Here is an 820,752-nt window from a genome sequence, read left to right on the forward strand (position 1 = left end):
GGCCTGCTACTTATCTCTAAGCTCTCAATCATCTCCATCACGCTCTCTTGCGTTTTGGGAATGAAAGTATATTATATTTTCTCCCCCCTGTCAAGTACTCTTTCCTGTTTTTTTTGAAAAAATTTGAAATTAATGATGGGTTAATGTTATTATTTACTTTTTAAAAGTAAAATTTCAAATTCTAATATATTAATAGGAAAATTTTTTATGAATTTTTTTAATTTTCCTATATCTGCTCTTACATTTCCGGAAACTCCTGAATATTTTATATATTCTAAAAGTTTCACAGGATTATCAAAATTTAATACATAGTTTAATATTTTGATTTCAGGATTTAAAATTTGAGAACTTTTTAAAATTTTTTCTTTTGAATAAATCGGAGATTGAATTCCGAGATAATTATGTAATAATTTAAAAGTATTAGAACTAAAAACAGCTAACAAATAATTTTTATTTAAATTTTTAATTTCTTTAAAAACAAAATCTAAATCTTTTGCCCACTGAAGAGCTGAAAAAGAGATAATCTGTTCAAAATCATATTTTTTAATCTCATTAAAACATTCTTTTGTATTAAAATCTAATTTTAATGTTTTACAGGGGTGAAGTTGAAGCATTTTTTCACTTATATCGATTCCTAAATAAAAATCAAATTTTTTATATTTACAAATAATCCCATTTCCGCATCCCAAATCAATCACTTTTTCTTTAACAAAAGGCAAACAATTTTCAATTATTTTTTTTTGTATTAAATTATACTCAGAATAAGTATGTGCAAATTTATCAAAATTCATTTTCTCTTTTTTGTTATAATTCTATCAAAAAAGGTAAAAAATGACATCAGTTTTATTTATAGTGCAAATTGTTTTAGTTATTGCAATCGTAATTTTAGTATTACTTCAAAAATCTCAGTCTATGGGACTTGGGGCTTATTCAAGTTCTAATGAAAGCGTATTTGGTGCAAAAGGGCCTATGAATTTTTTAGCAAAACTAACCATTACTTTAGGGTTTTTATTTGTATTAAATACCTTAACTCTGACATACTTATATAATAAACAGGCAAACACTTCTGTGGTGAATGAAGTTAAAATTCCTAAATCAGCCCCACTACCTCCCGCACCTGTAAAATGAGATTTTTTCTTTTTTTTCTGCCCATTTTACTTTTTGCAGAAGCCCATATTTTTGTACTTCACAGAATCAACGACCCCAGGCACTCTTATACAAACACTTCAACTGCAGAACTTGAAAAATATTTTAAATATATAAAAAGCCATAATTATAAAGCAATAAAACTATCAACTCTTATAAAAAAGATAAAAAATAAAGAAAACATTGACAATTACGTTGTTTTTACAATAGATGACAATTATAAAAGTTTTTATATAAACGGACTTCCTTTATTTAAAAAAAACAATATCCCTTTTACACTTTTTGTATATACCCAGGCAACTGAAGGAAAATGGGGGGATTTTATGACCTGGGACATGGTAAGAGAATGTGCCAAATATGGAGAACTTGGAGTACACAGCTATGCCCATCCACATCTTCCAAAACTCAGCAATCAAGAAATAAAAGAAGATACATTTAAAGCTATAAATTTATTTAAAAAAAGAATAGGCTATGTGCCTGATATGTATGCATATCCGTATGGAGAATATGATGATAGAGTAAAAAATATAATTTCAAAATATTTTAAAATTATTGCCAATCAAAATCCGGGAGCAATTGACCTAACTACACCTATTAATGATTTAGACAGAATCGCTTTAACCGGAAAAGTAAATATTGCTAAAAAATTAAAATTTAAAAGACTTCATATAAAAAATTTGGTTATACAAAGAAATAAAAATCTAATTCAAAAAATTTCAGGGAAAATTCAGGAAAATCTTTCTTATGTAAATATTTATCTCACAGATTTCGGTTGGAAATACCATATAAAAGTTAAAAATCACAAATTCAGTTTTTATCCTGATTTTAAACTCAAAAGATTTAGAAACAGGGTTATCATAAGGTATAATTATAAAATCTTTTCAAGAATGATAATAAAATATTAAGGAGGAATTATGGAAAAAGTTTATGAATTTGCAAAAGACCATATGCAAAAAAGTATCGATGTATTAAAAAAAGATTTAAACACACTAAGGACTGGTAAGGTGTCTATACATGTGCTTGACGGAGTCAAAGTTGAATATTACGGAACACCGACCCCACTTAATCAGGTAGCAAACATAAATGCTGTTGATGCTACAACAATTGTGGTTCAGCCTTGGGATAAATCAATAATTAAAGATATTGAAAAAGCAATCCAAGAGGCAAATGTCGGTGCTAATCCGAATAACGACGGAGATACAATTAAAATGTATTTTCCCCCAATGACAGAGGAAGAAAGAAAAAAACAGGCTAAAAAAGCTAAAGAATTTGCTGAAAAAGCAAAAATTGCAATCAGAAACGTAAGACGCGAAGCAAATGATAAAATTAAAAAAATGTTTAAAGACAAAGAAATCACTGAAGATGATGAAAGAAGAGGACTTGAAAAAGTTCAAGAAATTACTGATAACTTTATAGCGAAAGTAGATGAAACAGTAAATAAAAAAATTGATGAAGTTATGAAAGTATAAAAAATGAATGTAAAAGATATTTATGAAAAACATGGAGCCTTACTTAAAGGTCATTTTCTTTTAAGCAGTGGAAAACACAGCCCTTATTATCTACAAAGTGCAAGAGTTTTAGAATATCCAGAAGTTGCAGAAGAGTTGGCAAAAGCTCTTGCAAAAGAGATTATAGAAGCAGGAATCAAAGTAGATACAGTATGTTCTCCTGCTATAGGGGGTCTTTTAGCAGGATATGAACTGGCACGTGCTCTTGGAGTTAGATTTATTTTTACTGAAAGAGTTCAGGGTGAAATGACTTTAAGAAGAGGATTTGAAGTAAAAGAAGGAGAAAAAGTATTAATCTGTGAAGATATTATCACTACCGGCGGTTCGGCAATGGAAGCCGCAAGGGAAATTGAAAAAAGGGGAGGAGAGGTTGTGGCATTTGCCGCAATTGCCAACAGAGGCGTATGTAAAAGAGTAAACGGAAAAACCACAAGAAAACCTGAATGTAAGTTACCGAAAAACAAACCTCTTTTTGCACTTGAAGATTTTGAATTTGATGTATACGAACCAGATGAATGTCCAATGTGTAAAGAAGGAAGCAAACCGATTAAACCCGGTAGCAGGGGAAATTAATGTCCTGTCCCCTTTGTAATTCTGAAAATGAAAATATTATTTACAAAGATGCTTTTTTTAGAATTATTTTAGTAGATGAAATTCCGGGTTACATAAGAATCATTACCCAAAAACATATTAAAGAATTTAGCGAACTAAGCGATGAAGAAGCTGTAAAACTTACATTAATTATAAAAAATCTGGAAAAAGAAATTTTAAAGACACTAAAACCTGATAAAATTAACATTGCAGTACTTGGAAATATGGTACCGCATTTGCACATCCATGTAATTCCGAGATACGTTAACGACCCGTGGTGGCCGGATGCCACTTTTTGTGCTAAAAAGAGAGAATTCATTTATCCTCCTTTTAATGCGGAAAAATATAAAGATACCCTCCTTCAATGTCTAAAGAATTTATCACTTTAAGTCTTTTTTATTTCCTCTTTTTTGCCCTTATAGGCGATTATGTAATTTTTATGCCAAAAATGTATTCAAACTTTTTTACTCCTGCACAAATTGGAATTATTTTTTCAATGCTTCCAATTGCCAGATTTTTAACACCGTTTTTATTTTTTAAACTAACTATCAATAAAACAACTTTTTTAATTTCTTTAATAATTTCTACTTTAGCCGCTTTTTTATTACTTAGCCACAATTTTTCCATTATCTTAACGGCATTTTTTTTCATCGGAGCAAGTTTTAGTGTTATTTTCCCGTATATTGAATCAATTGCCATTGAAAAACTAAAGGAAAAATACGGCCAGGCAAGGGTTTTTGGAAGTTTCGGCTTTATGCTTTTTGGAATTATTTTTTCATATTTTAAAATTAATTTCATTTATGTGTTTATCATTTTAATAATATTAACAAATATAACATCCTTATATTTTTTGGAAGACAAATCTGTAAAAAAAGAAAAAGAATCTATAAATTTTTTAATCGCATGGAAATTTTGGTTGGCTTTAATTTTAATGCAAATCAGTTTTGGAGGATTTTATAATTTTTTTACTATTTATAATTTAAATCATCACATTCCAAAAGAAATAAACGGCTGGCTCTGGGCAATTGGGGTAATTGCGGAAATCGGAATTTTCTTGATTCAACATAAATTTATTAAAAAATTTCACCCTCTTTTTTGGATTAAACTGTCTATTTTATTAACATCAATCAGATGGTTCATGCTTTATATTTTCGCAGGAAAAGTAATTTTTATAGCTCTGTCCCAATTAATTCATGCCTTTTCATTTGCGATTTTTCATACTTCAGCCCTTCTTTATTTATCAAAGATTTATAAAAACAAAACGCTGGCCCAACAGTTTTACGCAGGAATCGGTTACGGCTTGGCGGCATTTTTGGGAAGCATAATTTCAGGATGGCTTTACGGGGAACATTTATTTTTGTATGAAAGCGTAATTGCAATACTAGGATTTTTGATTATGCTATAATTAAGCAAAAAGGTTTTTATGTTACCTAAAAAGATTTATGACAGAAAAATTAAACTTAATTTTGAAAACACTTTAATTACTGGACCAAAAGGGGTAGGTAAAACATTTTTAATTTTTAATTTTTTAAAAACTTTTAAAGGTACTTATGAATATTATGATTTTTCAGATTACAGGGAAAAACAGTTTAAATTTGATGCGGATTTAATCATTTTTGACAATTTTGACTTTTCAATTGAAATCCCTGATAAAATAACTTTTATTACTTCAAATGAAAATATAAATTTAGAAAATTTTAAAAAAATAGAATTAAGACCTCTTGATTTTGAAGAATTTTATGCATTTGAAAAACTTTCATCCCCTACCCATGCATTTGACAAATTTTTAAAATTTGGAAATTTTGCAAAAAATGCTTTTGTAGAAGATTATTTTAAAGAGGAATATTTAAAAGAAACCTTTGAATTATTGCCGTACAATAAAGAAATCTTAAAATTTTTCTTTTCACATATTGGAGAAAAATTAACCTTGTATCAAATATTCCAAATATTAAAAAAAAGAATAAAAATAAGTAAAGACAGTTTTTATAAAACAACAAATGAATTAATAAAAAATAAAATAATTTATGAAGTTGAAAAATTTAACGCCCCAAAATCTCCTAAAAAATTTTTTGCTTATAATTTTGCATTTAAAGATATCCTTACAAATAAAAAAAATCTTTTACATAAATTTGAAAATATGATCTTTTTGGAACTTAATGAAAAAAAAATCTATTATAAAGATACTCTTAATTTTTATCTGCCCCAAAAAGAGATGGGAATTCTTGTTATGCCTTTTGCAAACGAAGATGCTATAATAGAAAAATTAGATAAAGTCACTGATGTAAAAAAAATTGAAGTTATTACAATTTCTAATGAAATTGAAATAAAACATAAAAATTTTGAAGTGGAGGTAATACCGTTTTGGCAATGGAGATTTGCGGAATAGATGAGGCGGGTAGAGGACCGATAGCCGGGCCATTGGTGGTAGCAGGATGCATGTTTAAATGGAAAATGGATAATGGGAAATTAAAAATAAAAAATGAAAAAATAGATATTGAAAATATTTTAGAAGAAATTAAGGATTCTAAAAGATTAAATGCCATCAAAAGAGAAAAGCTGTTTGAAATAATAAAAGAAATTTGTATTTACCATATAGTTTGGGTTGATAATAAAACTATTGATAAAAAAGGGCTTTCATTTGCCATAAACTATTCCCTTAAGGAGATAAAAAATAATATTAAAGCTAAAAAATATTTGTTTGATGGAAACAGCAGTTTTGGAGTAGATGGAATAGAAACAATAATTAAAGGTGATAGTAAAATAAAAGAAATTGCCGCTGCAAGTATTTTGGCAAAAGTCAGCCGAGACCAGTATATGATAGAAATTTCCGATAAATATCCTGAATATAACTTTAAAAAACATAAAGGTTATATTACAAAAGAACACATTGAAGAAATTAAAAAATACGGATTCAGTGACATTCACAGAATTAGTTATAAATTAAAAGCTCTTGAACCTACACTATTTTAGGAGAATTATGAAAAAAATTTTTATTAATATTTTATTTTTTGCTTATTTAAATGCAGCATTTCCCAACTGGTATTATAAAATCAAAAACATTCAACAACAAAAAAAAGCATTTGTGGAAATTATGTTACCCCTAATTCAAACAGAAAATCAAAAAATATCAGCTTTAAGAAAAAAAATTATAAAAATATTTAACGATCCTAATTTAATGTTGAATCCCAAAGAAATCGGCTTTTTAGCCAAAATTGCAAAAAAATACAAAATAAAAAACATTTTAGATAAGACTGAATATCTAAAAAAAATAGATACTATCCCCCCTTCCCTTGCATTAGCACAAGCAGCAATTGAAAGCGGCTGGGGAAAAAGCAGATTTGTCAGACTCGCAAATAATATTTTTGGTCATTGGGAATATTCAAATAAAGGTATCCAGCCAAAAAGCAAATATGAAAATATCGATATTAATTATTCTTTAAAAGTATTTCCAAGTCTTGAAGATTCAATCAGGGCCTATATGCTTAATCTTAACAGAAACCCCGCCTATAAGGAATTTAGAAATGTCAGATTTTACTATAAACTTAACAATAAAAAATTTACCGGAACAATTGCTGCTAACACTATGAAACTTTACTCCCAAAAAAGAGATGAATATGTTAAGCTCTTAAAAACAATGATAACTTTAAATCACTGGGAAAAATTTGATAAATAAATTTTTGTCATTTAAATATCATTTAAAATGATTAAAATATTATTAATAAAAAAAAGGAGATCCAATGGATAAATACATTAATTTGGCAACACAGTGGGGAATAAAAATACTCGGAGCCATTGTTATTTACATAATAGGTAAATGGCTTGCTAAAATTGTTACAAATATCATTAAAAAACTCTTAGAAAAAACTAATACAGATGTGACCTTAATTAAATTTTTAGGTAATTTAACTTATGTAGGTTTATTAATTTTAGTGATACTCGCAGCCCTCGGGACATTAGGTGTTGACACATCTTCATTTGCTGCAATTATTGCAGGTGCGGGTTTGGCCGTAGGTATGGCGCTTAAAGACAATATTTCTAATTTTGGAGCAGGTGTGTTAATTTTGATGTTAAGGCCCTTTAAAGTGGGGGATTTTGTAGAAATTGCAGGAACATCTGGTACAGTGGATGAAATAGGGATTTTTAATACTACTTTAAAAACAGGGGATAACAGAGTGATTATTATCCCAAACAATAATATAATAGGAAATAATATAATTAATTATTCAAAAGAAAAAATAAGAAGAATTGATTTAGTAATAGGTGTGGGATATGAAGACGATTTAAAACTTGTAAAATCAACTTTGGAAGAAATTTTAAATAACCATCCGAAAATATTAAAAGAACCGGCTCCAACTGTGGCGCTCGCAGAACTTGCTGATAGCAGCATAAATTTCAATGTAAGACCGTGGGTTAAAAGTGAAGATTACTGGAATGTCAGAAGTGAACTACTTGAAAAAATTAAAGAAACTTTTGATAAAAAAAACATTAATATCCCTTATCCTCAAATGGATGTACATGTAGACCAAAAAGCGGCTTAACTCCCGCTTTTTATAAAATTTTTTATATTTTCATAAATTCCCTGCATCAATTCATTTCTTGCCTCTATACTTGTCCAGGCAACATGAGGAGTTAATAAAACTTTATTACTTTTTAAAAGTGGATTATCTGAATTAATCGGTTCTTTTTCAAAAACATCAAGCCCTACAAAAATATCATTTTTTTCTAAAATTTTTGCCAAATCTCTCTCATTTATTATTCCACCTCTTCCAACATTTATTAAAATAGTGCCATCTTGAATTAATGATAATTTTTCAAGATTGAGTAAATTTTTGGTATTTTCATTTAAAGGTGCATGAATTGTGATAATTTTTGAAGTTTTAAGTAAAGTGTCCAAATCAACTTTTTTAAATTCGTCTGAATTGTTTTTTCCGCTTGTTGAATAATAAACAACCTCAGCCCCAAAAGCTTTAGCTAATCTTGCCACATTTTTTCCAATTTCACCAAGCCCTATTATTCCCCATCTTTTACCTTTTATCTCGAACCAGTTTTGAATATGGGTAAATATTTTTGAATTAGGATATTCACTTCTTGTGTATTTGTCAAAATAACAAATTTTATTTATTAACCCCAAAACCAAAGCAAAAGTATGCTGAACCACAGCATTAGTAGAATATCCGGCCACATTCCTTACAACTATCCCTTTCTTTTTAGCATACTCCAGATCAACATTATTCATCCCCGTTGCCGCAATTTGAATAAATTTAAGTTTAGATGCATTATCCATAACATTTTTATCAATTACAAACTTGTTAGTTACTACAATATCCGCATCTTTAATTCTTTCAATTACCTCATCCCTCTCTGTTATCTGATAAATCACAACCTCTCCAAACTCTTTAAATCTTTCAAAATCAACATTTCCAAGAGTCAAAGCATCTAAAAAAACTATTTTCATCTTCTTCCTTTGGTATAATTTCTAAAAAAGGGGCTCTATGAGATATATTTTACTATTTTTTTTAATAATTTCAGTTAATGCAAAAACCCTAATCGCAATATATGAGGCAAAATACGGAATTTTTGGAACAATTGCCACTGCAAAAGGAATTTTTGAGCGAAATGCAACAAATTATAAAATAGATACCACAGTAAAAACAAAAGGTTTAGCGGCTGCATTAACTAAACATATGGTTCAAAAATATACTAGTATTGGAATAATTAAAAACAATATGCTTATTCCGTTAAAATATATAACTTATAGAAAAAAAGGAAATAAAGAATATAAAAGAATCTATTATTTTGACCACAAAAATAAAATTATCATAAGAAAAAAATATTTTAACAATAAATTTGACGGAAAAGAAAAATTTGACTATTACGCTCCGCAGGATGTTTTAAGCCTTTACTTTAACCTGCCACATCTATTAAAAAATAAAAAAACTTATACATTTTTTGCACTCGGTGCTAGAAAAAGTGACGGAAGAGTTGACGTTAACTTTTGTAAAAAAAATATATTTAATGAAAAAGGAATCTGTATAAAAGGAAATTTATACAACAAAGTTTTTGCCGGAGACAGAGGGATAGTGTATTTACTAATTAATCCCAATAACTGGGTAACATTAAAAGGTATAGTAAAAAATGTATTAAAAATCGGGGACTTAAAAGGAAAAATTATATACTTTAAACAAGTCCCTTAGTTTCTAAATATTTAGTATCATAATTATTGTTTAAAAAGTCTTCATTTTCAAGCATTTTTAAATGAAACGGTATTGATGTTTTAATTCCGCTTATTTGAAATTCTTTTAGAGCTTCTTTCATAACTTCAATAGCTTCGTTTCTGTCTTTTCCGTAAGTTATAACTTTTGCAATTAAACTGTCATAATACGGAGGAATAATATATCCAGAATAAATATGGGTATCAACCCTCACATCTTTTCCGCCCGGAATATAAAGTTTTTGAATTTTTCCAGGGGAAGGGATAAATTTTTCAGGATCTTCCGCCAATATTCTGCACTCAATCGCATGGCCTTTTAAGTTTATTTCATCTTGAGACGGAATTTTATCCCCTTCTTCGACTCTTATCATCCACTCAACCAAATCAAGTCCGCTTACCATTTCACTTACGGGATGTTCAACCTGAAGTCTTGTATTCATTTCCATAAAATAGAAATTTAAATTTTTATCTACCAAAAATTCAATAGTTCCCGCTGAATAATAACCAATTGCTTTTGCTGCCCTAACGGCAGTTTCATGAAGCTTTTTTCTTGTATTTTCATCTAAGATAACGGCAGGTGACTCTTCAATTAATTTTTGATGCCTTCTTTGAAGCGAACAGTCCCTTTCCCCCAAATGAATTACATTTCCGTGTTTATCCCCTAAGATTTGAACCTCAATGTGACGAGGTTTTTCAATATATTTTTCCATATAAATGGTTGGATCTCCAAAAGCGCTCTGGGCTTCTGAACTTGCAGCCAAAAATGCATTTTCAAGATAACTTTCATCCTCTACCACCCTCATTCCTCTTCCACCGCCGCCGCTTGCGGCTTTAAGTATTACAGGATAACCAATTTCACGTGCAACTTTTTTAGCCTCCTCCACATCTTTTATAGCACCCTCACTTCCGGGAATTACAGGTACCCCCGCTTTTTTCATAACTTCTTTAGCTTTTGACTTATCCGCCATAAGTTCCATTACTTCTAAACTTGGACCTATAAAACCTATATTATGCGCTTTACATATCTCCACGAATGTCTGATTTTCACTTAAAAATCCGTACCCAGGAAAAATTGCATCACATTCTGTCATTTCAGCTGCAGTCAAAATTGCCGGAATATTAAGATAACTTTCACTACTTTTTGCAGGTCCAACACAAACACCACCGTCTGCAAATTTCAAATAAATAGCATCTCTGTCGGCAGTAGAATATATACAAACCGCTTCTTTTTTTAATTTATGAATGGCTCTGATTGCCCTAAGTGTAATTTCTCCCCTGTTAGCAATTAAAATTCTTTTCATAATTTTTTAACCTTAAAAAGTGGAGTGTCAAATTCAACAGGCTGTCCGTCTTCTACTAAAATATCCAGTATCTCACAGTCAAATTCCGCTTCAAGTTCATTCATTATTTTCATTGCTTCAATAATACATAGGGTCTGCCCTTTTTTTACTTTATCCCCAACTTTTACATAAGGTGGTGAATCGGGACTAGGAGCCTGATAAAAAGTACCTACCATTGGAGAGGTGATAAGTTCCCCTTCCACTTCACATTCAGGTTTAGCTTCAACTTTTTGGACAGCTTTCGGTGCTTCAACAGGAACAGGAGTTTGAACTGCTGTAGCAGGTGCAGCTTTTGCAGATTTATCTAAAAAAATTCTAAATTCTTCATTTTCAAATTCTAACACATTTGCCTTTGAATTATCAAAAATTTCAATTATCTTTTTTAAAGTTTTTACATCCATAATATATACTCCTTAATGCTTTTTAAAATGATAACATAAATTTGATATAATTTTAAATATTCAATAAAGGATAATAATGGGTGTAAAATCAGATAAATGGATAAGAACAATGGCCAAAGAATTTGGTATGATAACCCCATTTGAAGAAAAACAGGTCAGACAAAACACTATAAGTTACGGGGTAAGTTCCTACGGATACGATATAAGGGTAAGTGATGAATTTATGGTATTTACCAATATAAATTCAACTATAGTAGACCCTAAAAATTTCGATGAAAAAAATGTTGTCAAAATTAAAGGAGACTGTATAATTCCTCCAAATTCATTTGCCTTGTGCAGAAGTGTGGAATATTTTAAAATGCCAAGGGATGTGCTTGCTATTTGTGTAGGAAAATCCACATACGCCAGATGCGGAATTATTGTAAATGTAACACCGATTGAACCTGAATGGGAGGGGCATATTACTATTGAAATAAGCAATACCACCCCTCTTCCCGCAAAAATATATGCAAACGAAGGGATTGCCCAGCTTATATTTTTAAGTGCTGATGATGAAATGTGTGAAATTAGCTATGCGGACAAAAAAGGCAAATATCACGGACAGATAGGAATCACACTTCCTAAAGTGGACAGATAAAATGGGAAATAAAAAAGAAATGAAATTATGTATAGCCCTTGACTTGCCAAACAAAAAAGAAAATTTAAAATTAGCTGAAAAAATCAGTGAAAATGCAAATGATATATGGTTAAAGGTCGGATTTAGAAGTTATATAAGGGACGGAAACGAATTTTTAAAAGAATTAAAAAACCTCGGATTTAATATATTTTTAGACTTAAAATTGTATGATATCCCAAACACCATGGCTGATGCGGCAGAGGAGATTGCAAAACATGAAATTGATATGTTTAATGTACATGCAAGTGCTGGTGAAAGAGCAATGAAAGAAGTAATGAAAAGAATTTCAAAATTTAAAAAAAGACCGTTAGTTTTAGCAGTAACAGCCTTAACCAGTTTTTCAAATGATGAATTTAAAAAAATTTATAATGACGATATTGAAAACAAAGCGAAAGAATTTGCTGAAATGGCTTTTAATGCCGGCCTTGACGGAGTGGTCTGTTCAGCATATGAAAGTAAAATGATAAAAGAAATCACAGATAAAAACTTTTTAACCCTGACTCCTGGCATAAGACCTTTTGGAGAAAATGCGGGAGACCAAAAAAGGGTGGCAGACATAGATTTTGCTAAAGAAAATTTAGTTGATTTCATAGTTGTTGGAAGACCGGTTTATAAAGATAAAAATCCAAAAGAAAAAGTAGAAAAAATTTTAGAAAAACTCAAGGAGATTTAATGAAAAAACTGTTTTTAAGTTTAGGTATAGTTATCAGTCTATTTGCAAGTGATAAATTACTATCGCAAAATGAATTAAACAATGTATTAAAATCAAGTATTCTTTATCCAAGATTATCACAAGATATTAAAAAAGGCATTATAAAGGTCAGAGGTGTTAAAAAAAACGGATTTTACATAATTAATATTCAGACTAAAAGAGGGGCCGGAAATATATATATAACAGCGGACAAAAAATATACAATAATCGGAAGAATAATAAATAATAAAAACGGCAACACATTACAAGGTAATTTTCCGGTAAATAAAAAAATAGTTACCGAAGGTGTATCATTTACTTTTGGAAAAGGAAAAAAAGATTTATACGTTGTAACAGACCCAGAGTGTCCGTTCTGCAGAATGATGGAGAAAAAAACAAAAGATAACCTGTCAAAAAATTACAGAGTTCATGTGATTTTATTTCCACTTCCTTTTCATAAAGATGCAAAAAATATGAGCTGCTATATTTTAGCCGGTAAAACAGATAAAGAAAAAGCTAAAAGATTTAAAGAAACTCTACTTGGCGGAAATGAGTGGAAAAATTACAAACCAAGCAAAATTGAACTTCAAAAATGTATGCAAGCACTTGAAAAATCAAAAAAAGCGGCAAATGAACTTCAGGCAAGAGGAACTCCAAGTGTATATGATAAAAATTTCAATTCAGTTGAATGGCCAAGTTTAATTAAGGATAAAAAATGAGTTTTATTGACGCCACTCTTTGTGCAAGCTTAAAAATAATCAGGGCACTTCATGAAGAAGAGAATATTTTCGAAGAAAAAGGTATAGGATTCGGGGGAGACAGAAGTTTAAAAATAGATTTATTGGCAGAAGAGTTTTTTATAAAGGCATTAAGCCATTATGGCAATATTTTTTCAGAAGAGAGAGGTTTTATAGATAACGGCAAAAATAAAAAAATAATAATTGATCCAATTGATGGAAGTTATAACGTATCAAACCATATTCCTTATTTTGGATGCAGCGTTTATCTGGAAAATGAAGCGGCGGTGGTGGTAAATTTAAGCAACGGGGATTATTTTGTAAAAGATAAAAACGGCAAAAGATTTGAAAATCTTTTTAGAAAACCGTTTCAATCAAATTATCGTCACGATGTTATTCTTTTTGAAAAAGCATATAAAAATCCTGATATTGTTGCAAAACTTAACAAACATAACTTAAAATTCAGAGCACCTGGGGCACTTAGTTTATCTTTATGTTATGGAGAATTTTCAAAAGCAGTGATTTACAAAGGTGAAATAAGAGAATTTGATATAGCGGCGGCAAGATTTTATAATAGTGAGTGTTTCTGGTATTTTGAAAATGATTTAATCTTAATGGCTCCAAAGAAAAAAGATTTAGAAGAAGTTCTTTCAATTATAAAGGAATAAAAATGGGATTTAGTAATTTTTTGAAAAAATTTAAAAAACCTCATCCAAAAAAAGATGAAAGCAGCAACTGGATAAAATGCCCTGCATGCGGAGCTATCAGTTTTTATAAAGAAGTTCAAAAGCAGAACAATACCTGTCCAAAATGCGGATATCACTTTAGAATGAGCGCAATTGATAGAATCAATCTGCTCGCAGATGAGGGCACTTTTGTTGAATATGACAAAAATTTAAAACCAAACGACCCGCTTAATTTTGTAGATAAAAAAAGTTATAAAAAAAGAATAGAAGAAAACAGTAAAAAAACAGGCAATTATTCTTCCGTTATAAGCGGAGAATGCACGATAAATTCCATATTAGCACAGCTTGTTGTTTTTGATTTTAATTTTATGGGAGGAAGTCTTGGAAGCGTTGAGGGAGAAAAGATAGTAAGAGCAGTAAAAAGAGCAATTGAAAAAAAATGCGGCCTTGTAATCGTATCAACCAGCGGCGGGGCAAGAATGCAGGAGAGCACTTTTTCACTTATGCAGATGGCAAAAACTTCAGCAGCATTAGCCAGCTTAGCGGAGCACAAATTACCTTATATTTCAGTTTTAACAGACCCGACTTTTGGAGGGGTCAGCGCTTCATTTGCATTTTTAGGGGATTTTATTATTGCAGAACCGGGAGCAATGATTGGATTTGCCGGACCTAGGGTCATTAAACAAACTATTGGGGAAGATTTACCTGAAGGCTTTCAAAGAGCTGAATTCTTATTAGAACACGGTCTTATTGATATGGTAATTAAAAGAAACGAACTTAAAAAAACTATCGGAGATTTATTAAAATATACCCTAAAGAGCGCTTCTTGATTTATGCGCTTCTCGATTGGGACTGCTTACAAAAATACAATATCTCCATTAAGGATTTCTGTAAAAGTGCCAAAGGATTAAAAGCAAAATATCTCCAATACAGGGATAAAAATTCTTCACTTGAAAAAAAGCTGCAAAGAATTAAAGAAATAAGAAAATACTGGAAAAAAACGTTAATAGTAAATGACACAATTGAGCTTTTAGCTTTTGCAGACGGTATTCATATAGGACAGGAAGACCTTGAAAATTTATGTAAAAAATTTCAACTATCTAAAAAAGAAGTTATTGAAAATCTTAAAAACGGAAAACTATTACAATGGAAAATGGATAATGTAAAATGTAAAATTGATAGTAAAAAATTAAAAATGAAAAATGATTCTCCATTCTCCATTCTCCATTCTCCATTTATAGTAGGTCTTTCCACCCATAACAGAGAAGAGATACTTGAAGCTAATAAACTTCCGCTTGATTATATAGGGCTTGGGGCTTACAGACCAACTCAGACAAAAGATACCTCAAATATTTTAGGAAAAAAAATTATTAATCTTATAAAATATTCTTATCATCATGTAGCTGTTATAGGAGGAGTTAAAATTTATGATAAAATTCCGGCTATAAAAGTTATAGGAAGTGATATATGCAGATTAACGTCTATTCAATCGAAAAAAAAGAAGATTTTAAAAAAGAAATTGAAGAATTTATAAAAAAATCTCGTCCATTTGCAGATGTTAAAAATATAACTCTTTATTCTAAAAATCTTTCTAAAACAAATAGTCCACAAAAAGAGTATTCAAATATTTTTGAAAAATATACAAAAGACGGTTTTAATATTATATTAACTCCCGATGGAAAACTTATGGATTCCACAGAATTTTCAAAACTATTTGAATACCCAAAAATTAATTTTTTCATAGGAGGTGCATGGGGGTTTGATGAAGACTTCAAAAAAAAAGGGATTAATATTTCATTAACACCTTTAACACTCAGCCATAAAATAGCAAAAATAGTTTTATTCGAGCAAATTTACAGAGCTCTTACTATAAAAAATAACCATCCATATCATAAATAAGGAGAAAGAATGACTATGAACAACTATCATATTTTTAAAGAAAAACTTCTTGAGAGAAAAAATGAAATCATTAAAATATTAAATGATTTGACAAATGAAATAAAAGAACTGACATGCAGCGAAGTATGTGATGAAGGTGATGAAGCTATGAGTGCAATGGACAGTGGAAGAAAACAGCAAATTTATATTACCTTAAAAAATGAGCTTGAAGAAATCGATATAGCTCTTAAAAAAATAGACGAAGGAACTTATGGAATTTGCGAAATGTGTGAAGAACCTATTAATAAAGATAGACTTTTAGTAAAACCATATGCAAAATATTGTATAATTTGTAGGGAAATCATAGAAAAAGAAGGAAAAAACAAAAAATGAAGAAATATTCTATTTTCAGTATTATTTTTATAGCTTTAATAGCGCTTTTTGTTTATATGGAAGATAATTCAACCACAACATTCAGCATTTTTGGAATTAATCTATCAATTCCAAATGCTGTATGGGTAGCGATATTTTTAGGATTATTTTACATTTTATCCATTCTATTTTTTGTTTTTATCCATTTACAAAACTTTTTTTATAAAAAGAATATCCAAAAAGATATAGAAATTATGATTAATAATATTAAAAATGCAGTCCTTTATAAAAACAATATAAAAGATGTAAAAATCCTCAAATATTGCAACAATTTTGTAAAAAACATAAAAGGTTTGGAAATTGAACCAAATCCCACTGAAAAATTTGAATTCTTTGAAGACATTAAAAAACTTAAAAATGGAGAAACTATAGAAATCAGCAAATATAAACTTGATGAAAACAATCCATGGTTTATTTTAAATGTAAAAAACAGAATCAAAAATGATGAAAAATACGCTAAAGAAGTATTAAAAAGATTTAAAAATGAAGAACTAAAAAGAGAGGCTTTTTGTATTTTTGCTAAAACAGCCCCGATTTCAGAAATTTTAAAATATGACTATCCAATCACAAAAGATATCATTTTAGCCCATATCAAAGATGAAGACTTAAAAAAATTAATAGAAAAAGTAAAACTTGATAAATTTGAAGAAATAGAAATTGCAAAAGCGATTTACGCCACCAGAACGCCTGATGAAGAATTAGATTTAACTGCTCCTCTTCCTTATGCAAATGCATATCTCGCTTTAAAATACGAACACATAGAAAAAGCAAAAAAAATTATAGAAGAACATTCTCTTAAACTTTTTGAATACTTGATAAAACTCAAAGAATGCGGTCTTAAAGTTGAGGTAGATGAATATCTTAACGCAATCACCTAAATTTTTTTTAGCCCCTCTTGCCGGTTACACAGACTTACCTTTCAGAAGCGTTGTGAAAAAATTCGGATGCGATTTAACCTTTTCAGAAATGATAAATGTAAATGCCATTGCATATAATAATCAAAAAACAAAAAAAATGATGCAAAAATCACCGCTTGAAAAACCGTATTTTATCCAGTTAGCGGCAAACAACACTGAAAATGCAATAAAAGCGGTTGAAATGATAAATGAAAATGATGAAATTGACGGAATTGACATTAATCTTGGATGTCCTGTAAACAAAGCCAGGAGAAGCGGATTTGGAGGAGTTTTACTTAAAGATGAAAACAAAGAATTATTAAAAGACATAGTTTCAGCCATTGTAAAAACATCAAAAAAACCTGTAAGTGCAAAAATACGTCTGGGATTTGATGAAATAGTGGCCATTGAGAGAGCCAAAATGTTGGAAGATTTAGGAATTGAATTTTTAACAGTTCACGGCAGAACAGTTAAACAGATGTATAAAGGCGAAGCAAACTATGAGGAAATAAAAAAAGTAGTGGAGGCTGTAAATGTTCCGGTAATTGCAAACGGGGATATTACAGATTATCAAAAAGCAAAATACGTGTTAGATTATACAGGTGCCGCAGGAGTCGCAATAGGAAGGGGTGCGGTAGGAAAACCCTGGATTTTTCTTGAAATGAAACAAAAAGGTGAAATTACAAAAGGACAAAAAAAAGAAGTTATACTTGAACATCTAAAACAGATGCACAATTTTTATGGAGATTACGGAGTAATTTTATTTAGAAAACATGCTCATGCCTATTCAAAAGGAATAGAAAAAGCCAGCGAATTTAGAAGTAAAATGAACAGTGTTACGGATTTTAATGAAGCAATTAAGCTTATTGAGGAGTATTTTTAATGTTTAACGGACTGATACGAGAAATTGGAAAAATAAAAAGCAACAGTCACAATAAATTAAGAATCATTTCAAAACTTACACCTCAAATTGGAGATTCAATAGCTGTAAACGGTGCGTGCCTGACTGTCACTAAAATTTTTCCCGACGGATTTGAAGTGGAGCTCTCACCTGAAACCCAAAAAAAAGTTGCAATTGAAAATTATCAAAGCGGTAAAAAAGTACATTTGGAAGAAGCCCTTCGTTTCGGAGACAAAATAGACGGACATTTAATTCAGGGACATATTGATGCCATTGGGGAAATACTTGAAATTAAAAAAAACAGAAATTCGTATGACATTGTTATAAAAACAGATCCCAAAATTATGAAATATATTGCCGAAAAAGGATCTATTGCAATAGACGGAGTAAGTTTAACAGTAAATGATGTTTTTTCTGACAGATTCAGACTTACCATTATCCCCCACACCTTCGAAAACACCCTCTTTAAAGAATATAAAATCCACCAAAAAGTGAATATAGAAACAGATTTGTTTGCCAGATATATATACAATATGTTAAAAAAAGATAAAAACAGTTTTGATGAAATTTTAGCCTGGTGGTAATATATTATTATATTAAGGAAAATTTAAGAAATTTAATTTTTTAACCCCATTTTAATAAAAAAGATTTATACTTATAAAGAACAAAAACTTTTAAGGAGAGGTTATGAAAAAATTAATGTTAAGTTTGAGTTTGGCTGCCGCACTGTTTGCAGGTCATATAAATATAAAGAGTGATAATTCTGTATTAAACAGGGTTGCACCAAATCAAAACCAGGTAATATCATTTGCACCTATTGTAAAAAAAGTGATACCAAGTGTTGTAAATATTTCTACTACCAAAATAGTAAAAATTAAAATACCTGAACAGTTCAGAAGATTTTTTGAAGACCCGTTTTTTAAAAGATTTTTCGGACCGTTTGGAAACATTCCAAATACACCAAAAGAACAAAAAGAATATGCATTGGGCAGTGGTGTAATTATTTCAAAAGACGGATATATAGTTACAAACAACCATGTAGTATCAGGTGCCACAAAAATTATTGTAAAAACATCTGACGGTAAAAAATATAAAGCAAAACTAATAGGCACAGACCCTGGTACTGATATAGCAGTAATCAAAATAGAAGCCAAAAATTTAAAACCTATAACTTTTACAGATTCAGACAAAGCAAAAGTGGGGGATATAGTTTTGGCAATAGGTGAGCCTTTTGGTTTGGGTGAAAGTGTAACACACGGAATTATAAGTGCAAAAAACAGAACTTCAATAGGGCTTAATTCTTATGAAAACTTCATTCAAACAGATGCGGCGATTAACCCCGGAAACAGCGGAGGAGCACTTGTAGATTTAAAAGGCAGACTAATCGGAATAAATTCCGCAATTATTTCAAAAAGCGGCGGAAACAACGGGATAGGATTTGCAATTCCAAGCAACATGGTTAAATTTGTGGCAACTTCGCTCATAGAAAAAGGAAAAGTTGCAAGAGGATATCTCGGAGTTTTAATTAGTGATATTGATTCAAGCAAAGCAAAACTTTATGGAATCGACCATGGAGTACTTGTAAATAAAGTTCAAAAAGGAAGCGCGGCTGAGAAGGCCGGAATTAAACCCGGAGATATTATTGTAGCTGTTGACGGGGAAGAAGTTAAAAACGGAGGAGAACTTAGGAATAAAATTGCTTTTAAAGGTGCAGGCAGTACTGTTACATTAAAAGTTTACAGAAATGGAGAATATATTACCCTTAAAGCCAAATTAAAAGCCCTAAAAGCTAAAAAAGAAAAAATAGAAAATATAAAACTTCTTGAAGGATTGACTCTAACTGAAAAGAAAAATGAAGTAAAAGTGGCTGAAGTAACTCCAAATTCTTACCCGGCAATGGTCGGTATTGAAAAAGGAGACATAATTTTGGCCGTAAAAACAGTAAAAACAGGAAAATGGATTAAAGTCCATTCAATAGATGAAATTAAAAAATTGCTAAAAGATTTAGACAGAGGAGATGCGTTAATAAAACTAAAAAGAGAAAATTCAATATTTATAATTCAACTATGAAAATATTATTAGCACCGAGTGAGAGAAAAACAAAAGGGGGAGAATCTCCCCCTATTAATAAAAATTCCTTTAAATTTTTCGAAATTTATGAAAAAAGAGTTGAAATAATTAAAAAATATGATAAATTTTTGCAAAAAACAGAGGATATTAAAAATTTCGGAGATGATAAAACTTCTGTTTTTTCCCGTCCTACCAAAAAAGCGATTTTGAGATATTCAGGCGTTGCATTTGAATATTTGGATTATCCTACACTTGATATAGACTCACAAACATATATAGATGAAAATGTTTTAATTTTTTCCAATCTTTTCGGAGTTATAAGCGCAAAAGACCTTATCCCTTTTTATACCCTAAAACAGGGAGCAAAACCCGGATTTGATATATATAAAGCTCACAAAGAGATATTTACCCCTATTTTAGATGAAATAAATGAAAAAGAAATTTTTATAGACTTAAGGGCCAAATTTTATGAAAAAATTTATAAACCCAAAAATGCCATTACTTTTAAATTTATAAAAAACTCTAAAGTAGTAAGCCATTTTGCAAAAGCATACAGGGGAAAACTTACAAGAATAATTGCGATTAATAAACCTAACTCTGTTGAAGAACTTTTAAAAATAAATTTTCCAGATATCAAAGTTATTGAAATAATAGAAAAAAAAGGAATTAAAGAAATAGTTTCGGAAGTGGATTAAACATCATCAAATCCGTCAAAATCATCAAATCCGCTTTCAAAATCTGTATCTCCTGCTTCTTCTTCATAACTTTCAAAATAATCATTATCCATAACATCATCATTAGCTAAATTATCATTAAGTTTTTCATCTATTTCATCAAGTTTTGTATCTATTTCATTTAATTTTTCATCTATTTCATCTAAATCCACATTATCTATTTCATTTTCATTCATACCAAGACTCTCTCCCAAACTTTCAGGTGTAACTGAATGATCAAACAATAAATGATAAAGCCCCATGCCAGCCATTACACCGGTTAAACTACCTAAAAAACTACTTCCAAAGCCACCTAATGAACTGTTTGAAGAAACTTTCTGATTCTGTTGCATTTGAGGCTGCGGATTTGCTTTCAAATCCTGACTTGAGAACTTTTTTCCACCTTCTCCTAATTTTTCTTCTATTCTGGAAACTCTTTTATCTAATTCATCCATTTTTTCAGCCAATTTTTCAAGAACTATTCCCATTTTTTTAAGTGTGTTTTCAATTTCCATTTTTACCTCCTTCAATTACATAAAAAAACTCCGGATGCATATTATTATAATAAAGATTTACCTTAGCCTCTTTATAAAGTTTCTTCTCTGTAACTTCAGTTATTATACCAACTTTTGCACCCTTATAAAATATTCCGTCAAGCCCGCTTGTAATAACTTCATCACCCACTTTTACATCTTTAAATTTTGGTATATATTTAACTCTATCTATTTTACCGTAAAAAATACCTGGAATTTCGGATTTTCCAATATAAACGGCGTATCTTGTTTTTTTATTCGAATTAAGAATAGCCAGTGAAAAATTACCAATATTTTTAATTACCTCCCCTGCTACTAAATTATTATAAACAAGCCCTTTGGGTTTGTCAATTTTTTTATTATAACTTATGTAAATCTGACTGAAATCTGGAATAGAAGCATAAGAGATAGTATATGTGAAAACGAGGTTTGGTTTATTTATAATTTTAAAATATTTTAAATCTCTGCATGCTAAAATTTTAGCATTTAAATCATTAATTTTGTTTTCTAAATTTTTATTTTCTTTTATCAAAATTTCAATTTTTTTGGCTTGGTTAAAATGCGAATTTATTTTATTTGATATGTTATTTTTAATTTCAACTAAAAATTTATTTACATATAAAGAGGCTTCAATAATTTCATTTTTAAAAACATAAGCAAATAAAAAAGCAAAAAGAAAAGTTAAAATTATTATAAATTTTTTATTCATCTATGGTTGAGAGAAGTTCAATTTCATCTAAAACTTTTCCAGTCCCTTTTGCAACTGCAAGTAACGGCTCTTCTGCTACAAATACCGGAAGATTAACAAGATCGCTTATATATGTATCAAGTCCTCTAAGAAGTGCACCTCCACCTGTCATTACTATTCCGTTTTCTACAATATCGCCTGCTAAGTCTGCCGGAGTATCTTCCAAAACTTCTTTTACCGCTTCCCCTATATCTTTTACAGGCTCTTTTAATGCTTCTCTGATATCTTCACTTGTTACGTTAATTGTTTCAAGAAGCCCAGAAATTCTGTTCTTACCCTGAATCTGCAAAGTCAATTCTTCTTCAAGTTTGACAGCACTTCCTATTTCTTTTTTAATCTCTTCCGCTGTTCTTTCACCTATTATCAAATTATATTTTTTGTTTATGTAATCTACTATTGCTTTATCAAATTTATCTCCGGCAACCCTTATTGATTTACTGACAACAAGACCTCCTAAAGAAATAACACCGATTTCTGTGGTACCTCCCCCGATATCTATAACCATACTACCCTGCGGCTCTTTTACCGGAAGTCCGGCACCAATTGCCGCAGCCATAGGCTCTTCTATCAAATAAACTTCCCTGGCCCCCGCACTCATAGCCGATTCTTTTACAGCTTTTCTTTCAACCTGAGTAAGTCCAAAAGGAACACATATTACAATTCTGGGACGTATTAATGTTTTTCTGTTATGTACTTTTTGAATAAAATGTCTAATCATCTCCTCCGTTACAGTAAAATCTGCTATTACTCCGTCTTTCATAGGACGGATTGCAATAATATTTTTAGGAGTTTTTCCAACCATTTCTTTTGCTTTATGACCAACTGCTAAAACTTTTCTTTTATATTTATCATCCTGAATAGCCACAACACTTGGTTCGTTTATTACAATACCCTTGCCTTTTACGCTGACTAATGTATTTGCAGTACCTAAATCTATCGCTAAATCACTGCTGAAAAGTCCGAGTAATTTATTTAACATCTGTGTTCCTTTTTATAAGAATTGGTTCAGTTTTGTTTTCTATTACATCCTTGGTTATTATTATTTCATAACCTCTGTATTCAGGTAAATTAAACATAATATCAACCATTGCTTCTTCTAAAATAGCCCTAAGCCCCCTGGCACCAGTACCTCTTTCAATTGCTTTTTTAGCAATAGCTTTTAGGGCATCTTCTTCAAAAGTAAGTTTTACACCGTCCATTTCAAAAAGAGCCTGATATTGCTTAATCAATGCATCTTTTGGCTCAGTGAGTACTCTTACTAAATCATCTTCATCAAGCTCTTTTAAAGTTGCAATTACAGGAAGTCTTCCTATAAGTTCTGGAATAAGCCCATATTTAACCAGATCTTCTGGTTCTGCAAGAGCATAAATATCATCTTTTTTCATTTTGGCTTTTGTATTTCCCAAAAATCCGACAGTTGAACCTTCTAGTCTTCTTTGAATTATTTCGGCAAGTCCGTCAAAAGCACCACCGCATATAAATAAAATATTGGTTGTATCTACCTGTATAAATTCCTGATGAGGATGTTTTCTGCCTCCCTGAGGAGGAACATTTACAATATTTCCTTCAATAATCTTCAAAAGCGCCTGCTGAACACCCTCACCGCTTACATCTCTTGTAATTGATGGATTTTCACTTTTTCTGGCGATTTTATCAATCTCGTCTATAAATACAATCCCTTTTTCAGCCCTTTTAATGTCCCCGTCAGCAGCCTGAATAAGTTTTAATAAAACATTTTCAACATCTTCACCGACATATCCGGCCTCTGTAAGTGAAGTTGCATCGGCGATTGCAAGAGGAACATCAAGAAGTTTTGCAAGAGTTCTTGCAATTAATGTTTTACCGCTACCTGTCGGTCCTATCATTAGGATGTTTGATTTTTGAATTTCTACGTCTTTACTATCACCGTAAAGTATTCTTTTATAATGGTTATAAACAGCAACCGATACAATTTTTTTCGCTCTTTCCTGTCCTATTACATATTCATCCAAATGAGCTTTTATCTCTTTTGGTGTTAACAGTTTTATTTCATAAGATTTTTCTTTAGATGTTTTTTTAACCTCAGCCCCCATTAATATTTCATAAGCTGTAAGTACACAGTTTTTACAAATAAACGCCTTATTGTCCGGTGCAGCTAACAACGGATTGTCTTCGCTTTCTACACTACCACAAAAACTACACTTTTCTAACATACGGTATTCCCCTTTTTGAATTTAATACAAACTCACATAGATGTTTTACATATCTGTTTTGAGTATTTGAGAGTAATTTTTTTGCTGTTTCCTGAAGCGGTTTTCCGCTTTCAAACAACTCTTTATAAGCCTTTTTAATTTCATCTATATCATTTCTGTTTTCTAAATTTCTTCTAAGTCCCGTAAGGTTAAGGCCTCTTAATTTCGCTCTGTTACCCTCAGCCAGACAATATGGAGGAATATCCTGACTTACGGCACTAGCTCCAGCCACCATTGCAAATTCTCCTATTTTTACAAACTGATGAATGGGAGTCATTCCCCCGATTACCACATTGTTTTCCAAAACCACATGTCCGGCTAAAGTAGCGGCATTGGCCAAAATACAGTTATCCCCTATTATTACATCGTGGGCAACATGAACATAACCCATTAAAAGATTGTTGTTTCCTATTTTAGTAACTCCTCCACCGCCTTCAGTTCCTGGATTTATTAAAGTAAATTCACGGATTTTATTGTTATCACCGATTTCCAAATAAGTTTTTTCCCCGTGATATTTCAAATCCTGAGGGATTGAGCCAACAACTGCATGGGAAAAAATATGATTGTTATCTCCTATTTTTGTATAACCTGTAATTACGGCATACGGTTCAACTATGCAGTTATCTCCGATTTCAACAAATTCATCAATAATCGCACCCTCGCCAATTTTACAGTTTCTGCCAACTTTTCCTTTAACAATTGCTTTCATTATTTATCCATTATCATAGCTTTTAATTCAGCCTCACTTACCAGTTCATTATCCACATAAGCTTCACCTTTTAAATGCCAGATTTTCCCCCTGTGTTTTATAGTTGAAACCCTGTATTCAAGCCTATCACCAGGACGAACCGGTTTTCTAAATTTGGCATTATCAATACTCATAAAATATACAACCTTATCGTTTAATTCATTTTTATCCATTACGGTAAACGGTAAAATTGCCCCGGTCTGGGCCATTCCTTCAATTATTAAAACCCCCGGATAAATAGGATGTCCCGGAAAATGACCCTGAAACACTGCATTTGTAATGGATATATTTAAATATCCTTTTACATATTCGCCTTTTTTTACTTCGGTAATTCTATCCACCAATAAAAACGGATATCTGTGAGGAAGCATATCTTGAATCTGCATAACATCATAAACCATTTATTGTATCCTTTTTTTAAAAATTATATCAAAATTTCGCGTGTGTCAGGATATATTTTGGCATTGATTTCAATATCGATAGAGGTTGGAACAAACTCATCTAAAATTATTACAGGAGAAAGATTAAAAGGCGTTTTTGTAAGAAATTCCCTGAGCTTTAATTCCTCCTCAATTGTTAACGGGTTATAATAAATTTCTTTTATATTTTTATAATTTTTGTCTAAAATTTCATTCAATTTATTTACTGGAATAAAAATAACATTTGCCCTGTTTGCATAAGCTACTTCATCTTTTACATATTCAATTCTGACTCTCTGTTTTCTTTCAAGATAAGAATAAAAAAGCGTATAATGAATTAAATTTTCCCATTTTCCATTTTCCATTTTCCATTTCATATTAGATCGAAGCAATCTGTAATTTAAAAAACTCTCTTTAACAATTTTATAATCTATTCCTTTTTCTTCTAGTTTTATCCTGTTTTCATAAAATACAAGTCTCTCCTCAATACTTGCAGGCAGTATTTGAAAAGGATAAGGAGAAATTAATTCGTCAATAACTTCCTGATTTTTTTTCTGCTGCCAGATTCCATAAATACATCCGCAGTAATCCTGACGGTAAAGCTGATTTTCTTTTGCAAATTCCTGCTGCTTTTGAGTCCCGCCTTTTTTTCTGTAATCCACTACCAAAAAATCAACCCCGTATTTTCTTTTTACCACCCTGCCGATAGATGCAAGTTGCTCCTGAGATTTCATCGGGGACATAAGAAGTGAGGTTGTGATTTTATTATCACCTATTTTTTTGGCAAATTTTGCCGTAGCTTCAAGGGAATGGTCAAAACATATAAAACACCGGCTCCCTTTTTCAGGTTCAAACTCTTTTCCCCTAACCGCTTTTAACCAGCTTTCATAATCATACTCACCTTCAATATACTCAACTCCGAGTTTTTCACAAATTCTTTTTGTATCAAGGCTTCTTAATTTAAATTCGCTGTATGGATGAATATTTGGATCGTAAAAATAGCCTATTATTTTTTCATTCGGAAAATCTTCTTGAAGTCTTTTTATAAAATATCCTGCATCAACACTGCAGCATAAATGAGCAACCATTTTTAACCTTAAAAGTATTTTTATTTAATATAGCCAATTTTTTTTGAAATTTCAATTTTTTTTGCTATATTTAGCCAAAAAAGGATTACAATGAGTCAGATAAAAAAAGAAATGATGGCATTAGTTGGGGCCTGCGTAAGTGAGGGAACAAAAGTATTAACCCCAAGCGAATTTAATAACGAATTTAAAAAAATAATTACTGCTGAATTTGAAATTTATAATGAAGATACTGAAGAGAAATATGATTTAATCATTGAAGAGAGACCTACTGATTATATCAGAATGTATCAAAAATTAAACGACAAAGGTGTATATATCACCACTGCTGAGAGTTTAACAGACAAGGCGCTGTTTGAAAATTTAAGCAAAGTTTTTTATATTGTCCTACCTTATTATTACATTGAAGACGATAAAATTCACGCACTTGTATTTGCAAGCAAAAAACCTCACCCCACAGCCGATATTATAAGACACAGAAGCGATTTTGTTGAAAATGCATATTACTACCATACAGACATACATTTAGCTTCTTTTGTACTTCCAAAATATATTTTTGAAGAAATAAAAGATGTTATAAAAATGTAAAATGGATAATGGATAATGGAAAATAAAAAATTTAAAAACGCAGTTGTTCTAACAGGAGGAGTGGGTACCGGCAAAAGCACGGTTGCCTCATTTCTTAAACTTTATGGATACAAAATAATAGATGCCGATGAAATAAGCAAAAAAATTTTTGAAAATAAAAAAGAAAAAATTAAAGAAATTTTCGGCACAACTGACAGAAAAGAGCTTAGAAAGATTGTATTTAACGATAAAGAAAAACTAAAAATTTTAGAAGATTTAATTTTACCTGAAGTTAAAAAAAAAGTATTAAATTTAGCCAAAAAGTATGAAAAAGACGGTGTTATTTATTTTGTGGATTTGCCTCTTTTTTTTGAAAAGCAAAATTATGACGAATTTGATAAAGTATTAGTAGTTTACGCGCCAAAAGACCTTCAGATTAAAAGGGTAATGAACAGGGACATGGTTGATGAAAAAGGGGCATTATCCATTATAAACAATCAAATGGACATTGAAGAAAAGAAAAAAAGAGCTGATTTTATAATAGACAATTCAAAAGATTTAAAACATCTGCAAAGAGAAATTGAAAATTTTTTAGATATGATATAATAAATAAAAAAGGAGGGGAAATGAAAAAAGTTATTCCCATTGCAGAATTTCCTTTAGCACATACAAAAGAAGGGGTTATCAGTATAACCCATATTGAAGAACCATACGGAGAAGGAAGCAAACCGGTTGTAAGCATCGGTATTTCAATAAACGGAGAAAAACCGGACTGGAAAGCCCATATTCCATATGAAAATATAGATGATGTAATAAGTGCACTGAAAGTGGCAAAAGAGAAATTTAAAGACTAATTTTTCCTGATTTTACAAAAGAAAAATCCGCTGTATGCACCTTTTGGGAGTATTCTTACACTTTTTTTAACTTCCACTGAATATTCTTTATCTTCCCACTTGGTAATGCCTTCCTGAATATTATCAATTGGTAAATCTACCTTTAAAATTTCGGCATTTGGATATTTTTTAAGTAAAAAGTCTATATTTTCTTCGTTTTCTTCCGGAGAAAAAGTACAGGTTGCATATATCATCTTTCCGCCGCTTTTTAGTGACTCGTAAGCAGAAATAATCAGCTCTTTTTGAAGTTTTGAAAATCTTTTAACCCTTTTTAAATTCCACCAGGTAACCTCCCCGTCAATATGGGCTTCGCTGCTGCAGGGAGCATCTAAAAAGACTTTATCAAACATCTCCCCGGTTGCCTTATATACAAAACGCCCGTCTTTATTATATGTCTGAATATTTTTAGCCCCGTGTTCTTTAAAATTTCTTTTCATTCTAAAAAATCTTTTTTTATCAGGCTCAACGCTACTTACTTTTCTTGCTGTTTCGCTGAAAATTAGGCTTTTTCCGCCCGGTGCCGCCGCTAAATCAAGTACCCAGTCATTTTCATTCACATTAAGACTAAGTGCCGCAATAATTGATGAGAGATTTTGAATATAAATTTTATTTTGGGTATAAGCAGAGGATTTTGTTATTTTTTTTCTCTCAACAATAGGTAAAGTATAAACATATTTGCTCCATTTAACCTGTTTTGGAAAAAATCCTTCTTTTTTTAGCTCATCTATTGCTTCAAGGTCGGCTTTATGTCTGTTTATTCTAAACGAAAACTCTGTTTTTTCTTTTAAACCTTTTAATATTTCTGGATTAATTTTATTAACTCTTTCTTCAAACACTTTTTGCACACTAAACCTTTGGCAGTTTTTTTAAAATACTCATATCAGCAGGGCTCAGTTCCCTGTTTTTTTCAATATCCTCATACCATTTATGGATCTGTGCCGTAGCTTCAAAAAGCCAGTCAATCACATCCTCTGGAATTTTATCTTTTCCTCTTACTTTATCTAAAATATCTTCTATTAAATGTGCATAATTAGAAATTCTTTTTAATTTTAAATATGCTGTTGCCGATTTTAAATTATGAAACATTCTGAATAAATCATTCACCGCTTCAGGATTGGAATAAAGCTCTTCCAACAAAAGGTCTAAATTATCTTCTATAACATCCATAAGCATTAAAAATTCATCAACAATACTGCTATCGAATTCAGAATATAAATAATCTTTTACTCCCACTAAATAATCCTGTTGTAATCCTCAAAATTAAGCTTCCAAACTTTAATTCCACAAAATCTCTCACCCTCAGGACAAATCGGTCTTAAACCTTGCTTATATCTTACGGCACATGGAGGCAAAAACTTACTAGCAGCACTAACGCCTGCGTTTTTCAACTGTTTAACCTGATTATAAACGATATCAAAAATCTCTTCCTGGGCATTGTAACACAGCCTCATCTGGGCTTTATGGGCAAATTCGTTAAAATCATCATGCTCCATTATTTCAATATTATGTGCATTCAAAAGTGCATATGCAGCTTCCCCAAAACCTAAACCAATGCTCTCTTTTTCAAAAAATTCATAACTTCTGTCAATTGCTTTTAAATAAATATCCTTAACTTCCTTATTTTCCTCAATAACAGGTGGAATATAAAAATCTTTTTTATAAATATCTTTTAACTTTGGTCTGATTGCAGGGGAGCGTCTGTGACGCTGATTTTGTGCATCGGCTGAAAGTGAGAGTTTTATATATGAATTAAAACTCCCAAGAATTGATTCATCAAGATACATACTGCTAAGCCTCATAACCCCTGCATAATTTGCATTAAGTTCAAAATCATAATCTACAATATCAAAAACTTTTACTTGTTCATTTTTAATATTATGTTTTTCTTTTATCTTTTTAATATCAATTTCAGGGAAAATCACATTTTCATTTTCCGCAAATTCAATTAACGGTCTTAACTCTTCATCAATTTCAAGCATTTGCTCTTTTAACTGTTTTATAAATTCTTTTGCTTCATTTTTGGCTTCAGGAATAACTTTTGCAGCTGTAATATATCTAAGGGCCGTAATTACGTTAACAGTATGGTAAAGATGGGCGTTCATACCCATCGGAAGCAGATACCTTGCGAATTCCTGAGCCTTTTTTTTAGCTGATTTTTTTTGAAATTTAGGCAATATTTTTTCAATAATAGGAATTAGTTTTTCTATTAAATCTTCATAATAACTAAACATTTCTTCATAAAAACTCTGCCATTTTTCTTTATCGGCATTTTTCGGATAAGTAAAATTGTCTATTTTCATTTTTGCATAACGTTGGGAGATTTGTTCAGAATTGTAAAAAGGATGGGAATGCAAAAGTCTCCAAATTAAAAGCCTGCTCATTCCCTCTATCAAAAAAGTAAAATGATAATGCATAAGCGTTGTATGATGTCCCGCTTTAAAAATAGAACTTAATAGTTCATTTTTTTTATCCCAGTTGGCTGCATCTTCAGGAGTTACAATATGTTTTCCAAAATAGCAGCTTCTTGCACTCCCTACTGCGATGTCTGTCGGTTTGTAATTATTCTTTAGTGCCGTTATTTTCATATTTTTCAATTCTTTCACTGTCTATTTCTATAACTGTATGGACATTTCCCCTTGGATTGAAATCCATTGTAATTTTCATATATTTCGGTTTTAGTTTATTATAAAGCGTATCAAAAATTTCATTTGCACTGTCTTCGTGGGAAATGTATCTGTTCATAAAAGAATTTATATAAAGTTTAAGGGCTTTTAGTTCCACTACCCATTCATCCGGAATATATTCAAGATAAACAGTCGCAAAATCAGGATACCCGCTTCTTGGACATTTACACATAAATTCAGGCAGGGTAATTTTAATTAAATAATTTTTTTTGTTTTTATTCGGCCATATTTCCAAATTTTGCGGATTAAATTCAATTATCTCTTTTTCACCGTATTTTAATTCATTCATTTTATTCCTTATACGTCTAGGTTTTCTACCTCTTTTGCGTTTGCCTGGATATATTCCCTTCTTGGAGCCACCTCACTTCCCATAAAAAGTTCAAATTTTTTGGCAGCCTCCTCGGCATCATCCATTGTAACCTGCACCAGTACCCTGTTTTCAGGATTCATTGTAGTTTCCCACAGCTGCTCCGGATTCATTTCCCCTAGACCTTTGTATCTTTGGATATTTGCTCCTTTTCTGGCTTTCTCCATTACCTCATCAAGCAGTTTAAGATAATCACCTTCAATTAAATCTTTATATTCTTTAAGTTTAGCATATACTTTTTTAGCTTCAATAAATAAAGGATGATTTAGTAATTTTTCATCAATTGTAATTTCTTCAAGCCCTCTTGCTGTTTGAATATAATAATGGTTATTGTGTTTTGAAATAATATTAAATCCGATTGATTTTAAATATTCTTCAAGTCCATCCGTTGAATCGTGTTCAACCAAGTATCTTATAACTTCCGGGATATTAAACCTGAGGGAGAGTTTATTTAAAAGAAGTTTATAAAACGCTGCATTTTTAAGCAGTTCTTTAAGTTCCGGTTTTCCCACACCTTCGATATTAATTGCATTAATTCCCTGTTCGATTAAAAATTCGTTTAATTCTTTGTCATCTTTTAGGTATTTTTCTATTTTTCCTTTTTTATATCTGTAAAGCGGCGGCTGGGCAATATATAAATACCCTTTTTCAATAACTTCTCTTAAATGATTAAAGAAAAATGTCATAATAAGCGTTTGAATATGGCTTCCGTCAACATCCGCATCTGTCATAATAATGATTTTGTTGTATCTTATTTTATCAATATCGAAATCAGGCCCTATTCCGGTACCAAGTGCGGTAATTATGTTTTTAATCTCTTCACTACTTAAAGCTTTGGAATCACTAGATTTTTGAGTATTAAGTATTTTTCCTCTAAGAGGTAAAATTGCCTGAAACACTCTATCTCTACCCTGTTTCGCACTACCTCCGGCACTGTCCCCCTCAACCAGATAAAGTTCTGATTCGGCAGGATCTTTACTCTGACAGTCAGCAAGTTTGCCAGGTAGTGTTCCAACCCCCACTTTTGCCTGTTTTCTTGTTAAATCCCTGGCTCTTTTTGCGGCAACCCTACTTCTGGCAGCCGCTACTGCTTTATCAGCAATAATTTTTGCATCATTTGGATTTTCTTCGAAGAATCTTGTTAAAAATTCGTAAGTTACCTTTTGAACAATAGGTTTTACATAGCTGCTTCCGAGTTTTCCTTTTGTCTGTCCTTCAAACTGAGGTTCACTCATCTTAACACTGACTATTGCATTAAGCCCTTCTTTTACATCGTCACCTGTAATTTTTATATTTTCTTTTAATTTAACATTTTTATTTATGTAATTTATTACAGCTTTGGAAAGCCCAGCTTTAAATCCGCTTTCGTGTGTTCCACCTTCAGGTGTACGGATGTTGTTTACAAAACTTAAAACCTTTTCATCATAACCGGTGTCATAACAAAGTGCAATTTCCAAATCCAGCGCTTTTTCTTCATCTTCATAGTGATCGTTTGTATAAATTACATTTGTTACACATTCTTTGTTTGTAAGGGTTTTAACAAAATCCTTTATACCGCCTTCAAAATGATAACTCTCTTTAATCCCGTCATTTTCATTTTCAAATTCAATAGTAATATTCGGGTTAAGATATGCCAGTTCTTTTAATCTCTTTCTTAAAATATCGCTTTTAAATTCTGTAGTTTCAAATATTTCATCATCCGGCCAAAATCTGATTGATGTTCCTGTCCTGTTTGTAGTACCGATTATTTCAAGGTCAGTTACAGGTTTTCCTCTCTCAAACTCTTGCCTGTAAATTTTTCCGTCTCTTTTAATAGTCATTACAAGTTTTTTACTTAGGGCATTTACTACAGATACCCCTACTCCGTGGAGCCCCCCTGAAACTTTATATGTTTTATTGTCAAATTTACCACCTGCGTGAAGCACTGTTAAAACAACGGTAGCTGCCGGGATTTTTTCTTCTGGGTGGATATCTACAGGAATTCCACGCCCGTTATCTTCAATTTCGGCACTTCCGTCTTTATAAATTCTTACTTTTATTTTATCGGCATAACCTGCCATTGCTTCATCAATGGAGTTATCAACAACTTCATAAATTAAATGATGGAGACCTTTTACCCCGGTATCTCCAATATACATTCCAGGTCTTTTTCTAACAGCCTCAAGACCTTTTAAAACTTTAATATTGGTAGCTTTATATTCTCCCATTAATTACCTTTAAAATCTATTTTATTAATATTATATCAAATATTGAGTGGCATTACTATTGTTAGAAAATTTTCACTTTTCAACACAAAAGGAATATTCGGTTCATTTATTCCCAAAGTAAATGTATCTGTATCTATTACAGCTAAGAAATCTATAATATATTTGCTGTTTACAGCAAAAGTGAATTGTTCGATATCGCTGTTAATTTCAAAACTTGTTTTGGCCTGCATACTCTCTTCTGAAATACTTTCAAATTCTATTAAATTATTTTTAATACTGATCTTTACTTCATTTGAAATGATACTTATTTGTTTTAGATGCGATAGAAATTCATTTTTATCAATTTCCAATTCATATTTTAGTTGCTGAGGTATTATTTTTTCATATGCTGGAAATTTTCCATTGATTAATTTTGTGAAAAAGAAAGTTGAATCATTTTCCAGAATTAAATACACATCATCATAAAATATTTTCATATCATCTCTTATTATTCTTTTAATTTCAGCCAAAGATCGTTTTGGTACTATTATTTTGTTTTCTTTAGCTTTGGCATTTGAATAGTATATTGCAAGTCTTCTGGTATCAGTTGATACAAAATTGCTTTTTTCCTTTAGATCAAAAAGTGCTCCGTTTAATTCATATTTTGGATTGTTGTTATCAATTACAGGATAGATTTTTTTGATTGCATCCTGAAATTCTTCAATGTTTACGTTTATTTCTTCTAAATCATTTGTATCAGGAAATTCAGGAAACTGGTTTGGATCGAATGAAATTAATTGATATATTGAAGTATCCTGTTTTATTACGATTTTATTGTTTTGGGAATATATTTCTATTTCTTTATTTTTTAAAGCTTTGATAATGTCGTTGAATTTTTTTGCATTGATTGTAATTTTGCCTTTTTTAATAATTTCACAGTCGGTTGTTATTTTTATTCCTATCTCTTTATCTGTCGCTTTAATTGTAAGTTTGTCGTCTGCATTTATTAAAATATGTGATGTTATTTGAGTGTTGTCTTTTTTTTCTGTAAATCCCTGAACGTTTGAGAGTATACTTTCTATTAGAGGCTTTTCAATTTTTATATGCATTTGTTTCTCCTTAAATTATATTTTTATAGTAGTAATAATAAGCATCGTTAATTTGTGAAAAACTTTATTTTTTACCATTATAGCGAAAAAATATCCGTGAATGTGAAAAACTTTTTTATTCACATTATTCACTTTTTTTAAGTTGTATTTTACTTTTAAGCTCTTCTATTTTCATTCTGAAATTAGAATCTTCTTTTAATTTTTTGTTAAAGCTTTTTATGGCATGGCTTACAGCACTGTGATCTTTTAATCCAAAATAAGTTGCAATTTTTGGAGTTGATTCTTGTGTAAATTCTCTTGCAAGATAAATTGCGCAACGTCTGGCCTGTACTATGTTTCTGTTTCTGCTTTTTGATGTTATTTCGCTAGGTTTTATATTAAATTCTTTTGCAATAAGCTCTATTATATCTTCAAGGGTAATATTTTCTTTTTTGTCTTTGATGTGTTCTTTTAATGCCTGTTTTGCAAAATCAAGTGTTATTTCATTTACACCTAAAATTTTTGACATAGCGTTTATTTTGGTAATCATACCTTCAATTTCCCTTATGTTTGAATCAAGTTTGGTTGCAATGTATTCTATTATTTCATCTGGCAGATAAATTCCGTTTAGTTCGCATTTTTTTCTGATAATTTCTATTTTGGTTTCAAGTTCAGGAGGCTGGATATCCACGATAAGTCCTGCTTCAAAACGGCTTCTTAGTCTGTCTACCAAATCATAAAGTTTTTTAGGTGGCCTGTCGGCTGTGAGGCATATCTGTTTTTTTTGATTATAGAGTTCATTGAACGTATGAAAAAATTCTTCCTGAGTCTGCTCTTTTCCCGCGAAAAACTGCACGTCATCTATTAATAAAACGTCGCAGTTTCTGTATTTTTCATGAAATCTCTCCGGTGTTTTCATTCTTATGTTTTCAATAAATTCATTCATAAACTGTTCACTTGTCACATACAGTACATTAAGTCTGTTTTTTAGATAATTTCCGATTGCCTGAAGTAAGTGTGTTTTTCCAAGTCCGACGCCTCCGTAAATAAACAGTGGATTATAATTTTTTCCCGGGTTTTCCGCCACACTTTTTGCTGCAGTATATGCAAACTGGTTTGACGGTCCTACTATAAAACTTTCAAATGTATATTCTGGGATTAAAACTGAAATTTGGGTTGTTGTCTGGATTGGTTCTATATTGGTGATTTTGGGTTTTATTTTTCCTGTAATTATTTCTATGTTCGGTTTTATTCCTGTTTCTTTTTCATATAATACAGATATTTTTGGTAAATATTTTCTTTTGATGTATGTGGCTATAAATATATTCGGAGCTTTTATTATTAAATGTGAAGATGTTGAATTATCTTCATCGAGTATCAAATTTTTTAAAAATTTATTATAATTCACAGGATTTTCACTTTTTAGCTGATTTTTTATTTTTTCAAAAATATTCAATGTAATCCTTTAAATTTTATGTGAAAAGTTTTTTATTCACATATTGAAGATTATGTGAAAATTTATGTGAATTTAATTTTACCATAAGCAAAAATAAATGTCTATAAGAGTTATTCACATAGTGAAAAAAGTGTGAATAAAAGTTGAAAAATATGTGAAAGGAAATAATGAAAATTTTGGGAATCGACCCTGGCACTATAAGATGCGGATATGCAATTATTGAGACAAATCCAAAAATTCATTTAATAGATGCCGGTATAATAAAAATCAAAGAAAAGATGCTTCAGTATCAACTGGCAGAGCTTATAGAGGGAATTGATAATATTTACAGCGACGATATTGAAGAAGTGGCGATTGAAGATATATTTTATGCATTTAATCCGAAAACCGTATTAAAATTGGCTCAGTTTCGTGGGGCTTTGAGTCTTAGAATTTTGCAAATTCACGGAAATTTCAGTGAATATACGCCTCTTCAGGTAAAAAGGGCGGTAACGGGAAATGGAAAGGCAAAAAAAGAGCAGGTTGCGTTTATGGTGAAAAAGATTTTGGGAATAAGAGGGGAGATAAAACCTCTGGACATTACAGATGCAATTGCTGTGGCAATTACCCACGCACAGAGGATAAAATGTTAGAAATTGCCGATATTATAGGGATTATAGCATTTTCTATAAGCGGATTTATAATAGGGGTTAAAAATAAATTGGATTTGCTTGGAATAATACTCAGTGCTTTTTTTACAGCTCTAGGAGGGGGAATTATCAGGGATTTGTTAACTCGCAGGGAGATATTTGCTTTTAATAACTCACTTGCCGGAAGTATTGTTTTAGGAGTGGTTATAACAGGAATATATTTAAAAATTCATCAAAAAAATATTGAAAATAAAACCATTTTTGTTTTAAGTGATGCAATAGGTCTTTCCTCTTTTTCCATATCAGGTGCATTGGCTGCGCTAGAAGCAGGGTTTAATATTTTTGGAGTGGTGTTTCTCTCTTTGATTACGGCGGTAGGTGGGGGTATGATTAGAGATATATTAATAAATGAAGTGCCTTTTATATTAAAAGAAAAATTTTACGGTACTGTAAGTATTTTAATCGGTTTTATTTTGTATTTTTTCCATTTTGGTTTTATTATCCCTTTTATTTTCATTTTCGGGATTGTTTTAAGGGTGTTTGCCTATATAAATAATTGGCATTTGCCTAAAATTTAAGTATAATTAAATAAAAAAGGATTAAGAATGAAAGTTGGTGATTTAGTAATAGTTGCAGGACTTGGAGAAATAAAAGCATACATTGCAAATCCTAGGACCCCGGAAGCGGAAGCGGGGCTAAAACCAGATGAAATAAAACTTGATTTAATAAGAGCAATTGATGTGGTTGAAGCTCACAAAAAACTTCAGGATTTAATTACAGATACAACAGGTACTACTTATAAACCTGGATTTTTAGACAGGGCAACAAGCGGTGAAAAACATACTTTAAAACAGGAAATTATCAATGAAGCTGTTAAAGACGTGGCTGAAGATATTGATATGTTGATAGAAGAACACGCTCAGAAAAAAGTATTTCTATCACTTCCAAAAATTTATGCCAAAGATATTTTGGAAAAAATTAAAAATAAAGACAAAATTTTTAGAATAGTGGAAAAAGATCTGTTAAAAACAGATAAAAATAAACTCCCTGAAGAGTTTAAACCAGAGATTTTAAAATAGTCTCTTTTTCTTTTGCTACTTTGTCAAGAATTCCGTTAATAAAGCTTTTTGATTTATCTTCTGAAAAATTTTTAGCAATTTTTACAGCTTCATCTATTACAATCTGATAAGGAGTGTCGGTAAATAGTATTTCATAAACTCCAAGCCTTAATATCTGTTTGTCAACTTTATCCAATCTGTCAAAATCCCAGTCTATCAGATGGTCTTTTATAACCCTGTCGATTTTATCTAAATTTTCAGTAACACCTTTTAAAAGTTTTCTAGCAAAATTAGCTTTTTCGCCTTTTACTTTTTTGTCTTTAAGTATTTCTTCAAACTGATTAAATGCATCATCATTTCCCATCTCATTTGCATAAAGTGTTTGAACCACCGCTTCTCTTGCGTGAGTTATTGTTGCCATGTTTTCCTCCAGATTTTTATAAATAATAGTAATATAAAAATTATAAATTCAATTCCCAATAAATAAGATAATTCTTTGGTTGTGGCAGGGGGCATCAGATATTTGAAAAATCTCAAAAACGCTCCGCTTACTAATAAAACAGTCCCTGCAATTATTATAGTTAAATCATATTTGTTTTTTAAACCAAATTTAAATTTCATATTTTTTTGTATAAATTAATCATCTCAATTAGTCCCAGCATTGCCTCAAAACCTTTGTTTCCGGCTTTTGTTCCGGCCCTTTCGATTGCCTGTTCGATTGTATCTGTTGTTAAGAGTCCAAAAGTTACAGGTGTATCCGATTGAAGTGTTGTGTTTGCGATTCCTTTTGTTGCTTCCGCCGCCACATAATCAAAATGTGGTGTGGCACCCCTGATTACAGCCCCGACACATACAATACCGTCAAATTTATTTGTTTTTATTGCACGTTTTAGTGCAAAAGGAATTTCAAATGCACCTGGGACTAAAATTAAACTTAAATTCTCTTCCACTCCGCCGTTTCTTAAAAAGGCATCTTTTGCACCCTCTACCAGTCTGTCTGTTATCAGGTGGTTAAATCTGCTTGCAATTATCGCTATTTTTTCATTTCCGTTTAGTTGTAAATTTCCTTCAATTATATTCATCAATTCTCCTTACATTTATTTATGCAGTCAATATCTTTTAAAATATTCTGAAGTTCCTGTGGTGTGATCATATTAGGCCCGTCACTCAAAGCCTCATCCGGGTTATAATGTGTTTCAAAGAAAAATCCGTCAACCCCAACTGCAGCGGCAGCTTTTGCTAAAGGTGCAACATATTCTCTTTTTCCGCTGCTTTTACCACCGGCGCCCCCTGGCATTTGAACACTGTGGGTTGCATCAAAAACAACCGGTGCAAAATTTTTCATAATGACCAAACTTCTCATATCAACCACCAAGTTTCCATATCCGAATGTTGTTCCTCTTTCAGTCAGCCATACACCGTATTTTTTTGAATTTTCATAATTAGCTTCTCTGCAACCTCTGGTTTCTAAAACTTTTAAAACAGAATATTTCATATCTTCCGGGTTCATAAACTGCCCCTTTTTAATATTAACAATTTTATCTGTTTTTGCAGCTTCAACGAGTAAATCTGTCTGACGGCAAAGAAATGCGGGGATTTGTAAAACATCTACAACCTCGGCGGCTTTTTTTACCTGCCATGTTTCATGCACGTCTGTTAACAGTTTGTATCCGAATTTTTCTTTTACCTCGTTTAATATTTCTAGTCCTTTGTCAATTCCCGGGCCCCTAAAAGAAGCAAGTGAAGTCCTGTTTGCTTTGTCAAAACTTGCTTTGAAATAAAAATTGTACTTTTCACTGTAAGGTTTTAAATACTTTGCAATTTTAAATATTTGTTCTTTGCTTTCAATTACGCAAGGCCCCGCTATAAGTATCATTTATTACCTTTTTTTGATATGATTATATCATAATAAAGGAGAAGTAATGACAAAAAGGGTGAAGAGAATTTCTTTATATATATTTTTATTACCTATATTAATGACTTTATTTACCGTCTTTATATCTTATACTTCAATTTATATATCTTTAAAAAATTGTTTTTACAAACAACAAATGCAGATTCAAAGGGAATTTTTTAAAGAATTAAAAAAGAAAACAAAAAAAAGGGTGGAAATAGCTTATTCTGTTTTAGAAACGCTTTATAATAGAAAAATGAATGAATGTAAAAAATACAATGTTCCGGCTGATAAATGCAAAAAAGAATTTTTAAACGATATTGTGGATATTTTCGATAACTTCAGATGGCCAAATAAGGGGTATATTTTTATTTTAGATTTTTACGGAAATACTCTTTACCATCCTGATCACTCTCTTATGAAAATAAACAGATGGAATTTGACCAGAAACGGAATAAAGATTTTTCAACTTTTAGTAAATGAAGCTAAAAAACACCCAAACGGGACTTATGTAAGATATTTGGGATATAATTTTCATAATAAAGCTGTATGGAAAGTTTCTTATGTGAAAGTTTTTAAACCTTTAAACGCCTTGATTGGAAGCGGAGTGTATTTAAATTATTTGGATAAAAGATTATTGGAATTAAAAAAGAATCAACAAAAAATTTTTAAAACATTAAATAAAAAGTTATATACTGCAGCATTAATAGTTTTAATTTTAACGTTAATTATTTCTTTTATTTTGTCAAAAATAGTTCAAAAACTGTTTTTGAAATATGAAAAACAAATAGAAAATGAACAATTGGAACTTAAAAGAAAAAGTATAACCGATAATTTAACAGGTCTGTTTAACAGAAATTATTTAAAATATATATTTAGTTTATTTAGAGCAAAAGCAAAAAGAGAAAATAAAAAAATAGCTATTATATTTATTGATTTGGATTATTTTAAAGAAATAAATGATACATTGGGTCATAAATACGGGGATATTTTATTAAAGATAATTGCGAGGAGATTTAAAGAGGTATTAAGAGAGGATGATATTATAATCAGATTCGGCGGTGACGAATTTATTGTATTGTTGCTGTTTAATAAAGAAGAAGAGATTTTAAGTGTTATTGACAGACTGTATAAAAAAATAAGAGAAAAAATTTTATTAAAACATAAGGAATTTAATATCAATTTAAGTATAGGTATTTCTATTTATCCGGATGACAGCAAGGATTTGGACATATTAATTAAAAATGCGGATATGGCAATGTATGAGGCCAAGAAGAAAGGAAAAGGAAGATTTGAATTTTTTAAACACGAACTTAGCAAAAAACTGGAGGAAAAAACTGAGTTGAAGAATGATTTAATTGAATCAATTAAAAATGAAAATTTTGATATTTATTTTCAGCCGAAAATCGGTAAAAATGAAGATTTATATGGTGCTGAAGTTTTAGTAAGATGGAATCATCCTCAAAGAGGGTTATTGTTTCCTAATATATTTTTACCGATTGCATATGAAAAAAAATTAATTACAGACATTGATTTTATTGTATTGAAAAAAGCCATTAAACAGTATAAAAAATGGGAAAATAACGGTTTAAATCCCGGAAAAATCAGCTGTAACATTACCACGATAGATTTGGAAGATGAAAATTTTATTGATAAAATAAAAAAATTGTTAGAAGAGAATGAATTTGATGCTGAAAATTTAATTTTAGAAATTACAGAAGAAAATGTTATGAAAGATCCTGAAAAAAATATTAAATTTTTAGAAGAACTCAGAAAATTGGGGTTGGGTATATCGATAGATGATTTTGGGACAGGTTATTCATCTTTGAGTTATTTAAAAAAACTTCCGATTACAGAACTTAAAATTGACAGGAGTTTTGTAAAAGACATTGGAAAAGATAAGGATGATGAAGAAATTGTAAGAGTCATAATTTTGCTTGGAAGGGTGCTCAATTTAACAATTGTTGCTGAAGGGGTTGAAACCGAAAAACAAAAAGAATTTTTGCTGCTAGAGGGTGTGGATGCTCTTCAAGGGTATTTATATTCTCCTCCAATTAAAGCGGATGAATTTGAAGAAAAATTTTTAAGGAAACAAAATGGTTGTCAGTAAATATTCAGCAAGTGGAAATGATTTTGTAATTTTTCATACTTTTAGAAAAATAGACAGGAGTGGTGTGGCAAAAGTTTTGTGTAACAGATTCAGCGGGATAGGGGCCGATGGGCTTATTGTACTTTTACCACATGAAAAATATGATTTTGAATGGCAGTTTTATAATGCTGATGGAAGCGAGGCAAGTATGTGTGGAAATGGAAGCAGGGCGGCTGCCCATTATGCGTTTGTAAATAATCTGGCAGATAAAAAAATGAAATTTTTAACCGGTGCTGGTGTAATAGAAGCCGAAGTTGAAGATAATACAGTAGAGAGTCAACTTACCCCTTATAAATTTTTGGGAAAATATGAAGATTTCGGAAAAAAATTTAAAATTTATGACACAGGTGTCCCACATATTGTAATTTTAGAAAATATTAATAATTTTGATAAAAATTTAGCAAGAAATCTCAGGGAGAAGTATAATGCCAATGTAAACTGGGCTGAAGTTAGGGATAACAAACTTTATGTTAGGACGTATGAAAGAGGTGTTGAAGATGAAACTTTGGCGTGTGGAACAGGTATGTGTGCGAGTTTTTTGGTTGCGAAAGATAACAATTTAATAGGAGAGAGTGTAAAAGTTTATCCAAAAAGCGGTGAAGAGCTTACAGTAAGTTTAAAAAATGGAACACTTTATTTTAAAGGAAAAGTAAAACACTGCTTTAGCGCAGTAATGGACGGGAAAAATGAAAGGGATTTTGTGTGATATAGGAGGGGTTTTATATGAAGGCGATAAATTAATTTCAGGTGCAGTAGAAGCTATAGATTATTTAAAAGGCAAATATAAAATCAGGTTTTTATCTAATTCGTCAAGAAACACTCCTGAAAATATTTATAAAAAATTAAAAAATTTTGGGTTCAATATTGAAGAAAATGAGATTTTTACTGCTCTTTTAGCAATAAAAAAATATTTGATTGATAATAATAAAAAAGCATATATAATTGCTACAGATGAAGCAAAAGAATATTTAAAAAATATAAAAGGAGAGGGGGCTGTGGTTGTTGCAGATGCATATACAAATTTTTCTTATGAAGCATTAAATACAGCTTTTAGGAAAATAATAAAAGGAGCGGAATTTTTAGCCACAAATAAAAACAGGTATTTTAAAGAAAATGACGAATTATCCCTTGATGCTGGGGCTTTTGTTGCAGCTCTGGAATATTCAACTGAAAAAAAAGCCGAAATATTCGGAAAACCGAGTTGTAAATTTTTCACAGAAGCAATAAATGATATGAATCTTAATAAAAAAGAGGTAATTATGATAGGTGATGATATGGAAAGTGATATAATAGGTGCTAAAAAATGCGGAATTAAAACTGTCCTTGTAAAAATTGGAAAATTTAAAGAAAGTGATTTAAAAAAAGCAAATCCTGATTTTGTGGTTGATTCAATAGCCAAAATTATGAAAATTTTATAAATTAAACTATTTTGATACAATTTTATAAATTAAAAAAGGATATTAATGAATTTAGATATAGAAAGTTTTATTTCATTAAAGTTATCCAATACATTAAATACAATGAGAAAAGTTTTTAACAAAGCCATTTTGGAATATGATATATCAAGTGAGCAGTATATAGTTTTAAAGTTAATTAATGAAAAAAAATTAACTCCGACTAAAATAGCAGATATTTTAAATAAAGACAAAGCCGCTATTACAAGATTTATAAATGCTTTGGAACATAAAAAATTAATAAAAAAAGAAAATTTTATAGATAAACGTTCATATAAGATTGTAATTACGGAAAAAGGAAAAACTGTTTTAAAAGATATTGATAATATTGTTTTAAAATTTAGAAAAAAAATTGAAAAAAATATTTCTAAAGAAAAAATAGAGTGTTTATTTGAAGTTTTGGCTAAAATAGAAAAAATAATGAAGGATTAGAATGAAAAAATATATTTTAATAGGATTGTTAACTTTCAGTTTAAACGCAAAAGTGGTGGATAAAGTTATTGCAAATGTGGAAGGTGAGCCTATTACATCTTATGAACTGCAAAATTTTTCAAAACAAAACAATCTTCCAAAAGATAAAGCATTAAGTATATTGATTCAGGAAAAATTAATTGACAGTGAAATTAAGAAAAGAGGTATAAGTGTAGATGAGTTTGAAATTGAAAATGAATTGGAAAATGTAGCTAAGCAAAACGGAATGGACCTGTTTCAGTTTAAAAATATTTTAGCGGGAAGGGGTGAACTAGAAAAAGTAAAAAAACAGATAAAAAACAATTTGTTAAAAAGAAAGCTTTTTAATCAGATAGTTCAGGCAAAATTAAAAATAAATCCCGATAGTTTAAAAGATTATTATAAAAAGCATATTGATGAATTCAATGTTTTTGATTCAATACAGGTTATAAAATATACTTCGAACAACCCTGAAATTTTAAAGAAAATAAAAAACAACCCTTTAATGAATTCAGCGGTAATTACATCAAAAACATTGGTTTTAAATTCTGATAATATGCCTCTTGGAATGATATTTTTATTTAAAAATCTAAAAGAAGGGGAATATTCCCCTATATTTAATGAAGGTATGAATTATTCTATGTATTATGTTGTAAAAAAAGAAGGTAAAAAAATACTGCCTTTTGAAAAGGTTCAAAATATTATTTATTCCAAAATTGCTCAGCAAAAACAGGATATAATATTAAAAACATATTTTGACAGATTAAAGAATAGGGCTGATATAGAAATATTTAACTGATTTTACAGCTTTTAACTTCTATATTTCCCTCTATTTTTTTAGGTTTATTTTCTTCGTATCTGTATATTTCATAATTAATATTATGTTTTTTTAAAATATTTTTTATTTTATCTTTTTCTTTGGTTAAAATAGCGACTCCACAATCTTTAAAAATATTATCAGGGACAGGAATAGATTTTATATTTTCTTTTTTTAAAATTTTTTCTGCTTTTAACCCTGTTTCTATTGAATCAAAATGAAAATAAAAATATTCATAAAGATTTTCATTAGTCAATTTATAATAAATTTCTTTTAAATGAAGTCTTATCCCATCAGGTAAATATTTAAGCTCAGCCATTTTCTTCCTTTAATTTTTTTTCCCTAAGCTGTCCGCAGGCAGCTGAAATATCCATTCCTTTACTTTTTCTTATAGTGCATAAAATACCTTTTTTTATTAAATAATCCTGAAATCTTTTCATTGTTTCATCATCTGGTCTTTGAAATTTAGTTCCTGGATATGGGTTAAAATAAATTAAATTTACTTTACTAGGAATTCCATTTAATAATTTTACCAGTTTTTTGGCTGCATTAATGTCATCATTCACATCTTTAATTACCAAATATTCAAACATTACTTTTTTTCTTTTATCAATAGGGAATTCTCTGATTGCATCAATTACACTTTCAATATTATATGCTTTGTTCATAGGAATTAATTTCTCTCTTGTTTCATTATCAACTGCGTGGAGGGAGATGGCTAAATTTACCCCTAAATTTTCATTTCCAAGTTTTTTTATTTTTGGCGCGATACCGGAAGTCGATACCGTCTGTCTTCTTGTAGAAATATTCATTCCGTCCGGATGGGATAATATTTTAATTGCTTTTACTAAATTTTCATAGTTATCAAGCGGTTCACCCATTCCCATATAAACAACATTTAATGCTTTATTTTCATCAAAGTTTTTAAATTTTTTCATCCACCAAACCTGTGCCACTATTTCGCCGGCACTTAAATTTCTTACAAATCCCCCTTTTGCAGTAAGACAAAAAGCGCATCCCACTTTACATCCAACCTGGGTGGAAACACAAACGGTATATTTATTTTCTTTCATTTTAATAAGAACTGTTTCAACTGTTCTTCCGTCTTTTAATTTGAATAAAAATTTTTCTGTTTCATCCATTGAAATTTCATGGTTTACAAGTTCAAAAGGGTTTATGATAAATTCTTTTTTTAATTTTTCTCTTAAAAGTTTTGGAATATTTTTCATTTCTTCAAAATTATCAACATATTTTCTATAAACCCAGTTATATAACTGTTTTACCCTGAATTTCGGCTCTATTCCCATTTCAATTAATTCTTCCGGTAAATAATCCATAAAAAATTTTTTATCCATTTTTTTCCTTTATGATTTTTTCTTGTATTAAATAATCTATTAAAATTTTTTTTGCTTTTTTTAAATTTTGCAAGTATTCTTTATGTGCATTTTTATAGCAATAATTTGTTATTACAAAAATGCCGATTGCAGGGATATTAAATTCCTTTGCCACTCTCAAGACTGAATAAAATTCCATATTTTCAGCATCAATTCCAAGTGTTAGGTATTTTTTAGACATTTTTTTACTAGTTGTAATGTAATTTGATGAATTTACAATTGTTTCACGTGAAACAGATAGTGATATGATATTATCAATCGGGGTATAGCATTTTTCTTTTAAAAAGCAGTGTTCAATATTTGATGCGGTTTTGGTTTTTATTATATCAAACGGTTTGAATTTTCCATAACTTCCAGCACTGCCTATAAAAATTAAAAAATCAGGTTTATCAAATAATACGAGTCTTGTTAAATTTATTGCACTTTCTATTAAACCTATACCTATAGGGTGAGCAAATGAAAATATTTCCTGATTTCCACTGCTTATTATTTGTATGTGTTTCACGTGAAACCTTTAATTACAATCTAAAATTATTTTGTATTTTAGTTCAATTTCCGCCGGTTTAAAAATTATTTTTTCTTCATCAGGATTTAAAAAAATCAAATGTTTAACAGGACAGTTATATTTGTTTTTTATTTTCTGAATGATTTCATATTGATATTTGTCATAATCTATTATAGCAATTTTTATATTTTTAAATTTTGCATCTTTTGGTGCATAGAATCGGTTATTTAAATAATTTTCAATTTCCCTGGAGTCTTTTAAAACATAACCGTTTTTAATTTTATAAAATTGAAATGGAAAAGTTAGGTTTTCTTTTGTTTGTATTAAAATCGCATCAATGTTTGGGACAATAAATTTTTTTTCTATTTTTGTAAATTCCACATCAAAACTAAATAAAACGGTACTAATTAAAAAAATTATAATTAATTTTACATTTTTCATTTTTCATTTTCCATTCAAATTATTAAATTCTTACGCTTATATTGTTTTTTTGTAAATATTTTTTAAGTTCCATTATATCAATTTCCCTGAAATGAAAAATACTGGCAGCCAAAGCGGCATCGGCAGAATGTTCAAAAACTTCTTTGAAATGCTCCATTTTTCCTGCCCCTCCGCTTGCAATTACCGGTACATGTACCATTTTAGAAATAATTTCAGTTATTTCTATATCAAATCCCGCTTTTGTCCCGTCTGTATCCATTGATGTTAACAGTATTTCACCAGCTCCCCTCTCAACAACTTCTTTTGCCCACTTGATTGCATCAAGACCTGTATCAACTCTGCCGCCTTTTATAAATACATTCCATTTTTTAGGCGCTATTTTTTTCACGTCAATTGCAACCACAATACATTGACTTCCAAATCTTTTTGCACCTTCATTTATAAAATCAGGATTTTTAACGGCGGCTGAATTAATTGAAACTTTATCACATCCTACATTGAGTAAATCGTATATATCATTTAATTCACTAATACCCCCTCCCACAGTTAAAGGAATAAAAACTTCTTTTGCAACTTTTTTTACGATATCAACAATTGGTTTTCTGCCTTCATGACTAGCAGTAATATCAAGGAAGGTTAATTCGTCAGCCTCTTCTTGGTTATATCTGATTGCAGCTTCGACAGGATCTCCCGCATCACGCAGTCCCACAAAATTTACCCCTTTAACGACTCTTCCGTCTTTAACATCAAGGCAGGGTATAATTCTTTTTGCAAAATATTCCATATATTACCTTTTTTGTTATAATTTTAACATCTTTACATTAAAAAAAGGATATGCTATAATCAAGGCGAAAAAAAAATTTGGTCAAAATTTTTTAAAAGACAGACATTATTTAAATAAAATCGTCGAAGCGATGCCCAATACTCAGAATTTAACAGTAGAGATTGGGCCTGGCTTAGGCGATTTAACGGAAAAGTTGCTGGAAAAAAGAAGAGTAACAGCAATAGAAATAGATAAAGATTTATGTGAAGTTTTAAAACAAAAATTTCCTGATTTAAATCTTTTGTGTGGTGATGTACTTGAATTTTGGAAAAAGGGGTCTTTAGCAGAAGAAAATTATGATTTGATTGCAAATTTACCTTATTATATTGCAACAAATATAATTTTAAAAGCTTTAAAAGACAAAAATGCAAAAAATATTTTAGTTTTAATTCAAAAAGAAGTTGCAGATAAATTTAGTGCAAAAGTAGGTGAAAGAAATTATTCGGCACTGGCTATTTTAGCTCAGAGTGTGGCTGAAGTTAAAAAATTGTTTGATATACCTCCTGGAGCATTTGTTCCTGCTCCGAAGGTCACAAGCAGTGTAATTTTATTTGAAAAATTTAATGAAACTTATGATGAAGAATTTGCTAAATTTTTAAAAATTGCTTTTGCAAATCCAAGAAAAACGCTTAATAAAAATTTATCTGCAACTGGATTAAAACTACAAGATTTTGGACTTGATCCAAAATTGAGGCCTCATCAGGTAGACGGCTCTACTTTTTTCCAGCTCTTTTCCGCGCTAAAGGAAAGGAGTAAGAATGGAAATAACAAAAAATAATGAAATAAATCAAATTTTAAATAATCAAAATCAAACTGACAAACAAAACAGTAAAAACAGTTTGACAGAAAAAACAAATACAAATAATTCAAATAATCAAGATAAAAAAATAAGAAATTCAAAACCTCAAAAAAAATTAGACCCTAAAAATTTTGTTTGGTTTAAAGATTTAAACAAAGCATTTAATGAAAATGAAAAAATTCACCAAGCAAGACTTACTACATATAATAAAATTAATGAAAATACAAAAGGATGGGTTAGATTTACACCTCTTGGGGGGCTTGATGAAATAGGCGGAAACTGTGCAGTGCTTGAGACTGAAAACAGTGCAATAATTATTGACTGTGGAATGAGTTTTCCAAGTGAAGATATGCATGGAGTTGATATTTTGATTCCGGATTTCAGTTACTTAAAGGAAATCCGTCATAAAATCAAAGGTTTGATTATAACCCACGGTCATGAGGATCATATAGGGGCGGTGCCATATTTGTTTAAAGAAATGCAAGTTCCGATTTATGGTACAAGTTTGCCTCTTGCAATGATAGAAAATAAATTTAAAGAACACAAAATACTTCAGTATAAAAGTTATTTCAGAAGTGTTAAAAAACGACATCCTATTCAAATAGGAGATTTTAAGGTTGAGTGGATTCATATGACCCATTCTATTATTGATTCATCATCTCTTGCAATTCAAACGCCAATAGGGACAATAATTCATACAGGCGATTTTAAAATAGATCATACTCCGATAGACGGATATGCGCCAGATTTACACAGACTTGCATATTATGGGGAAAAAGGTGTTTTAGCGCTTTTCAGTGATTCTACAAACTCATATAAACCCGGAGTTACTCCAAGTGAGAGTGTAGTTGGAAAAACATTTGATGATTTGTTTTTAAAAAGTAAGGGCAGGGTTATTATGTCAACCTTTTCATCAAATATCCACAGGGTTTATCAGGCAATTGAAAGAGGTATTAAACACGGTAGAAAAGTATGTATAATCGGTAGAAGTATGGAACAAAATCTGAATGTGGCGATGGATTTAGGATATATTAAATTGCCAAGAGATATTTTTATAGACCCGTATGAAATCGGTAAATATCAGGATCATGAAATTTTAATTATTACAACCGGTTCCCAGGGTGAAAGTATGAGTGCACTTTACAGAATGGCCATTGATGAACATAGACATGTAAAAATAAAAGAGGGTGATCAGATTGTAATTTCAGCTAAAGCTATTCCTGGAAATGAACCGACAGTTTCCCAACTTATAAACTTTTTAATGAAAAAAGGTGCAAAAGTGGCTTATCAGCAGTTCAGCGAAATACATGTGAGCGGACATGCAAGCCAGGAAGAACAGAAACTGATGCTAAGACTTGTAAAACCTAAATATTTTTTCCCGGTTCACGGAGAATATAACCATTTAATGAAACACAGGGAAACCGCATTATCAACCGGTATGGATGAAAATAATATTTTTGTAATGGAAGACGGGGAACAATGGGAAATTACTCCAAAAAGAGTCAGGAAAGTGAAATCAGTAAAAACAGGTAAAATTTATATAGATAATCAAATTAATGAACAGATTGAAGATGATATAGTACTTGATAGGCAAAAACTTGCAAGTGACGGAATTATTATGATTGTGGCCCAAGTTGATAAACAAAATAAAAAATTAATAAACCGTCCAAGGGTTACAACATATGGAATCATCGCAGATAAAGAAGACAAAGCATTTGCAAAAGAAATGGAGGAGATTTTAATTAATTATATAAACCATGCAAAAGATTATGTTTATGAAAAAAACAGAATTTTTGAAAATGAACTTAGAAATGTCATAAGAAAACATGTATTTAGAAAAACAAAAAAATACCCTACAATTGTTCCGGTGGTTTATTTTATGTAAATTATTCTGTTTCTTCCTTTTTCCTTTGCTAAATACAAAGCGACATCCGCTCTTTGCATTAAAGAAATATAATCATCTTCTTCATTATATTCGGTTACGCCAAAAGAAGCAGTTACTTTCAAACCATTGAAATCATGATTTTCAATGGCCTGTCTTAATTTTTCAGCCAATTTTTTGGCATCACTTCCTTTTGTAAAAGGTAAAATAATAAGAAACTCTTCTCCTCCCCATCTTCCGAAAATGTCTGTTTTTCTGATATTTTGTTGTATTAAATCAGATATTTCCTTTAATACAAAATCACCTTTTGCATGTCCGTAAGTGTCATTAATTTGTTTAAAATGGTCAATATCAAAATATATAATCGAAAGCGGGGTATTGTATCTCTTTGCTTTTTCAATTTCTTCATTCAATCTTTTGTCTATTGCTAATCTGTTTAAAATATTGGTTAACAATTTATCATGAGTTGCAACCATTTCCAATTCTTTTTTTATTTTTTTTATTTTTAAATATAAAATAATCAGTAAAATTAACATTAACAATAAAGTTGCTATAACAGTGATTCCTATTATAATTTTTGTTTTAACCTGTTTATAAGGTATACCGTTATTAATTACAACTGTAAAGTATTTGTTTAATATTTCTATTTTTTCCTGCGGAGTTAAATCATCAATTGCTCTGTTGAGTATTTGCTGGAGTGTTTTGTAATCATCTCTTATCATAAATTTTAGAGGGAAGGAAAAAGGAGTGACACCTTTTATGTTTATATCTAAAAATTTATCTTTGGTAATAAAATATCCTAAAACAGGAAAAATATCTATTACTGCAAAAACATCCCCTTTTTCTAACAGTTTTAATCCTTCTTCCGTATTGTTTACCTGAACAATTTTGATTTTAGGATAATGTTTTTTTATTAATTCGTAAGCAGTGTAATTTTTTCCTATTGCTACTTTTTTTCCATATAAATTTTCCATATCTAAAATAGGGCTTACATTATTTTTAGTTGCTATTACGATAGGATAAGTTGCATAGGGTTTTGTAAAAATTGCGTATTTTTCCCTTTTTTCTGTATTGGTGGTGTTGGGCAGGATATCTGCTTCTTTATTTTCTATTTTTTTTAAAGCAGTTGTAAAATTAGGTGCAATTTCACATGTTTTTTTAAGATATGTTCTGTTGCTGATTAAATTCCAAAAATCTATAGAAATTCCGGTTAATTTATCATGTTTCATATAATTAAATGGAGGCCAGTTGGAAGCAGATATACAGTGAATAATATTATTTTCTATAAATTCTTTTTCTTTTTTTGACATAATATAAGGAGAATATACAAAATCTAAAAAGTGAAAATTGTTTTTAATATTAAAAATTAATTGATATAATAGTTTGATTGCATTGATTTTATCTCTTTTAAATAAAAAATCTTTTGAAAGAAAGGGAATTGTTTTATAAGCTTCGTCTTTTAATTTATCATAAGTAAAATGTTGTGTATTGTATTTTTTTAAAATAACTGTGATTGTTTCATCAATATGATTTTTTGCATATTCCCAGCCTTTTTGAGTGGCTTTTACAAAATTTTTGACAGTTTTTGGATTGTTTTTTAAAAATTTTTCAGAAGTAAAAAGTATGTCTCCGTAAGTATCGATTCCTTCACTTAATGGGGAAAAAAGTTTATACTGAACATTGTTTTTTTGTAAATAATACAATTGGTCTGTAGAAAAAATAATATAAATTCCTTTTTTGTGTATTAAATCATTTATGGAATAGGGCTTGTTGGTACATTTTATATCTTTTATATCTATACCTTCTTTTTTTAGCATTGCAACGATTGCAATATTATAAACCCCCATATTTGAGGAATGTATTGTTTTTCCTTTTAAGTCTTTAATAGATTTTATGGACGGATCCGTAGAAACAAGAGCTAATGGGGTGTTTTCAAAAATAGGCATGAGAGCAATAACAGGTTTTTCCTTTAATTTGTAATATATCAGTGAGGAATTTCCTATACCAAAATCGGCTTTGTTTGTTAAAACATCATTGACGATATTGTTACCGTGGAATTCATTAAAATTTACATTCAAACCGAATTTTTTATAAAAGCCTTTTTCTTTAGCCATATAAAAACCGGCAAATTGAAAGGCATTTTTCCATTTTAAATCTAGAGTTATATTTGTAGCAGCGTAAACAGAAGATATTAATAAAATAATTATAAAAATTGGCATAATAAAAAAACCCCCCAAAATTTGATATAATATAATTATATAAAAAAATATTATATCAACAAAACTTTTTAAATTAAAGGAGAAAAATGAAGAAAAAAATAGAATATCCAAGAATGTGGGGATATACTATTATAGGGGAAGATAAAGAAAAAATGAAAAATGCCGTAAAAGAGTGTATTGACAATCAGGAATGTGAGGTAAAAGATTCAAAATCTCACGGAAAATATCATTCCCAAAAATTTGAGGCTTATGTAACAAGTGAAGAAGAAAGAAATGAATTTTTTAAAAGATTACAGCAGCATAAAGATATAAAATTTGTTTTATAAAGGTTTAAAATGATAATAAATACTCCGATAGATATGCATTTACATTTAAGAGAGGGAGATATCTTAAAAGATGTATTGCCTTATACAGAAAATCAGTTTGCAGCGGCTGTGGTGATGCCGAATTTAGTTCCTCCTGTAGACAATAAGGAAAGGCTGCTTTCTTATAAAGAAGAAATTTTAAAAACTGCTAAAAATTTCATTCCTCTTATGAATGTTTTTATGAGGGATTATAATGAAGATGAATTATTGGAATTAAAAGAGCTGATTTTTGCAATTAAACTTTATCCTGCAGGAATTACTACAAACAGCGAGGGTGGGGTTAAGGGTATAGAATCTGTTTATCCAGTGCTTGAAATGATGCAGGAATTCGAAATTCCTCTTAGTGTTCATGGGGAGACTCACGGATTTGTAATGGAGAGGGAAAGGGAATTTATTCCTGTTTATGAAAAACTGGCCCGTGATTTTCCAAAACTTAAAATTATAATGGAACATGTCGGGACTGCTGAAATGCTTGATTTGCTTGATAAATATGATAATCTGTATGCCACAGTTACCCTTCATCATCTGCTTTTAACATTAGATGATGTGGCAGGAGGTATGCTAAATCCCCACTATTTTTGTAAACCTATTATTAAAACTCCAAAAGACAGGGATGCAATACAACGATTCGTAAAATCGGGCCATAAAAAAGTTATGTTTGGAAGCGATTCTGCCCCTCATCCATTGAAAAATAAACTAAAAGGTGCTGCAGGAGTGTTTTCTGCACCTGTAATACTGCCTGCACTTGCTGAATTTTTTGAAGGTGATATTGAAACATTTCAAAAATTTATAAGCGATAACGCAAGAAATAATTTTAATATCAATGTACCTGAAAAAAAAGTGGAAATTGTAAAAGAAGAATGGAGAGCTCCTTATATAGTGGGTGAAATCAAACCTATGTTTGCAGGAAAAATTTTTAAATTTAAAGTTATAAGTTAACGCCAAATTTAGGCATTGAACAGGTATTTAGGATAAAAAGAGTCCCGAAATCTCGGGATTTTTTAAGTTTTGATTAAGCTTGTAGTAGTATAATTTTCAAAAACCTCAGGGGCTACATATGAAAAAAGTAATAAAAAGAGACGGAAGCTATCAGAATTATTTCCCTTATAAAATTGAAGAAGCAATTATTAAAGCTTTTGATGCCACAAATGTAAAATACGACCCTCATGTGTTTGAAGAAGTGATTGAGAGAATAAAAGAGATAGAAACCCCGGAAGTAGAGTTTATTCAGGATTTAATAGAGAAATCTTTGTATAAACATGGATATTTTGATGTAATGAAAAATTTTATGCTTTATAGACACCTGCATAAACTTCAAAGAGAAAATCTGTTAGACAAAGAAGCCACATATATAAACTGCAATACCACAATAGAAGAATATATCAGCAAACAGGACTGGAGAATTCAGGCAAACTCAAATACGGGATATTCACATGCCGGACTTATAAACAATACCGCCGGTAAGGTAATAGCAAATTACTGGCTTGATAAGGTTTATTCCCCTGAAGAAGGCAGGGCTCACAGAGATGGGGATTATCATATCCACGATTTGGACTGTCTTGCACCATATTGTGCCGGTTGGAGTTTGAGAAATTTATTGAATGAAGGGTTTAACGGAGTTAGGGGAAGAGTTGAAAGCACTCCCCCAAATCATTTTAGAAGTGCTTTGGGGCAGATGGCAAATTTTTTGGGAATACTGCAGAGTGAATGGGCGGGAGCTCAGGCATTTAGCAGTTTTGACACATATCTTGCCCCTTATGTTTTTAAAGATAAACTAAATTACAATGAAATAAAAAACGCAATTGAGAGTTTTGTGTACAATTTAAATGTTCCGGCCCGCTGGGGACAGAGTCCTTTTACAAACATTACACTTGATTTTAAAGTGCCGGATGATTTAAGAGATCAGATTCCTACAAAAAACAATAAGCATCTGTTTGAAGGAATAGAAGATAAAGAATTACTAGCCAAACTTCAAAAAAGAAATCCTAAAATCAAAAAACTAACCGATGCGACTTATAAAGATTTTGAACCGGAAATGCAGGAAATTATAAAAGCGTATTATGAAGTAATGACAAAAGGCGATGCAATAGGTCAGCCTTTTACATTCCCTATTCCTACGGTAAATATTACAGAAGATTTTGACTGGGATTCACCTGCTGCTCAGGCACTTTGGGAAAACACAGCAAAAATAGGAAGCAGTTATTTTCAAAATTTTATAGGAAGCCAGTATATTATAGATGAAAACGGAAACAGAGTAAGAAACCCGAATGCTTACGAACCCGGGGCGGTCAGGAGTATGTGCTGCAGATTGCAGCTTGATTTAAGAGAGCTTTTAAAAAGAGGTGGCGGACTTTTTGGAAGTGCCGAAATGACAGGAAGTATCGGGGTTGTAACAATTAATATGGCAAGACTGGGATATCTTTTTAAAAGAGATAAAGAAGCACTTCTTGAGAGACTTGAATATCTAATGGAACTTGCTAAATCAACGTTAGAGAAAAAAAGAAAATTTGTACAGGAAATGTATGACAGGGGGCTTTATCCTTATACAAGAAGATATCTCCCTGGATTTAACAATCATTTTTCAACAATCGGTGTAAACGGTATGAATGAAATGATAAGAAACTTTACCAACGACAAGGAAAATATAGCAACCAAATGGGGAATTGAATTTGCAAAGGAGATACTCGAATTTATGAGGGAAAAACTAAAAAAATTCCAGGAAGAGACAGGAAATCTTTATAACCTTGAAGCTACTCCTGCAGAAGGAACAACATACAGGTTTGCAAAAGAAGATAAAAAAAGGTTTCCAAATATTATTCAGGCGGGATTTGAAGATGCACCTTATTATACAAATTCATCACAACTGCCTGTAAATTATACCGATGACCCGTTCGAAGCACTTTCACTTCAGGATGAACTGCAGACTTTATATACAGGGGGAACGGTTTTGCATCTTTATATGAGTGAAAAATTAAGTTCGCCGGAGGCTGCTAAAAATCTGGTAAGAAAAGCAATTACAAATTTCAGACTGCCTTATATTTCTATTACACCGGTATTCAGTGTATGCCCGAAACACGGATATATTCCGGGTGAACATGAATACTGTCCATACTGCGATGAGGAACTTTTACAGAAAATTGAAGAAGGTAAATTCAAACTTGATGATTAAATCAAAAAAGGAGATAATATGGAAGAAAAAGTTTTGTCAAAAGAAGAAATTTTAGAAAAATTAAGAGAAAAAAGACAAAAATGTATGGTTTATACAAGGGTAATGGGATATCACAGACCTGTTGAGAGTTTCAATATAGGTAAAAAAGCTGAACATAAAGAGAGAAAATATTATAAAGAAAATTAGTGAACGGTATTTATTCTATTCAAAAATTTTCCTCTCTTGATTTTCCAGGAAGACTATGTGCGATTCTTTGGTTTAGCGGCTGCAATATGAGATGCCCTTACTGCTACAATAAAGATGTTGTGTTTGGAAAAAAACAGATTGAAGAAGATGAGGTAATAGATTTTTTAAAAACAAGAACGGGGCTGCTTGACGGTGTGACATTTACAGGAGGATGTCCTACTCTTTATCCCAATCTTATAAATTTTTCTAAAAAAATCAAAGATATGGGATTTGAAATAAAACTGGATACAAACGGTATAAACTTTGAAATTTTAAAAGAAATGAAGGATAAAAATCTTGTTGATTATATAGCCCTTGATTTTAAAGCCCCACCTGAGAAATTTGAGCAAATTACCAAAAACAGACATTATGAAAAATTTGAGAGTACTCTTGAAATGTTGATTAACTCTAATATTGAATTTGAGGTAAGGACTACTGTCCATACGGATTTACTGGATGAAAATGATATAAATAAGATTATCACTATTTTAAAAAATAAAGGTTATAAAGGAACTTATTATCTTCAAAATTTCTTTGAAACCGATAAAGAAACAATTGGAAATATTGGCCCTCAGAAAAGAAAACTTGATTTATCCCTTCTTGATAATTCAATACCTCTTGAATTTAGAAATTTTTAGTATAATAATCCTTAAGTTATTTAAGGAAAAACATGAGTCAGAAAAAACTCTCCCAAATGCTGCCACAAGAAAAAGGTATCATTAAAAAAATAGGGAATATAGAAAAACTTAAAGAGAGACTTTTGGAACTGGGCGCTTTAAAAAACACTCCCATAGAAGTTATACGTACAGCCCCTTTCGGTGATCCTATAGAGTTAAAAATAGGCAATACCTATGTAGCAATCAGGAAAAATGAAGCAGATAAAATAGATGTTGAACTTTTTAAGGAAAAAAATTGATAACCATTGCTTTTGTGGGAAATCCGAATACAGGAAAAACAGCCTTAATCAATGCAATAGCCGGAACTGATTTGGAGGTTGGAAACTGGCCGGGTGTTACGGTTGAAAAAAAAGAAGTGACATTTAATTATGGAAATGAAACACTTCATCTTATTGACCTGCCCGGCACTTACACCTTGTCTCCTTATACCATGGAAGAAAAAATTACAAGGGATGTAATATGCTCTTCTGACATAGACGGAATAATAAATGTTGTGGATACCACTGATATCAGACGTAATTTGTATCTCACACTGGAACTTATAGATTTGCAAAAACCTATTGTAATTTCCCTTAATATGTTTGACGAATTTACAAAAAGGGGATACAGCCTTGATATAGCAAAACTTCAAAATATTCTTGGAATTGTTTGTGTACCTACCATTGCAACAATAAAACTTGGGGTAAAAGAAGTAATTAACAAAAGTGTTGAAGCTGTAAAAAACAATCATATTCCAAAAATAATGCCTTACCAGGAACATATAGAAAAAGAGATTGATTTTTTAATAAAAAAGATGGAAAATATTGATTGCAGATTAAAAAGATTTTTGGCTATCAAACTTTTGGAAAATGATGAATTTGCCATTAAAAGAATTGAAGAAAAAGCCCCCTTTATACTTGAAGATGTAAAAAATGCAAGAGAAAGACTAAAGAAGCATTTTGGAATGAGTGTAAAAGAATTTATTATTCGGGACAGATATCAAAGGATTGATAAAATATTAAATAAAGTTATGCAAAAACCGTTAATAGACAAAGTTCTTTTAAGTGATAAAATTGACGGTATTGTTTTGCATAAATGGCTTGGTCTGCCTGTGTTTTTTACAATAATGTTTTTAATGTTTAAAATAACATTTGACGGCAGTTCTCCATTTGTTGAGTGGATGGGGGGATTTTTTGAAAATTTTGTATCTCCTCATTTAAGGGCGGCAATGACAAATCTGCCAGAGTGGCTTAGTTCTTTTATAGTTGACGGAATGGTAAGCGGTGTGGGATTGGTTCTTTCATTTTTGCCACTTTTATTTTTTTTGTATTTTTTTATGGCTGTTTTGGAAGAGAGCGGATATATGGCAAGGGTCAGTTTTTTGCTTGATAAACTGGCTTCAAAACTTGGAATAAAAGGAAATGCTTTTATATCCTTGATTATCGGGTTTGGCTGTAATGTGCCGGCTGTTTATTCCACAAGGACTATGAGTTCATTTAGGGAGAGAATTATTACAACATTGATGATTCCGTTTATGAGCTGCAGTGCAAGGCTTCCTGTTTATGCCCTTTTTGCGGGGCTGTTTTTTTTTTCTTATCAATCAGTAATTATATTTTCTTTTTATATTATTGGAATTGCAGTCGCTTTTATAACCGCTTTTTTGGCAAATAAAATAATTCCAAAAACATATACGAAACCTTTTTTTCTTGAACTTCCAACTTATCATATACCCACACTCAGGGGTATTTGGATTTTAATGTGGCCAAAACTCAAAGATTTTATAGTAAAAGCCGGAACCGTAATAGTGGCGGCATCCGTGATTCTTTGGGTTGTTATAAATCTTCCGCCAAATTCAACCCCTAAGAGTTCATATCTTGCTGAAATGTCAAAAAAAATTACGCCTGTTTTTAAGCCTTTGGGATTTGGAGGACACTGGGAGCCGGTAGCCGCTTTAATTCCAGGAACATTGGCAAAAGAGGTAATTATAGGGTCTCTAGGTACAATTTACGGTGTTGAGTCGGATAAAAAACCTGTTGCAAAAAACGGAATTTTAAAAGATTTTATAATTCAAATGAAAAGTTTATACAATGCTTTTGCCGAGTCTGTCAGAAATCTTTTTACTGTAAAAATTAAAACACTGGAAATTGAAAAGCAGCCTTCAGAGCTTCAACAAAAAATAAAAAGCCAGTTTACATCTTTGGGGGCTTTCAGTTATCTTGTTTTTGTGCTTTTATATATCCCCTGTGTTTCAACCATGGCGGCGATAAAAAACGAGTTTGGATGGAAGCTGATGATATTTGAAACAGTTTTTTTACCGATAGTGGCATATTTTGTTTCATTTGTAATTTATAATTTTTTAAGGTTTATATAATGATTCAGTATTACATACTTTTGGGAATTATAACGGGTATTTTTGCAGGGGCTTTAGGTGTAGGAGGAGGGCTTGTTATAGTTCCGGGGCTTTTTTTGATTTTTAAGCATTTTCATCTGTTTAATTCTGAATATATGCATTATGTGGCCGGGACATCTTTGATGATAGTCTCTTTTACCGTTATAGGAAATATTATTTCTTATGAGAAGCAAAAAAGAATAGACTGGAATCTTTTTAAAAAACTTGTTTTTTATATTGTTCCGTTTAATATAACAGGTGCCTTGATAGCAAGTTTTCTTCCTTCAAAGATTCTTGAAAAGTTTTTTGGACTTGTTATTTTGATTTTATGTATTAATATGATAATAAATACATTTAAAAAATATAAATTAAAAGTAAATTATGAAAAAAAAGAAATTCCTTTTGTTATGAAAATGGTTATAGGAATTGTAATGGGGCTTAAATCCGGAATGTTTGGAATAGGAGGAGGCGCTTTTATAACTCCTATTTTACTAAATTACGGAGTTGATATTAAAAAAGCCACAGCCACCACTTCGGCGCTTATTCTGCCTCTTGGAATTATCGGAACTTTGATGTATATTTTATTAGGGCTTAAAAGTAATTATCCGTATACCATTGGTTATGTATATCTGCCGGCGGTTTTACTTGTGGCGCCTTTTTCTGTGGCTTCCACTTTTATAGGGGCATGGATGTCACATAAAATGTCAAAACTCTGGCTTAGGGTTTTATTTATTCTGTTTTTGTTTTTTATAAGTTTACATTCACTTTTGGGTTAAAGGAATAAAATGCTTTTTGATAATTTGGTTAATGATTATGAAGCCTGGTTTGAAAAACATCCTGAAATTTATGAAGAGGAGATAAAAACTATTAAAACTCTGCTTCCTGAAGGAAAAGGTATTGAAATAGGGGTCGGTACCGGCAGATTTGCAGCACCTCTTGGTATAAAATTCGGCATTGAGCCAAGCAAAGAGATGGGTGAGGTTGCCAAAAAAAGGGGTATTGAAGTTGTAAATATGACCGCAGAAGAGATGGATTTTAAGGGGGAATTTGATTTTGCTCTGATTGTCACTACTATTTGCTTTGTAAAAGACCCTCTAAAAACGCTTCAAAATACATATAAAGTATTAAAAAAAGGAGGGTTTATACTGGTTGCTTTTGTGGATTTGAATTCTCCTCTTGGAAGATTTTATGAAAAACATAAACAAAAATCCAAGTTTTATAAAGAGGCTACCTTTTTTACGAAAGATGATATAATAGATTTATTAAGTAAAGCAGGATTTGATGATTTTGAATGTGTTGAAAATTTATATGGCAAGAATTTGGATAATTTGAGTTTTGGAATAAATAAATGCAACGGCGGGGCGTTTAAAGTAATAAGGGGTAGAAAATGAGATTCAGTATAGTTTTTGACAACTACAGGGCAAATGAAAAACTGGAGAGTTTTTGGGGATTTGGATGTATGATAAATGATGATTTTTTGTTTGATACAGGAAGTAACGGAAGAGCGCTTGTTAGGAATATGGCAAAGATGAATTTTGATTTGGAAAAATTAAAATATCTTTTTATTTCCCATCCACACTGGGACCATATTGGTGGGATTGATTCTGTTGTTGATGTAAACAGAAATTTAACTCTTTTTTTACCTGATTCTCTTTCGGCTTTATATATAAGGGATTTAAAGAAACTCAGCGAAAAAGTAAAAGTAATAAACGAATATCCTACAAGGCTTTTTGATAATTTTTATTCAACCGGAGTTATGCATCCGGTAGGTGAACAAAGCCTTGTAATTGATGAGGGTGAATTTTCTATTGTAGTTACGGGATGTGCACATCCGGGAATTGTAAATATTGTAAAAAGAGCGATTGAAATGCTAAATAAACCCGTTCTTTATGCACTTGGCGGATTTCATTTAATGAGAAGCTCTGAAGAAGAAATAGCAGAGGTTATAAAAGAGCTTAAAAATTTAGGGGTAGAATATGTAACGCCTACTCACTGCAGCGGGGATTTAGCAATTGAAATGTTTAAAGAGGCTTATGGTGAAAATTATATTCCGGGGGGAGTCGGAAGGATTATTGAGTTTTAATTTTTTTTATGTCTTACTCTTCTTAATTCTTTTTCAATTATATCTTTATAAGCCCATTTTTTAAGGGTTTTTTGAATAATTTCCTCTGTAAGCTGAGGCTTATCATACATACCTTTTAAGCTTCTTTGCCTCTGGGCTTCGTATAAAATAACTGCGTTTGCTACTGACACATTAAGGCTTTGGCTCATTCCATACATAGGAATAATCACTTTTTTGTCCGCATATTTTATGCTTGTTTCACTTGCCCCGTCAACTTCGTTTCCAAGAACAATTAAAGTTGGTTTTGTATAATCAACTTCCCTGAAATCAACTGTATCTTCATCAAGCAGGGTAACTACCACCTGATAGCCTTCTTTTTTGATATCCTGATAAAATTTTTCAATGTCATCAATGTATTCATGAAAAATCCATTTGTGAGCACCCATCGTGATTTCGTTGTTTAATTTTACTTTTTTTTGATGGCGGTAATATAATTTTCCCACATTTACAGCATCACAGGTCCTGACAATTGCCGCAAGGTTGTGGGGCGAATATACATAATCCATAAAAACCCTCAGGGTATCCTGGCGGGTGTAAAGGATTTTTTTCATTTTTTCTAGTCTTTCCTCATTAACTAAATACACTTTACTCCTTTAGTTTTTTTTCAACAGACTCAAAAAAAGTGCAGCAGTTGCAATTATAACAATTGCCGGGGTTGGGGCTATATCATATTTTGCACTGATACAAATTCCGGCTGTTGTAAAAACTGCAGCTAAAACAGAGCTTAAAATAATCATTTTATAAAATTTATTTGTAAATCTCTCAGCAATAAGCGGAGGAATGGTAAAAAGGGCCAAAACCAGAATAATTCCAATAGCCCTTACACTCATTACAATACTTAATGTTGTAAGGATTAAAAACAGGGTATAAATTAGATTTGCATTTATTCCCCTTAAATATAAAAATTCTCTGTCATAACTCATTGCAAGAAAATAGTTGTAAAGTAAAATAATTGAAATTATTAAAACAATATCAACGCTTATCATATATTTTAAATCATTTGAATCAACAAGTAAAATATTTCCGAAAAGATAGCTTAACACATCCGAATGATATCCGGGTGCCATGGATAAAAAGAGAATTCCCAAACTCATTCCCACAGCCCATATAACTCCTAAGAAACTATCAAGTCTGTTTGGATATTTAACTGAAATAAAAGCTAAAATAAGGGTTAAAAACAAAGCAAAAACGGTGGTTGTAAGTAAAACACTGCTTCCAAGAAAAATGGCAAGCCCGATTCCTCCAAAACTTCCGTGTGCAATACTTCCCGTAATTGCGCTTGCTTTATTTATTACTATCAAAGAGCCTATTATTCCAATGGCAATGCTAAGCAGCACTCCTGCGTATATTGAATTACTTATTAAATCCCACATCTGTATCCTTTAAAAATTCCATTAATTCCACTTCACAGAAATGCTGGTCTGTTGGAATATTAAGTTTAGGCCCTTCGTGAATAATGGCAATTTTATTTATATATGCTATTTTATCTACTTCTTTAAATAATATTTTAATATCATGGCTTACTACTATTCTTGTTATATCAAGACTTTCTATTAAATCCAAAATTTCTTTTTGGCCTTTTATATCAATTGCGCTGGTCGGTTCGTCCATTATCAAAATTTTTGGTTCAGTTGCAAGAGCACGTGCAATTAATACTTTTTGCCTCTGGCCTCCTGAGAGGTCGCGTATTTTTTTATCTTTTAAATGGGCAATATTTAATCTCTCAAGCATTAAAAGAGCTTTATGTTTGTCTTCTTTTGAATAAAAAAACTTGCCTTTTTTAAGTCTTCCCTGCAGTACTATATCAACAACGGTTATAGGAATATCAAGTGAGAAAGTTGTATATTGAGGAACATATCCTATTAAATGGCGTGCTTGAAGTGGGGATTTGCCATAAATTTTAATCTCTCCCCTGTTTGGCTTTAAAAATCCTAAAATCAGTTTTAAAAGAGTGCTTTTTCCCCCTCCGTTTGGACCTATGATGGCCAAAAATTCTTTATCCATGAGGGTTAAATTTATATTTTCTAAAATCCAGTCTTTATCGTATTTAAAATATAAATTTTTTATTGTAATGGCTTTCATTTAAGTGCTTTTATAAGTTTTTTGATTGTAATTCTCGGATCTTCATTTAGCGGGCTTATTACATATGTTTTAGCACCTATTTTTTGTGCAATAATTTCAGCATATTTTTTAGGAAATTCCGGTGAAATGATTACAGTTTTTATGCTGTTTTCCTTTGCAATTTTTAAAATTTTATTCAAGTAAGAAAAGCTCGGTTCTTTTCCCTCTTTTTCGAGAGCTATTTCTTTTATGTGAAAATCCTCTGCAAAATGATAAAATGCGGGATGGAATGTAATAAAGGATTTTTGTTTTATGTTTAAAAATCCCTCTTTTTCAAGACTGGCCAGTGAATCAATAAATTTTACATAATTATTTAGATAAAATTTTTTATTTTCAGGGTCTGCTTTAATGAGTTCATCCAATACCACTTTTGCTTGAAGTTGCAATTTAGCGGGACTTAGCCAGATATGAGGGTTAGAATTTTTGTTTAAGTATTTTCCAAAATATACCACTTTAATGTCGGGATTAACTTCTTTTATTTTTGAGAGGTATTTTTTATCAAATGGTACGCCTATTGTAAAATAAATATCGCTTTTTTTAATGTTTTTAAGTTCTTTGAATCCTATTGAATAGGTTGCAGGAGAACTTCCCGGAGGTACCATTATATAAACATTAGCCTTTTTACCCGCTATTGCTTTTACAACCCCTTTTTGGGGTAACACGGTTACTGAAATATTCAGTGCAAAACTTAAAACAGGCAATAACAAAAATAACAAAAATTTTTCACTTTTAATTTTTAACTTTCCACTTTTTTTTACACTCATTGCATATTCCTTCAAATTTAATTTTTATCGAATCTATCGCAAAATCGGTATAATTGGACAAACTTATCACATCTTCCGGTTTTAAAGCATTCAGGCAATAAATTTTTTTGCATATTTTGCATTCAAAATGCGGATGAATCGGGTTGTGAATTTTACAGTTTATTTCGTAAAAACTGATTCCGTCACTGTTTTTTATTTCTCTAATTATTTCTTTTTTTAAAAGAGAGTGCAGATTTCTATAAATTGTAGTTTTGTCTACATTTAAAATGTTTTGCAACTCTTTTGCGGGTAAAATATGTTTTTGTAACAGTTTGGCTATTTTTAATTCTGTTTTTTTCAAATTTTTTAATTTTTCACACATATTGAAATTATAGCAAAATGCAACTTAGTTGCAAATAATTTTTATATTATAATTATAAAAACAATAAGGAGAAAGAAATGTTTTTTGGCAAAAATGACTGTAAGGATTATGAAAAAAAAATAAAACAATTGGAAGAAGAATTGAGTGAAAAGGACAGAATTATAGAGGATTTAAAGAGTCAGTTGAACGAAAAAAAAGTATTGGAAAATAAACTTAATAAATTTACTTCAAAAGCAAGCAGCTGTTTTAACACATTGGAAGAAAACATTGGGTTAATAGAAAAAATTGCCAATAAAGCGGATATTCATATAAATGATGTAAAAACATTAATAGAAGTTGTAAAGGGGAATAAAAAAGAAATAGATGAATTAAAAAGAATTTTTGAAAATTTTGTTAAGGAAGTAGAAAAATTAATCCAGTTTTCCGATGTTGCAAGACAAAATATAGTAGAATTGAATGAGAGTGTAGGAAATATTAATAATATTATACAGCTTATTAAAGAAATTGCAGATCAGACCAATTTATTGGCACTTAATGCCGCAATTGAGGCAGCAAGGGCGGGAGAGCACGGAAGAGGTTTCGCTGTGGTTGCCGATGAGGTGAGAAAACTGGCTGAAAGGACTCAAAAAGCAACAAGTGAAGTTGAAGTGACTATTAATGTTTTAAAACAAAATACTTCCAATTTTACCCAGGAAGGTGCTAATTTAGATCATATCATATTTCAGATGCAAGAACTTTTAAACAGTTTTAAAGAAGGGTTTGAACATTTATTAAGTATTGATGAAAAAGTTTTTGATGAAATTGAAGATATGACTTCTTCTTTAGATGAGTTGGAATCAAAAATTAAAAATTTTGAAAATTTATTGCAAAATCAATACAGAGAAATAGTTAAAGTATAATGCCTTTCTTTAAAGGAACAAATTCACACTTTTCAATCTCTTCTTTTTTGCCGTTTTTATAAAATCTGGTAATTATTTGTTTATTCTCCTTATTAATTGGTGCCAAAATAAAACCATTTTCGTCCAATTGGGCGAATAATTCTTTTGGTATTTCATCAGTTGCGGCAGAAAAAAGGATTCTCTCGTATGGTGCAAATTCCCTCCAGCCGTTTCTTCCGTCGTCGCATTTAATATTAATATTAAAGAGTCTCAGCTTTTCAAATTTCTGTTTTGCCTCTTTTACTAAAGGGCAAATTCTCTCAACAGTAAAAACTCTTCTTACAATTTTGCTTAAAATTGCAGCCTGATATCCGCTGCCGCTTCCTATTTCTAAAACTTTATCTACATTTTCGGGTTCAAGTAAAATGGTCATTTTAGCGATTGTAAGAGGTGAGGAAATTGTGGAATTATCAGCAAGCGGAAGAGGTGTAATGTTATATGCGTGTTTTTCAAGGCCTATCGGAACAAAAAATTTCCTGTCTATTTCAGAAAACGCTTTGTATATAATTGGTGAAAAATTTACATAATCAGCAAGTTTATCGGCTAAAGGATTCATTTTATTCCTATATTTAATTTTTTTCTTATTTTTTTGTTTTTTTCTAAATCGACAAAAGTTATAATTTTTTCATTATCAAATCCAACTCCCTCACCCCATCCATCAAAACTGCATCCGTACGCTTTTTCATTTGCGCTGTTTACTGCAAGAATTTGTGATTGAGTTGAAAGGCTTAGGGCTTTATTTAAAGTTTTAAAATGATTTATTCTCTCTTTTCCCCACCTTGAAGGTACTAAAATCAAATCAACGCCTTTAAATTTTTCCCAATATTCTAAGAATCTTAGCTCAAAACAGATTAAATTTCCTAGCTTAAGTCCTCTCCATTCAAAAATATCCGGTTTGTCCCCAATTTCAAAATATTTTGTTTCATATCCGAAAAGATTAAATTTAGCCCTTTTATAAATAAGCCCGTTATCAAAAAAACAGAAATAATTTTTATTTTCCAAAATTAAAGTCAAAGCAAATGCTTTATTTAATTTTGATAGCTCATCAATCGCAAATTCACCAAATTTATTTGCTTTTTGCCAGTTTTTATAATCAAATCCAGTTAGGGCAACTTCCGGAAAAAGAAGTAAATCGGAAGTAGAGTTTTTAATTATTTGAATAATTTTCTTTAAATTTTTTTCATAATCATTGGTTGAATAAAAATTAACTAATTCAATCTGTAATTTTCCATTATACATTGATTACGCATTGTCTCCATAAACTCTTTTATAAATTTTATCCACATTTCTTGTATAATAGTTGTAATCAAAAAGATTTCTTATTTCATCCTCTTTCATAACTTTTTTTAAATCTTCGTCTTTAAGGAGATTTTCTAAAAACAGGCTCTCACCTTTTTCATTTATAGGTTTTTCGCCTTTTTGAAGCGCTTCCCAAACTTTCATAGCGTTTCTTTGAACAATTTTATAAGCGTCTTCCCTGCTTATACCCCTTTTTGGAAGTTCAAGTAGTACTCTTTGAGAAAATACAAGTCCGCCCGTAAGATTCAGGTTTTTCATCATGTTTTTTGGATATACCAAAAGATTTGAAATAATGTTATTTAATCTATGCAGCATAAAGTCTGTTGTAACAAACGCATCCGGAAGCCAGAATCTCTCAACCGAACTGTGGCTTATGTCTCTTTCATGCCACAAAGCCACATTTTCCATTGCAGGTACAGTATAACTTCTGATAACCCTGGCTAAACCTGTGATGTTTTCACTGAGCACAGGATTTCTTTTATGAGGCATTGCAGAAGAGCCTTTTTGTCCTTTTGAGAAATATTCTTCGGCTTCATAAACCTCTGTTCTTTGAAAATGTCTGATGTTTACTGCTATTTTTTCAACAGTTGATGCAAGTAAACCAAGGGCTGATGCAAGGCGTGCGTATCTGTCTCTTTGAATTACCTGATTTGAAATAGGGGCAGGTTTTAATCCTAAAAATTCACATGTAAGCTCTTCTAGTTCAACCGGTGCGTGCGCAAAATTACCCATAGCCCCGCTAATTTTCCCGACACTTATAACTTCAAGGGTTTCTTCAAGGTTTTTAAGATGTCTTTTCATTTCATCATACCAGATTGATAAAACAAGTCCGAAAGTTATAGGTTCTCCGTGAATTCCGTGGCTTCTTCCCACCATTAAAGTGTATTTATGCTCCATCGCCCTTTTTTTAATACTCTCCATTACCATCTTAACATCATTAATAATAATTTTTAAACTGTCTCTCATCTGAAGAGCAACTGCAGTATCGATTGTGTCAGAACTTGTCATTCCGTAATGAACCCATCTGCTCTCACTCCCTAAACTCTCAGCCACACTTGTTAAAAATGCAATTACATCGTGTTTTGTCTCTTTTTCTATTTCGTCTATTCTTTTAATGTCAAATTTTGCGTTTTCTACAATTTTTTTAGCATCTTCATCAGGAATAAGCCCCAGTTTGTTCCAAGCTTTTACAGCCGCTTTTTCAACTTCAAGCCATGCATTGTATTTGGCTTCCTGACTCCAGAGTTTTTTCATTTCTTCTCTTGCATATCTTTCAACCATTAAAATCCTTTTTTTTGATACAATTATACAATATTTACTAAAAGGACTAATATGCCGGATATGGGCTTTAGTGAAATTTTATTTGTAGCGGTTATTGCCATTATTGTTTTAGGACCTGAAAAACTTCCCGATGCCATGAGGGATTTGGGAAGGCTTTTTATAAAAATAAAAAAGATGTGGAGAGATGCAACCGCCGATATCAGAAGAGAACTGGAACTTGAAGAAATGAAAGCAGAAATGGAACAGTATAAAAAGCAGCTTCAGGAACTTCAAAACAAGGTAACTGGTGAGGCGAATGAAATTAAAAGTTCACTGACTTCCCTTGACGAATTGACAGCTGTCGGTAATACAAGGGATTTTTCAAATATGTTAAATAATAATGAGAAAGTAGATAATGTAAAAAGTAAAATGGAAAATGAAAATAAAAATAATGAAAAGTTAGAAAAAAGTGAAAATAAAGAAAAGTAATTATCCATTTTTCATTATCCATTTTCCATTAGGGATATTATGGGATTTGTAGTTAAAGAATTTGAAATCAAAAATCAGAAGATTCTGGATTTTTTAATAGATCTTGGTTTTTCTATGCGCGAAGCCAAAAGGGCAATCGACAGGGGAAGGGTCAGCCTGAACGGAAAAAGGGTAACTGAAAAGTCCGCAAGAGGCAGCGGAATATTAAAAGCCATAGTGTTTGAACCAAACGGATACGGATTAAAACCAGTTTTTGAAACAGCACATTTTGCCATTTTTGATAAACCAAGCGGAGTTGCTATTCATCCCAAAAAGCTTGCAAATACCAAAAGTCTGCTTGATGATGTAAGGGCGCTGTGGGGAAATAATGCAAATTTAGTCCACAGACTTGACAGGGAGACAAGCGGGCTTGTGATTGCAAGTAAAAACAAGTTTGCCGAAAGTGTTTTAAAGCAGGCGTTTCAAAATAAAAATGTTAAAAAAAGTTATTTAGCCTTGGTTAAAGGTCATTTAGAAAAAACTCTTACCATTAAAAAGCCGATTTTAGCCAATAAAAATGAAAACATTAAAGTAAAGGTAATCATACATCCCGATGGAAAAGAATCCGTTACAATAGTAAAACCCATTAAAAAAATAGGGGACAATACTTTAGTTGAATGTGATTTACTTACAGGCCGCCAGCATCAGATAAGGGTGCATCTGTTCAGCATTGGCCATCCTGTTGTGGGAGATCCATTATATGGTGTAAGTAATGAATTTGCAGACAGATATTTAAATAAACAAGTAACTGAGGAAGAAAGAATTAAAACTACAGGAGCTAAAAGACTTATGCTTCATTCATATAAACTTGAATTTAATTTTATGAATAATAAATACGTAATAAAAAGTGATAAATTTGAAGAATATTTAAGCCAACTTTAAGCCAAACTTAAGCGAACATTAAGTTTTTTCTGTTATAATTTTAACTCAATTTCCCCTCCTTAAAAGTTTTTAAGAATTACCTCCTCTTTTGCCCTTTTGGGCATATTGTTAAATAAAATGTAAATTCATATTATTTCTTTTAGCAAGTTTAAAATTTCTTCATATTTGTATAATTCATCAGGATTCTGTTTTAAAAAATTTTCCATGGCTTCTTTTTTTTCAATTGCTTCGTCTAAATCCCTGTCAACCCCTTTTTGATATGCACCGATTCTTATTAACACTTCATTTTCTTTAAGAAGAGAGTATAAATATTTAAATTTCTGAACCAATGTTAAATGCTCTTTATTTACGACATTGTTCATAACTCTGCTGGCAGATGAAAGGATATCAATTGGAGGATACATACCTCTGTCTGTCAGTTCCCTGTTTAAAATAATATGTCCATCCAGAATACTTCTTGCCTGGTCTGCAATCGGATCGGCTGAGGTATCGTCTCCTTCTACCAAAACGGTAAAAAATGCGGTAATTGAACCTTTGCCTTTTTCTTTTCCGGCTCTTTCCATTAATTGGGGGAGTAAAATAATTGAGCTTGGAGGGTAACCTTTAGAAGTAGGAGGTTCCCCCTGTGCCAGACCTATTTCTCTTTGTGCCATTGCAAAACGTGTTATACTGTCCATTAAAAACAATACATCTTTCCCTTTGTCTTTAAAATATTCAGCCACAGCCATTGCAGAAAACGCCCCGTATTTTCTCATTAAAGCCGAATCATCGCTTGTGGCGGCGATAATTACAGTATTGGCTAAATCCCCCTTTAAATTATGTTCTATAAATTCGGGAATTTCACGGCCCCTCTCACCAATCAGGGCTATTACTTTAATTTCAGCAGAACTTCCTTTTACAATCATACTCATTAAAGTCGATTTTCCAACCCCGCTTCCGGCAAAAATACCCAGTTTCTGACCTTTACCGCAGGTTAAAAGTCCGTCTATCGCTTTAATTCCGGTGGAGAAAACTTCATTTATCACGCCTCTTTTAAGAGGGGATATGGGTTTTTTCATAATCGGATATTTTTTTTCAAATGTTATAGGGCCTTTTGAATCAATCGGATTCATAAAAGGATCCACCACTCTTCCAAGCAGTCCTTCTCCAACCGGGATATTCATTCCGTTTTCGTCTATATAAATTTTATCCCCTATTTTAAAGCCCTCTAAAAAACTAAAAGGGGTGACAATAAAAGAGTTTTCATCGAGGCTTGTCACCATTCCGGGCATTTCTTTTTCATTTGAGCAGATTTTTACTATATCCCCGATTGAAGGATTTAGGCCCGTTGCAATCAAATTGGTTGAATTTATTTTTTTAATAATTCCAAAAGGGCGTGAAAGTTTTTTGGAATTGATTTTATTCTTTATATTCTTTAGAGGCATCGTTTCCTTTCAAATTGTTATAAAATTATGGTATTATACACTTTAAAAAAGGATAATGTATGGTTGAAGCTAAAAAAATAGATTCTGCTAATAGTATAATAAAAGCTGAAATTGAAAATCAAGATTTGGAAGCAAAAAAAGACAAAATTGCTAAGCAACTTGCAAAAAAAGTAAAAATTCAGGGATTCAGACCCGGAAAAGTTCCAGTAAAAATAGTTAAAAAAATGTATGCTGCAGATATAGAACAAGACGCAATAAGCGAAGCCGTAAGAGATGTTTTAAATGAAGGTTTAAAAGCCCTTGAAATTGCTGAAATGATTGCGGAACCGGAAGTTGTTAAATTTGATAAAGGCGAAGAAAAAATTGAAGTGGAAATCAAAGTATTTACCAGACCTGAGGTAAATATTGAGGGTTATGAAGAATGTGTGCCTGAAATTGAAAAAATTGAAGTAAGTGATGAAGAAATCAATGAAGAATTACAAAATATTGCAAAAAGCTTAGCTGAAATTAAAGATTCTGAGAAAGAAGTTGCCCAAAAAGGTGATATTGCCGTTATTGATTTTAAAGGATATATTGACGGGAAAGAAATGGAAAACGGAAGCGCTGAGGATTATCCGCTAGAGCTTGGAAGCAATTCTTTTATTCCTGGATTTGAAGACCAGATTGTAGGTATGAAAGTAGGTGAGAGTAAAAAAATTAAAGTAACTTTCCCTGAAAATTACGGAGCAAAAGAAATTGCAGGAAAAGAGGCTGAATTTGAAGTAACCCTTAAAAAAATCCAGGAAAAAATACCGGCTGAAATTAATGATGATCTGGCTAAAAAATATTTAAATGATGAAAATGCGACATTAGATACTCTTAAAGAACATGTTAAAGAATTGATTTTAAGCAGAAAAAAAGCGGAAGTATTTGCACCTAAAAAAGAAGAAATACTTGAATGTCTGGTTAAAAAATATGAAATTGACCTTCCTGAATCAGTAGTTGAGAGAGAAGTTGAAATAATGATTAATCAGGAAGCTTCTAAAATGAGTCCTGCAGAAATTAAAGAACTTCAGGAAAATCCTGAAAAAGTAAAAGAACTAAGAGAAAAATTACTGCCAGATGCAAAAGACAGGGTAAAATTAACTTTCTTAATTGATGCTATTGCCAAAAAAGAAAATGTAGATGTAAGCGACCAGGAGCTTTCACAGGTGATTTATTATGAAGCTTTGATGCAGGGGCAAAATCCTCAGGATGTGATAAAATATTATCAGGAAAACAATTTACTTCCTGTAATTAAAATGAATATGATTGAGGAAAAACTTTTAAATAAACTTCTTGATGACAAATTATCAAGTGAAGGATAAGAATTGAGTATTTTAATACCTACTGTTATTGAAAAAACAGGAAGAGGCGAGAGGGCATATGATATTTACTCCCGTCTGCTTAAAGACAGAATTATTATGCTTCAGGGTGAAATAAACGACCATGTAGCAAGTATAATAGTGGCGCAGCTTCTGTTTTTGGAAGCTGAAAATCCGGAAAAAGATATATATCTTTATATAAATTCCCCGGGAGGTGTGGTTACAAGCGGAATGGCTATTTATGATACAATGAATTATATAAAACCCGATGTTGTAACAATCTGTATGGGGCAGGCCGCAAGTATGGGCGCTTTTTTACTCAGCAGCGGTGCAAAGGGTAAAAGGTTTGCCCTGCCTCATGCCAGAATTATGATTCACCAGCCTCTAGGAGGAGCGCAGGGTCAGGCTACCGATATTGAAATTCATGCAAAAGAGATTTTAAGAATGAAAAAAGAGCTTAATAAAATTTTAGCTGAAAACACAGGACAAAGTATAAGAAAAATAGAAAAAGACACAGAAAGAGATTTCTTTATGAGTGCTGAAGAGGCTATGAAATATGGTCTTGTAGATAAAGTGCTTAAAAAGAGAGATTAATGATTAATAAAAGTGACGAAAAATATGTCAGTGCTTCAACTAAATCTGTCTCAAAGAATAATTTAGAAATATTTGCCAAAAAAGTATTTGACAAATTAATATCAGACGGGGTTCCCCCAATCCCCTACAATTATAAAGTTTATTTTTTAAACGAACTTGATAATGAAGACCCAGAATTTAAAAAACATGTCTATGAAATGATTGCTTTAGAAGAGAGCAATGATTTGGAAAAAGATATAGAATTCGAAATTAAATTAAAAAATTCTTTTAAATTTTCAAAAGATTTGTTAAGTCATGTATCAATAGTTTATAAATTAAGTAAAAAATTAAAAGAACTGCTTGAAATACAGTTAAAAGAAGCAGCGCATATTACGAATAACAAGGCTTTGATTAAGCTTATAAATGCTTTTGAAAACAATTTAAAAATTATTGATACAAGACTTAGTAGAGAAATGGATGAGATTAAAAATATTTATTCAAAAAATGTTGAAGTATTAAAAGATATTGAAAAAAATTCTATTTATGATGCAAGATACGGTGTTTATAACAAAAATTATTTTTTAAATGAAATAAAAAAAGAAATTACACTTATAAATAAATTTCATCATACAAGTTCGATAATTGCTGTTAAAATTAAAAATGAAGTATTTAATAAACTTTCATCTGAAAAATCCAGGATTTTAATAAACAGAAGTCTAGCTAAAATAATGCTTAAAACTTCAAGAAGAACAGATGTTGTTGCAAGATTTGAAGAAAATATTTTTGCAATGCTGCTAAAACATACTGATATAATAGGAGCTCAGCGTACAGTTGAGAGGCTTTCTGATGCAATATCCAATGCTTCTGTTTTTTTAGAAGGCGAAGAATTAGATTTAAAAATTGCAGCAGGTATTGTGGAATTAAAAGAAGGTAAAGATGCTGAAACATTTATTTTCAAAGCATTAAAAGCGTTGGAAGAAGCGGAAAAAAACGATGAATTATATGTTATTGAAAAGGCAGAATAATGGCAGTACTTGATATAGTTACCTATCCAAATAAAATACTGAAACAGATTTCAAAACCGGTAGAGAGATTTGACAGTGAACTTCATAAACTTCTTGATAACATGTATGAAACAATGATCGCTAAAAACGGAGTCGGGCTTGCCGCTATTCAGGTAGCGGTTCCTATTAGGGCTTTAATTATAGATATAGGAGATGAAGAGGGAAAACAGGGGGAAAAAACTAAAATAGAAGTCATAAATCCCGAGTTTTTAGTTTGGGAAGGAAGTCAAAAAGATACAGAAGGATGTTTAAGCGTACCCGATTATTTTGATGAAGTGGAAAGGTATGCCAAGGTTAAGGTTAAATATTTTGACAGATTCGGAAAAGAGCATATAACTGATGCAGAAGGCTTACTTAGTGTTGCGTTTCAACATGAAACCGACCATTTAGACGGACATTTGTTTGTAGAAAGGCTTGATTATATAAAAAGAAAGAAATTTGAAAAAGAATGGAAAAAACTTCTAAAACAAAAACGAAAAAAATAAATTCAGCCACCCTTGAGGGATTTAATGCAAAAAAAGTAGAAGTTGAAAGTTCTTTTACAAAAGCACTTCCCGGTTTTTCAATTGTAGGACTTACAAGCCAGTCTATTCAAGAAAGTAAAGAGAGGGTAAAATCGGCTCTACTTAATAATGATTTTGAATTTCCCCCGCTTAAAATAACTATTTCGCTCTCACCTGCGGATTTGAAAAAAGAGGGGAGTCATTTTGATCTGCCAATAGCCCTCAGTATCTTATATCACAAAAAAGATATCAATTTAGATGATTTTTTGGTTTTGGGAGAGCTTGGGCTTGACGGTACACTTAAAGATACAAATGCAATTTTTCCAATAATTTTATCTCTTAAACCGAAAAAAGTGATAATCCCGCTTGAGAGCGCCGCTAAGGTATCTAAAATTCCCGGAATTGAAATCTATGCTTTTTCACATCTAAAAGAGTTTGAAGAGTTTAAACCGAAAGAGTTCAAAAAGAGTGAACTACATTATGACTCAATAAAAATTGATGGTAAAAAATATTATTATGTAAATGAATTTAAAGAAGATTTTATAGATGTAATAGGACAAAATGAGGCAAAAGAAGCCGCTTTGATTTCAGCCGCCGGATTTCACAATATTTTATTAGAGGGAAGTCCGGGTGTTGGAAAATCTATGATTATAAGCAGGATGAGATATATTCTTCCACCGATGAGTTTAGAAGAGATTTTGGAAGTTGAAAAATATAATTCACTTGAAGGTAAAGTTGTAACGTTTAAACCTCTCAGACCTTTCAGGGCGCCTCATTATTCATCAACTAAAGCGGCCATATTTGGAGGAGGCAGCAGAGGGGCTAAAATTGGAGAAATTGCTTTTGCTAATAAAGGAATTTTATTTTTTGATGAACTGCCTTATTTTCAAAAGGATGTTTTGGAAAATCTGCGTCTTCCTCTGCAGGATAAAAAAGTATTAATCAGCAGGGTTAATTCAAAAATAGAATATGAAACGGATATACTTTTTGCAGCGGCTATGAATCCTTGTCCATGTGGTAATTTATTGAGCCCTGTTAAAGAGTGCAGATGCACAGACCTTGAAATAAGACGATATAAAAACAGAATTAGCGAGCCTTTATATGACAGAATTGAAATTTATCATCAGATGACAGAAGATGATGCAAAGGACACGATATCAAGTGAAGAATTGTTTGAAAAGGTTTTAATTGCATTTGAAATGCAAAAAGGTAAATTTAATGCAAATTTAGAGGAAAATTATAAATTTAATTTGGAAAATGAGGCGGTAGAAATTTTAAACAAAGCTAAAAGGAGTTTTGCTTTAAGTAGAAGAAGTGAATTTAATCTGTTGAAAGTTTCCAAAACCATTGCAAATTTAGATAAAAGAAACAAAATAAAAAAAGCAGATATTTTAAAAGCGTTAAGGTTTAGAAAAAGATGAAAGAAATATTTAAGATTTTAAGTGAAGAGCACAATGCGATTAATTTGTTTTGGAATAATTTTCATAAAATAGATACAGGGGTTTACAGAAGTGCACAGATTCTTCCCTGGAGACTTAAAAAACTTATTAGAAAACATAACATTAAAACAATTATTAATTTAAGAGGGAGTAATAATTATCTTTATAAAAAAGAAAAAGAGATATGCGAAAAACTTGGGGTTGAATATATTGAACTTCCCATTTCTTCAAGGACATTGCCTAAAATAGAAGAAATGCAAAAATTAAAAAATATTTTATTTGATAAAAATAAAAGACCAATTCTTTTTCATTGTAAAGCAGGGGCGGACAGAAGTGGATTTGTGGCCACGTTTTACAGGATTATTAAAGGTGAAAATCCAAAAGAAGCCATAAAAAAAGAATTGAAACTTAAATACGGATTCATTGCTTTAAGCAAAGCCGGAAGAATAAAAGAATTTTTTTCAAAGTATGATGGAAAAAAAGATTTTTTAGAGTGGGCAAAAGAAAACAGGGATAAAATCCAGGAAAATTTCAGTGAAAATCCTTTTATTGATTTTGTGTATGAAAAGATTTTAAGGAGGGAATAGTGAGAAGAGTTTTTAGGGATGTTTATGCTTTGGATAAAAAATGTTATGAAAAATATAATTTAACGGAAGATATTTTGATGGAACATGCCGCTTATGAAATGGCGCTTGAAATATATAAAAGAATTGAAAAAGGCAGTAGGGTGACAATTGTGGCCGGTCCCGGAAATAACGGGGCTGACGGGATTACACTTGCAAGAATTCTTTTAGGGGATTATAAAGTAAATCTGTTTTTACCGCTTAATGCAAAATCGCAGATGGCAAAGCTGCAGCTTGAAAGGTTTTTAAGGATTGGAGGAAAAGTTAGCAAAAAATTAAAAGAAGCGGATGCAGTGGTAGATGCCATATTTGGAAGCGGGCTTAAAAGGGATTTGAGTGATGAAATAGTGAAAACAATTGAAAAAATGAATGAAATGAACGGTTTTAAACTTGCCTGTGATATTCCAACAGGAATTGATGAAAAAGGGAATATAAGACCTGTGGCATTTAAAGCCGATTTAACCGTTACAATGGGTGCTGAAAAACTAAGTCTCTATTCAGATTCGGCAAAAGATTATGTGGGGGAGATTAAGCTGGCAAATTTAGGTATATCTTTTTCAAATTATGTTGAAAAAAGCGATTTTTTTATTTTGGAAAAAGGGGATTTAAAACTGCCTGTAAGAGCTAAACAAAATTCACATAAACGCTCTTACGGACATTTGGGGATTTTATGCGGAGAAAAAAAAGGTGCCGCAGTTTTGGCAAGTCAGGCGGCTTTTAATTTTGGATGCGGGCTTGTGAGTTTGGTTGAGAGTGAAAAATGTAAAGTGGAAAATTATCCGTATGAGATTATGAAAAGCGGTAGTGTTGAAGGATTCAGTGCGCTTGCGTTTGGAATGGGAATGGGAGAGTGTTTTGATGATAAATTAGCTGAAATTGCAAAACTTGATATTCCGATGGTAATTGATGCCGATATGTTTTATAAAAAAGAGATTTTAAAATTTTTAGAAAAAAAAGTGGTTTTAACTCCTCATCCAAAAGAATTTTCATCTTTACTTAAAATTAGCGGGGTAGGTGAATATTCCACAAAAGAAATTCAGGAAAACAGGTTTGATTTGGCTTTGGAATTTTCTAAAAAATATCCACAAGTAGTTTTGCTTCTTAAAGGTGCAAATAAAATAATAGCCCATAATAAAAAATTTTATATTGACCCATACGGCAGTGTGGCACTTGCAAAAGGCGGAAGCGGGGATGTGCTTGCCGGTATGATAGGTTCTTTGCTGGCGCAGGGAGAAGATTTATTATCTGCTACAATTAATGCAAGTCTGGCCCATTCAATTGCTGGAAATTATGAACCGAATTATGCCTTAACCCCTACTAAACTTATAAAAAGAGTTGAAAAGATTAGGATTTAGAATAGAGTTTTTTGAACTCCTCACAGTTTTTAAGCAGTTCTTCTTTTTTGCCTTTGCAGACGATTTCCCCGTTTTTGAATACTAAAATTTCATCAGTATTTTCTATAGTGTTGAGCCTGTGTGCCACGATAAAAACAAGTTTATTTTTAAGATTTAAAATAGAATCCATTATAACTTTTTCGCTTTTATTATCAAGTGCGCTTGTGGCTTCATCCAAAATTAAAACGTCAGGTTCTTTATATAATGCCCTGGCAATTGCAATTCTCTGTCTCTGACCTCCGCTTAGGTTGCTTCCCCCTTCATTTAAAACGCTGTAAATTCCATTTTCCAAATTTTTTACAAAATTCCATAAATTGGCTTTTTTAAGTGCTTCAATTATTTTTTCCTCGTTAATTTCCCTTCCGTAAGCAATATTTGCTGCAATTGTATCGTTGAATATATGTACATTTTGTGGAATATAAGCAATTTTATCCCTCAAAGAAAAAATATCATAATTTTTAATATTTTTATCATTTATTAATATTTCTCCCTCACTTGCATCATAAAATCTTTCAATCATTGAAACAAATGAACTTTTTCCGCCTCCGCTGTCTCCTACAAGTCCTATGATTTTAGGTTTAACGGCGGTATAATTTATATTTTTTAGCGCTTTTTTGTCTCCATATTTTAAAGACACATTTTTAAATTCTATTTTTTCAATTGAATTTAATTTTTCATTTCCAGAATTAATTTCCGGTTTTAGATTAAAAATTTCTTTTAATCTTTCATTTGCGGCTATGGCATCCTGAAATCTTGAATAGGTATTGGCTATCCTTCTTATAGGGTCAGTCATCATAAACAAAGCCGTCATAAAGGAAAAAAATGCCCCTACACTCATTTCCCCATCAATTACCTCTTTACCTCCTACAATTATTACAACCGCTGCGATTGAAGCTGTGAGAGTTTCAAGAACAGGAATCAAAATGGCCTGTGTTCTTATGGTTTTTAGGTTAATTTTTAGATATTTAAGATTCAGTTCTTCAAATTTTTTAATTTCGTATTTTTTTGCATTAAAAGCTTTGATTGTTTCAATGTTTTTGAATATTTCACTTAAATGTTTATTGAGTTTGGCAGTCTGTTTTTGGGCCTCTTTTGATAATTTTTTAAGTTTTTTTGAAATTATACTTACCGGGTAAATGATAAAGGGCAGAATGACTAAGGCAAAGAAAGCAAGTTTTGGATTTTGATAAACAACCACCCCAAGCAGAAAAACCGCCATTAAAACATCTCTTAACAGATTTGCCAAAGAGTGGCTTACTGCCCCCTGAATTCTATTTATATCGTTAATAATTCTGCTGACAAGTTCGCCTGAATGTGTTGTTTTAAAATAATTTAAATCAAAACTTAAAATGTGTTTTAGAAATTTATCCCTAATTTGCCTTACAATATCTTCTCCTATATAACTTACATAATATTGCTGTAATATGGAACCGATTCCTTTAAAAAAATAAGCCAGAATTATTGCTAGTGGAAGAAGGTAAAGCAGGTGAATGTTTTTTTCTATAAAGATTTTATCAAGAACAGGTTTTACCAGATATGCAGTTGCGGCAGTTGAGATGGAAACTAAAAACATTCCTATAATTGCAAAAAAAATCTCTTTTTTGTAATTTTTATAAAAAGGCATATATTCTTTTAAAAATTTAAGCACGTAATTCCTTTTTGTTATAATTTTACATATTTTAACAAAAGGAAGTAATGGAAGCAATAATAAAACTGAGTTCCCTTGGAGATATTATTCATTCTTTAATTGTTTTGCCAAAACTTAATAAAAAAATAGATTTTTTTGTGGATAATATTTTTAAAGAAATACTTGAATACAATCCTTTTATCGGAAATATTATTCCAGTAAAATTAAGAGAAGCAAAAAAAAATAAAAGTTTATATTTTAAAGAATTTATCAGACTGAAATCAATGAATACTTATGATGAAGTATATGATCTGCAAGGTCTACTAAAAAGTGCACTTTTGGCAAGACTTGCAGGGGATAAGGTGGTCGGTTTTAAAAATCCAAGAGAAAGTCTGGCCAAATTTTTTTATGATGAGAAAAAAGAAATTTTCGGGGATACAGCAATCAGAAGATATTTAAATCTTTTTGATATGGATGATATAGAATATCTTACAAATCATCCAAAACTTTTATTTTATCAGGATAGGGAATTTGAATTTTTAAGTAAAAATAAAAAAAATATTGTATTCATAATCGGGGCAAGCTGGGAGTGCAAAAAAGTCCCGCTTAAAATTTGGAGCGAGCTTGCTGAATATTTCAAAAATGAAAACATAATTGTTCCTTTTTACGGAGAAAGTGAAAAAAAAGATGCTTTAAATTTAGCTGAAAATAATGCAAATATAACGCCTGTCAGTTTAAATTTAAATGATTTAAAAGCATTGATTGACAAATCGGATTTACTTATAGGAAATGATACGGGACCCAGTTTTATAGCTTGGGCAAACAATATTAATAATATAATACTTTACGGTTGTACTTATAACAATAAAATATATGAAAACCGCTTTTCCAAAAGCGTGGAAATTCAGAAAAGTATAAAAAAAGGTTTGATGGTAATGGATAAAATGGATATTAAAGAAATTGTAAAGAAGATTGATGAATTTTAAAGATTTCAGTTATTATGGGTATAAATTTATAGAAAAAATTATAACTTTTTTTCCAAAAGAATTTATGATAAATTTTTTAGGAAATTTAGGTTATATACTCGATAATAAAAGAAAAAATGTGATTTGTGTGAATTTAAATTTAGCTTTTCCTGAGAAAAGTAAAGAAGAAAAAAGAAAAATAATAAAAAAAATTTATAAAAATTTTGCCAGAAATTTAATAGAATTTATTGAAAATAAAAAAATAAGCAAAGAAAAACTTTTGGAAAAAATTGAATTTGTGGGATTTGAAAATATCCCAAAACAGGCTATTTATGTTACCGCCCATTTTGGAAACTGGGAAATTACATCTTTGAGTTTTGGTGCAAAGTTTGGAAAAATTGATATTGTATACAGAAAACTGGATAATCCTAAATTAAATGAAGAAGTTGTTAAAAGCAGAAGCAGATTTAATGTGGGGGTGATTGAAAAAAAAGGCGCCATGAAAGAACTTGTTAAATCTATTAAAAAAGGTCATAATATTGGTCTTTTGGTAGATCAAAACACGGCTGAAAACGAGGGGATTGAAACTGTTTTTTTTAATAGAAAAGTTTTGCAGTCCCCAAGTGCCGCAATTTTATCCAAAAAATTTAATCTGCCAATAGTTATGAGTTTTGCTATTCCTAAGGGAAATAAATGGCAGGTAATTGTAAAAGATATTTTTTATACGGATGATATTCAAAAATCAGTTGATAGACAGTCAAAAGTTTTTGAAGAGATGATAAAAGAATATCCTGATGAATATTATTGGTTTCATAAAAAATTTAAACATTTTTATGAAGAAGAATATGATAAAAAGTGTAAAGTTTAAAATGAAAAGTGAAAAATTAAGTATAGTAATACTTACAAAAAATTCTCAGAAGTATTTGGAAAAAGTTTTAAAAAGCGTTGAATTTGCCGATGAGGTTATTATTTATGACAGCGGAAGTAGTGATAAAACTTTGGATATTGCTAAAAATTTCAAAAATGTAAAAATTTTTGTGGATAAAAACTGGGAAGGGTTTGGAAAGCAAAAACAAAAGGCTGTTGATAGGGCATCTAATAAATGGGTATTTGTATTGGACAGTGATGAAGTTTTTACTGATAACCTTAAAAAAGAGGTATTGGAAATTTTAAAAAACCCAATCTATGATGCATACAGAGTCGCGAGACTTAATAACTTTTTTGGAAAATGGATTAGACACTGCGGGTTGTTTCCGGATTATTCAATAAGACTTTTTAACAGGGAAAAATGTAAGTTTAATGAAAGAGAGGTTCATGAAAGCGTGGAATGCAAAAGAGTAGGTGTTCTTAACAACTATTTTCTGCATTATGCATATGAAAATATTGAAGAATTTATTGATAAGCAAAACAGATATTCAAGCTTGGGGGCCAAACCAAATAAATTAAAGGCAATATTTTCCCCCTATTGGACTTTTTTAAAAATTTATTTTATAAAGCTAGGTTTTCTTGATGGATGGGCTGGGTTTGTAATAGCGAAACTTTACAGTGAATATACCTTTTGGAAATATGTTAAGGACAAATATGAGAATATTGGTAATTAAATTCAGAAATATCGGGGATGTTTTACTGACGACGCCTTTAATTAAAAATTTAAAATTAAATTATCCTGATGCAGAAATTGACTGTTTGGTAAACAAAGGTACAGAGGAGATGCTTACATTAAATCCTAATATTGATAAAATTTACACTTATGACCGAAATTATTTTAAAAATCTGCCTAAAATGAAAAAAATTGTTGAAGAATTTAAATTTTTAAAAAGTTTCAAAAATTATGATATCGTGATTAATACAACAGAAGGTGATAGGGGGGCGTTTATCGCCAAATTCAGCAGAGCTAAAATAAAAATTGGTTTTACTCCTAAAAAGAATCTTTTTTTAAAAAATACATTTACCCATAAATTAAAAAATCCACCGCTTTTAAGACATATTATTGAAAACAATTTGGATGCAATTAGGATTTTGAATAAAAAAATTTATGAAAAAAAAGTTGAAATTTTTTGGGATGAAAAAGATAACGAATTTATTGATTCATTTAATTTGCCTCAAAAATTTGTGCATTTTCATCCTGTTAGCAGATGGCTTTTTAAATGTATAAATGATAAAATTTCAGCTAAGATTATTGATTTTATAGAAAAAGAATTGAAATTAAAAGTAGTATTAACCTCAGCACCGGTTAAAGAAGAGATGGGAAAAATTAATAAAATATTATCTTTAACTAAATCTAATCCAATGAATTTAAGCGGAAGATTGACATTAAAACAAACAGCTGCTTTAAATAAGAGGGCTAAATTTTTTGTGGGTGTTGATACTGCCATTATGCATATAAGTGCTGCAAATGATGTGCCTGTTTTAGCGTTTTTTGGACCAAGTGGTGCATTTAACTGGGGACCTTGGGATAATGATTTGTTTGAAAGTGGATATACAAAGAAAAACGGATTTCAAACAATGGGAAAACACAGGGTAATTCAGGTTGACTGGGAGTGTGCTCCATGCGGACAGGATGGATGCAATGGAAGTAAAATTAGCGAATGTTTAATAAGTGGACTTGATTTTGAATTTATTAAAAAAAATATAGAGGAAATGAATGAAAACACGAATACTTGAACTTGAATCCTCAAAAGGTTGGGGAGGACAGGAAAAAAGAACCGTTAGACTTAATAATAATTTGTCAGATAAATTTGAAATCTTTTGGGGAGTGGAGAAAGAAAGCGAGCTTTTTAAAAGACAAAAAGATATAAGAGGAAATTTCTTTAATTTTGAACTTGATAAAATTTATAATTTAAAAACCATTTATAATCTGGTTAAATTTGTAAAGAAAAATAAAATAGATATTATTTCCACTCACTCCGGAAAAGATGCATGGATTGGAAATATTGTTGCTAAATTAGCGGGAGTAAAAATAATCCGAACGAGGCATCTTTTAACCAAAATAAAAGGTCCTTTGAGTTATAATTTATCTGATAAAGTGGTATGTGTAAGCAAACAGGTAAAAGAATACTTAGCTAGTGAGGGTGTAAAAAAAGAGAAGTTAGAAGTTATTTATACAGGAATTGATACAAAAAAGTTCAAATCTTATAGTGACTATAATTTAAGAGAAGATTTTAATATTAATGAAAATACAGTAATTATAGGAATTGTTGCAGTTTTAAGGGCTGCAAAAAGACATATTGATTTGCTTAAAGCTGTAAAAGAAATAGATAATGTAAAAGTAGTAATTGTGGGAAGCGGTCCACAGGAAAAAAATATTAAAAATTTTATACAAAAAAATAATTTAGAAGATAAAGTTTTAATGTTAGGACACAGGGAAGATATAGATAAAATTTTGCCTAATTTTGATATTTTTGTATTACCTTCGAATCTTGAAGCTCTCGGTACTGCTCTGCTTGAAGCCCAGTCTTGCGGAGTGCCAGTAGTTGCAAGCAGGGTGGGGGGGATTCCTGAATGTGTAAATGAGGGAAAAACCGGGTTTTTGTTTGAAAAAGAAAATGTTTCTGATTTGAAAGATAAACTTTTGAAATTAATAGAAAATAGAAATTTAAGAGAAGAATTTTCTAAAAATGCAAGGAAATGGATAGAAGAAAAGTTTTCTACTGAAAAAATGGTAAAAGATACAGAAAAATTGTATGAAAGAATTTTAAGTGAATAGTGTACCAGTACTTATGTATCATCATATTTTGCCAAAAAGCGGATTTATTGCAAGCAGTGTTGATGAGTTTGAAAAGCAGATGAAGTTTTTGGCTGAAAATAATTATAAAACTTTAAAAAGTGAAGAATTTTTAGAATTTAAAAAAGGTAAGAGTTTTAAAAAAGCTGTGTTTATAACTTTTGATGACGGATGGAGGGATAATTATTATTATGCATATCCGATTTTGAAAAAATATAATTTAAAAGCAACTATTTTTTTAGTAACTGAATGGATAGAAAAAGCAAGTGAAAAAAAAGAGGAATTTAAACCATTAGGACATAATGAAGCAAAAAAAGAAGTTCAAGTTAATCCTTCAAATGTGATTTTAAACTGGGATGAAATTGAAAAAATGAAAGATGTATTTGATTTTCATTCACATACTCATTCGCACAGGGATTTTTATTTTGATAAAGAATATTCGTGGGAAGAGGAGTTTATTTATTCCAAAGATATTTTAAAAAAAAGACTTGGAATTGATTCTAAGCATTTATGCTGGCCAAGAGGAAAATATGATAATGATTTGATAGAATTAGCAAAAAATTATTTTAATGTTCTTTATACAACAAAAAGAGGAATTAATTTACCGGATAATAATTTGGATGAAATAAAAAGAATAGCAGTTAAAAAAGATGAAAAATGGCTAAAAAAGCAGATAAAAATTTTTTCAAATCCTATTTTAGGATATTTATATTCGAAGGTAAAGCCTGAATGAAAATTTTACTTGTAAGAAATGATAACATTGGCGATTTAATCTGTACCACCCCTGCAATAGAGGCGCTTAGAAAAAAATACCCTGATGCCGAGATTGATATTGTGGTAAATAGTTATAATTTTGTGGCAATCAACAATAATCCATTTATTGATAATATTTATGTTTATACTAAACCAAAACATAAAAATAATTTTTTAGATAAATTAAAAGCCCTTAGCGGAAAAATTAAAATAATGAAAAATATTTTTTTTGAAAAATATGATGTAGCAGTTGTGTTTAGAAGCGGTTATTCGAGTTCAGCCGAGCAGTTTAGTAATATAAGTGGAGCAAAAATTAGAATTGGTGTAAAAGATAAAAAAAACAGGGATAATTTTACTCATCATATTGAAACCAATCCCAATGAACATGAAGTTGAGTTTTGTTATAGATGTTTAGCACCTCTTGGTGTAGAAAAAGATAATGAAAAAATATTTTTTTATGTTCCTGAAAATTTAAAAAAGAAATACAAAAATTATAAAAATTATATTTTATTTCATATCTCTTCAAGGGTAAAAGAGAATAGGTATTCAAAAGAAAAATTTAAAGATATTATTGATAGTTTAGATGAAAATGTTTTAATCACAGCAGAACCAAATGATTTTGAAAGTGCAAAATGGCTTGAAGAAAACACTAAAGCTAAATGGATAAAAACCGAAAGTTTATTAGATTTAGCAGGATTAATTGCTAATGTAAAATTATTTGTAAGTTTAGATGGCGGGGCTATGCATTTAGGACCTGCTCTTAACGTTAAAACTATTGCAATCAGTGGAAAAACAAATATGAATAAATGGTATCCATGGGGATACAAAGATTTGGTTATTCAAGATAAAAGTAAAATTGCTGAAAATATTAATCCTCAAATTATTATTAATAAAATTAAGGAGAACATTTGAAATTTTTAGAAAAATTTTTAAATTTATTTTTAGGTCCTGCTAAACCTATCGATTCTTTAAAAATTAATGAAAATCATACGTTTATTGTGATTTCAAATACCGGTTTGGGTGATACGATATTATCTACACCTGCAATAAAATCATTAAAAAAATCTTTTCCACAAAACAAAATAATTGCAGTGTTAAAAAAATCCCATTCTCCTTTATTTAAAAATTTTAAATATATTGATAAAATTATTGAATATGACGGCAAATATAAAGGTTTTTTTAAAACACTTTTTAAATTGAAAAAATATAAAAATAAAATTACTCTTATATTTCATTCAAACGGACCGCAAGATATTCAACTAGCAATTTTAAGTGGCAGTGAATATATTTTAAAACATCCGACCAATAGTTATTTAAAAAAATATTTATCTTATGATTTTACTAAAAAAACCCAACATAATATTGAAGATAAATTAGATTTGGTTAGAAAAATTGGAGGTAAAAATATTGATAAAACTATGGAAATCGGAGATGTTATTGATAGTGATTTTAAAGAATTTAAAAACTATATTGGATTTCAAGTAGGATCTGTAGATTTTTGTAGAATGTGGCCTATTGAAAGGTTTAGCAAGTTAGCTGAAATATTGATAAAAAATAATGAAAAAATTGTTATTTTGGGTGCAGAAAATGAAAAATATTTGGGAGATAAAATAATAAAAACCATAAATAATAAAAACATAATTAATATGTGTGGTAAAACTGATCTAGTTACTCTTGCAAATATTGTAAATAATTTAAAAATGTTAATAACAAATGATACAGGTACTATGCATCTTGCAATTGCTCTAAAAATACCTACTATTTCCCTTTTTTCCGCAAGCGATTCAAATGCAATGGGGCCTTATCAGAATTTAGAAATTCATAGAGTTATTCAAAAAGACGGCAGTTTTATTCAAAAACTTCCAAAGAAAAAAAGGGATGATTCTGCTATGAAATTGATAGAAGTAGATGAAGTTTATGAAAAATACAAAGAATTAAATGAATATTTAAAAGGTAAAAATTGAAATTTTGTATGTATAATGTAACTACTGCAATAAAAACAGGCGGAATTGAAACTTTTTATTGGGAAGTTAGTAAAGAGTTGATTAAAAAAGGATTTGAAACTGAAATAATTAGTGGAAAAGGAAATTATATAAAATATCAGGAAATTCCATTAAAAATGTTTGATTTTACTAAAAGGAATAAAGTTATTAATTTGGGTAATAGATTTAGAAAGTGGGGAGAGAGGATTAGTTTTTTTAAAAATGCTTATTCTTATTTAAAAAATCAAAAATATGATGTTTTTTTAATTCATAAACCATTGGATTTTTTTAGTTGTTATTTTATGAAAAAAATTAATCCCAATATAAAAACAATATTTATATCCGGAGGAGAAGATTTTTATGGCTTTGATAAATTTTTTTCTAAATATGTAGATTATATGTTTGCTGTAAGTAAGGCAAATAAGGAAATAATTGAAAACAGATATAAAAGAAAAGTAAAGCTTTTATATAACGGAGTTGATATTGATGTATTTAGAAAAGATGAAGTTGTTAGAAATGAAATGAAAAAAAAATATAATTTAGAGGATAAAAAGGTTTTATTAAGTGTGGGAAGAATTGAAGGTTGGAAAGGATTTAATTTAGTCATAGAAATACTGCCTGAATTACCAGAAGAGTTTGTATATATTTTAATAGGTAAAGGAAAAGAGTTAGAAAATTTAAAAAAACTTGCAAAAAAATTAAATGTGGAAAATAGAGTTTTGTTTTTAGGAGAAATAGAAAATAAAGAACTTTTTAAATATATAAATATGGCTGATTTATTTATTCAACCAAGTATAGGGCATGAAGCATTTGGTATTACATTAATTGAAGCAATGGCTTGCGGTGTTCCTGTTATTGCAAGTAGAAATGGAGGAATGAAAGAGATTGTGAAAGATAATGAAAATGGATTTTTATTTGAAATAAATAATAAACAAGAACTAAAAGAAAAAATTTTAAAAGCAATAGATATGAAATTTAATACACGTGAATATGTAAAAAATAATTTTACCTGGGAAATTACAGTAAATAATTTATTGAAGGGAATTAATGTTGAAATTTAATGAAAAAACAATAAATTATATAAAGATGTTTTTTTTATCTCTTTTTTTATTTGGGTTTTTAATTAACGGACTAAGTTTTATAAAATACTTTGGTTTATATGGGGCAATTTTATTTTATTTAATAGATTTATTTTTTAATTTTGAAAAGATTAGAAATCTTTATTTAAATTTTTACAAACAAGAAAAAATTCTTTTTATTATACTTTTTTTAATTCTATTTTCCATTATTGTTTCTATTATTTTTTCATTTTCAAATTCTCTGCCTTCTTGGAGAGAATTTAGAATAGAATTTTTAAATATATTTTTATTTATGTTAATAAGCTTAAGTATAGAAAAAAAAGAAATAAAAAAGTTTTTTTTTATTTCTATAATTTTAGCTTTTGTTTTTGATGCGTTTAAATTTGGATATGAATATATAAAAATTAATCCTAATTTAAATTTTTCTATTAGATTAGAAAGACTTTCTGCAGTTTATTTTGAGATATTAATTCCTTTTGTGTTTATTTCTTTTTTTCTATTAAAGAATAAAATTATTAAAATATTTTTAGTTGTTATTTTTTTATTGGCTTTATTTGAGCTGTTTTTAACAGGAGCAAGAGGTGCATGGGGAAGTGTATTATTTGAATTACTCTTAATTTCTTTATTAATAGGTTTGAAATTTAATTATAAAAAAATATTTGTATATTTGGGATGGTTATTTATTGTATTAATAGTTTCTGGAATTTTTGTTTACAAAAATTCTAATTTAATACAAACTAAAATACATCAAGGATTTAATCCAAATGGAAGAGATAAAATAATTAAAACAAGATTTCCTATATTTTTAAAACATGGTAATTTTTTAACAGGAATAGGAGGTCCCGGTAATTATCAGTATAACGAATTTTTAAATTATTATAAAGCACCAAAGATTTTGGGGGTAAAAGAAAAAAATAAATTTCATTATTGGTCTGATGAGCCGTTTTTACTTCAGATTTTTTATAAAGAAGGTATTTTAGTGTTATTTGTATTTTTATTATTTAGTGGTATATTTATTTATAAGTTATATAAAAATCTAAATTTTTATACTTTAGCAATTTTAGCTTCATTTATTGGATATTATTTTGTAAGAGGGTTAGCTGAAGGTAGGAATTTTAAATATTTAGTTTTATATTTTACGCTTTATTTAATATGTAAGGATAAAAATGAAAATAGCTTATGTGTATCCTGAAAAATTACCTTCAAAAAAGGCAAGGGCTATTTCTGTAGTAAATACAGCATGTGAGCTTTCTAAAATTGTTGATACAACTTTAATTTATGAAAAAAACGGTGATAATGTTTTGGATTTTTATGGAATAAATTGTAATTTAAATTTAAAACCTGTTTCAAGAAAATTTATAATAAGAAGTAATAAAATTTTTAATTTTAATCTTAAAAAAGAAATTAAAAAATATGATTATTTTTATGTAAGGCATTTGAAAACAGCTGAATTTTTAATCAAAAACGGAGCTAATGTAATTTTTGAATCACATGAAATTTTTCAAATAAAAAATAAAAAAATTAAAGAAATAGAAAATTTTGTGTATAAAAATGCTAAAGGATTAGTGTTTATTAATGAAAATTTGCAAAAAAAAGCCAAAAAATTTTTTAATTTTACTATTCCAAGTAAAATTATTCGTAATGGTTGCGGATTTAAAGTAGATTTTATTAAAAAAGATTTTTCAAAATTAAATGAAATTTATTATATAGGAAATTTTTATAAATGGAAAGGAGTCGATTTTTTAATTGAAGCCGTAAAAGGTTTGAATATAACATTAAAAATTGTTGGTGATGGGGAGAGAAAAAATGAATTATTAAATAAAGCATCTAAAAATGTTAAATTTTTAGGATATAAATCTCAAAATGAGATTGTAAATATTCTTAAAAACTCCAAAATCACAGTTATTCCTAATATTCCCACTATTGATTCTGAATTTTCAACACCTATTAAACTTTACGAATATTTAATGACTTCAAATGTTGTATTGGCCAGTGATTTTCCTACAATTCAAGAAATAATAAAAGATGGAGAAAATGGATTTTTATTTAAAGCAGGAGATAAAAAAGATTTCTTAAAAAAATTAAATTATATTTTATCCCTGCCGCAAAAAGAATTAGAAACAATTTCAAGAAATGCTTATAAAACAGGGAAGCGGTTTACTTGGAAAAACAGGGCTAAACAGATAGTTAAATTTATTAAGGAAATTGATGAAAATAACATTTCTTCGTCTTAAAAAAAACCCTTTCGGGGGAGCTGAGAGATATTTGGAAAGACTATCAAATGAATTGAAAAAAGAAAATATTGATTTTGAAATAATTAATTGTAGTTGTCCTAAATTTATACCCGGTTTCCTAAAAGCTATTTGGTTTAATGTGCAGGTATGTTTGAATAAAAAAGATAAATTTTATTTTTCTCTTGAAAGAATCACGTGTCCGGATATCTACAGGGCGGGTGACGGGGTACACAGGGCTTTTTTGGAGATTAAAAAATCTTTTAATCCTTTGCATTTTGTATATCTTTTTATAGAAAAAAGAATGTTTAAGAATGCCAAAAAAATAATTGCAAATTCTAAAATGGTTAAAAATCAGATAATTAAATATTATGGGATAGATGAAAATAAAATCAAAGTTATTTATAATGGAATTCCTCTAAAGGAAAAAGTTGATTTTAGTGATATAAAAAAAGAATTTAATTTAAACAATGAAAAAATTATTCTTTTTGTTGGGAGCGGGTTTGAGAGAAAAGGTGTGAAAAAGGCAATTGATATTGTTTCGAATATTAAAGGAAATTTTAAATTCATTGTTGTAGGAAAAGAAAAAAACATTTCATTTTATAAAAATTATGCAAAAGAAAAAGGAGTTAATGCAATTTTTACAGGTCCAAGAGGTGATGTTGATAAATTTTTTGGAGTGGCCGATATATTTTTATTTCCTACAAAATATGAGCCGTTCAGTAATGTGGTATTAGAAGCTATGAATTTTGAATGTGTGATTTTTACAACAAAACAAAACGGGGCTAGTGAAATTTTGCCGGAATTTAATGTAATGGAAAATCCCAATGATTTAAGTGTTGTAGAAAAAATAAATATCCTTTTTAAAAATGATAAAATTTTAGAAGAAAAAAAACGGGAAATGAAAGAAATATCAAAACAATTCAGTATAGAAAAAAATGTAAGAGAGACTATTAAGGTAATAAATGAAATTTTTAAAAAAAGATATTGAAGTAAATTTTGGAAAAATTTCTTTGAAAGAAATGTTGTTTGATGATAAATTTAAACTGCTTCTTTTTTACAGATTAGCAAATTATTATATTTATAAACCACAAAAAAATCCTATTGAAAGATTCTTGCAAAGTATATTTAATAAATTTTTTAAATATTATTCAAAAAAATTTTGTATGGATTTTAAGGCAAAAGTAAAAATAGGATATGGATTATATATTCCTCACCCAATAGGAATAGTCATTAACGGTAAATCTGTTATTGGTAATAACTGTACAATAATGCAGCAAGTTACTTTGGGTAATGATTTGATAGAAATTAATAAAGCGCCTATTGTCGGGGATAATGTAAAAATTGGTGCTAATGCGGTAGTAACTAAAGATATACCTGATAATTGTGTGGTAGCGGGAGTGCCTGCTAAAATTATTAGGAGATTAGATGAAGTTATTAATTGAACCTCCAACCTGGCTTGGCGATGCGGTTATGGCAAGCGGGGCGATAAACAGACTTCTTGAATATTTTAAACCGGATAAATCTGTTCTTTTTGGTAGTTTTGTATCAACTGAGCTTTTTAAAAGTAAATTTGATGAAGTTATAGTAGATGACAGAAATCACAGATTCAGTCAGTTTTTTAAAATCCCAAGGGTTGATTTGTTTATAAGTTTCAGGGGAAGTTTATATTCCAAACTAATAGGTTTAAAATCAAGAAGGTATTTTACATTTGATAACAAATTTTCAGGACATATGGTAGAAAAATATTCAAAATATGTTAACAATATTATAAAAGAAAACAGAATTTATCCTCCAAAACTTGATTTTAAACCTTTTGAATTTGTAAAGCCAACAATCGGTATTAATCCGGGGGCAACTTACGGCAGTGCAAAGAGGTGGTATCCTGAAAAGTTTGCCGAAGTTGGAAATTATTTTAAAGATTACAGACTAATTATTTTTGGAGGGCCAGGGGAAGAGGAAATAGCAAAAGATATTGAAAAAAATCTTTCTCATTCTGATGTTTTGAATTTATGTGGGAGATTAAGTATCAAGCAGCTTTGCGAATATATAGGTGGACTTAAATTATTTATTACAAACGATTCTGGTCCTATGCATATAGCGGCAGCTTACAATGTACCGATTGTGGCAATATTTGGGCCGACTGATTACAAAGAGACAAGCCCCTGGAGTAAAAATTATAAAATAGTCACCAAAAATTTGGAATGTGCTCCGTGTAAAAAAAGGGAATGTCCTTTAAAAACGCATGAATGTATGAAAAGCATTGAAGCTGATGAGGTTATAAAAGCGGCGGAGGAACTGTTAAATGGATAATGGAAAATGGATAATGGAAAATGAAAAGATAAAAGCTGCATTTTTGGACAGGGACGGAGTAATAAACATAGATAAAAATTATGTTCATAAAATAGAGGATTTTGAATTTAAAGACGGGATATTCGATTTATTGAAACTACTTCAAGATAAAGGATTTGTTTTATTTGTAGTAACAAATCAGTCGGGAATAGGCAGGGGATATTACACTCTTGAAGATTTTAAAAAATTAACGGATTATATGTTAAATGAATTAAAAAAAAGAGGAATTAAAATAAAAGAGGTTGCTTTTTGTCCCCATCATCCGGGTGTTAATTGTGAATGCAGAAAACCAAAACCGGGGATGATACTTAATCTGGCTAAAAAATATAATATTGATTTAAAACATTCCATTTTAATAGGAGATAAGCAAAGCGATATAGAAGCCGGAAAGAATGCAGGAGTTGGTAAAACATATTTAGTGGAAGATTCTTTATTTGATATAATTGAAAAAATCAAAAAGGAATGAAATGAAATATGCGGATATTGATTTTAATAATAAAACTATCCTCGTTACCGGTGGGGCAGGATTTATAGGAAGTAATCTTGCTTTTTATTTTCAGGAAAATTATCCGGACGCAAAAGTTATAATCTTTGATAAATTCAGAAATGAAGAGACTTTTTCAAACGGAAATTTAAAATCATTTGGCCATTTTAAAAATTTAATAGGATTTAATGGGATAGTAATCAGCGGGGATATTACAAATAAGGAAGATTTGGAAAGACTTGAAGAGTATGATATCGATTATATTTTCCATGAAGCTGCAATTTCAGACACAACCGTTTTAGACCAGAAAATAATGATAGATACAAATGTAAATGCTTTTAAAGATTTGCTTGATTTGGCGATTAAAAAAGATGCGAGTATGATTTATGCAAGTTCTGCTGCTACATATGGAAATTCTAAAATATTTAAAGTGGGATATGAACATCCTAACAATGTATACGGGTTTAGTAAACTAATGATGGATAATCTGGCAAAAGAGTATTATGATAAATTAAAAGTTGTAGGGCTCAGGTATTTTAACGTATACGGTCCAAGGGAGTATTTTAAAAATAAAACGGCTTCAATGGTACTTCAGTTTGGACTTCAACTATTAAAGGGCGAGAGTGCAAAACTGTTTGAGGGAAGCGATAAAATAAAAAGGGATTTCATTTATGTTGAAGATGTGATTCAGGCAAATATAAAAGCCTGTGAGGCTAAAAAAAACGGCGTTTATAATGTAGGAACCGGAATTGCCAGAAGTTTTCAGGATATTGTGTATATATTAAAAAAAGAGCTTAACATAGAGAGAGTTGATGTTTATATTCCAAATCCTTATGCAAAACAGTATCAGTATTTTACCCAGGCCGATATTGAAGATACAAAAAAATATTTGGGGTATAATCCAAGATTCAGTTTAGAAGAAGGGATAAAAGCATATATTCCTGAAATAATCAGAATTTATGAAGAAGTAAAATGATAGCAGTTATCGGTGATTTTATGATAGACCATTATTTATGGGGGAAAAGCAGCAGAATTTCCCCTGAAGCACCGGTGCCTGTGGTTGAAGTGGAAAAAGAAGAAGACAGGCTCGGAGGTGCCGGTAATGTTGTAAATAATTTAATAACTCTCGGAGCGGATGTACTGGTTTCAAGTGTTATTGGCAGAAATTCAAGAAGAATGTTAAAACTGGTAGAAGAAAAAAACATTGATACAAACGGGGTTTTTATAGACAAATCCCGTGAAACAATTATAAAAAGCAGAGTTATAGCTTCTCACCAGCAGGTAATCAGGTATGACAGGGAAACCATTAATCCAATCAGTGAAGAATATGAAAATAAAATAATTGAGTATTTAAATAAGTATATACAAAATATAGAAATAATTCTGCTTAGCGACTACGAAAAAGGTGTTTTGACAAAAAGTTTAACACAAAAAATAATTAAACTTGCAAACAGGTTTAATAAAAAGCTTATAATTGACCCTAAAAAAGATTTTTCAAAATATGTAAATGCATGGATGTTAAAACCAAATAAAAAAGAACTTGAAACCGCTTCCGGCATGCAAATAAAGAATAAAGACGATTTGATAAAAGCCGGATGGAAAGTCAAAAAAGACCTTAATTTAGATTATCTTTTAGTGACTCTCAGTGAAGATGGAATGGCCCTTTTTGCTGATGAATATATAGAAGTTCCGACCCTTGCAAGAGAAGTATATGATGTAACAGGGGCCGGAGATACAGTTTTGGCATCTCTTGGGTTTTATTTGAGTAAAAGTGATGATTTGGTAAATGCAATGCATTTCGCAAATGCCGCGGCGGCTGTAGTAGTTGGAAAACTTGGAAGTGCAACCGTTACACTTGAAGAAATTAAGGAAACTCAGAGAAGGATTGATAACAGCGTAGATTATAAAATAGTGGATTTTAATACAATTGAAAAAATAGCAAATGAATTAAGAAGCGAAAATAAAAAGATAGTTTTTACAAACGGTTGTTTCGATATTTTGCATATAGGGCATGTGAAGTATCTGCAAAAAGCCAAAACACTTGGTGATAAACTAATAGTCGGTGTTAATTCCAATGAATCTGTAAAAAGATTAAAAGGGCCAAGTAGGCCTGTAAATGATGAATATGACAGAGCTTATCTTTTGGCAAGTTTGGAAGTTGTGGATTATGTTGTAATTTTTGATGAAGATACTCCTTACGAATTAATAAAAAGAATTAAACCAGATATTTTGGTAAAAGGCGCCGATTATAAAAACAAAGAGGTTGTAGGAAGTGATATTGCTAAAGAAGTAAAATTAATTGATTTTGTCGAGGGAAAGAGTACCACTAATATTATTAAAAAAGTGAAAAATGAAAAGTGAAAAATTAATAGAAAATGTATAATGAAAAATTGAAAGGATTAAAAATGTTGACTAAATGCTTATACGGGCATATTGAAACGGCTAAAAAAATGGAAAAACTGCTGCCGGATATTATAAATGCGGCCGAGCTTTGCCTTAGTTCTCTTAAAGACGGTGGCAAGATAATGCTTTGTGGAAACGGCGGGAGTGCTGCGGATTCACAGCATATAGCGGCAGAGCTTAGCGGCAGGTTTAAAAAAGAAAGAATGGCCCTTGCCGGTATTGCCCTGACTACCGATACTTCTGCCATAACAGCCATAGGAAATGATTATGGATTTGAACAAATCTTTTCAAGGCAAGTTGAGGCTTTGGCAAAAGAGGAAGATACACTTATTGCAATTTCAACAAGCGGAAATTCTGAAAATGTGATAAATGCTATCAATTCAGCAAAAAAAATAGGGTGTAAAATAATAACTCTCACTGGGAAAAACGGTGGAAAAATGAAAGATTTGGGAGATGTGAATATTGTAATTCCAAGCAATGATACACCCAGAATTCAGGAAATGCATATAATGGTGGGACATATGATATGTGCTTTTATTGATGAAGAGTTTTAATTATTTCGTCTACTATAAATTCTGCTCCGTTTTTTTGAACTGTTTTAGATAAATTTTTTGAAATTTCTTCTAAATTGGAATGAAAAAGAATTTCTAAAATTTTTTCTTTTTTTATTTTCTCTTCTCTTATCACAAATCCTGCATTTTTTTCTTCCAAAAATCTGGCGTTATAATACTGGTGGTCTCCCGCGGCATAAGGATATGGGATAAAAATAGCAGGGATATTGTTTGCAACCAGTTCAAACATAGTTGATGCCCCGGCTCTGCTGATAGCAAAATCTGCTTTCGTTATTTTATCTGCCAAATTTTTTGAAAAATCAAAAATATCTGCATTTATTGCATTTTTTTCATAAAACTCTTTAATTCTTTCATAATCTTTTTTTCCTGTCTGATGAATGATATTTATATTTTTTTCTTTTAAAATCGGTGCAAGTGAAATGGCTAAATTATTTATTGCTACAGCCCCCTGGCTTCCGCCTAAGAAAATAACGGTTTTTAATTCTTTTCTGATTCTTTTCTTTTCAAAAAAAATTTCTTCAACCGGATACGGGTCGTTATAAAGAAAAGTTGAAAAAAATCTTTTAGAAAATGGTTTTAATAATTTGTTAAGCGAACCTATATATGCGTTTTGTTCGTGAATAAAGAGAGGTCTGTTTAATAAAAGAGCGGCAAAAGAGGCAGGGGCAGCCGAATATCCTCCTACACTGAACACAGCGTTGATTTTGTTTTGCTGTAGAATTTTTTTAGCTTTTAAAGAAAGTTTGAATATATTTATTAAAGAAATGATTTTATTTAAACCTTTTTTATTAACAACCCCTTTTGAACTTAAAAAATATTTTTTACTAAAACCCATGTCTTTTTCAAACCACTTTTTATCTGCACCGTTGGTTGAGCCGATATAAATTGGTTTTAACCCTCTTTTATTTAATTCCTCTTTAATAACTTTCGCAATTTTAAGGTGTCCTCCGGTTCCCCCTCCCGTTATGGCTATTTTTAATTTTTTATTTTCCATTATTTGTCCATTATTAAAGTTTCGCTTTTTTACTAATCATTAAAACCATACCTATTGCAATTAAATTTGCCAGGAGGGAACTTCCTCCGTAACTTAAAAACGGGACAGTAAGACCTTTTATAGGTATAAGTGATGTAACTCCCAGTCCGTTGAAAATAAACTGAAGTGAAATCAGTGTTCCCACTCCGAACGCAAAAAGCTGATACTCTTTTTTTTCACTTCTGTTTGCTATTTTGAATATTCTGTAAACTAACACCATAAATAATATAACAACAAGGCTTATTCCGATAATACCGCTTTCTTCTGCAATCCCTGCCAACACAAAGTCTGTATGAACATCGCTTAAAAAGCCGAGTTTAAAAACGCCGTTTCCTATACCCTGACCCAAAATACCTCCGTTATGAATGGCGTTTAATGATTCTTTTACCTGTCCGTAACTGGCACTTGAAGCGTCTATAATTGGATGAGGAAAAAAATTTGAAGACATTAAAGCAAGCCAGGCTTTAAATCTCGCAAGTCTGTAATGTGAAGAGGAAACGGCTAAGATAAAAATAAAAATACCACCGGATATAATAAGTGTAAAAGTTTTAAATTTTCCTCCCGCGATTAAAAGCATAAAAGCAAAAACCAAAGCCATTACCATAACCTGTCCAAGGTCTGACTGGTAAGCCAAAATTAAATACCAAAATCCTCCTAAAATAACAACATAAGGTAAAATAAGCTTTATTTCCTCTTTTAAAGATTTAATATTTTTAACTTTTCTTGTGAAAGACCAGGAAAGAAAAAAAATTACCCCAATTTTAAAAAATTCTACCGGTGAGAATTTAAAGGGTCCTATTTTTATCCATCTTCTAGCCCCATTAATTACAGGTGCTATTGTTTCAGGTAAAAAAGGCATTGAAATAACAAGAATTGACGATGTAATAAGTATTCCCCATCCGATAACATTAAACCATTTATCCGGATTTAAATATGATAAACCCACCATCAGGCCAAAACCGACAGTGGCAAACAATAAATATCTTGCTACAAAATGGTATTCTCCCAAATTTTTTACGGTTTCCAAGTATATTGGCAGAGAATATGAAAAAAGTGCCCCTAGTAATAAAAAAATAGCAACTATTATGAAAATGATTATATCAATTTTTTGCAAAATCTACCTTTATAGTGTATAATTTATATAGAATTTTATCATATATAAATTATGAATAGTGGGTAAATAGCAAGAGGAATAAAAATTGCTTGTATTAAAAAAAAGGAGTTAGGGCTTGTTTAAAACAATAAATTTTTTAGAAAAATCCCTTGGATATAGAAAAATAAGACAGGATTTAATAGCAAGTAATATTGCTAATGCAGATACTCCTAATTATAGACCAAGGGATATAAGATTTGAAGAGGCACTAAAAAGTGAATTGGAAAATAAACCTATTCATAAATTAGAACTTGCAAAAACAAGTCCAATGCACATGGAACCAAAAAATATAAATGATGATATTAAACCTGTAGTTTTTTTTAGAGACGGGCATTTGGCAAGAAATGACGGAAACAGCGTGGATATTGATGTGGAAACTACAGAAATGGCTAAAAACACCATAATGTATAATGCAGAAATCGCAGCTGTAAAAAAAAGAGTGGAACTTTTTAAACTTGTAATCGATTCAAGCAAAAGTATTTAATTAAAGGTAAAAAATGGGATTTTTAAACAGTTTTGATATTTCAGGTTACGGGCTTTCAGCTCAGCGTTTTAGAATAAACATCATTTCAGAAAATATTGCAAACGCAAATACTACAAGAACCGATGAAGGCGGACCTTATAGGAGAAAAGAGGTTATTTTTAAAGCGGTGCCTTTTGAAAATATAATTAATAAAGAATTGGAAAACAATGCCGATTTTCACAAATATGAAAATCCTTTGGATGAACCAAGTGAAAATAACGCCCAGGCAAAACCTCCTATAGAGACAGTTATAGTTGATAAAGTAGTAAGAGACGATTCTAAACCGATTTTAAAATACGATCCGACAAATCCGGATGCGAATAAAGACGGATATGTGGCATATCCTAATATTAATCCTGTTATTGAAATGGCCGATTTATTAGAAGCCACAAGGGCTTATCAGGCAAATGTAGCGGCATTTCAAAGTGCTAAAACCATGGCAAACAGTGCTATAAATATACTTCAAGGCTAAGGAATAAATAATGGCTTTTATAAATAAAATAAATTCTGATATAAACATTGGCAATATACAAAATAAAAATAATAAAAATGACAGCGGAAATTTTGAAGAATTATTAAAAAAAGAATTAAATGAAACAAACGGTATGCTAGAGGATGCAAAAAAAGCGGAAACAGATATAGCTACAGGTGATGTTAAGGATTTGGCAAAGGCAAGTATTACCATTCAAAAAGCCGAACTTAAAATGAAAATGATGCTTGAAGTCAGAAATAAAGCTATAAGTGCATATAAAGAGCTTCTTAAAACACAAATTTAATGAAAAACAATAAAATCCCTATAGTTTATATTGTATTTTTTCTTGCTTTTTTAACTATTTTTGGCGCTTTTCTGTTTTTATCCGTTTATAAACCAAAAGAATATTTTAATCCTTATATTAAAAAATTGGAAAGTGCATTAAGGGGAGATATTGTTACTAAAAATTTCACTTTAGTAAAAAGTGACAGAATTTATGCCGTTTATTTAGACCCGGATTATATCGCACATACTAAAAGAAATTTATTTATAGATTTATTCAGTATTTATACTGGGATAAACAGAAAAACTATTGCCCAAAAATTACATACGCATCAGAGAACTTTATTGGCCATTGTAGATAAAAAAACAAAACAGCAATTGATATATCTAAGAAGGATTTTAGACAAATACAGGGTTTTTTTATCAGTAAATGGTATTAGAAGAGGATATGATATTGAAAGTGTAATTTTAAAAAATATTAACGGTAATTTAGTGTTTTCACCTCTTTTTAGGAGATTTTATCCTTATAAAGACATTTTTGAACCGTATCTCGGGAGTTATTCTAAAGAAAAAGAACGAGGCAATAACGGAATTGAAGAATATTACGACAATATATTAAGACCCGGTAGAAACGGTGTTATTAAGGGTTTTAGAGATGTAGGGGGACATATTATATATGATAAAAATGCATATGTTAAATATCCTCAAAACGGTAAAACTTTAAAACTTAATATAAATTTGGTTTTGCAAAAAAGAATAGAAAAATTACTGGATAAAGCAAAAAGTAAATTTCAGGCAGATGAAGTGATTGCTGCGGTAATGGATTCTAAAAGCGGGAAAATATTGGCTTTGGCTTCATCAAACAGGTTTGATCCAAACCATATAACCCAAAAAGATATTCCTAATATGAAAATATCGGCTGTAAGGGAACTTTTTGAGCCGGGTTCGGTTATGAAGCCGATAACTTTTGCTATTTTATTGGAAAATAACAAGGTAAATCCTTATGAAGTATTGAATGCATATAATGGAAAATGGAAACCGGAATGGAGGAAAACACCTATAAGAGATGATGAAGCGAGACAGTGGATTAGTGCGGAAGATGGGATTGTATATTCCAGTAATATTGTTTTGTCTCAATTAGCCCTGAGACTTTCTGCAAAAGAACAGTTTTACGGATATAGAAAGTTTGGTCTTGATAAAATAAGCGGAATAGACCTGCCGTATGAATTAAAAGGAAGATTACAGCCCTTAAAACTTTATAATTATCCTGTGTATAAATCAACGTCTGCATATGGTTACGGAATTGTTGTAAATTTTGTTGAACTACTTAAAGCTTACAATGTGTTTAATAACAACGGTATTATGGTTACACCGAAAATTGCCGATATAAAAACGGATAGTAAGCAGATTATAAAACCCGTTACTGCTAACGAAATGCTGAGAATCTTAAGAAAAGTAGTTTTAAAAGGTACTGCAAAGGGTGCTTTTATAGATGATATTTTTACAGCGGGGAAAACGGGGACCGCCCATGTAAGTATAAAAGGGAGTTATCAAAAAATTTATAATTCGTCTTTCTTTGGATTTGCCAATGCAAATGGTAAAAAATTTACAATAGGCGTTACTTTTTTTCATATAAAAGCACCGTTTCCAAACTACTTTGCATCTCAGAGTGCTGTACCTTTATTTAAAAATATTGTTATAATTATGAAAGATGAAAAAATGTTTGGGGGAAAGGATGAAGGAAATAATTGATATTTTAAACACCACTATACTTGATACCCCTTTATATAAAATAATTTTAGCCTTTTTAATATTTTTTACATTTTTGTTTTTTAGGAAAATATTTACTCTTTTTATTTTGTCTTTTTTTCAGAAATTAACAGTTAAGACAAAAACCGAAATAGATGATAAATTTTTTAATTCGATTAAAAATCCTTTAAGGTTTTTATTTATAATCGCAGGAATTTGGGGGTTTTTTTATATTTTAGGTATAAAAGGGGATTTTTTAAAACATATTATCAGAGGACTTTTGATATTTGATATTTTTTGGCCTTTTTATAATATAGTATGTGAATTTGAAGATTTTGTATATCACATTTTAGGAAAATATGGAAAAGCTTCAAGGGAACTCGCTTCTTTTTTGATAAAACTTACAAAAGTTTTTGTAATAATAATCGGTGTTGTTGCAATGCTGCAAGAGTTCGGAATAAATGTAACCGGATTTATTGCTTCGCTGGGACTTGGCGGTTTGGCTTTTGCCCTTGCTGCAAAAGACACTGCGGCAAATCTTTTTGGCGGAATAGCAATTTTAACAGATAATATGTTTAAAGTGGGAGAATGGGTAAAAATAGGTAATGCCGAAGGTATTGTTGAGGATATTGGAATGAGAACCACTAAAATAAGAGCTTTTGATAAAAGATTAATTGTTGTGCCAAATTCTGTTATAGCCACTTCAAATGTAGAAAATTTTTCAAGACGGGATAGAAGAAGAATTTCTATGAGGATAGGGGTAACTTATTCAACCAGTATAAAAAATTTAAATAATTTATTGAATGAGATTAGGAATTATCTTAAAAACCATCCCATGATTCATAAAGAGCCCTTATTAATTTATTTTGATGAATATCAGGACAGCAGTTTAAGTATATTCTGTTATTATTTTACAAAAACGGCTGATTGGGAAGAGTATTTAAAAATAAAAGAAGAAACAAATATTGAAATTAAAAGAATTGTGGAAAAATATTCTTCTTTTGCTTTTCCTTCCCAAAGCCTATATTTTGAAACCCCGATAAGAGTAAAAAATGAAAATTAAAAAATTATCAATTATTTTATTAATAGTAATATGTTTATTTGTTTTAGCGGTTTGGGCGCTTTTTAACACTTCTGCAGGAAATAATTTAATAAAACTCTATTTTCAGAATAAAATCACCTATTATTTCCCCAATATGAAAATAGATAAATTTAGCATTAATTATAATAATTTTTTTATGAGTTTACATGAAGGTGACAATCATTATAAACTTTATGGTCAATTACACCCTTTTGATGCAATTTTGGAAGGGAAAATTAAAAAACTTGCAATTTCAAAAAATAAATTTAAAGATAATGTAATTTTAAAAGGTCACGTGGATAAAAAATATTTTATTCATTCTATTGTGTATTTTGATAAAAGTGTCGGTTTTTTGGATATAAAATTAGGAAAAGGAAAAATAATCAATTTTAAAACCAATAATGTTGATCTACAGTATATTATGGATAATTTTTCCATTAAAAATATCAAAGGTCTAAAAGCAAAAGTTAATCTTAATTTATTGATTAAAAATAATAATTATTTTATTAAAACGTTAATAAAAGGATTATATAAAAATATTCCTTTTAATTCTAACATTAATTTTTATTTTAATTCATCAAATTTTATTACCTTTGAAGGTTTTACAAGAAGTGAAATTTTAGACGGAACATTTAAAGGCGTATATAATAATAAAAAACTGGTTTATGATGCTGATTTTAAAAAGTTTGATTTAAGATTGTTAAACTTAATATATCCTTTTAGGGGGAAAATTTATTTAAAAATAAGGCATGACAAATCTGGAATAATTAAATTTTTTTCCAAAGATTTCAGGGGATTTAAAGATGATAATATAAATATTGAATTTAATATGCCCGTGCAAGATTTTTTCAATTATGCAGGAATATATAATATTTTTGATAAAGGAAATGTTATAGGAAGAATTATAATATCAAAAAAAGGCTCCTTTAATTTTATTATTCAAAATGCATTTTTAAAAGAAAAATTAGCAAACAAATTGAAATTAAAAAACAATCTTTTAAGAAAAATTTTTGTAAAAGGATATTTTGACAGTCAACATGTGGTTTTTGATTTATTATCAGATAATAAAAAATTTGCCCTTAATATAAAAAATGGGAAAATTTTCATAAAACCGAATATAGTTGCTTCATTTATTCTCATAGTTAACAATAACAAAGAAGAGGATTATTATAAATTTAATAAAAATAAACTATTTTTATTAAAAAAGAGATTTTTAGTGGATGACGATAATCAAATATTAGTCTTTTAATATAAACTTTCTTGACAATTTCGATAAATTATTGTATAATTTCAGTGTAAAAATTAAGGAGAAGGAGGGGAACATGTGGCCAACAGTATTTGATCCATTCAAAGAATTACAAGACATTGAAAGAAGACTGGGTGCAGTTTTAGGAGCAAACAAACCTGTACAAAAAGTAGAGGCTTTCACACCGGCAGTTAATGAAAAGGTTGATGATAAAGGTTATTACCTTGAAATTGATTTACCTGGAGTTAAAAAAGAAAACATTGAAATTAATGTAAATGACGGTGTTTTAACAGTTTCAGGTGAGAGAAAACTTGAGAAAAAAGAAGAAAAAGAAAACTATACAAGAATTGAAAGTTTCTTTGGAAGATTTGAGAGAGCATTTAAATTGCCAGCTGATGCAGATGCTGACAATATTGAGGCTAAATTTGAAGACGGGGTGTTAAAAGTATTTATTCCAAGAAAAGCAAAAGCAGAAGGTAAAAAAATAGAAATTAAATAATCTCCTTTTTTTCTCTTTTAACCATTTTTTTATTTTATATTTTTTTGCCAATCTCCTTTATTATTCATTTTACATTTTCTTTTCTACATTGTATAATTACTTAAAAAAAGGTCTTCTATGTTTGAGAGACTCTTCAAATTATCCGAAAAAAACACTACAGTTTCCACTGAGGTTAGAGCCGGGTTTACCACATTTTTAGCAATGATGTATATTGTACCTGTAAATGCTTCTATTATGAGTTTGACAGGTATGCCGTTTGATGAACTAATTACCGCCACAGCTGTTGTTACTATTATCGCCACCATTTTAAACGGTATATGGGCAAACACTCCTGTTGCCATGAGTGTCGGAATGGGGCTTAATGCTTATTTTACATTCGGACTTGTAAAAGGAATGCATATTCCTTGGCAGACCGCCCTTGGAATTGTAATGATATCGGGTCTTATATTTTTGGCGCTATCGTTTACAAAATTCAGGGTTTGGGTGCTTGAATCGGTCCCTGTTGATATAAGGAGGGCGATAAGTGCCGGTATCGGCATGTTTATAGCATTTATCGGACTTAAGGGAATGGGTGTTATTGTGGATAATCCCGCTACATTGGTTACTCTTGGTGATTTTCATGATCCAAAAGTTCTTTTAGGTGTATTTGGATTTATTGTTGCAGCAACCCTTTTTGCTTACAGAATAAAGGGGGCTTTTATTTTGGCAATTATTATAACTTCAATTGTGGCATGGATCTTGGGACTTGGAGAACTTCCAGAAGGTATTATTTCTATGCCGGCGGGTATCGGAGATATTGCTTTTCATTTTGATATCAAAAGTGCTTTAACCCTTTCACTTTTACCTGTTATAATGACATTTTTGATTACAGATATGTTTGATACAATTGGGACTCTTGCAGGTATTGGAATGAGGGCCGGTTTATTTAAAAAAGGAAGCCGTGAAATTCAAAAAACCCTAGAAGCTGATGCGGCGGCAACCGTAATAGGTGCAAGTCTTGGAACATCTACCACAACTTCATTTATCGAAAGTGCTGCTGGTGTTGAAGAGGGCGGAAGAACGGGTCTTACTGCTGTGATAACCGGACTTTTATTTATTACAACATTATTCTTTTTACCACTTTATAAAGCGATTCCTGATAATGCTATTTATCCAATTTTGGTAATGGTTGGCGTACTTATGTTCAGCGAGCTTAAAAACATTGATTTTTCAGACGGGACTGTTGCGGTTGCAAGTTTTATCACCGCCGTTTTAATGCCTCTTACGTATTCAATTACAATAGGGATCAGTGCCGGATTTGTGGTATATTTGATTTTAGCTGTTTTAAAAAGGGAATTTGATAAAATCAACATAGGAACTATAACACTTGCGTTGATTGGATTACTTGCATTTATCTTTCATTAATTCCTTTGAAAAAGGAAATATTATAAAACTTTTTCTTCTTTTTTTTCGTCTTTAAGTATAAAAATTATACATTATCCATTGTCCATTTTCCATTAATTTGATATAATTTCGTCCCCCTGAACGGAAAGAGGCTTTGCATCTGTTCATAAACAGTTGCAAGGGCTGGTCATCTGACCTAAGGGGATTTAAGTACTATGTAAAGGAAACGAGATGAAAGTAAGAGCTTCAGTTAAAAAAATTTGCCCAAAATGCAAAATCGTTAAAAGAAAAGGCGTTGTAAGGGTAATTTGCGAAAATCCAAGACATAAACAAAGACAAGGATAAAACATGGCAAGAATTGCAGGTGTAGACTTACCAAAAAACAAAAAAGTAGAATATGCGCTTCCATATATTTATGGAATCGGATTAACATTAAGTAGAAAAATTTTAAAAGATACTGGAATTGATCCAAATAAAAGAGTATATGAACTTACAGAAGATGAAGTTTCAACTTTAAATAAAGAAATTCAAAACAATTACATTGTTGAGGGTGAACTTAGAAAAATAGTTCAGCTTAACATTAAAGAACTTATGGATTTAGGATGCTACAGAGGTCTTAGACACAGACGCGGTCTTCCGGTTAGAGGTCAAAGAACTAAAACTAATGCTAGAACCAGAAAAGGTAAGAAAAAAACTGTTGGTGCAAAAGCAAAATAAAAGGGTGAATGATGGCAAAAAGAAAAGTAACTAAAAAGAAAAAAATTAAAAAACAAGTTGGACGCGGAATAGTTTATATTTCAGCAACATTCAACAATACTATGATTACTGTGACTGATGAAATGGGTAATGCGTTATGCTGGAGTTCTGCAGGACACCTTGGATTTAAAGGTAGTAAAAAATCAACTCCATTTGCAGCTCAACAAGCGGTAGAAGATGCTATGGCTAAAGCTAAAGAATACGGAATTAAAGAAGTAGGTATTAAAGTACAAGGACCTGGTGGAGGTAGGGAAACTGCAGTAAAAACTGTCGGTGCTATTGAAGGAATTAAAGTACTTTGGATGAAAGATATTACTCCATTACCTCACAATGGTTGTAGACCAAGAAAAAGAAGAAGGGTGTAACGATGGCAAGATATACAGGACCAGTTGAAAGAATAGAAAGAAGACTAGGAGTTAGTCTAGAACTTAAAGGTGAGAGAAGATTAGCTGGAAAATCAGCACTTGATAAAAGACCTTATGCACCAGGACAACACGGGCAAAGAAGAAGTAAAATCAGTGAATACGGATTACAGCTTAGAGAAAAACAAAAAATTAAATATTATTACGGTGTTCTTGAAAAACAATTTAGAAAATTTTTCCATGAAGCCAACAGACAGGAAGGCTCAACAGGGGAAAACTTAATTAAACTTCTTGAGAGAAGACTTGACAATGTGGTTTACAGAATGGGATTTGCATCAACTAGAAGATTTGCAAGACAACTTGTAACTCACGGACACGTTTTAGTAAACGGAAAAAAAGTAAACATACCTTCATATCTTGTAAAAGAAGGTGACAGAATAGAAATTAAGGAAAAAACAAAAAATAACCCACAAGTTCAAAGAGCGTTAGAACTATCTAAACAAACTGGAATTGCTCCATGGGTAGATGTAGACAGAGATAAAGTTGCAGGTATTTTCCAAAGAGTTCCTGAAAGAAGTGAAGTAAATATTCCAGTAGAAGAAAGATTAGTAGTTGAGTTGTACTCTAAATAATAGGGGTTAAAAAATGAATAAAATTAAAACAGAACTTATTGTTCCAAGTGAAGTTTCTTATGAAGAAAATGAAAACAAAGCAAAAATTGAAATTTATCCTTTTGAATCAGGTTTTGGAGTAAGTGTAGCCCATCCGATAAGAAGGACATTAATTGCTTCAACTCCTGGTTTTGCTCCTGTTGCTATGAAAATAGAGGGAGTAAAGCATGAATTTGATTCATTAAAAGGTATGCTTGAAGATGTTGCAAGTTTTATAATTAATCTCAAAAACGTTAGATTTAAAATTAAAGAGGGTGATGAAGCAGAAGTAACCTATCATTTTGTAGGCCCTAAAGAAATTAAGGGGGCTGATTTAGAAAATGAAGTAGTTGAAATTGTTACACCTGAAACATATATTGCAACTCTTAATGAAGAAGGTGAGCTTAAATTAACTTTGATTATTAAAAAAGGTATGGGATTTGTAGCCGTTGAAAACTTCAGAGACGAACTTCCTGAAGGCTTTATAGGACTTGATGCATATTTCAGCCCTATTAAAAAAGTGGTTTATAATATTGAAAATATATTGGTTGAAGATGACCCTAATTTTGAAAAAGTAATATTCGAAATTGAAACAGACGGTCAAATCAGTCCGATTGATGCTTTTAAAACGGCAATCGATACATATTTAAAACAGTTTACTATTTTTACAAAAGAATTTAATATTGAAACAAAAACAGCACAGAGTATAGAACTTGACGAAAGTTACAATATTTTATTCGAGCCTATTGAAAATTTAAATCTTAGAAGCAGAAGCTTTAATGCACTTGACAGAGCGGGTATAAGATTTATAGGTGAACTTGTTTTAATGGGTAAAGAAAAATTATCCAACATTAAAAATTTAGGTGCAAAATCACTTGAGGAAATTTTTGAAAAATTAGAAGAAATCGGATTTTCTGTAAATAAAACTTTGCCGCTTGAAATTAAAAAAGTTATTGAAGAGAAACTATCAAAACTTAAGGAGAATGAATGAGACACAAACACGGATACAGAAAACTGGGTAGAGACTCTGAACACAGAGCGGCTTTACTTAGAAATTTAGCATGTGATTTAATAGAACATGAAAAAATTGAAACAACAGTTCCAAAAGCAAAAGAACTTAGAAGATATATTGAAAAATTAATTACTCGTGCAAAAAATGCAGATTTTAACACACATAGATATGTATATTCTAAACTTGGAAGTAATCAAAGGGCAAAAGCGGCAACTCAAAAACTAATTGATATTATCGCACCTAAATTTGAAAATAGAAATGGTGGATATACAAGAATTGTTAAAACAAGATTTAGAAGAGGTGATGCAGCTGAAATGTGTATCATCGAATTTGTTCAAGACTAATCCCCCCCTTTTTCTTTTTTCCTATTGATTAAAATTCTATAATTTGTTATATTTAGTAAAAAAGGATAATTATGGCTGAAATTCCATTTTCTGATGAAGAACTAAAAGAAGCTGTAAGCGGTGTGATTGAAGAACTTCGTCCCATGCTTCAGATGGATGGCGGAGATGTTACATTGATTGATGTTAAAAAGCCAGTCGTATTTGTTCAGCTTCAAGGCGGATGTGTCGGATGTGCAAGTGCCGGGGCTACTTTAAAATACGGTATTGAAAAAGCGCTTAAAGAAAAAATTCATCCGGATTTAGTTGTTATGAATGTGCCACACGGATATGAGGACAGGCTTGATGAGTTACTCAAATATTCATTCTGAAATAAAAGCTTTGCTTAAAGAAGCAATGGAAAAAAAAGATTATAAAAAAATAATTAAAATATTGAATTCTTTGGTTAAAGAAGATAAATTTAATCCAGATACATTAAAAGGTATTTTATTTAAAGATGTAAAAGATATTATCAAAACAAAAGAAGATTTAGAAAATATCCTGCTTTCCACTAAAGTTATTTTTGAGACAAAAGAAGAAGTTCTTGAATTTTTTGAACTTTTATTGAAATACGGATTTAGGGAAAATGCAATTGATTATTTTGAAGAACTGATGTTTAATATAAATGATTTGGAACTTATTGAAGGGTTTAACTCATTACTAAAACAATGAATTATGAAGAGTTGATTAACAAAAATGCAATTACAGATAATACAAAAGAACTAATTAATAATAAAATTTTTTTAAAAACTGCACAAAATGAAAAATATTCTCAAAATATTTCTTCTTTTTTGACTCCGAAAGATTTATTAAACAATATTAAAACAAAATTTATAGGAATTACCGGTACAAACGGTAAAACTACAACAGCTTTTGTTTTGGGCTTTTTGTTAAATCAGGCAGGTTTCAATGTAGCTGTTCAGGGGACTGAGGGGTTTTTTGTAAACGGAGAAAAAAGAGAAGACAAAACTCTTACAACTCCTTCTATTTTTACTACAATAAAAAGAGTATATAAATATAAACCCGATTTTTTTATTATGGAAGTGAGCTCTCACGCAATTGCACAAAACAGGATTGAAGGGATTGATTTTACTGCTAAAATTTTAACTTCATTTTCCCAGGACCACCTTGATTATCATAAATCAATGAAAGAGTATAAAAAAATTAAAGAGGGTTTTTTTCAGGATGAAACACTTAAGATTGTAAATGGACAATGGAAAATGGATAATGGAAGATTTAGTATTATAACTGTGAGCGGTTATGATTTTAAAATTAATTCAAAAAATTTATATGTCTTAGAAAAATCGATAGTTAATGATATCCCGATGGCCGGTGAATTTAATAAAATGAATTTTTCTTTGGCCCTTAAAACAGCAGAAAATTTAACTTCATTATCCCTTAATAATTTTTTATTTGATAATTTTAAGGGTGTCCCAGGTAGAATGGAAATAGTATCTATTAATCCTTTGATAATTATAGATTTTGCCCATACTCCGGATGGAATGCAAAAAGTTATAAGTTCCCTTAAAGGAAAAAAACTGGTTGTATTTGGTGCCGGGGGAGACAGAGACAAGGGAAAAAGAGTAAAAATGGGAGAAGTTGCCGATAAACTGGCAGATTACATAATTTTAACAAATGACAATCCCCGTTGTGAAAAGCCTGAAGATATAGTAAGTGATATTAAAAGTGGTATAAAAAAAACTCCTTTTGAAATCATACTTGATAGAAAAGAAGCTATAAAAAGGGCGGTAGAACTTTCCAAAAATTTTGATGCGACACTGATTTTGGGAAAAGGGGATGAAAAATATATAGAACAATGCAGAGAAAAAATTCCTTTTTCTGACAGGGAAACAGTTAAAAACTTTTTAATTTAATGTATAATAAAATTAAATATGATATAAACGGGCTAAAAAAAAGGAGTGCATATGCAAATGCCAAAACCGCAAAATATAATGTTTATGTGTCAGGTAAAACGACCTCCAAATTTTCCAAAACCAAGCTGTGTAAGAGAGGGAAAAGAAGATTTGTTTCCTTACACTCAGCAAAAAATGATGGAAATGGGAATTGACCCTGAAAGAAACTGGCTGGTACCTACAGGGTGTCTTAACCGATGTAAATTCGGACCCGTAATGCTGGTTGAACCTGGAAGTTATATGTATGTGGATTTAGATAAGGATAAAATTGACAGAATTTTGGAAGAACATATCAAAAACGGGAATCCTGTAAAAGAATATTTAATTGCGGAGGAATTCTGGGCATGAAAATAGAAATGCTTTATAGCAAAATCCACAGAGCCACAGTTACAGATGCAAACCTTAATTATGTCGGTTCTATTACAATAGATGAGGAATTAATAGAAAAAGCAAATCTGCTTGTCGGTCAAAAAGTAGATATTGTAAATATAAATAACGGGGAGAGATTTTCCACTTATGTGATTAAAGGAAAAAGAGGCAGTGGTGAAATATGTTTAAACGGAGCAGCCGCAAGAAAAGTTCATGTGGGGGATAAAATTATTATTATTGCATATGCTTCTATGGAGCTTGAAGAAGCAAAAAATTTTAAACCATCTGTTATAATTGTGGATGAGAATAATAAAATTCAAGAGATAACAGATAATTTAAAGGCGGAGTGATGTTTGGGAATATGGATTTAAATGAAATGATGAAAAAACTACAGGAGAGTATGGCGGAAGCTGACAATAAAACGTATACAGCAACAGCGGGCGGTGGAATGGTCGAAGCTACAGTAAACGGCAGATTCGAAATAATTGATTTAAAAATAGATGATTCACTTCTTGAAGATAAAGAGTCGCTTCAAATTTTAATAATGAGCGCTGTAAATGATGCCATTAAAATGGCGATAGAAGACAAAAAATCTCAGGCTCTTAATATGTTTGGAGGGATGAATTTAGGACAATGAAAAAATTAATTTTTCTTTTTCCTCTTTTTTTATTTGCCTTTGTAGATTTTTCTCCATGTCTTAAAAAATACTCTTTTATAAAAAATTATATTCCTGTAACGAAAAATTTAAGTATTGTTTTTGATAATAAAAATTGTATAAAATATGATCCTTTTACCAAAATGTGTTTAATTAAATCAAAAAATAAAAAAGTTGTTAAATTTTATGAAAATCCAAAACTTGCCTGGTGGATGGCAAGTATAAAGAAAAATAAAATATATGTTGGCAATTTTGCTGAGGATATGAATTTTTTAACCCCTGCAAAATTAAGTGTTAAATCTCTTAAAAATTCTGTAATTTCAGATATGTTTTGCAGGGCTTACGGAATAGGCAGAGGTGAAGGGTTTATAAAAAGTGAATTTGTTAAACATTTTATAAATTACGGATACTGGGGAGATATTGGAATCGATGTCGATGAAAATATGAAAATTGCCTCATTTGACCCTTTTTATGTGAAAAATTTAAGTATTGGTGAAAAAATTATTTCAATAAATAATAAAAAAGCGACCCCTGAGAATTTTTCAAAATATATTTTGCTTGGAAAAGTTGGAGATATTGTTAAAATTAAAACTGATAAACATTCTTATAAAATTAAAATCAGAAAAAAAATATATAAATTTACCCCTTTAATGCATTTTGGGATATATGTGGATAAAAATTTAATAATTACAAGACTTCCTGAAAAATTAAAAGAAAAATATTATATAAAAGAGGGGGCTAAAATTATAAAAGTAAACAATCAAAAAGTTTCTACATTAAAAGAGCTAAAAAAAGCACTTTCTACTTATAAAAATGTTACAATTACACTAAATTTTCAAGGTATTAATTTAAATATTCCACTAAGGTAATAAATGGAAAAGTTTATAAGAGAAAATTTGATTAAAGCTGAAAGTTTTCATCCTTTTTTTGAAAAAGCTTTAAATGAAATGTTGTTAGCAGGGGGTAAAAGATTTAGGCCGAAACTTCTTTTGGCAGTGGTAAGGGCTTATAATCCACTTCTACTAGAAAATGCAAAATATGCCGCTTTTGCAATAGAATTAATTCATACATATTCACTTATTCATGATGATTTGCCTGCTATGGATAATGCTTCTCTCAGAAGAAATCATCCCACATTACATACAACTTATGATGAAGAAACAGCTATATTAGTGGGCGATGCGTTAAATACTTACGCTTTTGAAGTTTTAGCAAAAGCCCCAATGCATTGTGATGTTAAAATAGAACTTATTAAAACATTATCTGAAGCTGCTGGACCAAACGGAATGGTGCTTGGTCAGGCGATAGACTGTTATTTTGAAAATAAAAAACTAAATCTTGATGAACTTAAATTTTTACATATTAATAAAACGGGTAAAATGATAGCCGCATCTCTTAAAATGGGTGCAATTATTGTAAATAAACCTGATTTGGCTGAAAAATTATATGATTTTGGATTAAAACTAGGTCTTCTTTTTCAAGTGCAGGATGATTTATTGGATTTGTTAGACAGCTCTGAAACAGGCAAAACTACAGGGGTTGATGAAAATAAAAATACTTTTGTAACATTTCTTGGAAAAGAAGGTGCGATGGAAAAAGCTGACAGATTAGCTGGTGAAATTAAAAAAGAATTAAATGGTTTCAATGAAAATTTAAAAAAAGAACTTGGCACTTTGCTTGAGAAGTATTTGTATAGACATAAAAATTAAGGAGACAGATAAATGCAAATGAAGAAAAAAATGGCGGATACAATAAGATTTTTAGCGGCAGATATGGTGCAAAAGGCAAATTCTGGACATCCCGGGGCTGCTCTTGGACTTGCGGATATTATGGTAGAACTCAGTGAAGTTATTAATTTAACCCCTAATAACCCTCATTTTATAAACAGGGACAGACTTGTATTTTCAGGAGGACATGCAACACCTCTTATTTATTCACTTCTTTATCTTTGGGGATATGATATTACTATGGATGATTTGAAAAACTTTAGACAGCTTGGCAGCGTTACTCCAGGACATCCAGAATTCGGACATACACCAGGAATTGAAGTAACAACAGGTCCTTTAGGACAAGGCGTTGCAAACGCAGTCGGTTTTGCAATGGCTAAAAAATTTTTGAATAAAAAATTTCCAGAAATTACTCATAAAGTTTGGTGTTTATGTGGGGATGGTGATTTGGAAGAAGGTATTTCTTATGAAGCATGTTCAATTGCCGGAAGCCTGGGGCTTGAAGATTTGATATTAATTTATGACAGCAATAACATCTCAATTGAAGGTGAGGTTGAAAAAGTATTTAAAGATGATGTTAAAAAAAGATTTGAATCCCAAAATTTCAGAGTGCTTGAAATGAACGGGCATGATTATGAAGATATTGCCAATACGCTCAAAAAGGCTCTAAAATCTGATGGAAGACCGACTTTAATTATTGCACATACAATTATTGCAAGAGGTGCAGTGGGGCTTGAGGGAAGTGAAAAAACCCACGGAGCGCCTCTTGGGGAAGATGTAATAAAAGAGAGTAAAAAGGCTGCCGGATTTGACCCTGAAAAAACTTTTTATGTGCCTGAGGATGTACTTGTAAGATTTAGATGTGTAAGAGAAAGAGGAGAGTTGCTTGAAGTTGAATGGAATAAAAAAGCCAGAGTGGAAGAGATAGAAGAATTTTTCCACAGAGATTTTAATAAAATTGTATGGCCTGAATTTGAAGAGGGGACAAGTATTGCCACAAGAAAAAGCAACGGGGAAATTTTAAATGCTATTGCAAAAGCTATCCCTTCATTTTTAGGCGGAAGTGCTGATTTGGCTCCATCAAATAACACTCTTTTAAAAGATGAAGATGATTTCCCTCACGGAAGAAACTTACATTTTGGAATTAGAGAACATGCAATGGGAGCAATTAACAATGCCCTTAGTGCTTACGGGTTTTTACCATATGCAGCAACATTTTTGGTATTCAGTGATTATTTAAGGGGTGCTTTGAGAATTGCAGCGCTCAGCAAGCATAAAAATTACTGGATATTTACACATGATTCTATTGCCCTTGGGGAAGACGGGCCTACCCATCAGCCGGTTGAGCATTTAACCGCACTTAGGGCTATTCCTAATCTTTATGTGTTTAGACCTGCAGATGCGAATGAAAATGTGAATTGCTGGAAAATGGCATTAAATATTGATGCACCCGTTGCATTTGCTCTTAGCCGTCAGGGATTAAAAAACATAACCCCGAAAAACATTGATTTAAGCAAAGGCGCTTATGTATTAAGAGAAGGTGAAGATATTACATTGGTTGCGAGCGGTAGTGAAGTAAATTTGGCTATGGAAGTGGCTGAGAAAATCAATGCAAGGGTTGTAAGTGTGCCTTGTTTTGATCTGTTTGACGAACAGCCAGATGAATTTAAAAATGAACTATTAAAAGGAAAAGTTGTGGCAATTGAGGCTGCAAGAGGGCTTGAATGGTATAAATATGCTGATATGGTAATTGGAATGAACACCTTTGGTGCCAGCGGAAAAGGAAGTGAAGTTTATAAATATTTTGGATTTGACGTGGATAAAATTATAGAAAAATTAAAGGATATTAAATGATTTTAGCGACACCGGGACCTGTTGAAATCCCTTATTTTGTAAGGGAAACTTTTTTAAAAGAGACAATTCATCACAGAACCCCAGAATTTAAAGCAATTTTGCTTGATACACTTGAAAAATTTAAAAATGTTACCCATTTGCCTGAGGCTGTATTTTTAACAAGCTCCGGAAGCGGGGCTATGGAAGCTGCAGTAATCAATATAGTTAAGAAAAAGGCATTAACTGTAAATGCAGGTAAATTTGGTGAAAGATGGGGTAAAATCTGTGCGGCTTTTGATATTCCTTTTAGGGAAATTAAATATGACTGGGATACGCCTGCAAGTGCAGATGATATTGTAGCTGCCATTGAAGAAGATGGTGAAATTGATTCTATTTTTATTCAAATAAGTGAAAGTGCCGGTGGACTTAGACATCCGGTTGAAGAAATAGCGGCTGAAGTAAAACTTATAAATCCTGATATTATCATTGTAGCAGATGCAATTACCGCTATGGGGGTTGAAGATATAGACACTTCAAACATTGATGTATTGGTAGGCGGTAGTCAAAAAGCATTTATGCTGCCTCCAGGACTTGCAATGCTAGGCCTTAGCGTTAAAGCAGTGGAGAGGATAGGAAAAGGAAAAGGGTTTTATTTTAACCTTGCAAATGAAATTAAAAAACAAAGAGAGGGTTCTACTTCATTTACACCGGCTACAAGTTTAATCATTGCATTAAATGAAGTACTTAAAAAACTTGAAGAAATAGGATTTGAGAAACATTATGAAAATACAGCTAAAAGACACGCTGCCCTACTTGCAAGTATTGAGGCAATTGGACTTAACATTTTCCCACAAGTACCAGCACTTTCAATGGCTGCAGTTTATAGTGAAAAAGCAGAAGAGATTAGAAAAATTTTAAAAGAAAAATATGAAATAAATGTAGCGGGTGGTCAGGATTTTATGAAAGGAAAACTGTTTAGAATTAACAATATGGGAATTATTGAAGAAAATAAAATGCAATATATTGTAAATTCACTTGAACTTGCTCTAGATGAGCTTGGAATTAGAAAATATGATGGAACTGCTGTTAGAGTTTATACAAATGAAAGAGAAAAATGATTTTTGAACACGAAATACCAAGTGGAAGCAGGTTTTATTTTGGCAAAAGTGCCAAAATAAAAAGGGAAATAGAACAAATTGCAAGTGAAGTTTTTGATACGTATGAATTTGAGGAGATTATTACCCCTTATTTTTCCTATCATCAGCAAGAAGCGGTAAATGAGAAAGATATTATAAAATTAACCGACCCGCAAAATAGAAATTTAGCCTTAAGAGCTGATTCTTCCATAGATGTAATCAGGCTTGTAATAAAAAGGCTTAAAAGCGAAGCTAAAAAATGGTTTTATATTCAGCCGGTATTCAGATATCCTACAAGCGAAATTTATCAGATAGGGGCCGAGTGGTTTGAGGGTGATTTACAAAAAACTCTTGAAATTAATAAGCAAATCTTAAGTAGACTTAATAAAAATTATACTCTGCAAATTTCTCATATTAAAATTCCTGAGATTGTATGCGAATTAACTGGACTAAATCTTGAAGATATTAAAAAAATGAGAATTTATAAATTTAATGAAGAATGGCTCAAAAAATTAATTGAGGTTCATTCAAAAGAGGATTTGAAAAATTTAAGTATTTATCCGGAAAAAATCAGACCGTATTTAGAAGAAATAAAAGAATTAGCGGATGAAAATACAGTTGTGGCACCTCTTTATGTTACAAATCTCAGATATTATACAGGTGTGTTTTACAGATTTATAAAAAATAATAATGTTTATGCAAAAGGCGGGGAATATCAGGTAGAGGGAATTAGAAGTGTAGGATTTTCCATATATACTGACAATTTGATAAAGGATATAATGAATGGTTGATTTAATAGTTGGACTTCAATGGGGAGATGAGGGAAAAGGCAAAATAGTTGATTTGGTAGCCAAAAATTATGATATTGTAATCAGAAGCCAGGGCGGACATAACGCAGGGCATACTGTAGTGGTTGACGGTAAAAAATATGCTCTTCATCTGCTTCCAAGCGGAGTACTTAATCCAAATGCCATGAATGTAATAGGAAACGGGGTTGTTGTATATCCGCCACAACTTATTAAAGAAATAAAAGAATTTGATAAAAATATTAAAAATAAACTTTTAATTTCAGATAAAGCCCATATGATACTTGACCATCATATAGCAATAGACCAGGCCAGGGAGAGACTAAGAGGCAAAAATGCAATAGGAACTACAGGCAGGGGAATAGGTCCGGCTTATGCGGATAAGATAGCAAGAGTCGGTGTCAGGATGGGTGAACTTAAAGATATAGACAAACTTCTTGAAAAATTAAAATATTATTATGAAATGAACAAAGGTTACTTTGAATATCTGGGAATTTCCATTCCAAAAGAAAAGGATTTAAGAAAAAATCTTGAATATTGGCAAGAGGAACTTCTTGATATGATTACAGATACTACAAAATATCTTTGGGATAACATTTATAAAAATATGCTTCTTGAAGGAGCTCAGGCTACACTTCTTGATATAGACCATGGAACATATCCTTATGTTACAAGTTCAAATACAATTGCGAGTGGAGCACTGACCGGTAGCGGGATACCTCCTAAAAAATTAAATAAAGTTATAGGAATTGCAAAAGCATATGCCACAAGAGTTGGAAACGGTCCTTTTCCTACAGAAGATTTAGGAACTGCCGGAGATAAAATAAGAGAGCAGGGAGCTGAATTTGGAACTACTACAGGAAGGCCAAGAAGATGCGGATGGTTTGATGTGGTTGCCGCTAAATATGCTATAACTCTAAACAGCTGTGATGAAGTGGCTTTAATGAAACTTGATGTGTTGGATGGCTTTGATGAGGTTAAAATAGGCGTCGGATACGAAAGAAACGGTGAAAAACTTGATTATTTTCCAAGTGATTTGAGCGATGTTGAGCCGATTTATGAAACATTGCCCGGATGGGATAAAAGCAGCGGTATTAGAAAATGGGATGATTTGCCACAAAATGCAAAAAAATATGTGGAATTTATAGAAGAAAAAATTGGCTGTAAAATAAAATATATTTCAACCGGGGCTGAGAGGGAAGACACAATTATTAGATAATTGATAATGGAAAATGTATAATGGATAATTAAAAGTGAAGACAAAATTTTCAACTGTTGTAAAAGTCAAGAAGCAGGAAGTTGATAAAATTGAAAAAGATATTCAAAAGATAAATTTTTCTATTTTAGAACTTAATAAAAAAATAGAGGAACTTCAAAATATTCTTTTTTCTTTAACTCTTCCTCAAAATGGAAATTTTTCCCTTTTTTCACAAGTTAAAACACAGCAGAATATGTTAAGGAATGAAATTGAAAAATTTAAAAATCAGATTCTTTTTTTGGAAAACAGAAAAAATGAGCTTATGAATGAGCTTAAAAAAGCAAATATTGAATATGAAAAAATGAAATATCTTGAAACTCAGGAAATTAAAAAAATGCTTAAAAAAGCAAAACTTAAAGAATCAAGAGATATGGATGAAATAGCAATACTCCTTAGGAAAAACAGTGAATCCGAATAAGATTTATTTAACCCAGACTGATACTACTGTCGGATTTTTATCCCAAAGCAAGGAGAAATTAAATAAAATAAAAAATCGCTCCTTAAATCAGCCTGTTTTAATTGAAATAGACAGTTTAAATACTCTTAAAAGATTTACAAGAGTTCCAAATAAATTTAAAAACAAAGTTCGCAGAAGTAGAAAAACTACCTTTATATATCCCAATAAAAAAAGTTTTAGGGTTATAAAAGATGAAATGCATTTGGAGTTTTTAAGAAAATTTAACTGGATGTATTCAACTTCTGCTAATATGTCTGGTCAAAAATTTGATGAAAAATGGGCTAAAGAAAAAGCCGATATTATTGTTGAAGATAAAAGAGGATTATTTGAAGGAAGAGCTTCAAAGATTTATAGATTAGGTAAAAATAAAATAAAAAAAATCAGATAGAAGATTCTTCTTTAAAGTTTTTTACAAATTCAATAAAAAATACGAGAAAAATTGAAAGTATAAATCCAGTAATAAATGCCACTGTAATAATTAATTTCTTTTTTGGTTTTACAGGATGGTTGTGTTGAATGATTTTTCCAATAATATGTGTTTTTGTAATATTGACAGGTGAGATTTGATTTTCTAAATCTGCAATTTTTAATTTGGTTGTCACTGTTTCTTTTTGATATTTGGCTATGTTGTCAAGAATAGATTTATAAATATCAGGGTCTTTTGTTGTTTTAAGTTGTTGTTTCAAATTTTTTATTTGATTTTGCAATGTTTTAGAATAATCTTTTAAGATGTTTATTTTGGATTTAATATTTTTAATATATACATTTAATTTTTTGTCTTCTTTTTTATGTATGAAAGATAATATTTTATTTAAATAATTCAAACCTTCTTTATTTGAGAATGTTTCGATTTTTAAATTTAAAATATTTTTTGTATTCTTTATAAAATTAGCATTAACATTTGGAAAATTATTTTGTATATAAACTTTTAAAGCTTGAGGATCAATAATGTAAGTTTTATCAATATATGTTTTATTAATACTTATTCTATTAACATTATTAAAATACCCTATTTGAAAATAAGCTTTAGTTTCATAAACAGGTGTTTTTAAAAAAGCATATAAAGCCGCTAAAAAAGTAATAAGCAGCGTAAAAATAACAATAAATTTTTTGTATTTTAAAATAGTTTTTATTAATTCTTTTAAATCAATTTCATCTTCTTCACACTGGGTTACTGGTATATATTGAATGGGTATTATTTGCTGTTGTTTTTTATCCATTTTTTTCTCTTTTGTATTTTTTATGGAATTATATTAAAAATAGCAGTTATATTTAAATTATGTTAATATTTTAAATAAAAAGGGCATTGATGAAAGCAATATCAATAATAGGCCTGGGTTATGTAGGGCTTCCGCTTGCAGTGGCATTTAGCAAAAAATATAAAGTAACAGGATTTGATATTAATAATAACAGGATAAAAGAACTTAAAAAAGGAATTGACAAGACACTTGAAGTTAGTGAAGAAGAATTAAAAAAAGCAATAAAAAGAGGACTTGAATTTACAAGTAATTTAGAAAAAATAAAAAAAGCAAATATTCATATTGTAACTGTTCCAACTCCAATAGATGAACACAAAAATCCTGATTTAACTCCTTTAATAATGGCAAGCAGAAGTATAGGAAGAATTTTAAAAAAAGGCGGTATTGTAATTTATGAATCAACAGTATATCCGGGATGTACGGAGGAAGTGTGTGTGCCGGAATTAGAAAAAGAGAGTGGATTAAAGTTTAATAAAGACTTTTTTGTAGGATATTCACCGGAAAGAATTAATCCTGGAGATAAAGAACATACAGTAACAAAAATAAAAAAAGTTACTTCAGGAAGCACACCTGAGATTGCAAAAGAGATAGATAAACTTTATTCAAGTATAATTGAAGCAGGAACACATTTGGCGCCGAGTATAAAAGTGGCGGAAGCTGCAAAAGTAATTGAAAATTCACAAAGAGATATAAATATAGCATTTGTAAACGAACTTGCATTAATTTTTGATAAACTGGGAATTGATACTTTGGATGTTTTGGAAGCCGCAGGAACAAAATGGAATTTTTTAAAATTTAAGCCTGGACTTGTAGGAGGACACTGTATCGGCGTAGACCCGTATTATCTTGCATATAAGGCAAAAGAAATTGGATATCATCCACAGATTATTTTGGCAGGTAGAAGAACAAATGACAATATGGGAATATTTGTAGCAAATAAAGTAGTGAAACTGATGATAAAAAAAGGCCATACAATAAGGGGAAGCAGGGTATTGGTTTTGGGAATAACATTTAAAGAAAACTGTCCTGATATCAGAAACTCAAGGGTGATAGATGTAGTCAGAGAACTTCAAGATTTTGGAATAAATGTGGATGTATATGATTCCTGGGCAGACAGAGAAGAAGTAAAGAGAGAATATGGTATTGAGTTAATGGATAAAAAAGATCTGGAAATAAAAAATTATGATGCAGTTGTTTTAGCTGTATCCCATAATGAATTTAATGAGCTGGAAGATAAAATAAGAAAAGTAAAAGAAAAAAACAAAAATTTAGTTGTTTATGATATTAAAGGATTTTTTGATAAAAATTTAGTGGATGGGAGACTTTAATTATTGAAAATTTTAACGGTATTTGGAACACGGCCAGAAGCTATAAAAATGGCACCCCTCGTAAAAACTTTAGAAAAAGAGAAATCAATTGATTTAAAAATATGTGTAACAGCCCAACATAGAGAAATGCTAGACCAAGTTTTAAATTTTTTTGAAATAAAACCTGATTATGATTTAAATATTATGAAAATAGGGCAGGATTTATATGATATAACATCAAATGTTTTATTAAAAATGAGAGAAGTATTGGAAGATTTTAAACCAGATATTGTGTTGGTTCATGGAGATACAACTACAACTTTTGCAGCATCTCTTGCAGCTTTTTATCAGAAAATAAAGATAGGTCATGTAGAAGCAGGGCTTAGGACTTATAATTTGTATTCTCCTTGGCCGGAAGAAGCAAATAGAGAACTTACAGGAATACTTGCAAATTATCATTTTGCACCAACACATAACGTAAAAGAGAATTTATTAAGAGAAGGAAAAAATCCTAAAAATATAATAGTTACAGGAAATACTGTAATTGATGCATTATTCTTAGCAGTTGAAAAGATAGAAAAGAATGAAAGATTAAAAGATGAGATTATAAGAAATATAAAAAAACAATATCCATTAAATGAAATGAAAAAAATAATTTTAGTAACAGGACACAGAAGAGAAAATTTTGGAGAAGGATTTTTAAATATATGTGAGGCTTTAAAAGAAATAGCAATAAATAATCCTGAAATTGATATAGTATATCCGGTTCATTTAAACCCAAACGTTCAAAAACCAGTAAAAGAAATTTTATCTAATATAAAAAATGTTTATTTGATAAAACCTTTAAATTATCCTGAATTTGTATATTTAATGAAAAAGTCATATTTTATAATAACAGATAGCGGGGGAATACAAGAAGAAGCACCATCACTTGGAAAACCGGTATTAGTAATGAGAGATACAACAGAAAGACCGGAGGCTGTAAAAGCCGGAACAGTTAAACTTGTAGAAACTGATAAAGAAAAAATAGTAAGAGAAGCTCAAAAATTAATAGATGATAAAAAAGAATATGAAAAAATGAGTAAAGCACATAATCCATATGGCGATGGAAAAGCTAGTGAAAGAATAAAGGAGTTTTTGCTTGAAACAAAAATTGTATAAAATTTATGGATTTTTGCATAGTTTAAAATACCCTAAAATTTTAAGATCTTCGATAAATTCTATTTTTGATGAAAATGTTTTTAATAATGAATTACATTTAAAAATGGCAGGTAATTGGCTTTTATTTATGCAAAATGAAGATGGTGGATATAGTAGGAAATTCTCTTTTATTAATGGAAAAGATAAAAGTTATATTGAAACTACCGGTTATATTATTCCTTCTATGTGGAATTTAGGAGAAAAATTAAATGAAAAAAAATATATTAATTCAGCTAAAAAAGCAGGAGAGTGGCTTTTAAAGATTCAAAATAGTGATGGAAGTTTTAGTGAAATAGATAAAAATTTACCTTTTGTATTTGATACAGGACAATGTTTAATAGGTTTAAATTTTTTATATGAGAAAACAAAAGAGGAAAAGTATTTAAAAGCAGCTAAAAAAGCTAGTTATTGGTTAGAAAGTGTTCAAGAAAATGATGGAAGTTGGGTTAAATTTGCTTATAATAAAGAGCCTCATACTTACTATTCAAGAGTTTCTGCTGCAATGTTTAAATATGGAGTTTTAACAAATGATGAATATATAAAAAATGTTGCAATGAAAAATATAAATTGGGTTTTAAATAATCAAATGGATAATGGATTTTTTAAATATTCTTCATTTTTAAAAAATGTGCCACCATTTTTGCATACTTTAATTTATGTTTTAGAGGGACTTTTAGATGTATATGAATTAATGAGAGATGAAAAAATTTTGGAGGCTGTTTTAAAAAATGCAAATAAATTCAAGAATATAAATTTAAACCATGATTTAATATTATGTTCGCAATATGATGAAAATTTTAATTGCGTAAATAAAGAAAGATGTATTACAGGTCTTGCACAATGGGCAGGTGTTGCTTTAAAACTTTATAAAATTACAAAAGATGAAAATTTTAAAACTTGTGCAATTAATACTATTTTTTATTTAAAGGCTAAACAACTAAAAAATTCTATTATGAAAGGCGGATTTAGTGCATCTATTCCGTTTTGGGGGAGATATGGTAGTTTTGATTTTGTAAATTGGACTAATAAATTTTTTATAGATACTTTATTGGATTATGAAAATTTAAATAAAGAGACTGAACAGGAAAGTTTTGTAAAAACTGCTTTTAATATCTCTTCGGATGTGGTGACTGATAATTTGTCTTATATGGATAAAGAGTATATAAAAAGGTTAAAGGAAATTTTACCAAAAGATAAAAAATTAAAAGTTTTAGATGTAGGATGCGGAAAAGGAGTTATTATAAATGAATTGAAAAAAGAATTTCCTAACATTAAATTTTTTGGCATAGACCCAGTCTTTGAAAAAGAAAATATTTTAAAAGGCAGTGTTTATAATATCCCATTTAATGATAACTATTTTGATATTGTAATGACTTTTGAAGTATTGCAACATACTTATATTGATAGTGCTTTAAAAGAAATTAAAAGAGTATTAAAAAACAATGGTGAAATAATTATAGGGGAGAGAAATCCTTTTTCAATTTTAGGATTGTTAAAACCTGTTTTAGAATTAAAAGGTAAGTGGATGTATCCTTTTGATTCACCATTTAGAGAAAAATGGTATAGTAAAAAAGAGTGGAAAAAAATTTTGAAAGAAAACGGATTTACATTAGAAAATGTTGAAGTTATTGAAGGGAATGGAAAAAAATTTGTAAATAGATATTATTTGATAGAAGGAATAAAATGTCAAAAACAATAGCTGTTATTCTTGCTGGAGGAAGTGGAGAAAGATTTGGTAGTGAATTACCAAAACAATTTATTAAATTAGCCGGTAAACCTATAATAGAATATACTTTAAAAACATTTCAAGAGCATCCTTTGATTGAGGAAATAATTGTAGTAATTAAACAAGAATATGAAGAAAAATTATGGAATATTGTAAAAGAAAATAATTTCTATAAAGTAAATAAAATTATTAATGGAGGAAAAGATAGATTTGGTTCAACTTATGCTGCATTAAATGCGTTAGAATATGAGGATAGCAATATTAAAGTCCTTTTTCATGATGCAGTAAGACCATTAGTTGATAAAAAAACTATAGATGATGTTATTAAAGCTTTAGATAAATATGATGCAGTAGATACTGCAATAGATGCTACAGATACGATTATAAAAATAAATGATGATTGGATTATTGAAGATATTCCTAATCGTAAATATATGAAAAGAGGTCAAACCCCTCAAGGTTTTAAATTAAATACCATAAAAAAGGCTTATCAAAAAGCAATTAATGAAAATAAGCGTAGTTTTACCTGTGATTGTGGTGTAGTTAATGAAATGTTAAAAATCCCTATTAAAGTTGTAAAATCAACAATTAAAAATATAAAAATCACTTATCCTATTGATTTATATATTGCCGAAAAATATATTCAAATGGGAATAGAATATGATTTAAAAGAGATTAATTTAGAAAAATTAAAAGGTAAAAATATAGTTATTTTTGGGAATAGTAGTGGAATAGGAAAAGAAATTGAAAAAATTGCTTTAAAGTATGGGGCTAATGTATATGGTGGAAGTAGAAAAAATGGTTTAGATATAAGAGATAAAAAACATATTGAATCATTTTTATCAGAGATATCAAATATTGATGTGATAATAAATACTGCTGCAATTTTATTTAAAAAACCATTAGATTATATGTCTGAAAAAGAAATAAATGAGATTATTGATATTAATTATAAAGGGACTGTAAATGTGGCATTGGTTGCAAAAAAATTTTTAGAAAAAACAAATGGAATGTTAATAAATTTTGCGTCAAGTTCTTATACGAGAGGTAGAGCTAATTACTCATTATATTCTTCTTCAAAAGCAGCAATTGTAAATTTAACACAAGCTTTAAGTGAAGAGTGGGATAATGTGAAGGTTAATTGCATTGTTCCACAAAGAACTAAAACTCCTATGAGAGAAAGAAATTTTGGATATGAAGACCCATCTACTCTTTTAAATCCTTCTGATGTTGCATTAAAAACTTTAAAATTAGCTTTAAGTGATAAAACAGGAATTATATTGGAGATAAAAAAGTGAATAAAATAAACAAGAAAAAAGTGATAAAATATAGCGATTTTATTTCCAATTATTTTTATCAACAGATAGCTTTTTTAATTACTTCTTTTTTAGTAAAAACAAAAATAACACCTAATATTATTACTTTAATCTCATTATTTTTAGGGATAATTAGTGCAATATTAGTATATTTACGTTCTCCAATATTAGCAATTATTTTTTTGAATTTTAGTTTTATTTTAGATTGTGTAGATGGGCAATTGGCAAGAGTCAAAAAATTGGAAAGTGATTTTGGAATGTGGTTAGATAATGTTTCTGATAGAATAGTAGAAAATATTATTATTTTATCAATAGGTTTTTTGTACATTAATAACACATTTTTAATAAAAGGAGTATTGTTACTTATTTTTTTAAATATGTTATATGCTTATATGAATGATATGGTAATATATCAGGGTAAAATATATAGGACTTTAACAGTAAAGGAAAAAATAATTTTTTCTCCTATTTATTTTATAAGTAGAAGTATGATTATTCCATTATTGTCATTATTAATAATTTTTCCATCAAAATTTGTTTGGATATTAAATGCTTTTTATTTTTATGGGATAATATTTAAAATATATAGGGAGATTAGTGGAAAAATATAATTTAGAAAAAATTGAAAATACTTTTAAAGAAAAAAGTTGGTGGGCTATTATTTTTAATTTATTACCAGCGAAGTACATTACTTATTTTGTTGCAAATAAAACAAATATTACTCCTAATCAAATTACTTTTATAAGCTTTATAGTGGCTATTTTAGCAGGAGAGGCTTTTTTTAAAGGTTATTTTATTTTAGGTGCTATTTTATATCAATTAAGTTTTATTTTTGATATTGTAGATGGTGCCTTAGCAAGGGTTACAAATCAAAGTTCAAAATTTGGGGCTTTTTTTGATGTGTTTACAGATTGGATAAAAGCTCCATTATTATTTGTGATTATTTTTTTAAAAACTAATCATTATTATTCTTTAATTTTTTTATTATTGCTTTTATTTTGGCTTTGTTTGGCTAATAAATATAATGATATGCTTTTTTATAAAGGTACAAAAAGTATTTCTAAAAATATAGCAGAAAAATCTTTTTCTGAAATGAATTTTATTGAAAAATATTTTTTTTATATGAAAAAAAATCATATTCAGCCTTTTCCATCCACTGTTGAAGTAGAAGGATTTTTGTTATTTTTATATCCTATTTTTCAAAAAGATGTTTTTATATATTTAGGCTTTATTATATTAATATTTCAATTAGCGATTAAACTTTATATTATTATAAAAAAGATAAAATGAAAAAACTTTTATTTTCTGCTTCTTTTATTACTATTTTGGTAATGGGAATTAACTTTTTATTTAAAATATATCTTTCTTACAAAATAGATAAAAATGAATTAGGACTTTTTTACACTTTTATGGATGTTATTAGTGTAGGAATTATGTTATTTAGTGGATTTAAGGATAGTCTTGTGGTTGCGTATGACAATGAAGATTTTGAAAAAATCTTTTTTTGGTATAAAAGAATATTTTGGGGATTGGTTTTAATATTAATGGGGGGAGAATTATTTTATTATTCAAAACTTTCTTTTAATTATCCTGTTTATTTTTTAATTTTATTGTTTTTAGCAAATAGCTATATGATTTATCTTTCTTATTTAAACGCTGCTTTTAAAAATTACAAAGTTATGCTTTTTGAAAATTTAGTTATGTCTATAGGACTTATTTTGGGATATTTTATATTTTCATTTAGTAAATATGTATTATTTTTTGCATTTTTAACATCTTATATGGGTAGAATTTTGTATCTTAAAATTTTTGGAAATTTAAGGTTAAAAGAGAAAAAAGCTTCTTTTTTAGAGGTGAAAAATTTTTTTAAGAATAGTTTATTAAGTTCGTTAATGTATTTTTTTAGTGGTTTATTTGTTAGTTTAAGTGCAATAACTTTTCTTTATTTTTATGATAATAAAGATATTTTATCTGAATATCATGTAGTAGTTAGGAGTATATTTTTTTCATTGGTTGCAATTTTTGTATTTCCTTTAAATACCTTTACTTTTCCTCATATTTCAAAATTTATTGCTGAAGGTAAATTTTATGAAATTTTGAGAATAGAAAAAAAACTTTTTAGATATCTGTTTATTTTTTTTATTTTACTGATATTTTCTACATTTTTTACTAAATTTGGAATTGAATTGGTTTTTCCAATTTCTTACAAAGAAAGTTATAAAATGCTAAATTTAATGTTGCCTTTTTTACCTTTTATTGCGTATACAACTTTTGCATTGAATATTTTAAAAGGTTTTAACAGATTTGATTTAGCTTTAATTGTCAGAATAGCAGGAAGTTTGACATTTTTTATGGTTTTTTATTTTTTATTCAAAATAAATGTTACACCTAATAAAACATTGATATTTAGTTTAGATAGTGCATTTTTTGTTATGTTTTTAATTTCTTTTATTTTTAGAATAAAGGTTTTAAAATGAATATGCTTTTTATTCCGCATGTTCCAAACATTTCAGTTGTTAATAGAGTATATGAATTTGCAAAAAATAGTAATAGTTTCTATCTTTATTGGAATATTGATAATTCTTCATTTAAAGCAAAAATAAAATCTCAAATTTCTTCTTTAAAATATAGAATTGATGGTAAAAAAATTGAAATTCCTCTTTTATTTAAGCCGGACAAAATTGCCATTTATTTTAACACTTTTATATTAAATAGGATTATTGAAAAGTTAAAAATAGATGTAGTAATTAATGCAAATGCTTTGTTGTTTGATGTTAGCAAAATAAAAGTTCCGGTAGTTTATGATTTAGTGGACGACCATTTAAGTGAAAATAAAGATATCGGTTTAAATAAAGACAGGGTAGAAAAAATTAAAAGGGATATTAAAGCGAGTAAAGGTGTGATTTGTGTAACGGAAATTTTAGAAGAAAAGGTTAGAATGTTAAATAAGAATACAATTACCATTGAAAATGGAATTTATTTTAAAAAATTTAAAAAAGCTAAATCGTTAAAAAAAGAACTTAATTTAGAAAATAAAAAAGTTTTTGGATTTATTGGAGGAATTGAAAAATGGACTGGAATTGAAAAAGCAATTAAAGAATATTTGAAAATTAAAAATGATTCTACCGCTTTTTTGGTTATAGGTGGAAATAGTGGAGAATTTTATAAAAATTTAGTTAAAAAATATGCAAATGATGTTTTATTTATTGGCAGAGTAGCACCTAAGAAAGTGGCAGATTATTTTAAAACTATTGATGTTGGATTAATTCCGTTTGAATTAAATGATTTTACCAATAATTCATTACCTATAAAAGCATTGGAATATGGATTAGGTGGGGCTCATGTGATTTCGACTCCTTTAAATGCCCTTAAAAGAAAGAATTTTCCTTTTATTCATTTTTGTGAGATAGAAAATTTTCATAAATGTATGTTGAAAGATTTTGAAAAAGTGAATTTTGATTTTAGCAAATATGATTGGAAAAATCAGGCTAACAAATTGATTAAATTTATAAAAGAGGTTGTATGAAAAAAATCTTAGTAATTCATACCTGGGGAATGGGAGATTTAATTTTAGCAACACCAATGCTTAAAAGTTTAGCTAAAAGCGGATATATAGTTGATTTAGCTGTTTTTGGAAGTTTTGCAAAAATAATTTTAAAAAATAATGATTTTATTAAACAGATTTATGAATTAAATTCTTTATTTAATTTATTAAAATTTTTTGGGAAATATGATTATTTAGTATCAACTGCGGGCACAAATCCTATTAAAATAAAGTTATTGGGTAAAATGTTAGGAGTTAAAAGAATATTTACACTAAAGCAAGAAAGAAACATTCATCGAATAGATATGAATTTAAAAATTGTTAAATCGCTTTTAAAAATAGTAGATAAGGAGCCCTATATTTACATAAATGATTGTAAAAAATATATAAAAAAAGGAGAAAAAAATATTGGATTTGCTGTTGGGAGTGGTGCTAAACAGAAGTTTAAAAGATGGGATAGAGAAAAATATAAAGAATTGATAGGAAGAATAGAAGGAAATAAATTGGTTTTTTTGGGAAAAGATGAAAGTGATTTGGAAGAATTTTTTAAAAATTTAGATGTTACAATTGTAAAAGAAAATTTAGAAGATGTAATAGGAATTATTTCTAATTTGAATTTATTAGTAGGTAATGATAATGGCCTTATGCATATAGGATATGCTACAAAAATAAATACTGTTACCATTTTTGGAATGACAAATGAAAAAGAAACAGGAGGTTATAGAAAAAATAATGAAAATGTATTTTTAAATTTAGAATGTCGCCCTTGTTTTGATCCATCGACTGATAAACTTAAATGTAATACTTATGAATGTTTAAAAAATTTGGAAAGTGAGAATGTATGGAAAGTTTGCCAAAAATATCTATAATAATTCCAATTTATAATGAGGAAAAATATATTGCTAAATGTTTAGATTCGATAATAGATAGTGATTTTGATAAAGAAAAATTTGAAGTTTTATTAGTTGATGGGGGAAGTAGTGATAAAACTGTTGAAATTATAAAAGAATATCAAAAAAAGTATCCTTTTTTTAAACTTTTACATAATCCCAAAAAAATTGTGCCTATTGCTATGAATATTGGCATAAAAAATGCAAAAGGTGAATATATAATAAGACTTGATGCTCATTCTATATATCCGAAAGATTATTTTAAGAAGCTAATTTATTATCATAAAAAATTAAATGCTGATAATGTAGGGGGTGTTGTTATTACAGAAGTGAAAAATAAAAATAATACTTCAAATGCTATAAAAAATGTTTTAAGTGATAAGCTTGGAGTTGGAAGTGCATTTAGAAGCGGAGTTAATGAAATAAAAGAAGTTGATACAGTGCCTTTTGGATGTTATAAAAGAGAAATTTTTAATAAAGTAGGGCTTTATGATGAGAGACTTGTCAGAAATCAGGATATTGAACTTAATAAAAGAATAAAAAAAGCCGGAGGGAAAATATATCTTATTCCAGATATTAAATGCACATATTTTGCAAGAGAAAATTACAAAGATTTGGCTAAAAATAATTTTAATAATGGACTTTGGAATATTTTGACAGCTTATTATACCAATTCGTTAAATTCACTTTCCTTTAGACATTTTGTTCCTTTAATTTTTATTTTGAGTTTGATATTTACTTTTTTATTGGGAATTTTTAATAAGTTCTTTTTTTATCTCTTTTTATTTATTTTGTTTAGTTATTTAATTATAATTTCAATCAGAAGTTTTCAAATAAAAAAAAATACGACTTTTTTCCATCAGCTTTTAGCTTTTTTGGTTTTGCATTTTAGTTATGGAATAGGTAGTTTAGCAGGTGTTTTTAAAATTTTAAAGGATAAATATGTCAAAAGAAAATAGATTAGTTTTAGGTTTGATTATTATTGCTTATATATTTAGTTATTTTTTTCATACTCATTTTTGGATAGACTGGGCTAGTAAAATATCTCAGTTTATCTGGCACGGGCAGGTTATGATAAATAATCCTGACGGATATTTTTATGGGAGCGGAGTTCAAAAAATTGTGTATCATGAGCATTTATACAATCCCAGACTTTTAGGGGTTTGGCATTATGGAACTTCTGTAATAACGGCTTTTTTAGCTAAATTTTTTCATATAAATATCGATACATTAATGCTTTATTTACCGGCTGTTATTTCTTCATTAGTGGTAATTCCCATTATTTTAATAGGAAAGCTTTATAAAAACTTAACATGGGGATTTCTGGCGGCTTTAATTGGAAGTATAGGATGGAGTTATTATAACAGAACTCTTGCAGGATATTATGATACAGATATGTTTAGTGCAAGTTTGCCTATGTTTATTTTATATTTTTTACTAGCAAGTATTAAAAACCGTTCTTTAAATTATCTGCTTGCAGCTGCTTTTACTATTATTTTATATCCTTTTCTTTATGACCAGGGGCTATCAATTGTTTATGCAATGGGTATAATGGCTTTTATTTATCTTATTTTTACTAAAGATAACAAATTATCAATAAACTTAAATGATGAATTTGTATTTAAATTTATAATTATTCTTTCAATTGCTTTAATGGATATAAATTGGATAATTAGAATTGTTTTATTAATAGGTGTTTATTATTTGTTTAAAATAAAAGAATTTAAATTAAGAGGACTTCAAATCAGTGCTTTGGTATTTTTTATCTTGTTTTTATTTACAGGGAATGTTTTTGGCATTATTTTAAATAAAATTTTTTCTTATTCAACCTCTACAGAAGCAGAAAAAGGTCTTCAATTTTTAAATGTAAATAAAACAGTAAGAGAAGCGGGGCATATTCCTTGGTATATAGTATTTGACAGGATTATTGGAAGTACATTGGGAATTATTATTGCACTTGTTGGATATATTTTGCTTATTAAAAGATATAAAGAATTTATTATAGCTCTTCCTTTATGGGGGATAGGATTTTTTGCTTTTATAGGAGGTCTTAGATTTACTGTTTATGCAGTGCCGATTGCCGCAATCAGCGGGGTTTATTTTTTTGTGTGGCTGGCGGAAAAATGGAAAATGGAAAATGAAAAATGGAAAATCACAATATCTGTTATTGGCAGTGTTTTTTTAATAGCGCCGAACATTTCACATATTGCTGGATGTTGTGAAAAAAATAAATTTTTGGCTTCCATCAGCAAAATTTATCCGTTAAGCAGTTATCCTTATTTAACTCCTACGGTATTTAATAAAAATGAAGTTGAGGTTTTAGATAAATTAAAAAAACTTTCAAACCCAAAAGATTATGTAATTACCTGGTGGGATTACGGATATCCTATCTGGTATTATGCCGATGTTAATACATTGGTGGACGGTGGAAAACATAATGAAGATAATTTTTTGGTGTCAAAAATTTTAACCACTTCAAATCAGTTTCTTGCAGCAAATCTGTCAAAACTTGCTATTAAAAAATATGTAGAAACAAATAAAACAGTGGCAACCCAGCTTTTTATAAAAAACGGAAAACCAATTGATGTAAATGGATTTTTAGATGAAGTCGGAAGTAAAGAGTATAAAGCTCCAAAACTTGACAGAAATGTTTATTTAATGTTTCCATACAGGATGTTTAATATTTACCCGACAGTTGCAGTGTTTAGCAATAGAAATTTAAATACCGGAGAAATTTATCCAAATCACTTTTTTTATAAAAACAGAATTAGAAAACAGGGAAATTATCTGTTAGTAGGGAATATTCCTGTTGATCTAAGAACTGCTGAAATAATACTTAGAAACAGAATCCCTGTTAAAGAACTTGATATATCTTTTTATGATAAAGATGGAAAATTAAAGGTTAAAAAACAGCATTTAAGAAATGAAGGGCTTAATTTGATTATTTTACAAAATTATAGAGAAGCCCTGATTGTAGATGATTATTATTATAATTCAACATTTATTCAGATGTTTGTATTTGAAAATTATGATAAAAATCTTTTTGAACCGGTAATATTGAATCCTATGATAAAAATTTATAAGATAAAATGAGTAAAAAAGATAAAATAATCAAGCGTGCTTTTGACTTTTTTTTAGCCTTTTTTGGGCTTTTAATTACCTGGCCGACAATTTTAATTGCCTGGATTATCGCAAGCATTGAAACTAAATCAAACGGTTTTTTTTTGCAAAAAAGAGTTGGGGAAAATGGAAAACTGTTTACTATTATAAAAATAAAAACGATGTATCCAAATAAAGGTTCAACCGTTACAACTGCAAATAATTCAAGGATTACAAAAAGCGGCAGGTTTTTTAGAAAATATAAAATTGACGAGCTGCCTCAGCTAATTAATGTTTTAAAGGGTGATATGTCTTTTGTAGGACCTCGGCCGGATGTGCCTGGATATGCAGATAAATTAGAAGGTGATGACAGAATAATTTTAAGCATAAAACCCGGAATTACAGGGCCTGCAAGTTTAAAGTATAAAAATGAAGAGGAAATTTTAGCAAGTGTTGATAATCCAAAAGAGTATAATGATAAAGTAATTTGGCCCGATAAGGTAAAAATAAATAAAGAATATATTAAAAACTGGTCACTTAAAAAAGATATTGAATATATTATTAAAACTATTAAAGGTTAGAAGATGATTTATCTTTCACCCCCACATATGAGCGGAAAAGAAATTGAGTATGTAAAAAAAGCGTTTGAGAGTAATTATATAGCCCCTCTTGGTGAGTTTGTAGATAAGTTTGAGGACTTGATAAAAAATTATACCGGCGCTAAAGCGGCTCTTGCCGTTTGCAATGCTACAAGCGGACTTCATCTGGCTCTTAGGGTCTTGGGAATAAAAGACAGTAAGGTTGCAGTTTCGACTTTTACTTTTATAGGTTCTGTTAATCCTATTCTTTATGAAAGAAATAAACCTGTTTTTATAGATGTGGATGAATATTGGCATATGGATGCAGAACTGCTTGAAAAGGCTGTAAAGGAAAATGATATAAAGGCAGTAATTTTGCCCCATATTTACGGGCAGGTTGCAGATATCGAGCCTATTTTGGAAATATGCAAAAAAAATGATATTTATTTAATTGAAGATGCGGCTGAGAGTCTTGGGGCGTATTATAAATTAAAAATGGATAACGGAGAATGGAAAATTAAATACAGCGGAACTTTTGGAATTTTTGGGGTTTACAGTTTTAATGGAAATAAGCTTTTAACCACAAGCAGCGGGGGAGTGTTGGTTGGTAATGATGAAAATTTGATAAAAAAAGCAAGATTTTTATCTACTCAGGCAAAAGAAGCTGATTTTATGGAATATGTGCATAAAGAAGTCGGATATAATTACAGAATGAGTAATATTTTGGCGGCTGTCGGTGTAGGGCAAATGGAGGTTGTGGAAGAGAGAATAGCTAAAAAAAGAGAGATTTTTAACTGGTACAGGGAGTTTTTGGATGAAGAATTTATGCCAGAACTTTCCAATACCAGAGGAACAAGATGGCTTACAACTGTTGTTTTTAAAGATAAAGATCCTTGGGAAGTTATGAAAAAATTAAGAGTTAACGAAATTGAAAGCAGACCTCTTTGGAATCCTATGCATCTGCAGCCCTTGTTTAATGGGGCAAAAGCTTATCTCAATGGCAGAAGTGAAGAATTATTTAAAAAAGGACTTTGCCTTCCAAGCGGAACAACTTTAACACAAAAACAGGTAAAGGATATTTGTGAAATTGTCAAATCTTCTTAGGCCTACAAATTTTAAGAGGGCGCTGTTTTTTATAACAGGAGATATAATAATTTCATTTTTTACACTTTTTTTATCTTATCTTCTCAGGTTTAATTTTTCAATTCCAAAAGAATATTTAGCTAATTTTTGGCAGATAGCTTTTGTTTTTATTTTTTTTAAACTGGTTTTTTATTATGTTTTTAAACTTTATTTTGTAAGCTGGAGATTTTTTTCGCTAAAAGAGCTTAAATCTTTAATTCTTGCTACGACACTAGCTTATATTTTGGGCGGGGGAGTGCTATTAATTTTTAGAGAGTTTTTTATACCTTTTCCAAGAAGTGTTATTATTATCGATTATTTTTTATCAATTCTTTTTATAGGTTTTTTTAGAATTTCAAAAAGGCTTATAATTGAAAAAATTTCTACAAATAAAACCCCTGCAATTATAATAGGAGCTAATAAAAAAGCAATTTCTCTTTTGAAACAGGATATTCCTTATTCAGTTCTTGAAGTTTATGATAATAAAAAAAATTTAATCGGAAGTTATATTTACGGAATTAAGGTAGAAGATGTTTCAAAAATAGACGGAAAAATAAAAACAGCAATTATCACCAAAGAATTATCTCAAAAAGAGCTTGATAAACTGGTTGAATTTTTACAGAGTAAGGGAATAGAAGATATTAAAATATATAATCCTTTTGAGAAGAAAATAAAAGATATTTCTATTGAAGATTTGTTGGCTAGAAAACCAAAGGATTTGGATAAAAATGCAATTGAAAATTTTGTAAAAAATAAAAAAATTTTAATAACAGGTGCCGGCGGAAGTATTGGAAGTGAAATAGCAAGGCAGTGTGAAAAATATAAAGCCAAAGAACTTATTTTAGTGGATAACTCTGAATTCAACCTTTATTCCATAAATGAGGAACTTAATATTAAAAGATATCCTTGTTTGGTTGATGTTACAAAAAAAGAGGATTTAGAAGAAGTTTTTAAAAAATACACTCCTGAAATTGTAATTCATGCAGCGGCTTACAAACATGTGCCTATGTGTGAATATAATCCTAAAAGTGCTGTAGTAAATAATATACTCGGGACTAAAAACGTAATAGACTTAGCAATAAAATATAATATAAAAGATTTTATTTTAATTTCCACAGATAAAGCAGTTAGGCCTACAAATATAATGGGTGCTACAAAAAGGGTGTGTGAACTTTACGCTCAGAATATTGACAGCAAAAACACAAAAATATGTGCTGTAAGATTTGGGAATGTGCTTGGCAGCAGCGGCAGTGTGGTGCCTAAATTTAAAAAACTGATTGAAGAAAATAAACCTTTAACAGTGACCCATCCGGAAATTACAAGATTTTTTATGCTGATTCCTGAAGCATGCCAGCTGGTATTGCAGGCTGGAAGTTTGGCCGAGGATAAAGAGATTTTTATTCTGGATATGGGGGAACCTGTAAAGATAGTGGATTTAGCCAAAAAAATGCTAAAACTTTATGGAAAAAATGAAGATAATATTGAATTTATTGGACTCAGACCTGGAGAAAAGCTCTACGAAGAGCTTTTAATTGATGAGGCTGACAAAAAAACTAAATATAAAGACATATTTGTTGCTAAAGCAACTTTTTATGATATTAAAAAATTAAACGACCAAATTGAAAACTTACTTCAAAAGAATATAAAACAAGATATTATAAAATTGTTAAGAGAAATGGTGAAAGAATATAATCCAAACGATTAAAGGTATAATTGTTGTATAAAAAATTGTCCATTTTACATTTTATATTTTACATTTTTTTATTTATCGGTTGTGCTACCAAAACAATCCCCGTTTATAGCATAATAAATACCCCTTATATAAAAGTGAGTGATCAGGGTTTTTTAAAAAAAGGTTTTAATTATAAAAAATTAGTGATTTATAAAGATGCAAACATACCTGTTGAAATTAGTATATATAAAAATTCAATATGTTTAAATAAACGATGTTATCCAAAAGATAAATTTGTAAAAAAACTTTCTCCTGATTATCCAAAAAATTTGTTAGATAATATAATAGAAAAAAAGCCTATTGAAAATTTAGGTAAAATTACAAAAATAAAAAAAGGATTTTTACAAAAGAATAAAAGATTTTTTTATCAGATAGACGATAAAAAAGTTTTGTTTAAAGATAAACTTAAAAAAATTATTATTATGATAAAGGAATTAAATTGAAAATAGCAATAGCGGGGACAGGATATGTGGGACTAAGCAATGCAGTACTTTTATCTCAAAATAATGAAGTGGTTGCACTTGATATTATTCCAGAAAAAGTAGAAATGATAAATAAAAGGATAAGTCCCATAGAAGATAAGGAAATAACAGAATTTTTCCAGACTAAAAAACTTAATCTAAAAGCCACAACGGATAAAAAAGAGGCATATGTAAATGCCGAATATGTAGTAATAGCCACTCCTACTGATTATGACCCTGTTACTAACTATTTCAATACCAAATCGGTTGAAAGTGTTATAAAAGACGTGATGGAAATTAATCCATCAGCCACCATTGTGATCCGCTCAACCATTCCGATAGGTTATACGGAAAGGATTAAAAAAGAATTTAATTTTAAAAATATATTTTTTGTGCCTGAATTTTTAAGAGAGGGGAAAGCTTTATATGACAGTTTGTACCCAAGCAGGATTATTGTAGGAGAAAAATCCGCAAAGGCTGAAATTTTTGCCAATTTGCTAAGAGACGGGGCATATAAAGAGACAATTCCGATTCTTTTTACAAACAATACTGAAGCGGAAGCGGTTAAACTTTTTGCAAATACGTATCTTGCAATGAGGGTTGCTTTTTTTAACGAACTTGACTCTTTTGCTGAAATGAAAGGTCTTAATGCAAAAGAAATAATCGAGGGTGTTTGTCTAGATCCACGAATCGGAATGTATTATAACAATCCGTCATTCGGATACGGAGGGTATTGCCTGCCAAAAGATACAAAGCAACTTCTGGCAAATTACAGGATAGATAATATTCCACAGAGGCTTATTGAGGCAATAATTGATTCAAATACAGTAAGAAAAGAATTTATCGCAAAAAGGATACTTGATAAGAAACCGAAAAAAGTTGGGGTTTACAGACTTATAATGAAAGCCGGAAGCGATAACTTCAGAAGCAGTGCCATATTTGATGTAATAGAAATGTTAAAACCTTTTGTAAATATTTTAATATATGAACCAAAAGCAAAAGGAGATGAAATCGAAGGAGTTGAATTTACGGATTCTTTGGATAAGCTTAAAGAATGCGATGTAATTCTGGCTAACAGAATTGATGAAAATTTGGAAAGTGTAAAAGAAAAAGTTTATACAAGGGATATTTATTCTAAAGATTAGATATTAAATGGAAAATAAGGAATAATATGAAAATTTTGATTACGGGGACAGCAGGATTTATAGGCTTTCATTTAGCCAATGCTTTAATTAAAAGAGGTGATGAGGTAATCGGGCTTGATAATATAAATGATTATTATGACGTAAATTTAAAATATGCTAGATTAAATGAGGCCGGAATTGATAAAGAAAAAATAGAATATAATGAGATAGTGAAGTCAAACAAGTATCCAAATTATAAATTTATAAAATTGAATCTTGAAGACAAGTTTAACCTTTTTAAACTTTTTGAAAAAGAAAAATTTGATAAAGTATGTCACCTTGCGGCTCAGGCAGGGGTGAGATATTCTCTTAAAAATCCCGATGCATATATAAACTCAAACATAATTGGACATATGAATATATTAGAAGCTGTAAGACATAACGGAGTGAACGCTCTTGCATATGCCAGCAGTTCGAGTGTATACGGACTGAATAAAAAACAGCCGTTTTCAACAGACGACAATGTAGACCATCCGGTAAGTTTATATGCAGCTACAAAAAAGGCGGACGAACTTATGAGTCATACATATTCGTATCTTTATAATATCCCCACAACCGGTCTTAGATTTTTTACTGTATATGGTCCATGGGGAAGACCTGATATGGCGCTTTTTAAATTTGTAAAAAATATTTTAGAAGATAAACCGATTGATGTTTATAATTACGGTGAAATGAAAAGAGATTTTACATATATTGATGATATTATTGAAGGGGTTGTCAGAGTAATTGACAATCCCCCAAAACCAAAACCTGATTGGGATGGCAGGGCGAGTGAGAGTGTGGCGCCGTATAAAGTTTATAATATAGGAAACGGGGCACCTGTTAAACTTATGGATTTTATAGAGGCTATTGAAGAAGTGCTTGGTAAAAAGGCTAAAAAAAATCTGCTTCCTATGCAGCCGGGAGACGTGGCAAGCACATGGGCTAATACTAGTGATTTGGAAAAAGATTTGGGTTATAAACCTTATACTGATGTAAGAGAGGGAATTAAAAATTTTGTAGATTGGTATAGAAAGTTTTATGATATTTAAGGAGAGGGATGAATATTTTAGTAACAGGGGGAGCCGGATATATTGGAAGTCATGTTGTTAAGCTTTTGCTTGAAAACAGTGATTATGATGTAACAGTTATAGATAATTTGGTAACAGGATTTAAAGATACGGTTGATACTTTAAGACAGATAAGAGAGTTTCAGTTTATTAAAGCTGATTTAAGTAATTGGAATGAAATTAAAGGAATATTTAAAACTAAAAAATTTGATGCGATTATTCATTTTGCAGCAAGTTTGATTGTACCTGAAAGTGTAGAAAAACCTTTGAAATATTATCTTAATAATACCGCCAATACCGCAAATTTAGTAAATTTGGCTGTTGAATATGGAGTTGAGAAATTTATATTCTCTTCTACGGCTGCAGTTTACGGGGAAACGGATATTCAATTAAAAATGGAAAATGTAAAATGTAAAATGGAAGGAATTAGGGGAGAATTTCCTACAAATCCGATAAATCCATACGGGCAGAGTAAACTTTTTAGTGAAAAAATTATTCAGGATGCGGCTAAAGCTTACGGTTTAAAATATGTAATTTTCAGATATTTTAATGTGGCGGGTGCCAGTCCTGATTTAATGATAGGGCAAAAAACAAAAAATGCGACCCATTTAATAAAAGTGGCAAGCGAATGTGCAGTGGGTAAAAGAGATAAAATGTATATATTCGGGACAGATTATCCAACACCTGACGGTACCTGTATAAGGGATTATATTCATGTGATGGATTTGGCTGATGCACATATAAAAGCTCTTGATTATTTAGATAACAATAAAAGTGATATTTTTAATGTCGGATATGGAAGAGGTGCCAGTGTAAAAGAGGTGATTGATACTGTAAAAAAAGTAAGCGGAGTTGATTTTAAAGTTGAAAATGCCCCAAGAAGAGTGGCAGACCCAGCCGTTCTTATTTCAGATAACAGTAAAATTCAGCAAAAAATGGGTTGGATTCCAAAATATGACGATTTGGAATTTATCTGTAAAACTGCATATGAGTGGGAGAAAAAACTAATGGAAAATGAAAAGTGAAAAGTTAAAAATGAAAAAGAAAGGAAAAAAATGATTAAAAAAGCATTGTTTCCGGCAGCCGGATATGGTACGAGATTTTTGCCGGCTACTAAATCAGTTCCAAAAGAGATGCTGCCAGTTGTTAATAAACCGCTTATTCATTATGGTATTCAGGAATGTATGAATGCGGGTATTTTTGAAATAGGGTTTGTAACAGGTAGAAACAAAAGGGCGATTGAGGATTATCTTGATTTTTCACCTGAACTTGAAGATAAAATAAAAGATTCTTCCAAAGCAGAACTACTTAGAGAAACAAATGAAATGATAGAAAAGTGTACTTTTACTTATGTAAGGCAAAAAGAAATGTTAGGTCTTGGGCATGCTGTTTTAACGGGAGAGCCGTTAATAGGGAATAATCCTTTTGCTGTAGTTTTGGCGGATGATTTATGTGTAGGGGATGTTTTAACCCAAATGGTAAATCTTTATAAAAAATACAAATGCACCATAGTTGGGGTTGAAGAAGTAGATAAAAATGAAGTAAACAAATACGGAATAGTGGCCGGCAGAAAAATAGAAGATAGTGTCATTATGGTTGATGATATGGTTGAAAAACCTGATGTTGACAAAGCACCAAGCAATCTTGCAATTATAGGAAGATATATTTTAACTCCGGATATATTTAATTTATTAAAAAAGGTAAAACCCGGAAAAGGCGGTGAGATTCAACTAACCGATGCAATCAGAATGCAGGCACATGAGGGTATGGTAATAGCATATAAATTTAAAGGTAAAAGATTTGACTGCGGAAGTATACCAGGATTTATAGAAGCTACTAATTATATTTATGAAAATATGAAATAAAGGCAATTATATATGTGTGGGATAGTAGGAGTTAAGGGAATTGAAAATCCTCAAAATTTTTTAATAGAAGGACTTAGGGAACTGGAATACAGAGGATACGACAGTGCCGGAATTGCTGTAATTGATAATGACGGGCTTAAAGTAATAAAAGCGGTTGGAAAACTTAAAAATTTAGAAGTCAAGTTAAAAAATGTAACTTTTAAAAATCCAAAACTGGGAATCGGCCATACCAGATGGGCAACCCATGGGAAACCTACAGAAATCAATGCCCACCCACACACTGGGAAATTCAGTGCGGTAGTACATAACGGGATAATAGAAAATTATCAGAAGATAAAAAAAGAACTTGAAAAAGAAAATATTGAATTTATCTCCCAAACAGATACAGAGGTAATAGTAAAACTTTTTGAACATTTTTGTAACGGGGACGTGTTTGAAGCATTTAAAAAAACAATTAAAAAAATAGACGGTGCTTATGCTGTGTTATTAATTACGGAAAAAGCACCTGATAAAATATTTTTTGCAAAAAAAGGTTCCCCTCTAATCGTGGCAAAAAATGGGAATAAATTTTTCTTTGCTTCATCCGATGCCCCTTTGATAGGCTATGCAGATAGTGCTCATTATTTAGAAGATTCTGAATTTGGATATATTGACGATGATATATACTTGTTTAAAGACGGTAAAAAGATTACACCAAATTTTAAACCTCTTCCTGATAACAGGGAATCAGCCAAAAAAGGCGGATACCGTTTTTATATGGAAAAAGAGATTTATGAACAATACGATGTGCTAAAAGAAAACACTCTTGGCAGAAATACAAAAGAAGGAATTAAATTTGATGAGGTTGATAAAAATTTTTTTGAAGGAATAAACAATATTATAATTTCAGCATGCGGGACCAGTTATCACGCAGGACTGGTTGGAAAATATCTGATAGAAAGAAGCGCAAAAATAAGGGTAAATGTAGAAGTTGCAAGCGAGCTTAGATACAGAAATCCTCTTTTAACAAAAGACACCCTTTTTATTGTAATTTCCCAAAGCGGGGAAACCGCAGATACGCTTGAGACTCTTAAAATGGCAAAAAAAGCCGGGCTTAAAACATTGGCTTTATGTAATGTGGACAATTCTTCAATTGTCCGTGAAGCTGACAAAACTATACTTCTTAGGGCTGGTATAGAAAAAGGAGTTGCATCCACAAAAGCCTTTGCCACTCAGGTAATGACTCTTTGGATGCTTAGTAATTATTTGGCAGATAAAAACGAATATGAAATTATAAATAAAGCGATTGAATCCACAAAAGTAAATCCTAAAATTCATGAAAAAATAAAAAGACTTTCAAAAAGATACCTTCACGGACACGGATTTTTTTATATAGGAAGAGATATATTCTATCCTCTTGCACTTGAAGGGGCACTTAAACTAAAAGAAATAAGCTATATTCATGCAGAAGGATATCCGGCAGGAGAAATGAAACACGGACCTATCGCTTTAGCGGACCCTGAGCTTTTTGTAGTGGCATTGCTTAGCAAAAATATACTTTTTGAAAAAACAAAATCAAATATAGAAGAGCTTGTGGCAAGGGATGCCACGGTTCTTACAATTTCAAGTGAATTAATTGAACTTACAGATGACTTTATACAAATAAGTGATTCAAATCATCCGATGATAGAATTTTTTGAAATGATGGTAATAACTCAGCTTTTAGCCCTTGAAGTGGCAATCAGAAGAGGAAATGATGTGGATATGCCAAGAAATTTGGCAAAATCTGTGACAGTTGAATGAAATATATGTATTAATTAATTTGTTAATTAAAAAAGGAGTGTAAAAATTAAATTAAATTTTAAATATATTTTATTTTCATTTGTATTGTTATCATCTATTTTTCAATTTTATTTTATTAGAATAGGATATTCATATATATCTTTAACTACAATTAGTATAATAGTACTATTACCTTTATTTATTAAAAATATGAAACTATTATTATGGAAACCTTTATTTTTTTTATTATTAATTATTATTTTTCAAATAATTAGTTTTTTATGGTCAACAGATTTAAAATTAGGTTTACATAATATATTAATTTTTTTAATATTTTTAATTATTATGACCTCAACGTATGAAATTGCTAAAAGTTATCCTAAAAGAATTTTGTATGTTTTAATAATTTATTTTATTTTTTTATTAATTGAAGTGATTTTAGTAATAATTTTTCGTATATATCCATTAATTGAATTAGATTTTCTACATTCAAATATAGCAAAAATATTTATTAATCCTAATACTATACATGGTTTATTTAATGGTATAAGGAATAATGTATTTGATCCAAATAAAGCAGGAGGTTTTTTCGTAAATGCAAATGTAGCTGCTGCATTTTTAGGTATAAATGCGTTAATTTGTTATTCTTTTTTTAAAATTTATAATAATAATTTATTAAAAATAATAACTTTTTTTTTAATAATTGGAGTTTTTTTTACTGGTTCTAAAGCTGGAATAATTTTGATATTATCGTTACTTTTTTTATCTTTTATAATATTTTATTTTTTAAATAAAATATTAACTTTACAAAAAATAATTTATATTTTATTTTTTATTAATATCATTTATTTATTAATTATTTTTTGGGGATATAATTTTTTACAAAGTGATTTTGTAAAAAAAACAATGAGTACCACAGAAATTCGATTATTAATTTGGAAATATGGCATAGAACAATTTTTACAACATCCAATAATTGGATTAGGATTTGGGGGTTGGCAAGAAAATTTTAAAATTTATGCATTGAAAATGGGTATAGGAACAGGTTTCCCACCTCATAATACATTACTTTATTTATGGGCACAAAGTGGAATTTTTGTAGTAATTTTTGCCTTATTGTTTATATTTTATATAATAAAATTTGGACTTATTTTAATTAAATCTTCAATTAAAGAACTACAAGGATTAGGAATAGCTATATTAGGTGCGTTTGGATGGACATTTATTCATGGAATGGGTACTAATTTTGGATTAATAGGTGAAATTCATATGGAGATTATTTTAGCTACATTGCTTGGTTATTCTTTAGCAAGATTAAAATTCTATCAAAAAAAGGTTATTTATGAAAATGAATATAATAATTTATAGAAACCAGCTTTTTAAGATATCAGAATCATTTATTACTAGTCAAGCTGAAATGTTAAAAAAATTTAATCCTATATATGTAGGAAGAAAATCTTTTGGCCCAGCACCTAAAAATTCAGTTGTTGTTACAATGGATGATTTATCTATAATAAAAAATATTAACTATGTTTTATTTAGAAATATTTCTTTTTTTGAGAAAAATTTATTAAGTTTTAATCCAAAATTAATACATGCACATTTTGGAGTAGATGGTATTTATGCTATAAAATTAGCACAAGAAATGAAAATTCCATTAATTACTACTTTTCATGGATTTGATGTTTCTATAAGTAATAAAAATTTATTATTTTCAGGAAAGCCTGCATGGATAAATTATTTATTATATAGAAAAAAATTGGCAAAAAATGGAGATTTATTTATATGTGTTTCAGATTTTATTAGGAAAAAAATAATTGAACTTGGGTTTCCAGAAAATAAAACTATTACACATTATATAGGTATAGATACAAATTTGAAAAAAAATAAAATTAAAAAGTTTCCTTATAAAGTTATTCTTCATGTAGCAAGATTAACAGAAAAAAAAGGAACCAAATATCTTATAGATGCATTTAAAATTATTAATAAAGAGGATAAAAATACAAAATTAATAATAATTGGTAGTGGTATTTTAGAAAAAAAATTAAAGAAGCAAGTAAAAGAGTTACAATTGGAAAATTATGTAAAATTTTTGGGTGCTATGTCTCATAATGAGGTTATGGAGTGGATGCAAAAAGCTGATATTTTTTGTTTACCAAGTATTACTGCTAAAACGGGAGATGCTGAAGGATTAGGTATGGTATTTCTTGAAGCAGGTATTTATGAAGTGCCAGTAGTAGCTACTCTTCATGGAGGAATTCCTGAGGTTATATTAAATAATAAAACAGGTTTCTTGGTAGAAGAAAGAAATATAAAACAGTTAGCAGATAAGTTATTAATCTTATTAAAAAATGAAAATTTAAGAAAAAGTATGGGAAAAGAAGCCAGAAATTTTATAAAAGAAAAATTTGACATTCAAAAACAAACTAAAAAATTAGAGGAAATTTATAAAGGGTTAATATGAAAAATATTTCAGTTATTATACCGGCTTATAATGAAGGAAGAAATTTATCTAAAAGCGTTTTATCTTTTATTAATCAAACTGTTAAACCATTAGAAATTATTATTGTTGATGATTGTTCGAGTGATAATACTTTAAATATTGCTTATGAATTGAAATATAAATATTCTAAATTCAATATTAAAATATTAAAACATAATAAAAATAAAGGAGCTGGAGGAGCAAGAAATACTGGGCTTTTAGAAGCAAGAGGTGATATTATTGTTTTTGCAGAAGCTGATGGTGAATATTCAAAATTATATTTACAAAAAGTTTTAAATATTTTAGAGAGAAATAGGAATTGTTTTACTGGAGGAGGATTAAGAGTTTGTTCAAATAGAAATAAAACTATATGGATTGAGTATTGGAATTCTTTATTTGAAGCAAGATGGATTCTTAGTAAAAAATTAAATATACATAAGGGGGGATGGGTTTTTTATAAACAAGATATAAAAAATATTGGAGGATATAATGAATCATTAAAAGAAGGTGAAGATATAGAATTAACTAATCGTTTATTGAAAAAGGGATTTAAAAGTATTTGGATAGGTAATGTTTTTTTTAAACACCGAGAACCTGAAACTATAATAGAAGTTTTTAAAAGATTTTTTAAAGCCGGGAAAAATACTTATAAATTTAGAAAACTGCAAAAAAGATATTATAAGGATGTTATATTATCCATTTTATTTGTAGTTTTTTCCCCTATATTGATGATTTTTCCTCATTTTTTTATTATTTTTAAGTCTGAAACAAGGATTGCTCAAATTAGGTTAATAAAAAAATATAAAAAGAAACAAAATAATATTTTAAGTGTTATTTTATTTCCTTATCAATTTTATTTTCAAAAAATGTCAACTGCATTAGGAATTATTGTTAGTTTTTTTTATGAAGTAACTAAAAAAAATAAGGGTTTATAAAATGAAAGAAAAATATAAATTGCTTATCGTAGCTAGGGATATTGTAAATACAGGAGGAGGTCATGTAATAGAACAGCTTTGTAAAAATTTAATTAATTATTGCGATGAAATTGTGGTTTTTACTGATTATAAAAATTCTATATTAAACGAATTAGAAATTAAACAAATAACTTCTTTTTATGGAGAAAAATTATATAACTATAATCCAAAAAGAAAAGTTTTTAAAATAATAAGACACTTTTTAAGAGTTAGTTTTTTTGCTTTTTCTACTTTAAAATTAAAAAATAAGAAATTTTCAGAATATATTATATTAGATAATAATAATGAAGGTTTTATTTGTGATATTTCATTAACTCATGATGTTTTTACATGTACTTTATTAAAAGATGTTAAGAAAAATAAAAGAAAAATAAAAAGGATATTTAATCCTGTATTACTATTTAAAATAGTTAAAGAGTGGATTGTTTTAAATAAAAATAGTACTAAATTTATAATAGCTATTTCTAATGAAACTTTAAAAGAAATTAATTTTGTTTGTAAAAAAAAGAAAAAACCTAAAAAAGTTATAGGACATGGGGTGGATTTAGAAAAATTTTATCCAAATGAAAAGATAAAAAAGAATTTAAGAAAAAAATATAATATTCCTAATGAAAAATTTGTTTTATTACTTTCTGGGCATGATTATGAAAGAAAAGGACTAGAGTATGTTATTAAAGCGCTTAAATTGCTACCGGATGATATAATTTTAGTTGTAACAGGAAAAGGAGATATAGAACCTTATTTAGCACTTGCAAAAAAACTTTCAGTTTATGATAGAGTTTATTATTTAGGACTTTTAAATGATGTAAGGGAAGGATATTGGTTGAGTGATGTTTTTGTTTTACCTACTTCGTATGAAGGATGGGGATTAGTTGCTACTGAAGCAATGGGATGTGGTTTACCTGTTTTAATATCAAAAGTAGGAGGTGTAAAAGATTATTTGATAGATGGATATAATGGTTTAGCTATTGAACGTGATGAGTATAATATAGCAAAAAAAGTTTTATATATTAAAAATAATCAATCTATTTATAATAACATAAGGAAAAATGGAATAGAAACTGCTAAGAAATATAATTGGGAAAATGTTGCTAAGAAGTATTTAGAAGTTATAAAATTTGTAGGTAAACAAAAAAATGTTTAAATCTTTTTTTAAAATATTTACAGGTAATATCATAGGGAAAATAATAGGATTTTTAAGAGAAATTATAATAGCTTATTTATATGGTACTAGTGTACCTGTTGGAGCATTTCGTATCGCACAAACTGCTGTATTAATTCCTGTAAATTTTTTTACATCCGATACTTTAAATGCAGGATTTATTCCTCTTTATAATCACTATAAAAAAATTAGTATTTATAAAGCCCAATCGTTTTTTTGGATTTTAAATATAGCTCTTACGTTAATATCTTTCATAATTGTTATTATTTTATTTAAATCAGCTTTTTGGTGGGTAAATTTGATTGCTCCTGGTTTTTCTGTGGCAGAGCACAATTTGGCAGTACTTTTTGTTAAAATTATGTCTTTAAGTATTCCTTTCTATGTATTAAGTTTGCTTTATTCATATCTTGCATTAGCTCATAATTATAGTTTTCTTGTTTCTATTAGGCCTTCTATACAAAGTTTTGGAATGATTTGTGGAGCAATTTTGGCATATTATTTTAACAACATTGCATTATTTGCATGGGGTTTTACTGGGGCTTATATATTTTTTTTCTTTTTAGCTATAAAAGAATTATTAAAAAAAAATTTATTTTATTTTTCTTTTCAAAATATAGGAGAAATATTAAAGGATTTTTTTAATATTATTAAACCTTTATTGTTATTACCTATTATGTTACAAGGAAATATATTTATAGAGCGAATGGTGTCTTCTTATATGGGTATTGATGTTGTGGCTTCAGTGGAATATGCTAAATTTATTACAGAATCTGGAATATCTCTTTTGGCAGCTCCTTTAGGTCTTATAGGATTAGCTACATTAAGTAATTTTAATATGAAAAAAACAAGAGATAAGTTATTGCAAATAATTTCTCTTATTTTAATAATTACGATTCCGATATCTATGTTTTTAATTTCAAATTCTGAATTAATTGTTTCTTTTATATTTAAAAGAGGAGCTTTTGATAAAGAATCTGTATTAATTACTAAAAATATATTAATTGGTTTATCTATAGGCTTTTGGGCACAAATAGTATCTTATATTATGATAAAAGCTTTAAATGCTCAACATGAAAATAAAAAAGTAGTTATTTTTATGGCTATTGCTTTAAGCTCGAATACTTTATTTGATATTTTTTTTTATAAAATATTAGGACCTATTACTATAGGTATAGGATCAAGTATTTACGGATTTATTCTTTTTATTTTAACGATTAATTTTTTTAATATTTCAAGATATTTATTAAATATAATATTTTGGTTATTAATTGGAAGTGTGATTTATTTTTTTATTAATAATTTTTTATATTTTAAAAATGAATTTATTGATATTTTTATTACATTTTTTTTATTTTTATTATATTGGGCAATTTATATTTTTATAATTCCAATTTTAAGAAATAATATTATATCAATTTTAAAAGGAAAAAAATGAAAAAGGATATAGTATTACTTTCTACGGCCGAATGGGATCATCCATTTTGGACTAATAAACAACATGTAGCTGTGGAATTGGCAAAAAGAGGTCATAAAGTTTTTTATATTGATTCTTTAGGTCTTCGTCGTCCTAGTGCGAGTAGTCAGGATTTTAAAAGAATTTTAAAAAGAATTCAAAAATCATTAAAAAAACCTAAACAAGTTAGAGAAAATTTATGGGTATGGTCTCCTATTTTATTGCCTTTTCAAAATAAAAAAATTGTTAGAAAGTTTAATTTTGTTTTATTAAATAACTGGTTAAATTTTTGGTTAAAAAATTTAAATTTTAAGCACGAAATTTTTTGGACATACAATCCTTTAACAAGTAAATTATTTGATGTTAAAAAATATGAACTGCTTGTATATCATTGTGTTGATGAGATAAAAGCTCAACCCGGAATGCCTATTAAAATTTTAGAAGTAGCAGAAAAAGAATTAGTTGAATTATCTGATTATGTTTTTACTACTTCATTAAAACTTTATGACACGCGTAAAATTTTAAATGAACATACTTATTATTTTTCCAATGTGGCTGATTTTAATCATTTTTCAAAAGCAATGGAAGAAACTACAATTGTCCCTCAAGATTTAACAGCTATTTCTTCTCCTCGAATAGGTTTTATTGGGGCTATAAGTAGTTATAAAATAGATTTTAATTTATTAGAATATTTAGCTAAAAAATTTCCTCATTATTCTTTTATTCTTATAGGAAAGATTGGTGAAGGAGATCCATGGACAAAAATTGATTTTCTTAAAAAATATAAAAATATTTATTTTTTAGGTCCTAAATCATATTCTGAATTACCTAATTATTTAAAAGGAATAGATGTTGCTATATTGCCTAATAATATAAATGAATATACAGAATCTATGTTTCCAATGAAATTTTTTGAATATTTAGCGGCAGGTAAACCTATAGTTAGTGTTAATTTACCGTCTTTAAAAGAATATAAAAATATATGTTTTTTATCAAATACATATGAAGAATTTGCAAATAATATTAATAAAGCATTAAAAAATCCTAATTTTAATTTAGAAAAACGGATATCTTTAGCTAAAGAATTTACTTATGAAAAAAGAACTGAAAAAATGATGAAAATAATTGAAGGAAATTTATGAAAAAAGCATTAGTTCATGATTGGTTTTCTGTATATGCCGGGGCTGAAAAGTGTGTTGAAAGTTTTACGAATATATGGAATGATTTTGATGTGTACAGTCTTATTGATTTTTTGAACGAAAAAGATAGAGAAATTATATTAAAAGGTAAAAAAGCAAATACCAGTTTTATTCAAAAGCTTCCAAAAGCAAAAGATAAATATAGAAATTATTTCCCTTTGTTTCCTTTTGCTATAGAACAGTTTGATTTAAGTGATTATGATTTAATTTTATCTTCTTCTCATGCAGTTGCAAAAGGTGTATTGACTCATTCTAATCAACTTCATATAAGTTATGTTCATACTCCTATAAGATATGCTTGGGATTTATATCATCAATATTTAAAAGAAAGTAAATTAGATAAAGGTTTAAAAGGTATTCTTGCAAAATATTTTCTTCATAAAATTCGTATATGGGATATGAGCACAATAAATCGTGTGGATTATTATATAGCAAATAGTCATTATATAGCACGAAGAATTAAAAAAGTGTATGGAAAAGATAGTACGGTTATATATCCACCTGTTGATGTAGATAAATTTAAACTTAAATCTTATAAAGAAGATTTTTATTTAACCGCTTCTAGGATGGTTTCATATAAAAAAATAGATCTAATAGTAGAGGCTTTTAGCAAAACTGATAAAAAACTTGTAGTAGTAGGGACTGGTCCGGATATGGAAAAAATAAAATCTAAAGCTGCTAAAAATATTGAAATTTTAGGATATCAGCCAGATAGTGTGCTTATTGATTTAATGCAGAAGGCAAAAGCATTTGTTTTTGCAGCAGAGGAAGATTTTGGTATTATTCCTGTAGAGGCTCAAGCATGTGGAACGCCGGTTATTTGTTTAGGAAAAGGCGGAACGAAAGAGACTGTTATTGATAATGTTACAGGGGTTCATTTTGATAATCAGTGTGTTGAAAATATTTTAAAGGCAGTTGATAAATTTGAAAAAAATATAGATAAATTTGAGCCTGAAAAAATTAGAGAAAACGCTTTAAGATTTTCAAGGGATAGATTTGAAAAAGAGATAAAAGACTTTGTAGAAGAAAAATATAAAATATTTAAAAATCATAAATGAGGTGTAAAGTATGAAAGCAGTCATTTTAGCAGGGGGGAGTGGAACAAGATTATTTCCATTATCAAGAAAAAAATTTCCTAAACAGTTTTTAAATTTAGGAGATAGTGAAAGTTTGTTTCAAAAAACAGTAAAAAGAAATTTAAAAGCTTTAAAAGATATAAATGATGTAATAATAATTACAAACAATGATTATCAGTTTCATGTAAAAAATCAATTAAAAGATATTTTTAATAATAAATTAAATTTGATTTTAGAACCTGTAGGGAGAAATACAGCACCGGCAATTGCATTGGCTATAAAATACGCATTTGAAAAATTAGGGGTGGGTGAAAACGAAATTTTGTTTGTTTCACCGTCTGATCATTTAATTTCTCCTGATGATAAATTTGCAGAATATATTAAAGAAGCTGAAAAACTTGCTAAAAAAGGATATATTGTTACATTTGGAGTAAATCCTACTAAACCTGAGACTGGATATGGATATATTGAAGCGGGAGATTTAGCTGAAAATGCTTATAAAGTTAAACAGTTTCATGAAAAGCCGAATTTAAAAACAGCTCAAAAATATTTAATGGCGGGTAACTATTATTGGAACAGTGGGATGTTTGCTTTTAGTATAGAAACAATTTTAGAAGAATTTAAAAAATTTGTTCCTGAAATTTATGAAAAAATTGAAAATTCTTCATTTGAAGAGGTAATTAAAGATTTTGAAAATATGCCTGATATTTCAATAGATTATGCCGTAATGGAAAAAACTGATAAAGCTGTTGTTTTACCTCTTAATATTATATGGTCTGATGTTGGTTCTTGGGACAGTGTTTATGATGTTTTAGATAAAGATGAAAATCAGAATGTAAAAATAGGTAATATTATTGATATTGATACGAAAAATTCCCTTATTATGGGTGAAGACAGGCTTATTGCCACAATCGGGGTAGATAGTTTAATGGTTATAGAAACGTCTGATGCTATTGTAGTAGCTAAAAAAGGACAAGGGCAACAAATAAAAAATTTGGTATCTTTATTAAAAAATAATTCACAGACAAAAGAGTTGACTGAATTTCATAAAACGGTTTACAGACCGTGGGGAAGTTATACAGAACTTGAAAAAGGAGAAAGATATAGAATAAAAAAAATAGTGGTAAATCCGGGAGAACAGCTTAGTTTGCAGTTGCATTATCACAGAAGTGAACATTGGATAGTTGTAAAAGGAACGGCAAAAGTTGTGTTAGGTGATGAAAAAGGAAATTTAAAAGAATTTTTTATACATGAAAATGAAAGCACATATGTACCTAAATCTACAAAACACAGACTAATTAATCCGGGTAAAATTCCACTTGAACTTATAGAAGTTCAGGTAGGAGAATATGTTGAAGAAGATGATATTATAAGATTTAACGATAAATACAAAAGAGTTTAATTTAACTCTTTTTCATATTTTTTTCTTAAAATATTATAAATCCATAAATAAATAAGACTTGCTATTATAAATATTGAAATTAAGGCAAACGGATTGTATCTGAAATAAAAGACAATAATATTTAAAATAATATGTGGGATTAATATATAAAGTGCCGCTATGGAATTTTTGATTGCATTATCTTTTATATTTGGATATTTTTGTTTTATATATTTAAACATAAAATAATGCAAATCTTCACTGTCTGATTCACTAAAAGGTATTCCGTATAATTTTTTTCTTTTTATTCTTCTTGGAAATTTTTGTAAAGTATTTATAATAGGAATTGTAAATGCTGCTAAAGGATACCATACTGTTAATTTTGGGTCATGATTTGTCATAGCAATTGATAAAAACCCTACAATAAATCCTATAAGATGGGCTCCCATATCTCCTAAAAAAATTTTTCCATATGGAAAATTAAAAATCAAAAATCCTAAAATAGCACCGTTTAAAATAAGTACTACTTTTAAATATTCATACATCCCTGTAATATAAAAATGATAACCAAAAAATGATAATGTAATAAATATTACTCCCGTAGCATAACCGTTTAGTCCATCAATAAAATTTATAGCACTTGCAAATCCTACAATTCCTATTATTGCAATAATATAACCTATTGCGGCTTCAAAAGGATTGTTTTTATTTAAGATTATAAATCCTCCGTTAAATACACCTTCTTTTGTCATATAAACTAAAACTAATGCTGAAAGGAATATAAAGGCTATTTTTTTTGAATAAGGTAGATCTAAATGAAATCTGTCTTCTAAAAAACCAAAGGTAAATATTGCTGTTCCCGCTATGAGTATATTTGTTAGTAGAGGAGAAAAAAATACTGAAGTAATGGTTATACTTGCAATAATTCCTAAACCTCCGAGTCTTGACACTTTATGGGTATGCATAGCATGACTTTTTTCATCAGCAGTCTTGTCTAATCCATAATTTTTTTTGTAAATTAGATAAACAAAAATTGCAGATAATATAAATGAGATTAAAAATTCTAACATTTAAAACCTTTTATTGAAAAAATATAATTGGTTGAATATAATTAAATTCGAGTGAATTATATCAAAATAAAAAAAGTGTTTTTTTTATTTCAATTGACACATCAATTTTACTTTGTTACAATCTCCATAAAAATTTTGGAGATTTTTATATGAAAAAGAAAATTGCTTTGATTGTTTTTGCTGTTTTGATAGGAATTTCTTTATTTGTATTAGTTAAATATATAATTTTTTCAAAAAATTACGCTACTTCAAATGCCGTATTTGTAAAAACGGATTCTTTAACAAATCTATCTTTTAAAATTCCCGGGAAAATAGAAAAAATTTATGTAAATGAGGGTGAGAGTGTAAAAAAAGGTGAATTGCTTGCAAAACTTAATACAAAAGATTTGGAAATTCAAAGAAAAGAACTGATTAATCAAATAGAGGCTTTGAATAAAAAAATTGAGGCAAGTGTAATTCAAAAAGATAAATTGAGCAAAGATATAGATGAAAATATAGATTTGATAAATGTGCAGATTAAAAAACTTTCTAAGCTAATCGAAGCAAAAAAATATGCAATTAAAGCCAAAGAAAATAAGCTTCAGAAACTTCAAAACGATTATAAAAGATTCAGCAGACTTTATAAAAATAAAAAAATTTCTATTGAAAAGTTTGAAAATGTAAAAACTGCTTTTCTTGCCTTACAAAATGAAATAAATGCGGATAAAAAAATACTAGAAAGTATGTATGAAGATAAAAATGCTTTGTTTATAAAATTAAAACTTGCGGAAAATAATAAAAAAGAAATAAGTAGACTTGCTAAACTTATTCAATCAATGAAATCGCAGTTAGAAGCTTTAAATGATAAATTAGCTTTAATTAATCAGCATATAAAAGACAGTTTCATTTATGCTCCTTTTAACGGCAAAATAGCTAAAAAATTTACAAATGCTAATGAGGTTGTGAATGCTGGAACTAAGATTTTGAGTATTGTAAATCCGAAGGATTTGTATGTTTTGGTTTTGCTTGAAGAGACTAAATTGAAAGGTATAAAAACAGGAAATTATGTAAAAATTCATATCGATACGACCGATAAGGATTATGAGGGGTATGTAAATAAAATTTTGCCTGCAAGTGCTGCGACTTTTGCGCTTGTTCCAAGGGATATAAGCAGCGGGGAATTTACTAAACTCTCTCAAAGATTTTATATAAGGATTAAGTTTAAAAAAATTCCTGATGATGTGCTGGTTGGGATGAGCGGAGAAGTTGAAATTGCGAGAAATTGATAAATTTACTAATTGTATTTAGTAAATTTATGATATTATTCTAATTATAATTAGAAAATAAGGAAAAAAATATTGAAACAAGCAATTATATCTCACAATAAACACTGGAAACAAAAATATGAAAATCTTTTTTATAGAGATGTAGTGGAAAAATTAGTAAAAAAAATTAATTTAAAGCATATACAGGTTTTGACAGGAATAAGAAGAAGCGGTAAAAGCAGTATATTTAAAATTTTGATAAATTATTTAATTGACAATAATATTAATCCTTTAACTATTTTATATATTAATTTAGATGATCCGTTTTTTAGTGAAATTTGGCAGGATTCTAAAAAATTATATGATTTAATAACTAGCAGTGAAAGTATTACAGGTAAAAAAATAAAATATCTTTTTTTAGATGAAATTCAAAATGTAAATAACTGGGAAAAATTTATCAAAGTAAGTTATGATAATGAAACTTTTAAAAAAATCTTCATTACAGGAAGTAATGCAAAACTGTTAGAAGGTGAATTTGCCAGTTTAATCAGCGGAAGATATTTAAAAGAAATTATTTATCCTTTAAGTTTTAAAGAAGTTTTGAGATTAAATAATATCAATTCATATTTAGATTTGTTGGATAACAAAGCCAAAGTTTTGTCAATTATAGAAGAAATGATGGAATATGGAAGTTTTTTTGAAGTTTTAAAAGAAAAAGAGTTTAAAAGAGATATTCTTTTAAATTATTTAGAAAGCATAATTTATAAAGACTGTATTATGAATAATAATATAAGAGATGCAAAATTTTTTAAGAATTTTGTCCAATTAGTATTGTCTAATATATCAAATTTGTATTCATATAATTCTCTTGCCAAAGCTCTTAATTCAAACGAAAATACTGTTAAAGCCTATTTATCTTACTTACAGGAAGCTTTTTTAATTTATGAAATAAACAACTTTAGTTTTTCTTTAAAAAATCAGATTAAATCTAAAAAGAAAAGTTATACGATTGATAACGGGTTAGCAGCCCAGACTTCTTTTAGATTTAGCAGTGATAAGGGAAAGTTGTTTGAAAATCTGGTGTTTAGCGAACTTAAAAAAAGAAATTATGAAATATATTTTTACAATGAAAAATATGAATGTGATTTTTTAGTAAAAGATGACAAATTAAAAGCAATTCAGGTGGCATATGAATTAAATGATTTTAATTTTGAAAGAGAAATTAGGAGTTTAATTAATTTACCGTTTGAGGCTGAAAAATATTTAATTACTTTTAACCAGGAAAAAATATATGAAGATATTAAAATTGTTCCTTTTTATGAGTTTTTTAAATGATTTTAATTTTGATGAGAGCAGTTAAAAATGCAAACTAAACTTTTCACTTTTAACTTTGCACTTTACATTATTTTAATCATTACCGGCGCTTTTATGGCTGTTTTGGATACGACGGTGGTTGATATTATTGTTCCAAGGCTTAAGGGACCGCTTTCAACGGATATGTATGGGGTGCAGTGGGTAATTACTGCATATATGACTGCGGCGGCTGCCGGGCTTTTGGTGGTTGAGTGGCTTATAAAAAGATATGGAAACAAATGGGTTTATATTGTGGGGGTGGGGCTTTTCAGTTTGGCTTCTTTTCTTTGCGGAATTTCAAATTCTCTTGGCTTTATTATAAGTGCGAGGGTAGTTCAGGGATTTGCCGAGGCTTTGATAATGGTTACAGCCCATATGATGATTTTTTCTCTGTTTCCTCCAGATAAAAAAGGTATTGCCATGGGGATTTTTGCCCTCGGGGTTGCCTTTGCCCCGGCAATAGGACCTACGCTCGGGGGGTATCTGAGTGAGTGGTTTGGCTGGAGGAGTGTATTTTTTGTAAATGTACCGATAGGAATAATCATAGTGATTTTTGGAAGTCTGCTTTTGCCAGATATCGGTAAAAGAGAAAAGTATCCTTTAAATGTAATATCTTTTATTTTTCTCTCTATCTCAACTGTTGCTCTTTTGATACTGCTCAGTAAAGGTCAGCAGTATGGATGGTTTAATTCTTCTTTTATAGTTTATCTTGGGTTTATTACCTGGTTTGGATTTTTATTTTTTGTAATGAGTGAATATTTTTCTAAAGTGAGATTATTTGAATATTCTTTATTTAAACATCCTTTTTATACTTTGGGTATTTTGATTTATTTTATTTTGCTAGGGTTTTCAATGTATCAGTATTTTTATCTGATACCTGTTTTTTATGAACACATAAAAGGGCTTAGTTCCATTCAATCGGGTCTTGGAGTGCTTGGATTTGGTATATGGATAGGAATTGTTAGTATTATTGCCGGAAATGTCAGTGATAAAATAGGACCTGTGCCTGTTCTTGTTGCGGCCGGAGTGATTTATCTGATAACTTCATTTTATTTTTTCCCTCCGATTAATTATTATATGAGCTTTATTGAAGCGGTTTTTAGAACTATGCCTTTTGGAATTGCAATGGGTATGTTTTTTGCCCCTGTAACAGTTCTTGTAATGAATGCTGCAAAAGACAAAGGCGAGCAAGCTATTGTGGTAATGGATTATGTGAGGTTTGTAGGAGGAAGTTTCGGGACAGCAATTGCCACTAATTCAATGTTTTTTTATAAAGATAAAGAATATGAGGGGATTGTAAGTTTGCAAAATTATTCATTAGTCAGTGATTTACTTGAAAAATTAAAATTTGTTTTTGGTGAAGCTGGTGAGGTGATATTAAGAAATCTGCAGGAATTTATGGCTATGAATTACGGGTTTAAATATGTTTGGTTAAATGCCGCTTTTTGGGGATTAGTGGGCAGTTTGTTTGTATTTTTACTGCCGGTGGCCAAAAAATGGGTAACGGAAAACGGAGAGTGTAAAATGAAAAGTGAAAAACGAAAAATTTAATTGACACATCAAAAATGCTTTGTTAAAATATTTTAGATTAAAAAGGATGAAAATGAAAAAGTTTGTTTTAATATTCCCTCTGTTGCTTAGTGCCGAGAATTTTAACGATATAGCAAAATCTATAACAAATTCTTTAAATTATAAACTTGCACAAAAAGATGTTGAAATTTATGAAAAAAAATTAAAAGCTGCCCGGGCTAAAAATTACGGAACCTTTGATTTCAGTTATACTTATGTGAGGCTGCATGATAATCCTATCATGAAAATGAATATGCCGGCGGCAATAGGTGCGCAAAATGCCGGAAGTGCTCCTGTTTACCCGTTAATTTATAAAGATATGAGTGCTGAATTTCAGGCAGGAGAAAAAAATAATTTCAGCGGGGTTTTAAAATATTCTTATCCTCTTTTTACCGGTTTTGCAATAACAAATTTAATCAAAAAGAGTAAAATTGAACTAATGCAAAAAAAACTTATGCTAAAAAATGTTAAAAGAGTTTTGCTTTTAAATTCTGCAAACCTTTATGCAAATATTTATGCTTTAAATGCTAAAATTGATGCATTAAATAAAGCAAAAAAGGCTGTTATACAGGCAAAGGAAAAGGCTGAGGCTTTTTACAATGAAGGTCTTTTAAATAAATCCGAAGTCGATGAAATAGATGCAAAATATTATGAAATTGAAGCTCAGATTCAAAACACCGTCTCTCAAAAAAAAGCTCTTTTAAACAGTTTATCAACCCTGCTTAATAAAAAAATAGAAAAAATTGACGGAATTGATATTCCTAATCTTAAAAAAGAAAGCATTGAAAACAGACCTGATATTTTGGCAATAAAAGAAAATTTAAATTTAAGCGATACTTTTATAAAAATGGCAAAATCAAAAAATTATCCCGAGATCGGTATTGAAGTGGCATTAAAAAAAGAAGCTAACAATATCTCTCTTAGCAGAAACAATTATCAAAATAGAGATAAATCATATGCAGCTTTGGCTATGCAGTATAATATATTTGACGGGGGAGAAAAAGAGGCAAATATTGAAGAGGCGAAACTTTTTAAGATGAAAAGTATGATTTATTATCAAAATTATTTAAACTCTGCTTTAACAGATTATAAAAATGATTTGTTAACCCTTAAAGCGTTGAAAGAGATGTATAAATCGGCAAAATCTGAAGTTAGAGCAAGGCTTAGTTATTATGAATATATTGATGCCAAATTTAACGAAGGGCTTGCAGATTCGGCCGATTTGACAGATGCTATTGCTAAACTGGCAGAGGCTAGGGCTAAAAAAGAGGCTGTGAAATCACAGATTTTCTTTTATACAATAAAGACTAATCTGGACGGGGGAAACAGTTTTTAATGGATAATGAAAAGGATAAGCAATGAAAAAGAATATACTCGGAATTATTTTGATAGTTTTGGTGGCAATTGGTGGGGTTTTAATATATAAAGCGTTAAATTCAAAAAAAGTTCCTCCGGAACTTGTGGCGGGGGTTGGCAATTTTGACGGGGATTTGATAAATATTAATACAAAATATCCCGGAAGGGTTGTAAAAATCAATGTTGATGACGGGAGCGATATAAAAAAAGGTGAAATTATTGCTGTTTTGGACAGTGATGAATACAGGGATAAATTAAAAGCAGTTGAATCTCAAATAAAAGCAAAAGAGAATGAATTAAATTTTACAACAGCTAAAATTAATAATTCAATAAAAGAGGCAGAGCTTGCCTGTAAAGCCAAAAAAAATGAATTAAAAGCGTTAGAGAAAAATATTGAATCCCTAAAAGCTGTAATAGCCCAGGATAAAAAAGATGAGAAAAGAATTGCCGAACTTGTTAAAAGAAAAGTAAATAAAATTCACGATTTAGAACTTGCGAAACTAAAAACTGTAACAGATACCAAAAAGTTAGATGCTTTAAAAGCTAAAAAAGAGGCTTTAATTAAAGCAGTTAATATCGCCAGGAAAAATTTAGATACGGCAATTGCCGCAAAAGAGAATATAAAAGCTCTTAAAAATGCCGTTTTAGCGTTAAAGTCACAAAGAGATGAAATTCAAGTAATAATTGACAAACTTACTATAAAATCCCCAGTAAACGGATACATTGTAGATAAAGTGGCAAACATCGGGGAAGTTTTGGGTGCAGGTATGAGTGTTGTCACTGCGATAGATCCCGAAAATTTATATTTAAAAATGTATGTGGATGAAATTAATAATGGAAAAATAAAAATAGGTGACAGGGCGGTTATATTTTTAGATGCATATCCAAATAAGCCGATACCGGCACGTGTTATAAAAATTGCCCAAAAAGCGGAATTTACTCCAAAAGAGGTTGAAGTTAGGGAAGACAGGATTGAAAGAGTTTATGAGGTTGATATAAAACCGGTTACCCCGAATCCATTGATTAAATTCGGACTTCCCGGAATCGGGGTTATTAGTATAGGGGGTAAATTACCGGACAGTTTGGATGAATTGCCAAAACTTTAAATTAAAAGTTAAAAATGAAAAGTGAAAAGTTAATATTTGAAACAAAAAATGTAACCGTTAAATATAAAAACAAAATTGCCATTAAAGATGCCTCAATTAAGGGGTATGAAAAAGAGATTATAGGATTTATCGGGGCTGACGGGGCCGGGAAAAGCTCTTTTATGTATGCCATAAGCGGGGTTAAGGATTTTGAGGGGGAAATTAGTTATTATGGTTTTATTTACAAAAATATAAAAGAAGCAGAAAAATTAAAAAAAGACACAGGGTTTATGCCACAGGGCCTCGGGCTAGTACTATATAAAAATTTAAGCGTAAAAGAACATCTAGATTTTTTCAGTGACATAAGAAATTTAAAAAGAGATGATGAATACTGGGAATATAGGGAGAGACTTCTTAAAATGGCTGGGCTTTATGAATTTCAGGAGAGACTTGCTAAAAATTTAAGCGGGGGTATGAAACAAAAGCTCTCCCTTATCTGTACACTTATACATAAACCAAAACTTCTTATACTTGATGAGCCGACTACCGGGGTTGACCCTTTAAGCAGACGGGAGCTTTGGAAAATTCTGGATGAAACAAGAAGCGGTCTTACGATTGTAAGCACCGCATATATGCAGGAAGCCGCTTTGATGGACAGGGTATATCTCTTTGATGAGGGAAAAATTATTGCGGGAGGTAAGCCAAAAGAACTTATGGATTCAATTAAAAATTATGTTTATGAAGAAACAAAATGTGATGAATGTATTACATTTAATAAAACCACTTATTCACTGAAACCTTTAAAAGCACATCATAAAGAGCCGACATTAGAGGGGCTTTTTTTTGTAAATGCACTGAAAGACAATAAAATTCCTCCAAAAATGATTATTAAAGAAAGCAAAAAATCTCTTCCGGCCATTGTTCTTCAGGCAAAAGCCCTTACAAAAAGATTTGGAGATTTCACAGCCGATGACCATGTAAATTTGGAACTAAAAAAAGGGGAAATCTTAGGACTTCTTGGGGCAAACGGGGCTGGAAAAACAACATTAATTAAAATGCTTCTGGGACTTTATCCTATTGATGAGGGTGAGCTTATACTGCTTGGCAGAAAAATCAAATCGTATGAGGACAGAATTGAGCTAAAAAGTAAAATAGGCTATATGTCGCAACTGTTTGCGCTTTATAAAGATATGACGATAAGGGAAAATTTAATTTATTTTGCAAATATGCATAAAATACCTTTAGTTAAAGCCCATAATTTAATAAAAGAATATGCCAAATCCCTTGGATTTTATGAGTATTTAGACGAATTTCCAAAAGATGTACCGCTTGGAATAAATCAGAGGTTTTCTCTTACAGCCGCCATTATGCACGAACCGGTTGTGTTGTTTTTGGATGAGCCAACAAGCGGGGTTGATACAATAGCAAGGGCTCAGTTTTGGGATATTTTGCATCAGTTAAAAGAGAAATGGGGAATTTCAATTATAGTTACCACGCACTATATGAGTGAGGCTGAATACTGTGACAGGGTTGTTGTGTTAAAAAGAGGTAAAAAGATAGTGGATGATAGTGTTGAAAATCTACATAAAAAATTTCCTGAAGCAAGAAGTTTTGAAGAGATATTTATTAAATTTTATGAGGAAAGCAATTGAAAGTGAAAAGTGTAAAATGAAAAGTGAAAAATTTAGGGGATATGAATGAATATAGGTGTAATAAAAGCATATATACTAAATGAGTTTAAGTATTTAATAAGAAGCAAAATGATTTATTTGGTTTATATTGTACCTTTTATGATTCTTATTTTATTCGGATATGGAATTAAAATGAATGTGAAGCATGCAAGATGTGTTGTAATCGATTATGATAAAAGTAAAATTTCCCTAGCTTTAATTTCAAAAATGAGGGATTCACAGTATTTTAAATTACTCTCTCCCATGAGTGAAAAAGATGCGCTTAATAAAATGAAAATCGGAAAAGTTGATATGATTTTTATTATTCCACCCTCTTTTGAAAAATGGATTTTGAAAAATCAAAAAACAGCCATCGGAATTTTTATAGACGGGGCTTATCCTATGAGAGCGCTTACAATGCAGAGTTATGCCGAGGGTCTTATTTTAGATACTGCTAAAAGTTTAAAACCCAATTTTAAAAGTCTGATTAGCATAAATCAAAGAATGCTTTTTAATGAGTCCCTCAGGGATGAAAATGCAATAGTGCCGGGTCTTATAGGACTTATCCTTTTAGTGGCACCCGCACTTTTAGCTGCCCTTTTAATTGTAAAAGAAAAAGAAGAAGGGACTATTTTTAATTTTTACTCTTCACCTGTTAAAAAAATAGAATTTTTAATTGCAAAACTGACCCCTGTATTTATCTTACATTCATTTAATATTTTTATACTTTTCCTGGCAGCTATATATCTTTTTAAAGTTCCTTTCAAAGGGAGTTTTTTAATTTATTTAACAGCAAGTGAAATTTATATTTTAATATCTTTGGGGATTGGTTTGCTTGTCAGTATAATTACGTCAAGGCAAATTGTTGCGATAGTTTTAACGGTTATTATTACAATAATACCGGGATTTTTATATTCAGGTATGCTTATGCCAATTTCCTCAATGGAAGGTGAATCATACATTGAAGCCCATATCTTTCCTGTAATGTATTATAATCATTTAGTATATGATTCTTTTTTAATAGGTGAGGGTTTAAATTCTTCTAAAAATATACTCTATTTTGGGATTTTAATTGTTTATGCGATTTTACTTTTAGTAATCGGTAAACTGCTTTTGAAAAAAGGTTTGAAATGAAAGCGTTTATGTCCATTTTTAGTAAAGAAATTTTAAGTTTTTTAAGAAGTCTAGGCCTTGTGGCAGTTGTTTTATATTCTTTTACATTTGATATTTATATTGCGGGAAACGGAATTCAGGTTAAGCCCAGAAATGTAACTATAGGATATGTGGATTATTCAGGGGGAGTTGTTTCAAAAAAAATTTTAATCCATTTTCATAAACCCGAATTTAAAACTCCGATTCCTTTTAAATCGCAAAAAGAATTAAGCGATGCAATATTCAATAAAGAAATAATGGTTGGGATTGTATTCGACGGTGATTTTGAAAAAAATATTTATAAAAAAAGACCTGCTAAAATAAATGTTTTAATGGATTCAACCGCCGCTGCTCAGGCTTATGTGACGCTTAGTTATCTTCAAAATATTATTTTAAATATGGGTAATATCAAATTTCCAATAGACCTTGCCATTCATAAACTTTTTAATCAAAACAGCAATTCAAAATGGTTTATGAGTTTTACCGAGCTTTTGTCTGTAATTACGCTTCTTGGTGTAATTTTGACAGCCATGGTGTTTGTAAAAGAAAAAGAGGACGGGACCTGGGATATAATGCTTTTGATGCCGGTTGACTCAAAACTTATTATTTTTGCAAAAATTATTTCTCAGGTTGTAATTTTGCTTGGCGGGGTAATACTCTCTTTTGGATTTGTAATTTTTGGTGTGTTTAATGCCCCGATGAATGGAAGTATTTTTGATTTTTTAATTTTAACGCTTCTTTATTCCATAACAGCTGCAGGAATTGGGCTTTTTATTGCTGCAATAAGTGAGAGTGCCCTGGAAGTTGGTCAATATTCTATGCTTATTATGATGCCTTTGATTTTCCTAAGCGGGGCATGGACGCCTATTTATGCAATGCACCCAGTTTTACAGTTTTTATCTTTGTTTTCTCCTCTCAGGTATTATATTGAGGGGAGTGAAAGTATAATGTTTAGGGGTGCTGATATGTTTCATTTATGGAATTATTATGCGGCACTTTTATTTTTAGGTATTATTTTATTTATATATGGATACAGGAAAATGGGAAGGTTATTTTAATGTAAAATTGATATTGGAAAATGGAAAATGTAAAATTAAAAATGTGAAAGGATAAAAATGAAAGATGTACAAAAAGAATTTTTGGATAACAGAAATCCTACAAAAGATTTATGGAGAATGTTTAGGGTTATAAGTGATTTTACAGATGCGTTTGAAGAACTTGATGATTTGCCTCCGGGAATTTCAATATTTGGTTCTGCAAGAAGTAAACCCGGGGATTATTATTATGAAAAAGCGACTGAAATTAGTGAAAAACTTAGTGATAAAGGATATGCAATTATTACAGGCGGCGGACCTGGAATAATGGAGGCTGCAAATAAAGGTGCAAAAGTAAGTGTCGGGCTTAATATTTTATTACCACGCGAACAGGTTACTAATCCTTATGTAAAGATACCTCTTAAATTTAAATATTTTTTTACAAGAAAAGTGACTTTTCTTAAATATTCGGTTGGAACCGTTATGATGCCGGGAGGTTTTGGAACGTTGGATGAATTAAGTGAAGTTTTGGTATTGATTCAGACAAACAGAATGAGCAGGATTCCCGTTGTGTTTTTTGGAACTGAATTTTATAGGCCGTTAATTGAATTTTTTGAAACTATGCTTGAAAATAATTTTATTGATGAAAAGGATATTAATCTTTTTATGGTAACGGATGATGTGGATGAAGCGGTGGAATATATTTATAATAATGCTATAAAACCAAACGTAATTAAAATGGAAAATGGATAATGTATAATGGAGAATGGGGGAAGGAGTTATTTTTCATGATGAGGTTTATCGTTAAAAATAAAAAAAATACTTAAAATTGCTATTGTAGCCATTATCATTAAATTAATTAAATAAATCATCACATATCCTCCAATTTGTCGATTTCTTTTTTCAGTTTTTTGCCTGTAGCAATAATTCCTATTAGTAGAATTAATCCTGCAATATTTGTTAAAATTAATTGAATTTCAGATAATTTCATATACTTTGTAAAAACAAAAGCAACCAATCCAAATAGTGCAGTTAATAAAAAGAAAAACATTGTTCTTAAAAAAGCTATTTTTTCTTTTTGTTTGTCTATTTCAGCCAATGTTTTCCTTTTTTTATAATTATAACATAAAAATTATTCAATAATTTCTTTTCCTTTATTTAAGGAAAAAATCTATTGATTAAATCTTGTAAAATCCCTAAAAATCGTTTATAATTTCACTCCAAAATGCGTGGAAAACCACGAGATCTTTAAAAAGGAAGAGAATGGAAAAAATCAGAATTAAACTGCAGGCATATGATCACAGAGTGCTTGATAAAGCAGTAGGAATAATTACTGAAGCTATCAAAAGAACTGGAGCTGAAGTAAAGGGACCAATTCCACTACCTACAAAAATAAGAAGATATACAGTATTACGTTCACCTCACATCAATAAAGATTCTAGAGAGCAATTTGAAATTAGAATTCATAGACGTCTAATTGATGTTGTGAATGCATCGCCTGAAACTGTAGACCAACTAATGAAATTAGAGTTGGCACCAGAGGTAGATGTAGAAGTTAGGGCATTAAGTTAAGGAGAATTGAATGGAATTTATAGTTGAAAAAATAGGAATGAGTAGGACAGTTGGAATCCCAAGCATTCCAGTTACATTATTAAAAATTGTTCCAGCTAAGGTTTGTGAAATAAAAGAAGATAAAGCATTAGTTGCGTATGCTAATGGTAAAAAAATCAATAAGCCAATTGAAGGTATGCAAAAAAAATACGGTCTAAGCAAAGAATTCAACAGATTTGTAGAACTTAAAGTTGCAAATGCAGAACCTGGAGATTTAAGTTTAGAACCGTTAAAAGAAGCTAAAAAAGTAAAACTTACTTTCAAAAGTAAAGGTAGAGGTTTTGCCGGTGTAATGAAAAGACACGGATTTGCCGGAGGTCCGGGAGGACACGGTTCAAGATTTCACAGAGCACCGGGATCAATTGGTAACTGTGAATGGCCAGGTAGAGTTCAACCGGGACAAAAAATGCCAGGACATTACGGAAATAAAAATGTTACAGTTAACGCAGAAGTGGTTGAATTTGATCCAGATATGGGTGTTCTTGTAATCAAAGGAAGCGTTCCAGGAGCTAACGGAAGTTTAGGAAAAGTAAGGATTGTGAAATGAGTGAAATTACAAAAATAACAAATTTACCGGAAGATTTTCAAAATATCAATCCGCATAATCTTTACCTATATGTAAAAGCTTATCTTGCTAATCAAAGAGCAGGAACAGCTCATACAAAAACAAGAGGTGAAGTTAGCGGTGGTGGTAAAAAACCATTCAGACAAAAAGGTCTAGGAAGAGCTAGACAGGGAAGTATCAGAGCACCTCAATTTAGGGGTGGTGGTGTTGCACACGGGCCAAGAAACGAAAGAGACTGGTCACAAAAACTTAATAAAAAACAAAAAAGAGTTGCATTAAAATATGCTTTAAATGAAAAAGCAAACCAAGAAAAACTTTATGTTGTAGATACAATCAAAATTGAATCTGGAAAAACAAAAGATGCTGTAAAATGGTTAAATAATCTAAATGAAAGAGATTACTTAATAGTAGTTGATGAAATGGATGAAAAAACATTTTTAGCATTCAGAAACATTCCAAACGTATACATTATTACACCAGAAGAATTAAATGCATATTACGCAAGCGTTTTCAAATCAATTATATTTGATAAAGCGGCTTACGAAAAAGTTATAAAGGGCTAAAGATGGCTGATATTACAGATATTAAATCAATAGTTTATACAGAAAAAGCACTAAACTTACAAGAAGAAGGTGTGCTTGTAGTTCAAACTACGCCAAAAATCACTAAAAACCAGTTAAAACAAATTTTTAAAGAATATTTTGGTGTTACACCACTTAAAGTGAATTCATTTAGACAAAAAGGTAAAGTTAAAAGATTTAGAGGAATAGAGGGTAAAAGAAGCGATTTCAAAAAATTCTATGTGAAATTACCTGAAGATGCAAAACTTGAAAGCCTAAGTGTATAAAGGAATAAAAGATGGGAATTAAAACATATAAACCGTATACACCGTCAAGAAGATTTATGAGTTCGCTAGATAACAGCGATATCACTTCTAAACCAACGGTAAAAAAATTATTAATTAAACTTCCGCAAAAAGCGGGAAGAAACAATCAGGGAAGAATTACATCAAGACACAGAGAAGCCGGGGCTAAAAAGCTTTACAGAATTATTGATTTCAAAAGAAACAAATTCGGAGTGCCTGGAAAAGTTACAACAATTGAATACGATCCATACAGAAACTGCAGAATCTGTTTAGTAACTTATGTTGATGGTGATAAAAGATATATCATTCAACCTGAAGGTCTAAAAGTTGGTGATACTGTAATGGCAGCGGAAGCAGGGCTTGATATTTTACCTGGGAATGCTATGAAACTTAAAAATATTCCTGTTGGTACTGTAGTTCACAATGTTGAGCTTAAACCTGGAAAAGGTGGTCAAATAGCTAGAGCTGCAGGAAACAGCTGCCAAATTATGGGTAGAGAAGATAAATATGTAATTCTTAGACTTCCAAGTGGAGAAATGAGAAAAGTTTTAGGCGAATGTATGGCAACTATCGGTGTTGTGGGTAACGCCGATTACCAAAACATCACTATCGGAAAAGCAGGTAGAAACAGACACAGAGGTATCAGACCTCAAACAAGAGGTATTGCTATGAACCCGGTTGATCACCCACACGGTGGTGGTGAAGGTAGAAGTAAAGGTAACCATCCAGTTACACCTTGGGGAATGCCAACTAAAGGTTACAAAACTAGAAAGAAAAAACCATCTGATAAATATATCATTTCAAGAAGAAAGAAATAAGGATAGCGCATGGCTAGAAGTTTAAAAAAAGGTCCTTTTGTAGACGACCATTTAATGAAAAAAGTTTTAAAAGCTAAAGAAGAAAAAAACCCAAAACCAATTAAAACTTGGTCAAGAAGAAGTACAATCGTTCCTGAAATGATTGGGCTTACAATTAATGTGCATAACGGAAGAGATTTTGTACCGGTTTATATCACTGAAAGACACATCGGTTTCAAACTTGGTGAATTTGCACCGACTAGAACTTTTAGAGGCCATAAAGGTTCTGTTCAAAAGAAAATAGGTAAGTAAGGATAGGTGATGAGTAAAGCAGTATTAAAATTTATAAGACTTTCACCAACTAAAGCAAGACTTATTGCAAGAGAAATTCAGGGAATGAATGCTGAAGAAGCTCTTGCAAAGCTTGAATTTATGCCAAATAAAGCAGCAAGAGTAATTGCAAAAGTTGTTGCAAGTGCGGTTGCAAACGGTGGATTTGATGCAAACGAAGTTGTAGTTAAATCTTGCAGAGTTGACAGAGGTCCTTATCTTAAAAGATTCAGACCAAGAGCGAGAGGTATGGCAAGCAGAATTCAAAAACCAACAGCTCACATTTACGTAGAAGTTGAAAAGGAAAGCTAATGGGTCAAAAGACAAATCCAATCGGACTAAGACTAGGAATTAACAGAAACTGGAGAAGTAGATGGTTTATTAACTACAATACTATGCCAGAAAATGTATTAGGTGATTATGAACTTAGAAAATTCTTAAAGAAAAAACTTTATTATGCTGGAATTAGTGATATTATTATTGAAAGAACAGCTAAAAAAATAAGAATTACAATTTTTGCCGCTAAACCTGGAATTATTATCGGTAAAGGTGGAAGCGAAATAGAAAATCTTAAAAAAGAACTTCAAAAGAAAATTGGAAACAAAGAATTAATTCTTAATATTAAAGAAGAAAGAAAACCTCATTTAAGCGCTCAGCTTGCGGCTGAAAACATTGCTACTCAGATAGAAAGAAGGGTGGCATTCAGAAGAGCTATGAAAAAAGCTATTCAAAATGCTTTAAAAGCCGGAGCTAAAGGAATTAAAGTTCAGGTAGCCGGAAGATTAAACGGTGCCGAAATGGCGAGAACTGAATGGTATCTTGAAGGAAGGGTTCCGCTTCACACACTAAGAGCTAAAATTGATTACGGTTTTGCCGAAGCTTTAACAACATACGGAATTATCGGAGTTAAAGTTTGGATATTCAAAGGTGAGGTTTTACAAAGAAGAAATAATGAAGTAGCTTCTACTACTGAGGAAAAAAGACCTCAAAGAAGAAGAAAAGGACGCAGAAATGTTAATGCCAAAAAGAACTAAATACAGAAAACAACAAAAAGGTAGAAACAGAGGTAAGGCGTACAGAGGAAACAGCCTTGCATTTGGAACATACGGACTTAAAGCAATTGAACTTGGAAGAATTAACTCTAGACAAATTGAAGCCGGTAGGGTTGCACTAACGAGAACTATGAAAAGAACTGGTAAAGTTTGGATTAGAGTATTTCCTGATAAACCTTTAACTTCAAAACCGGTTGGTGTGAGAATGGGTAAAGGTAAAGGTAGCGTTGAAGAGTGGGTTATGAATATTAAACCTGGAAGAATTATTTTTGAACTTACCGGTGTTGATAATGATACAGCAATTCGTGCATTAACTCTTGCAGCTGCAAAATTACCTTTTAAAACAAAAATTGTAACAATGGAGAGTGAAAATGAGCTATACTAAATTAAATGTAGCGGATTTGGTTCAAAAAAGTGAAGCTGAATTACAAGAGCTTCTTAAAAATAAAAAAATGGAACTTTTTGAGACAAGAATGAAACTAAAAACTATGCAGCTACAAGACACATCTTTAGTTTCTAAAATCAGAAAAGATATCGCAAGAATTAAAACAGCGATGAGACAAAAAAGGGGTAACTAATGCCTAAAAGAATAATTATTGGAAAAGTTATTAAAAAAACTGGTGATAAAACAATTAACGTATTAGTTGAAAGAAAAGTTTTACACCCTAAATATCATAAAATTGTTAAAAAATTTAAAAAATATTTAGTTCATGATGAAAAAAATGAAGCAAATGTTGGAGATGTTGTGAGTGCTATTGAGCACAGACCAATTTCTAAAAGAAAATCTTTTGTTTTAAAAGAGATTCTTGAAAGAGGAGAATAAGAATGATTCAACCATTTACAAGACTAAAAGTTGCTGATAACAGCGGTGCTAAAGAAATTATGTGTATTAAAGTTTTGGGAGGGTCAAAAAGAAGATATGCTACAGTTGGCGACATTATTGTTGCATCTGTTAAAAAAGCCCTTCCAAACGGAAAAGTAAAAAAAGGACAAGTTGTTAAAGCTGTAATAGTTAGAACAAAAAAAGAAGTTCAAAGAGAAAACGGTTCTTTAATCAGATTTGATGATAACGCTGCAGTTATTATTGATGCTAAAAAAGAACCTGTTGGGACAAGAATTTTCGGTCCAATTGCCAGAGAAGTTAGATATGAAGGTTTCCAAAAAATTACATCACTTGCTCCGGAGGTGCTATAATGGCTGCTAGAAAAAATCTACCTCCTAAATTCAAAATTAAAAAAGGCGACACTGTAAAAGTGATTGCCGGGGATGACAGAGGTAAAACAGGTGAAGTTTTAAAAGTGCTTCCAAAAGAAGCGAAAGTAATTGTTAAAGGTGTGAATATTGTTAAAAAGGCTGTTAAGCCAACTGAAGCCAACCCAAAAGGTGGTTTTGAATACATTGAAAAACCTATTCACATTTCAAACGTAAAAAAAGTAGAAGGCTAAGAGATGTTTGAAGTAAAAGAAAGATATTTAAAAGAAGTAAGACCAAAATTGGTCGAAGAATTTGATATTAAAAATCCTATGCTTATACCTAATCTTGAAAAAATTGTTGTAAGTGCTGGTGTAGGTGAAGGTAGCAGAGATAAAAAATTCCTTGAAAGCGTAGCTGATACTCTTACAATAATTACAGGGCAAAAAGCTGTAATTACTCCTGCAAAAAAATCTGTTGCAGGATTTAAAGTAAGAGAAGGTATGCCTGTAGGTGTAAAAGTTACACTTAGAGGCGACAGAATGTGGAGCTTTTTACAAAAATTAATTTCAGTTGCTCTTCCAAGAGTGAGAGACTTTAAAGGTGTAAAAAGAGACGGATTTGATGGAAGAGGTAATTTTAACTTCGGTCTTACAGAACAATTGGTGTTTACTGAAGTAGATTACGATTCAATTATCAGAGTTCACGGTATGAATATTAATATTTCAACAACAACAGAAGATGATAAAATGGCTGAGAGAATGCTAGAACTTATCGGATTCCCATTTACAAAAGGAAAAGCAAATGGCTAAAAAAAGTATGATAGCTAAAGCTAAAAGAAAACCTAAATATAAAGTTAGAGCATACACAAGATGCTCTATTTGCGGTAGAGTTCACTCTGTTTACAGAGATTTTGGTATTTGCAGGATTTGTTTAAGAAAAATGGCAAATGAGGGATTACTCCCTGGTGTTAAAAAAGCTAGTTGGTAAAAGGATGCCGAGATGATGAGCGATATTATTGCAGACGGATTAACAAGAATCAGAAACGCTGCACTGAGAAAACTTGAAGTTACGAAACTTAACTATTCGCGCCTTATGGAAGATGTATTAAAAGTTTTCCAAGAAAAAGGTTATATTGAAGGTTATAAAGTAATTGAAGACGGAAACAAAAAATTTATAAATGTTACACTTAAATATGATGAAAACGGTGAGAGCGTAATTAACGAAGTTAAAAGAATTTCTAAACCTGGAAGAAGAGTTTACAAAGGTTACGAAGATATTAAAAACTTCAAAAACGGATTTGGAACTATTGTAGTTTCTACAAATAAAGGTGTATTAGCAAACGATGAAGCCTACAGACAAAAAGTAGGCGGAGAAGTAATTTGTAGTATCTGGTAAGGAGAAAATTAATGAGTAGAATAGGTAAATTGCCCGTAAAGTTAGCTTCTGGCCTTGAAGCTAAGCTTGAAGGGAATAAATTAATTATAAAAAAAGGCCAAGATGAAAAAGTTATTGATACAAAAGGTGTAGTAAAAGTTAATATTGACGGTGATACTATAACTTTTGCACCTGTTAACGAAAATGATAAATTTGCTAAAGCTATGTGGGGGACTGTTAGAGCGCTTGCTAACAATGCTGTTATAGGTTTAACAAAAGGTTTTGAGAAAAAACTTGAAATTAACGGTGTTGGTTACAGAGCAGCGGTTAAAGGTAATGTTTTAGAATTACAACTCGGGTTTTCACACCCTATTAATTATGAAATTCCTGCTGGAATTACTATTACAGTTGAAAAAAACATTATTACCGTAAAAGGTAGTGACAAACAACAAGTAGGGCAAGTAGCAGCTGAAATAAGAAGCTTCAGAAAACCTGAACCATACAAAGGTAAGGGTGTTAAATATGTTGATGAAGTTATCATTAGAAAAGCTGGTAAAACAGCTAAAAAATAAGGGTGAGAGATGAGAAGAAGTAAAGAATTAGCAAGAAGAGATTTAAGAAGACTTAAAAGAAAAAGAAGAGTAAGAGGCAGAATCAGCGGGACTGCTGAAATGCCAAGAGTTACTATTTATAAGTCAAATAAATATATTATTGTTCAAGCTATTGATGATACAGCTGGAAAAACTTTGGTATTTTTAAATACAGGGCATATTGAAAACAAACTTCCGGCTAATATAAACGGTGCTAAAGAAGCTGCTAAAATTTTTGCTGAAAAATTAAAAGAAGCAGGAATTGAAAAAGTTGCTTTTGATAGAAATGGATATAAATATCATGGTGTAGTTGCAGCATTTGCAGATACTCTAAGAGAAAATGGTATAAAACTGTAAAGGAAAAGGCAAATGGCTAAAAGAGAAGTTATTAAAGATTATAACAGAGAAGAATTTGAAGAAGTAGTTGTTAATGTTGGAAGAATTACTAAAGTTGTTAAAGGTGGTAGAAGATTCAGATTTAACGCTTTAGTAGTTGTTGGAAATAAAAAAGGAATAGTTGGAGTTGGAACTGGTAAAGCAAAAGAAGTTCCTGATGCTATTAAAAAAGCTATTGATGATGCATTTAAAAATTTAGTTAAAATTGAAGGTATTCATGGTAATACAATTAACCATGATGTTGAAGTTAAATTCAATGCATCAAAAATTTTATTAAAACCGGCCAGTGAAGGTACAGGGTTAATTGCAGGTGGTGCGGTAAGACCGGTACTGGAACTTGTGGGAATTAAAGATATTCTTTCTAAATCACTTGGATCAAACAATCCACACAATCTTGTAAGAGCGACTGTTGAAGCTCTTAAAAAGATTAAAAGTAAAAAGGCGTAAAGATGGCATTAGAAAACTTAAAACCGGCTTGCGGGTCAACTCATAAAACAAAAAGAGTGGGACGCGGACCTGCCAGCGGATACGGAAAAACATCAACAAGAGGTCAAAAAGGTCAAAAATCCAGAACTGGTTACAAACAAAAAAGAGGTTTTGAAGGTGGTCAACAGCCAATTCAAAGAAGATTACCTAAAATCGGTTTTAAATCAAGAGTGGTAAAACCTCAGGCTATTAATGTTGATAAATTTAGCGCAATTTTAGAACTTGATGAAATTACAATGGAAAATTTAGCTAAAGTTGTAAAATTAAGAGCTGAAAAAGTAAAACTTATTGGTACTAAAGCAAAAGAATTAAAAGATAAAATAAAAGATAGTAATATTACTACTTCTGGAAAGTAAGGGTATGAATCCGATAGCTAAAAAAATTCTTATAACCCTTGGCTTTCTTCTTGTTTACAGAATTCTTGCCTATGTTCCTGTTCCGGGGGTTAATATAGATGTAATCAAAGATTTTTTTGCAGGGCACCAGCATGATGCTTTGGGTCTATTAAATATGTTCAGCGGTAATGCTGTTAGCAGAATGAGTATTATTGCTCTTGGTGTTATGCCTTACATTACAGCTTCAATTATTATGGAACTTCTTGCTGCGACATTTCCGGGGCTTGGTGAACTTAAAAAAGACAGCAGTGGATTTCAAAAATATATGCAGATAATTAAATATTCAACTGTTGCTATTGCTTTTATTCAGGCAATCGGAATTGCAATCGGGCTTTCTCATTTAACAGGTCGTGGCGGTGAAAGTGCGGTAATGATTGACAATACTACATTTATATTTTTAACTGCATTTTCAATGCTCGGCGGTACTATGTTTTTGGTCTGGATTGGTGAACAGATTACCGAAAAAGGTATTGGAAACGGTATCAGTTTAATCATTTTTGCAGGTATTGTAAGTAGAATTCCGGCGGCGATTGTAGGAACACTTAATTTGGTAGATGTGGGTGAGCTAAGCGTAATAGGACTTATTTTTGTTTTAATTATTGTGGTTGCAACTGTTTCATTTATTATTTATGTGGAGCTAGCCGAAAGAAGGATTCCAGTTTCTTATCAGAAAAAAGTTTTAATGCAAAACAGATTTAAAAGAATTATGAATTATATTCCGATTAAAGTGAATTTGAGTGGGGTAATACCTCCCATTTTTGCAAGTGCAATTTTAATGTTCCCTTTAACTGTACTTAGCGGGGTTAGTAATCCGATATTAATTTCTATCAGGGACGCTTTAAATCCAAATGGTTATTTATTTCATATTATAGAATTTTTACTTGTTATATTTTTTGCATATTTTTATGCATCAATTGTATTTAATGCAAAAGATATTGCAGAAAATCTTAAAAAACAAGGTGGTTTTATTCCTGGAATCAGACCGGGTGAGAGTACGGCTAAATTTTTAAACGAAGTTGCAAGCAGATTGACTTTCTGGGGATCTATGTATTTGGGAATAATTACAATACTTCCATGGCTTTTAGTAAAACTTATGGGTATTAATTTTTATTTTGGTGGAACCGCTGTATTGATCGTTGTGCAAGTAGCAATTGATACAATGAGAAAAATTCAGGCACAACTTACTATGCAAAAATATGACACTCTCTCAGTTACAGGGCTTTAAGCCCCCTTTTTTAATTTATAATAAAAAATGGACAATTGAGAATTAAAAATGAAAAGTTTGAAAATAGGAGAAAAAAATTGGCTATAGCTATTAGAAAACCTAGTGAAATAGAAGAAATTAAAAAAGCCGGTAAAATTGTTGGTAAGACTCTTAAACTTCTTAGGGAAAATGCAAAACCCGGTGTTACACCACTTGAACTTGATAAAATGGCCGAGGACTTTATCAGAAGTCAGAATGCAAGACCTGCTTTTAAAGGTTTATATGATTTTCCAAATGCCGTTTGTATTTCAAAAAACGGTGTTGTAATACACGGAATTCCCGATAATGAACCTTTAAAAGAAGGTGATGTGGTCGGATTTGACGTTGGAGCTGAACTTAACGGATGGTATGGGGATGCCGCAATTACTGTCGGAATCGGAAATATTAAAGAAGAACACCAGAAAATGATAGATGTTGCAAAAGGCGCATTATATCACGCAATTGAAAATATAAAACCGGGTATGAGATATAAACAGATTAGTAAGCTTATTGAAGATTATATTACATCTCACGGATATGTACCTTTAAGGGGATACAGCGGACATGGAATTGGAAGAAAACCTCATGAAGAACCTCAAATCCTTAATTATGTAGAAGGTAAACCGAATCAGGGTGAGAAAGTAAAAAACGGACATGTTTTCTGTCTTGAACCAATGCTGTGCCATAAAAACGGTGAACCAGTTTTAGGTGAGGACGGATGGTCTGTATATTGTGAAGATTTGGATGTGGGGGTTCATTATGAACATCAGATTGCAGTAGTTGAAAATAGAGCAATAATTTTAACGGAGGAGAATTAATGGCAAAAGACGTTTTAGAAGTAGATGGAATAGTAAAAGAGGCACTTCCCAATGCAATGTTTAAAGTAGAACTTGAAGGTCTTAAAAAAGAAGTGTTATGTCATATAAGTGGCAAAATTAGAATGAATTATATTAAAATAGTACCGGGTGATAAGGTAAAAGTGGAAATTAATCCGTACAGTCTTGATAAGGGAAGAATTACTTACAGATATAAATAAATGGAAAATGTATAATGGAGAATGGAAAATAATAAAATTTTAATTATCCATTTTCAATTATCCATTATTCAGTCAGTTTCATCGCAAGGTCTGTAAGTTTGTTTCTGTATATGTTTTTAAGTTCCACATGGGCTATTGCCTCATGTGGCAAAAGTTGTTGAAGTCTGTAAAGTCCGCTGTCTTTTTTTGAAATAGTAGAATATGTCTGATATAAATCACCAAGTAAAAAGAGTTTGCTCCCTTCACTCATTCTGCTTAAAATCATACTCATATATTCTCTTGTAATAAGCTGAACTTCATCTACTATTAAAATTTCTCCTTCAAGTATGGAAACACCCTGAATCATATTAAGAGGGATTATTTCAAATTTTTCAAAAAAGAGCTGGTTTTTTATATTTTCGTAATTCATACCCTTGGAATCTTTGTACATATAATTCAGGGCACTTAAAAAACCGCCCGCCCATTCCAGCATTTTTTCATCTTTGCTTCCGGGTAAAAATCCTATATCATAAGCTGAACTGATTCCGATAGGGGGACGTGTTATAAAAATTTTTCTTTTGGTTTGGCTTAGTGCCATTGCAGTTGCAATGAGTGTTTTTCCGCTTCCAAACCTTCCTGTAATTAATGCGGCTTCACTTTCTTTCATAGCATATACAGCACATTTTTGATAAATGTCTTTTGGCTCTATAATTGATGCTCCTTTTACCCTGATTTTGCTGGTTTCTGGAATATTGTCTATTCTTTCAATTCCTTTGTGTGGATTATAGCAGTATGCAAGGTCTCTTACTTCATCTTTTGTAATTACAAAATCCCAGGGTTTAAGTTCGTAGTTAAATTTTTCTTTTATATATTTTTTAAATTCATTTACTTCTTTTACGCCAAGAAAATGGCCAAACTCAAAATTTTTATCTTTTATTAAAATATTATCTCCTTATTGTATTTTCATTGAAAAATCTTTAAATACTGCGTGATGAATGATAGCCCCGCTGCTGATTGCATCTACACCTGTATCAATGTATTTTTTTATATTTTCCAAAGTCACGTTTCCACTGGCCTCCAATAAAACTTTTGGAAAATTGTCATTTCTAAATTCAGCAACTTTTTTTATTTCATCAAATTCCATGTTATCGCACATTACTATATCAGCCCCGGCTTCCATAGCCTCTTTTGCCATTTCAAAATTTTCGCACTCAACTTCTATTTTTGTGGTAAAAGGAATAAGTTTTCTTGCTTTATTAATAGCTTCTTTTATTGATGTAAAAAGCGCTAAATGGGTATCTTTTAGCATCAAACAGTCATCAAGGCCGAGCCTGTGGTTTGTAATTCCTCCGCAAAATGCCGCATATTTTTCAAAAATCCTTAATTTTGGTCTTGTTTTTCGTGTATCAAGAATTTTTATTTTATTATCTGCAATTTTAGAAAATTTATATGCATTGCTTGCAATTCCACTTGCATGTTGCAAAATATTCAGCATTGTTCTTTCAATTGAAAGGATGTCTTTGGCATTACCGTAAACTTCAAAAATAATATCCCCGTTTTTATATTCGCTTCCGTCTTTATAAAAAAAATCAAATTTCACATCAGCAATTTCGCTGAAATATTTAATATATTCAAGCCCTGCAACTATACCCTCACTTTTTGATTTTACAAAAGCTGTTGTTTCCCCTTTTATTAAACTTCTTGCCAAATCCCCTCTGCCTATATCTTCATTTAAGGCTTCTTTTAAGAAATCAACTATTTGATGCTTCATTAAATTCATGAGAGCTCCATCATTCTCTCAAGTGCTTTTTTTGCGTTTTTTGCAATATCTTTTTCAACTTCTATTTTATTATATCCTTTTCCCTCATCTATTGATTTTAAAAGATTATATAAGTCTTTCAAGGTTGTTTCATTCATACTAGGACATTCTGGTTTGGTTGAACTTAAGATATATATGTTAGGATTTATGTTTTCTTTAATCCAGTTTACAAAATTTATTTCGGTTCCGATTGCAATTTTTTCATTTTTATGGGATTTTACGTATTCTAAAATCTGCGAAGTGCTTCCCGCAAAGTCTGCTTTTGCCACAACTTCAGGAGAACATTCCGGATGAACGGCTATTTTAATATCGGGATATCTTTCTCTGTAAAAATCAATGTGTTCCGGCATAAAAAGCTGATGTACGGAGCAGTGCCCGTCAAAACAGATGATATCAGCTTCCTGCCATCCAACTTCACCTATTATTTTTGATTTCACACCGAGTTTTATAGCCGTGTTGGTACCCAGATTTTTATCTGGCAGGAAAAATACTTTTTTGTTTTGAGAAAGTGCCCATTCTATAATTTTTTTCGAATTTGAGCTTGTACAGGTAAGTCCGCCTTCTTTTGCCACAATAGCCTTTGTTTTAGCGGTAGAATTTATATATGTAATCGGAATAAAATCAATATTGTTTTCTTTTAATAATTGTATGTTATTTTCTACTAAATTTTCTTTGGCCATTCTTGCCATTGAACAATCGGCAAGTTTTGGCATATAAACATCAATGTTTGGATTTAATATTTTTGCACTCTCTCCCATAAATTTTACACCGCAGAAAATTAGGGGATTATTTATATTTGCTGTTTTTTTGGCAAGGGCAAGACTGTCACCGGTTAAGTCAGCCAGTTCAAAAACTTCTTTTTTTTCATAATAATGGGCGGCGATTGTAATATTCAGTTTTTCTTTCAATTTTTTGATTTCTTCAACCATTAAATCCCTTTTTGTATTATTTTATCAAAAATTAGTATAATTGCATAAAAATGTAAAATAAGACACTAACTAAATACACTCAACAAAAGTGTAAATTTTTAAACGCTAAATAAAAGCTAAAAAGCATTAACTCACTCCGTTCAAACAAAATGCTTTTTTTAATGCTTTTATTTAGCTAAAATTTGCAATTGTTTCGTTTTATTTAGTCAGTGTTTAAATTAGGTTTACTAAAAGGATAAAAATGCATAATTTATTATGGTATCTTGCAGCATATTTGATTGGGGGAATTCCGTTTGGATATCTAATAGCAAAATATTTTGCCGGAATTAATATTAAAGAACACGGAAGCGGCAATATCGGTGCTACAAATGTTTTGAGGGTTTTAAAGGAAATAGACCCGGCTCGCGCCAAAAAACTTGCGGCAGTTACACTTTTTTTAGATGCCTTTAAAGGGGCGTTTGTAGTGCTTTTGGCAAAATTTTTTGGGGTTTGTGATGCAACGCTTTGGGCTATTGCTGTAATTGCGGTTATAGGTCACTGTTTTTCTCCTTATTTAAAATTTGAGGGAGGAAAAGGAGTTGCTACAACTGCCGGGGTTTTGCTTGTTTTAATTCCAAAAGCAGTGCTCGTTGGTTTGGTTGTATGGTTTATTATGGCTAAGACTATCAGAATTTCGTCACTCAGTTCACTTACAGGGATACTTGTGGGAATGGCAAGTAGTTATATTTTATATCCTGATTTGTCAATTCGTTCACATGCTCCGTTGTGGATAATTGCTTTTGTGGTGATTTATAAACACAAAGAAAATATTTACAGAATTCTTACAGGACAAGAAAAGAGAGTGGTTTAAAAAGTGAAAAATTAAAAATGAAAAGTGAAAAGATAATGGAAAATGGAGAATTTAGGATTGTAATAGAAGAACTGACTTTTAAAGCTATTATAGGAATTTTGGAGGAAGAGAGGGTTAATGAACAGTTGGTTGTGGTTAACTGTAAAATAGATTATGAAGGTAAGGAAAACTTTATAAATTATGCTGAAGTCTGTGATTTGATTCAAAATTCAATTATTGAAAATAAGTTTAAATTAATTGAAGAGGCGGTTGAATTTATAGAAAAAAAATTATTGGAGAAATATTCCAATATGAAAACACTTTATCTTCAGATAAAAAAGCCTGAAATTTTAAAGAATGCTTTAGTGGGAGTGGAAATTTTAAGAAAATATTAATTTTTGCTATAATTTTTATAGCTTTTTTGTTAAAGGAGATTTATGAGAATTTTAGTTGTCGAAAAAGATGAAACATTAAACCATTTAATAGTAAAAGCCCTCAATGAATCCGGATATAAAAGTGATTCTGCCTATACTGTCAAGGATGCTAAATATTTTTTAGATGTCAGGCATTATAATCTTGTAATAATAGATACGGATTTTGGACTTAGCGAAGTTTTTAAATTTATTAATTTTGCCAAAGACACCTATCCTTTAATAAAAATTATTTTAATCTCAAACGATATGTCGATTGAAACTGAAATTAAATGTTTAAAAATGGGGGCTGATGATTATATAAGAAAACCAATAAACTTTGATTTGTTAATAGCGAGGGTAAATGTAGCCCTTAGAGCTGGCAGGGAATCTCAGATAAAAATAAAAGATTTGGTTATTTTAAAAGATGAAGAAAAAATAATTTATAAAGATAAAGAGACATATCTCAAAGGAAAATCTTTTGAGGTTTTTATGCATTTGGCAAGGTATCCCAATCAGGTAATTTCAAAAGAACAGCTTCTTGATGCAATTTGGGAAGAACCGGAACTTGTAACCCCGAATGTAATTGAAGTTGCTATAAATCAAATACGTCAAAAGGTTGACAAAGTTTTTAAAATTGATACAATAAAGACCATTCGCCGAAGAGGCTATAAATTTTGTTATCCAAAGGAGTGATATGTCATTAAAAATAACAGAAGAATGCATTGCTTGTGATGCATGCGTTGATGAATGTCCAAACGGTGCAATAGAGGCTGGTGAGCCTATTTATGAAATAGACCCGGACCTTTGTACAGAATGTATAGAATATGGGGGAGAACCCCAGTGTGTACAGGTTTGCCCTGTAGATGCGATTGTGCCGGATCCTGATAATGTTGAAAGTGCGAAAGAACTAAAATTGAAAGCGGAACTTATCCATAAGGGTGAAGAAGAGTAATGGCAAAAATTACCGCTGTTATTGATATAGGTTCTAATTCCGCCAGAATGGCCGTTTTTAAAAAAACGAGCCGTTTTGGCTTTTATCTTTTAAGGGAAGAAAAAAGCCGTGTCAGAATCAGTGAAGGTGCTTATGAAAACGGAGGTAATTTACAGGATTTTGCTATTAAAAGAGCTTTGTATGCCCTAAAAGAATTTCTTTTAATAGCAAAATCCTTAAAAGTCCGTAAAATTTTAGCAGTTGCAACGTCTGCGGTTAGAGATGCCCCGAATAAAGCCGAATTTTTAAAAGAGGTAAGAAAAATTGGTATAAATCTTAAAGTTATTGATGGAGAAAAAGAGGCTTTTTTCGGAGGAGTTGCCGTTGCCAATCTCCTTTATAAAGAAAACGGGGTCAGTGTGGATATAGGAGGTGGAAGCTGTGAACTTTCACTTATCAGAAATAGAAAAGTGGAAAAAACCGCTACCCTTCAGTTAGGGACAGTGAGATTAAAAGAGCTTTTTTTTGACAAAAAAAATATTGCAGGTGCAAAAAAATATATAAAGTCAGAATTAATTAAATTAGATAAAAATTTTAAAGATAATACTGTATTCGGTATAGGTGGGACCGCCAGGGCTTTGGCACAGGTTATAATGAAAAAAAATGAATATCCCCTTGACATTTTGCACGGATTTACATATTCAAATAAAGAGCTTGAATTTTTGGAAAATCTTATTTATAAAAATGATGAAGAATTATTAAAAGTGGGAATCAAACCCGAAAGACTTGACGTTATTAGACCCGGGATTTTAACATTTGTGGAAGTTATTAAATATTTAAAAGCCAAAGAAATTGTAACAAGCGGTGTGGGCGTTAGAGAAGGGGTTTTTTTAAGTGATTTATTAAGAAACGATAATTTAATGTTTCCCAAAAATTTCAATCCTTCAGTCAGAACTATTATAGATGTTTATAATATAAATAGAAAAACAGCTTCATATGAGACAAAAATAGTTTTAAATTTATTTGATTTGTTAAAAAACGATTTTAAACTGGATGAAAAATACAAAAAACATCTCACATATGCGATTAAACTTTCACGTGCAGGGGAGCTTATAGATTTTTATGAAGCCCATAAGCATACGGATTATATTTTACTTAATGCCTTGCATTATGGATTTTCCCATAAAGACAGACTTTTAATTTCAAAAATAATCAGGTTTCATAAAAGAAAAAAAATTAAAAAAAGGGAAGTTGAAAAATTTAAAAATTTACTTCCTAAAAAAGAAATTTTAGAAAAACTGTGCAATATTTTTTTGGTTGCAAAAATTGTTAACCAAAATTTATCTATGCCTGAAATTAAAATAAAAAAAGAAGGTAAAAAAATTATAATAGAAGGTAAAAATTTATATCTTGCAAGTGAAAAAATAAAAACAAAGAAACTTTTTTTTGAAATTAACATCATAAATAAAGGCTGAAAAATGAAAAAAATTCTTTTAATTTTACCTTTGGTTTTTGTGGGATGCAGTCTTACCAATGCTCCTGCCAAAGTAAAAGAATTTACCAAATGTTATGTTCATAAAATTCCTGCACCTTTTTGGGTATGTTATGAAACAAATTTTATGAGTGTTGGAAAAGTGCATACCAAAAAAAATACAAGACTTGCCGAACAGGAGGCATATGCCGTGGGTATGAAAAATTTAAGTGAAAAAATTTTGATTAAAACCAAAGAATTTTTAAGAAAGTTAAACTGTAAAGACAAAAGTGTTTTGGCAAAAGTAAAATCTTTTGTTATTACAAATGCCGTTAGTGACGGTACATGGTATGATAAAAAAACTCAGATTTTATATGTAAAAGTTGTTGTAGATAAAAATGAATTTAAAAATTTTCTATTTAATTCCCTTAAAGGATATGATAAAAAAGTTTTAGAAGCGGCTTTTAATGAAAGTTTTTGATTTTGTGGTAATAGGGGCTGGAATAGCAGGATTTTTGAGTGCTTATAGACTTAAAGAATTTAATACACTTCTTATAGATAAAAAAGGTATACTTGAAGGTGCAAGCGGGGCTGCAGGGGCATTTTTGTTTCCAAAAATAGGGTTTGACAGTTCTTATACTAGATATATTAACAATTCTATAATCGAAGCTTTAAAATTTTATAAAAATTTAGATATTGATACCCATACAAAGGGGGTTCTTCTTTTGCCCCGCGATGATAGGGATATAGAAAAATTCAAACAATATGAAAAAGAAATAAGACTTCCTTTTAAAAAGTTAAACGGAGGATTTTTTTTTGATATAGGTTCGATAGTTGAAGTTGATGAGGTCAGAAAAAAAATAAAAGTGAATTTTAAACAAATTGAAGTTAAAAAAATAGAATTTAAAGATGATATCTGGATTATTAATGATGAAATAAAAACAAAAAATGTAATTTTGGCAACCGGTTATGAAAAAATTGTCGATATTCCATATATTAACATCAGACCTGTGTGGGGAGAGAGAATTGAGTTAAATGGAAAATCTAAAACGGATAATGAAAAATTGGATATTTATTATCATAAAAACTGTTCATTGGCTTTTGTAAACAATAAATTTCGAATCGGGGCAACCCATAAGAGAAACTGTTTGGAATGCAGGGAAAATTTAGAAGAAGCTGAATATTTAATTAAAAAAGCAAATGAAATTATGGAAATAAGCGGTGAAATAGTATCCATTAAAGGGGGTCAGAGGGCTGCAAGTGTTGATTATTTTCCTATAGTTGGTAAAATTATAGATGTAGATAGGACTCTTTTGGAAAATAAACATATTGTAAAAGGTGAAATGCCTAAAAAAATTTTTTATAAAAAGGGTCTTTATATTATTAACGGAATGGGGGGAAGAGGATTTTCTAATGCGGTAAGTGCTTCGCAAATGTTAAAAGAAGTGATTTTAGAAAGTAAAGAAAGTATTTTGGACTCAAAAAGACTTTTTGTTAAATGGGCGAGACGTGAAGGGGAGAGATATTTAAATGAAAAGTTAAAAGTGTAAGTGAAAAATGGAGAATTTAGAATGAAAATATAAAGGAAAAAAATGTTAAAAATAGATAAAGTTACGAAACAGTTTGGTGGTGTTGTTGCTATAAAAGATGTAACTTTTCATGTGAAACCAATGGAAATTTTTGCCCTTGTAGGTCCAAACGGTGCAGGTAAAACGACTCTTTTTAACATTATAACAGGGGCATTTCCTCCTACAAGCGGACATGTTTATTTTAAAGATGAGGAAATTACAGGGCTTAAACCTAATGAAATTGTAAAAAGAGGTATTGCAAGAACTTTTCAAAATATCAGACTTTTTAATTCTATGAGTGTGCTTGAAAATGTTTTAATAGGATTTCATAACCATATAGAATATAATTTTTTTGAAGCCCTTTTCAGGGTGCCTAAATTTTTTAAAGAAGAAAAAATTCATAAAGAAATGGCAATGGAGATTTTAAAATTTCTCGGAATTGATGAGTATGCAGATATTAATGCTAAGGCGCTCAGTTATGGAAATCAGAGAAAAGTGGAAATAGCAAGGGCTTTGGCGACCGAACCTGATTTGCTTTTGCTTGATGAACCGGCTGCCGGGATGAATCCAAAAGAAACGGAAGAACTTGCAAACACTGTTTTTAAGTTAAGGGAAATTAAAGAAAAAACAATTCTTTTTATCGAACACGATATGAAATTTGTCCAAAAAATAGCAGACAGAGTAATGGTACTTGATTACGGTAAAACAATTTTTGAAGGAAAACCAGCCGATATGATGAAAGACGAACAGGTTATCAAAGCATATCTCGGGGATATTGAAGTTTAATTTAATGGATAATGTAAAATAAAAAAGGATTGAGATGCTGAAGGTTAAAAATTTAAAAGTAAAATACGGCGTAATTGAGGCGGTTAGAGGAATTAATTTTGAAGTAAGGGCGGGTGAAATTGTTACAATTATCGGAGCCAACGGCGCCGGTAAAACTTCAACCCTTAATGCTATTTTTAATTTGGTAAAAAAAGAGGGGAGTGTAGAATTTGTAGAAGCAGATATTTCCCGTCTTGCAACTCATCAGATAGTAAAAAGAGGGCTTGCTTTAGTACCTGAGGGCAGAAAAATTTTTATCAATTTAACAGTTGAGGAGAATTTAAAAATCGGTGCATATTTAAATGATGAAAATTTTGAAAGACTAAGAGACAGAATATATGATATATTCCCTAGGCTTAAAGAAAAAAGAAATAATTACGGGGGAAGTCTAAGCGGAGGTGAGCAGCAAATGCTTGCAATTGCAAGGGCGCTTATGAGTGAGCCTAAAATGCTAATTCTTGATGAGCCAAGCCTTGGGCTTGCTCCTATTATTGTAAAAGATGTTTTTGAAATTTTACTTAAACTGAATAAAGAAGAGGATGTGACAATTTTACTTGTGGAACAAAATGCAGGGGCTGCCCTTAGAATTGCAAACCGAGGATATGTAATGGAAAACGGACTTCTTGTAATGGAAGATCAAGCAAAAAATCTTCTTGAGAGTGATGAAATTAAGAAAAAATACCTTGGAGGGTAAATTTAATGGATAATTGAAAATTGAGAATGGATAATTGATTTTTTTAATTTTCCATTATACATTGTGCATTTTACATTTTATTAAGTATTTCCCCAATTCTTTTTCTCATTCCTTTGCTCATTTTCATATTGTGATAAGCCCAAGAAAGATAACTAATATCAATTTCCGCCACATCTTCAACGAGCATTCCTTTATATTTTCCAAAAGCAAACCTGTATTCAGGCTGTTCTTCCATATTTGCCAAATGGTGTTCAATGGAATATTTCAAATCCGGTTCCAAATCGGCACTTTCAAGTATAAATTCTATATAATCCGGGTCTTTTATAATGACTTCTTTAATATCTTTAAATTTATGTTTGCCCGTGTAAAATTTATCATATAAAATAGGCTCTTGTGTAAGTTGAACAAGTTCTTCAACACTTTTGTTAAATTCTTTTACAAGATATTCAAAAAGAAGTGTTAAAACAACAACATCCCCCAGAGCATCGTGGGCGTTAATTGTAATATTATATTTTTCGCATATTTCTTTTTCTTTTTTATAAAGCCCCAATGCGTATCGGTTATATTGAAGTGAATATTTACTATCTTTTATTAAATGTTTTAAAATCCTGAAAGTATCAATTATTTTAAAAAATGGGTTAAAATTTTCTTTTTTCAACATATTTAAATCAAATTCGGCATTGTGAATTACCACAATATTTTCGGGAGAGTTTAGCTCTTTTAGTCTTTTAAAGGCTTTTGTATGTTTTAATCTTGGTTTGTCCTCCACCATTTCGTTTGTTATGTGGTGGACCGCCATAGCTTCAAAAGAAATTGGCATTCCTGGATTTGCCAGGTCATTATGTATTTCTTCAATTTCAAGATTTTCATTCATTACAATATAGCTTAGTTGAATTATTTTATCCTCTTCTTTATTTCCCGTAGTTTCTGTATCAAGCAGTATTATTTTCATTTATTTCCTTAATAAGTGGTATTTTTATACTGTATCCGTTTTGTGAATTTTCAATTTCAAAAAAATCTGATTTAATTTTTTTAAACGGCTTTGTAATTATATCAATTTGGGCAAGGGGGTATTTTTTGTTATCTATTTTTATGTATTCTCCCACTATAATTTTAGAAGATATTTTTGCACTTTTAGAATTTTCTAGCATTTCAAAAATAATATTTAATAATTCTTTTTTGTTTAAATAGATTTCAGGAATGGAAGGGTCGTAAAAAGTGTCAATATTAATGCCTTTAAGATTTAAATATTCTTTTACAAATTCAAGCAGCATTGAAAATTTGACTTTTTCCAGATTATGCAGGGTTAAATTCTGCTTTTCGGTATTTATAAAAAACCTAACTCCAAGTTTTTCCTCATAAAAACCTATTGAATATCCCATAAATTCAAATTTATCAAATTTTATTTCTTTAAATTCCGTTTTTATGCCATTATTTGGGGCGTTTTTAATAGCAAATTCAAAAACTTCTTTTTTATTAATATAAGAGAGAAATATTTCAGCTTCCTGGTTGCAGTAAATAATATTTGATTTGTAATCAAATACAATAAAAGGGTTTATGTCATATTCAATCCAGAATTTAAACACCTAAAGCCTTCATTTTTTTTGTAAGAGTAACCCTGTTAATTTTTAGTTTTTCGGAAATTTTAAGTTTTGAGCGGTATTTCTCTTTCATTGCCGTAAATAGGTTTTTTTCAAAAAGGTTTATCTCCTCTTCATATGTTGAATGTTCATTTTTTAAAATCTCTTTTAAAATTTCATATATTTCATTTTTGTTTGGTTTTAACATTTCTTTGTAAATCTGTCTTTTTAATGAGTTTAAATTTTCAGAGATATCCGGATTTTTTATAATAATATTTTTATTTATTTTAAGCTCTTCTTTTGCTTTTTTGGTAAAATACTCTATAAAAAATTCTATATCCTCCGGATGTTCTTTGAGGGGTTTTAATTCAATTTCAATTTCAAAATATTTTCTAAAAACAGATCTATTTAAGGGTTTTGAACCTGTTGCAACCATAATTGGAAAATTTGTATTCGGAATTAGATTTTCATCAAAATTTTCTATTATGCATGGATGATTGGGATTAATTTTATTAATTATCGCGTTTGGGGCAATGTATCTGGCAAGGGTTGTTTTACCGACACCCCTTTCACCCCATATATATACGTTTAAATTAAGCTCCCTTGCCATTGATGCCAAATTTTTAATTTTTTTAAGATAATCTGAATTTGTTAAAAACATTTACACCTTTTTGATTAAAATTATAGCAAAATTTAAAAAGATAAAATTTATCTTTTTTTGATTTTTTTTACAAATTTGATAAAATAAATAAAAAAAGGAGAAGCTATGCTTCAACCAAAAAGAACTGATGTGGATATGAACAGTGAAGAATTTAAAAAAGAAGAAGAAAAAACAAAAAAATTTGTTGAAAAAGTAGTTAAACAGTTTGGATGGTGTATAACTCCAAATAAAGAAGTATACGATGCCATCGTAATGGGTTTAACCAGAAATAAACTTATGTTTGGTAAAAGATACTGTCCTTGTTTTATTCCAATGGGTGATAAAGAAGATAGAATCTGTCCTTGCAAACCTGCAATTGGTCATGAAGTGAATGAGGGGTGTTGTCACTGCGGAATTTTCTGTAATCCTGAGAAATGTGAAGAAATGAAAAAGGAGCTTAATGAAAACAGTTGATTTAAATTCTGAAGAGTTTCAGGAAGAATTTTTAAAAACGGAAAAGTTTGCCCATAAAACTGTAAAACATTTCGGATGGAGATTTAATCCCGAGGAAGATGTAGTTGAGAGGGTTTTAAAAGGGCTTACAAACAATAAAATACTTTATGGAAAAAGATTTTGCCCCTGTTTTCCGGTTGTTGAAGAAAATGGTAAATATAAAAGCGTAGAGGATAGAATTTGCCCTTGTCCTCAGGCTATTAATGAAGAAATTCCAAATGAGGGAAAATGTCACTGCGGGATATTTTGCAGCGAAGAATATATAAAAAATTATAAAAAAGAAAAAAAAGAAATAGAAATAGAAGGTTTAAGTGTTACTGAAGTAGAAAATATTTTAAAGAAAGATCAAATCTTGGGAGAAGAACTTGTAATTCTGCTAAAAGCCAGAGATGAAGGGCTTGCTAATTTTAAACTTATTGATATAAGAGAACCGTTTGAAAATCAGATGATGAGAATAAAAGGGACTGATAAACTGCTTCCAATCAGCAAGGTTCAGTGGGAGCTTGATGAGTGGATGAAATTAAAGAATGAGAGAATTATAATTTACTGTCATGTAGGAAGCAGAAGCGGATATTTACAAAGGGCACTTCAAAGCCAGCTTGGATTTGAAAAAGTGGGTAACTTAACATACGGTATAGCGGATTATCCCGGTGAAATAGAAAGAGGGTAAAATGTATGTTTTAGGAATTCCGATTAAAAATGAAATATGTGTGCCAAGTAAAGAGGCAGAAAAATTTGCAAAAGTGTTTGTAAAAAACGGCGCTGTAGAAAAAATAGAGTATGTGGAAAATAGAGATGGTTTAGTAGGGGCGGTTCATTTTTTTATAACTCCAAAAGAAGAATTTGTTTTTGATTTTATAGAAGCCGGGGCAGAACCGCTTATGACTCCTAGAGTTGAAATGAGTATTAATGATATAGTTGATGCATTTTTATTTAAAGAACTTTATTCATATGGAAGTATTTAATTATTAATGGATAATGGAAGATGGATAATAGAAAATTAAAAGTTATTGAAACCGTTATTAAAAGTCTCTCAGGTAATGATGAGGTTAGAGTTGGGACTACAAATCAAGAATTTTTTGGAGAATTGCTTGAAGGCGATTTTAATTATAAAAGATATTTTCATTATATTATCATTGATAAAAAAATAGATATAAAACCTTTTTTCAGGGCTCTTAGAAACGGGGGATATATTCTGTCCCTTGTAAAATATGATGAAAATTATCTTCATGATATAGGATTTTCTGCAATTAGTGAGATTGAGGATATTCAGATAATTAAAAAAGTTCATTCCTGGAATGATTTTTAAGGAGAAAGATGTTTAATAAAGAAAATATCAGTTCAGATGAATTAATTGAGCTTTTAGAAAATAGAAAAAATGGAAAAATTGATTTTAAACTTATAGATATAAGAGAACCACATGAAAATGAAGTGGCAAGAATTAAAGGTACTGATGAACTTTTGCCAATTACCAAGTTTCACAGAGATAAAGAAAAATGGCAAAAATTATTAAATGAAAATATAATAATTTATTGTCGAACCGGTAACAGAACTTCTCATCTTCAGGAATATATACAAATAATGTTTAATAAAACTATACCGCATTTAAGTGAGGGTATTACAGGATTTAATGGTGAAATAGAACAAAATTAAAGGAAGTAAATGTTTTTGGAAAAAGCGTATGAAATTGTTAGAAAAAGAGATGAGAAAATAAATGGTTATTTTAAAAAATGTCCGGATGATATGAGGGCTTTGTTTGAAGAAATTTTAAAAACCCTGAATTTGGAAATAAATGAAGACAATCTGCTGGCCCTAAAAAAAAGGTTTTTTCATTTAAGGGAAGATGCAATTATAAATCTTCTCAAAAAAGTAAATCTTAGCAAAGAGGATATAAAAGAAATTCAGCTGGATTTGTATGAACTTACCAAAAATTTCTGGATAAAAGAGCATGAAAAACTGATAAATGAGCTTGCACCTTTTATAGGCCCTTTTTATACTGAAATTTTAAGAGGTGTGCATAAAATCGGTATTTCTTTTTCTGCATGGCAGCCTCACTGGACAAAACATGTAATTCACACAATAAATGAAGAACTCTCACTTGAATTTGGCGGGGATGAAGCAAAAGTAATGACTTTTTTGCTTGAAAATGACCTATTAAAGGAAGAGGAAGACAGAACTTACAGTGTTTTGGTAAAAACCCAAAACGGATATATTGTAAAAACATATGCAGAAGTTTTTGAAGAAGAAGTAAATGAAGCGGTCAGGGCTGTAGACGAGCTTATTGTAAATCTTGAAAAGCTTGAAAATGAAAAAAAGGTTGAGTGGATTTTATATTTTAACGCCTTAAAAACTGCGCTTCTTGAGAGAAACAGAAGTGAGCTTATAAAAAGATGGGCAAATGTTGACAGAATTTGGATGGATATAGATTCTCCGATTCAGGTTGGACATCCTCTTGAATATTATGAGGATAAATTCCGTAAAGCCGTGGCGCTTGAGCTTGATGTAAGAATTAAAAATCCCGAAATTAAAAGTACTGTAAAAGAAAATATCGTAAAAATGTATAAAAAATACTGCTCCGATACTAAACTTTTGGAAAACGCCCTAAAAAATATTGAAAGAACCAAGCTTTTCATTTCAACTCCTGCTACATTTTACGGGGCTGAATTTAACGGACTTTTTTCAGCTCAGGTTGTGCCAAATGATGAGAGTGTAAGTCGTGAGAAAGGAAAAAAAATATTTGCTTTTGTAGATAAAGTTTATGAGGATATAAAAGCCAGACCTAAAATGGCTCTTAGTTATGAAATATTCGGCAGAGATTTTATGGATAAATTTTATAAAAACTTGGAAAACAAAGAAAAATTTGTAAAAGTTTATGACATTACAACAATAGGTCACGAATTCGGACATATTTTATGGGTGGATGAAGGAACTGAGGCTAAAATGAATAAAAGCGGAATGTTTAAAAATGTAGAGGAATTTAAAGCCACCACCGGCGGACTTATGGCGTTTTTTGAAAATGAAGAAAATGATTTAATTGAGGCTGTTTTGGAAGATGTCATAAAAAGGGCTGTCGGATTGATTTCATGGATGGAGGTTGATGAAGTGCTGCCTTATTATATTGAGGGGCTTATTCATTTAACAGGACTTTTTGAAAATGAAATAATTTCTTTTAACGGTAAAAGTTTGGAATATAATTATTCAAATTATGAAAAGTTAAAAAACTGGTATAAAAATACATATTTAGATTTGGCAAGGCATTATGTAGAAAAAAAAGATGCAAAAGAATTCTTGGATAAACTGGTATATAAAGATAAAAACTTTTATCCCCTTAATAAAAAAGCCGATGAATTTGTAAGATATTATTACAAAAGATATGGTGAAATCGGGGAGAAAATTTATAAAGGTTAAATATGAAACTTGATCTAAGCGAAGAGAATATAAAAAAATTGAATGAAAAATGTCAAAATCAGGATAAACATTTATATGAATTTTTAAAAGATGAATTTCCTAAATTAAGCACTGAAGAGAGATTAAAATATCTTGCAACGATTTTAAATGATTTTTTTGAAGATTATGAGTTTGATGAAAAAGCACCTCGCCATAAGGAAGACGGATATTCAATAGTTAAATTTTGGCCTAAGAAAAAGGCCTGAATTTTAGCTGTTCTGTGTATTTGTCTGAGCGTTGTCAGAGCCGTTGTCATAAGCCCCTTTTTTAGCCATCCATCCAAGATACATAAGAACTATACCGTCCATAAGGAAACTTACACCCACAACGATCCCTACTGTTACAAATGAACTAAACGGCCATCCGATTACCATAATAACACCTAAAATAAAGCTAAGCATACCGTTTAATAAAGATAACCACCAACCTTTTAGCGGTTTTAAATCCATAGCTACACCAAAACTTGCAAATGCGTCAACAAAAAAGTATGCTGCAAAAAGTATTGCTACAGCCGCAACACCACTTCCAGGCCATATTAAAAGTAAAATACCTGTAATTAAAAGCATTAATGCTTTAAACCATGCACTTAAACTTTTTGTATGTGCTTTAAATGTGGTGTAAAGCTGAACAAGACCGGCTGCTGTAAATAAAGCGCCTAAAAAAATGACAAACGCCAGACTCCCCGCTACTGGTTTAATTATTGCAAGTATTCCTGCTATTGCCATTAAAACACCTGCAATAATGGAAAGTGTGCTAAACTCTTTTAATTTCTCTTTTTCTATTCTGTTAATAAACATTCACCCCTCCTTAAATTTTTTATAATTATACATCTTAATTAATCAAAAGTCAATATAATTTAGTAAAATCAACTCAATATCCTTTAAATCTCTTCATAAAGAAGACTTTATATGTCCTGTTAAAATCCGGATATAAAGGAACATTTATCACTGTAATCAGTTTTGAATTTTCAAAATATTTTTTAGCCTGATTCTCTTTGGTAACATAAATATAACTTTTACCAATTTTTAATTTTGTATCCATATCATATTGGTTTTTTATTTTTCCGTTTGGATTAAACATTACCGCATTAAATGCATCAGGTCTTAAATAATAAATCATTTCGGCCATTAAAACTCTATCATCAAACATTAGGGGATAATTATATTTTTGGACTATTGGCTTTAATTTTTTAGCAACCTCATTCCATCCCAAAACTCTTTTAAAAGGGTCTTTTTTTGAAGTTAAGGTAATATTTAGCATTTTTGTAATATCGTGATAATGATAAAATAAAACCGCTGCAATTAAATTTATCGCAATTCCTATTTTAATTAAGTTGATTTTATGTTTTTCAATTAAATAAGCGATTACCAAAACTGTACCTGCAATATACGCGGCACTTGCCCAGTTTGCAAAAGCCCTGCTTAAAAATGCCTGAATGGAAATAAATCCCAAAAATACAAATGCAAATGAATATAATAATTTATATCTGCACTCTTTAAAACAAGGTTTTACCGCCAGATATAATAAAACTCCGAAAAACACAGGGCCGAATACCCCGAACTGGGCCAAGATAAAGTTTAATAGCTTGTCGGGGTGAAAGAGCTTTCTGTTTATTTCGCTTATCTCTTTGGTGTGTTGAAAAGTTATAAAATTGTGATGATAGTTCCAAATTAAATTGGGCAAATATACAGCCGCCGCAATTACCATTGCAATATAGAGATTTCTTTTTTTGAATTCCTCTTTTTTACATAAATACAGATAAATTATCACACTTATTGCAAAAAATATCATATTGTACTTACTAAGTAAACCAAGCCCCCCTGTAATTCCCGCTATTATCCAATAAAGAAGTTTATCCTCTTTTATAGCTTTTATAAAAAAAAGCAAGGTTAAAGAATAAAAAAATAAAAGCACACTGTCCGTTGTGATTGCCATTGAATAAAATGAGACAAGAGGCAGGGTTATAAAAGTAATGCCTGAAAAAAATGCTACTTTTTCATTAAATAGTTCTTTTGCAATTAAAAAAACATTTATTGAAGTTAGGAGATATAAAACAAGAGAGGGTAATTTTATGCATATTTCGCTGTCTCCGCAAATCATGGAAGCCAAATGAATTACCCATGCAATCATAGGGGGTTTTGAATAATAGCCAAAATCAAGGTGTTTTGACCATCCCCAGTAATATGCTTCATCAACATGTAAATCTATATTTACATGATATAAAACAAAAAGACGATAAAGTGTAATTAAAAGGGCAAAAAGAAAAAAATTTTTAAAATTATATTTCGTCAATTGGCAATCCTTCGGTTGGGAGTTCTTCAATAAACCAAGGAAGGCCGTTTTTATTTAGTTCATACATAAATGGCCTTGCTTGAAATTCCTCCATATTTTTAACTCCAGCACTAAACCATGTTTTAGTGGCTATCATTTTAGCTCCAATCATTGCAGGAACCCCTGTTGTATAGCTAACGCACTGGGCCCCGACTTCTCTGAATGCACATTGATGGTCGCAGATATTGTAAATGTAGTATCTTTTCTTTTTGCCGTCTTTATATCCTGTTACCACCACTCCTATATGGGTTTGTCCTTTTGTTCTAGGCCCCAGGCTTGCAGGATCCGGCAACACTTTTTTTAGAAATTCCATTGGGGAAATTTTACATCCTTTACATACTTCAATTGGCTCAATGTTTGTCATCCCGACATTTTGCAAAGCTCTTAAATGCCATAGGTATTTGTCTGAAAAAGTCATAAAAAATCTAGCTCTTTTGATTGACGGAAAATTTTTGGTAAGACTTTCAAGCTCTTCGTGGTAAAGCAAATAGCTTGGATATTCCCCGACTTTTGGATAGTTCCATTTAAAACTAACACTCATTGGTTCAATTTCTTTCCATTCCCCGTTTTCGTAATATTTTCCTTTTTGAGTAATTTCACGGATATTGATTTCCGGGTTAAAATTTGTGGCAAAAGGATATCCGTGGTCTCCTGCGTTACAGTCAAGGATATCAAGAGTTTCAATTTCATCAAGCAGTTCCTGTGCTGCAAATGCTGTAAATACATTTGTAACTCCCGGGTCAAATCCGCTGCCAAGAAGTGCCATTAAATTTTTTTCCCTAAATTCGCTATCTTTTGCCCATTGAAGTTTGTATTCGAATTTGGCCTCATCCGGGTGTTCGTAATTTGCAGTGTCTACATAATGAGCCCCGGCTTTCAGACATGCATCCATTATTGCCAAATCCTGATAAGGAAGCGCAACATTTAAAACAATATCACTGTTTGTATCTTTAATTAATTTTGCTGTTGCATCAACATCCATTGCATCAATTTCAGCCGTTTTTACATTTACTCCCAGTTTTTCTTTAATATCTTTTGCAATAGCGTCGCATTTGCTTTTTGTTCTGCTTGCCAATACGATGTTTTTAAACACATAATCATTCATTGCCGCTTTAAAAGTTGCAACCCTTCCGACTCCTCCGGCTCCGATTATTAACAAATTGCTCATTTTATCTCCTTGATTTTGATAGGTAATCCCTGTTTTTCCATCTCTTCAAAGAAAGGTTTGGCATCAAATTCTTCCACATTTTTGACACCTTCAGCCCACCAGATTTTTTTAGCCATTAATTTGCATCCGATAATGGCAGGAACCCCTGTTGTATAGCTTACGCAGTGGGCTCCAGTTTCAGCAATTGCTTTTTCATGGTCACAGATATTGTAAATGTAGTATTCTTTGTCAATTCCATCTTTTTTACCTCTTACAACTACTCCGATATTTGTTTTGCCTTTATAGTTTTTAACAAGCTCCTGTGGGTCCGGTAAAACTTTTGCAAGAAATTGGAGTGGGGAAATACTGCAGCCTTCGCATATCTCAATAGGTTCTATACTGAACATTCCCACATTTTTAAGCGCATTGAAATGGTAAAGGTACTGGTCGCTAAAGCACATATAAAATTTTGCTTTTTTTAGATTTGGAAAATGTTTTACAATGCTTTCAAGCTCTTCGTGCCAGATCAAAATACTGGTGGCTTCCCCGCATTCAGGGTAAGTGTGTTTAGTCTGGATTTCAAAAGGCTTAGTTGTTTTCCACTCCCCGTTTTCCCAGTATTTTCCTGGAAGATTAAGTTCCCTCAAATTGATTTCCGGGTCAAAATTTGTGGCAAACGCTCTTCCGTGAGAGCCGAAATTACAGTCATAAATTTCAACTTCTTCTATTTCATCAAACAGATAATCAGCCGCATATTTTACCATCACAGAAGTTACACCCGGGTCAAATCCGCATCCAAGAAGCGCCATGGTGTGAGCTTTTTTAAAGTCCCCGTCAAGTGCCCACTGCAAATCGTAATAAGTATCTGGATTGTCTTCTGTTTCCGCAAGAGCTGTATCAAGATAAGCAGCTCCTGTTTCAATACAGGCGTGCATAATTGGCAAATTTTGATAAGGAAGTGCCACATGGCAGACTATATCAATATTTTCTTTTTTAATTAAATTTATAACATTTTCTTTTTTGTTTGCATCAAGAGCATAAGTTTTAATATCAATGTTCAATTTTTCTTTAATGTCTTTTGCAATTGCGTCACATTTACTTTTTGTGCGGCTGGCTATTACAATATTTTCAAAAGTATCTTTATTTTTAGCCGCTTTAAATGCCGCAACCCTTCCGACTCCACCAGCTCCTATAATTAAAAGATTTGCCATAGACATCCTTTTTTCAAATTATAACAAATTGTGTTATAATTAATTCATCAAATAATTTAAGGGATTTTTATGAAAATTTCTTTAATTCAGCAGTCATATAAGGGAAATAAAAAAGATACTGTTGCCAATAGTGTTGAAATGATTAAAAAATCAAATGGGGAACTTGTAATACTGCCTGAATTACATCAAAGCGAATATTTTTGCAAGGGTGAGGATACAAAATATTTTGATCTGGCTGAAAGTTTTAATGAAGATGTGAAATTCTGGGCTGAAATCAGTAAAAAAGAAAACAGGGTGTTAGTTACAAGTCTGTTTGAGAAAGTAATGGACGGAATTTATTATAACACTGCAGTTGTATTTGACAGGGGAAAAATTGCAGGAATTTACAGAAAAACACATATTCCCGATGACCCCGGTTTTTATGAAAAATTTTATTTTACGCCGGGCGATTCAATAGAACCTATTGATACAAGTATCGGAAAACTCGGGGTTTTGGTTTGCTGGGATCAGTGGTATCCTGAACCTGCCAGAATTATGGCACTAAAAGGTGCGGAAATTTTAATTTATCCGACTGCGATTGGATATCTGATGTGTCCGGAAAACAGGGTTGATGAACTTTGTGAAAAAGAAAATACACAAGAGGAAAAAGAAAAAATGAAAAATGCATGGATAAGCGTGCAAAGAGGGCATTCTGTTGCAAACGGGGTTTATGTGGCGGCGGTTAACAGAGTAGGAAAAGAAAAAGACCCATCCGGAGTGCTTGGAGGGATTGAATTTTGGGGGAATAGTTTTGTATTCGGGCCTCAGGGAGAGGAAATTGTAAAAGGTGGTATTAATGAAGAAATCATTGAAGCCGATATTGATTTAAAGGCGGCAAAAGAAATCAGAAAAATATGGCCGTTTTTCAGGGACAGAAGAATAGAACTTTATGGATGTTTAAATAAAAGGTATTGTTAGTGCGGTATTTGATAATATTCTTATTTGGTTTTTTATTTGCAATAGATGTGTATATTCCCGAAAACGCCGTATATTATGCAAATTTTTTTAAAGATAGTGAATTTAAGGTTAAATTTTATAAAAATATAGATAAAATTGATTTGAATAATTCTTTAGCTGTTGTGCCTTTCGGTTTTATTCCGGAAATTTTGAAAAATAACTACAGAATATTGGCTCCTCTTGAGAGGGAAGATGAATATATTGTTTCAAATGTTAAATTAGACAGAATAAAAACAGTGGCTAATCCTACTTTTGCAACTAAAATATTTTTTTCTTCATTAGACAATAATATTATTTTTAAAAAAGCTTCCATTAGGGATTTTTTTAGAAAAAAAATTGATGCAATTGTTTTAAATAAGCCAATTAAAAATTATTATGAATATGATTTAAAATCTTTCGGGCTGGAATTTAATAGATTTTATTTAATTGCTTCTAACGGTTTTATAAATAAAAAATCCGATATGATTGAAGAAACTGTGGAAAATATTGAAGAAAGCCCGTTATTTAAGCCTAATTTAGTCTATAAAAGTTTTATTGTTTCGTCTGTATATTTGAATAAAAAGATAAATTTTGACGAACTGCTTTATGAAAATTATATCGACAATCATATTTCAAGAAAAGTGTTAAAAGTCATTGTAACTCCGAACTGGCCTCCGTTTGATTTTATAGAAGAGAGGGAATTAAAGGGGATAGGAGTCGATTTTTGGAGACTTTTGGCAAAAAAAGCCAATTTGGATTATGAATTTATCCTGGAATCGTATTGGCCTAATGTTTTAAAACAGATCAAAGAAGGAAAAGCTGATATAACCATAAATACGAGTGAAACAAAAGACAGAAAAGAGTATGCGGTTTTCACAAAACCTTATATGAAATTTCCTCTTGCCCTTGTATGTAGGAAAAATGTACAAGAAAATGATATTTATAAATTAAAAATAGGTGTTGGTAAAGATTTTACAGCTGAAAAATTAATGAAAAAACATTATCCTAAAATAAATTTAACTGAGAAAAAAAATACAATTGAGGCTTTAAAAAATGTAGAAAACGGAAAAATAGACTGTGTTGTTGACAGTTTGCCTGTTTTGATTTATTTGGTTAATAAAAACAATATTTTAAATGTCAAATTATATAAAAAATTGCCAATTGATTTTAAATTACAGATTATGATAAGAAAGGATTTAGTTTATTTAAGAGACAAATTAAATGATGCTATTGATAAAATTAGTGATGAAGAAAAAAATACTATTGTCAGTAAATATATCGGTTTAATCGATGAAGAAATAGTTAAGCATAAAAAAGAAAAAATTTTAAATTTATTAATTTTAATTATTCTGATTATTGTAATAGTGATTTTAATTTATAAATATTTCAGGATTCATAAAATAGCAAATTATGATAAATTAACGAAAATTTATAATAGGAATATTTTAAGCAAGGAATTAAAAAAACTGTTAAACCACAGGGGCAGTGTTATTTATTTTGATATCGACCATTTTAAAAATATTAACGATACATACGGACATGAAAAAGGGGATTTTGTTTTAAAAGAATTGGCAAAAATCATTAAAAACAATATAAGAGAAGATGATTTTTTTGGTAGATGGGGAGGAGAAGAGTTTTTAATTATACTTCCTTATACAAGTTATTTTGAAGCTATAATAGTTGCGGAAAAATTAAGAAAAATTATTGAAAGTCATGATTTTGACGGAATAAAGGTAACAAGCAGTTTCGGTGTTACTTATGTAAAAAAAGACGATAATGAAGAAACTCTTTTAGAAAGGGTTGACAGGGCGTTATATGAAGCAAAAAACAGCGGAAGAAATCAGGTAAAAGGAATATTATGAAAGTAGCTCCAAGTATTTTAAGTGCAGATTTTGGAAAACTCTCTGATGAGGTAAAAGCTGTTTGTATTGCAGGGGCGGATTATATCCACTGTGATATAATGGATGGTCATTTCGTTCCGAATATGACAATGGGGCCTATGGTAATCGAGGCGGTAAAGAAAGCTTCAGGTGTGCCTCTTGACATTCATTTTATGGTGGAAAATATACCTTTTTTTATTGATATGTATAAACATTTAAAACCCGAATTTATAAGTTTTCATATAGAAGCTGAAAAACATATCAATAGGGTTATTCAGAAAATAAGAAATGAGGGAATCAGGCCTTCGGTTGTTTTAAATCCGGCAACCCCTCCTAGTTTGCTTGAATACATAATAGAAGATGTGGATATGGTTTTGGTTATGAGCGTAAATCCAGGATTTGGTGGTCAAAAATTTATACCTTCTGCCCTTAGAAAAATATCAGAAATAAGGGAAATGGCCGAGAAGAGAAACCCGTCTCTTTTAATAGAGGTTGACGGCGGGGTAAATGACAAAAATGCACAAGCCCTGCTTGAAGCAGGGGCTGATATTTTAGTTGCAGGAAGTTATGTGTTTAAAAGCGGTGATTATAAAAAAGCAATTGAGAGTTTAAGGGTTTAAATGAGGGTAAAAATCTGCGGTATAACAAATTATGAAGATGCAAAAATTTCCTGTGATGCAGGGGTCGATGCCCTCGGGTTTGTAACTTATGATAAATCTCCAAGGTTTATAAAAGCGGAGGAAATTAAAAAAATTATAAAAAAGCTTCCCCCATTTGTTGTTAAAGCGGTTTTATTTGTAAATACCGCGCCTGAATATGTAAATGAAGTGATGGCATATACGAAAGCGGATATTGCACAGATTCATTTTGATGCCAATAAGGAATTTTTTAAAAAATTAAACTGTAAATATTTAAAAGTAATTCGTGCAAAAGAAAAAAAAGATATTGAAAAATTTAGCGATGAATATAGAATTGTAGATGCTTATGTCCCGGAATACGGGGGCAGCGGTAAGAGAGTGGCGCTTGAATGGTTTGAAGGAAGGGACAATTCCAAAATAATCCTAGCAGGCGGTCTTACTCCCGAAAATGTATTTGAAGCGGGACATTACGGGTTTTACGGTGTAGATGTAAGCAGCGGGGTTGAAAGTGTGCCAGGAAAAAAAGATAAGAAAAAAGTCAGAAGATTTGTAGAGATGGCTAAATATGGAATTAGATGCGGGTAAATTAATGAATAATGTAAAATTGAAAATGGATAATGAAAAATGAAAGCGTTTGTTTTAAAAAAAATAGCTGAGAGGTTAAAAAATTATAAAATTATAAAAAAAGCCCTCAGAGTTGATGAAAATCTTATTTTAATGCAGTTTGACAATGACAGATATTATTTTGATTTGACAAAGGGAAACAGTGATATTTATATAAATATTGATTATCCTTTGATTAAAAAATTTAAAGCCCCTTTTGACATAGTGCTTGAGAAAAAATTTACAAAAGCAAGATTGATTGATGCAGCGGCGAAAGAAAGAATTTTAACTATAACAGCTGAAAATAACAATAATTTTAAAAAAGAGACAGTAAAAATAAGGTTTGAATTTACAGGCAGATATACAAATGCAATTATTTTGGATGAAGAAGACAAAATAATTGAATCCCTAAGACATATAAGTGAAAACCTATCAAGCAGGGTTGTGAAACCTGGGATTAAACTTGAGGAATTACCGCCAAAAGAAATTAAAGAAAAAGAATTTGAAATAGAAGATTTGGAAAAATATACCCAAACCATTTTTAAAGAAAAATATGAAAAAAAATTAAATGAAGCAAAAAAAGTAATAATCAATAGACTTAATAAAAAAATAAAAGAGCTTCAAAACAGATTAAAGAAAATGCCAAGCGAAGAAGAGCTGAACGAAAAAAGTGAAATTTATAAAAAATATGCGGACATTGCAATGGCAAACCTTTATCAGATAAAGCCTTTTATGAAAGAGATTAAAACATATGATTTTGAAGGAAATGAGATAACCATTCCACTGCCTAAACTTAAAAATATAAATGAAATAGGAAATTATTATTACAATCTTTCAAAAAAAGCCAAAAGAAAGGCCAAAAATTTGCATATTGAAAAAAAGTTTTTGACTTCCCAGATTGAATTTTTAAAAAATTATAAAAAACTTGTTGAAAAAAGCACGGATTTATCAACTCTAAAAAGTTACAGACCTCCTAAAAAAGAAAAAAAAGATGATGAAAATATTGCAAAATTCTTTTTTGACGATTATCAGATTTTAGTCGGTAAAAATGAAAATGGAAATATAAAACTTCTTAAAACTTCAAATGCAAATGATATATGGATGCATATTAAAAATTATCCGGGTGCACATGTGATTATTAAAAACAATAAATTAAACGTGCCTGAAAAGATTTTAAAAGAAGCGGCAAAACTAGCCGTTGCTTTTTCTAATAAAGATGAGGGAGTGGTCGATTATACTAAAAGAAAGTTTGTAAAAGTTCAGCAAAAAGCAAATGTAGAATATGGAAAGTATTCATCAATAAAGGTAAAAATATGAGACTGATTAGCGAAATTACTTTAATTAATCAAAATCAGCATGTCCCTTCAGTAATTGCTTCTGATATAATGGCAAGAGAAGTTGTAAGTAAAGAAATTCAAAAACTGAACGCAGAGGAAAAAGAGAGAAAAGTGGAAGAGGTAAGACCTGTTGAGGAAATCGAAAAGATTTTACCGGACGAAGGTGAAAAGGAAGAGGTTAAAAAAGAAGCCACAAGACATATAGATATAAAAGCTTAAAATTGGGATCTGTAATGGAAAATGGAAAATTTATAAAAGGTATGGTGTGAAAGAGAGAATTATAACAGCAATGGGAATTTTAGCAGTTTTATTGATAGTCGCGGTTATAGATAATTATTATCTTACGGGGTTTTTGTTTGCAATAATTTGTATAATTGGTTTTTATGAAGCTGCAAGATTATTTAATGTTAATTTGGATGAAAAAATTTACGGAATACTTGGTATATCTTTACTTTTTTCTTTTGTAAATCCGTTTTTTGCCGGTGTTTTCGGCGTTATTTTAATTGCTTCATATGTTGCATATTTTCAAAAAGAGATTAATTTAATAACTCCTTTTATTTATCCTTTTGTTCCTTTAATGCTATTTTACGGACTTTATTTCAAATACGGAATGAATACAGCTATTTGGCTTATAGTAACTGTTGCTCTGACAGATTCTTTTGCCTATTTTACAGGAAAAAATTTTGCAAGAAAATTTTTTAAAAACGGTTTTTGTCTGACTTCTCCAAATAAATCCTGGGAAGGGGTTATCGGCGGAATTATTGGAGGAAGTATTGTGGGTGGAATAGTGGGCAGCTTTTATTATCCTTTTTTTATAGCTTTTGGGATTTCCGTAGTTGTAAGTATAGTAAGTATTTTCGGTGATTTATTTGAAAGTTTTCTAAAAAGAAGGGCGGGGGTAAAAGACAGCGGAAATATACTTCCCGGTCATGGCGGAATATTGGATAGAATTGATGGTTATCTTTTTTCTGCACCGGTGATGCTTGTAATGTTAGGAATTTAAATGATACTACTCGGTTCCACAGGAAGTATAGGTGTAAATACATTAAAAATTGCTAAAAAATTTAATTTAAATATTGAAGTTTTGGTTGCCGGTAATAATTATAAGCTTTTAAATCAGCAGATTAAAGATTTTAATCCTAAATATGTGGTTGTAAAAGACAGGGAAACAGTAAAAAATGTGGATTTTAAAAATGTGTTATGGGGAGAGAGTTCTATTTTAGAAGTTTTGGAAAAAAGTGAAAGTAATTTAGTGGTTAATGCACTTGTGGGAGAGGCTGGACTCAGACCTACCCTTAAAGCTCAGGAACTAAATAAAAAAATAGCCCTAGCAAATAAAGAATCCCTTGTAATTGCCGGAAAATTTATAGATATTTCCAAAATTACCCCAATAGACAGTGAACATTTCGGGCTTTGGTATCTGCTTAATGGACAATGTAAAATGGGAAATGGAAAATTAAATAATGAAAAATTTAAAAAATTATATATTACTGCAAGCGGTGGGGCTCTCAGGGACTGGGAAATAGATAAAATAAAAGAAGCCACTCTTAAAGACGTTTTAAATCATCCCAACTGGTCAATGGGTAAAAAAATAACAATTGATTCAGCCACTATGGTTAATAAATTATTTGAACTGCTTGAGGCTAAATGGCTTTTTAATACAAATAATATTGATGCATTTATAGAAACAAAATCGGTTATTCACGCTCTTGTTGAATGGATTGACGGAAGTACAACTGCTCATATATCCGCTACAGATATGAAACTTCCCATTGCTTTTGCCCTGCTTAAGAAAGTAGATGTAGAAATTTTAAAACCCATAAATTTGGTGGAAGTCGGAAGTTTGAAATTTAGAAAAATAGAAATCAAACGTTATCCGGTATGGGAAATAAAAGAAACCTTGTTAAATAATTCTGATTTGGGGGTAGTGATAAACACTGCAAATGAGTTTGCAATAGAGCAGTTTTTAAAAGGAAAAATTGGTTTTTTAAATATAAGCAAAATTATTTTAGAAGCTGTTAAAAAGTTTGAAAATGTAAAATTAAACAGTGTAGAAGATATTTTTGAAATAAAAAATGAAGTAAGGAAATGGTGTGAAAGTAATTTTATTTGATTTGGACGGAACGCTTATTGATTCAACTGAGGCCATTTTAGAAGGATTCAGAGTAACATTTGAAAAATTTAATAAACCCTATCCAGGGGATAGGGAAATTAAAAAACTTATTGGACTTCCGCTTGAGATTATGTTTTTTAAACTTGGAATTGATGAAAATGTAGATCAATATGTAAACACCTATAAAATGCATTACAGAAAAATATCCACTCAGAAAACAAAACTTTTGCCAACTTCCAAAGAAGCGGTTATTGAGGCTAAAAAATTTGCAAGGCTTGGAATTGTAACGACTAAGACTGCCAGATATTCAAAAGAACTGCTTGAACATTTTGGATTAATGGATTATTTTGAAGTGTTAATCGGAAGAGAAGACGTAGAAAACCCAAAACCACACCCAGAACCTGTTTTAAAAGCCATTTATTTAATGAAAGCAAATAAACAAAATGCTTTTATGGTAGGAGATACCTGTCTTGATGTTTTAAGTGCAAAAGAAGCCGGTGTTAGGGCAATTGGAGTAAGATGGGAATATGATGAAAATTTAAAAAAATGTACCGAGATTATTAAAGAAAATGTTTTAGAAGCTGTGGAATTTATAAAAAATTTTTAAAATTTTTTCCAAAATTCCCGGCTAAGTAAAATTAAAACCGTAAAAAATTCAAGTCTTCCTATAATCATGCCAATAGCCAATATAAATTTTTGAGTATCCGTAAAAAATGCAAAATTATCTGCGGGTCCTACCTGACCAAACCCCGGCCCTATGTTTCCGACACAGGCTATTGTCGCACTAAGAGAAGTCATTGCATCATAACCGTTTGCAAATAAATATAATGAAATAATGGCATTTGTCAAAATATATAAAAATATAAAAGCGCTTACATTAATCACCGTATCGCATGAAAGTTTATTGTTATCAATTTTGATTGAGCAAACTATATTAGGATGGAGTATTTTTTTTATCTGATGGGTTAGGTTTTTAAACATAACAACAAATCTTATAGTTTTAATACCACCAGCGGTTGAACCTGTGTTTCCGCCTATTAGCATGGCCAGGAAAATTATTGCAATTGCCGCTTGTCCCCAGAGGGAATAATCCAATGTTGCAAATCCAGTAGTTGTCAGGATTGAGGAAATGGTAAAAAATGAATGTGTTAATGAATAGAAAAATGAATCTTGTGAAGTGAAAAAATGGATTATTGATAATGCAGTTGCCAATCCAAAGAAAATTATTGTATACCACATGACTTCTTCTGATTTGTATCCTGAAAAATCCTTATTAAACAGTTTAATATGGGCTAAAAAGTTCATACCACTGAGGAACATAAATATTGTAGTTGTCCATATGATTAAATAATTATTGTCCCAGTACCCAAGAGAAGCACTTTTTGTGGAAAATCCACCCGTTGAAATAGTAGCAAATGCATGATTAATTGCATCAAAAAAGCTCATACCTTCCAATTTCAGCAGTATCATGTCAATCAGTGTTAAAAAAATATAAAATTCCCATAATTTTAATGCCGTATGTTTTAGTTTGGGTGTTATTTTTTCCACATTAATTCCGGTTGATTCTGCTTGGAAAAGGGTAAGTGAACCGGTTGGATTAATAAATGAAAGGAGACCTACCCCTAAAACAATAATTCCCATACCGCCAATCCAGTGCATTGTGCTTCTTAACATTAAAATATATTTTGGCAAATGGTCAATGTCACTGTAAATTGTGGCTCCGGTTGTAGTGAATCCGCTTATTGCTTCAAAAAAACCATTAATAAAATTAATATGAGTTCCTATCATTAAAGGAATAGCCCCAAGTGAACCAATCATAAACCATACCAAATTCACACTTAAAATTGCCTCTTTTATTTTCATTTTCATTCGATAATTTTTTAGATATATTAGAATCGAAATAAAAATTAAAAAGGATATAAATAGATATAGAGCAAAGTAAGTTATATCTTCTTTATAAATTATTCCTGTAATAAGCGGTAAGGTAAAAAATGCAATTACAATAATTCCAACCAGGGATAAAAATTTTAAAATATTTTTTATAGAGTTTCTATCCATTTTTTATTCCCTGAAAAATTAAATTCCATTACAATATCCCCCTCTTTAATATCAAAGCTGTCTTTTAATATATATATTTTGTCTTCTCTTATGATTAAAATTTTGGCCTTTTCTTTAGGGGAAGTTATTGTTTTTTTGTTAAAAATCTGTTTTATAAATATTTTGCCTTTAGCACCTAAGAAAAATCTTTCATAAACTAAAAGTCTTGAATCAATTTCTTCTAAAATTTCATAAAAAGCGGCAATTTTAGGACCTCTTATTGTGGAAAGTTTGAGAGAGTGCATTAAGGAATAATAATTTAGATTATTATTGATGGTTATGATTTTTTTAATGCCGAGTTTTCTAGCCTGCAGGGATTTTATAATATTTGATTCGTCTTTTAATGAAGCTGTCACTGCTATATCGCTATATTGGACACCCTCATTTACAAGCATTTCCTCATCTTCGTATGAAGAATTTATGATACTAACATTTTCTCCTAATATCTCGGCTGCCCTCATTGCCAAATCTTCTTCTTTTTCCAGTATTTTTATATTCATATCAAAGTTTGTAAGTATTTTTGCTATTTCAATACCAAGCTCGTTTGCTCCGTATATTAAAATATTTTTAATTTCTTCCGGAGAAACTGTATCAAGTAAATTTAGACATTTTTTTATTTTTTCCCTGTTTCCAAAAATATACAATAAATCGTTTTCCTGAATTTCATCATTTTCATTTAAGAAAATAAATTCTTCCTCCCTCTCAGCACCGATTACTTTAACGTCATCTTCTTCAATTTCATTTACTATGTTTATTTTAGGGTTTTTAACGGTTATTGAAATTAAAATATAATCACTAAAAGGAAATTCTTTAATATTGTTGGCTTTTGGAAATTCTAATAGTTTTGCTACTGCACTTGCTGACAATTTATAAGGGAAAACCACTCTGTTTATATCTAATGTTTTTTGAAAATTAGTGGCCATATAAGCCGTGTTAGATAATCTTACAATTATATTTTCAATATCCAATATGTCTTTTACTACAATAGTGGATATTAAATTGATTTCATCATTGTTGGTAACAGCTATATAAAAATCAATTTTTTCTTCTATATTTAGAAATGTATGTGCTTCACGCATATCGCCTATAATTGTCATAACATCCAAAGATTCTTTTATAGTGTTTAGGGCTTTTTCATTTTTGTCAATTATAATTACATTATGATTTCCTGAGAGCGCCTTTGCCACATTGTATCCTACTTTTCCAGCCCCTGCAATTAGAATATTCATAAATTTCCCTTATGGATTATATTTTTATTAAGAAATTATACATCATTTCTTGATTATTACAAAAAGTAACAAAATAAAAAGAGTGCAAATTAAAAAATTGACAAATATCAAAAAAAGACGGATTTTATGCTATATTAAGAATACTTTAAGTAATTTAGTATAAAATACAAATAAAAAAGGATAAATATGCTACAAATAAGATGGCACTCTCGTGCAGGACAAGGTGCGGTAACGGGCGCTAAGGCTTTAGCTGATGTTATGGCAAGAACCGGAAAATATGTTCAGGCTTATTCTGTCTACGGTGCGGAAAAAAGAGGGGCACCTATGAGCGCTTATGACAAAATTGATGATAAACCAATTCTAGACCATTCAAAATGGATGACACCTGATTATGTTTTGGTAATTGACCCATCACTTGTATTTCAGGAAGAAATAGTTGATAATACAAAAGACGATACAATTTTTATAGTTACTTCCCATATGAATAAAGATGATTTATTAAATATTGCAAAACATCTTCAAGGGAAAAAACTTTATGTAGTGGATGCTATTAAAATTTCACAAGAAGAAATTGGAAGAGCTATTCCAAATACTCCAATGCTTGGGGCATTTATGAAAATAAGTCAACTTATTCCGTTTGAAGATTTTTTAGTATCAATTAAAGACATTCTTTCAAAATTCCCTCAAAAAATAATTGATGGTAACATAAGAGCTATCAAAAGAGCTTATGAAGAAGTAAAATAAGGAGAAATTATGGCTACACCAAAAGATATGATGACAACTTGGGATAAAATTCAACCTGGAGCAGTTCTTCCTAGTTTTGAAGACCCGGAACACAAAGTAAGGAGTAAATTTAACTCTTTCAATTATAAAGTTGCAGACTGGAGGGTTGAAAAACCTGTATTTAACAGAGATCTTTGTATTGACTGTGATTTTTGCTGGGTAAGCTGTCCAGACAGTTGTTTTATAGTGGAAGAAGTGGAAAATAAAAGAGGGAAAAAACAGGCTAAAATTGTTGGAATTAACTATAATTTATGTAAAGGGTGTGGTGTTTGTGTAGATGTTTGTCCTACACCTATTAAATCACTTTTAATGTTTCCGGAATTTATGGATAATGAAGAAGCATTAAAACAATGGCCAACAAAAGATGATAAAAAATAAAAGGAATAGATATGGCAGAGAGATATGAATTAAAATCTAAAGAAGTTTGGGATGGAAATACGGCTGCAAGTCATGCCCTTAGACAAGCTCAAGTTGATGTAGTTGCGGCATATCCTATTACACCATCAACTCCGATTGTTCAAAATTATGCTCAGTTTCTAGCAGACGGATATGTAGACGGTGAATTTGTAATGGTAGAAAGTGAGCATTCCGCAATGAGTGCATGTGTCGGTGCAGCTGCGGCCGGTGGCAGGGTTGCAACAGCAACATCAAGTCAGGGTTACGCATTAATGGTAGAAGTTTTATACCAGGCAAGCGGTATGAGACTTCCAATTGTTATGACAGTGGTAAACAGAGCTCTTGCATCTCCTCTTAATATTCACGGTGACCATGGAGATTTATATCTAGGACGTGATGCCGGATGGATTCATTTAATTGCAAACAATCCTCAAGAAGCTTATGATATGACATTATGTGCATTTAAAATTGCAGAGGATGAAAGAGTAAGACTTCCTGTAACTACTAACCAAGACGGATTTTTGGTATCACATACGGCTCAGGTTGTAGAACCGCTTCAAGATGAAGTCGCATATAAATTTATAGGTGATTATAAACCAATGAATCCGATGTTAGATACAAAAAATCCTCAAACATACGGTGCTCAGACAGAAGAAGAATGGCACTTTGAGTTTAAAGCAAGCCAACATAAAGCTTTAATGGAATCAAGTAAAGTAATTGATGAAGTGTTTGCAGAATTTGAAAAAGTAAGCGGCAGAAAATATAACAGAGTTGAAAGCTACAAAATTGAAGATGCTGATGTTGCAATTGTTGTAATGGGAAGTGCTTATGAGACTGCAATGGTAGCGGTTGAGAGGGCAAGAGAAGAAGGTATTAAAGCGGGACTTGTAATGCCAAGAAGTTTTAGACCGTTCCCTTACAATGAAATAGCAGAAAAACTAAGAAATGTAAAAGCTATTGCAGCACTTGATAGAAGTTGTCCAATGGGTGCAATGGGTGCATTATATAATGAAGTATCAGGTGCACTTAGTGCAAACGGACAAAGTGCAATAATGACTAATTATATTTTCGGACTTGGCGGAAGAGATACTACAGTAGAGCATATTTTAGAAGTGATTAAAGAAACAGATAAAAACGCAAAAGCTGGAAAAAGAGTTACAGACTTACAAGGTTTCATTAACCTTAGAGGTCCAAAACTTTCATTTAATTAAGGAGTTTTTATGAAAAAAATTACGAATTTAAAAGAATTTGCCTGTACTCCTGATAGATTTCAAGGTGGGCATAGATTATGTCCTGGATGTGCGCATGGTATGATAGTAAGGGAAGTAGTAAATGCTACTGATGATGATTTGGTAATTTCTACTGCTACAGGATGCCTTGAAGTATGTAGTGCAATTTATCCATATACATCTTGGGATGTGTCTTGGCTTCATATCGGATTTGAAAATGCAGCTGCTGGAATTAGCGGTGCTGAGGCTATGTATAAAGCTCTTAGCAGAAAAAACAGATCTTATAATCCAGATAAAAATGTTAAATTTGTAGCATTTGGTGGAGATGGTGGAACTTATGATATCGGTTTTCAATCATTAAGTGGTGCAACTGAGAGAGGTCATGACTTTTTATATGTTTGTTTGGATAATGAAGGATATATGAATACAGGAGGTCAGAGAAGTTCGTCTACTCCTGTTGGAGCCCATACAACTACATCTCCAAGAGGTAGAGTGAGTTACGGTGAAAAGAATAGAAAAAAAGATTTAACTATGATTATGGCGGCACACGGGTGCCCTTATGTTGCGACTGCAGTTCCTGGAACAAAACATTGGAAAGATTTGGCTACAAAAGCTGCAAAAGCTATTAGTACAGTGGGCCCAACTTTTATTAATGCCCTAAGTCCTTGTACAACAGAATGGAAGTTTAAACCTGAAGATACTACTGAAATAGCTGACTTGGCAGTTGAAACATGTATGTTTCCTCTTTATGAAATAGAAGATGGTCATAAACTTACAATCACTTACAGACCAAAACAAAAAATTCCTGTTGAAGAATATTTGGGAAGACAGGGAAGATTTGCTCATCTATTTAAACCAGAAAATAAGTGGGTAATTGAAGAAATTCAAAAACAGATTGACGAATACTGGGAATATCTACAAAGAAGAGAAGAAGCAGGAGTTTAAGCTTCTTTTTTTAATTTTTTCTTTTCTTAAATCAAAAAGTGATAATTTTAAATATCTATTTGTTTAGTAATTATATTAATTTTATATTAATTTTATTAAAAATTTGTTATAATTTTTATAAAAAAGAGTAAAAATGAAAAAGTTTATATTTTTTTTGATTTTGTCTGTTTTTGTATTTGCAAAAATTTTGGTTGTAAATTCTTATTCTACAAATGATCAGTGCGGTATCCCACAGCTTCAGGGATTTTTATCTGTTATGTATCAAAATGGATATCAACCTAATGATTTTGAATTGGTATTTTTAAATGCAAGACAAACACCTAAAAAAGAATTGTTAAAAAAAGCCCAAAATATATTGAAAAATATCAGTAAATATAAATACATTGTTACATTTGATGATGCCGCTTTTAAATTAGTCGGTATCCCTGCCAGTAAAAAAAACAAATGGGTTTATTTTAGCGGTATGAATTATCCTTATGATTTATATGAAAAAAACTTTAATTTGCCTAAAAACATTGCAGGAATTTATGAAAAATTATATATTAAAAAAAATTTGGAAATTTTTAATAAAATTGAACCTATAAGCAAGATAGCTTTTTTTTATTCTGAAGGAGTAGGGAAGATTTTAAAATTGCAGACTCAAATGGAATTAAAAAATTCTGTTTTTGAAAAAAAAGTTGATTATATAAAAGTTAATACTTTAAATGAATTAAAAGAAAAAACAAAAAAGATAAATGATAATTTGAAATATACTTTGTTTATACCTTTTGCAATGAGTTTAAAAAAAGGTGATAAAAAAATTTCTTTTGTAAAATTTAAAGATATATATTTACAAAATATTAAAAAGCCGGATATCAGTATAAATATGTTTTTTGTAAAATTAGGATTTTTAGGCTTTGGGGGGGTGGATTTTTATAAAATGGGAATGCAACTTGGAAAATTAATCATAAAACATTCCAGAACTCACATTATAGAAATTGCAAAGGATAGTTATTTTTTTATAAATGCAAAAAGGGCAAAAGAAATACATTTTATATTGCCTGAATGGTTTATAAAAAATTATGTAAAAGTAATTGTAAATGATTAAAAAGTGGTTATATTATTTTTATATTTTATCTGTAATTGTATTGATTTTATATTTGGCTTTAATTTTTATTTTTTTAAAAAAAGATAGAGAATACATTGCCAATATTAGTTCAATTTATTTAGAAAAACAGTTAATTGCTTCAAAATATGAACAAATAAACTTAATTAAAAAAGTTTTAAGTAATGAGTATGATATTTTAAAAAAAAGTTATAAATATGTACAAATAAAAGAGATAAAAAAAGAAATAAAGTCATTAAAAAAATTATTAGAAATAATTTTGCTTGTAGATAAAAAAAATTTTTATATATACATAAACAATTATTTTTCAAAATATAAATTTGATTTTAATATTGAAATACTGAATGAAAAAAAAACGGTAATAGCAAGTAATGTTTTTTTTGATAATGGAAAAAAAAGAAAATTAAAGTGTAATCCTTTAAAAAATTATGGATACTGTGAAGTTAAAAATAATGATTATTTTTATAGTGTTACTTTTTTACCATATATTAAAGTTTATATTGTTGCACAAAAACAATTTGCCCATCCACCTAAAACATATTTTCATCCTCTATTTTTAACGCTTAAATCGTTTCCAGATATAATTGTTCCTAATGTCAAAGGAAAAATGGATAGTGATCATTTTTATATTTTTGATATGTTTAAACCTTTAAATTTATTTTTTGGAGTAGGAATAAATTATAAAAAATTAGAAAATTTTCCAAAAAAATTTACAAAAGAAACTTCAACTATTTTGTTTCACCGTTATTTGAAACTGATTTTTATTATGTCTTTGATAATGTTTGTTTATCTTGTGGTTAGTACTTACTTTTTATTTAAATTAAAAAATTTGGGCGTAAAAATAGAAAAAGAAACTTTGTATGATAAATTAACCGGTTTGTATACAAGAAAAGGTTTAAATGAATTTTATGATAAAAATAAAATTTTATTATTGCTGGATTTAGATAATTTTAAATATATTAATGATGCGTTCGGACATGAAAAAGGGGATGAAATATTGGTTAAATTTTCCGAATTATTAAAAGAATTTTTTGATGGAGATATAATTTGTAGATGGGGAGGGGATGAATTTATTGTTTTAACAAATAAGTCTAAAGAAAAAATAAAAAGAATCATTGAAAAAATAAATGAAAAAATTGAAAAACTGCAAAAACAGTTTGATACAAAGTTGGAAAAGAATTTATCTGTGAGCTGCGGGGGAAGTATTTCTATAAAATCTGTAGAAGAAAAATTTAAAGAGGCTGATTTGGCTTTATACAAGGTTAAAAAGACTACAAAAAGAGGTTGCAGGTTTTTTGATGAATTGGATTATGTAAAAATAGAAAATAGTTAAATCCATTTTTTTCTTTTAAGCCATACATAAATAAATACTGCTATTGAAATATTAAGAACCCATACTGCAAAATATCCATATTTCCAGTTCAATTCCGGCATATATTTAAAATTCATTCCGTAATTTCCAACAATAAATGTTAATGGAAGAAAAATTAATGAGATTGCCGCAAGGCGCTGCATGGCTTTGTTCATCCTGGTAGAAAGAATACCCATATGCAGGTTAAGTAAATAACCTGTTCTGTCAAGCAATGTTTTGGATTCATTTATCAAATACTTTAGATGTTCATTTAAATCTATAAATTCATATTTTAAATTATGTTTACTGACTTCATCTAATTTGTTGTAAATTTTATTTATTATATCCCTTTCATGAATTGATACCTTTGTAATTCTGTTTAAAGTTCTTCTAGCATAATAAATATCTTTTTGAAGTTCATCCTCCTCCACTTCTTCATGAAAAATAGAATCTTCCAAATCTTCTAAAGCTTCGTCAATTACGTCAACTACCAAAATGGTATTATCTATTAATATATCTATTATGATATATGTTAAATAATCAAAGGAATTGTTTTTTTTATATTTTTTTTCAAATTTTTTAGCAAGTTCTGTTACAATCTCTTTTTCTTCGGCCAAAATAAAAAGTTTATTTTTGGTACGGATTATTACTACATTTGAATCATCGTATAATAAATTTTCTTCTTCATCAAATTTTATATATTTTAAAATAATCACCTTAAATTTTTCAGTTTCTTCATAAGTGATTGACTGGTCTTCATTTTGTATGTCTTCAATAAAGCTGTTTGGAAATTCATTTTGCAATAGCCATTCAATAATATTTTCATTATCAATAGTGGAAAATATAATCTGAACATCTTCACTAATAACAATATCATCCATTCTAAGGAGTTTTTCAGTGTAGATATACATGGCCTCTCCTTTTGAGGCTGCAGATGGAATATAAATTAAATTTTTTAATTATATTTCATCTATAGCCTGGAATTTAATTACAGTATTATACCAAATTAAATTCGATTGTAATTTTTACACCTTTATTTATTTCGGATTCTATATTTATTTTTGCTTTATGAAGGTTTAGAATTGATTTTACAATAGCAAGACCCAGTCCAAAACCTTTAACTTTTTTATTTCTGCTTTCATCAACTCTATAGAATTCGTCAAAAATAAAAGGCAGTTTTTCTTTCGGTATTCCTATACCGTCGTCTTTAATAATAAGTTTTATTTTGTTTTTTGTTTTTTTAAGTGTTATATCTATATGTTTTGCCCCGTATTTTATAGAATTTTCTATTAAGTTCGAAATAGCCATTTTAAGAAGGGTTTTATCTCCATATATAACATATTCGTCATCATTTATATTTAGATTGATGGATATTCTTTTTGAATATTTTTCAAATAAGTCAAGTATTATATTTTCTAAATCTATTTCTTTAAAATCTTTTTTTGTGAAGTCTTTTTTAGTTAAAAACAGCAACTTTTCGGTAATGTCGTTTATATAATTTAATTCGTTTAGCAAAGATTTCAATAGGGTCTCATCACATTTTCCATTTTTTAAAGCCAGAGAAATTTCACTCTTCATAATTGTCAGCGGTGTTTTTAATTCGTGGGAAACATTGGAATTGAAAAATTTCAACCTTTTTATAGTATTTTCAATATTTTTTGCAATGGCATCTATAAATTTATATCCTACGAGTAAAACAATTAAATATATAAAAAACGATATTGCAAGAGATATGGTTTTGACTATTTCTATTTTATCACTGTTACCGGAAATAATTGTTTTAACGCTTATTATTTTATTGTTTTTTACGTAATTATATATTAATACTTTTTCTTTTCCGCTAGAAGTTTTTATTGTTTTTACTTCAAAACCTTCAAATTTTTTTAAATCTTTAATTGGATTTGAGAGGGTTGTTACTTTTACAAAGAGCGGATAAATTTTATATTTATGCTGAAGGGCTATTAAATTACTTATATTTTTTTTAGAGTTTGCTATTTCAGTTGCAATTATTACAAGTCTGTCTTTTAGATGCATATTGAATGATTTTGTAAGGGCGAAGATCAAAGCCCCTTCAAAAAGGGCTATAATTATAAAAACAACTGCCGCAAATTTTATAAACAGATCATTTCTTAGGTTATTCATCACTTATTTTAAAACCCATTCCCCTGAATGTTTTAATTAATTTTTTGTCAAAATCTTTATCTATTTTTTTTCTTAGATGTGAAATATAAACATTAATTACATTTGAATTAATTTCTTCGTCCATTTCCCATAAATTTTGTGCAATCATATCTTCTGAAACAATTTTACCTTTGTTTATCATTAAATATTTAAGCAGTTCAAATTGTTTTGCGGTTAGTTCTATGTTTTTACCCGCGCGTCTTACTTCTTTTGTGTCAGGATTTAGTTCCAAATCTCCTACTTTTAACACATTTTCTTTTATATTTTTGCTTCTTCTAAAAAGTGCTTTAATTCTGGCAACCAATTCTTCGAAATCAAACGGTTTTGTCAGATAGTCATCCGCTACATTAAGCCCTTCCACTTTATCTTCAATATCGCTTTTTGCAGTAAGAATAAGCGCCGGTGTAAAAATATCTTTTTCCCTTAGTTTTTTAATTACATCAATTCCGCTCATTTTAGGCAGCATCCAGTCTACCACTAAAACGTCATAATTATTGTTTTGGGCCAAATAAAACCCTTCTTCACCGTCTTTTGCCAAATCTACCCTGAAACCTTCTTTTTTCAGATATTCTTTTATGTTTTTTGCAATTTTTTCATCATCTTCTATTAATAAAACTTTCATTTTTGCCTCCTTGATTAGATATAATACAATTATACATCATTTTTTTTAAAAAAACTTTAAGTTTTTTAATATTTAATATAAATTTAAAGGAAAATAATGATTTTGGCGATTGAGAGCAGTTGTGACGATTCTTCTATTGCAGTAGTTGAAATTGAAAGCAAAAAACTTATGTTTCATAAAAAAATCTCCCAAGAACTCGCCCATTCTGTTTACGGGGGAGTTGTTCCCGAACTTGCAAGCCGTCTCCATGCCGAGGCTCTTCCCAAAATTTTAGAAGAGGCTAAAGTTTATTTTAAAAATTTAAAGGCGGTAGCGGTAACGAATGCCCCCGGACTCAGTGTAACGCTGCAGGAGGGTGTAATGATGGCAAAAGGGCTTTCAATTGCCTTGAATTTGCCTGTAATTCCCGTAAATCATCTTATAGGGCATATTTATTCGCTTTTTGTTGAAAAAGAAGAAATAAAACCTATGATGGTACTTTTAGTCAGCGGAGGACATACAAAGATACTTCAGTTTAACGGAATTAATAATATTTGCGAAATAGGCTCAACTTTGGATGACAGTTTTGGAGAGAGTTTTGACAAATGTGCCAAAATGTTGGGGCTAAATTATCCGGGAGGGCCTGAGATAGAAAAATTGGCTGTGAGCGGTGAAAGGTGTGTAAATTTACCTTTGCCTCTTAGAAATTCAAGTAAAATTGAATTTAGTTATTCCGGACTTAAAAATGCAGTCAGATTGGCTATTGAGTCAAATCAGTATAAAAAAAAGGATATTGCCGCCTCTTTTCAGGCAAAAGCCATTGAGCATCTTGTTTTTATGTCCAAAAGGGCGATTAAAAAATATAAGCCTAAGAATTTTGCAATAGTCGGAGGGGCAAGTGCAAATAAGGTTTTAAGAAATGAGTTTGAAAAATTATCAAAAAAATTTAATTTCAATCTATTTTATCCGGATATGAAATACACTTCGGATAATGCCGCGATGATAGCAAGAGCTGCAATTGAATTTTATAAAAACGGTGAATTTGTTGATTTTAGAGATATTAAGATAATTCCGAGAATAAATTTTAAGAAATGTTAATTTAAAAAATATTTTAATATTTCTTTAGGGATTTCATCAATTTGTTCAGGCTTTAATTCTTTTTTAGCAAAATCCAGATAAATTTTGTTTTTAATAATAATTTTTATTATTTCTTTATCGATTTCATTATTTTTTGCCATATTGTAAAGTATTTTAAAAATTTCTGAAAGTTTGTTTGATTCTTTGTATGGTCTGTCAGCTGCACTAAGTGCTTCAAAAATATCTGCTATTGCCAATATCCTTTCTTCTAATGATAAATCTTTTGCACTAAGTCCCCTTGGATAACCTTTTCCATTTAATTTTTCATGATGATTGGCTGCAATGTCAGGTAATTTTTTATATTTTTTCGGAAAATGAAGATTTTGTAACATATTCAAACCTATTTCAGCGTGGCTTTGAATTATTTTTCTTTCTTCATCTGTTAATGTGCCTTTTCTTATGGACAAATTTTTTAATTCGTCTTTATTCAATAAATTTTCATTATCTATTTTTATTTTAGCAATTTCTTTTAATCTGTTTAATTTTTCATCGTCCATCCATTCACATCCTTTATTGATTTCTTTTAAAAATTCAAAATCATTGTCAGCTTTTTTTATTAATTTTTCATATTCTTTCTTTGATAATTTTTTTTCTAAAAGTTGAATATAGTATTCCTTTTTTAATAATTCAAATTTATATTTTATTATTTCGATCCTGTCTATGGTTTTTTCAAGTTTGGCAGCTTTATCCATTATCTGTTCGGGTATGGCAATTTTACCTATATCATGAAGCCATCCTGCTATTTCTATCATTTTTAATTCATCTTTTGGATATGTTTTAATTTTTTCTTTTTCAATTGCATTTGCAATCATTATTGAAAGTTTTGCCACTCTTTGTACATGTTTGCTGGTATATTTTGATTTTTTATCAATTGCAATACCAATAGTTTTAATAAATGAAGTAAATAGTTTTTCAAAATCTTTAATTAATTTATCTTTTGTTAAAGAAATAGCTGCGATAGATGCAAGAAGTTCGACTATTTTTTCATCGTTTTGGTCAAAAGCTATGATTTTATCATCATATTTTTTATTTATTAACTGCAATACTCCTATTATATCTTTATTATGCCCCCTAAGCGGTATTACAAGCATCGATTTTGACAGGTAATTATTTTTTTTATCAAACTTTTTTGTACCTTCGAAATCGAATTCTCTGTCATTATATACATCTTCAATATGGATTATTCTGCCTGTTAATGCGCAAAGAGAGGCAACCATTTTTTTGTTTTCTTTTCCATTTACATATAAAGGAATTTTAGGCCAGATTGTATTTTCTTTTTCTTTTATGTTTAATGTATCATTTTGTATGATTTTAAATTTTAAATATTGGTCATCTTCGGTTTTAAGATATATTGTGCCTCCGTCGGCATTTGTTATTTTTCTTGCATATGTTATTATTTTTTCCAGAATATTAATAGGATTGTTTTCTGAATATAAATCTTTTATCATTTCAAAAAGAATTTCTTTAATGTTTTTTCTTTTTATTATTCTATCTTCATTAATTATCATATTGTCATCAAGGATTGTTACATTTAAATTTTTAAGTTCTTTTTCTATTTCATTTTTAAATAATGGTTTAATGTGATAGATATATATTTTTGGCTTATAATTTAATTTATTGATTAATTTGAATATATCTTGAGGAGTCATATGTTTTGATATTTCTGCAAGATTTTTCATTCTATTTGGAAAAGAACATTCCAATATAAGATGTTGAGGTTTAAAATTATTTATGGTTTTAATGAGATTTTCGCATAATGCAGTGTCACCGCTGATTAAATATTTTTGGTTTATTAAATATCCGAAAGTTGTTACAGTATGGTCTACGGTAAAAGGAAGTATTTCATTATTATGGACGATAATTGGTTTATTTGCTTCAATTTCTACAAATTTTATAGTTTTTTTATATGAATTTATTAAATTTATGTTTTGAAATTCCGGCCATGTTTTATCATTAAAAATAAAATTTTTTAAACTTTCAATTGTTTCTTTGTTTCCGTATATATTTATAGGATTTCTTATTTTAGAATAAATTAGATCAATTAAAAAGGGAATGTCTACGATATGGTCAAAATGCGGATGAGTTAAAAAAATATGTTTTATTTTCTCTAAATTTTTTACTTCATTGATTATATTACCGGCATCTATTATTATGGAATCATCAATTTTAAAACATGTGGAATATTTTTCTTTATCTTTGTTTCCGTAACTCCCTAATACCTCTATTTGCATTTCAATCCTTTATTTTGTTGTAAATTTATATATTCCGTTAAATGTTTTTGGAGGATTTTTTATATATTCTTCACATCTTTTAATATAAAGCATATAAATATAATCTTTGTTGTGTTTATATAATTTTTCAAAAATTTTTTTTGCTTCTTTAAATTTGGCATTTTTATATAAATATAAAGCTTTGTTATATTCATTAAAATCTTTTTTACCAAAATCTATTACTTCATAAATTGTAATAGGTTCGTTTTTCCCTTTTACATAAACTGTATCTAGTTCTCTTATTGTATAATCTTTCTTTAGCTTTTTTTTTGTAAATTCAGAAATGATTATATGTGAATGATAAAATTTATTTAATCCTTCAAGTCTGCTTGCTAAATTAACACTGTCTCCTATAATTGTATAATCAGCCCTACCTTTTGAACCCATTTCACCTATTGTTGCAATTCCAGTATTAATACCTATTCCTATATCAATGTTTACTTTAAATGTTTCATAAATTTTTTTATTTATTTTTTTGAGAAATTTAATCTGTTTTATTGCACAGCTTACAGCTTTATCTTCATGGTTTAAAACATTTTTTGGAGCATTCCAGTATGCCATTATGGCATCGCCTATAAATTTATCAATAGTACCTTCGTGTTTTATTATTAAATTTGCCATGGGAGTGAAATATTCATTTAACATTTCAATAACTTTTTTAGGATCTTTCAAGGTTTCAGAAATTGTTGTGAAACTTCTTATGTCACTAAAATATATGGTTATTTCTTTTTCTTTTGGGGCTAAGATATCTGTTGGGTTTTGTAAAAGTTCTTCCATTACATTAGGGGATACTTTTTTTGCAAAAGCATTTTTAATAAGCAGTGAATTTTTATATTCGAAAAAATAATTTATTGTTGTTAAGACAAACGAAGTTATAACTATAGAAAACAGAGGATAAAATGTATTTAAAACAATCAAATGTTTTCTAAACAGATAATATTCCCCATAATATATTAGGGCAATTAATATTATTATTGCGGTAATTGCTTTTATAGCCGAAAATCTGTAAATAATGAAAGCACTTAAAATAGTAACTATTAAAATTATAGCAATATTTATTATTTCTTTATTTTCAGGTTTGGATAAAATATCGTTTTTTAATAAGTTATCAAGTAATGTCGCCTGAATTTCAACTCCCGGAAATACACTTTCATACGGAGTTGCCCTTAAATCAAACAGACCAGCCGAGGTGGTTCCTATGATTACGAATTTATTTTTAACTAAATTTTTGTTAAAAGTATTGTTATAAACATCCAATGCCGAAATATAATTAAATTTCCCTCTTTTCCCCCTGTAATTTATAAAAACTCTTCCGAATCTGTCTGTCTTTATCGTTTGGTTGTTGTCTAAGTGGATATTGTCAATTCCTACAGGGGTATAATTGATTGTGATTTTAGAAATACCTTGAGAGAGTCTATACATTTCAAAAGCTAGTGAGGGATAAAAATTATCATTATATTTTATTATAAGAGGCACATATCTTACTATTCCGTCATTATCTGGGACCATGTTTACAAATCCACTGCTGTATACACTTTTCTGAAGTCCAGGGATGTTTGCTAAATATCCCTGGGCTTCAGGTAGGAATTCTTTTTCAAAATTTCTTTGTATAAAAATAGCAGGAATATTAGGAAGAGTGTTTTTAGTAATGTTTTTATCAAAATAAAACATTAATCCTAAAATAGAGGGGGAGTTCTGCAGGGATTTTGCAAAAATATAGTCATTTTTTTTATTTCTGTCATGTTCGGGAAAGAAAATATCATAACCTATAATACCTACGCTTGCTTTTGTAAGATTTTTAACAATTTTAGCAATTATTTTTCTCTCCCATGGCCATTGGCCGAATTTTGATAAAGATTTTTCGTCTATATCCACTATTGTGACAAGATTTGAAGTAGGTTCATTCCCTTTTAAATAAAAAAAAGTATCTGTTATTTTTTTATTGAGGCTATCTAAAATAATAGGGTTTAGTAAGTATAGAAAAACAATAAGTACAGATATCATTATACTGATAATAAAAAAATATAATTTTTTCATTTACCTTCTTTTTGAGAGTATGATATAATATTCATATAATTTTAACATAAAAGGGGAAAGGGTGAAAATTTTTTATTTTCTCATATTTTTAATTATGTTAAATTTATATGCTTTTAACGGAATTGATTTTTATAAAAATGGTGAATACCAAAAAGCTGAAGATATTTTTATGGAATATCTTCAAGAGACAAATTCATCTGTAGCTAAAGCTTATCTGGCAAAAATATATTATAAGGAAGGTAAATATAAAAAATCAAAAAAATTTATAAATGAACTTTTAAAAAACAAATCTGTACCAATAAATATTAAAAAAGAACTTAAGGGTTTTCTTTTACTCATGCAGGGTAAAAAAAATATAATCCCTTTCGTGTCTCTTTCCGAAGAAATAATTTATGATACGAATGTAAATTGGGATATGGATAAAAAAGAAGATTTTGCGCATATTGAAGAATTTAGAGGCGGCGGAACGTATTCGAATGATAATTTAAAAATTTTTTCTTATTTTACACTTCAAAACAAGAGGTATTTTAAATACAGTAATCAGAATTATAAATTATTTAATCTATATACATATTTATATTATTATTCTTATATAAATACTAAATTAAAATTGGGATTTGAAAGAGAAATGGGAGATTCAAATTTTTATACAAGTGAACTTTATTTTTATAAAAGATTTAAAAATTATGAGATAGGACCTTTTACAATAGGGGAATATTATAATAACAATAATTTGAATTATAAAAATTTGGGAGGAGGTATAAGAATAGGATTTTCTAAAAAAAATTTTTTTACTAAGGTTTCTTTAATGTCATATTACAGCAATTACAATAAGAGAGATTTAGATAATCATAATTTTAAAATTGATATAAAGAATGTATTAAATTTTTCTAAATTTTATCTGTATATAAATTATTATTTTAATTATTCAAAATATAATGATTATATTAATAATTTCCATTATTTGGATTTTTCAGTTAACGGCAAAATCAATAAATATATTAATTATTCAATTGGAATTACCAAATATTATTCGATAATTAATAAATTCTGTTATAATGTTATGAAAAATGAAATATATACAAAAATAATCTGCAATTTTTAAGGAGAAGGGATGAGATTTTTATTAATTTTAGTGGCAATTTTTTTATACGCAAATATAGGGAATATCAAAGAAATTAAAGGCGGGGTAAAGGTTGTAAGAAATCATAAAACACTAAAAGCTTATGTCAATATGCCTATTGAAAAAAAGGATACTATTTATACATATAATAATTCTAAAGCAAAGATTATTTTTAAAGATAAAACCATAATTACATTAGGTAAAAATTCGGTTTTTAAAGTTGAAGATTATGTATATGGTAAAAAACCAAGGGCAAAATTCAGTTTTTTAAAAGGTGCTTTTGTAAGTGTAGACGGTAAAATAGCCAAAATCGCCCCTAAAAGATTTAAATTGAAAACTAAAAATGCTTCAATCGGAATCAGAGGAACGACTGTTTTTGGTGAAATATCTGATAAAAAAGATATTATAGGATGTACTCAGGGGTTGATTAGTGTATCAAAAAATGGGCAGGAAGTTTTAGTAAAACCGGGAGAAATGGTAAAAGTTTTTACCAATAAAATAACTTCTCCGGTGAAAATTCCTCAGAGTTATTTAAATAAATTGGTTAAAAAATTATCATTGAATAAAAAGGAAATAAAAAGTTTTTTTAAACAGATAAATATAAACAGACAAAATAAAGTAACATGGGGAGATTATATAATAGAAACTCCTGTTAAAAATAAAAATATCAATAATGATATCGATACACATGTTAACACCAGTCATTTTGTAGTGGAAAAGCAAAAAATTGAAATTAATAATAAAATTAATAATTCGGAAACTACAGATACAACAAATATTCCTATAAATAATTCAGCCGGTAATTTAGAATCTCCAACCATAATAAACACATATAATTCAAACAACGGCAATCACAACGGACAAGACGGTACAAACAACGGAAACCATAACGGACAGAGTGGATCAATGATGGATAATTTAATAAATAATGGAAGTTCTATGATGAATAATATGATGAATAATGGTCATTAATAGTTAAAATTTTTTAGTTATATAAGGAATTTATAAAGAAAGAAAGCAGATTATAATCTGCTTTCGTAACGTCTAAGCATCCAAAGTTTTCTAAGGATTTTTTTACGAGTCGCAATTTTTTCTTTTTTGCGTCTTTCACTCGGAGGTTCGTAAAATCTTCTTTTTCTAACTTCAACTACAATTAGGTTTCTGTCAACCTGTCTTTTGAACTTTCTGTAAGCAGATTCGAAATCTTCTCCCGGATGTACTACGATTCCTGGCACTGCTCTCACCACCTTTCATTTATTTTTGAGGTGTTATTATATCAAAATAATAAATATTTATAAAGAGGTAAAATAATAAAAGCAAATAAAATACCAAGACCAACTGCAGAAATTGCCAAATCTTCCCTTAGTTTCGCCTCCATTGCCAGTACGGATGCCATTACCATGGGCGGCATTGCACTTTCTGTAAACGTCACCTGAAATGCAGGGTTCTTGATATCAAAAAATAGATAAATAATAAAATAAATACCAAGTGGTACTAAAAACATTTTAATAAAAAGTACAACTGAAGCCAGTTTTATATTTTTTTTTACATCCAAAAAACTGAATCTCATTCCTATGGCGAGTGTTACCAGAAATATTAGGGAATCTCCTATAGGTTTTAAAAATTCCAGGTTCAAATGGAAATTTCTCAAAAAAATTGCAAATAAAAGGGCTAAAAAAGGGGGAAATTTAAATATATCTTTTATCATGTTTTTTATATTTATACTTTTTTCACTCCCATACGCCACAAATATGCTTCCAAATACTATTAAACCAAAAAACATCATCTGGTCAAAAAATATTGCCCATATCAAATTTTTTTCTCCGAACAGACTTACAACCATTGGAAAACCCAAAAATGATGTGTTTCCGAGGCTTGATGTTAAAAGTGCAGCGGCAGTGGTTTTTCTGTCAAACTTTAATAATTTTGAAATTATAAATCCGAATGTCGTTCCGATTAATATAGACATAAATGAAAGAAAAAATATTTTAAAAATTTCATTTGAGGAATTTAAATAATATATTTTGTAAATAATTAAAGCCGGAAAAGAGATAAAAATGACAATATCAATTAAAGGTTTTGAATAATCGTTTTTGAATGTTTTAAAAATATATCCAGCAATAAAAATAATAAGTACAGATATCAGCAACTTTATCCTTTTTTTTGGAATTATAATTAATAAAATTAAGAAAATTTACATTTTACATTTTGCATTTTACATTTTTCCTTGTGATAGTTGGTATAATTTCATTAAAAAGGTGCTTTATGGCTAAATACATTTTTGTAACAGGAGGAGTGCTCAGTTCTCTTGGAAAAGGTATAACTTCGGCTTCTATCGCAACACTTCTTCAACACAGCGGTTTTAAGGTTTCCATGGTAAAAATCGACCCTTATTTGAATGTGGATCCAGGAACTATGAGTCCTTTTGAGCACGGTGAAGTGTTTGTAACCGAAGACGGGGCTGAAACTGACCTTGATATAGGTAATTATGAGAGGTTTTTAAATAAAAATTTAAGTAAAAAAAACAATTTCACAACAGGACAGGTTTATTTAAGTGTTATTGAAAAAGAAAGAAGAGGGGATTATTTGGGAAAAACTGTTCAGATTATTCCTCATATTACAGATGAAATTAAAAAAAGAATAAAAGATGTTGCAAAAGAAACTGATATTGTAGTGGTTGAGCTTGGCGGGACTGTCGGGGATATAGAAGGACTCCCGTTTTTAGAAGCTGTAAGACAGCTTAAACAGGAAGTCGGTAAAAATAACGCAATGTTTGTACATGTAACACTCATTCCTTATATTAAAGCGGCGGGTGAGCTTAAGACAAAACCGACTCAGCATAGCGTTCAGGAGCTTAGACGTATAGGTATTACCCCACATATACTTGTATGCAGAAGCGAAAAGCCACTTCCGAAATCTCTCAAAGAAAAACTTTCAAACGCTACAGATGTGGACAGGGATGCCGTTATTGAAGCTGTGGACGCCCCTACAATTTATCAAGTGCCTTTAAATTTTTTAAATCAGGATATTTTAAAACCTATTGCCGAGCAGCTTGATTTAGGAGAACTGCATCCTGATATGAGTGAATGGAACTATCTTGTTAAAAAAATAATTTCCCCTCAGAAAAGTGTAAAAATAGCATTTGTAGGAAAATATTTAAAATTAAAAGAGAGTTACAAATCTTTAATAGAAGCCCTTATTCACAGCGGAGCCCATCTTGATATGAGAGTGGATATTGAATGGATTGATTCTGAAGAACTTGAAAAATTAAGCGAAGAGGAAATGGAAGAGAGATTTAATGAAGTTAGCGGTATATTGGTACCGGGGGGATTTGGTGAAAGGGGAGTTGAAGGAAAACTAAGAGCCATCAAATATGCAAGGGAGAATAAAATTCCTTATCTTGGAATCTGTCTTGGAATGCAGCTGGCTGTTATAGAATTTGCAAGAAACGTGCTTAATCTTAAATATGCAAATTCTCAGGAATTTGACCCTGATACAACGGAACCTGTTGTATATTTAATTGATGAGTTTATTGATGCAAACGGACAAAAACAGATAAGAACCCACAAAACCCCGCTTGGCGGGACTATGAGACTCGGGGGGTATGAGTGTCTGATTAAAAAAGGTACAAAATTATACGACGCATATAAAAGTGATAAAGTAATAGAAAGACACCGTCACAGATATGAGGTTAATAACGCTTATGAAAAACAATTGGAAGATAACGGAATGATAATAAGCGGAAAAAGTAAAGAAGGATTGATTGAAGCAGTTGAGCTTAAAGATCATCCTTGGTTTGTCGGTGTTCAGTTTCACCCTGAATTTACAAATAAATTAAAATCTCCAAATAAAGTAATAATGAGCTTTGTTGAAAATGCATACAAATGTCAAAAAAGCTGTTAAATAAGCAACTTATAAAAGAAATTCTCTCTTTACGAATTGAAGAAATAGATTCAATTAATATTCCCCATTTTTCCCTTCTTAATGATATAGATAAAGCTACAAAAAGAATAGTTGAAGCTGTTGAAAATAAGGAAAAAATTGTAATAGTTGGGGATTATGATGTTGACGGTGTCAGCAGTTCTGCAATTATGAAACTTTTTTTTGAAAAAATGGGAATTGATATAGAAATTGTAATTCCAAACAGATTCATCCACGGATATGGACTCACCCCCGCAATTTTAGAAGAAATTGAAGCTGATTTAATAATTACTGTCGATAACGGAATTACCTCTTTTGAAGCGGCTGAAATTTGTAAAATAAGAGGAATTGATTTAATAATTACGGACCACCACACACCTAAAATAAGTACAAAGTGTAAAATGAAAAGTGAAGAGTTAATGGAGGATGGAAAATGGGGAATGGAAAATGAAGGACTGGAATTTATATTGCCTGATGCGTATGCCATAATTAATCCAAAAACTTCACCAGATTTTCCTTTTAAAGAAATTTGCGGGGCCGAGGTTGCTTGGTATTTGTGTGCGGCAATTAAAAAAGAGATGAATTTAAAAATTGATTTAAGAGAGTTTTTAGATATTTTGGCAATTGCCATTATTGCAGATGTTATGCCCCTTACTCATATGAACAGAACCCTTGTAAATATGGGACTAAAAAGATTAAACAGAGCCCTTAGACCTTTTAGTGGGATTTTAGCTAGGGAATTTAAAGAGATAAATTCAGAGACAATTGCTTTTCAGATAGCCCCGAGGATTAATGCGGCGGGCAGAATGGAGAGTGCATACGTGGCATATAATTTTTTGGTAAGTAAAAACGAAGAAGAGGCTTTCAGGTATTATTTGGAGCTTGATAGGCTGAATAATTTAAGAAAAGAAACAGAAAAAGAAATATTTGAGTCAATTGAAATTAAAGACGATGATTTCATCCTCTCTTTTGGGGATTACCATGAAGGGGTTGTGGGGATTATTGCAAGCAGACTTGTGCATAAATATAAAAAACCGGCAATTGTGTTTTCCAAAAAAGATAATATTCTTAAAGGCAGCGGCAGGAGCCTTGGAAATATTGATATATTTTCTCTTATTAGTGAATGTGAAGAGCTGCTTGAAGGTTTTGGCGGTCATAAAATGGCCTGCGGGTTAACAATAAAAAAGGAAAATTTTGAAAAATTAAAAACGGCTTTGAATGAGAAAATTAAAAAATACGGTAAAGATGATTTTTTTATAGAAGATTTTGTATTGGGTGAACTTCCTTTTAGTGAAATAGATTTGGAATTACTTGATATTATAAAATCTTTTGAGCCTTTCGGGGAGGCAAATCCAAAACCCAAATTTATTTCCTCGGCCAAAATAGAACATGTCCAGAATCTGAAAGACAATCATTATAAACTTATTTTAAATCAAAACGGTTATTTTCTGCCGGCAGTAATTTTCAGATATGACGGGGATTTTGACGAGAAAATAACTTTTAAATTTAGTTTGAGTGAGAACAACTATTATTCAAGGGAAATTCAATTAATAATAGAGGAGATATTATGAAAAGTCACCCTATTTTTAAAACACTAAGCGAAGAGGAGTTTGAAACTATAAAAGATTTTTTTAGGGAAAAAACTTTTAAAGCGGGAGAAATTATTGTAAAAGAGGGTGAATATTCCGAAAGGGCTTTTATTTTAAAAGAAGGTGAGGTCAGTGTAATAAAAGAAACAATTTATAAAAACGATTATATTATTACTGATATAAAAGCAGGTGGAGAGGAATTCTTCGGAGAGGTTAATCTGATTGACAGAGGTCTTGTTACTTCTACTATTAAAGCGAAAACAGATATAAAAATTTATGAAATAACCCATAATGATTTTATATCAATTCTTGATATGTATCCTGTAATAGGTTCTAAAATGCTTTGGATAATCTCTTATAACCTTACAAAACATTTAAGAAAAGCGGACAGGGATATAATAACTTTATATAATGCTTTTGTTGAGGTTGTGGAGAATGACTAAAGCTTTGGGATTTAAAGAACTGCTTGCAATCGGTATAGGCGGAATGATAGGGGGTGGTATATTTACCATTCTTGGTATTTCTGTTTCAGTTGCCGGATTTTTAGCTCCTTTTGCAATAGCCCTTGGAGGAATTATTGCTTTATTTGCAGGATATGCATATGTTAAACTAGGAGTTTATTATAAGGATGAGGGGGCTACATACGCATTTTTTAAAAGAACCTTTTCTAATTCACATTTGGCTGCGGCTATAATAGGATGGTATACAGTATTCGGATATATCTCCACTATTGCTTTGTATGCCTATACATTTTCATCTTACTCCATAAGTCTTTTCAGTTTTGGTGAAAATGAATTAATCAGAAAAATAATAGCAATTTTGATAGTCTGGGTATTTGCCGCAATAAATCTATGGAGTGTCAGGGGAATGGGTGAAGTTGAAGATTTTATTGTTTATTTGAAACTTTTTATTTTAATTATTATTTCCCTTATTTTATTTTGTTTTTCAAAATATGATTTTCATTCTTTTATAACTGTTTTAAGCAGCGATTTCAAAAATACTCCTTTTTTGAACATACTGATGGTTTCATCTGTTACATTTGTGGCATACGAAGGCTTTCAGTTAATAATTAACGGTGTTAAAGATATGGAAGAACCGGATAAAAATATTCCAAAAGCTATATATTCAGCTATTTTTATTGTTTGTTTAATTTATTTTGTTATCGCATTAGCTAGTGTAATTGCTATTGAGAAATACGACTTAATAAGAAATAAAGAAGCTGCTCTTGCAGTAGGTATGAAATCGATTGTCGGGGAATGGGGTGGAGTTTTGGTGATTTTCAGTGCAGTTTTGGCAACTTCTAGTGCCATTAATTCTACACTTTTTGGTTCATCACGTCAGCTTGCAAGAATAGCGGACGACGGGTATATGCCAAAAATTTTAAGTTTTAGAAAAGGGACAATTCCGACATACGCCATTATTACAATGGCTTTTGTTGCAAGTTTGCTTATAATTATAGGCAGTTTAAGGCTTATTTTGGAATTTGGAAGTATTACATTTTTACTTGTTTCTTTTTTAATGTCTTTAGCCAATTTTAAAATAAGGGACAAAACCAATTCTTCATTAAAAGTAACAATAATTTCAATGGTCGGACTGTTGATAGGCGGGGTTTTTATATTTTATTATGAATATAAAATAAATCGGATCGAGCTTGTTTTTGTGTTTTCATTATATATAATTATCGGGATTTTAGCGTTTTTTTATGCAAGGAGAAAGATTGCAGAAAATTCAAACAAATGACGGAAGTTTTACATTAAAAAGTGAAAAATATAATGAATGTTACCATTCAAGCGAAGGGGCTGTAAGAGAGAGTTTATACAAGCATATTTATCCCTCTTTTAGTGTAATTAAAAAAAAAGAAATTAATATACTGGATATCTGTTTCGGGCTTGGGTATAACACATTTTTGAGCGTTTTAAACAGGCCAAAGGGGGTAAAACTCAATCTGTTTTCACCTGAAATGGATGAAAGTTTGGTTAGAAATTTAAAAAAATTCCCTTATCCCGAAGAGTTTGAAAAAATCAGGCATATTATAAAAAAAGTGAGTAAAAATTTTTATTATGAGGACGAATGGATAAAAATTGAACTGTTTATAGGTGATGCAAGGGAGTATATAAAAAAACTTAAAAATATTGATATTGTTTATCAGGATGCATTTTCACCAAAAGTTAATAAAGAATTATGGACAATGGAATATTTTACACAGATAAAAAAAATATTAAATAAAAATGGTATAATAACTACATACAGTGTGGCCACACCTGTAAGGTGTGCTTTGTATAAACTCGGGTTTAAATTATATACCCATAATACAGATAAAATAAGAAAAGGCACCATTGCATCTTTTGCCGATTTGCCTTTTAAAAAAGTGGATTTTGAGGAAAAACTAAGAAGGGTTGATTGTTATTATTACAAAGATGAAAGGGTTTAATGAAAAAGTTTTTAATAATTTTTTTAACTGTTTTTATCAACGCCCAGCTTTTAAAACCGATTCCTGAAAATGTTGCATATAGTAAACAAAAAGCGCTTCTTGGCAAAAAACTTTTTTTTGACACCAGACTTTCCATCGACAATAAAATTTCTTGTGCAAGCTGTCATAATGTTTATAAAGGCGGGGATGACAATAGACAATTCAGCGTAGGGGTAAACGGATGTGTGGATAAACCCATGAATTCCCCTACGGTATTTAATTCTGTATTCAATATTTCTTTTTTTTGGAATGGGAGAGCGCCGAGTCTTAAAATTCAGGCAGAAGAAGCCAATCAGGACTCTTGTGAAATGGGAATGAAACCGGATATTTTGGAAAAAAGACTTAATGAAATAGATGAATATAAAAACCTCTTTAAAAAAATTTACGGGGTTGATTATATTAAATATGATTTGGTTTTTGATGCAATTGCAGAGTTTGAAAAGACTTTAATTACACCTAACTCTAAATTTGATTTATATTTAAAAGGAAAGGCCAAACTTTCAAAAAAAGAAAAAGAAGGGTTTTTGCTTTTTAAAAGATACGGTTGTATAACTTGTCATAATGGAATAAATTTTGGAGGAAATTCATATCAGAAAATAGGGGCGGTTATTGAGGCTTATAAAATGCCAAGAGGACGTGACAGATATGAAATTACCAAAAATTGCGATGATAAATATGTGTATAAAGTCCCGACTTTAAGAAATATTGCCCTAACTTATCCTTATTTCCATGATGGCAGTGTAAAAACCCTTGACAAGGCAGTAAAACTTATGGGATATTATAATTTGGGACTTTATTTAAGTGATGATGATATAGATAAAATAGTTGCCTTTTTAAAAACGCTTACGGGTAAAAAACCAAAAATACTGGATGAGAGATGAAAAAATTTGTAAGATTTAAATTTACTTCAAAACAGATAATTGTAGCAACAATTGGTTTAATTATATTAGTAGTTATATATTTTTTTAATAATTATGCAAAAAATTATTTGATAAAGACAAATGAAATTAATTCTCTAATATTGGAAATTGAAAAAGAAGAATATAATTTGAATTATCATGTACTGAGAAATTCTTTTTTCCTTTATTCAAGTTTTGATGAAACGGCCCAGTCAATCAGAGACATACAGAAAAAATTAAAAATATTAAAAGAAAAATTGGCAAAATTTGAACCCGGTATGTTAAAGTATTTTCGGGATTATAAAAAAGAAATAGATAAAAAAATTGAATATGTCTATGAATTTCAAAAAATAAATGCTCCTGTTAAAAATTCCACTATATTTTTAATAAATTTATTATCTACCCTGCCTGAATTGCATTTTCCTTTAAAATATAAAAAGAAAGCGGTTAATGCAATTTCTTCTGTATATTTGGCAAAATTTACCAATGATATTAGTTTAATAAAAAATATAGATTTAAATTATTTTAAAAATTTAAAATTTAAAAACAAAGATTTAAATATTTTTAATCGGTCTTTGATATTAAATTTGGAAGTTGTTAAAAACAATTTAAAAAAATATAATTTCTATTTAAATGAAATTTTGAGTAATTCAAGTTTAATTAAGCTGAAAACTTTAAAACAAACATTTTTAAATATCACAAACAATGTAATAAAATCATTTGTAATTATAGGTTATATCGGTATAGGGTTTTTAATTTTAACAGTTGCAGGTCTTATTATTTTGATAGGTATGGTAGAAAAAGACAAAGATATTTTTAAAGAACTGGCGTATATTGACAATGTTACCGGTTTATACAATATAAATAAATTTTTGGAAGATGAAAATTATTTTAATGTAATTTTACTTTTAAATATAGAAAAATTTAGAAATATAAATGAATTATACGGTAGGGAAGCCGGGGATAAAGTTTTAAAAGAGGTTGCTGATTACTTAAAAAATTTGAATATAAACAGTTACAGGATAGTTGCGGATAATTTTGCTATTTTGCTTAACTCTAAAGAAGATGCAAAGAATATTTTAAATAAAATTTTTAAGGAATTTGATGAAATTTATTATTATATAGATAAAAATTTAAAATTTCAGATTTCTTTTAACGCAGCTATCAGTGATATGAAACCTCTTTTAAAAACAGCTGAAATTGCAATGCATCATATAAAGAAAAATAAAAGAGTAAGAGTTATCAAATATATTCCGAAACTGGATAATTCAAAAGAAATAGAGGAAAATATTAAAAAATCAACCATTCTTTCAGAAGCTATAAGTGAAGATAAAATAATCCCTTATTTTCAGCCTATTGTGGATGTAAAAACGGGTGAAATTGTTAAATATGAAGTATTGGCAAGAATTGACAATAAAGGTAAAATTGAATCAATTTTTCCGTATCTGGAAATTGCAAAAGAAAACAGGGTTTATAAAGAGATTACAAAAACTGTTATTACTAAATCTTTCAATATATTTTACGGTAAAAATATCCCTTTTTCCATCAATTTGTCAATAGAAGATATTTTGGATGTGGACATTATATGTTTTTTAAAAAATAAATTAAAAGAATATAAGGGGATTGAAAAATATTTAACATTTGAAATTCTTGAGAGTGAAGCTATAAAAGATTACAAACAGATTGAAAAATTTGTAAAATTGATGAAAATGAAAGATATAGAATTTGCAATAGATGATTTTGGAAGCGGATATTCAAATTTTACACATATTGTTAATCTGGATATTGATTATATTAAAATAGACGGAAGTTTGATAAAAAATATAAACAAAGACAGGGTTTCAAAAGAAATTGTAGAATTGATTTCTTTATTTGCAAAAAGGGAAAATATAAAAACTATTGCAGAATTTGTCCATAATAAAGAGGTTTTTGATATTCTCAAAAAACTGGGAATAGATTGTGCACAGGGATTTTATTTGTATGAGCCGCTTCCTGGGCCGATTTTTAATAAAAATTAATTTAACATAAATTTGACAAATTTGACATTTATTTTATAAATTTAACAAAAAATTAATATTTTTTAATTATAATTCTAATCCCCCCTTTTTCATCCTTTCTCCTTTTTTAATTAAAAGGTTGCCCCTTTTGGGGCTTAAAATGTTATATTTTCAATAAATTCAATATCATCTTTTACAATAACAGCATCCACACAAAAAGCTGAGTTTATATTATTCTTTTTTAAATAAACATAGGCCGATTTAATTATTCTGTTTAATTTAGATGATGTAATATTATAAATCGGTTCAAAGTTTTTACCGCTTTTAACTTCTATAAAATGAAACACCCCGTTTTTAAAAGCTATAATATCAATTTCTCCAAATTTTGTGTAAAAATTTCTTTTTATTATTTTAAATTTTTTGCTTTTTAAATATTGAACAGCTTCATTTTCGGCGATGTTTCCTTTATTCCTTGTATTCATATAGAAGCTTTAAATGATTTTCAGGTATTTTAGATGGTTTTCCATTTTTAAGATATGCAAGTGTCACTTTCATTTCAAATATTTTTTTATCGTTTTTATAAATGGATTGTATAGCTTCTACTTTTACTTTACCTATTTCTGAAATTTTAGTTTCGATTTCTATAATATCGCCGAGTTTTGCACTGGAGATGAATTTGGCAACAATATCTTTTACTACGTATCCTTCATCTTTTTCAAAAAAAATATTTTTACTAAAAAATATTTCGCTCCTTGCTTCTTCACAAAAAGATATATAGTTTGTATGATAAACGATTCCCCCGGCATCTGTGTGTGAATAATAAATTCTTTTTTTATATTGCAACTTTTTATTTTCCATTTTTCATTTTCCATTTTTCATTAATTTTATAGTGTTCTATTTTAAAACTAAGTGCAATGCTTTCTTCTTTTTTTTCAAAATTTACAGGAAAATATGCTCTTATTACATACTTATAATTTTTTAAAGCGTCTATAAAATCATAAAAATCTTTAGGAGATTTTATAATGGCATCCAGCATATACGAAGTTTTAATAAAATCGTCTTTATAAATACTTGAATTTATTTCTCTAATGTTTGTTATATTCATAAATTTAGATGCAAAATTTTTAAAATTATTTTTATTAAAATCTCTGTTTAAAGCAGATATAATTTTGCTGTTCATTTTTTGAAGTTTTTTAAGTTCTTCATTTTTTTGTAGATAATGGTTTTTTAAAACATTAAATTCTGATTGGGTTTTGTAAAATTCATTTTGATATTTTTTAAATATCCTTATAGTTGGGGCTATAATTACCCCTATACTAAGAAGTGTTAAAAAAATGAAAAAAGTGAAAAACAGAAAATTTTTAACAATATCGATTCCATAAATTTTAATTGTCGGAAGTTTAAATGAAAAGTTTAATTTAGGCAGTTTCATTGAGGACTCTTTAAGTAATTTTCGGATTTAAACCTATACCATCCGTTTGGCATTAAATAGAAATAGGTATGGGTTTCATTAAAAATTGACTCAAGTGGAGGTAACATTAAAAAATTGTAAATATCTTTACTTGGTGTAATTCCATAGATAATTAATTTGTTTTTATCAAACTTGCAAGCATTAAGAGTAATAGGATCAGGTATTAGATCAAGTAAGTTATTAATACTTTGTTTAAGAACAGTGTTTTTTACCATAATATCTTCATATAAAGTTTTTTCTTTCAAAATAAAGTTTTTTTGATTTTCAATATTCTTTAACTGTTTATTTAAAGTTGATATTTGATTTTGATAATTTTTAATATCTTTTTTAAATAAATAAGCTTTTATGCCTAAAAAAAGAGCAAATAATAGATATAAGCTAAAAGAAATTGAAATAAATACAAGCCATAATTTTGTGTCTTCTTTAAACAAAGGTTTTGGTTTAGGTTTTGTAAAACTATACATTTTTCCTACTTATTTCATTTATGGTTTTTAATATATCTAAATTCTCTTTTTTTGATTCAATTAAAAGAGTGTCGTAAATTATTTTTGTAATATCCTCATTTAAAAAATCATTATCAAATATTATAATGTTTTCTATAAAATCGTCCGCAAAATTTTCATAATATTCTTCCAGAGAAGATTTTATAAAATTTATTACATCCATTTCAATACCCGTAGTGATTTTATTATCTTCAAAGTCTATTTCACTCTCATCTATGTTGTCTATATCATCAATTATATCATCTTCAATATTTTCTATAATGTTTTCGTTGTCTAGATTTTCTAATTCATTTTCGTCATTTTCTAACAATTCTTCTGCTTTTTCATAAATATCAGAAAAAATAGGTATGTTTTTATGATAAATTAAAATATAAAATTTTTCTTTTGTAATCAATATATACAATGTATTTATTTTTTTTGTTGCTTTGTAATCCATTAAGGCAAATATTGAATATATAAAATCTATATTTATTTTTTTTGCTTCCATCAAATCATACAAAGATGTATAAAAAGCATATTTGTTGTTAACACATATATATTTGATGTTTTCTGTTTCTATCCCATATTTTGCAAAATCTGTTTTTTGGCATGACGGGACGACCCCCTGATTTATTGTTTGAATAATGGTTGAGGTATATGTTTGGGGAATTTCTTCTGAGAGTTCTTTTATCTTTTTTATTAATCCTTTTTTTTCTTCAAATTCAAAACGGTTTTCTTCTAATAAATTATTATTTTTATATATTTCATATAATAATTTATAATTTTCATCATAATAACAGGAAATAAACTGTTGTTTAATAAATTTTTTTATGAACATAGCGGATGCGCTTTTAAATAGTTTTTTAATTTTAAACTGGAATTCAGTTTGGTATATATCTGAGTAGTTGATATGAATTCATGTCCTAAAAGCTCACTTACATCGTTTATTCTGGCACCCCTATCAAGCATATATGTGGCGAAGGAATGTCTTAGCTGATGCGGGGTTACATGAATACCGGCTTTTTTAAAGGCTTTTTGGATTATATATCTGAGTTTACTGCTTCCGATAGGAATACCGTCTTTTTCAAAAAGATAAGTTTTTTTGGAATTTATTTCAAGATATTTTTTTATAAATTCTTTAAGTTTCGGATGAAGAGGCAGGATTCTTGTTTTGTTTCCCTTACCTCTGATTTCTATCCAGTCGCCTTTAATGTCATTTAATTTTATATTTGCGGCTTCACTTATTCTAAGACCGAGTGAAAAAATGACCATAATTGCTAGATATTCATCCATTGTCGCCAGTTTCAGTGCTTCTTTGATTTTTTCGAAATTGACAGGTTTTGGCAGGGTTTTCGGGACTTTTATATGTTCATCGCCTATAATTTTATACTTAAACCCTTCCATTTGCAAAAATTCAAAAAAACTTCTAAGGGCTGAAATTTTTTTTGCTATTGTTTTTTTGTTAAGTTTTGCAATATGAAGTCTGTAAGGGGTAATGTCTATTTCATTATTGATAATTTCTATAAAATCTATAGCTTCTCTTAAAGTACTTTCGTATGTTCTTAATGTTTCTTCTGATTTGGTTTTTTCAATATATTTTAAAAATTTAGCCGCTTCTTTTTCCAAAAACTTCAACATATAGTTTTTTCCCTTTCTCATACATTTCTTTTGCCTTTATTTTAAGATTTTCCGGCAAAAGATGTGAAGGTGGTAATGTCTTATATTCTTCCATGATAATTTCAAGCATTATTTTTACTTTCTGTTTATCCTTTTTAGTAATCTTGTTTTTATTAGCTATTTGTTCTATTTCTTTAAAATATTTAATAGAATCGTTTATATAATTCTGCCACTGTTTTGCAATTTTTGACTGTGTATAAACGGTAAAAGCCATCCTGTTGTATGGGTCTAAAATATATGCTTTTTTTGCCAATTTTTCTGCTTTTTTATAATCGCCTGTTTCAAAAAAATATTTAGCTTCCATTGATAATCTGTATGAATCATTTAGCATATAATAAATAAAAACCGATATAATAATTATACCAAGAAATAAGAAAACTTTTTTTATATTATTTCTCCTATTAAATTATGATTAATAACTTCTTTTATTTTTACATTAACTATTTTACCTAAAAATTTTTTACTTGGGGCAATTTTAATTGTAAAATTGTTATTGCTTCTGGCAATTGTTTCTTCTTCAATAAGTGCTTTGTAAATTTTATTTTTTTTATTTTGATAAATTTCATCCTGAATTTTTTTATGCATGGATTGAAGTTTGTAAAGCCTTTTTTTTGCAACTTCTTTATCAACCTGATTTGGCATTTTTGCAGCTTCCGTTAAAGGTCTTGGTGAATATACAAAAGAAAACATCTGCTCAAATCTGACTTTCCTAACCACATCCAGAGTTTCGTTAAAGTCTTCTTCACTCTCACCCGGGAATCCAACGATAATATCGGTTGTAATTGAAACTTCCGGAATTTGGCGCAAAATTTCACATCTGTTTAGAAACCATTCTTTGGAATATCCCCTTTTCATGGCTTTAAGTATTCTGGTGCTTCCGCTCTGAAGTGGGAAATGTATATGTTTTGCAATTTTGGGATTGTTTGCAAATTCGTCCAAAAATTTGTCATCCGCATGAAGTGGATGAGGGGAAGTGAATCTTATAATTTCAATTCCGTCAATTCGACTGACTTCTTTTAATAAATCTGTAAAATCAACTTTTGGATGGGGAACGCTGAATCTTTTGCCGTAATTATTTACATTTTGTCCTAAAAGGGTTATTTCTTTAACGCCTTCATTTGCAAGTTGTTCAATTTGTTTTAAGATTAAATCCATAGGGATTGATATTTCTTTTCCCCTTGTTTTCGGAACTATACAAAAGCTGCATTTTTTGTCGCATCCCACCATTATGTTTACAAAATCCTTATAAGGGTTTTTTCTTGTGTTTTTGAACATATAAGTTGTATCGTCGTAATTTATATCTGTAAAAATATATTTTTCTTTGTTTACAGCCTCTTTTATTTTACTTACATTTCTCGCGCCTAAAACAAAACTTACATATGGTGCCCTTTTTAAAATATCTTCACCCATATGACTTGCAGTACAACCACAGACACCAAATTTTGCATTGGGGTTTATTTTTCTAAGGGCTCCAAGCTCGGAGAAGAGTTTGTTTACCGGTTTTTCCCTGACTGAGCAGGTGTTTAATATAATTAAATCAGCATTTTTTGGATTAGAGGTAATTTCATATTCGTCCGCCAGTTCGGCGATGATATGTTCGCTGTCTTTCACATTCATTTGACAGCCGAAAGTTTCTATAAATAATTTTTTCACTTATCGCCTTATAAAATATGCATTTCATACATGTAGCTGCCCTCGTCAAGAGCGTATTTTACTTCCCTGAAATATACGGAATATCCCATTTCAGTAAGTTTGTCTATTAAATCTTTTAAATTTTTGTAACTTGTGTCTTTATGAAAATAGTAAAATGAATTAGATTTTACATTTTTTAAAAACTCTTCCATTGAAATTTCTTTTGCATTGTGGTCGTTTTCTATTAATTTTAATGTCATTTCTATCCTTTTTACTATTATTTTATCAAAAAATTTTGTAAAATTATACCCAAGAAAACCTCATTTATTTTCTTCTCAAAAATAAAAAATCAATAAAAAAGGGTTATAAGTGGAAAAAGTAGAAGATTTATTATCGTTAGTTGCACACGAAAAAGGGCTTGATTTTGATGAAGTAAAAGATGCTTTTAAAAGAGCCGTAATTAAAACCGCTAAAAAATATATAGGTGATATTGATGTGGAGATTGAATTTAACAAAGGAAAACTTGGAATTTATCAGGTTTTTGAAGTTGTAAATGATGACAGAGCTTTGGAAAATCCCGAAAAATACCTGTATTTAGATGAAGCAAGGGATTTTGATGAAAATGTTCAGCTCGGGGATAAATTAAAAGTGGAACTTGATCTCTCCAAACTTGGAAGAAGCGGTGCGGCTATGCTTCAAAGAGAATTTGAAAGGGAAATTACAAGATTGCTTGAAAATGAAATTTACAGAAAACTTATCTCAAAACTTAATACAATTGTAACAGGTGAAGTTATAAAAGTTGACAGCGAAGAAAACACCTGGGTTGATTTAAACGGGGTTAAGGGTGTTCTTCCTATGAGAAACAGGATAAAAGGTGAAAGATTTGAAGTGGGGGATGTTATAAAAGCTCTTCTTAAATTTGTCCATTTTGACGATAAAAAAGGAATAATTATAGAGCTTAGCCGTACAAGTCCAAAGTTTTTGGAAAAACTTATAGAAAAGGCAGTACCGGAAGTGAGGGACGGTATTATTAAAATACACGGTAGTGCGAGAATTCCAGGAGTCAGAAGTAAAGTGGCGGTAAGTTCGCTTAATCCAAAAGTTGAACCAATCGGTACAATTATAGGTAAAAACGGGGTCAGAATCAATGCCGTAAGTAACGAATTAAACGGAGAAAACATTGATGTAATAGAATATTCCCCTAAACCTGAAATTTATATAGCAAGGGCGCTCTCTCCCGCAATAGTGAAAAATGTAAAAGTGGATGAAAAAAAAGGTGAGGCAACTGTTGAGGTTGATCCGGACCAAAAAGCAAAAGCCATAGGTAAAAATGGGGTTAATATAACTCTTGCTAGTATGCTTACAAAATATAAAATCAATCTTGAAGACGCAAAGGAAAAAACAAAAGACACATCAAAATTGGAAAGTTTGTTTAAAATTTAAGGGTTTTTATGAAATATTTTTATTTTTCTTTTTTAATTGCATTTATAGGGCTTGGGATTTCCTTTTTTATAGGCAGGTTTGAAGCAGTTTATTTAACGGCTATTTTGGCAATTTTAGAAATTTCCCTCTCTTTTGACAATGCCGTGGTAAATGCAAAAATTTTAAAAAAAATGGATAAAATATGGCAGCAGAGGTTTTTAACATGGGGACTTATTATTGCCGTTTTTGGAATGAGGCTTATTTTTCCTATTTTGATAGTTGCCTTGGCTGCAAATATAGGAATTATGCAAACTGTAAATATAGCGCTTTTTGAGCCTCAAAAATATCATGAAATTTTACTTACCGCAGAAAAACTTATTTATGCGTTCGGCGGTGGGTTTTTATGGATGGTGTTTAGTGATTTTATGTTTGAACAAAAAAAGGTTAAATGGATAAAACCTATAGAAAATACGGCGGAAAAATTTGGAAAAATAAACAATATTTCTTTGATGATAGCCACTTTAATAGGTGTTGTCATAATTTATGATGCAAAAAGTTATGAAGTGGCGATTGCATATTTTCTTGGAATTTTATCTTATTCGCTTTTAAAAGCCCTTGATGAATATTTTTCTACCGAAAATGTAAAAAACGGTCTTATGGGGCTTGTTTATCTTGAAGTTTTGGATGCATCTTTTTCATTTGACGGCGTAATAGGGGCGTTTGCAATTACTTCAAATATTATTTTAATAATGCTGGGTCTAGGAATTGGCGCTATGTTTGTCAGAAGCCTTACAATCTGGATGGTGGAAAAAGGTGTAATTGACGAATACAAATACCTTGAACACGGGGCTCATTATGCCATTGGTATTTTGGCTTTTATTATGTTTTTAAAAATTTTTATGGAAATACCGGAAGCTATTACGGGGACATTGGGACTTATTTTATTAATTGCGGCTTTTATTCATTCTAAAATGGAACTTAAAAAATGATTTTTATCTCTTCTTCAAGTTTTATTCTAAATTTTTCATATACTCTTTTTTTGGTCAGTTCAATTAAATAAATCATATCCTCAAATGTACCTTTTCCCAAATTTACAAAAAAATTGCCGTGAATCGGTGAAATTTGGATATCTCCTTTTTTCTCTCCTTTGAGTCCTGCAGCTTCAATCAGTCTTCCGGCAAAATCGTCTTTTGGATTTTTAAATACACTTCCTAGGCTTGGGGCTTTTGGCTGGTTTGAACGAAGATTTTTTAAATATTCATCAAGTTCAGGGTCGTAATCTCTTTTTATTTCAAAAACAGCTTCAAAAACGGGTGTCTCTATATTAGAATATCTGTAAGAAAAATTAATATCTTTTTTTTTAATCCAGCCGTTTATTGTTTTAATAGACACTAAATTGTTTGAAATTTCTTCATTTTTTACGCCTGCGTTCATTTTAATACTTCCGCCGATTGTGCCGGGTAGGTGGGAGAGGAACTCAAATCCCCCGATATTGTTTCTTTTGCAGAAGTTATAAAGCATTCTGTTTTTAACTTTTGCACCGACTTTCAATAATCCGTTTTTATACTCAATAAATTTGTATTTATCCGAAAGAATTCCTAAGTTTTTGGCATTTTGGGAAATTAGTGTGTTTGTGGCGCGTCCTATTAAAAATTCCCCATTATAATTATTTTCATCAATTATTTTTACTTTAATTTTTGGACCTATTTTTATAGAAGAAAATTTAGAAAAGTCTATTATCTTCCATTTTTCATTTTTCATTTTTCACTTTTCATTTATCTGAGGAATGTAGGTATTAATTTAAAAATATAAGTTGTAAAATCTATCATTTCATTTAACATCCAGGGCATTGTAAGGATTAAAACAACTGCAATTGCAATAATTTTTGGCACAAAACTGAGTGTCATTTCGTTTATTTGTGTGGTTGCCTGAAAAATGGAAATAATAAGCCCCACTATCATACCAACTAAAAGTGCCGGAAGGGAGAGCATAAGGGCAAGTTTTAATGTTTGAACGGCTAATGCTATAATTTCAGATTGATTCATTTTTCCATCCCTGTAACTTTCATAACTGCATTATCAACTTTTTTCATCTCTTCATCAGTCAGTTTTGTGACAATTCCTTTTGAAAATATTATTTTTCCTACTGAAATTATACCAATTGCAGTAGCCACTATTTCACTGTCTTTGGTCATTAAATCCCTTTTTTTTATTAAAATTCTATAATCTCCTCCTAAAATTTGTCCCGAAAGCGGTAAAACTACTACTGTATGGTAAAGTCCCCTGAAACAGGCTTCATTTAAATAATTATTTTGATAAATTAAAAACGGTCTTGTTTTTGCGGAGTCGGTAAGTTTTGCAAAATATATTTCTCCCCTTTTAAAATTGACGGGTGGTTCGCCTTTAAATTCCCCTTCAAAAAATTCCACAAAACTTGCCCTTTGTGTGCGTGGTTTGCATTTGAGGGCTAATTGGTTTTTTTCATACCATTTCTCAAATTTTCCATTCTCCATTTATTCTTAACTCTCCATTCTTAATGTTTTATATTCTTTTGGTATTAAATATTTTCTTACATCTTCCATATGGGGGGTCAGATTGTGTTTATAACCGATTTCAAACAGTTTATTTAGGGCGTTTAACTGCTCTTCATCCATTTCAACGGATTTATTGTTTGCATACATATCCAGGTATTTATCAAGTGTTTTGTCATCAACCCTTACCAATTTTCTTTCAAGCAGCATTTTGGCTAAAATGTTTTTGTGTCTGTTTGCAATGTCCACTGCTTTTGTAAGGATATTTTCTATATTGATTGCATCAAGCAGCGGAATTGAACGGCGAATTGCCATTCCTCCAAGAGGAAGAGGCAAACCTTCTGCAAATTCCTGCCATATATCCCAAATTTCTTTTTCAACTTCAAGTTTTTCACTAAAATGTAAAATACTCTCATGAATTAATACCCCGGCATCCACTTCACCGCTTAATACGGCATCTTCAATTTCAAGGAAATTTTTATAAACAATTCTTGCTTTTGGATAATAAATTTTAAAAAGCAGGGCATTTGTGGTGTATTTGCCGCTGAGGGCCACTTTGAAATTCGGTTTTAATTTTTTTCCTTTTAATTTAACTAATTTCGGTCCGTATCCGTATCCAAAACTTACGGCACATCTAAGCAGGGCGTATTCGTCTTTTAAAAACGGATATGCCCCAAAACTGATTGCGCTTATATCGTAAATGTTTTTTAGTGTTTTTTGATTTAAGGTTTCTATATCTTCCGCCGTGTTTTCAAATTCATATTTTTTTTGAATTTTCCATTTTCCATTATCCATTATCCATTCGTGGGTATTTATCCAGCCAAATTTGATGGCATAATACATAAAAATATCGTCTGCATCGGGAGAATGGGCTAATTTATATTTTTTCAAAATATTTCCTTTTTTGATATAATTGTAACAAAAAAGGTCTTTAATGGATGATAAAAAACAAAAAGCGTTAGAACTTGCCCTTAAACAGATTGACAAGCAATTTGGAAAAGGTGCATTAGTTAAACTCAGCGATAAAGACATAGAACCTATTGAAGCAATTCCGACAGGAAGCTTTGGTCTTGATTTGGCCCTTGGAATAGGGGGTATCCCAAAAGGGAGAATTACAGAAATTTACGGACCCGAGAGTTCTGGAAAAACCACTCTTGCATTATCTATAATAGCCCAGGCTCAAAAGCAGGGGGGAGTTGCCGCATTTATCGATGCAGAACACGCCCTTGATGTAATTTATGCAAAGCATATCGGGGTTGATGTGGACAATCTGCTTGTATCCCAGCCGGACTATGGAGAACAGGCTCTTGAGATTGTTGAAACTTTAGCCAGAAGCGGGGCGGTTGATATCATTGTGATAGATTCAGTCGCAGCCCTTACGCCAAAAGCTGAAATTGAAGGAAATATGGGTGATGCGCAGGTAGGTGTCCAGGCGAGACTAATGAGTCAGGCTTTAAGAAAGCTGACTGCCGCCATCCATAAAATGAATACAACGGTGGTATTTATCAACCAAATCAGAATGAAAATAGGAATGATGGGATATGGAAATCCTGAAACCACTACAGGCGGAAACGCGCTTAAATTCTACTCTTCTGTAAGGCTTGATGTAAGAAGGATTGCAACGCTTAAACAGGCTGATAAAGAAGTGGGAAACAGGGTAAAAGTAAAAGTTGTCAAAAATAAAGTGGCGCCTCCATTTAGAATAGCCGAATTTGACATTATGTTCGGAAAAGGTATAAGCAGGGAAGGTGAACTTCTTGATTACGGTGTAAAACTTGACATTATCGATAAAAGCGGGGCTTGGTTTAGTTACGGTGCCACAAAGCTTGGTCAGGGTAAAGAGAATGCAAAAGAATATCTAAGAACCCATCCGGAATTGGCCCAGGAAATTGAACAGAAAATAAAAGAAGCGATGGGGGTAGAACTTTCAAGTATGATAGAAGCACTTGAAAAAGAAGAAGACGAACTAAACTTAAAAGGAGAATAGTATGGTGTTTATTGAAGATGTATTTGCTGATGAAGTACTGGACAGCAGAGGAAATCCGACAGTTAGAGCCACAGTTGTTTTAAGCGATGGAAGTGAAGGTGAGGCTATTGTTCCAAGCGGGGCAAGTACAGGGGCGCTTGAAGCATTAGAACTAAGAGACGGCGATGAAAGATTTGGCGGAAAAGGTGTGTTAAAAGCATGTGAGAATGTAAATTCTATCATCGCAAATGAATTAATCGGTATGAACCCTTACGATCAGGCTGAAATCGATTATACAATGATAGAACTTGATGGAACTGAAAATAAAAGCCGCCTTGGTGCTAATGCTATTCTTGGTGTTAGTATGGCGGTTGCGAGAGCTGCTGCGGCATCACTTAATTTACCGCTATTTAGATATTTAGGTGGAAGCAACGGGGTTATTTTGCCAACTCCTATGCTAAATATTATTAATGGTGGGGCACATGCGGATAATGATGTGGATCTGCAGGAATATATGATTATGCCAACAGGGTTTGAAAGTTTTGAAGATGCGCTTAGAGCCAGCAGTGAGGTTTATCATACTCTAAAAAAATTATTAAAAGAAGACGGACATCCTACAGCCCTTGGTGATGAAGGAGGATTTGCGCCTAACTTTAAAAACAATGAAGAACCGATTCAGTATATTTTAAAAGCTATAGAAAAAGCTGGATATAAACCGGGTGAACAGATTAATATAGCACTTGATGCAGCAAGCAGCGAATTTTATAAAAACGGAAAATATGTTTTAGCGGGTGAGGGTAAAGAACTCAGTGCTGAGGAAATGGTGTCTTATTATGAAAATTTAATAAATAAATATCCAATTGTTTCACTTGAAGACGGGCTTGCAGAAGATGACTGGGAAGGTTGGAAAATTTTAACCCAGAGACTTGGAAATAAAATTCAACTCGTTGGTGATGATATTTTTGTAACTAATAAGAAAATTTTGGAAAAAGGTATTGAAGAAAATGTTGCTAATGCTATTTTAATTAAATTAAATCAAATAGGAACAGTTAGTGAAACAATGGAAACAGTAAGACTTGCACAAAGAAATGGATATAACTGTGTAATATCTCACAGAAGCGGTGAGAGTGAAGATGCATTTATTGCCGATTTCGCAGTGGCTGTAAATTCAGCTCAAATTAAAACAGGGGCACCTGCAAGAGGTGAAAGAACAGCTAAATATAATAGACTGCTTAGAATTGAGAGAAGTTTATTTAAACCTGAATATATAGGAAAAGAATTATTTTAATGATAGATTTCGACGATATAAGGCCAAAAAGAAAGATTGATTTAAAAATAGTGTTAGTAGTTTTACTTTCTTTTCTTTTTGGCATTTATATTTTTAATCTTTTGTTTGGTGAGAAGTCTTTTAGCAGAATGATAGATTTACAAAAGGAATATCAGGTTCTTGATAAAAAAGTAAAAAATTTAAAAAAAGAAAATACTATTTTGCAAAAAGAATATTTTGAGCTTAAAGAACTTGAAGGAAAATAAATTAATGTAAAATGGAGAATGGATAATTAATAATGAAAATATTGGCTTTTTTAATAATAGGTATTTTTGCATTTGCAAGAATCAATCCTTTTGAACCGGTAATAAGTCCTGACAAAAGCATTAAAATTGTAAAACAGGAATATTTTAAAAAAACTAAAGTGTATTTGCCAAATGATGCGAGAATTTTGAAAAAAATAATTTTTGTTTATCAAAGCTTAGATGGAGATGTTAAGAATAAAGAAGTTTTGATAAACAAAAATATTGATTTTCACTCTCCAATAATTATTACTCATAACCTTCAGAATTTTGAAATGAAAGAAATAAAGTTCGATTCTCTTTTTTCTTTATATATTAAAGATAAAAAAATTTTTATAAAAACCAAAGATAAATTAATTAGAAAAATGTTTTTGATTAAGCCTTTTAGACTTGTTTTAGATTTTAAAAGAAATGCTGATTTTTTAACTATTAAAAGAACAATTAAAAAGAGTGTTGTAAAAAAAGTGGTAGTTGGAAACCATAATGGTTATTACCGAGTTGTTTTGTATTTTGATGCTAATTATAAATATAAAATTCAAGAGATGGATGAAGGTATAAAAATTGAAATCTACTAATTTAATTCTTACCGGATTTATGGGAAGCGGAAAATCTACTGTTGGAAGAATTTTAGCCAAAGAGCTTAATACTTTTTTTCTTGATACTGATTTACTTATTGAAAATTTTGAAAATAAGAGTATAAATGAAATTTTTGAAGATGATGGGGAAAAAATATTTAGGGAAAAGGAGCGTTACTGTTTTGAATGGATAAAAAAGAATGTAACAAACACTGTGATTTCTGTAGGCGGAGGTTTTCCTGTTTATATACCTGAGATCAAGGAAGCCGGGGTTGTTGTATATTTGAAGGTAGGTTTTGAAGATATAGTAAAAAGAATGAATAAAAGAGAAATTAAAAAAAGACCTCTTTTTCAGGATATAAAAAAAGCAAAAGAACTGTTTGAAAAAAGAGCTAAGATATATGAAGAATTAGCCGATTTTATTGTTGAAAACAAAGATTTAAAAAAGAGTGTTGAAACAATAAAGGAATATTATGAAAATTTCAAATTACAATATCAGTCAAATTTTGCAGATTGATGCTCAGAAAAAAGCCCAGGATGTTGTAAAAAATGTTATTGGAAATTTGCTTGAAAAAACATTTGAAAACACAAAAGCCGTGGAAGAGGCTGCAAAAACCACAGGAAGAGGGAATAATTTTAATTTAAAAGTTTAAAGTGAAAAATGGATAATGATAAACGGAGAATGGAAAAAAGAGTTAATTGATTTTTATAAAAAAAGAAAAGAATATATTAAAAAATATTTTAATGAAAATGTGGATTTTACAGAAATAATAGATCCTTGCATCGATAAAAAAAGAGACAATCCTATTATGATAATAGGAGAAGCTCCGGGTAAAAGAGAAGTTGAACTCAAATCTCCTTTTGTAGGAAAAGCAGGAGAAAATTTAAATTATCTTATAAATTTAAGCGGATTTGATAGATGCAGAGATTTTTTGATAACAAATGCTTTTCCGTTTAGAACATATGAAAATAATAAAAACAGAACTCCAAAATCTGATGAATTAAAAATAGGGGCGGAACTTTTAAAAAAAGAGATAGATATTGTAAAACCCTCTTTAATTTTACTTCTTGGAAATTCTGCAATTAAAGCTTTTTCTTATATAGATAAATTTAAAGATGTTAAAAATCTTAAAAAATGCGGTGTTTATGAAATAAACGGCTATAAAGTAGGGGTGTGTTTTCATCCATCTCCTCTTGCATTTAATAGAAAAGATATTAAAGAAAATTTAGAGAAATTTTTTAAGAATTTAAAAAGTTTATAAAAGCTTTCAATATTATACTTTACTTCTTTTTCATATCTTCGGTGTAACAAATTTTCCTTTTGAAAGTCAATTTCTTAATTTTTTGTTAATATTTGTATATTTTATTGACAAAAGTGTTACAATTATTTATAATGTATTAAATAAATATGAAAGGAGAAAGGATGAAAAAAACATTTTTATCAATTGTAGTAGTAACGTCTTTAGTTAGTTTTGCTAATGCGGATATGGCTGTTGATCATTTAACAATTGAAGCGCAGCCTGATTCTCCGGCCACATTCGGATGGGGATATGACACTAAACAAAAACAAACAAAAAGTATGTGTGTTGAGTTTACATCTATGGATACTTATTATGCAGGAGAACCTAAAAAAGAAACTATTTTTACACTCGCTGAAAATAACTCAGAAATAGTAAAAAATTCCGGCTTGTCAGCTAGCGCATCTTTAAAAGCTTTGGTATACGGTGGTACAGTGAGTGCAAATAATAAAACAACTATTGTGGGCAAAACCGAAGCAAGTCAATATAATCTGACCCTTTTTGCTTCAGTTCTTGATTATGATCCTCCCAAATTTATACATATAGAAAATGTAAGATTAAAGCCGGAAATGATAGAGATGCTTAATGACCCTAAAAGAAAAGCTGAATTTAGACAGAGGTGTGGTGATGGATTTATAATCGGTATTCAGGAAGGAAGGGATTTTTTAGGTACAGCCACTGTAAAAAAACAAACTTTAAAACAATCTACAGAGCTTGCAACTGAAACAGGGCTGGGAGTTAAATATCCAGGATATGAAGGTAAAGCTGATGTGAATTATACAGAAGCAGTAAAAAATATTTTCGGTTCCTCAAATTTTGAAATCAGAACATACAGTACAGGTGCAGACATGCCTAATCCTTCAAATGTAGATGAACTGAAAAAATATTATGAAAATTTTTCAAAAAACAGTAACAATTATAAAAGAACTGTAAAATATATTGTTGTGCCTTATTCTATTTTGCCAAATTTTCCTTCACAAAATATTTTTTATGGTGATACAAAAGAGGCATATATCGGGTATATGGCAGATGTTTTATGGGATTTGAAAGCGGCAATCAAAGATGCCGAATTTGTTTTGTCTCCTTATACCCAGTCTTTTTTTGCTTTGGGAAGTAATAATATAATTAAAAAAAGAAGAATAAATGCTATTTATAGATACAAAGATAAATGGCAAAAAGAATTTAAAGATTTATTAAAAGCTGCCAAACAATGTGATAAAAAATTCACTAAAAAATGTGAAAGCTTAGCCTCTTTTTATAATGAAAAAAGAAGATTACAGCTTGAAAATATATTTTCAAAAGTATTGCCTGATAGATATATCAGCGATTGTTATTCTCCTGTAGAAATTAATTTAAATGATGGTGTACGCGTAGGTAATAATATAGTTAACTTATCTACAGCATTTAATGGGAAATTTGATGTTATCGAAGGTGATACAGAAACAGGCGGAAATAAAGTAAGGGTTGTGGCACAATTGAAATTAAGACCTGAAAACAGAAGATTAAGAGCAGATTTAAGTGTTGCAAAAATAGAATGGAAGAAAAGTAGATATAAAGGGATGCCGCTTGTAACTAAAAATAAAAAAATAAATCCAGGTGACAGTGGTTTTGCCAGACAAATATCTGAATATATTTTTGATTTGGATGATGACAGAGGTCATAGAAGCTTAAAAACATGTACCTGGAGTAGACCATTGACTAAAAATTTAAGAAGACTTATTCCTGGATTAAAAGGATATGGTAATTTTAGAAGATATGGCTTTGACGGAGGATATGTATATGGCTTAATTGATTCTATTTCTAAAAAAGATGCGAGATATCAATCAGATTACGGACCTGGCAGAGGTTTACTAAAAAAAATCCGCTGTGAAGTGGATGCTAAAGGCAGACATGATAATGAGTTGGGCTGCGAAAAAGTTGAATTTAAAACATTTTATTTGAATCTTGTTTCCCTACAGGATCAATTTGCTAATAGATGGAGAGATCCGAATGCATATGCAGAACCTGCAATTTTAGTTAATTTTTTAAGAAACAAAGCCATCAATTATAAAATAAAAACAAGTCCAAAAATTCCAATGTATAAACTATTTAAAACATCTTCCAATAAAACCTCCAATGAAACACCTAAATCAAAACCAAATATTCCAATACATATTTTTCATTAATAAGAGGAGATTTTAATCTCTTCTTTTATTTTAAACGTAATTATTAATAAGATAGATTCTATAATGAAATATATATTTTAAAAAATTAAATTATTGTATATAATTTTATACAAAAGGAGAAAGTTTTTGAGTAGAAATATAGTGACAGACACCTATAGTTATAATAAACAAAAAAGAAAAAAGAGGAATTACATCATTCCTCCCATTCCTCCCATATCAGGCATTGCTGGAGCTGCTTTTTCATCTTTTGGTTCTTCTGTTACCGCTGCTTCAGTTGTTAATAATAATCCACCAACACTAGCAGCATTTTGTAGTGCAATTCTTTCAACTTTAGCCGGGTCGATAATTCCAGCTTCAAACATATTTACATATTCTCCTGTAGCTGCGTTAAATCCAGTTTCATTGTCTGCTTCTTCAACTGTTAGAGCAACTACTCCCGGTTCGAATCCTGCATTTTCAGCAATTTGTTTAATTGGAGCTTTTACAGCTTTTTTAATAATATCAATTCCTATTTGTTCATCAGGGTCCACTGATTCAACTTCTGCATTTTTAGCAGCTTTTAGAATTGCTGCACCACCACCGATTACAATTCCTTCTTCAACAGCCGCTTTTGTTGCACTTAGAGCGTCATCAACTCTGTCTTTTTTCTCTTTCATTTCAGTTTCAGTTGCAGCACCGACTTTAATTACAGCAACACCACCGCTAAGTTTTGCAAGTCTTTCTTGTAATTTTTCTCTGTCATAATCACTAGTTGTTTCTTCAATTTCTTTTTTAATTTGGTTAATTCTAGCTTCAATAGCTGCTTTATCACCTTTTCCGTCTACAATTGTAGTGTTTTCTTTATCCACTACAATTCTTCCTGCTTGTCCAAGGTCTTGGATGCTAGCGCTTTCAAGTGTTCTACCTAGCTCTTCGCTGATTACCTGTCCACCTGTTAATATTGCAATATCTTGTAGCATTGCTTTTCTTCTGTCACCAAATCCAGGAGCTTTTACAGCTACTACGTTTAATACTCCTCTTAATTTGTTTACTACAAGTGTTGCAAGTGCCTCACCTTCTACATCTTCAGCGATGATTAATAACGGTTTATTTCCAGCTTGAACTATTTGTTCAAGTAATGGTAATAAATCTTTCATATTAGAGATTTTTTTATCATATAATAAAATATATGCATCTTCATATTCAGCAACCATTTTGTCAGCATTTGTTACAAAATATGGGCTGAGATATCCCCTATCAAACTGCATACCTTCTACTACTTCAAGTTCATCTTGAAGTGATTTACCTTCTTCAACAGTAATTACACCGTCTTTACCAACTTTATCCATAGCTTCTGCAATAAGCTCACCGATTTTTCTGTCGTTGTTTGCTGAAATTGTTGCAACCTGAGCAATTTGTTCTTTATTTTCCACAGGTTTGCTCATTTTTTTAAGTTGTTCGATAATAGCTTCAACAGCTTTATCCATTCCTCTTTTAACTGCGATTGGATTTGCCCCTGCAGTAATATATTTTAGACCTTCTTTAAAGATTGCATGAGCAAGTACTGTTGCTGTAGTTGTACCGTCACCTGCTTCATCCGCAGTTTTGCTTGCCACTTCTTTTACAAGCTGAGCACCCATGTTTTCAACAGGGTCTTTTAGTTCAATTTCTTTAGCAACACTTACACCGTCTTTTGTAATATGTGGTGCTCCGAAACTTCTTTGAAGTAATACATTTCTACCTTTTGGACCCATTGTAACTCTAACTGCATCAGCTAGTTTAGTTACTCCTGCTAAAAGTTCATTTCTTGCCGCATCTGAATATACTATATTTTTTGCCATTCTCCCCTCCTTATTCTATTTTTCCGAGAATATCGTCAGTATTTAATACTAAATATTCTTTTCCGTCTATTGTAATTTCAGTTCCTGCATATTTTGCAAATACTACTGTGTCTCCTACATTAATTGGTAAATTTTCATCTTCTTCAACTTCTTTTGAAATAGCAATTACTTTACCTTCTAATGGTTTTTCTTTTGCATTGTCCGGAATAATGATTCCACTTGCAGTTTTAGCTTCTTCTTCAACTCTTTCAATTAAAACTCTTAAGCCGATTGGTTTAAACATTTCCGCCTCCTTTTAGCAGTTATTTATTTTAACTGACGAAATTATATAAAAAAAAGAGAAAAAAGTCAAGAAAATTATTTGTCTTTTTGAAGAAAGTTTAGTGTAACTAACTAAATTATTTTATGAGGAAATCATTAAATTTGGTAAAAATAGTGAAATTTGCGGAATATATGTAATTAACAAAAGTCCTATTAAAATAACAAAAAACCAAGGTAATACCGCTTTCACTACATCTTTTATTGAAAGACCTGTTATACCACTTGCGACAAATAGATTTAAACCGACAGGAGGGGTTAGCATTCCAAGTTCCATATTGATTGTTATTATAACTCCAAAATGAATGGGATTGATTCCAAGCATTTTTGCCACCGGTAATAGTAAAGGAACCATAATCATAATAATTGAGCTTGGCTCCATAAAATTACCTGCAATAAGCAATAAAATATTTACTGCAATTAAAAATCCTATTTTACCAAGGTGCATATTCACAACCCAATCGCTAAGCATTTGAGGAATATTCTCGAGTGTTAAAAAATAAGCAAACATAGAGGCATTTGCAATAATAAATAAAATCATAGCGGATGTTTTTGCACTGTCTAAAAACACTATATATAATTCTTTAATATTTATATCTTTATAAATAAAAATTGCAATAAATAAAGCCCAAACCGCTGAAACAGCGGCGGCTTCTGTAGGGGTAAAAATTCCACCGTAAATTCCCCCGATAATTATAACTATTGTCATAAGCGCCCAAAAGGCTTCTTTAAATTTTTGCCATTTCTCAGACCAGCTTGCAGGTTTTTGTTTTTTAAAGCCCAGTCTTTTTGCTCCAATATAGGTAACAGCCATCAGCATAAAACCAATTATTAGTCCCGGAATTATTCCTGCAATAAACAGTTTTCCAATGCTCTGTTCTGCCGTTACTCCGTAAATAATCATTACTATACTTGGCGGAATTAAAATTCCAAGAGAGCCGCTTGCTGTAATGGTGCCCACTGCATAAGATTTAGGATATCCGGCAGCTGTAATTGCCCCAAACATAATGCTTCCAATTGCAGCAACGGTAGCAGGGGATGAACCTGAAACTGCCGCAAAAATAATACTTGCAAAAATGGCTGCTATTGGAAGTCCACCTGGCAAATGTCCAACAAAAGCTTTTGCAAATTCAACTATTCTTTTTGCACTTCCGCCCTTACTTAAAATATTTCCGGCAAGTATAAACATGGGAATAGCCATAAGAGCATATTTATCAAGTTTAGAAAACAAGGCACTTGCCAGATCAATTAATGATTCTTTACCTTCAAAGATATAAGAAGTTATAAAAGTACTAGCACCAAGCGCCACGGCTACAGGGGTGCTTAGCAGCAGTAAAATGAAAAAAATGCCAAAAAGAACTAACGCCACACTCATACATCTTCTCCAAGATTTAGTTTTGTCTCTTCTATAATCATTTCATGTTCACTGACCTGTTTTATTTGTTCAGGAGGGGTTTTAATAAGTTCTATTATTTTTTGAGACACCCTAAAAGCTGCACTTAAAAATGCAAGAGGAAGTGCCAAATATGGTATCCACATTGGTACATTTAAATCAATACTAATTTCTCCGCTGGCTTTAAGTCCAAAGTCCGGATCAAAAATAAACAGATATCCGAAATAACTGACTGCAAGCAGATAAATAAGTGTAATTAGTTTGGCAAGTATTGTTATATATTTAGCTAAGAGCGGCGGCAGTAAATCCACTAAAAGTGTAACTTTTATGTGGCATTCTTTCCTAAAGCAATATGCCGCCCCAAAAAAGGCGGACCATATAAATAGGTAATTTGTAAGTTCAAATGCCCAGTCAATCCCTTTATGAAAAACAAATCTGGCTATTACATTTATAAAAGCCAGAAATACGCCGGCACTTATTCCAAAAGCGGCTATAAATTCATTAATTAGACCAATTAATATATCAATGAATTTTAATATTTTCATTCACCCGCTTTTATTGCTTTTTCAATTAAATCTTTTCCTATTGTGTCGTAAAATTTAGGATAAATACTTCTTAATTTAGTTTCCCAGGCTTTTCTTTGTTCAGGAGTTAAAGTATCAATTTCAAGTTTTCCTGTTCTTTTTGCATATTCTTTAATTTTTGCAAGTTGATCATTATTAAGCTCTTTTGCCCAAATTCTTTCTTTAGCGGTAGCTTCTTTAAATGCTTCTTTTACAACTTTTTTTAGATTGTCAGGCAATTTTTTCCAAAATGCTTTGCTAACTACTACCATGTATCCTAAATATCCGTGATTTGAAAGAGTCATATATCTTTGAACCTCATAGAATTTTTTAGTATAGATGTTTGAAATTGTATTTTCCTGACCGTCAACCACACCTTGTTGAAGTGCTGAATATACTTCACTAAATGGTAATACCACAGGGATTGCTCCAAGGGCTCTGAATTGTTCAATCAATACTTTTGAACTCATTACCCTAAATTTAAGTCCTTTGCAGTCTTCAGGTTTAATTAAAGGTCTTTTTGAATCACTTATTTGTTTAAATCCATTATCCCAGTAACCAAGAGCAACGTAACCTTTTTTTGTAACCATATCCAAAAGTTTTTTTCCAACTTCTCCATCTAATACTTTATGTAAATGATTTTCATCTTTAAATAAGAATGGTAAATCAAATAATGCAAGTTGAGGGACAAGTCCTGTAAATTTTGAAAAACTTGGAGCTGCCATTTGCACAGCATTGAATTTCATTTTTCTAAGTACCACTTTATCTCCACAGAGTTGAGCATTTGGGTAGACTTCAACTTTTATTTTTCCGTGGGATAATTCTTCTACTCTTTTTGCAAAATAATCAGCTGCTTTTCCTTTTGGTGTATTTGGTGATACTACATGAGAAAATTTAATTACATAATCAGCCGCGGTTGCCAAACTTGCAATTAAAGCTGCGCTTAATAATCCTTTTAGTAATTTCATACTTACTCCTTTTTTTTATTTATTATATCACTATTAATTTTTATGTAATGTTTTATGAAGATAAATTCAATATTTTGTTACTTTGTGTAACAAAGTTTGTATAAATATTGACAAAAAGAATTTATTTTTTTATAATTTCACTCCTGCAAATGGTGAGGTAGCTCAGCTGGCTAGAGCGCCGGTCTCATAAGCCGGAGGTCGAGAGTTCAAGTCTCTCCCTCACTACCACTGAAATCCCCATAAATTCAGTGTTCTGATAAGCTGAAAACCTTGAAGGTGTCCCCTTGGGTGTCCCTTTGTAAGCCGTTTTTAAATAAAATTAAATTTAATTGCTGTGTAGGTGTCCCTCTGATTCATATATTATTTTGTTTGATTATTGTTCAGTTCTGTTTGTTTTTGATTTATAAATATGGAGCCGATGAGGTGCTTTTAATAGTTATATCTATTTTTCCATTTTTCAAAATATTTTCTAAAGTTTGGATTTTCAAGCAGCAGTTCTTCAATTATTGCACCTAAACTTTTATTTTTTTCCGCTTTTATAAATTCTAAGGTTGAAATTATGCTTAATCTGAGCAGCGGTCTGATTTGGGCTTTTGTTTCTTTCACTATGCACCTTTTTAATTGAAGTAATTTAATTATACTATAAATACCTTGTAAGGGCAGGGAATAAGCAGGTAAGTATAAGCAGGAATTCAAGCAAGAAGGCAGGTTTTAAAATTAAAAATTATTCCGTTGACTTGTTTAGTTTGCTTGTAAGTGAAGTTTAGTTTGTTTAATTTTATTTAGTTTTGTAAACTTTAAAACTTTGGAAACTTTTGGAAACTTTTTACTGTTTGGTTTTTGTCTGGTTTAGTTTTGTTTCTGTTCGGTTTCGGCTTCTAATCTCTTAATATATTTTCTTATACTGTGTTCTGATTTATTAAATTCTCTTGCAAGCAGTTTTATTATCTCTTTACCGGGTAAATGACTTTTAAGCTGCAGGTATCTTTTATTTATCCTGTAGTGTTGTATCGTCTGCTTATTGACATATATCCTAAATCCTTCAAGTCTTTCAAGCAGTAGGTATATATCACTTTCTTTTATTCCCAGTTCCTCTAAATTACCGATTAAATAATCAAGGGTAACATCTATTACCACTAAAAGCCTTTTTTTTCTTAATTGTAGAAAGTGAAAAGGTTGTTTTTTGACAAAAAAGGGTTATTGATAATAAAAAGCGGGGTTTTTAGTAATGTTTCCTTTTTGTTGCCTTTTATGAATCTTGTTTCCTTTTGTTTCCTTTGTTGCTTTTTGTTTCCTTTTACTCCGGAACTGTTGCCTTTTAATGGGTAATAACTTTCGGGGTTGCTTTTCTTTTAAGCAGCAGGCTTTAAAGCACGGTATAAGCGGGGATTTAAGCAGGTTGGAAGTGTTTTATTTGTTTTTATTTTGTTCTTTTATTGCAAGTTCCAATTTGTCAAGTTGTTTTTCAATTTTCTTTTCTAACTTTTTAAGTTCTTTATCCAATATTCCCAAACTTCTTTTTATATCTGTAACAATCATTTCTTGAATGTCATCTTTTGGATTAACATTCTTTAGTATTTTCTCTAACTGCTTATTAAGACTAAAAAATTTCTTTTTTTGTTCTTTATTCATTTCATTTAAATGCCCGTTTAAAAAATCAATTTCACTCGGCATAAATATAATTTCATCTTCAAAAGAGTCTAAATCAAAAAATTCTATGTCTATTTCATAATTTTTTAAAACTTTATCAATATCTCTCATTTTTGTTTTTCCTTTTTAAAATTATAAACTTTTAAGCCTGTAAAGAAAAGCTATTATAAAAATAAAAAAGGCAGTTTTGTTTTCATACCCCCACCCCTTCAAAATTGGTTTTTGTTTTTTCGTGACTTGACCGCCGACTGACTGCCTTTGCCTGCATAATTTCAAACCCGCCCTTATACCTGTAAGTAGGATTATTTGAAAAGCTGAGAGTGAGTTCCAATTCTGATAAGTATTAAGTCTTTATCTGTTTTGATATAAATAACCAATAAATCACCACCTACATGAAACTCTCTTGTATCACTCCATTCACCAGTTAAAAAATGGTCTCTTGCTTCTGCCGGTAGTTCCTTATTATTTAGCAGCAGGGATATATAATTTATAAATTTTTGAAATTGAGTATCTGTTATTTTGATTTTATTAAAATCTTTTATAAACTGCTTGTGTCTCTTAAGAGTTAGCATTATTCATTCTCTTAAGCTCATCTAAGCTGATATTTTCTACATTTTTACCTGCTCTTGCTTCTTTAATGGCTTTTTGTGTAGTTTCGTTTGGAATTTTAACTTCAAAAGGCAGTCCTTTATGTTTTACAATCATTGCAGTGAAAATATTGACAGCTTCTGAATAACTTAAGCCAAGATTTTTAAGTATTTCTTTTGCTTGTTGAAAATACTCTTTTTCAATTCTGATACTTGTTTGAGTTTTCATATTAAGCCTTTTTTTTATTATTATACACCATTTGGGATACAAAAGCAAGATTAAAGATTTAATGGAATTAAGCAGGTAAAATATGCTTCTAATTCGCTCTTAAACGGCTTGTAATTGCTTTTTAAAGCAGGACAGGTATATTTATATCTTTTGAATATTTTTTGCTTTATAGGGCTTATTTTTTAAGCTGATACAAAAACTTTTTGCAGCAGGTTAATAGCCTGTAAAGAAAAGCAAAAGTTAAGTAAAATTAACTAAATCGGTTAATTTGGTTAATTCTTGCAAATTACGATAATATCGGGCTTTTAAGCAGGTTTTAAATGAAAAAGTTAAGTAAATTAACTAACCTTTAGAAGTTTGTATCTAACTCGATTTTGGGCGCTCGATTCCCTGTAGTCCGCACCTTTTGGAAGGACCCGAAGACTTAAAACAGATACGAAAACTTTTTGCAGCAGCTTAATAGTTTAATGCCTTTTTATCTGTCTGCTTTTAGATGTGTGAGATGTGTTTCAAAATATGTTCTAATTTGCTCTTTAGAGGCTCTACAATTAACGATAATCATTTTTGAATACAAAACATGCTTGAAATAATAAAAAAGCTTTTATATCGCTTCTAAATGAAGTATCAAACCTCAACTTGTATTTTTTCCTCTAATTGAGAGATTATTTCATCTAAGCTGTCAGTTATTTTTAATTTGTTGAGATAGTTGTTGTGTAAATTTACGATACCTTTTATACTGCTATATGTTTCTAAGTCAATATTCTTATCTTCTTCACTTATAAGCAAACCATATAATAGTTTTTTTATAAAAAGTGAATAAGGAAGGGTATCTAACGAGTTGCTTATTAGGATATGTCTAATACCTTTATTTGATGTAGTTATTCCTTCTGTAGTAAGTTCATAGCCTTTAGATTGGAGATATTTTTTCATCAATAATAAATGGTATTCTATCTCAACTAAATGATGTAGCTGTCCATTAAAATCTTTAAAAAATCCTAAGTAATTGATTTTTTTGTTTGCTATATAATAAGCATAATCATAAAAATAGCATTGTTTTAAAAATTCAGTATATAAAATATAATTTACAGCCTTCATTTCTTCTTCATCATAAATAAGTTCTAATTGTTCTATAATTGCTTCGCTTTCAACTATAAGCTGGTCTATGCTTTTAATGGTGTATTTTGGATTAGCAAGAGTTTCTAAAAATTTTAGAGTATCTACACCATCATTAGTTGCTTTATACACTCTTGTATATATTGCCCTTAAGAGTTGTTTCTCTGTATAGCCTTTCTTTAATATTCCCTTATAGGTGTTGTAATAGTCTTTTACAGGAAACTTTGGTAGTCTGTAACGGGTAAATAAGTCCTGCAAGTTTGAAATAACCCTTAGAAGTGTTTTTTCAAAATCAGAGAGGGAGCCTATATATATAGAATTCCTCCTATTTTTACTATCTATATTTTTATTATCTATATTTAACATACTATTACTCATTTTAGAATGATACCCCTTATCATTTTTAAGTGATACCCCCTTATCATTTTGAAATGATACCCCTTGTATGTTTTGAGTGATAAGGTTATCATTTTCAAGTGATACCCTAAAATAAACTTTATTACCATTTTCTTTTAAAAATATCTTATCTAATAAGCCAAGTTTAACTAATTTATTTATATGACTTCCGATAACCTGTGATATATTTTTAGCTTTTATATTCAAAAAAGGATTATCCTCCAGTATTTTTTTATAAGATATATATGTAAACTCTTTATCATCTATTACGATACGATTATTTTTTATCTTTACATTATCAGAGAGGCAAAACTGAGCTATATATTCAAAAATAACCAAGTCTTTTAAATCAAGCCATATTTGTTGCTCTTTTGGCTTATCTTTGTTATAATGTTGCAGGAACTCATAAAAGGCTTTTTGCCTTATTGTGACATACTCTCTCATCAATTTTCCCTTTTTATGCTATATTTAATTAATTGCTGAGGTGTAGGGCATTTTTACTGCAGTTAATACCCAAATACCTGCAGGCAAGTTTTAAAGCCTCAGAGGGGCTTTTAGCTCTGATTACTATGGCTCTTTTACCTGCTTCTATTTGATAGACATTTTCGTTTATTTCTATTACTTTTAAGTCATTAGCAGTAAGTTTTTTCATAGCTATCCTTTATCCTGCCTGTGTTGAGTTTGTAAGCTGGTTATTGTTTGCTGGTAAGGCTAAATTTTTGGTAGAATTATCTTTAGAGAACAGTTCCAATAAAAATTCTCTGCCTTTTTGCGTCCAGTGTCTATCATATATTACCGCTCCATTAGGCAGTATTTTTTGTTTAAGGCTGGTATAGCCTAAGTCTGCATATTTCGCACTTAATACCCAGCTTTTATTAACTTTATATTGAATGCCTTTTTCCTGTAGCTTTTTATTTAATTCAATTGCACTTTTAAAGCCAAGCTCTTTTGCTATTTCTGTAGCTGTGTAGGTTTTTCCTGTATGGGTTAATATATTTACTTTTTGCTCTAATGCTTTTCTTTTTTCCTGCTCCTGTGCGTATGCTTCTAAAATCTTAATAGCGTTTCTCGGGTCTGCTAACATTTGCTGCAGAGTTTCTGCTGTTGCATACATACCAGTTTTTCTTATAGCTGGTAATACTTCCTCAGTAACCCAGTCTTGAAACTTAATTGCTTCTTTTTTTCTGCTTTGAAGAATTAGTCTATAAAGATTTGGCTCATTAATAAAAGTTATTTTTTGAATACCGCCATTTGTAAGGGTGTCAGTAGTAATGACGCCCTTTTCTTTAAGCCTTGTTTTAGCTTGCCTTGGATTTTTTATATCTAAAGCCCTGCATACATCAACTAAAGCAAACCATATTTCGCCTCTTTCATCTTTTGTTACTCTAACTGCTCCAAATTCCCCGTTAAAAGTTTGCAAGTTCATTTTATTACCTCCTCTTTAGTTTTATTTGCTTTTTCAAAATCAATTTTCACATTGTTGTGAATAAGATTATCCACAGCTTCTTTAAAATAGTTCCTGCTGCTGAATATCCATAAATGCTTAAGCTCTAATAAACTGACACCCAGCTTTGCCCTTATTTCTGTATCTGAATAAATTGGAGCTTGTAAGAATTTAGCTCCTAAATAGCGATTAATTTCATTCTTGAGGCTCATTTTTAAGCCTTATAACGGTAATACCAGCTGAATTTTTCCGCTTGAGATTAATATCATTGCTTCTGATACATCTTTTTTTGATGCGTCTTTTTGCAAAGTAACCCAACCTTTAGAGGTAAGCTCTTTAATAGACACCTCAGCAAGACTTAAATTATTCTCTTTTAGATATTCCTGCAGTCTTTTGTTCTGCATTGCTCTTTTTCTAATAGTGTTTAAGCTCATTTTTGTCCTCCTTTTAATAATGCGTTGCTTGATGTAGCCATATATCTTTGAATGGTGTCTAATTTGTCAGCTGTAAGGTCTAAAAGTGCAAATACCTTTCTTAAATCCTCCTGAGCTTCCTCGTCTTCCTCTAAGTGTCCGTTTAGGAATTTATTGGATAAAAAACTGTCTATTGCTTCAATTAAAGCTCTTGCATTATCTAACTCCTCATCTGCTTCACTCATAAAATGAATTACATCGCTTACTGAATAGCCTTTATATACACCTCCATTAAAGAAGTTTGCCTTTTTATATTCAAGGCTTACCAGCTGCTCCTCACCTCTACCTGTTACTGCTATTGCTTCACCTGCTTTTAGTGGAATAAGTTTTGCTAAATTCATTTAATTACTCCTTATGTTATAATTTCATTGCTAAGTTCATTTGATTACTCGGAGGCTTTTTTAGCCTCTATCTTTGCTTTAATCTCATCTTTTAACTGTAATAACCTGTTTTTCACCTCATCGCCTTGTGCTAATATGTAACCCTGATTATTGCCTACACCGATATAAACATTCTCAACCGCATTAAATCCGGTAACCTTTCTAATTTCGTTGATAATATTCCCAACCCTGCTTAAAGAGCAGTTATTTTTAATCTGACTGATAACTTCACCTTTTAAGAGTTTATCTATACAGTTTAAAACTCTCTCATTGCTTAATAAATCCCATCTAACGGGTGTTTTATAACCTTTTGGGGCAATATATGCTTTTTTCATTTATAGCCCTGCTGCTGTCTCTATTTTATGCTCTTCTAACCATCTCTCTATATCTGTCCTTTTGTATCTCACATATTTGCCTATCTTGCTGTAAGGTATGCGTCTTTCCATTCTCATACGATTTTGTGCATTTATGCTGATGCCGTATTCTTTTTCCAGTTCGTCAGGTGTTAGCCATTCTTTTTTAACCATATCCCTTAATGCTGCAGCCATAAGACTTTGTAACTCTGCTTCACTTAATTGGCTGAGTAGCTCTGTTTTGTTCATTTCGTCCCCTTTCGTTGTTGGAATGTTTTTTGCTATCATTAGAAAAAACAATAATATGATGTATCATATACATCATTTGATGTAATTATAACATCAATTAATGTAAAAAATCAATTAAAAAGGTTCTATAAATGAAAAAAAATGAATTTTTAAAAAATATTAGAAAAAAATATAATATGAGCCAAAAAAAGTTTGCTGAATATTTAGATATAAGCAAATCGTTAATAGAAAAAGTTGAAATGGGTAAAATACCAGCTACTTCAGAAAATAAATATGTAAAAGCTGTATGTGCTTTAGAAGGCTTAGATAATGAAATTTTTAAATATGATGAAATAACTAAAGATATATTAGAAGAGTATGAATTAATAGAATTTTCAAAAAAATTTAGAAAATTTCTATATTTTTATTATGGAGATTTTTGGAATGAAAAAATTAATAAAGATATATATGAAAAATTAAAAAATACAATAAAAGAATTATTTACTATAAAAAATAAAGAAACAGACCAAATTCCTAATTGTAGTTATGAAACTGAATCTTTTATTGAAGAAATATTGCAATTAATAAAAAAAAGAAAGAAATTTGAAGTTATAGATAAAAAATTAATAGGGGTTTTAATAGATGATTGTGAGTACTATTTTCCTATTATAGGTAAAATTCTTTTGTTAATAATGTTGAAAAAATCTTATAGCATTTATTTTGTTATTTCCGACTTTTTAATAAAAGAAGAATTACAAAGTTTTTTTAATTGTAATAATTGTATAAATTTTGCTGTTTTTACACAAAATAAAGAATTAAATATTAATAGTTTAGATTTTACGAGTTTAAGAAAAGAAATTCAAGAATTAGAGAAAAAAGGAATTGCATTTACGATCGAAAATATAAAAAAGTTTAAACAAATTGTATCTTTGAAAACAATTAAACCTTTAACAATGGAGATGAATAAAGTAAGTATAAAACAAATAGTGAATAATGTAATAAATGATTTATCTATTGACCCAAAAGACCAAAAAATCCTTGAATTACTCCACTATGCCCCGCCTGCATTTAAGGATAAGATTATAGAGAAGTTAGAGAAATTCAGAGATGAGGTGGAAGGGTTTTAACATATGATATATGTTATAATTTTAATACAAAATTAAAAGAAGGAAAAAATGGAAACATTTTATGTTGACCCAAAAGAAATAGCAAAAAACTATGGAATTGATGTTGAGCCTATTAAACCTAAAGTTAATATGAATGGTGGAATATTAGCAGATATTGAATTTATTCCTGATGATTTATGTGGCTATATTGAAAAGGATAAAAATAATAAAATTACTATTTATTATAACCCAGACCATCACGAAAATAGACAGAGATTTACCATAGCTCACGAATTAGCTCATTTCTTATTGGGTCATTTAGATGAAAGTCAAAAAGAATATAGGGATTATAAAGACAACTTTAAAACTGATACTTATAATCCAAAAGAGGTAGCGGCTAATAGATTGGCTGCTAAAATACTAATGCCTGAGGATAAACTTCATTTTCTAATTTATAAAAAAGGTATTACTTCAATTAAAGAATTAGCAAGAATTATGAAAGTTTCCGAAGTTGCTATGAAATATAGACTTCAAAATTTAGGGTGGATAAGTAAATGAGTGAAGATTTAGCTGGAGGAAATATTACTCTCACTGAAGACGAAAAATTTACCTTAGAACTTGAAAACGAAAAAGATAAAAAACATTATAGAAAACTAATTTTTTATATTTTAGGCGGTATGGTAATATTAATGTTTTTAGTTTCTTTTACGGCTACATATTGGTATATTTATAATCTCCACGATTTAATTATTCATAATGCTAAACAAACTACTTATACAGGTATTGTAATATTGCTTTCACTCACTCTAATGATACCTACAGTGTTATCTCTTGCAATCTTAAGATTTTTATTTGGTAATAATGACCAAAAAGATGAAAAGAATGTTCCATCTATTATTTTTAATATTGGAAAAGAATTAAAAGAAACATTAATAGCAATTATGGATAAAAAAAATTAATATTTCTTTTTTTAGAATAAGCAATAATAAGGTTTATAGTTTTTTTGATTTCAGGAGAGACATTTTCTATTAATAATTTATCTTTAATGTAATTAGTTCCAAATGCCCTTACAAAAATACCAAATATTTCATCTAAAAAAGCTTGAGTAGCTAATTCAATGTCTTCAAAATCTAAAATAACTTTTTCTTTTTTATCTAAGATGGGTTTAATTTTTTCTCTTATTAATCTGCCTTTATGTCTGCTTCCTAATTCATTGCAGCCTAAAAAGTCTTTTAATACTATTCTCTCCATTTTTTATCCTTAAATAAAATATGCTATTATTGATTTTAATTACTTGCTAAGGTATAATTCAATTATATCGTTTACCCTTTATAAGGGTTTTCTCACTCGTTTACCCCTGCTGGGGTTTCAGTATTAATCTTTTTGCCTGCTGAGGTATTACCTCATCTCCTAATAATTAAAATATGCTTTTAAAACGCTTTTTAACAATCCTCACAGCTCGATAAAACATTTTCAAGTATATTTATACCCTGAAAAGAAAAGCAGGGCTTATATCGGTTTCTTTTGCATTTAGTCGGATATTATGTTAACTAACTCTTTATTTGCTGCAGCGGTTGATGAATGATAATTAATACTCACATACTTGTTTATCGTTGTAGCATTCTTATGACCCAATACACCGCTCACTATTGATGTCGGAATGCCTTTTTCTATTAAGGCAGAGGCTAATATATGGCGGCAGTAATGCAGACTAAATTCAGGCATATTCAAGTGCTTTTTAAGCCTGTCAACCTGTCTGTCTGGTTTTTTTAGATGTTCTTCAGGGTTTGTAAAGCTGAAGAATACCCAGCCTTTCCTTTTTACTCCAAGCTCAAGCAGGGCATCTTTTATAAGCGGGGGCAGGTCATAGCGTTGGTTCTCATTCGGTTTTGCGTCAGCTATCCAGTAATAGCTGTTTCCCAAGTCAATATTTTCCCATCTGAGTTTCAATATTTCGCTTTTTCTTCTTCCACTAAGTGCAAATAGAAAAAAAGCTCTGTAATAAGGGTCGTCTGCGTATAGTCCCATAATAGCGTTAAATATTCTTTTTAGTTTCTCCTGTGCGTTTGTAACTATCTTTTTGGTATCTTTCTGCTTAATGTGAATTTCTGCAGCAGGGTTATCTTTTAGCAGTCTGTTTTTTATTGCAAAATCAAACATAGGGCGTAAGATTACCAAGACTTTGTTTTGGGTATTAGCAGATAAGCCCCTGTCTTTCATTTTTGATATAATTCTTCCGATGTGTAGAGGCTTGATGTCTTTTAATCTTTTAGAGCCAATCTCGTTTTTTACATATCGGTTATAAATTTCCTTTCTTTTTTTATCCCAAGCTGGTGAAGTCTGATTATTTTCCATAAATAGTTCAAATAAATCGTTAACCTTCATTTTTTCATTTTGTAAGTATCCTGCTTCTACATCGTTTTTTAGTTCTGATAGTATCTGCATTAATTCTTTTTTGTATTCCCTAAGCGTCCAGTTAGGGCGTTCCTGCAGCGTGATTACTTTTCTTATCTTTTTACCTTCCTGCTTAAACTGAATCAAAAACTTTAATTTGTCTTTTTTGTGTCTTTTTATATTTGGTAGTCCAATGTCTTCAAAATCGCTTGCTTTTATAGCCATAATATCTCCTTTAATAGGGCGGGGGAGTTTTAGTCTCCGTTTAGTCTCTCCCACGCTTGGTTAAAAATGGGTGTCCCCTTGGGTGTCCCCTTTAAAAGGGTGTAAAACGACATTAAAAGTATATCATCTCAAAAATTGAAAATCAAAAAGTCCGAAATTTAGGGCTATCTGAAAACGAATGAAAATCAATAAAAATATAGAGTGAGTGAGTTCAAGTCTCTCCCTCACTACCATCAAAATCCCCATAAAATCGGTGTTATGATAACCTGAAAAATCCCAAGGTTACTACTTCTTAAGCGTTTTCTCAATTAATCAAAATAAAATTTTGGATATATATACGTAACCTATATAAATATTTTGTTTTGTCTGATTTTTGTTTTGTTCCTTTTGGTTTTTATCTAGTTAGATAGAAATTTGTTGAGGTGCTTTTAGTTGCAGCTGATTTTACTTTTCCATTTAGCTAAATATTTTTTAAAAGTAGGGTTTTCTAAAAGCAATTCTTCATTTAATGCACTTAAACTATTATTTTTCTCTTTTTAAGTTCCTCTAAAGCAGCAATTATACTCATTTTGACTAATGTGATTTACACTTTACTTTCTTTCCCTATGTGTTTTTTTAATTAAATGAAGTAATTATATTATTTTAATTATTGTATTGTAAAAGCAGGGCATAAGCAGATGATTCAAATAGGTTATACCTCATCCTTAAATTTAGTTTTTGTTTTTCTAGGGTCGAGTGTTTGATGTATCTTTACAGCACTTGGAATTTTCAACCTGCCCCTATACTTGTAAGCAGGATTATTTAAAAAAGTTGTGAGTGAGTTTTAATTTTAATAAGAATTAATCATATATAAATAGCTACTAAATCACTGACTAAATGAAATTACCTTGTATCATTTTATTTAGTATAGGAAATAGAGATATTTATTTTTTATAATAACTTAATTTCAAATTTGACATTTATTAAATTAAGTTATATAATTTTTTAAAAAAGCGAGGTATTGTGTTTAATCTTAAAAAAATGCCTTTTACTAATAAATTAAAGAATAAAGAATTAAATTATTCTTTAAAACTGTTAGATAGATATGAATATCCTCCAGAAATTGAGAAGCTTGTTCATGAATTTATAAATACCACATCACATTCCGAACTTCAAAAATTTGTTGATTCTCAAAATATTTTCTCATTTTCCACTAATATTGACTTAACTGAAAATTTTGATGTTTTAAAAGAAAAAATGGCTTATGAATTAAATGAACAACTATTAAAACTTGCCTTTTTGATATAATTTTAAAAAAGGCAGTTTGTGGTTTTAGCTTTAAAATTTAGACCTAAAAGATTTGAGGAAGTTATTGGGCAGGATGCTATTATTAAAACTCTTACAAATTCTCTTGACAATAACAGATTAGCACATGCTTATCTTTTTTCAGGTCTGAGGGGCAGCGGAAAAACATCAACTGCCAGGATTTTTGCAAAAGCGCTCCAATGTGATCACGGTCCTACTTCAAATCCTTGTGAAGCTTGTGAAAACTGTATAATGGCTAATGAAAATAGACATATTGACATTATTGAGATGGATGCTGCAAGCAATAGGAAAATTGAAGACATTAGAGAATTAATAGAGCATACAAAATATAAGCCTACATACGGTAGATATAAAATTTTTATAATTGATGAAGTACATATGTTAACAAATGAAGCATTTAACGCTTTGCTTAAGACTCTTGAAGAACCGCCTGAATATGTAAAATTTATAATGGCTACAACAGACCCTCTTAAACTTCCGGCTACAATTTTAAGCAGGGTTCAGCATTTCAGGTTTAATAAAATTAATGAAAAACTTATAGAAAATTATTTGATAAAAATTTTAACTATTGAAAATGTGGAATTTGAAAATGAAGCTTTAAGACTTTTAATTAAATCTGCAAAAGGTTCAATTAGGGATTCGTTGACTCTACTTGATCAGGCAATAGCATATTCAAGGGGCCATATAGATACCGAAAGCGTAGTTGAAATGCTTGGTATTATAAATCCTGAGATTATTTCAAAAATATTTGAAGCTGTTTTAAAAGAGGATAAAAAAGAGGTTAAAAATTTAGTAAATCAGATTAAAGATTATGATATTGAAGCTATTTTAGATGAAGTTATCTTGTATGTAAAAGATGCTGTTTTTAATTCATCCCTGCCGCTTGTAACAGCTGGCAGGTTTTTGAATATTATTTCAGATGCAAGGGAACTTATAAAATACAATACCGATAATGAGTTTGTTTTGCTTTTAATGTTTTTCAGGATGATTGAAGCCATAAAACCTCATAAGATAGATGATTTGATAGCGCAGATTGAGCAAAAAATTGATGTAAAAGCATATAAGCCAAAAGTTGAGGTTAAAGAAGATTTATTTAAAAAACTTATTAAAAAAATAAAAGAAAGAGATATTGATTTAGGTGTCTGTTTTGAAACAAGTGTGAAATTTATCTCTTTTGAAAACGGGGTAATAACTTGGGAGAGTTGTCCGGACGAAAACTGTAACAATATGTTTAAAAGATTTTATTCACCTGTAATTAGACCTTTAATAAATGAAATTTTTGGTATAGGTACTAAAGTAGATGTAATCAGGTGTCAAAAAAAAAATGAATTAAAAAATGAAGTAAAACCTCTGCAAAAAAAAGAGGTTAAAAATATTTTTTCCAAATCAGATGATGTTATAAATAAAGTAAGGGAAATTTTTGGAAGTGATGTTAAAATTACTAAAATTAATCATCAATAAGTTTTACGCTTCCCCCTTTTAATTCAAATTCATCAAAATCATTTGCCACAAATGCATTGCCGTTATAATATTGTTTTATTTCATTTAAAATCGGTTCGTTTGTAGTAAATCTCGGTGATACATGGGTTGCAATTAAATTTTTTATATTATATTTTTGAGAGATTACTGCTAAATTTTTGGCGGTAGTGTGCATATATTTTGTTTCCATATTGTCAAAAATATCCTGAATATAAGTGCTTTCGTGAATCAGTAAATCCAAATTTTCAAGATAAGGGCATAAAATTTCAGGCTCGGCATTATCTCCTGAAATTATTACTTTTTGCCCTAAAATAGGCTCAAGTAAATAATCTTTTGCCTTGTATTTTTTACCGTTAAATTCTACATCTTTTCCTTTTTTAATATCGCCGTATAATGCACACGGATTTAGTCCATCTTTTATTAGCTTTTCCTGATTGATTTTATTTGATTTGTCATTTTCTTTTATGTAATATGCAAAACATTCAACTGAATGCATAAGAGGTAAAACAGTTACTCTAAATTTATCAAAAATTATTTCACTCCCTGCATAAATTTCGTTAATTATTAGTTTATAACCTAAATGTTCAAATCTAATATCTACAACTGATGAAATTAAATCTTTGAGCCCTTTTGGTCCGTAAATTGTAAGGGGTTTTGTTATTTTATCAAGCATTCTTGAAGTTATAAGTCCGAAAAGGCCGTAAACATGATCTCCGTGTAAGTGGGTTATAAAAATTGTATCAAGTTTTGCACTGCTTAGGCGTGATTTTAGTATCTGATGCTGAGTAGCTTCCCCACAGTCAAACAAATACCATTTATTGTCATTTTCAAATTCCATAGCAAGAGCTGAGACATTTCTTTGTTTTGTAGGTCTTCCTGCACTTGTACCAAAAAATATAAATTTCATTTTGTTCCTTTGCGGCGGAGAGTTCCTTCGTAATATGTCTTGTAAATCCCTATAATATAATGTTTTTATTAAATTTTAATTTTATTTTACCGCTAAAATTACCGCAATAATTATATTTGTTAATGGTTTTATTTTTTTTAACTATACCGTATTTTTATTTTAATATTAAATATATTTTATTGATTTTTCTTTTTCTTTAATTTTTTAATTGTATCAATTATTTTATTTACACATTCTTCAGTGTTTTTTCTTATATCTTTTTCCCAAAATCTTAATACCGTCCATCCATTAGATTTTAAAAATAAGTTTACTTCTTTGTCTCTTTTAATATTGTTTTGAAGTTTTTCAATCCAAAATTTTCGATTAGTTTTAGGTATTTTACCTGCCAAAAAGTCTTTTCCGTGCCAAAATTCACTGTCACAAAATATTGCTAATTTATATTTTTTAATACATATATCAGGTTTTCCAAAAATATCTTTACAGTTTTTTCTATATCTTATACCCTTTTCCCATAGAGCTTTACGTAAAATCAACTCTATTGAAGTGTCTTTCGATTTAATTCTTCTCATATTTTCCGAACGTGTCATTTTTGATTGTTTTATAGCATTTCCTTTATTTTTTTTGCTATAGTTTTAGCCATTAAAGGAGGTACCGCATTTCCAATTTGTCTAAATATAGCGGTTCTGGGCCCTTCAAAAAAGAAATCATCAGGAAAAGACTGTATTCTTGCAGCTTCTCTTATAGAGATTGAACGGTTTTGATTTATATCGGGGTGTATATAATAGTGTCCATCCATGGCAATATGTGCAACTATGGTATGAGAGTATTCTTTATCCGGTTTTACAACATTAAATCGATTTACAAAAACTTTTGTGTTTTTATGTTTTATCAGATGTTTATGAGTTTCAGCAAGTTCATTGTATTTTAACAGTTTTCTTTTTTCAAACCATTCCTTTACGGCAATTTTATATATTTCTTTATCATTGTCATTTGTGGGTCTGGTTTCATGCTGCGTTAAAATATTAAATCCTTTTTGTCTTATTCCGCTCCATATTAAATAATCATTCGGTTCTTTTGTATACATGTTTTTACCTTCTATTTTAGAATTGTCTTTTATAAAAGGTAAATCTTCCAATAATAATCCCACCTTAGCGTTTCCGGGAAATTTATTATAAAAATCTGGATAAATGTATTCTTTGTAGATATTTTTATTCCATCCTATTATAATAACCCTTTTTCTGTTTTGTAATACACCAAAATCTGTTGCGGTTAATATTTTCATTTCCATATGATAACCCGAATTTTCTATACCCTGAATCAATTCTTTTAAATATTCTCCGTTACCAGCTGAGAGTAAACCCGGTACATTTTCAAACACAAACATCTTAGGCTGAAACTCTTTAAGAAACTCTATATAATATCTGAAAAGATAATTCCTTTCATCTTTTTTAACTTTTTCCCCCATTCTGGCCCTTCCTATTACAGAATAGGCCTGACATGGCGGACCCCCTATTATCACATCTATTTTTTTCTTATTAATTTCTTTTAAATTGTTATGGACTTGTTTTTTTAATTTTTCAATGCTGGAATTGTCTATAAATTCATTGATAACCAGATTACGGTTTAATTCTGCTTTATCCCACAATGTTTCCCTGTCTATTTTTTTGAGTAAATAATCTTCATATATTTTTTCAGTTCCTTTTGCTTTCAAATTCCAATAAGACTGTCGGGTTTTTAAGGTGTTACAAGCATGTTTGTCAGCTTCAATATGGGCTGCAAATACGGCACCCGCTTCAAAAAATCCTTCTGAAAGTCCGCCTGCACCTGAAAACAGATCCAATACTACCATACTTGTATCCCTTCATCTTCCAATTTTTTTAAAATTGCCACTAACATTTTCTGTTGTTTTTTACTTGGTATTTTACCATTAGGAATAAGGTTTAGTAAAATTTTTTCCTCTTTGCATAATAAATTGTTTTTTACACCTTCTTCTATCAGTTGTTTCCATTTATCTGTGTCAAATTTAAACAATTTTTTAAGCAGTTCGATTTCATTGTCAATTGATTGTATTTTTTTAGCCTCTTTTTCTTCATATTTGAACTCTTCCTTTGATATCAGCCATTTATCGACAAATTCTTCCGAAAACATTAATTTATCGTTATCTGTTTTTTCTTTTAATTTTGTCCAACATAATTCTTTTTTAGCCCATTCCGAAATATTTTTAAAATTTTCAGGTGTATCAAAAAGATGATTGTTTACATATTTCGAAATTTTAATAATTTCTTTTGCAAATAAGGTGTCAATATCCTGATTTTGCCATATTTTATTGTAATCAATACTTTTATCAAGTTTTTTAGCCAAATAAGTTAATAAACTTAAAGTATATGCAACAATATTTGCCTTATAACCGGCATACCATTTTTGTTTATATACAAGTTTGTCCGTTTCTTTAAACAATATGGCTTTTGCTATTGCATGTTTGTAATACAAATCATTAAATACTTTGTCATTTGTGTTCCATTGTTTTACAACAAGTTCCCCGAATTTTAAAAAATTTTTCTGTGCCCCCTGACTGACAATGTGCGGATAACCCTCCGTACTCATTATATATTTTGCCAGATCCGTTTTCGTAAACATTTGTTTTTTAGGGTATATAAGTTTAAATTCTCTTTTTTGTGAATCTGTCAATTTTGACTGTTCCTCAAGATATTGTCCTCTGGCCCTTTCATAAAACCATTTTGTTGCCTTTAAACTATCCTTTTTTTTAGGGGCCCATATTTTTCTTGATTTTTCCTCAATTCTTATATGAAAAATATCGTTTGAAAAAAAATCAGCATCATTGACTTTATTTTGAGTATTGGCATATCTTGAAATGTTTGGTATTATAAATTGGGATTCATCGCCTTTTATAATGGTAAGTTTCATTTGTACAAATACTTTTTCCAGGGAAATCCTATCTTTTTTTCGGGTATTATATAATGAAGCGGTTGTCTGTCCCCCGTTTACTATCTGAAAATTTTTCAAATAAACAATTTTACCGTTTTTAACCTCAATATCTTCCGCAGTTGCTGTAATACCGTTATTATAGGCAAAAAACATTTCCGGTTCGGTTTTTATGGTTTTTCTTATTCCTTTGTTTATTTTACCTCTGAACTGAAGAAAGCTTCTTACATTTGATTCCAACAGTCTTGCACCGTATTTTTCATATAAATCTGCAAGTATGTCTCCGGGAACAACTGATAAGTAAGATTTATACGAAGATGAACCGCTGTAGGCTTCCAAGGCAAGAAGACCTTCACCAAATTCTTCATTAAAGTTTATCTCAAAATCCTCTTTGTGCTTTTTAGATGTTTCAATTTGATAAAATCTTTCAATATCCCATATGTCAACACTTATATTATATTTATCCAATTTTATTTTAGGTATTTCTTTAAGCATTTTACTTATTTGTTTATTTGTCAGAAGTATAATTTCTATGTTTTTAAATTTTTCTTTATATGTATGTATGAAATAAGAGATATCGTATGCTTCAGAAGTTTCCTCCAATTCTTTAAATAAAGGTTTTTCCGTGTTTTTTATAAGAAATTTTACCACCCTGGCCAATATTGAATCCAAATCGGTTTTTGTAAGGGTAACTATATCGGCATCATTTGTGTATTCAGTTACAAACAAATATAGAATTTCCCTGTCATCCACATATTCGTAACCGTCAACCCTCATACCTATCTTTTTAAAAGGGGTGTATTTGTAATCCGTGACCACCCCTTCATTTTCAAGAAACTCGAGAGCCTTTTCAAAAAAAACGCTTTCCTTGAAATTTTCATCAACATTTGATTTAACGTTTATTGATTCCATAAAATCATTATAATATTCATTAAGCGTCAAAACATATCCTTTTCTTCAATTTTAAATTCTTCAATTTTATCTATTTTAATTGAATATTTTAAATTAATTACGGCATCTGATTTTTTTTCAATTTTCGGGAAACCTTCCCCAACTTTAAAAGCCTCTTCTTTTATATGGCTGAAATAAACTTCATTATATTCTTTTAATGAAACAAATCCGTAGTCTACCAACAGTCTTTCAAAATAAAAAATGAGGTATTCATCTGAAAGCAGCTTTTTTATTTCCCCTATTATGTCATAAATATTAAAACCTTTGTTTCTGTCGCATTCTGAAAGTGTATATACATAAAGATACAGTTTTGGAAGTTCTGTAAACATCTGTTCATAAGAAGATATGTTAATTATGTTTTTTGAAGTTTTTGTTTTAATCTCTATTGCCGTGTCGTTAACGATAAAATCGTGAACACTTTCTTCAGTGGGGGATTTCCAGAAATCCAACACTTCTCTTCTGTCAAAATGTCCGAGCAGTTTTTTTATAAACAGCAATTCACCCACAAGGCCTTTTAAAAAATTTTTATCCAGATACCTGTTGAGGGAACTGAGAAGTTTCTGCCATTTTTTTATTCTCAAAAGAAGGGAATTTATTGCTTTCTGTTCAGAATTTATACCTTTTGTACTGCGTATCAAATCTTTGCACAGATTTTCAAATATTTCAGTATGTTCCTCATTTTTAAGTATTATCTGTATACCTTCTTTAAACGGAATTAAATCAATGTATTTAAAATTAAAGTCTGAATTGTTAAAATGTTTTTGCAGTTTTCCCTCCACAAGAAGTATTTTTTCCCCGTAATGGTTTTTTGCCCATGAATATTTTAATGCGTTTCCCTTATCAGCTAAAATGGCACTCAGTCTACCTTCCGGGGGAATAAGAAGAATATCCCATTTGCTGTAATTATTCATAATTTTCCTTTTCTTTCTCTAATAATTCTTTTAAAAACACTTTATTTACTTTATATTTGACAATACGGTTTTCAGGACAGATAATACTATCTGTTTCAGGAAAGCTTACAGCGTATGCGATAACATTTTTTTCTATTCTTTCTCCTTTTTTTACTGCGCCTTTGTATAAATTGAGAATATAAAAGATTAACAAAGGTTTGCTTCTGTATTTTCTTATAAATTTTCCGGGAGGTGTATTTCTTATTGATTTGCTAATCCTGTCATCTTCAATATTGTTTTTTTTCAATTCTTTAATCTGCTCGGTTTTATAATCTGCTTTTATTTTTTCCATATCCAATCCTATGGCTTCATCATAAGGATCACCCAGTCTGTATTTTTTCCCGCTTAAGAGATAAAATCCGTCATCTTCCAAAACACTTCTTTTTGTAACTCCCAATTCAATATCTTTAATATGTATCTTATTGTTTGAATTTATTGACTTTAACGCAATGTCCCATTCGGAAAGTTCATAATCGCTTCCCTTTAAAATATAATTAATTAAACTGTTTTTAAAACTTTCAGGTTCCATAAACCTTTTTATGGTCATATTATCCTCAAATCCGTTTAAAATATCTGTAACAATATTATAAGGTATGTTTTCAAATAAATAATTATTTTTATTTTTTGTATAAGAAAAATTACCGGATAGATTTTCTATGAATTCATTGAAAATATTAAAATTAATCTCCATTTTTCTTTTATCTGTTGAAATAAGCCTTGTTTCAATAAGCTGTCCTGAATAACATACATCTTGGTAATCAACAAATTCACCGGTATTTTGCATTTTATTTCTTGCGGTAATTAAAAGACTGTCAGGGTGTGTTCTTATTTTGAGTCCGTAATCTTTAGGGGGTCTTTTGGAAAGTTGGAGCTCTTTTAAATCATATTTCAACTCTTCGACAACTTCCGCAATGTGCTGGTACCAAAGTTCCGTTTCTTCCGGCATATAGATTCTGCACAGATCTTCATATTTGTTTCTGTATCCGAACCATCTTCCCATCTGGAGAAGTGTGTCATACATTTTTGTCGTTCTTATAAAATAACTTATGGTAAGCCCTTCCAATGTAAATCCCCTTGAAAGTGAATATCCGCCTATCGCTATTGCAAACAGCCCTTTCGGATATTCATTATAATTTAAACCCTCTTTGTTGTCACTGTTAACCGTAAACACTTTAAATTTATCAATATTTTCTGCAATTTTTCCGATATAATTGTCAAACATTTCAGGGGAAATCTGAAATTCGTTTTTGTAAGTGTTTGAAACATATTCGTTTATATATAATTCTTTCAGCTCCTTTAGAATTTGTTTATCCCTTGCGAAAACACCGTCTAAAATTTTACTCAATTCTTCGTTAACTAAATGCTTTAGTCTGTCATGTAGGTCTTTTTTAAATGTAACATTTATCAGCATTGTTGTATATTTCGGTTTTTTGTCCCTTTCGGTTTTAATAACGGAGGCCAGTACAAAAAGCCTTATGGCTTCCTTTAGTGAATCCGGTAGACAGTTCAGTTCAAAATTTTTTGGGGGTTTGGCGGGTATACATATTTCATTGTCCGTAATGTGTCTGATTATGTCGTATTTTTTTCCCTGAAATTTTTTATCTAAAAATATGGTTTTTGCCCCTATGTAATTTTCAGGTGCATTTAAGGTAATGATAAAATCATCCGGAAACAGATCAGTCCCTTTTTGTTCATGTGTTGCTTCATGGTCAATAAAAATATTTGCAAAAGGTGTGGCGGTATAACCTATATAAACACGTCGGTTAAACATATTCAATATTTCCCTTATAAGGCCGTTGATAGTTGTGGGATTTTCCTCGGTTTTTGTGTTTATTGACGCATTGTCGGCCTCGTCGTCTATCAACAATAGGGGATAATCCGCATCCGAGCGTTTCAGTTTTGCCGTTTTCAGCCATTGTATGAGATTTTTTAAAGTATTGCTGTTTTTTTTGATTACAAGAATAACTGGTTCTTTAAAATCATTGGGTGAAAAACCGAAATGAGCAACAAGATTTTTTTTGAAGTCTTCATTTACGGTTGTAATTGTATAAGGCCTCCTTCTCGGGTCTATTTTTCCCACACCTACTGTTTGTTTTTTTAAACTGTCAAATCCCACAAACCCTTCGTTTATTCTTTGCTGGGTCTGACTGCGCAGATTGTTGTGAACACCCGCAATGAGAATAATAAATTTGTATCCGACATCCGCGGCGCGGTTTATAAGGGAAATGTAATTTGCCGTTTTCCCTGACTGTACATAACCCATGACGAGGCCTTTTGTTAACCATTTTCCAAGTTTTTCGGGATTTGGAAGATAATTTAAAATTTTTTTGTTTATTTCGGAGATGTTTTTTACTATTATGGGAGGAAATCTCTTTTCTTCTAACAGATATCTTTCATATCTGTCTGAATAATAGAAATAATCTTTTACACCTTTTATTTTTTGCTGTTTCTCCCATTCGGAAAGCCATTCACGGTATTCGTTTTTGCTTATTTCAGAATCTATTGTTATATAATATTGGTTTTCATAAAGAATATCTTCCATTAATTCTTTTTTTTCTTTTTCGGTTAATTTATACTCACATACAATTTCAAACATAGAAATTTTTTTTAATAATTCTTCTTTCGAAGGTATTCCATTGTCTTTTAAAAAAGTTTTTAAGAGATTTTTAATCTGTTTAATTTTATCATTACACATTTCATATCCCTTTTAAAAATTCTTCCCATGATTTTGTATATTTGTTAAACGGTTCGGTTTCCGAAAGCGTTTTATAATCATTTTTTCCTATTATTCCGGCTTTTAAAAGTTCTATAACTTTTTTTTCTAAAAAAGCATCATCCATTTCTCCGTTTTTTATGTTTTTTGGTGTGTCTGTCATATCATTATAAATAATTTCTTTTGGGATGTTTTCTTCTATAAGGGATAATATGTCAATAAATTCGTTTATTTGTTCATTGTTTAACGTTTTAATAAATTTTTGCAAAAGTATATGCTCCCTGTTTATACGGTAAAATATTTCACCGTTTTTCGCCTCTCTGAACCACACGGGCTGTGCAAGGGAAAAACTTTTGTGACCTCTCGCCGTATAAACTTTTTTTGAAGCACCTGAAATTTTTTCAATTATCTTTTTAAGTCTTTCTCTTACCGACGGCGGAGGGGAAGAAGTTGATTTTTTAATATCTATGTTCCATAAATGATCTAAACTATTGGGTAAATCTATCTGAATCCTTGCAAGCTTGTAAAAATCTTTTTGAGGAATTATTCTGAACCAAGTACCGGAGATGAGCAATCTTTTGTTTCTATAAACATAAAATCCCTGATTTCTGCTATATCCCCCGGCTCCGGCATAATATTCGTAATCTTCTTTTGAGAGTTTACTGTAATGGGGAATAATAAAAGGTTTGATTATAATTTTTTCCCCGTTCAGAATAATTTCTTCCGTAGGAAGTTCCTGTGTTGCCATATATTTTCTCATAAAAGGGTCGAAAGACTTTAACTTATTTGACTGCAGAGTTATTTTAAGAGGGGGTTTGGTCTCCCGTCCGTCAAGAAAACGGTGATAAACAAGTTCAAGATGTTTTCCCAGATTTTTAATTTGTTCATTAAAATAATAATTGAATTTGTAATTTGAGTTTTCCGTAATTCTGTCTATTTTATCCCAGATAACCAATGTTCCGGAATAATGATTTTTTAATTTTTCTATTCCGAACGTATTATCTATTTCCGTTTTGTCAAGTATTTTTATTTCCCATCTGTTTGTTGCTAAAACATAGTCAAGATCCCATTCCGCTGCGAAAATATTATTTCCCTGTTTACTTATAACGGTCAGTTTTTTACATTGTGAAAATGAAGCTGTTTTTAATCCAAGTCCGAATCTGCCCAGATCTTTTTCATTTCTAAAATCCAGAGGATTAAAACTGCCAGGTTTCATGGCGTTAATCAATTCTTTCTCATTCATCCCCTTACCGTCATCTAATATTCCAAATTTAATATTTTGATTGTCATTTTGAAAAAAAATATCAATATTTTCAGCATTTGCTGTAATGGAATTGTCAATAATATCGGAAACTGCCGTTTCAAAAGAATATCCTATATTTCTTAAAGATTGGATAAGTGATGAAGCGTCGGGAAGTATTTCTTTAAAATGCCCCACTTTTCCCCTTTCTCCTTTTCAAGTAATGTTAGATTAATTATAGCATAATAATTATTAAAAAATTTTCAAAATTCCCACGAAAAATCCCCATTTTTAGTGTTATATATAAATGAACAAAAAAAAAACACAAAGGAGCTACTATGTTTAGAAAAATTTACAGGTTTGTAAAGGTTACCAAAGATGTGATTGACACTGCTTCAGCTGTTGTTGAACACATTATCACCACTACAAAGGATAAAAAATGAAAATGCCACTAAGCAATGAAATATTAAAAGAAAAAGCGGGAAGCATATTTGCCACATCCCCTTCATTTGAAGTAAGCGACAAGTATGCTTTTATACCCACCATTGAAGTAGTTGATATGTTTAGGGCTAACAGCTGGTATCCAGTTGAAGCAAAGGAATCTTTTGTGAGATTATCTAAAAACAAAGGCTATCAAAAGCACCTAATCAGATTCAGGCATATCAGTGATTTTCTCTCAAATGATGAAGAAGCTGTTGAAATTGTATTAACCAACTCACATAACAGAACTTCATCTTTTATCATTCAGGCTGGAGTATTCAGGTTTATTTGTGCCAACGGATTGGTTGTAGCTAACAATTTGTTTGAAAAAATAAGCATAAGGCATATTGGATTTAAAGAGATTGAAGTTAAAAGGGCAATTGAAAGAATAGTTGCATCTATTGAGAAAATCAATGAAAGGATTAGTTTATATAAACAGATTGAACTTTCAAACGATGAACAATTATCACTTGCGAGAGCTTCTAAAATAATCAGATTTAAGCCTTATCAACAAATTGAACTTGATTATCTATTAAGACCACATAGAAAGGAGGATGAGAATAATGATTTATGGAGGGTATTCAACAGAATTCAGGAAAATGTTATCAGAGGGGGAGTTAAAGGTAAAAACATATTTACGGGTAGAAACTTTACCTCAAAACCTGTTAAATCAATTGACAGCTTAATTTCAATCAATGAAAAGTTATTTGACTTAACGGATAAATTTGCTTCTATTAAGTTGTCTGCTTAATACAATTTTACGCAATCTAAAACTGCACCACTACGCAAAATAAATTACACTACTAAATATTTATTTTTAACAAGAAAAAACTCAATATTAGAAAAATTAAAGGAGCATATTATGAAACTAATAACTAAACCAACTCAATTATTATATTCTCTACATACAGACAATGAACAAACTAAAATGTTATTTAAAGAGGAAATAAAAAGCTTGTTAGAAGATAGCAATAAAAAAGAATTTGAAAAAGCAGATTTAATTGCAGAGATGTTTTTGGATTTAGATGAAAAGATAGATTATTTGAAGTATCAGATTAAATTCCTAAACACTCTTAAAAAACAGCTTGAAACATCTAAACAACAAGCAAAAGAGATAATTGCCAAAGTATTTGAGGAATACGGCATAGACAGACTTAACGGGGTAATGGTATCATCACTTACCGTTACCCCTCAAAAGAGAGATATAAAAGAGCATATCATAATAAAAGACGAAGAATCTTTAATCAAACTTGGTTATGCCAAAGTTGATGAGAAAAAACTTCAAAAAGCTTTATATACTGACAAATACAATGAAATTGAACCTTACATTGATATTGAAGTTGAAAATGTATCTAAACCTGCTGCAGTAAAAATAAACAAAAGAAAAATTCAAATCCCTGAAATTGCTTCTTAAAGGTAATAAGGTGATTATAGAAAAAAGAGGGCTTATTTCCATAGGAAAAAATTACTGTAGCTTAATTTCTTTTTTAGACAAAGAAAGAATTCTTTATTATGAGAGTGAATCTTTCAATGAAATTGTTGTTGATTTGGATGAGTTTATAAATGACACAGATAAAAATTTACTTCTTTCAAATTTATATCTTGAAGGATTTATCTCTTATATGGATAAAGAAACAGCTTTAAAACATTCACTAAACAAATTGGTATTCTGGAGGTGATATTATGAGTAATAATCTAATAAAAGCAATGGAGGAATTAAAAAATATTGAAAAAGTAAATATCAAAGGAAAAGAGTATGCAACAGTTGCAAGCAGGGTTGGAATATTTAGAAAATTCTTTCCTGCTTATTCCATAATAACTGAAATAATTAATGATGATGAACAGAGAGTGGTTATCAAAGCTTCCATACTTGATGAAAACAATAGACTTATTTCTACAGGTTATGCAGAGGAAATAAGAGGTCAGGGACTTATCAATACCACTTCAGCAATAGAAAATGCAGAAACAAGTGCAATAGGCAGAGCTTTGGCGGCATTCGGACTTATCGGAGGCGAGTATGCTTCATCATTTGAAGTTGAAAATGCTATTGCCAAACAAAACAATATTCAAAGTTCAAACACTTCAAAACCCGCTTCTACTGATATAAAAGCTATTATACAACAAGAAAACGATAAACTAAAAGAAGCTAATTTAAGTGTATTGCTTCAGGATAATATACTTATTGTTCAGGGTAAATCGTTTGGTCATCAGAATTTAATTAAGAAACTCGGTTATAAATGGAATCCATCTAAAAAAGTATGGTATAAGCCGTTTCTTAAACAAGCCTCTTAAGGAGGCTTTTAATTATGCTTTTATTTTTTTAGGTGGGATTTTTGTAAAATTGTGTAATTACTTTAAGGGGTTAAAATGAAAGAGAAACAGATTGATTCCATTGCCTTTGTCATTATAAAAAAAATGTTAAGCTATTATGTTGATAATTATATAGCTGTAGGTAAAGAATTCATGAAAAATAATTTTTCTAAAGACACATATAACGAGACTAATTTGATATTTAATGAAATTAAACATATAACTGAAGAAATTTTAACTTATATAGAGCATCCTGATAATAAATTCATTAATACAAGAAGTGTATATTATTTTTTTACTGTTTTAAGACCTGCTATTCCAAAAGAAATTGAAAAGTCAAATAATCAAAATACATTTTACGCTTATAATAACCCTTATTATCTTAGAAACACTCCTTGTATTAAATTAGACGAGCAAATGTTTCAAGAACTATTCGGGGAAATGAGCTTAAAAAAATTAGAGGACAAATTAGAAAAGAATTTCTCAGAAGATATAAGTCTTTATTGCAATTATATAGGAATCATTCATTTGATGGAAATATTTATCAGAAGTGTTTTTTTCTTTGCTTTTAATAAACATTTGAAAGACAAGGAAAAAGAAACATTGCTTAATATATTTGTATGGATGATATCCAATAGTTATCAAAATTTTTTTTCGCTTAAAAAAGGCAGCTATTATAAAAATGAGATAGCTTACTATTATAGGGAGTTTATAAATTTTCAATTCTTTTCAGGTAAAAAATTTATAAAAAGTTATAAAGATTATTCCAACATGATTAGGCCAAATCTTCATAAATATTATAAAAACAGTGTAAAAATAACCACTAAATTATCAGATAATGAAAAAGAGTGTAAAACAATTGGTATTCTTCCAAGCAATATTCCTTCTAACAGACAAATTGATGAACAAAACATAGAATATTTATTAGCTCCACCTTTTTATTTAAGCACAGGAAAAGGTAAAGATTCACTTGTTAATAGAGATTTTGTATATGTTTCTATTGGAACTTACACAAAGGAAAATAAACACAGCCCTTTTACAGATAAAATTATTCTTACTTATTCCTACATATAATTATATTCTTTTCTTAAGCATTCCTATCTTACTACGTTTTTTTATAAGGCTAAAAATCACTGCTTTAATATAATTTTATGTGTAAATTAATAGAAAGTAAAGGATTGTTATGAAAAAGCTTTTAACCATAAAAGAAGTAACAAAAATGGTAGGATTTAAAACATCTACCATTTACAAATTCATCAAAACTAAAAATTTTCCCAAACCTGTAAAGATTGGGAAATCAAGCCGCTGGCTTTTATCAGATATAAACCAGTAGATAATTAATTATAAGGAACAAACAATGACCTAACAAGTCTAAAAGAATGGCTTGAAGGATGAGATTGTGTTCTGCAATACAATTAATGAAATTATACAGGATACTTTCTCATCATGTCAAGTAGCATTCTTGTTGAATAAAGTAGAGGGTATTGGATTGTTTACAAGACAATCCCAGCAGTGTAGGGCGACCACCCTTGCTCTCCAAATTGAAGATGAGAATGCGAAAGACACTTCAAGTCATTCTTAATAAATTAACGAAAAATTAAAAGCAAAAAAATTCAAATTAGGTGGAGTCTATCTATATAGGAAGATTTTCCTAAAAAATGCAAACAGGTGCCTTATTGCCTAATTTTAGGCAATAAACAGGGGATATGGTCAATTTCCCCTGAAACTTTTTATTAAGAAATATATTAAGAAAGGGGCAGACTATGCCCTGAGAAATAAAAAAAATAAAAAAAGGATCAACAAATGGCAAAAATATTTTCATATAAACAACAAGAAATAATAATTTCAAAACTGCAAAAAATTATAGGACCTGAAAAAAACAAAATGTTTCCTGAAAAAGACATTGAAATAGAAAATGCAAGAATAAAAAACACCCTTCAGGGAATAGCTGCTTATGGAGCTCAGCTTCAAAATTTTATCGGTATGTTAACGGTTACAATTGCAGGAGATGAAAACAGAATTTCACCTATGGATGATTTAGAGGTAATTATCAATAAAACAGTAATAGCTTATGACAGTATTAATTATTATGTAGATAAATTTAGGCGATTTCTAAATAAAAAAGGATTTAAATTCATATATGTCACAAGTTTTGAACTTCAAAAGGATGGAAATTTACACGCACATATTTATTTTTCAGTTCCTTTAAAAGCTTTTTCTGATTTTTTTGTTTTTTATCACGAATATAAAAAAACTTTTACAGAACCTAAGAAAATAAACAAAGGTAAAAAAACTATTATTCCCATTGGAAGAAGCCAGCTTGGAATATCAAAAGAGTTTTTACATAAATTAACTGAAGCAGGATATGAATTTAAATGCTATTCTAATCCTCAAAAGCCTGAAAGATTTGACTGGAGATGTGTTAATTTTGTAAGTGAGCAAGAATTCAAATCAGGTAACTGGCCTACACTGTTTTTTTATGATGCTGAAGCATTTGCAAAGCTGTATTCGGAAAAGATATTGGAATATCTACAAAAAAATAACAACACTGACAATGAAAGAAAAAATAAATCAACAGCTCAAAAAGTTGTAGGGAGCAATTTTGTAAAACACAATTCAAAAGCTTTTTTTGAAAGTGATGAGTGGAAAGAAATGCAAAAACAGTTTATAAGAAAAATATGCGGGAGGGTTTATACCTCTTCGCGCCTTCCTATTCCTGTTTCAGCGTATCAGAAAAAAAGAAAAGAAATAATGGAAATTTATCCGCAATACAGAAATTTCAATACTTTAATAACTGATTATTTAAACGGTAAAGCCACTTATGAAAACGGTATTTTAACCTGTCCTAACGGAAAATCTATAAAATTAAAATAGGAGGTAATTATGTATCTGACAATCACTGAATTAATTGAAATTTTAAAATTAAGCAAAGCTACAATATACAGAAAAATAAAAGCTAATGAATTTCCAAAACCTGTAAAACAGGGAAAATTCAGTTATTGGGCTGAATCTGATATAAACAGATGGATAGAAAAATTAAAAGGTTGATAAGTATTTTTGTTTAGGAGAGGTCGGTTTGTCAGGAATGGTCATTTGTAAGAGGTTTTTATCAATTAACCTGTCTAAAATCTCTTTTAAATGCTTCCTGTCTTTTAATCCCAAATATTCGGCAATCTCTTTTCTGCTTCTCGGTGTTTTACAAAATTCAACAATTTTCTTTTCCCTCTCATCTTGTGGGGTAGCTTGTGGGGTAACTTGTGGGGTGTTTAGTGTTTTTAAAATAATATCCAACATAAATTCAATAAACGGGGTTGAATTTCCAACTGAAGTTGATTCTTCTATTGCTTTATAATATTCATCCTGATTTTCATATATTAATGATTCAACAGGCAAATATTCAAAAACCTGTTTCCATTTGTAGAGTATTAATGTCTGCCAAAATCTCCCTATTCTTCCGTTCCCGTCAATGAAAGGATGTATAAATTCAAATTCATAATGAAACACACTGCTTACAATCAAAGGATGTAAATCGGTGGTATTTAACCAGGTAAACAAGTCTTTCATTAATTCAGACACATTTGAGGCGGGAGGTGCTATATGGGTTATTTCTTTCTGATTACCTACACCCACATTTGTTTTTCTGTATTCCCCCGCATTTGTTAAAATATCCTTCATTAATATTTTATGGGCTTTTAACAAATCTTTTTCACTTTTGTAGTCAAATTTATCAATGTTTTCATATAACTTTACAGCACCTTTAATTTCAGCTATTTCTCTTTGAGTAGCTAAAACCCGTTTACCTTCTAAAATAGCGGTAACTTTTTTTTCATCTGCTTCAATTCCTTCAATTTTAAGAGTGCCTGTTAAGGTTTTTATTTTTGATACTTTTCTTAGTCTTAAATCCTTTTTTATGCTGATTTCTCCAATTCTCTCGGATATTTCACTGATTAAATTGATTATTTTAGGTGTTATTTCAAACGGAGGGGTATACATTGATTTCCTTTATTTTATTGAAATTATTATAACAAATTAACTTTTCAAACTGTCAATAAAATCACTCCACCACTCCATCAGTTTTTTCCTTTCGTCCATATAAATGGCTTTGTTATAAACCCTATTCATTGTATCTTTAAAATCGGTATGGGATAACTGAGCGGCAATGGCATTTTGTGAAATTCCAATTTTTTTGGCATTTTCATTTAAAACAGTGGCGGCAAAGTGTCTAAATCCGTGGGTTGTCATTTTGTCTTTATATCCAAGTCTTTTTAATGCACGGTTTAGGGTATCTGTGGTAATATGTTTATCTTTGCTTCTTGGGGAATAAAAAACAAATTCTCTATTTCCTGTAAAAGGTTCAATCTCTTTTAAAATGTTTATGATACTGTCTGTCAAGGGAACGATATGTTCTCTTTTTTTCTTCATTTTATGAGCTGGTATATGCCATTCTTTCTTTTCAAAATCAATTTCACTCCATTCCATAGCAACAAGCGGGAAAGGTCTTACAAAAAGATAAGGGGCAAGTTTTAAGGCAGTTTTAACAGTTATATCACATTTACAGTTTTCTATATCTTTTAAAAGTTTTTTCATCTCTTCTATGTCGGTAATATGAGGAAAATTTTTTGATTCTTTTTTAGGAACTAAAACACTGAAATCTACATCGGCAATAATGTTTCTTTCAACAATTTCAAGTGTTGATGCGTATTTGAAAGTATTGTCCAAAATATTAAACAGTCTCCTTGCAGTTTCAGGGATATGGGTTAAATTTCTGAAAATGTTGACTATGTCAATTTTTTTAATATCCCTTATGTTCATATCGCCAATGTATTTAAAAATATGATTGTTTAGTCTGTTTAAGGTGCCTTTTTTATGTTTATCCGAAATATTTTTCCTATCTAAATATTCTATTACAAGATTTTTTAATGTATTTTGTTGTTTAGAGGATTTATTAAGCATTGACGGGGGAATGTTTTCCAGTTCCATTTTTCTGTATTTTTCTCTTAGTTCCCTTGCTTTTTTTAAAGTTATTTCAGGATAGTTACCAAGCGATTTTGGTGTTCTTTTACCGTTATACATATATTCATACATCCACCATTTCCTGCCGTTTGGTTCAACTACAATATATAATCTTTTCCCGTCATTTCTTTTATATTTCTTTTCTTTCGGTTTTAAATTTTTTATTTTTGTATCAGTTAAGCTTTTAACTACCCTTGCCATAACATGCTCCAATGTTTTTAAATATTTTACCGCAAAAATTACCGCAATACAAGATGGATTTTTATAAAACATAATGAATTAAATGAGACATAAAATTTTATCAAAGCTTGTATTTTAGGGGATTTTATAGACTTTAATGAAAGGTGCGAAACTGAATTCTGGCGGAGAGTGTGGGATTCGAACCCACGGTGGGTGTTACCCCACACACGCGTTCCAGGCGTGCGCCTTCAACCACTCGGCCAACTCTCCAAGGAGTGAAATTATATCAAATTTCTTTAAGTTTTTTTAATATAGTCTCAAGTATAATTTCATCGTCTTTTGCTGGGGTTTTTATCATTTCTTTTTTACCGTCGTTATAGATTATTGAAATATTTTCATTATAATTTGAGATTGATTTTATGTTTTTTTCACTTGCAAGTATTTTGATTTTAATTTTTTCAATAAAATTTTGAGTTGGTTTATCAATTTTCCCAAATCTGTCAATTATTTCTTTTTCTATATCATAAACTTCTTCTAAGCTTTTAGCCTGAGAGAGCCTTCTGTAAAGTTCAAGTCTTAACCTGTCTTCTTTAATTATTTCGGAATTTAGATAAGCGTTAATGTTTAATTTTATTTCAATTTCTTTTTCTTTAATTTTTCCGCTGAGTTCCTTTAGCGTGTCTTCAAGCATTTTTATATACATAGAATAACCAACACCTTTAATCTGTCCTGACTGCTCAGCCCCGAGTATGTTCCCTCCGCCCCTTATTTCAAGGTCTCTGAGTGCCAAAATGCTTCCGCTTCCAAGAAATGAATTTTCTTCAAGGGCAATAAGTCTTTTTTTAGCATCTTCGCTGAGTTCTTCTTTACTTTTTACAAGAAAATATGCATAACCTTCATATTTACCTCTTCCTACTCTTCCTCTAATCTGATGCAAATCTGCAATTCCAAATCTATCTGCATTTTCAACAATCACCGTATTTACATTTGGAATATGAATTCCACTTTCTACTATTGTAGTAGTTAAAGCTAAATCATATTTTTTATTGATAAAATCAATCAGTCCTTTTTCTATTTGATTAGAAGTTAGTTTTGCGTGAAGTGTTAGAATTCTTAGATTTGGCAGAATTTTTAAAAGTTCTTCTTTTTTATGTTCAATATATGCAATGTTATTGTAAATATAAAAAATCTGACCGCCTCTTCGTATTTCTCTTAAAATAGCTTCTTTTATTACATTTTCATCCCACTCTTTTACAAATGTTTTTGTGCTTTGTTTTCCTTTTGGGGCAGTTTCCAGGGTGCTTAGGTCTTTTACTTTGCTAAGTGCCATATTAAGGCTTCTTGGAATCGGGGTTGCGGACATATAAAGAGTATGGACTTTTTCTGAAAGTTGTTTTAATTTTTCTTTTTGTTTTACTCCAAATTTGTGTTCTTCATCAATTATTACAAGTCCAAGATTTTTGTATTCCACATTGAGTCCGGCATGTGTTGAAATTAAAATATCAATTTCGCCTTTTTTAACTTTTTCTAAAATCTCTTTTTTTTCTTTAGCTGATGTGAATCTGTCAAGTTTAGCGATTTTTATTTCAGGATAATTTGCAAATCTTTCTTTAAAACTTTGATAATGTTGGTTTGTAAGAATGGTGGTGGGGGAAATTACTGCCACTTGATAGTCGCTTTTTGCAACAATAAAACTTGCGACCATTGCAACTTCCGTTTTACCAAATCCGACATCTCCGCTAAGAAGCCTGTCCATTATTTTTGTTTTGAAATCATTTATTATTTCATCAATTGCTTTTTTCTGGTCGGGAGTGTGAATAAAGGGTGCTTCTTTTATAAACTCATCAACCCCTTCAAAATCAAGCTCAAACGGTTTAGAAATTGCCCTTTTGGCTGAGAGTTTAATAATATCGGCAGCCATTGCATAAATTTTTTCTTTGATTTTTTCTCTTTTTTTAGAAAAGCTGCTTTTTCCAAGCCTGTCAAGCTGAGGTATTACGCCTCCAGGGGCTATATATTTTTCTATCAAGTCAAGGTTTTCAACAGGCAAAAGCAGTTTATCATCATTTGCATATAAAATTTGGGCAAATTCACTGACTTTCCCTAAAACTTCAATTTTTTTAAGTCCTAAAAATTTACCGATTCCGTGTTTTTCATGAACTACAAAATCGCCTTTTTTAAGTTCATCAAGTGCTAAACGGAAATTCTTTTTCTTTTCAAATTCAGGAGGATTTAGTGAAATTATTATTTTATCAGGACAGCTGATATTAATTACTGCATCGCTTTTTATCCATTTAACAATAGGGACTTTTAGTTTTACAAATTCATAAAGATTGTATTCTTTTAAATAGACTTCATTTTTTGCAACTATTTCTAAAGGAGTTTTTTCATTGTAAGTGAAATTATCTATTTTTATTTTATTATCTTCAATATTCCAGTTTATATCTTTGCAGTTACCGTTTGGAATAATCTCAGCTTCAAATATTGCCGGGTTAATTTCTGTGTGGAATTCTTTATATTCTTCCAAATCCTCAGTTAAATCTTTTACTAAAACAAAATCGTTCAGATAATTTCTGTCTAAATACCAAAAACCAAGTGAATAAAAATCTTTATAAAATGTTGAAAATTCACTTTTTTGACATTGCTCTAAAATCTCATTATATTCTTTTTCATTAAGTGCTGCAATGGCCGGAATTATTGAAAACTCTTCAATTTCTTCAATACTTTTTTGAGTTGTTTCATCAAAAGTCCTAATGCTTTCAATTTCTGTATCAAACAGGGCAATTCTTATTGGTTTTTCACTATTAATAGGCCAAATATCAAAAATATCACCCCTGAAACTTACTTCCCCTTTTTCACTTACAATATCAACCCTTTCATATCCCCAGTATATCAGCTCTTTTTTCAAATTTTCCAAATCAATTACATCTGCAAATTCAAGGGTAATTGATTTGTAATATTTTTTGCTTGGCAGTTTTTTTAAAATTGTAGAATAGGGTGAAATGAAGTAAGCATTTTCATTATAATATTTATATAAAGCATTATTTAGTTCAAATATTTCATTTCTAAAACTTCTCAAATCATCTCCAAAACTTGCCCTAAAATCCGGAAAAACAGAATAAGGGATTTTTAGATATTTAAAAACTTCTCCTATTAACAAAGCTTCTTTATAGTTCGTTGTAACAATATTTTTTTTATTTTTTTGTAAAAATTCATAAACTTTTGCCTGCAAATTCTCTCCTTAAAAACTCTTCCACAACCGAAAAACTTCCAAATACAAGCATTGGCTTTTCTATACCTTTATAATCTTCAACTTCAATTCCAAGATTTTTAGCAACTTCTTTTATTTTTTCTTTATCTTCAATTCTTTCGTTTTTTACATTAATTAAGTATAGTTTTTTTATTTTTGGTTTTAAAATTTTTAAAATTTCTGTGTAATTTTTGTCTTTATATGTGTTATAAACTAAATTTACTTTTTTATTGAGTGTTTTTACAATTGCATTTGCAGCAAGCGGATTGTGGCCCACATCAATAAATAAATCTTTTTCAATCTCCTGCATTCTGCCTGGAAGTATTAAATCCTCTATATCTTTTATGCTAAAAGGAATTTTTTCTTTTTTCAAAAAGCTCATTGCTAAAAGATAATTGTCAAAAAGAAAATCTGCAAATTTAAATTCTTTTTTAAGCTCATTTATTTCATTCTTTTCAAAAAAATCCAGATAATCATAAATCTTTGCATTTGGTTTTAATTTTTTAGCGTATTCTAAAATTGTCCATTCTTTATTTTTCATTTTCAATTTATTTACTTGTTTTCCAATAATCGCTTCTTTATCAATTGCATGTAGTTTTGTAGTGGCTATTTCTTTTATTGAATTTCCCAAAAAATTTTGGTGATCAAAATCAATTGGGGTAATTAGGGTTATCTTTTTATCAAAAACATTTGTAGCATCAAACTCCCCTCCAAGACCAGCTTCCAAGATTACAAAATCCAAATTTTCAAATGCAATGGCCGCAAGCAGGGTGGTATATTCAAAATAACTCAAAGCCTCGCTTATTTTTTTGGGCAAAAGTTTTTGAAGGTGTGAGTGTGCTTCTTCAAGCGCTTCATCACTTATATTCTTACCATTTATCCATATTCTTTCGTTAAATTTGAGTATATGAGGGGATGTATAATGCCCTACGCTGTAGTCTCTTTTTAAAAGTGTATGAGCTAAAAAGCGTCCGGTTGAGCCTTTCCCGTTTGTGCCTATAATATGTATTAACGGTTTTAGGTTAATTTTATCCTTTATCAAATTATATGCTTTTGGCATTCTTGTTATATCTATTTCTTTATAAAAGAGAGGTTTTTTTTCTAAAAACTCTTTAACATTTTCCATTATACATTATCCATTATGCACATATTAATTGCATTTGTCTTCTGCACAAACTTTGTTTCTTCCATTTTTTTTGGCTAAATATAATCTTTCATCTGCTTTTTTAAGTAGTTCTTCTTTTGAAGAAACTTCACCCCTTTCCGCTACCCCTCCAGAAATTGTTATAGGAATTCTAGTGTTTTTATACATAAATTTTGTTTTTTCTACAATACTTCTTATTTTTTCAGCAAATTTATAAGCCCCATTTTTATCGGTATTTGGTAAAATTGCTACAAATTCTTCACCTCCGAATCTTCCTATCATGTCAATATCTCTTGCATATCTTTTAAATAGAAGTCCGAGTGATTTTAAAATTACATCTCCCGCATCATGTCCGTATGTATCATTTACATTTTTGAAATGGTCTATATCAAAAAACACTACAGAATAATTTGTTTTATATCTTTTATAGGCAGATTCCTGTTTTTTTAATTCATCTTCAATTGCTTTTTTATTTGCGATTTCAGTTAAATAATCTGTTTTAACTTCATTTGATAATTTTTTTACTTTTCCTTCAAGATATTTTATTTTTTCTTTGAGTTTTTTGATTTCTTCATCCTCTTTTTTAATTTCACAGCTGAAATGATTAAGTTCTCCGTCAATTGATTTTGCAATGTTTAAAAGTTTTTCTTTAATGGTTTCAAAATTTTCTTCATCATGTCTCCAGTTTTGAATTTCAATGGTAATATTTTTTATTTCATTAGATGAATCATCTGTTTTTTGAAGGATTTTTAATATTTTAATAGAAAGTCTCTCAGCAATTTTGTCCAAATCCCTTATTTTTCTTTTTAACTCTTCTTTATCAAGTTTTATTCTTTTATCAGTCAATATTTTAAGATCCTCGGCAAATGCTTTTGTGAAAATAAATGAAGAATCTTCTTTTAACTGTTTTTTGAGCATTGCCACTTCATCATTCATAAATGGTGCATAACTTGGGGTTAGGGTATAGATGATTGAATCGACTAAAAAATCATATTTAGGGTTTTCTTCAAGTTTTTCAAGCAGTTTATTTATTATTTCAATTGCATCTTCATATTCTGCACCCGATATTTTTTTTGCTTTTTTAATTATAGTGTCGTCAAAATTATCTATAAAATCAATCCATTCGCTTCTAAGTTTGGAGAATTCTTCATTTGTCAAATTCGGTTTTATGAAATCAAGATGTTTTAATGCCATTTGTTTACTTTTTAAAATAGGTAAAATTGCTATAACATCAAGGGCTCTTTTAGTGTATAAGAATAATTCTTCTAAGTTTTCTTTTTGTTTATCCGGATTGACCCTGTTTAAATAATTTATTAAAAATAAAACAAGTTCATCTAAATTTTGTATATTATAATTTTTGGCAATTGCTTGATATTTTTTATCAAGTTTAGCAATATATTTTGAAACTTTATTACAATCATCTATAATGACGTTATATTTTTTTGCAGTTTTACAAAATTCTTCTTCATATTCTTTTGGAGTAAAAACATAACCTTTGTTTTTAAATTTAATAAGAGCCTCTTTAGCTATTTTATTTAGATTCATTTATACCGTCCTTTGTAATTAGGGCAATTAACTTATTTAATGCGTTGATTGAAGATCTCTTGAATGCATTTAATTTTATTTGGTCATTTATAACGCTGTTTGCGGAAATTGGGAAATCATAAAAGCCGTTTACGATATAGGTTCTTTTTTTGTGTTTTTTATCGATTATTTCTGCTTTCAAATTAACAGAACTTCTATATAAAATAGGATATCCGTTTTTATCATAATCCAGTGGGTCAAGGGAAGAGGAAATAATTGACAAATTTATAGTTGTATTAATATTACTATCTGAAATGTCAGCGTTAAAAAGGGTATAAACAGCTTCGTTTAATGCATCTTTTAAAAAAACATTTTCCTGAGGAGATTTTACATCTATATTTACAATAGCATTTATTTTATTTCCGATAATGTTTTTTTGATAAGTGCTGCTTGGTTTATATCCACAGGCAGTAAAAAAAATTAAAAAGAAAAAGAAAAGATATTTTTTAATTTTTTATCCTTTTACAACAAAATTGATCATTCTTTTTGGAACAAATATTTCTTTTACTATCTCTTTTCCATCAAGATATTTTTTAACTGCTTCTTTTGCTTTTTCTATAATTTCTTCTTTTGAAGCTGATGTACTTACACTGATTTCCGCTCTTTTTTTACCGTTTACACTTACAGGATAATTAATTTCATCTTTAACTAGTGCGCTTTCATCTATTTTTATTTCTTTGAAGTTGTTTCTGTTAAAGAGTTTTTCACTGATTTCACTTGTAATATGAGGGATTATAGGCTCTAATACATTCATTAAAATCCAGTAACCTTCGGTATAAACATCTTTGTTGTCAATTTTATTTAATGCATTTAAAGATTCCATTGCACTTGCGATTAATGTATTGAATGCAAAAGTTTTTTCATAAGTCTCTTTTGCCCTTTTTAATGTTTCATAAACTTTTCTTCTGGCTTCTTTTTCCTCTTTGGTCAGTTTGCTTGTGTCAATCTGAGGGATTGTGTTGGTGTTATAGCATTTCTCAGAGTTTATATAAAGTCTATTTAAAAATCTGTATGCTCCCTCAACCCCGCTGTCGCTCCATTCAAGTTCTTGCTCAGGCGGTGCTGCAAAAAGAATAAACAGTCTTGCTGTATCGGCTCCGTATTTTTTGATGATATCGTCTGGATCGACCACGTTTCCTTTAGATTTACTCATTTTAGCGCCGTCTTTAAGTACCATTCCTTGAGTTAGTAATCTTGCAAAAGGTTCATCCACACTTACATATCCAAGGTCTCTTAGGGCTTTTGTGAAAAATCTAGCATAAAGCAAGTGTAAAATGGCATGTTCTATTCCGCCGATATACTGGTCAACCGGCATCCAATATTTTTCGTCCTCTTTTCTAAATGGCACATCTTTGTATTTATGAAAATCGCTTACATATCTAAACTGATACCAGCTGCTTTCCACAAAAGTATCCATTGTATCAGTTTCTCTAATTGCATCTCCCCCGCATTTTGGACATTTTGTATATTTCCAGGTCGGGTGTGTTTCAAGCGGATTTCCGCTTCCTGTAATTTCCACATCTTCCGGCAAGGTAATTGGCAGATTTTCAATTTTTTCAGGAACAATACCGCATTTTGGACATTTTACAAAAGGAAGCGGTGCTCCCCAGTATCTCTGACGGCTTATCCCCCAGTCTCTTAGTCTATAATTTGTAACTTTTTTGCCAAGTCCTAATTCTTCAAATTTTTTAATAATAGCTTCTTTTGCTTCAGTGTTTTTCATACCGCTAAATTCACCGCTGTTTATTAAAATCCCCTCTCCTGTATAGGCTTTAGTTTTATCAAGTTCTCCTTTTTCAGGTTTTATAACCCATTTGATTGGAAGGTTAAATTTAATTGCAAATTCAAAATCCCTTTCATCGTGGGCAGGAACCGCCATTACAGCTCCGCTTCCGTATTCTACAAGAACAAAATTCGCCATCCATACCGGTACTTTTTCGCCGGTTAGAGGATGAATTACATCAATTCCAAGATAACATCCGTCTTTTTCCATTGCCTGTCTATCTTTTGGCAGTATGCTTCTAATATGTCTTACTTTTTTTTCTGTCTCTTCGTCAAAAAGTTTATTTTCAAGCATATAGTCAATTATCGGATGTTCTGGTGCAAGTGCTGAGTAAGTTACTCCATAGATAGTGTCTGGTCTTGTTGTAAATACTTCATATCCGTCAAATTTATTATTAAGTTTATTTTTACTTTCATCTGTTAGATTGAATTTAAACTGAAGACCTGTGGATTTTCCAATCCAGTTTTTCTGCATTGTAAGAACTCTCTCAGGCCATCCGTCTTTTATTTTTTCCATATCATTTAAAAGTTCTTCTGCATATTTTGTAATTTTAATATACCAGCCCGGAAGTTCTTTGATTTCAATCGGATTGTCACATCTCCAGCAGCAGCCGTCAATTACCTGTTCGTTTGCCAAAACTGTATGACAAGTTTCACACCAGTTTACTTTTTGAGTGCGTCTCTCAAGAAGCCCATTTTCATAAAATTTAATAATAAATTCCTGCTCCCACCTTGTATAATCAGGGTCACTTGTTGCAAATTCCCTTGTTTTTGAAAAAGAAAGCCCAAGAGAAGCAAGTTCTTTTCTCATATAATCAATATTTTCATAAGTCCATTTTTTAGGATGAATCCCATGTTTAATTGCCGCATTTTCAGCCGGCATACCAAAACTGTCCCATCCGATTGGGTGAAGAACGTTATATCCTGTTTTTCTATAATATCTTGCAAGTGCATCACCTATTGTATAGTTTCTGACATGTCCCATGTGAATTCTGCCGCTTGGGTATGGGAACATACTTAAAATATATTTTTTAGGTAAAGTTTTATCTTCTTTTGGCTCAAATGCTTTTTCAGCGTCCCATTTTGCTTGCCATTTTTTTTCTATTTCATTTGGATTATATTGCATTTATTCTCCTTTAGTCCCAATCAATATTTTTTGTTTTTGCAATTTCAATAAAGCTTAAAATAATTGTTACTATATTTGCAATAAGTGCACCTATTGCCATTGCATAGGCTGCTTCTAAATCGTTTTTAATTTCAAGATAAATAAAAGCCGGGATTAAATGTAAATCAGCCACCAGACTTGCTGCAAAAAGCTCAGCAGCAACTATATTTTTTACACCAATTTTTAAAATTGTTGAAATAAGATTCAAACTTAATGCAATAAAAAGGGCCACTTTATTATGGTCATATAAAAAACCAGCCACGCTTGTTAAACTCATTAATTGAAAAAATACATATATCACTTTTCCCCAGTCCATATTTACTCCCTCACTTATTTAATCATTATACATTTTTTATCAATTATACCACTCCGCCCTGATACATTTCGCGCAATTTTTCTTTTTCTCTTTTTCTTTTTTCAATTTCTGCCAGTCTTTTTCTATAATCATCAATTTTAAATCCTAGCCAGATGAGCAGAGGTGAGGCTATAAAAATAGAACTATATGTACCGACAATAATTCCAACAAGCAAGGTAAAACTAAAAGGTCTTATTATTTCTCCCCCGAATAAAAAAAGTGTCAGTACAACAAAAAATGTTGTAAGTGAAGTTAAAACGGTTCTGCTGAGTGTTTTTGAAATAGCCTCATTAATAAGGGTTGCCAAGTCATTTACTTTTGAATCTCTTACCTGTTCCCTGATTCTGTCAAATACAACTATTGTATCATTTAAAGAATATCCCATAAGGGTTAAAATAGCAGCTAAAACGTCTAAATTTGTTTCAATCCCAAAAAAACTTACAGCTCCAAGTGAAATAATTGTATCGTGAAAAAGAGCTAAAACACTGGCTAAGGCAAAACGCCATTCGAATCTAAATGCAACATAAATTAAAATACCTATAATTGAGAAAATAAAGGCGTTTAATCCTTTTTCTTTTAATTCGTTTCCAACTTTTGCCCCTACAATGTCTACCCTTCTTATTTCTGCATTTCCGAGAGGTTTAAGTAAATTTTTTATTTCATTTTCAAGTGATTTTTGCACGTCGTTTGATACCGCATTTACGTTAAGTCTTATTAATATTTCATTATTGTTTCCAAAAGTCGTCACATTTGGACTTGAGAATTTTTTAGAAACTATTTTTCTAATTTCTCCCAAATCTATCTGTTTATCAAATTTTACCTGAATTTCAATTCCGCCTTTAAAGTCGATACCCCAATTAAACCCTTTTGTAAAAATTGAAAAAAGACTTAAGGCTATTAAAATTAATGATATAGAAATAAATATGTTTCTTTTACTCATAAAATCATATATTTTTTCACTTTTAAAAAGTTCCATTTTAAGCCTTCATACCAAAATGTTTCGGTGTAATTTTTTTACCGCCTGCTAGCAAATATTCCCAAATTCCGTGAGTTCCAAGAATTGCTGTCAGCATACTGGCGAGTATTCCTATTGCCATGGTAATTGCAAATCCTTTAATGGTTCCAGTTCCGTATGCAAAAAGGGCAATTGCCGCAATAAGAGTTGTAATGTTTGCATCCACAATAGCGCTCATTGCGTTTTTATATCCGCCTTCAATGGCTGTTTTTATATTTTTACCTTCTCTGATAAGCTCTCTTATTCTTTCATTTATAATAACATTTGCATCAACTGCCATACCGACAGTCAAAACTATACCCGCCATTCCAGGCAGTGTCAAAGTTGCACCAAACAGAGCCATTATTGCAATAATTAAAAACAGGTTTACTATAAGAGCGATGTCTGCAATAATTCCGGCTAGATTGTAATACCACGCCATAAAAATTACAACTATTACAAATCCGCTTATTAGTGCAATAAGAGATTTTTTAATACTATCAGCCCCAAGGCTTGCACCGACACTTCTTTGTTCAAGCAGTATTACAGGTGCTGGAAGTGAACCGCTTCTTAGGGCAATTGCAAGTACGTGGGCTTCTTCCGGGCTTCCTACGGTAATCTGACCGCTTCCTCCCCCGATTCTTTCCTGAATTACAGGTGCTGAATAAACTTTGTTATCCACTACAATTGCAAGTCTTTTTCCTACATTTTTTCCTGTAAAGTCACCAAAAATTGCAGCTCCCTGAGAATTCAGCGTAAAGAAGATTGCAGGTTGGTTTGTTTTTTGTGTAAATCCAACCGTTGCATCTGTTATCATACTTCCATCAAGTACAGGTGGAGTTTTAAGTAAATACTTTCTGTTAGGGTTATCTTTGCTAGGAAGCAAGATATCTCCGTACTTTGCAGCATCTTTTGGTGTTACGGCTTTATGTTCATCATCTACTGCATATAGTTCAAGGTGTGCTGAAGTTGAGATAAGTTTTTTAATGGAATTTTTTTCTTTTTGGGTTTTTATTCCAGGAAGCTCTACTACAATTTTATCTTTTCCCTGTTTAGTTACACTAGGTTCTGCCAGACCGAATGCGTCAAGTCTGCTTCTGATTGTTTGAATTGCTTGATTTAGCGCATCTTCTCTTGTTTTTTCAATTTCTTTAGGAGTTAGTTTTACTATATATAAAATTCCTTCTTTTGTATGTTTTTTGATGACCTGGGTGCCTTTTAATTTTTTTAAAATTTCGTCCATTTTGGGTGCATCATCTTTATCAATGAGTTCAAAACTCAAAGTTTTGTTATTTACTTTTAAGTTGTCTATAAATATCTCTTTTTTATTAGTTATATATTTAATTGTAGATGCAAAAGTTTTAATTTTGCTTTTGACAGCTTCATCCCCTTTTACACCTAAAACCAGATATATTCCGCCCTGCAAATCAAGACCAAGATTTACTTTGGGTTCTTTTCCGATAAAAGATGGAATAGTGAAAGCTATTCCAAAAAGGGCTGCAAAAATAAAAATAACTAATCTATAGTTTAGTTTTTTCATTTTTCTTCTTCAAATTTTCTTGCCACTGCTGCTTTATCAATTTTTACTTCTACGTTATCTGCGATTTTTGCTTTAATAAAATCAGGTTCGTTTTTTACAACTTCTGCAATAATTCCGCCTGTTGTTATGATTTTATCGCCTTTTTTCAAATTTTCCACCATTTCTTTATGTTTTTTTGCCTGTCTTTGTTGTGGTAAAATTACAAGCAGATAAAAGATTGCAAATAAAATAATAAGAGGTAATAATGATGCTATCAAACTCGGTTGACCTGCCGCCGGTGCTGCTGCGTATAAAAAATTCATGTGTATCCTTTTTTAGACGATATTTTAACACAAATTCTTTAATTGTAGCAACTTTTGTTTCGTTACCTATTTATTTAAACTTTTTTTTATTAAAATTTGGAAGTACTGATAATTTTTTAACTGAATTTATTTTTACATTTTTGTTGCTTTTAGCTTTATTCGTTTTTTTTTACAAAAAACATTCATTTTTCCAGACAGGATTTTTTATAGGAATTTTTTGGTTTTACTGGATTGGGCTTAGTTTCAGATTTTATAACCTGACTTTTTTAATTCCTTTTGTGATTTTGATTATAGGACTTTTTTACGGAAGTGTTTTTTGGTTAATTAAAAAAATTGAAAGTTTTATTAAAAATGTTTATCTAAAAAAAATTTATTATATTTTGATTTTTACTTTTGCTTTTGATTATCTAACTCCATTTACATTTGACTGGTTAAAACCCGAAATATTGTTTGTAAACAGTTTTTACGGTGTGGACAAAATAACTTTGTTTATTGTATTTTTTAGTATTTTGTTTTATGAAATAGATAAAAAATTTTTGTTATTACTTTTTATTCCTCTTTTTTTTATTTCAAAACCCCCTGATTTACCGGATTTAAGAATATATTTAGCATCCACAGATATACCGCAGAAATTAAAATGGCAAAAAAGATATATTTCTTTTGAAATTGAAAATAATTTTAAGCTTATAAATAAAGCAATGAAAAGAAATTTTGATGTTGTTGTTTTGCCTGAGAGTGCTTTTCCCCTGTTTTTGAATTTACATAAAGATTTAATGGACAAATTAAAAAATTTATCTTTTAAAATTATAATTGTCACGGGAGCACTTCATTATAAAAATAAAAAATATTTTAATTCCACTTATGTTTTTGATAAAGGTAAGGTTAAAATTTTGGATAAACACTTGCTTGTGCCTTTTGGAGAATATATACCTGTTCCTTTTTTTGAAAAAGAAATTAATCATATATTTTTTGGAGACAGCAGCGATTATTCCACAAGTAAGAATTTTGGAGAATTTGAAATAAAAAATTATAAATTTATAAATGCAATATGTTACGAACTTACAAGTGAAGACTTATATAAGTTAAAACCGAATTATGTTATTGGAATGAGTAATTTGGCATGGTTTAAACCTTCCGTTATACCAAGTTTACAGGAAATGCTTATAAAAATTTATGCAAGAAAATATAAAAAAATCGTTTTTCATTCAATTAACGGCTTTAAAAGTGAAATAATTCGATAAATTTTTTAGCTTTTTTCTTCATAGTCTTCTAATTTTATTTTTACACCAATTGTATCGGTTGAATCTTGGTTTTGATTTATATAAGCATATTTCAAAAAAATTTCAATACACTAATTGTATCGGTTGAATATGTATTATCCATGTTCTTTTATTTCAATTCTTCAAAAATTTCAATACACTAATTGTATCGGTTGAATAATAAAGCCTTATTAAATTCTTTCGCCTTTAAACATATTTCAATACACTAATTGTATCGGTTGAATATTTATAATCCTGCTGATAGTGCAGGAGCGAAAGAACTATTTCAATACACTAATTGTATCGGTTGAATGTTTAAGTATCCGCAGAGTGTAAAGGGGTAAGGGAATTTCAATACACTAATTGTATCGGTTGAATCTCTCTTTCAGCATACTACAAAAAGCAGCAGAGGCTATTTCAATACACTAATTGTATCGGTTGAATGGTTTAGTAAATTAGTAAATAAATTATTTTAAAAAAATATTTCAATACACTAATTGTATCGGTTGAATCTGTTGTTAAAGATTTAGTTCCTGTATTTATTACTAATTTCAATACACTAATTGTATCGGTTGAATATATGTGCCGAGTAATTACGGAGATACTTTTAACAAAATTTCAATACACTAATTGTATCGGTTGAATAAAGGCGATTTATGGGGATAACTTTCCTGAAATTGCATTTCAATACACTAATTGTATCGGTTGAATGATGATGTTCCTAAAAATTTTAGTGTTTTTATGCCATTTCAATACACTAATTGTATCGGTTGAATGCATTGAATTTCAGGTTTTTTGAAACATCTAGCACCGAAATTTGGGCTTTTTCCAATTAAAAATAAAAAAAACACTAAATTTTTAAAAATCTTTTTATAACTACGATTATATCGGGATTTTTAAAGAGTGCCAAGAAATTGAGGTTGGAAACGAAGATGATAAAAAGTGACTGTCACTTATAGAATTAAATTCAAATGGCGGAGCCGACGGGACTCGAACCCGCGACCTCCGGCGTGACAGGCCGGCATTCTAACCAGCTAAACTACGGCTCCATTTTTAAATGGTGGTCGCTGCAGGGCTCGAACCTGCGACCCCCAGCTTGTAAGGCTGGTGCTCTCCCAACTGAGCTAAGCGACCATAAGTTTTATATCAGGGATTGTGGCGTCCCCAACGGGATTCGAACCCGTGTCGCCGCCGTGAAAGGGCGGTATCCTAGACCTCTAGACGATGGGGACTAGAGTGGTGACCCGTGCTGGATTCGAACCAGCGGCCCTCTGCTTAAAAGGCAGATGCTCTACCGACTGAGCTAACGGGTCATTTATTTGTGGACTGAAATTATAAGAAAAAAAAATTAGCTTGTCAAGAAAAAAAAGAAAAAATTAGGAAGATTTTAAAATTTTTATAATTCCTTTTTTATCAATTTTATGTTTTGCTCCTTTATATATATTTTCTTCAAGCTGTTTTAAAATTACTTCTATTTCTTTATTTTCTGAATAAGGGAGTAACAGTTTAAACAATTCTTTTTCATCGGCTTTTTTAATTTTTTCAATAATATCTTTTTCTTTTTTATTCTTTTTTTGAATTAGTTTGTATAAAATCAGTCCTGTTAGTAAACCTATAATAAAAGAAATTAAAATTAATAAATAATTGGTTTTATATACAGTTTTGGTTGTAATGTTAGAAGTTGTAAAATTTTCTATTTTATCTGTTTTGTTTGGGTTAAGCATTGAATTTTCCACTTTAATAAAAATCGGATTGCTTTTTACTTCCTGCAAAGTACCGTTAAATTCTAACAGTTTTATACTTGAAATGTTAATGTCATGAGGACTGATCACGGTAAATTCTTTTTTATAAATTCCGCATAATTTATTATTTTTGATAAATGTTTTAAATACAGGTTTTTTTTCATAAACTGTGGCGTTTGGTATATTTAGTTTAAAATCTTTCATATCATAAAAATCTCCGCAACCCTTAAGTTCCAAGGTGATTTTTACCGGAGTGTTGGCTAAAACCTCTGTTTTATCGGTTTTTAAAGTAATTTTAAATTTTCCCCATATACTATTTTGGGGGATTGGTTTTACATTCAATATAATATTGTTTGAAACAATTCTTTTATATCTTACAAACGCTGCTGAAAAAAACGGGTCATCAAACGGATTTTCTTTTTGAAGTATTCCGATATTTGCAATAATCGGTCCTATAGTAAATTTGCCGCTTTTTTGCGGAATAATTAAAAATTTATAAACTGTTATTTTTTTATTATTTTGAACATAGGTTTTTGTAGAAATTTGATTAACCAAAAAATCATTTAAATTTGGCCTCTGTATCTGAATACTTTGGGGATTTGCATCAATACTCTGTGAAAATCTGATAGTTAAAATTCGTCCTTCTCCAAGATATGTTTCGTTTTTGTCTAAAAAAAGGCTTAAGTCGTAATCTTTGTCTTTTGTTTTTTTCAGTTTGCTGACTTTTATTGTAATCGGTTTTGTATAATAAGTTTTTCCGTCAACTGTTACTTTAAATGACGGTATTGTTATGTTTTTTAAAGGATAAAATATATAACTGCGTGATACTTTCGAGTGCATTTCTCCGTTTATGATGGTAATATTTTCAGTGTTTGCGCTTCCTTCTACTTTGTATGGTCCGATTTTGTCAATATCGGGCAGTTTTACATTTTTGCCCTCAGCCGTAATGGTAAAAATTACCTCATCTCCCTGGGTAATGTTGGTTTTGTTTATTTTAACGGTAACGTTTGCTAATAGAATCATTGCGGCAATTAATAAAATTATTTTTTTCATTTCAATCCTTTAATGGTATTAGTAAAGAGTTAAATTCCAGATTTTTAATTGTTTTTTCATAGAATTTCATTCTTAAATCTGTTGTGTTTTTATCATTGTTTTGTGATTTTTTTATTGATTGTAAATATTTTTTTTCTTTATTTTCTTTTTTCAGTTTATTTTGTATTTTATTTTTTAAGTTAGTTTGATTTTTTTGTTTTTGACTAAATTTGTTATTTTTTTTATTTTCTTTCTGTTGGTTATTTTTTTGTTTAGTTTGAGCGCTGTTTTTGTTAGAATTATTTTTTTGTGAATTTTGATTGTTATTTTGTTTTGAATTATTCTGGCTTTTTGTCTGTTTTTGTGAAGAGTTGTTTTGTGTATTTTTACGTTTTTGAGATGATTTATTTTTTTTGTTTTGATTATTTTGTTTATTTTTATTATTTGATTGTTTTTTATGTTTTTTTAATAAATTTTCAATCAGTTTTAAATTATATTCGGCATCTTTATCTTTTTTTATTTTAAGCGCTTTTTTATACATATCAACGGCTTTTTGAAATTTATTTAATTTTACATAAGTATTACCCATATTATAATATTTGTCAAAAAGTAAATTTTTATTTTTTATTTTAGAATACAGTTTTAATGCTTTTTGATACTCTTTTGCCCTGTAATAACTGTTTGCGGCATTTAACAGGCCTTTGTCATTTTTTATTTTTTCATATTCGTTTGCTGCTTTTAGGTACTCTTTTTTTTCAAAAAAATTATTTGCTTTTATTATATGAAAAAAATCAAATGCAAACAAAAACTTACAAAAGAGTAAAATTAAAATTATCCTCATTTTACATTCTCCATTTTCCATTTTACATTAACTTTAAAAAGTCCGAGAAACAAAAATAAAATTCCTAAAAACAGAGGATAATAGAAAAGTTCTTTTTTATCTTTTATTTTTATAACTTTTTCTTTATTGATTGAATTTATAAGTTTGGCTAAATTTTTAATATCAGTGTCTGAATAACCTGCTAATATAAATGCCCCATTTGTGGTTTTGGTTAAATTTTTAAAAGTGTTATCATTTTTTAAGGCATATACAAATACCCTTATTTTAGGATTTACTTCATCTAAAACGGGACTTGCGGTGAAAATTATCAATATTTTAGGCCCTTTAAATTCTTCAGTTTTTTTAAATAATGTTTTATAGTCGGCTTCTTCCACAGCATTTATTTTTGGCAGATGTTTCAAAAGATATTTTATTGAATTATAATCACGGCTGTACGGGCTTAAAAGATAGACATTTTGATTAAATAAAACAACTGCCACTTCTTCATCGTTTAAATAATCTAAAAATTTAGAGAATTTATTTTTTACAAATTCAAAATTATTTGGATAAAAATCTTTTTTTAACATATTCTTGCTTATGTCAATTGCTGCAATTACATTTGTTTTTGGAAGTTTTACGGTAATGGTCCCGTTATTTATAACAGGGCGTGATAGAGCGATTATTAACAACAAAAAAGCAATCAGTAAATAATAATTTTTGGATGAATAAAGAATAATTTTACTGACTTTAAGTCTTTTTTTCCTAAAAAAAAGCGGTATAAAAATTAAAAGCAAAAAAGCTTTAGCGTTTAGAATTTCCATTTAAGCTGCCTTTTGTAAACCATAATTAAAAAAAAGAAAATTGCTAAAATCAAAGGATACTCAAAATAATATTTTTTCTTTATAATTATGTTCGATTTTATTTCAGTTTTTTCAAGTTTGTTTATTGTTTTGTAGATTTCTTTTAATTCACCGGTTGAGAATACATTAAAAAATCTGCCGCCGGTTTTATTGGCAATTATTCTTAAGGTTTCCCGGTCTATTTCATCTCCTATTCCAATGGTATAAACTTTTATTTTTTCTTTTTTAAGTTTTTTAATAACTATATCAATGGGAGTGACTGAACTGTTATCCATTCCGTCGGTAAGGAGAATAATAACTTTATCTTTTGCATTTGAATTTTTAAAAAGATTGGTTGATAGAAACAAAGCGTCATAAATTGCCGTTTTTTCCCCAGCAATTCCAGGATATACCCTTTTTAATATTTCGCTAAGTGCTTTTTTATCCGGTGTCAGCGGTGATGCAATATAGGCAATGTTTCCGAAAATTACAAGACCGAGTCTGTCGTTTTTTCTTTTTTGTATAAAATCGTTTATTATCTCTTTTGAAACGGTTAGTTTATCAAACTGGGCCATCGAACCGCTTGTATCCAAATCAATCACAATATCATAACCTTTTTTTTGGGTATAAATAATTTTGGTTTTAACAGGGCTTGCAAGTGCAATGCTTAAAAAAAGAACGGTTAAAAATTCCCAGATGTTTATAAATTTTTTGTATTTTAAAATAAAAGCGTTTGGAAAAATTATTTTATCGCTTCTTAAGGGACATTTCAGTCTGCAAATTATATAAATTACGGGAATTAATAAAAATATAGGATATTCAAACACGAATTTCCTTTATAAAATTTTTTATTTTTTCTCTGTCTTCTTCGCTCAGCGGCGGTACTTCTTTTTTATATTTGTATCTCTTAAGCGATTTTACAATTTCTTCGTATTTAACTCTATTTTCTTCATTGACAAAATTTCTGGCAAGCTCGGTAAATTCATAAGCCGTTTTTTTGGAATTGTTAAAATCAAGATTTTTCAGTTTTTCTAATAGTTTTTTCTTTGGATGTTTCTTTTGGAGTTTTTTTATTGCGAAAATGATGGCTGCTATAACTAAAATAATTGTTATAGCAACAAGAGCAATAAAATAAAAATCAATAATCTCGACATTTGGCTTTATATCTCGAATAGGTATCATTTAAAAAGCCTTATAAGTTTTGGTATCGGATTTTCATTTGTATAAATTTTTGTAAAAGGAATTTTCAGTTTTTTAAAATGGATATAATTTTTTTTGTCAATCTCTTCAATGTGTTTTTTTATTCTTTTAGCATCAAATTCACTGAAATTTATATTTACATCCTGCTTTGAATTTGGGTCAAGCAGAGTTATATCTCCTCTAAACGGGGGATTTTCTTCGTAAATATCTCTTATGATGATTACAAAAGTTTCGTGTTTTAAATAGCTTAAATCAATTTCTTCAAAAAAATCCCCTATTAAAACAAGAAGCGATTTTTTAAATCTGTTTAAAATTTTTAAATCCCCCTTTTGAACATTAAAAAAATCAATTTCACCGAGTTTTCGTGTAAAAGCGATATGTGTTTTTATATTTTTTGTGGGTTTAAAAATCATCGGCTCTTGTTTTAAAATAACAGTTTGTATTTTATTGTCTTCTTTTACGGCTTCTATTCCTAAAATCTCTATTAAATTTTGAATATATTCGCTTTTTAATAAATCTATTCCAAAATAAAGGCTAGGTGTTGCGTATATGCATAAAATTATTCTGAGCTCCCTTTCCTCATCATATTCTTTTACAAGGGGTTTATTAATCTTTGCTGATATTTTCCAGTCAATCTTTTTGGCATCTTCATTAAAACTGTATTCCCTGAATTCCCTAAAATCAAGTCCTTCACCTTTAAAACGGCTTAGGTTTCTTCCCTGAAGCAGTGAAAATATTCTTTTTTTTGTTTTAAATTTAATCATGGCAGAGGTATGGTTTCAAGAATTTTATTTATTATTTTGTCTTCATCTATTTCATCAATTTCCGCTTTGTAGCTAAGAATCATTCTGTGTCTTAAGATATCAGGTGCCAATTTTGCAATATCAAGAGGTGTTACATAATCTTTGTTTTGCATCAGAGCGTATGCTCTAGCGGCATTGTATAATGAAATTGTGGCTCTCGGAGAAGCTCCGTATTCTATGTATTCATCAATATCAAGATTGTATTTTTCAGGGCTTCTTGTGGCATCAACAATTTTTGCAATGTATTTTATAAGCTCTTCATCAATATGCACTTCTTTTATTTTTTCTCTGAGATTTAATATATCTTTTTTGCCTGCAACTTTATTTATCTCTTTTTTTAAATCAAGCCTTTTGATGATTTCAATTTCCTCTTCAAAATTATTATAATTTATTATGATTTTCATTAAAAACCTGTCAAGTGCTGCGGCCGGGAGGGGATATGTCCCTTCTTCTTCAATTGGGTTTTGAGTTGCAATTACCAAAAAAGGCTCTTGTAGTTTATAAGTATTGTTTCCAATTGTAACCTGGCGTTCCTGCATAACTTCAAGCAAAGCACTCTGGACTTTTGCAGGAGCCCTGTTGATTTCATCTGCTAAAAGTAAATTTGTAAAAACAGGACCTTTTTTTGTTTCAAATTCATCTGTTTTAGGATTGAAAATTTCTATTCCGGTAATATCGCTTGGAAGCAAATCAGGTGTAAATTGAACCCTTTTAAAATCAAGGTCGATGGTTTTGGCTAATGTGTTTACACTCGTTGTTTTTGCAATACCGGGCACACCTTCAATTAAAAGATGGGAATTTGTAATTAGTGCCAATATAAGTGAATCAATAAGTTTTTCCTGGCCTACAATTACTTTTTGAATTTCTCTTTTGATTTGTTGTATAATATCCATCACAGGCCTTTTTTATTATAATTTTAAATCAATTTAATTAAAATCAAATTAAGGGGAATTTATGAAGAAAATTATTTTTGCGATATTGGCGTTATTTTTATTTAGCGGCTGTACTCAAATGTATAATTCAAATGAAGTTGATTTATATCAAACAAATGGGATTTATACATATGAAAAAGGTAAAATAACCGATGTAAGATATGTAAGAATAAGAGATGACGGAAGCGGGACTATGATTGGAGCTTTGGTTGGTACTGTACTTGGAAGCATGTTTGGTAACGGAAAAGGAAATGTTCTTACAACCCTTGCAGGAGGGCTCACAGGGGCTTATGTAGGTAATCAGGTTGATAAAGCAAACGGTGAAGAACTTTATATTCATTTGGATGATGGAAGGGATATTGTGACAATTGTAAAAGGAGTGAATTTTGGGATAGGAGAGATGGTAAGAGTTGTGTTTAATGGGAATAAAATATTAAGAGTAGAGCATTATTAAACTACTCTATACTTTAAACTTTAAAAGCTCTTTAATTAATTTTTGAAATGCATCTTTTAATGATGATGATACATTAGAAATTGTGTTTGAAATATTTAAATTCATTTTAGAAATTTGAGTTAAAGATTTTGTATTATTAAGAAGCTGTTTTGAGTAATGGGACATTATGGTAACGTTTTTTGTAGCCTCCTTTGCATAGGCTATATTTTCTTTATTCAGATCTACAATATTTGTCAGTTCATTTTTAATTTTTGTGGCTTCTGTTGCAATATTGTTCATTTTTAGAGTATTATCATTAATTTCAACCGATGTTTTTTGTATAGTTGATGTAATTGTCTTTACAATAGTTTCAATGTTTTGTAAACTTTCATTGCTCTGTTCTGCAAGTTTTCTTATTTCATCGGATACAACCGCAAACCCTCTACCGTGTTCCCCGGCTCTTGCTGCTTCAATAGCTGCATTTAAAGCAAGTAGCTCAGTTTGTTCGGTTATATCATTAATTATTTTTAATACATTTTTTATTTCATCCGTTTGAGAATTTAAATTTATTAAAAGGTTGTTTAATTCTTTTTCTTTTTCGTTTACATTTAATATTTCAATAATTTCTTTTTCTAATGTTGTTGCAAATTCTTCAAGAAAATCCGCAGTCTTTATTAATGTTTCTGTTGTAAAAGAGACTGATTCTTCCGTTTTGTCTAAATGTTCGCCAAGTTTATTTGAAATTACAGATATTTCTTTTGCTTCTTTATCTGTCTGATTTATTGTTTCTTTGAGTTCAAGGGTTACTTTTTCCAATTGATTTGTATTATTTCTAATAATATCGGTTATGTTTTTAACATCTACGATTACATTTCTTACGTTACTTATAAATTTATTTATGTATTCAGCAGCTATTTTGATTTCATTGTTTTGTTTAATGATTATATGTTTTGTTAAATCCCCATCTCCTTCACTTAATTCTTTAGAGACACTTATATATTCTTTTATCGGTTTTACAACATAAATTTCAAGTAAAAAATAAGCCGCAATTTGTATGACAATGGCAATTATCAGATGTTCCAGAGCTGTTTCAAAAAAATGGTTATAATCTGTTAAATAGGTGTAAATTAATAATAGAGCACTTGTTAATAGGTTGATTATCAATAATTTTATATTAAAATCTTTAATAATGGACTGCATTTTATATCCTTTTTACACTAAAAGTTTTCGTCAAATTCAAATCATCTATAAGCTCATATAAAACAGGGTCTCTAACTTCAAGTACAATTTTTTTACCCATATCGTGTAATTTCAATAATTCTCCTATTATACTCGATGGCAATGCAAAACTCTCAAGTATTTTTATAATAATAATATCTTTGTCGTTTATAGAATGTAAAATATTTATAATCTGTTCTGCATCTGCTATTGTTGTAATATTACCTTTTATAGTTATTGTGTTGTTATGTACTTTGACTTCCATTATCGTTCCTTATAAAGATTTTTATTTTATTGCCTGTTTTGTTAATAAATACCGCATCGCTTAAATTTTTTATTATTTTATAACCTTTACCGTGATATTTTAAATGCAGGGCATTTGAAATATCATGTTTGTTAAAACCCTTTGTATCATCTTCATAAAGTAATTTTAACATAAATGTATTTTTTAAAATAGTAATTTTTATTTTATGGTTATAACTGTTTTTTATTTTAGGAAACTGAATCAGTTTTTTATCTTCTTTATCTTTTTTGGTATCTATTTTTAAAATTGAATGTTCTAATATATTCATAAATATTTCATGAAATATAAATATAATTTTTCCCTTTTGAGGGATATTACTGTTTTCAATTGTTTTTAATAATTCATTAAAATTATTTTTGGATATTATAAATTCTTTTTCAAAAATTTTTTTCATTTTAAAATTGTCTTTTCTAAATAAAAATATACTGACATCATCGCTTTGAATAGCTTTTTGTTTAAAATTTTTTACCAGATCTTTTAAAAAAACAATATTTGGAAAAATTTTAATAAACTGTTTATAAAAAACACCTTTATTGTTTTTTAAAGGGGATTCTATTAAACCGTCACTCGTTAATAACATTTTTTCAGGTAAATTAAACTGATCGATATTAACAGATGTTGTTTTTTGCCTGATAGGCAGATTATTTGCTTTTATTTTGCCTTTTTCTGTAAAAATCGGAGGAAGAGAAAAATTTGCATAATTTACTTTTTTATCTTTTATATAAATAAAATTGGCACATAATGCTTCACTGTCTATTAAAATTGATTTGACATATTCAACAAAATCGTTTAAAAGTTTTGAAAAATTAAAATCATTATATTCCAATGCTTTTTTTAAGGAATGTCTTACAAAACCGACAGAATTCATGGCGGTCATTGCGGCGGGAAGACCTTTGCCCATTGCATCAACGATTACACATAGATATTCGTTTTTTGTTAAACGTTTGGAATAAATCATATCACCGTTTAGTGTATCTTTAGGTTGATAATATACATCAAAAAGATAATTATTATCAAAGAACATTTCCAATTCATTTTCTGTAAGCTTCATCTGTTTTTTTAAAGCTTTTTCTTCCTGCGTTTTATGATAATCCAATTTTTCCCTTTATTTATCATGGCCGTATTAGAATAATAACATAAATTAATCTAAAATTTTGTTATACTTTCATTAGTGACAGACACAATATAATTTAAAATGTGTCAGGAAAAATTGAAAATTAAAAAATATAAAATTAAAAATAAAATGAATAAAAAATAAGAAAGGATAAAAATGGCCAGAAAACCGAGAGTAAATGACCCCGGTTTTTATCATATAGTAAATAGAGGTGTAAACGGGGCTGAAATTTTTATTGAAAAAGAAGATTATTATAAATTTTTATCATTGATGCTTAAAACCAAATATGATTACAATATTACTTTTCACGCATTTACAATTTTACCGAATCATTATCATCTGTTGATTCAAACTCATGAAGCCAATTTGAGTGAGGCTATGAGACTGTTAAACAGTGCATATGCGGCCTGGTATAACTATAAAAGCGGAAGAATAGGGCATTTGTGGAAAGGCAGGTTTGACAGTTTTATGCTTTTTGATGAAGACCATTTCTGGAAGGTGGTTAAATATATAGAAAGAAACGCATTAGTTTTGGGACTAGTTGATGATATAACTCAGTGGCCTTATCAGTCGCTGTATTTAAGACTTCATAAAACAAAATTTAATGAAATAATAGAAGGCAGTAAAATACTTTCAAAACCGGTTGACGAATATATCGAGTGGTTAAATAAACCACTTGAGAAATTTGAAATAGAAGAAATTTACAAAGAACCTAAAATTGTAAAAATGGAAGACGGAAGTTTGAAAGTTGTAAGAAAAAAAATAGCAGATTTTTTTAATGAATTTCCTGATAATAAAGCAAAAGCTATTAAAGAAGCTAAAAAAGCGGGATACAAATATACCGAAATTGCGAGATACCTTGGTGTCAGTAATTCTTATATACAAAAAATTTTAAAAACAAGTAAAGAGGATTAATCCTCTTAAAGTTTCGAAGCGATTAATTGAGTTAATTCTAACACTCTTTTTGCATATCCGAATTCATTATCATACCAAGCCAAGATTTTAACTTTGTTTCCATCGGCCACTGCGGTTGAAAGTCCGTCAATTATACTTGAGTGAGGATTATTAATCATATCAGTTGATACAACTTCATCATAAGTGATATCCAAAATTCCATTTAAATAAGTTTTTGCTGCTTCTTCAAAAGCTTTGTTTACTTCATCTGCCGTTACTTCTTTTTTAAGAGTTGCTGAAATGTCTGTTACAGCTACATCTGCCACCGGAACCCTCAGAGCCATTGCATGCATTTTTCCTTTCAGTGACGGGATAACCTCGATTGTAGCTTTTGCGGCACCGGTAGTTGTAGGGATAATGTTAACTGCAGCGGCTCTTCCGCGTCTGTGTTTTCCAGGTTTTTTCTTATCAATTGTAACCTGGCTTGAAGTATATGCATGAACAGTTGTAACCAGTGCGCTTTCAACTCCGAATATGTCTTCAAGCACTTTCATTGCAGGGGCTAGTGAGTTTGTGGTACAGCTAGCATTGGATACAACGTGATGGTTTGCGGGGTCGTATTCATCATGATTTACACCTAATACGAAAGTGTGGTCAACTTCTTTCCCCGGTGCTGTAATTACCACTTTTTTAGCTCCGGCTTTTAAATGTTTAGCAGCATCATCTCTTTTTGTAAATTTTCCTGTAGCTTCTATTACAATATCAATTCCCATTTCTGCCCAAGGTAGTTTTTCTGGGTCCCTTTCGCTTACTACTTTAATTTCTTTTCCATCAATAATTAAAGAATTATCAGTATATTCAACATTTGCGGGAAATTTTCCGTGAACGGAGTCAAATTTCAGCATATATGCTAAATCTTCTGGAGTTCCACTTCCTCCGTTTGCCACTACTATATCCACATTTTCAGGTTTGTTTTCAACATAATGCCAAAGAACCATTTTACCGATTCTTCCAAGACCGTTTATTGCTACTTTTGCCATTTCGTCACCCTTTTTTATAAAATTATATCATACTTATAAAGTCTTTAAGTATTGTTGAGTGGTCAAAAACTAATTCTTTGAAAGGAATATCTTCAAGTTTAAAAACAAAAGTTTCTTTTGCATCGTCTCCGGCTTTTGGCAGAGCGTTTGCAGAACATACAAATACGGCACTTGCTGTGTGCATTCTCGGGTCTCTATTTGGATTGGAATAAACTCCTAGCAGTTTTTCTATTTTTACATCTAAATTTATCTCTTCTTTCATTTCCCTTTTTAGTGCATTTTCAACATTTTCTCCATAATCTACAAAACCGCCGGGCAAGGCAAATCCAAGAGGAGGATTTTTTCTTTTTATTAATACAATTCCCTTAAATTCAGGTGCAAAAATTTTAACTATTCCGTCAACCGTTAAAAAAGGAGTCGGTTTTATCCAGTGGGGTATATTTAATTTTTCAAACTCCTCACAAATTCTTAATTTTCCATTTTCCATTTTCAATTATCCATTAATTAAAGTCCCGCTTCTTTTAGCGCCTCAGCCTGGTAATGGGCGATAAGAGGGTCTATTATTTCATCAAAAAGCCCCTCATTCATAATTTGTTCAAGCCTGTAAAGCGTCAGTCCGATTCTGTGGTCTGTTATTCTGTTTTGAGGATAGTTGTATGTTCTGATTCTTTCGCTCCTGTCCCCGCTTCCAACCTGACTTTTTCTGGTCTCTCCGATTTGGGCAAGTCTTTGCTGTTCATAATATTCAAAAAGTCTGGCTTTTAGTATCTGCATAGCTTTTTCTTTATTTCTCTGCTGAGACCTTTCATCCTGCATTGATACTGTAATTCCGGTTGGAGTATGTGTGATTCTTACTGCACTTTCAGTTTTATTTACGTGCTGGCCTCCGGCTCCTCCCGCTCTCATAACTTCAATTTTAAGGTCTTTTGGATCTATTTCAATATCCACGTCGTCAACTTCAGGCATAACAGCAACTGTTACTGCCGAGGTGTGGATTCTACCTTGTGATTCAGTTTCCGGAATTCTTTGTACCCTGTGGGTACCGCCTTCATATTTTAGCCTTGAATAAGCCCCTTCGCCTTTTATTAAAACAATTACTTCTTTGTATCCCCCGATATCGTTTTTGCTCTCACTTACAATTTCCGCCTTCCAGCCCCTATTGTCGGCATATTTTAAATAAGCTTTTAATAAATCTCCGACAAATAAGGCAGCTTCATCTCCTCCCGTTCCGGCTCTGATTTCTAAGAAAATATTTTTATCATCATTTGGATCTTTTGGAAGCAGAAGAATTTTTATCTCTTCTTCAAGTTTAGGGAGTTTGTTTTCGGCCTCTTTTAGTTCTTCTTTTGCAAGTTCTGCCATTTCAGGGTCGTCAAGCATTGATTTTGCTTCTTCAATTGTATTTAATGTATTTTCATATTCTTTTGCTTTGTTTACAATTTCTTCGAGATGTTTTGCTTCGCGGGATAGTTTTGTCATCTGTTTTATATCTTTTGTTATTTCGGGAGATGATAATTTTTGATTTATTTCATTATATTTTTCGATAAAGGGTTGTAGTTTTTCAAGTAGCATATTTGTCCTTTGGAATTAAAAGTTAAAAATGCAAAATGAAAAATATAAAATTCACTTTACATTTTTAACTTAGTTGTAAAAAAGTTTTAAAAGAAAGAAAAGGGGAAAAATTAAGCGCTAGGTTCGATTGATTTTACTAAATGGTGAAGTCTAGAAATTTTTCTTCTTGCTGTATTTTTCTTTAAAATGCCTTTATTAATGTATCCTTGGAATTTTTTATTAGCTACTTTCCATGCTTCCAAAGCCGCTTCATAATTTCCTTCAGCCACTGCATTTTCAACTTTTTTAGTGATTGTTTTGATTCTTGTTCTATAGTATCTGTTTCTTTCTGTTCTTTTTTTGGTTTGTCTTATTCTCTTAAGAGCTGATTTGTTATTTGCCATTTATATCCTTTTTTGAAGCGTATTTTATAAAAATTTGGTAAAATTTGCAAATTAATATTTCACTAACAAAAGGAAAAGAATGAATTTATTTGGAACCGATGGAGTCAGAGGCAAAGCAGGAGAGTTTATTACCCCGTTTTTGGCTACAAAAATTGCCATGGCGTTTGCTGAAACTATTGATAAGAAAACAGGAAAAATTTTGGTTGGAAAAGATACAAGAAGAAGCGGATACATGATTGAAAATGCAATAGTTTCAGGGCTTACCGCTATAGGATATAATGTTATACAAATCGGCCCTATGCCCACACCTGCGGTTGCTTTTTTGACAGAAGATATGAGATGTGACGGTGGGATAATGATAAGTGCCAGTCATAATCCATATTATGATAACGGGATTAAATTTTTTGACTCTACCGGTAATAAACTTGACAGCAAAATTGAGGAAAAAATAGAAAAAAGATATTTTGAAAACAATTTTTCCTTAAAAACAGGAAAAGAAATAGGAAAAAGTAAAAGAATAGATGATGTTATAGGCAGATATATAGTTCATATTAAATCATCTTTTCCAAAACATCTCAATTTAAGCGGAGTCAGAATAGTGTTGGATACGGCAAACGGTGCAGCATATAAAGTTGCTCCAACAATTTTCGAAGAATTAGGTGCAGATGTGATTACAATTAACAATGAACCGAACGGATTTAATATAAACTCGAATGCAGGGGCTATGCATCCTGAATTTTTAGCTGAAAAAGTAAAAGAATACAGGGCTGATATAGGGTTTGCTCTTGATGGTGATGCTGACAGGTTGGTGGTTGTTGATGAAAACGGGGAAGTTGTGGATGGAGATAAACTTTTAGGGGCACTGGCTTTTTATCTTTATAAAAATAAAAAACTCTCAACCAATAAAATTGTGGTAACCGTTATGAGTAATTCCGCTCTTGATAAATTTTTGAATCAATTTGGAATAGAGGTTCTAAGAAGCAATGTTGGTGATAAAAATGTATTGGAACTTATGAAAAAAGAGGGTGTTAATTTTGGAGGTGAGCAGTCCGGGCATATAATTTTCAGTGATTATGCAAAAACAGGTGACGGATTAGTAAGCGCTCTTCAGGTATGTGCATATCTGCTTGAATCTGGTAAAAGTGCAAGTGAAGCTTTTAATCTTTTTGAGCTGTATCCGCAAATTCAAGCAAATATTAATGTGATAGAAAAAATTCCTCTTGAAAAAATAGAAGGAGCAAAAGAAATTTTGAAAGAAGTGGAAAATAACGGATTTAGACATTTGGTAAGATATTCCGGTACTGAAAATAAATTAAGATTATTGATAGAAGGTGAGAATGAAAAAAAAGCAAAAGAACTTTTAAATAAACTCATTGAATTTTTTAAAAAGAAACTCTCTTAAATGGATAATGGATAATGCATAATGGAAAATTGATAAAATTTTTATTAGTTTTTCTTTTTATTTTTGTCATTGACCAAATAATTAAACTTGCTTTTTTAAACGGATTTGAGTGGCAAAGTAAATGCATTTCTTTAACTCTTGCAATAAACAAAGGTGTTGCTTTTTCAATGTTCAGTTTTCTGGGCAGTTATTTAAAATATATTCAGTCGGTTTTAATAATTTTTTTAGGTTTTTATTTTATAAAGGAAAAAGTTATTTATAAACATCCGGTTATCAGTGGAATTTTATTTGGTGCTGCGTTATCCAATCTGTTTGATAGGTTTATAAGAGGAGGGGTGGTTGATTATGTATACTGGCACTGCGGATTTGATTTTGCAATTTTTAATTTTGCCGATACAATGATTGATTTGAGTATAATTCTCTTTGCATACTTGGCACTGACTAAATATAGATAAAAAAACTACAAAGATAAAAATATTCAGCTCAGTGCTTCATTTTGCTTTGCAACACTCAAATTTTACTAAAAATTGCAAACGTAAGCGCCCTAAGGGTTGAGTGCAATTTTTTAAACGCAAAATTTTCGTTAAATTTCGCAACGCTGTAATATTTTTATCTTTTAGTTATTTAGTTAGTACCTGTATACTTTTATTTTATAAAAAAAAATGATAAAATTTCAAACCAGGTCGCATAGCTCAGTTGGTAGAGCACTACCTTGACATGGTAGGGGTCACAGGTTCGAGTCCTGTTGCGACCACCAGCTATTCAATATAAAATTGAAAATGTAAAATTTAAAATAAATTAAATTGTGTCAGTCACTAAAAGGTTAAAAATGAAACTTGAAATTCAAAATGTAGGGACCATAGAAATAAAAAACATAGTATTGGATTTTAACGGAACAATTGCAAAAGACGGAAGAGTTTATGAAGAAATTAAAGATAAAATTATAAAACTTGCTAAAAATTTTGACATATATGTTTTAACTTCAGACACACACGGAAATGCTAAAAAAGAATTATCTGAACTTCCTGTAAAACTTCAAATTTTAAAAACTTCCAATCACACTGAAGAAAAAAAAGAATTTGTAGAAAATTTAAAAAACACGTTTGCCGTGGGGAATGGAAGTAATGATTCATTAATGTTAAAAGTGGCTGATATAGGAGTTTGTGTAATAAATGACGAAGGGGTAAGCTCTAAATCAATTATAAATTGTGATATTTTATGCAAATCTATAATTGATGCTTTAAATCTTTTAGAATATCCAAAAAGGATTGTCGCTACTTTAAGAGGATAAGTTTTTTTATGATTTTTAAAGCTTCGTCTTTACTTAAATTATTAAAATTCATTACTAAAATTTCAGGATTTTCAGGATTGTTTTTTAATAAAACTGTTATATTCCCCCCTTCTTTATCATAACTGATAATAGCTTTATGTTTGTTTATTGAAGTGGTTTGTGTAACTTCCCCGTTTGTTTCTATTTTTAAATTTTGCATAAATACTGGAAAAATCTGCATGGCAAAAGTTCCTGTAACTATGCTGAGTGAAAAAGTTTTATTATTATATTGATAATCCCTTTCTGCCTGTGAACTTTGAATATCATTCATCTCTATATTCATACCGTTACATTTGTCAGTTGCTACATATACATCAATTTTATCAGGCAAATTTTTGCACAAATCTTTATAATCAGCTGCGAATAAAAGAATGAAAGAGAAAAGAAGAAAAATAAATTTTTTCATAATAAGTCTTTATTTTAGAGTATAAATTTTAATATCATCTATTAATGCGTCGCCGCTTTGATAAAAACAGATATAACCTGCAGAATTTAACATTTTGTCATTATCGTTTATTTCAATAATAAGTGAATTGTCTTCATAAACTTTTATATTATTATCTTTTACGTAAATATCTACTTTATCCCACTTTCTTTTAGGAATTTTTATACTATTGTCCGCAATTGTTGTTGTAGAATCGCTTGTTTTTTTCTTGATTACTGCATGACCTCTGGTGTTAAGCCATATTCTATATGCATAATAAGGATTTTCATGTTTTCTTATATCTAGGTTAACTTCACATTCATAAATTCTATCCCTTGTGTTTAGTATATAAAAACTTAAATGAAAATTTCTTAATTTATATTTTTTTAAACATATATGTGCATCAGAGTAGCCTCTAAACTTTAATACTTTACCAAGTTGACCATTTGGCTGTGTGGCAATTTTTATATTAGCTGTTTTTCCGCTCCAAGGTCCAAAAGGTGCAGTCTGTCCGATTCCGTATTTTTCAAAATCTTCTGAGAATATTAATTTTTCTTTTGGTTTAGGTTTTTCTTGATAAACCCCTGTTGAGCCTGAATTATAACTTTGATTTTGACTTACAGGGTGTCCTGTAGCATCATATCTGTAATAATTATCTGGAACTAATTTGGAAATAGCTTTTACCGCATTATCAATCATAACCCTTATGGCTTTTTCCATTGGAGTATTTTTATAAACGCTAAGACCACCACCTAATATGGCACCTCTTGTATATGCTCCTCCTAATCCTCCTATATTCCATTTACTAGCCTGTCCTTCAACTCTTGTAGCATTTATAATTCTACCTGTTCTTGTATCTATAAGTCTTATGTCTGCTGCAATGTAAGCTTCGTTTTTCCCAAATTTAATTCCACCAATAAAAGGCACTCCACTTGGAATCACAATACCTCCGGCCCCAATTCCGCCTGCTTTTGGTTCAAATGCTGTAATAGCCCCTACTACTAAAATATCAGCACCTTCAAGATTTTTTGTAGGTCTGTTTCTTACAGTGCCCAAATTATATTCTTTTTCAATTGCCTCGAGCCCCTCTCCTCTTTCAAGAACAATAAATCTTCCTGAATTAAATAGCGCAGTTGTAAGCATATCTGCAATACCTGTACCGATTTCTCCGTTACATTTTGCAGCTTTACATTTAAATGAAGCCACTGCAATTCTTGCTTTTGGTCCATGATATTTTGCAATTTCATTTATATTTTGACCTGACGTTGAAACATTTGTGGTAATTTCACCGCATCCTAAAAAAAACAGAATCGGCAGAAATAATAAATACCATTTTTTCATCTTTTCTCCTTTTTGATAGATACTAATATATTAAATTATATAATAAAAGTAATATTAAAGTCAAATTAAATTTTTATAAAAGTATCCTCTTATTTTTGGAGGGATTTTTCCTTTTCTCATTTTTTCTTTAAATTTTTTTGGTATCGGAAGTTTAATGTAAGGGGAAATATAGATATGTTTTTCATTTGAGTCAATTGCAATTTTTCCCTGAATTACACAGCTGAAATTTGTTTTTTTAATTTCCTCTCTTTGTTTTGAAGTTAACAAAACTCCTAATTTTTTTATAATTTTATCTGCGATTCTTATGTCGATTTGGGGATTTGATTTTTCAAAAAAATACATTTTTTTTTGTCTGTTTATTCTTTTGTCAAACAGCAGTTTTTTATCTTTTTGCAGATATTCAAAACTCTTTTTGACGCCATTGGCAAACAATGAAATAAACTCGTTTGAAAACTTATGTCTTATTAAATTTCTTTTAAATTTGACATTACTATTACTTTCATCATAGAAATATTTAACACCTAATTCATTAAGATATGTTAATATTTCATCACGAGATATGTTATAAAACGGTCTATATATTTTATAAAAATCTCTCTCCTCCTTTTCGTCCATTGCTACTAATTCATTGAGCCCCGCCCCTTTGCTAAACTGCATTAAAAACCATTCAAATCTGTCGTTTAACTGATGCGCTAAAAACAGATTTTCATAACCGTGTTTTTTAATAATTTCCTCAAAAAATTTATATCTGCAATCCCTAGCCTCTTTTTCACTGAATTTTTCTAAAAAGCAGTCTTTTACATATATTTTTTTATTATATTTTTTTGCAAGTTCTTTGGCATAAGCCACTTCTTCATTACTTTGGACTCTTGTGTGATAATTGACAATGGCAATGTCAAAAGGGATGTTTCTTTCAAGCAGATAAAAAAACAAAGCCGTCGAATCAACTCCGGCAGAAAAGGCTAAAAGATTATTTTGATTTTGTAATTTTTCCAATTAACTCTTCTCCTGCAAGTTCTTTAATTTCTACATTATATAAATTTCCAACTTCAAGATTTTCAACTTCACTTTCGTTTATTAAAATATCCCCGTCAACCTCAGGTGCCCATAGTTTTGGTCTTACAGTATAAAAAAGTCCATCTTCAGTTAGTCCGTCAAAATAGCATTTACAAATTTTACCTATATATTTTTTAAAAGAATTTATAGTTGTTTTTTTTACAATCTTTTCAATCTCTTTAAGTCTTTTTTCTATAATTTCAGGAGGTATTTTATCTTTTCTTTTGTAAGCTGCAGTATCTTCTTCGTCTGAATATGCAAAAACATTCACCCTGTCAAATTTATACTCTTTTAGAAATTTTTTAAGCTCCTCAAAATCTTCCTCACTCTCACCCGGATGGCCCACAATTACAGAAGTTCTTACAAATGAAAATTCTTTTCTCATTTCTTTAAGCAGGGATTTTAATTTATCAACACTTCCCGGTCTTTTCATAATTTTTAGCATTTTAGGGCTTATATGCTGAATCGGCAGGTCAAAATAATTTTCCACTACAGGTGAGGCAAAAATTCTGTTTATCAGTTTTTTTGTTGTGGTTGCAGGGTAAAGATAAAGAATTCTAACAGTAATTCCCTCTATTTTATCAATTTCATCAATAAGTTTAATCAGTCCGTCTTTTATTCCAAAATCTTTTAAGTACGAGCTGCTGTCCTGACTTGCAAGTGAAAAATCCTTATAGCCTTTATTTTTTAGTCTTTTTATTTCATCAATTATTTCTTCAACAGGTCGTGACTGAAGCCTACCTTTAAAATTTGGAATGGCACAGAATGCACATTTTTGATTGCAGCCTTCGCTTAGTTTGATATACGCATGATAACTGCTGCCTGTAATTATTCTCTCTTCATTATGGATTAAATATACATTAGGGCTGAACTTGGATTTTCTTTCTTTAACCAACTCGTCAATTCTATTAAAATCTCCGACACCGCTCCATATATCTACTTCAGGCATTTCTTTTGGCAAAATATCTTTATATCTTTCACTGAGGCAACCTGTAACCGCCAGAAGTGCATTTTCTTTTTTAAATTGTGCTAGGCTTAAAATTGTTTCAATGCTTTCTTCTTTTGCCGCTTCTATAAATCCACAGGTATTTACTATTATTACGTCTGCTTCATTAGGATTATTGGTAAGTTCATAATCTTTAAGACGTCCTAACATTACTTCCGAATCTATTAAATTTTTAACGCATCCAAGAGATGCCAAATAAAGTTTTTTCAATCTTTTCCTTTTTTGATTTATTTTATCAAAGTGATATAATTAAATCAATAAAAATTTACAAAAGGCGCGATGTGGATAAGGCAGGTTTGATAATAGGTTTGATTTTAGCAGTTGCAGGACTTTATTATATTGATGAAAACATTTTACTTTCATTTGAATTAAATCAAAGCAAATGGTTTGGCAGATATGTTTTTTTTGCGACGTTTAATGTTTTGATTTTATGGGTTTTATGGGTGTTTTATAAAAAATTTGGAGGATTGCTTAAAATTACGATGCCTGTTCTTTTTGGAATTATAGTTTTATTTATAGGTATAAAACTTGCGTAAAATTGTTTTTCTTATATTCATTTTAAATATTCTTTTTGCAGATACTTTAGTAGTGGATAAAGATACCAATAATCCTTGTGTCAGTGGGGATAATTATTATTCAAGCATACAAGATGCTATGAATCACGCCTCAAATGGAGATATAATAAAAATATGTCCCGGGGAATATGATGAAAGTATAGAATGGAAACATCAAAATATTACACTTGAGGGTGCAAGTGGGAATAGAGATGATGTAAAAGTGGTTGCAAATTCTGGAAAAAATGCAATATATTCTAATATCAATCCTGCAAATGTTACAATAAAATATATTACTTTTAAATCAGACAATAAAAAAGGTATTTATTTCGATAAAAAAGTAAATGGTAAATTAATTATTTCAGATATTAATATTACTTCAAAAGAAGAGGCACTTTTGGTTGATTTAGATATTGATGATAATGTTAATATTAGTAATTCTGTTTTCAATTCAAAAGAAGAGTCAGGAATTCATTTTAAAGGAAATTTAAAAGGAAATTTATTAATATCTGATATAAATATCACATCTGAAAAAGAATCGTTTTTGGTTGATAATGAAGTTGGTAAAGACGTAGAAATAAAAGATTCTTTTTTTCATTCTAATAATGAAATAGGTATTTATTTTGATGAGAATATAAAAGGAAATTTAAAAGTTTTTGATGTTAATATTACTTCTGAAAAAGAAGGTTTTAGAGTTGATAATAAAATTGATGGAAATGTTAATATAAATAATACAGATTTTAAATCAAATAAAGAAACAAGTCTTCTTTTTAAAGGACGCGTTGGGGGAGATGTAAATTTAAGTAATTCAATTTTTAAATCAAATGAAAAAAAAGGTATTTATTTTGATTTAGATATTAAGGGAAGTTTAACAATTTATGATGTTAATGTTTCTTCAAAAGAAGAAGGTTTTTTGATCGATAACGGTGTAAATGATGTAAAAATTAAATTTAGTGAATTTAATTCAACTGAGAAAGATGGTGCAAAATTAAAACTTGATGATGATACGTCAGTTGAAATTAAAAACAATCATTTCAAAACAGATGATGATGGTTCATATGGTCTAACGATTGATATGAGAAATTCAGACGATGTACATATAAATAATAACTGTTTTTATGGTAAAGATGTAAATCATTTAGCATGTACAAATGGAAAAAATTATGATTGGAACAATAATTATTGGGATGGTTTTAGTGGCGATACTTACAAAAATGATGATTGTAATATAGAAGATGATAATCCACTTTTAAGCTGTCAAAATTTAGAATGTAAAATATCTTCAGATATAACTATTACTCCATTAGAATTTGAAGGAGGAACTTTAATTATTGAAAATACTTATGAAACTCCTCAATGGACACATGTGGATTTTAATAAGTCTTTTAGTGAACCACCTGTTGTTTTTGTAATCGCTGATGTAAACGGTTCTCAGCCAGCTGCACCTAGAATTCGAAATATTACTTCTACAGGTTTCGACGTGATTATGGCGGAACCTCAAGGAGAAGACGGACCGCATTATACTCAATCTGTAAGTTATCTTGCAGTAAATAAAGGTATACATAAAATAGGAAATACATATATTCAAGTAGGAACTTTAAATACTAAAAAATATCAGCAACATTCAACTGGTAAAAAAACTTTAGATGTAGATGAATGGGAAAAAATAGATACAATTTTTTCAGAATGTAAACCTGTAGTGGTGGCAGGTATTCAAACATTAAATAATGAAGTAGGATTAGATAGGCATGAAGATGGAAAAATCATACGCTCAATTCCGTTTTTGACAACAGCAATTGATGTTAATGACAGTGGAGTTTATTTGTCACTTGAGAGGAGTGAAACGCATGAGAGTACTTTTAAGCATGATGGTGTTATCAATAATAAAGAAACAATTGGTTATATGATTGCTCCTGCTAATATTCAAGATAGTGTAGTAGATGATTATGGACATAAAATATTATTTGAAACAATCAGAAAAGAAAATTATTTTGTAGGTTGGGATAATGAGTGTAAATCAGTTAATTTTAGAAATAAATATAATTCTGTTCCGTTAATTGCTGCAAATAAAAATTCTAAAAATGGGATAGATGGCGGATGGTTTAGAAGATGTGTGTTAGATAAAACAAAAGTCGGATTTAAAATTGATGAAGATGGATCTAGTAGTTCAAAAGAAGAATATGATTATAATTCAAGTTATCAGGACAAAGAAAGAAAACATATTGAAGAGACAGGAGGAATATTTGTTTTTTCAGGTAATATTGTGATAAGAGAAACACCATCAAAAACATATAAATTTGATGCTTGGGATATAAATAGAAATATAAATGATAGAAATATTTCTACAAAAATTGTAAATAAAGAATTTGATGTGACTATCGCTTCTTTGAATGAAAATGGGGATGCTTTACAGGAATTCAATGGGACAGTGTGCAGTAAAATTACAAGTGATAATTATAATAGTAATTGGAATAAAGCATTATGGAATAATGAAAAAGAAAAAAATATAAGTTTTAAAATTCCAAATGCAATAAAAAAAGCTAAAGTTACTATTCAATGGAAAGAGCATGCAGATGTAAATTGTCCAGTAAATGATGGAAATGAGTCTAACTCAAGTGATGATTTTGCCGTGCGTCCAAATAAATTTGTTATTACTAATATTCCTTCAAAAATTATTGCAGGAAAAGAATTTAATATTACATTAAAAGCTCTTGATTATGAAAATATTCCCGCAAAAGATTATAATGAAACCGTTAATATTAATGGGAACAGTCCCGATTTGGAATATAATATTTCAAAAATCAATTGTGATAACGGTGATTTGGAAATCGTAAACGGGGGTGATTTTAAAAACGGAGAAGCAAATATTACTTTAAAATACAGTGAAGTTGGAAATGTTGATTTAACTCTTAAAGAAGTCAACGGTAGTGAATTTGCAAAAGTTGATAGTGATGATACATCTTTAAATAACAGATTGATTTTAGCTTATAAGACAAAAATTTCTGTAAATCCTGATCATTTTAAAATAAGTGCGAATCTTAGTAACTATGATGATAATTTTACATATTTAGATAATGGTTTGAATCTATATTCAATTTTAGACATTAATATAACAGCTGAAAATAAAGATAATGAAATTACAAAAAATTATAATAAAGACTGCTATGCAAAAGATATAGATATAAATATTTCAAAAATATTTACACCTGAGCCTAATTTGAATAATTTAATTTATTATTATAAAGATGCTGGAAATAACACTTCTGAGAAAAGTGTTCAGGATATCAATAAAACTATCCAAATACATTATAAAGATACCAATTTTACTACAGAGGACAACGGTTCAACCAGAATAACCCTGTTTATTAATTTTGACAGAAACAGCTCAAAAACTGTGAATCCTTTTGATATGAATATTAGTGAAATAAACGTAAGTGACGGCAGTACAAATGGAAAAATGCAAAAAATAGGAAAGGCGCTTTATTATTATGGAAATTTAGTGCTTTTTGATGAAATTGCAAATAGGGATGAATTTGATACAAGGGATGATTATTTTATAGTTTATGACAATAACGGAAGTGATGATAAACTGCCGTCAAATAATGCGGTACTTCCTGAATGGTATTTAAACGGTTTTCATAAAAGCAAAGACGGAAATATAAGCGGTATGGTTGTTTCAAGTGATTATAATGCGTCTAATCAGATAAATGGAGTTGAAGTTAGTGTAAATTCAATAAACAATGGTAAAGTAACTTTTCATATCAAACGAACTGATACTTCAATAAATTTTGCGGTAATTCATTTATTGGAACCTAGTTTAAAATGGCTGTGGTATTCAAAATACGGGGATGAATATAATATTTCAAATGATTCTTCATGTGTCAATCATTTTTGTTTTACAATAACCTGGGAAAACAGTAATGAAAACGGAATTATAAAAAGTGGAGTTATAACTGGCACTGAATCAAATACGACTGAAAACAATGTGACAAAAAGAGGAGTTAAGATTTTTAGATAAAAATATTATCAATTAGTCTTGTTTCTCCTACTTTTGCTGCAATTAAAATAATAGTATTTCCCGGAATTATTTCTTTTATATAATTAAAATCCCTGTCAACAAAGGCTATATACTGCATTTCATCAACATCTAAAATTTTTAGCATTTCTTCTTTTATTTTTTCCGTGTCTTTAATTGATGCTGAGAGTTTTGCAGCTCTTTTTAGTGCTTTTGAAATACTCAGAGCCCTATTTCTTTCAATTTCGCTTAAATATATGTTTCTGCTTGAGAGAGCCAGTCCGTCTTTTTCCCTTACTGTGTCACATTCTATTATTTCAATGTCAAAAAAGAAGTTTTTTACCATCTGTTTAATTAAATATAGCTGCTGTGCATCTTTTTTCCCAAAATATGCCCTTGTTGGGCGGATAATATTAAAAAGTTTATTTACAACCTGCAAAACACCGTCAAAATGTCCCGGTCTGAAAAAACCTTCAAGAATATAGCCTTTTACTTTCGGGGCTTTTATTAAAATTTCATCTTCACTGTACATATTCTCGGGTGTCGGAGTAAAAACGGCATCTACCCCCGCACGTTTACATATTTCAAAGTCCGCTTCAAGCCTTCTTGGGTATTTGTTAAAATCCTCCCCGGGTAAAAACTGGGTAGGGTTTACAAATATTGAAACTATTACAAAATCATTTTCGCTTTTAGCTTTTTTGATTAAACTCAAATGCCCTTCGTGTAATGCGCCCATTGTAGGTACAAATCCGACAGAACCTTTTAGAGATTTTCTGTATTCTGAGGCTTTGGCAGGTGAATTCAAAATTTTCATAGCAGGCCTTTTTTGGTAGAATTATATAAAAAAAACAAGGAATGTGATGGACGCATTTGAATATTCAGAACTTATTAAAGAACTTGAAAATAAATTAAACAATATAAAGGCTATTTTAAAACCTGAGATAATAAAAAAAAGACTCTCTGAAATAGAGAAAATGGAAAATGATCCTGAATTTTGGAATGATCCTAAAAAAAGTGCAAAAATCCAAAAAGAAAAAAATATTTTAACTAAAAAATTAAATCAGTTTCTTGAAGTTGAAAAAGAACTTATGGACAATAAGGATATGTATGAATTAGCCAGCATGGAAGAAGATGAAGATACTTTAAATGAAGTTTTTGAAGAAGCCGAGAAGCTTAAAAATAAAATTAGAGAACTTGAAATCGAAGTAATGCTAAGTGATGAAAACGATGCTAAAAATGCGATTATCACCATTCACCCGGGTGCCGGCGGGACAGAAAGCCACGACTGGGCCAGCATGCTTTACAGGATGTATTTAAGGTTTGCTGAGAGAAAAGGCTGGAAGGTAAAAGTGCTTGATTATCAGGCTGGTGATGAAGCCGGAATAAAAGATGCCACTATTTTGGTAGAGGGCGATAATGCATATGGTTATTTAAAGGCGGAAAACGGAATTCACAGGCTTGTGAGGGTTTCACCGTTTGACAGCGGTGGAAGGCGTCACACATCATTCGCTTCAGTTCAGGTTTCCCCTGAAATTGATGATGATATAGAAATCGAAATAGACCCAAAAGATATAAGACTCGATGTGTTCAGGGCGAGCGGGGCCGGAGGTCAGCACGTAAACAAAACTGAAAGTGCTGTAAGGATTACCCATATTCCAACGGGAATAGTGGTTTCCTGTCAGCAGGACAGAAGTCAGCATAAAAATAAAGAGATGGCATTTAAAATGTTAAAGTCAAAACTTTATGAACTGGAACTTGAAAAAAGAAAAGCTGAGGAAGACGGAAAACCCAAAGATGAAATGGGTTGGGGGCATCAGATTAGAAGTTATGTACTTTTCCCTTATCAGCAAATAAAAGATAATAGAAGTAACAAGGCATATTCAAAAGTCGACGATATATTAGACGGAGACTTGCAGGAAGTTATAGAAGATGTGCTAATTTCTCAGAAGGAGAAAAGCTGAAAAAAGCATTAACTTTAATAGAACTTATTTTTACCATGGTTATAATAGCCTTTACTTTTAGTGTAATTCCAAAGATTATAGAAGTTTCAAATAAATCTTTGGAATTTTCTAAAAAAGAAGATGCGATTTTTAATATGATGAGTAAGGCAATGGATATTTCTTTAAAAGAATATGATGAAGAAAATACAAAATATGATGATATCCTGCTTACGGGAAACAGTAATGTTTTAGAATGCAATATTTCAACTAACTATAGAACAGGTGGGTTTAAAGGGGGGAGAAACTGTATAAATCATATAATGGAGAGTGATATAGGCTCCGATTCAAACGAGCCGCCTTTTGATGATGTGGATGACTATAATGGTTACAATGAAAAGGTAAAAAACGGACATACAACTTATGATATACATGTAACGGCAGGTTATACTGATGAATGGAATAGCTATAATAATGATAATTTAAATTTTATTTTTACAAACAGAAGTAATAATACCAAAACGAATATAAAAAGAATTGAAATAAAAGTTTCCCAAAAAAATCATATAATTTCTTCTGTAAAATATTATTCTGCAAATATAGGTCACATTAAAATCGGAAGTGTCTTATGGTAATGGAAAATTGAAAATGGATAATGGAAAATTTAAAAAAAGTTTTACTTTAATTGAAATGATTTTTGTTATTGTTATTTTGACTTTCATTGCTATTGGAAGTTTTAATCTGATTTCAAAATTATATAAAAGAAATTATATAGCAAAAACTACATCAGATTTTGAATATTTTTCCCAGCAGTTGACTGATCAGCTCTCAATTTTGCTTTATAACAGAATTCCTTTAAGCGTAATAGGATATGACGGTCATAATTTTAAATATATTGGTAATATAGATGAAAAAGACAATTTTCCAATAATTGAATGGATTGGAGAATTGGATGAAGCAAAAACAGGACTTAATTTAAGCGGATTTGCAGATTTATATGCAAGTAATAAACCGAAACTTAAAGCACTTGATTTTAATTCAGTTTTTATTAATGATATTTTGCATAACAAATATAATACAGCAGACAATTTGGATAAATTAACGGCAATTATTTTTGCAGGTAGTTTTGATAAAGGGGAGGAAGAAGCGGAAAGTGATGAACAAAATGCATTTGGATGGCATGGAAATGAACATAAATATGTTTTTACTATTTCGAATTATTCGCAGAATGGAAGTAACTGCGATTTGAGTTTGGATAATACAGATAACAAAAGAATCTATGAAAAATTTTATTTAGCTGATTCCGCTTATACTTTAGCCCTTGGAAAAGATATTGATATAAATACTAAATGTATTCAAAATTTGCATTTAAAAAAGAGTAATATAAATAATACACTCTTTTTATTTTATAATTTTAGACCGTGGAGAGGTGAAACGTTTTGTGCGGATAATAACGGAAATCCCGAAGGCAATGTTACAGTTATGGCTCAAAATGTAAAAGGGTTTAAATTTAAAAAAGTAAATTCTCATCTTGAAATGTTTTTTACATTTTTCAAAAACAGGGGTGACATAAATATAAGTGTATCTAAACAAAAGGTAGTGTTTTGAGAAAAGGTATAGGGCTCGTCTGGGCGATTATAATTTTGCTTTTAATAGCTTCATTAATGGCTGCGGTTACAAAAATAGCTTTTTTCAGTGTAAAACATACAAGTGACAGTTATATGATACAAAGGGCTCAGCTTTTTATGCATAGTGCCATAGAAAATGCCATTTTAGCAATAGAAGGGTATGACAGAAGCAGCGGAAAATGTCTTAAAAAAATACATTTTACAGATGAAGATAAAAGATTTGAAGCCAATATTACCATACTCAGATATTATATTTATAAAAAATGTCCTGCAAATTGTGATGTTTGCATTCCTGTAAAAACCGATTTTTCAAACGGGTATGTTTTAATGGATGTAAAAGTGGCTAGTTTAAATAATGCAAAAAATGACAAGAAAAAAATTTTACTTGAAAAAGTAACCCTCCAAAGGCCTTAAATGAGAGCTTTTAGTTTAATAGAACTTATATTTGTATTGGTAATTATGGGAATACTTGCATTTGTGGGGATGCAGTTTATTCCAAACGAAACTCCATTAAGTGATGCAGAAATTCTAAAAAAACTTATTTTAAATAAAAAGACAAATGCTTTGGGTTATAAAATTTATGGTGAAAACAACGATACATGTATAAGACTCAGTAAAGGAGATATCAATAATGAAGAAAAACTCTCAAGAGTAAAGTATAAATTCAAATCAAGTATAAAAATTAATGGTTTAAGCAGTGATTTGTTGTGTTTTGATTATAAAGGCAGACCTTATGACGGAGAAGTTGATGAGAAAATGAAGAATCTGCTTAGAAATTTTGTTACAATAACATTAAATTATAAAAATAAAGAAAAAAATTTAACAATTTATCCAATGAGCGGAGATATAAGGTAATAAATGCAAAATATTTATTTTTTAACAAAAGAGTATATGTATGAATATGTAGACGGAAGAATTGTTAAAAAAGATTTAAAAAAAGAAAAAGGTATTTATACTTCAATTATATATTTTAAGGATATTTTTAACCATACTTTTAAACTACCCGCTGATTTGGACGAAGAAGAATTAATAATTAAAGCCGAAGAGACAGTGTTTAACGAAGCAACTCTTGATTTGACTAAAGAATATAAAATCAATTACAAATTTCAAAAATATGATGACTATTATTTAGTTGATGCTTTTATTGTTGAAGTTGATAAATTAAAAAATGAATTTTCTGAAATTTTAAAAACATTCAAATATATTGATTTTATAAGTGCTGCTCCTTTTGTTTTTGAAGAATATTATAATATAACAAATTTACCTCCTAAAAATGATGTTTTTGTCTATTTTACACCTAAAGATGCTTTTATAGTAGGATTTAAAAATAAAGAATTTGTATTTGTCAAAAGTCTTGATAAATTTTCTCTTCTTTCTATCCAAACTCAGTTGTCTGAAAAAGAGTTAATAAAAATTTTAGAAGAAAAAGGGTTAAATAAATCTCTTTATGAGAATGAAGAATTATATAATCAGATAAATAACTTTTTTTCACAATTTTTTATGAAGGTAAATAATTTATTAAATTATTCAAAAAATTTTTATCATTTTGATGAAATTAATCGAATATTTTTTTATTCAGATATAAATATTAATAATTTAACAGAGACTTATGAAAATTTTTGGAAATTAAGCGGAATTGAATTTAAAAAATTCGAAATTGACAGTGAATATGACCCGTTTGAGTATTGTGCAACTGTTTATAATGCCAAAAATTATTTAAACGATGAAGTGAATTTTAGTGTCTTTTTAAGACCTCCTAAATTTTATAAGACTGAGAGTGGAAAATTTATAATTTTTTCTGTTTTTATTTTGTTTTTAATTTTAGGTGATGCGGTGTATAAATATTATATAATTAATAATCAAGATGAAAAAATTTCTAAACTTCAATATTTTTATAATAAGAAAATAAAAGAAATTAAACTTACTAAACTCTATATCAAAAAATATGCGTCAAAAATAAAAAATGAAAAAGAAACGGTTTTAAATATTGAAAAGCAGATTGACGATATAGCCGACAAAATCAATTATTTATATTATATAAAAACAAAAGAACCTGTTTATAACAGATTTGCAGATATAATTAATTTTATAAATAAACGAAGGCTAAAAATTATAAAATTTGAAAAAGATGAAAATAGTTATAATATTCTTTTGAAGAGTTATAATGACAATTCACAATTAATTGCCGAGTTTATGAAATATTTAATAACTCTTGGTTATAAAGATGTTTCTTCAAAAAAAATAATTAATAATAATAATAATTATATAACTCAAATAAGGTTTTATAGTGAATAGATTAGAAGAATTTTTGCAAGATTTAGATAATAAAAATAAAATAATGCTTTATTTGTCTGTTGTTATAATTGGAATTATTATTTATTATAATTTTAATTACTCTTTTTTAAGTTCAAAAATAGATTCAAATCAGGAAAAAATTAAAAAATTGGAAAAAAGTTTAAATTTTTCAATTAAAAATTACAATATTAAATTAGCAAAATTAAAAAAAGAATATAAAAATTTATTAACAATAGAAAATGAAAAACTTCAGGATTTAGAATATTTAAATAAAAGAATTAATTTAAGTACTTTAAATGTAAATGATAAGAGTTTTTATTCTTTATTGGAAAAAATATTATCTAAAAGCTATGATGAGGGACTTACCCCTGATTTTTATATTCATAAAAATATTGATAGATTTAAAAAATATACTATTGATATTAATGGTTCAGTAGAGGTTTGTGATGAAAAGAATTTATTAAATTTTATAAAATATTTAGAATCAAGAAAATATATTAATAATCTTAGTAAATTTAAATTAGATATTAATAGTACCAATTATTTTATTAAATATAATATCTGGGGCTTGAAATGAGATATATTTTTTTATTCTTGGGTGTTGTTTTGTTTGCTGATATTTCAAATGTTTTACTTAAATTGGATAAAATAGAGAATTATAAGCCAGTGTTTAAAAAGATTTATTTTATAAAATGCAATAAAATAAAAAATGTATCTGAAAAATCAATTGTAAATAAACAATCCGAATTGAAATTAAAAGCAATTTTTAACAATAAAGCGCTAATTAATAATATGTGGGTAAAAAAGGGCGATTTAATAAACGGATTTAGGGTGATAAAAATTTATTCAAAAGAAGTTGTTTTAAAAAAAGAAAATAAAATTATTATATTAACGTTTAATAATAATTTATTAAAGGTAGAAAAATGAAAAAAATAATATTAATAATTTTAATATTTGCCTCTGTTTTTGCAAATAGCTGCAATAGAAAACTTTTTACAATTCATATAAAAAATCCTGTAAAATTCAGTGACGTTTTATCTGATGTTTCAAATGAATGTAATTTAAATATTATTATAAAAGATAATAAGGCATTAAATATTTTAAATTCTGATATTAATTTTGTAAATGTTGAAAATGTTACATTAAAAGATTTATTAGATACTTTATTTGATGTAAAAAATTTATTTTATAAAATAGACGGCAATAAATTATATATTTCTTATTATAAAACTAAAACATTCAAACTTGATTTTGTACCAAATTCCATAACAGGTGTGTCTAATGTAGATACTACAGATAATTCTGTAAAAACGGATTATAACTTTAATTTTTGGCAAAATTTACAAAATAATCTTGTAAATATTTTATCAAATATCGATAAAGATTATAAAAAGCCTGTAATTGATAAAAATGCCGGTCTTATTACTATAACTGCAAACAAAATTCAAATGGATAAAATAAAAAAATATCTAAATAAATTAAGTAATAGACTGCATAAAGAAGTTTTAATAGATGTAAAAATTTACAGTGTCGAGCTTTCTAAATCTCATCAGACTGGAATAGACTGGTCAAAATTAAATATTTCATTAACTGATTCTTCAGTCCCTATGAATCATTTTGCAAAAGAAACATTCGGTAAAGAATCTATTTTTAATACTGCTACATTTAATTTATCAGGGTTTTTAAATTTTTTGGCGCAAAATGGAAATGTTAATTCTATTTCAAATCCTAAAATTGTAACACTGAATAATCAAAAAGCTTTAATTAGAATAGGAGATACAATTTATTATAAATATGCTGATGAAATTACCACCGATTCTAATGGAAATCCTACTGCTTCGTATGAAATAAATTCTACTTTTGTAGGAGTTGTATTGGATATTACCCCGCAAATCAGTGATGATGAAGTTATTATACTCAGTATAAGTCCTAGAATCAGTTCTTTTAAAGATCCGAACCAATTAACAGATTCTAAAAGAGATATGCCTCCGGATACAAAAGATAATTCTTTAATTAGTGTTGTAAGAATGAAAGATAATCAGACATTAGTTCTTGGAGGGCTTATTACTGATGATTCAAATATTAAAGTAAACGGAGTGCCTGTTTTAAAAGAAATTCCGTTAATTAAATATCTTTTTTCTTCAAAAGAAGAAATAAGTTCAAAAAAAGAACTTGTTTTTGTAATTACACCTCATATAATAGATTTAAATACTGAAAAAACTTTAAAAGATTATGGATATAAAAAATTACCTACATTAGAGGATTTAAATGTTAAATGATTTAATACATGAATTTAGCGACAAAATAGATTTAAATGACTATTTCAGTTATGTTAGCTTTGAAATTATTAAAGAATCCATTATTTCTTCTAAATCAAACATAATATTTTTATTAGGTATACCCGGAAGTGGAAAAAGTTTTTTGTTAAATTATTTATATAACAATTTTAAGAATTATATTTTAATTGATGAAACATTCGAAAGTAAAGAAGAGTTTTTTAAAATTACCGGAGATATAGACAATAAAAAAATATTGATAGATGAAGCCCAGTTGCTTGATATCAAAATGTTGGAATTTTTAAGGACTCTCAGTGACAGAGGAAATCAGATCGTTTTTGCCATGCATAGGAATGAGGGGGAGAAAATAGCTTCTTTGCCTCAGTTTTTTTCAAGATATAATGAAAAAATATATTTAAAACCTTTAACATATGAAGAATTTGAGAAATATGTAAAATCAAAATTTATAAAACATAATCAGATTAACTTGATTGATAATAGAAAACTTAAAAAAATATATAAATTGTGCAAAGGTAATTTTAGATTATGTAAAAAAATAGTTTTTACAGCTTTGGATTTACTTAATTTTTCTTTGAAAAATTCACTTAAATATAATAAAATCGATAATTGTATTTTAGATATGAGCAGTATTAAATTGGGACTTAAATGACGTTTTTTGAATTAGAAAGAGAGTGTAAGAAAAGAAAAAGAAAAAAAATTTTTTTGTTAATTTTTTTAATAATAATTTTATTAATTAGTGCAGTAATATTTAATAAATATAAAATAATCGATAAAATTAAAGTTGTAACAAATAATAAAAAGGAAAATAATCTAACAGTTGTAAATAAAAAAGAAAAAGATAAAAATGAAACTAAAATTAAAAAAAATATATCTAAAATATATAAAATTATAAAAACAGATGTTATTAAGCCAATAATATATTTGAATATGAAAGATATTAATGTTAGTAAAATTGAAAAAAAACATCACAAAAATAAGTTAAATAAAAAAAATGATTTTAATAAAACACATAAATTTTTATTAAATACTTCCACTTTACCTTCTTTTGAAACATGTATTATGTTGGCTGAAAAATATTATAAAAACAGAGATTATGAAAATGCGTTAAAATGGGCAAAAAACGCGAATATTCAAAATAAAGAAGATCCTAAAAGCTGGGTAATAGTTGCAAAAAGTTTATATAAATTAAATAAAAAAGATAAAGCTGTTGAGATTTTGCAGCTTTATTACAAATATACAAAAAACAAAGATATATTAAATCTAATAGAAAGGATGAAAAATGGGGAAAATTTTTAGTGTTTTTATTGTTTTGATAATTTTTTTAAATGCTACTATAATTGATGAATATAAAAATAAAAATTATGAAAAAATTTGCAATTATCAAAATATAATAAAATATAAAAAAGATGAAAATATTCTTTCAATAATCGGTGATTCCTGTATAAAAATAAATAGTTTATATTTACTGCCTTATATTATCAATTATTTAAAACATACGACAATTGGTAGAAAAAATGCTATTTATTTTCTGGTGATTTATAACGAAAAAAAACTTTTATATTCTTTTCTATTTGATAATTTTGATATCGGAAGCTTTGATTTTCCAAGAACAAAGCACATTTTATCAACAGTGTTTGATGCTGTTAAAAATAAAAAATATAAAAAAATAGGTCAAATTTATTTAATTAAAGAAAATAATTGTACTGTTAAGATGTATAAAGAAAATGATAAAATGATAATAGAGAAATTTGATGGAATAAAAACTAAAAGGTATTGGTTTAGATGATCAGACAAAATATAAGACTCGGGGATTTATTAATTGAAAAAGGGATTATAAGTGAAGAAGAGTTAAATAAGGCCCTTGAGAAACAAAAAGAATTAAGAGAAAGAGACGAATATAAGAAACTCGGTGAAATATTAATTGAACTTGGTTTTGCAACTGAAAAAGAGATACTTGAGGCTCTTTCAAGGCAGCTGGGGTATCCGTTTGTAGATCTGTACGGAGAAAAAATAGATTATGATTTAATGAGCTCATTTCCTTTAAATCTGCTTGAAAAACATAAAATTTTGCCATATAAAAAAGATAATGAATATATTTATGTTGCAACAGCCGATCCGCTTGATTATGAAGCAATTGAAACAATAGAAAAATTTTCACCAAAACCATTAAAAATTTACATAGCATTAAGTAAGGATATTAATACAATAATCGAGAGATTAAAAATAACGCTTTCCACTAATGAGCTGATTCAAAAAGTTAAAAATGAAATAAGCCAGGGTGGTGGTGAAAATATAGCTGCAATTGATGAACTTTTGGATATTATTATAAAAAATGCAATAAAAGAACGTTCTACAGATATACATATAGAACCCGGCAGGTATAATTTTTCTGTAAGGGGGAGGATTGACGGAGTATTGAGGGAAATTTTTTCATTTGATAAAGATATTTATTTCCCTCTCGTATCTAAAATAAAACTTCTTTCCAATATGGATATCAGTGAAAAAAGAAGACCTCAAGACGGCAGATTTACAAAGAATTATGATGGCCATATTTATGATTTCAGGGTTTCCACAACTCCTACACTTCACGGGGAAAGTGTGGTTTTAAGAGTGCTTGACCAGCAAAAAATTTTGCTTAGACTAACAGAACTTGGAATGAGTGAATATAATTTGAAAAGATTTGAAAAGCTTATTCATACCCCTTATGGTATTGTATTTGTAACAGGTCCTACAGGAAGCGGTAAAACAACAACTTTATATGCTGCTTTAAATGAATTAAAAGGGGTTGATAAAAAAATCATTACTGTGGAAGATCCTGTGGAATATGAAATACCTTTGATTCAGCAGATTCCTGTAAACTATAAGATAGGTGTAACTTTTGCAGTGGCTCTTAGAAGCATTTTAAGACAGGACCCGGATATCATTATGATTGGTGAAGTAAGAGATACGGATACACTTACAGCTTCTATTCAGGCTGCGCTTACAGGACATTTGGTTTTGGCAACTTTACATACAAACGATGCTCCTAGTGCTATTACAAGGATGGTGCAAATGGGTGCCGAGCCTTATTTGGTGGCAGATGCCCTAATAGGAGTAGTTGCCCAAAGGCTTGTAAGGAAAATATGTCCGTATTGTAAAGACGTATATTACCCGAGTAAACAGGAACTTGAACTAATTAAACCTTATTTAAAAGAGAACATCACATTTTATAAAGGTAAAGGATGTAAAGAATGTGAATTTACAGGATATCTAGGTCGTGAGATGATTAGTGAGGTATTGGTTATAAATGATAAGCTTGCACATTTGATTGCAAATAATAAAGATAAAGTGGAAATATTAGAAGTTGCAAAAGAACTTGGATTTGTAAGTATGATAGAAGATGGTATTCATAAAATCAAAGCAGGTATAACTACCATTGAAGAAATCTTAAGGGTTGTAAAAGTAGATGTGGTTTAAAATTACTTATTTATCAAGAGGAAAATTAAATAGCAAGATTATTAAGGCAAAAAGTCCTAATGAAGCAGTTTTACTGTTAAAAAAAAGAGATCGAAGAGCGATTGTCAGAAAAATTGAAGAAATAAAAAAAGAATCTGTAATTGATAATTTGTTAACAAAACTTGATTTAGCAAAGATTGATTTGGAAGAATATATCAGTGTAATAGACCAAATGTATGTAATGCTAGATGCGGGGCTAGGTATAGATACTGTTTTAGACAGTATAAAGGAAAATATAAAAAACAAAAAATTAAAAAAAATTTTTTACGCTATTGCCAATGATATAAGGGCAGGACTGTCTCTTAGCGATAGTGTTAAAAAATTTGAAAAAGACATTGGTACGTTGAGTGTAGCCATGATACAACTCGGAGAAGAAACCGGTGATATTGCAAGGGCTATGCAAGATCTTTCTCAAATATTAACGGAAATTTTGGAAAACAGAAAAAGATTAAAAAAGGCAACACGCTATCCTGTTTTTATTATTTTTGCAATGATGATAGCTTTTGTAGTTGTTATACTGTTTGTAATTCCTCCTTTTAAATCACTGTTTACTCAATTGAATACTGAACTTCCTTTACCGACAAGATTTTTATTGTGGATCGAATATGCTTTTGAAAATTATGGGCTTTTTGTATTAATCGGGGCTTTAATAATTTTTGGAGTTTTGACATATCTTTATAATAGCAGTGAGAATGCAAGACTTAAAATGGATAAATTGATGTTAAAGATTTATATTGTCGGACCTGTAATAAAACTTGCAATGATCGGCAGATTTATTTTTGTTATGCAGAGACTTATTGAAGCCGGAATCCCAATTATAAATGCTGTAGATATTGCATTAAATATTGTGGATAACAGGTTTATTTATAAAAAACTTTTGCTTATAAAGAATTCCATTCAAATGGGAGGAACTATAAAACAGGGGTTTAAAGAGAGCGGACTGTTTGAAAATATGATAGTGCAAATGATAGCAGCCGGAGAAGAATCCGGAGCCCTTGTTCTTATGCTGCAAAAAGCCAGTAATTATTATCTTGGTAAATATAGATACATTGTGGACAATATTGCGGCATTGATTGAACCAATTTTAATAGCTGCAATAGCAGGATTTGTGTTTACATTAGCGCTTGGTATATTTTTACCGATGTGGAATCTTACTGAAGCAGTGCAATAGGAGAAATTATGGGAATTGAGACGGGGAGTATAATAACGGCAGTTATAAGTACAATTATTTTGGCTTTTGCTTTATGGATTATATATAAAGTTTCCAATATTTAAATTTTTATAAAATTTTACAAATTTTTAATAAATATTATTGTATAATTAAATCAAAAAAAAGGATTTGCTATGAGAAGAGGTTTTACATTAATTGAATTGATTTTTGTAATTGTGATTATCGGACTTCTTGCTGCAGTTGCAGTACCTAAATTTGTAAATTTAAAACAAAATGCTGAAGCTGCGCCTTTTTATGCGGCTATAGCCGATTTAAATGGAAGTGGTGGAGCTAGTGCTTATTTGAATGCAACAGAATTGAACGGTTTGGCTGATAATGAAATAAATATTACCAATTTATACAAATTTCAGGGTTCAAGTTGGGCATTAAGCAATAATCATAAAGTTGCATATTATAGGTATAAATATAATGATAATAATTCCCTAGTTGCTGATCCTAATTTTAGAGGATATTTATATTATCTAAGTAACGGGACAGTAAGAGCATATATTTATTGTAATCCTAATACAAATGAGGGTAAAGCTGTTGAAAATTATTTTAAAAAACACGGTTTGGAATGTGCCGGTGGGAAAACTTATATTATTGATTTAGCAACACAAAAATAATAATGAAAAAAGCTTTTACATTAATTGAACTTATTTTTGTAATAGTTATAATAGGTCTTCTGGCCTCTGTGGCCGTGCCTAAATTTACACATCTTACTACAAATGCAAAAAGTTCCTCTATAAAATCTATAATTACATCAGTTCAGTCTGCAATTGACAATATCCACTCACAGTGGATTGTAAACGATGACTTTAAATGGATTGGTGCTGACGGAATTGATCATTCAAGCGACTTTGATGATAATACAGGATATCCCAAAAAACTGGATGATGGAAAAGGTACGGATAAACTTTTTGCTTATGTATTGAAAGTTCCGGTTTTATCTTGCGGTAATAAATCAAAAGGATGTTTTGAAGAATATGATAATAATAAATATCAATATAAATACAATTCTTCAAAAATTTTGAAATTTGAATATAATTCTTCAAATGGGCTTATAGTTTGTGATGAGGGAAACGGTGTAAGTAAAGAGGAATGTGAAAATCTACTTTTTAAATAGGTAAATATATCCTGAATCCTTTTTTTTCTTTTGAGAGTTCTATTTTACCATTATGAGCTTCTATAATTTCTTTGCTAAGGGCCAAACCTAATCCATTGCCTTTTGTTTTTGTGGATTTAAAAGGTGTGAATAGTATATTTTTATCTTCTATTTCTTTACCTGAATCATAAATATTAATGATATGGTAATTTTTATTTTTGTCATATAAAATTTCAACAATTCCTTCTTCCTTTTCATCTTCTTCAATGGCATCAATTGCATTTATTACCATATTTTGTAAAACAAGTAAAATTAAATCATAATCGGCTGTTATTTCAATATCAGGCAAAAAGAAAATAAATTCGATTTCTTTAGAAAATGAATAATATTTTATAATTTCATCCAAATCTTTTTTAAGTTCGCTTAAATAAAAATTCTTTTTATTAAGTTTTAAACCTTTTGAAAAAAGAAGAGTGGATTTAATAATTCTCTCGATCCTAAATATTGCACTTTTGGCTTCTTCAATTAATTCATTGTTTGGGCATTCTTTTTTAAGCAAAGAGAGTAAGATGGAAATAGAAGCTGCCGGATTTCTTATTTCATGTGCCAGATGCGCTGCCATTTGTCCCATTGAAATTAATCTTTCATTTCTTTTTTGTTCAGTTATGTCAGTGGCACTTATAATTTTTTTATTTTCAATTTTTGAAGTTCTGATTAGGTAGACTTTGTCATTTATTTCAATTTCACCTTCGTTTGGGATAAAATCAAATTCTTTTGTTTTTGAATTTGAAGCTACTATTTCACCATTTTCATCTATTACCCAAAGAGCGTGGGGAAGGAATTCTATAACACCGTTTAAAATATTTTTGAGTTCGATAAACTCTTTTTCTACTTCGTATGTTCTCTCAATTAACGTTTCAAGATTTTTTAAAAGTTCTTCATTTTCTTTTGAGAGATTCATTTAATATAATCCTCTAAATTTTCTCTGAGTTTCCTTTTTAAGACTTTTCCAGTCGCATTTTTAGGTAATTCATTTACTACATAAATACTTTTTGGTATTTTATAATTTGCCAGGTGTTGTTTTAAAAATTTTTTAAGTTCAAGTTCATTTATTTTTATATTTTCTTCCGGTTCTATAAATGCCACCGGTATTTCATCTCCGTTTTCTTTTTTACCTACTACCGCACATTCTTTCACTCCTGGATATTTTAAACAAACTTCTTCAATTTCCCTTGGATAAATATTTACACCTTTACTGATGATTAAATCTTTTTTTCTATCCAGGATATAAATATATCCGTCTTCATCCATTTTTCCAATATCACCGGTTAACAGCCAGCCGTTTATTATTGTTTCATCTGTGGCTTCTTCTCTTTTATAATATCCTTTCATAACATTATCGCCTTTAACTATTATTTCACCTGGTTTTCCCAAAGGCACTTCAACTAATTCATCATTTACTATTTTTACCTCTACTCCAGGTATTGCGGGACCGACTGAGAGGGGTTTTTGTAGTTCAGGTCTGTTAACCGCCACAACAGGGGAACATTCACTAAGCCCGTATCCTTCAAGAAGTTTGGCTTTTTTGAATTTCTTGGAAAATCTATCAAGTACTTCCGCTGGAAGCGGGGCGGCGCCTGAAATGAAAAATCTTACTTTATTAAACCAGTGAAAATAAAAAGGAAGTTTTGCTCTGGATAAAGCAGAATAAACATCAGGTACTCCTGTAAAAATAGTAACTCTTTTTAAAAGAGTTTGTTTAATAATATTGCTAAACGGCATAATAGAGCGTATTATTACAACAGGTGAGCCATAAAACATGGGAAGCAGTATATTTACAGTAAGTGTGAAAGAGTGAAACATAGGAAGGTATGCAATAAATCTGTCTTTATTGGTCAGTTTGATAAGTTCATTTACACCGTAAATATTTGCAAAAAAGTTCTTGTATGTAAGCATTGCGCCTTTTGGTTTTCCGGTCGTTCCGGAGGTGTAAATAATAACTGCTAAATCGTCTATTTTTGGAAGTTCTTTTACTTCATGAGATTCAAAATTTGAGAGTATTTCAGAAAAAGAAATATTATTTTCATCTATATTATCGGTTTCACCTTCCCAGATTATTTTTTTAACTTTAGTGTTTTTTCTTATATTTTTCAGATTATTTTTGAATTTGCTTGAAGCTATTAAAATTTCAGCCTCTGTATCGTTTAAAATAAAAGTGATTTCTTCTTCTTTTAAAAAAGTATTAATAGGAACTGCCACAGCTCCTAATTTTTGAATACCTAAAAGCGCAACGATATATTCAATGGAATTAGCAACTAATATAGGAACTAAATCAGTTTTTTTAACTCCTATTAATTCTAAAGCTCTGGCAAAAGTATCGACTTTCTTTTTGAGTCTGTCCCATGTAATTTTTCTATTATCTATAAAATAGGCAGGTTTGTTTTTTAATCTTTTTGCATTTTTTTCAAGGATTTCATAGAAGTTGTTATATTGATATTTCATCAAATACCTTTTTGTGAAAATTATATCAAAATAATAAAAAATGATAATATAAGGTATTGGCTAAATAAAGTAAAAAATTTACTCTTTTGTTATGTATGTTTAATCAGTGCAGGACAATTGAATATCAATATTTACATTAATTTTACATTTTAATTTTCAATTATCCATTATTCAAAAGTGAATTATATATCTCTTTTTGAGATTTGTCGGAAATTTTTGCAAGAAGTTTTGATTTTTCTTTTAGTGGTAAATTGAGTTTTATTATTTCATCATAAGTTAAATTCAAAGTTTTTGTTTTATCTGTTTTATCTATTATTACTACCCATTCACCTTTGGTATTGTCTAATTTAATATCTTTTGCTTTTGCTTTTATATATGTTTCATGTATTTTGGAAATTTCTTTTGCTAAAAATATTTCTCTTTCACTATCTATATCTTGTATTTCTTTAATCAGTTTTGCAATTCTGTGAGGAGATTCATAAAGCACGGCAATTTTACCTGACTTCATAATTTCTTTTAATTTATCAGTTCTTTCTTTTCCTTTGTGCGGTAAAAACATATAAAAACAAAATTCTCCCTCAAATCCGCTTGCTACATATGCCGTTACAAAAGCACTTGGTCCCGGCAGTACAGTGTAAGGGATTTCATTTTCCTGGCAAAACTGTATCAGTTTGCTTCCAGGGTCGCTGATTCCGGGCATTCCGGCGTCTGAAACATAAGCGCATTCTTTTGTTTTAAGCATATTAATATCTAAGTTTGAAAGGATTTTTAATTCGTTGTGAGAATGCATTGAAATAAAATGTTTATTTAAGGGAATATTTAATAAATTTAAAAGTTTTTTGGTGACTCTTGTGTCTTCACAGAAAATAATTTCAACATTTTCAAGGGCTAAAAAAGCCCTTTTTGTAATGTCATCTAAATTTCCAATTGGAGTTGGAATAAAGTAGACCAATTATTTTAAACCGTATTTTTTCTTAAATTTATCTACTTTACCGCCTGTATCTAAGTTTCTTTCCTGACCAGTATAGAATGGATGGCATTTATCGCATACTTCGATTCTTAAAGTAGGTTTGTTTGAAAGAATTTCAAATGTATGTCCGCATGTGCATGTAACCGTACAAGTCATATATTCTGGATGGATACCTTTTTTCATTTAATTCTCCTTATAGTGCTTCTTTAGCTTTTTGAACGATTGCGGCGAATGCTTCTGGTTCGTTCATAGCTAAATCGGCAAGTATTTTTCTGTCAAGTTCTATGCCAGCTTTTTTAAGTCCGTTTATGAATCTTGAATAACTTATATCATTTAATCTACATGCGGCATTGATTCTTACAATCCATAATTTTCTAAAATCTCTTTTTTTCTGTTTTCTGTCTCCAAAAGCATATACTAAACTTCTCTCAACCTGTTCTTTTGCTTTTCTGAAATGTTTTCTTCTACCTGAGTAGAAGCCTTTTGCCATTTTTAATATTTTTTTATGTCTTTTTCTTCTGACAGTTCCTGTTTTTACTCTCATTATCTCTCCTTATTTTTTGGCGTGCAACATATGCAACTTAGCACTTTGGCGGGGTCTTCGCCCACTTGGCCACTTCTACACTAGATTCCTAGAAGTTCTCTAACTTCCTTGATATTTGCTTTTGCTACATATTTTGGGGCTCTAAGATTTCTTTTTCTTTTTTTTGATTTTTTAGTTAAAATGTGGCTTCTAAAAGCACTTCCTCTTTTAATTTTTCCACTTTTTTTAACTTTAAATCTTTTAGCCGCCCCTCTGTTGGTTTTCATTTTAGGCATAGCTTCTCCTTTTTGGAATTGAAATGAAATTATACCATAAAGTAAAATTTTATGCTACAATAATGCATATTAAATTCTTCAAGGAATAAAATGATTATTGAAAAGTATATCGAACCTGTCTTGTTTAAAGAATATGATTTCCTTACAACAGTTTCGATAAAAGAGCTTATAAGTTATCTTCTAAAATATAAAAGTGATTCATTATATATTACAAAAAACAAATATCCTGTGTATTTTTTTGACAGTATAGATTTATTAGATATTTTTTTAACTGATGAATTAAACATTAAAGTAATAGATTATATAAAAAATAATCCGAAAAAAATATATGTTCTTGAATTTAATACCAATGTTATTGATGCCTATTATTATATGCGTTCAAATAATGTAAAAAAAGCAGCTGTAATAAAAAACAACCAATTAATAGGTGAAATTTCTTTTAAAACAATCAGTTCCAAAATTGCCGATATTATTATTAAAGATTCTTTAACAGGGGTTTATAATGAAAAATATTTTCAGGTATTAATAGAAGAATATAAAGATTTTGACAAACCTTTGGGAATAATTTTTATTGATATTAAAAATATTGGAATTATAGAAGGTTTATATGGTGAAGAAAAAGTAAAATATATATTGAAAGCAATGGCAACAAAACTAATGAATTTAGTTAGGGATATAGATTTTGTGTTTAGGAATGATTACAGATTTAAAATTATAACATTTACTGAATTGGAAATTACAAAAAAAATTGTTGAAAGAATTAAAAAAGCATTGGATGAATTTGAAGTGGACGGTATAAAAATAGGATATTCCTTAGCTTATTCACATGTGCCTGAAGTTCAAGAAAATATATTATTGGCTTTGGATGAAATTGAAAGTAAACTTATAGATTAAAAGGGACTATTGCACTTCCCCATGTAAAGCCGCCTCCAAATGCATCTAAAAGCATTATGTCGCCTTTTTTGATTCTACCTTCCTGATATAAGTCGTTTATAGCCATAGGAATGGATGCGCTTGATGTGTTTCCGTATTTATGAACCGTTAAAACTGATTTTTCGCTTGGCATTTTAATAGCCCTTGCTACAGCATCTATTATTCTATAATTTGCCTGATGTGGGATAAACCAGTCTAAATCATCACTTGTCATATTGTTTCTTTTTAAAATGTCCGTTACAGATTGAGAAAGTGTTTTTACTGCAACTTTAAAAGTTTCATTTCCTTTCATTTCCAACCAGATTCGCTCAGTTTCACATCCGTATTTTACACCTCGGCCCGGTGTAATCAAATAATCTTGATATTTTCCGTCGGCATTTATATCAATATCCATAATTGCCTCTTCTTTGTTTTCAGTAGCACTGATTATTGCAGCACCGGCTCCGTCTCCGAATAAAACACAGGTGGTTCTGTCTTTCCAGTTAACTATTTTGCTTAGTGTCTCAGCTCCAATAATTAAAATATTTTTGTACATTCCGCTTTCTATAAAAGCTTTTGCATGAGCCATAGCATAAATAAAACCTGTACATGCTGCACTTATATCGACAGCAGCGGCTGTAATACCCAATTTTTCAGCTACAACACATGCAGTTGATGGCATTGTAAAATAATCCGGTGTAATTGTAGCTACAATAATCATATCAATTTCATCTGCATTCATGTTAACTTTTTTTAATGCGTTAACAGCAGCTTTGTAAGCCAAATCGCTGGTTACTTCGTTTTGGGCAATATGACGGGTTTTTATACCTGTTCTTTTTGTTATCCATTCATCTGTCGTGTCTACTATTTTTTCTAAATCTTTATTTGTTAAAATTTTTGGAGGCACATATGCACCAACACTTTTAAAACTTGCATACATTAATGAACCTTTAAAGAATTTTCAATTTTTTTTGTCACATCGTTTTCTACATATTTTATTGCCTGGAATATTGCGTTTTTAATGGCTTTACTATTGCTTTTTCCATGACTTATTATAACACATCCGTTTACACCAAGAAGAGGTGCACCTCCGTATTCGGCATAGTCGGTGGCTTTTTTTAAGCCTTTAAACACCGGTTTTAACAACAATGCTCCGATTTTTTGAAAAATTCCTGAAGAATAAATTTCCTGTTTTATAAGAGTAGATATTGTCTCAGCCACACCTTCGCTTGTTTTTAAAACAATATTTCCTACAAATCCGTCGCAAACAACAACATCCACTTCACCTTTGAAAATATCTCCGCCTTCGACGTTTCCAATAAATGAATCACAGTGAGCTTTGCATAATTTAAATGTTTCTTTTGTTACAGAATTCCCTTTAGAGTCTTCTTCTCCATTGCTTAAAAGTCCAATTTTAGGAGCTTCTTTATTGAGTACTACTTTTGCGTATACTTCTCCCATCAAAGCAAATTGATAAAGGTTATTTGCATCGCAGTCTACATTGGCACCTACGTCTAAAACAAGTGTATATGATCTTTTTATATTAGGCATAAATGTAACAATAGCAGGTCTTTTAATACCTTTGATTCTTCCAAGTCTAAGAGTGGCAAGGCTCATTGTAGCACCGCTGTGCCCGGCGGAGACAACCGCGTCTACTTGCTTTTCTTTAAGAAGTTCAATAGATTTATAAATAGTGGATTCTTTTCTCTTTACCGCATCAGTGGCATTTTCATGCATTCCAATAACATCTTCACTATTTATAAATCTAACTTTTTTAAGTAAATTTTGAGGCACTAAAGGTTTTATTTTGTTTTCATCGCCTACAAGATATGCAATAAAATCTTTTTGTTTTAGAGCTTCAACAACACCTTCTATTATAGGCTGGGGACCGAAATCCCCTCCCATTGCGTCAATAGCTATTCTCATTAATACTCACCACAGCTAGGGCATGCTCTGTGAGGTCTTTTATATGCCCCACAATGTTTGCATTTAACTACACTTGATAATCTGATTTTATAATGCGTTCTTCTTTTTGCCGCTCTTGTTTTAGAGTTTCTTCTCTTTGGAACTGCCATTTTTTCTCCTTAAAATTCTTTGTTAAATTCTTCTTTTTGACATTTTTCACAAATGTTATAATCAAGTTTTAGGCTTTCTATTTCACTTTTTATTATTTCATCTAAATCAAATTTTTCCTGTTCGATAATGTCATAATCTTCATCAAAACCGCTGTAAGGCGGTTTTACAACCTTGAATTTTACATCTTCATTTATCTCTTTTTTAAATGTATTTAAACATTTAATACACTCAACTTCAACAAAGCCGGTTATTTTACCTTCCACTAAATAAATATCACCTTCTTTTTTGCTCTCGCCTGTAAACTGAATATTGTCAATTTTTTTTTGAATATTCAATTATAAAATCTCCCTGCCAGCAAAGAAAAATGTAATTTCTTTTTTAGCGTTTTCAAGTGAATCACTACCGTGAACGGCGTTGGCTTCAATACTTTCAGCAAAGTCTGCCCTGATTGTACCTGGTGCTGCCTCTTTAGGGTTGGTCGCACCCATAAGCTCTCTGTTTTTCTTAACAGCGTTTTCACCTTCAAGCACCATAACCACTACCGGTCCGCTGCTCATATATTCGCATAAATCGTTAAAAAACGGTCTTTCTTTATGCACTTCATAAAATTTAGCAGCATCTTCTTTGGTTAATTTTATTTTTTTCATAGCTGCAATTCTAAGACCGTTACTTTCAAATCTGTCAATAATTTTTCCAATAACATTTTTAGCCACAGCATCAGGTTTAATGATTGAAAGTGTTTGTTCCATAATTTCTCCTTAGCTTTTTAGAGAGGAATTATACAAAAAAATGAAGAAAAAAAGAAGAGGTATAAATTATTCGATTACAGGAGTTCCTGGTTCTCCTCTGTCTTCTCTGCAAGTTTGTCCTGGTTTGCATTCATCCCAAACGATACATCCCTCAGTTGGACATGCTTCAGCACATGCCGGAGTATCATAATATCCAACGCATTCTACGCATTTATCAGGATATACATAATAAATTTCTTCTCCTGTTGGGTTTTCGCTATCATCTACGATTGCTTCTACAGGACATTCATCGATACATGCCCCACAGTTAATACAGATATCAGTAATTTTTACTGCCATTTTAACTCCTTTGTTGTTTTTGTAATAGAAATATAACACACAAAGCTTAAGTTTTGCTTAAAGAAATTGATATAAATCAATTTTGTTACTTTTTGTAATAAATTGTTATAATTCCATCAAAAAGGCTAATATATGGATTTATACAAAGAAATTTGGGAAAAAATAGTAAATTCAGATAATATTTTATTAATAGCCCATGTTAATCCTGACGGTGATGCGTTGGGAAGTTCTCTCAGTTTATATCCGGTTCTAAAAAAAATGAATAAAAAAGTAACAGTTTTTAATGCTTCAAAACCTCTGCCCCAGTATTTGGATTTTTTACCTAATTTTAACAAAATAACCGACAGGCTGCCTAAAAAAATAGATCTGACAGTATCATTTGACTGCGGAAGTTTTGACAGATTGGGACTTCCTGAAAAACCCTCTTTTCTTATAAATATAGACCATCATATTTCAAATACAAATTACGGAGATTTAAATTTAATAGAACCAAATGCCGCATCAACTTCTCAGGTTATATATAATATGTTAAAAGCCAATAATATAGAAATTAATAAAAACAGCGCTGTTTGTATGTATACAGCATTGGTTACAGATACAGGAAGTTTTCAGTATGAAAGTGTAAATGAGAAGGTTTTTGAAATGGCTGCTGAGCTTGTAAAATGCGGAGTCAGTCCCGATTATGTTGCCAAAATGCTTTTTCAAAGAGACAGACTCTCAAGACTCAGACTTCTTGCTAAAGCGTATGATACTATTGAGCTTTGTTGTGATGGTAAAGCCGCATTTGTTGAAGTTACAAAAGAGATGATGGAAATAACAGGTGCTATTAAAGAGGATACAGATACAATAGTAAACAGTGTTAGGGCAATAGCTACAGTGGAAGTTGCGTGTCTGCTCAGAGAAGAAGACGAAGGGATTAAAATATCTCTTAGAAGTAAAAATTATGCGGATGTAAGCAAAATTGCCGTAAAATACGGAGGGGGCGGTCATATTAGGGCTGCCGGGGCCACCGTTAGGGAATTTGATTTTCAAAAAGTTAAAGAAATTCTTAAAAATGACATAAAGGAAATTTTATGAAAAAATTGTGGGTTTTAATTTTAATAATTATTGCAACAGCAGTAGGATTTGTTTATTTTTCTCCGATGTTTGAAAAAGAACCTCCAAAAATTGAAATTGATTCAAACGGATTTACCAATTTAAAATTCCCTCTCAAACTTAATATAAGTGATAACAGCGGAATTAAGGATTACACTGTAACGTTAGTGGCTGATGGAAATGCCAGAGTTTTAATTAAAAACAGCGGTGATTTAGGTAAAAATATAAGTATAGATATTAAACTGCCTAAAGTTGCGGCTAAAGAAGTTAAATTAATTGTTGATGCCGTGGATACTTCAAAATGGCATTTTTTTGCCGGAAATGAAGCTAAAAAAGAAGTTGTTTTAAAAGTAGATACCACTGCCCCTGATGCCCAGATTGTGAATAATTCTTATGCAATAGGCAACGGCGGAAGTGCAGCAGTAGTGGTAAAAGTAGCAGACGATAATTTGAAAGATGCTTATATTTTAGTAAATAATAAATACAGATTTAAATTAACTCCATTTTATAAAAAAAATTATTATGCTGCACTTATTGCATGGCCGGTTGAGGAAAAAACATTTGATGCCAATTTGGTTGCAGTTGATTTTGCCGGAAATAAGTCTATAGCCCATATTCCACTTTATTGGAAAAAATACCGTTATCCTACTAAGAAAATTTATATAACAGACAATTACATAAAAAATAAGGCGATGACTGTTTTAAAAAGAATGAATATAGATGTTCCAAATGATCCTGTGGAAATTTTTAAAAAAGAAAATGAATATGTAAGAAAATTAAATGAAGAGGAAATTTTTAATCTTACACATAAAGTATATGAAGATAAAATAAATTCTTTTTCGATTGCAAGATTCAACCCGCTTCCAGGAAGTGCTAAAGAAGCAGGATTTGGGGAAAAAAGACATTATATATATAAAGGAAAAGATATTTCTTTTGCAATTCACAAAGGAATAGATCTTGCTAAAATAAAAAGGGCTAAAATTTATTCGAGTAATTTTGGAAAAGTCGTGGCAGCCAAATGGATAGGTATTTACGGTAATACGTTAATTGTCTATCATAAACTCGGACTTTATTCATTATATGCCCATACTTCGGAATTTAAAGTAAAAGTGGGGGATAATGTAAGAAGAGGTCAGGTAATAGCCAGAACAGGTGCTACCGGAGGAGTTTTGGGGGACCATTTACATTTTGGAATTTATATTCAGGGAATTGCAGTAAATCCGCTTGAGTGGTTGGACAGAAACTGGATAAGAACCAATATTATTAATGTAATCAATTCATCAAAAAGGCTTATTGGTAAATGAAGCAAAAAACAATTAGGGCGTTTATAGTTGAGGATTTTAATAATCTAAAAAATGTTGTTAATTCAAAATATGAACTGGTTAAAAACTATTATTTTTTATTAAAAGAAAAAAATGAAGAAATTGAAAAGTTTTTGAAAGAAAAAAATTTAAATTATTTTATTGAAAATAATATGTTTACTTTCAGTAAGGAAAAAACAAAAGAAATAAAAATAATTGAAAAAGAAAAACTGATAGAAAAAAGAGTTAATACAAAAATTTATGATAAAATTATAAGAGCCGGTGTTGAGATAGAAACTGATGAAAATCTTATTTTTTTAAACAGAATAAATGCCGGGGCTAAAATCAAAAGTTCCGGAAATGTCGAAATTTTTGGTGAATGTGAAGGCAGTGTGATTTGTGAAGGGGATTATTTGATAGTCAAAAAAAACAGAGGAAATATAATTTTTAGAGGTGAAAATATTGGAAAAATTGATAAGTTGACGATTTTTACTAAAAGTGGCAAAAAGGAATTAGAGTGAAACAAAGAACAATAAAAAAACCGGTTGAAGCTGTAGGAATCGGACTTCATAAAGGGGTCCCTGTAAAATTGAGACTGGAACCATTAGCAGAAAACAGCGGGATAGTTTTTTACAGAAGTGATAAAGGTATTACAATTCCTTTGAAACCTGAAAGTGTTGTGGATACAAAAATGGCTACTGTAATAGGAAATGATGGAGTTGTTGTATCCACAATAGAGCATTTAATGAGTGCCGTTTATTCTTTTGGAATAGATAATTTAAGAATAATTGTTGATAATGATGAAGTGCCTATTATGGATGGGAGTGCAATAAGTTTTGTCATGATGTTGCAAGAAGCAGGTATTGAAGAATTAAATACACCTAAAAAATTTATGAGAATTACAAAAGAAGTGGAAATAACAGATGGGGAAAAATTTGCCAGACTTAAACCCAGTGAAAAAATAATTTTTGATTTTGAAATAAATTTTGACCATCCGGTAATTGGAAGGGAAAAAAGAGAATTTGTTTTTTCCACAAAAAATTATATAGAAGAAATTGCAAGGGCCAGGACATTTGGGTTTTTAAGGGAAGTTCAGTATTTAAGAAGTATCGGATTGGCGCTTGGGGGGAGTTTGGACAATGCGATTGTTTTGGATGATAAAGGTATATTAAACGACAATTTAAGATTTGATGATGAATTTGTAAGACATAAAATTTTAGATGCAATCGGAGATATGAGTCTGCTTGGAGCTAATTTTATCGGTAAATACGAAGCGTTTGCAAGCGGTCATCATCTAAATCATTTATTAACATTAAAACTTTTCAAAGAGCATGCTTATGAAATAGTTGAATTTTCCAAAGAGGAGATGGTTTTTGCAAAAGCCTTTAGTTGATGTTGTTGCAATAGTTGTTTCAAAACCTCTTAAAATTGGTATTTATAAAAATAATAAATTGATTGAAAGTATTGAAGAAGAGGGGTTAACGAGTGACATTCTGCCAGTAATTTTTGATAAAATTTTAAAAAAATATGAAATAAATTCTATTATTTATTCAAAAGGTCCCGGCAGTTTTATGTCTATAAAACTTTCTTTCGTTTTTTTTAAAACACTCCAGATTGCAAAAGGTATAAAATTTTTAGCGGCAGACGGGTTTTATTTTAATAAAAATCAGCCAATAAAAGCTGTCGGAAAAAGTTATTTTATAAAAAAAGAAGGTATAATAACGCTTAAAAAAAATTTAAAAGAAGGGGAGTTTTTTTTGCCTGAAATCTTAAATAAAACTGATTTTTCAGAAGATGTAACCCCTCTTTATGTATTAAATGCGGTATGAAAGGTTTAAATGGTTATAACAGTTCCTGCTACAAGTGCAAATTTGGGTCCTGGTTTTGATACATTAGGACTTGCATTAAATTTAAGAAATGAAATAGAAATAATCCCTAGTGAAAAACAAGAAATAGAAATTTACGGTGAAAATGCAGATTTTTTAAAAAAACTTCCAAGAAATTATTTTGTTGAAATATTTACCGAGCATTATAAATATTTAACAGACAAGGAACCGAAATTTAAATTTAAATTTAATAATAAAATCCCTCTTTCACGTGGGCTTGGAAGCAGTTCAGCCGTAATAATCGCTGCAATTACGGCCGCTTATGAGGCTGCTCAGGTTCCGTATAAAAAAGATAAAATTATAAATTTGGCTTTAAATTACGAACCGCATCCTGATAATATAACCCCGGCAACGCTTGGCGGTTTTTGTGTTGCAAAACTCAGAAAAAACAGGGTTTATTTTTTAAAGAAATTTATTCCGACTTATCTCAGGGCTGTAATTGTTATACCTAACAGGCCAATTTCAACCCAAAGAAGCAGGGAAGCATTAAAAAAAACATATCCCTTAAAAGATGTAGTTGCCAATATTTCGTCTTCATCTATGATTACAGCAGCGTTTTTTTCCGAAAAATTTGATATTTTAAAATATATAGTTGAAGATAAAATCCATCAGGAAAACAGAATGAAACTGGTACCGGATCTTTTCAAGGTAAGGGAAATTGCCTTAAGAGAAGGTGCTTTAATGTCCACTTTAAGCGGCAGTGGTTCCACATTTTTTAATCTGGCTTATAAAGACGATGCATACAGCATTTATGCAGCGCTTAAAGATAATTTTAAAGATTTTAATGTTAAAATCCTGAATTTTGACAATTTGGGAGTTAAAGTATATAATTAAATAAATAAAAGTATAAAATGGAAAATGGAAAACATATAAAAATACGTATGTGTGTTGCCTGCAGAAAAAGAGACAGGCAGGATAATTTATACAGATTGCAGTGTAAAAACGGCGAGTTAGTCAGTTTTTCAGGCAGAGGAAGAAGTTTTTATGTATGCAGAGAATGTATAAATTCAAAAAAATTTATTAATTACATTTCTAAATTATGTAATTTAACCAAAAATGAAGCAAAAGAAAAACTTTTCCATTTTCCATTTTATATTAAAGAAAAGGAGTTTATTTGAAAATTAAAGTATCAATGGTTGCTAGAGAAATGGGACTTAAAGCAAAAGAAGTGGTTGAACTTGCAAAAGAATTGGGAATCGAAGCAAAAGTAAGAGGAGAGATAACTCCGCTTGAAGCAGCTAAAATTCAGGAATATTTTTTAAATAAAGATAAAAAGAGTGAAACAAAAGAAGAAAAAACAGAAATTAAAAAAGAAAAAATTGAAACTAAAGAAATAAAAGAATCAAAAGAAGAAAAACCAAGACGCAGAAGAAAAACATTTAATGATTTGGTTAAAAAAACAAAACAGGGTATTACGCTTGTAAAAAGAAAAGAGGAAAAACCTGAAGTAAAAGAAAAACCTGAAATTCAGGAAGTAAAAGAAGAAAAAGCGCCACAACCAACAGGAGCAAAAGAAACTAAAAAGAAAAAAGAAGCCAAAAAAGTAACAAAACCTAAAAAAGAGGAAAAAGAATTAACCATTAATGTTGATTTGGCTGATATGGATGTTATTGAAGAAAATCAGGTTGAACTCTTGGATTTATATTTTAATGACATTTCAATGAAAGACGATGAAATTCAAGATAAAGTTAAAACCAAAAAAACAATTACTGAAAATAAAAAAGAAGAGAAAAAAGCCGTTAAATCTGTTATCAATAGAAGAAAAAAAGCAAGTGAAGGCGGCTTGACAAAAGAAGGTATCAAGAAAAAGAAAAAGAAGAAAAAAGAAGTGAAACAAGAAATTATTAAAGTGCCTAAAGAAGTCAGGGTGCATGAATTTGCGGATTTGATTAAGAAATCCCTTGAAGAGGTAATTACAGCGTTAAGGGAACTTGGAGAAGAAAGAGACAAAAATGATTTCCTAGGTGAAGAATATATTGAAACTTTAGCGGAAGAATTTGGAGTACCAGTTGAGGTATACGATCCTCTTGCCGAATTTGATTATGTTAAAAAATATGATGAAAAATGTGCTAATTCAGAGAATCTTAAAGAAAGACCGCCGATTGTTACAATTATGGGGCATGTCGATCATGGTAAAACAAGTCTGCTTGATAAAATAAGAAATTCAAGAATAACAGCGAAAGAAGCGGGAGGTATTACTCAGCATATTGGTGCATATATGGTAGAAAAAGATGGTAAAAAAATTACATTTATTGATACACCAGGACACGAAGCATTTACAGAAATGAGAGCAAGAGGTGCTCAGGTTACCGATATTGCAATTATCGTAGTAGCTGCTGATGATGGTGTTATGCCGCAAACCAGAGAGGCTATTGCACACGCTCAGGCTGCAGAAGTGCCGTTTATTATTGCTGTAAATAAAATTGATAAACCAGATGCAAATCCAGATTTAGTTAAATCTCAATTAGCTGAGATGGGAATTACTCCAGTTGAGTGGGGTGGTGAGTATGAATTTGTTCATGTATCTGCAAAAACAGGTGAGGGAATTGATGATTTGCTTGAGACTATTTTGATGCAGGCTGAAATTATGGAACTAAAAGCCGACCCGACATGTCCTGCGAAAGCAGTAGTGATTGAGAGCAGAATTGAAAAAGGAAAAGGTCCGGTTGGAACTGTAATTGTTAAAAACGGAACACTTAAAAAACAGGACAGTTTTGTATGTGGAATTACATACGGTAGGGTTAGACTTATAATTGACGACCTTGGAAAACAGAAAAAAGAGGTAAAACCAGGAGAACCTGCAGAAATTACAGGATTTGACGAAGCACCTATTGCAGGGGATACGCTTGTAGTGGTTGAAAGTGATAAACTAGCAAAAGAGACAGCGGATAAATGGAAAACATTCCTTGAAGAGAGAGAAAAATCTAAATCAACCAAAGCTACTTTGGAAGACTTGCAAAAAATGATACTTGAAGGTGAACTTAAAAAACTGCCTGTAATAGTAAAAGCTGATACCCAGGGAAGTGTTGAAGCTATTAAAGGAAGTCTCTCTAAACTTAAAAATGAAGAAGTTAAAGTTGATGTAATTCACAGTGATGTCGGGGCTATTACTGAAAATGACGTAATTTTGGCAAAAGCGAGTGAACCTAAAGCCATTATTTTAGGATTTAACGTAAGACCTACAAGCGGAGCTAAAACTAAAGCAAAACAAGAGGGAATTGAAATTAGAACTTATTCAATTATTTATGATTTGCTTGATGATGTGAAAGAACTCTTAAGCGGTCTTATGACTCCTAAAGTAAAAGAAGAAGTTACAGCAACTGTGGAAGTTAGAGAAACATTTAACGTACCAAAAGTAGGAACAGTTGCAGGATGTTATGTACAAGACGGTGTTGTTCACAGGGGAGATTTTGTAAGGGTTATCAGAGACGGTGTTGTAATTTATGATTCAAAACTGGCCTCTCTTAAAAGATTTAAAGATGACGTTAAAGAAGTCGGTAAAGGTTTTGAGTGCGGTATTATGATTGAAGGTTTTAATGATATTAAAGTTGGTGATATACTTGAGACTTATCAAAAAATTGAAGAGAAAGCCTCTTTTGAAGGATAAAAATGGGTAAAAGTATTAAAGTCCAAAGAAAAGAATCTTTACTTAAAGAGGTAATTCCGGAGGCTCTTTCCCAAATGAATGATGGAAGAATCAGAGGCTTAAGCGTTGTGGATGTTGTATGCAGTAGGGACGGAAGCGACGCAAAAGTTTATCTTGAAAAAAGTTATCTAAATGAAAACGAACAGCGCCAAGCCCTTAAACAGCTAAAACAGGCAAGGGGTTATATTCAAAATTACTGCTTAAAATCGACAGGGTGGTTTAAAGTGCCAAATCTCTCTTTTACTTTTGATGATTTATTAGAACAGGAAAACAAAATGGAAGAATTGTTTGAAAAAATAAAAAAGGAAAAAGGTGAGTAATTTAAAAGATATTATTGAAAAAACTGTTAAAAATTACGGATGTGAGCTTTATGATATTGATATAACAGAAGAGGGCGGACATAAATATTTTAGAATTTATATTACAAAACCGGGTGGTGTTAATTTAAATGACTGTGAAGCTATAAACAATATGCTCTCACCTATTTTTGACGTGGAAGAGCCAATTCATGACAGATATTTTCTTGAAGTAAGCTCGCCTGGACTTGAGAGAAAACTTACCAAAAAAGAGCATTTCTCAAAAAGCATAGGTGAGAGGGTTAAAGTTACCACCAATGAGGGTGAAAAAATAAAAGGTGTTTTAAAAAGTTTTAATGACGATATAGCAGAAATAGGAAATAAAAAAGTTCATTTTAACGATATTAAAAAGGCAAAAACATATATTGATTGGAATAATTACAAAGGCCTAAAATAAAAGCCTTAAGCCTTGCAATTGATGAAGCCTGGAAATACCAGCTTTTAACCTATCCAAACCCTGCTGTCGGATGCAGTGTAATAGTTAACAATAAAATTTTTGTAGATGCTCATAAAAAAGCAGGTGAGCCTCACGCTGAGGTAAATGCCCTTTTTAAAGCCTTTTCTTTTTTTCATAAGACCCCGGAACTGAAAACTGCAAAAGAAATTCACGAATTTTTAATTAAAAATCATAATAATTTTTTTAAAGATGCTGAAATTTATGTAACTCTTGAGCCCTGCTCTCATATTGGAAAAACCCCATCATGTGCGAATTTACTCTCTATTTTAAAACTAAAAAAAATAACTATTGGATGGCTTGACCCTATTAAGGAGCATAGTGGCGGAGTAGAGATACTTAAAAATGCAGGAATTGAAGTAGATGTTGTAAATGACAAGAGGTGCTATGATTTGATTGAGCCTTTTATCAAATGGAGTAAAGATAAATTTATATTTTTTAAACTGGCTCAAAGTCTAAACGGAGTAATTATCGGGGGATATATAAGCTCTGAATCTTCACTAAACTGGGTGCATCAGATAAGGGATAAAATTGATTTATTAGTAATTGGCGGAAATACCGTAAGGATTGATAGACCCACACTTGATAGCAGACGGATAAATGGAAAAGCCCCGGATGTTTTGATTTATTCAAAAAATAAAAATTTTGATAAAAGTATTCCTCTTTTTAATGTAAATGGAAGAAACATTTTTATTGAGGATAATTTAGATAGACTTAATGATTACAATTTTATAATGGTAGAGGGCGGTGAAAATCTTTATAATGAACTTAAAAATTTAGTGGATTGGAAAGTTTTTGTAATTTCTCCTAAGATGTTTATGCGAAATAACTTTAAAAGTGATGATGAAATTGAAATAATGCATATAGAAAAAAGAGATGATTTTATTGTGTGGAGTAAATGATGGATGTAAAAATATACGATAAACTTGCCCGCCGTTATGATTTGGCTACAAAAATAGTCAGTTTTGGGATAGAAGAGCTTTGGAGATGGATGTTTATAAGAAAAATAAAAAAGTTTATAAAAAACGGTGTTATGATAGATGTGGCAAGTGCTACAGGTGAGATGTCAAAAACGGGATTTAACAAAATTTACTTTATTGAACCAAGCTCTGAAATGGTAAAAATAATGGTTGAGAAATTTAAAAAAGATGGATTTATTGAAGAAAAATTTGAAGTTCAGTTTCAGGAAAGACCATATATAAAACTAAAAAAAGGTAAAAAAGAATATATAATTATTCAGAATACGGCTGAGAATTTTAGCATTGATGAAAAAGCGGATTTAATTACTTCCTTTATGGGACTTAGAAATTTTGATAATCTGCAAAAAGGAATGGAAAATTTAACCAGGCATTTAAAAGAAGGTGGGTATTTTGCCATTGTTGAAATGGTAAAAAATGATTCGCTAATAGCAAAATTGATTATGTGGTATATGAATAAAATAGTGCCTTTAATTGCGGGAATAATGCTTGGAATGAAAGAGGAATATAAGTTGCTTGGGAAAAGTATAGTTTCACTTAATGAAGAGAATATTTTAAAAAATTTAAAAGGTTATAAAATTTTGGAAAAACAAAAACTTATTTTTCCTGTCGCAACTTTAATAATAGCAAGAAAAAATGGATGACAGAGTATTTGAAATAAAGATAGGGGAAAATATTGAAGTTGTTATAGACTCAAGATTTAAAATAAAAGGTTTTATAGAATTTATAAGACTTTCGTTTAATAAACTTGAAATAAACGATAACGAGTATAAAATATATTATGACAGGGAAAATGTAGAAAAACATAAAATACTCGTTAATGCAATTGCCAATATGTATAAAAAAAGAAGAAATTTTGATGAAGCTACTTATAAAAAACTTATATTAAATTTTAAAAAAAACTGTATTGTAAAAATAAAAAAATATCAGCTTACTTTTGATGAAAACGCTATTTATATAACAATTAGAAAAATTTCTTCAAAAGAGTTTGAAATTCTTTTTGCAAATCCCAATAAAAAGGTTTTTGATTATATAAAAGGGATTTTTTTATTTGATATTTTAGATATTTTTGAAGATAAAATAATAATTTCCCTTAATGAAGAGAGTAAAAGATTGGTATCAGCTCTTATTTCTAAACGCTCTGTTATGGGATACAAAGTTGTATTTAGGGTAAATAAGGAAGAATTTGAAAGTATTAAAGGTTTTAGTATTGAAGGTTCTGTAAAAGATTATTTGACAAAAATTAAAAATGCACTTGAGCTTTTTGGAGTAAGTAATATATATGAATGGGATAAAATAAAAAAAGAATACAGGCGTCTTGCAAAAAAATATCATCCGGATTTGCACAGAACAAAACCTGAGCTTATCAGGAAAATATATGATAAGAAATTTAGAAGGGTAAAAGAGAGTTATGAACTTTTGGAGGAATATTATAATAATAAAGCAAGAGGTTGAATTTTAGATATAATTAAGGATAATAAAGAAGGTATTTTTATGAATATTGAAAATATTTTAAAATTAGACCAAAAAGCTTTGAAAATAATTGCCGATGCAAACAATGAGATTTCTGTTATGTATGAACAATGGGAAAAAGAAAAAAAGGAAATTTTTAGATCTTTTCAGGAAAATATTAAGAGATATGAAAAATTTTTACAAAAACAAATGAAAAAAGAAATAGAAAATTATAAAAACAAAATAAGTAAAAAGTATGAAAAAAAATTAAATTTTTTGAATTTTGATGAAAAGAAACAGAGTAATAAAATTTTTGAAAATATAAAAGAAGAATTATGTCTGCATTAAAATATGCATATGTGAATGCTTTAGTAAGGAGTCTTAAAACAAAAGAAATTTCAAAAGAAAAACTTTTTGAGTGTAATAATCTCTCTGATTTGTATTCATTGCTTCAAACAACTGTTTATAAAAATTTTTTAATTTCTCCAAAAAGCGATGATTTATTGAGCTCATTAGAAAAATATTATCTAAATTTATTTTTTAAAATAACAAAAAATCTAAATAAAAATGAAAAACATTTATTTACCCTCTTTTTTTTTGAAAAAAATCCGAATATTGATGATCTAAAAAAAGCCATTTTAAAAATTTCAAAAAATGACAAAAGAGATATAGAAAAAATAATAAAAAATTATATTGATGTTCTTAATTTAATCACTATTCTGAAATATAAAATAATTTATTCTCTTAAAATAGAAAAATTTTTCGCATATCTTATTCCATACGGAAACAAATCATTACAAGAACTTCAAGAAATAGCATCATCAGAAAATTTATACGATTTTTCAAGTAAGCTGGGATTGAATGTTAATGATTATTCTCTGGTTAAAAAAGCGATTTTTAATAATTATTATGATTCTTTAAAACAAGTGTGGTATGGATATCCTTTTAAGCTTTCAGTGCCTTTTGTGTTTTTGCAGATTAAACAAAAAGAGATTAAAAACATTTCTTCGTTTATCATAGGATTAAAATATTCCTTAGATAAACAAGAAATTGAAAAAATGGTTGTGTAATGCTTTTCCCTGAAACAATGTATAAAGTAACCTTTAAAATTCCCGAAGATAAGATAGATGAATTTTTGGATTTTTTAATTAAAAAAAAGATTTTACATATAAAAAAAGAAGAAAACAGACTTTTCAAAGAAGAATTTTATAAAATAAAAAATTTACTTATGATTGCAAAAAAATATATTTCAATTTCCCAGGCTCCTCCTGTTAATGCAAAAAAAGAAAATTTTACGATTGATGAAATTGAAAAATATTTAATGGGTGTTTCTGAAAAATTTGAAAAATATATAAATTTAAAAAAAGAAATTTTAAGAAAAGAGGAAAACTTAGACAAATTAAACACTTTTTTAGATATTGTAAAAGTAGATAAAGAATTTTTGAATTCTTTGAAATTTTTAACTTTTGAATGTGCAAACCTACCTGTTGAACATTTTGAAAAAATAAAATTTTTAATGTTGAATTACAATATTCTTTCTGTTTATGAAATAAAAAACAACAATGTTTACACTGTATTTATTTCACCGCCTAAAAAACATGATAAAATTTTTGAAGTTTTAAAAGAATTTTCAATTCTTACAATAAATAAAGATTTGTTTTTATTAAAAAAAGAAGACATCGAAAAAGAAAAAAACATATTAACAGTCCTTGAAGAAGATATCAAAAAAGAGAAAGAAAAACTAATAAAAGTTTATTCCCATTTAAAATATTTATATCAGATTTATGATGTAAAAAGTTTTTTACAGCAAAAGGACGGATTTTATATTTTAGAAGGATGGATTCCAAAAAGCAAATTTGAAAAACTTCCTTTTTTAATTTCAAAAAAAGTAGATTATACTGATGCGCCCATTCTTTTAAATACTCCTAAAATTTTTAAACCGTTTGAACTTTTAGTAAAGAATTATTCACTTCCAAAACCTTATGAAATAAATCCGACAGTTGCATTTGCCATTGTTTTTTTGTTTTTGTTCGGTTTAATGTTTGGGGATATAGGGCAGGGGTTTGTTTTGGCAGTTTTGGGTTATTTTTTGTCTAAAAAATCATTATTTGGCAATATTCTTTTTTTAAGCGGAATTTCATCAATGATTTTCGGTGTTATATATGGCCATTGTTTCGGATTTGAAATTTTTCATACATTTTCCCCGTTGGAAAATATAAATTCTCTTATTGTTATCAGTATCGCAGCCGGTGTTTTTATTATTAGTTTGGGTTTTTTTATTTTTATGTTTACCAATTATAAAAAGAATAATTTAAAGAAATTAATTTGGGGTGAAAATGGAATTGTGAGTTTTATAATTTATATGTTGTTAATCTGGATTGCTATAAAAATGTTTGTTTTTAATGTTTCCATAAAAATAGATTTGGCTATACTTTTTGTTTTGGCAGCTGTGTTTTTGGGGCATTTGATTTATGAGAGTAAAAAAACCTCTGAATCATTTTTTGAAGTATTGATTGCTTTTTTGGAAAATATTACAAATACTATTTCTTTTGTAAGGGCCGGTGCTTTTGCCCTTGCTCACGCTGCTTTATTTATGGCTATTTTCAGTATTGCCAGAATGTTAAATGAGAGCGGATATTGGATTGTTATTGTTTTGGGTAATATTTTTATTATAATATTGGAAGGGGTTGTTGTTTTTATTCAAACATTAAGACTTGAGTATTATGAGTTTTTTAAAAGATTTTATGAAGGAGGAGGATATGAATACAAACCGTTTGGGAGTTAAAATTATTTTGTTTTTGTTGCCTGTTTTAATGTTCGCAGATGATAATGCATATGCATATATCGCCGCTGCACTTTCAGTTGGACTTTCAAGTATTGCCGCAGGTATTGCGGTAGGGCTTGTAGGTGCGGCCGCTATGGGAACAATAGGTGAAAAACCTGAAATTTCAACTAAAGCTTTGATATTTTTAGGTTTGGCTGAAGGTATAGCAATATACGGTCTTATTGTTTCAATTATGATTTTAGGGAAAATATGAAAATAATTTTTTTAGGAATAAAAGAAGAGTGTATCGGTTTTTCTCTTTGCGGAATAGACACACTGGAAGTTAGCGATTTTAAAAAAGATTTCAAAGAAATAATTAAAGATAAAGATGTCGGTTTAATTATTATTGCAGACAGGTATTATGAAATTTTTAAAGAAAATTTTTCCCACTTTAGCAAGAAAAAAGCCGTGCCCTCTATTGTGTTTGTCCCTTCTTTTGAAAAAACATATTTAAATGAAAATATAAAAAGGTATCTTTCAAATGTTCTTGGAATCAGACTTTAAGTTTTTAGAAGAAGAAACTCTAAAAGAAGCTGTGGAAGAGAGAGACAAAAAGATAAATGAGGCTAAAATAAAAATCAAAAAAGAAAAAGAAGAATTTTTAAAGCAGCTTGATATTGCTACAGAAAAAAAACTGTTAAAAGAAAAATATGAAAAACTGATAAAAACAGAAAAACTTCAAATTACTAAACATTATATTGATTTGTATAATAGTTATTTTAAGAAAAAATATGATGTTATGAAAAATTTGATTATGGAAAAAATTGAAAAAGAAAAGAATTATTTAATAAACTGTTTTGTTAAAAAACTTGAAAAAGAATATTCAGAGGGTGAACTGTTTATTCCTGAGGATTTAAATATTACTTCAAAGTTTGTAATTAAAAAGCATAAATTAGAAACGGTTATTTTTAAATATAAAAGAAAAAACATTGTTTTGGATTTTAATGAAATTATAGAAAATAAATTAAAGAGTTTAAAATGGTAGAAATTACTTCAATAAACGGACCTATTGTAAATGCAAGGTATGAAAATGAATATCCTTTAATGAATGAATATGTTTATGTAGGAAAAAAGGAATTAATTGGTGAAATTATAAGGGTTACAAAAGATGAAATTACAATCCAGGTATATGAAGACACCACATCTCTTAAACTTAAAGAAAATGTAAAATTGACTTCTTCCCTTTTAAGTGCGTATTTAGCCCCAGGAATATTGGGAAGTGTTTATGACGGAATTCAAAGGAACTTGTTTAATTTAGAAGAAAGAGTTGTAAGAGGAGCAAAATCTTTTCCTTTAAATATGGAAAAAAAATATTATTTCAAACCTTCTGTAAAAAACGGTGAATATATAAAAAGAGGGCAGATTATAGGGTTGGTGGAGGATAATAATTTTATATATAAAATTTTAAGTGAATTTGAAGGTAAAATAGAGGATTTAAAAGAAGGGGATTTTAATATAAAAGAAATTATTGCGAGAGTTGGAGAAAACAGTGTTCGAATGCTTACAAAAAGACCTTTAAGAATTACAAATAAAATAAAAAGGATACCTTTAGACGAGCCATTAATTACAGGGCAGAGAATTATAGATTTTATGTTTCCTATAAGTAAAGGCGGAAGTGCTTCAATTCCCGGGGGGTTTGGAACAGGAAAAACCGTTTTGCAGCAAACACTGGCAAAATATTGTAATGCGGATGTTATAATTTATATAGGATGCGGGGAGAGAGGGAATGAAATGACTGAAATTTTGGAAGAATTTCCGAAATTAGTTGATCCTAGAAATAAACAGCCTTTAATGAACAGAACTGTTTTAATAGCTAATACTTCAGATATGCCCGTTTCCGCCAGAGAATCATCAATTTATCTTGGCATTACCATAGGTGAATATTTTAGGGATATGGGATATAGTGTGGCTTTAATGGCGGATTCCACCTCAAGATGGGCGGAAGCTATGAGAGAACTTTCCAGCAGAATGGGTGAACTTCCTATGGAAGAAGGTTATCCAGCTGATGTTTCGTCAAAAATCGCTTCTATTTATGAAAGGGCAGGAAAAATTGAAACAGTAAATAAGGAGATTGGTTCTTTAAGTATAATAGGTGCAGTTTCCCCCGCGGGAGGTGATTTTTCAGAACCGATTACAATGCATACCAAAAGATTTACAAGCGTTTTCTGGGCTCTTGATAAGACACTTGCAAATGCAAGATTTTATCCTGCAATCAATTACTTGAACAGTTATTCCAATTATATTGAAAATTTAAAACAGTGGTGGGAAAAAATAGGAAATTGGAGTGAAATCAGACAGGAGTTTAACAACATTCTTTCAAAAGACGAGCAGCTTCAAAAAATTGTTAAACTTTTAGGAATTCAATCTTTGCCCGAAGAAGAAAAGTTAACCGTTTATATTGCAGAAATTATAAAAGAGGCTTTTTTACAGCAAAATGCCTTTGATGAGGTGGATGCATTCTGTTCGACTGAAAAACAGATGGAAATTGCAAAAACCATTTTGTTAATTTTTAATATCTTCAAACAGGGAATGCTTCAGAAAATTCCTGTAGAAACTTTAAAAAATCAAAAAATAATAAACGAATTTATACAGAGTAAATATTTCATAAAAAATGATGAATATGAAAAGTATGAGGATTTAAGAGAAAAAATAAAGCAATATTATGAAAATTTTATAAAAAATTACGGAGAATAATATGAGAATTGAATATGAGGGTGCGCTTGAAATAAAAGGAAATTTACTTTTCTTTGAAACAATAGAAAATGTCGGCTTAAACGAAGAGGTTACCATCCGTTCAAATGAAAAGACTTTAAAAGGAATAGTCTCTTCTATAAATGAAAAAATTACCGTTATAGAAATATTGGGAGAGGTTTATGAACTTGATTTACAAAATATAAAAGTTGAATTTAAATATAAACCTGTTCAAATACCTCTTAGTGAAGAAATGAGTGGAAAAGTGTTAAATTCTTTTGGAGAAAGTTTAGATAACAGTATAATAAACATAGAAAAATACCAAAATATTAATGTAGGTGCATATAATCCTACAAGAAGACTTTATCCTAAGGATATTGTAAAAACAGGATTTAGCTCAATTGATGCATTAAATACATTGATAAAAGGACAAAAGCTTCCCATTTTTGCATTAAGCGGTCTTCCCAATGATGAATTTGTTTCTAAACTAGCCACTCAGATAGAAATTGAAGATTCTGTTGTAATCCTTGGGGCTATTGGACTTAGGCATGAAAGAGCTGAATTTTTGATTAATAATATTGTAAAAAATAATCAAAATGTAACAGTGTTTTTAAATCTTGCTAATGAACCTGCCGTAAATTCCATTGTTTTGCCAAGAAGTGCTTTGACATTTGCAGAATATATGGCTTTTGAAAAAGGTAAAAATGTAATAGTGATTCTTTATGATATGACTAATTATGCAAATGCTTTAAGGGAAATTTCCGCTAAAAAAGAAGAAATACCGGGTAAAAAAGGATATCCTGGTTATATGTATAGCGATTTGGCAAGTATTTATGAAAGAGCAGGTATTCTTAAAGGAAAAAATGGTTCTATTACTCAAATCCCGATACTGACACTGCCCGATGATGATATTACTCATCCAATCCCTGATTTGACAGGTTATATTACGGAAGGTCAGATAACAATGGATAGAAATTTATACAAAAAAGGTATCTTTCCGCCTGTAAATGTATTAACCTCTCTTTCAAGACTTATGAATTCAGCAATAGATAAAACACATAAACGATTTGCTTCACAGCTATATTCTTCATATGCAAAAGCCAAAAAAATAGAAATGTTTGCCTCAATCATAGGAGAAGAGGAATTGAGTGAAACGGAAAAAAAATATCTTCTTTTTTCAAAAAAATTTGAAAAAGAATTTGTAAATCAGGATATTGGCAGAACTTTTGAAGAAACATTTGACAAAGGCTGGGAATTGTTAAAATTACTTCCTGAGAGTGAACTTATACGTCTTACTGACGAAGAAATAAAAAAGTATATAAATGGTTAGGAACAAAACCACATTATTGGAATTAAAAACAGAACTTGAAATAATAAAAGAAGGAGAAAATGTCCTTGAACAAAAAAGGGACGCACTTATTAAAGAAATAATGAAAATGGTTGATATTGTTGATACAAGAAGAAAAAAACTTAATGAACATATGAGGAGCTGTTATAATGTTTTAATAAAAGCTTTTATGGAAAATGGTGGAAAAATTGAAAAAGAAGATTTTGTTAAAACTGAATTAAAAGTGGTTGAAAAAACATTTTTAGGTCTTGTTGTACCGAAAATTGATTTTAAAATATCATCAAAGCCGAATATAAAAATAGATTCAAACATTTTTACAGATTTAGCAAGGGAAAGTTTCTTTGAAGCTTTAAAAATGATTTTGGAACTAAGTGAAATAGAGATTAAAATATGGAAACTCTCAGAAGAGCTTAAAAAAACGATGATTAGAGTAAATGCCCTTAAATTTTATTATACACCTAAATATGAAAAAGAAATAAAAGAAATTAAAAATCATTTAGAAGAAAATGAAAGAGAGTTTATTAGTATTATCAAAAAATTAAAAAAATATTAAATATGTAATAATTTATATTTGTTAAAATTTTGAGCTTGTAAAAAATTTGTTTATAAAGTGAGTTGGATGGAAAAAATAGAAAAATTTGAAATATATCAACGACGGTTTTTGGGAAATAAATTAAAAGTTATGCCTTTAATTGAAAAGATTATTGAAAGTGAAATTAAAAATTTTAATAGTTTTTGTGATATTTTTGCCGGTACCGGAACAGTGGGTTGGTATTTCAATAAAGAAAATTTGCAAATTATTACAAATGATTTGCTTTACAGTAACTATATACCTCTAAGGGCTTTTTTATCAGACGAGGAGTTTGATGAAAAAAAAATTGAAGAATTATTAAAAGAATTTAATTCAATAAAAGATTGTGAGGATAATTATGTATCAATTAATTTTGGAAATAAATATTTTTGTAATAATAACGCCCGAATTATAGGGGAAGTTAGAGAAAGAATTCATAAATATTTTTTAAATGATATTATTAATCCGAAAGAAAAGGCGATACTTCTCACATCTTTACTTTATGCAATGGATAAGATTGCGAATACCGTTGGACATTATGATGCCTATAGGAACATTAAGGATATTCCCTATAAACCGCTGAAATTTTTAATGCCTGATATTGATAAAAGAAAAAATCAAAATAATTTAATATTTAATATGGATGCAAATATTTTAATAAGAGAAATAGAATGCGATGTTTTATATATAGACCCTCCTTATAATTCAAGACAGTATTCAGATACTTATCATCTGCCTGAGAACATTATAAGATGGGAAAAACCAGAGTTACACGGAAAAGCGATGAAATTTGACAGAAGCACATTAAAAAGTAAATATTCTTCAAAAGAAGCTGCTAAAGCATTTGCAGATTTAATAGAAAATGCAAAATGTAAATATATACTTTTTTCATATAATAATATGGCTAATAAAGGGCATTCCCGCAGTAATGCAAGGATTTCAGATGAAGAAATTATGGAAATTTTAAGTAAAAAGGGCAGAGTTAAAATTTATGAGAAAGAACATAAGGAGTTTACAACAGGTAAAAGTAAAAGAGGGGACAATAAAGAGAGGATATTTTTTGTAAAGGTAAAAAAATAAATGTATTGTGAAAAGGCTAAATTTCAAAGTTATTCTTGGACATATGGGACGACCAGTTTTCGTGTTTCGGAATTAAAATATCTAATTGAAAGACAATTAATAAGATTAAAAGAATTGTGGAGTGAATATCCAAATGCCTCTTGGCAAGAGATTCAAAATATATATTTTGATAAATTAGTAGAAGAGGGATTAGCACAACCAACGGCAAAAAGAAAAGACAAGGATGCTAGACAAAAAACTTCATCTTTAAAAGATTTAGGATTAATTACTGAAGATAGAAAATTAACAGAAGTTGGAGAAAAAATTTATCAAATAACAAAAAATAATAATTTTAATTTTGATAATATTTTTCAAATCAGAAATGACAGTTTTATCTATTTTAAACAATTTTTAAAAATAGAGTTTTCAAAAACTTCAAATTCAAAAAATTATTATGATTTTAGAATGAATCCTTTTTTGGCAATAATTTATTCAATTTTGAAACTTGGATATTTAACAAGAGAAGAATTTACATATTTAATTCCTACTTGTAAAAATTTTGATGAAATTAAAAAGTTATTGGAAAGAATTAAAAAATTACAAAATAGAAAAGATGAAAAAAGATTTATAAATAAATATATTTTAAATAAGATTAAAAATTCTCCTAATTATAAATCTGCTTTAAAATGTTTGTTAGAAAATCCGTTAAATGAAGAAAATTTTGAAATTGCTTATTTAGATAGAAAAAGTAAAAAAAATGCCAAGTTTCATTTTAAGCTATATAAAAAAATTATTGAATATTATAAAAATAAGTATTATTGGAATGAAAAGAAAAAATTAGAAAAATTAAAAAATATTTTAATTGCATTAAATTCAATTAAACATAAATCTAAAATCTATTTAAAACTATATTTTTTTGAAAATAAAAATTTTAAAAAAATTAAAAAAGAGCATATAGAAATTTTTGAAAGAAAAATTTCATTAAAAAATGAAATTAATTTATATAAATTTCTTTTTTATCTTTTTCACTTTTATAAATGGATTGTGAATTTAGAAGAATATTATGATTTAAACAGGAGATTTTTGAATTTAACCGATGCTTTAATTTTTGAAGATAATAAAATTTATTTAGATGAAATGGTATATACTTATTTTGAGGGTATAAATGATGATTTACTTTCTGAATCTTTACTTTCATCATCAAAAAATGACTATACTTTAAAATTACAAAAAAATTTGTCTATAAAGGAAATTTCAGAACAATTATATATTTCGGATGAAGAATATTTTAATAATTTAAAAAAGAAATATCCGCAAATAGAAAAAGTTCACGATATAAAAAAAGCAATTTTTGATATTAAAAAAGAAAAGAAAAAAGAAAAATTTATACATTTAATTAAAAATTATTTTGACAATAAAACATTAAAAAATCTTTTAGAAAAAATTAAAGGAAGAAAAGATAAAGAGGTTAAAAATTATATGGATTGGGAAGCGGATATCCCTACTATTTTTGAATATTTAATAGGTATAGTATGGTATAAATTAAATGATTACGAAGGTGATTTAAGTGAATTTTTTAATCTTTACTTAGATGCAAATTTATTGCCAAGAAGGTTTGCAAGTGGAAACAAATCTGATATTGTTTTTAAATTATCGGATGAAGATGTTTTGTTAGAAGTTACTTTAGCTTCAAAAGATAATCAAAGAAGAATGGAATTAGAGCCAGTTAGTCGTCATTTAGGTAAATATATTTTAAAAAATAATAAAAAAGCTTATGCAGTTTTTATTGCCCCTTATTTAGACCCAAATGTGTTAGTTGTGTTTAGGGCTTATAAAAATTTAAATTATTATGATTCAAATAATCCTGATAGATATATAAAGGGTTTAAAAGTTATCCCATTCTCAATAGATGATTTATTGATTATTTTAAATAAAAAAATTGATTATAAAACACTTAAAAATAAAATTGATATCGCATTTAATAATGAAGAAAAAGACGGGTATATATGGTATAAAAAAATTTTAAAGGAAAATTTAAAATGAATTTGAATTTAATATATCAGGGAGACTGTTTAGAAATATTAAAAGATAAAAATAAAATAGAAAATGAAAGTATTAATTTAATTTATGCTGACCCTCCTTATAATCTTTCTGGAAATGCTCTTAAATGGGAAGGTAATAAAACAGGTGGTAACTGGTATATGATAAATGAAGAGTGGGATAAAATGGAAGAGAGTGAATATGAAAAATTTACTTTTGATTGGATAAAAGAATGTAAAAGGGTTTTAAAACCGAACGGTTCTATTTATATTTCATGCAGTTACCACAATATAGGTGAATGTGTGATGGGACTTAAAAAAAACGGTTTTAAAATAAACAATATTATAACCTGGTATAAAACAAATGCAATGCCAAATATGACTAAAAGGGTATTTACACATTCTACTGAGTTTATAATCTGGGCGGTAAAAGGAAAAAAGTGGATATTTAATTATGAAATTTTAAAAGGGATAAATCCCGAAAAAACAAAAGACGGCAAACCAAAACAGATGAGGGATATGTGGAAAATGCCTTTAGTACAGGGAAAAGAAAGAATTAAAGGAGAAGACGGGAGGGCGGCTCATCCTACCCAAAAACCAAAAGAGATGTTAAAAAGAATAATTTTAGCTTCCTCTAACGAAGGAGACACAGTCTTGGATCCTTTTGCGGGAAGCGGGACTACTTTGGTGGTTGCAGATGAATTAAACAGAAACTGGATAGGAATAGAAAAAAATGAAAAATATATTGAATTAATAAAAAAAAGGTTTGAAAAAGAAAGAAAAAAAGAGATAAAAATCAAATAATCACATCCACTCAATCAATTTTTCAACTTCTTTAACTTCGTAGCATTTTAGAGGTTGTTCAATCGGAAGAGAAGGGATGATTGCTTTTTTAAAGCCCAGATTTGCCGCTTCTTTAACTCTTACATCAAGTCCAGGAACTTCCCTTATATCTCCAACCAGACTGACTTCACCGATAAATACGCTCTCTTTGCTTATAGGTCTGTTTCTGAATGAACTTACAATTGCTGCAATAATGGCGAGATCTGCTGCAGTTTCATTTATTTTAATTCCACCCGTAACATTTACAAAAACATCATATTGGTTAAATGGAAGATTCAGTTTTTTTTCAAGCAGGGCTAAAATCATATTAAGTCTAGCTAAATCAAATCCGGTTGCACTTCTTTTGGGTATCCCGTAACTTTCACTAACTAACGCCTGAACTTCAAGAACAATTGGACGTGTTCCCTCAAGTATTACGGTAATGGCACTTCCAGGCAGGGCTTTTTTAGAAAAAAAACTTCTGTTTTTTGCACTGACCAACCCCTGCTTGGTCATTTCAAAAATACCAATTTCACTGGTTGAGCCGAATCTGTTTTTAAAGGCCCTAAGGATTCTAAGTTCCCGGCTGGCATCCCCTTCAAAATATAAGACTGTATCCACCATATGCTCAAGTACCCTAGGTCCTGCAATTGAGCCTTCTTTTGTGATATGACCTATTATAAAAATCGGGATTTTACTCTCTTTTGCTACTCTCATCAGCTCAAACGTGGCCTCCCTGACCTGTGAAACGCTTCCAGGAGCTGAGGTTAAATTTTCAGAATATATTGTCTGAATTGAATCTATGATTACTAAATCATACCCTTTTTTAATTTCTTCTATAATGTTTTCTACAATAATCTCAGGCATTAAAAAAAGATTTTTATTTTTTATTCCAAGTCTCTCAGCCCTTAGTTTAATCTGTCCCGGACTCTCTTCTCCGGCTACATATAATACTTTTTTATCCAAATTTCCTGCAAGCTTTAGCATAAGAGTTGATTTTCCAACCCCCGGGCTTCCGCCTATTAACACAAGGCTTCCCGGGACTATTCCGCCGCCTAAAACCAAATCGAGTTCAGAATCTTTGGAAGAGAATCTGTAAATTTCCTCTTTTTCTATTTCATTAAATTTAATTATTTTTGATGGTTTTGAAGTTGATTTTTTTTCTTTTTTTTCACTAACTTCCACAAAAGTGTCCCAACTTCCGCATGCCGGACATTTACCCATCCATTTTGCACTTTTATATCCGCATTCCGTGCATTCATAAACTGTTTTATTTTTTGCCATTGCTGAATTCTTCTATTGTTTTATTGTAATTTGTAATCTGTGTAATTTTTAATTCAACCATTAAATCCAAAACCCTCCATGCAATTATCGCCATTATTAATAAAATTATATAAATAATTATAATCCATTTATGCTTTTTTAAATCTATTTCATCATCTTCTTTAAATCTTTTAACCGCAAGTCCTATAAAAAAAACAATTATAATAACCGCACCAAAATAAAATATTACATTATTCACTGTATAGGCCCTCTAAAATCCCTTCAATAAATTCATTTTTATCAAATTCAACCAAATCTTCTTTTTTTTCACCCACCCCCACATAATAAATCGGAATTTTAAGTTCATTTACTATGCTAAAGAGACTTCCTCCTTTTGCAGTTCCGTCAAGCTTTGTTACAATTATCCCGTCAATCCCCACAACTTCGTTAAAAACCTTTGCCTGATTTATAGCACTGCTTCCCTGGGTACCGTCAATTACAAGCAAAATTTTATGAGGCGCATTAACGTAAGCTTTTTTAGCGACATTCACTATTTTTTTAAGCTCGTTTTGTAAATTGACTTTATTATGTAATCTTCCTGCCGTATCAATCAACGCTACATCAATTCCCTTAGCTTTTGCTGAAGCGATTGTATCATAAGTTACGGCTGCCGGGTCATGGCCCTGGCGTGTTTTGATAATAGGGACATCAAGTATTTCCGCCCATTTTGAGAGCTGTTCAATTGCAGCGGCCCTGAATGTATCAGCAGCTCCTAAGATTACACTTTTGCCTTCTTGTTGAAATTTATATGCAAGTTTTGCTATTGTAGTTGTTTTTCCGGCTCCGTTTACTCCTATAATTAAAATTACATAAGGCTTGTCGTTTATTTCGAATTTATTCTCCGGTACATCAAAAATTTTTTCAAGCTCTTTTTTAAGTCTGTCTTTGCTTACTTCATTTGGTAATTTGTCTATTATTTTTTCTACCAGGTCATAATCAATATCCGCTTCAATTAAAGCTTCTTCTAGCAAATCTCTTGGCAACTTTTCTTTTTTTTCAATTCCTACTACCTCTTTAATTGCATCTTTTGTTTTTTGCAGACTTTTTTTAATAAATCCAAACATTTAAAATCCTTTTAATATTTCTATCGGGGTAAAATTTTCAAATTTAATAGTTTTGTTTTTATCTAAAATCACGGTTGTCGGGTATATAGTGATTTTAAAATATTTTTTTAAAAATTCACTGTCTGTTTTGTAATATTTAATTTTGAGATACTTCAATGCATCTTCTTGCATCTTTGAATATCTGGACTCATCATAAAAGAGGATATAAATTTTATTTTTTGGATAAATCAGTTGATTATTTTTGAATGTTAGATTATAATCATTTAATGTAATAATAGTTGTATTAGTATCAATTGTTTTTTTGTTTATTTTATTTTTGGCTTGTATAAGTTTTTTATTTATTTGGTTATTTACTTCTTTTTTAGTATTATTATTACACCCTATGAAAAAAATCAATATTATAAAGAAAATATATCTCAATTTAGTCCTTTTTATGCAATTTTATCAAAAAGGCTTACAAAATGGAAAAAAGTGAATTTAGGAAAATATGTCTTGGTAGAAAAGTTTATAACAGATATTTGCTTTCAAAAAAAATTTCAAATGAAATTTACAATCTTGCAAAAAATTATAAAAATATACTTTTATTTATCCCTTTAAAGAACGAAACGGATATAAGGGGGGTTATAAATAGACTCAGGAGAGAAAAAAAGAATATTTTTGTCCCGTTTATGCAAGATTTAAGCTTTAAAATGGTAAAATATCAATTGCCTTTAAAGAAAAAAAAATTCTCAATTTTCGAACCTGTAAATAAACAGCAGACTTTACAAAAAATTGACTTAGCAATTGTTCCGATTGTCGGAATTACCCTGGATTTTAGAAGAATAGGTTTTGGCAAAGGAATGTATGACAGGTTTTTTGCCAAATTAAAATATAAACCTAAAGTTATCTTTTTGCAGCTCAGTCCTTGCATAAGCAAGGAAAATGTTGCAGATAAGTTTGATATAAAAGCAGATGAATATATAAGTTTTAATATAAGGAGAAAAAATGAACGTTTTAATAATTTTAGCCGTTTCGATATTATCCGCTCTCGCGGGTTACTTTATAGCGAAAAAAATGGATGAGGCTAAGTATGAAATTTTTGTAGAACAGGCTAAAGCAAAAGCAAAAGCTATTGAGCACGAAGCTGAAATATTACTTGAAAATACTAAAACAAAAGTAAAAGAGATGGAGCTTCAGGCTCAAAATGAATTTGAAAAACAAAAATTAGACCTTGAAAAAGAATATGAAAACAAGTTAAATGAAATTTTGAAAAAAGAGGAAGAAATTGAAAAATTGGTAGAAAAACAGCTTGAAGAATCTCAAAAATTGGAAAATGAAAGAAAAGATTTTGAAAAAGAAAAAACTGTTATTCAAAAACTAAAAGATACTTATAATCAAAAAATAAAAATTCTTCAGGAAAAACTTGAAAATGTTGCGGGCCTTACAAAAAATGAAGCAAAAGAGATACTTTTAAACAGTGTAAAAGAGGATTTGAAAGAAGATGTAGCACATCTTACAAGGAAAATAATAAAAGAAGCTGAAAATGATGCCAAGAAAAAAGCCAATTTTATTATAGCTCAGGCTACTACAAGATATGCCGGTGATTTTGCAGGTGAAAGACTTATAAATGTTGTGGCTATCGGAGATGATGAAATGAAAGGCAGAATTATTGGAAAAGAGGGTAAAAATATTAAAACCCTTGAAATGGTTACAGGCTGTGATATTATAATTGACGATACACCTGGGGCTATAACAGTGAGCAGTTTTAATATTTACAGACGCCAGATTGCAGTTGAAACCATTAAAAGATTAGTAGAAGACGGAAGAATTCAGCCTGCAAGAATAGAAGAGGTTTATCAAAAAGTTACAGAAGAATTTGAAGAAAAAGTTTTAAGAGAAGGTGAAGATATTATTGTAGATTTAGGTCTTGCAGGAGCCAAAATACATCCTGAAATAGTTAAATTAATAGGTAGGCTCAAATACCGTGCAAGTTACGGACAAAACGCACTTGCCCATTCTCTTGAAGTGGCGCATTTAGCAGGAATTATGGCTGCAGAAATGGGAGGAGATGAACTGCTTGCAAAAAGAGCGGGGTTACTTCATGATATAGGAAAAGCCCTGACTCATGATTTTGGGGGAGACCACGTAACTCTTGGATATGATTTATGCAAAAGATACAAAGAACCTGAAGTTGTGTTAAATGCAATAAAAGCACACCACGGGCATGAAGAAGCTAAAAGTGTTGAAGCAGCTGCTGTTTGTGCTGCAGATGCTCTCTCCGCTGCAAGACCCGGAGCCAGAAGAGAAGTCCTTGAGGCTTTCTTAAAAAGGGTAGAATCAATTGAAAATATTGCTACAAGTTATCCTGAAGTTATAAATGCATATGCGCTTAATGCCGGCAGGGAGGTCAGGGTGATAGTTGAAGCCGATTTGGTTAATGATGACGAAGCGGTGCTCTTAAGCCGGGAAATTGCTAAAAGAATAGAACAAGAAGTTAGTTTTCCAGGTGAGATTAAAGTAACAGTTATAAGGGAAAAAAGGGCTGTTTCCATTGCAGCGGCATAATTTAATAATGGATAATGGAAGATGTATAATTAATGAAGGTAAGTTATGGAAGTGTTAGCCAGGCCTTTTGGGGAATTTCAGACAAACTGTTATATAGTGGATAAAAAAATTATTATAGACCCTGGTATCGGTGCGTTTAAGTGGGTTAAGGAAAATGTTAAAGACCCAATTGCAATAATTAATACCCACGGTCATTTTGACCATGTGTGGGATGATAAAAAAGTAAACGAATATTTTAATATTCCTCTTTATATTCATAAAGACGATGCTTTTTTTTTGCAAAACGACCCTTTTGGATTTAATCCTCCAAAAGTTGAGCCTGATGTTTTACTTGAAGAGGGCAATTATAAAATAGGGGATTACGAAATTTTAATTCGTCATTTTGCAGGGCATACACCGGGCAGTATTACTATAGAAATAGGTGATAATATGTTTAGCGGGGATTTTGTATTTGACGGAAGTATTGGAAGAGTTGATTTTCCATATTCCAATCCTGAAGCAATGAAAGAATCGATTAAAAAATTTTTAAAAATTCCTTATGATAAAATTGTTCATCCGGGGCACGGTTTTTCAACTACAATAAAAAAGGCTCAAAAATTTTTGCCAACTTGGCTTGAATATCTTTAAAATGTAATTCCTTCTTTAAGTAATGCTTTATGAATATGACTCATTTGAGTAGCTTTATTTTTACACCACTCAGGTGCAAGCAGATTTTCTGTTCCCGCAGTCATTCTCTGGATTGACACATTGTTTGGCAACATTTTAATGGCTTTAATCAAAGTATCGATATAAAGCTCTTCTGTTATAGGTTCAAAATTTCCTTTTTTGTATTCAAGTGCTAAGAGGGTATTTTCTGTTACATAAAGAGGATGTATTTTTATTGAATCAATTTCAAGTTTTATTACATCTTCAACCGATTTTAGCATATCCTCCTGTGTTTCCCCAGGAAGTCCGAAAATTAAATGGGCACATACATTAATTCCCAGCTCTTTTGTTTTTTTAATAGTCTGGGCAATATCTTCAAAAAATTCAGCCCTGTTTATTTTGGCAAGTGTTTTATTGTTAGAACTTTGGACTCCATATTCGACCCAAATTTCATAATCTTGGCTTTTTTCTTTCAGGTAATTTAGAGTTTTATCATCTATACTGTCAGCTCTTGTGCCTATACTCAGGCCTATAGCATCAGATAATTTTAAAGCCTCTTCATATAAAGTTTTTAAAGTATCAAAAGGTGCATAAGTATTTGTAAAACTTTGAAAATAGACAATAAATTTTTCACTTTTATATAAATTTTTATAAATCTTTGTAGTTTCATTGTATTGAATGCGGAGTTCATTTAATTGTTTTTTTAGAATGGGATTTTTTTCGGTATAAGGGTTTAGGGTAAATCTCTCTTTTTTAAAATTAGGTGAAAAGCTTTCATTTTCGCAGAAAATACATCCTCCCCTGGCTTTTGTACCGTCAATGTTTGGGCATGTGAAACCCGGGACTGAAATTGGAACTTTTTTTATTTTTTTATTGTATTTTTGTTTTAAATATTTACCAAATGTGTATAATTTATCCATTAACCCTCTTTTTTGCCTTTTTATAACAAAAAAGAGCAAAAAAGTCTAGATATGAAATTTTTAAAAATGATAATAATTATCATAGTATTAACTGTTATTTGAAATAACGATAAAAAAGCCCTTTTACTGATTTTAATATGTTAGAGAGAAACAGATTTTGAAATGTTAGAGTTAATTTAAAATATTTTTCTTGTGCTATAATATAATTATCATTATCAAAGAAAGTAGATAAATGAACTCTGAATATAATAAACTCCTGGATGAATTTAAGAGAATTCTTAAAAAAGCAGGGCTTAAATTTTACAAAACAAAGAGAAATTATATTTTCTACACTTTATAATAATCCAAATCATTTAACAGCGGAAGATTTGTATCTTGTAATAAAAAAACAGCATCCTGAATTAAATATTGGAATAGCTACAGTATATAGAACGCTTGCAATGCTTGAAGAAAACGGCCTTATCAGTTTTATTCAATGTAGTAACGGGAAAAAATTTGAAATATCAAAATCACATCATGACCATTTAATTTGTACAGCATGTGGTAAAATAGTTGAATTCCATAATAATGAAATTGAAAAGCTTCAAGAAAAAATAGCAAAAGAAAACAGTTTTAAATTAACAAACCATATTATGCAGTTATACGGCCTTTGTGAAGAATGTCAAAAAAAAGAAAAAGAAAAATTATAAAATAGGATAATTTCCGTCAAAACATGCAAAGCAGTAATTTTCTTTTTTATCTTTAATGGCTCTTATGATTCCGTCAATTGATAAGTAAGCTAATGAATCTGCTTCAATATATTTAGCTATTTCCTCTACACTCATTTTACTGGCAATCAATTCCTCTTTTGTAGGAGTGTCCACTCCGTAATAACAAGGACCCGTGGTAGCAGGAGAAGCTATCCTCATATGTACTTCTTTAGCCCCGGCTTCTTTTAACATTCTGACAATTCTTTTTGAAGTTGTGCCTCTTACAATGGAATCATCGATAACTACCAATCTTTTACCCTTTATTTTATCAACAATAGGGGAGAGTTTCATTTTTACTTTTAAATCCCTTACCTCCTGGGTCGGTTCGATAAAAGTTCTGCCTACATAATGGTTTCTCATAATTCCCATTTCAAAAGGAATGCCGCTCTCTTCTGCATATCCTAAAGCTGCTGCCACTCCGCTGTCCGGAACCGGCACCACCATATCAGCATCAACAGGTAGTTCTTTTGCAAGTTCTCTTCCCATCTGTTTTCTTACCACATAAACGTTTTTTCCAAAAACATTGCTATCAGGTCTTGCAAAATAGATATATTCGAAAATACACTGTTTAGGAGCTGGTTCAAAAATCATTTCACTTTTAATTTCACCATCTTCAAAAGTTATCATTTCTCCTGGCTTTATATCTCTTATAAATTCTGCTCCGACTAATTCAAATGCACATGTCTCGCTTGCTACTATATATCCGCCACTTTTAATTTTTCCAAGCGAAAGCGGCCTAAATCCAAATGGATCTCTTATAGCAAACATTTTATGACGAGAAAGTATTATTAATGAAAAAGCTCCTTTGATTTGTTTAACTGCGTCGATAATTCTCTCTTTTAATGTATTTTTTTGATAATTTTTAGCAATTAAATGAATTATATTTTCAGTATCCATATTTGTTTGAAAAATTGCACCTTTTTTGGTAAGTTCTTCCCTTATTTCTTTGGCATTTACCAAATTTCCGTTATGAACAATTGATATTTCACCAAGTCCGTATCTTGCGAATACCGGCTGTGCATCAAGAATAGAATCGTCTCCCGCTGTTGAATATCTTGTATGTCCTATTGCCATATCGCCTTTTAATACTTTAAAATCATCTTCACTGAATATCTGGGTAACTAAACCCCTGTTTTTAACGGTTTTTATTTTTGCCTCATAACTGCTGCTAATACCTGCCGCTTCCTGACCGCGGTGTTGCATTGAAAAAAGAGAGTAAAAGCAAAGTTTGCTTGCATTTTCGTTACCATAAACTCCTACTACTGAACACATTTTTTAATCCTTTAAATTTAAAGCGTCTTCTATTGAATAAAGTCCCGGTCCCTGATTAATAAGCCATTTAGAAACTTTAATTGCACCTCTTGCAAATGTTTCCCTGCTTGTTGCCGTATGGTTGAGTTCTAAAAATTCACCGTCATTATAAAATCCAACCGTATGTCTTCCTACAACATCTCCGCCCCTGACGGCAAATACTCCTATTTCATTTTTGGTTCTGGCACCTACATGTCCGCTTCTGCCCGTAACCATTACTTCTTTTAGATCAAGTCCCCTGGCTTTTGCACAAGATTCAGCCAAAGTCAAAGCAGTTCCGCTTGGAGCGTCAACTTTATATCTGTGATGCTGTTCTACAATTTCTATATCAAAATCCCTTAGTTTTTCACTTACCATTGAAACAAGTTTGTTTAAAATGGCAACTCCCAGACTCATATTTGTTGCATACAATATAGGTGTCTTTTTGCTAACTTCAATCATGAGATTTTTTTGATGATCATTTAGTCCTGTAGTTGCTATTACAAGAGGTTTTGGGTTTTCCAGTGCCGCTTCAAGTAATTTTTGTGTTGCAACCGGTGCTGAAAAATCTATAACGACATCTGAATTTTCAAGCAAAGTTTTGGCATCGTTTGTAATTACTGTATCACTTGGAAATTCAACAGTTTGCTCTCCTGTAAACATTACAGCTCCAAGTGTGTCTTCTGAATTTTTAATAATATTTACAAGTAGAGTTCCTACTCTTCCTGTAGCTCCAACAATACCATATTTCATTTATTTTCTCCTTCAATATATTTTATTGCATTAATTGCGGCCGTTGCACCGTCACCTGCGGCTGCAATAACCTGTTTTACACTATCACTTCTTACATCTCCTGCGGCATAAAGTCCTTTTTTAGAAGTTTCCATTTTTAAATTTACTTTTACTTCTCCGTATTCATTAAGTTCTGCCAAATCTTTTACCAATTCATTATTAACTTTCATTCCAACAAATACAAAAACTCCATCTAACTTAATTTCTTTATTTGAAGATAGAATTATACCTTCTACAAAATCTTTTCCAATAACTTTTTTAACAGTTTCATTAAAAATTATTTCAATATTAGGAGTATTTAATACTTTTTTTTGAGTATGAGGAGCTGCCCTGAATTTATCACGTCTATGGATTAAATATACTTTTTTTGCAATTTTGCTGAGATACAAAGCTTCTTCAAGTGCAGTATCTCCGCCTCCAATTACCGCTACAACTCTGTCTTTATAAAAAAATCCGTCACACACGGCACAGTAACTCACACCTCTTCCTGTAAATTCCTCTTCTCCCTCAAATCCTGCTTTTTTTGGATTAGAACCTGTGGCAAGAATTACTGCTTTTGCTTTGTATTTATTTTTGTGAGTTTCAATTATCCATTTTTCATTTTCCATTGAAAGCTTTGTTACTTCCTCACTTTTAATCTCGCATCCAAATTTTTTGGCTTGTTCTGGCCAACAGCCCATAAATTCGAGTCCGCTTTTTACTTCACAGATTCCGGGATAGTTTTCTATTTCGCTGCTGAGTGTTATCTGACCGCCCGGATTTAATTTTTCTAAGAGTAATGTTTTAGCCCCAAGCCTAGAGGCATATATTCCAGCACTAAGCCCTGCCGGTCCTCCTCCGATAATAACAATGTCGTATCCCATTTTTTTCCTTTTTATTTTTTACTTATAATTCTTTTAATTATCCATTTTACATTTTTCATTTTACATTAATCACTTTTAAAGGGCTGTCCTGTTTATATAATAATTTATGATATCTCTTAATATTAACCACAACCGGGACTTCATAAATATTCAGGTATTGTATAAGTTTAATTATAGTATTTATTCCGGCAGTTGTATAGATTATATTGGGATAAATTTTTCTTTTTTGAAAAATATCTACAGCTAAAATAGGATAGGCTGTTTTGACATGTTTTATTAGGTTTTCTAAATTGTTCATTCGTGAGCTGAAAATAATTAAAGTATATTCATTTTTTTTAGGGATAAAAATATCATTTTTTGTATAAAGTACTATTTTATTAAAATCAATAAATCTATATTCGGAAAATTTATATTTGAAGTAGAAAAAAAATGCAGCTACAAGCAGTGCTCCAAAAAAGGAGCTGAAAGTATAAAAAAATTTATTTCTCAATTATGCTAAAAGTGTATTTATTTTTTCTTCATACATTGCTTTAGGAGCAGCACCTATCATAGCATCTACAACTTCACCGTCTTTAATAAACAATACAGTTGGAATACTTCTGATTCCAAATTGGATAGCAAGTTCTTGCTGTTCATCAGTGTTGATTTTACCTACAGCTACACCTTTGTCTTTATATTCTTCTGCTAATTCTTCAATAATTGGAGCAACCATTCTACAAGGTCCACACCAAGGTGCCCAGAAATCCACTACAACTAACTTGTTGTTTTTTACTATGTCTTCAAAATTCTCTTTTGTAATTTCTAATGCCATTTGATTTCCTTTTTTTATTGAATTATACCTAAAATTTTCTAAATTATTCATTAATTGATGCTGTTTTATGGAATTTTAAAGATAAAATAACAAATCTTATAAATTGCCAAATGATACATTTTCTTTTCCATCTCTCAAAAGGAGTTGGATACATTCCAAATTTTGTTTCATCATATGCTCTTTTTTCCCATTCTTTTATTTTTAATCCAATCTGTGGACTTTTAATTGCCATTTTTTCTCCTTTATTTTAATCTGGTATCAACCACCAAAATGGTTTTACTTTTGCTTTGTATAAAAACAGATAATGCATCAGCCATTTAAACCAATGTCCTGCACTACCGACTTCACCGATAGTGTATTTAATATCCCTTCCAAAATCCGGATATTTTTTGAAATCCGGAATTGTAGGATATACAGACATACTTCCGGCAATTCCCCTAAAGCCGTAATTAATTGAAACAACACATATGCTTGCAATTTCAGCCATACTTGCTTTGTGTTTGAAACTTGGTTTTCCCTCAAGTATCCATTCAGCAATATTAAGTGCTGTGGCGTGAGCCATAACTGCACTTGGCATTCCAGTTCTAGGCGGTGCAGGTGTTAAAGGTCTGCCTGATTTTGTTTTATTTGGCATTGATATCGGGTGAGGTGGAGCAAATGCAATACCTACTGCAAAAATATTTTCATATGTTGGATTTTGTAATTTTTTGGGCCAATCTTCACCGCTCCATTCATGGTAAGGTTTGCTTGCACTTGAATAATTGGCATCCACTATCATTAATCCGTTTGGTTTAAATAGTTTATCTGTATAATCTTCTCCGTTTGGGCCCACCGCTGTAATCCCAACGCCGCTAAAGGGGGGAATAAGCATTGCAAAATCATATTCAACTATTTTTTCTTCACCCTCATATGTTTCATAATAAACTTTTCCACTCTCTACTTTATAAACACTTGCTCTTTTAATCCAATCAACCCCATATTCACTAAACATTGAACGAATAATATTATTTGTATGGGTTATATATCCATTGTTTTTAACATAAGCTCCACCAAGACCCAAATCACCCAAATCCATTTCATTAGTAATATAAGTTACGTCTATATAATCCATTAAATCCAAATCATATACTAAAGAGGCTACATTCATTGCATATTCAACTGCAGCGCCTTGACAAGTACAACCTCCGTGACCAAGGCCGATTAATACTTTTTGTTTTTTGCCTTTTTTAGCCTTCTCTATAACTTTTTGAAGTTCACTCCAAGCATGTGCAGCATGGTCATAGCTGCAGACTGAAACAGTGTACCCGGTGTCCGGTCCAAGTCCTGGTGTTGCTGAAAAGTTAAGTTTTGGTCCAGTTGCATTAATTAAAAAATCATAATAGACTTTTTCCCTCTCGCCAGCTCTGCTTCCACTTGCATATTCAATAGTTACATAAGGTTTGTTTTCCCCTGCATCTCCTTCAGGGTGAATACTCAAAGCTTTTGCCTGTTTGAATTCAACACCGAATCTGTCATATACAGGTTTTAATTCAAAATAAACCTGTTCCGGTTTCATATAACCGGTTCCAACCCAAATATTAGAAGGAACCCATTGATATTTAGAATTTGGAGAAACTACAATAATTTCGGCTTTGTTTTTCAGTTTTCTTTTTAAATTCAGTACTGCTGTGTGTCCAGAAATTCCAGCACCCAAAACTACTACTTTCGGTTTCATTTTTAACCTTTTATTTTTATTTCAATTAATTATATCTTAAGTTTTTATAAATAAGAGAAAAATTATCTTTTTTAATAAAAAGTTATTATTCATTATAAATTAAACTAATAAATAATTAATGTAGAATTGAAATGGAGAAAGCGGAAAAATATAAAATAAAATATATATTTATTTAATTAATAAAATCTCAGACACTATAATTGAGAAATAATTTTATTTTGATTTTAATGTTATATATGCCCAAAGAGGGCAGGAAAATTAATGATGTTCGTAAGAATCTGTTACGTTTCTTATATCTAATATTTTGTCAAGAAGTGCAAATACAGCAATACCTATTCCCAAACATCCAATAATAATTAACCATTCCATTGTGTGTGGTGCAATATATGCATAAGGAGTTAGGGCATCTAATTGATATACGCTGTTTGCCTGATAACCAAGTCCGGGAACTCTTTCTGTCATAGGTACAATGTTTCCACCAAAAATAAATGCCTGTCTCATTAAAAATGCACCAATTACAGCTAAAACGGCACCAATTAATACTCCGCCTTTATTTTTTGAAAGGAACAATATAAAAGGTATAACAATTCCTAAAATTAGCCATCCCCAATACATCCAGCTTATAGGGCTTCCTTTAAGCATTAAATTTATCCATTTAGGATCTACTACCATAAAATCGATTATTTCATAAACAGCTGCTAAAACAGTTAATATTACTCCAACTTTTGCGGCAAATTTAATATAGTCTTCAAAATATGGTTTATTTTTAAGTCCTAAGAATGCAAAAATAATAGAACCACTAATTCCAGTAATTCCACCTGTAATTAAGAAATAAATCCAAAGTTGTGGAATATCAGTCCATAAATGTCTTGGTACGTTTTGGTTGAATAATAGTCCTTGGATAAAAAATTCACCTAAGTCAATTAAAATACCGCAAATTACCAAAATACCTGCAATTTTTCTAGCCATTTCTCTTTTGTTTGTAATAAGGAAATAAATTTCAACAAATGTAAATGGAATATAAATTGAATAAAGAGGTAACATCAACCACATACCGGCTTGAGGTTGTGGATTTAAAAACATCCAATAAATATGTAATAAGTTACCAAGGTCGCTTGCGATTGATACAAGTCCACCAAAAACCATTGAAATACCAAAAGTAATCATTGCAGCTGCCACTTTTGGAGCTACTTTTACTTTGAAAAGCTCAGCTAAAGAAGTGATAAAAATTAATGCGCTTCCACCATAAAGTAAATAAACATATTGGGTAACAAATACGCCCCAAGGTTCCGCTTTGTTTACTTCTTCAATTTCCGGTAAATTAAAAATTTGCTCTTTAAGTGCAATTGCAGCATGTTTAAGTGCTTCTTCATTATCTCCTGCTGCTACAATCCCTGCTTGAGATATAAAATCATGAAAATATCTTAAATGAAACAGTTCATACCAACCAACCAAACCGATAGCAATTAAAACATATGCAATTAGCATAGTTTTATTAAAAAATAATTCTAATAAACTGACTCTGTTTATATTTAATCCGCAACAATTAATATAATCTTTCATAGCGGCTCCTTACGCTTTTTTCCACTCAGGTTTTTTTGCCTGAGTTGCAGCTTCATATAAAGGTTTTATTTCATCCCAAGTATGTGTTTTAACATCACCTAATGTTCTTTTTGCATATTCTTCATCTTGAGGTACAAGATAGAATAGTTTAGGCAATGTTCCTTCTTCTTCTTTTAGGAAGAAGAACTTTCTTTGTTTTAATAATTTTACCAAATCAGAATTTTCATCATCCAAATCACCGAATGTTCTAACTTTAGTAGGACATGTCGCCGCACATGCTGTTGTTCCGTATTCCTGAACCCTTCCGTCACAGAATGTACATTTATCAACTGCATGTTTTGTTTCATCTACAAATCTGGCCCCGTACGGACATGCCTCCATACAACCTTTACACAAAATACACATTGAAGGGTCAACTTTTACAAGTCCTCCTTCTGCGTAATGGCTTGCCCCTGTAGGACAGACAGTTACACATGGTGCGTCAATACAGTGGTTGCATTGAGACGGATAAAAATTTAAAAATATATCGGCAAGTGTAGTTCCGCCTTCAACAATACCAACCCAGATTCTCTGTTTGTCAGCACCGAGCATTACCCCGTTTTCATCTTTACATGCCACTTCACACGCTCTACAGTCTATACAGTTTTGATATTCAAGTGCAATTGCATAATTAGCCATGACTTACACCTTTCTTATTTTTACAAGAGTTTCATTCATACTTGCTGAACCGATAATCGGATCGATTGTGTTTTCACAAATCATAGCCTGTGAAATACCGTTTTTGTATCCAAGTGTCATCATTGGTGACTGGGCACCAAATCCTGTTGCAATAAACGCTGTGTCTTTTCTGATTCTTTTAGTCGGATAAACTTTTGCTATTACTTTTTTACCCTGTTCACTGGTAAGTTCTACTTCGTCTTTAAATCTAAGTCCTAATTTTTTAGCAAGTTCATCATTTATCCATAGATAATTGTAATTCATTAAATCTAATAATAAATAGTTGTTTGGATGGAAACTTTGGGTAAAGTATGCATGTCTTCCTACTACTACCCTGACTTCCCCTTCCTCTGTGTTTGGAGCTTTATATAAACTGTCTCTCCATAGAGGGAATCTGTGCATTGTTTCAAGTTTGCCTGTTATAGGGTTTGTAAATTTTTTACCTTCAAATGTTTTTTGAGCGAGTTTTATATATTTTCCTTTTTTAGGAACAATATAATAATCTTTTGGAAGTGTAGTAAATTTTTGATAAATAGTTTCAGCCAATTCGTTTTTATCAGGAGTTTCTTTTTTAAATGCTTTTAAATGTTCATCTAACAGATCTGATTTAACCGCATTTTCAATACCTGGCCAGTATACTCCCCATTCTTTTGCTATTTTAGCAGCTTCTTCTCCGTATAGTTCTTTCATTGTTTCTTCGTTGTATTCTTCAACTGTTTTTTCAAAAGCTGCTGTTATTTTGTAAGTGCCTATGTCCAAGTCATCTTCGCTTGCGTGTTGAAGAATCGCTTTTACTAATTTTTCATCTTTAATATCAGCTTTAAGTTTTTCTTCATCCACTTCAAAATCATCTGTGAGATATTTTGCTAAATCAAAATCTTTTGGGAGTTCTGCGCCAAGGTCATCTGCATCCCAAGTGTACTTAAATGTAATTGCTGCAAAAGGTTTTTCTATTCTTTTTGCAAGTTCTTTACACATAAAATATACATCTTGTGCATATCCTCTTGGTTCAACCGCTTTACTTCTCCATGTAATATATGGCTCGATAGTGTTAAACATTTTTATAGGTGACTCTCTTTCCACATAAACAGTATCAGGCAGGATTACATCTGCATAAAGTGCTGTATCTGTGGCCTGAATGTCTATTACAACTACCAAATCCATTGTTTCATACATTTTGGCTGTTTTTTCATAATCCGGTACTGATTGAAGCGGATTTTGTTTGTAATGGAATGCCGCTCTTACAGGATATTCATTGTCAGCTAATTTTTCACCTTTTCTCCATTTAGTATTAACTTCCAAAATTGTATCTCTGATAATAGGCCAGCTACCTTTTTGAGGGTTGGCCAACGGATAAGTGTTTGGTTTTAAACATGCAATGTCTATTCTTGGTTTTGGATTATCATATACAGGGAAATCTTCATATTCATAACTTTCAAATTTAAGACCTCTTCCTAGAATTATTCCTCCCGGTCTGTTTACACATCCGTGAATTGCATTAAATATAGCCTGGGCACGTCTGAATTCAAAATCCTGATAATACCAGGTGGATTTTCTGCTTCTGTAGCAGTTTGCAGCACCTTTATATTTTTCAGCTGCATCTGAGAATTCTTTTGTAAGTCTTCTGATGGTAGAAGCCGGAATTTCAGTAATTTTCTCAGCCCATTCAGGTGTGTATTTTGCGCCTTCGCCCTTAGTGAAGAATTCTTCAAGTTCTTCAATTCCGTCAACATATTTAGCAATATAATCTGCTTTGTATGGAGTTTTGTGATAACCTTTATTGATTGTCTCATGAATCATTGCAAGCATTAAAGCACCGTCAGTTCCAGGTTTGATTGGGATAAATTCATCAGCCTGGGCTGCTGTGTTTGTATATCTTACATCAATATATACGATTTTTTCTATTCCTCTTTTGTGTGTTCTTTTGAACATATCCATAGTATCAGGAGTTACAATTCCTTCAGCCCTGTTTGCACCAAGATTTAGTAAATATTTTGTATTTCTAAAATCAGCCTGTCCCCAGCTGCCAAAAGTCAAAGCATTTGCCATAAATGATGGTGCAAAACATGTTGAAAAGTGGTCGATGAAGTTAGCAGTACCGATTCCGTTTACCAAATTCATAACAACAGGTTCGTCTACTGTTCCAGATGTGGCACCTACACCGAAAAGAAATGTACTTCTGTTGTCTTTTTCTTCATCAAGGATTTTAACCATTTTTTTGGCTATATAATCAAACGCTTCATCCCAGCTAGCTTTTCTGAATTTTCCTTCTCCTCTTTTACCGACTCTGATTAATGGAGTTGTAATTCTATCTGGGTCGTATTCTTCTGCAATACCCGCATTACCTCTTGCACACATAAAATTTCTGCTTTTTGGGTAAAGAGGGTTTGGATCTATTTTTTTAACTTTACCGTCAACGCTTCTTACAATTACCCCGCACATATTTACGCACATACCGCAAACATTCGGGGTAAATTTAGCATTTTTTATTTCTTTTTCTTTTTTTTCTTTTTCATTTGCAGCTTCTTCATAAGGCCCAAATGCAAAAGCTGAAGTGCTTACCACTGCCGCACCGGCTGCCGCAGCTGCTGAACCTTTTAGGAAGCTTCTCCTTTTTAAATCAACAATTTCAGACATTGATTCTCCTTTTAGAAATTTACGTAGTAATTGTAGCATAGTATAAGAAAAAAGTTATATCCCGAAGAGGGATATAAGAGAAAATTATCTTAATTTAATTAAAAGTTATATCTGATATATGCTCTTATGTCTTGAGCTTTTTTAACATAACTGAATGCTGTTAAATCTGGATCACCCATATCTCCAAAGAATGCATCACTTCCTGGATGTGCATAATCAATATATGTATATCTTAATTGAGCTGTTAAATGAGGAATGATTTCATGATTATAATATACATCATAAGCATGACCTCTAACTGCCGCAATGCTTCCAGCTAGTGTATCTTCTCCGTAAGTGAAACTTCTCCAGTATTTGCTTCCATAAACATAAGATACTCCAAATCTGTCGTTATCTCCAAATCCTGGCATATCAGCACCTATCCAGAAACTGTGACCTGTTTTTTTCTGAGTAGAACCGAGCATTCTTTTTCCAGATTTAGGTCTTGTTTGAGATAATGCCCATGAAGCAAATGCTGTAGTATTATCAAGAAAATCACTTATTCCATCACCGATTCCCTGAGCTGCAAATACAACATTTTCACCAAAATAATTTCCTAATGTATCCATTTTTGCTGGTACGGAAGTTCCAGTTAAATCCATATTATATGCAAGAGCTTGATTAAATTGGTTTTTAGCCATTTCATAATTTGGAACTTGCATTTCAAAACCTTGTAGGTTAAATGCCCAGACAGTTTCTGTTTTTAATGAATATTGTCCGTCATCATAAGGAATTAATAAAAATCCTCCAAAATCTGCATGTCTTGTACCTGTTTTAGTATAATCAGGATTTTCGTTACTCATTGACCATTTTCCAGTAGTATCAGTATATCCTCTACCTAAGCAGAATTTCATCCAAGTTCCCCAGTCAGCGAATTTGTCTGAAAGTTTTGCAAATAAAGGATTTCCAATTTCAAAACTGAATCCGTCAAATTCCATGTTGATTAAGTGTCCAAGAGGGCTGTTTGCAGAGTCTTCATCAACCAAATTAGCTGGGAATCCCTGAGTTGCCGGTCTTCTACCTGCACTGAACATTAATCCGTTGTCCGGTCCGAAATAATAGTTAAAGAAAGCTTCTTTAATTCTTATATATGCATCATCTGGAGTTTCATTTGCTATCCAGTCATAATTTTGAAATGGTTGATTCATTCCATTAATACTATTTCCACCAAATACTTTATTGGCTTCAACCCTTACAGTTGCTTTTAAATTGTCTGCAGGTTTATATACACCTGTTAGTATAACTCTGTTTTGTAAAACCTGACCAATATGATGTTTTTCATCTGCTGGTTTACCAGTTACATTAACTTTCATTGTCATAGGATCAACACCGTATATATAACCTTTTGTAGTTTCTTTGTTAATGTAATCGAAAGCAGTTCTTAAATCAAATCCCCAGAATAAATGAGAGTTTGCAACAACTGGAGATACTTTTTTATAATATCTGCTGTTTTGCTCTTCAACTTTTTTTTCAACTTTTTGTTGACTTGCTTTAAGTTGATTTAATTGTTGTTGTAAAAGTTCGATTTGTTTTTGTAACTGTTCAACAGTTGGTTGTGCAAATAATCCTGCTACAACTGAAGCTGAAAGTAAAATTTTTTTCATTTTAATCTCCTTTTTTTTAATTTAATTTTGTTTTAAATTTTAGCCAGTGCAAATTATAGCAAATTTAATAAAATTGTATACCTCCTCCGGAGGTTTTTTTATCAAAGTCATCCAGGAGGTATTTTTCCTTCTAATATTTTTGTAAAAAATACTTTTAAATAAGGAAGTTCACCTTTTTCAATTATCTTTTGCAAACCTTTAGCAGCTTTTGGGTTCAGTTTGTTTAGCTTTTCTAACAAAGGTTTTGCATTATCGGTAAATAATGCATTTAATTGATCAGGTGTGTTGACATCTAGTTTTTTCAATAGTTGCGGAGCTTTTAAGGTATGCCCTCCAGCGTGTTTAATGTATCTTATATATGCTCTGTAACCTTTTGTATAAGGATTTATGGCATACGAAAAAGATACCAGTATAACTGCACTGACTAAAATTTTAAAAATGTTCATAACTTGCCTTTATGAATAAATGTTCATTTGCAAATAGAATGATACACCATTTTTCCTTAAAGTTTGCTTAAAATAATTTGAATTTATAATAAAATTAATAAATTTTTGATATTTCTCCAAATTTCATAAATAATTCTTATTTGGTATAATTTTAATAAAAAAGGATTTAATTGAAAGAAAAAGCATATATTCTGCTTGCAAAACAGGAGAACATTTCTAATAGAAAAGCAAAAGAATTAATAGATAGAGGTTTGGTTTACGCAAGAGATAAAAAGGTAAAAATAGCAAGAGGTTTAATGCCTGTTAATACAAGATTTAAAATTATAAAACTTCCGGATATAAGAAAAATTTATGAGGATGAAAATATTTTAGTGGTGGATAAACCTCCCTTTATTGTAAGTGAAGAAATTGCCCAAAAATTTAAACTGCCTCTGCTTCACAGACTTGATAAGGAAACAAGCGGTATTTTACTGCTTGTCAAAAACGATGAATTCAAAAGAAGGGCAATTAAAGAATTTAAAAACAAAAATGTATATAAGGAATATATTGCCTGGGTTGAAGGAATTGTAGCTGAACCTGAAATTATTGATTTGCCAATTGAAATTAAAAAAACAAAAAGTGGCGCTTTTGCTAAAATTTCACCAAAAGGTGAAGAAGCTGTAACTGAGATTGAGCCGATTTTGGCTTTTAGGACAAAGTCAAAAATAAAAGCTGTTATCCATACAGGCAGGACCCATCAGATAAGAGCTCATTTAAAAGCGATAGACCATCCGATTATCGGTGATATTAAATACGGCGGAAGAGAATATAACAGGGTGATGCTGCACCATCATAAATTTAAAATATTTGATTATGAGTTTATTTCGCCTGAACCAAAAGACTTTAAAATGCAAGAAGAGAAAGGGAGATAATGTTTGGAAAAATAAGTGAAGGTTTTAGAAATGCCATTAATAAAATTAAATTAAAAGATGACGAAAAATCGCTTAAAAAAGCATTGGATGAACTTAAAAAAAATCTTTTAAAAGCGGATGTTCATTTTAAAACAGTAAAGGAACTTATTAAAAAAGTTGAAGTTGAGACTAAAAGAAAAGGTATAGGAAAAGCCAATTTTTTAATGGCACTTGAAGATGCCCTGAGCGAAATCCTAAAAGCTCCGGGTAATTTTGGATTTATATTTTCAACCAAACCTCCAACCGTTGTAATGATGACAGGGCTTCAGGGTAGCGGGAAAACAACAACCACTGCAAAACTTGCATATTATCTTAAAACTTTTAAAAAGAAAAAAGTTTTAATGGTGGCGGCAGACTTACAAAGACTTGCGGCGGTAGAACAGTTAAAACAGCTGGCCGAAGCTAACGGGCTTGATATATATTATGATGAAAATGCAAAAGACGCTGTTGAGATTGCCAAAAAAGGTGTAGAATTTGCAAAAGAAAAATTTTATGATGTGGTGCTTATAGATACAGCAGGGCGTCTTGCTATTGATGAAGAGCTTATGAATGAACTTGTCAGAATGAAAGAGGCTGTAAAACCAGATGAAATATTTTATGTAGCGGATTCTCTTACAGGTAAAGATGCAATCAATACTGCCAAAACATTTAATGAAAAACTTGATATTACAGGGGTTATTTTAACCAAATATGACGGTGATTCAAAAGGCGGGGTGGCATTAAGCATTGCCCATCAGGTAGGTAAACCTTTGAGATTCCTTGGAACAGGTGAAAAAATTGCAGATCTTGAAGTGTTTATTCCCGATAGAATTGTAAGCAGGCTTCTTGGAGCGGGGGATATTGAAAGTCTTGTAGAGAAGACAAATGCAATTATTGATGAAAAAGAGGCTAAAAAAATATCAAAAAAAATCAGAAAAGGTGAATTTAATTACGAGGATTTTATAAAACAGCTTGAACAGATTAAAAAACTAGGAAGCATGAAAAATCTTCTTTCAATGATTCCCGGAATGGGAGGAATGCTAAAACAGCTTGGAGATATTGACCTTGAAAATTCTGATGAAATTAAAAAAATAAAAGCAATGGTTGCTTCCATGACACCAAAAGAGAGAACTAATCCAAAACTTTTAAAAGAGAGTGCAAGCAGGAGAAGAAGAATAGCACAGGGTGCAGGGCTTAGTGTCCAGGAAGTTAACAGAATTAATAAACAGTTCCAAAATGCGGCAAAAATGGCCAAAAAATTTGCAGGTAAAAAAATTCCAAATATGAATGAAATTATGAATATGGCAAAAGGCTTGAATTTTCCAAAATAATGTATTAAAATTTCACATTATTTTTTAATGGGTAGGCTTGGGCGGGATAGAAAAATAAATAAAAAAATTTAAGGAGATACGCGTGGTAAAAATCAGACTTGCAAGATTTGGTAGAAAAAAAAGACCTTTTTATAGAATAGTTGTAACAGATTCAAGAAAAAGAAGAGATTCTGGATTTAAAGAAATAGTTGGATATTATAATCCTTTAACAGAACCATCAACAATTAAAATGGATCTAGACAGAGTAAATTACTGGTTAAGTGTTGGTGCAAAAATGAGTGAAAGAGTTGCTAAACTTAAAAAAATAGCTGAAGAACAAGCTTAATGGTAGAATCTTTCGTAAGAGAATATGCGAAACTTTTAGCATTTGAACCTGATGTAATTAAAAGTGAAATTGTACCGCATAGTGATTTTGATGAGATTATAATTTATGCAAAAAAAGCTGATGTTGGAAGAATTATAGGAAAAGACGGGGCAATGGTTAGGGCCATTAAAACCGTCATCAGCGGTTGCAGGGCAAAAGAAGATAAAAATTATAAAATTACAGTAAAAGCTTATGAAAATACCAATAGCTAAAATTGGTAAAACTTACGGAGTTAAGGGGTGGCAAAAACTTCACCTCTTAACCGATTTTCCAGAACAATTTAAAGCAGGTGTCACTTTTGAATCTGATAAAATCACTCTCACAATTGAAAAAATTGATTTAAAAAGAAATTTAGTTAAATTTAAAGGTTACGATACCCCAGAAGATGCTAAAAAACTTACAAACAGAATGCTTTATTCCACAACTGAAAAAACAAAACAAGAAATAAAACTTAAAGATGATGAATATTTTTGGTTTGATATAATCGGTTGTGATGTTTTTGAAAATGAAAAATTGAAAATGGAAAATGGAAAATTTGTCGAAAGTGAAGAAGAAAATCAAATTTTTTTAGGAAAAGTAATTGATATTGAAAGAGTGGATGTTGATTATTTAGTGATTAAAACCAATGACGAACTAGTAAAACAAGGATTTCCTAAAAGATTTTTGATTGATTTTAAAAGAAATGTGGATAAAGTAGATATTGAAAGTAAAAAAATTTATGCAAAAGGTGCAATAGAGCTTCTTGAAAGTCTCAAATGAAACTAATTTTCGTTACTCTATTTCCGAACCTTATAAAACCTTATTTTGAAGATTCTATTTTAAAAAGGGCAATGGATAAAAATCTTTTTGAAATAGAATTTGTAAATTTTAGAAATTTTGCTGAAAATAAACATCTTCATGTTGATACTACTCCGGCTGGCGGAGGTGCCGGAATGGTTATTGATAATGTAGCACTTCGGAATGCCCTAAATTCTTTAAGAGAGAAATATCCGAGTTCTCGTACTATTTTTTTAACTCCTGTTGGAAAAGTTTATAATCAAAAAGATGCCATGCGTCTGGCAAAAGAAGAAGTTTTAATTTTAGTTTCAGGCAGATATGAAGGATTTGATGAAAGACTGATTGAAGATTTTGCAGATGAAGTAATAAGCATAGGTGATTTTATATTAACGGGGGGAGAGCTTGGAAGTTTAATTATCGCTGACAGTATTTTAAGAAATATTGAAGGAATTTTGGGTAATAGTGAAAGTTTAAAAGAAGAGAGTTTTAATAATAATCTGCTTGAAGCTCCTCAATTTTCAAAAACAGGGGAAATTCCATCAATTCTCAAAAGTGGAAATCATAAAAAAATAGAGCAGTGGAAAAAAGAAACCTCAATTTTAAAAACTAAGTTTCATAGACCTGATTTATTAATAATAGAAAATTTAAAGTTAAAAAATAAAAGTTAATCAGTTTACGTACTGGTTAAATATATATACTTTATGCTATGTTTTATTTAAATTTTGCTAAAATTTGTAAAAGCAATGCCTTGAAATGCTAAATACAATTTTTTGATGTAAAATTTTAGTTAAATTTTAAAGTGTTGTTATATTTTACTTCTTTGATAATTTGTTTTTTTAAGATAATTTGATATAATTACGCTTCAAAATAAAGTGTGAATGCCCAAAGTGGCCAATGGCACAAAGGAGAAATAATGAGAAACAGATACATCGAAGCATTTGAAGCTAAACAAATTGAAGGAAAAAATTATCCTGAATTCAGACCGGGAGATACTGTAAGAGTAGCGGTTGAAATTAAAGAAGGGGATAAAAAAAGAATCCAAAATTTTGAAGGTGTAGTTATTGCAATTAAAGGTACTGGTGCTGGTAAAACATTTACTGTAAGAAAAATCGGTGCAAATAATATTGGAGTGGAAAGAATTTTCCCATTTTACAGTGAAAGTATTGCTGGAATTGAAGTAGTTAGAAAAGGTAAAGTAAGAAGAGCCAAACTTTACTATTTAAGAGGAAAAACTGGTAAAAAAGCTAGAATTAAAGAAAGAAGAGATTAATCTCTTCTTATTTTTGTATTTAATTATAAGTGACAGACACAAATTAGTTTATTGAAAATTATAATTGCCTAATATGATTATGATATGGGCACTTTATAAACACTTTTATTTTATAAAATATCTTAAATTTAAAAACTTTGATATAATATTTTAAAAAAGGTTGAGGATGAGAGATTATAATGAGCAGATTTTAAGTTTTGGTGAAATACAAGAACCGCATGAATGCATTACCATTGCATATGGGAGTGTAAGAGTGGAACAAGGTAGAATGTATGAAGATGTTTTGCCTACTGATGCATTGAAACAGGTAATTATTATGCTTCAGGAACAGGCTAAAGATATGGGTGCCGATGGAGTTAAGAATATAACAGTAAATATTACCCCTTCAAAAAATAAAGACGGAATAGATGTGTTGGATTATTACGCAATGGGGACTTTAATAAAACTTAAAGATTAATTCTTTCAACCACATCGGGTAAAAAAGTCCATTCGGCTTTTTTTAATTCTTTATAATATTCTTCAAAATTTTTAAATTTATTCGGATTTATATGATATTGTAAAATAATATCACCGTTGTCAAGTGCTTCTGTGGCATAATGTATAGTGATTCCACATGCTTTTTTTGCTTCAAAAGATTTTTCTGCGGCATGTAACCCTTTAAAATCAGGCAATATGCTTGGGTGTAAATTTATAATTTTGCCTTTAAATTCGTTTATTATAAATGGAGGCACTATTTTCATAAATCCGGCTAAAACTATTAAATCAGGCTTTAATTTTTTTAAATGGTCTAATATTTCATTAAAATCACTGCTTATTAAAATAGGAGGCAGATTTTTTTCTTTAAAAACTTCAGAATCAGCCCTGTTTGTAACTCCTGCAATCACTTTATAATTATTTTCTTTTTTTATCAGATTTAAAAAATTACTTCCGCCTTTTCCAAAAAACACTACTACTTTTTTCATTCTTTTCCTTTGTTTTTAGGAATTTGAAGCCAAATTGGTTTTGGTGAATTAATAGATGCTTCTTTGAATTTTTTATTATATTGTTTAATCATGGTTTTTAGTACTTTTAAAAATTCATTTTTATTTCTTGCCCCAGTTAAAATGTAAAATGCTTTTCCATTGGGTTTAAAGAAAATTATTGTAGGAGTTACTCCATTAAAATGTTTTTTTATATTCTTGGGAATAGAATTTTGTTGAATAAAATAAAAAACAGGTATAAAATTTTTGTTTATAAACTCAGAAATTTTTTTGTCCGAATATACGTATTTAGACAAATATTTTGAAGGGGGACATTTAATACCCGCTATTTCTATTAACATTAATTTATGATTTTTTTTGGCTAACTTTTGTGCGATATTATATGATTTAATCCAGTGAATATTTCCATACCAATTAAATGCAAATAGATTAATCAGTAGAATAAATAGAAGTAAAAATTTTTTCATATATATCCTTAAATTAAGTGTCAAACACTTATTGTATATGAAATTTATTTAGATATTATAAATATTATCTAATATCCATTTTTAATTTTACGTTAATTAAATGGTGCCCAGGGACGGAATCGAACCGCCGACACAGGGATTTTCAGTCCCTTGCTCTACCGACTGAGCTACCTGGGCTTTTTAATGAAAAATTTAAAGGAAAAATGTATATTAATTTGGAATGTAATTTTATTAAAATTTTCTTAAAGTAAGCTTAAATTAATGGATAATGTAAAATGGATAATTGATAATTAAAAAATAAATAAATGTTTTCCATTCTTCATTCTCCATTTTCAATTAAATTTTTAAAAATTTCTCCTCTGTCTTTATAATTTTTAAACTGGTCAAAACTCGCACATGCGGGTGAGAGCAGGGCAATTGAATTTAAGTTATGTTTTTTATTTATTAAATTTACTGCATTTTTTAAAGTTTTAACATCATCAAAAGGTATTTTATATTTTTTTGCTAAATTGATAAACAAATCTCTTTTCTCTCCGATTATGAAAAGTTCAATGTCGAGTTTTTGCATAAATTCAAACAATTCTTCAAAATTTTGTCCTTTATCATCCCCACCTATAATTAAATGAATTTTTTTATTTTTATATCTTTTGAGTGCATTTCTTGTTGCATCAATATTTGTAGCTTTTGAATCATCTACCCAAATTCTGTTTTTAGAGTCTTTAAATTCTTCTAATTTATGAGGGTCTATTTTAAAGTTTTTGAGACCTGCTTCTTTAAAATATAGAATATAATAAACAGCTTTTGCCATTATTTCATCAAGCAAAAAAGGAGTTTGAAATTCAAATTCTTTAAATCCAAAATAACTTATTAAATCTTCTTCATTTTCATAAAGTATTTTAAAGGCTTTTGTTTGAGTGTCAAATTCTTTTGGCATTATTACAATATCCCTCTCACTCATTCTTTTGAGAGGAGATAGTTTTGCATTTACATAATTTTCAAAGTTTCCATGCCATGATATGTGGTCTTCTTTAATAGGTAAAACTATAAAAATATTCGGTTTTGCATATCTTGTATAATGAAGTTGAAAACTGCTGGCTTCTATTACCCAGAATTTTTTGTTTTTGTCCATATTTGCAAGAGGTATTCCAATATTTCCTCCGATATCAGAATTTTCCAGAAGAAAATGAGTCATTTCAGTTGTGGTTGTTTTTCCGTTGGTACCTGTAACCCATATTTGAAAAGGGGCAGTTTCATAAAAATAGTCAAATTCGCTGATTAAGTTTTTTGCTTTTTTTATCAGCGGATGATAAGGTGGAATTCCTGGAGATGTTATTTCAAGCGTGCTTTTATTTTCATCAAAGCAGCGGCTTGGGAGCAGGATATTTCCGTATTTATCAAAAGCGGTTTCTTTGAAATTATCATCATATATTTCCCAGTCTCCGCTTTTTGCAATTGCTTTTGTGGTTAAGCCGTATCCAAAAAGTGATTTCATTGATTTAAATATCCTTTTAGTAAATCATCTAAATCTGTATCAATTTTCACATTTAAAAACGGAAGTTTTTTCTTAGTTAAATTTATTTTTACAAATTCGGTAGCGTTTGTCTCTTTTTTTATCTGTTCTTTGAATTTGGTTAAACTTGAAATTTTATCTACTAAAATACCTTTTACACTGTTTGCAATATAAATTTTTCCATCAGCATATTGTTTTAGTTTATCAACTGAAATATTTCTCTCTTTTGCCACTGTTTGTAAGAAATTATTATACGTCGGTAACAATAAATGGTTTAAAAGATATTTTTTTTGTTCAGGCGAGGCTTTTTTAAACCAGCTGATGGGCTCTTTGTATTTTCCAACTGTTATTGTATCTTCTTCAACCCCCAGTTTTTTTGCAAGTTTTTCTATAACAAAATGAGGCATAATAACCCCGATACTTCCTACAACCGCATTTTTGTTCGCCACCACAGGTTTAACTGCACTGATTATGTAATATCCTCCGCTTGCAGCCATACTTTCAATATAGGCATAAACTTTTTTTTCTTTTTGCAGATGTTTAAGGTATGCGTTAAATTCATCACTCCCGCTTGGACTTCCGCCCGGGGTATTGAAAACAAGTAAAAACGCTTTTAAATTTTTATCCTTTTTGAGTCTGTCCATTTTATCCATAAGTGAATTAATGTATTTTACGGTAATTGTTTTATTTATATTAATCTCGGCAACATAAGGTTTTGTAATAGGTTTATTGAATGAAAAATTTTTTTTCAAAAACATAAACAGCACTAGCACTTCAGCAAGTAAGATTAAAACAACCCCGATTAATACAATCTTTTCTTTTAGTGCTTTTAATTTGTAAATTTTAAGTTCAGCCTTTAATTTTTCTTCCATTTTTTTCCTTATCTGATTTTTATTGAAAGTATAGCAATAATGTTGGCAATTAAAGCAATTATCCAAAAACGAATAGTGATTTTTGTCTCCTTCCATCCTTTTTGTTCAAAATGATGATGTATAGGTGCCATTTTAAAAATTCTTTTTTTTCTTGTTTTATAACTCCCAACCTGGAGGATTACAGAGAGGGTTTCCATTATAAATACAAATCCTATGAATATTAACAATATTTCATTTTTTGTGAGAATGCTTAAAATTCCAATAATTGCCCCTATACTTAAACTACCACTATCTCCCATGAACACTTCAGCCGGATTTGCGTTGTACCATAAAAATCCAAGAAGCGAACCAATTAAGCTAAAAGCGATAACAGCAAGTTCGCCAACCCCTTTTTCAAAAGGATAAAACAGATAATGTGAATAAATTGCATTTCCTAAAATATATGAAAAAATGGCGAGTGTTAAAAATGCAAAAACGCTTGGTACTGTAGCTAATCCGTCAAGTCCGTCTGTAAGGTTTACCGCATTGCTCATCCCCACAATTACAAAAGCCCAAAAAAATATTGAAAAAATACCCATGTTTAAAATCGGATGTTTGTAAAAAGGAATATATAAATTTGTATCAAAGTGGCAAAAATAAAGAAGTCCCCCTATTATAAAACCTCCGATCCATTGAAGTATAAATTTTTGCTTAGGGGTTAGTCCCGCATGATTCGAAGCCGCCTTTATTTTCCCCCAGTCATCAATTATACCAATAATCATAAAAAATATTAATGTAAATAGTGTTATTAATACATAATTGTTGAATTTTACAGTTAATATTATGGCAATCAGGGCTGAGAGGATAAAAACTACACCTCCCATCGTGGGTGTTTCTGATTTTGCTTTGTGATTTTGTGGAGCCAGCTCGTAAATAGGCTGGGTGGCTCTGTTTTTAGCCCATTTTATAAATTTCGGATATGCAAAAAGTGAAATAAAAAATGATATAAAAAAAGCCACAATACTTCTGAAAGAAAGATAATGGAAAAGATGAATATGAAAATGCTCATATAAAAAATATAGCATAAAATCCCTTTTTTGGGTAAAATTGTATCAAAAAAAGGGTTAAAATGACTTTTAGCGGTAAAAATGTTTTAATTACTGGCGCGAGCAGGGGAATCGGTGCAGAGATTGCAAGGGTGTTGGCTGAAAAAGGTTTAAAAGTTTGGATAAATTACAGAAGCTCTGCAGAACTTGCAGATAAATTGAAAGAAGAAATTGAAAACGCCGGGGGAAGCGCAGCTGTAATTAAATTTGATGTAAGTGATGAAAAAGAATTTGTTGAAGGTATTAAAACAATTATTGATGCTGACGGAGAACTAAGTTACTTGGTAAACAATGCCGGAATTACAAATGACAAACTTGCTATGAGAATGAGTGTTGAAGATTTTAAAAAAGTAATTGATGCAAATTTAACTTCCACTTTTATAGGATGCAGGGAGGCACTTAAAGTAATGGGCAAAAAAAGATTCGGATCTGTTGTAAATATTGCAAGTGTAGTGGCTGAAAGCGGAAATATAGGTCAGGCCAATTATGTGGCAAGCAAAGGTGGAATCATTTCTATGACAAAAACATTTGCGCTTGAAGGGGCTGCTAGAAATATAAGATTTAATACTGTAACTCCTGGGTTTATAAAAACAGATATGACTGAAAAATTAAATGAAAAAGTAAAAGAAGAAATACTTAATAAAATCCCATTAAAAAGAATGGCAGAGCCAGTTGAAGTGGCAAATGCGGTTGCATTTCTTTTAAGTAATGAGGCTAGTTATATAACAGGTGAAACTCTTAAAGTAAACGGCGGAATGTATATGTAATTTGATAATTGAAAATGAATAATGGAGAATTAAAAATTATGTTAAAAGGATTGATATGAAATTTATAGGAACTAGAGGTACTCATAAAGAAAAAACATTCAGCGAAGTTATATTAGACCCGGCTGCTCCAAACGGCGGGCTTTATGTACCCAAAAAATTTCCAAAAATTAATGAAAAATGGCTTTTAAAATATTATGATGTTATGGGTGAAAGACCTTATACCCACATTGCCAGAGGTATTTTAAAGCTGTTTAAAATAGATATTGATGAAAAACTTATAGAAAAAGCGCTTTTTACTTATTTAAAAAATTTTGACACTCAGGAGGTTGTACCGGTTGTAAGAATTAAAGAAGGGCTTTTTGCAGGTGAGCTTTGGCATGGACCGACACGTGCATTTAAAGATATGGCACTTCAGCCTTTTGGGGTGATTTTATCTAAACTGGCACAGGAGAGAGATGAAAATTATTTAATTTTAGCCGCTACCAGCGGAGATACAGGGCCGGCGACTCTTAAAACTTTTGAAAACAGAGAAAATATAAAAGTTGTATGTATTTACCCTCATGAAGGAACCAGTGAAGTTCAAAAACTTCAAATGGTAACCACTGATGCCAAAAACGAAAAAGTGCTTGGTATAAGGGGAAATTTTGACGATGCTCAGAGTGCTCTTAAAAATTTGTTAAAAGATGAAGATTTCAGGAAAATTTTAAAAGAAAATGAAATTAAACTATCAGCCGCAAACAGTGTCAATTTTGGAAGAATTATTTTTCAAACTGTTTATCATTTCTGGGCGTATTTGAAACTGCTTGAGAGACTTGAAATAGAAATGGGAGAAAAAATAGATGTAATAATTCCAAGCGGAAATTTCGGAAACGCCCTTGGGGCTTATTATGCGAAAAAAATGGGGCTTCCGATTGATAAAATCGTAATTGCAAGTAATAAAAACAATGTTTTATATGAATTTGTAACTTATGGAAAATATGATTTAAGGGATAAAAATTTAATTAAAACAATCTCTCCCGCAATGGATATTTTAAAATCTTCAAATGTTGAAAGACTGCTATTTGATAAATTTGGGGAAAACAGATGCCGTGAGCTTATGGAAAATCTTGAAAATCATGGATATTTTGAATTGAAACCTGAAGAACACGAAAAAATAAAAGAAGATTTTATTGCAGATTTTGCAACCGACGGTGAATGTGAGGAAATTATTAAAAGATATGTGAATGAATACAATTATTTAATGGATCCCCACACTGCAACTGCTATTAAAGCCTATGAATATTTAAGCGAAAAGGGCCAACTTGATAAAAAAGTAGTGGCTTATTCTACTGCCGAGTGGACAAAATTTGCACCAAGTATCTATTATGCTCTTACAAATGAAGATTTGGATAGGGAAATTGCTGAGGTTGAAGAAAAAACTATTAGCGATAAAGATGCCATTGCATATATTGAGGCCACTTTGGATGAAAAAGCGCCTGAAATGATAAGAGAACTTTTTGAAAAAGAGATTAATGAAACAGTAATAAATAAAGACGAAATCAAAGATGAAATTATTAAATTTATTGCTAAATGAAAACTGTTTTAGGAATTTATCTGTTTATTTTAATTGGATTTGTTGCAAAAAAGGGTTTTGAAGAAATTGAAGCTAAAACACTTGTAATTTTATCAACCTATTTTCTTCAGCCCTTTCTTACCCTCTGGGGTATTATGCTAATTCCTCTGAATAAAGAACTTATTTTAGCCCCGATTGTTTATTTAGTAACTGTTTTTGTTGCTTTAATTTTTACATACCTCTTTTCTGCTAAACTTGAGAAAAAAGAAAAAATTATAGCTTCACTCACCCCTCTTATAGGAAATACGGGAAATCTTGGGATTCCTTTAAGTTATGCCATTTTTGGGGAAGTAGGGGCAAGTGTGGCAACTTTAATTAATTTAGCTAATATATTTTTTATTTATTCTTTTGGTATTTTTTTCTTTGCTAGCGGAAAATACAATTTTAAGAATGCATTTAAAAAAATAATTAAGATTCCGGTTATCTGGGTTGGAATTTTGGCATTAACGCTTAATCATTATCATATAACTTTTGATAAAGAGACAATGAAAATTTTACAGATGGGAGCGTTTGCATCTATTGTAACCCAGCTTCTTATTTTCGGGATTTATATAGCAGAGATTAAAATAAGGGAAGTTTCTTTTAAACTGGCTTTCCTTACCACTTTTAATAAATTTGTAATTTTTCCTTTAACCGCTTTTATTGTTTTAAAATTTTTTAATTTTAATGAAAGTGTTTATAAAACAATTTTGCTTGAAGTGTTGACTCCCCTTGCAATTACAAATGTAAATTTAGCGGCCCTATTTGATTTATATCCACGAAAAGTTGCTTTTTTAATTTTGCTTACCACATTTTTATTTTTAATTGTTTCTTTTTTATTTATTTGATTCCTCTTAGTTTTAAACTTAAAAGTCCTAAATATTCATGAATTGCCCTGTAGCTTTTATGAAAATTGTTCTCATTTGGAAATATATCCCAATACGTATAATAAGGCTTATAAAAAAATCCTACAGGTTTTGGGATGATTTTAAAGTCAAAGTGTTTAAAAAGTTTTATAGCCCTTTTCATATGATACGCACTTGTGACTAAAAAAATTTCTTTTTTTAATTTTAATTTTTTAAATAGTTTAGCAGTAAATTTTGCGTTTTGATATGTATCGAGTGAATTTTTTTCATAAAAATCTTTGATTTTACAATTGCATATTTCTTTTATTAACATGACATCTTTTTTTACGTAGTCGGCTTCTTTTATTTTCATCCCTCCACCTGTATAAACAAAAGGTAAATTATATTTTTTTGCAAGCAAAACTCCGTAAATTTCTCTCTTAAATGTTTCTGGATAAGATCTTAATACATCTTTTGGGTTTACTGCCCCTCCTAAAACAACGACAGCTTTTGGAGTAATCTTGTCTTTATAATAATTGTGTTCCAGCGGATATAAAAGTATATTTGCAAAAAATTTGTTTGAGAGCAGATACAGGGTTAGAGCTGAAATATAAAAAAGCCATTTTAATTTTTTGGCATAAATTCCGGCAATTATTAGTATAATTATAAAAATTCCAGGCGGCAGTAAAAGATATGTAAAAAGTTTTGAAATTACAAAAACCATAAGGAGCCTTTTTGAACGTAATTATAACAGGTGCAAGCAGGGGAATAGGCGGGGAACTTGCCAAACATTATGCAAAAAAAGGAAAAGTTTACGCAGTTGCAAGAGATGAAAAAAGATTAAAAGAATTGCAAAAAGAAAATAAAAATATAATTCCAATAGTTTGCAATTTAAGCAATATTGATGAAGTTAGAAAATTAAAATTTAGTGATATTGATTTGGTTATATGCAATGCCGGTATTTCTCTGCCGCACGCACCGGATTTTACTCCCTATGTTGAATTTGAAAAACTTTTTAAAATAAATTTTTTAAGTATTCACGCACTTTTAGAGAGAATTGTTCCTGATATGCAAAAAAGAAAAAAAGGTAAAATTGTGTTTATTTCATCTCTTGCGGGAGTTGTAGCATCTCCAACTTCTCTTCCATATTCTGCTTCAAAAAGAGCTCTTAATTCATACGCCCAGAGCCTTAGAAATATGTTAGCAAAATACAATATAAAAGTTATAAATATATTACCCGGGTTTATAAAAACAGATTTGACAGCAAAAAATGATTTTTATATGCCATTTTTAATGGAACTTGACGAAGGGGTAAAAAGAATAATAACAGCAATAGAAAAAGAAAAAAAAAAAGAATATGCTTTTCCTAAAAGATTTTATTATATTTTAAAAATTTTTAATATGCTGCCTATTTCGATTCAGGATAAAATTTTGCAAAAATTTGCTTGAAATATTAATTTCAATGCTTTATTTTCATTAATATTTTATTTTTATTATTAGCTCAGTATATTTTCTTGACATTATAAATTTTTTTTCTTATAATTTCAATCCGCAAACATTCCGGCGTAGCTCAGTCGGTAGAGCAGACGGCTGTTAACCGTCGGGTCAGAGGTTCGAGTCCTCTCGCCGGAGCCACTTATCAGTGAAAAGTTTAAAATGTAAAATTAAAATTTGTTTTATATAGTGCCTGGCACTGATTGAAATAGTTTTTATTAATTTTTTTATTTTTCACTTTTCATTTTATATTTTTAATTTAATATATCCTTTTCTTGCAAAAATCCTTAAAATAAGATATATTAAATCCAAAAAAGGCTTTTAATGAAATCTGTTTGCACATATTGCGGTGTGGGGTGTGAAATAGATGCCAAAATTCAAGATGATAAAATAGTAAAAATAAAACCTGTTAAAGACGGTATTTCAAGTGGTGGTGAACTTTGTATAAAAGGAAGATATGGGTTTGAATTTTTAAACAATAGGCTTAAAAAACATTTAATTAACTATAAATTTATTAAAAAAAATGCTCCTAATATGCCGCTTGAGCTTCAGGTAAGACTTGCCAACTTAACTCCTTACAATGAAAATTTTTATGAAGCGCCTTTGAGTTTAGCTGTTGATATAACTGCTTGGAAACTCAAAGAAATTATAAAAAATTTTTCTTCTCATTCAATTGCCTGCATTGGAGGTGCTAGGACAAGTATTGAAAGTGCCTGGTTTTTTCAGCATTTTGCTAGAAAAGTTTTAAAAACACCACATATAGACAACTGTGCGAGGGTTTGTCACGGTCCGAGTCTGAGCGGTCTTAAAATGAGTATAGGTGAGGGGGCAAGCAGTGTGGATTTTGATGCCATTTTTGATACGGAGGTTATTTTTATAATTGGTTCTAACACCACAGAAGCACACCCGATGGTTGCAAGCAGAATTATAAAAGCAAAAAAAAGAGGTGCTAAAATAATAATTGCTGATGTTAGAGAAATTCCTGTTATGAAATTTGCCGATATTAAGGTTATTTTACCATTTGAATCAAATCTTTTATTTTTAAATGCAATTGCAAAAGAGTTAATTGAAAATAATCTAATAGATGAAGAATTTATAAAAAATAGATGTGTTAAGTTTGAAGATTATAAAAACTTATTACTTCACGATAAATATGATAAGCATTTTTTTGAAAAATTAAACGGGTTTAAACAGATAAAAACCAAGATTGAAGAAATAGCGAAAATTATTACTAAAAAAACAATTTTTGTCTGGGGGCTTGGGGTTACAGAACATATTGACGGAACAGAGGCAGTTAACGCCATAAGTAATCTGGCAATGCTTACAGGTAATATAGGTAAAAATGGGGCTGGAGTTTTACCTCTTAGGGGGCAAAATAATGTCCAAGGTGCGTGTGATGTGGGATGTCTTCCATATTATGGGCCGGATTATCAAATACCTGAAGAAATAGGATTAATGACACCTGATGTAATTGAAGAGATGTTAAAAGGTAAAATAAAAGCACTTGTGAATATGGGGGAAGATATTTTACACATTCATCCGAATCAAAATAAAATTAAAAAAGCTTTTGAAAATTTAGAATTTTTAGCAGTTTTGGAAGTAATGGAAAATGAAATTACAAAAAAAGCTGATATTGTATTTGGCGTAAAAAGTGCATATGAAAAGAGCGGAGTTTATATAAATGCCGAGCGAAGACTTCATCTCTCAAACCCTTTAATTGAATCCGATTTGCCGGATGATTGGGAAATATTGCAAAAAATAGCAAATAGATTTGATAATATATTTAATTTTAGTTCCAGTGAAGAAGTATTTGAAGTAGTTAGAAAAGAAGTAAAGAGATTTGAGGGTGCCACATATGAGAGATTAAAAGAAAAATCTCTTCAATGGCCAATAGACAAAAATGGAAATGATTCTCCAATTTTACATACCCAAAATTTTTCAACACCTGATGGAAAAGGGCATTTTCATTATCATAAATATCATTTAAGAGGAGAAGTTAAAGATTTGGTAGAAAATAAAAAAAGATGGTGGTTAAATACAGGCAGGGCATTGCCACAGTATAACAATGCAGCCCAGACAAAACATTCAGATAAACTTTCAAAAAGATACGGTGATGATATATTACTTGTTAATCCAATTCACAAAAATGAAATAGGAGAATTTGTCAAATTAAAATCAGTTTATGGAGAAAGTGCTCCAGTTAAAGTAAAATTTAGTGAATCTGTCAGACCTTATACTCTTTTTACAACTTTTCATTTTGCAAAAAATAAAATAAATTATCTTTTTGGAGACGCTCACGACCATAAAGTAAAAACAGCTAGATTTAAAGCAGTGGAGGTGGAAATAATAAATGTTGATTGATATGGAGGATTATTTAAAAACTGATTTTGATGTTATTATTGATGTCAGAAGCCCGAAAGAATTTGAAGAGTCACATATTCCTGGAAGTATAAATCTTTATGTGTTAAATGATGAGGAACATCACGAAGTAGGGTATTTATACAAGCAGGTTTCAAAAAAAGCCGCTAATAAAAAAGGGGTTATTTATATCTTAAAAAATATTTCCCATCATCTTGCAAACAATGATTTTGAAAATAAAAAAATTCTTATTTACTGTGCAAGGGGAGGAAAGAGGTCCGAATCTTTTTATACTATTTTAAGACAGCTTGGATATGATGTTTACAGATTGAACAAAGGTTACAAGGGATATAGAAAATATGTTACTAATTATTTACAAAATATAGAGCATAATTTTTTGGTACTTAGGGGTCCTAGCGGCTGTGGTAAAAGTGAATTACTGCAAAATTTAACCCCTAGCCTTGATCTGGAAGGTTTTGCCAATCATTACGGCAGTTCTTTTGGTGCAAGGGGAGAGCAGCCCTCTCAAAAAATGTTTGAAAATATGATTTTTGAAAAATTAAGGAAAATAGACAAAAACGATTATGTTTTTATAGAGGCTGAGAGTTCAAGGATTGGAAATTTACTGCTCCCCGGAAATTTGACAAAAAAAATAAAATCATCACCCCAGATAGAAATAAATGCGCCTCTGGATGACAGAATTGAAAGGATTTTGAAATATTACGGAGATATTGATAAAAATGAATTTGTTAATAATTTAAATAAAATAAAAAAATATATATCAAATGAAAGCTATGATGAAATACTTTATAATTTTGAAAAAGGCAACTTAAAAACTGTTGCCAAAATTTTGCTTGTGGATTATTATGACAAAGTATATAAGAAAAAAGATGCTGATTATTTTATATTAAATAATAATTTAGAAGAAACTTTAAAAAAAATAAAAGAAATAAAAGAAAAATTTGTTAAAATTTTTTAAAAAGGAGATTTATGAAAATAGAAAATTTAGGACTTTTAAAACAACTTGGATACAGTGAAGATAATTTAAAAGAACTTAATGCAGTAAAACAGAACACTCCAAATTTTGAAAAAATTAAAAATCATTTGGTTTCTTTAAATGATAAATTAAAACATTTAAACGGATTTATTGCTTTTTCAAATTCAGTGCCGCATTTAAAAATAAAAGTTGAAAACAGCGGGGAATTATTGGAAGAAGCAAAAGAAATTATTGAAAAATGGGCTAAAAAATATAACGTAATTTTGGAAAAAGTAAAAGAAAATGTTTTTTATATAAAAAAGGTTAATTAAACATATTGTTTTTATTGCTGAACTGATTTACAAAAGGTATGATTTTTAAAATTGTATCTTTTGTAATTATTTCATTTCCTTTTTGAATAATAGCCACAGAATTTGATTTAATGAGGGGTTTTAACATACCGGAGCCGTATTTGTAGTTATTATATACTTCCCATTGCCCGTTTTCATAAAATCCAAGTGCGGTATGGTCTTTTTTAGAATTTACTTTAAAATCGTTTATGTTTTTTGCTAAATAAGTTTGGTGATAATAATTTTTGGCTCCGCTTATTTTTCTTAAAACAGGTATTCCTATACAGAACATATTTAAAAAGCTGCTTAGTGGATTTCCTGGCATTGCAAAAACAAATTTTTTGCCTATTTTCCCTATCATTGTAGGGCGTCCCGGTTTTACTAAAATACCGTGAAAAAATTCTTTTAATCCTAAATTTTTAAAAATTTCAAACATATAATCTTTTTCACCAAAACTTATTCCGCCGCTTGTGATAATTACGTCATAAGAATTTAATATATTTTTTATTTTATTTAATGTATCTTCATACGAATCTTCTGCAATACCTATAATATCTGTATCAAAATTGTATTGTTTTAAAAGTGAATAAATAGAATAAGAGTTTATATTATATATTTCGTCTTCATCTGCTTTTTCGTAAGGTTCTTTTAATTCATTACCGCTTGAGAGGATTGCAATTGATGGTTTCTTATAAACAGTTACATTAGTAATTCCCTGACTTGCAAGAAGAGCTATGATTTCAGGTGTTATTTCTTCGCCTTTTTTTACTAAAATTTCTCCTTTTTTTATATCTTCGCCCTGTTTTCTTACATTTGCACCTTTTTTTATTTCGGGAATTTCAATATATTCATCTGTTACTTTTAAACACTTTTCAATAGGAATTACAGTATCTACATTTTTTGGTATTTTTGCCCCGGTCATAATTTTGACGCAATTCTCTTCTTTTATGTCAAAGTCTTCAAATTTGTCACCGGCATAAATTGCTTTTATTATTTTTAATTTTTTACTACCTGAGTGTTTAAATCCGAATCCGTCCATTGCGGAATTGTCAAAAGATGGGTTGTTTTTGGTAGCTTTAATATCCTGGGCTAAAAAATATCCCAAAGCTTCATTTATAAATATATTTTTAGAAGATAAAAAAGAAGCTTCTTTTAATGAAATTTCCAAAGCTTCTTTATAAGAAATGTTATTTAGAATCATTTTTTCTTTTTTTTCTTAATAGGGGTTACTAATAAATTTATATAATTTCCTTCTAATTTTGGTTCTCCCTGTTTTTCTGCAACATCTTTTACCATATCCCAAACCCTGTTTATTACCTCAAAACCTTTCTCAGGTGTTGCAAGTTCCCTGCCTCTTAAAAATACTCTTAATTTTACATGTTTACCTTTTTCAAGGAAATCTTTAACATGTTTTACTTTATAGTTTATATCGTTATCCTGGATTTTACTTGTAAATTTAACTTCTTTTACTTCGATTTTAACCTGTTTTTTCTTGGCTTCTTTTTTCTTTCTTTCCTGTTCATATTTGTATTTTCCATAATCCATTGCTTTGGCAACAGGCGGATTTGCATTTGGGGCAACACATACTAAATCAAGCCCTTTGTTATAAGCGATTTCAAGTGCTTTAGCTGAATCAATTATTTTTGGCTCTCCTTCAGTATCTACAAATCTTACTCTGTCTGTAAAATCTATAATTTCTTCATTTAATAACACTTTATCTTTACTCATAGTTTAACCTCGCATAATTTTTTAATCATTTCCACAAATTCTCCTTTTGTCATTTTGTATTGTTCTCTTTTTTTTCTGTCTCTAATAGCAACTAAATTATTTTCTACCTCTTCATCACCTACGATTACTACATATCCTACTCTTTGTTTTTCAGCATTTCTGATTCTTTTGTTTAGCGAATCGTTACTGTCATAAATTTCAGTTACTATATCGTCTTCTAATAATTCTTTTTGAATTTCTTTAGCATAATTTACGTGTTTTTCATTAATCGGAACAAATATAGCTTTAATTGGAGCTATAAATGTTGGAAATTCTGCTGCGTAATGTTCTGTGAGAATGGCAATAAACCTTTCAAAACTTCCGATTATGGCTCTGTGAATCATTACTGGACGGGCTTTTTCATTATTTTCATTAATATATGTAATATCAAATCTTTCAGGCAGGTTAAAATCAACCTGAATAGTTCCGCACTGCCATTTTCTGCCTATTGCATCAGTAATTTTTATATCAATTTTTGGCCCGTAAAAGGCTCCACCGCCTTCGTCAATACCATATTCTCTATTAAGTCTGTTTAGCGCCCCTTTTAGAGCCTCGGTTGCTTTTTCCCAGATTTCATCGCTTCCGATTGATTTTTCAGGTCTTGTTGAAATTTCCATTTCATAAGTAAATCCAAATCTTTGCATTATAGAATCAACAAATTCCAAAACTTTTATAACTTCATCTTCAATCTGGTCTGGTCTGCAGAAAATATGGGCATCATCCTGGGTAAATTCTCTAACTCTAAGTAGTCCATGTAATACACCTGATTTTTCATGTCTGTGAACCGTTCCAAATTCAAAAAATCTAAGTGGAAGTTCTTTATAACTTCTTACTTTATGTCCGAATATTTTAACATGGGCTAAACAGTTCATAGGTTTAATGCCGTATTCTTCCGCAGGTTTGTTTGGATCGTCGTTTTCAATTTCTGTAAAATACATATTTTCTTTGTAGTTATAATAATGCCCAGAAATTTTCCACATATGGCTTCTTAAAAGTTCGGGTCCACGTACCGGCAGATAATTCCTTCTTATGTGAGCAGAATAAAGCAGTTTTTCAAGGTTACCTCTTAAAAGCGCACCTTTTGGGAGCCATATAGGCATACCTGCACCGATTTCCTCATCAAACATCCAAAGTTCAAGTTCAGTTCCAAGTTTTCTGTGGTCTCTTTTTTTTGCTTCTTCAAGCATTTTAAGATATTCCTGCAATGCTTCTTTTGTGGCAAATGCAGTACCGTAAATCCTTGTCAACATTTCATTTTGACTGTCACCTCCAAGATAGGCGCCGGCAACTTTTTGAAGTTTTACATTTTGAAGATATTTTGTATTAGGCACGTGAGGTCCACGGCAAAGGTCTTCAAAATCGCCCTGTTTATAAATTGAAACTTTATCTTCGTCAATCATATCAAGAACTGCCTGTTTTAGTTCGTCATCTTTAAATTTTTCCCTTGCCTCTTGTTTTGAAATATAGTATTTTTCAATAGGAATTTTTTTCTTTGCAAGGGCTTTCATTTTTTTTTCAATGTTTTTCAAATCTTTGTCTGTAATAGTTTCTTTTGTTTTTAAATCATAATAAAATCCGTTTTCTATTGTAGGTCCTACATAAAATTTTGCATCGGGATAGAGTTCTTTTATAGCCTGGGCCATAAGGTGAGCGGCAGAGTGTCTTATTATTTCAAGAGCTTCAGGGGAATTGTCAAAAAAAACAGGTTCGGCATTTTCAATACCTAATTCTTCGGCTGTTTGTGTATCAATAATTTTATCATTATATTTATAGGCGATTATATCATTATGCATAAAAATCCTTTTGAAATTTTTTGAAGAGAGTGTAGCAAAATAGAAGTCAAATGTAAATTCCTAATTTTGTAATTTTATATTGTCTATTAATTTTCAAGTAATTTAATCCTTTTTTAGGTGAATTTTAACTTAATTAAGTTTTAATGTCAACAAAAAAATAATTAAAAATGTGCAAAGGAGAACGGAAAAATTAAAAATGCAAAGAGAAAAATTGTGAATGAAAAATTTTAATTAAATGTTTTGAAATTCATTCACTATTCTAAAGTACATATTTTAATTAAATAAAAGTGTCAGAGAGTTTGATTGTTTAAAAAGGAAAAAATCCCAAAAAAAGGGATTATCCTAAGAAAGGATTTGCATAAAGTGCGATTAATGCAAGAACTAGCGCATAAATAACTTGTGCTTCGATCATCGCTAATGCGATGAACATTGTACCCATTAATTTACCACCAAGTTGAGGGTTTCTTGCAGTACCAGCAATAGTTGCAGCCGCAGTGTGTCCCATCCCGATTGCACCACCAAGAGCTGCAAGTCCTAGACCTACAACAGCAGCTACTACGCTGTAAGCTTGAATCATAGTAGAATCACCTGCAAATGCGAATGCTAAAAATCCTGCCATTAAAAGAGCGATTTTTTTCATATTTTTCTCCTAATATTTTATTACGCTATGCCCGTTCGGCTTGCGTATCCCTACTTATCACATAGCGCAATGAAATTATAAATAAAAATTAATTTTTTTGCAAGTTATTGATTGTTGGATATTGGTTGAATATCTTAATAAAGGATTAAATTTTTTAATATTTCAAAAAAACTATGAACAATTTTTTAATGTTTTTTATTTGTGAAAACTGCAGTTATTTTTTCATTAATGCCGATTATAAAAGGTGTGCAAAAATGTTAACAAAAAATTATAATGTAATGATGGAAATAAAAAAGATTGTTTTTATATTATATTTGTGATATAATTATTAAAGATAAGTTTAACTTATCTTAAGCTTTGTTTAAGCTTTGAGCTGTATAATTACAACTTGAATGTGTATTCATTAGGTTAATGAATGCACACATAAAAAATAAAGGAGCAATCATGAGACGCTTAGCAAAAATGTTAGTAGCTGGAGCGCTACTTGCAAGTGTCACAGCAACAATGGCATTTGCTGATTACAATAAAGGGTACAAATATTATGAAAAATATGTGAAAAGAGCTTCACATGTTAAAGGTACCGATTTTCTTAAAATAATTGGTGCTAAAACACCTGATGACATTAATGCATTATTCAAAGATAATGCAAAACCGTTAATTAGCCTATTAGAAAAAAAAGGTCAAAAAAAAGCTGCAAAAGCTATTGAAAAAATCGCTAAAAAACACAAACTTAACGATTTAAAAGACTTTTTAGTAGGAATGGTTAACGGTAAAATTCCAGCTGGCTGATAACGCTTAACAGGGCTTCGGTGAAGCCTTACTATTTTTTTAATTATTTTGATATAATTTTATCCTCATATGGAGGGGATGTGATCCTGGTGGACACCTCGGGCTTCAAACCCGATGGGGCGGTAGGTGACTACTTGCCCGGAAGGTTCGATTCCTTCCCCCTTCCGCCAAAACTTCTTATTTATCCAATTTATAATTTAAATTTATTTGTTTAATAAATTTTTCTAACTAATAATTTATTGTATTAAATGAAATATTAATGTTTTTAAAAAAATTGAGAAGTATGCTATTCTTTTATTAATAGTATAAAACATTAATAAAAATAATCTAACAATAATATTGGCGGATTATGATAAAAGATATAAGTATTTTATTATATATAAGGATGCTAAATAAATCTTTTTGGTTTTATATTGGTGACTGGCACTATATTAAACATCAATGTTAAACAGGTAAAAAAAGAAAAGGGAAGTTTATTGTTGATGAATAGTTTTGATAGCTTTTTCTTTGAATTCTTTAATTTTTTTGAGTAAGTCTTCAAAAATACTTCCTGTTTTATGACCTTTTTTAATTTCACTTTCAAGTTTAGTAATTTCATCTTTTAACATTTTGTATGTTGTGTCACTTTTACTTGTATATCCGAGAGTTTCGGCAAGTACTAACTGATGTTTTGCTTCATCTAAATATTTTAAAGCCTGTTTTTTGTCTTTTTTAACACTTTCCTGTGCTTTAGCAACAAGAGCCTGAGCTTTAATTAATGGGATTGGAATAATTGTTTTAGTTTCAACCAAAGTAGATAAAGCCATGGCTAAAACATCTTCCGCTTCTTTTACTTTGTTTTCATTTATATATTTTAACGCCAGATTAAGTGCAGCCGGATATGTGGCTATTGGCAGATTAATTGTATTTATAATAATTTCGCTTCTTAATGAATTTAGGATTTCTCTAGCTTCTGGTAATTTATTCTCAGCAACTAAAAATTTAGCTTCATTTACTAATTTTGCCACATCTTTTACATCACCTTCAAATTGATAAGCATTAATTTGTACATCTACCGGTAACAAATACGGTGTATTTGGTTTATTTAACAAATCGCTTAATTCTCCTATTGCTTTTTTGATAGATTCTTTTGCTTTTTTTATATTTTTACCGTTTAAATAAACTAATGCATCCTGAGTATATTGAATTGCTTTTACCGCTTCACTGATAAGTTCTGTGTTTTGAGCCTTTTTTTCAGCTTTAATTACAGCATTTTTACTTACCTGATTTGTTTTTGCATCAGCTGCCAATGATGTTGTAATTATTAGTGATGCCAAAGCTACTGATGTTAGAATTTTTTTCATTTGTCCCTCCTAAAAAGTTTTTAAAATTTTTAATTCGTTTAAAATTATATATTATTAGTCTATCGTTGTCAATGTTTTTTATTACTATATATTTAAACTTTCTAAAAATTCTATTAGAACTTCTTCAATGGTTGCCTCTTTTTTTTGAGGTATATATATTTTGAAATATTTGTCATCTATATCTTTGCCGGTTATTATATTTTTCATAAAAATTGCTTTTAAGAAACTTATTAATTTGTTTTTATCTTTTGTCTGGTATGCAGGTGATTTCATGGAAGAGTATTCTTTTGTTTTAGTATCATAAAGAATTATATATTTGCATTCTTCAAAATGCGGGCAGAATTTTGAATTCATCCATTCTCCGTCACTTGTTATTATTATTTTCATAATAATCCTTTTTTTGTTAAAATATTAACAAAAATACCGGCGGTATTTAACAAAGGGAAAAAATGAATCTGTTTAGACAAATTCCAAAAGTAGATAAACTTTTAAAAAATAAAAATCTTCAGGATATTCCGGAAAATGTTTTGATTTATTCAATACATTCAGTTTTGGATGAATTAAGGGAAAAAATAAAAAACAGTCAAATTGATAAAATTGATGAAGAAAAAATAATTAATAATATTGTAAAAAAGGCAGATGATATACTTTCTCCTTCTTTAATCAATGTAATTAATGCCACAGGTGTGACAATTCATACAAATCTTGGCAGAAGTTTGATTGACGAAGAAATTTTTAACGCGGCCAAAAAAGTCAGTACACATTATTGCAATTTGGAATATGATTTAAATAAAGGCAAAAGGGGGGACAGGTATCATCACAGTGCAAAACATTTAAGTTTTTTATTTAATTGTGAAGATGCTCTGATAGTAAACAATAACGCAGCAGCCGTGTTTTTGATATTAAATACTTTTGCAAAAGAGAGGGAAGTTGTGGTATCAAGGGGAGAGCTTGTTGAAATAGGCGGAAGTTTCAGGGTGCCTGAGGTTATGAAAGCAAGCGGTGCAAAACTTGTGGAAATCGGTACTACCAATAAAACTAAACTCAAAGATTATGAAGAGTCTATTAATGAAAATACAGCAATGCTTATGAAAGTTCATAAATCAAACTATACTATAGAAGGATTTACCGAAGAAGTTTATATTGATGAAATTATCAAGCTTTCCCGTAAATATAATCTTCTTGATTATTATGATTTGGGAAGTGCTTACATTCCAAAGCTTCCTTACGGACTTTCAAATACTGAACCATCTATCAATGATATTATGAAACTATCCCCCTCACTTGTGAGTTTCAGCGGAGATAAACTTTTCGGAGGTGTTCAGGCGGGAATAATTATTGGTAAAAAAGAATTAATCAATAAACTCAAAAAAAATCAGATATTAAGAATGTTCAGGGTGGATAAAATTACACTTTCTTTGATCCAAGCCACGACACTTGCATATATTAAAAAAGAATATGAAAAAATTCCAACCCTAAAGCAGATTTTTACTTCAATAGATACTCTTAAACAAAAGGCAAAAAAAATACTTTCTCTAACTCCGAGCTTAAGGGCTAATATAAAAGAATCAAAGACTTATGTAGGCGGAGGAACGATGCCAAATAAGGAAATACCTACAGTGGTGATTGAAATTGAGGGAAATGCCCTTAGTTGGGAGAGAAAATTTAGGGAAAAACTGGTTATCGGCAGAATAGAAAATGACCGTTTTGTTTTGGATATGAGAACAATTCAGGATGATGAAATAGAAAAACTAGCTAGTATTATAAACGAATTAATAAGCTGTGAGGTGAAAAAATGAGGAATATAATTATCGGAACCGCAGGACATGTAGACCACGGAAAAACATCTTTGATTGAAGCAATGACAGGATATAACGGGGATGAGCTAAAAGAAGAAAAAGAAAGAGGAATTACGATTGATCTGAGTTTTACAAATATGAAAAGAGGGGATGTAAATGTTGCGTTTATTGACGTACCGGGTCATGAAAAGCTTGTAAAAAATATGATTAGCGGTGCGTTCGGATTTGATGCAACTCTTTTTGCAATTGATGCAAATGAGGGTATTATGCCTCAAACCATAGAGCATTTGGAAGTTTTGGATATTTTAAAAGTAAAAAACATTATTGTGGCTTTGACAAAAATAGATTTAGCAAGCGAAGAGATTATTGAAAAAAGAAAAAAAGAGATAAAAGATTTAATAGCTAAATTTAAAAATTTAAAACTGCTTGATATTATTCCAACTTCAACCAAAATGCCGGAAACCATAGAAAATCTTAAAAATTATCTTTTTAATCTGCCTCCAAGAAACATAACCCATTCTAAGTTTTTCAGATATTATATAGACAGGGTGTTTTCCCTAAAAGGTATAGGTACTGTTGTAACGGGAACGGTTTTGAGCGGTAAAATAAGGCTTAAAGATAAAGTTTATGTTAATGAAACGGGAACTATCACAACAGTTAAAAATTTGCAGGTACACGGTGAAAATGTAGCCGAAGCCCATACACACCAAAGACTTGCAATTAATCTTAATATTTCCCACAATGAACTTAAAAAAGGATATTTACTAAGTACGAAAGGTTACCTCAGGGGATTTAAATTAATAGATGTGTATATTGCTCCGGTAGAAGGTAAAGAAATTAAGCACAATATGGAAGTTTTATTTATTAGCGGGGCAAAAAGAATACCTGCAAAAATTTTGATGTTTGATCAAAATGCAAAAGAAGGATTTGCAACAATTAAACTTGAAGAAAAAGCATTTTTAGTTTATGGCGATCCTTTTGTAGTTCTTTACAAAGGTAGGGTAGTAGGGGGAGGAGAAGTGCTAAATCCTATAAGCGACCCTATTAAGAAAAATAAAAAATTGGAACTTTTAAAAGCATTACATAAAAAAGATTTTCAAACTGCGTTTTCTATTTTGGTGGAAAATCACAAACGAGGATTTGGCCTAATTCAAAGTTATCAAAGATTTAATTTTTCGCCTGATGAAGCTTTAGGAATTGCAAAAACATTAAAAAATGTATTTATTGATGAGGAAAATTACAATGTTTTTTCTCTTGATGTAAAAAAAGAAATAGAAAATGTAATTAAAGAAACATATGAAAAAAACAAATTTGCATTTTTATCTCCTGCATCGCTTAAGCTGAGGTTAAAATGGGCGAGTGAAAAACTGATAGAAACTGTTTTAAATGAATTTGTAGAAGATGGATTTTTAATAAAAGAGGGAAATATTTACAAAAGAAAAGATTTAGGAAACGTTAATATTGAAAAATCGGTAGAACACAGATTATACACCCTTTTGGATAATTCAGGGTTGACCCCGGAAGCACCTTATAATATATACGAAAAGTTAAATATTGACAGAAAAGTGGGCGACCAGGCTATGAAGAACCTTACAAAAGCCAAAAAAGTGGTAAGACTTGCCCATAATCTGTTTGTTACTGATAAAAATATAAATTTAGCCATTAAAAAAATGAAAGAAATAATAAAAAAAATTGGATATATTGATATTAAAACATTTAAAGAAGAGATGCCGATGAGCAGAAAATATATCGTGGCTTATCTTGATTATCTCGATAATATGGGCGACATAATAAAAATAGAAAATAAAAGGTATTTAAAAAAATAGAAATAAAAATTATTGATAATGACTAAATGCACTCAACAAAAATGCAAATTATTTTTCGCGACGAAAAAGCTAAAAAGTATAAACAGCTTCGCAGCCCTACGGGTTAAGTGTACTTTTTTTAACGCTTTTTCTCTGCTTAAATTTGCAATTGTTTCGCTTTATTTAGTCATTAGCTTTTTATTTATTTAACGACTAAAGGAACTTCTTTAAATTCTTTAACGATTGCTATTGCCTTTGCGTTTATTCCTTTATCTTCCATTCTTTTTAAAAGTTTTTCCGCTTTTTCCTGAGATATACTGATTAAAAGTCCCCCGCTTGTCTGTGCGTCAAATAAAATCATCTGTTCTTCAAAACTTAAGTTTTTTTCAAATTTTACTTTTCCTTCTAAAAACATTTGATTATTATAACTTCCGGCAGGTATAATTCCCATAGCGGCCTGATTTATTGCTTCTTTTAAGAAAGGTACATTTTCAAATTCTATCTCTATTGTAAAATTATTTGCACTCATTTCATATAAATGTCCCAAAAGTCCAAAACCTGTAACGTCAGTCATTGCATTTACGCCAATTTCCCTGGCAATAAGGCTTGGTTTATAATTTAGCGTTCTTAAAATATCAGCGACTTCGGCGGCTGTGTTTTCATCCACTAAATCGGCTTTTATTGCCGTTGTTAAAATTCCCATTCCAAGAGGTTTTGTAAGAATAATTACATTATCTTTTTTTAAAGTGTTGTTTCTTATTATTTTTTGCGGATGAATTGTGCCTGTAACACTTAGACCGTAAATCATCTCCGGTGTTTCTATTGTATGACCTCCTGCCAGTACCCCGCCGCACTCTTTTATTTTACTTTCCCCGCCTTTTAATATTTCATTTAAAACTTCTTTTCCGTGATGGCAGTTGTCAAATCCGACAAGATTAAGGGCAGTTTTTACATCCCCTCCCATTGCAAACACATCGCTTAGGGAATTGGCAGCCGCAATCTGTCCGTAAACAAAAGGGTCGTCAACCACAGGCGTTATAAAATCGGCTGTTTGCACAAGTGCTAAATCATCTGTTAATTTATATACACTTGCATCTTCATTTCCCTCAAATCCGACTATTAAATTTTCATTTTTGCCATCAAGAACTTTTGTCGCTTTGTTTAGCTCCTCCGGAGCCAGTTTTCCTGCTCAGCCAGCTGCTCTTACATATTTTGTGAGTTTTGCACTGTTGTTTAGTTTAAGCATATATTTCCTTTAAAATGTTATTACTTTGTCTGCTTCTTCTACCCAGGCTGCTAAATCTTTCATAGTGGCTTTTATTTCCGGTGCAAAATATGGTTCGTTTTTAAATAATCCGCATCTTGCCTGACAAGTTCCGCATACTTTTAGTTTTATTCCGTTTTGATACATTTCTTTAAGCATTGCAACCAAATCGTTATCGTAATTTTCAGGTTTTTTATTACAGTCCCTTGCCATATCCACTGCGTCATTCATTAGAAAAATTCTTACATCATTTCCTTTTTCAAATAAAACTTTTGCAAGTCTAAGTCCGTTCCATGCTACATCGCTTCCATCATATGGCTCATGATTAAAAATAATTAGAATTTTCATTTTACCTCCTTTATTTGTTGTATTTTTCCTTTATAACCCACAACTTCTATTGCATGTAAAAGTTTTTTTGGAGTTGTTTTTGTATTATCAAAAATCACTGCTGCAGTTTTTGTATGCAGCAATACTTTTGCTTTTATAACTCCAGGTGTCATTTTTAAACTTCTTTTTATTGCCGTTGTGCACAGAGGACAAGTCATTCCGCTTACTTGAATAATAGCCACTTTTTCAGCACTAAAAAGTGAGTTTAATAATATTAAACTTAAAAATATTTTTTTCATTTACTCTCCCATAAACAGATATTGTGCCCAAAAAGGGTAGGTTAGCATAATTAATACAAAGACTGTGCCGATGCTTAAATATTTTACATAATTTTTGCAAATGCTGCCGCTGCAAACAGGCCTTTTTCTTAATTTTAAAAAATAATTCAGCCACAAATAAATAATAATAGTAGCGGCCGCAATTGTAAAATAAATTCTATAAGGTGCAAAAATATGTAAAAACGAAAGACTTCCGACACTCACTCCAAAAATTAAAAATAATAATGGTCCTAAACAGCAGGTGCTTGCCAAAATTGCAGTTATTGCGGCACCAGCTATAAGAGCCCAGAAAGATTTTGATTCTTTACTTTCCGGAATTTCGCAAGAATAACCTTTTATGGCGTTAATTATTGTATTTTTCCCTTCTTTTTTTTCATTAAAATAAATTCCCTGGTTTTGTAAAAATCTTTTTACATTTTGGATTGAAGAGAAGGAATTAAGTTTTATTTCCAAAATTCCTTCCTCCATTTCTTCTAATGCCTCTTTTGTTTTAAGTACAGGTTCCGGACAAGCTAAATTTCTTAAATCCAGTTTTTTTACCATTAAAACAGTTCCTGAGAAGTAATTTTATATTCAAAACTTTTTGGTACGTAATAATTTAATACATCGTCATTTACCTCAGCATATGGATAACCGAACATATTAAGAGGATATTGCACCGGTTTTGGATAAAGCACAAAATCTCTTGCATGGTTAAATCCAACCCAGTTCATTTCCCATGAGTGAAGATATTTTTTAACCAATTTTTGCACTTTTGGATTGTCGTAAGAATATTTTTCCACTAATTCAAGTTTTGTAACATCCGCCGGATCTGTTGGTATCCAACCGGCACCCGGAATGTAATATTCAGCCCTGCAGTGCTGCCATGTTGTAATATTTGCAAAACCTTTGCTATCGCTTTTTCCAAGTGCTTTGTCAAAATGGCTTTTTCCAAGTCTGATACCAAAAACTTCTCTTGCTGGAATCCCCGCCGCTCTTGTCAGGGCTGTAAAAAGTGAGCTTAAATCTGTACATTTTCCTCCAAACCATCCGTTTTTATAAATATATTCGGCAGTCGGTTGTTTTTGTTCCTGCATCATTTTCCCAACTTCACCTTTTCCACATCCTACTACTTTAGGATTTCTGAAAGTGTGAGCCGTACACCACAAATAAATAGCTTTTACTTTTTGGAATCTATCTTTTTTACCTTTGGTAATAAGTTCCGCCACTTCTTTAACAAGCCCGTTTGTTGGAATATGAGCAGTCGGTTTTAGATATTTAAGCACCTCTTTTGGATACGGCAGATTTTTTTTGCTGGCTTCTTTAATCAGTTCTAAAGGAACGCTTCTGTCTTTTGTTTCAATTTCCATTTCCATTGTCAAAATTTTTGGCATTGCTGATTTTTCCCACTCGGCATAAAAAGTATTTGCATTATATTCATTTTTATTATTTATATCGTAATCGTTGTAATTTCCACCAAATCTTAAAAATTTTATTTTTTGATAAGGTGCGTTGTATGGAAGAGGGTTCCAAAGTCTGGCCGGATAAACCGGTTCGTCGTATTTTATATTGAAATAATATTCAACTCTGAATCTTCTAACCTTTTCATCATTAGCACTTGCAATACTCGGCAGTGATGCCGTCAGTCCTAAAGCTGCACCTGTTTTTAAAAATTCTCTTCTTTTCATTTTGCTTCCCTATAAACTTATTGTATTTTTGTGAAGTAAAAAGTCCATTGTATCGTATGCGTTTCCAATTTCTCCGACTTTAAGTTCTTCAGGCGGAATTTTGTAATAATTCATACATACGCCGCAGGAATAGATTTTTACACCCCTTTTTTCAAATTCTTTTAGAATTTCTATTGTTTTTTCATTTTTTGAAGTTAAAAACACACCTCTGTTTACACATACTATAATTTCCGGAAGTTTATTAAATTCAAGTGTGGTTTTTAAAAATCCCTCCATCAATATATGACCAAGCTCACCTTCTCCTACTTTATCATCTTTTATGAACAGAACTTTATCTAAGAATTTGTCGCTATCATCTTCTTGTGGGGCGATGCTGCACTCATATCCTTTTACAATTCTGATTATGGTTTCACCGTTGTCAAGTTTTTCTTCTTCTGCCACAAGCCCCTGATTTGCTGCAAATCTTTTAACATTTTGAACAGATGATACAGCATTTACCAAAACTTCTAAAATTCCTTCATCCATACTTTCCAATGCTTTTTTTGTTTCAAGTACCGGTTGTGGACATGCCATATTTCTGCAATCTATTTTTTTATTCATTTATTCCTCCTTTTAACATTTCATATCCGCTTAAAGCCGCTCCGAATGCCCCCATCATCTGAGGATATTCGGGAGTGTATATTTCTTTTTTTAGTTTTTTTGAAAGCAATTCTTTTAAAAGTGAATTTTTAGCGCCTCCTCCTGTGAATACCACTTTATCTTCCGGTCTTATGCTTTTAGCCATTCCCGCAAGTCTATTGGCAATTGAATCAATAATTCCGTATCCTATATTTTCAGGCTTTTCTTTTTTTGCTATAAGAGAAATTACCTCAGATTCGGCAAATACCGCACACATTGAAGATATTTGTATAACTTTGTTGGCTTTTTTACAAAAATCTCCAAATTCATCAAGCGGAATCTGTAGTTTTGCAGCTGCCATTTCTATAAATTTTCCTGTCCCGGCTGCGCATTTATCGTTCATTTTAAAGTTGTCAAAATTTCCGCCTTCAGTTACTTTTATTACCTTGCTGTCTTGTCCTCCTAAATCAATAACTGTCCTAACATCTGGAAAGAAAAAATAAGCCCCTTTCGCATGGGCTTTGATTTCACTTATAACCGGCACGTCAAATGCTTCTTGTATCATGTATCTTCCATACCCAGTGGCGACAAGAGTTTCAATTGGTTTATCTTTTAAATACTCTTTTACCTGTTCGTCAGGATTTATAACTGTATCTAATACTTTAATGTCTATAATATTTTTGTTTTCATCAATTCCCACAATTTTTGTATAGGTTGAGCCTATGTCAACTCCGTAATACATTAAAATCCTTTAAATTTCACATTCTTTTTAAATGAAATGCTTTCTAAAAATGCTTCAACCCTTGTTTTAATCTGGCCCATATCTTCCATTGAATAATCTGATTCAATTCTTAAAATCGGTATATTTTCAGCCTGGAGTCTGTCTATTACTTTTTTTGATTCAACATTATATGTATGACAGAAAGAGAGTGAATAATAAATGATTCCGTCTGCTTCTCTTTCTTTGTACATTTTGATAATTTTGTCTATTCTCCCCTCATTCGGTGTAAAACATGCACAGTCTATTTTCATGTATCTCTCAAGCATTCTTTCCATTAAATCATCAACATTTTCAGCCCATTGTGTATCTATATTGTCTTTATAGTATCTGTGACCGATACATGCTTCTTCGTTTATAATAACGCCTCCTGTTGTTTCGACTATATGGTGAAGTTTCCAGTTTGGAGGCGCCATAGGCGTACCTATTACCATAATTCTTGGAGTGTCTTTTGGTACTACAGAGACTTTATTTTTTATTCTCTCTTCAAGTTCATCACATAGTTCGTTAACTTTTTGCGTAAATCTTTCTGGGTCGTCATAAAAAGAGATTTGATTAATTAAAAGTCCGTCTTTTCCGCTGATTGGCACTACATCAGGATACATTCCTCTGAGTTTGTCAAGACGCTGCATTGCCTCTCTTTTTTTATTGATAATTTCAATTCCTTTTTTAAGTTCTTCAAATGTCAGTTCTCTTCCTATTATTGATTCTATGTGTTTTTTAAAATCATATATTTCGCTTTTCCATAGTTCTTTTTCTTTTTCCCTTTTCATTTGAGGAATATGCATTACATGGGTTGGATGGATTTCATTTAAAATTTCCCACGTTTTTTTCTTTGCCTCGCAGCTTGTTTCACCGTAGATAAAATCTGAAGCCTGTGTATAAGGGCATGTTCTTTGGACTTTAAACCCGTAAGCGGATTTGATTAAAGGACATATGTTTCTTGGTAAATCCCTTTCGGCATCTGCAATTGAAAATTCAGCCCCGCCGCATAAACCATAACAAGCACCGTCAGCCCCGACAATTATCTCTTCTGGTACAAAAATACAAAAAGTTCCAACTAAAGGTTTTCCTTCTTTTTTCTTTTCCATAAGCTCTTCTATTCTTTTACCGTGTATTTCACTCATTACATAATCAAAATATTCCATTGCTTTTGGTCTGTTTTCCTGTTTTAAATAAAATTCGGGATATATTTCACCAAGTGCAGCCAATAATTCATTATGTTTTTCTATATCCATACCTAATTCTTGATATAAAGGTGTGTAATCTTTAGACATACTTATCCTTTTTTAATTTTTTTATTTTTTTTCTTAGGATAAGCCTTATCCTTTTAAACAATAAATTTTGTAGAGGTTTTAAAGAAGTACATCATGAAGTTTTTTGCGGACTTCATGTGTTTCCCACCCTGGGAACTTGCTGTAGAAATTATAACTATATTTTCCTTAAAGTTAGCTTAATTACTAATATTTTTTTTTACTTTTTTGGATTTAATTTTTGTATAATACATTTAAAGGAGATTAAATGGATGCTACATATAATTTTGAAATTACAAAAATTAAGGGTGATAAAAAATTTAGATTCAATGATACCTTAATTAGGGAAATAAGACTCGATATTTATGTAAATAATGAAAAAATTGTCTCAATGATGGCAACCCCTGTTGACCAGGAAGCCTTGGCAATAGGATATCTGATAAGCGAAGGGATTATAAAAAATGTTAATGATATAGATGATTTGAAATTAAAAGAAGATGGACTTATAGTTGATATAAAAGCAAAAATAAATGAAGATAAGGCTAAAAAACTAAATGAAGAGGGTATAATTGTCAGCGGATGCGGAAAAAGCATCAGCGCAAACCTGGATATAGACCCGGAAAAAATAGATGCTGCAAAAATAGAGAGTGATTTTAAGATTAAAGCCAGTGAAATTTCAAAACAGATGGATGAGTTTTATAAATCATGTCCTTTGTATGAAAAAACAGGATGTGTGCATACCGCAAGGATCTATTTTGATGAAAAGAATTATTTTGATGCGGAAGATATAGCCCAGCATTCCACCATTGATAAAGCGGTTGGAAAAGCTCTGATAAACGGATTTAATCCTCAAAATGGTATAATGATGGTTAGTGGGAGGCTTAGTAGTGAAATGGTTGTAAAAGCCGTTATGCATAAAATTCCGATTTTAATTTCAAGGACTGCTACTACGTGTCTCGGGCTTAAAATTGCTGATAAATTTAATTTGACACTTGTGGGTTTTGCTAGGGGTGATAAAATGAATGTTTATACCCATGATGAGAGAGTGATTGTTTAAGGAGTAAAAATGGTAAAAGAATTAATAGAAAAGTATAAAAATGATGAAAATAAATTAACCTGTGCTAAAGCTTATGTGGTGGCTAAAAAAGCCGGTGTTGAGCCTATTGTCGTGGGTAAAACGGCTGATGAAATGGGGGTTAGAATAACCGACTGCGGACTTGGTCAGTTTGGAAAACTTGATTTTACAGACAATTATGAAAAAGAGATTGTTGATGAACTTGAAAAATTAAGTGATGATAAAAAAAGGGTTTTTTGCAAAGATGCAAGAAAATTAGCCGAAAAATACAATCTTAAAAAAGTAAGAAGTGCGATAAAAGATAATGGTTTTGAGGTGATTTACTGCGAGCTTGGTGTGTTTAAAGAAAAAAAACGTCCTCGTGCTTATATTAAAACTAAAATTTGGATAGAAAATCAAAAGGGTGATTTATTATTTGGAAAAGGTAAAACGGAAATATTGGAACTGATTGAAAAAGAAGGTTCCATTGCAAAAGCTGCTGAAAAAATGGGACTTAATTATAAAAAAGCATGGTCACATATAAAAACGCTTCAAAAAAATCTCGATGACGAATTAGTAATTGTGGAAAAAGGTGTAAAAGGCGGCACCTACTTAACTCCTAAAGCAAAAGAATATATTGCAATTTTTAAAGAATTGGAAAATGAAATTCAGGAGTTTGCAAACAAAAGATTTAAAGAGTTGTTTTTAAAAAAATTAAAAGGTCCTAAGAAGCATCAAAAAAATAGTTAATTACATGCATATTAATAATGTTTCCTCTTTTTTTTATATATCTGAGATGTTTAGATGTTTTATTTTAAAAGTGAGAAATATTATATGTATAATGTATATTATTACTATTTTTATGGTTTTTCATGATTATATTTAATCATAAAGGAAATATTAATGAATAAAAATTTATTGGAAATTAAAGATTTATGGGTAAATATAAATGATAAACCAATCCTTAAAGGAATAAATTTATCTATAGCCAAAGGAGAATCACATGTAATATTTGGTAGGAACGGTTCTGGTAAGTCCACACTTTTAGGAAGTATAATAGGGCTTCCTCATCTTAAAATAGTAAAAGGAGATATCCTTTTTAAAGGAAAATCTATATTAAATCTGCCTATGTATGAAAGAATAAAAATGGGCATAGGAATAATTTTTCAGCGTCCTCCTACAATAAAAGGGGTAAAATTAGAAAAACTTCTGCAAATTATAAATAGATCTAAAGAAAATATACAAAATATCGCTAAAGAACTTAAATTACATGAACTCTTAAAAAGAGATGTAAATGACGGATTTTCCGGAGGGGAAATAAAAGCTTCCGAAATTATGCAGTTATTTTTGCAAAATCCTGATTTGCTGCTGTTGGATGAGCCAGATGCGGGAGTTGATGCAGATAATATAAAAATTATTTCAAATTATATAAATAAATTATTACAAGCAGATTTGCCAAAAGAGAGAAGAGAAAAATCGGCAATAATAATAGTTCACAGTGGAATTATTTTGGAGTATGTAAATATAGATATCGGACATGTAATGGTTGATGGAAAACTTACCCCACCTGCCAATCCTTATGAGATTTTAGACATGATAAAAAAATTTGGCTATAAAAAATGCTATGAATATTTCAGTAAAGGTAAAAAAAATGGAGAATGAAAAAATTCTCTCTTCAGTAGGATTTGAGTGTTCTGACAATAAACGTTCAGGTTCTTTTCTTGTTGTTGATGAGGATATTGCCAAAATGAAAAATTTGAATAAAAAACTAGAAATTATGCCTTTAAGCGAGGCTGTTGAAAAATATCCGTGGTTAAAAAATCATTTAAAATCTGTTTCTAAAAATTTATTGGGATATTTTATAAGAGTATTGCCTGATAGCGAGATAGATTATCCTATTCAAACGGGATTTTATATGGAAAAAAATAAACAGCAGATTATTCATAATGTTTTGGTAGCAGAACCAAACAGTAAGGTTCATTTAATATCTGGCTGTGTATCTTCTGTAAACGGAGAAAAACATGTTGGAATTAATCATTATTTTATTAAAAAAAACGCATCGCTTACCCTTACTAAAATTCATAATTGGCCGGATGTTATTACTTCGTTTTCAAAAGATAATGTAGTGGTAGGAGAAAATGCAACTTTTATTTCAAATTATGTAGGCTTGACTTTAGGTAAAAAGAATAAATCTAATTTAGTTATTAATATTGGAAAAAACGGTGTAGCTGTAATAAATTCGATTGTTTATGCAAAAGAGAATAATACTTTATATATAAATGATAAAATATTCTTAAATGAAGAAGGTGCAAGGGCTGATATTTTAAGCAGAACTATTTCTAACGGCGGAAAATGTTTTGTTAAAGAATGTATTTCAGGGCGCGGTAAAAATACAAAAGGGCATATTGAATGTGACGGTCTTTTGCTTAATAACAACGGAATAATATATTCAATGCCGGCTTTAGAGGCTATGCATTCACAGACAGATTTGTCCCATGAAGCGGCTGTGGGAAAAATATCTGAAGAAGAATTGATTTATTTAATGTCTAAGGGAATAGATGAAGAAAGTGCAAAAACTCTTATAATTCAAGGCTTTTTGGAAAATAAAATCCAGGATTTACCAATGGATTTACAAAAATCTGTTGAAAATTTAATACAAAGAATTTCTACTGAAGGCGCTATATAAAAAATTTTAAAAAGACTAAAAAAGATGGTTAATTGCGTGCATATTTAATTTATATCTTCTTTTTGGCAATTTGGTGATGATGTTTTTATCCTGAAGTTCTTTAAAAATTTTTATAAGGGTAGGTTTGCTTATATCTATTCTTTTCATTATTTCGGGGTAAGAGAGTGAAAAAGTATAATCTTCGTCCAATGCATTTACTATCACTTTAATAACTTCTAACTGTTTGCTCTCACACATCAGTGAAGCTATTTTAAATAATATAGTTGAGTTTTCAAGTTCTTTTTTTTGATATTTTGGCAAAAGTACTTCATACATGCTGTCTAATAATTCTTTTATTTTTACAGGTTTTACAAGATAGTTTGATGCTTTTTGTTTTATAGCTTCAAGCAGATAATCAGTTTCTGTATAGGCAGTTGTTAATATAAAAGGAATATTGTAGCCCTGTTTTTTTAAAAATGAAATAAACTCTATTCCGTTTTTGTCTTCTATTAGAATATCACTAATAATTAAATCGATGTGATTTTCTTTTAGTATTTTATAAGCTTCTTGTGTATTGCTGGCTAAAAATATTTTTTTTACAAAATCCTGGAGGATTTCTCCTAAATTTTCAAGTAAATTTTTATCATCTTCTATATATAAAATGTTAAAATTTTTTAAAATATCATAATTCTTCATTATTGTCCTTTGGAAGTATTATTTCAAACATAGCGCATTTGTAAAATTTATCTGTACCCATTTTATGAATAATGTTTTTAGCTTTTATTTTACCTCTCATATGTGAAATAATCTGATTTGCCATATACAATCCAATTCCAGTGCCCTGCTGTTTTGTTTTTGTTGTGAAATAGGGGTCGAATATTTTATCTATTATGGATTCATCTATACCACCTGCATTATCTATTACACTGATAATTATATCTTTTTTTGTTTCTTTTATTGTTATTAATATTTTTTTTTCTTTTGTTTTTGAATTCAAAAGTGCATCAATGGCATTTGTTATTATGTTAATACATACGTGAGATAGTTCATTGGGATAACCTAAAATTTGAATATCTTTTTTAATATCTATTTTTAAATCAATATTGTTTTTTTGTAAAATAAAAGAAAGCAGTTTTTTTGTTTTTTCTAAGCATTGTTTGATAGAAAATCTTTTTTTTATTTTGTCAGGTTTAAAAAAGTTTCTGAAATCCTCTATAGTTTTTGACATATTTTCCGCAATCATTAAAGCTTCTTTTGTTTTTGTTTCAATATATTTACTATCAAGTTTTCCAAGTTCGTTTTTTATCTGAAAAGATTCGATAATCATAGATAAATTTGCAAGAGGCTGTCTCCACTGGTGTGCGATGTTTTGGAGCATTTCACCCATTGCTGCAAGTTTGCTTTGTTGAAACATAATTTTGTCTTTTTTTCTGATTTCTTTAAGTTTTTTTTCTATTCTTTTCTCAAGTGTTTTATTGATTTCCTGCAGTTCTTTAGTTTTCTCTTCTACTTTTCTTTCAAGCAGTAAATTTATATTTTTAAATTTTTCAATTATCAAAATTAAAAGGGTAATGGTTATAATAAATACAATTATGATGCTTATAATTGATGCTTTTATTGCAAAAGAAAATTTTCTGTCGGTATTGTTTTTTTGTATGATGGCTTTTTTAAGATTTATATTAATTAAATCAGATAAATAGATATTTATTAAATTTATTTCATTATAAAGTTTGTTTATGTCAATACGTTTTGTTGTTAAAAATTTATTTAATTCGTTGTCTATTTCTTTTTTTAATTGTTCTATGTTTTTGAATATCAGATACTCAAACGTTTCTTTTTTTATAGATTCAATATTTAAATATTCGTTCCATTTTTTCTGGATTAAAATATTTGCAAGTTTTATAACATTTTTAGCTTCATCATAATTAATTTCTTTTCTTTTGTATTGTAATACAGTTTCATAGATATTTGTTTTATATAAATCTTTTATGTGGGAGAGTAAGATTGAAGTAACAAGTCTTTTTTGAAAAAGTGTATCGATATCATGTTTAAATGAAAATATAGTATATTGGGAAGCAAAAATAATGCTTAAAAGAAGTGTCGCTGTTATAAAGATAATTAATTTTGTTTTTTTTATAAAATTTGTTTTTATAAATCTGTTAATCATTTTATCTCTTTGAAAGTATTGTTTTCAAATTTATATAAGTATGTTTTATTTAATAATTGGTTATTTTTAAAATTTATTGTTAACCCTTTTAAAAAATTTTCAGGTGTATTTATAATTATTTTTTTTAAATGGTTTGTCGTATATGGAAAATTTAATTTATTTAATGCATTAATTAAAATTTTTGTTGCAAGATACGATTCAAATCCGTAAAATGTGGGTTTGATATTAATATTTAATTTTTTTAAATCTTTTAAATAATTTTTAGCTTCGGGTATACTGCTGTTATAATAAGGTACAACTTCTGAGAAAAGAATATTTTTTTTATTTTGAATCAGCGTAATGAGTTTATCCGGATTAGCAAATGATATTGTAACGAAAAATGTGTTTTTGTCTATTTTTCTGTATTTTGTAATAAATTTAGCAGCAATTTCCGCGGTAGAGCCAAGTATTATAACCTGAGGTTTTGATGCAGATATAGAATTTAGGGCAGAATCTATTAAATAGGTGTTTCTTTCGTATGTGCCTATACTGGAGAGGGTTAAATTTTTTTCTTTTAATTTATTATATAAATGCAGGTATATTTCATTTCCATAATCATCATTTTGATATAAAAGTGAAATGTTTTTAATGTGTTTTTTTAACAGATAATTTACAATTGTTGAAATTTCATCTTTATATGAAGCCCTGAAATTAATAATGTTTTTATTTTTTCTTAGAAATTCAGCTCCGGTAAAAGGTGCAAAGATAAAAATTGAATGCTCATTCACAAAAGGTAAAATTTCTTTTACCGTTGGTGTTCCTGTCAAACCGTAAAATAAAAATGATTTATTATAAAGTTTTATAATATTTGCTTTCATTAAATCAGGCTCGTATTTGTCATCTTTAAAAATAAATTTTATTTTTTCTTTACTATGGTGGTTTTTTAAATATGCTAGAGTTCCATATTTTATGTTTTCTCCCATATTTTCCATGATACCGCTAAGAGGCAGTGAAGATGATATTACATACTCTTTTGGATGTTTATTAATAATATAAATTAATGAAATTATCAAAAATAAAAAAAGAATTAATAATTTTTTCAAAATACCCCTTTAAATTTTACTTTTTAAGCTAACTTTAAGTTTTAAAGTGTTATAATAGCATTAATCAAAAATTAAAAGGTTTTTAAATGATTGAATATGCTTTTTATACAACCAAGCCTTTGGAATTTCCACTAAGCGATAATATAACAGTAATAAACGATTCAAACACTCCTACAATTATATCAAATTCAAAAAAAACCAACCCAATAGTTTATGCTCCAGAAATTAATTTTTATATCAATTCTTCAAATGCTGAAGTTTTGGAAAAAATCGATGTAATAAACAGGCTTTATGAAATAAGGGGTATTAAATTAGATTATGCAAAATTTAATGAATATAAAAAAGAAATTAAAAACAGGCTTTTAATAATTGGAAATAAAGAAGAGGCCGAGCAATTTGATGATTTAAAAGAATTCGAAAAATATTATGCCTTGCCTGAGTGGATAAAAGATATTGAAGGTACTATTGGAAATTTAAAGTTTATAATCCAAAAAGGAAATGAATTAATTAATCTTGAAGTAGACCAGGCAATATGGTTTAATGCCCCGGAAGTTGCCTTTAAACAAAGGGGAATTGTAGACCCTAGTGATGTAGGAATTGAAAAAGCAAAAGAAATAATAAGAAAAAGAGTTGGAATTTATGAATACAGAAATTATATAACATATAATAAAGATGTTTGTCAGTATCATCACAGGGTATTAAAAGAAACATGCGGAAACTGCGCAAATGTATGTCCTACAAACGCAATTATCAAAGATGATGAAACTAAAGAGCTTGTTTTTTCCCATATAGACTGTGACGGATGCGGCGGATGTGTAAGTGTGTGTCCAAGCGGGGCGCTCGATTTCAGTGCAATTCCAAGGGATGGTTTTTATGAAATTTCAAAACTTTTTGAGGGATTTATTCCTTTTATTATCCCGGAAGATATGGTTGAAAATTTGGAAATTGAATTGCCTAAAAATATAATGCCTTTTGTAATAGAGGGGAGAAAATTTTTGGATGAGGTTCATTTACTCACTCTATTTCAGGACAGCGGCGCTCAGATTGTGTTTTTAAATGATAATTTTTCAAAAGGTGAAAAAGAGGCTATTAAATTGATAAACGAAATAACAAACAGAAAATTTGGCAAAAGTGCTGTTTTATTTACAGATAATCCAAAAGAAGCAGAGGAACTTTTAAACAGGGCGGAAAAAATTTCTGAAGCAAAATATGTCATTAATGAAAATAATTTAAGTAAAAGGGAAATTTTTTCAATCAGACTTTCACATTTGATTGAAAACGATGATTTGGGGGTTATTGATTTAGGGAAAAATAACTATATCCATTATGGAAAAATTGAAATTGATGAGAGTAAATGTACCTTATGTATGGGGTGTGTGAGTGTATGTAATGTCGGAGCATTAACCGCCCATGATGAAGACGGGACTTTGAAATTTGATGCCTCAATGTGTACAGCATGCGGATACTGTGAAGTTGCATGTGCTGAAAAATGTTTGAAAGTAATTCCTGATAAGCTTGAATTAAACAAAGACTTTTTCGGACAAAAAGTTATGGCAAAAGATGAACCGTTCTGTTGTATAATGTGTGGAAAGCCGTTTGCTCCGAAAAAAGCGATTGAAAAAATTGCAGCTCAGCTTCTTCCGATTTTTACTGATGAACTTAAGAAAAAATCAATTTACTGCTGTCCTGAGTGTAAATCAAAACTTTTATTTAATGAGTATATAGAAAGGAAAACAAATGCTAAATAAAGACTTAGAAAAAGCAAGGGCTTTTTATTACGGATTTTTTTCAAAACTGTTTACTTTTATTGATGATGTTAACAGATTTGAAGGTGTAAAAGAGGCTGCAAAAATATTATATCAAAACGCAATAGAACCGAATTCAAAAGAGGCTCTAAAACATTTTATTGAAAATTTTGATGAAAAAAAACTTGTGCAGGAATTTGATGATATTTTTTATGATTTGGCAAACGATCCGGTGCCCACTACTGCTTCTTTTTATGATGAAGAGATAGAAAATGGAAAAATGAGGGTTAAAATGGTTGATATTGTTTTGGCTTCTAAATTTAGGAAAAATGAAAAATTCAGTGACACTGAGGATGATATAGGATTTATTTTGCCGTTTATGCATTATTTAATTTTGGAAAAAATAAACGGTGATGAAAAAGCTGCATGGCTTGAAGAAAAAACATTTGATGTTTTAAATACTTTTATCGATGATTTTATTGAAAATGTTTATATGCATACAGCCGCCAACCTTTATAAAGATGCAGCAGTTGTTTTAAAAGCTTTTATAGAAACTGAGAGAATGTATCTTGAAAAACCAAAACCGAATATTGAAAAAGTTTCTAAGAAAATTGATATTAAAACTGTTCAGGATGAAGAGGCAAGAATTAGAAAAGCTAAAAAGAAAAAAAGTGAAGAAAACCTTGTATGTAACTTGGAAGAAGGCGGTGATGTCGAAGATGAAGTTTAGGGATATCCGCAGGGCTTTATGAGCCTTGCTGTTATCTCTAAATGAGATAAATCCAAAAAAGGAGTTTAAATGAAAAGAAGAAGTTTTTTAAAAGGTGCACTGGGGATTGGTGCCTTGAGTGTTGCTTCTTCTACATTGGCTTTTGCAAAGCCTGAAGAAGGAGATTATGGAAACGGAGTGGTCAGAGGCCATTCTCCAAAAAAAGAAATCCTTTACAAAAAAACCAAAAATTGGGAAATTTATTACAAAAATGCAATATAAGGAGAGAAAATGAGCTCACAAGAAAAATTAAACGTTAAAGTGGGCAGAAGGGCATTTTTAAAAATGGCTGCACTCTCAGGAGTTGCAGGTGCAACAATGCTAAATGCTGCACCGGCTGTTAGAAGTGCAAGCGATGAAGAATTAAAAAGCCCTTACCCAGGTAGTAAAAAAGTTAAAACTGTATGTACTACATGTTCAGTTGGGTGTGGAATTATTGCAGAAGTTTACAATGGTGTGTGGGTAAGACAGGAGGTTGCTCAAGACCATCCAATCAGTCACGGAAGCCACTGTTGTAAAGGTATCGATTCAATCGATAATGTAAGAACAGAAAAAAGAGTTAAACATCCTTTAAAAAAAGTTAACGGAAAATGGCAAAGAATCAGTTGGGATCAGGCCATTAACGAAATTTCAGAAAAAATGCTTAAAATCAGAAAAGAGAGTGGTCCTGATGCAGCAATGTTTTTAGGGTCTGCAAAAATGAGTACAGAGCAGGCTTATTATTTTAGAAAATTTGCTGCAATGTGGGGGACAAACAATATAGATCACCAAGCACGTATTTGACACAGCGCAACAGTCGCGGGGGTCGCGAACACATGGGGTTATGGCGCTATGACAAACCATTTGGGAGATATTCAAAATTCTAAAGCAATTATAATTTTTGGTGCTAACCCAGCAGTTAACCATCCGGTAGGATTTAAACACATTTTAAAAGCAAAAGAAAGAAATAATGCTACTTTAATTGTAATAGATCCAAGATATACAAAAACTGCTGCAAAAGCAGACCTTTATGCAAGAATTAGACCGGGTACTGACATTCCATTTATGTACGGTATGCTTCATTTAATATTCAAACACGGCTGGCATGATGAGTCATTCATTAAAGACAGAGTGTTTGGTATGGAACATGTAATAAAAGAAGCAAAAAAATGGACTCCGGAAAAAGTTGCAGATGTAACAGGTGTTGATGTTGATACATTAATTGAAATTACAAGAGCTTATGCTACAAGTAAACCTGGAACATTAATTTGGGCAATGGGTCTAACTCAGCATTCAATTGGTTCATCTAATACAAGAATGGCTCCTATATTACAGCTTTCTTTAGGCAATATGGGTAAATTCGGTGGTGGATGTAACATTTTAAGAGGACATGATAATGTTCAGGGTGCAACAGATATGTGTTGTTTATCACATTCACTTCCTGGATATTACGGATTAAGTGAAGGAAGTTGGAAATATTTTGCACATAACTGGGGAGTTGATTTTAAATGGCTACAAAGAAGATTTGATACTCCAAAAATGATGCATACAAAAGGATTTACACTTGCTAAATGGTGGCAAGGAGTACTTAGAGAAGAAAAAATTTATCAAAGAACACCAATAAGAGCTCTATGGGTACAAGGAAACGGTATCACTTCAATTGCCCAGACAGCAAAAGTACAACAGGCTCTTGATAAATTGGATTTATTGGTTGTTGCAGAACCGTTTGCAAACGAAGCTGCGGTAATTACAAATAAAAAAGACAATGTTTATATTTTACCAACTGCAACTCAGTTTGAAAGTGAGGGAAGTGTTACTGCTACAAACAGAACTGCTCAGTGGAGAAGTAAAGTAGTAGATCCACTTTATGAATCTAAAACTGACGAAGAAATTATGTTTGCATTTGCTAAAAAATTCGGTTTTTATGATGAATTTGTACGTGGTATGATGATGGGTGTAAGAAACGGAAAAGCCGTAAAAGTTAAAAATACATTCAAATGGCCAGAAGATGCTACAAGAGAAATTGCAAGAATTATTAAAACTATCGGTTTAACAGGTTGGACACCTGAGAGACTAAAAAGACATCAGCAAAACTGGCATATGTTTGATGAAGTAACCCTTAAGGGTATAGGTCCTATGAAAGGCGAATATTACGGATTGCCATGGCCATGCTGGACTGAAGATCACCCTGGAAGCCCAGTATTGTATAACATAGATATTCCAGTAATGGAAGGTGGAATGGGATTCAGGGCAAGATTCGGTACTGAATATAAAGGTCAGGATTTATTGGCAGGACCTCATGCAACTATTAAAGGTGCAAAAGTAAAAGGCGGATATCCTGAACTCACAAAAGACAATATTGAAAAAGTTCTTGGTATTAAACTTTCACCAAGAGAAAAAGCTATTATGGGTAAAAACTGGAAAGTCGACTTAAGCGGTCTTATTGCAAAATATGCTCTTAAAGCAGGAGTTGCACCATACGGTAATGCAAGAGCAAGGGCTTATGTATGGACATTCCCAGATAAAATCCCAATGCACAGAGAACCGCTTCATACACCAAGATATGATTTGGCTAAAAAATATCCGACATATCCTGATAAAAAGAACCATTACAGGGTTGATACAAAATATATGTCAATTCAAAAAACAGATTGGGCAAAAGAATTCCCAATTATTCTTACAACAGGAAGACTTGTTATGTACAGCGGTGCCGGAATTATTGAAAGAAGTAGTAAATACCTTGCTGCATTGGTTCCTGAAATGTTTGCAAGTATTAACCCAGAACTTGCTTACAAATATGGAATTAAAGACGGTGATATGATTTGGATCCATTCACCAGAAGGTACAAAGATTAAAGTAAAAGCAAGATTTACTTATGCAGTGGCACCTGATAGGATTTTCTTGCCATATCATTTTGCCGGAATTATGCAAGGCGTTGATATGAGCGATAATTATCCAGAAGGAACTAAACCGTATGCGATTGGTGAGAGTGCAAATACAGTAACTAACTATGGATACGATATTGTTACCCAAATTCCTGAGACAAAAGCCGGATTAGTCCGCATTGAAAAAGCGTAAGGAGTAAGATATGTATGAATATGCAAGAATGAAATTTTACTGCGATGAAGACAGATGTATAGAATGTAATGCCTGTACAATAGCTTGTGCGGAAGCACACGAATTACCTGTGGGCATTCATAGAAGAAAAGTAGTTACATTAAACGAAGGAATTGAGGGTAAAGAATTTTCCGTATCCATAGCTTGTATGCACTGTACTGATGCACCTTGTTCACAAGTTTGTCCGGTTGATTGTTTTTATATAAGAGCGGACGGAATAGTTTTGCATGACAAAGATAAATGTATAGGTTGCGGTTATTGCTTATACGCCTGTCCTTTTGGAGCTCCTCAGTTTCCAAGAGACGGAGCGTTTGGAATTAGGGGAGTTATGGATAAATGTACAATGTGTGCAGGTGGTCCTGCTCCTACTTTTTCTGAAAAAGAGTATCAATTATATGGTCAAAACAGAATTGCTGAAGGAAAAGTACCTATGTGTGCTGCGGTATGTTCAACTAATGCGTTAATAGTCGGAGATGCTGAAAGCGTTTCTAAAATAAAAAGAGAAAGAGACGCAGCTAAAGGTAAAGGGCCTATGACTCCATACGGATGGGATCAGGCGTATAAATAAGGAGTTGTTATGAAAAAATTACCGCTTTTTAGCGTAATAAGTCTTGGTTTTTTATATGCCGGAGTTGTTCCATTAGTGGAGCCAAATATGGCTCCACAGCATCCTGGAAGTAGACTAATCTCTCCAGAATTAATCGAAGCAATCCCTTCTTGGCATAAATATGGAGAATTGTTTTTGTATTTGCAGACCCATTGGGTTAAACTTTTATTTTTAATTGTTTTATTGGCAGTTCCTACAGTTTTTTTGCTTCATTATTTAATTGTAGGTCCTAAAATTTTTTCCCATGAAGGTAGAAAATTTTTAATTTTTCCTACATGGCAGAGAATTATTCACTGGATAGCTGCTTTAGGATTTATTTTATTAGTCCCTTCAGGATTTTTTATTATTTATGGAAAATATTTTGGAGGCGGTACTCCTATTAGATTTATGAGATATATGCACGATATAGGGGCATTTTTATTTGCACTGGTTGTAATTCCTATGACCGTAATGTGGTTTAAAGAAATGCTCCCTCGTCTTTGGGATATTAAATGGATGATGATACTTGGAGGATATTTAAGTAAGGAAAAAAGAGAAATTCCTGCAAGTAAATTTAATGCTGGACAGAAAATGTGGTATTGGGTTGCAATGTTTGGCGGAATGGTTATGATTATAACAGGTGTTATGATGTATTTTCAGGATTTTGACATAGCCCTCCTTAAAAAACTGAATTTATATCAAATTGATCTGTTAAGATTAGCCATTATGATTCACTTAGGATTGGCGTTGTTGATTGTTGCGTTCTTTTTTACCCATTTATATATGTCTCTTTTTGCCATTAAAGGTTCAATAGAATCTATGATAGATGGTTGTAAAAGTGAAGATGAGCTTAAACATTTACATTCTATTTATTATAAAAAGATTATTAAAGAAGGCAAAGATAAAGAACTTGCCGAAAAATGTAAAGATTAAAACAGACTAATTTTTTAGTCTGTTTATTTTTATTGCTTTTTTGGATTTGTCTCATTAAAAATATGCAAAAAATGCATAAAAAAATATGCTTTTTTGTCATATAAAAAACAATTTTGTTTTTTTTTATGCAGTAAAATATGCAAAATTTCCATAAAAGGGAAAGAGTGAAAAAAATGTTAATTGCACTAGCAGCTTTGGTTTTGTTTGCAAAAGAGCAGATAGTTGTATTTCATGCGGGAAGTCTGAGTGTTCCGTTTTCGCAGATTGAACAAAAGTTTGAAAAAAAATATCCCCAGTATGATGTTGTAAGGGAAGCGGCCGGGAGCAGGGCGTGTGCCAGAAAAATTACAGATCTGCACCGCAGGGCTGATGTAATGGCGAGTGCTGATTATAAGGTAATTGATAATTTATTAAGACCAAATTATGCTAAATTTAATGCATTATTTGCAACAAATGAAATGATTATAGCATATACTCCGCATTCAAAATATGCCGATAAAATTAATTCAAATAACTGGATGGATATTTTGCTAAAACCTGGTGTAAAAGTGGGACATTCAAATCCTAATTTGGACCCGTGCGGTTACAGGGCAATGATTGTAGCTAAACTTGCTGGGATTTATTACAACAGACCAAAATTTTTTGATGAATTGTTTGGTTATGGGGATAGTTATGAAAACGGAGAGGAAAATAGAAATAAAGTTGTAGTCAGACCAAAAGAGACAGATTTATTAGGTTTACTTGAAGCCGGAGCATTTGATTATCTCTTTATTTATAAATCTGTTGCAATGCAGCATCATTTAAAATATATTACATTGCCTCCTCAAATTAATTTAGGGGATAAAAAATATGCCTCCTTTTATAAAAAAGCAAGTTTCAAAATTACAGGCAAAAAACCCGGAACTTATATTGTAAAAAGAGGTGCTCCTATGGTTTATGGGATTACAGTTGTTGAAAATAAAAAAGAAGGACTCCCTCCTCATGAAAAAGGTGCTGTTTTATTTGTAAAATATCTACTTTCTCCAGAAGGTCAGGCAATAATGAAAAAAAACGGCCAGGGTGTGATTAATCCGCCTATAATTGAGGGAGATGATAATATATTAAAAAAATATTAAAGGAGACAAAATGTTTATAGAATTAAATGACAGGGTTTACATCAATTTAAATAAAATTACAAGAATTAAAATAGATGAAGTACAGGATGGTATAAGGGTTAGATTTTATGAAGGAAACGACCAGGTTGCAAAATCTCAAAGATTTGAGAGTGTAAAAGAAGCAAAAGAATGGATTAAAAATAAACTTTTAGGATAAATATGCTAAAACTTGAAAATATTTTTTTAAAAAAAGGCGATTTTATTTTAAATCAGATTTCGTTTGATGTAAAAGATAATGAATATGTTGTAATACTTGGAAAAACAGGAAGCGGGAAGACTCTGCTTCTTGAATCCATAGCCGGTTTTCATAAAATTGAAGGGAAAATTTATTTTAATGATAAAGATGTTACAAACTTTGCTCCTGAAAAAAGAAATTTTGGATTTTTGTATCAGGATTTTCAACTTTTTAGAAATTTAAATGTTGAAAAAAATATCCGTTTTTCAGAAAAATTTAAAGGAAAAGATAAAAAATTATTTGATGATTTAGTAGATTTCTTAAATTTAAAACATCTTTTGAAAAGGGATGTTTTAAGTTTAAGCGGAGGGGAAAAACAGAGGATTGCACTTGCAAGGGCGATATATTCAAGACCTAAAATACTGCTTTTGGATGAGCCTTTAAGTGCGATTGACCCGACTCTGAGAAATGAGATTATGAAAAATTTAAAACAGCTGCCTGAAAGATATAACATTTCTGTAATTCATGTAACGCATAATTTCAGGGAAGCTTCTTACTTAGCTGACAAAATAGGAATAATTTTAAAAGGGAAGCTTTTACAGTTTGATGATGCCGCTCAGGTTTTAAATTCTCCTGCTTCTTTGGAAGTTGCCAAATTTTTAGGGTTTAAAAATATTTTTGAGCTCTCAATGTTAGGATTTGAAAATTCACATAAATATTTTTCAATAGATCCTAATTTAATTTATCTCTCAAAAGAAAAAAAAGATTATGATTACTGTTTTAGTGGCATAGTTGATGAAATAATGGGAATTACCGATCATTACAAAATTTATGTAAATGTTGATGGAAAAATATTTTTTATAAAGGTTTCAAAAAATTATTTTAAAGAACTTGATATAAAAAAAGGTGATGAAGTTTTTGTATGTTTTAATAAAAAAGATATTGTATTTGTTTAGGAGGATGGATGAAAAAAGTTTTTATAGTGCTCGGACTTATTATATTACTCTTTTTGACACTTCCGTTATGCAAACTGATTTTTGGTATTTCTTTGAATCAATACATTAATACCGTCAACGATAAAGAAGTTATAAATTCCATTTTTTTGACTATGAAAGTTTCATTTTTATCTACTCTTTTTGTTTTTTTTACAGGGGTGCCTTTAGCGTATCTGATCGCAAGAAACACTTTTTTTGGAAAAAGCGTGCTAGAGAGTATTATAGATATTCCCACAATGGTGCCGCATACTGCGGCTGGTATTGCACTGCTTATGACATTTGGGAGTGATGGAATTGAAAATTTTTTAGATAAAATAGGTTTAGGGTTTGTTGATTCAACTACCGGTATAATGGCTGCAATGATGTTTTTATCGTCCCCGTATCTTATTAATTCCGCAAAAGAGGGATTTAAAAATATTGACCCAAAAATAGAAAATGTGTCTCGTTCGCTTGGGGCTTCTTTTTTTTATACCTTTGTAAGGGTTGTTTTGCCTCTTGCTAAAAAGGATTTGATAAACGGAATGCTCTTAATGTGGGCTAGGGGACTTGGAGAATTCGGAGCAGTTGTAATTATTGCTTATCATCCTATGGTTGCGCCTGTTTTGATATATGACAGATTTATAAATTTCGGACTCAATTATTCTGCTCCGGTTGCTGCTTTAATGATTGTTCTTTCCATAATTATTTTTTCTGTTATTAGATATCTGAATAATAAATTTTTTTAATGATATAATTTCAATAAAAAAGGTATTTAATGCAAGAAATTATTAGAAACTTTTCCATTATAGCCCATATTGACCATGGAAAAAGTACACTTGCCGACAGACTTATAGAATTTACCGGAGGAATTAGCGAGAGGGAAAAAGAAGACCAGCTTCTTGATACAATGGATATAGAAAAAGAGAGGGGAATTACCATAAAAGCCCAAAGTGTAAGGCTTAAATATAAAGGTTACATTTTAAATTTAATAGATACTCCGGGGCATGTGGATTTTTCACATGAAGTTAGTAAATCACTAAAAAGCAGCGAGGGTGCACTTCTTGTAGTAGATGCAACTCAGGGGGTTGAAGCCCAGACTCTTGCAAATGTTTATATGGCGGTTGATAATGATTTGGAAATTATACCTGTTATTAATAAAATAGATTTGCCAAGTGCCGAGCCTGAAAGGGTAGCGGAAGAGATTGAACAGACTATTGGGATTGATGCAAGCGAAGCAATTTTAGTTAGTGCAAAAACAGGAATTGGAATTGAAGAGCTGCTTGATGCAATAATTGAAAGAATTCCAGCCCCTAAAGGTGATGAAAACGCTCCTACAAAAGCACTTATTTATGACAGTTGGTTTGATAATTATCTTGGTGCTATATGTTTAGTGAGGGTGTTTGACGGGTCTATAAAAAAAGGGGATGAAGTTTTGGTAATGGGTACAGGTAAAAAACATAAAGTATTGGACCTTTTCTATCCACATCCTCTTAAAAAACTGAAAACTGATGAAATTAAAACGGGAGAAGTCGGCGTAGTTGTAATGGGACTTAAAAATGTATCCGATATCAGGGTGGGGGATACCATTACAAATGCTAAAAATCCTGCAAGTGAGCCTGCAGCTCCTTTTGAAGAGCCAAAAAGCTTTGTATTTGCAGGGATTTATCCGATTGATACGGATAAATATGACGACCTAAGAGATGCGCTTGAGAAACTCAAACTAAATGATTCATCAATTACATTTGAGCCTGAAACATCTCACGCACTTGGATTTGGATTTAGGGTTGGATTTTTAGGCTTACTTCATATGGAAGTGGTAAAAGAGAGGCTTGAGAGGGAATTTGGAATAGAGCTTATTGCCACCGCCCCAAGCGTTACATATAAAGTAAAACTCACAGACGGAAGTGAAATTGAAATTTCAAATCCATCAGACCTGCCGCCTCCTAACAAAATAGATAAAATTTACGAGCCTTATGTAAAAGCTACAATCTTGACTCCTAGTGAATATGTGGGGAATTTAATCCAGTTTTTGAATGAAAAAAGGGGAATTCAGCTAAAAATGGATTATCTCTCCCCTGAGAGGGTTTTGCTTGAGTATGAACTGCCTCTTAATGAAATTGTGACTGATTTTTATGATAAATTAAAAACCTTGACGCGTGGATATGCTAGTTTTGATTATGAGCCTATTGGATATAAAGAGGGTGATTTGGTTAAAATGGATATCAGGGTTGCTGGGGAAATTGTGGACGCTTTGAGTGTAATAGTGCCGAAAAACAAGGCTGAGAGAAAGGGAAGAGAATTAATAAAAGTTATGAAAGAACTAATCCCAAGACAATTATTTGAAGTTGCAATTCAGGCGAGCATCGGAAATAAAATTATTGCACGTGAAACTGTAAAAGCTCTTAGAAAAGATGTAACGGCGAAATGTTACGGTGGGGATATAAGCAGGAAAAGAAAGCTGCTTGAGAAACAAAAAGAGGGTAAAAAAAGAATGAAAGCAATAGGAAAAGTGAATATTCCTCAAGAAGCGTTTTTAAGTATTCTAAAAATTGATTAAAAGTGGATATTGACTAAATGATAAAAATATAAAAATAATTTCAAAGATAAAAATATTACAGCTCAATGGCCCATTTTGCTAACGCAACGCTAAAATTTAACTAATAATTGCAAACAGGAGAGCCGTTAATAAAACGACAACTGCTTGTCGTTTTTAGGCTCGCACGGCGATGAATTTGTGCAAATTTGCACTTTATACGCCTGTAGCCCTAAGGGCTTGATACAATTTTTTGAACGCAAAATTTTTGCTAAATTTCGTACGATGTAATATTTTTACTTTTTCGTTATTTAGCCAGTGTCAAAAGTTATCCTTTTATTTTAAAAGCAAATATAATGCTGATAATTAAGAAAATAAAACTCACAACTCCCACTTTTTCAAGTCCTATCATATCACTTAATACACCTATTGAAAATGTGACAAATGCGGGAATTAGGAAAGCTAACATCATATAAACGCCGTTTAGGGCTGTTGAATTTTCATGATGGTGGATAATTGATAACATTACGGGACCTGTGGAGAATAGGCTAAGACCGAGTAAAATGAGAGGCAAATAAATCAAATGAAAATAGATAAATAGAGGCATTGAAACAATTGCGATTAAAGTAGAAAATATTAAAGTTTTTTTATAACCGAATTTATCTCCTATATTACCGGCTAAAAAAGTACCTAAAATTGCAAAAAACTGAAAAAATGAAAGTGAAATATTGGCTTTTGTTAAACTCTCTCCAATATGGGTTAAAAAAAGCGGCAAATAAAAAGCAAAAAATATTTTTGCAAAACTTTGAAAAAACATAAATGCTGAAATGGTCAGGAAAAAATTTTTATATTCCATAAAAATTTTAAAATCGGCTTTTTGTTTTGTTTTTGGTTTAAAATCCCCTTTTATGTCTTTTAGTTTCCACCATAAAAAAGCTGAAGCAAAAAAAGCAAAAAACACTGTTTTTAACAGTCCTTCAAGTCCCCAAATACTGACAGCGGCCGTTGCTATCAAAGGTGCTATAGTCCTTGCAAGTTCCCCTCCCACCATAAACATACTCATACCAAAGCCCATTTTAGGTGTAACTTCCTTTACGATACCGGGAGTTGCTATATGGAAAATCTGGGCTGAAATTCCGGCAAGAAATATCAAAATAAGTAATATTATGTAATTTGGCGCAATTCCTATAAGAGACATAAAAATTGCTGTAATACTTGGTGAGAGTATTGTGAAAATTCTTAAATCTTTTCTTGAAATTAAAAGTCCCAAATATGGATTAAAAAGTGCGGGTATTCTTCTTATTACATCAAGAATTGAAGCTTCTGTAACATTAAGGCCTAATTTTTGTATTAAAAGCGGTAATACCGGTGCAAGGAAAGAAGTGTAAATGTCATGTGTTAAATGTGCAAAGGAAAGGAGAAAAACATTAAATTTATTTTTCATAAATTGCCTTTTTTTAAGGCGAATTGTAGCAGAAAAATTATAATTTGATGTTTCTTATTCCGTAATTTTCCACTACAAAATCTATATCTTTATCCCCTCTGCCTGAAAGATTTACTAAAATAGTATCGTTTGGTTTTTCTTTTGCCAGTTTCATAGCAAAAGCAACTGCGTGGGCGCTTTCAAGAGCCGGAATAATACCTTCATACTGACTCAAGGCATAAAAAGCATCAACGGTTTCTTCGTCTGTGATTGCCGCTATATTTAATCTTCCGCTTTCTTTTAAAAATGCCTGTTCAGGCCCGACTCCCGGATAATCAAGTCCGCTTGCTATTGAATATACTGGGGCAGGGTTTCCGTTTTCGTCTTTTAGCATAATTGTATTAAATCCATGAATCACCCCTTCATCCCCAAACATAAGTGTTGCCGCATGTTCTCCTAGTTTTGTGCCTTTTCCCAAAGGTTCAACTGCATATAATTCCACTTCGTCATCAATAAATCCGCTGAATATTCCCATGGCGTTGCTGCCACCTCCTACACAGGCCACAACATTATCCGGTAAAAATCCTGTCATTTCCAAAAACTGCTCTTTTGCCTCAAATCCGACAACACTTTGAAAATCTCTTACCATCATTGGAAAAGGATGAGGGCCTACAACACTGCCTATTGCATATAAAGCTGTGTCAAGCTGTTTTACATAACTCTCAAATGCACTGTCGACCGCTTCTTTTAGTGTTTTGAGTCCATGTGTTGCGGGTACAACTTCAGCCCCTAAAATTTTCATTCTGACAACATTCGGATGCTCTTTTTCTATATCAACTTCACCCATATGAATTTCACATTCCAACCCGAAATATGCAGCTGCCGTTGCCAGGGCGACTCCGTGCTGGCCTGCCCCTGTTTCGGCTATAAGCTTTTTTTTGCCCAAATATTTGGCAAGAAGGGCTTCTCCCATGCAGTGGTTTAATTTATGTGCCCCCATATGGTTTAAATCTTCCCTTTTTAAATATATCTGGGCTCCTCCTATTGCGTCGGATAATCTTTTCGCATGATATACAGGTGTCGGTCTTCCCTGAAAATGTTTTTGAATTCTTCTGAGTTCGCTTATAAAATCGTGGGAGTGTTTAAGTTTAAGGTAAGCTTTTGTAATTTTTTCAAATTCCTCTTTTAAAATATCAGGAATATACGCACCACCAAATCTTCCAAAAAAACCTTCACTGTCAGGATATTTTTGTAAATGTGATTTTTTCATGGTAAGCCTTTTTTGCTAATTGTAGCAAAAAGAAGGAAAAAAGTTAATTTAAATTTAAAAATTCTTTAATTTCTTCCACTTTGTCTGTTTTTTCCCATGTAAACTCTTCTCTTCCAAAATGCCCGTAAGCTGCTGTTTTTCTGTAAATCGGTTTTAGTAAATCAAGGGTTTCAATAATTCCTTTTGGAGTTAAATTAAATATTTTTCTAACTGCATCTTCTATTTTTTTCTCATCCACTTTTGCGGTGCCGTGAGTATCCACATAAATACTGACCGGCTCAACCACACCGATTGCATAAGCAATTTGAACTGTAATTTTTTCAGCTGCCCCAGCTGCAACCAGGTTTTTTGCCACATATCTTGCTGCATACGCACCGCTTCTGTCAACTTTTGTCGGGTCTTTTCCACTAAATGCTCCTCCACCATGAGGAGCAGCTCCCCCATAAGTATCTACGATAATTTTTCTTCCAGTTAGTCCCGCGTCCCCCTGAGGGCCACCTATTACAAATTTTCCTGTAGGATTTATAAAATATTCTACATTTTTGCTTAGCATACTTGCAGGGATTACTTTTTTTATAACTTCTTCAATTACTGCTTCTTTTATTTCAGAATAGTTAATATCAGGTTCGTGCTGGGTGGAAACCACCACTTTTTCAACGCTCACAGGTTTTCCGTTTTGATATTTTACGCTCACTTGTGCCTTACCATCTGGTCTCAGCCACGGAATAATTGCTTCTTTTCTTGCAACTGCAAGTCTTTTAGTAAGTTTATGTGCAAGCATTATAGGAAGCGGCATAAGTTCAGGTGTTTCAGTACACGCATATCCAAACATCATTCCCTGATCGCCAGCTCCTATTTCTTCACCTCTTTCAACTCCTTGGCGTATATCAGGGCTTTGTTCCCCGACTCCGTTTAACACTCCGGCGGTTCTGTAATCAAATCCGAACCTTGCATCAGTGTAACCGATTTCTCTTATAACTTCTCTTGCAATTTCCTGCATTGGGGCATATGTTACGGTTTTAAGTTCACCTGCAATAATACAAAAACCGTTGCTTAAAAGTGTTTCACAGGCAACTTTTGCGTTTTTATCTCTTTCAATAATGTAATCAAGTATGGCATCACTTATTTGGTCTGCCATTTTATCCGGGTGGCCCTCGGTTACACTTTCACTGCTAAATAAATATTCCCTCATAAATTCTCCTTGTTTAATTTTACATTTTCAATTATTCATTAAATTGCATACTCCTATTTTGAAAGTGCTAAGACTAGCATTTTCAAAAGACAAGAATATGCAAATGTAATTATACAATTGAAAAATAAAAATGTAAAATTAAAAGGTACTGATTAAATATGTATAATTTTAAAATTTTAAAGATAAAAATATTACAGCAGAGTGTGATTTTCCTAAAGTATTACTCAAATTTTGCTAAAGATTGCAAGCAGGAGAAAGGTTGATAAAATGACAGCCACTTGTTGTTTTAAGGTTTGTACGGCGACGAATTTGTGCAAATTTGTACTTTATACGCCTATACAACCCAACCTATTAATTACAATTTTTTAAATGTAAAATTTTTGTTAAATATCAGAGCTTACATTTTTTCCGTTATTTAGTCAGGGTCAATTTAATTTTTGTTAATTTATGATAAAATTAAAAAAAAATTAAAGGGATAAAAATGTTCTTTTCAAAAAAAGATGAATCATGTGATTATTTAAAACGTTTTATTGAAGAAGAATATAAAAAAATATTTTCCGATGACAATTTAAATATAGAAGAAAAATTAAAAAAAATTTTAGAAACTAAAGATAATGAAATAGAAGAATGGAGATATTTTAAAACTCATTTTCCTGTTGCTTTTTTTGTTATTTCTCCTGAGAGAAAAATTATTGAATTTAATAAAGAATTTGAAAAACTGACTGGATTTAACGCTTATGAAATCAGTGGGAAAGGGGGTGCTGAAATTTTGTGGCCTCCAAATCCAAGTGAATGCAAAGTCTGTAAATTGGCAATGAAATATTTAAATGAAAGAAAAACCGGAATTGGGACTGCTGAAATTATTACAAAAGATGGCAAGAAACTTCCTGTATTCGTTTATGTGGAACCTCTGGTAATTAATGGCAGAGTTACAAAAGTTTTTATAATGCTTAGAGCAAGACTGATGGATATTAAAGAGAGAAAAGAATATATGCAAAAACAGATTGCTCCTATTAAAGAAATTTTATTGAAAATAGCAAACGGGGATGTAAAAGAGACTCTCACACTTGATAAAGACAATGAACTTAAAGAACTGGAAGAACCAATTAATAAAATTATTTTAACATTGAATGATATTGTTTCAAAAATTTTAAAATCGGCTAATAATGTAGTTAACATTGCAACTGATACCAAAAAAATTATAAGTGATACCAAAAACTGGAATGAAAACGTTTTTCAGGTTAGACAATCAGAACTTACCAATCAGGCAGAGAGCTTAGAAACTTCCGTAAAAGAAATTGAAAATATGGTAAATTTAATAAAAGAAATATCAGACCAGACTAATTTATTGGCGCTTAATGCGGCAATAGAAGCGGCAAGGGCAGGTGAACACGGAAGGGGATTTGCGGTAGTTGCGGATGAAGTCAGGAAATTGGCTGAGAGAAGTCAAAAATCTACAGATGAAATAACAGCAACGATTTCAACTATTAAAAACAATACTGCAAATATGGTTTCAAATATTGAAGAAACAACCAAAGAGGCTTCAACATTGACAGAAAGTTTGGATAAAATTGAAGAAAACTTTGACAAAATAGAAGAAGATTCAATGGAATTAAAAAAAGAAGTTGATATATTTAAAATTAATAACTAACTTCTTTTTTATTTAAACATTCTTTTGAAACCTTAGCAATAAAATTTAATACATCTTTATCTTTTTGATGCCAAATAAAAAAATTATAAGGATATCTTGCCTTAATTTTTTCAAAAACACATTTGCAATAATTATATTTATCTGGTAAAGAAGAACTTTGTTCACAGGCATGTATAAATTTAAACTGATAATCAAAAGGATAATAATAAGAAAAAAGAAAAAGAGGAAAAATTAATATAAGTTTTTTCATAAACTCTTTCTAACTTCTATTGTGGCATCAACCATATTTTTTAAAGACGGTCTAACTTCTTCCCATTTTCTTGTTTTAAGTCCGCAGTCAGGGTTAATCCATACTTTTTCTTTTGGCAATACTTCTAAAATAGCCTTAATTTGTTCAACTATTTCTTCTTTGCTTGGAATTCTTGGGCTGTGAATATCATACACTCCTGGTCCGATTTCACCTTTATACCCTCTTTCTTTAAAGATTTTAAGCAGTGAATTGTCACTTCTTGCATTTTCAATTGAGATAACGTCTGCATCCATATCTTCAATTGCATCCATAATATCACTGAATTCAGAATAACACATATGAGTATGGATTTGAGTTTCTGGTTTTACAGAACTTGTTGTAATTCTAAAAGATGTAATAGCCCAGTCTTCATAATCTTTTCTTTTTTCATTTCTAAGCGGATATCCTTCCCTTAGTGCCGCTTCATCAACCTGGATTACTTTAATTCCTGCAGCTTCAAGCGCTTCAACTTCATCTCTTATTGCAATAGCCATCTGATAAGCTGTAACTCTTTTATCCTGGTCGTCCCTTACAAAAGACCAGTTTAGCATTGTAACAGGACCTGTTAGCATTCCTTTCATAGGTTTTTCTGTTAGGCTTTGAGCGTATGTAATCCATTCAACTGTCATATCTTTAGGTCTAGAAACATCTCCGTAAATTAGAGGCGGTTTTACACATCTGCTTCCGTAACTTTGAACCCATCCGTTTTGTGAAAATGCAACACCGCTTAGCTGTTCACCGAAATATTCAACCATGTCATTTCTTTCAAATTCACCGTGAACCAATACATCAAGTCCGATTTGTTCCTGGAATTCAACACAGTCTTTAATCATTTCTTTAATTTTTGTTTTATATTCTTCTTCACTGATTACACCGTTTTTATAATCGCGTCTAAGTTTTCTAAGTTCCGGTGTTTGAGGGAAGCTTCCTATTGTTGTTGTAGGTAGTATTGGATATTTTAGGTTTTCATGCTGAAGTTTGATTCTCTCTTCAAAAGGCACGCTTCTGTGTTTATCTTTTTCAGTTAAGTTTGATACTCTGTCTTGGACTACAGGGTCATGAATTTTGCTTGAAGTTTTTCTTGTAGCAATTGCTTCTTTGTTTCCTTCAAATACTTCTTTTTCGTATTCACTTAAAGCTTCATCTCTAAACAATTTATCAATAACTCTTATTTCATCAAGTTTTTCAAGTGCGTAGCTTATCCATGATTTGATATCTTCATCCATTTTTGTTTCATATTTTAATGTATATGGCACATGTAACAATGAACAGCTGCTTCCTACTAAGATATTGTTTTTATCATATCCTTCTGCAAGACCTTTAAGGAATGCCACTGATTTTTCAATATCATTTACCCACACATTTCTTCCGTTAACAATTCCGATTCCTACTTTTTTACCAGATTCAATTAAAGTTTTAATAGAATTTTCACTTCCGTGTACGAAATCTAAAAACATTCCTTCAATTGGAGTTGTTGCCAAAACTTCATTTGCTTCGTTTGAATGTTCAAAATAAGTTGCTACAAAATTGCCTTTACCGATTCTCTCATATACTTTTTTTAATATTTCCAAATCTTTTTTTGTAGGATTTGTTACAAAATATGGCTCGTCAAATTGAATTACCAAATTGCTATCTAGTGCTTTAATTTCTTTAATTAATTCTTCATATACAGGGATTAATTTTTCAATTACTTCATATTCATCACCATCAACTTTACTAAGTTTTACGAAAGTAACAGGTCCTATTAAATTTACTTTTGGGGTAATTCCAAGAGTTTTAATTTCATTGTATTCTTCTTTAATTTTTGTAATATCAACTTTAAAATCCATATTAGCATTAATTTCTGGAACAATATAATGATAGTTTGTATTAAACCATTTTGTCATTTCAAGTGCTTTATGAGTTTTATCCCCTCTTGCCATTGCAAAATATCTGTCCATACAGTTTTCAATGTCTTTATAATTTTCCGGAATTGCATTTAAAATTACGCTCATGTCAAGCATATTGTCATAAAAAGAAAAATCATTAATTGATATTAAATCAATACCGGCATTTTTTTGATAAACCCAGTGTCTAATTCTTAGCTCACTTGCAGTTTTTTGAAGGTCTTCTTTGCTTGATTTACCAGCCCAGTAACTCTCAAGCGCTTTTTTGAGCTCTCTTTGTTCCCCGATTCTTGGGAAGCCAATTACATATGTTGCCATTTGTATCCTTTTTTAAGCGCAATTATAACAAAATTATTTTACTTCTTTAAAAGATGTATCCACTTTATAAAGTTTTGTTTTGTAATTTATCTGGTTTTCAAATATATATATATGAAAATCATTCATATAAAACATATCTTCAGCGTTTTGCATATTATATATTTTATTGACAAGTATATCGGTTGCATAATTTAACCAGTTGTATTTTATATCGCTGTTTAAAAGAGTTGCATAGTCGTTGATTTCTAAAGGAGGATTTATAATGGAATTTGCAATTATCAGTTTTTCCCTGTCTTTTTTTTGTGTTAAAAATATAATCGCAGGTGAATAGCAAAGCTGCGGTGAAAAAACTAAAAACGGTTCAATTTCTTTTGATGTTATGGTGGACAAAACCTGTGCGCTTTTTGATATGTCGGTATTTAATATTGTAAATGAATTGTTTAAATCATTATAGTTTATATCAGGAAAATAGAAATTTCTTACAAAAAAAGGATTTTTTGTTTCATAATATAAAAGTTTTTTTGAAATCTGATTGTTTTGCGATATGGTAAAAAGTCTGTCATTTATAAAATTATTAAATAAATTAATCTGGTCTTTAAAATTTAAACCACCGAAATAAACATTTTCAAATGTCTGGTTAAAATCGTTTTTGTTAAAAGTCGGTATAAAAAAAGTTTTGTTATAATCACCAAAAGTTAAGATTTTTGATTTGTTTGTTTCGATATCAATAATATAATTTTGTGGAATGGCTGAGATATTAATATCATTATTATATAAGGAAATATTAAAATCCACTCCTTTTTGAATCAGATAGACATTTATTGAATTAACAATTGAAGGCAGATATTTAAAAAATTTTTGTTTATCAACAATTAATGCAAAAGATACCTTTGAATTTTGTGAATAAAAATTTTCATTAAATATTTCTATGTTTTCAGTAATATTTTTTTCTTTTTTTTCCATATCAGCTGAAATGTTTTTTTCAGTGTTATTAATATCCACTAAAATAGGTGATTCAAAATCAAGTGTTTGTGCCAAAAGAAGGGTGCCTACAATTAAAAAAAATATTTTTTTCATAACAGACTCTTTATTAAAAGAAAATCTTTATAAGCTTCTTTCTTTGCAGAGGGGTTTCTTAGCAGGTAACTTGGGTGAAAAGTAGGAATCACTTTTTTCTCCTTGTATTCAAATATCTGTCCTCTGACCTTGGAAATCGGCATATCTATATCCATCAGATACATAAATGCCGTTTTACCAAGACAGACTAAAATCTCGGGATTTATTATATCAATTTGTTTAAGCAGGTACGGTTTGCAAGTCTGGGCTTCTTCTATAGTAGGGACCCTGTTGTTCGGGGGTCTGCATTTTACTATATTTCCAATGTAAACATCTTCACGGGTTAGTTCTAAAACATTTAAAATAATTTTAGTCAAAAGTTTTCCCGCCCTTCCGACAAAAGGGCGGCCTGTTTTGTCTTCCTCAGCCCCGGGTCCTTCACCTATAAACATAAGATGTGCATTTGGATTTCCTTCTCCAAACACTACATGGGTTCTTGTTTTGCTTAAGTCGCAAAGAGTGCAGTTTAGGCATATTTTTTTGAGTTCTTCCAATTCATTTGGCATTGTGTTATTATTTTCATTTGATTGAAAACCTTCAAAATATTCCACACCGGCTTCTTTTAATTTGTAAAGATGTTTTAATTTAATAAGGTTTTTCACTTATTTCCTTTTGAATATTAATTTCACCGTTAATTTTATATGTAGGATAAGTGATTTTAATATCTTTTTCTTTTAGCAGGGCATCTAATATTTCTCCTGAAATCTGGCTTCTGTAAGCCATAGGAGAAGAGGATATTACCAGATACCATGCACTTATTCTGATACCGTTTTCTTCTATCAATGTAAATACTCTGGGATCCAGATTGTATGATTTAAAATTATATTCAATTTTTAATCTTTGCATTCTGGATTTTGTTGCTGCAACCTGTCTTTTTGTCTGGTTTATTAAAATGTTTTTAATTATATCGGCTGCTTTCTTATAATTTGAATCAAATGTGAGTGTAATATCTATACCGTCCCATACGGTTGCAAGACGTTTATGTGTATAGTTGAAAATAGGATTGTTAAATATCACATTGTTTGGTACAAAAACTATTCTTCCCGCACGTCTGTTTTTATGATAAGTGGTATATGTTACATCTTCATATATTACAATTCTTGTAAGTGTAATATCAATAACATCACCCACAATTTGGACATTTCCGTTTTGCAGATATATTTTAACCCTGTCCCCGACTTTAATATTGCCGTTTACCATAATTACAAACCAGCCGAACATATTCATAAACCAGTCTTTCATAGCAATTGCGATACCGGCTGAGATGAATCCTAAAATAGTGATTATATATGTGGCGTTGTTTATGTAAAAAAGGAGTGAGGTTAAAGCGATAATAAATATTGTGAGAATATTGATAATTTTATTTGATAAATACAGATTTTCTTCTTTGATATATTTTTTCATTATTAGTTTTAAAATAAATGAAAAAATTATTAAAAATATAATTATTCCTATTAAAATAACTAGTTTGTTAATTTGATTTTTAATTTCTTTTTTGATTTTCTCTTTTTGAGATAAAATAAATGTTTTTAGGGTTTCAAGCTTTTTTTTGTAAATGGTGTCTATTAACTCAAAATCTTTTATCATATTTTCGAGCTGAGTGTCTTTTATTTTTAATTTTTTTTCCAGAGTGTATAATTCTTTTAATTTATTCAAAGTGTCTTTAAATTCTTCATATGTTTGAATGTTTTGATTTAAAATATTTTTTATCTGTTTTTCATAATTTATCGCTGAAAATATTTCAAAAGGATTTTCTATTTTAGGGGCTTTTGGTATGTTTTTTAGTTTTATTAAGGTATTAAAGATATTTTCGTTTTCTTTTAGCAAATCAAGTTGGGTTTGAACTGTTAGAAGTTTTTGTTTGTATCTATGTGGATTTCTTCTTGCAAGATATTTTAATTTGTTATATTTATCTTGCAATTTTTGATAATCAATATAATTTTTATAAGATAAATAAAATGAATTATTTGAAAGTTCCTTTTGGATTTTTGAAATCTGCTGTTTTGTTAAATTAATTTCAGTAGTGTTTGTTTCATTTGCAAATAAAAAAATAAAAGAAAAAATTAAAAAAAATATTTTCATTTAAATTTCCTTAAAACTTCTAAAAGAATCTCTTTATTCAAATTTTGCACAATTTTATATTTTCCGATATGTTCTGGTATTATAAATTTGATTTTATTGTTCATTGTTTTTTTGTCTGCAAAAAAGTGTTCGTAAAACTCTTCTTCATCTTTTATTTTGAAACTTGTAGGTAAATCGTATTTTTTAAGAAGTTTTTTAATTCTTTCATTTTCCTCCCGGGTTAAATATCCAAGGGCGATTGATAACTCATTTGCCATAATCATCCCGATGGCAACCGCTTCTCCGTGAAGATATGTTTTGTAATTAGTAAGATTTTCTATTACGTGTCCAAAGGTGTGTCCGTAATTTAACACGCTTCTTATACCTCTTTCTTTTTCATCCTGATTTACCACATTAGCTTTAATTTCCACGCTTCTTTTTATAATTTCTTCAATACTTAAAGCCTCTTTTTCTAATTTTTCAAAAAATTCCTTGTCAAACATAACTGCCATTTTAATAACCTCAGCCATTCCGGCTGCAAATTCCCTTTTTGGAAGGGTTGAAAGGAAATGGGTGTCAATATATACGGCTTCCGGTTGATAAAAGCTTCCTATTAAATTTTTTCCGTATTTATTATTAATTCCTGTTTTACCTCCAACTGAAGAGTCAACCATTGCAAGAAGAGTGGTCGGAATTTGAATAAATTTGATTCCCCTTAAAAAAATTGATGCGCAAAATCCGCTCATATCTCCTATCACTCCTCCCCCAAATGCAATAATTACAGAATTTCTGTCATATTTTGCGTCAAAAAGCCTATCAAGCGCGTATTCTATGCTCTCATAATTTTTATACTCCTCACCGTCTGGCAGTGTTATAATTATTAGTTCTTTTGTTTTTAAATGATTTAGCAGGTAATTTAAATGATATCCCGCCACTGTGGGATTTGTGATAATTGCAACTTTTGTATCCAAATCAATATCAGGCAATTTATCTATTAAAATATCATAAGTTTTATTTGGTGTGTCTATTGTGACTTTCATATTTCTCCTTATTTAATTGGTATTAAAAACTGGTTGAATTTATCAAGCATTATATATGCATTTTCTATTTTTGGATGGATTATTTCTGTAATTTTTGGAACCGGCGGTTTGATAAACGGTTCTATTAAACATATATTTTGTCTTTTTAACAATTTTAAAACAGGGTTTTTTTGAGTTTTTGTAAATGAAATGTTTTTAAAATTATATACTTTTGCAAATTTTTTAAGATATTCTTTTAATTCGTTTAAGTCTTTTGTTTCATTGGTCGGTTCCAAAAAATTTATCCCGAGATTTAACTGAAAAGAGAGGTCAAATAAAGCGGGGGCGATTCTGTCAAGCATTTTGTGTTGAAGCAAGACGACAAATTCTATGCATTTTTTAACTGATTCACTTCCCTGTTTAAAAATAGGTGTTTTTATTTCAAAAAAGGTTTTTTTGTATTTGTAAAAATATTCGTTGTTTGTAACAATTAAACCTATGCTGTATTTTTCAATATCATTTTTTAAAGTTGAAATATAATCATTTGAAAAATAATCTGTGTAAATATCTATGTTTTTAAATTTAAAGAGTTTATAAAGTTTAAAGTTTAAGGTAGGGTTTATTATCTTGATTATTAATTTTTTGTTTTTTAATTTTCTGTGTAAAAAAAGAGCGGATTTTAATAGATTTGAAATCATTTTTTGATTAAGCTGCATATCCAGTAACAGATAAATGTTTTGTCCGTATGGTGCCGGAAATGCTCCAAGATTTTTCTTGCTTTCTATAAAAAAGGATTTTAATCTTTCAGGTTCTCCTATAAGAAGCAGTTTGTCGTTTGGAAGTATAAGGGTGTGTCTGTTTGGTATTATGAATTTATTTTCCCTATAAATTACGGCAATTTTTATATTTTTCCATCTTTCTATAAAAGAGGGCGTTTTGTATGTAAATATTGAATGTGGGGGAATTTCCACTTCTAAAATTTCACCGATTCCAAGACCGATGTCCCTTGCAAAAAGTGGAACATCGGGAAGATGGTCTAATATTTTATTTGTGATTAATTCGATATTGTCAATTATTTCAATGTTGTTTTGAAATGGAATATTGATGTTTTTCCAGAATTTAACAAAAACGATGGATGAAAAATTTTTAATTTTATTGATTACAAATTCAGCTTCAATTTTATTTTTAATAAATATTATTATTTTATTTATATCTTTGTAAAAAATTGATTTGTATATGTCAAATGCAAAAAAAGAAATTTTATAGTAAAAAAAATTGTCCTTTTCAATTTTTACAATATCTTCTTCTTTTTCATATATAATATAATATTCGGCTTCTTTTATATAAGAAGAGGCTATTTTTTCTATTAAAATTTTGGATTCTTTACATCCGGCAAAAATTACTATTTTATTCAAGCATAACCTTTGATAAAATTTCGAGAATTATAACATATAATAAAAATGTAAAAATGGATAATGGAAAATGGAAAATTTATGTATAATAAATCTTAATCGGTTAAGAAATTAAAGGAAAATCATGGAATTTAAAATAGATGCAACTGACGGAAGGGCCAGGGCTGCCACCATTAAAACAGTACACAGTGAAATAAAAACCCCGATTTTTATGCCGGTCGGTACTGCCGCTGCGGTTAAAAGCCTGGATGCAATTGATTTAATGGATGTATTGGATGCAAAAATAATTTTGGCAAACACTTATCATTTATATCTTCGCCCAGGTGATGAAGTTGTTAAAAGTTTTGGGGGACTTCACGGATTTAGCGGCTATAAAAGGAGTTTTTTGACTGATAGTGGCGGTTTTCAGGCATTTTCATTGGGGGATAATGTAAAAATAAATGATAATGGAATTTGGTTTAAAAGCCATATTGACGGCAGCAGCCATTTTTTCTCACCTGAGAAGGTAATAGATATAGAATATAATTTAAACAGTGATATTATGATGGTTTTAGATGACTTGATTGCCCTTCCCAACACAAAAGAGAGGATTAAAAAATCAATAGAAAGAACTACGCAGTGGGCTAAAAGGAGCCTGGTTCATCATATTGAAAAAGGCGCTAAAAACAATCTGTTTGCAATAGTCCAGGGCGGGACTGACTTTGAATTTAGGAAAATAAGTGCCGAAAGTCTTGTTGGTATTGAAGTTGAAGGAAAAACATTTGACGGATTTGCAATAGGGGGGTTAAGTGTCGGTGAAGAAAATCAGCTGATGTATGATACCATTGAATTCACCACTCCTTTTTTACCGGAAAATAAACCCAGATATTTAATGGGAGTTGGAACACCCGAAGATATAATAGAGGCAATTGAGAGGGGTGTTGATATGTTTGACTGTGTTATGCCGACAAGAAATGCCAGAAACGGATATCTTTTTACAACATTCGGAACTCTTAGAATAAAAAATGCAAAATATAAACTGGATGATAAACCTATTGATGAAAACTGTAGTTGTTATACATGCAGACATTTTTCAAGAGGTTATTTGAATCATCTCTTCAAGGCAAAAGAGCTTACATATTTTAGGCTGGCAACTATTCATAATCTTCATTATTATTTGAATTTAGTAAAAGAAGCAAGAGAAGCTATAATTGATAAAAGATTTAATGAATTTAAAAAGGAATTTTATTCTAAACGGATAAACTGATTTTCTATAAGTTCATTAAGTTCATTAATAATTTCTTTTTCTCTTTTTACAATATATTTTTCTAAAATTTTTTCATCTTTTGGATTTGCCTTAAAATAAATGTGATATTTGTATAAATTTTGATTTATTTTTGTAATAGACCGGATTTCTCCAATAATGTCAAATAAATATTTTTTATCAATCTTAAGGGTAAAAATGGTTTCTACCTTTTCGGAAATTTCAAAATAGTTGTTATTTAACATTAAAGCCATTCCCTGAAATGAAATATCATATAATTTTGCTCGTATATTGTTTGTTTCACTTATAATTGTCACATCTATTTCTTCTTTTGGCTGAACCCTTATATGTTTTCTTTTAGGGAGGTTTCTTTGGATTTTTTTAATATTTGTAAGAGTTATTGTTTTTTTATGTAAATTGAAATCTTTAACTTCTGCAATAAAATAGTAATTTTTATTTTCTTGATTAAAATAAATTTCTGAATTAAATTTTGAAGCAAAAATAAAATTAATGGTTGAATTAAGAATAATTTCATTGTTTTTAATAATTAAAATATGTGTATTATGCGAAATCGGAATGCCTTTGTATACATTGTAAATGGTTATTTTTTCATTGTTTTTATATATTTCATATATTTCATTTGGAAGTTGAATTTCATTTAATTTACGTTTTTTTAGATATTCAATATAAAAATTGCAAATTATTGTAAAATCTTTCAGTTCGGAATAATGTATTTGATTTATAAGTAAATATTTAATAAAAGCATTGGTCATAAAAAAGAAAATTCTTTCTAAAATTGAAAATAAAGAAACATTATAATCATATAATTTTTCTTCTATTTTTAGAATTTCCGGAATTTGTTTGTTTTCTAATAAAAAAGGGCTGATAAAAAGAAAATTATAAATTTGTTTTATTTCTTTTTGGGAAATAATATCTTTATTTATATTTTTTAAAAACAGTTCAGTAAATTTATTTTCATATTCTTTGAAAAATTTTTTATTTTTTTCAATTATTCTAATTTTATTATCTGTCATTATGTTCTAAATTTTATTGGTAATTCTTTAAATTCTAAATTTTTTTTACTTTTTAATACATTTAAGTTTTTGTCTATTGTAAGAATGTAATCTGTTTCCGCACCCATATTGTCGGTGGAAACAGCATATATTATGATATTATCGTTTTTAATACTAACTTTATTTACATAATCATCCATTCCCAGATCTATCCTTCTGGCTTTTGTGATTTTTCCATTTTTATTAATTAAAATAATTAAAATATCATCATTTGTAAATGAAATATTGCCTACCACCAAAATTTTATTATCATATGGAGTAATAAATTTTGCCAATTCTTTTTTTGTAGAAGCAATTTTGCTAAAAACGGATGTGTTTTTATAAATATATATATCGGATTTTGTTTTTTTATTAAATACGTTAATTGCCGAATAAATATTATTTTTATCTACAAAAAAATCTGCAGGCATGGAATATTTTTTACCTAAATAAACTGTTTTTAGCAGGGAAAAGCTGTTTAATGAAAAATCTAAAATAACGGGTTTTTGTTTTATATTATCATATCCGAGTAAATAAAAATGGTCATTGTTAATTAAATATTTTTTTGGTTCAATTAGAGTTTTTATAATTTTTTTTGAAATCAGGTTATAGTTTTTATCCAGTTTATTTATACTTATTCCGTTTGATTCTGTTTTTGAAAAATAATAATATTTTTTGTAAAAAATTAGGTTGTCACCGGTAATTCCATAATTTTTCAGCAGTTTTATATCATTGTTCGGATTTATTTTTACCTGCGGTTGATTTTGAACGCATCCAATAAAAAAAGAAATTACTGCAATTAATATTAATTTTACATTTTTCATTTTATTCTTCCTTATTCATAATAAGTTACGCTGCTTTTACCGAATTTTTTTGTTTTGATTTTTTGGTATTTTCCAAGGTTTTCGGGAAAATCGTAATTGGTTTGATGTTCGATTATTACTTTTTCCACGTTAATTTTTGGAAGCTGTTTTATAAGAGTTTGTACTTTATCATAAATATCTTCAAAACCTTCCCTTATTGCAAAAGGAGGGTCAAAATAAAAAAACGCTTTTTCTTTGTTTCTTTTAAGTTCTTCAATTACATCCCAGATAGTTTCAAAACTGTCACCCAAAATAATCTGACATTTTTTTATATCTTCTTCTTTTAATGAGTCTATATTTTTTTTCAAAACTTTTGCGGCTTCCGGGTCTTTTTCTAAAAAGTATGCCCTGTTTGCACCTCTGCTTACAGCCTCAAGACCGATGCTTCCGACTCCGCTGAATACCTCAACCCAGTTTGAATCAGGTACTTCCCACTGCAGGGTGTTAAATACACTTTCTTTAAGTATGTTTTTTGTGCTTCTTGTAGTCTCTTTGTTTCCCATGAACAGTTTTTTACCTCTGTATTTTCCCCCTATTATTTTAATATTACTCTTTTCCATAATGCTCCTTGATTAATTTTATTAACTTATTTTTAAAATCTTCTAAAAGAAAATCCAGTTTTTCATCAAAAGATTCTGTTTTTACGTTTTTGATATTTAAAATTTTTTCCAATTGTAATAAAAGCGATGTTTTTGTAAAAGGCTTTTTAATGTCTTTTCCAATAATAATACCGTTTTTTTCCGGATTGTCTGTTATAATTATTCCGTTTTCATTTAAATAATCTTTTAAAAAATATTCCAATGTGTATTGCAAAAGAGGGGAATCACAATCTACTTTTAGTTTCAATTAAAACCTTTTTTATAATTTTAGCATAAATTTTTTATTAAAATAGTCGATATAATTATAGATAATTTTAAGGGGTTGAAAAATGGATATTTTTTCTTCTATAAAAAACAATGCGCAAAAAATTTACAATTATGACAGCTTAAATCAACATTCAAATAGGGTTGCGCTTCAAAAAATTGATGAATTGGCAAAAAATGACGATGAAAAAACTTTAACCCAAAAAGTTCAGGCTCAAGATAAAAAAATTGAAAAAAAAGAGCTTAAAAAAGAATTACAAAAAGTAGTGGAAGAACTTAACAAGGCTTTAAATCCTTTAAACACTTCTTTAAAGTTTAAATTTAATGATAAAATAGATTTTTTGACTGTACAAGTTGTAGATACTAAAACAAATGAAACTATAAGGGAATTTCCTCCAAAGGAGGCGTTAAGACTAATGGAAAAAATGAGAGAGATAGTAGGGATGCTATTTGATAAAAAAGGATAAAAATGGGCGATTTTGGAAGTTTAAGCTCACTGGGAATCGGTAGTGGGGTTTTAACAGCAGATGTAATTGATAAATTAAAAAATGCTGATAAAGAAATAATGGTAAAACCGATTGAAACTAAACTAAATTTAATTAAAAAAAAAGAAAAAGCTTTAAGTGAATTTCAGTCAATCGGTGCTATTGTAAAAGGCGATATTTTAGATTTGGCAAGCGGGGCTGTTTTTGCAAAAGTAAACACAAATATTAGCGGTAGCAGTGTAAGTGTAACGGCAAATGACGGGGTAAAACCTCAAAATTTTAATATAAATGTAAATCAGCTCGCCCAAAACGATGTTTATGAGTCAAAAGGTTTTGCAAACAGCGATACAATAATAAATACAAGCGGAGGTGATAAAACTTTAGCAATAGGGGTAGGTGATGTAACTTCTACTATTACTCTAAAATCAGGTGCTACTCTTGATGATTTAAAAAATGCAATAAATAATGCTGATATAGGAATCACTGCTTCTATCATTGATACAGGTATTGGGGATAATCCTTATAAACTTATTTTAAAAGCCGATGATACCGGGGCAGATAATATAATTAAATTTAATTATTCAGGGATTGATGATTTGGGGCTTAATGCCATTAATTATACATCAGCCGCTTTTGATTCAGATACTGAGAGTGTAAATAATTCAGGTGCCACTCAAAAATTTAAAGTTACGGTAAATGGAACTGAATATTCTATGGATGTAACAGACGGAGAAACTGTCAGTGATTTCATTAATGCTTTGAATAATGGGGATTTAAAAGACAGTGAGGGTAATTCTTTAGGTATAAAAACTTCTTTTGATAACGGACATATTAAATTTAATATAGAAGCTATTGGCGATATTTCAATAGATGATACAAATCTTCTTACAGATTTTAATAATAATACCGATTTTACAAATACAAACAGAATTCAAAAAGCCGACGATGCCGATTTTACTTATAACGGTGTTGAAATTCACAGAGGTTCCAATAAAATAGAAGATTTAATTCCCGGGGTTACAATAAATCTTAATTCTACAGGCAAGTCAACCGTTGAAATCAAATCAAATATTGATGAAATTACAAAATCAATTCAGAAATTTGTCGCTGATTATAATAAAATGATTTCAAATCTCCAAAATCTTACAGCTTATGACAAAGACAGCGGCAATGTCGGACTGTTTCAGGGAGAGAGTGAATTTACAACCCTAAGCAGTGATTTTTATTCCGATATTTTTGGAGTTGTGTTGAGCGATAAGGGGGAAAGGGCTGACAGAAATGGTAACAAATATACCACAGATATAACTTTTACGGCAACTGATATAGGGTTTGATTACAACAGAACAGGTATGATAAGTTTTAACACAGATAAATTCAAAGAGGCTTATAATAAAAATCCTGATTTGGTTGAGCGATTTACAACTACAGCTTTTACAAGATTAAAAACAGATTTTGAATCTAAAATAACAAATGATCACAGTTCTTTAAATCTATTAAATCAAGAACTAAAAGATGATGAAAAAAGATATAAAGATAGAATTAAAGCTATGAATAAATTTCTTGAAACAAAATATGAAATAATGGCGAAACAGTTTTCAGCATATGACAAAATGATTAATGAATTTAATGCAAAAAGTCAAAGTTTAACAATGATGATTCAGCAGGCATTAAATTCTAAAAATAAATAAAGGATAAATAATGACTTATAATAAAGCCCTTGACAGTTATAATCAAATGAATGTGCAGATTGACAAACCTGAAAAATTAATACTTATGCTTTATGAAGGGGCTCTTAGATTCGCTAATTTTGCAAAAAAAGCTATAAAAGAGGGAAATATAGAAAAAAAGGTTCATTATATAATTAAAGTTTCAAATATTTTTATAGAACTTATCAATTCCCTTGATTTTGAAAAAGGCGGTAATGTTGCATATTATTTAAACGGGTTATATGCATATCAGCTTGAACTTCTAGCAAAAGCCAATTTAGAAAATAATGAAAAATATTTAGATGATGTGATTAGAGTATTAAAAGGGCTTATTGAAGCCTGGAAAGAAGAAACAGGTATAAACTAATAATGAAAAATTGAAAATGAAAAATGAAATATTTAAATAAATTAAAAGCAGCTGTGATTAATGAAGATATTGAAAAACTTAAAGAATTAATTAAAGAAGAAATTTCTTTTTCTTCTATTGATGAGGCTAAAGAAATTAATTTTTATATAAAAATGGCTGTGAATATCTTAGAAAAAGAAAAGGAAAAACTCTCATCTGAAATGCAAAAAATTAAAAAACTTCAAAAATTTAATTTTGAAAATAAAAAAGATTTGTTTAATTTTAAAATTTAAAGTTTTTTAAACCTTCTATATCTTTTATAATAAATGTTTTGTGATCTTTTTCCAGAAGATTCTTTTTTATAAGCATATTAATAAAAGTAGAAAGAGTCTGTCTGGTGGTCCCCAAAAAGTTTGCAAATTCGTCTATTGAGCAGTTTAATTTTACTTCAATCCCTTTTGCTGTTTTTTTTCCTATTTTTTCCGCAGTGGTTGTTAGAAAATTGATAGCTCTTTGGGAACAGGTTGTAAAAGCCAGATCATGAATCAAATCTCTTTCGATTTTGATTTTATCGGTTATCTCTTTTAATATTAAATTATATAAATTAATATTGTCTATATAATTGATGCATTCTTTGATTGGTATGAAGTATAATTCACTTTCTTCTTTTGCTTTTATAATATTTTCTTCGCTGCAAAATGCAATATTGTTTTTATTAAGATAATATAATGTTATTTCTTTATCATTTTTGTATGTCACAATTTTTATTTTACCTTTTATAACAATTAAAATTCTGTCATTACAAGGGAAACATATTTCATTTTTTTTAAGATATCTTTTGGGAAATTTTTCAAAATAATTAAGTTTTATATATTTTTCTATTTCCGGATTGGGTAACAATATTCTGCAGTTTTGCATAATTTTACCTTTTTTGTCAGGGTCCTGACATTTTTTGTTTTTATTATGAATTATAATTCATTATGTACAAAAAATCAAATAAAGGAGAAAAAAATGAAAATCGGAAGAATTTTAGGGTTGTCGCTAATAGCTGCTTCTTTTGTATTTGCACATACTTTTAAATTGGCAGATACTATAAAAGGTGCAGGCCCTATGGTTAAAGAATTTAATGCTGAGTGTCATTATTATGAACAGTTTGTAAATTACATTACTCCAGATGAGCTAAAAAAATGGATGGATGAAGATAAAGATTTTACTATTGTTGATGTAAGAAGTGTTGATGAAATGAAAGGCGGGGAAATAGACTGGCCTGATTATGACGAATATCCAAGAGGTGATGTGGCAATTTATGCTGCAATGGGTGGATTGAAAAAAGATAAGGTTTATGTTTTTGTATGTGCGACTGGGCACAGGGCGGTACTTGCCGGCGGTGAACTTGTTAAATGGTTTCATTTCCCTAAAAAAAACATATATGTATTAAGAGGCGGAATAAACGGATGGCTAAACTGTGGATATCCTGTTGTTAACAAAGTTACAGAATTCGGTGGATTTAAAGGTTTGAAAAAAGTTGGAAAAGTAAAAGAACCTGTTATTTTAGACCAATTCTAATAATTCCCTTTTTAGGGAATTCTAAAAAAACTGCTCCCGCTTCCGCTGAAAAATCCAAAATCTTTATATCTGTTGAGCTCCGGATAAGCTGTTAGAGCTGGCATTAATAAATCATTAAGTTCAGTCGGCTTTTTGGTTTTTAATAACTCTTCTGTTGAAATTTTGTCAAAATTAGTATCGGCGGGGTTAAAAAACTGTTCCTTATAAGTTTTATAAACAAGAGGGGTTGAGCATTCAATCGGAGGGGTAAAAACTTCCAAATTCAAGGCTTTTTCATTAACAGGTTCCACTATATCACCTCTTCCGTAAACATTTGCAACATCTGTGTCTGCTAAGAAGAAAGGAACATCGCTTCCTATTTTTTTGCCGATGTCCATTAATTCTTTGGTTGAAAGGTTTAAATTTGCCTCTTTATTAACAAGAAGTAAAAATGCCGCCGCATCACTGCTGCCTCCACCGAGTCCCGCCATTTCAGGTATGTTTTTATGAATTCTGATCTCTTTGCCTATAAACCATTTTTTACTTTCCGGATAAGCCCTGGTAAGTTCTACATAGGCTTTAAATACGGTATTGTCTCTTAAAACACAGTTAATATCCCCTACAATGTTAAATTTTTCGGCTTCTTTTATTTCTATTTCGTCGTACAGGTTTTTTACCCTCATAAAGCGAGATTTCAAAAGGTGATAATATCCATCATGTCCTACTATTTTTAAAAATATATTTACTTTTGCAAATGCTTTAATTTTCATTGAATACCTTTGAAATTTCTTTTATATCGATATTCTGTTTTGCTGCTTTTATATTTTCCTCTTTAATGTTTTCAAGAAGTTCGCTTCTTAAAATAGTTAAATTTTTTGGGGCTTCTATTCCAATTTTAACTTGGTTTTTATCTATTGAGACTATAACAATTTCTATATTGTCTCCGATTTTTATCTTTTCATTTATTTTTCTTGATATTACTAACATAATTCAATCCTGTTTAAAATATATTTAATTTCGTCATCAATAATTTCAATAATAGCAAAAAATTTATCATATCTTACAAAATATCTGCCTGTTTTTGTGATTTTAAAATCATTAATGTTTAATTTTTTACCGAGCATTAGATTATTTATGTTATTTGAATAAAAATTTTCTTTTAAATCCAGATATTCAAGCGGATTTAATTTTTTTTCACATTCATAAAAAAATTTTCCTTCATTTACTCTTTCAAGATATGTCAAAGATCCGGCAGTTCCTAATTTTTTAGCAATATCAAATCCAAGGGTTCTTATATAAGTCCCTTCACTTACACTTGCTTTAAATGTAACAAAAGGATGAGAATAATTGATAAGTTCTATATCAAAAATTTCTATTTCAATTTTTTTATCCAAAAACTCATTTTCTTTTTTTTTATTTTCCATTAGTTGATATGCCCTGACGCCGTTTATTTTTTTAGCGGAATATTTGGGCGGCAGTTGGTATTGTTTCCCTTTAAAAGATTCTAAAACTTCTTTTATTTTTTGGATTTCCAATTTTTGAATAGTTTCAATTTTTTCAATTTTTTCTATATCAAGGGTAGGGGAGTAAGCTCCGAGCATCAAAGTTGCAATATAAGTTTTGGGAGTTTTTTTTAAAAATCTGAATAGTTTGGTGTATTGACCGGTTGCAATTATCAGTACACCGCAGGCAAACGGGTCAAGTGTGCCTGAAAATCCCATTTTTTTGATACCATATTTTCTTTTTAACTGATTTAAAAATTTATTTGAACTGATAAACATTGGTTTTTTAGCTACAAAAAGCATATTATTACAATTATTTTCCATTTTCAATTTTCCATTATCCATTGGATTATGCTTTTTCTACAAAATCACTTAATATTTCCCTGACGCTTCCTCCAAAATCAATTTTAAGTTTGGTTTTATTGCCAGCTTTATTTATTCCAATAATTCTGCCTGTCCCAAATATCTTATGTTTAACAAGAGTCCCGTTTTTCATAGATGAACTTTCTTTTAAATTGACCCTCTCACCTCTGATAAGTCCTGCTTCTGTAAGGAATCTGCTTTTTTGAACGTGTGAGCGTGTCCCCCTTACGTATCTGCTTTGGGTAAATGAAAGAGTGAGTTTTTTTCTGGCTCTTGTAAATGCCACATATGCGAGGCGTCTTTCTTCTTCTATATCCGCATCATTTAAAGGAAAAAATCCCTCTTCCATTCCGATTACAAAAATATAATCAAATTCAAGTCCTTTGCTTGCGTGAATTGTCATAACATTAATCATTTCATCTGTAATTTTATCCTGGTCGCTTTCAAGGGAGAGTTCATTTAAAAATTCCCTGACGTTTAAATCTTTTTTTTCTCTCATAGTTCCATAAAATTCTTCAACGTTTCTTTTTTTATCTTCATCTTTATATGAATTGCTAAAATCTATAACTTCTTCTAAAATTTCAGGAATTTCATCAATATTCTGTTTTGAAAGAAGTTCTATAAAAGATGCGAATTCTTTTAGGGTTTTAGCCGCTTTTTTGCTCAAAAAATCTAAATTGTCTTCTTTAATAAATTCAATATAGCTTTTGTCGCCTTTAGCAGTTTCTAGTTTTAAAATGGTGGCTTTTCCTATACCTCTTTTTGGTTTGTTTACTATTCTTTTGAAAGAATATTCGTCATTCGGATTTACTATGAGTCTCAGATAACTTATCAAATCTTTTATTTCTTCCCTTTCGTAAAATTTCATGCCTCCTACGAGTTTATAAGTTATTCCGTAACTTCTTAGGGCGTCTTCAATTGAGCGTGAGAGTGCGTTAATTCTATAAAGTACCGCTATTTCTTTAGGCGATACACCGTTTTCTATTAATTTTTTAATTCTTTTGGTAATTTCTTCGCCTTCGGCTATTTCATTATAGCTTGAAATAATTTCAACAGCTTCACCATCACCCCGGGCTGAAACCAGTTTTTTCCCGTATCTTTGCTTATTATAGCTGATAAGATTGTTTGCAGCTTCTAGAATTTGATTTGTTGAGCGGTAATTAATCTGAAGTTTTATAACTTTGGCATTAAATTCTTTTTCAAAATTTAAAATATTTTTATGATTTGCCCCCCTGAATCCGTAAATTGACTGGTCATCATCACCCACTACGCAGATATTATTATGGTTTTTACATAATTTTTTTAATAAAAGAAGCTGAATTTCATTGGTGTCCTGATATTCATCTACCATTATATATTGGTATTTATCTGATGTTTCAGAACATAAATCTTCATTATTATGCAGTATTTCATAAGGTAAAAGCAGTAAATCGTCAAAATCAACCAAATTGTTATCGAGCAGATACTGTTGGTATTTATCATATATGTGGGCAAGTTTTTTATAAGTGGTGTCATTTGCAAGGGTGTAAACTTCATCTGGATTTAGGAAAGAATTTTTATATCTGCTGATTTCCTTGCTTATAAAATTTGCGGGAAGGTCGGTTGAAATTGATTTTATTATTTTTTTCTGGTCGTCAGTGTCAATTATTACAAAATTATTATTTCTATTTAATAAATGAATATATAATCTTAAAAACATAAGTCCAAATTTATGAAAAGTAACAAGCAAAGGGGGATGAATAACGTCTCCCACCATTCTCAGTGCTCTTTCTCTCATTTCGGCGGCAGCTTTGTTTGTAAAGGTAAGGGTTAATGTATTTGCAGGGTCAATCCCAAGAGATAGGAGATAAGCAAGTCTGCTGGTTAAAGTTTTGGTTTTTCCGCTTCCGGCTCCCGCAAGTATTAACAATGCTCCGTCAATATGGGTTGCTGCTTCTTTTTGGGCGTCATTGAGTTCATCTAAAAAATGCAAATTTAACCTTTTTTTATTTATTATAACAAATTTTGAATAATTTAAAAAAATTATTACAATAATAAGTATAAATTATTTTTGTTATATGATATAATTTTTTATTATATTTAAAGGAGAAAAATGAGTATAAAATATCTTGATAAAATATATACTTTTTTAATTATTTATAAAGAATCGTCTTTTTCAAAAGCAAGTAAGGTTTTAGGAATTTCCCAGCCGGCTGTTACACAGCAGATTAGAATTTTGGAAGATTATCTGGGGGTGAGTCTTTTTGAGAGAAAAAAATCAGGGGTTATTCTGACAAAAGAAGGTCAGGAGTTTTTAAAATATGCAAAAGAATTTGAAAAGTTTTTAACTAATTTTGAAAAAAAAATAAAAGAATTTAAAAATGTGGATACCCCTTTTTTGATCGGGGCTTCTCCTACAGTCGGAAATTACAATCTGCCGGAATGTATCAAATATTTTCAATCTTTAATAAATAAAGATATTAATTTAATTATTAAAAGCAATTATGAATTACTGGAAGATGTAGAAAAAAAAGTCCTTGATATGGCTTTTGTAACTAAAAAAAAGAAAAATTCACTACATTATGAAGAATGGATTGAGGATGAACTGGTTGTATTTTCAAACAGACCGTTACCTGAAAAAATAAATCTGGAAGAACTTAAAAATTATAAAATGATATGTCGGGAACCCAATTCTTCTACAAGGGAATTTATTAAAAAAATATTTGAAGCCCAGGAGTTTGAATGTGACACATTAAATATTATCAGTGTTGTCCATAATTCAACAGCCCTTAAATATACCGTTTTAAATTCACATGACCAGGTAGTGTCTATAATTTCCAAATCTGTAATAAAAGAAGAACTTAGAAACAAAAAACTTTTTGCAGCTAAAATCAGAGGTATGAATTTAAAAAGAAAAACGTATATTGCATATAAAGAAAAATCAAAAGAAATAGATGCAATACTTAATTTTATTCGTCAATAAACTTTTTATTTCGAGGATTCATTGCAAATGGATTTGCCGGTTTTTTGGGTTTAGGAAGAGTGGCTGATAGGTTTATAAAAAGAGGTGTTTCTTCCTCTGAAATTTGAATAATATTTTCAATGGGTACACTTACCGCACTTCCAAAATTTTCCTCTCCAAAACCTGCTTCAAAAATTAAGATATTGTCTTTTATATAAGCACTTTCAAGTGTATAATTTGCTAAAGCAAAAATTATTACATCTTTAAATGCGCTTGATATATGTTTTGGCAAAACAGGATTAAATTCTATACCGTCAAGATTACACAAGATGCTAAACGGTTCGTTAATTTCAAGCAAAAGAGATAAAAGTTCTTTTGCGTGTTTTGTTTTTAATCCCCTAAATTCTGAATTTTCAATTATCATCTGTTAGCCTTTGAAAATCATTTAGCATTTCTTTTACAAAATCCATACCCATTTGCCAGAAATTTTCGTCTTCAATGTTTAAATTGAATATTTCAAGCTGTTTTTTAGGAGGAGTGCTTCCACCCTGAGAGAGAAATTTAATATATTTTTCTTCAAAATTTTCAAATCCTTCTTTGTATAATTTAAACAGTGTCAAAACTAACAGCTGTGCATAGGAATATGCATAGCAATAAAACGGAGAATGGATAAAATGAGGAATATAACTCCACCAGATTTCATAATTTTTTGTAAGTATCACACTGCTACCGAACATTTTCTGATTTTCTTCCATCCAGATTTGATTATATTTCTCAGGAGTTAATTCTTCTTCAGAGTGTACTTTTCTTTCAAAATTTGTAAATACAACCTGTCTAAACAGTGTTGCAAAAATATCTTCTAATTTACTTGCATAAACTCCTATTAATTCATCTTTAGGAAGTGAATTTTTTATTTTTTCAAACAGGAGCATTTCTGCAAAAATACTTGCAGTTTCAGCTGTCGTAAGGGGAGTGTCCTGATTTAAATATCCTACTTCTCTTGCCAGATATTGATGAATGGCATGTCCAAGTTCGTGGGCAAGTGTAAAAACATCTCTCCTTTGGTTTGTGAAATTAAGCAAGACATAAGGATGTGCTTTTGGTGTGGCTGAGTGTGAAAACGCTCCGCCTCTTTTGCCTTCTTTCGGATATACATCAATCCATTTTTCATCAAACGCTTTTTTTGCTATTTCATAAAAAGTAGGTGAAAAATCTTTAAACGAACTTAATACCAGTTCTTTTGCCTCTTCAAAGGTTATCTCTTTTTCTTCTATATTAAGTGGGGCATATCTGTCATAATCATACAATTTTTCAAGCCCTAATAGTTCTTTTTTAATATTGTAATATTTTTCTACTATCCATGTATTTTCGTTTACTGTATTAATTAGGGCATCAACACTTTTTTTTGAAACATGGTTACTTAAATGTCTCGGGGCTTCAACATTTTCATATCCTCTAATATCCACATATTCTATTTTCCAGTCTTTTTTAATCTGATTATAAATATAGGTTAAAATATGCTGATGAGGTTTTAATCCCAGGGTCAGGCTGATTTGTGCTTTTTTTCTTTCATTCCTATCGGATGAATATAATTTGCTTAAAATCTCCTCTTCGCTTAAATAAACTCCATCAAAAAAGAATTTAAGTTGGCTTAAGTGTTCGTCAAAAAGTCTGGAAAACGCAGAAGAACTTGTCAGATCTTTTTTCATTAATATTTTCTCTTCTTTTTCACTGAGTTTATAATAACTCTCTTCCTGGAGGTGAATTAGATAATATTTATAAACCCCAGCATTGTCAATAAATTTTTGCTGTTTATCTATTGGCAGGTGAATAAATTCAAGTTCGAAAAATACTAAATGCTCTTCCGCTTCTGTTGCAATTTGCTGAAATTTTGCTAAAAAACTACCTTTACTTGTATCAGTTGCAAAAATTAAATATATATAAGTTAAACTTCTTCCTATATTTTCTAAAATATCTTCATATTCTTTTACCGCTTCAATAAATTCCCCGGCTGATAATGTGTATAGTCTGTTTTTATATTTTTTTTCAAATTCCACTGCTTTAAATTTTGCATTTTTTAAAAATTCTTCAGCTTCATTGATTGAACTAAAAAGTGCGCTTAAGTCCCAGTTCATTTATTTCCTTTTTTATCTAATTATATCAAATTCGCTTATCTCTTGAAATCCGATTATTGCATTAATCATTGCCATTTTTTTAAAATAGGGCAGATCATAAACATGAATATTTTCTTCTTTTAAAAATCTCTTATCAAGCAATTCCTGGCGTTTAGTACCTTTTAGTAGTGGATATTTTGGAGTTATCCATTCTTTGCCAGTAAAAAATGCAAGATTTGAAATAGTGGTATCTGTAATTAAATTGTTTTTTACTAAAATAAATTCATCAAAATTAATGGAGAATGTAGAATGGAGAATGGAAAATTTTTTCCTGTTTTTATATTTAAATGAATAATCAAAACCAATTTTTACAATTTTAAATTTCTTAAATTTTCTTTCTTTGAGGGGAAAAACTTCAATATTTCTGATACCGTCATAAGAATATGTAATTCGAACCCTTGCATTATCAGTATTATCAAAATTTAACTTTTCAGTTTTAACTTTTAACTTTTCATTCTTAAAAAAATGTTTAAGTGTTTTTTTCATTCTTTTTAAATGATATTCTAAGTTTTGAATTTTTCCGTTTTTTACTAAAACTGTTTCTATAAATTCCATTTTTGCTCCATTGATTAAAATTTATACAATTTTTTTTGAATATTAAATTTAATTTGCAGTATAATACAAAAAAACAAGTAAGGAGAGCAAATGAAAATAGCTGAATTTTTAAAAGAGTGTAGAGAAAGTGAAATAGAATTTATTGATTTCAGATTTACAGATATTAAAGGTACATGGCATCACGTAACTTATGATATTGATTCAATAGACGAAGATACATTTAAAAACGGGTTACCGTTTGACGGTAGTTCAATTCCGGCATGGCAGCCTATTAACGAATCAGATATGATATTAATGCCTGACCTGGAGGTAGGAACTCATTTTATTGACCCATTTACAGCAGACCCAACAATGGTAGTATTTTGCGATGTTTTAAATACAGATTATACTCCATATGAAAAATGTCCTAGAAGTATTGCAAAGCAGGCTCAAAAACATCTTGAAGAAAGCGGTATTGCGGATACTGCATTTTTTGGAGCTGAAAATGAATTTTTTGTATTTGAGAATGTAAAAATAAGAGACCAAATCAATTCTCAATGCTATTGGGTAGATACACCTGAGGGTGAATGGAATGCTGATAATATTGAAGATTATGAATACAATACAGGACATAGACCTGGAACAAAAGGTGGATATTTTCCAGTACCTCCGGTTGATTCTATGATGGATTTAAGAGCTGAAATGGTTAAAGTTTTAAAAGAAGTGGGACTTGAAACATTTGTGGTTCACCATGAAGTTGCACAAGGTCAAGGTGAAATTGGTGTTAAATTTGGAACTCTTGTGGAAGCGGCTGATAATGTTCAAAAATTAAAATATGTTGTAAAAATGGTAGCCCATTTAAACGGAAAAACTGCAACATTTATGCCAAAACCGCTTTACGGAGATAATGGAAACGGAATGCATACTCACCAGTCTTTATGGAAAGACGGTAAAAATTTATTCTATAAAAAGGGAGAATACGGCAATTTAAGCGATATTGCAAGATGGTATATAGGAGGAATTTTCCATCATGCACATGCAGTAGCAGCACTTACAAACGCATCAACAAACTCATATAAAAGATTAATCCCAGGATTTGAAGCACCGTCAATTTTAACTTTTTCTTCAAGAAACAGAAGTGCAAGCTGTAGAATTCCTTTTGGATCTGGTGAAAAATCAACAAGAATTGAAATGAGATTTCCTGACAGTTCTGCAAATCCTTATTTGGCATTTGCAGCAATGCTTATGGCGGGGCTTGACGGAATTAAAAATAAATATGAACCTGTTGGACCAATGGATATAGACTTATTTGAATTAACACTTGATGAAATCAGAGAAAAAGGAATCAAACAATTGCCTCATACTTTAAGAGAAGCACTTGAAGCATTAATTGCGGACCATGAATTCTTAAAACCGGTATTTACTGAAGATTTCATTCAAACTTATCAGCATTATAAATTTGAAACTCAAGTTTGGCCTGATGAAGCAAGACCTACTGCATACGAGTTTAAATCAACTTATTCTTGCTAATTTCTCCTCTTTTTTCTTTTTTTTATAAAAATTTTGTTATAATGAGATAAAAAAGGTATTATTTATTGAAAATATTAATTTTAGATGATGATGTTGTTTATGGAAAATTAGTTAAAAATTATTTGCAAAAATTTCTTTTATTTGCAGATATTGAACTTGTTACTTCATTTAAAGAAGCTAAAAAATATAATGAATATGATTTGTTTATTATTGATTATATGATTCCAGATTGTAAACATATAGAACATATTGAATATTTTTTAAATTTAAACAAAAAAGTTATTTTAATCACCGCATATGAAAAAGAATTAATTGCGGATGATATTTTAAATAAAGTATTAGATTATGTTTTTAAAGATAATGCTTCTTTGGTTTATTTAAGAAAATTGATAAACAGAATTTATAAAAATCAGTTTTTTAATGTAATGGTTGTTGATGATTCAGCTGTTGGCAGAAAATCTATTATTAACAATTTGGGTTTATTGGGATTTAAAAATATAATTGAAGCAAGAAATGGAATTGAAGCCTTATCTTTATTAAAAAAAGAAAATTTTAATATTATTATTACGGATTTGCATATGCCAAAAATGAATGGCTTTGAATTGGTAAAAGAAATCAGAAAAGAAATTCCAATAGAAGAAATACCAATACTTGTTTTATCTTCTGACAGTAATAATATGACGTTAATAAAAACACTAAAAATCGGTGCGAATGATTTTATTTTAAAATCTTTTAAAAAAGAGGAATTTTTTATTCGTTTAAATAATCTTTTAGATATATACGACACATTTAATTTATATAAAACAAAAATGTATATCGACCCGTTAACCGGGGCATATAACAGACTTTATCTAGAAATAATAAAATCTGAAATTACCAAGTGGTCTAAATATACTGTTATAATGCTGGATATCGACCATTTTAAAAAAGTCAATGATACATACGGCCATTTAAAAGGTGATGCGGTATTAAAACATTTTGTTGGGCTGGTTAAATCCAATATAAGAAAAAATGATTATCTGATAAGATACGGAGGGGAGGAATTTTTAATTATTTTACCTGAAGCTGATAAAAAAGTTGCCATAAAAATTTTACAAAAAATAAAAGTAAAATCGCTAACATCTGATTTTAATATAAAGTATACTTTTTCTGCCGGTGTAGCTGATGAAAAAATGGATTTGATTGAAAAAATTAAATTAGCAGATGAGAGATTATACAAGGCAAAAGAAAGTGGAAGAGATAAATTTGTATTGGATTAAACAGGAATATAAACTTTGTTTACGAGTTCTTCGTATTCTTTTTTAATATTACTGTCAATTGTAATTCCTCCCCCGCTTTTGTAAATGAATGTTTTTAATTCTTTATTTTCCATTTTACATTTTTTATTTTCAATATATCTTATAATAACGGCACTGTCCAAAAATGTTTTTTCATCCGTAATTCCAAAAATTCCGGTATAAAATCCTCTTTTATATCCTTCTACCCTTTTTATGATTTCAACCGTTTTTTTCTTAGGTGTTCCTGAAATAGATCCGGCCGGTAACATTTTTAAAATCATTTCAAGCCAGTTTTTCTGCCAGTTTTCAAGTGTTGCTTCTATTTCGCTGCTGACCTGCAGCAGTTCTTTATCTCCGGCTTTTATTTTATCTATAAAACGGAATTTATTGACTTTTACATTTTTGCCAATTATTCCCAGGTCATTTCTCAGTAAATCCACAACCATCGTATGTTCGGCCATTTCTTTTTGGTTATTTAAAATCAGTTCTTTTGCCTGTGGAATATGGGCATCTATTGTCCCTTTCATAGGATATGTATAAATTTTATTTCCTTCAATTCTTACGAACCTTTCAGGAGAAAAACAGACAAATTTATCTTTAAAATATAATTTAAAAGGTGCCTTTGCAAAATAAAATATTTCAAGCAGATTCCAGCTTGTCTGAATTTCTGTAGGAAATGTGAGATTAAGTAAATATGTATTTCCCTTTTTTATCTCTTCAATTACTTCGCTAAAAGCTTTTTGATATCTTTCAAAACTTATTGGATTTTTTTTAAAAAGAAGAGTTTTTTTTTGAGGTTTTTTAGGTAAAAGCTTAAATGCAGGAAAAGAAAAATAGATGTTTTTTAAATTTTTAACATCGTCAATAAAAATATTTCCGTCAAAATCTATTAAAAAAAATTTCATTTTTAATTTAATAAAAATTTAAGTATTCCCATTCTGACAGCGACTCCGTTTTTAACCTGTTCTAATACCAGACATCTTTCATCTGCCAAGACTTCATCGTCTATGTCTATGTTTCTGTGAACCGGTCCCGGATGCATTACAAAAATTTTTTTATCTTTGATTAAATCTTTTGTAATTTTAAAATTCTGGGCATAGTCTTCAAGAGAAGCAAAAGTGGCATTCTGGTGTCTTTCCGTTTGAGTTCTAAGGGAAATTACGGCATCGCTGATTTCAATTGCTTCTTTTATATTGTAAGTTGTTTTTAAATTTGTTTTTGGCAAAAACTGTGGAGGTCCCACCAAAATCACGTTTGCGCCAAAACGGGTAAATAATTCAATATCAGAATTTGCAACACGACTGTTTCTTATATCTCCTACAATTGAGATCGTTTTTCCTTCCAGTGAACCCCATTTTTGCATTAGTGTAAAAAGATCAAGAAGTCCCTGGGTTGGATGTTGATGAGCTCCGTCACCAGCATTTATAATTGAACATTTTACATAATTTGAGAGTATTTTTGGAACACCTGAGCGGTTATGTCTTACAACAATTGCATCAGGCCCCATTGCATCTAGGTTTGCTGCTGTATCATAAAGTGTTTCACCTTTGGATGTAGAGCTTCTGGCAATATCTAGATTCACTACGTCAGCCCCGAGTCTTTTGGCCGCTATTTCAAATGAACTTCTTGTTCTTGTAGAATTTTCAAAGAAAATATTAATAATTAATTTTCCTTTTAAATCATCTCTTTTCTTTTCGTCAAAAAAGTTTTTTGCATATGTGAATATTTGTAATATTTCATCTTTGTTTAATTCTTTTGTGTGGGTTAAATGTTTTGACATTTAATTCCTTTTTTGTATAATTTTACTATATCTTAAAAAAAAGGAGAAATTATGGATTACGGAGTAGTTTTATCAAGCAGTTTTCTTACAACTATTATATTTATTGTATTAGTTTATTATTTTATGTTTAAAGCAACACCGGAAAATTAATTTTTAAGTTTTAAATAAACTCTCAGAGGAGGTGGATACCCCTCTATTGTTCTAGTTTGCTCTGCATTTAAAAAGTGGTTTAAACTTTCCCCTTCGATCCAGTTGGTTTTTCGCTGTTCTTCAATAGTTGTATATTTTTTACCTAAAAATTTTACATCTTTGAATTTGGCTTTTTCTATCCAGTTGTATAAAGTTTTTAAAGTAGGGATAAAATACACATTTTTCATTTTTGCATATCTAATAGGACTTAGGGCAATTTCTTCATCCCCCTCAATAATCAGTGTGTCTAAAATAACTTCACCGTTTTCCTTAAGAGCGATTTTAAGCTCTTTTAGCATGGTTATGGGATCAGGTCTGTGATATAAAACTCCCATGCAGAAAATTACGTCAAATTTTTTATCATATATTGGAATATGTTCAACTCCAAGAAGTTTGTAGGAAATATTACTTTTTATAAATTTGTTTATAAATTTAAACTGCAGATTAAACAATGCGCTTGGGTCAAATATTTCTATACTTTTAGGATTAAATTCCAACATTCTAAAAGCATAGTATCCGTTGTTTCCCCCAACATCCAATATTTCTTTATTTTCCAAATTTAAAAAAGGTTTTATAATATTCCATTTAATATAACTTCTCCATTCAGTATCTATAAAAATATCGTTTATTTTAAAAGGTCCTTTTCTCCATGGTTTTAGCATTTTGGCAATTTCTAAAATTTCTTTATCATATTTTTTATCCCCTCTTATTTCTATAACATCACCAAAATTAATTTTCCATTTTTCATTTTCAATTTTACATTGATTTATTTTTTCATAAATTGGTTTTATATTTTTCCAATTAAACCATTTTTGCCTTTCATTTAAGATAGCTTCAATTTTTAATTTTTCACTTTTCACTTTTCATTTCCTTAGTTGCAGTCTAAACATATTTTTCTTTTTTTCTTTTTGAAATTATATATATTGTTATCACATTTTTTATAATAAACACCGTATAAATCATAATTTTCGTGACATTCGGGATAATAATTCAGAGAAACTCCCTCTTTATTAACGCAACTGATAAAAAAAAGTGCTATTATAATAGTAAGAATAAATTTCATAAATAACCTTTTTTATTTAATTATAACAAAAGGACGGACATGGAAGTGCTTAAAATATTTAAAAAAATAACAAAAATACCTCATTGCAGTGGAAATACCGGGAAACTTAAAGATTTTATTATTGAATATGCAAAAAATGAGGGTTTTAATGTAGAAACTGACAAAGCGGGAAATGTTTTGGCTTATTTGGAAAAACCAGTTATTTGCTTACAGTCTCATATAGACATGGTTTGTGTTGGAAATGCACCTGAAATTGAAATTGAGAGTGACGGTGAGTGGTTGTGGGCTAAGAATTCCTCACTTGGGGCTGATAACGGAATCGGTGTTGCGATAATGCTAAATCTAATGAAAAAATACAAAAATGTTGAATATCTTTTTACCAATGATGAGGAAATAGGTCTTATCGGGGCTTTTAATTTAGAGCTGAAAATTAATTCCCCTTATCTTCTTAATCTTGACAGTGAGGATGAAAATATCTATATCGGATGTGCAGGTGGAGTTGATGCAATAATTAATTATCCACTTAAAAAAATAAAAAAAAGAGGATATTTGGCTGATGTTAAAATAGATAACCTGCCGGGTGGTCACAGCGGTGTTGATATTCATAAAAATATACCAAATGCAATTAGCGAATTAGCTTTTGATGTTGAAGAAGTTGTAGAATTTAGAGGAGGCGAGAGAAGGAATTCAATTCCAAGAAGTGCAAAGGCCAAAGAGTTTTTTGAAAGTGGATTTGGAGAAGAAGTTGATGTTTTTGATGATGGATATATTAGATTTTTAAGAAATTTGCCTCATGGGGTATTGGAGTATGATTTTAAATTTAATGTGGTAAGTAAATCTATAAATTTGGCAATTGTGGAAAATGAAAAAATTATTCTTTCACTCAGGGCGAATTCTAATGAATTGTTAGAAGAAGTCAAAGAATATTTAAAGGCAAAAGCTAAAATAGAGGTTGAGTTTGAAGGAGAATATCCTGCGTGGAGGCCGGAGATAACTAATTTGGCAAAAATTTTGCAAGAAATAACGCATTATGATTTTAAAGTTATTCATGCGGGACTTGAATGTGCAGTGCTTAAAAACAAATTCCCTAAAGTTTCTATGGCATCAATCGGTCCTGTTATTGAAAATCCTCATTCTATATATGAAAAGGTAAATGTAAAATCTATTGAAAAAACACTAAATTCAGTAGAGACGCTGTTACAGAAAGTTACAAAGCGTTAATTAAAAATTAATAAAAAACGACCTTTTTTATCCGAAGTAGTATGATAATAATATAAAAGTTAAAAAAAAAAAGGTAAAAAAATGAATATTAACAAAGTTATTTCCGGGTTTTTTTTTATTCTTGCCATGACACTCAATTTTGGATTTTTTTATGGAGACCCGACCGCGATAGACCAACACAGTGCGTGGGAGCTGTTTTTTGCAATTATTGTTAATTTGATTGCAACTACTATGAAGCTTGGAGATAAAACCCAACTTGGTGCGGTTTTGCTTGCAACAAGTCTGGTGGCAGATTTGCAGCTTATACTTTCATCTGTGGTCTGGGCTGTTGCGCTGTACGGTTTGAAAGATTTCAATGTTACTACCTCTGTGACAATTGTGTCACTTTCAGGTGGAGCACTTCTTGCAAATATTGTTTCTGTTATTTTGTTTATGGCAGATACTATTAAATCTAAAAGATAACAATGGATAATCAGGTAGTCTGGATTGTTCTTAAAAAATTAAGAACCCCTTTTTTAGTTTTGCTTATTACCTTTTCTATTTCTATAATCGGTCTTATGTTAATTCCTGCTATTGATGATAAGGGGCATATTTATCATCTAAATTTTTTTGATGCATTTTATTTTGTAAGTTATATGGCAACTACTATCGGATTTGGTGAAGGGCCTTATGCTTTTACATATCCCCAAAAACTTTGGGTTACTTTTTCAATTTATTTGACTGTAATAGGCTGGTTTTATGCAATAGGAACGATTGTTGCGTTAATTCAGGATGAGGCGCTTAAAAAAGCCATTAATCTAAGAAAATTTATAAAACAGGTAAAAACTCTTAGAGAAGATTTTTTTATAATTATCGGTTATAACAGGGTTACAAAAGATATAATTAATAATTCTGATTTCAGGTTTGTGGTAATTGATAAAAAAGAAGAAAAAATAGATGAACTTAACTTGGAAGATTTTAATCCTGTCGTCCCGGCAATTACAGGTGATGGAACCAACGAAATTATTTTAAAATATGCGGGAATTGAGTCAAAATACTGCAGAGGAGTAATTTCCTTATTTGAAGACGATGCAAAAAATATGCAAATAGCTACTGTTTGTAAACTTTTGAATCCCAAAATTGATTTAATTGTAAAAGCGACTTCTAAGAATCAGGAGGATTATTATAAATCTTTGGGCATAAAATATATTATCAATCCATTTAAAATTATTTCTGATAGAATTTATTTAAATATTACAAAACCTTTCATTTGGCTTTTGGAATTGTGGGCTTTTGGACATAAATTAATTCTTGAGCAAAAAGATCTTTTGCCAAAAGGTAAATATTTAATATGCGGATACGGCAGAATGGGGCATGCATTGGAAGAGGGGCTTAAAATGGCCGGAATTAATTATAACATTTTAAAAATTGAAACCGAGGATTATGTGAGGAAAAAAGGAAGTGTTATTTTTGGAGATGATGAAGACAGAAGAGTGCTTGAGAGTTATGATGTTAAAAATTCAAATGCAATATTCGCTGCCACAAACAACGACTTGTTAAATTTGACTATTATCAATAAAGCTAAAAAATTAAATCCAAAAATTTATACGATTGCCAGGGAAAATTCACTTGATGATATTACTATTTTTCAGGCTGCTGAAATTGACAGAATTTATGTTTTGGAAAAAATTACCGCTGAATATGCGATTACAAGTATTTCAAGACCGTTAGTTGATGCATTTATAAGGAAAGTCAGGGAAATGGACAACAGCTGGGGTGAGGTAATGGTTAATATGCTGAAAAATATTGCTGGAGAAAGACCTATTTATTATGAAATAACTATAAATGCAGAAAACGCATATGCCCTTATGCTAAAACTGAAAAAGAGAAAAATAACTTTAGGAGATATAAGAAAATCCAGGGCAAACAGAAATGAACTTTTGCATATTGTATATTTGCTGTTAAAAAGGGGAGATAAAATAATTCTTATGCCGGGTTCTGATATGGAAATAAAAGAAAATGATAAATTATTAATAGCTTCAAATAAAGAAAATATAGAAGATTTTGAATATATTGTGAATAATATTTATGAACTTGATTATGTATTGGGAGAGTGATTAAATTAAAAAAGGAGAAAAAATGGCAACAAAATTATTTGAAGGATTAAAGGAATTTAAAAAAGGTGATTTTGAAAAACACAAAGAGCTTTTTTCAGAACTCAAAAAAGGTCAAAATCCCCATACTTTTTTTATCGGTTGCAGTGACAGCAGGGTTGTTCCAAATGTTATTACCAAGGCTCTTCCGGGAGAACTTTTTGTAGTCAGAAATATTGCAAATGTGGTCCCACCTTATAAGGCAAGCTCAGAGTCGAGTTATAAATGCACAGCAAGTGCTCTTGAATATGCGGTTGAATATTTGGAAGTCAGAAACATAGTGGTTTGCGGGCATAGTAACTGTGGGGGATTAAAGGCTCTGTTTTATGATGAAAAAAAATTAAACAAACTCCCAATTGTAAAAAGGTGGCTTAGCCTTCTTGACGATGTCAAAAAGAGTGTAGAACACATTGAAGACGGGGCATTTAGGGAATGGGAAATAGAACATCTGAATATATTAAAACAGATAGATAATCTTACAACTTATCCCTTTGTGGAAAAACGATTTAAAGAAGGAAAATTAAATATTTTCGGATGGTATTATATAATTGAAACAGGGGAGGTTTATAACTATAATTTTGATACTCAGGAATTTGAACTTATAAATTAGGGATTTTTTTTAAAATAGTTATAAATTCCCGCTGCTATACCTTTAGCAAGTAATTTTTGATAAGCCGGGTTGAATAATCTTTTAGCTTCCACAGGATTGGTCAAATAACCGGTTTCTATAAGAATTGCCGGCATTTGAGTACCCACCAGTACCCAAAACGGAGCAGGTCTTACTCCGCCGTCAATTACTTGTTTATATTTTTTTTTGAGAGAATAAAGCATTCCGGCTTGTATGTCAATTGCAAGTTTTTGTGAATCAATAATTCTGTCTCTATTTAAAAATCCTAAAATAACTCTTTGATCCACATAATTAAGTCCTTTTACTTCTTTGTTTTCTATTTTTGCAACTCTTATTGCCCTGTCATTTCTTGTAGGAGAAAGAAAATAAGTTTCAATTCCTCTTACTTTTGTATAATGATGAGGAGCAATATTGCAATGAATGGAAATAAACAGATCTGCTTTTTTCTGGTTTGCAAAATGCGTTCTTTCTCTTAACGGTATAAAATAATCACCGTGTCTTGTCAGATAAACCTTGTAACCCATTTCTTTTAGCTCGCTGTAAAGGTATTTTGCTATTTTTAAAACGGCAATTTTTTCCATTCTATGTCCGATACCGATACCTCCGCTGTCTTTTCCCCCGTGCCCCGGGTCAATTACTATTACTCTTTGTTTATATGTTTTTGGAATTATTAAAGTCTGTTTTTGGGTGATTTTTTTATTTAAATAAATGATAAGTTTTTTATTTTCTATTTTATAATTTATTTTTGGGGAATAAATTGCCACTCTTACAATTTTTTTGTTGAATTGGGCAACTTTTATTTGAATGTTATTAATTTTTTTTGAATACATCTTTGGAATTATTGTATAAGGGATATCAAAAACATGTATTTTTTTTCTTAATATAAAATGCTTTAGATTATTGGAGGGTAAAGTAATTATAAAAGGATTTGAAGAAATTATTTTTATATATTTTTTCTGAGGTTTATTATTGGGTGTAACATGTTCTTTTTCTGTTTTTGTTAGAACTTTTGATTTCTGGGTTAGTCTTTTTAATTTATTTTCATATTCTTTTACATTGAAATTTAAATATTTTCCGCATTTTATTAAATTTTTAAGGGCGCTAATTTCTTTATTTTTGTTATTGTCTAAGATTGCTGAAATATAAATTCTCTGATATTCATAATAATCCTTATATGCACTGTTTATGGAAGTTGTGTCACATGCGAAAAGAACAGAAAAAAGAAAAACCAGTAAAAATCTCATTCGCCAATCAATTCTTTTATTAAATCTTTTACATGCATTAGTTTATCTGCTTTGTATGCGTAAGCCCCGCTGAAGTAAAGACCGAGTTCCTCATCTCCAAGATATGCGTCTGCAAGTCTGTCTGCAATGCAGTATCCGACTTTCTTTGCCTCTTCACCTCTGTGACAAGGAAAAACACAGTTTGAAATACATTTTATTTTTGGCCCCTCTTTTTTTTCAACTTTTTTTATAAGTTTTGTTCTAATTCCGCGTGCCGGATATCCCACCGGAGATTTCATTAAAATAATATCTTCTTTTTTTGCATTTAATAAAATTTGTTTAAACACATCGCTTGCATCACATTCGTATGTTAATGCAAATCTTGTCCCCATCTGAACTCCGTCTGCCCCGAGGGATAGAAATTTTTCAATATCTTTTTTATCCCAAATTCCGCCTGCAGCAATTACAGGAATGTTTTTGTCCCATTTATCAACTTCTTCCCTTACATCAGGCACTAAATTTTCCAGCTGGTTTTCTTCTTTAAAACAATCTTCATATTTAAAGCCCTGGTGTCCTCCGCTTAAAGGTCCTTCTACTATTACCGCATCAGGTATTCTTTTGTATCGTTTTTCCCATCTTCTTGCAATCAGTCTAAAAGCCCTTCCTGTGGATACTATAGGCACTAACGCAACATCGGGAAAATCTTTTGTGTATTCCGGCATATCGGTTGGAAGTCCGGCTCCTGTGATAATTATATTGGCTCCCGCAATGCAGGCATCTGTTACCACTCTTCCATAATCATTAATGGCATATAGCACATTTGCACCAAGAGGTGCATCTCCGCATATTTTTCTTGCATTTTCAAAAATTTTAATTAAAGCCTCTTTTGAATAAAAGTTTTTTTCACTTACAGGTCTACCCTCAACCAGTTCTTTTGCATATTTTTTATTTTCATAATATCCGGTTCCGACAGCACTGACTACCCCGAGTCCGCCTTCTTTACTTACATTCCCGGCCAGTTTGTCCCAGCTTATGCCAAGTCCCATACCACCTTGAATAATCGGGTATTTAATTTCCCATTTTCCTATTTTTAAAGGTTTTAGTTTCATTTAATTCTCACTTTTGCAAATTTTCTTTTTCCGATTTGTAAAATATATTCTTTCCCGCTTTCCAAGTTTATATCAGCGGAATTTATTTTTTCCTGGTTGATTCTGACAGCCCCGCCTTTTATGTGGCGTCTCGCTTCACTTTTGGAAGAGGCAAGTTTTGCAGCAACCAGTGCATCAACTATGTTCATTGGCTCCATTTCAAATTCAGGAATATCTTCGGGAATTTTGTTTTGTTTATGAACCCTGTCAAAATGTTCTTTTGCCTTCTCTCCTGCGCCTTTGCCATGGAATCTGTCCACTATTTCAATAGCGAGCATTTCTTTTATCTCTTTTGGATTTCTTCCGTTTTTAACATCACTCTTTAATTTTTCAATTTCTTGTAAACTTTTATCGCTGAGTAAATCATACCACTCCCACATCAACTCGTCTGAAATTGATAAAACTTTTGCAAATATTGTATTGGCATCTTCAGTGATACCGATATAATTTCCAAGAGATTTACTCATTTTGTTAATTCCGTCAAGCCCGATAAGTAAAGGCATCATAATTACACTTTGCTCTTTCCCCACATTATAAACCCTTTGAAGGTACCTTCCCATAAGAAGGTTGAATTTTTGGTCGGTTCCTCCGATTTCTATATCGCTTTTAAGCGCAACACTGTCATATCCCTGAAGTAGAGGATAAATAAATTCGCTGATGGCAATTGGAGTGTTTGATTTAAATCTTTTTTCAAAATCATCCCTCTCTAGCATTCTTGCAACCGTATAAGTAGTGGTCAGTTCCACTATTCCTTTTGCCCCCAATGCATTTAGCCATTTTGAATTGAATACAACTTCTGTTTTGTCTTTGTCTAGAATTTTGAAAACCTGTTCTTTATATGTTTTGGCATTCTCTTCAACTTCTTTTGGTGTTAACATTTTTCTTGTTTTGTTTTTACCTGTTGGGTCTCCTATTTGCGCTGTAAAATCACCTATCAAAAACTGGACTATAGCTCCGTATTTTTGAAATATTTTTAATTTTTGAAGTAAAACAGTGTGGCCTAAATGCAAATCAGGTGCAGTTGGGTCAAATCCTGCTTTTATTGTGAAATTTTCACCTTTTTCAAAATAGTTTTTAACAAGCTCTTTTATTCTCTCTTCCCCGATAATTTCACTTGAGCCTCTTTTTATCTCTTTTAGTGCATTCTCAACTTTTTGATTAATATCCATCTTTTAAACTCTCCTTTTTGCTTTACACTATTTATTATAAGCGTCATTTTTTGATACAAATTCTATTATCGGATAAATTTTTCCTATTTTTTCTTTTATTGTATCAAAAATTTTTTTATCAAATTCTATTTCCACCCTGCAGTGATTGGATTCTTCTCCCAAATTGATTGAATGGATAAATACATTGAATTTATTTAATAAATTGATAAACTTGGCAAGTTCGCCTTTTTTGTTCGGCATGCTTACAACTAATATATATCTGTTTTGCCCTTTTTTTACCCATTCAACAAATACTGCCTTATCAATTTTATTTTCCGCATTATTACAAAATCTGTGATGGATTTCAACTTCTTTTTTATGTAAAAGTCCTAAAATTTTATCTCCGTATTTCGGATGGCAGCAGTAATTAAATGAAATATCGTTTATGTGTTTGTTTGAAAGAATTCTTATATTTCCGAAAATATATTCTTTTAATTTAATATTTTTGAAATATAAAACATTTCTTTTTTTGAGAGTTTTATATATTCTTTTAACAACTTCTTTCAAAAAGTTTTCATCGTCAACTATTTTTCCAATATTTTCACATAAATTGTTGGCTTTAATTAATGCCCTTATTTTAATGGCATCTAAATCAAAAATACCCTTTAAAATAGCAATGGCAAGTTTTCTGTTTATCTCTTTTTCTTTTTGGTTACATAGTCTTTTTTGTTCATATTTTGCCTTGCTGGTTTTTAATGAATTTATCCAGCTGCATCTAGGAATTACTTTGTCTCCGGTAATTATATTTACAATATCACCGGTTTTTAGTTCTGTTAAAAGTGATACTTTTTCTTTATTTACATAGGCTTCTTTTGCCCTGTTTCCTATATCGGTATGAACCGCATATGCAAAATCAAGGGCTGTTGCACCGCGCGGCAGGGTAAATGTTTCAAATTTAGGTGAATATACCACAATATCCTCACTGAATAAATCATTTTTGGCAAGTTCGTAAAAATCTTCCACATTTTCATTAAATTTTAAATTCTCAAGCCATTTTACATTCGGAAGGTCGGTATTCAGTTTATATTTCCAGTGGGCCGCTATTCCAAATTCGGCTTTTTTATCCATTTCCTGGGTTCTTATCTGTGTTTCAATAATAGAGTTTCCGTCATATACCGTAGTGTGCAGGGTCTGATATCCGTTTTCTTTTGGAATGGCTATGTAATCTTTAAATCTGCTGATAAGTGGTCTGAAATTTAGATGTATAATTCCTAGTGTTTCATAACATTCAAGGGGTTCTTTTACTATAATTCTCACAGCCAGTAAATCAAGCACTTCTTCAATAGAAATACCTTTCCTCTGCATTTTCAAAAAAATGGAATAGTAATGTTTTATCCTGCTTTTTATTTCAAATTCGCTTTTTAAAAAACCGTTTTTCAGCATCAATTCTTCTATTTTGGATATAAAATTATTAAGTTTTTCATAAAAGATTTCTTTATTTGCCTTTATATATTCATCAATTTTTTTATATTCTTCTGGCAGCAGATATTTAAAAGATAAATCTTCAAGCAGGTTTTTAAGTGTTGCAATTCCGAGCCTGTGGGCGATTGGTGCGTAAACGACAAGTGTTTCTTCTGCTATTCTTTTCTGTTTATGTGGCGGCAGGGCTGATAGAGTCAGCATATTATGAAGTCTGTCACATAGTTTTATAATCAAAACCCTTATGTCATTAACGGAGGTTAATATCATTTTTCTAAAAGTCAAGGCAGATTTTGCAAGTTTTTCATTTGAAGTGGAAGGAACGAGGGAATTTCCTCTGATTTCCACTATTTTAGTAAGACCTTCCACCAATTCCGCCACTTCGCTTCCAAATTCGTCTTTTATATAATAAATAGTATAAGGTGTGTCTTCTACGACATCATGCAGTATTGCCGCGACAATCGGCACTTCTTCATTTAAAAAATAGGCAGTAATTGCGGCAACCAAAATAGGGTGTATTACATAATCTTCACCGCTTTTTCTTTTTTGGCCTGCATGGGCTTTTACGGCAAATTCGATTGCCTTTTTAATTAACGGGGTATCTTTTTTTGATAATAAAAGTTTTTTTGCACTTTCAGTGTCTTTAATATTTTTTATGTTTTCAACGAGTTTTAGAAAATCTTCTCTCAAACTTCTTTAACCTTTACTTTACCTTTTGCTATTTCAAGCACAGCAATTTCTGTATATTGCATGTTTTTTTTAGGAAGTTCCACAAGAGGTTTTGCTCCGTTCATAAGTTCTTTTACTCTTTTTGCTACTGCCTGTGAAAGCAGGAATCTGTCATAATTTACTTTTTCTAGTGCTTCAGCATTGATTTGTTCTATTCTCATTTTTACTCCTTAACTATAGAATATTTTGCATCTTTTTCATTTTTCAAAATTTTAAGTAAATTTCCTTGTTTAAACATATTGCAAACAATTATAGGGAGTTTGTTTTCCCTTGCAAGAGCAATTGCCGTATCATCCATCACTTTTATATTGTCTTTTAAAGCCTCTTCATAAGTAATTTCTTTAAGAAGTTTTGCATCTGGGTATTTCTTTGGGTCTTTATCATAAATACCGTCAACCTTTGTGGCTTTAATGATTGCACTTGCTCCAATTTCACTGGCCCTTAGAACCCCGGCCGTGTCTGTTGTAAAAAACGGATTTCCGGTTCCTGCCGCAAAAATGACAACCCTTCCTTTTTCTAGGTGTCTGATTGCACGTCTGACTATAAAATTTTCTGCTATTTCCTCCATTTTAATGGCACTTTGCACCCTGACTTCAAGTGAATCATTCTCCAGGGCTTCCTGCATGGCAACAGCATTTATAACAGTTGCCAACATTCCCATATAATCACCTGAAGTTCTTTTAATAATACCGTCTTTTGCCGCACTTACACCTCTGATGAAATTTCCTCCTCCTATAACTATTGCAACTTCGAATCCTTCATTTATTACACTTTTGATTTCATCTGCCAGAAATTTAAGCACTTTTGTATTGATTCCAAAACCGTCTTCACCCGCTAATGCTTCACCTGAAAATTTTATTAAAATTCTTTTTTCAACTCTTTTCATAGGAGGCCTTTTTAAAATGGTATTTTATCATATTTAATATTTTTGCACAAAATCAAAATTATTTTAAATTAATAACCTGAAGCGGGTTGATTGCTCTGTCTTTATATGTGACTTCAAATTCCAGAGAATTGTTCACCCTTGCGATAATCTGACCTTTTTTTACGAAACTACCTTTTTTGATAAGAGGAGAAATTTTAGATAAGTTTGCATAAACACTGAATAAATTATTTTTATGTTTAATAAAAATAATTTTTTTATCTCCAACTTTTCCGATATAAATAACTTTTCCCGGGAAAATTGCTCTGATGAGTGCATTTGGCCGGGTTTTAATGGTAATGGAATCATTATAAATTCTGATTTTATAAATTGGGTCTATGTATGAGCCGAATTTTTTAATTACCGTTCCTTTTACAGGGGGTATTGTTTTTGGACCTCTGTATCTGGTAACTTTTGGTTTTATATAGGCACTTCCTACTTTTTTAACAGTTATAGGTTTTGCAGGAATATTTACAGTTATTTCTTTTTTATGTTTTATTATTTTGAATTCTGCCAGTTTTTGTTGCAGTTTTTTTTGTTTTTTTAACATATTTTCAAGTTTTGTTTTATATATTCGTTTTTGTTTTTTTAAATTTTTTAATATTTTAAGCTGTTTTTGTTTAAGGGTTAATAATTCTTTTTTCTTTTTTTCAAGTTCTTTTTTTTGGTTGTTGATAGTGTTTATTTTTTGGTTTACTTCTTTGATGCTTTGCTGTGTTATTTTATTTTCTTCTATTAAAGATTTGATTTTTTTAGCATATTTTTTTAAAATTTTTTCAGTTAATGCCGTATAAATTAAATCATTTAACGTATTTATCTGTTTGCTGTTTATATAATAATTTTGTGCTATAAAAGAAATTATTTCTTTATTAATTGATTTTTGTTTATTTAAAAGTCCTTTTTTTAAATCATTTAATTCATTTAATATTTTATTGGAACTTTTTAAAGAAGTCTGAAGAATTCCAATCTGTTTGTTTAAAATATTTATTTGGGTATTGATGTTATTTAATTTTTTTTGTGTATTTATTATATTTTTTGCTAATAAATCTAATTTTAAATTCATTTTTTTAATTGTATATTTTGTGGTGGTTAATTCTTTTTTTGTTTTTGAGAGTGTATTGGCATTTAGTAAAACTATTAAAAAAATAATTAGAAAAAATCTCATTTTTTCCTTCCAATAATTACTATCATAGAGGAAAAAATTGATATTATTAAGGAAACTGAAAATAGTTTCAATAATGTATCTGCATAATCAATATTAAAATCTATGGAGAGATCTTTTATTATTTCATTAAAAATTGATGAATTAATGAAATAATAAATAAATATAGCCGTTATTAAAAATGAAACAAATGAATCAATAAAAGCTATTTTGAACAGTGCGGCACCTTTAAACCAAAAAGGAGCCCCGAAGAGTTCCATTATGTACATTCTTTCGCTGTGCTCGAATTTCCATACTTCAAGCTGTTTGATAATAAGTAAAAATCCAAGGATTCCGACTATTATCATAAATGCGTTTGAAATTATTTTCAGTAAAAACAATAAATTGTATATTTTTGTCTGAGTGCTTCTGTATGTCAAAACCCTTTTTATAAAAGGAAGGTTTGAGAGATGGTTTTCTATCTGTTTTAGTCTGGATGGGCTTGGGAGGGTTTTTAATTTTACAGAATAAAAATATGGAAATTTTATATTGCTAAAATCTATATTTTGAAAGTTACGTTTTAATTTTTGAATATAACCGTCTATATTGATAGACTCTATTTTTTCCACTTCTTTTATGTTTAATTTATCAATGGGTTTGTCGCTTACAACAGCTATTGAATAATTATTTACGATATTTTTCTGGTATTTTTGCAAAATTTCTGAAAATGTAATATACAAAAATACACTAAAAAGTATTGAAACCAGGGCTAAAATTAAACTTATATGACTTTTAAGAGAGTTCATAAACGCTGCCTTTTTCTAAATGAATATGTTTGTATTCTATATTAAAAGTCTGGGGTAGTGAGTGAGAAGCAATTACAATTGTAATTCCAAGTTTGTTTGCCATTATAAAAAGCTCCATTACCAGGTTTGCTGAATATTCATCAAGTCCTGAAATTGGCTCGTCTGCCAAAATCATTACCGGTTCGTGTATTATAGCCCTTGCAATTGCCGCCCTTTGCTGCTCACCTCCACTTAGCTCCAGCGGAAATTTGTCAGCTTTATGTGAAAGTTTTACTTTTGAGAGCATATGCATGGCTTTTTCTTCAGCTTCATTTTTTGAAAATCCCGCAATTAATAATGGAAGTGAAACATTTTTCAATATATTCCATTCAGGGATTAATTTAAAATCCTGAAAAACTACTCCTAAATATCTCCTAAGTTCCGAAAGTTTAGATTTTCTAATTTTATGTAATTCATATCCCCCGATATTTAAAAAACCTCCTGCTGGTTTGATTTCTCCATACATTGATTTGATTAAAGTGCTTTTCCCACTCCCGCTTACACCTGTTAAAAATACGAATTCTCCGCTGTTTATGGAAAAGTTGGCGTTTTTTATAACGATTTCATTTTTGTATCCGAGAGTCAAATTTTTTGCCAAAACCAGTTTACCCATTAAAAAGCCTTTTTAATTCCTTGTGTGCTAGATAATTATCTTTAATTGGAGCCGGCATTTTAAAATATACTGGATTTTCTTTGTTTAAAATATAAACATGTTCTGGTCTGTTGAAATTTCCTAAAGTCAGCCGTATTAATTCTTCATTTTCATTTATTTTAAAAACTTTTTCTATATGAATTACAAAATTATCATAAATTTTAGGTTTAAAATCAAGATTACGCAGTTTAGTATCAAAACTGAAATCGAATTCTTCTTTTAGATCAGGCGATTTTTCATGATTAATCATATAAATATCATAAATATTTTTGTTCATTCTTTTCCATCTGTCTTCATATTTGCTGGAAACTGCATAGGGTATGTTTTTTTTCACATTAAGTTCTATTTTTTTAAAATTTAAAAATTCGTTTAATGAATAGTTAAAATAATTTTCACTGTCTGTTCTTAAATGTAAAAATCCGTTTTCTTTTAGTGTTCTGATGGATTCAGAGATAAAGTCTTTATTTATTACCCGTCTGTGGGGTTTTTTATCCCAAGGGACAGGAAAATGAACATAAATGGCTTCAAGCTGGTTTGAAGGAATTTTACTGAGGATAATTCTCGCATCATGGTTTAAAATTCTTACGTTTTCTATACCTTCTAAACTGAGTCTTTTTAAAACCTGTTCAATTGAAGGTTTGTGAATTTCAATTCCCAAAATTGTTTTATTTGGGTTTTCTTTTGCAAGATATAAAAGGTGTCTTCCGCTTCCAAATCCGACCTCTATAATGTCAATATTGCTTAAATCATCAGTAATGTTTATTAAATTCTTATTAGGCAGTTTTTCTTTAATTCCGTTTATATTTTCAAAAATAATATTGGCATTATGTAATTTTGTAAAAGCCAAATAGACTTTCTTTATTTCACTGATTATCGGTCTTGTTATTTTGTCATATTTTATTAAAAAGCCTTGGTCTTTTTTTATGATTTTAATTAAAAATTTTGCAGATTCTGTTTTTACCCCTATTAAGTTTTCCGCCTGAAAGAGAAACTCTACATCGTTTAATTTTTGCGGATAATGTATGTCTTTTAAATTGTCGATTACAATATGCGGCATTAAAAAGAAACCTCCACTTCGGTAGGTTTCGAAATAAGGCCGTACTTGTCTATTGCATAAATTTTATAAGTTACGGAATGTTTTTTATCTATTTCTTTATCCAAAAATCTGTTTCCGTTTACAAGATATTTTTGTTCTTTTTTATTCAAAATATTTCCCAACTCTTTTACTACCAGATATTTAACAGCCCTGTTGTCGGGAGAATTCATAATAAATTCCACGCCGTTGTCTGTAACATTTGTAGATACAATCGGTTTTGCAGGTATATCAAGCGTTTTTCCCATAACCTCAGGTGTTTTGTCAAGCAGCGATTCTGTCTGATGAATACTCACAGCCGTTACTTTATAATATTCGGTATCCCCGTCTTTATCAATTTTATCAATATAGAAAGTGTTTTTAGTTTTTGCAATCGGAACAAAAATTAAAAATTTTTTCTTATATATTTTATAATAAGCGGCATCTTTAACCGGAGTCCAAGAAATTTGAATTTTTTTAGGCAGATCAACAGTTGCTTTTACATTCATTACAACAGGAGGCTTTGGATAAGTGGAAATGGTGAGCTCTTGAGATGGTGCAGAATATAAATCATCAAAAGTTACAGCAATGATTCTGTATTTGTAAATTTTACCGTCAACCAGACCTTTGTCAATGTATTCCACATTGTATCTCGGTTTTAGTGTCGCTATATTTTCCCATTTTGCTTTTTCATCGTTGAATCTTTGAATAATATATGAATTTACCCTTTCATTTGGATGGGGTCTGAATATTATTTTAACTTCACCTTTTGTTAAACGTTTTATTTCAAGAGGTATTACCGGAGCTACTGTCGGAAGGGTTTTTTGTTCGGTTTCTACCGCAAGGGATGGAATTTTGTTTTTATCAAATGTTGCAATTCTGTATCTGTATAAAGTATTAGGTTTTAAGTCTGTATCAACATATAATGTTTGATAAGGGTCTTTTAATGTGATAATTTTGCCCCATTTTTTTGTTTTAAAATCAAATTTTTGTATAAAATACCCTTTTATTCCTTTTACAGCATTCCATTTAAGTGCCATTGCGTTTCTGTCAGGATACGCCTTGAAATTTGTAACTTTCGGGAGGTTTGGGTTTGATTTAGGTGCAGGTTTATTTATCGCACATCCGGTTATAATCATTAAAGATATCAGCAATAGAACCCATTTTTTCATAATTAAATCCTTTTGGTAAATTCTTTTTAAAATCATCAAATATTGGTGCAATTATACTAAGTTTTTGACCGTTTGGGTGAGTAAAATATAATTCATATGCGTGAAGCATAACTCTTGGTGTCTGATTTTTGGCCCCGTATGTGCTGTCTCCTATAATATATCTTCCAAGGCGTGTTAAATGAACCCTTATCTGATGGGTTCTTCCTGTAAAAAGTTTTGCAGCGGTTAAATTTTCAAAAACAGGTACAAAAAGAGTTTTAGCTTCTTTGCCGTTATTTACAACTGCCATTTTAATTCTGTTTTTTGGATTTCTCCCTATGGGGGCTTCAACGCATTTTGCTTCTTTAATGGGTGCATTTAAAAGCATTAAATAATATCTCCCCATGGATTTGTCTTTAAGCTGGCTGCTTAAAAACTCATGGGTTTTATTATTTTTTGCAATAACAAGCGCTCCGCTTGTTTCTTTGTCTATTCTGTGAACTATCCCGAATCTTTCTTCCCCCGCAATTGTTGAGAGTGAATAATTATTTTGTTTCAGCCAGTCAACAAGGGTCGGCTCTTTCACGCTTGGTGCGGGATGGACGACAATTCCGGGAGGTTTGTTAATAATAAGCAAATCTTCATCTTCGTATAAAACAGGTATGTCAAAATCGGCTTTTTGTGTCTTTTTTTCTGTAACTTCCGGCAAAATTACTTCAATTTTGTCATTTCTTTTGAGTTTAATTCCCCCTTTTTTTGCTATGTTTTCATTTATTTTAACAAATCCTTTTTTTATCAATGCTTCAATCTGGTTTCTTGAAACATTTAATTTCTCAGTTAAAAATTTATCAAGTCTAATTTCTTTATCAGCAATGAAATTCAATAATTTTCCATTATCCATTCTACATATTCCATTTTTTTAATTATTTTATCAAAACTTGACAAAAAAATTAATTTTAATTAAAATCTCGAAAACTGCAAATAAACTACTACGCTACAAGGATATTAATGGAAAATCAAAACAGTGTTACCACTAATACTGGTAATAACAATAATCATACAAACACTAAACAAAGAACCCACATACCTGTTGAAGGCTATACTATAGAAGAACTTAGAAGTATGCCAACAGACGAGCTTATTAAAATAGCGAATGAATTGGGAGTTGAAAATCCTCAGGAGTATAAAAGACAGGATTTAATGTTTGAAATTTTAAAAACCCAGGTTGCAAAAGGCGGATATCTGCTTTTTACCGGTATTTTGGAAGTAATGCCTGACGGATATGGATTTTTAAGAAGCATTGGCGGAAATTTTGAAAATTCTGTAAATGATGTTTATGTATCACAGACTCAAATTAGAAGATTTGCTCTCAGAACCGGTGATATAGTAACAGGACAGGTTAGACCTCCGAAAGATCAGGAAAAATATTATGCCTTACTTAAAATAGAGGCCATTAACTATATGCCGCCTGATGATGCCAAAAAAAGACCTCTTTTTGACAACCTTACACCTTTATATCCAAACGAAAAAATAAAACTTGAATATGAACCGACTAAACTAACAGGAAGAGTTCTTGATTTGTTTGCACCTATCGGAAAAGGGCAGAGGGGATTAATAGTTGCGCCTCCAAGAAGTGGTAAAACGGAACTTTTAAAAGAAATAGCACACGGAGTTACAAAAAACCACCCTGAAATTGAACTTATGGTATTACTTATTGATGAAAGACCGGAAGAAGTTACAGATATGCAAAGAAGCGTAAAAGGTGAGGTTTTCAGTTCAACTTTTGACAAACCAGCCCAAAATCATGTAAGAGTTGCCGAGCTTGTAATAGAAAAAGCCAAAAGAATGGTTGAAATGGGAAAAGATGTTGTAATTTTGCTTGATTCCATTACAAGACTTGCAAGGGCTTACAATACCGTAACTCCAGCAAGCGGCAAGGTACTTAGCGGTGGGGTTGATGCAAATGCGCTTCATAAACCGAAAAGATTTTTCGGTGCAGCAAGAAATATAGAAGAGGGCGGAAGTCTTACTATTATAGCAACAGCACTTATCGATACAGGTTCAAAAATGGATGAGGTAATTTTTGAAGAATTTAAAGGTACAGGTAATATGGAGGCTGTGCTTAGCCGCAGAATTGCGGACAGAAGAATTTATCCGGCAATTGATCTGCTTAAATCAGGAACAAGAAAAGAAGAATTACTACTTACTCCGGAAGAACTTGCAAAAGTATGGGCTATCAGAAATATAATAAGTGAAATGGATGAAATAGAAGCTTTGAAACTTATGTATTCAAAAATGCTTAAAACCAAAAATAATCAGGAATTTTTAAGCGTTATCAACGAATAATGAAATGCGGGGTATTTGACAGCGGAATAGGGGGGCTGAGTGTTGCTTCTTCTATTTTAAAAGCAAAACTTTTTGATGAAATAATTTATTACGGAGATACAGCAAGGGTTCCTTATGGAAACAAAAACGAATCCACAATAATACGATATTCCCTTGAAGCTATGGAATTTTTGAAAAATTTTAATATCGATTTTTTGGTTGTTGCCTGCAATACCGCAAGCGCCACTGCAATAGACGAGCTTAAAAAAGAAGCCCCTTTTCCTGTGGTTGGGGTGATAGAAGCCGGAGTCAAGGCGGTTGAAAATGAAGATAAAAATTCAAGTATATTATTAATCGGGACAAAGAGGACTATTAAGTCAAAAAAATATGAAAAATTTTTAAGAGAAAAAGGCTTTAAAAATATTATTTCCATTGCAACGCCTCTTTTTGTCCCTTTGGTGGAAGAGGGGATAACAGAGGGTAAAATAGTAAATGAAATATTTGATCTTTATTTTAAAAATATTGATAGAAAAAAAATAGATATTGTAATTCTCGGCTGTACACATTATCCTTTTTTATCAAATTCACTTCAAAAATATTTTCCCAATGCAAAACTTATCCACTCAGGTCAGGCTATAGTGGAACTTTTAAAAAACGAATATAATTTAACTCCTAAAAAATCCACTTCAATCAACTTCCTTGCAAGCGACGATCCTCAACATTTAAGACAAAAAGCAAAAGAATGGCTGAATATTGACTGAAAATTTGTGATATAATGATATAAGAATTAATTTTTCTGTAATAAAAGGGAAAAATATGAGGAAATTTTTTATATTGTTTTTTTTATTTATGAATATTTATGCAGGTATTAATTTTCATTTTGATAAAGAAAAAGATTTTACAATCGTAAATAAAAATCCAAAATTTCAATATTTACCAGGTGATATTACTATAATAGGTAACACTGTTTTATGTCCTAAAGATTCAAACGGTAATTGTAAAAGTGATGTAAATAACAATAATTCAAATGCTGAATTAAATTTAAAATATATAGATATAGATAACAATCCAGATACTAATGATTCTTCCCAAGCAACTCTTTCCATTCCTAACGGTACACATATTGTATGGGCAGGTCTATTTATACAGGGATATTTGCATGATTATAATGATGCTGATGATGAGAATGCAATTCAAACTTATATAAAAAATAAATTTAATAATAATCATTTAAAAATAAAAACCCCGTTTTTTAATCATTATCATAATTTGAGTTTAAATAAAGTAAATGTTTACTTAATGCCTAATTATGATTGGAGCGGAAATCTTGTTGGCTATACTTACGGATTTTTAAAAAAAATCACTAGTCTTTTTAAAGATCATAATTCTGCTGCAGAAGTAAATGGTGTATACAGGTTGGCTAATATATTGGCTCAGGAAGGCAGAACATTTAATAATTCAGACGGATTAGGAAATTTCGGTGCTTGGACTTTGGTAGTGATTTATGAAGAAGACGATCTAGAAAATGGAAATTTACCTTATAAGGCTATCCAAGTTTTTAATGGATATAAAAAAGTTTCGACAGAAGATATAGATGTAACAGTTTCTGGTTTTTATACTCCTAAATCTGGTCAAATAAGTTCAAAATTGATAATGTTTGCCGGAGAAGGAGATAAATATATCAGTGGGGATTATTTTGCTATTGAAGGACAAAAATTAACTGATGGAAATTTAAACAGTGAGAATAACTTTTTTAATTCAAGTATATCAAATAATATTCAAAGAAATCCTTCATTAATTAATAATCAGGGAATTGATATTCATCAGTTGGATATAAGTAATTATTTAACAAATTCTCAAACATCAGCTACTTTTACTTTTGGAACAAATGGTGATTATTATTTCCCTTCTTTGCTTGCATTTTCTACAAATATTTATGTTCCAAAATTTTGCTATGACTATGCATATTCCCAAAACGGAATTTTTTTTACTGAGCCTTATGTCCCAGGTGTTTCACCAAGACTTGTGGGTATTGTAAATCATGATCCGAATCAGCCTGTTAAACTTTCTGTTTATATAAAATCACAAGAGAACAGTGACATTATTGCAAAAGACACTAATTTTTCATTGTTTGATATTAACACTTCTCAAGTTGATGTTGATCCGGATGAAATTTATGTATATAAAAGTGAAGATGCTAATCTTTCAAAAGTAGAAGCCAATATAACTACTGATGGAAATGAAACAAATGTTACTGATATTCCTTTAGGCGATATTGATTCTGTCGTTAGCAGATATATTTATATGAATTTTATTCCTGAAACCACTGATTTAAATATGTCAATAAACGGTGTATTAAATTATATTATGCATATTACCACACCTAGTGGTAAAACTGTTGTATTTCCGGGGAAACCGTTATATTTAAAAAATTTGCCGATATGTTCCAATGAATATTCATATAACCCAACTTGGTCCGTTTTCAATGTGTCAGATAAAAAAGTGTATGAAAGTGATAAACATAAATACAATCTTTTAACTCAGATATCGGGCAGAGCTAATGATTATATGGTGGTCTCTTATGATAAAGACAATTTAAATCAAGAAAAAGATTATAATTTCAGTGTTGTATTAGAAGTTATAAATGCCGGAGGTTTTCACGATTTTAATGCTTCATGTTATAATCCCAACGCACCTATTTTTTATATAAAAAATGGGGATGGTAATTCAACTGTAAAACTTAATGTAAATTTTGACGGTGCAAAACATGTTGATGAAAATTTAACAATAAACGGAGCCATAAGAAATGCGGCTTTCAGGATTAAATATATTGATTGGGATCAATTATTTACTGAAAAAAGTTTTAATTGTGATGATTATTCCACAGACGGAACATTAAAAGGTATTCCTAAATGTTTAAATAATAATAATAATTTAAAAACTGTTTTTGGAAATAATACGCCTTGTTTAAATTCAGAAATTACTGGTGCTCCATGTGATATGAATGGAAATCATCAAGGTAATTATCCTTATAATGTTGGAGACGGATATGACTGTTTAAGATGTCTTGCTGATTATTATGGTTCAATAATATGTTCAAGGGATAATTTTTCCGTAAGGCCGGACAGTTATTACATTTCTATAAAAGATCCTGTCAATGGTAACGAAATAATTAATGATTTAAACTCATCTCCTATAACAAAGCTTGCCGCAGGTGTTAATTATAAATATGATATAAATGCAACAGTATATAATTCTCTTCAAGCCGCTTCAGGTTATACCAGGTTTTTTAATGGTGAAAACAGTGATTATAATATTTCATTTATTTGGTCAAGTGATAAAAATTCAAGTGTTTGCAATGACATAAGCGATAAACCTCAAAAATTTTATATGCTTAATGGAGAAGTTTCCGCTCAGGAAGCGAATAATACTGAAATAGGTGAATATAATTTAACTGTTATAGACAAAGACTGGACGTATGTTGATCAGGCAGGGAATAATCATAGTCTACATTCAAGTTATTTTTACAGCGGCTATGACTGTGATATCAATTCATCAAGAACAAACCCACCTAATACTGCGATTAATGTAAACGGTAATGAATTAGATCCTTCAACATTGGACGGATGTATTATTACAAATTCAAATCATACTTCCCCTGGGGTTAATCAGACTTTTAAAGATATAAATATTACTTATGTGCCGTATAAGTTTGATCTCTCTTCTGTAATTCCAAGTTATGGTATTAATAATGAAACCAATTTTTCAAATGCCTGGGTTTATATAAATGATATTATTAAATATCAAAATGATGAAAATGAATCTCTTCATTTTTACGGAGTTATAAAAGCTATTGCCAAAGGCGGAAAAGTTACAAGAAATTTTGTAAACGGCTGTTTTGCAAAAGATTTAAATTTTTCAGTTAATTATAATTCATCTGATAATTCTTTGCCTTTTAAATATGTTTTATATGAACAAAACGGCTCAAGGACAAGCGGGGATGCAAACAATTCTAAAATTTTTATAACCAAAGAGAATTTTATTAAATCAAATGCAGGAAAAACCAATTTAAATATTAAATTAAATTACAAAAAAGAATTTAATAAAACAATTAGTCCAATAGATGTAAATTTATCAGATTTAAATATTACTCCTAATAACAGCAATGAGTTAATATATGAATATAACGGAACAAAATATACCAGTGGGGAGCTTAATTTAAGTGGGAAAAATATTGAATTCAGATACGGAAGAATAAAAGTAAATAGTGCAGCAGGTGTAGGAACAGAAGTTAATACAACATTTAAATATGAATATTGGACAGATGACGAAGGCTGGAAAGTAAATAATGACCATAACAGTACAATATTTGGAGATTATAATAAAACAAATTCATATTATCCAAATGATATAAATTTTGTTTCAATATCTCAGAACGGAACCAATATTTTAGAAGGTATAGAAAAAGTAAAATTTACCACCACTCATTCAATACCTTACAGTGCAAAAATTCATTTATCAATTCCAAGCTGGCTTTGGTATCATCCATTAGCAAAAGAATACAAAAATCCAAATGCAGCGAATACTGATTGTAGAACGCATCCTTGTATGAATATTAATTTTTTAAACAGTTCAAGTGCTTGGGGAGGAATTGATGTTAATATTTCCAAAAATGGTGAATTTAATGTGTCAAACAGAGCTGTAGAAATCAATGCAACTAATGAAAAAAATATTTCTAAAAAAGGGGTAAAAAAAATAAATTGGTGATTTTTCATTTTTTATTAACTGTTTTTTGTTAAAAGAAGAAAAAAGGTTTATTGTGAATATATCATTGGTTGAATATAAAAAATTAATTATTAATGGCAATTACTTTGAAGCCCATGAAGTATTGGAAGATGAATGGCATAAAATCAGGAAAACAAATAATGATTTAAAATGGGCTTTAAAAGGTTTGATAAATGCCGCAGTTGCAATGGAGCTTAAGAGAAGAAAAAGAGATGGATACAGTCTTGTATGGAAAAATTTTGAAAAATACGAAAAATACTATAATTTAGATGAAAATATAAAAGAAACGGCTGAATTTGTGAAAAAATACAAACCTTAATATTTTTCCCAGAAGAATTCTATCCATTCTTTTGTTTCATGAAAATAATAATCGGGTTTATATTTTGAAGTGGGCTTATAAAATATTGAAATTGATTTAAAGATTTTTTCAGGATATTTTTCTTTTAATTTTTTCATAACTTCAATAAATGTATCACCGCTGTCACTTATATCGTCTACTACTAAAATGTTTTGATAATTATTTAAATTAGGAATGTTCCAAACTTTTGGAGTAGATAATTTAGTTGTTTTGTCATATGAACTTGCATTGATTGTAAAAACATCTTTTATATTGAAAATTTCAGCTAAGTGATGGGCTAAAGTCATTCCTCCCCTGATTATGGCGACTATTGCATCTGGTTTTGGGATCTGATTTTTTTCTAAATCAATTTTCATTTCCTCATATGAATAAAATTTCATTTTTTTCCTTTTTATGAAATTATACTACTTTTTCTCTTGCAATAAAAAAATTTTTTAGATATAATTTCACTCCACCGGGGCTCGTAGCTCAGTTGGTTAGAGCAACCGGCTCATAACCGGTTGGTCGCAGGTTCGAGTCCTGCCGAGCCCACCATTTGCCCAGGTAGCTCAGTCGGTAGAGCAAGGGACTGAAAATCCCTGTGTCGGCGGTTCGATTCCGTCCCTGGGCACCATTTCAATTAATTATAATTTAAAATGAATAATGGAAAATTAAAATTATTTATACATAATAAGTGTTTGACACTATTTGTTTAAAATTAATGATTAAAGCCTTAAAATAAAGATACTGGCTTAAGTATTTAATATTAAAACAGTTGCAAATTTTTACTAAAATTTATATTCATTTCAGTTTTTTTAATTTTTCATTACCCATCATACTTTTGCATTAATTTATTTTACTCCGTATGTATGTATAAAATCTTTTCTAGACGTTAAATTTTCAAGGATTGCAAAAAGTATCATAAAATTAATAAAACTGGTTCCGCCGTGGCTTATCAGCGGTAAAGGCACACCTACCACCGGGGCTAAATTCATTGTCATTGCTATATTTATAAATGCATAAATAAACAGCATCAGTCCAACACCGCTATACATGACTTTTGCAAAATAATCGTCTTTTAACTTTTCTGCTTTGTTTATAAGATATGTTATTAATAAAAAATATAGAAAAATTATAAACAGCGCACCGATAAATCCGAATCTTTCCACCAAATAAGCAAAAATAAAATCACTGCTGACAATTGGTAAAAATTTTAAATTTGCCTGAGTAGCGTTTTTTCTGTTTTTCCCTTTTAATCCTCCGCTCCCGATTGCAATAATTGACTGTTTTACGTGATAACTTGGTTTATTTAAAAAATGTTCTATTCTTTTTTTCTGATAATCTTTCATAAAATATTTATAATAAACAGGAATAAAGATAATACTGAATATTCCTAAACTTATCCATATTTTTTTGTCTACTCCTATTATAAACAAGACTCCAAATCCTATAATTAATGTAATCAATGCGGTTCCTAAATCCGGTTCTTTAACAATTAATACAAACGGAATTATTATATAAACCGATAATTTAATAAATTCTTTAAAAGTATAGACAGGACGGGGAGGATATCTGTAAATTAAGTACCCGAGCATTAAAAGCAGGGTCGTTTTCATAAATTCCGCAGGCTGTATGGTTGCATTAATTATAGGAATTTTTAGCCATCTTTTGGCACCTAGTATTTTGATTCCGAATAAATCTACTGCAATTAATAAGATAATATTAAACCAATAAATGATTGGGATAACCCATAAAAGTTTTCTTATAGGTATTAAGTATATGATGAAAAAAAGAAAAAAACCTATTCCTATGTAAATTAATTCTTTATAAAAAAGTTTTTGAGAAATTTCATATATTAAAAAAAGGCTTACAAAAATAAAAGGTAGAATTAAAAAAAAAAGAAAAAAATCAAATTTTTTTAAGAATTGCATGGTTTTTGAATATATTTTTCAAATATGTCATCTAGTTTGCTGGCTAACAATCCAGATGTTTTTTCAATTTCTTTAAATATATTAACGATTTCATCACTTTTTGTTACACAGGTGTGTACCGGAATGCATTCCAAAGCTTTATTTGTTAAAGCGTGAATCTGTTTATGTAATCTTTCTTTTACTTCTTTGTATTCAGGATAACATCCTATTTTTTCTATAGCTTCTTTTGATAATAGCCATTTTCCAAATTCACATTCTGTATCTGTTGTTTTTTGAATTTCTTTTTCTTCAATTATGGCATCATGAGAGTTTAATTTATAAATTAAATGAGATAATTTTGCTAAATCCATATAAAGTCTTAATGTTGCTAAATCAACATATTTTTTGTTTTCCAATGATTTGTCCCTAAATCCTTCAATCATATTAGTTACCTGGTCTACATCATCTTTAGATTCAGTGGCCATAGATGTTATTTTTTCAGAATTCGCCTGAATGTCACTTGTTTCTTGCTGAAGGGTTTTAATTGTTATTGATATTTCGCTTGTTGCTTTTTGTGTTCTTTCAGCCAGTTTTCTTACTTCATCAGCAACAACGGCAAATCCCCTTCCGTGCTCCCCGGCTCTTGCCGCTTCAATTGCAGCATTTAGGGCTAATAAGTTAGTCTGGTCTGCAATATCGGTAATTAATTCAACAATTTTACCGATTTCTTCGGTTCTGTTATAAAGCATATTAATAGCTTCGTTTGTATGGGCAATAAAATCAATTAGTTCATTTAACACATTGGACAGATTTAACATTCTTTGTGTTGAATCATTGGCACCTTCGTAAATTTCGGTAGATAAATTATCAATTTTTTGCATAAATTCTTTAAGTTTATTGTCTAAAGAATATTTAATTTGATTTAATTGTTGATTTGTGCCTCCGCCCAATTCACTAAGTTTGATTGCCAGCTGATTTCTTTGTGTTTCTTTTATTGCAGTAGAAATAGATTGAATTGCTTTATTAACTTTTTCTACTGTTGTGCGGAATTTACCTTTATATCCTTCAAGGGGAATATCCCTATAATCAATTCCGTTTTCTGCAGCTTCAATGGAATAAGAAATATCTTTTTCAAATGCCTCAAGCTGGTCCAGTAGATTGTTTAAAGCCCAGGCTGCATCAAAAAATTCGGAATTTTTATCTATATTAGTAATTCTTGGTTCAAAATTGCCTTTTTCAGCTTCTTCCAATGTTTTAATTATTTTTTCTTTTATTATGTCTTTTTTTTCTTTGTTTAAAGTTGCAGTATATATTGCTAAGATTATTCCTAAAACTGCAATTCCCACACTTATATAATCATGATAAGCTATACCGACAATGCCTATTATTAAAAAAATCAATGCAATTATATAATTCAATGTTTTAGAGTTCATTGATGATTCCTTTTTGTATTTTAATCATTAATTCGTTAAAAGTCATATTTTTTGCATTTAAAAGCTCGTTTACTGTTTCAACACCTGCTTCCATGCCTGAATTTGCTTCAATTGAAAGCAAATTTTGATAAAGAGGTTCAATAATATGTTTAAATCCCTCCCTTGGTTTTCTTCTGACAGAATAGTATCCTATATGTTTCCCCTGTGCATCAAAAGTTGGTGAAATATTTGCATAAACCCAGTAATAACCCCCGTCTTTTCTTAAGTTTTTAACATATCCAAACCATTCTTTACCGTTTTGGATATGGTCATATAAAATTTTAAAAGCACACCTTGGCATGTCGGGATGTCTTAATATATTATGAGGTTTTCCGAGAATTTCTTCTTCAGAATATCCTGAAATTGAAATAAAAATTTCGTTTCCGTATAAGATTCTGCTTTTCAGATCTGTTTTTGAAACTATAAAATCCTCTTCTTTTAAAAAAACTTCTTTTTCAATTGGTGTGATATTCGGTTTTTTCATCCTTTGTCCTTTAGCTTTATTCCGTCTATCTGGTATTTTACCAAAATTTCAATTTCATCAAGTGAATCTGCTAAAAAAATTATTTTTGTATCCAATAAATAATTTTCAGCAATTTTTTGAAAAATTTTTGCTTTTTCTAGATTATCAGTAAACGCATATTTTGCATTTAAATTGGCAATAAAAATTAGTTCTTTTATGTCATTAATTATTACTCCGTAAGGGATGTTGTTCTCTTTACAAAATATGAAACTTTCTAGATTTTCATTAAATTCAAAAATTAAAGTTGAATTTGAGGGGCTGGCTTTTATTTTTTCAATGGAATTTATTTTTACAAAAATTTCATTGCTGAAAGGTTTTTCAAGAATCAGCATTGCATTCCTTGCAATAATATTTTCCGTTTTTTTCTATTGCCTCTTTTTTTAATACAAATGTTTTGCAATTTTCACACTGTACAAATTCATTTTCTTCAGAATCTTTTTGAATTTCTTTTTTATTTGTTTTTACAAATAAAAAATAGATAGTAGCTATTATTATTAGAAAAATTATTATTTTTCCCATTGTTGTGCCTTTATAAATACATAATTTCTGTTTTTGTTGTTAATGATTTTTGCGTTAATTCCATTTAATTCGTCTAATACATTTGAACCTTTATATAAAAGTATTGTACCATTATTTTTTATATATGGTTTTATTAAATCTAAAAAATCTCTGGTTTTCATTACAGCCCTGCTTGTTATTAAATCTGCCTGCTCCAGATTTGAATTTTCAATCCTTTCAGGAATTATCTCCACGTTTTTGAGTTCAAGAAGCATTTTAATATAATTTAAAAAACTGTATCGTTTTTTAAGCGGTTCTACTAAATACCATTTGGTGTTGGGCATTGCTGCGGCTAAAATAAGTCCGGGAAATCCGGCCCCGGTTCCCACATCTATGGCAGATTTTGCATCTTTTATATATTCAAGAGGATATAAACTGTCATTTATTTGATTTAAAATATCTTCTTTATTATAATTTGTAAGTTTGTGTGTTTTATTCCATTTTAATAATTCATCTGCAAATATTTTGTATTTATCTTTTGTTTCTTTCCTTTCATTTTCCATTATTATTTCTCCATTTTTCATTAAATTCTATTTTATGTCCCAATTTTTCTTTTTTTGTTTTTAAATAATTTATATTATATGGATTGGGCTTTATTATAATGGGGATTCTTTTTATTACTTTTATATCTTTAAAAGAAAACTCTTTTTTTGGATTGTTTGTTAAAAGTTTTATTTTTTTTATTCCAAAATGTTTTAAAATTTTTTCGACTATGCTAAAATCTCTCATATCGGCTTCAAATCCAAGCTGATGGTTGGCTTCTACTGTATCAAGTCCCCTGTCCTGCAGGGCATATGCGTTTACTTTATTAAACAGACCTATGCCTCTGCCCTCCTGTCTTAGGTATATTACCATTCCCCCTTGTTTATTTACCTCTTTTAATGCATATTCAAGCTGTTCGCCGCAGTCACATTTAAGACTTCCTAATGCATCTCCCGTTAAACATTCGCTGTGAATTCTGACAAGCGGTATTTCAGGTAAATTTTCTGTAAATATTACTAAATGTTCTTTATCATTTTCCATAAAAGATTGAATTTTAAATTTACCGTATTTTGTAGGGAGATTTGCAATTTCAGAAATTTTCAAAAAAACTCCTTTTTTGATAAAATTATACCTTAATTACGAATAAAGGAAGATAATGAGACATTTTTTGTGGCTTATAGATTATAGCAAAGAAGAGATAAAAGAAATAATAGATTTGGCATTTCAAATAAAAAAAGAGACAAAAGCTAAAATTTTTAAACCATACCTTAAAAACAATCAGCTTGCAATGATTTTTGAAAAAAGTTCAACCAGAACCAGGGTTTCTTTTGAGGTGGGAATTAATCAACTTGGCGGGAACGGGCTGTTTTTAAGCAGCCGTGATATCCAGTTAGGCCGTGGTGAGCCGATTAAAGATACTGCCAGGGTAATTTCAAGAATGGTTGATTTAATAATGATTAGAACTTTTGGACAGGACAGGCTTGAAGAGTTTGCAAAATATTCACGTGTACCTGTAATAAACGGTCTTACCGACCTTTGCCATCCGGTTCAATTGCTTGCAGATTTAATGACAATGATAGAATTTAAAAAATTTGATTTTGAAAATCCTCACAATACTTTGGCGGTATATGTCGGTGATGGTAACAATATGGCTCATTCCTGGGCTATTTTGGCAGGAAAACTTGGATTTAATTTAAATATTGCCACTCCTAAAGGTTATGAAATAGATGAATTTATTAAAAACAAGGCGCTTGAATTTGCAAAAAAAAGCGGAGCAAAAATCAATTTTTATTCTGATCCGAAAGAGGCTGTTAAAAATGCTGATGTTGTAACCACAGACACATGGGTCAGTATGGGACAGGAAGATGAAAAAGAAAAAAGAATAAAAGATTTCAGAGGTTTTGAAGTGGATAAAAAACTTATAAGTCTGGCTAAAAATGACGCAATTTTCTTGCATTGTCTTCCTGCATACAGGGGTTATGAGGTGAGTGAAGAAATTTTTGAAAAATATGAAGATGTAATATTCACCGAAGCTGAAAACAGACTTCATGGACAAAAAGGTTTAATGGTATGGTTGAAAAAATAAAAAGTCTAACTCCAAATCCTGCAATTATTGAATGTAAAGAATATGAACTAAAAGAAGGCGATAAAAACAGTTCATTATGGCTTATAGAAATAGACGGTAAACCAAAGGTTGCGTTAGATTTTGAAGAATATATTTCATTAATGGAAAGTATGAAAAAATTAATGAAAGAAGTGTTTGAACTTAAACTTGAAAAAGCAATCCTCAGTGAATTTCCGATTGATTATGATGATGTTAAAGCCGTTGTTTTGGAAGAAATGAAAAAAAATCCCGATATGAATTTAAATGATATTGTTAAAAAGATAAAAACCGAACATCCCAATCTGTTTTATGATATTAATATGGATAATATCTTCTAAAGGAAAATTTTTTTCTTTTTTTTAATTTTTTCCTTGACAAATAAATATTTTTTAATTATAATTCCAATGTAACAAAATGTATAAAGGAGTGCCAAATGGCATGCGAAAAAGATACAAAAACATTGGCTAGCGAAGCTGAAAATAAAACACAAAATGAGGAGGTAAACATGGAAAATGTTCAAACACAAAACGGGGTGTTGGTATTAAAAGAAATGCCTGAATTTAAAGCGGAAGCTTACAACGCTGAAACAGGTCACTACACAGAAGTTAGCAGCGAAGATTACAAGGGAAAATGGACTGTAATTTGTTTCTATCCGGCGGACTTTACATTTGTATGTCCAACTGAAATAGCTGCCGTGAATGCAGCACTACCGTTCTTAAAAGAACTTGGAGTAGAAGTATTGGCAGTTTCAACAGATACAAAATTTTCACACAAAAGATTCGTGGAAACTGAACCGCTTTTAAAAGATCTTAAACTTACAATTGCACAAGATCCAACTGGTGAAATCAGCAGAAAATTTGGTGTATTAATTGAAGGTGCGGGACTTGCTCTAAGAGGTAGATTCTTAATCAATCCTGACGGACAAATAGTGGCTGAGGAAGTTCAGGCTCCACCTGTGGGAAGAAGTGTAAAAGAATTTATAAGACAAATTATTGCTCATCAGCATGCATATAAAACCGGTGAAGTTTGTCCTGCAAACTGGAAACCTGGTAAAAAAACATTGCCTGTTAACACCGATGTAGAACCAATGACTGGAAATGTAGGAGCTTATGTAACAATTGAAGATTTAGTTGATGAAAACGATATGAAAGAAATGGAAGAAATGGTAAAAGCGTTTAAAAACGCTTAATTTTCTTTCTTTTTTTATTCTTAAAAATGCATTACTACAGTAATGTATTTTTAAGAATAATTTTCATTTTCTTTATTTTGTTCAGATTTAAAAAAGAAAGGTTTGCTTTTATGAAAAATATAAAAAATATTTTGGACAGTTCAAATTTAAAAACAACTCCACAAAGACTTGCCATTTTAAGAGAACTGGAAAAACAGGGACATGCAAGTATTGAAGATATTTATGAAAAGATAAAAGAGTCTTTCCCAAGTATATCTCTTGCAACAATTTATAAAAATATTACTGCTATGAAAGAAGAGGGAATTATTTCTGAAGTTTGTCTTCATCAAAAACCGAAATATGAGTTGACAAAAAATGAACATGCCCATTTTATTTGCAAAAACTGTGGAAAAGTAATTGATGTTCCTTTAAATGAACAATTAATTAAAGAAATTGAATCAAAATTTCCTGATACCCAAAAAGAATTGTATATTTACGGTATTTGTGAGGAATGTAAAAAAAGTAAATAAAAAGTTTAAAAATGGTAATTGTAAATATGATTGCCGATTTTGAACTCCCTTTTGTATTTTCTCTTAAAGAGAGAAGAAAAATTTTAAATTCCATCAAAGATAAATTAAAAAAATTTAATGTATCTGTTCTCGATATCTCGGGAGAATATCCAAAAGAGGCAAGTTTAGCAATCGTATATGCTGCTCATAATGAAAAACAGGCTGGGGAAATTAGAAAAAAAATAGAAGATTTTTTATATAGAAATTTTCCAGAAATTGAATTTTATTTTGATGTAGAAATTATTTAAATTTCGATAATTCTAATCATATTAGTAGTGCCTTCTTTACCTACAATACTTCCCATTGTGACAATTACCTTGTCTTTTTCTTTAAGAATTTTTTCCCTAAGCGCAATTTCACGGAATTTATCAATTAATTTTTCCGGATTTTTAATTTTAGGTATTTCAATTATATTTTCAACTCCCCAGACGACTTTTAATTTTCTGCTTGTTTCCCTGCTATGTGTTACAGCGATAATAGGGGATTTAGGTCTGTATTTTGCTATGCTTTTTACAGTTGTTCCAGAACTTGTAAAACAGACTATGGCTTTTGGGTTAATCCCTTTGTCCAAATCAGAAACACTTGCTGCAATTGCATCGATATCTTCAATTTCGTATCTTTTGTTATATGGGTATATTTGTTGTGTTTCAATTATAACTTTTTTTAGTGTTTCTACAGCTTTTATCGGATATTTTCCAACAGTGGTTTCATCACTCAGCATTACAGCATCACTTCCGTCCATTACGGCATTTGCTACATCACTAACTTCTGCCCTTGTAGGGAAAGGGGAGTTTACCATTGATAAAAGCATTTGGGTTGCAGTGATTACAGGTTTTTTTAATTTATTGGCTCTTCTAATTATTTTCTTTTGAATAACAGGTACCTTTTCTATTCCTACTTCAATTCCCAAATCCCCTCTTGCAACCATAACACCATCTGCAGCTTCTAATATTTCATCAATGTTTTCAACGCCTTTTTTAGTTTCAATTTTTGCAAATACCCAAGGAGATGCATTATGTTTTTTTAAAATTTCTTTGGCTTTTAATATATCATCTTTTGAATTGACAAATGAAATTGCCACTATATCCACATGATTTCTTGCACCGAAAATTAAATCTTTTTTGTCTTTTTCAGTAATTGCTGAAATTTTAAGATCTGAATGTGGAAAATTAACCCCTTTTCTGCTTGATAAAACTCCTTCATTTTTAACTTCAAGTGTTATGGAATTTTTATCTTTATCGATAACTTTTGTTCTTATGCTGCCATCTGCAAAAAATACGTATTCTCCTATTTTTACATCGTCAATAATTTCCGGATAGCTGATTGTTAAATCATACACAGTTTTTGGATTTTTTTTAACAAGTCGAATTTTATCGCCTCTTTTAAGTTCAAGTATACCGTTAATTTCCCCGATTCTGATTTTTGGTCCGCTGATATCCTGTAAAATTGCGGTTTTTGAGTTTAGTTTTTTAGCTATGTCCCTTATTTTAATGATTGACTGTTTATGTGTTTTATGGTCTGCATGGGAAAAATTGAGTCTGAAAACGTCCACCCCGGCTTTAACCATATCTTCTATTTTATCAATGGAAGAAGGGCCCAGGGTGGCTACGATTTTTGCTTTTTTCATTAAAGCCCTTTCATTTGGAGATATTCTTTAATTTCTTTTAAAAGCAGGGCTGGGTTTTTAATGGGATAATGTAAATTTGGCAAAATTTCTTTTGCTTCTATCCCTTTAATTTCAAGATGTTCTATTTGTTTAAGATCCTCAGCATTTTGAATTGGATATTTCACACCTTTTATATTTTTTAACACCAAATATGCCCAAGGTGTATCACACTGAGCAACTGCCTCTTGTGACAATTTTCTGCAGTATTCCATAAGAGTTTCGGAATCTTGTCCTTCTTTTACCAGTTTATATGCAAGTTTTGCAATACCTCCAGCGGTATGAACTTTTAAATTTTGTTTTTCTTCTGTAGTTAATTCATCAAAATGTTCTAGTTTATACATTGCTAAATTTGGATCTGCCCTTAAAATTGCCCTGACAGTATTTCTTGTAAGACCGATAAATTCTGCAATTTCATCTTCAGTTTTTAGAAACTCTTCTTTTAAAACAATTGCAAAAGCAGCCCTCGCTATGCTTGGCAGCCATGTGAGGGTTCTATACTCAGACAATTTATCAAGTCCTCCTAATAAATCAATAGATTTAAAAAACACCCTCTCAGCCAAATATTTAATATTTTCTTCAGTGTTTATATGTACATTTAAAATCATTTTTCACCTCCTATAGGATTTAATATTTTTACTATTCCTGTTTCGGTAATTTCAAGAAATCTCACTTTTGTATCATGCCCAGCCATTCTGCATCCATCTATTCTGAATAGCCTCACAATTTCCCCGAGCGGTTTTTTATACATTTTCGCTTTATAGCTTGAATCAATTATTTCTTTGCTTAGAACTATCGTTCCATCAACAATATGACCTACCGCATATCCGCCGGCGGCTTCGCTGCTGAGAAGTTCATGTCCACTTCTTTTTTGAGATACTAAAATAGAAGTCTGATACCATTTTTTCAGAAAATTGTAAATCATTCTCACAATGCTTCTTGCCATCATTTCTTTGTTTTCAAAAAATCCGGTAATAGAATCAATTACAACGTTTTGAATTTTATATTCTTTAATTGCATATGCTAATGTGTCCAAAAATGAATAAACATCATCTCTTAATTTATAGTGTGCTGTCGCATCTATAAAAATTATATTTTCATCTATTACATTTTCATCGATTCCCATTGCCGCAGCTCTTTCTTTCAGTGAAGCAACCACAAAATTTGCAGGCGTCTCTGTTGTAATAAAGCATACTTTTTCGTTTTTAGAACTTCTATGTACAGCGAATTGTTCCGCCATCAAGCTTTTTCCTGTATCATTAACACCTGTTAGATTGCAAACACTGTATTTGGGAATACCGCCAAGAGGTTTTTTTACAGGTTTATTGTCTTTGATTTCAGCTATAAAAAAAAGTTCATCCAATCCTTCTATGCCTGTGGTTATACCTTCTAATTTCGGAGCATTTTTAAGTGCTTCTTTTGCAGTTATAATTGAATCAAGTAATATTTCCTTTTCCATTGCAGACTCCTTTGCCTGCATATATTATAGCAAAAAATATTAGCAAATTAATATCAAATTAAATAAAATAAAAAGAAGAAAAAGAGGAATTATTTAACTTTTATGCAGTCTGTTTCTTTTTGTTTGTCAAATTCCCACCACTCTTTTTGATTCCAAGGTTTTAATTCTTTTAATTTTTTCATTAAGTATTCAAAATCTCTTGGAAGCAATGCCTGGTCTCCATCACTCAAAGCTTCTTTAGGACAATTGTGCATTTCAACTATTAATCCGTCAGCGCCAACAGCCATACCCGCATAAGCAAGGGCACTTACAAATTCTCTTTTTCCTGCTGCGTGGCTTGGATCTATGATAATAGGCAAATGAGTCATTTTTTGCATAATAGGAACCAATGTTACATCAAGAGTGTTTCTTACACTCGGTTCATATGTTCTTGTTCCCCTAAGGCATAAAATAACCTGTTCATTACCTTCGCTCATAATATATTCAGCACTCATTAAATGCTCTTTTACAGTTGATGCGATTCCGTTTTTGAGGATCACCGGTTTGTCAAGTTTTCCTATTGCTTTAAGCAGAGGAAAATTTTGCATATTTCTGGCCCCGATTTGAATAACGTCTGCATATTTGTAAACTACATCAATATCCTCAATGCTCATAAGCTCAGTTACAATAGGAAGTCCTGTTTCTTTTTTGGCTTCAAGAAGCATTTTAAGACCTTCTTCCCCGTGTCCCTGGAAAGAGTATGGTGAAGTCCTTGGTTTATATGCCCCGCCTCTTAGCATATGCGCGCCGTTTTCTTTTGCCACTTTTGCAAGATATACCACATTTTCTACTGTATCAACGCTGCAAGGGCCTGCAATAATTACTTTATTTCCTCCTCCGACTTTTACGCCTTCTATATCAAAAACACTATCTTCTGGATGGAATTCTCTGCTGGCTCTTTTAAAAGGAGCTGAAACTTCTAATACTTTAGCAACTCCCGGAAGAGTATTTAAAGGTTTTCCTGCCAAATCTGTTTTATCTCCGATAATTCCTATTACTACTTGTTTTTCACCAGGAGCAACACTTACTTCGTGTCCCCATGCTTTAATCTGTTCGATGGTTTTGTTAATTTCTTCTTCACTCGCTCCCACCTTCATCACTAATACCATAAATATTCCTTTAATATATTTTTTTGCAATTATAATGAAGTTTTTACTTTATGTCAATAAAAAAATATATCAATTAATAATTTTTTTCCATTATTTGTTATATTTTTTTGTTTTTATTGTTATAATTTCGTTAAAAAGTGAAAAATGGACAAAATTAATTTATTAAAAGAGGGTGTGACAAAAGAAAAGTTCTTAAAGATTTTTTCAAAAGATTATCCTGGATTTGATTTTCAAAGTTTATATAATATATTGAAATTTCAGGGATTCCCATTAACAATTATTGATAAAAAAGTTTTTTTAAAAACAGCATTAATTCCTTATCAAAAAGCCGAATATACTGTTGTCGATATTGAAGTTAACAATTCTAAACCAAATATTGGTCAGGTTATTGAAATAGGGGCTGTAAAAATAAAAAATTTAGAAATAGCTGATAGTTTTGATTTTTTAATTTATGCAGATGAAGTGCCTATTTTTGTAGAAAGAGTTACTGGAATTAATCAAAAAATGCTTGAAAATAAACTTTCTCAAAAAGAGATACTTAAAAAATTCAGGCTTTTTTTGGGAGATTCTGTATTTGTAGCGCATCCGGCCGATTTTGATTTTAATTTTTTAGCATATCAGTTCGAAAAAGAAAATTTGGGAAAACTTTTAAACAGACATTTATGTACCCTGACTCTTTCTCAAAAAACAATTGAAGCTAACCGTTACGGATTAAAATATTTAATGGAAGAGTTGAATTTGCCTGAGGAAACCCATCATAGAGCCCTTGGAGATGCCAAGACAGCTGCAAGAGTGTTTTTGAAATGTTTAAAAAATTTACCAGCAGAAATAGTCAGTGCGGAAGATTTGATTGAGTTTGGCAAACCCAGAAAAAATAAAAATAAACCAAAAAAATCTAAGTATTAATATAATTTTTATATTCTGCAAGATTTTTATTAAATAAAACTACTTTGTTTCTTCCGCTGTTTTTTGCTTCATAAAGTGCCATATCTGCAAATTTTATACACTCCCAGCCTTTTTTACACTGATCCGGATAAATGCTGACACCGACACTTATGGTCTTTTTAATCGTTTTTCCGTTATCCAGTTCTATTTCAGTGTTTTCAATGTTTTTTCTTATTTTCTCGGCAACATTTATTGCATCGTTTATATCTTTTATGTTTTGCAATATAACTAAAAATTCTTCTCCCCCATAACGCACGGCAATATCGCTTTTTCTGATACTGTTTTTTATAATATCAGATAATTTTTGTAAAACCAAATCACCGTTTTTGTGTCCGTATGTATCATTTACCCGTTTGAAATGGTCAATGTCAATCATCAAAAATCCAATTTTTCTCTCTTCCCTGTTTGCACTTCCCATAACAATAGGGAGAGTTTTTTCTAAAAATCTTCTGTTAAAAAGACCTGTAAGAGGATCTTTTATGCTTTGTTCATGAAGCAGTTCCAATGTATATTTTGATTCTATAATTGATGAAATTTCATTTAAATATGCTTTTATATAAGGCAAGTCGTGTTTTATTTTTTCTGTTTCATTTTTATTTATCATTATTTTTAATATGCCGGTAAAATTACCGCTGTTGGAAAAAGGTATGCAGATATAATCGTTTTCACAAAAATGCCTTTGGCAGATTTTTGGATACTGTATTGAATTGATTATATTTTTTGTTCTGTATGCTCTGCATAAATTAAAATTATCTGTTATATCACAGCATTCATCGCCTTCTGTTTTCGAATAAATAATCTCTTTTTTATTATTGTCTATTCCTATTAAAACAAAATGGTTTATACCGTAATTTTTAATTACATCTATTAACCGTTTTAAAATACTTTCCACGTCTATATCTTCTTCTATAAGTCTTTTAAATTTAAAAATTTCGCTTAACTGTTCAATGGTTTCTTTTGCATCGTTAAGTGGATCGTTACTTTTTTCTTTTTCAATTAACGTTGTATATTTTTCCTCAATTACTCCAAAACTCTCTTTGAGTTTTTTTAGAAAGTAATTGTAAGAATTTACAAAATTTTTTGCTTCTCCGTTTAATTTAGTGGAAATTTGTTGATTAAATTTTCCTTTTAAAATTTCTTTTGTACTTTTGCTTATGCTTTCGAAAATTTCCAAATATGGATTTAAGTAATAATTGACAATTAAAATTATAATTATTAAAGAAAATAAACCTATCGCTATTAATTTAGCCAAGGCTATATATAATTTGTTATAAAATTCTTCCGCATTATAAATAATTTTTAATATTTTTCCCTTTCCCAAATTTATGTAAGAGACAATCACTTTGTTTTTTCTGTCATAAACAGTTTTAGGTATATTTGTTTCTTCCAAAATGACAGCATTTTTAATATGTTTTGAATGTTTAATAATATTTAATAATTTGTAATAATCTTTTTCATTGTTCTCTAAAAACAGGTCTTTTATAAAACAGTTTTCATTTTCAATAACTGTATCTGAAAAATTTAAAAAAGAATATGAAATTGCGACAGTTCTGATTACTGTGGTAATTATCATTATCAATGCAATGATAATTAATATTCTTTTTTTCATGTCAATGCCCTAATGATTTTATCTTTTTTTTCACAGAAATGATTTTCTTTAGAAATAATAAACAAATCCCTTGCAAGATTTTTTTGTGTTGAAATTTTGACATCTTCAACTCTGATTTCGAATTTATCTAATACTTGAAGTATGGTTGAAACAATTCCTTTTTTATCAGGTGTTTGAATTTTCATTGCCGCATAGTTTGGTGAATGCATACAGTCAATTTTAATTTCCCTTTTGTTAAATCTGATTTCAGTTTTTATCTCTTTATTGTTTTCAAATGCTTTTTTTATATAGTTTTCAATAAGAGGAATGTCAAACTGTTCTAGTTTTTCATTGAATTCCATTTTGAAATATTTTATATTTCCTATTTTATAAATACTTAAATGATTAAGATTTAAGTTTAATTTTTCCAAGAACCATCCGATGTAAAAATTTAAATTATCTTCTTTTGCCAGATGTATAATTAAATGTGGTTTGTTTTCTATTTTATATATATAATTTCTGGTATCTTTTATCCATAAAATTAAATCTAATATTTCATTTATACTGTTTTGTAAAAAAAGCTGATTTGAAGGAGAGGATAAAACCTGCTTTTGAAGTGATTTTGGTAAATTTTTAAATTCTTCTTTATTTTTTAGAATCGTTTCTTTTCTTTTTCTTATGGTTATTTCATTGATTAATTCTTTATGTTTTAAAGCGATTAATGTATTTTCGTAAAGTGTTTTTAACAGACTTGCTTTAAAAGGTGTAAATATATCTTTCCCTACCGCTTTTATGTCAGCTATTGTTAGAATATATAAAAGATTTAAAAATCTTTCATTTTCTATAATTTCTGCAAAAGAGAGTATTACCTTGTCATTATAAATATCTTCTCTTTGGGCAACATTTGACATTAATGTATGGTATTTTATAAGTTTTGAAATAATTTCATCTTCAAATCCGATACTTTTGGCAAAATTTTTTGCAATTCTTGCCCCGATTATGCTGTGATCTCCACTTCTTCCTTTTCCCAAATCATGGAAAAAAGCGCTGAATCTTAAAATACTTCTGTCTTTTTGTGATAATTTCTTAAATTCTTCAAGTGCTTCCAATTCTTTTAATGTATATAAAGAATGAATATCTACCGGGTATTGGTGATATCCGTCAAATTGGGCTAAAAATTTAACTTTTTCAAACGGCGGTATTATTTTTTCCAGTTTTTCAGCCCTGTACAATGCAAAACAAAGCGGGTATAAATTTTCTTTATAAAATAATTTTTTTATATTTATTTTTTGATATTTGCTGTCTTTTAGTATAGAAATTAGAGAGATGTCGGTTTTATTAAAATTTATGTTTAAAAGCAGACTAATAATTTCTGAAAATTTTGTTTTTAAATTAAATCTTGTATATAAGGTGTTTTCGCACAAGTAACAATTTTTTTCTATTCTCATTTCTTTTATTTTGGAAAACGAATATTTATATAAAAACGGTTTTATAAGTTTTTTTATAGTGATGTTTGTTATTAAATTGATCTTCCATAACGCTTTTAATAAATCTTTTATAAATTTTCTCTCAGCTTTAATTCTGGGTGAATCGCTATATCCGAGGAGCAGGGCGACTTCCCTTTGGTATTGGATTAAAACTTTATCCAGTTTTTTTTTGGCTGCCAAATGCAGATAAACCCTCGTTTTAAATAAAAATTCAAGCGAAGTTCTGTAATCCCTAAAATCTTTTTCATTTATGTATTTAGGCACTAAATAAGAAGTGTTTGGGTAATTAAAAAGTACTTTACTGATCCAAAGAAGCGTGTTTGAATCCCTTATACCTCCAAAACCTTCTTTAATATTTGGTTCCATTGAAACAGGGTATTTTTGATGACGAAGTAACATTTCTTCATATTTTGCAAGTATGAATTCTTTTTTATTGTAATTTCTAATTTTATTAAGTTCATTTTGGGTTTCAGTCCATAAAAATTTGCTGCCTGTAATAAATCTTGATTCAAGGAATGCCGTTTTTATAGTAATATCTTCGTTGCTTGCCGGGAACAGGTCTTTTATTTCGTGAACCCTGTGGCCTATTTTTAAACCTAAGTCCCAAAGCATAGTTATAAAGTTTTCTATTAATGAATGAATATTGAAACCTTTAATGTCTTTATAAACAATCATTATATCGATATCCGAATAAATGGATAACTGTTCCCTTCCATAACTACCTAAAGCTATGATTGATATAGGAATTGAATTCATCAAAGGGGCATAATTATCAAAATTCTTTTTTATTAAATATTTATAAATGAGGGTTATAAAATAATCCATTTTTTTGGTATGTTTGACAAAAAAATCTTTACCGCCTTCTATTACGACATTTTGAAGATAGTTTTTTATTTCCTCTTTAAACTTTTTTGTAATTTCTAAATCATTATTGCTTGTGTAAATTAATTCTTCCAGTTGCATTTTTGCCTTTTTTGTGCTATTTTATCATAAAAAATAAAGGATAGCTATTGGAAAAAGAATTACAACTTTATGATTTGGATTTATTTAGTTTGGGGGAGAGAGCAAATGAAATAAGAACTCAAAAATACGGTAAAAAAACATATTTTAATATAAACAGACATATAAATCCGAGTAATATCTGCAAAGATGTATGTAAGTTCTGTGCTTTTTCAGCTCACAGAAAAAATCCAAATCCTTATACATTGAGTATCGAAGAATGTGTAAATATTGCAAAAAACGCATACAGCAAAGGTGCAAAAGAAGTTCATATAGTCTCAGCCCATAATCCTCATGTAGGGTATGATTATTATATGAATATTGTAAAGGAAATAAAAAAAGAACTTCCTGATATTCATATAAAAGCTTTTACGGCGGCTGAGGTTAATTTTTTAAGCTCTCTTAGCGGTAAAAGTTATGAGGAAGTTCTTGATGATATGATTGAAGCAGGTGTTGATTCTATGCCAGGGGGAGGGGCTGAAATATTTGATGAAGGAGTAAGAGCTAAAATATGCAAAGGAAAAGTAAGTAGTGAAAACTGGCTTAAAATTCACGAACTTTGGCATAAACGCGGCAAAAAATCAAATGCCACTATGCTTTTTGGACATATAGAAAATAGAGCCCATAGAATAGACCATATGTTAAGAATAAAAAGACTTCAGGATAAAACGGGCGGATTTAATGCATTTATCCCCTTAGTTTATCAGAGAAAAAACAATTATCTGAATGTAGATAAATTTTTAACGGGAGTTGAAATTTTAAAAACTATTGCAATAAGCAGAATTTTGCTTGAAAATGTTCCCCACATAAAAGCATATTGGGTAACAACCACTTTAAATCTTTCTCTTGTAGCTCAAAATTACGGTGCTGATGATATTGACGGAACTATAGAAAAAGAATCAATAAACTCAGCTGCGGGAGCTGCTTCTGCCAATGGTTTAAAATTAGATGAACTTATACATTTAATAAAAGATAGCGGATTCATCCCGGTAGAGAGGGATAGTCTGTATAATGAAATAAAAGTTTATAAATAAGATGAAATTTTATCTAATAAAAGTGTAGGGTTAATCGGCTTAATTATTACTTCTTTCGCTCCTTTATGTAAAGCTTCCGTTTTTTTGGAATCATCAGTAGTTAATACTAAAACAGGAATATTCATACATTCCGGCTTTTTTGAAGGAAAAATTTCTAAAAATTCCAATCCCCCCATTAAAGGCATTATCAAATCTAAAAGAATTATTTTGATATCCGGTGTAAGTTTATTAAGAGCTTCTAAACCGTTTTCGGCTTCAATAGGTTCATATCCGCCTTTTTTTAATATTGTTGCTAATAATTTTCTATTTGTAGCGTCATCATCTACTATCAATATTTTTTTACTCATTTGTTAACCTTTTTATTGATTCTAAAATATTATCCGGTAATAAATTTTTTAGAATTATATCAGCTTCTACATCTTTATTGGTTATAGCAATAATTTTAATATTGTTATTTTTTAAAGTTTTAACTAATTGGGATATATCAGAATTATTAAAACCTTCTTCAAGTAAGACAATATTGTTTGAATTATATTCTACTAATTTTGATAATTCATTTAAATTTTTAGCAACTTTTCCATCTGGAATTATGCTTTGTAAATAATCTGCCAATAAATCTGCTTCAGTTGCAATGATAATATTTGGCGTATTTGATGATACTTTCGGTTCTTTAAGTTGTTCTTCTTTTTCTGAAGCGGTTTCTTCAGTTTTTATAACAGTTTCAATATTGTCTGTATTTTCTTCATTTGCAGTATGTTTTGAATATTTGTTTTTGGAAATGTTTTCAATAATTCTTAATAATTCTTCTTTTTTTATTGGTTTTGAAATATAATCATCCATACCTGCACCTAAAAATCTTTCCCTATCTCCTTTTAAAACGTTAGCAGTAACAGCTATTATCGGAGTATGTGGAATTTCTTCTTCTTTTTCAAATTCCAGAATTTCTTGAGTGGCTTCAATTCCATCCATTACAGGCATTTGTGCGTCCATAAATATAACATCATATTTTTCAGGGTTCATGGAGTACTTATTAAATGCTTCTAGCCCATTATGAGCTGTATCAGCTTTAATGCCCAAATTTTTTAATGTGGTTTCAAGAAGTTTCATGTTAATAGGATTGTCTTCTGCTATTAATGCATTCAATTCATAAATTTGTTTTTCTTTTTGGGCTTGTTTTATTTCTCTTTTTATTTCTTCTTTTGAATAAAGAATCGCATTATATGTTTTAGACGGAACATTTGGATCAAAAATATTAAAACTATCTAAATTTAATTCATCTATTTTTTGCTTATTGGCTAATGATGAAACAAATATAATAGGGAGATCTGAATTTAATAATTCATATATTTTGTCTTTTTCGCTTTCTTCATAAAATACGACTATACCGTTAATTTTTTCTTTTTTAATTATTTTATTTAATTCATCTAAACTGTTAAATCCTATTTTATTAATACCAAAGTAATTTAAATATTCAAAAGAAATTTCTTTTCTTCTGCTGTCTTTAAAAGTATTTAGAAAAGCAACAGTTACATCGGATAATGATTTTGATCTGTATTTAGGTGCCGGATCCACTATATCAAACCATAAGTCAAAATAAAATTTACTACCTTTATTAATTTCGCTGTCAACTTTAATTTCCCCACCCATCATTTCAATATATGATTTAACAATTGTGAGTCCTAATCCAGTACCTCCGTATTTCCTTGTAACACTTTCATCTGCCTGTGCAAACGCTTCAAATATTTTATTTTTCTGTTCTTCGCTCATACCTATACCAGTGTCTTTTACTTCAAAATAAATATTAGCCTTATTGTTTTCTATTTTGTTTAATTTTGCAGTTACTTCGATAAGCCCGTTTTTGTGTGTAAATTTGATTGCGTTATTAATTAAGTTCGTTAATATTTCTTTTATTTTTAAAACGTCACCTTTTACAATGCTTGGTAAATCCGGAGAAATATAAGCCACATATTCAATTTCTTTTTGAGCACACGGTGTTGCAAAAACCTCTAAAGTGTTTTCAATTTCATCTTCAATTTTGAAATCGATTATTTCAAGTGTTAATTTGTTGCTTTCAATTTTTGAAACATCCAAAATATTATTTACAATTTGAAGTAGATTTTCTGCACTTTGGGCAATTGTGTTAATATAATCATGCTGTTCTGGGGTAAGTTCAGTTGTTTTAAGAAGTTCCAAGAATCCTAAAATTCCATTTAAAGGAGTTCTGATTTCATGGGACATATTTGCTAAAAATAAAGATTTGGCTTTTGAAGCCTCTTCTGATTTTTTAACCGCTTCTTGTGTAATTGCAATAGCTTCCTCGGTTATTTTTAGTGCTTCATTCATTCCTTTTGGAGAGTTTATATCAATTTTAACATTTTCTCCTGTAATTGGAGCTAATTTTGTTAACATATTTGATAAAGCTTTAATATGGCTTCTTATTGTTTTATTAATAAAATAACCCAATAATAAAACAATAACTGCAATTATAAAGATAACAATTGCTATATTTCTTTTTTTAATAATTTCAGAAATTAAAGTATTAATCTGCTTATTGATATCGTTATTTATTGCATTTGTAGAATTTTTAAAAAATGAAATTCTTTTTGTAAAAATATTAAAATAGTCTATAGCATCAATAGGATAACCTTCAAAATTATTGTTTAAATAATACCCCATATTGGCTTGTTGAATATAAAAAATTGTGTCTTTAATAGCTTTTTCTATTTTTTTAAATTGAGGATCATTAAAAAATCCTTTTGCCCTTGGATTATTACTTAAATTGGTTATTAAAATATTTGAATCATGAAAATATTTCATTAAAATATTTTCATAATCTTTATCACTCATTGGTATGTCAGCAGTAATGAAATATGAACCGAAACCTCTAGTAATACCTGAATATGCAATCATTTTATCTAATTCAAGTTTTAATGCAAAATTTGGTTTTACAACTTGAGGGAAATGTTTAAAAATTCTGGATTCTGCATTTAATATTGAATTTTCCAGATCTGTGTAATAGGTAAAAAAATATGAATGAATATAATCTTTGGAAAAAGAATCAATTTTATGTCTGACATTTTGTAAATTATTTAATTTATTCAGTACATTTTTAATTTCTGAATAAAATTCCGGATTTTTATGTATAAAATCTCTTAAGTCTTTAATTGCTTTATCAAAAAGAATTCTTTTTTGTAAAACAAGTTCTTTTGATTTTGGATAATTTCCTTTTGAAATTGAATAAATAGAACTCACCCCCCTCTCTTGACCTAAATATACTAATAAATTTTCAAGTCTATTACCCAGTTCGAGATATTTGATGTTTAATTTATATTCATTGTATTTTTTAAATTGGGTATATAAATTGTAACCGCTCCAACTGATTAAAATTAAAGAAGGGAGCCAAATAGCAATTGCCAATAATTTTGATAGTGATAATTTCATTGTTTTATCTCCTTAATATTAATTGTTTTAGGACAGATTAGTTTATTAGTTTTAATTAGTTTTTTAGCTTTATAATTACCTAAACTTTTCGCTGCACATAATAACAAAGTTGCTTTTTTTAAATTTTTTTCGACACCCCATCCGTTTAAATATAATTCGCCAAGTAATGCCAATGCCTGCGCCGAAGGTTCTTTTTTATTTATAGAAGTATTTACTATTTCTTTTAAATAACTGCTAGCTTCAATAAAAAGCCTTTGTGCTTTTTCAGGATTTGTGTTAATAAATCTTTTAGCTTTTTGTATGTCTTTAAATGCGGAAAAATATAAATTTTGTGCAAACACCAAAGCCCCAATAAAAATAATTGTTTTTTTCATTAGTTTCCTTTTAAAATTCCCTCTAAGTCATTAATGTTATCAATACGTGTGTTTAATAATTTTTCAATGTATTTTTTATCTTGTTGGAATTTTTTTTCATCCTGTGTTTCTAAATAGTATCTGATTGTGTTTATAACAAGATGTTTGATTTTAGGATCTATTTCTATATTTTTTGTATTTTTCGTTTCTTCTTTATTAAAAAGTGGGTTAATATAATCATATAATTTATCTGTAAGTTCTTTGATTTTGTTAATTTCAGTTTTATTTTTTGATTCTTCATCAATTGTTTTAAATATAAATGCCAAGTTAGATAATCTTAAATTAAGACAAGCTCCTTTTAAATAATGCGCTATTTTATGTATTTCTTCATAATTTTGTGCATTTATAGCTTTATATAGTTCATTTTTTTTGTTTTTAATTTGATTGAGCAAGTCTTCAAATAACTCATTTGCCATTTTTTCATCAATTCCCAAATCTTCTGTTGCTAGTTGTAATTCTTTTTTTATTGTTTCATTAATTTTGTCCTTTTTCTCAAAAATTTTTTCGCATTCGGTAATATTATCGTTGAAATTTAATTCAATTGGTTTATTTTCTTCTTCTTCAATTATTTCAGGAACAGATAATGTCTGCGGAGTTTCTTCAATAGGAATATTTAATACTTCATTATCATTTATTAATGGTTTTTCAAGTTCAAATTGATCAGGATTTTGAATGTTTGGTTGGTTGATTGAAGTATTTAATAAAGGCTCTTCTGTATTAAAACTTTTTTCTTCTATTTTTTCCAAAATATATATATCTAAATTTTTTAAAGTCAAAAGTTCTTCTTTTTTTATTTTAAATACGATATTAAACAGTTCTATTGAATGTTGATTAAGGATTGCCATTTCTAATTCAATTTTTGTAATTATTTCAGACACCTTTTCCAAAGAAGCATTAAATAAATTTAACAAATTTTTACTTACTGCTATTATTTTACCATTTTCATAGATTATCATTTTTCTTCCCTTTCTTTCATTTCTTTATAAATTTTTTCATATTTTTCTTTGTCTTCTTTTGATACCGGTCTTCTGGCGGCTATATAACCTATTTTTATGCCGTTGTCATCAAAAATAGGTTCTATAAATGCTTCTACCCAATAATATTTTCCATCTTTTCTTAAATTTTTTATAAATCCTCTGAATTTTTCGTTTCTTTCAATTGTCTCCCACATTTGTTTAAAAACTGCTTTTGGCATATCGGGATGTCTTATAATATTGTGAGGTTTGCCAATTAACTCTTTTTTAGAATATCCGGAAAGTTTGCAAAAAGGGGTATTTGCATATGTTATTATGCCTTTAAGGTCAGTTTTACTTATAATTGGTCTGCCTATAACACCAACATCTTCAAAAGTAACTTCTTCATCAATCGGTTTAGGTCTCATTGTTGTACCTTAAAATGATTTTAATGGAAACTTAATTTTTGCTATTTTATCTAAAATTTAGTAAAATGCAAATAAAAAAAGGGATTTTTATGAAAGTTTTACTTATAAAAGATGTAAAGGGGCTTGGAAAAGCAGGTGAAATTAAAAATGCAAAAGATGGATATGCAAGAAATTATCTTATCCCAAAAGGTTTTGCAAAACTTGCCACTCCTGAAGTTATAAAAGAGTGGGAAGAAGAACAAAAGAAAAAACAAGAAGAGTTGAAAAAAGAAATTGCTAGATTAAATGAAATAAAAGAAAAAATAGAAAATACATCTATCGTTATTAAACACAAGCTAGGGGCTAACGGACAACTTTATGGAGCTATTACAAATAAAGAGGTTGCCGAAAAATTAAGAGAAAACGGAATCGATATTGACAAGAAACATATTGAAATGCAGCAGATTAAAACTGTAGGAGAATATAATATTGATATAAAATTGGGACATGGAATTCATGCCAACCTTAAACTTGTAGTTGAAGGTGAATAATGAAAATTAATTTAGAAGCAACTACAATACTTGGGGTTAGAAAAAACGGTATTGCAGTAATTGGAGGTGACGGCCAGGTTACTTTTGGCCATACAGTTTTAAAAGGAAACGCCACAAAAATAAGGACTCTTTATAACGGAAAAGTACTGGCGGGTTTTGCAGGAAGCACCGCTGATGCGTTTATTTTATTCGACATGTTTGAAAACAATCTTCAGCAAAGAAAAGGGGATTTGGTAAAATCAGTTATTGATTTTGGAAAAGCATGGAGGAAAGACAAATATTTAAGACGTCTTGAAGCAATGATGATAGTGTTAAATCCTGAGCATATTTTTATTTTGAGCGGAAACGGGGATGTAGTAGAACCAGAAGATGGAGAACTTGCAGCTATTGGGAGCGGCGGTAATTATGCAATTTCAGCTGCAAGGGCACTTGTAAAACATTCAAATCTTGCTCCTGAAGAAATTGTAAAAGAGTCTTTGCATATAGCGGCCGATTTATGTATATATACCAATCATAATATTAAAATTTTAAAAATTGAAGGGAAAAGATGAATTTAACACCAAAAGAAATTGTACAGTATCTTGATGAATATATTATCGGTCAAAAAGAAGCTAAAAAAACAATAGCAATAGCTCTCAGAAACAGATATAGAAGAATGCAGCTTCCAAAAGAATGGCAAGATGATATTATGCCAAAAAACATTATGATGATAGGGCCAACAGGAGTAGGTAAAACGGAGATAGCAAGAAGAATGGCTAAAATGATGAAACTTCCGTTTGTAAAAGTTGAAGCAAGTAAATATACGGAAGTTGGATTTGTTGGACGTGATGTTGAAAGCATGATTAGGGATTTGGTTAATAATTCTTTTAATTTGGTAAGAGAAGAAATGCAAGAAGCCGCAAAAGAAAAAATTGAGGAAAATGTAATCGAGGAAATTACAAAAAAACTGATTCCTCCTCTTCCAAAAAACGCTCCAGAATCTAAACAGATTGAATACAGCCATACATTTGAAAAAATGAAACAGAAAGTTAAAAACGGAGAAGTTGACCATTTAAAGATTACAATTGAAGTGGAAGAAGGAATGGAAGGGGATGACAATCTTCCTCCTGAAATGATAAAAGCCCAGGAAAGTATTGTAAAAATTATAGGAATTTTCAATAAAAATAAAGAAAAAAAAGAAGTAACTGTAAAAGAAGCAAAAGAGCTTCTTAAAAAAGAAGCAGCTGAAAAGGTTATAAGTAAAGAGGAACTTAAAAAAGAAGCTTTAAGAAGAGCTGAAAATGGAATTATTTTTATTGATGAAATTGATAAAATTGCAGCAACCGGAAATCAAAGACAAGACCCTAGCAAAGAAGGAGTTCAGAGGGATTTGCTCCCAATTGTGGAAGGTTCTACAGTTAATACAAAATTCGGCTATGTAAAAACTGATCATATTTTATTTATTGCAGCGGGTGCTTTTCATGTAAGTAAACCAAGTGACCTTATTCCAGAACTTCAGGGTAGATTCCCTTTAAGAGTTGAATTGCAAAGTCTTGATGAGGAAGCTTTATATCAAATATTAACTAAACCTAAACATTCATTAATTAAACAATATGAAAAACTACTTGAAGTGGAAGATGTTACCTTAAAATTTACTGAAAGTGCATTAAGAGAAATTGCAAAATATGCATTTTTGGCAAACGAAAAAACGGAAGACATAGGAGCTAGACGTCTTCATACAGTAGTAGAAAAAGTTTTGGAAGATATTAATTTCAGTGCCGATGAATATAAAGGTAAAGAATTTATAATAGATGAGGCTTATGTAAAAAGCAAACTTGACGATATAGTAGAAAATGAAGAAATAACCAAATATATTTTATAAGGATTAAAATGCCAAAAAGCGGTTTTGTTGGAATAATTGGCAAACCAAATGCTGGAAAATCAACACTTCTAAATTGGCTTTTAGGAGAAAAAATAGCTCTTGTTTCTCCTAAAGCCAACGCTTCAAGAAAAAGAGTAAATGCAATTGTTATGCATAAAGATAACCAAATAATACTTCTTGACACTCCTGGACTTCACGAAAAAGAAAAACTTCTTAATAAATTTATGTTAAATGAAGCACTGAAGGCTTTGAGTGACAGTGATTTAATTCTTTTTTTAGCTGATGTCAGGGATAATGTAGAAAAAAGTGGATATCAGTGGTTTTTAGAATTAAATAAAAAAAATATACCTCATATTCTTGTTCTTACTAAGACAGATTTGGTAACAAAAGAAGAATTGGAAGGTAAAATAAAAGAATATGAAAAAATTTCTAAAGCCCTTAAGATTATTCCAATTAGTGCGGTTGAAGGAAAGGGCAGGGAAGAATTATTAGATACTATAGTTGAATATTTACCTGATCATCCTTATTATTATGATCCTGATATAATATCAACTGAACATATCAGAGATATATATAAAGAATTAATACGGGAAGCTTTGTTTGAAAAATTAGGGGATGAAATACCTTATGAAACTGATATTTTAATAGAAAAATTAAAAGAATTTGAAAATTTAGATAAAGTTTATGCTACAATTATAGTTGAAAGAGATTCCCAAAAGGGAATGGTCATAGGTAAAAAGGGGAAAAAAATAAAAGAAATCGGCTCATATGCCAGAAAATTGTTAGAAAATTTCAGTGGTAAAAAAATATATTTAGAGCTTTTTGTAAAAGTTGTCAAAGGCTGGAGTAAAAATAAAAAAATGTTAGAAGAATTAGGATATGAGGTAGAATTATGAAACTTAAAGAAAAATGGAACAATGTAGCGTCAAAAATTAAGTTTTTAAGAAAATATAATTATGATATAAATAAAGTTGTAGGTGTAAAAGGAAAAGAAAGGTATATTTTATATGCCAATAAAAAATTGTTGAGGATATATCGTGATGATTTAAGAAGCACTCCTTTAATAAATACTTACATTCCAATCGAAAATGCGATTTTTTATAATTTTGAGCTTGAAAAAAATTTAATAGAAAAAATAGAATTAGATAAATTTATTGAAACAAAAGTTTATGAAGAAACTGGTATTAATGAAACAGAAAGTTATATTATCAAATATAAAATAGTTGATTTATTAAAAAATGATAAAAAAGTAATAGTGGAAACAGTAATAGTATCAGAAAGTATAATCAAAAATGATTTTAAATATATTTTAGACGAAACGGGATATATTGATTATATATCATTTCCGGCTTTTTCTTACAGATCTTTGTATCAGGAGAATATTCTTACCTATGCAAATGATATGTTTGTTGTAATACTGGAGGATAAAATATTCATTACATTTTATTCTAAAGGTAAATTGGTAAAAATTGTTACAATTTCCGGGGGACTGGATAAAATTTATGATAGGGTTTCAAAATTAAATATTGCAAATTTTGATTTAGAAACTTTTAAAAAACTGTTAAACAAAAAAGGTTTGGATCAGGAAAATTATTCTTCAAATGAATTTATTGTTTATAATGAATTATTAAAAGAATTTAATACATTTGGAGGTATAATAGAAGATCAGATTAAAAAATTAATTGAAGTTTACAATATTGATAATATTGATAGAATATTTATCACCACTAAATTCGGAAACATTGAAGGACTGGATAATTATTATTCTAAATACCTGAATATTGACACATTTGATTTTGAATTTTATGAAAATTATAATCTTGACAGACTTCCTATTGATCCATTATTGTTTTTAGGAATGCTTGAAACGCATTATGCTTATAAATACAGTGATTTTAAATATAATTTTTCTCTTTTTTTAAGAGAACCTACATTTTTTTATAGACCGAGCGGTCAATTTGTTTTGAGTGTGACAGCAGCCACTATTATTTTTTCTGTTGTACCTTTGTATCAATATATTAATGGGTTGGTTTATCAATATAAAAATAATCATTTAAATTCTAAGATTCAAAAATATAATAAGGATATCTCAGCTTTGGTTTCTAAAAAAAGTAAACTGGAAAATCAAAAAAATAAAATTGAAACAGTTATAACAAAATTGTTAAACAAAATAAAAAAAGATAAGCTTTTAATAAATGAGCTTTATAAATTTAAATATTCTTATCTTCCAAAATCACAGGAATTGACTGATATAACATTAATAATTAATAAAAATAAAGTTTATATAAAAAATCTTAATTATAAAAATAGTGAATTTATAATTGATGTGTTTTCCAGTAAAGATTCAAATATCGCAAATTTGATTGACGATTTGACTCACAATGGATATAATGCTTATACCGATAGTATAAAATTAGATAATAAAAAATATATTTCAAAAATTAGGATAAAAGAATGAAACAGAAAAATTTTTTAGACAAATTTTTTGAAAATAAGACTAAAAAAGACATTTTATATATTCATATAATGACAATATTTTTAATAGGGTTTATTATATATTATTTTATTTATCCAGTTAGTTCTTCCTATCAAATCAGACAAAAAAACAATTATAGTCACAATATGGAAAAATTAAATAAATTAAAAATACAAAAAAATACGTTTACAGTACAAATTATTAATTTGACTAAAACTATAAAAAAACTTTCTTTGAAAAAAATTTCTCTGCATAAACAAAAACTTTTTTTTGATGATTTAGTTTCATTATTGGATTTTGCAGAATTTAATAAATATAAATGGGCAAATTATGTAAAAAATATTGTACATGATGCTAAAAATGAAGGTTTAAAATTAATTGATTTTAAAAATGAACTTTTTAATGACAATAATAATACTTTTATAAATAAAAAAATGGATATAACTGTAAATATTAAAGGGGAATATAAGAATTTAATTTATTATATTTATAAATACGAAAACACCAAAGAATTATTAAGAGTAAATGAGTTAAATATAAACGAGAAAGGTGATTATATGATTAAATTTTCATTATATGGGTATAAAAAATGAGAAAAATATTATTTTTAATAATAGGGGTTTTTTTGATAGCTTCAACTAATGAAAAATATTTAGAATATACAAATAAATTAGTAACCTATAATTTTGAACTTAAAAATATTGATAAAATAAAATCCCCATTTTACAAAATTAAGAAGCCAATATTTTTAAATAATAAAAAAATTAATAAAAATATAAAGAAAATTATTCATATTTCCCTTCTTTCTGTTTTTAATGATACCGCTTATATAAAAATAGACGAATATATGGGTGATGAATTAATAAATACTTATAAAAAATGGGTGAAAAAAAATGATAAAATAAAAAATTGCAGAGTGGAAAATATATATTCAGATAAAATTGTTATAAAATGTGGTAAAAAACAATTAATAAAAAAATTAAATGTAAAATCATTAAGAATAAGGATTGGACAATGAAAAAAATATTTTTAATATTATTTATGATTTTAAATATATACGCTAACGACTGTTATAATAAGTTTTTTACTTATTCAAACAGTATTAATTCTCAAGAAAGAATGAAAATAAAAGATTTTTTAGATTTATTAGTTACTCAAAAATGTGGGATAAATATTGTTTATGATGATGACGAATCTAAAAAAATTGTTGATAATAAAATGCCTTTTGTAAAAATTAAACATTTTACATTAAGAGAAATTTTAGATTTATTGTTGGCAAAAAGAAATTTGTTTTATTCTTTGAGTTCCAATACGTTAGAAATTAGTTATTTTAAAACTAAAACTTATAAATTAGATTTTCTTACATCATCAAGAACCGGAGAATCCAATTTGGATGCAACAGACAGTAAGGTTAAAAATACATATGATTTTGATTTTTGGGATAAAATAGAAGACAATATAAAAACAATTTTACAGAATACATCTAAAGATTATAAACCTCCAGTAATTGACAAAGCTGCAGGTTTGATAACTGTTACTGGTACTAAAAAACAAGTTCAAGAGATAGACGAATATATTAATAATTTAATAAAAAGGTTAACAAAAGAAGTATTAATAGATGTTAAAATATATACCGTTGAGCTTTCTGAATCTCATAAAACAGGTATAGATTGGTCAAAATTAAATTTAGCATTGGATAGTCAGTCTATACCAGTAAACAATTTTGCACATAAAGTATTTGGCAGAGAATCAGTTTTTAATTCTGCAACCTTTAATTTACAAGGATTTTTAAATTTCTTAGCAGAGAATGGAAATGTTAATTCATTGTCAAATCCTAAAATAGTAACATTAAACAATCAAAAAGCTATCATTAGTGTTGGTGATACCATTTATTATAAGTATGCTTCCAGTGTAGTGAATAATCCAAATGCAGCACCATCAGTTGAATATACAATTGATTCTAAATTTGTGGGTGTTGTGCTTGATATAACACCGCAAATTAATGATAACGGAGATATTATTTTAAGTATAGCTCCAAGGATCAGTTCATTTAAAAATCAAAATCAGTTAAAAGATACAACAAGAGATATGCCTCCTGACACAAGAGACAATACAATGCTAAGTATTGTTAAATTAAAAGATAATGATACTTTAGTATTAGGCGGTCTTATAACAAATGAAGATTCTTTGAATGTAAACGGTGTACCGGTTTTAAAAGAAATACCGTTGGTTAAATATCTCTTTTCCTCAAAAGAAAAAGTTACAAACAAAAAAGAACTTGTTTTTGTAATAACACCACATATAATTGATTTTAGTAAGAAAAAAACTCTGAGGGATTTAGGGTTTGGAAAATTTTAGTCTGGTAAAAGATCTGTTCAGGGATGTGGTTGATGTAAAAAATTATATTCCGCTTGCCAGTATTGAAAAATTAAAAATTGACCTGACAAACGCAATCGAACAAAATGAAAAAATGATTTTTCTCTCAGGTGCCGCTGGAAGTGGAAAAAGTATGATTTTAAATTCTATTTATAATAATTTAAAAGAAAAAAAAAATATATTTTATATTTCTAATCCTTTTTTAGAAATAAATGCTGTATTGAATATAATTAAAACTTTGAATATTGATGAACATTATTATCTTTTTATTGATGAAGCCCAGCTTTTAGATGATTCTGTTTTAGAGAATTTAAGAATATATGCTGATAAAGGTAATTTAACAATAGTTTTTGCAACACATGATGTAGATTTAAACAGATTGTTGCAAAAAAGACATTTTGAAACCAGAATTAATTATATTTTCAGGACATTACCGATTAGATTAGAGGAAGTTGAATATTTTATAAATACCAAATTAATAAAGGCTGATTATGTTTCATTAGCCGAAAAATTTAAACCTAAACATTTTAAATTAATATATAAGTATACTGATGGTTCATTAAGAAAAATAAATCAATTTATGTTTAAATTATTTGATGTGCTTGAATTTTTTTATCAAAGAGATAAAGAAAAAGTTTTTAAAAATTTGGCTAAATATATGGAAATAACATATATGGATATAAAAGGGTTTTAGTGCATAAATATGAAAAACTGGAAAAAATATATTATAGAAAAAAATTTTTGAAATTTTTGATTGTTTTTATAATATCTGTAATATTTATTTTAGTTGGATCAAAAATATTTATGCTTTATAATTATCAGCAGAGTAATTCTTATAAAAAGAATAATGATAATAATTCTTCTAAGAAAAAAGAAAAAAATATTCCTACAGTAACTGTTAAAACTGCTAAAGTTACTAAAATTTCTAAGAATAACAACTTTAAAAAAGAAAAAAATATGACAAAAAACGATAATAATATAACAAATAAGATACCGATGATATCTTTTGTATTTCCAAAAATTGATATTAATAATACAAAAGAAATAAACAATGAGATAAATAAAGAAGTAAAAAAATATATAAAGAAAAAAATTAATAATCAAAAGAAAATGTTACCTAAAATAAAAGAAAAAAATAAACAAAAACCTTTAATAATTGAAGAAAATGTAAAAATAGATGATTTGATTAATACTTATAATCAAAAACCATCTTTTGATTTAGCTATTCAAATATCACAATATTATTTAAATAAAAATAAATTAGATTTAGCAAAATTATGGGCACTTAAGGCAAACAGTATTAATCCTTCCAGATATGAAAGCTGGAAGATATTTGCTATTATTTTATTGAGAAAAAATAAGAAAGAAAAAGCAAAAGAAGTTTTACAAACATATTTGAATGATTATGGCCAAAATGATGATATTCAAAAATTATTAAGGAGTATAAATGAATGAACATATTTTAAAAGAGATAAAAGCGCTTCCACCTTTGCCAAAAAGTATAATGGAGATACAAAGGATTACTAATAACCCCAATTCTTCAATATCGGATTTAGTAAAAGTAGTTAAAGAAGATCCGATGCTTACAGCCAATTTGCTTAAAGCAGCCAATTCTCCTTTATATGGATTTACCAGACAGATAAAAAATGTAGATCAGGCCGTTTCTCTGTTTGGAATGGCTACAGTAAAAGGATTTGCCATTTCTTTTGCAATTAAAAACACTCTTAAATTTGATTTAAGCGCATACGGTATAAGCGAAGATCAATTCCATGATGTATCTGCTAAAAGAAATGCCGTAACACTTTTATGGTACAAAAAAAACAGAAAATATTTAGATATTTTAGCAACAGATTCTTTTTTAATTGATATAGGCGCTGTTATAATTTCTGTTGTATTAAGTAATCTCGATAAAGTAGATGAATTTAGAACTAATTTAACTCCTGAAAACAGAGAAGAACTTGAGAAAAAATTTATTGGAATGACAACCGCTGAAGTTAATGCTAAAATATTTTCACATTGGGGATTTAGTGAAGATTTAATAGAATCTATGAGAAATTTAGATAACCCTAATGGTAAATATGAAAAAGAAAGCGCTTCACTTCTTACGTTAAAAAATTTAATCAATCTTTTAAACGGATATAACGAAGAAAATGAAAAAAAAGCTTTGGAAATTGCAAAAAAATATGAATTAGATATAGAATCTTTAAAATTGGCAATTGAACTGATAATAAAAGGGAATAATTGAAGGAATTTATATATAAACTTATAAAAGGAATTGATAGAAAGGATATTCCAAGAGATAAAAGGGATCTGATAAATGATTTAATTGCATTTAAAATTGTTACAAATGGAAAAATCATAAAAATAAAATCTAAATATATACCTGGTAAAATTGATATTACAAAAAAAGGTTTTGGATTTTTAATTCCCATGACAAAAGGGAAAGATCTATTAATTGAAGAGCATCACTTAAATTCTGCAAGTAAAGGTGATTTGGTAATTGCAGAAAAATTATTTAATAAAAAAGGAAGGCCTAAGGCAAAAGTAATTTATATTATAGAAAAAGCTTTCGCATATACTGTCGGATATTTAACATTTGAAATTAAGAATGGAAAAAAAATACCATTAATCAGAAATATAAAAACAAATCTTCCAACTTACGTAAAAGTTACAAAAAAAGCCTTAAAAAATCTCCCTGAAAATGCGGTGTTTAAAATAAATAATTATACTTCAACTATAGAAGAGGTTTTAGGGGTATTAGACGATCCGTGGGTGGATGAAAAAATTTCACTTGCCCTTTATAACAAAAAAGAAGAGTTTTCAAAAGCTGCATTGCTTGAGTCACAGTCTTATGGAGATTATGTAGATAAAAGCATGTATCCCGATAGAATTGATTTAACAGATAAATTTTTTTGTACAATTGACCCAGTAACAGCAAAAGACCATGACGATGCAATATATTTTGATAAAGATGAAAATGCCCTTTATGTGGCAATCGCAGATGTTAGTGAATACGTATATTTAAACGGAAATATAGATAAAGAAGCAAAAGAGAGAGGGTTTAGTATCTATTTTCCACACAAATCTATTCCTATGCTGCCTCGTGCCTTGAGTGAAAATATTTGTTCGCTTAAAGAAAATGAAGACAGACTCAGTTTTATTTTTAAAATTACTTTGGATAAAAACAATAATGTAATAAAAGAAGAACTTTTTGAAGGAATTATTAATTCAAAAAGAAAATATTCTTATGAAAAGGTTGATGAATTTTTGGCGGGAAAATTTGAAAACAGTGATGAAACAGATAAAAAAATTCTTTCTTGGCTTCTGCCTCTGTGGGAAAAAATTAAACATATAAGGGCAGAAAGATTAAAAACAGGTCTTGATTTTGAAAGCGACGAAATTAAAATGATTCTGGATGAAAACGGCCTTATTAAAGAAGTAAGTATTGAAGAGGAAACCCCTTCTCATTCACTTATAGAAGACTGTATGCTTTTGGCAAATAAAGCAGCTGCCAAAATAATAGACTATGGAATTTTCAGAGTTCACGAAAAACCTTCTTCTACCACTATTGACGAACTTTACAATAATTTGTTGTCTCTTGGAATTGAAGTAAACGAAGATGAAGATTTTGTAAAAAATGTAAAAAATATTCAAGCACAGGCAAAAGAGATTGGAATAAAAAAAGAAGTGGACAAATTAATTATCAAGGCACAACAGCAGGCAAGATATGATGCTGAGAATCTTGGTCATTATGCTTTAGGGTTTGAAAAATATACACATTTTACATCACCTATTCGTAGATATTCGGATTTGACTCTTCACAGACTTTTAAAATCAATCATTAGAAATGATGAAAAAATGAAAAATTTTATTTTAAGAAATATTGAAGCTTTGGTTGTTAAAATAAGTGAACTGGAAAGAGAAGCAATGAAAGTGGAGTGGGATTTTTATGACAGAAAATATGCCAGAGTTGCAAAAATTAATATTGGTAAAATATATAAGGGTATAATTGAAGATACTGAAATTCCGCCTATCGCAAAAATTTTAGAAGATAAATTGCTTGGAAGCAGGGTGTTTTTAAAAGATAAAAAACAGTTTAATTTGTTTGAAAAAGTAGATATTGAAATAGTTGATTCGAATATTGCAACTGCAAAAATAAGAGGGAAAGTAATAGATTAAAAACTGTAATCTATTCCAAAAGCCATTAATAAAGCCCCTCCGTCTTTAAATGTTCCTTGTATAGGAGTCCCATCTGATTGTTTCATAATAACACTTCTTTCTTTCTGTTTTGCATAAAGCACAGAAAATCCTAATTTCATTCTATCATCCATTTTGTATTTAAATCCACCTGAGAATATTTGTTTATCACTATCAGGTAATGAAAAATCTATTGTATCATCCGGCACAGGTGTTTCATCATATGTGAATCCCAGCATAGCTGTAAGTTTTTTATTGCATTGATGTGTCAAACCGATTCTATACGAGTTTGCGTCTTTCCAATGTTTTGGTATAGGTGTACCAAAAATTCCTTCTACATAAGGATCGTTGAGATTAAAATCAAGTTCTTTATAATCAGACCAGAAAGTTCTCTCAAGTACAAATTCAAGTGTTGTTTTGTTAAAAGTTTTGGCAAATGCCAGATTCAGTGCCGCAGGCAGAGGAATTTTTACTTTTCCGTTTGTTTTAAATGATATTAATGTAGAAATATCATCAGGATTACCGGTTAATAAAAATTTACTGTAATATCCACTTGCGTCACCGTTTAGTGTCATGTTTATTTTTGAACGGTAAGTTAAAGCTATTTTAGTATCTCTTTTATCATTTTGATATGAAGCAGCAGCATTCCATCCAAAATCGATTGAATCTCCATTTAAATATTGGGAATATAAACCTGCTCTAAATGCGTTTGCTATCCCCTCACTTCTGAGAGCTCTTATACCAAAAGCTATACCAAAATTATTATTAACTTTATATGCAATATTAGGATTAAGTTCAACCGTTTTTAATGTAAATTCTTTCGCTCCAAGCTCCGGTACGGGGTCGTCCCATTTTTTTGAAAGTCCGGCAGGGGTTGTAATAGAAAGTCCCCATCTGAAATTATTGTAATCTTTTGAGCTAAAATGGAAGAGGGGGATTAAATAATCTTCATCTCTGGATTCATAAATTTCCCCATTTTGATTGTCGAATTCTATTTTGTTTAAATGGATGTAACTCATTAAAAATTCGTAACTGTTTTTATCTTTATTGAAAACCATATTTGCAGGGTTGTAATAGTTTGCATCAGCCCCGTGTGCATTTGCTACATTTGCTGCACTTAAAGCCATACCGTTTATAGATTGTTCAGGGATTTTATATCCGTTTGCCAAAAGAAGTGATGAAGTAATGATAGATAATGCAATAATTTTTTTCATAAAATCTCCTTTTAAGTTATTGTATAATTCTAACAAAAAGGTTAAAATGAATAAAAGAGAATTTGATGGTTTAAAAGAATTACCTCATTTTTGTGTGTTTTATGGAAACAGTTTTTTTCTGAATCTGTATCAAAAAAAAATTGAAGAAAAATTTGAAAAAGAAAATATGTTAAAACTTTATTATGATGAATTTGATAAAAAATTGGCTAAATCTCATTTAATAGAGAGTTCTTTATTTGGTGGGCAAAATATATTAATTGTAAAGACAAATAAATTTAATAAAGAACTGGAAGAACTCAAACAGTATGTTAAAGGCAATTATTGTTTTGTGTTTTATACGGGAAATAAAAAATTAGATTTGAAAAAAGATGAATTTGTAAGGTTTTATAATCCTTCTTTTAAAGATATCATAGAATATACAAATAGACTGTGTGAAAAAGAACATTTGCATTTATCAAATGATGCAAAAAATTTTTTGGCAAAAAGCATAGATCCGCTTTTTTTAGAAAATGAAATAAAAAAACTAGCGAATTATAAAAAAGAAATTTCTTTAAAAGATATAGAAGATATTGTTTTTTTATATAAAGAGGAATCATTTGAAGATTTATTTGTAAAGATTTTAAACGGAAGAGATTTTTTTGATGATTTAAAAATAATTTTAGAAACAGTAGATTATAAAAGAATAATACCGGCTTTAATAAACTATATTACCACACTTTACCAGTATCATATTTTTATAAAAATAACGGGAAAATCAAACTTAAAGGAATTTTTGGGATATCAGCTTCCTTTTGATATAGAAAAGCAAAGAATTGAACTTGTTATTAAATTAAAAGAGAAAGATTATAAAACTCTACTCGATTTTTTATTAAATAAAGAACTTTTAATGAGAAATTCAGAAAAAGAAAAAGAGGCGATTTTTTGGGAGGCTATGATATACCTTAGGAATTATCACTCTTTTTAAAAATATTTTTTAATCTTTTTGCTGCTTTTGTAAGTCCCAGTTTCATACCGGAATATCTCATCATTTTTGCCATCTGTTTAAATTTGTCTTTTTCATAGCAGGGATTCGGACATTTTCTACATCTTGGTTTTGGGTTATTTGGACATTCAGTCAGTCTATCTATGGCATAAGATAAAAGATTGTGACATTCCTCACATAAACAGACATCAAAGTCCAATTTTAAATTTTTATAGTTTAAATGATAATTTTTTAAAAACTGGCCTGTATGTTTATCATTGCAATAAATTGGAAAAAATTTTTTAAGTGTTTCAATCTCACTTTTAAATTTTTCTTCTGTCATAAAAAAGCCTTTTTATTAATTATACATTTATGATTATATATTTGCATTGATACCAATCAATTTTCCATTTTCCATTTTCAAATTTCCATTAACAGAGTTTTGTCTTATGGCTTCGTATAATATTATTCCTGTACTTACAGCTAAATTTAAACTTCTTCCGTTTTTAGTCATAGGGATTGTTATACATTTTTCCTTGAATTTATTTAAAATATTTTCATCAATTCCTTTTGTTTCGCTTCCGAAAATAATATAATCACCAATGTCAAAATTTGCTTCAAAATATGGTTTTGTGGTTTTTGTGGTTGCAAAATGGCATTTATTTATATCAATATTTTTTAAGAACTGATCTATATTTTCCCAGACTGTTAAATCAAGTTTGTCCCAATAATCAAGACCCGCTCTTTTTACCGCTTTTTCGCTTATATCAAATCCAAGAGGTTTAACTAAATGAAGCTTAGCCCCGGCATTTACACAGAGTCTTCCGATATTTCCCGTATTTGGGGGGATTTGGGGATTAAAAAGGACTATATTAAACATTTTTTTGCCTTTTAATCAGATGTGTTAATATTTTTGCAATGGCTTTTGGATTCTTACTAAAAATTTTTTTTAGCCTGTCTTTTATAATTCGAGTTTTTATCTCTTCAAATTTTTCATTTTTCATTTTTCACTTTTCATTTAATTAAAGTATAATTGTTTTATTTGCGAATACAAAAATTCTGTCTTCAATTGCTTTTTTTATAGCTCTGCTTAAAACTATTTTCTCTATATCACGCCCTTGAATTCTCATCTCTTCCCAGCTCATTTCATGATTTACTCTGATTACATCCTGTTCGATAATAGGTCCGTCATCCAAATTGTTATTTACAAAATGAGCGGTAGCGCCTATTATTTTTACACCCCTGTCGTATGCCTGTTTATAAGGATTGGCTCCGATAAATGCGGGGAGGAATGAATGGTGAATGTTTATTATTTTATTTGGAAATTTTTCTACGAAATTTGGAGTCAATATCCTCATATATTTGGCAAGTATAATAAAATCAGGATTTGTTGGTTTTATAATTTCAAGCATTTTGTTTTCATGCTCGGCCCTGCTTAAACCTTCAGCCGGGATGTAATAAAAAGGAATATTAAATTTTTCAACCAAGTCTTTGAGATTTTCTCTGTTTGCAATAACTCCGAGAATTTCAACATCCAAATCCCCTGAATATTGTTTGATTAAAATATCCCCTAAAGCGTGGGCTTCTTTTGTGGCCATCAAAAACAGTCTTTTTTTTCTTTTTTTATAAATGTTTACATTGGCGCACGGCACTTCTTTTTTTATCTGTTTTTTTAATTTTTCTTTGTCTACATTTCCTATTATTACCGCCCTGAAAAAGAATTTATTATTTTCTTTATCGACAAATTCCTGCTGAGACTCTATATTAAAATCGTTTTCATACAGAATTTTTGAAATTTTATAAACAAGTCCTTTTTTATCGTCACAGTCAATTAACAGGGTATATTGCATATTTGTCCTTTTTTATGATTATTTTATCATAACTTCTAATTTCGTCTAATATTGATTTTCTTGGATTATTTGGGTCAATTTTAATGGGTTTATATTTTTTATCCCATAAGTTATGTTCTTTTATCCATTTTTTGCAGCAGTTGAAATTTAATATGCTAAAAGTTTTAAGTGGATATTTCAAAGCAAGTCCGTAAAGAAATCTGTTTGTTACGATTTTTGGGCATTTTTTTATTTTTATTTCCCTTTTCAGTCTGTTTGGAAGGTTTAATTTTTCAATAAAAAAAGAGTGTTTTAAATGTTTATAATAAATCAGATGATAAAGAAAAAAACTCTCAAGCGGATTTGTTTTATATATTTTAGAAAGATGGAAAAATTCTTTTTTGTTAAATTCTAAATTGAGTAATTTTTTGGCTATTCCGAGAATAATAAAATAATAAAATCCGTAATATAAAAATCTGCTTTTAAACATTTTTTCAAATTCGCCGTAAATTCTGTCTTTACTTAAATCATTTAAATCAATTTCACAGCATAGTTTTACAGTTTCTGGGGCCACTTTAAATTTAAATCTGGCGGCAAACTGCATTGCCCTAAGGACCCTTAGTGAATCTTCTTTAAATTTTTCATTATTAATATGTCTTATTATTCTGTTTTTAATGTCTTTTACCCCTCCCCAAAAATCAAGTATAACTCCAGTGAATATGTTTTTCATCAAAGCATTCATTGTAAAATCCCTGCGTGATGAGGCGGTTTTTTCATCTTGGATAAGACTTACTTCAAATCCCCTGTGTCCCGAGCCTGTTTTCATTTCTGTGCGGGGGAGGGCAATATCAAAATTTTTCCATTTATATACAAAAAAACTTTTTCCAACCCCTTTTGCCCCCAGTTTTTGCATTAATTCATCAAATTTATCAGGGGCTATGTCATAAACTTCCAAATCAATTTCTTTTGGTTTTATGCCCATTATTTCATCTCTTACAGCTCCGCCTACAATATAGACTCTTTTGCTGTAAGGAGCAAAAAAATTTTTTAAAAACTCTAAATCTTCTTGTAATTTTTCATTTTTCACTTTTAATTTTTAACTTTCATTTAATTTTTCATCTATTTTAACAAGCAGATACTCAAGGAAATTTAGAGTTACATCAAGCTTGACATCAAGATTTTCGGTATTTGGGGATTGAAGCCCTTCAAAGAGAATTAAAAGTCTTTCTTTTAAGTGTTTTAAAAATTCCCTGTCACAATTTTCTTCTTTTTCTTCCTGTTCAACTATAATATTTTCTTCTTCCAATTCCTGCAGGGTTTCTAAAATTGTTTCTTTAATATTCATTTTAATCCTTAAATATTAACCATTTTTCAAAATTAAATCTGTTTTTTTGGTTGATATTGTCAAATTCTTTTAATTTTAAAACATTAATACCATTAAATTTTTTTCTCTGTTTAAGTCTTTTAATTGCTTCAATAACTTCTGCATCTTTTTCAAGAGATTCATAAATTTCCAGGGCTTCTTGTTTAAAACCCTGGGATTCCAGAATTTTTGCGTAAGTTTTTGTTTTAATCTTTAACGTATTTTGCAATTAAATCTCCCATTTTTGAAGTGTTTACCACTTCTTTTGCGTCAAACTCTGCCAAGTCTGGTGTTCTGTAACCAAGGGCTAATACTTTTTTAATTGCATCTTTTATTCTTTTTGCCGCATTTAATTCATTAAGGTATTCTAACATCATAGCGGCACTTAAAATTGTGGCAATCGGATTTGCTTTTTGCTCACCTGCAATATCAGGAGCACTTCCGTGAATCGGTTCAAATAATCCAACCCTTCCGCCTATACTTGCACTAGGAAGTAGTCCAATGCTTCCTACTATCATACTTGCTTCATCACTTAAAATATCCCCGAAAATATTACCTGTTAAAATTACATCAAACTGTTTTGGATTTCTGATAAGCTGCATTGCCGCATTATCTACATACATATGATTTAGCTCAACTTCAGGATATTCTTTTGCAATTTCTTCTACAATCTCCCTCCAAAATTCACTGACTTCAAGTACATTCGCTTTGTCAATTGAAGTTACTTTTTTATTTCTTTTCATTGCTTCTTTAAAGGCAACATGTGCTATTCTTTCAACTTCCTCCCTTGTATAAATCATGGTATTATAAGCTTTTTCTTTGTCTTTGTATCTCGGCTCTCCAAAATAAATTCCACCTGTTAGTTCTCTTACAACCACTAAATCAACACCTTTAATAATTTCAGGTTTTAAGGTAGAAGCATTTACTAATTCATCAAAAATAATTGCAGGACGGATATTTGCAAAAAGGCCTAATTCTTTTCTGAGCTTTAAAAGTCCGCTTTCTGGTCTTTTTTCTTTTGGCAGACTCTCCCATTTATACCCTCCAATTGAACCAAATAAAACTGCATCGCTTTCTAAGCATCCTTTTATTGTTTCATCAGGGCAAGGATCCCCTACTGCATCATATGCCGCCCCGCCTAGAAGATATTCTTTATAATTAAATTTAATATTTTCAACAACTCCTACGCTATTTAATACTTTTATAGCCTCATTTACAATTTCTGGCCCGATTCCGTCACCTTTAATTACGGCAATATTATACGTTTTCATTATTTTCCTTTAAAATCTCTTTTGCATAATTTATGAGCCCCCCTGCTGCAATCAGATTTTGCATAAAATCAGGAATAGGTGCAAATTTATACTCTTTTCCTGTGTCAATGTCGTGAATAATTCCTTTGTCCAAATCGATTTTTATTAAATCCCCTTCATTTATCTCATCACTCTCAAGCAGTTCAAAAATAGGAAGTCCCATGTTAAAACTGTTTCTGTAAAAAATTCTTGCAAAACTTTTTGCAATTACAGCGGCAATTCCTGCAGCTTTCAGGGCAATCGGTGCGTGTTCACGGCTACTTCCGCTTCCAAAATTCCATCCGGCAACTATTATATCCCCGGGTCTTACTTTAGATGGGAATTCCGGGTCTGCATCTTCCATTACGTGTTTTGCCAGTTCGTGCGGGTCTGAAGTGTTTAAATATCTTGCAGGAATAATTAAATCTGTATCAATATTGTCACCAAACTTCCAAACTCTACCTGTAATTACATTCATAAATATTCCTTTTTTTCAAAATTTTATCAAAACTTCCTTTAAATTGCTATTAAATAGCCAATTCCAAGCCCTGTAAAACATAATAAAAAAAATAAAAATAATTCTTTGCTTAAATCTTTTGCGACAATGGCGGCAATTAAAAATTTGACAATGGAATTTGTTACACTTGCTATTATAATTCCGTTTATTGCGCTGATTTGTGGAATTTTTGAAGTAGCTAAACTGCTAAGAGATAACGTAATGGCATCCACATCCGTAATTCCTGAAAAGAATGAAAGCAGATAAATACCTAAATTTCCGTATTTATTGCTGACAAGTTCGGCTGCTGCATAAATTATTGCAAAAATTATTGCAAATTTAACAGCCTCGTCTATTTCAAGCGGATTTTTTGATTTAAGATCAATATTTATTTTCTGAACAGTGGATTTTTTATAAATATAATATGCGTAAATCATTCCAAAAAGTGTGGCTAGTAAAAAAGGCAGTAAAATTATGCTTGATAATTCCTTATTGACAATAAGAGTTTCCACATAAATTCTTGCAAACATTATGGCATTGGCGATTGAGATTCCCGCAATATATAAATATTTATTGTTTTTGTTTTCTTTATACATTTTACTGAGTGTAAAAGTAACTGCCGTTGAACTGAATAATCCACCGGCCATTGCCGTTATTAAAATCCCTTTATTACCCATGAGTTTTAATGAAATATATCCGATAAAAGAAAGGGCAGAAATTAAAACAGCCATAAGCCAGGTTTTATAAGGGTTAAAAAGATGGTAAGGATCTATTGTTTTATTCGGCAGAATCGGTAAAATTAAAAAGGTCATAACGAGTAATAAAACACCGGCATTTATGTCATTAACGGAAATTTTGGATTCAAATTCCTCAAGTTTTGGTTTTAGGGATAAAATAACTATTGTTATAACGCCGATATAAATTGCATATTCAACTTTTCCTATATAAGTCAATATTCCCAAAAAAAATGTAACAATTGCTGCAAAATGGGTGGTAGACCCTTGTTTTTTATAATGTATAACTTTTAAGAAATATGCGCTTATTATTAAAATTCCTATAATTAAAATGCTTAAATATAAAAAATAAGGATATTTTTCATTTAAATATGCACTTAAAAATCCGGCAAGGGAAATTAGGGCAAAGGTGCGGCTGCCCGCGAATGAATTTATGTTTTTGGAATTGAATCTTATGCTACGTTCAAGCCCTATACTGAATCCGATTAAAATGGAAATTATCAAAAGTTTTAAAAATTCTAAATCCAATTTAGACCTTTTTTTATTATTATATTAAATTTTGATAAAATTATGAAAAAAAAGGTTACTTTTGAGAAAAGCAGTTGCATTTACAGGACCTAGTAATTCGGGAAAAACCACTTTGATTGAAAAAATAGCCAAAAGGTTAATTAGCAGTTATAAACTGGCCATAATTAAAAATGATCCGGGGGATAAGGCTAAATTTGATAAAGAGGGAAAAGACAGTTATAGATTTTTTCAAACCGGTGCTGAGGTTGTAGTAACATCTCCTACGCGTACTACTTATTTTTCACACAGGCAAAAATCTCTTGATGAAATAATCAATATGATAAATGATTTTGATATTTTGCTTGTTGAAGGGTTGAAATATCTGCCACTTCCAAGAATCGGAGTTTTTAGAGGTGAAATTGATGAAAGTTATTTCAGATATATTAAGGCTGTTGCAATTGATGACAGTGTTGATAAAAGTTTGATTCCAAAAAATATTGAAATACTTGATTTAAACGATGTGGATGAAATTATAGAATGGGTCTTGGAAAACGCAAAAGAAGTTTAAGGAGAAAATATGACCGAAATAATAGAAAAAATCAAAGATATTGCAGTAGAAATAAGTGATGCAATAAAAACAAAAGATACCGGATATGCGGATACTTGCAATATAAGCGGGGATATTCAGGTCAAACTTGATGTAATAAGTGATGATATAGTTGAAAAACATTTAAGCTGTGTAAATTCTGTAAATGAAATAATTAGTGAAGAAAAAGAAGAACCTGTTAAATTTAATGAAAACGGAAAATATTTAGTTGCTTACGATCCACTTGACGGTAGCAGTCTGATTGATGTTAATTTGAGTGTAGGGAGTATTTTTGGAATTTATAAAGGGGATTATTCAGGAGAAAACATAGTGGCAGCCGTTTATGTGGTTTACGGTCCAAGACTTGAACTTGTAGTAGCAAGAGACAATGTCGAACTTTTCAGGTTTAACGAAAAAACCCAAAATTTTGATTATATAAGAGAAATAAAATTAAATGAAAAAGGAAAAATTCTCGGACCTGGCGGGACTCAGAAATGCTGGTATCCTTATCATAAAGAGATGATTGATAATTTATTTAAAGAAGGCTACAGGCTTAGATATTCAGGCGGAATGGTTCCTGATTTGCATCAGATTTTATTGAAGGGCGGGGGACTTTTTGCATATCCCGGAACAACTGACAAACCGAAAGGCAAACTAAGAAAACTTTTTGAGGTATTTCCTTTTGCTTATGTATTCAATAAAGCCGGGGGGCTTGCAATTGACGGGGAAAATGATTTGTTAAAATTAAGTTATCAGGGATTCCATGACACTACGCCTTGTTTTTTTGGAAGCAATTATGAAATAGAAGTGGTATTAAATACATATAAAGGAAGAAAATGAGCAAATGTGATACATATTATTTAACAACTCCGATTTATTATGTAAATGATGTGCCGCATATCGGGCATGCCTATACAACTATTATTGCCGATACCATTGCCAGATATGCCAGACTTAAAGGAATTGATACTTTCTTTTTAACAGGAACTGACGAGCATGGTCAAAAAATAGAAGAAGCTGCAAAAAAAAGAGGTAAAACTCCAAAAGAATATGCCGATGAAATAAGTGCTAAATTTAAAGCTTTATGGGATGAATTTGAGATTTGTTATGATAAATTTATAAGAACTACCGACCCAGAACATATTAAAGGTGTTCAAAAAGCTTTTCTTACAATGTATGAAAACGGGGATATTTATAAAGATTATTATGAAGGGCATTACTGTGTCGGGTGTGAGAGTTTTGTAGCGCCAAGCCAGCTCGTAAATGATGAATTATGCCCTGATTGTGGAAGACCTACAAGAATTATTAAGGAAGAAAGCTATTTTTTTAGACTTTCAAAATATCAGGATAAAATCTTAGAATGGCTAAAAACTAAAAAACCTATTTTACCGGAAGCAAAAGCAAATGAAATCATCAGATTTGTTGAAGACGGACTTAAGGACCTTTCAATTACAAGAACATCATTTGAATGGGGTATTAAACTTCCAAAAGAGATAAACGATCCAAAACATGTGGTTTATGTATGGCTTGATGCTTTGTTTAATTATCTTACTGCCCTTGGATACGGAAGTGAAGATGAAACACTTCTCAAAAAATACTGGCCTGCAAAACTGCATATTGTAGGAAAAGATATTTTAAAATTTCACGCAGTTTACTGGCCGGCATTTTTAATGAGTATAGGTTTTGAACTTCCAAAAGTAATTGCGGCTCACGGATGGTGGACAAGAGACGGTGAAAAAATGAGTAAATCCAAAGGAAATGTAATCAATCCAAAAGAGGTGGCCGATGCGTACGGGATTGAAAATTTCAGATATTTTATGCTAAGGGAAGTTCCGTTTGGGGCTGACGGAGATTTTAGTGAAAAAGCTTTAATTGACAGAATAAATAATGATTTGGGAAATGATTTAGGGAATCTTTTAAACAGAATTATCGGAATGGCATATAAATATTTTGATGGAAAAATAACTTCAAAAAATGTTGAAAAGTATTACCCAAATGAATTAAACGAAGCCAGGGATATTGTTAAAGATTTGGAAAAAACATACCTTTGGAAAATGCAGATTCATAAATTTCTTGAAGAGCTTTGGAAAGTGTTAAGTATCGGAAATAAGGCAATTGATACATATAAACCTTGGGAACTTATGAAAAACTCTGAAGAGGAAAAAGCAGCCGCACTTTTAGGACTTATTGCAAATCTGTTGGCATTGGTTGCGGTAAATTTACATGCTGTGATGCCAAAAACCACAGGGAAAATTGCCAAGGCTCTTGGATTTGAAATTAATAAAGACACTTTTGCCGCTATAATGGATGGAAAACTGCTTAATGATTTTGTAATAGAAAAAATACCACCGCTTTTTCCTAAAATAGAAAAGCCTTTGATGAAAAAAGTTGAAGTTAAAGAAAACAAACCTGTAAATTTAATTACAATTGACGAATTTTTCAAAACTGAGCTTAAAATCGGAAAAATATTAGTTGCTGAGGAAATTAAAAAATCCAAAAAACTTTTAAGACTTGAAGTTGACTTGGGAGAAGAAAAACCCCGCCAGATAATTGCTGGAATTAAAGAATATTATAAACCTGAGGAATTGATTGACACATATGTGTGTGTTGTAAGCAATCTTAAACCTGCAAAACTTATGGGAATGATGAGTGAAGGTATGCTTCTTGGAGCAAAAGATGAAAACGGATTTAGTCTGATAAGACCTGAAAAACCTAAAAAAACAGGTACACCAATAAAATAATGAAAATAGAAACTCTTGTAAATTTAATAAAAGGGGAGTTATTAAACCGCCCTTTTATCAGTGAGGTTACCTCTTTTATAAAAAATGCGGATGAGGTTAGAAGGGGGAGCTGTTTTTTTTCAAATGATTTCAATGAAATAAAACAGGCCATTAAAAACGGTGCTTACGGAATAGTCAGTGAAAAAGAGTTTGAAATTATAGATAAAGAAATAGCCTGGATTAAGACAGATTCAATTAAAAAGGCAATTTTTGATATTTTTAAATATGAAAATATTAAAACGAAAATCTATTACACAGATAAAATTACAGCCCATATTTTAAAAAAAATGAATTTGGATAAAAAAGTTATTGTTTTGGAAGATGAAGAAACAATGCTTAGGGCCTTAAATAGCACTGAAAAATATTTGATTAGTTTTGATCCTAAATTTAAAGAAATTTTTAAAAATATAGAGGAAATAGAAAAAATAGAAATAAAACTAGAACAATTGACTTTATTTAAATCAAGATATGAAAACATTGAATTAAATCTACCGTTTGTTTATAAAGATAATTTTGCTGCTGCCGTAAATTTTTTTAAAAAAAATAATTTAAAATATACTCTCGAATTTGAACTTGAGAGATTTAAACCTGTTTTTGTAAACGGGAAGTTTGAAAAAGTGGAGTATGGTGAAAGTGAAATGGTTTTAATACTCGGTATTGAAAATGATGAATATTTTTTTAAAGAACTGAATTTTCTGATAGATAATACAAAATATGCCAAAACTGTTGTAGTAGGGCCGTATAATAAAGAGGATTTAAATAAGTTTTTTCATTTTGCAATGATTGTAGATATGGAAATTGAATTAAATCAAAGAGAGGAAAGGAATCTTTTTGATTAAAATTGAAAAAATAAAAAAGTTATGTAGTGGTCAATTTTTAAGTCTGCAGAAAATTTTTTTTGATTATAAAGGTAAAAAGAAAAGCTGGGAAGTATGTAAAAGCGGTGATAGTGTAGCTGTTCTTTTATACCACAGGGAATTTGATTCTTTTTTGTTTGTAAAACAGTTCAGAATGCCTGTTTTTTTAAAAAACGGTGACGGTTTTACTTACGAGCTTTGTGCAGGTCTTATCGATAAGGACAAATCTCTTATAGAAATTGCAAAAGAAGAAATATTGGAAGAATGCGGATATGATGTGCCTTTATCAAATATTCAAAAAGTTACAGAATTTTACAGTAGTGTAGGAAGCAGCGGAGCTAAACAGATACTTTATTATGCCGAGCTTGATGAAAATATGAAAATAAGTGAAGGTGGAGGTATTGACGATGAAGACATTGAGCCTATATTTATAAAAATTGATAACGCAAAAAATATAATATTAGATGACACTTTTACTACTACACCTGGGCTTAAATTTGCACTTTTATGGTGGTTCTTTTTAAAATAAAGTTAATGCTATATCTTTTATAAAAAAATTATTATCCCCTCTGATTAAATAAATTGATTGACATTGACTCAATTTTATTGTATAATACGATTAGATGGTATGGTTTTATACTTTTATGATTTTTATTAATTTGAAGGAGGGGAGATGGCAAAAAGTTTATATGAAGTTTTAGGTGTCAGTGAAAATGCTACACAGGATGAAATTAAGAAAGCTTATAGAAAATTAGCAAGAAAATATCATCCGGATATTTGCAAAAAACCGGAATGTGAGGAAAAATTTAAAGAAATAAATACAGCTTATGAAATTTTGGGTGACCCTGAAAAAAGAAAACAGTATGATGCGATGGGTGATAATATGTTTAATGGTCAGAATTTCCAAGATTTTTACAGACAGCATAAAGATATTGATTTAGAAGAAATTTTGAATTCTATTTTTGGAGGAGGTTTTGGTGGTAGAAGAGGCGGTTTTGGAGGCTTCGGTTTTGAAGGATTCGGAGGTTTTGGCGGATATGAACCTGATTTAGATGTTCATGCAAGAATTCAAATTCCGTTTGATTTAGCCATAAAAGGTGGAGTTTATACAATTAATTATAATGGGGAATCTATAAAAGTAAAAATTCCAGCGGGAATCAAAACCGGTCAAAAACTAAGAATTAGAGGTAAAGGTAAAAGTTTTCAGGGTAAAAGGGGAGATTTAATTTTGGAAGTTGAAGTTACTCCGTCTCCTAATTGGGAAAGAAAAGGAGATGATTTATATACAAAAGTTGAGGTTCCTTTAAAAACAATGATATTTGGTGGAAAAGTCGGAATTGATACTTTTAAAGGACATATAAATGTAAAAGTGCCTGAAAATTCTAAATGTTGTCAAAAATTAAGAGTAAAGGGTTATGGTGTAAATAATGGTAATTTATACATAGAACTTATTCCAAAATTGCCAAAAGTTGAAGAATTAGACCCAGAACTTGCTAAACTGATGCAAGAAAAATTACCAAATTAAAGGAGGTGAGCCATGCATAGTTACGATGAACCGGTATATTTAATAAGTGTTGTTAGTAAAATGTTAAATATCCATCCTCAAACACTTAGACAGTATGAAAGAGAAGGTCTTATAAAACCTAGCAGGACTGAAGGTAAAATGAGGCTATATTCTCAAAGAGATATTGACAGGTTAAAATTAATACTATCACTGGTAAGAGATTTAGGAGTTAATTTAGCAGGTGTTGAAATTATTTTACAGTTAAAAGAAGAAATTGAAAAATTACAAGAAGAAATTGATCTGTTAAAAAAAGCTCAGGGTCATATTCCTAGAAATAGAAGTGTGGTAATTAAAAAAGACACATATCAGCTTATTTTAGTACCTAATAAGGATTAAAAAAGATTAAAAGGAAGAGTTATAGCCCTTTTAAATAATTCAAAAGGATTAGGTATTATGGCTTTTCCAATGTCTTTTTGAATTTTTGGATTGTCCAAATTACCTTTAATGATGATGTTAACATTTATATTTCCGTCTTTTCCCAGAAAAAGATAACTTAACCCTTTTCCTATAATGGGTATCTTTTTAATTTTTAACTTTAAAACAGCAGTTGTTTTTAAATTAATATAATTTTTGTTAAAGTCAATATATCCTTTTGAAAAAAAGTCGATATTTTGTCCGATGATTTGTGATTTTTTTATATATAATATTTTTTTATACAATAAATACTGAATGTTCCCTTTTTTTATTTTATATCCTTTTGCTGAAAAACCCGGACTTGATAATGATAAAAAAGAAGGTATTGTATTTAAAAAAGCGATAGTGTTATTTAATGCCTTTAATTCGCTCACTGTGGCACTGTTTATATATACATTTCCAATATAATAATCTTCAGGAGATTTAACTAATGTAAAATCTAAATTTATTTCTTTGAAAAAATTAAATTTGGGTAAAAAAGCGTCAAATTCTTCTTTTGAAAAATGTTTTCCTTCCAATAGAAAATAATTTTGTTTTGTATATCCTTTTATTTTAGAGTTTTTATAAATTGACTCTAGCGAAACGGAATTGTTAGTATCTCTAATTTCTGCCTTTTGAGAAAGAAATTTATGTGTTTTATACAGAATATTTGAATTTTGCAGATTTATGATTATATTTTGATTTTTTGTAGTTTTTTGATTTAAATTTTTATAATAAAATTTTTCTAACGGAAATAAATCTATATCAATATTTTTTAAACTCAAAAACGAATGATTGTTATCCATAAAAAACTGTATATAATTATTATACAAAATTATTTTATTTTTATTTAATTCAATATTAAGCATAATTTTGTTTATATTTAAATTTGAAAGTTTTTTTATAGGTTTGTTGTTGTGTTTGTAAAATATAGGTAAAACAGGTTTTATATAACTCAATGCTTTTATGTTTTTTGCAAAAGATATATATAAAATTCCGTTTTTTACAATATCTTTTAACGGGCTATATGGCAGGATCGGTTTTAAATTATTTATAATTATATTTTGTTTATCTAAATTAATATAAGTGTGTGAATTTTTTAAATACAGTTCAAGTGTATTTAAATCCATTTTGACCGATTCTTTGAAATTTTTAACATCTAAAATGGGATATACTACAAAATTTTCAATAATTCCATTTAAAGTTAAAATTAAAGGTTTATAATTCACTTTACCCTTTCCTGTGAAAAGTAAATTTATTCCTTTTGCTATTTCCAGATATGATTTAAAGATGTTAAAAGAGGTAAAGGTTGGAGTTACAGTAATATTTGCCTCTTTTGCCTGAAGGGGTAGTGTATCTAATTTTAACACAGGATTTTTTGAATATATCTTTATGTTAAATGATATATTTTTGTCAAAATTTATAATTCCTGTAACATTGTTTTCTCCGCTTATCTGTGTAAGCGGAATAGATATATTTAATTCTTTTTGTAAGATATTATTTATTTTTTCATTGAAATATTCTTTTGAATTAAAGGTTGCCTGTTTTTTTATAAAATCTATTTTTAAATTATTGATTGCTGCGTTATTAAAATTTATTTTTTCTGATGTATAAATTTTGTGGGAAATATCAAATTTGTTATTTACGATTTTAAAATTAAATCCATCAAATATTCCTGAAATTATTTTATTTAAAATTTCATTTTTATCACCTTCAATTTTTGAAGAATTCGCTTTTATTCTTTGTGATAACAATTTAGTGGAGTTTATAGAGTAAGAAATATTATTTGTTTTTTTAATTATATAAGTTTTATCAAGTAAAAAACTGAAATCTTTATTTTTTATAACGGTATTTTTTATATTTATTAAAGCCTCTTCTTTGTTTGGAACAAAAATGTTTATATTATTTAACATTATTGAATATTTTTTATAATGAGAATTTACATTGTCAATGTTAATGGATGTATAAAAATTTTTTAAATTTGAATTTATTTTTATATTTCGGGCCAGAATATTTTTGAGTTTTTTAAATTCTTTTATTTTTGTATTATTTATTAATATATTTACCTTGCTGTTGTTTTGGGCAATTACAATGTTTTGAGCATTTATCGGAATATTATTATATACCAGATTTAAATTTTTTATATTTGTTGTTGATTGAATATTGTTTGTGTTTATATTAATTTTTATTTTTGAATATAAATCATATAATTTAACCGGATAGGAATTGAAATTAATTGACAATTTAGGGGAACTGATATTTAAAATCAATTTATTGGATAAAGGATATAACTTTCCGCTAAAAGTTATTGAAAAATTTTGATAATAAAAATTTCCATTTATTTTTGAATAAATTATTTTATTTTTTAAATTAAGATTTATGTTGTTTAATTTAATGTTTTTGTATTTGAAAGTAGAAATAACCAAACTAATATCTGGAAAAAATTTTTTTATATACGCTTTTAAATTGATATCATTATCATTTATAGTTAAAAAGGGATTGTTATACTTAATGTACAGATTAGGCGCAATTATGGTAAATTTTTTTATATAATTCAAAAGTTTTAAATATGTAAATATTTTATTTATTTTAATTTTTTCACTGTTTTGTTTAAAAGAGGAAATATAAACATTCCCGCTTATTTTATTTTGTTCAATTTTTATAAATATTTTTTTAACATGTATATTTTTGATATTAATATTATATAATGTTATACCCTTAAATAAGGAAAAAAAGATTATGGATAAAAAAAATAAAATTGTTCCTATAATAGCTGCAATAGAAGTTTTAATTGTATTCATTATATTTATCCTTTTTTATTTAACGCTTCCTGTAATTTCAAATAGAGTAATTTTTGTTCCAAAAGGAAGTGTTAATCATACCATTAATTATTTAGAAAAAAATAATTTTAATGTTGGAATTATTGATAAAATTATACTTTACTTTACAGGAAAACCCCAAGCCGGTTGGATAGATTTAAAAAAAACTAAAATGAGTAAATTTGATTTTTTGTATAAATTAACAACTTCAAAAGCTGCTATCTCCAAAGTTATTATAATTCCGGGAGAAACAAATTATTTTATATTTAAACAGATAGAAAAAAAACTTTATTTAAAAAATTTTTATTGTAATGTTGATGAAGGTTTTTTAAAACCGGATACATATTTTTTACCTATAGGAATGAAAAGAGAAAGAGTCTGTAAATATCTGTATACCAAATCGTTAAATTATCATAAGCAGATTGTAGATAAGATTTTCGGTAAATTTGATTATCAAAAATATAAAAAATATATAATAATAGCTTCAATTCTTCAAAAAGAAGCGGCAAATGTAAATGAAATGAAATATATTTCTGCAGTTATTTATAATAGATTAAAAAAACATATGAAACTACAGATGGACGGTGCACTAAATTATGGGAAATATTCACACACTAAAATTACTCCCGAAATGATTAAAAATGACAAATCTCCATTTAATACTTATAAATATTACGGACTTCCAAAAGAAGCAGTCTGTATTCCTTCGACAGAGGCAATAATTGCTGCTATTTTTCCGGCAAAAGTAGATTATTTATATTTTGTAAAATGCGGTAATCATCATCTTTTTGCTAAAAATTATAAGGCACATTTAAGGAATATGAGAAAATGCAGAAATAAATGAAAAATGGATAATGTAAAATGGAAAATTTAATAAAAAATAAAAAAATCCATTCTCCATTTTCAATTTTACATAGTTTCTTTGTTACTTAATGTTACAATATTTTATTTCATTGAAGTGAAAGTTGTTACTTTTCGTATAATCTTGGTTAAAATTTAAATAAAAAAAGGAGACACTATGTCACAAAAGCCTACAATTGTGTGGACAAAAATAGATGAAGCGCCTTATTTGGCTACATTTAGTTTATTACCGATAATGCAAGCATTTACAAAAGATACAGGAATCAACTGGGAACTAAGAGATATTTCACTTGCCGGAAGAGTAATCGCTGAATTTTCGGATATGTTACCAGAAGAGCTAAGACAATTTGATGAATTATCATATCTTGGTGAACTTGTAAACAAACCTGAAGCAAATGTAATTAAACTTCCTAATATTTCGGCTTCAGTTCCTCAACTTGTTGCAACTATTAAAGAACTTCAATCTCAAGGATATCCACTGCCAGATTTTCCAGAGGAGCCTCAAAACGCAGAAGAGGAAAAAATTAAATTAAAATATCTAAAATGTGTGGGAAGTAATGTAAACCCAGTTTTAAGACAGGGAAATTCAGACAGGAGACTAGCAGAACCTGTTAAAAACTATGCAAAAATGCATCCGCATCCAATGAAACCGGTAAGTCCTGATTGTAAAAGTTATGTAGCTCATATGAATAAAAAAGATTTTTATCAAAACGAACAAAGTTTTACATCAGATAAAGATCAAAATATTTTAATAGCATTTGAAGATGAAAACGGAAACAGAAAAGAGTTAAAAGAAGTACCTGTAGAAAAAGGTGAAGTATTTTCGGCATCAAGTTTAAATGTAAATGAACTTTATAAATTTTTTGAAAAAACTATTGAAGAAGCTAAACAACAAAATATTTTGTTCTCTTTACACGTTAAGGGAACAATGATGAAAGTAAGTGATCCTACATTTTTTGATTATGCAATTAGGGCATACTATAAAAAATTATTTGATAAATTTGGAAAAGAACTTGAAGAAATCGGATTTAATCCAAGAAACGGATTAGCTGATTTATACAGTAAATTAAATAAACTTCCAGAAGATAAACAAAAAGCAATTCTTGATTCAATTGATGAAATTTATAAAGAGCAGCCTAGACTTTATATGGTGGACAGTGATAAAGGAATTACAAACTTACACAGACCAAATGATGTAATTATTGACGCTTCAATTCCGTCTGTAATTAAAAACGGTCTTAAAGGTTGGGGACCAAGCGGAGAGACTGAAGATTTAGTAATGTCAATTCCTGATAGAACTTATGCAACTATGTATAAAGAAGTTGTTGAAGATGTTAAAAAACATGGTCAGTTTGACCCTACAAAAGTAGGAACTGTCCAAAATGTAGGTCTTATGGCTAAAAAAGCGGAAGAATATGGAAGCCATGATAAAACATTTTTTGCACCAAGCAATGGTAAATTCTTAATTTTGGATGAAGAAGGAAATACTCTTTTAACTTTTGATGTTGAAAAAGGAGATGTGTTTAGAGGATATTCTGCAAAAGATGATGTTATTAAAGATTGGATTAAACTTGCAGTAAACAGAGCAAAAGATAGCGGATATCCGATAGTATTCTGGCTTGATAGCAATAGAGCTCATGATGTTCAAATTATTAAAAAAGTTTTAGAAGAACTTCCAAAATATGACTTAAGCAATGTTGAATATTACATTATGGCTCCTGAAAAAGCTATGAGATATACTTTAAGAAGATTTAGAGCAGGACTTGGAACAATCAGTGTTACAGGAAATATTTTAAGAGACTATCTAACAGACTTATTCCCAATTATTGAAGTTGGAACAAGTGCTAGAACACTTTCAATTGTTCCTTTACTTGCAGGTGGGGGACTTTTTGAAACAGGTGCCGGTGGAAGTGCTCCAAAACATGTGGAACAATTTATTAAAGAAGGTCATTTAAGATGGGATAGTTTAGGGGAATTCCTGGCAACTGTTGAATCACTTAAACTTGCCAGAAAACAGGGTGCAAATGAAAAAACAGAAATTATTGCAGAATCTCTAAATAGGGCTGTTAGTAAATATCTTGAAAATGACAAAACTCCAAAAAGAAAAGTAGGTCAGCTTGATAACAGGGGAAGTCATTATTATTTAGCAAGATATTGGGCGGAAGAACTTGCAAATTGCGGAGATGCTGAACTTGAAGCTAAATTTAAACCGGTTGCAGAAGAACTTGCTAAAAACGAAGAAAAAATCTTAAATGAAATTGCTGAGGTTGAAGGAAAACCGGCTGATATTAAAGGATATTATCATCCAGATGAAAGTTTAGTTGAAAAATATATGAGACCAAGCGCTACATTTAATAAAATTATAGATGCCCTAAGAGGGTAATCCCTCTTATTTTTTTTAAAGGAATGTGATGACTAATAAAGTCTCAATTATTGGTGCCGGAAATGTTGGTAGTATTGTAGGCTATTCTCTTGCAATGCAAGGGCTTGCTCACGAAATAATCTTAGTAGATAGAGATACAGACAGAGCCAAAGGAAAAGCGCTTGATATGAGTCATGCCGCAAGTGCTGTGAGAAGCCATTCCATTGTAAGAGCGGCTGAAAGTTATGAGGATGTAAGAGGCAGTAAAGTAATAATAATTACTGCCGGATTTCCAAGAAAACCTGGAATGACCAGAGAAGATTTACTTTTAAAAAATGCAGAAATAATGAAAGATGTGGTTGATAATTTAAAAAGTGTTGCTCCTGATGCCGTTATAATAGTTGTTTCTAATCCACTCGATGCTATGACTTATGCAGCCCTTAAAATAGGAGGGTTTCCAAGAAATCAGGTTTTAGGAATGGCAGGAATACTTGACAGTGCAAGAATGGCTTATTTTATTTATGAAAAACTTGGTTACGGTGCAGGGCAGATTAGGGCGAGTGTTATTGGAGGGCATGGGGATTTTATGGTTCCTCTTCCAAAATATTCAACTGTTGCGGGAGTACCTCTAAGTGATTTGTTGTCACAAAAAGAAATAGAAGAAGTAGTTGAAAGAACTAAACATGCCGGCGCTGAAATTGTAGGTTATCTTAAAACCGGAAGTGCCTATTTTGCCCCTGGAAAATCTACTGCTATAATGGTAGAAGCAATTTTAAAAGATTCAAAACAAATTTTCCCTTGTGCAGTTTTACTTGATGGTGAATATGGTGTAAAAAATGTTGTAAATGGCGTTCCTGTTATGCTTGGAAGTAATGGAGCGGAAAAAGTAATAGAAGTTACACTTGATCCGTGCGAAAGAGAGTTGTTCAGACGCTCAACCGATGCAGTAAAAGAAATGATTGATGTTTTAGAAAAAGACTTTTTTAAGGAGAAATAATGAGAGTCGTAAAATTTGATGATATTGTAAAATCAGTGAGGGATACAATTATTTATTCAACTACACATTTAGCACCTGATATGCTTGAGGCACTTAAAAAAGCATATGAAGAGGAAAAAAGTGAAGTAAGCAGAGCGGTTCTTGCGCAGATTCTTGAAAATGCAGTAATTGCAGAGAAAGAATGGAAACCTCTTTGCCAGGATACCGGGCTTGCAATTTATTTTGTAAAGGTTGGTGAAGACGTAAAAGTTGAAGGTGGAACATTAAGAGAAGCCATTTATGAAGGAACAAGAAGAGGGTATGAAGAAGGGTATTTAAGAGCCAGTACGTGTGATTGTTTTACAAGAGCTAATTTAAAAGATAAAGTAGGATATAATCTGCCTCCAATTATTTATTTTGATATAGTACCGGGAGACAAAATTGACATAGAATTTGCAGCAAAAGGCGGTGGTAGTGAAAATGTAAGCCGTGCAACAGTTCTTGCACCGGCTGCCGGAAAAGAAGGTATTAAAGAATTTGTAAAAAAAGTGGTAAGTGATGCCGGTCCTAACCCTTGTCCTCCGTTAGTTGTTGGTGTAGGAATTGGAGGAAGTTTTGATATGTCCGCTGTTATGAGCAAACATGCACTATTTAGAAACATCGGAACTCCAAATCCGGATCCTGAACTTGATGCAATGGAAAAAGAATTAAAAGAAGAACTTAATAAGCTTGGAATTGGTGCGATGGGTATGGGTGGAACTGAAACAGTATTAGCTGTTCATATTGAAACATATGAAAACAGAATGTGTCATATTGCATCACTTCCTGTGGCGGTAAATATTCAATGCCACAGCTCAAGACATGCTCATATAACTATTTAAGGAGAAATTATGGCTGAATATAAATTAACAACCCCATTAACAGATGAAGATGTAGAAAAACTTAAAGCAGGCGATATTGTATATTTAAGCGGTGTAATGTATACAGCAAGAGATGCTGCTCATAAAAGAATAGTTGATTTAATTTTAAATGGTGAAGAACCTCCATTTGATTTGAAAGGTGCCGTAATTTATTATGTAGGGCCTACTCCTCCAAAACCCGGTGAGCCTATCGGTAGTGCCGGACCGACTACCAGTTACAGAATGGATCCTTATGCACCGATTTTAATCGAACACGGACTAAAGGGAATGATTGGTAAAGGAAAAAGAAATCAGGCCGTAAAAGAGTCTTGTAAAAAACATAAAGCTGTATATTTTGGTGCAACCGGAGGAGCTGCTGCACTTATTGCAAAAGCAATTAAAAAAGCAGAAATAATTGCTTATCCAGAGCTTGGACCTGAGGCTGTTAGAAGAATAGAAGTGGAAGATTTTCCGGTAGTTGTTATAAATGATGTTTATGGTAACGATTTATATGAAGAAGGTAGAAAACTTTGGGAACAAAAATAAATTTATTGAAAGGAGAATAAATGAATATTCACGAATATCAAGCAAAAGAGATATTTAGAAAATACGGCGTACCGACTCCAAGAGGGGGAGTCGCTTTTAGCGGGCCTGAAGCTAAAAAAGTGGCAGAAGAACTCGGTGGAAATTTATGGGTTGTAAAAGCTCAAATTCATGCAGGCGGTAGAGGAAAAGCTGGCGGTGTTAAACTTGCCAAAAGTCTTGATGAAGTTGAAAAACTTGCAGAAGAAATGATAGGGATGACTCTTGTAACTCACCAAACAGGGCCAGAAGGAAAAGTGGTAAAAAAAGTATATATTGAAGAGGGTGCCGATATCAAAGCAGAATATTACCTTGGAATGGTACTTGATAGGGCTCTTGAAATGCCTGTAATGATGGCTTCAACTGAAGGTGGAATGGAGATTGAAGAAGTAGCAGCTAAAACTCCTGAGAAGATTGTAAAAGTTGCAATAGATCCGACTATTGGATTTCAAGGATTTCATGCAAGAAAATTAGCTTTTGGTCTTGGACTTAGTAAAGATGAACAAAAAGAATTTATAAAATTTGCAAAAGCGCTTTATAATGTTTATATGGATAATGATGCGGAAATGATTGAAATTAACCCGCTTATTAAAACAGGGGAAGGTAAATTTTTAGCACTTGATGCAAAAATGGGATTTGATGATAACGCACTTTATAGACATCCTGATATTGCCCAAATGAGAGATTTGGACGAAGAAGAACCGACTGAAATCGAAGCTAAAAAATACGGTCTAAGTTATATTAAACTTGACGGAAACGTTGGATGTATGGTAAACGGTGCGGGTCTTGCAATGGCAACAATGGATATTATTAAGCATGAAGGCGGTGAGCCTGCAAACTTCTTGGATGTTGGTGGTGGAGCAAATCCTGACACTGTTGCAAAAGGGTTTGAAATTATTTTAAGCGATCCTAATGTAAAAAGTATATTTGTAAATATTTTCGGTGGAATAGTTAGATGTGACAGAATTGCAAACGGTATCCTTCAGGCTACTGAAAAAGTGGAAGTAAATGTACCGGTGATTGTAAGACTTGACGGAACCAATGCTACTGAAGCTGCCCAAATTCTTAAAAACGCAAATATAAAAAACATTATTCCTGCGACTGATTTAAAAGACGGTGCACAAAAAGCTGTTAAAGCTGCGAAAGGAGAGTTATAATGAGTATTTTAGTAAACAAAGATACAAAAGTAATAGTTCAAGGTTTTACTGGAAAAGAGGGGACATTCCATTCAGAACAATGTATGGCATATGGAACTCAGATAGTAGGTGGTGTGACTCCTAATAAAGGTGGAATGACTCATCTTGGAAAACCTGTTTTTAATACAGTTGAAGATGCCATAAAAGCAACAGGGGCAACTGTTAGTATGATTTTTGTACCTCCTGCATTTGTTGCAGACGCAGTTATGGAAGCTGCTGATGCAGGGATTGAACTTGCTGTAATCATTACAGAGGGTGCTCCTGTTAAAGATATGATGATGGCAAAACATTATGCAGTAAAAAAAGGCATGAAAACAATTGGACCAAACTGTCCTGGAATTATTACAGCTGAAGAGTGTAAAATAGGAATAATGCCGGGCAATATTTTCAAAAAAGGAAATGTTGGCCTTATTTCAAAATCAGGAACTCTAACTTACGAAGCAAGTAACCAGGTAGTAAAAGCCGGATATGGAATTACTACTGCTATTGGTATCGGTGGAGACCCGATTATCGGGCTAAGTTACAAAGAACTTTTACCAATGTTTGAAGCAGACCCGGAAACTGAAGCAATCGTTATGATTGGTGAAATCGGGGGAGATTTGGAAATTCAGGCAGCAAAACTTATTAAAGAAAAAATTACAAAACCTGTAATCGCATTTATTGCTGGACAAACTGCTCCTAAGGGTAAAAGAATGGGGCATGCCGGTGCAATTATCAGTGGAAGTAAAGGTACAGCGGCTGAAAAAATGGCGGCTTTAAGAGAAGCCGGAGCTTATGTAGTTGAATCTCCTGCAGATATCGGTGCTACTGTAGCTAAGGCTTTAAAAGAGAAAAAATAATTTTTCCCTTTTTTGGGATTTTTTTATTTTTTAATGAATAAGTATCTGACACTATTAAAATAAAAAAGAAAAAAATAAAAAATAAATTGGGATATGAATTTTATTTTTCTTTATTAATTTCTATTTTTTTTAAAAATTCAATTAATCCCTGCATTATATCCTTTGGAGTCGGAGGACATCCCGGGATATGGTAATCTACCGGTAAATCAACACCTTTTATGGCATATGTTTTTTCAAAAACTCCTAAATCTTTGGCACAATCGCCTAAAGTTATAACCCATTTTGGAGATGGCACCTGATTATATGCATCCCATACATGATGGTACATATTTGCTGTCATTACGCCGCTTACAAGTAAAATATCAGCATGTCTCGGGCTTGCTACAAAATGGATTCCTAGTCTCTCTAAGTCATAATATGGGTTGCTTAGTGCATTACATTCTGCTTCACACGCATTGCAGCTTCCACTGTCAACCATTCTAATTGCAAGGCTGCCGGCAAAAAGTTTTTTTACTTTATCTTTTAAGTTTTTTTTAATTTCTTCTAACTCTTTATCAATTTCAGGATTTTCTGTAACAATTCCGGTTTTAAATCTCTCTTTCCAAAATCTAAGCATTTCTTCTCCTTAAAGGTCATTTCCTGCATAACTTAAATCAAAACTTTTATTAATGAGTGGAAAATCTGCAATAATATCTTTATAAATTGCTGTGTGAAACGCTTGCCAGTTTATATGGCTCGGATCTCTTACATAAAATCTGTCAATTACACCGTCTTTTAATTTAATATACATAAATAGTTCACCTATACTGCTTTCAACAAATGAATGAAATTCACCGTCATTAAATTCTTTAAATTCGATTTTTTCATTTGAATCCGTTTTACAGTTTCTGATTATTTGAATAGAATTTTTAATTTCCGCAATTCTTAAAAGAAATCTATCGCTCACTTCACCTTTTTGTCTTACTTGAATTTCGAAACCTCTATTTTTATACCACTGATTATTTCTTGTATCTATCGCTACGCCGCTGCTTCTTGCAGCAACTCCAACAACCCCATATCTTTGGGCTTTTTCATGGCTTAATCCTCCTGTGGTATCAAATCTGTCCCAAAGTGAAGGAATGTCAATTATCCAGTTTTCAAAAAAGTTGATTTTTTCCTCTAAATAATTTATAAATTTAAAAATTTCACTGAAATCATATTTCATCTCTTCATTTATAGCCCCAAATCCAAATCTGTGTCCTGTGACTTTTGCTAAAGTTCTTCTTGCATCTTCACTGAGTCTGCTCATAAAAGCGAGAGCCGGAGCAAAACCGGCGTCATTTGGGATAAAACCGAGATCTGTTAAATGGTGAATAATTCTTTCCATTTCAAGTAAAATTGCACTTTTGTTTTTAAATGATTCATTTAATTCTATCCCAGCTGATTTGGCTAAAATATTGAAAAACGCTATCTGGTATGCAATAGACTCATTACCGCTGATTCTCTCAATTATTTTTTTAATTTCCAATGGTTTTTTGTTTTCACACATTTTTTCTATGCTTCTATATTTGTAAAAATGTCTGACTTCCAAATGCAGCATATCTTCGCCGGCCTGTGAAAACTGAAAATGGCCGGGTTCTATAATTCCAGCGTGAATTGGACCGACAGGTACATAAAAAACACCTTCCCCTTTTACCTCTTCATATTCGTAAGGTTCAAATTCGCCGAACTCAATATCTATTTTTTGAAAATTTTTTCTCATAGGGTAAATGTTTTTTGGAAATCTTTCGTGTTTAACCAAAGGTCTTGTATCCACACACCCTTCGAAATTTATCCCAAATTCATCCCTTATTTTTCTCTCCATCCATATTGCAGCAGGATATTTGTTTGTAAGTGTCGAGGTGACAGGATTGTTTTTATCAATTTTTGTTTTTTTGATTTCTATGTCAAATACATCAATTATCTCAAAATTATTTTCATTTTCTTGTGCGAATCTTGCTATAAGTCTCATTTTACAATCCCTCCGATATAATTAAATGATGCAGGAGTTAATAATATAATTAATGCCAAAGTAAACCAGAAAAGCATTATATATTCGCTTTTTTCAACACTCCCTTTTTTATCTTCCAAATATAAACCTTCCTGATAGATATTTACAAATTTATAAAAAATAACACTTAAAAATACCAGCATTAAAAGAATTGTAATTCCCATCAATTCAAAATATGCAGAATTTGTAGCTAAATCAATCATAGATTTAAAACCGAATATTTCACTGAAAAACATTGGACTTGGAGGAAGTGATATTACGCCTAAAAGAAGTGCTGAAATTAAAACTTTTCCCATTGTAGGTAAATTTAAAGAACCTTTAAATTTAAATTTGCTGTTTTGTTCAAGTATTGCACCGCTTAAAAACAGAGCCGGTTTGAATAATGCGTGAGCCGCAAAATGCAAAAGAGCTGCAAAATAACCGCCGCTTATCCAGAAAATTGCAATTAAGCTCATATGTTCAATTCCTGAAAGAGAAAAAAGTCTGATATAATCTTTGCTTCTATAGATTAGAAAACTTACAATAAAAAGCGTAAAAAAAGCATAAATATACACAAATCCTATTAAATGGGAATAATTTACAGCCATTGCTATTTTTGAAAACCTGAAAAATCCGAGAATTATTGCACTCTCTAAAATACCGCTAAAAAGAGCCCCCACAGGATAAATAGAATATCTTTCAATATCCGCTAGCCATAAATTCATGGGGAAAAATCCCATTTTAATAAACATTCCAACCGCTACTATCGCAAATCCCAATTCAAAAAGAAACGGTTTTAGTTTATTGGCATTTGCGTTTAAATAATAAAAGTTCATTGCCTCTTCACCCAAAACAGGTTTACCAGAAGCGTATATTAAAATAATTCCAAATAGAATCAAAGCAATTGCAATAGCTCCGACAATAAGATATTTCCATGCCTGTGTATGTGCTTCTTTTGTAGGAAGAATTTTAATCATATAAACAGTAGAAAGGGTTGCAAATTCAAGTCCTATCCAAAAAACACCCATGTTGTTTGCCAAAGTTGAAATAATTACCCCTAGCCAGAAAATTCCATAAAATCTGTAAAATTTTTTATAATGTTCCTCTTTTAAATTCATTCTTTTTTTAAGGCTTATTGCACCTATACTGATACCGATTGAAACAATTGATGATATTAATAAAACAAATGCGTTTAAATTGTCTACATAAAAAAGTGAATTAGTAAAATGATGTGTAAAAATATAAATTGCCGGAATAATAATTGTAAGAGCCACTAAACTCATTAAAATTCTGTTTATTTTAAAAAAGCTTAAAATAAAAATTGCTATTGGAGGTATAAAAATAAGTTCCATTTATTCTCCTTGATATCTGAAAAGTAGGTTTATGATAATAATTAACATTAATAAATCAACAAAAATACCAAGTTCTACAAGCATTGGCATTCCCTCGGTTGCTGAAATTCCAAGTAAAAACAGTGAATTTTCTATATTTAAAAAACCGATTATCTGAGCAGCTATGTTTTTATGTTCTATTGTTATAAGCATTGAAATAAATAAAGCCGCAATTGAAATAGCTATATAATTTTTGTGAATTTCAAAATTATTTATTATCGGTGTGATTAAATAATATGTAAAAACTAATATTATTGGAATAATAATGACTTGATAATAAATGGGAATTTTGGGAATTATTTTTCTGGGAATATCGAATTTTTGTGTTAAATATTTCATTATAACCGGTATTAACAAAGCTTTTATAATAATTGTCAAACTTCCTGAAATAAGCAGAGCTTTATCATTTATTTCAAGTCCAATAAGTAGTGCAATTAATCCCAAAAAAAGAGAATTTATCCCATACCAAAAATATAAGGCGTATAATCTTGTGGTAATTGCTTCAATTATCAAAAAGGCAATAAAGAATCCTATTAAAATATTTACCATTTTATGCTCCTAAAATATAATAAGTTGTAAGTGAAAGAAATCCGAATACAAATGATACAGCAAGTAAGTTTGGAACTTTAAAAAGTCTAAGCTTTGCTGTGTTTAGTTCCACTAAAGCAACTGCCAAACATATAAAAAGAAGTTTTATTATAAAAACTATAAATGCCAAACACCAGCATAAATTTTCTCCAAAAGGTAAAAATAAAGTTGCAAACAAAGTTGCAAAAATCGCAAATTTTAAACTTGAGGCAAGTTCAATTAAAGCAAGATTGGCGCCGCTCACATCCAAAACCATTGCTTCGTGAACCATTGTAAGTTCCAGGTGGGTTTCGGGGTTATCAACAGGAATACGACCGTTTTCCGCTATTAAAAGTATAAAAAAGCTTATAGCCGCTAAAATAAAACTTGCACTGTAAATTACTGGAAAATGTGTTGATAAAGATACTGCTGCTTTTGAAATGGAAATATTTCCGGCCATAAGTGAAATTGCAAAAATGGTTAATACCATTGCAGGTTCAACAAGTGCTGAAATAAATGCCTCCCTGCTTGAACCTATACCTCCAAAACTACTGGCACTGTCAAGTCCTAAAAGCATTAAAAAAAATGTTGATAAACTCATAAGCCCTGTAATTGTAAATGCGTCCATAAAAGAAACATAAAAACTTTTAGAGTAAATTGGTGGTAATAGGAACAATACTATTACAAGAGGTGAAATTACCAAAAAAGGTGATATTCTCGAGATAATGCTTGTTTCTTTTGAATAAATTACCTCTTTTTTGAATAATTTTGCAATATCAATATACGGTTGGAAAGGTGAAAGAGGTTTTTTAAATAATAAATACATTTTTATTGATTTAATAAGACCTGTTAAAAAAGGTGAAATTAAAGCTATAAAAATTATGGTTAAAAAATAATTGATAATCATTTTTTGTCTCCTAAAAGAAGGATTTTAGTGAAAATTGCTATTATAGTTATTTCAAGTACTATATTCCCCCAGCTTATTTCGTGATAAAACACCCTGTAAGAGAATAATACTAAAATAATGAGATTGAAAATAAGTGCCACATATTTTGTTTTTTCAAAGTGTGAAATTTTATATACATAATAACTTATAATATTTGCTAGTTTTACAGTGCCACTATATAAACTTTCTTCAAATAACGGTTTTACATGAACTTCGTAAAAAGAATAACTGAATTTGGTTTTATGCCCTGAAAGTGTTTCTGTGATTTTATGTTCTTTAGGTCTGTAAAGCCAAGTAAAGAATTTTCTAATAGGTCCTGCGAAACCTGTTGCAGAGTATTGGTTTGTAGCTCCGACTTCATATCCGCAGGCCCATGTGTGATAAACTCTTTCTTTTATATTCAGTGATTTATAAATAAAGTAAATAACCGATGTTACAACAATCAAGGCAATTACTAAAATAAGAGGAGAAATGCTTCCTCCATTTCCGTTTACACTTTTCATAATCCAGATATTAGGAAAAATTTTATCATAAATGTTTAAAATAGGTGTTGAAAGATTTATAAATTTAATAATAAACGGTACAAACAACATTAAAGAAATTATAACTACCGCCATTAAAATCTGTCCGATTTGCATTAATGTGTTTACCTCTTTTGCATGTTTTGCATTTTCACTTCTGTGAAGTCCTAAAAATGAAATACCGAATGCTTTTACAAAACATGCGATTGCAAGTCCGCCAGTTAAGGCGAGTGCAAAAATTGAAAACGGAAAAGCAAGTTTTAGGGCAATATTGTTTATTCCGCCTGAGCTTAACATACTTTGAAATATCATCCATTCACTTAAAAATCCGTTTGTAGGTGGCAGGGCTGAAATTGAAATGGCCGCAATTAAAAAACTGAATGCGGTTATTGGCATATTTTTGATGAGTCCTCCGTATTTTTCAATATTTTTTGTATGGGTTTCGTAAAGTACGCTTCCTGCACTCATAAATAAAAGGGATTTAAAACTCATATGGTTAAATGTGTGATAAATTGCCGCAATAAATGCAAAAGCACTGATAATCGGTAAATTCAGGGTGTTAAATATCATCCCAACACCTATACCTATTAATATAATACCTATATTTTCAACCGAATGGTTTGCAAGAAGCGCTTTTATATCGTGTTCACTGAGGGCATATAATACACCGATAAGAGCACTTAAAGCGCCTATTATTAAAATTATTATTCCCCATTCAATCGGCCAGTAGTTAAACATAAAAAGAAATTTTAAAAATGCAAAAATAGCAACTTTTAGCATTACTCCGCTCATTAATGCAGATACCGGAGACGGGGCTGCCGGGTGAGCATATGGAAGCCAGACGTGTAATGGAACGGCTCCCGCTTTACTTAAAAATCCAAGTGACATTAATAAAAATAATAATGTAGGATATTTAAAATTTTGGATATTTAATTTCAAATAATCAAAAGACATTGTTAAATTGTCCGGTGACACCAACAAGAAAAAGAAGAGAATAAATACAAAACCAAAATGTGTCATAAAAAAGTAAAATCTTGCCGCTTTTAAATTTTTAGGAGTCGGTTCGGTTAAAATAAGCTGCCATGAACTGAGGCTCATGAGTTCCCAAAAAAATAAAAATACAAGAATATTGTTACTGAGTACCACACCAAACATTGAAATAATGAAAGTAAAATAGTGTAATAAAAAATGAAATTTTCTTTCTATATGGTTTAGATATCCTGCCATATAAAATAGATTTGGAATTACACCTAGTAATATTAAAAAACCAAACAACATTGAAAAAGGGTTAAAATCAAACATTTACTTCCTTTAGAGTAAATTGAAATAGGAAAGTTTACGCGAAATTATAGCACTTATTCTTAAAAAAGATATTTAAAATATCATTAAATTTTAAAAATTTGATTAGTTTCAAAAAGTAACATATAAAAAATAAATTTTTAACTTTAAAAAACAGATTAAAACAAATTATCCTTAATTTGGTATTATATATACACAAATAGATAAAAGGAGAATAAATGGCTTTAAATGTTGATTTTAAATTAAAAGCTCCAGCGAATACACCTGTATGGGTAGATGAAGCAAAATGTAAAAGTTGTGAATTATGTGTTGATTTTTGTCCAACCGGTGTTTTGGAAATGGTACCGGATCCTCATAATATTTTAGGTCAGATGGTTAAAGTATCTCATCCTGAATATTGTATCGGATGCAGGGAATGTGAACTTGAATGTCCTGATTTCTGTATTTTTGTAGCTGAAAGAGATGAATATAAATTTAAAAAGCTTAATGAAGTTAAGAAGTTAAAAGGAGAAAAATAATGAGAGAAGTAGTTAGTACTGGAAATAAACTTGCAGCCTTGGCGGCAATAGATGCAGGGTGCAGATTTTTTGGCGGATATCCTATTACCCCTTCAAGTGAAATTGCACATGAAATGAGTAGATTACTTCCAAAAGTAGGAGGAGTGTTTATTCAGATGGAAGATGAAATCGCAGGTATTTCAGTGGCACTTGGTGCCAGTATGAGTGGTACTAAAGCGATGACAAACACATCAGGTCCAGGTATTTCACTTAAAGCAGAACAAATAGGGCTTGCATTTATGGCTGAGGTGCCTCTTGTAATTACAAACGTTATGAGAGGAGGTCCATCAACAGGACTTCCAACAAGACCTGCCCAGCAGGATATTCTTCAGGCACTTGCTCCGACTCATGGTGATTATCAGTCAATTGCGTTATGTCCTGGAAGTTTAGATGAGTGTTATACCGAAACAGTCAGAGCATTTAATCTGGCTGAGAGATTTATGACACCAGTGTTTGTGTTACTTGATGAAACACTTGGACATATGGTAGGAAAAGCTGTTTTACCTCCAAAAGATGAAGTTGAAAAAAATATAGTAAACAGAAGGGTATATGAAGGAGATCCTGCTGAATATGAACCTTACAATGTACCTGCGGATGAGCCTGCAATTTTAAATCCGTTCTTTAAAGGATACAGATATCACATTACCGGACTTCATCACGGACCTACGGGATTCCCGACTGAAGATGCTAAACTTTCACAAGAACTAATTGACAGATTGTTTAATAAAATCTTGGCTCATAAAGACGAAATAGAAAGTTATGAAGAATATATGATGGATGATGCAGATATTTTAGTAATTGCTTATGGAAGTGTATCTCTTGCAGCAAAAGAAGCTATTAGACAATTAAGAGAAGAAGGTATTAAAGTAGGACTCTTTAGACCAATTACATTATGGCCAAGCCCTGAAGAAAAAATAGATGAAGTATGTAATAAATTTGATAAAGTATTGGTGGCTGAAATGAATAAAGGTCAGTATTTTAAAGAAATTCAAAGAGCAAGCGGAAGAAAAGCGGAAACTTTTGAAACATTATTTAAAGCAAACGGAAGACCTATAAGTCCTGCAGAATTTAAAGCAAAAATAAAAGAAATGGTATAAGGAGAAAAAATGGCATTTAATTACGATTATTATTTAAGAACAGATAAAATGCCGACACTTTGGTGTTGGGGATGTGGTGATGGTATTATTATGAAAGCCGTTATCAGAGCTATGGCAAAACTTGGTTGGGATAAAAATGATGTATGCGTAGTTAGCGGAATCGGATGTAGTGGAAGATTTTCTAGTTATATTGATGCAAACACTGTGCATACTACTCACGGTAGAACACTTGCATACGCAACAGGTGTAAAACTTGCAAATCCTGATAAACATGTAATCGTAGTTGCAGGTGATGGTGACGGGCTTGCAATCGGTGGTAATCATACTATTCATGCATGTAGAAGAAATATTGATTTAAATTTTATTTTGGTGGATAATTTTATTTACGGACTTACAAATTCACAGGTTTCACCTACAACTCCAAAAGGTGCATGGTCTGTAACAACTCAGTACGGGAATATAGATCCTACTTTTGATGCCTGTGAATTGGCCAAAGGTGCTGGAGCTACTTTTGTAGCAAGAGAGAGCGTGGCTGAAGCTCAAAAATTGGAAAGAATATTTGTTAAAGCATTTGAGCATAAAGGGTTCAGTTTTGTAGATGTTCATTCAAACTGCCATGTAAACTTCGGTAGAAAAAATAAATTAGGACAGGCTAAGAAAAATATGGATTGGATTGAAAGTAATTTAATTCCAAAAGCGAAATGGGATAAATTGAGTGATGAAGAAAAATATGAATTAAAACAACAGGGTAAAAAACCAAGGGGAATTTTATATCAAAAACAAGAACCTGAATATTGCGAAGAATATTATAAATTAATTGAAAGAGTAAGGGGCAAATAATGAGAAAACAATTAAGATTTACAGGAGTTGGAGGACAGGGTGTCCTTCTTGCCGGTGAAATTTTGGCAAGATCATACGTGAGAGCTGGAAAATACGGAGTGCAGGTCGGTACTTATACTTCTCAGGTTAGGGGTGGTCCTACTAAAGTTGATATTATTTTAGATGACGAGCCTATTCTTTATCCTTATGCGGTTGACGGTGAAATTGATTTTATGTTAAGTGTTGCTGATAAATCTTATCAATTATTTAAAGACGGTGTAAAAGAGGGCGGAATTATTGTATATGAACCAAACTTGGTTTATCCAAGTGATGATGACAAAGCAAGATGGAAAATGTTTCCTATTGAAGTAATTACTATTGCAAAAGAGCAGGTAGGAAACGTTATTACCCAATCAGTTGTAGCGCTTGCAATTGCAACAAGAATGAATAATCTTGATAAAGAAATGGTATATGAAACAATGATTCAAACCGTACCTCCAAAAGCAGTGGAAATTAATAAAAAAGCATTCGAACTTGGTTATCAAGAAGCTGAAGAAGTTTTAGCTAAATATTCTTCTTAATCTCTCCTTTTTTTCTTTTTAATATATAATTGTATAAATTTTTTGTTGTTTTAAGGATTTATTATGAAAGAAAACAGATTCAAAAAAATGGAAATGAAAGAAGAAAAATATCAATTAAAAAGTCAGATCAAAGACCAATTGAAAAATAAACATAAAAGGGGAATTGCCGCTTTAGTAGCTGCTCTTGGAGTTGTTGCGTTTTGGAGGGGAAGCTGGATGTTAATGGATATTTTTTTATTTCCAGATAATCAAATTTTAAGTGCCATTGCAAGTTTAATGGGAGGAATTATTATTATTCTTATACTTAATTATAATTTTGAGGATTTGTTTTAAAAAAGAGCTTAAGAGATAGAATCTAAAGCTTTTTTTAGTAATTCTGCATGATATAATTCCTGGCGTGAAATAAATAATAAAAAGTTTTTAAGTTCTTCATTTCCTATTTTTTCAGCTAAGATTAAACATTGTTTTTCAGCGTCCATTTCTTCTTCAATGTTTTCTTTTAAAAATTCTATGATACCGATATTTTCATATTTATCGTGAGGTATCGGTCTTGGAAGAGTTAGTACTCCCATTTGAGAAGCAAGTTCTGCAAATCTTCTTAAATGGTATATTGAATCATATGCCAAATCTGTGAAAGCGGAATTTGCTGTTTCGTTGGTTGAGTGAACTTTTAAATATGAATAGATTGTAATAAGTTCATATTCTTTGAATGTTTCTTCCATTAAGAAAAATACAAGAGCCGCTTTTGCGTTTTCATCAAGAGTAACTCCCGGTAGTTCTTTGTTTTCATTAAATGAGGTTATTTTACAATCCAGGTCAAGTTTTTTAATCTGATTTAAAAAGTATTCATCGTCATTTTTAAGTCTTTCGATTGTAGGAGTCTTATATTCCCTGTAAAATCTTAAATTTTCTTCTAGATCATTAATAAGCTCTTCCAGTAAATCTACCGCATTTTCTTTTTTTATTTTTCTTATTTCATCTGTGCTGAAATCCATATTGAATTTTGCATTCTCATTTTTTGCATCGCTCATAGCCCATACCATATGTCTGTATTTAAACATTGCAATATCTTCAAATAGCTTTCTAGCCCCCATTTCTTTTACCATAACGCTTGCGTAAATAAATTTTATAAAACTTTCATGTGTAAATCTTATCAGTTTTTGGTAATCAATCATTAATTACTCCTTTTTTTATAAATTATATCAGAAGAGAAAATTTTTTTATTGATATAAATCAATTTTTATGATTGTATTGACTAAATGTATATAATTTTAAAAATTTTAAAGATAAAAATATTACAGCTAAGTAGCTCATTTTGCTACGCATTACTCAAATTTTTCTAAAAATCGCAAACAGCTACGTAGCCCTAACGGGTTAAATGCAATTTTTTTTAACGCAAAATTTTTTTTAAATTCCAGAGCGTGTAATATTTTTATTTTTGGGTTATTTATTTAATATCTTTATGTTTAATAATGTATTTAATAGCGTTTTCATAACTTTTTGTATCAGCTATTCTTTTATAGGCAATATCAAATGCCGTTCCGTGGTCTACTGATGTTCTTAAAATCGGAAGATTTAGTGAAACATTTATGCTTTCGTCAAAATATAGCGCTTTAAGAGGCGCAAGTCCCTGATCGTGATACATTGCTATAAATCTGCCTTTTTTTTCTTTAAATGCAATATCGGGTACCAGAGGGCCGTAAAAAATATTTTGATTTAATATTTCATTGGTTTCAATAATTGCGGGCATTATCTCTTTTATCTCTTCATCTCCTAAAACACCTCCGTCTCCCGCATGAGGATTAAGTCCAAGAACTCCCACTTTTTCAAAATGCGTCGATTTATAAAAATCTATAAAAAACTGAATCAGTTTTTCTTTTTTAATTTTTTTTGGCACTTCTTTTAGTGGAATATGCTCTGTAAAAAGTGCAACATAAAGTTTTTCACATCCAAGCATCATAATTGCGTCTTTTTTGAAAATATCCCTTAAAACTTCCGTATGACCTTTGTATTTAATTCCGGCTTTAGCCCAGGCTTCTTTGTTAATAGGAAGTGTACATATTGCATCGGCTTTTTTCTTTTGTGCCAAATCTATTGCTTTTAAAAAACTGTTATATGAATAAAGACCGCTTTTTTCATCAATCTTACCCGGATTTATCTCAAATTCCCCTTCAATTTCTACTATTTCAAAATCATCCGGGATTTTATAATTTAATAATTTTGCGCCTTTTTCAAGCATTTTTTTATTTATGCAGTAAACCGGCTCAACCCATTCTTTTATTTTGTTGTGGCTTTTTAATGCAATTTCAAGCCCAATGCCATTTAAATCCCCGATACTTACCGCCACTTTCATACCATCTGCCTCGCTCTTTCTAAATCTTCTTTTGTATCTATTCCAAAGCTTTTACTTTTAACTTCAATCATTGCTATTTTTTCACCGTTTTCCAAAACCCTTAACTGTTCAAGTTTTTCAATGTGTTCAAGTTTCCCTTTCATTTTGGTGAATATGTCAAGACTTTTTTTATCAAATCCGTAAATTCCGAGATGTCCTTTATACTGATGAGGATTATTATCCCTGTTGTAAGGGATTTTTGAGCGTGAAAAATAAAGGGCGTCTGAATTTTTATCTATTACAACTTTTACCAAATTTGGGTCTTCCGCTTCAAGTTCACTAATGATTTTGTAACAGCTTACCATTTTAAAATCTCTCTCAAGGCCGTTTAATTTATTTTTTACTTTTTCTAAAATTTCAGGCTCTAAAAAAGGCTCGTCTCCTTGCATATTTATAACAATTTCGTCATCTTTTAAGCCCAATTTGTCTGCCGCCTCTTTTATTCTGTCACTTCCGCTTTTGTGGTTTTTATTAGTCATTACTGCATCAAATCCGTATTTTTTACAAATATCAATAACTTCTTTTGAGTCTGTTGCAATTACCACATCGTCAACCTGTTTTGCGGCTTCGGCACACCAGATTATGATTGGTTTGTTTTTAATTTCCAATATTACTTTATTCGGAAGACGGCTTGAGGAAAGTCTTGCGGGAATTATAATCATTGATTTCCTTTTTAGGTATAATTTTACAAAAAAAAGGTCGGTTATGGTTGAAAAAATTAAAGAAAAAGTAAAAAATGCAAAACATATTGATGAAAAGAAAAAAAGTGTAATTTTGGAAAAAATAGAAGAATGGAAACACGACAAGGAAGCTATGAGCTTGATTCCCAGTTTACTAATGAAATATTACGAAGAAGATATAAAACCTATTTTAGACGAATTAGGGCTTACAGATTGATATTATATCAGCCCCAAAACGGATATTGTTATAATTCTGACACTATGTTTTTGTATGATTTCGCAACAAAATTCAATATTAAAGGCGATGTTTTAGAAGTTGGCGGAGGGTGTGGAGTTTTAGGGCTTTTAATTAAAAGGGATTTTCCTAAAATAAATTTAACCATTGTTGAAAAACAAAAAATAATGAGCGAATTTATTTTAAAAAATTTAAAAGAAAACAATTTGGAAGCTGAGGTTATAAATGCGGATTTTTTAGAATATAAATTTAATAAAAAATATGACTATATAATCTCAAATCCCCCTTTTTATAAAGGAACGTTAAAAAGTGAAAATGAGATTATAAAAACGGCAAGATATGAGGAATTTTTACCAATGAATAAATTTTTTAAAAAAGTGAATAATCTGCTTAAAGAGAGAGGAGAATTTATTTTCTGCTATGATGCAAAAAGGATTGATGAAATTGTTTTAAATTTGCCCAAGCCTTTAAAAATAACGGATATAAGATTTATGCATCCGAGAATTAATAAAAATGCCACACTGGTATTGATAAGGGCTAAAAGGCATGCCAGGTCAATGGTTAGCGTTTGTTCTCCGTTAATTGGCTTTGAAGGCGAGAATTATTCAGCTGAAGCTTCTGAAATTTATAAAAAAGCAGATACAAAAAGCATGAAAATATAAATGGAAAATTGAAAATGGATAATGGAAAATTGATAAATAAAGACGGATTTGATTTTAAATTTAATCCTGATGCATGTAAAGAATGTGAGGGTAACTGCTGTATTGGCGAGAGTGGTTATATATGGGTAAATCCGAAAGAGATTGAAGAAATTGCTAAATTTTTGGGAATTGATAAAAATATTTTTATCGACAGATTTTTAATAAAAATAGATTATAAATTTTCAATTAAAGAAAAACCTTACAAAAACGGGTTTGCATGCATATTTTTTAACGAAGAAAAAAAAGGGTGCGATATTTATCCTGTAAGACCGAAACAGTGCAGAACATATCCTTTTTGGGACAGATACAGAGATAAAAAATATTTGAATGAATTAAAAAAAGAATGTCCGGGAGTTGTTTTTAATGAAAAATGAAAAATGGAAAATGGATAATTAAAGATGAAATATATAAAATTTATATTGGTAATATTACTGATTTTTGTCGGATGTAGTGTTAAATCTCCTCAAATTGGTAAAAAAGTTTTTGAAGATGAAGATAAATATATTATAAAAGCGTTGGTTTTGGAAAATGATAATAATTTAACCGCAGCAGCAGATATTTATGATTTTTTATATAAAAAAACAGATAAACCGTGGTATTATGATAAAAAAATTGAAGATCTGTTTTTTGCCAAAAAATATAAAAAGGTTTTGGAATTAACAAAAGATATTAAAAATCTGGATGAGGATTCTTTTAAATACAGAATTTTTACATTACTTGAACTTAAACAAAATGAAGAAGCTAAAAAAGAGCTTTTAAGGTATTTAAATAAGAAAGAGCCACTGTTTTATGAATTGATGTCTTATATTTTGGTAAAAGAAAATAAGTTAAATGAAGCGGTTAATTATTTAAAATCGCTTTATGCTTTAAATCATAATAAAAATACCCTTTTAGCTTTAAGTGATTTATTAATTAAATTAAAAAAATATAATGAAGCACTGGCTTATCTCAGGACTCATTTGAAAATATACGGATGCGAAATAGATATCTGCAAGAGACTTGTTGAAATATATAAAGAAACTCAGGATTTTGAAAATTTAGCTTACATATATTCTTTAATGGGAGAAAAAGACAGAAAGTATATTTTATTTGCTTTGAAGCTTTATATTGATATGGGGGAGGAGAAAAAGGCTGTTAAATTAATTAATAAATATAATCTGGGTGATGAATATAAACTGATAGTTTATGAAACATTTAAAGAATATAAAAAAGCGGCAAATCTGTTATTGAAATTATATGAAAGAAGCAATAATCCGAATTATCTTTTAAAATACTGTATTTATGAGTTTGAAGCATACAAAAATAAAGAGGCTGCACGTGAGGTTATTCCAAAGCTTAGATTTTTAGCAAAGCTCTATCCTGATAATGATTTTATAAATAATTTTTTGGGATTCCTTTTAATTGATTTTGATATAAATCCGAAAAAAGGTATAGAGTATGTAAAAAAAGCACTTATTGTAAAACCTGATGACCCTGCTTATATAGATTCACTGGCATGGGGGTATTATAAACTCCATAAATGTAAGATTGCATGGGATATAATAAAAAATATAGAAACTGATGATGAGGAAATAAACAGACACAAAAAACTTATCAAAAGGTGTTTAAATGATACTTCAAAAAATCATAAACAAAACTCAACAAAATTTAAAAAAAGAAAAAAGCATTGATCAACTGCTGAATATTAAAAGGGAATTTAAAGATGTAAAAAAGGCTTTAAAATCCACACCGGATAATCCATATAGAATTATTGCCGAAGTTAAAAAAGCCTCTCCCAGTAAAGGAATTATAAGAGAGGATTTTAATCCGATAGAAATAGCAAAAATTTATAATGAAACAGCCGATGCCATGAGTATTCTGACTGAGCCTTTCTTTTTTCAGGGGAGTCTGGATTATCTTAGGGAAATAAGCAAATTTGCAAAAATTCCACTTCTTAGAAAAGATTTTATAATCGATGTTTATCAGATTGCCGAGGCTTACAATGCGGGGGCAGATTTTATTTTATTAATAGCAAAAGCGCTTGATACTCAAAAATTAAAAGAACTATTTGATTTTGCGAAAAGTATTAATTTAGAAGTTTTGTTTGAAATTCATGATGAGGCGGATTTAAAAAAGGCTCTTGAAGTGGGGGCGGATATAATCGGATTTAATCACAGGGATTTAAAAACGTTTGAAATGCATATGGATTTGAGTGAAAAATTAATTCCAATGTTGCCAAAAGATGCGATAGTAGTGGCTGAAAGCGGGATTAACAGTTTTGAAACGGTAAAAAAACTTCACAACAACGGTATTGATGCATTTTTGGTAGGTGAACATTTTATGAGGCAAAAAGATATTAAAAAAGAAGTACTGAAATTAAAAGGAGTGGAATAATTTTTGCTTTTTATTAAAAAAGGCAATAATTACATGAATGTAAAATGGATAATGAATAATGGAAAATTAATTATAACTTTAATAGTATTAAGTTTTTTTGTAGGGTGTGCAACCCATCCGATGGACCCTACTATTAATATGAAACCCCCAAAATATGTAGAAGAAATGCCTAGCAAAGATGTTAATTATCCTAAAAATCCGGGTTCATTATTTACCAATGGTGACAATCTTTTTTCTGATACAAAAGCTATGAAAGTCAATGATATTGTAACTGTGTTGATTACAGAAACAGTAAAACAATCATCTCAGGCCAGCAAAAAACTTTCAGAATCCAACAGCGATAGCGGCGGACTTTTTGATGCCGGAATCAGCGGAGATGTTAATGTTAATGGTCATTCTACCCATATTGGGAAAACTGGGATTTCATTGAGTCTACCGGGTATGAATTCTTCCAGAACTTTTAACGGAAGCGGAACTCAACAGAGAAACGAACTTTTTCAGACAACAATCAGTGCAAGAATTATTAAAGTATTAAAAAACGGAAATTATTATATTTACGGAACCAGGGAAGTTTATTTAGACGGGCAAAAGCAGGTAATTGCTTTATGCGGTGTAATCAGGCCGCAGGATATCAGTGCCGATAATACCATAGATTCAAAATATATTGCCGATGCGAAAATTAAATATTTCACAGAAGGCGATATAAAAAGAAATATAGAAAAAAATTGGTTTGCTAAAATTTGGGAAGCTATTGCTCCTTGGTAATATTTAATGGATAATGGAAAATGTAAAATTAAGAAATAATAAATTTAGTTAGGGCATCTGCAAGTAAAAAATCATTAGAATAAATTTTATTTTCTTTTTTATAAAGCTTTTTTTCATTAATTAAGGTTTCGGTTCTTTCTTTTTCTTTAATATTTAATATTTTTTCGTCAAATCCTACAATGGAGCGAAGTCCCAAAAATATTTTTTCTTTTTTTATATCCTCATCACTTAAATATTCATAATTATATTTTGTTGGGTTTTTTAAATATTCATAGACACTGTTTTGAGTGTAATATCTGAAAATTTTCCATTTTCCATTTTTAATTTTTAATTTTTTAAATCCCACCGCTCCGGCACCGAGTCCCGTATATTCTTTGCCTTCCCAGTATCCTAAATTATGAAGACAAATTTTTCCAAAGTTTGATATTTCATAGTGGAAAAATCTTTCTTTTATTTTGTCAATAAACCAAATTTCAAGTATTTCATCCTCTTTTCTTTTTGAATAATCCCCCTCCCATTTTGTTCCTTCTTCAATAGTTAGGGAATAAGCACTTATATGAGTAATTGGCAGATTAAAAGCTATTTTTAAATCATTTTCAAGCAGTTTTTTATTATCGAGGGCCGTTGCATAGATTAAATCCAGATTTATATTTTCAAACCCCGTTTTTTTGGCGTTTTCTATTGATTTTATAGCTTGAGTAGGGGAGTGGTTTCTGTTTAAGAATTTTAGTTTTTTTTCATTAAAGCTTTGGACTCCAAAACTGATTCTGTTAATTCCTAAATTTTTGATTTCTTTTAACCATTCATAAGTCACATTCGGATTTGCTTCTATTGTGATTTCTTTTGCATTTTTTATATTTTCCTCTATTAATGTAAATAAATTTTCATAAAAATTTACAGGCATGGTAGACGGAGTGCCGCCACCTATAAACACTGTTTCAAATTGTATATTTGAATCTGTATCATGTAAATATTGTTTTTTTATGGCATTAAAATACTCTTTTTTTAAATGATTAATATTTGTATAAGAATTAAATGCACAGTAATTGCATTTGCTATCACAAAAAGGTATGTGAATATAGAGTAATTTATTTGTATTTTTACTTTTCATTTTTCACTTTTCACTTTTAATTTTAGATATAATTTTACTAAAAAAGGCTGTGAATTGAAAAAGTATCGTCCTAATGTAGCTGCTGTTGTGCTTTCTCCAAATTATCCGGAAAAAGTGGAAATATTGGTTGCTAAAAGAAATGATGTGGATGCATGGCAGTTTCCACAAGGCGGAATAGATGAGGGAGAAAGTGAAGAAGAAGCATTGCTTAGGGAATTAAAAGAGGAAATAGGTACAGATGAAGTTGAAATAATTGCAAAAATGCCTGAATGGCAAAAATATGATTTTCCAAAAATTATTGCGAAAAAAATGTATCCGTATGACGGGCAAAAACAGAAATATTTTTTAGTCAAATTAAAAAAAGGTGCAAAAATTAACTTAAACACCGAAAATCCTGAATTTGAAGATTATAAATTTGTACCTGTTGACAAAATATTTGATTATGTGAAATCATTTAAAAGACCTGTTTATAAAACAGTGTTGGAATATTTTAAAAAAAACGGATATTTATAAGTGTAATATAAAGGAGTTTAATGTTAGTTGTTCAAAAATTTGGCGGTACAAGTGTAGGTGATTTAGACAGAATTAAAAATGTTGCAAATATAGTAAAAAAAACAAAAGAGAGAGGAAACGATGTTGTTGTTGTCGTTTCTGCTATGGCCGGTGAGACTAATAAACTTATTGATTTTGCTAATTATTTTTCCAAAACTCCGCCCCAAAGAGAAATGGATTTATTAGTCAGTTCAGGTGAGAGGGTAACGAGTGCACTTTTATCAATTGCTCTTCAGTCAATGGGTATAGAAGCAATTGCGCTAACCGGAAGACAGGCGGGAATAAAAACTACTAAAGACCATACAAAAGCCAGAATTATGGATATTAATCCTGCGAAAATGCAAAAACATTTAAATGAAGGAAAAGTAGTAATTGTTGCAGGGTTTCAAGGTATAAGTGAAGAAGGTGATGTGACAACTCTTGGAAGAGGCGGAAGTGATTTGACCGCCGTTGCAATTGCCGGAGCACTCGGCGCTGATAAATGTGAAATTTATACAGATGTTGACGGAATTTATACGACAGACCCGAGAATTGAGCCAAAAGCTAGAAAAATAAATGTAATAAGTTATGATGAAATGCTTGAACTAGCGAGTCTTGGGGCAAAAGTAATGCAGTCTCGTTCAGTGGAACTTGCTAAAAAACTCGGAGTTGATATTGAGGTAAAATCAAGTTTTAAACCGGAAATAAAAGGTACATTAATCACAAAGGAGACACCTGATATGGAAAAAGTTTTAGTTAGTGGAATAGCTTTGGATAAAAACCAGGCAAGAGTCAGTATTTTTGGAGTGGAAGACAGGCCTGGAATCAGTGCGGAAATTTTTAGCAAACTTGCTGATAAAAATATAAATGTTGATATGATAGTTCAAAATGTGGGAAAAGACAATAAAGCAAATCTTACTTTTACAGTACCTGAAACCGAACTAGAACTTACAAAAGAAGTTTTAAAAGAATATGAAAACAAGGCAGAAGCAATAGAATACGACAGAGACATAGCAAAGGTGAGTGTCGTAGGTGTTGGTATGAAATCTCACAGTGGAGTGGCGGCAACAGCATTTAATACTCTGGCCAAAGAAAATATAAATATCTTAATGATTTCTACAAGTGAAATTAAAATATCAATGGTTATTGATGAAAAATACGGGGAACTTGCCGTTAGAGCGTTGCATAAAGCATATAATCTGGATAAATGATGGATTTAAACGAATTTACATTAAAATATATTCGTGAGAAAAATTTAAAATGGATGGAGGAAAAAAGGCTTGAGTGGGTGCCTTTACTCAGTGAATTTTTATCTCAGGTAATTGAGGGGAGAAGTGTTTTTATTATTACAGATTACAAAAGAAAGTGGTTGAGTCAATATATTTTAAATAAAATAAACAATTTTCAGGATTTCAAACCTTCTTTTGTTCCTTTTTTTGATTTAATTTCTTTAGTTCCTCAAATAGAAAATGCCAAAACTACCGAACATTTTGATTTAATTGAAGATATGTTAAACATTACTTTTAATGAAAATTATATTTTCTGGTATATCGGTGTTGAAACACCAATGCTTAAGTTTGCAAGAAGAAAAGAGAATTCATTTTTCTGGATTATGGATATGGATTTGCATAAAAACTTCTTTTTAAAATCAATTGATGAAAATTTGGATTTAAAACTTATACATTTAGTTAATTTATTGAATGAAACATTAAAAGGTGTGATTTTTGGTGAGGTAGAAATTTGAGTAAAATTATAGTCACCAATGATTTTGAAAAGTTGATTGAAGAAACAAAAGCAGATGAAAAAATAGTTGTTGATGAATTTAAGGTAGAGCATGTAGGTATGTTAAAAGATGTTTCATATTTAACAAGTAAAAATAAAAAAACAATCTTAATTGCTGCCAAAAAGTATAATTTAATTTCCCAAAACGCACTTTTAAAAATTTTAGAGGAACCTCCTGCCAATACAGATTTTATTTTGGTCACTACTTCAAAATATGCATTAATTGATACTATTAAATCAAGATTGTCTATAGAATATAAAAAATATGAAAACAAACAAGAACTAGATATTAATTTGGACAAAATTAATAACGAATTGATATTGGATTTATTAAAAAAAGATTTGGACAAAGAAGAAATAAAGCTTATAATATACAACTTGATAAATAAAAAAAATTTGAAAAATGAAGAATTAAAAGTTTTAAGTAATGCTGTTAAAATGCTGGAATTAAATATAGAAAAAAAAGCTGTTTTAGCTTATATAATGCTTTATTTTAAAGGAAAAGAATGAAAATATATAAGTTAAATCCTAATATTGATCTAAAAAGATTAATGCAGAAAATGGGTGTTGATAAAGCCGGAATAGAAATAATGAAACAAAAACATTCATTATTTATTTTTTATATTAAAAATATAACTTGCGGAGCTGCTAATATTTTAAAGCAGGATGCTTTAAGTATAGGGGCTGAACTTGCAGTGCCTATCGGAGTGCCTAATTGTAAAAACAAAATTTTTGATGCCCTGCTTTTTTGTAATGAAAAGCAATTGAGAATTCTTGTAAAAAAAGAACTATCTCAGCCTTTTGGGCTTAAAGATTTGGCAAAAAAATTAAAAGAATTTATAAATATGCCCAGTTTTCCTTTAAAAATTATGGGGGTTATTAACGCAAATGACGATTCTTTTTTTGAAGGCAGCAGATTCAAAGGGGTTGAAGCGGTTAGCGTGATTGAAAAAATGATAGAAGAGGGGGCAGATATTATTGACATTGGAGGAGTTTCAAGCAGACCCGGAAGCGTTTATCCGGGAGTTGAAGAAGAATTAAATAGGGTAAAACCGATAATTGATGAAATTTATAAAAACAGACTGTATGAAAAAGCAGTTTTTAGCATAGATACCTTTAAAGCAAAAGTTTTAGAGTATGCACTTGATAGAGGATTTAAAATTGCAAATGATATTACGGGGCTTGAAAGTGATGAGTATGCAAAAGTCGCAGCAAAATTTAATGCAAGTGTTGTAATTATGCATAAAAAAGGAACTCCAAAAGATATGCAAAAAAATCCTTTTTATGAAAATGTAATTTTGGAAGTGGATGAATTTTTTGAAGAAAGAATTGAAAAAGCAAATTCTTTTGGAATAAAAGATATTATTTTGGATGTTGGAATCGGTTTTGGAAAAAGGCTTGAGGATAATCTAGCTTTAATCAAACATATGGAACATTTCTTACATTTTGGTTATGAATTATTAATAGGTGCTAGCAGAAAATCAATGATAGATATGATTATGAAAAAATATAACCGCTCGACAACCCCAGCCGAGCGGCTTCCTGGAACTCTTGCCATTCATCAAGAAGCCGTAAGAAACGGGGCAAGTATTGTAAGATGCCATGATGTAGCCGAGCATTTTCAGGCTTTAAAAGTATTTGAAGAAATTGGGAAATTTGATGTTTAGAAGACAAATTGAACTTCTTGGAGATAAGCAGAAACTTCTTGAAGATAAAAAAGTTTTAATAGTTGGGGCGGGAGGACTTGGAAATTCCCTGGCAACTTTTATAAGTTGCATTGGACTTAAAAAAATAACAATTATTGATTTTGATAAAATCGAAATACATAATATTCACAGACAAATACAATTTTATAAAAAAGATATAGGAGAGAGTAAGGTTAAAATTTTAGGCGATAGAATTAAAAGATGTAACACTCAAATTGAAATAGTTGAAGGTAAATTTAATTCAAATATGGATTTTGATGTGGATTTGATTTTTGATGCCACCGATAATTTTGAAACAAGGAAAGAAATAGATAAATTTGCTAAAAATAGCAGATTACCCTGGGTTTATGCAAGTGTGGATGAATATTACGGACAGGTGGGATTTTTTGAAGATGCCGATTTTTCTATTTTTGCTACTAAAAATTTATCTCCAAAAGGGCAAATTCCCCCAATGGTAAGTCTTATTGCAAGTATTGAGGCAATGCTCGGTATAAAATATTTAATAGGGGAATTAAAAGAAGAAATTTTATATTATGTTGATTTTAAAGATGATTTAAAAATAAAAAAATTTAAAATTTAATCCCTGTTGCTCTTGATTTTTAAAAAGTTTTTATATATAATTTCATCACCCAAAAATGATGGGCTGTCGCCAAGCGGTAAGGCACTGGACTTTGACTCCAGCATTCGGAGGTTCGAATCCTCCCAGCCCAGCCAATTGACGCGGGGTAGAGCAGCCTGGTAGCTCGTCGGGCTCATAACCCGAAGGTCGGAGGTTCAAATCCTCCCCCCGCAACCAAAAATTCGGGACTTCTTGATAATTATAATCCTCATCAACATATTTATTAAATATTACATATTTATCTACTAATATATCTAAATCTTCTTCATCTAAAAATGGATTATCAAATTCATTTAATAAATCATTTTCATATTGTACCAATTCTAACCTGGTCATTTTTGATAAAGGTTTAATATTAAAATCTGAATTAATTTCTTTATATTCACAACCATTTGTATAACCAATAATTTTATTATTTTCATCATAAACAGGTATAGATTTTTCCCTTAATTTAGGCATCTGAAAAGGTGGATTATAATCAAAATAATCTTTTTTTGTCCATAAATTTATAGATCCAATTATTTCATCATTTAAAAAAATATCAGTAATTTGATTTTTTAAATTTCTAAAATATTCTATAACACCATTTTTTACTAAATTAGTTAATTCATTTAAAGTATATTTACCATTAAATCTACGATATAAATCAATTCTTACAAAATTACGACTCATTGAAAATCTGCGAATACCCCAACGAATATACCACAATGCAAGTGGAGAATACTGAAATAATTTAGTATTTTCAAAACGATAATCATCAATAGTTTTTAAAATATATTTAATCATATAATTTACTGGATTTAAAATATTAATTTGAATATCATACTGTATTTTTAATTTTTCTTTACATAAATAAATAAAATTTGACCAAAATTTACAAACATTATCTTTTGGAATATATAACATAGCATGTAAATGTGGATCACCAGTTTTATGAGGCTCTATAACTTTAAAATATAATCTTTTATTTTTATCAATATCTCTAAAAGCCCTTAAATTCATCATTTTCTTAAAATTATTATTAAGAATTTGAACTAAATCTCTAGGAGTTAAATCAGAAAATTCAGAATTAAAATTATTATTTTTTACTTTTACTTCTTTACCATTTTTTAATGTAATAAATTTATAACGATGATATTCAGTTGGTAAAGTCATGGTAATAAATACAGGAACTAAATCTTTAGCAACAGCATAATTATGAAGACTATAAATTCTATGCTTAATTTCAGAAACATATCTATGAGGATTAACATACCAATTTGAAACAACTTGAGATAAAGTTGCAGGACGACCATCGGGCAAATTGATTATTTGATTATCTAAAAAAAATTTAGCCCTTTCAACTTTTTCAATAGCGAATTGTATATCATCTTTAGTTAAACCATAATCATATTTATATTTTCCAAATGAATCTAAAACTTCCATTATATTCATTTTAACCCCCCTAAAAATTTAAAAAAATATATTGACGAAAATACTTTATAAATGGTCAAGAGGCTCATTTGCTTCCTCCTGCGGGCGGGCGCAAGCGTCCGTCCTCGGTTGTCGCAAATTCGCTTCTTATATTTTCAAAAAAATTTGTACTGATATAAAATGAAAAACTTAAATCTTCAATATTTTTATTTTTAGTTTTAAATAACCAACCAAAAACCGGAATTTTTGATAAACCAGGAACATTAGATTTATTATCAATTGTAGTAACAGACCTTAAACCTGCTATTAAATAATGTGACTTATTTTTAGTTAACTGAATATGAGTATTAAAATGTTTCGTATCAATAAGAGGAATATTATTTGTCATTGATAATAAATTATCAATAAATATATCAAGATCAAAATCAATAGATCTTTTTGTAATAGAAACATTTTTTACATAAACTTTCAAACCTACATCTTTATACTGCAAATTTGTCCTAGTAACAGGATTCCCATCTTTATCAACACTTACAGTTTTTGTAACATAAGGAATATTATGAACACTCTCAAGAGTATAATTAAAACTGTCAATTAAATTTATAGTCGGTTTACTTATTGTCTGAGCAATATTTTTTTTATTTAAAAATCTTATAAATGATTTAAAATCAATACCACTTGGTAAAGAAGTAGTTACAGAAGCAGTATCAGTAATAAGATCAAATAAAATTCTTTTATGAAAAGGAGATTTTATATTAAGATTAGCACCTAACTGTTTAGCTTTTTTATTATTAATAACAACAATTAGAAAATTAACTTTTGATTGTTTATAAGAAGATTGAAGAGAAGTAATAAAATGTTTTATATAAACATAATTATCATAAGTAGTATGAATGAATAAACGGTTTTGAAAAACCTGAAATTTTAAGCCTGGATAAAACTTATTAATATAATTAATTATTACACTTTTTGGTATAAAATTAAACCTTATTAAAAAATCTGATTGAACAGGGGGATTTGGAATATAAATATAATATGTATTTCCATAAGTTTTTAATTTTAAATGATTAGCCCTTAATATATAAATAAGGGATTTTTTAATTTCAGTTTTACTCATAATATTTTCAGGCATAAAAACACTAAAATTTTTAGGAACATCATCAGCAACAACTATATTTTTATTTAAATGATAAGATACATAATTTAAAAAAGTAGTAAAATCAACTTTTTTTAAATCATAAGCAAAAACAATATTAGAATACAGAATTACTAAAAGTAGTAGAATTTTCTTCATTATTACCCCCTTGAAAAAATTGTGCAATATCAACATTGGATTTAAAATAAATAGAATCATTTGTTATATAATGAATTTTTGAAAAAACATAAGATTTTGAAAGAATAAAATCTAAAACTGGACGAGGTAAAATATATTGATTATTAATAATACATTTAACCTTAAAACAATTAGCATTATAAGAATATTTATAATCAGTAAGATCATTAATTACATCATTATTTTTATAATTATTTTTTTTATTTTTATTATTTAAAGAATAATTTTTTTTAATTTTTTTATGACCAGGTTTTGTAACCTGGTTAGATTTATTTTCTATCGGACAACTAAAAAAATGTTTGCATTTAACATAATTTTGAAATAAATGAAATACAAAAAAAACAACTAAAATGCCAATAAGAGCAGGAATAATTAATTTAGATGATAAAGATTTATATTTTCTTGTAGAACCTGAATTATAACAATCAGCAACCTTTTTTGAAAATGTTATTTTTTCTTTTCCAGCATAATTATTTTTAGTAGTTTGATAAGAACTGTAAATTTTATAAACAAAAACATTTCCTATTAATCTTTTAGATGAAGCCTGGGCAAAATAAGTAAGTTCAACAAATGCCAAATATTTACGATTAATTAAAGATTTATTTTGAGTAATAATAAACATATCAATATCATAATGTCCATGATAAGAAAGAAAACGAAGTAAATGTGGTTCAGTTTTATCGGTAAAATACAAATGTGCTTCATCAATTATAATTAAAGAATTTTTATATTTTTTAAAAATACCTAATTTCTTCATATAAGAATCAAAATCTTTTATAAGTTCGCCGGTTTCTTCATCATACAATTTATTATCTTTATATAAATGAGAATATTCATACTCTTTATGAACTTCCATTAAAAATTCATCTAAAATAAGAGGTTTAACAAAATCTTTTTTATATTTTTCACATTTCTCATAATTTAAATTAAGATTTGTATAAATATATTTATATTTAGATTTCTCTTTTTTAATTTCCTCATAAATAAAATTTACAGCAAAATAAGATTTACCAGAGCGAGGAACTCCAAGAATTAAAGTTATCATAATTTAACCTTAATCAAACATTTGTAAAGAATTATTTATCATATCAACAACATTTCGATAAACATGCGCAACAGTCTTAGCAATAATAACAGCATAATATGAAAAATATAAAACTAAAAAAAGATTAAAAGCATTAGTAAATGCAGGACCAACTCCAGAAGCATTCAAAAAACCTAAAAAAGCATTCCATATACTAGACAAAGTAATACCATAAACATTTCCAGAACCAACACTTAAATTATTAATAGAATCAAGCAAATCATAAAACTTTGTAATAATATTAAAAATAAAATCAGCAAAAAGAATATAAGAACCGATATAAAGAGTAATAGCAACTGCAGTAAAAGTGACAGCAGCAAATTTTACAGGTAACATAGCAAATTTTTGGATACCAAATTTAACAATAAATCCAACAATAAAACCAACCGCAGTAATTACATATTGCATTAGTCATCCCCTTTATTTATAAAAGTTTTCAAAAAAAACATAAAAACAGACAAACTAAAAAAGGCAGTAAAAAATAATAAAAGAATAGGTCTATAAGGAGAAACAAATTTACAAATATCAATAGTAATAACCTTATTATAAATATTAGCAACTAAAGGACAAGAATAAGAATCAGAAGTAAAAAGAGTAATTTTTTTAGGAGATGAAATTAAATCTTTTACTTTATTAAAGCTATTAACTAAATCTTTAATAGAATTTTTAGCTTTATCTAAAAATGAAGACATATCATCAGAATAATCAGTTTTCATATCTTTTAAATTACCAGGATCAAAAGAATCATCAGGTTTCATATTTTCAATATTATTTAAAATATTATTAATATTATTCAATTTACTATTAACAGTATCTAACCTGGAAGTAACAGGAGTCAAATCAATATTATTAGAACCAGAATTTGAATTAGAAGAACCAGAAACAGAACATTGACCATCGTTTATACAAACTTTATTAGGACAACCAGAAGGAGCATTAGTCCAAATCCAACAATTACCAGATTGTGACCAATTATCACCAACTTGTTGATGATTATATCTATAACATAAATCAGTAGGACAATTAGAATTATTATCAGAACTTCCACTAGTATTACTTGATCCTGAAGAACTAGAAGTGCCTCCAGTATCTCCAGATCCACCAGAACTTGAACTTCCTCCAGTATTACTTGAACCGGAAGAATCTGAACTACCTCCAGTATCTCCAAAACCTGAATTACTTCCAGTATTACCAGAATCACCAGTATTATTAGTATCATCTGAATTATTATCAGTTCCTGCAGTATTATTATCAGCAGGTTTACAATTAGAAGTAGAAATATTTTCAAAAGCAGGACTTAAAGTTAAAGCTCCATCTGTTTCAGAACAAGACAAATTTTCAACAACCTCTAAATTATTTTGAGCGCACAAATCATACTGTGCTTGCATAATTTCAGCACAACTCATACATTGTATATTCACTTCACCAGTATCAATATTACAAGATATATTTTTTGCAAAACTTAAAGAGCCACATTTTTGAAGAGCTTCTTTTTCCAACTGAGGTTTAGAAGGACAATCAGGCATACATTTTTCCTGGACACTATTAAAATGAGTACCATCTGGACAAACACATTGACCAGAACTTTCATCAAAAGTCATGCCAGATGGACAATCAGGTTTATCAATACATTTTGATTGATTACTATCATAATATTGATTAGAGGGACATATTGGGTTATCACCATCTTTCGAATACCAAGCATTTGCACCACTATCATAATAATAACTATCTTTATTTTGACAAAAACCAATATAATCAGTTGGAAGATAATAAGCTCCTGTGGAATATCCACCATGATTGGAACCACTTTCTGAATAAATATAAACATAAGTATGCTTTGAATTTTTTTTAACACAATAAAAATTATAATCTGAAGCGTCCTTTGCAATATAAAGAGTATCACTATCTTCAAATTTATATATAGGAGTATGATAAACAGAATATACAGAATGAAAATCAGTCCCCTGTACAGATTGCAAATAATGCATACGGTCATCTTCTAAAAGTATTACATCACTTGCAAAAATAAAATTAAAAAAAATTAAAAATAAAAATATAATTTTTTTCATTTAAATTACCTAAAAAGTGATATTAATGCTAAAGAAATTACAATTACAGCACTTGGTATTAAAAAAATATAAAAAAAATAATTAAATGCTTCAACTGAATACATTTTAAACCCCTTTATTCGGTTATCGTTTCTCTTTCGTGCCTTACTCAGGCGGAGGGCATAAAGTTTCCTTGCCTCGATTTTAAGGCGTTTTTTCGTGCGAACATTTCGGGCTTACCTTAACTACTTGACCTCGCACTGCAAAACGCACTAAAATCGGGCAAGTTTGCCTTTATGCATTAACTCAAAATTGCCAAAATAAAACCTATTAATACAGAAAAACCTATCAATAAACCTGAAAGCCCCCACAAAAAATAATAATCAAAATATCTAATATGAAGTTCTTTTAAAGTTTGATTATATTCACAAGTATTGTTATCATCATCATAATAATAACCATATTCAAGATTATTATTTCTTGTAGAGGTTGAATACCACCTATTATTTTTAGATCTTAAATAATAAAATCTTCCATTTTTATAATAAAAATCTTCTATACAATAATTCTTATTTTTGTATAGAATAGAAGCATTTGAAAAAACTAAAAAAAAGAAAAGAGGGAAAATCTTTTTCATTTAAACCCTCTTATCTGAAGAAATGCTTAATTCTTTTAGCAAGCATAACAACTAAAGAAACACCGAGAACAACACCAACACCTGCATAAAAATCAGTGTAATCAGGAGTTGGCATTGTAATATTTGGATCAGCAAATGCAGAAGTACCTAAAACAGCTAAACCAAGTGGTAAAAGTTTTGCTAATTTTTTCATGACCTCTCCTTAAAAGTTTTTTTGAGCTTAAAGCTCAAATAAAAAAACAAAATTTTCTTATTTGAACTTTACTCGCCCAAAAATTTAAAAGTCGGTAAAATATAATTATTAAAAACAAAATCTCTTTCATCTTTAGTATCATAAAACCAAAAAAAATTTTTATTAGCTTCAGTATAAAAAAGAATATAATATCTTCCTTCTTTAGAAGGAATATCGGGAGCTAAAATCCCGATAACTTTTTCTAAATTTACAGGATTATTAAAATTTAACTTATCAAAAACAAACATCATTTTTTAATTTCTCCAGAAAAAGGATGTTTATCAAAAAATTTAAGTTGCATATTACTATCAGGAAATATATAAGTTCCATTTTTAGTATTTAAAGTTAGATATGGAATAGCAACAAACTTATTCAAATTCATTTGTAAACTTGGTAACATTTCAATTGGAAATTGAACATTTTCAGAAACAATTACCAAATGACCATCTTTATCTTGCAATTCATCATATACTAAAGCAGTACAAAATATTTGAACTGAACCATCACCTTTTTTTCTTTGAACTTGTCTTACATCTCTAATTTTTCCTACTAAATTAGTAATCATTTTAAACCCCTTTCAATATTATTTTTACCCCCGATTTACAGAAGGCAAGGAATCGGGGGCAACTCCTTGCCTTTAAATTCCCACCCCACCACCCATAAAAAAATTAACTCATAATAGAGTCAATAATTGTATTAATTACCCGTGCCGATATTTCAGCTCTTGGATTAATATATCTTTGAGTTATTTCAATACTAGTATGACCAAGTGTATAAGAAACTTCTTCTACACTTAAACCTAAAGTATTAATGCTATAACTTGCAACCAGATGCCTAATATCATGTATTCTCATTTTTTTTGTAATTCCCGCATATTTAAGAAGTTTTTTAAATTGTTTTCGAATATCTTGTAATTTTTTACAAGTTCTTGGAGATGGAAATACATATTTTGAAGTAAAACAATATAAAGTTTTCATTCTAAATTGATTTTCTAAAGTTTCTTTTAAAATATCAGTCATTTGATAAGCCATCAATCTACGAGCTTTATTGATCTTTGGAGGAATATAATAAACCTTATTTTCAAAATCTACATTATTCCAAGTAAGTGATAATACTTCATTTAATCTTCTTCCATGAAGAAGAAAAATAAAAATATGTCTATAAAGTGATTCAGGATAATTCAAAACAGCACTTATAAATCTTTTTATTTCTTCATCAGTAAAATTAAAATAGATTCTACTATCAAATTGAGGAAGCAAAACATATTGAAAAGGATTTTTTTCACAATATTCATTCATAATTGCATATTTATAAAGAACCTTAAATATATCAACAATATTTTTTACTGATTTAGGCTTAAGACCTTTATCAAGAAGTTCATTAACAAATTTTTGAGCGTCTTTAAATTTAAAATCTGTTATAATATTATTGCCGTATTGTAATCTAAAATGTTTATTGTAGTAACTTATTTTTGTAAGGAGTGTATGATGTGTCATTGTATTTTTCATAATTTCACAATATTCATCAAAAAGTTCGTTAATAGTCATAATTGCCCCCTGCAATTGATTATATATCAATAATTATAATTGATTATTAATCAAATGTCAAGAAAAAAAATAATAAATAGTCAAAAAAATGAAAATTAGTCAAAAAAAATTAGCAGAATATATAAATATAGCACCAGAAACATTATCAAGATGGAAAAAAGATCCTAAAAAAAAGCACCATCTTGAATTATTAGAATTAGGATATTTAAGAAAATTTGGGGGCATTACTATTAATGGAAATAACAATATAATTGGTCATCACAATAAAATATTAATCAATAACAAAGATATATGTGTAGAAATATGTAAAACTTTAGAAAAATTACCAGAAAATAAACAAAGAAAATTTTATTTCAAAATAATGGCAGAATTATTAGAAGAATTAGAAAAAGAGGAATAAAATGATTAAAAAAATTACATTTATTTCTTTAACATCATCATTTATCTTTGCACATAAATGTTTAGTTACGTATATAATCAAACAAGCAAAACCATATATTCCGCAAATTTTTTATCAAGAATGGATACCTTGTAAATCATTACAAAAAGCAAGAAAATTTGAATTTAATTTAGGTTGTAAAACTCAACATATTACTATTAGACATAAAAAATATTTAGCAAGAATTTGCCCTTTTTCAATAAATAGTATTAAATATACAAAATAAAAAACAATATTTTGAAACCTCTCCTAAAAAAGCTTCAAAAAAAAGTTATTCTTTAATGAATGCGTCTAAATCTAAACTACCTCTTGCTTCTTCTAAATTGTCAAAATACATTAAAGGCGCATTATCCATATCTACTTCATACCAGCCAAATTCGGGAATGTAATTAATTTTCACAATCGCGAATTGGCTGTCATCATATTTTTCTAAAAGATGTTTTTTAGGTGTTTGAACTTCTTTTATTTCTATAATATTTTCATCACTTGTTAAATTGTTACAATCTATATCTTCAACATTAAATTCAACATAAACTTCATCATCTGTATTTTCTTTTTCATTATAAATTTCATATTTAACACTTCCTATCATTAGGTCAGTATCAATAATATTATTACAAACATCTTCTTCAAAAAAATCTCTTCCGAATGCTTTTCTTATTTCTTCGCTTAGTTTTAAAAGTATTATTTTCATTTTCAACTCCTTTTTGTTTTTTCTTAATGTAATTATACGAAATATTTTCGTGTTTGTCAAGGAATTTTATATAAAAATAAGAAATATTTTCTAAATTTTTAAAATAATGCTATAATTATAAGAAAAATATTCGTAAGGAGGTTAAAATGCAATTAAAAGAAATAACAGATACTAAAATAGCTAATTTTGTAGACGTAACAACAAGAACTCTACAAAATTGGAAAAAACCGCAAGAAGTAAGCAGGGTAAAATTTTATCCTCCTACAGGCAAGCATAATTTATATATAGGAGCAAAACTTACTACCTATTTATTAGCGTATAAAGAAAACGAAGAAACAGAAGAACTAAACAATAATTTAGAAGATATGCTACTGTCTATAGAAAAAGCAGAAAAACTTGTGGAAATTATTAAGGCAGAGTGTAAAAGTAAATATTTAGATGATTTAACAAATGAAATTAAATTTTTAAAAGAAAAAGTCGAAGATTTAGACAAAATCTCAAAATTAAATTAATTTCTAAAAAAATAAATAATTAATAATATTCCTCATAACCCGAAGGTCGGAGGTTCAAATCCTCCCCCCGCAACCAAAAAATTTTATTTATAAGGTGTCTGGCACATTATTTGACGATATGTTTATATTGTATTTATACAGATGATATATGAAATTTTACATTTTAAAAAAATTTTTAATTTTATTTATTTTACGTTTTTAATTAATATCAGTACCAAATTCTTTCTAAATATAATCCGTTAGGCGCTGCCAAATGTTTTGATATTAGTTTTTCTTTGTTTAATTGTTTTTTTAAATCATTAATTGTTAATTTGTTTTCATTAATTTGTAATAGAAAATTAATAATTATTCTTATCTGTCCTCTCAAAAAACCGTTTCCTTCAATTTTAATTACATAAACATTTTTATATTCAAATGCATATGCTTTATATATTTCTCTGATGTAATTGTTTACATCACTTCCTGTTTTTGCAAAATATTCAAAATCATGTTTTCCTATTAAATTTCCCAAGGCATTGTTAATTTTTTTAATGTCTATTTTTTTTGAATAATAATGGGTGTATTTTGCGTTAAACGGAGTAAAATATTTTGAAATAAGATATCTGTAACTTCTTTTTTTTGCTGAAAATCTTGGATGGAAGTCGAAGGGGGCTATTGTGATTTTTTTAAAATAAATTGAAGGATACAAAATTTTATTTAATATATTTTTTAATTTTTCTAAATTCCAAAAATTTGGTATTTCAAACGAAATAACCTGATTAAGGGCATGAACCCCTCTGTCAGTTCTACCTGAATGGGTTATTTTAGTTTTTATGTTTAATTTTTTTAAAGCATTTGATATTGTACCTTCAACCGTTATTTTGTCTGGCTGTATCTGCATGCCGTAAAATTCGCTTCCGTCATAAGAAATAACAGCTTTTACTAAAATTTTTTATCCTTTAAATACAGTATTAAACCGAAAATAAAAAATGTTATCATAATAATGAATTCTGCACAGAATGATTTTGCAAGTTTTGTAAAAATCAAATAGATTGTTAACAATGAAACGGAATAAATCAAAGAATGATTTTTATGTAATCTCGGATGAAAAAAACTGAATAACGGTATATAAAAAAATAATATTACCGATATTAAGGCAAAAGGTAAATAAAATAAAAATAATTTTTTATTTTCTTTTAAATATTTAGTATATTCCAAAATAGAAAATGATTTATATGAAATATATTGATTAATATTCATTACATTGAATTTAACCGTTAAATTTTTATCAAGTTGATATATATATCCATTGTTTAATTGAAAAATCAGATAATTGTTGTATTTAATAGTTTTGGCATTTTGAGCTGTTATAAATTTTTTTTCATATGGATTATACAGATATACTTTTTTATAGATATTTTTATCTTTTTTTTCGATAAAAGCATTCCATTTTCCGAATTGCTGGGAAATTTGTGAAGTTTCTATATTAAATTGAGATTCCTGTTTTTTTTCTATTTTAAAATTATGGTAAACAAGATCTGAATAAGGAATAGATACAAATAAAATAAAAAAATTAATAAATGTTAAGATAATTGCAATAACAAACATGGGAAACAGTATTTTTTTAGGTTTGATACCTGTTGAAAATATTGCTATTAATTCCTGGGTGTCACTTAAATTAGAATATGTCTGAACTGCAGATATAAAAAAGGAAATTGATAAAGTAACTATTAAAATTTTTGTTAAAGAGAGAAAATACATTTTAAGCAATTCTAAAAAAGTAATATGAATCGATGATGTAACATTAGAAATTGAAATTATTATAATTATAGAGGTTATTAAAAAAAGTATCAAAAAAATATTAATAAAGATATTTAAAAAATTTTTTAATATATATTTTTGAAGTTTATCCATAGAGTTTGCTCCATAAATTTAAAAAATAATCATTAAAATACCATACAATAAATGTGCCTAATGTTAAGAAAGGAATGAAAGGAAGTTCAAAATCTTTTTTAAATATTCTATTGTATAATGAAGGAAAAATTGCAATTAAAGAGGCTATAAAAATGGCAAATAAAGATAATTTAATTCCGAGCAGTGCTCCAATACTTCCGGCAAGAATTATGTCTCCTTCGCCCATAGCCTCCCTTTTGATAAAATATGATACATAATATCTAATTAAACTCATACCGCCCATTAAGATTAAAGCGTTTTTAAAATTTTCTAAAATTTCAGGAGTTGTAAAAAATGAAAGTGTAAGAGCGAGTAGATTTAAACTATCAGGCACCGCTTTATAATCAAAATCTATCATACTTAAAGCTAAAAACAGTGCAAAAACTATAAAAGTAATGGTTGAATATATATCTACTCCGCATTTTTTATAAATCAATACCGCAAGTATACCTGTTGACAATTCAATTACAGGATATCGGATAGGAATTTTCTCCCTGCAGAATGCACATTTCCCTTTTAATAAAACATAACTAATTATTGGAATATTATGCCAAGGTTTTAATTTTTTGCCACATTTAGGACAGTGACTCGGAGGATATGCAATATTTTCGCTTTTTGGTACTCTGTAAATTACAACGTTTAAAAAACTTCCTATACATATTCCTATTATAAAAATTATTAATTCAATTATCCATTCATTTTCCATTTTTCATTCTCCATTTGATTAGATTCCACCAAATCTTCTCTCTCTTTTTTTAAATTCATTTAAAATCTGTTCCAACTCTTTACTGGTAAAATCAGGCCAAAGAGTTTTTGTAAAAAACATTTCCGCATAGGCTATTTGCCACAAAAGGAAATTACTTACCCTTATTTCCCCGCTTGTTCTTATCAATAAGTCAACATCCCTGCTGATATCAAGATTTTTTTGAATATTTTCAGGTGTTATTTCTTCATTTTTTTCTGTTAATTTTTTTACAGCTCTAGTTATTTCATCCCTGCTTCCATAATTTAAGGCTAAAATTTGAGTTAATTTTTTATTATTTTTTGTGACCTTTTTTGTATATTCTATTCTCTCTCTAAGTTTAGTAGAAAATTTTGAAATATCTCCAATGACATCAAATTTTATATCATTTTCTATATAAGTGGTAAGTTCTTTTTTTAACCAGTTATCAAGAAGTTTCATTAGAAAATCTATTTCCATTTTCGGTCTTTTCCAATTTTCTGTTGAAAAGGCGTATAATGTCAATATCTCAATATCAGGATTGTTTGCACAGTATGCGGTAATATCCCTTACAACCTCAGCCCCTTTTTTATGACCTTCGACTCTTTTTAAACCTCTTTTTTTCGCCCATCTCCCGTTCCCATCCATAATTATTGCTAAATGCATATATTAAACCTTTAAATTTATCAGATTTTCACTAAATTGGTAAATTTCTGTTATTTCTTTTTTGTTTACTTCTACAATAAAGGGCAGTTCATTTTTATAAAAATTAATCAAATTAATTGTAGAAGCAAATTCACAAAAAAGTTTTAAATTTTTATGAAACAGTATTCCTTCAATTTCTCCCAAATGTTCAAAAACTGCATAAAATTTTATCGAGTTTTTTTTATATTTAAGCTGCATTAAAGCTTTTTTTTTCTCATTTATTATTAAATGATAAATATTTTGGTTAAAGGCCATTAACACATTCATCCAAAAAATAAATTCAGTTTTACTGTTTGCATTTGTCAGATGTGTCATTATTTCTTTTTTATCGGGGGTTAGTATTTCTTTTGTAAAATCGATTTTTTTTAAAATTTCAAGAATTTTCGGGTACTCTTTAAGATTTGATATTTTAATGGAATATTTTCCTTCTTTAATTTGTGCAAAATATTTTTTTCCCACTTTTAATGGAATATAACTTTTTGTTTCAATTTCTCTGTTTCCGAGATTAATTAAAAATTTTATGGGATTGATTTCTTTTTTTACCTCTATTTTAACAGGCAGACTTGCATTAAATTCTTTAATTCCTTCAAATCTGTTTAAAGTTTTTAAAACTTTTCCGATTTTAGAGAGATTTAATGGCATCTACTAACTTTAAGGCAATATTTTCTTTTGTATTTTGGGATAAGAGAATTTTTTTATCTTTTGTAATAAAAATTATTTCATTTTCATCACTTCCAAAATTGTTTTTTGAAAGTAAATTAAGACAAATTGCATCAAGTCCCTTTTTATTCAAAGCGTTTTTAGCAAAATTCACGGCATTTTTTTCGTCGAATTCGGCTTTAAAGCCGATTTTTTTAAATTTTTTATCTTTTATTGATTCTAATATATCAATATTTTTAGCAAGTTTTAATATGAATTCATCTCCGATATTTTCTTTTTTTAATTTTCCAATCTTATATTCAGGGATATAATCCACAATTGCTGCTGCCATTATTAAATAATCGGGATTTTCATTTAAGATTTCTTCCAAATAGTTTTTTGCATTTTCTACTTTAATCTGTTTAATCTCTTTTGTTAAATTATGGATTTTACTTGAGATTAATGTAACTTCGGCACCCTTTATATAAAAAGCTTTCGCAACGGCTTCCCCCATTTTTCCGCTTGAAAAATTGCTGATAAAGCGAACATCGTCAATTTTTTCAATACTTCCTCCCGCAGTTACTACTATTTTTTTATTTTTCCAAAACTCCTCTTTATTAATTTCCCTTAAGGCCCTTAAAAATATCTCTTCAGGCTCGGCCATTTTTCCAATTCCCTCATCTCCGCAGGCAAGAAGTCCGGAATTTGCCTCAATACAATTTAAGTTTTTGATAGCTTTTTGGGTTGTTGGATGCTTATACATATTTGTATTTGCACTCGGAGCGAAAAGAGTAGGGGCTTTTGTCGCAAGATAAGTCTGTAAAAGAAGGTTGTCGGCTATTCCCATGTATGCTTTATTTAGTGTATTCGCAGTTGCCGGGGCAATAATATAAATATCAGCCCATTTTGCAAAATCAATATGGTTCATATCGCTTGACCAGTTTTCGCTCTCTTCTGTTAAAACTCTATTTCTTGTAAGTGTTTCAAAGGTAAGAGGAGTTATAAATTTTGTGGCAGCCTTTGTCATAACAACTTTTACATTGTCTCCTCTTTTGATAAATAGCCGGATAAGTTCACAAGTTTTATAAATTGCTATACTTCCAGTGACACCGATTAATATGTTCATATATTTTTCCCAAAAAATTTATAGTAAAAATTTTCAACAATTTTTAATGGTGCCCTGCTTATTGCAAGAGAACCTTTTTTTATGTTTTTATTTACAGTACTGCCAGCTGCAATTATTACATCATCTTCAATAACAACCGGTGCAATGAGTTGAGAATCACTTCCTATAAAAACATTTTTGCCGATTTTTGTTTTGTATTTATTTTTTCCGTCATAATTGCACGTAATAGTCCCTGCTCCTACATTTGTTCCTTCATCAATTTCACTGTCCCCGAGATAACTTAAATGTCCGGCTTTTATTTTATTAAGTTTTGAGGCTTTAACCTCAACAAAATTTCCGATATGTGTATCAGTTAATACACTTTTTGGTCTTATTCTCGCCATAGGGCCGATGCCGGAATTTTTGATTATTGATTCTTCAATTACACTGCCGGAACGAATTTCACTTTCAATTATCACACTTTCTTTTATTACACAATTAGGCCAAATTTCACATTCACCTTCGAATGAAGTGTATGCATCAATATAAATGGTTTCAGGCAGATGCATAACAACGCCTTCTTTCATCCAAAAATCTTTTATTTTATTACAAATTATCCTTTCAGCTTCAGCTAAATCTTTTTTATTGTTAATGCCTTTAAAATTTTCTTCGTTTACTTCGACGGCTTTTACTGTTAATTTATCATTTACTGCCATTTCAACAATATCAGTTAGATAATATTCTTTTTGAGCGTTATTGTTATTTAGTTTAGGCAAATATTTTTCTAATACTTCTGTTTTTATAAGATAAACGCCTGCATTTACATAAGAAATTTTAAGTTCTTCTTCACTAGCATCTTTTTCTTCTATAATTTTTTTGACATTTCCGTTTTCAATCAATACTCTTCCGTATCCGCTCGGGTTGTCAAGTTTCATTACACTCATTACAATGTCGGCATCAATACTAGTGAATTTTTTAAGTTCATCCGCTTGAACCAAAGGCATATCCCCGTTAAGTATCAGTAATTTATCATTGTTAATTTTCAATTTCCCATCTTCTATCAAAGATAATAATGCCCCTCCAGTACCGGGATAATTTAAATGGTCTTGTTTTATAATTTTAACAGGATAGTTTTTTATTATTTTTTTTATATTTTCAAACTGATGATAAAGTATCACATTTATATCATTTGAAATTTTGAGAGATTCTTCTATAATATATTCTATCATCGGCTTGTTACATAATTTGTGGAGAACTTTCGGTGTGGAACTTTTCATGCGGGTACCTTTTCCCGCAGCCAAAATTATAATACTTGACATCCGATTGCCTTTTTTTTGTTATAATTATAGCAAAAAAGGCTATTTTAATGGATTTAGCTACTGTCATTGGGTTAGTTGGTGCACTAGGTCTTCTTATTGCTGCTATGGCTCTTGGTGTGGGTGTTGGAGCTTATATTGATCCCCAGTCTATATTGATTGTTATTTTAGGTTCAATTATGGCGCTTTTAATCAGTTATAAAATGGAAATGATGACAAAATTTGTCAAAGTTTTTATGATTGCTATCAAACCGAGTTATCAGCCAAATTATGAAGAATTAATTAAAAAATTGGTTGATTATGCCACTCAGGCCAGACGTGACGGTATTTTGTCACTTGAAAGCGTGGCAGCCAACGAAGAAGATGAGTTTTTAAAAAAAGGTTTATCAATGGCAGTAGACGGAAATGAACCCGATACTATCAGGGAACTTCTTGAAATTGAAATGGAACAGATGGAAGACAGGCATAAAAAAATGGCTTCAATTTTTTCCACATGGGCCGGGCTTGCCGGTGGTTTCGGTATGCTTGGAACATTGGTGGGTCTTGTTGCGATGCTTTTAAACATGTCAGATCCTTCTTCAATCGGTCCTGCTATGGCGGTTGCATTGCTTACAACACTTTACGGTGCTATGATTGGTAATATTTTAGGAAATCCGATAGCGAGTAAATTATCATTGAGAAATGATGATGAGGTACTTGCAAAGACAATGATACTTGAGGGTATTATGTCAATTCAGGCAGGAGACAACCCAAGAACGTTGGAGGCCAAACTTTTGAGTTTTCTGCCACCATCTCAGAGAAAGTCACAGTTTGAATAGGATAATAAATGGCTAAAAAAAAATGTAAATGCGAATGTCCAGAAGGATTACCAGAATGGCTTGCAACATTCGGGGATTTAATGAGCCTTCTTTTATGTTTTTTCGTTTTATTACTTTCTATGTCCACAATGAATGCTAAAAAAGTACAAGAGGCAATAGGTTCGCTTGCCGGGGCTTTAAGTGTCCTTGAAGGCGGTGCCCAGACAGAGATTAGCAAGAATAGAAATCAAATAGCCACTCCAATTGAAAAAACACAGGAAACTGCACAAACTGTGAATAAATTGTCCAAAGCAATACAGGAATTCAGACAGTTTACTGCAGGGGGAAAAGGTCCTGCGATTACCTTGGAAGAAGGAGAAGAGGGATTTTTTATAAGGCTTCCTGCAGATATTACCTTTAAACCGGGCAGTGCCGAAATTAATAATGAAGACAGCCTTTTGTTTTTAAAAAGAATTTCGCTAATAATAAAGGAATATTTACCAAAAAATATTGAAATTCAAATCAAAGGTTTTACCGACAACACACTTCCACCTCAAACATCACCTTATAGCGATAATTGGGAATTAAGCGCTGCCAGGGCTTTAAGTGTATTAAAAATTTTATTAAAAAACGGAGTCAATCCGAAACAGCTCAGTGCCGCAGCGTATGGGGAATATCATCCAATTGCAAGTAATGACACACCTGAAGGGAGGGCTAAAAACAGAAGGGTTGAAATATGGTTTTTTGCAAAGAAAAAAGAGTTACAACAAAATGTAAAAAAATCAGTATTAGACAAAGTTAAATGAAAAAAATTCTGATATTTATTTTACCTATAATTGTTTTTGCGGCACCTCAAATTCCTACAGTCAATCTCTCTTTATCCGCGCCTCATAATCCAAAACAGTTAGTGGATACTTTAAATATTGTGATTTTAATGACAATTTTGGTGCTGGCACCAAGTATTGTATTAGTTACAACATCTTTTGTCAGAATTCTTGTGGTTCTTGGATTTTTGCGACAGGCTTTGGGTACTCCACAGTCTCCTCCGACTACATTACTGGTTTCTTTTGCGCTTATTCTTACTTTTTTTATAATGGAGCCTTATGCTAAAAATGCCTATAGTAACGGAATTAAACCTTACATGGAGAAAAAAATAGGATATGAAGAAGCTTTTGAGAAATCGGTAAAACCATTTAAACTTTTTATGATTAAAAACACACGTGAAAAAGATTTGGCCCTTTTTTATAGAATAAGGCATTTGCCTAATCCTAAAACAATAGATGATGTACCTTTGAGTATATTAGTTCCTGCATTCATGTTAAGCGAACTTAAAACGGCATTTGAAATCGGATTTTTGATATTTTTGCCTTTTTTAATAATTGATATGGTGGTCAGCAGTGTTTTAATGAGTTTAGGTATGATGATGCTGCCTCCTGTCATGATAAGTTTGCCTTTTAAAATTTTAGTTTTTATTCTGGTAGATGGTTGGGATTTGGTGGTAATGGGACTGGTGCAGAGTTTTAAATGATATTAATTGAGAATTATTGTGCAAAATTAATAATTTAAAATGAATGTAAATAAAAAGGAAGTAAATGACTTGCAGTAGTTTTGGAAAATGTGGAAGCTGTGTTTTGTATGAAATTCCATATATTAAGCAGCTTGAGATGAAAAAAGAAAAACTTAAAGAGATGTTTAAAGATTTTAATATACCAGAAATTGAAGTGATTTATGATAAAGATGAACATTTCAGGGCAAGAGCCGAATTTAGAATATGGAGAGAAGGAGATAAGCTTTTTTATGCAATGAGAAAAAGAAAAGAAGAGGGCAGGGGAGTTATACCTATTCAAGAGTGTAAAATTGTAGATAAGGCTATTTATAATTTAATGCCTGATTTGCTAAGTGAAATAGAAAAAAATGAAAATCTAAAAAACAGACTTTATGAAATTGATTTTTTAAGCTCTTCATTAGGTGAACTTATTGTAACTTTAATTTATCACAGAAAAGTGGATGAGAGTATTGCAGAAGATATTAAAAAATTAAAAGAAAAATTTACTAAAGTTGATTTTATTGTAAGAAAAAAAGGTAGAAAATATATTTTTGATAAAAATTATCTGATTGAAGAACTTGAAATTAACGGAAAAATTTACAAATACAAAATTATTGAAAACACTTTTTCCCAGCCAAACAGAAATATAAACAAAAAAATGATTGAATGGGTTTTAAAAAACGCCGATTTAAAAGGCGATTTGGTTGAGCTTTACTGTGGAAACGGAAATTTTACAATCCCAATGAGTGAAAAATTTAATAAAGTAATAGCAACAGAAATTAATCCTGAATCAATCCAGGCCGCCACTTTTAATGCCGAGCTTAATAATCGAAAAAATATAACGTTTTTAGCAATGAGTGCGGCTGAATTCAGCTCTTTAAAAAAAGAAAATTCACCGCTTCTTGCCGGATATGATTTAAAAAATGTTTTTATCGACCCCCCAAGGGCCGGGCTTGATGATAAAAGCCGCAGATTTGTAAACAGTTTTGAAAATATAATATATATTTCATGCAATCCCGAAACCTTAAAAAGAGATTTAGAAACTTTGGCTAAAAAAAGGAAAATAAAAGCTTTTGCATTTTTTGACCAGTTCCCTTATACAAACCATATGGAATGTGGGGTAATACTTGAGAGTGAAAAATGAAAAGTAAAAAATGAATTTAAGTGATTTAACAGGTGAAATTTTTTTAATATTGTTATTTTTAGGAATGGCAATTGGGGCAATAATTGTGGATAAAATAAGGAGAAAAAAATGAAAATTTTAGTAATAGGTCCAGGAGGGGTAGGGGGATATTTTGCTTATAAACTTAAAAAGTGTGGGCATTATGTTAGTGTAATTGGCAGTAAGGGAACAGTTAAAAAATTAAAAATTAAAGATGTAGATAAAGAAGAAGAAATTGAATTTGATGATTTAATAGATAAATATGATGTGGTGTTTATAACAACAAAAAGTTATCATTTAGATAATGTGATAAAAAAATATAAAGATTTTTTGGAAAATTCTATAGTCGTACCTATTCTAAACGGAATAGGACATTTTAAAAAATTTAAAGATTTCAATTATAAAAAAGCCTGTATTTATATACTTTCTAACAAGGAAAACGGAATAATTCATAAAAAAACACCTCTTTTTTATTTATGTCTTGAAGATGATGAAACTTTAAGAGAAGTTTTTAAAAAGTGTGATGATTTGAAAATAAAATTTTCGGAAAATATTGATAAAGATATATGGAAAAAGTATCTTTTTATTTCCACATTTGCAACACTTCAGAGTTTTTATCAGAAACCGACAGGCTGGATAATGGAAAATAAAAAAGATGAGGTTGAAAAATTTTTAGGTGAAGTTATAAGAATAGCAAAAAATGAGGGGATTGATTTAAGCGATGAAAAGATAAAGGTAATAAAACAGGCTTTAAATATTCCTTATAATTCTAAAATGAGTATGCAGATTGACTTTGAAAAGGGAAATAAAACGGAAGTTGATAATTTAACGGGATTTCTTGCTGAAAAAAGTGATTTTATAAATAAATTTTATAAAGAACTTAAATAACTCTCAAGTATTTTTTTAGCAGCTAAGCTGTCAATGCGGCCATCTCTTTTATATTTAATTTTTCCTTTTATTTCTTCTTCTACCAAATTACTTGTAAAACTTTCATCCACAAACTCTATTTTCCCTTCAAATTCAATTAAAGATACAAAATGTTTGATTCTTCTTTGCATTTCTTCATTTGTTTTTGGAAGTCCCACTACTAAAATATCAGATTTGTACTCTTTTAGCAAATTGCTAATGTCCTTTGCCGCCTGGTTTCTGTTTTTCCTGAGTATAGCATTTAATGGTACCACTACAGATTTATTTGGAGTGAAAGCAACTCCTATTCTTTTAAGTCCTACGTCTATTGCAATAATTTTTTCCATATTTTTGCCTTTTCATTTAATTTGAGTCTTGCATTAAGAGGACTTGGACTTGGCAGGTATATTGGAGAATGCAGAATGGAATAGGGGGAATTTTTAAAATGTTTTTTTATTATTTTTTCAGCAACTCTTGAAGTAACGGCTACTTTTTTTATATTTGGATAAATTTTGAGCAAACTTTCTATATCGCAAGGTTTTAAAATTTCTAAATTATCGTCTCTGCTATTTCCATTTTTTCTTTTACATTCACATATTGAATCCCACAGGGCAATTTTGTGTTTTTTTAAAAATTCTATTTTTTCTTCAATTGTGGCTGGTTTTTTATCATTAAAAACAATGCCTAAAATATCCCAAAAATGGTTTTTTGGATGAGAATAATAAAAATTGTTTTCAAACGATTTAATGGAAGGGAATGTTCCAAGAATTAAAATTTCGCTTGTTTTAAAAATTATAGGTTTAAAAGGGTGTTTTAATTTTCCGTTTTTCATTTTCATTATCCGTTAAAATAAACTTTTCCGTTTTTTATTTCAATTTCTCCGTTTAGTTCCATTTCATAAAGTCTGTTTCCATACAGTTTTAATGCTTCATTTAACGTTAAAATTTTTTCTTTGGAAGTGATTCCCAAATTTAGGCAAAATTCATCAATGTCCCATATTACTTCCGCCTGATTAGTATAGGCTAAATAATTGGTCCCGCTGCTTTCATTAATTCTGTGTGGAATTACGAATATTTTTTTATTGTATTCTTTTGCCCATTCAAAACTTCTCATACTGCCGCTTTTAAGAGAGGCTTCTGTAATTATTACAAATTTTGCAAGTTTAATGATAATTCTGTTTCTTTGTAAAAAAGTAAATTTAAAAGGGCGATAGTTTTTTTCATATTCACTTATTGCTAATCCCTCCTTATAAATTGATTGTATTAAATTCTCATTTTGTTTTGGATAGATTATATCAAGAGAAGATGGGGATACAAATATAGTGTTTGGAAAAGAGCCTTTGTGTGCTTCTGTGTCTACTCCCAAAGCACCACCGCTTATAATTACATATTTTTTAGAAAGTTTTTTAGCCAAAAGATAAGTTATATCTTTTGTATATTTGCTGGCTTTTCTGCTTCCGACAATTGCAATTTTCTCTTTTTGTAAAAGTTCAATATTCCCTTTATAATAGAGTTGAAATTCGTCAAATGAAATTTTTTTTTCATTTTTCATTTTTCATTTTTAACTGGTAAAGTTGATTTATAGATATTACATCTATATTTTTTAGAATGTTTTTTGAATTTTTCAAAGCTTCGATTGTAGCGGGATGTGGATGGCCTATAGCTATAGCATAACCTCTTTTTTGAGCAAGTTTTACAGCTTTTTTCAGCTGATTTTGAATATATGTTACGTTTTGTTTATTGTCTAAAAATATATTTCTTTCAAAATAAGGTATGTTATAAATTTTTTCAACAATTCTAGCTTTGCTATAAGGAGTGGTTCTTGAATCCACAAATCCTAAATTATCTTCTTTTAAAACTTTAAATAAATATTTCATTGATTGTAAATTTGCGGTAAATGTACTTCCTGTGTGATTATTTATAAATTTTGCATTTGGAAACCATTTTTTGATTCCGTCAATTCTGGTTTTAATTTGATTATATGACCAGTCAATATTCATTGTATCCGGTTCTGGATGTGGAAAATGAATGGCCTGCATAGGAACATGTACCATATAATCTTTAAATTCTTTTGCATAAATAGGTGTGTTCGGATGTATTTTCGTAGGAGGAAAAAATGACGGAGTTGCTTTAAAGGGTAGAGTTTTAATGGCTTTTACCTGATATCTGAATGAAACATCATCTAAAATGATAACAAGTTTAGGTTTGTTTGTTTTGATTATAGGTGGATTAGAAGCAACAGTTTTTTTAGGATGATTTTTGTTGGCTATATTATAATCTTCAATTTCGGATGGCAAGTTATAAGAATAATTTGCTGTTTCTTTTTTATTTAACTCGTTTGATAATTTATTTATTTTTTTTTCTAAAGTAGAAATAATATTTTCTTTTTTTTCAATAGTTTGTTTTACGCTGTTTTTGCCTATTAATACACCAGCTATAAAAAATGAAAGAGAAAAAATGATTAGAATAAGTATAAATATTAAATATTTTAATTTACTGTTTTTTTTTGTTTTGGAAGAAGTTTTTTTTCTTTTTTTCATTTGTCTAAAATAATTTCAACTTCTAATGTTTCAATATTTTGATTTGAATTTGTTTTAATTGCAATATCTTTAATATTTACATATTTTTTAACTACGGCAATCAATTCTTTTTTCATTTCTTCAAGATTTTCGAGTTTTGTATTAGCCCTCTCGTATGCGAGCATCATCATTAACCTGTCTTTTGCCACATCTTTAGATTTTTTCTTTTTAAATAAATTAAAAAAACTCATTTGAATAATCCTTTAAGTTTTGAAAAAATACCCTTTTTGCTTTTTAAATCTAAAAATTCTATATCTTCACCTTCGATTCTTCTAGCAATTCTTCTAAAAGCTTCTCCGACCAATGATTTGTCACTAAGTACAATTGGCTCTCCAATGTTTGTTGAACGCACAATCTCTTCATCGTCAGGCACTATTCCTATAAGCTCAAGGGCTAAAATATGAAGGACATCTTCGGTTGAGAGCATTTCACCTTTTTCAACAAGTTCAGGTTTAATTCTGTTAATAATTATTTTTTTTTCTACCTCTTCTCCGTTTTGGGCTTTTTTACTTTTGGCATCAATTATTCCTATCACCCTGTCCGCATCCCTAACAGCACTGATTTCCGGAGTTGTGACAACCAGTGCCATATCTGCCAGGTATATTGAATGTTCAAAACCGCTTTCAATTCCGGCTGGGGAATCTATAATAATATAATCAAAATCTTTTTTTAATTCATTTATAAGTTTTTCTACTTTTTCTTTGTCTAAAACCGTTTTATCTTTTGTCTGACTTGCCGGTATAAAATGCAGGTTGTTTGTTCTTTTGTCTTTTATAATGGCCTGGGCCAAATTACATCTACCCTCCATTACATCAACAACATCATAAACAATTCTGTTTTCAAGTCCAAGTATCATATCAAGGTTTCTTAGACCTATGTCAAAATCGACCGCAATTACTTTTTTGCCTCTAAGTGCTAGGGCAGTTGATACATTTGCCGTTGTAGTGGATTTACCAACGCCGCCTTTTCCACTTGTTACAGTTATTACTTTTGCCATCATCACTCCTACATTAATATAATCATTAAATATCTAAATACCTAATGATTATATTAATCCCGAAAAAGTGGGATTAATTTTTATTAGGATCTACGATTTTGTTTTGAGTAATCCAAGGCATCATTGCTCTTAGTTTTTTACCGGTTTTTTCAATTAAACTCTCTTTCATATTGTTTCTCTCAGCTGTCATTCTTGGATATCCAGCCATTCCTTCAAGAATAAAATCTTTAGCAAATTTACCGTTTTGAATTTCTTTTAAAATCTCTTTCATGGCTTTTCTTGATTCTTCATTAATAACTCTTGGCCCGCTTACATAATCACCGTATTCAGCTGTGTTTGAAATAGAATATCTCATATTTGCAATTCCGCCTTCATACATCAGATCAACTATTAATTTTAATTCGTGTAAACATTCAAAATAAGCCATTTCAGGAGCATATCCGGCTTCTACCAATGTATTAAACCCTGCTTGTACAAGAGAAGTTACTCCACCACAAAGTACCGCCTGTTCACCAAAAAGGTCTGTTTCAGTTTCATCTTTGAAGGTTGTTTCGATTATTGCAGTTCTGCCGCCTCCGATTGCGCTTGCATAACTTAATGCAATCTGTTTTGCTTCTTCTCCGCCTTGATATACAGCAATTAAATCAGGAATTCCCCCGCCTTTTACAAATTCACTTCTTACTGTGTGTCCCGGAGCTTTAGGGGCAACCATAATAACTTTTAAATCAGCCCTTGGAATAATTCTTCCGTAATGAATATTGAATCCATGTCCAAATGCAATAGTTGCACCTTCTTTTAGGTTCGGTTCAATTTCTTTATAGTAAACTGCTCTTTGAATTTCATCAGGAAGTAAAATCATTACTACATCAGCATTTTTTACAGCATCTGCTACTTCTTTTACTTCAAATCCATAATTTTTTGCTTTTTCCCAAGATTTGCTACCTTTTCTAAGACCTACAACAACATCTACTCCTGAATCTCTAAGATTTAGGGCATGGGCATGTCCTTGAGAACCGAATCCTATCATTGCTACTTTTTTGCTTTGAATAACACTTAAATCACAGTCTTTATCATAATAAATATTAAGTGCCATAAAATTCTCCTTTTTTTTGAAATTATATCAAATAATTTGTTATAATTTAGCAATTTAACGCAAGGAGCTTTTTTTTGAAAAAAATAATTATATTTTTATTTGTGTTTATTGTATTTGTCTTTTCTAAAGAAGTGCCGCCATTAAGTTCAGCTTTTCAAAAAGGCTTTTATTCCAGAATTTGTATGAACAGATGGTTTTATATCAATAAATATGTTAATAAAAGAGAAGATTTGCTTTCAATAGTGGCGTATGCCTGTTTAAAAAAAAGATATTTAACTCCGGCGCTTGATTTGGCTAAAGTGTTAAAAAAAACTGCACTGGGTAGAAAAAACGCCACATATATAACTACACTGTTTTTAATGAAAAAATTAATATTACAATATATTTTTGACGATATACATATCAGAAATATAAAATTACCTATTATAAAAGATGATTTGTTAGGTAAAATTTTTAGTAATATTCAAGAAGGTAATTTCTTGAAAGAAAAAAATTCAATAGTTATAAAAGAAAATAATAAAAAATTTATAGTATATCCTAATAAAAATTACAATATTGTTATAAAGGTTTTTGTAAATAATAAATTAACTAAAAAGGTGATTTATTGGTAACAGATAAAAATATACTGAATGAATTGTTAAAAAACAATAAGATAACAGAGGAGCAATATAAAAAAATTGTGACAACAATTCAAAACAATCCAAAAGAGGATGTTTTAAGCATACTTTTTAAAAACGGTTACATAACAAAAGAAGAATATTTAAAATATTTATCTTTAAAATTTTCAATAAACTATGTTACAGATTTAAGTTCTATCCGCTTTAAAAATATAAATATTCCAGTAAATATTTTAAAACAGACTTTAGCTGTTCCTATTGAAGAAAAATACAATAAAGTTAAAATAGCAATTGCAGATCCTCTTGATTGGAACGCTCAAGCTATATTAAAACGATTTTATCCTCAAAAAGAGATAGAATTTGTCTTGGGTTTGAAAGAGGATATTTTAAAAGTTTTAAAATTACTTGAAAGTAAAGAAAAAATTAAAGAAATTATCAATGATATAAAAAAAGAACTAAAAGGTGCTGAAGTTACGGGTGATGAAACTGCCGTAATGAGATTAATCAAATATTTAATCAGTGCTTCTATTGAAAAAAAAGCAAGTGATATACATATTGAAGCAGATGAAGATGGCGGAGTGGTCAGAATCAGGGTCCTTGGTGATTTATATGAAATGTTAGATTTTGATCATGATGTTTTTAATGCACTTGATTCTAGAATAAAAATTTTAGCTAACATGGACGTAAGTGAAAAGAGAATTCCACAGGACGGTTCTTTTTCTATGGTGCTTAATGGGAATCAGTTTGATTTTAGGGTTTCGACATTGCCTACAATATGGGGTGAGAGTATTGTTATAAGAATACTTGATAAGAGAAGTATTTTGAAAAAAATTGATGAAATAGGTATTACTCCTAAAAATTTAGAGCTTTTAAAAAAAGCGCTTTCTATGCCGAACGGTATTTTTCTTGTTACAGGTCCTACCGGAAGCGGTAAATCTACAACTCTTTATGCGGCTTTACATGAAATTGCAAAAGTAAATAAAAAAGTAATTACTGTTGAAGATCCGGTTGAATACAAATTGCATGGCATTCAGCAGGTGCAGGTAAATCCAAAAATTGATATGACTTTTGCAAATGCTTTAAGAAGTATACTAAGACAAGACCCGGATATAATTATGATAGGTGAGATTAGGGATTTAGAAACACTTGAAATTGCAATAAAAGCTGCTCTTACAGGACATTTGGTGCTTTCAACTTTACATACCAATGATGCGGTAAGTTCGATTCAGAGAATGATTGATATGGGTGCAGATGCCTTTATGGTTGCTACAGCTTTAATCGGGGCTGAGGCTCAAAGACTTGTTAAAACAATTTGTCCTTACTGTAAAACAAAACACAAACCCGAAGATATATACTTAGATCCGATAAAAAATCTGATTCCAAAAGATGCGGTTTTTTATAAGGGCAGGGGTTGTGAACATTGCAATTTTACCGGTTACGGGGGCAGAACATTAATCAGTGAAATATTTTTAAATGATGAAAAATTAGAAAGTATGATTAGTAAAGAAAAAGAAAAAATTGAAATTTTACATTATTTAAGAAATAAAGGTTATCAAACTATGTTTTATGACGGTCTTATTAAAGCACTAAAAGGTATTACTACATTAGAAGATATTTATAAGGTGGCAAAATTATGAAATATTATAAAGCAACATTTATATATAAAGGTAAAAAAGAAGATTTGATATTAAAGGCACAGAATAGATCTGAGGCAATTATTAAAGCAAAAAAGCTGAAAAAAGGATTGTTGGTTGAAATTAATGAAATACCAATACCTTTTGAAGAAAAATTAAAAATATTTAAAGATATTGTTTCAAATAAAATTTTAAGAAAAAGATTAAATTATCCCGCTTATATATCGTCATTAAAACAGCTTGCTGTACTCTTAAAAGCCGGAATTTCTCTTAAAGATGCTTTAGAAGATATTGCGAATCATACTAAGGATTCTTTGATTTCAGAACTTTTCGCTAAAGCTGCAGAAGCTATAGACAGTGGTAAAGCTCTTTCGGATGTATTTGAAGAGTATGAAAATTATATAGGCGGAATTTCTGTTGCAATGGTAAAACTTGGTGAACAGACAGGTGATTTGGTCGCAGCTTTGGAAGGATTGGCACAAATATTTGAAAATATGTATGAAAACAGAAGGAAAATGATAAAAGCTCTTCGTTATCCTGTTATTACACTTTTTGCAATAGCGGGTGCGTTTGTATTTTTAGTATTGGTTGTTGTACCTAAATTTAAAGCTGTTTTTGCTTCTTTGCATGCAAAATTGCCTCTGCCTACAAGAATGTTGTTATGGACAGAACATGCTTTAAGTAATTACGGTGGATATATTTTATTTGCTTTAATAATAATTACCATTTTGCTTATTTTCTTTTATAAAACATCATATAAATTTAAGTATTTTATAGATAAAAATTTATTAAAAATGTATTTGATAGGTAGTATTATCGAATATTCAACATTGTCAAGAGTTTTGAATACTCTTGGCACTTTAATTAAAAGTGGTATTCCTTTGCTGGATGCTTTGCAAAATGTGGAAGGTATAGTTGAAAATGAAATATTAAGAGAAAAACTGAAAGAGATAATAAAAGGAATTAATCAGGGTAGAAGTTTTGCCGAAATGGTAAATGAGACAAATTTCGTAAATTATGTAGCCATCAGAATGATAAATGCTGGTGAACAATCAGGTGAACTTGATTCTATGCTTGAAAGTGCTGCTAATTATTATAATGATAAATTCCAGGATATTATTGATAATATGCAGGCTGCAATAGAACCAATTATGCTTAGTGTAATAGGTGTTTTAGTTTTATGGCTGGCTCTTGGAATTTTCTTACCAATGTGGGATTTGGCAAGTGCCGCAAAAAATGCAATGTAATTATTTTTCGAATTCTTCTAAATCATCATCCTCTTCTTTTGTTTTTTTATTCATTTGATAGTTTTTAAATTCCGGATTGTCTTTTAAAGAATCTAAATCTTTTTTCAATTTGTCATATTCTTTTTTTATATTAAGCAAAGCTGCCGCAACGCCCCAAAACACTCCAAGCCAAAGCAGCCAGTTTTGATGAAAAATGTTTTTAAGCCAAATGCCGATTCCTATTCCCATTAAGACCGCTACAACAATTGAAATACCTAAAGAGAGCTTTTCAGCCCCCTCTACGGTTTTTCTCATTTTTCCTTTTTTTTGCATTATATTTCTTTTGCTATCTGTTTATAGGTATTGATTGTAGCTTCAATATCGTTTTCATTCATAGGAGTGCATATAAATCCTGTTTCATAAGCACTTGGAGCAAAATAAAATCCGTTATTTAACATTTTATTATGGAAAGCGGCATATCTTTTTGTATCAGATTTATTTACATCATCAAAATTTTTAGGAAGTTTTGAATTAAAGAAAAATCCAAACATACTTCCTACTACATTGTAATTAAAATCAATTCCGTTCTCTTTTGAAATATGTTCGAATCCCTGCATAAGTTTTTTGGCTTTATTTTCCAAATCTTTATAAATTTCAGGATTTGCTTTTAATTTTTTGATTTGGGCAAGTCCTGCACTCATGGCAACCGGATTACCTGAGAGGGTTCCTGCCTGATATACAGGTCCGACAGGGGATAATTTTTCCATAATTTCTTTTTTACCCGCAAATGCACCAACAGGCATTCCGCCTCCGATAACTTTACCGAAAGTTACAATATCAGCCTCAATTCCATAAATATCATAACTTCCTCTAAGGCTTGCCCTAAATCCGCTCATAACTTCATCAAATATTAAAATTGCACCATAATGGTTGCAGATTTCTCTAAGTTCTCCTAAAAATTCAGCATTTCCCGGAACCAAACTCATATTTCCGGCAATCGGTTCAATTATTACGCAACCGACATCACCTTTTTCAAAACATTTTTTTACACTTTCTATATCATTATATTTTGCAAGTAAAGTGTGTTTGGTAAAATCTTTAGGAACTCCGGGACTGCTTGGTACTCCAAATGTGGCGGCGCCGCTTCCCGCACTGACTAAAAGTGAATCACTGTGTCCGTGGTAACAGCCTTCAAATTTTATAATATCATCTTTATTTGTTACACCTCTTGCAAGTCTGATTGCACTCATTGTGGCTTCGGTTCCGCTGCTTACAAATCTGATTAATTCCAAATGGGGAAAGAGTTCAAGTACTTCTTTTGCCAAATCTATTTCCACTTTTGTAGGGGCTCCGAAACTAGTGCCTTTTTTTACGGCTTCAATAATAGCCTCTTCTATTTCACTGTCACAATGTCCAAAAATAAGTGGTCCCCAGCTTTGAATAAAATCTAAATATTTGTTTCCTTCAGTATCATAAATATAGGCACCTTTGCCTCTTTCAATAAACGGTGGTTCCCCTCCAACACTTTTAAATGCCCTGACAGGTGAATTGACGCCTCCGACTATATATTTTTGTGCTTCTTGAAATAAACTCATTTTTTTCCTTTTTTTTGATACAATTATACTAAAAAAGGTGGTACATGAAAATTGATGCGAAACTTGTTGAGAAATTAGAAAATCTTTCAATGCTGGAAATTGATAATAAAGAAAAAATGGCTGAAGATTTGGCAGAAATAGTTGAATTTGTTGAAATGCTAAATGTTATTGATACAAGTAATGTTGAAGCAACATTTTCAACTTTAAACAATCCAACTCCTTTAAGAGAAGATGAGGTTAAAAAAACGGAAATAATTAATGATGTTTTAGCACATGCTCCTAATGCAAAAGACGGTTATTTTATTGTGCCTAAAATAATAGAATAGGACAAATCATGGCTCTTAGTTTTACTTTAGAACAGTTATTAAAAAGTATAAAAGATTATAATGCAAGTGATCTGCATTTAAATGTAAATGCTGAACCTATGCTTAGAATTGATGGAAAACTTACACCTTTAAATCTTCCCAAACTTACAAAAGAGGATGTAATAGAGCTTTGTTATTCTGTTTTGTCTGAAAAGCAAAAAGCAAAACTTGAAGATGAACTTGAACTTGATTTTTCTTTTGAAATTCCAAAAGTTGCAAGATTTAGGGCAAATTATTATTTTGAAAGAGAAAATTTAGCAGCCGCTTTTAGGATTATTCCTGAAAGACCTTTTAGTCTTGATGAATTAAATGCACCTGCGGTATTTAAAAAACTTGTAAGACATGAAAAAGGTCTGATTTTAGTAACAGGTCCTACCGGAAGCGGTAAATCTACAACTCTTGCCGCTATGATTAAAGAAATTAACGATAATTTCAGGAAGCATGTTATTACAATAGAGGATCCGATTGAATTTGTTCATCAGCATAATAAATGTTTAATTTCCCAAAGAGAGGTAGAAAGGGATACAAAATCTTTTTTAAGTGCTCTTAGGGCATCACTCAGGGAAGATCCTGATGTTATTTTAATTGGTGAGATGAGAGACAGGGAAACAATAGGTGCTGCTATTACAGCTGCTGAAACGGGACACTTGGTGTTTGCCACTTTGCATACTAATTCTGCGATTCAGACGATAAACAGAATTGTAAACGTATTTCCTGCAGAAGAACAGGATCAAATCAGAACACAGCTTTCGATGGCTATTTTAGCAGTTATTTCCCAGGCATTGCTTCCAAAAGTTGGCGGTGGTAGAATTGCTGCGCATGAAATATTAATCAATAATCCCGCCGTTGCAAACTTGATCAGGGAAAATAAAATTGCACAAATTTATTCACAAATGCAGCTTAACCAAGGTGCAACAGGAATGCAGACATTAAATCAGGTATTGACAGAATATGTATTAAAAGGAATTATTACCAAAGATACTGCTATGGCGTATACTACCAAACCTGAAGAATTGAGAAAATTAATAGGTGTTTGATGAATGATTTTTTAGTGTCAGCATATGATTATAATTTGCCTGAGGGGTTGATAGCTAAATATCCAGCAAAACCCCGAGATTTGGCTAAGCTTTTAGTTTATGACAGAAAAAGTGATAAAATAATCCATACAGTTTTTAAAAATATTTTGGATTTTGTTCCTCACAGTGCATTTATTTTTAATAATACAAAAGTAATTAAAGCCAGAATTTTCGGAGTGAAAGAAACCGGTGGAAAAGTTGAGCTTTTATTAAACAGACCGTATAAAAACGCTTATTTAGTTTATATCAGGGGAAAAGTAAAAGTTGGCAGCAAACTTTTTTTTGATAAAGGGTTGGTTGCTGAAGTAAAAGAACTTTTAGAAGACGGAAGCAGGGTGGTTGATTTTAAATTGAAAATGGATAATGGGGAATGGAAAATTTTGGATTTTTTAGATCTTGTTAATATTCTAGAAAAAATAGGACATGTGCCATTGCCTCCTTATATTAAAAGAAATGATGAAAAGATTGATGAAACAGAATATCAAACGGTATTTGCAAAAAAAGAGGGTGCGGTTGCCGCACCAACAGCGAGTCTTCATTTTACAGATGAACTTTTAAATAAAATAAAAGAGAAATATTTTTTGACCTTGCATGTAGGAGCCGGAACTTTTAAACCTGTGGAAGTTGAGGATATTAGGGAACATAAAATGCACAGTGAATTTTATGAGATACCAGAAAATACTGCAAAAATACTTGATAGTAAAAAGGAAATAGTAGCAGTTGGAACAACTGTAACAAGAACAATTGAATATTATGCGAGGACTAAAAAACTCAGTGGGGAGTGTGATTTGTTTTTACACCCCAAAAATCCGCCAATTAGAGTAAATCATCTTTTAACAAATTTTCATTTGCCAAAATCTACTCTTATTATGCTGGTAGCTGCTTTTATAGGAAGAAAAAAAACTCTTGAGATTTATAAAGAGGCAATAGAGAAAAAATACAGATTTTACAGCTACGGGGATGCGATGCTCATAATATAATGGATAATGTAAAATAGAGAATGGATAATTTTTTTTTAAATTTTTATATTTTTAATTTACCATTTTCCATTATTAATTTTCAATTATTTTATCCGCCCACATAGCAAAGCTTGGCTCTGGCAATGCTCCCATTACTCTGTCTATTTCCTTACCGTCTTTTAATGCTACTATTGTAGGAATACTTCTTATACCAAACTGCATTGCAGCCTGCTGGTTTTTGTCTGTATCCACTTTTACAAACTGGGCTTTAAGCGGATAATTTTTTGCAGTGTTTGCAAAAATTGGCGCAAACATTTGACAAGGCCCGCACCACTCGGCCCAAAAATCTATAATTACCGGCACTGTTACAGATGATGTAATTTTTTGAAACTCATCATAATTATCAAGAGAAATTGGTTTGTTTTCAAGCAAATTACCTCCGCATTTTCCACAAACTGCTTTTTTATAACTATCTTTTTTAGGCAATTTATTTAATGCCCTGCAGTGAGGACAAGCATATACAATATAATCCATAACCCCTCCTTTTTTAATTAATTATATCAATTAATGATAATAAAATCAAGTAAATTGAGTCAAATAGACTCATAATTTTACAATTTTAGCCCCGTATCCTCCCATATGAGGAGGCGCATCAGAAAAACTTTTTACAAGAGGATGATTTTTAAGCAGTTCCGTAATCCCTTTTGCAAGTATTCCTTTTCCCATTCCGTGATATATCCAAACTTCCTCAAGCCCGGCAAGTGCTGCGGCGTTTAGAAATTCTTCTGTTTTTTCAAGTGCCTCTTCAAGCCTTAATCCGTGTAAATCAAGTTTGATATCTGCCTTTTTAACTGACGGTTTTGATATCTTGATTTTTTCTTTTTTAACAGGTGCCCTGTAGTGTTCAAGTTCACTTTTTGGAATTAACAGTTTTTTACCGTCAATATTTACAAGAGCGTTTTTACCTTTAATATCTTCAATTTCCCCGACTGAGCTTTTAAATTTAACAATATCACCAACATTAAACTCTTTTTTAATCTCTTCTTTTTTAACTTTTATGTTTTTATAAATTCTGTTTGCCGCATTTAGTTTTCTGTGAGCATCAGCGGTTGTTTTTGCTTTTATAGCTTCTTTTGCCGCTTTTATTGCAGCGTTGAATTCTTTAAGCAGTTTTTCTTTTTCTTTTTGTATTTTTTCGTTAAACTGCTCTTTTTGTGTAAGAAGTGAATTTTTAAGCAGCTTTACATTTTCAAGTTCTTCATTTAGCTCTTTGAGTTTTTTATTGTATTCATATTCGGCATTTGCAGCTTTTTCTATTAAAATATCCAGTTTTTCCAAATCTTCTGAATATTCGTTTTTGGCTTTTTGAATAATATTTAATGGAATCCCGTATCTTTTTGCGGTTTCAAATGCATAACTTTTTCCGATAGTCCCTTTTATAAATTCAAAAGTTGGTTTTTGCTGCTTTTCATCATAAACGGCTGCAAGAAGCTCAACTTCGTCGTGTTTTGCAAGAAGGGAAGCCAGTCTTTTATGGTGAGTTGTAATTACAATTCTGTTTTTTTTCATAATTTCTTCAATAATTATCTTAAATAGACTTGCGGCTTCGTTTGCATCGGTTCCAAGTTCTATTTCATCAACTCCTATTAAATAGTTTTCCCTGTTAAATACGTCTTTAAACTCTTTTATTCTTCCTGCAAATGTTGAAATGTCATTTTTTATATTTTGCGGGTCTTCAATGATTGCTTTTATATCTTTAAATGCCGGAATAATCGAATTTTCCCTTACTTTCATAGGAAGCAGGTGTTTTGCCATAAAAGCCGAGCTTAGAATAGATTTAAGCAGCATTGTTTTTCCGCCGGCATTTACACCTGTAATTATTAAAACCTGTTTGTCCCATTCAATATTAATAGGTTTACAGTTATGAAGGGCCGGATGACAAAAATCTCTTAAATAAAATTTTTTTGATTTACTAGGCAGTATAAATTCTAAATTTTCATTTTTTGCCAGAAAAATTCTTGCCTGAATTAAATCAAATTTGTCAAATTCAGCATTTATGTAATCTAAAAATTTAAGCCATTTTCTTAAAACATTGCTGAATTCCTGAGCTTTTTTTTCTAAAAATTCTTCTTTGAGTGAAATTAAATCATCAATTCTTTTTTTGAGTTTTCCTATGCTTCTAGGAAAAATATAAAAATATCCGCTCTGACTTCTTCCAAGAATTTCCGCATCGACTACTTTGTTAAATCCGCCCCTTACAAGCAGTGTTTCTTCATCGCTTTGAAGGTGTATTTGTTTATCAACCAGGAAAGGCTCTAATTTTTTGGAATTTATGTATTTGTAAAGCTCCTGCCTGATTAATGTTTTAATTTCTTTTATTTTTTCATTTATTTCATCAAGTTCTATAAATCCGACAACTTCGCCTTTTTGATTGTAATGATTTAAAATTTTTTTTATATCGTCCGGAATTTTAATTTTATCAAACCAATCACTCAAATCTTCCCAGTTTCGAGATTTAAGGTAAATAAAATAATTTATTATTTTTACAAATTCAAAAATTTGATTATGGCTTAAAGTACCAAATTTTTTTAAATGCATTAATTCTTTATCAAGATTTTTAACCTCGGGGGGAGCTTTGAAATCTTTATTTTCAAGTTTTTTTAAATATTTATAAAATACATTTATATCACCCTGGAGTTTAAAATCTTTTTCTCTTGCAAAAAGTGAATTTAAACGGTTTATATAATCTGTCAAATCTAATTTTGTAATCATTAAATTCTTATCCTTTATATTTTCCATTATCAATTATCCATTTTTATTTAATAAAATTGATATATTCGTTTTTATAATTTACATAATTTTTTGCATTTTGATAAATTTTTTCAACTTCTTCATCTGTTAAACTTCTTACAACTTTTGCAGGAGAGCCTAAAATCAAGCTTCTCGGCGGAAATTTTTTTCCGCCTGTAACGAGTGCCCCGGCTCCAACAATTGACTCATCTCCAATTTCAGCCCCGTCAAGTATTGTAGCGCTCATTCCAATTAAACATGCTTTTCCGATTTTGCAGCCGTGAAGCATTACACGGTGGGCTATTGTTACATCATCACCTATAATGGTAGGAAATCCGTCTCCTATTTTTTTTTCTTTTTTGAAATGTGTCACATGTATCATTGAGAGATCTTGAATGGAAACCCTTTTTCCAATTTTTATAAAATGAACATCCCCTCTAATTACACATCCAAACCAAACGCTTGAATCTTCTCCGATTTCCACATCCCCGATAATATCTGCACTTGGAGCTATCCATGCAGAATCAGCAATTTTTGGAAAATCATCTTTATATCTTAAAATCATAATTTCTCCTTTTCTTAATTTTCAATTCTCCATTAATTTCAGCTTTTTTTAATCTCTTCAATTTTATCCCTGATCATAGCCGCTTTTTCAAATTCCAGATTTTTGGCAGCTTCTAGCATCTCTTTTTTTAATTTGTTAATAATTGCTTTTTTCTCTTTTGGCGGAATTTTGTTTTTGTTTTTAAGCTCTTTTGCAATGGCTTCATAACCTTCTTCTTTTAAACTCACATCAAGTTTTCTGACTGTGCTTTTTGGTGTAATTCCGTGGATTTTATTATATTCTTTCTGTTTAATTCTTCTTATGAGTGTAGTTTTTATAGCGTTATACATTGATTTTGTAATTTTGTCTTTTATTTTTTCTAAGATTTCCAAATTATCATCAAGAATTACAGGTTCAGTTATTTTGCTTGCAAACATTATAACCCTTCCGTTTACATTTCTTGCAGCCCTTCCCATTGTCTGAATTAAGCTTGTTTCACTTCTTAAAAACCCTTCTTTATCTGCATCAAGTATTGCAACAAGACTGACTTCCGGTAAATCAAGACCTTCTCTTAGAAGGTTGATTCCGATTAACACGTCAAATTCTCCGCTTCTAAGTCCCCTTATTATTTCATTTCTCTCAACCACATCAATATCACTGTGCATATATTTGACTTTAAGTCCGAGTTCAAGATAATATTTTTGAAGTTCTTCTGCCATTTTTTTTGTAAGAGTTGTAACTAAAACCCTTTCGTTTTTGGCTGTAACTTCTTTTATTTTATCGTATAGGGTTGCAACCTGATTTTCACTTGGATATAGTTCAATAATCGGATCAAGTAGACCTGTAGGCCTTATAATCTGTTCAGCAACGCAAGATGAAATATTCAGCTCATATTCCCCTGGAGTTGCCGATACAAAAAGATAATGCGGCGCTTTATTTATAAATTCGTCAAATTTATAAGGTCTGTTATCAAGAGCGCTTGGAAGTCTGAATCCATGCTCTACCAATACTTCTTTTCTGGCTCTATCTCCATTATACATTCCTCTAAACTGAGGCAAACTAACATGACTTTCATCCACAATTACAAGATAAGGCTTTCCTTTTATTTCAAAATAATCAAGCAAAGAATATGGAGTTTCTCCCGGTTTTTTACCTGTTAAATGTCTTGCATAGTTTTCTATTCCTTTACATGTACCGGTGGTTTCAAGCATTTCCAAATCAAATTCTGTTCTTTGTTTAAGGCGTTGGTATTCTATGATTCTATCATTTTCTTCATAAAATTTAAGTCTTTCTTGAAGTTCTTTCTCAATTGAATTAATAGCCTGAGCAAGTCTGTCAGTCCCTACGATAAACTGATTTGCAGCATAAATTGTAATTTCTTTTAAATCCTCAAGTTTCTCATTTGTCAGATAATCAATTGTATAAATTCTGTCAATCTCATCGCCAAAAAATTCAATTCTTATAACATCATCTTCAAAATAAGTTGGAAAAATATCAATAACTTCCCCGTTTACCCTGAAATTTCCCCTTTCAAAATATTTGTCATTTCTTGTGTATCCCATTGAAAGAAGACGCAGCATAAATTCTCTTTGATTAATCTCATCCCCAACAGCAACCTTTGCCACCATCTTTTTATATTCAATCGGGTTACCCAAACCATAAAGGGCTGAAACGGAAGCCACCACGATTACATCGTCGTATTCAAGCAGACTGGCGGTGGCTGAGACTCTTAGTCTTTCCAGCTCTGCATTAATAGAGCTGTCTTTTTCTATATATAAATCCTGTCTTGGCAGATAGGCTTCTGGTTGATAATAGTCATAATAACTTATAAAATATTCTACATGATTTTTAGGGAAAAAATCTTTAAATTCACTGTATAATTGAGCAGCTAAAGTCTTATTATGTGTTAAAATAAGTGTCGGAATTTGAAGTTTTGCAATTATATTTGCCATAGAAAACGTTTTACCGCTTCCGGTAACGCCTATCAGTGTATTGTACCTGCTGCCGTTTTTTATGCAGTTAGTCAATTTTTCAATAGCCTGGGGCTGATCTCCTGTTGGAGTGAATTTGGAATTTAATTTGAACAAATCTCTCCTTTTTATTATAATTATATCAAAACAGTATTAAAGGATTATTATGGATATTCTCTCAAAATTAAATGAAAAAATAGACGGACTTTTACAAAAATATGAAGAACTTACAAAAGAGAATGAAAATTTGAAGCTTGAACTTGATAATACTAAAGAAAAACTCTCAGAAACTGAAAATGAGCTTGCAGAATGTAAAGAAAATATAGCGTTAAAAGAGCTTGAACTTGAAGAAGTGTTAGGAAAAATTGAGGCGATCCTTGGTAAATGAAAAAAATATCTTTAAAAGTAATGGGTGAAAAATTTGAAATAAACTTGGAAGATGAATTTTTTGAATACGTAAAAGAAGATTTACTCAGACTTCAAAATCCAACCCCCAAAGAGCTTTTGTTTTTGATACTTGAAAAAGACAAAAAAGAGTATGAATTACTGAAAAAAATTGAAAATTTTGGGAGAGGGGGTGAATAAAACAGCTTTTACTATGCTGGAAATGATTTTTGTAATTATAATTATAAGTATTATGTCAGTAATAATTATTTTTAAATATTTTACTTTCAGCCAGCAGGCACACGAAGCTGTTTTAATAGCGTTTGTCAGAATGCTTAACAGAACAGCGGGTATAAGCTTATGGAATAAAAGCCTTAATGAAAATCATCACGGAGACATAAGCTATATACATTCAATAAAAAATAGAATCATTCTGCCACCAGAAATTAACGGTGCGGATATTGATTTAAAAGACTGTAATTCAACCACCATGTATCATAAAATTGCTGAATCTAATACTAAAGTTACCAAAAAAATGTATATAATAGATTGTAAAAACGGAACGCCCAAAAGAGTTCCGTTTTTCAGGTTAATCAGGGTTGAAGATAATAAAATTTTGGTAAATAGAGAGTAAATTATATAGAAATTATCGAAAAATTAAATAAATGTCATGCATCTGTCATTAATTTTTGTTAAAATTATGTTATAATTAACCAAAAGAAAAAAGGAGATATAATGAAAAAAGCATTTACAATGATAGAATTGGTTTTCGTTATTGTTATTTTAGGTATTTTAGCGGCAGTTGCGCTTCCAAAATTCTTAGGAGTTGCTTCTCAAGCACATGAAGCCAATTTAAAAGCGTTTGTTGGAACTTTAAACAGAAGTGTTGGACCTACTTTATGGAGTACATCTATTTCAGAAGGTCATTATGGAGATATTAATTATTCTGCTTTAATATATAATAAGGATAATTCTGCTGAACAGAATTTAACAAAATATACTGATATTCCAAAAGAAGTTGCAATTTTAGATTTAAAAAAATGTAATAATGAAGTTAATTATACAATTGTAGGTAAAGCTGATAAAGCTGTAGCAGGTGCAACTTATTATATTGCATGTTTGGACGGTAATGCAAATCAGTCACCAAATTTTGTTTTATTGAAACCTACAACTTCTAGTGCCGTAGTTGATTTAGATGATATGAATTCAACTGAACTTAACGCATCAGTAAAAACTGTAAACTTTAAACATAATGGTAATGATGAAAATTTAACTATTTTAAGATAGTAAGTTGAAAAAATCCTTTACACTGCTTGAACTTGTTTTCGTAATTGTTGTTATAGGTATTTTGGCGGGGGTTGCCCTGCCTCGCCTGTTTACAGGTGTGGACGATGCCGTAAAAGCTAAAGTAAAAACTGAGGTTTCCACAATAAATGCCGCTATAGCGTCAAAATATACTAAAAATATTCTTTCAAATAACAATTCCTGTCCTAAATTAGAAGGTAATCCTGATAAGCCAAATTATTTTTTTGAAGGTGTTTTAAGCCAGCCAATTCCAAAAAATGACAATATGCTTAAATGGGATGGAAACGGAACAGATTACAATGTAACTTATCAAGGAAAAATAATTTATTTTAATTATATTCAAGATCAGGACGATAAAGGATGTATATTTGAATGTAACACTACAAAATCTACTTCAAAAGATTTTAACTGTTCAATTTTTAAATAATGTATTATGAAATAGCAATTCTCAGTACTCCAAATATATTTACTTATAAATCCGATAAAGTTTATAAAAAAGGTGATGTTGTTGAAATTCCTTTAAAAAATAAAATAACTTATGGGTATGTTTTAAAGGAAGTGGATAAACCTAAATATGAATGTAAAGAAATAATAGGTAAAAAATTCAATTTTAATGAAAATTATCAAAAAATTATTGATTTTATAAGTAAGTATTATTTCTGTTCAATCGGTGAAGCGGCAGGGCTGTTTTATTGGAAAATGGATAATGGAAAATGTAAAATTGATAATGAAACGTTAAAAATTAAAAATAAAAAATGTAAGGTTGATATAAATTTAACTGATAAACAAAGAGAGGCTTTGGAATTTTTGAACAGCAAAGACGCATCAATTCTTTTCGGGGATACCGGAAGCGGCAAGACTGAAATTTATATAAAACTTATTGAAGAAACTATAAATCAGGGCAAAAAAGCAATTTTTTTACTGCCGGAGATTGCAATAACCTCCCAGATAGAAAAAAGGCTTAAAAAATATTTCAAAGAAACTCTGGCTATTTGGCACAGTAAAATCACTAAAAAGAAAAAAGAGGAAATTTTAAATAATTTAGATAAAATTAATGTAATAGTGGGAGCCAGGAGTGCGCTTTTTTTACCAATTGAGAATTTAGGGCTAATTATTGTTGATGAAGCACACGATGATTCTTATAAATCAGAACAGACTCCAAAATATAACGCAAAGGATTTGGCTGTATATTTTGGTAAAGAATTTAAAGCAAAAGTTGTTCTTGGAAGCGCAACTCCGCTTGTAAGTGATTTATACAAATTCCCGCATTTCAGGCTTAAAGGAACATTTTACAATACTAAAAAGATAAAACATTTTAGAGAAACTTTTGATGAATTCACAATAAGAAAAATTTCAGAAAAATTAAAACAAAACAAGCAGATTATTGTATTTGTACCAACCAGGGCACATTTTAAATTTATGATTTGTAAAAACTGCGCTGAATCAGTTAAATGTAAAAACTGCGACGTTTCCATGAGTCTGCATAAAGATAAAAGAGCATTGGTGTGTCATTACTGCGGATATACGCAGCCTATTCCCAAAATTTGCCCAAACTGCGGATGGAATGAATTCTTGAATGAAAGAAAAGGTACAAGTGAAATAGCAGAAGAATTGAAAGAAATTTTCCCAAATGCAAAAATAGAAAAGTTTGACAGGGATATAATCACTTCAAAAAGCAGGATTGATAAAGTGCTTAAACGATTTGAGAAGAGAGAAATTGATATTTTGGTCGGTACCCAAATGCTTGCCAAAGGGCATGATTATCCGGATGTGGCTTTAAGTGTTATCGTGGATATTGATTTTGTATTAAATGCACCTGATTACAGGGCAAGGGAAAGGGCGTTTGCATTAGCTAAACAGGTTGAAGGCAGGGCGGGCAGAAAAGAAGATGGGGAAGTTATAATAATTACTCAAAATCAGGAATTTTTTAACAGGAGCTATGAGGAATTTTTTAATGAAGAAATGGAATTTAGAAAAAGTCTTGAATATCCACCGTTTTCAAGGCTTGCAAAAATAGAATTTTCAGATAAGAAAAAAGAAACTGCCAAAAATAATTTGGATGAATTGATTAAGTGTGTAGGAGATAGACCTGAACTTATTGGGTACGGGGAAGCTCCGATTTTTAAACTTAAAAACAGATACCGCTATTATGCTTTGTTTAAAGGTAAAAATTTGCATAAAATTATCTATACCTGCATTGATTTAACAAAAGCAAAAGTGGATATGGACCCGGTTAATTTTCTTTAATTTTTTCCGGGTCAATTGCCACTTTGTATTTAGGATCGTCTTCTTCATATGTGCAGTAAGGACCAGCTGTATCAAGCAGTTTTTTACATTCGTTGCTTAAATGTCTGATTGTTAGTTTTTTTCCGGCTTCAAGATATCTTTTTGTAATTTTATCTATTGCTTCAACTCCGCTGCTATCCATTACCCTTACATTTTTAAAATCCATTATTACCTCATTTGGATCATTTTTTACATCAAAACTTTCAAGAAAACTTCTAGCACTTCCAAAAAACAGAGGTCCTTCAAATTCATATATTTTTTTATCACCTTCCATTTTTGTTTTTGCATAAACTTTTGCGTGCTTCCAGGCAAATACAAGGGCTGATATGATAACACCGCTAATTACTGCAATTGCCAAGTCTGTAAAAATAGTGACTATTGTTGTAAAAATTAAAACAAATGCATCCTCTTTTGGCATTCTTTTAATTTTATCAATGCTTGCCCACTCAAACGTAGCGATACTTACCATAAACATAATCCCGATTAACACAGCAAGAGGGACAATTGAAATTAATTTGCTTAAAAACACAACATATAAAATTATCATAACAGCGGCAGTAATTCCGCTAAGTCTTCCCCTGCCTCCTGAAGTGTGGTTTACAATAGTCTGACCTATCATAGCACATCCGGCGGTTGCCCCAAAAAATCCGCAGGCCGTATTTCCAATTCCCTGGGCTATAGCCTCTTTGTTTCCGTTTCCCCTCTCTCCATCCATCTCTTCCAAAACTTCCATAGTAAGAAGAGTTTCAATCAATCCCACCAGTGCAATAATTACCGAATAAGGTAAAATTATTTTAATAGTTTCAAAATTAAGTGGAGCCATTGGAATATGAAAATGTGGAAAATTTCCTTTAATATCTGCCAAGTCTCCAACTGTTTTTATATGAATATGAAAAAAACAGGTAATTGCCGTAATTAAAACAATTGCAATAAGACCTGCCGGGACTCCTTTAATATATTTTGGTCCAAAATACATTATAGCCATTGTTAGAGTTACAAAAATATAAACCCAGATATTATTTTCAAAAAATTCAAACTGGCTTGTGGCTATTACAATTGCAAGTCCGTTTACAAATCCGTAAACTACAGGCATAGGCACAAGGCGTATAAATTTAGCAAGCTTAAAAACTCCAATTAAAATCTGAATAATTCCGGCAAGCATTACCGCCCAAAACAGATATTCAACCCCATAATTTTTAACAAGACTCACAACTACCACCGCAATGCTTCCGGCAGCAGCGCTTATAAGCCCCGGTTTTCCACCAATTGTCGCAGCAATAAATCCTAAAATAAAAGCTGTATAAAGTCCAATAACAGGTGATATTCCTGCTATTAGGGCAAATCCCACAACTTCAGGGACCAGGGCGACTGAAGTTACCATTCCTGCTAATATATCATTTTTGGCACTTTTTGCGTTATAATTTTGCAAAATTTTAGAAAACAAGTATAATCCTTTAGTTTTTTTGAAGCGGAATTATAACAAAAGGTTAGAAATGGATATAAAAAATTATTATACAAACAGAGATGCAGAATTTTTAAAAAAGAGCGATTTAGTAATTTTTTGGGGAGAAAAGCCGACAAAATTTCCAAAAAATTATGCAGTAATAGGCGGTAATGATGAATTCTCAAGAGTTGATATCCCAAAAAGAAGTGAAAAACTGCCTTTACTTCTTGCAAGGCTTGCATATGTTTTTGAGATTTATGATGAATCTCTTAAAGATAATGAAGAATTTGAGGATTTTGTAGAAATTGTTTTAAAATCCGTTCGTGTAAAACAGACTATTCAAAAACATACCACAACCCTTGAAGAGGTGGCGGGGTTACTTTATTTAATTGATAATGCAAAAAAAATATCTTTGATTATTGGTGAAATTGGCGAAGAAGAGATGGAAAATTTAATGAGTTTTGTTAAAATGTTTGAAAAAAAGGCAGGAATTTTTTCTAAAATGCCTTTAGTAGATATAGAATTTTATGGAATATAAGATTTCCTGAAAAATTTAGCAATTTTTCAGAATTTAAAATATAAAATTGATAATGTAAAATGGAAAATTTAAGAAAGGAAGAATGATGAATTATCTATTAAATACTTACAATAGATTCAATGTTGAATTTGTAAAAGGCAAAAATGCAACTTTATGGGATAAAAATGAAAACGATTATATAGATTTTACAAGTGGTATAGGAGTTGTGAGTGTAGGTCATGGAAATGAGAGACTAAGCAGTGCTATATGTGAACAGGCTAAAAATATTATTCATATTTCAAATCTTTACAGAATTCCACCCCAAGAAAAATTAGCTGAAAAGCTAGTTAAAAAAAGTGGTTTAGGTAATGCCGGGGTGTTTTTTTGCAACAGCGGGGCTGAAGCGAATGAAACAGCTTTGAAGATTGCCAGAAAATATGGCGAAGTTAACGGGGAAATTAAAAAATATAAAGTAATTACACTTGAAAATTCTTTTCACGGAAGAACCATTTCAACCCTGAAGGCTACAGGGCAGCCTAAATTTCATCAATATTTCGGGCCATTCCCTGATGGGTTTACTTATGCAAAAAATATAGCAGACATTGAAAATAAAATAGATGATAAAACAGTGGCAGTGATGCTTGAACTGATTCAGGGGGAAGGCGGAGTTAATCCATTTGACAGGGATGAAGTAAGAGACTTAGCTAAAATGTTAAAGGAAAAGGATATTTTGCTTATTGTTGATGAGGTTCAAACCGGAATTTACAGAACAGGTGAATTTTTGGCAAGTAATTTATACGGAATAAAACCTGACATTATTACTCTTGCAAAAGGCCTTGGCGGAGGAGTACCAATCGGTGCGGTAATTACTACTTTAACAGATGTTTTAAAACCCGGAGACCACGGCTCTACTTTTGGAGGAAACTATTTAGCAACTAGGGCGGCAATTGAGGTTATAGAAATTTTAGATGAATATAAAAAAAGCAAAAAACTTGACAAAGTGATTAATTATTTTGACGATAAACTGGTTGAGATTGCAAAAGAATATCCTGATAAATTTGATTGTGTCAGCGGATATGGGCTTATGAAGGCATTGAAATGCCACAGCAGTGAAATAAGGGATGAAATAGTAAAAAAAACTTTTGAAAAAAAAGTTTTGGTATTAAAAGCTGGAAGTATATCAGTTAGATTTTTGCCGCCGCTTACAATCACTAAAGAGGAAATTGATGAAGGATTTGATAGATTAAAGGCTGCTTTATGTTAAAAAAACTTCTTTTTTTGCCTGTTTTTCTTTTTTCATATCAAAATATTTTAAACAATTATAAAAATAATGAACTGAATTTGGAAAAAAATTATTCTATTGAAAATTCAAAAGAACTGGGGAAATCCTGGCTTAATCCCATAAATTTTAATTATTCAATAAATAAAACCAATTTAAATCCCAAACATTATACTAAAAGTTTTACAATAAGTATAAATCAGCCGGTTTTTAAAAGCGGGGCTATTTATTATTCTATAAAGTATGCTAAAAATCTTAGAAGTTATAATCTTAAAAATATTGAGCTTAAAAAAAGAGAATTAATCAAAAATGCAATTGATTTGGCAATTGATTATAAAATTAACTTAATAAATAAAAAAATTATAAAACTCAATATTGAAAATACAAAAATTGATATTCAAAAGAAAAAAGAAGCTTTTTTAAACGGAGTCGGGGATTCGACTCTTTTAAATGACGCCGTTTTAAAATTGAATTCACTTAAATTAAATCTTGCAGACATGGATTTGACGCTTTTTAAACTTAAAAAAAATTTTGAAAAAATATCTTCGCTTGATATAGAAAAAGTTGATCTGCCTTATTTTAAATTGATAGAGAAAAAAGATTATGTTAATAAGAATTTGGAATATTTATCTGCCAGGGATAATATAAAAATTAAAAAAGATTTGTATAAAATGAATATCGGGGATAATTTATTCAGTATAAATATAAACGGTAATTACAATGTTGTTAAAAATAATTATAAAGAGAATCTGCCTAATTTGGACGAGTCTACATATAATTATTATAATATCGGAATCAGCCTTAATTATCCTTTAAGGTTTAATGCCTTAAATTCCATCGAAAAAACAAAAATAGATTATTTAAAATCAAGAATAGAACTGAATGATAAAAAAAATGAACTTTCTAAAGAGTACGAAAGTTATATAAGAGAACTTCAAAACATTGATAAAAAAATTAAAATATATACAGAAAATATAAAAATTTACAATTCTTTGATTACTTCTACAAAAGATGCGATAAAAGGTGGAGACGCCACGCCACTAGATTTGGAAATTATGCGAAATTCAAAACAGACATCCGAGCTTAATATAAAAATTTTAAGACTTCAAAAACAGAAAATTTTACTTAATTTATATTATAAGCTTTCCGTTTTTTAATTCTGTTTCTTTTTGTAACTAACAGCAATTAAAGATAATAAAACTCTTTTAGTTAAATATAGCTATTCGTTATAATATAATTAACAATATATAAAGGAGTGATATGAAAGTTGATGTTTTAATTGTCGGAGCGGGAGGAGCCGGACTTTATGCGGCTTTGAGTGCTGCAAAAGAAGCAAAAGGGCTTAATATTGCGGTAATGAGCAAAGTTTATCCTACACGTTCACATACAGGGGCCGCTCAGGGCGGAATAAATGCTGCCCTTGCTAATGTTGACCCGAGTGATAATGAAGAACTTCATACATTTGACACCATTAAAGGAAGCGATTATTTGGCAGACCAGAATGCGGTTAAATATATGTGTTATGAAGCTCCGAGAATTATCAGGGAAATGGAGCATATGGGTGTGCCTTTTAGTAGGCTGAATAACGGGAAAATCGCCCAAAGACCTTTTGGAGGAGCAAGCAAAGACAGAACTTGTTACAGTGCCGATAAAATGGGACATGTAATGCTTCATACTTTATATGAACAGTGTATAAAAAATGATATTAAATTTTTAAATGAATGGTTTTTATTGAATATTGCCCATAATGGTAAAAGAATTCAGGGAGTTAGTGCAATTAACATTGCAACGGGTGAAATTCAGTTTGTTAAAACAAAAGCGGTAATTTTAGCTACCGGAGGACACAGCAGGATTTACTGGGGATATACATCAAATGCCCTTGGTTGTACAGGAGACGGAACGGCAGCAGTACTTAGAGCCGGGCTTCCTCTAAAAGATATGGAATTTTTACAGTTTCACCCGACAGGTCTTAGAAAATCAGCTATTCTTGTAACTGAGGCTGCAAGGGGTGAGGGTGGTCATCTTGTAAATAATGTGGGTGAGAGATTTATGAAAAAATATGCACCTGAAAAAATGGAACTAGGTCCCAGGGATTTAGTTAGTAGAAGTATTATGCAGGAAATCAGAGAAGGCAGGGGCTTCAGAGATGAAGAGGGAAGGGAGTATGTTCATCTTGATTTAACTCATTTAGGAGAGAAAAAAATAAAAGAGAGACTTCCTCAAATTAGGGAACTTGCAATTGATTTTGAAGGGATTGACCCAATTAAAGAGCCAATTCCAATTAAACCTACGGCCCATTATGCAATGGGTGGAATTGATACTAATGTTAAGTGTGAAACTCCGCTTGAGGGACTTTATGCAGCTGGGGAAGCTCAGTGTGTAAGTGTTCACGGTTCAAACAGACTCGGAGGAAATTCACTTCTTGATATTGTTGTGTTCGGTCACGTGGCAGGGCTTGAAGCCGTAAGATATGCAGAAGGTGCCGATTTTGCAAAAGGTGGGACTGAGATAATAGAAAATGAAAAAAGAAGAATAGAGGAACTTATGAATAAAGAAAGTAAAGAAACTTTGGGTGATTTGAGAGCTGAACTTGGTGAAATTATGTTTAAACATTTCGGGGTATTCAAAAATGAATCTGAAATGCAGGAAGGTTACAATAAACTTAAAAATTTAATTGAAAGAGCGCATAATAATTTAGGGGTTGAAGATAAATCAAAAGTGTTTAATCTGGATTTGCAGGCAACTCTTGAATTTTTCAATTTACTTGATATTGCGGATGTTTTAGCTTATGCATCTCTTCAGAGAAAAGAAAGCAGGGGTAGTTTTTACAGAGACGATTATCCAAAAAGAGATGATGAAAATTATCTGTATCATTCAGTTATTACAAGAAACGCTGATGGAAGTTATGATTATAAAAAAGGTGAAGTCGATATCAGCTTGTACGCTCCGGCTGAGAGAAAATACTAATAAATTAAAGATGGTCTCCCGGGCGGGATTCGAACCCACGACCTTCGGATTAGGAATCCGACGCTCTATCCTGCTGAGCTACCGGGAGAAGAGGAATATAATTATATCAAAAAAGGATTAAGAATGGAAAAAATAAGTTATATTGCTAGAATAAAAAGATATAATCCTGAAAAAAATGAGAGTTACTGGCAAGATTTTGAAGTAGAGGTAGAAGATACTTTAACTGTACTTGAACTTCTGATGCATATAAAAGATAAAATTGATAGTAGCTTAACATTCAGAGCATTTTGTAGAAGTGCAATTTGTGGAAGCTGTGCTATGATAATTAATGGTAGAAGCGGGCTAGCTTGTAAAATTCAGGCAAAAGACAGAATAAGAAATGGTGTAATAAAAATTGAACCGCTTCAGCATTTACCTGTAATTAAAGACCTTGTAGTAGACCAGGAGCCGGCATTTGATAAACTCAAAAAAGTTAAACCTTACCTTATACCGGATCCTAAAAAAGTGCCTGATAATCTAAAAAGCGAATCTCTTGTAAGTCCAGAAGAGTTTGCACTATATGATAAACAGACTGATTGTATTTTATGTATGGCATGTTACGGTCAATGTAATGCACTTGAAGGTGATGAAAAATATCTTGGACCTTTCCAACTAACAAAAGCTTTTAGATTTATAATGGATAGCCGTGATGGAATGGACGTGGAAGAGAGAATAAAATTTGTAGAAGAAAATGGAATTTATGAATGCGTACAGTGTCAAATGTGTCTGGCTGCATGTCCCAAAGGAATTAAACCGGCAGAAGATATCTTACAGCTTAGACGTATAGCTAAAGATGTAGGGGAGGATAATCCCGCAACTAGAAGAGCAAAATTCTGGTTTCAGACTGTATTTGAGACAGGACAGATTGATAAATATAATTTACCTGAAATTGCATTAGAAGATGAAGGTGAAAAAATAAAAGAAAATATGGAAGAAGAGTTTAGAGAAAGAGGTTTAAAAGAAGATGAGTTTGGACCTAAGCCGTTTGAAGGAATAAAAGATTTTCAAAACTTTATTAAAAAACTGCAAAAGGAACTTAAATGAAAAAAATAGGAATTTATCCGGGATGCTGTTTTCAGGGGGCTGATGTTCATAATTATGATATAACAGTTAGATTTTTAGAAAATATGGGAGTTGAAGGAATCCTTTTAGACAGAGCCGCCTGTTGCGGAGGGGGTGTTATTGATGAAACCAATAAATTGGTGGTTTATGGGCTTAATGCGAGAAATATTGCACTTGCAGAAGAAAAGGGCGTTGATTTGTATACGCCTTGTAACACCTGTTATATGATTATTGCAAAAACAAAATTAGCTCTTGATGCAGATCCAGAATTAAAAGAAAAAATCAATAAAATTTTAGCTGATGAGGGGCTTGAATACAAGGGTGAGGCTAAAATTTATCATACCCTAAATTTAATCAGGGATTTTGTAGGACTTGATGAATATAAAAAAAGAATTAAAAGACAAATCAGCGGAGTTAAAGTGGCCCCTTATTACGGATGCCATGTTTTAGCTCCAAATGAAGTGGCTCTTGATGATGTGGATAACCCTACAATTTTGAAAGAAATACTTGAACCTCTCGGAGTTGAAGTAATAGAAGGTTATAAAAACGAAAATACATGCTGCGGGTATCATGCCACATATACAGATAAAGATCAAAAAGAAAGGCTTTCAATCAAACCGCTTGAGGGTGCAAAAGAAGCCGGAGCCGATATAGTGGCAACCCCGTGTCCTCTTTGCCATAAAGCAATGGATGGAATGGAAGAGCCGATTCTTCAGGTAACACAACTTATAAACGTGGCCTGTGGAATGAGTCCTGAAGAGACTGCGATCAATCTAAACAAAACAGAAGTTAAACTATCAATTTAACTTCTGCTTATGAATTATGAGATTATAGAAAAAATTGGAGAGGGTAATAAGGGAGAAGTTTTTAAAGTAAAACTTGATAATGGTAAAATTGCAGCTCTCAAATGGTTAAAAACAGATTTGGCAAAAAAAGAATATGAATTTTTAAAAATTTTAAATGGATTTTATGCTCCAAAACCTTTTTTTATTGGAAAACACTATTTTATAATGGAATTAATTGAAGGAAGGCCATTAAAAGAGCTTATTGGTACAAAAGAGTATTATGAAACTTTAAAAGAAGCATTAATTGGAGCATATGAACTGGATTTAAAAAAAATTTACCATACCCAGCTTGGTAGATTTTATCATGTTATAAGTACAAAAAAAGGTATTAAATTTTTAGATTTTGAAAGGGCAAAACTTACTGAAAATCCAAGAAATTTTTTACAAATAATCGGATATTACTTGCAAAGGGATAAAAAATTTGATAAAAAACTTCTTAATGAGATAGTTGGGGTTTATAAAAAAGATAAAGTTAGAGGATTAGATTTGGCAATTAAAGTGTTAGATGAATGTATTGATGAAACGTTTTAATAAAAACATACATTTTGATGAATTTGAAGTTGAATATAAAGAAGATGAAACTGTTTTGGAATTGCTTGATAGAGTGAAAATTATTAAAGATTTGGTGGTAGATCATTCAAACTTGGAAGAAAAAATAAAAAAAACAAAAGCCTGGTTTATTGATGCAGGTAAGGAAATTCAATATCCAGAAGAACTCAAAAGTATGAAAAGCAAACTGATTGTATTTTATGTAATTTATGTTTGCTGAATGTGAGGCACTTGATTATGACAAACATTTTGCAGAATCATGGGTATTTACTAAAATTTTTAAATATGTAAATGATAGCGGGAACAGGTGAAGATAAACAAAAAAGAATTGAAATAGCAAAAGACAACAGATTTTATAATTGCATAAACTCTCAAAAATGTGTTATGATTTGTCCTAAAGGAATGGCAAGTGCTTATGATATAAAAGCACTTCAAAACATGCATTTAAATACACCATTTAATAATGAAATGAATTTTTTTAAAGGAGAATGAATGGCGGTAAAACCTTATACAACGCCTTCATGGAGAGAAATTACATTTAAAGATGAAGGTCTTGATGCCAGAGCTTTAGTTACAAGAACTGATAAAAAAGGTATTATTACTTTCGCATCTCGCGCATACAGGCAAATGACAAAATTTGACAGAACTGATTTAATAGGCTCCCCCCATTCAATAGTAAGGCATCCTTTTATGCCAGAAGCCGCTTTTAAGGATATGTGGGACACCATTCAAAGAGGGGAACATTGGAGCGGGATGGTTATGAATTTAAGGAAAGATTCAAATCATTACTGGGTTGAAGTAAATGTAGACCCGATAGATGAAGAAGGAAATATTGTGAATGATCCTGATAAAATAGCTGGATATATTGCTATTAGGAGAGAACCCAGCAGAGATGAAATAGAACAGGCATATGCTTTATATAAAAAAGTTAGAAAAGAAGAACTTTTAAAGAAAAAAGCTTTAAAAGAATGGGAAAAGGAACTTTTGCAAATTTTAGATAAATTGCCAAACAAAGCAGAAGATTTATTGGCGAATAAATGAAAGAAGAATTTTTTATAAAACAGTTTAAAAACAGATTTATCGGAGATGACGGAGCGGTAATAAACCTACGGAAAATAGAAAATGGAAAATGGAAAATAAATAATAAGCAATTGGTGGTAGCGAGCGATTCGTTTTTCGAGGATATTCATTTTAAAAGAGAGTGGTTTGGTCTGGATGAGATAAGCTATAAAGCAAGTTTAGTTAACATCAGTGATATAATCGTTATGAATGCGAAGCCAAAGTATGCTTTAATAAATATAGGATTTCCTAAAAATCTGAGTTTAAAGGATATTGAATTACTTGCAGATGGATTTAAAAAAGCTGCAGAAGAATATAATTATGAAATTATCGGCGGAGATACTATTAAGAATGAGAAAATAGCAATTTCCATGACTTTTATAGGGGAGAGTAAAAAACCGATTTTCAGAAAAGCGAAATTAAATGAATTTGTAGCATATACGGGAAATTTGGGAAATGTAAAAAGGGATTTATATACTCTGCTTAGAGGAGGAAAAATATCTAAAAATTCTAAATTTGTAAAACCAAAACTAAGAGATGATTTTTTTTATAGAGCAAGCAGATATATTACCGCAGCCTGTGATATCAGTGACGGACTTTTTAAAGAACTGGAGAGAATCAGTAATATTTCAAAAATAGGATTCGAATTTTTTAAGAAATTTGATAGAACTGTGGGTTGCAGCGGGGAAGAATATGAAATACTTTTTACTTTTCCAAAAAAAAATTTAAAAGCAATTGAAAATATTTCAAAGATTACACGCACACCCATAACCGTTTTTGCTAAAACCAAACGGGGAAAATATAAAAATATTTGCCCGGAAAATCATTTTTAAGGATTTTAAATGAATATAATAAAAGATTTTTTTGACAGACAGATAATAAAATATACATTTTTGCCTTTTTTAATTTCTATAATTTTCTGGGCGGTTATATTTTTAGTTTTTAAGGATTTTATTTATGGGTTTATTTTTTCATACATTTCCCATCTTCCTTTTTCAAATGCAATAAATCAGATACTCTCAGGCATAGGAAGCGGAATTGTAATTTTTATTTTGTATTATTTCAGTGTTATTTCTACATTGGGAGTTTTTTCTTCTTTTTTTATAGACAAAATAGTTTTAAGAATAAATGAAAAACATTATAACTGTCCGGTTAGAGAGACAAAATTAAAAGACAGTTTAAAAGGCGTATGGATTAGTTTGAAAGCGTTTTTAATTTATTTTATAGTGTTTGTTTTTACTTTTTTTCTACTTTTTATTCCTGTGGTAAATATTATTTATGAAATGTTTCTGCTTACAATCCTTAATAAAAAGCCTCTTGTGTTTGACAGCAGTTATCTTTTCTTTGAGCCTGAGGAAATTGAAAAACAAAATAAATGGAAAATAAAATTACAGGTATTTTTCAGCAGTCTGATTTATTTTATTCCTTTTGTTTCTTTATTTGGTTATACTTTTCAATTAATATTGATGACCCATTTTGTACTTAAAAAATGTAAAGGAAAAAGATGATATATTCACATGCTCCGATAAATTTTGTTTTTAATAAAAACAGTGATAATTTTTTTGTGGAGGAAATTCCGCTTTACAGATTTGAGCATACCGGGAACTGGCTGATGCTAAAAATCAGGAAAAAAGATTTAACTACACCACAGATGATTGATATTTTAAGTAAAAAAACAGGTATAAAAAGAAATGAAATAGGATATGCCGGACTTAAAGACAAAGACGGTCTTACAATTCAGTGGATAAGTGTGCCTAGAATTTACAGGGATGAGATAAACAGTTTTGAAGATAAAAAAATAAAAATATTAGAACAGGACCTTCACAGAAATAAACTTAAAATCGGTCATTTAAAGGGAAATAAGTTTTTTGTAAGGCTTAAAAAAGTATTGCCAAGCGATGCCAAAAGAATTGAGAGGGTTTTGATTGATATAAAAAAACTTGGAATTCCTAATTTTTTCGGTTATCAGAGATTTGGAAAAGAAGATAATATACAGCAGGCAAAAGAAATAATAGAAGGAAAGAGATTTGTTAAAAACAGAAGACTTGAGAAATTTTTAATAAGCGCATATCAGTCAAAACTGTTTAATGAATGGCTGATGGAGAGGATAAAGTTAAGTAACCTTTTTGAACTGAGTGATAAAGAACTTTTGAGTTTGGGATATGAAAAAGAACTGATTAAATTTATAAAAAAACAAAAACATCCGTTTAAATTATTACCAGGGGATGTAATGAGCCATTATCCAATGGGAAGACTTTTTTATCTTGAGAATTTTGAAGATACCGAAAGGTTTTATAAAAAAGATATTTCACCTACAGGGCTAATGCCGGGTAAAAAAGCAATGAGGGCGAGAGACAGGGCAAGGGAAATTGAAGAAAAATATGATGAACTTTTGCCGGCAAACGGAGACAGAAGAATTACCTGGATTTTCCCGGAAATTATAGATAAAAAATATATTAAAGATAAGGCGTGGTATGAATTTAGCTTTATTTTACCAAAAGGGAGTTATGCCACTGTTTTAATAGAAATTTTAAAAGGAAATATAAATGCACTTGCCTAAACTAGCTACCACAGTTGCGACTTTAACCGCTTTTACTCTTGCGGTTGCAAAAATTATAGTTGGGTTTATGAGCGGCAGCGTGGCTGTAATTGCAAGTGCCTTAGATAGTGTTTTGGATATGGTGGTCAGTATTTTTAATAATATTGCAGTCAGAGTCAGTGAAAGCAAGCCAGATGAAAAATTTAATTACGGAAAAGGAAAAGTTGAAGCTTTAGCTGCTTTGTTTGAAGGAACAATAATTATTTTAAGCGGACTTTTTATTATATATGAGGCGGTTAGAAAAGCAATAGAAAAAGAGACAATAACACATCTTGACGATTCAATATATGTAATGATTTTTTCTATTGTTTTAACCGGATTATTGGTAGGGTTTTTATATTACGTGGTTAAAAAGACAAACCATTTAGTTATTAAATCAGACCTTTTGCATTACAAAACAGACTTAATTACTAATATTTCAGTTTTAATTTCCCTTTTGATTGTAAAATTTACCGGGTTTGTTTATATAGATTATATTTTATCAATTTTGATAGGCGTTTATATTATCCGTGAAGCCAGTGAGATTGTAAATGAGGGGTTTGAAATACTTTTAGATGTAGCGCTTGATTTTAAAACTGTTGAAGCTATTAAAGACATTATCAAAAAAGAACCTCTTGTACTTGATTACCACTGTTTAAGGACAAGAAGGGCGGGGAACAGAAATTTTGTGGATGTACATTTGGTTTTAACACCCGATATGAAATTGAAACTGGCACATACCATTATAGAAAATGTGGAAGAAAAAATCAGAAAATTAGATCCGAATAAAGTCTGGGTTATAAATATACATGCAGACCCTTATGACGATTCTTTTATAAACAAACTTCAGGAAGAATGTGAATAGATATAATTTTTTATTATAATTATTGTATTTTTGATTAATATTTCTTATAATTCAGCTTGATTTATTATGAGGAGGTAAGAATGAGAAGTTTACAATATTTTCCTGTACAACTTTTTGCCGTTATAATGGGACTTTCAGGTCTTGCTATCGCATATGCAAAAGCATATCATTTTTTGAATTTTCCGTATTGGCCTTATTTTACATTATTAATTCTGGACACGATAGCATTTTTTGGTATTTTTATTACTTATGTAATTAAATGGGTAAAATATCCTGATGCAATTAATGCCGAAGTTAATCATCCTGTAAAAAGTTCTTTTATTGCAGCAATTTCAATCAGTTTTTTACTGATTTCAATTGCATATATGGATTTTGCACCGCCTATTAGTGTTACTTTTTGGTGGATTGGAGCATGGTTACATCTCTTTTTTACATTTAATGTAATTAAATTCTGGATAAGACACCAGTTTGATGTAAAAATGATAAATCCTGCATGGTTTATTCCGATAGTGGGTAATGTGTTGGTTCCAATTGCAGGAGTTGATATTGTAAATGAGTATGTGAATTTATTCTTTTTCAGTATAGGTATTTTTTACTGGATTGTTTTATTTACAATAGTTACATACAGAATGATTTTCCACCATCCATTACCTAAAAAACTAATTCCTACATTTTTTATTCTTATAGCACCGCCTGCTGTGGGATTTATTAGTTACTTTAGAATAAGTTTTGGAAGCATTGATACATTCAGTATGATTTTGTATTTAATTGCACTGTTTACATTCTTTTTATTGCTTTTGAAAAAAAGTCTTTATACAGAATTGCCGTTTTTTATATCTTGGTGGGCATATACTTTCCCACTTGCAGCAATTACAATTTCTACAATTTTAATATATAGCAGTTTCAGAAATTATTCAATGTATTGGTTTTCAGTAATATTGCTTGCATTAGTTACAGTTGTAGTATTTTATGTGGCTTATAAAACATATTTGGCTGTAAAAGCACAAAAAATTTGTATACCAGAGGAGGAATAAAATGAATAAAAAAAGTTTATTGGGTGGATTTATAATAGGATTTGTTGTAGCGGTATTTTTAATACCTTTGTTTTTTAAAATTTCAGCTGAGAATTTATTTTTTAAACAGATAAAAAGTCCTTACAGTTTTGAAAAAACTGTTAATTTATTGGCAAATAGAATAGCCCATCAACCGGGATGGCATATAGTAACTGTAATCAATCAGGAAGAAGAAGTTAAAAAATACGGCGGTCCTGATGTAGGTAAAGTTGCAATTATTAAATTCTGTAATGCAAAGCTTTCAGGTAAAATGTTAAGTGATGATGATACAAAATTTATGGCTGTAAAAATGCCTCTTTCAATTGCAGTTTATGAAGATTCAAAAGGTCAGGTTTTTATTTCTTTAATGAACGGATATCTTTTAACAAGAATGCTTTCTCACACAAAAGAGGGTAAAATTATGGAAAAAGTTGTTAAAGACATAGAAAGTATTTTGTCATTCGTTCATTTCAGATATTCAATCTTCTAATTTTTTTATCGTGCTGCTTTTTAAGCAGTCACGATAAACTTCATTTTCTTTATTGATTAATTTTCATTTTTCATTTTCAATTTTACATTATCAATTTTGGTTTACCCTCCGCCTACGAAATTAAGAGCTTCTACTTTATCACCGTTTTGCAGTTTATAATTATCCCATTCGTCTTTTTTTACTATTTTCATGTTAACAGCTACCGCCATCGTTTTATCAAGCACGTTAAGGGAGCTTAGAAGCTCGGAAATGGAACTGTTTTGTGGAATTTCTTTTTCCATTCCGTTTATTTTTATTTTTATTAATTTTCCATTATGCATTCTTCATTCTCCATTAAATAGTTATTTCCTTAATGTCTGCAATATCCAGAAATTCTTTGTAAATTGAAGCAATCAGGCTTTTTCTGTTGTTTTTAATTTTTTCATCTTCTACATTTACCATTACATTATCAAAGAATTTATCAATAAGGGGCTTAAGAGAAATTAAAAAATCAAGTTTTTTTTCTAAATCTGTATAATTTTTTACTTTATTAAATTCATTCCATAACTCTTTTTCTTCATCTTTTTCAAAAAGAGATTCATCTACATTGATTTTATTTAAATCAAAATCTTTTACAATGTTTGCAACCCTTTTAAAAGTAACTGAAAGGTCTTTAAAATCTTTTGAATTTACTACTTCATTTAGTAATTTTGTTTTTTTATCAATTTCAAGGATATTACTCTCACCTGTGGCTAAGACTGCCCTGATAACAGATGGATTAACATTGTAAAATTTATAAAGTCTCTCATAAATAAATTCAAGCAGCTGATCTGTATTTAAATTTTTATAAAGAGGTTTTATTTTTTCTAAAATCTCTTTAAAATCAAGAGGTATTTTATTTTCGAGAGAAACTTTGATTATGTGATTTGCCGCACGTCTGAGACCGAACGGGTCTTTATTTCCTTTTGGAATTTTACCGATGCTAAAAAGTCCTGCAAGAGTGTCAAGGTTTCTTGCTATATTAAGCAGGGCTGAGGTTTTATTACTTGCAGTGTCAGTGTACTGTTCTTTTATGGCAGTTGCAATTTCTTCATCAACTCCCGCAGCTTTTGCATAATAATAACCCATAATTCCCTGAAGTTCTGTAAATTCATAAACCATTTCAGTGAGGAGGTCAGCTTTTGCCAAATTTATGGCTTTAATCAATTTTTCTTTATCTGTATTAAATTTATTAGCCAAGATTTCCGCTATTTTTTCTTCTCTTTTAACTTTATCATAAAGACTTCCTAAATTATCCATATACACTATATCTTTTAATCCCTCAATAGAAAGGCCGTTTTTTAAATCGTTTTGATAGAAAAATAAGGCATCTGATAGTCTGGCCCTTAGTACTCTTTCATTTCCGTTGATAATTTTTGAAAAATTATCTGTATATGCATTGCTGACAACTACAAATGCATTTGTTAATTTCCCGTCTTTAAATACAGGAAAATATCTTTGATGTTCCTTCATTGAGGTTATAATAACTTCAGGAGGCAATACTAAAAATTCTTCGTCAAACTTACCAAAAAGTGCTGTTGGGTATTCTGTAATTGCGACAATTTCTTCAAGTAAATCTTTATCTATTTCAACTTTAACACCATTTTCTTTTTCTATTTTGTCAATGTCTTTTAGGATTTTTTTTCTTCTCTCATCCTGATATAAAACAACCCCTTTTTTATCAAGTTCACAAAAATATTTTCCCGCAAAATCAATAAAAATTTTATCTTTAAAAAGCCTGTGTCCGTAAGTGAAATTGCTTGAAGTAGCGCAGTATTTATTAAAAATAACTGCTTCATCTTCAATCATTGCTAAAATCCATCTGATTGGGCGGATAAATTCCGCCTCACAGTTTCCCCATTTCATTGTTTTGCCGAAATTTAAACTTTTAAGCCATTTTTCAATCATCTCTGGGATTAGTTCTTTTGATTCTTTTCCTTTAATTTCTTTTTTAAAATATAAAAATTCTTGGTTTCCTTTTGATTTATATTTTACTTCATTTGGGGATATCCCGCATTTTTTTGCAAATCCCTCAATCGCCTTTGGATTTTTTTCAGCTATTGTTTTTGGCGCCCCCCAGATTTCTTCTGTTTTGTCTTCCTGTTTTGTAGGGAATTCCCTATGCCAAAGAGTTAGTCTTCTTGGCGTATAGAAAAAATCAAAATCTGTTGCTAAATCATATTCTTCTAAAATATTCAGCCATTTTTTTTCTATATTTGGAAGTTCTTTAAGCAGTGGAATTGCAGGCAGTTCCTCAACTCCAATTTCAATAAGTAAAGGTTTAAGCATTAGTTTCCTTTTTTAGTGTAATTTTATCAAAATGTGCTATAATATATAAACAAAAAAGACACTGACTAAATGCACTCAACAAGAGTGTAAATTTTTTAACGCTAAATAAAAGCTAAGAAGTATTAACTCACTTTGTTCAAACAAAATTTTTTTTAAGCTTTTATTTAGTTAAAATTTGCAATTGTTTTACTTTATTTAATCAGTGTCATAAAAAAGAGGTTATATGAAACCGGATATTTTTGAAAAAAGAATTACAGTTTCAAAAGAAGATATAGATTTTAACGGGCATGTTAATAATCTGAAATATCTTGAATGGATGATAAATGCAGCTATGGAGCATTCTGCAAAACTGGGATTTACCCCTGAAATTTATAAAAAAATAGGTGCGACATGGTTTGCCAAATCGCATCATATAGAGTATAAATTACCGGCATTCGAAGACGATAAATTAATAATAAAAACCTGGATTGATGAGGTTAAGAAAGTAACGTCAAAAAGAAAGTATGAAATTTATAAAAATGATAAATTAATATGTTTTGGAGAAACTGAATGGGTGTATGTGGATTATGAAACCCACAGACCTAAAAAAATATCTGATGGTGTAATAAAAAAATATTTCAAGGGTGAATGAAAATAATGAAGGTGTGTTATGGATAAACTTCATGAACTTCCAAAAGAAAAATTGATAGAAATAATCAAATTATTATACAGCAATATTATTAAAGACCCTTTTTATGATATTTATTCCAAATCTTTTTTTATTGAATATTTAAAAAATATTTTAGAGTTGTATAAAAGATATCAGAATTTAAAAATAAATATTATTGTCTGCAGATTTGATGCAAATAAAATTAGTGAAATAAAAAGTAATTTAAGAAAAAGCGATTTATTTGCTAAATTTGATGATGCTTTTGTAATTTTAGTTTTTCAGACAATGGAATCGGGACTTTTTAAAATTAAATCGAAATTGGAAAATATTTTAACGCAAAACTGTTATATTATTGATGTAAACATTAAAGATACAATAAAAAACGTTATTAATAAAATTGAAGAAATTTCAAAATAAAAGGAGGTTATTTAAAAAAAGTATGAAAAAATTGTTATTATTAATAGGAGGTGTGATTATGTATGCTTTAACTCTCTATTCACCGGATTTTCATGAAAAAATTTCAATTGAACAGGTTTATCCCGCATGTGGAGGTGAAAATATTTCACCTGAGCTTATATGGGAAAATGCTCCAAAAAATACAAAATCTTTTGCTATTACAATGTTTGATCCGGATGCCCCCACAGACCACGGCTGGTGGCACTGGATGGTTGTAAACATTCCTGTAAGTGTAAATAAGTTTCCAAAAGATGCCGGAAATCCTGAGAGTGAATATTTTAATTTGGGTTTTCAGACTGTAAATGATTATGGCGAAATAGGATACGGAGGACCGTGTCCCCCTCCTGGCAAACCTCACAGATATATAATTACCGTTTATGCATTGGATGTTCCTGGTTTTGAAATTGACAGAAATATCAACCCTCAGGTTTTGGCCGAAGCCATAGAATCCCACACGATTGATAAAGCTTCTATTATGGGATATTATGCAAGGGGATGGAGATAGTTTTTAAAAGTTATTAAAACTTCCTCATTTTTTTTCCTTTCTTTTTTTATTTTTAACTAAATATTAATTAATGTTAATTTTATGTTATAATTTATTAATAATATTTCACAGAGGTTAAAATGAAAAGTTTAAAAAAAGAAATTTTTAAAAAAGCAATTATTGTAATTTTACTGATGATAATGTTTTTTGGGTTATCAATTTCTTTATTTTTTTATCAGTATCAAATAAAAAATGTATTTAATTTATTAAAAATAGAAAACAGTGATATTAGCAATTATGTAACTGCCTATTTTAAAAAATTTTATATTGAAGTTGAATATTTAAGCAGATTAAAGGAAGTAAGGTTTGCTCCTTTTTTAAATGAAAAAGCTCGTAAAAAAGCTTTAGAAACTTTTAAAGTTTTTCAGGAAATTGATAAAGATATCAATTATGTATATGCTGGTTATAAAAATAAAATGCTTCTTATCAATAATTATATACCCCCAGCAGGGTTTGATCCTACAATAAGACCGTGGTATCAAGCTGCAATTAAATCTTTTCCTAATATTTCTCAGGGGCTTCCCTACAGGGAAATAAAAACAAAAGAATGGTTGGTTTCTGTTTCAAAAGCTTTAGTTGATAATAACGGCAAAATAATCGGTGTTGTTTCCATAGATACATCAATGGATAAAATTATTAAAAAGTTAAATGAAAAAAAGTTTTTAAATATATTTAATTTTATTCTCAGTAAAAACGGATTAATTATTATTTCCCATAATAAATTTAATTTGAATAAAAATTTTTTTAGAGAAAATAAAATTGATAAAAAAATATTTAATAAACCAAACGGTTTTTTTGAATACTATACCCAGGGAGAAAAATTAGCTTATTTTAATAAATTACAAAATTTGGGATGGATAATTGTATCAGAAATAGATAAAAAAAATATTTTTTCTCCTATTATAAAAAAAATATTTTTGTTGTTTTTAATAGTTTCATTTCTTTCAGTTACTTTAGGCTTTTTTATGACAATGTTTATTACAAAAGAAATTATTAATTCTTTATATAATCTGCATAATAATATACAGTCAATCATTAACAATGAACAGTTTAAAAAAACAAAATCCCCTTTTGTGGAAATTAATGAAATATATGAAAATATTGAAAATTTGACTCAAAACGCTTTGTATAAAAAAAATAAAGAGTTAGAAAAATTAAATAAAAAATTGGAAGAAATGGCTATAAAAGATAAATTAACAAATCTTTACAACAGGTATAAATTCAATGAAGAATTAGTTAATGAAATTAATAAATACCGAAGATATAAAACACCTTTTTGTCTAATTATGTTTGATGTTGATTATTTTAAAAAAATAAATGATAATTTTGGTCACGATGTGGGAGATAAGGTTTTAAAAGAAATTGCAAGAATTACAAAACAAACAGTTAGAAGCACTGATGTCCCAGCAAGATGGGGCGGTGAAGAATTTATGATTCTTTGTCCGAATACCAAACTTGAAAAAGGAATAAAAATAGCTGAAAGATTAAGAAAAGCCATAGAAAACCATGATTTTGGTATTGATAAAAAAGTTACAATAAGTGTGGGTGTGGCAGAATATAATAACGAAAAAATGGAGATGAAAGATTTATTAAAAGCCGTGGATGAAAAATTATATCAAGCAAAAAAAAGTGGTAGAAATAAAACTATTTATTAAGTAATGCTAAATAATTCTTATAAATTGGCTCATCTACATAAAGCCCGTCTATTGTAAAAGAACCAGTACTTTCAAATCTTTCCACTATTATTTTTGCAAATTCTAAATCATCGTTAAAAATTTTATTTGCAATTTCTGCCTGTTTTGGAGTAATACATCCGACCCCCTGAAGTCCCAAATTTTTTTGTAAAGCGCACCATTTTGTAAATCCGTCTAAATCTTTGTATTGCTGATACACAAATCCAATAGGAGTTTTTTCTATATATCTTGATTTAAGAGAAAAAATACTTAAAATATAGTGAATTAGGGGGTTATTATGGTCAATAATGGAATGAGACAGATTTAATGAATTAAGTAAATCATAAATTCCTATATAAAAAGCTGTAAGTCTTGGATGTGTAAATTCGGTTAAATTAAAAAACGCCTCTTTTGTTTCAATTGAAGCATGAATTTCTTTATCTGTTATAATTGAAACATCGTCAATATCTTCGGTATCTTTTATTTTCGGTATTCTGAATCCGTCAAAAGAGAATCTGTCCAGAAATTTAATTTCTTCTTTTCCTCCTTCATCTAACGGGTTGATTCTGATTATTACTTCTTTGTTTAAATATTCAGTATTGCTTAAAAAAACGGCAATCATTATTTTGGCTATTTCTTTTTTTTCTCTGGGTACCCCGTCTTCCAAATTAAGTATAACAATATCTGCTTTAATTTCATCTATTTTATTTAAATGTTTAACGTTATGTCCGCTGACCATTAAAGCGCTTCTTTTTTTAGTTTTGGTTGTTTTTAATTTTTTATTTCCTATTAGGTTTGAAGCTTTTTTTATATCGTTGTTTTTTACTATTTCTTCTAATTCTTCAATATTTTCAAAAATCATTTTTTACTCCTTAAATATAATAAAATCGCCTCAATTTCTTCATCGGTTAAATAGTTGTAAACAGGCATTATAGGGTTTTTGGGTTTGTATTTGTGAAACAGGGCTTTTTTTAGTCTATTAAGGTCAATATCTTGTATATTCGGTGCTTTTATATAAATTTTTTTACCATTTTTTATGTAATGGGTTACTGTTTTTCCTTTACCTTTTATTCCATGACATTTTGCGCAGCTTATTCCCCTTGGATTGTTATAAAGCATTTTTCCATATTCAAGATTAGTAATAAACCAGCTGTTTTTAGCTAAAAGGAAAGAAGCTATTAACAATAATAACAGCTTATTTAACATTTAAGGACCTTTATGATAAAATTTTACATCCATTTTATCATAAAAAAGGAATGATATGAAAATATTAGACGGTAAAAAATTATCTGAAAAAATAAAAGAAGAAGTAAAAAAAGAAGTAGAAGAGTTAAAAAAAGAGGGAATTGTTCCGGGGCTTGCGGTTATTTTGGTAGGTAAAGACCCGGCAAGTCAGACATATGTAAGAATGAAAAAAAATGCATGTGAAAAAGTAGGTATGTATTCGGTTGTTCATGAATTTCCAGAAAGTATAACCGAAACAGAACTTTTGTCTACTATTGAAATGATTAATAAAAATCCCAATATTCACGGTCTTCTTATTCAACTGCCTCTTCCAAAGCATATTGATACAACAAAAGTGCTTGAAGCCGTGGCACCACAAAAAGATGTTGACGGATTTCATCCGTACAATATGGGAAGGTTGGTGGAAGGACTTGACAGTTTTGCCCCATGTACTCCTCTTGGGGTGATGGAACTATTTAAGGAATACAATATTGATTTAAAAGGAAAAGATGTCTGTGTTGTGGGGGCCAGCAACATAGTCGGTAAACCTATGTGGGCGTTATTGGTAAATGCTTGGGCTACTGTGGATATCTGTCATATAGAAACCAGAGATTTGGCTGCCCATACGAAAAGAGCCGATGTTGTAATAGTTGGGGTTGGAAAACCTGATTTAATTACGGCTGATATGGTAAAAGACGGGGCAATTGTAGTAGATATCGGAATAAATAAAGTTGACGGAAAAATAGTTGGTGATGTTGATTTTGAAAATGTAAGCAAAAAAGCTTCGTATATTACTCCGGTTCCGGGAGGAGTGGGACCTATGACTATTGCAATGCTTTTAAAAAATACAATAAAAGCTGCAAAGCTTCAAAAAGAGAATAAATGAAAGAAAAACTAAAAAAACTGTATAATTGGTCAAATACATGGACAGGTACTATTGTAATAGTTTTAATTATTATTTTCTTTTTGGCACAGGCTTTTGTGATTCCAAGCGGAAGTATGAAAAGGACTTTGCTTCCAGGTGATGCGCTTTTTGCCAAAAAATTTGCGTATGGAGTGCCAATTCCTCATATTCCCTGGCTTGAAATTCCTCTTTTGCCTGATTTCAGGGGAGATGGCCATTTAATTGACGGGCCTAAACCTAAAAGGGGGGATATTGTAATTTTCCGTTATCCTGTAAATCCTAAAATGCATTTTGTTAAAAGATGTGTGGCTGTTGGTGGTGATAAATTAATGGTCAGAAATAAAGATTTATATATTAGAATTCAAAACAATGATGAAAAAACAAAAGAATTTGCAAAAAAAATGAAAGCTGATATTGCGACAATAAATGGGGAAATCTGGGTAAAAAATCCATATATGAAACAACATCTGGGAATTCACCACGATCCAAAAGTTGACTTTCCAGAAGAAGTTATAAATTACGGGCCTATAATTGTGCCTAAGGGGCAGTTTTTTATGATGGGAGATAACAGAGACCATAGTGACGACAGCAGGTTTTGGGGTCCTGTGCCTTATAAACTTATAGTTGGAAAACCTTGGTTTATATATATGAGCTGGGATGAAAATTATACAATAAGATGGCATAGAGTCGGAATGACTGTTGATGAAATAGAAAAAGAACTGAGAGTTGGTAAAAAGCCTTATTTAACTTACGGATGCAAAACAAATGAAAAATGAAAAGTTAAAAGTGAAAAATTATGGAATATGTTATTAAATATACTGCTTTAATTTTGGCTTTTTTAATTGCAGTTATCGGACATGAAATAATGCACGGGCTTGTGGCCAGATATTATGGAGACGAGACTGCAAGGAGGGAAGGAAGGCTCTCACTTAATCCTGTAAAACATATTGACCCTTTTGGAAGTATAGTTTTTCCAATCCTGCTTTTTTTATCTCAAAAACTTGCAGGTGTAAATGATCCGATAATTTTTGGATGGGCAAAACCTGTGCCTGTCAATATATTTAAAGTTGTGGAAAACGGTGGATATATAGGGGCTTTTAATGTTTCAATTGCAGGTGTTACATATAATTTTGTTTTGGCTTTTATAGCTTCTGCGTTAATTGGTTTTTTTGATTTTCATACAGTGTTTGGTGCTTTTATGTTTTTATTTTTATATTATTTAATTGTGGTAAATGTTGTTTTGGGAGTATTTAATTTAATTCCGGTGCCTCCACTTGACGGGGCTAATGCACTTAAATATCTTTCACTACAGTTTAAAATATACGGAGTTGCAAAATTTTATAATAAAATTGAACCTTACGGGATGATAATTTTGTTAATTATTCTTTTTACACCTCTTGCCAATTATTTTTTTTATCCAGCAGAGGTTATTATAAGCTGGCTTTTGCATTAATGGAAAATTGAAAATGTAGAATGGATAATTGAGTTAAAATCTTTAATTTTCTATTTTCCATTATACATTATCCATTATTTTTTAAACCAGCTTTTAACTTTTTCTATTGCTTCTTCTAAAATGTTTTTGTGTTCTTTTACCTCTTTTCCAAAGCTTTTATGAAGTTTTTCAAGAAGTTCTTTTTGTTCATCGGTTAGCCTGTTTGGATAGACTATGTTAATAATCGCTATTAAATCGCCTTTATATCCTGTATTCGGATCCGGTATCCCTTCACCTCTAAATATAATTTTTGTTTTATCTTTTGTACCGGGTTTTATTTCTATCTCTTTTTCACCCGATAAAGTTGGAATCTTAACTGAATCTCCTAAAATTGCACTTGTGAAAAATACAGGGACTTCAACAATTAAATTATTTCCTTTTCTTTTAAATATTTTAGATTCTTTTACTTTAAAAATTAAATATAAATCACCCCTGTAGCCGCCTCTTGTTTCATTCCCCCTGCCTGCAATTCTCATTCTCATTCCATTGTCTACGCCGGCAGGAATATCTATTTTAACACTCTCTTCTTTTACAATATATCCCCTGCCTTTACACTCACTACATTTTTTCTTAATAATATAACCTTTTCCCTGACACTCTGGGCAGGTTTGTGAAATTCTCATAAAACCGTTTCCCATTATCACCTGACCGCGTCCGTGACAAACAGGGCATGTTTCTTTTTCTTCAGCCCCGCTTCCTTTACATTTAGGACAAATAGAAAAATATGTGGTTTTAATTTCTTTGCTTACTCCGTAAACCGCTTCTTCAAAATCAAGTGTAACTTCAATGGCTTTGTCTATGTCATAAGGGAGGGGTTCTTCCCCCCTTCCTCCAAATCCTCCGCCGAAAATATCATTAAACATATCGAATATATCACTGAAATCAAAATCTGTCTTATATCCCCTGCCTTCTAGCCCCTCTTTTCCGTATCTGTCATAAACGGCTCTTTTTTCTTCATCGCTTAAAACCTGATAGGCTTCGTTTATTAATTTAAATTTTTCTTCCGCCTCTTTGTCTCCCGGGTTTCTGTCAGGGTGGTATTTCATCGCAAGTTTTCTGTAGGCTTTTTTAATTTCAACGGCACTGGCTGTTCTGCTGACACCTAAAATTTCATAATAATCCAATATGCTCCTCCTCTTTTTTTGTGTAATTATACCTTTATTTATGTTAAAATTCATTTAAAAAAGGCCAACAATGTATGAGATAAATAAAAGCGAACTTGATGAATTATTAAAAAGGCATAAATTAACCAAAGAAGACTATGAGCATATTGTAACAATTCTTGGAAGAGAACCGAATTTAGTTGAGCTTGGGATATTCAGTGCAATGTGGAGTGAACACTGTTCTTATAAGTCAAGTAAATGTTATTTAAAAGGTTTTCCTACAAAAGCTCCTTGGGTAATTCAAGGACCTGGAGAAAATGCGGGTGTTATTGATATCGGCGGAAACATGGCGGCTGTATTTAAAATGGAATCACACAATCATCCAAGCTTTATAGAACCATATCAGGGAGCTGCAACAGGAGTTGGCGGAATACTTAGAGACATATTCACAATGGGTGCAAGACCGGTTGCAAATTTAAATGCCATCAGATTTGCACATATTAAAGGAAATGATGATACTGCCAAGCTTCATAGACACCTATTAAGCGGTGTGGTTGCAGGAATCGCCGGATATGGAAACTGTATAGGTGTGCCTACAATTGGAGGAGAAACTTCATTTGAAGAATGCTACAGGGGAAATATTTTGGTAAATGCCTTTGCCCTTGGTATCTGTTCCCAGGATGAAATTTTTTATGCCAAAGCCGAGGGAATCGGTAATCCTGTCATCTATGTTGGAAGCAAAACCGGGCGTGACGGACTTGGAGGGGCTGTAATGAGCAGCGACAGTTTTAAAGAAGGAGATGAAGACCAGCGCCCAACTGTTCAGGTAGGTGACCCGTTTACTGAAAAACTTTTAATGGAAGCGTGTTTGGAACTTTTTAAAACCGATTATATTGTGGGAATTCAGGATATGGGTGCTGCGGGACTTACAAGTAGCAGTTTTGAAATGGCAGGAAAAAGCGGAAGCGGGCTTAAAATGTATCTTGATAAGGTGCCGATGAGGGAAGAGGGGATGAATCCGTATGAGCTTATGCTAAGTGAATCTCAGGAGAGAATGCTTATTTGTGCTAAAAAAGGTTATGAGGATAAAATTATTGAAATATTTAAAAAATACGATCTTGATGCTGAGGTGATTGGAGAAGTTACAAACACAGGAAAAGTAGAACTTTTCTGGTATGGAGAAAAAGTTGCCGATATTCCGGTGGCTCCAATTACAGAAGAAGCTCCTGAACTTTGCCGTCCGGTAAAAGAGCCTGAATACCTTAAAACTATAAAAGATATTGAAATTCCTGAAGTTGAAGTGCAAAAAGCATTTGAAAAATTGATGGCTGAGAGTGAAGTGGTAGATAAAGCATGGATTTATGAACAGTATGATTCAATGGTACAGACAAATACAGTGGACACTAAAAGGGCTGATGGAAGTGTGATAAGGGTTAAAGAAAACGGAAAATATATAGGAATGAGTGCAGATTGTAACGCCAGATTTTGTTATATCGATCCAAAACTAGGCGCTGCGGCAGCGGTAATGGAGGCCGGAAGGAACATTGCCGTTAAAAAAATCACTCCTCTTGCCATTACAGACTGTTTAAATTACGGAAATCCTGAAAATCCTGAAATTATGTGGCAGTTTAAAGAAGGGTGTGAGGGTATTAAAGAAGCCTGTTCTGCTTTAAATACACCAGTTGTCAGTGGAAATGTTTCGCTTTATAATGAAAATGAAGGAGAGGGTATATACCCGACACCTGAAATTGCAATGGTAGGGGTAGGGGATAGTTTTAGAAGCAGTGAACTTAAAGATGAAGGGAATATTATTTATTTGCTGGGTGAGACTAAAAGTGAATTTGGGGGAAGCCTGTATTTGAAAGTATTTGCCGGTAAAGTTGCAGGGGCTCATCCGGAAGTGGATTTTGTAAAAGAGCTTAAACTCTGGCGTGTGCTTCAAAGTGATTTAATTGAAAGTGCAAAGGATATAAGCACAGGAGGACTTGCAATTGCTGCTTATAAATGGGCATGTGTAAGCAATAAAGGTCTTGAAATTAATGTAAATGTTGATAAAGACATTGATATATTCAGTGAGAGTTTAAGCAGGGCTTTTGTGGAGATTCAACCTCAGAATGCTGAAAATTTTGAAAAGCTATGTGATACTATAGGGCTTAAATATGAAAAAGTCGGCACTGTCGGAGGGGATAAAATTAGAATTAACAATGTAGAAATTAATTTAAATAAAGCTAAAGATATTTATTTTAATACCTTTCCTAAAATTATGAGAAATGAGATAGACTTTGCCGATGAAATTTAAGGCAATTTATGGAATTTAGATATATAGGAAGAAGCGGTCTTAGGGTTAGTGTTCTGTGTCTTGGGACAATGACGTTTGGCTCAACTACGGATAAAAAAGAAGCTTTTAAAATTTTAGACAAAGCATATGATAGCGGTATAAATTTTATTGATACGGCTGAATTATACCCGGTGCCTCCGGAAGAAAAATATGCTGGAGTTACTGAGAAAATAATAGGTGAATGGTTAAAAACCAAACCACGTGATAGTATAATATTGGCTTCTAAAGTTGCCGGTGCTGCAAGCGGATGGTATATTCCGCCAATCCGCCATGGTCTTACCGCAATGGACAGGTTTCATATAAAAAAAGCTGTTGAAGGCAGTTTAAAAAGACTAGGTACTGATTATATCGATCTTTACCAGCAGCACTGGCCGGATAGGGTAGTTCCTGTTGAAGAGACAATGAGGGCTTTTGATGAGCTGGTTAGAGAAGGAAAAGTCAGATATATCGGGACTTCAAATGACAGTGCTTACGGACTTACAAAAGCAAACACTGTTGCAAAATATGAAAACCTCTCAAGATTTGAGAGTATCCAGAATAATTTCAGTGTGCTAAATCCCAGGTTTTTTGACGAACTTGAATATGCATGCAGAAAAGAACAAGTCTCACTTCTTCCTTATTCCCCGATTGCTGGGGGAATTTTAAGCGGGAAATACAATACATCAAATCCGCCAAAAGATGCCAGGTTTATGTTTTATTTAAATTATCCAAATAGTAGGGTCAGAAATCATGCAAAAAGATTTTATAATAAAAAAACATTAAAAGCCACTGAAAAGTTTTTAGAAATTGCAAAAAAATATGATATCCATCCTGTTACTTTGGCAGTTGCGTATTCAAAACATTTTGATTTTGTTGCATCTACAATTATAGGCGCTAGAAAATCAGAGCAGCTTGAACCCTCACTTAAAGCCGCTGAAATTAAATTAAACAGGGAAATTTTAAAGGATATAAAAAAAATCCAAGAAGAAATTATTTATCCTATGGGATGAATTTTAATTGTTTTTGAGTTTATCTAAACATTTGCTTACTGCAAAACCGATTAATTTTTTTGCTTTTTCTTTGTCTTGAGAAGCTGTAATAAATTCATTTAATGTATATCTGTTTTCAATTGCATTCAATGTGCATATGCAATAATTTTCAATATTTTTATTTTGAATACATCCTTTCAAATAATTGTATTCTACTATAATTGGATATCTTGCCGCAAAAAGTAATCCTGTCATACTTAATAAAGCTAATATTTTTTTCATTTTTTTCCTTTTTATCTAATATTAACATAAATTATATTAAAAATTTTCTTTTTCAAAAAATTTTCTTATTTTAGGCAGCAGTTTCTTTTCTATTTCTTTATATGTTTTTTGAAACTCGCGGTAATCTTTTCCGTCCGGGTCCTCAAAACCCGTATGAATTTTAGGCACGTGTTTTGGAAAAACAGGGCATGTTTCTTTTGCCTTGTCGCAGACTGTAACAACCAAATCAAAGTCTTCATTTATTATATCATCTAAATGTTTCGAATAATATTTATTATTCCATATTCCATATTCTTTTAAAACTTTTTTTGCATTTGGATTTACTTTTCCTGCAGGTTTTGTGCCTGCACTTTTGGCTTCAATCCCTTCAAGTTTTGCATTTACAAGAGCTTCTGCAATTATACTTCTGCAGCTGTTTCCTGTGCACATAATTAAAACTTTTTTCATTATTATCCTTTAAATTAAAGTCAAAAGTACTATTAAAAGTACTATAGGTGTAATTATAATTGCGAATTTTATATATTCTTTAAAAGTTATATTAATTCCTTTTTGTTTAGCTATGTGGAGTAATAGTAAAGTTGACAGACTTCCAAAAGGTGTCATTTTAGGACCAATATTTGCACCGATTATATTTGCATAAATCATAGCTTCGTTTCCTATACTTTTAAGTGAAATATCCATAATTATAACTGTCGGTAAATTGTTCATTACTGCACTTAAAATTCCTGAAATAAATCCGGTTGCAATGATTGCTAAATTTTTGTTTATTTGTAAAATTTCTTTTAATATTACGGTTAGGTAATCGGTAAGACCTTCATTTTTAAGACCATAAACTATAATAAAAAGCCCGATACTAAACCATATAATCTGCCATGGTGCTGTTTTAATTATTTCTTTTGTATTTACAATTTTTTGAGAAATTAAAAGAAATATCATTGCTCCGCCAAATGCAAAAAAAGATATAGGTATGTGATAAATATCACTTATAAAATAGCTAATTAATAATAAACCTAAAAAAAACCAGGAAATTTTAAATAATTTTTTATCTTTTATTACACTGTTTTCATTCGGTAAAAGATTGATATTTATTTTTTTTGGGATATTTTTTTTAAAGAAAATCCAAAGAATAAAAGTGGAGGAAATTGTACTTAGAATATACGGAAAAACCATATTTGAAAAATATTTAATAAATCCTATATGAAAATAATCAGCAGTAATTATATTTGTCAGATTTGAAAATTCAAATGGTAATGAGGCAGCATCGCTTATAAATCCTCCTGCAAGTAAAAATGAAATAATTGTTTTTATATTGAGTTTAAGCATTTTAAGTTTTGAAAGAAGTATTGGAGTTAGAATCAGTGCAGCACCGTCATTTGCAAAAAAAGCTGCAACAATGCTTCCTAAAATTATAGAATTAACAAACAGTAAATTTCCGCTTCCGCGTGATAGTTTTGCTATTTTTATTGCAGTATATTCAAAAAATCCGTTTTTTTCCAAAACGGTTGAGAGAATTATTATTCCAATAAAAGCAAGTGTAGCATCCCAGACTATTTTTATGATTTCAATTACATCATTAAAATTAACTAATCCTAAAATAAGAGTTGCAGTTGCTCCAATTATTGCGCTGGTGCCAATTTGTAAGCCTTTTGGCTGCCAAAGGATTAAAATGAGTGTAATTAAAAAAATAGAAAGTGCTAAAATCATTAAATCTTCTTATATATATTATGAATTTGTTTTGTAATTTTTCTGTGAGTAATTTTTCTTAAAACAAATTCAATTGCAAAAGCAAAAATAAAGCTAGCTGTTAAATACCAAACTATACTGATGTCCTTTTTCGTATTATAATAAATTGTCAGTATTACAACTAAAAACATTAAGAAAAATGCTAAAAATATCAAATATTTATTTGCATCAGTTCTATGATAAAGTTTTAAATGCCCTAAATGGACAATTCCTTGAATAATTAATACACTTAAAGCCGCAACTGTTGTAATTTCAGTTAAATTTAAAAACAGAATTAAAGGAATAATTAGAATAACACTAATTAAAAGTCCTTCGGTTGAATGAAAGACATTATATTCATATTCTTTTGGCAATTCTCCGTTTTTTGCCAAATCATAACTTATCTGGGTTGCTGCATATAGAGAAGCGTTTATTGCACTTGCAGTGGAAATAAGGGCAGTTATTGCCATAATTTTGAATCCAAGTTCACCTAAAAGAGGTTTGGCAGCAAGGGCTAGGGCATAATCTTTTGCTTTTATAACTTTGTCTAATGATAAATTTCCTAATACTGCAATACTTATTGCCACATATAAAACCATTACTATTAATACAGCTAAGAGCATTGCTTTTAGCATATTTTTTTTCGGGTTTTCCATATCTTCAACGGTATTTGTAATTACACTAAATCCCTGATATGCAAAAAAAGTAAGACCTACTGCAAAAAATATATTAATAAGAGGAGGAGTATTTTTCAAGGAGAGATATTCTGGCTTTATGGTAAAAAAAGCTAAAATAGTAAAAATCACGAGGACTGAAAGTTTAATAATTACTATTATATTTTCACTTTTGGCAACTACACTTGCGCCTATCAGATTTATTATTGTAAAAAATGCAATAATTCCGAGGGCAAATGAATTAATAGAGAAAGTTGATGAATAACCAAAAAGCCTTGCCCCGTATTCCCCAAAACTTTTAGCAACAGCTGCAATAGCAATAAGCTGGGCAAAATAAAACATAACACTCATAGCGCCTGAAAATATGTTTACATCATATTCTTGGACTAAATATTCAACTATTCCACCGCGGGATGGATAACGCAGAGCCAGTTTTGCGAGGGAATAACCGCTAAGAAGTGCAATTATTCCGCCTATTACAAATGAAAGCCATACAATATTTCCTGCAATGCTTCCTGCTTCTCCTATAACTATAAAAATACCAGCTCCAACCATCGAACCTATACCTAAAAATACCGCACTCCAAAGCCCAAAAGCTTTATTTTTCATAGATATATTTTTTCCCCTTCTTCTACAATATGGGCTTTTTTATTCATTTCGTTTAATATTACAGATTTAAAAATTACCTGCTTGTCATATTCTCCGTGAATTAAAAACACTCTGTCAAGTTTTTTATATTTTTCCATCCATTCTAACAATTCCCTTTGGTCTGCATGTGCTGAAAATCCGTTAATTGTATAAATTTTACTTTTTACAATTATATCTTCGTGAAATATTCTTATATATTTTGCCCCGTCAATTATTTCTCTTCCAAGTGTGCCAACAGCCTGATATCCGACAAAAATAACCGCATTTCTAGGATTCCAGATTCTGTGTTTAAAATGATGAAGAATTCTTCCGCCGTTGCACATTCCGCTTCCGGCAATAATAACTGCACCTCTTTCAATATCATTTATTTTTTTTGATTCTTCAACATCTTTTACCAGTCGTAATTGCTTAAATTCAAATGGATGGTTTTTATATTTTTGACATTCTTTTTTTAGTAATTTGTCCCACTTTCTGTAAACAGCTGTGACTTTACTTGCCATTGGGGAATCTAAAAATACTTTTGCATGTTTTGGAAGTGATTTTTCCAAACTCATTTCTTTTAAAATACATAAAAGCTGCTGGGCTCTTTCAATTGCAAATGTCGGAATCATTACATTTCCACCGTTCATCAGGGTTTCGATTATTGCTTTTTTGAATTCGATTTTACTTTCTTCAAAACTTTTGTGAAGTCTGTCACCATAAGTTGATTCTATAAATAAAGCATCTGCAAAGCTCGGATTTTGAAGAGGAGGTAAAATATTATTATTTTTATTTCCGACATCTCCACTGAAAACCACTCTTTTTTTAATTCCGAATTCTTCAAAATCAAATTCAATAAAAGCACTTCCTAATATATGTCCGGCATCTTTATAAGTAACTCTTAGATTTTTAAATTTAAAAGGTTTGTTGTAATCAACTTTTACTTTTTTCATTTTTTTAAATATTTTTTTTACATCATCAACTGTGTAAAGAGGTTTTCTGATTAGATTCTCTTTTCCTTTTCTCTGGGCTTTTTTAAATTTTGTCTGATAATCTTCTTCCTGGAGTTTCGCAGCATCAAGTAAAACTATCTTTGCAATATCAAATGTTGCAGGATGGGCAAAAACTTTTCCTTCAAATCCATATTTGTAAAGTAGAGGGATTCTTCCTACATGGTCTAAATGTCCATGAGTAAGAAATAGGGCATCAACTTCTTTTGGATTAAATCCGAGTGGCTCGAAATTTTTATATTCATCTTTTCCTTGAAACATTCCTGCATCTATTAAAACTCTGCTTTTTATTGTATCAAGAAGGTGCATAGAACCGGTTACAACTTTTGCAGCTCCGTGTGATTCTTCATAAGGTTGTTTTTGTACTATCATTTGTTTTCCATTTCAGCTATATCTTTTATGATTTTTAATACACTGTCAGGATTTAGGCTCATACTTTCAATTCCAATTTTAACCAAAAATTCGGCAAAATCAGGATGATCACTTGGGGCTTGACCGCAAAGTCCGTTATATTTATTAGCTCTTTTAGCACCTTCAACAGCCATTTTTACCATGGTTTTTACACCTTCATCTCTTTCATCATAATCAAATGCTACTATTTCACTGTCTCTATCTACTCCAAGAGTAAGTTGTGTTAAGTCATTTGTACCAATACTGATTCCATCATAAATTTCAAGGAATTTATCTATTAAAATTACATTGTTTGGAATTTCACACATCATATAAACCTCAACATCTCCTAGACCGTTTTCTATTAAAGTCTCTTTTACTCTTTTCGCTTCATCTATTCTTCTGCAAAATGGAATCATTAAGACAATATTATCAAATCCCATTTTCTCAATAGCTCTTTTCATGGCTTTACATTCAAGCTCAAATCCTTCTTTATAGTTTGGATGTGTGTATCTTGCAGCTCCACGGAAACCTAGCATCGGGTTATCTTCAACTGGCTCAAAATGTCTTCCACCAAGTAAATTTGCATATTCATTTGATTTAAAATCACTCATTCTTACAATACATTTTTTCGGATATACGCTGGCTGCAAGAGTAGCTGCACCTTCGCTTAGTGTTTTTACAAAAAAGTCTTCCGCATCTCCGTCAAACGGAAAAGCAAGCTCATCAATCAATGCCTTTTCAGTTTCACTTAGCATTTCAGGATGTTTTATAGCCATAGGGTGGGCTTTGATGTAATTTGTAATAATAAATTCCATTCTGGCAAGTCCTATACCATCAACAGGGAGTTTTGCAAGTGAAAAGGCAAGTTCTGGATTTCCGAGGTTCATCATAATTTTTGTTTTAGGACGTGGAAGTTTTGAAATATCTATTTTTTCAATTTCATATTTTAATATTCCATCATAAACCTTTCCAACTTCCCCCTCGGCACAGCTGACAGTGACAGGCTGTCCATCTTTTAATATTCTTGTGGCATTTTTTGCCCCAACAACTGCCGGTTTCCCAAGTTCCCTACTTACAATTGCCGCATGACAGGTCCTACCTCCTGTTTCTGTTACAATTGCGCTTGCTTTTTTCATTACAGGTTCCCAGTCTGGAGAAGTGGTAGGGGCTACAAGTACATCACCTTCATTGAATTTTTCAGCTTCGGCCATAGAATGCATAATACAAACTTTTCCAGCCCCGATTTTTTCACCTACTGCATTTCCTGTAAGAAGAACTTTTCCTTTTTCAAGAAGTTTATAAATTTCAAATTCAGTAACTTTTTCTTGTGAATGGACTGTCTCAGGTCTTGCCTGAACCATATATAATCTATTATCAATCCCGTCTTTTGCCCATTCCATATCCATAGGAGTATAATGACCGTTTACTTCGGAATAGTGCTCTTCTATTTTTATAGCCCAGTCTGCTAATGTTAAAACATCTTCATCAGATATTGCAAATCTCATTCTTTTTTCAATAGGGGTTTTAAGGTTTTTTGTAAACTGTTCTGCAAGATTGGCCTGATTTAGGGTGTCACTGAAGACCATCATTTTTTCTTTATCGCCAAGTTTTCTTTTTAAAACGGCTCTATATCCTTTTTTAAAAGTTGGTTTATGTACAAAAAAGCTATCAGGATTAATAGTTCCCTGAACTACGTTTTCCCCAAGTCCCCAGGCTGCATTTATAAATACAACATCTCTAAACCCTGTTTCTGTATCAAGTGAAAACATAACACCACTGCTTCCAAGGTCGCTTCTTACCATTTTCATAATTGTAACTGAGAGATAAACTTTAAGCGGGTTAAAGTTATGGGTATATTTATAACTGATACTTCTGTCTGTAAAATTAGAAGCGATACACATTTTATAAGCCCATAAAACATTTTCATCACCTTTAATATTTAAGTATGTTTCATTTTGTCCTGCAAATGAAGCTGTCGGGCTATCCTCAGCAGTAGCCGAACTTCTAACTGCCAAACTCACATCTTTACCGTATTCAACTTGGAGTTTATGATAATTATCTAAAATTTCGTTTTTTAAATCCTCAGGAATTTCAGCTTTCATTATAAGTTCTCTTGCAGTTTTTCCAACTCTTTTAAGTTCATCTATATCATCAGGATTAAAATTTTCAAATAAATGTTTTAGTGATTCCCATAAATTATTTTTATCCAAATAATGTTTATAAGCTGTAGCGGTTACTGCAAATCCGTTTGGAACATTTACTCCAAGAGGAGTTAAGTGATTATACATTTCACCTAAACTTGCATTTTTACCCCCGACTTCATCCACATCTTTTATCCCGATTTCTTTAAACCATTTTATAAATTTACTCATTTTTGGCTCCTTAAAATTTTTAGCGCATCTTCAAGCGTTTTATTTTCACATGTAATTGCATAAATGGCATTTGCCATTTTTATAGCTTCGTTTAATTCTCTTTGATGAATGTTTCTGCCTGTACCGTTTCCTCTGGCTCCGCCTATATGGATCTGTTCGTATAATTCTTTTAAGAAAGCCTCTTCATCTATTTTTTTACCGCCTTCACACAATATTCCCGTATTTCCTGCAGCCTGCACGGCTTCTTTTAACAGTTCAGGTTTAAATTCTCCGTTTTTTAAAGGCACTTTTACTTTTGCAAAATCAGCCCCAAGACACGTTGCAACTCCTGCAGCTCCTGCTATTAAATGAGGGTCGTGTTCATCTTTTATGAATTTTCCTTTCGGATACATCCAAAGAACCGCTATCATTGCATTTTTATGGGCCGCGTTAACTATTTTTGCAGCTTCACTTAACATTTCTCTTTCATATTCGCTGCCTAAATATACAGTATACCCCACACCTTTTATATTAATGCCCATATCATTTTTAAATTCAATCACATCTTTCATATCAACCATCTGTTTCGAGTAAGGATCTTTTGCCGAGTAAGGAATTATGTTTGTTTTTGAATTTAATTTTATTAAGTATGGAACATCAGGATAAAGATTTGCATACCGGGTAATAAGTCCAAACTGAGTGGCAAATACGCTTATTTTTGCATTTGCAGCTATTTTAAAAAGATGTTCAGGACTGTTGTCATCTTCCGCTATGCCATCTCCGTAAAAATCATTGTTTAAATGTTCAATTTTCTGGTCGCCCGCAAAAAGCATAAGTCTTCCGGTATTATTGGTGATTTCTAAAAAATTTTTTAAAAATTCCTCTCTTTTACCTATCGGCACATCTGCCGGGATATATTTTTTCATTTCCATTTCCTTAAAAGTTTTATTTATTGTAACGCTTTTTTTCTTAACTTTTGCTTAAACTATATTATTAATCCATAAATTATATTGATAAATCCTAAAAAAATTAAAAATAAACTGGCTTTTAAAGTAATTTTTTTACTGAAAATATAAGAATAAATAGCTTTTAAAATATTGTTACTTCCTGCAGCAATTATGATTGCACTTGCGATTTCGTTTATTGTAACTGAAAATTTTCCTGTAAGAAGTGATAAAATAAACGGGTCTATATCCGTAAATCCAACTGTAAATGAAAGAATTTTAAGTCCGATGTTTCCATAATTCAATGTTACAAATTTGGTAATTAAAATCATTAAAATAAAAAGAAGTGCAAAAACAAAAGCTGTGCCAAGTTCAAGAGGGTTTCTGTCATCAATTGGGGCCTGTATTGTGGATTCGGATTTATACAGTAAAAGTGAAATTATTATACCAATCAATGAAAATATTAAAAAAGGAACAAATAAGTTATAAAAAACAGTTTGATTAAATATAAACGCAATTACCAAAATTCTTATATACATCATTGAGGTTGCAAGAATAATAGATGAATTTATAATATTCAAAATATTTTCGTTTGCATTAATGCTGAAAGCTTTTTTTGCCAAAACAACGGTTGTGGCGGTAGATGAATAAAGCCCTCCGAAAATTCCTGTAATTAAGAATGATTTATTTTTAAAAAGAAATTTCTGGGCAATGTAACTAAAATAAGATATAGATGAAATAATTACAACTATTAGCCAGATTTTAAAAGGGGATATCTCCAAGAATTTAATTGGGGTTTTAGGTAAAACAGGTAAAATTACTGCACTTAAAAGAATAAATTTTCCAAAGGTTTCTATTTCTGTTTGATTAATTTGAGAAAAAATATTTTTTGCATGTGATTTATAATTTAAAATAAACACAATTGATACAAAAATAATTGCAACAATCCATATATTATTTGTTTTAAATAAAATACCAGAATATGAATAAACAAGGGAAATTATTAAAAAAGAAAGAATTGAAGTTCTTAAATTTTGATTTTTAAAATAATAATGGATTGCGTAAAGCAATGTTATGGAAAAAAAACCTAAAATATAGAGATTTATATTAATTTTATAAAACACAAATCCCAAAATTCCTATAAATGTTGAAGTTCGGGTGGAACCGAAATGAGGCTTTTGGATTCCCTTTGAAATTCTGTATGTTTTAAGTTCTAGTCCGGTTAAAAAGGAAAAAACCAGAACTATTAGAAAATATAACAAATCAAGTGGGATCATAATACCTCTTCATGTCTTGTTTTTCTGTAATATGCCAAAACCAATAATTTTACATTGTCATTTATCATAAACCAAGTTAACGCATATATCCATGAAAAAATCCCCCATGCCCATCCAATTGGCGTCATTAGTCCAAAACCGTATACGGCTATAATTGTACCAATTACCCTTGTTGAAAATGTTGCACCAAAAAGAATTAAACTTGGATATGGTTTTTCATAAAAATGACCTGCTATACGGGTATTGTAAATTGTTCCGTGACCTTTAATAGTGAGTTTTGCGAAAATGACGGATTGAACCCAGCTTATATAACTTTGTGGATCATTTACATTTACCCACTCAGGTATCATTGGCATAAAAAGCGGTGAATTTGGGTGATTTTTTAAATAAACCATTAAAAGATAAAAAATCAAAAAGCTGCTTATCACACCCGCAATTCCAAGATATGTGGAAAGAACCAACATTTCGTGCATTAACCATCTTACTGGTTTTTTTCTTATTTTTGTATTGTCATAAGCTATTGCGAGAATCGGGATATCATTAAGCAAGGCTAAAATAATAATCATTAAAGCCGTAAGGGGATAAAAATTAAACACAACAATAGCCAAAGTCATAAATGCAATAATTCTTATAGTCTCAGCGATTCTAAAAACGGTATAGCTTTTCATTCTCTCAAATGTAATTCTGGCTTCCTTAATTGCATCAACTATTACTTTAAGTCCGGGTGCCATAAGGATAATATCAGCAGCAGCCCTTGCCGCATCTGTTGCACCGCTTACGGCAATTCCCGTATCTGCTTTTCTAAGTGCCGGGGCGTCATTTACACCGTCTCCTGTCATACCTACGATATGGTCTGCTTTTTGAAGCTCATCCACTATAAAATATTTATCTTCTGGAAATACTTCTGCAAATCCGTTTGCTTCTTCTATTATTTTTATAATTTCACTTTCATGTCTTTTAACTGAACCTTTTACCAGTTTTTTAGATTTTTCTATTTCTTCTTTAACTAGTTTTACTACTTCTTTTACTTTTTGATTGATTTCTTCTTCACTTAGATTAAGAGTTTTCAAAAGCGCTTTTGAAATAACTTCAGCTAATATTACATATTCATCATTTTTTTCGTTTTTAAGTTCCCTGATTGAATAAATGTTTTCGCCAATACCCAGAATTTTGGCTATGTATTTTGCAACGGCCACATTGTCGCCTGTGACCATTTTAACTTCCACGCCTTTTGATTTTGCTTCTTCGATTGCCTCTTTGCTGTCAACCCGAGGCGGGTCAAACAGAGGAATAAGACCTATAAAATTAAATGCATTTTCTTCTTTTAATTTATATGCGACTCCCAGTGTTCTAAATCCGTCCTGGGCAAATTCTTCCACTTTATTGTATGCTTTTTGCTTTTCTGAATTAGTTAAATTGCACATTTCTATAATCACCTGAGGGGCACCCTTTGTGACTATCATTTCTTTATTTTCTATTTTTATATACGCCTCGGTTCTTTTCCTGACAGGATCAAACGGGATAAATTTGATAAGTTCAAATTTCGGAATTTGAAGATTATGTTTTTCGGCCCATTCAAAAATAGGTTTTTCTATAGGGTCGTTATTTTCTTTTTTACTGGCCAAAACTGCATAAAGAATAACTTCTTCTTGTTTTTTCCCATCTTCAGCATAAATATCACCGACTGTCATTTTATTTTGTGTAAGAGTTCCAGTTTTGTCCGAACACAATACATCCATTCCGGCCATTTCCTCAATAGCCGCAAGTCTTGAAACAATTGCCTGTTTTTTGGCAAGATTAAGAGCTCCTACCGCCATTACTACTGTTAAAACTGTTGGAAGTGCCACAGGAATTGCGGCAACTGTTAGAACGAGTGAGAATTCGAGTAAATCAAAAATAGGGTCTCCTCTTTTGATACCTGCAAAAATAATAATTGCTACTAAAAACACAGTAATAATAATTAAAAAGTTTCCGACTTTTATTACCATTTGTTGGAAATGGCTTCTTTGTTTTTCCTGGGCTTTTGCAACAAGTTTTACTGTTTTTCCAAAATATGTGTTAAGTCCTGTTCCGACAACAATTGCAATCATTTCACCTTGTTTTACGATTGAGTTTGAATACGCTGCGTCTCCGGGTTTTTTATTTACAGGCAGACTCTCACCCGTTAGGGCGGATTGGTCAACTGAAATATAATCGCCCCCGCCGGCTAATTTTACATCAGCTGGGATAATATCTCCTATTTTTATTTTTATAATATCCCCTGGAACCAGTTCTTTTGCCAGAATCTCCTGCCATTTTCCATCTCTTAAAACAAGAGCTTTTCTGGCGAGTTTTTTCTTTAATACCTCAATAGCATTTAAGGCTTTATGTTCCTGGTAAAAGTCAAGTCCGGCATTTACAAAAAGCATTATCATAATAATGGTAAAATCTTCCCATTTATGAACAAGTGCACTTAAAATTGCCGCAATTTCAATCATCCATGGAATCGGTCCCCAAAATCTCCTAAATATTCTGTGCCACAGCGGCTCTTTATACTCAGGTATTTCATTAAGACCGTATTTTTGAAGTCTTTTTTTAGCTTCTTCGCTATTTAAACCTTTTTGTAAATCGGTTTCAAATTTTTTGAGAGTTTCTTCAATACTTAAATTTTTTACTTCATCAACCGGTATAGCCATTTTATTTTACCCTCCTTAACACTCTGTCAATTGCTTCTGAGAAAGTCGGATGAGGAAATACTGCTTTTTGCAATATGTCTTTATCCATTTCACCTGCTAAGGCAGCACTTATTATTCCGATAATTTCCTCAGCATTTGGAGCAAAAATTTCAGCTCCGTTTATAAAGTTTTCTTCATCTGTATATAAAATTACCATTCCGTTATCGCTGTTTAATACAGCCCCGCTGATTCCAAGACGGTTTAGTGTAAATATTGTTTTTTTACCTTCCATTTTACCTGCAGCTGCATAACTTAGAGGCATTGTATAGATAAATTTTGGAATATTATCAAGGTTTAGTTTTTCTTTTTTGCCTAAAATCTGATTTGCTACGTTAAGAGCCTGGGCTCTTGCGGCGTGGGCTAGCATTAATTTTGCATTTACATCACCTATTGCAAAAACGTTTTGCATAGAAGTTTCAAAATAATCATTCGTATCAATTCCTTTTGAAATTTTGATTTTATTAGTCTTTATTGCCCATGTATTTGGAATTCTTCCAGTTGCTACTAAAAGCATATCTGCAGTTAGTTTTCCGTTATTGGTTTCCATTTCCACTTTTTTGTTTACGGTTGCTTTTGTTATGGAAGTGTTGGCAACTAAATTGACCCCGATTGATTTTAACTGCTCTTCCATTTTTTCTACAATTTCAGAAGCTATTTTTTTTGAAATATGTTCATGTCTATAAATTAAATCAACTTTGCTTCCAAGTGCGGTAAAATATCCCGCAAATTCTAGCCCAATCGGACCGCTTCCGTAAATTGCAATGTGTTTTGGTAAGTTAGTTAAAGAAAAAACATCTTTTGAAGTTATTATTTTTTTGTTGTCAACTTCTATTCCTTCAGGAATTCTCGGATGAGAACCTGTCCCGATTATTATATATTTGGCCTGCAGTGTTTCCCCGTTTACTTCAACTCCGTCATCCGTAACATATCCTGTGCCTTCAATTATCTCAACTCCTGCCGCTTTTAACTGCATTAAAACGCCGTTTGTATTTTTTTTAATTTTCTCAAATGTTTTATTCAAAAGTTTATCTACATTAATTTTTGCTTTTTGTGTAAATACATCTTCACTTGATTCTAAAACTGTTTTGGCACGATGGAGCAGGTTTTTAGAAGGAATACATCCCAAATGAAGGCAGTTTCCCCCTAAAAAATTTAAATCTTTTTCTATTAAAGTGACTTTTTTCCCAGCTTTTGCCAAAACAACAGCGGCAGCATAATTCAACCCTCCACCAAGGCATATAACATCTCTCATTGTATCTCCTTAATTTCAACTTTCAAATCATTGACAAATTTTGCCGCTTGAGTCCCATTTATAATTCTGTGGTCAAATGTAAAAGTAACTTTCATTTTTCCGTCAATTAAACTTCCAACTGCCATAATTCCGGCATCTTTATCATTAATAAGTGCAGTAAATCTTTTGACTTTAAACATTCCAAGATTGCTTAAGCCAAAAGTTGAACCAGTCAAATCTTCAATTGTTAATCTTTTAGTTTTTATTTCTTTTAGCCAATCATTTATTTCGGCTAAGCTTTTATCTTCTGCATTTTTAATAACGCACATAAAAAGTCCGTCATCTCTTGCTACGGCCACTGAAATATTAGAAGAAGGGTAGGTTAAAAGTTTATTTTCTTTTAATATACTTCGTGTTAATGGATTTTTTTGCATTGTATTTGCTAATGCTTTTATTAAATATGCAGTTAGTTTATATTCTCCTTTTTGTAAAGATATTTCATCAAACATAAAAAAAGTTGGTTTAGTTATGGAATTTTCGACATTTTTAACAACGGCTAACTGATTGGGGCTAAGTTTTGTAATTTTAGCAATGTTATTTTCTTTTATATAATTTAAAACTTCGTTTTCTCTTATTTTATGGTTTAGTTTAAAGTTTTCTATATCAATATTATATTCTTTAATAAGTTTTGCCGCTTTTTTTGTAAAATATCGGTTTATTAAATATTCGTCAATATCTTTTTCGTGTGCCGGTTTAGCAAGAGCATTTTCGTTTTGTAGTTTTTCTATGTCGATATTGAATTTTTTAGCTTTTTGTTTAGCTGCAGGAGAAGCATTTCCTGAAATTGATTTTTCGGTTGAAGAAGTCAATTCAGAGATTAATTTGTCAATATCTATTTCTTCTTTTTTTTCCGGTGCTTTTTTTAATTTTTCATTTTTTAATTTTCCATTCTCCATTTTCAATTTTACATTGTCTTTTTCACTTTTCACTTTCAATTTTTCATTATTTTTTGCTTCAGTTTCAATTACGGCAATAACGCTTTTTACCGGAACTTCCTCACCAACACCAGCTAAAATTTTTTTAACTTTTCCGTTTACAAAACTTTCAATATCCATTGTTGCTTTATCGCTTTCCACTTCAACTAGTTTATTGCCTTTTTTTACAAAATCCCCCTCTTTTACATACCATTTGATAATTTTACCTTTATCCATTGTATCGGAGAGTATTGGCATTGTTACTTTATATTCCATTTTCGGCCTTCCATTTAAGGATTTTTGTTACAATCTTATCCGGAGTAGGGATAGAAGCAAGTTCTAGTTTTCTATTGTATGGAATCGGTACATCCTCTCCTGCAATTCTAAGAATTGGAGCGTCTAAATCGTAAAAACAATTTTCCATAATTTGAGCAGCTATTTCAGCTCCCATTCCACCTGTTTTATGGTCTTCTTCCACAATTACGCATTTTTTGGTTTTTTTAATGGACTTGGCAATTGTTTCAATATCAATTGGACGAAGTGAATTTAAATCAATAATCTCCGCATCAATTCCGGCTTTTGCAAGTTCCTTTTCAGCCTCTATTACATCGTATCTCATTTTAAAATAAGTTACAATTGTCAAATCTTTTCCTTCTTTTACGATTTCCGCCTTAAAAGGATTAAAATCTTTAACTTCCCTAAATTCCATATCTACAGGATATAGCAGTTCATGTTCAAGAAAAATTACCGGGTCGTTGCTGAAAATTGCCCACTTCAAAGCATGATAAGCATAAGTCGCGTTGCTTGCGCATAAAACATAAAGTCCGGGAACAGAGCTAAGCATTGTTTCATAATTTTCGCTGTGCTGTGCGGCAAGCTGGCGTGAAACACCTCCTGCCATTCTGATGGTAAGAGGCAGAGTTATTTTCCCTCCGCTCATATATCTGAGTTTACTTGCATGATTTATTATCTGGTCAAAAGCTAAAAGTGAAAAATTTTCTGTCATAATTTCTGCAATAGGTCTTAATCCTCCTATTGCCATACCTATTGCGTTTCCCACAATGCTAAGTTCTGCAATAGGAGTATCTATTACTCTTTTTTCCCCGTATTTGCTTATAAGTCCTTCACTTACCCTATAGCTTCCCCCGTATCTTCCTACATCTTCGCCTAAAATTACAACACTTTCGTCTTTTTCCATTGCTTCATCAATAGCCCTGTTTAACGCCTCACGATACAACATTTTCACACTCCTTGCAATATACATCCGTATGTAATTCTTCAATTTCCGGTTCAGGGGAATTTGCCGCAAATTCCACAGCTTCAGCTATTTCTTTTTCTATTTTTTTATCTGTTTCATCAAAAAACTCTTTTTCCACAATACCAAGTTTTAATGCTTTGTTTTTAAGATTTTCAATTGGGTCCCTTCTTTTGAAAATTTCCATCTCTTCTTCGCTTCTGTATTTTCCATTGTCACTCATAGAGTGTCCCTCAAATCTGTATGTTTCAGCCTCTATAAAATACGGACCAAGCCCGTTTTCAATATATTCTTTTGCTTTCATAACTTCATTATAAACCTCAAATACATCCATTCCGTTAATTCTTACACTTGGCATATAATTTTTTGCCTTGTTGTAAAGTTCTTCAAAAGGAGAGACCCATCCGATTCTTGTTCCTATGGCATAATAATTATTTTCTATAAAAAATATAATAGGAAGTTTCCAGGCGGCTGCTAAATTTATGCTTTCAAAAAAAGCGCCCCCGTTTGTGGCTCCGTCTCCTCCTATTGCAAAAACTCCCGCATTTTCGCCTTCTAGTTTTCTGGCATATGCGCATCCCACAGCCATAGGAAACTGACCTCCTACTATTGCATCACCACCGTAAAAACTTAAGTTTGGCTCAAAAAGGTGCATACTACCGCCTTTTCCTTTACTTATACCTGTTTTTTTGCCAAAAAGCTCAGCCATAATAACTTTAGGGTCCATTCCCCTTGCAATTGCTAAAACATGCTCTCTGTAATGGGTAAAAACGTCCCCTTTGTCAAAAGCCTGCATTGTCCCAACACTTACAGCTTCCTGACCGATGTCAAGATGTAAAAATCCAGCAATATTTCCTTTCATATACTCTTCTTTTGCCGCTTCTTCAAATCTGCGGCCAAGTTTCATAAGATAATAAAATGTTTTAACTTCACTAGCCTTCATTGCTAAACTCCTTTATTGCATCAAGCAGAGGTATCATATACATAAGCGCAGGGCCCCCGTGCATTAATACAGCCTGAAATCCTGCATCCAAAATTTCATCTTTGCTGGCTCCGAGTTGTATTGCATTTTTTGTATGAAAGGCTATACACCATTCACACTGCGCTGCAACTGCAAGGGCAACATTTATAAGCTCTTTATTTTTAGCGCTTATTGCAGAATCCTTTTCTGCCCTTTGCAGAAAATTTAAAAAAGCTTGAATTTCTTCAGGTTTATTATTTTTAAGTTCTTCCAATAATTCTCCAATTTGCTGAAGTTTTTCTTTCATTTTCCACCCCTTAAAAGTTTTATATATTGTAACTCTTTAAACTTAATATATTCTTAATTTTGATAAAATAATAAAAAGGATTGAATTGAAAAAAATTATTATTTTAATTTCGTTAATTTTTAATATAATCTTTGCTTACACTTTTAATCAAGAAAAAAATTTTTCCACTAAATCACCTTATTGTTTAGATAAATTCAAATTTATTTTAAACATTTCTAAACTTCAGGCACCTAAAAGTAAATTTGATTCTGAATATTCTACTTATTATGGAAAATTTGAAGGAATTTATAATAAATATTTTTACTTGGAAAATAATAACTATATGACTTTTTATATATGTGAAAAGAATGAAAATGAACACAGAAGAAGCGAGCTTAGATTTAGGAATGATTTTAAAGTCAGTGAAAATCACTATTTAAAGGTAAGGGTGAAAATTTTGCCTTTAAATGAAAAAAAGGAATTTACTTTTTTACAGATTCATGCAGATGCTCATTACGACAATACTCCTAATAAGCCACTTTTAAGAGTGATATGGAGGAAAGAATACAATGGTTTGAAAGATCATTTATGGGTAATTATAAGAGATAGTAATGAAAATAATGTAGAATATTTAAAAATCGATTTAGGAAAAAGACCTGAGAATTTTTTTAATATCGTTGTTAAAGTTAAAGAATCAAAACTTTATGTTTTTTTAAATGGTAAGAAAAAAGTTGGTATTGATGTAAGTTTTTGGAAAAAATATAATAACTATTTTAAAGCAGGGGTTTATTTGCAGGGAAGGGGATGTGCAAAAGTGTTGTTTGATAAGTTATGGATTAAATAATTATAAAATTTTCACCGCTTCTTCAAGAGAAGTAAAAAATAATTTATTTTCTTTTTGAAGATATTCAATCGCTTCGGTAAAACTTTCATTTCCGAGTAAAATCGGGATATATTTATCACTGTCTAATATTTTTACAACAGAAAGGGCATCCGTCATAAATTGGGGAGTAATAATTATAAAAATTAAATCAGCCAAATCTTTTACAATTTCAAGGGTGTCTTTGTATCTTTTGCTTGTTGCATCACCTATTATATCAATCGGATTATTATGAGACCAGGTGGGAGGTAAAACTTTGTTTAATTTTTCAAAGGTTTTACTGTCAAGCTTTTTAATTTTTGCTTTTTGAGATACTAAATCTGTAAGAATTGTACCGGGCCCTCCCGCATTTGTAACAATTATTATTTCTTTTGCACTAAATTTTGGTGAAAAAATCAGGCTTTCAACTGAATCTTTAAAAATCGCCCCTGCATTTTCACTTAATATTTTAAACATTTCAAAATTACCCGCCAGATTACCGGTGTGTGAAAATGCCGCTTTTTTTGCAGCTTCGCTTTTTCCAGCTTTAAAGACAAAAATTTCTTTTTTTGAATTTCTGATAGCCTTTAAAAATTCTTTTCCGTATTGTATGCCTTCGGCATAAATGGATATTGTTTTACAGCTTTTTTGATTGTTAAGTTCATTTATGGCATTTGCAAAGTTAAAATCCGCCATGTTTCCCATGGAAATAATATGTGAAAAACCTATTTTATAAGCTGCCGCTTTATCCATTATTGCGGTTAAAACCGCCCCTGATTGTGAAATAATACCTATATCTCCTTTAAACACAGAGCTTTTTGCAAAAGTTAGATTTAAATTTTTATCCCCGTTATATATTCCGAGACAGTTTGGCCCTACAATGTTTAACTCATATTTAAGGGCTAATTCTTTTAATTTTTTTTCTCCTTCTATATTTCCCGCTTCTTTAAATCCGGCAGAAATAATTACAAAATTTTTACAGCCTTTTTTTGCCATTTTTTCAACTGTCTCTAAGACAAACTGGGTAGGAATTGCAATTACGGATGTGTCTATATGAGGCAGTTCATCAATAGAATGATGAACTTTTTTGTTAAACAGTGTATTTAAATGTGGGTTTACAAAATAAATATTTGCACTAGAATTTAAGGAATTTTTGGCAATTGCGTACCCCACTTTTTCTTTTTTATCTGTTGCTCCAAATATTGCTATATTTTCATTTTGAAATATTGAATGTGTTTTGGGATAAAAGATTTTTTTATTTTTTTTGCCTTCTTTAATTCTTATGTCAACTGCATATGCCCCTTTTTCATTTACAATCAAAGGATTAATATCGAATTCTGTAATCTCTTCGTTGTTAAACATAAGCTGGAGATTTTTAATTACATCGATTACTGCTTTTAAATTATATTTTTTGCCCCTGAATTCCGGGAAAATTTTTGATATTTTTGTTTTTTTAATGGCTTTTATTATTTCTTCTTCATTTGCGTTTGTATCAATGTATGTTATATCCTTTTCAATTTCAACTAAAATTCCACCTTTTCCAAAAATTAAAACTTCTTCAAAAATTTCATTAAATTTACCCCCTATAATTAATTCAATTCCTTTAACTTCTTCTTGAATAAGAAAATTAGTGTTTTCATTAACTTCAATATTATGTTTTTTAAGATTGTCTAAAATAATATCTTTTGCCTTGTTTAATTCATCATTATTTAAAATATTTGTAATTACACCTCCAACTTCACTTTTATGAATAGGCAAATCTATTTTTAAAACGCAGGGAAATATGTCAAATCCAAGGGTTTCATTGATTTTTATTCTTTTTTCTTTCGGAGTTGGAATTTTATATTTTTGTATTAAGTTCATGTTATTCCTTTCCCATTAGAGGATATGCCAGTTTTAAAAGTTTTTCATCAAGTCTGTAAGTAGAATTTTCAATTTCTTCCAAATCCCTTAAAACAAATTTATCATCATAGTATGTAACAATTTTATTTGGAGTTTTTTCTATATTATCAAGTGCGTTTACTATAAATTCACTGGCTCTGAGTCTCTCTATTACTGTTGGTGCTCCTCCTCTTTGTATATGTCCCAATACGGTAAGTCTTGATTCAAATCCGATTTCACTATCAAACCATTCTTTTATTTTAGCACTTATCTTAAGTCCCTCAGCAACAATTGCTATAAAATAATCCCTTCCTTCTTTAATTTCTTTCAAATATCTTTTTTTAAGATTTTTAAGATTAAATTCAACCTCCGGGATTAAGCACATTTCAGCCCCATTTGCAATGGCACTAACAAGTGCTAAATATCCGCATTCCCTGCCCATTGTTTCTATTACAAAAGCTCTGCTAAAAGAACTTGCTGTATCCCTTATATCATCAACTGCTTCTCTAATTATATTCAGTGCTGTATCAACTCCAATGGAATATTCATTTAATGCTATATCATTATCAATTGTTGCCGGGATTCCCATAAAAGGAATTTTAAATTCATTATAAAATACTTTCAAAGCCCTGAAACTTCCATCACCTCCTAAAATGATAAGTGCATCAATATTGTGTTTTTTTAAATTTTCATAAGCGGTTTTTCTGTAATTTTTATCATACCATCTTTTTGAACGGCTAGATTTAATAATAGTCCCACCTCTGTAAATAATTCCGCTTACATCTTTATATGTAGCTTTTTTAATCTTTCCATCAATCAACCCTTCAAGTCCCCTGTAGATAAAATACGGTGTATATCCTTTTTCATATGAATATTCGACAAATTTTTTTATTGCGTTATTCATTCCGCTTGAATCGCCTCCACTTGTTAATATTGCTATATTCATTATTTCTCCTTGTATAATTTTTATTATCAATTTTACATTATTCATTCTACATTTTACATTTTTTATAGCTTATCCGCATAATAACTGCTTCTAACGAGTTCTCCGCTTACAACAGCACTAAATCCCAAACTTAATGCCAAATTTTCTAATTCTTTAAATTCTTCTTTTGAATAATATTTTTTAACCGGATAATGACGGGGCGAGGGCTGTAAATATTGACCGATTGTAATTTGACTCACACCTGCGCTTTTTAGATCAATAAGAGTTTTTTCAATATCTTTAAAGCTTTCCCCAAATCCTACAATAAGAGATGATTTTGTAATTTTAAATTTTGAATAATATTCTAAAACTTTTAGAGATAATTCATAGGATGATTTTGGTTTCAATCTTTTATGAAGCTTCTTAACTGTTTCAATGTTATGAGCTAATTTATATGCGGGAGATGAAACTAATAAATTAAGAGCATTTATATCCCCCTGAAAATCGGGAGTCAGTGCTTCTATTTTTGTATCTGGATTAATTTCATTTACTTTTTCAATTACCCTGCGCCAGTGATTGCTTCCGAAATCTTTCAAATCGTCTCTGTCAACCGAGGTTATTACCACATATTTTAGTTTCATATCCTTTACTGCATTTGCTATTTTTATTGGTTCTTTTTCATCAATTTTTAACGGTTTTCCTTTGTTAACTCCGCAAAATCTGCAGTTTCTTGTGCATACATTTCCTAAAATCATAAATGTTGCGGTGCCTCTTGCAAAGCATTCGCTGATGTTTGGGCATTTTGAAGAATAACAAACCGTATTAATTCCATATTTATCAATTATATTTTTTGTAACTGAAATTACTTCTTTACTCGGTGCTAATACTTTAGGTTTCATAAAATACTTCTTTTATTGTTTTTTTTAGTTCTTTTTTGGCTTCTTCCATTGAAATATTAATTCCTTCATTTTCAAATGAAGTGGCAGTAATTCCTTTTAAATTACACGGGTTTATTTTATTGAAATTTTTAAGGTTTGGAGAAATATGAATGGAAACTCCATGGTTTGAACGATTTTTTTCATAATGAAAGCCAAGAGAGGCAATTTTTCTGTTTTCAATATAATACCCCGGTTTTTCTTTATCATAAAAAATTTCAGAATTTAAATTTTTAAAAAAATTATCAAAAATTCTTCTAACTTTTCTAAAAAAGAGAGGAGGGCTTTTTACATTAAAAATAAAATAAACCATTAAAGTACCCTCATCAAAATAAGTAATACTTCCCCCTCTTTTAACAGGAATGGCAAAAGGAAAATTTTTTGCAGCGTTTGTTCCGACTGTATAGACTGGATAATGGGTTGCAAAGAACAAGAAATTTTGATTTAGTGGAGTTAATTTTTCCTGAATTAATAAAAATTTATTATATTCTATAAGTCCCAAATCTTTAAAATTTATTTCTGAGAATTGTTTTTCCAATTTCAACCCCCGGCTGATTATATGTATTTATTTCTAAAAGCCCCCCGATTGCACTTGTCAGAATTTCATAGTACATTATCAATTCTCCAATGTTTTCAAGTGTCAGTTTATCCATTATGATTTCATCAATAGGATATTCTTTTGCCAGGAGGGCTTCTTTTGTAGATTCACATTCTTTATTTATCAGCTCTTCAAAAGTTCTTCCGTTTACAAAATCGGTAACTTCAAGATGAGGCAAATTGATATTTGGTATTTTTAAATTAATTTCAAAATTGTCTATTTTTAAAAAAGTAATTGTTTTATGTCCCATCCCTTCCATTAAAAGCTGTAAGAAAGAGTGCTGGTCTATTGAACCTATATGACCTACCGGCATTATTTCTTTTCCGTTTTTTCCAAGAGATTCTCCAAAAAGCTGAACATACCATTCTTTAAAAGCATTAAGTATAGTAGCATAAGCAAATAAAACATTTATCGGATAAATTTTGTAATTTCTTGCATAAAAAGCTGCTTTTTTTAATAAATGTTCTTCTTTTTTTTCAAAAAATCTGTCTCTGAAATTTTTTGCCCCTTCTAGAATTTGTAATATATCTATACCCGCAGCTTTTAATGGTATCATTCCAACAGCACTTAAAACTGAAAATCTTCCACCTACGTTTTTTGGAATATTAAAAATTTCTAAGTTCCATTCTGTTGCAAATTTTTCAAGCGGGGAATTTGAATCAGTTATTACTTTTAAATTTTTTGACCCTTTTGTCAGGTTAAAATGTTTTATTACTTTCTTGAAAATGGAAATTGTTTCAATGGTTTTTCCGGATTTTGAAATTACAAAAAAGAGAGGCTTGGTTATTTGTTTAAATTTTGCATATAAATCAATAGGATCCGGATTTTCAAGAAAAATAATTTTTTTGGTTTTATATTTGTTTTTTGTCATTTCAAATATTGCTTTAGAACCAAGCGAACTTCCTCCGATTCCTATAATTACAATTTCATTATAGTCTGTGTTAAATTCAATATTTTTAAATTTTTTAGAAGTTTCAGGCAGGTGATAATAACCAATCTCACCGCTTTCATATTCGTTGGAAACTTTATCATAAGCTTCCTTCTCAGCTTTTTTATTTTCATATTCAAAATATAATTCATATTTCATTGAATAATCCTTCAATTGAGTAATTTTAAATAATTATATCAATTATTGTTAACTTTTAGATAATTTTAAGTAGATATTAAGATATTATGAGTTATAATATTTGAAAAGGAAAAGAAATGAAAACAAAAAATATTTTGCTTGAAAATTTCCCAAAAGAGTTAGAAAATTTAAAAAAAATAGCACTTAATCTCTGGTGGAGCTGGAATCCGAGAGCAAGAGAGCTTTTTAAGATAATTGACCCTTTTTTATGGGAATATGTTAATCATAATCCTATTGCTCTTTTAAATAGTTTAAATGATGATGATTATAAAAATTTGATTAATAATCATGAATTTATGAAAGAATATCATTTGGTTTCAGCCCTTTTTAAAGATTATTTAAATTCTTCTAAAATTTATACCGATGAAAATACATATAAAATAGCCTATTTTTGTGCAGAATTTGGGCTTCACCATTCTCTTCCGATTTACAGCGGAGGGCTTGGATTCTTAGCAGGGGATGTTTTAAAAGAGTCAAGCGATATGAATATACCGATGGTTGGTATCGGATTTATGTATTCAAACGGTTATGTCAAGCAGGTTATCGGAAGTGACGGGTGGCAACATGGTGAAAATCAACCTATTAATAAAGATGAAGCTCCTATTGAGAGGGTGTTAGATAAAAATGGGAATCATTTAATAATTCAGGTACCATTTATTGATCCGCCTATTTACACTGCTGTTTGGAAAGTAAATGTAGGAAAGATAGAGCTTTATCTGCTCGATACCGATATTGAACAAAATTCTCCTTGGGATAGGGGTATCAGTTCCCATCTTTATACTCCGGATATGCAACAAAGACTTCGCCAGCAAATTGTACTTGGCATTGGTGGATATGCGGTACTTGAAACACTTGGAATAAAATATTCCATTTTGCATCTAAATGAGGGGCATCCCGCATTTGCACTGTTTGAAAGGATTAGATATTTTATTAATCAGGGATTAAGTAAAGAAGAAGCAATAAAAAAAGTAAAATCAACTTCTATTTTTACAACCCATACACCTCTAGCAGCGGCAACGGATGTGTATTCTTTTGAAAATGTGGGTAATTATTTTAAAGATTATGTAAAAAATATTAAAATGGATTTAAATGAATTTTTCTCTTTTGGAATAAATCCTGATGATCCACATGGATTTAATATGACAATTCTCGCTATGAATTTATCTGACAATATTAATGCGGTATCTAAAAAGCATAAAATTGTTACAGAAAATATATGGAAAAATTTTTTAATTAAAACGGATAAAAAAATTGATTATGTAACCAACGGGGTTCATATACCTACATGGATAAATGAAGATTTATATAAAATGTATGATGAATTGATAGGAAACTGGCTTGAAATTCAAGATGATGCAAACGCTTTTGATATTATAGATGATATTGATGATAAAAAACTTTGGAAAATGCATAAGAAATATAAAAAACTTATGGTTGATTTTATAAATAAAAAAGCTCAGAAAAAGTGGGAAAGCGGGGCTGATCCTCTGGTTGTAATAGCCGAAGGGGCATTGCTTGATAATGATATTTTAACGGTTACATTTGCCAGAAGAATGACAGGTTATAAAAGACCTGATTTAATATTAAAAGATTTGGACAGACTCTATTCCATAATTCACAATCCCAGACGTCCTATTCAGATTATTTTTTCCGGAAAAGCACATCCTGCAGATACTCCTGGAAAACAGATAATTCAGAGAATTTTTAAAGTCTGTGAGGATCCAAAAAGCAGAGGAAGAATAGCCTTTGTTGAAGATTATAACGAAGAAGTTGCAAAATATCTGATAAGAGGCAGTGATATTTGGCTTAATAATCCGAGGCTTCCACTCGAGGCAAGCGGGACAAGCGGTATGAAAGCAGAAATTAATGGCAATGTTCATCTCTCAAGCCTTGATGGATGGTGGCCTGAAGGTTTTAACGGAAAAAACGGGTTTACAATAGGCGGTGAAATCAGTGATGATGAAAAAGATGCCCAGAGTATTTATGAAAATTTGGAACGAATTGCCAATCTTTATTATGACAGGGATGATTTAAATTATCCAAAAAAATGGATTCAGATAAAAAAGGAAGCTATAAAATCAGTTACTCCAAATTTCAGTGCAAGAAGAATGATGAAAGATTATTTAAATAAATTCTATCTTAAAATTTCATCAAATTTAAGGAGAGGAAAATGATTCAAATAAAAAAACAAAAAAATAAAGCATGGGTTAGTTTTTATTTTAATGGTGATGCCAATGAGGTTTATATTAAAGGAAGTTGGAATAACTGGGAAAAAGAACCTATGAAAAAGAAAAAAGACGGAAGTTTTTATATAAGAAAATCTCTTCCTCTTAATCAAACTTTTGAATTTGGGTATTTGGCAGATGGAAAATGGTATGCAGATGATAGTTGTGAGGTAGTTCCTACGCCTTTTAATTCAAAAAATTCTATTTTAAAGTTATAAGGGAGAAAGAATGAGAGAATATACAGCGGTTATTATGGCAGGGGGATTTGGGACTAGAATCCAACCACTTACCCATTCAACTCCAAAACCTATGCTTCCTATTACAAATATTCCGATGATGGAGCATATTTTAGAAAAACTTGTTGATGTCGGGATGCGGGAAGTTGTTATTTTGCTTTATTACAAACCTGGGGTTATTAAGAATCATTTTGGTGATGGGAGCAAATGGGGTGTGAAAATTAATTATGTCTTGCCTGATAGTGATTATGGGACAGCCGGGGCTGTAAAAAAGGCCGAGGAATTTCTAAAAAAACCTTTTTTAATAATAAGTGGGGATTTGGTAACAGATTTTGATTTAAAAAAAATTTTTGCTTTTCATGAAGAAAAACAATCAAAACTGACTATTACGCTAACTACTGTAAACAATCCGCTCCAGTTTGGAATAGTTATTGTAAATGAAGAAGGAGTTATAGAGCAGTTTTTAGAGAAACCTAGCTGGGGAGAAGTTTTTAGTGATACAATCAATACGGGTATTTATGTGATTGAGCCTGAAATACTTGATTTTATCCCTAAAAATTCTCCTTTCGATTTTTCAAAAGATCTGTTTCCTAAACTTATGGAAAAAGGAATTAAACTTTATGGATATACAGCAAAAGGATATTGGAGAGATGTGGGAAATCCCGATGCATACAGAGATGTGCATATTGATATCTTCAATGGAAAAGTTAAATACAATTATCCTGGAAAAAGAATCAGATATATAGATGGTGTTTTGCATTTGATGGGTGAAGCAAAAATTGATAAAAGTGTGGAAATTATAGGAGAAGTGGTGCTTGATGACGGGGTTGTTTTGGAAAAAGGGGTAAAACTTCAAAACTGCTCAATCGGAAAAAATACAAAAATAGGAATGAACTCTAAAATAAGGGATTCTGTAATTTGGGAAAATGTAAATATCGGTGAAAACTGTGTGTTTGATTACAGTGTCATTTGTAAAAATACTATTATTGAAAATGATGTTGTGGCTAAGAATGGGTGCGTAATAGCTGAGAATGTAAAGGTTGGAAAACTCACAAAAATTGAAAAAGATGTAACTATATGGCCTGATAAAGAAATAGAACCGGCTTCTATTGTTACAAGTAATGTAGTATTTGGTACAAAATATAAAAATGCCATTTTTCAAAACGGAATTGCAAGAGGAAAGGTAAATACGGAAATAAGCTGTGATATGGCCTGTAAGCTTGGTGAGGCTTTTGGCTCTTTACTTCCAAAAGGTGCAAAAGTAATGGTTGGAAGAGATGAAACAAGAAATGCGAGAATGTTAAAAAGAGCGTTTGTAGGAGGTTTGCTTTCCACAGGAATAGATGTTGTAGATTTAAAAGCGATTCCCCCTAGTATTTTAAGATTTAATATTAATGAAAATGAAGATATAAAAGCTGGGGTGTATTTTAGACTTGCGTTAAATAATCCTGGAAATATAGAGATCATAATTTTTAATGAATACGGACTTAGAATAAATTCTTCTATTTCAAAAGCGCTTGAGAAGAATTATTTTAATGAAAAATTTAGAAGAGTGGAATTTAATGAAGTTGGTGAAATTCATGATTTTGACGTAAATATTTTTGAATATATAAAAAAATATGAAAACAGAATAAAGGAGGTAATTGACCATCATATTATTAAAAATAATGAATTTAAAATAGTAGTTGATTTAATGTTTGGAATTACAAAAGAGATTTTTCCAAAAATTTTAAATGATATGAAAATAGAAAATATTATTTTAAATGCATATTCCGATGAAAATAGACTGCTTAATATTTATTCTTACAAAGAAAAAGCAAAAGAGGAAATCTCAAAAATTGTAACTTCTCTTAAATTTGATATGGGAGCTATGGTTTTCCCTCATGGTCAGAGGCTTAATTTAGTAACAGAAAAAGGGGAAGTGCTTGATAAAATAAAAGGGCTTGTAGCAATTTTGAATTTGATGAACATAGATGCAAAAGAAAATAATAAAAAATATAAAGTGTTTTTACCAATGTGGGCACCAGATTTTATGGACGAATATTTCAAATATTTAGAAATAAAAAGAGGAAGATATTCCAATTTTGATTATAAACAAATAAATGAATATGATTTAATTGCCACAATTGACGGAAATTTTGCGTTTACTGAATTTGCCCCTCATAGGGATGCTCTTTTTAGTTTACTTAAAATTATGGAACTTTTAACAAGACATAATTTAAAACTGAGTGAAATAGCAAAAATAAAAACTACTTTTTATTACAAAAAAGAAAAAATTGAGTGCCCTCAGTTTAAAAAAGGTAAAGTGATGAAAGAATTTTTAAATTTAGCAAAGACTAAAAAATACAAGAAAAACGGAGGTGTAAAATTATATGAAGAAGATAATAACTGGATTTTACTGCTTCCGGATGAAACAACTGAACATATAAATATTTATATTCAGGCTGAAAATGAAAAAATTGGTAAAACAATGTTAAAAAAATACACTGATTTAATAAAACAATGGATAGCTTGAATTTACTTTGGCATATGCATCAGCCTTTTTATTATTATAAAAGTAAAATTTATCTTCCGTGGGTTTTTTTGCATGCGATTAAAGATTATTATGATATGGCAAACATTGCAAGTAAATATAATGTAAAAGTCAGTTTTAATTTAACTCCTTCTCTTTTACTTCAGTTGGATGAAATTGATGAAAATAAAGATTATTTTTTATCTTTGCTTTTAAAAAAAAATTTGGAAAACAACGAAAAAGAATATGTTTTAAATATTATTAAAAGCGTTTATGTTGAAACAATGGTAAAGCCTTATAAGAAATTTTATTTTCTTTTTAACAAAAATAATTTAACCCAAAAAGACTTTAATGATTTAGAGGTTTTTTATCTTCTCTCCTGGTGCGGAGAGGAGCTTAAAAAAAGAAGATTTATACAAAATTATCTAAATAAAGAGAGTTTTACTTATGAAGAAAAAGAAGAACTTATTTTTTATCTTTTAGAATTTGTAAAAGGGATTATCCCTTTTTATAAAATATTGCAGGATATTGGAAAAATACAAATTACGACAAGCCCTTTTTCCCATCCGATACTGCCGCTTTTGTTTAATATGGAAAATGCAAAAAAGGCGAATCCTAAGGTAGTTTTGCCAAAAATTTATTTTCCCCTAAAAGATGATGCTTTTATGCATATAAAAAAAGCAAAAGAAATTTATAAAAAATTTTTTGGATTTTATCCTAAAGCTTTCTGGCCGGCAGAGGGTGGAATAAGTGAAGAAGTGATAGATGCTTTTAGGGATGAAGGTATCAATATTACATTCAGCGGGGATGATGTTTTAAAAAAAGTAGAAAGTGATATTTATTCCCCTTATGAATATAACGGGGTTAAACTGTTTTTCAGGGACAGGTATTTGAGCGATTTAATCGGATTTAATTATAAATATTTTGAAGTAGATGATGCTGTGAATCATTTCAAAAGGGAAATTGACAACAGACCGGGTAATATAACGGTTATTTTAGACGGGGAAAATGCGTGGGAATATTATAAGAATCCGTATCAGTTTTTGCATAAATTTTATGAAATGCTTGAGAGTAAAAATACAAAATTTTTTGATGAGGTTGAGAGTGTAAAAAAACTGAATAAAATAATTCCCGGAAGCTGGATAAACGGGGATTTTAACACCTGGGTGGGAGACGAGGAGAAAAACAGGGCTTGGGAGATGTTATTTTTATCAAAAAAAGAAATAACTGATGATGAAAATTATCTGTATGTTGAAGGTAGTGACTGGTTTTGGTGGTATGGAAGAGGACATGAAAGTGTTCAAAATGAAATATATGACGAAATTTTCAGAAATTATTTAATGGATGTTTTTAAAAAACATAAAAAGAAGATTCCAGCATTTTTAGTTATTAAAAATTTTCATAAAAAAACTTACTTTGTTCCGCAAAAATTTATTTTAACCCCAAGAATTGATGGAAAAACCAACTTTTTTGAATGGGTAGGAGCAGGGGAGATAAAAGAAAATTTCGGAGCGCTTGCAGGGAATATTCCAAAAATATATTATGCAATAGATGAAAAAAATTTATATCTTAGAATCGATGATTCAAAATATGAATTTAGGGAATTTAAAAATGTAAAAGGAGAAATAGTGGAGGCTGTGGGTGAAAGAAGAGAATTTTTAAGATTTACATTAAAAGGGGAAAATTTTGAGATGATACTTCCAAGCGAAATAATAAAACTTGAACTTAATGAAATTTATAAAAACTGGTTTGTATGATGCTTTTTGGAGTTCATTTACACCAGCCTGTGGATAATTTTGACTGGGTTATAGAAAAGGCGGTTAATGAGTGTTACGGTCCTTTTTTTGAAACTTTAAGTAAATATCCCGAATTTAAATTTGCTTTTCATTCAAGCGGTTGGATAATGGAAAAAATAAAAAATGATTACAGAGATGTTTTTGAAAGTATAAAAAAGTGTAATATTGAATTTTTTACAGGCGGCTATTATGAACCTGTTTTGGTTTCCATTCCAAGTGAGGACAGAATTTATCAGATACAAAAATTAAATAATTTTTTAAAAGAAAATTTTAATGCCGCCCCTTCTGGGCTTTGGCTGACTGAAAGAGTATGGGATGATGAAATTGTAAGTGATTTAAAAAGAGTTGGTGTTGAATACGTAATTGTGGATGATTATCATTTTTATGCAAGCGGATATAAAAAAATAAACGGATATTATTTAACGGGTATGTTTAAAAAAATTGCACTTTTTCCTATTTCTAAAGAGCTCCGTTATGCCATCCCTTTTAAAAAAGTTGGTGTTGCAATTAATCTTTTGAAAAATAATCTTGTAATGTTTGATGATATAGAGAAATTTGGGCTTTGGCCTGAGACAAAAAAAAGAGTTTATAAAGAAAAATGGCTTGAAGAGTTTGTTGAAAAAACGATTGACAAATCTATGCATTTTAGAGATTTTTATAAAAACAATAAACCTATTGCCTATGCTTTTATAGAAAATCTCTCATACGAAGAAATGACAGAATGGGTACTGGATGCCGAAGATATAATAAAACTGAAAAAAGAAAAACAAAACTGTCACTTTGCAAAAGGAAGTATCTGGAAGAGATTTTTTTATAAATATAAAGAAAGTAATTATCTTCATAAAAGAATGCTTGAGAGTATAAAGAATGAAAGTTATTATAAACTTCAGACAAATGATGTATACTGGCATGGAATTTTTGGCGGGCTTTATCTTCCAAATCTAAGAGATAACGCTTATAAATATCTGATTGAGTGTGATAATGGGATGGATGAATGTAAAGACATTGATTTTGACGGAAGTAAAGAAATAAAAAAAGTTTTTGAAAATTCCATTTTTGTTTTTAATTCTAGGGGTGAGCTTATTGAATTTGACAATAAAATTGAAAAAATCAATTATTTAAATACGATTAAAAGATATAAAGAATTTTACCATCTTCAAGATATTGAAAATAAAGAAAAAAAAGAAGTTAAAACAATTCATGAAATGGATATAAAAATAGATAAAAAAATTTATTTTGACGATTATTACAGATATTCTTTTGTTTTAAGAAAAAAAGATGAGGTGAATTTGGATAAACTTATAAAAAATGAAACTTCTTATTTAGAGTTAGAATATTATGTTAATTTTGAGAATGATAAAATTATTTTTAAAAATGAAAAAATTACAAAAATTTTTAAATTGAGTGATAAAAAAATTGAATACGAAATAAAAGGTGAAGCATTGCTTGAATTTAATTTTCATTTTTATGATTATGATGAAATAAAAGAGGGTGAATTTGAAGGAGATGGGTTTAAATTTCATGATTTAAGGCTGAAATTTGATAATACGAGATATTTTGTTTATTTAATAAAAACGTATAATCTTACGGAAAAGGGACTGCAGGAGACAATTCAGGGGGTAAGCATTGTAATAGAAAATCCTGGAAAAGGGGAAATTTGTTTTGAATAGTTTAAGATATGATTTATTAAGAGATGAATATGTAATAATAGCTCCAAACAGACTCCATAGGCCCGATATGGTTTATGAAATAAAAACAAAATATCCCAAAATTTGTCCTTTTTGTCCGGGAAATGAGAATATGAGCGAAAAAGAAATTTTAAGATTTAATGAATACGGAAAATGGGTTTTAAGGGTGGTACCAAATAAATTTAGAAGCCTTGCAATTGAAAATCCTTATTATTTTAAAGAATATGAGGCTGGAGCGTATGGAGCCCATGAAGTTATCATTGATACAAACAGGCATATTAAGTTTTTTGAATTTGAAAAAAAGGAATTTATAAATTTATTTAAGGCTATAAAACTTAGATATAATGATTTAAAAAATGATGTTAAATTAAAACATTTTATCTGTTTTAAAAATGAAGGTATAAAAGCGGGTGCCACCCAATCTCATCCCCATACCCAGATTTTGGCGCTTCCAATTATACCTATATTTAAAATAAAAGAATTTGATAGATACAGGGCATTTTTTGAAGAAAATGGAAAAACAATATTTAAAAAGTATTTGGAAATTGAAGATTTAGTGATTTTTGAAAATGATGAATTTACGGCTCTTTTGCCAAAGGCATCAAAGTTTGCTTTTGAAATTAGGATAATTAATAAAAAAGGTATTGATTTTAGTGAGGAAAAACTTGCCGAAGTGTTTGAATTTTTAAAAATTATGCCAAAAATTATTGGCGAATTTGATTTTAATATTATTTTTAATTTTCCACCTTTAGGGGAAAATGGTGAATGGTTTAATTTTAATATTGAATTTATACCAAGACTTTTTGGTATAGCGGGCGGCGAATTTGGAGGTATTTATACAAACGTAGTGGCACCGGAGATGGCAAAAAAGGCTTTTGATGATTTTGGCAATTGATATCGGCGGGACATTTTTCAGATATAAATTCGGTGATGTTTTTGAAATTAAAAAGACAAAAAATATTGATATAATAGATGAAATTTTAAAATTAATAAAAACTTTTAAACCTGAGAGGCTTGGAATTTCATTTGCAGGGCAGGTATTTGATGGAAAAATTTTATCTTCTCCAAATATTAAGGTTAAAGAAATAGATTTAAAAAAATTAATAAAAATCCCGTTTATTTTGGAAAATGATTTAAACTGTGCAGCAGTGGCTGAGAGCAGATATTATAACTGTGATTTTTTGGTGGCTTTATATTCAGGTACAGGGCTTGGTGCGGGGATTGTTGAAAATGGAAAACTACTTAGGGGATATATGAATTTAGCGGGAGAAATTGGACATATTCCTTATAAAGAAACTCCGTTTGTCTGCGGGTGCGGGAAAAATGACTGTCTTGAGTTTTTTGCAAGTTCCAAGGTTGAAAAGGTTGGGACATTTGAAGATTATAAAGAGGCTTTAAGTAAAGCTGTCGGAACTGTGGCTGCTTTGTTTAACCCTCAAATTATAGTATTAGGCGGGGGATATTATCTGCATCACAGGTTTGAAATAGACCAAAAATATATCCCAAATTTTGATAAATTAAAAATAAAAGTTACAAAATTAAAAGATGCTTCGCTTAGTGGGGCTGAAATTTTAGTAAAGGAAGAGTTATGAATATAATGTTTGCAAGCAGTGAGGTTGCACCATTTGCAAAAACAGGGGGACTTGCAGATGTAAGCGCGGCTTTGCCTAAGGCTTTAAGTAAATTAGGGCATAATGTAAAAATTATAATGCCAAGATACTATAACATAAACCCTGCAAATTTAGAAAAACTTCCATTTAGTATAGGAGTGCCCATAGGAGGGCTTGGAACTTTGTGGGCGGGGGTTTATAAAAGTTATCTGCCGGGAAGCAGGGTTGAAGTTTATTTTATAGATTATGAGGAGTTTTTTGGAAGAAGCGGAATTTATGCCGATGAAAACGGTTATTCTTATGTGGATAATGATAAAAGATTTATATTTTTTACAATTGCCGTTTTTGAACTTGCTTTAGCACTGAAATTTGATGTGGATATTTTTCATTTTAACGACTGGCAAACAGCTGCAGGTACAGCCTTACTTAAATACAGATACAACTGGCTTTTTCCTAAATCAAAAAGTGTTTTGACAATCCATAATCTTGAACATCAGGGGGTATTTAGCAAAGATGCGTTTAATTATTTGATGATTGACTGGAGTCATTTTAATTTATATGAATTTGAGGCAATGGGACTTACAAATCTGTTAAAAGGAGGAATTGCGGCTGCAGATAAAATTACAACCGTATCACCCACATATGCAAAAGAGATTCAAACGCCTGAATTTGGATTTGGACTGCAGGAGCATATAAAAGCCCATTCATATAAACTTGTTGGAATTTTAAACGGGGTTGATTATGATGAATGGAATCCGAAAACGGATAAGTTAATTCCTTTTAATTATGATGTTGAAAATATTGAAATAAAGAGAAAAAATAAACTAATCCTGCAGGAGAGAATGGGACTGGAAAAAAACGAAAGAAAATGTTTAATAGGACTTGTGAGCCGCTTTGCAAAACAAAAGGGGATAGAACTGATTGCCGCATCAATGGTGGGGTTACTTCATTTGAATGCCGATTTTGTTTTCCTTGGAAGTGGCGAAAAGTGGGCGGAGGGATTTTTTAGCGATATATCTTCAAGATATGCGAATTTCAGGGTTTATGTAGGATACAACAATGAACTTGCCCATTTAATAGAAGCCGGAAGCGATATCTTTTTAATGCCAAGTATGTTTGAACCGTGCGGACTTAATCAGATGTATTCCCTGCGTTACGGAACACCTCCAATTGTTAGGGCAGTAGGTGGATTAAATGATACAGTTGAAAATTATAATCCTTTCACAAAAGATGGAACAGGGTTTAAATTTTACGACCCGACCCGTGAGGCGTTAATCAATACGACAAAATGGGCGGTTGATAGTTATTATAAAGATGAGGGATATAAGATAATTCAAAAAAGAGGAATGCAAAAAAGATTTTCCTGGGAGAGGAGTGCAAAAGAGTATGAAAAAATTTATAAAGAGCTGGTATGAAAGGGTTTGATTTATATCTTTTTAAAGAGGGGACTCACAGATATCTTTATAAACATCTTGGAAGTTTTATAAAGAAAAACGGGGTGTTTTTCAGGGTTTGGGCTCCTCATGCAAAAAGTGTAAGTGTAATTGGGGATTTTAACAATTGGAACAGAAATGCCAATCCTTTAATTAAAAACGGTGAATTTTGGGAAGGATTTGTTGAGGGGGCTAGAAAAGGTGATAAATACAAATATTTTATAATCGGCGCTTACAATCAGGAGATGGAAAAAATAGACCCTTTTGCCAGATATTTTGAAAAGCCTCCAAAATCTGCAAGTATAATTTGGGAAGATGATTATAGATTTTCTGATGAATTGTGGCTTAAAAAAAGAAATCAAAATTTTGATAAGCCTTTTAGCATTTATGAAGTTCATCTTGGAAGCTGGAATAAAAAATATGAAAATTATGTTGATTTGGCAGAGGCTCTGAGTAGATACATTAAAAAAATGGGTTTTACTCATATAGAAATAATGCCAATTACCGAATATCCGTTTGACGGGTCGTGGGGATATCAGGCTGTTGGTTATTTTGCACCGACTGCTAGATATGGAAGACCGGAGGAATTTAAAAAATTTGTTGATATTATGCATCAAAATAATATTGGGGTTATACTTGACTGGGTACCAAGCCATTTTGCGGTTGACGGGCACGGGCTTATTACTTACGACGGTACTGCCCTGTATGAACATCCTTCACCTCTTAAGGGATATCATCCTGAATGGAAAAGCCATATTTTTGATTATGAAAAAGGTGAGGTGAGGTCATTTTTAATAAGCTCGGCAATTTACTGGCTGAAAGAATTTCATATAGACGCAATCAGGGTTGATGCCGTGGCTTCTATGATTTATCTTGATTATGCAAGGGATGAATGGATACCAAACAAATATGGAGGCAGGGAAAATCTTGAAGCCATTAAATTTTTAAAAGATTTAAACAAAGCGTGCTTCAAAGAAGTAAGCGGCATTACAATGATAGCTGAAGAATCAACCGCATATCCGGCTGTTACAAAACCGGAAGGGCTTGGTTTTGGATATAAATGGAATATGGGTTGGATGAACGATACGCTTAAATATTTTGAGTATGACCCGGTTTTCAGGCAGTATCATCACCACGAGCTTGCTTTTTCTTTTAAATATATGTACAGCGAAAATTATATCCTGCCGCTTTCTCACGATGAAGTGGTTCACGGTAAAAAATCGTTAATTGGTAAAATGCCAGGAAACTATGAAGAAAAATTTGCAAATTTAAGGACACTTTTTGCTTACATGTATGCACATCCCGGTAAAAAGCTTCTATTTATGGGGGGAGAAATTGCCCAGTTTAAAGAGTGGGCTTATAAAGAAAGTATTGAATGGTTTTTATTAGATTATGAAAAACACAAAGGTGTTCAGAATTTAGTAAAAAAGCTCAATAATATTTATAAAAAAGAAAAAGCGCTTTGGCTTGACTGTAACTCGGAAGGATTTGAATGGATAAACGAACTTGATTATCAAAGAAATGTGATTTCATTCATAAGAAAAAATGAAAATGAAAAAATTATAATCATCTGTAATTTTTCAGGTGCTAAATATGAAAATTATTTAATAGGCGCTCCTGAAGGGGAATACAAGGAAATTTTAAATTCTCAAAATAAAAAATTCGGAGGCTTTTTGTCTGATAGGGGAAAAATTTATAAAACACAAAAGAAAGAATGCTGCGGCAGGGATTATTCAATAACACTAGATTTATATCCATTCAGTGTGATTTATCTTAAAAAATTTTAATATAATTTAAAAAAAGGAGAAACAGTGGATATCAGGCATATTTTCAGGGAATATGACATAAGAGGAATTTTTGAGAAGGATTTAAACGAAAAAGTTGTTAAATTAATCGGATATTTTTTAGGGGAAAAAATAAAAGGTGAATATGTATTGGTAAGTTTTGATGCAAGGACTCACTCTCCAATTCTTAAAGACTGGCTGGTTAGCGGACTTAACAAAGCTGGTAAAAAAGTAATAAATGCTGGAATGCTTCCGACCGGAGTTAATTATTTTGGAAATTTTGTGCCTTTATGTCTTGAAGGCAAAGGAAAAGTAAATGTAGGTGGAAGTGTTCAAATAACCGGTTCGCACAATCCTCCTGAATACAACGGATTTAAAATAACTATTGATAAAAAACCTTTTTTTGGAAAAGATATTTATTCTCTTGGAGATGAAATTATTAAAAATATTGATTTGGAAATTGAAAATAATACTGAAGCAATTGAATATAATTTAAAAGAAGATTATGTAAATTATATTGTAAATCAGTTTTCTCATCTTAAAAATATGGAATTAAATGCAGTGTTTGATTGTGGAAACGGGGTTGCCGGGGTAGTTCTTAAGGATATTTTAGAAAAACTTAAAATTCAAAATTACGAAATTTTATTTGAAGAGCCGGACGGAACATTTCCAAACCATCATCCAGACCCTACTATTGAAAAGAATTTAAAATGGGTGAGTGTTGCTATTAAAAACGGAAGGGATTACGGTTTCGCTTATGACGGGGATGCTGACAGAATTGCATTTTTGGATAAAAAATATAACTATAAAGGTGATATTTTACTTTACTTTTTTGCAAAAAATATGAAAAATCCTTGTGTTATAAGCGAAGTAAAAGCTTCTCAGATTGTTTATGATGCAATAGATAAATTTGGAAAAGCCATAATGTATAAAACAGGACACAGCAACCTAAAAACTCTTCTTTATGAGAAAAACTGTGATATGGCGGCGGAAGTCAGCGGGCATATTTTCTTTAACGACAGATACTTCGGGGTGGATGATGCAATTTATGTAACGTTTAGAATAATGGAACTTATTGATAAAGGCTTTGATTTTGCGGGAGAATATGAAAAATTGCCAAAAGTTTATAATACAGATGAAATAAAAATAAAAACAACAGAAGATAAAAAATTTAGAATCATTGAAAATATTAAAAAATATTTAGAAGAAAATAAAGGTAAACTAAATATAAAAAAAATAATTGATATTGACGGCGTGAGAGTTGTTTTTGAAAACGGATGGGGGCTAGTGAGAGCCAGTAACACTACTCCTGTGCTTGTTACAAGATTTGAAGCAAATTCTAAAGAAGCATTGGAAAAAATAGAAAAGACAATGAAAGAAATAATTAATAAATTTCTATAATGATATAATTTCAAAAAAAAAGGAAGTTAATGAGAGCATTACTCAGCGTATCTGATAAAACTGGAATTGTGGATTTTGCAAAAAACCTTGAAAATCTTGGATTTGAAATAATTTCAACCGGCGGGACAAGAAGAGTTTTGGAAGAAAATGGAATTAAAGTTATTGATATAAGTGAAATTACAAAATTTCCTGAATGTTTTGGTGGAAGGGTTAAAACTTTAAATCCTTATGTGCATGGAGGAATACTATATAGAAGCGGGATAGATGATGAAGAGGCTAAAAAACTTGGGATTGAAAGAATTGATTTAGTATGCGTTAATCTTTATCCATTTAAAGAGACAATTGAAAGAACTGACGATTTTGATGAGATAATTGAAAATATTGATATCGGCGGTCCTACAATGGTTAGAAGTGCGGCTAAAAACTTTAAAGATGTAATTATTGTAACCGACCCAAATGATTATGACAAAGTAATTGACGCACTTAAAAACAATAAAAACACTCTTGAATTCAGACGTGAACTTATGATTAAGGCTTTTGAACATACTGCAGCATATGACAGTATGATTGCAAATTATATGAATGAAAGATTTAACGGCGGATTTGGAGATAAAAGATTTATAGTAGGGAAAAAAGTATTTAATACCCGTTATGGGGAAAATCCTCATCAAAGAGGTGCGTTATATGAATTTGAAGATTTTTACAATAATTTAAATATTTTAAAGGGTGAGCCGAGTTTTAACAACTTAACTGATATAAACGGGGCTGTAAAAATCGCCGTTTCTCTTGGAGAAGGTGCAATAAGTATTATTAAACACGCAAATCCTTGCGGTGCTGCAAAAAAAGATGATTTAGTTACAACCTGGCAAAAAGCGCTTGAATGTGACCCGATTAGTGCATACGGGGGAGTGGTAGCAGTTAACGGAATTGTTGATAAAGAGTTGGCAGAGGAGATTAATAAAATTTTTGTTGAGGTTTTAATTGCTGGAAAAATTACTGATGAAGCGGTGAAAGTATTTGAGAAGAAAAAAAGAATTAAATTATTTGATTTAGGAAAACCTCATTTGGAAATTCCAGGTGATGTTTGGGATTTTAAACATATTGAGGGCGGATTTGTATTCCAAGATGCCGACAGGGTGGAAGATGATGAAGTTGCAAATGCTAAATGTGTAACTGAAAAATGTATTGATGATAAAAGAGATTTGGAAATGGCCTGGAAAATAGCGGCTTTAACTAAATCAAACTGTGTTGTATTTGTAAAAGATTCTCAAATGGTGGCAATCGGTATGGGAATGACAAGCAGGGTTGATGCAACCCGTTGTGCGGTTGAAAAAGCTAAATCATTGGGACTAAATATTGAAGGGGCATCACTTGCAAGCGAAGCATTTTTTCCGTTTAGAGACAGCGTGGATTATGCCGCAAGTGTCGGAGTTAAAGCAATAATTCAACCTGGCGGAAGTATCAGGGATGATGAAGTAATAGAAGCGGCAAATGAACACGGCATCGCAATGTATTTTACAGGAAAAAGACACTTTTTACATTAATAAATTAAAAGCAACTTTTTTGTTGCTTTTATAAGTTTATACTGATTTTTGTTATAAAATATCCGCCAATTAAAAGCCAGATAAATAAAATTCCCGCTAAATAGATTGGTTTTAATCCCACACCTTTAAATTTATTTATATTTGTCTCCATTCCCAAAGCCGTCATTGCCATAGTCAGGGCAAATGTATCAAGTGTATTTATTGTATTTACAATTTTTAATGGAAGTAAATTTAGTGAATTGAATCCGGCTACTACAATAAACCATATGGCAAACCAGGGAATTGCAATTTTTGTTTTTTTATTAGAAATTTTGTTTTTTGCTGTTTTTGCGAGAAAAATTCCTAAAATGATTAAAAAAGGCGAAATCAGCATAACCCTTATCATTTTAACAATAACAGCCTCTTTTGCAACTTCAGCTGAAATGGCACTTCCGGCACCTACCACATGGGCCACTTCGTGGATTGTTGAACCTATATATATTCCCATCTCTTTTGGAGTAAAATCTAAAATTCCGCTTTTGTAAAGAATCGGGTATAAAAACATAGCTGTTGTTCCAAAAATTACTACAGTAGCCACTGCTATTGCACTTTTATAAGCTTCCGCCTTTACAACCGGTTCAGTTGCCAAAACTGCTGCGGCACCGCATATTGAACTTCCGGCACTTGTTAAAATTGTTGTGTCCCTGTCAAGCTTTAATATTTTAGTACCTATAATATATCCTATAATAAATGTAAAAGTTACAATCATTGTTGAAGCAAAAATTCCGGGAATTCCTACTGCTGCTATATTTTGAAAAGTAATTCTGAATCCGTAAAATATGATAGCACCCCTAAGAAGGGTTTTAGTGGAAAATATAATTCCGGGGTTCCATTCTTCCGGCAGGTGACCTCTCAGGGTGTTTGCATAAAAAGCTCCTATTATAATACCGATAATCAGAGGAGATAACCCTAATTTTTTAAAAAAACTAAAACTTGCAATATACCAAGCTGCAGTTGCAAACAAAGCAACAAATAAAATCCCGTTTAATGTATGTGGAAGCTGTTCTTTTTTAAACATATTCTCTCCTTTTTTTGTGGCATTATATTTATAAATTTTTAATTTAAAAAATTAAAAAAATTTGTTAAAATAATTAAAAAAATTAATGGATTTAAATGACTCTTAAAGAACTTCAGATATTTTATAAATTAAGTAAATTAAATTCTCCAAGCATTGTGGCAAAAAAGTTGAATCTCTCTCAGGGAGCGGTTTCGCTTGCTCTTAAATCTTTGGAAAAGGATTTGGGGGTAAAACTGTTTGATAGGATAGGAAAAAAACTTGTTTTAAATGAATACGGAAGAATTTTTAAAGCAAAAACATATAACAATTATTTAGAACTGATGGATGCCAGGAATTTGTTTAAAGAAAACAGATTAATGGGGGAGCTGCAAATATTAGCGAGTAAAACGATAGGAAGTTTTATATTGCCGAATATAATTTTTGAATTTAAACAAAAATATCCTGATATAAAAGTAGTTAAACAGAATGAAAATTCAGAATATATTGTAAATTCAATAATGAATGGGAAAATTGATTTTGGTTTCATTGAAAGTGAGATTGAGAAAAATGAAATTGTCAAAGAAAAAATAGGGGAAGATAAATTAATTATTGTAAGCAGTGATAATAATTTGAAGAAAAAGTATTTTATAGATGAACTTTTTAATAAAAAATGGATTTTAAGAGAAACTGGTTCCGGGACGAGAGAGATGTTTTTAAATGCAATAAAAGGGATAGATTTGCCTATTTCTTATGAGACAAATTCTATAAGTGAAATAAAGATTCTTTTGAAAAATCCTGACACTATTACATGTATTTCCGAATATGCTGTAAAAGATGAGCTTAAAAAAAAGGAATTATTTGAAATTGAAGTTAAAAATTTATATTTAAAAAGGAATCTTTATCTTGTTTATCACAAAAATAAAATAAAAACTAAAATTTTTGAAAAATTCACTGAATTTGTAAAAAAGAAATTAGATAATTAAATTTTTATTATCAAAATATTTGTGAAGCTCTAAAAAGTAAATATAAAAATTTTCTGCTTTTATTAAATTTTTTTTATTAAAATCTAATATGTTTACAGGCTTAGGAGAGATATTTGCAAATGAGAGTATACATAAATTATTTTGAATGAACATTTTAAACGGACCTATATCATTATAAATTTTTATTAAATTATCCATAAAATTATGATTAAAAATCATCCTGCCTTCAATCTGATCTGGTCCGTAAACATCAAAAATCTGTTCAAATTCGGGATAGTCCAGTTTAATTCTTTCATCATCATAAAAAATAGGCAAAATATCGCTTAAATGAAAAGTATTTGGAGTTAATAAATAGCGGTTTTTTGCATTGTAAAAAAATTTACATACATAAATTGTTCCTGAAAATACTGTTTTTTCTGTTTTTTTAATATTTCCGTCATCATCTTTTTCTTCTATTTCTTTCGTAGTCTCAACATAAGAAAATTCGTAATTTTCTCCTTTTGTATAATCCCATCCGTCATATTTATCATAATCCGTATTTTCAATTAATGAATAATAGGCTTTGTCAATAACTTTTTTTGGAAAATAAACTGCCTTATGTTTTTTTGCAATATTTTTAAAAATGTAATCTAAAAATTCATCAAAATTTTTTCTGATTATTATTATATTTATTATTAAAAATAAATCTATAATACCTATAACCATAAAGAAAAATATATTATTTAAGTTGTATTTTTCAAATATCAAAAACATAGCAAAATTAAAAATTATAAAAAAAGAAAAAAATAAAAAAAATCTGAATTTTAAAAGTTTTAATTCTTCTATCAAAATTCAACTTTTATATTTTCTTTTTGATTTTCAGGAATTTCAAATACCTCTTTTTTTGTTAAATGCATTATTGATGCAATTATATTTGTCGGAAACATTTCTATTGCATTATTATAATCGGTTACAGCCTGGTTATATGCCCTTCTTGCAGCTGCAATTTCACTTTCAATCATTGTTAATGTGTCCTGAAGCTGTAAAAAATTTTGATTTGCTTTAAGTTCCGGATAATTTTCCACATTTACTAAAATCTTATCAAGAAGTGAGCTTATTTTATTTTCCATTTCAGCTTTTTGCTCTAAATTTTGAGTTTTCATTGCTTCGCTTCTAAGACGCGTAATTTCTTCTAAAACCTCTTTTTCGTGTTTCATGTAACCTTTTACACTCTCAACTAAATTTGGAATTAGGTTATATCTTTTTTTAAGAAGTGCGTTTATACTTCCTTCAACGTTCTCTATTTGATTTTTTCTTGCAATTAGTGAATTATACATCAGAATTATTAGTATAATTACAAAAACTACAATTCCAATTATCATATAAGCTTGATTCATCTTTTCCCTTTTTTTAAAAATTATAGCAAATTTAACAATATTGTTTTTTTTAGAAAATTATTTTGGAATTTTTGAATTTTAACGATACAGAAATAAAATTTTCAAGAATTAGATTTTTTTAAAATTCTTGAAAAATAGTAATGCTTATTATAAAAAGTTTTTTTTATTAGTTGTTTTTTTATAAGGTTTTCAACATCTTTCCATGAAGCATTGGATTTTTGTAAAAATTTTTCAAGAGCGTCTTCTCTTATAGGATGGACTGAAGTAATAGCAAGCAAATCTTTTTCAAAATCATTTGTATAAGTAAAATTATTGCCTTCGTATTGAACCAAAAGTTCGGTATTTAACCCGTAACTATTAAAAATCAAGTAAGCTCTGTTTATATCTTCATCATCTGGAATTTGGATATTATTCTCAGCAGGCGGTCGGATGGGAATTGAAATATAAGCTTTATTAGGATTTAGAGTTTTTATAAATTCGGCTGTTTTTTTAAGTGATTCTTCATCGTCATTTATGTTTTTTACAAGCATTGTTTCGGTATTTAATAACCCTTTGTATTTTTTTGAAAAATCAATGTATCCTTTTTTAATATCTTCAAAATTTAGTTTTCCATGAGGTCTATCTATCTTTTTCCAGACAGATTTAACAGCTGAGTCTACTTTTAAACTGATCCACTCAAATTGCATTAAATCGTTTTGCACATCTTCCCTGTACATTAAAGAGCCGTTGGTTATTATTGCAAGTTTAATGTTAAATTCTTTTAAAAGATTTGCTTCTTTTGCCAAATTTATATCCAAAGTTGATTCTCCATCCGGAACAAACGCAACATAATCGATTTTTTCGTTTTTTTCTTTTAAAGAAGAAATTCTTTTTTTTGCGCTTAAATAAATATCTTCCGGATTATAAAAAGATTTTCTTTCAATACTCATTTTTAAAGTGTTTCCGAGTTGGCAGTAAATACAGGCGTATGAACATACTTTTGCCGGAATATTGTTTATTCCGAGGCTTCTTCCGAGTCTTCTTGAAGGAACTGGTCCGTAAGTTAGTTTATCTATATCCATTTTTTTGCCTTATAATTTTTGATGGTTAATTATATCACACAGTAATTAACATAGTATAATTCTGAAACTCAAATTTAAAGGGAATTTATGTTACAGCCGATAATAGACCATCAAAAAGAGGTTAAAGAAATTTATAAAAAAATGAAATTTTTAAGGGATAATTTTAATATGCAAAACCCGGATGCTTTTTATGAAGAACTTTTGGATCTCATTAAAGAAATAAGAAAAGAATTGGATTATCATTTTAATCTGCAGTTTTATTCAGTAACAAATGAAAAAGCTAAAAAATTTGTTATGGAAAATAAACTGGTCAGGGATATGCTTTTTAGAATGCTTGATTTCATTAAAGCAAAATGCGTTGAAAAATCTATGGATGCATTTTTGAAATTTGATGATTTTGAAGAGATTTTAAGGGCTTATTTTAAAAAAGAAAAAGGGCTTTTTATTCAGGAATTGAAATCTGTTTTGAATGAAGAGGAATTAAAAGAGATTGAAGAAAATTTGCAAAAATTGATTTAATATGATAAATTAAGCCAAAAAGGAGTTAGAATGGATTTTTTTGATGAGAATAAATCACCAAAAGACAAATTTTTTGAAATTGTTTTTAATGCAAACAGAAATTTGGTAATAGAAGAACTTGAAGAATTAATTAAAAGAATGGCGGCACTTGAAATACTGGCTGAAGAGTGTTTTGGTGATGAGGTAGATCAAAAAATAAATGAAATTATTTTTAATAAATTAGACGAACTTGAAGAAACGGAAACTGATTTATATATAGATACAATGGCTAAAATTCTTACAAAAAATGAATAAATTTTTTTTGTTTTTCCTGCCTTTTTTGCTTCTTGCAGTACCGATTAGATTTCCTTATACCGTTAAACTAAAAAAAGATGAGCTTTTTAAAATGGATGTTTATTATTTAAACAGGGTTTATCCGTTTGAAATGAGAAGGACTCTTTTTATTAATGATGTAATTACCGTGCTTTATAAGTATGATAATTTTCCAAGGCAGGTGGAACTTCAAAAAAAGTTTTCACAGGACGCATTTAAAGTGCCTGTTGCTTTAATTCCTGAAAATTATCCTTATTTTTATATTAAATTTGATGATTTTAATGGTAAAATTGCAACATTCACAATATATTTGTTTAACGGTAAAAAAGTAAGAGCCAATTTAAAGGAATAAAATGTATTTTGATATTTTAGATGATATGTTTAAAGATTTTGAGGAATACAAAGATATTCAAAAAGGAAAAGGTGTTAGGGGAAAATTAATAACTATTATAAATCCTGATGCCCAGAAACTTGCAGCTGTAGTTGAGGCTATACATTTAGCAAGCCTTTTGCATGATGATGTAATTGACGAAGCAGATATGAGACGCGGGGTAAAATCCATAAATGCAAAATACGGGGAATTTACCGCTGTTATGCTAGGTGATATTATTTATTCAAGAGCTTTTTATGAACTGACGGATTTTGGGGAGAAGATAGCAAAAACTGTTTCAAATGCCGTTTATCTTCTCTCTCAGGGAGAGCTTGAAGATGTAAAACTATCAAGTAATATAAATCTTGATAAAAACAAATATATGCAGATGATTTATAAAAAAACCGCTTCTTTAATAGAAGCGGCGTGCAGAGCAGCCGCACTCTCAAAAGGATATGATGAAAATGATTTTGGACTTTATGGCAAAAATATAGGCTTGGCTTTTCAGATAGTTGATGATGTTTTGGATATTACCCAGGATGAAAAAACACTCGGTAAACCCAATATGCATGATTTTAAAGAAGGCAAAACAACCCTTCCTTATATTTATCTGTTTGAAAAACTGGATAATAAAGACAGAGAAAAATTAAAATCACTTTTTAAAAAAGATTTGAGTGTAGATGAAAAAAACTGGATAAAAGAAAAAATGCAAGAAGAGATGGTTATAGAAAAATGTTTATTGGAAGCTAAAAATTTGGTTGACGGGGCTAAAAAAGCCATCGAAAAATATAATATAAAAGATTTGGAATTAATAGCGGATAAAATTGTAAACAGGTCTAAATAATTTCTTTTAGTAATTTTTCATAAGCCCTGCTTACAGGACTTTTGGGATATTTTTCCACTACACTCATTCTCTCAAACGGCATTGCTTCTATTTTTTCATCTTTTGGAATGTAAGTTTTTAGGTATTGTGATTTTGGTAGTTTTAAAACGCATTTGATTATTTCTTTATGTGTAGGTTTATTTTCATATCCGTTTACAAATAATTTTATATTTTTATTTAAATTTTCTTTTAAAAGTTGATTATAAGTTCTAAGCGATAATATATTTGGTAACACTGGTACTATTACAATATCGGAATATTTTACAATATCTTTTGTAAGGGGGCTTAATACCGCCGGTGCGTCAATTATTATTATGTCATATAAACTTTTTAAATCCTGTAAAATTGTTTTAATTGAATTTTTATATCTCTCAAGTGAAGTATCAGCCGGAATTATGTCAATATTTGGATATTTTGTATTTTTGATTATTTTTTCAATAGATTTTTTAAAAATTTTTCTTTTTTTAGGATTCTTATTGAAAAAATAACTGCTAGCACCCTGAATATCCAAATCCCAAAGTAAGACTTTATTATTCTTTGCGGCAGTAAATGTGAGATTGATAGATGTGGTTGTTTTTCCTACGCCCCCTTTTATATTGTAAATGGCAATTATCAAAAAATCTCCTTTTTAACTTCAGCTTTACTTGGTATAATATCAAAAATTGCTGGGGGTTGTAAATGCAAGAAATCAATATAAATGAAATAAGAAATCCTGAGTATGTGTTAGTTGGTAATAAAAAGATGAGATTGGATGATCTTATTAATGATTATGTTGAATTAAAAAGATCTAATAAAAAGGCGTTAAAAAAATATCTTCAAGAACAGGAACTTAAACCTTATCAGGCTGAACTCATTAAACTGCAGACATATTTAGAGAAAAAAAATTTAAGAATGATAGTTTTATTTGAAGGCCGTGATGCTGCGGGAAAAGGCGGGACAATCAGAAGAATTGTCAGATATATGAATGAAAAGCATTACAGGGTTGTGGCACTCGGGAAACCCAGTGATGTGCAAAAGACACAGTGGTATTTTCAAAGATATGTAGAACAGTTTCCAAGAGGTGGGGAAATGGTTTTGTTTGATAGGAGCTGGTATAACAGGGCTATGGTAGAGCCTGTTTTTGGATTTTGTACAAAAGAGGAGTATGAAATTTTTATGCAGGAATGTCCTATGTTTGAAAAATCTCTTGTAATGGAGGGGACTATTTTAGTAAAAATATATCTTTCAATCTCAAAAGAAGAGCAGGCCAAAAGGTTCGAAAAAAGAAGAAGAGACCCTCTTAGACAATGGAAACTTAGCGAAATTGATTTGCAGGCTCAGGATAAATGGGATGAATTTACTGAAATGAAATATAAAATGTTAAAAGCTACCCATACCCATTATGCACCGTGGACTGTTATCAGAAGTGATAATAAACATCTTGCAAGACTTAACGCTATGAAAGTGATTTTAAATGCTGTTGATTATGATGATAGAAATAAAGAACTTAATTATGTTCCTGATGAAGGAATAGTGGTAAGCGGGGCTAGGGAAATTGAAATAATGGAAGCGGACAGAATTAGAAGTGGAAAATTCGTTAGTTAATGGATAATTGATAATGGAAAATGGATAATGAAGGAGTGAAAATGGATTATAACGTGGCAAAAGAGAAATTTGAGAGACTTTTTAAAAATGAAATGAGCGAGGATGAGGCTAAAAATTTCTTGGTTGAACTGTACAAAAAAGGTGAAGAAGCCAGTGAAATAGCAGCTGCAGCCGATGTGATGCGGGCTCATTCCATTAAACTTCCTGTAAGTGAAGATTTGAGGGAAAAATTAATTGACATAGTAGGAACCGGAGGGGATAAATCAAACAGTTTCAATATCTCTTCAACCACAGCTCTTTTAATATCATCTATTGGCAGTTTCGTGGCGAAACACGGAAACAGAAGCATTACAAGTAAATCCGGAAGTGCGGATATGTTGGAAGCGCTTGGTATAAATCTTAATTTAAGCCCCCAAAATCAGGTAAAAATGTTAGAAGAGGTTGGTTTTACCTTTATTTTTGCAATCAATCACCACCCTGCAATGAAACATATCATGCCTATCAGAAAAAGTCTGCCTCACAGGACAATTTTTAATATTTTGGGTCCTCTTACAAATCCTGCCGGGGCAAAAAAATATCTTTTGGGGGTGTTTTCTCCCGATTTTGTAGAAAAAATAGCTGCGGCTCTTACTTTAATGGATATAAATTCAGCAATGGTGGTAAGTTCTCTTGACGGGATGGATGAAATATCAATTGCTGCACCGACTAAAGCCGTTTATTATAACGGGGTAAGGCTTGAAGATTTAACTATCAGGCCTGAGAGCTTTGGGATTAGGGGAAATAAAGAGGATTTAATCGGGGGAGATGCAAAGCAAAACGCTAAAATCACAAGAGGAATTTTAGAGGGAGTTATTAAAGGGCCTAAAAGAGATGCGGTTTTATTAAATGCAGCTGCTGCACTTTTTGTTGATGGAAAAGTTAATTCAGTTGAAGAAGGTATAAAAGTTGCCGCTGAAGCGATAGACAGTGGCAAAGCTATAAAACATCTTGAAAAAATTATAAAGCTCAGTAATAAACTTAGTGAAAAGTGAAAAATGAAAAGTGAAAAATTTGAGGTAAAAAGTATTGAAGATTTAAAAAAAATTATAGATTGTATAAAAAATTCCGGCAAAAATATTATTATTTTAAGCGGGACACTTGGAAGTGGTAAAACAACGCTGGTTAAGGAATTTGTAAAAAGTTTGGGAATTAAACAAGATGCTACATCCCCAACCTTTGCCATTCAAAATATTTATGATAATAAAGTATTTCACTATGATTTGTATAATAAGGGAATTAGTGAATTTTTGGCTTTGGGACTTTTGGAAGAGTTTGAAAAAGAAGGATATCATTTTATAGAATGGGGAGAAGATTTAATTCCCGTTTTGGAAAATTACGGATTTGATTATCTTATAATAAAAATAAAAATAGACGGAAATAAAAGGTTTTATGAATGTCAAAACTTATAGCAAAGGATTTAAAAAAATCATTTAAAAAAACTTTGATAATAAAAGGTGTAAGTCTTGAAGCAAAAAGAGGGGAAATTGTAGGACTGCTCGGTCCAAACGGGGCTGGGAAAACTACTACTTTTTATTTAATTTGCGGACTTTTAAAGCCTGATAGTGGTAAAGTTATTTTTGAAAATAATGATATTACAAAACTCCCGCTTTACAAAAAAGCAAGACTGGGAATTGGTTATCTGCCGCAGGAAAGTTCTATTTTTAGGGATTTAAGTGTAGAGGATAATTTATATATTGTTGCAGAAGAATATTATAAAAACGATAAAAAAAATAAAATTGTAGAAGATTTGCTTGAAAAATTTAATATAGAACCAATTAGGAAAAGAAAAGGTATTAATCTAAGCGGGGGAGAAAGACGTAGGGTTGAAATAGCCAGGGCGCTTGTTGTAAAACCCAAATTTTTGTTTTTAGATGAGCCTTTTGCTGGGGTTGATCCTGTAAATGTAAACGATATTAAGCATTTAATTTCTTTTTTGGCAAAAGAAAATATAGGTATAATTATTACAGACCATAATGTAAGGGAAACATTATCTATATGTAACAGGGCTTATGTATTAAAAGACGGGGAAATTTTAACAGAGGGAAGGCCTGAAGATATTATTTCCCATAAAGAAGTTAGAAAAAGTTATTTGGGAGAGGATTTTAGTCTATGAAACTAAAAACAAAAGTTTCAAACAAACTTTCAACCAAACTTATTAATTTTTTACCTTTTTTAAAAGCAAGTGTTGATGATTTATTTGAAGAAATATATGAAATATCAAAAACCAATCCTTTTTTGGAAGTTAAAAATAAAAGATTTGTGACAGTCAGTAATCTAAAAAATGCAAATACAAATGAAATAGAAGCCCTTACTATGTCCAGGGAGACGCTTTATGAATCTCTTACAAAACAGATAGAAAACTCTCATTTTTTTCCGACTCAAAAATCAAAGGCAATAGCTTATGAAATAATTCAGGATTTAAATAATGAAGGTTATTTTGAAGGGGATATAAAAAAAATTGCTGAGAAACTTGGGGTAAGTAAAGAGAAAGTAGAAAGTGTAAGACAAAGATTTGTTTATTTGCAGCCTTCTGGAGTTGGGGCAAAAGATATGAAAGAAGCTATGCTTTTTCAGCTTGAAACCATTGAAATGGATGAAAAAATATATAAATTATCAAAAGCTATTGTTAAAGATTTAGAACATATTGACAGATATGTAAGTGAAGATGGATATGAAAAGGCTTTAAAAATTATAAAACAACTTAATATTATCCCTGCAGGAGAATTTTTTAAAGACGAGGAGATAATTCCTGAAATAATTGTTTTAAATAATGACGGAAATTTGGAAATCAGACTTAATGATGAACATTATCCGGAAGTTAATATAAACAAAGAAAATTTAAATGACGAATATGTAAAAGATAAATTTAAAGAGGCCAGGAGTATAGTGGAAGCTCTTGAAATGAGAAAAGAGACTCTTAAAAAAATTGCTTTGATGATTGTTGAATTGCAATATGATTTTTTTACCGGAGGGATTATTAAACCTATGAAGATAAAAGATTTGGCAGACGAATTGGGGTATGCTCCTTCAACCATAAGCAGGGCAATCGCTAATAAATATCTTTTGTGTGACAAAGGAATTATACCTCTTAAAAATTTCTTTTCTTTTGGTTTGGACGAAGAAATATCTGCAAGACAGATAAAAGAAGAGATAAAACAACTGATTAAAAATGAAGATAAAAACAAACCGCTCAGTGATGATAAAATTACTGAAATTATAAATAATAAATATAATTTACATCTTGTAAGGCGTACAATTTCAAAATACAGGGACCAGCTTGAAATTCCAAGCAGCCGTGAGAGGAAAAAACTTTATAAAATTTCTCTAGCTTCTAATAATTAGACTTTCTGGCAGATTAAATTTTTTAATAATTTCTGCTTCTTTCTCCCTCATTTCTCCATTGTCGATTTCATGGTCGTATCCGAGGAGATGCAATAAACCGTGTATAAATAAAAGTATTATTTCCTCATCAATTGAATGTCCGAAATTCTCAGCTCCCTCTTTTGCCCTGTCTATTGAAATTACAATACTTCCAAGCGGCATTCCCGGAATATCTTCAAGTGGGAAACTTAAAACATCAGTAGGTCTATCTATTTGTCTGTATTCTTTGTTTAGAATTTGAATTTCGTTATTATCTGTTAGGATAAGTTCTATATCTTTATCTGTAAGAGATTTATAAATTGGAATCAGTTTATTTAAATCAAAGTTGTAATCGGTTCTATTGTCAAAATCTATCATTAAAGCCCTTTTTTTAGTAAAATTATACAAAAAGGTTAGGTGTGAAAGCTATAGTTATTTTAAGCGGCGGAATGGATTCTACTACAACTCTTTTTATTGCTTTGCATCAGGGTTATGAAGTAATACCTGTTCATTTCAATTATGGACAAAGAACTGAAAAAAGAGAATTAAAATCGTTCAATGATATCTGCGAGTATGCCGGAATTAAAAACAGATATATAATTGATATACCGTTTTTTAAACAAATCGGTGCAAGCGCTCTGGTTGATGAAAATTTAGAAGTTCCAACTGGTGGGCTAAAGCCCGGAATTCCAATTACATATGTGCCTTTTAGAAACGGGATTTTTCTATCAATTGCAGCTGCAATTGCTGAAAAAGAGGGGGCAAATGCTATTTTTATAGGGGTCGTTGAAGAAGACAGCAGCGGATATCCGGACTGCAGGGAAGATTTTATTAAAAAAATGCAAGATGCAATAAATGAAGGTACAAAGCCTGAAACACAAATTGAAATAAAAACGCCTTTGATTCATTTAAAAAAAGAGGATATTGTAAAAGAAGCAATAAAATACAACGTGCCGCTTGAACTTACCTGGAGCTGTTATCAAAATGAAGATGAGGCTTGCGGGGTATGTGACAGCTGCAGACTGAGACTCAAGGGATTTGAAAAAGCGGGGGTTAAAGACAAAATACCTTATAAGAAAATGAAGGAGAAATAATGCAAAAAAAAATAAAAATAGTTGAAACACTTTTAGATGCACTGCCTTTTATAAGAGAATTTTACGGTAAAACAATTGTAATTAAATACGGTGGGGCGGCTCAGATTGATGAAAGATTGAAAGAAAGTTTTGCAATTGACATTACAATGCTTTATATGGTGGGAATTAAACCTGTTATAGTTCATGGAGGAGGAAAAAGAATTACTGAAATTTTAAATGCTCTTAATGTAAAAACAGAATTTAGAGACGGAGTAAGGGTAACTACTAAAGAATCTATCAAAATTGCAGAAATGGTTCTAAGTGGGGAGATTAATAAAGAAATTGTAAATATGCTAAATCAGCATGGGGCAAAAGCTATTGGGATAAACGGGAAAGATATGTCTTTTATGAAAGCCAAATCTTTAATAGGATATACCGGGGAAATTACTTCGGTAAACGGAGTGTTTTTAAATAAACTGCTTTTGGAAAATTTAATCCCTGTAATTGCACCGATTGCAGCAGGTGAATCTCCAACTCATCCGGGATATAATATAAACGCAGACACAGCGGCCAGTGAAATAGCCAGTAGCATAGGGGCTAAAAGGGTTATATTTTTAACAGATACCCCGGGAGTTTTGGATAAAAATAAAAAATTATTGTCATCCCTTACAAAAAAAGAGATTGACAATTTAAAAGCTGATGGTACAATTGCCGGCGGTATGATTCCAAAAGTTGATGCAGCGCTTAGAGCAGTTGAAAAAGGTGTGGAAAAAGCACATATTATTGACGGACGAGTGGAGCATTCAATTTTGCTGGAACTCCTTACAAGTGAGGGGATTGGAACTGAAATTAAAAATTAAAAATGTAAAGTGAAAATGAAAAATGGATAATGGAGAATTGAAAATTGGTAAAGAATTAAAAAATAAGGAGTGAAGTTGGTTAATGTTTTAATAGGTCTTTACGGGCTTTATATTTTTATAAAAATTGTTTTGGAAATCAGGGAAGTTTTTTATATTAAAAAAGTTTTTCCCGAAATTGTTTCATTTATGGATGTTGAGGATTATAAAAATGCCGCTTTTTATGCAATATACAAACACACTTTAAATATTTTTAATGCATTAATCAGTATGTTTTTGGTTGTATTATGGATGAGTGGAGGTCTTTTTATTATTAATTTTCTGTTGTATAAGGGAACAATGCTCAGCGAACTGGAAATATTATTGATGTTTTTTGCAATTAATTATGTTTTGACTCTTCCAATTAATATCTGGGAAAAACAGATAGATAAAAAATTTGGATTTAATGTAGCGCCCTGGAAACTGTTTTTTGTAGACGAAATTAAAAAAATTATATTATTTTTGGTTTTAGGAGGAGCATTTTTTGCAGGACTTATCTATTTTATAGAACATTTCAAAAACTGGTGGATTATAGGGTTTATTTTTACTTTTACAATGGTAATTTTAATAAATATTCTATATCCGATATTCGCAAGTATGTTTAATAAATTTGAGCCTCTCAAAGATGAAGAGCTTAAAAATGATATCGAAAAGTTGATGGGAAAAGTTGGGTTTAAATCAAATGGTATTTTTGTAATGGATGCAAGTAAAAGAGATACAAGGCTCAATGCTTATTTTGCGGGACTTGGGAAAAGTAAAAGGGTTGTATTATTTGATACATTACTTAAAAAACTTAATAAGAATGAAATTTTGGCAGTACTCGGGCATGAACTCGGACATTTTAAACATAAAGATATTTTAAAAAATATCGCTGTTGTAGGTGTTATGCTTTTTATTGTTTTTGCAATTTTTGGAAATTTGCCAGATAGCCTTTTTAAAGAACTTCATATCCCAAAAACCGGAGTGAATATCATTATATTGGCACTGCTTTTTATGGATATGATTATGTTTATATTTCAACCATTTGTGAATTTAATAAGCCGTCACAATGAATTTGAGGCAGATGAAATGGGAAGTGAGCTTGTAAGTAGCAAAGCTTTAGCAAGCGCTCTTAAAAAACTTGTAAATGAAAATAAACATTTTCCACATGTAAGCAGACTTTATTCGTTTATTTATTATTCACATCCACCAATTCTAGAGAGACTTGAAAAATTAGAAAAGGTTAAAAATGAAAGTACTGATAACAGGAATAAGTAGGGGAATTGGGGCAGGGCTTGTGGAAGAATATTTAAATAGGGGTGATGAAGTTTATGGGATAGGAAGAAGCTGCCCTTTTGATATTCCTTTTTATAAGATTGATTTAACAAATATTGAAAATTTATATAAAGCAATTGATTCATTTGATATAAATTTTGATTTGGCAGTCCTAAATGCCGGAATTTTAGGGGAGATTAAGTTACTTAAAGAATGGAGCGTAAAAGAATTACAGGATATTTTTATGGTAAATGTCTGGAGTAATAAAGTTTTAGTTGATTTATTAGATGGCAAAGTAAAGAAAATTGTAATAATGAGCAGCGGAGCAGCTGTAAACGGAAATCCGGGCTGGGGAGGATATGCCCTTAGTAAATGTGCGGTTAATATGATGGTAAGTATTTATTCAAAGGAGATTAATACTCCAATTTTTGCAGTGGCTCCCGGAGTAATTGATACTGATATGGTAAGAAAAGTAATTTCGGCTGACAGGGGAAAATTCAGCTCAGTTGTAAGAGTTGATAAAAGCAGGGTTGAATTAGAAATAGGAGTTGAAAGGCTTGTTAAACTTTTTGATAATCTTGATAAATTTGAAAGCGGTTCTTTTATAGATATAAGAAATGTCGAATTTATTTAATACAATTATTTTAGGGGGAGGTGCCAGCGGGCTTTTTTTAGGGAGTCTGCTAAGAAAAAATTATTTAATAATTGAACATAATAAGGAAATCGGGGCTAAAATAAAAGTTAGTGGCGGCGGAAAGTGTAATATCACAAATAAAATTGTAAGCGAAAATAATTACAGAGGCGATAAAGAGTTAGTAAAAAAAACATTAAACAGATTTTCAAATAAAAATTTGTTAAATTGGCTTAAAAATAATAATTTAGAAGTAATTGAAGCTAAAAAGAATCAATATTTTTTTAAAAGTTCTGAAGTTTTAGTGAGTTTTTTTAAAAGAAATGTAAAGAATATATATAAAGCTAAAATTGTTGAAGTCAAGTTTGAAAATGATAAATTTAAAGTTGTAACCGATAAAAAAATTTTTTATGCAAAAAACGTGGTCGTGGCTACCGGCGGAATTAGTTTTAGAAAACTGGGAGCCAGTGATATTGGGTATAGGATAGCTGAGAGTTTTTCTCATTCAATTATACCTCCTCGCCCGTCACTTGTAAGGTTTACTGTTCAAAGGAGTGAAAGCTGGTTTAAAAATTTAAGCGGGGTTGGTTTTGGGGCTGAGGTTAGTGTAGGTGATAAAAAATTTAAGCAAAATATTCTTTTTTCCCACAAAGGTATAACAGGACCGGCAATACTTAATGCGTCTTTATGGTGGGATAAAGGAAAGATTATAATTAATTTTTTAAAAAAAGATGTTTTTTCTTATTTTAAAAATCCAAATAAACAAATCTCAACCCAGCTTCCTCTTCCAAAAAGATTTGTTAAAGAGTTTTTAATTTCACAAAATCTCAAAGATAAAAAAATAAAAGAGCTAAAACCCTCAGAAAAAGAAAAATTAAGGTTATTGAATAGTTATGAATTTGCACCGGCAGGAACTTTTGGATTAGAGAGGGCCGAGGTTACAAAAGGCGGGGTTAATACAAATGAGCTAAGTGTTTTTTTAGAAAGTAAATTTCAAAAAGGACTTTATTTTGCAGGTGAAGTTGTTGATATAACGGGTGAGCTTGGAGGGTATAATTTTCAGTGGGCATTTAGCTCTGCTTATAGTGTATATTTAGGTATAATTTCGCTCAAAAAAGGCGAAAATGAAACATATTGAACTGCTTAATTTAATATGTAAACACAGAAAAATAATTGATTTAGCCTATAAACAGAAAAAACTCCTCTCAGTTCCAGAGCCTCTTGTAGAAATTGGCCTTTTTAATAAAATCGGGGGATTTTATTATATTAATGAAATTTATTTAAATTTTGTAGACACCCTGCTTAGCCGTGCGGATTTAAGCTATATTGCAGAAGATTTTGAAAAAGAGTTTAGGAAACTCCTTGAATATAAAAATGAATATCAGTTTAAAAAAACTTCGGTGCTTTATGATTTGATAATTTCACTTGTCACAAAAATTTATCAGGGAATGAAAAACAGGGATAAAAGGGTTTTGGCTTTAATTGAAAATTTTGAAAAAGATGAAGAGTCCAATCTTGATTTTTTAATAAATGAAGCTAAAAAAATTTTACTTGATATTGAAGAAATTATGCAAAAAAATGAAACTATTTATAATCTGTTTGAAGAGTTTTTGAAATTTCAAGAGTTTGAAAATTTAATAAAAGATATTTTGGTTGATATTACCGCTTTGAATCAAAATATTGATTCATACCTTAAAAGACTCAGAGAATTTATAACCCAGACTGAGAAAAAAAGAAGATTTAATCAAAAACTTTTTAAAATTGCCAATATGATATTAAATGAAGATGTTAAAATTGATAATTTCCTTACAACCAAAAAATTTGTAAATAAACAAAAAATAGAGGTCTTTCCTGACAGTGCATATATGGATTATGAAAAGGCAGTTAAAGTTATAGGAAAATTTACAAAAGAAAAAAAAGTAAAAAAATCAAAAGTCAAAAAAGATATAAAAGAGGTAATAGAACTTATCAATTTAAAGCAGCTGCTTGAATATATAAAAGGCAGCGATGATATATTCAAAAGTATTATTGAATATCTGCCAAGGATTGACAGGGAGCTTATTAATGAAAGTGTAAGGGTTTTTGTTTATATACTTAACCATTATGACAGGGAAATTGAATATAAAAAAGGGTATAATGAATATAATGTAAGGATTGTTAAATGGAAAGCATAGTGTTTGATGTTTTAAGCAAAGGAATAATTGTTTCTACCAATTCGTCTAAATATAAAGAAGTAGCTGCATATCTGCTAGATGAAGAAAATTTTCATAATTTTAATTCATTGGTATCAAAACTTGGATTTTATCTGGTGGGGGAAAACGGATATTTTTATTTATCAAAAGAGTTAAATTCTACTGAAGAAGAAAAATTTTTTAATTCTCATAAGCAGATAATTTTGGCAATTGCCCAGTTAAAAAAAGTATTCATTCATTTAGATAAAGGGCATAAAATTAAAAAAAGTGAATTTATAAAAAGATTTGATTCTAAAAAGGATGAAAAAATTATAAAAGCGCTTTTTGATAAAAATGATTTAATGGAAATCACAGATAAACTTTTTAATATGTTGGAGAAAAATTTTGTGCTTGAATCAAAAAGTACTGATGAATATGTGGTTTTAAATTCAATTAATTATTATCTTGATATTGTAAATTCTATAAGCGAGGTAGGTGATGAATAAAATATATTTTTTTAATGCGGCTAATTTTAATTTTGCCGAGATTGATTTAAAAAAGAAAAATGTATTTTTTGTAGGAGATAACGGAAGCGGTAAAACCACGGCAATCAGGGCAATTCATTATTATTACAATTCAGATATGAAAGCTTTGGGAATTGACCCAAATAAAGAGAGTTTTAAAGATTTTTATTTCAAATATGACAATTCTTTTATTGTGTATGAATTTGATGATTATTTTGTATTGATGTATAAAAGAAGAGGTGAGATTAAAAAAAGGTTCAGCCATCAAAAATTTGATATAAACCGTGTTTTAAAAGGTGATGAAATAGTCCCTCTTGAAGAAGTGATAAATTATGCAAAAGAGGCTGGAAGTTATATGCCTCAAACTAACGATGAATTTAAAAAAATTATTTATGGACTTGATAGAAGGCATCTTGATTTTAAACTGACTTCAATTAAAAATTATAATACGTTTATAAACCTTTATAATAAAATATTTAATGTAAATAAAGCCGTATTTGATGCTAAAAGTATAAAAGAGACTATTTTTACTACACTTGATAGAATAGAAGCCGGTGAGATTGAATATGAGGATTTTTTAGAAAGAGTTAATAATTTCAGGCAATATTTTATTTTTTATAAATCTTTTAAATTGCAAGAAAGTAATATTGAAAAATTGTACTTGCTAAAAAATGATTTAATAAAGCTCCAGGAAGAAATAAATGATTTAATTAAAAAAATTTCATATAAAAAAGAGATTGAAGAAAAAGAAGTAGATAAAATAATTGAAAAAATAGGTTTACTAGAAAAAAGAAAAAGAAATCTAAATAAAATAATCGGACTTTTGGATAAAAAAATAAAAAATTATATAAACTGTTTTGATAAAGAGATATTAAAATTAAACTCTCAACTAGAGGAGATTAATAAATTAAAAGAAAAATTTTCTTTAGAAAAACTTCAAAAAGTTGAAAATAAAGTAAATAAAAAAGAGGAGATTAATTCAAAGCTGATTATATTTAAAACCTCTTTAAATGAGTTAATGAAAGGTATAAAATCCCAGGTAGATGAAATAGAAGAAGCTATTAATAGACTTAAAAGAGAAATAAGAATTTTAAAAGAAGAGATAAAAGCAGAGGAAATAAGACTCAAAAGAAATTTGGAAGAAATGTATCAGCAAAAAATAGAAGAAAAAAATGAAGAATTTATAAAAAGAGAAAAAGAATTAATAGAAAATATAGAAAAATTGGAAAAAGAAACTGAAAATTTTGTAGAAAAAAGAAATGTTTATCAAAAAGAGCTAAACGATGTTTCATTTAAGTACAGGGAAATTGAAAATGATTTAAAAAAAGAATTTGAAAACAGATTTAATGAGTTAAATAACGAAATTAAAAATTTAAAAAGAGAAAAAGAAAATTTAGAAGATGAAAATTATAAATTAAAAAGAATTCTTAAAAAATTAAAAGATGAATTAAATGAAAATATTGAAAAGACAGAAATTTATTATAAAAAAGAATTAAGTGAAATTGATAAAAAAATAACCTTTTATCAAAATATTTTAAAAACAAAACCAAATTCGTTTAAAGAATTTTTAGCTCAAAATGTGGAAAACTGGGAAGAAGAACTTTACCCTGTAATTGATGAGAATCTGCTTAATATGGATATAAACGAGCTAAAACCAAAAGTTGTAAGTGAAAGAATTTTTGGAATTGAATTAAATAAAGCTGTTTTGAAATCTATTCCCACAATGAAAGAAGCCGAAGAAGAAATAGAAAAGCTTAATGATCTAAAGACTGCTTTAAATGAAGAAAAAATTCAAAAAATAAATATCTTAAAAAAAGATTATGAATCAAAAGAAATTGAAATTACTTCGCAAATTGAGGTTAATAATGAAAAAATAAAAGAGATTGAAGAAAAAATAGAACTTCTTGAAAATGAAAAAAATGAATTAAATAAAAAATTACAAAAAGATTTAGAAAAATTAAAAAATAAAAAAAATGAAGAAGAAAAACTTATAAAAATAAATATTTCAAAAACTGAAGCTGTTATTAAAGATTTGAGAGATAAAATTGAAAATATCCGAAGAGAGATAAAAAGAAATAAAAAAGAGTTAGAAAATATTAAAAAAGAACTTTTAAAACAAAAAGAAAAAGAATTTATTGAAAAAAAAGAGATATTAAAAAAAGAATACAAAGAAAAAGAGAAGTTGAAAAATGAAAAAATTAATGAGCTTACTCAAAAAAAAGAAAAAATTTCAAAAGATGAAAGAATAATTGAACTCCAAAAAGAGATAGAAAATTTAAAAAATAAACTAAAAGAAATAGAAAAAGCTGAATATTTCTTAAGAGAATATAATGAAAAAAAAGAATTTATTGAAAAATTGCCTGTTATTAAAGAAAATATAGGAAAATTTGAGACTTACAAACAGAGAATTAATCAAACTTATGAAAAACTATATAAAAAATTAAATAATAAAATAAACAAAACTGAAATAAATATAAATGAATTGAATAAAAAACTTGAAATAATAAAAGAGGGATTAAAAAAAGTATCCGGCTTAAATTTAAGTGATGAAAAAATAGAAACTAATGAATATTTAAGCAATTTGGTTGATGAATATAAATTAAAAGATGGCGAATTTAGGGATAAGAAACTCAGTTTTAAAGAAGTTGCAAGTAAAATTAAAACTGCGCTTAATAGATTTGCAATAACCGGACTAGAAGTCAATTTTAATATAGAAAAACTCTCAGACTTAATCAAAGACGAGCTTGAAAAAGTGGACGAGCTTTATTTATTTAAAAATAAAAAATTTGAAGTATTGAATAAAACGAGATTAAAAGAACTTAAAAACCTTTTAGGAGGACTTCTTGAAAAAAGACTTGATAATTTTGAAAGAAGTAAGGAAGATTTTATAAATCAGGTAAGAAGAATCAATCAGAATCTCTCAAAAGTAAATTTTGGAATAATCAGAAATATAAAAATTGAATTGGAAGAAAATAAAAAAAGTGTTTTAAAAATTTTTGAGAATATAAAAAAAGATATTGATGAATTATTAGAATTTTTAGCGGAAGAATCGTTGTTTTTTGATAATATTATGAGTGAAAGAAAACTCAAAAAAATTGAAGAAGCATTTAATACAATTAAAAAAGAGATAAATAAAGAGAGTTTTTCATTAATAGATGTTGTTGATATTAATGTCAAATTTATTGAAAATGAAAAAGAAAACACCCTGAAAGTCATTAAAAATGAAAGTTCTACCGGTGGTAGTATTCTCCTAAAAATTGCAATTGCCGTAAGTTTGCTTGAACTGTTTATAAAAGAAAAAGCGGATTTATTTTTGATCTTAGACGAGGTCAGTGTACTTTCTACCAAAAATCAAAAACTGCTTAAAGAATATGTAAACGAAAGAGGACTAGGGGTGATTTATGTAACGCCTGATTTGCCTCTTGTGGATGTAGAGGGAATTGATATTTATAAATTCAGAAATATTGGCGGTGAATTTGAGGTAGTAAAACTTATAGCAGATGATGGGATAAAAATTGAAAATTAAAGATGCTTTGAAATTAAAAAATGGAGATTATATTTTAGAAAAAATACTAAATAAAGATAAAGTCTGGCTTTTTTTAAATGATGATAAAAAGATCCCAAAAGAGTTTTTTGAAATATATGAGAAAGTAGAAAGCGGATATCCTATTGAATATATTTTTAATGAAGTTTATTTTTACGGAGATAAATTTTTCATAAAAGAGGGCGTTTTAATTCCAAGAGATGATACTGAGGTTGTGGTTGAAAGGGCGATAAAATTAATTAATAAATTGAAAATTGAAAATGGAAAATTAAAGGTAATAGACTGTTGCACAGGAAGCGGGGTAATTGCAATTGAAATTGCAAAACACACAAATGCTACAGTAATAGCTACTGATATAAATGAAATTGCCCTTGAAGTTGCCAAAAAGAATGCAAAGCTGCATAATGTAGAGGCTGAATTTAAAAAATGCGATTTATTTAATGAATGTGCCGATGTTTTGATTGCAAATCCCCCTTATGTAGAAATTACTCATAAAAAGCCAAATGACTACGAGCCGGACGAAGCGTTTTACGGGGGAGTTGACGGGCTTGATATAGTTAAAAAAATTATTTTAAAAGCAAAAAAAATGAATTTTAAAGCTTTGGTTTTGGAAATTGGCTATAATCAACAATTATTATTAACAAAATTTTTAAAAGAACAAAATATTAATAATTTTGAATTTTTTAAAGATCTGGCAGGAAATATAAGGGGAGTAGAAATTATTTTAGATGAAAATAGTTAGTTATTCCATCAAGAAACATTTGAACTGAAAGAGCAATTAATAACATTCCCATTAATTTTTCTGCAGCGTTAAAAAATTTATACGGTATAAATTCAGCTAAATAAGTGAAAAAAAGTATTATAAGTGAGGTTAAAGTCCAGGCAATAATTGATGCAATGAATAAAATATTAAAATCATAATTATTTGATAATAATAAAAGCACTGCAAGCAGTGACGGCCCCGCTATCATTGGAATGGCAATCGGAACTATCAGTAAATCGTTTTTATCCGTAAATTCCGTTTCATTTGAGGAAAAAATCATTTTTATTGCTATTAAAAATAAAATTATTCCTCCTGCAATTGATACTGATGCTTCGCTGAGTCCAAAAAACTCTAAAATTTTTTTGCCAAAAAGAATAAAAATGAAAATTAAGAATAGAGATATTAATAATTCTCTTATAAGAATTTTAAGTTTTGTTTTTTTATCATACTGTTTTAATAAGGATATTAATACCGGTAAATTCCCGAATGGATCCATTATTAAAAAAAGTGTAAGTGTTATTTTTAAAATCATTTTTCTAATTTTTCATTCATTTTTATATATTCGGGTCTTGTTTCGACACACTGCATAGCCGGCGATGTATTTGTATTGTCTCTAAAAATTACAACACAGTGCATTCTCGGGTAACCCTGAGTGTCAAATTCATATACCCTCGGATTAACCCCTGAAGCTTCAATTGTATACGAAAGAGTGTTAACAGTTTTTTTGAAAATTCCAACTATTGTGTTCCAGTTAAAAGCAAAACTGAAATTAATAAAAATTGCAATAAATATTATCTTTTTCATATTGTGCCTTTTTGATATAATTATATATAAAAAAAGGCAATAATGGATATTAATAAACTCCTTAATTCCAAAGGGAGACTTTTAACTGAAATTTATTTTGAACTCCAAAAATATTATGATGAAATTTATCCAAACGCTGTTGTTTTAATGGAGGTAGGGACGTTTTTTGAAACATATGAGGCTGAAGGTATAGGGAAAGCTAGAGAAATTGCAAATGTTTTAAATATTCAGCTTACCAAAAAAAACAAATCCATTCCCGAAATTGATAAAAAAAATCCTTTAATGGCCGGATTTCCCAATCATGCACTTGATAGGTATCTTGAAAAACTGATTGATGAAAATAAATACACGCTAATTCTCATAAAACAAAAAGGTACTCCTCCAAATGTAAAAAGATATCTATCAGAAATAATATCCCCGGGGGTTAATCTTGAATATTCTAAAACATACGAAAATTATGTAACTTCAATAATTATAGAAAAATATTCAGCTTATCATGTGGGGTTTGCAAATATTGATGTAAATACGGGAAAAAGTTATATTTATGAAAATTACTCCACAAAAGATGACCCAAGTTTTGCCTTGGATGAATTATTTAGACTTTTGCAGACCTATAGATCAAATGAAATTATTTTAACTCTTAAAAATGTTGACTGCGATGAAATAGTAAATTATCTGGAACTTAGCGGAAAAAATATAATTATCAACAGAGCAAGAATGAATATAAATTACCAAAATGAAATTTTTAAAAATGTTTACAATATTAATTCTCTTCTAAGCCCCATTGAAATCATGAATTTGGAAAAATACCCTCTAATTACAGAAGCTCTTGGAATTTTACTTGAATTTGTAATAGCCCATAATAATGAACTTATTAAACATATTCAACTGCCGGTTTTAATAGAAGATGAAAATTTTGTATATCTAGGTAACAATCCTATAAAACAGCTTGAAATTGATAAAGTTTTAAAACTTATAGATAAAACAAAAACTCCAATGGGGAAAAGGTTAATAAAAGAAAGACTTTATAATCCTATAAAAGACGAAGAAGAGCTTAATAAAAGATATAAAGCTGTAAGTTTTATGCTAAACAGATATCACGAATTTGAAGAACTGCTCAAAAATATTTATGATTTGGAAAAAATCGACAGAAAAATAAAATTAAAACGTCTTCATCCTTTTGAACTTAATTTTTTGGTAAGTTCTTTGAAATCTTGCAGTGATATATATTTAAAACTTAAAAAAAGAACAACTAAGATTGATAATTATTTAAATTATATAGAGCGTCAATTTGATTTGGAAAAGGTAAATGTAAAACTTGAAGATATTAAAGAAAGTTTTTTTAAAGACGGGGTTGATAAAGAATTAGATGAGCTTAATAATGAAAAAAAATATTATGTTAATCAACTTTTAAAATTAAAAGAAAATATAGAAAGCTTAGGGGATGTAAAGGTAGAAATCAATAAATTGGAAAAAGAGGGGTTTTATTTATCTCTTACAAAAAACAGATTTAATTTAATTAAAGATAAATTTTTAAACAGTTTTTTAGAAATTGATAATAAAACACTGTTTTTTAAAGATTTGAAAATAAAAAATTTAACAAACAGTGTAAAGATTACAGGAGAAATTATAGATGAAATCAGTGATAAAATTTTGGCACTTGAAAATAAAATTATTAAAAAAACTTTTAAGCTGTATTTAAAAACTTTAAATGAAATGAATCGGGAATTTGATATTTTAAATAATCTATCAAATGAAATTGCCAAAATTGATGTGGCTGTGAGCAGTGCAAAAATTGCTAAAAAATTTAATTATTTTAAACCTAAAATTTCCAATAAAAGAGCAGTCTTTAAAGATTTACGTCATCCGTTAATAGAAATTAACCAGGAAAACGGGATATATGTACCAAATAATATTGATTTTAATGAATATGACGGAATGCTTTTATATGGAATAAACAGTTCTGGTAAAAGCTCACTTATGAAAAGTGTCGGAATTGCTCTCTTTTTGGCTCAGAGTGGATTTTTTGTTCCGGCTGAAATGGAGTATAAACCGGTTGACGGCATTTTTACAAGGATTGAAGCAAAAGATAATCTTTCAAAAGGGCTCTCAACATTTGCCGTTGAAATGCTTGAACTTAAAAATATTTTTAACAGAGCTACAAGTAATTCTGTTGTTTTAGGGGATGAAATAGCTCATGGAACTGAAACCCTCTCAGCCCTTAGTATTGTAGCAAGTGCAGTAGTGAAACTTGCTAAAAGGAAAATAAATTTTCTTTTTGCCACACATCTTCATCAATTAATGGATTTAGATGAAATTAAATTTCTGCCGAATGTAGTTGCTAAACATCTTGAAGTTCATTTTGACGGAGAAAAACTTATTTATGATAGGAAATTAAAAGATGGAAGTGGAAGTAGTGTATATGGTTTAGAATTTGCAAAATCTATTTATATGGATAAGGAGTTTTTGGAAACTGCTGAAAGTATAAGAAAAAAATTAAATAAAGAATATACTGAATTTGAACTGTTAATTAAAAAGAAAAAAAGCAGATATAATAAAAATTTAATAGTTACAACCTGTGCAATATGTGGAAAGCCTGTTGATGATGTCCATCATATTATCCCTCAGGAAAACGCAAAAGACGGGTTTGTAGGGCATATTCCAATTCATCATAAATATAATCTTATACCACTTTGTAAAAAGCATCATAAAATGGTACATGAAGGTAAAATCAGAATTACCGGATTTGTGACTACTTCAAAAGGAATTGAATTACATTGGGAAGAAGAGACTTAAGAGTTTAGAATTTCTACAGCTTTAAGCATAAGAAGTCCTGCCTCATTTACGCTGTTTCTTCCCAAATATTTAGCTTCTCTGGCTGCAATATAAGCTTTATCGAAACTTTCTTTGCTGAGGCCAGATTTTTTAACAGCTTCTTTTATATTTTCAGGGAGGATTCTAACTTTTTTCTCTTTTACATACATACTACCAGTTTCTGCGATAGCTTTTACAACTCTATAAATTGTTGGATTGATTGGTGCCCCAAAACCTTCTGGAACTCCACTCATAGCCTCATCCATCATTTTTCCGTATTCTGTTTCAACAATGTGCCCATCAGGCAATACTTCTAAAAACCCTTTTGATTCAAGTTTGTCAACTGCTTCAAATATTCTTGTTCTTTCTTCTTCATCTTTTCCTGCCAAAATATCCTCACATGAAATTCCAGTATCCGGAATCATTTTAAAAATATCCATTTCATATCTTGTCATAAATGGTAATTTTTTATGAGTTGCAATTTCTTCATACATAAGCCCTGATTTAGTTGGCTCATATGTTCCTAAAATTCTCTCTTTTCTAGCTTCTTCTACCCATTCTCTGTTTGGTGCTGAGAAAACTTTATTTGAAATAGCAAGTGTTTTTACAGACCAGCTGTGAATTGCTCTTTCGTCTTTTTGGTCTTCAATTACTTTTTTGCCGTCTTCTGTTACAAAATATACTGCTTTTCCTTTTTCATCCACACCTTCGGTAATTAATCCAAAAGCTTCAAGTGAATACAGATATTCTCTTAAATTAAAATTATCATCAAACCATTTTTTCTTATCTTCTAAATCAGAGAATTTTTTAGCAATTTCTTGTTTTTTCTTAGGCATTTCATCAAGTCTTCTGCCATATTTTTCAATAAGTTTTTTATATTCTTTAATTTTTCTTTCTATTAATTCTGCTCTAATTTCTTCAAATGTAGGTGTTTCTTCCGGATTGTTAGGTACTTTCTCATCCCAGATTTTTTGAATGGTTTTTAGAGTTTCAATTTCTTCTTGTTCAATAGCAAATGTTTTTAGAGGTTTGTCTGTTTTATCTCTATAGATTCTATAAACATCAAGAGCTTTTTCCCCAGCTTTTGTTAGTTCATCTACATTTGTTACATATCCAAGAGTTTCGAGGTTGGCCAAAGAGTCTAATTCAATTTCTTCTCCGTCAGCCACCTTTGCAATATCTTCTAAAATTGACAAATCAAGAACACTTCCTTCATTTGCCCAACCTCCGTAAGTTAATGTTTCTTTTACAGCCTGACCTAGTTCTGTAAAAGTAAAATATTCTCCCACAGGAATTGAATATGCAATTAATCTCATTGCTTCTAGTAAATCTTTGTTATTTCCTTCAATTGCTAAATAATGTGCATCGGTTGGTCCCATTGGAGATTTTCTGATGTAATCTGCCAATTTAGCATCTATTACTAATTCTGGACTTATTATTTTATACGCTTCATATAAATCAAGTGCTTCCTGAGTAAGTTCGCCGTTTTTAGCAAATCCTCTTTTTTCAAGTTCCGTATTTGTAATTTTAGTAGTTTTATTTTTATTTTTTGCAGCTGCATCAATCATTGCAATAACTTCGCTGCTGACCCATTTAAATTCATCTTTCCATTCATCTATTGATTGGATTTTGTCTTTTACCCTGTTTAAAACGTTGGCAATAATTTCCCCTCCATAAGTAAATTCCGCAACAGCCGGCATTGGAAATCTTATAATTCCGCTTAAAGTCAATTCTTCGACTGCTTCATTGTTAAGTGCTTCTGTTTTAATTGTTTTTGTGTCTGAATTTAATAACTCTAATATTATCTTTGCTGCTTCTTTTTTAATTACCATTTCTGCGCCTCCTCTTTTTTATTTTTTATAATTATAACAAATCATTTTATTTTAGTCAATATCACTAAAGGTTTAAATTAAAAGGTTTTTAGAAGAAAAAAAAGAGTTAGTTTTCTTCTTTATATGGATTTATAACCTTTGCAATCCATATAGAAAGACCGTATAAAACAAGAAGTGGAGTTGCCATAGCAAGCTGTGAAAATAAATCAGGAGGAGTTAAAACTGCTGCAACAATAAAGATAATAACTACAGCGTATCGGAAGAAATCTTTAAGGGTTTTGTCTGTAATAAGTCCCAGTTTTGCTAAAAAATACGAAAGTACCGGTAATTCAAATGCGATACCAAAACCTATCATTATTTTTAATGATACACTCACATATTCGCTGATTTTAAGCATTGCCACGAAATTTTGACCGCCAAAATTGATTAAAACCTTAAATCCTATCGGAAATACAACAAAATATGCAAATGCCGCACCTATATAAAACATCAAAGTTCCAAATACTACAAAAGGCAGTACTAATTTTTTTTCATTTTCATATAGACCTGGAGCAATAAATTTCCATAACTGATATAAAATCACAGGCAGGGATGCAAAAAGTGCCGTATAAAGTGACACTTTTACAGCAGTCATAAATGGTTCTACAAGATTTGTAAAAATCATTTCCGAATTTTGAGAAGTATGCAAAACATCTGTTGCGGGTTTTGCCAAAAAGGCAAAAATTTGTTTCCAAAACAAAAACGCAATTATGAATAGAATAAAAAATATAACTACAATTTTTATCAGTCTACTTCTAAGTTCCGCAATATGCGGTCTTAATTCATCAAGCATTTACATCTTTTTTTTCAGTTTTTTCAACTGTCGCATCTGTAACGTTTTTATTTTCTTCTATTTTTTCAACTTTTTCAACATTTTTACTGGTTTCTTCTTCTCCTTCTTTTACGGCATCTTTAAAGTTTTTAATACCCTTTCCAAGACCCTGGGCAAGTTCAGGTATTTTTTTGCCCCCGAAAAGTAGTAATACGATTACCAAGATTACAATTATTTGCCAAGTACCAATTCCCATAATAAATCCTTTTTGCAAAATTTTAGCATAATTTTAAAAAAAATATAGATATTTTGATAAAATTTTATAAATTAAAAAAAGGGAATGTATGAAATTAGCTGTTTTTGATTTTGATTCAACGCTTATGGATGGTGAAACAATAGATTTTTTAGCCGAACCTCTTGGACTTAAAAATAAAGTGTCTGCAATTACAGAAATGGCAATGAGAGGTGAACTTGATTTTTTTGAATCTCTTATAATGAGGGTAAAACTGCTTGAAGGGCTGGAAGTTAAAAAAGTTAATGAAATTTGTCATAATCTGCCTTATATGCCGGGAGCTGAGGAAACTATTAAAGCTTTAAAAAAAGACGGAGTCAAAGTAGTCGTTTTTAGCGGCGGATTTAGAAATGCTACAAGTTATGCAAAAAAAATTTTGGGATTTGACGCCGATTTTAGTAACACGTTGCATTCAAAAAATGGTATTTTGACGGGTCTTGTCGGCGGGGAGATGATGTTTTCCCATTCTAAGGGTGATATGTTGAAAAGAATTCAGGAAATTTTAGGAATTACATCAGAAGAAACAATGGCGGTAGGTGATGGCGCTAATGATTTGAGTATGTTTAAATATGCTAAAACAAAAGTTGCTTTTTGTGCAAAGGAAGTTTTAAAAAAAGAGGCTAATATTATAATAGAAGAAAAAGATTTGACAAAAATTCTGGAATTTATTTAAGGAGCAAGCATGACAAGTATTTGGGTTGATTATTTAGACAGGGAATTTTTAGATAATGAATTTAAAGATATGGTTGAGAGTGGAATGGTAAACGGTCTTACAAGTAATCCCGCAATTTTTGCAAACGCCCTTAAAAAAGATGTCTATAAAGAAGATGTTGCAAGATTAAAAGATAAAACGCCTAAAGAAATTTATGAAGAAAATGCTGTAAAAGATATACAAAAAGCTTGTGATGTTTTAAAAGAAAATTATGAAAAAGGAAATGACGGGTTTGCAAGTATTGAAGTGGACCCACGTCTTATTAACGACACAAAAGGGACTATTGACGAGGCACTAAGGCTTTATGATAAAATCGAGAGGGAAAATGTAATGATAAAAATTCCGGCAAATGAGGCTGGATATAAAGCAATGGAGGAACTTGCCAAAAAAGGGATAAATATAAATGCAACTTTGGTTTTTTCTCCTAATCAGGCGTTGAGGGCTTTTGAGGCAATAGATAAAGGCAATGTAAAGGGGGTAATTTCAATTTTTGTAAGCAGGTTTGACAGAAAATTAAATCCTCAACTTGGCATGCAGAATTTGGCAAAAGACAGAGTCGGGTTTTTTAATGCCATAAAAATATACAATTTGATAGAAGATGAAAAAAGTGAAAACATAAAAGCCCTTTTTGCCTCAACGGGTGTAAAACAGGATTATCTACCAAAAGATTATTATGTTCAGAATTTATATTTGCCAAATAGTGTATTGACCTTGCCTCTTGACGTAATTGAAGCAATTAAAGATAAGGAACTGGAAGAGAGTTTTCACTTTCAGACAAAACACATAGACGCATTTTTCAGTTTTTTAACTCCTGCTAGAATAAATATGCAAAAAGTTTATCAGGAATTGTTTGAAGAAGGGGTAAAAGCATTTGAGAAAGCATTTAATGATATGCTTTTATCAATAAAGGAATAAAATGACTAGAGAACAACTTGTAAAATATTTAAATTTTTTAGTACAAAAAGAAGGAAGCGATTTACATATAAAGGCTGGGGACGGTATTAGAGTAAGAATACAGGGAAAACTTGTACCGATTGAAAGTCCGAAATTAACTAGAGAAAGTGTAATAGAATTGCTTAAAGAAATTTTAAGAAGTAGATTTGATGAGATGGTTAAGAAAAAAGAAATAGATTTTAATTATAAGCTGGATGAGAATTACCGTTTTAGGGGGAATGCTTTTTTTCAAATTGACGGTCCAAGCATAGTATTTAGAACAATTCCCGTTAATATACCGACAATAGAAGATTTAAAATTGCCTCCCGTTATAAAAAAATTTACAGAAATAGAAAGAGGGCTGGTTTTGGTAACCGGTGTAACAGGTAGCGGTAAATCAACAACACTTGCAGCTATGATAGATGAAATAAATAATAAAAAAGCAAAACATATTATTACAATTGAGGACCCGGTTGAGTTTGTTCATAAAGATAAAAAATGTTTAATAAACCAAAGAAGTTTGGGGGAAGACACTTTAAGTTTTTCAAACGCGCTTAGGGCAGCTTTAAGAGAAGACCCTGATATTATTTTAGTCGGGGAGATGAGGGATTTGGAAACAATTGAAATTGCCTTGCATGCAGCCGAGACAGGTCATCTTGTTTATTCAACATTACATACATTGGATGCAAAAGAAACAATAAACAGAATTATAGGTGTATTTCCGCCGAGTGAACAGCATAGAATTAGAATGACTCTTGGAAGTGTGCTGGAAGGAGTTATTTCTCAAAGGTTAGTGCCTACAGTGGACGGAAAAAGAACAGCTGCAATGGAAATATTAATTAAAACACCAAGAATCAGAGAACTCATTTTTCAGGATAGGGATGAAGAGATCAGAGATACTATTGAAGAAGGTAAAAAAATATATGGTACTCAAAGTTTTGATCAGCATTTAGTTGATTTGGTACTTGAGGGAAGAGTGGATGAAAAAACTGCTCTTGAATACGCTACAAGCAGGGATGATTTTATTCTTAAACTTAAAAAAGCTAAACTTGACAAAGGTATTGAGGTAATAAGTGATGAAAAAATCGGTTTAAAAATTGATAATTAAAAAATTTTTGATATAATTTCACCTCAATAAATTTAAGGAGTAAACATGTTACAAGGAATTATCAGAGAGAGTACCTCAAAAAAAGACACTAAAAAACTCAGGAGGGATGGTTATCTGATTGCAAACGTTTATGGAAAAGGTCTTGAAAACATAAACGCTGCATTCAAAATGGGTGATTTTATTAAATATATGAAAAATAAAGAACATTTAATTTTTCCTGTAAAACTTGGGGATAAAGAATTAAAAGTTGTTGTTCAGGAATATCAAAAACACCCGGTAACAGGAGAACTTTTACATGTGGATTTATTAGTTGCACAAGACGGTGTAAAATCATATTATCATGTTCCTATTAAAGTAAAAGGAACTCCTATTGGTCTTAAAAACAAAGGTGTATTGATTTATCACAGAAGAAGAATTAAAGTGAAAGCTGCACCGGAAAATCTACCAGATTATTTTGAACTTGATGTAAGCAATCTAGATGTTGGTGACAATATTCTAATTAGAGATATAAAGATGCCAGAAGGTGTTGAATGCTACTTAAATCCTTCAATTCCAGTAGTAGGGGTAATTAAAGCTAAATAATTTCCCCTTTTTTATTTTAAAGTGAAAAGTAAACGGTGAAAAAACTAATTGTAGGGCTTGGAAATCCGGGTAAAAAATATGCGTTAAACCGTCATAATGTAGGTTTTATGGCAGTTGATTATTTAGTAGATGAATTTAATGCGAGTAAATCAGGTAATTATAAAGGCGAACTTTTCAGTTTTAAAGATTTCTTATTTTTAAAACCTTCAACATATATGAATTTAAGCGGAGAAAGTGTAATACTTGTTAAAAATTTTTATAAAATAGACAATGAAAATATAATAGTGATCCATGACGATTTGGATCTAAAACTAGGCGCCCTTAAATTTAAAAGAGGAGGCAGCAGCGGCGGTCATAACGGACTTAAGTCTATTGACAAATATATCGGAAATGATTATTATAGAATAAGAATCGGAATTGGCAGACCTGAGAGAAAAGAAGAAGTGGTAAATTATGTATTAAGTGATTTTTCTAAGGATGAATTAGAATGTGTAAAAACCACTTTTCCGATAATAAAAAAAGCAGTTTTTGAAATAGATAAAGCCGCTTCAAAATATTCAAGGAAATCTTGTTAATGTATTTTGTATATTTATTAAAAAAATATATTAAAAATTTTTTTATTTTTTTGTTTAGTTTGTCTTTTTTATATTTATTAATAGACATAATAGCTAACTTTTCAAAACTTCCGAATTCTTCTAATTTACAAATCTTATATTCTGTGTATGTTTTAGGGTATTCTTTTGAAAATTTTTATCCTTTAGCATTAATTTTTTCTTTTTTATACAGTATTTATTATTTGATTAAATATAACTATATGGTTTCTTTTTATTCTCTCGGATTTTCAAAAAGAAAAATATTATTTCCATTTTTATTTTTAGCATTTATTGTTTATTTATTATTTTTAGTATTGGACAATACAAATTATGTATATTTAAATCAAAAAGCAAAAAATATAATTTCTAGTAAAAAAATAAAAAAGGAAAATCTCTTTTTAAAACATAAAAATAACATTGTATATATTAAAGAATTAAAACCTCTTTTAAAAAAAGCTATAGGTTTAAAAATTTTTGTTTTAAATAATATGGAGTTAAAAAAAATTATCAATATTAAAGAAGCCATTTATCAGAATAATGTCTGGAATGGTACAGATGTAACTATAATAACTATAAATAATGATAAAATGAATGTAAAGAAATTACATAATTTATCGGTTTTAAAAAATTTTGAGCCACTGGTTTTATCTAACCTTAAAAGATTAGATTCATTATCCATTAAAGATGCCTTGCTTGCAATTAAAATTTTTAAGGATATTAAATTAAATAAAATAATTGCGGTTTTACTTTATAAAATACTTACACCGTTGAGTATTATTTTGTTGTTAATTTATTTTATGTACATTTCCCCTATACATCAGAGAATTTCAAATATTTCAGTATTTATGATAAAATCAATTTTTTTTGTAATTTTTATATGGGGAATTAATTTATTGATTTATAAATTTGTCAAACAGGGAGTATTGTCTCCTTTTGTTTTATTTCTTCCATTACTTTTTATTGTTATATTAGATTTTTATGTAATAAAAAAGGAGAATTTATGAATTTTAAAGAATTGGCGGCTAAGTATGATACACCATTATATGTATATGATTTTAATCATTTTACAGAGCAATTTAATAAATTAAAAAAATCTTTTAAAGCCAGAAAAAGTATTATTGCATATGCGGTTAAAGCTAATTCAAATTTGAGTGTGATAAATCATTTTGCAAAACTTGGAAGCGGTGCTGATTGTGTAAGTATAGGAGAGGTAAAAAGGGCGTTATTAGCAGGAGTCGATAAATATAAGATAATTTTTAGCGGAGTTGGAAAAAGAGATGATGAAATTAAAGAAGCTCTAAAAAGTGATATTTTAATGCTGAATATTGAAAGTGAAGCGGAGCTTAAAAGAATTGAGGAAATTGCAAAACAATTAGGTAAAGTTGCAAGAATCAGCATCAGGGTAAATCCGAATATAGACCCTAAAACACATCCATATATTTCAACAGGGCTTCATGAAAACAAATTCGGAGTTGATATAGAAACAGCAAAAAAATTATATCTTTATGCCAAAAAGAGTGAGTTTTTAAATCCTATAGGTATTCATTTTCATATAGGAAGTCAGCTGACCGAATTAGAACCCATAAAAGAAGCAAGCCAGATAGTTGCAGATCTGGTTAGAAGTTTAAAAGCTGTAAATATTGATATTAAATTTTTCGATGTAGGCGGGGGGCTTGGAATCAGATATAAAGATGAAAAATTAATTGAACCTTATGATTACGCTCAGGCTATTTTGTCAACTCTAAGCGGTCTTGATGTGACAATAATTTGCGAACCGGGCAGATTTTTGGTCGGAAACGGCGGATGGTTTTTGACAAAGGTATTATACGAAAAAGAAAACGGAGACAAGAGATTTGTAATTGTAGATGGGGCTATGAATGATTTGATAAGACCAAGCCTTTATAATGCGTATCACAAAGTAGAAGTTTTAACCGACAATAAAGAAATGAGCAAAGCCAATTTAGTTGGACCGGTATGTGAAAGCGGTGATTTTTTTGCTAAAAATGTAGATCTGCCAAAAACAAATCCAGGAGATTTGGTTGTAATCCATTCAGCAGGTGCTTACGGATTTACAATGAGCAGTAATTATAATACGCGTCCAAGGGCTGCAGAGATTGCAGTGATGGATGAAAAAGACAGACTTATAAGAAGAAGAGAAACATTTGAAGATTTAATAGCCTGTGAAATAGATTATTTGAAAGAATAAAATGAAGGCTTTTTTTATTGATGTCCAGGGGACATTAATAGACGATAAAAAATTTTTTCCTCTTCCAGGGGCGATTGAATTTATAAATTACTTAAACAAAAACGATTATCCTTTTGTTTTAATAACCAACAATACAAAAAAAGAAGATTTTAAAAATTATCTTGCAGGTTTAGGTTTTAATTTTAAATATTATTTAGATCCGTTAATGGTTGCTGACAGATATATAAAAGGAAGTATTGCCCCTTTTGGAAATGAAAAATTTGTAGAAATTATGTCAAAAAAATATAAAGTTGATTTTAAAAATCCAGACAACGTAGTGTTGGGAATTAAAATATTTCCTCCTGATGAAATTGCTGATATTATTGAATATTTGCTTAACGGGGCTAATTTAATAGGTATGCATAAAACTTCACTCTATCATAAAAATAATAAGCGTTATCCCGGGCTTGGTGCTATTTTAGAAATGCTACATTATGCTACAAACAGGGAATATAAAGTTGTAGGAAAGCCTTCTTTTGAATTTTTTGAAGCGGCTAGAAAAAAAATTAATTTAAATTATGATAAAATTACCATAATTAGTGATGATTTAATCGGTGATTTGATTCCGGCTGCTAAACTTGGTATGAAAACGGCTTTGGTTTTAAGCGGAAAAATAAAAAGTATTCGCGAAGTAAATAAAAATGTAGATTTTGTAGCTGAAAATATAGGAGAATATTTAAAAAGGAAAGAGTTTTGGATTTAAATAAACTAAGAAAAGAGATTGATGCCATTGACAATGAAATTTTGAAATTACTAAATAAAAGAATGAAAATTGTAAAAAAAGTGGGGGAGATTAAAAATTCTTCTAACACTCCAATTTACAGACCTGAGAGGGAAAAGGCAATAATTGAGCGATTATGCGGACTTAGTAAAAGGGAAAACGGGATTTTACAAAAAGAACATATCGAAGCTATATTTTTAGAAATTTTTGCAATAAGCAGAACACTTGAGAGACAGGAAAGAGTGGCTTTTTTGGGACCGGTGGGTACTTATACGCATCAGGCGGCTGAGCATAAATTCGGAGCGAATGCCAGATATCTTCCGCTTCTTAATATTGAGGCGGTGTTTAAAGCGGTACATAATAAAGAAGCAAAATACGGGGTGATACCTATTGAAAACAATACAGAAGGCGTAGTGGGTATTACGCTTGACAGTTTAAAAAAATATGATGTTAAAATTGTATCAGAAATATGTCTTGATATACATCATTCTTTTGCTTCGCTTCAGGACGACCTCTCAAAAATCAAAAGAATTTATTCACACCCTCAGGGTTATAATCAATGTCTTAATTTTCTTGAAACCCATGGGTTACTTGATATAGAATTTATTCCAACCGAATCTACGGCAAAGGCTGCAAAACTTGCAAGCAAAGATGAATTGTCTGGGGCAATATGTTCAAAGATAGCGGCAAAGCTTTATAATGTGCCTTTACTTTTTGAAAAAATAGAAGACAATTTGGCAAACAGGACAAGATTTATAATAATTAGTGATTTTAAAACCCAAAAAAGCGGAAATGATAAAACAAGTGTAATAGCTAAAACCCCACATAAAACCGGTGCTCTTTTTGATTTGCTTAAAAAATTTAAAGACAGAAATATAAATCTTTTGAAAATTGAAAGCAGACCAAACAAAGATGATACGTTTAATACCTGGTTTTATATTGATTTTGAAGGACATATAGACGATAAAAAAGTTTCCGAAGTGATTAAAGAAGAAAACATGATTTGGCTTGGAAGTTATATTAAAGAATGCTAAATTGGCTGAGACTGTATAATGGATAATGGAAAATTAAGGAGAATATAATGTTTGAAAATTTAGCAGATTTAAAAATATACGAAGCTGGAAAACCTATTGAGCTAGTTGTTAGAGAATATGGAATAGAACCAAAAGATATAATAAAACTTGCAAGTAATGAAAATCCATACGGTCCTCCTCCAAAAGCAATTCAGGCTGTCAAACAAACAGCAAATCTTATGCACAGGTATCCTGATGACAGTTTTTATGAATTAAAAGAGGGGCTTGCTAAAAAATTTGATATTAAAGACTCAAATATAATAATTGGGGCTGGAAGTGACCAAGTTTTGGAATTTGCAATTCATGCAGTAATGCCAAAAAAAGTTTTAATGGCGAGAATTACATTTGCAATGTATGAAATTTATTCGAAACAGTTTGGTGCTAAGATTTTAAAAACCCCATCAAGTATGCATAATTTAGATGAATTTTATGAAATTTATAAACAAGAAAAGCCTGAAATTATATTTTTATGCATACCCAATAATCCTTTAGGTGAATGTTTAGATGCAAAAGATGTATATGAATTTATTGAAAAAATAGATGAAGAAACTTTAATTATAATAGACGGGGCATATCAGGAGTTCGCAAGTTTTAAAGATAAAAATAAAGAGATTAAACCAAAAGACGTTTTAAAGTACCAAAACGTTTTATATACCGGGACATTTTCTAAAGCGTACGGACTCGGGGGAATGAGGGTCGGTTATGGGATTGCTAATGAGTTTATTATAAAAAATCTTCACAAGTTGAGACCTCCTTTTAATATTACCACTCTTTCACTAAAAGCGGCAATTGAAGCATTAAAAGATGAAGAATTTGTAAAAATAGGAATTGAAAAAAATTTTGAAGAAATGAAAAAATATGAAAAATTTGCAAAAGAACATAATTTAAAATATATAGAAAGTTATACCAATTTTATTGTTTTATATATAAAAAATTCCACTTTAATTGCACAAAATTTGTTAAAAAAAGGTATAATTGTAAGAGATATGGCGAGTTACGGATTTGATGCATTAAGAATTACAATAGGTAAAAAAGAGGAAAATGAAAAATTATTTACAATATTAAAAGGTTTGATTAATTGAGTTTTGAAGAATTGTTTAAACAGATAATTGCTTTTAGTAATAATTTAAACAAAAAACAAAAAATCGTTATAGGCGTAAGTATTGCAATTGTAATACTGTTAATCTCTTTTTTAATAGTTTATAATTCTGCGTCTGCTAAAAAATATAATAATTATGCTGTTTTGTTTGAAAATTTAAAACCTAAAGATGCAGCTCTTATAGCCCAGTATTTAGACAAAAAACAAATTTCTTATATTATTCCCCAGGACGGAGTTATTGAGGTTCCAAAAAATAAAGTTCAAAAATTAAGAATCGATATCGCAGCCCAGGGTCTTCCAAAATCAGGAAATATTGGATTTGAACTATTTGATAAAAACAGTTTTGGAGCCACAGCGTTTGAAGAGAAAATTAAATATTTAAGGGCGTTGGAAGGTGAACTGGCAAATACAATTGAATCTATTGATGCTGTGGAAGAGGCAAAAGTAAATATTGCTTTGCCAAAAGAAAGTGTCTTTGTTTCGAAGCAAATTCCTCCGACAGCTTCAGTAATGATTAAATTAAAACCAAATATGATTTTGACCCCGAAGCAGATCAAAGGAATAAAATATCTTGTTGCTGCAGCTGTACCAAAACTTAAACCAGAAAATGTAAAAATAATTGACCAATATGGAAATTTGCTTGGTGAAAATGATGAATTAACCGCCAATAATGAACTTTTAAAAACAGAAATGATTTATAAAAAAAGACTGGAAAAAGAGCTTGAGAATAAAATTGTATCAATATTGGCTCCGGTTGTTGGCGGAAGCGATAAAGTTGTTGCAAAGGTTAATTTAGACATTGATTTTTCTAAAGTGAAATCACATGCCACAATTTATTCTCCTGATAATGTTGTGAGAAGCGAACAGACTTTGGAAGAGGAAAAAACAGGATATGGGGATAAAAAAGTAGGCGGGGTGCCAGGGGCAGTAAGTAATATTGGACCGGTTCAGGGGTTAAAATCTAATCAGATAAAAAATAAATATTCAAAAAGTGAAACTACTACAAATTATGAAATTTCAACAACGATAAAAGATACAATCGCTCCTCTTGCAAAAATCAAAAGGGTTACAGCGGCGGTTGTTGTAGACGGACATTATAAAAAAGATAAAAATGGTAAAATTGTTTTTGTGCCGTTAGATAAAATTGAAATAGCAAATATTACCAATTTAGTAAAAAATGTAATAGGATTTGACTCTAAAAGAGGAGACAGTGTAAGTGTAAGCAGTTTTCAATTTAATAATGTAAATAATAGCAATAAATCTACAGTGGAAACAGTTATGGGAAATATTGAATTATATTTAGGAGCGTTTGGCAATATTATAAAATATTTAATTTTAGCTATAGTACTGTTTATTTTTTATAAAAAAGTAATTGTTCCTTTTTCCAGAAAAATGCTTGAAGTGAAACCTGAAGAAAAAGTTGAAAAGCCAAAAAAAGTATTGGAAATAGAAGAAGAGGAAGAAGACACATATGATAAAATAAAAGAATTAAAAGAAAAAGTTGAAACCCAGTTAGGAATTAGTTCGAGTGTAAATGAAGAGGAATTAAAATATGAAGTACTGCTTGAGAGAATTACTAAAATGGTGGAGGAAAAACCTCAGGAGGTTGCAAAAGTATTAGAAAATTTATTAAAAGAAGAAATTGAAAAAGGACTTTAGATGGCTTTATCACCTCAGCAGCAGGCTGTACTGGATGAATTATCAATGCCTGAAAAAATTGCAATTTTATTAATTCAGTTAGGTGAAGATTTAACAGCTCAGATTTTTTCATATATGGACGTTGACGCAATTACAGAAATCAGTAAATATATTGCAACTGCAAAAACTATAGATAAGGCTATAGCAGCTGCCGTATTGGAAGAATTTTATGTTATCTTCCAGTCTAACCAATATATTGCAAGCGGCGGATTGGAATATGCAAAAGAAATACTTTATAAAGCATTAGGTCCAGAAGAAGCTAAAAAAGTTTTAGATAAGCTAGCCAAATCACTTCAAAGTGAACAGAATTTTGGATTTTTACAGAAAGTTAAACCCCAACAACTTGCAGATTTTATTATTAACGAACATCCTCAGACAATTGCACTTATTTTGGCCCATATGGATCCAACCAGTGCAGCTGAGACGCTTAGTTATTTTCCAGATGAATTGAGGGCTGAGGTGTTAATTAGGATGAGTAATTTAGGTGATATTTCACCACAGATTATTAAAAAAGTCAGCGCAATACTTGAAACTAAATTAGAATCATTAACAGGATATAAAGTAGAAATCGGAGGTGTAAGGTTTGTAGCCGAAATATTCAACAGACTCGGCCAAAAGGCTGCAAAAGAAACACTAAAATATATTGAACAGATAAATGCAGACCTTGCTGAAAAAATAAAAGAAAAAATGTTCACATTTGAAGACATTATTAAACTTGATAATACTGCCATAAGAGAAATATTGAAAGAAGTGGATAAACAGACATTGATGATAGCCCTAAAAGGTGCGCCTGAAGAACTTAAGCAAAAATTTTTATCAAATATGTCCCAAAGAGCGGCTGCGGCATTTGAAGAAGAAATGCAGTTTTTAGGGCCTGTAAAGGTTAAAGACGTTGAAGCTGCTCAGAGACAAGTAGTTGAGGTTGTCCAAAAACTTGCTGAAGAAGGAAAAATAGCTGTTGGCGCTGAGGAGGAGGTAATTGAGTAAAATTATTTCAAAAGACAATTCCGATACGCATGTTGTCAAATCTTATAAGTTTAAAGAATTAGATGATACCGATTTTCAAAAAGTTTCTTTTCAAGAATCCCAAAAAAATGAAACAGTAAACGAATCGCAGGATAAAGTGTCTCAAAGCAGTGTTTCAAATCAAAATGATGAATTAATTGAAAGACTTTTAAATAAAATAGAAGAATTAAGCAATAATATTATTAATATCGAAAATAATTTTAATAATCAACTGAATGAATGTAAAAAGCAGATTGAAACTGAAAAACAGAAAGCTTATGAAGAAGGTTATAAAAAAGGCTTGGAAGAGGGTAAGAAAGAAATTGAATCATTGTTGGGAGAAAAGATTAAATTGTTGGAAGATTCAATAGAAAAAATTGATAAAATAAATGAAACATTCGAAGAGAAAATAATTTCTATAGAAAAAGAATTAATTTCTGTGGCTTTGGATATTGCAAAAGAGGTAATTCAAAAAGAAGTTAGTGAAAATTCTAAAGAAATAGCATATAATCTTGCAAAATCTTTAATGGATGAAATCAAAGAGGCTACAAAAATAAAAATAAAAGTAAATCCTAAAGATGCACAGTTTCTCAAAAGTAAAGATTTAAAAAATGTGGAAATTTTAGAAGATCCTGCCGTAAAAGAAGGTGGGGTTGTTATAATAAGCGATGTTGGAAATATTGATGCAGAAATTATAAGTAGGTTTAAAGCAATAAAAGAAGCAATTTTAGAGGAGAGAAATAGTGAAAATTGATGTTAAAAAAATGAATATTGAAGAGTTGAATAATTTAGCAAATAAAATTAGAAAAAGAATCCTTGATGTTGTATCAAAAAAAGGAGGACATTTAAGCTCAACTCTTGGAGCCGTCGATTTAATTATAGGGATGCATTATGTGTTTGATGTAGAAAAAGATCCTTTTATTTTTGATGTGTCGCATCAGGCATATGCGCATAAACTTTTAACCGGCAGATGGGAAGAATTTGAAACGCTAAGACAGTTTGGCGGTATCAGCGGATATACAAAACCAAAAGAGAGTAAATATGATTATTTTTCTGCGGGCCATTCTTCTACTTCAATATCGGTTGCGGTTGGTGCGGCAAAAGCGATTAAGTTGAAAAAAGAAGACAGAATACCTGTTGTTTTAATAGGTGATGGCGCTATGGGTGCCGGTATGGTATATGAAGCAATGAATGAACTAGGGGACCTTAAACTTCCCGTTGTAATTATTTTGAATGACAATGAAATGAGTATCGGAAGACCGATTGGTGCTGTAAGTAAATATTTAACAAAGTTAAAAGCAAAAAAACCTTATCAGAATTTTAAGGATAAATTTAAAAAACTGCTTGATTTTATGCCGGAAGATGTAAAATTTACAGCAAAAAAAATGGAAGAATTTTTCAGTGTAAACGGTATATTTTTTGAAGAAATGGGACTGGAGTATATTGGACCGATTGACGGGCATAATATTGAAGAAATTATAGAAACTTTAAAAATAGCAAAAGAACTTAAAAAACCGGTTGTAGTTCATGCAAAAACTATAAAAGGTAAAGGTTATAAACAGGCTGAAGGGTATTACGAGCACTGGCATGGAGTTGGACCATTTGATGTAAAGACAGGCAAATCTCTTAAAAAAAGTTCTCTTTCGGCGACTAAAGTATTTGCCGAGAGCTTGCTTGAAATAGCCAAAAAAGATGAAAAAGTTGTCGGGGTTACTGCAGCAATGCCAAGCGGAACCGGAATGAAAGATTTGATGAATGCATTTCCTGAAAGGTTTTGGGATGTCGGGATTGCCGAACAGCATGCGGTAACATCCATGGCGCCTCTGGCAAAAGAGGGATTTATCCCTTTTGTGGCAATTTATTCCACATTTTTACAAAGAGGATATGATCAGATCATTCACGATATATGTCTTGACAATTATCCTGTGAGGTTTGCAATTGACAGGGCCGGGATAGTAGGGGCTGACGGTGAAACACATCAGGGTGTTTTTGATGTGGGATATTTAAGAATACTTCCCAATATGACCCTTTTTGCCCCAAGGGATTTTGAAACATTAAAAAAGGCTGTTGAATTTGCGTATAAGTTTGACAAAGGGCCTTGTGCATTCAGATATCCAAGGGGTTCGTTTGAGCTTGACAGCGGAACTTTTGAAGCTAATGCTTTTGAGCTTGGAAAAGGCGAAATTTTAATAGAAAGTAAAAATATTATGTTGATTGGATATGGAAACGGCGTTGGGAAAGCTTATAAAGTATATAATTTATTAAAAGAAAAAGGGATTGAGAGTGGTATTGTTGATTTAAGATTTGTAAAACCTTTTGATGAAAATTTATTAAGAAATCTTAAAGCGAAAAAATGGTATGTAATAAGTGATAATGCTAAAGAAGGCGGAATAGCTGAAATGCTTAGTGATTTTGCAAATAAAGAGAATTTGGAAGTTGAAATTAAGAGCTTTGAATATCCAGATATTTTTATTCCTCACGGTGATGTAAAAGAAGTTGAAAAATATTTGGGTGTTGACGAAGAAAGTATTGCAGAAAAAATTATAAAAGATATAAATGGCTAAAGCTGTATTTGGAGGCGGGTGTTTTTGATGTTTGGATGCAGTTTTTGGAAAAGTTGAGGGTATAAAAAATGTAATTTGCAGATATTCAGAAGGAAGAGAAGCTAATCCAACTTATGAACAGGTCTGCAGCGGTGTTATAGGAGATGCAGAGGTTGTAATGATTGATTATGATGAAAATAATATAAGTTATGAAGATTTATTTGATGTATTTTTTGAAATATACTATTCAACTCAGCTTAATAAACGGGGTAACGATATAGGCACCTAGTACCGTTCAATTATTCTTTGTATGGATAAAAATCAAAAGAGATTGCAAAAAGAAAAATATATGAGCTTAAAAATAAAGGTATTAATGTAGTAACAGAACTTGAAAAATTTGAAAAATTTTACCCGGCAGAAGAATATCATCAAAATTTTTTTGCAAAAAATCCAGATAATCCTTATTGTCAGTATGTAATTTTACCCAAAGTGGAAAAATTTTTATATAATAATAAAAAAAGGAGTGGGAAATGAAATTAGAAGATTTGGTAAAAATAGGTGTTGGTAGTATTTTTTTGGCAAAAGAAAAAATGCAGGAATTAATTGAAGAGGCTAAAAAGAGAGGAGAACTTACAGAAAAAGAAGCAGAAGAACTGATAAATGAGATGAAAAAAGAATCTGAAGAAAAGCTAGAAGAAATCAGAAAAATGATAAAAGACGAAGTTAAAAAACAGCTTGATGAATTAGGTGTTGCTACAAAAGAGGATATAAAAAGAATAGAAGAAAAAATTGAAAAATTAAATGTTCAAAAATAGTATTTATGAACTTAAACGCACAAAAGATATTATATTTATATTGGCAAAAAACGGATTCGGGGATTTAGTTGAAAGTTTGGGAATTCCGGTTCCTTTTAAAAAAAACAAACCTAAATTATCAAGAAATGAAAGAATAAGAAAAGTAATAGAAGAACTTGGTCCAACGTTTATAAAATTGGCCCAGATTCTTTCTCTCCGCCCTGATTTGATTCCTATTGAACTGGCAAAAGAATTTGAAAAACTTCAGGATAATGTAACTCCTGTCCCTTTTGATGAAATAAAGAGTGTTATTGAAGAAGAATTGGAAAAAAATTTTGATGAATATTTTGAAGGTGATTTTACACTTTTGGCCAGTGCATCCATAGGGCAGGTATATAAAGCCAAATTGAAAACCGGAGAAATCGTAGCTGTTAAAGTATTAAAGCCTGAAATAGAGGAAAAAATTTATGCTGATATAAACATACTTCTAAGACTTGCGAAAATAGTAAGGGAAAAATTACTAGTTTACGGAATAGACAGTATAAAAATTGTAGAAGAATTTGCAAAATCAATTAAAAAAGAACTTGATTTTAATATAGAAGCCCTTAATTTGAAAAGATTTTCCGCAAATTTTAAGAACAATCCTAGTATTAAAATACCAAAACTTTATTTTGTTTCTAAAAAACTGCTGGTTTTGGAATATATTGACGGTATAAAAATTTCTGATATTGATAAATTGAAAAAAAACGGATATGACCCAAAAGAAATCGCAAAAAAAGGTTTTGATTTAATATGTGAGCAGATTTTCATCCATAGATTTTTTCATGCGGATCCGCATCCGGGTAATTTAATGGTTTATGATGGAAAGATAGTTTTTTTAGATTTTGGAATAATGGGGCGGCTTAGTGAGGAAGACAGAAGATATATTATTGAACTTGTTTTTTATGTTATAAAAAATGAGGAGGAAAAGGCTGCCGAATATATTCTTAAACTATCTAAAGTTTCTAAAAATACAGATGTTTCTTCTTTTAAAAAAGAGGTTGCGGATATAATCTCTACATATTTTTATTCATCTTTGAAAAATATAGAAATAAAAAAATTAATAGAAGATCTGCTTGTCAGTATGAGTAGAAACAATGTTTATTTAAAAGAAGATAATTATCTGTTTGTTAAGTCTATAGTTACAATGGAAGGGGTCGGAAAAAAACTTTATCCAGATTTTAATGCAGTGGAGGAGATTAAACCTTTTATTCTTAAAGTATACAAAAAAGAATTTTCCATTTTAAGTTTTATTAAAAAATCCCATGAATTAAATTTATCAATCATTGAATTTTTTAATAAAACACCTTCTAATATCAATGAAATAATAGATAAACTCAAAAATGGTGAGTTAAAAATTGAATTTGAACATGTGGGATTGGAGGAAATGGAAAAAACTACTAAAAATTCTTTCAATGAACTGTCTTTAGCCATTATAATCGCCTCAATTTTAATAGGTTCTTCAATGTTGCTTTCTTTTTATGTGCCTCCTTTAATCGGGCACATATCTGTCCTGGGACTTGGAGGGTTTATTTTTGCTTTTGTTTTGGGGGTATTGTTAATATTAGCCATTATAAGACAAAAATAAATATATAAATTTTGAACTAATTTTTAGTATAATTATTAAAAGGGAAAAATTGTTTAAAGAAATAAAAACTATAAAAAAATTAGTAATATATCTTATTATATTTTGGACTTTTGTTATTACATTTTTTATTTTTTTTGATATATACAAGAGTTATATTTACGCTAGAAATGAAGCATTGTCACAAGCTAAAGTAAAAACACAGGATGATATAAATTTTAGGCACTGGGTTGCTTCACATGGTGGAGTTTATGTGCCTATCGATAAAAACACTCCTCCAAATCCTTATTTAGCCCATTTAAAAAACAGGGATGTGGAAACGTTTGATGGTCAACATTTAACACTTATGAATCCTGCTTACGCATTAAGACAATTATTATCAACATCATCTTCAAAATATAAAGACAAAATTACTAGCAATATTTTATTAAATCCTAATAACAAACCGGATGAATGGGAAAAAAAGGCTTTAAAGATTGTTATTAAAAATGAAAAGCCCTATTATGAATTTAAAAATCACGATTATTTAAGATATATGGTTCCATTTAAAGTAGAAAAAAGTTGTTTAAAGTGTCATGCTTTTCAGGGATATAGAGTTGGGGATATAAGAGGAGCAATTTCTGTTACAATTGATGCAAAACCTATATTTAGAAAATATGTTTTATTAGATAAAAGTTATATTTTAGAATTAATTTTATTATGGTTAGTGGGGAACATATTTATTTTTATATGGTATAAAAAACTTAGAAAATCTATTTTAGATAAAATGGAAATATATGAAGAAGTTATTTATGGACTTGTTGATTTAGTGGAACAGCGCGATACATATACCGCAGGTCATTCTAAAAGAGTTGCTGAATATTCTGTAATGATTGCTAAAGAAATGGGATATGATAAAAATACCTTAGATCTTTTATACAGGGCAGGTATGCTGCATGATATTGGAAAAATTGTAACACCGGATTCTATTCTTTTAAAACCTGGAAAATTAGATAAAATTGAATTTGAATTGATTAAAGAACATGTTACAATAGGTTATGAATTTTTGAAAAAAATAGAAATATATAAAGATATAGCTGAAATTATTAAATATCATCATGAAAGATATGACGGTAAAGGTTATACAGAGGGCTTAAAAGGAGATGAAATTCCTATTTTATCAGCAATTTTAGCAGTTGCGGATGCATTTGATGCAATGACAACTAACAGGATTTATAAGGGAAGAAAAGATATTAATACAGCTCTGAAAGAAATTAAGGAATTAGCCGGAGAGCAATTTCATCCTAAAGTTGCGGAAGCAGCACAGAAAGCATTGAAAAATGTAAAAATTAAAAATGTTTCTCAGGTTCCTAAAACAAAACTTGAATTAGAAAGATTTGTATATTTTTTTAAAGATTCACTTACGGGCTGTTATAATCAAAAATATTTGGAATTTGTATTATCTAAAAATAATGATGAATTTTTTAATTATAAATATATAGTTTTTATATATTTGCACAATTTCGGAGAGTACAATAAAAAATATGGATGGAAAAATGGGGATAAAGAACTAGCAAGAATTGCTAGAGAATTACGTAAAGTTTTTTCATCAGGCGTTGTTTTTAGAAAAGAGGGTGACGATTTTGTTGTGTTATGTAAAAATAAAATTTCAATAGATGAAAAAAAATTAAAAAATATTGTAAATGATACTATAATAACTATTTCATATGAACAAAAAGAATTAGATGAAAATTTAAGAGAAAAATTGATTGAAGAACTTATTTAATTGGTAAATAACCGTTAGATGTTAAAATTTTTTGACCCTCTTTTGAAAGTAGAAAATGTGCAAAATCTCTGACTGACTTCTTTTTTAAACCTTTTTTTGAAATAACGAAATACTGATTAATTGGAGAATATAATTTTGGATTAATTTCTATCCAATTTATTCCTTTTTTATTATATTTAGATGGTAACAAATTAATTGCAGATTTTGGAATAAATGCTACTTTGTTTTTTGACCAGATTACATCATCAACGACTTCTGCAATGTTTTTTTTGTATTCTATTTTGTTTTTTATTTTTTCATATAAATGTAAATTTTTTAAAACTTCAATAGTTCTATTACCATAAACTGTTTGCTGTTTGTTTCCAATTAAAATTTTTTTAATTTTTTTATTTTTTAAGAAATTATAATTTTTATCATTTAAATTTTTAAAAAATATGATTAGCGAACCTTTTGTATAAAGTTTAGGTTTTGTAACAGCTTTGTGTGCATTATATACTTTTAATGCTCCTTTTTTATCTGCTGAAAGAAACATATCATAAGGGTATCCATTTAAGATGTCTTTAACTGCTTTGCCAGTTGATTCATATTGAACTAAAATATGATCGTTTGGATATTTTTGATAAAATTTTTTAAAAATTTTTTTCATTACAAATTCCATATTTGTTGAAGAAAGAACAATACCATATTTATTTAAATCCATTGAAAATAATGTAATCAATAAGCTAAAAGAAATAATTAATTTTTTCATTTTTTTCCTTTGAAAGGTTTTATTTAAGTAAAATAATTATAATATTTATCAAGCATTAAAATCGTATTGACGTTATTCAAAATATTATGTTGTTGAGTTAATGTGTTATTTATAAATAATATTATAAATCCTTTTGAATTACATATACAATAACTCTGTTTTTTTTGTTTGAAAAAATCAGATTATCAGATATTTTTAAAGCAAAATATTTTCTTTACAACAAGACTTTCAAATTTCTCATTATATTATTATACATTATGAATATTATAGCATATAAAAATAAGCTATTTTTGTGGAATAACAAAAGACATTATTTATAAAAAATTCAAATTTAAGCAGTTTTGAAGATTTCTAATTGGTACCGGCGGTGGGACTCGAACCCACATGAGCAGAGCTCATCGGATTTTGAGTCCGACGCGTCTACCAGTTCCGCCACGCCGGCTTGTTGTGGAATGAAATTATAGCAAAAAAAAAGAAAAAAAAGAATTATTTGTTAAGTAATTCTTTTAATTTTTTACCTACTTTGAATTTTACTGATTTAGTTTCAGGGATTTGTACTTCTTTACCTGTTCCCGGAACTCTTGCAACTCTCGGTGCTCTTGTTACAACTTCAAAACTACCAAATCCTATAAAACTAACTTTTTTACCTGCTTTCAATGCTTCTTCAATAGCTTCAATTGTTGCATCAATTGCTGCTTGAGAATCTTTTTTGCTAAGACCTGTTTTCTCTGCTACCGCTGCGATAAGTTCTGATTTTTTCATTTTTTCCTCCTTAATTTAATGTACAAAAAATTTTACTCTTTTTTTTTACTAAAAATCAAGTATTTATGGTAATTTTTGATATAATTTTGTCAAAAAAGGTAAAAAATGTCATCTTGCGAGTTACCTTCAGCAAAAAAAGCCGATAAAAATATATGTAAATTACTTAAAAATACTAAAACAATAGTCGTTGTGGGTCTTTCTCCAAAACCTCACAGGGCTTCAAATCAGGTAGCAAAGTATATGCAGGATAAAGGATATAAAATTATTCCTGTTTATCCGAGGGAAGATGAAATTTTGGGAGAAAAAGTATATAGAAGTTTAGACGAAATAGATTTTGAAGTGGATATTGTTGATATTTTCAGAAAAAGTGAGGATACTCCACCTATTGTAGAAAAAGCTGTAAAATTACCTGGAATTAAATGTGTGTTTTTACAGGAAAGCATAAAGAACAATAAATCAAAAGAGATAGCAGAAAATGCAGGAATTTTTTATGTAGAAGATAAATGCATAATGGTAGAACATATCAGATGTGAGAAAGAAGGTTTGTTATGATAAATTTAGAAAAAATAAAAGAAGCTAAAACAAGGGTAAATAAGGTAATTTACAAAACACCGTTTGCTTATGCCCCCACTCTTTCTCAAAAAGTGGGGAATGAAATATATTTAAAAAAAGAAAATTTACAAATTACAGGTGCTTTTAAGTTAAGAGGTGCTTTTAATAAAATTGCTTCCCTTCCGGAAGAAAAAAGAAAAAAAGGAGTTATTGCGGCAAGTGCCGGTAATCATGCCCAAGGTGTTGCATTCAGCGCAAATTATTTTAATATTCCATCAATCATAGTTATGCCAGAAGCTACCCCTTTAACAAAAGTAAGTGGTGTTAAAGAATATGGCGGAGAAGTTGTACTTGCAGGAAACAATTATGATGAAGCGTATGAATATGCTGTAAAATTGGCCAAAGAAAAAGGGTATGAATTTATTCATCCTTTTGCTGATTTTGATGTAATGGCCGGGCAGGGGACTATTGCACTTGAGATGCTTGAGAGAGTTCCTGATTTGGATTATATAATTGTGCCGATTGGGGGAGGCGGATTAATCAGTGGTATTGCCTCAGCCGCAAAACAGATTAATCCCAAAATAAAGGTTATTGGAGTTACGGCTGCCGGAGCTCCTGCTATGAGACTTAGTTTTCTCAGCGGTTCTGTACAAGACAGCGCATTTGTAAAAACAATCGCAGACGGTATAGCTGTAAGAGACACTTCGCCTATAACTTATGAAATCATAAAAGAAACAGTTGATGATATAGTTGAGGTTGATGATGAAGAGATAGCAAATGCTATATTATTTTTAATGGAAAGACAAAAAGTTGTTGTTGAAGGGGCGGGGGCAGTAGGTGTTGCAGCTCTTTTGCATCACAAAATAAAATTTTCTGCCCCTAAAAAAGTGGGTGTTGTTTTAAGCGGTGGAAATATTGATGTTACAATGATTAATTTAATTATTGAAAAAGGTCTATTAAAATCTCACAGAAAAATGAAATTAATTGTAACTCTTGTTGATAAACCGGGTTCACTTATGAGACTTACAGAAATATTAACGGAACAAAAAGCGAACATAGTTCAAATCGGTTATGACAGGACTGATTTGAATTTGGCAATAGGTGATGCAAATGTGACAATCGCACTTGAAACAAGAGGGCTTGAACATCAAGAGGCAATAAAAAGAGCACTTCATAAAAATAAATATAAATTTGTAGTAGAATAAGGAGAATAAATGAAATATGAAGTAGTAATAGGGCTTGAAGTACACGTACAACTTAATACAAAAACAAAAATATTCTGTAGCTGTGCTACAAGTTTTGGAGACACTCCAAATACTAATACATGTCCTGTGTGTTTAGGATTACCAGGGGCTTTACCTGTTCTTAACAAAGAAGCAGTAAGAAAAGCGGTCATGTTTGGTAAAGCTGTAAATGCTACAATAAATAAAAGAAGTATTTTTGCGAGAAAAAATTACTTTTATCCGGATTTGCCAAAAGGTTATCAAATAAGCCAGTTCGAAATCCCAATTGTTGAACACGGTGAATTATTCATAGAAGTTGACGGAAAAACAAAAAGAATAGGAATTACGAGAGCCCATTTGGAAGAAGATGCAGGAAAAAATATGCATGAGGGAGAATATTCAAAAGTTGATCTCAATAGAGCCGGAACCCCTTTGCTTGAGATTGTAAGTGAACCTGATATGAGAAGCAGCGATGAAGCGATTGCATATCTTAAAAAACTTCATGCAATTGTAAAATATCTCGGAATCAGTGATGCAAATATGCAGGAGGGAAGTTTCAGGTGTGATGCAAATGTTTCAGTAAGACCTATGGGACAAAAAGAATTCGGTACAAGGGTTGAAATTAAAAACATAAATTCATTCAGATTTATTAAGCAGGCAATCGAATATGAGATTCAGAGGCATATTGAAGCATACGAATATGATGAATATGATAAAGAAGTGGTGCAGGAAACAAGACTTTTTGACAGTAAAACTGGTGAAACCAGAAGTATGAGGGGAAAAGAAGAGAGTGCTGATTACAGATATTTTCCGGATCCGGATTTACTTCCGCTTGATGTTCCTGAAGAATTTTTTGATATTGAAATTCCTGAACTTCCTGATGAAAAAAAAGAAAGATACATAAAAGAATATAAACTCAAAGAATATGATGCTGGAGTTTTAACAAGCGAGCCTGCATTGGCTGAATTTTTTGAAAAAATGGTTTCTCTTGGCGTTGAACCAAATGCGGCAAACAGATGGCTTGCAATTGAACTTTTAGGAAGACTAAACAAACAAAATATTTCAATTGAAAATTCTCCTGTATCAGCTGAAAAACTTGCACTTATTGCAATAAGGGAAAAAGAGGCTGTAATTAGCGGAGCCGGAGGTAAAAAAGTATTAGACCTTTTAATGGAAGAAGACATTGAAGTTGATGCGGCTATTGAGAAATTAGGACTAAAACAAATAAGCGATGAGGGGGCGATTGAAAAAATCGTGGATGAGGTTTTAGCTGCGAATGAAGATAAAGTAGCTGAATATAAAGCCGGAAAAGAAAAACTTTTTGGATTTTTTGTGGGACAGGTTATGAAAGCAAGCCGTGGAAAAGCAAATCCACAGGTTGTAAATAAACTCCTTAAAAGTAAGCTTTCTTGAAAAGAGAATCAAAACTTGTAAAAGCCCTTGTGGCTTTTGCTTTTTATTTGGATGGAAACGAAAAATATATAAAATTTAAAAGAAAAACAGACAGACTTCTTAACGACCCTACTTATATGCCTAATAAAATATTTGACATATTTATGCTTATTTTAGTAAGTATCAGTGTTGCAATATTACTATATGATGTTAAGCATAATATAAATCCTTTTTTGGAAAAATTTGATTTTTATGTAGTTACTACAATTTTTGTAATTGAATATATTCTAAGGGTGTGGGTATATAACGATATACATAAAATTATTTTAGAGGAATATGAAATATCGAGTTTTTTGGAAAGAGGATTTGATTTAAAAGGGGTGATTTTTAAAATAGTAAAAACAAAACTTGAATATATGACCACCCCTTTTGCAATAATTGATTTTTTAGCTATTTTACCTGCATTTAGAAGTTTAAGAATTTTTAGAATTTTTATAATTTTCAGACTTTTTAAAATTTTAAGATATACCAATAATCTAAATATTTTTCTAAGTGTTTTAAAAGAGAAAAAATTTGAATTATTCATAGTATTAATTGCCGTTGTTTTTATTGTGTTTATAGGAGGTTCGATTATATATGTTTTTGAAGCTCATATCAACCCAAATATAAAAAACCTTTTTGATGCTTATTATTGGGCTTTAATTACAATTTCCACCGTCGGTTATGGGGATATTTCTCCTGTTACCCAGGAAGGAAGAACATTAACAATGTTTTTAATTATTGTTGGTGTGGGAATTATCTCATTTACAACGTCAATTATAGCAAGTGCATTTACAGAAAAATTATATGAGGTTAAAACAGAAAAAGTATTTAGGGAAGTTGACCATTATAATGAATTTTATTTAATTTGCGGATTTTCGGACGAGGCTGAAATATTGGCCGAAAAATTAAAAAAAGAAAAAAGAGATTTTTTAATTGTGGATACAGATGAAAACAGGGTAAATGATGCAACGATAAGAGGATACGAAGCTGTTAAGGGGGATATTACACAAAAAGTTTTTTTGAAAAAAATCAATTTTAATAAAATAACAAAAATTTTTGTATTAACTAATTCTGACATTACGAATACCTTTATAACCCTTACTTTAAGAAGTTTTTCAAAAAATGCTGAAATTATTGCATTGGCTCATGAGGAAAAAAATATTTCAAAATTGGAAAAAGTAGGAGCCAATTATGTTATTGTCCCCACCAAGGCGACGGCTCTTCTTGCAGGTGTTTATATTGGAAGTCCAATTACATTTGCAGTAATTGATGCTATTTTAAGTGAAAAGAAAAATGCAATTATTGATGAGATAAAAGTAATTGAAAATTCTATTTTAGACGGTAAATTAATTGGTGAAATCGATTTTGACAAATATAAAATATTACTTTTTGGGGTATTAAAATCAAAAGAATCTGAAATGCTTCAAAAAACCTTTTCTTTATCTAAAGGGCATTTTTATTTCAATCCTCCATTTGATCTGAAACTGGAAGCTGGGGATATTATTGTTATTATGGGATACAGTGTAAGTATAAACTATTTTAAATATCAAATTGAAAAGAGTAGTATATGAAAATAGCTATTTTTGGATTTAACAAATTTGGGGAAAAAATTGCTTCAACTTTAAAAAAACAAAATGTAATAATAATTGTTTTTGATGAAAATGAGGAAAAAAAAGCTAAAGAAAAATTTTTTGATGTTCTTTTGCTAAAAGAAATTACAGATGAGGAGTTAAATAAAATTGAAGAGATAAGTTATGCAATCTGTGCTTTGAAAGATGAGGAAAAAAATCTGTTTTTGGTTTTGTCTTTAAGAGAAATTTTTCCTAAACTAAATATTGTAGCAAAAGTTTCAAGTAAAGAAAATGAATACAAATATAAATTAGCAGGAGCGGATAAAATATTGAATCCTTATGAAATCATTGCGAACAGAATTATGACAATACTTAAGAAACCTTTAACTCTTAAAGTTATCGAAGAAATTATTTTTTCCGACAATAAACTTTCTTTTTCTGAAATTGTAATACCTGAAAATTCTTTTTTAGAAGGTAAAGCTATTAAAGATGTTTATAAGGAAATACAGGGTATTTATAATTTGTTAATTATAGGAATTGTTGATAAACAAATAAGTGATGAAGTTATTTTTGTTACAAAAGGTATAAATCATATTTTAAATCATAAAGATGTATTAGTGGTAGTCGGAGATATAGACGAAATTGAAAGATTTAAAAACGATTTAGAAATATTTAAAGGAATGCAATGATATCTATTATTGGAGCTGGCAGTTGGGGAAGCGCTTTATATCATGCCATAAAGCAAAAAGTAGAAGGTGAGATTGTTATTACTTCTCGAAGAAGAAGAAACATTGAAGGGTTTGTTGATATTGAAAAGGCTTTGGAAAGTGAATATATTGTTATTGCAATAGCAGCTCAGGCTATAAAAAATTTTTTAAAAAAGTATAATTTAAAAGATAAAAAAGTTCTAGTTGCAAGTAAGGGTATTGATAAAGATGAATTAAAATTTTTAAATGAAATATTCGAGGAATATGTAAGCATTAATGATCTTGCTTTTCTTTCAGGCCCTTCATTTGCAAAAGAGGTAAAAGAAAATAAACCGACAGCTCTTGTAATTGCTTCCAAAAATATGGAGTTGGCAAAAAAATTTAAAACTTTTTTCCCAAAATTTATAAAAATTTATATAGATGATGATGTTGAGGGTATTGAAGTGGCCGGGGCGTATAAGAATGTAATAGCAATTGCAGCCGGAATATGTGAAGGTCTTAATTTAGGAGCCAATGCAAAAGCCGCATTAATTAGCAGGGGACTTGTTGAAATAGACAGATTCGGAGAATTTTTCGGAGCAAAAAAAGATACTTTTTTGGATGTGGCTGGAGCGGGGGATTTGTTTTTAACAGCAAATTCCACAATGAGCAGGAATTACAGGGTTGGAATAAATTTAGCCAAAGGCAAAGTTTTAGATGATATATTAAATGAACTAGGTGAGGTTGCAGAAGGTGTATATACCACAGAAGCAATTTATAAATTGTCACAAAAGAATAATATTTATACTCCAATTGCCACAGAAGTATATAAAATTTTATATACCGGTAAAAAACCGGTAGAATCTTTAAGAGATTTGCTTATTTAGCTTTTTTTGTTGCATCAATTGCTATATAAAGAATAGCTCCTGTAGCTATTACACAAAGTGCTAATGCTATAAATCCACTAAATCCCATGATATCTCCTTTTTTGGTTTTAAAAATTATAACAAATTTAATATAATTGTCAAAAAGGTTTTAAGTGAGGATAGATAAATTTTTGGTTTTGAAAGGATATGTAACTTCAAGAAACAAAGCAAGTGAGCTTATAAAAAATAATAAAATAAAAGTAAACGGAAAAATAGTTAATAAAACTTCCTTCGAGGTAAATGAAGATGATAAAATTGAAATTTTAGAAAAAAAAATTTATGTTAGCAGAGCAGCGTGTAAACTTAAAAATTATTTAGAAAAATTTAACATAAATTTTAACGGAAAAACAGTTTTGGATATCGGAGCAAGTACAGGAGGTTTTAGTGAAGTTAGCCTTGAAAAAGGGGCTGAAAAAGTTGTTGCCGTTGATGTTGGGACAAATCAGCTGGCAGAAAAATTAAAAAACAATCCCAAAATTGAGTCTTATGAAAATACTGATTTTAGAAATTTTGAATATAAAGAAAAATTTGATGTAATTGTAAGTGACGTTAGTTTTATATCTTTAAACAAATTGATTAAAAAAATTGATAAATTCGCTAAAAAAGATATTATATTACTTTTTAAACCGCAATTCGAGGTTGGAATTAATATTAAAAGAGATAAAAAAGGTGTGGTTTTAGATAAAATAGCAATAGAAAAAGCAAGAAAAAATTTTGAAAAAAATTGTAAAAATTTAAACTGGAAGCTTATTAGAAATGAAGAATCAAGTATTAAAGGAAAAGAAGGAAATATTGAATATATTTACCATTTTGTAAAGGAAAGCAATGATTAAAAGATATCCTACAAGAAAAATTAAAATAAGAAATGTGGAAATAGGAGGGGATGCCCCAATTTCCGTTCAATCTATGACCTATTCAAAAACAAAAGATATAAATTCTACTCTTGAGCAGATTAACAGGCTTTATTTTGCGGGTGCTGATTTGGTTAGGGTGGCTGTTTTGGATGATGAGGATGCAAAAGCTTTAAAAACTATTGTTGAAAAATCGCCTCTTCCTGTTATCGCTGATATTCATTTTAATTATAAATTAGGTTTGGAAGCTGCTAAATATGTTGATGCGCTTAGAATTAACCCGGGAAATATTGGTGGAAAAGAAAGGGTTAGAGAAATAGTAAAAGCTTGTAAAGAAAGAAATCTGCCCATTAGAATTGGTGTAAATGCCGGAAGTTTGGAAGATCATCTGGAAAATAAATACGGACAGACCCCGAAGGCAATGGTTGAAAGCGCCCTTTGGCATATTAAATTTTTAGAAGACTTGGATTTTTTTGATATAAAAGTTTCACTTAAAGCTAGTGATGTGTTAAGAACCGTTGAAGCCTACAGAAAATTGAGACCTCTTGTTGATTATCCTTTTCATTTGGGAGTTACGGAAGCTGGGACAAAGTTTCATGCAACTATAAAAAGTGCAGCGGCATTTGGAGCTTTGCTTCTTGATGGGATAGGGGATACTTTAAGGGTTTCAATTACGGGCGAACTTGAGGAGGAGATAAAAGTTGCAAAGGCAATTTTGCAGGATTTAGGTTTAATTAAAGGTGTTAATATAATTTCCTGTCCCACATGTGGAAGAATAGAAGTTGATTTACCTCCTATTGTAGAGGCTGTAGAAAAAGCCACAAAAGATATAAAAGTACCTCTTAATCTGTCTGTTATGGGTTGTGTAGTAAATGCATTAGGGGAGGCTAAAGAAGCGGATTTAGCAATTGCATGTGGAAAAGGATATGGACTTATTTTAAAAAAAGGTGAAATTATAGGAAAATACAAAGAAAAAGAGTTACTTTCAAAATTTTTGGAAGAAATAAACAAATATGTTAAGGAGAATAAATGAGCGCTACTACAATGATATACATAGTAGCATTATTAAGTGTTTCATTGGCGGTTATATTTTTATTATTAATTTTGAAGCCAAATAAAGTTACAAAAGAAAAATTGGAAAAAATTTTAGGAGATGAAGCTCTAAAAAATCTTAAAAATGCAAAAGATGAAACTGAAATGAAACAAATAATCAGAAATTTACCAAAAAAAACAAGAACAAAACTTAAAGTTTTGTTAGAATCTCAGGATATAAGAGAAGCTATCAAAGCTATAAATGAACATATTAGAAATTAAATTTTTTTCTAAGTGCGGGAGAAGTTAAAACTTCTGCAATTTCTATATGCAAATCTTCTTTTTTTTCTGAATCTATTTTTTTGTATTTTCTTTCATTTTCAGATAAAATAATACCAATTTCAATAGGATTATTTGTTGATTTAAGTTGGGTAATTAAATCGTTGTCATCAGTTTCAATAACAATTTCTTTTAGTTCAATAGTATTTGGCGAATCTTTAAAAGGAAAAGTTATTTTGATAATCATATATATCCTTTTTTAAAATTATAACATAAGGAGAAGATTTGAATTTATATAATTTAGATATCGAAAGAGGAATTCTAAGCGCAATAATATTTGACGGAAAAGTTTATGAAGATGTGGCGGCTATACTTAAGCCGAAAGATTTTTACCTTCCTTTTCACCAGTACCTTTTTGAGACAATGGAAGATCTCTATCATAAAGATATGCCAATTGATGAAATATTTTTAAGGGATTTACTTGTTAAAAAGAAAAAATTTGATGAAGAGGCTTTTTTGGAAATTTTAGGTACTGCTCCGATTGAAGCAGTTGAAATATATGCAAAAGAGATAAAAGATTTATCGGTAAAAAGGGAGCTTATTCATTTAGCAACTGAAATTAAAAAAACAGTTTTGGAAGAAGATAAAAGGGCAATTGAAGAAGTAGAAGAGATTCAAAGTAAACTTTTTACAATTGCGACCTCTAATCTTTCAGGCGATTTTAAAGATTCAAATAAAATAATAAATGAAACTATTGATTATATTAAAAAACAGGTTTCAAAACAGAATAAAATAGTGACAGGTCTTGATACAGGTTTTGTGGAACTTAACAGAATGACAAGCGGTTTCAATGAGGGGGATTTGATAATTATTGCTGCTAGGCCTTCTATGGGTAAAACGGCTTTTGCCCTTAATCTTGCCTTTAATGTTTTAAAACAGGATAAGGGAGTTGCAATATTTTCTCTTGAAATGCCGGCAGAACAGCTTATGCTTAGAATGATAAGTGCGGCCAGTAAAATACCTCTTCAGGATTTAAGAAGGGGTAATTTAAATGATGAAGAGTGGACCAAACTTACCGAAATCAGTGATTATTTAAGTGATAAACCTCTGTTTGTAGATGATGAAGGCAGTGTAAACATTCATACAATAAGGGCAAAACTCAGAAAACTAAAAGCCCAAAATCCGAACATTTCTTTGGCTATAATAGATTATCTGCAGCTTATTACTTCTGACATTAGAGAAAGACATCTGGCAATTGCGGAAATAAGCAGAAGTTTAAAACTACTAGCCAGGGAACTTCAAATTCCGATAATTGCCCTGTCCCAGTTAAACAGGGCGCTTGAAAGCAGGCCTAACAAACGGCCAATGTTGAGCGATCTTAGAGAATCAGGAGCAATTGAACAGGATGCGGATATAATTATGTTTATTTACCGGGATGATGTGTATAAAGCCCTAGAGGCTAAACAAAAACAAAAAGAGGCACTTGAAAAGGGTAAAGCGGTTGAAATTGATTTTAAGGAAAAAGAAGTTGAAGATGCGGAAATAATTATCGGAAAACAAAGAAACGGACCGACAGGTACTGTTGAAATGTTATTCCATAAAAAATATACCTTATTTACAGATAAGGTTAGTGAGGTAACTGAAATTGAACATACGGAAGCCACTATCGATATTCCTAATATTTAGTTTTTTATTAATTTTAAGGGGATTTTTTTCTTTTATTTTTTATAAAAATTTTATTTCTCATAAAATATTTAAAATTGAAGGATATGTTTCAAATCAATATAAAAAGAAAAATTATTATGTGTTAAAAATAAAATCTAGAAATTTTTCATTTTATACAATAAACAGGTCTAATTTAAAAAATTTACTTAATGAAAATATAAGTATTAAAATTTTTACCAAAAATATTTCTTTTAAAGACTATCTTTTTGGATTTTTTGCACCTAGTTTTGATTTAAAATTAAAAGATGTCAGTTTTTTAGAAAAATATATTGAATTTCAGCATAAAGATAAAAAAATTACTAATCTTTATAAAGCTTTGTATTTTGGAAGATCTATTGATTATGATACAAGACAAAAACTGAGTACTCTTGGAATTTCTCATCTTTTTGCACTTAGTGGGCTTCATTTGGGGGTTTTAAGCGGAATTTTATTTTTAATTTTATCTCCTTTTTATAAATTTTTTCAACAACGATTTTTCCCGTTTAGAAACAGGTTTTTTGATTTGGGAATAGTAGTTTTTTTTGTAGAATTTTTATATTTATATTTTACTAATTTTCCCCCTTCTCTTGTGAGGGCTTTTATAATGGAGATAGTTATTTTTATAAGTCTGGTTTATCTGGAAAAAGAGCCGTTGAAAATACTTTTTTTTACTTTTTTGGCAAGCTTGCTGATTTTTTTTGAAAAGGTTTTCAGTATAGGATATTTTCTGAGTTTTATAGGTGTTTATTATATTTTTCTGTTTATTAAATATTTTAAAATAAATTTTGTAAATACTCTGATTTTAAGTTTTTATATGTATATGATGATGTTTGTGATTGGGCATTTTTTCTTTTATAATTTTAATTATTATCAGCTTTTGTCCCCAATTGTCAATATTCTGTTTTCTGTTTTTTATCCGGTAAGTATTTTTGTTCATTTTATAGGAATTGGAGATTTGTTTGATAATTTGATAAAATGGTATTTAAATTTAGGAGAGAAATATTATTATGTTAAGATACATGATTTTACTTTAACTGTTTTTTTATTTTTAAGTTTAATTGCTTATTACAGAAAATGGGCTTTTTATGGTATAAATGCATTAGCATTGAGTATTTTATTATATATTATTTTGTAAGTGTCTATCACTTTTATGAATTTTGAATAGTTATAGAAAAATATTCTTTTAATAAAAAAGGAGTTTTATGAAATACAGTTTTAAAAATTTAGAAGAATATAAAAATTATTTTAGCTCTCTTATTGAAAAAGAGAGAAATGCAGAAAAAGAATTTCATTTAAATGAGATAAAAAGACTCTCACCTCAGGAGAGGCAAAAAAAAGGCAGGGCTGTTCTTGGATTAAAAATGAAATATATCGGCGAATTTTTAGATTTTAAAATTTATAGATTTAACAGAAACAATATGCCTGAACATCAAATAAAAGTGGGGGATATTGTATTAGTCAGCAAAGGTGACCCTTTAAAATTTGCAGTTGAAGCAACGGTGAGTATGGTCGGTAAAAATTTTATTGAAGTTTATTCAAAAGATCCTATTTTTAGAAGTAAGCTTTACAGGCTTGATTTATTTGCAAATGATATTACTTTTAAAAGAATGTTAAAAGCGTTAGATGAAATGGAAAATGGAAAATGGAAAATGAAAAATGGGGTTGATATATTATTAGGTAAGAAAAATCCAGAAGTAATTGAAGTTATTATAAATAGTGAAAATTTAAACGAATCTCAAAATGAAGCGCTTAGAAAATGTATAAATTCAGAAGTATTTTTAATCCATGGTCCTCCGGGTACAGGTAAAACTACTACTTTGGCTGAGGTTATAAAAAAACATATCGGTAAAAAAATTTTAGTTACAGCTGACAGTAATGTCGCAGTGGATAATATTATGGAAAAATTAGTTGATTTTAATATTATAAGAATCGGGCATCCTGCAAAAATTGAATCAAAACTTATGAAGTTTTCTTTGGATGTAAAAATCAGAAGAGATAAAAGATATAAAGATGTTGAAAAAATTATAAAAAAAATAGATGATTTGAAATATCTGCAGGATAAAAGATGTAAAAAACCGACCCCCGGCAGAAGAAGGGGAATGAGTGATGAGGAAATTTTAAGCTTGGCAAAAGAAGGTAAGGGAAAAAGAGGAGTTAAGGCTGAATGGATAAAAGAGATGGCCGAGTGGCTTAAAATTCAAAAAAATATAAATAAACTATATGAAGAAAAAAACAGAAAAATTGAAAATATTATGAATGATATTTTAGATAATGCCGATGCAGTGTTCTCTACAAATTCAGGAGCCGGCGGGGAATTTTTGGAAAACAGAGAATTTGATGTGGTTTTTATTGACGAAGCAGCCCAGGCGATGGAACCGTCAACTTTAATTCCTTTAATAAAAGGAAAACAGGCTGTTTTTGCAGGGGACCATAAACAGCTGCCGCCTACAATTTTAAGCAATGAAAAAAAACTTATGGTTTCACTTTTTGAAAGGTTTACGGCTCTTTATGATAACATTTATCACACTCTTGGAATTCAGTATAGAATGAATGAAAAAATAAACAACTTTCCAAGCTGTGAGTTTTATGAGTGTAAGGTAAAAACGTATGAAAAAATAAAAAACATTACAATTAAAGATTTGGATATAAAAGAAAATGAGATATACGGGGGATATACACCGGTTGTATTTATAGATACAATTGGTAAATTTTTGGAAAAGACTAAAAGCGGCAGTTTTTCAAAATATAATCCTCTTGAAGCCGAGTATGTTAAAAATTTAGTTGATAAATTAATCGAAAACGGCGCAAAAGAGGAACATATCGGAGTGATTACTCCATATAAAGACCATGAAGAATATATAAAAAAAATTTTAAAAAGCGCAGTTGAGGTAAAATCGGTTGACGGATTTCAGGGGCGAGAAAAAGAGATAATAATTGTTAGTCTTGTCAGGGCTAACGAAAATGAAGAAATCGGGTTTTTAAATGATATAAGAAGGCTAAATGTTGCAATCACAAGACCTAAGCGAAAGCTTATTGTAATTGGGGATGCTAATACATTAAAAATTAATAAAACTTATGAAGATTTAATTGAATATATAAAAAAAGAAGGGCTTTATAAGACTATTTAGCCGCTTCTTTTAATGCATTAAGAGCTGTTTCGTAGTCTGGCTCTGCTGTAATTTCAGGAACTAATTCTTTATAAGTAATTTTTCCTTCTTTGTTCACTACAAAAACTGCTCTTGCACTAAGTCCCCTGAGTGGACCTTCCGCAATTAAAGTTCCATAATTAACTGAGAAACATTTATCTCTGAAATCACTTAAAACTTGAACGTTTTCAATTCCCTCAGTAGAGCAAAATCTTTTTGCTGCAAAAGGCAAATCCATACTAACTACACATACTGCTGCTCCCTCAACAGCTGCTGCCTGTTCATTAAATTTTCTTGTTTCAGTTGCACAAACCGGTGTATCAAGACTTGGGACTGCAATGATTAATTGGGCTTTTCCCTGTGCTCCACCGATTGTAATTTCTTCAAGTGCACTGTTTGGCAAAGTTACAACAGGAGCGTTATCTCCAACATTTACCTGATTTCCGTAAAGTGATACATCATTTCCTTTTAATTTTGTTGTTACTGGCATATTTTCTCCTTTTTTTAAGGAGTATAACAAAAGGAATTGAAATAAAAAAGATATATTTTGTCTTATTTTAAGATATGTAACAATTTGTTACATTAATCTGTTTCAAGTTCCAGGCTCATTAAATACATATCTTCCCCGTCAATTATTTCCAAATTACCGCTGTTACATTTGGGACAACGGTATTCATCTTTTTTGAGTTCCGTTTCAAATCCACAATCCCTGCACCGCACAACTACCGGCTGTATTTTCATAATAAATTCAGCTTCTTCACAGATAGTGCCTTCTTTAAAAGTTTCAAATGCCGTTTGTAGTAAATCCGGCTCCACTCCGCTTAGCACCCCGACTTTTATTTCCAGTTTTGTAACTTTTTTTGCATTATTTTTTCTTGCATGTTCATCCGCAAGTTGAAGCAAGGAATCTACAATAGAATATTCATGCATTTTATACCTTTTTTTTAAAATTATAATATAATTATGAAAAAAGGCTAAAAAGTGAAGGAGAATAAAAAAACACAAATAATGAAAACTGCTTTAAAACTTTTTGCAAAACAAGGGTTTTATAATACTACAATAGCTGATATTGCCAAAGAAATGGGAATGAGTGTTGGTAATATGTATAATTATTTTCCCTCAAAAGAATCTCTTGCAAAAGAGCTTTTATTATATTCTTCAAATAGATTCGGTGAAAAATTAAAAGAAATTAATGAAATGAATATTCATGCCAAAGAAAAAATAAAAAAAATAGTTGAGTTGTATTTTAATATGGCGGAAGATGAACCAGAACTTGTGGATTATTTTATGAGGGTTTATCTTTCCAATAAAGAAATTTTTGCTAATGGGTGTGAGGGAATGCTATGTGTTAGTGCGTTTGTAACTGAAATAATGATTTTCCTTGAAGAGGGTGTAAGAAGAAAAGAACTTAAAAACCAGGACTTTTTTTCGGCATTTGGTCTTTTTATGGGATATCTGGGGGGACTTGTGTTTTTAAGTAAAGAAGGTATACTTCCTAAACCTTTAAAAGAATATATAGAAAGTGTAAGTGAAAATATTTACAATGCGCTCAAAGCTTGATATTATATGGATTGATGCGGTAGGTTGCAATGGATGCAGTCATTCATTTCTTAATTATCCATATCTGAAAGAAATTTATAAAAAGTTTAATTTCTTATATCATCCTCTTATTGATTCTCCTGCTTTTAAACTGCAAGAATGTGATATTTTAATAGTAGAAGGGGCTTTGAAAAATAATTTTCCAAGACTTGGGTATAATATTAATGATTTAATAAGAAAACTGATTGTCAGGGCAAAAAATGTTATAGCTTTAGGGACATGTGCTGTATACGGAGGAATATTCGGTGAGGGATTAATGTATAATAAAGATTTAAGGGGAATGTTTTATAAATGTAAAGATAAGATTATTAATATTCCGGGATGTCCTGTTCATTACGACTGGCTGGTTTATGTACTCGATATGATTTATAAGAATAAAAAAATTGTATTGGATAATCAAAACAGGCCAAAAGAAATTTTTTCTTTTACTTCCCATAGCGGCTGCAGCAGAAATGAGTATTTTGAATGGAAAATTGATGCCCAGAGTTTTGGTACAAAAGAAGGCTGTCTTTTTTACGAACAGGGCTGTCAGGGACCTTACACCCACAGTACTTGTAACAGGATATTATGGAATGAGGTAAGTTCCAAGCCGAGGGCCGGCACACCATGTTTTGGATGTACTGAAAGCGGTTTTCCTAAAATCGGGCTTTTTACAACCGATACTTTTATGGGGATCCCTTCAAAAATTCCTTTGGGAGTGAGTAAAAGGGCTTATCTTACAATAAGCGGAATGGCAAAAAGTTTGAAAAATGAAAGACTTTCCAAAAAATTAATTGACGGATGCAACGATGAAGATAACAAAGAAAATAGTTAATAAAATAGAAGGGGAAGCAAGTTTAAAAATATACGGGGATAAAAAAGTAGATTTTGTTGAAATTGAATTTTGGCAATACAGGGGAATTGAAAATTATTTGATAAACCGTCCGATAATGGATGCACTTGTTATAAACCCAAGAATATGTGGAATATGTGGGCACTCTCATCTGTTTGCCACAGTTAAAGCAATAGAAAATGCCGTAAACGCCAAAATATCAAAAAAGGCTAAAATTTTAAGGGACATTACGGTTGGGCTTGAAATAGTTGAAAACCATATAAAATGGTTTTATATCACGCTTTTTCCAACACAAATCAAAGATAAAAAATATATTTTTAAAGCAAATAAATTTGCAACTCTTATTTCAAAAGCCATTGCTTTAATAGCCGGTCAGTACCCTCACAATTCTTATATGATACCTGGCGGAGTGACATGTGATCCAACCAATTTGGAAATAATAAAATTAAAAGACTTGCTTCAAAAAATTTATGAAAAATATCAGGAAGAAATTATTGATTTGAATATGAATTCTAATGATTTAAGAGTTTTTTTTGAAAATTTACCTAGAGATATCGGAAAAAGTGTTAACAGGTTTTTGGTTCTTGGTAATAATCTTTTTTTTAAAAAAAACGGTGATGTAAGTTTAGTTAAAGAAGAAAAAAACACTTCACTTAGCAAAAATGTTTTATATAACAATTTATTTGTTGAAGTTGGACCGCTTGCAAGAAATATAGAAAATCAAAATATAAAAAAAATTTATGATAAATATAAAGATAGTATATATACAAGAATAATCGCAAGGATATATGAAGGATTGTTGATTTTAAAATATTTAATAAAAAAGGTTAAAGAAATTGATATATGTGAACCTTCATATATTAAGCCAGAAATATATGATGGAACCGGAATTTCAGCAATAGAAGCCCCGAGGGGAAGCCTTGTTCATGAAATTAAAATAAAAAATGAAAAAATAGCAAATTATAATATTATAGTTCCAACTCAATTTAACCTTTCTTCTTCTCAAGACAAGAATAATCTTTCAGCTGCTCAGACTGCAATGATTGGTGAAAAAAAAGAATATTTAGACACAATTTTTAAATGTTTTGATATATGTGCGGTATGTGTAAGCCATTAATTTGAAAAAATTAATAAATTTTTAATAAATTTTAATAAATTTTACTTATAATTCTTGAAAATGAATATTTATTTAGTATATAATATGATGAACAAAAAAATTGGAGGGATAAAATGAATGAAGCAACTATTGCTAAAATTAAAGAGAGATTAGCATCTCTTAGAAAACTTCCAGGAATTGGAGAAAAAAGTGTAGCTCAGGTTTTAGAAGAACACGGCTTTACAAGAAGGGATTTTCTAAAATGGTCTGCAGCAATGGCTGTGATGCTTGGACTTCCAACTAAATTTTCTCCGTTAATTGCCGAAGCGGCTGAAGTTAGTGACAGATTACCGGTTGTTTGGCTACATCTTGCTGAATGTACTGGTTGTAGTGAAAGTTTGATAAGAAACGACTCTCCTACTATTGATAATATTATTTTCAATTTCATCAATCTTCAGTATCATGATACTATCATGGCAGCTGCTGGATGGCAGGCAGAAGAAAATTATGAAGAAGCTTTAGAAAAATTTGCAGGTAGATTTGTTCTATGTGTAGAAGGTGGTGTACCTACTAAAGATGGTGGTGAGTTTTTAACAATAGGTCCAAACGCTGAAACTGGACTTGAAAAATTAAAAAGAACTGCTGCAAAAGCTGCTGCAGTTATCAGTGTCGGAACTTGTAGTAGTTTTGGTGGAATTCAGGCAGCAGCACCAAATCCAACAGGTGTAAAAGGAGTTTATCAGGTAATTAATAAACCTGTAATTAATGTTCCAGGTTGTCCTCCAAGTGCAAAAAACATAGTTGGGACTATTTTATATGTTATCCTATTTGGAGCACTTCCAGCTGTTGATAATTTCAACAGACCAAAATTCGCATACGGGCTTAGAATACATGACTTATGTGAAAGAAGAGGACATTTTGATGCAGGTGAATTTGTAGAACAATTCGGTGACAACGGTGCAGAAAACGGATTCTGTTTATACAAAGTCGGTTGTAAAGGACCTTATACATTTAACAACTGTTCTCGTGAGAGATTTAACCAACACACATCTTGGCCGGTTCAGGCAGGACACGGTTGTATAGGATGTTCTGAACCAGATTTCTGGGATTCAATGGCACCTTATGAAGAACCTCTTGCAAATCATAAATTTGCTTCAGCAAGTGTTGACGCAACAGCAGACAAAGTTGGGGCAACAATTTTAACAGTTGCAGGTGTGGCAATTGTAGCACATGCAGCACTCAGTGCAATTAAAAATCCTAAGGAGTAACAGATGGCAAAAAGAGTAGTAATAGATCCGATTACAAGAATTGAGGGACATTTAAGAGTTGAAGTTGTTTTAGATGAAAACAACGTAATTAAAGATGCATATTCTTCAGCAACTTTATGGAGAGGAATTGAGGTTATTTTAAAAGGAAGGGATCCAAGAGATGCTGGATTTATGACACAAAGAATCTGTGGGGTATGTACATATTCACATTATAAAGCTGGTATTATGGCAGTTGAAAATGCACTTGGAATCGAGCCGCCTCTTAATGCAAAACTTACTAGAAGTTTGATGAATATGGCATTATTTTTCCATGACCACATGGTTCATTTTTATCAATTACACGGGCTTGACTGGGTAGATATTATAAGTGCACTTAAAGCTGACCCTAAAAAAGCTAGCGAAGAAGCTTTTAAATATGTACCAAAAGGATATAATCCAATCGCAACAGGTGAAGACGAGTTAAGAGAAGTTCAAAAAAGAGTGGCTAAATTTGCCGAAAAAGGTGATTTAGGACCGTTTAAAAACGCATATTTCGGACATAAAACAATGAAATTTACACCTGAGCAAAATTTAATTGCATTATCTCACTATTTAAAAACACTTGAAATTCAAAGAATTGCTGCTCAGGCAATGGCAATTTTCGGTGGTAAAAATCCACATCCACAAAGCTTAACAGTAGGTGGTGTGACTTGTACTATGGATTTACAAGATCCAAGCAGACTTGGTGAATATTTACAAAAATTCCAAATTTTGGCTGATTATGCTAACAGGGCTTATTATGCAGATTTAGCAATGGCTGCTGAAGCTTTCAGAAATGAACCAAGCGTAACACAAAAAACAAATCTTGGCAACTTCTTAACATACAGAGAGCATCAAGTTGGTGCTAATAAATGGTTGTTTGATGCATGTGGATATATTAAAAATCATGATTTAAGCAAATTCTATGAAATTGATGAAAGTAAAATTGAAGAAGACGTAACTCACAGCTGGTACAAAGATACTGGATTTAGACATCCTTATGATGGTGAAACTGTACCAGAATATACCGGATATGTTGATGGTAAATCAATCGACGGTAAAGGTAACGAAGTAGATACTAAGCTAGCTAATCCAAATGGTAAATATTCATGGGTTAAATCCCCAAGATATGACAGAGAACCTATGGAAGTTGGACCACTTGCATGTATGGTGGTGAATTATGCTAAAGGTAATGAAAAAGTAAGAAAAGTTGTTGATGAATTCTTAGCTCAAACTGGTCTTCCAGCAGAAGCATTATTTACTGTTCTTGGAAGAACAGCAGCAAGAATGCTACAAACTAAAGTAATTGCAGATTATGGATTAGAAGCATTTAATAACTTGGTTGAAAACTTAAAATCAGACAAATCAACAGTAGCACCTTATAAAATTGATCCTAACAAAGAATACAAAGGTAGATATATCGGAGATGTTCCAAGAGGAATGTTAAGTCACTGGTGTAGAATTAAAAATGGTAAAATTGAAAACTGGCAAGCGGTTGTTCCATCAACTTGGAATGCAGGTCCGGCTGACGGAAACGGTAAAAAAGGTGCTTATGAGGCTAACTTAATTGGTATGAAATTAGCTGATCCAACAAAACCACTTGAAGTAATCAGAAGTATTCACAGTTACGACCCATGTATTGCCTGTGCAGTTCATGTTATGGACGTAAAAGGAAAAAAACTTGGTGAATTTAAAGTAGACCCACTATACGGTGCATGCTAAGGAGGCACAAATGAAATTTTTAAAAGTAATGGGAAATTATCTCGGCGGGATAGAGTTCTCTGCCGGGTATAGATGGCAACACTGGATAAGAGCAATTTCTATTTTTATTTTAATTGCGACTGGTTTTTATATTGCAAACCCTTTTGTGACTTATGCTAATGTGTCAATAGATCCAACCAGATTTACACAAGGATACTTTAGAGAATTTCACATAATTTTCGGTTTTGCTATGATTGGTGCTGTTTTATATAAAACATTCTTTTTTCTTTTCTTTAGAGAAGGAAAATATGAAAGAGCTTCATTAAAAGATGCGTTTAACATAAAATTAGCCCTTCAACAAGTTGGATATTATTTATTAATTTCTAAACACCCTCATACTAAAGGTGTTTATAATCCGTTACAATTTTGGGCATATTTTGCACTTTATGTATTCTTTTATGGTATTATAATCACTGGTTTGGCATTATATGCTGAAGTTTATCATAATGGGATGGGTGCATTTTTCTATCCATTTGCAAAATGGGTTGAAACATTTTTCGGCGGATTAGCATATGTTAGACTTTGGCATCACATTTTTATGTGGTTAATTATCCTTATTGTTTTTGTACACATTTATATGGCTGTATTTAATGCAGTATTCGGAAAAAACGGTTCAATGGATGCCATTTTCAGTGGTATGAAATGGGAAAAAGAAGGAGAAGAACACTAATTCCTTCTTTTCTTTTCATACATATATAGTAAGTAGTGAATAGCTTGCTATTTTCTACCTACTATATATCTTAATAAATCAAAGGTAAAATAATGAAAATTTTAATTTTAGGAATAGGAAATATATTGTTTGGTGATGAAGGAATAGGTGTACATTTAGCTAATTATATTGATGAAAAGTATGATTTTGTCGGACCCCATCAAGTTGATGTAATTGACGGAGGTACACTTGCCCAAAGGCTTATACCTATAATTACAGAATATGACAAAGTCTTTATTTTTGACTGTGTAGATGTTGATGAGGCCAAAATAGGAGATGTTTATTTTTTTGATTTTAGGGAAGTTCCTGAATGTGTAAGTTGGCAGGGAAGTGCTCATGAGGTAGAGATGCTGCAGACTCTTCAAATGATCGAAATGATGGGAGATTTGCCTGAAACTAAAATAATAGGGGTTGTGCCATATGTTATAGGGGAGGATACGACATTCAGCATAACTCCCGAGGTTCAAAATGCAGCAAAACTAATGGAAAAAATTTTACTTACAGAACTTAATAAATTAGGCGTTGAAGCAAAAGTTAAAAACCCTGATGTAAAACTTACTGAAATAGCAAAAGATTCTTATAAAAGAGGCGTTCCTGAAGAGTCATTAAAAGGATATGAAATATGATTATGAAATTTATTTTAAAATACAGTGGAGATATACTTGAGAGATTTTTTATAAGAATAGCAAATGAGATGAATTTAAAAATTGGTGTAAAAAAAGAAAACGAATTTACATATATTTTTCTTAAAGGGGAAGAAAACGAAATAGAAGAGTTTTCAAAAAAATTGGCAAATGAACTTCCAATGTCTATATTTTTAAATTCTTTAGATGCCTCAGTTTCAGAAGATTTTATTGATTATATCCCTGAATTTCCAAAAAGAAATCTGCCGCCTTGCCCTAGGTGTTTAAGTGAGGTAAAGAATCAAAATAATGAAAATTATTATAATCCGTTTCATCACTGTGAAATATGCGGATATCAGTTAAATGAAAAATTGATAATGGGAAATGAAAAATTTAATATTAATGATAAAAATGAAAGAAAAAAATATTTTGAAAAAATCGCTGAAAAATTAAAAAAAGAGGGCGTTGTCAGTATAGGTACTTTTAACGGAAAATATAAATTAACTACAAATCTTGAGAATGCAGATAAAATTGTTGCAGTTAATTTAGGGGCTGTTGCTGAATTTTTTATGAGTTTTGAAGGTGATGCCAAAGCCCTGGCAAGTATAGAAAAACCATATGTGAAACTTAAAACAAATTTACAATTTAAAAAAACTTTCGGTATTTCTAAACCTGCTTTTTATGTAAAACTGCCTGATGATATGGTACTTGAACTTTTATGTGAGGAAATAAATGATGAAATAAAACTTTTAGGTTTAATTGAAACAAAAAAAGTGGAATTTTTTGATTTTGATGTGAAAAAAGATGAAGAAATAATTGCAGTTGTAACTGATACTAGAGAACATGTAATTATTCCTGAAAGAGGAGATAGAAGTTTAATCCCTAAATTTGAAAAATCTTTGGGAGACGTTGTAGGCACAAATAGTAAATTTGTAACCATTTCAAATGAAGAAAAAAGTGTTATTAAGTTAAATGATGAAAATTTAAAAGCGAAAGAAAATCCATTATATCTTGCCGGATTTTACGGTGTTTTGGATATGTGGAATTTAGAAGATAAAATTACACTCGGTATTTCCCTTTATAAAGAAGAGAAAAGCAAAATTTTATTAAATTCTCCAAAATTCGGGCTTGTAGAATATATTTCATTTGATTTTAAATATAATTCTTTTGAGGAGATATTTGCTTTAATTTCTTCAATGAACGATACTGGTAAAAAACTTATAAAAAATTTTTCCCAAAAAAGAAATGATTTGTTTTTAAATGCCCTTAGTTCTAATATTCAAACAAATAAAAAAGGAATTTATTATTTATGGGGGCTTATTGGAATTGTGCTCGGATTTGCTGATAATGTCGACGAGGCAGCGGAAAAATTAATTGAATTTGCCAGAAGTGCTATGACTAAAAAAGGTCCGAGGATTGATTATAAAATGGATGAGCGTAATTTAAATCCTCTATGGGCAATAAGGACTGCTATGAGCTTTAGACTGGCGGGAGTCGATGATTATCTGCTGAGTTTTGGTGTAATTGAAAGTTTTGCAGAATTTTTAAACAATATTTATGAAACTTTAAATAAAGAAATGGTCCTAAGTGGGGCTGTTCTTGTAGGGGATTTATTTGAAGGGGAATTTTTAAATAAAGTTTATACTTATATTTCTAAAAATTATCCGGTTTTTGTACCTAAAGCTTTACCTATGAGTGGTGCAATTGAGAGTTACGGAAATGCTGTTATTAATTCAAAATCTTAAGGCTAATTTAATAACCTTTTTTTATAATTATAAAGATAATTTACTTTTTTCATTTTTTCCTCCTTTCTTTAAGGCTTTTTATGAGAATAAAATATAAAATAAACGGAATAGTCCAGGGTGTCGGTTTTAGACCTACAGTTTATAAAATAGCAACTTCTCTTAATTTAACCGGATATGTTTTAAATTCAAGTGACGGTGTAATAATTGAAATAGAAGGCGAGAATCAAGATAAATTTATAGACGAATTAAAAAAAAATCTTCCACCTCTTGCAAAAATTGATTCAATTGAAAAAGAGATTTTTCCAAAAGCAGGATATAAAACATTTGAAATAAAAGAATCAAAAAACAGTGATAAAACCACTTCAATTTCTCCCGATATTTGCGTATGTGATGATTGTCTTAAAGAGATGTATGACAAAAATAATAAACGATATTTGTTTCCTTTTATAAACTGTACAAACTGCGGACCAAGATATACAATTATTGAAAATATCCCGTATGACAGAAAAAATACTTCTATGAAAAAATTTAAAATGTGTGATAGCTGCTACAGAGAATATACAAATCCACTTGAGAGAAGATACCACGCCGAGCCCACCTGCTGTTATGAATGCGGACCAAGTCTCAATGTAAAATGGAGAATGGAGAATGGAAAATGGAAAAATATTGATTTTAATAAAGAAATTGAAAAAATTGAATTTATTGCTAATAAAATAAAAGATGGGAAAATTGTTGCCATTAAGGGGCTTGGAGGTTTTCATTTAGTCTGTGATGCTACAAATGAAAATGCGGTAAGTGAGCTGAGAAGCCGAAAAAAAAGACCTTCAAAGCCTTTTGCAATTATGTTTAAAAATATTGAGAGTATTAAAGAATACTGTGAGATTAATGAAAATGATGAAAAATTAATCCTCTCAAAAGAAAAGCCAATTGTAATAGTAAAAAAGAAAAGGGAACTCCCGGGCATTGCTCCAAACATTGGCAAATACGGTGTATTTTTGCCTTATACCCCCGTTCATTTCCTGCTTTTTGATTTTTTGGATTTCCCGATTGTTGCAACCAGTGCCAATATAAGTAACGACCCGATTATAAGGGATAGTAATGAGCTTATTCAAAAACTGGGAAATGTGGTGGATTTTATTTTGGACAATAACCGTGATATTGTAAATGCATGTGATGATTCGGTAATTCAGGGGGTAAAAGATACATTTATCACAATGAGACTCTCCCGTGGATATGCGCCAAAATCTTTTGCTCTTAAAAAGAATATAAAACCAAATATTCTTGCGGTTGGTGCTAATCAGAAAAACACAATAACTCTGGCTTTTAAAGATAAGATGATACTTTCACCTCATATTGGAGATTTGGGAACAATTGATTCTATTGAATATTTTGAAAGAACAATTGAAACTTTCAGAAGGCTTTATGATTTCAAAGAGGATATAATAATCTGTGATAAGCATCCGTATTATGAATCAACCAAATGGGCTAAAAAACAAAATAAAGAAGTTATTGAAATTCAGCATCACTTTTCCCATGCCCTAAGCGGACTTTTTGAATTTGATTTAAAAGAGGCTTTGGTATTTGCGTGGGATGGAACGGGGCTCGGAGATGACGGGGCCATATGGGGAGGAGAAGTTTTTGTTGTAAATAGAAGCGGGTATGAAAGAGTGCATCATTTTAAGTATTTTAAATTAATAGGTGGAGAAAAAGCGGTAAAAAATCCTGCCAATATGGCGGTGGCACTGCTTAATGACGATTTGGCAAAAAATTATTCAAATCATAAAATTGCTTTAGCTTTAAAAAACGGAAATTTTCCGTTAACTTCATCAGTCGGAAGAATTTTTGATATTGCTGCATTTTTAAGCGGTATGATAGAAAAAAACGAATATGAGGGATATAGTGGAATGTTAATTGAAAAATATTACAATCCTTTAATAAAAGATTTTATTGATTTAGAAATTGACAGGGAAATAGATTTTTATCCGTTAATTGAATTTGTGGCAAGAAATAGAGGAAAATTTGAATTAGTTTCATCAGTTTTTTTAAATACTCTTACTAATTTAATTAAAAAAATTTCCAAAAATTATAATCTGCCGGTTTTACTTACAGGTGGTGTTTTTCAAAATACAACCCTTTTATCTTTAATTGATAATGTTTATTTTAATCAGACTATTCCTGTTAATGACGGTGGTATCAGTGTAGGGCAGGCAGCTTATGGGATATGGAACTTATAAATAGAGTTCATATTTTACAAGTTCATTTACACTCAGTTTAAAATTGTTAAACCTAAATTCAGCTTCTTTTAAATAATAAATAAAATTTTCTTTTTTTATTCCTTTGTATTTTTTAATAAATTCTTCAAAATATTTCCAAAATTTATAAATTAAAATCTGTTTTTGAACTTTGATTAACTGAGTTTGTCTTAGAATTGATTTAATCTCATCATAATTTAAATCTTTATATTTACTCATATCACTAAGCAGAATATTATAAATTTTACCCCCATAATCAATTGTTAAAAAATTTTGGGCAGTATAGATGGAGTTTTTGTTTTTTCTGTTTGTTTTTGGTATATATAAATATTCGTTGAATTCTTTAATTTCCTGCTTTTTTAAAAATTCTTCTTCGCATTTGTTTAGTAGAATTTTTCTTATATTTTTAATTTCTTTCACCACCGTTGCATAGGAAATATTGTATTTTTCAGCAATTTGAGTTGGATTTAATTCATCCAAAAAGCCTTTTAATATTTTGGCTTTTTTGTCAATTTTTTTTGGTGAAAATTTTCTTTTACATTTAGCGCACTTGTAATATCCGTTTTTTAATTTATATAAAATATAATGATTGCAGTAAATACAACTCATTTCATACCTTTTAACTCTTATTTAATGAAAATGAATTATAATTCAATTGCACCTTTTAGAAAGCTTCTTCTTTTTTTCTTTTTAGTGCTAAAATTATATAAGAAAAAAGAAATTTTAAGAAACTTTTAAGTTATTATATTACAATACTTTCGACCATTTTAGAAAAATCCTTCTCTTTTTTTGTTCATTTAATAAATTTAGTTCTAAATATATACAAGAAATTTGTTTTTTTAAGTTATTTTTAAGTAAATGAGTTACAATTCATAAAAAATAAAAAGGAGTTTAAAATGCATATACCTGACGGGTATCTTTCACCTGCAACAGTCGCAGTAAGTTATGCCGTAATGGTACCTCTGTGGGCATACGGGTTTAAAAAATTAAAAGAAAAACTTGACGAAAAAACTTTGCCTCTTCTTGGAACTTTAAGTGCCCTTAGTTTTTTAATTATGATGTTTAACGTACCGGTGCCCGGAGGAACCAGCGGACATGCAATAGGCACGTCTTTGCTTTCGATAATGTTTGGTCCGTGGGTGGCGTTTATTTCCGTTTCTTTTGTATTATTGATTCAGGCGGTTGTATTTGGGGATGGAGGAATAAGCACCTGGGCTGTTAATTCATTTGATATGGCTTTTGTTGCTGCATTTGTTGCTTATTATGTTTTTAAATCTTTGAAGGACAAAACAAGATTTGCCCCATTTATAGCTGGATATATTTCTATCAATATTGCAGCTCTTTCTGATTCATTAATACTAGGAATTCAGCCTCTTTTCTGGCATACTGCCGATGGACATCCGTTATATTTTCCATTTGGTTTAAGTGTGGCAATTCCTGCAATGATGGCGGCGCATTTGGGTGTTTTTGGTGTAATTGAAGGTGTGTTTACACAAATTGTATATAGTTTTCTTAAAAAAAGAGCTAAGGAGGCAAAAATATGAATAAGAATGTAAAAAGAGCATTGATTATTTTGGGATTTGTTCTTTTACTGGTTCCTCTTGGATTATTAACAGATGCTCCTGCATGGGGAGAGTGGGATAATGATTTTTATCAAAAAACATTGGGATTTGTTCCAAAAGGAATAGCTCAGGCTAAGGAATTTATCCATCCGCTTTTGCCTGATTATTCGCTTCCAGGGACAAATGATGTGGTAGGTTATTATATAAGTGCAATAATCGGAAGTGTGCTTATATTTGGGATATTTTATTTAATAGGAAAAACTATTGCAAAAAAACATGATAATAATTAGAATATTTTTTATTCTGACTTTTTTTCTTTTGTTAAGTATTAAAAAAATAGAATATTTAATTTTTGTAATTCCCGTTTTATGGATTTTTTCTTATAAAAATTTTGTTAAATTAAATATTAGAGTAGTTAAATCAATTTTGGTTTTTAATTTAGGTGTGAGTTTGGGATATGTATTGATGGCCTGGTTTAAACATATAAACCCCTGGGAATACGTGATTTATATAAATTTAAAAGTATATGTGCTTACTTATTTCGTATTCTGGTTTTTTGGTAAAATTTCTCCAGTTCAGTTTATGGCTTTTTCAAAAGATTTGGGATATTTGACAACTATAGCGCTTTCTCAGATTTTTTCATATAAAAAAACTTTTGAGGATTTTAAATTTGCATTTAAAAGCAGGGTGGTTAAACTGAGCGATAAAGACCCAAAATTTATAACAAGGGTATTTGAATTTTTCTTAAACAAAGCTTTAAAAGATGCTGACGAGAGAAGTCTGGCAATGAAAGCAAGAGGATTTTTTGACAATGAAAAATGAAAAATGGAGACTGGAGAATGGAAAATATTATAAAGCTTGAAAGTATTGATTTTTATTATGATGAAAAGGTGCTTGATGATATAAATTTAAAAATTAAAAAAAATGAAAAAATTTCAGTTCTCGGAAGCAACGGAAGCGGAAAATCTACCCTTTTAAGGGTTTTAGCGGGGCTTTATTTTGCAAAAAAAGGCAATTATTTTTTTGAAGGGGTAAAAGTCAATAAAAAAATAGCAAAAAAATTAAGAAAAAAAATAGGAATCCTTTTTCAAAATCCCGATTCTATGATTTTTAATCCCACAGTTTATGATGAAATTGCTTTTTCACTTAAAGAGTTTGGTTTTGATGATATTGATGACAGGGTTATAGAAATTGCCAAAAAATTTCATATTGAAAAATATTTAAGTAAATCTCCTATTAATTTAAGCGGCGGGGAAAAACAGAAAGTTATGCTGGCGGCCATTTTGGTTTATGAGCCTGAAGTTTTGCTTTTGGATGAACCTACCACGGCAATGGACCCTAAAACTACCGGATGGTTTATCGATTTTTTACTGGAACTTGATAAAACGGTTGTTTTGGCCACCCATGATTTAAGCGTTGCATATGAGACAACCGACAGGGCTGTAGTAATGAGTGAAGGGCATAAGATTATTTATGACGGGGATATGGATGATCTTATGAAAAATTTAGATATTCTGTTAGAGGCTAATTTAATACACAAACATAAACACAGGCATAAAAATTTTATCCATTCACATTACCATTTACATTTTTAGTCCTTTTTTTATATAAGAAAAATTTATTTTTATAATTTTTTAATTATTTTTGGATATAATGCATAAAAATAAAAATGAATAATTATTTATAAGGAGTATAAATGAAAGAAAATTTAATCAATGAAGATATTAAAAATAATCCTCAACTTAATCATAAAGTTACAGTTATTGAAAAAATATTAAGTAAAAATAACAAAATGGCTGATGAAATAAGAAGCGAATTTGATAAACATCAAATTACATGTTTTAACATGATGAGCTCTCCTGGTAGCGGAAAAACCACAACTCTTGAAAATTTGGCCGATAAATTGCCTTACAAATTTGCTGTAATTGAGGGTGATTTGGAAACAAGCAGGGATGCAGACAGAATTAGAAACAAAGGTATTTGGTCTTTTCAACTCCAAACCGGAAGGGCGTGTCATCTTGATGCCGGAATGGTAAAAAACGCAATGCCTCATTTTCCTTATGAAAATACAGAAATTGCTTTTATTGAAAATGTTGGAAATCTTGTATGTCCTGCAAGTTATGATGTAGGTGCTCATTACAATATGGTATTTGTAAGTGTGCCTGAGGGGGATGATAAAATTGAAAAATATCCTGTAATGTTTAGAAAAGCTGATATAGTAGTAATTACAAAATGTGATATGCTTGAATTTTTTGATTTTGATGTCAAAAGGGCAAAAGAGGCTGCTGATAAGCTTAAACCGGGAGTACCTGTAGTGCTTTTAAATAATAAAACTGGTGAGGGACTCGATGAAATTATTAACTGGATAAGTGAAAAAAGAAAAGAACATCTAAAGAATTTAAAGGATAAATAATGTGTTTGGCAATTCCAAGTAAAGTTTTAAAAGTAGATGAAAATAATATGGCTGAGGTTGATACTTTAGGAGTTAAAAGGACAGTAAGTCTTGATTTGATACAAGAAGAGGTAAAACCCGGAGATTATGTATTAATTCATGTCGGATATGCAATGAGTAAAATTGATGAAAAATTTGCACTTGAAAGTATAGAAGTTTATAAACAGTTAGCAGAAGCTGCTGCAATGGAAGAGGATGCCATTTCTCCTGAGAAACTGGTAAATGAAGACGGACCTCTTCTTTATAAACCGAAGGCAGAGGATGAGTAATTTAACTCTTAAAGACTTATATACGAAATTTAGAGATCCTGCCACCATTAAGGCTTTAGCAAAAGAGATTCATAAACTGGCTGATAAGCTTGATGAACCTATGAGAGTAATGGAAATATGCGGAGGTCATACGCATACAATTATGAAATACGGTATAAAACAACTAATGCCTGAAAATATTGAATTTATCCATGGACCTGGTTGTCCTGTTTGTGTTATGCCAAAAGAGAGAATAGACCATGCCATTACTTTAGCTAAACAGCCGGGTGTAATTCTGACTACTCTTGGTGATATGATAAGAGTACCCGGAAGTAAATCAAGCCTTGCAAAAACAAGGGCTGATGGTTATGATATAAGGCCTCTTCATTCAACATTTGACGTACTCAATATTGCAAAAAAAAATCCGGATAAGAAAGTTATATTTTTTGCAATAGGGTTTGAAACCACAACTCCAATGACGGCAGCTCTTATGAAAAGGGCTTTTAATGAAGGAATAAAAAACATTTATTATCATATAAACCATGTTCTAACACCTCCTCCTATGAGGGCGATAATGGACAGTGGAGAAGCCAGGATAAATGCTTTTATAGCCCCAAGTCATGTAAGTGTAATAATCGGGGCTAAAAGTTACCAGTTTTTAGTAGATGAATATAATACTCCTGTGGTGGTTGCAGGATTTGAGCCTGTTGATGTGATGGAGAGTATTTTAATGCTTGTAAAACAAAAGCTTCAAAATTATCCAAGGGTGGAAAATCAGTATAAAAGGGCTGCCACTTGGGATGGTAATGTATTGGCTCAACAGATGACAGAAGAATTTATGGAAATTAGGGACACTTTTAGATGGAGAGGGTTAGGAGACATTCCGAAATCCGCACTCAAACTTAAAGACAAATATGCCCAGTTTGATGCGGAAAAGATTTATGCTAATGTATTGCCAAATGAGCATATTGATGATCATAAACTATGTATTTGCGGGAAAATTTTAAAAGGATTGGCAAAACCAACCGACTGCAAAGTATTCGGGACTGCCTGCACACCTTCTAGTCCGCTTGGAAGCTGTATGGTAAGTGATGAAGGTGCATGCAATGCTTATTACAGATATGCAAGATAAAGGATAAAAATGGCTGATAAAATAACCTTGGCTTATGGCGGTGGAGGAGAAGAGACAAATAAATTAATCAACGAGCTTTTTTATAAACATTTCAATAATGATATTTTAACAAGTGCAGAAGATGCCGCTGTTGTAAATGCTAATGGAAAAATTGCTTTTACTACGGATTCATTTACGGTAAGTCCGTTGTTTTTTAACGGAGGAAATATTGGTAAACTTGCAATTGCCGGGACTTGCAATGATTTGGCTATGATGGGGGCAAAACCTGAATATATTAGCTGCGGATTTATGATAGAAGAGGGGCTTGATTTTGAAACACTTGAAAAGATTGTAAAAACTATGAGTGAAGAATTAAGTAAAGTCGGTGCTAAAATAGTCTGCGGAGATACAAAAGTTGTACCTGCCGGAAGTGTGGATAAAATATTTATCAATACATCAGGAATTGGACATATTAAAAAAGAAAACATCTCAGCCCATAATTTAAAAAAGGGAGATGTAATACTGGTTAGCCGTGATATAGGTAAACACGGAAGCGTAATTATGGCTCACAGGTATAATGTGGAAACTACAGCACAGAGTGACTGTAAACTTTTGTGGGATGAGGTAAATGCTTTAATAGAAGCCGGAATTGATATAAAAGCTCTTCGTGATGCAACAAGAGGCGGACTTAGTGCGGTTTTGAACGAATGGGCAAATGCAAGTGATGTTGGTATTGAAATAGAGGAAGATAAAGTACCTGTAAGTGATGAGGTAACTGGTCTTTGTGAAATTTTTGGATTTGAGCCTATGGATTTGGCAAATGAGGGAGCATTTATTGTGGCAGTTAGTCAAAATGATGCAAAAAAAGCTGAGGAGTTACTTAAAAAATTTAATTCAAATGCCTCAATTATCGGGACAGTAACTGATGGAAACAGAGTTGTATTGAAATCGCCTTGGGGAAGTAGCAGATATATTGAACTTCCTAAAGGCGAATTATTACCAAGGATATGTTAATGCAGAAAAAAATTGTAGAAATGTTTGATTCCATTGCTCCAAAATATGATATTGCTAATAGAATTTTAAGTCTTGGTATTGATATAAAATGGAGAAAAGAAGCAATTGAAGAAACTGTGAAAGATATTGATAAAAATAATATAAGAATACTAGATGTTGCCTGTGGTACAGGAGATATGATAGGTATTTGGCAAAAAACAATAAAAAACAAAACATTAAAAATATGTGGGCTTGATCCAAGTAAAGGAATGCTTGAAGTTGCAAAAAAAAGATTTCCACAGATTACTTTTTATAATGCATATGCCACTGAAATACCATGTGAAGACAGTTCTTTTGATGTAATTTCTATTTCTTTTGGAATAAGAAATGTTTTAGAAATTGAAAAAGCATTGAATGAATTCAATAGGATTTTAGATAAAAACGGTAGATTATTGATTTTGGAATTTGTAAGGGATAATAAAAATAAAAAACTAAGAAAATGTATCGATTTTTATACAAATAAATTTTTACCAAAAATCGGAGGTATTATTACAAAAAATAAAGAAGCATATGAATATCTGCCAAAATCAATAGAAAATTTTTATACAGTTGAAGAATTAAGTAATTTATTAAAAAAAGCTGGTTTTGAAATTAAAAAAGTAAAATTATTTAATTTTTCACAAGTAGCAATGATAATTGCACAAAAAATATAATTTTTCTTTTTTATTAACTTCTTTCATTTTTTTGTATTTTTTAAGACTTTTAAAAATTCTTCTTTACTTAAAGGTTTATAAAAAATATATCCTTGAATTAAATCACATTTATATTTTTTTAAGAATTCTAGCTGTTCAGGATATTCTACCCCTTCTGCAACTACGTGGAAATTTAAGTTATGAGCCATTGTAATAATAGTTTTAACAATATCCCTAGCTTGAGGTGAAGTAGGTATTTCATCTATAAAAGATTTATCAATTTTGAGCTCATCAAGAGGGAATTTTTGCAGATATTGAAAAGAAGAATAACCTGTTCCAAAATCATCTATTGAAAGATTAAAGCCATTTTCTTTTAAACAATTCATTACGTCAATAAGTTTGTGTATATCAGTAATTGTGGCTTCCTCTGTTATTTCTATGGTTATGAAATTGTCAGCAATATTAAATTTTTTTGCATAATGAGTTATTTCCTCACAGAATCTTTCAGTTGTGAAATGTGTAGGGGATATATTAATAGCAATATTTTTTAAAGTTGATTGTTTTATGATTTCTTCATAGTCATGAATAAATTTAAAAACTTTTTTCATAATTTCTTTTCCAAGATCTATAATTAATCCAGCTTCTTCAGCAATAGGAATAAATTCAGCAGGTGAAAAAAATTCTCCATTATCAGATTTCATTCTAACTAATGCTTCTGCAGAATAAACAGTTCCATCTAAGCCACATTTTGGCTGGAAATGTACAATTAAACTATGATTTTTAATTGCAATTCTTAGTACCTCTTCAATTCTTAATCTTCTATCGGTGCTAATTTGCATTTTTGGATAAAAAAGTTCTATTTGATTAGGACCTTTTAATTTTGCATGGTAAAGTGCATTATCTGCATTTTTTATAATTGTTTCTACACTGCTTTCTTTCCCAAATATCTTAATGCCTATACTTGCACTAATATGATAATTCATATTTTTTATTTTAAAAGGTTTTTGAATTGTTTTTAATATTTTTTGTGCATAATTTAAAGCATTTTGTTTAGCTTTTTCAATATCGTCACCTATATTTTCTAAAATAAACATAAAAACATCGCCGCCTAATCTGCCTATATCTTTTTCATTAGTTTGAAGAGTTAAGAGACGTTTTGCCATATTTTTTAAAATAGCATCTCCAACTTCGTGTCCCAAAGAATCATTTATAAATTTAAAATGGTCAATATTTATAAGAAATAATGCATGATAGTGTTGTTTTGATTTTTCATTTGTTAATAGTTCATTAATGTGTTTTTCAATTGCTTTTCTATTAAGTAGATTTGTCAATGAATCGTGAAGAGTTTGATATTCAACTTTTTGATAATTTTTATGAGCTTCTTCACGCATAAAGTTAATTGCTTTTACTGTATCATCTAATTCATCGGGTGATTTGTTTTTAGGTCTATCTAACACTAAAGGTGGCTGTTTTTTTGTAATATCAATATTATTGAGATAATTTCGTATTTTTACAAGATGTTTTGAAATGAGATTATTAAAAATATAAGTAATGTATATTATCATTATTATTATTAATAACAAAGCTTGAAATACAAGTAGAATTATAGATGATTTTATTTTTTTTATTACGCTTTCTGTTGAGCTTCCGAGTATGATTTTTCCAAGAAAGAATTTTTTTCCATTATGGTTATAATATAAATCAATTGTATTTTTTATATCTATATCTTTGTCATTTCCAAGAGTAATAATATTTTTGCCATTTTCATCAGTAATTTTTACAAATTTTATATCATTATCAACTAAAAATTCATGCGCTTTAATTTTAAGTGCTTTAGTATCAATTCTCCATAATGCTTGTGCGATTATCGATTTATTACTTTTTAGAGTATTTTTAATATCTTTTTTGATTTCAGATATTTTTGTTTGGTATTGTTCATAACTAAGTATTATTGAAAATATTAAAGTAGAAATTATTATTACGCTTATAACATGTAAAATAAATTTATTTGAGAGTTTGCTTTTTGTATTATTTTTTGTCAGTTTCATTTTCGTCTTTTATACATAAATTATTAAGATCAGAAAATCCGTGTTTTTCAATAATTGAGGCAATAGTACCATCCATTTTCATTTGATTGATAACTTTATTGAATTTATCAAGTATATTTATATATTTTGAATTTTTATTTATTAACAATCTAAAAGCGACAGTTTTTATTGGACTGTGATTCATTACGATATTTTTATAACCTTCTGAAAGTTTATTTTTTGAGTGAATTTTTTTATGAATAAAGCATCTTGCTGTATATCCGTTTGCAATATATATATCTGCTCTACCTTTGATTAGCATTTCAAATGCGTTTTCTATATTTGGTACCCATATTATATTACAACCTTTTAAATTTGCTTTTGTCCATCCGGCGCCAAATGCTTCTACGATAGTAAAGGGTTTTAGCTCTTTTATTGATTTTATTGTCATTATTTCTTTAAAATGAGGATTGTTTTTATTGACGAAAATATATTCGCTGCTGAGTAAAATTGGGTCTGAAGCTATTGTAAATTTTAGTCTCTCAGGAGTTATTATGGAAATCATAGCATCTGATATACCATCTTTTACCATTTTTTGCGCTCTTTTCCATGGATAAAGATCAACTTTTAATGGTATATTCATACGATGAAATGCTTCTTTCATAATATCATATAAAATTCCGGCCGGTTTTCCATTTGAATTACGATAAATAAGTGGAGGATAATCTTCATCATCTGTATAATAAAAGGGTTTTGTATTATTTGTAGCATTAGAAAATGAGAACATTAAGATAAGTATTAATAAAAAATATTTAAAAGTTTTCATCTTTTATCCTAAATAATATAAAATTATTATAGCATAAAAAATTGATAAACATCAAAATTTAGTTTATTGATTTTATTTTTGTAAATATTAGAAACATAAAAATTATTATAAATAAATTATAAAGCTTTTTATTTGTGTTTTTATTAAAATATGAAAATTTTTTTTAGTACTTGCAAAATATTGTGATTGAATGAATTTTTTAAATAAATTTTTTTATAAATTATTTTTTTTATAAAAAAGCAAAGTTTCGGTATGGTAAACAATAAATTGTCTGAGATTAAATGATTTTAAAAGAAGTATCTGGTGCGGCGAGGGGGACTCGAACCCCCACGGGCTTATGCCCACAAGACCCTCAATCTTGCGCGTCTACCAGTTCCGCCACCGCCGCAGACGGATTGTAATTATATCAAATTTTTAAAAAATTTTTAATTCTTTTTACTGCGATTTCTAAATCTTTTATATCTTTTGTATAGGCTATTCTAATATAATTATTAAAATCACCGAAATCAATACCTGGAGTTACAGCAACTTTTGCAACTTTTAGTAATCTATTTGCAAAATCAAAAGAATTATTGGAATATTTTGAAATATCACACCAAAGGTAAAATGCACCATCAGGTTTTGCTATATTAAAAATATTTTTTAATTCATTGTATAAAAAATCCCTTCTTTTTTTAAATTCTTTTTTTGTCTTTTCAAGATATTTGTAATCAAATGCACTTAATGCTGCATATTGTGAAATGGTAGGAGCTGAAATTAATATATTTTGAGCAATGATTTCCGCAGTTCTTACTAAATTATCGGGGAGTATTATCCATCCGATTCTAAATCCAGGCATACAGAAATATTTGCTAAAACCGTTTATTACGATTGCGTTTTTGTTAAATTTTAACGCTGTTGTATACTCTTTTTCATAAACTAATCCGTGATATAGCTCGTCACTAATTAAAAGTTTATCATTGTTTTTGCAAAAGTTGCAAATCTGCTTAAGGTTTTCTGAATTAATAACTGTACCTGTCGGGTTGTTTGGACTTGAAATCATTAGAGTGTCAAATTCTGTGCTTTTTAGTTTTTCTAAATTAATTTGATAATCTGGAAATGAAGTAGGGATATTTATAAATTTTTTATTTTCCAGTTCGGCGAAATTTTTATAACAGGGATATCCGGGAGTAGGGGTCGCAATGGTTTTAGTGAAATAAAATGCTATTAAAAAAGCGGTAGATGTTCCGGTTGTAATAATTATATTTTCAGGATTGACGTCAACATTGTAAAAATTTTTATAATGATTTGCGATTTTTTCTCTTAGGTTTTTTAAGCCTTTGCTTTCTGTATAAAAAAATTTGTTTTCTTGGACTGCTTTTAATGCCGTGTTTTTTATTTCAGGGGATGGCAATATATCAGGTTCCCCAATTTCTAAATGAATTACATCTTCATATTTTTGGGCTTCTTTTACAATATCCATTACGATAAACGGTTTCATTTTTCCTCTTTTTTTATATAATTTTATCAAAAAGGAGAGTTTTGGAATACCTGATTTTAGCAAGTATAGGATTTATTGCTGCCCTGACACCAGGACCGGATATTTTTTATGTAATAAAGCAGGGACTTTGCAGCGGTTTAAAAAAAGCCCTAATTGCCGTTTTGGGAATACTGACAGGTAATATAATTTATTTGAGTCTAGTGGCAGTTGGTCTTAGTGGAATTGGTAAAAACATATATTTTCAAATAATTGTGGGAATGTTTGGCAGTGTTTATCTTTTTAAAATTGCTTTTACGATTTTTAAAGAAAAAGTTCATTTAAATTTAGTCTGTAAAGCAAGTAAGGATATTTATAAAGAAGCGCTATTGCTTAATTTATCTAATCCAAAAGCAATGATTTTTTTTGCTGTAATTATCGCTCCTTTTATGAGTAAAAATATTATGTTAAGTTGTGTAAGTCTCTTTCTTGGCATTTGTATAGCTTTTATTTCCGGAGCAGTGGTTAGTTCTAAAATAACGATAAAAGATAATTGGTTAAATATAACAAATAAATTTGCTGCTGTTTTATTTTTCTTTTTTGGAATGAAACTTTTATTATTTGCAATTGAAAATATAGAAAAAATAATATCAAAATAAAAATATTAATATTAATGTAATAAAATAATGTAAAATAATTACAAAGCACTGACTAAATAAAGCAAAACAATTGTAAATTTTAGTGAAAAAAAATATTAAAAAATTTACTTAACCTTTTAGGACTACAGGTATATGATGTGCAAATTTCGCAAATTTATCGTCTTGCGAGCCTAAAAACTGCAATCAGTTTTCGTTTTTTTAACGACTTTTCCATTTGTACTTTTTAGCTTTTCGTAACATTAATTTATACTTTTGTTGAGTATATTTAGTTAATTTCAAAAACTTCATTTAATAATAAAACTGCAAATATTTGCTTTTTTAATTTTTTCGTAATAGCGTTTAAATTTATATTCTTTTTGGTCTACATAATAAGTAATATCAAAATAAAAAGCATGATTATGTGTTTTTTTTATATTTATTCTAAAGGTGCGTGAGGTTCAGCGTATTTCTGTTTGGCATCGACCTGAATAATTGAATATTTTATGTTTATGGTGTCTTCAATAACAACAGCTGTAAGTTTATTGCCATAAACGCAACCTGTATCTATTCCAATACAATGTTTATTTATTTTAGGATTTAAAAATGGATTATGCCCATATACAACAAACCCTTCGTGTCCGTTATATACATCGGCCCAGTATCTGGCATTAGGATTATTATTATCTAAAGGTAAAAATTTATTATTTTCATCAACTTCTCTTAAGAAAAGAAGAAGAGTCATTAAGTTTAACGGAGGATTGTTTAAATAAATCCTGTTTGTGATTCCGGCATGTACAATAGTGAGGTGATTTAGTTTTAAAAAAAAAGGCATTGATTCAATAAATTCAAAATCTTTTTTTTTAAGCTGCGGATAAACCCTTTGCTGGTCTTCATCCAGATGTACTTTTCTGCCCCAGTGTTTTCTTAAATGTTTATATTCATGATTGCCCATTATTGTAAAAATCTTGTTTTTTTTAGCATAACGGAGGGCTTCAACAGGATAGGGGCCTTTATCCAGAATATCGCCTACGCTTATTTCGTAAGCCCCTTTTGGAATTTGTTTTCTAAGTTCTTCCCATTCCTCTAGACATCCATGTACATCCCCGTAAATTACATATTTCATTTTATGTTTGCTATTTCCTTAAGATAATTGCAGGCATCTTTTGAATGGTTGTTGCATGCTTTTTTAAGTAGAGTTATAGCTTTATTCAAATCTTTTTTTACTCCAATACCTTTGTAATAATAATATCCAAGAATAGTACAGCTGTCGTTGTCATTTAAGGCACAACCTTTTGTATAATAATCGATTGCTGCTTTTAAATCTTTTTTTACACCAAGTCCTTTGTTATAAAAATATGCCACCATTCCACACGCATATCCGTCATTTTCATTGCATCTTTTATCAAACATTCTAAAAGCTTTTACATAATGACCCTGTAATGCCTCTTGAAGGGCCGGGTCTTGAGTTTCTCCATGTTTTGCAAACGCAAAAACCGCTATTAAAATTAATAGTATTTTTTTCATTTTTTTCCTTTCATATTATTTTTGTAAAAAGAATGTTTTGGCTTCGACGAAGCCCTTATTATCCTCCTCAGGCTATGCAGCCAAAGCCGTCGTCTTCTTCGAATCCTTCACTGTGGTTGTGTGTTTGTCCTGATAATATACTTTCTTTGAAAGCTATAAGCTCACCATTGTGTTTAATAGTGTAATAAATTTTACTTGTATTTCTAATAGTGTTGATTGTCGAACAATATGTTTCAAGTGAACTTAACACCCATCTTCTAGCAGTCATATTGTCTGCTTTTGATTTAAAGCTGTAGATAAAATGGAATTCGGTAAAAATTCTAGGATAAGTTTCTTTTCTTTTATATTCAACTTCTAAAGTAAAATTTCCCAGGTTATATCCCTTTGCTTTTGAAAGTTCTACAACATCATACGCAGAACAATTTGCAAGACCGGTTATGAACAAGTCTATCGGTGTATATTTTTTAGGATCAATTATAATTATATCTTTTCCGTTTGTGGCTTCATAAATATGGTCATTTATATGTCTAATTTTTATCATTAATCTCCTTTAAAAAATTTTCGAAATACTCAATTTGTTTTTTTACACTTTCAGGTGCGGTACCGCCAAAACTTTTTCTTGAATTCATAGAATTTTCAAGGCTTAAATCCACATCTTTATCAATTCTTGCATCTATACTTTTAAGTTCATCCAGACTTAAATCGCTTAAATCAACCCCCTTGCTTTCAGCCAATGCGACTGCTCTTCCTGTGATATGGTGAGCTTCCCTGAATGGAATACCTTTTTTTACAAGATAATCTGCAAGGTCTGTTGCCGTTAGATGGCCTTTTTTACAGGCTTTATACATATTTTCTTTGTTAATTTTCATTGTTTTTAATGTTTCTTTTAAAATTTCGATTGAAATCAGGGCATTTTTTACACTGTCAAATACTCCTTCTTTGTCTTCCTGGGTGTCTTTGTTGTATGCAAGGGGAAGCCCTTTCATAACAGTCAGAAGGGCTATTAAATTACCATAAGCCCTTCCGGTTTTTCCTCTTATAAGTTCCGGTACATCTGGGTTTTTTTTCTGTGGCATTATTGAACTTCCTGTTGAATATTCGTCGCTTAGAGTAATAAAAGCAAATTCGCTTGTAGACCATAAAACAAGTTCTTCGGAAATTCTGCTTGCGTGCATCATAAGCATAGAGATGTTAAATAAAATTTCAAGTGCAAAATCCCTGTCGCTTACTGTATCGAGGCAGTTTACACTCGGTTCGTCAAATCCAAGAGCTTTTGTGGTTTCGTTTCTGTCAATTGGATGGGGCGTACCAGCTAATGCTGCACATCCGAGAGGGTTTTTGTTGTTTCTTTTATAGCTTTCCATAAATCTTTCATAATCTCTTTTAAACATACTTGCATATGCCAGCATATGATAGGCAAAACTGATGGGCTGGGCATGTTGAAGATGTGTCATTCCCGGCATTATTGTATTAATATTTTCTTTTGCAATATTCACAAAAACTTCAATCAATTCTTTTATTTTTTTAGAAAAATCCAAATTTCTTTTTAATACCCATCTTCTGAAATCCACAGCCACCTGATCGTTTCTGCTTCTTGCAGTATGTAGTTTTTTGCCGGTGTCACCTATTAATTCAATAAGTCTTTTCTCAATTGCCATATGGATATCTTCATCGCTTATGTCCCATTTGAATTCATTGTTTTCTATTTCTTTTTTTATTTTAAGAAGACCTTCTTTTATTTTTTTTGCATCTTCATTTGTAATGATTCCCTGTTTTGCTAGCATTTGGGAATGGGCTATGCTTCCTTCAATATCTTCAATATATAATTCCTTGTCAAAAGGAAGTGATGCATTAAATTCATCCAATATTTTTGCAGCCTGTTTGGAAAATCTACCGCCCCAAAGTTTCATAAGTTTCCTTTTTTTAGTAAAATTATAACAAAAAGGTATGTTATGAAAATTAATTCAAATATCAATGCAATGAATATTTATGCGGAAAAATTTAATAAAAACGCAGATAATATTGCAAAAGGCAATAATTTAACTAAAAATATAATTGAAGAAAATATAAATGCAAAAGCTTTTGAAGTTCAAACAAAACCTATAAATACAGAAAATGAGATGTTTAAAAGTCTGCTTGATATAAAGGCATAAAATGAATCCTGAAGTTATAAAATTAATATTCAGAGCATTTACAATTGAAAGATGGAACGATTTGCCGCGCCCTGTTAAATTTATCGAGCTTGATAAACAGGCACATAAATTTATAATAGCTTATTTAATAAGTTTTTTTGAAAAAAATGTTGATTATTATAAATTAATTAACCTTGGAATTGCAAATCTTTTATATAGGGCGGTTTTAACTGATTTAAAATCCCCTGTTTATCACTTTTTAAGAAAAAAGAGGGGAAAAGAGCTGGATGATTTTGTTATCAATAAATTAAAGGATAAAATTGATGATGAAATGATTGAATATTTAAAAATTTTAAATAATGATAATTCAATAGAAAACAGAATTCATTCTGCTGCAAGTTTTATAGCTACAAAATGGGAATTTGAAATTATTTATAATACAGCGTCTTTTATATACGGGATGAATGAAATAAAAAAAAATATAGAAAATGAACTTGAGGATTTTTATAATCTAGAGGGTGTAAGAATACTTAGTTTAAAAAGAAAAAGTTATGATTTTATATCACTGTGTGGAAATTTAAGATTTCAAAAGAGATGGGCGAATACACCCAGGGTTCCTGAAACAAGTGTACTTGGGCATATGTTGTTTGTGGCAGTTATTACATATCTTTTATCAAAAGAAGCAAAACTTAGAAAAGAAAAGATAATCAATAATTTTTTTACTGCACTTTTTCATGATTTGCCAGAAGCTCTTACAAGGGATATTATAGCTCCCGTAAAACACAAGGTTAAAGGACTTGATGAAATATTAAAACAATATGAGCATATGTTGATAGACGAAAAAATATTGCCGCTTCTGCCTAAAAAAATGCAAAGTATTATGAATATTTATTTAAAAGACGAATTTAAAAATAAAACTTTTAAAAACGGTGATTACGAAATAATTGAAAATATTGAAAAAATAAAAAATATTCCCAACTCAATTGATGGAAGTATGTTAAAAGCAGCTGATCATTTCGGAGCTTATGTTGAAGCTATAATGAGTGTATATTATGGTATTAAATCGGTTGAACTTGAAAGTGCAATAAATGACCTTGAAAAATTATATGAAGATAAGATTATTTACAATATAAATTTGGGAAAATATTTTAATAGAGGATTTTTTAAATGAAGAGATTAATATTGGTAATTTTTTCATCTGCAGTCTTATTAAATGCAACAACCGAATTTTATACATACTCATTAAAACTCAATTACAAAGAGTATGTAAACGGAAATGTTGTTGATAAAGATTATAGTCATATAGGAAATATTTTAGGATTAGGAATCAAATATTCCAATACATATATTTTTAATTATTATTTAAAGGGTGAATATTCTGGCGGAGGTAGTTATTATACCGGGGCAGATTGGAGCGGATATCCTGTAAATTCTAAACAAAATGGTTTTTATTTATTGGATTTGGAAGCAGGTTTTGGCAAATATTTTATTTTTTTTGCAGGATATAGGGAATGGAATAGAGGGAAAAGTAATAATTCCGGAGATTATAATGAAAAATATTATTGGAATTATATAGGATTTAAATATACATATAAATTTAATTTTAATAAATTTTATTTTCTTCCCGAAGCGGGATATACATTGGCAATTGATCCAAAATTAAAAGTCAAATTAGGAAATGAACCAACAATAAATTTGGGAAATACAACAGGAGGCTTTATAGAAGCACCATTTTATTTTAAGTATAACAAAAATATTGAAATTAAAGTTTTCTATAAATATGAATATTGGCATATTAATGCATCAAATGCTTATGAATTGATTTTAAACAATCATCATTACCTTATTTTTGAACCTGAAAGCATTACTGAAAATCAATATTTTGGAATAGGAATTAATTTTAAATTTTAAAAGAAAAAGAAGAAAGTTATTTATAATTTTGAATAGCTTTGTTAATAAGTTCAACTGCTTTTTCTTTTCCCTCAAATCCTGTAACTTTTACCCATTTTCCAGGTTCTAAGTCTTTATATGTTTCGAAGAAATGTTTGATTTGTTCTAATTTAATTTCAGGCAAATCTTCCAATGAATTGATTTTTGCCATTTGAGGGTCAAGTTTTACAGTTGGAACGGCAATAATTTTTTCATCTTTTCCACTTTCATCTTCCATGATTAAAACACCAATTACTCTTGATTTTATAACACATCCAGGTACTACGCTCTCAGAGCTTAATACCAATACATCAATTGGATCTCCGTCGTCTGCTAGAGTGTTTGGGACAAATCCGTAATTTGCAGGGTAAAACTGACTTCCATAAAGAATTCTGTCTAAAAATATTGCACCGCTGTCTTTATCAAGTTCGTATTTTATATTGCTTCCCTGAGGAATTTCAATCACAACGTTAACAGCTTCTTCTGCATTTCCGGGTTTAATTTTTTTAATATCCATTATTGCTCCTTTTTTTGTGTTATTATATCTAAATATTTAATTATATATATTCCGCTTATATAAATAATCCAGTTGATATAAATCCATAAAAATACAAACATTAAGGTGGCAATAGAACCGTAAATTGAAGTATAGGTTTTATTGATTAGTACATAATATATAAATATGTTTTTTGCTATAAAAAATGCTACAGATACCAACAAAGATGAAATAAGGGTTGATTTTGTAGTTTCATTTATTAAAATTATTTTATATGAAAGAAAGAAAGTCATCCAAATGAGCAGAAACGGCAGTATTTTTCCAAATTGTATCCAAGAGGTTAAAGTGGATTTATCAAGAAAAAACTGAAATTTGATTGATAAATACATTGCCACCCCAAAAAGAATTGGAAAAAGTGTAAGCATTGTCCAATAAAGTTTTATTCTCTCCCAAATATTTCTTTTGGGCTGATTAAATATTTTTGAGACTATTTCTTCGAAGTTGTTAAAAAATAAAATCGAAGTGACTATTATATATATTCCTCCGATTATTCCCATTTTTGAAGAATTTGTAAGAAAGTTTTGTAAATAATTTGAAATTATTTCTTTGTTTGATGGAAGAAGATTTGATGAGATAAACCCTTCAAGTTTATCATAAATATCAGCAAAAAAAGGAGATGACGCAATAAAGGATAAAATTATCAACAGAATTGGAACTAATGAAAAGATTGTATAAAAGCTAAGGCCTGCAGCATAAAGAGTTATTTCATTGATTATGTCCTTTTTTATATGTTTTAAATATTTTAAGTTAAAGATTTTTTTTATTATTTCCTTCATTTTATTTACCTTCAAGTAATTCTCTTTTTTCTTCTAATTCTAAATATCTTTCTACTTTTTCATCATAAAGTTTTTTAATTTCTTCAAGTTCGTTTGTAAGAGTCATAAGGCCTTTTTTATTATAACAGTCCGGATTACTTAAACATTCTTCAATTTCAGCAATTGAAGTTTCGAGTTCGTCTATCAATTTTGGAAGTTCTTCAAGTTCCCGCTGTTCTTTATATGAAAGTTTTGTCTGTTTTCTTTTAGGTTTTGGTTTTTCATTTTTTATTTTTTGTTTTTCTGTTTCTAAAAGTTTTAGCTCTTTTTCTATTTCAAGATATTCAGTGTAAGGAATATAACTTTCTTCTACAACTCCGTCACCTTTAAAAATAAACAGTTTTTTTGCTATTTTATCTACAAAATATCTGTCATGGCTTACAAATATAACACTTCCTTCATAATCAATCAGATATTCTTCCAAAATATTTATTGTTGGAATATCAAGGTCGTTTGTGGGTTCGTCTAAAATTAATACATCAAAATCTTTTGTAAAAAGAAGGGCAAGGGCAACCCTTGTCTTTTCACCGCCACTTAAAACGCCTATTTTTTTTGTTAAATATTCAGGAGGAAAAAGAAATTCCCTTAAATATCCGTAAACATGCATACTTCTGCCTCTTACATTTACCCGATCACCACCTTCGGGACAGAAAGTTTCTATTAAATCCTTACTATCATCAAGCATAGATTTTCTCTGGTCCAAATATCCTATTTTTACATTTTCACCGATTTTTATTATTCCGCTATCAGGCTTTTCTTCTCCGATAATCAGTTTTAAAAATGTGGATTTTCCGCTTCCGTTTTTTCCTACAATTGCAATTTTGTCTTTTTGAAGTATTCTTGTAGTGAAATTTTTTATTAAAAGTTTGTTTCCAAGGCTTTTTGTAAGATTTTCAATTTCAAACATAACCTTTTTTTTATTTATTTTTTCATCTTCTTTTGCAAGAAGCTCACGTTTTAACTGCATTTCAATTTGACGGATTTCTCTTTTATCCTCTTTTACCTTTTCTTTTAATTCAAGTACTCTTTTTTTTCTTCCCTCATTTCTTTTAAGCCTTGCCTTAACCCCACGGCTTAGCCACTCTTCTTCTCTTTTAAGAAGTCTCAGTTCATTTTCGAATTCTTTTTCCTTGGCTTTGAGAAGTTCTTCTTTTTGTTTAAGATAATCGGCATATCCGCCTTTAAAACTTCTGAGGCGGCAGTTTTCAAGTTCAATTACCCTTGTGGCAACCCTGTCGATAAAATATCTGTCATGGCTTACTACAATAAATGTATATTTGTCTTTAAGCAAGGTTTCTTCCAAAAATTCTGTCATATATACATCTAAATGGTTGGTGGGCTCATCCAGAAGCAGGACATCAGGCTTTTGAAGAAGAAGTGATGCAAGAGCCACTCTTCTTTGTTCTCCCCCGCTGAGTAAATTAATATCTTTATTTTCATATTTTTTTAAATCAAATTCCTGCATTATTCTTTCAATTCTGTCATCTAAATTCCAGGCGTTGTGGTAATCAAGAAATTTTGAGATTTTGTCCATTTCAGCCTGAATCTGTGAATTTTCAGGATTTTTGGCAAAATCTTCGGTTAATTTTAAATATTTTTTATAAGCTTCTTTAAATTCGGTGAGTTCGTTTTCAATGGCTTCTCTTACGCTAAGTCCTGTGGGAAAAGAGGGAGTCTGTTTTAGTCTTTTTATTTTTATGCCGTTTTTTGTAATGATTTCTCCGCTGTCAGGCTCGATTGTTTTATCAATTATTTTCATAAGAGTGGATTTTCCGCTCCCGTTTTTGCCTATTAATGCGACTCTTTCATTTTCTTCTAAATGAAATTCAACATTGCATAGAATTTTTTGAGCCTCAAATTTTTTACTGACATCAATTAAATCTATTAAAGCCACCTCTTTCCTTTGTTATCTTTTTGTAATTTTACCTTGTTATATTTATATTGCAAAATTAAAAAAGGAGAAAAAATGAAGTTTGATTTTTTGGTTATTATTGCAACTATACTTTTAATTTCCGCTTCAGTGTTTGTAGCTACTCTTTAAATATTCTATATCTTTTTTTATCTGATGTTTTAATTCTATTAAAGTATTAAATTTTTTGTTTTCCCTTAAAAAATCGATAAATTCAATTTCCATTAATTTTCCATTATTCATTATCCATTTTTCATTATCAATTATATGTGTTTCAATAGAAAAATTATTATCGGTCGAACGGATACCAATAAAGGTTAATGATAATAAATTATTTGTTTTTGTTATATAAACTCCCTCTTTTGGAATTATATATGGCTTAAAAAGTTCTATATTTATAGTAGGGACAAGTTTTTTATTACCGAGTCCTTGACCTTTTATCTGAGTGCCTTTTATTTTATAATTTCTTCCTAAAAATCTGTTTGCTTTTTTTATATCCTCTTTTATAAATTTTCTTATTATGTGGGAATGTACCCCGATTCCATCAATTTTTATCTCTTTAATAATTTCAACTTCGAAAAAATTTTTAAGTATATTTATATCACCGCTTCTGTTTTTTCCAAATCTGAAATCCTCCCCTAAAACAAGTTTTTTAACATTCATTTTTTTTAAAATTTCTATAAATTCAACAGGAGTCAGATTTTTAATATTTTCAAGTAAAAAATACTCGCATCCTAAATTTGTATAATAACATCTGTCAAATCCGGGAGTGATAGAACTTCCTTTTTCTATAATAATAAAAATATCCGCTCTTTTTAACAATTCCTGATGTGCTGTATGCATTCCGTCAAACCCGCCTATTGCTGCTGTTTTCATATTTGCCTTTTTTTAATTTTGTTATAATTTTATAAACATTAAATACTGTTTTAAAGAGGATTTTATGAAAAAATTATATCTTATATTTTTTATTTTAATAAATCTTTATGCACATGATGAAAATTTATTAAAAACTTTAAATGAGGTTAATGAAATTGCTTTTCAGACAAAATTAAATATTGATAAGACACCGTCAAATGTAACAGTGTTAAAAAGAGATTTTATTCAAAAAACCGGTGCTGAAACATTGTTTGAATTATTAAAATATATTCCAGGTATTCAAACTTCCATAAGCAGTTCTGGCAAAAAAGAACTGATTGTTAGAGGAAATAAATCAATTTACAGAGATAAAATAAAATTTTTAATAAACGGAATAAGTGTAACAAACAATCTTTATTCTAATCAGTTTTATTATTACGATTTTCCTACCTCATTAATTAAAAGAGTGGAAATAACATTAACTCCTGATGCTGTAACATATGGAGACAATGCATTTTTAGGAGTTATTAATATAATTACTTTAGACAATTTGAATGATAATCAATTTACTTTTTATCAAAATAATAAAAATCAAACTTTGTTTTCTGTATTTCAAAAATTAAATAATTTAACATTGGATGCATATTGTTTTTATTCCGATCCGCATATTCAACCAGTAAAAACATTTTTAACTGAAATTAATACATATAATACTGTTTTGTATAGGGAAAATTCTCCTAATGAAAATGAAAAAAATTTAGGACTTGGAATTGAATATAAAAAAGAAAATTCTACATTACAGTACAGAATAAATTACTCTAGAAAAGGCAACTATTTTGGAATAGTGAATTTACCGCCCATAAAAGATGATAAATATGTAATAACAATTTATCAGTATTTAAATTATAATTATTCAGTATATTTAAACGATTTTTGGAAAAACAGTGTAAATATCGGTATTAAAAATTATAAATGGGATGGTGAATATAGACTGTTTCCTTATGATTTCAATGAAACTATAGATAATAATCCTGATAATGATATTATATTTGGTGCAGTGTTACATGAGTATGAAATTTATTTAAACAATACACTGACTTTTATAAATGAAAGTCATATAACAAATTTTTTGTTTAGTATTAAATATGCAAGACCTTATAATTATTACATTAATGAAATTTATGGAAACAATTTTGTTTTAAAAAAAAATATTAAAAGAAAAATTTATGAATTTGGAATTGAGGATTTATATTTTTTAAATGATAAATTTTCATTAATTTACGGAGGTAGGTATTCTCATTATAATCATTTTGGAAGTAACTTTTCTTATAAAATTGGTGGCGTTTACAATTTAAATGACCTAACAACATTTAAACTGCTTTTTAATACAGCATTCAGGGCACCTTCATGGGTAGAATTGTATAGTAAAAGCATAGTCAGTTTTAACGGAAATACAGATTTAAATCCAGAAAAAATAAAAATGGCTGAATTTATTTACGACCAAAAATTAAATAAAAACAATAAATTTAAATTTGCTTTTTATTTCGGAAAAGAATATGATTATATTGATAGGGCTTTTTCTCAAACTAAAGGGAAAGAAATTTATAAAAATTTAGGGAATCTTTTGATTAGGGGATTTGAAATAAATTATAAAAAATTATTTAAAAAAGGGTTGTTTGGCTTATCTTATTCATATAATAATAATAAGGCATTGTTTTCTAATATGGTTATACCAGGTATAGATGAATTTAAGTGTTTGGGTATAAGAAAAAATATTTTTAATACATTTCTTAATTATAAAATTAATAAAAATTTTGATTTTTTTGTTTCTAGCTTTTATGGAAGTAAAATAAAAAAAATTTATTATGATTATGTGAATGATCTTTTTACAATAAATGCTAATATTTCTTTTAATAAAAATAAATTTATTTTTAAAATAGGTGTTGACAATATTACTAATCATAAAAATTTTGATTATTCTCTCCCAAACGATTCAATATATGGAAGATATGCTTTTTCACAAGAAAATACTGTGATACCGGAACTTGGAAGAAAAATTTATTTTAATTTTATAAAGAAATGGTAATGAAAAAAGTATTTTTATTTTTTATTTTTATTTTTTTATATGCAAACAGCAATTTTGAAAATAATATTGATAATGAAGTACTGTTAATAGAAGCAAAACTTTATCCTAAAATTTTATATTTAGTTAATGAAAATGAAAAAAAAGATAATATAAAAGTAGCAATTTTAATAAATAAAAATACAAAAAAAATAGGTAAAAAATTAAAAAAATTAATAAATGATAAAAAAATTAAAGTTGATTTAATAAATAAAATAAATTTAAAATATGATGCATATATTTTTACTACAAAAAAGATAAATAATAAGGATTTAAAATTGTTATTGATTAATAAAAAGGTAATTTTTACAGTTTTTCCAAACAGAATAGAAAATGCAATGTTTAGTATATATATTGGCCCTAAAATATATCCGTATATAAATCCAAAATTATTAAATAAGGCTGAGGTGAAATTTAATCCAATATTATTGAAGGTAGGAAAAATTTATGAAAAATAAATTTTCTTTATTAAATATTATAAATTTTTTCTCAATAACTTTATTAATTGTTTTTATAAGTTACGTTTTTATTGATTTTAAAGTTATTTTTAAATCTTTAGAAGATATACAAAAAGCTAAAATTGAAGAATATTTGAAAGCAAAAAGTAGTATTATAGCTCCTCTGATTAAATATGGATTTAACGGTTTGACTAAGGAAGAATTAAAAAAATTGGATGAGAATATAAAATATATAAAAATAAAAACAAGTACTTTTACGTATGAAAAAGGACTGAAAAAAAATTTAAAAATAATAAAACTGCCGTTATATTACAGTAATGAAAAATTAGGGGAAATTGAAATTGGATATAATGACAGTGGATTGTTAAAAAAATTTTCAAACAAATATTTTCAAAAAGTAACCATTTATTTAATTTTTGTTTTAGTTTTATTTTTTGTTGTTTATATCTTTTTAAGAAATAAGTTGTCGAATTTAAACAGACTAGCCCAAAAAATAGAAAAAATAAATTATAGAAAAATAAAACAAATAGAATTATTGGACAATTATTATGAGATTAAAAATATTACAAAATCTATAAATCATTTATTAAATCAAATTAATAATTTTTATTTACATCAAAAAACACTTATTAAAAAATTATTTCTTTTTAAGAAACAGTTAGAAACTGCTCAAAAAATAGCTAAAATGTTTACTTGGGAATATAACTGCGAAAATGATGAATTTTTAGCACAAAATTTTCATATGAAAAAGAAATTAGGATTTAAAAATTTTGATGAATTTTTAAATTCATTAAATAATAAAGAAAGATTCTTTCATGAAGTTAAAAAAGCTTGTAAAGAAAATAATGAATTTGAAATATTATTAAAGGTAGAAAATAAAGAATTTTATTTTAGAGTACAAGGAAAAACAAATTTAAAACAAAATAAAAAAAATGTTATTGGTGTTTTCATTGATATAACAGATGAAATAAAGAAACAAGAACAAATAAAATATTTGGCATATCACGATCCTTTAACAGGGTTAATCAACAGAATGTATTTAAAAGAACAATTGGAATTATTACTTAATATTACAAAAAGAAACAACAAAAAACTTGCACTCGTTTTTATTGATTTAGATAATTTTAAATTTATTAACGATACATTCGGTCATGATATAGGGGATTCGCTTTTAGTTGAAGTTTCTAAAAAATTACAAAATTCCATTAGGAGGAGTGATCTTATTTCAAGAATCGGCGGAGATGAATTTATTTTGGTTTTAAATAATATTAAAAATAAAAGTGATGTTGAAGAAATTATGAAAAAAATAAAAAATGGACTTCAAACACCAATTTATATATTAAATCACAAATTGGAAACTACATTCAGTGCGGGTATTTCAATATTCCCAGATGATGCTGATGATACAGAAGATTTACTTAAATTTGCGGATATTGCAATGTATGAATCTAAAAAGCAGGGGAAAAACAGATACATTTTTATTAATGAAGAATTAAAAAAAGAGATAAAAAAATATTATTTGTTAGTAGATGAATTAAAAAACGCATTAAAAAAAGATCATGAACTTATTTTATATTTTCAGCCAAAAATCGATATAAATTCAAAAAAAGTAAGCGGTGTTGAGGCATTAATAAGATGGCAGCATCCACAAAGGGGATTTTTAACTCCAAATTATTTTATAGATATAGCAGAAAAGGCGAATTTAGTAAGTTTGATTGATGATTATGTTTTAGAAAAAGGTATTAAAACATTAAAGAAATGGCAAAATGATAATTATTTAAATAATTTAACTTTAGCGATAAATATTTCTGCTAATAAATTCAATGAAAATAATTTTATAGAACAGCTTAAGTATTTAATTAATCAATATAAAATAAATCCTGAAAAATTACAGATAGAAATTACAGAAACACTTTGTATGCAGAATGTATACCATACCATAAAAATGTTAAATGAAATAAAATCTATGGGAATAAAAATAGCCCTTGATGATTTTGGAACAGGATACTCATCATTAAATTACCTTAAAAAAATTCCTTTTGATGTTTTAAAAATAGATCAAACATTTGTAAAAGATCTGTTAGAGGATAAAGACGATTTAACAATTACTAAAATGATAGTGGAAATAAGTAAAATTTTAAATAAAATAAATGTTGCCGAAGGTGTCGAAAATGAAAATATTCTTAATCTTTTGTCAGATTTGGGAGTTTCAATAATTCAGGGATATTATTTTTCAAAACCGGTTTCAGAAGAAGAGTTGAAAAAATATATAATTAGTTTTGATTATAAAAATTATATATAGTTGAAGCATCTTTTTTATTTAATACTTTTTCTAATTCTTCTAAACCAGCTTTTTTGATATTTTCAAAACTTCCAAAATAATTTAAAAGTTTTGTCATTTTGGCTTTTCCTATTCCTTTAATTTTTAATAGTTCAATCTCGGTGTCTTTTTTTCTTTTTGTCTTTCTGTGAAATTCTATTGCAAAACGATGGGCTTCATCTCTTAATTTTTGTAAAAACATAAGTCTTTTATCATTAACGCTTAGTTCCATTTTTTTAATTTCCCATTCTCCATTCTCCATTCTCCAATGAAAATAAATCTTATCTTTTGCTCCGCCTTTTGCCCTGTGGGCTTTTGCATCTATTTTTTCTTTTGCAATTCCCAAAATATCTACATTGGCTCCAGTTGAATCTATTATCTCTTTTGCTATATTTATTTGAGCAGGTCCTCCGTCAATCAGCCAAAGTTCAGGCGGAGAAGTTTTTTCAAAACTTTTTGCCCGTCTTGTTAATAACTCTCTCATTTGGGAATATTCATCTTTTCCCTCCAAGTGGTAATGACGGTATTCATCTTTTTTAAATTTACCCTCCCATACGATCATAGCGCCTACCGTTGCCTCTCCTTGCATATGGGATGTGTCAAAAACTTCTATTTTGTATGGAATGTTTTGAAGATTAAAGAGTTTTTTAATTTCAAGAAGTATATTTTCTTCTTTTTGATTTTTCATAATTTCGTTTGCGTTTATTTTGGCAAGATTTATTAAATTTTTCCTCTCTTTTGTGGTAGGGGTAATAATTGAAATTTTTTTATTAAATTTTTCACTGAGAAAATCAGCTACTTCCTTTCTCTCTTCAAAATCTTCACCTACTAAAATTTTTGATGAGGTAAAAGGAGTTTCAGTGTTATAAAATTCTAAAATTGCTCTTTTATAAGTTTCGTCTTTATCTATTTGCGTTTGTGATTTTATAATATTATGAGTGCTTGAAACCACTTTTCCGGCTCTTACAAATATCCTTATTACGATTCCTTTGTTCCTGAAACTCTCAACTACAAAAATATCCAAATCTTCCAGTTTTGCCAAATCCACATTTGAATAAATTTCCGCACTTTCTATGGATTTTATTCTATCCCTTATTTTGGCCGCTTCTTCAAACTGAAGATTTTCGGCAAATTTTTTCATTTTTTTATAAAGGATATTTAAAATTTTTTCTTTGTTTAAAATAAGTTCTATTGCTTCATCTATATATTTTTTATATTCTTTTGGGGTGATTTTCCCAACGCAGGGGGCTAAACATTTTCCTATCTGATGATAAAGACATGCTTTTTTACCTTTCAGGCAGGTTTTAGACTGGACTAGCGGAATTTCTTCATAAATAGTTTTTAATATGGCAGAGGCACCGCTGCTGAATGGTCCGAAATATTTTATGTTTTTACCTTTAATTACTTTTCTTGTTATTTCAGGTCTTGGAAAAGCTTCGTCTAAATCTATGTAAATATAAGGATATGTTTTGTCATCTCTTAACAGTATGTTATATTTTGGTTTTAATTGTTTGATTAGTGAATTTTCAAGTATTAAAGCATCGTTTTCACTTTCAACTACTATATAGTTAAGTTTTTTGGCTTCAGTTATCATTTTATAAATTCTGGGAGAGAGATTGTCGGCAGGTCTGAATGGATTGAATCTGAAATAGCTTTTTACCCTTTTTCTGAGACTTTTTGCTTTTCCTATATATAAAAGTTTTCCGTTTTCATCAAAATACTGATAAACGCCGGGACTATCTGGAAGTTTTTTTATAATCTCTTGCAATGTTCTCCTTTTTGTTAAAATTATACTTAAAAAAGGTTAATATGAAGTTAGAAATAGAAAGTTTAATTGTTGTCGGGCTTATAATAATTGCCGCTATTTTAGCGCTTGAGATCAGTTTTTCCCCTGCTATTTTTGAAATTATTGCAGGCACAATAGCTGCAAATTTTTTTCATATGAGCGATTTGAAATGGGCAGAATTTTTGGCAAATATCGGATTACTTGGTCTTATGTTTTTTGCAGGGCTTGAGAGTGATGTGGAACTTCTTAGAAAAAATTTTTTAAAAGCCCTGTTTATCGGACTTTCTTCATTTTTGATTCCGTTTGTTTCGGTATTTGTGGTAACAAAATTTATTTTTTTATATTCACTTAAAGCATCACTTCTTATCAGTATTGCATTATCAACCACATCTTTAGCTTTGGTATATCCTTTACTTAAAGACAAAAATATGCTGCATTTAAGTTCCGGTCAGACTCTTTTGGCCGGGGCAATGGTTGTGGATATTGTAAGTATGTTTTCACTTAGTTTTCTGTTTGAGGGAATTAATTTGGAAAATATTTTATTTTTACTGGTTTTACTAATAATTATGTTTATTCTGCCTAAATTTGGAGAAAAACTTTTTTCAAGGTATAAAGAAAATCATATCGAATTTCCGGTAAGGTTTATCATTGCAATACTTATAGCCATCGGTTTTTTATCAAAGGAAATTCATATAAATGAAGCGGTTTTGGCATTTGCCCTGGGTATATTTTTTTCAGAATTTTTAAGGGAAAATGAATTGCTTGAAAAAAAATTAAGGGCCGTTATTTTCGGTTTTGTCGCCCCGTTTTTTTTCTTTAAGGCCGGTTATTCAATTAAACTTGATGTCATAAATATGAAAATTATACTTTTAAGTATAATTCTTGGAAGTATTGCATTTGGTACAAAATATATTGCAACTGTAATTGCTACAAAACCTTTTTTTAAAAAAACAGTTTATAAAATTGCAGGCCTATTTTTTAATATGAGGCTGACTTTTGGAATAGTTGCAAGTGTTTTCGGGCTTGAATTTAAAGTTATAGATATTAATACATATGTTTCTTTGCTTTTAATCATTATTTCAACATCATTAATTGCTTCAATTTTAATGAAAAGAATGCCAAGTGAAATAACGGAAGAGGAATTGGAAGATTTTATCCTCTAGGTCCAAATGCTTTTTTTATTGTGTTTGGATCTGGCTTTGTAAGTATACTTACAATTATTAATGTTAAAGTTGATAAAGGCAGGGCTATCACCATGGCATCCACAAAAGCCCATTTACTGTGGCCCAAAATTGAATTTACCCCAAAAAGGGCTTTTGCCACACCCAATGCTTTTGCCTCTTTAAAATGACAAAACAGAAGCCAAAACAGTGATACAAAAAACCCGATTAGCATACTTGCAATTGCCGCAGGTTTTGTAACCCTTTTTGAAAAAAGTCCGAAAATAAAGGCCGGTAAAAAAACTGATGCGCAGAGGGCAAAAAATATTGCGGTGCTTCTAGCGATAATTGCAGGCGCCTTTTGAAATTTATAAGCTAAAAACACTGAAAATAAAATAACAATTACAATTCCTATTTTTGTCCAGTATGTAGTTTTGTTTTTATCAGCACCAAAAGTTTCAAATATGTCTTTTCCTACTGCAGTACCCATTGTATGAAACTGACTTGATAAGGTTGACATTGCTGCTGAAATTAAAGCAAAAAGGAAAATAAAGCCAAACCAGTGAGGCATTGCCGTATTGATAAAATGCGGAATTACTTTGCCTATTGCACCTGCTGCCTCAAGTGAGTTTTTTCCTCCGTAATTTTCAAAATACCATGCATTGCTTAAACTGCCGACTACAAAAATAACACCTGTCATTGCCAAAATGAAAATTCCCCCTATTAATACGGCTCTGTTTAATTCTTTTTTGCTTTTTACAGTCATAAATCTCACAACCAGCTGAGGCTGTGCAAGAACTCCAATTCCAACTCCCAATGTGATGGTGGTAATTACGAAAAGCCAACCCGGGGATAAAAATTCAGGCATTTTATTCCATCCTTTAAATCCCCAGATTTGTGAAAGTTTCATCATAAAATCACCGCTTCCCGGAATCAATTCTTTTAAACTTATACCCTATAACTTGTTAATGACTGTTAATTGCCAGACCTTATCAAGTTTAGAAAAAGCTTCATTTATTCCGCCAAGAGAATAAAAAACCATTCCTATTAAAACTATCATTGCAACAAACATAATGCTTCCCTGCAGGGCATCTGTATACATTACACCTTTAAGGCCGCCTGCCAGAACATATGCGGTTATTATTAATGAAAAAATTAAAAGGGCTATATGATAATTTACATGAAAATAAACACTTATAAACTGAACGCCCCCAATTAAAACGGCCGTAGCATACAAAGGCATAAAAAAGAGAATGATAAGTGCGGCAAAAATCTGAATGAATTTTGAATCATATCTTTTTCCTAAAAATTCGGGAAATGTATGTGCATCAAGTCTTAAGCCCATTTTTCTGGTCGGGTCTCCAATAAAAACAAATGCAATAAAAATACCCACAAAAATATTTAAAAATGTTAGCCATAAAAGTGAATTTCCAAGCCATGCCGCAACTCCTCCAAATCCTACAATCGCCGCAGTTGAAATAAAAGTGGCACCATAACTTAGAGACATTACAAAAGGATGTGCCTCTCGCCCGGCTAAAAGATAGTCTGTTGAAGTTTTTGTTTTTGAATATCCCATCCAGCCCAGATATGCCAAAATAAACAGGTAAAGTATAATTAATGCTATTTCCCAAAAGCTCATAGTAACTCCTCATTAATTTCTTTTTCTTCCTCAGCCCATTTTTTTAAGAGAATTTCATTACTTTCCTCATCACCTCTGTTCCAGTTAATAATTCCATAAACCACACAGAGCAAGGTACTTAATATTGTTAGCCAAAAAGCTAAACTGACCCCTAAATCAAAACTGTTCATATTTAACCTTTTTTAATTAAATTTTAATATATTTTTAATTGATGTTTAAACTTTTTTGATATTATTATAAATAAAATTAATTTCAAAGGGTAAAAATGAAACAGACATTAATGGGTAATGAGGCTATAGCGTATGGATTACTTCATGCTAATACCCAAATGATTAGCGGATATCCTGGAACTCCCTCGAGTGAGATTTTAACCACTTTTGAAAAAATTTCTAAAAATTTGCCGGTATATGCCAAGTGGGCCACAAATGAAAAAGTCGGTTTTGAAGTTGCATATGCAGGAGCAATTGCAGGATTAAATACTGCTGTTACAATGAAACAGGTTGGACTTAATGTGGCAAGTGATGCCCTTATGAGTGCAAGTTTTATTGGAAATAAGGGGGGATTTGTTTTAATAGTTGCAGATGACCCTGGTTTTCATTCTTCCCAGACAGAACAGGATAGCCGCGAATTTGCTAGATTTGCAAGAATTCCGGTACTTGATCCGGCAACTCCGGCTGAGGCTTATGAATTTGCAATAAAAGCTAGTGAATTATCTCAAAAATTTGGAATACCCGTGATGCTAAGAAGTGTAATGAGGGTATCACATTCAAGGGAGATAGTTGAAGTGAAAGATTTTAATTTTGAAGAAAAAAAAGGAAGTTTCAAAAGGGATATTCCAAGATGGGCTGCAGTTCCAAGGGCCGGAAGGCTTGGACAGGCGTATGAAAGGGAAAAAAAATTAAAAGAAATTGCAAAATACAGTTATGAAAATTTTATAAAACCTGAAATTGAAAAATTAAAAGGTACAAAAAATTTAATCATCTCAAGCGGGGCGGCCTTTGGATATGTAAAAGAAACACTTGATGAGCTGGGCCTTGATATTGATGTCTTAAAAATTGATATGCCTTATCCTCTGCCTTTAGATGAGCTTAAAAGTTTAATTAAACATTATGAAAAAGTACTTATTATTGAAGAGACTTATCCGGTAATTGAAGAAGAGTTGAGAAGTGAAAATGTATATGGAAAAATGAGCGGCGATGTGCATACAATCGATGAAATGACAAAAGAAAGAGTGCTAAAAGCATTAAAAAATGTAGGATTTTATAAGGGGGAAAATATTTATAAACCTGCATTTGAAAATAATTTTGAAGTAATTTCTAGAAAACCAAACTTATGCTCTGGATGTCCTCACAGGGATATATTTTTTGCAATAAAAAAAGTGTTTAGACCTAAAAAATCGATTTATCCTTCAGATATTGGATGTTATACACTTGGAATTAATCAACAAGCCATTGATACAGTTTTATGTATGGGGGCTAGTGTTTCAATGGCTCACGGTTTCAGTATAGCGGATAATAAAAAAACGGTAATTGCAACAATCGGGGATTCAACATTTTTCCATTCAGGTGTGGCGCCACTTATTAATGCCGTTTATCAAAAGGCAAAATTTATTCTGGTAATTTTGGATAACTCAACCGTTGCGATGACAGGACGTCAGGCAACACCAGAAAGAGCTGCACCGGGGGAAGTTGATTTAAAAAAAGTGGTTGAAGGATGCGGGGCTGAGGTGATGGAATATTGTTATGAGCCTGACATTAAAAAAACAATAGAGTTTTTTAAAGAGGTTAAGAAAAGATATGAAGAAGTCGAAGTGCCGTTGGTGGTAATCAGCAGACAGTTTTGCGTACTTGATAAAGAAAGGGCAAAAGAGAATTTAAAAGGTGTTTTTGCGACTGTAGATGAGGAAAAATGTGTGGCATGTGATGTATGTACAACACAGTTTGTATGTCCTCCAATGGCTTATAATGAAAAGGGGAAAATTGAAATAGACCCTCTTTTGTGTGTTGGATGCGGAGTTTGCATCAGCGGAATTTGTCCGACAGATGCGTTTATAAGGAGAGATAAATGAAATATCAGATTTTAATTGCCGGTTTTGGAGGACAGGGGGTTGTTTTTTTAGTTAAGGTGTTAAGTATTTGTGCAGCTAAAAAAGGTTATAAATTTTTGGGCACTGAAAATCATGGAATGAGTCAAAGAGGAGGAAGTGTAAGCTCACACATTAAAATAGGAAATTTTTACAATCCTTTGATTGATTACGGGCAGGCCGATTTATTGATAGGGCTTGACCGGGACGAGGCAATTTTAAATTTACCTTATCTAAAAAAGGGTGGTGATTTGGTTGTAAATGCATCTGATTTTCCAAAACTTGAAGCAAACGAATATATTGTAGATGCAAACCAACTGGCAGAAGATGGACTTTTTGATGCCAAGGGGCTTAATGTGTTTATGCTGGGGACTGTTTTAAAAAATGTTAAAAATTTTCCTTTCAGTGTAGAAGAGATAAAAGAGGCGATAAAAGAGATAAATCCTAAATTTGCTAAATCTAATTTTGAAATTTTGGAAAAAGCTTTAAATTATGAAAGAAATTAAACTTTTTTTCAGTGAAAATGCCGAATTTGGAAAAAATATAGGAATTGAGCTGATTGATGTGAAATACGGATATGCCAAAGCAAAAATGAAAGTTACAAAATTTCATTTAAACCTTGCTGGTGTTTGTCACGGAGGGGCCATTTTTACTTTAGCTGATTTTTCTTTTGCAGTTGCAAGTAACTCTTTTGGAAAAATAGCTTTGGCTATTGATACAAGTATATCTTTTATAAATGCGGCAAAAGAGGGTGATGAACTGATAGCTGAGGCAAAGCTTATAGGCGAATCCAACAGACTTGGGACATATGAGGTTAAAATTACCGATAAAAATAAAGTGGTTGCGTTTTTTAAAGGCACAGTTTATAAAACCAAAAAAGATTTAAAGGAGATGGAATGATTTACAATAAAATAGAAAGTGCAAGCAGGGAAGAAATTGAAAAAGTACAGCTTAAAAGATTAAAAGAAGTTGTAAACAGGGTTTATCATTTAAGTCCGTTTTACAGAAAAAAATTTGATGAATTAAATATAACTCCTGATGATATTAAATCACTTGATGATATAAAAAAGCTGCCGTTTACTAAAAAACAGGATTTGAGGGATAATTATCCGTTTGGGCTTTTTACAGTGCCTATGAGCGAAGTTGTAAGAATCCATTCATCTTCTGGGACTACAGGAAAGCCTACGGTTGTAGGATATACAGCACATGATATGGAAGTGTGGAATGAAGTAATGATTAGATGTTATTATATGGCTGATGTAACAAGTAAAGATATAGTTCATAATGCTTATGGATACGGACTTTTTACAGGTGGACTTGGATTTCACGAAGCTGCCCAGAAATTAGGTGCTGCAATCGTACCTGCAAGCGGTGGGTTTACTCAAAGACAGTTAATGCTAATGAGAGATTTTGGAGCTACAATTCTATGTGCAACTCCTAGTTTTGCTCTGCATCTTGCAGAAGAAGCAAAAAAAGAAGGTCCTGAATTTAGAAAAAATTATAAACTTAGAGCTGGATTTTTTGGAGCGGAACCTACAAGTAAGGGACTAAGGGAAGAAGTTGCAAGAGCATGGGATATAGAATATTATGAAGTATATGGGCTTAGTGAAATTATAGGACCGGGAGTAAGCTGCAGTTGTAATAAAGGTGAGGGACTTCATATAAATGAAGACCATTTTTATCCAGAAATTATAGACCCAAAAACAGGAGAAGTGTTGCCTGAAGGGGAAGAAGGGGAACTTGTTTTAACAACCCTTACAAAACAGGCGCTTCCTATTATCAGATACAGAACTGGGGATATTACAAGATTGCTGAGAGTTCCTTGTGCATGCGGTAGAACATTTGTAAGAATGGAGAGTGTAAGGGGTAGGGCAGATGATATGCTTATAGTAAACGGAGTAAATGTATTCCCGTCTCAGGTAGAACATGTAATTGCAAATACAGAGGGAGTCAGTCTTAATTATCAGATAGTCGTAGATAAAAAAGGATATCTTGACAAACTTGAAATTATGGTTGAGGTTGATGATAACATTATGTTTGATGATGTTGCAAAACTTGAAAAAATAAAAAAAGAACTACAAAACGCATTATTAAACAACTTATATATAAACGCAGTTGTTCATCTGGTAGAACCAAAAAGTATAGAAAGAAGTATGGGAAAAGCTAAAAGAATAGTGGATAAAAGGAAATAAAATGAAACAGATTTCTGTATTTTTGGAAAGAAAAAAAGGAAGATTAAAAGAAATAACTCAATCTTTGGCAAAAGAAGGTGTAAATATTAAAGCAATAACACTGGTAGAATCAAGTGAATTTGGAATTTTGAGGATGTTGACTGAAGATATTGCAAAAGCATGTGAAGCAATAGAAAAAAACGGTTTTTCATTGACGCTCAGTGACATATTGGTTGTTGAAGTTGATGATGAAATTGGAGCGTTTAATAAAATTGTTTCCGTACTGAGTGAAAACGATATAGATATAAATTACTGTTATACAGTAAATTCAGATAAAAAAGGAGCTTTTGCATTTAAAGTGTCTGATTTGAATAGAGCTAAAAATCTGTTAAAAGGATTTAGAGTTTATTAAATTTTTAATTTCTTCGAATTTTTTCTTTAAATCCTTTTTTTTTGCTTTTATTTCAAAATCTCCGGCTTCTTTTAAAAAAAATTTAGTTTCTTTTGGAGGTTTTGGAATTTTTTTATATTTATACATTGTAACAATTTTTTTGGGATTTATATTTAAACACTGATTTGCACTGTGGAATGATTTTATAATTGAAAAAATAATGTTTTTATTATAAAAAATTTCCTGCCTCAAAGCTGGATGTGATACGTTTATATACAAAATGTCGCCTTTTAAAAGACATGATGTAATATATTTATTGTATTTACGGGGCATTAGTGCTATAATTTTTTTTAAACAACGTTTCTCTTGTAATTTATTGTTATAAGGATTTAATATATGATTAAGTATCTCTTGTGCTGTTTTCATATTATAATTATATCCATTTTTTTGGGATGTGGTTATAAGGCGGACCCTGTATGGCCTGGAAATGAAAAAAATATTACTGAGGAAATAAATAGTAGTGATCTTAAAATTATAGAAATAAATAACACAATGGAGATAAAATGAAATTTGATGTTATTATAATTGGTAGTGGAATTGCAGGACTTTGGGCTGCAAAATATATAAATGACAATTCTAAATTGTCCACTTTGATTATTACAAAAAAAGAGGTTTGGGATGCTAACAGCTTTTATGCCCAGGGCGGTGTAACTATGGCTCTTGATAAAAATGATGTTCCTCTACATATTGAAGATACAATTAAAGCCGGAAGTTTTCATAATAACAGGAAAATGGTTGAGATACTCTCAAAATCATCACTTAAACTAAAAGAGGACTTGAAAAATTACGGATTTAAATTTGAAGGCGTTACAAGAGAAGCCGCACATTCAGTTCCCAGGGTTTATCATGCCGGAGGTGATGCCACCGGAAGGGAGATTCATAAATTTTTGATAAAAAAAGATAAAAGTTATCTGCTTGATAATGCAGTGGTTTTTGATTTATTGATTGAAGACAATGTTTGTTACGGTGTCAGTGTTTTAAAAGAAAATAAAAAATATAATATTTATGCTAATAATGTAATATTGGCAAGCGGCGGTATAGGGGCACTTTATAAATATGACACAAATGCCAGGACAATTTCAGGGGATATTCAGGGAATTGCAATAGAAAAAGGGGTTGAAGTAAATGATATGGAGTTTACCCAGTTTCATCCGACTGTTTTTATAGAAAGTAAGTTTTCACAAAAATTACTGCTTACCGAGGCTTTAAGGGGTGAGGGCGCACATGTTGTAGATGAAAATAATGAAAGATTTTTATTTGAATATGATGAAAGGGGTGAACTGGCAAGCAGGGATATTGTAAGCAGGGCAATATTTATGCATCAGCAAAAAGGACACAAAGTTTTTTTAGATGTAAGTATGTTTGACGAAGAATATTTTAAAAACCGTTTTCCGACCATTTACAATAAACTAAGAGATTATGATATAAATGTTCCTTATGAAAAAATACCAATTTCCCCTGCATTTCATTATTTTATGGGTGGAATTGTCGTTGATGTAAATGCTAGAGTTAAAAATTTTAAAAATCTTTATGCAGCCGGAGAAGTGGCTAATACAGGAGTTCATGGGGCAAACAGACTTGCAAGTAATTCCACACTTGAGTGTTTTGTGTTTGGAAGAAAAGCCGCAAGGGATATTTTAAAAAATAAATTTAAGACAGATAATAAAATATTCGATATAAACAATGAAGAATTAATCAAAAAAGATGATAAAATTTTTAAGAATAAACTTAGAGAAATTATGTGGAATAATGTTGGTATAATTAGAAATAAGAGAGGGTTGGAAGAAGCTTTAAGCTTTGTTGAGGAAAATATAGGAAAGGTCGGCAGACTTACCAGGATGAGGTTTTTAACTGCCAGAGAAATAATTAAAGCTGCTTTGGAAAGAAAAGAATCACTTGGAGCACATTACAGAAAGGATTGATATGGAACATACTTTAGATTTAACACATACGTGGGTTGGTTGGGGAGTTTTAATTATTTTTGTTCTCGGTTATATTTTAATTGCCACAGAGGAAAAATGGGATATGAATAAAGCCAAACCGGCTTTGTTTATAGGTACATTTTCTTTTATGCTAATTGGTGTTTACTATTATGTTAATAGTTTAGACATATCTCCTCTTCATCATCAGTTAAAAGAACTTATAGAAGAAATAGCAGAGATTTTCTTTTTCTTGTTTGTTGCAATGACATATATTGAAAGTCTGATTGAGAGGGGTGTGTTTGATGCCTTAAGATACAGGCTTATTTCACGGGGTTACAGTTATAAAAAACTTTTTTGGATAACAGGAAGTCTTGCTTTTTGGATAAGCCCTGTTGCTGATAATTTAACGACAGCCCTTATTCTTTCGACTGTTTTATATACCATAGATAAAACTCGTACCAATTTTTTGGTACCCGGTGCAATTAATATTGTTGTAGCTGCGAATGCCGGTGGTGCATGGTCGCCGTTTGGTGATATTACAACTCTTATGGCCTGGACTGCAGGGAAAGGTGAAATTATAGACTTTTTGGCTCTGTTTCCCGCTTCATTTTTAGGATGGTTTTTAACTGCATGGCTTTTAGGTTTATTTGTACCAAAAGGTGAGCCTCATTTTGATGTGCTTACCACTCCGAAAGGGGAAATTAAAAAAGGCGGAAAAGTTGTTATATTCTTAGGGTTTTTCACTATTTTTATAGCCGTGTTTGGACATATTGTGATGCATTATCCTGCAATGTGGGGAATGATGTTTGGTTTGTCACTGTTACAGCTTTATGCTTATTATCATAAAAGAAAACATAAAGAGCAATTTAACGTATTTATAAATATGGCAAAAGTTGAAAATGATACGCTTCTTTTCTTCTTTGGTATTTTAAGTGCTGTTGGAGCTTTGTCATTTTTAGGATGGCTTGTGTATGTTGTTAATCTTTATGATATTGTGGGAGATACTGTTGCAAATATTGGTGTTGGATTTGTAAGTGCAATTATTGACAATGTGCCTGTAATGGCGGCTATTTTAAAAGCAGATCCCCAAATGGGACCGGATCAATGGATGCTTGTTACATTAACTGCCGGTATCGGTGGAAGTTTAATTAGTTTTGGTAGTGCTGCCGGAGTTGGTGTAATGGGTAGAATGAGAGGGATATATACATTTAATTCCCATATGAAATACGGATGGGCGGTATTAGCCGGATATGTATTAAGCTGTGCTATTTGGTATGTGCAGTTTGAAATGTTGGGGCTTTATTAAAATGTAAAATTGAAAATGGATAATGGAAAATTAAAAAGTTAAAATAAAAATTATTCCATTCTCCATTATCCATTGTCCATTCTTCATTGTTTTGCTACAATTTCAATAAAAAGGACTTGAATGCAGGTTGAAATATTAATACTTGATTTTGGGAGCCAGTATACACAGTTAATTGCAAGAAGACTCAGAGAAGAGGGGGTTTACAGTGAAATAGTCCCATATTATGACGGATTAAAAGCAGCAACCCAAAAAAAACCAAAAGGGATTATTTTTAGTGGAGGACCTGCAAGTGTTTATGATAAAGATGCATATAGAGTTGATAAAAAAATATATGAATTGGGTCTTCCGATTTTAGGAATTTGTTACGGGATGCAGTTAATAACCGTTGATTTTGGCGGTGAAGTTGTAAGAGCTGACCATCATGAATACGGAAAAGCGGAACTTTTTATAGATGAACCGCATAAAATTTTTAAAGATGTAAGCAATCCCACAATTGTTTGGATGAGTCATTCAGACAGGGTTGAAAAGCTGCCTAATGGATTTAAAAGAATAGCCCATACTTCAAATGCACCGTATGCTGCTATTGTAAATGAAGAAAAAGAAATATACGCAATCCAGTTTCACCCAGAAGTTGCCCATTCAGTTGAAGGAAGTAAAATTTTAAGAAATTTTGCAAGAGAAGTTTGTGGTGTTACTAGTAAATGGGATATGGCGCATTTTGCAAAAGAACAAATTAAAAAAATAAAAGAGCAAGTCGGAAATGACAAAGTAATCTGTGCCCTAAGCGGCGGAGTTGACAGTTCTGTAACAGCGGCATTGCTTCACGAAGCAATAGGTGATCAGTTAATTCCTATATTTGTAGATACGGGACTTCTCAGAAAAAATGAAAGAGAAGAAGTAGAACATGCTTTTAAAAATGTTTTACATGTTCCTTTAATTACAGTGGATGCAAGAGATAAATTTCTCAGTCGTTTAAAAGGTGTAACTGATCCGGAAGAAAAAAGAAAAATAATAGGACACACTTTTATTGAAGTATTTGAAGAGGAGGCAAAAAAACATAAAGACGCTAAATATTTAGCACAGGGGACTCTTTATCCTGATGTAATTGAATCAGTTTCTGTAAAAGGGCCTTCAAAAACTATTAAATCCCATCATAATGTAGGGGGTCTTCCTGAGTGGATGAAATTTGAATTAATTGAACCTTTAAGAGAGCTTTTTAAAGATGAAGTAAGAAAGCTTGGACTTGAACTTGGACTTCCAGAAGATTTGGTTTACCGTCATCCGTTTCCTGGACCCGGTCTTGCTATTAGGATTATGGGTGAAGTAAATGAAAAAGATTTAGAAATCCTCAGAGAAGCAGATTATATTTTAATACAGGAGCTTAAAGCCTGGGGACTTTATAACAAAGTTTGGCAGGCGTTTGCAGTGTTGCTTAATGTAAGAAGTGTCGGAGTTATGGGAGATAACAGAACATATGATAATGCAGTGGCAATCAGATGTGTTAGCTCAACTGACGGTATGACAGCAACTTTTTCTCATCTGCCTCATGAATTTTTAGAAAAAGTTGCAACCAGGATAATTAATGAAGTTAATGGAATTAACAGGGTGGTTTATGATATTTCAAGTAAACCTCCTGCGACTATTGAATGGGAATAATATTTTAATAGAAATAAAAAATGAAAGATTTAAAATTACCAATTTATCTTTTAAATAATGATAAATATGAAGGGGTTATAAATTATCCTGTTATAAAAATTAATTTTTTAGCTCCTTCTATCTCTTTTGATGAAACAGATTATCTTATTTTTACTTCTAAAAACGGAGTTAAAGCTGTAGACAATATAACTGATAAATGGAAAAAAAAACCTTCATTTGCCATAGGTAAAGCTACCGCCAATGAGATTAAAAAAAGAGGGGGAATTGTTGAATTTATAGCTTCTAAAGCTTATGGAGATGAATTTGCAAAAGAAATAACACAAAAATATCATAATAAAAAATTTTTATTTTTAAGAGCTAAAGAAATAATTTCGGATATAAAAGGAATTTTTGATAAATCTGACAATTTTTTAGAAGAAATAATTATTTATGAAACAGTTTGCAATAAACCAAGTAATTATATTAAAAAACCTGCGATTGTTATATTCACATCCCCTTCAACGGTTAAATGTTTTGCAAAATTAAACGATTTTGAAAACATATTACCTATTGCAATTGGTAATAAAACAAAAAAAATTCTTTTGGATTATACAGAAAATTCTGTTTTAACACCTGAGAACCCTTCTATTAAAGAATGTATAAAACTTGCAAAAAATGTAAAATTAAGATAAAATAATAAATATAAAGCTATTTCTTCTTAAATAGAGTTCTTTAAAAATCCTGATTGACAAACGCTCAAAGTTTTAGTATAATTATATTGCCTGGGAGGAGCGCTACCCGTACATTTTGGGGCCCTACAACCAATTTTATAGGGGAGATGGTAGCTGCCGGGGTGTGAGGCGAGATGGACTCGCCCCTAAACCGGCACTCCTATCCCCACTCTGTGACTTGGCGGAGCCCAAAGTCACTACGTGAACGCCCTCCCGGGTGTATAAATAGTTCTAAATATAGTGACAGACACCTATTGATATCTTTAAATTTTTAATTTTTATATATTTAAAAAAATGAGAAGTACTGGCGTCCCCGGCGCGATTCGAACGCACGGCCTCCACCTCCGCAGGGTGGCGCTCTATCCAGCTGAGCTACGGGGACAGGAATGAAATTATACCAAAATTATTGAAAAATTATAACTGCTGCTATTGCAAATCCTCCGTCATGGGATATTGAAATATCAGCCTGTTTTAGATTGAATTTTTTTAAAGTTTTTTGTGAAATATAGGGCTTGTTTTTATTGTTTTTTAAAATAATAATGTCATGAAAACCGCATTCTTTACCTATCCCGGTGCCAAGTGCTTTTGAAAAAGCTTCTTTTGCCGCAAATGCGCCCGCGATAGAGGAGGGGGTTTTGAAAAAAATTTGTTCTTCCTGTGTTAGAATTTTATTTATAACTTTATTACCATATTTTTTTATCATATTTTCGATTCTGGAAATTACAACTATATCAATTCCGATCATTGAATTACAAATTCCGTAAAATAGACATGTTTTATTTCTCCGGTTGTAAGTATTTCATTAACTTTTCTTCTAATTTCCTCTTTTAATTTTTCTTTTCCTTTTGCAGTTTGTATTTCTTCTACAGTTTTACTAGATAAAATGTTTATGATTATATCTCTTATTGCAGGTAATTTTTTATCTATTTCTTGTTGTAAATCAGGAGAATCAAGTTCAAATGAAATTTTACATTTCAAATATCTGTCAGCATTATTGCTAACCAAATTAACAATAAATTGGTCTAACGGATATATTGGTCCAACTTCTGCCATATCACTAACTTTTTTCTTTTTAATAACTTTTTCTTGTTTTTGTTCTGGCGCTTGTGTATCATCGGAATTATTTGAGAGTAAGAAATATGCCACTAATCCACCAATAACCAATAAAAGTAATAACAATATGATTATTACTATTAACAGAAGTTTATTGCCACCACTTTTTTCTTCTTTTTCTTCCTGTTCTTTATTTTCTTTTTCTTCAGCCATGATATTCCTTTTTTGTTATAATTTTATCAAAAAAGGTTTAATTTGATAAATAACTTTTTTTATATAATCGGTAAGAAAACTTTAGACTTTATAAATACATTGGGAGATTTTTTTATTTTTCAGTTAAAAATCTTATTTTTGTTTTTCAAACCTCCTTTTAGAATTAAAAATTTTTTAGAGCAAATTACATTTATAGGATACGGTTCTATCGGAGTTATATTTTTAACTGGTTTTTTTACCGGACTTGTAGAAGCTGTAAATTTATATGATGCTTTTCACAAATTTGGTATAGATGATTTTATGGGGTATACTATTTTTATATCCGTTGTAAAAGAATTAGGGCCAGTATTTGCAGCCTTAATGGTAGTTAGCCGGGCAATGAGTGCATATGCTGCAGAACTTGGAAGTATGAGGGTAACTGAGCAAATTGATGCACTTGATGTAATGGCTGTAGATTCAAGACATTATTTAATAGTACCAAGAATAATGGCAACGGTTATTGCAATGCCTTTGCTTATATTGTTTTTTGATGCCGTTGCTAATATCGGTTCATATTTGATTTCAGTATATTCTCTCGATGTAAACGGTTTTGCATATTTGGATAAAATAAGACAATTCGGAGAACTTAGTGATTTTAAAGAAGGGGTAACAAAAGGAATTGTTTTTGGATACTTAATAAGCGCCATATCTACATATATAGGTTATAATACAAAAGGTGGGGCCAAAGGTGTTGGAATTAGTACCACTAGGGCAGTTGTAATTTCCTCAGTGGTGGTATTTGCAGCAGATTATGTAATATCTGCTTTTTATCTTATTTTTTAATCTTTCATTCTTCTCATATAAGCAGGAATATCTAATTCATCCGCATCAATTTCAATTCCGCCAGCAACTTTTTTAGTAACAAGAATAGTTTCTATATTTTTTTTGATATCTTCTTTATTTGCAGCTTCGTTTTTTTCAAATCCCGTTGCAACAATTGTAACTTTAATTTCATCCGGGGCCAATGAATTGTCTGTTGTCGTACCAAAAATAATTTCCGCATCCTCATGGGCTTTTTCTTCTATGATATTCATTCCTTCATAAATTTCATCAAGCGGATAGTCTTCATGCATGGTAAAATGAACAAGAACACCCATAGCACCGTCAATGGAAATATTATCAAGAAGTGGCGATTCAATTGCTTTTTTAATTGCATTAAATGCAGCAGACTCTCCTTTTTCCTCACCCACACCCATTAATGCAAGACCTTGATGTGACATTACAGTTTTGAGGTCGTTAAAGTCAACATTGATATCATTTTCACCGTATGAAATTACCATGTTTGAAATACCGCCGACTGCTTTATATAAAACATCATCAACCAATGAAAAGGCTTCTTTTCTACCGACTTTTCTGTCAATTATGGTTAGAAGTTTATCATTTGGAATTACAACGATTGAATTAGCTTCTTTTTTAAGTTCATTAGTACCTATTTCAGCAAGTTTACTTCTTTTACTGCCTTCAAATCTAAAAGGTTTGGTAACAACACCGATAGTTAAAGCCCCCACTTCTTTAGCGGCTTTTGCTATAACACTTGCAGCACCTGTACCTGTTCCTCCTCCCATTCCGGCAGAAATAAATACTAAATCAGCTCCATTTAGAGCTTCTTTAATTTCATCGAAACTTTCTTCTGCCGCTTTAGCTCCAATTTCCGGTTTCATACCGGCTCCAAGTCCGTTTGTGAGTTTTATCCCAAGCTGGATTTTTCTGTGGGCTTTACTTGTTTTAAGTGCCTGAATGTCAGTATTGGCAGCAATTAATTCAACATCTTTTATACCTTTGCTGGCAATATAATTTATCATATTGTTACCGCCGCCGCCAACTCCGATAACTTTGATTTTAGGCCCTTCTATTTCTTCTCTTATTGAAAATAGTTCGTTATTAGTTAGATTTTCCATTTTTTCCCCTTTTTAAAATAGATTATTTATCCAATTAATCAGTTTTTTTATCGGATTGGTTGTATTTTTGGTTTTTTTCGGAATTTCAGCTAAAACTTCTTTTTCCTCTTTTTTTTCAAACAATTCATTTTTAGAAGGTATATTTTCAGCTAAATCTAAAGAATGAAAGTTTTGATTGGAATCTTTTTCATATTTACTGTTTTCTCCGTTTGCATAAAGAATTAATCCTATTATTGTTGCAAATTCAGGAGATTTTAGATTTTCTACAAGTCCTTCTATTTCTTTTGGATACCCAATCCTGACTGGCAAACCGTCAAAAAAATTTGATGCAATTTCTCTTACATTGTAAAAATTTGTAAATCCTCCTGTAAGCACTATACCGGTACCTATTTTATCTTTTAATTTTGAATCATCCAGTTTTTTGTTAAGAAGTAAAAATGTCTCTTCAACCCTTGCAGAAATAACCTGTGTTATTGTGGAAATGGAAGCTTTCTGTTTTTCGGATTCATTTCCTATTACTGAAATTTCTATTAAATCTTCGGAATTATTTACATAATTTTCAAAATTTAGTTTTATATTTTCTGCATCTTTTAAAGTGGTATGCAGAGCGATTGATAAGTCATGGGTTATATGATGACTTCCTATTGGCAAATAATCGGTATAACTTAGGGCTTTATTTACAAATATTGCTATGTCACAAGTTGCTGCTCCAATATCCATAACTGCAACACCAAGTTCTTTTTCGTCATCTTTTAAAACAGCTAAAGCGCTTGCATAACCGGAATTTACAATTTTGTCTATTTCAATTCCCGCCGATTTAAAAGTTTTTTTGAGATTATCCAGGCCGCTTTTTTGCGCAATAATTATATGAAGAGTTACTTCAAGTCTACTTCCACTCATTCCCACCGGATCTTCAATTTCACTTGAATCATCTAATTTGAAATTATACGGAATGGCTTGAATAGGAACATAATCATTTGGAATAGCGGCATTTATCATTGCACTGTTAATTGCCCTGTTTATTTCTTTAATTGTAACTTCTCTGTTTGGAACATTTACTATTCCATAACTTTTTATACTTTTAGTATAAGCGCTTGAAATTGAAATAACCGCTTTGTTTATTTCAATTCCGGCCACTCTTTTTGCATCGTTTACCGCCTGTTTTATTGATTTACTTGCTTCTTCAATATTAGTTATAATACCTTTTTTAACACCTTTTGATTTAGCTATTCCGGTTCCGCTGATAGTTAATGTGTCCTTATTGTCGGCTATTATTGCTGTTGTTTTAGAACTTCCCACATCTATAGCGAGTATTGCCAATTTAATTCCTTTATTTTACATAACTTTTTATGTGATATTTTTGCATCAGTTCTTTTATCAAATCATCAATTGCCTGAGAGTTTAATAAATTCTCAGTTAAAATTCCGATTTGTGCCTTGTTTTGTTTATATTTGTTTTCATCAAGCAATTTTTGTTCCGTAATTTGATAAACCACAGCTTTTTGCGGATTTTGAGATGGAATTAGGAAAAATCCTTTAGGTTTGTCTGATAAAAACAGGTTAAATAAAAATTCGGTTGCTTCTTCAGGTTTTAGAGATTTTATTTTATTAGCATCATATTTTGTAACGAATCCAATATTTTTACCTTTAAAATTTTTCAGAGCGTATTTGGCTTGATTAATCAAAGCATCTTTTGTCTTTATATTAAGTAAATCTTTTAACACATATACTCTGGCTTTTTGAAATGGCATTGGTTTTGGCTTGATTTCTTCAATCAGCAATGCGCTTATATAAAAATTGTCTTTAATAAAAGGTTTTAAATAACCTTTATTAATTAGCTCTTGCATTTTATCTGAGGGGATTAAATTATTGTTTAAAGGAAGTGTGTATAAATCGTAATTTTTAGCGCCTTCTTTTAATTTTTTATATGATAATACTGCATTTCTAAGAGATTTTTTTGCAAGTAGATCTTTTTTCACTTTATCCACCGCTTTTTCAAAAGGGATTATTTCCCCGTTTTCGTTTTTATATTCATTTTTGTTGTTTTCGTAATATTCTTTTAATTCTTTGTCTGTTACCACCCCTTTAATAGGAGTTTTGACAATTGCAATTTTATACATTTCAGGGCTTTTATATTTATCTTTATTTTTTTCCCAGAATTTTTTTAATTCATCTTCATTTATATTAACTTTTACAGAATTTTTATTTATTACTCGAATTGATATATTGTCGGCATTATATAAAGCACTGGCAATACTTAATGTTTCGGTTTTTCCAGGTTTCAAATGAAGCGCTTGCGTTAATTTTTGGACTAAGAGCTGTTTTCTTAAATTTTCTTCAAATTCTTTGGCTTTGAGTCCGTTCATTTGAAGATATTTTTTATAAGTTTTTGTATCTTTAAAAGTATCAATGATTGCTTTTGCAACTTCTTCATCAGTTACATAAAGCCCCAAGTTTTTGGCATATTCCCTTAAAAGCCCCTGTTCTATAGCCATTTTAAAAGCCTGCTGTTTAAGTCCCAGTTTTTCTGCGGTTGCATCATCAAGTTTTCCGCCGAGTTTTTGGTTTAGGTCCATAAAAAGATTATTATAAATTTCCTGCACATCCTGAATAGAAACTTCGGTATTTCCGTTAATTTCCGCAACGGTTGAAGATTTTGAAGCAAGATTAAACTGTCCCCATCCTACAAATCCGGCTCCTATAAAAGCTATTGTGGCTACCCATATTGTAATTACCAGCCACTTTCTGTGTGTTTGCATCCATTCAATCATTAAAAACCTTTTTTTGTGATATTATAATAAAAAAAAACATCCTAAAGAAGGGATTTTGATGAAAAATGAAGAAATTATGAAAAAAGATTTAAAATATAACTGGCATCCTTGTACTCAAATGAAAGATCATGAGTTTTTACCTCTTATCCCTATAAAAAAAGGTGAAGGTGTTTATTTAATCGATTTTGACGATAACAGATACATAGATGCGATAAGCAGCTGGTGGGTAAATCTTTTTGGACATTCTAATCCTTATATCAATAAAAAAATAAAAGAACAGCTTGAGACCCTTGAACATGTAATTTTTGCAGGATTTACACATCCTCAGGCAATAAGGCTAAGTGAGAGGCTTTGTAATTTAACAGGTTTTGATAAGGTGTTTTATGCAGACAATGGAAGCAGCGCTGTAGAAGTGGCAATAAAAATGAGTTTTCATTATTGGAAAAATAAAGGAGAAGTCAGACCTTTGTTTTTTTCTTTAAAAAATTCATATCACGGAGAAACAATAGGTGCTCTCAGTGTCGGGGATGTAGGACTTTATAAAGATACATACAGGGAAATTTTAATAAAAAATATAACGCTTCCGATTCCTGAAAATAAAAGTGATGAGGCGGCGGAAGAAGCATTAAAAAAGGCAAGAGTATTTTTTGAAAGATATTATAAGGAGATTTCGGCTTTAATTGTTGAACCGTTGATTCAGTGTGCTGGAAATATGAAAATGCATTCTCCTTTGTTTGTAAAGGGACTTAAAAAGTTATGTGAAGAATTTAATATTCATTTGATAGCTGATGAAATTGCCGTCGGATTTGGTAGAAGCGGTAGTATGTTTGCGTGTGAACAGGCCGGGATAAAACCTGATTTTATGTGTTTGAGTAAAGGCCTTACAGGCGGATATTTGCCACTGAGTGTTGTTTTGACAACAGATAAAATATATTCGGCGTTTTACTGTGATTACAAGGAGTTAAAAGCATTTTTACATTCCCATTCATATACCGCAAATGCATTAGGGTGTGCGGCCGCAAATGCTACTCTTGATATTTTTGAAAATGCAAAATGGACAGAAAAAAATGGAAAATGGGAATTGAAAATGGAAAATGAAAAATGTAAAATGGAAAATGAAGAATTAAATGTTTTGGAATATAATAAAATTATAAGTAGTTATATTTGGGAGAGGTTGCAGAAATTTAAAGAATTGAAAAATGTAAAAGAGATTCGTCAAACGGGAATGATTAGTGCAATAGAGATGATTGATTATCCGTTTGAAAAAAGAATGGGGCTTAAGGTTTATGAATTTGGTCTTAAAAACGGGGTATTGTTAAGACCTCTTGGAAATGTAATTTATTTTATGCCGCCGTATGTTATTAAAAAAGAAGAAGTGGATAAAATGATAGATGTGGCATTTAATGGAATAAAAAAATTATAAATTTTTCAAAAAGTAACAATTTGTTAAAAATTCGTTTTTTTAAGATAATTAATAATAATTAATATTGATTTAACCAAAATAATATGTTATACTGACAATAGTTAAGGAAAGTTTAAATTTTTCCTCGCACAGTTGCCATCGGTAATAAAAAAGGAGAAAAAATGAGACCTCAAAAATTCATGTTAAGTGCTGTAGCAGTTGCAGCAATTGTTTCTGTTTCAAATGCTGATGTTACAATAGATAATGAAATAAATAAGACAGGTGTAATATTAAACTCTTCTGAAAATGTTACTGTTACCAATACAGGTGCAATAGAAATAAATGAGACAAATCCTAATCATTTCGGAATATATGTTACAGAGGATACAAATTTTAGTAATACAATAATAAATTCTGGGGTAATAGAAATAAATGCGACAAATGATACTAATAATTCAGGTGGAATAGTTATTCATGAAATAAATGAAGGTAATATTACAAATAACGGATTAATACAGTTAAATAGTGATGCAAACAACACTGGAGGTATTTATACAAAAAACAATAAAGGCAATATAGATAATGAAGGTGATATTGTTATAAATGAAATTGATAATGGAAAGAAAAAACTTATGGCTTTGGGAATTTATACTGAAAGTAATACAGGGAATATTCTCAATAAGGGTAATATTGAAATTAATACAACTACAGCAGATTATCATTATGCAGTTGGTATTTTAGTAAAAGGCAACAACACATCAAATCCTATTATCAATAAAGGGAATATAACTGTAACAAATAATAATTCTCTTGGGGATGCCGCCGGTATTGCTTCCATAAATTCCGAAAAAACGAATATAATAAATGAGGGAAATATTACTTCATCAAAGGTCGGTATAGCAGTTGATGAAGATGATCCATTAAATACAATGGATACTGTTATAAATAACTCAGGAAACATAAATTCCAATGATACCGGTATTTATGTAAGTCATAAAACTGAGTCCTTAAGTAAAATAAATATAACTAACAAAGGTATCTTGAATGTAAATTCGCTTAAAGGAATATATGCCTCTTCCGATAGCAATAACGGAGATTCTTATATTACTATAATAAATGAAGGAAAAATAACTTCTGGTGAAAGTAATATAGAAGGTAAAATTAATATTAACAATAGCGGAAATGCAGAATTAACTATCACTAACACAGCAAGCGGAGAATTAAATGCTTCTAATGGATCAGGGATTTATGCATATTCAAAAACAAATGATGGAAATACGTCAGTTAATATTACAAATGAAGCAGAGATTACTTCACATGAATCTGCTATTTATGCAGGGGCAAAATCAAACGGTGGAAATGCTTATTTGAATATGGAAAATTCCGGGGATTTAGATTCTGATAGCTACGGTTTAGATGGTGATGTTTATGCAAAAAATGGAAATTCAACTCTTATAGTTGATAATTCAGGTAACATAAATGCTAATTATTACGGTATTTCAGGGTATTCCAAAGCAAATAATGGTAATGCTAATATGAATATAATTAATAGTGGAAATATAAATGTAAATAACGACGCTATATTTGAATATGCTTTTGTTGACAATAACGGAAATGCAAATGTAAATATAACAAATACAAAAGAATTAAATTCTAACCAAGGTAAAGGAATTTATTTAAGATATTCTGAAACACATAACGGTAATTCTGTAGTGGATATAAATAACAGCGGAAATATAAATTCTCATTATGAAGCAATTTACAGTTATTCTCATGTAGATAATAACGGTGATGCCGTTGCAAATATTACAAATACTGGCGATTTAAATTCTGTTGATAATAAGGGTATTCATATTTTATCTAGAACAGATGATGGAAATTCAAGTATAAATATAAACAATATCGGAAATATTAAATCTCATGATGACGCTATTTACAGCGAATCAAGAGTTAATAACGGTAATGGTAATGCAAGATTAAATATAGTAAACAGAGGTGAAATCAATTCTACATCAAACAGAGGAATATATGGACTTTCATATGCCCATCAAGGTCAAAATTCAACTCTTACAATCACTAATGAAGGTAATATAGCATCTCATATGCAATCTATTGAGGGATATGCACGTATTTTTGATGATGGTAAAGCTGCAGTAAATATTGTAAACACAGGGGAATTAAATTCTGATAATAAAGGTATATATGCTCATTCTTATGCATATCAAGGAGGAAATTCAATAGTTAACATCACAAATTCAAAAAATATTACTTCCGAGCAGGACGCAATATACGGTAATGCTAAAGCTAACGGATATGGTGATTCAGTAGTTCATATCACAAATAATTCTGTACTGAATTCTTCAGATGGAGAAGGGATTTATGCTTCTTCAACAGCTCATAAAGGTAATGCTATAGTAGATATTAACAATACTGAAACAGGTAAAATAATTTCTACTGACAATTCATTATACGGTTATGCTAAATCAGAAAACACAGGGAATTCAGTTGTTAATATTACGAACACAGCTAAGATTAATTCCAATATTTCTGGAATTTATGGCGAAAGTTTTGCCAATTATGGAGATGCAGCAATAAGTTTTGAAAATTCAGAACAAATTAATTCCAATGATGATGCAATTTACGGTTATGCCAGTGTAGATTCTGAAGGGAATGATAAAATAGTTATCAATAATAAAGGTGATTTAAATTCCACAAATGGAAAAGGGATTTATGCTTATTCTTATATTGATGAAGATGAAACCGGAAATATGTCAATTACCATAACAAATGAGGGTAATATTACCTCTCATGATGATTCAATATATGCAAGAGCTTATAATTATGGGTATGGTAATAACGAAATAAATATTACAAATAATGCAGAATTAAATTCTATTAATGGAAATGGGATTCATGCTTATTCTTATATTTATGAGGACGGAAATTCAAATATTAATATAACAAATGAAGGTAATATTAATTCCAATCAAAATGCTATATATGTTTCTGTTGATAAGGAAGAGGATGGTGATTCGCTAGTTAATATTATGAATACAGCAGAATTAAATTCAACAGATGGAGAAGGAATAAATATTTGGTCAAATGTATATAGTGGCACATCATCAGTAAATATTAATAATACAGGAAATATATTTGCACATAATTACGGAATACATGCGGAATCTGATGCAAGTAATGACAGCAATATCACAATTACAAATAATGCTTTGATAGAGGCAAATTATGGAATATATGCATATGCAGAGAGTAATGATGGCAATGTAACAATAAAGATAACAAACCAAAAATCTATTATTGCCCCGACAGCCTTTCAAATTTGGACTGGAGCAGGTGATACAGCAAATGTAAAGATATTAAATACAGGGGATGTCTATTCTGATAATATAATAAATGATGCATCAGATGGCAGTGCACCACATGAGAGTAAAGTTTTAGAAAACAGAGGATATATAGAGGGGGATTTTGACAGTAATACATTTGATATAGAGAACTACGGAAGGATAGCATTAAAGACATTTAACCCTTCAAATGTAAAAAGCTATACAGGAAAAAGCGGAGGAGAGCTTGATATAAATATGGAGGCAGATGAAAATGCAACATTGAGATATACAAGGCTCCATGCTGAGAATGTAACAATGGAAGATGGAACAAAGATATTTGTAAATGTAAGAGAGCTAAATGCCACAAAAGAGCAGTTAATCGGTCAGACATTGGACGGAGTTGTAGTATCAGACAACAACATTACTTATAACGGCAATATTTTGGTTTCTGACAATTCCGCACTTATAGATTTTGGTCTTTTGAAAAATGATATGAACATTTCATTGAATATTATTCAAACCAAAAAGATAGCAGAGGCTGTAAATAATGGCGGTTTAGGAGGAGTATCTGAAGCCGGAAGTGTATTAGATAATTACCAAACAGGTACAAATCCTGAACTTGATGAATTTAAAAACAACTTGTATGATTTGGAGAGAGATGAAGATGTAGCGAATGCTGTTGCT

877 protein-coding genes, 18 tRNA genes, 7 pseudogenes and 1 CRISPR repeat array are annotated in these 820,752 nt (G+C 30.1%); of the genes and pseudogenes, 537 read left to right on the plus strand and 365 right to left on the minus strand.

Translation table 11 applies throughout. The annotated features are described in order from the left end of the window. Window positions 1–149 precede the first annotated feature (149 nt). Window positions 150–791 (minus strand): methyltransferase domain-containing protein, encoded by a 642-nt coding sequence (locus tag LNAT_RS00005; protein ID WP_096257882.1) that lies wholly within the window; start codon window positions 789–791, stop codon window positions 150–152. 40 nt (window positions 792–831) lie between these two features. Here LNAT_RS00005 and secG point away from each other — a divergent pair, with 40 nt between their 5' ends. The 10 genes from secG to LNAT_RS00055 all read left to right on the plus strand — a co-directional run bounded on the left by secG (window position 832) and on the right by LNAT_RS00055 (window position 7,783). Further along, window positions 832–1,128 carry a preprotein translocase subunit SecG gene (gene secG, locus LNAT_RS00010; protein ID WP_096257883.1) on the plus strand — a complete coding sequence of 99 codons (297 nt, stop codon included), beginning with the start codon at window positions 832–834 and terminating at the stop codon, window positions 1,126–1,128. Continuing rightward, window positions 1,125–2,051, plus strand: coding sequence for a polysaccharide deacetylase family protein (locus LNAT_RS00015; RefSeq protein WP_096257884.1), 927 nt, complete (start codon window positions 1,125–1,127; stop codon window positions 2,049–2,051). Before secG ends, LNAT_RS00015 begins: the two co-directional genes overlap by 4 nt. A 6-nt stretch (window positions 2,052–2,057) precedes the next feature. Next, complete coding sequence (frr, locus tag LNAT_RS00020) at window positions 2,058–2,615, plus strand: ribosome recycling factor (protein WP_172413499.1); 558 nt, start codon at window positions 2,058–2,060, stop codon at window positions 2,613–2,615. Window positions 2,616–2,618: 3 nt separating this feature from the next. Beyond that, window positions 2,619–3,227 carry an orotate phosphoribosyltransferase gene (pyrE, locus tag LNAT_RS00025; protein WP_096257886.1) on the plus strand — a complete coding sequence of 203 codons (609 nt, stop codon included), beginning with the start codon at window positions 2,619–2,621 and terminating at the stop codon, window positions 3,225–3,227. After that, window positions 3,227–3,634 (plus strand): HIT family protein, encoded by a 408-nt coding sequence (locus LNAT_RS00030; protein ID WP_096258731.1) that lies wholly within the window; start codon window positions 3,227–3,229, stop codon window positions 3,632–3,634. The genes pyrE and LNAT_RS00030 overlap by 1 nt, the downstream gene beginning before the upstream one ends. A 50-nt stretch (window positions 3,635–3,684) precedes the next feature. Beyond that, window positions 3,685–4,650 carry an MFS transporter gene (locus tag LNAT_RS00035; protein WP_238593944.1) on the plus strand — a complete coding sequence of 322 codons (966 nt, stop codon included), beginning with the start codon at window positions 3,685–3,687 and terminating at the stop codon, window positions 4,648–4,650. A gap of 18 nt (window positions 4,651–4,668) precedes the next feature. Next, window positions 4,669–5,631, plus strand: coding sequence for an ATP-binding protein (locus tag LNAT_RS00040; protein WP_096257888.1), 963 nt, complete (start codon window positions 4,669–4,671; stop codon window positions 5,629–5,631). Next, window positions 5,613–6,215, plus strand: coding sequence for a ribonuclease HII (locus LNAT_RS00045; protein ID WP_096257889.1), 603 nt, complete (start codon window positions 5,613–5,615; stop codon window positions 6,213–6,215). Before LNAT_RS00040 ends, LNAT_RS00045 begins: the two co-directional genes overlap by 19 nt. Before the next feature lie 7 nt (window positions 6,216–6,222). Next, window positions 6,223–6,918, plus strand: coding sequence for a glucosaminidase domain-containing protein (locus LNAT_RS00050; protein ID WP_096257890.1), 696 nt, complete (start codon window positions 6,223–6,225; stop codon window positions 6,916–6,918). A gap of 64 nt (window positions 6,919–6,982) precedes the next feature. Beyond that, window positions 6,983–7,783 carry a mechanosensitive ion channel family protein gene (locus LNAT_RS00055; protein ID WP_096257891.1) on the plus strand — a complete coding sequence of 267 codons (801 nt, stop codon included), beginning with the start codon at window positions 6,983–6,985 and terminating at the stop codon, window positions 7,781–7,783. Here LNAT_RS00055 and LNAT_RS00060 read toward each other — a convergent pair. After that, on the minus strand, window positions 7,780–8,700 hold the full coding sequence (locus tag LNAT_RS00060; protein WP_096257892.1) for a D-2-hydroxyacid dehydrogenase: 921 nt from the start codon (window positions 8,698–8,700) through the stop codon (window positions 7,780–7,782). The genes LNAT_RS00055 and LNAT_RS00060 overlap by 4 nt on opposite strands. A gap of 37 nt (window positions 8,701–8,737) precedes the next feature. Here LNAT_RS00060 and LNAT_RS00065 point away from each other — a divergent pair, with 37 nt between their 5' ends. Then, window positions 8,738–9,439 carry a DUF3108 domain-containing protein gene (locus LNAT_RS00065; protein ID WP_096257893.1) on the plus strand — a complete coding sequence of 234 codons (702 nt, stop codon included), beginning with the start codon at window positions 8,738–8,740 and terminating at the stop codon, window positions 9,437–9,439. Here LNAT_RS00065 and LNAT_RS00070 read toward each other — a convergent pair. Together LNAT_RS00070 and accB are read right to left on the minus strand one after the other, a co-directional pair. Beyond that, the gene (locus LNAT_RS00070; RefSeq protein ID WP_096257894.1) at window positions 9,423–10,757 is read right to left on the minus strand and encodes an acetyl-CoA carboxylase biotin carboxylase subunit; all 1,335 of its coding nucleotides are present in this window, start codon (window positions 10,755–10,757) and stop codon (window positions 9,423–9,425) included. The genes LNAT_RS00065 and LNAT_RS00070 overlap by 17 nt on opposite strands. After that, a complete protein-coding gene (accB, locus tag LNAT_RS00075) occupies window positions 10,754–11,197 on the minus strand; it encodes an acetyl-CoA carboxylase biotin carboxyl carrier protein (protein ID WP_096257895.1) in 444 nt (147 codons plus the stop codon). Before accB ends, LNAT_RS00070 begins: the two co-directional genes overlap by 4 nt. Before the next feature lie 76 nt (window positions 11,198–11,273). On the opposite strand from accB, the gene dcd reads away from it, so the two are divergent. The 13 genes from dcd (at window position 11,274) to LNAT_RS00140 (ending at window position 20,859) form a co-directional block, all read left to right on the plus strand. Further along, window positions 11,274–11,834, plus strand: coding sequence for a dCTP deaminase (gene dcd / locus LNAT_RS00080; RefSeq protein ID WP_096257896.1), 561 nt, complete (start codon window positions 11,274–11,276; stop codon window positions 11,832–11,834). A 19-nt stretch (window positions 11,835–11,853) separates the two neighbouring features. Next, a complete protein-coding gene (gene pyrF, locus LNAT_RS00085; RefSeq protein WP_096258733.1) occupies window positions 11,854–12,546 on the plus strand; it encodes an orotidine-5'-phosphate decarboxylase in 693 nt (230 codons plus the stop codon). Next, the gene (locus LNAT_RS00090) at window positions 12,546–13,283 is read left to right on the plus strand and encodes a thioredoxin fold domain-containing protein (protein WP_096257897.1); all 738 of its coding nucleotides are present in this window, start codon (window positions 12,546–12,548) and stop codon (window positions 13,281–13,283) included. The genes pyrF and LNAT_RS00090 overlap by 1 nt, the downstream gene beginning before the upstream one ends. After that, window positions 13,280–13,969 carry an FIG domain-containing protein gene (locus LNAT_RS00095; protein ID WP_096257898.1) on the plus strand — a complete coding sequence of 230 codons (690 nt, stop codon included), beginning with the start codon at window positions 13,280–13,282 and terminating at the stop codon, window positions 13,967–13,969. Before LNAT_RS00090 ends, LNAT_RS00095 begins: the two co-directional genes overlap by 4 nt. A 2-nt stretch (window positions 13,970–13,971) precedes the next feature. Next, window positions 13,972–14,817: an acetyl-CoA carboxylase, carboxyltransferase subunit beta gene (gene accD / locus LNAT_RS00100; protein WP_096257899.1), complete on the plus strand. Its 846-nt coding sequence runs from the start codon at window positions 13,972–13,974 to the stop codon at window positions 14,815–14,817. Beyond that, a complete protein-coding gene (locus tag LNAT_RS00105; RefSeq protein ID WP_172413473.1) occupies window positions 14,814–15,521 on the plus strand; it encodes a thiamine phosphate synthase in 708 nt (235 codons plus the stop codon). Before accD ends, LNAT_RS00105 begins: the two co-directional genes overlap by 4 nt. After that, on the plus strand, window positions 15,455–15,886 hold the full coding sequence (locus LNAT_RS00110) for a 23S rRNA (pseudouridine(1915)-N(3))-methyltransferase RlmH (protein ID WP_096257901.1): 432 nt from the start codon (window positions 15,455–15,457) through the stop codon (window positions 15,884–15,886). Before LNAT_RS00105 ends, LNAT_RS00110 begins: the two co-directional genes overlap by 67 nt. A gap of 9 nt (window positions 15,887–15,895) precedes the next feature. Further along, a complete protein-coding gene (gene dksA, locus LNAT_RS00115; RefSeq protein WP_096257902.1) occupies window positions 15,896–16,258 on the plus strand; it encodes an RNA polymerase-binding protein DksA in 363 nt (120 codons plus the stop codon). Continuing rightward, window positions 16,255–17,175: a hypothetical protein gene (locus tag LNAT_RS00120; RefSeq protein ID WP_096257903.1), complete on the plus strand. Its 921-nt coding sequence runs from the start codon at window positions 16,255–16,257 to the stop codon at window positions 17,173–17,175. The genes dksA and LNAT_RS00120 overlap by 4 nt, the downstream gene beginning before the upstream one ends. After that, window positions 17,150–18,076: a tRNA dihydrouridine synthase DusB gene (dusB, locus tag LNAT_RS00125; protein ID WP_096257904.1), complete on the plus strand. Its 927-nt coding sequence runs from the start codon at window positions 17,150–17,152 to the stop codon at window positions 18,074–18,076. Before LNAT_RS00120 ends, dusB begins: the two co-directional genes overlap by 26 nt. Further along, window positions 18,076–18,678: a riboflavin synthase gene (gene ribE, locus LNAT_RS00130; protein WP_096257905.1), complete on the plus strand. Its 603-nt coding sequence runs from the start codon at window positions 18,076–18,078 to the stop codon at window positions 18,676–18,678. The genes dusB and ribE overlap by 1 nt, the downstream gene beginning before the upstream one ends. A 103-nt stretch (window positions 18,679–18,781) precedes the next feature. Continuing rightward, entirely contained in the window at window positions 18,782–20,164 is a 1,383-nt protein-coding gene (locus tag LNAT_RS00135) for a Do family serine endopeptidase (RefSeq protein ID WP_096257906.1), read from the plus strand. Continuing rightward, window positions 20,161–20,859: a YaaA family protein gene (locus LNAT_RS00140; protein WP_096257907.1), complete on the plus strand. Its 699-nt coding sequence runs from the start codon at window positions 20,161–20,163 to the stop codon at window positions 20,857–20,859. The genes LNAT_RS00135 and LNAT_RS00140 overlap by 4 nt, the downstream gene beginning before the upstream one ends. On the opposite strand, the gene LNAT_RS00145 is transcribed toward LNAT_RS00140, so the two are convergent. The 7 genes from LNAT_RS00145 to LNAT_RS00175 are packed head-to-tail and all read right to left on the minus strand — an operon-like array spanning window position 20,856 to window position 26,644. Next, complete coding sequence (locus tag LNAT_RS00145; RefSeq protein WP_096257908.1) at window positions 20,856–21,392, minus strand: DUF2076 domain-containing protein; 537 nt, start codon at window positions 21,390–21,392, stop codon at window positions 20,856–20,858. The two genes, LNAT_RS00140 and LNAT_RS00145, sit on opposite strands and share 4 nt — an antisense overlap. Then, a complete protein-coding gene (locus LNAT_RS00150; RefSeq protein WP_096257909.1) occupies window positions 21,382–22,119 on the minus strand; it encodes a rod shape-determining protein MreC in 738 nt (245 codons plus the stop codon). Before LNAT_RS00150 ends, LNAT_RS00145 begins: the two co-directional genes overlap by 11 nt. Continuing rightward, entirely contained in the window at window positions 22,112–23,137 is a 1,026-nt protein-coding gene (locus LNAT_RS00155) for a rod shape-determining protein (RefSeq protein WP_096257910.1), read from the minus strand. The genes LNAT_RS00150 and LNAT_RS00155 overlap by 8 nt, the downstream gene beginning before the upstream one ends. Further along, entirely contained in the window at window positions 23,127–24,350 is a 1,224-nt protein-coding gene (clpX, locus tag LNAT_RS00160; RefSeq protein ID WP_096257911.1) for an ATP-dependent Clp protease ATP-binding subunit ClpX, read from the minus strand. Before clpX ends, LNAT_RS00155 begins: the two co-directional genes overlap by 11 nt. After that, window positions 24,334–25,098, minus strand: coding sequence for an acyl-ACP--UDP-N-acetylglucosamine O-acyltransferase (gene lpxA, locus LNAT_RS00165; RefSeq protein ID WP_096257912.1), 765 nt, complete (start codon window positions 25,096–25,098; stop codon window positions 24,334–24,336). Before lpxA ends, clpX begins: the two co-directional genes overlap by 17 nt. Beyond that, the gene (fabZ, locus tag LNAT_RS00170) at window positions 25,098–25,538 is read right to left on the minus strand and encodes a 3-hydroxyacyl-ACP dehydratase FabZ (protein ID WP_096257913.1); all 441 of its coding nucleotides are present in this window, start codon (window positions 25,536–25,538) and stop codon (window positions 25,098–25,100) included. Before fabZ ends, lpxA begins: the two co-directional genes overlap by 1 nt. A gap of 23 nt (window positions 25,539–25,561) precedes the next feature. Then, a complete protein-coding gene (locus LNAT_RS00175) occupies window positions 25,562–26,644 on the minus strand; it encodes an epoxyqueuosine reductase QueH (RefSeq protein ID WP_096257914.1) in 1,083 nt (360 codons plus the stop codon). A gap of 90 nt (window positions 26,645–26,734) precedes the next feature. Here LNAT_RS00175 and LNAT_RS00180 point away from each other — a divergent pair, with 90 nt between their 5' ends. From LNAT_RS00180 to LNAT_RS00190, 3 genes are read left to right on the plus strand one after another with little or no spacing between them, the layout of a single operon-like run. Further along, on the plus strand, window positions 26,735–27,229 hold the full coding sequence (locus LNAT_RS00180; RefSeq protein ID WP_096257915.1) for a class I SAM-dependent methyltransferase: 495 nt from the start codon (window positions 26,735–26,737) through the stop codon (window positions 27,227–27,229). A gap of 15 nt (window positions 27,230–27,244) precedes the next feature. After that, window positions 27,245–27,814 (plus strand): dephospho-CoA kinase, encoded by a 570-nt coding sequence (gene coaE, locus LNAT_RS00185; protein WP_096257916.1) that lies wholly within the window; start codon window positions 27,245–27,247, stop codon window positions 27,812–27,814. A 20-nt stretch (window positions 27,815–27,834) separates the two neighbouring features. Then, window positions 27,835–28,062 carry a hypothetical protein gene (locus LNAT_RS00190; protein WP_096257917.1) on the plus strand — a complete coding sequence of 76 codons (228 nt, stop codon included), beginning with the start codon at window positions 27,835–27,837 and terminating at the stop codon, window positions 28,060–28,062. On the opposite strand, the gene LNAT_RS00195 is transcribed toward LNAT_RS00190, so the two are convergent. The 7 genes from LNAT_RS00195 to dnaA all read right to left on the minus strand — a co-directional run bounded on the left by LNAT_RS00195 (window position 28,059) and on the right by dnaA (window position 35,882). Beyond that, window positions 28,059–28,946: an RsmB/NOP family class I SAM-dependent RNA methyltransferase gene (locus tag LNAT_RS00195; protein ID WP_096257918.1), complete on the minus strand. Its 888-nt coding sequence runs from the start codon at window positions 28,944–28,946 to the stop codon at window positions 28,059–28,061. The two genes, LNAT_RS00190 and LNAT_RS00195, sit on opposite strands and share 4 nt — an antisense overlap. Window position 28,947: 1 nt before the next feature. Continuing rightward, window positions 28,948–29,334, minus strand: coding sequence for an Hpt domain-containing protein (locus LNAT_RS00200; protein ID WP_096257919.1), 387 nt, complete (start codon window positions 29,332–29,334; stop codon window positions 28,948–28,950). Continuing rightward, on the minus strand, window positions 29,334–30,704 hold the full coding sequence (locus LNAT_RS00205) for an FAD-dependent thymidylate synthase (RefSeq protein ID WP_238593946.1): 1,371 nt from the start codon (window positions 30,702–30,704) through the stop codon (window positions 29,334–29,336). The genes LNAT_RS00200 and LNAT_RS00205 overlap by 1 nt, the downstream gene beginning before the upstream one ends. Further along, window positions 30,661–31,074, minus strand: a complete 414-nt coding sequence (gene queF / locus LNAT_RS00210; protein WP_096257920.1) for a preQ(1) synthase — start codon at window positions 31,072–31,074, stop codon at window positions 30,661–30,663. Before queF ends, LNAT_RS00205 begins: the two co-directional genes overlap by 44 nt. Before the next feature lie 8 nt (window positions 31,075–31,082). Continuing rightward, window positions 31,083–33,359, minus strand: coding sequence for a DNA topoisomerase (ATP-hydrolyzing) subunit B (gene gyrB, locus LNAT_RS00215; RefSeq protein ID WP_096257921.1), 2,277 nt, complete (start codon window positions 33,357–33,359; stop codon window positions 31,083–31,085). 35 nt (window positions 33,360–33,394) lie between these two features. Beyond that, window positions 33,395–34,447: a DNA polymerase III subunit beta gene (gene dnaN / locus LNAT_RS00220; protein WP_096257922.1), complete on the minus strand. Its 1,053-nt coding sequence runs from the start codon at window positions 34,445–34,447 to the stop codon at window positions 33,395–33,397. A 124-nt stretch (window positions 34,448–34,571) separates the two neighbouring features. After that, window positions 34,572–35,882: a chromosomal replication initiator protein DnaA gene (gene dnaA, locus LNAT_RS00225; RefSeq protein ID WP_096257923.1), complete on the minus strand. Its 1,311-nt coding sequence runs from the start codon at window positions 35,880–35,882 to the stop codon at window positions 34,572–34,574. A gap of 167 nt (window positions 35,883–36,049) precedes the next feature. Here dnaA and ruvC point away from each other — a divergent pair, with 167 nt between their 5' ends. Genes ruvC through LNAT_RS00240 form a run of 3 tightly spaced genes read left to right on the plus strand, consistent with a single transcriptional unit; the run spans window position 36,050 to window position 37,590 of the window. After that, window positions 36,050–36,514 carry a crossover junction endodeoxyribonuclease RuvC gene (gene ruvC / locus LNAT_RS00230; protein WP_096257924.1) on the plus strand — a complete coding sequence of 155 codons (465 nt, stop codon included), beginning with the start codon at window positions 36,050–36,052 and terminating at the stop codon, window positions 36,512–36,514. Then, a complete protein-coding gene (locus tag LNAT_RS00235) occupies window positions 36,508–37,089 on the plus strand; it encodes a trimeric intracellular cation channel family protein (RefSeq protein ID WP_096257925.1) in 582 nt (193 codons plus the stop codon). Before ruvC ends, LNAT_RS00235 begins: the two co-directional genes overlap by 7 nt. Window positions 37,090–37,116: 27 nt before the next feature. Next, window positions 37,117–37,590, plus strand: a complete 474-nt coding sequence (locus tag LNAT_RS00240; RefSeq protein ID WP_096257926.1) for a host attachment protein — start codon at window positions 37,117–37,119, stop codon at window positions 37,588–37,590. Here LNAT_RS00240 and nusB read toward each other — a convergent pair. From nusB to kdsA, 3 genes are all read right to left on the minus strand, one after another. Then, window positions 37,568–37,990, minus strand: a complete 423-nt coding sequence (gene nusB / locus LNAT_RS00245) for a transcription antitermination factor NusB (RefSeq protein ID WP_096257927.1) — start codon at window positions 37,988–37,990, stop codon at window positions 37,568–37,570. The two genes, LNAT_RS00240 and nusB, sit on opposite strands and share 23 nt — an antisense overlap. 196 nt (window positions 37,991–38,186) lie before the next feature. Continuing rightward, window positions 38,187–38,651, minus strand: a complete 465-nt coding sequence (gene ribH / locus LNAT_RS00255; RefSeq protein ID WP_096257929.1) for a 6,7-dimethyl-8-ribityllumazine synthase — start codon at window positions 38,649–38,651, stop codon at window positions 38,187–38,189. Then, window positions 38,651–39,445, minus strand: a complete 795-nt coding sequence (gene kdsA, locus LNAT_RS00260; protein WP_096257930.1) for a 3-deoxy-8-phosphooctulonate synthase — start codon at window positions 39,443–39,445, stop codon at window positions 38,651–38,653. The genes ribH and kdsA overlap by 1 nt, the downstream gene beginning before the upstream one ends. A 46-nt stretch (window positions 39,446–39,491) precedes the next feature. On the opposite strand from kdsA, the gene LNAT_RS00265 reads away from it, so the two are divergent. Genes LNAT_RS00265 through LNAT_RS00285 form a run of 5 tightly spaced genes read left to right on the plus strand, consistent with a single transcriptional unit; the run spans window position 39,492 to window position 44,315 of the window. Continuing rightward, on the plus strand, window positions 39,492–41,573 hold the full coding sequence (locus LNAT_RS00265) for an EAL domain-containing protein (RefSeq protein ID WP_096257931.1): 2,082 nt from the start codon (window positions 39,492–39,494) through the stop codon (window positions 41,571–41,573). Next, the gene (dapF, locus tag LNAT_RS00270; protein ID WP_096257932.1) at window positions 41,560–42,318 is read left to right on the plus strand and encodes a diaminopimelate epimerase; all 759 of its coding nucleotides are present in this window, start codon (window positions 41,560–41,562) and stop codon (window positions 42,316–42,318) included. Before LNAT_RS00265 ends, dapF begins: the two co-directional genes overlap by 14 nt. After that, window positions 42,299–43,030, plus strand: coding sequence for a TIGR01458 family HAD-type hydrolase (locus tag LNAT_RS00275; protein WP_096257933.1), 732 nt, complete (start codon window positions 42,299–42,301; stop codon window positions 43,028–43,030). The genes dapF and LNAT_RS00275 overlap by 20 nt, the downstream gene beginning before the upstream one ends. Before the next feature lie 45 nt (window positions 43,031–43,075). Continuing rightward, window positions 43,076–43,498 carry a MarR family winged helix-turn-helix transcriptional regulator gene (locus tag LNAT_RS00280; RefSeq protein ID WP_096257934.1) on the plus strand — a complete coding sequence of 141 codons (423 nt, stop codon included), beginning with the start codon at window positions 43,076–43,078 and terminating at the stop codon, window positions 43,496–43,498. Window position 43,499: 1 nt separating this feature from the next. Continuing rightward, window positions 43,500–44,315, plus strand: coding sequence for a peptidylprolyl isomerase (locus LNAT_RS00285; protein WP_096257935.1), 816 nt, complete (start codon window positions 43,500–43,502; stop codon window positions 44,313–44,315). Here the strand turns inward: LNAT_RS00285 and LNAT_RS00290 are convergent. From LNAT_RS00290 to hisF, 5 genes are read right to left on the minus strand one after another with little or no spacing between them, the layout of a single operon-like run. Next, window positions 44,308–44,652, minus strand: coding sequence for a putative Se/S carrier protein (locus LNAT_RS00290; protein WP_096257936.1), 345 nt, complete (start codon window positions 44,650–44,652; stop codon window positions 44,308–44,310). The genes LNAT_RS00285 and LNAT_RS00290 overlap by 8 nt on opposite strands. Next, window positions 44,645–45,688: a dual-specificity RNA methyltransferase RlmN gene (rlmN, locus tag LNAT_RS00295; RefSeq protein ID WP_096257937.1), complete on the minus strand. Its 1,044-nt coding sequence runs from the start codon at window positions 45,686–45,688 to the stop codon at window positions 44,645–44,647. Before rlmN ends, LNAT_RS00290 begins: the two co-directional genes overlap by 8 nt. Further along, the gene (locus tag LNAT_RS00300; RefSeq protein ID WP_096257938.1) at window positions 45,681–46,232 is read right to left on the minus strand and encodes a phosphorylase family protein; all 552 of its coding nucleotides are present in this window, start codon (window positions 46,230–46,232) and stop codon (window positions 45,681–45,683) included. The genes rlmN and LNAT_RS00300 overlap by 8 nt, the downstream gene beginning before the upstream one ends. Before the next feature lie 9 nt (window positions 46,233–46,241). Continuing rightward, complete coding sequence (locus tag LNAT_RS00305) at window positions 46,242–46,673, minus strand: hypothetical protein (RefSeq protein WP_096257939.1); 432 nt, start codon at window positions 46,671–46,673, stop codon at window positions 46,242–46,244. 22 nt (window positions 46,674–46,695) lie between these two features. Next, window positions 46,696–47,457, minus strand: a complete 762-nt coding sequence (hisF, locus tag LNAT_RS00310; RefSeq protein WP_096257940.1) for an imidazole glycerol phosphate synthase subunit HisF — start codon at window positions 47,455–47,457, stop codon at window positions 46,696–46,698. Window positions 47,458–47,515: 58 nt separating this feature from the next. Between hisF and rsmA the strand changes: the two genes are divergently transcribed. Both rsmA and LNAT_RS00320 read left to right on the plus strand, forming a co-directional pair. Further along, window positions 47,516–48,274 (plus strand): 16S rRNA (adenine(1518)-N(6)/adenine(1519)-N(6))-dimethyltransferase RsmA, encoded by a 759-nt coding sequence (gene rsmA / locus LNAT_RS00315; RefSeq protein WP_096257941.1) that lies wholly within the window; start codon window positions 47,516–47,518, stop codon window positions 48,272–48,274. Continuing rightward, window positions 48,255–50,180: a ribonuclease J gene (locus LNAT_RS00320; protein ID WP_238593947.1), complete on the plus strand. Its 1,926-nt coding sequence runs from the start codon at window positions 48,255–48,257 to the stop codon at window positions 50,178–50,180. Before rsmA ends, LNAT_RS00320 begins: the two co-directional genes overlap by 20 nt. On the opposite strand, the gene LNAT_RS00325 is transcribed toward LNAT_RS00320, so the two are convergent. Further along, complete coding sequence (locus tag LNAT_RS00325; RefSeq protein WP_143471325.1) at window positions 50,168–52,396, minus strand: transporter substrate-binding domain-containing diguanylate cyclase; 2,229 nt, start codon at window positions 52,394–52,396, stop codon at window positions 50,168–50,170. The genes LNAT_RS00320 and LNAT_RS00325 overlap by 13 nt on opposite strands. Before the next feature lie 86 nt (window positions 52,397–52,482). On the opposite strand from LNAT_RS00325, the gene LNAT_RS00330 reads away from it, so the two are divergent. The 10 genes from LNAT_RS00330 to LNAT_RS00370 all read left to right on the plus strand — a co-directional run bounded on the left by LNAT_RS00330 (window position 52,483) and on the right by LNAT_RS00370 (window position 61,283). Next, entirely contained in the window at window positions 52,483–52,722 is a 240-nt protein-coding gene (locus LNAT_RS00330) for an HP0495 family protein (RefSeq protein WP_096257943.1), read from the plus strand. Window positions 52,723–52,731: 9 nt separating this feature from the next. After that, complete coding sequence (gene pyrC / locus LNAT_RS00335; protein WP_096257944.1) at window positions 52,732–53,700, plus strand: dihydroorotase; 969 nt, start codon at window positions 52,732–52,734, stop codon at window positions 53,698–53,700. Between the two features lie 118 nt (window positions 53,701–53,818). Further along, window positions 53,819–55,930: a ribonucleoside triphosphate reductase gene (locus LNAT_RS00340; RefSeq protein WP_096257945.1), complete on the plus strand. Its 2,112-nt coding sequence runs from the start codon at window positions 53,819–53,821 to the stop codon at window positions 55,928–55,930. Between the two features lie 33 nt (window positions 55,931–55,963). Further along, the gene (gene nrdD / locus LNAT_RS09040) at window positions 55,964–56,116 is read left to right on the plus strand and encodes an anaerobic ribonucleoside-triphosphate reductase (RefSeq protein ID WP_143471330.1); all 153 of its coding nucleotides are present in this window, start codon (window positions 55,964–55,966) and stop codon (window positions 56,114–56,116) included. Further along, window positions 56,116–56,793 carry an anaerobic ribonucleoside-triphosphate reductase activating protein gene (locus tag LNAT_RS00345; protein ID WP_096257946.1) on the plus strand — a complete coding sequence of 226 codons (678 nt, stop codon included), beginning with the start codon at window positions 56,116–56,118 and terminating at the stop codon, window positions 56,791–56,793. The genes nrdD and LNAT_RS00345 overlap by 1 nt, the downstream gene beginning before the upstream one ends. A gap of 32 nt (window positions 56,794–56,825) precedes the next feature. Next, complete coding sequence (locus LNAT_RS00350) at window positions 56,826–57,071, plus strand: FeoA family protein (protein WP_238593948.1); 246 nt, start codon at window positions 56,826–56,828, stop codon at window positions 57,069–57,071. Beyond that, entirely contained in the window at window positions 57,068–59,182 is a 2,115-nt protein-coding gene (gene feoB / locus LNAT_RS00355) for a ferrous iron transport protein B (protein WP_096257947.1), read from the plus strand. Before LNAT_RS00350 ends, feoB begins: the two co-directional genes overlap by 4 nt. Beyond that, window positions 59,182–59,976, plus strand: a complete 795-nt coding sequence (locus LNAT_RS00360; RefSeq protein ID WP_096257948.1) for a sulfite exporter TauE/SafE family protein — start codon at window positions 59,182–59,184, stop codon at window positions 59,974–59,976. The genes feoB and LNAT_RS00360 overlap by 1 nt, the downstream gene beginning before the upstream one ends. A gap of 9 nt (window positions 59,977–59,985) precedes the next feature. Continuing rightward, complete coding sequence (locus tag LNAT_RS00365; RefSeq protein ID WP_096257949.1) at window positions 59,986–60,591, plus strand: class I SAM-dependent methyltransferase; 606 nt, start codon at window positions 59,986–59,988, stop codon at window positions 60,589–60,591. Next, window positions 60,588–61,283 carry an MBL fold metallo-hydrolase gene (locus LNAT_RS00370; protein ID WP_096257950.1) on the plus strand — a complete coding sequence of 232 codons (696 nt, stop codon included), beginning with the start codon at window positions 60,588–60,590 and terminating at the stop codon, window positions 61,281–61,283. Before LNAT_RS00365 ends, LNAT_RS00370 begins: the two co-directional genes overlap by 4 nt. Here the strand turns inward: LNAT_RS00370 and LNAT_RS00375 are convergent. Genes LNAT_RS00375 through LNAT_RS00395 form a run of 5 tightly spaced genes read right to left on the minus strand, consistent with a single transcriptional unit; the run spans window position 61,280 to window position 64,568 of the window. Further along, complete coding sequence (locus LNAT_RS00375; protein ID WP_096257951.1) at window positions 61,280–61,906, minus strand: TrmH family RNA methyltransferase; 627 nt, start codon at window positions 61,904–61,906, stop codon at window positions 61,280–61,282. The genes LNAT_RS00370 and LNAT_RS00375 overlap by 4 nt on opposite strands. 9 nt (window positions 61,907–61,915) lie before the next feature. Beyond that, window positions 61,916–62,695, minus strand: a complete 780-nt coding sequence (locus LNAT_RS00380) for a metal ABC transporter permease (RefSeq protein ID WP_096257952.1) — start codon at window positions 62,693–62,695, stop codon at window positions 61,916–61,918. Beyond that, window positions 62,676–63,404 (minus strand): metal ABC transporter ATP-binding protein, encoded by a 729-nt coding sequence (locus LNAT_RS00385; RefSeq protein ID WP_096257953.1) that lies wholly within the window; start codon window positions 63,402–63,404, stop codon window positions 62,676–62,678. Before LNAT_RS00385 ends, LNAT_RS00380 begins: the two co-directional genes overlap by 20 nt. Then, complete coding sequence (locus tag LNAT_RS00390; protein WP_096257954.1) at window positions 63,401–64,207, minus strand: metal ABC transporter solute-binding protein, Zn/Mn family; 807 nt, start codon at window positions 64,205–64,207, stop codon at window positions 63,401–63,403. Before LNAT_RS00390 ends, LNAT_RS00385 begins: the two co-directional genes overlap by 4 nt. After that, window positions 64,173–64,568 (minus strand): Fur family transcriptional regulator, encoded by a 396-nt coding sequence (locus LNAT_RS00395; protein WP_096257955.1) that lies wholly within the window; start codon window positions 64,566–64,568, stop codon window positions 64,173–64,175. Before LNAT_RS00395 ends, LNAT_RS00390 begins: the two co-directional genes overlap by 35 nt. 452 nt (window positions 64,569–65,020) lie before the next feature. On the opposite strand from LNAT_RS00395, the pseudogene LNAT_RS08985 reads away from it, so the two are divergent. After that, window positions 65,021–65,467: pseudogene (locus LNAT_RS08985) on the plus strand (methyl-accepting chemotaxis protein); the annotation flags it as partial. Here LNAT_RS08985 and LNAT_RS00405 read toward each other — a convergent pair. The 3 genes from LNAT_RS00405 to purB are packed head-to-tail and all read right to left on the minus strand — an operon-like array spanning window position 65,457 to window position 68,086. Beyond that, the gene (locus LNAT_RS00405; protein ID WP_096257956.1) at window positions 65,457–66,062 is read right to left on the minus strand and encodes a protein-L-isoaspartate(D-aspartate) O-methyltransferase; all 606 of its coding nucleotides are present in this window, start codon (window positions 66,060–66,062) and stop codon (window positions 65,457–65,459) included. The pseudogene LNAT_RS08985 and the gene LNAT_RS00405 overlap by 11 nt on opposite strands. Beyond that, complete coding sequence (locus LNAT_RS00410) at window positions 66,059–66,745, minus strand: carbon-nitrogen hydrolase family protein (protein ID WP_096257957.1); 687 nt, start codon at window positions 66,743–66,745, stop codon at window positions 66,059–66,061. Before LNAT_RS00410 ends, LNAT_RS00405 begins: the two co-directional genes overlap by 4 nt. Window positions 66,746–66,748: 3 nt before the next feature. Beyond that, window positions 66,749–68,086, minus strand: a complete 1,338-nt coding sequence (gene purB / locus LNAT_RS00415; RefSeq protein WP_096257958.1) for an adenylosuccinate lyase — start codon at window positions 68,084–68,086, stop codon at window positions 66,749–66,751. Between the two features lie 51 nt (window positions 68,087–68,137). Here purB and tatB point away from each other — a divergent pair, with 51 nt between their 5' ends. Both tatB and LNAT_RS00425 read left to right on the plus strand, forming a co-directional pair. Continuing rightward, window positions 68,138–68,554: a Sec-independent protein translocase protein TatB gene (gene tatB / locus LNAT_RS00420; protein ID WP_096257959.1), complete on the plus strand. Its 417-nt coding sequence runs from the start codon at window positions 68,138–68,140 to the stop codon at window positions 68,552–68,554. Between the two features lie 39 nt (window positions 68,555–68,593). Beyond that, window positions 68,594–69,475, plus strand: a complete 882-nt coding sequence (locus LNAT_RS00425; RefSeq protein WP_096257960.1) for an RluA family pseudouridine synthase — start codon at window positions 68,594–68,596, stop codon at window positions 69,473–69,475. Window positions 69,476–69,600: 125 nt separating this feature from the next. On the opposite strand, the gene fliI is transcribed toward LNAT_RS00425, so the two are convergent. Then, window positions 69,601–70,899 carry a flagellar protein export ATPase FliI gene (gene fliI, locus LNAT_RS00430; protein WP_096257961.1) on the minus strand — a complete coding sequence of 433 codons (1,299 nt, stop codon included), beginning with the start codon at window positions 70,897–70,899 and terminating at the stop codon, window positions 69,601–69,603. Window positions 70,900–70,958: 59 nt separating this feature from the next. On the opposite strand from fliI, the gene tig reads away from it, so the two are divergent. The 7 genes from tig to LNAT_RS00465 are packed head-to-tail and all read left to right on the plus strand — an operon-like array spanning window position 70,959 to window position 77,799. Next, entirely contained in the window at window positions 70,959–72,245 is a 1,287-nt protein-coding gene (tig, locus tag LNAT_RS00435) for a trigger factor (RefSeq protein ID WP_096257962.1), read from the plus strand. A 3-nt stretch (window positions 72,246–72,248) separates the two neighbouring features. Beyond that, window positions 72,249–72,836, plus strand: coding sequence for an ATP-dependent Clp endopeptidase proteolytic subunit ClpP (gene clpP, locus LNAT_RS00440; RefSeq protein WP_096257963.1), 588 nt, complete (start codon window positions 72,249–72,251; stop codon window positions 72,834–72,836). Next, on the plus strand, window positions 72,836–73,840 hold the full coding sequence (locus tag LNAT_RS00445) for a GGDEF domain-containing protein (RefSeq protein WP_096257964.1): 1,005 nt from the start codon (window positions 72,836–72,838) through the stop codon (window positions 73,838–73,840). The genes clpP and LNAT_RS00445 overlap by 1 nt, the downstream gene beginning before the upstream one ends. Further along, complete coding sequence (def, locus tag LNAT_RS00450; RefSeq protein ID WP_096257965.1) at window positions 73,840–74,364, plus strand: peptide deformylase; 525 nt, start codon at window positions 73,840–73,842, stop codon at window positions 74,362–74,364. Before LNAT_RS00445 ends, def begins: the two co-directional genes overlap by 1 nt. Then, the gene (locus LNAT_RS00455) at window positions 74,328–75,803 is read left to right on the plus strand and encodes a YifB family Mg chelatase-like AAA ATPase (RefSeq protein ID WP_096257966.1); all 1,476 of its coding nucleotides are present in this window, start codon (window positions 74,328–74,330) and stop codon (window positions 75,801–75,803) included. Before def ends, LNAT_RS00455 begins: the two co-directional genes overlap by 37 nt. Continuing rightward, window positions 75,800–76,408, plus strand: coding sequence for a fused DSP-PTPase phosphatase/NAD kinase-like protein (locus LNAT_RS00460; protein ID WP_096257967.1), 609 nt, complete (start codon window positions 75,800–75,802; stop codon window positions 76,406–76,408). The genes LNAT_RS00455 and LNAT_RS00460 overlap by 4 nt, the downstream gene beginning before the upstream one ends. Beyond that, window positions 76,408–77,799 (plus strand): NAD(P)H-hydrate dehydratase, encoded by a 1,392-nt coding sequence (locus LNAT_RS00465; RefSeq protein ID WP_096257968.1) that lies wholly within the window; start codon window positions 76,408–76,410, stop codon window positions 77,797–77,799. The genes LNAT_RS00460 and LNAT_RS00465 overlap by 1 nt, the downstream gene beginning before the upstream one ends. On the opposite strand, the gene LNAT_RS00470 is transcribed toward LNAT_RS00465, so the two are convergent. Then, the gene (locus LNAT_RS00470) at window positions 77,789–79,486 is read right to left on the minus strand and encodes an ABC transporter ATP-binding protein (RefSeq protein ID WP_096257969.1); all 1,698 of its coding nucleotides are present in this window, start codon (window positions 79,484–79,486) and stop codon (window positions 77,789–77,791) included. The two genes, LNAT_RS00465 and LNAT_RS00470, sit on opposite strands and share 11 nt — an antisense overlap. 47 nt (window positions 79,487–79,533) lie before the next feature. Between LNAT_RS00470 and LNAT_RS00475 the strand changes: the two genes are divergently transcribed. The 18 genes from LNAT_RS00475 to gmhA are packed head-to-tail and all read left to right on the plus strand — an operon-like array spanning window position 79,534 to window position 95,992. Continuing rightward, entirely contained in the window at window positions 79,534–80,451 is a 918-nt protein-coding gene (locus LNAT_RS00475) for a glycosyltransferase family 9 protein (protein ID WP_096257970.1), read from the plus strand. After that, window positions 80,441–81,298 (plus strand): lipid A biosynthesis lauroyl acyltransferase, encoded by an 858-nt coding sequence (locus LNAT_RS00480; protein WP_096257971.1) that lies wholly within the window; start codon window positions 80,441–80,443, stop codon window positions 81,296–81,298. Before LNAT_RS00475 ends, LNAT_RS00480 begins: the two co-directional genes overlap by 11 nt. A 1-nt stretch (window position 81,299) precedes the next feature. Then, a complete protein-coding gene (locus LNAT_RS00485; RefSeq protein ID WP_096258740.1) occupies window positions 81,300–82,031 on the plus strand; it encodes a glycosyltransferase family 2 protein in 732 nt (243 codons plus the stop codon). Beyond that, window positions 82,012–83,094: a putative lipopolysaccharide heptosyltransferase III gene (rfaQ, locus tag LNAT_RS00490; protein WP_096257972.1), complete on the plus strand. Its 1,083-nt coding sequence runs from the start codon at window positions 82,012–82,014 to the stop codon at window positions 83,092–83,094. Before LNAT_RS00485 ends, rfaQ begins: the two co-directional genes overlap by 20 nt. Next, a complete protein-coding gene (locus LNAT_RS00495) occupies window positions 83,075–84,136 on the plus strand; it encodes a glycosyltransferase family 4 protein (protein ID WP_096257973.1) in 1,062 nt (353 codons plus the stop codon). The genes rfaQ and LNAT_RS00495 overlap by 20 nt, the downstream gene beginning before the upstream one ends. 13 nt (window positions 84,137–84,149) lie before the next feature. After that, window positions 84,150–84,887, plus strand: a complete 738-nt coding sequence (locus tag LNAT_RS00500; protein WP_096258741.1) for a polysaccharide deacetylase family protein — start codon at window positions 84,150–84,152, stop codon at window positions 84,885–84,887. Further along, the gene (locus LNAT_RS00505; RefSeq protein WP_096257974.1) at window positions 84,884–85,819 is read left to right on the plus strand and encodes a glycosyltransferase family 9 protein; all 936 of its coding nucleotides are present in this window, start codon (window positions 84,884–84,886) and stop codon (window positions 85,817–85,819) included. The genes LNAT_RS00500 and LNAT_RS00505 overlap by 4 nt, the downstream gene beginning before the upstream one ends. Then, on the plus strand, window positions 85,816–86,871 hold the full coding sequence (locus LNAT_RS00510) for a glycosyltransferase family 9 protein (protein ID WP_096257975.1): 1,056 nt from the start codon (window positions 85,816–85,818) through the stop codon (window positions 86,869–86,871). The genes LNAT_RS00505 and LNAT_RS00510 overlap by 4 nt, the downstream gene beginning before the upstream one ends. Further along, the gene (locus tag LNAT_RS00515) at window positions 86,868–87,950 is read left to right on the plus strand and encodes a glycosyltransferase family 4 protein (protein WP_096257976.1); all 1,083 of its coding nucleotides are present in this window, start codon (window positions 86,868–86,870) and stop codon (window positions 87,948–87,950) included. The genes LNAT_RS00510 and LNAT_RS00515 overlap by 4 nt, the downstream gene beginning before the upstream one ends. Further along, window positions 87,937–89,160 carry a hypothetical protein gene (locus LNAT_RS00520; protein WP_096257977.1) on the plus strand — a complete coding sequence of 408 codons (1,224 nt, stop codon included), beginning with the start codon at window positions 87,937–87,939 and terminating at the stop codon, window positions 89,158–89,160. The genes LNAT_RS00515 and LNAT_RS00520 overlap by 14 nt, the downstream gene beginning before the upstream one ends. After that, window positions 89,135–90,202 (plus strand): glycosyltransferase family 4 protein, encoded by a 1,068-nt coding sequence (locus LNAT_RS00525; protein ID WP_096257978.1) that lies wholly within the window; start codon window positions 89,135–89,137, stop codon window positions 90,200–90,202. The genes LNAT_RS00520 and LNAT_RS00525 overlap by 26 nt, the downstream gene beginning before the upstream one ends. Continuing rightward, window positions 90,177–91,190 (plus strand): glycosyltransferase family 4 protein, encoded by a 1,014-nt coding sequence (locus LNAT_RS00530; protein WP_172413474.1) that lies wholly within the window; start codon window positions 90,177–90,179, stop codon window positions 91,188–91,190. The genes LNAT_RS00525 and LNAT_RS00530 overlap by 26 nt, the downstream gene beginning before the upstream one ends. Continuing rightward, a complete protein-coding gene (locus LNAT_RS00535) occupies window positions 91,165–91,644 on the plus strand; it encodes a serine O-acetyltransferase (protein ID WP_096257980.1) in 480 nt (159 codons plus the stop codon). Before LNAT_RS00530 ends, LNAT_RS00535 begins: the two co-directional genes overlap by 26 nt. Further along, on the plus strand, window positions 91,628–92,512 hold the full coding sequence (waaF, locus tag LNAT_RS00540; RefSeq protein WP_096257981.1) for a lipopolysaccharide heptosyltransferase II: 885 nt from the start codon (window positions 91,628–91,630) through the stop codon (window positions 92,510–92,512). The genes LNAT_RS00535 and waaF overlap by 17 nt, the downstream gene beginning before the upstream one ends. Further along, window positions 92,505–93,017 (plus strand): D-glycero-beta-D-manno-heptose 1,7-bisphosphate 7-phosphatase, encoded by a 513-nt coding sequence (gene gmhB / locus LNAT_RS00545; protein WP_238593949.1) that lies wholly within the window; start codon window positions 92,505–92,507, stop codon window positions 93,015–93,017. Before waaF ends, gmhB begins: the two co-directional genes overlap by 8 nt. Window position 93,018: 1 nt before the next feature. Then, window positions 93,019–94,011, plus strand: coding sequence for an ADP-glyceromanno-heptose 6-epimerase (gene rfaD / locus LNAT_RS00550; RefSeq protein ID WP_096257982.1), 993 nt, complete (start codon window positions 93,019–93,021; stop codon window positions 94,009–94,011). Further along, complete coding sequence (gene rfaE1 / locus LNAT_RS00555) at window positions 94,008–95,396, plus strand: D-glycero-beta-D-manno-heptose-7-phosphate kinase (protein ID WP_096257983.1); 1,389 nt, start codon at window positions 94,008–94,010, stop codon at window positions 95,394–95,396. The genes rfaD and rfaE1 overlap by 4 nt, the downstream gene beginning before the upstream one ends. Window positions 95,397–95,440: 44 nt before the next feature. After that, window positions 95,441–95,992 carry a D-sedoheptulose 7-phosphate isomerase gene (gene gmhA / locus LNAT_RS00560; RefSeq protein WP_096257984.1) on the plus strand — a complete coding sequence of 184 codons (552 nt, stop codon included), beginning with the start codon at window positions 95,441–95,443 and terminating at the stop codon, window positions 95,990–95,992. On the opposite strand, the gene murG is transcribed toward gmhA, so the two are convergent. After that, window positions 95,973–97,004, minus strand: coding sequence for an undecaprenyldiphospho-muramoylpentapeptide beta-N-acetylglucosaminyltransferase (gene murG / locus LNAT_RS00565; RefSeq protein WP_096257985.1), 1,032 nt, complete (start codon window positions 97,002–97,004; stop codon window positions 95,973–95,975). The two genes, gmhA and murG, sit on opposite strands and share 20 nt — an antisense overlap. 13 nt (window positions 97,005–97,017) lie before the next feature. Beyond that, window positions 97,018–98,157 carry an FtsW/RodA/SpoVE family cell cycle protein gene (locus LNAT_RS00570; protein WP_096257986.1) on the minus strand — a complete coding sequence of 380 codons (1,140 nt, stop codon included), beginning with the start codon at window positions 98,155–98,157 and terminating at the stop codon, window positions 97,018–97,020. A 115-nt stretch (window positions 98,158–98,272) separates the two neighbouring features. Between LNAT_RS00570 and flgB the strand changes: the two genes are divergently transcribed. The 28 genes from flgB (at window position 98,273) to LNAT_RS00710 (ending at window position 119,133) form a co-directional block, all read left to right on the plus strand. Next, window positions 98,273–98,680 (plus strand): flagellar basal body rod protein FlgB, encoded by a 408-nt coding sequence (flgB, locus tag LNAT_RS00575; RefSeq protein ID WP_096257987.1) that lies wholly within the window; start codon window positions 98,273–98,275, stop codon window positions 98,678–98,680. Between the two features lie 13 nt (window positions 98,681–98,693). Then, on the plus strand, window positions 98,694–99,191 hold the full coding sequence (gene flgC, locus LNAT_RS00580) for a flagellar basal body rod protein FlgC (protein ID WP_096257988.1): 498 nt from the start codon (window positions 98,694–98,696) through the stop codon (window positions 99,189–99,191). A gap of 10 nt (window positions 99,192–99,201) precedes the next feature. Next, window positions 99,202–99,495, plus strand: a complete 294-nt coding sequence (gene fliE / locus LNAT_RS00585) for a flagellar hook-basal body complex protein FliE (protein ID WP_096257989.1) — start codon at window positions 99,202–99,204, stop codon at window positions 99,493–99,495. Beyond that, on the plus strand, window positions 99,495–101,225 hold the full coding sequence (locus tag LNAT_RS00590) for a peptidoglycan D,D-transpeptidase FtsI family protein (RefSeq protein ID WP_096257990.1): 1,731 nt from the start codon (window positions 99,495–99,497) through the stop codon (window positions 101,223–101,225). The genes fliE and LNAT_RS00590 overlap by 1 nt, the downstream gene beginning before the upstream one ends. Continuing rightward, window positions 101,209–102,285: a mechanosensitive ion channel family protein gene (locus LNAT_RS00595; protein ID WP_238593950.1), complete on the plus strand. Its 1,077-nt coding sequence runs from the start codon at window positions 101,209–101,211 to the stop codon at window positions 102,283–102,285. Before LNAT_RS00590 ends, LNAT_RS00595 begins: the two co-directional genes overlap by 17 nt. Beyond that, entirely contained in the window at window positions 102,275–103,552 is a 1,278-nt protein-coding gene (locus LNAT_RS00600) for a hypothetical protein (protein WP_096257992.1), read from the plus strand. Before LNAT_RS00595 ends, LNAT_RS00600 begins: the two co-directional genes overlap by 11 nt. A 73-nt stretch (window positions 103,553–103,625) precedes the next feature. Beyond that, window positions 103,626–104,048, plus strand: coding sequence for an Hsp20/alpha crystallin family protein (locus LNAT_RS00605; RefSeq protein ID WP_096257993.1), 423 nt, complete (start codon window positions 103,626–103,628; stop codon window positions 104,046–104,048). Between the two features lie 117 nt (window positions 104,049–104,165). Next, window positions 104,166–105,452, plus strand: coding sequence for an NCS2 family permease (locus tag LNAT_RS00610; protein WP_096257994.1), 1,287 nt, complete (start codon window positions 104,166–104,168; stop codon window positions 105,450–105,452). A 210-nt stretch (window positions 105,453–105,662) separates the two neighbouring features. After that, window positions 105,663–105,776, plus strand: a complete 114-nt coding sequence (rpmJ, locus tag LNAT_RS00615) for a 50S ribosomal protein L36 (protein WP_024787455.1) — start codon at window positions 105,663–105,665, stop codon at window positions 105,774–105,776. A 3-nt stretch (window positions 105,777–105,779) separates the two neighbouring features. Next, window positions 105,780–106,148, plus strand: a complete 369-nt coding sequence (gene rpsM / locus LNAT_RS00620) for a 30S ribosomal protein S13 (protein WP_096257995.1) — start codon at window positions 105,780–105,782, stop codon at window positions 106,146–106,148. Between the two features lie 11 nt (window positions 106,149–106,159). After that, on the plus strand, window positions 106,160–106,552 hold the full coding sequence (gene rpsK / locus LNAT_RS00625; RefSeq protein WP_096257996.1) for a 30S ribosomal protein S11: 393 nt from the start codon (window positions 106,160–106,162) through the stop codon (window positions 106,550–106,552). Window positions 106,553–106,554: 2 nt separating this feature from the next. Continuing rightward, window positions 106,555–107,181: a 30S ribosomal protein S4 gene (rpsD, locus tag LNAT_RS00630; RefSeq protein ID WP_096257997.1), complete on the plus strand. Its 627-nt coding sequence runs from the start codon at window positions 106,555–106,557 to the stop codon at window positions 107,179–107,181. Window positions 107,182–107,194: 13 nt separating this feature from the next. Beyond that, window positions 107,195–108,190, plus strand: coding sequence for a DNA-directed RNA polymerase subunit alpha (locus tag LNAT_RS00635; RefSeq protein WP_096257998.1), 996 nt, complete (start codon window positions 107,195–107,197; stop codon window positions 108,188–108,190). Beyond that, window positions 108,187–108,555, plus strand: coding sequence for a 50S ribosomal protein L17 (gene rplQ / locus LNAT_RS00640; RefSeq protein ID WP_096257999.1), 369 nt, complete (start codon window positions 108,187–108,189; stop codon window positions 108,553–108,555). The genes LNAT_RS00635 and rplQ overlap by 4 nt, the downstream gene beginning before the upstream one ends. A 71-nt stretch (window positions 108,556–108,626) precedes the next feature. Then, on the plus strand, window positions 108,627–108,923 hold the full coding sequence (locus LNAT_RS00645; protein WP_096258000.1) for a NifU family protein: 297 nt from the start codon (window positions 108,627–108,629) through the stop codon (window positions 108,921–108,923). Next, complete coding sequence (locus LNAT_RS00650) at window positions 108,898–109,263, plus strand: hypothetical protein (protein WP_238593951.1); 366 nt, start codon at window positions 108,898–108,900, stop codon at window positions 109,261–109,263. Before LNAT_RS00645 ends, LNAT_RS00650 begins: the two co-directional genes overlap by 26 nt. Further along, a complete protein-coding gene (locus tag LNAT_RS00655; protein ID WP_096258001.1) occupies window positions 109,260–110,465 on the plus strand; it encodes a UDP-N-acetylmuramoyl-L-alanyl-D-glutamate--2,6-diaminopimelate ligase in 1,206 nt (401 codons plus the stop codon). Before LNAT_RS00650 ends, LNAT_RS00655 begins: the two co-directional genes overlap by 4 nt. Window positions 110,466–110,516: 51 nt before the next feature. Further along, window positions 110,517–110,852, plus strand: a complete 336-nt coding sequence (locus LNAT_RS00660; RefSeq protein ID WP_096258002.1) for a (2Fe-2S) ferredoxin domain-containing protein — start codon at window positions 110,517–110,519, stop codon at window positions 110,850–110,852. Beyond that, window positions 110,849–111,223, plus strand: a complete 375-nt coding sequence (panD, locus tag LNAT_RS00665; protein ID WP_096258003.1) for an aspartate 1-decarboxylase — start codon at window positions 110,849–110,851, stop codon at window positions 111,221–111,223. Before LNAT_RS00660 ends, panD begins: the two co-directional genes overlap by 4 nt. Continuing rightward, a complete protein-coding gene (locus tag LNAT_RS00670) occupies window positions 111,223–111,510 on the plus strand; it encodes a YbaB/EbfC family nucleoid-associated protein (protein WP_096258004.1) in 288 nt (95 codons plus the stop codon). Before panD ends, LNAT_RS00670 begins: the two co-directional genes overlap by 1 nt. Beyond that, the gene (locus tag LNAT_RS00675) at window positions 111,507–112,397 is read left to right on the plus strand and encodes a DUF7488 domain-containing protein (RefSeq protein WP_096258005.1); all 891 of its coding nucleotides are present in this window, start codon (window positions 111,507–111,509) and stop codon (window positions 112,395–112,397) included. Before LNAT_RS00670 ends, LNAT_RS00675 begins: the two co-directional genes overlap by 4 nt. Window positions 112,398–112,400: 3 nt before the next feature. Further along, on the plus strand, window positions 112,401–113,237 hold the full coding sequence (locus LNAT_RS00680; protein ID WP_096258006.1) for a polyprenyl synthetase family protein: 837 nt from the start codon (window positions 112,401–112,403) through the stop codon (window positions 113,235–113,237). 18 nt (window positions 113,238–113,255) lie between these two features. Continuing rightward, window positions 113,256–115,109, plus strand: a complete 1,854-nt coding sequence (tkt, locus tag LNAT_RS00685; protein WP_096258746.1) for a transketolase — start codon at window positions 113,256–113,258, stop codon at window positions 115,107–115,109. After that, window positions 115,106–116,206: a pyridoxal-phosphate-dependent aminotransferase family protein gene (locus LNAT_RS00690; RefSeq protein WP_096258007.1), complete on the plus strand. Its 1,101-nt coding sequence runs from the start codon at window positions 115,106–115,108 to the stop codon at window positions 116,204–116,206. Before tkt ends, LNAT_RS00690 begins: the two co-directional genes overlap by 4 nt. Further along, window positions 116,203–117,015, plus strand: coding sequence for an ATP phosphoribosyltransferase regulatory subunit (locus tag LNAT_RS00695; RefSeq protein WP_096258008.1), 813 nt, complete (start codon window positions 116,203–116,205; stop codon window positions 117,013–117,015). The genes LNAT_RS00690 and LNAT_RS00695 overlap by 4 nt, the downstream gene beginning before the upstream one ends. Then, a complete protein-coding gene (locus tag LNAT_RS00700) occupies window positions 117,008–118,249 on the plus strand; it encodes an adenylosuccinate synthase (RefSeq protein WP_096258009.1) in 1,242 nt (413 codons plus the stop codon). Before LNAT_RS00695 ends, LNAT_RS00700 begins: the two co-directional genes overlap by 8 nt. Window positions 118,250–118,283: 34 nt before the next feature. Further along, entirely contained in the window at window positions 118,284–118,706 is a 423-nt protein-coding gene (locus tag LNAT_RS00705) for a flagellar export protein FliJ (RefSeq protein WP_096258010.1), read from the plus strand. Beyond that, entirely contained in the window at window positions 118,693–119,133 is a 441-nt protein-coding gene (locus LNAT_RS00710; protein ID WP_096258011.1) for a Sua5/YciO/YrdC/YwlC family protein, read from the plus strand. The genes LNAT_RS00705 and LNAT_RS00710 overlap by 14 nt, the downstream gene beginning before the upstream one ends. Here the strand turns inward: LNAT_RS00710 and LNAT_RS00715 are convergent. Beyond that, entirely contained in the window at window positions 119,126–119,965 is an 840-nt protein-coding gene (locus LNAT_RS00715; protein ID WP_096258012.1) for a Wzz/FepE/Etk N-terminal domain-containing protein, read from the minus strand. The two genes, LNAT_RS00710 and LNAT_RS00715, sit on opposite strands and share 8 nt — an antisense overlap. A gap of 89 nt (window positions 119,966–120,054) precedes the next feature. On the opposite strand from LNAT_RS00715, the gene LNAT_RS00720 reads away from it, so the two are divergent. From LNAT_RS00720 to LNAT_RS00855, 28 genes are all read left to right on the plus strand, one after another. Then, window positions 120,055–121,332 (plus strand): nucleotide sugar dehydrogenase, encoded by a 1,278-nt coding sequence (locus tag LNAT_RS00720; protein ID WP_096258013.1) that lies wholly within the window; start codon window positions 120,055–120,057, stop codon window positions 121,330–121,332. Between the two features lie 48 nt (window positions 121,333–121,380). After that, window positions 121,381–122,472, plus strand: a complete 1,092-nt coding sequence (gene wecB, locus LNAT_RS00725; RefSeq protein WP_096258014.1) for a non-hydrolyzing UDP-N-acetylglucosamine 2-epimerase — start codon at window positions 121,381–121,383, stop codon at window positions 122,470–122,472. After that, entirely contained in the window at window positions 122,453–124,210 is a 1,758-nt protein-coding gene (locus tag LNAT_RS00730; protein WP_096258015.1) for a methyltransferase domain-containing protein, read from the plus strand. Before wecB ends, LNAT_RS00730 begins: the two co-directional genes overlap by 20 nt. Continuing rightward, window positions 124,195–125,535: a 2-C-methyl-D-erythritol 4-phosphate cytidylyltransferase gene (gene ispD / locus LNAT_RS00735; protein ID WP_096258016.1), complete on the plus strand. Its 1,341-nt coding sequence runs from the start codon at window positions 124,195–124,197 to the stop codon at window positions 125,533–125,535. Before LNAT_RS00730 ends, ispD begins: the two co-directional genes overlap by 16 nt. A 20-nt stretch (window positions 125,536–125,555) precedes the next feature. Then, on the plus strand, window positions 125,556–126,164 hold the full coding sequence (locus LNAT_RS00740) for a CDP-alcohol phosphatidyltransferase family protein (protein WP_172413475.1): 609 nt from the start codon (window positions 125,556–125,558) through the stop codon (window positions 126,162–126,164). Beyond that, window positions 126,151–126,843, plus strand: coding sequence for a CDP-alcohol phosphatidyltransferase family protein (locus LNAT_RS00745; RefSeq protein WP_172413476.1), 693 nt, complete (start codon window positions 126,151–126,153; stop codon window positions 126,841–126,843). Before LNAT_RS00740 ends, LNAT_RS00745 begins: the two co-directional genes overlap by 14 nt. Then, window positions 126,840–128,030: an MATE family efflux transporter gene (locus LNAT_RS00750; protein WP_096258019.1), complete on the plus strand. Its 1,191-nt coding sequence runs from the start codon at window positions 126,840–126,842 to the stop codon at window positions 128,028–128,030. Before LNAT_RS00745 ends, LNAT_RS00750 begins: the two co-directional genes overlap by 4 nt. Continuing rightward, the gene (locus LNAT_RS00755) at window positions 128,027–129,079 is read left to right on the plus strand and encodes a glycosyltransferase (RefSeq protein ID WP_096258020.1); all 1,053 of its coding nucleotides are present in this window, start codon (window positions 128,027–128,029) and stop codon (window positions 129,077–129,079) included. The genes LNAT_RS00750 and LNAT_RS00755 overlap by 4 nt, the downstream gene beginning before the upstream one ends. Next, entirely contained in the window at window positions 129,076–129,966 is an 891-nt protein-coding gene (locus LNAT_RS00760) for a glycosyltransferase family 9 protein (RefSeq protein WP_096258021.1), read from the plus strand. Before LNAT_RS00755 ends, LNAT_RS00760 begins: the two co-directional genes overlap by 4 nt. Continuing rightward, on the plus strand, window positions 129,939–130,946 hold the full coding sequence (locus tag LNAT_RS00765; RefSeq protein ID WP_096258022.1) for a glycosyltransferase family 2 protein: 1,008 nt from the start codon (window positions 129,939–129,941) through the stop codon (window positions 130,944–130,946). The genes LNAT_RS00760 and LNAT_RS00765 overlap by 28 nt, the downstream gene beginning before the upstream one ends. Beyond that, complete coding sequence (locus LNAT_RS00770) at window positions 130,930–133,080, plus strand: STT3 domain-containing protein (RefSeq protein WP_096258023.1); 2,151 nt, start codon at window positions 130,930–130,932, stop codon at window positions 133,078–133,080. Before LNAT_RS00765 ends, LNAT_RS00770 begins: the two co-directional genes overlap by 17 nt. Continuing rightward, window positions 133,077–133,667 (plus strand): sugar transferase, encoded by a 591-nt coding sequence (locus LNAT_RS00775; RefSeq protein WP_096258024.1) that lies wholly within the window; start codon window positions 133,077–133,079, stop codon window positions 133,665–133,667. Before LNAT_RS00770 ends, LNAT_RS00775 begins: the two co-directional genes overlap by 4 nt. 3 nt (window positions 133,668–133,670) lie before the next feature. Then, complete coding sequence (locus LNAT_RS00780) at window positions 133,671–134,768, plus strand: DegT/DnrJ/EryC1/StrS family aminotransferase (RefSeq protein WP_096258025.1); 1,098 nt, start codon at window positions 133,671–133,673, stop codon at window positions 134,766–134,768. After that, window positions 134,746–136,491, plus strand: coding sequence for a nucleoside-diphosphate sugar epimerase/dehydratase (locus LNAT_RS00785; RefSeq protein ID WP_096258026.1), 1,746 nt, complete (start codon window positions 134,746–134,748; stop codon window positions 136,489–136,491). The genes LNAT_RS00780 and LNAT_RS00785 overlap by 23 nt, the downstream gene beginning before the upstream one ends. An 11-nt stretch (window positions 136,492–136,502) precedes the next feature. Next, window positions 136,503–136,961 (plus strand): hypothetical protein, encoded by a 459-nt coding sequence (locus tag LNAT_RS00790; RefSeq protein ID WP_238593952.1) that lies wholly within the window; start codon window positions 136,503–136,505, stop codon window positions 136,959–136,961. Beyond that, window positions 136,958–138,124 carry a nucleotide sugar dehydrogenase gene (locus LNAT_RS00795; RefSeq protein ID WP_096258028.1) on the plus strand — a complete coding sequence of 389 codons (1,167 nt, stop codon included), beginning with the start codon at window positions 136,958–136,960 and terminating at the stop codon, window positions 138,122–138,124. The genes LNAT_RS00790 and LNAT_RS00795 overlap by 4 nt, the downstream gene beginning before the upstream one ends. A gap of 26 nt (window positions 138,125–138,150) precedes the next feature. Further along, window positions 138,151–139,194: an NAD-dependent epimerase gene (locus LNAT_RS00800; protein WP_096258029.1), complete on the plus strand. Its 1,044-nt coding sequence runs from the start codon at window positions 138,151–138,153 to the stop codon at window positions 139,192–139,194. Window positions 139,195–139,202: 8 nt separating this feature from the next. After that, on the plus strand, window positions 139,203–140,237 hold the full coding sequence (galE, locus tag LNAT_RS00805; protein WP_096258030.1) for a UDP-glucose 4-epimerase GalE: 1,035 nt from the start codon (window positions 139,203–139,205) through the stop codon (window positions 140,235–140,237). A 30-nt stretch (window positions 140,238–140,267) separates the two neighbouring features. Further along, window positions 140,268–141,077, plus strand: a complete 810-nt coding sequence (gene galU / locus LNAT_RS00810; RefSeq protein ID WP_096258031.1) for a UTP--glucose-1-phosphate uridylyltransferase GalU — start codon at window positions 140,268–140,270, stop codon at window positions 141,075–141,077. A 12-nt stretch (window positions 141,078–141,089) separates the two neighbouring features. Beyond that, window positions 141,090–142,859 carry a glutamine--fructose-6-phosphate transaminase (isomerizing) gene (gene glmS, locus LNAT_RS00815; RefSeq protein WP_096258032.1) on the plus strand — a complete coding sequence of 590 codons (1,770 nt, stop codon included), beginning with the start codon at window positions 141,090–141,092 and terminating at the stop codon, window positions 142,857–142,859. Window positions 142,860–143,048: 189 nt separating this feature from the next. Then, window positions 143,049–144,206: an O-antigen ligase family protein gene (locus LNAT_RS00820; RefSeq protein ID WP_096258033.1), complete on the plus strand. Its 1,158-nt coding sequence runs from the start codon at window positions 143,049–143,051 to the stop codon at window positions 144,204–144,206. Further along, window positions 144,181–145,302 (plus strand): glycosyltransferase, encoded by a 1,122-nt coding sequence (locus LNAT_RS00825; RefSeq protein WP_096258034.1) that lies wholly within the window; start codon window positions 144,181–144,183, stop codon window positions 145,300–145,302. Before LNAT_RS00820 ends, LNAT_RS00825 begins: the two co-directional genes overlap by 26 nt. Beyond that, window positions 145,299–146,255, plus strand: coding sequence for a glycosyltransferase family 2 protein (locus LNAT_RS00830; protein WP_096258035.1), 957 nt, complete (start codon window positions 145,299–145,301; stop codon window positions 146,253–146,255). The genes LNAT_RS00825 and LNAT_RS00830 overlap by 4 nt, the downstream gene beginning before the upstream one ends. A 1-nt stretch (window position 146,256) precedes the next feature. Continuing rightward, window positions 146,257–147,438 carry a glycosyltransferase family 4 protein gene (locus LNAT_RS00835; protein WP_096258036.1) on the plus strand — a complete coding sequence of 394 codons (1,182 nt, stop codon included), beginning with the start codon at window positions 146,257–146,259 and terminating at the stop codon, window positions 147,436–147,438. Beyond that, entirely contained in the window at window positions 147,431–148,891 is a 1,461-nt protein-coding gene (locus LNAT_RS00840; protein WP_096258037.1) for a lipid II flippase MurJ, read from the plus strand. The genes LNAT_RS00835 and LNAT_RS00840 overlap by 8 nt, the downstream gene beginning before the upstream one ends. Continuing rightward, window positions 148,888–150,051 carry a glycosyltransferase gene (locus LNAT_RS00845; protein ID WP_096258038.1) on the plus strand — a complete coding sequence of 388 codons (1,164 nt, stop codon included), beginning with the start codon at window positions 148,888–148,890 and terminating at the stop codon, window positions 150,049–150,051. The genes LNAT_RS00840 and LNAT_RS00845 overlap by 4 nt, the downstream gene beginning before the upstream one ends. Continuing rightward, a complete protein-coding gene (locus LNAT_RS00850) occupies window positions 150,048–151,166 on the plus strand; it encodes a glycosyltransferase family 4 protein (protein ID WP_096258039.1) in 1,119 nt (372 codons plus the stop codon). The genes LNAT_RS00845 and LNAT_RS00850 overlap by 4 nt, the downstream gene beginning before the upstream one ends. 10 nt (window positions 151,167–151,176) lie before the next feature. Then, window positions 151,177–152,586: a mannose-1-phosphate guanylyltransferase/mannose-6-phosphate isomerase gene (locus LNAT_RS00855; protein WP_096258040.1), complete on the plus strand. Its 1,410-nt coding sequence runs from the start codon at window positions 151,177–151,179 to the stop codon at window positions 152,584–152,586. On the opposite strand, the gene LNAT_RS00860 is transcribed toward LNAT_RS00855, so the two are convergent. Continuing rightward, complete coding sequence (locus tag LNAT_RS00860; RefSeq protein WP_096258041.1) at window positions 152,583–153,635, minus strand: MraY family glycosyltransferase; 1,053 nt, start codon at window positions 153,633–153,635, stop codon at window positions 152,583–152,585. The two genes, LNAT_RS00855 and LNAT_RS00860, sit on opposite strands and share 4 nt — an antisense overlap. A 149-nt stretch (window positions 153,636–153,784) precedes the next feature. On the opposite strand from LNAT_RS00860, the gene LNAT_RS00865 reads away from it, so the two are divergent. The 9 genes from LNAT_RS00865 to LNAT_RS00905 all read left to right on the plus strand — a co-directional run bounded on the left by LNAT_RS00865 (window position 153,785) and on the right by LNAT_RS00905 (window position 164,851). Continuing rightward, window positions 153,785–154,900 (plus strand): HlyD family secretion protein, encoded by a 1,116-nt coding sequence (locus LNAT_RS00865; protein ID WP_096258042.1) that lies wholly within the window; start codon window positions 153,785–153,787, stop codon window positions 154,898–154,900. A 72-nt stretch (window positions 154,901–154,972) separates the two neighbouring features. Then, entirely contained in the window at window positions 154,973–156,214 is a 1,242-nt protein-coding gene (locus LNAT_RS00870; protein ID WP_096258043.1) for an ATP-binding protein, read from the plus strand. Window positions 156,215–156,241: 27 nt separating this feature from the next. Beyond that, window positions 156,242–157,783: a DHA2 family efflux MFS transporter permease subunit gene (locus LNAT_RS00875; RefSeq protein ID WP_096258044.1), complete on the plus strand. Its 1,542-nt coding sequence runs from the start codon at window positions 156,242–156,244 to the stop codon at window positions 157,781–157,783. A gap of 52 nt (window positions 157,784–157,835) precedes the next feature. Beyond that, window positions 157,836–159,137: a TolC family protein gene (locus LNAT_RS00880; protein WP_238593953.1), complete on the plus strand. Its 1,302-nt coding sequence runs from the start codon at window positions 157,836–157,838 to the stop codon at window positions 159,135–159,137. Window positions 159,138–159,159: 22 nt separating this feature from the next. Beyond that, complete coding sequence (locus tag LNAT_RS00885) at window positions 159,160–160,263, plus strand: HlyD family secretion protein (protein WP_096258046.1); 1,104 nt, start codon at window positions 159,160–159,162, stop codon at window positions 160,261–160,263. A 14-nt stretch (window positions 160,264–160,277) separates the two neighbouring features. After that, the gene (locus LNAT_RS00890; protein ID WP_096258047.1) at window positions 160,278–161,894 is read left to right on the plus strand and encodes an ATP-binding cassette domain-containing protein; all 1,617 of its coding nucleotides are present in this window, start codon (window positions 160,278–160,280) and stop codon (window positions 161,892–161,894) included. A gap of 45 nt (window positions 161,895–161,939) precedes the next feature. Beyond that, window positions 161,940–163,046 (plus strand): ABC transporter permease, encoded by a 1,107-nt coding sequence (locus tag LNAT_RS00895; RefSeq protein WP_096258048.1) that lies wholly within the window; start codon window positions 161,940–161,942, stop codon window positions 163,044–163,046. After that, a complete protein-coding gene (locus LNAT_RS00900) occupies window positions 163,043–164,122 on the plus strand; it encodes an ABC transporter permease (protein WP_096258049.1) in 1,080 nt (359 codons plus the stop codon). The genes LNAT_RS00895 and LNAT_RS00900 overlap by 4 nt, the downstream gene beginning before the upstream one ends. Window positions 164,123–164,179: 57 nt before the next feature. After that, the gene (locus LNAT_RS00905) at window positions 164,180–164,851 is read left to right on the plus strand and encodes an LOG family protein (RefSeq protein ID WP_096258050.1); all 672 of its coding nucleotides are present in this window, start codon (window positions 164,180–164,182) and stop codon (window positions 164,849–164,851) included. A 118-nt stretch (window positions 164,852–164,969) separates the two neighbouring features. Here the strand turns inward: LNAT_RS00905 and LNAT_RS00910 are convergent, their stop codons facing one another. Continuing rightward, complete coding sequence (locus LNAT_RS00910) at window positions 164,970–165,197, minus strand: hypothetical protein (protein ID WP_096258051.1); 228 nt, start codon at window positions 165,195–165,197, stop codon at window positions 164,970–164,972. Window positions 165,198–165,361: 164 nt separating this feature from the next. On the opposite strand from LNAT_RS00910, the gene rpsJ reads away from it, so the two are divergent. From rpsJ to infA, 23 genes are all read left to right on the plus strand, one after another. After that, window positions 165,362–165,670, plus strand: a complete 309-nt coding sequence (gene rpsJ, locus LNAT_RS00915; protein ID WP_096258052.1) for a 30S ribosomal protein S10 — start codon at window positions 165,362–165,364, stop codon at window positions 165,668–165,670. A 10-nt stretch (window positions 165,671–165,680) separates the two neighbouring features. Continuing rightward, window positions 165,681–166,256 carry a 50S ribosomal protein L3 gene (gene rplC, locus LNAT_RS00920; RefSeq protein WP_096258053.1) on the plus strand — a complete coding sequence of 192 codons (576 nt, stop codon included), beginning with the start codon at window positions 165,681–165,683 and terminating at the stop codon, window positions 166,254–166,256. After that, the gene (rplD, locus tag LNAT_RS00925) at window positions 166,253–166,837 is read left to right on the plus strand and encodes a 50S ribosomal protein L4 (protein ID WP_096258054.1); all 585 of its coding nucleotides are present in this window, start codon (window positions 166,253–166,255) and stop codon (window positions 166,835–166,837) included. The genes rplC and rplD overlap by 4 nt, the downstream gene beginning before the upstream one ends. Window positions 166,838–166,839: 2 nt before the next feature. Further along, complete coding sequence (locus LNAT_RS00930; protein ID WP_096258055.1) at window positions 166,840–167,121, plus strand: 50S ribosomal protein L23; 282 nt, start codon at window positions 166,840–166,842, stop codon at window positions 167,119–167,121. Window positions 167,122–167,132: 11 nt separating this feature from the next. Next, window positions 167,133–167,957 carry a 50S ribosomal protein L2 gene (gene rplB / locus LNAT_RS00935; protein ID WP_096258056.1) on the plus strand — a complete coding sequence of 275 codons (825 nt, stop codon included), beginning with the start codon at window positions 167,133–167,135 and terminating at the stop codon, window positions 167,955–167,957. A 9-nt stretch (window positions 167,958–167,966) separates the two neighbouring features. After that, window positions 167,967–168,248 carry a 30S ribosomal protein S19 gene (gene rpsS / locus LNAT_RS00940; protein ID WP_096258057.1) on the plus strand — a complete coding sequence of 94 codons (282 nt, stop codon included), beginning with the start codon at window positions 167,967–167,969 and terminating at the stop codon, window positions 168,246–168,248. A 9-nt stretch (window positions 168,249–168,257) separates the two neighbouring features. Beyond that, the gene (gene rplV, locus LNAT_RS00945) at window positions 168,258–168,578 is read left to right on the plus strand and encodes a 50S ribosomal protein L22 (protein ID WP_096258058.1); all 321 of its coding nucleotides are present in this window, start codon (window positions 168,258–168,260) and stop codon (window positions 168,576–168,578) included. Then, window positions 168,578–169,300, plus strand: a complete 723-nt coding sequence (gene rpsC, locus LNAT_RS00950) for a 30S ribosomal protein S3 (protein ID WP_096258059.1) — start codon at window positions 168,578–168,580, stop codon at window positions 169,298–169,300. Before rplV ends, rpsC begins: the two co-directional genes overlap by 1 nt. Further along, the gene (rplP, locus tag LNAT_RS00955; protein WP_096258060.1) at window positions 169,278–169,703 is read left to right on the plus strand and encodes a 50S ribosomal protein L16; all 426 of its coding nucleotides are present in this window, start codon (window positions 169,278–169,280) and stop codon (window positions 169,701–169,703) included. The genes rpsC and rplP overlap by 23 nt, the downstream gene beginning before the upstream one ends. Then, window positions 169,690–169,896: a 50S ribosomal protein L29 gene (gene rpmC / locus LNAT_RS00960; RefSeq protein ID WP_096258061.1), complete on the plus strand. Its 207-nt coding sequence runs from the start codon at window positions 169,690–169,692 to the stop codon at window positions 169,894–169,896. The genes rplP and rpmC overlap by 14 nt, the downstream gene beginning before the upstream one ends. Then, on the plus strand, window positions 169,896–170,141 hold the full coding sequence (gene rpsQ / locus LNAT_RS00965) for a 30S ribosomal protein S17 (protein WP_096258062.1): 246 nt from the start codon (window positions 169,896–169,898) through the stop codon (window positions 170,139–170,141). The genes rpmC and rpsQ overlap by 1 nt, the downstream gene beginning before the upstream one ends. A 2-nt stretch (window positions 170,142–170,143) precedes the next feature. Then, window positions 170,144–170,512 (plus strand): 50S ribosomal protein L14, encoded by a 369-nt coding sequence (gene rplN / locus LNAT_RS00970; protein ID WP_096258063.1) that lies wholly within the window; start codon window positions 170,144–170,146, stop codon window positions 170,510–170,512. Next, entirely contained in the window at window positions 170,512–170,763 is a 252-nt protein-coding gene (gene rplX, locus LNAT_RS00975) for a 50S ribosomal protein L24 (RefSeq protein WP_096258064.1), read from the plus strand. Before rplN ends, rplX begins: the two co-directional genes overlap by 1 nt. Window positions 170,764–170,766: 3 nt before the next feature. Further along, window positions 170,767–171,321, plus strand: a complete 555-nt coding sequence (rplE, locus tag LNAT_RS00980; protein ID WP_096258065.1) for a 50S ribosomal protein L5 — start codon at window positions 170,767–170,769, stop codon at window positions 171,319–171,321. Continuing rightward, window positions 171,314–171,499, plus strand: coding sequence for a type Z 30S ribosomal protein S14 (locus LNAT_RS00985; RefSeq protein WP_096258066.1), 186 nt, complete (start codon window positions 171,314–171,316; stop codon window positions 171,497–171,499). Before rplE ends, LNAT_RS00985 begins: the two co-directional genes overlap by 8 nt. A gap of 12 nt (window positions 171,500–171,511) precedes the next feature. After that, a complete protein-coding gene (gene rpsH, locus LNAT_RS00990) occupies window positions 171,512–171,907 on the plus strand; it encodes a 30S ribosomal protein S8 (protein ID WP_096258067.1) in 396 nt (131 codons plus the stop codon). An 11-nt stretch (window positions 171,908–171,918) separates the two neighbouring features. Next, complete coding sequence (rplF, locus tag LNAT_RS00995; RefSeq protein ID WP_096258068.1) at window positions 171,919–172,458, plus strand: 50S ribosomal protein L6; 540 nt, start codon at window positions 171,919–171,921, stop codon at window positions 172,456–172,458. A 9-nt stretch (window positions 172,459–172,467) separates the two neighbouring features. After that, window positions 172,468–172,833 (plus strand): 50S ribosomal protein L18, encoded by a 366-nt coding sequence (gene rplR, locus LNAT_RS01000; protein ID WP_096258069.1) that lies wholly within the window; start codon window positions 172,468–172,470, stop codon window positions 172,831–172,833. A 12-nt stretch (window positions 172,834–172,845) separates the two neighbouring features. Beyond that, window positions 172,846–173,319 carry a 30S ribosomal protein S5 gene (gene rpsE / locus LNAT_RS01005; RefSeq protein ID WP_096258070.1) on the plus strand — a complete coding sequence of 158 codons (474 nt, stop codon included), beginning with the start codon at window positions 172,846–172,848 and terminating at the stop codon, window positions 173,317–173,319. A 2-nt stretch (window positions 173,320–173,321) separates the two neighbouring features. Further along, window positions 173,322–173,714, plus strand: a complete 393-nt coding sequence (gene rplO / locus LNAT_RS01010; protein WP_096258071.1) for a 50S ribosomal protein L15 — start codon at window positions 173,322–173,324, stop codon at window positions 173,712–173,714. Window positions 173,715–173,718: 4 nt separating this feature from the next. After that, the gene (gene secY, locus LNAT_RS01015) at window positions 173,719–174,978 is read left to right on the plus strand and encodes a preprotein translocase subunit SecY (RefSeq protein ID WP_096258072.1); all 1,260 of its coding nucleotides are present in this window, start codon (window positions 173,719–173,721) and stop codon (window positions 174,976–174,978) included. 77 nt (window positions 174,979–175,055) lie between these two features. Next, window positions 175,056–175,814, plus strand: a complete 759-nt coding sequence (gene map / locus LNAT_RS01020; RefSeq protein WP_096258747.1) for a type I methionyl aminopeptidase — start codon at window positions 175,056–175,058, stop codon at window positions 175,812–175,814. After that, a complete protein-coding gene (infA, locus tag LNAT_RS01025) occupies window positions 175,814–176,032 on the plus strand; it encodes a translation initiation factor IF-1 (RefSeq protein WP_096258073.1) in 219 nt (72 codons plus the stop codon). The genes map and infA overlap by 1 nt, the downstream gene beginning before the upstream one ends. A gap of 64 nt (window positions 176,033–176,096) precedes the next feature. On the opposite strand, the gene LNAT_RS01030 is transcribed toward infA, so the two are convergent. From LNAT_RS01030 to nadA, 3 genes are read right to left on the minus strand one after another with little or no spacing between them, the layout of a single operon-like run. Continuing rightward, the gene (locus LNAT_RS01030) at window positions 176,097–176,954 is read right to left on the minus strand and encodes a PhoH family protein (protein WP_338014258.1); all 858 of its coding nucleotides are present in this window, start codon (window positions 176,952–176,954) and stop codon (window positions 176,097–176,099) included. Between the two features lie 9 nt (window positions 176,955–176,963). After that, window positions 176,964–177,791: a carboxylating nicotinate-nucleotide diphosphorylase gene (nadC, locus tag LNAT_RS01035; protein WP_096258075.1), complete on the minus strand. Its 828-nt coding sequence runs from the start codon at window positions 177,789–177,791 to the stop codon at window positions 176,964–176,966. Continuing rightward, window positions 177,788–178,759, minus strand: coding sequence for a quinolinate synthase NadA (gene nadA / locus LNAT_RS01040; RefSeq protein ID WP_096258076.1), 972 nt, complete (start codon window positions 178,757–178,759; stop codon window positions 177,788–177,790). The genes nadC and nadA overlap by 4 nt, the downstream gene beginning before the upstream one ends. Window positions 178,760–179,000: 241 nt before the next feature. On the opposite strand from nadA, the gene plsY reads away from it, so the two are divergent. Genes plsY through LNAT_RS01085 form a run of 9 tightly spaced genes read left to right on the plus strand, consistent with a single transcriptional unit; the run spans window position 179,001 to window position 185,490 of the window. Then, complete coding sequence (plsY, locus tag LNAT_RS01045) at window positions 179,001–179,609, plus strand: glycerol-3-phosphate 1-O-acyltransferase PlsY (RefSeq protein WP_096258077.1); 609 nt, start codon at window positions 179,001–179,003, stop codon at window positions 179,607–179,609. Between the two features lie 17 nt (window positions 179,610–179,626). After that, complete coding sequence (locus LNAT_RS01050) at window positions 179,627–179,983, plus strand: dihydroneopterin aldolase (RefSeq protein WP_238593954.1); 357 nt, start codon at window positions 179,627–179,629, stop codon at window positions 179,981–179,983. Window positions 179,984–180,025: 42 nt separating this feature from the next. Further along, a complete protein-coding gene (gene hsrA, locus LNAT_RS01055) occupies window positions 180,026–180,694 on the plus strand; it encodes a homeostatic response regulator transcription factor HsrA (RefSeq protein WP_096258078.1) in 669 nt (222 codons plus the stop codon). A gap of 1 nt (window position 180,695) precedes the next feature. After that, complete coding sequence (locus LNAT_RS01060; RefSeq protein ID WP_096258079.1) at window positions 180,696–180,953, plus strand: YfhL family 4Fe-4S dicluster ferredoxin; 258 nt, start codon at window positions 180,696–180,698, stop codon at window positions 180,951–180,953. After that, a complete protein-coding gene (locus LNAT_RS01065) occupies window positions 180,953–182,407 on the plus strand; it encodes a Ppx/GppA phosphatase family protein (protein ID WP_096258080.1) in 1,455 nt (484 codons plus the stop codon). Before LNAT_RS01060 ends, LNAT_RS01065 begins: the two co-directional genes overlap by 1 nt. A 3-nt stretch (window positions 182,408–182,410) precedes the next feature. Continuing rightward, window positions 182,411–182,884 carry a hypothetical protein gene (locus LNAT_RS01070; protein WP_096258081.1) on the plus strand — a complete coding sequence of 158 codons (474 nt, stop codon included), beginning with the start codon at window positions 182,411–182,413 and terminating at the stop codon, window positions 182,882–182,884. Continuing rightward, the gene (locus tag LNAT_RS01075) at window positions 182,871–183,953 is read left to right on the plus strand and encodes an NAD(P)/FAD-dependent oxidoreductase (RefSeq protein WP_096258082.1); all 1,083 of its coding nucleotides are present in this window, start codon (window positions 182,871–182,873) and stop codon (window positions 183,951–183,953) included. The genes LNAT_RS01070 and LNAT_RS01075 overlap by 14 nt, the downstream gene beginning before the upstream one ends. A gap of 42 nt (window positions 183,954–183,995) precedes the next feature. Next, on the plus strand, window positions 183,996–184,757 hold the full coding sequence (locus LNAT_RS01080; RefSeq protein WP_096258083.1) for an ABC transporter ATP-binding protein: 762 nt from the start codon (window positions 183,996–183,998) through the stop codon (window positions 184,755–184,757). A gap of 34 nt (window positions 184,758–184,791) precedes the next feature. Further along, complete coding sequence (locus tag LNAT_RS01085) at window positions 184,792–185,490, plus strand: ABC transporter ATP-binding protein (RefSeq protein ID WP_096258084.1); 699 nt, start codon at window positions 184,792–184,794, stop codon at window positions 185,488–185,490. 70 nt (window positions 185,491–185,560) lie between these two features. Here the strand turns inward: LNAT_RS01085 and LNAT_RS01090 are convergent, their stop codons facing one another. From LNAT_RS01090 to LNAT_RS01100, 3 genes are read right to left on the minus strand one after another with little or no spacing between them, the layout of a single operon-like run. Further along, the gene (locus LNAT_RS01090; protein WP_096258085.1) at window positions 185,561–186,442 is read right to left on the minus strand and encodes a 3'-5' exonuclease; all 882 of its coding nucleotides are present in this window, start codon (window positions 186,440–186,442) and stop codon (window positions 185,561–185,563) included. Beyond that, entirely contained in the window at window positions 186,423–187,076 is a 654-nt protein-coding gene (locus tag LNAT_RS01095; RefSeq protein ID WP_096258086.1) for a hypothetical protein, read from the minus strand. Before LNAT_RS01095 ends, LNAT_RS01090 begins: the two co-directional genes overlap by 20 nt. Further along, on the minus strand, window positions 187,069–187,731 hold the full coding sequence (locus LNAT_RS01100) for a DNA-binding transcriptional response regulator (RefSeq protein ID WP_096258087.1): 663 nt from the start codon (window positions 187,729–187,731) through the stop codon (window positions 187,069–187,071). Before LNAT_RS01100 ends, LNAT_RS01095 begins: the two co-directional genes overlap by 8 nt. A 105-nt stretch (window positions 187,732–187,836) precedes the next feature. Between LNAT_RS01100 and LNAT_RS01105 the strand changes: the two genes are divergently transcribed. From LNAT_RS01105 to LNAT_RS01135, 7 genes are read left to right on the plus strand one after another with little or no spacing between them, the layout of a single operon-like run. Further along, a complete protein-coding gene (locus LNAT_RS01105; RefSeq protein ID WP_096258088.1) occupies window positions 187,837–188,184 on the plus strand; it encodes a ferredoxin-thioredoxin reductase catalytic domain-containing protein in 348 nt (115 codons plus the stop codon). After that, entirely contained in the window at window positions 188,171–188,893 is a 723-nt protein-coding gene (locus tag LNAT_RS01110) for a ferredoxin-thioredoxin reductase catalytic domain-containing protein (RefSeq protein WP_096258089.1), read from the plus strand. Before LNAT_RS01105 ends, LNAT_RS01110 begins: the two co-directional genes overlap by 14 nt. 1 nt (window position 188,894) lies before the next feature. Next, window positions 188,895–189,188: a hypothetical protein gene (locus LNAT_RS01115; protein ID WP_096258090.1), complete on the plus strand. Its 294-nt coding sequence runs from the start codon at window positions 188,895–188,897 to the stop codon at window positions 189,186–189,188. 20 nt (window positions 189,189–189,208) lie between these two features. Beyond that, window positions 189,209–189,532 (plus strand): hypothetical protein, encoded by a 324-nt coding sequence (locus LNAT_RS01120; protein ID WP_096258091.1) that lies wholly within the window; start codon window positions 189,209–189,211, stop codon window positions 189,530–189,532. An 8-nt stretch (window positions 189,533–189,540) separates the two neighbouring features. Further along, a complete protein-coding gene (locus LNAT_RS01125) occupies window positions 189,541–189,876 on the plus strand; it encodes a rhodanese-like domain-containing protein (RefSeq protein WP_096258092.1) in 336 nt (111 codons plus the stop codon). A 9-nt stretch (window positions 189,877–189,885) separates the two neighbouring features. Beyond that, entirely contained in the window at window positions 189,886–191,631 is a 1,746-nt protein-coding gene (gene ciaB / locus LNAT_RS01130) for an invasion protein CiaB (protein ID WP_096258093.1), read from the plus strand. A 2-nt stretch (window positions 191,632–191,633) separates the two neighbouring features. Further along, window positions 191,634–191,876, plus strand: a complete 243-nt coding sequence (locus LNAT_RS01135) for a hypothetical protein (RefSeq protein ID WP_096258094.1) — start codon at window positions 191,634–191,636, stop codon at window positions 191,874–191,876. Between the two features lie 3 nt (window positions 191,877–191,879). On the opposite strand, the gene LNAT_RS01140 is transcribed toward LNAT_RS01135, so the two are convergent. The 4 genes from LNAT_RS01140 to LNAT_RS01155 all read right to left on the minus strand — a co-directional run bounded on the left by LNAT_RS01140 (window position 191,880) and on the right by LNAT_RS01155 (window position 196,359). Further along, window positions 191,880–192,467 (minus strand): HdeD family acid-resistance protein, encoded by a 588-nt coding sequence (locus LNAT_RS01140; protein WP_096258095.1) that lies wholly within the window; start codon window positions 192,465–192,467, stop codon window positions 191,880–191,882. A gap of 73 nt (window positions 192,468–192,540) precedes the next feature. Next, on the minus strand, window positions 192,541–193,962 hold the full coding sequence (locus tag LNAT_RS01145; RefSeq protein ID WP_096258096.1) for an ArnT family glycosyltransferase: 1,422 nt from the start codon (window positions 193,960–193,962) through the stop codon (window positions 192,541–192,543). Continuing rightward, window positions 193,949–195,169, minus strand: a complete 1,221-nt coding sequence (locus tag LNAT_RS01150; RefSeq protein ID WP_096258097.1) for a saccharopine dehydrogenase family protein — start codon at window positions 195,167–195,169, stop codon at window positions 193,949–193,951. The genes LNAT_RS01145 and LNAT_RS01150 overlap by 14 nt, the downstream gene beginning before the upstream one ends. Next, a complete protein-coding gene (locus tag LNAT_RS01155; protein WP_096258098.1) occupies window positions 195,166–196,359 on the minus strand; it encodes a saccharopine dehydrogenase family protein in 1,194 nt (397 codons plus the stop codon). Before LNAT_RS01155 ends, LNAT_RS01150 begins: the two co-directional genes overlap by 4 nt. Before the next feature lie 69 nt (window positions 196,360–196,428). Between LNAT_RS01155 and LNAT_RS01160 the strand changes: the two genes are divergently transcribed. The 9 genes from LNAT_RS01160 to LNAT_RS01200 are packed head-to-tail and all read left to right on the plus strand — an operon-like array spanning window position 196,429 to window position 204,512. Then, a complete protein-coding gene (locus LNAT_RS01160; RefSeq protein ID WP_096258099.1) occupies window positions 196,429–197,316 on the plus strand; it encodes a carbon-nitrogen hydrolase in 888 nt (295 codons plus the stop codon). Beyond that, window positions 197,316–199,196, plus strand: coding sequence for a transporter substrate-binding domain-containing diguanylate cyclase (locus LNAT_RS01165; protein ID WP_096258100.1), 1,881 nt, complete (start codon window positions 197,316–197,318; stop codon window positions 199,194–199,196). The genes LNAT_RS01160 and LNAT_RS01165 overlap by 1 nt, the downstream gene beginning before the upstream one ends. Beyond that, complete coding sequence (gene rpe / locus LNAT_RS01170; protein ID WP_096258101.1) at window positions 199,193–199,834, plus strand: ribulose-phosphate 3-epimerase; 642 nt, start codon at window positions 199,193–199,195, stop codon at window positions 199,832–199,834. The genes LNAT_RS01165 and rpe overlap by 4 nt, the downstream gene beginning before the upstream one ends. Next, complete coding sequence (locus LNAT_RS01175; RefSeq protein WP_096258102.1) at window positions 199,835–200,437, plus strand: phosphoribosylanthranilate isomerase; 603 nt, start codon at window positions 199,835–199,837, stop codon at window positions 200,435–200,437. 39 nt (window positions 200,438–200,476) lie between these two features. Beyond that, window positions 200,477–201,772, plus strand: coding sequence for an NFACT RNA binding domain-containing protein (locus LNAT_RS01180; protein WP_096258103.1), 1,296 nt, complete (start codon window positions 200,477–200,479; stop codon window positions 201,770–201,772). Then, window positions 201,769–202,011 carry a hypothetical protein gene (locus tag LNAT_RS01185; RefSeq protein ID WP_096258104.1) on the plus strand — a complete coding sequence of 81 codons (243 nt, stop codon included), beginning with the start codon at window positions 201,769–201,771 and terminating at the stop codon, window positions 202,009–202,011. The genes LNAT_RS01180 and LNAT_RS01185 overlap by 4 nt, the downstream gene beginning before the upstream one ends. A 46-nt stretch (window positions 202,012–202,057) precedes the next feature. After that, window positions 202,058–202,795 carry a phosphatidate cytidylyltransferase gene (locus LNAT_RS01190; RefSeq protein WP_096258105.1) on the plus strand — a complete coding sequence of 246 codons (738 nt, stop codon included), beginning with the start codon at window positions 202,058–202,060 and terminating at the stop codon, window positions 202,793–202,795. After that, window positions 202,796–203,905: a 1-deoxy-D-xylulose-5-phosphate reductoisomerase gene (dxr, locus tag LNAT_RS01195; RefSeq protein WP_096258106.1), complete on the plus strand. Its 1,110-nt coding sequence runs from the start codon at window positions 202,796–202,798 to the stop codon at window positions 203,903–203,905. Then, a complete protein-coding gene (locus LNAT_RS01200) occupies window positions 203,886–204,512 on the plus strand; it encodes an HAD family hydrolase (protein WP_096258107.1) in 627 nt (208 codons plus the stop codon). The genes dxr and LNAT_RS01200 overlap by 20 nt, the downstream gene beginning before the upstream one ends. On the opposite strand, the gene LNAT_RS01205 is transcribed toward LNAT_RS01200, so the two are convergent. Then, a complete protein-coding gene (locus LNAT_RS01205; RefSeq protein WP_096258108.1) occupies window positions 204,509–205,963 on the minus strand; it encodes a TrkH family potassium uptake protein in 1,455 nt (484 codons plus the stop codon). The genes LNAT_RS01200 and LNAT_RS01205 overlap by 4 nt on opposite strands. Further along, on the minus strand, window positions 205,945–207,231 hold the full coding sequence (locus tag LNAT_RS01210; protein ID WP_096258109.1) for an NAD-binding protein: 1,287 nt from the start codon (window positions 207,229–207,231) through the stop codon (window positions 205,945–205,947). The genes LNAT_RS01205 and LNAT_RS01210 overlap by 19 nt, the downstream gene beginning before the upstream one ends. Window positions 207,232–207,417: 186 nt before the next feature. On the opposite strand from LNAT_RS01210, the gene LNAT_RS01215 reads away from it, so the two are divergent. The 6 genes from LNAT_RS01215 (at window position 207,418) to LNAT_RS01240 (ending at window position 213,022) form a co-directional block, all read left to right on the plus strand. Beyond that, window positions 207,418–207,975, plus strand: a complete 558-nt coding sequence (locus LNAT_RS01215) for a pyruvate flavodoxin oxidoreductase subunit gamma (RefSeq protein WP_096258110.1) — start codon at window positions 207,418–207,420, stop codon at window positions 207,973–207,975. A 9-nt stretch (window positions 207,976–207,984) separates the two neighbouring features. Beyond that, the gene (locus LNAT_RS01220; protein ID WP_096258111.1) at window positions 207,985–208,392 is read left to right on the plus strand and encodes a 4Fe-4S dicluster domain-containing protein; all 408 of its coding nucleotides are present in this window, start codon (window positions 207,985–207,987) and stop codon (window positions 208,390–208,392) included. Window positions 208,393–208,403: 11 nt separating this feature from the next. Continuing rightward, window positions 208,404–209,621 (plus strand): 2-oxoacid:ferredoxin oxidoreductase subunit alpha, encoded by a 1,218-nt coding sequence (locus LNAT_RS01225; RefSeq protein WP_096258112.1) that lies wholly within the window; start codon window positions 208,404–208,406, stop codon window positions 209,619–209,621. Between the two features lie 9 nt (window positions 209,622–209,630). Further along, window positions 209,631–210,584, plus strand: a complete 954-nt coding sequence (locus LNAT_RS01230) for a thiamine pyrophosphate-dependent enzyme (RefSeq protein WP_096258113.1) — start codon at window positions 209,631–209,633, stop codon at window positions 210,582–210,584. A 133-nt stretch (window positions 210,585–210,717) separates the two neighbouring features. Beyond that, window positions 210,718–211,671 carry an ABC transporter substrate binding protein gene (locus LNAT_RS01235; protein WP_096258114.1) on the plus strand — a complete coding sequence of 318 codons (954 nt, stop codon included), beginning with the start codon at window positions 210,718–210,720 and terminating at the stop codon, window positions 211,669–211,671. Continuing rightward, window positions 211,664–213,022 carry a GGDEF domain-containing protein gene (locus LNAT_RS01240; protein WP_096258115.1) on the plus strand — a complete coding sequence of 453 codons (1,359 nt, stop codon included), beginning with the start codon at window positions 211,664–211,666 and terminating at the stop codon, window positions 213,020–213,022. Before LNAT_RS01235 ends, LNAT_RS01240 begins: the two co-directional genes overlap by 8 nt. Here the strand turns inward: LNAT_RS01240 and LNAT_RS01245 are convergent. The 3 genes from LNAT_RS01245 to LNAT_RS01255 form a co-directional block, all read right to left on the minus strand. Beyond that, window positions 213,019–213,951: a magnesium transporter CorA family protein gene (locus LNAT_RS01245; RefSeq protein ID WP_096258116.1), complete on the minus strand. Its 933-nt coding sequence runs from the start codon at window positions 213,949–213,951 to the stop codon at window positions 213,019–213,021. The genes LNAT_RS01240 and LNAT_RS01245 overlap by 4 nt on opposite strands. A gap of 85 nt (window positions 213,952–214,036) precedes the next feature. Next, on the minus strand, window positions 214,037–215,182 hold the full coding sequence (locus LNAT_RS01250; RefSeq protein ID WP_238593955.1) for a sensor histidine kinase: 1,146 nt from the start codon (window positions 215,180–215,182) through the stop codon (window positions 214,037–214,039). Next, complete coding sequence (locus LNAT_RS01255; RefSeq protein WP_096258117.1) at window positions 215,175–215,843, minus strand: response regulator transcription factor; 669 nt, start codon at window positions 215,841–215,843, stop codon at window positions 215,175–215,177. Before LNAT_RS01255 ends, LNAT_RS01250 begins: the two co-directional genes overlap by 8 nt. 96 nt (window positions 215,844–215,939) lie before the next feature. Between LNAT_RS01255 and tsaD the strand changes: the two genes are divergently transcribed. Further along, window positions 215,940–216,920 carry a tRNA (adenosine(37)-N6)-threonylcarbamoyltransferase complex transferase subunit TsaD gene (tsaD, locus tag LNAT_RS01260; protein ID WP_096258118.1) on the plus strand — a complete coding sequence of 327 codons (981 nt, stop codon included), beginning with the start codon at window positions 215,940–215,942 and terminating at the stop codon, window positions 216,918–216,920. Here the strand turns inward: tsaD and LNAT_RS01265 are convergent. Continuing rightward, window positions 216,917–219,190: an HD domain-containing phosphohydrolase gene (locus tag LNAT_RS01265; RefSeq protein ID WP_096258119.1), complete on the minus strand. Its 2,274-nt coding sequence runs from the start codon at window positions 219,188–219,190 to the stop codon at window positions 216,917–216,919. The genes tsaD and LNAT_RS01265 overlap by 4 nt on opposite strands. Before the next feature lie 9 nt (window positions 219,191–219,199). Beyond that, on the minus strand, window positions 219,200–221,266 hold the full coding sequence (locus LNAT_RS01270; protein WP_096258120.1) for a CHASE2 domain-containing protein: 2,067 nt from the start codon (window positions 221,264–221,266) through the stop codon (window positions 219,200–219,202). Window positions 221,267–221,327: 61 nt separating this feature from the next. Between LNAT_RS01270 and LNAT_RS01275 the strand changes: the two genes are divergently transcribed. Further along, a complete protein-coding gene (locus LNAT_RS01275) occupies window positions 221,328–222,371 on the plus strand; it encodes a hypothetical protein (RefSeq protein WP_096258121.1) in 1,044 nt (347 codons plus the stop codon). Between the two features lie 9 nt (window positions 222,372–222,380). Continuing rightward, window positions 222,381–223,361 (plus strand): FecR family protein, encoded by a 981-nt coding sequence (locus LNAT_RS01280; protein ID WP_096258122.1) that lies wholly within the window; start codon window positions 222,381–222,383, stop codon window positions 223,359–223,361. A 50-nt stretch (window positions 223,362–223,411) separates the two neighbouring features. On the opposite strand, the gene rpsU is transcribed toward LNAT_RS01280, so the two are convergent. Next, window positions 223,412–223,624, minus strand: coding sequence for a 30S ribosomal protein S21 (gene rpsU, locus LNAT_RS01285; protein WP_096258123.1), 213 nt, complete (start codon window positions 223,622–223,624; stop codon window positions 223,412–223,414). 41 nt (window positions 223,625–223,665) lie between these two features. Then, window positions 223,666–224,538: an AEC family transporter gene (locus LNAT_RS01290; protein WP_096258124.1), complete on the minus strand. Its 873-nt coding sequence runs from the start codon at window positions 224,536–224,538 to the stop codon at window positions 223,666–223,668. A 116-nt stretch (window positions 224,539–224,654) separates the two neighbouring features. Between LNAT_RS01290 and LNAT_RS01295 the strand changes: the two genes are divergently transcribed. From LNAT_RS01295 to LNAT_RS01325, 7 genes are read left to right on the plus strand one after another with little or no spacing between them, the layout of a single operon-like run. Further along, complete coding sequence (locus tag LNAT_RS01295; RefSeq protein WP_096258125.1) at window positions 224,655–226,292, plus strand: CTP synthase; 1,638 nt, start codon at window positions 224,655–224,657, stop codon at window positions 226,290–226,292. Continuing rightward, window positions 226,274–227,881, plus strand: coding sequence for a single-stranded-DNA-specific exonuclease RecJ (locus LNAT_RS01300; RefSeq protein ID WP_238593956.1), 1,608 nt, complete (start codon window positions 226,274–226,276; stop codon window positions 227,879–227,881). The genes LNAT_RS01295 and LNAT_RS01300 overlap by 19 nt, the downstream gene beginning before the upstream one ends. Next, complete coding sequence (locus LNAT_RS01305) at window positions 227,878–228,342, plus strand: Crp/Fnr family transcriptional regulator (protein ID WP_096258126.1); 465 nt, start codon at window positions 227,878–227,880, stop codon at window positions 228,340–228,342. The genes LNAT_RS01300 and LNAT_RS01305 overlap by 4 nt, the downstream gene beginning before the upstream one ends. Next, window positions 228,335–229,639, plus strand: a complete 1,305-nt coding sequence (locus LNAT_RS01310; protein WP_096258127.1) for an APC family permease — start codon at window positions 228,335–228,337, stop codon at window positions 229,637–229,639. The genes LNAT_RS01305 and LNAT_RS01310 overlap by 8 nt, the downstream gene beginning before the upstream one ends. Continuing rightward, window positions 229,617–230,330 carry a tRNA (5-methylaminomethyl-2-thiouridine)(34)-methyltransferase MnmD gene (locus tag LNAT_RS01315; protein WP_238593957.1) on the plus strand — a complete coding sequence of 238 codons (714 nt, stop codon included), beginning with the start codon at window positions 229,617–229,619 and terminating at the stop codon, window positions 230,328–230,330. Before LNAT_RS01310 ends, LNAT_RS01315 begins: the two co-directional genes overlap by 23 nt. After that, entirely contained in the window at window positions 230,330–231,250 is a 921-nt protein-coding gene (locus LNAT_RS01320; RefSeq protein WP_096258129.1) for a cytochrome-c peroxidase, read from the plus strand. The genes LNAT_RS01315 and LNAT_RS01320 overlap by 1 nt, the downstream gene beginning before the upstream one ends. Beyond that, complete coding sequence (locus LNAT_RS01325; protein ID WP_096258130.1) at window positions 231,247–233,286, plus strand: EAL domain-containing protein; 2,040 nt, start codon at window positions 231,247–231,249, stop codon at window positions 233,284–233,286. Before LNAT_RS01320 ends, LNAT_RS01325 begins: the two co-directional genes overlap by 4 nt. A 134-nt stretch (window positions 233,287–233,420) precedes the next feature. Here LNAT_RS01325 and LNAT_RS01330 read toward each other — a convergent pair whose 3' ends face one another. From LNAT_RS01330 to LNAT_RS01370, 9 genes are all read right to left on the minus strand, one after another. Further along, entirely contained in the window at window positions 233,421–233,747 is a 327-nt protein-coding gene (locus LNAT_RS01330) for a YraN family protein (protein ID WP_096258131.1), read from the minus strand. Beyond that, window positions 233,731–234,123: an acyl-CoA thioesterase gene (locus LNAT_RS01335; protein ID WP_096258132.1), complete on the minus strand. Its 393-nt coding sequence runs from the start codon at window positions 234,121–234,123 to the stop codon at window positions 233,731–233,733. Before LNAT_RS01335 ends, LNAT_RS01330 begins: the two co-directional genes overlap by 17 nt. Continuing rightward, complete coding sequence (locus tag LNAT_RS01340; RefSeq protein ID WP_238593958.1) at window positions 234,113–234,697, minus strand: hypothetical protein; 585 nt, start codon at window positions 234,695–234,697, stop codon at window positions 234,113–234,115. The genes LNAT_RS01335 and LNAT_RS01340 overlap by 11 nt, the downstream gene beginning before the upstream one ends. Continuing rightward, window positions 234,694–235,200 carry a FlxA-like family protein gene (locus LNAT_RS01345; protein WP_096258133.1) on the minus strand — a complete coding sequence of 169 codons (507 nt, stop codon included), beginning with the start codon at window positions 235,198–235,200 and terminating at the stop codon, window positions 234,694–234,696. Before LNAT_RS01345 ends, LNAT_RS01340 begins: the two co-directional genes overlap by 4 nt. Then, complete coding sequence (locus tag LNAT_RS01350) at window positions 235,193–236,056, minus strand: hypothetical protein (RefSeq protein ID WP_096258134.1); 864 nt, start codon at window positions 236,054–236,056, stop codon at window positions 235,193–235,195. The genes LNAT_RS01345 and LNAT_RS01350 overlap by 8 nt, the downstream gene beginning before the upstream one ends. Next, window positions 236,047–236,877: a tyrosine-type recombinase/integrase gene (locus LNAT_RS01355; protein WP_238593959.1), complete on the minus strand. Its 831-nt coding sequence runs from the start codon at window positions 236,875–236,877 to the stop codon at window positions 236,047–236,049. Before LNAT_RS01355 ends, LNAT_RS01350 begins: the two co-directional genes overlap by 10 nt. Continuing rightward, complete coding sequence (locus LNAT_RS01360) at window positions 236,825–237,199, minus strand: hypothetical protein (RefSeq protein ID WP_096258136.1); 375 nt, start codon at window positions 237,197–237,199, stop codon at window positions 236,825–236,827. The genes LNAT_RS01355 and LNAT_RS01360 overlap by 53 nt, the downstream gene beginning before the upstream one ends. An 80-nt stretch (window positions 237,200–237,279) precedes the next feature. Beyond that, the gene (gene miaB, locus LNAT_RS01365) at window positions 237,280–238,548 is read right to left on the minus strand and encodes a tRNA (N6-isopentenyl adenosine(37)-C2)-methylthiotransferase MiaB (RefSeq protein ID WP_096258137.1); all 1,269 of its coding nucleotides are present in this window, start codon (window positions 238,546–238,548) and stop codon (window positions 237,280–237,282) included. Window positions 238,549–238,556: 8 nt separating this feature from the next. Further along, window positions 238,557–238,787: an HP0268 family nuclease gene (locus tag LNAT_RS01370; protein ID WP_096258138.1), complete on the minus strand. Its 231-nt coding sequence runs from the start codon at window positions 238,785–238,787 to the stop codon at window positions 238,557–238,559. A gap of 109 nt (window positions 238,788–238,896) precedes the next feature. On the opposite strand from LNAT_RS01370, the gene nusA reads away from it, so the two are divergent. Then, window positions 238,897–239,970: a transcription termination factor NusA gene (gene nusA, locus LNAT_RS01375; protein WP_096258139.1), complete on the plus strand. Its 1,074-nt coding sequence runs from the start codon at window positions 238,897–238,899 to the stop codon at window positions 239,968–239,970. Between the two features lie 8 nt (window positions 239,971–239,978). Continuing rightward, window positions 239,979–240,938, plus strand: a complete 960-nt coding sequence (locus LNAT_RS01380) for a DUF475 domain-containing protein (protein ID WP_096258140.1) — start codon at window positions 239,979–239,981, stop codon at window positions 240,936–240,938. Here the strand turns inward: LNAT_RS01380 and LNAT_RS01385 are convergent. From LNAT_RS01385 to LNAT_RS01400, 4 genes are read right to left on the minus strand one after another with little or no spacing between them, the layout of a single operon-like run. After that, complete coding sequence (locus tag LNAT_RS01385) at window positions 240,928–241,710, minus strand: UDP-N-acetylmuramate dehydrogenase (RefSeq protein WP_096258141.1); 783 nt, start codon at window positions 241,708–241,710, stop codon at window positions 240,928–240,930. The two genes, LNAT_RS01380 and LNAT_RS01385, sit on opposite strands and share 11 nt — an antisense overlap. A 14-nt stretch (window positions 241,711–241,724) precedes the next feature. Beyond that, the gene (fliQ, locus tag LNAT_RS01390) at window positions 241,725–241,994 is read right to left on the minus strand and encodes a flagellar biosynthesis protein FliQ (RefSeq protein WP_096258142.1); all 270 of its coding nucleotides are present in this window, start codon (window positions 241,992–241,994) and stop codon (window positions 241,725–241,727) included. After that, window positions 241,991–242,461 carry a type II toxin-antitoxin system PemK/MazF family toxin gene (locus LNAT_RS01395; RefSeq protein WP_096258143.1) on the minus strand — a complete coding sequence of 157 codons (471 nt, stop codon included), beginning with the start codon at window positions 242,459–242,461 and terminating at the stop codon, window positions 241,991–241,993. The genes fliQ and LNAT_RS01395 overlap by 4 nt, the downstream gene beginning before the upstream one ends. 6 nt (window positions 242,462–242,467) lie before the next feature. Next, window positions 242,468–243,373: a menaquinone biosynthesis family protein gene (locus LNAT_RS01400; protein WP_096258754.1), complete on the minus strand. Its 906-nt coding sequence runs from the start codon at window positions 243,371–243,373 to the stop codon at window positions 242,468–242,470. A 40-nt stretch (window positions 243,374–243,413) separates the two neighbouring features. On the opposite strand from LNAT_RS01400, the gene recA reads away from it, so the two are divergent. From recA to LNAT_RS01440, 8 genes are all read left to right on the plus strand, one after another. Continuing rightward, window positions 243,414–244,466, plus strand: a complete 1,053-nt coding sequence (gene recA / locus LNAT_RS01405) for a recombinase RecA (protein ID WP_096258144.1) — start codon at window positions 243,414–243,416, stop codon at window positions 244,464–244,466. Window position 244,467: 1 nt separating this feature from the next. Then, window positions 244,468–245,733 (plus strand): phosphopyruvate hydratase, encoded by a 1,266-nt coding sequence (eno, locus tag LNAT_RS01410; RefSeq protein WP_096258145.1) that lies wholly within the window; start codon window positions 244,468–244,470, stop codon window positions 245,731–245,733. Further along, window positions 245,733–245,978: an FtsB family cell division protein gene (locus tag LNAT_RS01415; RefSeq protein ID WP_096258146.1), complete on the plus strand. Its 246-nt coding sequence runs from the start codon at window positions 245,733–245,735 to the stop codon at window positions 245,976–245,978. Before eno ends, LNAT_RS01415 begins: the two co-directional genes overlap by 1 nt. 32 nt (window positions 245,979–246,010) lie before the next feature. Then, window positions 246,011–246,589, plus strand: coding sequence for an AMIN domain-containing protein (locus LNAT_RS01420; protein ID WP_096258147.1), 579 nt, complete (start codon window positions 246,011–246,013; stop codon window positions 246,587–246,589). Further along, window positions 246,576–247,106: a shikimate kinase gene (locus LNAT_RS01425; protein WP_096258148.1), complete on the plus strand. Its 531-nt coding sequence runs from the start codon at window positions 246,576–246,578 to the stop codon at window positions 247,104–247,106. Before LNAT_RS01420 ends, LNAT_RS01425 begins: the two co-directional genes overlap by 14 nt. Continuing rightward, the gene (locus LNAT_RS01430) at window positions 247,063–247,242 is read left to right on the plus strand and encodes a shikimate kinase (RefSeq protein ID WP_096258149.1); all 180 of its coding nucleotides are present in this window, start codon (window positions 247,063–247,065) and stop codon (window positions 247,240–247,242) included. Before LNAT_RS01425 ends, LNAT_RS01430 begins: the two co-directional genes overlap by 44 nt. Before the next feature lie 15 nt (window positions 247,243–247,257). Next, on the plus strand, window positions 247,258–247,851 hold the full coding sequence (locus LNAT_RS01435; RefSeq protein WP_096258150.1) for a uracil-DNA glycosylase: 594 nt from the start codon (window positions 247,258–247,260) through the stop codon (window positions 247,849–247,851). Window positions 247,852–248,012: 161 nt separating this feature from the next. Next, complete coding sequence (locus LNAT_RS01440; protein ID WP_096258151.1) at window positions 248,013–250,052, plus strand: hypothetical protein; 2,040 nt, start codon at window positions 248,013–248,015, stop codon at window positions 250,050–250,052. 188 nt (window positions 250,053–250,240) lie between these two features. On the opposite strand, the gene groL is transcribed toward LNAT_RS01440, so the two are convergent. The 5 genes from groL to LNAT_RS01465 all read right to left on the minus strand — a co-directional run bounded on the left by groL (window position 250,241) and on the right by LNAT_RS01465 (window position 255,114). Next, window positions 250,241–251,872 (minus strand): chaperonin GroEL, encoded by a 1,632-nt coding sequence (gene groL / locus LNAT_RS01445; protein WP_096258152.1) that lies wholly within the window; start codon window positions 251,870–251,872, stop codon window positions 250,241–250,243. Between the two features lie 10 nt (window positions 251,873–251,882). Beyond that, window positions 251,883–252,155 carry a co-chaperone GroES gene (groES, locus tag LNAT_RS01450; protein ID WP_096258153.1) on the minus strand — a complete coding sequence of 91 codons (273 nt, stop codon included), beginning with the start codon at window positions 252,153–252,155 and terminating at the stop codon, window positions 251,883–251,885. Between the two features lie 120 nt (window positions 252,156–252,275). Continuing rightward, window positions 252,276–253,565 carry a TRAP transporter large permease gene (locus LNAT_RS01455; RefSeq protein ID WP_096258154.1) on the minus strand — a complete coding sequence of 430 codons (1,290 nt, stop codon included), beginning with the start codon at window positions 253,563–253,565 and terminating at the stop codon, window positions 252,276–252,278. After that, the gene (locus LNAT_RS01460) at window positions 253,562–254,128 is read right to left on the minus strand and encodes a TRAP transporter small permease (protein ID WP_096258155.1); all 567 of its coding nucleotides are present in this window, start codon (window positions 254,126–254,128) and stop codon (window positions 253,562–253,564) included. The genes LNAT_RS01455 and LNAT_RS01460 overlap by 4 nt, the downstream gene beginning before the upstream one ends. Continuing rightward, the gene (locus tag LNAT_RS01465) at window positions 254,125–255,114 is read right to left on the minus strand and encodes a TRAP transporter substrate-binding protein (RefSeq protein WP_096258156.1); all 990 of its coding nucleotides are present in this window, start codon (window positions 255,112–255,114) and stop codon (window positions 254,125–254,127) included. The genes LNAT_RS01460 and LNAT_RS01465 overlap by 4 nt, the downstream gene beginning before the upstream one ends. A 151-nt stretch (window positions 255,115–255,265) precedes the next feature. Between LNAT_RS01465 and LNAT_RS01470 the strand changes: the two genes are divergently transcribed. Beyond that, window positions 255,266–255,342, plus strand: a tRNA-Met gene (locus LNAT_RS01470). A 201-nt stretch (window positions 255,343–255,543) separates the two neighbouring features. Here LNAT_RS01470 and LNAT_RS08730 read toward each other — a convergent pair. The 13 genes from LNAT_RS08730 to LNAT_RS01530 all read right to left on the minus strand — a co-directional run bounded on the left by LNAT_RS08730 (window position 255,544) and on the right by LNAT_RS01530 (window position 261,988). Then, complete coding sequence (locus LNAT_RS08730) at window positions 255,544–255,720, minus strand: hypothetical protein (protein ID WP_172413478.1); 177 nt, start codon at window positions 255,718–255,720, stop codon at window positions 255,544–255,546. 243 nt (window positions 255,721–255,963) lie between these two features. Further along, the gene (locus tag LNAT_RS01475; protein WP_096258157.1) at window positions 255,964–256,251 is read right to left on the minus strand and encodes a hypothetical protein; all 288 of its coding nucleotides are present in this window, start codon (window positions 256,249–256,251) and stop codon (window positions 255,964–255,966) included. Between the two features lie 273 nt (window positions 256,252–256,524). After that, window positions 256,525–256,875 (minus strand): hypothetical protein, encoded by a 351-nt coding sequence (locus tag LNAT_RS01480; protein ID WP_096258158.1) that lies wholly within the window; start codon window positions 256,873–256,875, stop codon window positions 256,525–256,527. A gap of 191 nt (window positions 256,876–257,066) precedes the next feature. Beyond that, window positions 257,067–257,336, minus strand: coding sequence for a type II toxin-antitoxin system RelE/ParE family toxin (locus tag LNAT_RS01485; protein ID WP_096258159.1), 270 nt, complete (start codon window positions 257,334–257,336; stop codon window positions 257,067–257,069). Beyond that, window positions 257,323–257,580 (minus strand): type II toxin-antitoxin system RelB/DinJ family antitoxin, encoded by a 258-nt coding sequence (locus LNAT_RS01490; protein WP_096258160.1) that lies wholly within the window; start codon window positions 257,578–257,580, stop codon window positions 257,323–257,325. Before LNAT_RS01490 ends, LNAT_RS01485 begins: the two co-directional genes overlap by 14 nt. Window positions 257,581–258,204: 624 nt before the next feature. Further along, the gene (locus LNAT_RS01495; RefSeq protein WP_096258161.1) at window positions 258,205–259,533 is read right to left on the minus strand and encodes a hypothetical protein; all 1,329 of its coding nucleotides are present in this window, start codon (window positions 259,531–259,533) and stop codon (window positions 258,205–258,207) included. A 28-nt stretch (window positions 259,534–259,561) separates the two neighbouring features. Beyond that, window positions 259,562–259,741 carry a hypothetical protein gene (locus tag LNAT_RS01500; protein ID WP_096258162.1) on the minus strand — a complete coding sequence of 60 codons (180 nt, stop codon included), beginning with the start codon at window positions 259,739–259,741 and terminating at the stop codon, window positions 259,562–259,564. A 9-nt stretch (window positions 259,742–259,750) separates the two neighbouring features. Next, entirely contained in the window at window positions 259,751–260,515 is a 765-nt protein-coding gene (locus tag LNAT_RS01505) for a phage antirepressor (RefSeq protein ID WP_096258163.1), read from the minus strand. Beyond that, window positions 260,512–260,745 (minus strand): hypothetical protein, encoded by a 234-nt coding sequence (locus LNAT_RS01510; protein ID WP_096258164.1) that lies wholly within the window; start codon window positions 260,743–260,745, stop codon window positions 260,512–260,514. The genes LNAT_RS01505 and LNAT_RS01510 overlap by 4 nt, the downstream gene beginning before the upstream one ends. A gap of 9 nt (window positions 260,746–260,754) precedes the next feature. Beyond that, window positions 260,755–260,967 carry a hypothetical protein gene (locus LNAT_RS01515; protein ID WP_096258165.1) on the minus strand — a complete coding sequence of 71 codons (213 nt, stop codon included), beginning with the start codon at window positions 260,965–260,967 and terminating at the stop codon, window positions 260,755–260,757. Beyond that, a complete protein-coding gene (locus LNAT_RS01520) occupies window positions 260,964–261,347 on the minus strand; it encodes a hypothetical protein (protein WP_096258166.1) in 384 nt (127 codons plus the stop codon). The genes LNAT_RS01515 and LNAT_RS01520 overlap by 4 nt, the downstream gene beginning before the upstream one ends. A 44-nt stretch (window positions 261,348–261,391) precedes the next feature. After that, window positions 261,392–261,721 (minus strand): hypothetical protein, encoded by a 330-nt coding sequence (locus tag LNAT_RS01525; RefSeq protein ID WP_096258167.1) that lies wholly within the window; start codon window positions 261,719–261,721, stop codon window positions 261,392–261,394. Beyond that, window positions 261,722–261,988 (minus strand): helix-turn-helix domain-containing protein, encoded by a 267-nt coding sequence (locus LNAT_RS01530; protein WP_172413479.1) that lies wholly within the window; start codon window positions 261,986–261,988, stop codon window positions 261,722–261,724. A gap of 131 nt (window positions 261,989–262,119) precedes the next feature. Between LNAT_RS01530 and LNAT_RS01535 the strand changes: the two genes are divergently transcribed. Genes LNAT_RS01535 through LNAT_RS01545 form a run of 3 tightly spaced genes read left to right on the plus strand, consistent with a single transcriptional unit; the run spans window position 262,120 to window position 264,032 of the window. Further along, on the plus strand, window positions 262,120–263,094 hold the full coding sequence (locus tag LNAT_RS01535) for a helix-turn-helix domain-containing protein (RefSeq protein ID WP_096258168.1): 975 nt from the start codon (window positions 262,120–262,122) through the stop codon (window positions 263,092–263,094). 48 nt (window positions 263,095–263,142) lie between these two features. Continuing rightward, complete coding sequence (locus LNAT_RS01540) at window positions 263,143–263,631, plus strand: ImmA/IrrE family metallo-endopeptidase (RefSeq protein WP_096258169.1); 489 nt, start codon at window positions 263,143–263,145, stop codon at window positions 263,629–263,631. Further along, window positions 263,628–264,032, plus strand: coding sequence for a hypothetical protein (locus tag LNAT_RS01545; protein ID WP_096258170.1), 405 nt, complete (start codon window positions 263,628–263,630; stop codon window positions 264,030–264,032). Before LNAT_RS01540 ends, LNAT_RS01545 begins: the two co-directional genes overlap by 4 nt. On the opposite strand, the gene LNAT_RS01550 is transcribed toward LNAT_RS01545, so the two are convergent. Both LNAT_RS01550 and LNAT_RS01555 read right to left on the minus strand, forming a co-directional pair. Next, entirely contained in the window at window positions 264,013–264,324 is a 312-nt protein-coding gene (locus tag LNAT_RS01550) for an STAS-like domain-containing protein (RefSeq protein ID WP_096258171.1), read from the minus strand. The genes LNAT_RS01545 and LNAT_RS01550 overlap by 20 nt on opposite strands. 279 nt (window positions 264,325–264,603) lie before the next feature. Then, complete coding sequence (locus tag LNAT_RS01555) at window positions 264,604–265,692, minus strand: tyrosine-type recombinase/integrase (RefSeq protein WP_096258172.1); 1,089 nt, start codon at window positions 265,690–265,692, stop codon at window positions 264,604–264,606. A gap of 1,002 nt (window positions 265,693–266,694) precedes the next feature. Between LNAT_RS01555 and LNAT_RS01560 the strand changes: the two genes are divergently transcribed. Next, window positions 266,695–266,979, plus strand: coding sequence for a hypothetical protein (locus tag LNAT_RS01560; RefSeq protein ID WP_096258173.1), 285 nt, complete (start codon window positions 266,695–266,697; stop codon window positions 266,977–266,979). A gap of 18 nt (window positions 266,980–266,997) precedes the next feature. Then, window positions 266,998–268,458 carry a DNA polymerase III subunit gamma/tau gene (locus tag LNAT_RS01565; protein ID WP_096258174.1) on the plus strand — a complete coding sequence of 487 codons (1,461 nt, stop codon included), beginning with the start codon at window positions 266,998–267,000 and terminating at the stop codon, window positions 268,456–268,458. On the opposite strand, the gene LNAT_RS01570 is transcribed toward LNAT_RS01565, so the two are convergent. The 7 genes from LNAT_RS01570 to LNAT_RS01600 form a co-directional block, all read right to left on the minus strand. Next, window positions 268,445–269,383, minus strand: coding sequence for a ribonuclease Z (locus LNAT_RS01570; protein WP_096258175.1), 939 nt, complete (start codon window positions 269,381–269,383; stop codon window positions 268,445–268,447). The genes LNAT_RS01565 and LNAT_RS01570 overlap by 14 nt on opposite strands. Before the next feature lie 176 nt (window positions 269,384–269,559). Continuing rightward, window positions 269,560–269,970, minus strand: coding sequence for a very short patch repair endonuclease (locus tag LNAT_RS01575; RefSeq protein WP_096258176.1), 411 nt, complete (start codon window positions 269,968–269,970; stop codon window positions 269,560–269,562). A gap of 11 nt (window positions 269,971–269,981) precedes the next feature. Next, the gene (locus LNAT_RS01580; RefSeq protein WP_096258177.1) at window positions 269,982–271,232 is read right to left on the minus strand and encodes a DNA cytosine methyltransferase; all 1,251 of its coding nucleotides are present in this window, start codon (window positions 271,230–271,232) and stop codon (window positions 269,982–269,984) included. Beyond that, window positions 271,226–273,268, minus strand: coding sequence for an AIPR family protein (locus tag LNAT_RS01585; RefSeq protein ID WP_096258178.1), 2,043 nt, complete (start codon window positions 273,266–273,268; stop codon window positions 271,226–271,228). The genes LNAT_RS01580 and LNAT_RS01585 overlap by 7 nt, the downstream gene beginning before the upstream one ends. After that, entirely contained in the window at window positions 273,265–274,188 is a 924-nt protein-coding gene (locus LNAT_RS01590) for a PD-(D/E)XK motif protein (protein ID WP_096258179.1), read from the minus strand. The genes LNAT_RS01585 and LNAT_RS01590 overlap by 4 nt, the downstream gene beginning before the upstream one ends. After that, window positions 274,181–276,922 carry a Z1 domain-containing protein gene (locus LNAT_RS01595; protein ID WP_096258180.1) on the minus strand — a complete coding sequence of 914 codons (2,742 nt, stop codon included), beginning with the start codon at window positions 276,920–276,922 and terminating at the stop codon, window positions 274,181–274,183. The genes LNAT_RS01590 and LNAT_RS01595 overlap by 8 nt, the downstream gene beginning before the upstream one ends. Window position 276,923: 1 nt before the next feature. Then, a complete protein-coding gene (locus tag LNAT_RS01600; RefSeq protein ID WP_096258181.1) occupies window positions 276,924–278,378 on the minus strand; it encodes an ATP-binding protein in 1,455 nt (484 codons plus the stop codon). Window positions 278,379–278,619: 241 nt separating this feature from the next. Between LNAT_RS01600 and LNAT_RS01605 the strand changes: the two genes are divergently transcribed. The 8 genes from LNAT_RS01605 (at window position 278,620) to LNAT_RS01645 (ending at window position 284,018) form a co-directional block, all read left to right on the plus strand. Beyond that, complete coding sequence (locus tag LNAT_RS01605) at window positions 278,620–279,411, plus strand: DUF932 domain-containing protein (protein ID WP_096258182.1); 792 nt, start codon at window positions 278,620–278,622, stop codon at window positions 279,409–279,411. A 111-nt stretch (window positions 279,412–279,522) separates the two neighbouring features. Beyond that, the gene (locus tag LNAT_RS01610; protein ID WP_096258183.1) at window positions 279,523–280,074 is read left to right on the plus strand and encodes a siphovirus Gp157 family protein; all 552 of its coding nucleotides are present in this window, start codon (window positions 279,523–279,525) and stop codon (window positions 280,072–280,074) included. Between the two features lie 10 nt (window positions 280,075–280,084). Continuing rightward, window positions 280,085–280,339: a hypothetical protein gene (locus LNAT_RS01615; RefSeq protein ID WP_096258184.1), complete on the plus strand. Its 255-nt coding sequence runs from the start codon at window positions 280,085–280,087 to the stop codon at window positions 280,337–280,339. A 4-nt stretch (window positions 280,340–280,343) separates the two neighbouring features. Further along, the gene (locus LNAT_RS01620; protein WP_096258185.1) at window positions 280,344–280,952 is read left to right on the plus strand and encodes a hypothetical protein; all 609 of its coding nucleotides are present in this window, start codon (window positions 280,344–280,346) and stop codon (window positions 280,950–280,952) included. 75 nt (window positions 280,953–281,027) lie between these two features. Next, the gene (locus LNAT_RS01625) at window positions 281,028–282,044 is read left to right on the plus strand and encodes a hypothetical protein (protein WP_096258186.1); all 1,017 of its coding nucleotides are present in this window, start codon (window positions 281,028–281,030) and stop codon (window positions 282,042–282,044) included. A 109-nt stretch (window positions 282,045–282,153) separates the two neighbouring features. Then, entirely contained in the window at window positions 282,154–282,303 is a 150-nt protein-coding gene (locus LNAT_RS01630; protein ID WP_096258187.1) for a helix-turn-helix transcriptional regulator, read from the plus strand. Window positions 282,304–282,773: 470 nt separating this feature from the next. Further along, entirely contained in the window at window positions 282,774–283,844 is a 1,071-nt protein-coding gene (locus tag LNAT_RS01640) for a hypothetical protein (RefSeq protein ID WP_096258189.1), read from the plus strand. 9 nt (window positions 283,845–283,853) lie between these two features. Further along, window positions 283,854–284,018, plus strand: coding sequence for a helix-turn-helix transcriptional regulator (locus LNAT_RS01645; protein WP_096258190.1), 165 nt, complete (start codon window positions 283,854–283,856; stop codon window positions 284,016–284,018). Here the strand turns inward: LNAT_RS01645 and LNAT_RS01650 are convergent. The 12 genes from LNAT_RS01650 to yajC form a co-directional block, all read right to left on the minus strand. Continuing rightward, window positions 284,007–284,963: a Fic family protein gene (locus tag LNAT_RS01650; protein WP_096258191.1), complete on the minus strand. Its 957-nt coding sequence runs from the start codon at window positions 284,961–284,963 to the stop codon at window positions 284,007–284,009. The genes LNAT_RS01645 and LNAT_RS01650 overlap by 12 nt on opposite strands. Window positions 284,964–284,999: 36 nt before the next feature. Continuing rightward, window positions 285,000–286,184 carry a tyrosine-type recombinase/integrase gene (locus LNAT_RS01655; RefSeq protein WP_172413480.1) on the minus strand — a complete coding sequence of 395 codons (1,185 nt, stop codon included), beginning with the start codon at window positions 286,182–286,184 and terminating at the stop codon, window positions 285,000–285,002. A gap of 159 nt (window positions 286,185–286,343) precedes the next feature. Continuing rightward, window positions 286,344–286,433, minus strand: a tRNA-Ser gene (locus tag LNAT_RS01660). A 16-nt stretch (window positions 286,434–286,449) separates the two neighbouring features. Continuing rightward, complete coding sequence (gene mfd / locus LNAT_RS01665; RefSeq protein WP_096258193.1) at window positions 286,450–289,395, minus strand: transcription-repair coupling factor; 2,946 nt, start codon at window positions 289,393–289,395, stop codon at window positions 286,450–286,452. Beyond that, window positions 289,376–290,539 carry a bifunctional folylpolyglutamate synthase/dihydrofolate synthase gene (locus LNAT_RS01670; RefSeq protein WP_096258194.1) on the minus strand — a complete coding sequence of 388 codons (1,164 nt, stop codon included), beginning with the start codon at window positions 290,537–290,539 and terminating at the stop codon, window positions 289,376–289,378. Before LNAT_RS01670 ends, mfd begins: the two co-directional genes overlap by 20 nt. A gap of 24 nt (window positions 290,540–290,563) precedes the next feature. Then, window positions 290,564–292,102, minus strand: a complete 1,539-nt coding sequence (locus LNAT_RS01675) for a GGDEF domain-containing protein (RefSeq protein ID WP_096258195.1) — start codon at window positions 292,100–292,102, stop codon at window positions 290,564–290,566. After that, window positions 292,089–292,283, minus strand: a complete 195-nt coding sequence (locus tag LNAT_RS08815) for a hypothetical protein (protein WP_238593961.1) — start codon at window positions 292,281–292,283, stop codon at window positions 292,089–292,091. The genes LNAT_RS01675 and LNAT_RS08815 overlap by 14 nt, the downstream gene beginning before the upstream one ends. A 312-nt stretch (window positions 292,284–292,595) precedes the next feature. After that, window positions 292,596–295,049 carry a leucine--tRNA ligase gene (gene leuS / locus LNAT_RS01685; RefSeq protein ID WP_096258197.1) on the minus strand — a complete coding sequence of 818 codons (2,454 nt, stop codon included), beginning with the start codon at window positions 295,047–295,049 and terminating at the stop codon, window positions 292,596–292,598. A 10-nt stretch (window positions 295,050–295,059) separates the two neighbouring features. Next, on the minus strand, window positions 295,060–295,404 hold the full coding sequence (locus LNAT_RS01690) for a DUF6394 family protein (protein WP_096258198.1): 345 nt from the start codon (window positions 295,402–295,404) through the stop codon (window positions 295,060–295,062). A 43-nt stretch (window positions 295,405–295,447) separates the two neighbouring features. Then, entirely contained in the window at window positions 295,448–296,419 is a 972-nt protein-coding gene (secF, locus tag LNAT_RS01695) for a protein translocase subunit SecF (protein ID WP_096258199.1), read from the minus strand. A 1-nt stretch (window position 296,420) separates the two neighbouring features. Continuing rightward, window positions 296,421–297,977 (minus strand): protein translocase subunit SecD, encoded by a 1,557-nt coding sequence (gene secD, locus LNAT_RS01700; protein ID WP_096258200.1) that lies wholly within the window; start codon window positions 297,975–297,977, stop codon window positions 296,421–296,423. Then, window positions 297,974–298,279: a preprotein translocase subunit YajC gene (yajC, locus tag LNAT_RS01705; RefSeq protein ID WP_096258201.1), complete on the minus strand. Its 306-nt coding sequence runs from the start codon at window positions 298,277–298,279 to the stop codon at window positions 297,974–297,976. The genes secD and yajC overlap by 4 nt, the downstream gene beginning before the upstream one ends. Between yajC and LNAT_RS01710 the strand changes: the two genes are divergently transcribed. After that, window positions 298,225–299,520 carry an apolipoprotein N-acyltransferase gene (locus LNAT_RS01710; protein ID WP_238593962.1) on the plus strand — a complete coding sequence of 432 codons (1,296 nt, stop codon included), beginning with the start codon at window positions 298,225–298,227 and terminating at the stop codon, window positions 299,518–299,520. The two genes, yajC and LNAT_RS01710, sit on opposite strands and share 55 nt — an antisense overlap. A gap of 34 nt (window positions 299,521–299,554) precedes the next feature. Continuing rightward, a CRISPR array of direct repeats spans window positions 299,555–300,314; the repeat unit is 30 nt; unit sequence ATTTCAATACACTAATTGTATCGGTTGAAT. A 196-nt stretch (window positions 300,315–300,510) separates the two neighbouring features. Here the strand turns inward: LNAT_RS01710 and LNAT_RS01715 are convergent. The 11 genes from LNAT_RS01715 to LNAT_RS01765 all read right to left on the minus strand — a co-directional run bounded on the left by LNAT_RS01715 (window position 300,511) and on the right by LNAT_RS01765 (window position 306,870). Next, window positions 300,511–300,587 (minus strand) — tRNA-Asp (locus LNAT_RS01715). Between the two features lie 9 nt (window positions 300,588–300,596). Further along, window positions 300,597–300,672, minus strand: a tRNA-Val gene (locus LNAT_RS01720). A 22-nt stretch (window positions 300,673–300,694) separates the two neighbouring features. After that, window positions 300,695–300,770: transfer RNA gene (locus LNAT_RS01725), tRNA-Glu, on the minus strand. 5 nt (window positions 300,771–300,775) lie between these two features. Continuing rightward, window positions 300,776–300,851 (minus strand) — tRNA-Lys (locus tag LNAT_RS01730). A gap of 63 nt (window positions 300,852–300,914) precedes the next feature. After that, window positions 300,915–302,333: a BatD family protein gene (locus tag LNAT_RS01735; RefSeq protein WP_096258203.1), complete on the minus strand. Its 1,419-nt coding sequence runs from the start codon at window positions 302,331–302,333 to the stop codon at window positions 300,915–300,917. A gap of 1 nt (window position 302,334) precedes the next feature. After that, the gene (locus LNAT_RS01740; RefSeq protein ID WP_172413481.1) at window positions 302,335–303,153 is read right to left on the minus strand and encodes a tetratricopeptide repeat protein; all 819 of its coding nucleotides are present in this window, start codon (window positions 303,151–303,153) and stop codon (window positions 302,335–302,337) included. Further along, window positions 303,150–303,953, minus strand: coding sequence for a vWA domain-containing protein (locus LNAT_RS01745; RefSeq protein ID WP_096258205.1), 804 nt, complete (start codon window positions 303,951–303,953; stop codon window positions 303,150–303,152). Before LNAT_RS01745 ends, LNAT_RS01740 begins: the two co-directional genes overlap by 4 nt. Further along, window positions 303,941–304,798 carry a vWA domain-containing protein gene (locus LNAT_RS01750; protein WP_096258206.1) on the minus strand — a complete coding sequence of 286 codons (858 nt, stop codon included), beginning with the start codon at window positions 304,796–304,798 and terminating at the stop codon, window positions 303,941–303,943. The genes LNAT_RS01745 and LNAT_RS01750 overlap by 13 nt, the downstream gene beginning before the upstream one ends. Continuing rightward, complete coding sequence (locus LNAT_RS01755; RefSeq protein WP_096258207.1) at window positions 304,791–305,153, minus strand: hypothetical protein; 363 nt, start codon at window positions 305,151–305,153, stop codon at window positions 304,791–304,793. The genes LNAT_RS01750 and LNAT_RS01755 overlap by 8 nt, the downstream gene beginning before the upstream one ends. Then, complete coding sequence (locus LNAT_RS01760; RefSeq protein WP_096258208.1) at window positions 305,150–305,935, minus strand: DUF58 domain-containing protein; 786 nt, start codon at window positions 305,933–305,935, stop codon at window positions 305,150–305,152. The genes LNAT_RS01755 and LNAT_RS01760 overlap by 4 nt, the downstream gene beginning before the upstream one ends. Next, window positions 305,932–306,870, minus strand: a complete 939-nt coding sequence (locus LNAT_RS01765) for an AAA family ATPase (RefSeq protein WP_096258209.1) — start codon at window positions 306,868–306,870, stop codon at window positions 305,932–305,934. The genes LNAT_RS01760 and LNAT_RS01765 overlap by 4 nt, the downstream gene beginning before the upstream one ends. Window positions 306,871–306,928: 58 nt before the next feature. On the opposite strand from LNAT_RS01765, the gene LNAT_RS01770 reads away from it, so the two are divergent. Beyond that, window positions 306,929–307,360: an outer membrane lipoprotein gene (locus LNAT_RS01770; RefSeq protein WP_096258210.1), complete on the plus strand. Its 432-nt coding sequence runs from the start codon at window positions 306,929–306,931 to the stop codon at window positions 307,358–307,360. Between the two features lie 6 nt (window positions 307,361–307,366). Here LNAT_RS01770 and LNAT_RS01775 read toward each other — a convergent pair whose 3' ends face one another. The 3 genes from LNAT_RS01775 to LNAT_RS01785 are packed head-to-tail and all read right to left on the minus strand — an operon-like array spanning window position 307,367 to window position 309,957. Beyond that, window positions 307,367–308,539, minus strand: coding sequence for a methyl-accepting chemotaxis protein (locus tag LNAT_RS01775; RefSeq protein ID WP_096258211.1), 1,173 nt, complete (start codon window positions 308,537–308,539; stop codon window positions 307,367–307,369). Window position 308,540: 1 nt separating this feature from the next. After that, a complete protein-coding gene (locus LNAT_RS01780) occupies window positions 308,541–308,822 on the minus strand; it encodes a hypothetical protein (RefSeq protein ID WP_096258212.1) in 282 nt (93 codons plus the stop codon). Continuing rightward, window positions 308,803–309,957 (minus strand): PP2C family protein-serine/threonine phosphatase, encoded by a 1,155-nt coding sequence (locus tag LNAT_RS01785; RefSeq protein ID WP_096258213.1) that lies wholly within the window; start codon window positions 309,955–309,957, stop codon window positions 308,803–308,805. Before LNAT_RS01785 ends, LNAT_RS01780 begins: the two co-directional genes overlap by 20 nt. A gap of 174 nt (window positions 309,958–310,131) precedes the next feature. Here LNAT_RS01785 and LNAT_RS01790 point away from each other — a divergent pair, with 174 nt between their 5' ends. Continuing rightward, window positions 310,132–310,890: a transposase gene (locus tag LNAT_RS01790; protein WP_096258214.1), complete on the plus strand. Its 759-nt coding sequence runs from the start codon at window positions 310,132–310,134 to the stop codon at window positions 310,888–310,890. A 5-nt stretch (window positions 310,891–310,895) separates the two neighbouring features. Here LNAT_RS01790 and gap read toward each other — a convergent pair whose 3' ends face one another. The 4 genes from gap to rpsT all read right to left on the minus strand — a co-directional run bounded on the left by gap (window position 310,896) and on the right by rpsT (window position 313,864). Then, window positions 310,896–311,909: a type I glyceraldehyde-3-phosphate dehydrogenase gene (gap, locus tag LNAT_RS01795; protein WP_096258215.1), complete on the minus strand. Its 1,014-nt coding sequence runs from the start codon at window positions 311,907–311,909 to the stop codon at window positions 310,896–310,898. 22 nt (window positions 311,910–311,931) lie between these two features. Further along, window positions 311,932–312,396 (minus strand): NUDIX domain-containing protein, encoded by a 465-nt coding sequence (locus LNAT_RS01800; protein ID WP_096258216.1) that lies wholly within the window; start codon window positions 312,394–312,396, stop codon window positions 311,932–311,934. A 17-nt stretch (window positions 312,397–312,413) separates the two neighbouring features. Further along, window positions 312,414–313,481, minus strand: a complete 1,068-nt coding sequence (gene prfA / locus LNAT_RS01805; protein WP_096258217.1) for a peptide chain release factor 1 — start codon at window positions 313,479–313,481, stop codon at window positions 312,414–312,416. Window positions 313,482–313,591: 110 nt separating this feature from the next. Next, a complete protein-coding gene (gene rpsT, locus LNAT_RS01810) occupies window positions 313,592–313,864 on the minus strand; it encodes a 30S ribosomal protein S20 (RefSeq protein ID WP_096258218.1) in 273 nt (90 codons plus the stop codon). 79 nt (window positions 313,865–313,943) lie between these two features. On the opposite strand from rpsT, the gene glmM reads away from it, so the two are divergent. From glmM to LNAT_RS01830, 4 genes are all read left to right on the plus strand, one after another. Next, the gene (glmM, locus tag LNAT_RS01815) at window positions 313,944–315,266 is read left to right on the plus strand and encodes a phosphoglucosamine mutase (protein WP_096258219.1); all 1,323 of its coding nucleotides are present in this window, start codon (window positions 313,944–313,946) and stop codon (window positions 315,264–315,266) included. Between the two features lie 14 nt (window positions 315,267–315,280). Beyond that, window positions 315,281–315,721 (plus strand): signal peptidase II, encoded by a 441-nt coding sequence (gene lspA / locus LNAT_RS01820; RefSeq protein ID WP_096258220.1) that lies wholly within the window; start codon window positions 315,281–315,283, stop codon window positions 315,719–315,721. Between the two features lie 226 nt (window positions 315,722–315,947). Next, window positions 315,948–316,023: transfer RNA gene (locus LNAT_RS01825), tRNA-Val, on the plus strand. A gap of 72 nt (window positions 316,024–316,095) precedes the next feature. Continuing rightward, the gene (locus tag LNAT_RS01830; protein WP_096258221.1) at window positions 316,096–316,557 is read left to right on the plus strand and encodes an HAD family hydrolase; all 462 of its coding nucleotides are present in this window, start codon (window positions 316,096–316,098) and stop codon (window positions 316,555–316,557) included. Here LNAT_RS01830 and LNAT_RS01835 read toward each other — a convergent pair. From LNAT_RS01835 to rimO, 4 genes are read right to left on the minus strand one after another with little or no spacing between them, the layout of a single operon-like run. After that, window positions 316,541–317,002 (minus strand): DUF4367 domain-containing protein, encoded by a 462-nt coding sequence (locus LNAT_RS01835; protein WP_096258222.1) that lies wholly within the window; start codon window positions 317,000–317,002, stop codon window positions 316,541–316,543. The two genes, LNAT_RS01830 and LNAT_RS01835, sit on opposite strands and share 17 nt — an antisense overlap. A 9-nt stretch (window positions 317,003–317,011) precedes the next feature. Next, window positions 317,012–318,361, minus strand: a complete 1,350-nt coding sequence (locus tag LNAT_RS01840) for a CsgG/HfaB family protein (protein ID WP_096258223.1) — start codon at window positions 318,359–318,361, stop codon at window positions 317,012–317,014. 60 nt (window positions 318,362–318,421) lie between these two features. Then, entirely contained in the window at window positions 318,422–319,357 is a 936-nt protein-coding gene (gene tilS, locus LNAT_RS01845; protein ID WP_096258224.1) for a tRNA lysidine(34) synthetase TilS, read from the minus strand. Beyond that, window positions 319,332–320,633 carry a 30S ribosomal protein S12 methylthiotransferase RimO gene (gene rimO / locus LNAT_RS01850; RefSeq protein ID WP_096258225.1) on the minus strand — a complete coding sequence of 434 codons (1,302 nt, stop codon included), beginning with the start codon at window positions 320,631–320,633 and terminating at the stop codon, window positions 319,332–319,334. The genes tilS and rimO overlap by 26 nt, the downstream gene beginning before the upstream one ends. Window positions 320,634–320,704: 71 nt before the next feature. Here rimO and LNAT_RS01855 point away from each other — a divergent pair, with 71 nt between their 5' ends. Both LNAT_RS01855 and LNAT_RS01860 read left to right on the plus strand, forming a co-directional pair. Then, the gene (locus LNAT_RS01855) at window positions 320,705–320,959 is read left to right on the plus strand and encodes a hypothetical protein (protein ID WP_096258226.1); all 255 of its coding nucleotides are present in this window, start codon (window positions 320,705–320,707) and stop codon (window positions 320,957–320,959) included. Further along, window positions 320,952–324,995 carry an H-type lectin domain-containing protein gene (locus LNAT_RS01860; protein ID WP_096258227.1) on the plus strand — a complete coding sequence of 1,348 codons (4,044 nt, stop codon included), beginning with the start codon at window positions 320,952–320,954 and terminating at the stop codon, window positions 324,993–324,995. The genes LNAT_RS01855 and LNAT_RS01860 overlap by 8 nt, the downstream gene beginning before the upstream one ends. Here LNAT_RS01860 and panC read toward each other — a convergent pair. Next, window positions 324,988–325,806: a pantoate--beta-alanine ligase gene (panC, locus tag LNAT_RS01865; protein ID WP_096258228.1), complete on the minus strand. Its 819-nt coding sequence runs from the start codon at window positions 325,804–325,806 to the stop codon at window positions 324,988–324,990. The genes LNAT_RS01860 and panC overlap by 8 nt on opposite strands. Window positions 325,807–325,852: 46 nt before the next feature. Here panC and prfB point away from each other — a divergent pair, with 46 nt between their 5' ends. The 16 genes from prfB to LNAT_RS08820 all read left to right on the plus strand — a co-directional run bounded on the left by prfB (window position 325,853) and on the right by LNAT_RS08820 (window position 338,980). After that, window positions 325,853–326,953, plus strand: coding sequence for a peptide chain release factor 2 (gene prfB / locus LNAT_RS01870; protein WP_096258229.1), 1,101 nt, complete (start codon window positions 325,853–325,855; stop codon window positions 326,951–326,953). 35 nt (window positions 326,954–326,988) lie between these two features. Then, on the plus strand, window positions 326,989–327,564 hold the full coding sequence (locus tag LNAT_RS01875; RefSeq protein ID WP_096258230.1) for a hypothetical protein: 576 nt from the start codon (window positions 326,989–326,991) through the stop codon (window positions 327,562–327,564). A gap of 13 nt (window positions 327,565–327,577) precedes the next feature. Beyond that, the gene (locus LNAT_RS01880) at window positions 327,578–328,537 is read left to right on the plus strand and encodes a type II secretion system protein (RefSeq protein WP_096258231.1); all 960 of its coding nucleotides are present in this window, start codon (window positions 327,578–327,580) and stop codon (window positions 328,535–328,537) included. After that, window positions 328,534–328,971, plus strand: a complete 438-nt coding sequence (locus LNAT_RS01885) for a hypothetical protein (RefSeq protein ID WP_096258232.1) — start codon at window positions 328,534–328,536, stop codon at window positions 328,969–328,971. The genes LNAT_RS01880 and LNAT_RS01885 overlap by 4 nt, the downstream gene beginning before the upstream one ends. Continuing rightward, window positions 328,972–329,412 (plus strand): type II secretion system protein, encoded by a 441-nt coding sequence (locus tag LNAT_RS01890; RefSeq protein WP_096258233.1) that lies wholly within the window; start codon window positions 328,972–328,974, stop codon window positions 329,410–329,412. A 3-nt stretch (window positions 329,413–329,415) separates the two neighbouring features. Then, entirely contained in the window at window positions 329,416–330,852 is a 1,437-nt protein-coding gene (locus LNAT_RS01895) for a hypothetical protein (RefSeq protein WP_096258234.1), read from the plus strand. After that, window positions 330,845–331,429, plus strand: coding sequence for a hypothetical protein (locus LNAT_RS01900; protein WP_096258235.1), 585 nt, complete (start codon window positions 330,845–330,847; stop codon window positions 331,427–331,429). The genes LNAT_RS01895 and LNAT_RS01900 overlap by 8 nt, the downstream gene beginning before the upstream one ends. Further along, window positions 331,426–331,779 carry a hypothetical protein gene (locus LNAT_RS01905; protein ID WP_096258236.1) on the plus strand — a complete coding sequence of 118 codons (354 nt, stop codon included), beginning with the start codon at window positions 331,426–331,428 and terminating at the stop codon, window positions 331,777–331,779. Before LNAT_RS01900 ends, LNAT_RS01905 begins: the two co-directional genes overlap by 4 nt. Then, window positions 331,776–333,131, plus strand: coding sequence for a type II secretion system protein GspD (locus tag LNAT_RS01910; RefSeq protein WP_096258237.1), 1,356 nt, complete (start codon window positions 331,776–331,778; stop codon window positions 333,129–333,131). Before LNAT_RS01905 ends, LNAT_RS01910 begins: the two co-directional genes overlap by 4 nt. Further along, window positions 333,121–333,798: an AAA family ATPase gene (locus LNAT_RS01915; protein ID WP_096258238.1), complete on the plus strand. Its 678-nt coding sequence runs from the start codon at window positions 333,121–333,123 to the stop codon at window positions 333,796–333,798. The genes LNAT_RS01910 and LNAT_RS01915 overlap by 11 nt, the downstream gene beginning before the upstream one ends. After that, window positions 333,795–334,445, plus strand: a complete 651-nt coding sequence (locus LNAT_RS01920) for a CDC27 family protein (protein ID WP_096258239.1) — start codon at window positions 333,795–333,797, stop codon at window positions 334,443–334,445. Before LNAT_RS01915 ends, LNAT_RS01920 begins: the two co-directional genes overlap by 4 nt. Beyond that, window positions 334,429–334,935 (plus strand): hypothetical protein, encoded by a 507-nt coding sequence (locus tag LNAT_RS01925; RefSeq protein ID WP_096258240.1) that lies wholly within the window; start codon window positions 334,429–334,431, stop codon window positions 334,933–334,935. Before LNAT_RS01920 ends, LNAT_RS01925 begins: the two co-directional genes overlap by 17 nt. Next, a complete protein-coding gene (locus LNAT_RS01930; protein WP_096258241.1) occupies window positions 334,932–336,605 on the plus strand; it encodes a GspE/PulE family protein in 1,674 nt (557 codons plus the stop codon). Before LNAT_RS01925 ends, LNAT_RS01930 begins: the two co-directional genes overlap by 4 nt. Then, window positions 336,595–337,815, plus strand: a complete 1,221-nt coding sequence (locus tag LNAT_RS01935; RefSeq protein ID WP_096258242.1) for a type II secretion system F family protein — start codon at window positions 336,595–336,597, stop codon at window positions 337,813–337,815. The genes LNAT_RS01930 and LNAT_RS01935 overlap by 11 nt, the downstream gene beginning before the upstream one ends. A 173-nt stretch (window positions 337,816–337,988) precedes the next feature. Continuing rightward, complete coding sequence (locus tag LNAT_RS08920) at window positions 337,989–338,480, plus strand: type II secretion system protein (RefSeq protein WP_096258243.1); 492 nt, start codon at window positions 337,989–337,991, stop codon at window positions 338,478–338,480. 2 nt (window positions 338,481–338,482) lie between these two features. Beyond that, window positions 338,483–338,980, plus strand: coding sequence for a type II secretion system protein (locus LNAT_RS08820; RefSeq protein WP_096258244.1), 498 nt, complete (start codon window positions 338,483–338,485; stop codon window positions 338,978–338,980). Here LNAT_RS08820 and LNAT_RS01950 read toward each other — a convergent pair. The 6 genes from LNAT_RS01950 to rpmI all read right to left on the minus strand — a co-directional run bounded on the left by LNAT_RS01950 (window position 338,973) and on the right by rpmI (window position 343,250). Beyond that, window positions 338,973–339,920 carry a sensor histidine kinase gene (locus tag LNAT_RS01950; protein WP_096258245.1) on the minus strand — a complete coding sequence of 316 codons (948 nt, stop codon included), beginning with the start codon at window positions 339,918–339,920 and terminating at the stop codon, window positions 338,973–338,975. The two genes, LNAT_RS08820 and LNAT_RS01950, sit on opposite strands and share 8 nt — an antisense overlap. Further along, window positions 339,917–341,461 carry a fatty acid--CoA ligase gene (locus tag LNAT_RS01955; protein ID WP_096258246.1) on the minus strand — a complete coding sequence of 515 codons (1,545 nt, stop codon included), beginning with the start codon at window positions 341,459–341,461 and terminating at the stop codon, window positions 339,917–339,919. The genes LNAT_RS01950 and LNAT_RS01955 overlap by 4 nt, the downstream gene beginning before the upstream one ends. A 160-nt stretch (window positions 341,462–341,621) precedes the next feature. After that, window positions 341,622–342,413, minus strand: a complete 792-nt coding sequence (gene rsmI / locus LNAT_RS01960; RefSeq protein WP_096258247.1) for a 16S rRNA (cytidine(1402)-2'-O)-methyltransferase — start codon at window positions 342,411–342,413, stop codon at window positions 341,622–341,624. After that, a complete protein-coding gene (gene rpmE, locus LNAT_RS01965; RefSeq protein WP_096258248.1) occupies window positions 342,414–342,614 on the minus strand; it encodes a 50S ribosomal protein L31 in 201 nt (66 codons plus the stop codon). A gap of 10 nt (window positions 342,615–342,624) precedes the next feature. After that, on the minus strand, window positions 342,625–342,978 hold the full coding sequence (gene rplT / locus LNAT_RS01970; protein WP_096258249.1) for a 50S ribosomal protein L20: 354 nt from the start codon (window positions 342,976–342,978) through the stop codon (window positions 342,625–342,627). Between the two features lie 77 nt (window positions 342,979–343,055). Continuing rightward, complete coding sequence (gene rpmI, locus LNAT_RS01975; RefSeq protein WP_096258250.1) at window positions 343,056–343,250, minus strand: 50S ribosomal protein L35; 195 nt, start codon at window positions 343,248–343,250, stop codon at window positions 343,056–343,058. Between the two features lie 90 nt (window positions 343,251–343,340). On the opposite strand from rpmI, the gene LNAT_RS01980 reads away from it, so the two are divergent. After that, window positions 343,341–344,144, plus strand: coding sequence for a diguanylate cyclase (locus tag LNAT_RS01980; RefSeq protein ID WP_096258251.1), 804 nt, complete (start codon window positions 343,341–343,343; stop codon window positions 344,142–344,144). Here LNAT_RS01980 and LNAT_RS01985 read toward each other — a convergent pair. The 6 genes from LNAT_RS01985 to LNAT_RS02010 form a co-directional block, all read right to left on the minus strand. Continuing rightward, window positions 344,134–345,102 (minus strand): beta-ketoacyl-ACP synthase III, encoded by a 969-nt coding sequence (locus LNAT_RS01985; protein WP_096258252.1) that lies wholly within the window; start codon window positions 345,100–345,102, stop codon window positions 344,134–344,136. The two genes, LNAT_RS01980 and LNAT_RS01985, sit on opposite strands and share 11 nt — an antisense overlap. Beyond that, window positions 345,102–346,088 (minus strand): phosphate acyltransferase PlsX, encoded by a 987-nt coding sequence (gene plsX / locus LNAT_RS01990; RefSeq protein ID WP_096258253.1) that lies wholly within the window; start codon window positions 346,086–346,088, stop codon window positions 345,102–345,104. The genes LNAT_RS01985 and plsX overlap by 1 nt, the downstream gene beginning before the upstream one ends. Then, on the minus strand, window positions 346,088–346,237 hold the full coding sequence (gene rpmF / locus LNAT_RS01995) for a 50S ribosomal protein L32 (protein ID WP_096258254.1): 150 nt from the start codon (window positions 346,235–346,237) through the stop codon (window positions 346,088–346,090). The genes plsX and rpmF overlap by 1 nt, the downstream gene beginning before the upstream one ends. Window positions 346,238–346,246: 9 nt before the next feature. Continuing rightward, window positions 346,247–346,573 carry a YceD family protein gene (locus tag LNAT_RS02000; RefSeq protein ID WP_096258255.1) on the minus strand — a complete coding sequence of 109 codons (327 nt, stop codon included), beginning with the start codon at window positions 346,571–346,573 and terminating at the stop codon, window positions 346,247–346,249. Continuing rightward, a complete protein-coding gene (gene ndk, locus LNAT_RS02005; protein ID WP_096258256.1) occupies window positions 346,574–346,987 on the minus strand; it encodes a nucleoside-diphosphate kinase in 414 nt (137 codons plus the stop codon). Between the two features lie 66 nt (window positions 346,988–347,053). Then, on the minus strand, window positions 347,054–347,326 hold the full coding sequence (locus LNAT_RS02010; RefSeq protein WP_096258257.1) for a 4Fe-4S dicluster domain-containing protein: 273 nt from the start codon (window positions 347,324–347,326) through the stop codon (window positions 347,054–347,056). Window positions 347,327–347,458: 132 nt separating this feature from the next. Between LNAT_RS02010 and LNAT_RS02015 the strand changes: the two genes are divergently transcribed. The 25 genes from LNAT_RS02015 (at window position 347,459) to LNAT_RS02135 (ending at window position 369,829) form a co-directional block, all read left to right on the plus strand. Further along, the gene (locus LNAT_RS02015) at window positions 347,459–348,403 is read left to right on the plus strand and encodes a DHH family phosphoesterase (RefSeq protein WP_096258258.1); all 945 of its coding nucleotides are present in this window, start codon (window positions 347,459–347,461) and stop codon (window positions 348,401–348,403) included. After that, window positions 348,400–349,725 carry a M23 family metallopeptidase gene (locus tag LNAT_RS02020; RefSeq protein WP_096258259.1) on the plus strand — a complete coding sequence of 442 codons (1,326 nt, stop codon included), beginning with the start codon at window positions 348,400–348,402 and terminating at the stop codon, window positions 349,723–349,725. The genes LNAT_RS02015 and LNAT_RS02020 overlap by 4 nt, the downstream gene beginning before the upstream one ends. Beyond that, the gene (locus LNAT_RS02025) at window positions 349,722–350,243 is read left to right on the plus strand and encodes a septum site-determining protein MinC (RefSeq protein WP_096258260.1); all 522 of its coding nucleotides are present in this window, start codon (window positions 349,722–349,724) and stop codon (window positions 350,241–350,243) included. Before LNAT_RS02020 ends, LNAT_RS02025 begins: the two co-directional genes overlap by 4 nt. Beyond that, the gene (gene lpxC, locus LNAT_RS02030) at window positions 350,240–351,115 is read left to right on the plus strand and encodes a UDP-3-O-acyl-N-acetylglucosamine deacetylase (protein WP_096258261.1); all 876 of its coding nucleotides are present in this window, start codon (window positions 350,240–350,242) and stop codon (window positions 351,113–351,115) included. Before LNAT_RS02025 ends, lpxC begins: the two co-directional genes overlap by 4 nt. After that, window positions 351,096–351,551, plus strand: a complete 456-nt coding sequence (locus LNAT_RS02035) for a hypothetical protein (protein WP_096258262.1) — start codon at window positions 351,096–351,098, stop codon at window positions 351,549–351,551. Before lpxC ends, LNAT_RS02035 begins: the two co-directional genes overlap by 20 nt. A gap of 9 nt (window positions 351,552–351,560) precedes the next feature. After that, complete coding sequence (thrB, locus tag LNAT_RS02040) at window positions 351,561–352,442, plus strand: homoserine kinase (RefSeq protein ID WP_096258263.1); 882 nt, start codon at window positions 351,561–351,563, stop codon at window positions 352,440–352,442. A 17-nt stretch (window positions 352,443–352,459) separates the two neighbouring features. Continuing rightward, a complete protein-coding gene (locus LNAT_RS02045; RefSeq protein ID WP_096258264.1) occupies window positions 352,460–352,726 on the plus strand; it encodes a YlxR family protein in 267 nt (88 codons plus the stop codon). Beyond that, a complete protein-coding gene (gene infB / locus LNAT_RS02050) occupies window positions 352,723–355,215 on the plus strand; it encodes a translation initiation factor IF-2 (RefSeq protein WP_202970416.1) in 2,493 nt (830 codons plus the stop codon). Before LNAT_RS02045 ends, infB begins: the two co-directional genes overlap by 4 nt. 2 nt (window positions 355,216–355,217) lie before the next feature. Further along, a complete protein-coding gene (gene rbfA / locus LNAT_RS02055) occupies window positions 355,218–355,574 on the plus strand; it encodes a 30S ribosome-binding factor RbfA (protein WP_096258265.1) in 357 nt (118 codons plus the stop codon). A gap of 10 nt (window positions 355,575–355,584) precedes the next feature. Then, complete coding sequence (locus LNAT_RS02060; RefSeq protein WP_096258759.1) at window positions 355,585–356,007, plus strand: LSm family protein; 423 nt, start codon at window positions 355,585–355,587, stop codon at window positions 356,005–356,007. Next, window positions 356,004–356,966 carry a bifunctional diaminohydroxyphosphoribosylaminopyrimidine deaminase/5-amino-6-(5-phosphoribosylamino)uracil reductase RibD gene (ribD, locus tag LNAT_RS02065; protein ID WP_096258266.1) on the plus strand — a complete coding sequence of 321 codons (963 nt, stop codon included), beginning with the start codon at window positions 356,004–356,006 and terminating at the stop codon, window positions 356,964–356,966. The genes LNAT_RS02060 and ribD overlap by 4 nt, the downstream gene beginning before the upstream one ends. Further along, window positions 356,963–357,685 (plus strand): class I SAM-dependent methyltransferase, encoded by a 723-nt coding sequence (locus LNAT_RS02070; RefSeq protein WP_238593965.1) that lies wholly within the window; start codon window positions 356,963–356,965, stop codon window positions 357,683–357,685. The genes ribD and LNAT_RS02070 overlap by 4 nt, the downstream gene beginning before the upstream one ends. Further along, the gene (locus tag LNAT_RS02075) at window positions 357,678–358,496 is read left to right on the plus strand and encodes a DnaJ domain-containing protein (RefSeq protein WP_096258268.1); all 819 of its coding nucleotides are present in this window, start codon (window positions 357,678–357,680) and stop codon (window positions 358,494–358,496) included. The genes LNAT_RS02070 and LNAT_RS02075 overlap by 8 nt, the downstream gene beginning before the upstream one ends. A 39-nt stretch (window positions 358,497–358,535) precedes the next feature. Beyond that, complete coding sequence (locus LNAT_RS02080; protein WP_096258269.1) at window positions 358,536–358,841, plus strand: hypothetical protein; 306 nt, start codon at window positions 358,536–358,538, stop codon at window positions 358,839–358,841. Further along, the gene (locus LNAT_RS02085) at window positions 358,829–359,563 is read left to right on the plus strand and encodes a V0D/AC39 family V-type ATPase subunit (protein ID WP_096258270.1); all 735 of its coding nucleotides are present in this window, start codon (window positions 358,829–358,831) and stop codon (window positions 359,561–359,563) included. Before LNAT_RS02080 ends, LNAT_RS02085 begins: the two co-directional genes overlap by 13 nt. Further along, entirely contained in the window at window positions 359,563–361,278 is a 1,716-nt protein-coding gene (locus tag LNAT_RS02090) for a V-type ATP synthase subunit I (RefSeq protein ID WP_096258271.1), read from the plus strand. The genes LNAT_RS02085 and LNAT_RS02090 overlap by 1 nt, the downstream gene beginning before the upstream one ends. Beyond that, window positions 361,253–361,531: an ATP synthase subunit C gene (locus tag LNAT_RS02095; protein WP_096258272.1), complete on the plus strand. Its 279-nt coding sequence runs from the start codon at window positions 361,253–361,255 to the stop codon at window positions 361,529–361,531. Before LNAT_RS02090 ends, LNAT_RS02095 begins: the two co-directional genes overlap by 26 nt. After that, window positions 361,528–361,821: a V-type ATP synthase subunit F gene (locus LNAT_RS02100; protein WP_096258273.1), complete on the plus strand. Its 294-nt coding sequence runs from the start codon at window positions 361,528–361,530 to the stop codon at window positions 361,819–361,821. The genes LNAT_RS02095 and LNAT_RS02100 overlap by 4 nt, the downstream gene beginning before the upstream one ends. After that, entirely contained in the window at window positions 361,799–362,302 is a 504-nt protein-coding gene (locus tag LNAT_RS02105) for a hypothetical protein (protein ID WP_096258274.1), read from the plus strand. The genes LNAT_RS02100 and LNAT_RS02105 overlap by 23 nt, the downstream gene beginning before the upstream one ends. Then, window positions 362,296–364,011, plus strand: a complete 1,716-nt coding sequence (locus LNAT_RS02110) for a V-type ATP synthase subunit A (protein WP_096258275.1) — start codon at window positions 362,296–362,298, stop codon at window positions 364,009–364,011. Before LNAT_RS02105 ends, LNAT_RS02110 begins: the two co-directional genes overlap by 7 nt. 1 nt (window position 364,012) lies before the next feature. After that, window positions 364,013–365,338: a V-type ATP synthase subunit B gene (locus tag LNAT_RS02115; protein ID WP_096258276.1), complete on the plus strand. Its 1,326-nt coding sequence runs from the start codon at window positions 364,013–364,015 to the stop codon at window positions 365,336–365,338. Further along, window positions 365,331–365,909 carry a V-type ATP synthase subunit D gene (locus LNAT_RS02120; protein ID WP_096258277.1) on the plus strand — a complete coding sequence of 193 codons (579 nt, stop codon included), beginning with the start codon at window positions 365,331–365,333 and terminating at the stop codon, window positions 365,907–365,909. The genes LNAT_RS02115 and LNAT_RS02120 overlap by 8 nt, the downstream gene beginning before the upstream one ends. A 66-nt stretch (window positions 365,910–365,975) precedes the next feature. Continuing rightward, window positions 365,976–367,007: a DNA adenine methylase gene (locus LNAT_RS02125; RefSeq protein ID WP_096258278.1), complete on the plus strand. Its 1,032-nt coding sequence runs from the start codon at window positions 365,976–365,978 to the stop codon at window positions 367,005–367,007. Continuing rightward, window positions 367,008–369,029 carry an AlwI family type II restriction endonuclease gene (locus LNAT_RS02130; protein WP_096258279.1) on the plus strand — a complete coding sequence of 674 codons (2,022 nt, stop codon included), beginning with the start codon at window positions 367,008–367,010 and terminating at the stop codon, window positions 369,027–369,029. Continuing rightward, window positions 369,026–369,829, plus strand: coding sequence for a DNA-methyltransferase (locus tag LNAT_RS02135; protein WP_096258280.1), 804 nt, complete (start codon window positions 369,026–369,028; stop codon window positions 369,827–369,829). Before LNAT_RS02130 ends, LNAT_RS02135 begins: the two co-directional genes overlap by 4 nt. Here LNAT_RS02135 and radA read toward each other — a convergent pair whose 3' ends face one another. The 4 genes from radA to LNAT_RS02155 are packed head-to-tail and all read right to left on the minus strand — an operon-like array spanning window position 369,830 to window position 372,654. Next, window positions 369,830–371,131, minus strand: a complete 1,302-nt coding sequence (gene radA / locus LNAT_RS02140; RefSeq protein WP_096258281.1) for a DNA repair protein RadA — start codon at window positions 371,129–371,131, stop codon at window positions 369,830–369,832. Next, window positions 371,118–371,369, minus strand: coding sequence for a hypothetical protein (locus LNAT_RS02145; RefSeq protein ID WP_096258282.1), 252 nt, complete (start codon window positions 371,367–371,369; stop codon window positions 371,118–371,120). Before LNAT_RS02145 ends, radA begins: the two co-directional genes overlap by 14 nt. After that, entirely contained in the window at window positions 371,362–372,234 is an 873-nt protein-coding gene (gene ftsY / locus LNAT_RS02150) for a signal recognition particle-docking protein FtsY (RefSeq protein WP_096258283.1), read from the minus strand. Before ftsY ends, LNAT_RS02145 begins: the two co-directional genes overlap by 8 nt. After that, a complete protein-coding gene (locus tag LNAT_RS02155) occupies window positions 372,235–372,654 on the minus strand; it encodes a hypothetical protein (protein ID WP_096258284.1) in 420 nt (139 codons plus the stop codon). It lies immediately after the preceding gene. Window positions 372,655–372,695: 41 nt separating this feature from the next. Between LNAT_RS02155 and LNAT_RS02160 the strand changes: the two genes are divergently transcribed. Genes LNAT_RS02160 through LNAT_RS02170 form a run of 3 tightly spaced genes read left to right on the plus strand, consistent with a single transcriptional unit; the run spans window position 372,696 to window position 375,405 of the window. Beyond that, window positions 372,696–373,295: a 5-formyltetrahydrofolate cyclo-ligase gene (locus LNAT_RS02160; protein ID WP_096258285.1), complete on the plus strand. Its 600-nt coding sequence runs from the start codon at window positions 372,696–372,698 to the stop codon at window positions 373,293–373,295. Then, complete coding sequence (gene rny / locus LNAT_RS02165; RefSeq protein WP_096258286.1) at window positions 373,219–374,778, plus strand: ribonuclease Y; 1,560 nt, start codon at window positions 373,219–373,221, stop codon at window positions 374,776–374,778. The genes LNAT_RS02160 and rny overlap by 77 nt, the downstream gene beginning before the upstream one ends. A 45-nt stretch (window positions 374,779–374,823) precedes the next feature. Continuing rightward, window positions 374,824–375,405: an MBL fold metallo-hydrolase gene (locus tag LNAT_RS02170; RefSeq protein ID WP_096258287.1), complete on the plus strand. Its 582-nt coding sequence runs from the start codon at window positions 374,824–374,826 to the stop codon at window positions 375,403–375,405. Here LNAT_RS02170 and mnmL read toward each other — a convergent pair. After that, entirely contained in the window at window positions 375,402–376,343 is a 942-nt protein-coding gene (mnmL, locus tag LNAT_RS02175; protein ID WP_096258288.1) for a tRNA modification radical SAM protein MnmL/YtqA, read from the minus strand. The two genes, LNAT_RS02170 and mnmL, sit on opposite strands and share 4 nt — an antisense overlap. Before the next feature lie 232 nt (window positions 376,344–376,575). Here mnmL and LNAT_RS02180 point away from each other — a divergent pair. Beyond that, window positions 376,576–377,032 (plus strand): annotated as a pseudogene (locus LNAT_RS02180) (Fur family transcriptional regulator). On the opposite strand, the gene purF reads toward LNAT_RS02180, so the two are convergent. The 12 genes from purF to LNAT_RS02235 all read right to left on the minus strand — a co-directional run bounded on the left by purF (window position 377,027) and on the right by LNAT_RS02235 (window position 389,568). Then, a complete protein-coding gene (gene purF / locus LNAT_RS08765; RefSeq protein ID WP_193817298.1) occupies window positions 377,027–378,364 on the minus strand; it encodes an amidophosphoribosyltransferase in 1,338 nt (445 codons plus the stop codon). The pseudogene LNAT_RS02180 and the gene purF overlap by 6 nt on opposite strands. Before the next feature lie 3 nt (window positions 378,365–378,367). Continuing rightward, window positions 378,368–379,135 carry a 4-hydroxy-tetrahydrodipicolinate reductase gene (gene dapB / locus LNAT_RS08770; protein WP_193817299.1) on the minus strand — a complete coding sequence of 256 codons (768 nt, stop codon included), beginning with the start codon at window positions 379,133–379,135 and terminating at the stop codon, window positions 378,368–378,370. Continuing rightward, the gene (trxB, locus tag LNAT_RS02190) at window positions 379,132–380,037 is read right to left on the minus strand and encodes a thioredoxin-disulfide reductase (RefSeq protein WP_096258289.1); all 906 of its coding nucleotides are present in this window, start codon (window positions 380,035–380,037) and stop codon (window positions 379,132–379,134) included. Before trxB ends, dapB begins: the two co-directional genes overlap by 4 nt. Before the next feature lie 55 nt (window positions 380,038–380,092). Beyond that, window positions 380,093–380,335 carry a hypothetical protein gene (locus tag LNAT_RS08825; protein WP_238593966.1) on the minus strand — a complete coding sequence of 81 codons (243 nt, stop codon included), beginning with the start codon at window positions 380,333–380,335 and terminating at the stop codon, window positions 380,093–380,095. A 192-nt stretch (window positions 380,336–380,527) separates the two neighbouring features. Then, complete coding sequence (gene trxA / locus LNAT_RS02200) at window positions 380,528–380,899, minus strand: thioredoxin (protein WP_420795364.1); 372 nt, start codon at window positions 380,897–380,899, stop codon at window positions 380,528–380,530. Then, on the minus strand, window positions 380,892–381,080 hold the full coding sequence (locus tag LNAT_RS02205; RefSeq protein ID WP_096258291.1) for a hypothetical protein: 189 nt from the start codon (window positions 381,078–381,080) through the stop codon (window positions 380,892–380,894). Before LNAT_RS02205 ends, trxA begins: the two co-directional genes overlap by 8 nt. Before the next feature lie 15 nt (window positions 381,081–381,095). Beyond that, window positions 381,096–382,562: an NAD(P)/FAD-dependent oxidoreductase gene (locus LNAT_RS02210; protein WP_096258292.1), complete on the minus strand. Its 1,467-nt coding sequence runs from the start codon at window positions 382,560–382,562 to the stop codon at window positions 381,096–381,098. A gap of 258 nt (window positions 382,563–382,820) precedes the next feature. After that, the gene (locus LNAT_RS02215) at window positions 382,821–384,125 is read right to left on the minus strand and encodes a polysulfide reductase NrfD family protein (protein WP_096258293.1); all 1,305 of its coding nucleotides are present in this window, start codon (window positions 384,123–384,125) and stop codon (window positions 382,821–382,823) included. A gap of 9 nt (window positions 384,126–384,134) precedes the next feature. After that, window positions 384,135–384,803: a 4Fe-4S dicluster domain-containing protein gene (locus LNAT_RS02220; protein WP_096258294.1), complete on the minus strand. Its 669-nt coding sequence runs from the start codon at window positions 384,801–384,803 to the stop codon at window positions 384,135–384,137. A gap of 3 nt (window positions 384,804–384,806) precedes the next feature. Next, complete coding sequence (locus LNAT_RS02225) at window positions 384,807–387,479, minus strand: molybdopterin-dependent oxidoreductase (protein WP_096258295.1); 2,673 nt, start codon at window positions 387,477–387,479, stop codon at window positions 384,807–384,809. Window positions 387,480–387,577: 98 nt separating this feature from the next. Further along, window positions 387,578–389,122: a DUF3373 family protein gene (locus tag LNAT_RS02230; protein ID WP_096258296.1), complete on the minus strand. Its 1,545-nt coding sequence runs from the start codon at window positions 389,120–389,122 to the stop codon at window positions 387,578–387,580. A 107-nt stretch (window positions 389,123–389,229) separates the two neighbouring features. Further along, window positions 389,230–389,568 (minus strand): hypothetical protein, encoded by a 339-nt coding sequence (locus LNAT_RS02235; protein ID WP_096258297.1) that lies wholly within the window; start codon window positions 389,566–389,568, stop codon window positions 389,230–389,232. Window positions 389,569–389,738: 170 nt separating this feature from the next. Here LNAT_RS02235 and LNAT_RS02240 point away from each other — a divergent pair, with 170 nt between their 5' ends. The 8 genes from LNAT_RS02240 to LNAT_RS02275 all read left to right on the plus strand — a co-directional run bounded on the left by LNAT_RS02240 (window position 389,739) and on the right by LNAT_RS02275 (window position 394,696). After that, window positions 389,739–390,479: an RluA family pseudouridine synthase gene (locus LNAT_RS02240; protein ID WP_096258298.1), complete on the plus strand. Its 741-nt coding sequence runs from the start codon at window positions 389,739–389,741 to the stop codon at window positions 390,477–390,479. Continuing rightward, entirely contained in the window at window positions 390,479–391,828 is a 1,350-nt protein-coding gene (gene ffh / locus LNAT_RS02245; RefSeq protein WP_096258299.1) for a signal recognition particle protein, read from the plus strand. Before LNAT_RS02240 ends, ffh begins: the two co-directional genes overlap by 1 nt. An 82-nt stretch (window positions 391,829–391,910) precedes the next feature. Continuing rightward, the gene (rpsP, locus tag LNAT_RS02250; RefSeq protein WP_096258300.1) at window positions 391,911–392,153 is read left to right on the plus strand and encodes a 30S ribosomal protein S16; all 243 of its coding nucleotides are present in this window, start codon (window positions 391,911–391,913) and stop codon (window positions 392,151–392,153) included. After that, window positions 392,153–392,404, plus strand: coding sequence for a KH domain-containing protein (locus LNAT_RS02255; RefSeq protein ID WP_096258301.1), 252 nt, complete (start codon window positions 392,153–392,155; stop codon window positions 392,402–392,404). The genes rpsP and LNAT_RS02255 overlap by 1 nt, the downstream gene beginning before the upstream one ends. Then, the gene (gene rimM, locus LNAT_RS02260; RefSeq protein ID WP_096258302.1) at window positions 392,385–392,951 is read left to right on the plus strand and encodes a ribosome maturation factor RimM; all 567 of its coding nucleotides are present in this window, start codon (window positions 392,385–392,387) and stop codon (window positions 392,949–392,951) included. Before LNAT_RS02255 ends, rimM begins: the two co-directional genes overlap by 20 nt. Then, window positions 392,948–393,637, plus strand: a complete 690-nt coding sequence (gene trmD, locus LNAT_RS02265) for a tRNA (guanosine(37)-N1)-methyltransferase TrmD (RefSeq protein ID WP_096258303.1) — start codon at window positions 392,948–392,950, stop codon at window positions 393,635–393,637. The genes rimM and trmD overlap by 4 nt, the downstream gene beginning before the upstream one ends. Window positions 393,638–393,882: 245 nt before the next feature. Next, complete coding sequence (rplS, locus tag LNAT_RS02270) at window positions 393,883–394,239, plus strand: 50S ribosomal protein L19 (protein ID WP_096258304.1); 357 nt, start codon at window positions 393,883–393,885, stop codon at window positions 394,237–394,239. A gap of 166 nt (window positions 394,240–394,405) precedes the next feature. After that, window positions 394,406–394,696, plus strand: coding sequence for a hypothetical protein (locus LNAT_RS02275; RefSeq protein WP_096258305.1), 291 nt, complete (start codon window positions 394,406–394,408; stop codon window positions 394,694–394,696). Here the strand turns inward: LNAT_RS02275 and purN are convergent. The 6 genes from purN to mraY all read right to left on the minus strand — a co-directional run bounded on the left by purN (window position 394,686) and on the right by mraY (window position 399,132). Continuing rightward, complete coding sequence (purN, locus tag LNAT_RS02280; protein ID WP_096258306.1) at window positions 394,686–395,201, minus strand: phosphoribosylglycinamide formyltransferase; 516 nt, start codon at window positions 395,199–395,201, stop codon at window positions 394,686–394,688. The genes LNAT_RS02275 and purN overlap by 11 nt on opposite strands. Then, the gene (locus LNAT_RS02285; protein WP_096258307.1) at window positions 395,198–395,686 is read right to left on the minus strand and encodes a thioredoxin family protein; all 489 of its coding nucleotides are present in this window, start codon (window positions 395,684–395,686) and stop codon (window positions 395,198–395,200) included. The genes purN and LNAT_RS02285 overlap by 4 nt, the downstream gene beginning before the upstream one ends. 101 nt (window positions 395,687–395,787) lie before the next feature. Further along, window positions 395,788–395,863 (minus strand) — tRNA-Phe (locus LNAT_RS02290). Between the two features lie 142 nt (window positions 395,864–396,005). Beyond that, complete coding sequence (gene murD, locus LNAT_RS02295; RefSeq protein ID WP_096258308.1) at window positions 396,006–397,178, minus strand: UDP-N-acetylmuramoyl-L-alanine--D-glutamate ligase; 1,173 nt, start codon at window positions 397,176–397,178, stop codon at window positions 396,006–396,008. Then, entirely contained in the window at window positions 397,175–398,068 is an 894-nt protein-coding gene (sppA, locus tag LNAT_RS02300) for a signal peptide peptidase SppA (RefSeq protein ID WP_096258309.1), read from the minus strand. Before sppA ends, murD begins: the two co-directional genes overlap by 4 nt. An 8-nt stretch (window positions 398,069–398,076) precedes the next feature. Continuing rightward, the gene (gene mraY, locus LNAT_RS02305) at window positions 398,077–399,132 is read right to left on the minus strand and encodes a phospho-N-acetylmuramoyl-pentapeptide-transferase (RefSeq protein ID WP_096258310.1); all 1,056 of its coding nucleotides are present in this window, start codon (window positions 399,130–399,132) and stop codon (window positions 398,077–398,079) included. A 44-nt stretch (window positions 399,133–399,176) separates the two neighbouring features. Here mraY and fabG point away from each other — a divergent pair, with 44 nt between their 5' ends. Genes fabG through LNAT_RS02320 form a run of 3 tightly spaced genes read left to right on the plus strand, consistent with a single transcriptional unit; the run spans window position 399,177 to window position 402,359 of the window. Further along, the gene (gene fabG / locus LNAT_RS02310; RefSeq protein ID WP_096258311.1) at window positions 399,177–399,920 is read left to right on the plus strand and encodes a 3-oxoacyl-ACP reductase FabG; all 744 of its coding nucleotides are present in this window, start codon (window positions 399,177–399,179) and stop codon (window positions 399,918–399,920) included. Window positions 399,921–399,975: 55 nt separating this feature from the next. Continuing rightward, the gene (gene thrC / locus LNAT_RS02315) at window positions 399,976–401,493 is read left to right on the plus strand and encodes a threonine synthase (RefSeq protein WP_096258312.1); all 1,518 of its coding nucleotides are present in this window, start codon (window positions 399,976–399,978) and stop codon (window positions 401,491–401,493) included. Then, on the plus strand, window positions 401,490–402,359 hold the full coding sequence (locus LNAT_RS02320) for an AEC family transporter (RefSeq protein ID WP_096258313.1): 870 nt from the start codon (window positions 401,490–401,492) through the stop codon (window positions 402,357–402,359). Before thrC ends, LNAT_RS02320 begins: the two co-directional genes overlap by 4 nt. Here LNAT_RS02320 and LNAT_RS02325 read toward each other — a convergent pair. Further along, entirely contained in the window at window positions 402,352–403,080 is a 729-nt protein-coding gene (locus tag LNAT_RS02325) for a YdcF family protein (RefSeq protein WP_096258314.1), read from the minus strand. The genes LNAT_RS02320 and LNAT_RS02325 overlap by 8 nt on opposite strands. An 11-nt stretch (window positions 403,081–403,091) precedes the next feature. Here LNAT_RS02325 and LNAT_RS02330 point away from each other — a divergent pair, with 11 nt between their 5' ends. From LNAT_RS02330 to LNAT_RS02350, 5 genes are all read left to right on the plus strand, one after another. Continuing rightward, a complete protein-coding gene (locus LNAT_RS02330) occupies window positions 403,092–403,805 on the plus strand; it encodes an SDR family NAD(P)-dependent oxidoreductase (protein ID WP_096258315.1) in 714 nt (237 codons plus the stop codon). 110 nt (window positions 403,806–403,915) lie between these two features. Then, a tRNA-Asn gene (locus tag LNAT_RS02335) sits at window positions 403,916–403,991 on the plus strand. Window positions 403,992–404,174: 183 nt separating this feature from the next. Continuing rightward, the gene (locus LNAT_RS02340; protein WP_096258316.1) at window positions 404,175–406,211 is read left to right on the plus strand and encodes a molybdopterin oxidoreductase family protein; all 2,037 of its coding nucleotides are present in this window, start codon (window positions 404,175–404,177) and stop codon (window positions 406,209–406,211) included. Next, window positions 406,201–407,187, plus strand: coding sequence for a tRNA 2-selenouridine(34) synthase MnmH (gene mnmH / locus LNAT_RS02345; protein WP_096258317.1), 987 nt, complete (start codon window positions 406,201–406,203; stop codon window positions 407,185–407,187). Before LNAT_RS02340 ends, mnmH begins: the two co-directional genes overlap by 11 nt. A gap of 11 nt (window positions 407,188–407,198) precedes the next feature. Next, window positions 407,199–407,516 (plus strand): hypothetical protein, encoded by a 318-nt coding sequence (locus LNAT_RS02350; RefSeq protein ID WP_096258318.1) that lies wholly within the window; start codon window positions 407,199–407,201, stop codon window positions 407,514–407,516. Here the strand turns inward: LNAT_RS02350 and LNAT_RS02355 are convergent. The 4 genes from LNAT_RS02355 to LNAT_RS02370 all read right to left on the minus strand — a co-directional run bounded on the left by LNAT_RS02355 (window position 407,509) and on the right by LNAT_RS02370 (window position 411,734). Further along, window positions 407,509–408,735, minus strand: a complete 1,227-nt coding sequence (locus LNAT_RS02355) for a molybdopterin molybdotransferase MoeA (RefSeq protein WP_096258319.1) — start codon at window positions 408,733–408,735, stop codon at window positions 407,509–407,511. The two genes, LNAT_RS02350 and LNAT_RS02355, sit on opposite strands and share 8 nt — an antisense overlap. Further along, window positions 408,732–409,262, minus strand: coding sequence for a translation initiation factor IF-3 (infC, locus tag LNAT_RS02360; RefSeq protein WP_096258320.1), 531 nt, complete (start codon window positions 409,260–409,262; stop codon window positions 408,732–408,734). Before infC ends, LNAT_RS02355 begins: the two co-directional genes overlap by 4 nt. After that, window positions 409,259–411,094: a threonine--tRNA ligase gene (gene thrS, locus LNAT_RS02365; RefSeq protein WP_096258321.1), complete on the minus strand. Its 1,836-nt coding sequence runs from the start codon at window positions 411,092–411,094 to the stop codon at window positions 409,259–409,261. Before thrS ends, infC begins: the two co-directional genes overlap by 4 nt. Before the next feature lie 337 nt (window positions 411,095–411,431). Next, window positions 411,432–411,734: a F0F1 ATP synthase subunit C gene (locus LNAT_RS02370; RefSeq protein ID WP_024789899.1), complete on the minus strand. Its 303-nt coding sequence runs from the start codon at window positions 411,732–411,734 to the stop codon at window positions 411,432–411,434. A 444-nt stretch (window positions 411,735–412,178) separates the two neighbouring features. On the opposite strand from LNAT_RS02370, the gene LNAT_RS02375 reads away from it, so the two are divergent. Then, window positions 412,179–412,523, plus strand: coding sequence for a hypothetical protein (locus tag LNAT_RS02375; protein ID WP_096258322.1), 345 nt, complete (start codon window positions 412,179–412,181; stop codon window positions 412,521–412,523). Window positions 412,524–412,594: 71 nt separating this feature from the next. Further along, window positions 412,595–412,693, plus strand: a tRNA-Sec gene (locus LNAT_RS02380). Window positions 412,694–412,996: 303 nt separating this feature from the next. Here LNAT_RS02380 and LNAT_RS02385 read toward each other — a convergent pair. Next, on the minus strand, window positions 412,997–413,866 hold the full coding sequence (locus LNAT_RS02385; protein WP_096258323.1) for a YfdX family protein: 870 nt from the start codon (window positions 413,864–413,866) through the stop codon (window positions 412,997–412,999). A gap of 84 nt (window positions 413,867–413,950) precedes the next feature. Further along, the gene (locus LNAT_RS02390; protein ID WP_096258324.1) at window positions 413,951–414,253 is read right to left on the minus strand and encodes a NifB/NifX family molybdenum-iron cluster-binding protein; all 303 of its coding nucleotides are present in this window, start codon (window positions 414,251–414,253) and stop codon (window positions 413,951–413,953) included. 62 nt (window positions 414,254–414,315) lie between these two features. Here LNAT_RS02390 and selA point away from each other — a divergent pair, with 62 nt between their 5' ends. Together selA and selB are read left to right on the plus strand one after the other, a co-directional pair. Beyond that, window positions 414,316–415,665 carry an L-seryl-tRNA(Sec) selenium transferase gene (gene selA / locus LNAT_RS02395; protein WP_096258325.1) on the plus strand — a complete coding sequence of 450 codons (1,350 nt, stop codon included), beginning with the start codon at window positions 414,316–414,318 and terminating at the stop codon, window positions 415,663–415,665. Next, window positions 415,662–417,491, plus strand: a complete 1,830-nt coding sequence (selB, locus tag LNAT_RS02400; RefSeq protein WP_096258326.1) for a selenocysteine-specific translation elongation factor — start codon at window positions 415,662–415,664, stop codon at window positions 417,489–417,491. Before selA ends, selB begins: the two co-directional genes overlap by 4 nt. Before the next feature lie 181 nt (window positions 417,492–417,672). Here the strand turns inward: selB and selD are convergent, their stop codons facing one another. Genes selD through LNAT_RS02440 form a run of 8 tightly spaced genes read right to left on the minus strand, consistent with a single transcriptional unit; the run spans window position 417,673 to window position 423,739 of the window. After that, on the minus strand, window positions 417,673–418,716 hold the full coding sequence (selD, locus tag LNAT_RS02405; RefSeq protein ID WP_096258327.1) for a selenide, water dikinase SelD: 1,044 nt from the start codon (window positions 418,714–418,716) through the stop codon (window positions 417,673–417,675). A gap of 9 nt (window positions 418,717–418,725) precedes the next feature. Then, window positions 418,726–419,082, minus strand: a complete 357-nt coding sequence (locus LNAT_RS02410) for a DsrE/DsrF/TusD sulfur relay family protein (protein ID WP_024789905.1) — start codon at window positions 419,080–419,082, stop codon at window positions 418,726–418,728. Further along, window positions 419,079–419,360: a heavy-metal-associated domain-containing protein gene (locus LNAT_RS02415; protein ID WP_096258328.1), complete on the minus strand. Its 282-nt coding sequence runs from the start codon at window positions 419,358–419,360 to the stop codon at window positions 419,079–419,081. The genes LNAT_RS02410 and LNAT_RS02415 overlap by 4 nt, the downstream gene beginning before the upstream one ends. Continuing rightward, window positions 419,361–419,942, minus strand: coding sequence for a mercuric transporter MerT family protein (locus LNAT_RS02420; protein WP_096258329.1), 582 nt, complete (start codon window positions 419,940–419,942; stop codon window positions 419,361–419,363). Then, window positions 419,942–421,066, minus strand: a complete 1,125-nt coding sequence (locus tag LNAT_RS02425) for a transglutaminase domain-containing protein (protein ID WP_096258330.1) — start codon at window positions 421,064–421,066, stop codon at window positions 419,942–419,944. Before LNAT_RS02425 ends, LNAT_RS02420 begins: the two co-directional genes overlap by 1 nt. 9 nt (window positions 421,067–421,075) lie before the next feature. Next, window positions 421,076–421,666: a sulfurtransferase-like selenium metabolism protein YedF gene (yedF, locus tag LNAT_RS02430; RefSeq protein ID WP_096258331.1), complete on the minus strand. Its 591-nt coding sequence runs from the start codon at window positions 421,664–421,666 to the stop codon at window positions 421,076–421,078. Further along, entirely contained in the window at window positions 421,659–422,426 is a 768-nt protein-coding gene (locus tag LNAT_RS02435) for an acyl-CoA dehydratase activase (protein WP_096258332.1), read from the minus strand. Before LNAT_RS02435 ends, yedF begins: the two co-directional genes overlap by 8 nt. Next, window positions 422,426–423,739, minus strand: coding sequence for a double-cubane-cluster-containing anaerobic reductase (locus LNAT_RS02440; protein WP_096258333.1), 1,314 nt, complete (start codon window positions 423,737–423,739; stop codon window positions 422,426–422,428). Before LNAT_RS02440 ends, LNAT_RS02435 begins: the two co-directional genes overlap by 1 nt. A gap of 244 nt (window positions 423,740–423,983) precedes the next feature. On the opposite strand from LNAT_RS02440, the gene fdhD reads away from it, so the two are divergent. From fdhD to LNAT_RS02460, 4 genes are all read left to right on the plus strand, one after another. Then, complete coding sequence (gene fdhD, locus LNAT_RS02445) at window positions 423,984–424,772, plus strand: formate dehydrogenase accessory sulfurtransferase FdhD (RefSeq protein ID WP_096258334.1); 789 nt, start codon at window positions 423,984–423,986, stop codon at window positions 424,770–424,772. Window positions 424,773–424,781: 9 nt separating this feature from the next. Continuing rightward, window positions 424,782–425,519 (plus strand): winged helix-turn-helix domain-containing protein, encoded by a 738-nt coding sequence (locus LNAT_RS02450; RefSeq protein WP_096258335.1) that lies wholly within the window; start codon window positions 424,782–424,784, stop codon window positions 425,517–425,519. A gap of 153 nt (window positions 425,520–425,672) precedes the next feature. Then, window positions 425,673–426,431 (plus strand): ABC transporter ATP-binding protein, encoded by a 759-nt coding sequence (locus tag LNAT_RS02455; protein ID WP_096258336.1) that lies wholly within the window; start codon window positions 425,673–425,675, stop codon window positions 426,429–426,431. Beyond that, window positions 426,421–427,455: a SufD family Fe-S cluster assembly protein gene (locus LNAT_RS02460; RefSeq protein WP_172413483.1), complete on the plus strand. Its 1,035-nt coding sequence runs from the start codon at window positions 426,421–426,423 to the stop codon at window positions 427,453–427,455. The genes LNAT_RS02455 and LNAT_RS02460 overlap by 11 nt, the downstream gene beginning before the upstream one ends. A 15-nt stretch (window positions 427,456–427,470) precedes the next feature. Here LNAT_RS02460 and LNAT_RS02465 read toward each other — a convergent pair whose 3' ends face one another. From LNAT_RS02465 to LNAT_RS02475, 3 genes are read right to left on the minus strand one after another with little or no spacing between them, the layout of a single operon-like run. Then, window positions 427,471–428,130: a response regulator gene (locus LNAT_RS02465; RefSeq protein ID WP_096258338.1), complete on the minus strand. Its 660-nt coding sequence runs from the start codon at window positions 428,128–428,130 to the stop codon at window positions 427,471–427,473. After that, window positions 428,117–429,601 carry a sensor histidine kinase gene (locus LNAT_RS02470; RefSeq protein ID WP_096258339.1) on the minus strand — a complete coding sequence of 495 codons (1,485 nt, stop codon included), beginning with the start codon at window positions 429,599–429,601 and terminating at the stop codon, window positions 428,117–428,119. Before LNAT_RS02470 ends, LNAT_RS02465 begins: the two co-directional genes overlap by 14 nt. Beyond that, on the minus strand, window positions 429,598–430,683 hold the full coding sequence (locus tag LNAT_RS02475; protein ID WP_096258340.1) for an ABC transporter substrate-binding protein: 1,086 nt from the start codon (window positions 430,681–430,683) through the stop codon (window positions 429,598–429,600). Before LNAT_RS02475 ends, LNAT_RS02470 begins: the two co-directional genes overlap by 4 nt. A gap of 86 nt (window positions 430,684–430,769) precedes the next feature. On the opposite strand from LNAT_RS02475, the gene LNAT_RS02480 reads away from it, so the two are divergent. The 11 genes from LNAT_RS02480 (at window position 430,770) to lepA (ending at window position 442,672) form a co-directional block, all read left to right on the plus strand. Beyond that, window positions 430,770–432,431 carry a 4Fe-4S binding protein gene (locus LNAT_RS02480; protein WP_096258341.1) on the plus strand — a complete coding sequence of 554 codons (1,662 nt, stop codon included), beginning with the start codon at window positions 430,770–430,772 and terminating at the stop codon, window positions 432,429–432,431. After that, complete coding sequence (locus tag LNAT_RS02485) at window positions 432,421–433,158, plus strand: TorD/DmsD family molecular chaperone (protein WP_096258342.1); 738 nt, start codon at window positions 432,421–432,423, stop codon at window positions 433,156–433,158. The genes LNAT_RS02480 and LNAT_RS02485 overlap by 11 nt, the downstream gene beginning before the upstream one ends. A 69-nt stretch (window positions 433,159–433,227) precedes the next feature. Next, the gene (locus tag LNAT_RS02490) at window positions 433,228–433,419 is read left to right on the plus strand and encodes a twin-arginine translocation signal domain-containing protein (RefSeq protein ID WP_096258343.1); all 192 of its coding nucleotides are present in this window, start codon (window positions 433,228–433,230) and stop codon (window positions 433,417–433,419) included. Window positions 433,420–433,428: 9 nt separating this feature from the next. Next, complete coding sequence (locus LNAT_RS08925; RefSeq protein ID WP_274519585.1) at window positions 433,429–436,254, plus strand: formate dehydrogenase subunit alpha; 2,826 nt, start codon at window positions 433,429–433,431, stop codon at window positions 436,252–436,254. Window positions 436,255–436,264: 10 nt separating this feature from the next. Then, window positions 436,265–436,861 carry a formate dehydrogenase FDH3 subunit beta gene (fdh3B, locus tag LNAT_RS02505; protein WP_096258346.1) on the plus strand — a complete coding sequence of 199 codons (597 nt, stop codon included), beginning with the start codon at window positions 436,265–436,267 and terminating at the stop codon, window positions 436,859–436,861. 9 nt (window positions 436,862–436,870) lie between these two features. Next, window positions 436,871–437,812, plus strand: a complete 942-nt coding sequence (locus tag LNAT_RS02510) for a formate dehydrogenase subunit gamma (RefSeq protein WP_096258347.1) — start codon at window positions 436,871–436,873, stop codon at window positions 437,810–437,812. 173 nt (window positions 437,813–437,985) lie between these two features. Then, complete coding sequence (gene wtpA / locus LNAT_RS02515; protein ID WP_202970427.1) at window positions 437,986–438,927, plus strand: tungstate ABC transporter substrate-binding protein WtpA; 942 nt, start codon at window positions 437,986–437,988, stop codon at window positions 438,925–438,927. 10 nt (window positions 438,928–438,937) lie between these two features. Beyond that, window positions 438,938–439,123, plus strand: a complete 186-nt coding sequence (locus LNAT_RS02520; protein ID WP_096258349.1) for a sodium-dependent tyrosine transporter — start codon at window positions 438,938–438,940, stop codon at window positions 439,121–439,123. Between the two features lie 2 nt (window positions 439,124–439,125). After that, a complete protein-coding gene (locus tag LNAT_RS02525; RefSeq protein WP_172413484.1) occupies window positions 439,126–440,097 on the plus strand; it encodes an ATP-binding cassette domain-containing protein in 972 nt (323 codons plus the stop codon). Between the two features lie 8 nt (window positions 440,098–440,105). Further along, window positions 440,106–440,861 (plus strand): ABC transporter permease, encoded by a 756-nt coding sequence (locus tag LNAT_RS02530; RefSeq protein WP_096258351.1) that lies wholly within the window; start codon window positions 440,106–440,108, stop codon window positions 440,859–440,861. 29 nt (window positions 440,862–440,890) lie between these two features. After that, window positions 440,891–442,672, plus strand: a complete 1,782-nt coding sequence (gene lepA / locus LNAT_RS02535) for a translation elongation factor 4 (RefSeq protein ID WP_096258352.1) — start codon at window positions 440,891–440,893, stop codon at window positions 442,670–442,672. A gap of 304 nt (window positions 442,673–442,976) precedes the next feature. On the opposite strand, the gene LNAT_RS02540 is transcribed toward lepA, so the two are convergent. Genes LNAT_RS02540 through metK form a run of 3 tightly spaced genes read right to left on the minus strand, consistent with a single transcriptional unit; the run spans window position 442,977 to window position 446,533 of the window. Then, window positions 442,977–444,092: an MFS transporter gene (locus tag LNAT_RS02540; protein WP_096258353.1), complete on the minus strand. Its 1,116-nt coding sequence runs from the start codon at window positions 444,090–444,092 to the stop codon at window positions 442,977–442,979. A gap of 37 nt (window positions 444,093–444,129) precedes the next feature. Next, entirely contained in the window at window positions 444,130–445,341 is a 1,212-nt protein-coding gene (trpB, locus tag LNAT_RS02545; protein WP_096258354.1) for a tryptophan synthase subunit beta, read from the minus strand. A 43-nt stretch (window positions 445,342–445,384) separates the two neighbouring features. After that, window positions 445,385–446,533, minus strand: coding sequence for a methionine adenosyltransferase (gene metK, locus LNAT_RS02550; protein ID WP_096258355.1), 1,149 nt, complete (start codon window positions 446,531–446,533; stop codon window positions 445,385–445,387). A gap of 481 nt (window positions 446,534–447,014) precedes the next feature. Here metK and LNAT_RS08990 point away from each other — a divergent pair. Together LNAT_RS08990 and LNAT_RS08995 are read left to right on the plus strand one after the other, a co-directional pair. Next, window positions 447,015–447,518, plus strand: a pseudogene (locus tag LNAT_RS08990) (PAS domain S-box protein); the annotation flags it as partial. Between the two features lie 312 nt (window positions 447,519–447,830). Beyond that, window positions 447,831–448,184: pseudogene (locus LNAT_RS08995) on the plus strand (methyl-accepting chemotaxis protein); the annotation flags it as partial. On the opposite strand, the gene LNAT_RS02560 reads toward LNAT_RS08995, so the two are convergent. Genes LNAT_RS02560 through LNAT_RS02590 form a run of 7 tightly spaced genes read right to left on the minus strand, consistent with a single transcriptional unit; the run spans window position 448,174 to window position 456,288 of the window. After that, window positions 448,174–448,434, minus strand: coding sequence for a hypothetical protein (locus tag LNAT_RS02560; protein ID WP_096258357.1), 261 nt, complete (start codon window positions 448,432–448,434; stop codon window positions 448,174–448,176). The pseudogene LNAT_RS08995 and the gene LNAT_RS02560 overlap by 11 nt on opposite strands. Next, a complete protein-coding gene (metE, locus tag LNAT_RS02565) occupies window positions 448,431–450,677 on the minus strand; it encodes a 5-methyltetrahydropteroyltriglutamate--homocysteine S-methyltransferase (protein WP_096258358.1) in 2,247 nt (748 codons plus the stop codon). The genes LNAT_RS02560 and metE overlap by 4 nt, the downstream gene beginning before the upstream one ends. A 33-nt stretch (window positions 450,678–450,710) precedes the next feature. Continuing rightward, window positions 450,711–451,754, minus strand: coding sequence for an RNA polymerase beta'' subunit family protein (locus LNAT_RS02570; protein ID WP_096258359.1), 1,044 nt, complete (start codon window positions 451,752–451,754; stop codon window positions 450,711–450,713). Further along, window positions 451,751–452,395 carry a uracil-DNA glycosylase gene (locus tag LNAT_RS02575; protein ID WP_238593967.1) on the minus strand — a complete coding sequence of 215 codons (645 nt, stop codon included), beginning with the start codon at window positions 452,393–452,395 and terminating at the stop codon, window positions 451,751–451,753. The genes LNAT_RS02570 and LNAT_RS02575 overlap by 4 nt, the downstream gene beginning before the upstream one ends. After that, on the minus strand, window positions 452,379–453,875 hold the full coding sequence (locus tag LNAT_RS02580) for a mechanosensitive ion channel family protein (RefSeq protein WP_096258360.1): 1,497 nt from the start codon (window positions 453,873–453,875) through the stop codon (window positions 452,379–452,381). The genes LNAT_RS02575 and LNAT_RS02580 overlap by 17 nt, the downstream gene beginning before the upstream one ends. Beyond that, window positions 453,872–454,894, minus strand: coding sequence for a 3-dehydroquinate synthase (aroB, locus tag LNAT_RS02585; RefSeq protein ID WP_096258361.1), 1,023 nt, complete (start codon window positions 454,892–454,894; stop codon window positions 453,872–453,874). The genes LNAT_RS02580 and aroB overlap by 4 nt, the downstream gene beginning before the upstream one ends. 8 nt (window positions 454,895–454,902) lie before the next feature. Beyond that, a complete protein-coding gene (locus tag LNAT_RS02590; protein WP_096258362.1) occupies window positions 454,903–456,288 on the minus strand; it encodes a TrkA C-terminal domain-containing protein in 1,386 nt (461 codons plus the stop codon). A gap of 121 nt (window positions 456,289–456,409) precedes the next feature. Here LNAT_RS02590 and tgt point away from each other — a divergent pair, with 121 nt between their 5' ends. Then, complete coding sequence (gene tgt, locus LNAT_RS02595; RefSeq protein WP_096258363.1) at window positions 456,410–457,531, plus strand: tRNA guanosine(34) transglycosylase Tgt; 1,122 nt, start codon at window positions 456,410–456,412, stop codon at window positions 457,529–457,531. Here tgt and LNAT_RS02600 read toward each other — a convergent pair. From LNAT_RS02600 to LNAT_RS02615, 4 genes are read right to left on the minus strand one after another with little or no spacing between them, the layout of a single operon-like run. Beyond that, on the minus strand, window positions 457,510–458,562 hold the full coding sequence (locus LNAT_RS02600; RefSeq protein WP_096258364.1) for a PilZ domain-containing protein: 1,053 nt from the start codon (window positions 458,560–458,562) through the stop codon (window positions 457,510–457,512). The genes tgt and LNAT_RS02600 overlap by 22 nt on opposite strands. Beyond that, window positions 458,562–459,404 (minus strand): hypothetical protein, encoded by an 843-nt coding sequence (locus LNAT_RS02605; RefSeq protein WP_096258365.1) that lies wholly within the window; start codon window positions 459,402–459,404, stop codon window positions 458,562–458,564. The genes LNAT_RS02600 and LNAT_RS02605 overlap by 1 nt, the downstream gene beginning before the upstream one ends. Window positions 459,405–459,415: 11 nt before the next feature. After that, the gene (gene rsmD, locus LNAT_RS02610; protein ID WP_096258366.1) at window positions 459,416–460,003 is read right to left on the minus strand and encodes a 16S rRNA (guanine(966)-N(2))-methyltransferase RsmD; all 588 of its coding nucleotides are present in this window, start codon (window positions 460,001–460,003) and stop codon (window positions 459,416–459,418) included. After that, window positions 459,990–460,289 (minus strand): hypothetical protein, encoded by a 300-nt coding sequence (locus LNAT_RS02615; RefSeq protein WP_096258367.1) that lies wholly within the window; start codon window positions 460,287–460,289, stop codon window positions 459,990–459,992. The genes rsmD and LNAT_RS02615 overlap by 14 nt, the downstream gene beginning before the upstream one ends. A gap of 82 nt (window positions 460,290–460,371) precedes the next feature. Between LNAT_RS02615 and LNAT_RS02620 the strand changes: the two genes are divergently transcribed. Genes LNAT_RS02620 through LNAT_RS02635 form a run of 4 tightly spaced genes read left to right on the plus strand, consistent with a single transcriptional unit; the run spans window position 460,372 to window position 463,136 of the window. Further along, complete coding sequence (locus tag LNAT_RS02620) at window positions 460,372–460,773, plus strand: flagellar protein FlaG (protein WP_096258368.1); 402 nt, start codon at window positions 460,372–460,374, stop codon at window positions 460,771–460,773. A gap of 2 nt (window positions 460,774–460,775) precedes the next feature. Further along, window positions 460,776–462,479: a flagellar filament capping protein FliD gene (gene fliD / locus LNAT_RS02625; RefSeq protein ID WP_096258369.1), complete on the plus strand. Its 1,704-nt coding sequence runs from the start codon at window positions 460,776–460,778 to the stop codon at window positions 462,477–462,479. A 10-nt stretch (window positions 462,480–462,489) separates the two neighbouring features. Further along, window positions 462,490–462,864, plus strand: a complete 375-nt coding sequence (fliS, locus tag LNAT_RS02630; RefSeq protein WP_096258370.1) for a flagellar export chaperone FliS — start codon at window positions 462,490–462,492, stop codon at window positions 462,862–462,864. A 23-nt stretch (window positions 462,865–462,887) separates the two neighbouring features. Next, on the plus strand, window positions 462,888–463,136 hold the full coding sequence (locus tag LNAT_RS02635) for a hypothetical protein (protein ID WP_096258371.1): 249 nt from the start codon (window positions 462,888–462,890) through the stop codon (window positions 463,134–463,136). On the opposite strand, the gene LNAT_RS02640 is transcribed toward LNAT_RS02635, so the two are convergent. After that, a complete protein-coding gene (locus LNAT_RS02640) occupies window positions 463,126–463,761 on the minus strand; it encodes a Crp/Fnr family transcriptional regulator (RefSeq protein WP_096258372.1) in 636 nt (211 codons plus the stop codon). The genes LNAT_RS02635 and LNAT_RS02640 overlap by 11 nt on opposite strands. 93 nt (window positions 463,762–463,854) lie before the next feature. On the opposite strand from LNAT_RS02640, the gene LNAT_RS02645 reads away from it, so the two are divergent. Continuing rightward, complete coding sequence (locus tag LNAT_RS02645) at window positions 463,855–464,409, plus strand: rhodanese-like domain-containing protein (RefSeq protein WP_172413485.1); 555 nt, start codon at window positions 463,855–463,857, stop codon at window positions 464,407–464,409. Between the two features lie 11 nt (window positions 464,410–464,420). Here the strand turns inward: LNAT_RS02645 and LNAT_RS02650 are convergent, their stop codons facing one another. From LNAT_RS02650 to LNAT_RS02665, 4 genes are read right to left on the minus strand one after another with little or no spacing between them, the layout of a single operon-like run. Next, window positions 464,421–465,158 carry a 4-(cytidine 5'-diphospho)-2-C-methyl-D-erythritol kinase gene (locus tag LNAT_RS02650; RefSeq protein WP_096258374.1) on the minus strand — a complete coding sequence of 246 codons (738 nt, stop codon included), beginning with the start codon at window positions 465,156–465,158 and terminating at the stop codon, window positions 464,421–464,423. Then, complete coding sequence (gene csrA / locus LNAT_RS02655) at window positions 465,148–465,375, minus strand: carbon storage regulator CsrA (RefSeq protein ID WP_096258375.1); 228 nt, start codon at window positions 465,373–465,375, stop codon at window positions 465,148–465,150. Before csrA ends, LNAT_RS02650 begins: the two co-directional genes overlap by 11 nt. After that, entirely contained in the window at window positions 465,369–466,235 is an 867-nt protein-coding gene (gene truB / locus LNAT_RS02660) for a tRNA pseudouridine(55) synthase TruB (protein WP_096258376.1), read from the minus strand. The genes csrA and truB overlap by 7 nt, the downstream gene beginning before the upstream one ends. A 4-nt stretch (window positions 466,236–466,239) precedes the next feature. After that, window positions 466,240–468,225, minus strand: coding sequence for an ATP-dependent helicase (locus LNAT_RS02665; RefSeq protein WP_096258377.1), 1,986 nt, complete (start codon window positions 468,223–468,225; stop codon window positions 466,240–466,242). A 120-nt stretch (window positions 468,226–468,345) separates the two neighbouring features. On the opposite strand from LNAT_RS02665, the gene LNAT_RS02670 reads away from it, so the two are divergent. After that, window positions 468,346–469,215 carry a LysR family transcriptional regulator gene (locus LNAT_RS02670; protein ID WP_096258378.1) on the plus strand — a complete coding sequence of 290 codons (870 nt, stop codon included), beginning with the start codon at window positions 468,346–468,348 and terminating at the stop codon, window positions 469,213–469,215. Here LNAT_RS02670 and LNAT_RS02675 read toward each other — a convergent pair. Genes LNAT_RS02675 through LNAT_RS02685 form a run of 3 tightly spaced genes read right to left on the minus strand, consistent with a single transcriptional unit; the run spans window position 469,202 to window position 471,923 of the window. After that, a complete protein-coding gene (locus LNAT_RS02675; RefSeq protein ID WP_096258379.1) occupies window positions 469,202–469,618 on the minus strand; it encodes a hypothetical protein in 417 nt (138 codons plus the stop codon). The genes LNAT_RS02670 and LNAT_RS02675 overlap by 14 nt on opposite strands. Then, window positions 469,608–471,329 (minus strand): M3 family oligoendopeptidase, encoded by a 1,722-nt coding sequence (locus LNAT_RS02680; RefSeq protein WP_096258380.1) that lies wholly within the window; start codon window positions 471,327–471,329, stop codon window positions 469,608–469,610. The genes LNAT_RS02675 and LNAT_RS02680 overlap by 11 nt, the downstream gene beginning before the upstream one ends. Window positions 471,330–471,341: 12 nt before the next feature. Then, on the minus strand, window positions 471,342–471,923 hold the full coding sequence (locus LNAT_RS02685; RefSeq protein ID WP_096258381.1) for an aminotransferase class IV: 582 nt from the start codon (window positions 471,921–471,923) through the stop codon (window positions 471,342–471,344). A gap of 90 nt (window positions 471,924–472,013) precedes the next feature. On the opposite strand from LNAT_RS02685, the gene glnA reads away from it, so the two are divergent. Then, window positions 472,014–473,432, plus strand: coding sequence for a type I glutamate--ammonia ligase (gene glnA / locus LNAT_RS02690; RefSeq protein ID WP_096258382.1), 1,419 nt, complete (start codon window positions 472,014–472,016; stop codon window positions 473,430–473,432). Between the two features lie 65 nt (window positions 473,433–473,497). Next, window positions 473,498–474,691 (plus strand): response regulator, encoded by a 1,194-nt coding sequence (locus LNAT_RS02695; RefSeq protein ID WP_096258383.1) that lies wholly within the window; start codon window positions 473,498–473,500, stop codon window positions 474,689–474,691. On the opposite strand, the gene LNAT_RS02700 is transcribed toward LNAT_RS02695, so the two are convergent. From LNAT_RS02700 to LNAT_RS02715, 4 genes are all read right to left on the minus strand, one after another. Next, window positions 474,688–475,614 carry an aminodeoxychorismate synthase component I gene (locus LNAT_RS02700; RefSeq protein WP_096258384.1) on the minus strand — a complete coding sequence of 309 codons (927 nt, stop codon included), beginning with the start codon at window positions 475,612–475,614 and terminating at the stop codon, window positions 474,688–474,690. The genes LNAT_RS02695 and LNAT_RS02700 overlap by 4 nt on opposite strands. 2 nt (window positions 475,615–475,616) lie before the next feature. Further along, window positions 475,617–476,489 carry an aspartate carbamoyltransferase catalytic subunit gene (locus LNAT_RS02705; RefSeq protein WP_096258385.1) on the minus strand — a complete coding sequence of 291 codons (873 nt, stop codon included), beginning with the start codon at window positions 476,487–476,489 and terminating at the stop codon, window positions 475,617–475,619. A 146-nt stretch (window positions 476,490–476,635) separates the two neighbouring features. Then, window positions 476,636–477,538 carry a tRNA 5-methoxyuridine(34)/uridine 5-oxyacetic acid(34) synthase CmoB gene (gene cmoB / locus LNAT_RS02710; RefSeq protein WP_096258386.1) on the minus strand — a complete coding sequence of 301 codons (903 nt, stop codon included), beginning with the start codon at window positions 477,536–477,538 and terminating at the stop codon, window positions 476,636–476,638. 11 nt (window positions 477,539–477,549) lie between these two features. After that, on the minus strand, window positions 477,550–477,741 hold the full coding sequence (locus tag LNAT_RS02715) for a hypothetical protein (RefSeq protein ID WP_096258387.1): 192 nt from the start codon (window positions 477,739–477,741) through the stop codon (window positions 477,550–477,552). Window positions 477,742–477,780: 39 nt separating this feature from the next. Here LNAT_RS02715 and LNAT_RS02720 point away from each other — a divergent pair, with 39 nt between their 5' ends. The 4 genes from LNAT_RS02720 to LNAT_RS02735 all read left to right on the plus strand — a co-directional run bounded on the left by LNAT_RS02720 (window position 477,781) and on the right by LNAT_RS02735 (window position 481,704). Then, the gene (locus LNAT_RS02720; protein ID WP_096258388.1) at window positions 477,781–478,962 is read left to right on the plus strand and encodes a M20/M25/M40 family metallo-hydrolase; all 1,182 of its coding nucleotides are present in this window, start codon (window positions 477,781–477,783) and stop codon (window positions 478,960–478,962) included. 81 nt (window positions 478,963–479,043) lie between these two features. Next, the gene (locus tag LNAT_RS02725) at window positions 479,044–479,424 is read left to right on the plus strand and encodes a DUF6394 family protein (RefSeq protein WP_096258389.1); all 381 of its coding nucleotides are present in this window, start codon (window positions 479,044–479,046) and stop codon (window positions 479,422–479,424) included. A 2-nt stretch (window positions 479,425–479,426) separates the two neighbouring features. Further along, window positions 479,427–481,058 carry a potassium channel family protein gene (locus LNAT_RS02730; protein WP_096258390.1) on the plus strand — a complete coding sequence of 544 codons (1,632 nt, stop codon included), beginning with the start codon at window positions 479,427–479,429 and terminating at the stop codon, window positions 481,056–481,058. Between the two features lie 22 nt (window positions 481,059–481,080). After that, a complete protein-coding gene (locus LNAT_RS02735; protein ID WP_096258391.1) occupies window positions 481,081–481,704 on the plus strand; it encodes a carbonic anhydrase in 624 nt (207 codons plus the stop codon). On the opposite strand, the gene LNAT_RS02740 is transcribed toward LNAT_RS02735, so the two are convergent. The 12 genes from LNAT_RS02740 to LNAT_RS02795 are packed head-to-tail and all read right to left on the minus strand — an operon-like array spanning window position 481,701 to window position 494,133. Then, window positions 481,701–482,966, minus strand: a complete 1,266-nt coding sequence (locus LNAT_RS02740) for an N-acetylmuramoyl-L-alanine amidase family protein (RefSeq protein WP_096258392.1) — start codon at window positions 482,964–482,966, stop codon at window positions 481,701–481,703. The genes LNAT_RS02735 and LNAT_RS02740 overlap by 4 nt on opposite strands. Next, window positions 482,963–484,054: a nitronate monooxygenase gene (locus tag LNAT_RS02745; protein WP_096258393.1), complete on the minus strand. Its 1,092-nt coding sequence runs from the start codon at window positions 484,052–484,054 to the stop codon at window positions 482,963–482,965. Before LNAT_RS02745 ends, LNAT_RS02740 begins: the two co-directional genes overlap by 4 nt. Continuing rightward, window positions 484,051–485,256 carry a tyrosine--tRNA ligase gene (tyrS, locus tag LNAT_RS02750; protein ID WP_420795365.1) on the minus strand — a complete coding sequence of 402 codons (1,206 nt, stop codon included), beginning with the start codon at window positions 485,254–485,256 and terminating at the stop codon, window positions 484,051–484,053. The genes LNAT_RS02745 and tyrS overlap by 4 nt, the downstream gene beginning before the upstream one ends. A gap of 33 nt (window positions 485,257–485,289) precedes the next feature. Continuing rightward, window positions 485,290–487,410 carry a RelA/SpoT family protein gene (locus tag LNAT_RS02755; RefSeq protein ID WP_096258395.1) on the minus strand — a complete coding sequence of 707 codons (2,121 nt, stop codon included), beginning with the start codon at window positions 487,408–487,410 and terminating at the stop codon, window positions 485,290–485,292. After that, complete coding sequence (locus tag LNAT_RS02760) at window positions 487,407–487,610, minus strand: DNA-directed RNA polymerase subunit omega (protein ID WP_096258396.1); 204 nt, start codon at window positions 487,608–487,610, stop codon at window positions 487,407–487,409. The genes LNAT_RS02755 and LNAT_RS02760 overlap by 4 nt, the downstream gene beginning before the upstream one ends. A 2-nt stretch (window positions 487,611–487,612) precedes the next feature. After that, window positions 487,613–488,335 (minus strand): UMP kinase, encoded by a 723-nt coding sequence (gene pyrH / locus LNAT_RS02765; RefSeq protein ID WP_096258397.1) that lies wholly within the window; start codon window positions 488,333–488,335, stop codon window positions 487,613–487,615. A 58-nt stretch (window positions 488,336–488,393) separates the two neighbouring features. Next, entirely contained in the window at window positions 488,394–489,536 is a 1,143-nt protein-coding gene (locus LNAT_RS02770; protein ID WP_096258398.1) for a murein hydrolase activator EnvC family protein, read from the minus strand. Further along, the gene (locus LNAT_RS02775; RefSeq protein ID WP_096258399.1) at window positions 489,533–490,318 is read right to left on the minus strand and encodes an FtsX-like permease family protein; all 786 of its coding nucleotides are present in this window, start codon (window positions 490,316–490,318) and stop codon (window positions 489,533–489,535) included. The genes LNAT_RS02770 and LNAT_RS02775 overlap by 4 nt, the downstream gene beginning before the upstream one ends. Further along, a complete protein-coding gene (locus LNAT_RS02780) occupies window positions 490,305–490,970 on the minus strand; it encodes a cell division ATP-binding protein FtsE (protein ID WP_096258400.1) in 666 nt (221 codons plus the stop codon). Before LNAT_RS02780 ends, LNAT_RS02775 begins: the two co-directional genes overlap by 14 nt. Further along, on the minus strand, window positions 490,963–492,066 hold the full coding sequence (trmB, locus tag LNAT_RS02785) for a tRNA (guanosine(46)-N7)-methyltransferase TrmB (protein ID WP_096258401.1): 1,104 nt from the start codon (window positions 492,064–492,066) through the stop codon (window positions 490,963–490,965). The genes LNAT_RS02780 and trmB overlap by 8 nt, the downstream gene beginning before the upstream one ends. Next, window positions 492,066–493,253, minus strand: a complete 1,188-nt coding sequence (locus LNAT_RS02790; RefSeq protein ID WP_096258402.1) for a fibronectin type III domain-containing protein — start codon at window positions 493,251–493,253, stop codon at window positions 492,066–492,068. The genes trmB and LNAT_RS02790 overlap by 1 nt, the downstream gene beginning before the upstream one ends. Beyond that, window positions 493,192–494,133, minus strand: coding sequence for an RluA family pseudouridine synthase (locus LNAT_RS02795; RefSeq protein ID WP_096258403.1), 942 nt, complete (start codon window positions 494,131–494,133; stop codon window positions 493,192–493,194). Before LNAT_RS02795 ends, LNAT_RS02790 begins: the two co-directional genes overlap by 62 nt. 107 nt (window positions 494,134–494,240) lie before the next feature. On the opposite strand from LNAT_RS02795, the gene rho reads away from it, so the two are divergent. The 4 genes from rho to LNAT_RS02815 are packed head-to-tail and all read left to right on the plus strand — an operon-like array spanning window position 494,241 to window position 500,661. Continuing rightward, window positions 494,241–495,578, plus strand: coding sequence for a transcription termination factor Rho (rho, locus tag LNAT_RS02800; protein WP_096258404.1), 1,338 nt, complete (start codon window positions 494,241–494,243; stop codon window positions 495,576–495,578). Next, on the plus strand, window positions 495,578–496,318 hold the full coding sequence (gene murI, locus LNAT_RS02805) for a glutamate racemase (RefSeq protein WP_172413486.1): 741 nt from the start codon (window positions 495,578–495,580) through the stop codon (window positions 496,316–496,318). Before rho ends, murI begins: the two co-directional genes overlap by 1 nt. Before the next feature lie 55 nt (window positions 496,319–496,373). Beyond that, entirely contained in the window at window positions 496,374–500,324 is a 3,951-nt protein-coding gene (locus tag LNAT_RS02810; protein ID WP_096258406.1) for a hypothetical protein, read from the plus strand. A 52-nt stretch (window positions 500,325–500,376) separates the two neighbouring features. Then, window positions 500,377–500,661 (plus strand): DUF309 domain-containing protein, encoded by a 285-nt coding sequence (locus LNAT_RS02815; RefSeq protein ID WP_172413487.1) that lies wholly within the window; start codon window positions 500,377–500,379, stop codon window positions 500,659–500,661. Here LNAT_RS02815 and LNAT_RS02820 read toward each other — a convergent pair. Further along, window positions 500,658–501,080: a phosphoribosyltransferase gene (locus LNAT_RS02820; RefSeq protein ID WP_096258408.1), complete on the minus strand. Its 423-nt coding sequence runs from the start codon at window positions 501,078–501,080 to the stop codon at window positions 500,658–500,660. The genes LNAT_RS02815 and LNAT_RS02820 overlap by 4 nt on opposite strands. A 77-nt stretch (window positions 501,081–501,157) precedes the next feature. Between LNAT_RS02820 and LNAT_RS02825 the strand changes: the two genes are divergently transcribed. Both LNAT_RS02825 and LNAT_RS02830 read left to right on the plus strand, forming a co-directional pair. Continuing rightward, window positions 501,158–501,234: transfer RNA gene (locus LNAT_RS02825), tRNA-Ile, on the plus strand. Between the two features lie 3 nt (window positions 501,235–501,237). Next, window positions 501,238–501,313: transfer RNA gene (locus LNAT_RS02830), tRNA-Phe, on the plus strand. Between the two features lie 217 nt (window positions 501,314–501,530). On the opposite strand, the gene LNAT_RS02835 is transcribed toward LNAT_RS02830, so the two are convergent. Genes LNAT_RS02835 through ribA form a run of 7 tightly spaced genes read right to left on the minus strand, consistent with a single transcriptional unit; the run spans window position 501,531 to window position 506,228 of the window. Further along, window positions 501,531–502,610, minus strand: coding sequence for an FtsW/RodA/SpoVE family cell cycle protein (locus tag LNAT_RS02835; protein ID WP_096258409.1), 1,080 nt, complete (start codon window positions 502,608–502,610; stop codon window positions 501,531–501,533). Continuing rightward, the gene (locus tag LNAT_RS08935; RefSeq protein ID WP_096258410.1) at window positions 502,598–504,022 is read right to left on the minus strand and encodes a methyl-accepting chemotaxis protein; all 1,425 of its coding nucleotides are present in this window, start codon (window positions 504,020–504,022) and stop codon (window positions 502,598–502,600) included. The genes LNAT_RS02835 and LNAT_RS08935 overlap by 13 nt, the downstream gene beginning before the upstream one ends. Beyond that, window positions 504,012–504,545: a PAS domain-containing protein gene (locus LNAT_RS02845; RefSeq protein WP_096258411.1), complete on the minus strand. Its 534-nt coding sequence runs from the start codon at window positions 504,543–504,545 to the stop codon at window positions 504,012–504,014. Before LNAT_RS02845 ends, LNAT_RS08935 begins: the two co-directional genes overlap by 11 nt. Continuing rightward, window positions 504,542–504,916, minus strand: a complete 375-nt coding sequence (locus LNAT_RS02850) for a hypothetical protein (RefSeq protein ID WP_096258412.1) — start codon at window positions 504,914–504,916, stop codon at window positions 504,542–504,544. Before LNAT_RS02850 ends, LNAT_RS02845 begins: the two co-directional genes overlap by 4 nt. After that, a complete protein-coding gene (locus LNAT_RS02855) occupies window positions 504,903–505,103 on the minus strand; it encodes a PP0621 family protein (protein WP_096258413.1) in 201 nt (66 codons plus the stop codon). Before LNAT_RS02855 ends, LNAT_RS02850 begins: the two co-directional genes overlap by 14 nt. Continuing rightward, window positions 505,091–505,645, minus strand: coding sequence for a 16S rRNA (guanine(527)-N(7))-methyltransferase RsmG (rsmG, locus tag LNAT_RS02860; RefSeq protein WP_096258763.1), 555 nt, complete (start codon window positions 505,643–505,645; stop codon window positions 505,091–505,093). The genes LNAT_RS02855 and rsmG overlap by 13 nt, the downstream gene beginning before the upstream one ends. Next, window positions 505,635–506,228 (minus strand): GTP cyclohydrolase II, encoded by a 594-nt coding sequence (gene ribA, locus LNAT_RS02865; protein WP_096258414.1) that lies wholly within the window; start codon window positions 506,226–506,228, stop codon window positions 505,635–505,637. Before ribA ends, rsmG begins: the two co-directional genes overlap by 11 nt. Before the next feature lie 52 nt (window positions 506,229–506,280). Between ribA and argF the strand changes: the two genes are divergently transcribed. From argF to LNAT_RS02890, 5 genes are all read left to right on the plus strand, one after another. Continuing rightward, window positions 506,281–507,210, plus strand: a complete 930-nt coding sequence (argF, locus tag LNAT_RS02870; RefSeq protein WP_096258415.1) for an ornithine carbamoyltransferase — start codon at window positions 506,281–506,283, stop codon at window positions 507,208–507,210. Next, entirely contained in the window at window positions 507,195–507,566 is a 372-nt protein-coding gene (locus LNAT_RS02875) for a DUF2603 domain-containing protein (RefSeq protein WP_096258416.1), read from the plus strand. The genes argF and LNAT_RS02875 overlap by 16 nt, the downstream gene beginning before the upstream one ends. A gap of 95 nt (window positions 507,567–507,661) precedes the next feature. After that, the gene (locus LNAT_RS02880) at window positions 507,662–508,417 is read left to right on the plus strand and encodes a peroxiredoxin (RefSeq protein ID WP_096258417.1); all 756 of its coding nucleotides are present in this window, start codon (window positions 507,662–507,664) and stop codon (window positions 508,415–508,417) included. 110 nt (window positions 508,418–508,527) lie between these two features. Beyond that, window positions 508,528–508,926 (plus strand): Fur family transcriptional regulator, encoded by a 399-nt coding sequence (locus tag LNAT_RS02885; protein WP_096258418.1) that lies wholly within the window; start codon window positions 508,528–508,530, stop codon window positions 508,924–508,926. 11 nt (window positions 508,927–508,937) lie between these two features. Further along, window positions 508,938–509,213, plus strand: a complete 276-nt coding sequence (locus LNAT_RS02890) for a DUF503 domain-containing protein (RefSeq protein ID WP_096258419.1) — start codon at window positions 508,938–508,940, stop codon at window positions 509,211–509,213. Here the strand turns inward: LNAT_RS02890 and pyk are convergent. The 4 genes from pyk to aroF form a co-directional block, all read right to left on the minus strand. After that, entirely contained in the window at window positions 509,210–510,592 is a 1,383-nt protein-coding gene (gene pyk / locus LNAT_RS02895) for a pyruvate kinase (RefSeq protein WP_096258420.1), read from the minus strand. The two genes, LNAT_RS02890 and pyk, sit on opposite strands and share 4 nt — an antisense overlap. Further along, window positions 510,592–511,236 carry a bacterio-opsin activator gene (locus LNAT_RS02900; RefSeq protein WP_096258421.1) on the minus strand — a complete coding sequence of 215 codons (645 nt, stop codon included), beginning with the start codon at window positions 511,234–511,236 and terminating at the stop codon, window positions 510,592–510,594. Before LNAT_RS02900 ends, pyk begins: the two co-directional genes overlap by 1 nt. Beyond that, complete coding sequence (locus LNAT_RS02905; protein ID WP_202970418.1) at window positions 511,233–512,087, minus strand: KaiC domain-containing protein; 855 nt, start codon at window positions 512,085–512,087, stop codon at window positions 511,233–511,235. The genes LNAT_RS02900 and LNAT_RS02905 overlap by 4 nt, the downstream gene beginning before the upstream one ends. Window positions 512,088–512,176: 89 nt before the next feature. Further along, window positions 512,177–513,235 (minus strand): 3-deoxy-7-phosphoheptulonate synthase, encoded by a 1,059-nt coding sequence (gene aroF, locus LNAT_RS02910; RefSeq protein ID WP_096258423.1) that lies wholly within the window; start codon window positions 513,233–513,235, stop codon window positions 512,177–512,179. Between the two features lie 144 nt (window positions 513,236–513,379). On the opposite strand from aroF, the gene LNAT_RS02915 reads away from it, so the two are divergent. After that, on the plus strand, window positions 513,380–514,141 hold the full coding sequence (locus LNAT_RS02915; protein ID WP_096258424.1) for a 3'-5' exonuclease: 762 nt from the start codon (window positions 513,380–513,382) through the stop codon (window positions 514,139–514,141). Here the strand turns inward: LNAT_RS02915 and LNAT_RS02920 are convergent. After that, on the minus strand, window positions 514,131–515,789 hold the full coding sequence (locus LNAT_RS02920; RefSeq protein WP_096258425.1) for a GGDEF domain-containing protein: 1,659 nt from the start codon (window positions 515,787–515,789) through the stop codon (window positions 514,131–514,133). The two genes, LNAT_RS02915 and LNAT_RS02920, sit on opposite strands and share 11 nt — an antisense overlap. Beyond that, entirely contained in the window at window positions 515,786–518,218 is a 2,433-nt protein-coding gene (locus LNAT_RS02925; protein ID WP_096258426.1) for a [protein-PII] uridylyltransferase family protein, read from the minus strand. The genes LNAT_RS02920 and LNAT_RS02925 overlap by 4 nt, the downstream gene beginning before the upstream one ends. A 47-nt stretch (window positions 518,219–518,265) precedes the next feature. On the opposite strand from LNAT_RS02925, the gene mqnE reads away from it, so the two are divergent. Next, window positions 518,266–519,288: an aminofutalosine synthase MqnE gene (gene mqnE, locus LNAT_RS02930; RefSeq protein WP_096258427.1), complete on the plus strand. Its 1,023-nt coding sequence runs from the start codon at window positions 518,266–518,268 to the stop codon at window positions 519,286–519,288. Here the strand turns inward: mqnE and LNAT_RS02935 are convergent. Genes LNAT_RS02935 through LNAT_RS02955 form a run of 5 tightly spaced genes read right to left on the minus strand, consistent with a single transcriptional unit; the run spans window position 519,279 to window position 524,523 of the window. After that, window positions 519,279–519,635 (minus strand): response regulator, encoded by a 357-nt coding sequence (locus LNAT_RS02935; protein WP_096258428.1) that lies wholly within the window; start codon window positions 519,633–519,635, stop codon window positions 519,279–519,281. The two genes, mqnE and LNAT_RS02935, sit on opposite strands and share 10 nt — an antisense overlap. Continuing rightward, window positions 519,628–522,729, minus strand: a complete 3,102-nt coding sequence (locus LNAT_RS02940) for a response regulator (protein WP_096258429.1) — start codon at window positions 522,727–522,729, stop codon at window positions 519,628–519,630. The genes LNAT_RS02935 and LNAT_RS02940 overlap by 8 nt, the downstream gene beginning before the upstream one ends. Beyond that, window positions 522,726–523,103 carry an SEL1-like repeat protein gene (locus LNAT_RS02945; protein ID WP_096258430.1) on the minus strand — a complete coding sequence of 126 codons (378 nt, stop codon included), beginning with the start codon at window positions 523,101–523,103 and terminating at the stop codon, window positions 522,726–522,728. The genes LNAT_RS02940 and LNAT_RS02945 overlap by 4 nt, the downstream gene beginning before the upstream one ends. Further along, the gene (locus tag LNAT_RS02950; protein ID WP_096258431.1) at window positions 523,103–524,098 is read right to left on the minus strand and encodes an Hpt domain-containing protein; all 996 of its coding nucleotides are present in this window, start codon (window positions 524,096–524,098) and stop codon (window positions 523,103–523,105) included. Before LNAT_RS02950 ends, LNAT_RS02945 begins: the two co-directional genes overlap by 1 nt. Further along, window positions 524,095–524,523 (minus strand): PAS domain-containing protein, encoded by a 429-nt coding sequence (locus LNAT_RS02955; RefSeq protein ID WP_096258432.1) that lies wholly within the window; start codon window positions 524,521–524,523, stop codon window positions 524,095–524,097. The genes LNAT_RS02950 and LNAT_RS02955 overlap by 4 nt, the downstream gene beginning before the upstream one ends. Before the next feature lie 89 nt (window positions 524,524–524,612). On the opposite strand from LNAT_RS02955, the gene rplI reads away from it, so the two are divergent. The 12 genes from rplI to LNAT_RS03015 are packed head-to-tail and all read left to right on the plus strand — an operon-like array spanning window position 524,613 to window position 535,945. Then, window positions 524,613–525,053 carry a 50S ribosomal protein L9 gene (gene rplI, locus LNAT_RS02960; RefSeq protein WP_096258433.1) on the plus strand — a complete coding sequence of 147 codons (441 nt, stop codon included), beginning with the start codon at window positions 524,613–524,615 and terminating at the stop codon, window positions 525,051–525,053. Further along, the gene (gene hslV / locus LNAT_RS02965; RefSeq protein WP_096258434.1) at window positions 525,053–525,604 is read left to right on the plus strand and encodes an ATP-dependent protease subunit HslV; all 552 of its coding nucleotides are present in this window, start codon (window positions 525,053–525,055) and stop codon (window positions 525,602–525,604) included. The genes rplI and hslV overlap by 1 nt, the downstream gene beginning before the upstream one ends. Continuing rightward, complete coding sequence (gene hslU / locus LNAT_RS02970) at window positions 525,601–526,914, plus strand: HslU--HslV peptidase ATPase subunit (protein WP_096258435.1); 1,314 nt, start codon at window positions 525,601–525,603, stop codon at window positions 526,912–526,914. The genes hslV and hslU overlap by 4 nt, the downstream gene beginning before the upstream one ends. Before the next feature lie 8 nt (window positions 526,915–526,922). Then, entirely contained in the window at window positions 526,923–527,810 is an 888-nt protein-coding gene (gene era / locus LNAT_RS02975) for a GTPase Era (RefSeq protein WP_096258436.1), read from the plus strand. Next, a complete protein-coding gene (locus LNAT_RS02980) occupies window positions 527,807–529,372 on the plus strand; it encodes a hypothetical protein (protein ID WP_096258437.1) in 1,566 nt (521 codons plus the stop codon). The genes era and LNAT_RS02980 overlap by 4 nt, the downstream gene beginning before the upstream one ends. Continuing rightward, complete coding sequence (locus tag LNAT_RS02985) at window positions 529,369–529,983, plus strand: hypothetical protein (RefSeq protein WP_096258438.1); 615 nt, start codon at window positions 529,369–529,371, stop codon at window positions 529,981–529,983. Before LNAT_RS02980 ends, LNAT_RS02985 begins: the two co-directional genes overlap by 4 nt. After that, the gene (locus LNAT_RS02990) at window positions 529,980–530,408 is read left to right on the plus strand and encodes a hypothetical protein (protein ID WP_096258439.1); all 429 of its coding nucleotides are present in this window, start codon (window positions 529,980–529,982) and stop codon (window positions 530,406–530,408) included. Before LNAT_RS02985 ends, LNAT_RS02990 begins: the two co-directional genes overlap by 4 nt. Further along, the gene (locus LNAT_RS02995) at window positions 530,405–531,748 is read left to right on the plus strand and encodes a type II secretion system protein GspD (protein ID WP_096258440.1); all 1,344 of its coding nucleotides are present in this window, start codon (window positions 530,405–530,407) and stop codon (window positions 531,746–531,748) included. The genes LNAT_RS02990 and LNAT_RS02995 overlap by 4 nt, the downstream gene beginning before the upstream one ends. Continuing rightward, window positions 531,735–532,460 carry an ATPase, T2SS/T4P/T4SS family gene (locus LNAT_RS03000; protein WP_096258441.1) on the plus strand — a complete coding sequence of 242 codons (726 nt, stop codon included), beginning with the start codon at window positions 531,735–531,737 and terminating at the stop codon, window positions 532,458–532,460. Before LNAT_RS02995 ends, LNAT_RS03000 begins: the two co-directional genes overlap by 14 nt. Further along, the gene (locus LNAT_RS03005; RefSeq protein WP_096258442.1) at window positions 532,460–533,221 is read left to right on the plus strand and encodes a tetratricopeptide repeat protein; all 762 of its coding nucleotides are present in this window, start codon (window positions 532,460–532,462) and stop codon (window positions 533,219–533,221) included. Before LNAT_RS03000 ends, LNAT_RS03005 begins: the two co-directional genes overlap by 1 nt. Further along, window positions 533,214–534,011, plus strand: a complete 798-nt coding sequence (locus LNAT_RS03010; protein ID WP_096258443.1) for an HDOD domain-containing protein — start codon at window positions 533,214–533,216, stop codon at window positions 534,009–534,011. Before LNAT_RS03005 ends, LNAT_RS03010 begins: the two co-directional genes overlap by 8 nt. Beyond that, complete coding sequence (locus LNAT_RS03015; RefSeq protein WP_096258444.1) at window positions 534,008–535,945, plus strand: VacB/RNase II family 3'-5' exoribonuclease; 1,938 nt, start codon at window positions 534,008–534,010, stop codon at window positions 535,943–535,945. Before LNAT_RS03010 ends, LNAT_RS03015 begins: the two co-directional genes overlap by 4 nt. On the opposite strand, the gene LNAT_RS03020 is transcribed toward LNAT_RS03015, so the two are convergent. Next, window positions 535,942–537,177 (minus strand): OmpP1/FadL family transporter, encoded by a 1,236-nt coding sequence (locus LNAT_RS03020; protein ID WP_096258445.1) that lies wholly within the window; start codon window positions 537,175–537,177, stop codon window positions 535,942–535,944. The two genes, LNAT_RS03015 and LNAT_RS03020, sit on opposite strands and share 4 nt — an antisense overlap. A 46-nt stretch (window positions 537,178–537,223) precedes the next feature. Here LNAT_RS03020 and LNAT_RS03025 point away from each other — a divergent pair, with 46 nt between their 5' ends. Beyond that, window positions 537,224–538,141, plus strand: a complete 918-nt coding sequence (locus LNAT_RS03025; protein WP_096258765.1) for a DNA polymerase III subunit delta — start codon at window positions 537,224–537,226, stop codon at window positions 538,139–538,141. On the opposite strand, the gene LNAT_RS03030 is transcribed toward LNAT_RS03025, so the two are convergent. Genes LNAT_RS03030 through LNAT_RS03075 form a run of 10 tightly spaced genes read right to left on the minus strand, consistent with a single transcriptional unit; the run spans window position 538,119 to window position 544,377 of the window. Next, on the minus strand, window positions 538,119–538,481 hold the full coding sequence (locus LNAT_RS03030) for a nitrous oxide-stimulated promoter family protein (RefSeq protein ID WP_096258446.1): 363 nt from the start codon (window positions 538,479–538,481) through the stop codon (window positions 538,119–538,121). The genes LNAT_RS03025 and LNAT_RS03030 overlap by 23 nt on opposite strands. Before the next feature lie 33 nt (window positions 538,482–538,514). Then, on the minus strand, window positions 538,515–539,018 hold the full coding sequence (locus LNAT_RS03035; protein ID WP_096258447.1) for a tRNA (cytidine(34)-2'-O)-methyltransferase: 504 nt from the start codon (window positions 539,016–539,018) through the stop codon (window positions 538,515–538,517). Further along, window positions 539,011–539,142: a flagellar M-ring protein FliF gene (locus LNAT_RS03040; protein ID WP_096258448.1), complete on the minus strand. Its 132-nt coding sequence runs from the start codon at window positions 539,140–539,142 to the stop codon at window positions 539,011–539,013. Before LNAT_RS03040 ends, LNAT_RS03035 begins: the two co-directional genes overlap by 8 nt. Window positions 539,143–539,160: 18 nt before the next feature. Further along, complete coding sequence (gene purU / locus LNAT_RS03045; RefSeq protein ID WP_096258449.1) at window positions 539,161–539,988, minus strand: formyltetrahydrofolate deformylase; 828 nt, start codon at window positions 539,986–539,988, stop codon at window positions 539,161–539,163. After that, window positions 539,966–541,054 (minus strand): tRNA nucleotidyltransferase/poly(A) polymerase family protein, encoded by a 1,089-nt coding sequence (locus tag LNAT_RS03050; protein WP_238593968.1) that lies wholly within the window; start codon window positions 541,052–541,054, stop codon window positions 539,966–539,968. The genes purU and LNAT_RS03050 overlap by 23 nt, the downstream gene beginning before the upstream one ends. A gap of 9 nt (window positions 541,055–541,063) precedes the next feature. After that, window positions 541,064–541,312, minus strand: a complete 249-nt coding sequence (locus LNAT_RS03055; RefSeq protein ID WP_096258450.1) for a CiaD-like domain-containing protein — start codon at window positions 541,310–541,312, stop codon at window positions 541,064–541,066. 1 nt (window position 541,313) lies between these two features. Beyond that, complete coding sequence (locus LNAT_RS03060; RefSeq protein WP_238593969.1) at window positions 541,314–541,559, minus strand: tetratricopeptide repeat-containing protein; 246 nt, start codon at window positions 541,557–541,559, stop codon at window positions 541,314–541,316. Then, window positions 541,537–542,601 (minus strand): 3-isopropylmalate dehydrogenase, encoded by a 1,065-nt coding sequence (gene leuB, locus LNAT_RS03065; protein WP_096258451.1) that lies wholly within the window; start codon window positions 542,599–542,601, stop codon window positions 541,537–541,539. The genes LNAT_RS03060 and leuB overlap by 23 nt, the downstream gene beginning before the upstream one ends. Beyond that, the gene (leuD, locus tag LNAT_RS03070) at window positions 542,588–543,097 is read right to left on the minus strand and encodes a 3-isopropylmalate dehydratase small subunit (protein ID WP_096258452.1); all 510 of its coding nucleotides are present in this window, start codon (window positions 543,095–543,097) and stop codon (window positions 542,588–542,590) included. Before leuD ends, leuB begins: the two co-directional genes overlap by 14 nt. A gap of 38 nt (window positions 543,098–543,135) precedes the next feature. Next, a complete protein-coding gene (locus tag LNAT_RS03075; protein WP_096258453.1) occupies window positions 543,136–544,377 on the minus strand; it encodes an MgtC/SapB family protein in 1,242 nt (413 codons plus the stop codon). 61 nt (window positions 544,378–544,438) lie between these two features. Between LNAT_RS03075 and mobB the strand changes: the two genes are divergently transcribed. From mobB to LNAT_RS03110, 7 genes are all read left to right on the plus strand, one after another. Continuing rightward, the gene (mobB, locus tag LNAT_RS03080) at window positions 544,439–544,924 is read left to right on the plus strand and encodes a molybdopterin-guanine dinucleotide biosynthesis protein B (RefSeq protein ID WP_096258454.1); all 486 of its coding nucleotides are present in this window, start codon (window positions 544,439–544,441) and stop codon (window positions 544,922–544,924) included. A 9-nt stretch (window positions 544,925–544,933) separates the two neighbouring features. Further along, window positions 544,934–545,782, plus strand: a complete 849-nt coding sequence (locus tag LNAT_RS03085) for a class 1 fructose-bisphosphatase (RefSeq protein WP_096258455.1) — start codon at window positions 544,934–544,936, stop codon at window positions 545,780–545,782. After that, a complete protein-coding gene (gene metG / locus LNAT_RS03090; protein WP_096258456.1) occupies window positions 545,779–547,683 on the plus strand; it encodes a methionine--tRNA ligase in 1,905 nt (634 codons plus the stop codon). The genes LNAT_RS03085 and metG overlap by 4 nt, the downstream gene beginning before the upstream one ends. Continuing rightward, a complete protein-coding gene (locus LNAT_RS03095; RefSeq protein WP_096258457.1) occupies window positions 547,683–548,561 on the plus strand; it encodes a hypothetical protein in 879 nt (292 codons plus the stop codon). Before metG ends, LNAT_RS03095 begins: the two co-directional genes overlap by 1 nt. Beyond that, window positions 548,554–549,108 (plus strand): NUDIX hydrolase, encoded by a 555-nt coding sequence (locus LNAT_RS03100; RefSeq protein ID WP_096258458.1) that lies wholly within the window; start codon window positions 548,554–548,556, stop codon window positions 549,106–549,108. Before LNAT_RS03095 ends, LNAT_RS03100 begins: the two co-directional genes overlap by 8 nt. A gap of 144 nt (window positions 549,109–549,252) precedes the next feature. Next, entirely contained in the window at window positions 549,253–550,104 is an 852-nt protein-coding gene (locus LNAT_RS03105) for a DnaJ C-terminal domain-containing protein (protein WP_096258459.1), read from the plus strand. A 12-nt stretch (window positions 550,105–550,116) separates the two neighbouring features. Continuing rightward, window positions 550,117–550,479 (plus strand): heat shock protein transcriptional repressor HspR, encoded by a 363-nt coding sequence (locus LNAT_RS03110; RefSeq protein WP_096258460.1) that lies wholly within the window; start codon window positions 550,117–550,119, stop codon window positions 550,477–550,479. Here the strand turns inward: LNAT_RS03110 and LNAT_RS03115 are convergent. Beyond that, complete coding sequence (locus LNAT_RS03115) at window positions 550,476–553,337, minus strand: AsmA-like C-terminal domain-containing protein (protein WP_096258461.1); 2,862 nt, start codon at window positions 553,335–553,337, stop codon at window positions 550,476–550,478. The two genes, LNAT_RS03110 and LNAT_RS03115, sit on opposite strands and share 4 nt — an antisense overlap. Here LNAT_RS03115 and mltG point away from each other — a divergent pair. From mltG to sucD, 7 genes are all read left to right on the plus strand, one after another. Continuing rightward, window positions 553,276–554,199 (plus strand): endolytic transglycosylase MltG, encoded by a 924-nt coding sequence (gene mltG, locus LNAT_RS03120; protein ID WP_096258462.1) that lies wholly within the window; start codon window positions 553,276–553,278, stop codon window positions 554,197–554,199. The two genes, LNAT_RS03115 and mltG, sit on opposite strands and share 62 nt — an antisense overlap. 174 nt (window positions 554,200–554,373) lie before the next feature. Next, entirely contained in the window at window positions 554,374–556,599 is a 2,226-nt protein-coding gene (locus LNAT_RS03125) for an NADP-dependent isocitrate dehydrogenase (protein ID WP_096258463.1), read from the plus strand. Between the two features lie 28 nt (window positions 556,600–556,627). Next, window positions 556,628–557,575 carry a malate dehydrogenase gene (gene mdh / locus LNAT_RS03130; RefSeq protein WP_096258464.1) on the plus strand — a complete coding sequence of 316 codons (948 nt, stop codon included), beginning with the start codon at window positions 556,628–556,630 and terminating at the stop codon, window positions 557,573–557,575. Continuing rightward, complete coding sequence (locus tag LNAT_RS03135) at window positions 557,575–558,435, plus strand: fumarate hydratase (RefSeq protein ID WP_096258465.1); 861 nt, start codon at window positions 557,575–557,577, stop codon at window positions 558,433–558,435. The genes mdh and LNAT_RS03135 overlap by 1 nt, the downstream gene beginning before the upstream one ends. Before the next feature lie 9 nt (window positions 558,436–558,444). Continuing rightward, on the plus strand, window positions 558,445–558,999 hold the full coding sequence (locus LNAT_RS03140) for a Fe-S-containing hydro-lyase (protein ID WP_172413488.1): 555 nt from the start codon (window positions 558,445–558,447) through the stop codon (window positions 558,997–558,999). 20 nt (window positions 559,000–559,019) lie between these two features. Beyond that, complete coding sequence (sucC, locus tag LNAT_RS03145) at window positions 559,020–560,192, plus strand: ADP-forming succinate--CoA ligase subunit beta (RefSeq protein WP_096258467.1); 1,173 nt, start codon at window positions 559,020–559,022, stop codon at window positions 560,190–560,192. Beyond that, window positions 560,192–561,070, plus strand: a complete 879-nt coding sequence (gene sucD, locus LNAT_RS03150) for a succinate--CoA ligase subunit alpha (protein WP_096258468.1) — start codon at window positions 560,192–560,194, stop codon at window positions 561,068–561,070. Before sucC ends, sucD begins: the two co-directional genes overlap by 1 nt. 100 nt (window positions 561,071–561,170) lie before the next feature. Here the strand turns inward: sucD and LNAT_RS03155 are convergent, their stop codons facing one another. From LNAT_RS03155 to LNAT_RS03180, 6 genes are read right to left on the minus strand one after another with little or no spacing between them, the layout of a single operon-like run. After that, complete coding sequence (locus LNAT_RS03155; RefSeq protein ID WP_096258469.1) at window positions 561,171–561,686, minus strand: NADH-quinone oxidoreductase subunit B family protein; 516 nt, start codon at window positions 561,684–561,686, stop codon at window positions 561,171–561,173. Between the two features lie 9 nt (window positions 561,687–561,695). Beyond that, window positions 561,696–563,060, minus strand: coding sequence for a hydrogenase large subunit (locus LNAT_RS03160; protein WP_096258470.1), 1,365 nt, complete (start codon window positions 563,058–563,060; stop codon window positions 561,696–561,698). Beyond that, a complete protein-coding gene (locus LNAT_RS03165; RefSeq protein ID WP_096258471.1) occupies window positions 563,057–564,430 on the minus strand; it encodes a proton-conducting transporter transmembrane domain-containing protein in 1,374 nt (457 codons plus the stop codon). Before LNAT_RS03165 ends, LNAT_RS03160 begins: the two co-directional genes overlap by 4 nt. Then, complete coding sequence (locus LNAT_RS03170) at window positions 564,431–565,018, minus strand: hydrogenase (RefSeq protein ID WP_096258472.1); 588 nt, start codon at window positions 565,016–565,018, stop codon at window positions 564,431–564,433. Between the two features lies 1 nt (window position 565,019). Further along, window positions 565,020–565,943: a respiratory chain complex I subunit 1 family protein gene (locus tag LNAT_RS03175; protein ID WP_238593970.1), complete on the minus strand. Its 924-nt coding sequence runs from the start codon at window positions 565,941–565,943 to the stop codon at window positions 565,020–565,022. After that, the gene (locus LNAT_RS03180) at window positions 565,940–567,805 is read right to left on the minus strand and encodes a proton-conducting transporter transmembrane domain-containing protein (RefSeq protein WP_096258473.1); all 1,866 of its coding nucleotides are present in this window, start codon (window positions 567,803–567,805) and stop codon (window positions 565,940–565,942) included. The genes LNAT_RS03175 and LNAT_RS03180 overlap by 4 nt, the downstream gene beginning before the upstream one ends. 215 nt (window positions 567,806–568,020) lie before the next feature. Here LNAT_RS03180 and LNAT_RS03185 point away from each other — a divergent pair, with 215 nt between their 5' ends. The 5 genes from LNAT_RS03185 (at window position 568,021) to LNAT_RS03205 (ending at window position 571,189) form a co-directional block, all read left to right on the plus strand. Continuing rightward, window positions 568,021–568,320 carry a 4Fe-4S binding protein gene (locus LNAT_RS03185; RefSeq protein ID WP_096258474.1) on the plus strand — a complete coding sequence of 100 codons (300 nt, stop codon included), beginning with the start codon at window positions 568,021–568,023 and terminating at the stop codon, window positions 568,318–568,320. Next, entirely contained in the window at window positions 568,317–569,456 is a 1,140-nt protein-coding gene (locus tag LNAT_RS03190) for a 2-oxoglutarate synthase subunit alpha (protein WP_096258475.1), read from the plus strand. The genes LNAT_RS03185 and LNAT_RS03190 overlap by 4 nt, the downstream gene beginning before the upstream one ends. A gap of 9 nt (window positions 569,457–569,465) precedes the next feature. After that, the gene (locus LNAT_RS03195; RefSeq protein ID WP_096258476.1) at window positions 569,466–570,296 is read left to right on the plus strand and encodes a 2-oxoglutarate ferredoxin oxidoreductase subunit beta; all 831 of its coding nucleotides are present in this window, start codon (window positions 569,466–569,468) and stop codon (window positions 570,294–570,296) included. Then, on the plus strand, window positions 570,296–570,856 hold the full coding sequence (locus tag LNAT_RS03200; RefSeq protein ID WP_096258477.1) for a 2-oxoacid:acceptor oxidoreductase family protein: 561 nt from the start codon (window positions 570,296–570,298) through the stop codon (window positions 570,854–570,856). The genes LNAT_RS03195 and LNAT_RS03200 overlap by 1 nt, the downstream gene beginning before the upstream one ends. 63 nt (window positions 570,857–570,919) lie before the next feature. Next, window positions 570,920–571,189 (plus strand): hypothetical protein, encoded by a 270-nt coding sequence (locus LNAT_RS03205; RefSeq protein ID WP_096258478.1) that lies wholly within the window; start codon window positions 570,920–570,922, stop codon window positions 571,187–571,189. A gap of 8 nt (window positions 571,190–571,197) precedes the next feature. Here the strand turns inward: LNAT_RS03205 and LNAT_RS03210 are convergent, their stop codons facing one another. From LNAT_RS03210 to kdsB, 3 genes are all read right to left on the minus strand, one after another. After that, window positions 571,198–572,031: a ferritin family protein gene (locus tag LNAT_RS03210; RefSeq protein WP_096258479.1), complete on the minus strand. Its 834-nt coding sequence runs from the start codon at window positions 572,029–572,031 to the stop codon at window positions 571,198–571,200. A 272-nt stretch (window positions 572,032–572,303) separates the two neighbouring features. Further along, window positions 572,304–573,209: a 4-hydroxythreonine-4-phosphate dehydrogenase gene (pdxA, locus tag LNAT_RS03215; protein ID WP_096258480.1), complete on the minus strand. Its 906-nt coding sequence runs from the start codon at window positions 573,207–573,209 to the stop codon at window positions 572,304–572,306. After that, entirely contained in the window at window positions 573,206–573,910 is a 705-nt protein-coding gene (kdsB, locus tag LNAT_RS03220; RefSeq protein ID WP_096258481.1) for a 3-deoxy-manno-octulosonate cytidylyltransferase, read from the minus strand. Before kdsB ends, pdxA begins: the two co-directional genes overlap by 4 nt. Before the next feature lie 43 nt (window positions 573,911–573,953). Here kdsB and LNAT_RS08735 point away from each other — a divergent pair, with 43 nt between their 5' ends. Genes LNAT_RS08735 through LNAT_RS03250 form a run of 6 tightly spaced genes read left to right on the plus strand, consistent with a single transcriptional unit; the run spans window position 573,954 to window position 578,002 of the window. Then, window positions 573,954–574,145 carry a hypothetical protein gene (locus tag LNAT_RS08735; protein ID WP_096258482.1) on the plus strand — a complete coding sequence of 64 codons (192 nt, stop codon included), beginning with the start codon at window positions 573,954–573,956 and terminating at the stop codon, window positions 574,143–574,145. Beyond that, window positions 574,142–574,825: a tRNA1(Val) (adenine(37)-N6)-methyltransferase gene (locus LNAT_RS03230; RefSeq protein ID WP_096258483.1), complete on the plus strand. Its 684-nt coding sequence runs from the start codon at window positions 574,142–574,144 to the stop codon at window positions 574,823–574,825. Before LNAT_RS08735 ends, LNAT_RS03230 begins: the two co-directional genes overlap by 4 nt. A gap of 14 nt (window positions 574,826–574,839) precedes the next feature. Beyond that, window positions 574,840–575,238 (plus strand): YkgJ family cysteine cluster protein, encoded by a 399-nt coding sequence (locus tag LNAT_RS03235; protein WP_096258484.1) that lies wholly within the window; start codon window positions 574,840–574,842, stop codon window positions 575,236–575,238. A 24-nt stretch (window positions 575,239–575,262) separates the two neighbouring features. After that, window positions 575,263–576,534 carry a tetratricopeptide repeat protein gene (locus LNAT_RS03240; RefSeq protein WP_193817300.1) on the plus strand — a complete coding sequence of 424 codons (1,272 nt, stop codon included), beginning with the start codon at window positions 575,263–575,265 and terminating at the stop codon, window positions 576,532–576,534. Then, window positions 576,473–577,237 (plus strand): indole-3-glycerol phosphate synthase TrpC, encoded by a 765-nt coding sequence (gene trpC, locus LNAT_RS03245; protein ID WP_096258485.1) that lies wholly within the window; start codon window positions 576,473–576,475, stop codon window positions 577,235–577,237. Before LNAT_RS03240 ends, trpC begins: the two co-directional genes overlap by 62 nt. Window positions 577,238–577,270: 33 nt before the next feature. Next, window positions 577,271–578,002: a flagellar basal body L-ring protein FlgH gene (locus tag LNAT_RS03250; protein ID WP_238593972.1), complete on the plus strand. Its 732-nt coding sequence runs from the start codon at window positions 577,271–577,273 to the stop codon at window positions 578,000–578,002. A gap of 28 nt (window positions 578,003–578,030) precedes the next feature. Here LNAT_RS03250 and hemW read toward each other — a convergent pair whose 3' ends face one another. Beyond that, window positions 578,031–579,113: a radical SAM family heme chaperone HemW gene (hemW, locus tag LNAT_RS03255; RefSeq protein ID WP_096258486.1), complete on the minus strand. Its 1,083-nt coding sequence runs from the start codon at window positions 579,111–579,113 to the stop codon at window positions 578,031–578,033. Window positions 579,114–579,167: 54 nt separating this feature from the next. On the opposite strand from hemW, the gene LNAT_RS03260 reads away from it, so the two are divergent. The 8 genes from LNAT_RS03260 to LNAT_RS03295 all read left to right on the plus strand — a co-directional run bounded on the left by LNAT_RS03260 (window position 579,168) and on the right by LNAT_RS03295 (window position 583,928). After that, on the plus strand, window positions 579,168–579,626 hold the full coding sequence (locus LNAT_RS03260) for an RNA pyrophosphohydrolase (RefSeq protein WP_096258487.1): 459 nt from the start codon (window positions 579,168–579,170) through the stop codon (window positions 579,624–579,626). 20 nt (window positions 579,627–579,646) lie between these two features. After that, the gene (locus LNAT_RS03265) at window positions 579,647–580,855 is read left to right on the plus strand and encodes an aspartate kinase (protein WP_096258488.1); all 1,209 of its coding nucleotides are present in this window, start codon (window positions 579,647–579,649) and stop codon (window positions 580,853–580,855) included. After that, window positions 580,855–581,388, plus strand: a complete 534-nt coding sequence (locus LNAT_RS03270) for a HobA family DNA replication regulator (RefSeq protein WP_096258489.1) — start codon at window positions 580,855–580,857, stop codon at window positions 581,386–581,388. Before LNAT_RS03265 ends, LNAT_RS03270 begins: the two co-directional genes overlap by 1 nt. Further along, window positions 581,385–581,936 carry a hypothetical protein gene (locus tag LNAT_RS03275; protein WP_096258490.1) on the plus strand — a complete coding sequence of 184 codons (552 nt, stop codon included), beginning with the start codon at window positions 581,385–581,387 and terminating at the stop codon, window positions 581,934–581,936. The genes LNAT_RS03270 and LNAT_RS03275 overlap by 4 nt, the downstream gene beginning before the upstream one ends. Next, a complete protein-coding gene (gene folP / locus LNAT_RS03280; RefSeq protein WP_096258491.1) occupies window positions 581,933–583,093 on the plus strand; it encodes a dihydropteroate synthase in 1,161 nt (386 codons plus the stop codon). Before LNAT_RS03275 ends, folP begins: the two co-directional genes overlap by 4 nt. Beyond that, a complete protein-coding gene (locus LNAT_RS03285; RefSeq protein WP_096258492.1) occupies window positions 583,086–583,712 on the plus strand; it encodes a HesA/MoeB/ThiF family protein in 627 nt (208 codons plus the stop codon). The genes folP and LNAT_RS03285 overlap by 8 nt, the downstream gene beginning before the upstream one ends. A gap of 59 nt (window positions 583,713–583,771) precedes the next feature. Beyond that, window positions 583,772–583,846: transfer RNA gene (locus tag LNAT_RS03290), tRNA-Gln, on the plus strand. A gap of 5 nt (window positions 583,847–583,851) precedes the next feature. Beyond that, window positions 583,852–583,928 (plus strand) — tRNA-Met (locus LNAT_RS03295). A 591-nt stretch (window positions 583,929–584,519) separates the two neighbouring features. Here LNAT_RS03295 and LNAT_RS09000 read toward each other — a convergent pair. The 10 genes and pseudogenes from LNAT_RS09000 to LNAT_RS03345 form a co-directional block, all read right to left on the minus strand. Next, window positions 584,520–585,185 (minus strand): annotated as a pseudogene (locus LNAT_RS09000) (replication endonuclease); the annotation flags it as partial. Window positions 585,186–585,249: 64 nt separating this feature from the next. Then, window positions 585,250–586,458 carry a type II secretion system protein GspD gene (locus LNAT_RS03305; RefSeq protein ID WP_096258493.1) on the minus strand — a complete coding sequence of 403 codons (1,209 nt, stop codon included), beginning with the start codon at window positions 586,456–586,458 and terminating at the stop codon, window positions 585,250–585,252. After that, entirely contained in the window at window positions 586,418–587,542 is a 1,125-nt protein-coding gene (locus LNAT_RS03310) for a zonular occludens toxin domain-containing protein (protein WP_096258494.1), read from the minus strand. Before LNAT_RS03310 ends, LNAT_RS03305 begins: the two co-directional genes overlap by 41 nt. Before the next feature lie 9 nt (window positions 587,543–587,551). Then, window positions 587,552–587,989, minus strand: coding sequence for a hypothetical protein (locus LNAT_RS03315; RefSeq protein ID WP_096258495.1), 438 nt, complete (start codon window positions 587,987–587,989; stop codon window positions 587,552–587,554). Then, on the minus strand, window positions 587,989–589,653 hold the full coding sequence (locus LNAT_RS03320) for a hypothetical protein (protein ID WP_096258496.1): 1,665 nt from the start codon (window positions 589,651–589,653) through the stop codon (window positions 587,989–587,991). The genes LNAT_RS03315 and LNAT_RS03320 overlap by 1 nt, the downstream gene beginning before the upstream one ends. A 280-nt stretch (window positions 589,654–589,933) precedes the next feature. After that, the gene (locus LNAT_RS03325) at window positions 589,934–590,269 is read right to left on the minus strand and encodes a hypothetical protein (RefSeq protein WP_096258497.1); all 336 of its coding nucleotides are present in this window, start codon (window positions 590,267–590,269) and stop codon (window positions 589,934–589,936) included. Window positions 590,270–590,279: 10 nt separating this feature from the next. After that, window positions 590,280–590,462 carry a hypothetical protein gene (locus LNAT_RS03330; protein WP_096258498.1) on the minus strand — a complete coding sequence of 61 codons (183 nt, stop codon included), beginning with the start codon at window positions 590,460–590,462 and terminating at the stop codon, window positions 590,280–590,282. Window positions 590,463–590,530: 68 nt separating this feature from the next. Beyond that, window positions 590,531–590,752, minus strand: a complete 222-nt coding sequence (locus tag LNAT_RS03335; RefSeq protein WP_096258499.1) for a hypothetical protein — start codon at window positions 590,750–590,752, stop codon at window positions 590,531–590,533. Continuing rightward, window positions 590,749–591,066 carry a hypothetical protein gene (locus LNAT_RS03340; protein WP_096258500.1) on the minus strand — a complete coding sequence of 106 codons (318 nt, stop codon included), beginning with the start codon at window positions 591,064–591,066 and terminating at the stop codon, window positions 590,749–590,751. The genes LNAT_RS03335 and LNAT_RS03340 overlap by 4 nt, the downstream gene beginning before the upstream one ends. A gap of 103 nt (window positions 591,067–591,169) precedes the next feature. Next, the gene (locus LNAT_RS03345) at window positions 591,170–592,048 is read right to left on the minus strand and encodes a tyrosine-type recombinase/integrase (protein ID WP_096258501.1); all 879 of its coding nucleotides are present in this window, start codon (window positions 592,046–592,048) and stop codon (window positions 591,170–591,172) included. A gap of 88 nt (window positions 592,049–592,136) precedes the next feature. On the opposite strand from LNAT_RS03345, the gene LNAT_RS03350 reads away from it, so the two are divergent. Continuing rightward, a complete protein-coding gene (locus LNAT_RS03350) occupies window positions 592,137–592,448 on the plus strand; it encodes a hypothetical protein (protein WP_096258502.1) in 312 nt (103 codons plus the stop codon). 1 nt (window position 592,449) lies between these two features. Then, window positions 592,450–592,713: a hypothetical protein gene (locus LNAT_RS03355; RefSeq protein ID WP_096258503.1), complete on the plus strand. Its 264-nt coding sequence runs from the start codon at window positions 592,450–592,452 to the stop codon at window positions 592,711–592,713. A gap of 45 nt (window positions 592,714–592,758) precedes the next feature. Here LNAT_RS03355 and LNAT_RS03360 read toward each other — a convergent pair whose 3' ends face one another. Next, the gene (locus LNAT_RS03360) at window positions 592,759–593,181 is read right to left on the minus strand and encodes a hypothetical protein (protein ID WP_096258504.1); all 423 of its coding nucleotides are present in this window, start codon (window positions 593,179–593,181) and stop codon (window positions 592,759–592,761) included. A 146-nt stretch (window positions 593,182–593,327) separates the two neighbouring features. Here LNAT_RS03360 and LNAT_RS03365 point away from each other — a divergent pair, with 146 nt between their 5' ends. Further along, window positions 593,328–593,693 (plus strand): hypothetical protein, encoded by a 366-nt coding sequence (locus LNAT_RS03365; RefSeq protein ID WP_096258505.1) that lies wholly within the window; start codon window positions 593,328–593,330, stop codon window positions 593,691–593,693. A 208-nt stretch (window positions 593,694–593,901) separates the two neighbouring features. On the opposite strand, the gene truA is transcribed toward LNAT_RS03365, so the two are convergent. From truA to glmU, 7 genes are read right to left on the minus strand one after another with little or no spacing between them, the layout of a single operon-like run. Continuing rightward, a complete protein-coding gene (gene truA / locus LNAT_RS03370; RefSeq protein WP_096258506.1) occupies window positions 593,902–594,621 on the minus strand; it encodes a tRNA pseudouridine(38-40) synthase TruA in 720 nt (239 codons plus the stop codon). Further along, the gene (locus LNAT_RS03375; RefSeq protein ID WP_096258507.1) at window positions 594,615–595,586 is read right to left on the minus strand and encodes an LptF/LptG family permease; all 972 of its coding nucleotides are present in this window, start codon (window positions 595,584–595,586) and stop codon (window positions 594,615–594,617) included. Before LNAT_RS03375 ends, truA begins: the two co-directional genes overlap by 7 nt. Continuing rightward, on the minus strand, window positions 595,579–596,331 hold the full coding sequence (locus LNAT_RS03380) for a prepilin peptidase (RefSeq protein WP_096258508.1): 753 nt from the start codon (window positions 596,329–596,331) through the stop codon (window positions 595,579–595,581). Before LNAT_RS03380 ends, LNAT_RS03375 begins: the two co-directional genes overlap by 8 nt. Before the next feature lie 18 nt (window positions 596,332–596,349). Continuing rightward, complete coding sequence (locus tag LNAT_RS03385) at window positions 596,350–597,012, minus strand: di-trans,poly-cis-decaprenylcistransferase (RefSeq protein WP_096258509.1); 663 nt, start codon at window positions 597,010–597,012, stop codon at window positions 596,350–596,352. Between the two features lie 3 nt (window positions 597,013–597,015). After that, the gene (locus tag LNAT_RS03390; RefSeq protein WP_096258510.1) at window positions 597,016–597,693 is read right to left on the minus strand and encodes a hypothetical protein; all 678 of its coding nucleotides are present in this window, start codon (window positions 597,691–597,693) and stop codon (window positions 597,016–597,018) included. Further along, complete coding sequence (coaBC, locus tag LNAT_RS03395; protein WP_096258511.1) at window positions 597,674–598,816, minus strand: bifunctional phosphopantothenoylcysteine decarboxylase/phosphopantothenate--cysteine ligase CoaBC; 1,143 nt, start codon at window positions 598,814–598,816, stop codon at window positions 597,674–597,676. The genes LNAT_RS03390 and coaBC overlap by 20 nt, the downstream gene beginning before the upstream one ends. Continuing rightward, the gene (glmU, locus tag LNAT_RS03400; RefSeq protein ID WP_096258512.1) at window positions 598,813–600,114 is read right to left on the minus strand and encodes a bifunctional UDP-N-acetylglucosamine diphosphorylase/glucosamine-1-phosphate N-acetyltransferase GlmU; all 1,302 of its coding nucleotides are present in this window, start codon (window positions 600,112–600,114) and stop codon (window positions 598,813–598,815) included. The genes coaBC and glmU overlap by 4 nt, the downstream gene beginning before the upstream one ends. Before the next feature lie 47 nt (window positions 600,115–600,161). On the opposite strand from glmU, the gene LNAT_RS03405 reads away from it, so the two are divergent. From LNAT_RS03405 to LNAT_RS03425, 5 genes are all read left to right on the plus strand, one after another. Beyond that, window positions 600,162–600,929: a motility protein A gene (locus tag LNAT_RS03405; protein ID WP_096258513.1), complete on the plus strand. Its 768-nt coding sequence runs from the start codon at window positions 600,162–600,164 to the stop codon at window positions 600,927–600,929. Window positions 600,930–600,937: 8 nt separating this feature from the next. After that, a complete protein-coding gene (locus tag LNAT_RS03410) occupies window positions 600,938–601,714 on the plus strand; it encodes an OmpA family protein (RefSeq protein WP_096258514.1) in 777 nt (258 codons plus the stop codon). Further along, a complete protein-coding gene (gene fliP, locus LNAT_RS03415) occupies window positions 601,711–602,436 on the plus strand; it encodes a flagellar type III secretion system pore protein FliP (protein ID WP_096258515.1) in 726 nt (241 codons plus the stop codon). The genes LNAT_RS03410 and fliP overlap by 4 nt, the downstream gene beginning before the upstream one ends. Window positions 602,437–602,500: 64 nt before the next feature. After that, the gene (trmA, locus tag LNAT_RS03420) at window positions 602,501–603,598 is read left to right on the plus strand and encodes a tRNA (uridine(54)-C5)-methyltransferase TrmA (protein WP_096258516.1); all 1,098 of its coding nucleotides are present in this window, start codon (window positions 602,501–602,503) and stop codon (window positions 603,596–603,598) included. A 108-nt stretch (window positions 603,599–603,706) separates the two neighbouring features. Continuing rightward, window positions 603,707–604,504, plus strand: a complete 798-nt coding sequence (locus LNAT_RS03425; protein WP_096258517.1) for a ketopantoate reductase family protein — start codon at window positions 603,707–603,709, stop codon at window positions 604,502–604,504. On the opposite strand, the gene ruvX is transcribed toward LNAT_RS03425, so the two are convergent. The 7 genes from ruvX to ilvC form a co-directional block, all read right to left on the minus strand. Continuing rightward, window positions 604,486–604,869, minus strand: a complete 384-nt coding sequence (ruvX, locus tag LNAT_RS03430) for a Holliday junction resolvase RuvX (protein WP_096258518.1) — start codon at window positions 604,867–604,869, stop codon at window positions 604,486–604,488. The two genes, LNAT_RS03425 and ruvX, sit on opposite strands and share 19 nt — an antisense overlap. Next, entirely contained in the window at window positions 604,848–605,354 is a 507-nt protein-coding gene (locus LNAT_RS03435) for a DNA-deoxyinosine glycosylase (protein ID WP_238593973.1), read from the minus strand. The genes ruvX and LNAT_RS03435 overlap by 22 nt, the downstream gene beginning before the upstream one ends. A gap of 5 nt (window positions 605,355–605,359) precedes the next feature. Then, window positions 605,360–606,073, minus strand: coding sequence for a DNA-processing protein DprA (locus LNAT_RS03440; protein WP_096258520.1), 714 nt, complete (start codon window positions 606,071–606,073; stop codon window positions 605,360–605,362). Continuing rightward, window positions 606,063–607,061, minus strand: coding sequence for a divergent polysaccharide deacetylase family protein (locus LNAT_RS03445; protein ID WP_096258521.1), 999 nt, complete (start codon window positions 607,059–607,061; stop codon window positions 606,063–606,065). Before LNAT_RS03445 ends, LNAT_RS03440 begins: the two co-directional genes overlap by 11 nt. Beyond that, window positions 607,058–607,291: a cell division topological specificity factor MinE gene (minE, locus tag LNAT_RS03450; protein WP_096258522.1), complete on the minus strand. Its 234-nt coding sequence runs from the start codon at window positions 607,289–607,291 to the stop codon at window positions 607,058–607,060. Before minE ends, LNAT_RS03445 begins: the two co-directional genes overlap by 4 nt. Beyond that, window positions 607,288–608,097, minus strand: a complete 810-nt coding sequence (minD, locus tag LNAT_RS03455; RefSeq protein ID WP_096258523.1) for a septum site-determining protein MinD — start codon at window positions 608,095–608,097, stop codon at window positions 607,288–607,290. The genes minE and minD overlap by 4 nt, the downstream gene beginning before the upstream one ends. Before the next feature lie 73 nt (window positions 608,098–608,170). Next, a complete protein-coding gene (gene ilvC, locus LNAT_RS03460; protein ID WP_096258524.1) occupies window positions 608,171–609,190 on the minus strand; it encodes a ketol-acid reductoisomerase in 1,020 nt (339 codons plus the stop codon). 74 nt (window positions 609,191–609,264) lie between these two features. On the opposite strand from ilvC, the gene LNAT_RS03465 reads away from it, so the two are divergent. Genes LNAT_RS03465 through LNAT_RS03475 form a run of 3 tightly spaced genes read left to right on the plus strand, consistent with a single transcriptional unit; the run spans window position 609,265 to window position 612,688 of the window. Further along, a complete protein-coding gene (locus tag LNAT_RS03465; RefSeq protein ID WP_096258525.1) occupies window positions 609,265–609,801 on the plus strand; it encodes a hypothetical protein in 537 nt (178 codons plus the stop codon). Continuing rightward, window positions 609,795–611,444, plus strand: coding sequence for a GspE/PulE family protein (locus LNAT_RS03470; protein ID WP_238593974.1), 1,650 nt, complete (start codon window positions 609,795–609,797; stop codon window positions 611,442–611,444). Before LNAT_RS03465 ends, LNAT_RS03470 begins: the two co-directional genes overlap by 7 nt. Beyond that, on the plus strand, window positions 611,441–612,688 hold the full coding sequence (locus LNAT_RS03475; RefSeq protein WP_096258526.1) for a type II secretion system F family protein: 1,248 nt from the start codon (window positions 611,441–611,443) through the stop codon (window positions 612,686–612,688). The genes LNAT_RS03470 and LNAT_RS03475 overlap by 4 nt, the downstream gene beginning before the upstream one ends. On the opposite strand, the gene LNAT_RS03480 is transcribed toward LNAT_RS03475, so the two are convergent. Together LNAT_RS03480 and hemL are read right to left on the minus strand one after the other, a co-directional pair. Beyond that, window positions 612,689–612,982, minus strand: coding sequence for an AtpZ/AtpI family protein (locus tag LNAT_RS03480; RefSeq protein ID WP_238593975.1), 294 nt, complete (start codon window positions 612,980–612,982; stop codon window positions 612,689–612,691). 17 nt (window positions 612,983–612,999) lie between these two features. Further along, window positions 613,000–614,262: a glutamate-1-semialdehyde 2,1-aminomutase gene (gene hemL / locus LNAT_RS03485; protein ID WP_096258528.1), complete on the minus strand. Its 1,263-nt coding sequence runs from the start codon at window positions 614,260–614,262 to the stop codon at window positions 613,000–613,002. 44 nt (window positions 614,263–614,306) lie between these two features. On the opposite strand from hemL, the gene gatC reads away from it, so the two are divergent. From gatC to queA, 3 genes are read left to right on the plus strand one after another with little or no spacing between them, the layout of a single operon-like run. Next, complete coding sequence (gatC, locus tag LNAT_RS03490) at window positions 614,307–614,588, plus strand: Asp-tRNA(Asn)/Glu-tRNA(Gln) amidotransferase subunit GatC (RefSeq protein WP_096258529.1); 282 nt, start codon at window positions 614,307–614,309, stop codon at window positions 614,586–614,588. An 8-nt stretch (window positions 614,589–614,596) separates the two neighbouring features. Beyond that, the gene (locus LNAT_RS03495) at window positions 614,597–615,664 is read left to right on the plus strand and encodes a type IV pilus twitching motility protein PilT (protein ID WP_096258530.1); all 1,068 of its coding nucleotides are present in this window, start codon (window positions 614,597–614,599) and stop codon (window positions 615,662–615,664) included. After that, complete coding sequence (gene queA / locus LNAT_RS03500) at window positions 615,661–616,683, plus strand: tRNA preQ1(34) S-adenosylmethionine ribosyltransferase-isomerase QueA (protein WP_202970420.1); 1,023 nt, start codon at window positions 615,661–615,663, stop codon at window positions 616,681–616,683. Before LNAT_RS03495 ends, queA begins: the two co-directional genes overlap by 4 nt. A 72-nt stretch (window positions 616,684–616,755) precedes the next feature. Here the strand turns inward: queA and trxC are convergent, their stop codons facing one another. From trxC to uvrB, 4 genes are all read right to left on the minus strand, one after another. Next, window positions 616,756–617,196, minus strand: a complete 441-nt coding sequence (gene trxC / locus LNAT_RS03505; RefSeq protein WP_096258532.1) for a thioredoxin TrxC — start codon at window positions 617,194–617,196, stop codon at window positions 616,756–616,758. A 69-nt stretch (window positions 617,197–617,265) separates the two neighbouring features. After that, window positions 617,266–619,434, minus strand: coding sequence for an endonuclease MutS2 (locus tag LNAT_RS03510; RefSeq protein WP_096258533.1), 2,169 nt, complete (start codon window positions 619,432–619,434; stop codon window positions 617,266–617,268). A 43-nt stretch (window positions 619,435–619,477) separates the two neighbouring features. Continuing rightward, the gene (locus LNAT_RS03515) at window positions 619,478–620,017 is read right to left on the minus strand and encodes a gamma carbonic anhydrase family protein (protein WP_096258534.1); all 540 of its coding nucleotides are present in this window, start codon (window positions 620,015–620,017) and stop codon (window positions 619,478–619,480) included. 38 nt (window positions 620,018–620,055) lie between these two features. Beyond that, window positions 620,056–622,083 (minus strand): excinuclease ABC subunit UvrB, encoded by a 2,028-nt coding sequence (uvrB, locus tag LNAT_RS03520; RefSeq protein ID WP_096258535.1) that lies wholly within the window; start codon window positions 622,081–622,083, stop codon window positions 620,056–620,058. A 49-nt stretch (window positions 622,084–622,132) separates the two neighbouring features. On the opposite strand from uvrB, the gene LNAT_RS03525 reads away from it, so the two are divergent. The 6 genes from LNAT_RS03525 to LNAT_RS03550 all read left to right on the plus strand — a co-directional run bounded on the left by LNAT_RS03525 (window position 622,133) and on the right by LNAT_RS03550 (window position 625,902). After that, window positions 622,133–622,354, plus strand: coding sequence for a hypothetical protein (locus LNAT_RS03525; protein ID WP_096258536.1), 222 nt, complete (start codon window positions 622,133–622,135; stop codon window positions 622,352–622,354). Continuing rightward, window positions 622,351–622,551, plus strand: coding sequence for a hypothetical protein (locus tag LNAT_RS03530; protein ID WP_096258537.1), 201 nt, complete (start codon window positions 622,351–622,353; stop codon window positions 622,549–622,551). Before LNAT_RS03525 ends, LNAT_RS03530 begins: the two co-directional genes overlap by 4 nt. Further along, a complete protein-coding gene (locus LNAT_RS03535; protein WP_096258538.1) occupies window positions 622,544–622,984 on the plus strand; it encodes a prepilin-type N-terminal cleavage/methylation domain-containing protein in 441 nt (146 codons plus the stop codon). The genes LNAT_RS03530 and LNAT_RS03535 overlap by 8 nt, the downstream gene beginning before the upstream one ends. 101 nt (window positions 622,985–623,085) lie before the next feature. Beyond that, complete coding sequence (locus tag LNAT_RS03540) at window positions 623,086–623,637, plus strand: type II secretion system protein (protein WP_096258539.1); 552 nt, start codon at window positions 623,086–623,088, stop codon at window positions 623,635–623,637. Window positions 623,638–623,641: 4 nt separating this feature from the next. Next, on the plus strand, window positions 623,642–624,082 hold the full coding sequence (locus tag LNAT_RS03545) for a type II secretion system protein (RefSeq protein WP_096258540.1): 441 nt from the start codon (window positions 623,642–623,644) through the stop codon (window positions 624,080–624,082). Then, window positions 624,082–625,902 carry a primosomal protein N' gene (locus LNAT_RS03550; protein WP_238593976.1) on the plus strand — a complete coding sequence of 607 codons (1,821 nt, stop codon included), beginning with the start codon at window positions 624,082–624,084 and terminating at the stop codon, window positions 625,900–625,902. The genes LNAT_RS03545 and LNAT_RS03550 overlap by 1 nt, the downstream gene beginning before the upstream one ends. Here the strand turns inward: LNAT_RS03550 and LNAT_RS03555 are convergent. Further along, on the minus strand, window positions 625,889–627,385 hold the full coding sequence (locus LNAT_RS03555; protein ID WP_096258542.1) for a SulP family inorganic anion transporter: 1,497 nt from the start codon (window positions 627,383–627,385) through the stop codon (window positions 625,889–625,891). The two genes, LNAT_RS03550 and LNAT_RS03555, sit on opposite strands and share 14 nt — an antisense overlap. Before the next feature lie 49 nt (window positions 627,386–627,434). Here LNAT_RS03555 and LNAT_RS03560 point away from each other — a divergent pair, with 49 nt between their 5' ends. From LNAT_RS03560 to LNAT_RS03575, 4 genes are all read left to right on the plus strand, one after another. Continuing rightward, window positions 627,435–627,923 carry a hypothetical protein gene (locus LNAT_RS03560; protein WP_238593977.1) on the plus strand — a complete coding sequence of 163 codons (489 nt, stop codon included), beginning with the start codon at window positions 627,435–627,437 and terminating at the stop codon, window positions 627,921–627,923. An 85-nt stretch (window positions 627,924–628,008) separates the two neighbouring features. Continuing rightward, entirely contained in the window at window positions 628,009–629,166 is a 1,158-nt protein-coding gene (locus tag LNAT_RS03565; RefSeq protein WP_096258543.1) for an aspartate aminotransferase family protein, read from the plus strand. After that, the gene (locus LNAT_RS03570; protein WP_096258544.1) at window positions 629,160–630,338 is read left to right on the plus strand and encodes a TolC family protein; all 1,179 of its coding nucleotides are present in this window, start codon (window positions 629,160–629,162) and stop codon (window positions 630,336–630,338) included. Before LNAT_RS03565 ends, LNAT_RS03570 begins: the two co-directional genes overlap by 7 nt. A gap of 103 nt (window positions 630,339–630,441) precedes the next feature. Further along, window positions 630,442–632,148: an FAD-dependent oxidoreductase gene (locus tag LNAT_RS03575; RefSeq protein ID WP_096258545.1), complete on the plus strand. Its 1,707-nt coding sequence runs from the start codon at window positions 630,442–630,444 to the stop codon at window positions 632,146–632,148. An 11-nt stretch (window positions 632,149–632,159) separates the two neighbouring features. Here LNAT_RS03575 and LNAT_RS03580 read toward each other — a convergent pair. Beyond that, window positions 632,160–632,236 (minus strand) — tRNA-Arg (locus LNAT_RS03580). Window positions 632,237–632,271: 35 nt separating this feature from the next. Here LNAT_RS03580 and LNAT_RS03585 point away from each other — a divergent pair. From LNAT_RS03585 to LNAT_RS03635, 12 genes are all read left to right on the plus strand, one after another. Beyond that, complete coding sequence (locus LNAT_RS03585) at window positions 632,272–633,231, plus strand: succinate dehydrogenase/fumarate reductase iron-sulfur subunit (protein WP_096258546.1); 960 nt, start codon at window positions 632,272–632,274, stop codon at window positions 633,229–633,231. Further along, window positions 633,228–634,055: a CoB--CoM heterodisulfide reductase iron-sulfur subunit B family protein gene (locus LNAT_RS03590; RefSeq protein ID WP_096258547.1), complete on the plus strand. Its 828-nt coding sequence runs from the start codon at window positions 633,228–633,230 to the stop codon at window positions 634,053–634,055. Before LNAT_RS03585 ends, LNAT_RS03590 begins: the two co-directional genes overlap by 4 nt. A 9-nt stretch (window positions 634,056–634,064) precedes the next feature. Then, window positions 634,065–634,625, plus strand: a complete 561-nt coding sequence (locus tag LNAT_RS03595; protein WP_096258548.1) for an RIO1 family regulatory kinase/ATPase domain-containing protein — start codon at window positions 634,065–634,067, stop codon at window positions 634,623–634,625. Next, on the plus strand, window positions 634,600–634,863 hold the full coding sequence (locus tag LNAT_RS08860; RefSeq protein ID WP_238593978.1) for a hypothetical protein: 264 nt from the start codon (window positions 634,600–634,602) through the stop codon (window positions 634,861–634,863). Before LNAT_RS03595 ends, LNAT_RS08860 begins: the two co-directional genes overlap by 26 nt. 71 nt (window positions 634,864–634,934) lie before the next feature. Further along, window positions 634,935–635,135 (plus strand): hypothetical protein, encoded by a 201-nt coding sequence (locus LNAT_RS08865; protein ID WP_238593979.1) that lies wholly within the window; start codon window positions 634,935–634,937, stop codon window positions 635,133–635,135. Then, complete coding sequence (locus LNAT_RS03605; RefSeq protein ID WP_096258549.1) at window positions 635,136–635,684, plus strand: PAS domain-containing protein; 549 nt, start codon at window positions 635,136–635,138, stop codon at window positions 635,682–635,684. Continuing rightward, on the plus strand, window positions 635,681–636,535 hold the full coding sequence (locus LNAT_RS03610; RefSeq protein WP_096258550.1) for a thiamine-phosphate kinase: 855 nt from the start codon (window positions 635,681–635,683) through the stop codon (window positions 636,533–636,535). The genes LNAT_RS03605 and LNAT_RS03610 overlap by 4 nt, the downstream gene beginning before the upstream one ends. Before the next feature lie 9 nt (window positions 636,536–636,544). Next, on the plus strand, window positions 636,545–637,210 hold the full coding sequence (locus LNAT_RS03615) for an EI24 domain-containing protein (protein WP_096258551.1): 666 nt from the start codon (window positions 636,545–636,547) through the stop codon (window positions 637,208–637,210). Next, the gene (gene truD, locus LNAT_RS03620) at window positions 637,207–638,262 is read left to right on the plus strand and encodes a tRNA pseudouridine(13) synthase TruD (RefSeq protein ID WP_096258552.1); all 1,056 of its coding nucleotides are present in this window, start codon (window positions 637,207–637,209) and stop codon (window positions 638,260–638,262) included. Before LNAT_RS03615 ends, truD begins: the two co-directional genes overlap by 4 nt. Next, window positions 638,249–639,145 (plus strand): cation diffusion facilitator family transporter, encoded by an 897-nt coding sequence (locus LNAT_RS03625; RefSeq protein ID WP_096258553.1) that lies wholly within the window; start codon window positions 638,249–638,251, stop codon window positions 639,143–639,145. The genes truD and LNAT_RS03625 overlap by 14 nt, the downstream gene beginning before the upstream one ends. Window positions 639,146–639,225: 80 nt before the next feature. Then, on the plus strand, window positions 639,226–640,179 hold the full coding sequence (locus LNAT_RS03630) for an SLAC1 anion channel family protein (protein ID WP_096258554.1): 954 nt from the start codon (window positions 639,226–639,228) through the stop codon (window positions 640,177–640,179). 1 nt (window position 640,180) lies between these two features. Continuing rightward, window positions 640,181–640,687, plus strand: coding sequence for a DUF302 domain-containing protein (locus LNAT_RS03635; protein ID WP_096258555.1), 507 nt, complete (start codon window positions 640,181–640,183; stop codon window positions 640,685–640,687). Between the two features lie 101 nt (window positions 640,688–640,788). On the opposite strand, the gene thiS is transcribed toward LNAT_RS03635, so the two are convergent. Both thiS and glyS read right to left on the minus strand, forming a co-directional pair. Next, entirely contained in the window at window positions 640,789–641,007 is a 219-nt protein-coding gene (thiS, locus tag LNAT_RS03640; RefSeq protein ID WP_238593980.1) for a sulfur carrier protein ThiS, read from the minus strand. Window positions 641,008–641,020: 13 nt separating this feature from the next. Further along, window positions 641,021–642,994, minus strand: a complete 1,974-nt coding sequence (gene glyS, locus LNAT_RS03645; protein ID WP_096258556.1) for a glycine--tRNA ligase subunit beta — start codon at window positions 642,992–642,994, stop codon at window positions 641,021–641,023. Between the two features lie 223 nt (window positions 642,995–643,217). Between glyS and LNAT_RS03650 the strand changes: the two genes are divergently transcribed. The 4 genes from LNAT_RS03650 (at window position 643,218) to LNAT_RS03665 (ending at window position 646,298) form a co-directional block, all read left to right on the plus strand. Then, complete coding sequence (locus LNAT_RS03650) at window positions 643,218–643,625, plus strand: acyl-CoA thioesterase (protein ID WP_096258557.1); 408 nt, start codon at window positions 643,218–643,220, stop codon at window positions 643,623–643,625. A gap of 18 nt (window positions 643,626–643,643) precedes the next feature. Then, window positions 643,644–644,060 (plus strand): hypothetical protein, encoded by a 417-nt coding sequence (locus LNAT_RS03655; RefSeq protein ID WP_096258558.1) that lies wholly within the window; start codon window positions 643,644–643,646, stop codon window positions 644,058–644,060. Window positions 644,061–644,082: 22 nt separating this feature from the next. After that, window positions 644,083–644,604, plus strand: a complete 522-nt coding sequence (locus LNAT_RS03660) for a YbhB/YbcL family Raf kinase inhibitor-like protein (RefSeq protein WP_096258559.1) — start codon at window positions 644,083–644,085, stop codon at window positions 644,602–644,604. Window positions 644,605–644,723: 119 nt separating this feature from the next. Continuing rightward, window positions 644,724–646,298 carry a sensor domain-containing diguanylate cyclase gene (locus LNAT_RS03665; protein WP_096258560.1) on the plus strand — a complete coding sequence of 525 codons (1,575 nt, stop codon included), beginning with the start codon at window positions 644,724–644,726 and terminating at the stop codon, window positions 646,296–646,298. Here the strand turns inward: LNAT_RS03665 and LNAT_RS03670 are convergent. Then, window positions 646,288–647,178: an HpcH/HpaI aldolase/citrate lyase family protein gene (locus LNAT_RS03670; RefSeq protein ID WP_096258561.1), complete on the minus strand. Its 891-nt coding sequence runs from the start codon at window positions 647,176–647,178 to the stop codon at window positions 646,288–646,290. The two genes, LNAT_RS03665 and LNAT_RS03670, sit on opposite strands and share 11 nt — an antisense overlap. Next, window positions 647,175–647,522, minus strand: coding sequence for a c-type cytochrome (locus LNAT_RS03675; protein WP_096258562.1), 348 nt, complete (start codon window positions 647,520–647,522; stop codon window positions 647,175–647,177). Before LNAT_RS03675 ends, LNAT_RS03670 begins: the two co-directional genes overlap by 4 nt. Window positions 647,523–647,577: 55 nt before the next feature. Between LNAT_RS03675 and folD the strand changes: the two genes are divergently transcribed. The 3 genes from folD to LNAT_RS03690 are packed head-to-tail and all read left to right on the plus strand — an operon-like array spanning window position 647,578 to window position 649,897. Further along, window positions 647,578–648,426 carry a bifunctional methylenetetrahydrofolate dehydrogenase/methenyltetrahydrofolate cyclohydrolase FolD gene (folD, locus tag LNAT_RS03680; RefSeq protein ID WP_096258563.1) on the plus strand — a complete coding sequence of 283 codons (849 nt, stop codon included), beginning with the start codon at window positions 647,578–647,580 and terminating at the stop codon, window positions 648,424–648,426. Then, on the plus strand, window positions 648,423–649,220 hold the full coding sequence (lepB, locus tag LNAT_RS03685; RefSeq protein ID WP_096258564.1) for a signal peptidase I: 798 nt from the start codon (window positions 648,423–648,425) through the stop codon (window positions 649,218–649,220). The genes folD and lepB overlap by 4 nt, the downstream gene beginning before the upstream one ends. A 20-nt stretch (window positions 649,221–649,240) precedes the next feature. Next, window positions 649,241–649,897 (plus strand): site-2 protease family protein, encoded by a 657-nt coding sequence (locus LNAT_RS03690; RefSeq protein WP_096258565.1) that lies wholly within the window; start codon window positions 649,241–649,243, stop codon window positions 649,895–649,897. A gap of 74 nt (window positions 649,898–649,971) precedes the next feature. Here the strand turns inward: LNAT_RS03690 and dnaJ are convergent, their stop codons facing one another. Further along, the gene (gene dnaJ, locus LNAT_RS03695) at window positions 649,972–651,060 is read right to left on the minus strand and encodes a molecular chaperone DnaJ (RefSeq protein WP_096258566.1); all 1,089 of its coding nucleotides are present in this window, start codon (window positions 651,058–651,060) and stop codon (window positions 649,972–649,974) included. Window positions 651,061–651,130: 70 nt separating this feature from the next. Between dnaJ and purL the strand changes: the two genes are divergently transcribed. Both purL and LNAT_RS03705 read left to right on the plus strand, forming a co-directional pair. After that, the gene (gene purL / locus LNAT_RS03700) at window positions 651,131–653,338 is read left to right on the plus strand and encodes a phosphoribosylformylglycinamidine synthase subunit PurL (RefSeq protein WP_096258567.1); all 2,208 of its coding nucleotides are present in this window, start codon (window positions 651,131–651,133) and stop codon (window positions 653,336–653,338) included. An 8-nt stretch (window positions 653,339–653,346) separates the two neighbouring features. Beyond that, complete coding sequence (locus LNAT_RS03705; RefSeq protein ID WP_096258568.1) at window positions 653,347–654,366, plus strand: aldo/keto reductase; 1,020 nt, start codon at window positions 653,347–653,349, stop codon at window positions 654,364–654,366. Between the two features lie 3 nt (window positions 654,367–654,369). Here LNAT_RS03705 and LNAT_RS03710 read toward each other — a convergent pair whose 3' ends face one another. From LNAT_RS03710 to LNAT_RS03775, 14 genes are read right to left on the minus strand one after another with little or no spacing between them, the layout of a single operon-like run. Then, window positions 654,370–654,627 carry a hypothetical protein gene (locus LNAT_RS03710; protein WP_096258569.1) on the minus strand — a complete coding sequence of 86 codons (258 nt, stop codon included), beginning with the start codon at window positions 654,625–654,627 and terminating at the stop codon, window positions 654,370–654,372. Window positions 654,628–654,663: 36 nt separating this feature from the next. Further along, window positions 654,664–655,074 carry an arsenate reductase ArsC gene (locus tag LNAT_RS03715; protein ID WP_096258570.1) on the minus strand — a complete coding sequence of 137 codons (411 nt, stop codon included), beginning with the start codon at window positions 655,072–655,074 and terminating at the stop codon, window positions 654,664–654,666. A 9-nt stretch (window positions 655,075–655,083) separates the two neighbouring features. Next, window positions 655,084–656,331, minus strand: coding sequence for an arsenical efflux pump membrane protein ArsB (gene arsB, locus LNAT_RS03720; RefSeq protein ID WP_096258571.1), 1,248 nt, complete (start codon window positions 656,329–656,331; stop codon window positions 655,084–655,086). After that, window positions 656,331–657,632 (minus strand): APC family permease, encoded by a 1,302-nt coding sequence (locus LNAT_RS03725; protein WP_096258572.1) that lies wholly within the window; start codon window positions 657,630–657,632, stop codon window positions 656,331–656,333. The genes arsB and LNAT_RS03725 overlap by 1 nt, the downstream gene beginning before the upstream one ends. Continuing rightward, window positions 657,629–659,032 (minus strand): MBL fold metallo-hydrolase RNA specificity domain-containing protein, encoded by a 1,404-nt coding sequence (locus LNAT_RS03730; protein WP_096258573.1) that lies wholly within the window; start codon window positions 659,030–659,032, stop codon window positions 657,629–657,631. Before LNAT_RS03730 ends, LNAT_RS03725 begins: the two co-directional genes overlap by 4 nt. Further along, window positions 659,029–661,425, minus strand: coding sequence for a phosphoenolpyruvate synthase (gene ppsA / locus LNAT_RS03735; RefSeq protein ID WP_096258574.1), 2,397 nt, complete (start codon window positions 661,423–661,425; stop codon window positions 659,029–659,031). Before ppsA ends, LNAT_RS03730 begins: the two co-directional genes overlap by 4 nt. Beyond that, the gene (locus LNAT_RS03740; protein WP_172413490.1) at window positions 661,422–662,330 is read right to left on the minus strand and encodes a beta/alpha barrel domain-containing protein; all 909 of its coding nucleotides are present in this window, start codon (window positions 662,328–662,330) and stop codon (window positions 661,422–661,424) included. The genes ppsA and LNAT_RS03740 overlap by 4 nt, the downstream gene beginning before the upstream one ends. A gap of 59 nt (window positions 662,331–662,389) precedes the next feature. Beyond that, complete coding sequence (locus tag LNAT_RS03745; RefSeq protein WP_172413491.1) at window positions 662,390–663,625, minus strand: MgtC/SapB family protein; 1,236 nt, start codon at window positions 663,623–663,625, stop codon at window positions 662,390–662,392. Then, window positions 663,622–666,300: a plasma-membrane proton-efflux P-type ATPase gene (locus tag LNAT_RS03750; protein ID WP_096258577.1), complete on the minus strand. Its 2,679-nt coding sequence runs from the start codon at window positions 666,298–666,300 to the stop codon at window positions 663,622–663,624. The genes LNAT_RS03745 and LNAT_RS03750 overlap by 4 nt, the downstream gene beginning before the upstream one ends. Window position 666,301: 1 nt before the next feature. Next, window positions 666,302–667,591, minus strand: coding sequence for a dihydrolipoyl dehydrogenase family protein (locus LNAT_RS03755; protein WP_096258578.1), 1,290 nt, complete (start codon window positions 667,589–667,591; stop codon window positions 666,302–666,304). Continuing rightward, window positions 667,588–668,820 carry a dihydrolipoamide acetyltransferase family protein gene (locus tag LNAT_RS03760; RefSeq protein ID WP_096258579.1) on the minus strand — a complete coding sequence of 411 codons (1,233 nt, stop codon included), beginning with the start codon at window positions 668,818–668,820 and terminating at the stop codon, window positions 667,588–667,590. The genes LNAT_RS03755 and LNAT_RS03760 overlap by 4 nt, the downstream gene beginning before the upstream one ends. Next, a complete protein-coding gene (locus LNAT_RS03765) occupies window positions 668,810–669,784 on the minus strand; it encodes an alpha-ketoacid dehydrogenase subunit beta (RefSeq protein WP_096258580.1) in 975 nt (324 codons plus the stop codon). Before LNAT_RS03765 ends, LNAT_RS03760 begins: the two co-directional genes overlap by 11 nt. Next, window positions 669,771–670,742, minus strand: a complete 972-nt coding sequence (locus tag LNAT_RS03770; protein WP_096258581.1) for a thiamine pyrophosphate-dependent dehydrogenase E1 component subunit alpha — start codon at window positions 670,740–670,742, stop codon at window positions 669,771–669,773. Before LNAT_RS03770 ends, LNAT_RS03765 begins: the two co-directional genes overlap by 14 nt. Further along, a complete protein-coding gene (locus tag LNAT_RS03775; protein WP_096258582.1) occupies window positions 670,732–671,067 on the minus strand; it encodes a carboxymuconolactone decarboxylase family protein in 336 nt (111 codons plus the stop codon). Before LNAT_RS03775 ends, LNAT_RS03770 begins: the two co-directional genes overlap by 11 nt. An 85-nt stretch (window positions 671,068–671,152) precedes the next feature. Between LNAT_RS03775 and LNAT_RS03780 the strand changes: the two genes are divergently transcribed. Then, on the plus strand, window positions 671,153–671,890 hold the full coding sequence (locus LNAT_RS03780) for a polysaccharide lyase family 7 protein (RefSeq protein ID WP_238593981.1): 738 nt from the start codon (window positions 671,153–671,155) through the stop codon (window positions 671,888–671,890). Here LNAT_RS03780 and LNAT_RS03785 read toward each other — a convergent pair whose 3' ends face one another. The 5 genes from LNAT_RS03785 to LNAT_RS03805 all read right to left on the minus strand — a co-directional run bounded on the left by LNAT_RS03785 (window position 671,891) and on the right by LNAT_RS03805 (window position 677,331). After that, complete coding sequence (locus LNAT_RS03785; RefSeq protein ID WP_096258583.1) at window positions 671,891–673,768, minus strand: acetate--CoA ligase family protein; 1,878 nt, start codon at window positions 673,766–673,768, stop codon at window positions 671,891–671,893. A 1-nt stretch (window position 673,769) separates the two neighbouring features. Continuing rightward, on the minus strand, window positions 673,770–674,732 hold the full coding sequence (locus LNAT_RS03790) for a 6-phosphofructokinase (protein WP_172413492.1): 963 nt from the start codon (window positions 674,730–674,732) through the stop codon (window positions 673,770–673,772). A 62-nt stretch (window positions 674,733–674,794) separates the two neighbouring features. After that, window positions 674,795–675,610: a lipoyl synthase gene (lipA, locus tag LNAT_RS03795; RefSeq protein ID WP_096258584.1), complete on the minus strand. Its 816-nt coding sequence runs from the start codon at window positions 675,608–675,610 to the stop codon at window positions 674,795–674,797. After that, window positions 675,600–676,184, minus strand: a complete 585-nt coding sequence (locus LNAT_RS03800; RefSeq protein WP_096258585.1) for a lipoyl protein ligase domain-containing protein — start codon at window positions 676,182–676,184, stop codon at window positions 675,600–675,602. Before LNAT_RS03800 ends, lipA begins: the two co-directional genes overlap by 11 nt. Continuing rightward, window positions 676,153–677,331 (minus strand): glucose-6-phosphate isomerase, encoded by a 1,179-nt coding sequence (locus tag LNAT_RS03805; RefSeq protein WP_096258586.1) that lies wholly within the window; start codon window positions 677,329–677,331, stop codon window positions 676,153–676,155. Before LNAT_RS03805 ends, LNAT_RS03800 begins: the two co-directional genes overlap by 32 nt. Window positions 677,332–677,447: 116 nt before the next feature. On the opposite strand from LNAT_RS03805, the gene glgP reads away from it, so the two are divergent. The 11 genes from glgP to purH are packed head-to-tail and all read left to right on the plus strand — an operon-like array spanning window position 677,448 to window position 693,599. Next, window positions 677,448–679,544 carry an alpha-glucan family phosphorylase gene (gene glgP / locus LNAT_RS03810; RefSeq protein WP_096258587.1) on the plus strand — a complete coding sequence of 699 codons (2,097 nt, stop codon included), beginning with the start codon at window positions 677,448–677,450 and terminating at the stop codon, window positions 679,542–679,544. Then, window positions 679,541–679,813: an early set domain-containing protein gene (locus LNAT_RS03815; protein ID WP_096258588.1), complete on the plus strand. Its 273-nt coding sequence runs from the start codon at window positions 679,541–679,543 to the stop codon at window positions 679,811–679,813. Before glgP ends, LNAT_RS03815 begins: the two co-directional genes overlap by 4 nt. Before the next feature lie 10 nt (window positions 679,814–679,823). After that, window positions 679,824–682,346, plus strand: a complete 2,523-nt coding sequence (locus LNAT_RS03820) for a sugar phosphate nucleotidyltransferase (protein WP_096258589.1) — start codon at window positions 679,824–679,826, stop codon at window positions 682,344–682,346. Next, on the plus strand, window positions 682,343–684,100 hold the full coding sequence (locus LNAT_RS03825) for a glycoside hydrolase family 57 protein (protein WP_172413493.1): 1,758 nt from the start codon (window positions 682,343–682,345) through the stop codon (window positions 684,098–684,100). Before LNAT_RS03820 ends, LNAT_RS03825 begins: the two co-directional genes overlap by 4 nt. Continuing rightward, complete coding sequence (locus tag LNAT_RS03830) at window positions 684,100–685,809, plus strand: alpha-amylase/4-alpha-glucanotransferase domain-containing protein (protein ID WP_238593982.1); 1,710 nt, start codon at window positions 684,100–684,102, stop codon at window positions 685,807–685,809. The genes LNAT_RS03825 and LNAT_RS03830 overlap by 1 nt, the downstream gene beginning before the upstream one ends. Then, window positions 685,802–686,722, plus strand: coding sequence for a galactose-1-phosphate uridylyltransferase (locus LNAT_RS03835; RefSeq protein ID WP_172413494.1), 921 nt, complete (start codon window positions 685,802–685,804; stop codon window positions 686,720–686,722). Before LNAT_RS03830 ends, LNAT_RS03835 begins: the two co-directional genes overlap by 8 nt. Continuing rightward, complete coding sequence (locus LNAT_RS03840) at window positions 686,706–687,419, plus strand: ROK family protein (protein WP_096258593.1); 714 nt, start codon at window positions 686,706–686,708, stop codon at window positions 687,417–687,419. The genes LNAT_RS03835 and LNAT_RS03840 overlap by 17 nt, the downstream gene beginning before the upstream one ends. Then, a complete protein-coding gene (locus LNAT_RS03845) occupies window positions 687,416–688,852 on the plus strand; it encodes a glycogen synthase (protein WP_096258594.1) in 1,437 nt (478 codons plus the stop codon). Before LNAT_RS03840 ends, LNAT_RS03845 begins: the two co-directional genes overlap by 4 nt. After that, window positions 688,849–690,657, plus strand: coding sequence for a 1,4-alpha-glucan branching protein GlgB (glgB, locus tag LNAT_RS03850; protein WP_096258595.1), 1,809 nt, complete (start codon window positions 688,849–688,851; stop codon window positions 690,655–690,657). The genes LNAT_RS03845 and glgB overlap by 4 nt, the downstream gene beginning before the upstream one ends. 30 nt (window positions 690,658–690,687) lie before the next feature. Next, window positions 690,688–692,055, plus strand: coding sequence for a phosphomannomutase/phosphoglucomutase (locus tag LNAT_RS03855; RefSeq protein WP_096258780.1), 1,368 nt, complete (start codon window positions 690,688–690,690; stop codon window positions 692,053–692,055). 29 nt (window positions 692,056–692,084) lie between these two features. Further along, on the plus strand, window positions 692,085–693,599 hold the full coding sequence (gene purH, locus LNAT_RS03860; protein ID WP_096258596.1) for a bifunctional phosphoribosylaminoimidazolecarboxamide formyltransferase/IMP cyclohydrolase: 1,515 nt from the start codon (window positions 692,085–692,087) through the stop codon (window positions 693,597–693,599). 28 nt (window positions 693,600–693,627) lie between these two features. Here the strand turns inward: purH and LNAT_RS03865 are convergent, their stop codons facing one another. Next, on the minus strand, window positions 693,628–694,656 hold the full coding sequence (locus tag LNAT_RS03865; protein ID WP_096258597.1) for a YeiH family protein: 1,029 nt from the start codon (window positions 694,654–694,656) through the stop codon (window positions 693,628–693,630). A gap of 95 nt (window positions 694,657–694,751) precedes the next feature. Between LNAT_RS03865 and LNAT_RS03870 the strand changes: the two genes are divergently transcribed. Further along, the gene (locus LNAT_RS03870) at window positions 694,752–695,618 is read left to right on the plus strand and encodes a LysR substrate-binding domain-containing protein (RefSeq protein ID WP_096258598.1); all 867 of its coding nucleotides are present in this window, start codon (window positions 694,752–694,754) and stop codon (window positions 695,616–695,618) included. On the opposite strand, the gene LNAT_RS03875 is transcribed toward LNAT_RS03870, so the two are convergent. The 3 genes from LNAT_RS03875 to LNAT_RS03885 all read right to left on the minus strand — a co-directional run bounded on the left by LNAT_RS03875 (window position 695,607) and on the right by LNAT_RS03885 (window position 698,055). Next, on the minus strand, window positions 695,607–696,446 hold the full coding sequence (locus tag LNAT_RS03875) for a DUF3137 domain-containing protein (RefSeq protein WP_096258599.1): 840 nt from the start codon (window positions 696,444–696,446) through the stop codon (window positions 695,607–695,609). The genes LNAT_RS03870 and LNAT_RS03875 overlap by 12 nt on opposite strands. Then, entirely contained in the window at window positions 696,443–696,994 is a 552-nt protein-coding gene (locus LNAT_RS03880; RefSeq protein WP_096258600.1) for a LemA family protein, read from the minus strand. The genes LNAT_RS03875 and LNAT_RS03880 overlap by 4 nt, the downstream gene beginning before the upstream one ends. A 101-nt stretch (window positions 696,995–697,095) precedes the next feature. Further along, complete coding sequence (locus LNAT_RS03885) at window positions 697,096–698,055, minus strand: radical SAM protein (protein WP_096258601.1); 960 nt, start codon at window positions 698,053–698,055, stop codon at window positions 697,096–697,098. A gap of 87 nt (window positions 698,056–698,142) precedes the next feature. On the opposite strand from LNAT_RS03885, the gene LNAT_RS03890 reads away from it, so the two are divergent. The 4 genes from LNAT_RS03890 to LNAT_RS03905 are packed head-to-tail and all read left to right on the plus strand — an operon-like array spanning window position 698,143 to window position 700,100. Continuing rightward, window positions 698,143–698,574 (plus strand): phosphoribosylaminoimidazolecarboxamide formyltransferase, encoded by a 432-nt coding sequence (locus LNAT_RS03890; protein ID WP_096258602.1) that lies wholly within the window; start codon window positions 698,143–698,145, stop codon window positions 698,572–698,574. Window positions 698,575–698,604: 30 nt separating this feature from the next. Next, window positions 698,605–698,868 carry a DUF2018 family protein gene (locus LNAT_RS03895; protein WP_096258603.1) on the plus strand — a complete coding sequence of 88 codons (264 nt, stop codon included), beginning with the start codon at window positions 698,605–698,607 and terminating at the stop codon, window positions 698,866–698,868. Then, on the plus strand, window positions 698,861–699,238 hold the full coding sequence (locus LNAT_RS03900) for a hypothetical protein (RefSeq protein WP_096258604.1): 378 nt from the start codon (window positions 698,861–698,863) through the stop codon (window positions 699,236–699,238). Before LNAT_RS03895 ends, LNAT_RS03900 begins: the two co-directional genes overlap by 8 nt. 1 nt (window position 699,239) lies before the next feature. Beyond that, on the plus strand, window positions 699,240–700,100 hold the full coding sequence (locus LNAT_RS03905; RefSeq protein WP_096258605.1) for a polyprenyl synthetase family protein: 861 nt from the start codon (window positions 699,240–699,242) through the stop codon (window positions 700,098–700,100). On the opposite strand, the gene LNAT_RS03910 is transcribed toward LNAT_RS03905, so the two are convergent. Next, a complete protein-coding gene (locus LNAT_RS03910; protein WP_096258606.1) occupies window positions 700,093–700,755 on the minus strand; it encodes a ParA family protein in 663 nt (220 codons plus the stop codon). The two genes, LNAT_RS03905 and LNAT_RS03910, sit on opposite strands and share 8 nt — an antisense overlap. 62 nt (window positions 700,756–700,817) lie before the next feature. Between LNAT_RS03910 and ppk2 the strand changes: the two genes are divergently transcribed. The 5 genes from ppk2 to LNAT_RS03935 are packed head-to-tail and all read left to right on the plus strand — an operon-like array spanning window position 700,818 to window position 705,104. Then, entirely contained in the window at window positions 700,818–701,723 is a 906-nt protein-coding gene (gene ppk2, locus LNAT_RS03915) for a polyphosphate kinase 2 (protein ID WP_096258607.1), read from the plus strand. A gap of 41 nt (window positions 701,724–701,764) precedes the next feature. Further along, window positions 701,765–702,754 carry an anthranilate phosphoribosyltransferase gene (gene trpD / locus LNAT_RS03920; RefSeq protein WP_096258608.1) on the plus strand — a complete coding sequence of 330 codons (990 nt, stop codon included), beginning with the start codon at window positions 701,765–701,767 and terminating at the stop codon, window positions 702,752–702,754. 3 nt (window positions 702,755–702,757) lie between these two features. Continuing rightward, entirely contained in the window at window positions 702,758–703,171 is a 414-nt protein-coding gene (gene tsaE / locus LNAT_RS03925; protein ID WP_096258609.1) for a tRNA (adenosine(37)-N6)-threonylcarbamoyltransferase complex ATPase subunit type 1 TsaE, read from the plus strand. Beyond that, window positions 703,156–703,875 carry an LPS export ABC transporter ATP-binding protein gene (lptB, locus tag LNAT_RS03930; protein ID WP_096258610.1) on the plus strand — a complete coding sequence of 240 codons (720 nt, stop codon included), beginning with the start codon at window positions 703,156–703,158 and terminating at the stop codon, window positions 703,873–703,875. The genes tsaE and lptB overlap by 16 nt, the downstream gene beginning before the upstream one ends. After that, the gene (locus tag LNAT_RS03935) at window positions 703,872–705,104 is read left to right on the plus strand and encodes an RNA polymerase factor sigma-54 (protein WP_096258611.1); all 1,233 of its coding nucleotides are present in this window, start codon (window positions 703,872–703,874) and stop codon (window positions 705,102–705,104) included. The genes lptB and LNAT_RS03935 overlap by 4 nt, the downstream gene beginning before the upstream one ends. Here the strand turns inward: LNAT_RS03935 and ybeY are convergent. Then, the gene (gene ybeY, locus LNAT_RS03940) at window positions 705,087–705,500 is read right to left on the minus strand and encodes an rRNA maturation RNase YbeY (RefSeq protein ID WP_096258612.1); all 414 of its coding nucleotides are present in this window, start codon (window positions 705,498–705,500) and stop codon (window positions 705,087–705,089) included. The two genes, LNAT_RS03935 and ybeY, sit on opposite strands and share 18 nt — an antisense overlap. A gap of 41 nt (window positions 705,501–705,541) precedes the next feature. Between ybeY and queC the strand changes: the two genes are divergently transcribed. The 9 genes from queC (at window position 705,542) to prmC (ending at window position 715,957) form a co-directional block, all read left to right on the plus strand. Next, window positions 705,542–706,216 carry a 7-cyano-7-deazaguanine synthase QueC gene (gene queC / locus LNAT_RS03945; RefSeq protein ID WP_096258613.1) on the plus strand — a complete coding sequence of 225 codons (675 nt, stop codon included), beginning with the start codon at window positions 705,542–705,544 and terminating at the stop codon, window positions 706,214–706,216. Next, window positions 706,216–707,055 (plus strand): acetylglutamate kinase, encoded by an 840-nt coding sequence (gene argB / locus LNAT_RS03950; protein ID WP_096258614.1) that lies wholly within the window; start codon window positions 706,216–706,218, stop codon window positions 707,053–707,055. The genes queC and argB overlap by 1 nt, the downstream gene beginning before the upstream one ends. 69 nt (window positions 707,056–707,124) lie before the next feature. Next, window positions 707,125–708,348: a M48 family metallopeptidase gene (locus LNAT_RS03955; protein ID WP_238593984.1), complete on the plus strand. Its 1,224-nt coding sequence runs from the start codon at window positions 707,125–707,127 to the stop codon at window positions 708,346–708,348. Next, a complete protein-coding gene (locus tag LNAT_RS03960) occupies window positions 708,320–708,979 on the plus strand; it encodes an SDR family NAD(P)-dependent oxidoreductase (RefSeq protein ID WP_096258616.1) in 660 nt (219 codons plus the stop codon). The genes LNAT_RS03955 and LNAT_RS03960 overlap by 29 nt, the downstream gene beginning before the upstream one ends. Then, window positions 708,963–710,114, plus strand: a complete 1,152-nt coding sequence (locus LNAT_RS03965) for a BaiN/RdsA family NAD(P)/FAD-dependent oxidoreductase (protein ID WP_096258617.1) — start codon at window positions 708,963–708,965, stop codon at window positions 710,112–710,114. Before LNAT_RS03960 ends, LNAT_RS03965 begins: the two co-directional genes overlap by 17 nt. Continuing rightward, on the plus strand, window positions 710,101–711,150 hold the full coding sequence (locus LNAT_RS03970) for a hypothetical protein (RefSeq protein WP_096258618.1): 1,050 nt from the start codon (window positions 710,101–710,103) through the stop codon (window positions 711,148–711,150). The genes LNAT_RS03965 and LNAT_RS03970 overlap by 14 nt, the downstream gene beginning before the upstream one ends. Beyond that, complete coding sequence (locus LNAT_RS03975) at window positions 711,138–711,653, plus strand: condensin complex protein MksE (RefSeq protein ID WP_096258619.1); 516 nt, start codon at window positions 711,138–711,140, stop codon at window positions 711,651–711,653. The genes LNAT_RS03970 and LNAT_RS03975 overlap by 13 nt, the downstream gene beginning before the upstream one ends. Next, entirely contained in the window at window positions 711,646–715,197 is a 3,552-nt protein-coding gene (locus tag LNAT_RS03980; protein WP_096258620.1) for an ATP-binding protein, read from the plus strand. Before LNAT_RS03975 ends, LNAT_RS03980 begins: the two co-directional genes overlap by 8 nt. Continuing rightward, window positions 715,187–715,957: a peptide chain release factor N(5)-glutamine methyltransferase gene (gene prmC, locus LNAT_RS03985; RefSeq protein WP_096258621.1), complete on the plus strand. Its 771-nt coding sequence runs from the start codon at window positions 715,187–715,189 to the stop codon at window positions 715,955–715,957. Before LNAT_RS03980 ends, prmC begins: the two co-directional genes overlap by 11 nt. On the opposite strand, the gene LNAT_RS03990 is transcribed toward prmC, so the two are convergent. Next, window positions 715,935–716,510 (minus strand): MarC family protein, encoded by a 576-nt coding sequence (locus tag LNAT_RS03990; protein WP_096258622.1) that lies wholly within the window; start codon window positions 716,508–716,510, stop codon window positions 715,935–715,937. The two genes, prmC and LNAT_RS03990, sit on opposite strands and share 23 nt — an antisense overlap. Further along, a complete protein-coding gene (locus tag LNAT_RS03995) occupies window positions 716,507–716,782 on the minus strand; it encodes a hypothetical protein (RefSeq protein ID WP_096258623.1) in 276 nt (91 codons plus the stop codon). The genes LNAT_RS03990 and LNAT_RS03995 overlap by 4 nt, the downstream gene beginning before the upstream one ends. A gap of 42 nt (window positions 716,783–716,824) precedes the next feature. Between LNAT_RS03995 and LNAT_RS04000 the strand changes: the two genes are divergently transcribed. Then, window positions 716,825–719,578: a MutS-related protein gene (locus tag LNAT_RS04000; RefSeq protein WP_096258624.1), complete on the plus strand. Its 2,754-nt coding sequence runs from the start codon at window positions 716,825–716,827 to the stop codon at window positions 719,576–719,578. Here LNAT_RS04000 and LNAT_RS04005 read toward each other — a convergent pair. The 3 genes from LNAT_RS04005 to tatA all read right to left on the minus strand — a co-directional run bounded on the left by LNAT_RS04005 (window position 719,575) and on the right by tatA (window position 722,495). Further along, window positions 719,575–721,428, minus strand: a complete 1,854-nt coding sequence (locus LNAT_RS04005; RefSeq protein WP_096258625.1) for a DUF505 domain-containing protein — start codon at window positions 721,426–721,428, stop codon at window positions 719,575–719,577. The genes LNAT_RS04000 and LNAT_RS04005 overlap by 4 nt on opposite strands. A gap of 106 nt (window positions 721,429–721,534) precedes the next feature. Further along, window positions 721,535–722,260 (minus strand): twin-arginine translocase subunit TatC, encoded by a 726-nt coding sequence (gene tatC, locus LNAT_RS04010; protein ID WP_096258626.1) that lies wholly within the window; start codon window positions 722,258–722,260, stop codon window positions 721,535–721,537. Further along, a complete protein-coding gene (gene tatA / locus LNAT_RS04015) occupies window positions 722,253–722,495 on the minus strand; it encodes a twin-arginine translocase TatA/TatE family subunit (RefSeq protein WP_096258627.1) in 243 nt (80 codons plus the stop codon). Before tatA ends, tatC begins: the two co-directional genes overlap by 8 nt. An 88-nt stretch (window positions 722,496–722,583) precedes the next feature. On the opposite strand from tatA, the gene serB reads away from it, so the two are divergent. From serB to LNAT_RS04105, 18 genes and pseudogenes are all read left to right on the plus strand, one after another. Further along, on the plus strand, window positions 722,584–723,204 hold the full coding sequence (gene serB, locus LNAT_RS04020; RefSeq protein ID WP_096258628.1) for a phosphoserine phosphatase SerB: 621 nt from the start codon (window positions 722,584–722,586) through the stop codon (window positions 723,202–723,204). A 9-nt stretch (window positions 723,205–723,213) separates the two neighbouring features. After that, window positions 723,214–724,158 (plus strand): transaldolase, encoded by a 945-nt coding sequence (locus tag LNAT_RS04025; protein WP_096258629.1) that lies wholly within the window; start codon window positions 723,214–723,216, stop codon window positions 724,156–724,158. A 1-nt stretch (window position 724,159) separates the two neighbouring features. Then, window positions 724,160–725,284, plus strand: coding sequence for a type IV pilus twitching motility protein PilT (locus LNAT_RS04030; protein ID WP_096258630.1), 1,125 nt, complete (start codon window positions 724,160–724,162; stop codon window positions 725,282–725,284). A 45-nt stretch (window positions 725,285–725,329) separates the two neighbouring features. After that, window positions 725,330–725,866 carry a 50S ribosomal protein L25/general stress protein Ctc gene (locus LNAT_RS04035; protein WP_096258631.1) on the plus strand — a complete coding sequence of 179 codons (537 nt, stop codon included), beginning with the start codon at window positions 725,330–725,332 and terminating at the stop codon, window positions 725,864–725,866. A gap of 35 nt (window positions 725,867–725,901) precedes the next feature. Further along, window positions 725,902–726,441: an aminoacyl-tRNA hydrolase gene (pth, locus tag LNAT_RS04040; RefSeq protein WP_096258632.1), complete on the plus strand. Its 540-nt coding sequence runs from the start codon at window positions 725,902–725,904 to the stop codon at window positions 726,439–726,441. Then, window positions 726,441–727,463 (plus strand): LptF/LptG family permease, encoded by a 1,023-nt coding sequence (locus tag LNAT_RS04045; protein WP_096258782.1) that lies wholly within the window; start codon window positions 726,441–726,443, stop codon window positions 727,461–727,463. The genes pth and LNAT_RS04045 overlap by 1 nt, the downstream gene beginning before the upstream one ends. Further along, window positions 727,460–728,665 carry a diaminopimelate decarboxylase gene (gene lysA / locus LNAT_RS04050; protein ID WP_096258633.1) on the plus strand — a complete coding sequence of 402 codons (1,206 nt, stop codon included), beginning with the start codon at window positions 727,460–727,462 and terminating at the stop codon, window positions 728,663–728,665. The genes LNAT_RS04045 and lysA overlap by 4 nt, the downstream gene beginning before the upstream one ends. 1 nt (window position 728,666) lies before the next feature. Further along, window positions 728,667–729,407, plus strand: coding sequence for an HAD-IIA family hydrolase (locus LNAT_RS04055; protein ID WP_096258634.1), 741 nt, complete (start codon window positions 728,667–728,669; stop codon window positions 729,405–729,407). Continuing rightward, window positions 729,398–730,459 (plus strand): prephenate dehydratase, encoded by a 1,062-nt coding sequence (pheA, locus tag LNAT_RS04060; protein ID WP_238593986.1) that lies wholly within the window; start codon window positions 729,398–729,400, stop codon window positions 730,457–730,459. Before LNAT_RS04055 ends, pheA begins: the two co-directional genes overlap by 10 nt. A 47-nt stretch (window positions 730,460–730,506) precedes the next feature. Next, on the plus strand, window positions 730,507–731,580 hold the full coding sequence (gene hisC, locus LNAT_RS04065) for a histidinol-phosphate transaminase (protein WP_096258636.1): 1,074 nt from the start codon (window positions 730,507–730,509) through the stop codon (window positions 731,578–731,580). After that, the gene (fliF, locus tag LNAT_RS04070; RefSeq protein ID WP_096258637.1) at window positions 731,577–733,256 is read left to right on the plus strand and encodes a flagellar basal-body MS-ring/collar protein FliF; all 1,680 of its coding nucleotides are present in this window, start codon (window positions 731,577–731,579) and stop codon (window positions 733,254–733,256) included. Before hisC ends, fliF begins: the two co-directional genes overlap by 4 nt. Further along, a complete protein-coding gene (gene fliG / locus LNAT_RS04075; protein WP_096258638.1) occupies window positions 733,257–734,282 on the plus strand; it encodes a flagellar motor switch protein FliG in 1,026 nt (341 codons plus the stop codon). Further along, window positions 734,275–735,054 carry a flagellar assembly protein FliH gene (fliH, locus tag LNAT_RS04080; RefSeq protein ID WP_096258639.1) on the plus strand — a complete coding sequence of 260 codons (780 nt, stop codon included), beginning with the start codon at window positions 734,275–734,277 and terminating at the stop codon, window positions 735,052–735,054. The genes fliG and fliH overlap by 8 nt, the downstream gene beginning before the upstream one ends. Further along, on the plus strand, window positions 735,050–736,864 hold the full coding sequence (dxs, locus tag LNAT_RS04085) for a 1-deoxy-D-xylulose-5-phosphate synthase (RefSeq protein WP_096258783.1): 1,815 nt from the start codon (window positions 735,050–735,052) through the stop codon (window positions 736,862–736,864). The genes fliH and dxs overlap by 5 nt, the downstream gene beginning before the upstream one ends. Window positions 736,865–736,895: 31 nt before the next feature. Then, window positions 736,896–737,377, plus strand: a pseudogene (gene msrA, locus LNAT_RS09005) (peptide-methionine (S)-S-oxide reductase MsrA). Continuing rightward, window positions 737,374–737,658 carry a phasin family protein gene (locus tag LNAT_RS04095; protein WP_096258640.1) on the plus strand — a complete coding sequence of 95 codons (285 nt, stop codon included), beginning with the start codon at window positions 737,374–737,376 and terminating at the stop codon, window positions 737,656–737,658. The pseudogene msrA and the gene LNAT_RS04095 overlap by 4 nt, the downstream one beginning before the upstream one ends. Continuing rightward, entirely contained in the window at window positions 737,645–739,264 is a 1,620-nt protein-coding gene (locus LNAT_RS04100; RefSeq protein WP_096258641.1) for an ABC1 kinase family protein, read from the plus strand. The genes LNAT_RS04095 and LNAT_RS04100 overlap by 14 nt, the downstream gene beginning before the upstream one ends. Before the next feature lie 49 nt (window positions 739,265–739,313). Beyond that, a complete protein-coding gene (locus LNAT_RS04105; protein ID WP_096258642.1) occupies window positions 739,314–741,026 on the plus strand; it encodes an HD domain-containing phosphohydrolase in 1,713 nt (570 codons plus the stop codon). Here the strand turns inward: LNAT_RS04105 and modA are convergent. The 3 genes from modA to LNAT_RS04120 all read right to left on the minus strand — a co-directional run bounded on the left by modA (window position 741,019) and on the right by LNAT_RS04120 (window position 742,536). Beyond that, window positions 741,019–741,774, minus strand: a complete 756-nt coding sequence (gene modA / locus LNAT_RS04110; protein WP_096258643.1) for a molybdate ABC transporter substrate-binding protein — start codon at window positions 741,772–741,774, stop codon at window positions 741,019–741,021. The genes LNAT_RS04105 and modA overlap by 8 nt on opposite strands. Window positions 741,775–742,130: 356 nt before the next feature. Next, window positions 742,131–742,216, minus strand: a tRNA-Leu gene (locus LNAT_RS04115). 44 nt (window positions 742,217–742,260) lie between these two features. Next, window positions 742,261–742,536 (minus strand): HU family DNA-binding protein, encoded by a 276-nt coding sequence (locus LNAT_RS04120; RefSeq protein ID WP_096258644.1) that lies wholly within the window; start codon window positions 742,534–742,536, stop codon window positions 742,261–742,263. A 105-nt stretch (window positions 742,537–742,641) separates the two neighbouring features. Here LNAT_RS04120 and LNAT_RS04125 point away from each other — a divergent pair, with 105 nt between their 5' ends. From LNAT_RS04125 to LNAT_RS04165, 9 genes are all read left to right on the plus strand, one after another. Beyond that, window positions 742,642–743,088: a CoA-binding protein gene (locus LNAT_RS04125; protein WP_096258645.1), complete on the plus strand. Its 447-nt coding sequence runs from the start codon at window positions 742,642–742,644 to the stop codon at window positions 743,086–743,088. Beyond that, entirely contained in the window at window positions 743,085–744,293 is a 1,209-nt protein-coding gene (ilvA, locus tag LNAT_RS04130) for a threonine ammonia-lyase (RefSeq protein ID WP_096258646.1), read from the plus strand. Before LNAT_RS04125 ends, ilvA begins: the two co-directional genes overlap by 4 nt. 9 nt (window positions 744,294–744,302) lie before the next feature. Next, complete coding sequence (gene gatB, locus LNAT_RS04135; protein ID WP_096258647.1) at window positions 744,303–745,724, plus strand: Asp-tRNA(Asn)/Glu-tRNA(Gln) amidotransferase subunit GatB; 1,422 nt, start codon at window positions 744,303–744,305, stop codon at window positions 745,722–745,724. Next, window positions 745,721–747,316, plus strand: a complete 1,596-nt coding sequence (locus LNAT_RS04140; protein ID WP_096258648.1) for an NAD-binding protein — start codon at window positions 745,721–745,723, stop codon at window positions 747,314–747,316. Before gatB ends, LNAT_RS04140 begins: the two co-directional genes overlap by 4 nt. Beyond that, window positions 747,313–748,005 carry a potassium channel family protein gene (locus LNAT_RS04145; RefSeq protein ID WP_096258649.1) on the plus strand — a complete coding sequence of 231 codons (693 nt, stop codon included), beginning with the start codon at window positions 747,313–747,315 and terminating at the stop codon, window positions 748,003–748,005. Before LNAT_RS04140 ends, LNAT_RS04145 begins: the two co-directional genes overlap by 4 nt. Beyond that, window positions 748,002–748,889, plus strand: a complete 888-nt coding sequence (locus LNAT_RS04150; protein WP_096258650.1) for an NAD(P)H-dependent glycerol-3-phosphate dehydrogenase — start codon at window positions 748,002–748,004, stop codon at window positions 748,887–748,889. The genes LNAT_RS04145 and LNAT_RS04150 overlap by 4 nt, the downstream gene beginning before the upstream one ends. A 152-nt stretch (window positions 748,890–749,041) precedes the next feature. After that, entirely contained in the window at window positions 749,042–749,761 is a 720-nt protein-coding gene (gene tlyA, locus LNAT_RS04155; protein ID WP_096258651.1) for a 23S rRNA (cytidine-2'-O)-methyltransferase TlyA, read from the plus strand. Next, window positions 749,754–750,812, plus strand: coding sequence for a flavodoxin-dependent (E)-4-hydroxy-3-methylbut-2-enyl-diphosphate synthase (gene ispG, locus LNAT_RS04160; RefSeq protein WP_096258652.1), 1,059 nt, complete (start codon window positions 749,754–749,756; stop codon window positions 750,810–750,812). Before tlyA ends, ispG begins: the two co-directional genes overlap by 8 nt. Continuing rightward, complete coding sequence (locus LNAT_RS04165) at window positions 750,809–751,093, plus strand: 4-hydroxy-3-methylbut-2-en-1-yl diphosphate synthase (RefSeq protein WP_096258653.1); 285 nt, start codon at window positions 750,809–750,811, stop codon at window positions 751,091–751,093. The genes ispG and LNAT_RS04165 overlap by 4 nt, the downstream gene beginning before the upstream one ends. Here LNAT_RS04165 and LNAT_RS04170 read toward each other — a convergent pair. After that, window positions 751,083–751,337, minus strand: a complete 255-nt coding sequence (locus LNAT_RS04170; RefSeq protein ID WP_096258654.1) for a hypothetical protein — start codon at window positions 751,335–751,337, stop codon at window positions 751,083–751,085. The genes LNAT_RS04165 and LNAT_RS04170 overlap by 11 nt on opposite strands. Before the next feature lie 38 nt (window positions 751,338–751,375). On the opposite strand from LNAT_RS04170, the gene LNAT_RS04175 reads away from it, so the two are divergent. The 3 genes from LNAT_RS04175 (at window position 751,376) to LNAT_RS04185 (ending at window position 755,922) form a co-directional block, all read left to right on the plus strand. Beyond that, entirely contained in the window at window positions 751,376–752,776 is a 1,401-nt protein-coding gene (locus LNAT_RS04175; protein ID WP_096258655.1) for a replicative DNA helicase, read from the plus strand. A 118-nt stretch (window positions 752,777–752,894) separates the two neighbouring features. Then, entirely contained in the window at window positions 752,895–753,929 is a 1,035-nt protein-coding gene (locus LNAT_RS04180) for a ComEC/Rec2 family competence protein (protein WP_172413495.1), read from the plus strand. 67 nt (window positions 753,930–753,996) lie between these two features. Beyond that, window positions 753,997–755,922, plus strand: a complete 1,926-nt coding sequence (locus LNAT_RS04185; protein ID WP_096258657.1) for an IGHMBP2 family helicase — start codon at window positions 753,997–753,999, stop codon at window positions 755,920–755,922. Here LNAT_RS04185 and tpx read toward each other — a convergent pair. Further along, entirely contained in the window at window positions 755,915–756,430 is a 516-nt protein-coding gene (gene tpx, locus LNAT_RS04190; protein ID WP_096258658.1) for a thiol peroxidase, read from the minus strand. The two genes, LNAT_RS04185 and tpx, sit on opposite strands and share 8 nt — an antisense overlap. Window positions 756,431–756,522: 92 nt before the next feature. Further along, the gene (gene hypA, locus LNAT_RS04195) at window positions 756,523–756,870 is read right to left on the minus strand and encodes a hydrogenase/urease nickel incorporation protein HypA (protein WP_096258659.1); all 348 of its coding nucleotides are present in this window, start codon (window positions 756,868–756,870) and stop codon (window positions 756,523–756,525) included. 78 nt (window positions 756,871–756,948) lie between these two features. Here hypA and LNAT_RS04200 point away from each other — a divergent pair, with 78 nt between their 5' ends. The 9 genes from LNAT_RS04200 (at window position 756,949) to hypF (ending at window position 767,825) form a co-directional block, all read left to right on the plus strand. After that, window positions 756,949–757,500, plus strand: a complete 552-nt coding sequence (locus LNAT_RS04200; protein ID WP_096258785.1) for a TetR/AcrR family transcriptional regulator — start codon at window positions 756,949–756,951, stop codon at window positions 757,498–757,500. After that, entirely contained in the window at window positions 757,469–758,353 is an 885-nt protein-coding gene (locus LNAT_RS04205; RefSeq protein WP_238593989.1) for an NADH-quinone oxidoreductase subunit B family protein, read from the plus strand. Before LNAT_RS04200 ends, LNAT_RS04205 begins: the two co-directional genes overlap by 32 nt. Continuing rightward, window positions 758,328–759,488: a nickel-dependent hydrogenase large subunit gene (locus tag LNAT_RS04210; RefSeq protein WP_096258660.1), complete on the plus strand. Its 1,161-nt coding sequence runs from the start codon at window positions 758,328–758,330 to the stop codon at window positions 759,486–759,488. The genes LNAT_RS04205 and LNAT_RS04210 overlap by 26 nt, the downstream gene beginning before the upstream one ends. Before the next feature lie 113 nt (window positions 759,489–759,601). Continuing rightward, complete coding sequence (locus tag LNAT_RS04215; protein ID WP_096258661.1) at window positions 759,602–760,735, plus strand: hydrogenase small subunit; 1,134 nt, start codon at window positions 759,602–759,604, stop codon at window positions 760,733–760,735. 3 nt (window positions 760,736–760,738) lie between these two features. Further along, window positions 760,739–762,475 carry a nickel-dependent hydrogenase large subunit gene (locus LNAT_RS04220; protein ID WP_096258662.1) on the plus strand — a complete coding sequence of 579 codons (1,737 nt, stop codon included), beginning with the start codon at window positions 760,739–760,741 and terminating at the stop codon, window positions 762,473–762,475. Between the two features lie 10 nt (window positions 762,476–762,485). After that, window positions 762,486–763,184 (plus strand): Ni/Fe-hydrogenase, b-type cytochrome subunit, encoded by a 699-nt coding sequence (cybH, locus tag LNAT_RS04225; RefSeq protein WP_096258663.1) that lies wholly within the window; start codon window positions 762,486–762,488, stop codon window positions 763,182–763,184. Between the two features lie 92 nt (window positions 763,185–763,276). Further along, the gene (locus LNAT_RS04230; protein WP_096258664.1) at window positions 763,277–763,849 is read left to right on the plus strand and encodes a HyaD/HybD family hydrogenase maturation endopeptidase; all 573 of its coding nucleotides are present in this window, start codon (window positions 763,277–763,279) and stop codon (window positions 763,847–763,849) included. Between the two features lie 2 nt (window positions 763,850–763,851). Continuing rightward, window positions 763,852–765,591: a hypothetical protein gene (locus tag LNAT_RS04235; protein WP_238593990.1), complete on the plus strand. Its 1,740-nt coding sequence runs from the start codon at window positions 763,852–763,854 to the stop codon at window positions 765,589–765,591. An 80-nt stretch (window positions 765,592–765,671) separates the two neighbouring features. Then, a complete protein-coding gene (hypF, locus tag LNAT_RS04240) occupies window positions 765,672–767,825 on the plus strand; it encodes a carbamoyltransferase HypF (RefSeq protein ID WP_096258666.1) in 2,154 nt (717 codons plus the stop codon). Here hypF and LNAT_RS04245 read toward each other — a convergent pair. Further along, window positions 767,820–768,452, minus strand: coding sequence for a helix-turn-helix domain-containing protein (locus LNAT_RS04245; RefSeq protein ID WP_096258667.1), 633 nt, complete (start codon window positions 768,450–768,452; stop codon window positions 767,820–767,822). The two genes, hypF and LNAT_RS04245, sit on opposite strands and share 6 nt — an antisense overlap. A 287-nt stretch (window positions 768,453–768,739) precedes the next feature. Here LNAT_RS04245 and cbiM point away from each other — a divergent pair, with 287 nt between their 5' ends. The 9 genes from cbiM to ubiE all read left to right on the plus strand — a co-directional run bounded on the left by cbiM (window position 768,740) and on the right by ubiE (window position 774,922). Then, complete coding sequence (gene cbiM, locus LNAT_RS04250) at window positions 768,740–769,387, plus strand: cobalt transporter CbiM (protein ID WP_096258668.1); 648 nt, start codon at window positions 768,740–768,742, stop codon at window positions 769,385–769,387. Continuing rightward, window positions 769,384–769,695, plus strand: coding sequence for a PDGLE domain-containing protein (locus tag LNAT_RS04255; protein ID WP_096258669.1), 312 nt, complete (start codon window positions 769,384–769,386; stop codon window positions 769,693–769,695). The genes cbiM and LNAT_RS04255 overlap by 4 nt, the downstream gene beginning before the upstream one ends. After that, the gene (locus tag LNAT_RS04260; protein ID WP_238593991.1) at window positions 769,670–770,227 is read left to right on the plus strand and encodes an energy-coupling factor transporter transmembrane component T family protein; all 558 of its coding nucleotides are present in this window, start codon (window positions 769,670–769,672) and stop codon (window positions 770,225–770,227) included. Before LNAT_RS04255 ends, LNAT_RS04260 begins: the two co-directional genes overlap by 26 nt. 17 nt (window positions 770,228–770,244) lie before the next feature. Beyond that, entirely contained in the window at window positions 770,245–771,000 is a 756-nt protein-coding gene (locus LNAT_RS04265) for an energy-coupling factor ABC transporter ATP-binding protein (protein WP_096258791.1), read from the plus strand. 101 nt (window positions 771,001–771,101) lie between these two features. Further along, window positions 771,102–771,818 carry a hydrogenase nickel incorporation protein HypB gene (hypB, locus tag LNAT_RS04270; protein ID WP_096258670.1) on the plus strand — a complete coding sequence of 239 codons (717 nt, stop codon included), beginning with the start codon at window positions 771,102–771,104 and terminating at the stop codon, window positions 771,816–771,818. Then, window positions 771,818–772,126 (plus strand): HypC/HybG/HupF family hydrogenase formation chaperone, encoded by a 309-nt coding sequence (locus tag LNAT_RS04275; RefSeq protein WP_096258672.1) that lies wholly within the window; start codon window positions 771,818–771,820, stop codon window positions 772,124–772,126. The genes hypB and LNAT_RS04275 overlap by 1 nt, the downstream gene beginning before the upstream one ends. Next, complete coding sequence (gene hypD, locus LNAT_RS04280; protein ID WP_096258674.1) at window positions 772,119–773,237, plus strand: hydrogenase formation protein HypD; 1,119 nt, start codon at window positions 772,119–772,121, stop codon at window positions 773,235–773,237. The genes LNAT_RS04275 and hypD overlap by 8 nt, the downstream gene beginning before the upstream one ends. Before the next feature lie 9 nt (window positions 773,238–773,246). Next, window positions 773,247–774,230, plus strand: a complete 984-nt coding sequence (gene hypE / locus LNAT_RS04285; RefSeq protein ID WP_096258676.1) for a hydrogenase expression/formation protein HypE — start codon at window positions 773,247–773,249, stop codon at window positions 774,228–774,230. After that, the gene (gene ubiE, locus LNAT_RS04290; protein WP_096258677.1) at window positions 774,224–774,922 is read left to right on the plus strand and encodes a bifunctional demethylmenaquinone methyltransferase/2-methoxy-6-polyprenyl-1,4-benzoquinol methylase UbiE; all 699 of its coding nucleotides are present in this window, start codon (window positions 774,224–774,226) and stop codon (window positions 774,920–774,922) included. The genes hypE and ubiE overlap by 7 nt, the downstream gene beginning before the upstream one ends. Window positions 774,923–774,945: 23 nt before the next feature. Here ubiE and LNAT_RS04295 read toward each other — a convergent pair whose 3' ends face one another. The 4 genes from LNAT_RS04295 to LNAT_RS04310 all read right to left on the minus strand — a co-directional run bounded on the left by LNAT_RS04295 (window position 774,946) and on the right by LNAT_RS04310 (window position 779,234). Beyond that, window positions 774,946–776,949 (minus strand): putative bifunctional diguanylate cyclase/phosphodiesterase, encoded by a 2,004-nt coding sequence (locus LNAT_RS04295; protein WP_096258679.1) that lies wholly within the window; start codon window positions 776,947–776,949, stop codon window positions 774,946–774,948. Continuing rightward, window positions 776,930–777,754 (minus strand): substrate-binding periplasmic protein, encoded by an 825-nt coding sequence (locus LNAT_RS04300; protein WP_096258680.1) that lies wholly within the window; start codon window positions 777,752–777,754, stop codon window positions 776,930–776,932. The genes LNAT_RS04295 and LNAT_RS04300 overlap by 20 nt, the downstream gene beginning before the upstream one ends. 301 nt (window positions 777,755–778,055) lie before the next feature. Continuing rightward, a tRNA-Leu gene (locus tag LNAT_RS04305) sits at window positions 778,056–778,142 on the minus strand. Between the two features lie 18 nt (window positions 778,143–778,160). Continuing rightward, complete coding sequence (locus LNAT_RS04310) at window positions 778,161–779,234, minus strand: pyridoxal phosphate-dependent aminotransferase (RefSeq protein ID WP_096258682.1); 1,074 nt, start codon at window positions 779,232–779,234, stop codon at window positions 778,161–778,163. Between the two features lie 41 nt (window positions 779,235–779,275). Here LNAT_RS04310 and LNAT_RS04315 point away from each other — a divergent pair, with 41 nt between their 5' ends. Further along, the gene (locus tag LNAT_RS04315; protein ID WP_096258684.1) at window positions 779,276–779,869 is read left to right on the plus strand and encodes a LysE family translocator; all 594 of its coding nucleotides are present in this window, start codon (window positions 779,276–779,278) and stop codon (window positions 779,867–779,869) included. 415 nt (window positions 779,870–780,284) lie between these two features. On the opposite strand, the gene LNAT_RS04320 is transcribed toward LNAT_RS04315, so the two are convergent. The 4 genes from LNAT_RS04320 to argH form a co-directional block, all read right to left on the minus strand. Continuing rightward, window positions 780,285–780,971: a metallophosphoesterase gene (locus tag LNAT_RS04320; protein ID WP_096258685.1), complete on the minus strand. Its 687-nt coding sequence runs from the start codon at window positions 780,969–780,971 to the stop codon at window positions 780,285–780,287. Then, window positions 780,968–781,372, minus strand: a complete 405-nt coding sequence (locus LNAT_RS04325; protein WP_096258686.1) for a tetratricopeptide repeat protein — start codon at window positions 781,370–781,372, stop codon at window positions 780,968–780,970. Before LNAT_RS04325 ends, LNAT_RS04320 begins: the two co-directional genes overlap by 4 nt. 67 nt (window positions 781,373–781,439) lie before the next feature. Next, on the minus strand, window positions 781,440–781,913 hold the full coding sequence (locus LNAT_RS04330) for an OsmC family protein (RefSeq protein WP_096258687.1): 474 nt from the start codon (window positions 781,911–781,913) through the stop codon (window positions 781,440–781,442). Further along, window positions 781,900–783,282, minus strand: coding sequence for an argininosuccinate lyase (gene argH / locus LNAT_RS04335; protein ID WP_096258688.1), 1,383 nt, complete (start codon window positions 783,280–783,282; stop codon window positions 781,900–781,902). Before argH ends, LNAT_RS04330 begins: the two co-directional genes overlap by 14 nt. Window positions 783,283–783,324: 42 nt before the next feature. Here argH and LNAT_RS04340 point away from each other — a divergent pair, with 42 nt between their 5' ends. From LNAT_RS04340 to LNAT_RS04350, 3 genes are read left to right on the plus strand one after another with little or no spacing between them, the layout of a single operon-like run. Then, the gene (locus LNAT_RS04340; RefSeq protein WP_096258690.1) at window positions 783,325–783,525 is read left to right on the plus strand and encodes a hypothetical protein; all 201 of its coding nucleotides are present in this window, start codon (window positions 783,325–783,327) and stop codon (window positions 783,523–783,525) included. A gap of 1 nt (window position 783,526) precedes the next feature. Then, window positions 783,527–784,675: an HD domain-containing protein gene (locus tag LNAT_RS04345; RefSeq protein ID WP_096258691.1), complete on the plus strand. Its 1,149-nt coding sequence runs from the start codon at window positions 783,527–783,529 to the stop codon at window positions 784,673–784,675. Beyond that, on the plus strand, window positions 784,672–785,415 hold the full coding sequence (locus LNAT_RS04350; RefSeq protein ID WP_096258693.1) for a hypothetical protein: 744 nt from the start codon (window positions 784,672–784,674) through the stop codon (window positions 785,413–785,415). Before LNAT_RS04345 ends, LNAT_RS04350 begins: the two co-directional genes overlap by 4 nt. A gap of 16 nt (window positions 785,416–785,431) precedes the next feature. Here the strand turns inward: LNAT_RS04350 and ppa are convergent, their stop codons facing one another. The 4 genes from ppa to LNAT_RS04370 form a co-directional block, all read right to left on the minus strand. Continuing rightward, window positions 785,432–785,950, minus strand: a complete 519-nt coding sequence (gene ppa / locus LNAT_RS04355; protein ID WP_096258695.1) for an inorganic diphosphatase — start codon at window positions 785,948–785,950, stop codon at window positions 785,432–785,434. Then, window positions 785,950–786,765, minus strand: a complete 816-nt coding sequence (locus tag LNAT_RS04360) for a YihY family inner membrane protein (RefSeq protein WP_238593993.1) — start codon at window positions 786,763–786,765, stop codon at window positions 785,950–785,952. Before LNAT_RS04360 ends, ppa begins: the two co-directional genes overlap by 1 nt. Before the next feature lies 1 nt (window position 786,766). Next, window positions 786,767–788,698 carry a ribosomal protection-like ABC-F family protein gene (gene abc-f, locus LNAT_RS04365; protein WP_096258698.1) on the minus strand — a complete coding sequence of 644 codons (1,932 nt, stop codon included), beginning with the start codon at window positions 788,696–788,698 and terminating at the stop codon, window positions 786,767–786,769. A 123-nt stretch (window positions 788,699–788,821) separates the two neighbouring features. Then, the gene (locus tag LNAT_RS04370; RefSeq protein ID WP_096258699.1) at window positions 788,822–789,589 is read right to left on the minus strand and encodes a bifunctional riboflavin kinase/FAD synthetase; all 768 of its coding nucleotides are present in this window, start codon (window positions 789,587–789,589) and stop codon (window positions 788,822–788,824) included. Window positions 789,590–789,653: 64 nt separating this feature from the next. Here LNAT_RS04370 and LNAT_RS04375 point away from each other — a divergent pair, with 64 nt between their 5' ends. The 3 genes from LNAT_RS04375 to LNAT_RS04385 are packed head-to-tail and all read left to right on the plus strand — an operon-like array spanning window position 789,654 to window position 794,450. Then, complete coding sequence (locus LNAT_RS04375) at window positions 789,654–791,654, plus strand: TonB-dependent receptor plug domain-containing protein (RefSeq protein ID WP_096258700.1); 2,001 nt, start codon at window positions 789,654–789,656, stop codon at window positions 791,652–791,654. Continuing rightward, a complete protein-coding gene (locus LNAT_RS04380; protein ID WP_096258701.1) occupies window positions 791,654–792,148 on the plus strand; it encodes a hypothetical protein in 495 nt (164 codons plus the stop codon). Before LNAT_RS04375 ends, LNAT_RS04380 begins: the two co-directional genes overlap by 1 nt. After that, entirely contained in the window at window positions 792,138–794,450 is a 2,313-nt protein-coding gene (locus tag LNAT_RS04385; RefSeq protein ID WP_096258703.1) for an EAL domain-containing protein, read from the plus strand. The genes LNAT_RS04380 and LNAT_RS04385 overlap by 11 nt, the downstream gene beginning before the upstream one ends. Here LNAT_RS04385 and uvrC read toward each other — a convergent pair. After that, on the minus strand, window positions 794,422–796,236 hold the full coding sequence (uvrC, locus tag LNAT_RS04390; RefSeq protein ID WP_096258705.1) for an excinuclease ABC subunit UvrC: 1,815 nt from the start codon (window positions 796,234–796,236) through the stop codon (window positions 794,422–794,424). The genes LNAT_RS04385 and uvrC overlap by 29 nt on opposite strands. Window positions 796,237–796,277: 41 nt before the next feature. Here uvrC and LNAT_RS04395 point away from each other — a divergent pair, with 41 nt between their 5' ends. Further along, on the plus strand, window positions 796,278–797,417 hold the full coding sequence (locus tag LNAT_RS04395) for a cation:proton antiporter (protein ID WP_172413496.1): 1,140 nt from the start codon (window positions 796,278–796,280) through the stop codon (window positions 797,415–797,417). Here LNAT_RS04395 and LNAT_RS09010 read toward each other — a convergent pair. Both LNAT_RS09010 and LNAT_RS08740 read right to left on the minus strand, forming a co-directional pair. Continuing rightward, a pseudogene (locus LNAT_RS09010) lies at window positions 797,407–799,053 on the minus strand (sodium:solute symporter family protein). The gene LNAT_RS04395 and the pseudogene LNAT_RS09010 sit on opposite strands and share 11 nt — an antisense overlap. After that, the gene (locus tag LNAT_RS08740; protein ID WP_172413497.1) at window positions 799,050–799,223 is read right to left on the minus strand and encodes a symporter small accessory protein; all 174 of its coding nucleotides are present in this window, start codon (window positions 799,221–799,223) and stop codon (window positions 799,050–799,052) included. The pseudogene LNAT_RS09010 and the gene LNAT_RS08740 overlap by 4 nt, the downstream one beginning before the upstream one ends. 95 nt (window positions 799,224–799,318) lie before the next feature. Here LNAT_RS08740 and LNAT_RS04405 point away from each other — a divergent pair, with 95 nt between their 5' ends. The 5 genes from LNAT_RS04405 to LNAT_RS04425 are packed head-to-tail and all read left to right on the plus strand — an operon-like array spanning window position 799,319 to window position 803,719. Continuing rightward, window positions 799,319–801,121 (plus strand): thiamine pyrophosphate-dependent enzyme, encoded by a 1,803-nt coding sequence (locus LNAT_RS04405; protein WP_096258707.1) that lies wholly within the window; start codon window positions 799,319–799,321, stop codon window positions 801,119–801,121. Beyond that, entirely contained in the window at window positions 801,118–801,642 is a 525-nt protein-coding gene (locus tag LNAT_RS04410; RefSeq protein WP_096258708.1) for a 2-oxoacid:acceptor oxidoreductase family protein, read from the plus strand. The genes LNAT_RS04405 and LNAT_RS04410 overlap by 4 nt, the downstream gene beginning before the upstream one ends. Next, the gene (locus tag LNAT_RS04415; protein WP_096258709.1) at window positions 801,629–802,036 is read left to right on the plus strand and encodes a PaaI family thioesterase; all 408 of its coding nucleotides are present in this window, start codon (window positions 801,629–801,631) and stop codon (window positions 802,034–802,036) included. The genes LNAT_RS04410 and LNAT_RS04415 overlap by 14 nt, the downstream gene beginning before the upstream one ends. Next, window positions 802,033–803,328 carry a phenylacetate--CoA ligase family protein gene (locus LNAT_RS04420; protein WP_172413498.1) on the plus strand — a complete coding sequence of 432 codons (1,296 nt, stop codon included), beginning with the start codon at window positions 802,033–802,035 and terminating at the stop codon, window positions 803,326–803,328. The genes LNAT_RS04415 and LNAT_RS04420 overlap by 4 nt, the downstream gene beginning before the upstream one ends. Window position 803,329: 1 nt before the next feature. Beyond that, window positions 803,330–803,719, plus strand: a complete 390-nt coding sequence (locus LNAT_RS04425; RefSeq protein ID WP_096258711.1) for an amino acid-binding protein — start codon at window positions 803,330–803,332, stop codon at window positions 803,717–803,719. Here LNAT_RS04425 and LNAT_RS04430 read toward each other — a convergent pair. Then, window positions 803,696–804,124: a DciA family protein gene (locus tag LNAT_RS04430; protein ID WP_143471328.1), complete on the minus strand. Its 429-nt coding sequence runs from the start codon at window positions 804,122–804,124 to the stop codon at window positions 803,696–803,698. The two genes, LNAT_RS04425 and LNAT_RS04430, sit on opposite strands and share 24 nt — an antisense overlap. A gap of 137 nt (window positions 804,125–804,261) precedes the next feature. On the opposite strand from LNAT_RS04430, the gene nadB reads away from it, so the two are divergent. The 4 genes from nadB to LNAT_RS04450 all read left to right on the plus strand — a co-directional run bounded on the left by nadB (window position 804,262) and on the right by LNAT_RS04450 (window position 809,313). Next, the gene (gene nadB, locus LNAT_RS04435) at window positions 804,262–805,680 is read left to right on the plus strand and encodes an L-aspartate oxidase (protein WP_096258714.1); all 1,419 of its coding nucleotides are present in this window, start codon (window positions 804,262–804,264) and stop codon (window positions 805,678–805,680) included. Between the two features lies 1 nt (window position 805,681). Next, on the plus strand, window positions 805,682–806,986 hold the full coding sequence (gene nhaD / locus LNAT_RS04440) for a sodium:proton antiporter NhaD (RefSeq protein WP_096258716.1): 1,305 nt from the start codon (window positions 805,682–805,684) through the stop codon (window positions 806,984–806,986). Between the two features lie 120 nt (window positions 806,987–807,106). Continuing rightward, on the plus strand, window positions 807,107–808,642 hold the full coding sequence (gene guaA, locus LNAT_RS04445; protein WP_096258717.1) for a glutamine-hydrolyzing GMP synthase: 1,536 nt from the start codon (window positions 807,107–807,109) through the stop codon (window positions 808,640–808,642). Window positions 808,643–808,662: 20 nt separating this feature from the next. Continuing rightward, window positions 808,663–809,313 carry a uroporphyrinogen-III synthase gene (locus LNAT_RS04450; RefSeq protein WP_096258719.1) on the plus strand — a complete coding sequence of 217 codons (651 nt, stop codon included), beginning with the start codon at window positions 808,663–808,665 and terminating at the stop codon, window positions 809,311–809,313. Window positions 809,314–809,657: 344 nt separating this feature from the next. Here the strand turns inward: LNAT_RS04450 and LNAT_RS04455 are convergent. The 3 genes from LNAT_RS04455 to fliL all read right to left on the minus strand — a co-directional run bounded on the left by LNAT_RS04455 (window position 809,658) and on the right by fliL (window position 810,618). Beyond that, window positions 809,658–809,734: transfer RNA gene (locus LNAT_RS04455), tRNA-Arg, on the minus strand. 21 nt (window positions 809,735–809,755) lie between these two features. Beyond that, the gene (gene acpS / locus LNAT_RS04460) at window positions 809,756–810,097 is read right to left on the minus strand and encodes a holo-ACP synthase (protein WP_096258720.1); all 342 of its coding nucleotides are present in this window, start codon (window positions 810,095–810,097) and stop codon (window positions 809,756–809,758) included. Then, on the minus strand, window positions 810,094–810,618 hold the full coding sequence (gene fliL, locus LNAT_RS04465) for a flagellar basal body-associated protein FliL (protein ID WP_096258722.1): 525 nt from the start codon (window positions 810,616–810,618) through the stop codon (window positions 810,094–810,096). The genes acpS and fliL overlap by 4 nt, the downstream gene beginning before the upstream one ends. 42 nt (window positions 810,619–810,660) lie before the next feature. Between fliL and LNAT_RS04470 the strand changes: the two genes are divergently transcribed. Further along, window positions 810,661–811,440 (plus strand): MlaE family ABC transporter permease, encoded by a 780-nt coding sequence (locus tag LNAT_RS04470; protein ID WP_096258723.1) that lies wholly within the window; start codon window positions 810,661–810,663, stop codon window positions 811,438–811,440. On the opposite strand, the gene ftsZ is transcribed toward LNAT_RS04470, so the two are convergent. The 3 genes from ftsZ to LNAT_RS04485 are packed head-to-tail and all read right to left on the minus strand — an operon-like array spanning window position 811,437 to window position 815,325. Next, the gene (ftsZ, locus tag LNAT_RS04475) at window positions 811,437–812,555 is read right to left on the minus strand and encodes a cell division protein FtsZ (protein ID WP_096258725.1); all 1,119 of its coding nucleotides are present in this window, start codon (window positions 812,553–812,555) and stop codon (window positions 811,437–811,439) included. The two genes, LNAT_RS04470 and ftsZ, sit on opposite strands and share 4 nt — an antisense overlap. Window positions 812,556–812,567: 12 nt before the next feature. Beyond that, complete coding sequence (ftsA, locus tag LNAT_RS04480) at window positions 812,568–813,875, minus strand: cell division protein FtsA (protein WP_096258727.1); 1,308 nt, start codon at window positions 813,873–813,875, stop codon at window positions 812,568–812,570. Window positions 813,876–813,885: 10 nt separating this feature from the next. Beyond that, a complete protein-coding gene (locus LNAT_RS04485; protein WP_096258729.1) occupies window positions 813,886–815,325 on the minus strand; it encodes a SurA N-terminal domain-containing protein in 1,440 nt (479 codons plus the stop codon). A gap of 58 nt (window positions 815,326–815,383) precedes the next feature. Here LNAT_RS04485 and LNAT_RS04490 point away from each other — a divergent pair, with 58 nt between their 5' ends. Further along, the gene (locus LNAT_RS04490; RefSeq protein ID WP_096258730.1) at window positions 815,384–816,748 is read left to right on the plus strand and encodes an adenosylmethionine--8-amino-7-oxononanoate transaminase; all 1,365 of its coding nucleotides are present in this window, start codon (window positions 815,384–815,386) and stop codon (window positions 816,746–816,748) included. Window positions 816,749–816,909: 161 nt separating this feature from the next. Further along, a partial coding sequence (locus LNAT_RS04495; protein WP_143471329.1) for a beta strand repeat-containing protein occupies window positions 816,910–820,752 on the plus strand: 3,843 nt, incomplete at its 3' end.

This window comes from Lebetimonas natsushimae (assembly GCF_002335445.1).
In the GTDB taxonomy this organism is placed as follows: domain Bacteria; phylum Campylobacterota; class Campylobacteria; order Campylobacterales; family Nautiliaceae; genus Lebetimonas; species Lebetimonas natsushimae.

Excerpts from the sequence above, each read along its gene's own strand:
- LNAT_RS02425 (WP_096258330.1), bottom strand. The coding sequence starts at position 421,066 with ATGAAAAGAAGAGAATTTTTAAAAACAGGTGCAGCTTTAGGACTGACG.
- LNAT_RS00880 (WP_238593953.1), top strand. The coding sequence starts at position 157,836 with ATGAAAAAGTTTGTTTTAATATTCCCTCTGTTGCTTAGTGCCGAGAAT.
- rplQ (WP_096257999.1), top strand. The coding sequence starts at position 108,187 with ATGAGACACAAACACGGATACAGAAAACTGGGTAGAGACTCTGAACAC.
- LNAT_RS01175 (WP_096258102.1), top strand. The coding sequence starts at position 199,835 with ATGAGGGTAAAAATCTGCGGTATAACAAATTATGAAGATGCAAAAATT.
- LNAT_RS01305 (WP_096258126.1), top strand. The coding sequence starts at position 227,878 with ATGAAAAGTCACCCTATTTTTAAAACACTAAGCGAAGAGGAGTTTGAA.
- fdhD (WP_096258334.1), top strand. The coding sequence starts at position 423,984 with ATGGATGCTACATATAATTTTGAAATTACAAAAATTAAGGGTGATAAA.
- LNAT_RS00690 (WP_096258007.1), top strand. The coding sequence starts at position 115,106 with ATGATTTTAGCGACACCGGGACCTGTTGAAATCCCTTATTTTGTAAGG.
- LNAT_RS00045 (WP_096257889.1), top strand. The coding sequence starts at position 5,613 with ATGGAGATTTGCGGAATAGATGAGGCGGGTAGAGGACCGATAGCCGGG.
- LNAT_RS00820 (WP_096258033.1), top strand. The coding sequence starts at position 143,049 with ATGAAACTATTATTATGGAAACCTTTATTTTTTTTATTATTAATTATT.
- rplO (WP_096258071.1), top strand. The coding sequence starts at position 173,322 with ATGGCATTAGAAAACTTAAAACCGGCTTGCGGGTCAACTCATAAAACA.
- LNAT_RS01980 (WP_096258251.1), top strand. The coding sequence starts at position 343,341 with ATGATTATTGAAAAGTATATCGAACCTGTCTTGTTTAAAGAATATGAT.
- LNAT_RS02440 (WP_096258333.1), bottom strand. The coding sequence starts at position 423,739 with ATGTCTAAAGATTACACACCTTTATATCAAGAATTAGGTATGGATATA.
- LNAT_RS02945 (WP_096258430.1), bottom strand. The coding sequence starts at position 523,103 with ATGAAAAAAACAATTATTTTTATTGGGGCTTTGGTGTTTGCACAAAAT.
- rsmG (WP_096258763.1), bottom strand. The coding sequence starts at position 505,645 with ATGGAAAATGAAAGGAAAGAAACAAAAGATAAATACAAAATATTTGCA.
- rpsJ (WP_096258052.1), top strand. The coding sequence starts at position 165,362 with ATGGAAAAAATCAGAATTAAACTGCAGGCATATGATCACAGAGTGCTT.
- LNAT_RS00290 (WP_096257936.1), bottom strand. The coding sequence starts at position 44,652 with ATGGCTGAGCTTAAATATTTACCTGATGGGATAAGACTTCATTTAAAA.
- LNAT_RS03170 (WP_096258472.1), bottom strand. The coding sequence starts at position 565,018 with ATGGTAAATATTTTAATAGGATTCTTTATTGCCTTTTTGATAATTGAA.
- purH (WP_096258596.1), top strand. The coding sequence starts at position 692,085 with ATGAGAGCATTACTCAGCGTATCTGATAAAACTGGAATTGTGGATTTT.
- LNAT_RS04120 (WP_096258644.1), bottom strand. The coding sequence starts at position 742,536 with ATGAAAAAATCAGAACTTATCGCAGCGGTAGCAGAGAAAACAGGTCTT.
- LNAT_RS00750 (WP_096258019.1), top strand. The coding sequence starts at position 126,840 with ATGAAAAAACTTTTATTTTCTGCTTCTTTTATTACTATTTTGGTAATG.
- purU (WP_096258449.1), bottom strand. The coding sequence starts at position 539,988 with ATGCAATATACCCTGTTAATTGACTGTGACGATAAAAAAGGACTTGTT.
- LNAT_RS03140 (WP_172413488.1), top strand. The coding sequence starts at position 558,445 with ATGGCTGAATATAAATTAACAACCCCATTAACAGATGAAGATGTAGAA.
- LNAT_RS00475 (WP_096257970.1), top strand. The coding sequence starts at position 79,534 with ATGGAAGCAATAATAAAACTGAGTTCCCTTGGAGATATTATTCATTCT.
- LNAT_RS04125 (WP_096258645.1), top strand. The coding sequence starts at position 742,642 with ATGTCATCTTGCGAGTTACCTTCAGCAAAAAAAGCCGATAAAAATATA.
- LNAT_RS00660 (WP_096258002.1), top strand. The coding sequence starts at position 110,517 with ATGCAAATGCCAAAACCGCAAAATATAATGTTTATGTGTCAGGTAAAA.
- LNAT_RS02170 (WP_096258287.1), top strand. The coding sequence starts at position 374,824 with ATGGAAGTGTTAGCCAGGCCTTTTGGGGAATTTCAGACAAACTGTTAT.
- kdsA (WP_096257930.1), bottom strand. The coding sequence starts at position 39,445 with ATGATACTTATAGCGGGGCCTTGCGTAATTGAAAGCAAAGAACAAATA.
- trxC (WP_096258532.1), bottom strand. The coding sequence starts at position 617,196 with ATGGATTATATTGTATATGCTTGTCCTCACTGCAGGGCATTAAATAAA.
- LNAT_RS03725 (WP_096258572.1), bottom strand. The coding sequence starts at position 657,632 with ATGAAAAATAAAGCTTTTGGGCTTTGGAGTGCGGTATTTTTAGGTATA.
- hypE (WP_096258676.1), top strand. The coding sequence starts at position 773,247 with ATGGCTGATAAAATAACCTTGGCTTATGGCGGTGGAGGAGAAGAGACA.
- LNAT_RS01830 (WP_096258221.1), top strand. The coding sequence starts at position 316,096 with ATGAAACTTGAAATTCAAAATGTAGGGACCATAGAAATAAAAAACATA.
- LNAT_RS01250 (WP_238593955.1), bottom strand. The coding sequence starts at position 215,182 with ATGAATAACCTAAGAAATGATCTGTTTATAAAATTTGCGGCAGTTGTT.
- fliS (WP_096258370.1), top strand. The coding sequence starts at position 462,490 with ATGACTTATAATAAAGCCCTTGACAGTTATAATCAAATGAATGTGCAG.
- mraY (WP_096258310.1), bottom strand. The coding sequence starts at position 399,132 with ATGCTATATTTTTTATATGAGCATTTTCATATTCATCTTTTCCATTAT.
- LNAT_RS03040 (WP_096258448.1), bottom strand. The coding sequence starts at position 539,142 with ATGAAAAATGAAAAATTTGAAGAGATAAAAACTCGAATTATAAAAGAC.
- LNAT_RS04395 (WP_172413496.1), top strand. The coding sequence starts at position 796,278 with ATGAAGTTAGAAATAGAAAGTTTAATTGTTGTCGGGCTTATAATAATT.
- LNAT_RS00495 (WP_096257973.1), top strand. The coding sequence starts at position 83,075 with ATGAAAACACGAATACTTGAACTTGAATCCTCAAAAGGTTGGGGAGGA.
- LNAT_RS00780 (WP_096258025.1), top strand. The coding sequence starts at position 133,671 with ATGATTTATCTTTCACCCCCACATATGAGCGGAAAAGAAATTGAGTAT.
- LNAT_RS01230 (WP_096258113.1), top strand. The coding sequence starts at position 209,631 with ATGAAAAAAATTACGAATTTAAAAGAATTTGCCTGTACTCCTGATAGA.
- rpsH (WP_096258067.1), top strand. The coding sequence starts at position 171,512 with ATGATGAGCGATATTATTGCAGACGGATTAACAAGAATCAGAAACGCT.
- LNAT_RS03845 (WP_096258594.1), top strand. The coding sequence starts at position 687,416 with ATGAATATAATGTTTGCAAGCAGTGAGGTTGCACCATTTGCAAAAACA.
- LNAT_RS01510 (WP_096258164.1), bottom strand. The coding sequence starts at position 260,745 with ATGAGCCTCAAGAATGAAATTAATCGCTATTTAGGAGCTAAATTCTTA.
- lptB (WP_096258610.1), top strand. The coding sequence starts at position 703,156 with ATGTCAAAACTTATAGCAAAGGATTTAAAAAAATCATTTAAAAAAACT.
- ppa (WP_096258695.1), bottom strand. The coding sequence starts at position 785,950 with ATGGATATTAAAAAAATTAAACCCGGAAATGCAGAAGAAGCTGTTAAC.
- LNAT_RS03730 (WP_096258573.1), bottom strand. The coding sequence starts at position 659,032 with ATGATAGTACAAAAACAACCTTATGAAGAATCACACGGAGCTGCAAAA.
- LNAT_RS02855 (WP_096258413.1), bottom strand. The coding sequence starts at position 505,103 with ATGGGAAAAATAATAATTTTTCTAATAATAATAGCTACTATCTATTTT.
- LNAT_RS03750 (WP_096258577.1), bottom strand. The coding sequence starts at position 666,300 with ATGGCTATACCGGTTGATGAAGTAAAAAATTTAAGTATTGAAGAAACT.
- rfaE1 (WP_096257983.1), top strand. The coding sequence starts at position 94,008 with ATGATAGCAGTTATCGGTGATTTTATGATAGACCATTATTTATGGGGG.
- LNAT_RS03375 (WP_096258507.1), bottom strand. The coding sequence starts at position 595,586 with ATGGATAAACTTCAAAAATATATATTAAAAAATTTTTTAAATATCTTT.
- LNAT_RS03530 (WP_096258537.1), top strand. The coding sequence starts at position 622,351 with ATGAAAAAAATATCTTTAAAAGTAATGGGTGAAAAATTTGAAATAAAC.
- LNAT_RS01085 (WP_096258084.1), top strand. The coding sequence starts at position 184,792 with ATGCTGAAGGTTAAAAATTTAAAAGTAAAATACGGCGTAATTGAGGCG.
- kdsB (WP_096258481.1), bottom strand. The coding sequence starts at position 573,910 with ATGATTATAATTCCCGCAAGACTTTCCTCAAGCCGTCTTCCGAATAAA.
- LNAT_RS04185 (WP_096258657.1), top strand. The coding sequence starts at position 753,997 with ATGAAATACAGTTTTAAAAATTTAGAAGAATATAAAAATTATTTTAGC.
- LNAT_RS02275 (WP_096258305.1), top strand. The coding sequence starts at position 394,406 with ATGAGAGATTATAATGAGCAGATTTTAAGTTTTGGTGAAATACAAGAA.
- LNAT_RS02070 (WP_238593965.1), top strand. The coding sequence starts at position 356,963 with ATGATGGATGTAAAAATATACGATAAACTTGCCCGCCGTTATGATTTG.
- LNAT_RS04490 (WP_096258730.1), top strand. The coding sequence starts at position 815,384 with ATGAAAAATGAAGAAATTATGAAAAAAGATTTAAAATATAACTGGCAT.
- LNAT_RS03755 (WP_096258578.1), bottom strand. The coding sequence starts at position 667,591 with ATGAGAGATGTTATATGCCTTGGTGGAGGGTTGAATTATGCTGCCGCT.
- LNAT_RS00930 (WP_096258055.1), top strand. The coding sequence starts at position 166,840 with ATGGCTGATATTACAGATATTAAATCAATAGTTTATACAGAAAAAGCA.
- LNAT_RS03480 (WP_238593975.1), bottom strand. The coding sequence starts at position 612,982 with ATGAGAAAAACCGTAGAGGGGGCTGAAAAGCTCTCTTTAGGTATTTCA.
- LNAT_RS00410 (WP_096257957.1), bottom strand. The coding sequence starts at position 66,745 with ATGTATAATGGAAAATTACAGATTGAATTAGTTAATTTTTATTCAACC.
- LNAT_RS01605 (WP_096258182.1), top strand. The coding sequence starts at position 278,620 with ATGAAAATGCCACTAAGCAATGAAATATTAAAAGAAAAAGCGGGAAGC.
- ruvC (WP_096257924.1), top strand. The coding sequence starts at position 36,050 with ATGAAAATTTTGGGAATCGACCCTGGCACTATAAGATGCGGATATGCA.
- tatA (WP_096258627.1), bottom strand. The coding sequence starts at position 722,495 with ATGGGAATTGGTACTTGGCAAATAATTGTAATCTTGGTAATCGTATTA.
- LNAT_RS02675 (WP_096258379.1), bottom strand. The coding sequence starts at position 469,618 with ATGATAATTGAAAATTCAGAATTTAGGGGATTAAAAACAAAACACGCA.
- fliD (WP_096258369.1), top strand. The coding sequence starts at position 460,776 with ATGGGCGATTTTGGAAGTTTAAGCTCACTGGGAATCGGTAGTGGGGTT.
- LNAT_RS00905 (WP_096258050.1), top strand. The coding sequence starts at position 164,180 with ATGAAAGATGTACAAAAAGAATTTTTGGATAACAGAAATCCTACAAAA.
- LNAT_RS02645 (WP_172413485.1), top strand. The coding sequence starts at position 463,855 with ATGAAAATCGGAAGAATTTTAGGGTTGTCGCTAATAGCTGCTTCTTTT.
- LNAT_RS02045 (WP_096258264.1), top strand. The coding sequence starts at position 352,460 with ATGGAAAATGGAAAACATATAAAAATACGTATGTGTGTTGCCTGCAGA.
- LNAT_RS01380 (WP_096258140.1), top strand. The coding sequence starts at position 239,979 with ATGAAATATTTTTATTTTTCTTTTTTAATTGCATTTATAGGGCTTGGG.
- rplD (WP_096258054.1), top strand. The coding sequence starts at position 166,253 with ATGAGTGAAATTACAAAAATAACAAATTTACCGGAAGATTTTCAAAAT.
- murD (WP_096258308.1), bottom strand. The coding sequence starts at position 397,178 with ATGAAATCACTTTTTGGATACGGCTTAACCACAAAAGCAATTGCAAAA.
- trxB (WP_096258289.1), bottom strand. The coding sequence starts at position 380,037 with ATGGGATACGACATTGTTATTATCGGAGGAGGACCGGCAGGGCTTAGT.
- ppsA (WP_096258574.1), bottom strand. The coding sequence starts at position 661,425 with ATGAGTAAATTTATAAAATGGTTTAAAGAAATCGGGATAAAAGATGTG.
- hemW (WP_096258486.1), bottom strand. The coding sequence starts at position 579,113 with ATGAAAAGTAAAAATACAAATAAATTACTCTATATTCACATACCTTTT.
- LNAT_RS02485 (WP_096258342.1), top strand. The coding sequence starts at position 432,421 with ATGCTAAATAAAGACTTAGAAAAAGCAAGGGCTTTTTATTACGGATTT.
- pyrH (WP_096258397.1), bottom strand. The coding sequence starts at position 488,335 with ATGAAAAGAGTTGAAAAAAGAATTTTAATAAAATTTTCAGGTGAAGCA.
- LNAT_RS01060 (WP_096258079.1), top strand. The coding sequence starts at position 180,696 with ATGTCATTAAAAATAACAGAAGAATGCATTGCTTGTGATGCATGCGTT.
- lpxA (WP_096257912.1), bottom strand. The coding sequence starts at position 25,098 with ATGAAAGCAATTGTTAAAGGAAAAGTTGGCAGAAACTGTAAAATTGGC.
- LNAT_RS04415 (WP_096258709.1), top strand. The coding sequence starts at position 801,629 with ATGAAAGAAATTAAACTTTTTTTCAGTGAAAATGCCGAATTTGGAAAA.
- LNAT_RS01500 (WP_096258162.1), bottom strand. The coding sequence starts at position 259,741 with ATGAAAAAACTTACTGCTAATGACTTAAAAGTAATAGAAATAAACGAA.
- LNAT_RS04170 (WP_096258654.1), bottom strand. The coding sequence starts at position 751,337 with ATGATTATCAAAATAACTTTTCCTTTTAAAGATTCGCCAAATACTATT.
- LNAT_RS02620 (WP_096258368.1), top strand. The coding sequence starts at position 460,372 with ATGGATATTTTTTCTTCTATAAAAAACAATGCGCAAAAAATTTACAAT.
- LNAT_RS00350 (WP_238593948.1), top strand. The coding sequence starts at position 56,826 with ATGAGTCAGAAAAAACTCTCCCAAATGCTGCCACAAGAAAAAGGTATC.
- LNAT_RS02700 (WP_096258384.1), bottom strand. The coding sequence starts at position 475,614 with ATGAAATTTTTTTTAATAGATTTTGACGGAAATATTTTTATTGACGAT.
- rplI (WP_096258433.1), top strand. The coding sequence starts at position 524,613 with ATGAAAGTTTTACTTATAAAAGATGTAAAGGGGCTTGGAAAAGCAGGT.
- LNAT_RS01225 (WP_096258112.1), top strand. The coding sequence starts at position 208,404 with ATGGCAGAGAGATATGAATTAAAATCTAAAGAAGTTTGGGATGGAAAT.
- LNAT_RS01515 (WP_096258165.1), bottom strand. The coding sequence starts at position 260,967 with ATGAGCTTAAACACTATTAGAAAAAGAGCAATGCAGAACAAAAGACTG.
- leuS (WP_096258197.1), bottom strand. The coding sequence starts at position 295,049 with ATGCAATATAATCCAAATGAAATAGAAAAAAAATGGCAAGCAAAATGG.
- LNAT_RS02255 (WP_096258301.1), top strand. The coding sequence starts at position 392,153 with ATGGTAGAATCTTTCGTAAGAGAATATGCGAAACTTTTAGCATTTGAA.
- LNAT_RS04000 (WP_096258624.1), top strand. The coding sequence starts at position 716,825 with ATGGATATTAATAAACTCCTTAATTCCAAAGGGAGACTTTTAACTGAA.
- fliI (WP_096257961.1), bottom strand. The coding sequence starts at position 70,899 with ATGCCTCTAAAGAATATAAAGAATAAAATCAATTCCAAAAAACTTTCA.
- LNAT_RS02530 (WP_096258351.1), top strand. The coding sequence starts at position 440,106 with ATGAAAAAAGTTTTTATAGTGCTCGGACTTATTATATTACTCTTTTTG.
- fliL (WP_096258722.1), bottom strand. The coding sequence starts at position 810,618 with ATGGCTGAAGAAAAAGAAAATAAAGAACAGGAAGAAAAAGAAGAAAAA.
- LNAT_RS02795 (WP_096258403.1), bottom strand. The coding sequence starts at position 494,133 with ATGGATAATGGAAAATTATTGAATTTCATTGCTGATAAAGAAATTAGA.
- LNAT_RS01440 (WP_096258151.1), top strand. The coding sequence starts at position 248,013 with ATGAAAAAAACATTTTTATCAATTGTAGTAGTAACGTCTTTAGTTAGT.
- LNAT_RS08735 (WP_096258482.1), top strand. The coding sequence starts at position 573,954 with ATGGTTGAAAAAATTAAAGAAAAAGTAAAAAATGCAAAACATATTGAT.
- LNAT_RS01620 (WP_096258185.1), top strand. The coding sequence starts at position 280,344 with ATGAGTAATAATCTAATAAAAGCAATGGAGGAATTAAAAAATATTGAA.
- LNAT_RS03880 (WP_096258600.1), bottom strand. The coding sequence starts at position 696,994 with ATGAATCAAGCTTATATGATAATTGGAATTGTAGTTTTTGTAATTATA.
- LNAT_RS02235 (WP_096258297.1), bottom strand. The coding sequence starts at position 389,568 with ATGAACATTTTTAAAATTTTAGTCAGTGCAGTTATACTGGTATCTTTT.
- LNAT_RS01270 (WP_096258120.1), bottom strand. The coding sequence starts at position 221,266 with ATGAAAAAATTATATTTTTTTATTATCAGTATAATGATATCTGTACTT.
- LNAT_RS02100 (WP_096258273.1), top strand. The coding sequence starts at position 361,528 with ATGAAAATAATTTTTTTAGGAATAAAAGAAGAGTGTATCGGTTTTTCT.
- LNAT_RS03650 (WP_096258557.1), top strand. The coding sequence starts at position 643,218 with ATGAAACCGGATATTTTTGAAAAAAGAATTACAGTTTCAAAAGAAGAT.
- ffh (WP_096258299.1), top strand. The coding sequence starts at position 390,479 with ATGTTTGGAAAAATAAGTGAAGGTTTTAGAAATGCCATTAATAAAATT.
- secG (WP_096257883.1), top strand. The coding sequence starts at position 832 with ATGACATCAGTTTTATTTATAGTGCAAATTGTTTTAGTTATTGCAATC.
- LNAT_RS01335 (WP_096258132.1), bottom strand. The coding sequence starts at position 234,123 with ATGGAAAATAAAAAGTTGCAATATAAAAAAAGAATTTATTATTCACAC.
- rpsQ (WP_096258062.1), top strand. The coding sequence starts at position 169,896 with ATGCCTAAAAGAATAATTATTGGAAAAGTTATTAAAAAAACTGGTGAT.
- LNAT_RS01215 (WP_096258110.1), top strand. The coding sequence starts at position 207,418 with ATGCTACAAATAAGATGGCACTCTCGTGCAGGACAAGGTGCGGTAACG.
- LNAT_RS00280 (WP_096257934.1), top strand. The coding sequence starts at position 43,076 with ATGAATTTAGATATAGAAAGTTTTATTTCATTAAAGTTATCCAATACA.
- serB (WP_096258628.1), top strand. The coding sequence starts at position 722,584 with ATGAAATTAGCTGTTTTTGATTTTGATTCAACGCTTATGGATGGTGAA.
- LNAT_RS03660 (WP_096258559.1), top strand. The coding sequence starts at position 644,083 with ATGAAAAAATTGTTATTATTAATAGGAGGTGTGATTATGTATGCTTTA.
- purF (WP_193817298.1), bottom strand. The coding sequence starts at position 378,364 with ATGTGTTCAGTAGTAGGAGTTTATGGTAACGAAAATGCAAGCAAACTT.
- LNAT_RS00670 (WP_096258004.1), top strand. The coding sequence starts at position 111,223 with ATGTTTGGGAATATGGATTTAAATGAAATGATGAAAAAACTACAGGAG.
- dcd (WP_096257896.1), top strand. The coding sequence starts at position 11,274 with ATGGGTGTAAAATCAGATAAATGGATAAGAACAATGGCCAAAGAATTT.
- LNAT_RS04095 (WP_096258640.1), top strand. The coding sequence starts at position 737,374 with ATGAAATTAGAAGATTTGGTAAAAATAGGTGTTGGTAGTATTTTTTTG.
- rplC (WP_096258053.1), top strand. The coding sequence starts at position 165,681 with ATGGAATTTATAGTTGAAAAAATAGGAATGAGTAGGACAGTTGGAATC.
- LNAT_RS02520 (WP_096258349.1), top strand. The coding sequence starts at position 438,938 with ATGTTTATAGAATTAAATGACAGGGTTTACATCAATTTAAATAAAATT.
- LNAT_RS02935 (WP_096258428.1), bottom strand. The coding sequence starts at position 519,635 with ATGAGTAAAAAAATATTGATAGTAGATGATGACGCTACAAATAGAAAA.
- def (WP_096257965.1), top strand. The coding sequence starts at position 73,840 with ATGGCAGTACTTGATATAGTTACCTATCCAAATAAAATACTGAAACAG.
- LNAT_RS03775 (WP_096258582.1), bottom strand. The coding sequence starts at position 671,067 with ATGAAAGAAAAACTTCAGCAAATTGGAGAATTATTGGAAGAACTTAAA.
- LNAT_RS01245 (WP_096258116.1), bottom strand. The coding sequence starts at position 213,951 with ATGTATATCTACACTGAAAAACTCCTTAGAATGGATGATATTGTTATT.
- LNAT_RS00505 (WP_096257974.1), top strand. The coding sequence starts at position 84,884 with ATGAAAATTTTACTTGTAAGAAATGATAACATTGGCGATTTAATCTGT.
- purB (WP_096257958.1), bottom strand. The coding sequence starts at position 68,086 with ATGGTTGAAAGATATGCAAGAGAAGAAATGAAAAAACTCTGGAGTCAG.
- yedF (WP_096258331.1), bottom strand. The coding sequence starts at position 421,666 with ATGAATAAAAAAATAGATTGCAGAAATATGGCATGTCCACAACCGGTA.
- pyrC (WP_096257944.1), top strand. The coding sequence starts at position 52,732 with ATGATAATAAATACTCCGATAGATATGCATTTACATTTAAGAGAGGGA.
- LNAT_RS00330 (WP_096257943.1), top strand. The coding sequence starts at position 52,483 with ATGAAGAAAAAAATAGAATATCCAAGAATGTGGGGATATACTATTATA.
- lysA (WP_096258633.1), top strand. The coding sequence starts at position 727,460 with ATGAATTTTAAAGAATTGGCGGCTAAGTATGATACACCATTATATGTA.
- LNAT_RS00835 (WP_096258036.1), top strand. The coding sequence starts at position 146,257 with ATGAAAGAAAAATATAAATTGCTTATCGTAGCTAGGGATATTGTAAAT.
- leuD (WP_096258452.1), bottom strand. The coding sequence starts at position 543,097 with ATGAATGTAATTACAGGTAGAGTTTGGAAGTTTGGTGACAATATTGAT.
- rplP (WP_096258060.1), top strand. The coding sequence starts at position 169,278 with ATGTTAATGCCAAAAAGAACTAAATACAGAAAACAACAAAAAGGTAGA.
- fabG (WP_096258311.1), top strand. The coding sequence starts at position 399,177 with ATGACTTTTAGCGGTAAAAATGTTTTAATTACTGGCGCGAGCAGGGGA.
- LNAT_RS03195 (WP_096258476.1), top strand. The coding sequence starts at position 569,466 with ATGGCATTTAATTACGATTATTATTTAAGAACAGATAAAATGCCGACA.
- LNAT_RS02640 (WP_096258372.1), bottom strand. The coding sequence starts at position 463,761 with ATGCAAAACTGCAGAATATTGTTACCCAATCCGGAAATAGAAAAATAT.
- LNAT_RS04045 (WP_096258782.1), top strand. The coding sequence starts at position 726,441 with ATGTATTTTGTATATTTATTAAAAAAATATATTAAAAATTTTTTTATT.
- LNAT_RS03760 (WP_096258579.1), bottom strand. The coding sequence starts at position 668,820 with ATGGAATATAAAGTAACAATGCCAATACTCTCCGATACAATGGATAAA.
- LNAT_RS04245 (WP_096258667.1), bottom strand. The coding sequence starts at position 768,452 with ATGAGTTGTATTTACTGCAATCATTATATTTTATATAAATTAAAAAAC.
- LNAT_RS00065 (WP_096257893.1), top strand. The coding sequence starts at position 8,738 with ATGAGATATATTTTACTATTTTTTTTAATAATTTCAGTTAATGCAAAA.
- LNAT_RS00650 (WP_238593951.1), top strand. The coding sequence starts at position 108,898 with ATGAGTTACTCAAATATTCATTCTGAAATAAAAGCTTTGCTTAAAGAA.
- yajC (WP_096258201.1), bottom strand. The coding sequence starts at position 298,279 with ATGAATTTTTTATACGCAGCAGCACCGGCGGCAGGTCAACCGAGTTTG.
- LNAT_RS01890 (WP_096258233.1), top strand. The coding sequence starts at position 328,972 with ATGAGAGCTTTTAGTTTAATAGAACTTATATTTGTATTGGTAATTATG.
- LNAT_RS02900 (WP_096258421.1), bottom strand. The coding sequence starts at position 511,236 with ATGATTTTAAATGTACATATAAACACTGAAGAAAATATTAAATATTTG.
- ftsZ (WP_096258725.1), bottom strand. The coding sequence starts at position 812,555 with ATGGAAAATCTAACTAATAACGAACTATTTTCAATAAGAGAAGAAATA.
- LNAT_RS03210 (WP_096258479.1), bottom strand. The coding sequence starts at position 572,031 with ATGATTGATTACCAAAAACTGATAAGATTTACACATGAAAGTTTTATA.
- LNAT_RS03180 (WP_096258473.1), bottom strand. The coding sequence starts at position 567,805 with ATGTTTGATTTTAACCCTTTTTCAATGTTGTTTGGTTTTTTAATATTA.
- LNAT_RS02875 (WP_096258416.1), top strand. The coding sequence starts at position 507,195 with ATGGTTGAAAAAATAAAAAGTCTAACTCCAAATCCTGCAATTATTGAA.
- LNAT_RS01140 (WP_096258095.1), bottom strand. The coding sequence starts at position 192,467 with ATGTTTATTAACAGAATAGAAAAAGAGAAATTAAAAGAGTTTAGCACA.
- LNAT_RS00445 (WP_096257964.1), top strand. The coding sequence starts at position 72,836 with ATGATTAATAAAAGTGACGAAAAATATGTCAGTGCTTCAACTAAATCT.
- fabZ (WP_096257913.1), bottom strand. The coding sequence starts at position 25,538 with ATGGTTTATGATGTTATGCAGATTCAAGATATGCTTCCTCACAGATAT.
- LNAT_RS03440 (WP_096258520.1), bottom strand. The coding sequence starts at position 606,073 with ATGAAAAATGAAAAAAAAATTTCATTTGACGAATTTCAACTCTATTAT.
- LNAT_RS01880 (WP_096258231.1), top strand. The coding sequence starts at position 327,578 with ATGGATAATGGAAAATTTAAAAAAAGTTTTACTTTAATTGAAATGATT.
- clpX (WP_096257911.1), bottom strand. The coding sequence starts at position 24,350 with ATGTTAGAAAAGTGTAGTTTTTGTGGTAGTGTAGAAAGCGAAGACAAT.
- LNAT_RS03710 (WP_096258569.1), bottom strand. The coding sequence starts at position 654,627 with ATGAAAAAAATATTAGCTTTATTAAGTATGACAGGATTACTTTTTGCG.
- LNAT_RS03990 (WP_096258622.1), bottom strand. The coding sequence starts at position 716,510 with ATGATTTTAAAAATAACACTTACACTTTTTTTAATAATGGATCCATTC.
- LNAT_RS01645 (WP_096258190.1), top strand. The coding sequence starts at position 283,854 with ATGTATCTGACAATCACTGAATTAATTGAAATTTTAAAATTAAGCAAA.
- LNAT_RS02790 (WP_096258402.1), bottom strand. The coding sequence starts at position 493,253 with ATGAAAAAATGGGTTCTATTGCTGATATCTTTAATGATTATAACCGGA.
- trmA (WP_096258516.1), top strand. The coding sequence starts at position 602,501 with ATGACTTGCAGTAGTTTTGGAAAATGTGGAAGCTGTGTTTTGTATGAA.
- rpsD (WP_096257997.1), top strand. The coding sequence starts at position 106,555 with ATGGCAAGATATACAGGACCAGTTGAAAGAATAGAAAGAAGACTAGGA.
- rplX (WP_096258064.1), top strand. The coding sequence starts at position 170,512 with ATGGCTGCTAGAAAAAATCTACCTCCTAAATTCAAAATTAAAAAAGGC.
- LNAT_RS03285 (WP_096258492.1), top strand. The coding sequence starts at position 583,086 with ATGTTTAGAAGACAAATTGAACTTCTTGGAGATAAGCAGAAACTTCTT.
- LNAT_RS00760 (WP_096258021.1), top strand. The coding sequence starts at position 129,076 with ATGAAAAAAATCTTAGTAATTCATACCTGGGGAATGGGAGATTTAATT.
- rpe (WP_096258101.1), top strand. The coding sequence starts at position 199,193 with ATGAAAGTAGCTCCAAGTATTTTAAGTGCAGATTTTGGAAAACTCTCT.
- purN (WP_096258306.1), bottom strand. The coding sequence starts at position 395,201 with ATGAAAAAAGTAGTAGTGTTTTTTGGAAAAGGCGGAAGTAATTTTTTA.
- plsY (WP_096258077.1), top strand. The coding sequence starts at position 179,001 with ATGCATAATTTATTATGGTATCTTGCAGCATATTTGATTGGGGGAATT.
- LNAT_RS02650 (WP_096258374.1), bottom strand. The coding sequence starts at position 465,158 with ATGAAAATTAAAGCATTTGCAAAAGTAAATATATTTTTAAAAATAGTA.
- LNAT_RS02985 (WP_096258438.1), top strand. The coding sequence starts at position 529,369 with ATGAAACAGAAAAATTTTTTAGACAAATTTTTTGAAAATAAGACTAAA.
- LNAT_RS01780 (WP_096258212.1), bottom strand. The coding sequence starts at position 308,822 with ATGGAAGTCAAAGTACATAACAACACAATAACTATAAAAGGTAATATT.
- tkt (WP_096258746.1), top strand. The coding sequence starts at position 113,256 with ATGAAGAAAAAAATGGCGGATACAATAAGATTTTTAGCGGCAGATATG.
- LNAT_RS03745 (WP_172413491.1), bottom strand. The coding sequence starts at position 663,625 with ATGATCCCACTTGATTTGTTATATTTTCTAATAGTTCTGGTTTTTTCC.
- LNAT_RS00755 (WP_096258020.1), top strand. The coding sequence starts at position 128,027 with ATGAATATGCTTTTTATTCCGCATGTTCCAAACATTTCAGTTGTTAAT.
- minD (WP_096258523.1), bottom strand. The coding sequence starts at position 608,097 with ATGGCAAAAGTAATAACTGTAACAAGTGGAAAAGGCGGCGTTGGTAAA.
- LNAT_RS03715 (WP_096258570.1), bottom strand. The coding sequence starts at position 655,074 with ATGAAAAAAGTTTTAATTATGTGCACAGGAAACAGCTGCAGAAGTATA.
- LNAT_RS04025 (WP_096258629.1), top strand. The coding sequence starts at position 723,214 with ATGACAAGTATTTGGGTTGATTATTTAGACAGGGAATTTTTAGATAAT.
- LNAT_RS01070 (WP_096258081.1), top strand. The coding sequence starts at position 182,411 with ATGAAAAAAATTCTTTTAATTTTACCTTTGGTTTTTGTGGGATGCAGT.
- LNAT_RS04430 (WP_143471328.1), bottom strand. The coding sequence starts at position 804,124 with ATGAAAACAGCACAAGAGATACTTAATCATATATTAAATCCTTATAAC.
- LNAT_RS02415 (WP_096258328.1), bottom strand. The coding sequence starts at position 419,360 with ATGAAAAAAATATTTTTAAGTTTAATATTATTAAACTCACTTTTTAGT.
- pyrF (WP_096258733.1), top strand. The coding sequence starts at position 11,854 with ATGAAATTATGTATAGCCCTTGACTTGCCAAACAAAAAAGAAAATTTA.
- leuB (WP_096258451.1), bottom strand. The coding sequence starts at position 542,601 with ATGAAAACGTATAATATTGCCGTAATTAAAGGTGACGGAATCGGGCCA.
- dapB (WP_193817299.1), bottom strand. The coding sequence starts at position 379,135 with ATGAAATATGGTATTGTTGGAGCTACAGGAAGAGTAGGAACTCTACTT.
- LNAT_RS00090 (WP_096257897.1), top strand. The coding sequence starts at position 12,546 with ATGAAAAAACTGTTTTTAAGTTTAGGTATAGTTATCAGTCTATTTGCA.
- LNAT_RS01065 (WP_096258080.1), top strand. The coding sequence starts at position 180,953 with ATGGCAAAAATTACCGCTGTTATTGATATAGGTTCTAATTCCGCCAGA.
- LNAT_RS02015 (WP_096258258.1), top strand. The coding sequence starts at position 347,459 with ATGGATTTATACAAAGAAATTTGGGAAAAAATAGTAAATTCAGATAAT.
- LNAT_RS03380 (WP_096258508.1), bottom strand. The coding sequence starts at position 596,331 with ATGGAAAATGAATGGATAATTGAATTAATAATTTTTATAATAGGAATA.
- LNAT_RS01240 (WP_096258115.1), top strand. The coding sequence starts at position 211,664 with ATGATTAAAAAGTGGTTATATTATTTTTATATTTTATCTGTAATTGTA.
- LNAT_RS03355 (WP_096258503.1), top strand. The coding sequence starts at position 592,450 with ATGATTAAAAAAATTACATTTATTTCTTTAACATCATCATTTATCTTT.
- LNAT_RS03865 (WP_096258597.1), bottom strand. The coding sequence starts at position 694,656 with ATGTTTAAAAAAGAACAGCTTCCACATACATTAAACGGGATTTTATTT.
- arsB (WP_096258571.1), bottom strand. The coding sequence starts at position 656,331 with ATGATTTTAGCACTTTCTATTTTTTTAATTACACTCATTTTAATCCTT.
- LNAT_RS02680 (WP_096258380.1), bottom strand. The coding sequence starts at position 471,329 with ATGAACTGGGACTTAAGCGCACTTTTTAGTTCAATCAATGAAGCTGAA.
- metE (WP_096258358.1), bottom strand. The coding sequence starts at position 450,677 with ATGGCAACATATGTAATTGGCTTCCCAAGAATCGGGGAACAAAGAGAG.
- LNAT_RS00320 (WP_238593947.1), top strand. The coding sequence starts at position 48,255 with ATGGAAATAACAAAAAATAATGAAATAAATCAAATTTTAAATAATCAA.
- LNAT_RS02205 (WP_096258291.1), bottom strand. The coding sequence starts at position 381,080 with ATGGCAATTAAAAGTCCACAGATTGGATTAAAAATAAAAGAATGGGAA.
- LNAT_RS00860 (WP_096258041.1), bottom strand. The coding sequence starts at position 153,635 with ATGTTAGAATTTTTAATCTCATTTATATTATCTGCAATTTTTGTTTAT.
- LNAT_RS02350 (WP_096258318.1), top strand. The coding sequence starts at position 407,199 with ATGAAAATAGAAAATTTAGGACTTTTAAAACAACTTGGATACAGTGAA.
- gatC (WP_096258529.1), top strand. The coding sequence starts at position 614,307 with ATGAAAATTGATGCGAAACTTGTTGAGAAATTAGAAAATCTTTCAATG.
- folD (WP_096258563.1), top strand. The coding sequence starts at position 647,578 with ATGAAAATATTAGACGGTAAAAAATTATCTGAAAAAATAAAAGAAGAA.
- gap (WP_096258215.1), bottom strand. The coding sequence starts at position 311,909 with ATGGCAAAAGTAGCAATAAACGGTCTTGGAAGAATCGGTAAAATGGTT.
- LNAT_RS00395 (WP_096257955.1), bottom strand. The coding sequence starts at position 64,568 with ATGTGTGAAAAATTAAAAAATTTGAAAAAAACAGAATTAAAAATAGCC.
- LNAT_RS01540 (WP_096258169.1), top strand. The coding sequence starts at position 263,143 with ATGGAAACATTTTATGTTGACCCAAAAGAAATAGCAAAAAACTATGGA.
- LNAT_RS03975 (WP_096258619.1), top strand. The coding sequence starts at position 711,138 with ATGGAAAGCATAGTGTTTGATGTTTTAAGCAAAGGAATAATTGTTTCT.
- LNAT_RS01465 (WP_096258156.1), bottom strand. The coding sequence starts at position 255,114 with ATGAAATTACTAAAAGGATTATTAAGCGCAGCTTTAATTGCAAGTTTG.
- dusB (WP_096257904.1), top strand. The coding sequence starts at position 17,150 with ATGAATATCTTAACGCAATCACCTAAATTTTTTTTAGCCCCTCTTGCC.
- LNAT_RS04145 (WP_096258649.1), top strand. The coding sequence starts at position 747,313 with ATGAAAATAGCTATTTTTGGATTTAACAAATTTGGGGAAAAAATTGCT.
- LNAT_RS02285 (WP_096258307.1), bottom strand. The coding sequence starts at position 395,686 with ATGAAAAAATTTTTACTTCTATTTATTCTACTGATTAATCTATTTGCA.
- LNAT_RS03445 (WP_096258521.1), bottom strand. The coding sequence starts at position 607,061 with ATGAAAAAAAGAAAAAAAACTTCTTCCAAAACAAAAAAAAACAGTAAA.
- LNAT_RS01640 (WP_096258189.1), top strand. The coding sequence starts at position 282,774 with ATGGCAAAAATATTTTCATATAAACAACAAGAAATAATAATTTCAAAA.
- LNAT_RS03770 (WP_096258581.1), bottom strand. The coding sequence starts at position 670,742 with ATGAAGGCTAGTGAAGTTAAAACATTTTATTATCTTATGAAACTTGGC.
- LNAT_RS02385 (WP_096258323.1), bottom strand. The coding sequence starts at position 413,866 with ATGAAAAAAATTCTAACATCAGTAGCTTTGGCATCACTAATAATTACA.
- LNAT_RS02670 (WP_096258378.1), top strand. The coding sequence starts at position 468,346 with ATGAGTATAAAATATCTTGATAAAATATATACTTTTTTAATTATTTAT.
- LNAT_RS04235 (WP_238593990.1), top strand. The coding sequence starts at position 763,852 with ATGAAATTTATTTTAAAATACAGTGGAGATATACTTGAGAGATTTTTT.
- LNAT_RS03740 (WP_172413490.1), bottom strand. The coding sequence starts at position 662,330 with ATGAAAAAATATATCCCGGCAGATGTGCCGATAGGTAAAAGAGAGGAA.
- LNAT_RS00535 (WP_096257980.1), top strand. The coding sequence starts at position 91,165 with ATGAAATTTTTAAAAAAAGATATTGAAGTAAATTTTGGAAAAATTTCT.
- hisF (WP_096257940.1), bottom strand. The coding sequence starts at position 47,457 with ATGGAATATTTTGCAAAAAGAATTATACCCTGCCTTGATGTTAAAGAC.
- LNAT_RS01550 (WP_096258171.1), bottom strand. The coding sequence starts at position 264,324 with ATGGAGAGAATAGTATTAAAAGACTTTTTAGGCTGCAATGAATTAGGA.
- LNAT_RS03610 (WP_096258550.1), top strand. The coding sequence starts at position 635,681 with ATGAAAGAAGAATTTTTTATAAAACAGTTTAAAAACAGATTTATCGGA.
- LNAT_RS04370 (WP_096258699.1), bottom strand. The coding sequence starts at position 789,589 with ATGAAAACAGCAGCAATAGGCGGGTTTGACGGAATGCATACAGCACAT.
- LNAT_RS03010 (WP_096258443.1), top strand. The coding sequence starts at position 533,214 with ATGAATGAACATATTTTAAAAGAGATAAAAGCGCTTCCACCTTTGCCA.
- LNAT_RS01415 (WP_096258146.1), top strand. The coding sequence starts at position 245,733 with ATGATAGATTTCGACGATATAAGGCCAAAAAGAAAGATTGATTTAAAA.
- LNAT_RS01590 (WP_096258179.1), bottom strand. The coding sequence starts at position 274,188 with ATGAATAATTACAGCAAATGGGATATTCTTCTTATTCCCCCGGAAGGT.
- LNAT_RS00500 (WP_096258741.1), top strand. The coding sequence starts at position 84,150 with ATGTATCATCATATTTTGCCAAAAAGCGGATTTATTGCAAGCAGTGTT.
- LNAT_RS03265 (WP_096258488.1), top strand. The coding sequence starts at position 579,647 with ATGTTAGTTGTTCAAAAATTTGGCGGTACAAGTGTAGGTGATTTAGAC.
- LNAT_RS01235 (WP_096258114.1), top strand. The coding sequence starts at position 210,718 with ATGAAAAAGTTTATATTTTTTTTGATTTTGTCTGTTTTTGTATTTGCA.
- hslU (WP_096258435.1), top strand. The coding sequence starts at position 525,601 with ATGAATTTAACACCAAAAGAAATTGTACAGTATCTTGATGAATATATT.
- LNAT_RS04375 (WP_096258700.1), top strand. The coding sequence starts at position 789,654 with ATGAAAAAATTATATCTTATATTTTTTATTTTAATAAATCTTTATGCA.
- LNAT_RS01330 (WP_096258131.1), bottom strand. The coding sequence starts at position 233,747 with ATGAATACAAGGAATAAAGGAAACATCGCCGAAAATGAAGCTGTTCAA.
- tatC (WP_096258626.1), bottom strand. The coding sequence starts at position 722,260 with ATGCTTGATGAATTAAGACCGCATATTGCGGAACTTAGAAGTAGACTG.
- LNAT_RS01435 (WP_096258150.1), top strand. The coding sequence starts at position 247,258 with ATGATAAACGGAGAATGGAAAAAAGAGTTAATTGATTTTTATAAAAAA.
- LNAT_RS02220 (WP_096258294.1), bottom strand. The coding sequence starts at position 384,803 with ATGGCTAATTATGCAATTGCACTTGAATATCAAAACTGTATAGACTGT.
- hypA (WP_096258659.1), bottom strand. The coding sequence starts at position 756,870 with ATGCATGAATATTCTATTGTAGATTCCTTGCTTCAACTTGCGGATGAA.
- LNAT_RS03900 (WP_096258604.1), top strand. The coding sequence starts at position 698,861 with ATGAATAAATTTTTTTTGTTTTTCCTGCCTTTTTTGCTTCTTGCAGTA.
- LNAT_RS03475 (WP_096258526.1), top strand. The coding sequence starts at position 611,441 with ATGAAATATTATAAAGCAACATTTATATATAAAGGTAAAAAAGAAGAT.
- LNAT_RS01905 (WP_096258236.1), top strand. The coding sequence starts at position 331,426 with ATGAGATATATTTTTTTATTCTTGGGTGTTGTTTTGTTTGCTGATATT.
- fliQ (WP_096258142.1), bottom strand. The coding sequence starts at position 241,994 with ATGAATCAATCTGAAATTATAGCATTAGCCGTTCAAACATTAAAACTT.
- cybH (WP_096258663.1), top strand. The coding sequence starts at position 762,486 with ATGAAATTTTTAAAAGTAATGGGAAATTATCTCGGCGGGATAGAGTTC.
- LNAT_RS03095 (WP_096258457.1), top strand. The coding sequence starts at position 547,683 with ATGAAAATAGAAACTCTTGTAAATTTAATAAAAGGGGAGTTATTAAAC.
- rpsK (WP_096257996.1), top strand. The coding sequence starts at position 106,160 with ATGGCAAAAAGAAAAGTAACTAAAAAGAAAAAAATTAAAAAACAAGTT.
- LNAT_RS04055 (WP_096258634.1), top strand. The coding sequence starts at position 728,667 with ATGAAGGCTTTTTTTATTGATGTCCAGGGGACATTAATAGACGATAAA.
- wecB (WP_096258014.1), top strand. The coding sequence starts at position 121,381 with ATGGCACCCCTCGTAAAAACTTTAGAAAAAGAGAAATCAATTGATTTA.
- LNAT_RS03025 (WP_096258765.1), top strand. The coding sequence starts at position 537,224 with ATGAATAAAAGAGAATTTGATGGTTTAAAAGAATTACCTCATTTTTGT.
- thrC (WP_096258312.1), top strand. The coding sequence starts at position 399,976 with ATGAAATTTATAGGAACTAGAGGTACTCATAAAGAAAAAACATTCAGC.
- thiS (WP_238593980.1), bottom strand. The coding sequence starts at position 641,007 with ATGCATAATGGAAAATTAATAAAAATAAAAATAAACGGAATGGAAAAA.
- LNAT_RS03350 (WP_096258502.1), top strand. The coding sequence starts at position 592,137 with ATGAAAATTAGTCAAAAAAAATTAGCAGAATATATAAATATAGCACCA.
- secF (WP_096258199.1), bottom strand. The coding sequence starts at position 296,419 with ATGGAACTTTTTAAAAGTGAAAAAATATATGATTTTATGAGTAAAAGA.
- mnmH (WP_096258317.1), top strand. The coding sequence starts at position 406,201 with ATGTTGATTGATATGGAGGATTATTTAAAAACTGATTTTGATGTTATT.
- LNAT_RS00845 (WP_096258038.1), top strand. The coding sequence starts at position 148,888 with ATGAAAAAGGATATAGTATTACTTTCTACGGCCGAATGGGATCATCCA.
- LNAT_RS00765 (WP_096258022.1), top strand. The coding sequence starts at position 129,939 with ATGGAAAGTTTGCCAAAAATATCTATAATAATTCCAATTTATAATGAG.
- LNAT_RS01535 (WP_096258168.1), top strand. The coding sequence starts at position 262,120 with ATGAAAAAAAATGAATTTTTAAAAAATATTAGAAAAAAATATAATATG.
- LNAT_RS02450 (WP_096258335.1), top strand. The coding sequence starts at position 424,782 with ATGGTAAAAGAATTAATAGAAAAGTATAAAAATGATGAAAATAAATTA.
- ppk2 (WP_096258607.1), top strand. The coding sequence starts at position 700,818 with ATGCAAGAAATCAATATAAATGAAATAAGAAATCCTGAGTATGTGTTA.
- LNAT_RS01080 (WP_096258083.1), top strand. The coding sequence starts at position 183,996 with ATGTTAAAAATAGATAAAGTTACGAAACAGTTTGGTGGTGTTGTTGCT.
- coaBC (WP_096258511.1), bottom strand. The coding sequence starts at position 598,816 with ATGAACATATTAATCGGTGTCACTGGAAGTATAGCAATTTATAAAACT.
- LNAT_RS02320 (WP_096258313.1), top strand. The coding sequence starts at position 401,490 with ATGAAAACTGTTTTAGGAATTTATCTGTTTATTTTAATTGGATTTGTT.
- LNAT_RS03270 (WP_096258489.1), top strand. The coding sequence starts at position 580,855 with ATGGATTTAAACGAATTTACATTAAAATATATTCGTGAGAAAAATTTA.
- fdh3B (WP_096258346.1), top strand. The coding sequence starts at position 436,265 with ATGTATGAATATGCAAGAATGAAATTTTACTGCGATGAAGACAGATGT.
- rpmJ (WP_024787455.1), top strand. The coding sequence starts at position 105,663 with ATGAAAGTAAGAGCTTCAGTTAAAAAAATTTGCCCAAAATGCAAAATC.
- LNAT_RS01265 (WP_096258119.1), bottom strand. The coding sequence starts at position 219,190 with ATGCAAATAGAGGTATTAGGGAGTTACGGAAACAAAGATAAAGAAAAA.
- LNAT_RS04405 (WP_096258707.1), top strand. The coding sequence starts at position 799,319 with ATGAAACAGACATTAATGGGTAATGAGGCTATAGCGTATGGATTACTT.
- LNAT_RS00040 (WP_096257888.1), top strand. The coding sequence starts at position 4,669 with ATGTTACCTAAAAAGATTTATGACAGAAAAATTAAACTTAATTTTGAA.
- LNAT_RS01300 (WP_238593956.1), top strand. The coding sequence starts at position 226,274 with ATGTCAAAAAAGCTGTTAAATAAGCAACTTATAAAAGAAATTCTCTCT.
- ilvA (WP_096258646.1), top strand. The coding sequence starts at position 743,085 with ATGATAAATTTAGAAAAAATAAAAGAAGCTAAAACAAGGGTAAATAAG.
- dnaN (WP_096257922.1), bottom strand. The coding sequence starts at position 34,447 with ATGCATATAAAAATTGAAAAGCCTCTAATAGAAAGTATACTCTCAAAC.
- LNAT_RS02420 (WP_096258329.1), bottom strand. The coding sequence starts at position 419,942 with ATGGTAAAAAAACTGGATTTAAGAAATTTAGCTTGTCCGGAACCTGTA.
- LNAT_RS02510 (WP_096258347.1), top strand. The coding sequence starts at position 436,871 with ATGAAAAAATTACCGCTTTTTAGCGTAATAAGTCTTGGTTTTTTATAT.
- LNAT_RS00455 (WP_096257966.1), top strand. The coding sequence starts at position 74,328 with ATGGAAAAAACTTCTAAAACAAAAACGAAAAAAATAAATTCAGCCACC.
- LNAT_RS02470 (WP_096258339.1), bottom strand. The coding sequence starts at position 429,601 with ATGATTAACAGATTTATAAAAACAAATTTTATAAAAAAAACAAAATTA.
- LNAT_RS02525 (WP_172413484.1), top strand. The coding sequence starts at position 439,126 with ATGCTAAAACTTGAAAATATTTTTTTAAAAAAAGGCGATTTTATTTTA.
- sppA (WP_096258309.1), bottom strand. The coding sequence starts at position 398,068 with ATGGAAGAAAAATTAAAGGCTGAACTTAAAATTTACAAATTAAAAGCA.
- glgP (WP_096258587.1), top strand. The coding sequence starts at position 677,448 with ATGAAAACAAAAAATATTTTGCTTGAAAATTTCCCAAAAGAGTTAGAA.
- LNAT_RS01320 (WP_096258129.1), top strand. The coding sequence starts at position 230,330 with ATGAAAAAGTTTTTAATAATTTTTTTAACTGTTTTTATCAACGCCCAG.
- rimM (WP_096258302.1), top strand. The coding sequence starts at position 392,385 with ATGAAAATACCAATAGCTAAAATTGGTAAAACTTACGGAGTTAAGGGG.
- LNAT_RS03325 (WP_096258497.1), bottom strand. The coding sequence starts at position 590,269 with ATGAAAAAGATTTTCCCTCTTTTCTTTTTTTTAGTTTTTTCAAATGCT.
- rho (WP_096258404.1), top strand. The coding sequence starts at position 494,241 with ATGGAAAATCAAAACAGTGTTACCACTAATACTGGTAATAACAATAAT.
- LNAT_RS01420 (WP_096258147.1), top strand. The coding sequence starts at position 246,011 with ATGAAAATATTGGCTTTTTTAATAATAGGTATTTTTGCATTTGCAAGA.
- LNAT_RS03655 (WP_096258558.1), top strand. The coding sequence starts at position 643,644 with ATGGATAAACTTCATGAACTTCCAAAAGAAAAATTGATAGAAATAATC.
- infC (WP_096258320.1), bottom strand. The coding sequence starts at position 409,262 with ATGAGTAAAGATAAAGTGTTATTAAATGAAGAAATTATAGATTTTACA.
- pyrE (WP_096257886.1), top strand. The coding sequence starts at position 2,619 with ATGAATGTAAAAGATATTTATGAAAAACATGGAGCCTTACTTAAAGGT.
- LNAT_RS01735 (WP_096258203.1), bottom strand. The coding sequence starts at position 302,333 with ATGAAAAAAATAATTTTATTAATTGCCGCAATGATTCTATTAGCAAAC.
- LNAT_RS03410 (WP_096258514.1), top strand. The coding sequence starts at position 600,938 with ATGGCTAAAAAAAAATGTAAATGCGAATGTCCAGAAGGATTACCAGAA.
- metG (WP_096258456.1), top strand. The coding sequence starts at position 545,779 with ATGAGCAAATGTGATACATATTATTTAACAACTCCGATTTATTATGTA.
- LNAT_RS01675 (WP_096258195.1), bottom strand. The coding sequence starts at position 292,102 with ATGAATCTAAATAAAATAGCTAAAGAGGCTCTTATTAAATTTAAAAAC.
- LNAT_RS03630 (WP_096258554.1), top strand. The coding sequence starts at position 639,226 with ATGAGAAGTTTACAATATTTTCCTGTACAACTTTTTGCCGTTATAATG.
- LNAT_RS02160 (WP_096258285.1), top strand. The coding sequence starts at position 372,696 with ATGGAAAAAAGTGAATTTAGGAAAATATGTCTTGGTAGAAAAGTTTAT.
- LNAT_RS02570 (WP_096258359.1), bottom strand. The coding sequence starts at position 451,754 with ATGAAAAAAATATTTTTTTTAATTGTAGGCACCCTTCTTTTGGCACAA.
- trxA (WP_420795364.1), bottom strand. The coding sequence starts at position 380,899 with ATGAATAATTTAGAAAATTTTAGGTATAATTCAATAAAAAAAGGAAAT.
- LNAT_RS00770 (WP_096258023.1), top strand. The coding sequence starts at position 130,930 with ATGTCAAAAGAAAATAGATTAGTTTTAGGTTTGATTATTATTGCTTAT.
- LNAT_RS00595 (WP_238593950.1), top strand. The coding sequence starts at position 101,209 with ATGAAGGAAATAATTGATATTTTAAACACCACTATACTTGATACCCCT.
- LNAT_RS02940 (WP_096258429.1), bottom strand. The coding sequence starts at position 522,729 with ATGAAATTATCACTATCAAAATTATTGGCAATTGCTATTTGGCTCCCT.
- LNAT_RS01530 (WP_172413479.1), bottom strand. The coding sequence starts at position 261,988 with ATGAACAAAACAGAGCTACTCAGCCAATTAAGTGAAGCAGAGTTACAA.
- LNAT_RS03560 (WP_238593977.1), top strand. The coding sequence starts at position 627,435 with ATGGATATAAAAAATTATTATACAAACAGAGATGCAGAATTTTTAAAA.
- LNAT_RS02705 (WP_096258385.1), bottom strand. The coding sequence starts at position 476,489 with ATGTCAAAACATTTAACCCACACAAAAGAATTAAACAAAGATGAAATA.
- LNAT_RS00030 (WP_096258731.1), top strand. The coding sequence starts at position 3,227 with ATGTCCTGTCCCCTTTGTAATTCTGAAAATGAAAATATTATTTACAAA.
- rplE (WP_096258065.1), top strand. The coding sequence starts at position 170,767 with ATGTTTGAAGTAAAAGAAAGATATTTAAAAGAAGTAAGACCAAAATTG.
- LNAT_RS00800 (WP_096258029.1), top strand. The coding sequence starts at position 138,151 with ATGAAAATTTTGATTACGGGGACAGCAGGATTTATAGGCTTTCATTTA.
- ispD (WP_096258016.1), top strand. The coding sequence starts at position 124,195 with ATGTCAAAAACAATAGCTGTTATTCTTGCTGGAGGAAGTGGAGAAAGA.
- LNAT_RS02905 (WP_202970418.1), bottom strand. The coding sequence starts at position 512,087 with ATGGAAAAGGAAATATTACTTGATTCAATTATAACTGCAAAAGAAGCA.
- LNAT_RS02105 (WP_096258274.1), top strand. The coding sequence starts at position 361,799 with ATGTTCTTGGAATCAGACTTTAAGTTTTTAGAAGAAGAAACTCTAAAA.
- metK (WP_096258355.1), bottom strand. The coding sequence starts at position 446,533 with ATGAGGGAATATTTATTTAGCAGTGAAAGTGTAACCGAGGGCCACCCG.
- LNAT_RS01595 (WP_096258180.1), bottom strand. The coding sequence starts at position 276,922 with ATGTGTAATGATAAAATTAAACAGATTAAAAATCTCTTAAAAACTTTT.
- LNAT_RS03155 (WP_096258469.1), bottom strand. The coding sequence starts at position 561,686 with ATGCTTAGATTTTGGAAAGAGAGATTTAAAACCGGAATTGTTACAGAA.
- thrB (WP_096258263.1), top strand. The coding sequence starts at position 351,561 with ATGGTTATAACAGTTCCTGCTACAAGTGCAAATTTGGGTCCTGGTTTT.
- rpmC (WP_096258061.1), top strand. The coding sequence starts at position 169,690 with ATGAGCTATACTAAATTAAATGTAGCGGATTTGGTTCAAAAAAGTGAA.
- LNAT_RS00855 (WP_096258040.1), top strand. The coding sequence starts at position 151,177 with ATGAAAGCAGTCATTTTAGCAGGGGGGAGTGGAACAAGATTATTTCCA.
- LNAT_RS01555 (WP_096258172.1), bottom strand. The coding sequence starts at position 265,692 with ATGGCTATAAAAGCAAGCGATTTTGAAGACATTGGACTACCAAATATA.
- LNAT_RS00405 (WP_096257956.1), bottom strand. The coding sequence starts at position 66,062 with ATGAATCCTTTAGCCGATAAACTTGCTGATTATGTAAATTTTTCACCA.
- LNAT_RS00985 (WP_096258066.1), top strand. The coding sequence starts at position 171,314 with ATGGCTAAAAAAAGTATGATAGCTAAAGCTAAAAGAAAACCTAAATAT.
- eno (WP_096258145.1), top strand. The coding sequence starts at position 244,468 with ATGGTGTTTATTGAAGATGTATTTGCTGATGAAGTACTGGACAGCAGA.
- LNAT_RS04300 (WP_096258680.1), bottom strand. The coding sequence starts at position 777,754 with ATGAAAACTTTTAAATATTTTTTATTAATACTTATCTTAATGTTCTCA.
- LNAT_RS03965 (WP_096258617.1), top strand. The coding sequence starts at position 708,963 with ATGTCGAATTTATTTAATACAATTATTTTAGGGGGAGGTGCCAGCGGG.
- LNAT_RS04275 (WP_096258672.1), top strand. The coding sequence starts at position 771,818 with ATGTGTTTGGCAATTCCAAGTAAAGTTTTAAAAGTAGATGAAAATAAT.
- nadA (WP_096258076.1), bottom strand. The coding sequence starts at position 178,759 with ATGGTTGAAGAAATCAAAAAATTGAAAGAAAAACTGAATATTACAATC.
- accD (WP_096257899.1), top strand. The coding sequence starts at position 13,972 with ATGGGATTTAGTAATTTTTTGAAAAAATTTAAAAAACCTCATCCAAAA.
- LNAT_RS00005 (WP_096257882.1), bottom strand. The coding sequence starts at position 791 with ATGAATTTTGATAAATTTGCACATACTTATTCTGAGTATAATTTAATA.
- LNAT_RS00850 (WP_096258039.1), top strand. The coding sequence starts at position 150,048 with ATGAAAAAAGCATTAGTTCATGATTGGTTTTCTGTATATGCCGGGGCT.
- LNAT_RS01625 (WP_096258186.1), top strand. The coding sequence starts at position 281,028 with ATGAAAGAGAAACAGATTGATTCCATTGCCTTTGTCATTATAAAAAAA.
- LNAT_RS02600 (WP_096258364.1), bottom strand. The coding sequence starts at position 458,562 with ATGACAGATAATAAAATTAGAATAATTGAAAAAAATAAAAAATTTTTC.
- LNAT_RS03960 (WP_096258616.1), top strand. The coding sequence starts at position 708,320 with ATGAAAGTACTGATAACAGGAATAAGTAGGGGAATTGGGGCAGGGCTT.
- galE (WP_096258030.1), top strand. The coding sequence starts at position 139,203 with ATGAATATTTTAGTAACAGGGGGAGCCGGATATATTGGAAGTCATGTT.
- acpS (WP_096258720.1), bottom strand. The coding sequence starts at position 810,097 with ATGATCGGAATTGATATAGTTGTAATTTCCAGAATCGAAAATATGATA.
- LNAT_RS03330 (WP_096258498.1), bottom strand. The coding sequence starts at position 590,462 with ATGAAAAAATTAGCAAAACTTTTACCACTTGGTTTAGCTGTTTTAGGT.
- LNAT_RS03390 (WP_096258510.1), bottom strand. The coding sequence starts at position 597,693 with ATGCCATTAAATCTCTCTAAAATCGGAAAAGTTTTAAAAACTTTAAAC.
- hemL (WP_096258528.1), bottom strand. The coding sequence starts at position 614,262 with ATGAGTTTATTTCAAGAAGCACAAAAATATATAGTCGGAGGCGTCAAT.
- argH (WP_096258688.1), bottom strand. The coding sequence starts at position 783,282 with ATGAAACTTTGGGGCGGTAGATTTTCCAAACAGGCTGCAAAAATATTG.
- LNAT_RS02725 (WP_096258389.1), top strand. The coding sequence starts at position 479,044 with ATGAATATTAACAAAGTTATTTCCGGGTTTTTTTTTATTCTTGCCATG.
- LNAT_RS03765 (WP_096258580.1), bottom strand. The coding sequence starts at position 669,784 with ATGTTGTATCGTGAGGCGTTAAACAGGGCTATTGATGAAGCAATGGAA.
- LNAT_RS03935 (WP_096258611.1), top strand. The coding sequence starts at position 703,872 with ATGAAACTAAAAACAAAAGTTTCAAACAAACTTTCAACCAAACTTATT.
- LNAT_RS03175 (WP_238593970.1), bottom strand. The coding sequence starts at position 565,943 with ATGATTATCAATTATTTTTTAACCATAATTTTTATAGCTTTAATTTCA.
- LNAT_RS02215 (WP_096258293.1), bottom strand. The coding sequence starts at position 384,125 with ATGAAAGATTATATTAATTGTTGCGGATTAAATATAAACAGAGTCAGT.
- gyrB (WP_096257921.1), bottom strand. The coding sequence starts at position 33,359 with ATGGGAGAATATAAAGCTACCAATATTAAAGTTTTAAAAGGTCTTGAG.
- mnmL (WP_096258288.1), bottom strand. The coding sequence starts at position 376,343 with ATGGATAAATTATACACATTTGGTAAATATTTAAAACAAAAATACAAT.
- ftsY (WP_096258283.1), bottom strand. The coding sequence starts at position 372,234 with ATGTTTGGATTTATTAAAAAAAGTCTGCAAAAAACAAAAGATGCAATT.
- LNAT_RS01110 (WP_096258089.1), top strand. The coding sequence starts at position 188,171 with ATGAAAACAGTTGATTTAAATTCTGAAGAGTTTCAGGAAGAATTTTTA.
- recA (WP_096258144.1), top strand. The coding sequence starts at position 243,414 with ATGGATGATAAAAAACAAAAAGCGTTAGAACTTGCCCTTAAACAGATT.
- coaE (WP_096257916.1), top strand. The coding sequence starts at position 27,245 with ATGGAAAATAAAAAATTTAAAAACGCAGTTGTTCTAACAGGAGGAGTG.
- secD (WP_096258200.1), bottom strand. The coding sequence starts at position 297,977 with ATGAAAAAACTAAACTATAGATTAGTTATTTTTATTTTTGCAGCCCTT.
- sucD (WP_096258468.1), top strand. The coding sequence starts at position 560,192 with ATGAGTATTTTAGTAAACAAAGATACAAAAGTAATAGTTCAAGGTTTT.
- LNAT_RS02540 (WP_096258353.1), bottom strand. The coding sequence starts at position 444,092 with ATGAAAAATAAATTTAATGTTTTTCTCCTTTCCTTTGCACATTTAACA.
- LNAT_RS02325 (WP_096258314.1), bottom strand. The coding sequence starts at position 403,080 with ATGGTTTTTGTAATTTCAAAACTTTTTACATATCTTTTACTGCCGCCT.
- LNAT_RS01670 (WP_096258194.1), bottom strand. The coding sequence starts at position 290,539 with ATGGAAAATGTTAAAGAGTTTTTAGAAAAAAAACCTCTCTTTTATAAA.
- LNAT_RS03785 (WP_096258583.1), bottom strand. The coding sequence starts at position 673,768 with ATGAACTTAATACAAAAATATAAAATTCCAACTCCGAAAGAAAAAAGA.
- LNAT_RS02735 (WP_096258391.1), top strand. The coding sequence starts at position 481,081 with ATGGCAACAAAATTATTTGAAGGATTAAAGGAATTTAAAAAAGGTGAT.
- gmhA (WP_096257984.1), top strand. The coding sequence starts at position 95,441 with ATGTTGACTAAATGCTTATACGGGCATATTGAAACGGCTAAAAAAATG.
- LNAT_RS02740 (WP_096258392.1), bottom strand. The coding sequence starts at position 482,966 with ATGAGATTTTTACTGGTTTTTCTTTTTTCTGTTCTTTTCGCATGTGAC.
- thrS (WP_096258321.1), bottom strand. The coding sequence starts at position 411,094 with ATGCATAATGATATAATCGCCTATAAATATAATGATAAAATTATTGAT.
- secY (WP_096258072.1), top strand. The coding sequence starts at position 173,719 with ATGAATCCGATAGCTAAAAAAATTCTTATAACCCTTGGCTTTCTTCTT.
- rfaD (WP_096257982.1), top strand. The coding sequence starts at position 93,019 with ATGAAATATGCGGATATTGATTTTAATAATAAAACTATCCTCGTTACC.
- LNAT_RS01650 (WP_096258191.1), bottom strand. The coding sequence starts at position 284,963 with ATGTATACCCCTCCGTTTGAAATAACACCTAAAATAATCAATTTAATC.
- LNAT_RS02780 (WP_096258400.1), bottom strand. The coding sequence starts at position 490,970 with ATGGGTAAACTGGTTTTGGCAAAAAATTTGACTCTCGGATACAAAAAT.
- LNAT_RS03320 (WP_096258496.1), bottom strand. The coding sequence starts at position 589,653 with ATGAAAAAAATTATATTTTTATTTTTAATTTTTTTTAATTTTATTTTT.
- LNAT_RS01205 (WP_096258108.1), bottom strand. The coding sequence starts at position 205,963 with ATGGATAGAAACTCTATAAAAAATATTTTAAAATTTTTATCCCTGGTT.
- LNAT_RS01840 (WP_096258223.1), bottom strand. The coding sequence starts at position 318,361 with ATGAAAAAATGGTATTTATTATTTCTGCCGATTCTGTTTTTTTTAGGA.
- LNAT_RS01125 (WP_096258092.1), top strand. The coding sequence starts at position 189,541 with ATGTTTAATAAAGAAAATATCAGTTCAGATGAATTAATTGAGCTTTTA.
- LNAT_RS02230 (WP_096258296.1), bottom strand. The coding sequence starts at position 389,122 with ATGAAAAAAATTTTACTTTCAGCTTCAGTTGTAGCAGGATTATTTGCA.
- LNAT_RS03690 (WP_096258565.1), top strand. The coding sequence starts at position 649,241 with ATGGAATATGTTATTAAATATACTGCTTTAATTTTGGCTTTTTTAATT.
- trpD (WP_096258608.1), top strand. The coding sequence starts at position 701,765 with ATGGATTATAACGTGGCAAAAGAGAAATTTGAGAGACTTTTTAAAAAT.
- LNAT_RS00680 (WP_096258006.1), top strand. The coding sequence starts at position 112,401 with ATGGAAAAGTTTATAAGAGAAAATTTGATTAAAGCTGAAAGTTTTCAT.
- LNAT_RS02025 (WP_096258260.1), top strand. The coding sequence starts at position 349,722 with ATGAAGCAAAAAACAATTAGGGCGTTTATAGTTGAGGATTTTAATAAT.
- LNAT_RS01835 (WP_096258222.1), bottom strand. The coding sequence starts at position 317,002 with ATGAAAAAATTTATTTTTCTTCTTTTCTCTTTCATTCTTTTATTCGCA.
- hypD (WP_096258674.1), top strand. The coding sequence starts at position 772,119 with ATGAGTAATTTAACTCTTAAAGACTTATATACGAAATTTAGAGATCCT.
- LNAT_RS02225 (WP_096258295.1), bottom strand. The coding sequence starts at position 387,479 with ATGTCTGAAATTGTTGATTTAAAAAGGAGAAGCTTCCTAAAAGGTTCA.
- LNAT_RS01755 (WP_096258207.1), bottom strand. The coding sequence starts at position 305,153 with ATGATACCTATTCGAGATATAAAGCCAAATGTCGAGATTATTGATTTT.
- LNAT_RS03020 (WP_096258445.1), bottom strand. The coding sequence starts at position 537,177 with ATGAAAAAAATTATTGCATTATCTATCATTACTTCATCACTTCTTTTG.
- LNAT_RS01105 (WP_096258088.1), top strand. The coding sequence starts at position 187,837 with ATGCTTCAACCAAAAAGAACTGATGTGGATATGAACAGTGAAGAATTT.
- LNAT_RS00895 (WP_096258048.1), top strand. The coding sequence starts at position 161,940 with ATGAATATAGGTGTAATAAAAGCATATATACTAAATGAGTTTAAGTAT.
- ciaB (WP_096258093.1), top strand. The coding sequence starts at position 189,886 with ATGTTTTTGGAAAAAGCGTATGAAATTGTTAGAAAAAGAGATGAGAAA.
- LNAT_RS03365 (WP_096258505.1), top strand. The coding sequence starts at position 593,328 with ATGCAATTAAAAGAAATAACAGATACTAAAATAGCTAATTTTGTAGAC.
- glmU (WP_096258512.1), bottom strand. The coding sequence starts at position 600,114 with ATGTCAAGTATTATAATTTTGGCTGCGGGAAAAGGTACCCGCATGAAA.
- LNAT_RS04165 (WP_096258653.1), top strand. The coding sequence starts at position 750,809 with ATGAGCGCTACTACAATGATATACATAGTAGCATTATTAAGTGTTTCA.
- LNAT_RS01935 (WP_096258242.1), top strand. The coding sequence starts at position 336,595 with ATGTGGTTTAAAATTACTTATTTATCAAGAGGAAAATTAAATAGCAAG.
- LNAT_RS02085 (WP_096258270.1), top strand. The coding sequence starts at position 358,829 with ATGTCTGCATTAAAATATGCATATGTGAATGCTTTAGTAAGGAGTCTT.
- trpB (WP_096258354.1), bottom strand. The coding sequence starts at position 445,341 with ATGAAAAAATCACATTTACAAAAATATCCTGACAGTGAAGGTTTTTTT.
- LNAT_RS03030 (WP_096258446.1), bottom strand. The coding sequence starts at position 538,481 with ATGACAGAAGAAAAATTTAAAAGTGAGATTGAAACACTTAAAAAATTT.
- sucC (WP_096258467.1), top strand. The coding sequence starts at position 559,020 with ATGAATATTCACGAATATCAAGCAAAAGAGATATTTAGAAAATACGGC.
- LNAT_RS01910 (WP_096258237.1), top strand. The coding sequence starts at position 331,776 with ATGAAAAAAATAATATTAATAATTTTAATATTTGCCTCTGTTTTTGCA.
- LNAT_RS02605 (WP_096258365.1), bottom strand. The coding sequence starts at position 459,404 with ATGAAAAATGTAAAATTAATATTAATTGCAGTAATTTCTTTTTTTATT.
- lepA (WP_096258352.1), top strand. The coding sequence starts at position 440,891 with ATGCAAGAAATTATTAGAAACTTTTCCATTATAGCCCATATTGACCAT.
- LNAT_RS02410 (WP_024789905.1), bottom strand. The coding sequence starts at position 419,082 with ATGAAAATTCTAATTATTTTTAATCATGAGCCATATGATGGAAGCGAT.
- LNAT_RS00060 (WP_096257892.1), bottom strand. The coding sequence starts at position 8,700 with ATGAAAATAGTTTTTTTAGATGCTTTGACTCTTGGAAATGTTGATTTT.
- LNAT_RS01610 (WP_096258183.1), top strand. The coding sequence starts at position 279,523 with ATGAAACTAATAACTAAACCAACTCAATTATTATATTCTCTACATACA.
- rpsC (WP_096258059.1), top strand. The coding sequence starts at position 168,578 with ATGGGTCAAAAGACAAATCCAATCGGACTAAGACTAGGAATTAACAGA.
- LNAT_RS03870 (WP_096258598.1), top strand. The coding sequence starts at position 694,752 with ATGACTCTTAAAGAACTTCAGATATTTTATAAATTAAGTAAATTAAAT.
- LNAT_RS01480 (WP_096258158.1), bottom strand. The coding sequence starts at position 256,875 with ATGAGAGATATTGATAAAGTTTTAAAAAATTATGAAATAGACATAGAA.
- LNAT_RS00305 (WP_096257939.1), bottom strand. The coding sequence starts at position 46,673 with ATGAAAAATGTAAAATTAATTATAATTTTTTTAATTAGTACCGTTTTA.
- mltG (WP_096258462.1), top strand. The coding sequence starts at position 553,276 with ATGGATAAAAAAAATAAAATTGTTCCTATAATAGCTGCAATAGAAGTT.
- hypB (WP_096258670.1), top strand. The coding sequence starts at position 771,102 with ATGAAAGAAAATTTAATCAATGAAGATATTAAAAATAATCCTCAACTT.
- LNAT_RS00900 (WP_096258049.1), top strand. The coding sequence starts at position 163,043 with ATGAAAGCGTTTATGTCCATTTTTAGTAAAGAAATTTTAAGTTTTTTA.
- LNAT_RS02835 (WP_096258409.1), bottom strand. The coding sequence starts at position 502,610 with ATGCAATTCTTAAAAAAATTTGATTTTTTTCTTTTTTTTTTAATTCTA.
- LNAT_RS00325 (WP_143471325.1), bottom strand. The coding sequence starts at position 52,396 with ATGCCAATTTTTATAATTATTTTATTAATATCTTCTGTTTACGCTGCT.
- LNAT_RS03250 (WP_238593972.1), top strand. The coding sequence starts at position 577,271 with ATGAATGTAAAATGGATAATGAATAATGGAAAATTAATTATAACTTTA.
- LNAT_RS03435 (WP_238593973.1), bottom strand. The coding sequence starts at position 605,354 with ATGAAAAACGGAAAATTAAAACACCCTTTTAAACCTATAATTTTTAAA.
- fliG (WP_096258638.1), top strand. The coding sequence starts at position 733,257 with ATGGCTTTATCACCTCAGCAGCAGGCTGTACTGGATGAATTATCAATG.
- LNAT_RS01310 (WP_096258127.1), top strand. The coding sequence starts at position 228,335 with ATGACTAAAGCTTTGGGATTTAAAGAACTGCTTGCAATCGGTATAGGC.
- gmhB (WP_238593949.1), top strand. The coding sequence starts at position 92,505 with ATGGATAATGGAAAATGGATAATGGAAAATGAAAAGATAAAAGCTGCA.
- LNAT_RS01090 (WP_096258085.1), bottom strand. The coding sequence starts at position 186,442 with ATGAAAATAATACTGCTTGATACAGAAACTACGGGAAATAAAGAAGAG.
- LNAT_RS00265 (WP_096257931.1), top strand. The coding sequence starts at position 39,492 with ATGACAAAAAGGGTGAAGAGAATTTCTTTATATATATTTTTATTACCT.
- rpmE (WP_096258248.1), bottom strand. The coding sequence starts at position 342,614 with ATGAAAAAAGGTATCCATCCAGAATATATGACTTGTACGGTTACATGC.
- aroF (WP_096258423.1), bottom strand. The coding sequence starts at position 513,235 with ATGGTATTAGTGATGAAGGTGGGAGCGAGTGAAGAAGAAATTAACAAA.
- LNAT_RS01255 (WP_096258117.1), bottom strand. The coding sequence starts at position 215,843 with ATGAAAGTTTTATTAATAGAAGATGATGAAAAAATTGCAAAAAACATA.
- LNAT_RS03625 (WP_096258553.1), top strand. The coding sequence starts at position 638,249 with ATGCACTTGCCTAAACTAGCTACCACAGTTGCGACTTTAACCGCTTTT.
- LNAT_RS03055 (WP_096258450.1), bottom strand. The coding sequence starts at position 541,312 with ATGAATATTAAAGAAACAATTTTAGAAACCCTGCAGGAATTGGAAGAA.
- tig (WP_096257962.1), top strand. The coding sequence starts at position 70,959 with ATGGTTGAAGCTAAAAAAATAGATTCTGCTAATAGTATAATAAAAGCT.
- LNAT_RS03840 (WP_096258593.1), top strand. The coding sequence starts at position 686,706 with ATGATTTTGGCAATTGATATCGGCGGGACATTTTTCAGATATAAATTC.
- LNAT_RS03510 (WP_096258533.1), bottom strand. The coding sequence starts at position 619,434 with ATGATTACAAAATTAGATTTGACAGATTATATAAACCGTTTAAATTCA.
- LNAT_RS00135 (WP_096257906.1), top strand. The coding sequence starts at position 18,782 with ATGAAAAAATTAATGTTAAGTTTGAGTTTGGCTGCCGCACTGTTTGCA.
- cbiM (WP_096258668.1), top strand. The coding sequence starts at position 768,740 with ATGCATATACCTGACGGGTATCTTTCACCTGCAACAGTCGCAGTAAGT.
- LNAT_RS01800 (WP_096258216.1), bottom strand. The coding sequence starts at position 312,396 with ATGGAAAATGGAAAATTAAGAATTTGTGAGGAGTTTGAAAAATTAAAT.
- hsrA (WP_096258078.1), top strand. The coding sequence starts at position 180,026 with ATGAGAATTTTAGTTGTCGAAAAAGATGAAACATTAAACCATTTAATA.
- LNAT_RS01525 (WP_096258167.1), bottom strand. The coding sequence starts at position 261,721 with ATGAAAAAAGCATATATTGCCCCAAAAGGTTATAAAACACCCGTTAGA.
- LNAT_RS03815 (WP_096258588.1), top strand. The coding sequence starts at position 679,541 with ATGATTCAAATAAAAAAACAAAAAAATAAAGCATGGGTTAGTTTTTAT.
- LNAT_RS01985 (WP_096258252.1), bottom strand. The coding sequence starts at position 345,102 with ATGTATGCAAGTTTTAAAAGTGTTGGTGCATATGTGCCTCCAAAAATT.
- LNAT_RS02340 (WP_096258316.1), top strand. The coding sequence starts at position 404,175 with ATGAAATCTGTTTGCACATATTGCGGTGTGGGGTGTGAAATAGATGCC.
- LNAT_RS02090 (WP_096258271.1), top strand. The coding sequence starts at position 359,563 with ATGCTTTTCCCTGAAACAATGTATAAAGTAACCTTTAAAATTCCCGAA.
- fliP (WP_096258515.1), top strand. The coding sequence starts at position 601,711 with ATGAAAAAAATTCTGATATTTATTTTACCTATAATTGTTTTTGCGGCA.
- LNAT_RS02020 (WP_096258259.1), top strand. The coding sequence starts at position 348,400 with ATGAAAAAATTGTGGGTTTTAATTTTAATAATTATTGCAACAGCAGTA.
- LNAT_RS00240 (WP_096257926.1), top strand. The coding sequence starts at position 37,117 with ATGAAAGTTGGTGATTTAGTAATAGTTGCAGGACTTGGAGAAATAAAA.
- rlmN (WP_096257937.1), bottom strand. The coding sequence starts at position 45,688 with ATGGATAAAAAATTTTTTATGGATTATTTACCGGAAGAATTAATTGAA.
- tpx (WP_096258658.1), bottom strand. The coding sequence starts at position 756,430 with ATGCCAGTAACAACAAAATTAAAAGGAAATGATGTATCACTTTACGGA.
- LNAT_RS02460 (WP_172413483.1), top strand. The coding sequence starts at position 426,421 with ATGGAGAATGAAAAAATTCTCTCTTCAGTAGGATTTGAGTGTTCTGAC.
- LNAT_RS02760 (WP_096258396.1), bottom strand. The coding sequence starts at position 487,610 with ATGAGAATAGAACAAATCAATGCTGAAGCACTAGAAAAAGTAAATTAT.
- LNAT_RS04385 (WP_096258703.1), top strand. The coding sequence starts at position 792,138 with ATGAAAAATAAATTTTCTTTATTAAATATTATAAATTTTTTCTCAATA.
- LNAT_RS00675 (WP_096258005.1), top strand. The coding sequence starts at position 111,507 with ATGAAAAAATTAATTTTTCTTTTTCCTCTTTTTTTATTTGCCTTTGTA.
- LNAT_RS02095 (WP_096258272.1), top strand. The coding sequence starts at position 361,253 with ATGAATACAAACCGTTTGGGAGTTAAAATTATTTTGTTTTTGTTGCCT.
- LNAT_RS01770 (WP_096258210.1), top strand. The coding sequence starts at position 306,929 with ATGAAGAAAATTATTTTTGCGATATTGGCGTTATTTTTATTTAGCGGC.
- minE (WP_096258522.1), bottom strand. The coding sequence starts at position 607,291 with ATGAGTTTTTTTAATTTATTTAAAAAGAAAAAATCTAAAGATGTGGCA.
- rplS (WP_096258304.1), top strand. The coding sequence starts at position 393,883 with ATGAGAAACAGATACATCGAAGCATTTGAAGCTAAACAAATTGAAGGA.
- tsaD (WP_096258118.1), top strand. The coding sequence starts at position 215,940 with ATGATTTTGGCGATTGAGAGCAGTTGTGACGATTCTTCTATTGCAGTA.
- LNAT_RS02730 (WP_096258390.1), top strand. The coding sequence starts at position 479,427 with ATGGATAATCAGGTAGTCTGGATTGTTCTTAAAAAATTAAGAACCCCT.
- LNAT_RS01115 (WP_096258090.1), top strand. The coding sequence starts at position 188,895 with ATGTATGTTTTAGGAATTCCGATTAAAAATGAAATATGTGTGCCAAGT.
- LNAT_RS04255 (WP_096258669.1), top strand. The coding sequence starts at position 769,384 with ATGAATAAGAATGTAAAAAGAGCATTGATTATTTTGGGATTTGTTCTT.
- prfB (WP_096258229.1), top strand. The coding sequence starts at position 325,853 with ATGGACGCATTTGAATATTCAGAACTTATTAAAGAACTTGAAAATAAA.
- LNAT_RS00600 (WP_096257992.1), top strand. The coding sequence starts at position 102,275 with ATGAAAATTAAAAAATTATCAATTATTTTATTAATAGTAATATGTTTA.
- LNAT_RS02980 (WP_096258437.1), top strand. The coding sequence starts at position 527,807 with ATGAAACTTAAAGAAAAATGGAACAATGTAGCGTCAAAAATTAAGTTT.
- LNAT_RS01570 (WP_096258175.1), bottom strand. The coding sequence starts at position 269,383 with ATGAAATTTATATTTTTTGGTACAAGTGCAGGAAGACCTACAAAACAA.
- LNAT_RS00700 (WP_096258009.1), top strand. The coding sequence starts at position 117,008 with ATGGTTGATTTAATAGTTGGACTTCAATGGGGAGATGAGGGAAAAGGC.
- LNAT_RS01920 (WP_096258239.1), top strand. The coding sequence starts at position 333,795 with ATGACGTTTTTTGAATTAGAAAGAGAGTGTAAGAAAAGAAAAAGAAAA.
- LNAT_RS03585 (WP_096258546.1), top strand. The coding sequence starts at position 632,272 with ATGGAAAAAATAAGTTATATTGCTAGAATAAAAAGATATAATCCTGAA.
- rny (WP_096258286.1), top strand. The coding sequence starts at position 373,219 with ATGAACGTTTTAATAATTTTAGCCGTTTCGATATTATCCGCTCTCGCG.
- LNAT_RS04220 (WP_096258662.1), top strand. The coding sequence starts at position 760,739 with ATGGCAAAAAGAGTAGTAATAGATCCGATTACAAGAATTGAGGGACAT.
- LNAT_RS02130 (WP_096258279.1), top strand. The coding sequence starts at position 367,008 with ATGTATTGTGAAAAGGCTAAATTTCAAAGTTATTCTTGGACATATGGG.
- rpsT (WP_096258218.1), bottom strand. The coding sequence starts at position 313,864 with ATGGCAAATAACAAATCAGCTCTTAAGAGAATAAGACAAACCAAAAAA.
- LNAT_RS03385 (WP_096258509.1), bottom strand. The coding sequence starts at position 597,012 with ATGCATTTAGCAATAATTATGGATGGGAACGGGAGATGGGCGAAAAAA.
- LNAT_RS04410 (WP_096258708.1), top strand. The coding sequence starts at position 801,118 with ATGAAATATCAGATTTTAATTGCCGGTTTTGGAGGACAGGGGGTTGTT.
- LNAT_RS02480 (WP_096258341.1), top strand. The coding sequence starts at position 430,770 with ATGATTGAATATGCTTTTTATACAACCAAGCCTTTGGAATTTCCACTA.
- ilvC (WP_096258524.1), bottom strand. The coding sequence starts at position 609,190 with ATGGCACTTAATATTTATTATGATAAAGACTGTGATTTAAGTGTTATT.
- LNAT_RS03670 (WP_096258561.1), bottom strand. The coding sequence starts at position 647,178 with ATGATTTTTGAAAATATTGAAGAATTAGAAGAAATAGTAAAAAACAAC.
- LNAT_RS02920 (WP_096258425.1), bottom strand. The coding sequence starts at position 515,789 with ATGAAAAAAAGAATATTAATTATCATTGCATTGATAATGATAATTACC.
- LNAT_RS01930 (WP_096258241.1), top strand. The coding sequence starts at position 334,932 with ATGATCAGACAAAATATAAGACTCGGGGATTTATTAATTGAAAAAGGG.
- LNAT_RS00885 (WP_096258046.1), top strand. The coding sequence starts at position 159,160 with ATGAAAAAGAATATACTCGGAATTATTTTGATAGTTTTGGTGGCAATT.
- LNAT_RS03340 (WP_096258500.1), bottom strand. The coding sequence starts at position 591,066 with ATGATTACTAATTTAGTAGGAAAAATTAGAGATGTAAGACAAGTTCAA.
- LNAT_RS01690 (WP_096258198.1), bottom strand. The coding sequence starts at position 295,404 with ATGGACTGGGGAAAAGTGATATATGTATTTTTTCAATTAATGAGTTTA.
- LNAT_RS01295 (WP_096258125.1), top strand. The coding sequence starts at position 224,655 with ATGGCTAAATACATTTTTGTAACAGGAGGAGTGCTCAGTTCTCTTGGA.
- LNAT_RS04450 (WP_096258719.1), top strand. The coding sequence starts at position 808,663 with ATGAAAGATTTAAAATTACCAATTTATCTTTTAAATAATGATAAATAT.
- queF (WP_096257920.1), bottom strand. The coding sequence starts at position 31,074 with ATGAATGAATTAAAATACGGTGAAAAAGAGATAATTGAATTTAATCCG.
- LNAT_RS00110 (WP_096257901.1), top strand. The coding sequence starts at position 15,455 with ATGCAGATTAACGTCTATTCAATCGAAAAAAAAGAAGATTTTAAAAAA.
- LNAT_RS02955 (WP_096258432.1), bottom strand. The coding sequence starts at position 524,523 with ATGAGACCTAAACCGATTGATGAAGAAGTTACTTTTGAAGATGTTGGT.
- LNAT_RS04325 (WP_096258686.1), bottom strand. The coding sequence starts at position 781,372 with ATGAAAAAAATACTATTAATTTTAATAGCGGTTTTTGCGTTTGCAAAA.
- rsmD (WP_096258366.1), bottom strand. The coding sequence starts at position 460,003 with ATGGAAAAGAGTAATATTAAAATAATAGGGGGAAAATACAGAGGTAAA.
- LNAT_RS00775 (WP_096258024.1), top strand. The coding sequence starts at position 133,077 with ATGAGTAAAAAAGATAAAATAATCAAGCGTGCTTTTGACTTTTTTTTA.
- LNAT_RS00120 (WP_096257903.1), top strand. The coding sequence starts at position 16,255 with ATGAAGAAATATTCTATTTTCAGTATTATTTTTATAGCTTTAATAGCG.
- radA (WP_096258281.1), bottom strand. The coding sequence starts at position 371,131 with ATGGCAAAAAATAAAACAGTTTATGAATGCACGGAATGCGGATATAAA.
- LNAT_RS03590 (WP_096258547.1), top strand. The coding sequence starts at position 633,228 with ATGAAAAAAATAGGAATTTATCCGGGATGCTGTTTTCAGGGGGCTGAT.
- LNAT_RS01210 (WP_096258109.1), bottom strand. The coding sequence starts at position 207,231 with ATGAATATTCTAATTGCAGGGGCTGGAAAAGTAGGATACAATGTGGCA.
- LNAT_RS01630 (WP_096258187.1), top strand. The coding sequence starts at position 282,154 with ATGAAAAAGCTTTTAACCATAAAAGAAGTAACAAAAATGGTAGGATTT.
- LNAT_RS00390 (WP_096257954.1), bottom strand. The coding sequence starts at position 64,207 with ATGAGTGTAAAAAAAAGTGGAAAGTTAAAAATTAAAAGTGAAAAATTT.
- LNAT_RS03540 (WP_096258539.1), top strand. The coding sequence starts at position 623,086 with ATGAAAAAAGCATTTACAATGATAGAATTGGTTTTCGTTATTGTTATT.
- trpC (WP_096258485.1), top strand. The coding sequence starts at position 576,473 with ATGATACTTCAAAAAATCATAAACAAAACTCAACAAAATTTAAAAAAA.
- LNAT_RS00145 (WP_096257908.1), bottom strand. The coding sequence starts at position 21,392 with ATGGAAATTGAAAACACACTTAAAAAAATGGGAATAGTTCTTGAAAAA.
- LNAT_RS00720 (WP_096258013.1), top strand. The coding sequence starts at position 120,055 with ATGAAAGCAATATCAATAATAGGCCTGGGTTATGTAGGGCTTCCGCTT.
- LNAT_RS04345 (WP_096258691.1), top strand. The coding sequence starts at position 783,527 with ATGAATCCTGAAGTTATAAAATTAATATTCAGAGCATTTACAATTGAA.
- guaA (WP_096258717.1), top strand. The coding sequence starts at position 807,107 with ATGCAGGTTGAAATATTAATACTTGATTTTGGGAGCCAGTATACACAG.
- LNAT_RS02210 (WP_096258292.1), bottom strand. The coding sequence starts at position 382,562 with ATGAAACCGAAAGTAGTAGTTTTGGGTGCTGGAATTTCTGGACACACA.
- truB (WP_096258376.1), bottom strand. The coding sequence starts at position 466,235 with ATGGATAATGGAAAATTGAAAATGGAAAATAATTGTAATAATATGCTT.
- LNAT_RS03360 (WP_096258504.1), bottom strand. The coding sequence starts at position 593,181 with ATGAAAATAATACTTTTAAAACTAAGCGAAGAAATAAGAAAAGCATTC.
- LNAT_RS02455 (WP_096258336.1), top strand. The coding sequence starts at position 425,673 with ATGAATAAAAATTTATTGGAAATTAAAGATTTATGGGTAAATATAAAT.
- LNAT_RS01790 (WP_096258214.1), top strand. The coding sequence starts at position 310,132 with ATGGCCAGAAAACCGAGAGTAAATGACCCCGGTTTTTATCATATAGTA.
- LNAT_RS03085 (WP_096258455.1), top strand. The coding sequence starts at position 544,934 with ATGACCGAAATAATAGAAAAAATCAAAGATATTGCAGTAGAAATAAGT.
- folP (WP_096258491.1), top strand. The coding sequence starts at position 581,933 with ATGAAAATATATAAGTTAAATCCTAATATTGATCTAAAAAGATTAATG.
- argF (WP_096258415.1), top strand. The coding sequence starts at position 506,281 with ATGAGACATTTTTTGTGGCTTATAGATTATAGCAAAGAAGAGATAAAA.
- LNAT_RS02745 (WP_096258393.1), bottom strand. The coding sequence starts at position 484,054 with ATGAAACTAAAACCTTTAAAAATAGGAAAATGGGAAATTAAATACCCG.
- LNAT_RS02580 (WP_096258360.1), bottom strand. The coding sequence starts at position 453,875 with ATGAAAATATTTTTTTTAATTTTTTCTTTTATTTTTTTATTTGCAAAT.
- LNAT_RS01485 (WP_096258159.1), bottom strand. The coding sequence starts at position 257,336 with ATGCTAACTCTTAAGAGACACAAGCAGTTTATAAAAGATTTTAATAAA.
- LNAT_RS00865 (WP_096258042.1), top strand. The coding sequence starts at position 153,785 with ATGAAAAAGAAAATTGCTTTGATTGTTTTTGCTGTTTTGATAGGAATT.
- LNAT_RS02635 (WP_096258371.1), top strand. The coding sequence starts at position 462,888 with ATGAAATATTTAAATAAATTAAAAGCAGCTGTGATTAATGAAGATATT.
- LNAT_RS04320 (WP_096258685.1), bottom strand. The coding sequence starts at position 780,971 with ATGAAATATGTAATTTACGGGGATGTACATGGATGTCTAGAGGAATGG.
- LNAT_RS00095 (WP_096257898.1), top strand. The coding sequence starts at position 13,280 with ATGAGTTTTATTGACGCCACTCTTTGTGCAAGCTTAAAAATAATCAGG.
- LNAT_RS03110 (WP_096258460.1), top strand. The coding sequence starts at position 550,117 with ATGCATAGTTACGATGAACCGGTATATTTAATAAGTGTTGTTAGTAAA.
- LNAT_RS02990 (WP_096258439.1), top strand. The coding sequence starts at position 529,980 with ATGAGAAAAATATTATTTTTAATAATAGGGGTTTTTTTGATAGCTTCA.
- LNAT_RS01490 (WP_096258160.1), bottom strand. The coding sequence starts at position 257,580 with ATGAAAACTCAAACAAGTATCAGAATTGAAAAAGAGTATTTTCAACAA.
- LNAT_RS03665 (WP_096258560.1), top strand. The coding sequence starts at position 644,724 with ATGAAAAGTTTAAAAAAAGAAATTTTTAAAAAAGCAATTATTGTAATT.
- LNAT_RS01160 (WP_096258099.1), top strand. The coding sequence starts at position 196,429 with ATGAAAATTTCTTTAATTCAGCAGTCATATAAGGGAAATAAAAAAGAT.
- LNAT_RS08860 (WP_238593978.1), top strand. The coding sequence starts at position 634,600 with ATGAATGTATTGATGAAACGTTTTAATAAAAACATACATTTTGATGAA.
- LNAT_RS04425 (WP_096258711.1), top strand. The coding sequence starts at position 803,330 with ATGAAACAGATTTCTGTATTTTTGGAAAGAAAAAAAGGAAGATTAAAA.
- LNAT_RS00655 (WP_096258001.1), top strand. The coding sequence starts at position 109,260 with ATGAATTATGAAGAGTTGATTAACAAAAATGCAATTACAGATAATACA.
- LNAT_RS03135 (WP_096258465.1), top strand. The coding sequence starts at position 557,575 with ATGAGAGTCGTAAAATTTGATGATATTGTAAAATCAGTGAGGGATACA.
- LNAT_RS03790 (WP_172413492.1), bottom strand. The coding sequence starts at position 674,732 with ATGAATATAGCAATATTAACAAGTGGAGGCGATTCAAGCGGAATGAAT.
- LNAT_RS01385 (WP_096258141.1), bottom strand. The coding sequence starts at position 241,710 with ATGAAAAATGAAAAATGGAAGATAATAGACTTTTCTAAATTTTCTTCT.
- plsX (WP_096258253.1), bottom strand. The coding sequence starts at position 346,088 with ATGAGAATAGCTATTGACGCAATGGGAGGGGATTTCGGTCCCCAGCCT.
- LNAT_RS02925 (WP_096258426.1), bottom strand. The coding sequence starts at position 518,218 with ATGCAACTGGAAGAATTAATTTACACAAGCAATAATGATTTAGAAATT.
- rpsE (WP_096258070.1), top strand. The coding sequence starts at position 172,846 with ATGGCTAAAAGAGAAGTTATTAAAGATTATAACAGAGAAGAATTTGAA.
- LNAT_RS01135 (WP_096258094.1), top strand. The coding sequence starts at position 191,634 with ATGAAACTTGATCTAAGCGAAGAGAATATAAAAAAATTGAATGAAAAA.
- LNAT_RS04035 (WP_096258631.1), top strand. The coding sequence starts at position 725,330 with ATGTTACAAGGAATTATCAGAGAGAGTACCTCAAAAAAAGACACTAAA.
- LNAT_RS04215 (WP_096258661.1), top strand. The coding sequence starts at position 759,602 with ATGAATGAAGCAACTATTGCTAAAATTAAAGAGAGATTAGCATCTCTT.
- LNAT_RS00035 (WP_238593944.1), top strand. The coding sequence starts at position 3,685 with ATGCCAAAAATGTATTCAAACTTTTTTACTCCTGCACAAATTGGAATT.
- LNAT_RS03820 (WP_096258589.1), top strand. The coding sequence starts at position 679,824 with ATGAGAGAATATACAGCGGTTATTATGGCAGGGGGATTTGGGACTAGA.
- LNAT_RS01280 (WP_096258122.1), top strand. The coding sequence starts at position 222,381 with ATGAGATTTTTATTAATTTTAGTGGCAATTTTTTTATACGCAAATATA.
- argB (WP_096258614.1), top strand. The coding sequence starts at position 706,216 with ATGCAAAAAAAAATAAAAATAGTTGAAACACTTTTAGATGCACTGCCT.
- LNAT_RS02110 (WP_096258275.1), top strand. The coding sequence starts at position 362,296 with ATGGTAGAAATTACTTCAATAAACGGACCTATTGTAAATGCAAGGTAT.
- LNAT_RS00385 (WP_096257953.1), bottom strand. The coding sequence starts at position 63,404 with ATGAAAGCCATTACAATAAAAAATTTATATTTTAAATACGATAAAGAC.
- LNAT_RS03595 (WP_096258548.1), top strand. The coding sequence starts at position 634,065 with ATGAATTATGAGATTATAGAAAAAATTGGAGAGGGTAATAAGGGAGAA.
- hisC (WP_096258636.1), top strand. The coding sequence starts at position 730,507 with ATGTTTGAAAATTTAGCAGATTTAAAAATATACGAAGCTGGAAAACCT.
- LNAT_RS02390 (WP_096258324.1), bottom strand. The coding sequence starts at position 414,253 with ATGAAAATAATAATAACAAGTGACGGAGAATGGATGAATTCAAAATTC.
- LNAT_RS02465 (WP_096258338.1), bottom strand. The coding sequence starts at position 428,130 with ATGAAGAATTATGATATTTTAAAAAATTTTAACATTTTATATATAGAA.
- rpsM (WP_096257995.1), top strand. The coding sequence starts at position 105,780 with ATGGCAAGAATTGCAGGTGTAGACTTACCAAAAAACAAAAAAGTAGAA.
- LNAT_RS02120 (WP_096258277.1), top strand. The coding sequence starts at position 365,331 with ATGGTTAGGAACAAAACCACATTATTGGAATTAAAAACAGAACTTGAA.
- LNAT_RS01100 (WP_096258087.1), bottom strand. The coding sequence starts at position 187,731 with ATGTTTTTAACAAATTCAGATTATCTTAAAAAAATTAAAAATTTGGCA.
- LNAT_RS01350 (WP_096258134.1), bottom strand. The coding sequence starts at position 236,056 with ATGTTCATAAAAAAATTTATTAAACAACAGTTTATTTCCTGTTATTAT.
- LNAT_RS01710 (WP_238593962.1), top strand. The coding sequence starts at position 298,225 with ATGCTATCAAACTCGGTTGACCTGCCGCCGGTGCTGCTGCGTATAAAA.
- panC (WP_096258228.1), bottom strand. The coding sequence starts at position 325,806 with ATGAAAATTTTGAATTCACCTGCCAAAGCCTCAGAATACAGAAAATCT.
- LNAT_RS08920 (WP_096258243.1), top strand. The coding sequence starts at position 337,989 with ATGAGAAGAGGTTTTACATTAATTGAATTGATTTTTGTAATTGTGATT.
- LNAT_RS02370 (WP_024789899.1), bottom strand. The coding sequence starts at position 411,734 with ATGAAAAAAATCGCTCTTTTAATGGCAGGATTTTTAGCATTCGCATTT.
- ruvX (WP_096258518.1), bottom strand. The coding sequence starts at position 604,869 with ATGGAAAAAATTATTGCAATAGACGTAGGACTTAAAAGAATAGGAGTT.
- LNAT_RS02770 (WP_096258398.1), bottom strand. The coding sequence starts at position 489,536 with ATGAGATTTTTTCTAATTATTTTTTTAATAGTTTTACTAAATGCCAAT.
- LNAT_RS00275 (WP_096257933.1), top strand. The coding sequence starts at position 42,299 with ATGAAAGGGATTTTGTGTGATATAGGAGGGGTTTTATATGAAGGCGAT.
- LNAT_RS02880 (WP_096258417.1), top strand. The coding sequence starts at position 507,662 with ATGGCATGCGAAAAAGATACAAAAACATTGGCTAGCGAAGCTGAAAAT.
- LNAT_RS03165 (WP_096258471.1), bottom strand. The coding sequence starts at position 564,430 with ATGGAACTTATTTTTATACCTCCAATAGCAATTTTTATTTTAAGCTTT.
- LNAT_RS04330 (WP_096258687.1), bottom strand. The coding sequence starts at position 781,913 with ATGATAAAAATTAGACATATAAATGACCATATTTATGAAGCCACAAAC.
- LNAT_RS03425 (WP_096258517.1), top strand. The coding sequence starts at position 603,707 with ATGAAAATTTTAGTAATAGGTCCAGGAGGGGTAGGGGGATATTTTGCT.
- ubiE (WP_096258677.1), top strand. The coding sequence starts at position 774,224 with ATGTTAATGCAGAAAAAAATTGTAGAAATGTTTGATTCCATTGCTCCA.
- rpmI (WP_096258250.1), bottom strand. The coding sequence starts at position 343,250 with ATGCCTAAAATGAAAACCAACAGAGGGGCGGCTAAAAGATTTAAAGTT.
- LNAT_RS02355 (WP_096258319.1), bottom strand. The coding sequence starts at position 408,735 with ATGATTCTAAATAACATTTCTTATAAAGAAGCTTTGGAAATTTCATTA.
- LNAT_RS00715 (WP_096258012.1), bottom strand. The coding sequence starts at position 119,965 with ATGGATAAAAAACAACAGCAAATAATACCCATTCAATATATACCAGTA.
- LNAT_RS02995 (WP_096258440.1), top strand. The coding sequence starts at position 530,405 with ATGAAAAAAATATTTTTAATATTATTTATGATTTTAAATATATACGCT.
- LNAT_RS08740 (WP_172413497.1), bottom strand. The coding sequence starts at position 799,223 with ATGAACAGTTTTGATTTAGGGGTCAGTTTAGCTTTTTGGCTAACAATA.
- LNAT_RS00380 (WP_096257952.1), bottom strand. The coding sequence starts at position 62,695 with ATGTGGGATTTAATAAGTAATTCAATATACGCAGGAGTGCTGCTTAGC.
- pdxA (WP_096258480.1), bottom strand. The coding sequence starts at position 573,209 with ATGAAAGTGGCGGTAAGTATCGGGGATTTAAATGGCATTGGGCTTGAA.
- LNAT_RS01875 (WP_096258230.1), top strand. The coding sequence starts at position 326,989 with ATGGTTATAATAGCCTTTACTTTTAGTGTAATTCCAAAGATTATAGAA.
- LNAT_RS04340 (WP_096258690.1), top strand. The coding sequence starts at position 783,325 with ATGAAAATTAATTCAAATATCAATGCAATGAATATTTATGCGGAAAAA.
- LNAT_RS03310 (WP_096258494.1), bottom strand. The coding sequence starts at position 587,542 with ATGATAACTTTAATTCTTGGAGTTCCTCGCTCTGGTAAATCTTATTTT.
- LNAT_RS01745 (WP_096258205.1), bottom strand. The coding sequence starts at position 303,953 with ATGGAAATTCTAAACGCTAAAGCTTTTTTGCTTTTAATTTTTATACCG.
- LNAT_RS00530 (WP_172413474.1), top strand. The coding sequence starts at position 90,177 with ATGAAAATAACATTTCTTCGTCTTAAAAAAAACCCTTTCGGGGGAGCT.
- LNAT_RS03615 (WP_096258551.1), top strand. The coding sequence starts at position 636,545 with ATGAATATAATAAAAGATTTTTTTGACAGACAGATAATAAAATATACA.
- LNAT_RS02135 (WP_096258280.1), top strand. The coding sequence starts at position 369,026 with ATGAATTTGAATTTAATATATCAGGGAGACTGTTTAGAAATATTAAAA.
- LNAT_RS02890 (WP_096258419.1), top strand. The coding sequence starts at position 508,938 with ATGGTAATTGTAAATATGATTGCCGATTTTGAACTCCCTTTTGTATTT.
- truD (WP_096258552.1), top strand. The coding sequence starts at position 637,207 with ATGATATATTCACATGCTCCGATAAATTTTGTTTTTAATAAAAACAGT.
- LNAT_RS02820 (WP_096258408.1), bottom strand. The coding sequence starts at position 501,080 with ATGAAATTTTATTCATATGAGGAAATGAAAATTGATTTAGAAAAAAAT.
- LNAT_RS00180 (WP_096257915.1), top strand. The coding sequence starts at position 26,735 with ATGAGTCAGATAAAAAAAGAAATGATGGCATTAGTTGGGGCCTGCGTA.
- LNAT_RS01950 (WP_096258245.1), bottom strand. The coding sequence starts at position 339,920 with ATGAATCTCTCAAAAGAAAATGAAGAACTTTTAAAAAATCTTGAAACG.
- pyk (WP_096258420.1), bottom strand. The coding sequence starts at position 510,592 with ATGAAAAAAGCAAAAATCGTAGCCACCCTGGGCCCTTCTTCCATTGAT.
- LNAT_RS00015 (WP_096257884.1), top strand. The coding sequence starts at position 1,125 with ATGAGATTTTTTCTTTTTTTTCTGCCCATTTTACTTTTTGCAGAAGCC.
- LNAT_RS01325 (WP_096258130.1), top strand. The coding sequence starts at position 231,247 with ATGAAAAAATTTGTAAGATTTAAATTTACTTCAAAACAGATAATTGTA.
- rplV (WP_096258058.1), top strand. The coding sequence starts at position 168,258 with ATGAGTAAAGCAGTATTAAAATTTATAAGACTTTCACCAACTAAAGCA.
- mdh (WP_096258464.1), top strand. The coding sequence starts at position 556,628 with ATGACTAATAAAGTCTCAATTATTGGTGCCGGAAATGTTGGTAGTATT.
- LNAT_RS01180 (WP_096258103.1), top strand. The coding sequence starts at position 200,477 with ATGAAAGCGTTTGTTTTAAAAAAAATAGCTGAGAGGTTAAAAAATTAT.
- selA (WP_096258325.1), top strand. The coding sequence starts at position 414,316 with ATGAATCTGTTTAGACAAATTCCAAAAGTAGATAAACTTTTAAAAAAT.
- LNAT_RS00840 (WP_096258037.1), top strand. The coding sequence starts at position 147,431 with ATGTTTAAATCTTTTTTTAAAATATTTACAGGTAATATCATAGGGAAA.
- LNAT_RS00890 (WP_096258047.1), top strand. The coding sequence starts at position 160,278 with ATGAAAAGTGAAAAGTTAATATTTGAAACAAAAAATGTAACCGTTAAA.
- dksA (WP_096257902.1), top strand. The coding sequence starts at position 15,896 with ATGACTATGAACAACTATCATATTTTTAAAGAAAAACTTCTTGAGAGA.
- LNAT_RS03895 (WP_096258603.1), top strand. The coding sequence starts at position 698,605 with ATGGATTTTTTTGATGAGAATAAATCACCAAAAGACAAATTTTTTGAA.
- nhaD (WP_096258716.1), top strand. The coding sequence starts at position 805,682 with ATGGAACATACTTTAGATTTAACACATACGTGGGTTGGTTGGGGAGTT.
- LNAT_RS03570 (WP_096258544.1), top strand. The coding sequence starts at position 629,160 with ATGTTAAAAAAACTTCTTTTTTTGCCTGTTTTTCTTTTTTCATATCAA.
- LNAT_RS02915 (WP_096258424.1), top strand. The coding sequence starts at position 513,380 with ATGGACAAAATTAATTTATTAAAAGAGGGTGTGACAAAAGAAAAGTTC.
- LNAT_RS02010 (WP_096258257.1), bottom strand. The coding sequence starts at position 347,326 with ATGGCAGTAAAAATTACTGATATCTGTATTAACTGTGGGGCATGTATC.
- LNAT_RS03515 (WP_096258534.1), bottom strand. The coding sequence starts at position 620,017 with ATGATTTTAAGATATAAAGATGATTTTCCAAAAATTGCTGATTCTGCA.
- LNAT_RS01340 (WP_238593958.1), bottom strand. The coding sequence starts at position 234,697 with ATGAAACTGCCTAAATTAAACTTTTCATTTAAACTTCCGACAATTAAA.
- LNAT_RS03635 (WP_096258555.1), top strand. The coding sequence starts at position 640,181 with ATGAATAAAAAAAGTTTATTGGGTGGATTTATAATAGGATTTGTTGTA.
- prfA (WP_096258217.1), bottom strand. The coding sequence starts at position 313,481 with ATGCTACTTGAAAAACTACAACCCTTTATCGAAAAATATAATGAAATA.
- ribH (WP_096257929.1), bottom strand. The coding sequence starts at position 38,651 with ATGAATATAATTGAAGGAAATTTACAACTAAACGGAAATGAAAAAATA.
- LNAT_RS01740 (WP_172413481.1), bottom strand. The coding sequence starts at position 303,153 with ATGAGGATAATTTTAATTTTACTCTTTTGTAAGTTTTTGTTTGCATTT.
- groL (WP_096258152.1), bottom strand. The coding sequence starts at position 251,872 with ATGGCAAAAAATATAGTATATTCAGATGCGGCAAGAAATGAACTTTTA.
- LNAT_RS03185 (WP_096258474.1), top strand. The coding sequence starts at position 568,021 with ATGGCTTTAAATGTTGATTTTAAATTAAAAGCTCCAGCGAATACACCT.
- rbfA (WP_096258265.1), top strand. The coding sequence starts at position 355,218 with ATGGGTAAAAGTATTAAAGTCCAAAGAAAAGAATCTTTACTTAAAGAG.
- LNAT_RS00340 (WP_096257945.1), top strand. The coding sequence starts at position 53,819 with ATGAAAAAAGTAATAAAAAGAGACGGAAGCTATCAGAATTATTTCCCT.
- LNAT_RS00695 (WP_096258008.1), top strand. The coding sequence starts at position 116,203 with ATGATTTTTGAACACGAAATACCAAGTGGAAGCAGGTTTTATTTTGGC.
- LNAT_RS02375 (WP_096258322.1), top strand. The coding sequence starts at position 412,179 with ATGAGACGCTTAGCAAAAATGTTAGTAGCTGGAGCGCTACTTGCAAGT.
- LNAT_RS00070 (WP_096257894.1), bottom strand. The coding sequence starts at position 10,757 with ATGAAAAGAATTTTAATTGCTAACAGGGGAGAAATTACACTTAGGGCA.
- LNAT_RS03115 (WP_096258461.1), bottom strand. The coding sequence starts at position 553,337 with ATGAATACAATTAAAACTTCTATTGCAGCTATTATAGGAACAATTTTA.
- purL (WP_096258567.1), top strand. The coding sequence starts at position 651,131 with ATGTATGAGATAAATAAAAGCGAACTTGATGAATTATTAAAAAGGCAT.
- LNAT_RS04350 (WP_096258693.1), top strand. The coding sequence starts at position 784,672 with ATGAAGAGATTAATATTGGTAATTTTTTCATCTGCAGTCTTATTAAAT.
- LNAT_RS04030 (WP_096258630.1), top strand. The coding sequence starts at position 724,160 with ATGACTAGAGAACAACTTGTAAAATATTTAAATTTTTTAGTACAAAAA.
- LNAT_RS02850 (WP_096258412.1), bottom strand. The coding sequence starts at position 504,916 with ATGCTGATTCTTGAAAAACCTTTCAGCAATGAAATTTTTGTAAAAATA.
- LNAT_RS01185 (WP_096258104.1), top strand. The coding sequence starts at position 201,769 with ATGAGACTGATTAGCGAAATTACTTTAATTAATCAAAATCAGCATGTC.
- LNAT_RS02490 (WP_096258343.1), top strand. The coding sequence starts at position 433,228 with ATGAAAAGAAGAAGTTTTTTAAAAGGTGCACTGGGGATTGGTGCCTTG.
- lepB (WP_096258564.1), top strand. The coding sequence starts at position 648,423 with ATGAAAGAAAAACTAAAAAAACTGTATAATTGGTCAAATACATGGACA.
- LNAT_RS01925 (WP_096258240.1), top strand. The coding sequence starts at position 334,429 with ATGGGGAAAATTTTTAGTGTTTTTATTGTTTTGATAATTTTTTTAAAT.
- LNAT_RS00525 (WP_096257978.1), top strand. The coding sequence starts at position 89,135 with ATGAAAATAGCTTATGTGTATCCTGAAAAATTACCTTCAAAAAAGGCA.
- LNAT_RS00605 (WP_096257993.1), top strand. The coding sequence starts at position 103,626 with ATGTGGCCAACAGTATTTGATCCATTCAAAGAATTACAAGACATTGAA.
- rplF (WP_096258068.1), top strand. The coding sequence starts at position 171,919 with ATGAGTAGAATAGGTAAATTGCCCGTAAAGTTAGCTTCTGGCCTTGAA.
- LNAT_RS00285 (WP_096257935.1), top strand. The coding sequence starts at position 43,500 with ATGAAAAAATATATTTTAATAGGATTGTTAACTTTCAGTTTAAACGCA.
- LNAT_RS03315 (WP_096258495.1), bottom strand. The coding sequence starts at position 587,989 with ATGCAATATGTAATTACTGCGGTTGGTTTTATTGTTGGATTTATTGTT.
- flgC (WP_096257988.1), top strand. The coding sequence starts at position 98,694 with ATGGGATTTTTAAACAGTTTTGATATTTCAGGTTACGGGCTTTCAGCT.
- rplN (WP_096258063.1), top strand. The coding sequence starts at position 170,144 with ATGATTCAACCATTTACAAGACTAAAAGTTGCTGATAACAGCGGTGCT.
- LNAT_RS04420 (WP_172413498.1), top strand. The coding sequence starts at position 802,033 with ATGATTTACAATAAAATAGAAAGTGCAAGCAGGGAAGAAATTGAAAAA.
- LNAT_RS01220 (WP_096258111.1), top strand. The coding sequence starts at position 207,985 with ATGGCTACACCAAAAGATATGATGACAACTTGGGATAAAATTCAACCT.
- glmM (WP_096258219.1), top strand. The coding sequence starts at position 313,944 with ATGAATTTATTTGGAACCGATGGAGTCAGAGGCAAAGCAGGAGAGTTT.
- LNAT_RS04310 (WP_096258682.1), bottom strand. The coding sequence starts at position 779,234 with ATGAAACCGTTTATCGTAATGGATATTGTAAAAGAAGCCCAAAAATAT.
- infA (WP_096258073.1), top strand. The coding sequence starts at position 175,814 with ATGGCAAAAGACGTTTTAGAAGTAGATGGAATAGTAAAAGAGGCACTT.
- LNAT_RS03605 (WP_096258549.1), top strand. The coding sequence starts at position 635,136 with ATGGCGGTAAAACCTTATACAACGCCTTCATGGAGAGAAATTACATTT.
- rpsS (WP_096258057.1), top strand. The coding sequence starts at position 167,967 with ATGGCTAGAAGTTTAAAAAAAGGTCCTTTTGTAGACGACCATTTAATG.
- aroB (WP_096258361.1), bottom strand. The coding sequence starts at position 454,894 with ATGAAAGTCACAATAGACACACCAAATAAAACTTATGATATTTTAATA.
- murI (WP_172413486.1), top strand. The coding sequence starts at position 495,578 with ATGAAATGCGGGGTATTTGACAGCGGAATAGGGGGGCTGAGTGTTGCT.
- LNAT_RS03240 (WP_193817300.1), top strand. The coding sequence starts at position 575,263 with ATGAAATATATAAAATTTATATTGGTAATATTACTGATTTTTGTCGGA.
- panD (WP_096258003.1), top strand. The coding sequence starts at position 110,849 with ATGAAAATAGAAATGCTTTATAGCAAAATCCACAGAGCCACAGTTACA.
- LNAT_RS01050 (WP_238593954.1), top strand. The coding sequence starts at position 179,627 with ATGAAAAGTGAAAAGATAATGGAAAATGGAGAATTTAGGATTGTAATA.
- LNAT_RS02810 (WP_096258406.1), top strand. The coding sequence starts at position 496,374 with ATGAGGAAATTTTTTATATTGTTTTTTTTATTTATGAATATTTATGCA.
- LNAT_RS04360 (WP_238593993.1), bottom strand. The coding sequence starts at position 786,765 with ATGAAGGAAATAATAAAAAAAATCTTTAACTTAAAATATTTAAAACAT.
- LNAT_RS03200 (WP_096258477.1), top strand. The coding sequence starts at position 570,296 with ATGAGAAAACAATTAAGATTTACAGGAGTTGGAGGACAGGGTGTCCTT.
- LNAT_RS04230 (WP_096258664.1), top strand. The coding sequence starts at position 763,277 with ATGAAAATTTTAATTTTAGGAATAGGAAATATATTGTTTGGTGATGAA.
- trmD (WP_096258303.1), top strand. The coding sequence starts at position 392,948 with ATGAAACTAATTTTCGTTACTCTATTTCCGAACCTTATAAAACCTTAT.
- LNAT_RS01430 (WP_096258149.1), top strand. The coding sequence starts at position 247,063 with ATGAAAATTTCAAATTACAATATCAGTCAAATTTTGCAGATTGATGCT.
- selB (WP_096258326.1), top strand. The coding sequence starts at position 415,662 with ATGAGGAATATAATTATCGGAACCGCAGGACATGTAGACCACGGAAAA.
- rpmF (WP_096258254.1), bottom strand. The coding sequence starts at position 346,237 with ATGGCAGTTCCAAAGAGAAGAAACTCTAAAACAAGAGCGGCAAAAAGA.
- LNAT_RS00830 (WP_096258035.1), top strand. The coding sequence starts at position 145,299 with ATGAAAAATATTTCAGTTATTATACCGGCTTATAATGAAGGAAGAAAT.
- era (WP_096258436.1), top strand. The coding sequence starts at position 526,923 with ATGCCAAAAAGCGGTTTTGTTGGAATAATTGGCAAACCAAATGCTGGA.
- LNAT_RS00140 (WP_096257907.1), top strand. The coding sequence starts at position 20,161 with ATGAAAATATTATTAGCACCGAGTGAGAGAAAAACAAAAGGGGGAGAA.
- LNAT_RS00485 (WP_096258740.1), top strand. The coding sequence starts at position 81,300 with ATGAAAAGTGAAAAATTAAGTATAGTAATACTTACAAAAAATTCTCAG.
- LNAT_RS00175 (WP_096257914.1), bottom strand. The coding sequence starts at position 26,644 with ATGGTTGCTCATTTATGCTGCAGTGTTGATGCAGGATATTTTATAAAA.
- LNAT_RS01455 (WP_096258154.1), bottom strand. The coding sequence starts at position 253,565 with ATGAGTGTGGCGTTAGTTCTTTTTGGCATTTTTTTCATTTTACTGCTG.
- LNAT_RS04005 (WP_096258625.1), bottom strand. The coding sequence starts at position 721,428 with ATGGTAATTAAAAAAGAAGCAGCAAAGATAATATTAGAGTTATTAAAT.
- LNAT_RS03565 (WP_096258543.1), top strand. The coding sequence starts at position 628,009 with ATGAATTATCTATTAAATACTTACAATAGATTCAATGTTGAATTTGTA.
- LNAT_RS03305 (WP_096258493.1), bottom strand. The coding sequence starts at position 586,458 with ATGAAGAAAATTCTACTACTTTTAGTAATTCTGTATTCTAATATTGTT.
- LNAT_RS01120 (WP_096258091.1), top strand. The coding sequence starts at position 189,209 with ATGGATAATAGAAAATTAAAAGTTATTGAAACCGTTATTAAAAGTCTC.
- LNAT_RS00055 (WP_096257891.1), top strand. The coding sequence starts at position 6,983 with ATGGATAAATACATTAATTTGGCAACACAGTGGGGAATAAAAATACTC.
- LNAT_RS02845 (WP_096258411.1), bottom strand. The coding sequence starts at position 504,545 with ATGAAAAAACCGAATATCACACCAATTGAAAAAGAAGTTTTTTTAAAA.
- LNAT_RS02685 (WP_096258381.1), bottom strand. The coding sequence starts at position 471,923 with ATGGAATTTATAGAAACAGTTTTAGTAAAAAACGGAAAAATTCAAAAC.
- LNAT_RS04200 (WP_096258785.1), top strand. The coding sequence starts at position 756,949 with ATGAAAACTGCTTTAAAACTTTTTGCAAAACAAGGGTTTTATAATACT.
- LNAT_RS08820 (WP_096258244.1), top strand. The coding sequence starts at position 338,483 with ATGAAAAAAGCTTTTACATTAATTGAACTTATTTTTGTAATAGTTATA.
- LNAT_RS03575 (WP_096258545.1), top strand. The coding sequence starts at position 630,442 with ATGAAAGTTGATGTTTTAATTGTCGGAGCGGGAGGAGCCGGACTTTAT.
- murG (WP_096257985.1), bottom strand. The coding sequence starts at position 97,004 with ATGGAAAATAAAAAATTAAAAATAGCCATAACGGGAGGGGGAACCGGA.
- LNAT_RS03105 (WP_096258459.1), top strand. The coding sequence starts at position 549,253 with ATGGCAAAAAGTTTATATGAAGTTTTAGGTGTCAGTGAAAATGCTACA.
- LNAT_RS01505 (WP_096258163.1), bottom strand. The coding sequence starts at position 260,515 with ATGAACTTGCAAACTTTTAACGGGGAATTTGGAGCAGTTAGAGTAACA.
- LNAT_RS08935 (WP_096258410.1), bottom strand. The coding sequence starts at position 504,022 with ATGAACTCTAAAACATTGAATTATATAATTGCATTGATTTTTTTAATA.
- LNAT_RS02125 (WP_096258278.1), top strand. The coding sequence starts at position 365,976 with ATGGAAAAAATAGAAAAATTTGAAATATATCAACGACGGTTTTTGGGA.
- LNAT_RS01915 (WP_096258238.1), top strand. The coding sequence starts at position 333,121 with ATGTTAAATGATTTAATACATGAATTTAGCGACAAAATAGATTTAAAT.
- LNAT_RS00825 (WP_096258034.1), top strand. The coding sequence starts at position 144,181 with ATGAAAATGAATATAATAATTTATAGAAACCAGCTTTTTAAGATATCA.
- LNAT_RS00425 (WP_096257960.1), top strand. The coding sequence starts at position 68,594 with ATGGGATTTGTAGTTAAAGAATTTGAAATCAAAAATCAGAAGATTCTG.
- LNAT_RS03995 (WP_096258623.1), bottom strand. The coding sequence starts at position 716,782 with ATGAAAAAGATAATATTTATTGCAATTTTTATTAATTTCAGTTTTGCT.
- LNAT_RS02715 (WP_096258387.1), bottom strand. The coding sequence starts at position 477,741 with ATGAAATTTATTCTTACTATTATAATAGCACTTTTTTTTATCAGTTGC.
- LNAT_RS03970 (WP_096258618.1), top strand. The coding sequence starts at position 710,101 with ATGAAACATATTGAACTGCTTAATTTAATATGTAAACACAGAAAAATA.
- ybeY (WP_096258612.1), bottom strand. The coding sequence starts at position 705,500 with ATGATAGATTTTGACAATAGAACCGATTACAACTTTGATTTAAATAAA.
- galU (WP_096258031.1), top strand. The coding sequence starts at position 140,268 with ATGATTAAAAAAGCATTGTTTCCGGCAGCCGGATATGGTACGAGATTT.
- LNAT_RS02720 (WP_096258388.1), top strand. The coding sequence starts at position 477,781 with ATGGAAGTGCTTAAAATATTTAAAAAAATAACAAAAATACCTCATTGC.
- LNAT_RS00155 (WP_096257910.1), bottom strand. The coding sequence starts at position 23,137 with ATGTTAAATAAATTACTCGGACTTTTCAGCAGTGATTTAGCGATAGAT.
- tatB (WP_096257959.1), top strand. The coding sequence starts at position 68,138 with ATGCCGGATATGGGCTTTAGTGAAATTTTATTTGTAGCGGTTATTGCC.
- LNAT_RS04295 (WP_096258679.1), bottom strand. The coding sequence starts at position 776,949 with ATGAAACTGACAAAAAATAATACAAAAAGCAAACTCTCAAATAAATTT.
- LNAT_RS02560 (WP_096258357.1), bottom strand. The coding sequence starts at position 448,434 with ATGAAAAAACTTATATTAATTTTTCCTCTTTTTCTTTTTTCTTATTAT.
- LNAT_RS02950 (WP_096258431.1), bottom strand. The coding sequence starts at position 524,098 with ATGATAATCTATGAAAATGGTAAAATAATAGCAGTAAGTAAAAATTTG.
- LNAT_RS00370 (WP_096257950.1), top strand. The coding sequence starts at position 60,588 with ATGAGATTCAGTATAGTTTTTGACAACTACAGGGCAAATGAAAAACTG.
- LNAT_RS03980 (WP_096258620.1), top strand. The coding sequence starts at position 711,646 with ATGAATAAAATATATTTTTTTAATGCGGCTAATTTTAATTTTGCCGAG.
- LNAT_RS01370 (WP_096258138.1), bottom strand. The coding sequence starts at position 238,787 with ATGACATTAAAATTAATAGAAAACGACCACAATGCAAAAGAAATTTCA.
- LNAT_RS01545 (WP_096258170.1), top strand. The coding sequence starts at position 263,628 with ATGAGTGAAGATTTAGCTGGAGGAAATATTACTCTCACTGAAGACGAA.
- glyS (WP_096258556.1), bottom strand. The coding sequence starts at position 642,994 with ATGCTTAAACCTTTACTTATTGAAATTGGAGTTGAGGAACTGCCTGCA.
- ribE (WP_096257905.1), top strand. The coding sequence starts at position 18,076 with ATGTTTAACGGACTGATACGAGAAATTGGAAAAATAAAAAGCAACAGT.
- LNAT_RS01655 (WP_172413480.1), bottom strand. The coding sequence starts at position 286,184 with ATGGCAAGGGTAGTTAAAAGCTTAACTGATACAAAAATAAAAAATTTA.
- LNAT_RS01460 (WP_096258155.1), bottom strand. The coding sequence starts at position 254,128 with ATGAAAATATTAAAATTCATTGATATATTAATTGGTCTAATTAATGAA.
- lipA (WP_096258584.1), bottom strand. The coding sequence starts at position 675,610 with ATGAAACCTAAAGTATTAGCACCGAGTAAAGAAGTAATTTCAGTTACA.
- LNAT_RS03550 (WP_238593976.1), top strand. The coding sequence starts at position 624,082 with ATGTATTATGAAATAGCAATTCTCAGTACTCCAAATATATTTACTTAT.
- rfaQ (WP_096257972.1), top strand. The coding sequence starts at position 82,012 with ATGAGAATATTGGTAATTAAATTCAGAAATATCGGGGATGTTTTACTG.
- LNAT_RS03675 (WP_096258562.1), bottom strand. The coding sequence starts at position 647,522 with ATGTTAAATAAGCTGTTATTATTGTTAATAGCTTCTTTCCTTTTAGCT.
- dapF (WP_096257932.1), top strand. The coding sequence starts at position 41,560 with ATGGTTGTCAGTAAATATTCAGCAAGTGGAAATGATTTTGTAATTTTT.
- LNAT_RS00875 (WP_096258044.1), top strand. The coding sequence starts at position 156,242 with ATGCAAACTAAACTTTTCACTTTTAACTTTGCACTTTACATTATTTTA.
- LNAT_RS03205 (WP_096258478.1), top strand. The coding sequence starts at position 570,920 with ATGAAAGAAAACAGATTCAAAAAAATGGAAATGAAAGAAGAAAAATAT.
- LNAT_RS01075 (WP_096258082.1), top strand. The coding sequence starts at position 182,871 with ATGAAAGTTTTTGATTTTGTGGTAATAGGGGCTGGAATAGCAGGATTT.
- tgt (WP_096258363.1), top strand. The coding sequence starts at position 456,410 with ATGGAATTTAAAATAGATGCAACTGACGGAAGGGCCAGGGCTGCCACC.
- LNAT_RS04100 (WP_096258641.1), top strand. The coding sequence starts at position 737,645 with ATGTTCAAAAATAGTATTTATGAACTTAAACGCACAAAAGATATTATA.
- LNAT_RS01520 (WP_096258166.1), bottom strand. The coding sequence starts at position 261,347 with ATGAATTTAGCAAAACTTATTCCACTAAAAGCAGGTGAAGCAATAGCA.
- nusB (WP_096257927.1), bottom strand. The coding sequence starts at position 37,990 with ATGGCAACAATAACTCACGCAAGAGAAGCGGTGGTTCAAACACTTTAT.
- LNAT_RS02115 (WP_096258276.1), top strand. The coding sequence starts at position 364,013 with ATGAGAATTGAATATGAGGGTGCGCTTGAAATAAAAGGAAATTTACTT.
- LNAT_RS00610 (WP_096257994.1), top strand. The coding sequence starts at position 104,166 with ATGTTTGAGAGACTCTTCAAATTATCCGAAAAAAACACTACAGTTTCC.
- LNAT_RS00235 (WP_096257925.1), top strand. The coding sequence starts at position 36,508 with ATGTTAGAAATTGCCGATATTATAGGGATTATAGCATTTTCTATAAGC.
- hypF (WP_096258666.1), top strand. The coding sequence starts at position 765,672 with ATGAGAATAAAATATAAAATAAACGGAATAGTCCAGGGTGTCGGTTTT.
- rplB (WP_096258056.1), top strand. The coding sequence starts at position 167,133 with ATGGGAATTAAAACATATAAACCGTATACACCGTCAAGAAGATTTATG.
- LNAT_RS08865 (WP_238593979.1), top strand. The coding sequence starts at position 634,935 with ATGATAGCGGGAACAGGTGAAGATAAACAAAAAAGAATTGAAATAGCA.
- LNAT_RS01895 (WP_096258234.1), top strand. The coding sequence starts at position 329,416 with ATGCAAAATATTTATTTTTTAACAAAAGAGTATATGTATGAATATGTA.
- LNAT_RS03905 (WP_096258605.1), top strand. The coding sequence starts at position 699,240 with ATGTATTTTGATATTTTAGATGATATGTTTAAAGATTTTGAGGAATAC.
- LNAT_RS00190 (WP_096257917.1), top strand. The coding sequence starts at position 27,835 with ATGAAAAAAGTTATTCCCATTGCAGAATTTCCTTTAGCACATACAAAA.
- LNAT_RS04380 (WP_096258701.1), top strand. The coding sequence starts at position 791,654 with ATGAAAAAAGTATTTTTATTTTTTATTTTTATTTTTTTATATGCAAAC.
- LNAT_RS01150 (WP_096258097.1), bottom strand. The coding sequence starts at position 195,169 with ATGAGCAATTTGTTAATAATCGGAGCCGGAGGAGTCGGAAGGGTTGCA.
- wtpA (WP_202970427.1), top strand. The coding sequence starts at position 437,986 with ATGTTAATTGCACTAGCAGCTTTGGTTTTGTTTGCAAAAGAGCAGATA.
- modA (WP_096258643.1), bottom strand. The coding sequence starts at position 741,774 with ATGAAAAAATTAATTATTTCTTTTAGCTTATTGATTACATTATTTTCA.
- lspA (WP_096258220.1), top strand. The coding sequence starts at position 315,281 with ATGCATAATGGAAAATTGATAAAATTTTTATTAGTTTTTCTTTTTATT.
- LNAT_RS02080 (WP_096258269.1), top strand. The coding sequence starts at position 358,536 with ATGAATATTGAAAATATTTTAAAATTAGACCAAAAAGCTTTGAAAATA.
- LNAT_RS03890 (WP_096258602.1), top strand. The coding sequence starts at position 698,143 with ATGTTACAGCCGATAATAGACCATCAAAAAGAGGTTAAAGAAATTTAT.
- LNAT_RS00520 (WP_096257977.1), top strand. The coding sequence starts at position 87,937 with ATGTTGAAATTTAATGAAAAAACAATAAATTATATAAAGATGTTTTTT.
- LNAT_RS01775 (WP_096258211.1), bottom strand. The coding sequence starts at position 308,539 with ATGCAGTCCATTATTAAAGATTTTAATATAAAATTATTGATAATCAAC.
- accB (WP_096257895.1), bottom strand. The coding sequence starts at position 11,197 with ATGGATGTAAAAACTTTAAAAAAGATAATTGAAATTTTTGATAATTCA.
- LNAT_RS08825 (WP_238593966.1), bottom strand. The coding sequence starts at position 380,335 with ATGAACAATTTAGAAAACCTAATAAAACATGTCAAAACAGCCTATCCT.
- LNAT_RS03705 (WP_096258568.1), top strand. The coding sequence starts at position 653,347 with ATGGAATTTAGATATATAGGAAGAAGCGGTCTTAGGGTTAGTGTTCTG.
- LNAT_RS03125 (WP_096258463.1), top strand. The coding sequence starts at position 554,374 with ATGTCACAAAAGCCTACAATTGTGTGGACAAAAATAGATGAAGCGCCT.
- LNAT_RS02435 (WP_096258332.1), bottom strand. The coding sequence starts at position 422,426 with ATGTATTACGGAGTTGACATAGGCTCAACCTATACAAAAATTGTGGGA.
- LNAT_RS03405 (WP_096258513.1), top strand. The coding sequence starts at position 600,162 with ATGGATTTAGCTACTGTCATTGGGTTAGTTGGTGCACTAGGTCTTCTT.
- LNAT_RS02775 (WP_096258399.1), bottom strand. The coding sequence starts at position 490,318 with ATGAACTCTCTTAAAAGTCATATAAGTTTAATTTTAGCCCTGGTTTCA.
- LNAT_RS03160 (WP_096258470.1), bottom strand. The coding sequence starts at position 563,060 with ATGAGACTTATAGCAAGATTCGCACAAGAAAATGAAAATAATTTTGAG.
- LNAT_RS01345 (WP_096258133.1), bottom strand. The coding sequence starts at position 235,200 with ATGTATAGTTTTACAAAACCTAAACCAAAACCTTTGTTTAAAGAAGAC.
- gatB (WP_096258647.1), top strand. The coding sequence starts at position 744,303 with ATGAAATATGAAGTAGTAATAGGGCTTGAAGTACACGTACAACTTAAT.
- LNAT_RS03805 (WP_096258586.1), bottom strand. The coding sequence starts at position 677,331 with ATGAAATATGAATTATATTTTGAATATGAAAATAAAAAAGCTGAGAAG.
- LNAT_RS04265 (WP_096258791.1), top strand. The coding sequence starts at position 770,245 with ATGGAAAATATTATAAAGCTTGAAAGTATTGATTTTTATTATGATGAA.
- LNAT_RS01360 (WP_096258136.1), bottom strand. The coding sequence starts at position 237,199 with ATGGAAGCTAAATATTTTTTTGAAACAGGCGATTATAAAAAAGCAGAA.
- trmB (WP_096258401.1), bottom strand. The coding sequence starts at position 492,066 with ATGCCGCATATTGTAATCGACAATTTAAAAGACATACATTATCCGCAA.
- LNAT_RS01395 (WP_096258143.1), bottom strand. The coding sequence starts at position 242,461 with ATGGAGAATGGAAAATTTGAGAAATGGTATGAAAAAAACCAATTAGCC.
- glmS (WP_096258032.1), top strand. The coding sequence starts at position 141,090 with ATGTGTGGGATAGTAGGAGTTAAGGGAATTGAAAATCCTCAAAATTTT.
- LNAT_RS01155 (WP_096258098.1), bottom strand. The coding sequence starts at position 196,359 with ATGGCAAATCTTTTAATTATAGGAGCTGGTGGAGTCGGAAGGGTTGCG.
- ndk (WP_096258256.1), bottom strand. The coding sequence starts at position 346,987 with ATGGAACAAACACTTTCAATCATTAAACCTGATGCTGTGGCTAAAAAT.
- glgB (WP_096258595.1), top strand. The coding sequence starts at position 688,849 with ATGAAAGGGTTTGATTTATATCTTTTTAAAGAGGGGACTCACAGATAT.
- LNAT_RS00150 (WP_096257909.1), bottom strand. The coding sequence starts at position 22,119 with ATGAATAAAAAATTTATAATAATTTTAACTTTTCTTTTTGCTTTTTTA.
- csrA (WP_096258375.1), bottom strand. The coding sequence starts at position 465,375 with ATGTTAGTAATATCAAGAAAAATAAATGAAAAGATAAAAATCGGAGAC.
- LNAT_RS01355 (WP_238593959.1), bottom strand. The coding sequence starts at position 236,877 with ATGAGAAAGGGAAAAAACTATATGTTGAAGTTTTTGGAAAAAGAAGCG.
- LNAT_RS01580 (WP_096258177.1), bottom strand. The coding sequence starts at position 271,232 with ATGGTAGTATTGGATCTGTTTTCAGGTGCAGGCGGACTTTCAGAAGGA.
- nadC (WP_096258075.1), bottom strand. The coding sequence starts at position 177,791 with ATGAATTTAATGAAGCATCAAATAGTTGATTTCTTAAAAGAAGCCTTA.
- LNAT_RS01760 (WP_096258208.1), bottom strand. The coding sequence starts at position 305,935 with ATGATTAAATTTAAAACAAAAAAAAGAATATTTTCACTGCTTCAGGGA.
- LNAT_RS04150 (WP_096258650.1), top strand. The coding sequence starts at position 748,002 with ATGATATCTATTATTGGAGCTGGCAGTTGGGGAAGCGCTTTATATCAT.
- dxr (WP_096258106.1), top strand. The coding sequence starts at position 202,796 with ATGATACTACTCGGTTCCACAGGAAGTATAGGTGTAAATACATTAAAA.
- tsaE (WP_096258609.1), top strand. The coding sequence starts at position 702,758 with ATGAAAAGTGAAAAATTTGAGGTAAAAAGTATTGAAGATTTAAAAAAA.
- LNAT_RS03035 (WP_096258447.1), bottom strand. The coding sequence starts at position 539,018 with ATGTTTAATATAGTCCTTTTTAATCCCCAAATCCCCCCAAATACGGGA.
- LNAT_RS00365 (WP_096257949.1), top strand. The coding sequence starts at position 59,986 with ATGCTTTTTGATAATTTGGTTAATGATTATGAAGCCTGGTTTGAAAAA.
- hslV (WP_096258434.1), top strand. The coding sequence starts at position 525,053 with ATGAAAATTAATTTAGAAGCAACTACAATACTTGGGGTTAGAAAAAAC.
- LNAT_RS03235 (WP_096258484.1), top strand. The coding sequence starts at position 574,840 with ATGGATAATGGAAAATTGATAAATAAAGACGGATTTGATTTTAAATTT.
- LNAT_RS00050 (WP_096257890.1), top strand. The coding sequence starts at position 6,223 with ATGAAAAAAATTTTTATTAATATTTTATTTTTTGCTTATTTAAATGCA.
- LNAT_RS02075 (WP_096258268.1), top strand. The coding sequence starts at position 357,678 with ATGGATGACAGAGTATTTGAAATAAAGATAGGGGAAAATATTGAAGTT.
- LNAT_RS00480 (WP_096257971.1), top strand. The coding sequence starts at position 80,441 with ATGAATTTTAAAGATTTCAGTTATTATGGGTATAAATTTATAGAAAAA.
- rplR (WP_096258069.1), top strand. The coding sequence starts at position 172,468 with ATGAGAAGAAGTAAAGAATTAGCAAGAAGAGATTTAAGAAGACTTAAA.
- LNAT_RS01955 (WP_096258246.1), bottom strand. The coding sequence starts at position 341,461 with ATGAAATATCAATATAACAACTTCTATGAAATCCTTGAAAAAAATGCA.
- LNAT_RS00645 (WP_096258000.1), top strand. The coding sequence starts at position 108,627 with ATGGCTGAAATTCCATTTTCTGATGAAGAACTAAAAGAAGCTGTAAGC.
- LNAT_RS01495 (WP_096258161.1), bottom strand. The coding sequence starts at position 259,533 with ATGAGAGAGTATGTCACAATAAGGCAAAAAGCCTTTTATGAGTTCCTG.
- LNAT_RS03495 (WP_096258530.1), top strand. The coding sequence starts at position 614,597 with ATGGCTCTTAGTTTTACTTTAGAACAGTTATTAAAAAGTATAAAAGAT.
- LNAT_RS00360 (WP_096257948.1), top strand. The coding sequence starts at position 59,182 with ATGATTCAGTATTACATACTTTTGGGAATTATAACGGGTATTTTTGCA.
- LNAT_RS04210 (WP_096258660.1), top strand. The coding sequence starts at position 758,328 with ATGAAGATAACAAAGAAAATAGTTAATAAAATAGAAGGGGAAGCAAGT.
- LNAT_RS03885 (WP_096258601.1), bottom strand. The coding sequence starts at position 698,055 with ATGGATATAGATAAACTAACTTACGGACCAGTTCCTTCAAGAAGACTC.
- waaF (WP_096257981.1), top strand. The coding sequence starts at position 91,628 with ATGAAGTTATTAATTGAACCTCCAACCTGGCTTGGCGATGCGGTTATG.
- fliE (WP_096257989.1), top strand. The coding sequence starts at position 99,202 with ATGGCTTTTATAAATAAAATAAATTCTGATATAAACATTGGCAATATA.
- LNAT_RS03345 (WP_096258501.1), bottom strand. The coding sequence starts at position 592,048 with ATGACTATTAACGAACTTTTTGATGAATATTGTGAAATTATGAAAAAT.
- ispG (WP_096258652.1), top strand. The coding sequence starts at position 749,754 with ATGATTAAAAGATATCCTACAAGAAAAATTAAAATAAGAAATGTGGAA.
- glnA (WP_096258382.1), top strand. The coding sequence starts at position 472,014 with ATGAAAATAGCTGAATTTTTAAAAGAGTGTAGAGAAAGTGAAATAGAA.
- LNAT_RS04485 (WP_096258729.1), bottom strand. The coding sequence starts at position 815,325 with ATGATTGAATGGATGCAAACACACAGAAAGTGGCTGGTAATTACAATA.
- LNAT_RS00635 (WP_096257998.1), top strand. The coding sequence starts at position 107,195 with ATGAATAAAATTAAAACAGAACTTATTGTTCCAAGTGAAGTTTCTTAT.
- LNAT_RS03525 (WP_096258536.1), top strand. The coding sequence starts at position 622,133 with ATGGATATTCTCTCAAAATTAAATGAAAAAATAGACGGACTTTTACAA.
- LNAT_RS03335 (WP_096258499.1), bottom strand. The coding sequence starts at position 590,752 with ATGATGTTTGTTTTTGATAAGTTAAATTTTAATAATCCTGTAAATTTA.
- LNAT_RS03830 (WP_238593982.1), top strand. The coding sequence starts at position 684,100 with ATGCTTTTTGGAGTTCATTTACACCAGCCTGTGGATAATTTTGACTGG.
- LNAT_RS02885 (WP_096258418.1), top strand. The coding sequence starts at position 508,528 with ATGAAAAATATAAAAAATATTTTGGACAGTTCAAATTTAAAAACAACT.
- LNAT_RS00590 (WP_096257990.1), top strand. The coding sequence starts at position 99,495 with ATGAAAAACAATAAAATCCCTATAGTTTATATTGTATTTTTTCTTGCT.
- LNAT_RS01575 (WP_096258176.1), bottom strand. The coding sequence starts at position 269,970 with ATGACACGTTCGGAAAATATGAGAAGAATTAAATCGAAAGACACTTCA.
- LNAT_RS00460 (WP_096257967.1), top strand. The coding sequence starts at position 75,800 with ATGAAAGAAATATTTAAGATTTTAAGTGAAGAGCACAATGCGATTAAT.
- nadB (WP_096258714.1), top strand. The coding sequence starts at position 804,262 with ATGAAATTTGATGTTATTATAATTGGTAGTGGAATTGCAGGACTTTGG.
- groES (WP_096258153.1), bottom strand. The coding sequence starts at position 252,155 with ATGTTTAAACCAATCGGCTTAAGAGTTTTAATTGAAAGAGTTGAAGAA.